We start from the raw sequence: 922,746 nt of genomic DNA, 5'->3' as shown, positions 1-922,746 counted from the left end.
TCGCCGTCAAGAGCTCCTTGACGGTCGTGCCCGTACCGGTACCGAGATTGAGCTCGACGCTGTCGCCGCCCGCCAGCAGGTATTCGACGGCGCGCACGTGCGCATCGGCCAGATCAAGGACGTGGATGTAGTCGCGAACGCAGGTTCCGTCGCGGGTATCGTAGTCCGTACCGAAGATCTTGAAGCTCTGGCGGCGGCCAAGTGCAGCGTCGATGGCAAGCGGGATCGCGTGCGTTTCAGGCTCGTGCCATTCGCCGATGCGGCCCTCCGGATCGGCGCCTGCGGCGTTGAAGTAGCGAAGGATCACAGACCGAAGGCCCTTGTACTGGCCATAGTCCTTCAGCGCTTGCTCGCACACCCATTTCGTCCGGCCGTAGGGGTTGATCGGCGCCTGACGGTGCGCTTCGTCGATCGGCACGCTTTCCGGCAGGCCATAGGTGGCGCAGGTCGATGAGAAGACGAAGGCCTCGACGCCTGCGGCGAGCGCGGCAGAAAGAAGCGTCAGGGTGCCGATGACGTTGTTGTCGTAGAAGGATACCGGATCCTTGACCGATTCACCGACCTCAATCATCGCGGCGAAGTGCAGGATGGCGCGCGGCTTGTGGCGGGCGAGCACTTCGTCGAGCCGTTGGCGGTCGCGGATATCACCCTTTTCGAGCACGCCCCATTTGACGAATTCCTCGTGGCCGTTCGAAAGGTTGTCGTAGACGACAGGCTCGAAACCCTTGTTGGCGAGTTCGAGACACGTATGCGAGCCGATGTAGCCGGCACCGCCGACGACGAGGACTTTGTTGCTTTCCATGATGCTTACGATCCTTGGGAGGTTCAGAGAAATTGCCAAGACTTTTCAACGGATGACAACAATGTCGTCATTGCCGCGCGCAATCAAGCACGTGTGCATGTCGGGTATGTGGCGGTGGTTATCAGCGCGTTTCTTTCCACACGTGCGTGGGTTTGGGTCCGTCAAATTTGGTGGGAAAAACACAAGGAGGGACAATTAACTCGCTGGCGGCAGTGCGCTAGATGCTTCTTTCTGCTGGGTCGAAACATATAGCATATTAATTTACTAGATTTAATTGATAACTGCGACGACAGTCGTACCATAGCCTTCTGATTTTCGAAGGAAGGCTCTCATGACGATGAAACTGAAACGGCTTGCGTTCACCCTCGCGACGCTCGCAGCCACTGGCCTGACCCACGTTAGTGCCCGCGCCGAAGGTTCGGAGCCGGTAAAAGGCGGGACGCTGATCTATCTGGAGCAGCAGGCTCACACCAATCTCTATCCCCCGGCAGGCGGCTTCTATCCGAACGGCGGGATCCTCAATCAGATCACCGACAAGCTGACCTATCAAAATCCGAAAACGCTGGAGATCGAGCCATGGATCGCCGAGTCCTGGACGATCAACGCGGATGCGACCGAATACACGTTCAAGATCCGCCCCGGCGTCACCTTTTCCGATGGCACGCCTCTCGACGCGGCAGCTGTCGCCAAGAATTACGACGTTTTTGGTCTCGGCAACAAAGCGTTGAAGCAACCGGTTTCCGAAGTCATCAACAACTATGAGCGCAGCGAGGTCCTCGACCCGCTGACCGTCAAGTTCTATTTCAAGCGTCCGTCGCCGGGCTTCCTGCAAGGAACCTCTGTCATCGGCTCCGGGCTCGTTGCCGCCAGCACGCTCGCGCTACCCTTCGAGGAACTTGGCGATGCGACCAAGATCATCGGCTCCGGTCCCTTCGTGGTCGAGAGCGAAGCGATCGGCAAGGAGCTGCAGCTCAAGGCGCGCGAAGATTACGTTTGGGGTCCGGCGAAACTCGAGCATCAGGGCCGCGCCTATCTCGATGGCATCACCTATATCATCACCGGTGAAGACAGCGTGCGCATCGGCGCGCTGCTCGCAGGGCAGGCGGATTTCATCCGTCAGGTCCAGGCCTATGATGAAAAGCAGGTCGAGGCGCAGGACTACCAGATCTACGCACCATCGACACGCGGCGTGAACAATAGTGTCGTTTTCCGCCCGGACAATCCGCTCGTGGCAGACGTAAAGGTGCGCCAGGCGCTGCTGCACGCAACCGATGCCAAGGAAATCGTCACGACGCTGTTCTCTGCCAACTATCCGCAGGCGACCTCGATCATCGCCTCGTCCGCGCTCGGCTACAAGGATATCTCGGCAAAGCTCGCTTTCGATCCCGAAAAGGCAAAGGCGCTGCTTGATGAGGCGGGCTGGTCCGTCGGTTCCAACGGTCTGCGCCAGAAGGACGGCAAGGAACTTGTGTTGACCGCGTACGAATCCCTGCCGCAGCCGCAGAACAAGGAGACGCTGCAACTCGTCGCCCAGCAATGGGGCAAGGTTGGCGTGAAGCTCAACGTGCTTGCCGGGGATAGCGGCAGCAGGACGGTCGATGATCTCGATCCGCTGAAGACACCGGTTTCGCCGGCGATGGTCGGCCGTGCCGACCCCGATGTGATCAAGAGCCAGTACTATCCGAAGAACCGAGACGTGCTGCGTCAGAAGGGTGGTCTCAGCGACAAGGTCCAGGGCTTCGTCGATGACAAGCTGAACGGCTTGCTCGACGCACTGGCCTCCGAGGCGGATCGTGCCAAGCGCCTCGCCATCGCCGGTGAGATCCAGGACTACGTCGTGGACCAGGCCTATGCGATCCCGATCTTCGAAGAACCGCAGGCCTATGCCGGTGCGCCTTACGTACAGGGCGTTGCCTTCGAGGCTGTCGGGCGCCCGAGCTTCTACAGCACCTGGCTCGCCGAGCATTGATCGACACGCGGCCACCGCGCCTGCGGTGGCCGCCACTCCCCGAAATTCGCATGCAGAGGAATGGATCCATGTCCGCCTATTTGCTTAATCGCGTCGGACAGGCGCTTTTCGTCCTGTGGGCCGCATTCTCGATCTCCTTCGTGTTGCTGCAGGCGATGCCCGGTGACGCGATCCTCATCAAGTTTCAAAATCCCGATCTCGGACTGAGCGCCCAGCAGGTCGCAGAGATCCGTGCGTCCTATGCCGCCGATAGCCCCATACTCGTTCAATACGTGCAGACGATCGGCAAGTTCCTGACCAGCGATTTCGGCTACTCCGTTCAGGCGGGCGTGCCCGTCAGCCGCCTTCTTGCAGCGCATCTGCCGGCAACCTTGAAACTTGCCACCCTTGGCTTTCTCCTTGCTTCCGTGCTGGCAATCCTCATTGCCTTCCTCTCCAGCCTGACGCCCTTCGCCTGGCTTCGCGGTGCACTGCAATCGGTTCCTTCGCTCTTCATCTCGATCCCCACCTTCTGGCTCGGGATCATGCTGATCCAGATCTTCTCCTTTCGCTTGAAGCTCGTTCCGGTCATCAATCCCGGACCCTGGCAGGAGTTGATCCTACCCGTGTTCACGCTCGCGGTACCGATTTCAGCGCCGCTCGCCCAGGTGCTTGTGCGCAACATCGACGAGGTCATGACGCGGCCTTTCGTCGGCGTCGCCCGCGCCAAGGGCGCGAACCGCCAGTGGCTTCTTTGGCGGCATGTGGCAAAGAACGCGCTCCTCCCGACGTTGACCATTGCCGGCGTGCTCTTCGGTGAATTGATCGCCGGGGCCGTAGTGACGGAAACCGTCTTCGGGCTCAACGGCATCGGTGGCCTTACCGAGCGCGCCGTCGGCAGCCAGGACGCTGCTGTCCTCCAGGCCATCGTCGTGCTCTCGGCGCTCGCCTTCGTGATCATCAACCTTGCCGTGGATCTGCTCTACCCAGTGCTTGATCCGCGCCTCAGGACAAAAGTCGGAGCTGCCGCATGACCACTTTCGATACGCTTGACGATGACATCGCTTCGGATGCTATGGGGAGGTCAGATGGGCGACGCTCTCGCACGGTCTTGGCGCTGCGCCGCGTGCCTCCAGGGCTGGCCCTGTCCTGGCTCATACTGGCAACGGTTTTCCTTTGGGCGGTCGCCCCCTCGCTCTTCACTACCTATAATCCGCTCGAGGGTGTGGGCGGGGCGCAGTTGAAGCGGCCGAGTGCAGAGCATCTGCTCGGGACGGATGCTCTTGGGCGCGACCTTTACGCGCGCATCGTCCATGGTGCCGTGCATTCGCTGACGGGCGCCTTCGTTGCCGTTGGCCTCGGCCTGATTGTCGGCACCGGGCTCGGCGTGATCGCCGGTTCCGTCCGCCGACGGCTTGATGACGCGATCATGCGGCTTGTCGACGTCTTCCTGTCGATCCCGCCGTTGCTGCTTTCGCTCAGCATTATCATCCTTCTCGGCTTTGGCACGGTGAATGCGGCGATTGCCGTCGGCGTCACCTCGGTCGCGGGCTTCGCCCGATTGGCGCGGGCCGAAGTCGTTCGCGTAAGGCGCAGCGACTATGTCGAGGCGGCATTTGGCAGCGGCGGTACCTTTGTATCGGTCCTCTGGCGGCACATCCTTCCGAACTCGCTCACGTCCGTCCTCGCCTTCGCATCGCTGCAGTTCGGCTCGGCAGTGCTGCAAATCTCGACACTCGGATTTCTCGGCTATGGCGCGCCGCCACCGACACCCGAATGGGGTCTGCTGATCGCGGAAGGTCGCAATTACATCTCGACGGCCTGGTGGCTGACAACCGCGCCCGGCGTCGTAGTCGTTCTCGTCGTCCTGGCTGCCAACCGTATCAGCCAATCCTTTGGAAAGGCCGCAGCATGACCGTGATTCCTCAGCAGGTACCGCCCGTTCTCGAAGTCGAAGGTTTGTGCATCGCCTATGATGATGGGTCCACGGCTCGTCGCGCCGTTCACGATGTCTCGTTCCGCATCAATCCCGGCGAGGTTATTGCGCTGGTTGGGGAATCGGGCTCCGGCAAGACGACCACGGCGCAGTCGATCATTGGACTGCTTGCAGCGAACGGTCGTCTAGAACGCGGTACCATCAAGCTCAACGGAACCGACATTGCCCGCTGGACCGACCGGCAACTGGAAACGGTGCGTGGCGCCAGGATCAGTCTTGTGCCGCAGGATCCGGGGAACTCTCTCAATCCGGTCAAGACCATTGGCGCGCAAGTCGGCGAAATCTTCCGGATCCACGGTGCGCTACGTCCTGAAGAGATCGACGATCGGGTTATTTCCCTCCTCTCCCGCGTGGGCTTGAGCGAGCCCGCGTTGCGTGCGCGGCAATATCCGCACGAACTGTCGGGTGGCATGCGCCAGCGGGTGTTGATCGCGATTGCCATCGCCCTGAGGCCGCAACTGATTATTGCCGATGAGCCGACGAGTGCGCTCGATGTCACCGTGCAGAGACGCATACTCGACCTGATCGATGAGTTGCGAGCCGAGTATGGCGCTGCCGTCCTATTGGTGACCCACGATCTGGGCGTTGCCGCCGATCGCGCTGACCGGATCGTCGTTCTTCAGAACGGGCGAATTCAGGAACAAGGCGCAGCGAGCGTCGTTCTGGCGGCACCGCGCAGTCCTTACACGCGACAACTGCTTGCCGCTGCACCGTCGTTTGCCGCGCCGGTGTCCAGGCCACCTAAAGTCCGTTCGGGCGTTCAGGACGATATTGTCGTCGTCGACGGTCTTGTTCGCGAATTTGCGGGCGTGGGCAAGAGCCGGTTTCGCGCGGTCGACGGTCTGAGCTTTCGTGTCCGTCGCGGATCGACCCACGCGATCGTCGGCGAGTCTGGCTCGGGAAAGACGACGACCATCAGAAGTATCGTTGGTTTTGACAAGCCGACTGCCGGACGGATCGAGATTGACGGTACCGATCTTTCTGGCCTTACCGGCGAAGACCTCCGGCAATTTCGACGCAAGATCCAGCTCGTCTACCAGAACCCCTACGGATCGCTGGACCCGCGCCAAAGCATCCTGCAGATCGTGGCGGAACCACTGCTTAATTTCCGCCGGCTCAGGCGCGCGGATCGCGAAGAGAAGGCGAGGGCGATCCTCTCCCGCGTCGGCTTGCCCGAAGACGCGTTTTCGCGACGATCGCATGCGCTTTCCGGTGGCCAGCGCCAGAGAGTGGCCATCGCCAGGGCCCTTGTGCTCGATCCTCAGGTGGTGGTGCTGGACGAGGCGGTATCCGCTCTGGACGTAAGCGTCCAGGCGCGCATTCTCGCGCTCCTTCAGGAGCTGCAGAGCGATCTCGGCCTGACCTACCTCTTCGTGTCTCACGACCTCGCCGTCGTGCGCCAGATGTCCGACACCGTCTCCGTCCTGAAGGATGGGCGCCTCGTCGATGGTGGTGCGGTCTCTGAGGTCTTCGAACATCCCAGCAGCGACTACACCCGCGAACTGATCAACGCCATTCCCGGGCAAAAGCGCCGGGCCGCGGCCTGATGCGCTGACATCACAGATAGGACTGACCATGACAGAAACGACCCCACGCAAGCGCCTCGGCTTTTTCACCCGCCTGCTCGACGACGTTCCCGCCGGTACCCGCTATTACTACGCCAAGGAGCAGATTGTGACGGCCGAACGCTTCGGCTTCGATACCGCCTGGGTGGCACAGCATCATTTCCATGCCGATGAGGGTGGCTTGCCGGCGCCTCTGGTCTTTCTCGCGCACGTGGCCGCAGAGACCACGCGCATCCGACTAGGCACAGGCGTCATCACCTTGCCACTCGAAAACCCGATCCGGGTGGCGGAAGATGCAGCGGTTCTCGATTTGCTTTCCGGCGGCCGGCTAGAGGTCGGCTTTGGAACCGGTGGAACGCCCTCATCCTTCACAGCTTTTGGTCTTGAAAGTGCGGAACGTGGCGCAGTCTTCGGTCGACATCTGCAAACGGTACTTGATGCCTGGGCTGGCCGCGCGCTCGCTGGCGGCGACCGTCTCTATCCCGCAGCGCCGCAACTGCTCGATCGCATCTGGCAGGCAACCTTCTCGGTCGCCGGGGGTGAGCGTGCCGGTCGCGCCGGCGACGGCTTGATGCTGTCGCGCACGCAACCGCGACCGCAGGAAAACCCGAACGCCTCGCTGGCGGAACTGCAAAACCCAATCATCGATGCCTATCTGCACGCGCTTCCCCCCGGTCGTGCGCCCCGCATCCTCGGTTCCCGTAGCCTGTTTGTCGCCGATAGCCGGGCCGAAGCGCTGCGCCTGGCGGAGATTGGGTTGAACCGCGGCGCGGAACGCCTGATCGCCGCCGGCCACAAGGTTGCCGGCAACTCCCTTGCAGATCTGATTGCTGCATTCGACGTCCATGTTGGATCGGTGGACGATGTCATTGAAAGCCTCCGCAGCGACGAGACGCTCGAGCGTGTTACCGACCTTGTGTTCCAGGTTCATTCCGTCGATCCGCCGCATCCGTTGATCCTGCGATCGATCGAGTTGATCGCGACCAAGGTCGCGCCGGCGCTTGGCTGGGCGCCGCAAGAGAAGTTCCACGCGCGCCGCTTCGGCGCCGTTGGCTGAAGCTGATAACCCCCCAAAGGAGACCTATCATGACCCAAGCGTCACCAGACATCATCGATCTGCTTGCCGGCATCACGCCGGGATCGAACCTCGACCGCGTTCGCGCTCAGCGACCCGAGACGCGTGAACAGGCACAGCAAAGCTACCTGGCGCTGTTTCAGCCCAAGACCGTCGGCGACGTGTCACTGGTGGAGCGGCAGGCGGTCGCGGGCTTTGTCGCCGGGCTGCACCGTCAGCCCGATATCTATGAATTCTACGTCAATCCGCTGGAGGAAGGTGCTGCGGGCCGCTGGCTTGTCGAGATACTGAAAGCCGAAATTGGGGCAGGACAAGCGGTTGGGCCATATGGCAATTTCCCTGAGGGGCCACTGAGGGTCGAGAACAAGGCAGGTCTGCTCTACCGTGTCTCGGAGGCAAACCGTGACGTGCTCGGCGGCAAGCTCTCAGCCGCGTTTGAACATGCACATCTGCTGGTTTTCCGTCCGCGCGAGGCCAGCCCGCAAGCGTTGCAGGTGCTGCTCGATGCCGGCTGGACGACCGATGGCATCGTCACGCTGTCGCAACTCGTATCGTTTGTCGCGTTCCAGATCCGGGTGATCGCCGGGCTCGGCCTGCTTTCCGCCGCATCGAAGCGCGCCGCCGCATAAGCCACCGAAAGGAACCGCGACAATGACTGAACTTGCCATTATCCCCAGCGTGGAAAATTCTCCGGTGACCTTCACGCAGGCCGAGATCGGCTGGACACCGTGGCTCCAGCCCTTGCCGGAGGACGATCTGACCGAGCGACATCTCCAAGGGCTTGTCGAGGCGGCGCGTGCCAAGTCTCCCTATTTTCGTCTGCTGGTGCGCGATCCGGAGGTCCTGGAAGCCCGCACGAAGACGGACAAGGACATCTTCTACAATACCCGCACGGGCTTGCCGCGGGCCGAGCGCGAGCTAGCGGCCACGGCCGCCTCGCGCTCCAACGGCTGCATCTTCTGCGCCTCCGTCCATTCGCGCTTCGCGTCTCACCATTCGAAACGTGGCGACGACGTGCAGAAGCTGCTGGATGAAGGTGTCGGCGCCGATCTTGGCGAACGCTGGAACGCCATTGTTGCCGCTTCCGTCGCACTGACTGCGACGCCGCTCGCCTTCGGCGAAGAGCATGTCGCTCGGCTGGCTGCGGCCGGACTAGATGAACTAGAAATCGCCGATGTGATCCATGGCGCCGCCTTCTTCAACTGGGCTAACCGTCTGATGCTTTCACTGGGCGAGCCGACGCCAGCCAATTGACCAACTCCTGATCCGGCGGCTGACGTCCATCGTTGGCAACAAGAAAGCCCGCAACCTCGATCGAGGTTGCGGGCTCTTTCATCGGATGGCGTCGGATTAGAAGTTGCGCTGCAGGCGGACGAAGCCCGAGACGTAGTCGCGGTCGGTCGTGGCCGTCAGGTCTTCCTGGTTGTACTGAACCGAAATACGGGTCGCCAGACCTTCGGTGATCGCGTAGTCGAGCGTTACACCCGCGCGCCACTTGTCGAGGTCGTTGTTGAAGTCGTTGCCGGTGCGCAGGCTATCCCAGTACTGAACGCCGGGGGTGATCTTCAGCTTGTCGGTGGCCTTGAAGGCGTACGAAGCTGCAACGCTCCATTCCGACGCGCGCCAATAGGTGTTCGGGTTGGAAGCCCAGATGCCGGCAACCTGCAGCTGGCCCGGGCCGAGGTCGGCCGAGAGCAGCGCGCGGATCGCGCCTTCTTCCCATTCGGTGTCGTAGCCGCCGAGCAGGTCGATGGAAACGCCGCCGAGCGTGGCCGAAACGATACCTTCAACGCCAACGCCGTTTGCCTTGGTGGACCAGCCCTCAAGTTCGTCAACGGCGATACCAGCCTGGAACGAGCCACCGTCATAGAGGTAGGCGATCGAGTTGAACTCGGTGACGTTGCCGATCGAGTCGGTTTCGCCGTTCAGGCCCTTGTCCCACCAGCTGTAGAAGAAGCCGGCCTTCAGGCCGCCGAGCTGGATGTAGGCTTCGTCGACGTCGATGCGGCTGTCGCCAGCGTCGGTGTCGTTGTCAGCGTTGAACTCAGCGGCGAAGAAGCCCGTGAGCGTGCCATATTCGGTGTCGCTCTTGGCAGAGAACGAGATGTAGGCGCGCGAGAAGGCATCCCAGTCAGACGTGCCAGCCGTACCCCAGCCCTGACGACCGTTGACTTCATCCGGACCGAAGGAGGTCTGGAAGCGGAGGAAGCCGCCGATCTTGAGGCAGGTTTCGGTGCCCGGGATGTAGAAGTAGCCGGTGCCGAAAGCGTCGCAAACGCGAACATATTCCATGGGCTCCGGCTCGGCTGCGACGATTGCGTCGGCTGCCTGGGCACCGGAGACTGCTGCGAGGGCGGCAGCGGAGCCGAGAAGAAGACTTTTGATATTCATACGGACGATCTCTCTAATGGTTTTCAAGGTCAACAAGGCCCGACCCTGGTGTCCCCCAGAGATTATCGGCTACCTCGCTCGCGCTGCGACGAAATGAACCGGCCACGATGACTCGCGGCGGGCAGCGGCGACACCGCTATCATCGCCAAACGACAGTTTTGTAACAATTTTGCTTCGAATCTTCGCAGAAGTTCTTTGATATATACTGTGACAGAATAAACACTATCATGTTTTTCTAAAATAAAAACGAGCGATTCAAGATAGTAATCAATCCGAACGATGTTGCTATACCGAACAATATTGACAAAAATCTCTCATAAAAACTTCACAAACTACACATTGACGGATTAGTTGCTCTGATTTACCTAGTTCCGGCCTTTGAGAAGAGAGGCTTCCGGTGAAGAGCGCCGTCAACGATCAACAGTTGGCGGCGCAGTCATTTTTTAGGGGGGCTACTCTGGGCGCGATTGGTTCTTCGCGATCAGTGGTGCTGTGATCAAGATCCACTGCTTACGAAAGGGGCTGACAAAGGAACCGCAGCGCTGGCGCTCCTGCTGCGTTTCGATAGCCGCCGCCGTTTGATGAAATGAAGCCCGTGGTTGAACACTCTCTGAGGACGCAGGGCGGCAAGGTGGACCAGTCCGCACGGCCGCATCGGAGATTTCGGCATGAATCGATGTGGATCTCGCATGGCCGCGGCAGCCATTTGCTCTTCGAATACATCTTCATCTTTCGCTGCAAAGGACACTACGGCAGTAACGGCCATTGCCTATTCTTGCGAACAGGGTCCGGGTACATTTGCCATGCGAAGTAGAACAGTGAGGAGCCCGCGCTGGCAGGACTTGCGGACAAAACCGTGCAAGTCGCCCCTCACCAACCGCGCCGAGGAGACCTGTTTGTCTCTACGCGGTGACGAAGCAGTTACCGTTGGCCGATTGGGACACGTTCAGCCCGTGGACTTGGCGCGACCGTAAGGCGGATGCCAAGGCGAAGGTTGCGCTCGACCCGTGCCGCCCTCTTTCGAACAAGTGACCGACCTTCTTGGCTGACGCGGGCGGGCTCTGCCGCCTGATTCAGGCGCTATGCCCCCTGACGACGGTCGCCGCACCATCGGCGACCGATGTTCACGCGGGGAGGTGCGGTCCGGGCAGTGCTACTGTGTTGTCGCAACCGGCGCCTCCACGCCGCGCCTGACGACCTTGCCTTCCTCGGCCTTGTAGAAGAACTGGCTTGAGACAAGCCATCCCTTCAAGGGTCGGAGCGGTGGAATACATGTCAGCAGCATGAACGGGCCGGTGACCAGCAAGTGCACCCAGAGCGGAGCGCTGTATTGAACCTCAAGCCAGACGCCGAGAAGCACGCTTGGCACACAGGCGAAACAGATGACGAAGAAGGCCGGACCGTCCGCCGGGTCCGCGAAAGAATAGTCGAGACCGCAGACTTCGCATTCCTTGCGCATCTTCAAGAACCCTTCGAAAAGGTGTCCCTGGCCGCAGCGCGGGCATCGGCCGCGCAGACCGGTCTGCATGGGCGGGATGGGTGGCCACTCGTGATCCGAAGACATCGTCGTTCCTTTCAGGCGTCTCGTCCTGCGCACACTGGTGTTGCGCCGATGTTGCCTGGTATGCGGCCGGCCATTCCTGGGTAGCGCCTCAGGCTCCAGACGATTAAGCGCCCGAAAGCATACATTGTCAATTTATTGTATGCATACATTGCTGCGACAATTTCGCCCGCAGGAGCTATCCACGTCGTCAAACCACGAGGCTCGATGCAGCGGGAGATTGGCCGAGGAGGTCAGCGATAGTCGACAGGCTGCGGCGCAGGTCTTCTTGGGTCGCGGCCGCGCCAAGGCCCAGGCGCACGGCCTCCGGGGCTGCCCTGAGCGCAAAGGCGTCGCTTGGAACAACCGCGATGCCCGCGGCCTGCAGTCGACCGCTGAATTCACCGCGCGTCCAGGGTTGCGGCAGTTGCAGCCAAAGGTGAAAGGCATGCGGGTCCGATATGGCCGCGCCCTTTGGGAGGATGCGGTCGGCGATCTGTTGCCGCACGCTCGTTTCAGTGCGGATCGCGCTGAGGACAGAATCGGCCGTTCCATCCTCGATCCAGCGGCTTGCGATTGCGGCTGTCAGCGGTGAAGCCAGGCCAGCGGTCGCCCGGATGGCGCCTTCGATTCTGACCGAGCTGCGGCTGTCGGGAACGACGAGATAGGCAACGCGCAGCGCCGGCGAAAGGCATTTCGCGAGGCCGCCGATGTGGTAGACAAGTTCCGGCGCCAGCGCGGCAAGTGCCGGCGGTGGCGCCACGGGCAGGGCACCATAGGCGTCATCCTCAATGATCGGTACGTTATGTCGCCGAGCGATCCCGATGATCGCCTCACGGCGCTCCAGCGAGAGCGTGGATGTCGTTGGGTTATGCAGCGTCGGGTTGCAGTAGAGGGCCTTTAAAGCGTGCCTTGAACAAACTTCGTCAAATGATTCGGGAATCAGTCCCTTTTCGTCGATCGCTACCCCCAGAAGCGTAATGCCGAGATGGGCGGCGAGCGCGCGAAGGCCGGGGTAGGCGATGGCTTCGCCGCATATGGTGTCGCCCGGCTTTGCCAGGCTGGTGAGTACCGCGAGTAGCGCGCCTTGCGCTCCGGGGCAGACCAGCATGCGTTCGACTTGCACCTCACCCAGACGCGGCCTTAGCCAGGTAGCGCCAACCGCTCTGTTGTGTAGGGTACCGGCGGGAGCCTGGTAGCGCATCAAAAGGTCGAGCCCGTGCTCGGCCTGGAGTGCAGTCATGTCGTCCCAGAGTCTTCCGGCGAGCGCCGGATCGTCGAAGAGCGGCGGCAGGTTCATGCTCATGTCGACAATACCGCTGGTGGCGGGGCGAGCAATCCGCGAGCGCCGCACCTTGACGTAGGTGCCCTGGCCGACGCGGCCCTCGACGAGGCCGCGATGTCTTGCTTCGTTGTAAGCGCGGCTGACGGTCGTGAAATCGATCGCAAGTGCCTCGGCGAGCACGCGTTGCGGCGGCAATCGCATGCCGTCCAAAAGGCGTCCGTCGGCGATGTCTGAGGCAATGGCGTCCGCAATCGCGAGATAGAGGGGGCCATCTGCCTTGCGAATGGTGGGACGCCACGAGATCTGCAAGCGTTCGTCGTTCATCAGTGCAATATCCGACGTTTATGATTGTATGGATATTGCATGCTTTCGCGTCGTCGGCAAGCAAATGCCTGACGTTCGACGCGATAGCCCTGAGCGGACGGCTTGGTGCGGCTATTGTCTGACCGCACTCGTCGTTGCCAATAGAACGCCGAATCCCACCAACAAGGCTCCGAAGGTGCGGTCGATCCAGTGCCGCAGTCGAAGCAGGTGAACGCGCACCATACCGGTTGAGAAGAACAGCGCCACGAGAGCAAACCAGACGACATGTGCAGCCGCGATGAAGCCGCCATAGCCGACCTGCACCAAGAGTGGTGTCGTCGGTTCGACGACCTGCATGAAAAGGCTGACGATAAAGACCGTCGTCTTCGGGTTGAGCGCGTTGGTCAAGAACCCGGTGCGCAGTGCGCCGAGATCGGAGAGCTCGGAGGCGGCGGCATCTTGCGGCCCCTCTGTGGGCTTTGCCCGCAACATCTTCAGTCCGAGCCAGATCAGGTAGGCCGCACCGCCAAACTTCAGAATGCTGAAAAGCATGATCGATTGCCGGATGATCAGCCCGACACCGAGAATGGTATAGCCGGCATGGATGCAGACGCCTGCGCCGATCCCGAGCGCCGTCAAGACGCCGGCCCGCCGGGATATGAGAAGGCTGTTGCGCGTCACCATCGCGAAATCGGGCCCAGGGCTTATGACGGCCAAGATCGTGATGGTGACTACTGCTAACAGTTCGGTCATTGCTTTTCTCGCTCGTTCCTTTGATGCTACGCCAGACTTAAGCGACAATCGGGTCGGCGACTAACGATGAATCCTGACGTAATTGGTCAGCACAGATCACAGATCGACGCCGTTCGTCTCCCACCTTTGGCAGCGCTCCGCTGCTTCGAGGCGGCGGCGAGGCTGGAAAGCTTCAGCCGCGCTGCGGACGCCCTGCACTTGACTCATGGCGCGATCAGCCGGGCAGTCCGTCTCATCGAGGACGAGTTGGGGGTGGCGTTGTTCGAAAGGCGAAGCCGCCGCGTCTTCCTGACGGATGCCGGCCGCAAGCTCGCCAGTGCTGCGCGCGAAGGCTTTGTGCTCGTTGAAACCGCAGTCCGGGAGATCCAGGAAGAGGTAAGGGCGCCGGCGCTCGTGGTCTCCTGCGAACCGACGCTTCTGATACGTTGGCTCATCCCGCGACTTCCGGATTTTCAAGGGCGGCATCCGGATGTTTCCATACATCTCGTTGCCGGCGGCGGTCCGGTAACGCTGGGGCGCGGCATCGACCTCGCGATTCGGAGAAACGACTTCGTGCGAGCCGAGGCGGTCCACGCAACCCCGCTGTTTCGCGAACGCACCGGCCCGGTCTGTCGCGTCGATAAGGTCGCAGAATTTTTCGACCGGGCGGACTCAGTCCGTCTGCCGGCACTGCGCGACGATGCGGTCCTTCTGCATTCGCGTAGCCGTCCCGACGCGTGGGAAGCCTGGGCAGGACTCGCCGATTGCCGAACGTTCGGGCGGCGTGCGCAAAACTTCGAGCATTTCTACATAAGCCTTCAGGCCGCGGTCGCCGGCATCGGTGTTGCAATCGGCCCCTGGCAGCTTGTTCGCGACGACGTCGAGAGCGGCATTCTGGCCGCGCCCTTGGGATTTGTCGAGGACGGGTCGGTCTATCATCTGCTCGCGCCAGCAGCCATTGTCGAGCAGAGCGCTCAAGCCAAGCTGCGTGACTGGCTGTTGGAAGTCGCTGTCTGAAACGAAGCGTTTTCATTTCTGTTATTTGCATAAAGAGGAGCAACGTCATACGTTTACCAGCGAAGCACGCACAACTGGTGATGCCGATCACGCGACGGGTGTGTATGCCATCTGAAATGCAATCGATTCGACCCCGCGGGTCCCGGAGCGGCGCCATGACTATCCTCAAAACCGATCTCGACCACGGGTGCGGCGCGATGCGCCGGTCCGCTACGCCACGCCGAAGAGCACTGAAAATGGAGCGGCGCACATTGAAAACCCTGCTCGTGCCAGCAATCACGGCATGCCTTGTCACCCTGGTAGCACCGGCTGTGGGTCACGCCGCCAGCTGCAAGGATTCGGCGTCGCCTGGCGCGGATTGGACCGACTGCAACAAGAAGGCACTGATGCTTGGCGGCAGCGATCTTCAGGGCGCGAATTTGGTCAATACGGACTTCACCTTGACTGACCTGCGGGGCGCCAATCTGACAGGCGCCAACCTGGAGAAGGCGACGCTGGTGCGCTCATCGGTGGCCGGCGCGCTGGCCGATGGGGCGAACTTTTCGAAGATCGAAGCCTATCGCTGCAATTTTGCGGGAATCGCTGCCGAAAAGGCATCCTTCGTCAACTCCGAGCTGCAACGCGCCAATTTTAGTGGAGCCCGGTTGACGGGGACGAGCTTCGAGAAGGCCGAACTCGGCCGTGCCAATTTTGACAGGGCGGAATTGACCGGCACCCGCTTTTCTCACGCCAACCTGTCGCGCGCCAGCTTCGCAAACTCGAGCTTCACTGGGCCGATCGATTTCGATGGCGCCTTCATGTTTCAGACCCGGATCGAGGGCGTGAACCTCTCCGAGGCGACCGGGCTTGAGCAGGAGCAGGTCGACATGGCCTGCGGCGACGGCTCGACCAAATTGCCGGCCGAATTGAAGACGCCAACAGGTTGGCCTTGCGCCACCGACTAGAGACGGGCGCTGGCTCCAAAAGAGACAGCGGAGCCTGTTATGTTTAAGTCAGGTGCCGCCTCGCAGCGATGGCGAGGCATTCCTTGAAAGCTTCCAGATCAGTGAAGCGATCGGCCTCAGGCACCTCGCGTTTGATCAGCGCGCCCTCGCGGCGAAGGATGCCGCCATCCAGCATGAGATTGTCGGCCATGTCGAAATCTTCGATGCTGAGGCCGTCGGGGCCAGCCATGCGTCCGTCAGGGCGCAGCGCAGCGTTGCCATTGTAGTGATCGTTGAGGATCCGCTCGTAATAGCTGCGCGAAGTATTTGTATAGGCGTAAACGTGCTTGCCGTGGCCGCACATGAAACCCAGTTCGAACACCGTTCCGACGTCGGCACTGATACCGCGAAACGGCGTCAGATTGGCAATGATCATGTCGGAGGCAAGCATCATGCCCTCGTCGACGGCGTAGATCGCCAGACCACGCTCATGTTTGGTGGGAGCCGGAGGGATCTCGAGATCACCTGGAACCAGTGGCGTGAAGCCAGCCGCGCGCGCCAGCGCCGCTTTCTCCTTCTGGATCTCGACCGAATTGGACAGAAAAACTTCCGGGCCAGCGAGATAGACTTTCACGCTTCATTCCTCCTCACATTGCAAGCGGCCAATCTAGGAAGGCAACCACGCCGCGCCTAGCCATCGTTGGAAGCAAGTGCGCTTACCCACGGAATTTTCGCGCCTTTTGTCAAAACGGAATGGAGGCGAACGTTGAAAGTATGCCGTTCTCGGCCGCAATGGACAGAAGCGTCAAGCATCCGCTATGTCTCGCGAACACAATTCGATCAATGAGGCGCGCGCCATGTCCATCCAGCCTTTGACAACCTACGTCGGTGTCGCCCACCCGTGGATGTGCGACACGATGGGGCATATGAACGTGCGCCACTACGCGGCGATGTTCGATGATGCGAGTTTCCAGCTTCTCGGCCATATCGCCGGGGTCGAGGCCGAATCAGACCCGACCAGGGGCTGGGCGGATGTGCGCGCCGAGGTCGAGTACAAGCACGAGACCAAGGCGGGAACGCTCCTCACCATTCGTTCGCGCGTCATCAAGCTTGGACGCTCGTCGGTCACCTTCGAGCAGGTGATGTCCGGAACGCTCGATGGTGTCGTACATGCGGTCAACAGGACAACGACGGTGCGGTTCGACCTTCAGGCACGCGCCGCGATAGCGCTCGAGCCGGACGCGCGGACACGGGCCGAGACGCTATTGTCGGATGAGCGGGCGCTGTCTCGCGATCAGTCGGCGTAGACCCGCTCTTCGGCCGGTGTCTCGTTAATCAGGCTCTGCAAGCCGGCGATCAGCGCCTTCTCGGCGCGGTTCAGCGCCTTTTCAGGGTTTGTCAGCATGAAGATGTCGATGGCGGGCGGATTGTCGTAGGGCGGCAGGCGCCAGAGGAGACCATCGGCCACATCACGGCGGGCAACGTGCAGCGGCAGCGAGCCGACGCCGAGACCTGCAAGCGTCATCCGGCGCACCTCTTCCAGACTTGACGAAACGCCGACGACGTTGGCGTTGAGCTTGGCCTCGCTGCGCAGCAGAGCGACGGGCCGGAGCGCATCGGCAATGTGGTCGGTGTGGAAGGACACCGAGGTTTCTCCCTTGAGGTCGCCAAGCTTCAACCCTTCCTTTCCGAACAGTCGGTGGTGCGGGCCACAGAAGAAGCCGAAGAATTCCCTATACATCATCAGGTAGTCGAGCGCGGGATCACGCACGCTGACGAGACACAGGCCGAAGGAGGCCCGTTTCTCCCGGAGTTGCCGTGTCACCTCGCCGCTCGGTGCAACGTTGATGGTCAAGGTCGCACGCGGGTAGCTGCGATGAAACTCCATCAGCGCCCGGTCGAAAATCGGCGAGACCACATGGCTCGCCACCGCGATCGTGACGTGGCCCGTGACATCGTCGCTAACGCCGCGCACGAGCAGCGGCAATTGCGAGATCGTGCCGAACACCTCGACGCTTTGCTCGTAGAGCAACTGCCCAACCTCGGTGAGATCGAAACGCGTCGCATCACGCTCAACCAGCCGGCGGCCGACGCGATCTTCCAGTCGGCGCAGAGCGTTGCTGACGCTTGGTTGTTTGAGGTTCAGCCGTTCGGCTGCGCGCGTGATGCTCTTGACTTCGGCGATCACCACAAAGGTACGCAAAAGGTTCCAGTCAAGCTCCCAGACGAGCCGTTCCAATCGAGGTGAAGCCATTCCTCAAATCTATGCCTTCTATTCCCATTATCTATTTGCGCAATGCTGACGCAGAAGCAATCATGAAATTCGGAAGATGCCTCGATGCCGATCCCAAGCGCACAAGAAGGCGCGTTCATTCCAGAGGAGCAAGGAACATTTCATGAAGAGCCTATTCTCCGGCCTGCTGGCCGCTACGCTGACCATTGCTGCGACATTTTCCGCCGTCTCGGCCAAGGCCGACGACCTCGAGAGCGTCAAGGCGGCCGGCGAACTGAAGATCGCGATGTCGGGCCAGTATCCGCCGTTCAACTTCGTCAATGAAGAAAACCAGGTCGTCGGCTTCGACGCCTCGATCGGCCAGGCGATCGCCGAGCGCGTCGGCGTCAAGGGCACGTTGGTGACGACTGCGTGGGACGGCATTATCGCCGGGCTGCTCGCCAACAAGTACGACACCATCGTCGGCTCGATGACGATTACGCCGGAGCGCGAGAAGGTCGTCGATTTTGTCGGCCCCTACTACCATGCCGGTCGCGCCGTCTTCGTAAGCGAGGAGTCGACCGTTCAGAAACTTGACGAACTCAAGGGCAAGACCCTCGGCGTGACGCTCGGCGAAACCCACGAAAAATGGGCGCGCGAGCAGGGCGGCTGGGACGTGCGCACCTACAAGGGTCTGCCGGAACTGCTGATGGAACTGAAGAGCGGCCGTGTCGATGCGATCGTCGTCGACAACATCCCGGTCATGGTCGCCGTCAAGGAAACCGGCGAGAAGGTCCGTCGCCTGGAAACCCCCGACATCGAAGGCGGCAGCGTTGCGATCGGCATCGCGATCCGCAAGAACAACCCGGAACTGAAAGCGGCGATGCAGAAGGCGCTCGAGGACATGCTGGCAGACGGCTCCTACGAGAAGATTGCCATGGAATGGGTCGGCAGCGACATCCGCTGACCTGACGCCTCCCGCACTCCGGCCGCTGCGAAAGCCGCGGCCGGAAGTCACGAGTTTGCCTTCCGGAGTTTCCCAATGGACGTTTCGCTGGTGCAGCGCGTCTTCCCGTTCTTCGTGGAAGCGGCATGGATCACGATCGAGATATCGGTACTTGCGCTCGCCCTCGGCTTGGTGGTCGCGTTCCTGATAGCTGCCGCCAAGATGTCGCGCTCATTCCTGCTGCGGGCCCTCGGCACGGCCTATGTCAGCCTGTTTCGCGGCACGCCATGCCTGATCCAGCTCTTCGTGCTCTATTTCGGCGGCCCGCAGGTCGGTATCAATCTCGAACCGTTTGCCGCCGGCGTCATCGGGCTGGGGCTCAACATCGGCGCCTATATGGCGGAATCCATTCGCGGAGCCGTGCTCTCGGTTGATCGCGGCCAGACGGAAGCGGCGCGCTCGATTGGCTTCAGCCGGTTCCAGACCATGCGCAAGGTGGTACTGCCGCAGGCGGCAAGGCTGATGATCCGGCCACTTGGCGTCAACGCTGTTGCTCTCGTCAAAGGCTCCGCGCTCGTCTCGACGATCTCCGTGGTCGAACTCACCTACACGGCACAACGCTATATCGGCTCGACCTACAAGCCATTCGAGATTTTTGGCGTTGCCGCCGTGCTCTACATGCTCATCGTCTATGTCCTCGCGCGGATCGTCGATCTGCTTGACCGACGCTACGCCATAGCCTGAGGGGGGACGGTCACATGCAAGGTCTCGATTTCAGCGTCGTTCCGCCCTATGCCGATATCATCTGGATGGGCGTCTGGTGGACGGTCGTCCTCACCATATCCGCCGCCGCGATCAGCTTCATCTTCGGCATCGTTTTCGCTCTCGTTGTTCTCTATGCGCCGAAGACGGTGGCCTTGCCGGTACGGGCATTCATGTGGCTGTTCATGGGCACGCCGCTGCTTCTACAGCTTTTCCTGATCTATTACGGGCTCGGACAATTGGGCTTCAAGATCCCGGCGCTGATCGCCGGCATCATCGGTCTCGGCCTGCACTTTGCCGTCTACAATGCCGACATCCTTCGTGCCGGTATCGTCGCCGTCGATGTCGGGCAAACGGAGGGTGCCCGCAGCCTTGGCTTCGGTCGGATGCAGACCTTGCGGTACTTCATCGTGCCGCAGGCGATCCGCAACACCATTCCAGCCATGGGCAACAACCTGATCGTGCTTCTGAAGGAATCCTCGCTGGTCTCGATCATCGGCATCGCCGAACTGGTCCATGCGGCCCAGCTTGCGATCAGCGAGACATTCCGACCGTTCGAATTCTACATCACGGTCGCGGCACTCTATTACATTCTCAATCTCGTCCTCGAAGCGGGTCTGCGCCAGGTCGAAAAGAACGCGGAGGTTTCCCGATGACCGCACAGAAACCCATGGTCGAGGTCAAGGGTGCCCGCAAGAACTACGGCGCTCTGGAGGTGCTCAAAGGCATCGATCTCTCGGTCGCGCGCGGCCAGATCGTCGCGATTATCGGCCCGAGCGGCTCCGGCAAGAGCACGCTTCTCAGGTCAATCAACCACCTCGAGACGCTCAATGGCGGCGAAGTCTGGCTCGACGGCGTCCAGGTCAACCAGCACCTGAAGGGCCAGGCCTTCGAAAGGCACATCAATGCGGTGCGCCAGCAGATGGGCATGGTGTTCCAGCACTTCAATCTGTTCCCGCACCTGACGGTCCTGCAAAACATCACCATGGGGCCGATCGTCCTGAAGGGAATGGCGAAGACCGCGGCACGCGAGCTTGCGATCGAGCTCTTGTCTAAGGTGGGTCTTGCCGACAAGATCGATGCCTTTCCGTCACGCCTTTCCGGCGGCCAGAAGCAGCGCGTCGCGATTGCTCGCGCGCTTGCGATGCAGCCGAAGGTGATGCTCTTCGACGAGGCGACCTCAGCGCTCGACCCGGAGCTGGTCGACGAAGTGAACGCGGTCATGAAGCAGCTCGCAGCCGAGCATATGACGATGCTGATCGTCACGCACGAGATGCGCTTTGCCGGCGAGGTCGCCGACCGTGTCCTGTTCATGGATGGTGGCGTCGTCGTCGAGCAAGGGGCGCCGAGCGAGATCTTCCGCCAGCCGACCCAGGAGCGCACGCGCGCGTTCCTCAAGAAATATCTGGCTGCATGAGGGGGAAATGATGGGACATCAGGATCAATACCCTGATTTCGGACTGACGCCGGAACAGCGCCGTGAGGCGGTGCTCGGTCACTACTACGAATATCCCGGCATGGACGGCGCGCGCGGCGAGATCTGGTGCTACACAGACGCCTATGCCTATCCGCCCGGCGCTACCGTGCGGCTGCAGGTCAGCTCCACTGCGCCTCAATTTTCGATCGAAGTCGTGCGCGACGGAGCCACAGAGCAAACCGTCCTGAAGCGTGACGGTCTTTCCGTCCGCTGGCAGGAAGCGCCGGACCAATGTTCAGTGCTCGGCTGCGGCTGGGAGACGGGCTTCGAATTCAAGATCGACGAAAACTGGCCGTCCGGCGCCTACCGTATCACGCTGAGAGCCGAGGGCAGGGGTGGCAAGTCGATCGGGTGCCACCATCTCTTCATCGTGCGGCCGCTCGCCGGCCGCAAGCCCGGCCGCGTGCTGCAGGTCGCCGCCACCGGTTCCTGGACTTCATACAACACCTGGGGAGGCTCCAACCACTACCAGGGCATCACCGGTCCAAACCGCGATCAGTACGCGACGACGGTCAGCATCGAGCGGCCCTTCTGCCGCGGCTTCGTGATGCTGCCGGCAAATGCGCCGCGCGTGCCGCTCGAGATCTATGCGCCGATGGCTGTCGCACCGCGCTACCCGCATATGGAATGGGCCTATGCCAATGGTTATTCCAAGAAATATGCCTCTTCCGGCTGGGCAAGCTACGACAGCCACTTCTTCCGCTGGGCGGAACGGGAGGGCTATGCCGTCGATCTCGCCAGCCAGCATGAGCTGCATTTCAACCCCGAAATCCTCGACGGCTATGACTGTGTCGTCTTTGTCGGCCACGACGAATACTGGACCTGGGAAATGCGCGATGCGGTCGACGGTTACGTCGAGCGCGGCGGCCACGCAGCGCGCTTTGCCGGCAACTTCATGTGGCAGACGCGCCTCGAAGACGGTGGCAAGCGCCAGGTCTGTTACAAGTATCGCTCACGTGCAGAAGACCCGGCCTTTCGCTCGGATGACCCGACGCGCACCAGCGGCTCCTGGGAGGCGGCCGAGATCGGCCGGCCAGGATCTGCGACCTTCGGGCTCAATGCCACGCGCGGCCTTTATGTTGGCTGGGGTGGCTGCGCGCCGCGCGGTGCGCGCGGCTTCCCGGTCTACCGACCCGAGCATTGGGCCTTCGCCGGAACCGGCATCTACTACGGCGATATTCTCGGCGCCGAAGGCCACGCCTTCGGTTACGAGGTCGACGGCCTCGACTACGTTATCCGCGGCGGTCTGCCGGAGCCGACCGAAGACAGCGGCGCGCCGGACGGGCTTGAAATCCTTGCGCTCGGCATGTCCTCGCTGAAGGAGGAAAGCGCCGACATACCCGCCGACGATCAGTTCCTCTCGGATGCCGACGCCAAATTCGTCGCCGAAACGCTGATCGGCGATCATGGCGAGGCTGCCGTCGAGCGCGTCAAGCGCGGCTGCGGCATGATCGTCAATTTTCCGCGCGGCAAAGGCGAGGTGTTCCACGCCGGCAGTTGCGAATGGGTGGCGGCTCTCAAGCGCGGCGACGCGATGGTCGAGCGCGTCACTGCCAATGTCCTTAATCACTACCTCAATCGCTGACAGAGATTTGCCATGCTCAAGACGACAGCTTCCAACGAACGCCCTGCCTCGCATCTCTTCTACCAGTCGCGGCTGCGCCGGCCGCTGGTCGACCGGGCCGAAGGCATCTATCTCTTCGACCAGGACGGACGCCGGGTGATCGACGGCTCCAGCGGCGCCATGGTGGTCAATATCGGCCACGGCAACCGCAATGTTCTCGATGCTATGAAGCGCCAGATGGACCGCGTAACCTTCGCCTACCGGCTGCATTTCGAGAACGAGCCTGCCGAAGACTTGGCGCGCCGTGCGGCCGAAAAATTGCCCCAGGGCATGGACAAGATCTTCTTTGTGTCCGGCGGCTCGGAAGCGGTTGAATCCTGCCTGAAGCTCGCGCGGCAATGGGCCGTCGCCACGGGCCAGAAGGATCGATGGAAAGTGATCTCCCGCTTTCCGTCCTATCACGGCGGTACGCTGGGCGCCTTGGCCGTGACAGGCTATGCAGCGCTTTCCGAACCCTTCTCGCCGATGATGCGCGAGATGCCAAAGGTTGCAGCGCCAACCGCCTATCTTGACCGGGATAACCTGACGATGGAGCAGCGCGGCATCAAATATGCCGACCTGCTGGAGGAGAAGATCCAGGCGGAAGGCCCGGAGAGCGTGCTGGCCTTCATCATGGAGCCGATCGGTGGCGCCTCCACCGGGGCGCTGGTGGCGCCAGACAGCTACTATCCGCGCATTCGCGAAATCTGCGACAAGTACGGCATCCTCTTGATCCATGACGAGGTGATGAGCGGCGCCGGCCGGACCGGAAAGTTCCTCGGCGGCGACCACTGGAGCTGCCGCCCGGACCTGATCGCTTTGTCGAAGGGCTTTGCCTCCGGCTATTGCCCACTCGGCGCCATGGCCGCACCGTCGCGGATCGTGCAGCCGGTGCTTGACGCCGGCGGTTTCCAGCATGGGTTTACCTATGCCGGCAATCCGCTCGCTTGCGCCGCCGGTCTTGCCGTTCTCGACGAGATCGATCGCCTCGGCCTGATCGACAATGCCGCTGCCATGGGTGAGGCCTTGAAGGCGGAATTGGTGGCGCTTTCCAACCGCTTCCCCTTCATTGGCGACGTGCGCGGCAAGGGGCTGCTGCTCGCGGCCGAGTTCGTTTCCGACCGGGAAACCATGAAGCCGTTGCCGAAGGAGTTGAACGCGCATCAGCGCATGGTCGATCTCGCCTATGAGCGCGGCCTGATCATCTATTCCAGGCGCACGCGCGGCGGCGTCGAGGGCGATCACTTCCTCGTCTGCCCGCCGATGATCATCACGCGCGAACAGATCGGCGAGATCGTTGCCATCCTTGGCGACGTGCTCGAAGTGCTCGCCGAAGAACTCAATCTCCCCGTCAACCGCTGAGGGCTTGACCATGACGAAAGCCAGAACATCGCGCAAAGTGATCATCACCTGCGCGGTGACGGGGTCGGTGCATACGCCGACCATGTCGCCCTACCTGCCTGTAACGCCCGACCAGATCGCCTCCGAAGCGATCGCAGCTGCCGAGGCCGGCGCGTCCATCCTGCATCTGCACGCACGGGACCCTGAGGACGGTCGGCCATCGGCGGATCCGGCATTGTTCATGCAGTTCCTGCCGCGCATCAAACAATCGACCGATGCTGTCGTGAACATCTCCACCGGCGGATCGTCGCTGATGGCGTTGGAAGATCGGCTCGCCGCCGCAATGCGCGCCGAACCGGAAATGTGCTCGCTGAACATGGGTTCGATGAATTTCGCGCTCTTTCCGGCCCTCGACAAGCCGACGGAGTGGAAACATGCATGGGAACCGCAGCTCCTTGAAGCGACGCGCAACTCGATATTCAAGAACACCTTCGCCGATATGGAGTTCATCCTGACGCGGCTCGGCCAGGGCTGCGGTACGCGCTTCGAGTTCGAGTGCTATGACGTCGGCCACCTCTATTCGCTGGCGCATTTCCGCGATCGGGGCCTCGTCTCCGGCCATCTCTTCATCCAGTTCGTCTTCGGTGTTCTCGGCGGTATCGGTGCCGACCCTGAGAACCTGACGCATATGAAGCGCATCGCCGACAAGCTCTTCGGCGGCGACTACAGCTTCTCGGTGCTTGCTGCCGGCCGGCATCAGATGCCGATGATCACCATGGCTGCGGCCATGGGCGGCAATGTGCGCGTCGGTCTCGAAGACAGTCTCTATAACGGTCGGGGCACGCTCGCGACCAGCAATGCCGAGCAGGTTCAGCGCATCCGCACCGTTCTCGACGCCTTGTCACTGGAAGTTGCAACCCCTAAGGAGGCACGCGCGCTTCTCGGCCTCAAGGGCGGAGATCAGGTGGCATTCTGACGCCGGTGGCACGAGGCTTGGTTGGACTTGCGCCTTCGCCTGCTGGCAGTGAAAGGGAAAACAGTGACGACGATGCAGCGTTTAACATCCGATATCCGAATTCGCGCAGGCGAACCGCAGGATGCAGGCAGCATACATAGTGCGATACTGGCCATGGGGCGCGGGCTCGATATGGCGGACAAGGTCACCTGCACGGTCGATGACTTCAGCCGTTTCGGTTTCGGTCCGAATGCGGCCTTCCACAGCCTGCTCGCCGAGGCGGATGGAGACCTTGCCGGTCTTTGCCTGTTCTTCCCGATCTTTTCGACCTGGCGCGGGCGCCCGGGCGTCTTCGTACAGGACCTTTATGTTGAGGGTCGTTTCCGGGGCCTCGGGGTCGGCGAAGCCCTGCTTCGTGAAGTTGCCGCATGGTCAAGCGCGCGAGGCGGAGACTATCTCCGGCTCGAGGTCGACGTGGACAATCTGCCGGCGCAGCGGCTTTACGAGCGGATCGGCATTACCTGGCAGGCGAAGGACCGCGCCCATGCCGCCTATGATGAGGCCTTTGCGGCTCTCGCAGGCGGTCCGAAAGTTTGAAGACGAAGGAGCTGGAGAGAGCATGAAAGCCTTCTACGCACTGGAACAGAAGCGACACAATCCGAAGGCTTTTCTTTCGAGCGGTGCGCCGCAGCCGAACCCGGAGCAACCCGAGCGCGTCGAGCGGCTTTTGAACGGCGCGCGCGCTGCGGGCTGCGAGATCCTGCGGCCCCGCGATCACGGGCTCGCCCCGATCGCCGCGGTGCATACGCCCGAATATCTCGAATTCCTCGAACATATCTATCAGCGCTGGCAGCGTATCCCCGAGGCTTCGGAGGAGGTCATACCGAACATCCACCCGCTCGCGCGCGATGGCCGTTATCCGGCCTCGGCCGTCGGGCAGGCAGGCTATCACATGGCTGATACCGCATGCCCGATCTCGGGGGAAACCTGGGACAGCGTGCGCTGGAGCGCCTGGAGCGCGGTCGACGCTGCCGATGTCGTGATGGCCGGAGAGCGGGCGGCCTATGCGCTTTGCCGCCCACCGGGCCATCACGCCTTTGCCGACGTTGCCGGCGGCTTCTGCTTCGTCAACAATTCGGCCGTCGCGGCACAACGCTTCCTTTCGAATGCGGCCCGCGTGGTCATCCTCGATGTCGACCTGCATCACGGCAATGGCACGCAAGGCATCTTCTATCAGCGGGCCGATGTATTGACGGTCTCGATCCACGCCGATCCGGTGCGATTCTACCCGTTCTTCTGGGGGCATGCGGATGAGCGCGGCGAAGGGGCAGGTCTCGGCTACAACTTCAACCTCCCGCTCGAACGCAAGTCCGGCGACGGCGAATTCCTGGCCGCTCTCGACGTTGCCTTCCGTCGCATTCGTGCTTATGCGCCGGACGCACTCGTCGTCGCTCTCGGCCTCGATGCCTTCGAAGGCGATCCCTTCGGCGGCCTTTCCGTATCGACGCCCGGTTTTGCCCGGATCGGCGAGGCGATCTCCAGTCTCGGCATCCCGACAGCAATCGTACAGGAGGGTGGCTACCTCTGTGATGCGCTCTCCGACAATCTGACGGCATTCCTCACGGGTTTCGGTGCCGCTGCCGCTCGGTAACCGTTAGAGTCCGGCCACCGTTTGACAAAGGCACGGACGCGCAGCCGCGCTCGCAACTCTATCAGGCGACTGACGGGCAGGCGCAATTAGGTGTTCCGCGAGAGCAGATAGCCGTAACCACATATCTTTTCGGGAAATTCCCATTCACCCGACGGCGTCGCGAGACGCCGTCGGGTGATCCGTTTTGGGATCTTGTTCGGACTCGATTCGCGCCTTGGTTGTCTGTGTTCCTCTTTTTTCAGCTCTGGTCGCCCGCAGAATGCCCCCGCATTTTCAGCCTGTATTCCACTTTAAACATTTATGCATACAAAATTGTCGACAAAATAGTTGACATTGTCGCCAACAGCTTCAAATCTAGGGCGGCTTGCTCACGGGTGGGCGAGGACGTCGTGCTGTGGCGACTGACGAGAGAACAGAGGGAACGACATGAAACTGAGAAAGCATCTCCTCGCGGGGTTGGCATTTGCCATGCTCGCATCCTCCGCATCTGCGGAAACGCTGCGCTGGGGAAGCCCGCGGGATATCTTCTCGCTCGACCCCTATTCCTACGGCAGCACCTCGAACCTGGCCTTCCTCAACCACGTCTATGAGGGCCTGACCCGCTACACGCCCGAGTTCAAGGTCGAGCCGGCGCTCGCCACGAGCTGGGAGATGGTTTCCGAAAAGGTCTGGCGCTTCCATCTGCGCAAGGGCGTGAAGTTCCACAACGGCGCCGATTTCAACGCTGACGACGTCGTCGCCTCCATGGCCCGCGTCAGCCATCCGACGTCGCCGCTGCGCGGCAACATTCCGGCCTATGTCTCGACCACCAAGGTTGACGACTACACCGTCGACATCGAGGTGAATTCGCCGAACCCGCTCTTCCTCAACGACATGACCAACATCTTCATGTTCGACAAGGACTGGCTGGTCGACAACAAGTCCGAGCTGCCGACCGACGTCGGCGCCAAGGTCGAAGGCTTTGCCACCTACAACACGAACGGTACCGGCCCGTTCAAGGTCGAATCCCGCGTTCCCGACAGCAAGACCGTGCTGATCAAGAACGATGGCTGGTGGGATACACCGAAGCACAATCTCGACCGCATCGAATTCATGCCGATCACCTCGGCAGCAACCCGCGTCGCGGCGCTGCTTTCGGGCGAAATCGACCTCACGGACGGCGCCCCGGTACAGGACCTGGAACGCCTGAAGAGCTCACCGGAGATCAAGGTCATCGAGCGCACCGACCTGCGCACGGTCCATATGGTCTTCAACCGTCACGAGACCTTCGCCGACGGCCGCGAGAATTTCTTCAACAACATCAAGGTGCGCCAGGCAATCGATCACGCGATCGACCGCCAGCTCATCTTCAAGCGCGTGATGCGCGGCAAGTCGCATGTCGCCGGCACCATGGTCGCACCGGAAATCCCGGGCTACAGCGCAGAGCTCGACGTGCCGACGAGCTACGATCCGGAACTCTCCAAGAAGCTGCTCGAAGAAGCGGGCGCCGTCGGCAAGGAGTTCACGCTCGTCTGCATGAACGACGAAAGCGTCAACGAAGAGGACGTCTGCAGTGCGCTGGTCTCGATGCTGTCGCGCGTCGGCCTCAAGCCGACCCTCGACATCGGCCCGCGTGCCGTTCAGGCGCCGAAGCGCGCCAGCGGCAAGTCCGACGCCTACATGATCGGCTGGGCCAACGAGCCGACGCTCGATGCCTATTCGATCCTGGTTCAGGTGCTTTCGACCCGCGAAGGTGCGGCCGGCGTCGCCAACTATGGCGGCTGGTCCTATCCGGAACTGGACGCGATGGTGAAGAAGGCCGCGGTGGAGATGGATCACGACAAGCGTCTGGCGATCGAAACCGAAGCGCTGAAGTTCGCCAAGGACGAGGTCATCATGATCCCGCTGCACCAGCAGCCAATGGCCTGGGCAATGTCCAAGAACGTGACCGACGTGACCATCCGCGCCGACAACAAGCCGCGCCACTGGCTGACCCGTATCGGCGATTGAGTTTCCTTGCCCCGGCGGAGTGTGCTTCGCCGGGGCTCCTCATTCTGCGAGAAACCCAATGATTGTCTTTCTCATCAAGCGGCTGGCCAATGCCGTGCTGGTCATGCTCGCCGTTGCGCTGCTCGCCTTTCTGATCTTCCGCTTTGCCGGAGACCCGGTCGAGCTGATGGCAAACGAGCAGATGTCACAGGCCGACAGGATCGAGCTGCGCGAAAAGCTCGGGCTCAATGATTCCTTCCTGACCCAGTTTGGCCGGTTCGTCGGCAACGCTGCCCAAGGCGATTTCGGTATCAGCTACCGCAATGGCCAGGACGTGATGAAGCTTATTGCCGAGCGCTTCCCGGCGACGATGGAACTTGCGCTTGTCGCGACCGTCCTGTCGCTGCTGATCGGCATTCCGCTTGGCGTCCTAACTGCGATCCACCGAGGGCGATGGTACTCGGAAGGGCTTCAATTCGTCAGCATCATCGGCGTCTCGTTGCCGAGTTTCGTCGTCGGCATCCTTTTGATCCTCGTCTTTGCCGTAACGCTTGGCCTCGTGCCCGCCTTTGGGCGCGGTGATGTGGTCCAACTCGGCTGGTGGAGCACTGGCCTCTTGACGCCTTCCGGCCGCGCATCGCTGCTTCTGCCGTCTCTTGCGCTCGCGCTCTACCAGATTACCCTGGTTATGCGTCTCGTCCGCGCCGAGATGATGGAAGTACTTCGGTCCGATTTCGTCAAGTTCGCGCGCGCCCGCGGCGTACCGCGCTGGCGGATCTATTTCCGTCACGCGCTCAGGAACTGTCTGATGCCCGTCGTCACCATGACGGCAATGAACTTCGGTTCGTTGATCGCTTTCGCACTGATCACCGAAACCGTGTTCCAGTGGCCGGGCATGGGCATGCTCTTCATCCAGGCGGTAACCTTCCTCGATATGCCTGTCATGGCTGGTTATCTCTGCATCGTCTCCTTCATCTTCGTCACGCTGAATACGCTCGTCGATATCGCCTATGCGGTCATCGATCCGCGGCTGCGCGACGCTACCCGTTGAGGTCGCTGCCATGACAGATCACGTCCAGCAATCCACACCGCCACGCCGGCCCTCGCGGCTTGCCCGCTGGCGCCAGAGCGACCTCTGGTGGTCCTTCACCCACAAGCCTTCTGCAATCATCGGTGCGGCCATCCTCACCTTCCTGATCGTGACCGCGTTTGCCGCTCCGCTGATTGCACCGCAGAACCCCTTCGATCCGGCCCAGCTCGAACTCTGGAATTCCGAGCTGCCGCCGATCTGGGAGGCAGACGGCCAGTGGCCCTATGTGCTCGGTACCGACACGCAGGGCCGCGACATGCTCTCGGCCATCCTCTATGGCTCGCGCATCTCGATCCTGATCGGGGTCGCATCGGTTGTGCTTTCACTTGCCGTCGGTCTTAGCCTCGGTCTCGTCGCCGGCTATTTCGGCCGCTTCATCGACAACGTGCTGATGCGCATCGGTGACGTCCTTCTGTCGATCCCGACGATCCTGATCGCGATCCTCGTCAGCGCCGTCGCACGCCAGATGCTGCCGCCGGAACTGAGGGACGTCGGCTCGGCCGCGGTCCTGGTGTTGGCAATCACGCTCAGCGCCTGGGTGCAATATGCCCGTACCGTCCGCGCCCAGACGATCGTCGAGCGCGGCAAGGAATATGTTCAGGCCGCGCGCCTTCTGAAGACACCGGCACGGCGGATCATGCTGAAGCACATTCTGCCGAACACGCTGACGCCGATCATGGTCGCCGCGACCTTGAACTTCGGCATGGCGATCCTGACCGAGGCGACGCTCTCCTTCCTCGGCATCGGCATGCCGCCGAGCCAGCCGAGCCTCGGAACGCTTATCCGGCTCGGCAACCAGTTCCTGTTTTCTGGCGTATGGTGGGTCGTGCTTTTCCCTGTCGTCCAGCTTTGCCTTCTCGTGGTCTCGGTCAACCTGCTCGGTGACTGGCTGCGCGATGCGCTCAATCCGAAATTGAGGTGAATGATGTCCAATCTTCTGATCCGTAACGTCAGGCCCAACGCCGGCGAAGCGACCGACATCCTCGTTCGCGACGGCAAGATCGCCGCCTTTGGCAAGGAGCTCGCAGCCGAAGGCGTGGCGAGCGAAGACGGCAACGGCCATATCGTGATCTCCGGTCTCGTCGAAGCCCATACCCATCTCGACAAGTCGGTCTGGGGCATGCCCTGGCATGTCAATGCCAAGTCTGCGACGCTGCGCGAACGCATCGATTTCGAACGCGAGCAGCGGCTCGAAATCGGCATCGACCCGCACCGTCAGTCCATGCGCCAGGCGATCATGCTCGCTGCCAACGGTGCAAGCCACATCCGCAGCCACGTCGACATCGACACCACCCATGGCCTGCGGCTGATGGAAGGCATCATGGAGACCCGCAAGGTCCTCGAAGGCATCATCGACATCGAGATCGTTGCCTTCCCGCAGTCGGGTCTCGTCACCCGCCCGGGTACGATCGAACTCCTCGACAAAGCTCTGAGCAATGGCGCCGAAGTCCTTGGTGGCATTGACCCTTGTGGCATCGACCGAGACCCGAAGGGACACCTCGACGCGATCTTCGGCCTTGCCGACAAGCATGCCAAGCCGATCGACATCCATCTGCACGAGCAGGGCAAACTCGGCGCCTTCAGCATGGAGATGATGTTCGAGCGTATCCGCGCTCTCGGCATGCAGGGCAAGGTGGCAATCAGCCATGCCTTCGCACTCGGAGCCCCGGATTATCTGCGGGTCGCCGGCCTGATAGAGCAGATCGCTGAGCTCGATATCCGCATCATCACGACCGGTTCACCCTCCTCGACCGTTCCGCAGATCCTTCGGTTGAAAGAAGCAGGCGTCAAGGTGGCGGCCGGCTGTGACGGCATCCGCGACACCTGGGGTCCGTGGGGACAACCCGACATGATGGATCGTGCCCGGATCCTCGGCATGAAGAACGGCCTGCGCCGTGACGTCGACCTCGAGCATGCGCTCCATGTCTGCTCCAAGGGGGGCGCCGAGGTCATGGACATCGAGGGGTACGGTCTTGAGGTCGGCTGCGACGCAGATTTCACCCTGCTCACCGGCGAGACGCTGGCGCATGCCGTCGTCGACGTCGCGCCGCGGCCGCTGGTCGTCAAGCGTGGACGTATCGTCGCTCGCAACGGCGTTTCGGAGGTAGCCATCCCATGAACAGCATCAAGGATTTGACACTCGGTCAACGTGCGGAGGGACGCACGCTTCTGACCGCGCAATGGGTGCTTGGTCACCGTGACGGCTCCCACCGGCTTATCCCGAACGGCCAGGTGGTGATCGAAGGCGGCACGCTGCTCTATGTCGGTCCGCACTTCGAGGGCGAGGTGGCCCGGCGGATCGATCTTGGAGCGGCGATGATCAGCCCCGGGCTGATCGATCTCGATGCGCTCTCCGATCTCGATACGACGATCCTCTCGATCGACCATCAGCCCGGTTGGGCCAAGGGTCGTGTCTGGCCGCGTTCCTACATCGAGCGTGGGCCTTATGAGATGTACACGCAGGAGGAACTGGCGTTCCAGAAGCGCTTTGCCTTCGCCCAGCTTCTCCTGAATGGCATCACCACGGCCGCTCCGATCGCCTCGCTTTTCTATCGCGAATGGGGCGAAACCGTTGCGGAATTCGCCACGGCTTCGGATGCGGCCGGCGATCTGGGCTTGCGCGTCTATCTGAGCCCGGCCTACCGCGCCGGCGGTATGATGGTCACGGCTCCGGGCCAGCTTGAAGCGATCTTCGACGAGGCCAGAGGCATGAAGGGCCTCGATGAGGCCATCGGCTTCATCCGCGAGCACGAAGGGCGCCACGGCGGCCTGGTCAAGGGCCTGCTGGCCCCAGACCGGGTGGAAACTTGCACCGAGAAGCTCCTGGTCCGTACCGCAGACGCGGCGCGTGATCTTGATTGCCCGATCCGCCTGCATGCGGCGCAGGGCACCATGGAAGTCGATACCGTTCGCCGCCTGCACAACAAGACGGCGCCGGAGTGGCTGGCAAGCTTCGGTTTCTTAAGCGACCGGCTAATCGCGCCGCATGCGACCCAGGCAACGGACAACGACCTGCGTCTCTATGCGGAAAACGGCGTCAGCATCGTTCACTGCCCGCTGGTTTCGGCCCGCGGCGGCAGCACGCTGAATTCGTTCCGCTCCGTCAAGGCTCGCGGCGTCAACATCGCAATGGGCACGGATACGACGCCTCCGGACATGCTGATGAACCTGCTGGTCGGGTTGATCACCTGTCGCGTTGTGGAAGGCGATGCGTCCGCTGTCAGTTGCGCCGATCTTTTCGACGCTGCGACGCTCGGCGGCGCCAAGGCGCTCGGCCGGTCGGACCTCGGCCGGCTGGAAGCAGGTGCCCGCGCCGACATCGCCGTCTTCGACCTCATGGATCACCACATGGCGCCGGCAATCGATCCGATTACCACGCTGGTGGTCGGTGGTTCCGGACGCGTCACCAAGGCTGTCTTCGTCGATGGACGCCTGTCGATGCGTGATGGCGAGGTTGCAGGTTTCGACATGAACGAGGCGCGCGCAACGGCGCAGGTGCAGTTCGATGGCCTGATCGCCAAGTATCCGGAAAGAAGCTTCGGCCATCCCCCGGTCAGCGAGATCTTCCCGCCGAGCTACCCTCTGGAGGTGCAGCGATGACGGAACACCATTCATCGGCCGTGCTTGACGTGCGCGGCCTCTGCGTCGAATTCCCCGGGCGCCATGGAACGGTGCAGGCGCTTTCGGACGTCTCCCTCAATATCCGCCCAGGCGAAATCCTCGGTGTCGTTGGCGAATCCGGCGCCGGAAAGTCGATGACCGGCCTTGCGGTCCAGGGTCTGCTGGAGCCGCCCGGCCGTGTCTCCGGCGGCGAAGTCTGGCTCTCCGGACGGCGTATCGACCAACTCGACGAGACCCAGATGCAGCAGGTGCGTGGCCGGCAGATCGGCGCGATCTTTCAGGATCCGTTGACCTCGCTGAACCCGCTCTTCACCATCGGCGCGCAGCTCGTCGAAACGATCCGTCTTCACCTGAAGCTCTCCAAGGCCGATGCGAAGGCCCGTGCGATCCAGCTTCTCAAGGAAGTCGGCATTCCGGCTCCCGAGGCGCGCTACGATCACTATCCGCATCAGTTCTCCGGCGGCATGCGTCAGCGCGTCGTCATCGCCCTGGCGCTCGCCGCCGAGCCGAAGCTGATCATTGCGGACGAGCCGACGACCGCCCTCGACGTCTCGATCCAGGCCCAGATCACCTCGCTGTTGCGTCGTCTCTGCGACGACCATGGTACTGCGGTCATGCTGGTCACACACGACATGGGCGTTATCGCAGAGACCGCCGACCGTGTCGCCGTGATGTATGCCGGACGACTGGTCGAGATCGGCCCGGTCGACGACGTGCTGAAGAACGCGCGCCACCCCTATACCCGCGGCCTGATGGGCTCGATCCCGGCTCTCGGCCGTCGCGTCGAGCGGCTGAACCAGATCGACGGTTCGATGCCGCGTCTCAACGCGATCCCCACCGGCTGCGCCTTCAACCCGCGCTGCCCGGAGGCAGGTCCGCGCTGCCGCAAGGATCGCCCCGAACCGGCTCCGGTCGGCACCGGCGTCGCCGCTTGCTGGCTCAATGCAGGAGGAGTTCTATGAGTGATGCCCTTACGGTCAACGACCTGACCTGCAATTTCGATGTTTCCGCGCCCTGGCTCAACCGGGTGATCGAGCGCAAGCCGCAGCAGTTCGTGCGGGCGGTCGACGACATCAGCTTCACCGTGCCAATGGGCGGCTGCCTCAGCCTCGTCGGTGAATCCGGTTGCGGCAAGTCGACGGTGGCGCGGCTCGTCACCGGTCTCTACCGGCCGACGGAAGGCGAGGTGCGGTTTGCGCCGGGCAGGGACGGGCAACCGCTTTCGGCCCAGATGATCTTTCAGGATCCCTATGCCAGCCTCAATCCACGCTGGCGCGTTCGCAACATCATCGCCGAGCCGCTGCGCGAGCTGAAGCTGCGCAACTCGGAAGCCGAGATCATGGAACGTGTCGGTGAGTTGCTGACCATCGTCGGTCTCGCGCCCTCCGATGGCGCGAAGTTCCCGCACGAATTCTCGGGCGGACAGCGCCAGCGCATCTCGATTGCACGCGCTCTTGCCGGCGAACCGGAATTCCTCGTCTGCGACGAGCCGACCTCGGCACTCGACGTGTCGGTCCAGGCGCAGATCCTGAACCTCATGCGCAAGCTGCAGGACGAGATGGGGCTGACCTATCTCTTCATCAGCCACGACATGAGCGTGGTGCGCCACATGTCGGACCGTATCGCGGTAATGTACCTCGGACGGATCGTCGAAGAGGCGGACACCGAAACGCTCTTCGCCAATCCGCGGCACCCCTATACGCAGCTGCTGCTAGAGACGATTCCGGACATCACCCATCCGAAGCGCGGACGCAGCATCGCTGCGAGTGAGGTGCCAAGTCCGCTCAATCCGCCGTCCGGCTGCACGTTCCATCCACGCTGCCCCTTCGCTGACCAGCGCTGCAAGAGCGAGCGGCCGGAAATGCGCAGTTTCGCCGATGGCTCGCGAGCCGCCTGCCACCGCATCGAAGAGACGGTGAAGGCGATCCACGCGGCCTGAGATAATTTAGTTCCCTGAAGCCTTGGGCTCCGTGTCGTGCCAGTCGCGGAGCCTCTTTTTTGCGCGGTTCAAGCGAGCCGCTTTGCGAACCAATGTATTTCGCATTCCCGTCGTCAGGTGAATGCTACGGTGCTAACCGGAATTCAACGAAATCGGCCGATGACCATTTCCGGGCTTCGACACTCACGTTAGGGTGGGGCCGCAGGCCAGACCGGACTCGCAGCGAGGTTTGGCTGGGATCGAATGCGTTGATTTGAAGAGTTGGCATATGAACACGACCTCCGATACCGATTTCCCCGTCCTCAATGCCGTTGAAGCCCGCGTTCTCGGATGCCTGATCGAGAAGAAGGAAACGACGCCAGACGTCTATCCGCTGACGCTCAACTCTGCCCATGCGGCGGCCAACCAGAAGACGGCGCGCGACCCCGTCATGGCGGTCGAGCAGGTGGATGTTCATCGCGCGCTCTCTTCGCTGTCGCAGAAAGGACTGGTGCGCCAGGCGTTTGCATCGCGCGTCGAGCGCTACGAACACCTGGTCGCCAACCGCTTCTCACTGACATCGCCGCAGATCGCCATGCTGGGCCTCCTGCTTCTTCGTGGCCCGCAGACTGCCTACGAACTCTGGGCGCGCAGCGAGCGCATGGCGCGTTTCGCCTCGATCGAGGATCTGAAGGACAATATCGACCTGATGATGGGCCGCAGGCCGCCACTGATCGTTCAATTGAACCGGGGAGCAGGTCAGCGCGAGGACCGTTTTGCGCACCTGCTGTGCGGCGAAGTCGAGCAGCCGACGGCCGAAAGGGTGGCGGTATCTTCGGCGCCGAGTGGCTTGGCGCTATCTGCCCTCGAAGAAAGACTGGAAGCACTCGAGCAGAAGGTGGCGACACTGCAGGAGCAGCTTGACGCCTTGTTGCGCTGAAACAGCTATCCCGTGTCAGTGAGATCCACCGGACGGGTCGCCGCCCGGTGGTCGTGACGGCCGAGATTTAACCGGCCACGTCAACCAGCCTGCAGGCCGGGCTTTCCTTGACGCGAGGATAATCATAGGCGCCGACCTTCGAGGTGGCATAGCCGCCACCGACCAGAGCTTCGGCCAGCTTCACCGCAGCGGTCACGCCGTCGATAACGGGCATCCCTGTGCGCGCTTTCAGGCGGTCGCAGAGTTCGGACATTCCCGCACAGCCGAGGATGATTGCTTCAGCGCCGTCTTCCTGCCGCGCCTTGAGGATCTCCTGCACCAGTATTTCCTCTGTGTGGGCGAGATCTTCCTCCAACGCCAGTACGGGCATGTCCACCGAGCGGACCTTACGGCAGCGGTGGCCGGCACCATAGGCCTCGGCGAGATCCTCGATGATCGGCACCGAGCGGGGCAGGGTGGTGATGATCGTAAACCGGGTCGCAATGTTCATCGCCACCTGCACGGCCGCCTGACAGATGCCGATCACCGGACCGCGGGCGATCTCGCGCGCGGCGCCAAGACCGGGATCGTCGAAGCAGGCGATGACGTAGGCGTCGATGCCGCGCTGCTCGCCCTTGCGTATTTCGGCAAGCATCGCCGGCACGGCCATGGCTTCATCGGCGTGGCCTTCAATGCTGGCTGGACTTGACGTTGGGTTAACAGATTCCAGTAGGGTCTGGGGTGCTGCAACGCGCTCGGCGCTTCGATGCGCCTGTTCGGTCATGGAGCGGGTGGAATTCGGGTTGATGAGCAGGAGGCGCATGGATCAGCTCGTTTTCCGAAGAGCAGCAAGGAGGGGGGCGGGCGCCGTATCAGGCGTGAGCATTGTGGACCGCCTAGCGAGAGCGCCGGGACCGCCGCATTCGGCCGTCCGCCGGTGAAATTCGCCAGCAGGCGATGAATAGTCCTGGGCCGGCAGTTCAGTGAAATCAAGGTCCATCGGGGCTCTCAGGTGGCGCCGCGCCTGGGTCTAAAACCCCGTCGCACGGTCGTGTTTAAGCAGTTGCCATTGCACATCAAGTTGCGGTACACAATATTGTCTACAATTTTGTAGTCAATATCTAACTGCAGCGGGTGGAATTGACTTTGAGCGCCGCACGGCGAGAGTAAGTGAACGGCTAAGGGAGATTTCATGTACAACGCGGACGAAGCCGCCGGTGCTCCGACGGCGATCATTTGCGAGAAGATCTGGCTTGCAATCGCAGAACGGCGGCTAAGACCGGGAACGCGATTGAAGGAAGAGCAACTTGCCGAAATATTCTCCGTCAGCAGGGCCCGCATCCGCCAGGCACTGACTGCGCTCGAGCGCGACGGCCTGGTGACGATCATGCCGAACCGTGGCGCCTTTGTCTCCGAGCCCTCCGTGGATGAGGCGCGCGATGTCTTCGTTGCCCGCCGGGCCATCGAGCAGCGCGTGGTCGAGCGCCTTTGCGAACGCGCCAACCCCAAGGATATCGTGCGGCTGCGCGCACATATCGAAGAAGAGCGCATCGCAGGTCGGTCCGGCAATCTCTCTGATATCGTTCGGCTTTCCGGTGGTTTCCACCTGTTGCTTGCCGAACTCTCGGGCTCGGCCTTCCTCTTCGGCATCCTGCGCGATCTCGTTTCCCGTACATCCTTGATCACCGCGATGTACCGCTCGAACCACCTGCACAACTGCGGACCGGACGAACATCTGGCTGTGGTCGAGCACGTTGCGTCGCGCGATGCCGCAAGTGCGATCAAGGAAATGGCCGAACACCTGAACCACGTGGAAGCAGAACTGGACTTGGACGAGGAAAAGGACCAGCCCCGCGATCTGCGCACTGCCTTGCTTTGACGCCCGGCGCCCGACCCATTGCACCGCTCTTTAGAGGAGGCGGTGCCTGCCAGCAGACTGAAGGAAGATATGACCAACCGTAGTTACTATGCGCCCCATGGCGGCAACCCGCCGCAAACCCAACTCCTTTCGGATCGCGCGGTCTTTACCGAAGCCTATGCTGTGATTCCGAAGGGGACGATGATGGACATCGTCACCAGCTATCTGCCGTTCTGGGACAAGACCCGGCTGTGGATATTGTCCCGTCCGCTCTCCGGTTTTGCTGAAACATTTTCACAATATATCATGGAAGTCGCTCCGGGCGGCGGTAGCGAGCGGCCGGAACTCGACGCGGGCGCCGAGGGCGCAATCTTTGTCGTCGAGGGTGAACTGACCGTCACGCTCGACGGCAAGGCGCACAAGATGCAGCCGGGCGGGTTCGCCTTCATTCCGCCGGCCAGCAATTGGACCGTTCGCAACGGAAGCGAAGCGCCGGTTCGTTTCCATTGGGTGCGCAAGGCCTATGAGCAGGTTGACGGCTTGCCGGTGCCGGAAGCCTTCTTTGCCAACGAAGCCGAGATCACCCCGTCGCCGATGCCCGGCACCGACGGCAAGTGGGCGACGACCCGCTTCGTTGATCCGGCCGATCTGCGCCACGACATGCACATCACCATCGTGACGTTCGAGCCTGGCGCCATCATCCCCTTTGCCGAAACCCACGTCATGGAGCACGGCCTCTATGTGCTGGAAGGCAAGGCGGTCTATCGGCTCAATCAGGATTGGGTCGAAGTCGAGGCCGGTGACTACATGTGGCTGCGCGCCTTCTGCCCGCAGGCCTGCTACGCCGGTGGCCCGGGCAAGTTCCGCTACCTGCTCTACAAGGACGTGAACCGCCACATGAAGCTGAAGGCGCGTTAAGGCGACCGACGCTGGTTAAGGCAAAACCGCGCATGCACAGAATGCGCGGTTTTCTAATTCCATTACATTTTACGCCGTTCCGAGCCGTGCGTTCGAGACATTGCCGCGACCGCGCGGACACGATCGCTTGCTTCAATCCACCAGTTGCGGATCAGCTGGCTGGAGGCTCCTTGGCTGCAACCGCCGCAGCGTATTGCCGGCCGGGTTCTTGTCGAGATGCAGCACGCGCGTGAAGAAGTCGTTGCCACGCTCGGTCCTTCCGATATTGACGATCGTGACGCCTTTGAGTTCCTCGTCCATGAACTTCAGGACGCGCTGGTAGGCATCGTCCTCCAGCGTGTCGAGCGCCTCGTCGATGATCAGCCACCGCGGCTTGTGCAAGCTGAGCCGGGCGATGGCCAGAAGCCGTTGCTCCGCCTCGCTGAGGTTCATCTGCTTGCGCGCATCCTGGTCGAGCCGGCCGCTCAGCCGACCAAGTCCGACCTTCGAGAGCACGCCTGCGAGCTCGCCCTTGCCGTAGGTATCTGCAGCACCGGGATAGGCGAGAACGTCGCCAAGGGTTCCGGGCGGGAAGTAGGGTGACTTCGGGACGAAGGCGAGGCCATCATCCACCGGCAGTGCGATGCGGCCATGGCCCCAGGGCCAAAGTCCGGCGATCGCCCGGAAGAATGGCGCCTTCTCCACCTCGGGAGCACCGGTAACGAGCACCCGTTCGCCCGGATCGATCGTAACGCTTTGCTCCCGAAGCTTGATGCAGCCGGTTGGCGAGACGATCTCGACATTGTCGAAGCTCATCTGCGGCGTTTCCGACGTCTTGAAGTCGATACGCTTGTCGCCCTCATGCCTTTCGTCGGTCATCAGCAATGCCGAACGGAAGGCGGCGACACGCAGCAGCGTGGCACGCCAGTCGGCGATCGCGCCGATGTTGTCGACGAACCAGCGCAAGGATGCATGCACCTGGTTGAAGGCGCCGACCGCCATCATCAGCCCGCCGAAGCTCAAGTCTCCCGAGAAATAGACCGGTGCAGCGATGACAATCGGGGCAACGACGGTAATCCAGCCGTAGCCCCCGGTAACCCAGGTCAGCCGCGTCACGGCGCGCAAGAGGCCGTAGCTGATCTCGAGTACCGAAGCAAGATCGCGCTGTAAGCGCTTCTTTTCATTTGCTTCACCCGACGAGAGGGATACAGCCTCTATATGTTCGCTGACGCGCATGAGCGAGAACCGCAGCGCCGCCTCGCGGGCATAGTGCTCTCCATTGAGAGCCACCAACGGCCGGCCGACGAGCCAGCTGAGCCAAGAGGCAGTGCCTGCATAGAGAATGGCAGCCCAGACCATGTAGCCAGGAATGGCGAAGGCGTAGTTTGCGACGTGGAAAACGAAGCCGTCGGAGAGTGACCACAGCACGCCGATGAAGCTCACCAGTAGAATGCCCGATTGGAAAAGACCGATCGAAAGCCCTGCGGAGAGATCGGTCAGATGGCGCGCATCCTCATGGATGCGTTGATCCGGGTTGATGCCGATCGCACCCGCATTCGCCAGCCGAAAAGCACGCGAGGGGCGCATCCATTCGTTGATGAGATCTTCGGTCAGCCCTTCTCGCAGACGCAGCTTTATCACCTGTCCGAGCCAGGTTTGCAGAACGTTGAGGACGAGAAGCACGCCTGCGATCTGGGCGAAAACGACAAGCTGATGCAAAAAGGCTGGCAGGTCGCGGCGCTCGAGCGTGTCGTAGAATGGCTTGTACCATTGATTGAGGATGATTTGGCCGAAGGCTGTCACCACAATGACAACGACGATGCTTATGGTCAGCCAAATGATCTTGTTGCGTAGCGGCGAGGCCATAAAGGCCCGATGCATCATCCGCAATTGATCACCGAGGGATTGTTCGTCGCTGGGTTCTATCCGGCCGTTATTTTTGCCGTTGGTCCGGTTCGACATCGGTGCGAATCTCTCCTTCCCGGTCTCCTCAATTAGAATATAGCGTGCCTCGCCCTCTCACCCTAGAGCGGATTGTCTGAGATCACATGTAACCGCGGTCACAAAGCCCCGCTTGTCCCGGCGCAAAAGTGATTTGTAACGTTTGGCAGCGGGTCCATAGTTTCGCCAGACGAGGGCGAAAACGGCGCCATGGGAGGAACCTGCATGTCCGCGCATCTCGATCAAATCCGCGATCAGCAAAGAGAAACCTGGGATCGATTTTCCGCCGGCTGGAAGAAGTGGGACTCTCTCGTCCTCGGTTGGCTTGCCCCCTTCGGCCAGGCGATGATCCGCCAGGCAGCGATCAAGGACGGCGATCAGGTGCTTGACGTCGCCGCCGGAACGGGCGAGCCGGGACTGACAGTCGCCGCGTCGATCCCGAACGGCCGCGTCACCGTCACCGATCTCTCGGAGCGCATGCTGCAGGTGGCGAGCGAAAATGCCAGGAACCGGGGTCTGTCGAACTTTGAAACCAGGATCAGTGATGCCGGCGCGTTACCTTTCTCCGACGCGATGTTCGATGCTGTCCTGTGCCGGTTCGGGTTCATGTTCTTCCCGGACGTTGCGGCGGCAGCCGAGCAATTGCGACGGGTGGCGAAGCCGGGTGCGCGCGTTTGTGCCGCCGTTTGGGGGGCACCTGACAAGAACGCTTGGGCAACGACGATCATGTGGACCATAGCGCGCCACGTCGAATTGCCGAAACCGCCGGCGGGAGCGCCCGGCTTGTTCCGTTGCGCGCCGGAAGGACTGATGACGGCTGTCTTTACCGACGCAGGGCTGCGCGACGTCCGCGAGGAGGAGGTCACGACCACGATGGTGCACGACACGCCCGAAGACTATTGGGCCTTCATGACCGAAATTGCCGCGCCCGTGGTGGCGGGTCTGGGGCAGGCAGATGTAGCAACACGGGAGCGTATCAAGGTCGAGGTGCTGGGTCTTGCCCGACAGGCGAGCAGGGCGGGCAAAGTCGAACTGCGCTCCACCGCGACCATCGTCGCCGGTACGCGTTAGCCCTAAGGGCATACTTGTGGACTAAGCCTTGACGTCACCTGCAGCGGGCAAGGCCATTGGCCGGATCAGCGTGTGAACGCCGGATCGCGCGGCGTCGCTGCCTGACCACTTTTCCCGGCAGCGAGCATCCGGGCCATCTCAACGAACCCCGCCTCCCGTTGCGGATCCTTTCCTGCGGCATAGGCGATTGGCGATGCCACGGAAATATCAGGCTCGATGCCGATCCCTTCGAGCCGCAGATCGTTGTCGATCACGGCGTCGGAAACCGCAAGTTCGAGCAGGCTGTCATCCGGGAGCACATAGGCGCGGCCTGCGAGAAGGGCACCTGCCGTCCGTTCGCCGACCAGCGGAATGGCGTTTTGCCTAAGTGCGTAGGCGAAAAGTTCCAGGCCGCTGCGCGTGCCCTTGTCTATCAACGCGATCACAGGCTTGCGCCACCGAAAGTTCGCGAGCGTTGCTTCGCCCTTTCGCGGAATCAGCCGGAACGAAGGCGTATCGCCAACGAAAAGCTCGGCTGCATCGGCCGGACCCCCACCCCAACGCCCGCGCAGATCAACGACGAGGCCTTCCGCATCCTTGAGCGCTCCGTTCGCCAGGGCGTCTGCGACGATATCGAGACCATGGCGCGTGGACAGTGTCCACATGCGCACGTAGCCGATCCTGTGGCCAGCTCGTTCGCTCAGTGTCACGCTTTCGTCGATAGCCCGCTCGAACATCGGCAGCGGTCGCAATTGCTCCACCGGGACCCTGATCGACATCGGTGCGGCGCCGCGCTCCCTTTGCAATCGGATATCGACACTGCTGCCGACCTTGCCATCGAACGAGCCGATCTCCCGATAGGGGTCCCCATCGACGGCGAGGATTTCGTCTCCGACGAGCAGGCCGGCCTTCTTGGCAGGGGAACCATCATAGACGTCGACGACGAAACGGTGGCCGTTTTCGACGGTGGTCACCATGCCGATGCCGGGATAGCGGACTTCACCGTCCGGCGGAAACAGGCGGCGTATATCGTCGCGGATCGCGAAACGGAAAATGTCAGAGAGCTCGAAATAGTCGATCATATCGGGCTTGTAGCGCCCGGTATGCGATACACTAAGGCTGGAGAGGACCGACGTGATTGCGTCGTCGACATCGGCGACCGGGCTGGTCAGAGAGATTGGCCTATTCCCGGGGTCCAATTTCGACCGAACCGCCGCGTTGAAGCGGTCGAGCGCCTTGCCGTCGTAAAAGTTCGCATTCACCAACTCGACGACACGGTCGAACACCGGCTGGCCGGAACGCGGCAAGTCATCTGCGTGCGACACCGCCGATGCCGCTAGCAACAATGACAAGGACAGCGCCACAGCCGATAGTCCTGAGGGCATCGCCATCTCTCCCGATTTCCGAGGGGTCGATTATCGGCGAACTCTGCCCGCACCCGTGTTCACCTGTCTGCAAAATCGCGTGATCTGTGGGCAAAGGTCTCATTACCGGTGGCGCGCGGCCGGCTCGACATCGTCAGCGCGTGCCTTTCAGGTTCATGTCAGGTTTCGATGGCCCTCTAGCCGCCAAATCGGTCCCTGACGATTGGCGGGGGCCCGAATGCCGGAAGTGCTTTGGAAGGACAAAGGAACCTGCATATGGCTAGCAAGGTACCGCACCTGCAGGTGCACGAGAACAACAACAGGCGTGACGAGGTCTTCGCGGCACCCGACCAGCCGGTCGGCGACTTCGCGTTCAATGCGACGGTTGCCGCCGTCTTCGACGACATGGTCAGCCGCTCGGTTCCCTACTACGGTGAGATCCAGCGCATGGCCTGCGAACTCGCCGGAGACTTCGCAGAACCGGGTAGCTGTCTCTACGACATCGGCTGTTCGACGGCGACGACACTGCTCGGCCTCGACACTATGGTTGATCCCTCCGTCCGCTTTGTCGGCATCGACAACGCTCCCGACATGATCGAGAAGGCGAGGGAGAAGATCGTCGAAGCCAACACCAACCGGTCGATAGACCTCAGGGTTGGCGACCTTCACCAGGGCATCGACATTCATGACGCAAGTGTCGTGATGATGCTGCTGACGTTGCAGTTCGTCCGTCCGCTCCATCGCGAGCGGATCATGCGCACGATCTATAATGGGCTCAATGAACGCGGCGCCCTGCTGCTGGTCGAAAAGCTCACCAGCGAAGACTCGACCTTCAACCGCCTGTTCATCGAGCACTACTACGACTACAAGCGCCGCAACGGCTACTCCGATATCGAGATCGCCAAGAAGCGCGAAGCTCTGGAGAACGTCCTCATCCCCTATCGTTTGGACGAGAACATGCAGTTGCTCAAGGAAGCCGGCTTCCGCAGTGTCGAGGTCTTTTTCCGCTGGTACAATTTCTGCGGCATCATCGCGGTCAAGTAGGAAATCCAGACCATGATTGCGATCGGCAATTTTCTCTTCCGTTTCCGGAACCAGCTGTTTCCGGCCATCATCATCGTTCTGTTCCTGCTGGCGCCGTCTCCAGCCGTTGTCCTGGATAACCCGGCACTCACGCTGGTCAAGGACTTCGCCGCCGTTCTGGTCATCCTGGCGGGTCTCGCCTTGCGCGCGACCGTGGTCGGCTACAAATACATTCAGCGCGGCGGCCTGAAGAAAAAGGTCTATGCCAAGGATCTCGTGACCGAAGGCATGTTCGGTGTCTGCCGCAACCCGCTCTACGTTGGAAACATGCTGCTCTATTCCGGCGTGTTCCTGCTGCACGGCAACCCGCTTCTGGTCGTCCTCGGTATCGGGCTCTTTGCCTTCATGTACCAGTGCATCGTCTACGCCGAAGAAGCCTTTCTCGACAGGACGTTCGGGGAAGCCTACCGGGAGTACTGCCGTGACGTGCCGCGGTGGGCGTTGCGTTTGAGAAACTTCGCGCAGTCTACCGAGGGCATGACTTTCAATGTGAAACGCGTCATCGGCAAGGACTATTCGACCGTCTCGGCGGCCCTGATCGCGATCCTTGCGACCGAAATGTACAAGTTCGCGAGCAATGCGCCCGTTGAACACAACAGCGGTGCGCTCACAGTCCTCGGCGTTTTGATGGCGCTCGTCGGTATCGCCACGGCGATCATCAGCTACAAAAAAAGGCGCGGTGCGTTTCGCGAACGCGCCGCTTCCTGACAACCCGCCAGCGCCCACCGCTTTGCGATCGCGACCACTTCTGCGTTGGCTCGTGCCGATGCAGCCAAGTGATGCGCAACGCTCAGGGGCTTGACGCCCATCCCCCATCGAACATAGGCAAGGATGAACAAGTGTCCGGTGATATCTTGAGAGTCCTACTAGTCGAAGACGATCAGGTTCTGGGGGAGGCGCTACGCGATCATGTCGCGGCGGCTGGCCACGCAGTCGATTGGTTTACGCGCATAGTCGACGCTACGGCAGCGACGGAGACGGTTCTCTACGGCCTGATACTGCTTGACCTCCGGCTGCCTGATGGCTCGGGGCTATCGCTGCTGCGGGCTCTTCGGAAGCGGGACGACGGCACGCCGGTCATCATCTTGACGGCGCACGACCAGATCTCCGATCGCATAGAAGGCTTGAACAGCGGGGCGGACGACTATCTGGTCAAGCCATTCGACCTCGGCGAGTTGAGTGCCCGCATGCTGGCCGTTTCCAGGCGCTATGTCGGCAATGCCACGCCGACGGTCAGACTTCCCGGCATCGAGATCGACCAGGTCCATCGCAAGGTGCTGGTCGAAGGGGAAAGCCAGAACCTCAGCGCGCGGGAGTGGGCCGTGCTCGACAAGCTCGTCGCCCATCCCGGCGCACTCGTGTCGAAAGAACAGTTGCACGACGCGCTCTACGCCTTTGGCGCTGAAATCGAGAGCAATACGGTCGAGGTCTATATCAGCCGCCTGCGCAAGAAGATCGGCTTCGACCGGATCGAGACCGTGCGGGGCCTCGGCTACAGCATCAGGTGACCGGATGTCGCGCGTCGCAAGCATGGCCCGCAGGCTGACCATCGCGATTACGAGCGTCGTCGCGGTCTTCTGGTGCGTCGCGCTTGGCCTCGGCGTCTTTGTCATGCACGACGAGTTCACCGAGATCTTCGACAGCGGCGTCCAGGAGACGGCGGAGCGCCTGCTGCAAATCGTGGCCGATGACGTTGCTCGTGACCGCAACGACGGCAAGCCCGCCGTGGCCCTCATCGCACCTGCGATGAATTCACAATATCTGACCTATCAGGTCCGCGATCGCGGCGGCAGGGTTCTGTTCGAAGATGGAGCACCAGAGCCCTTCGCAGTTCCGCTCGAAGTCGGCTTCTCGCAGACAGACACGCACCGGATCTACACGGCCGGAGCAGCTGACGGCTCCCTCTTCGTCCAGGTGGCAGACGCTTTCGAGCATCGCACCGAAGCGCTCCTCGAGGGCGGCACGGCGCTGCTCTTGCCGTTGCTCGTGCTGATCCCAACCAGCATTATCGCCATCATTCTTGTCGCGCGCCGCGCACTTGCACCGGTCGAGCAGTTGCGCGAAGAAATCCTCACTAAGGACAGCGGCAACCTGGCCCCGCTTGATGAAGGCGCGCTACCGAGAGAACTGCGCGCGATCGCCCGATCGGTGAACCTTCTGCTGACCCGCCTCAAGGCGGCACTCGAAGCGGAACGCGAATTCACTTCCAACAGCGCCCATGAATTGAGGACGCCGATCGCGGGTGCGCTGGCGCAAACACAGCGGCTGGCGAGCGAGGTGCCTCCCGCCTTTCGGCAACGGACCAGCCAGATCGAGCGCGCACTGCTTCATCTCGGTCGACTGGCCGAAAAGCTGTTGCAGATGTCGCAGGCCGAAGCCGGGATCGCCATATCCGACGAAAGCACCGACCTCTTGCCGGTCCTGGATCTTGTCCTTGAGGACATGGAACGCTCGGCACTTGGTGCCAGCCGCCTGAAGGTCCATGTCGCGGAAGGCGCCGATCTTGTCCGTCCGATCCCCGCAGATGCTTTTGCGATCGTGCTTCGCAATCTTCTGGAAAACGCCCTGATCCACAGCCCGTCCGGAAGCCCGGTCAGGATCAACGTCGATGCCCGTGGTGTGGGTGTCACCAACGACAGTGCCATCATCGACGCGGAGACGCTGGCTGGCCTGACCAAGCGCTTCAGTCGCGGGCCGACGGAAGCTTCCGGCTCCGGCCTCGGCCTTGCGATCGTGCAGCGGTTGGTGGAACAGATGCATGGACGATTGCTGATCGCATCGCCGGCCCCGGGAACGGACCGGGGCTTCCACGTCGAGGTCCGCCTCTGAAGAGTCGGCAGGGCGTTGCCGCCCCGCCATCGCCTTACTGCTGATCCAACGCGCGGGTCAGGCTGAGCGCGGCGATCGTGCAGATCGCGCCGGAAATCAGGTAACCGCCGATGAAGATGATGCCGAAGCTGCTGGCAAGCCCGAGCGCCACGAGCGGCGCGAAGGCGGCGCCCACGAGCCAGGCGAGATCGGATGTCAGCGCAGCACCCGTGTAGCGATAGTACTGGGTGAAGCGCGAAGACACGGCGCCAGACGACTGACCGAAGGAAAGGCCGAGGATGGCGAAGCCGATCAGGATATAGGCGTCCTGACCCTTGCCGCCGGCATCGAGCAGGAAAGGAGCCGAGAAGCTGAAGATCGCGATCAGGATCGCGCCGATCATCAGCTGGTTGCGGCGGCCGACGCGGTCGGCGATCACGCCTGACAGCACGATGCCGATGGCGCCGAGGGCGGCGCCCGCGACCTGGACCCACAGGAATTCAGCGGCCGACTGGCCACCGTTGAGCGTCACCCAGCTCAAGGGGAAGATGGTGACGAGGTGGAACATCGCGAAGCTTGCGAGCGGCACGAAGGCGCCGAGCACGACGTCGATGCTGTGCTTGCTCAGCATCTCGAAGATCGGCCGTGCCTCGAGCTCCTTGGCTTCCATGGCGGCGCCGAATTCCTTGCTGGCAACGATGCGCAGGCGCGCGAAAAGCGCCACGACGTTGATCGCGAAGGCGACGAAGAAGGGATAGCGCCAGCCCCAGGCGAGGAAATCCTCCTGCGAAAGATTGCTGACGAAGTAGCCGAAGAGAATGCTCGCAAGCGCAAAGCCGATCGGCGCGCCGAGCTGCGGGATCATCGCGTACCAGCCGCGGTGATTCTGCGGCGCGTTGAGGTTCAGCAGCGACGCAAGGCCATCCCAAGCGCCGCCGAGCGCAAAGCCCTGTCCCAGTCGGAAGAGCGCGAGGAGTGCTACCGCCCAGTAGCCGATCGTGTCGTAGCCTGGCAGGAAGGCGATGGATGCGGTCGAGCCGCCGAGGATGACGAGGGCGATCGTCAGCTTCGTGCCGCGCCCGTAGTTCCGGTCGACCCACATGAACACGAATGACCCGACGGGACGGGCCAGGAAGGCGAGGGGAAACAGCGCGAAGGACATCAGCGTCGCGGTCACCGCATTGGGCGCGAACGGGAAGATCAGCTTCGGGAAAACAAGGATCGAGCCGAGGCCATAGACGAAGAAATCGAAGAACTCCGAGGTTCGCCCAATGACCACGCCAATGGCGATACTCCCCGGGGACAGCGGCTTGTCGTCCTCATGGATGCGACGCGCATCCCGTTCGAGTCCAGACGATGTGGGATGAGTGACCGAAACCATGAACTTCTCCGACGAACGTGCGTCTTGTCGTTAGAGTGTTGACCAATTGGCGTCTGATATCAAGAATGCCGTGCACGTACTTGCGCACATGCCTCATTCGAATTCGTGCCTAACGTTCGCCTGAACAGCCGGCATCGAACCGACATTAAGCCATTGCGCCCGTACAGACGCGCATAGAGCGATACGGCCGTCACTGCACTGCGGCAAAATGCTGCGCTGCGACGATGGACCTCACTTCCATGCGCGACCATGCCCGAGTAATGCCGACTAGACAAAACGCAAGTTGAGGCCGCAATGCCGAAGCCATTCAGTTTAGCCGGACGATCGATGGTCGCCGTCCTGTTGCTCTCTGTTCTCTCGGGATGCAACATGGTGGTCATGTCGCCCTCCGGCGATATTGCCGCTCAGCAGAGGGATCTGATCGTCATTTCGACGGTCCTGATGCTGGTGATCATCGTCCCCGTCATTTTCCTGACGCTCTTCTTCGCCTGGCGCTATCGCCAGTCGAACACCGCTGCCAAGTACGATCCGGAATGGCACCATTCCACCGGTCTCGAAGTCATCATCTGGTCGGCGCCGCTCGCCATCATCATCGCACTCGGCGCGATTACCTGGGTGAGCACGCACAAGCTCGACCCCTATCGACCGCTCGACCGCATCGATGCGGCGCGCCCGGTAACCGATGAGATGAAGCCGATCACCGTCGAGGTCGTCGCCCTCGACTGGAAATGGCTGTTCTTCTATCCGGACTACGGCATCGCCATGGTCAACGAGATGGCAGCACCAGTCGATGTGCCGATCAACTTCAAGATCACGGCATCCTCGGTGATGAATTCCTTCTACGTCCCGGCGCTTGCCGGCATGATCTACGCCATGCCCGGCATGCAGACCAAGCTGCACGCCGTCATCAACAAGGCCGGCGAGTACGAGGGCCTTTCGTCCAACTATAGCGGCGACGGCTTCTCGCACATGCGCTTCAAGTTCCACGGTGTGGATCAGGCGGGCTTCGACCAGTGGGTCGCCCGCGTGAAGCAAAACGGCACGATGCTCAACCGCGACGCCTACCTGAAGCTCGAAAAGCCGAGCGTCAAGGAGCCGGTGCGTTACTTCGCCTCAGTTGAAGACGGTCTCTATGACGCCGTGCTCAACATGTGCGTTCGCGAAGGGCAGATGTGCATGAAGGACATGATGCACATCGACATGATGGGTGGCGCCGGCGTTGAAAGCCACGAGAACCGCGCCAAGCTCGAGCATGACAACCGCCATGCGGGCGGCGTGGTCGAAGCGGCAGCGCCGGGTGCAACGGCACCGGAAGCCGGCAATGCCGCCGGTGGCGAACAGCCGGCCGCGGGCAGCGATCAGCCGTCGGCGGCCGAACCGATGAACCACGACATGCACAAGACGCACTAGGAATTTCGCGCGCTCGCCGGCCCTGATCCAGCGAGCGCCAAGGTCCTTTGGGCCGCAATTCGAGACATATTGGAAGACCCATGTTTGGTGACACCAGCCTCACGCAATTCATCTTCGGGCGGCTTACGTTAGAAGCGATCCCTTATCACGAGCCGATCCTCGTCGCGACCTTCGCAGCGGTGGCCGTCGGCGGCATCGCCATTCTCGCCCTTATCACGAAGTACAAGCTCTGGGGCTATCTCTGGCACGAGTGGTTCACGTCGGTCGATCACAAGAAGATCGGCATCATGTACATCATCCTGGCGATCGTCATGCTTTTGCGTGGCTTTGCCGATGCGATCATGATGCGCATACAGCAGGCGATCGCCTTCAACGGCAACGAGGGCTATCTCAACCCGCATCACTACGACCAGATCTTCACCGCCCACGGCGTGATCATGATCTTCTTCGTGGCGATGCCCTTCGTCACCGGTTTCATGAACTATGTCGTGCCGCTGCAAATCGGCGCGCGCGACGTCTCGTTCCCGTTCCTCAACAATTTCTCGTTCTGGATGACGACCGGCGGTGCGGTCATCATCATGATGTCGCTGTTCGTCGGTGAGTTCGCGCGGACCGGCTGGCTTGCCTACCCGCCGCTTTCGGGCGCAGATTACAGTCCGGGCGTCGGCGTCGACTACTACATCTGGGGACTGCAGGTGGCCGGCGTCGGCACGACGTTATCAGGCATCAACCTGATCGCGACCATCGTGAAGATGCGCGCTCCCGGCATGACCTTTATGAAGATGCCGGTCTTCACCTGGACCTCGCTTTGCACCAACATCCTGATCGTGGCGACCTTCCCGATCCTGACGGCGACGCTCGCCCTCCTTTCGCTCGACCGCTACCTCGGCATGAACTTCTTCACCAATGACCTTGGTGGCAATCCGATGATGTACATCAACCTCATCTGGATCTGGGGTCATCCGGAGGTCTACATCCTCGTGCTGCCGGCCTTCGGCATCTTCTCCGAGGTGGTGGCGACCTTCTGCGGCAAGCGCCTCTTCGGCTACACGTCGATGGTCTATGCCACCTGCGTGATCATGATCCTGTCCTATCTCGTGTGGCTGCACCACTTCTTCACCATGGGTTCGGGTGCATCAGTCAATGCCTTCTTCGGCATCACCACGATGATCATCTCGATCCCGACGGGCGCGAAGATGTTCAACTGGCTCTTCACCATGTATCGCGGCCGCATCCGCTATGAGCTGCCAATGCTCTGGACCATTGGTTTCATGGTCACTTTCGTCATCGGCGGCATGACCGGCGTCATGCTGGCGATCCCGCCGGCCGACTTCGTGTTGCACAACTCGCTGTTCCTGATTGCCCACTTCCACAACGTCATCATCGGCGGCGTGTTGTTCGGGCTGATGGCGGGCTTGGTCTACTGGTGGCCGAAGGCATTCGGCTACAAGCTCGATCCGTTCTGGGGCAAGATGAGCTTCTGGTTCTGGCAGATCGGCTTCTTCTTCGCCTTCATGCCGCTCTACGTGCTTGGCCTCATGGGCGTCACCCGCCGCGTCAGCCAGTTCGAAGACCCATCGCTGCAGATCTGGTTCATCATCGCCGCCTTCGGCGCGGTCCTGATCGCAATCGGCATCGCGTCCTTCATCATCCAACTGGTCGTCAGCTTCCTCAGGCGCGACCAGCTGCGCGAGACCTCAGGCGATGCCTGGGATGGCCGTACGCTCGAATGGTCGACCTCGTCGCCGCCGCCGGACTACAACTTCGCCTTCACGCCCGTCGTCCACGACCACGACAGCTGGTACGACATGAAGAACCGGGGTTACGAGCGCCCGCTCGAAGGCTTCAAGCCGATCCATATGCCGAAGAACACCGGCACGGGCGTCATCCTCTCGGGCATCAGCGTCGTGCTCGCCTTCGCGCTCATCTGGTACATCTGGTGGCTGGCGGCCGTGTCCTTCATCGCCCTCATCGCCGTCGCGATCGGTCACACATTCAACTATCAGCGTGATTTCTTCATCCCCGCCGAAACCGTTGCGGCCACCGAGGATGCGCGCTCCAAGCTGCTCACGGAACGGATCTGAGACGATGACCCAAACCCAAGTCCAAGAAAACGAAAAGCCGCAGTTCTACCTGACGGAAGAGCATCACCCGGAACACAGCACCATGCTGGGTTTCTGGCTCTACCTGATGAGCGACTGCCTGATATTCGCCGTGCTCTTTGCGACGCATGGCGTCGTCGGCCGCAACTACGCGGCCGGACCGTCGCCGGCGGATCTTTTCGACCTCGGCCTCGTCGCCTTCAACACGGCGATGCTGCTTCTCTCCTCGATCACCTACGGCTTTGCGATGCTCCAAATGGAGCGCAACGCCAAGATGGAGACGCTGTTCTGGCTCGGCGTCACCGGCGTGTTCGGCGCGATCTTCCTGGCGGTCGAGCTCTATGAGTTCTATCACCTGCTTCTCGAAGGTGCCGGCCCGACGCGCTCGGCCTTCCTGTCGTCGTTCTTCACGCTGGTTGGCACGCACGGGCTGCACGTCACCTTCGGCATCATCTGGCTGATCACGCTGATGGTGCAGGTCAGCAAGCACGGGCTGATCCCGGAAAACCGCCGTCGCCTGATGTGCCTGTCGATGTTCTGGCACTTCCTCGACGTCATCTGGATCGGCGTCTTCTCCTTCGTCTATCTCCTGGGAGTTCTCGGATGAGCGCACATTCCGACCACGAAAGCGCGTTCGAACCGCATCACGCGCACAGCCATCACGGCGACGCCGCCGGTCACGGTTCGTTCAAGAGCTATATGACGGGCTTCATCCTCTCGGTGATCCTGACGGCCATCCCGTTCTGGCTGGTCATGGGTGGCGTGCTGGACAGCAAGATCTTGACCGCCGTCATCGTCATGGGCATCGGCGTCGTCCAGATCGTCGTGCACGTGATCTACTTCCTGCACATGAATGCGCGCTCCGAGGGAGGCTGGACGTTGATGGCGCTGATCTTCACGATCATCATCGTCGGCATCGCACTCGCGGGCTCTCTCTGGGTCATGCATCACCTCAACACCAACATGATGCCGATGACCCACGAGATGATGAAGAACATGCCCTGACGACGGGTCAGGGCAGGTGGATACCACGATGACCACCGACGACAAGGTGAAGGGGAGGGACCGCGTATCCTCCCGCGCCCGTCTGATGATGACGGGCGCCCTGTTGTTCCTCGTAGCGGTGTTCCTGGCGCTCGGCACCTGGCAGGTGCAGCGGCTCTCCTGGAAGCTTGATCTCATTGCCCGTGTCGAGGCACGCATCAATGCGCCCGCCGTGCCGGCACCAGCGCGATCTGACTGGGGTGCCGTCACACGGGAGAAGGACGAATACCGTCGCGTCACCGCAAGCGGCACCTTCAGTCATGACAAGTCCACGCTGGTGCAGGCAGTGACGGAGCTTGGCGCCGGGTTCTGGGTTCTGACGCCAATGCGCCTGGAAGACGGTTGGAACGTGCTGATCAATCGCGGCTTTGTGCCCGTCGATCGCCGCAATGCTGCCGAACGCGCTGAAGGTGATACCGACGGAGCCACCACGGTAACAGGGCTACTCCGCGTCACAGAACCTGGCGGCGCCTTCCTGCGCTCCAATGATCCGGCAAACGACCGCTGGTTCTCGCGCGACGTCGCCGCGATTTCTGCGGCGAAGGGCCTGCCTGATGTCGCACCCTACTTCATCGATGCGGATGCGGCACCCAATCCCGGCGGCCTGCCTGTCGGCGGACTTACGGTCGTTCGTTTTCGCAACAGCCATCTGGTCTATGCGCTGACCTGGTTCGCTTTGGCGGCGATGAGTATGGCTGGCGCATATCTCGTCTACCGCCACCGAAACAAGACTTAACGCCGGGGCTCATGCGTCCTATCCAATCCCGCATGAGCGGCGGCGCCCCAACGAGGTGCGGACCGGTCGCCGATCCATTTCAGCAGCACTTTAAAACGAAACAGGGCACTCGACCCTTTCGGGGAGCGCCCTGTTCCAACCCGGAAAGCTCCAATCGCGTGCCAGCGGCACGTCGAACGAAACCCTCGAAACGGGTGATGGTCGTTAGATGGAGGGGATTTCGAAGATTTCAAGGGCGATGCCAATACGTTTTCGGTGTCAGGGTGCCGCTTGAGACGAAAAGAGTCAGGGCTTCTGGCGCTCCTGATTCCCGTCGACCGCCGCAATGACGGGCCTGGGCCTGTCTCCACGGATTTGTTGTGAAAATGCCTCCAAAAGTTGTGGCTACCGCGTACCCTGCGCGCGGCCGGCGAACTGTCCGCGACGGCCGCGTCAGATGGTGTGTTGAATAGGCCACACGAGATTGCCGGTTGATACTTTGAGGAACAATGGAGAGTTGCATCATTGACTTGTTGCCTGCTGCTTTATTAGCTGCGAGCGCCGGGTGGGGCTATTTTCCCGGTAATATTTGGGGGTATTCATGGGGCTGCGGGGCGGCAACGTCGCAGGGGGACGATCGTTTTCGTGCGCGTTTTGGCGAGGTTCTTTTCTGTCTTTCTTCGCAGCGATCGGCATGCTGCTCGTTGCGGCTGCCAGCGCGTCAGCGCAGGTCGTCACAATATCGGCGAGCCCTGCGACCTTCAACGCGGCCGGCGACACGATCAATTTCAGCTATGTGCTGAACCCCGGATCCTACAACATCCTCAGTATCGCACCGGTCTCGACCGCCAATAAGGCCGTGGTGGTTTCGTGCCCACCGATCGCCGGCGGCGGAACTACTTCCCCGGTTACCTGCACCGGTTCCTACCAGGTCGATGCTTTGGATGCGATGTCCGGGCAGTTTGTCGATTTCGTGACATTCACCGGGACGCGCACCGGCGGCAACTATACCGCCAACAGCAACACGATCGTCGTGCGTGCAGCGACCGGCGGTCCCGTCGTCATGGACGTGGTAGCTTCGCCGAGCCCATCGATCCCGGGGCAGCAGGTATCCGTGACGGCGACTGTTTCGTCGATGGGCTGTAACGCAGGTCAATCGCCGCCGGGCAGCGTGACGATCTCCATTGGATCGCAATCGGCGACCCTTGGGCTTACTCCAACCGGACCGGTCAGCCCGGCTTCGTCAGCGACGTTCCAGACGTCGACTCTGCCGGTCGGCGAACATGCCGTTTCGGTAAGCTATGGCGGCGGTAGCGGATGCAGCACCGGCACGAAGACAGGCACGAGCCATTGGGTCGACAGCAAGCCGACCGTCACCATCAACCAGGCGCCAGGTCAAGCAGACCCGAGCGCGAAGGCGTCAGTCCTCTTCAACGTCACCTTCGACAAATCAGTCACCGGCTTCAACGGCAGCGACGTCCAGCTTTCCGGTACCGCCGGAGCAACCACGGCAAGCGTGTCCGGGTCCGGCGCCAGCTACACGGTCTCTGTGAGCGGAATGACGCAGGCGGGCACGGTTACGGCCAGCATTCCTGCCGGGAAAGCCACGAGCGTGGCGGGTCTCACCAACGACGCCTCGACGAGTTCCGACAATACTGTCACTTACGCTCCCATTGCCATCTCAACGACGACGCTGCCGAATCCGGTCTACAATCAGACCTATTCGTCGCAGACGGTGGCCGCCACTGGCGGATCGGGAGCGCTGACCTTCAGCAGAACCGCCGGTGCTTTGCCGGCTGGGATGTTTCTCTCAAGCGGCGGCGTTCTTTCAGGCAAGCCGACCGCGAGCGGGCCTTTCAACTTCACCATCACTGCGACCGACGCCGAAGGGTCGACGGCATCACAGGCATACTCTGTGACCATTGCCGCCCCGACGATTGCGATCGACCCAGTATCGCTCTCCAACGGCACCTTCGGTACGGCCTATTCGCAGACGCTTGCGGCCTCCGGCGGCGCTTCGGCCTATACGCTCACCGTGACGCAAGGGGCGCTGCCCAACGGATTGACGCTCGCAAGCAACGGCACGCTTTCTGGCACGCCGACCGCGGCCGGTCCGTTCACCTTCACCGTTACGGCGACGGATCAATACGGCCAGACGGGGAGCCGTGCCTACGGCATGACCATTGCGCCGACCGTCCCCGGGGCGCCCGTTATCGGCACTGCCGTCGAGGGCGACACGACGGCCGATGTGGCCTTCACCGCGCCGCCGATTACCGGCGGAGCGGCGATCTTACACTATACCGCGACAGCAAGCCCCGGAGGAATGAAGGTAGACGGACTATCGAGCCCGATCCGTGTGCCCGGCCTCGTGAACGGGACTGCCTATACGTTCACCGTGACCGCGACCAACATCGTTGGTGAAGGTGCTGCTTCCGATGCGTCAAATTCAGTCACGCCGAAAGCGACCCAGACGATCACCTTCACCAATCCCGGCGCTCAGACCTTCGGCACGAGCCCGACACTGAGCGCGTCGTCGGACTCCGGCCTCAGCCCCACGTTCACCTCTTCGACCACGTCCGTCTGCACGATCACGAGCGCCGGTGAGTTGAATTTCGAGAAAGCTGGTACCTGCACGATCAGCGCCGACGAGCCCGGCGATGGCACCTATCTTGCCGCAACGACGGTAACTCAGAGCTTCACCGTCAATGCCATCGCTCCCGGCGCGCCGACAATCGGGACTGCAACCGCCGGCGACATGCAGGCGAGCGTAACGTTCTCTGCTCCGTCGACGAGCGGCGGCGAAGTGCCGAGTCTGTATACAGTCATGTCTAACCCCGGCGGTCACAGCGCGACCGGCGGATCGAGTCCAATCACGGTCCCGGGCCTCACCAACGGCTATTCCTACACATTCACGGTGACGGCGGCCAACAGCGGGGGCCTCGGGCCAGTCTCCGCCGCTTCCAATGTGGTTACGCCGAAGGGACCTCAGTCGATATCCTTCACCAATCCTGGCGCGCAGAACTTCGACACGACCCCGACTTTGACCGCCACGGCGAGCTCCAGCCTGACACCGACGTTCACCTCGTCGACCCCAGCTGTTTGCACCATCACCAGTGGCGGCCAGCTTCGGTTCCTTCAAGCGGGTACCTGCACCGTCAGTGCAGACCAGGGAGGGGATGCAGCCTATCAAGCAGCACCGACGGTGACACAGAGCTTCACCATTAACGCCGTCGTTCCCAGCGCCCCGACGATTGGCACCGCGACGGCCGCCGATAGCGAAGCAACCGTATCGTTCACCGCCCCTTCCTTCACGGGCGGCGACGCGATCAGCGGCTATACCGTCACGTCCAATCCAGGCGGCATCAGCGTGAGCGGACCGGCAAGCCCGATCATCGTAACAGGCCTCAGCAATGGAACGTCTTACACCTTCACCGTTGCAGCCGAAAACGGCGTGGGGAAGGGCGCGAGCTCTGGTGCGTCCAATGCCGTGACGCCGATAGCGGCTCCGATCGCCGGCCCAGCTTCGGCGACGGTCGCGGCAAACTCGTCTGCAAATTCGATTACACTCGCACTCTCCGGCGGTACGGCCGCTTCAGTCGCCGTTGCGACCAATCCGACGCACGGTGTTGCGGCCGCTTCCGGAACCTCGATCACCTACACCCCGACCGCGGGATACTCCGGCTCCGACAGTTTCACCTATACTGCAACGAACTCGACCGGGACCTCGTCGCCGGCGACGGTTACGATCACCGTCTCGCGGCCGACGCTGGCCTTCTCGCCGGCCGCAGGCGCGCTGCCCGGCGCTACGGTCGCAGGCGCTTACAGCCAGACGATTTCAGCCGCCGATGGCATGGCGCCCTACAGCTATGCGATCTCTGGCGGCACCGAGCCGCCTGGACTGACTCTCGACGCCTCGACCGGCATCCTTGCGGGCACACCGACCACAGACGGCAGCTACAACTTCACTGTTCAGGCAACCGATGTGAATGGGGCCACCGGGACCGCCACCTATGACCTGACCGTGGCCGTACAGGCGCCGACGACAGCACCGGTTTCGGCCACGGTCGCAGCCAACTCGTCGAACAACGCGATCACGCTGAGTATTGCAGGCGGCACTGCAAATTCGGTTGCCGTTGCAGGTAATCCCGCGCACGGCACGGCTACTGCTTCGGGCCTGTCGATCACCTATACGCCGGCTTCGGGCTATTCGGGATCCGACAGCTTCACCTATACGGCGACCAACGCCACCGGCACATCATCTCCGGCCACGGTCACGATCACCGTGACGGCGCCGACCCTCGTCTTCGCGCCGACAGCCGGAACACTTCCGGGGGGCACGGTTGCGAGTGCTTACACGCAGACGGTCTCGGTCGCCGATGGCATGGCGCCTTACGGCTTTTCGATTTCAGGTGGCGCTCTGCCACCGGGGTTGACGCTTGACGCCGCAACAGGCGAAATCGCGGGAGCACCGACGGCCGACGGAAATTACAATTTTACCGTCCAGGCAACAGACGTGAACGGTGCGGTAGGCACTGCGAGCTACAGCGTGGCCGTTCGCATCCAGGCTCCAATCGCCGGCGCTACGGTGGCGACAGTAGCGGCCAATTCCGCGGCAAATGCCATCGCGCTCAATCTTTCCGGCGGCACTGCGGCAACGGTCGCCGTCAACTCCGCGCCGGCACACGGCACAGCCAGCGCCTCGGGAACTGCCATCGCCTACACGCCGGCCGCCGGCTATTCGGGCTCAGACAGCTTCAGCTATACGGCGACGAACGCAACGGGCACATCCGCCGTCGGAACCGTCACGATCACCGTGTCGCGGCCGACCCTCGCCTTCACGCCGACTGCAGGAGCGCTTCCGGGCACGACTGCAGGCCAGTTCTATGACCAGACGATTACGGCTGCGAACGGCAACGCTCCCTATAGCTATGCGGTCACCGGCGGCGCGCTTCCAGCGGGTTTGACGCTTGCTGTGGATGGCCGCCTTTCGGGAACCCCATCGGTCGACGGTCTGACCAACTTCTCTGTCACAGCGACCGATGCCAACGGCGCAACGGGTGCGGCGGGCTACAGCCTTGCCGTTGCTGTTCAGGCTCCTGCCGCCGGTCCGGTTTCTGTTACGGTTGCCGCAAATTCCGCAGCGAATGCCGTGACGCCCAATCTCTCCGGCGGCGCTGCTGCGTCGATCGCCGTTGCAAGTCCTCCCGCGCATGGAACGGTGTCGACATCGGGTCTATCGATCCTCTACACGCCGACTACCGGCTATTCAGGCTCGGACAGTTTCACCTATACCGCGACCAATGCGACCGGCACCACTGCGCCGGCGACGGTCACGGTGACCGTTTCGCCGCCCGCTCTGGCGTTTTCCCCCTCGTCCGGCAAACTTCCCAATGCAATTTCCGGCGTGTCCTACAGCCAGACAATTACGGTGAGCACCGGAACTGCGCCCTACGGCTACGCCATTACATCCGGCGCGCTGCCGGGCGGCCTGGCGCTGGACGCATCGAGCGGGACCATCTCCGGCCGGCCGGCCGGCGACGGCGATTTCCAGTTCACGGTGACGGCGACCGACGCCAATGGCGCGACGGGACAGGCGCGCTATCAGATCGCCGTCCTTTCCAGCAATTTCGTCTTCAGCCCATCGGCAGGAGCACTGCCGGATGCGATGGTCGGCGAGGCCTATTCGTCGCGGATCTCCGCCACCGGCGGCGTCGGTGCGCTGATCTACAGCGTCAAGAGCGGCGCCCTGCCGAAGGGCATGGTCCTCAACATCTCCACCGGCGAACTGACCGGACCGCTGGCGGCGGACGCGACACCGGATACCTATTCCTTCACCATCGCCGTCGTCGACAGCCGCGGCGCCAGCGGGTCGGCGGTCTATTCGCTGAAACTGAACGGGCGCTCGGTGACGGCGCCGGATATCGTCGTCGAGGTTCCCGCCGGCTCGACACCGAACAACGTCTATCTCAATGCCGGCGCCACCGGTGGTCCGTTCGTCGGGGCGGCGGTGGCCGCGGTCTCGCCGCCGATCGCCGGCAAGGCGGAGATCGTCGAAGGCGAACTAGCGGCTGCAGGCAGCTTCACTCCGGTCGGCTATTACCTGAAGTTCACGCCGAACCCGGCTTATTCCGGCTCCGTCGTCGTGAGCTACACCCTGAAGAGCGCGCTCGGCTCGTCGAATGTCGGCCGCGTCACCTACAGGATCGCGCTCGATCGTGTGGCCGCCGGCGAGGAAATCGACGGGCTCGTGCGCGACTTCGTCCGCACCCGGCAGAACCTCTTGTCCTCGACGGTGCAGACGCCCGGTCTGCTCGACCGGCGGCGGGCGGCGGCCGGTACCGATCCGGTGACGACGGCGGTGACGCCATCGGACAAGGGTGCACGGCTCGGCTTCTCGACCAGCCTCACCCAGATCCAGGCGGCGCGCGATGCGGCGGAAGCGGCGGCGGCCGGCGAAACCTTCGTCAAGACCGACCGGCCCTTCGACATCTGGATGAACGGCAGCTTCCTGTTCCACAAGGACGAGGATGACGCCAGCGACAAGTGGGGCAACTTCGCGCTGTTCTCCGTCGGTGCCGATTATCTCGTCAATGACCGGGCGCTCTTCGGCCTGTCGTTCCACTACGACTACATGACCGATCCGACCGACGAGGATGCCGAACTGAAGGGCAATGGCTGGCTGGCCGGCCCCTATGCCTCGTTCGAACTCGGCAAGGGCGTGTTCCTCGATGCCAACCTGCTTTATGGCGGCTCCTCGAACGACATCGATACCGGCATCTTCAAGGGCAGTTTCGACACCACCCGCTGGATGGCGGATGTGAAGCTGACCGGCGAATGGCAGCTCGACGAGATCACGGTGCTGACGCCGAAGCTCCGGGCGGTCTATTTCAACGAAGAGACCGATGATTACAGCGTGAAGAACGCGCTCGGCGAGGTCATCGATCTCAAGGGCTTCATCGAGGAGCAGGCGCGTCTCAGCATCGGCTTCGACGTCGAGCGGACGCTGGAACTGGAAAACGGCCTGCTTCTGTCGCCGTCGGTCGGTGCCGATGTCGGCTTCGCCTCGCTCGACGGCGAAGGTCTGTTCGGCCGGGTTTCAGCCGGGTTGGCCTTGTCGAACAACGACAACTGGGACCTCGACTTCTCGCTGCTGTTCAACATCGAAGGCGACGGTTCGCAATCGGCCGGCGCCAAGGTCGGTGCCCGCGTTCGCTTCTGATAGGCTATCGTGGGACGTGGAGGGCGCTTGCTGCGTCGTCCAATGCAGCAAGTCGAGGTATCGTGCCGCACCCGGCGCCAGTCGGGTGGCCTGCATTCATCGATGTTCGATCCGACTCCCGAAACGAGGCCGCGCTCCGCAGCAATGGAGCAAACCGGCCAATAGGGACGGTACCAGCTTCGGACATTCTCACGAAAGCGCCGCACACACAGTCGGCGCCGAAACATTGCGTTCGGAGATGCGGACGAGCCATTGAACGTCTATCGCGTCGTGCCGGTGGCGCCACCTAGCGACCCACGCTGGCGCGACGCGCCTGGCAGGGAGAGGTTGTCGTCGCGGCACGTACTCCGGGGGCGCGCGTCTCGTTGCGGCGGGCCGCGAGTTGGATTTCATGGAGATTGATGCGGCGCCGGTGCAAGATGTCACGAGGGCTGCGGCAACTGCCTTGCTGTCGGAAAATGCCGTCATCGAGATCGAACGAGGCAGCAAATCCCTAGCACGTGGCGGGACGATTTCCGTCGACAACAGAGGGACGGTCAGCGCATAGGGGGCGCTGTTCGGCGACGCGGAAATTTCTGGCAGGTCCGTTTACAGGCGCAGGCCTTGCAAAGCTAAAGTGGCCCTCCAGGGAGAGCCACTTCCGATGTCTAGCGGATTACTTCGCGCCGATTGCCTGGAGGCCGGCCGTTGCGCAGTTCGCGTCGATATCACCCGACGGTGCGCCACCCACGCCGATGCCGCCAACCAGTGCCTTACCGAACTTGATCGGCACGCCACCGGCCTGGATCACCATGCGCGCGTCCATGTCGCGGAGGCCTTCATTTGCCGGCTTGGAGGCGATGAACTCGCCGAGGCCGGCCGTGTCGCGGCCCATGGCAGCGGAGGTGAAGGCCTTGCCCTGGGCGCTGTTGCCAGTGTGCGGACCGGAGTTGTCGGCCTTCAGCAGCACCTTGGTTGCCCCATCGCGACCAACAACAGCAACGCTGACACTGTGGCCTTCGGCGGCGCAAGCCTTCACTGCGGCGTCGGCAGCCTTGATGGCCATGTCGAGCGGCAGGTAGGCCGCGGTCGGCAGTTCCTGCGCCGTAGCGGCAACGGGAGCGAGAAGCGCGGCTGCGAGCACGATATTGCGGATCATCATAGGTTCCTTTCCTGTTGATATGAAAAGGTTATCCCGCCGCAGATATCGTGGGTATTCGTAGGGCTTGCGTGCCTATCCGTAGTTCTACGGAGTTTTCGTCCCGTCGAGCCAGATGCGCGTCATTTCCGCCTGTGAGGTGCTGCCGAGTTTGGCGCCGATGGCGGCGCGGTGGCTTTCGACCGTACGGGGCGATAGACCGAGACCTTCGGCGATCTGGCGGGTCGTAAAGCCTGCGGCAATCCGATCGAGAACTTCGCTTTCACGCTGCGTGAGTGCCGCAAGCAGGGCCAAGGTTTCGGCTTTTTCCGCATGGGCGCGCATGGTGCGCTCCAGCAATTCATGGCCTTTGTGGATCGCGTCGATCAAGTCCTGCTCGTCCACCGGCTTCGAGAGAAAGTCGATAGCGCCGTTACGGAAGGCGCGGCGACAGGCCTCGATATCGCCGTGCCCGGAGATCACGATCGTCGGCCAGTCTATCCCGTGTTCCGTCAGCCTTTCCTGCAGCTTCAGTCCAGAGATGGCAGGCATGCGGATATCGAGCACCAGGCAGCCAGGGTCGAGGCGAGAAACCTGTGCGAGAAAGGCTTGCGGATCCGAAAACCCAGTGACCTTGATCCCGACGGTCGAGAGCAACAGGCTGAGCGCTCGACGAACCGCATCGTCGTCGTCAACGAGATAGACCGGAAGCGTCATCACATCGGTTCCTCGGTTCGGCGGGCACGTGGCAGCGTCACGCGGAACGTGGCGCCATGATCACTCTCAACCAGGGCGATTTCGCCACCGGCGCGTTCCACCAGTCGCTGGCTCAGCGCCAGACCGAGCCCGGTGCCCCCGGCGCGGGTCGTCACGAATGGCGTGAACAGCCTTGGGCGAAGTGCTTCCGAAACGCCGGGACCATTATCGGCGACATCGAAGACAACTGCGGTGTCGCGCTCGCTCAGGGTAACAGTCACGCGTCCGCTATCGCCTGTCTCGGCGGCCAATGCCTCAAAGGCGTTACGCACGAGATTGTACGCGACTTGCTCGATCTCAACCGGATCGCCGACGACGGATACCGGTGTTTCCGGAACCTGGAAATCAAGCTGAATTCCGCTTGATCTCGCGTCCGGTTGAAGTAGCGCGTCAACATTTGCAAGCGCGTGGCGCAGATCGAAGGCGGCAACCGGCGCAGCATGCGGCTGCGACCAGTTGCGGAACCTTTCCAATATGGCCGATGCCCGGCGCGCCTGGCTTACGGTGTCCTCCAGCACCGGAGCAAGTGCCGCGTCCTGTCCTTGAGCGAGCAGCCTTCGCCCGGCCTGCGCCTGCGCCAGAATTGCGGTCAGCGGCTGCGTCAGTTCATGCGCCATGCCGCTTGCCATTTCGCCGAGCGCGTTGACGCGTGACGCGTGCGTAAGGCGCGATTCCAGCGCGCTGAGGGTTGCCTGCTGTTCCGCTGCGCGCGTGCGCGCACGTTGGCGCAGTGCCGCCAGGCCTGCGAGATAGGCGAAGCTGACCACTAGAAACGTCAAGCCGGTCTGGACGGGTGGGAACATGTCCGCAAGCCCGATCCCCATGCCTGTTTCAAGAAGCAATGGCTGGGACGCACTGCTCAGCGCCTTGGAAAACAGGATCGCCTCGGGCAAGGCAGTCGGCAGCAGGATATGTCCGTCCGGCAGCGACAGCCGCACCGCGACCCCGGGGCGAGACCAGAATGGCCCGCCATCTCCGATCAATTTCGCCGCGTCGATGCCGAGCATCAAACCATAGCGCGCCTCGTCTGTGTTCGGACTGCGCTTGATCATGATGTAGTGATCGGCCCGTTGCGGATGGGGCAAGAGTGCGATGCGCCCATCCGATGCCCTGGCGGCCGCGCGAATGAGCTCTGCCGTCTTGGCATCGAGTGGACCGGTACCGACCGTTTCGGCGCTTGCATCCAGGGGGACGAGCTGAACTTCGTCTATCCGCGGATAGAACCGCGCAATCGTGCGGGCAACCTCCAGAAACAGGTCGTGCCTGCGCCCCTCGGAGGCAACAGCGACCGCCGAGAGCGCCGTCAGATGTGCATCGTGCTGATCAACCCGCTGTGAGGCGAGGCTATGGAGGAGCGTGCTTTCCCGCTCGAGTTCGGCGACGAGTGCCTGCCGCTCCCAACCCGCCAACGCGACGCCACCGAGCGCCAGGAGGAGGCACCACAGGACGACCATATGGAAGGGGCGTTCGAAGATCGAACGATTGCTGTGCATCATCGGTTGGGCGGTCTTGTTGTCATGCGCTGCCTTCAGCAGAGAGCGGTCGCGGCCAAGCGCGGTCATTGTTCGCCTTGATCATCTCGCCGGTGAAATGCGCTCTGTCAATCCATCGCGGTGCCCAGCGCAGCGTTGCAACACGAGCTTCGCCGACCGCGGACACTGCCCCGTCCACCACGCGAGCCTTTCGGCGAGATCAGATCCGAGCCGCAATGTCTCCGCAACACAGGGCTGCCAAGCATTCTGGCGTGGTGATCGAAGGAGACTGACAATGCATGGCTTGGCTTACGGTAGAATTCTCGGCCTGATGTCCATACTGGCGGCGGCCGTGCCTGCGGCGCCGCCGATCGTCCTCGCGGACGATTTCGATGGCGGACGGCGCTACTGCAGGGACTACCATGGCAGGGACCGCTGGCGCTGCGAGGAGTCACGTCGGGATCATTGGCGCGAGAAACGCGAGAAGCAGGAAAAGCGGGACCTCAAGGCCGGCATCGCCGCCGGCGCGATCGGACTGGCGCTCGGCGCGATCATTATCGGTGCGGCGCAGGAAGAAGAGCGCCGCCGCCAGAACGGCCAGTATCGCCTCAATGAGCGGGACGCCCGCTGCCTCGCCCGCTACCGCAGCTATGATTCACGCAGCCGAACCTTCATCGGCCGCGATGGCAGACGCTACGAGTGCCGCTGAGGCCGCGGTTTCGGCGAATTTGCCTCTTTCGCTTTGGCTTCTTAAAGAGCGTTGCCACCCTACTAGTCCATGCAATCCATAGCTGCACAATCATCAATTTTCGCGAAGCTGTGAGGCTGTTTCACTCGACCGCCGGGCGGGCCGCGCAAAAGGTGAGCCATCACGCGTTTGCCGATGCGGCCTCGAAGACCGCTCGCTGTGCTGCAAAGGCGCGTTTGTACGCGGGTCGCGCTTCGCCACGGGCGACATAGGCGGAAAGGTTCTGAAATTCGTCCAGCAGCGCCGATCCCTTCAGCCGGAGCAAGACAGATATCATCTGTAGGTCGCCCACACTGAAATTGCCGTCGAGCCACGCGGCCTCGCCAAGGCGGTCGGAGAGTTCACGCAGGCGCTTGCGGACACGTTCCTCGACGGCCGGCAGGCGTTGCTCATACCAGGTTTCGTCGCGCTCCAGCAGCCTGGCGACTTCGCGCTCGATGATCGGCGGCTCCACCGTGCTGAGTGCGGCGAACATCCAGGTGATTGCGCGGGCCCGGGCGTTGGCGTCGACCGGCAGCAACCCTTCGTGGCGCTCCGCGATGTGGAACACGATCGCTCCGGATTCGAACAGCGCGAGATCGCCTTCCTCATAGGTCGGAATTTGGCCGAAGGGGTGAAGCGCGAGATGCGCTGGCTCCCTCATCGCTTTGAACGAAAGCAGGCGGACGTCGTAGGGCTGACCAACTTCTTCGAGCGCCCAGCGAACGCGCATGTCACGGGCCAGTCCCCTACCGCGGTCCGGCGAACGTTCAAAGGCGGTAATGGTGATAGGCATCCTCATCCTCCATGGCTGTCTATCCTAAAGACGGCCGGCCGAGCGAATTCCCGACATTCGGCTACGGCGCTCTCGCATTCCACTTGAGCTTCCCCAGGGGGAAGTCCGTTCCGTAACGGGAACTGTTGCCAGCGGCACATGCGTGTGGGGCGCGAAACATGAACAATTTTTAATTGTTTTTCAGCGTGTTGCGCCATTGAAGCGGCCAGATTGGCGCCCAATTTCGGAAGTGTTGGCACGACGCGAGCTTTCTTCCAAAGAGGGAGCCACCGCCGCCCAATTGGTCGAACAGATCAGCAGGGCCCTTTACACGTGCGCTCACCCGCAAACGGACCATGCTGGCTGTGCGAATATCGTCTTTTGGCGCTGAGGTCGCGGCCCTTCGCGGCGGCCGATGCTGCGCCAATCGAGAAATACGGAGGCGCTGATGGCCAGTCGATCAAGTATTGCGATCCTAGTCGCCGCCGGTCTCGTGTGCGTGGCCGCCGCTGGGGTCAGTGTAACCCGGACGGCCCTGCAAAGCGAGGCAAAGCCTGCCCGTGGCGTCTCTACGGACTCCAAACACGGTGGTGCCATCTCCGTCGAAACGGCCACGGTTACGCTCAAGGACGTACCCGTCATCGTCCACGCCCTGGGCAATGTCCAGGCACCCGACACCGTACAGGTCGGTGCTCGTATTGCGAGCCAGATCACAGCCATCCACGTCAAGGACGGGCAGATGGTCAAGGTGGGAGATCCGCTTTTCACATTGGATGACCGAGCGATGCGAGCGCAGCTCGCGCGCGACACGGCAATCGTTGCGAAGGACACGGCATTGCTTTCGGACGCGAAAACAGAACTCGAGCGTGCAAGAACCCTGCGCGACGACAAGACGGGAACGCAGCAGACTTATGATACCGCCCTCTCGGTGCAGCAGTCGGCCGAGGCGACGCTTGATGCTGACCGGGCCTCCGTCGAGGCCGATCAGGTCGCGCTCAGCCTGACGCAGATCACCGCACCCATCAGCGGCCGCCTCGGCGTTGTCCAGGTCACTCTCGGTGATCTCGTCGGCCAGACGGGCGCAACCTCCACCAACCTGGTGACGATTACCGCGATCGACCCGATCGAGGTTGCCTTCCATTTGCCGGAAGAGCAGTTGCAGACGTTCAAGGCGCTGCTGGATCAGGGCAAGCCGCCGCGCGTGCGGGCCAAGCTCAGCGGCTCGGAAACAGCCATAGGCGAGGGCGTGCTCGATTTCATCGACTCCTCGGTCGACGCCACCTCCGGCACGATCACCATGCGGGCGACCTTTCCCAATGGCGCGCAAAAGCTATGGCCGGGTCAGTTCGTCGATGTTGATATCGAACAGGAGCAATTGCACCAGGCGCCGGTCATCCCGAGCGTTGCGGTTCAACCGGGCCAGAACGGCCCCTTCGTCTTCCATGTGAAGGACGACAACACGGTGGAAACACTGGCCGTAAAGCCACTGTTCGATGACGGCAAGCTGGCCGTGATCCCTTCGGGGCTCACGCAGGGTGAAAAGGTCGTGGTCGAGGGACAAGCCCGTCTGAAGCCGGGCGACGCCGTCAAGGTGGTGCCTCCTGCCGCACAACCGCTGACGGATTGAGGAATTTCGGGAGTGAACGAAGATGCCACTGTCCGAGTTCAGCATTCGCCGCCCGATCGCCACAGCGCTGCTGTCGGTTGCGCTCATCCTTGCGGGCGCATTCAGCTATCTCGTGCTGCCGATCGCAGCTCTGCCGCGGACCGATTTCCCGGTCATCAACGTCTCGGCGTCGCTGCCCGGCGCGTCGCCGGACACCATGGCGACCTCGGTCGCAACGCCGCTCATCAAGCAGTTCGCCACCATTGCGGGGATCGACACGATCTCGACGACCAATTCCCTTGGCTCCACATCGATCTCGATCGAGTTCGTGCTCGGTCGCAACATCGACGCCGCTGCCGCCGATGTGCAGGCGGCGATCACCAGGACGCTAAGGCTCCTGCCACAGGACATGCCGGCGCCGCCAAGCTATCGTAAGGTAAACCCGGCCGATGCCCCGGTTCTACTGCTGGCGCTGAAGAGCAATACGGTGCCTCTTACCGACCTCGATGCGATCGCTCAGCAGGTGATATCCCCTACGTTGTCCGTGCTCGACGGGGTGGCCGAAGTGTCCATCTTCGGCAGCCAGCAATTCGCGGTGCGCATTCAGATGCACCCGGATGCGCTGACGGCGCGTGGCATCTCCGTGGATGCGTTGAAAACCGCGGTCGCTGCGGCAAACGACAATTCGCCGCTTGGCACCGCGCGGACGAAAGACCGCCAAGTGGCGATCGTCGCCGATACACAGCGCATGAACGCCGCGAACTTCTCCAACATCATCATCAAGAGCGACAACGGCAAGCCTGTGCGGCTGGGCGACGTCGCGACGGTGATCGATTCCATCGCCAACGATCAGACGGCGAGCTGGCATGATGGATCGCGCGCCATCATCCTGGCAATCCTGCGCCAGCCGGACGCAAACACGGTACAAGTCGTCGACCGGGTGCAGGCGCTACTGCCGTCGCTGCGCCAGTCTCTACCCGCAGCGGCCAGCATCGAAACGCTCAACGACCGGTCGGTCTCCGTTCGTGGCGCGGTCCACGACGTCCAGTTTACCCTCGCGCTGACCGTTGGCCTCGTAATCCTCGTCATCTTCGTCTTCGTGCGCCGCCTCTGGGCCACGCTTATCCCGGCATTGGCCGTGCCGATCTCCATCATCGCCACCTTTGCCGCGATGTATCCGCTCGGCTTTTCGATCGACAATATCTCGCTGATGGCGCTCACACTCTCCGTCGGTCTCGTGGTGGATGATGCGATCGTCATGCTGGAGAACATCGTTCGGCACATGGAAGAGGAAGGTAGCGACGCCTTTTCGGCAGCCCTTGCCGGTTCGAAGGAAATCGGTTTCACCATCGTTGCAATCTCCCTGTCGCTGGTCGCAGTGTTCATACCGGTGCTGTTGATGGGCGGCGTTATCGGCCGGATTCTTCACGAATTCGCCGTGGTCGTTACTGTGGCGATCCTCGCTTCCGCCTTCGTATCGCTCACGTTGACGCCGATGCTCGCCGCCCGGCTGCCTGCCAACAGTGAAAGTGCCGGAGGCGGCGTGCTTACGCGGCTGGACCTTGCGTTCGAACGCGGTTTTGCGCGCATCCTCAAGACCTACGAAGGGCTGCTTTCCTTCTGTATCCGGCAGCGCGCCCTGGTACTTCTTCTCTTCCTGTTCACCGTGGCGATCACCGCCTACCAGATTGTTTCGATCCCGAAGGGCTTCTTTCCTCAGGAGGATATCGGCCAGCTCCAGGTCACCACCCGGGCCCGTCAGGACATTTCCTTTGCTGCGATGTCTGCGCTTCAGTCCAAGGTCGAAGCGGTCTTTGCCAAGTCGCCCTACGTCGCCCATGTCGCAAGCACGATCGGATCGGGCGGGGCATCGACGGCCCTCAACACCGGGCGCCTTTTCGTGGAACTCAAACCGAAGCGCGACCGCCCGCCGCTCGAAACCGTTCTTGCGGAATTGCGCCGGGAGCTTGCGGCAATTCCCGGCATCCAGGCGTTCATGTCGCCGATCCAGAACCTCTCCGTCGGGTCGCGCGCCTCCGCCAGCCAGTATCAGCTGGTGCTCCAGAGCCTCGATCAGCCGCTGATGAACGAGTGGGCGCAAAAGCTCCGCGACGCGATGAGTGCGGATCGCGCGTACTTCACCGACGTCAACAGCGACCTGCAGATCAATGCGCCACAAACACGCCTGGTCGTCGATCTCGATAAGGCGGCAACGCTCGGCGTCGATGCCAGTCAGCTGCGCACGACACTCTATGGCGGCTTCGGCGCAGAGCAGATCTCCACGATCTACACGGCCGGCGACAGCTACGAAGTCATCATGGAACTCGATCCGAGCATCGAGTGGTCTGCCGACAGGTTCGCTGAACTGCGTGTGGGCGGCGCGAATGGTGCGCTGGTGCCCCTCGGCGCCTTCGCCCGCATCGAAACCGTCTCCGGACCACTCACCATCAATCAGCTCGGCCAATTGCCGGCCGTCACCATATCCTTCAACCTGCCGGCCCAGGTCGCTCTTGGCAACGCGCTTGCGGAGGTCGCTCGTCTCAAGACAGAGATCGGCATGCCCTCAGAAATCGCCACCCGAAACTACGGCACGACGCAGCTCTTCCAGGATGCTGCCGCCAACCAAGGTTTCCTCGTCCTTGCGGCCATCGTGACGATCTATCTCGTGCTCGGCGTTCTCTATGAAAGCCTCATCCATCCGCTGACCGTGCTCTCCGGTCTGCCGTCGGCCATCTCCGGTGCGCTTCTCGCAATTTATTTTTGCGGCTTCGACCTCTCGATCATCGCGATCGTCGGCGTGTTGATGCTGATCGGCATCGTCAAGAAAAACGCGATCATGATGATCGACGTGGCGCTGGCGCTGCAACGGTCCGGCAGTCCGGCCCGAGAGGCGATCCAAAGGGCCTGCCTGATGCGTTTCCGCCCGATCATGATGACATCCGCAGCGGCGATCATGAGCACATTGCCGATCGCGATCGGCAGCGGCGCAAGCGCGGAACTGCGCCAGCCGCTTGGCGTCGCGGTGGTCGGCGGTCTTTTGGTATCGCAGTTTGTGACGCTCTTCGTGACGCCTGTGATCTACCTCTACATGGAGGATCTGACACGGTGGATCTCACAACTGTTCCAGCTTGGGTCATTCAAGGTACGGCGTGAACGGCAGCAGCCAGCAGCCGCCGGCCGAGCTGTCGCAGATACTCCGGACCATCAGGCCGATACATGAAAGTTCGCCTGCGGCAGAGGACTCAGATGGATGTTTCCGAACGGCTCCGGCGCGCGAGTTCATAGGCGATGGCCGCAAGGATGGTGAAAACGATGAGCGCCAGTCCCAGCGCATTGACCGCCGGCGTGAGGCCTGTGCGAACCTTCGTTGCGATGTAGACGGTCAAGGGCGTCTCGGTGCCGCGAACGAACAACGTCGTGTTGTAGTTCTCAAATGATTGCAGGAAGGCGATGCAGGCTGCCGCCAGCAAAGAAGGCTTGAGATAGGGCAACAGGACCCGGCGGAAGACCAGGAGGCGGGAGGCGCCGAGGTCGACAGCGGCGTCCTCGAGCGTCCGGTCGAACCGCTGCAGGCGCGCCGCGACCATCAGCATGACATAGGCGGAGATGAAGCTCGACTGCGCGACGATGATAAGCAGCGTACCGCCGCCGACGCCGGCCTGGCGCCACAGCACAAGCGTGGCGATGCCAATGGCGACACCGGGGGTCAGCATCGGCGAGACCATCAGCGCATAAAAGAAGTTGCGTGAACGATCCTGGAGACCGTTGAGGAAGAGCGCGGCGGCAGTTCCGATCGGCAGCGAAATGGCGATCACCCCGATACTAATGAGGATCGATAGCCAAAGCGCCTGCCACATGGCGCTGTCTGCCCAAAGCGCGGCGAACCAGTCGAGTGTCGTGCCGAGCCAGGGTGTGACTGTCGGAAACTTGCTGGTGTTGAACGTCGCCACCGCCATCACCGCCAAGGGCAGGAACAGATAGGCAAAGAACAGCGCCATGTAGGTGGCGAAGATGAACCGCGGAATGAGGCGGCCGAAGGTTGCCAACAATCCGACCGATGGGATCGTCGCAAGAGACACTTTGCTGGACATGCTCATTTGGCCACATCCGCAAGATTGACGCGGAAAATCTTCAACGCCGCCATGACGACGGCCATACACAGCGCGAGCAGTACCAGCGCATAGGCTGCGCCACGGTTCCAATTGCCGCCTTCGAAAAACCAGTTGTAGATGATCTGCGTGAACCAGCGGCTACCGGGCGCACCCAGCAGGGCCGGCGCCACATAACTGCCGGCGGCGAGCATGAAGGTGAAAACGCAGCCGGTCGCGATCCCCGCCTTGGCGTGCGGGATGACGATCCGGCGATGGATCTGAACGGTCGAAGCGCCAAGGTTGCGGGCGGCCTCGATCTGTGCCGAGTCCAGCGTGCTGATCGAGTTGAAGATCGGAAACAGCATGAACAGGATATAGGCGTAGACCATGCCGGCGAGCACGCCGAAATCACCGAACCAGCGCAGCGGCGCATCGATCACGCCCAGCCAGAGAAGGGCGGCGTTGAGCGGTCCGTTGAAGGCAAGCAGAATGTACCAGGCGAGCGTCCGCAGCACCTCGTTGATCCAGAAGGGAATGATGAGGGCAACGGTCACCAGCGCAACCGCCTTGCCCTTGGCGACCTTTGCCAGCCAGAAGGCGATCGGATAGGTGACGACGAAGGTCGTCGCCATCACCAGCGCGCTCGCCCATATGGTCTTGAAAAAGATCGCTCGATGGACCGGGTCTGAGAACAGTGCCGCGAAATGGGAAAGTGTGTAAACATCTTCCGGACCTCCCACCTGTGCTGGCGTCAGGTTCGGCCGGAGCGAGAAGTCGAGCATCATCACGTTCGGCGCGAGAACCATCCCCAGCAGCCAGACGGCAACGCAGATGACGATTGCGCTCCCGAGCCCCGGGCCAAATCGTTGAAACAGGCTATGCATCTGCAAGAACCAGCGCTTGCGAGGAAGAGAACGACAGTCGGACAGGCGTTCCGGCCGCCGGCGCCTCCGCCAGCCGGTGATGCGGCAGGGCGGCCGCCAGACGGTGCCCACCGTCCGTCTTTGCGTGCAGCATTGCGGTCGCGCCTTCGAATTCGAGTTGTTCGGCGACAGCTTTCAAACCATTGCGGTCGGCTTCGCCGGCAAGTGTAATAGCCTCCGGTCGGACGTAGACTGCGGCACGATCCCCGACCTTGAGTCCACCGCCGCTGCGACCGGTGAAAATCCCGTGCTCGGTCTCGATTGCGGCCATGCCGTCGGCAATGCGCTCGACACGCCCCTGGAACGCGTTGGTCTCGCCGACGAACCGGGCGACGAAGGGCGTGGCCGGGTTGGCATAGAGTTCCAGCGGCGCTGCCACCTGCTGCAGCACGCCCGCACTCATCACCGCCACACGGTCCGACATCGCCAGCGCTTCCGACTGATCGTGCGTGATATAGACGAAGGTGACGCCCGTGCGCTTCTGCAAAGCGCGGAGTTCTGCGCGCATGTGCTGGCGCAGCTTCAAGTCGAGTGCCGAAAGCGGCTCGTCGAGCAGCAGGACCTGCGGCTCGACCGCAAGCGCACGCGCGATCGCCACGCGTTGCTTCTGGCCGCCGGAAAGCTCGTGAACCATCCGGTCCCCGTAACCGGGAAGGGCGATCAGCTCGAGCAATTCTTCGGCGCGTCGCCGCCGTTCGGCCTTGCGCACGCCGCGCACTTCAAGCCCGAAGGCGATGTTTTCCCACACGGGCATGAGCGGGAAGAGCGCCAATGACTGAAAGATCATCGAGGTCGGCCGTTGGGCAGCACCGATCCCGGCCATGTCTCGGCCACCGATCAGGACACGGCCCGCGGTCGGCTGGACGAAGCCGGCGATCAGCCGCAGGATTGTCGTTTTCCCGCAGCCGGAGGGGCCGAGGATCGAGAAGAACTCACCGCCTTCGATCGCGACGGACAGTTTTTCAACTGCGCGAGTCTTGCCGAAGGTCATTTCGATGTCTGTGAGTTCGACGGAGCGGGACATAGCTGCTTCCTTGAAAAAGTGGCGGGAGCCAAGCCCCCGCCGTCTGGTGTTCGCCCGCTTAGGCGGAAAGGAACTTGTCCTGGTATTCGTTGCGCAGTGCGACGAACCAGTTCTCCTGCACCGGCCACCACCAGAGCTTCTCCAGCGCATCGCCCGGATAGGCCGCTGCAAAGAAGTTGCGCGACGCTTCGGAAAGGAACTTCTCAGCACCAACGGCCGTGGTGTTGATCGAGGTGTGGTTGGCGTAGAGCGCGCCGGCTTCCGGCGTCAGCACCCAGTTCAGGAAGGCGTAGGCCTGTTCGACGTTGGTTGTGCCGACGGGGATGGAGACGCCCTCCATCCAGGTCAGGGCACCTTCCTTCGGTGCGACGAAACCGATCGGCAGGCCTTCCTTGGCCAGGCCGGCGGCTGACGAATCCCAGGTCTGGCCGATGGTGACGCCATTGGCGCGGAAGGCGCCCTGGGCCTCGTTTTCGTTCGACCAGAACTGCGCGATGTTGCCCTTGCGCTGAATGGCCTCGGCGAGGATGACGTCGTAGTTCGCGCGCATCGTCGCTTCATCCTTGAAGCTGTCGCGCATCGGCTTCGGCAGCTTGCCCTGCACCTCCAGCCAGAGACCCAGGCCAACGAGGCCGGAATGGCCGCGGACGGTGGCCTTCCCGGCCATTTCGGGCTTCCAGATGTCGCCATAGGAAGCAGCGCCATATTCGAGCGGCGCGGTGTTCTTGTCGAAGCTGATGGCCTCGGTGCCCCAATCGGTCGGGACCTGATAACGCTTTCCGCCAACGACGGCACCAAGCGTCTCCGAACCCTTTGCGGCACTGACGAGCACGCGGTCCCAGAGCACCTTCGTCTCGTCGATCGGCTGGATGAGGCCCAGTTCGACGTAGTTCGGCACACGGTCGACGGCCGGCCAGATGATATCGTAGCCGGTACCGTTGCTCGCACGCATCTGGTTGAGCAGTTCGTCGTTGGTGCCATAGGGCGTGTAGACCGGCTTGATGCCGGTGTCTTTCTCGAACGCCGCCAGCATTTCGTCCGAAATGTAGCCCGCCCAGGCGAAGATGTTCACGCTACCCGAGGATCCGGCGGCATAGCCCACGCGGGATACGAACGGGGCTGCGAGCGACAGGCCGGCAACGGCGGCCGCACTCTTCATCAGTCTACGTCGGCTAACAGGCATCATCGGGGAGCTCTCCTTGGTGACGGCCGGGGGATCGGCCGCCTGCTGGGCTCCGCTCATAGGGTTGCTCTGTGACAGTCATGCAAAGGAGACCGTGCCAAAATAGGGGTCGGTCAAAGGTATGTACCCTTTGCTGCAATCTTCATCGAACGGTCATTTGTTTGTCGGCGGACTGACATATTCGGCCACTAGCCGGAGGACCAAATTCAGGGGGCGGTCCGCAACCACCTCCTGGCTTGTTTCCCATGAAAGGTTTGGAACGATGACATCCGCTGGCGTAAAGGGTATCGGCATTTCGGCACACAGGAGGGCGGCTGACCTCTCGGACTTCGGCGCCGAGCTGGACATGATCGAGGCGCTGGGTGTGGACTCGATCGAGATTCCAACCTTCGATCTCGATGTTGTCGTCGGCGGGCGCGTCCGCAGGCCGCAACTTGCCGCCTTGCTCAATGCTTGCCGTGGCCGCGATGTTCTCTATTCCGTCCACGGTCCACTCGCCATCAATTTCATGGACGAGGCCTGGCGCCTGCCGCGCCACTTCGAGGTCCTGGAAGCTTCTCTGGAGGTCGCGGCCGAAATTGGGGCCGAACATTATGTGATGCATTCCGGCCTGGCCCTGCGCCAGCAGGCTGCGGGCACCGAGGCTGCGTATGAACGGCAGCGCCACGCACTCTCGAAGGCTGGCGACCTGGCGCGACAGCATGGCCTGATCCTGTGCGTCGAAACACTGTTTGCAGACTTCAAGGGGGACGGCTATGCCTCGTCTCCGAGCCGGCTCGCCACGGAGCTTGCCGCCATCGCACACGACAATGTCATGGCGACCATCGATTTCAGCCACTCCTATCTGAAACTCGATTTTGACGGCAATCGCGACGGTTTCGTCGCCGAGATTGCGGCATTGGCGCCCTACGCCAAGCATCTGCACGTTCATGACAGCTTCGGCCGCCAGGACGATATCTGGATGTATACGGAAGGCGAGCGGCTTGCCTATGGCCATGGCGATCTCCACCTGCCGGTCGGCTGGGGCGATATGCCGTGGCAGGCGCTCATGGCAGAGTGCATCTTTCCCGAAGGCGTGCTTTTCAACATCGAGCTCAACCAGCGCTACTGGTATGCGGCGCAGGAGTGCATCGAGGCAACACGAGGCCACGCCCGTTCCGCGCGAATTGGCCGCACTGCGGCCGCGGCTTGATTTCAGCAACCTTGCCGGCGTCCGCACCGACGAATTCCTCGGTGCGGTACCGCCCGGTGGGGGATTGGCCAGCAAAGCACGGCCGACTATATTCGCCAGCACGCTCACGGCTTCCTGCTTCCTGTTCCAGGGGGCAGATTATGCCAAAGCGAAGCTCACTTTTCGCAAAGCCGCCGTTCGCCGTAATAGGGCTGGTAGGTGCAGTCCGACGGCCGGAAGGAACGATAGTTGCGGGAGCAGGCCGTGATATTGCAAGACTGCGGGTTAGCCGGGCTTTCGACGAGCGTTCCTGCCGCGGGTGCCTGCATCGCTTCCCGCATGAAGTCCCGCCAGATGTGCGCCGGCAAGGCCCCACCGGTTACCCCCTTCATCGGGGTGTCGTCGTCATTGCCAACCCATACGCCGGCGACCAGTGGTTCGGTAAAGCCGACGAACCAGGCATCGCGATTGTTCTGGCTGGTGCCGGTCTTTCCGGCCGCAAAGGCGCCGGGCGCTGCTCCACGCCCAGTTCCGCGCTCGACAACCAGCTGCAGAAGGCCAACGAGATCGGGTTGGTAAGCGGATAGATCAATGGAAGGCGCGGTCTGTGCGCCGACACGAAACGCCTCCGGCTGTGCGGCCGCCTGGAAATCGATGATGCCCCAGGGCTCCACGGGAGCCTTGCCGAGGTGGACGGAGGCATAGGCGCTGGTGAGATCAAGCAAACTCACCTCCGACGTGCCGAGCGCCAGCGACGGTGTGTTGGCGAGCGGCGCGCTTATGCCGAGTTCGCGGGCAGCGGCGATCACCTTGTCGAGCCCCACCTCCTGCGCAAGCGCCACCGTCGGCGCATTCAGCGACCGGGCGAACGCCTCGGCAATCGTGACCCAGCCGCGATAGCCGCCGCTGGAGTTTTCCGGCGACCAGCCGTTGATGTCGATCGGCGCGTCCAGGACCTGATCGTTCAGGGTAAGCCCGGCCTTCAGGGCCGCATAGTAGACGAAAAGCTTGAACGTGGAGCCCGGTTGCCGCTTCGCCGTGACCGCGCGGTTAAACTGGCTTTGCTTGTAGTCACGACCGCCGACCATGGCGACGACGGCACCGTCCGGCGTCATCGCCACCAAGGCCGCCTGGGAAGCGCCCACCTTCTTTCCTTCGGTGTCCAGAGCATTCCTCACGACCCGTTCAGCGATCTGTTGCAACTGCGGGGACAGTGTCGTGCGAACCGTCGTTGAACCCGGAGATGCGCCCGCGATTTCGCTTACCTGCGGCGAGACCCAGTCGGCAAACCAGCTGCCTGAACGGGGTGTGGGTGCCGTCGGGTGAAGCGTGGCGAAGCTCGCCTTGACATCGGCTGCCTCGGTTGCGGTGATTTTGCCATTGGCGACCATCGTGTCGAGCACGACAGCCGTGCGTTGCCGTGCACCGTCAAAATTGTCGATCGGGTTCCACTGGCTCGGTGCCCGCAACAACCCGGCCAGCATCGCGGATTCCGGCAGATTGAGTGCGCCGATGTCCTTGTTGAAATAGATCCGCGCGGCCGCGGGCATGCCAGTCGCGCCGGCGCCGAGATAGGCGCTGTTGAGGTAGCGTGTCAGAATTTCCTGCTTGCCGAGTTTCCACTCCAGCCAAAGCGCGATCACGAACTCCTGTATCTTTCGCTTTATCGTTCGATCGCTGTCGAGATATTGCAGCTTGATCAACTGCTGGGTGATGGTGCTACCACCCTCGACCACCGAACCGGCTTCGAAGTTCCGGACCAGCGCCCGACCAATTCCCCTGACATCGACCCCGAAATGGTCCATGAACCGGCGGTCTTCGATCGACAGCACGGCATCGATCAGTTGCGGCGGGAGTTGATCGAATTGTGCATAAGGCCCTTGATAGGGCCCTTGCCGCACCAGCGGTCCTCCGTCCGCCGTTTCCAGCACTACGATGGGCTTGAGGGTTCCATCCCGGATCTCACTCCAGGGGACATCCTTCAGCGCCCAGATGAGCACACTTCCCGGAAGAAGGAGGCAGGCGAGGAGAGCCAGACCTATGACAATCTTCCAGCTGCTTGACCTCGCGGAGGTGTTCGGGCGATCTTTGGAGGGCTTTTTGCGTAGATTGCGAAGTCGGCTGCCGACGTTCGCCAGGGCAGCCACGAACCGCTCGCGGGGACCGTCGACGACGGCAGGCGCCGCGTCGTCTCCATTCGAAGGCCCGAACCTCGCTTTAAGATGGGATGCCGCGAGCTTGGCCTTCTCACCGGCAAAGGTCGAGCCCACCTTCAAATCGTGGCCGAGCGCACGCAGCAGATGGCGAGCTGCCTGTCCGCTTTGACCGAAGGGTGTCGGGGGAGAGGTCGGTTCCGCCGATTGACCGGGTTCGTCCGACGGAGCCGGAGCGCCCGTCCGGAGCTCGACATGCTCGACAGTCGATTCCGAGTTCTCGGGGTGATCGGCACCTTTACGGGTGGTGTTGGCAATTTGGGTCGAGGTCTTGGGAGGGCGTGGCATCGGTAACCGCTAAAAGGATATTCCGGAATCTAGCGCGACCTTGTGGCCTGACAATGTTCTTGATGCATTATGGAATTGGCTGCCGGGCAGATGTTTCCAACAGAGAAAATCGCCCTCGAAACGGTGGCCCGGCGGGTTCGAAAGAGCTCCCGCAAAACTTATTGTACGGGTTCGGCCTGCGGCGGCCGCGCTCTGTCAGCGCTGAGGACTGGTCTGGGAACGGGACCGCGTATTGCCGGTGCAAAGGCGACAAGAAACAGGGCCCATGCCAACATCCAGCATGCAGCCGCGGCGGCTATGGGATCGAAATAGGCGCTGCCGATCCAATCGGCGGGAACCCGGATCATCGTGGCAAAACAGATAAGCGTGAAGGCGCATGCCATCTTGCGGTCAAGTATGAGCAAGCCTTCGTCGCGGACCATCGCCGCACGCATCATGAGTGCCGCCATCATCGTTCCCATTGCCCCCATGGTTGCCGCATGCGCGGCAGCCGCCGGGGACAGCCGATCTGGATACATGATCGCGAAGCCGATGAGCAGACAAGCCGCCGGCGTCCAGGCAAAAGCCAGATGCAGAATGAAGAGTGCCGGATAGCCTCGGGCTCTGAGGCTTTGCCAACCGCGCATTTGCGAAGCGAGCGCCAGGCCGGACAACACCAGCGCGATGCCCTCTGCCGTCGATTGTCCGGCGGCGTTGAAGCCGGTCGCCGCGAAGATCCCGCCAATTGCGAGGTACGAAAGTCCGGCCTGATCCCGAACGAGACCGGCCTCGCCGGACCGTTCGAGCCAGGAGCGTGTGAAAGCCGGCGCCGCACGACCGCCGATCAGGATAATCAAGACGAGGAAAATCCGCGGCACGCCGTCGGCTGGGCCCGGTTCTCCGAACCGCCACAGGAGGCTCAACACGCCAATCAGCGCCATCGCGAACGGCGCCCAGAACCGGTGCGCTGCTCCACCAGACACAACGCCACGGAAGAGAACCGCCGCGATGAGCACGAAGTAGGCAGACATCCCGATTGCGGTGGCGACGATCGGCAGACAAGCCGAAAACGCCGTCGCCAGACGGGCCGCGCACCAGAGAACGGTCGCCAACATCGTGACTTCAGGTGAGACCGGGCCCTTCTTTGTCCAGGCGGGCAGGGCAGTCAGCAGGTAGCCTCCCGCTGCCGCCCCGGCCATGCCGAAGAGAAGCTCGTGGCGATGCCAGTCAGCCTTGTCCGGCCCGATCCCATCGGGAAGAAGCCAGACCACAGGCGTAACGAGCCCCCATAGACCCGCCAGAAAGAAGAGGGGTCGGTGTGGCGCCTGCCAGACCGAAGTCGACGCCTTTGGCGGTGAGATCATCAAACCGTCTGGGGGCCGGCCTCGAAGCGCGGAAACAGGACGGAATTTTCGAGATGCATGTGCGTGACGAGATCGTCGGTGAGTTTACGCAACCCGGTATAAAGTGCGGTCCACGAACCGCATGCACCCTCCGGCAGGGAAAGCCCGTGAGTGACATGCTCGATCGTTCTTAGATGTTCCACCTCGTCGTCGTGCTCGCGCCGCATCTGCGTGATCGGATAGGAGATCGCCTCGTTGTCGCCACGCTGCATCATCGGGAAGAGGACGAGCTCTTCCTTCATCATGTGGCTTTCAAGCTCGTCCCGTAGTGCCTCAAGGGCCTGGGAAAGCCCGATCGGTGCCGACGGATGGCCGCCGTGGACGCGCTCCACCTTCTGGGCAAGCGGGATCAGCCAGGTCAGCTCAGCACGATGCGTTTGATGGTACCGGTGAAGGAGATGCGTGATCAGATCGGCAGTCTCCTCGGGTGCATCTCGACTTGCGGAACGCTCAAGCGCTTCCAGTTCCGTCAGCAGCGCCGAAGGGGCGATGCCGGCCTTGAGCGCGGCTTCAGACAGCAACATCTTGCCACCGCAACAGAAGCTGATGCCGTAACGGCGGAAGAGTTCCGCGGCCCCCGGTAGTTCGGCTGCGATCGTGGCGACTGTGCTTTCGAGGTTGAGAGCGGTCATCATCTGTTCCTTGTTGGATGCTTGCTGACGGGATCCGCGCGACGCCAGAACGACCTCGAACGCACTGAAATCGTCTGCGATTGGCGGCAACGCATATTCCCCGTCCTGCGCCGGCAGACTTTCGGGCGGTCGTGCGACGCAGAGGTCGTTCTTGTCTAGGTGGGGGGAGAACCTTCGTCTTTGTGCCGGCGCAAACAGTCCGTGCCGCATATCGGTTCGCGCGCCGATTTGTCGTGCCGGTTGGTTCCGCCCGATGCGGCGAGAGAGATGACGCTTAACGGAAAGTAAATGTCACGCTCGGGTCACGCGACAAGGAGATGAGCTCGCGATATTTTGCAGGGTCATTTCAAACCCTCGCAATGCCGTTGATAGCGCTTTCGGTTGCTTCAGATTGGCCAGAGACGACGCGGCATCCCGTAAGGAGTGGAATATCATGCGCCGCTATCTGTTCAACATCTATGCAGCAGGCGTCGTCAGCCGCGACGAAGTTGGCCGGAAATATCCGTCAGACGGTCCAGCTGTCGCCTATGGCCAGAGGATTGTCGATGAGTTGACCAAGGATGACGACTATCACGACGCTGTCATCGATGTGGTCACGGCGTCGGGGCGTCTGGTTGCGCGGCTGATATCGCGAGACGCGCCTTTGGTGCATCATGTGAGAGAACCCACACGGCAAGTCTCGTTGCATTGAGCCCTTGCCGATCTGGCTCGGGATGTGGCCCGTCCTGGGTGGGCCGAAGCGAAGCCTACGCAGCCTGTTCATGGCCTGCATTATGGTCGAACAGGGCGCGCGCCGCCGCCGCCAACAGGTCAGTTTGCGAGATCAGTCCCAACACGTGATGGTCTTCATCGACGATGATGACCGCATGAATCGCTCCGCTGGTCAGTGCCGGCAGCAGGCTCATCGCGCGCTCGTCAGCGCGAGCGACCACTGGCGCCGCGAGGTTGCTGCCGACAGTGGCACCGGGCTCGGTCAACTCCCTGAGCCCAACTGTGCCAACAAGCCTCTCGTTCCCATCCTTCACGGGAAGGGCGCGGATATTGTGCTTGAGAAGCAAGGAGCGTGCGTCCTCGCTGCTGTCGTCCTGATGGACGCAGATGACGTCGCGCGACATGATATCCCGGCATAGAATGTGAGGCGTCGCCCGGATTGCCGCCTGCAATTCCACCTGGCGCAGCACGCGATCGAGGTCCTCGCGGCTAATGTCGAACGTTTCGTCCAGCGCTTCAAGCGCGGCGTCGACATCTGCACCGGTGAAACCGACCCGGCGGCTGGCTGGCGGATCGATCGTTGCGTGCGTATTTGCCGGCGGCGCGACGACGTGCGGGTAGTTTCGTCTCGCCAGTTTGTGAAACAGGATCCCCAGCGCCACCAGCAGGAACGAATTGAGGGCGACAGGCACCAGCGGGAAGAGAAGCCCCCAACTTGCAACGACGGGTCCGCCGAGCACCGCAGTCAGTGCCGCAGCGCCGCCTGGCGGGTGCAGGCAACGGGTAAACGACATCACCGCAATCGCTATCGCCACCGCAAGACCGGTTGCGATCAACGGGTCCGGCACGAACATCGCGCACAGGACGCCGACGAACGCGGAGATCGTATTGCCGCCGACGATCGACCATGGCTGGGCAAGCGGGCTCGCCGGAACCGCAAAGAGCAGAACCGCGGATGCGCCCATCGGCGCCACGATCAACGGGAGGCTGGCACCGCCACCAAAGATACTGCCACTGATCATGCCAGTCAGGAGGATGCCGACCAACGCTCCGACGCACGCAATCAGGCGCTCTCTCAATGTCGCGCCCGCCAGGATCGGCGCGAAGAAACGACGGCCCGGTGGTTGCGAGGGCGTTGGATTGGGCGAATTGGTCATGCAGTCACCTGTGGCAGTGCGTGGTCGATATTTTCAGTGGACGCCAGCATCGGCAAGCAGTGCGCGGCGCAGGATGTCGATCGCAGGCGACGGGGCCTCCTTGCGATAGACCAGCAGCGTCTGAATCTCGCTCAAGGAATGGATCTGAGCAGCGCCCGGCCAGTCCATCAGTTCAAACACCGATCGAGGCACGACACCGATCGCATCGCCGGCTGCAACGCTCGCCAGTATGGCGTGATAGGAGGAAACCTCCTTCGTCGCAATCGTTGTCGACGACCGTGCCCATTGCTCTGCGACACGACGATAGGTGCATCCGGGTTCGAGTGCCGCCAGCCAATTCACGCGCACGTCGAGTGCGGTCTTAATCGGCGGATGCGATGCGGGCAGGACGATCAACACGTCTTCGCGGTAGATCGGATCGCTATCGAGTTCCTTGAGAAAGTCGGATCCCGGTATCGCGATATCACCTGGTAAACGAGCGATCAGAGCGCAGTCGATTTCTTCCGCGACCACGGCCCGGGTCAGCTCCTCCGTTGACCCCATGGTGAGCCTCAGCGCCAAGCTCGGGTGCGCTCGGTTGATCGTCTGCAGAACCGGCGGCAGACGGCTGGCGGCGGTACTCTCCATGCTACCCAGCCGCAAAATATCCGGCATAGCCGTCGGCTTTAGCGCGTTGCGCGCCTCGTCCGCGAGCGCCACCAGCCGGCTGGCATAGGATCGGAAAACGCGCCCCTCGCGCGTCAGCGTCATCTTCTTGGCGTCGCGGTTGAACAGACAGGCGCCCAATTCTTCCTCGAGTGCGCGAATTCGGTTGGTGACGTTGGATGGTGCACGGCCAATCTCGGCGGCAGCACGGGTCACGCTGGTGCGCTCGGCGACCAGAAGGAAGATCTCAAGGGTCGTGAAGTCCATTTTTATCTGCGAAAGGAATGAAGCTGCTTTATTGTTCTCGAATTGGAAACGATAATCAAGGTGATCCGGTGAAACTGCGTTCGAAACATTCCCGGAAACGGAGAAAGGCCGTCGATCATGTGCACGCCTGATGAGGACGATATTCCGCCGGGCTTTTCGTCACCGCCGTGCCTGATGCATGAGGTGGATCCGGTCTATATGGGCATCGAGTTTCCGAAAGCGCTCCCGGTTGCGCAATGGCGGGAGCTGGAGAGAAAAAGGCTGATACCCGCGCGGCAGGGCATTCCGAGTGCAGAACGGTCGGCAAGCACAGACGCCATCGTCACCGCGCTCGACCAGCTTTTGCCCAACGTTCGAGGCGAAACGATTTCTTTGTATTGGCCGTTCCGTGGCGAACCGGATTTGCGCGCGTGTATGAGCACGCTGATCGCCCGTGGTGCAGACTGTGCGCTTCCGGTGGTGGTCGCCAAGGCAAAGCCTCTGGGCTTTCGGTCCTGGCGCGCCGGCGAGGCGCTTGAGAAAGGTGTTTGGGGGATACCGATTCCCTCCAACGGACGGGATGTTCAGCCGACCATCGTCATTGCTCCGCTCGTCGGGTTTGACGAGAGTGGTTTTCGCCTGGGTTATGGCGGGGGCTATTACGATCGCACGCTCGCTGTCCTTCAATCGAAGCCATTCGTAATCGGCGTCGGCTTCGAACAGCAAAAAATGGAGAGCATCAGACCACAATGGCACGATATCGCGATGGATGCGATCGTGACCGAAGGACGGACCCTTTCATGCGGTCCTGGTCAGGGGCTGAATGGTGCAAGTTCTGCGAACTGCAGATAGAAGCCGAGCGACAGGATGGCAACGGCGAGAGCAACGGTGCGCGAGGCGAACCGTGCCGCCAGCCATGAGAGCGCTATGCCGGCAACGACTGCCATGGCACCCAGCGACGGCCCTTGACGACTGAATGCCAGTCCCAAGGCGGTCAACCCAGCCGTCATCGCGAGCGTCGCTCGCACCGCATCGCCACGCGATTGCTGGCGACCGCCATTGCGCACGAAACTCAACTCCGTCAGGCTGAAGGCCATTGAAACGCTCAGCAGCAGCGACAGCAGCAACCCACTCCACATCATCCGACGATCCCTTGGTTGGATGTTTCAGATGATGTGAAGCAAGAGTTGGGCCATCTGCGCGGAGCCGTGTTTTCCGCGCTGGGGCACCCGATCTGCGGGAAAAACCAGCGAACATGGACCCGATTGCCCGTTCCTTGTGCAATATCACGTGGCGGTGAAGGCCTGGGCAAGGTCGAGTTTCAGGTCGCGTTCGCTTTCGAGACCGACGGACATGCGAAGCAGTCCGTCGCCGATGCCCGCGGCAAGACGCGCCTCGGCGCCCATCGACGCGTGGGTCATCGTGGCCGGGTGCCCAATAAGGCTCTCTACCCCACCGAGCGACTCCGCCAGTGTGATGAGCCTGATGTTCGATACAAAGCGCCGTACTGCCTCGAGGCCACCATGAAGATCGAAGCTCAGCATGGCGCCGAACCCCAATTGTTGCCTGCAGGCCAACCCATACGCCGAATGGGAGGCGAGACCCGGATAGTGAACGGCACTGACCTGTGGCTGTGCTTCCAGAAACTCTGCAAGCGCCATCGCGGTGATCTGCTGTCGTTCGATGCGCGCGAACAGGCTTCGAATGCCACGCAGCGTGAGATAGCTGTCGAAGGGAGACCCGGTTACGCCTGTGAGGTTCGCCCAGTCGCGGAGCGGCTCGACGTCGGCCGCGTTGGCAGCAACGACGACGCCACCGACAACATCGGAGTGGCCGTTCAAATACTTGGTGGTGGAGTGGACGACGAAGTCGGCACCATGCGCGATCGGCCGCTGCAGCGCCGGCGACAGAAACGTGTTGTCAACCGCAACCTTGGCGCCTGGAATGGGCGATTTCGGCAATGGCGCCGATGTCGGTGACCCGCATCAAGGGATTGCTCGGTGTTTCGATCAGCACCAGTGTGACCGTTGGCGAGCAGGCTCTTGCCACGGAAGCATGATCGGACTGGTCGACGAACTGCACGTCGAAATGACCTTTGGCCTGCCTGGACGCCAGGAGACGGTAGACGCCTCCATAACAATCATGGGGAGCAACGACCTTCTGTCCCGGGTTCAACTGGTCGAGAAGCAGGTTGATCGCCGCCATTCCCGACGAGGTCACGACCGCGCCGGCGCCGCCCTCAAGCAAGGTGAGTGTTTCCGGAAGCAGGCTCCGGGTCGGATTGGCTGTGCGGGAATACTCGAAGGCTTCCGGGGCCTCCAAGGCCGGGAATACGTAATTGCTAGACAGGTAGATGGGAGGTGTGACGGCGCCGAACGCGCTGTCGGTTGCAATGCCATTGACCGCTGCGATCGTGCGTGCGTCCCTCGGGCCGATTTCCATCTGTGTCTCCAATGAAAGAATGCAAGGGGCAAAACGCCTTGAACTGGCGGCTTTTCCTTGGGTGCGGTTCAGTTTTGACCGGCGTTTTTGCCGATCGGCTAAAGATGCTCCTTCCGCTGGACGGTTGTTTCCGTCCTTCGGTTCTTGAACCAGTCTCCAATGCGTGACCTGATGCCTTGGCTTCGGTCACAGAGTGGCGTTCGGCTCCCGGTTTCCCATTCTCCTGAAAGAGCGCAGCCCAGTCCTGCCGGGCTCGCTAGACGAACATCAGGACAACCGGGATATCGTCGACGCGCTTTCCATGGGGGTGCCGCGCGGCTCATAGGCGCGCTGGTCACGCAGGATCTGGAAGGCGATCGTCAAAAGCTTGCGCGCAATCGCCACGCGCGCCTTGTTGGTTCCTCTGATCTTCAGGTGCTCGTAGTGGGCGCGCAGCTCAGGATCACTGGCGACGGCCGGCGTTACCGCCTCGACAAAGGCCCAGCGCAGCCACTTGTTGCCCTGCTTGATGATCTTGCCGTGGAAGGTCTTGCCGCCAGACGAATAGGTCGACGGCACCAGTCCCGCATAGGCGGCCAGCTTCTTCGGGTTGCGAAAGCGGGATATATCGTCGATCTCCGCCTCGATCAGCCGGGCGAAGAATTCGCCGATGCCGGGGATCGTCTTCAACAGCTTGACGTTGGCATTGGCCTTGGTCAGTGCCCGGATCGTTGTCTCCGACTGCTTGATCCGCCCATCGATGTCGCCGATGAAGGCGAGGCCACGGTCGATCTGGACGCGGTCGATCGCGGAGAGCTCAATCTGCGCCAGCTGGATGCGGCCGGCCTTGCCAAACAGGTCGCCGAGCTTTTTGAACTGGGCCGTCTGCTCCGGATAACGATCAAACACCGTGACGATGCGGTTCTTCGTCATTGTGCGCAGCCGCACGTAAAACATCCGCTCGCGCAGCGCGACACGCAACGCGCGGGCCTTGTCGCTCGGTGCCCAAGCCTCCGGCACCAGATCGGCGCGCAGCAGATGCGCCAGCACCGTCGCGTCGATCTTGTCGGTCTTGATCTTGGCGTCGGCGATCGCCTTGACCTTCAACGGATGGGCGAGAACGACATCATCACAAATGTCGTCGAGCCAGTCGTACATCACCATCCAGTTGCGGGTTGCCTCGACAACCGCATGGCTGTTCTCGCGGTAGCGCTCGAGAAAGCTGTCCAGCGACTGGCGGTCGTTCTTCACCCGGCCGGATCTGAGCGTCTTACCGCTGCTGTCCTGCACCACCAGGTGGCTATAGGATTTGTGGTAGTCGACCCCGATATGGTAATCATAGGACGCAGTCATGCTTCCAACTCCCGTGTTGAGATCTGCAAAACCCCAACAGGATAAGCCGAAAGGCTGGAAGCGTGACTGTCCCTCGATCATCATCGCCATCTCAATGATCCGTTCTCTCAGCGGGCGTGGCCTCTTTCATGCCACCTCCTGATCTGAGCTTGCTGCGATAAAGCTCCCGGAATCATTCCCAATTTGAGAATGATATCTCAATGTCATTCTCATAGTTGCCAAACGTCAAGTGATAAGCGAGGTTGGGATGGGTAGGGCAGAGGACGAAACGGCGGCGGCTGCACCACCGATTGATAGATGGCCGCCGCAAGCATGCGTTCCCAGCGGTGCAAGATTCTCCACCTCGCTGCGGAGGTGCTGTTTTCGTGATTTGGTTGTAGGCTTGTCGGTAGCTTCCAGAGGCAACCGGGAGGGTGTCATGAGTGACCATGTCTACAAGAAAGTAGAACTTGTCGGCAGTTCGAAGTCTTCCGTCACCGAGGCGATCGAAACGGCGATTGCGCGGGCTTCGAAAACCATGCGAAATCTCGAATGGTTCGAGGTCGATCAGATCCGGGGCCACATCAAGGATGGCGAAGTGGCACACTACCAGGTGGTCATGAAGGTCGGGTTCCGAATTGACGACTGACGCGGGATCTGGCTGATCCCAGCGTTTGTGCCGTGCCATCGACCCTCAAACCTGAATAGGCTATGGCACTCGCTTAAAGCGAGTTCGTTGCCGGCGTCCTGACGTCAGGCAATCGAGCAGGTTGACGAAGCGGCGGGCGCTGCGCCGAGCGCGATGGATCGATGATGGCTGAACGACGATATGGCGAAGCGCCACCGAAGACCGAAATCACCATTGCCGGCGCGGATTGGTATGGCCGGCAGATCGAACGCGAGCGTCACCAGAACACTCTGTTCACCGATCTCGACCTGACCGAGGCACAGACGGTTGGCGTCGTCTTCCACGAATGCACCTTCCGGCGCGCCCGCTTCAATGCCTCGTCGCATCAGGCGAGCGCGTTCGTGAACTGTACCTTCGTGTCCTGCAAATTCTTCGACAGCCGTTTCACCGAGTGCAAGTTCGTCGGCAGCATGTTCGATGCCTGCGATTTCGATCAAATGCAGGTCGCGGGCGGCGACTGGTCCTTCGTCGGCTTGCCCGGTGCCGCTCTCGGCCGCGCGTCCTTCAAGGACACCCGCCTGCGGGAAGCGGACCTGACAGGCGCCTCCTGCAAAGGCGGCTCGCTGCGGGATGTCGACCTCTCCGGCGCCTGGCTACACGGTGTCGATTTCACGGCCTGTGACCTCCGGGGCAGCGACCTCAGTGCGATCGACCCGGAGAATGTCCAACTCAAGGATGCGATCATCACGATCGACCAGACCATCACCATTGCAGAGGCGCTCGGCCTCGACGTACGGCGGAAATGACGCTCTTGAGGAGCGGAGCTGACGCACCGTCTTCCTCGGGTGCCCAGGGGCTCCGAGAGACCAGATCACTCGGCTGTAAGGCCGTCGAAAACCTCGAGCATGGCTTCGCTGATGGCTTTGCCGAGCGCGGCTGCAGTTTCGGCGAGAGTCTCTTCATCCATGTCGCGAGCGGCCATGGCAAAGGCGGCGCCTTCGGCCGTGACGATTTCCTGGGCGCGCTGTATGGCCCAAAGCGCGAAGTCGCTGCGGCCGCTGATCTCGACGGTTTCCATGATGTCTCCTGCTAGGTTCGAGCCTGTGGCATATAGCCAATTTGGCAAACATAGAAGACGCGCTCCGAGTGCAGGTTCGGAATGATCCACATGCGTGTTAGCGCCCTCTGCCTCTTCCGGATGAAGACGCCGCTGCGCAGACCCCAGTCCCCCGCTTCAAACGCTGCACCGGCAAGCGGCTCTGCACAACCGGCGGAAATATGCCTACGCTATTCTTGGAAGACCTTACCCAAATTGAGTAGTTCGACATCCGTTTGATTCGTTGCCTTCGGCGGCAGCCGCTGTCACGTTGATCGCTCGTGAATGGCCACCGGATGGGCGGTATCCCGTGATGCTCGCCGGATTCATTGCCGGTCACTCACGGCATTGCTTGCAGAGACATTCTCAGCCTGTCGTGAACTACGGGACGGAGGAGGAGCCGCCCCGTTTTCACGCATGGCGACACGCATTGAAGGCCCACGACCGTGGACGAGGCCACCTCGCGTTGCAGCGCCGTGCGCACTACTTTCCTGTAGCTTGGGGAATGTAAACGACGGCGCGTTCCCCACCGTCCGAAAAGGCGCCACCGACAGCGAGATAGGCGGTTATGGCCAGAGCTGAAAGAAGCATGATTCCGACCGGCAGTCCGGTTGATGCCCTTTGTTCCGGCCAACGCTCCCTGTCGTACATCTTTGGATCCTTTCGTGGCGCTAAAGCTTCGGGCGGAGCCGCCCGGCGGAATAGGAACGCCGAAAGGCGGGGAGGGTTCCCGACCCTCTTGCAATTGCACGGGTGAGCCCCCTCCAGATGCGATGTGCTGGCTGACCCGAAGATCACTTCGCGCCGCGTTTCTGCGCGCGAGCCCCCCTTTTCATACGGTGACATCCGGCATCGAATCGCATTTCTTCGCCGCTGGCGCTTGGAGGCCCGTCGATGCCTGCAGGACGGGCCAGCAAATGACTGTCGGCGAGTCGGACATCCCGTTTTGGAGCATTTTTCTCGGAATGCTCCGTACTGCATAAAGTTGTAGGTACCCTGGAAATGGAATATCCATAAACTCGCGCTAGACCGATCGTCATTGGTGAATCGGGAGCGATGCATGCGTAGGGAAGTACAGTTCAACGGTCAGAGGGACTGGCGAATCGCGCGATATGTCATCGCTGGCATCGTTGGTTTTGTCGTACTCGCGCAGGTTTTGGTTTATCTCAGCCTGGTCGCTCTCGTCGATCGGCCCTATGCGGCCGCCATGGTTGGCGCCGCCCTGATCTCCCTGCTGATGGGCGTACCGCTGATCGTCCTCGCAGCGACACAGTTTCGACGTGCCCAGCGCCTGCGCAATCAGATAAACCATGTCGTTGCCCACGATGCGACAACCGGCTGCGTAACCGGCCGCGGGCTGGTACAGCAGGTCAACGGCCTCGAACGTCGCCGGCAGCGCGCAGGCGAAGAGCTACACGGTGCGCTCATCCATCTGAGAATCAACAACCTCGATGATGTCGGTGACGCTTTCGGACCGGCCTGGAGCGAAGAGCTGCTCCAGTTCGTCGCCTCCACGATCAGCACGTCGGTGCGCCGTGATGACATCGTTGCACGTACCGGCCCGGCGAGCTTCGATGTTCTCTTGATCGGGGCAAGCGAGTCGGACGCTGAGCAGGTTTCCATCCGCCTGACGAACGCATTGGCTTCCGCACACTTCTCTGCCGACGGCAGCAAGGTCGATCTGGCGCTCAGCGTTGGCGGTGCATTGTTTGACGGCAGCGTTGACCTCGAGCGGTTGCGCCGCGCAGCAGCATCCGAGACGGTCATGGTTGCCAGCGAAGGAACCCAGGGCGTCGATTTCGTCCGGCTGCCTTCCGCGTGAATCACCGGGCGTAGGGGTCGACTTGGGAGACGGTCGAGCTTAGCTCGCAGTGGCTGAAAAGACAGTGGCTAGTTCGCGCGGGCGTTGAGCTGACGGCAACGTTGCAGTAATCCGAGGTGCCTAACGGCCTTGATGCGCTGCGTGTGATTTATTTTATTTCAATGGGTTAACGGAATGTCTTGCGGCGGCTCGGATGTTCCATTTTTGCAACATAGCCGTGCGAAAGGCCCGAGCGCCGCAGGACCACCCCAAAATTGGTGGCCGCTTTATATTACCTCTGTATTATCTATCGGTAAATTTCGGCAGTTGTAACGTACGCTCGGATTAGCCAGCATGACGTACTGATTGCGAGGGGGATAATATTGAAAGTGGGGAAAACTTTTAAGGGTGGGCTTTTTTCCGTTCTGCTCGCGTCGACCGTATTTGCAGGTGGCGCCGCCGAAGCGATGACGCTTAGGGAAGCGCTTCAGGTCGCAATGGAATCGAACCCGGAGATCGGCCAGTCGATCGAGAACCGCGAGGCTGTCGAGTTCGAGCTACGTCAAGCGCGTGGTCTATACTTGCCGAGCGTAGATATGGAAGCTTCGACAGGTGTGCAGCATCTTGAAGATGAAAGCCGGCGGCTTGGCTCCATCGAAAACGATCCACTTTATCCTTCCGACGTCGGTCTGACGATTACGCAGAAGCTGTTCGACGGCGGTGGCAGACGCGCCGAGCTGGAGCGTCAGGCTGCTCGCGTTGACAGCGCCTCCTTCCGCGTCCTTGAGCGGTCCGAGACGATTGGCCTGCAGATCGTCCGTGAATACTTCGAGTACATTCTCCAGCAGCAGATCGTTGCTGAAGCGCGCAAGAACGTCGGCGTGCACCAGTCGATCCTGTCGGACATCAGCTCGCTGATTTCAGGTGGCGCCCTGACCGACGCCGATCGTCAGCAGGCGAGTGAGCGCCTGTTGTCGGCAAAGGCGCGTCTGCAGGAAGCAGAAGAAGCGCTTGAAACCGTCAAGATCAGCTTCAACCGCCTGGTCGGCCAGCCGCTGACGAAACCGTCGATGCCGAAGTCGGTTGCCGGCGTCCTGCCGAAGACGCTCGAGACGGCGATCGGTATTGCCCGCGGCAACAACCCGCGCATCAAGGCTGCCGATTCCGACATCAGCGTTGCCGACTCGCAGGTCAAGGCTGCGCGCTCGAACATGCTTCCGGAAGTCTTCGCGGAAGGGCGCGTGCGCACGGGCAACGATATCGGCGGCGAGACCGGCAACAGCTGGGATGCGCAGGCGCGAATCGTCGCCAAGTGGAACCTCTATCGTGGCGGTATCGATATTGCCAACGAGCAGGAGCAGATGCGCCGTGCAAGCGAACAGCGGCTGGTCTTCCACCAGGCCCATCGCGAGGTCGAGGAAGCCGTGCGCATTTCCTGGGAACGCCGCAACAGCCAGTACGAGATCTCTCGCACGCTGAACGCGCAGGCCCAGATGAACGTCCAGCTCGTCGAGTCCTATCGCGAACAGCTCAAGGTCGGACAGCGTTCGCTGCTTGACGTGCTCGGCGCGCAGAATTCGCGTTTCAACGTCAGCGTTCTCGCGAAAACCTCGCAGTACGCCGCCCTGTTCGCCGAGTATCGCCTGCTTGCAGCGACCGGGCAGCTCCTTTCGACGATGCAGATCAAGGCGCCGGCCCAGGCCGAAGCCTATGCCCGCAACGAGTTCAATGTTCCGGCTACGCCGCCCACGGAAACCTATCGCCGTGTCCCGTCGCGTCAGACGAACGACTTGCCGCTCGACTTGTTGGCGCCGATTCGGCAGAAATAATAGTCCTCGTCAGGATGGACACAATCTGTGGTAGTGCAAAGCATTGACAGGCATGTGCAGATAGGCCCGTCTCTGACCGGCTTTTCCGAGGCGTTCAAGGAGATCTGTATCTTCTTGAATCGTCCCTCGTCGGACAGCGTGCTGTATTCTGACGTGCCTTTCGACCCTCGGTCGCCGAGCGCCGAAGACGTCTCTCGTATCGCAGAGCGGGTCGGCCTGGAAACGGAAGCCGTTTCCGGACGCGCGATCGGCAATCGTGATTTCGTGTACCCGCTGCTGCTCGTCTTTCGCGACGGCAGCGCCATGGCACTTCTGGAAGAGGCGCCGGACGGCACTTTGAGCCTTTCGAACAGGGCCGCTGCACCTGGAGAAGCGGCGGTGAAACTGTCGGAGCTGCAGCTCGGCGGCCTTGCCTATGCTATCTCCTTCTCGGCAACCTATCTCAATACGGCGTCCGGCCGCGGCGTCGGTGAGGCGCGCAACATTGACCGCCGGCATTGGCTGACAGCCACGGTGAAGCCTTTCTGGCAAGCCTATGTGCAAGTAGCGATCGCGGCCTTTTTCATCAACGTGCTGGCACTGGCGGCGCCACTCTTCACGATGAATGTCTATGACCGGATTCTTCCGAACAAGGCGATTGCGACGCTCTGGGTCCTGGCGCTCGGCATCAGTACCGCCATCCTGTTCGACTTCCTGCTGAAGACGGTTCGTGCCGCGCTGATCGACTTTGCCGGACGGAAGGCCGACTTGAAGCTTTCCTACATGCTGTTCGAGAAAATCCTGCATGCGACGATGGCATCGCGGCCACCGTCTACGGGGGAATACGCCAACAGGGCGATGCAGTATGAATTCGTTCGCGAATTCTTCACATCGAATACGCTCAGCACCCTCATCGACAGCCTTTTCGTCTTCGTTTTCATCGCGGCCGTCTATGCGGTTGCGGGCTGGATCGCGCTCATCCCGGCGATCGCATTCCTTTTGAGCGTCATGATCGGCTATGTCGCGCAGTACAAGATCGGCAACCGGGTTGCCGCGGCATCGAACGAATCTGCCCAGCGTCAAGCGCTGCTTGTAGAGACGATCAGCGCGATCGAGACGGTAAAGACGCTGCATTCGGAAAAGCAGCTTCTGCGTCGCTGGAACGAATTGGCCAAGCACTCCTCCAACACGTCCGAGCAGATCAAGGAAATCTCTTCCTGGGCCTCGCACGCGACGCAGTTCGTGCAGCAATTGGTGACGGTCTGCATTGTCGTCGCCGGCGCCTACGAATTCACCGAAGGCAAGATCTCGTCTGGCGCAATCATCGCGGCCAGCATGCTGGCCGGCCGCGCCGTCGCGCCGCTCGGCCAGATCGCAATGACGCTTGCCCGGCTGCGTCAGGCAATCTTGGCGCTGCGCATTTTGAATGCGGTAATGGAGCAGCCTGAGGACCGGCCGGACACCATCGGCTTCGTCAACCGCGAAATCCGCAACGGCAGCATCACGTTCACCAACCTCGACTTTGCCTATCCGGGGACCGACTACAAAGTGGTCAACGGCATGAACGTGACGATAAGGGCCGGCGAACGCGTTGGCATCATCGGGCGCATCGGTTCGGGCAAGACCACGCTCGGCCGGCTTCTCGCAGGTCTCTATGCGCCCAGTGCCGGTCGTATCTTGCTCGACGGCGTCGATATCCGGCAGTTGCATCCCTCCGTCGTTCGCTCGGCGGTCTCCTTCGTGTCGCAGAATTCGGATCTGTTTTCCGGCACGATCAAGGAAAACCTGCTGATGGCGAACCCAACCGCCAGCGATGAAGAGGTGGTTGCGGCAGCACGGCTCGCCGGCGTGGACGATTTCGTGTCACATCATCCGCGCGGCTATGACATGCCGGTCGGTGAACGGGGCTCGCAACTCTCGGGTGGGCAACGCCAGGCGGTCGCCATTGCCCGACTGTTGTTGCGCAAGCCGAAGGTCGTCTTCCTCGATGAGCCTTCGGGGGCGATGGACCTTGCCAGTGAGCGCGAGCTGATCAACAAGCTCTCCAACGTCTTCAGCAGCGACGTGACGCTTCTGATCTCCACACATCGCCACAGCATGCTGAGCCTCGTCGATCGGTTGCTTGTCCTCGACCGGGGACGCCTCGTCGCCGATGGCCCAAAAGCTGCAGTCATCGAACAGCTGCAAAGACGCTCCGGTCCCACTGGGCCGGCGGAGGGGGCGGTATGACAGAGAAACCGCCGCTTGCCGCGCGCGCCGGACTGCTTGTCATCGGCTTGCTGATCAGCTGTTTTGTTGCCTGGGCTGCGATCGCCGAGGTCGACGAAATCGCCCGCGGCGAAGGCAAGGTCATTCCGGTCTCCAAGACGCAGATCATCCAGTCGAGTGAACCTGGCATCGTGCGGGAGATTGCAGTGCAACCCGGGCAGGTCGTCCGTCGCGGCGATCTGATCCTGCGGCTGGACGACACAGCGAGCGGCTCTTCGCTTGGCGAACTAGAAGCCAAGGCGCGGTCGCTGCGTGCACAGATCGCGCGGCTGGAACTCGAGGAAAGCGGAGCCTACGACGCCAAGTACAACTGCCCCGAGGATATCGCAAAGGCCGCGCCGGCGATCTGTGCGAACGAGGAGCAACTGCTTCAGGCGAAGGCCGGAAACTTCAACAATAAGCTGTCGGTCATGCAGGCCCGCGAGGGCCAGCGCCAGAAGGAACTGGCGGAAGCGCAAGCCAACATCACCCGGCTGACCGAAAGCCTGCAGGTCACCGAGCGCGAACAGGGGCTCATCGAGCCGATGGCCAAGCGCAAGCTCATCGCTCAGACGGAGCTGCTGCGGGTTGAGAAGGAATTGACCGACACGCGTGGGCAACTCGCGCTCTGGAAGGAATCGGTCGGCAAGCTGGAAGCCGCGCTCAAGGAGGCATCGCTTCAGGTAACTGAACTTTCCCTGCAGCTGAAGCAGGAAGCGCTGGCGGAAAAGACCGAGGCGCTTTCACAGCTTTCCGTAATCGAGGAAACGATCCGCGGGGCGAGCAGTCGCGTCGCAAACACCGATATTCGTTCGCCGGTCGATGGCATCATCAACACGTTGGATGTCAACACGGTCGGCGCCTATGTGACGCCCGGCGCGGTGATCGGCGGCGTCGTACCGACATCGGAAACGCTGCTGGTGGAGGCTCGGCTTTCACCGCGCGACGTCGCCTTCGTGCGCACGGGCCAGCCTGCGTTGATCAAGGTCTCTGCCTATGACTTCTCGATCTATGGCGGCCTCGGCGGGATCGTCGAAACCGTCAGCGCCGACAGCCTCGTCGACCAGAACAATGGTGAGACCTACTATCTCGTGCGCGTTAAGACCGACACGGCTGCACTGGTGAAAGACGGACGCGAATACGCGATCATGCCGGGCATGATCGCGTCGGTGGATATCATGACAGGCAAAAAGACGATCCTTGCCTACCTGATGAAGCCGATCAACAAGGCGCGTGAGGAAGCTCTGCGGGAGCGCTGATGGATGAACGAAACGCAGGCTCCACTGTCCGATGAGGACCTGAGCGCGCTGCGGTTCCGCGTCGTCACCGTCGACGGTCAGCGCCGCGGGATCAAGCTCGAGGAAATCTATTGGCAGTGCCTCGGCGAACTCGCTGCGCGCCAAGGACGAAGACTTGCAGACATCGTTGGCGCCTGTGAAAGGGACCTCGAAGGCGAGGGCAACCTCACGGCGCGCTTGCGCTATATCGCCACGCGCTACATGCACGATGAGCTTAAGCTCGCCAGGCAACGCAGCAACCTATCTGTCGTCGCCGGTCAGGTTCGCGCCAGTCCGACGCCTGCCTTTGCGCTCACTGGAAACAAGACCATCGTCGCCTTCAACCCCGCGTTCCTCGCCTACGTCCAGTCCCGGGTACTGCGATCGCAACAACCGCAGCCAGCACGTGGTCTGAGGCTGTCATTCGATGTTCAATTCGTCGACCTTGTCCGCCGCCTGAAGGCAGCTCCGGGTGAGCCGCAGCCCGCGGGCTTCACGATCGGCGTTCAGGGGCAGGTGACGCGCGGCAAGCTCAATGCTGCATTGGCTCCGCTCGCCGACCAGGACGTGATCATCGGCTTTATCCTGGCCTGAGCGTTCGGTGGGCAGCCTGTCGCGAGAACGGCTGAAGCGTTGATGGAGAGTGAAGCCGTCGACGTTTAGGGACGACCTTTAGCGGATGGCAATGCCTTCACCGGGCATGACGTCTGCAAGAGGTGCGGCAGACGCGACCTTGTCGTCGGTGGTCTTGATGCCATGGATCCACGAGCGATCGGCGCTCACCGAAAACAGCGGCTGATAGCTCGGAAGCGCACGATCGAGCTTCACCTCGTCACTTAGGTTGTCGAGGATGAAGTGTCCCTGGCTCGTCGTGATGGCGAGTACGGCGTGATAGAGGTTGCGCCGGACATCGCGAAGCACCACGATCGACATGGCCTCAGACGGCAACCCGGCGGCTTTCAGGGCAGCCATCTTCAGGATGGCATAGTCTTCGCAGTCACCCTTGCCGCGGGCCAGAATCTCATCCGGCGTTGCCCAGTAGTCCTTCGCACCGTAGTTTTCAGCGTCCGGTACGTAGCGCACAATTCGGTTCACAGTGCGGTTGATACCGCTGATCTTCTGGCGGAATGCGAGTTCCTTGGCTTTTTCGATCGCCTTGCCGAGAATGCCGCGGGCGGCGCAGCCGCTCTCCTGCGCACAGTGGTTGAAATCCGCTGCTACGACCGCTGGATAGACGGTCTTCCATTTGCGGGCCACAGGGATGGAAGAAACGCGGAAGGCGACCGAATGGAACACGGCGGTGGGCTCCGATGCAACGGGTGCCTGACTGCTGATGCCTGGGCGCGCAGCCACCGCCACCTTCTGGACCTGCTGGCTCTTCAACGCCTCGGAAGCTTCCTTCGACAAGGTATTGAGCGTCTCGGTGGCGATGGCAGCCAAAGGGCTGGCCATGCTCAGCATCTGCTGGAAGAGACCGGGGTGCAGCATACCGGACTGGCCCGCCTGAACGGATGACGTCGCAGACAGCGCCACCAGGCCGAACGCGAAAGCCGAAGTCTTCAGGTATTTTCCGCAGTGCTGCCAGCTTTTCTTGTTCATTGCCGTGTCTCTCGGTTTCGTGAGGACACTGTACGAACGAAAAGAAAAACGCTGGTAAAGCGGCATGTATTATTTAGTATGTCTCGCACCAATACGTTTTGCATAAAATTTTATTCAAATTCTATACTTATGTATTCTTTTGGATCAGGTCGTCGGCAGGGCTTGCAAGTACACCGGCGACATCGTCATTGCCGGCCTGTCGCGGCGGTTGCTGATCACGCCCGTTTGTTTCGCCGATCTCTCCTTGGCTACCTGCAACGATATGAACGCGCGCCCGAACTCCAACGGATGACTGAGGTGTTGGAGCGCGATTTCGGGGGCACCTTGCCGAGTCGCCATCGGCCCACACGACGCATGGTTAGGGACCGACGACCAGAAATACTAAAATTGTACTAAGCTCACCAATTTTGGGTATTGGCATAACATAGTATGCTGTTTTTCGCTTATCTGTCTGGGGCCGATTGCGATCCAAAAAGCTTGGTGTTTTCTTGCCCGCAAAGGTCGAGGGGTATTTCTATGGCAACCGAAGGCACCGCAATTTCCAACGAAGCCGCCGCTACGCAGGCAGAGGCAATCGAGTTCCGCAACGCGCCGGATGGCAAGGCTGACCGATTGGTGGCACAGGCAGCGACTGGAGCGGAGGGAGAACCTCAGCTCGTCGACCCGGCAACCGGAGCGCCGGTGAAAAGCGCCGAGACCGCACCTCAGACGCCACCAATGCCGGCGACGGTCACCGCGGACGCCTCTAACGTGGTGCATTTGCCCGCGGGCGCGTCGATCGAGAAGATCAAGGTCGTCGGTACCGATATCGTTTTGGAGCAGCCGGACGGCTCGACGATCACTATTCACAACGCCGCATTGAAGGTTCCGACCTTCGTCATTGGCGACGCCGAAATTCCGCGGGAAACCCTGGTTGCCGTGCTCGGCGAAAACGGCATCAACGTCGCAGCAGGTCCGGACGGCAGCATCAGCGTGGTGTCGAACCAGAGCAGCGGCGGCGGCTTCTCTGACGAGAATGGCGATATCGGTCAGGCCGGCCCGGTCATCGATCTGCTGCCGCCGACGTCGCTGGATTTTCCGACACTTGAGGCGACCGAGCTTCTACCTTTCACGCTCGATCCGAATGACAATCCGTCGATCACCCCTGATGGTGGCAGCAGCGACCCGAGCGGCATCATTGTGAGCGATCGGCAGGTCGATGAAGCCGGTCTCGCGGGCGGATCGCGCGCCGGCGATGGCAGCGCCTCGGTCAACGGCTTCTTTACGATTTCTGACCCGGATGGCCTCGGCGATGTCTCCAGCCTGACGATCAATGGCCAGACTTTCGCAATCGGCGGCCTCGTCGGCCAGTCGGTCGCCGGCCTGTTCGGCGTGCTGACCATCACTGCCTATGATCCGGTCACCGGCGTGGCGCAATATACCTACGAGCTGACCAGCCCAGTTTCCGGGCCCGGTGTCGGCACGAACGTCGAACAGGACCGCGATGTTTTCAATCTGACCGTCACGGACAGTGATGGCGCAACCGGTGCGGCGACGCTGCGCATCGATGTCGTCGACGACGTGCCGGTGATCGGCATCACGGATCCGGAGACTTCGAATGTAGTCGAAGGTCAGTCGCTTGCCGGCAACTGGACGCTGACGGCGGGTGCCGACGGCGTCAGCACGGTGAACGTCACGGTCGGCAACACGACGCAGATCCTGACACTGACGGCGGGTCAGTCTGTAGTCTTCAAGCTTGCCGAAGGCACGCTGACGGTCAATTCCGACAAGACCTGGTCATTCGACGCGGCCAGCAACCTCAACAATCCGGCTGGCGTCAACGTCACCTTCTCGCTGTCGGCGACGGACGCCGATGGTGACACAACGAGCGACAGCCAGACGATCACGGTGACCGACGGCGCCGGCCCGACGGTAGATCCGGCATCCGCCTCGGCCTCGTTGACGCTCGACGACCAGAACCTTGCCGACGGCTCGACCCCGGGCTCGACGACGAGCGCCGGCACGATCGGCTTTAATGCGGGCTCGGACGCGATCGCCAAGATCGCCTTCGGCGACACCAGCGGCCTGACGGGTTCGCTGACCTGGGAACGCGTCTCCGACACGCAGATCGTCGGCCGTGCCGGTGGTGTTGCGATCGTGACCCTCGACCTGGTGCGCAGCGGCGACAGCGCGACGGTGACGGCGACGCTGAACGACAATTACGCCAGCCATCCCGGCATCGACGCCGACGACCTTGCGAGCCTCGGCGCGGTCAAGGTGATCGCTTCCGACACGGATGGCGACACGGCCCAGGGCACGGTCAACGTATCGGTCTCCGACGATATGCCGGTGATCGGCATCACGGATCCGGAGACTTCGAATGTAGTCGAAGGTCAGTCGCTTGCCGGCAACTGGACGCTGACGGCGGGTGCCGACGGCGTCAGCACGGTGAACGTCACGGTCGGCAACACGACGCAGATCCTGACACTGACGGCGGGTCAGTCTGTAGTCTTCAAGCTTGCCGAAGGCACGCTGACGGTCAATTCCGACAAGACCTGGTCATTCGACGCGGCCAGCAACCTCAACAATCCGGCTGGCGTCAACGTCACCTTCTCGCTGTCGGCGACGGACGCCGATGGTGACACAACGAGCGACAGCCAGACGATCACGGTGACCGACGGCGCCGGCCCGACGGTAGATCCGGCATCCGCCTCGGCCTCGTTGACGCTCGACGACCAGAACCTTGCCGACGGCTCGACCCCGGGCTCGACGACGAGCGCCGGCACGATCGGCTTTAATGCGGGCTCGGACGCGATCGCCAAGATCGCCTTCGGCGACACCAGCGGCCTGACGGGTTCGCTGACCTGGGAACGCGTCTCCGACACGCAGATCGTCGGCCGTGCCGGTGGTGTTGCGATCGTGACCCTCGACCTGGTGCGCAGCGGCGACAGCGCGACGGTAACGGCGACGCTGAACGACAATTACGCCAGCCATCCCGGCATCGACGCCGACGACCTTGCGAGCCTCGGCGCGGTCAAGGTGATCGCCTCCGACACGGACGGCGACACGGCCGAGGGCACGGTCAACGTCTCGGTCTCGGACGACGTTCCTTTGGCTTCGAACGAAGCCGGCGGGTCTGTTGCTGAAGGCACGACGATTGCCGGTTCGTTCGACTTTGCAGCTGGTGCGGATGGTGCAACGCTGACGCAGATCAATGGAGCTGCTGTCGGTGCGTTCGACGCGGTCAGCGGCTGGTCTGGATGGATCGACGTCGGTGCAGGCGAGATCCGGGTGAAGGCGGACGGCAGCTACGAGTTCAAGGCGGATGCTGCGACGGTCGGCGCATCTGTTCCGGTCACCGGCAACTACACGGTGACGGACGGCGACGGTGACACGTCGACGGCAAACTTCGGCTTCTCGGTGACGGATGCCAACAAGCCGACGGGCGGTGTGGCGTCTGCGAATGTCGACGATGACGGTCTTGCCGGCGCCAACCCGGCCCCGGATGCCGCTGCGGCGAGCTTCTCGGGCACGCTCGGCGGCAGCGTCGGTCTGGACGGCGCGGGTGCGAACGGCTTCTCGTTTGCCGGTCTGCATGGCACGAGCGGCACGGTCGGCCAGGAGACGGTCAACTACAGCTGGAGCGGCAACATCCTGACGGCGACGGGTCCGCGCGGCGTTCTGTTCACGGTGACCGTGACGAATGCGGCGACGGGTGCCTATACGGTCGAACTGAAGGACAATGTGCTGCATACGGCCGGTCCGAACGGCGAGGACACCGTCTCGGTCGGCCTCGGCTACACCGTGACGGACGCCGACAGCTCGGTTGCCAACGGCACGCTGACGGTCAACTTCAACGACGATGCGCCTTTGGCTTCGAACGAAGCCGGCGGGTCTGTTGCTGAAGGCACGACGATTGCCGGTTCGTTCGACTTTGCGGCTGGTGCGGATGGTGCAACGCTGACGCAGATCAATGGAGCTGCTGTCGGTGCGTTCGACGCGGTCAGCGGCTGGTCTGGATGGATCGACGTCGGTGCAGGCGAGATCCGGGTGAAGGCGGACGGCAGCTACGAGTTCAAGGCGGATGCTGCGACGGTCGGCGCATCTGTTCCGGTCACCGGCAACTACACGGTGACGGACGGCGACGGTGACACGTCGACGGCAAACTTCGGCTTCTCGGTGACGGATGCCAACAAGCCGACGGGCGGTGTGGCGTCTGCGAATGTCGACGATGACGGTCTTGCCGGCGCCAACCCGGCCCCGGATGCCGCTGCGGCGAGCTTCTCGGGCACGCTCGGCGGCAGCGTCGGTCTGGACGGCGCGGGTGCGAACGGCTTCTCGTTTGCCGGTCTGCATGGCACGAGCGGCACGGTCGGCCAGGAGACGGTCAACTACAGCTGGAGCGGCAACATCCTGACGGCGACGGGTCCGCGCGGCGTTCTGTTCACGGTGACCGTGACGAATGCGGCGACGGGTGCCTATACGGTCGAACTGAAGGACAATGTGCTGCATACGGCCGGTCCGAACGGCGAGGACACCGTCTCGGTCGGCCTCGGCTACACCGTGACGGACGCCGACAGCTCGGTTGCCAACGGCACGCTGACGGTCAACTTCAACGACGATGCGCCTTTGGCTTCGAACGAAGCCGGCGGGTCTGTTGCTGAAGGCACGACGATTGCCGGTTCGTTCGACTTTGCGGCTGGTGCGGATGGTGCAACGCTGACGCAGATCAATGGAGCTGCTGTCGGTGCGTTCGACGCGGTCAGCGGCTGGTCTGGATGGATCGACGTCGGTGCAGGCGAGATCCGGGTGAAGGCGGACGGCAGCTACGAGTTCAAGGCGGATGCTGCGACGGTCGGCGCATCTGTTCCGGTCACCGGCAACTACACGGTGACGGACGGCGACGGTGACACGTCGACGGCAAACTTCGGCTTCTCGGTGACGGATGCCAACAAGCCGACGGGCGGTGTGGCGTCTGCGAATGTCGACGATGACGGTCTTGCCGGCGCCAACCCGGCCCCGGATGCCGCTGCGGCGAGCTTCTCGGGCACGCTCGGCGGCAGCGTCGGTCTGGACGGCGCGGGTGCGAACGGCTTCTCGTTTGCCGGTCTGCATGGCACGAGCGGCACGGTCGGCCAGGAGACGGTCAACTACAGCTGGAGCGGCAACATCCTGACGGCGACGGGTCCGCGCGGCGTTCTGTTCACGGTGACCGTGACGAATGCGGCGACGGGTGCCTATACGGTCGAACTGAAGGACAATGTGCTGCATACGGCCGGTCCGAACGGCGAGGACACCGTCTCGGTCGGCCTCGGCTACACCGTGACGGACGCCGACAGCTCGGTTGCCAACGGCACGCTGACGGTCAACTTCAACGACGATGCGCCTTTGGCTTCGAACGAAGCCGGCGGGTCTGTTGCTGAAGGCACGACGATTGCCGGTTCGTTCGACTTTGCGGCTGGTGCGGATGGTGCAACGCTGACGCAGATCAATGGAGCTGCTGTCGGTGCGTTCGACGCGGTCAGCGGCTGGTCTGGATGGATCGACGTCGGTGCAGGCGAGATCCGGGTGAAGGCGGACGGCAGCTACGAGTTCAAGGCGGATGCTGCGACGGTCGGCGCATCTGTTCCGGTCACCGGCAACTACACGGTGACGGACGGCGACGGTGACACGTCGACGGCAAACTTCGGCTTCTCGGTGACGGATGCCAACAAGCCGACGGGCGGTGTGGCGTCTGCGAATGTCGACGATGACGGTCTTGCCGGCGCCAACCCGGCCCCGGATGCCGCTGCGGCGAGCTTCTCGGGCACGCTCGGCGGCAGCGTCGGTCTGGACGGCGCGGGTGCGAACGGCTTCTCGTTTGCCGGTCTGCATGGCACGAGCGGCACGGTCGGCCAGGAGACGGTCAACTACAGCTGGAGCGGCAACATCCTGACGGCGACGGGTCCGCGCGGCGTTCTGTTCACGGTGACCGTGACGAATGCGGCGACGGGTGCCTATACGGTCGAACTGAAGGACAATGTGCTGCATACGGCCGGTCCGAACGGCGAGGACACCGTCTCGGTCGGCCTCGGCTACACCGTGACGGACGCCGACAGCTCGGTTGCCAACGGCACGCTGACGGTCAACTTCAACGACGATGCGCCTTTGGCTTCGAACGAAGCCGGCGGGTCTGTTGCTGAAGGCACGACGATTGCCGGTTCGTTCGACTTTGCGGCTGGTGCGGATGGTGCAACGCTGACGCAGATCAATGGAGCTGCTGTCGGTGCGTTCGACGCGGTCAGCGGCTGGTCTGGATGGATCGACGTCGGTGCAGGCGAGATCCGGGTGAAGGCGGACGGCAGCTACGAGTTCAAGGCGGATGCTGCGACGGTCGGCGCATCTGTTCCGGTCACCGGCAACTACACGGTGACGGACGGCGACGGTGACACGTCGACGGCAAACTTCGGCTTCTCGGTGACGGATGCCAACAAGCCGACGGGCGGTGTGGCGTCTGCGAATGTCGACGATGACGGTCTTGCCGGCGCCAACCCGGCCCCGGATGCCGCTGCGGCGAGCTTCTCGGGCACGCTCGGCGGCAGCGTCGGTCTGGACGGCGCGGGTGCGAACGGCTTCTCGTTTGCCGGTCTGCATGGCACGAGCGGCACGGTCGGCCAGGAGACGGTCAACTACAGCTGGAGCGGCAACATCCTGACGGCGACGGGTCCGCGCGGCGTTCTGTTCACGGTGACCGTGACGAATGCGGCGACGGGTGCCTATACGGTCGAACTGAAGGACAATGTGCTGCATACGGCCGGTCCGAACGGCGAGGACACCGTCTCGGTCGGCCTCGGCTACACCGTGACGGACGCCGACAGCTCGGTTGCCAACGGCACGCTGACGGTCAACTTCAACGACGATGCGCCTTTGGCTTCGAACGAAGCCGGCGGGTCTGTTGCTGAAGGCACGACGATTGCCGGTTCGTTCGACTTTGCGGCTGGTGCGGATGGTGCAACGCTGACGCAGATCAATGGAGCTGCTGTCGGTGCGTTCGACGCGGTCAGCGGCTGGTCTGGATGGATCGACGTCGGTGCAGGCGAGATCCGGGTGAAGGCGGACGGCAGCTACGAGTTCAAGGCGGATGCTGCGACGGTCGGCGCATCTGTTCCGGTCACCGGCAACTACACGGTGACGGACGGCGACGGTGACACGTCGACGGCAAACTTCGGCTTCTCGGTGACGGATGCCAACAAGCCGACGGGCGGTGTGGCGTCTGCGAATGTCGACGATGACGGTCTTGCCGGCGCCAACCCGGCCCCGGATGCCGCTGCGGCGAGCTTCTCGGGCACGCTCGGCGGCAGCGTCGGTCTGGACGGCGCGGGTGCGAACGGCTTCTCGTTTGCCGGTCTGCATGGCACGAGCGGCACGGTCGGCCAGGAGACGGTCAACTACAGCTGGAGCGGCAACATCCTGACGGCGACGGGTCCGCGCGGCGTTCTGTTCACGGTGACCGTGACGAATGCGGCGACGGGTGCCTATACGGTCGAACTGAAGGACAATGTGCTGCATACGGCCGGTCCGAACGGCGAGGACACCGTCTCGGTCGGCCTCGGCTACACCGTGACGGACGCCGACAGCTCGGTTGCCAACGGCACGCTGACGGTCAACTTCAACGACGATGCGCCTTTGGCTTCGAACGAAGCCGGCGGGTCTGTTGCTGAAGGCACGACGATTGCCGGTTCGTTCGACTTTGCGGCTGGTGCGGATGGTGCAACGCTGACGCAGATCAATGGAGCTGCTGTCGGTGCGTTCGACGCGGTCAGCGGCTGGTCTGGATGGATCGACGTCGGTGCAGGCGAGATCCGGGTGAAGGCGGACGGCAGCTACGAGTTCAAGGCGGATGCTGCGACGGTCGGCGCATCTGTTCCGGTCACCGGCAACTACACGGTGACGGACGGCGACGGTGACACGTCGACGGCAAACTTCGGCTTCTCGGTGACGGATGCCAACAAGCCGACGGGCGGTGTGGCGTCTGCGAATGTCGACGATGACGGTCTTGCCGGCGCCAACCCGGCCCCGGATGCCGCTGCGGCGAGCTTCTCGGGCACGCTCGGCGGCAGCGTCGGTCTGGACGGCGCGGGTGCGAACGGCTTCTCGTTTGCCGGTCTGCATGGCACGAGCGGCACGGTCGGCCAGGAGACGGTCAACTACAGCTGGAGCGGCAACATCCTGACGGCGACGGGTCCGCGCGGCGTTCTGTTCACGGTGACCGTGACGAATGCGGCGACGGGTGCCTATACGGTCGAACTGAAGGACAATGTGCTGCATACGGCCGGTCCGAACGGCGAGGACACCGTCTCGGTCGGCCTCGGCTACACCGTGACGGACGCCGACAGCTCGGTTGCCAACGGCACGCTGACGGTCAACTTCAACGACGATGCGCCTTTGGCTTCGAACGAAGCCGGCGGGTCTGTTGCTGAAGGCACGACGATTGCCGGTTCGTTCGACTTTGCGGCTGGTGCGGATGGTGCAACGCTGACGCAGATCAATGGAGCTGCTGTCGGTGCGTTCGACGCGGTCAGCGGCTGGTCTGGATGGATCGACGTCGGTGCAGGCGAGATCCGGGTGAAGGCGGACGGCAGCTACGAGTTCAAGGCGGATGCTGCGACGGTCGGCGCATCTGTTCCGGTCACCGGCAACTACACGGTGACGGACGGCGACGGTGACACGTCGACGGCAAACTTCGGCTTCTCGGTGACGGATGCCAACAAGCCGACGGGCGGTGTGGCGTCTGCGAATGTCGACGATGACGGTCTTGCCGGCGCCAACCCGGCCCCGGATGCCGCTGCGGCGAGCTTCTCGGGCACGCTCGGCGGCAGCGTCGGTCTGGACGGCGCAGGCGCGAACGGCTTCTCGTTTGCCGGTCTGCATGGCACGAGCGGCACGGTCGGCCAGGAGACGGTCAACTACAGCTGGAGCGGCAACATCCTGACGGCGACGGGTCCGCGCGGTGTTCTGTTCACGGTGACCGTGACGAATGCGGCAACGGGTGCCTATACGGTCGAACTGAAGGACAATGTGCTGCATACGGCCGGTCCGAACGGCGAGGACACCGTCTCGGTCGGCCTCGGCTACACCGTGACGGACGCCGACAGCTCGGTTGCCAACGGCACGCTGACGGTCAACTTCAACGACGACGTTCCGAGCATTCAGTCCATCAGCAATGCCTATATGGCCAATGGAGTCGGCGCCCTCGAAGGTGTCATCAATGCGACGCCCGGCGCAGACGGCATCGCGATCTACAAGATCGACAGCGTCAACGGCCTGCCGTCGGGCTGGAGCGCATCTGGTACGGGAACCGGCCAGGTGTTGGTCAAGGATAACCTGGGTAACGACGTGTACCGTCTTACGACGAACGCCGACGGGACGTATCAGCTAGAGCAACTGAAAGAACGTCCAGGGACGCCGGTAACCATTGAGGCTGCCAATCAGTTTAAGAACAGCCCAAGTTATAGTTACGATTTTGGGTTCGCAAAATTCACAGTAATAAACAACAACAACGGTCAGCCTGTATTTAATGGAACCACCTCCCAGACCGGAGGAAATGAATTCGGCGTCGGAAATACCGCGTTTACCGTGGGAGAAAGCTTCAAAATACAATTTGACAATTTCGTTTCCACCATATCATTGCAACTTGGCAAAGTATCAAATCCGGGCGTTCTTCGATTTACTGTTAGAGATGGACTTGGATCCGAAAAGGAAATTGATGTACAAGTTGCATCTGGGCAGACAAGCGTAACAATACCCCAAAGCGCCGTTGGGTTCAAATTCAACTATGTGGAAGTATTGGGACTAAACCAAGCCGGTTCAGCAAACGATATCGACCTTGCATTCAAAACCGTAAGCTACACGGAGACAGTGGCCGCCACGGATCTGACGTTGACGTTCGGTATTGTGGGACGTGATCAGGATGGTGACCTGTCGAATTCTTCCACGCTCACATTCGTGTCCGATGGGCACACCACAACGGACAACACGATCACCGGAAGTGCACAGGACGACGTCATTTATGGCGGTGTCGGCAACGACACTCTCAACGGCGGTAACGGCAATGACGTCATCTATGCGAGTACCGGGAACGATAAGATCGACGGTGGCGCCGGCGTCGATCTGCTCGATCTGTCCGATGCAACGGGGCCGGTCACGTTTACGCTGGTCCAAAGCAGCTCCGACGCGTTCGTGAACCTCACGAGCGTCGGCCTGGGTAACGAGACCTACAAGAACATGGAAGGCGTTAAGGGCTCGGATTTCAACGACACCCTCAACGGCAGCAGCAGCAACGACGTTCTCATGGGCGGTGCGGGCAATGACACGCTCTACGGCAATGACGGCGACGATCTGCTTTTCGGCGGCATCGGCGACGATACGCTCTATGGGGGCAATGGTGCCGATACGCTCTATGGGGGGACTGGCGACGACACGCTCTACGGCGGTGTCGGCAACGATCTCCTCAATGGCGGCTCCGGCTCCGACCACATGACCGGTGGTGCCGGCGCTGACACCTTCGTGATCGACTCGGACTCCTTGCTCCCGGGCATCGATGACGTCATCACGGATTACAAGTACGCCGAAGGCGATAGCGTCGATCTGACGGCTCTCCTGGGCAACCTGCCGTCGGGAACTGCCTTGCAAGACAACTTCGTACGCGTTCAGGACGCAGGTGGCGGCAATGCCAACCTGCAGGTGGACACGGACGGCAGCGCCGGCGGCGGCACCTGGCATACGGTCGCCGTTCTGGAGAACTTCCAGGTCTCGTCCGATGTGGTGAAGGTCCTGTTCAACGAAAATGGGACGAAAACGCCACAAGATGTTCATTAGCATCTTATCGATCTCGACAGTTCAGCGGTTCTCGGTAATCATCCGGGAACCGCATTTTCCAGGGGGAATGTTTTCATGATCAGAAGCATGCTGGTGGGGGCGATGGTCGCTCTGATACCCGTTTCAGGTTTCGCGGCCGATCTCATCGTCGATTATGCGCCACCCGCGCGGCAGTGCGCAGAAGCCAGCCAATCCTCGCTCACCGTTGACCAGGACGTCTCGACCCTGACCAAGGAGGTCGTATCGCGCATGGACGAGGCGATCGCGGTCGCCGATGACCCGCACTGGATATCGTCGACCCGGCCGACATTCGTCTGGGCATCCGAGACCAAGGTTGCTTGCGGCAAGGCCTATGGCTACCTGCAATCCAACTGGCGCGACGAGGACTACATCTCCAAGTGCGATTGCTTCTACACCAAGATGCGGAATTACATGAATTGAGGCTGGCGGTTTGATCGTCATGTTCCACGCTGTGGTTTCACCGACCAGGCGGGCGTCGTCCTGTCGGCGGTGGCTAGTCGTTGGCGTGCTCGCGCTTGGCACACTTGCAGGCTGTCAGGGCGCGCCCACACCCCAGGACGTGCTCGACGTGGAATCGCCGCAGGCGAGGCACGCACGACGCGCGGCCGAACATGCGGCGAAGCCGCAGGAAACCTTCGGCAATGGCGCTACACGGATCGCGCTGATCACGGCATTGATGGCGCCGTCAGGGGAAACGGTACGCGAACGCGACATCCGCGACGGCGCCTCGCTCGCGATCGAGGAAGTGGGTGGCGGCCAACTCTCGCTGCTGGTCGAAAACACCGACGGTTCGCCACAACAGATCCAGGAGGCGGCGAAGCGGCTTGCGGACCAGAACGTCGCGCTCGTCGCTCTTTCGGTCGCCGATGTGCCGGTCAGCAGCGTGCGGCAAGGGCTCGGCTCTTCCCGCGCACCGCTTCTGGTCATGCGCGGCAACGGCGCCGAACGGCCACCGGGCACCTACGCCTTCGTGTCCGACCGTATCGATAGTGCGGTCGAGGGGGCATCCTATGCGGTGGCGTCCGGGCGCAAGCGGCTCATTGTGCTCTTGCCGAGCGATATTTCCGCCGCCGAGCGGCAAAGGCTTGATCGCGGGCTCGCCGGTTATGGCATCAAGCCCATACTGGTTGCCGTAACGGGAACCCCAGCATTCACCGGCGACGCAGCCTCCAAGACCAAGTTGAAGGACACCGATAGTGTACTCTTGATCGGTTCGGGAGACCCGGATGTCGGCGCGGTGTCGCAACTCAAGGCCAACGGCTACCTGAAACCGGACGCGATGATCATCGGAAGCTCGGGTTGGGCGAATGCCGCTTACAAGCGCCCCGAACTTTCGGGAAGCCATCTCTGTCTCTTCGGCCCGGAAAACGGATCGCGGATGACCTCGCGCTATCTCGATCGGTACGAGCGGGCCGCTGGCACAGATGCGGCCTATGGCTTCGATGTAATCGCGCTTGCTGCCGGCCTCGTGCGCAGCCAAGGCGAAACCGCCATCACGCAGGAAAGCTTGCGCTCTCCAAACGGCTTCATCGGCGCTGCGGCCGCCTTCCGCTTCGAGAAGAATGGTTCGGTCGAACGAACCTGCGCGGTCTATCAGGTCACTTCCGGAAGCGTGAAACTCCTCGATCCAGCGCCACGCTCCTTCTAAAGCACGGGTGCGGGCCTGGAACGCCGTTCATCCAACTGTCTGAAGCGCGGCGATCCATGGGCTTGCCGCGCCTCTCGTTTGGGGGCCATGTCGTGCGCGCTTCGGGCACGCCGAAGTCGCTCGTTGAGGGTCAGGCGTTGCGCTGACCTTTCTCGAGCGTCGACGGCGTGTTCGTGCTCAAGCTGCCATTTGCAGCGCCCTGATCCTGACCTTGTCGATGTTGCGACCATCGAGCGCGACGACCTCGTAGGATAGCCCACCGAAGCTCACACTCTCGCCCTGGTTCGGCAGGTGCCCGAGCCGCCAAAGAATAAGCCCTGCCAGCGTGGAATAGCGGTCGGCCTCGTCGACGAGATCGACCTCCAGCAGCTTCGAGACATGCCGGATGTCGATCCATCCATCAACCAGCAGCGCGCCATCCTCTTCGTGCTCGACGGTCAACTGATCGTCGCCGTCGTCGGCAAAATCGCCCGCGATCGCTTCGAGCAGGTCTGTCGGCGTGACCATGCCTTCCATCGAGCCATATTCGTCAAGGACGATCGCCACCTGAAGCGGCGACTGACGCAGCTGCTCGAGCAGGCGGAGCGCGCTGACGGTCTCGTGCACGACCAGGGGCTGGCGAAGCGATCGATCGAAATCGATCTTGCCCGTTTCCAAGAGGTCTCTCAAAAGGTCCTTCGCCAGCGCGACGCCGAGGAACTCGTCGAGATTGCCGCGTGCGATCGGGAAACGCGAATGCCCCGTTTCGATGATCTTGCGGCGCAGTTCGTCGTCACTCTCCTCAATGTCCAGCCACTCGATATCGAGCCTCGGGGTCATGACCGACTTTGCGGGCCGGTCTGCAAGTGTCAGCACGCTCTCGATCATCTCGTGCTCGACCGGCGTGAACAGTTCGTCTTCCGTCGCCCTTTCTGCAATGACATCGGCCGTATCGCCCAGGGACGTCTCACTCTTGCGTCGGCCAAGCAGCGAAAGAACGGCATTCGCCGTGCGCTCGCGCAAGTCGCCTGTCGTCATGAAGCGCTCACGGTTGCGACGACCGATCTGGTTGAACGCCTCGATCAACACCGAGAAGCCGATCGCAGCATAGAGATAGCCCTTGGGGATATGGAAACCGAAGCCTTCGACGATCAACGAGAAGCCGATCATCATCAGGAAGCCGAGGCAGAGAATGACCACTGTCGGGTGCTTCGAGACGAAGGCCATCAGCGGCTTCGAAGCGAGCAGCATCACGCCGACGGCGACAATGACCGCGATCATCATGACGGAGAGATGCTGGACCATGCCGACGGCGGTGATGACGCTGTCGAGCGAAAAGACGGCGTCAAGGACGACGATCTGCACGAGGACCTGCCAGAAGACGGCATGCTCGACCTTGCCCTCCTTGTGGCCGGAATGCCCCTCAAGGCGCTCGTGAAGCTCCATCGTCCCCTTGAACAACAGGAACAGACCACCGAACAAGAGGATCAGGTCCCGGCCGGAAATTTCCAAGCCGAGCACGGTGAACAGGGGCGTGGTCAGCGTCACGATCCAGGCGATCGACGCAAGAAGGATGAGGCGCATGCCAAGCGCCAGACCGAGGCCGATCAGTCGGGCCTTTTCCCGTTGATGCTCAGGCAGCTTGTCCGCGAGGATGGCGATGAAGACGAGGTTGTCGATACCGAGCACGATCTCGAGAACGATGAGGGTGGCGAGACCCGCCCAGGCGGCCGGATCATTCATCCATTCGAACATCATTGGGTTCAAAGGCCAGCCCCAAGGGCAAGGCCAATCCTTCTATTGTTAAGGGGAGAAAACAAATTTCGCCCGACGCCTGATGAACAGCCGCGAGCGAGAGGGCAGTGTGATTTTGGGCCGCGCGCCAGCGCGGTCGAAATACGACCTGGTAAACGTTGGTCAGGTTCGGCGTCGTCAGGCATCCCGTATAGTCCACCGTGCCGGGCATGCCAGGGACCGTTCGGCATTCAGCAGGCCGAAAACTGCGCATTCTCCGCGTCCGGGAAGATGGTTGCCCATCGTTTCCGGAAAGGTACTAGATCGAGGGTTTGGCGTAGATGGGGTCATGAGGAGGGTTGTCTCTGAGGGGGCTGGCTTCCGGGGGAAGGGGATGAGACCCCGGAAGCCAAAAGCGGCATCAAATGTCTTCGTCGCCGCCGAAGTCCATGTCGTCAGCCGGTTCTTCCGGCTCCGGGGCGGGGGCGGCGGGCTGAGCGGCCTGGGCCTCGTTACCACCGAACCTGCCCGCGATCGCATTGCCGAGCAGGACGCCACCTGCGACGCCCATCGCGGTCTGCGCGGCACCAGCGAGGAAGCCGCCGCCGGTGCGCTGTTGCATCGGCTGGCCGTAGGCCTGGTTCTGGTTACCCCATGGCGAGCCAGGTGCGGCGCTGCCATAGCCCGGCTGCTGCGGCGCCTGGCGCTGCGGGGCGGCGTTGCTCCCGAACATGGAGGAGAAGAACCCGCCGCGCTGTTGGCTCTGGGTGCACTGAGCCTCCAGTTCGTCAATCCGACGTTGAGCCGCCTCCAATGCCTGCTCCTGCACGACAATCGTTTGCGCCATGTAATAGGGCGCGCCCGGCTGCTGGCCGATCCGCTCCTGAATGAAGCGGTCGGCTTGCGCGTCGCGCGGGGCGGATTGGCGCTCCGCCTGGGCAAGTTTGGAGAACAGGCCGTCAATGGCCTGCTGATCGTTGCGATCCATGAGATATGTCCTTGATATCGACGACGGTTATTCTTCGCGCTGGCCGGTGAAGTTCAGCAGCAGCTGGAAGATGTTGACGAAGTTCAGATAGAGCGAGAGAGCGCCGGAGACCGCCAGCTTCTGCTGGGACTCCTGGTCGAAGTTGTCGGCATACTGTTCCTTGATGTTCTGCGTGTCCCAGGCGGTCAGGCCGACAAAGACGATGATGCCGATCACCGAAACGGCAAACTGAAGAGCGCTGGAGCCGAGGAAGATGTTGACGATCGAAGCGATCATCACGCCGATAAGGCCCATGATCAGGAACGAACCGAACTTCGCGAGGTCCCGTTTGGTCACGTAGCCGTAGAGGCTCGTCGCTCCGAACATGGTGGCGGCGATGAAGAAGGTGCGGGCGATGCTGGCGCCGGTGAAGACCAGGAAGACCGAAGCAAGCGACAGGCCCATGACGGCGCAGAAAGCCCAGAAGGTCATCTGTGCCGAGGATGCGGACATCGAATGCATCTTGAACGAAAAGAAGAAGACGAAGGCCAGCGGAGCCAGCATCACCACCCATTTCAGCGGCGTGGAGAAGATCGGCACGTAGAGCGCCGGCGTGGTGCCGACGATGAAGGCCACAAGGCCCGTGACGACCAGGCCGAGGCCCATATAGTTGTAAACGCGCAGCATATGCTGGCGAAGGCCCTCGTCGAGGGCGGCGGTAGACGCCCGGCTCATGCCGCCGAAGCGGTTGTGATTTGAATACATGAAGGTTTCCTCAGTAAAGTGAGTTCTTGAGAAGCTCGGCCTCATCGCTGAGGCCGATGCCCGGCGTGCTTGAAACGACGGCATAGGCAACCTCGCCGACCTGCCACCAGGCAGCCTCGGCGTTGGAAAGGTTGAGGTCCTTTACGGGCTCCACCGCGAAGTGACCGGGCCTGCCGGCGAAGAGGGAGATGAGTGTGCCAGCATCGGTCTTGACGCTCGTCTCGACGCTGGGCCCGAAATCCGAGGGGAAGACCTGGACATCGACGACATTCCAGTCTTTCGGAAGTTCCGGCATGACAATCGCGGTCGCGGCACGAATGTCGTCCCGGTCATAGGTCTGCACTTCCGGCTGCGACGGCATTCCTGCCCTGAGGGCAGAGGTCTGGTGCGCGCGGATGGCCTGCTCGACGAAGGCCGGCGGGTGGGCCGATGCATTGACTTCGCTCGGACCGACCGACGAATGTGCGATCCAACCCACCGAGACCATCAGGCCGACCGCCGCTACCTTCTGCAGGGCGTTCCACACACGCGCGTTCGCCAGTCCCGACGAAAGGCGCCGGGCCGCCTCGCGGGTCTCGGGACGGCTGGCAACGACATCCGACGTCATCGCCAGCTTGAGCGTGGTTCGCATGCCGAGGTCGGCCATGACGCGGGCCGCCGCGTCCGGGTTCCTGGCAAGCCAGGTCTCAACGCGGATGCGGCCGGCGGCGTCGAGCTGGTTGTCCACATAGGCATCGAGATCCGTATCGATAATCGTGTCGACGTCAGTCATTGCCGCCTCCGACAAGCCTCAGGTGGTTGGGCTTTTTCGTTCCGTTTTCGAAGTCTCTGAGGCTCGCTCTGGCGCGGGAGACGCGCGACATCAATGTCCCGACGGGAATGTCGAGTATGTCGGCAGCCTCCTGGTAGGAGAGATCCTCGACGGCGACGAGATGAAGGGCTTCGCGCTGCTCTTCCGGCAGCATCATGAACGCTTCGCGAACCTGGGCGAGGCGTACGCTGTGCTCCTGGTGGGCCGGATAAGATGCCCCGGCCTCTTGTGCCGTCTGATCGTCACGCTGGCCGCGGGAGATCGCGGATCGCACCCGGTCGATATGCGTATTGCGAACAATGGCGAAAAGCCAATGCCTGAGGCTTGATCCTGAACGGAAGGTCGAGCGCCGCTCAAACGCTCTCACCAGCGCGTCATGTACGAGGTCTTCTGCATCGGGCGAATTGCGTGCAAGCGAGCGCGCATAGCGCCGCAATGCGGCCAGCTGCCCGATAACGTCAAATGCGCCTTTCTTCGAATCCATACCCGCATATACGGAGCCGATGCGGTTTCTCATCCATCGCGCAGAAAAAATTCTGAAAAAATCTTATTGGCGCCACCGCGACGCCGATCCAAAAGGGTGGATCGCGACCAAATTGTAGGCTTCCAGAAAGCCCTCGGCCGGTGATGCCCATGCTCCTTTCTGCTGCGCCCTGCAAACGGCCTCGGACCACCGTGCTTAAGCACGATGGTCCGAAGCCTCTGTTGTCTCCTCAAACCCGCTGAGATGCGGGGAGTATTTCCTGGCTCATACTACGCTGGCTGCTGCGTCTGCCGGCTGACCTTGCTGACGAAGCCAACGATCAGCAGCAAACTGCGCGAAATCTTCTCCGATCAATTGCTTGTGCGCGGTCGCGACGGAATGGTGCCGACGGAACGCGCCCTGGCGGCCGTGTCGCGCGCGCAGGTGTTGCTGGCCGATCTCGTCGATGCCACGGCGCCGTTCGACGCCTCGTCAAGCAACCACGGCTTCACGATCGCTTCGCCCGACTACATGGCTCCGGTGTTCCTGTCGGAGATCGTCGACCAGATCAGGCGAAAGGCCCCGAATGCGAGCCTGGTGATCCGGGCGCTCGGTCCCGACTTTGACTTCGAGGGTGCGCTTGCGCGGGGCGAGGTCGATGTCGTCATCGGCGACTGGCCGTCTCCGCCCGCCTATCTCAAGCGCCCCATCCTCTTGCAGGACGATATTGTTTGCCTGATGCAGGACTCTCATCCGCTGGCAGAGGGTGAATTCACCGAAGCCGATTATCTGGCGGCGGCCCATATCGTGCCGGTAGCCTATTCGATGGCCCATCGCGGTGTCGTCGAAACCCACCTGTCGAGCCTGCGCGTCAGCCGGGCGCGCACTGTGGCGCTGTCCTACTTCACGACCGCGCCCCGCCTGCTGCTGCAGTCGGACCTGATCTTTTCCACCAGCCGTCATTTTGCCAGCTTCTTCGCGGGGGCTCTTACCGCTCGTCGTGCGCCAGCCGCCGATCGAGTTCCCGCAGATGGTCTTTCACATGCTCTGGCACGATCGTTCGCATCATTCACCGATGCACCGTTGGTTGCGCGAGATCATCATGCAGGCGCGCAACAGGATCGCCACGTAGGTTTCGGTGTGAAGCCGGTCGTACCGCAGCGACCGCAGGTGCGCGGCCATAGGCGCATGTCATCGCCTTGCCGGTGGCGGACCCACAGAGTTGCGGACCACCAGGTCGGGTCTCAACAGGATTTCCGTTTCTGACGGTGTGCGGTCCGAAAGCATCTCGAGAAGCAACGCCATTGCGTGCTTGCCGATCGCGGTGCGCGGCTGCCTTATCGTGGTCAGGGAAGGGGTCATGAAGCTGGCCTGCGGGACATCGTCAAAGCCGGTGACCGAAAAATGGTCCGGTATGTCGTAGCCACGTGCCTTGAGCCCAAGCGCAACACCAAGGGCAGTCTGATCGTTGACGCACATGAATGCGCTCGGGAGGTCGTCGCGCATGAAAAGCTGTTCCAGCGCCAGCCGGCCGCTTTCCACCGTTCCATCACCTTCGAGGATGAGGCGGCGGTTTGGGGGGATGCCGGCCGCGGCAAGTCCGGCTTCGTAGCCCGAGCGGCGACGGCCATAGGCCAGCCGCGTATGGGAGTCGCCGATGAATGCGATCCGCCGATGCCCTTCGGCAATGAGGAGATCGACCGCCTTGCGCGCGCCTTCGACGTCGTCGACGCCGACGTAGGGAATTCCTCCGTTGAAGACCGGCTCGAATACCCCGACGGTCGGCGGTAGGCGCGGTGTCACTTCCTGATGGCCGAAAGGAAGAATGCCCGTAAACAGAATCAGGCCGGCTGCCTGGTTCGAGTTGAAGAACTTCAGATATTCCAAGCCGCGCTGGGCATCATTCTGGGTATGCCCGATCAGTACGCCGTAGCCATGGGCGCGGGCTTCGTTCTCAAGACCGACCAGAATGCTGGAGAAATTGGGATCGCCGATGTCGGGTGCGACCACGAGGATCATGTTCGAGCGGCCCAGCCTCAGGCTCCGCGCCATCGCGTTGGTGGTGTAGCCCGTCAAGGCGATTGCCTGGTTGACCTTCAGCCGCGTCGACTTGGCAACCTTTTCCGGCATGTGGATTGCCCGCGAAACCGTCGCGATCGACACCTCGGCGATCCGTGCGACGTCTTCAATGGTTGCGGGGGTGGAATCGGACACTCGGCTGGCCTCGGGCTTGGTTGCGAGACACTACACAGACTTGCCTGACGTTCAAACGCGCAGGCCGAAAAAATTGTCGAACAAGCATGATGTAAACCTTTACATCGGTCAGTGTAAAGGTTTACATCATTGAAAAAGCGGTGGAGGCCGCAGGGAGGGGAAAATGACCACGGAGGTTGTCGACGGGGCTCCCGTCGTGCTGTCCGCGCGCCGCATCAGCAAGTCCTTCAGCGGCGTGCAGGTGCTGTTCAGCGTCGATTTCGAGCTGCGGCAGGGCGAGATCCACGCGCTGATGGGTGAGAACGGCGCGGGCAAATCCACGCTCGTCAAGATATTGTCCGGCTTCGAACAGCCGACCTCAGGCGAGATCCTGCTCGACGGCCAGTCGGTAAAGCTCCCGGCAAACGGTGCTGCCGAGGCGCTCGGCATCGTCATCATCCATCAGGAATTCAATCTGGCCGAACATCTCACGGTGACCGAGAGCCTGTTTCTCGGCCGCGAGGTGACGCGCTTCGGCGTGCTCGACCGCAAGTTCATGCGTGCCGCAACGCGCCGCGTTCTCGATCTGCTCGGCTCCCATGTCGACGAGAATGCGATGATCGGCTCGCTGTCGATCGCCGAAAAGCAGATGGTGGAGATTGCCAAGGCGATCAGCCGTGATGCCCGTGTCGTCTTCATGGATGAGCCGACGGCCGTGCTGTCTCGTGAAGAAACGAACTTCCTGTTCCGCCTTGTGCGCAAGCTGCGTGACAAGGGCACGAGTTTCGTCTTCGTGTCGCACAAGCTTGACGAGGTCATGGAACTGACCGATCGCGTGACGGTGCTGCGCGACGGCCAATGGATCAAGACGTCGCCGACCTCGATCCTTGATGGCGAGGCGATCGCCCAGTTGATGGTCGGTCGCGAGCTTTCGAGCCTCTATCCCGCCAAAACCGAACCGGACATCGACGAGGAAGTCGTGCTGCGGGTCAGCGGGCTTTCGACCGGATATGTTCGCGATGCGAGCTTTGAGGTCCGCCGCGGTGAAATCCTCGGCTTTTCCGGAATGATCGGCTCCGGCCGGACGGAACTGATGGAGGCGATCGTCGGATTGCGCGCGCGCACCGCCGGTGAAGTCCTGGTTCGTGGCCAGCCGGTGTCTTCCGGCGACGTGCACGCGGTCAACGATGCCGGCCTCGCCTACATGACCAAGGATCGCAAGGCGAAGGGCCTTCTGCTCAATGCGGGCATGATGGCGAACCTGACGCTGCAGTCGCTCGACCGGCATACCCGGCTCGGATACCTCGATCCCGGAAGCGAAGAGGCCGCACTCGTCAAGGCGCGCCGCCGGTTTGATATCCGTGTCCGCGATGACAGTGTCGTCGCCGGTCGCATGTCGGGCGGCAACCAGCAGAAGCTGCTGCTTGCCAAGGTCATGGAGACCGACCCGAGCATCATCATCATCGACGAGCCGACGCGCGGCATCGACGTCGGCACCAAGCAGCAGATCTACCATTTCATCTCGGCGCTCGCCCGGGACGGGCGCTCGATCATCGTCGTTTCATCGGAGATGCCCGAGGTCATCGGTCTGTGCAGTCGGGTGGTGGTCATGCGCGAGGGCCATATCGCCGGCATCCTCGAAGGTGACGAGATCTCCGAGCAGGAGATCATGCGCTACGCCGCAGGCCTGAAGAAGAAAACGGCGGCTTAAGGCAGGGCCGGCGCATCTTGAGCAGGTGCCGAGAACAATAAAATTCCCAAGAGCTGGGACGGAGGTTCAATTGGATATGAGCGTAAACGAGGAAGGCAGCCAGGGCGCAATTCGCCGTCGCAGCTGGCGCGACATTGATCTCAGGGCGGTGGCGCCGTTCGTCGCGCTGGCATTGCTGCTTTTGGTTGGCGCCCTGGTCAATCCCAACTTCATCAGCATCAACAACCTTGCCAACGTCGCCACACGCAGCGCCTTCATCGCCATCATCGCGGTCGGCGCCACCTTCGTGATTTCGTCGGGTGACCTCGATCTCTCCGTCGGGGCCATGGTCGCCTTCATCGCCAGTCTGATGATCCTGTTCATGAACTCCGGGGTCATCGCAGATCCCGTGCTCATGCTCCTGGCTGCGATCCTGTTCACCATCGTTGCCGGCGCGCTCTGTGGTCTCACCAACGGCCTGATCACCACGGTCGGAAAGATCGAGCCGTTCATCGCGACACTCGGTACCATGGGCATTTACCGCGGCTTGACGACCTGGCTGTCGCAGGGCGGCGCGATCACGCTCAAGGAACCGGAACTCCAGGAGATCTACCGTCCCGCCTATTTCGGCACCATCTTCGGCGTGCCCGTTCCGATCGTCGTCATCCTCGCCGTGACCGCGGTGGCCGCCTTCATTCTCTACCGGACCCGTTACGGGCGGCATGTCGTCGCCGTCGGCTCCAATCGCGACGTCGCGCGCTATTCCGGCATTTCCGTCAACCGCGTCCGCACTGTCGCCTTCGTTATCCAGGGCCTCTGCGTGGCGGCGGCCGTGCTTCTCTACGTACCGCGTCTCGGCTCCACATCGGCAACGACGGGCATCCTGTGGGAACTGCAGGCGATCACCGCCGTGGTCGTCGGCGGCACGGCGCTCAAGGGCGGGGCAGGTCGTGTCTGGGGCACGATCTGCGGCGCGTTCATCCTCGAGCTGGTCGGCAACATCATGCTGCTCTCCAACTTCATCAGCGAATACCTGATCGGCGCCATCCAGGGTGCGATCATCATCATTGCGATGCTCGTCCAGCGCTCGCTGGTTCGGAAATCGTGAGACGGCCGGGTCCACAGGTCTCCCGGCCTGCAACAGGCTGACCTGATATTTGGGAGGAACTTAATGCGTAATAAGCTATTCGGCCTGACCCTCGCGGCGATGACCGCCCTTGCTGGCGTGTCGCACGCGCAGGAAGAAAAGAAAGTGACGATCGGTGTCTCGATCCCGGCAGCCGACCATGGCTGGACCGCCGGCGTGGTCTTCCATGCCGAGCGCGTCGCCAAAATCCTGATGGAACGCAACCCGGGCCTCAACGTCATCGTCAAGACCTCTCCCGATCCGGCGAGCCAAGCCAACGCCGTACAGGACCTCGAGACGCAGGGCATCGACGCTCTCGTCATCCTGCCGACCGATCCGGATCCGCTGGTCAACGCCATCAAGGAAGTGAAGGGCAAGGGGACCTTCGTCGCTCTCGTGGACCGTGCGCCGAGCGTCAACGACAACTCCGTGCGTGACCTTTACGTCGCGGGCAACAACCCCGCACTTGGTCAGGTTGCCGGCGAATACATCAAGGCAACGACGCCGGAAGCCGAAGTCGTCGTCATTCGCGGCCTGCCGATCCCGATCGACCAGCAGCGCCAGGACGGCTTCGACAAGGGCATCGAAGGCTCGAAGGTCAAGGTTCTCGATCGCCAATACGGCAACTGGAACCGCGACGACGCCTTCAAGGTCATGCAGGACTACCTGACCAAGTACCCGAAAATCGACGTCGTCTGGTGCCAGGACGACGACATGGCCGTGGGCGTACTGCAGGCGATCGAGCAGGCAAAGCGCACCGACATCCAGTATGTCGTCGCCGGTGCAGGCTCGAAGGAAATGATCAAGAAGGTCATGGACGGCGACAAGATGATCCCGGTCGACGTTCTCTATCCGCCGGCGATGGTCGGTACGGCGCTTGAGATGACCGTGGCCAACTTCTACGGCCAGGTCCCGGTCCGCGGTGTCTACACGATCGATGCGACGCTGGTGACAAAGGACAATGCCAAGGACTTCTACTTCCCGGATTCGCCATTCTGATCCGGAGTTGAGGCAAAAGGCGGCCCGCGATCTGCGTGGGCCGCCATCAATCCGCGCATGCGCGCAACAGGCCTGTCAGGCTGGCAGCGCTACCCATCCGGAAATCCGATGTGACGTCGTCTTGGGCCCCGTGACGGTTCCGGGGGCGTCTCCGATCGTCCGGCAAAGCTTTCCAACGGAGGAGACGAGACATGAAAACCATCAAGGGGCCAGGGCTCTTTCTTGCGCAATTTGCCGGCGATGCGGCGCCGTTCAATTCCTGGGACGCGATCACCAAATGGGCGGCCGATTGCGGTTACAAGGGCGTGCAGGTCCCGAGCTGGGACGCACGGCTGATCGATCTGAGACAAGCCGCGACCTCGAAGACCTATTGCGACGAGTTTGCCGGCAAGGCCCGCGACAACGGCGTCGAGGTGACGGAGCTTTCGACCCATCTGCAGGGCCAGCTGGTCGCCGTGCATCCGGCCTATGACGAAGCCTTCGACGGATTTGCAGCACCCGAGGTGCGTGGCAACCCGAAGGCGCGCCAGGCCTGGGCGGTGGAGCAGGTCAAGCTGGCGCTGACCGCCTCGAAGAACCTCGGCCTCAGTGCGATGGCCAGCTTCTCCGGCGCGCTCGCCTGGCCCTTCGTCTATCCCTGGCCGCAGCGACCGGCCGGTCTCGTCGAGACCGCCTTTGATGAACTGGCGAAGCGCTGGAGGCCGATCCTCGAACATGCCGAGGAGAACGGCGTCGACATCTGCTACGAGATCCATCCGGGCGAGGACCTGCACGACGGTATCACCTACGAGATGTTCCTGGAGCGCACCGGCAACCATGCCCGCGCCTGCATGCTCTACGATCCCTCGCACTACGTGCTGCAGTGCCTCGACTATCTCGACAACATCGACATCTACAAGGACCGCATCCGCATGTTCCACGTCAAGGATGCGGAGTTCAACCCGACCGGGCGCCAGGGCGTCTATGGCGGCTACCAGGGCTGGGTCAACCGCGCCGGCCGCTTCCGTTCGCTCGGCGATGGCCAGGTCGATTTCGGCGCGGTGTTCTCGAAGATGGCCGCCAATGATTTCGCCGGTTGGGCGGTGGTCGAATGGGAGTGCGCGCTGAAGCATCCCGAAGACGGTGCGCGCGAGGGGGCCGACTTCGTCAAGCACCACATCATCCGCGTCACCGAGAAGGCGTTCGACGACTTTGCCGGTGCAGGTACGGACGATGCAGCGAATAGGCGGATGCTGGGGATTTGAATAGAGTTCCACTGTTCAAGCTACTCTCGACACTGGTTCGCTGCCGTGCGGCACTTGGCACACGCCTCTGGCACACGCGAACAGATGCTGCCGGCTTAGGGCGGGGCACGGCCACAATACCGCGCCCCAAACTGCCTTTCCGGTGACGCCTCCGGTTACCGGGCTCTCTGCCGACGCTCGTTGTCGTGCCAGCGGCGGATGTCCTGCGGGGTTGCCTTGCCTGCCCGTGGGCCGTGGATAGTGACGGAGCGGGAGGCGGCGGCTACGGAGAAGTCCAGTGCTTCCTCGATTGTCTGGCCCTGCGAGAGACACCAGGTCAACGTGCCGCCGAAGGTATCGCCGGCGCCAGTGACGTCGACCACTTCGACCGGAAAGCCGGGTACGCGAAGGACCGTGTCGCCGTTGCGGGCCTCGGCGCCATCTGCGGCAAGGGTGCGCACGACCCAGTCGATCGCGTGCGCCTGCATCCAGTCGCCGATCATCGTGATGTCGTCATGGCCGAAGGCAGCGCGGAAGCCAACCTGGTTGAAGATGACGACCGCAGCACCGGTCAGGTACGGCATGTCCTGTGGCGTGCAGCCGCCGACGTCGAGATCGAAGATGGCCCGGCGGCCATGCTGGCGGAGATCGGCAAGCAGAACGGCTTGCTTGACCACGCCTTGCTCCGTTCGCGCATGGAGACGGCGGACGCGATAGAGCGTCGTGTAGAGAAAGCCTGGCTGGCGCAAAGCGTCGAGAGCAGCGGGGTCGAGCCACATCGGCTGCTCGCCCATCTCCACCGTCAACACGACATGTTCGCCATCGACGAGGAAGATGAAGTTCCGCGATTCGGGAATGGCAGGATCGATCAGCATGTGATCGACCCCGACGCCATTATCCTTCAAATCGGCGATCAGCCGTTGCGACAGAGGGCTGTCGTTGAGCAGCGAAATGAACTGCGTCTCTCCGCCGAGGCCCGCATGCACGACCGCAGCGTTCGCGATGGAACCTCCGGCTTCAGCAGGGAGCTCCTTGACCATGCCCTTGTCGGCGCGGCCCGGCCAGCGATCGGCGGTGTAATATTCGTCGAGCGCGACGTCGCCGATGAAGAAGCTTGTCATACACTCGCTCCTCCGGCTGGGATCGCCTGCACCAGCTTCGGTCCACCGGTCACCGGCACCCAGGGATTTTCGCCGAGGCCGCAAATAGCCATCCAGTAGTAGGGGGTCGGTCCCGAAACGCCGCGGCAGGCGTCGTGCCAGACGTTGCGGTCCATCACCACAGCTTGCCCCGGGGCGACCACGAAGGCCTCGATCTCATTGCGATCCGGCGCCGCGGCATTCGACGCAGGGGCGACGGCGAGGACAACCGGTTCGGCGAGGCAGAAGATGGCCTCTTCCGTTTGCGGATGCCGCTCCATTGCGCGGCAGTGCCACGGCGCGCCGCCGCCGCGCGTAATGCCGAGATGGCCCGCGCCATCGATCACCGGCGTCTTGGAGAAGCCATCGTTCCATCCGTCACCGGCGGTCCAGACGACCTTGGGATCGGTGTCGCCGGTCAGATCATAGACCTTGCCGTAACGCGCGAAATTGTCCGGCGACACAGGCCTGGCGAAAACACTGTCGGCCGCGCTCATGCCTCGCTCCTGATGGCCCGCACCACGCGCATCAGCCCGGCGACATGGGCGGCCTCGACGCGGCCGGTATCCTTGTGGTCGTGCTTGAACCAGCTCCCGACGACGGCGCCATCGGCTTTGGCCAATTGCTCGGCGGCATTGGCCTCGGTGAGGCCGGCACCGATCAGCAGCGGTGTCGCGCCGCCGGTTGCGGCACGGAAGCGCGCGACCTTTTGGAGGTCGGTCTGCTGGCCGGTGGCGTCGGAGGTGACCACCAGGCCGTCGCAGCGTGAAGCCCCGATGCGCACATCTTCCGATTCCGGCCGCCCGGACAGAATTGGCTGGTACTTGAAGCGAACGCCGCCGAGCAACAGCGCTGAAACGTCTTCGCGGCGTGCAGCGAGTTCGGTTGCGAAGGGTTCGTCCGCATCCGGCGGCAGATGGCCGGCGACGGAGTCCACCTGGATGAAGGAAACCGGGTATTGTTTGGCAAGCGCAAATGCGCGCGCGTCGTCGCGCAGCACGTTGACGCCGATACGCGTGCCGAGGTCGAACCCGAACAGCCGGTCCAGCACCCGCTCGACGTCTTCGGCCCCGCCAAAGTAGTTCTCGACCACGACCCCGTCCACGCCTTCGCCAGCCATGATGCGAGCCTCTTCCTCGGCCTGGGCAAGTTTGGCGGCGGGGTCGTCACCGGCAAGGTGCAGCATGCCGAAGATCGGCTTAGGGGTGGTGAAGGTGTCGCCGAAGCGGCTCATGTCTTGTTCTCCTGCATCGCGCTTGTCGGCGCGGTCTCGCGCCCCCAGCGCGTTGCGAATTTCATCTGGACGGCCGGCGAGTAGACGATCGACGTGCGCTCGACCAATCGGTCGTCGGCATCGAGCACGTCCCCGCTGGCGCAAAGGTAGCCCGGCACGCCAGGTGCCGGGGCAAAGACCTCCCTCAAGCGATCGGAAGGCGGCACGACGCTGAGCAGCAGTTCCGAACGCAAGGGGTGGCGGTCATAGTCGCGACGCAAAACCTCGTAGAGCGATTGCGTCGCGAAATCGTAACGGTCGATACCCGGATAGAGGGCGAGATCGAGCTGTGAAGTGTCGACGTTCAGCCAGCTCACGATGTCGCCATTGGCAAGCCCGCGGGCGCGCACCAGCAGGAGCTCGCCATTCTCCACGCGATGTTCCAGCACCCGCGTCACCGGACGTTGGCCCTGGCGACGGGCAAGCTCCGTAAAGCTCCCGAAGTTCCAGATGTTGTGGCTGATCGGACGGTGTGACACGATCGTGCCGCGACCGCGAACCTGCTGGACCAACCCTTCCGACACCAGAAGCGCCATCGCGTTGCGGACCGTGGTCCGGGCAATTCCGAACTGGTCGCGCATCTGGTTCTCCGAAGGAATGGCTTCGCCTTCGGAGAAATCACCGCTCAGGATCGCGGCGCGCAACGCCCGATAGAGCTGCCGGTAGAGCTGTTCGCTCGAATAGGAGTCGAGGCGCAGCCGGGACAGTCTGTCATCCGGGTTTTCACCGTTTGCGGTGGAGGCGTCTGGCGTGGAAGGGTGGGTCAAGTGAGGCTCCGGCCGAGGTTGACTACTTGGTGGCTCCGTTGATCTTGAACTCTTCGACGGCAGCTTGTTTCAAGCCGTAGCGGTCCAGGATCTGTGCATAAGTGCCGTCGGCCTTCATCGCATCGAGCGCGCCCTTGACCGCATCGCGCAGCTCGCCATTCGCCTTGGCGAAGGCGATGCCGTAGTGGTTGACGTCACCCATTTCGCCGATCTGGTGGAACTTGTCCGGCTCCTGCTTCATCAGGTCCAGCAATCCCTCTAGGCCAATGACCGAAGCCTGGGCACGGCCCTGACGGATCTGCATGATGTGTTCGGCCTGGGTTGGGATCTGGATGACGGTGATCAGCTTGTCGGGTGCGCAGTTGGCCTTGCCGACGTCTTCCGCCCAGGTCACCCAGCTCGTGCCCGTCGCGACAGCCACCGTCTTGCCGCAGAGATCAGCTTCGTTCTTGATCTCGTCTTGCTGGTCTGCGGTAGAATAGAACACGTTGCCGGTCTTGAAATAGTCGATGAAGTCGAGCTGGGTCTGGCGCTCCACCTTGTCGGAGAACGCGGTCATGATCAGGTCCGACCGGCCGGTGACGACCTGCGGGATCAATTGCGGGAACTCGACGTTCTGGAATTCTGCCGTCAGCCCCAGACGTTCGGCGATCGCCTTGGCGAGATCGATATCGAAGCCTTTCAGTTCGGTCGATCCCGCGTCGCTATATTCCATCGGCGGATAGGCAAGGCTGATCGTGACGTTCAGCTTTCCAGCCGCCCGCACTGCTTCCGGCAGAGCGGCCGCCAGCTTTTCGTCCTTAGCATGAGCCAGGCCTCCGGCAGCCAGGCTGATAAATGTTGCTGAGGTTAGCCCCAGAACCATTGGCAGCAGTTGTTTCATTTCCGTTCTCCCTCTTTTTGAACTCTTGTCGTCAGGCCAGCACACGGCTGAGGAAACTGCGCACGCGCGGGTCGCCGGGGCTGCTGAGAACCTGTGTGGGGGCGCCCATCTCGCGAATTTCGCCTTCGATCATCACGACCACGCGGTCGGCGACCTCCCGGGCAAAGCCGATCTCGTGGGTCACCACGATCATGGTCGTTCCGCCGCGCGCCAAGTTGCGCATGACTTCCAGCACCTCGCCGACAAGTTCCGGATCGAGCGCACTGGTCGGCTCGTCGAAGAGCATCACGCGCGGCTCCATGGCCAGCGCCCGGGCGATCGCCACACGCTGTTTCTGGCCGCCTGAAAGCTGCGACGGATAGCTCGATGCTTTCGCGGCCATACCGACCTGCTCAAGCAGACCCATGGCGCGGGCTTCGGCTTCAGCGCGGCTCAAGCCGCGCACCACCATTGGCCCTTCGATGACATTGCCGAGCACGGTGCGGTGCGCGAACAGATTGAAATGCTGGAACACCATGCCGAGTTGGCTCTGCTGCGCCCGGAGCCGCTTGACCGGAAGTTCCTGAAGCGCGCCGCGACTGAGCTCGTAGCCCATGATCGCACCGTCGACCCAGACATAGCCGGCATTCGGCGTCTCCAGATGGTTGATGCAACGCAGAAAGGTGCTCTTGCCGCTGCCCGACGGCCCGAGAATGCAGAGCACCTCGCCATAGGCGACTTCCAGATCGAGGCCCTTCAGGACTTCGTGGCTGCCAAAACTATTGCGGATACCGACCGCCTTGACTGCGAGACTCATGCTTCCCTCGGGGCGACAGGACGACGGGCCCATCCTTTGAACCAGCGGCGTTGTCCGGCTGCGGGCGCTGCATCGCGCCCGAAATGGCGTTCGAGATAGTACTGACCGATGGAAAGAACCGTGGTTCCCGCCAGGTACCAGACGGCGCAGACGAACAGGAGTTCGATGACGGCACCGTTGATGAAGTAGATGCGTTGCGCCGCGTTCAGCATCTCGCCCATGGCGATGGTGGCGGCGAGCGACGAGAATTTCAGCATGCCGATCGCGCTGTTGCCGAGCACGGGCAGGATCAGCCGCAAAGTCTGCGGCAAGATGATGCGGCGCATCGTCTGTCCTGGCGTCATGCCAAGCGTGTGAGCCGCTTCCTTCTGGCCCTTGTCGACCGAGCCGATACCACCGCGCACCACCTCCGTCAGATAGGACCCTTCATTGACTCCTAATCCGAGCACTGCCGCGACAAAGGGCGTCACCACATCGACCATACGGGCATCGATGAGCCCGGGGATGTACAGGCGCGGGAAGACCAGCGCGATGTTGAACCAGATCAGCAGCTGCAAGAGCACCGGTGTGCCGCGGAACACCCAGACATAGAGCCATGCGGCAAAGCGCAGGATCGGGTTTTCCGACAGACGCATGATGCCGAAAGCGAAGCCAAGGAAGACGCCAAGTACCAGCGCACAGGCCGAAATCAGCAGCGTCCAGCCGAAGCCGGTGACGATGACGCCCGCCGTCAGAAACTGACCGACCACCGTCCACTGGATTTGCCCGACGGCAAAGGCGCGGCCGATCACGGCAAGCAGCAGGATGACGAGGCCGCCGCTGACCCACCGGCCCGGGTGACGCAGGCGACGGATAGCGACGTCTGGACCGGGCAGGTCTGCGAGTGGCAACGCGGACGTTGAAGTTGATTGAAAGTGGTGCATGGCATCCAATTGTAGGGTTAGGCCTACAACTTGATAGAAGCACGCTTTGAGGGAGTCAAGCTGGCTGTCTGAGAATATTTGCGGCTGTGCATATTCGCGCTCAACGCGCGGAGGGCTTGGAAATCAGCGGTCGCGAGGGATGAGCTGATTAAATGGAATTGTCGGCGGCGCGGAGGGCAGGCGAGGGGATCCAGATTCGGAAGCCCCAGGTGCCATAGGGAATTGGCACCTGCCGGGACGCATGCGCATGATGGCAGTACCGGGGGCAACGGAGGCAAGCTGGCCGTTGAAGAACGACGGGTGAGGTTGCGGCGCGCATTGTAAACGCGGCGCTTGCCGATGGGCCGCGCCGCTTCGGCGAGCGAGACGTCGAAAATCTCGCTTACACGGATGCTCTTTGTCGCAATGCCGTCCGGACGCAGTCTGTCCCCAGGCGGCCGGTTGGTCCTACACCAAGCCGCGCGCGGACGGCATCAGGGGGCGGGCAAGCGGATTGTCGCGCCTTCCAGCTATCTGCTCCGCCAGCAGGAAGGCGGTGGTTGGGCCCAATGTGAAGCCCTGATGGCCGTGGCCAAAATGAAACCATAGGCCTTTGTGGCGGGTCGGGCCGACGACAGGCAGCATATCGGGCATGCAGGGGCGGGTACCCAACCACGGTGTTGCCTCGATGGGTTCATGCAGGGCAAAAAGCTCGTGGGCAGCTTTGGAAGCATTCAATATCTGTCGCGATGTCGGCGCTGTTCCCGGCGGCGCCATGTGTGCACCGGTCAAAACCCGCCACCCCGCATTCATCGGTGCAACCAGCGTGGCACTATCGACATCCAGCATCGAGATGCGCGGCCCGCTCGGGCCCGTAAAGTGCCGGTGATAACCGCGCTTGAACACCATGGGTATGCGATAGCCGAATGTCTTGGCGAGCATTGGCGACCATGGCCCCAAGGCGACAACCGCATTTTCGGCGCTGACAGTGCCGTCCTCGGACAAAACCCGCCACCCGGCGCCATTCTGCTGCAAGGTCAATGCATCGCCGCGAGCCAGTTTACCGCCGCGCGCCACGAAGAGAGCGGCATAGCGGGCGACCAATTCGCCGGGGTCACGACAGGTCCAGGGCGATGTCCAATGGACGGCACCGGCAAGCCGGCGCTGCAACGCGGGTTCGCTCGCAGCAAGATCGTCTGGACTGAGCACATCCGACGGCACGTCGTAGACGCGCTTCAGCCGTTCCGCCTCGATGGCAGCCGCCTGGAAACTGGCGGGCGAGCGATAGACAGCGCGCCACCCCGTTCGCACGATCAAGTCGTCGGCCGCGGCCGGCCCGATGAAGTGCGCATGATCATCGCTCGCACGCAGCGCCAGCCGCGAATAAGCCGCGATGGTCCTAGCATAAGGCGCCGGTGCAGATTGGGCGAAGTACCGCCAAAGAGGCCCCGCCAAACGTGGTATGTCGCGCAGCCTCCAGTCGACATCGTTGCCGCGCTTTAGTGCGACCCTGGCGATCTCGCTCACCGAGCGGGGGAAGGCATAGGGCTCGACGGCCTCGGTCTGAATGATACCGGCGTTGCCGTAGCTGGTTTCGCGGCCCGGCGCCTTGCGGTCCAGCAGCACCACTTGGTGCCCGCTCTCTTGCAATGCGAGCGCGGTTGAGACGCCGACCATGCCGGCGCCAAGGACGATGGAGGTAGTCATTTCTTGTTTCCGAAAAAAGGCTTGTCAGAAAGTCAGGCGCGAATTGTAGCCGACCACGAATTGGATGAAGCGCGAGACATCGACCATGTCGTCACCCTGGTACCGGACTGTATAGCCATCGGTGCGCTCGACGCCCTTGAGATAGGAGAGGTACTCGGCGGGCAAGCGATTTCGAAACACAATCTCCAGGACCGGATTTTCCAGTTTGAACGGTTTGGCTGAGCCGGCTTTCGCCAGCGCCGCCTTGACGCCTTCGCGAATCCGGCGATGCGCAACGGCCGGCGTCAGCGTAATCGCCGACTGCGTGCTGTAGACCTGCTTCACCGGCACGGTCACGATGTCGCCGATGCGTTGCCTGATCTCCTCCAGGGCCACATTGTCGCCCGAAGCCAGTAGCACCGGAACGTCGAAGTGCCCGGCAATGGCGGCGTTGATGCCGGCCTCCGGCATGACGACGCCGTTGATCCTCACTTCGGCAAAGGCTGTGCCGCCGATGGTGTGCGACAGCACGCCGCCCACATGGCTTGCGCCCGCGTGATAGCCGAGAAGCATGGCGCCGACAAAGGGCCCGAGCTCGACGCCCTGCATCATCATCAGCGGGCGCGGCCAGCTACGCACGACCTGCACATAGTCAGGCAGATGGTCGATCAGGATGCTCTCGCCATTTCCGTGAGAATCGCTGAGGATGACCTCCTCTACGCCTTCCTCATGCGCAGCCTCGCAAGCGTGGACCACGGTGTCCGTCATCCAGCGCCGGGCGTTCTCGTACTCGAAACCTTCGGGCATCAGCTGGTCGCGGCTCACCACTCCGACGATCCCCTCGATGTCAGCGGAAATATAGATGCGCATTCCTGCCTCCCCGGCCAGCCGCGCGATGGCGCGGATAATGCATTTGACTTTCCGACGATAAACATAGTTTTATGATTAGAAAATATCTTTCTTGAGGGGCGAGAGGCGAAAATGAAACTTTTCATCGCAGGGCTGGATACCGAAACCAATACCTTTTCGCCGATGCAGACAGGCCTCGAAGCTTTCAGGGAAAACCTCATCGCCTATGGCGACGCCACCAGCAAGCCGCTCAACTGCTGCTCCTCGCAGATGTCCGTCTGGCGCAATGCCGCGCAGGAAAAGGCCTGGGACGTGGTGGAGAGCCTGTGCGCTGTGGCCGAACCCGGCGGCAGGACAACCCGGGCAGTTTATGAGAGTTTCCGCGCCACCATCCTCGATGATCTCAGGGCAGCGCTTCCAGTCGACGCCGTCATGCTCGCCCTCCACGGCGCCTGCGTCGCGGACGGCTACGATGATGTCGAAGGGGACCTGATTGAGCATGTGCGCGGCGTGATCGGTCCGGATGTGCCGATTGCCGTCGAACTTGATCTCCATTGCCACATCACCGACTGCATGCTCGCCAATGCGACCATGATCGCCACCTACAAGGAATATCCGCATACTGATATCGAGGAGGTTGCCGGCCAACTGTTCCGGTTGATGGAGCGCACGCTAGCGGGCGAAGTGCGGCCGACCATGGGTATCCATGATTGCCGCATGATCAACACATTCCATCCGCACCGCGCCCCCTTGCGCGGCATCGTCGACCGCATGAAATCCATGGAGGGACAGGACGGCGTGCTTTCAGTCTCATTCGGCCACGGCTTCCCTTGGGGTGACGTCGAAGATGTCGGCGCCAAGATGCTGGTCGTGACCGACAACGACCCGGAAAAGGCCGCAAGGACCGCCCAGTCCTTCGCCCGGGAGATATTCGATGCACGCGAAGAAATGCGGGGAGACTATCTCAGTATCGACGAAGCGCTGGATCGGGCCATTGCCGCTAAGAGCGGCCCGATCGTTCTGGCCGACGTTTCCGACAATGCAGGCGGCGGCGCGCCGGGGGACTCAACGTTCATCCTGCGCCGCATCATCGAGCGCGGCATCGGGGACGTTGCCTCCTGCCTCTACTGGGATCCGATTGCGGTGCGCATGTGCCGCGAAGCGGGAGAGGGGGCGACTCTGGCGTTGCGAATCGGCGGCAAGGTCGGGCCTGCTTCCGGCGACCCGCTCGATCTCACGGTGACGGTCAGACGCGTCGCTTCGGGCGTCACCCAGCGTTTTGGCCCGACACCGCTCGGCATCGGCGATGCCGTGTGGGTCTCGGCCGGCAGCATCGACATTGTGCTCAACACCGTACGCACGCAGACGTTTCACCCGGAATGCATGACCGCCCTGGGCCTGGACCTGGCGCAGAAGAGAATCGTCGTGGTGAAATCCAGCAACCACTTCCGTGCCGGTTTCGAACCCATCGCGCGCGACATTCTCTACGTCAGTGCACCGGGCGCCTTGCAGCCGACTTTCGAGGATCTGGCCTTCACCAAGCTGAAGCGTCCCTATTGGCCCAGAGTCGCCAACCCGTTCGAAGCGTAGGCAAAGGCGGATTCCATCCGACGGACGACGCGGGCTGCGTTGCCGCCGGCACCGATTGCCTTCGAGGCAATGTTGATTTCGGCCACGTATTATAGGAAATGGTTTTCCTATAATACCGATTGGATTCTACCGTTTTCCGGGCGCATGGCCCGGCCGGCAATCCGATGGCTGCAGGCAAAGCGGAGACGCCAACGATGACCGACGCGAAATCCAGCCTCGGCGATATCCTCAAGGATATTCGCAACCGCAATCGCTGGACGTTGGCAGAAGTCAGTTCCTTGACGGGCCTTGCGGTTTCGACCCTTTCCAAGGTCGAGAACAACCAGATGCAACTCACCTACGATCGACTGATCCAACTGGCGCAAGGGCTGAAGGTCGACATCGTCGAACTTTTCGGGACCATGGCCGGCGCCGAGGACGCCCCAAACATGCTCGGGCGTCGCACGTACAACAGATCTGGCGAGGGGCGGGCGATCGTCACGCAGAACTACGACTATCTCTATGTTTGTACAGAGATTTCGAAGAAGTCGATGGTTCCGATCGTGGCTGTGGCACGAGCCCGCACGATCGAGGAGTTCGGGCCGCTTATCCGGCACAAAGGCGAGGAGTTCTTCTACGTACTCGAAGGGGAACTGGAACTCCACACCGAGATCTATGCGCCCTTGCGGCTCAAGAAGGGCGATTCCTGCTACTTCGATGCCATGACCGGGCACGCCTATCTCAGCGTCAGCGAGGAGCCTGCGCAAATCCTGTGTGTCTGCTCGACCCCGGAAACCGAATTGGTCTCCACCCTGGCAAACGCGCAGACGATCAAGCTCAAAAGCTGACCTAAACTAAAAAACAAATACGATAAGAAAAATTATTACACTTAGGAAAATCGTTTCCTACTCTAGCGCTGCGGTGGATGCCGGGAGGGCATCGCAAGCCGCAGTTCTGGGGAGGACTACGAGATGAACGGTTCCAAGTGGAAATCGATTGGCGTTGCCTTGCTGCTGGCATCGACGCCGCTTTCCGGCGCGATCGCTGCGCAGGACGTGCTGGTGCTGGCGCGCGCGGAAGATCCGCCGACCGCCGATCCGGGCATAGAGATCAGCAACAGCGGCTACACGCTCATCTACGCAGCCTATGAGCGGCTCGTCGCCTACAAGGGAGCCTCGACGGAAGTCGGACCGGAGCTCGCCGAAAGCTGGACTGCCGACGATGCCGGTCTCGTCTGGACCTTCAAGCTCGCCAGCGGCCACAAGTTCGATGACGGCTCGCCGGTCGACGCTGCAGCCGTCAAGTTCAGCTTCGACCGGTTGATGAAGCTGAAGGCAGGGCCATCCGACGCGTTTCCGGTACTGAAAGAGGTCGAGGTCGTCGACCCGCAGACCGTACGCTTTCACCTGACGGCGCCGTTCGCGCCCTTCATTTCGACGCTGGCTGTCTCCGGCGCTGCGATCGTCAATCCCAAGGTAATGGAGCATGAGAAGGACGGCGACATGGCGAAGGCCTGGCTTGCCGAGCACTCGGCTGGCAGCGGCCCCTACCGCATCACCTCCTGGGAGCGAAACCAGAGCATCGTTCTCGACCGCAACGAACATTATGCGGGCAGTCAGCCGGCGCTGAAGCAGGTCGTCATCCGCATCGTCGGCGACGTGTCGGCCCGCCGCCTTCAGCTGACCAACGGCGATGCCGACATCATCGAGCAGATCCCGCTCGATCAGGCCGAGGCGCTACAAAAGGACGCCTCTCTCGTGGTCGAGAGCAATCCCAGCATGTATGTGAACTACATCTACATGAACAACCGACAGCCGCCGCTGGACGACGCCAAGGTTCGCCAGGCGATTTCCTATGCGGTCGACTATCAGGGCATCATCGACGGCATCATGCTCGGCCAGGCCAAGCAGATGCGCGGCGCAGTGCCGAGCGGCATGTGGGGGCACGATCCGCAGGGGTTCCAGTACAGCTACGACATCGAGAAGGCCAACGCACTGCTTGCCGAATCCGGCAAGAGCGGCATCCACCTGACCTATACCTTCTCACAGGCCGATCCTGCCTGGGAACCGGTCGGCCTTGCGCTGCAGGCTTCGCTGGCGGAAATCGGCATCAAGCTCGATCTGCAGGCGGTCGCGGACACGACCAAACGCGAACTGGTGGCCAACGGCAAGTTCGACATGGCACCCGGTGCCTGGACGCCCGATTTCGCCGATCCCTACATGTTCATGAACTATTGGTTCGACGCCGACAAAATGGGCGGACCGGGCAACCGTTCATTTTACGGCAACACCAAGGTGACCGCTCTTGTGAAAGAGGCCGGATCCATTGTCGACGAGGAGAAGCGCAAGGCGCTTTACATCGAAGCACAGAAGCTTTCGACGGAGGACGCGCCCTATCTCTACATCATGGAGAAGAACGACATCTTCGCCCGCCGCGCCGCGGTGAAGGGTTATGTCTACAACCCCATGCTGATCCAGGTCTACAACTTCGGAACGATGTCGAAAACGGAATGAGAGAACAGGATCTCGCCGATCCTGTCGCCTTAACAGGCCTCATTCCACGGAATGCCTGCCGCCGGCTCCTAGGGCCGTGGCGGCAGGGTTTCATCGTTTCCGAAGCAAGGTCAGGGTTCTCCTGCGGAAGGGCTGACGTCCATGACAATCACCCGCATCATCATCCCGCGTCTGGTGCTTTTGCTTTTCGTGGTGTTGGGCGTCGCCATCATCACTTTCACCATCTCTCATCTCATACCGGGAGATCCGGCGCGCATGATCGCGGGGGACCGGGCGAGCGCCGAAACGCTTGAAAACGTCAGGCGCAATCTGGGGCTTGATCGCCCGGTCGTCGAACAGTTCACCATCTATATCGGCAATCTGCTACAGGGCGATCTCGGCACGTCGCTTCGGACCAATCGCCCGGTTGCGGCCGATATCCGTACCTTCCTGCCGGCAACGCTGGAGCTCGGAACGGTCGCGCTCTTCATCGCGATCTGTCTGGGCGTGCCGCTCGGTGTGCTGTCGGCCGTCTACAAGGACGGCCCGATCGACCAGATCGCGCGGACGGTGTCGGTTTGCGGCATCTCGATGCCGGTATTCTGGTTCGGCCTGATCCTGATCTATTTCTTCTACGCCAAGTTCCAGATACTTCCGGGCAGTGGGCGACTGGCCATGGGCGTCGTCGCGCCCGAACGCATCACCGGCTTCCTGTTGGTCGACTCACTGCTGCAGGGGCGCTTCGATGCCTTTCGCAGCGCCCTTTACCACATCATCCTGCCCGGCTTCGTGCTGGCCTTCGCCAATATGGGCGTGATCACGCGCCAGATCCGCGCCTCGATGCTGGATGTGCTGCAGGAAGACTACATTCGCACCGCGCGCGCCAGCGGCCTGCGCAAGGGCGTGATCATCTTCAACTATGCGCTTAGAAACGCGCTGATCCCTTCGATCACCCTGCTCGGGCTGGCGCTTGGTGATCTGCTTTATGGCGCCGTGTTGACCGAGACGATTTTCGCCTGGCCAGGCATGGGCACCTACGTCGTCACGTCCATTCAGACGCTCGATTTTCCCGCCATCATGGGTTTCACGATCGTCGCATCCATCGGCTATGTGCTGATCAACCTCCTGGTCGATCTTGCCTACATGCTCGCCGACCCGCAAATCAGGGAGGTCTGATCATGTCCGCCGTCATGCCGACTGAACCTGCTGCCGCGAGTGCCGCCATGCGCAGGACCAAATCCCTCTCCGAACGCCTGCGTTATCTTTGGTACCTCAGCCGCCGCAGCCCACTGACCCTGGTTGGCGCTGCCATCATTCTGCTCGTGCTCGTGATGATCATCGCCGCGCCGGTGATCGCGCCGTACAATCCGGACAAGGTGTCGCTGACGGCGCGCCTGTTACCGCCGAGTGCTGCCCATTGGTTCGGCACGGACGAAGTCGGCCGCGACCTGTTCTCGCGCGTGATCTACGGGGCGAGGGCGTCCTGTGGTGCCGCCTTCATGATCGTGCTGATTTCGATGTCGGTCGGGGTGCTGATCGGTTGTTTTTCCGGCGTCGTCGGCGGACGGGTCGATACCGCCATCATGCGGCTGATGGACGTCGTTCTTGCCTTGCCGGCGCTGGTGCTGGCCATGGCGCTGGCGGCAGCTCTCGGACCCAGCCTGTTCAATTCCATGCTGGCCGTGGCGATCGTGCGCATTCCCGCCTATGTGCGCCTGGCGCGCGGTCAAACGCTGTCGCTTCGCGAGCAGGTCTTCGTGAAGGCGGCGCGCACCTTCGGCGCCTCGCCATTCTACATTCTCCGCTGGCATATTCTGCCGAATGCGATGTCGCCGATCATCGTCCAGGCGACGCTCGATCTCGGCGGCGTCGTGCTGATCGCAGCTGCGCTCAGCTTCATCGGCCTCGGTGCCCAGCCGCCGACCGCCGAATGGGGCGCTCTGGTCAGCAGCGGCCGCAGCTACATGCTCGACCAATGGTGGTACGCGACCTTCCCGGGTCTCGCCATTCTGATCACGGCCATGGGGTGCAATCTCGTCGGCGACGGCATCCGCGACATGCTCGACCCGCGCTTGAGGGGCAGATAAATGACTGGCACAGCAGAAGGACGCGGCCAGGCGCTGGCCATTCACAATCTGTCACTGGAGTTTCCAACCTTCAGCGGCGCGATCAAGGCGCTCGACAATGTGTCGATCAGCGTCGGAAAGGCGGAGATCGTCGGGATCGTCGGCGAGTCCGGCTGCGGCAAGTCGGTCACGACCATGGCGGCAACAGGGTTGCTGCCCAAAGGGCGCTACAGGATCACCGGCGGTTCCGTCACGCTTTTTGGCCACAGCACGCTTACCATGGATGACAGTCAGCTCCAGGACGTGCGCGGCAAGGTGGTCTCGACCATCTTCCAGGAACCAATGAATGCGCTGAACCCGACGATCCGCATTGGCCAGCAACTGACTGACGTGATCATGCGGCACGAAGAGACAAGCTTGGCCGACGCCAAGCGCATTGCGCGGGATATTCTTGCCGACATGCTGATCGGCGAGCCCGAGCGGGTCATGAAGCTCTACCCCTTCGAACTCTCAGGCGGCATGCGGCAACGCGTGCTGATCGCCATGGCCTTCTCCTGCAATCCCGGCCTCATCATCGCCGATGAGCCGACGACCGCACTCGACGTTACCGTCCAAGCCGTGATCCTGCGGCTGATCCAGAACCGCGCGCGCCGTACCGGGACCTCGGTCATCTTCATCTCGCACAACGTCGCCGTCGTGTCGCAGCTCTGTGACCGGCTCTATGTGATGTACGCCGGGCGGATCGTCGAGCATGGCGCGACGCGGACCGTGCTCGAGGCGCCGCAACATCCCTATACCCAGGCGCTGTTGCGATGTCTGCCGGAGCGGGTAGTGCCGAAACAGGAGCTCGAAGCGATCCCCGGTGCGGTTCCGAACCTGCTGCATCCGCCGGCCGGTTGCTATTTCCAGCCGCGCTGCAAGGAAGCGGTTGATCTCTGTCGATCTCAATCTCCGCAGTTGGTCGGGGCCGATAACCAGCAAGTGGCATGCTGGAGGCGCAGCGTCGCGTCAGAAACATCAGGGCAGGGGGGCCGGCAATGACGGAAGGCATTCTTACGATGGCGCGGCCAGTTCTGGAGGTTTCCGATCTTCATGTCCGCTTCCCTGCCTCCCGCAACTGGCTCGGCCGCCCAACCTCGCATGTACACGCCGTCAACGGTGTCACCCTTGGGGTACGGGCAGGCAGAAGCCTTGGCATCGTCGGCGAATCCGGTTGCGGCAAGAGCACGCTCGCCCAGGCGATCATCGGCCTTGCGCCTTACGAGCAGGGTAGGGTGGCGATCGACGGTCAGGATTTTCAGGCGGCGCAGGGCAAGCAGAAGCGCGAACTGCGACAGAGGATGCAGATCGTGTTCCAGGATCCACAATCCTCGCTCGATCGGCGCCTGCCGGTCTGGCGGCTCATCAGCGAACCGCTGCACATTCGCGGCGGGCACAGCAACGCCGAACTTCATGCGAAGGCGGAGCAACTCGCCACCGCGGTCGGCCTCAGGCCGGAACATCTCGATCGCTTGCCGCACGAGTTTTCTGGTGGCCAGCGGCAGCGCATCGCCATCGCCCGCGCGATCAGCACGGACCCTGATCTCATGGTTCTGGACGAACCGACATCGGCGCTCGACGTGTCGGTGCAGGCGCAGATCATCAACCTGCTTTTGAAACTGCAGCGGGAGCGGGGGCTCACCTACCTGTTGATCTCGCACGACGTCGCCCTGGTGCGCCATTTCTGCGATGATGTCGCGGTGATGTATCTCGGCCAGATCGTTGAATCAGGCTCGGCCGAAGAGGTGCTGAGCAACCCACGTCACCCATACACCCAAACGCTTCTGGCAGCGGCCCCGAGTTTCGCAACGCCCTTGCCGGCGATCGCGGAGGTGCGGTCGGGCGAGTTGCCGAACAACCGGAGACTGCCGGCCGGTTGCTTCTACAAGGAGCGGTGCGGCAAGGCCGCCGCCGGTTGCGAAGCGCCGCAGGTTCTTCAGCGGTTCGGCAAGGGCAGCCGGCAGGCGAGGTGTCATCAGGCGCAAGGTTGATGCGCGAAAAAGGTAACAGGTGCGCTCCGCTGTCCGCTCGCATGGGCGGACGATGGAGCGTTCTGTATCATTTGATGCGCCGGCCCGTTATTTTAAGAAAGATAATTTTCGTATCGGAAAAATAATTTGATTGATATTGCCGACTGTGCAAATTTGGAGTGGATCGCACCGCTGCGCTTGAACGAAGCGTGACCTACCGCTGCCGGAGACGAGATTGACCTGAACCAAATCCGATCGGCGCCATCTGTCGGCTGCCGCTTCCGTAACGTTCCGAAAGACGGCGGACGCTGTCCCGCTTATGGCCGGTCCATGTAGCTGCGACCCGAAATTAGTTTGATCTGTTGAAAGAGGCCTAACATGAAGAAGGAAGTCGAATGGGCGCGCATGACCGCACCCAGCCTGCGTGAAATAGCCGGAAAGCCGGGGGCGCTCGCCATTCTGCCGATCGGTTCGCTGGAACAGCACGGGCCGCACTTGCCGGTCATCACCGACACCGCCAGCGCATCGGCAGCGGCCATTCGCGCCGCCCGTCTGGTTGCCGATGATATCCCGGTCGCCGTTCTGCCCGGCCAGTGGCTCGGCATGAGCGAGCACCACCTGCCTTTCGGCGGCACCATCACGCTCGACTACGATACGCTGAGCCGCGTCATCCGCTGCATCGTCCGTTCGCTGAAGACGCTCGGGTTCTCGCGGCTGTTCATCGTCAACGGTCACGGCGGCAATATGGATCCGCTTGCAGTTGCCGTGCGCGAGCTGGCGGTTGAGTTCTCCATGCCGATCGTCGCCACCACGCCGTGGATGCTGGCGCAGGAAGAGGCTGGGAAGATCTTCGAGGTCGATACCGGTGCGCACCATGCCTGCGAGGGCGAGGCATCGGTCATGTTGGCAATCGTCCCCGACGCCGTGAAAACCGAGATGTTCGGGCAGGCCTTCGGCAACCAGCAGCATCCCGTCGACGTACCGGCGGACGTGTCTCGTTTCTATTCCTTCGCCGAGCGTGCGCCGATCACCGGCACCTGGGGCGATCCGCGCAGCGCGACCGCCGAAAAGGGCGAGCGCTTCCTCGACCTGCAGGCGCGCGAACTGGTGAAGCTGATCCGCAACGACGTGCTCTGGACCGCGCCGGATCCGGTCTGGACGCCCGGACGTGGTCTCGGCACGACTGCCGGCAAGGCCGACTGAGCTGCATCGGCGAGACGATCGCCGGGCATTCGCATTTCATTCCTATGGGGGATACGCCAATGACTTTGAAATTCGCGCGGACGCGCAAAACCCTTGTTTCCCTGTTTGCAGCAACCATGCTTTCCGGCGTCGCTCTGACGCCGGCCATGGCGAAGACGCTCGTCTATTGCTCGGAGGGTTCGCCGGAAGGGTTCGATGCGGCGCTCTATTCAGCCAACAGCACCTGGGATGCTTCGGCGGAAACGGTCTATGACCGCCTCACTGAGTTCGAGCCCGGTACCACCAACGTCGTTCCGGGGCTTGCCGAAAGCTGGACCATTTCCGCCGACAATCTCGAATATACTTTGAAGCTGCGGGAAGGCGTGAAGTTCCAGACGACGGATGATTTCACCCCGACGCGTGACTTCAACGCCGACGACGTGCTCTTCACCTTTAATCGACAGCTGGACAAGAACGATCCGTGGAACAGCTACTTCCCCGGCGCAAACTGGGAAATGTTCAACGCGATGGAAATGCCGGCGGCCATCAAGGCGATCACCAGGGTCGATGACAGAACCGTTAAGTTCGTGCTGAATCAGCCGGACGCGTCGCTGCCGTCAAAGCTCGCGCTGAACTTCGGTTCGATCGTATCCAAGGAATATGCCGACAAGCTGGCGGCAGAGGGACGGCGCGAGGACCTAGACCGCAAGCCGGTCGGCACAGGGCCGTTCCGTTTTGTCGACTACCAGCAGGACGCGGCGATCCGCTTTGCGGCCAATGCGGATTACTGGGACGGCGCGCCGAAGATCGACAATCTGATCTTCGCGATCACCACCGATGCGACGACGCGCATGCAGAAGCTGCAGGCCGGTGAATGCCATGTCGCGCCATATCCTGCGCCAGCCGACGTGGCCGGGTTGAAGGCAAATCCGGACCTGAACGTGCTGGAACAACCGGGTCTGAACGTTTCCTACCTGGCAATGAACACGCTGGTTGCGCCGTTCGACAAGCTGGAAGTGCGCCGCGCCATCAACATGGCGATCGATCGCAAGGCGATCGTCGATTCCGTCTATCAGGGCATGGGCGAGATGGCCCAGAGCGTCCTACCGCCGACGATGTGGGGCTACAACGGCAGCATCGATGGATATGGCTATGATCCGGAAGCGGCGAAGAAGCTCTTGGACGAGGCGGGCGTCAAGGATCTGAGCATGAAGATCTGGGCGATGCCCGTCAGCCGTCCGTATATGCCGAATGCGCGCCGCGCGGCGGAACTGATGCAGGCGGATCTCGCCAAGGTCGGCATCAAGGTCGAAATCGTCTCATACGAATGGGGCGAATACCTGAAGAAGTCGCGGGACAAGGCGCGCGACGGCGCCATCATCCTCGGCGGCACGAGCGACAACGGCGACCCGGACAATCTGCTGAGCTACTTCTTCAGCTGCGTCGGCGTCGGCGGCAGCAATAATGCGAACTGGTGCTACAAGCCGCTCGACGAAATCTTCCAGAAGGCGCGTAGCAGCTCGGATCAGAGCGAGCGGACCAAACTCTACGAAGAAGCACAAGCGATAATCAGCGATCAGGCACCTTGGGTTCCAATTGCCCATTCTACCGTTGTGCTGCCGATGTTGAAGAAGGTGAAGAACTACGTGATGGAACCCTTGGGTTCACATCGCTTCGACAAGGTCGATATCGAAGAATAAGCCAAACCCGTCGGACATCTGCGCGCCTGTTCCGGCAGGCGCGCAGCGTTGATACCATTCAAACCGTTTCACAATTCAATCTCGTCTCGGCAAGGCAAGGATCAGCCGCAATCCATGTTTTCCGGTAGATGGTGTGGGTTCCAAAGAGTGTAATTTCGGGCCGTGTAGCTGAGTGAGTGAGTGGATGAATGCTCGCCAGGGCAGGGGCTGAAGACCGTGCCAAGGCCGTTGTTGTTTTTTTACGGCCTTTCGAAGTTCGGGGCACTGTTCCGTTCCAGGCTCTTCGAAGCCATGGAGATGACCTCGTTGAGGAGGTCCGGACCCCGACCAAAACCACGGTCTCGGCGGCCCAAGTGACGGCAGTGTAAAGCATGGTCCTGCCCAAGAGCCTGGATCGGACCAGGGGCATGATGACCCGGCGGCGGCCGATCGCGGTTCGCGCCCGAGGCGGTTTCCTCGAAGATGCTGGTACACGCGACCTTGCGTAGCGCGTCGAGCGTGCCGCGACGGTTTGTTCGCGGGTGGAAACGCGCGTAGCCGATCAGTGCCAACACTTCCTCATCACGCTGCGGCGCTCACATCGTATTCGAAATGAATGCGATCATAGGGAAACTCGATTCCATTCTCTGTCCGGTCGATGACACCAGCATTGACGAGCGTCGTCACGTCACGATGAACGGCCTGCACATCGCGGTTGACCCGACGCGCGACCTCGCGGATCGACAACGCCCCGTGTCCCGCGAGCGCCTTGACGATAGCGAGGCGGGAAGGCGCGAGCACTCGGTGCATGTCATCGTAGGAGGTGAAGTTGACCGAAGGTACGGCCTCTGCTGTCTCCCCTGCAAGCGCCCGCCTTCCGGCCTCGACAAAGCGAGCCTTGGCATCCGCTATGGTACTCAAGCGCACAGTCAAAGTTGTCATCTGAGCATCCTTTCCATGTCAGCTTGGAAGGCATCGTAAAGTGCTTCAAGGGACGTAAATTCGATGGCTTCTTCGCGGTTACCTAAGTGACGGTGATCGCCTTTCCCGCGTTCATTGTCGTAGCGGAGAACGCACTCACCGGACGATGAAAGTGCCTGAAAAGGCATTACGAGGCAACGCGATGTCCATGCCGAAAAGCCACAGCCGAAACCGCACTTGATCGAGGAATTCACGGCGGCTTAAACAGCGGTATAAGCGCAAAAAGCAACACTTCCCAAATGACCGTTAAGTTCCAAAGAATGCCGTTTCGGCAATGAAGCTGGGTGAGTGAGTGAAAGATTTGCTCTGGAATACAATGCTTTGGCGACCGCGCGCATAGGATTGGCTGTTGCAGGAGCGGAAATGGGCTGTTTGTTGCTTTTTCGCTTTCGCTCGATCCTCACAGGGCCAGGAGGAACAGGGCTTTGAAGGCGCTCGGCTTGGTCCGAAAAGCAACACGACTGAAATGACCGTCTGGTTCCAAAGAGTGCGGTTTCGGCAGTGAAGCTGGGTGAGTGAGTGAAGGCGATGCCTTATTCGGCATAGGCTTCCGACCTCCGGAGTTCGAACCTGCTGTTGCATACCTCTTTTGCAGGCGTTTGTTGCTTTTTGTCCGAGAAGGAGTTGCAACATCTTTTGCCAGTGTTGCAGCGGCGAGAGAGCCGAGTGTTGCTTTTTACACGCCGCTGAGCATGCCTCTCTAGGCTCGCGCATGCGAGGCCGGTCACGCGCAGGTCATCGCCGAAGTGCTGACAGGACGCCGATGCGATGGCTGTCATCAGGGGAACGCAAGCCAAGCCTTGACCCGCAACCGGCGTTCCGTGCTATAATGTGTACATGTAAACACAGCGGAGAGTGGAGCATGAGTGCGACGATGACGATCCGTGTCTCGGAAGACACCTTGGCCAAGCTGACAAAGATCGCCGAAGGGACGAAGCGCAGCAAATCCTTCCTCGCGGGGGAGGCGATCTCGGCCTACGTCGAGCGCGAGCTTGCCATTATTGAAGGCATCCAGCGCGGGCTGGGCGACGTGGCGGCTGGCCGCGTCGTCCCGCACGAGCAAGCGATGGCTGAAGCCCGCCAGATAATTGCGGAAGCACGGCGCAAGAAAGCGCAAGGATGAGGCGAGTTGTCTGGTCGGCTGACGCACACCGCGACTATCTCGACATCCTCGCCTACATCGCCGACGATAATCCGGATGCAGCCGAGCGGGTCGTTGACGCCATCGAAGACGCGGGCAACAGGCTCAGTGAGTTCGCCACCGGCAGGCCGGGGCGCGTGACTGGCACTTACGAGAAGGTAGTGACGGGCTTGCCCTACATCATCGCTTACGCGCTGACGGACGAGGCAGTAGTGATCGTCCGCGTCATCCATACGGCCCGCGACTAGGGATGCGAGATGTGATCCCGACCACGTGGACATCCGCGAACGAACGCTATTTTTGGAGCCGCGCACATGGAGGTATTGATAGCGTCATCCTGAGGGAAGCCCCGATTTGCAGCGACGTCCGAAAGCGATCAGGAACAATCAAGCTCACGACCTGTTAGAATTCGAAGGCGCATCCGCAGGGAGAGAATTGAAGCTCAGGTATGGTCTAATATTTCTGGCTGGCGCTGCCGTGTTTTGCGAAGGCCTTGAACCACTGGGACCGCACCAGGGACCTGACCGTTTGGCCTTCATTCTAAACATTTCTCAGATACCGCCGTCGGTTCGCAACCTTGACTGCAACGCCAACGCCACCACTGACGTGATCGTCACCTGCTCGTTTGAGATTGACCCAAGCGAGTTCGACAAGGTGCTGTCTGGTTGGCAATTTGCGGACAAGGAAGTTTTGGGGAAGCGTGCCTTTTACGACCTTGAGGCAGCCGACGGATACGTCTGGCTCATGGGGAATAATGAAGGCACAACAGTGGTCGCTGAGCGATACGAAGAGTGATCTCCAGCGACGTCCACGCACCGCAACGTCACGGGTCCGCGCCGCGCGATTGTCGGCCAGCAGGGGTGCCTTCTTGATGGTCTGAGGAGCCGGTGATTTAACCGGCATGTTGACCCGCGCTCCCGAACGCGGGCAAATGTCACAATGCCGCCTCGGAAAAGCAACAGGTGAAACCGCCGTTTATCGTGGAAATCCCCAGAAACACAACAAGCGGTTTAGGCAGCAAAAGCAACAGAAGCAAAACCGCTCGGGTGTTCCATAATGTATGTTATGCGATGGATGGAGTGTAGCCGGTACATTCTATTTCCAAGTGCGACATGCCAATGATTTCAATGGTTTCCCCTTGGAGATTTTGGCATGTCCCGCCGCTATTCGCAGCTGAATCTGGCCGATCGACGCCGGCTCTTCCACTTTGTCGAACGCAAACTGCCGATCAAAGAAATGGCGCGCGAACTCGGGCGTCATCGATCGACGATCTACCGTGAGATCCGGCGCAACACCTTCCACGATCGCGAGCTGCCCGACTATAGCGGTTACTTCCCGACCGTTGCTGACGACATCCGCAAAGAGCGGCGGCAGCGTTTGAGGAAACTTGTGCGGCACCCGCGATTGCGCGAACTGGTGATCGAGCAGCTGAAGGCACTGTGGTCCCCGCAACAGATCGCCGGTCGTCTGCTCGCCGATGGCGTGAGCGCCGTGCGGGTCTGCACCGAGACGATCTATCGCTTCATCTACGGCAAGGACGATCAGGCGCTGGAGCTCTATCAGCATCTGACGGAAGGCCGCCGCAAACGCCGTCCCCGCGGCGCGAGGAAACCGCGCGGCGGCACTTTTCCCGCTGCCTGCAGGATATCGCAACGTCCCGATTTCATTGGTGATCGTTCGCAGTTCGGGCATTGGGAAGGCGACTTGTTGATCTTCCAACGTGACCTGGGCAACGCCAACGTGACCTCACTGATCGAGCGCAAGAGCCGCTACACGGTGATGATCAAGAACCACAGCCGGCACTCGCGGCCGATCATGGACAAGATCATCGAAACGTTCTCTCCCTTGCCAGCCTTTGCCCGGCAGAGCTTCACCTTTGATCGCGGCACGGAGTTTGCCGGATTCAGGGCTTTGGAAGATGGCATCGGCGCGCGGAGCTGGTTTTGTGACCCCAGTGCACCGTGGCAAAAAGGTGCCGTGGAAAACATCAACAAGCGCATCCGTCGATACATGCCAGGCGATACCGATCTTGCAGGCGTGTCGCAACGCAAGCTCATCCAGCTTGCTCGCCATCTCAACGACCAGCCGCGAAAGTGCCTCGACTACAGGACGCCGGCCGAAGTGTTCCGCGCACATTTGCAAGAGGGAGGCTGAACCCCTACCCTGAAAACCGGCGTGTTGCACTTCAGTTAGGATCTCCCGCCGCAAAGTTAAAGTGTCCTGATCCTGCAAAGTAAGAATGTCACTCTCCCCGGGTTTGATGACCTGGGAGATTGCGGATGGGATTGATTGCGATGAGTGAGCGTGATCTGCAGCGGATCGAGGTTTTGTCGAAAGTTATCGCCGGGCGCATGACACTGGTGTCGGCGGCACATGTGCTGGGCTTAAGTACGCGCCAGGTGCGGCGTCTGTTGGGTCGGATCAGCGTCGACGGTGCGGCGTCGATCCGACACCAGGCGATTGGCCGGCCATCGAACAATCGAATTTGTGACGGCATGCGCGATTACGCCATGGCGATCGTGCGCGAGCGCTATGCAGACTTTGGCCCGACGCTGGCGGCCGAGAAGCTTGCGGAGCGTGATGGTCTGACGGTGTCGCGTGAGACCTTGCGCCGATGGATGTCGGAGGCCGGCCTGTGGCTGTCGCGCAAGCAGCGACGGACGTTCCATCAGCCACGATTGCGGCGCGAGGCCTATGGCGAACTGGTGCAAATTGATGGATCCGAGCATCGTTGGTTTGAGGATCGCGGTGATCCCTGTTCATTGCTGGTGTTCATCGATGATGCGACCGGCAAGCTGATGCAGTTGCGGTTTGTGCGCTCGGAAAGCGCGTTCAGCTATTTCGAGGCGCTCGAGCTCTATCTGAAGGCGCATGGTGCTCCCGTCGCCTTCTATTCCGACAAGCATTCGGTGTTCCGAGTGGCAAAGAAGGATGCCAAGGGCGGTCAGGGCATGACCCAGTTCGGGCGTGCGCTTTGCGAGCTAAACATCGAGAGTCTTTGCGCAAACTCGAGCCAGGCCAAAGGCCGGGTCGAGCGAATGAACCGGACGCTACAGGACCGGTTGATCAAGGATCTGCGTCTGGAGGGCATCTGCGGCATGGATGATGGCAACGCTTTCCTGCCTCGGTTCATGGAGCGCTATAACCGCCAGTTTGCCATTACCCCTGCCCGAGTTGAGGATCTGCATCGACCGCTGAACCTTGCCCCGGATCGGCTACGCGACGTTCTGTGCAAACGTGAGCAGCGTTATGTCGGTGCCCAGCTGACGTTTTCGTTCGAGCGCCAGCGGATCATGCTGGAGGAGACCGCGGTGACGCGCGGGCTGGTCGGTCGCTATGTCGAGACCTACGCGCTTGCCGACGGCAGGCTGGATGTGCGCTGGAAGGGGCATTCCCTACCCTACCGGGTGTTCGACAAGGACCAGCGGGTGACGCATGCGGCGATCATCGAGAACAAAAGGCTCGGTGAACTCCTGACCTACATCAAGGAGCGGCAGGACCAGAAGGAAAAACCGGTTGTGAAGAGCAACAGCGAGAAGAACGGCTACGTTCGACGCGCGCGCGGCCCGGGACGTCGGAAGGATTTCATGAACGATCCTGCGGTCATTGCCCGACGGCGACAAGCGCTCTCTGACCTTGGTGCGGCGGAATGACTGGCTGCTCCAGCTGTCCAAGCTAAAGCCGATGGCTGCGTCTCACCCGCCCCCTCCCTTCCCTTGCAACCCGGCCCAGCTGGTCCGGTCGGGGGCTTGCCGCAGCGCCAGTGGAGATGTCGAGTGTCGCATGTCTAAATGGCTGAAGACGTATCCAAAGTGACATTTTAACTTTGCGCAGCGGCGGACAGTTCAACCTTGCCGCCACAATAGCAACCTTGGTACATTCTAATTTGAAGTGCGACATGCCAATGATTTCAATGGTTTCCCCTTGGAGATTTTGGCATGTCCCGACGCTATTCGCAGCTGAATCTGGCCGATCGACGCCGGCTCTTCCACTTTGTCGAACGCAAACTGCCGATCAAAGAAATGGCGCGCGAACTCGGGCGTCATCGATCGACGATCTACCGTGAGATCCGGCGCAACACCTTCCACGATCGCGAGCTGCCCGACTATAGCGGTTACTTCCCGACCGTTGCTGACGACATCCGCAAAGAGCGGCGGCAGCGTTTGAGGAAACTTGTGCGGCACCCGCGATTGCGCGAACTGGTGATCGAGCAGCTGAAGGCACTGTGGTCCCCGCAACAGATCGCCGGTCGTCTGCTCGCCGATGGCGTGAGCGCCGTGCGGGTCTGCACCGAGACGATCTATCGCTTCATCTACGGCAAGGACGATCAGGCGCTGGAGCTCTATCAGCATCTGACGGAAGGCCGCCGCAAACGCCGTCCCCGCGGCGCGAGGAAACCGCGCGGCGGCACTTTTCCCGCTGCCTGCAGGATATCGCAACGTCCCGATTTCATTGGTGATCGTTCGCAGTTCGGGCATTGGGAAGGCGACTTGTTGATCTTCCAACGTGACCTGGGCAACGCCAACGTAACCTCACTGATCGAGCGCAAGAGCCGCTACACCGTCATGATCAAGAACCACAGCCGGCACTCGCGGCCGATCATGGACAAGATCATCGAAACGTTCTCTCCCTTGCCAGCCTTTGCCCGGCAGAGCTTCACCTTTGATCGCGGCACGGAGTTTGCCGGCTTCAGGGCTTTGGAAGATGGTATCGGCGCGCGGAGCTGGTTTTGCGACCCCAGTGCACCGTGGCAGAAAGGTGCCGTGGAAAACATCAACAAGCGCATCCGTCGGTTCATGCCAGGCGATACCGACCTTGCAGGCGTGTCGCAACGCAAGCTCATCCAGCTTGCTCGCCATCTCAACGACCAGCCGCGAAAGTGCCTCGACTACAGGACGCCGGCCGAAGTGTTCCGCGCACATTTGCAAGAGGGAGGCTGAACCCCTACCCTGAAAACCGGCGTGTTGCACTTCAGTTAGGATCTCCCCTTGCCCTCTTGTCCGCACGCGCGCTCAATCGAGATGTTCCCTCTAGCAAGCTCGTCGCGAACATTGCTTCGACATGAGCCTCACCGTTTCGGCATCAGGCCATCGAGCAGGAAATCGAGCCCTTTTCTGAACGTGCCACACCAATCGTCGTCCAGCAGCAACCGAGAGCGCTCGATTGTCGGATAGCGTTCACTGAGCTGTGTCAGGCGCTGCTGCGCGGCAGCCTTGTCGTCGTCCGAGAATTCGAAGCTCGCGCGCGTGATGGTGGCGCCCAGGACGTGGTTCCAAAGCGACCAGATCACAACGTTCAGATCTGCGTCAGCGACGCCGGCCCTGGACAAGGCACTGCCAAGCCGTTCCAGGCGATGGAGGACGTTCGGACCAAGGGCTCGGCGCGGCAACAGCGATGCCGACCAAGGATGACGCAGCATGCTGGCGCGCCAGTCTTCGAGCATATGAATGACGTCTGCGCGCCAGTCTTGCGGCTCTCCCATTTCCGAAGGCCCGCAATATTCGAGCACCGAGTCAAGCGCGAGGTCAAAAACATCCTCCTTCGTGTCGATGTGCCAATAGAGGCTCATCACGCCAGAGCCACAGCGCTCGGCAAGCCGGCGCATCGACATTCCGTCGACGCCTTCGTCGTCCAGCAGATTGATGGCGTTGTTTACAATACGTTCGAGAGAAAGCGATACGTCACCGCGCGGTTCCCGCCCGGATCGCCGTTTCGCATTCATCCGTTGTGATTGTTTCCTCGCTCCGCCGCCACTCTTGGCTGCCATTCGCCTTCCCCGTCAATCTGTCATTCGTATTTGACCGGAAACACCGGCGATGTCGACCCACACCTGTTGACTCGTACGCTGTACGATGCAATTTAATCGTACAGCGTACGAGTCAACCAACCGTGACCTGTCTAGAACAAACCCAGCCGACCGCGAGACAGGTGCTCACGGCGTTCGGAGCGAGAAGATCATGTCACATGCAGCCAAGCATCTGCTTTTCGGAGGCCTAATCATCATGACCATCGGAGTGCCCACCACGACGACAGCCAATGAGCACAATCTCAAGCTGAGCATCGTCAATCCCAAGACCCTCCACGACCCGACGCCGAATGGGTATAGCACCGCCGTGGTCACGCCCCCCGGCGCGCGCGTAGCCTACATCTCCGGACAGGGCGGCCAAGACGGGAGCGGCGCTTTGTCACCGGATTTTGCCGTCCAGGTCAAACAGGCCTATGCGAATTTGCGCACCGCCCTCGACGCGCTCGGTGCCCGGCCGGATCAGGTAGCCAAGCTGACGATTTTCGTGGTGGATCACGATATGGCACAGCTCGGAGTGCTGACCGAGAACGTCAAGGAAATTTTCGGCACGGCGCTCCCAGCACAGACGCTGGTTCCGGTTCCCAAGCTCGCAATCGACGCGATGCTGTTCGAAGTCGAGGCCGTCGTCGTGATGCAGTAGGCATGCGCGGAGAAGGTCGGCGGGAGATAGAATACCCTCTCCGGCAGGGCGTGAGATGCCAGCCGAACCGGTGGACTTGCGCCCTCTCCGCCCACTCCACGTAATTGAGCTGTACAATCAGCCAGGCGCTACTGTTTGGGTCTGAAACGTGCGGTCCGCCAACCGCGGCAGCATGAGCCGGAAAGCAACGCTGCGGGCACTTTGGAACAGGATCAGTGCGATCCACAGTCCATCATTGCCGAAGAGAGGCTGCAGGATCGCCCAGGCCGCAAAGTAGATCACCAGAGACGCCACCATCAGGTTTCGCATCTGCCGCGACCAGGTGGCGCCGATGTAGACGCCATCCATCTGAAAGGCGACGATGCCGAAGACCGGAAGTGCGACGACGTAGGGCAAGTAGCCGTGGGCAAGCGCGGACACGCTCTCTGTCGGAGCGGTGATGCCGATCACCCAGTCACCGGCGGCAAGTAGCGCGAGAGCCACCAGACCGGCGAAGACGAAGCCCCACACTGTCGTCAACCCAATCGCGCGGTCGAATGCCGGTCGGTAGCGCGCGCCGACCGCTCGACCCGCGAGCTGCTCCGCTGCGGTCGCCACACCATCGAGAAAGGCGACGCCGAAGAAATAGAAGCGCAAAAGGATCGTATTGGCGGCAAGAACTTCGATACCGAGCATGCCGCTCTGGCGGGTGAAGAAGGAAAGCCCAATCAGCAGCGCGAAGGAGCGGATCATCATGTCGCCATTGACCGAAAAGGCCCTGCGAAAGGCCGTCAGATCCGGAAGGTTCCACGCGTTCCGGTCGGTCTTTGCCCAGATGAGATAGAGCCCCGCCACCGCCGTGACGGCTTCGGCTACGAGAGAGGCGGCCGCAACACCCGCAACGCCCCAGCCGAGGCCGAGGACCCAGTGCACGCTCAAGCCGGCATTGAGCGCATTCAGCAAGGTTTGCAGGATCATGCCCCAGAGTGCGTCGCCGCGCCCGATGATCCAGCCGAAGACCACGAAATTGAACAGCACGAAGGGCGCCGACCACACGCGCCAGGCAAAATAAGTAGCAGCCGCCTCCGCCACCTTCCCTTCCGCTCCCATGGCGGCAAGACCAAGCGCGCCGATCGGCTTTTGGAGCAGAAGCAGCGCCAGCCCCGCCACGAGCGCGATGATGAGGCCGCTTGCGAGCATGCGCTGTTCTTCGCGCCTGTCACCGGCCCCCAGCGCCTGGGCGGTGAAACCCGTGGTCGCGCCGCGCAGGAAGTTGAAGGTGACAAAGATGACGTCGAAGATGACGGTCGAAAGCGCAACCCCGCCGATCAAAGCCTCGTCGCGTAACTGACCGATGACGCCGGTCGCGACGAGCCCAACGAGTGGGCTCGACAGATAGGCGACCATCATCGGCAACGCGATGTGCAGCACGTCGCGGTGCGCGATATCGAAGGGCCGGACTGTAAAGTCCACTTGGTCCGAAGGCGTTTGTTTCACTTAATCCAGCCGGTGTGGTTCGCCGAGCGTATGCATCAGCCGGTTGGCCCAGCCGAAGATCGCGACCGCATGGATGAGATCAAGGATCTCGAGATCATCGAGGCCGATCTCACGCAAGTGGTAGAACTGGTAGGCGCCGACATTGTCGGGATGGGCTGTCAGGTCGACGCCGAAATTGAATAGCGCCTGCTCGAACTCCGGCAGGTTCGCGTCAAGGCCGCTGCCATAGATTTCGTCCACCACCTCCGGCCGCTTTTCGAGCTGGATGTAGCGTGCCGCGTGGACCGAGGCGCAATAGATGCAGTGGTTGACGAAGGATGCGGCAAGCGCGCCGATCTCGCGGCCACCGCGGGAAAGCCCGCCCTCGCTATACATGATGTCGTTGAAAAGCGGCGTGCGCTCCTTCAGGGTTTCCGGCTCGTTGGCGAGAACCAGCACATAGTCCGAAATCTTCTTGTTGGACGGCGTGATCTTCAGCGCGTCGAGCTGCTCGGGGGTGGCGGTCTTGAGATCGACCGGCTTGACATAGGGCTTCCAGTCGAGCGCCTCGACGGTGAATTCGTGTACGGCTTGCGACATCTCAGTTGTCCCTCAGCATCTTGAGGCCGGCCACCACCAGCACCTGATAGTTGACGAAGGCGATGAGACCGGCGAGCGTGACGATGTCCCGGTCGTCGAGACCTGCTGCGGAAAGCTTTTCGACATTGGCACGCGTCGCTTCCTTCGGGGAGAGCGTCACCAGGTCGACATGGGCCAGCATCGCGTCAAGCCGCGGATCGGCAACGATGGCTCCGTGGCCGGGATCGGCGATCGGCAAAAGGGCGGATCCCCCCTCCTCGCTTTCGAGCAACGTCCGGAAATGCGCGGAAAGCTCCTGCGACTTCCAGAGTGCCGCCATGCGCGCCGCAAGCGCGGCTCTGAGCGCATAGGAGAAATTGCGCGGATCGGCAGGACGGAGGGCGGCCTGATAGCTCGTCTGGCTCAAGTGCTTCAGCTTCGCCCGTTGTTGGCGTAGCGCCTGGAGATCAGGGAAACGATCGAGTCCGAGAACAGTGTCGATCACGTCATTGGTCGGTAGAGCGGTCATTGGTTTTCCTGTCATCTGAAACACGGGAGGTTCAGGCCGTCTTCTGTGCCGGCGTCGGCGCGTCGGCATCCACCCATTCGGTCCCGTCGAGCTCCGGCTTTTCGTAGGCGATCAGCGCTTCCCAATGGTAGTCGACGTCACGAATGAAGAGCGAAGCGGCAACCCCGCGCGCCAACCACAGGGCGCCCTCGCTGATGGCCGGGATGTCGCCGCTGACCTTGCCGACACTGACGGATGCGCCGTAGTTGAAGCAGTGGATGTCCTTCAGCCAGGGGGCCGCTCCCGGTTCCTTCTCGGTGAAGGAGAAGTCTCCGTTCAGCCAGGGGAAGCGGCCAAGTCCGGGGTTGTCCTCCCCTGCCGGTGGCGTATACCGATCCTCCCAGCAGGCGATCTGGTCCTGATAGGGGGCAAGCTCGCTGCGGCTCAAGGGATCGATGGAGAAGCCAGTACCTAGAATGACGAAGTCCGTGCGGAAGATGCGGCCGCTGGTGGTGGTGATGACGACTTCTCTGTCCTCCTCCTTCATCGAGCGGATTCCGCAGTCGAAGTGGAAGTGAGCGTTCGGGTGCCGGCTGACGCGGAGCGTCGAGTTGTGTGGCGCCGGCGTCTGCTGCTTTGCCGCATAATCCATCAGTCGCCAACGCCATTCGGGCGAGATCTCGGCAAAGCCTGCCGTGACGCCATAGGAGCCGATGCCCATCAGCTTGTTGACCGTCGGCATCTCCTTGCGGCGGGCAAGAAGCCGCACCTCCCCTGCCCCCTGCTCCAGCGCCTCGGCGGCATTATCGACCGCCGAAGCGCCTACGCCGATGACGACGACGCGTTTGCCCCTCAGCCGGTCGAAGTCGATTTCGTCGGCCGAATGCGCCCAGGAGGTATGCCGCTTCATGCCCTTGACGAAGTCAGGGATGGTCGGTTCGCCCAGCCCATCGCGACCGGTCGCCATCACCAATTTGCGCGTGACGAGCGCAGGCTTTGCACCATCGGCGATTTCAAGTTCCAGCAGGCCGTCGGCACGTGGCACGACGCGGGTGACGTGTGTGTCATTCTCCACCGGGATGTCCATGACATCGCGGTACCAGCGCAGGTAATCCATCCACATCGGCCGCGGAATGCGGAACAGCTCCTCCCATTCCGCCTCGCCGTGGAGTGCCGTGAACCAGGCGCGGAAGCTGAGGGAGGCAACCCCAAGTGCCGGGCCGAGGAGGATCTTCGGTGAGCGCAGCGTTTCCATGCGCGCATAGGTAACCCAGGGACCCTCTTGGCCTTTCGGCGCGCGATCGACGATGCGCAGATTGGCGATACCGCCGCGCGTCAGAGCATGCCAGGCGACAAGCCCGCACATGCCGCCGCCAATGACGACGACATCGCTCACGGGCTCGCCATCCGCGGTGGTGACTGGCTTCGACCAGTTGGCCGGCGGATAGTTGAGGTAACTCAGATCCTGCCTTACCCGCGCATTGAGGGTGGCAAGCCGTTGCTGCTTTTGACTGTCGGTCATACCCGATCTTCCTTTCACTTCGCCAGCAAGACGGCATCGCGGTCGCGCCACCCCACCCAGACGTCGTCCCCTTCGATATGCGAAAGCGCCACCGGATCGATCTGCGCCACGAGTGTGCTGCCATTGTCGAGCGTGACGCTCAGCGACGTGTGGGCGCCCTTGAAGACACGCTGATCGATGCGCCCTTTCAACGACGGACGGTCCTCGGGCTTGCGCGACAGGCAGAAAACCGCCTCCGGACGCAGAGCAATCGTGGCGTGGTCTCCGGGGATCGGTGACGTCCCGTTCACGTCCGCGTGCACGACATTGCCGCGCCACTCGATCGCGGCGACCCCATCGAAAACCGAGGTCACCGTGCCTTCGAGGAAGTTGCTCTGACCAATGAAATCCGCGACGAAGCGGCTGCGCGGCCGGGCGTAGAGCTCGTCCGGTCCGCCCATCTGCTCGATCCTGCCCTTGTTCATCACCACGATGACATCGGACATGGTGAGAGCTTCCTCCTGGTCATGGGTGACGAAGATGAAGGTCTTGCCGGTCTTCTGCTGGATCGACTTCAGCTCGATCTGCATCTGCTGGCGCAGCTTCGCGTCAAGCGCCGAAAGCGGCTCGTCGAGCAAGAGCACGTTCGGATCGGGTGCCAGTGCCCGCATCAGCGCCACGCGCTGGCGCTGCCCGCCGGAAAGCTGCGCCGGCATCCGCTCGGCATGGTCCTGGAGCGAGACAAGGGAGAGAAGATCGGTGACCCGCTTGTGGATCGCGGCGCTCTCCATACCCTTCAATTCCAGGCCGAAGGCGATGTTGCGGCCAACCGTCAGGTGCGGGAAGAGCGCGTAGTCCTGGAAGACGATATTGACGTTGCGCTTGTTCGGCGGCAGGTGCGAGATCGGTTTGCCTTCGAGGTAGATCTCCCCCGAAGTCGGATTGTCGAAGCCGCCGAGCATGCGCAGCGTCGTCGACTTGCCGCAGCCGGATGGGCCGAGCAGCGTGACGAACTGGCCGGGCGCGATCGCGAGATCGAGATCATCGACGGCGGTGAGCGCCCCATAGGACTTGTTGACGTTCTTGAAATGGACGACAGGCTGCATTTGCGTCAGCTCCTGGAACGGCGGGTGAAATGCTCGGCATAGAGGCCGATGGCGGTCGTGACGACGAGCACGATGGTCGCCATGGCGTTGATCTCCGGCGACATGCCGCCTTGAACCTTGGCAAAGATCAGCATGGGCAGCGTCGGCTGGTAGCCGCCGAGGAAGAAGGTGCGGACGAAGTCGTCGATGCTGGTCAGCACGCAAAAGATCATGCCGCCGAAGAGCGCCGGCATCAGATAGGGGATGGTAACGCGGAGGAAGGCGATGAAGGGATCGGCGCCGAGATCGCGCGCCGCATCCACCAGGTTTGCCGGCATCGACCGTAGCCGCGTCAAAACCATGATGACGACGAACGGCACGGCATGAACCGCATGAGCCAGAATGATCGCGAAGGTTCCGGTCGGAATGTCGACGGTGCGGATGAAGATGCGCATCGAGATCGCGTTGATCAGCCCCGGCACGACGGCGGGCAGACAGGCAAGTGCGAAAATGACCGCCTTGCCCCATATGTTTTCCGCCGACACGAGCAGTGCGATCCAGACACCGATGATCGTCGCCGAGATCGTGGTGGCGAGTGCTATGCCGATCGAATAGAGCGAGGCTTCGAGGAACTGCTTGTCCTGAACCACCTTGCCGTACCAGGAGAGCGTCCAGTTGCCGATCGGGAAAGCGATAAAGTTCGCGTCCTTGAAGCTCATCGCCGTCATCAGCGCCAGCGGCAAGACCAGATAGACGGCGAAGATCCAATAGGACGCGCCGAGTGCGGTTTTCGGAAGGTCGTTGAAATAGGTTCGCATCAGCCCGCCCTCACATCAGCCGGACCGAGCGGCCACCGACGATCCGCATGAAAAGCCCGACGGTGGTCAGCGACACCACGAGCATGATCATCGAAAAGGCGGCGCCCTCCGGCCATTTGTCGTTCGACCCGTGAAACAGAGTCGCGATGACTTCGGGGAAGATGACCGAATTGGGACCGCCGAGCAGCAGCGGCGCGGCGAAGACGCCGACGGCGGTCAGATAGACGAGGCTGCAACCGGAGACGATGCCATCCTTGGAGAGCGGCAGGATGACCCGGCGGAACCGCTGGAAGGGTCCGGCCCCGAGATCGGCGGCCGCCTGGATCAGCGGCGTCGGGATCTTCTCGATCGCCGAATAGAGCGGCAGGAGCATGTAGAGCGCAAGCAGGTAGATGACGCCGAAGCTCAGCGAGAAGAAGGTGTAAAGCATCGGGATCGGCCGGTCGATGAAACCGAACTCTCTCAGAAGCACATTCAGCGCTCCGCGATTGGCAAGCAGCATGATGACCGAGAAGGTGCGGATCAGTTCACCGGCCCAAAAGGGTATGAGCAGCAGCAACAGGGCGCGCATCCGGTTCTTCGGCTGCACGACTTTCGCTACATAGTAGGCAACTGGATAGACGATCACCAGGGTCGAGATCGTGACCACCGCTGCGAAAACCAGGCTGCGGACAAAGGGCAAAAAGTAGAGCCGATCGGAAAAGAACAGCCCGTAATTCGCAAGCGTGTATTCGCTGCTTTTGTCGGGCTGCGGCGGATAATTGGCGAGAAGGCTGATATTGGCCATCTGCAGGATGGGTCCGATGTGCAGCATGGCAATCCACAGAAGCGGCACGCCTGCAAGCACGGCAAGACGCACGCGTCGGCTATCGACGAGAAGCCCGATCGTGTTGCGATATAGCCCCGAATTCGCCGCCCTGCCGATCCACCCGGCATAGTGCGGCGCCGTCGACAAACCGACGGGTCCCGGTTGCGTTGTCGTATCCAGCATTCTTTTGTTCCCGGCTCTGGAAGAGTCCATTGTTGAGGGGAGACCGGCCGGAAGACCGGTCTCCCCTCTGCAACCGTCAGGCGGCCTTGATCTCCGCGGTGGCCTTGTCGATCATGTCGTTCTTCATGTCGCGGTTGACCGAGCTGAAGAACTGGATGCGTTCGACTTGTTCCGGCGGCAGCGCCAGGGCGGCACGCTCCTTGTCGTCAAGCACCTTGTCGACCCCTTCGAAGGCGGAGGAGAAGCCGGACTGGCGCGTCATCGCTGCGCCGATCTCCGGCGACGACAGGATTGCGTCGAGGAAGGTGTAGGCCGCATCCGCGTTCGGCGCGTTGTTGACGACGTTGAACGAATAGAGGAAGCCGAAGGTCCCCTCCTTCGGAACCGAGATTTCGATCGGATGGCCGTCCATGACGAGCTTGGCAGCCGGACCGGACCACGCCTGCGCCAGGTAGATGTCCTCGTTGACGAACATCTGCTGCAGCTCGGAGCCGGCATCGTAGTATTTGCGCACCTTGTCCTTGTGCTGGATGAGGAAATCGCGGGCCTGGTTGGTTGCGGTCTGCGCCACATCGGGCTTGTCGCCATAGGTCACATAGTCGCCGTCGTTGCCCTGGTAGCGCATGACGATGGAGAGGAAGTCGCTGACGATGTAGGACGTCAGATTCTTGTTCTCGTCATCGAACATGATGCTCCAGCTATCGGAGGCCTTGGCGTATTCCGTATTGCGCACGAGACCTTCGAAGCCCGCAAGCAAGGGCACGCCGAAGGTCTTGCCGTCGACGGTGAGCTGCGGCGCACCCTTGTAGGCTGCGGCGAGCTTGTCCCAGTTCTTCAGCCGCGCGGTGTCGAGCGACGCCAGCAGGTTCGACTTCATGAACTGCGACAGGCGATGGCCGGTAACGGTCACGATATCAGTGGAAGGAGCAGCACCTTCGGCGGTCAGCAGGTTGTACTGCTTTCCCTGGTCGTCGGTCAGGCGGATGCGGACCTCAATGCCCGTATCCTTCTGGAACTGGTCGATGAAGGACTGCGGGACGAATTTGTCATAGGTCGTGATGTTGACGACCTTGCTCTGGGCAAAGGCAGGGCGGATGATCGACGGCGCGGCCAATACGCCCGCGCCGGTCGCCAGCAGTTTCAAGGTCGAGCGGCGGGTTACGTCCAAGTTTTTCATTTGGTTCTCCTCATTTTACGAGCTCAGTTTTCGTTCTCGGGCATGTCGAGCTTTTGCTCCCCTTTATTTCACTGCCGGTTGCCCGGCAGCGTGCCATCGCCGGCATTGCGGCCGGCGAAGGTTCTTTCGGCGATACGCGCCATCTGTCGCGGATCGTGGACGGTGAAGTCCGGCATGCGCTCCGAGGCGATCCGCGCGATGCGCTGGACCAATTCCTGGACGCCGGCCGAGAGCGGACGCGAGGCCGCCGACAGGATCGCCCAGAGGAACGGAACTTCGACATCGAGAGGTCGCACCACGACGGGTGCCGATGGCAGCCCATAGGCCGTGGCCGGCTCGATAATCGCGATACCGAGACCGAGCGACGCCATCTGCACGGCATTGTTGGCGGCATTGGTCGCGATGACGCGATTGGGCCGCACGTTCGCCGCCTCCAGTGCTTCATCGATGCGGCGGCGCAGACGAAACGGATTGGCCATGGTTATGAGCGTGCGGCCTGCGAGATCGGCGATCGAGATCACATCCTTCGCGGCCAGCGGATCATGCGGCGCCAGAGCAGCCACGCAGCGCCCCTCGAAGAACCCCTGCACCTCCAGCCCTGGCTGATCGGCTGGGAGTGAGGTCACGCAGAAATCCGCGGTGCGCGCAAAGACCGACTGCACGGCGGCCTCCGCCGGCATACTGCGCAGATTGATCGTGTGCGGCAGCAGGTGTTCCGGCAATTCCGCAAGCGCGATCGGGATGATGCCGCTCGCAAAGGCCGGCGTTGCGGCAATCTCGATTGGTTCTGGTTCCTTTCCTGCGATCGCCTTGGCGCGGTTGCGCAGGTGGCCGATGCCGCTGACGAAACGCTCCGCATCGTCATGAAAGGCAATGCCCTTGTCGGTCGGGCTAATCTTCGGGCCGTTCCGTTCGAACAGCGCAAAGCCGAGCGAAATTTCCAGATCCTGAATAAGGCGCGTCACCTGCGATTGCGATCGGTCGAGCATCCGGGCAGCACCGGTGATGCTGCCTGTCGACATGACTGCGAGAAACGCCTCGAGGTCGCGAACTTCCATGGACTATCATGCGCTCCATGCATTGTGATTGACTCATAGTGCATAAAACGCATTCTATGCGCTAGTGACAAAAGACAAGTTTTCTTTGTTGGGGCCGTTCGTAGAAAATCCGCTCAAGCGGCATCTCCTCGGACAACAGCAAACCAAGTCCATCTCAAAGGACCCGTGAGGGCTGGTCCTCGAGAGCGACTGAAGCGGACTATCGGGAGGAGTTTCATGCGTATTGGTATTCTCGGCGCGGGCGCGATCGCGTTCGGCATGGCGGCATTCCTCGCCAAGGCCGGTCATCAGCCGGTTCTGTGGTCGCCATCCGGAGTGCGGACGCGGCGCCTGATGGAAGGGGCGGCACTCACTGCGACCGGTGCCGTGGAATTTTCCGGGCCAATCGCAATCGCGCAAAGCGGTGCCGAAGCCGTTTCAGAGGCGGACGCCGTCGTCATCGCTCTACCCGCCAATGGGCACCGACTGGTATTCGACGCGGCCCTGCCGTACTTGAAGTCCGGTCAGCCGGTCATCATCAGTTCGCACAGTTCCTTCGGCGCCCTCTATCTGTCGCGCCGGCTGGCTGAGCGGGGCGTGAGCCTGCCCATCATCGTCTGGGGCACGACACTTCTGACCGGTCGTCAGGAAGCCGACGGCACGGGCGTTGCGGTCAACACCGTGCGCCAGAAGATCGATGTCGCGACCTTGCCGAAAACGGCGGCCAGCCAAGGCAAGGTGCTGTGCACCGAACTCTTCGGCGATCGCTTCGTCGAGCGTGACGGGCTTCTCGCGATCGCGCTGTCGAACCTCAATCCCCAGAACCACCTCGGCATTGCCCTGTTGAACCTCACGCGTATGGAGAAGGGGGAAAAATGGGGACAGGGCGAAAACGTCACCCCGGCCGTTGGACAATTGATCGAAGCGCTCGATCTTGAACGCCTGCGGATAGCCGAGAGTTTCGGCCTCTCCGTACGCACGGTTCAGGAGCACTTTTCGCTCTCCTTCCATGTGCCGAAGGGGACCGTTTCGGATATGAACCAGCAGATGCACCGCGAGGGGCGCGGCGGATTTGGTCCGGTAACGGCCGATAGCCGCTACATCTACGAGGATGTGCCATTCGGCCTCGTGCCGACCAGCCTTCTCGGCCGCATCGTTGGGCAGCCTGCTTTGCTGCACGAGGCCGGGACCAGTCTGTTTTCGGCGGCAATGGGCCGCAATCTGGTGACCGACAACGACCTCTTGCCCGACCTCGCACTGGAGAGGCTCTCGCCGACGGCCCTGGTGGCGCTCTGCGAGGAGTGGCCGTCGGCGTGAGGCCGGTGCGCGAATGCGACGGGCCGGTCCGGCGGGCTCGGTCGGCGAGCCGGCCGTGGTGGCAGCATTAATGGGGCAAGTGGCCGCTATCGGTTCAAGCGCTCCGCCACCCAATCGGCGACAAGCGGGCGATAGAGCCAGGGGATGTTGTTGCAGACGTGGTTGCCGTCCTCGAAGATGTGCAGTTCGGCCCCGCCTGTGCAGATGTCGGCACACTTCACCGCCTCGGAGGGTGGGAAGATCTTGTCGCGTCCGCCGTGAAGGATGAGGGCCGGGATAGTCGGCGGCGGGCAGCGCGCCAGGGTGAAGCGGTCGGCCCGTTCGCGAACGTCCGCGCCCCCGAGCGAGAAGCGCATGTTGTCGCGATAGACCTGCGGCAGCGCATCCCAGAAACCGCCGAGATCGAAGAAGCCGTTGATGGAGACGACACCGGCAAGCGTCGGCACGGACGCGGCGGCGCGTAGCGCGAGAAAGCCGCCGAAGGCCATGCCGACGAGCGCGACCTTGCCCGACAGGCGCGGATGCGCCGCCACCGACCGGAGGGCCGCCTCGACGGCCGGGCCGATATCCGGACGCAGGGCGCCCATCGAACGGCCCTCGCCCTGGCCGGGGCCGTCGAGCGACAGGGTCGCAACGCCGCGGGCATGAAAATGCCGCTCGAAGGCCGGAAATTCCTCCTTGGTCGAATCCGAGCCAGGGATGATCAGCGCCAGCGGGTGCCTGCCGTCTCCGGTCGGCACGCGAAGAACGGCCCGGAGTTCTCCATCTTCGAAGGGAACGGCGATCATCTCAGCCGGCGGATCGAGCAAGGGTGTTGCGAGACGGTAGAGTTCCACCTTTCGCGCGGCCGCCCTCGCCTTTGCCTCAAGGTCCTCGAAAGCCATGAACTGTCCGAAATGATAGAAGAGGCTGGCGCGGGCATAGGCCTCGCCGGCGGTCACGTTGCGGCCGGCAGCATGAGCCGCAGCGCCGAGTTCCGCGTGACGCTCGCCTTCCTCGCTCCAGGTGGCAAGCCAGTTCTGCCAGACGCCGGCGCGCTCGATGACGGCGCGTGCCGTTGCCGACGGGATCCCGGCCACCTCCATGCGCGGGAGCCAGTGCTCGACGACACTGACCAGTCGGTTCTCATTCTGCGTCATGCATATCCTCCCGCATGATGTCATTGCCTTCGTCTGTACCCGGCGTTGCTTGCCCGACGGATACCGGTTGAAGGTCCCCAGGGTAGCTCTGCGCCTTCGCACGGTATCGCTGCGCCCCGGTCGACAGGCCCTCGGCCACTTTCGCGTCGAGCGTGCGGACGATCTGGGCGGGAACCCCAAGGACCAGCGAGCCATCCGGGACGACCATGTTCTCCCGCACCAAGGCGCCGGCACCGATCAGGCATCTCTCTCCGATCTGCGCGCCGTTCAGGATCGTTGCCCCCATGCCGACGAGACTGCCCTTGCCGATCCGGCATCCGTGAATGGTAGCGTTGTGTCCGACGGTGACATCCTCGCCGACTTCCACGGGATAACCCGGATCGGTGTGGACGACGCACCCGTCCTGCACGTTACAGCCGCGCCGAAGAATGATCGGCTCGTTGTCGCCGCGCAAGACGGCGTTGAACCAGATGCTGACATCCTCGCCGAGCCGCACGTCGCCGATCACCACGGCACCGGGCGCGACGTAAAATCGACCGCTGGCGGGAACGCGTGGCGCACGCGCGCCCAGCCGGTAAAGACCCGTTGAAACCATCCAAGATTCTCCGTTCTGCGACGCTCAGGTCGGCATGGCGAGCAGGATGGACGCCGGCGCATTGGTGCGGTTGACCAGCGCACGCGCCTCGCCGGGCGCCAGGCGGCAACTGTCGAGAAAGCCGAGCGTGACGCTCTCGCTGCCGGTTTCGACCGTCACTTCGCCGGCAACGACGATGTAGATCTTCTCGACCGCGGCGTCCTTCAGCGACGTGTGACCGCCAGGCAGGAGGTGCGACAAGCCGATCCAGATCGTATCGGTAACCGTCGCCTCCTTTCCCTGGAGCCGCAGGCAGTGCATGCCGTAGTGCTCCGGCGCCTCATAGGATCTGGCCTCGCCGTAGCGCGTCACCTGCATCGTCGCCTCCTCCTCAGGGCACCAGCAGCACGCGCTCGGGGGTGCCGCGCAGCACCGAGGCATAGGCCTTGGCGGCATCGGCAAAGCCATAGACGGTCGCCGGATTGATCGGGAACGGCTTCAGCTTGCCCTCTTCGAACTTCGGCTTGAGCTTGTCGAAGATGCGCGCGCCCTCGACCGAGGACAGCGCCAGCGTGTCGATGCCGATATATTTGTGGCGGCCGCGGAAGAAGTTGAAGATATCGAAGGGCACGGCGCGGTCGAAAGTGGAAATGAACACTTGGCGCGCCTGCTTTGCCATCGCGTTGTTGGCGATCTCGAAATAGGGACTGCCGACCGTATTGAAGACGATATCGGCACCATGTCCGCCGGTCTTCTCGCGCACGATCGCGGCAACGTCATCCTTGGCGCTGTTTAGCATCTCCACTGGCGCGTTGCTGTGCGCCAAAAGCGGCTGCTCGTTGTACTCGACCGCAAAGACTTTGGCGCCGGCCATGGTCGCGAGCTGGATCACCGCCTGCCCGACTTTGCCGTTGCCGCCGCAGACGAGCACGACATCCGTCGGCTGCACGCCGCCGGCCTCGCGCAGGCCCTCAAAGGCGGTGATGAACGGCACGCCGATCGAGCCCGCTTCCTGCATGGTGAAATTCGCAGGCTTGGCGCGCACGGCCTTCTGGTCGAGCACCATCCACTTGGCGTGACTGCCGTCTTGGGTAATGCCAAGCTCGCCGCCGCCGCCCCAGATTTCCATGCCGATCATCGACGACGGCCCTTCGCGCACGATGCCGCCGAAATCGCGACCCGGCGTGCGTGGCCAGACGGCGTGCGGCATGTGTCCGAGCGATGCCTTCACGTCACTGGGATTGACCCCCGCCGCCACGATCTCCACCAGCACTTGCCCGGGACCCGGCCGCGGGACAGCGACATCGACGACGTCGATCTTGAGATTGTCGAGATCGGGGGATTTTTCCGTCACCCTCAGCGCCCGGGCGATCTTCGCGTCCACCTGAATGTTCATTCTATGCCTCCTTGCAGATATCGATGCTTATGCACGCAGTCCGAGGATCTCACGGGCCTGGGAGGGCTCGGCGATCCTCCCGCCGAGCTTCTCGATCAGGTCCCTTGCCCGTTCGACCAGTTCGCCGTTGCCTTTGGCCAGTACGCCCTTGGAGATGTAGGAGTTGTCCTCCAGCCCCACCCGGACGTGACCGCCGAGCAGATAGGCCTGAACGGCCATCGGGAACGACATTCGCCCGACGCCGAAGCCGGTCCAGACGGCGTCGCCGGGGAGCATCCGGGCCGCGGTCGCCATCACGTCGGTGGTCGAGGGGAAGCCGTATTTGACGCCTGTTACGATCGTGAACATGGCCGGCGACTTCAACACGCCCGCTTTCAACAGGTCGTGGGCGAGCTGAATGTGCCCGGTGTCGAACACTTCGAGCTCCGGCTTCGAGCCCGCCTCATTGATGATGTCGGCCATGATCTTGACATTGGCGGGCGTGTTGATGACCACTTCCGACCCGAAGGTCATGGTGTTGAGGTCGAGCGTGGCGATATCAGGCTTCAGCGCGACAATGTGCTCGACCCGCTTTTCCGGCCGCATCAGCGTGGTCCGCGGTCCGGCAACCGCGGGGTTATCGTCGCTCGGGTGGTAGCGGCCACCGGGGCCGGTCGTGACGTTGAGGATCAGCGCTGTGTTCTTGGCCCGGATGCGCTCGACGACCTCGCGGTAATATTCGAGCTCCATGGAAGGCTTCGCGGTAACCGGATCACGCACATGGATATGGGCGATTGCCGCACCGGCATCGGCCGCTTCCAGGCAGGATTTGGCGATCTCTTCCGGCGTGACGGGGAGCCCGGGGTGGTTCTCCCGCGTCGTGAGGTTGCCCGTGACCGCGCAGGTGATGATGACGTTCTGCTGCATTACATGCCCTCCGCACCGCAGCGCGCGTTCGATCTCTCAGCCATGGTGTGCCCCCTTCTTTCCGGAGATGGGCGGCAGCGGCAGGATCGATTGGCCCTCCACCAGCTTGAAATGATAGTTGCAGCTGTAGAAAGGTGCCTCAGCGCCTGGAAATTCGGAATCCGGGCTAACGTGGCGGAAGAACTTGCCGACGATCTGCTGCTTCGCGCCGAAGACCACGTCGTTGACCAGGGCTTCGTGACTGTCGGAAAAGATCTGGGTGACGAGGGTCTTGTAGCCCGGCGCCGAAACGATGAAGTGGATGTGGGCAGGACGCATCGGCGTGCGCTTCTGCGCCCGCAACAGGTCGCCGACCGGCCCGTCGGTTGGGACCGGGTAGCCTGCGGGCTTCACCGACACGAAGTGAAAGTTGCCGTCGCTGTCCGTCGTGAACCGGCCGCGCAGGTTGAAGTCGTCCTGCGTTTCGTCCTGGTTCTCGTAAAGCCCTACCGGGGACGCCTGCCAGACATCAAGGGTCGCCCCTTCGACGGGTCGGCCCGCAGGATCGGTCACCCGCCCCGTAAAGTAGAGCTGCGATCCCGGCGTATCCGAACGGGCGATGCAGTCGCCGTTTAAGCATTTCGGGGCGCCGCCGCGATAGAACGGCCCCAAGAGCGCGGACAGCGTCTCGCCTTGCATGCCGTCATTGTTGATCAGGTCGATCAGTGTCGAGGCGCCGAGCACGTCGGCGGCTAGCACGGTTTCGTTATGGGCTTCGTTGGTGGCCTGCCCAACCGCCGTGATCCAGCGCAGGGCATATTCGAACTCCGCCTCGGTCGGGCGCGCTTCCAGCAGGAAGGCATGCAAATGCCTGACCATCGCATCCATGATCTGCTTGAGCCGCGGATCGTCGCCGCGCGACATGGCGGCAAGCACCGTCGGCGTGACGTCGGCCTCCTTGGAGATCAGTTTTGCCTCGGGGCTGATATGGCTGTTCATCCCAGTTCTCCTTTCCGCGTCACAGACCGGACCCGACGACCCGAAGCTCGGGCTTGGTCGTCTTCAGGTGCGGATATTTTTCGGTCAGCAGCGACCCGTAGTAATAGGTTTCGGCGAAAGCCCCGGTTGCGCGGATGGCATCGAGCCAGCCCTCGATCGCCGGCGTCTCCGCCCACATCGAGGAAAGCCCGATATCGTCCATCCGGGCAATCACCGGCATGATTGCGATATCCGCCAGCGTCATCTGGTCACCCATGACCCACGGCCCGCCATTGTCGGAAAGCCAGGTCGCCATGCGCTGAACGCCGCGCACAAGCCGGCCGAGCGCCTCGTTCATCTCCTGCTCGGGAAAACCGGTGCGCCCCATCTTCATCAGGAACTCGCGGCGAAGCGGCTTTGCATCGCAGACCGCCTGAAATTCCTCGGCCGTCATCGCCTGATAGTGCGGCAGGAACGCAAGGTTATAGGACGGTACGCGGATTGCAGGGGTCGGCACTTCATCGATGAAGCGCATCATTGCCCTCATCTTCGCCGCACCAAAGGCATCCCGTGGCCGAAGCGCACCCGGAAGAATGTCCTCCAGATACTCCATGATCACTGCGGAATCGGTGACCGCACGGCCCTGGTGAACGAGCGAAGGCACGACGCCGTTCGGGTTGATCGCCAGATAATCCGGCTTCAGTTGGTCGCCGGTGAAGAGATCGAGCTTGTGCTCCTCAAAGGCGAGGCCCTTGGCGTTGAGAACGTATCGCACCCGCTGACTGCACGTCGATTGAGGGGCGTTGTAGAGGATGAAGTCCTGCATCATCGCCCCCTCAATCCCAGTTGAGGACACGGGGCAGCTTACCCTTGCGGGCGAGCGTACCGATCACGCCGTTGGGGAAGAACATCAACCCGAGAACCATGACGAAACCGGTCGCCAGAATGTTGATCTCGGAGGCACCGAGGGTCGCCACGAAGATCTCGTTGAAAGCGACGATCAGGATCGCGCCGACGACCGGCCCGGCAATCGTGCCCTTGCCGCCGAGAATGCACATCAGCACCAGGTTTGCCGAAACGAGGATGATCAGGAAGATGTTCGGCCGGAGATAGGTGAGATATTCGCCCCAGACCGCCCCTGCCATGCCGACGAAGAAGGCCGAGAGCGCGAAGGCGAGCACCTTGTAGAAGCGGGTGTTGATTCCCGCACTTTCCGCCTTGACCTCATCCTTGGATAGCGCGCGAAGGCCGAGCCCAAACTTGGAATGCTTGATGCGATAGGTGGCCCATACAGTGAAGGCGGCCATCAGCACGAAGGCGTAGTAATAGGGCAATTTGGCGGTCTCGACCGGTAGGTCGGTGACCGGCAACGACATGCCGTTGGCGCCGCCGATGAACTCCCAATGGTCGAACAGGATGCGGGCGATCATCAGAAGCGCGATCGACGAGATAATGAAGCTCGGGCCACGGACTTTCAGCGTGATCAGGCCGACGAGATAGCCGCAGGCCGCAGCCGCCAATCCGGCGAGCGGCGCCGTCAGCAGCGTCGAAATCCCGTACCGCGCTAGAAGCATGCCGGAGAAATAGCCGCCGATTGCGAAGAAGACCGCATGGCCGAGCGAGATATAGCCGGCGAAGCCGCCGATGATGTTCCAGCCGCTGGCCATGACCGCATAGGAGGCGGTGAACAGCACGAGATGCAGCAGGTAATTGTAGTTCCCGGTCAGTTGCAGGAGCGGCAGGGCGAGCAGAAGACCGAGAACAGCCAAGGGAAACCATGTGGCACGGGTCTGGTCATGCTGGCGCGCGAGCTTCTGGTTGTGAATGCGACGGGCCTCGAGCACCGATCCCGCGTCGGCTTGTTGCAGGTTTACGGCCATTATACCAGCTCCGGTTTTTCGCCGAACAGGCCCTGGGGACGGATCAGCAGGATGACGAACAGTGCGAGGAAGAAGGTCATGGTTGACCAGGTGGCGCCCACCCAGGTGCCGACAAACGCGGCAATGACCGACAGAAGAAGGGCGGCGACGACGGTGCCAAGCACGCTGCCCATGCCGCCGAGCACGACGACCGACATCAGCATTGCGATCCATTCCCACTGCTTGGCGGGGAAGAAGCTGAAGACGAAGCTCACCAGCGAACCCGCAGCACCTGCAAGCCCGATGCCGATTGCAAAGGCGATCATGCTGATGAGGTTGACGTTGACGCCAAGCAGTTCGGCGGCCTCACGGTTCTGCGTGGTGGCGCGGATGGCGTAACCGAGCCGCGAGTAGTTGAGGAAGAGCGTTAGCGCGCCGATGATCGCCAGCGACACACAGCCGGCATAGAGTTGACCCTTCGGAATGAACAGGCTGCCGATGAAGAAGGCATCCGTCGCATAATCCGGCGAGGTCACGCGCTGGGTGTTGGTGAAGGCGGCGCCGAGGAAGCCTTCAACGATCATCGCCAGAGCGAAGGTCAGAAGCACCGTCATTTCCGAGTAGCGCGCGCTTTTCGCCTGACTCTCGAACATCTGGCGATAGAGCAGCACGCCGATCGCCGCCATGATCAGTGCCGCGATGGGGAGCGTGGCGATCGGGTCGAGGCCCCAGAGCTTGAAGGCCCAATAGCTGACATAGGCGCCGCAGATGATCAGCGACGGATGCGCCAGGTTGACGATGCGCATGACACCGAAGACCAGCGAGAGTCCGGACCCCATCAGCGCGATTACGCCGCCGAGCGCGAGGCCGAGTATCAGTATCTGAAGAATGTCTGTCATCACGTCCTCCGCTACGCGACCTTGCGGCCGCCGAGGTAAAGTTCCTGGATGCGCGGGTCCGCCAGAACCGCCTCGGCCGGCCCCTCGAAGAGAGTGCGGCCGAGATCGAGCACAACGCCCCAGTCGGAATTCTTGAGGCCCATCAATGCGTTCTGCTCGACGAGCAGCACGGTGACGCCCTCCTGAGACATCATTTTCATGATGTCGAACATCTCCTGGACGATCTTCGGCGCGAGCCCGAGCGAGGGCTCGTCGAGCATGACGATGTCAGGCTTGACGATCAGCGCACGCGCCATCGCAAGTGTCTGCTGCTGGCCACCCGACATGGTTCCGGCATGCTGGTCGGCGCGCTCGCGCAGCACCGGAAAGCGCTCGAGGATTTCGTCGATGCGGCGGTCACGAAGCTTTGCGTCGTTGAGCACATATCCGCCCATGCGCAGGTTCTCGCGCACCGTCATCTTCGGAAACAGCGCCCGTTCCTGCGGCACGAAACAGATGCCCTTGCGCAGGATCTGGTCCGGACGCAGGCCGTTCAGCCGCTCGCCCTTGAAGATGACGTCACCCTTGCGGATCGTCAGCATGCCGCAGATCGCTTTCAGCAGCGTCGACTTGCCAGCGCCGTTCGGCCCGATGATGCAGTGGACCTTGCCGGGCTCGACCGTCAGCCGCGCGCCATCGAGAATGGCCGGACCGTCGCCATAGCCGGCGGTGATGTTGGTGACTTGCAGGAGATCGCTCATCAGGCCGCTTCCTCTTCCAGTACGCCGCCCAGATAGGCTTCGAGCACATGCGGATCGCGACGCACCACGTCGGGCGTGCCGTCGCAGATCACCCGCCCGTGCGCCATGACGACGACGCGGTGCGAAAGCCGCATGATCAGGTCCATGTTGTGTTCGACGATCAGCACCGTCAGCCCCTTGGCGTTGAGCGCCCGGATATGGCCGACGATCTCTTCGAGCAGCGTCGGGTTGACGCCGCCGGCCGGCTCGTCGAGCAGGATGATCTTCGGATCGGCCATCAGCAGTGCAGCCAGATCCATCAGCTTCTTCTGGCCGTAGGACAGGTTGTGCCCGTCCTCGTAGGCGATGCGGGTGATCCCGAGAAAATCGAGGATCGACATCGCCTTGTCCCGCTCTTCCGCTGTGACCGCCGGCCGGAACAGATCGGCAAAGCCGCGGCAGCGCGCCTGCACGATCACGTTTTCCAACACCGTCATGTCGCCGAGGTTGCGCGAGATCTGGAAGGTCCGGCTGAGGCCCTTGGCCGTGATCTTGTGCGGGCGCAGATTGTCGATCCGCTCGCCATCCAGCCAAACCTCGCCAGAGGTCGGAACGACGGTGCGGCTGATGCAATTGAAGGCCGTGGTCTTGCCGGCGCCGTTCGGGCCGATGAGTGCCGTGATCGAGCCTTTCTCGACCGTGAAGCTTGCGCCGTCTACGGCGCGAATTCCGCCGTAGTGCTTGCACAGGTTCTTAACCTCGAGCATCCGCGCGATCTCCTTGTACTAGAAATTGGGTAGTAGATGCCTGTGGAACGGGAGGGCGCCTCGCGGACGAAACACCCTCCCCTGCCTTGCAAAGGGTCAGAAACCGGACTTGGGATAGCGGAAGGGCACGATGCCCTCGAACTGGCCGGTCGGGTAGACGAAGGTCAGCTTGCCATCCTGCCACTGGGTCATGATGTGCGCCTTGTCGACCGGAAGGCCTAGATCGTCCCAACTGAAATCGCCGAGAACGGTCTGAACAGGCTGTTCCTTGGTGCGGGCGTGCAGCCATTCGCCCATCTTGGCATTGTCCGTGGTGCCGGCGCCGACGATCGCCTGCTCGATACCCTGGCAGACGGCGAAGGGGATGGCGCTGTCTTCGTCCGGCTCGACACCATATTCGGCTTCGAACGCCTTGACGAAATCGGCGTTGTCGAAGGGCTTTCCGGCAAGCGTGCTCTTGAACGGAACATCCTTATGCCAGGTGGTGTGAATGACGACGCCGTCGGCGGCATCCTTGCCAACACCCTCGATGAACTCCGTCTGGGCGCCCTGGCTGAGATAGACGAGTTTTGCCGATGCGCCGACCGTCTTGAGTGCACGCATGAGCTGCACCGCTTCTTCTGCCGAAGCCGTCAGGCCGACGATCATTTCTGCGCCCGAGCGTTTGATCGAGTTTGCTAGGTTCAGCCAGTCGTTGAACCCTTCCTCGGGCCACTTCTCCTCCATCACCGCATCGATCCCGGCTTCCTTGAAGTAGCCGGGCGCGAGGTCGGCGATTTCCTTGTCGTTCGCGGGATCGATCACCTTCTGGCCGAGAAGGCCGGTGGCGATCGCATTGGCGAAGAAGTCGTCGGCATGGACGACGGCGACGGTCTTCGGCGCATCTGCCGGATCCTTGATCTCCTTCAGGAGGCCGATCACGTCCTTGCCGGTGTATTCGGCCGCATTGACCTGGAAATAGAAGAGGTTCTTGTAGCCCTGGGCATAGATCCGGAGCGCCCCGCCCGAGGGAACCGGATGAACCATGTTGTACTTGGACAGAACGTTGCCGACCGGAAAGGTCAGGCGGCTCGAAAACGTGCCGTACACGGCGTCGACCTTGTCGACATTGATGAAGCGTTCGTACTGGTTGATGGCCGTCGCGGGATCGGAGCGATTGTCGCTAACGATCAGCTCCACCTGCTTGCCGAGAACGCCGCCCGCTTCGTTGATCAGCTTGTTGCAGAGCTCGTAGCCCCGCTTATGCTTCTCGCCGCTGACCGAAAGGCCACCGGTGATCGGCAGCGATGCGCCGATCCGTATTGTTTCCGCAGCGCTCGCAACGGTGCTTGCCGAAAGCACACTGACGGTTGCTGCCGCGATCAGCCGATTGAGTCCCATTTTGTCTCCTCCCAGACATTTGCGCGCAATCGTTTGCATAGCAGCGAAAAACAAATCGCCCGGCCACGCCGGACGCCACCTGCACACTGTTAGATCGACAGCAGGCCAGCTCCTCAACTGCCCTGCCGCAAACTGAATATGCAAACGATTGCACATTGGCGATTATGCGCAGCGTTTGCGCTTTGTCAAGCATCTATGCGAACGATTGCAAAACCTCTTGCAAGATTTTAAATGGAGGCGAGAGGTGACACATGCAAAAGAAACGAACCACGCTGAAGGACATTGCGCGCGCGACCGGCGTTCATGTGTCGACCGTATCGCGCGCGCTTGATCCGACCGAACGAAAGAGCATCACCCCAGAGGTCGTGGCAAAGATCCAGGCAGCAGCGGAACGCCTGGACTATCGCCCCAACCGCATCGCCTTCGGACTGCGCACCAACCGGACGATGACGGTCGGCGTCGTCATCCCGGATATCACCAATCCGATTTTCCCGCCGATCCTCCGAGGGATAGAAAGCGTTCTGGAACCACTCGGCTATGCGTCGATCATCGTCAACACGGATAGCGAACGTGAGCGCGAGGTTCGTCTTCTCGAAGTGTTGCGCGACCGGGGTGTGGACGGCCTCATTCATGCGGCGGTGCTGAGAAGCGACCCCTCAATCGCAAAGGCGGCGCAAGACGGCCTGTCGGTGGTCACGCTGAACCGGCGCGTGGAGCATTCGAACATTCCCTATGTCATCAACGACGAGGATATGGGCATCTGCGAGATGCTGCGCCACCTGACCAAACTCGGGCACCGGCGGATCGCGCATCTTGCCGGGCCACAGGATCTCTCGACCGGTCAATTGCGCCTTGCGGCCTTCCGCAATGCCGCGGAGCGGATGTCGATCGACATCGATCCACAGCTCATCGTCACCGCCATACGCTTCGACGAGGATGAGGGCGCCCCTTGCACGCGCGACCTGCTCGCATCCGGGCACGATTTCACCGCCGTGCTCTGCGCAAACGACCGCCTGGCGCTCGGCTGCATCGACGTCTTGCGGGAGAACGGCCTCGACTGTCCGTCGGACATTTCCGTCAGCGGCTTCAACGACATGCCGTTCCTGCAACTGGCGCGTCCGAGGCTGACGACCGTCCGCATCCAGCAATATGATGCGGGCATCACTGCCGCATCGATCCTGCTGCGCCTGATGAATGCCGGCGCTGAAGACGATATCCCGCTCGAGACCGTGCTGCCGGTGGAACTCGTGGAGCGTGAGAGTACGGGGCCGGTGGCAGCGCAGAAACGCTGACAATTCTCCCGGCCGGCAATTCACCAGTTCATCGGCTTCGGTCTGCCCTCCGCATGCTAGGCGGCGCCTGTGCGCGAGATTTCGCCGGCGACATGCATGCAATCGATTGCCTATTGTTTCGTGCAATCGATTGCCTTAAGGTCACATCGATAAACCGTCAATGCGCCGGGCAGTGTTGCCGCCGGCCGAAAGACATCGCGTCAAGAGGGAGGAACTTATGGCGTATCCGCGATCCTTGATTGGAAAGACAGTTCTCGTTACCGGCGGAAACGGCGCGATCGGCGCCGCGACTGGGCGCCTGTTCGCAGAAGCAGGAGCGACGGTCCTCATCACCCATACACCGGGCGAGCAGAGTGCCGCGCGTGCCGAAGCAGTGCTTTCCTCCTTTGCCAACCCGGAACGTCATGAGCGATTTGCCGTCGACATCACGGAATCCAATGCCCTTGGAAGTCTCGCCAGTGCCATCGAACGGAAATTCGGTCGGCTCGACGTACTGGTCAACGCGGCGGGCTTCACCAAGCCGATCGCCCACCGGGATCTCGATGCCCTGACGGATGAGCTGATCGACGATATCTTCAAGGTGAATTGGCGAAGCCAGTTCGCCGTGATCCGCGCCTTCGCTCCGCTTTTGAAAAAGTCCGGCGACGGGCTCGTCGTCTCCATCTCGTCGATCGCCGCCTTCACCGGTATCGGATCGAACATCGCCTATTGCGCAGCCAAGGCCGGTATCGACGTGATGACCAAGGCGCTCGCACGCGTCCTGGCACCGGAAGTCAGAGTGCTTGCCATTTCCCCTGGCGTTGTCGACACGCAATTCGTTCCCGGGCGAGGTTCGGACTTTAACGAGAAGGTAGCGGCTTCGACCCCGCTCGCGCGCATCGGCGAAGTCGACGATATCGCCGCCGCCATCCTGGCCAGCGCGACGTTGCTCGGCTTTTCGACGGGCCACATCATCCAGGTGGATGGCGGCCGGGCACTCTGATGGAGCGACAATTGAGCACCCCCCGGACCGGTCGCGCGGGCGCCCTGCCCTTCCTATATTGTCAACTATCCCCGGCGGTGGCGGCCGATAACATTTGCAGGAAGGCGGAGATCGAAATGGTCGAACAGGTCATCGACAACAGGCAGGCTTCCCGATTTGAACTACCGATCGGCGACGAGATCGCCGTGGCCTACTATCGACTGGAGGACGGCCGTGTCGTCCTTACGCACACGGAAGTACCGCAGGCCCTGTCGGGACAAGGGATCGGCACGCGGCTTGCCACCGGTGTCTTCGACATCCTTCGCGCGCAAAACGCGCGCGTCATCGCCAAGTGTCCCTTCATGGCCGCCTTTGCAGCCAAACACCCCGATTACATGGCGCTGCTCGACGGCTGAGCGCCCGGCAATGCCGCACCATGGCGGTGGCCGCGACCGCCGCCTGACTGGATGACGGGCAAAGCCAAAGCGCTCAGTTTTGAGGCAGAGCCCCGTCCAGACCGTCGAGCAAGGCGCGACGGATTGCGAAAAGCTCCGGCGGCAATCTTTGGCCGAAGGACTGCAGCAAGGCGTCGTGGCTTTGCAGCTCCCTTTCGAGTTCGGCCGGATCGAGCTTCATCAGCGCGTCGAAGGTCTGACGGTCGTAGTCGAGACCATTCCAGTCGATGTCGTCGTAGCCCGGCACCAGGCCGACCGACGCAGCTTCTCCATCGCCGGTGTTCTCCGTCCTTTGCACGATCCACTTGAGCACGCGCACGTTATGCCGGAAGCCGGGCCAGAGAAATGCACCACCCTCGTCGCGACGGAACCAGTTGACGCGGAAGATTGCTGGCACGTTCACAAGCCGGTCGTCCATCGAAAGCCAGTGGGTGAAATAGTCGGCCATGTTGTAACCGCAGAAGGGCAGCATCGCGAAAGGATCGCGGCGCGTGGCCGCCTGGTTTTCGGCAGCGGCCGTCGCTTCCGACCCGAGCGTTGCCGCCCAGTAGACGCCCTCGCGCCAGTCCCTTGCCTCAAAGACGAGCGGAAAAGTGTGAGAGAGGCGCCCGCCAAAGATGAAGGCCGAAATCTGCACGCCGGTGGGATCGGCGGCCGATGGGTCCATGCTCGGGCAGCGATCGCGCGAGACGGTGAAGCGCGCGTTCGGATGCGCCGCCGGGCGGCCGGCCTGAGGCGTCCAGTCGAGACCGCGCCAATCCACCAGCGCCGGTGGCGGCACGTCCGTCAAACCCTCCCACCAGACGTCGCCATCGGGCGTGAGCGCGCAATTCGTGAAGATGGTATCGCGCGCGATCGCCGCCATCATGTTGGGGTTGGTCTTTTCGTTGGTGCCCGGGGCAACGCCGAAGAAGCCGGTCTCCGGGTTGATGGCCCTCAAGGTGCCGACCGCATCCGGCCGGATCCAGGCAATGTCGTCGCCGATGGTCTTGACCTTCCACCCCGCAAAACCCTCGGGCGGCAGAAGCATGGCGAAATTGGTCTTGCCGCAGGCAGACGGAAAGGCCGCGGCGACATAGGTGGTTTTGCCAGTGGGGGCCTCTACGCCCATGATCAGCATGTGCTCGGCGAGCCACCCCTCCTGTCGGCCCTTCAGCGAGGCGGTCCGCAATGCCAGGCACTTCTTGCCGAGAAGCGCATTGCCGCCGTAGCCGGAACCGAAGGATGCGATCGAGCCGTCGTCCTGGAAGCTCACAATATATTTGTGCTCCGCGTTGCAAGGCCACGGCACATCGCGATCGCCGGGCGCAAGCGGGGCTCCGACCGAGTGCAGGCAGCGCACGAATTCGCCCGTGCCAAGCGCACGCAGGACCGGCAGACCGATATGCGCCATCAGCTTCATGCTGACAGCCACATAGGCGGAATCGGTGATCTGGACGCCGATCATCGAGAGGTCCGAGCCCGGTTGCCCCATGGAGAACGGGATCACATACATGGTGCGCCCGCGCATCGATCCCTTGAACAGCCGCGAAAGCTCGACGCGCATGCTGGCCGGATCCGCCCAATTGTTGGTCGGCCCTGCATCTTCCCGGTTGGACGTGCAGACGAAGGTGCGATGCTCGAGGCGGGCGACATCGCCGGGATCGGAGCGGCAAAGGAACGAGTTCGGGCGCTTGGCTTCGTCCAACCGGATAAAGGTGCCCGCGGTGACAAGGGTCTTGCAGAGACGTTGATATTCCGCCTCGCTGCCGTCGCAGACATGGACCTGATCCGGTTCGCACAGGGCCCGAACCTCGTCGATCCATTGGTTGAGCGCGGGGTTTGTCATGGTTGTCGGATCTTGCATGGATAGGTCTCTCACTTGGCACCAATCAAGGCTGCGCTCAGGGCCAGCCGCCTTCTGAGCGCGGAAGCGCCCTCACATGTTCGGATAGACCGGGCCTTCGCCGCCTTGGGGCGGCACCCAGTTGATGTTCTGGTTGGGGTCCTTGATGTCGCAGGTCTTGCAGTGCACGCAGTTCTGCGCGTTGATGACGAAGACTTGCCTGCCGTCTTTCTCCACCCATTCATAGACCCCGGCCGGACAGTAGCGGGTCGACGGGCCGGCATAGACGTCGTGCTCGGAGCGCTTCTGCAGGTCCATGTCCTTGACCTGCAGGTGGACCGGCTGGTCCTCCTCATGGTTGGTGTTCGACAGGAACACCGAGGACAGCCGGTCGAAGGTCAAAACCCCATCCGGCTTCGGATAGTGGATCTTCTGGTGCTGGGTTGCCGGCTCCAGGCTCTGCGCATCGGTTAGCCCATGTTTCAACGTGCCGAAGAAGGAGAAGCCGAACAGCTGGTTGGTCCACATGTCGAGACCACCGAGCCCAACGCCGATCGCCGTACCGAACTTCGACCACAGCGGCTTGACGTTGCGAACCCGCTTCAAATCCTGGCCGATGGCACTGTCGCGCCAGCCGCGCTCGATCTCGATCGGCTCGTCATTGGCCCGGCCGGAGGCAATCGCCGCCGCCAGCTTCTCGGCGGCGAGAATGCCCGACAGCACCGCATTGTGGCTACCCTTGATGCGCGGCACGTTGACGAGGCCGGCCGAACAGCCGATCAGCGCGCCGCCGGGGAAGGACAGCTTCGGCACCGACTGGTAGCCGCCCTCGGTGATGGCACGCGCCCCATAGGAAAGCCGCTTGCCGCCCTCGAAGGTGCCGCGAATGGCCGGATGCGTCTTGAAGCGCTGGAACTCCTCGAACGGGAAGAGATAGGGGTTCTTGTAGTTGAGGTGCACGACGAAGCCGACGGCCACCATGTTGTCTTCGAGGTGATAGAGGAACGAGCCGCCACCGGTCTTCATGCCGAGCGGCCAGCCGAACGAGTGCTGCACCAGGCCCGGACGATGGTTCTCGGGCTTGACCTGCCAGAGTTCTTTCAGGCCGATGCCGAATTTCTGGACGTCGCTGTCCCTGGAGAGATCGAACTTGGCGATCAGCTGCTTGGCGAGCGAACCGCGCACGCCCTCGCCGATCAGCGTGTATTTGCCCAGGAGCGCCATGCCGCGGGCGAAGTTCGGTCCCGGCTCGCCATTGCGCTCGATGCCCATGTCGCCGGTGGCAACGCCGATGACCGCGCCCTCGTCGTTGTAGAGCACTTCGGTGGCGGCAAAGCCCGGATAGATCTCGACGCCGAGTTCCTCCGCCTTCGTCGCCAGCCAGCGACAGACGTTTCCGAGCGAGACGATGTAGTTGCCGTGATTGTTCATCAGCGGCGGCATCAGGAAATTCGGCAGGCGAATCGAGCCGGCGGGGCCCAGGAACAGGAAGTGGTCGTCCTTCACTTCGGTCTTGAACGGATGGTCGGCGTCCTCGCGCCAATCCGGCAGCAGCCGGTCGATGCCGATCGGATCGACGACAGCACCCGAAAGAATGTGCGCACCGACCTCGGCACCCTTTTCGAGCACGACGACCGAAAGCTCCGGATTGACCTGCTTCAACCGGATCGCTGCCGCAAGACCCGCCGGTCCCGCACCCACGATCACAACGTCGAACTCCATGCTCTCGCGTTCAACCATCTGCATGCGCCTATCAATTGGCGGCCCCACTGAGGCGAGCCGCGCGGAACGCGACGGCCGCCCTCGCCGAGGACCGCTAGAAGTTTGCACGGCGACGAGCCGAAGACGGGGGCGTCGTCACCGTGCTGGAGGTTCGGTTCAATAGATCTGGTTCAGGAAGAACTCAGTCCTTCGGTGGCCAGGTCGGGATGCTCCCCCGGCCCGACGGAAACCGGATGTTCTTTGAGCGCGTGAACTCGCGCAGCGTTTCCACCGCATTTTCCCGACCGAAGCCGCTTCCCTTCTGGCCGCCGAAGGGCGAGCCGAGGAAGGCCCGGCGCATGTAGTTGTTGACGAAGATCATGCCCGCTTCGAGCTTGGCTGCGATCTTACCGGCATGGGCCTCGTCGGTCGTGCAGATCGCCGCCGTCAGACCGTACTCACTGTCATTGGCGATGCGGATCGCCTCTTCCTCGGTCGAAAACCGCATGATGCTGGCGATTGGACCAAACATCTCTTCGCGCGCCGGGGTCATGTCGGGTGTAACGTCAGCAAGAACCGTCGGTGCGACCCAGTAGCCGTCCTTCAAACGCTCGTCGGTCGGCAGCTTGCCCTGGGTGACGAGACGGGCTCCCTCCTTCAGCGCGATATCGAGGTAGCTGAGAACCTTGTCGCGGTGTTTCGCGTCGACCATGGCGCCGATATCGGTCGCCGGTTCAAGCCCGTCACCGACGACGAGCTTCTCGGTCGCCCGCGCGAACCGCTCCAGGAACTGATCATGGAGGCTATCGTGCACGAGGATGCGCGACGTCGAGGTGCAGGCCTCACCCTGATTGTAGAACATGCCTTCCAGCGCGACGTTGATCGCGACGTCGAGATCGGCATCGGGAAGCACGATCAGTGCGTTCTTGCCGCCCAGTTCCATCGTGGCATAGGTGAGGTTCTGCGCGGCCGACTGCAGCACGCGCCGGCCAGTCATCGTCGACCCGGTGAAGGTGATGCGCTCAACCAGCGGGTGGGAGGCAAGTGCCGGGCCGGAGGCCAAACCAGCGACAGCATTGAGAACGCCCGGCGGCAAGATCTCGTTGGCGAGTTCGACCAGCCGCAGCACCGTCAAGGGTGCCTGCTCGCCCGGCTTGATGACAACGGTATTGCCGGCGGCGAGTGCCGGCGCGCATTTCTTGGAAAAGTGGATCGGCGGCCAGTTGAAGGGCAGGATCGCGGCCACCACGCCATAGGGCTCGTAGTTGATGCGCGCCTCGATCGGACCCTGGTCGAGGATCTCTCCGTGGATCGTATCGGCGAGACCGCCGAAATAGTCAAAGCAGGCATGGCAGAACGACACGTCGAAGCGGAGCGCATCGCGACGTGGCTTGCCCACTTCGCGCGCCTCGATCTCGGCAAGTTCGTCCACGTGCTTGCGGATATGGGCGGCGACTTCGCGCAGGATCTGGCCGCGCTCGCGCGGAGAGCGGTCGCGCCAGGCCGGGAAGGCGCCGCGGGCGCTTCTGACTGCCTGGTCGACGTCGGTCTCCGATGCATTGGTCACATGCGCGATCGTCGCCCCGGTTGCCGGCTCCTCGACGCTGAACGTGGTGGCGCTGCCGTCGTCCAGAAATTCCCCGCCCACGAACAGGCCGGACATCCGGAGTGGCGCTCGCGCCTGATCCTCGACATTCTTAAGCATTGCTACTCCTCTCATTTTGCAATCAACCGCACATGCCGGACCGCCTCCCGGTCAGGCTTTTCTCTGTCCGTCGGACAATCCCGTTGTCCGGCTGGTTTCGTGTACGCCTAGCTCCTGCTCCTTGGCATCAGGCCCGGGGCCTGCGCGCTGAGGCCGCGCCGCGTCGTCGCGGGCACGGCGAGGTCGCTCAACCGTTTCGCCCGATAGGCCGTCGGCGTCATTCCGACCGACTTTCGAAACGCCCGCAGGAAATACTTCTCGTCGTTGTAGCCGACGGCATAGGCGATCTGGCCGATCGGCTCGTCGGTCAGCACCAGGCGTTCGCGCGCGTCATCGATGCGCATCTCGCGGATGAGCGCGTTGAAGCTGGTGCCCGTGTGCTGCCGCAACAGCGCGCACAGGCGGCTGCGGGAAAGCCTGGCATAGGCGGCCGCCTGATCGAGCGTCGGCGAACGCAGGTAGTTCTCGGCAATGAAATCGGAGATCCGGCGCATGTGCCCGCTGTCCCGGCCGATCGCCGGCAGCACCGGTGACAATTCGTCGAAACGATCCTCATAGGCACGGCAGATCCTGCCGAGCATCAGCGTCAGCTCGGCGCGAATGATCTCCCCGGTGCAGATTCGATCTTCGGCATGCTCAGTGATCATCACCCGGCAAGCCTCCTCGACGCGCGCAGCCTGGACTTCGTCGAGGTTGAATTCGATGTGCCCCTGCCAGGCGAAGGGCGTGAGCTCGGGGGCGATGCGCACCAGTTCCTGTATCGGATAAGAGCGCGTGATGCCCGGCCGGAGGAAATCGAGGTCGAAGTAGATAACGACGGACCGCGACGCGCTGCTGAACCGCATCTGATGCGGGGTCATGGGCGCGATGAAATAAACCGAGCCAGGCTGCGGCTTGTAGGATCTGAGACCGACGCGCGCCGTCGGCGCTTCGGTCATGAAATAGACTATCTGGAAGTAATCGTGCTTGTGGGCCGGATAGAGCCTTTGGGTCTTTTCGACCAGGCGGATATGGAAACGGGGCGCATCGGCCCGTTCGAGCGCGTAGGAACGAAAGGGCGCCGACAGGGTATCGTCAACGTCCTGATCCGCATCGCCGCCCGGCTGCCCATCTGTCGTCACCATCTCGTCCTCCCCGTTTGCCTCAGTGCCGATGCCACCTGCTCAAGTCGCGCTCGCGAGCGTCCCTTTCAACTCGGGAACGGCCTCGAAGAGATCGGCGACGAGACCATAATCGGCAACCTGGAAGATCGGCGCCTCCGCGTCCTTGTTGATCGCGACGATCACCTTCGAATCCTTCATCCCCGCCAGATGCTGGATCGCGCCGGAAATGCCGCAGGCGATGTAGAGGTCTGGCGCAACGATCTTGCCGGTCTGGCCGACCTGAAGGTCGTTCGACACATAACCGGCGTCAACGGCCGCGCGGCTCGCTCCCAATGCCGCCCCCAGCGTGTCGGCGAGCGGCGCGAGCACCGTCGCGAAATTATCGGCCGAGCCGATGCCACGCCCGCCGGACACGACGATACGCGCCGATGTCAGTTCGGGCCGTTCCGAAAGTGCGACAGCATTGGCGACGAATGTCGACCGGGAGGAGCCAGGGCTAACGTCGACTGTCTCGATTGGCTTCGCCTCACTCTGGCCCACCGGTCGGAATGCCGACGCCCGGATGGTGAGGACACGTTTCGGGTCTTTCGAGCGCACCGTCTGCACGATGTTGCCGGCATAGATCGGACGGCGAAACAGGTCGGGACCGCCGATCCCGATCACGTCCGAGATCTGCATGACATCGAGCAGTGCCGCGACACGCGGCATCACGTTCTTGCCGGTCGAGGTGGATGCCGCGACAATGGCGTCGTAATTGCCCGACAAGGCGACGATCACGTCGGCAAGCGACTCGGCGAGCTGGTTGGCAAGGCTTTCCCCATCCGCGACCAGGACCTTGGCGATGCCGTCGAGGCGGGCGGCAGCCCGGGCTGCGTCATGACACCCCTTACCTGCGACCAGCACATGGATGTCGTTGCCGAGGCCAAGGGCGGCGCTGACCGCCCTTGCCGTTGCCTCGTCCAGTTGCGCATTGCCGTGTTCGGCCAAGACAAGCACGCTCATGCCAGTACTCCCGCTTCCGTTTTCAGTCGTTCGACAAGCTCCGCCACCGATTTCACCTTGATGCCGGCGGCCCTTGTCGGCGGCTCTTCGAGGCGGACGACCTCCAGGCGCTCTTCGATAACCAAGCCGTAGTCCGAGGGCTGCTTTTGCTCCAACGGCTTCTTCTTGGCCTTCATGATGTTCGGCAGCGACGCATAGCGCGGCTCGTTCAGGCGCAGATCCGCCGTCACGATCGCCGGCAAGGCGAGCGCGATCGTCTGCAATCCGCCGTCGACCTCGCGAACAACGGTGGCGCGATCGCCATCGACGGTGAGCTGCGAGGCAAAGGTCGCCTGCGGCCAGCCGAGTTTTGCCGCCAGCATCTGTCCGGTTTGATTGCAATCATCGTCGACGGCCTGCTTCCCAAGAAGGATCAGAGCCGGCTGTTCTTCGCCGGCGACGGCGCTCAGCACTTTGGCGACGGCGAGAGGTTCGGTCGTCGCCTCCGTCCTGACAAGGAGGCCGCGATCAGCCCCCATCGCGAGCGCGGTCCGCAATGTCTCCGCCGCCTTTTCGGGGCCGACCGAAACGACGACCACCTCCGAGGCGATGCCCGCCTCCCTGAGGCGGACCGCCTCTTCGACCGCGATCTCGTCGAACGGGTTCATCGTCATCTTGATGGCGGCAAGGTCGAGACCGCTGCCATCGGACCGTAGCCTCACCTTCACGTTCGGATCGGCAACGCGCTTTATCGCGACCAGTATCTTCATCTTCGTCCTCCCGAGCCCGCCATCTCCTCCGGCAGGCCCTAGTTTTCAGGGCCTGCGTATTTGCCGGCGGTCGCCGGGAACATGGTCTTGATGATCTTCATCCGGCTGACGTCGACGGTCGCATCCATGTGCAGGAAGATCGCAGCATCGCGGAACAGCTTCTCGATGCCGAACTCCAGCATTGCGCCGTTGCCGCCATGCAGTTCCAGCGCGTGGGTCGCAACCTTCATGATCTCTTCCGAGGCGTAGACCTTGGCCATGTTGCAGAGAACATCCATGTCCGGGTGGCCCTCGTCGACGGCCCGCGACGCCCGCTCGATCAATGCGCGCACCGCCTCGATCCGTGTCGCCATGTCGGCGAGCCGCAGGGCCACCGCCTGGTGCTTGATGAGAATGCGCCCACCCTGCACATAGTTCTGGACATAGTCGGCCGTGCGCTCGAAGCAGGCGACACCGACGCCGAGGTTCTTGGCCGCCTGGATGATCTTGCCGGCCCGGAAATACTGCCCGGCGCTGCCAAGGGCTGTGTTCTGGACGAGAAGGTGATCCGCCGGCACGCGGCAGTCTTCGAAGACCAGCTCCCCGTTATTCATGAAACGGCAGCCCATGGTCTCGTTGCATTTCGTCACCGTCAGGCCGGGCGTGTCGCGCGGCACGAGGAAACTCGAGGTTCCCTGCAGCATGCCGACGGAGGAGTCCGTATTGGCATAAACGACGTAGAGGCTCGCATCGAAGCCGTTCGAGATGAACTGCTTGCGGCCGTTGATCACCCAATGGCCGTCCTTGAGCACCGCCTTCGTGTGCATCGCAGCCTCGGGCACGTTGTAGGGGAGCCAACGATCGGAAGCGCCGCGCGGCTCGGTAAGGCAATGGGCCAGCAGGAACTGCGGGTCCGCCAGAAGGCGCGGGAACCACTTGTCCTGCAGGTGCTTCGGAGCGAATTCGCGCAGGAGGATCGAAACCTTCCAGTTCTGCACCAGCTTGTCGGCAAGGCCGGAGTCGCCGCGGGCGATTTCCTCGGAGATCAGCGCGAAGGTCCTAACCTCCGTCTCCCGCTCCAGATCGACGCCGCCATAGGCTTCCGGCACGCCGAGCGTGCGGACACCGATCGTTTCGGCACCCTCCAGGATCGAGCGCGGCAGCCGCTCACCCGGGCTCATGTCCCATTCGCGCTGCCAGTTCGATCGAATGAAGGGCGTCACCGCGTCGTCGACGAAGGCGCGGCAGCTGTCGCGCATCATTCGCTGTTCCTGGGACAGTGAGCCGTCATCGGCGTGGATCATTTCTCGCTCCCTTGGTTCTGATCTGGCGGGTTCCTCATCCTGCCGACAGATTGGTAGCTTGCCCCTCTCGTGGAGATGAGGTTCGAGTGTGCTCTTTTGGTGGACTATCGTCCAATTCGACGTGGATTTTCTGCGCACCATAGGAAGCAATTGACCGCCGGACTTCGCCTCAACGGCTCCACATGCCATCGCAGTCTGGATCGGGACTCCCCGAAATCATTGTCCTATTTTTAAGGCACTGTGGCTCGATGTCAGCAACTAGCGCCGGTTTGTAGCGTCCGTATCTTTTTGGGCCCGCTTTCTCAGGCGTGGCGAAGACGGCTCGGCCAGCATCCGACGCCGCACCTGCCGGAGAATGCAACGCGAACCACCCGCGCCATCCGCCAGGTTGGTTTCAACGATCCTGTTGAGGAGAGTGCCTTGATCCGCCGATTTTCGACCTTCTGCCTCGCCGCGGCGCAGCTTGCCGTTTTCACGCAACCGTCATTGGCAAACGATCGTGCCGACCTCGTGCTCAGAAACGGCACCATCGTCACCATGGACGAGGTCCGGCCGGCGGCGGAAGCGCTTGCCATTGCCAATGGCCGCATCGTGGCGGTCGGCAGCGACGAGGAAATCGAAAAGCTGGTGCAGCCTGACACGGAGGTCCTGGACCTTGGCGGCCGCACCGTCATTCCCGGCCTTGTCGACACGCATATCCATGCGATCCGCGGCGGCCAGACCTATCCTTTCGAGACCTACTGGCACGACCAAACGAGCCTTGCGAGCGCGCTCGAAGCCTTGAAGACTGCGGCGCGGGATCGCGCCAGGGACCAGTGGGTCGCGGTCGTCGGCTCCTGGCATCCGGACCAGTTCGCCGAGCGCCGTCCGCCCGAGCTTGCCGACCTCGACAAGGCCCTGCCGGACACCCCGGCCTATGTGCAATATCTCTATGACTACGCACTCGTGAACATCAAGGGGATCGAGCTGCTTGCGCTCGACAGCCCCACACCGAAACTACCGCCCGGCGTCAGAGTTGAGCGCAACGGCGAGAATCGCGCGACGGGCAAGCTCTTCGGGAACATCGGCTCGTTCAACGTGCTCTTCGGACAACTCAGCGCGATTGGAAAGGAAGAGCGCAAGGCGAACCTCAAGGTGTTCTTCTCGCATCTCAATGCAGCCGGGGTTACCGGCTTCATCGACCCTTCCGCAGGGCCGGCGGCCGGCTACGAACCGTTCTTCGCGCTCCGCGACGAAGGCGGCCTGACGCTGAGGGCCGGCTACCGCATTCCGGCGTCCCATCCCGGCAAAGAGGCTGAATGGTTCCGCGAGATCATGTCGTTCCGTCCCGCCGTCCACGACGACGGCACGCTGAGCTTCCTCGGCATTGGGGAATCCCTGGTCTTTGCGATGAACGACGGCGTGCAGATGGGGCCGGGTTTCGCGCCGCCCAAGGAAGCCCGCGACGAACTGCTGAAAGTCGCGCTGTTCGCTGCGGAACGACACATCCCCGTCGAGATCCATGCCTATACCGATGATGCCGCGAGCGCGATCCTCGACGTCTTCGAGGAGGTGCACAAGACGCACCCGCTCAATGACCTCAGGTGGTCGATCGCCCACCTCAACACCGGATCGGAACGAACCCTCGACCGAATGCAGAAGATGGGCCTCGCCTACACCGTCCAGATGGGGCCGTATTTCGAGGCTCCTGCCATCAGGGAAGCGAACGGTGCCGCGGTCGCTGCACTTTCGCCACCGACGCGGCTCGCCATCGACAAGGGGATCATGGTGGCCGGTGGCACCGACTCTACCCGCATCGGCGTCGCCGGCGTCTGGCAGGCGATAAAATATCACCTGACGGGGCGTTCGCTCGGAGGCACAGTGCAAAAGGCGGATGATCAGTTGTTGACGCGTGAGGATGCGCTTCGCCTCTATACCCGCAACGCCGCTTGGATCGGCTTTGCGGAAGAGGACCGCGGCACGCTGTCCACGGGCAAGTTCGCCGATCTTGCCGTGATTGACAAACCTTACATGACCATGCCGGTGGACGAGGTCGATACGGTCCGCTCCGTCCTGACCCTGCTCGGCGGCAAGATCGTGTATGACTCAGGCGTCGTCGAGACAGGGCGACCATAGCGCCGAGCGACGCCTGTCGGGGGACGGCCTTCCATCAGCAGCCATCGAACAGGCGCCACATTCTCACCACTCGATAACCCGATTTACGCACCCGTCTAATCCTTGACGGGCGCGTGCACTGTGAGACGCTATGACTTCACGGTTGTAGTGCGTAGGGGGCATCCAGTGAAATTCTCAAAGTCCAAGAAGAAGCATCCCGGAAAGATGCACAAGGCAATTGTAGCTGTCGGCCGCTATGATGACGGGTTCGTCGGCGCAGGGCGCACCACCCCCGGTTTCTCCTATCGGGGACGATGGCTCAACGAAGGATGCCCGGGCACCTTCGAGACATGGCTCGTCAACAAGGGCGTCATGCCCAAGGTGTAGCGCGGTCACTCAGAACCGGCACCTCGATGAACTGCGCCGTTCGGTGTAGTGCGCCCATCTTGTACCTCCGTCGCAACGGGATGATGCAACGCGCAGTCACTGGCGCATCATTGCAGTGCTCTACGGGCTCGTGTGGCTGGCACACGAGACAACACCGGCGCGCGCAGCTCGACTTTAGCGTTGGGCCAGAAGCCTTCCAAGCGCCTCCTCCACCAAGGCGGGAATCCTCGCCGAATCATCCAGATATGCGGTTTCGAGAACGCCGTCGTATAGTGCGACCAGCAAAGATGCAGTGGCGGATGGGGCTGCGTCGCCATCCGCCACCAGCAGTTTGCTGAATACGGCGTGAAACCAAGCACGCTGCGCCTTGATGGCTTGCCGAACGGGGCTCTTCGCGTCCGGGTATTCCGCGGCCGCGTTGAGGAATGGGCAGCCCCGATAATCCTCGCCGACGACGGCGGCGCTGATGCGTCCGAAGATCGCTGTGATCGTCTGGCGCGGAGGTTGCTTGGGCAGCTCTGACACAGCCTTCCGTCCCAATTGGTCCTGCTCTTCGATGTATGCGAGAACCAGATCGTCCTTCGACGGGAAGTGGTTATAGAACGTCGCCTTTGCGGCGCCCGCTTCGGCGATGATGCGATCGATGCCCACGCCACGGATGCCCTCGGCGTAGAAAAGACGAGTTGCGGTATCGAGCAGGCGGCGGCGCGCGGGGCTTGCTCCAGAATCGGTTTGCGGGGCGCTCTTGTTCATGTCGTTGACTCTAGCAGACAGATCTGTATGTTGAATATACAGACCTGTCTGTCTTTGAGGAAATTATGCAGACCAACGAAACGGCAGAAGTCATCGAGCAGTTCAACCGGGTATTCCTCGATCGCGATCCCGCAAAACTCAAAGACCTGATCGCACCTGACTGCGTGATGGAGTCTATTCAGCCGGCCCCCGATGGCACGCGATACGTAGGCTATGACGCCTGCCTTGCGTTCTGGGAGGCCCTCGCCAGCAACACGGTTGCCCATTTCGAAGTCGAAGAAACGCACGCACTGGGCGACCGTGCCACCATTCGCTGGCGGTTCCACTTCGGCGACGACCAGTCGCTACGGGGCGTCAACCTGATGCGCGTCCGCGACGGCCGGATCATCGAAGCGCTGGGATACTCGAAATTGCCGGGCCAGTCGGCTCCCCTGCCGGATTGACCCAACCGCCCGAGCCATTGGCCCCAGCAGCCGACTACGTCGAGCCCCCCCTTCCAGGGCGAGGCTCTATCTCACTCAGCGAGGAAGAAAGATGAACGCCGACAGCGAAATGACCCGCAAGCTCATGGAGCGTTTCAACACCGCTTTTCAGCAGCATCGCCCTGAAGACCTCGATGATCTGATTGGCGAGGGCTGTGTTCTCGAAAATACGGCGCCGGCCCCCGATGGAGCACGCTACGAAGGGCGTGAGGCCTGCCTCAATTTCTGGAAAGGGATTGCGTCCTCCGCGGACCTTGTTTTCGAAGAAGAGGACATATGGGCGAACGAAGACCGTGGGATCATCCGCTGGCAACTTCGCTGGAGCGAAGACGGAGCTGACCGGGTACGCGGCGTAAACATAATGCGCGTTCGGGACGGAAAGATCGTTGAGGGTCTGGGATACGTCAAGGCATAGGTGCACGCCCTCACCGCCCCTCAGCTATCCTGCGGGGTGGTCAGCGCGACGATATCAGGCAACCTCGGGCTGTAGAAATCCACTGCGGCGGGTGGACGGAGAGGCCGCCGCGTGCCGCTGCACGGCGAGATCAGACGCAGCACACGTTGTAGAGGCTTTGGCCTCCTGGCCGCTGCAACTTTTGCGCATTATGCGTGATGAGGCAAAACGAAAAGTTTTGCATCTCTAATATTCTCGATGTTATGGTCCGTTCGTGTGACCCTCCCGTTCGGCACGGTATCGTTGCTGGCAGGAGGAGACATAGTCCGGGGGCATAAGCATGCCGTTTAATCTGCCTCGCCTGCCGTTGCTCGCGAACCTGGATGGTTACCGTGCCGGCTGGCTGCGCAACGATATCTCCGCAGGACTTGCCATTGCCGCCGTTGGCCTGCCAAGCGCCATCGCCTACCCGGCCATAGCTGGACTGCCTGCCGAAACCGGCCTCTATGCCAGCATAACGCCGCTCATCGCCTACGCACTTTTCGGGCCGTCGCGCCAACTGATCGTTGGACCGGATGCTGCGACGATGACCGTGCTGGCCGCGGTTCTGACAACGGTTTTCGCTACGCCCGGCACCACGGTCGACCGCGTGACAGCCGCTGCGCTGCTGGCGCTGATCGTCGGTATCCTTTGCCTGATTGCCCGCCTCGTGCGGCTCGGTGTGTTGGCAACCTTTCTGTCACGTCCGATCCTGACCGGTTTCTTCGCCGGCATCTCCCTGTCCATCCTGGTTGGGCAGATCAAGCGGTTTACCGGCGTCAGCATCGAGTCCGAGGGTCTGATATCGCCGGTGGTCGAACTTCTGCGCCAAGCCGGTTCGATCCATTGGCCCACCCTGGCATTTGCCTTGGCCTGCTTCGCGCTCCTGCAAGTGGCCCGCATCTATCGATCGCCCATACCAGGACCGGTCATCGTCGTCTTCGTCGCCGTGCTGCTTTCCTTTCTCTTCGACTTCGAAGGGCGCGGCATGGCGGTTGTCGGCGACATACCGCAGGGGTTACCGTCGTTTACCCTGCCGCGCCTCGGGAACCTGCCGATTGACGCCCTACTGACGGGCGGAGCCGCCATCTTCCTCGTCAGTTTCGGCTCCGGTGTCATCACGGCGCGCAGTTTCGCGACGCTCGGTGGCTATCGTGTCGATCCAAATCGCGAACTGACAGGCTTCGGTGCAGCAAATTTCGCCGCCGGGCTGTTCGGGGCGTTTCCGGTGACCGCTTCGGATTCCCGTACCGCCGTGAACTTTGCTGTCGGTGGTAGATCGCAAATCGCAAGCCTGGTTGCCGCTGCGACCCTGATGGCCGTGCTCCTGTTTCTCGGCAACATTCTGCGCGTCCTGCCGATCGCAGCGCTCGGCGCTATCCTTGCGGCGACCGCACTCAGCCTGATCGACATCGAGGGCCTCAGGCGGATATGGCGCGTCAACCGGATCGAGTTCGTTTTTGCCCTGATCGCGCTCTGGGGGCCGATCGGCCTCGGCGTCTTGACCGGCGTGGTCATCGCGATTGCCGCGACACTGATCTATCTGCTGCTGCAGACCATGTATCCGCACGACGCGATGCTTGGCAGAATCCCCGGCCGGGACGGTTTCTACAAGCTGCATCGAGCACCGGACGCACGCCCGGTGCCGGGCTTTGGCGCCTGCATGATCCAGGACAGTCTGCTTTTCTACAACGCGGACTATGTGCGGGCGCGCTTGACGGCGATCGCCGACGAACTGCCGCCCCCTGCGCATTGGCTGGTCATCGATGCCAGTGCGATCCCGCAGATCGACAGCACCGCAGCCGAGATGCTCGGGGATCTCGCCGAGGAACTGAAGGCGCGCGACATTGCGCTCGGTACGGCGGAACTGCACACGGATGCCCGCGCCCTGCTTGAGCGAGCCGGCATCATCGAAAGAATCGGACCCAACATGATCTTCGAGGGCATGGAGGACGCGCTCGACGCTTACGAAGCCCGGTACGGCGAAAGCCAGGTACCGAAAGGGGAAGCTGTGGCGAACTCCAACGCCATGGGAACTGCACAAAACTTCGAAACGGGAGAGACAGATGGGAAAACACGAAGGCAAGAAAAAGAATAAGGACAAGAACGGCCCCGACAAGGTTGTCGAAGCGTCTGCACCCGCAGAAGAGCGATCATCCGGTGGCTACGCCAAGGAGCTCGCCCGGCTGCAAGAAGAGATTGCGCACCTGCAGGCCTGGGTGAAAAAGACCGGCGCCCGCATCGTCATCATCTTCGAAGGCCGTGATGCTGCCGGCAAGGGCGGCGTGATCCGGCGACTTACTGAGCGCGTCAGCCCCCGTGTCTTCAGGGTAACGGCCCTGCCGGCGCCGACGGAGCGGGAAAAGTCGCAGATCTACATGCAGCGCTACATCCAGCATCTGCCGGCAGCCGGCGAAGTGGTGATCTTCGACCGCTCCTGGTACAACCGCCCAGGTGTTGAGCGCGTCATGGGCTTCACCTCCGAAGACAGCGCCCGGCGCTTCCTCGAACTCGCGCCGCGCTTCGAAGCGGCAATGGTCGAAAGCGGCATCGTCCTGCTGAAATACTTCCTCGACGTCAGCGAGAAGGAGCAGGAACGCCGGTTCCGTCAGCGCATCGCCGATCCATTGCGCCAGTGGAAGCTTAGCCCGATGGACGTCGAGTCCTATCAGCGCTGGTGGGACTATACCCGGGCTTACAACGAGATGATCCGCATGACGGACACGGAGTATGCCCCCTGGTGGATTGTGCCGTCGGACGACAAGAAGCGGGCGCGGATCAACTGCATCTCGCACATTCTTGCCTCGATCCCCTACGAGCGCGTGAAGTTCACCGAGCCGGACCTCGGCAAACGCCAGAAACGACCGGATGACTTCGAGCACGACGACCACGTTCGCAGAACGGTGCCTGACGTTGCTTAAAGCGCATAAGCCCGCGCCGAAAGGCGCGGGCTTACCGAAACGGTCGATCGTTCCCTGAGCACCGGAAATGTAGTGCCGCCGCCGCCACCGCTCACTCCGACGCCGATGGCGGTGATGCTCAGGCCTTGTCCGGAGCCCAGTTCAGGAAGAACCCGACGTCGCCGGGCACGCCGCCCGGAAAGTTGATGATCATCGCCTTCAACTTGTAGCCTTGCGGCTTGCCGTGCTGCTGATAGCGATCGAAGAACTCCTTTGCCTTGCCCTGCAGGGTCTGCGGCCAGTCGCGGTCACCGCTGTTGATGGCGCGGCCGCTGTCGGTGCATAGCTCGGACGGGAAGCTATAAACCATAGCTTCGAACTTGCCGGCCTTGACGGCGTTCGTCACAAGGCGGCGAACGATGGCGATCTCCTCCTCGGTCACCTGCTTCTTGAGGAAATCTGCGGCGAAGTCGGCGTGTTTCTCTTCCTCAATCGTCCTCAATCGCCGATCTTTGTCCATCTCCTCCATTTCCCGCTGGAGGATCTGCATTCGGAGGTCCTGTGCACTCGGAGGTGCGCCGGCATTCTTATTCTCAGCCATCACGTCGATCCACTTCAAGCAAATGGGACCACTGTGACATCGGACTACACGGTTGCCGTGCGCCGCAAGCCAAAGACGTCCCGCAAGTACATCCAAGGGAACCCGATCGGCATACCAATTCGGGGACGAAGCATTTTCGAATATGAGCCGCCTCTTGTCCGAGGTCTCTCTATTTGTTGATCTTTCTCACTTCCAAACGGGATAGCCGATGCGGGCTAATCCCCCACAAGGCTATCCTAAAATACTACAACCGCAAGAGGACAGTGACAATTCGGAATGAGCGATGAAATTCGCCGAAACGCCGGGGCGATCGCGCTTCGCCGACACACATTTCGGCCAATCATTGGCACCCCACTACAAAGCAGTCCGATCCAGACCATTGCTTATCGCCTGTGACAGGCCCGGCCCCGCCGCAACACCAAGTACCTGGAGAAGCTTCGGGTCGTTCTCGCCAAGACGTTCCTCGATCCAGCGTTTCGTCCAGTCATAGGCGTTGACGTAAAGTTCGGAATGCCGGCTCCAATCCATGAAACCGATTGCGCTCGAAATTGGCGGCGAGACGAGCATGTCCCGCTCGCCGAGCATCACCTCCTCCGGCCTGTGTGCCAACACGCTCGCCGTGATCACCTGGATCACACTCGGAACCTTCGGCAGATTGGCACGACCAAACGGTGTGAGCATTCGCACCGCCAGTTCGGACGCCCCGGGAATGCTGTCATAGTCGATATGATGCCTCCTCGGCCCGTCGGACCCCAAGCTCACGACGACGTTGGGTCCCGTCTTGAGTTCCTTCATCTGCTCCAGCGGCAGATTGTTCATGATGGCGCCATCGACCAGCATGTCGCCATCGGCCGTGAAGAACGGCGGCAGGACGCCGGGGATCGAGCCCGACGCCCTGACGGCGTGCCAGAGCTTGCCCCTCCGGTGGACATATGCCAGCCGGCTGCTGAGATTGGTCGATAGCGCGAAAAACGGGAGCCAGAGGTCCTCAATCAGGCTATCGCCATATTCGGCCTGAAGCGTGCGGTCGAGCACCTTGTGATCAAGCAGCGCATACTGCGGCAGGGTGAGACGGCGAAACGCGCGGCTCTTGACGAAGATGAGGTGCGTACCCCGGTCGATTTCGTCGGCGTCCAGTCCGCTTGCAAAGCCAGCCATGATCGCGGCGCCCGAACTGGTCCCTCCGAGATAGTCGAAGGAAGCTCCTGCCTCGACAAATGCCCTGTAGACGCCGATATGCGCGCAGCCGAGCGAGCCCCCGCCGGCTGCGACAAAGCCTCTCGCCTCGCCCAGAATGAAACGGACCAGGCGTTCGAGATCGAGCTGGTCTTCCAGGGAAACGTGGTGGTGTTGGCGGACGCCGGGCCGTACGTCGAGCCATGCGGCAGTTCCGGAGACCGTTGCGGTGCGCTTCCCATGAACGAGCACCAGCCGAAGGTTGGATGGCGTATGGACCGAGAGCGCCAACGCTTCACAGGGGCTGAGGTCAGGCGGGTCGGAAGCATCGGCATACAACAGGACGTTGTCGGCCTGGCGAATACACACACGCGTCCAGTTGCTCGGCTCATCATCCGCAACATAGACAATGACATCGGCCTTGACTTCGAGATGGTTCAACCAATCCAGAACGGCTTGGTCGTCGAACGGCAAGTTGGCGAACCGGTCCTCGAGTTCTGTTTTGGCCAGAAAGATGATCCGCTTGTCCGGGGCAAATGCGGCGCGGAGCTGCGCGATGAAATCAGCTGAAATACGGCTGCTGCCGGCAGGAACAATTGCCAGCGTCCGAAGCTTGCAGGGTTGCTTGATCTGTGTTGGCGGCGGAGACTGCATCGCAAACCGGCGCGCGAGGAACGTCGTCACCGACTGGCGCAGGCTGGGCAGTGCTTGAGCGGCCCTCTCGAACTGGTCGTCGCGAATTTCGAGTACGATGGAATCGCGCGCCGCAACGACGGTCGCAATGCGCGGCAGCGCGGCAAAGAAGCCGACTTCACCAACGAGTTCGCCCTGGCCAATCTCGGCAACAGGCTCAAGAACACCCTCGCGGATTACTGTGAAGCGGCCCGACAGAACGACGAAGAAACGGTCCGACCGGTCTCCCTCTCGCACGAGAACCTCGCCGCGACGCAAGATCCTGCGGTCCGAGTTGGCGGCCAGGGCCTCCAGGGCAGCCAAAGAGGTCTGGTCGAACAACAGCGTCGCCGACAGCAGCTTGGCGGCAAGGGAACCGGTGGAGTCCATCGAACCTTCCTTGGTACAGGCTTATGTCGACATTAGCGGTTCCGAGAAGAATTGCCGAACGGATTTGCTGCAGGCCACCCTTGGTGCGTGGCTCGACGTACTCAAGCAAACGGATTCATTCTGCGCGACCCGACCGACCTGAAGTCCCACGGGACCGGCGACGCAAGTCGGCGGACCGACGCCCGTTCGATCGCGTCGCCTGGCAGCGATTGCTAGCGCTTGGTGTGGTTGTTGCTCGCCCGGTCCTGCGGTGCCACATCCGGCTTTTCGTGCCGCGTTGCCCGCGCCTCGAAAGAACCGATGACAAAGAGGACGGAGAAGGCGGAGGCGACGGCAAGGCCGGCGACGATCCAGTGACCGAAGCCCACCGCAATGCCGATAGCTCCGGCGAGCCAAAGGCTCGCGCCAGTCGTAATCCCCTGAACTTCACCTCTGGAAAGCACGATGGTGCCGGCGGCGAGAAAGGCGACACCTGCGGTCACAGCCTCCACCACCCGCAGCGGATCGATACGGACACGGTCGTCGAAGAGGCCGTTCAGCCGGACGCTTTCCAGCGAAATTATACCGAATGCGCATGCGGCAAGGCAGACGAGCATGTGCGTCTTTAGACCCGCCGGACGTGCCTTTGCCTCACGCTCAAAGCCGATGACTGCACCAAAGATCAGTGCGCCGAGGATTCGCGCCAAAATGATGGGATAGGGAATCTGTGAAGGCGGGAACAATTCAGCAGTGATCTGATCCATGCGGAACCAACGCGAAGCCTCCGCATTGGTTCCGCATGATGGCGTCGCGCCTCACCCAGTGCGCGGACGCCAGGAGCGGCCTGTCCCCACCCCGCTCCGAAACGAAGTCTGTTACTTAGTTGCCAAGTGCAGCCAGCGCGGCGTCCAGGCGCTCCTGCGCCTTCTTGGGATTCTTGGCTGCCTTCACGGCTTCGAGGTTGGCAGGGGCATCGCCGACCTGAACCACGCCGACCATGCCCATTCCGTAGTGCGGCGTGCACTTGACGCCGTAGACGCCGGGAGCCGTGAAGGTCACTTTGTAGTTTTCATTGACCTTGCTTTTGAAGGCCTCGGCACCATCGGGGATCATGCCCTTGATGGTTTCGACATTGTGGCCCTTGTCGGTCGGGATGAAGGTAACCGTATCCCCGGGCGCAACCTTCACCGAAGCCGGCTCGAACACCATGGCTCCGTCTTTGCCCTTGTTCAGCATGTGCACTTCGAAGTCTGCGGCGGCTGCAGGTGCTGCGACAAGCATTGCCGCGATGGCGATACCCAATCCGCTCTTGATTGCATTCAACATCGTCTTCTCCATTTGAGCGACCAGCCCGTGCTCGGGTTGTTCGAACAGAGAAATAGGCCCGCAATGTCCCCTCTACTTTGATGCGCGTCAAATTCGCGGTGCTTTTCCGCCCCTCATTGACATTAAATAGGATTCCTATGTAAATAACCACCATGAGCAAAGAAGCTGACAAAATTCCCTGTTTGGTCGACCGGATTGGCGACGGGTTATCGCGTGTGGCAACCGCCATGCGAAGCGAGGCCTGGACGGCGGCGGAGGCGATCGGTCTCAATCCGACGCAATTACAGATCCTCACCTTTCTCGTGGCCCGCGACCGGAACGGTATGCGCGTCAAGCAGATTGCCGCCTATCTCGGCGTCAGCCAGCCGACGACGACGGACTCGGTCAACGCGCTCCTGCGCAAAGGCCTCGTCGAGAAGCACGCCGACCCCAGCGACGCCCGGGCTCTGTCAGTCGCGGCAACGCTCCGGGGCGAAGCCGCCGTGCGCCAGGCCGGTCAACTGGCATCGGCGACCGAGGACGCCATCGCGGCGCTCTCCAAGCTCGAGCAGGAGGACATGCTGATGCATCTCGTCAAGATCATCCGCCGTCTGCAGTCGGCTGGCGCCATTCCGGAACAGCGCATGTGCGTCAACTGTCGCTATTTCCGACCCCATGTCTACGACGATCCGAAGGCGCCGCATCATTGCGCGTTCGTCGATGCCGCCTTCGGGCCGGCGGAGTTGCGCGTCGATTGCGGTGAGTTCGAAGGTGCCGACGCCGCGGACCGGGACGCCGCGTGGCGGATTTTCAACCGCGGCGCGGCCTGAAATGAGTTTGAAAGGAAACACAAGCGCCGGCAACCGAACCCGGCGAAAGGCCGAGAGAGCGGCCATGCTCTCGCCCCCAGCTTCAGCATCGGACTCCGCAAGCAACGCTCTCAGTACTGCGAGCGGGCGCCGATGATGTTGGCGCCGGTCCGACGACTGCCATCGGCGGACCGGCAATTTTCTCCCTCCACGCAAATAGAAAGAGAAAACCATGAGCAGAATTAATCTAGTTGACCCCAATTCGGCAACCGGCGCAGGCGCCGAGTTGCTTGGCGAGATCCGGTCCGCCTTCGGCATTACGCCCAACATGTTCCGGGCGGTCGCCAACTCGCCGGCAGCGCTCGCCAGCATGTGGGGTTGGTTCGGTGCGCTCGGAAACGGCCGCCTCGGTGCCAAGCTCGGCGAGCAGATCGCCGTTGCCGTGGCCGACCGCAACGATTGCCACTATTGCCTGGCGGCTCACACGGCACTCGGCCGCAAGGCCGGCGCGACCGCAGATGAAATGGCGAGTGCACAACGGGGCAAGTCATCCGATCCGAAGACGGCGGCGGCGTTGACCTTCGCCCAGAAGCTCGTAGAGGCACGCGGCAAGGTCACTGACGCGGACGTTCAGGCGCTGCAGGTCGCCGGTTACGACGATCAGGACGTGGTCGAGATCATCGCCCATGTCGCGCTCAATCTCTTCACGAACTACATCAATGTCGCGCTCGCCGTACCGGTCGATTTCCCCGGTGTGAAGCTCGTTCGCGAAGCAGCCTGACAAGGCGGCCGGACGGCATCACCGTCCGGCCATCCTCGGAGATGACAATGAACAGCAACTATCGGATGACCGCACCGGAACTCGCCGCTTCAACCTGGTTCAACACGCCTGAGCCGCTCAACCTCGAACGGCTTCGCGGACGGGTCGTTTTCCTGCATGCCTTTCAGATGCTCTGCCCGGCCTGCGTCTCGCACGGGCTGCCGCAGACCCAGCGCGTCCAGAGCGTCTTCCGCGAGACCGACCTTCAGGTCATCGGCCTGCATTCGGTTTTCGAGCACCACGCGGTGATGACGCCCGACGCGCTCAACGCCTTCATTCACGAATACCGGCTGACCTTCCCGATCGCAGTCGATCAGCCATCGGACGATGGGCCGATACCGAAGACGATGGAGCGTTACGGCATGCGCGGCACGCCGACGGCAATCATCATCGGCCGTGACGGCAACGTTGAATATCATCGCTTCGGGATCGAAGACGACATGGTCATCGGCGCCCGCCTGGCCTCGCTGCTCGCCGCACCAATCCCGGATTTCGCTGCCCCGGGCCCGGAAGCGCCCGGATGCACGAGCGAAGGCTGCACGATTCCGGATACCCCAGATGGACGCCGATAGAGGAGGCGAATGATGACTGAGAAGATGGCGGTCGCCATACGGCACGTGCATTTCGAGGATCTTGGCACCTTTGCGGAACCTCTGAGCGCGGCGGGGTTTACCATCGAGTATCGCGATGTCGGCCATGCAGACTATCTTTCGTTCGATCCGCTCGAACCTGATCTTGTCGTGGTGCTCGGCGGCCCGATCGGTGTCTACGAAGACGCCGCCTATCCTTTCGTCGCGGACGAGATCGCGATGCTGCAGACGCGCCTTGCCGCCGATCGACCGACCCTTGGCATTTGCCTCGGCGCGCAGCTGATCGCCCGGGCGCTCGGCGCTCGCGTCTATTCATCGAGCATAAAGGAGATCGGCTTTTCGCCGCTGCGTTTCTCCGCTACAGGCCTCGCCTCACCGCTCCGCCACCTCGCCGACGTTTCCGTGTTGCACTGGCACGGCGACACCTACGACCTGCCGTCCGGTGCGGACTTGCTGGTATCGACGCCGCAGATCGAGCAGCAGGCTTTCAGGCGCGGGCGCAACGTCCTCGGCCTGCAGTTCCATCCGGAGGCTGAAACCGGCGCGGCCTTCGAACGTTGGTTGGTCGGCCATGCCTGCGAACTGTCGGCCGCGGCAGTGAACGTGGCGAATCTGCGTGCCGATGCCGAACGGCTTGGGCCCAGCTTGAAACACGCCGCCGTCGCGATGATCGGCGCTTGGCTGGAGCAGATCGATGGTTGACCGGCAGCCCGTCGCGCTTGACGCCTTGCTTGTCGGCAACCTCTCGCCGATCGACGATCGCGGAACCCAGAGCGGTATCGACAAACATCCGATCTACGGCTCCGTACAGTTGGGGTCAACGGGCTTTACTGGCGACCATCAGGGGGATCTCAAGAGGCACGGTGGCGTCGACAAGGCCGTCCATCACTACCCCTGGGATCATTATCGCGCCTGGACAGACGAGATCGGCCCTCTGCCACTGTTGAAACGGCCGGGCGCCTTCGGCGAGAACCTCTCGACCCTCGGGCTGACGGAAAGCGATGTGGCAGTCGGAGACCGGTTTCGCCTCGGCGGCGCTCTTCTCGAAGTGAGCCAGGGCCGGCAGCCCTGCTGGAAACTGAACCGCCGCTTCGATTTGCCCGACATGGCGCGGCGTCTTCAGCATACAGGCCGCACCGGTTGGTACTATCGCGTAATCGAGGGCGGGCTGGTTTCGGCTGGTGACCGAATGCACCTCGTCGAGCGTCGTCATCCGGTGTGGACGATCGGCCGGCTCTGGCACTTCCTCTACGTCGATACGCTCAATCGCCAGGCGCTTGAGGAGATCGCCAATCTTGCCATTCTGCCATCCGGTTGGCGGGAGTATGCGGTCAAGCGCCTACAGACGCGCAAGGTCGAGGACTGGTCGCGGCGTCTCGATGGAGAGACCACGCCGGTCAACGGCTAGCGGCGCCGCCGACGGTCGTCATCGACCGTTGCTGGATTTCTGCCAAAGGAGCGGCACGCGGGCCGCTTCGCACCGGCTTGGTCAGCATGTCTGCAATCTGTTCGGCGACGAATATTGCATGATCGTTGACCTGAGGCAGGCCCATGAGTTCGCCGAAAGTGCCGCGTGCCAGTGGTCCCGCAACGATCAGCGATCGCTCCGCTGTGCCATTCGCCCCGATCGCGCGACTTTCCTCGTCGCAGGCGAGACCCAAACCCACATCATCCAGACGCAGCCATCCCTGTGAGGCAAGATCGGCAAGCCAGCCCTGGCTCGACAGGATGCCGGTATGAGCCGGGCCGGTCGTCACCACACAGGCATCAAACAGCAGGCGCTCGCGGCGGCCGGTGTGCCGGTGACGGATATCGACGGCAATGATATGGCCGCGCCTCTCGACCTCCTCGATCGCAGCTCCGAGAATTCGGATCCGCCCCTGCTCTTGTCCCGCCAGGATCGCTCCGTCGACCTGCGGCGCCACGCGAAAGCGGTGAACATCCCAGAAAGGCCGCAGATGACGCACGAGGCGGCGGCGTTCCGTCACTGGCAGGGCTCGCCAGATCTGGCCGCCCTGGCTGCGAAGCGCGTCGAAAACCCCATGCCAACTCGTGCCGATGTCGGCCGCGTCCCGCACTGCTTGCCGGACCCGCTTCAGCAATCCGAGCGCGGTTCGTGCTGGCTCGCTGGCGAAATCACCAAACAGCTCCTGGGGCAGCCCAGCATGGCCGCGCGACCGCAGGCCGCGGCGCGAGAGAGCGACGATCGGGCCGCAGTGATCGGCAAGCCCCAGGGATGCGATCACATCGGCCGCCGTCAGCCCGTTGCCGACGACCAGGACGTGATCGTCGGTGCGGATGCAGGCCAAGGCGTCGACAACGGTGGAGTCGGGCACGTAGCGCGGATGGCCGCATAGCGCCTGATCCACGCGCCGCGGCGCGCAAGGCGCCGGATGAGTGGTCGCGACAACAACGATATCGGCCAGCAGCTCCGTGCCGGCGGAACTCCTCAGCCGCCAACGGTTCTCGCGGCGTTCGATTTGCTCGACGCGCTCACGCCGGTGCTCGACCTTTCCACTTTTCAGGAAAGGGGCGACGAACTCGCAGACGTAGCGCCCGAAAACCGCCCGGCGCGGATAAAGATTGCCATCGACCGCCAAAACCTCCGGATCGCCGCGCGGTTCACCTTTTGACGCCATCCAATTGAGGAAATCATCTGGATCATCCGGGATCAGGCTCATGCGGGCCGCCGGCACGTTGATGCGGTGCGCAGGATTGTCCGTATCGTAGGCAAGGCCCGCACCGAGCCGCGCCCGCGGTTCGAAGACGATGATGGTTGCGCTGCCGCTCGCTGCGCTGCGCGCGAGATTCGCGGCGACAGCCGCCCCGGTGAAGCCGCCGCCGACGATAGCGATCACGGGTCGGCGCGTCGGTCCTGTCACGATTGGGAAACCTTCAGTTTCGGACGATGGTCGCCCGCGATCGTTTCACCGAAAGGCCCGGTGTTGATGGACGCCTCACGGGCCGGAACCGCATGGGCAAGCGGCAGGTACGGCAGCACCAGCTCGCCGAAACGGTAGGCCTCCTCCAGATGCGGATAGCCGGACAGGATGAAACTATCGATGCCCGCCTGACGGTACTCTTCCATGCGCACCCTTACTTGGTCGGGGTCACCGACAAGGGCAGTGCCCGCACCGCCCCGCACCAAGCCGACCCCGGCCCAGAGGTTCGGAGCGACTTCCAGCTTGTCACGTCGGCCGCCATGCAGGCGGCTCATACGGCTCTGACCAACCGAATCCATACGCTCGAACACCTTCTGTGCGGCGGCAATCGTGTCGTCATCGACATATTGTATCAGTTCGTCCGCCGCCTGCCATGCCTCCTTGGCCGTTTCGCGCACGATCACGTGAAGACGGATGCCGAAGGTCACGTCCCTGCCCTCGGCATCGGCGAGCGCACGGACCTCGGCGACCTTCCTGGCCACGTCCTCGACGGGCTCTCCCCAGGTCAGATATTTGTCGATCGTGCGCGCCGCGACCTCTTGTCCCTTGCCGGAAGAACCACCGAAATAAAGCGGCGGATGCGGCTGCTGTACGGGCGGGAACAGCAGCTTGCCACCCTCGATATCGAAGTGGTTGCCCTTGAACTCGACCTCGTCGCCGCGAAGCACGGCCTTGTAGATATTGAGGAATTCCTCGGTTACCTCATAACGCTCGGTATGCGAAAGATGGATGCCGTCGCCCTTGTTCTCGATCGGATCGCCGCCGGTGACAACGTTGATCAAGAGCCGTCCGCCCGAAAGCCGGTCGAGCGTTGCGGTCATGCGGGCCGCCAGCGTCGGCGACAGGAGCCCTGGCCGTACCGCAATCAGGAACCGTAGCTTGTCCGTCAGCGGAGCCAGCGCCGAGGCGACGACCCAGCTGTCCTCGCAACTGCGACCGGTGGGAATGAGAACGCCATAATAGCCGAGCGAGTCGGCCGCCTGCGCCACCTGTTTCAGATAGTTGATATCGACATTGCGGCCGCCACGCGTGGTGCCGAGATAGCGGCTGTCGCCATGGGTCGGCAGGAACCAGAGCACATTGATCTTTTCCGGGATATTTCCAGGCGCAGTTTCCATTGGCGAATGCCTCCTCGTGAAACTCTGCTTCGGCAGTCTTGGTCGCCACGCCGAATATTAAAAATATAAACTCTATAAAATTTATTGACAATGAAAAATCAGACGACCATCCTTTGCGCGAGGAAAAATTTTTCCCGCATCGACGTTTTGCGAACGGGAATTAGGCGAAAATTTCGAGGGATTGGCCATGACGATCGCGCTCGCCGCGTCTCCAGCATTCGACGCAAGTATTCCAACCAGCAATGGCTACGAACCGATCACGGCGCCTGTCCTGAAGGCCGCGATGCGCAATTTCTCAGGGGGTGTTTCCGTGATTACCGCCGGCATCGGCGATGACCGGACTGGTGCGACCGTCACGTCGGCAACGGCCCTCTCGGTCGATCCGCCGACCATGATCGTCAACATCAACCGGACGTCCTCGACCTGGCCGATCATCCAGCGCTACCGGCACTTCTGCGTCAACGTCCTCTCCCGCGAGCAACAGAGCGTGGCGGAGCGCTTCTCCGGTCTGCATGGCGCCAAGGGCGTCGCCCGTTACGAGGGAGCCGACTGGGTGCGACTGGCAAGCGGTGCATCCGCATTGAGCGGCGCATTGGCTGCGGTCGACTGCGAGGTCGAGGAAATCATCGAGCGCCATAGCCACGCCATCATCATCGGTCGGGTCGTCGCCATCACAGCGGGCTCCGGCGAGCCGATCGTCTACCACAACGGCCGCTATGGCGGGCTCGATCTTTAGCGGCATTGTTTCGGCGAGCGCACGAAGCTCCGCCGAAACGCCACAACTTTGGAATGAAGCCCACTGCGGGCCAGCGAATTGCGGAATAATTTATCTATATAAAATACATCTTTTTAATCAGCATTGTGACGAGGCTCCACAAGCGGGGCCAGGACCCAACCGTTGAGGAGCACACAATGACGATCCGCAGACGCACCCTTCTTGCCGCAAGCGCGGCCTTGCTTCTGGCCAGCCAGGCCACCTTCCCCGCTTTCGCTGCCGAAACAACCCTGACGATCGGCTATCAACCGATCGTCGAGCCGTCTCGCGTGCCGCAGGCGGATGGCACCTACGAAAAGGTCACCGGAGCCAAGATCACCTGGCAGAAGTTCGATGGCGGCGCCGACGTGATCGCCGCGCTCGCATCCGGTTCAATCGACATCGGCTATGTCGGTTCCTCGCCGCTCGCGGCCGCCGCTAGCCGGCAGCTCCCGTTCGAAACCATTTTTGTCGTCGGGTTGATCAGCGATGCCGAGGCGCTGGCGGTCAAGGGGATCGACAAGCCGGAGCAGCTTGCTGGCAAGAAGATCGCAACGCCCTTCGTATCGACCGCGCATTACAGCCTGCTGACCGCGCTGAAACACTGGAACATCGATGCAAAATCTGTCGAGATCCTCAACCTTAGGCCGCCGGAAATCGCGGCTGCCTGGCAGCGTGGCGATATCGACGGCGCCTATGTCTGGGATCCGGTCCTCTCCGAACTCAAGAGGACCGCGACCGTGCTTGCAACCTCCAGCGATGTGGCGAAGTGGGGCGGACCGACCTTCGACGCCTGGATCGTCAGCAAGAAGTTTGCCGAGGAGCACCCGGATATCGTGACCGGTTTCGTCAAGGTGACGGGCGACGCCTATGCGGATTACCGCGCAAGGCCGGAGAGCTGGAGCACCGGGTCGCCCGCGGTGGAGAAGATCGCCCGCCTCACCGGTGCGAAGCCCGAGGAGGTTCCGAACCTGCTCAAGGGTTACTACTTCCCTTCGCTTGAAGAGCAGGCAGGCTCCGATCTTCTCGGCGGAGCAACGGTGAAGGCGGTCGCCGAGACCTCGGCGTTCCTTCTCGAGCAGGGCAAGATTCCGGCGGTTCTTCCGGACTACGCCCCCTACGTTTCCGCCCGCTGGGCACAGGAAGCGGCCAAGCTCTCGTTCTGAGAAACTTCAATCGGCATGCTCGCTCGGTGCACATGGCCGGGCGTGCATGCCGACGTGCCACCCAGCCGGGAACAGCAGGATGTCCGTTCTTTCCCTCGATAATGTCACGCTGCGATACGCAGCGTCCGATAACAGGGCCGCGCCGGTTCTGGCTTCGATCAACCTCAAGGTCGCACGCGACGAATTCGTCGTCGTCATCGGTCGCTCGGGCTCGGGCAAGACCAGCCTTCTCAACCTGGCAGCCGGCTTCTTGGCGGCCAGCAGCGGGCGCGTCTGCGTCGATGGCCGATCGGTGGCGGGGCCTGATGCAGATCGCGCCGTGGTTTTCCAGGACGATGCACTCTATCCATGGCTGACCGCTGTCGACAATGTCGCCTTTCCGCTTCAGCTCCGGGGCGTTGCCAAATCTGAGCGATTGGACCGCGCGCGGATCCTCCTCGACCGTGTCGGCCTGCCGGGCGCAGCAAACCGAAACGTCTGGGAGCTCTCCGGCGGCATGCGCCAGCGGGTCGGTATTGCCAGAGCGCTCGCCTCGGACCCGAAGTTTCTGCTGATGGACGAGCCACTTGGCGCACTCGACGCGCTCACGCGCAGCCGGATGCAGAGCTTTCTTCTCGACGTCTGGCAAAAGAGCAACGTCGGTGCGCTCCTGATCACCCATAGTATCGAGGAAGCGCTGCTCCTTGCGACCCGCATTATCGTTCTCGCGCCCAATCCTGGGCGCATCGCCAGCGAGATCACAACTACGTTCGGCCGCGATCTGCTGGCCGGGGTACCGCTCGCCGAGCTCCGCAGTTCGTCATCGTTCCGGGGGCTTCACGACGAACTGACCGCCATCATCCATGCCGAAGACGAAGGGATCGCCGCATGAGTCTCTCCATCGAAAGCGCACCGCTGGAGTCGCATCAGCCGCGCGACACCATCGAGCAATCGGAACTGGGTACGGTGAGGTCACTGATATCGCTCGCCTGGATATCTCTGGCGACGATCGCTGCCTTGCTCGTCCTGTGGAGCCTTGTCTCCAGCTATGGCGTCGTTTCGGCACTGTTTCTACCCTCTCCGCTCGCCGTCTATCAGGCCCTGCGGAGCCTCACGGTCACCGGTTTCGTCGATGCGACACTTGCCCAGCATCTGGGCGCCAGCCTGTTGCGGATTTTCGGTGCGCTCGCCGTCGCAATCCTCCTCGGGGTGCCGGCAGGCATTGCCACAGGCACGAGCCGCGTCGGCAAAGGTATCCTCGATCCGATCGTGGAGTTCCTGCGGCCCCTGCCGCCGCTCGCCTACCTGCCGCTCGTGATCATCTGGCTGGGGATCGGTGAAGCCTCCAAGATCGCGGTGATCGCGCTGGCAATGTTGCCGCCGATCATCCTGTCCACGGCGACCGGCGTCAAATCCACCTCAAGCGATCATATCAACGCGGCCCGCGCTTTCGGTGCTTCGCGGCTGCAGGTCCTGCGCCACGTCATTCTGCCGAGCGCCCTGCCTTCGGTCCTCACCGGGACCCGGATTGCGCTGGGTGCAGGCTGGTCGACGCTGGTGGCGGCCGAACTGGTGGCGGCAACGCGCGGCCTCGGCTTCATGATCCAGTCTGCTGCTCAGTTTCTGGTGACCGATGTGGTGATCGCCGGCATTGTCGTCATTGCAGCGGTCGCCTTTGTCTTCGAGATGACCGCACGCCTGCTCGAGCGATGGCTGGTACCGTGGGCGACACGGCGCTGACGCCTTAGGATTTGCGGCCGTCAGGCGGTCTTAAGTGTCACGCGGTGGCGCGTGGCGATCAACCGCGCGGCCGCATAAGTCTGGGTCACAATTTCGGGCACCAGGTCGATGTCCGGTAGGCTGCCGACGCCGAGCGGTCCGATCGCATAGAGATTGCGCGTAGCTTGGCCGCCCACCAGCGCTTCGCCGGCCGGGCTGACGGCAACCCCAAGGCTGAGCTCGTCCGGCTCCGCCAGGCCGCCGGCAAAAAGGCTCTGCATCAGCGGCGCCCTAAGGTCCGGCGCCGAACAGCGACAGTCGATCACCTGATCGGCGGTAAGCAACGTCTCCTCGTTTTCGCCCGCCCAGCGCACCAACAACCCGTCCGGGCGGCGCTTGCCTGCCCAGCCCTTGCGAATGGTGGTATGCCCACCGGCGAGCTCCTGCTGCAAACGCAGGTGCAGAGGCGCCGGCAAGCGGTTGCGGTGGCTGTCATAGATCGACCGTAGATGCCGGTTGAACCGGCGTTTTTCCTCTTCGGGCAAAGATTGCCAGAGGGAGCGTGCCCGCCGACGCAGGCCATTCATGGCCGCCTGCCAGCCAAGTCCCGCGGCTTCCGCCTCCGCGCAGGCCTGACGGACGAAGCGGACGATTTCGCCGAGCCGCGTCGGCATCGGCTCGACCGGAAATGTTGGTGCCGCCGCAAGGCGCGTATGCGGCTGCGGCAGAAAACCGTGCCGGGAAAGAATGGTGACTTCGCCGGCAAAACCGTTGTCGCGCAATTGCAGCAGACGGTCGACCACGCGGACGCCGCTGCCGAGCAGGACGGTATGACGAGGCACGACCAGGCGGCGGGCGCGCACCAGGGGCTTCTCCTCCTCGGCAACCTCCATTTCGCCCAGGCGCAGGCCGAAGCCGGTCGCCAGCACGACGGCGTCACACTCCACCGCTGCCCCCTCCTGCACCACAAGGAAACGGCCATTGGCCTGCTTGCGCAGTCCCAATACCGCCTGACAGGAAAGCTGAATCGAAATATCGGGCCTGCGCGTCAGCGCTTCGGAAAAGCGCTGATAAACGTAGTCGCTGAAGATGCTCTTCGGCACAAAGATCTGCTGGAAACCGGGAATGGCGGCAGAGACCGCCGCGCGAAACTCGGTATTCCCCAGCAGCCAATCGTTGAAGTCCTCCGGCTGGCCGGCGGCGACAGAAAGATCGCGCACCCGGCTGTTGAGGATCTCACCGCTCTGGGCAGCGGCCAACACCTGCCCGCCGCTGATCGTCGGCTGCGGATCGAAAAGATGGACGTGGAACGCCGTTCGCACCGACTTCATCAGCGCGATGGCCATCATCACCCCGGAAAAGCCGCGGCCGATGATGGCGATGTGCGGTTTGGCGTTGGCGCCGGCTCCCTCTGAAGCGGCCTTCGCAAACAATCCATGGACAGTCATCTGCACTCTCCCATGGCCGGTTCTACCCGGCAGAGTCTGAAATGCATGGCTGTTTCGGCTCGGACTGCACAGACCGACCCAGTTTTGAAAAATTGTCGCCCGCCTCGCGCAATCGCCGATCTGCGCCATTACAGTGGGGTCGGGAAAACATAACGACCGCCGCCGCAGCGGTCGAGCCCTTATCCGTTGTTCTGGTTGGCCTGGCACTTTTGTGCATGGTCATCCCTAGACGGTATACTCTATAAAGTTAGTGCGCTATTAGAGCGCGAAACGATCCCAACATCAAGTGCCGTGTGAGTGATCAAGTCGAATGGGCTCTCGATGAGGCATCAGGCAAGAGCGCTCGGGACGGGCGACCGATCGACGACGTCAGCTTCGATTGCCTGAACGCGCGGTGCATCTCGACGCGCGATGCCGTTCAACACCCGCAACAGATCGTAGCCATGCGACCAGCGACCGAAGCCACTGGCGATGTTGATATGGCCGGCATGCCCAAGATCGACGAGGCGGCTGCCCCATCGGGTGGAGACATGCCGCAGGCGATCGAAGGGCATATAGGGGTCGTTGAGGCTGCCTACGACAAGGCTGGAGAAAGGCAACGGCAGGTCGGGCATCGGCCCGAAATCGATGACGCCAGGATGCAGGCTATCGGTTGGCCCAAGATCGCAGGGCGCGACAAGCAGTGCGCTGCGCACTTGCCTTGCCAGGGGGCGGCGCGCCAAATTGGCGACAAGAACCGAACCGAGGCTATGAGCCACCAGATCGACGGTCCCGTGCCGGAGGATTTCGCGTTCGAGAGCGTCGCGCCAATGATCAAGCCTTGGCCGGTCCCAGTCGATCTGTTCGACGAGAACTGCATCCGGATGATCCCTCAGCCAATGGCGTTGCCAGTGTCCCTCGTCCGACCCGAACAATCCCGGAATGATGAGCGTTTTTGCCATGACATCAATCTCTTGCGACGATGACCCAGGAACTGCAACGACTCGTTGCAAGCAGATCCCATCCTGGATCAACTATGCGCAAGCGACAGACGGCAGAGAAGCAAGGATCACCTAATATCCATAAAATCGATAGTATTTATTTCTTTGACGGAAGTTCATGTGCGCGCGATCGCCGAAGCGGCATGGAACAATATTCGCAGTAGAGTGTTTCCATCGACGCGGCTCAAAAGCGAAATCAGTTTCCTTGTGACCCGTCCCAGCGTCAAAAATTTGCGTTGTTGGAGCCCGCGAAATTGTTAGTTTGGCGCCGAATGCACCGGCGCTCTGACAAGCCGGCCAACCGGCGACTTGACGATCGGTTTGGATAAGGGGATGGCGCGACCGTTTACGGTTGCAGGGCTGAAAAGGTGACCTGAAGTTGACGGAGCGACGCAATGGGAACCGCTGGCGGTTTCGCCAGCCGAGTGTTTTGCCTGGATTTGGGTTGTCGCTCGGGATCACGCTGAGCTGGCTGGTTCTGATCGTGCTGATCCCGTTGTCGGGCCTGGTGTTTCGGGCCAGCGGATTGGGCTGGGCCAAGTTCTTTGAGCTGGCGCTCGATCCGCGCACCTTGAACGCGCTGAAGATCTCGTTCGGCACGGCCTTCCTCGCGGCGATCATCAACCTGGTCTTCGGCGTCATCCTCGCCTGGGTGCTGGTGCGCTATCGCTTCCCCGGCAAGCGGGTGATCGACGCCATGGTCGACCTGCCGTTTGCGCTGCCGACCGCGGTTGCCGGCATTGCCCTGACGACGCTTTATGCCCCGAACGGCTGGATCGGCCAGTTCATCGAGCCGCTCGGGTTGAAGATCGCCTTCACCCCCGCCGGCATCGTCGTCGCCTTGATCTTCGTCGGCCTGCCCTTTGTCGTCCGCACCGTGCAGCCGATCATGGAAGAGATCGACAAGGAGGTGGAGGAGGCCGCAGCCACGCTTGGCGCCAGCCGCTTCCAGACGATCAGCCGGGTGCTTTTGCCGGGGCTGCTGCCGGCCGGCCTCACCGGCTTTGCCCTCGCCTTTGCCCGTGGTGTCGGCGAATACGGCTCGGTGATCTTCATCGCCGGCAACCTGCCCTACGTCTCCGAGATCGCCCCGCTGCTGATCGTCATAAGGCTGGAAGAGTTCAATTACGCCGCCGCCACGGCCATTGCCGCGGTGATGCTGGCGATCTCCTTTGCCATGCTGCTCCTCATCAACTCGATCCAGGCCTGGAGCCGGCGGAGATATGTCTATGTCGCATGATCTGACCGCCGGCGCTGGAACCATGCCCGCAGCCAGGCCGCTGCAGGCGGCAACTTCGGAAAGCCGCTTTGCCCGCCTGACGCTGACGATCACCGCTCTTGCCTTCGTCGCACTGTTCTTGCTTCTGCCGCTCGCCGCCGTCTTCACCGAGGCGCTGCGCAAGGGACCGGTCGAGTTCATCGCAGCGCTGGGCGATGCCGAGACCTTCTCGGCGATCCGCCTGACGCTGACGGTCGCGGCCATCGCCGTGCCGCTCAACCTCGTCTTCGGCGTGGCCGCCGCCTGGGCGATCGCCAAGTTCGAGTTCAAGGGCAAGGCCTTCCTGACGACGCTGATCGACCTGCCGTTCTCGGTCTCGCCGGTAATCTCCGGTCTCGTCTTCGTGCTTCTGTTCGGCTCGCACAGCCTGATCGGCCCCTGGCTGCAGAGCCACGGCATCCAGATCCTCTTTGCCGTGCCCGGCCTGGTGCTCGCCACCGTCTTCGTCACCTTCCCCTTCGTTGCCCGCGAGCTGATCCCGCTGATGCAGGAACAGGGATCGAGCGACGAGGAAGCGGCGCTCTCCCTGGGGGCGTCGGGCTGGCAGACCTTCTGGCATGTGACGCTGCCCAACATCAAATGGGGGCTGCTCTACGGCGTTCTGCTCTGCAACGCCCGGGCCATGGGCGAGTTCGGCGCCGTCTCGGTGGTCTCCGGCCATATCCGCGGCGAGACCAACACCATGCCGTTGCAGGTGGAAATCCTCTATAATGAATACAACTTCGTCGCCGCCTTCGCGGTGGCGGCGTTGCTGGCGCTGCTGGCGCTGATCACCCTGATTTTGAAGACGGCGCTGGAGATCCGCTACAGCGCCGAGATCGCCGCCAGCCGCAGGCACTGAAAGGTCAAACGCTATGGACGTGCGCGTTCACAATATCCGCAAGGAATTCGGCCGCTTCCCGGCGCTCGACGACGTCTCGCTCGATATCCGCTCCGGCGAGCTGATCGCGCTGCTTGGCCCCTCCGGCTCCGGCAAGACGACGTTGCTGCGTCTCGTTGCCGGGCTTGAAAGCCCGACCGGCGGCACGATCTACTTCGGCGACGAGGATGCCTCGCAAAAGACGGTGCAGCAGCGCAACATCGGCTTCGTCTTCCAGCACTATGCCCTCTTCCGCCACATGACCGTGCTCGACAACGTCGCCTTCGGCCTCAAGGTGCGTCCGTCGGGCCGCCGGCCGCCGGCGGCCGAAATCCGCAAGCGGGCGCTCGACCTGCTCGATCTCGTGCAGCTTTCCGGCCTCGACAAGCGTTATCCGGCGCAGCTTTCCGGCGGCCAGCGCCAGCGCGTGGCGCTGGCCCGCGCCATGGCGGTCGAGCCCAACGTGCTTCTGCTCGACGAGCCCTTCGGCGCGCTCGACGCCCAGGTGCGCAAGGAACTGCGCAAATGGCTGCGCGAGATCCACGACCGCACCGGCCACACGACGATCTTCGTCACCCACGACCAGGAAGAGGCGCTGGAGCTCGCCGACCGGGTCGTCGTCATGAGCAAGGGCACGATCGAACAGGTCGGCACCCCCGACGAGATCTACGACCATCCGGTCTCGCCCTTCGTCTTCGGCTTCATCGGCCAGTCGAACTGCCTCGCCGTGACGCTGCAGAACGGCGAGATCTGGTTCGAGGACCGGCCGATCGGGCTCAGAGCCCCGGCCGAGCCCGACGGTCCGGCCAACCTGCACTTCCGCCCGCATGACATCGAGCTGATCGACGGCTGCGGCGGCTGTCTTGCCGGCCTCGTCGCCGCCAGCCGCCGTGTCGCCGGCACCCGCCATCTCGAACTCGACCTCGGCCGCAACCATCCGCATGTCGAGATCGAACTCTCCCCCGAACGCGCCGCCGCCGGCGACCACAGCCGCATCGCCTTCAGACCCACAAAGTGGAAACTCTTCAGGGATAAGAGGCAGCAGGCCGTAGCCTCGGAGGCGAAGACCGAGAGCCGCCCGATCGAGATGCAGGAACCAACATTGGTTGCCCAAGCCTCCTAAGAAGCATCGGACATCGGGGCGTCCGTCTCAAGAAGTCTCGAGCGGCCAGACCTCTACCACCCCGTGGGCAACCGCGCACGGGGTGCGCGATACCATATCGATTGCCTCCGCCAGATTGGCCGCCTCGATCACCGCGAACCCTGCCACGGGCAGAGAAGACGACATGAACGGACCGTTCCTCTTCTCCATCTGCGCCGCGTTGGCGTTGCGGACCTGGACTGGCGTGCCGGCGATCCCCATCAACGCTCCTCCTGCTTGAAGTTCGGCGTCATGGGCATGCGCCGCGTCGCGGACGGCTGCCGGTGTGCGGTCGTAACCCGCACGGTCTCCATATCCGATCGTCACGAACTTCGGCATGAGCAACATCCTCCTGGCAATGGCATTCTACTTCCGACGGGCTAATTGACAGTCGGGCCGACGAGGCCTTCCGTGAGGGAACGCGGATACATTGGAAAAGTTGCGACGGATCCGATGTCCGCATCACAACAGGGAGGTTGCAATGCCGACCATCATCGCCCACCACAAGATCACAAAGAGTGCGGAACACTGGCTGAAGTCCCCAAAGCGCAAGGAATTCTTCGGTTCGCTCGGCGTGACAAGCCTTCGTACCTTCGTCGATCCTCGCGATCAGACGCATGTGGCCATTCTCATGGACGTTCCCGATATGGACACGCTGGCGAAAGCCCTGCAGGGCCAGGCCGCTGCCGACGCCATGGCCTTTGATGGCGTGGTGCCGGAATCAATCAAGATCCTGGTTGAATCATAGGGCACATTCGTCTGCATTCAGCATAGCGCTTGAGCGAGTTTGCCGCGGGATGGACGGCTTCCGCGGTCACTTGGCCATGGTCTGAGCCAGAGCCAACGCAGCAGGCTGGATTACCAAGCGGCAGATCGCCCTGCCCTACATTGCGGTACATATCCTGGTGAAGCCCGACATACCCGGGATACCTCTTCGAATGAAATTGAGATCGTCACTTCATGAACACAGAAGGAACGATCGCATGCGCCGCCGTATTCTCTCCACCGTTGCTCTTGCGTTTGCAACGAGCGTGGTCGCCTTCGCTGCTCAGGCGACAGATATCAAGAACATTGTCATCGTGCACGGCGCCTTCGCCGACGGTTCGGGCTGGCGCCAGGCCAGCGACATCCTTGCGCGACGCGGCTTCAACGTGACCGTCGTGCAGGAACCGTTGACGTCGCTGGCCGCCGACATCGAGGCGACGAACCGTGTCTTGGACCTGCAGGACGGCCCGACCTTGCTCGTCGGGCACAGCTACGGCGGCATGGTGATCAGCGAAGCCGGCCATCACCAGAAGGTCGAAGCGTTGGTCTATGTTGCGGCGTTTCAGCCTGAAAAGGGCGAGGACTTGGCAACGCTTGCCAGTTCGAAGCCGTCAGCGGCGATGAGCATCAAGGAAACCGCCGACGGCAAATATCTCTATCTCGATCCGTCAGCCTTCGCTGCGGATTTCGCCGCCGACCTTCCAAAGGCGGAGGCGGCCTTTGCGGCGCGGTCGCAAGTCTTTGCCGCAAAGGAGGTTTTCACTGCCAAGGCCGGCGATCCGGCATGGCGGACAAAGAAAAGCTGGGCGATCGTGGCGACTGAAGATCGCGCCATCAATCCGGAGCTTGAACGAAGCATGGCGAAGCGCGCCGGCAGCCAGGTGAGTGAAGTCAAGGCAAGCCACGCCGTTTTCGCCTCGCAAGCGCAAACGGTCGCCGAGATCATCGAGACCGCAGCCAAGGACGCCGGCAAATAGCCCGAACACGCCGCGCGTCTGCGTCCTGAGTGCGGCGCCCTTCCGCACTCAGGACAGCGGGCCTCAAGACGTTCTACGTTTCCTGGCTGCCGGCTTGACAGCCCGGTGAAAGAGCGGAAAACTTCAAGCATGGGGGTGCGATCACCCCATGAGGCGCCAGCCGAAGCATCGCGTCCATAGAACCGCTCATCCGGAGGACGCGTCATGTCGTCATTTCTTGAAATTTCCTCGGAAAAACTCTCCCGCCTCATCGGCACACCGCACTGCCCTGAATTGATCGACGTCAGGATCGATGACGATTTCGATGCCGATCCCCGGCTCATCCCGGGTTCCTACAGGCGCGACTATCGCCAGATGCAGAGTTGGATCGACGATGTTGCCAAGGCTTCGGCAATCATCATCTGCCAGCAGGGTAAGAAGCTCAGCCATGGCGTTGCCGCCTGGCTTCGCAATGCGGGCATTGCTGCCGACGTGCTCGAAGGTGGCTTCGAGGCCTGGGCCAGCGCCGGCTATCCGAGCGTGCCCGTTTCCGCGATACCCGAACGGGATGCAAGCGGACGGACCGTCTGGGTTACGCGAGCGCGGCCGAAGATCGACCGTATCGCCTGCCCCTGGCTGATCCGACGCTTCGTCGATCCGAAGGCGGTGTTCCTGTACGTGGCGCCGTCGGAAGCCGAAATGGTCGGCGAACGCTTCGGCGCAACGCCATTCGATATCGATGCGCCGATCCGTTGGAGCCACCGCGGCGAACTCTGCACATTCGATGTCATGGTGGAGCAGTTCGGCCTTGCAACCACGCCGTTGCTCCGGCTCGCGACCATCGTGCGCGGAGCCGACACCGCGCGCCTCGAGCTGGCGCCCGAGGCGCCGGGCCTGCTCGCCGCTTCCCTCGGTCTCTCCCGCATGTATGCCGACGACCTGGAGCAGTTGGAGGCGGGAATGCTGCTCTACGATGCCTTCTATCGTTGGTGTCGGGATGCGACCAATGAGACGCATAACTGGCCCTCGCCCAAGAAGGACCTTTGAGATGACCGATATTGCTGACAAGGCCGCGCCCGATGTGGCGCGGCAAGGGCAAAGCCACGGCATCTCGTTCGGCGAAGCGGTGCGGGTCTGGGCGCGAATTGCGGCGCTGAGCTTTGGCGGACCAGCCGGTCAGATCGCGGTCATGCACCGTATCCTCGTCGATGAAAAACGCTGGATCGGCGAGCATCGCTTCCTGCATGCGCTGAACTATTGCATGCTTCTGCCCGGCCCGGAGGCGCAGCAGCTTGCTGTCTATATCGGCTGGCTCCTGCATAGAACGGCCGGCGGCCTTGTTGCCGGACTTCTGTTCGTGCTTCCGGGCTTCCTGGCGATCCTCGGCCTTAGCTACATCTACGCCGCCCTCGGCAATGTCACTGTCGTCGAAGGCCTCTTCTTCGGCCTCAAGGCCGCCGTGCTCGCGGTCGTCGTCCAGGCCGTCTTTCGCATTGGCGGCCGCGCACTCAAGAACCGAATGATGATCGGCATCGCGACGGTTGCCTTCATCGCCATCTTCTTTTTCCGAGTGCCCTTCCCGCTGATCATCCTGGCAGCCGGCGTGCTTGGCTACATCGGCGCCCGTTCCGGATCTCCGCTCTTTCGCATCGGTGGCGGGCACAAGGGCGGCAGCGGCCCGGTTCTGAAGGACGAGGATTCTGCGCTCGGCGAGGAAATCCCCGCACATGCCCGCCCGAACCTTGCATGGTCGCTGCGGATTTCCGGCGTCCTGCTCGCGCTATGGCTCGTGCCCTTAGCGCTGGTCGTCATCTTCCTCGGCCGGGACAACGTCTTCAGCCAGATCGGCCTGTTCTTCAGCCAGATGGCGGTCGTCACCTTTGGCGGCGCCTATGCCGTGCTTGCCTATGTCGCCCAGGAAGCCGTCCAGCACTACGGTTGGCTCAAACCCGGCGAGATGCTAGACGGGCTCGGCATGGCCGAGACGACGCCCGGACCGCTGATCATGGTGGTACAGTTCGTCGGATTCATGGGCGCCTACCGCGCTCCCGGCGCGCTCCACCCGATGATGGCGGCGACTTTGGGGGCGATGCTGACCACCTGGGTTACCTTCGTGCCCTGCTTCCTCTGGATCTTCCTCGGGGCACCTTTCATTGAGCGGCTGCGGAGCAATGCCGCGCTAACGGGTGCAATGTCGGCGATTACCGCTGCCGTCGTCGGCGTAATCCTCAACCTCGCCGTCTGGTTCGGGCTGCACACACTGTTTGCGGAGCAAGTAACGTGGCAATTGGGGCCGTTCGCACTCGACGTGCCGGTGCTGAAGTCGCTGGTGATGCCATCGCTCCTGCTGACGCTTGCGGCCGGCGTCGCGATCTTCCGCTTCAATGCCTCGGTGATCACGACGCTGCTTGCATGTGCGCTTGCAGGCATGGCCTGGACGCTTGCAAGCAACTGATTGCGAAAATGGCGTTTAGTCGTCGTAGACCGATTGCGGGAGATGAAATCCCTCCGGCAGTTGCGCGCCATAGAAGCGCTCTTCCGGCGGAGGCGGTGGCGGTTCGCGATGCTTCACGGCGCAGGCGGCGAGCACGGCCTTCAACTGTACCGGCCGATAGTTGTCGATCAGGCGCGGAGGTGGATCTTGTTTGTCCGTCTGTTGCGACATCAGTGTCCTCATGGGAACGGTTCAGCATGCATGACAGTGCCAGCCAATCGACCTCACGGCAACCACGCGCCGCAAGGTTGGCGATCCCACAGCGCGACCGGCGAAAACCCGACAAAGGTCGAGACGCGTTTCCATGGAGCGCACACATCGCAAGATAATCGCGCGAATAGCGGCGGCTCATCTTGTGTCGACTGCATCTCACCCTAAGTCTGCACCGCCGCCACATGGCAGGCAACAAGCAGCGAGGACATAGAACATGCGCGATCCCCTGGCGAAACTTGGCCTGAAGTACCCGTTGATCGTCGCGCCGATGGCCGGCGGCCCCTCGTCGCCGGAACTCGTCATAGCATCGTCGGAAACCGGAGCGCTGGGCTCCATCGGCGCGGCCTACTCGACCCCGGCCACCATCACTGGGTTCGTCGAGAAGGTTCGCGCGCGCACCGACCGTCCGTTCGCGATCAACCTCTTCATCCAGCACCCGCAGCCGCAGGTTGAAGCTGCAATGATCGAGCGGGCCGTGGCGGCAACGGCCAAGTATCGCGCCGAACTGGATCTGCCAAAGCCGCAGTTTTCGACGCCCTACGAAGAGGACTTCGATCAGCAGTTCGATGCCGTGCTGCAGGCAAAGCCGGAAGTCCTCAGCTTCGTCTTCGGCGTTTTACCTGCCGAGCACATGCGGGCCGCGCGCAAAGCAGGGATGCTGATCGTGGGCACGGCGACGACGCCGGAAGAGGCGCAGGCACTCGAAGAGAGCGGCGTCGATGCAATCACCCTCCAGGGTTTTGAGGCCGGTGGTCACCGCGGTATTTTCGACCCGAGTGCCGCGGATCCCGAACTTGGTCTTGCGGATCTGTTGGCGCAAAGTCGTGGGAAGATGAAGGTTCCGCTGATCGCAGCAGGCGGCATCATGACCGCCGCGGATATCCGTTCGGCGCTCGCCATGGGCGCCAGCGCCGTGCAGATGGGGACGGCCTTTCTTTCGACCACCGAAGCCGGAACCTCGGCACCCTATCGCACTGCGCTGCAAGGCGTGGAACGGATAACGCGCACGACACGCGCCTTCTCCGGGCGGTTTGCCCGCGGCGTCGCGAACCGCTTCATGAACGAGGTGGACGCCGCTGCGGTGATGCCCTTCCCCGCTCAGAACAAGTTCACCCGCGATATCAGGGGGGCATCCGCTGCAAAGGGATCGCCAGACTTCCTTTCCCTTTGGGCGGGTACCGGCAAGGGTGAACTTTGGCAGGGCTCGGCCGCTGACCTGATCGGGAAGCTGTTCGCCGATTGATCGCCATCATGAAGGATCGTGGCCTGGTCCCTCTGACGCGAGAACCGAGCCTGCCTCTTTACTTCCACCGGACTGCGGGTGGATGCTTGCCATCTGGCAAGGATCATCGCGAAAGGCGGCAGAATGGATCGTATCGATGCAATGAAAGTCTTCGTGACCGCGGTCGACGAAGGCAGCCTGGCGGCGGCCGCCCGACGGCTGAAGCGATCGCCGACGGCGGTCAGCCGCGCCCTGAACCTGCTTGAAGCTCACGTCGGGGTCGAATTGCTACATCGAACGACGCGATCGCTGAAGCTCAGCGAAGCGGGTCAGCGATATGCGACGGCCTGCCGCCGGGTGCTGATCGATCTCGAAGAGGCCGACATGCTCGCAGGTGGCGAACGAGCGGCCCCTCGCGGCACGCTGACGATTTCCGCGCCGCCGATCGTCGGCGAGGAGGTACTGCGTCCTATCCTCGACGACTTTCTCAACCTCAATCCAGCGGTCTCGGCCCGGCTGCTCCTGCTTGATCGTTTCGTGAACCTTGTCGACGAGGGTGTCGACATCGCGCTGCGCATCGGCCACCTCGCCGACTCCTCGCTGATCTCGACACGGATCGGCGGCGATATCAGGCGCGTCGTCGTCGCCTCGCCCCGCTATCTCGCCAACCACCCGCGGATCGACGAGCCGGCCGATCTCGCCAAGCACCATATCGTCGCCTTCACCAACTTCGGCCTCGATTCCTGGGCATTCACGCCGGCCGAGGGCTCCTTGATCCCGCGTACGGTGCAGTTCACACCGCGATGCATCGTCAACAGCGTACGTGCTGCCGCCGACTCCGCCGTCGCCGGTACTGGCCTCACGCGGCTCTACTCCTATCATGTCGCCCGCCATGTCTGTGACGGACGCCTGAAGATCGTACTGGCTGATGCGGAACATCCCGCGATGCCTGTGCATCTTCTTGCGCCGCAGGGCCGCATGTCGGTTCCGAAGGTCCGGGCCTTTGCAGATTTCGCGCTGCCGCGCCTCAGAACCGAGTTCGCACGCATGGCAACGGACGCCGGCACGTTCAGCTAATTATGCCGATTTACGGCCGACTGAGCGCCGTATGGCATCAATTCTCCCACACATCGGATGGGTCTAAATCTGATTGCACCAACGCCGAGGGCGGAGGACGGGCCAAGCGAAACGCCCGTTGCAATCGAATAAGGATCACATCCATGAGCAATGAGCAGAAGGTCGCCATCATCACCGGTGCATCGCAGGGTATCGGCGCCGCCCTGGTTCAGGCCTACCGCGATCGCAACTACCGCGTCATCGCCACGTCCCGGTCCATCCAGGAAAGCTCGGACGCCGGAATCCTCAGCGTCGCGGGCGACATCAGCAAGCCGGAGACTGCCGAGCGGGTCGTTCGCCTGGGTCTTGAGCGGTTTGGCCGCATCGATACGCTGGTCAACAACGCCGGCGTTTTCACCGCCAAGCCGTTCACCGAATTCACCCAGGAGGACTACGACCTGAACCTCGGGGTGAACGTCGCCGGTTTCTTCCACATCACCCAGCACGCGGCCCGCGAGCTGCTGAAGCAGGGCTCCGGCCACATCGTCAGCATCACCACCAGCCTCGTGAACCAGCCGATCGCCGGTGTTCCGGCGGCGCTTGCATCTATCACCAAGGGTGGCTTGAATTCCGTGACCCAGGCGCTCGCCATTGAATTTGCCAAGACCGGCGTTCGCGTCAATGCCGTCTCGCCGGGCATCATCAAGACCCCGATGCACGCACCGGAAACCCACGCAGCATTCTCGACGCTGCATCCGGTCGGGCGCATGGGCGAAATCCGCGATATCGTCGACGCCGTCCTCTATCTGGAGGGCGCCGGTTTCGTCACCGGCGAGATCCTGCATGTAGACGGCGGGCAGAACGCCGGGCGCTGGTAAGCAAGACTGAGGCGCGAGTGGCCCAATCTTAGCCGCCCCGCGCCTCGCTAGCCATCGCACAAGTAGGCGGCACCTGATGGTGCCATCACCATCCAGATCTGAAGAGGAAACGACAATGCCGATCGTAACAGTTCAGGTGACCCGCGAAGGTACCACGCCGGACCGCAAGGCAGTCACGGCCGAGGAGAAGGCTGAAATCATCAAGGGCGTGAGCCAGGTCCTGCTCGACGTGCTCAACAAGCCGCTGGAATCGACCTATGTGGTCATCGAGGAAGTCGAACTCGACAACTGGGGCTGGGGCGGCCTTCCAACCGCGCAGTATCGCGCCAAGCTGGTAGCTCAGGCAAAGGGCTGACGCCGCGGACAGGGCGATCTCGAAACCCGCCGCCTGACAGCAAGCGGCGGGTTTCGTTTGCAAATTTGTGTCGAAATGTATCTGGAGGTGCTTGCATTACATTCTCATGCAAGTCTGGATGTTGCGAACACACCGAGGACATATCCCAGGCGCCAATGGGGCTGCTCGGATGCCTTCGACCTTGGCCGGGTAAAGCCGCCAGGGAAGCCAAGACCAAACCGGATTTGAGGAGTTTGCTCGATGGAGCATATCGACCACGTGTTGATTGTCGATGACGACCGCGAGATCCGCGAACTCGTGTCGGGTTACCTCAAGAAGAACGGGTTGCGCGCAACGGCCGTTGCCGACGGGCGACAGATGCGCAGCTTCCTCGAGGGCGATACCGTCGATCTCATCGTGCTCGATGTGATGATGCCAGGCGACGACGGGCTCGTGCTCAGCCGTGAACTGCGCGCTGGCAAACACAAGGCGATCCCGATCATCATGCTGACGGCCCGCAGCGACGAGATGGACCGGATCCTGGGCCTCGAGATGGGTGCCGACGACTATCTCTCCAAGCCGTTCTCCGCGCGCGAACTGCTCGCCCGCATCAAGGCGGTGCTCCGGCGCGCGCGCATGCTGCCGCCGAACCTGCAGATTTCGGAGGCCGGACAGCTACTGCGCTTTGGTCAGTGGAAGCTCGACACCACCGCCCGGCACCTGATCGACGCGGACGGCACCGTAATCGCGCTCAGCGGCGCCGAGTATCGGCTGCTGAAGGTATTCATCGACCACCCCCAGCGCGTGCTCAACCGCGACCAATTGCTCAACCTCACCCAAGGGCGCGAGGCCGAACTCTTCGATCGGTCGATCGATCTGCTCGTCAGCCGGGTCCGCCAGCGGCTCGGCGATGACGCTCGCGAACCGATCTACATCAAGACGGTGCGCAGCGAAGGTTACGTCTTCTCGGTGCCCATCGAGATCGTGGAGGCGCGTGAATGACGACTAGCGCAGAGCCAAAAGGCATCCGGCTATGGCCGCGCACACTTAGGGCGCGGCTCTTCGTTATCCTGCTGGCCGGTCTCACCATCGCGCATGTCATGTCGTTCACGGTTCTGTTTTTCGAGCGCTACGTCGCGGCGAAGTCCGTCATGTTCAACACGCTGGAAAACGACATCGCGACGTCGATCGCGATACTCGATCGCCTACCCGCGACCGAGCGCGGCGCGTGGCTCAACCGCCTGAGCCGAGACAATTACGGTTTCATTCTCGGCCCAGGCGTTCCTGGCAACCCGTCACTCGATCCGGCAACCATAGAGCTCTCCGCCAACATCCAGCGTGCGACCGGCCCGCAATATCCGGTCAAAGTCGAGACGGTTCCCGGCGATCGCCGCCACGTGCAAGCGCATCTGACCTTGAGCGACGGGTCGCCACTGACGATCGACGTCTATCCCAAGGGGGTGATGCCGCTAGCTGACTGGCTGCCTTTCGTGTTGCTTGCCCAACTCGCGCTCTTGATTTTATGCAGTTGGTTTGCGATGCGCCAGGCGGTCCGCCCACTCGTCAACCTCGCAGCGGCGGCCGATACGCTTGACCCCAATCGCAATACGCCGCGGCTCAGCGAAACCGGGCCGACCGAGGTCGCCTATGCGGCGAGCGCGTTCAACGCGATGCGTGACCGCATCGCCCAGTATCTCGAAGAGCGCGTTCAGATCCTCGCCGCCATTTCCCACGATCTGCAGACTCCGATTACCCGCATGAAGCTGCGCGCCGAAATGGCGGACGACTTTGCCGACCGCGAGAAGTTGATCCAGGATCTCGGGCAGATCGAGAGCCTGGTGAAGGAGGGTGTTGCCTATGCTCGCAGCGCCCATGGCAATGTCGAAAAGGCGACACGCATCGATCTTTCCTCCTTCATCGAGAGCCTCGTCTATGACTATCAGGACACCGGCAAGGCGGTGACCGCCAACGACGTCGATGGCGGCGCGATCATCACCCGCCCCCAGGCGCTCAGACGCATCCTGACCAACCTGGTCGACAACGCGCTCAAGTTCGGCGGCAGCGCCGAGATCGAGGTCAGGCGGCTTGCTGACGACAGCGTGACGATCAAGGTGCTCGACCACGGACCCGGCATTCCCGAAGATCAGCTGGATGCAGTCCTCAAACCCTTCGTCCGGCTGGAGGACTCCCGCAACCGCGATACTGGCGGAACAGGCCTCGGCCTTGCCATAGCCCAACAGCTTGCCGCCTCCATCAACGCCTCTCTGACCCTGAAGAATCGTACCGGCGGCGGTTTGGCTGCGGAGCTTACCATTCGTCCTCACCGGGCATGAGGCATAACAGGGGGCGGTGGCTTCACACTCCCGTACCCACCCCACGCCAAACGCAGCCAGTCCTCCAATCAAAAAAGCGGCGGCCTCATCGGCCGCCGCCACCGTTGGGTGATGCTATAGGGTATTCCGCAGTCGGAGCACGTTCAGACGAGATTGATCGTCACATCGATGTTGCCGCGCGTCGCCTTGGAATAGGGGCAGGTCTGGTGCGCAGCATCGACCAGTTGACGCGCCACATCCGCATCGACCCCCGGCAGGCTGACATTGAGCCGCGCCTGCAGGAAATAGCCGCCGTTGCGATTGCGCAGGTCCACCTCCGTGTCGACGGCAAGGTCCGAGGGGAGCGCAACCTTGCGCTGGCCGGCCGCCAGCCCGATTGCGCCGATGAAGCACGCCGACCAGCCGGCAGCGAAGAGCTGCTCCGGGTTTGTGCCCGGCCGCGAACTGCCGGGCGTAGAGAGCCTGACGTCCAGGCGTCCGTCGTCGCTCCGGGCGGCGCCGTCGCGCCCGCCGGTCGTGTGGGTCTTGCCGGTGTAGAGTACCTTTTCAGCTTCGATCATCGTGTTCTTCCTTTCGACAGGAGTTCCTTTCGGGCCCGATTGCCCTTTGCGACTGTCGAGACACAGATGGCGCTCCGCAGGTGTATGGGATGTTTCATCAGGGAAGCGGAAATGTGTGGCAGTTTGCCAAGACCCGGAATGGATACATGCTGATACGAAGGCGGCCACGGAACATGGACCTGCGCGCTTGCGGCTGGTCCCTGGCCGGGGTGCCACACACTATGCCGGGCAGGCTCCAAACGCCGCATCAGCACGCAAAAAAAGCGCGGGACCGGCGAACCGGAACCCCGCGCCTCCACGCAAGCTGCGGGAGAAGAACTAGAAACGATCGACGTCGACGATCGCCCTGGCGAAGGCCACCGGTGCCTCCTGTGGCAGATTGTGGCCGATGCCGCCGGTGATCAGCCGATGCTCGTACTTGCCGGAGAAGCGCTTGGCATAGGCCGCCGGCTCCGGATGCGGCGCACCATTGGCGTCGCCCTCGAGCGTGATGGTCGGGACAGTGATGGTCGGGAACTGCGCCAGTTGCTTTTCGAGGTCGTCGTACTGTGCTTCACCCTCGGCGAGGCTGAGGCGCCAGCGGTAATTGTGGATCGAGATGTCGACGTGGTCGGGGTTCTCAAGCGCTTCGGCGCTGCTGTCGAAGGTGGCATCGTCGAAGTTCCACTTGGGCGAGGCAAGCTTCCAGATCAGCCTGGCGAACTCCTTGTGGTTCTGCTTGTAACCGGCATACCCCCGCTCGGTGGCGAAGTAGAACTGGTACCACCAGGCAAGCTCTGCCTGCGGCGAAAGCGGCTTCCTGTTCACCTCCTGGCTGCCGATGAGATAACCACTGACGGAGACGAGCGCCTTGCAGCGTTCGGGCCAGAGAGCGGCAATGATATTGGCTGTGCGAGCACCCCAATCGCAGCCGCCAATGACCGCCTTGTCGATCTTGAGTGCGTCCATCAACGCAATGATGTCCGTGGCAATCACCGCCTGTTGGCCGTTTCGCAGTGTATCGGCGGAGAGGAACCGGGTGGTGCCGTAGCCGCGCAGATAGGGAACGATGACGCGGTAGCCGGCATTTGCCAAGAGCGGCGCCACATCCACATAGGTATGGATGTCATAGGGCCAACCGTGCAGCAGAATGACGACCGGAGCGTCACTCGCGCCAAGTTCGGCATAGCCGACGTTCAGGACACCCGCATCGACCTGCTTGAGGGTGGGGAAGGACTTGTTCGTCCCGGGGGTGATGGCCGGCAGGCGTGGCGTGGCGCTGTCTCCCGATTGCGCTCTGGCAACGCGTGTCAAAGCGAATTGCGTCGCCGCCAGCGAAAGCGCAATTGCGCCGATGAAACGACGCCGTGGATGGTTGATTTCGTCCGACATGGGGTGCCTCCGGTGAACTGAACTGCATCAGAAATGGAGCGCCAGTGTATCCCGGGCGTGTTCCCTGCGGCCCCGATTGAAAGCAAGTGTAGAACGGCAGGCCGCGGATACACGGCGATACAATTCTACCAAGGCACGGCAAACCGCAGTGGCGTCCGGTTCAGGCGATGCCTTCACGCGCATTGCGGCGGATCGTCTGAGGCGGTTGGCCAAGCGTGCGCAGGAAGGCGCGGCGCATGCGATCGCTGTCAGCAAAACCTGTTTCCTCGGCGATCACGTCCATGGAATGTCGCCCCTGTTCCATCAACAGGCGCGCCGCCTCTACGCGCAGATGTTCGACGGCCTTTGCCGGCGACTGGCCGGTCTCGGAGCGGAAGGCGCGACTGAACTGGCGCGAACTCAAGCCGGCGGCATCGGCGAGCTCCTCCACCGACAACGCATTGCGCAAATTGGCCTTGGCGTAGTTGACCGATTTCTGAATGCGATCCGACTTTGGATCCAGTTCAAGCAGGGCGGAAAATTGCGACTGCCCGCCGGCGCGCCGGTGATAGACGACGAGCTTGCGCGCGACCTGGCGCGCGACGTCCTCGCCATGATCCTTTTCGATCATCGCAAGCGCCAGATCGATGCTGGCCGTCATGCCGGCCGAGGTCCACACGCTGCCGTCGACGATGAAGATGCGATCTTCCTCGACTCTAATCTCCGGGAAACGCTCTCGGAGCTGACGCGCAAACACCCAATGGGTCGTGGCGCGACGGCCGTCGAGCAGTCCGGATTCTGCAAGGATGAAGGCACCGGTACAGGGTGCCGCCACCCGCCGCGAGGCTTTGAGTGCATGGCGCGCAAAGGCAACCAGCCCCGGAGTAACCGGTTCGATCTGAGTGCCCGCGCCGAACATGACGGTGTCATAGACCGTATCGTCGACGGCTTTTGTGAGCACACCGAAACCGGCGGACGATTTGATCTCGCCGCCCGCCTCTGACAGCAACTCGATCCCGTAGGCCTGCTCTCCGAGCGTCAGATTGGCGATCTCGAAAGCGGTGACCGCCGCGAACCCCATGAGCTGGAATCTTGGAAAGACGACGTAGCCGATCCTGTGCATGTCAAAGCCATCCCTGTCTGGAATGATCGCTTATAGCAGATTTCCGCCATGAAGGGAACGCGACGATCATAGCCGCATCTCATTCGGGAAGCGGTTTGCCCGCGTGCTCTGCGACCATGTACGTCGCATACCAGTCCGGCCAGTTGTGATCGTGCTGGCCACCCGTCCGCTTCTCGTGCTCGCCATGGGCAGTTGCGGCGCGACGCAAGGCCGCCGCAAGGTCTCCCACCGAAGCGAAGTCCGTGACATCGGCATCCACACGGCCGGGCAAACGCTCGGTCACTTCCTGCAGAAGCCAGCCGTTGCCGTCGGGGTCGCTGAAGGTGGCATAGGAGCGGTAGCTGCGGCGCGCGGGGTCACGGCCGCTGATCGGCGGCTTTCCGGGACCTTCCCGGTGAAAGATCTGGCTGACTTCCGCGCCACGCTCGATAAGCTCGGCGCGCGCGGCTTCGATGTCCGAAACGACGAGATAGAGGCCACTGGCGGAGCCGGGCGCAGCCGAGGTCAGCCCATCGCCAAAGTGGATCGACGCCGGCGAGCCCGGTGGGGTAAACTGGACGACCCGGAACGTATCACCGACCGGAAAATCGGCATCGAGCCGCCAGCCAAGGCCACTGTAAAAACTCTTGGCCCGATCGACATCCGAGACGGGAATGACGGCGACCTCGAACTTCAGATCAACCGATGGGGTTCTGTTGGCACTTTCTGAATTTGTCATGGCACTTCTCCTTGGTTGGAACGGGAGGGCGCGCCTTCGCGCGCCTCTTCCCTTCAGCTCGGTTGACGCAGTGACTTGAACGAGGCCCTCAGCTCATCGACCAGGGCGGCAGGCTGTTCCCAGGCTGCAAAGTGCCCCCCCTTGGCGAGGCGATTATAGTGTATGAGCTTGGGGAACGCCTTTTCCGCCCAAGACTTCGGCGCCTGATAGAGTTCGTCCGGGAAGGCGCTGACGGCCACCGGAATCTGAATGCCCTTCGGCTGGAAGAAGGCGAGCTTGTTTTCCCAGTAGAGCCGCGCCGAGGAGACGGCCGTGTTGGTCAGCCAGTAGAGCGTGATGTTGTCGAGCACGTCGTCACGGCTCAGCCCTTCCAATTGACCATCGAAGACACGGGCGATCAGCTCGTAGCTGCGGGCGTCATGATCGAGTATCCAGCTGGCAAGCCCGATCGGCGAGTCCTCGATGCCATAGAGCGTCTGCGGGCGCTTGCTCATCTCCTGGGCATAGGACAACCCGTTCCTGTAGAAGAAGTCGAGCTGGTCATAGGCACGGCGCTCGTCGGTCGAAAGATTCGAGGGGGCCGGAGCGCCGGCATCCAGGCTCTCCTGGATCTCGGAGGGAACCGTCGCCGGCATGTTGGTGTGGATGCCGAGCAACCCGGCCGGCCGCTGCAACGCCATCTGCTCCGTGACCGCATCACCCCAGTCACCGCCCTGCGCAACATAGTGGGTGTAGCCCAGACGCTGCATCAGCACGGCCCAGGCCTTGGCGATGCGGACCGGGTCCCATCCGAGTTCGTTGGGTTTGCCGGAGAAGCCGTAGCCGGGCAGCGAAGGAATGACGATGTCGAAGGCATCGGCTTCGCTGCCGCCGTGGGCAGTCGGATTGGTCAGGGGATCGATGATCTTCAACTGCTCGATGATCGAGCCCGGCCAGCCGTGGGTGACGATGAGCGGCATCGCGTTCTTGTGCTTGGACCGCACATGAATGAAATGGATGTCGACGCCGTCGATATTGGTCACGAACTGCGGCAGGTCGTTGAGTTGCTTTTCCACCCGGCGCCAATCGTAGTTCGTCGCCCAATACTCGGCGAGTTTCTGCATGGTGGCGAGCTGAACGCCCTGGGTTCCGTCCTTAACCAGTTCGCGGTCCGGCCATTTGGTCGCCGCGATGCGCTGCTTGAGGTCGGCAAGTGCGGCATCACCGGCATGGAACTGGAAGGGGCGGATGGCTTCGTCGGTCGCCGGCTTTGCTGCGGCCACGATCTGGGTGCCGCCCGCCGAGGAAGCGGCCCCGGCTGCAAGCGGGGGAAGCAGGATCGCGACCGCTCCCGACAGCGCGATGGCGGCCAAGCGGCTACGCTTGGCATCTGGCAAATAGCGTCTGGACATCATCATTCTCCTGGTTCGGTTGTGGAAGCGATGCCTCAGGCATCGCCAGACGTTCCGGGTTGGGAGCCCGGTGGAAATCGGGAGCTATCCCCCGGTGTTGTAGCGAGCAGCAGGTGCGCTCCTGGAAAGGTTGGGCATGAGTTTCTGGCGGGCTGCCTCATAGGCCGCCCAGTCACCGGCATCCGGCAGCGCCGGAATGGTGATCACTTCGCCCTGGTCGAAGCCGGCAAGCGCTGCGTCCACCATGTCTTCGGCCCGCATGACGATCTCGCTTGGAACGTGCTCGAGCGGCGTGCCGGCAATGCCCCAGAAATCCGTGGCGGTCGCACCCGGAAGCACAGCCTGAATGCGGACGTTGCTGTCGGCAAACTCCTTCTGCAGCGACAGCGTAAAGGCCAGCACGAAGGCCTTGGTCCCGCCGTAGACGCCGTTCAGAAGCTCGGGCGCCACGCCGACGATGGAGGCGATGTTGATGATCGTACCCGTGCTGCGCGCGGCAAATCCAGGTGCCGCCGCATAGGTCAGCCGCGTCAGTGCGCTGACGTTGAGCGTGATCATCTCTTCCATCTTGTCGACATCGGAGGCAAGCAGAGGCGCGGTGGCACCGACCCCGGCATTGTTGATCAGCACCGTGATGCTCGCATCGCTCTGGAGGATCATCTCGACCCGCCTGACATCATCCCTGTTGCCGAGGTCGGCCGCGACGACTTCGATGGCGCGCCCCGTCTCGTCCGCCAGACGGCTGGCGAGACTATTCAATCGCTCACGGTTGCGGGCAACGAGGATCAGGTCGAAGCCGCGGCGGGCCAGACGATCGGCGTAGATTGCACCGATGCCGGAGGACGCGCCGGTGATCAGTGCCGTACCCTTGGAATTCCTGCTCATTTCAAGCTCCTTTGCCTTGGTTGGAGCCTCGATGGTAAGGCCAAACGTCAATGGCTCAAATGTCGTAATTCCTTCATTTCAGGACATAAACATCGGCTGCCGAAGGTCAGGATCGCATCTGCGCGATGCAATCCAATTTCGCCGTGACCATGCGTGCGCGGTGTATCCGTGATGTGTTCGGGAGCAGCGTCTGTGTATCTCAATGTTTGGAGATCCGGCATTGCGGCAGAGCGATACGAATGCCCCCGGAGTTCTCCCGCTAACCTTTGACGTCAGCAAAAAAAGAGCGGGGCCGACATCACGTCGACCCCGCTCTCATTCGCAATCGGCGCCCTGCAAGACGCAGGCGGTTCAGAGGTTGTAGAGACTGCGCGCAAAGGAGCCGATGCCCTTTGCGTCGAGCAGGCTGAGCGGAGCGCGGAACGTCACCCGCGCCACACCCGGGTGGCGACCGATCTCGATGGCACCTGCGATCGTCACCCGGTTCATCACTTCGGGAACGCTAAGGCCGAGCAGGCCTGCCGCCCGTTCCAGCCCGTTCGTGGTCGCATCATTGAGGTTCGCGCCCGTGCCTATGAAGGTGACCGGGGCGTCGGTTTCGACCTCTCGGACACCGTGCTTGCGGGCAAGTGCCGCCACCCGCGTGCGTTCCGCCGCGTTAAGCGGACGCGCAAGGAACGGTACATCATCCAGCACCGGCAGGAGGATCGGCCCGTCGATCTTGAGCCCCTTGATGACATGGACCTCCAGGGTCACCGTGCCGGCGACGTCGCAGGTATGACCGGCAATTTCGCCGTCTCCCTGCAGGGCATGCATGTCGCCCATATAGATGCCGCCCCCCGGTACCTTGACCGGGCAGATCAGGATCGCGCCTTCCCGCACGGTGTTCACGTCCATGTGGCCGTCAGTCTTATGCCGAACGAGTTCATCCGCGGTCAGGGAATAGGCATGTGGTGCGTCGGTCAGAAACTGGCCGAAATCGCCGGCATTGTGCGAGTCCGGCATCGCCTTCGACGGCGTCGTGCCCAATTGGCCAAGGAATGGTCTGAGCCTTGTGGCAACACCGACGAGGTCGGCCGGTGCAAAGGTCAGGATGGGGTGCTGGATCGAGCCGTCCGGCAGCGCCAACAGCCGTTCCGCGTCCGTGGCGAAGGTCTCCGCCATCGCTTTGCCGACGGTCAGGCCCACCTGGCGCTCATCGTCGAAGGCGATCGTATAGCCGTTTGTGAAGACGAAGGGCGTCGCGTCCGCGCCGCATGTCTCGCAGCGGATCGCAGTCTGGCCGATGCCTTCCACACGCGTACGCGGCCATTCCGTGCCGCAACCCGGGCAAACAGCCGCGCAGAACGGATCGCCGTTGAAGCGTCCTGCCACCACCTCGTCGTTTCCCGAAGCCGTCGCCGCGGAGGTGACGATGAGCGAGCGGATCCGGATGGCGATCGCATCGCCGACCTCCGCGCCCGCGACCGCCACAGGGCGCGTCACCTCATGTCCGCCGCGGATCTCCGGCGTGATCATCGGGCCCCAACATCCCGGCGCTGTGTTCGCGATGATGACACCGCCATCGGCGACGGGCCCCAGCATCGACTCGGCCGGGTCGAGGATCCCATTGGTCAACTCGTTGACAAATACAGTCCGAGCCCCGGTCGTCTGCCGCTCTTTCGTTTTCTCCAGCATCTCACTTTCCTCCAGGTTGATTGGCATCAAAGGTTCAGGCCACCCGTCTCGGCGGTACTATCATCAGTTGAAGAACGGCTCGGCAAGCTCCTCATGCGGCGCCTCCTGCAGCAATCCTGCTCCCTGCTCAGCAACCGTCGCGGATCCGGAACCCGAGACGAGTACGGCAAGAGGCGAGGGTTCTCTCGGGTCGCTATCCCAGGCGCATGGTGCCGCCGCGAGCGCGGCGATGGCGAAAACTGTCGCGAAGATACGCATGATGGCTCCTTCCGTTATTGATGTCAGCAGCGGCGTTTCGCCGCCAAAGGCTCGAAACGTGCTCGCGGCTAGAGTGTCTCTTGGGTGTATCGCGGGTGTGTGCAGCCGGCCGCGAAACTGTATCCTTGTGTAAAAGGCTGAACTGGCTTGGCCCGCCGGGAGGCCCCACGGCGTCTCATCCGCTAGGCAGCGCTGTCCGCTACAAGCACGGGCTTCTCGAGATAGAGGCCCGGGAACAGGCGGTGCAGCGCGCCGATCTTCGGTTTCTCGTAGATGACAACATAGGGCTGGCCGGGATTGTTGTAGACGTAATCCTGGTGATATGCCTCGGCCCGATAGAAAGCCTTGCCGGGCTCGATCGTCGTCGCAATCGACCGGGCGAAGACGGTTGCCGCGTTCAGTTGCGCGATATAGTCGGCGGCAACCTTCGCCTGCTCGTCATTGCGCGGAAAAATCGCTGACCGATATTGCGGTCCGCTGTCGGGTCCCTGCCCGCCAAGCTGCGTCGGATCATGGGCAACGGAGAAGTAGATCTCGAGCAACTTGCCGTAGCTCACCTGCTTCGGGTCGAACGTTATTTCCACCGCTTCGGCATGCCCGGTGGTGCCGGTCTCCGTCTGCTCGTAGGTCGCCGTACCCGCGCTGCCGCCCGCGTATCCTGACGTGACACCCTTGACGCCGGCCACATGCTGGAACACCGCCTGCACGCCCCAGAAGCAACCGCCGGCCAACACCGCCGTCTGGCGTCCTTCGGCCGGCCAGATATCGTGAAGTGCTTTCGGCACAGGCTTTGCCTCCTGTGCCGCCGACTGCCCATTGAGCGCGAAGGTCAATCCACCACCGACCATGGTCGCGGCGACGAGAAGACGTTGGGTGAAGACGGGCCAGCCGCGCCCGTGCTGCTTTTGTTTGTCGCTCATGTCAAACTCTCATCCAAAGGTGAAAACGAAGGCTTCCGCACCGGGTTCCAGAAAGCGGATTTCGAACGTCCGTTCCCGCGAAGCGCCTGACTGACGCACAAGCTGGTAAAGGCGGGTCTCCGTGACGGCGCCTTTGCCGCTCGCGTCGATATCGGCGCCGTGGTCCGCGCCGGGCACGACCCCATCGACAGTCACCTGAAACGGTATTGGCTTGCCGCCAGCGCCAGGCCCGAGCACCAGGTGCAGGTCGCGGGCCCGGAACCGGTAGGTGATGCCCCCACCTGCCGCATTGAGGCGCGCCTCTTCGGCGCCGACAGTCCAGTTGCCGGTGAGGCCCCATTCGTTGAGGCGGGGCTCGCCAACGGTGTAGCGCTGGGCGGCGTCGGCCGAAACGCCTTCCGGCGAGACGAAGTGTTCGGCCCGCGCATAGCCGATATAGGTCTCGCCGGAGCCGAGCCGTGCGAGGTCAGGCGCGGCTTCCGCGCCCGCGGCCTTTGGCGCGACGAGCCCGTTTTCGGTCTTCCGCTTTCCCGCCGCCTCCGCCAACAGTTCCTGGATCACGCGCTCGGAACCTTCATAGTCGCCCTCGCCGAAATGGGTGTAACGGACCTGTCCCTCCGCATCGATGAAGTAGTGGGCCGGCCAGTAGTTGTTGGAGAAGGCGCGCCAGATGATGAAATCGTTGTCGATCGCCACCGGATAGTTGATCTTGAAATCGCGCACCGCCTTCTCGACGTTGCCGATCTGCTTCTCGAAGGCGAATTCCGGAGCGTGCACGCCGATGACGACGAGGCCCTGATCCCGGTACTTCTCGGCCCAGGCCCTGACATAGGGGATGGTGCGGATGCAGTTGATGCAGGAATAGGTCCAGAAATCGACGAGGACGACCTTGCCGCGAAGCTCGGCAGGCGTCAGCGGCTTCGAATTCAGCCACTGAACTGCACCGTCAAGCGACGGAAACTGTCCTTCGACCGGAAGGTCGCTGCGATAGGCCGCCTGTCGCGTATCCTTTGCGGCAAGGGTCATACGGGTGCTTGCGACGTCCACGGGCGATGCAGCGCTGCGCAGGCGATCGAGGATCGACTGTTCAACGCCCGACGTGCTCGCATAGGAAAGCTGCGCCAAAAGTCCGGTGTCGAGGCCCAGCGCGATCGAGCCAACGCCGGCAAGCACTGCAACGCCGAGACCTTGGCGGATGCGGTCGCCGATGCCGAGGAAGCGCTTCATCGCCGCGAATACTCTGGCGCCTGCCAAAACAGCGAGCGCCAGCGAGGTCGCAGCACCGGCCGCATAGGCGACAAGTAACAGCGTCGTCTGCACATTCGCGCCGTTCAGCGCCGCCCCGGTCAGCACCAGACCGAGCACCGGCCCGGCACACGGCGCCCAGAGCAATCCGGTTGCAACACCAAGCAGGATCGAACCGCCGACGCTGCCCTTCCTCCCGGTGGCGGCCTTCCTCGACAGTCGGTTGCCGAGTTCCACGAACGGACCGGTCACCAAGGCGGCAGCCCGCGTCGAGAGCAGCGTTACACCGAAAGCGGCGAGCATCGCGATCGCTGCGTAGCGGCCATAGGCGTTCGCCTGCACCGCCCAGTTGCCGCCGAGGGCTGCAAGCGAGGCGATACCCGCGAAGGTCACGATCTTGGCGAGCAGCATCGGGAGAATGCTGGTGGAAAAAGGCTGGCCGGCGCGGGCAAACACGAATGGCAGCACCGGCAGGATGCACGGGCTGACGATCGTCAGCGCGCCGGCAAGATAGGCTACAACAAAGAGGATCATCACCGTCTCTCCGCATGGGATCGATGCCCGAGGCACAGATCGCTTGTCACGTGCGGCAGAGGACCATCGCGACGTATCGCGGATGTTTCCGACAGGAGCGGATTTGTATCGCAATGCATCAGGGTGCAGCCCCACCATCGCAAATCACGCAATCAATATATTCCATGAGATATAACGGCATGCCATAGTGCGGCCCGACCGATCCCTCTCGCTATCGTGGCCTCCATGTTGAAATCTCTTGCGATAATCTTTTCCGCCATGCTCGGCCTTGCCTCAGGCGCAGCCGAGGCGCGTACGATCACCGACGCCGCCGGACGAAAGGTGGAGGTTCCCGATACCATCACCCGCGTGCTTACCGCCGGTCCGCCGGCCTCGGTGCTCACCTACGTCCTGGCTCCGGACAAGCTCGCCGGCTGGGTGCGCGAGCCGACGGAGGAGCAAAAGGCATATTTCATGCCGTCGGTCCGGGACCTGCCGACCTACGGCCAGCTCACGGGCAAGGGCGGCAGCGCCAATGTCGAGGCGGTGCTTGCCGCCAAGCCGGACATCATCCTCGACGTCGGCACCGTCAACGACACCTACCGCTCGCTCGCCGACAAGGTGCAGGCGCAGACCGGCATTCCTTACGTGCTGATCGACGGCCGCTTCGCCGATAGCGGCAAGACGCTGCGTGACGTCGGCGCCCTGCTCGGCGTGACCGAACGCGCCGAAACGCTGGCAACCTATGCCGACCAGCGGATCAAGGACCTGAACGACAGTCTCGCCAAGATACCGGCCGATCAGCGGCCGCGCGTCTATTATGGTCGCGGCCCCGAAGGGCTGGAAACGGGACTTTCCGGCTCGATCAATGTCGAGATCCTCGAAGCCGTCGGCGCCGAGAACGTAGCGGCGGCAGCCGGCAAGGGCAGCCTGACCCAGGTGTCGCTCGAACAGATCCTCTCCTGGAACCCGGACGTCATCATCGCTGCAAGCGGCAAGTTTGCGGCCTCGGCCAAGAAGGACCCGCTCTGGGCCGACGTTAAGGCCGTCACGACCGGTCGGGTGTTCACCGCGCCGTCCCTGCCTTACGGCTGGTTCGATTCGCCGCCTGCGATCAACCGACTGATCGGCGTCGCATGGCTGCAGAAGCTGTTCTATCCCGACAGCGTCAAGGGCGATCTGACGGCTGAGACCCGCGATTTCTACAAGCTGTTCTATCAGGTCGACCTGACGGACGAACAAGTGGCCACGCTCCTGAAGGGGGCGGTGCCGGCTTCGAAATGAACCGGAGGCAGCAAACATCGGAAATGACGGCCGACAGGCGCAAGGGCAATCTCTGGCTCCTCGTCGGCCCCCTCCTCCTGCTGGCCTTGGTCTCGATGTCGGTCGGCAAATATGCCGGCCCGTCGGAGATCGCCGGGGCGCTGCGCGCGGCCCTATTGGGACAGCCGAGCGATCCCGTTCTTTCGACCGTGCTCTGGAACGTGCGGCTGCCGCGCGTGGCCGGCGCGATCCTGATCGGCGCGGCACTCGCCGCGGCCGGCGCCACCTATCAGGGGCTTTTCCGCAATCCGCTCGTTTCGCCGGATATTCTCGGCGTTTCCGGCGGCGCAAGTCTCGGCGCCGTCATCGGCATCTTTCTGTCGCTGCCGGTCCTCGCAATCCAGGCGATCAGCTTTGCCGGCGGGCTGCTTGCGGTCGCTGCGGTCTATGCCGTCGGCATGGCAATCCGCGGACGCGATCCAGCCCTGACATTGGTCCTGGCCGGGATCGCCATCGGCGCCCTCGTGGGTGCCGGCATATCGCTGATCAAGATCCTCGCCGATCCCTATGACCAGTTGCCGGCGATCACCTATTGGCTGCTCGGCAGCCTCACTGCGATCACGCGTCTCGACGTCGTTTCGATCCTGCCGTCGCTTTTGATCGGGCTGGTGCCGCTGGTGCTTTTTCGCTGGCGCATGAACCTGATGACGCTCGGCGACGAGGAAGCGCAGACCTTGGGCGTCGACACACGCCTTACCCGCGGTGTGCTGATCGCGGCGGCAACACTGATCACCGCGGCGGCCGTCTCCGTCAGCGGCGTCATCGGCTGGATCGGCCTCGTCATCCCGCATATCGCGCGCATGCTTGTTGGCCCGGACTTTCGCCGCCTGCTGCCGGCCTCGATGATAGCAGGTGCTGCCTATCTGCTCGTTGTCGACATGCTGGCGCGCAGCATTGCGCTCATCGAAGTGCCGCTCGGCATCCTGACGGCTGCCGTTGGCGCGCCCTTCTTCCTCTGGCTGCTCGCCTCCGGCCGGAGGGCCTGGCAATGACGCTGGAGATCAGGGAGCTCGCCTTCGGCTATGGCGGACGCACGGTGGGCGAGAATGTCTCCCTGTCGCTTGCATCCGGCGAGGTTTTGGCCCTGCTCGGTCCCAACGGCGCCGGCAAGACGACGCTGTTCAAGACCGTCCTCGGCCTCCTGCCAGTCAAGGCTGGAGACATTCTCCTTAACGGACGACCGCTTTCCGCCTGGTCGCGGCGCGAACGCGCCAAACAGATCGCCTATGTACCGCAAGCGCATGCAGCACTGTTCCCGTTTACGGTCCTGGAGGTGGTGTTGATGGGGCGAGCCCCTCACCTCGCGCCGTTCTCGTCGCCTGGCGCCCGCGATCGCCGGATCGCCCTGGAGGCACTTTCCGGCCTTGGCATGGCCCACCTTGCCATACGTCCCTATACGGAGATCAGCGGTGGCGAGCGCCAGATGGCGCTGATTGCCCGCGCGCTGACGCAGGAACCCTCCATCCTCGTCATGGACGAACCGACCGCCAATCTCGACTACGGTAACCAGATGCGGGTGCTTTCTCATGTCCGGGCATTGGCGGAACACGGGCTTTCGGTCGTGCTTTCGACGCACAATCCGGATCACGCCTTACTGGTCGCGGACCGCCTCGCCCTCCTTCACGTATCAAAGCTCATCGCGCTCGGCTTGCCCAAGGACGTGTTGACGCCCGCTGCCCTCAAACAACTCTACGACATCGATGTGGTGATCGGCTCGATCGACGGCAGTGAGGCCCGCCTCTGTGCGCCGCGCCTCACATCTCCCTCTGCAAGGAAAGGAACAGACCATGTTTCGCCAGAACGAAATCCGTGAGAACGAGGTGGCCGTGGCACCGCCCGCGGCAACCGATGCCGGCCTCGTCTTCATCGGCCGTATTTCGACGCCCTGGACGTCGCGTATGGAAACTCCGCGCCAGGGCCGACATGACGGACCACTGTGCCGCATCGAAATCTTCGAGCCCTGGGTCCTGGCGCTGAAGGGCGTGGATGCGTTCGAACGGCTGGAAATCCTCTACTGGCTCGACCGTTCACGGCGTGACCTGGTGCTGCAAAGCCCCGCCAGCAACGGCGAAGTGCATGGGACATTTTCGCTGCGCTCGCCGGTCCGCCCCAACCCGATCGGCACCTCGATCGTCAAACTCGAAACGGTGGAGGGCTCGACCCTTCTCGTGCGCGGTCTCGACTGCCTCGACGGCACGCCGCTCATCGATCTGAAGCCCGACCGGACGCTGTTCAAGCCGATCGCGCCGCCGCAGAGCGGCGATTTCGAGACCGGTGACGGTAACGTGCATCATTGCCAGAAGGCGTGATCCGGCTGCGACTTGGCAGGGCGCGACGGTCGATCCGCACGCCCTTGCCGCAAGCGTATCAGTCGATCCCGACCATAACGTCCGAAGCCTTGATGACCGCGTAGGCTTCGCCGCCAACCTTCAGGCCGAGTTCGTCGACCGAATCGTTGGTGATCGCTGCGGTCACGATCGAGCCGCCGACGTCGATCCGGACATGGGCGGTGGTGGCGCCGTTGACGACTTCGACGATCTTGCCCTTGAGGCGGTTGCGCGCGCTGATTTTCATGCGGTTCTCCTTCGTGTTGACTAGGCTGAATGTCGCGATCGCCGCTTTCATCCACTAGACCGGACGGGGTTTACCCCGGATCGGGGCTGCGATTAGCAACCTACGAGGCGAAACAGTATCATCGTCAGCATGGACGTGCAGTTTCTCCCGCGGCATTGTCATGTCAATCGCGAAGCGTGATCCACACCGGCGCATGGTCGCTCGCACCCTCCATGCCACGAACCTGGCGATCGATGCCGGCACCGTTGAGCTTGCGGGAAAGCTTGCGGCTGAGCAGCATATGGTCGAGCCGAAGCCCCGCGTCGCGCTGCCAGCGGTTCCGGCGATAGTCCCAGAAGGTGAAAAGCTGGTCCTTCGGGTGGATCTTGCGCAGCGCGTCGAGCCACCCCTGGTCGAGAAGTTCGCCGAATGCGGCGCGGCTTTCGGGCTGGACCAGCGCATTGTTGTCGTAGGAGGTTGTCGGGTAGATGTCGCGCGGCTCCGGCACGATGTTGTAGTCGCCGGCGAGCACGACAGGCAGATCGAGCGTGCAGAGTTCGGCGGCATGTTTGGCCATACGCTCGTGCCAGCCGAGCTTGTAGGCGAATTTGGGGCCGGTCCGCGGGTTGCCGTTGGGGGCATAGAGGCAGGCGACCAGGATGCCGCTGACGGCGGCCTCGATGTAGCGAGCCTGGCGATCCGAGGGATCTCCGTCGAGCCCGACGCGGGTCAGGACAGGTTCGTTGCCGCGGGCGAGGATCGCAACACCGTTCCAGGCGGATTGTCCCTGCCAGACCGCGCCATAGCCGGCCGCCTCGATCGCCGAGCGCGGAAACTGCCGATCGGTGGCCTTCAGTTCCTGCAGACAGACAACATCCGGCTTGGTTTCCTCTAGCCAGGCGATCAAGTTTTCAAGGCGCTTGTTGATGCCGTTGATGTTGAAGGTGGCAATCTTCATCCCGGCGATCAGTTCAGCGCGTCAGCCGGGCAGCCCAGGCTGCCACCGCATCGGCCACGGTCCTCAAGTGATCAGCAGTCGAAAAGCCGGAAAGGCTCTTGCGCGGCTTGAGATCATGGTCGCCGTCCTCAAGCCACAGGACTTCGATTGCGTCGGAAAGCGTGTATCCCGGCACCTCCTCACGCGTCCCGAATTCGTCGCGGGTCCCCTGGCAGATCAGGGTCGGCGTCCTAAGGTTGGCGAGATGCTTGGTGCGTAACTGCTCTGGCTTTGCCGGCGGATGGAAGGGATAGCCGAGGCAGAGCAGCCCGGTGATCTTGCCAGCCGCGTGCAGCTGATCGGCGACCATGCTGGCGACGCGCCCACCCATCGATTTGCCGCCGATGATAAGCGGTCCTTCTGCTCCAAGCGCCTCGATAGCGGCCAAATATTCCGGGTTGAGTGTTTCAGCGCGGGGCGGCGGCTTGCGCCCGTCCGACGTGCGTCTTGCTGCCATATAGCCGAACTCGAAACGTGCAACGCGAAAGCCCGCTGCGGCGAGCGCCTTGGCGGTCGCATTCAGCGAGGCGGAATCCATCGGCGCGCCGGCGCCATGGGCAAGAAGAATGGAAACCGCCGCATCCTCAGGTCCGTCAAAAAGGAATCTGTCGCCCATTGTCAGCCCGCTGTCCTTGGCCGGCCCTGCAGATCGACATATTGCACGCCGCGCTCGGCCGTCCGCGCCCATTCGCTATCGCTATCGAGTTCGAGATAGCGGCTCCACCATCGCCTGGCCTCTGCGAGGTCGCCAGCATCGAATTCAAGTTTCGCCAGATTGAAGACGGCATCGGCATAGTCGCTGTCGAGCTCGATCGCCTTCTTCAGATGCCTGCGCGCGGCGTCGATCCGCCCCCTTTCGCTCATCAGCCCGGCAAGGTTGAACCAGGCCTCGACGAAGGAGGGATCGAGCTTGATCGCGCGGGCATAGTCATGCGCGGCGTCCAGCTCCCGTCCCGCCGCCTTCAGGCAATTGGCGCGGTTGAAAGCCGCGACCGAATCCGTCCGGTCGATCGCGAGATAACGCTGATAGAAGGCGGCAGCCTCCTCGTAGTCGCCATTTGCTTCCGCCTCCTCGGCCAGATCGAACAGGTCTTCCAAGGCGGCATCATCGGGAGTGCCGAGATCGAAGAGCAATTGCCCATTCAACTCGCTCAGTCCCTCAGCGCTCCGGGCGTAGATCGCATCGCTACCACCGTGATGCAGCGAAAGCGCCGTCAACGAAGCGACCTGTCCCGAACGATGTACGGACCGGGCAATCGTGCTCCAGCTTGCCCCGCTGGCAATCAACTCGGCATATTTCCTGGCGAGGATCAGGTCGCGGAACGAATAGGGCTCGCTGTCATGTTCGAAGGCATCGAACAGGGAAAGCAGGTCGAAGACCCGCGGAGAAAGCCTGGCCTGATCGATCAGCGACTGGCGCGTGAGAGCGGACGCGACCGGCACCGACATCAGGCCCAGGAGGCGAAGAAAGCCGTTCTCGCTGATAGGCCAGCGCCCGGCCGCAAGTTCGGCGCCGAAACGGGCTTCGATCTCCGCTTCGCTCGATTTCGCAAGCAGGCTGCGGCCGAATACCAGATAGGTCGTTTGGCGCGTGACGCCACGGCGCAAGTGGCCGTGCTGGCGTTCGACCTCCCGCGCCACAAGCCGGCGCGGGAAGGCCGCAAGCGACCCGACGATACCAAATGTCTGACCTGCAACCGCCATCAGGCTTTCTTCTTCGCCGCCGGTTTTGCCGTCGTGCGCTTAGCAGGAGCAGCCGCCTTGGCAGTTTCCTTTGCCGCTGGTTCGGCCTTGGTCTTGCTCTTTGCCGGCGGCTTCGACTGCGACAGGCTCGCCTTCAGGGCATCCATGAGATTGATGACGTTGCCGCGTTCGGGCGCTGCAGCAATGATCGGCTTATGGCCTTTGAGCTTCTCGCGGATCATCTTCATCAGCGCGATCTCGTAACGGTCCTCGTAGTTCTTCGGATCGAAGACCGTCATCTTCTGCTGGATCAGCGCTTCGGCAAGCTGCAGCATTTCCGGATCGGGATGTCCGACCGGAACGTTGCCAAAATATTCCGCAGTCCCACGCACTTCGCTCGGGTTTCTCAGCGTACACACGAACATGCCGGTTTCACGCGCGCCGATGGTCACGACGCGTTCGCGGCTCGAAAGCACGAGGCGCGCAATCGCCACCTTGCCGCTTTTTTTCAGCGCTTCGCGCAGCACGACGAAGGTTTCCTCCGCCATCGCGCCGTCGGGGGCGAGATAATAGGGCGCGTCCTGGTAAATCACGTCGACAGAGCCTTCATCGACGAAGGCCTCGATGTTCATCGTATGATTGGACTCGATCCTGACGCTGTCGAGATCGCTGTCCTCGATGATGATGTATTTCTTGTCTTCGTATTCATAACCCTTGACCAGATCCGAGCGCTCGACGAGGCCGAGCTCGGGGTCGACCGGTTTCATGTTGATCCGGTTATGGGTGTCCTTGTGCAGCTGATTGAAGCTGATGCGTTCGCTCGAACTGGTCGCCGGATAGAGCCTGACGGGGCAACTGACGAGACTGAGTTTCAGATAACCTTTCCAACTTGCCCTGGGCGCCATTGATGTCTCCTACGCGGCCAAACGCATTACGTCCTCGTTTCGGACAGAAGCGGCAAATCCTTGGCAAAGTCGTCAATATCGGCCCAGGGATCGCCAAAAGTATCCAGAAGTCCAGGCAGCGAAGAATAGTTCAAATCCTCCGGAGCGTCGATAGCCTCCAAATCAGGCCAGTTGAGTGGCGTCGAGGCGGGCAGATTCGTGCGTGCACGCAACGAATAGGGTGCTGCCGCCGTGTGGCTGCGGGCATTACGATGGAAGTCGATGAATATCCGCTTGATGCGGTTTTCCTTGCCCATCGTTGTGGTGAAGGTCTGGGGCGCAGTCGCCGCCAGACGCGTCGCGATTGCGCTCGTCGCGTTGTGCGTCTTCTTCCAGTCGAGTTTCGGTTTCACCGGCACGACGATATGGATGCCGCTGCCGCCAGACGTCTTCACGAAAGGAACGAGGCCCAGCGCCTCAAGCTCATCACGAATATGAACCGCGGCCTCGACCACGTCGCGCCAGGCGATGCCCTGGCCCGGATCGAGGTCGAACACGACGCGATCAGGTTTCTCCAGCCGTTCGCGCTTCGTACCCCAGGCATGAAGCTCTATGACGCCGAACTGCGCCAACGCGAGATAGTCCTTCGTGCCTTCGATCGAGAGGAAGGACTTGCTCTCGCCTTCTGAATTGGCCGACATGAAGCTGACGATCGAAGGCGGCATGCCGGTGAAAGGATGACGCTGGAAGAAGCAATCCGCGTGCTTTCCGGTTGGACAACGAAAGAGCGAGACCGGCCGGCCAAGAATGTGCGGCAACATGAAGTCGCCGACAAGCGCGTAGTAGACGGCAACATCGAGCTTGGTCGGCCCGGATCTGCCGAACACCCGGCGGTCAGCGTTGGTCACCTGGATGCTTGCAAGATCCGCATCCGTGATCAGCCGCTTGCGCGGCGCCCGTGCCGGCGCCGAAAGCTCGACGTCGCGCAGCCCCTTGAACACGGCATGACGCAGGAGATTGTCGGTCGTCCGGTTGGAGTAGTGGATGCGAGCGCTCAGCACCGGCCGAACCCAGGTGATTTCCCTTGGTGCACCCTCGAGCGCGGTGGCATCGCCGCGCAACGCTTCCAGCCGGATGAGCAACTGCTTGGCGGTCTCCGCATCGAAACCGGTCCCGACCTTGCCGCGGTAGTGCAGCTCGTTCTCTTCCCATTCTCCGAGAGCGAGAGAAGCAAGACCTTCGGCTGCCTGCGAGGTGGTATAGCCGGCGATCACGAAATCACCGAACTGAAGCGCCTTCGTCTTGGTCCAGGTCTGCGTGCGACCGCTCCGGTAAGGTGCCGAGGCGCGCTTCGAGACGATCCCTTCCAGCTCCAGCTCTGAGGCGTGCTCGTAAAGTCCACGCCCATCACCTTCGACATGGTCGCTGTACTGGATGGCCGAGCGACTGGACACCTGCCCTTCGAGCAGTTGGGCCAGCAGCGCCTTGCGTCTTTCCAGCGCGACCTCGGTCAGGCTCCATCCGTCGAGATGGAGGATATCGAAAGCATAAAAGACGAGCTTGCTGTCGACGCCGGTCGAAAGTGCGTCCTGCAAAAGCCCAAAGCGGCTGATCCCCTTGTCATCGAGCACGACGATTTCGCCATCGATGATCGCTTCGCGGCAGGGCAGCTTCCGAAACGCATCAGGCAGATCGCCGTACCGCTTCGTCCAGTCCAGCCCGCTGCGGGTGATCAGCCTCACGTTGCCGTCCGAGATATCCGCCATGGTGCGATAGCCGTCGAACTTGATCTCGTGGAGCCAGGCCTCCTTGCCCGGCGGCGCGCTCGGCGGCTTTGGTGTCGGGCTGGCAAGCTGCGGCTCGATCCGAGGCGGCTTCGGGCCTTTCACCGCGCCCGGCAAGGCGCCGGGTTTGAGAACGGCCCATTTCGCTGGCTTCTTCGGCTGCTCAATCAGTTCCTCGATCCGCCGTCCGCTTTTCACGCTTTCGGGACGTAATGTCAGGATGTCAGCATCAGCGTCCGCCGCAAGGTCATGCTCCTTGAAAAGCAACCAGTTACGCTGGTCTTCCTCACCCGGTTTCGATTTCAGCCGCGTCAGCATCCAGCCGCCATTGAGCTTCTCGCCGGCCAGTCGAAACTTGAAAGCCCCGGTCTTCAGGCTCTTTTCGATATCGTCCATCGGCGCCCAGACGCCGGCATCCCAGACGATCATTGGACCGCCGCCATACTCGCCCTCCGGAATGACGCCCTCGAAATCGATATAGTCGAGCGGATGATCTTCGGTCTCGACCGCCAGGCGCTTGTCGGCCGGGTTGAGCGACGGCCCCTTGGGAACCGCCCAGCTTTTCAGCACGTCACCGACCTGAAGCCTCAGATCATAGTGATCGGCGGTGGCATGATGCTTGTGCACGACAAAACGATTGCCCTCCCCGCCGGTTCTTCCGGCAGGCTCGGGCGTCCTGGAAAAGTCCCGCTTGGCGCGGTAGGTCGTGAGCTTCGACGTCGCCATATAGCGAAGCTAGGGCGTGTTCCCAAAGGCCGCAATATCCCACCGAAGGCAGCCACCATGTATATGCCGGCTTCGGAAAACGTTTGCTTTCCTGCGTGATGCCGACTAAAAATCGCGAAAGAATTTGGAAAGTCGCGATGGTCGAAAAACAGAAATCGCCGCGATCCCGCGGTCGTCCGCAGGTCCGCTCCGACGACGAGACCCGGCAGGTGATCATCCTTGCCGCCGAAAGGCAATTCTGCGACCACGGTTACGAGACCGCCAACATCAACGTCATCGCCCAGAATTCCGGCGTCTCCACCAAGACGCTCTATCGCCTCTTTCCAACCAAGGCCGATCTCTTCGAACGTGTCATCTCCCTCAGGATCGCCGAGTTCGTGCTCGAAGCTGATGAGGAGCACTTTGACGCCGTGAGCTTGAAGACCGGTCTCGTGCGACTGCTCGCCGCCTATGGCCACCTCGTGCTGGCCGGAGACACGATCGCCATCATCCGCCTGGTGCTCGCAGAGGCCGAGCGCTTTCCGGAAATCGCCGCCACCTTCTGGGAGCGGGCGATCGAGCGGACGAACGCAACGCTGGAGCGCTGGCTGAGGGTGCAGTCGACTCACGGCCGCCTCGCGATAGACGACCCCCATATGGCGGCAGGTATCTTGCGCGGCATGATGGCGATGGAGCCGCAACGCGCCGTCATGATGGGCCGCATCCACGGCATCGATGAAGCGACGGTCATGGCGCGCGCCGAGCGTTGCGCAGAAATCTTTCTCAACGGAACCCTACCGCGATAGGTTGACAGGCCAAACTTCGGCATTGTCATCCAAGCGTCATCAAACTGTAACATCGGACCGTATAACTCTCCGCGCGGGAGCTCTCCCCGCCGGGCGCATGAGGCGTCGCGACCAGCCCTTCGGCATGGCCCATCTTCCCTCGCACGTCCGGTGATTGTTATGCGTTTGTCCGCGAAGCTACCCCTCGCAGCGGCGGCTCTGGCTGCCTTCTCCATCGCTGCCACCAGCCTTGCCGGCCTGACGGTCAGTGGCGACCTGTCGTCGCGCGCGGCGATCGAGAAGCTGGAGGCGCTCGCCGATGCTCGCCGAAACGAGCTTCGCCATTACCTCACCACCGTGGAAAACGATCTGCGCAATCTGCAGGCTCAGAAATCAGTATCGAAGGCGCTCAGCGACCTGAATGGCGCGGCCGCAAAGTTCGGCGACAAGGCCGAGAGCGAATTGCAACGCCGCTATCTGACCGAAAATCCCAACGCCGAAGACAAGCGTGCGCTCTACAGCACCGCCGGCGTCGACGACTACGACGCGCTCCATGCCCGTTATCACCCGTTCTTCCGTCGCTTCGCGGAAGCTCACGACTACCGCGACGTACTGCTTGCCAATCTCAGCGGTGACGTCGTCTACTCCCTCAACAAAAAGGGCGACTTCGCCGTCAACCTCAAGGGCGCGTCCTGGAAGGACACGGGGCTCGGGCGCGTCTTCCAGGAAACGGCCGAAGGAACAGACAAGAGCAAACTGGCCTTTGCCTCCTATGAGGCCTACGCGCCACTCGGCGGCAACGCCGCCGCGTTCATCGCCATCCCCTTGGAATCGATCGACGGCAAGATCGGAACCTTGATCCTGGAGATGCCCGACGCGCGCATCGCAGAGATCGTCGGCAACCGCACCGGCCTTGGCAACACAGGCGAAACGATCCTTCTCGACAGCGACGGCTTCTTCCTCGCCGACAGCGCTGCCACAACTGACAACGATATGCTCAAAGCCCGGATCGCGTCAGGCCAGCCGGCAGAAGACGGCATTGTCAGCAGCAAGCTTGCCGATTTCCGCGGCGAGGAAGCGCAGATGGCCGCCACCAGCCTTGACGCCTTCGGCGCCCGCTGGACCATGGCCGCGGTCATGACCTCGCGGGAAGCCTTTGCTGCCGTCACCGCCTTGCGCAACTGGACGCTCGCAACCGCGCTCGCCGTCCTTGCGGCAGCGCTGGTGATCTCCATCTGGTATTCGCGCCGGCTGACGCGCCCGATCACCGGCCTTGTTTGTGACATGAGCCAGCTCGCCGATGGCGACACGACGATCTTCGGCGTCGGCCGCAACCGCAAGGACGAGATCGGTGACATGGCCCGCTCCGTCCTCGTCTTCCGTGATGCGCTTCTAGACCGCGCCCGCCTTGAAACCGAGGCTGCGGAGACGCGCACCATGATCGAAGGGGAGCGGCAGACCCGCGAGGCGAGCCAGTCCGAGGTATCGCGCCAGATCAACGAGGCGGTAGAGATGCTGGCGTCTGGGCTCGAACGGTTGTCTCATGGTGATCTGACTGCCCGCATCGACCGACCCTTCGGCGCCGGTTTCGACCGCCTGCGCTCGGACTTCAACCTCTCGCTGGAGAGCCTGGCCGTCACCCTTGGCGACGTGAAGACAAGAAGCGCTGACATCGACGGCGAGACCGACGAGATCCGCGACGCCATCGATCAGCTCGCCAAGCGCACTGAACATCAGGCAGCAACGCTGGAGGAAGCGACGGCGGCGCTCAGCGCAATCACCGCCACCATCGGCCGCACCGCCGAACACGCCACATCGGCCACAACGATCGCGGCTGCCGCCAAGGCAAGCTCCGATCGCTCGGGCCAGGTGGTGATGAACGCCGTCAGCGCCATGGCCCAGATCGAGAAGGGATCGCTCGCGATCTCCCAGATCATCGGCACGATCAACGATATCGCGTTCCAGACCAACCTCCTGGCGCTGAATGCGGGGGTTGAAGCGGCCCGTGCAGGCGAAGCGGGCAAGGGTTTTGCAGTCGTCGCCCATGAGGTGCGGGAGCTGGCGCAGAAGTCGGCGCTGGCCGCACGCGAGATCAAGGCGATCATCACCACCTCCGCCGAGGAAGTGACGAAGGGCGTAACGCTGGTGCGGGCAGCCGGTGACGCGCTCGACGAGATCTCCGGTCAGATCCATGCGATCAACGAGCAGACTCAACAGATCGCCGGCGACGCGCGCGACCAGGCGAACGACCTCCAGCACATCACCCAGACCATGCTGTCACTGGACGCTGTGACCCAGCAGAACAATGCGATGGTCGAAGACAGCACGGCCATGACCCATCGGCTTTCAAGCCAGGCGTCTGGCCTGTTCGATCTGGTCGAGCGATTCCGAACGACATCCGGCGTGAAGCAAGAGACGGGGACCGATGCGCGTCTCCGCCTGATCGCCTGATATCCCTCCGGCCCCGCACGGTCACGGTCCGCTTGCCAAAGCGATGTCAGCCCGCCCTGGCAAGCGCCACGGCGTCGGCGCCGGCTGGGAAATGGAGCTGGGCGGACAGGTCGTTGGCCGCCCGCCACACAGCCTCGGCGACGTCTGCCTCCGTCGTCACCAAAGGCGGTGCGGCAAACTGCGCGAAGATGGGCGCTGCGAACTCGGCATAGGCCTCGGGGATCAGGTCCTCGACACGCAGAGCCGTGTTGTGGGCGAAGCGGGTCGTCGGCGCATAGCCCGGCTCCACCAGCTTGACGCAGACGTTGAACGCCGCCAGCTCGTGAGCAAGCGAACCGGTGAAGCCGCTGATCGCCGTCTTGCTGGCAGTATAGGCCGCGGCCAACGGCATCGAGGCAAGTGTCACACTGGAGGTGACGTTGACGACCACGCCCGACCGACGGGCGCGGAATTGCGGTATCACCGCCTGCGTCATTGCCATCACGCCGAAGGTATTGGTGTCGAAAACCTTGCGGACATGAGACATCGGCGTCACCTCGAAGGCACCCACGACGCCGACGCCGGCATTGTTGACCAGCGCGTCGATCGGGCCGCTTTCCTCGATCGCAGCCGCAATGCTGTCGGGATCGGTGACATCGAGGGCCAGGACACGCAACCGGTCGGCGCTCGGAAGGACGTCTCGCCGCGGCGTGCGCATCGTGGCGATCACGTTCCAGCCTTCGGCATGAAAGCGCCGGGCCGTTTCCAGCCCGTAGCCGGAGGAGCAGCCAGTAATCAGTACGGTCTTCATCGCGACTTCCTGTCCTTTGTTTCGATGGATAAGGGATATTCCCGCGAACGCGGACGATCTACGGCTTGAAGTCCTGATTTCATTTGCTATCGTCCTGATATGATCGATCCGCTCTCGCAGCTCATTCAACTTCTCCGCCCGCGCACGGTCTTCACCAAGGGCATCAGCGGCGCAGGCCGCTGGGCGGTGCGCTATGCCGACTCCGGACAGCCAAGCTTCTGCACGGTGGTCGAGGGCGCCTGCCGGCTCGCCGTCGATGGCGAGATACCCGTCACGCTGGAGGCAGGAGACTTTGTGCTGCTGCCGACGACGCCGGGCTTTACGCTCTCGGGATTCGAACCGGTTCAGCCGACTTTCATCGATCCCAAAGTGACCCCGGCTCCGACAGAAGAGGTTCGCCACGGCAGGCAAGACGGCGAACCGGACGTGCGCCTGCTCGGCGGCTATTTCGTCCTCGACTCGCCCGATGCCGGACTGCTGGTTTCGCTGCTGCCGACATTGATGCATCTGCGCGGGATCGACCGACTTTCGACGCTCGTACGTCTGGTGGGAGAAGAGGCGCGCGAAGATCGCCCGGGGCGCGACCTGGTTCTGGCGCGGCTTGTGGAAGTGATGCTTGTGGAGGCACTTCGCTCGATCCAGGGCGAAAGTGCGACGCCCGGCCTGCTGCGCGGTCTGGGAGACCCGCGGCTGGCGGCTGCCATTCGCCTGATCCATGCCGATCCGGCCCGTGCCTGGACCGTGGCGCAACTCGCGCGCGAGGCGGCACTCTCCCGCTCCGTCTTCTTTGAGCGCTTCTCCCGCGCTGTCGGCGTGCCGCCGATGGAATATCTGCTCGTCTGGCGCATGGCGCTCGCCAAGGATCTGCTGCGGCAACGCGATGCCGATCTCGCCTCCATCGCCGAACGCGTTGGCTACGGTTCCGCCAGCACTTTCAGCACCGCCTTCAGCCGCCATGTCGGCCAATCGCCGAGCCGTTTTGCGCGTATGGCCACTGCCTAGCGACGACCACGCTCGCCATTCGTGAGAAATCCCTCAAATGCCGGAGGCGGTCACATTTACACCCCGCTCGGTCGGCTATAGAGAGGCTTACCACCAACAGCGAACCTTAACCCATGCTCCGACGCCTCTATGATTGGACGATGTCGCTCGCGACACGCGAGACCGCCATCGTCTGGCTTGGCATCATTGCCTTTGTCGAAAGCTCGATCTTTCCGGTCCCCGCGGATCTGCTCCTCATCCCCATGGCGCTGGCGCGCCCGGAACGGGCATGGCGCTACGCGCTGGTCGCCACCGTTGCTTCGGTGCTTGGGGGTATCGCCGGCTGGTATCTCGGCCACTACGCCTTCGACACGCTGGCAAGGCCGCTCCTGGAGTTCTACGGCAAGCTCGACACCTTCGAGCATTTGAAAGCGTCGGTCGACTCCGAAATGTTGGCGTTGCTGCTCGTGACTTCGGGTCTGGCGCATCTGCCGCCGATCAAGGTCGTAACCATCCTCTCGGGCGCTGCCAACATCAACCTCGGCTTCTTCATCGTATCGGCGATCGTTGCGCGCGGTGCACGCTTCTTCCTGCTCGCATGGCTGTTGCGCCGATTCGGCGAGGAAATCCGCGACTTTCTCGAGCGGCGGCTCGGCGCATTGGCCGGCGGGGCGGCGGCAGTGCTGATCTGCCTTTTCGCCGCCCACCGCCTTTTCTACTGATCGATTCCCGCCCGCCCCTTTTCGAAGGCATCGAAGGGCGGGCGACGCCCTTCACTAACCGGCAGTGGGCAGGGAGAGCGGCGCCAGCGTCCGCATCCCACGGCCCTTCGGATCGTTTCCGGGCGCCTTGCGGCAGGCGTAGTCCTGCGCTTCCTGAAGCTTTGCAAGCGCGCCGTCATAGTCGATCAGGGTCGGCCGTCCGCCGCTGACGACACAGGTACCATCGACATAGACCCGCTCGATCGCCCGCTCGGCGGCGCAATGCAGGAGACTGCGCAGCGGATCGTAGACCGGCTGCATCGCATGGTGACGAAGATCAACCACGAGGAAGTCCGCCTTGGAGCCGACGGCGATGCGACCGATATCATCGCGGCCGAGCGCCCGAGCGCCGGCGATGGTTGCGGCTTCCAGAATGTCACCGGTCGCGACGTCGAAGACGGACTTGCCGGACAGCCGCGCGCAGATCATCGCCTGGCGCATTTCTTCCAGCATATTGAAGGGGTAACTGTCCGTTCCCAAAGCGACGTTGACGCCCGCACGCCGATAGCGGCCGACCGATTCCAGCGCCATGCCGCTCCGCGAGAAAGTGACCGGGCAGTGGGCGACGGTGGTCTGGCGATCGGCCAGGAGACGCAGGTCGACTTCCGTGCGCTGACGCGTCCAGGAATGGCTGTCGACGAAGATGCAATGGCCAAGGATCAGGTCCTTGCCGAGCAAGCCCAGGCTTTCGAGATATTGCACCGCCGTCAGCCCGTGCCGGCGCAGGAGCTCCTCGTGCTCAGCCATGGTCTGTGCCGCATGGATGGTGACCGGAACCCCACGCTTGCGCGCTGCCGCCACCGCATCCTGCAGCAGTTCCGGCGAGCAGGTCTCGATCTGCGACGGTGCCACGACGCCGCCGAGGCGGCCCGAGGGGTGGGCAGTCGCCGTATCGACGACCTCCAGAGCACGCTGAAACGCATCGCGTCCGCGCGCTTTGTCCCAACGGAAGTCGAGACGGTGGCTATCTTCGACATGCCACTGCGCCTCCCGGAAGCCCGGCGCGACGAAGGCGCGTGCGCCGCTTCGCGCGAGCGTCGGCAACCAGCTTTCATGCGGGCCGGCGATATCGAGCAGCGTGGTAACGCCGCTGCGCATCAGGTCGCCGACCATGACGGTCAGCGACGCCTCGATCGCGTCGTCATCGATCTCCAGAAGGTTGGAGTATTCGTAGAGCGCGTTGCCCCAAAGCGCTGCCGTGCCCATGTCCTCGAAGATGCCCTTGGAGATCGGCTCTTCCCCGGAGTGGCAATGGACGTTGACAAAACCCGGCATGATCATCCGGTCGCGGCCGGAACTCTCGCTGTGGTACGGCCCGTCATAGCTACCGCCGACGTGGACGAAGCCTTTGTCGTCGTAGGCGATGTCGACGTCGTGCAGGTAGACGTGGCCATTGCGCTCGCTGTCGAAGGCGACGAGCGTGTGCACATTGCGGATGACGTGGATTTCTTTAGTCATGCGTGGTCCTGAAATAACGTTCGAGGAAACGGCTGTAAGCTCCCATGAGAGCACTGAAAACGAAGTAGACGACGGCCGCGAAGACGTAGCCTTCCAGCACCGCGATGCCCTGCCATTCCGGATCGCGCATGGCGGTGCGGACGGTGTCGAGGAAGTCGAGCAGGCCGACGATGGTTACCAGCGTCGTATCCTGGAAGAAGCCGATGAAAAGGCTGACGAGCGGCGGGATGACCTTCTTTAGCGCCTGCGGCAGCACGATCTTGCGCATGATCTGCCAATAGTGCAGGCCCAGCGAATGTCCGGCCTCCACCTGCCCCTTGGGCACCGCCTGCAAGCCGCCACGAACGATCTCGGCGATATAGGCTGCGGCGAAGAGAATGATTGCCACCTGTGCGCGGATGAGCTTGTCGATAGTGATGCCATTGGGCATGAACAGCGGCAGCATGACCGTTGCCATGAACAGGATGCTGATCAGCGGCACGCCGCGCACGATCTCGATGAAGCTCACCCCCAGGATACGGATTGCCGGAAGGCTGGAGGCCCGGGCGAGCGCCAGCGCGATCCCGAGCGGCAGCGCACAGGCAAGCCCGATAAAAGAGAGCATGAAGGAGAGCGGCAGGCCGCCCCATTGCGTCGTGGGCACGACCGTCAGACCAAAGTACCCACCCGCCATCAACACATAGAGCACCGGGAGGACGACCGCGATCCAGGCGATCAACAGCCCCCGTCCCCAGACCCTGGGGACCATGGAGACGATGCAGGCACCGAGAAACAGGAGCATCGCGGTCAGCGGCCGCCATTGCTCCTCGAACGGATAGAAGCCGAAGAAGATGTAGCGCATCTTCGCCGACAGGAACGGCCAGCAGGCGCCGATCGTCGCCTTGCACTCCGCCGGCGTGCCGACGAAGGTGGCGTCGATGAACAGCCAGCCGATCGCAAGCTTGGCGAGCGCGAAGATCGTTCCAAGGCACAGGATGGTGATCAGCGCGTTGCCCGGCGTTCCGAAATAGGCGCTGAGCCAGCGGCCTTTCGGGGCCGGTGGCGCTTCGCGCTGGGACGTAAGCGACGGATCGCCGATGAGGGTATCGATCTGTGTCATGACTCAGCGCTCCCTCAGCGCGACCTTGGCGTTGTACCAGTTCATCACCAGCGAGATGAGGATCGACAAACCGAGATAGACACCCATGAAGATGGCAATGGATTCAATCGCCTGGCCGGTCTGGTTCATGATCGTGTTCGAGACCATCACCAGGTCGGGGTAGCCGATGGCGATCGCGAGAGAGCTGTTCTTGAAGACGGTCAGATAGGTGTTGGTCAGCGGCGGAATAATGATTCTGAGCGCCTGCGGCAGGATCACCAGCTTCAGAGTGCGCGCACGGGACAGGCCAAGCGCCGTCGCCGCTTCCCATTGCCCCTTGCTGACCGCCTGGATGCCGGCCCGGACGATCTCCGCGACATTGGCCGATACGCTCAGCGTCAACCCGAGGAGAAGCGCCACGAACTCCGGACGCAGGTGATAGCCGCCGCTCAGGCGAAACCGGCCGAGCTCAGGCACGTCCCAGGTGACGGAAATGTTGGCGAGCAGCAATGCCGCCACGAGCGGTAGAAGAAATGCGACCGTCGCGATCAAGGCGACCGGTCTGTCCTTGCCGCTAACGACGCGCTGGCGGCCGAGCATCCGGGCGACGAAGGTGGCCGCAACGATGCCGACAAGGATTGCCGTAACCAGGGCCGCAAACCCGCTTTCCCAGTGCAGCGCGGGCATGACCAGGCCGCTATTCGACAGGAACACACCCGGAAGCATCTGGATCGCCTGCTTGACCGGCGGAAACGTGGAGATGATCAGCGAGTACCAAAGCAGCAGATAGAGCAGTAGCGGCACGTTGCGGAGCGCTTCCACATAGGCAAGCATCAGCCGCGACAGAACGGGATTGTGAGACAACCGCCCGATGCCGACGAGCAGGCCGAAGATGGTGCCGAGGATCGCCGCGAGCAACGAGACCTTGACCGTGTTTGCGATGCCGACAAGGATCGCACGACCGATCGTATCGGTCGGTTCGTAGGTGATCGCGGTCTCCGTAATGACGAAGCCAGCTTGGCGCGCCAGGAAGCCGAAACCGGTCGCGATGTCCTGCTTGGCAAGATTGGCGCTCGCGGTGCTGAACATCACCCAGGCGACGAGCAAGACGAGGCCGACGGCGATCACTTGATAGAGATAGGCGCGAATGCGCGCGTCATAAAACAGGGGCATCGGCACCCGTCCCTTAGAGCATGATGATCTTGGGTCGGCGCGACCCAAAATCATAAATCTGATCGATTTTCATCGTTTAGAGCGGGGTGCGGGCGGAAAACCGCGCGCACTTTCCTCATCCCGCCCAGGGCAGAATGGGGAGAGGTGGGCCCGCACCGAAGCGCGGGCCCGTCAATCCTCAACGGAACGGCGGTGCGTAGAGCAGGCCACCTTCGCTCCAGCGCGTGTTCGGACCGCGCGTCAGGCCAAGCGCAGTCTTGGTGCCGAGGTTGCGCTCGAACACTTCACCGTAGTTACCGACGCCCTTGATGATGTTGTAACCCCACTTGTTGTCGAGGTTCAGCATCTTGCCGAGTTCTTCGTTGACGCCGAGCATGCGCTGGATCTCCGGATCCTCGCTCTTGGTCATCTCGTCGACGTTGGCCTGAGTGATGCCGCGCTCTTCGGCCGCCATCAGCATCCAGGCGGACCAGGAAACGATGTCACGCCAATTGGAGTCGTTCTGGCGAACGGCCGGCGCCAACGGCTCCTTGGAGATGGTTTCCGGCAGAACGACGTAGTCGTCCGGGTTGTTGGCGACGGCGCGGATCGAAGCAAGGTCCGAACGGTCGGACGAGATCGCTTCGCAACGGCCGGAGAAGAAGGCATTGCGGTTTTCGTCCGGGTTTTCGAAGACGACCAACTCGAACTTGCCGCCGATCGTGCGGAAGAAGTCGCTGAGGTTCTGCGCGGTCGTGGTGCCCGGCAGCGTGCAGATCGCCGCATCGGTCAGTTCCTTGGCACTGTTGACGCCGAGCGACTTCGGCACCATCAGCCCCTGGCCGTCGTAAAACACGGTCGGGCCGAAATCGAGCCCGAGCGACGTTTCGCGCGAAAAGGTCATGGTCGTCTGGCGCGACAGCATGTCGATTTCGCCGGACTGAAGCGCCTGGAAGCGCGTGTTGATGTTGGTCAGGACGAAATCGACTTTCTCCGGATCGCCGAAGACAGCGGCAGCCACGGCGCGGCAGACGTCGACGTCGAAGCCTTCCATGTGGCCCTTGGCATCAGCGGTGGCAAAGCCCGGCGTGCTCATCGAGACGCCACAGATCAGCTTGCCGCGCGCCTTGACCGTTTCGAGCGTCGTCGCCGCGTTTGCAGACGTTGCCGCCACAAGTCCGACCGCAATGCCCGCGACCGTCGCGCAGAGCTGCAGAATCCTGCTTTTCATGAGTTCCCTCCCATTGGCTGTCCTCGTTTTCGCCTGCCCAGGTCGCGCGATCCTCTTCGCACGCCTCCTCCTGAACCGGCTGGCACCGACGTTGTTTTTTCAGCGCCAACAATTGCATACGACAATAGAATACAAACATCAACATTATTGTATACAATATTGACGACCATGTGGACGGGAGCTATCGAGGATATTGGACATGTTCGGCCGGTCCTCGATCGGCCCGTTGAGGGGAGGCAACCTTGTCTGAGAAGTCGAGCCGCAGCGACGTCGTCTACAAGCTCCTGCGCCAGGCTATCCTGGAGCAGGCCTTGAAGCCGGGCACGAAGCTTTCCGAGGACACGATCGCCGATCACTTCAAGGTCAGCCGTACCAGCGTTCGCGCGGCCCTGGTCAGGCTGAACGCCGAGGGCATTGTCGAACTGAGAGCCAACAAGGGCGCTTGCGTAGCGGAGCCGACGCTGGAGGAAGCCCGCGATATCTTCGCGCTGAGACGCATGCTGGAGGCAGAGGTGATCCGGCGGCTGGTGGCCGATCTCGGCAGCGCCGACGTCAAGCGGCTGGAACAGCACGTGAAGCAGGAAGAGGCAGCCTTTTCCGATCACGGCCCACTGTCAATCCGGCTCGCGGGCGAATTCCATATTCTGCTTGCCGAACTCACGGGCTCGCAGGCGCTGACGCGCTTTGTCCGGGAGATCGTCTCGCGCTGCTCATTGATCCTTGCGCGTTTCGCCCGACTGCATTCGCCGGAGTGCGCCGTCGACGAGCATGTGGGCATCATCCGCGCGCTGCAATCGCGCGACACCGCCACGGCGGAACGGATCATGCTCGAGCATCTGGATGCGGTCGAGCTGCGCGCCGAACTCGATGTAGACAAAACCGAGCCGGATATCTCCGCCATTCTGCAACGTTACGCCCGCAAGGGTTGATCCCGTCTATCGCCGCCGGCGGTGTCGGCGGTCGAAGACACGACGTTCTTCAGTCGATCTGCGGCACCAACTGTCGCGCGGCAAGAATCCATGCGCGATATCTGCCTCCAATATCCTGCAACGATACCGGTGCGCCGGGCGGGTCTTACAAGGGAGGGAGTGAGCCATGCCAAGAGAACTGGAATTCATGAGCCAACAGGTGGCCGCAGGAAGGCTGTCGAGACGGGAGTTTCTCGGGCGCGCTGCAGCGCTCGGCGTGACCGTCGCGTCGGCGAACCTGCTGCTCGGGCAGGCGGCCCGTGCGGCCGGGCCGATCAAAGGGGGGACACTGAAAGCTGGCCTCGTCGGCGGCGAATCGACGAACAGCCTTGATCCCGCGACCTGGGCGAGCCAGGTCCCCTACACACTCGGGCGCTGCTGGGGGGAGCAGCTTCTCGAGGTCTCGCCGGCCGGTGAGATCGAGTACCGCCTTGCCGAATCCTACGAGGCAACGCCCGACGCCAAGACCTGGCGCTTCAAGATCCGCAAGGACGTCACCTTTCACAACGGCAAGGCACTGACCCCGGCCGACGTGGTGGCGACGCTTGAACGTCACGGCGATGCCGATTCCAAGTCGGCCGCCCTGCCCTTCGTCCAGGAATTCGAGACGATCAAGGCCGACGGCGACAGCGTGGTCATCACGCTGCGGGCACCGAACGCCGACCTGCCCTATGTCGTCAGCGACTACCACCTGATGATCCAGCCGAACGGCGGCAAGGACGACCCGACCGCGGGTATCGGCACCGGCCCTTACAAGGTCGTTTCCAACGAGCCGGGCGTCAAACACATTGCCGAACGCCACGAGGGCTACTGGGGCTCTGCCGAGCGTGGCCATGCCGACCAGATCGAAATCGCCGTGATCAACGATTCGACCGCGCGCACTGCAGCACTCCAGAGCGGCCAGATCCACATGATCAACCGCATCGAGCCCAAGGTCGTCGCACTGATCAAGCGCCTGCCGGGCGTCGTCATCCGCAACGTGCCGGGCAAGGGCCACTATGTCTTCATCGCCCACTGCAACACGGCGCCCTTCGACAACAACGATCTCCGGCTGGCGCTGAAATACGCCGTCGACCGCGAAGAGATGGTCGCCAAAGTGCTCGCCGGCTATGGCACCGTCGGCAACGACACGCCAATGATCAAGGGCTACCCGCTCTTCGACAATGACATCGAACAGCGGGTGTTCGATCCGGACAAGGCCAAGTTCCACTACAAGAAGTCCGGCCACAGTGGCGCAGTGCTGCTTCGGACATCCGATGTCGCTTTCCCCGGCGCGGTCGACGCGGCACAGCTCTTCCAGATGAGCGCCGCCAAGTGCGGGATCACCATCGACCTGAAGCGCGAACCGGGCGACGGCTACTGGTCGGACGTCTGGAACAAGCAGCCCTTCAGCATGTCCTACTGGACCGGGCGGCCGACGCAGGATCAGGTCTATTCCATCGCCTACCTGTCGAAGGCCGAATGGAATGACACGCGCTTCCAGCGCGAAGACTTCGACAAGCTCATCTTTACCGCGCGCGGCGAACTCGACACGGCCAAGCGCAAGGCGCTTTATCGCCAGGCGGCCGTGATGCTGCGCGACGAAGGCGGCGTCATCGTGCCGATGTTCAACAACTACATCGACGCGACCAGCGAAAAGGTCGGCGGCTGGGTCGATGATCCGAACGGCGAACTGATGGGCGGCCACGCGCTGACAAAGTGCTGGCTCAACGCCTGATCCGGATTGGGCAGAGCCGAAGGTCGGCGACGACCTTCGGCTCGTTTGGAGCGTTCAGAGCGCCTGACGCAGCGACAGCATGCCGTCGCTTGCGAGTTCCACCTCGATGTCATGGTAGCGGGCAAGCGTCAGGTGCGGAGTACCTTCTGCAGCCTCATGGGCGCCGGTGACGACGACGACGTCGGCGCCGGCTGCAATGCCGGCGAGAATTCCGGCAGGCGCGTCTTCGAAGACCAGGCAATCCTCCGGGCGCACGCCCAGACGCTCGGCCGCCATCCGGTACCCTTGCGGATCGGGTTTGCCGGCAGAAACATCTTCACCCGTAATCATCAGCTGCGGCGTCGGGATGCCGGCAGCGGCAAGGCGGCGCACCGCCAGATCGAGCGGCGCCGACGTGACGATCGCCCATTTTTCCGCCGGCAGGGAATTCAGGAAGGCGACAGCGCCCGGAATTTCAACGATACCCTCGACATCGGCGATCTCCGCGAGCGCCAGATCATGGGCTTCCTTTTCCGGATCGACATCGGCCAGCTCGAGATTGCGGATCGTATCGACGGCGCGAACGCCGTGGACGGTCTTTATGAACTCGACCGGGTCGATCCCGTTGCGCACGGCCCAGGCGCCCCAGACGCGCTCGACGACGGCCATGGAGTTCAGCAAGGTGCCGTCCATATCGAACAGCAGGGCAGCAAAATTCTTCGTGAACACGGATGAAGGCGCAGCGTCCAAGGCAATCCCCTGAGATGGTGAAACGGGCGGCAGCAGACATCGCCCTATGGAGAAGGCACACCTACTACCGGATGGCCCGGCGCACAATGAAATTTGCGCCGCAAGCGCCAGCGATGCCGCTCAGCTTGCAGCCTGGATTTGCGTTGCCATGAGGAAGTCGATCGGGCCACCCGGCTGATCGTCATCGAAGACGGCACAGGAGAGCACGCCACCGAAGACGGCGCCGGAGTCGACATTGGTGCGGTTGCCGACGGTGCGCGGATTGGCCAGGCTGGGCGTGTGCCCGTGGCAGAGATGCTTCCCCCAATAGTCGCCGGAATAGTCGTCGGGCCGCCTGATCCACAGGAAGATCTCGTCGCCTTGCTGCTCCAGCGGCAGCGTCTCGTCGATACCCGCATGCACGAATATGCGGTATCGTTCTACCAGGATCGTCGGCAGTTCCTTGATCCACTTCAGATGCCGACCGGGAACGACGCCGTTGTAGGAGACCAGCGTCTCCTGACCGCCGTTCATCAGCCACCAATCAACGTCGCTCTCGCCTCTGCTGGCACCCCATAGCATCTCCTCATGGTTGCCCTTGAGGGTCAGCCAGGTCCAACCGGGCTTGGACGGGCCGGCCATGACCAACTCGACGACACCGCGGCTTTCCGGCCCTCGGTCGATCAGGTCGCCGAGAAAGATCACCCTGCCCGCCGGCGCGTAGGCTTCAATCTCGTGCAAGAGCACGCGCAACTGGTCGAGGCAACCATGGATGTCGCCGATTGCGAAGGTGAGTTGCCGGACGGCCATGCGTCTACTCTCCACACATACTCCATGCCCCCGAACCGAGCCGATCCAAGGGAAAATATCGATAAATCAAAACACTATAGCAAGTCTTCCGTCGAAACGTATGCGCGCGATGTCGATTGAGACAACCGACTCGCGTCCAAGCGCCCGACAATTTTGCCGATAGTCCGCCGAAATGGCCGAAACTGGGCGGAGGCACGTTTTCGAACAAGGGCGCGAAGGCGCACTCGCCGTCTTCACGAGGACGGCGGGATTGTCGTTGGGCCGTCAGCGGCGGGAGTGGCCTTTTGCAATCGTCGAAGTGGCGATCGATACCGGGTCGCTCGCCGGAAATGTGTCTTCGAGCCCCTCATCGAGTTGCTCTTCCATCACATTCTGGTCGTGGGCCTGACGTGCAGTCGGCAATGCTCCGCGAGTGGAGGCCTTCGCACCGCTTGCAGACTGAAGCGCTTCGTCTGCGTCCAGTGCTGTTCTGAGCATATCCTTTGCCTTCGCGACCGCATTGAGCCGATTCAAGGAGCCCGCACTATCCTGCGGGCACATCACGGTCACGACTTCCCCGCCATCGCCGACGAATTCGACGCTGAACCCGGCCCGCCCGGCTCCTTCCGGGGAAACCTGTATACCGACGACGTGCATGTAATCCTCCTGCGAATAGCACCTCGATCCTTCGGACCGATTGGCAAAAGGAGGTCGCCGACCATCCGGGCGTATCGAGGACATCTATGCAAGGAAGCGTCGAAACGCGCTTTTGTTCCGTGAGCCGCAGAAAAATCGCGACCGCGGTCGCGATTGTGATCACAGTGCGCCTGGAGAGGCGGCGGGGCGCACCGTATTGGCTGGCAGGTCTTTGGCGGTATCAGCGGACTGGAATGCCGGGCCACCTGCCGGCTGCTTCCTCGTGCAATTCGCGAATGCGTCGAGGTCCTGCTTGTAGACCTTGGTCTCGACATTCATCATGCCGAGAACGGTATGGAAGAGATTGTCGTGCGACTTGGGCTGTGCCGTGTCCTTGGCAAGACAGGCCGTGTCGACCCCCATGGCCGCCTGATAGGGCTTCGAGAACCAGGCGACGAACGGCACCTGCGTCTGTTCGCGCGGGGCGATGGCGTACGGCGCACCGTGCAGATAGATGCCGTCTTCGCCGAGCGACTCGCCGTGGTCGGACATGTAGATCATCGCGCCGGCGACACGGTCCTGATGCTTCTCCAGCAGACGCGCGACACTTGCCAGCACGTAGTCGGTGTAGAGGATCGTGTTATCGTAGGCGTTGGTGATCTCGGCGACCGAGCACTTCATCAGCTCCGGCGTGCGGCAATCCGGCGTAAACCGGCGGAACCTTTCAGGGTAGCGCAGATAATAGGAAGGGCCGTGGCTACCGAGCTGGTGGAGGACGATCACGCTGTTGGAAGTGGTCGCCTGAAGCTTCTTGTCGAGTTCGCCGAGGAAGATTTCATCCAGGCATTCCCCGTTCTTGCAGAGCGGGCTGTTCTTCTGGTTGGTCATGCTGGCGAAGTTGATGAGATCGGCAATGCCCTTGCTGCCGGTGTTGTTGTCCCACCAGGTGGTCGCGACGCCTGCACGTGTCAGCACGTTCATCAGATTTTCCGTAGAACGCGCCTTCCAGTCGCTGTATTCACTGCGCGGATAGACGGAGAACATGCACGGTAGCGAGGTCGCCGTTGCTGTCCCGCAGCTTGTGGTATCGGTATAGTTGACGACGCCGAGGGCCTTCAGTTCGGGATTGGTCTCGCGCCCGTAGCCGTTCAAGGAGAAGTTCATTGCCCGCGCGGTCTCGCCGGCAACGACGACGACCACCACCGGCTTGCCGGCCGCCGCAATCCGCGGGCCCTGACGGGCGTCGGTGCCAAGGGGCTGCACGACGATGTTGCGCTCCTTGTACGTCGAAGCGGCATACCGTACGGCCGCCGAGACCGGCCCTGTCGGATTAAACCGCTTCATCAGGTCCTTGTGCTCGCGAATGACGTAGGCGACGTTCGCAAAATTCGCATAGACGAGCCCGCCGCTGACGATGAGGCAGGGGATGATCACCGCAAGATTGACGGCCGCATTCGCGAGGAAGGGCCGACGACGGACCTTGAGCCAGATGACGAGAAGCGAAGGCAGCAGGCCGTAGAGCAGCAGGTGTATCGCCAGGCTGCCGGTCAAAAGGTGGCCAGCTTCCGCCTGTGTCGTCACAGCCGCATTGCCGATCATGTCCTTGTCGATGATGACGCCGAATGTGTCGATGAAGTAGGAGGCAGACGCCGACACCATGATGAAGAAGATCAACACAGGCTTCATCACATATTTGACAGAAGCCATCGTGAACGCGGCAAAAGTCAGCATACAAAGCGCCACGCTGAAGGATACGAGCGCCACGACGGAATCGTTGAAATAGGCAAGCGTATGTGTCCAGAAGGATTTATTGGTGGCGACAAGCAGATAGGCGCTAACGAGCGCGCTCAGAGCGATACCACCAATCTCTGGCCGACGAATTCTCAAAAATGTCAAAGCAGTCGTCTCCGGCCGCAACTGTATCACATCCGAGATGATCGATACAGGCGCAGGCATTTCAGTCGAAGCGGAGACCGCGATACGGCCACCTGTTCAGTTGCAGCCTCCCCCTCACCGGTCGAGATACGACGTGCAACCTGTCCAAACCCCGTCAAGATTGCTCATCGATGGGTTTATGCACGCGGTGGTGGGTATTGCGACCGGGAGTTGGCAGTCCACGCGAAAGCCCATATGGTCGACAGCGGCCCCTGTAATATCGAGACGATTCAATGCGCCTGCTCCTGGTTGAAGACAGTCCGCGACTGGTAGAACTGGTCGGAGAAACCATGCGGGACGCTGGCTGGCGCCTCGATTCCGTTTCAACCGTTGCGGACGCCGAAACGGCTATCGCCGGGCGGGAGCACGACCTCGTGCTGCTCGATCTCGGTCTGCCCGATGGCGACGGCCTATCCCTGCTTCGTCGCCTCCGGCACGATTACCCCGGACTGCCGGTGCTGATTATCACTGCCAAGGGATCCGTTGACGAACGCATAGCCGGGCTCGATGCCGGCGCCGACGACTATCTGGTAAAGCCGTTCCATCATCGGGAGCTTCTCTCCCGCTGCCGCGCCATGCTCCGTCGCAATCCGCAGGCCGTGCAGCCCGTGCTGGAGGCCGGTGCCTTGCGCTATGATCCGGCGACTGCAGACCTCACCTGCGACGGCGCCGTGGTGCCGTTGCCGCCGCGCGAGCGGTCGCTGATGGAAATCCTGATGCGCGAAGTCGGGCGCGTGGTGCCAAAGCGCAAGCTCGAAACGGCGCTTTCCGAATATGGCCAGGAAGTCACGCCCAATGCGCTTGAGCTCGCGGTGTCGCGCGTGCGCAAGCGCCTGCAGCCGCTTGACACCGGTGTGCAGATAGAGACCGTACGCGGTATCGGCTATCTGCTCAGGCGCGCCTCATGAAACCCCGGAATCCGTCGCTGATCGGCATCGTCGCCCGCCGCATCATCGCCTTTTCGCTGGTTGCCATGGCCATCCAGATCGGCGTCGTCCTCGCCGACTACTGGTTCGACGACGACAAACTGAGCGTCCTCATGCTCCAGCAGGAAACCGAGAACCTCGCGGCCTATGTTCAAGTCCGCAATGGCGTCGTGACCTATGAACCCAATCATGAGATGCGCGAGCGCTATCAGGACCGCCATGACGACGACGGTTCGATCTTCCTTCGTATCCGCACGGCCGCGGGCGTCATCGTCTATTCGAACTGCACCAGCGAATGCGCGCAACATTTCCTGCCCGTCGGCGTTGATGCGCCGCAGTTCTGGAAGCGGCTGATCGCCCCGGGCAAGCCCTTTAGTGTCGCCGGTGGCCAGACCTTTGAACGGGGCGGCACCACCGTGCTCATCGAACTTGCGATCCTCAACGATCCGAACGGCTTCGTGTATGGGGCCCTGCTGCACGAGATGTTCGATTCCATGATCGTGCCGATGACGCTGATGTTCTGCCTCGTCATTGGCGCCACCATCTGGTCCATTCGCAGCGCACTGAAGCCCGTGGCGATGGCGGCTCAGGCAGCCGACGCACTGGACCCGCGCGACGGCAACGCGCGCCTGCCGGTGACGCGGATGCCGCAGGAGATCGCGCGGCTGGTCACCGCGGTCAACCGCATGCTCACGCGCGTTGCCGATCTCGTCCAATCGCAAAAGCTGTTCTCGTCCTCGATCGCCCATGAGATCCGGACGCCGGTCGCGATCGCCAAGATGGAATTGAGCCGCATCAACGATCCTAGGGCCCGCAACGCCGAAAGGGACCTCGACGCTCTGACCCATATTCTGGAGCAGCTCACCTCTCTGGCACGGGCCGACGCGGTCGATCCCGCCGCCTATCAGCGCACCAGCCTGTCTCAGATCGGAGCCTCCGTTGCCGAAGCGATCGCGCCGTTTGTCTTCGATCACGACAAGTCGCTCGAATTCCTCGACGACGGCACGCCGCCGGTCACGGCGATTCCGGCGCTGGTCGAGAACATGCTGCGCAACCTGATCGAGAACGCCGTCAAGCACAATCCTCCGGGCACGCGCATCATTCTCGCGTGCGGTCCCGGCCCGGTCGTCTCGGTCGAGGACAATGGCAAGGGGCTTATCGACCTGCCCGAACACCACGAAGACCTCGGCTACGTGAAGAGTTCCGGCCAGCTCGGGCTCGGCCTGAAGATTGTCCGCCGCATCAGCGAACTGCACCAGGCAACCATCGCGATCGATACCGCCCCGGAGCACGGCACCAAGATCTCGATTGATTTTTCAGCCGCAGTCTAAGCATCGCCGAACGGCCTGGTCTGCCCGATATGCCCCTCCCTTTTGTGCGCGCACTTCAGTCGCAGTGAACGCCTGCCTGCGCCGCACGGCGATACCCACCTCTGCGTCGCTCGATCGCGAGACCGCAAACACTCCGGTGATCCGACTTCGATTGCGCCCTGCACTACAATTCATTCGATTGACTTAATCAATGGAATGATGTAATTTAAGGACATGATGAAGAACAAAACCTCGACCCAAACACCCAAACAGGACCGCGGCGACGTCACGCGCGAGAAACTTCTGGCCAGCTCCATCGATGTCTTCGGCCGCTACGGCTTCGATGGCGCAAGCACACGCATGCTTGCGGAAACCGCCGGCGTGAACCTGCAGGCGATCCCCTACTATTTCGGCGGCAAGGAAGGCCTCTACATTGCCGCAGCGGAACACCTGGCGTCGATTATCGTCGGCCACGTCGGCGCTCTTAGAAACGTGATCCTCGAGCGCCTTGCCCGCCTCGACGCCGAAGGCCAGGCAATGTCGGCCGAAGAAGCCCGCGAGCTGTTGACCCAGATGGCACAACACATGGTCGCGATCTTTGTCAGCCGGCAGTCTGAGAGCTGGGCGCGTTTCATCATTCGCGAACAGATGGAGCCGACCGAAGCTTTCGAACGGGTCTATTCCAATGTCATGGGTCCGATGATCGGCATGGCCGGCAGATTGGTCGCAACCATCCTCGGTGAGCCGCCGCAATCCGAACATGTCCGCCTGAAGACCCTCTCCTTCGTCGGCAGCATCCTCGTCTTCCGCATGGCCCATGCCGCCATGCTCCGGCAGATGAACTGGCAGGCCGTCGGCTCCGACGAGCTCGACATGCTGCGTCGCCACGTCGCCGAACTTGTCGCCGCACTGGGCGGCACGAAGGAGGGGCGGTCATGAACAAGCCCGCAATCGCCCTTCTGTTGCTCGCCGGCGCCACCGCCGGCAGCTGGTGGTTCGACGTACCCCAGCGGCTCGGCTGGACCGAGACGGTGCGAACCTCTGTGCTCTACGGCAATGTCGATATCCGCCAGGTCTCTTTGGGTTTCCGCGTCAATGGCCGCATCGCGAGCCTCGGGGTCGATGAGGGTGACGCGGTGAAGCCCGGCGATGTCCTTGCAACTCTCGACGCCGTGCCGTTCGAACAGGCAGTCGCGGCAGCCGAAGCCGAACTCGGCGCGCTCAAGGCTAGCCTCGCGAAACTGAAGGCAGGCGCTCGACCGACCGAAATCGCCCAGGCCCGTGCCGCCCACGACGAACGCGTCGCCGACCTGCAAAATGCCGACCTCGCCTATGAGCGCGCCCGGCAGTTGCGGCCGAACGGCACAATTTCCCAGGCCAATCTCGACGAGGCGAACGCCAACAGGGCGGCAGCCGCGGCGCGCGCCACGTCCGCCCGCGAGGCGCTGGCGCTCCTCGAAGAAGGGAGCCGGATCGAAGATATCGAGGCGGCTCAGGCACAGGTCCTGGCGGCCGAGGCCAAGCTCGAGAGCGCCCGCACATCACTTTCGGACACGCGCCTTCTCGCCCCAAATGCCGGAACCGTGCTCTCCCGAGTTCGCGAAGTCGGCGCAATCGTCGCGCCCTCCGACATGGTCTATGTCGTCTCGCTGAACGAACCCGTCTGGGTCCGGGCCTATGTCGCGGAACCGGATCTTGGCCGGGTGCATCCGGGCATGGCCGTAGAGATCACCTCGGACACTGCACCGGATCGCCCCTACAAGGCCACGGTGGGCTTTATCTCGCCTGTCGCCGAGTTCACCCCGAAGTCAGTGGAAACGCCGGAGCTTAGGACCGATCTCGTCTACCGCCTGCGCATCGTCGTCGACAAGCCGGGTCCCGATCTCAGGCAGGGCATGCCGGTGACGGTGCACCTGCCCGAAGCCGCAGAGGCAAAACGATGAGCGACGAAACACCGTTCGTCCGGATCGCGGACGTGGTCAAGCGCTTCGGCGATGCCCCGCCGGCACTCGACCACATCGATGGCGAAATCCTGGGCGGGCGGATTACCGGGCTCGTCGGCCCTGATGGCGCGGGAAAGACTACGCTTATCCGGTTGATGACGGGGCTAATGGTGCCGGACGCCGGCAAGGTCGAGGTTCTCGGTTTCGACACGGTGACCAACGCGGCCGACATCCAGGCGGCGATCGGCTACATGCCGCAGCGCTTCGGCCTCTATGAGGATCTTTCCGTTCAGGAGAACCTGAACCTTTACGCCGATCTGCGCGGCCTGCCGCTCGCCGAGCGTCCTGCGACGTTCGACGAACTGCTCGAATTCACCGATCTCAAGCGCTTCACCGCGCGCCTTGCCGGCAAGCTATCCGGCGGCATGAAGCAGAAGCTTGGCCTCGCCTGCGCACTGCTGCGGAAGCCCCGTCTGCTCCTCCTCGACGAACCGGGCGTCGGCGTCGATCCGATCTCCCGTCGCGACCTCTGGAAGATGGTCGAGAACCTGACGGCCGAAGGCATCGGCGTCGTCTGGTCGACGGCCTATCTCGACGAAGCCGAGGCCTGCGACAGTGTGCTGCTGCTGAACGAAGGCAAGCTCCTGTTTGCCGGGAGTCCCGCCGAACTGACCGCTCGCGTCGCCGAACGCGTCTTCAAGGTTTCGGGCATCGCGCATGGACGACGCCAGAAGCTCGCGCGCTTTCTCGATGACGATGATGTGGTCGACGGCGTCATCCAGGGTGAAGCGATCCGACTGGTGATGAAGCCCAACACCAAGCCGCCGACACCGGGCGACGGCTCGTCGACGCCTGCGGTGACGACCACGCCTCCCCGCTTCGAGGATGCCTTCATCGACATGCTCGGCGGCGGTCCCCGTGGTCGCTCGAAATTGGCGGAAACGCAGACACCTTTCGCAATGGAAGACAGCAAGCCCGTCATCGAGGCCCACGGCCTGACGAAACGCTTCGGGGATTTCACCGCCGCCGACGACATCACCTTCGACATTCCACGCGGCCAGATCTTCGGGCTTCTCGGCCCGAACGGCGCCGGCAAATCGACGACGTTCAAGATGCTCTGCGGCCTACTGAAACCCTCGGCCGGCGAAGGCCGCGTTGCGGGCTTTGATCTTCGCCGCGATGCGGCCGAGGCGCGCAATCGGCTCGGCTACATGGCGCAAAAGTTCTCGCTCTATGGAGACCTCAGCGTCGCGCAGAACCTCAGTTTCTTTGCCGGCGTCTACGGGCTTTCCGGTGCGCGCAAACGCGAGCGTATCCAGCTGATGACCGATATCTTCGCCTTCGGCCGCCTTCTCGACATGTCGGCCAAGGATTTGCCGCTCGGGCTCAAGCAGCGGCTGGCCCTTGCCTGTGCCGTGCTGCATGAGCCGGAAGCGCTGTTTCTCGACGAGCCTACCTCCGGCGTCGACCCCATTACGCGGCGCGAATTCTGGACCCATATCAACGGGCTGGTCGAAAAGGGCGTCACAGTGCTCGTGACCACGCACTTCATGGACGAGGCCGAGTATTGCGACCGCATTTCCCTCATCTATCGCGGGAAGTCGATCGCGCTCGGCTCGCCGGACGAATTGAAGGCCCAGGTCGCCGGCGACAAGCTTCCGGACCCGACGATGGAGGATGCCTTCATCGCCCTGGTTCAGGGGTCGGAGGAAAAGGAGGCGGCATGAGCGCGCAGTCCTCAACCATAGAAGGCGGTGCCACCCGGGCCAGGCGCTTTGCCGCGCTAGTGCGCAAGGAAAGCTACCAGATCGTTCGCGACCCGAGCAGCATCCTGATTGCCTTCGTGCTGCCGATGATCCTGCTCTTTCTCTTCGGCTATGGCGTATCGCTCGACACGACGCAGACCCACGTCGGGCTCGTCATAGAAGAGGAAGCGCCGCTGACGCGAGACCTCGCCGCCGGGTTTCAGGCGTCGCGCTATTTCAAGGTGACGGTCGGTCGCGACCGACGGGATTTCGAAGAGGATCTGGTGCTCGGCCGCGTGCGCGGCATTGTCGTGATCCCCGCCGGCTTTACGGCGGACTATTCTGCCGGACGCCATCCGGCGGTGCAGGTGCTCGTCGATGGCTCGGATCCCAACACCGCAAACTTCGTACAGAACTACGCGCAAGCGACCCTTGCCAACTGGGAGCGCCAGCGCTTGAGCGAAGGAGCCGGACGCCCACCGGCAATTTCGGCCGAGCAGCGCTTCTGGTTCAATCCGGAGCTGACCAGCCGAAACTTCCTCGTACCCGGATCGATCGCCATCGTCATGACGCTGGTCGGTACACTGCTGACCTCGCTCGTGGTTGCCCGCGAGTGGGAACGCGGCACGATGGAGGCGATGATGGCCACCCCCGTCTCGGCCGCCGAACTCTTGGCCGGCAAGCTGCTACCCTATTTCATCCTCGGCCTCACCTCGATGACGCTGTGCGTGCTGCTTGCCGTCTTCCTCTTTGGCGTCCCCTTCCGCGGCTCCGTCGCAGCGCTCTATGCGCTGTCGGCGACCTTTCTGATGCCGGCACTCGGCCAGGGCCTGCTGATCTCGGCGGCGACCAAGAACCAGTTTCTCGCCTCGCAGCTCGCGTTGATCTCTGCCTTCCTGCCGGCGTTCCTGCTCTCCGGATTTCTCTTCGAAATCAACTCGATGCCGAGGGTCATTCAATGGATCACTTTCGTCGTGCCGGCCCGCTATCTGATCCCGAGCCTGCAGACCGTGTTCCTTGCCGGCGACATCTGGCCGATGTTCACGCGGGCGATCGCCGTCATGCTCCTGATCGGCTGCGTTTTCTTCGCGCTCGCCGCCCGCAGCACCCGCAAGAGGATTGGCTGAGATGTGGTGGACAAGACTGAAGGCACTGATCGTCAAGGAATTGCTGGCGGTACTGCGCGATCCCAAAGGACGCACGGTGCTGATCGTCCCGCCGATCCTGCAGCTGCTGGTGTTTTCCTATGCCGCAACGCTCGAAGTGACGAATGTCGACGTCATGGTGCTGAACCGCGACAATGGCCACTGGAGCCAGGACCTCGTTGAAGAGATCCAGGGGTCGCCGACTTTCCGCAGCATTCGCTTCACCAACAGCCCCGACGAGGTGCGCGCGGCAATCGACACGCAAACCGTCATTGCCGCGATCGAGATCGGCCCCACCTTCTCGCGCGAGATCGAAGCGAGCCGGCCGGCCGAAGTACAGGTCATCCTCGATGGGCGCCGCTCAAACGCGTCGCAGATCGTTGCAGGATATTTGAGCCGCATCGTCGGAACGCTTGCCTCCGAAACGCCGGCCGGGAAGCGCATGGCTTCCGGCGCAGTCGCCGTCGTTGCGCGGAACTGGTTCAATCCGAACCTCACCTATCAATGGTTCATGGTGCCGAACCTGGTCGCGAGCATAGCGCTGTTGATCGGCCTCATTGTAACCGCGCTGTCGATCGCCCGCGAACGCGAGCTCGGCACTTTCGACCAGCTCATGGTTTCGCCGCTTAGGACACATGAGATCCTGATCGGCAAGCTGATCCCACCAATGATGATTGGTCTCTTCCACATCACCATCTATATCCTGGCGGCAGTCTTCATTTTCGGGGTGCCGTTGCGCGGCTCGCTATTGCTGCTCTATGGCAGCGCGATCTTCTATCTCGCCTCCGTCGTCGGCCTCGGCCTCTTCATTTCGGCCCTTTCGATGACGCAGCAGCAGGCGATCCTCGGCGCCTTCCTTTTCATGGTGCCGGCGATGCTGCTCTCGGGCTTCGCGACGCCGATCGAGAACATGCCCACCTGGCTGCAGCCGATCACCTACATCAACCCGCTGCGCTATTTCCTCGTGATCGTGAAGGGTGTGTTCCTCAAGGACATACCGGCGGTCGAGGTGGCGCGGCAGACGATCCCACTGTCTATGATCGCCATCGTCACACTCTCGGCCGCGTCCTGGCTCTTCCGCCGTCGACTGGAGTAACCGGAGCAACTCCAGCCAAGGTGCGCAGTGGATTTCCGGTCGGAGTTACGCAATCGGCCCTTTCCAACCGGAAACGTTCTATTCCTTCAAGAAGCGCGTGATCGCAGCAATTTCGTTCTGGCGAATGTCATGTCCGCCTGAGTGCCACTCCGTCTGCGTTGCCGCACCCTGCCCCTGGAGATAGTCGGCCAATGCCTGCGTCAGCGGCGCCGGGCAGATCGGGTCGCGCTCGCCCGCGGTAATCAGCACGCGACGGCCTTTGAGCGCCGGATTGTCCTTCGGCCGGAATGGGATCAGGGGGTGCATGAGCACCGCCTTGTCGAAGACGCCTTTTTCGATGAGCACATTGGCGAGAATGTTCGCACCATTGGAATAGCCGAGGCCGATCACCTGCGAAGCCTGGTGCTCCGTAGCCAACGCCTTGACGAAGCCGGCCATCTTTTCGGTAGCCCGGGCAAGATCCGCCATGTCATAGACGCCCTCACCCGTGCGCTTGAAGAACCTTGCTGCACCATGCTCCGAGACGTCACCGCGCGGCGAGACGATCGTCGCATCGGGCAGAAGCTCGGACGCAAAGGTGAAGAACTGGTTTTCATCTCCGCCCGTTCCGTGAAAGACGAAGAAGATCGGCTGGCCGGGCTTGCCGGCCTTCAGTTTGTGGACGTAACCAAAATCGACCATTTTTGTCTCCTGGAGCAGTTCTTCGAAACGGGCCAGAGCCTCAGTCCGAAACTGCCTGATTTCAAGGCGTTGGATTCACCGTTTCGACGAAACAGTGAAGCGATCTTCATAGGGTGCCAAAGGCTCGCCGGTACGGCGAGCCATCTGTATCGACGATTAGTCGATCTTCTGCAGGTGGCTCTCCAGGATCGGACGCAGGTGCTTGTGCTGCTGCGGCAGCTTCAGCGCCTCGCCGAGGTGCGCGAGATCCTCGTCCCGGTCGAAGCCCGGCTCGTTGGTGGCGATCTCGAACAGCACGCCACCCGGTGTGCGGAAGTAGATCGCCCAGAAGTAATCGCGGTCGATAACCGGGGTAACCTGGTAGCCGGTATCCATCAGCGCCTTGCGCACCTCCAACTGCTTTTCGCGGTTTTCGACGGCGAAGGCGATATGGTGCACCGAACCGGCGCCCTGCGAAGCGCGGCCGATATTCGGCATCGTCTCCAGGTCGATGACGCGCGCATCGTTGCCGCCAGGCACGATCAGACGCGTGACACCATCCTTGCGGTCAAGCTCCTCGTAGCCCATGAACTTCAAGAGTTCGGCCGTAGCGCCTTCATCGCGAAGACGAAGTGCGGCGGAATGAAACCCGCGGATCGCATGATCCGCCGAAATGCCGCCTTCCGTCCAGGGTGCGCGCTGATCATCCTTGACCTCGACGAGCGCAAAGCCGTCACCATCAGGGCCGGCAAAGTTCAGGCGCTTCTCGCCGAAGGTTTCTTCGTCCTTGAGGCCGGAGACACCCGAAGCCGTCAGGCGATCGCGCCAAAAGCCGAGTGAACCTTCGGGCACGGAGAACACGGTGGTCCCGACTTCGCCGGTACCGGCGCGACCACGCGGCATGTTCGGGAACGGGAAGTAGGTCATGACGGTACCGGGCGTGCCGGCTTCGTCGCCGTAATAGAGGTGGTAGACGTCCGGCGAGTCGAAGTTGACCGTCTTCTTGACCCGGCGCAGGCCGAGCGACTTGGTGAAGAACAGGTTGTTTTCGCGCGCATCGTCGGCCATCGAAGTGACGTGATGCAGACCCTTGATCTGATTGAGCATTGCCGTGATCCTTTCGCTCCGGCGCCACCGGGGCGCTTCGTTGGGAGATAGATGCGCTCTTCCGGGCCGCAGCGAAAGCCGACCAAGGCCAAACGCATTGTCAACATTACATTGACAGCGCAATTGACTCGTCAACAATCGAGAGACCGGTAGCCCTGCGCTTGTGGCCCGTTGCGCCGGTGCATAAGATCGCCTTGCGGCATGTCGTCGTAAGCACGCGAGGAGGCGCGCGGACATCTGTGAAACATCGCTTGGCCCTTGGATTTCTGCTGTTGCCGCTGCTTGCGACCATACTGGCCTGGAAAGGCTATGCAGTCACGACCGACAGCTATCTGCGCGAAGCGACTGCTCAAGCCACCACTGCTCTCCGGCTCGCCGTCACCGCGCTCGATGGCCACCTAAACCGCTATCAGGCGCTGCCGGCGCTGATTGCGGATCACGAAGACGTCCAGGAACTGGTCACCCGCCCGCGCGACCGGCGCCTGAGGGAGGCGGTGAACACCTATCTGAAAGACATCAACGCGCTGCTTCACTCCTCGGATATCTATGTCATCACGCCTGACGGCGATACGATCGCTGCCAGCAACTATGACGGGCCGACGAGTTTCGTCGGCCAGAACTTCAGCTATCGCCCCTATTTCCAGGAGGCGCTTCGCGGGCAGCAGTCGCGCTTCTATGCGCTCGGCACCACGTCGCTGAAGCGCGGCTACTATTTTGGCTCGCCGATCCAGATCGGTGACGAGATCCGCGGCGTCATCGTCTTCAAGGTCGATGTCGAAAGCATCGAAGCCTCCTGGCAGGGCGGTGAATACAGAATCTTCGTTTCCGACCCCGAGGGCATCATCTTCATGTCCGGCGACCCGGACTGGCTCTATTCCTCAATCCTGCCTTTGACCCCAGACCGGCTCGCGCGCACCGAAGCCTCGAGGCGCTATGCCGACGCCACGCTACAGCCGCTGCCCATGGCAGACAGGACCTCCTCAGGCCATCGCTTCATGACCGTTTCCTCCGGCGGCTCCAGCCGCGAATATCTCGTGCTGTCGCAATATATGCCGGACGCCGACTGGACCGTGAACGTGCTGGTGGATACGGCTTCCGCCCATACGCAGGCGCTGACCACAGTCGCCGCAGCTTTGCTGTTGATCTGTCTCGCCGGCCTTGGCGTGGCCATCATCCTGCAACGCCGCGCACGGCTCAACGAACGCATCTCGATGCAGGCGGAAGCGCAGACCGAACTCGAACGCCGTGTCGACGAACGCACCGCCGACCTCGCGCGCGTCAACGCCCAGATCGAAGAGGAGATCGCCGAGCGCCGCCTGACAGAACAGCAGTTGCGCCGGACACAGGCCGATCTCATTCAGGCCGGCAAGTTGGCCGGTCTCGGGCAGATGTCCGCCGCCCTCTCGCACGAATTCAACCAGCCGCTTGCCGCCGCAAAGACCTATGCCGACAGCGCCGCATTGCTGATCGAGCGCGGTCGATCCGACGAGGCAAGTGACAACATCCGCCGGATCTCCGGCCTCGTCGATCGCATGGCAGCGATCAGCAAGCACCTGCGCAACTTCGCCCGCAAACCGAACGAGAAGCTCGGGCCGGTTCCAGTCGAAGAGGTGGTGCGCGATACGATGGAGATCGTATCGGTTCGGCTGAAGGCTGCGTCAGCAACCATCGACATTGATCTCGGCGATCAGCCGCTCGTCGTTCGCGCCGGATCGGTGCGCCTGCAGCAGGTGCTCGTCAACGTCATCTCGAACGCCGCAGATGCCGTCGAGGGACTTGAAGACCGGACCATTCGCCTACGAGCTAGACAGGATGGCGGCAAGGTGTTGCTGACCGTCAGCGACCGGGGACCAGGCGTCCCGCCGGCGATTGCCGAACGCATTTTCGATCCGTTCTTTTCGACCAAGGGCGTCGGCAAGGGGCTGGGCCTCGGCCTTTCGATTTCCTATAACATTATCAAGGATTTCGGCGGCAGCCTTGTTGCCACCAATCTTGCGGAGGGTGGCGCCGAGTTCCGCATCGAACTTGCCGCCGAAGATAGCAATGCCCGGGAGGCTGCCGAATGATCGAGAGCCGGATCCTGCTCGTCGATGACGAAGAGGATGTACGCCATTCGAGTGCGCAAGCGCTGGAACTTGCGGGCTTTCGAGTCGAGACATTTGCGGCAGCCGAACACGCACTGGAATTCATCAGCTTCAGTTTTTCCGGCGTAGTCATCAGCGACATCCGCATGCCCGGCATGGACGGCATGACGCTTCTGCAGCGGATCCGCGAGATCGATGCCGAAGTGCCTGTCATCCTCGTCACCGGCCATGGCGATGTGCAGCTTGCCGTGCGCGCGATGCGCGAAGGCGCCTATGATTTCGTCGAGAAGCCCTTTGCGACACAGATGCTCGCCGGCACGATCCGCCGGGCCCTCGACTGGCGCGCGCTCGTCCTGGAAAACCGCCGTTTGAAGGCCGTGGCCGGCAAACGCGACGATATCGAGCAGCGGCTCCCCGGTCGCAGCCAAGTGATGGTCGATCTGCGCTATCGCATTCGCGCGATCGGCGCCGCCGACGCCGACACGCTGATCATCGGCGACACCGGTGTCGGCAAGGAGGTGCTGGCCCGCACGCTGCACGATCTGAGCGCACGGGCCAATAGCCCCTTCATTGCGATCAACTGTGCGGCACTGCCGGAAAACCTGATCGAGAGCGAGCTTTTCGGCCATGAGCCCGGCGCCTTTCCCGGTGCCATCCGCCCGCGCTATGGCAAGTTCGAGCATGGTCGCGGTGGTACCATCCTGCTCGACGAGATCGGCTCGATGCCATTCGACCTTCAGGCTAAATTCCTGCGCGTCCTCCAGGAACGCGTCATCACCCGGCTCGGATCGAACGAAGTCGTGCCGCTCGACGTGCGCTTCATCGCGACCAGCAAAGTCGACCTCGAAAAGGAGGTTGTCGCAGGGCGCTTCCGCGCCGATCTGCTCTATCGGCTCAACGTCGCGACGCTTCGTGTTCCCTCGCTTGCACAACGCCGCACGGATATCCCGCTGCTCTTTCTGCAATTGGTCAGGGAATCCGCCGCGCGCTACGGCCGGGACGAAGTCGAGGTCTCACAAGCCATGCTGGCGGAAATGGCAGAGCGCGACTGGCCGGGCAACGTACGCGAACTGCGCAATGCCGCCGAACGGCTGGTGCTTGGGCTTGATGCCTCGCCGCACGATGCAGCCAAGGAAGATAACGGCCGGCTTGCCGACAAGGTGGCAGCCTATGAAAAAGGCTTGATCGCCAGCGCCATCGCGGCCCACGGCGGCGCCCTGAAACCGGTTTATGAGTCGCTCGGCATCTCGCGCAAGACGCTCTACGAAAAGATGCAGAAATTCGGGCTCGACAAGAAGCTCGTCGCCGCGGACTTTCCCGCAGACGGCGATCTCTGATCGCAGCCGGCATCCGAACCCCAAGCGCAGAAATGAATTCAGGGACGCGATCGCTCGCGTCCCTGTCAACGATGTGTCCAAAGTCTCAGATGTTGAAGGCAGCGCCGATCAGCGTCTTGGTATAGGGCTGTTTCGGCGCCTCGAAGATCGCGTCAGTTTCGCCTTCCTCGACGATCTTGCCGTTCTTCATGACGATCACATAGTCCGACATCGCCTTCACCACCGAAAGATCGTGGCTGATGAAGATGTAGGAGAGCCCATGTGAGCGCTGCAGATCGCGCAGGAGTTCGATCACCTGCCCCTGCACCGAGCGGTCGAGCGCCGAGGTCGGTTCGTCGAGAATGACGACCTTCGGCTTCAGGATCATCGCGCGGGCAATCGCGATACGCTGCCGCTGGCCGCCCGAAAACTCGTGCGGGTAGCGATTGCGCGACGCCGGATCGAGCCCCACTTCCTTGAGTGCCTCGGACGCCCGGCGGTCGCGGTCAGCGCGGCTGAGCTCGGGCTCATGCACGTGCAGACCTTCGGTGATGATTTCACCGACGGTTCGGCGCGGCGAAAGCGAGCCGTAGGGATCCTGGAAAACGAGTTGCAAGGTGCGGCGCAACGGCCGCATTTGGCCGCGGTCGAAACCGGAGATGTCCGTCGTCCCGAAGCGATAGTGACCGCTGCTCGGCAGCAGTCTCAGCAGCGCACGGCCGAGCGTCGATTTTCCGGAGCCGGACTCTCCGACGACCCCGATCGTCTGCCCCTCTTTCAGGCGCAGATTGACGCTGTCCACGGCGCGGAAGACCGACTTGCCGCCTTTGAACAGTCCGCCGCCGATCTGGTAATCGACGCAGACATCGCGACCTTCGAGAATGATCGGCGCGCCGTCGGGCGGCGAAGCCTTGCGACCACTGGGCTCGGCGGCAAGCAGCATCTTCGTGTAATCGGCCTGCGGCCGCTCGAAGATATCTGCCGTTGTGCCCTTTTCCACCACTTCGCCACGGCGCATCACGGCCACGCGGTCCGCGAAATGCTTGACGATGCCGAGGTCGTGGGTGATCAGCACGATCGCCATGCCGAAGCGCTGCTGCAGCGACTTCAGGAGATCGAGGATCTGCGCCTGGATCGTCACGTCGAGTGCCGTCGTCGGTTCGTCAGCGATTAGCAGATCAGGCTCGTTGGCGAGTGCCATGGCGATCATCACGCGCTGGCGCTGGCCACCCGAAAGCTCGTGCGGGTAGCTGTCGATGCGACGTCCCGGCTCGGGGATGCCGACAAGTTCGAGCAGTTCGAGCACGCGTGCCCGCGCCTGCTTGAACGAGCCACCGCGGTGGTGAACGATCGGCTCGGCGATCTGGCGTCCGATCGGATAGAGCGGATCGAGCGAGGTCATCGGCTCCTGGAAGATCATGGTGACCTTCGCGCCGCGGACCTGATTCAAGGCCTTCGGCGGCAGGCCAACAAGCTCCTGCCCACGGTAGGTTGCCGAGCCCGTGACCTCACCGTTCTTGGCGAGCAGGCCCATGATACCCATCATCGTCTGGCTCTTGCCGGAGCCGGATTCGCCGACGACTGCGAGCGTTTCGCCTGAGCGTACGTCGAGATCGATGCCCTTGACCGCTTCTACGGTGCCGTCAGGCGTCGAGAAGTTCACCTTGAGTCCGCGAACGGCCAGGATGGTTTCGTTGGTATCTGCCATGTCAGCGATCCTTCGGGTCGAGCGCGTCGCGCAGGCCGTCGCCGACGAAGTTCAGCGAAAACAGCGTCAGGACGAAAAAGATGGCCGGGAAGATCAAAAGCCACGGCGCCGACTGGATGTTGTTTGCGCCTTCCGAGATCAGCGCGCCCCAGCTCGTCAGCGGCGCCTGAACGCCAAGGCCGAGGAAGGAGAGGAAGCTCTCGAGCAGGATCACCTTGGGCACGACGACGGTCACGAAAACGATGACCGGACCGATCGTGTTGGGGATGATGTGCCGGCGGATGATCTGCCAGTCGGTAAGACCGAGTGCCTGCGCGGCGCCGACGAATTCGCGGCGTTTGAGCGCAAGTGTCTGGCCACGCACGATACGGGCCATGTCGAGCCATTCCACCGCACCGATCACCAGGAAGATCAGGATGAACGAGCGGCCGAAGAACACGACGAGCACGACGACGAGGAAGACGAAGGGCAGAGAGTAGAGGATCTCCACCAGACGCATCATGACGTTGTCGACGCGGCCGCCGATATAGCCCGAAGTCGCGCCATAAACGACGCCGATGCCGAGCGACACGAGACTGGCGAGCAGGCCGACGGCGATCGAGATCTGGCCGCCGAGCATGACGCGGACCAAGAGGTCGCGGCCGTTGGAGTCGGTGCCGAAGGGGAAATACTCCCGGTCGACCTGACCGGTGACCTTCAGCGTCTTCCCGTCGTCTTCCGTTGCCACTACCTGGGTGTCACGAAACTCGTTGGCGCGATCGAAATAGCGCGTGGCGCGTGCGTCGATCGGCTGTTCGGAGGTGATCGTCGCGGTAAAGGTCTCGCCCTCGACGGCGAACTCCTTCAGCGTGACGCGCGCTCGCGTGGCAACGCCTTCCATAACGTCCTGAAGCGTGGACGTATCGGGCCGCGGATCGAGGCTCGGGCTGATCGAGACGTAGGACGGAAACACCTGGTCATAGGTGTGCGGAACGAAGAGCGGTCCGAGGAACGAGAACAGCGCGATCAGCGCCAGCATGAAGCAGCCGGCCATTGCGGCGCGGTTGCGCCGGAAGCGCATGGCGGCGAGTTGGAAGAGGCTTCGCCCCTTCGTTTCCGGTGTCAGCACCGGGGTCTGGGCGATATCAGTCATGGCGAACCCTCGGATCGAGCAGGCCGTAGAGAATGTCGACCAGGAGATTGAAAACGATGACGAAGATGGCGACGAGGATAACCGTGCCCATCACCAGCGTGTAATCGCGGTTGATCGCGCCGAGGACGAAGTAACGACCGACGCCAGGAATGGTGAAGATCGTCTCGACGACGGCCGAGCCGGTCAGAAGGGCCGCAGCGCAAGGCGCGAGATAGGAGACGACCGGCAGCATCGCGCCACGCATGGCGTGGGTGACGACAACCGTGCGTGACGGCAGACCGTAGGCCTTGGCCGTTCGGATATGGTCGGTATGCAAAGCCTCGATCATCGAGCCGCGCGTCAGGCGCGCAAACACCGCAAGCTGCGGCAGCGCCAGCGCGATCATCGGCAGGATCAGGAAGCGCAGCGATCCGTCGCCCCAGCCGCCTGCCGGCAGCCATGCGAGCACGATCGCAAAGACCAGCGTCAACACCGGGCCGACGACGAAGTTGGGCACGGTGACGCCCATGGTCGAGACCGACATGATCGCGAAATCGAGAATGCTGTTCTGCCTGAGCGCGGCGATCGTACCGGCGGTCACGCCGCCGATAAGTGCAAGCAGCAGCGCGTAGAAGCCGAGCTCCATCGAATAGGGCAGACCCTTGCCGATCAACTCGGCGACGTTGTTGTCCTTATAGACATAGCTCGGGCCGAAGTCGCCGGTCACCGCATTGCTGAGATAGTGCGTGTATTGGCGCCAAAGGGGCTGGTCGAGCTGATACGTCTTCATCAGGTTCGCCATCGTTTGTGGCGGAAGGGGACGCTCGAGGTTGAAGGGGCCCCCGGGGGCGAACCGCATCAGAAAAAAGGATATGGTGACGACGATAAACAACGTCGGCACCGCACTCGCCAATCGGCGAAGGATGAAGGAAATCATGGACGTGCTCCGGAAACGACGCGCGGCGAGAGGCCGCGCGTCGTCTCAGTTCGTTATTCGGCGATGCTCAGGAACTTGCTCAGGTGCTCGTTCGGAGCATTGTCCGCCCAGCCCTTGACGCGGCTGGCAACGAGCCACAGGTCGGCCTGGGTCAGAAGCGGAGCGATCGGCTGTTCCTTCATCAGCAGCGCTTCGGCTTCGTGCAGCAGCTTGGAGCGAGCTGCCGGATCCTGCTCGTCGTAGGACTTCTTCATCAGGCTATCGAATTCAGCGTTTTCGAAATGGCCGTAGTTGAAGGTCTTGTTTGAGCCGACGCTGAGCGCCAGGAAGTTCTCGGCGTCCGCATAGTCAGCCTGCCAGCCGGCGCGGGCAACGTTGAACTTGCCGCCTTCCTGCAGGTAGGCGTAGTGCGAGGACACGTCGAGGTTCACCAGCGACACCTTGGCGCCGAAGGTGTTCTTCCACATGTCGGCGACAGCCGTCGCCACGCGCTCGTGGTTCGGGTTGGTGTTGTAGCGCAGCTCGATATTGAGGGGCTTGCCACCTTCGCCGTAGCCAGCTTCCTTCATCAGGGCGATGGCCTTGTCTTCGCGGTCAAGCTGCGACAGCGTGCCGAAGTCAGCCTTGGACGGCTCGCCGTAGCTTTCGATGCCCGGAGGAACCATCGAATAGGCGGGGAGCTGCGAACCGGCATAGATCTCCTTGGCAAGGAAGTCGCGGTCGACAGCCATCGAAAGGGCCTGACGAACGCGAACGTCGCTATAGGGCTCCTGGCGGGTGTCGAATGCGTAGTAGTAGGTCGCAAGCGACGGCGACACGTGGACCTGGTCGTTGTAGGACGTGCGCAGGCGGTCGATCTGGTCGGCCGAGAAGTTATAGACTAGGTCCATTTCCTTGGCTTCGAAGCGGCGAACCGAAGCCGCCTGGTCGTCGATCGGGTAGAAGATGACCTTGTCGAGCTTGACGTTGGCCGCATCCCAGTAGTTGGCGTTCTTGACGACGGTCAGGCTGTCGTTCGGAACGTGGGCCTGGAGCGTGAACGCGCCGTTCGAAACCATGACGCCCGGCTTGACGAAGTCTGCGCCGTTCTTTTCGACGCTTGCCTTGCTGACCGGAAGTGCGGTCTGGTGCGCGAGCAGTTCCAGGAAGAACGGGGTCGGACGCTCAAGCGTAATTTCGACCGTCTTTTCGTCGATCGCCTTCACGCCAAGCTGGTCGGTCGGCACTTCGCCCTTGTTGACCTTTTCGGCGTTCTTGATCGGGAAGAGGATGTTGGCGTAGCCGGCCGCGGTCTTCGGATCTTCAACGCGGCGGAAGGAGAAGACGAAATCTTCGGCGGTTACCGGCGAACCATCCGACCACTTTGCATCGGCGCGCAGCTTGAAGGTATAGACCGTACCGTCGTCCGAAAGCTCCCACGTCTCAGCGACACCCGGGACGATCTTTGCAGAGGCGTCATAGATCGTCAGGCCTTCGTAGAGATCCTTGAGGATGAACGCTTCGATGTTGATCGAGGTGTGGTGCTGGTCAAGCGTTTGCGGCTCACCTGCGTTGCCACGATGCAGGACAGCTTCGGCGAGTGCCGGGCTTGCTCCGATGAGCAGCGAGCCGATCAGTGCGGCAGCGCGCAGGTTGAGTTTGAGTGAAGCCATTTTGTTTCTCTCCTTCCCCTTGTTTTGGGTTTGTGATCGCAGGAGAGAAGTGCAAATCTTCTTCAAACGCAAGGCGGATTCTGCGGCTGTCTGCATCTTTATCTATAGGACAGAATTCCTTCTATCCCATAGGTTGTATTTCGTTTGCGATTCTTTTCGTCGCCTTTGCGACGGACATATGACGGAAGCAGGGCAATTTCGGGAAATCTCCTGCAACGTTTTAGGTCGGCAAATTTTGTCGACAAAACCCGCCCGGAGCCGGCCTCGAATCATCGCCTATGCAAAGTTTGTGAATTTTGCCGGCAGTTTACGTAATGTGCGCAAAGAATGGCGCCGTTCGCCGCAATCTTCTTGCGACCCACTCACTTCCTGTCGACAAATCGTTTCTATCTCACACCCGACCGACTGGTGTGCAGTGCAAAAGAAACACGCCCAGATTGCGTTGATTACTCTTGTCCCACTCCCCTCGGAGGCACCACCAGAAAGTGAAACCAGTTCACTCCAGGGGTGTTGCATCCAGTCCACAGTAAAATCGATTGAAGCGAGTTTCGACCTCTGGCAACCTGCCTTTTGCCCGGTTGTCAAACCACTTCGATGAACTATTGTGCGCCTGACTTCGGTGGGCGCGACCAATTCGCGCGCGCCGTCACGCCGCACGGATATTCCGGCCATCGCCTGCCTGCGATGATGTTCATGCGGCGCTTCGTGCCGGATTGTTTTTGTGGTGCACCGAAGATGGCTGCGCCGAACACCAAGGGAGAATAGCGAATGGCATTGATCACATTGCGGCAACTGCTCGACCATGCGGCGGAGAACGATTACGCGCTGCCGGCGTTCAATGTGAACAATCTCGAATACATTCAGGCCGTCATGCGCGCCGCCGATGCCACCGACAGTCCGGTGATCCTTCAGGCAAGCCGCGGCGCCCGTTCCTATGCAGGCGATGCGTTCCTGCGGCACCTGATCCTGGGCGCGGCCGAAGAATACCCGCATATCCCCGTCTGTCTGCACCTCGACCATGGCGACCAGCCGTCGACCTGCATCTCGGCCATCACCAACGGCTTCACCTCCGTCATGATGGATGGCTCGCTGGAGAAGGACGGTAAGACCGTTGCCAGCTATGACTACAATGTCGCCGTCACTGCAGAAGTGGTGAAGATCGCGCATGCGGCCGGCGTTTCGGTCGAAGGCGAACTCGGCTGCCTCGGCAACCTCGAGACCGGCGCCGGCGACAAGGAAGACGGCCACGGCTTCGAAGGCAAGCTGTCGCGCGAAGAGCTTCTGACCGACCCGGACCAGGCGCTCGATTTCGTCACCAAGACCGGCGTTGACGCGCTCGCTGTTGCGATCGGCACCAGCCACGGCGCCTACAAGTTCACCCGCGAGCCCGATGGCGACATCCTGTCGATCGAAACGATCGCCAAGATCAACAAGAAGCTGCCGAACACCCACCTCGTCATGCACGGCTCGTCGTCCGTGCCGAAGGATCTGCAGGACCTCTTCAACACCTATGGCGGCAAGATGAAGCCGACCTGGGGCGTTCCGGTATCGGAAATCCAGAAGGCGATCCCGCTCGGCGTGCGCAAGGTCAACATCGACACGGACCTGCGCCTTGCCATGACCGGCACGATCCGCAAGAACTTCGCCGAGAACCCGGAAAACTTCGACCCGCGCACCTACCTGAAGCCGGCGACTGCGCTGATGACCGAGGTCTGCAAGGAGCGTTTCGAAGCCTTCCGCACCGCCGGCAAGGCATCGAAGATCCGCACGCTGCGCCTGCCGGAAATGGCAAAGCGCTACGCCGCTGCCTGATCCATAAATCCGCCAGCCCTCTTCGGCGACAGCAGACAAGGGCAACTGGATAATGAGACACAGATCGGCGCGCGCTCCGGAAACGGGGCGCGCGCCGATCTTTTTGCGGCGGTTTTTCTGAGACCGGCAGAAGGCTCAAACCGCAAGCCGTGCGGCCGGACACCTCGGGTCAATCGGCAACAAACGTCGCGGACAGTCGTTGGACAAGCTTAAGCGCTACTACTCATGCCTGTAGCTGCGCTGGCTTTTCCCTAATCAGATAGGATGAATTGCGCGCCAATCCGGCAGATGTACCATGCACGGCTGTGGTTGCTTCGGAGGCGTGACGACCACACTGCATCTCAAGCCTCTGCCCTAGCAGAGGCCCGTCTTCCAGCGGCCGCTGCCTGGTCGGTGATGGCGGACCGACAGTTGCATCTGGGACCTTGAGAACTGATCCCTTGACTCGCGTAGGCCGACCCAAACGGCCAGCGAGACTCAAGAATTCCACGCCACTAGCGTTGCAAGTGCATTGTAATTTAATTCTCAGCAACTTGAGAAGGATCGTTGCGATGTCGAGTGCGCCAGCCAACCTGCCTGACTACGGGAAACCCCTCAACGTCCGCAGGGTAATCAGAGAAGACACATCGATCAGGAGACGCCTCGTCCGAGGAGCGCTGGCACTCCTTATCCTTTCCGCCGCGCCATGTGCGTCCTTGGCCAAGGACGCGGGCGGCGCGAATATGCAGCACAGCAAGGAAGCCTTGGAGCAGGCACTACAGACAAGAGAACAGTACGACATGCCTGGCCTGCGCTTCGCCATAGCAAAGTCCACCTTGCGGGCAGGCGCAGAACAGCTTCTTGATAACGTTGCGGCCGTGCTCAAGAAGTTTCCCGACTGGAGCTTGAGAATTATCGTCCACACCGATGCGAGCGGCAACGCGGAAACCAACCAACGTCTTTCGCAAGAACGTGCTGACATGATCAAGGCGGCGCTTGTCAAAAGAGGAGTTTCCGCCGACAGGTTGATCGCCTCCGGTGCAGGTCAGACTATGCCAGTTGCCAGCAACAACACGGCTGAAGGTCGAACTCGCAACCGTCGGGTCGAACTCATTCGGGTTACCGACGCGCCGGAAGCCAAAAAACTGCTCAAATCCATGTCGGACTATCTGGCTGCCCAGAAGACCCTGTCGTTCAGCTATGACTCCAACCTTCAGGTTGTCACCAGTTCAGACCAGAAGCTTGGGCTATCGAGTTCCGGCACCGTGAACCTTAGCCGGCCAGACCGGGTGCATACGACCCGCTCCGGCGGGTTTGTCGATACCGAGACCTTGTTCGACGGCAAAACGCTCACCCTTCTCGGGAAGAACGTCAACAAGTACACGCAGGTGGAAATGCATGGAACGGTCGATCAATTGATAGACGAGTTGAAGGACAAGCACGGCCTGCCATTGCCGGCTGCCGACTTGCTGATGACCAATTCATATGAGGAGTTGATGAAGGGCGTCTATGACTCCAAGGACCTGGGAAGCGGCTTCGTGAACGGCAAGGAGTGCGATTCACTGGCTTTTCGCAAGGACGACGTGGACTTCCAGATCTGGGTCGCACAGGGCGATCAACCGTACCCCTGCCGGTTGGTCATCACTTCCAGCAAGGTCAAGGGTGGGCCGGAATACAGCATCCAGATCAGGGACTGGAAAACTGGCGACGGTGTGCCCGCGGATGATTTCGCCTTCAAGAACACGACCAACGCCGAAAAGGCCGACGTGAAAGACCTCAAGCAGAATCTGAGTGAAATGCCGGATAATTTCGTTGTGGGAGATAAAAAATGAGCTTCTGCAAACGCACTGGAATCATCTGGCTCGTTTTGGCCGCTGCGCTCTTCATTGGCGACCTGACGGGCGAAGCGCTGAGTATAGCGCTCCCCAGCTTCGTCTCTCCCGCCATTGCCAGAGTCGGCCGTCCGCTGACACCGGTTAGCGTCGCCGGCGTTGCTCGCCGGACGACGCGGCGTTGCGCCGCCGGTGTCTATTACTGCTAGGCAATGGCAATTCCGATCCTCTGGTGTTCCGTGATCAGCTTGTCCTGTTCACGAGAAGAGGATTGGCACGCTTTGACGAGGTCAACGAAGACCGCTGCGGGATCATGATCTCGCCGAACTCTTCGAAGCCATCGGGTTGTTCTGTCATCCCTTTCTTCGCGCTCGTCGTAGAGCAGATCCTCTTCTGAGGGGCGCGTGCGCTTGATACTGCGACACCCGAATGGGAAGACTTCGTGCAATGATCGACAATCTTGAAGTCTTGGCCGACTGCCGAAAACCGGTGCTGCGGATCGAGCGAGACCTGCTCGACCGCATGATCGACAAAGTTATCTGGTTCCAGAAGACGTTGCGCTTGCCCCCATCGCTGACACGCAAGAACCAGGTAGGGCTGTGGAGGCGTGAGCGCCAGATGGAGAGGCGGCCCAGCGTCAGCCGGCCCGATGGCCGCTAGAACGTCGGCGGCGTGTTGACCCAAAGCAGCACGGTTTCACCGTCGTGGCGGTTCGTCCAGGCATGGCGCCGCTTGCTCTCGAAGTAGAGCGAGTCGCCGATGCCGAGATCATAGAACTGGTCGCTGTCGAGGATGAACTCGACGCGACCCGAGAGAACATAGACGAATTCCTCGCCCTCGTGCCGGTAGGCGCCCTCGCTGGAAGCGCCGGGCTCGAGCACGAAGCGGTGGCAGTCCATCTGGTTGCGGCCATCGGCCAGCAACTGCACGGTGACGCCGGGCGTCGTGCGCGGCCATGTCCGCCATTCGCCAGCCCGAACCACGGCGCGCGCATCCGCCTCCTCCTCGCCGGAGAGACTGGAAACGGTGGTTCCGAAGTACTCCGCTATGTTGTGCAGAACGGCGACCGAGACGCCCTGCGAGGTGCGCTCGAGCGTCGACAGCACCGATGCGGCGATGCCGATATCGCCGGCCACCTGCTCCAGCGTCTTGCCGGCTGCGTGCCTCAGGCTTCTCAGCTTGCGGCCAACCTGGTTGTCGGCGCTGTCAACTGCTGCCGTACCGGACTGATCCTCGGCCGCGCCTTCCGCTTCGAGCGCCTCGCGGATCGCCGCAGGGTTCAGCCCACGCTCGACGCGGAACCAGGAGATGCGCTTCAACCTCGCAAGATCGCTCTCCGTATATTGCCGATGCCCTGTCGGGGATCGTTCCGGCACGACGAGGCCTTGCGTTTCCCAAAGCCTCAGCGTCGAGGCAGAAACCCCCGCCAATCGCGCCGCCTCGGCGACCTTGTAGCGCACTGCGCCCATTCCAAATTTCCCTTTATCGCCCACCGGCGCTGCCCGAATCCGTGCAATTCCGGTGTGTTCGCAACCTTAGCCGTCGCGATCAAGATCTGACAAGAACGCCGCATCAGCGGCCGTGGTGTCTCGATCACCAAATTTGATTTGCAATCGACTGTGAAAGGTGTACCACTTCCCAAATAAAGTTGCAGAAAAAATGCAATATATTAAACTCCAGACGTGACAGGAACGCGCCATGACCAGCCTCACCGATCGCAAGAACGCCGCCATTTCTCGCGGCGTCGGCATGACCACACAGATCTACGCCGATCGCGCGGAGAACTCGGAAATCTGGGACAAGGAAGGCAACCGCTACATCGACTTCGCCTCCGGCATCGCGGTCGTCAACACGGGCCATCGTCACCCGAAGGTCATCGAAGCGGTCAAGGCGCAGATCGATCGCTTCACCCATACCTGCCATCAGGTCGTTCCGTACGAAACCTACGTGCACCTAGCCGAGCGCCTTAACGCGCTGACGCCGGGCAACTTTGCCAAGAAGACGATCTTCGTAACCACCGGCGCCGAGGCTGTCGAAAACGCCGTCAAGATCGCCCGCGCTTCGACTGGCCGCCAGGCGGTCATCGCGTTTAGGGGCGGCTTCCACGGCCGCACCTTCATGGGCATGGCGCTCACTGGCAAGGTCGTTCCCTACAAGGTCGGGTTCGGCGCTATGCCGGGCGACGTCTTCCACGCCCCCTTCCCGATCGAACTGCACGGCATCACGACCGAACAGTCGCTAGCAGCACTGAAGAAGCTCTTTGCAGCCGATGTCGATCCAGGCCGTGTCGCCGCGATCATCCTGGAACCGGTGCAGGGTGAAGGCGGTTTCTATCCCGCGCCCGCCGCCTTCATGAAGGCGTTGCGCGAAATCTGCGACCAGCACGGCATTCTACTCATCGCCGACGAAGTCCAGACCGGTTTCGCGCGCACCGGCAAGATGTTCGCCATGGACCATCACGATGTCGCGCCTGACCTCATCACCATGGCAAAGAGCCTTGCCGGCGGCTTCCCGCTCGCCGCCGTCACCGGCCGCGCCGAAGTCATGGACGCTCCGGCACCGGGCGGCCTTGGCGGTACATACGGCGGCAACCCGCTCGGCATCGCCGCAGCCCACGCCGTTCTCGATGTTATCGCTGAGGAGAAGCTCTGCGAACGTGCCGAGCAGCTCGGCGGCCGGCTCAAGCAGCGCCTCGCGGCAATCCGCGAGCAGGCGCCTGAAATCGCCGATATCCGCGGCCCCGGCTTCATGAACGCCGTCGAGTTCAACGACGTGAAGACCAACCTGCCGAGCGCCGACTTCGCCAACAAGGTGCGTCTGATCGCTCTGGAAAAAGGCCTGATCCTCTTGACCTGCGGCGTCCACGGCAACGTCATTCGCTTCCTGGCGCCGATCACCATTCAGGACGAAGTTCTTGCCGAAGCGCTCGACATTCTCGAAGCGTCGATCCTCGCTGCGCGTGGTTGACCTCCGACCGGGCGACCGCCGATGCGGTTGCCCGGTGCATAACTCCTTAAATCGGGGTCGACTTAGGGACAAAATTATGCAGCAATTCAACGGACTACAGCGGCGACCTTAGCGCGTCTTGAAGGACGCGCGGCGCTGTGGGTGCTGCGCGTCAATTCAGGCGCGCAATGCTCGGGGGCCGGCGTCGATCGGCACCCGCAAGAACAAGCAAAAGCGGGCCTGCCGCCTCGCGGTGGGCCATCGCCGGAGGATGCCCGCCATGACCTTGACCCCCGCCTTGACCAAGCACCTGCGCGCCGCCGAACTTTTCGCGCCGCTACACACCGTTGCGCATGCCGCCACAGGCTGGACCGGCGCGACCTTCGACGTCTTCAACCCTTCGACCGGCGAACTGCTGGCGACGCTTCCGGATATGGGGATTGAAGAGGCGCACACCGCAATCGAAGCTGCTGCGAAGGCGCAGGTTCTCTGGGCGGCGAAACCCGCCAAGGACCGGAGCGCCGTGCTTCGGCGCTGGTACGATTTGATCGTCGAACATGCAGACGATCTCGCTGCGATCCTGACCGCCGAAATGGGCAAGCCCATTGCAGAATCGAAGGGCGAAGTGCTGCATGCCGCAGCATACGTCGAGTGGTATGCGGAAGAGGCGAAACGCATCTATGGCGAGACCTTCCCGGCCCCGGCCAACGACCGCCGCATGCTCGTCATCAAGCAACCTGTCGGCGTCGTCGGCACGATCACGCCCTGGAACTTCCCGGCATCGATGGTCGCCCGCAAGATTTCGCCGGCCCTTGCCGCCGGTTGCACGATCGTGCTGAAGCCGGCCGAACAGACCCCGCTCGTCGCCGGCGCCATGTTCGTGCTCGCCGAAAAGGCAGGCTTCCCCACGGGCGTCGTCAACCTGCTCTATGCCGCAGAAGGTGCAGCGATCGGCCGCGAACTCTGCAGCAACCCGAAGGTGCGCAAGATCAGCTTCACCGGATCGACGGAAGTGGGTCGGCTTTTGATGCGCCAATGCTCCGACCAGATCAAGAAAGTGAGCCTCGAGCTCGGCGGCAACGCCCCGTTCATTGTCTTTGACGATGCCGACATCGACGAGGCGGTGGATGGCGCTGTCCAGGCGAAGTTCCGCAACGCCGGTCAGACTTGCGTTTCGGCCAACCGGATCTACGTGCAATCGGGCGTGCATGACGCCTTCGCCGAGAAATTCGTCAGGCGCGTCGCCGAACTGACCGTCGGCGATGGTTTCACGCCTGATATCACCATCGGCCCGATGATCGACAAGCACGCGATCGAGAAAATCGAGGCCCATGTCGCCGATGCGGTCTCCAAGGGCGCCAAGGTGCGCGCCGGCGGTCACCGGATCGGCGCGTCAGGCACCTTCTTCGAACCGACCGTTCTTACGGGCATTTCGACCGACATGCGCGTCGCCCAGGAAGAAACCTTCGGCCCGATCGCCCCGATCATCCGCTTCGAGACGGCAGAGCAGGTCATCGCCGAGGCCAATGACACGATCTACGGTCTTGCCGCCTATTTCTACGCCGAGAACCTGAAGCGGGTCTGGCATGTGGCAGAAGCGCTGGAATACGGCATGGTCGGCATCAACACCGGCCGCATGTCCTCGGAAGCAGCCCCCTTCGGCGGCATCAAGCAATCCGGCATCGGCCGCGAAGGCTCGCGCCACGGGCTCGAGGACTATCTTGAGATGAAATATCTCTGCATGGGCAACATCTGACCATGCAGAGACCCGGCAGCTAGTCGATGATGTGGTAGCCGCCGTCAACATAGAGCACCTGGCCCGTGATCAGGCGGGCGGCGTCGTGCGCGAGGAAGGCGGTGGCCGCGCCGACGTCGTCGATGTCAATCAGCTCGCGGCTCGGCGATTTGACCTTGGTCTTTTCGAGCAGCGCGTCGAATTCCGGAATGCCGGAGGCGGCACGCGTCGCCAGCGCCCCCGGCGAAATCGCATGCACGCGGATCCCCTTCGGGCCGAGTTCGGAGGCGAGGTAGCGCACGGCACTTTCGAGTGCTGCCTTGGCGACGCCCATGATGTTGTAGTTTTCCACCACCACCTGGGAGCCGTGATAGGTCATCGTGAAGAGCGTGCCGCCGTTCTTCATCAGCGGCTCGGCGAGATGCGCCATGCGGATGAAGGACCAGCAGGAAATGTCCATGGTCTTCAGGAACCCCTCGCGCGGGACATCAACCACGCGGCCGCCGAGCGTATCCTTCGGCGAAAAGGCGATCGAGTGCACGAGGAAGTCGAGCTCACCCCAGGTCTTGCCGATCTCCTCGAAGACGGCTTCCATCTGGCCCGGGACGGCGACGTCGAGCGGCAGGAACAACGGCGCTTCGATTTCCCGAGCCAACGGCTCCACATGGGGTTTTGCCTTGTCGTTCAGATAGGTGACCGCCACCTCCGCCCCGAAGGCGCGAAAGGCGCGGGCGCAGCCCCAGGCGATCGACCGATCGTTGGCGATCCCGACGATCAGGCCCTTGCGGCCATCCAGAAGTTTGGCCTTTGCGACAGGAATGGACATGAATTGTCTCCGATGGTCAGGCTGCACGAGTTCGAAGGAGTGCCAGCGTGTGGCGCGCGATCATCAACTCCTCGTCGGTCGGGATGACGTAGAGCTCGACGCGGCTTGATGGCGTGGAGATAACCGTGGCACCCGCCTCGTTCGCGGCCGGATCGAGTTCGGCGCCGAGCCAGGCGAGGTTCTCCACGACCCGGGCACGAATCTGGGCGGAATTCTCGCCAACGCCCGCGGTGAAGACGAAGGCATCGATACCGCCGAGCGCAGCCGCTAGCATGCCGACGTTGAGCCCGCTGCGATAGAGGAAGTGATCGATAGCAAGCTTGGCGTGCGGGTCCTCGCTCGCGAGAAGATCACGCATATCGTTCGAGACGCCGGAAAGCCCCTTGAGCCCGGCTTCGTGATAGAGCAGATCCGAAACGGCCTGGGCGCTCATGCCGCGCTGGAGGATCAGGTAAAGCACGACACCCGGATCAAGCTGGCCCGGCCGCGTTCCCATCGGCAGGCCGTCAAGCGCGGTAAAGCCCATGGTGCTTTCGATGCTGTGGCCGTTGCGCAATGCGCACATGGAGGCGCCGCTGCCGAGATGTGCAACGATGACCCGGCCGCCCGCCACGACAGGCGCCACGTCCCTCAGACGCTCCGATATGTATTCGTAGGAGAGGCCGTGGAAGCCATATCGCCGCACGCCGTCTTCATAGAAGCTGCGCGGCATGGCGTAGCAGTTCACTTCTTCCGGATGGCAATGGTGGAATGCCGTGTCGAAACAGGCGACCTGCGGCACATCCGGGTTGATCGCCATGGCCTGGCGGATCGGCGCAAGGTTGTTGGGCTGGTGCAGCGGGGCGAGGTCCTGATAGCCAGCCAGGCGTTCGAGCACGGAGGCATCGATCAAGACAGGTTCGGCAAAGTCGGGCCCGCCATGCACCACCCGGTGGCCGACCGCCCGCAATGTGAAGCCTTCAAGGGTCAACAGCCAGTCCCGCGCTGCGGCGATGGCGGCCGGCAGGTCGCCGACGATGGCGGCCTCATAGTTTCGGTCCACGAGCACAGTCCCATCGGCTGCCTTCGCCTGGAGCCGCGGACGCGTACCGATGCCGCCGATCTGCCCCTTCACCCGGCGTTCGAGACCGGCATCCGTGATCCCGAATACCTGAAACTTCAGGCTGGACGATCCCGCATTGACAACGAGAAGTGCATCCATGGCTACACCGCCGCAACTTGCGCCGCGCGCCGCCGCGCCGCGTAGAGCGAGGCGACCGCGCAGGAGGCGAGACGCGTGCGCACGGAGTCCGCCCGCGAGGTCAGCACGATCGGCACGCGCGCACCAAGGACGATGCCGGCCGCATCGGCACGCGAAAGGAAGGTGAGGTTCTTCGCCAGCATGTTGCCGGCCTCAAGATCCGGCACCACCAGGATCTGTGCCCTTCCGGCGACGGGAGACTTTATCCCCTTGATCTGCGCGGCCTCCGGATCGATCGCATTGTCGAAGGCCAGCGGTCCTTCAAGCAGGCCGCCGGTGATCTGGCCGCGTTCTGCCATCTTGCAAAGCGCAGCCGCCTCGATCGTCGACGGGATCTTCGTCGTCACGGTCTCGACAGCCGAGAGTATGGCGACACGCGGCTCGCCAAGGCCGATCGTGACCCAGAGGTCGATCGCGTTCTGCACGATGTCGCGCTTGGCCTCGAGGTCCGGGAAGATGTTGATGGCGGCATCGGTGATGAAGAGCGTCTCGGCATGGCCCGGCACATCCATGATGAAGACGTGGCTGATTCTTCGATCGGTCCTGAGGCCGGTCGCAGACGCTGCAACTTCCTTCATCAGTTCGTCAGTATGCAGGCTTCCCTTCATCAGCAGCTCGCCGCGACCCTCGCGGATCATCGCCACCGCCTTCGCCGCCGCCGCATGACTGTGCGGCACATCGACGATCTCGTAATTTCCGAGATCGAGCCGGTGTTCGGCAGCGACGCTGCGGATTTTCGCTTCCGGGCCGACGAGCACGGGCGTGATCAACCCCGTCTCGGCTGCCTCCAACGCGCCGCGCAGCGAGGTTTCGTCGCAAGGGTGCGCGACGATGGTGACCGCCGGCGTTTCGTCTCGCGCGGTGGCAATCAGGAGATCGTATTTGGACTGCTCAAGCGGCAGTGCGGCTACGTCGGACACGTCGGTACTCCTTCTACGATCAGGATGCGGCACGATTACGGACGGTCTTGCCGGCGCTGATCGCGACCGGCGGCTCGCTCTCCAGCCGGAACAGCGTCGCCACCCGTTGCAGCCGCTCGGCCGCAAGACCTGTCAGCGCGCCGGAGACCTCCAGCACCTCGCGAAGCGCGGTGAAGGCGGCGCGACGCTCCTCGATCGGTTCCGGCAGCAACTTCGGAAGCGCCGCAAGTGCGGCCTCCTCGTCGATCAGCAGCATGAAATACTGTTCGCGAATGACCGCCTTGAACTCAGCGAGCGTCAACTGCTTTGCGGAGGCGTGCGCGCGCCGAAGCCTGCGAACGGCCTCGAGCCCGCGCTCGTCAGCGCCGCCACGCGCCATGCCGACAAAGATCAACGCCCGGGCAAGCCCCTCGCATGTCGAGCCGTCGGCAAATTTCGTCTTAAGTTCCGCGATCCGTGCTTCGACGAGGGCTTTATGAAGCAGGCTTTTCTCGGCTCTTCGCGGTGGCTGGTTCGAATTCGTGTCGATACCGAGTGCCGCCTGCAAAGTCGGAGCACCATAGATGGCGTGGAAGCTCTGTTCAGAAAGATATTCGGCCGTACGACGCCAGGCGTCGAGGCCGTCCACGATCTGCTGCGACAAAGCCTCCTGCCAGGCGATGAACGGGTTGCCTTCCGCGGCAGGCTCGCGGTTCTCGCGCACATAGTCTGCAAGCGCCGACGTCCACGCCATGAAGGGATTGTCCGGCCCGAAAAGCGCATATTGCAGCCGCAGCGGGTGCATGCTGCGCATCGCCTCCGCCACAGGCGGCGTTGCCGCCGCCTTGACGATCGGCTGCAGGTAGGTGCGGTAGAGCGCCAGATTGACCTCCGAAAGCTTCGCTGCGGCAGCGAAACGACGCTCGTCCTCAATGTCGTTGCCGCCGAGCGCGCGGATATCATCGAGCGTTCGCGCTTCGCAGCGCATCAGCCATTCGCCAGAAACAAGGTCCCTGCCCTCGACCGCCTCGCTTGCGGGTGTCAACACCGCTTCGTAGAGCCCCGGGGGAAGAACGTCGATGAAATCGATGTTGGAAGCAAACTCATCGTGCTCTTTCCGCGCAACGCCAGCGGACACGAAAATACCGAGATGCCCTACCGTCTCGTGCACGGTGTAGACGATGGTCTGCCCGTAGGCACGGATATCGTCGACGCTGTCGTAAAGGTCGAGAATCCAGTCGAGCGCCTGCTGCGGCGGGGTGATGTTGTCCCCCTTCGAGCAGAACACGACGATCGGAGAGCGGATGTTGCGAAGGTCGACCGCTGTTCCATCCGAGGTGCGGATCTCGCCGGCTGCGAGCTTGTTGCCGACGAAAAGTTCATCGACGATGAACTGCATCTCCTCGGCATTCAGCGTCACATGCCCGCCCCACCAGCGCTCGAAGCCGAGGTAGCGCGCGGCTTCCGTGTCGATCTTCGAATAGAGGTTGTACTGCTTGGTCCAAAGCGTATTGGCCGGATTCTGGTTCTCGAAATTCTGCACCAGCCAGGCGCCGTCGAAGACACCGGCGCCGAGATCGCCGGTCAGCGCCGTCAGCCAGCTGCCGCCAAGAAGCCCGCCGGAATAGCGCATCGGGTTCTGCCCCTTGACACCTGCCCAGTAGGAAAGCGGCGCGCCGGCAATGATGATCGGGCCGAAAAGCTCCGGCCTTAGCGCGGCAACGATCGTCACCGCCCAGCCTGCCTGGCAATTGCCGATCACGCAGGGCTTGCCATCCGCATCCGGATGACGGGCGATGACGGTTTCAAGGAACACGGCCTCGGCAACAGCGATATCCTCGATGGTCTGCCCCGGAACCGGATCAGGAAGAAAGCCGATAAAGTAGCAGGGATGGCCCGCCTTCATCGCCACGCCGATCTCGCTGTCCGCCTTGAAGCCGCCAATGCCGGGGCCATGACCGGCCCGGGGATCGACGACGACAAAGGGACGCTTCGACGGGTCGACCACGACGCCATCAGGTGGAACGATGCTGACCAGCGCATAGTTCACCGGCCGCGCGAGCGTACGCCCGTCGCGGACAAGCTGGGCCTCGAATTCCAGTACGTTCGGCGCAGTCTGCGTCCTGTGTTCTTCGTACTGCGCGCCGCGCTGGCGCATCACGTCGAGAAAAAGGACCGAGCGCTGCCAGGCATCGAGCGAATAGGAATAGGCATCGGCGAAAGTCGGTATTGTCGGGCTCGTGGAATGCTTGGGCATGGTGTCCACTCCTCGGTGCGATTGAAGGCCGGCCCCGTCACCAAGGCCAATAGAACAACGTAATTCGTCTCGCATTGACCTTAGTCAAAGAGATAGGCGGCAAAGCTGCGATATGAACTCGGCATAGATGACCCGAGAACGTCTGCTCGGGTCGCAGGAACATAAAAGTGGAGTATTACGGCGATTTGTCGCCTTCACGAATTTTCGCCTTCGACCCCATCGAAGAAGCATACGTTTCGCCAGTATTCAGCGCCTCTTCGCACTGCAGCATTATACAGAAATGGGTACCGCGCAAGACGACCCTTGAAATTCAGGACGCAGCTTGCCAATTGGGGCGCAAAGCAGAAGGAGTTGCCAAGGCGATGAGCGAAACTGAAATGTCCGTAGAGAAACATGTCTTCGAAGCCGATGTGGCGCGACTGCTCCATTTGATGGTGCATTCGGTCTACTCCGATAAGAACGTCTTCCTCCGCGAACTGATTTCGAACGCCGCGGATGCCTGCGAGAAGCTGCGCTACGAGGCGATCGTCTCCCCCGAACTCTTGGCCGGTGACCCGAGCCCGCGCATCACTCTGACGCTCGATGAAGAAAACAGCCGTCTCGTCGTCGAAGACAATGGCATCGGCATGGGCCGCGACGAACTGGTCGAAGCGCTCGGCACGATTGCCCGGTCGGGCACGCGCGCCTTCATGGAGCGCATCGAGGCCGCGCAAGGCAAGGAAGGCGCACAGCTGATCGGCCAGTTCGGCGTCGGCTTCTATTCCGCCTTCATGGTCGCCGACAAGGTCGATGTCGTTTCGCGCCGTGCCGGTACCGAACATGCATGGCTGTGGTCTTCCGACGGCAAGGGCAGCTATACGGTTTCCGCCGCCGAACTCGCTGACGCCCCTGCGCGCGGCACGCGCATCACGCTGCATCTGATGGAGGATGCCAAGACCTATACCTCGCGCTGGACCGTCGAGCGCATCGTCAAGGATCAGTCGGGCCATGTACCGGTGCCGATCTCTATTCTGGAAAAGCCCGATGCCGAACCGGTACAGGTCGGCGACGGCACAGCGCTCTGGACCAAGCAAAAGAGCGAAATCAGCAAGGAAGATTACGCGGATTTCTATCGCGGTGTCGCCGGCCAGTATGACGACCCGGCGCTGACGGTGCATTTCCGCGCCGAGGGCCGCCACGAATATACGGCACTCGCCTTCGTGCCCGGCTCGAAGCCCTTCGACCTCTTCGACCCGGACCGCAAGGGTCGGATGAAACTCTACGTCAAGCGCGTATTCATCACCGACGAGGCGGAATTGCTCCCGCGCTACCTGCGCTTCGTGCGTGGCCTCGTCGATACCTCCGACCTGCCCTTGAACGTCTCGCGTGAGATGATCCAGGAAAGCCCGCTGCTCGCCAGCATCCGCAAGGGTGTCACCAACCGTGTGCTGACGGCGATCGAGAAGCTGGCGGAAAGCGAACGCGAAACCTTCGACAAGGTTTGGGAAAACTTCGGCAGCGTGCTGAAGGAAGGCATCTACGAGGACTACGAGCGTCGCGAACAACTGATCGCGCTATCGCGCTTCCGTACCACCACGTCCGACGAAGGACAGCGCAGCCTCGCCGACTATGTCAAGGGCATGAAGGACGGCCAATCGGCGATCTACTATCTGACCGGCGACAATCTCGGCCAACTCAAGGCCTCGCCGCAGCTCGAAGGTTTCCGCGCCCGCGGTATCGAAGTCCTGCTCCTGACCGATCCAGTCGACAGTTTCTGGGTCACGTCCGCACCGGACTTCGACGGTAAGCCGCTGAAGTCGATTACCCAAGGGTCGGCCGATCTCAGCGCGATCGGGAAGCCGGAGGGCGACAAGGAAGAAGCGCCGCAGGCGAGCCAATTGGTCATCGATTTCGTTGCCTTCGCCAAGGAAACGCTCGGCGCGGCGGTGTCCGACGTCCGCACGTCCGACCGCCTGACGGAAAGCGCCGTCTGCCTCGTTGCGCCGGAACACGGCCCCGACCGCCAGCTCGAAAAGATGCTGCAGGGCGCCGGTCGCCTGGACGACGCGGCCAAGCCGATCCTCGAAGTCAATCCGAACCATGCGTTGATTACGGCGATGGCCGCCAGCCCCGCCGGCGACACGGCGTTCCGGACGGACGCCGTTCAGCTTCTGCTCGACCAGGCCCGCGTGCTTGACGGCGACAAGCCGCAGGATCCGCGCGCCTTCGCCGAACGGCTGTCGCGCGTCTTCGATCGCGCACTCAAGGCCTAACAGAAGGGCCCTGGAAATCTCTCGGATTTCCAGGGCCTTTTGCTGTTTTCTACAGCATCGCTTGAACGTGCGCCGTCAGAGACTAACGTTACGCTAGTCCGCCTTTAGGGCTTGCATCCCGATTTCCGCCAACACCTCGTCCGTATGCTCCCCAAGCCGCGGCACGCCACGGTCCAGTGCAAGCCCGGCGGCTGAAAAGCGAATTGGCGTCCTCACCCCGGGAGAGGTACCGGCAGCAGCGCCGGAATGCGGCGTATCGACCCGCATCTGCCGATGCTCGATCTGCGGATCGGCAAAGACGTCGGCAACGGTGTTGATCGGTCCGCCAGGCACGCCGGCATCTTCCAGCAACTTCAACAGCGTGTCGCGCTCGATCTTCGCCGTTTCAGTGGCCAGTTCCGGCGTCAGGGTTTCCCGGTTCTGCACCCGCAATGCGTTGGTCAGATAACGCTCGTCGGTGGCGAGTTCAGCTCGCCCGAGCAATGTGCAGAACTTCACGAACTGCCGGTCGTTGCCAACAGCAACGATCAAATGACCGTCCGATGTCGGGAAGACCTGATAGGGCGCGATGTTGGGATGCGCATTGCCGAGCCGGCGCGGCGCCTTGCCGGAGACCAGGAAGTTCAGAGCCTGGTTGGCGAGCACGCCGGTCATGCAGTCGAGCAATGCCATGTCGATCTGCTGCCCCTCACCGGTGCGCTCGCGCTGGGCAAGTGCAGCCTGCACGGCGATCACGCCGTAAAGGCCGGTGAAGATATCGGCAAAGGCAACGCCGATCTTCTGCGGCTCGCGATCGGGCTCGCCAGTCAGGTCCATGATGCCACTCATGCCCTGCACGATATAGTCGTAACCGGCGCGATGGGCATAGGGGCCATCCTGACCGAAGCCGGTGACCGAGCAATAGATCAGCCGCGGATTGACCTTCTTCAGGCTCTCATAGTCGAGCCCGTATTTGGTAAGCCCGCCGACCTTGAAGTTCTCGAGCAGCACGTCCGACTGGGCGGCAAGGCGGCGCACCGCTTCCTGCCCCTCCTCCGTCGTGAAGTCGAGCACGACAGACCGCTTGCCGCGATTGCAGGCGTGGAAATAGGCGGCGTCGAGCTTCTCGCCGCCTTCACCCGCGACGAAGGGCGGGCCCCAGGTGCGGGTGTCGTCGCCTGCCGGGCTTTCAACCTTGATGACGTCGGCACCAAGATCGGCCAGCGTCTGGCCGATCCAGGGGCCCGCGAGAATGCGGGCCAATTCCAGGACACGAATGCCCTTCAGCGGCGCTTCCATGATGGCACCGCTCAGAAGAAGGCCTGAAGGCCGGTCTGGGCGCGGCCGAGGATCAGCGCATGGACGTCGTGCGTGCCCTCGTAGGTGTTGACGGTCTCGAGGTTCACCATGTGACGCATGACCTGGTATTCCTCGGAGATGCCGTTGCCGCCGTGCATATCGCGGGCCATGCGGGCGATATCGAGCGCCTTGCCGCAATTGTTGCGCTTGACGATCGAGATCATTTCCGGGGCCATGCGGCCTTCGTCCATTAGGCGGCCGACGCGCAGCGACCCCTGCAGGCCGAGCGTGATTTCCGTCTGCATGTCGGCAAGCTTCTTCTGGAAGAGCTGCGTCTGCGCCAGTGGCCGGTTGAACTGCTTGCGGTCGAGACCATATTGGCGCGCCGCGTGCCAGCAGAACTCGGCAGCACCGAGTGCGCCCCAGGAAATGCCGTAACGGGCACGGTTGAGGCAGCCGAACGGACCCTTGAGGCCTTCCACATTCGGCAGCAGCGCTTCTTCGCCGACCTCGACATTGTCCATGACGATTTCGCCGGTGATCGACGCGCGCAGCGACAGCTTGCCGGCGATCTTCGGCGCAGAGAGGCCCTTCATGCCCTTTTCGAGAACGAAGCCACGGATAGCGCCGCCGTGCGCTTCCGACTTCGCCCAGACAACGAAGACATCGGCGATCGGTGCATTGGAGATCCACATCTTCGAGCCGACGAGGCGATAGCCGCTCTCGGTCTTGATCGCACGGGTCTTCATGCCGGCCGGGTCGGAACCCGCGTCCGGCTCGGTCAGGCCGAAGCAGCCGATCCATTCGCCGCTGATGAGCTTCGGCAGGTACTTCTGCTTCTGCTCCTCGGAGCCATAGGCGTAGATTGGGTAGATCACCAGCGACGACTGCACGCTCATCATCGAGCGGTAACCCGAATCGACGCGCTCGACTTCGCGGGCAACCAGACCGTAGGCGACGTAGGAGGCGCCAACGCCGCCATAGGTTTCCGAGACGGTCACGCCGAGCAAACCGAGTTCGCCCATTTCGCGGAAGATCTCGGGATCGGTCGATTCTTCGCGGTAGGCGTCGATGACGCGCGGCTGCAGCCGGTCCTGCGCATAGGCCCGCGCGGTGTCGCGGATCATGCGCTCGTCCTCGGTCAACTGATCGTCGAGTAGGAACGGATCATCCCATTGAAATTGCGTCTTGCCGGCCATGTTTCTCTCCCATCGGATTATTCCGCATGTCTTATCGCAAGGGGTGCATGCCGTTTCAAACGAAATTGAGGCACCGCCTCATGCGTTCAGGGAATGGCCTGTCATTCGCCCCGGGGGGCCCCGTGTTGCAAATTCGCTAGAATATGACGACAAGAACGGACGCCCTTCGCTCCGCCGTCCCCGTTGCAGAACGAATGGCCAGTGCAACGCCAGAGATCAAAAGCAAGCCACGACCATGGCCAATGACCGCCTCGAACGCTTCGCCCACAATCTCGACTGGAATCTGCTGCGCACCTTCGTCGTGCTTGTCGAGGAAGGCAGCATCACTGCCGCCGCAAACCGGCTGCTCCTGCAGCAGCCTGCCGTCAGCATGGCACTGAAACGGCTAGAACAGACCGTCGGTCAGAAGCTCATCGACCGGCGTCCCGGGCGCTTCAACCTGACGGACGCAGGCGCCCGCCTGCATGCCCAGTGCCGCGACATCTTCGCAGCCGTCATCCGGCTGCCGAATGTCCTTGAAACCGCCGGTGAAGAGATCACCGGCCACCTCAACATCCACTCCGTCAGCCACGCCCACAACCCCGCCTGGGACCACAAGCTCGAAAGCTTCTTCCGTCTGCACCCGAAGGTGACTCTTTCTGTCACGGTCGCAACGACGGTCGACGTGCTGAGCGCGGTGGAGCGAAACATCGCAACCATGGGCCTTTGCGACGGTAACATCCCTGACTGGCTCCACAAACGTTTCCACGTCCGCGAGCGCTATGCCCTTTATTGCGGCCGCAGCCACCCACTGTTCGGGGTCGAGGGCATCGACTTCAACGATCTCAGAGGCAATCCCTATATCGCCTTCATCGCCGATGTGCTGGGTGGACAGCACATGAACTCTGTGACCGCGGTGCGTGCAGTCGGGTCCTTCGGCCAACAGGTCCGCGCCGTCTCCTGCAATGTCGAGGAGGTCATGCGGCTGATCATGTTCAATGTCGGTATTGGCATGCTTCCAGATCACCTGACGGCGCCGGCCGTCGCAGGAGGTCAGCTTTGGCAGCTGCCGCCCTATGCCGATCTGCCCACGACCGATGTCTTCCGCATCTGGAACCCGAACGCGATCCTCAATCCGGCCGAGGCTGCGTTCCTTGCCCATGTCGCCGATACGGAACCGCTCGACCACTGCCTTGATGAGAGCCCGTGACCATCACGAGAATTGATAGTCGCCTTTCCGGTTATAAATTTGAACGCTGATAGCCGCTTATCTATGGTCCCGCCAACAATCAATGGAGGCGGGATATGCGGGACTACGATGTGGCGATCATTGGCGGCGGGATCGCCGGCCTGTCACTCGCCTATTTCCTGGCGCCACATCGCTCCGTCGTGGTGATCGAGCGGGAAGGTGGGCTCGGCTATCACAGCACCGGCCGCTCGGCAGCAGAGTTCGTGCTGCGCTACAACGCACCCGAGGTCTGCGGGCTTGCCGCCATCTCGAAGTCCTTCTTCGACAATCCGCCTGAGGGGTTTTCCGAGGTAGCGCTGCTCAAGCAGCGCGGTGGCGTCATGATTGCCAACGCCGAGAAGGCTGACCGCTTCGAAGAGGTGTTCATTGAAGAGAGTCGCGCCAACGCCGAAATTCGGCGTCTGACGGTCGACGAAGTCATTGCACGGGTACCGATTCTCCGGCGCGACTATGTTGCCGCCGCCTACTACGATCCGCATTTCTGGGACATCGAGGTGGAAAACCTGGTCCAAGGTTACGTCCGGGGCGCCCGCCGCCACGGTGCGGCGATCATCGAGCGCTCCGACGTGCTGGCTCCGCGACGCGACGGCGACCGCTGGGTACTCACGACCAGTGCCGGCGATATCAGCGCCAAGACGATCGTCAATGCCGCCGGCGGCTGGGCAGATCCGGTAGCGGAACTCTTCGGCGTCACGCCCGTCGGCATCGTTCCGCACCGCCGCACGGCGATCACCGTCGACCTGCCCGACGGCATCGACGCGCTCACCTTGCCGGAGATCAACGAGATCGACGAAAACTTCTACATGAAGCCCGAGGGCGGGCGGCTGCTCGCTTCGCCGGCCGACGCAACCCCTTGCGAGCCGACCGACGTCCAGCCGGAGGAGATCGACGTCGCCTGGGCAGCCCACTACATCGAAGAGGCAACCACCGTGCCGGTTCGCCGCATCTTCAAGAGCTGGGCCGGCATGCGCAGCTTCTCACCCGACAAGTTGCCGGTCATCGGCTTTGCCCGCGACCGGCCGGATTTCTTCTGGCTCGCCGGCCAGGGCGGCTACGGTATCCTCACCTCCCCCGCCCTTGGCGCGCTCGCCGCAAACCTCGTGATCGGTGCCGCAACGCCGGAAAGCTTCGGCGCGGTGGGCCTCGATGCCTCGAAGTTCAGCCCGGCGCGCCTGGAGAAGTAAACAGGACATTTGCCGTCACACATCGATTGTTGGCCGACCTCAAATCGGCCGCATCACTTCCGCGCCAGGCTGAAGGAAAAATGGCTGCCGCGGTGATAGTCGAGCGCGTAGACCACGGGCACGCCAGCGGCATTGAAACAGGTCTCGCGGATCAGCAGTGCCGGGCCGAAATCGCGTAGATCGTTGCGCTCCACCACATCATCGGGAAGCAGGACGGCGGCGACGATCGCCGCCGACATCCTGGGCCTGCTCCGGTGCTGGTCCAGCAGGTCGAGCAATGAACCTGTCCAATCGATATCGTAAAGACGCAACGGGATGATGCTGCGCGGAATAAAATCGACGCAATAGAGGATCGGCTCGTCCTTGTGCAGCCTCAGCCGTTCGAGGCGGATAACCCGCTCCCCCGGCTGGAGCCGCAATTGCTCAGCCGTGGCGGCGTCGGGCGTTTCCTCTGCCACGGAGAGAACCTTGTTGGCCGTGGCGTAGCCATAATGCCGGGCCATGTCCGTGACGCTTTCGAAGACGGTGATGGGCCGATCGACCTGAACGGCCGACATGGCCGAGACAAAGCGTCCCCGCCCGTGCTCGACATAAATGATGCTGTCCTGTTCGAGCAGCTTCAGCGCCTCGCGCAGTGCGGGACGCGAGATCTTGAAGCGCTGCGTCAACTGCGCCTCGGTTGGCAGTTTGTCGCCGGGATTGAGCCCTTCGTCGCGAATCAGATCAGCGATGCGGTCGCGAAGCTGAATGACCAGTGTGCGCGTATCACGAAGGGGTTCGTCCAATTCCTCTCACTCCGTCGAACAATCGTAATATGTTCTTGTCTGACAAATTCTGGAAGGTCAAGTGCGCCCTGGTCCACCCAGATTTTCGCTGCTTCTCAGCGGGCATCACGATGCACATTGGTACAGCAGAGATATCGCCCTTGACACCGTTTCGTATTGTTGTCAGTTGTCTTACAACATTGGGGAGGCGGCGAACAACCATGACCGCCAGCCGAAGCAACCATCGGGAAAACGTGTCATGCTGAACTTTGACGAACAGAGATTTCTTCGCATCCAGTCGGGCGCCGCCGCCCTGCACCAACAACTCGACGACACCATCGCGGCCTGTCTCGCCGCAGGCGCTGAGAACATCTTTTTCACGGGAACAGGCGGCGCCGCCATCTTGATGCAGCCGGCTGCCCAGCTCCTTCAGCGCCAGTCCCGTTTCCCCACATTTGTCGGCCTGCCGGCCGAGCTTGTCCTTTCCGGATCGGCAAACCTCAATTCAAGGTCGATCGTGGTCATTCCCTCCCTCTCCGGCACGACGAAGGAAAGTGTGGCGCTGCTCGAGAAAGCAAAGTCGGTCGGCGCGACGGTATTGACGCTCGTCGGACATAAGGACACGCCGCTCGGCCAAGGCGGCGACCACGTCTTCGTCAACTTCGCCGAGGACGACACCTCCTGCGAATCCTTCTATCTGCAATCGCTCTTCATCGCGCTTTCGATCATGCACCACCGCGGAGAACTCGAAAGTTACGAGCAGATCGTGGGCGAACTGGAAACCCTTCCGAAATCGCTGCTGGAGGTGAAGCGCAGCTTCGAATCCCGGGCCGAGGATTTTGCGAAGGTTCTCGCCGGCTCAAGCTATCACATCATCACCGGCGCCGGTAACGTCTGGCCGGAAGCCTTCTACTACGGCATGTGCATTCTCGAGGAGATGCAGTGGATCCGTACCCGTCCTGTGCACGCGTCCGACTTCTTCCATGGAACGCTTGAACTGGTGGAAGAAGATGTCAGCGTCATCCTGTTCAAGGGCGAAGATGCGACGCGCCCGCTTGCCGACCGCGTTCAGAACTTCGCGCCCGGCTACACGAACAAGCTTGCCGTGCTCGACACGGCGGAATTCGCCCTCCCCGGCCTTTCTTCCGACGTGCGCGGTCTCGTCTCGCCGATCGTACTTGCAACGGTGCTCGAGCGCATCAGTGCCCATCTCGAGGTGATGCGCAATCACCCTCTGACGACGCGGCGTTACTACAAGCGCGTTGCCTACTGAGCATTCGATACGTAATCGTTCGTCAGATGGTCGCGGATGCGAGAACGCGTTCGCGACTTCCATTCGCCTGCCGGGAGACGTCATGACCACCTTTCGCCTTGCTGCCGTCGGCGACAATTGCATCGACCGCTTCCAGGCACCGGTAAGCGAGGCCTATGTCGGTGGCAACGCGATCAACGTCGCCGTCCAGTGGGCGCTTCTCGGACACCAATCGCACTACTTCGGCGCCGTCGGCGGTGACCGCGACGGCGCGCAGGTGCGGCAACTTCTTGAACAGAACGGCGTGCGGCTCGCAGGCCTCAAGGAGCGCGATGTCAACACCGCCTATACCGATATCGGCATCACTCCGGAGGGAGAGCGTGTCTTCCTCTACGAGAATTTCGGTGCCTGCGCCGGCTATCGACCCGACGCGGGCGACCTCGCTCTCCTGAAAACCATGGATCACGTGCATATCGGCTGGCTCGACGACGGCGGCGCCTTGCGAAGGGCGCTGGCAACTGCAGGCGTCAGCGTCTCGCAGGATATGTCCGTCAACGCCGCCCCGGCCAACCTTGGCGTAGAAGGCCTCAGCATAGCCTTCGGCTCCGGCAGCGACGGCGATCAGGACGCAGAACGATTGGCCGGTGATTTCCTTGCTCGCGGAGCCGGGCTCGCCGTCGTGACGCGCGGCGCCCTCGGTTCGCTTGCCAGCAACGGAGCCGAACTGGTGTCAACCGGAAGCCGCCCGGTCGATGTGGTCGACACCACAGGCGCGGGCGACAGCTTTATCGCCGGCTTCATTCTCGCTCAGCTTCAAGGCCGCCCGCTCGTGGAACGGTTGGAGGCCGGGCGCGACCTCGCTGCACGTACATGCACCCATGTCGGCGGGTTTCCGCAACAGCCGCACGCTCTCTAGCGTAGTGGCCCGCCATGCACCCGGCCCAACTCAACGGGCCAGGTAGACGGCGGGCGCCACAAACCTTGGTCAAGATATTCGCGTGCTCACCCTGCTCAGCGGGCATTGTACCGCCCGAAGCGGGCTTCGACACGCGACTGCAGGAATTCGAGGCCAATCGACAGGATCCAGTAGATCATCGAGGCGGTGATCAGCATCTCGATGTGGCGGAACTCGGTCTGCCCCTGGGTGCGGGCGAGATACATGATCTCCCAGACACCGACGACGGAGACGAGCGACGAGTCCTTCAGCATGGCGATGAACTGGTTGCCGGTCGGCGGGATGATGACGCGCATCGCCTGCGGCATGACCACCAGCGCCATCGTCTGGTTCGGGCTGAGGCCGAGCGCGGTCGCGCCTTCGGTCTGGCCGCGCGGAATGCTCTCGATGCCGGCCCGGAAGATCTCGGTCATGTAGGCGCCATAGCAGAGCGACAGCGCCAGGATGCCGGCCGGCACGGCACCGATGACGTAGCCGACCTGCGGCAGGCCGAGATAGATGATGTAGATCTGCATCAACAGCGGCAGGCCGCGGAAGAGCGAGGTGTAGAAGGTGGCGAGCCCGTAGATGACGCCGTTCTTCGACAGCTTGGCAATGGCGCCGACGAGCGCGATCAGGGTGGCGATCGCGATCGAGATCACCGAGATGTAGAGCGTCGTGACGACGCCCTGGGAGACCAGGTAGCCGATCTTCTTGGCGATGAAGGCGAAGGACAGATCGAACGAGTAGAAGAACAGCATCAGGAGCACGAAAAGCTCGACCCAGACGCCGATCACCTGGCCGCGGCGCGGCAATTGCCGCAAGGCCTTCCAGTTCGCCGCCGCGATCAGCGCGACCAGCCCGGCGCTGACCAGCCGGGCGAGCGCCGGATTGGCCTCCAGCCATTCCGTCGACGGCGGCAGCAGATGGCCGATCCAGGCGGAGCTGATGCCGAGCCCGTAGATCGCCAGCGTGACGAGCGCCAGCATGAGAAACAGGCCGGACCGTCGCGCGACATCCGGATAAGTCAGTATCAGACGACCAATCATCTCAAATCTCCGGCGTTCAGGCCGCGCGCTCGCGCCACCAGTCCTGTGCCTGCAGTTTCCAGTAGGTGAGTTGGGCCACCGCCAGTCCGGCATAGCCGCCGGCCCAGACCAGGCCGAACGGCCGGAAGAGCTTGTAGCGGTCGGACTGGCCGAGAATGCCTTCGGCCACCAGCTTGCCGCCGATCGCCGTGGTGTTGAGACCATGGCCGCCGAAGGCGGTGCAATGCCAGACGCCCGGCCGCATCTCGCCGATCTGGGGCATCAGATGGCGGGCGTAGGACATCAGGCCCGACCAGGCGAGTTCGGTCTTGAGACCTTTCAGCTGCGGGTAGGTGCCGGTCATCTCGCGGCGCAATTCGGCGGCAAGGGCGGCCGGCGAAGCGGCGCGGGTGGTGATGCGCCCGCCCCAGAGCAGCCGCTTGCCGCCATCGACCAAGCGGTAATAGTCGCCGGCGCGGCGGTTGTCGCCGATCGCATCGCGGGTGGCGATCGCCGACCGGATCAGCTCCGGCGCTTCCTCGCTCAGCATCACATAGGTTGCGATCGGCAGGAAAGCGCGTTGCAGCCGGCCATTGAGCGCACCGGTATAGCCACCGGTGGTGAAGACCACCTGGCGCGCCTTGACCCGGCCGCGAACGGTCGACACCGTCTTTTCGGCACCGTCGAGCATGCTTCCCGTTGCCGCCGAGCCTTCGTAGATCCGCCCACCCAGGCGCTCGATTTCTTCCGCCACCGCCCGGAGGTAGTTCAGCGGATGCATGTGGAACGCCTTGGGGTCACGCAAGCCCTGGAAATAGCGCTTCGACTTCAACACCGCGCGAATATGCTCAGTGTCGAAATACTCCAACTCGTACCCATAGTTTTGGCGCATCGCATCGGCGTGCGCCTTCAAGCTGCCGCCGTCGTCATAGCGCAAGACACTCGTGATGCCGGGCTGCGCATGGGCGCTCTCGATCTTCAGCGCGGCGATCGTATCACGAACGAAGTCCACGCCCTCGATAGACAGACGGTGGATTTGGCGTGCACCTTCGGCACCGGTCGCGCGAGCGATATTCTCGCCACCGGTCGCGAAACCGGGGCTGACGAAGCCGCCGTTACGGCCCGACGCGCCGAAGCCGACGCTTTCGGCTTCGAGCACGACGACCGACTGCCCGGCGCGCGCAAGCTGAAGCGCCGTTGTCAGACCTGCGAGGCCACCGCCGACAACGACCGTGTCACATTCGATGGCATCCGAAAGCACTGGCCTGACCTTCCGGTCGACCATCGTGTTTTTATAGTAGGTATCGGGATAGGACATGTTCTTGCGCCCTGCAGACAGCGATTAGGGGGTGCGGGCGGCACGATCTGCCGCCCCACAGACTTGTCCACTTCAGTCGGCGCTGTAGTCCTTGCCGTACCACTTGGTGGTAAAGCTTGCGAGCGTGCCGTCCTTCTTCATCTCAGCGATGAGATCGCCAATCTTCTTCGTCCACTCCGGATCGGTCTTTTCCGCGATCACGACAAGCGGTTCCTTGAACGCGTACTCGCCTTCGAGCACCTTCAGCGGATAACCGTTCTTGATGGCGTTGAGCGCGGTCTGTTCCGGCGCAATCACGGCATCGAGCCGCACGCCGTCGCCGAGGCGGAGGTCGTCGAAGGGAAGCATGGAATCGGCGAAGGTGCGGATCTCACCCGGTTCCAGCTTATATTCGATCGGCGGCAGGCCCGGCGCGTCGATTTCCAACTGACGACGAATGAAATCCTCCGAAGTCGTTGCCGTTTCGACCCCGATGACCTTGCCGTTCAAGTCGGTGACAGCCTTCGCCTCGCTGTCCTTGTGAACGACGTAGACATAGGGGCTGTAGTAATAGATGCCGGCAAAGTCGATGACCTGGGCGCGTGGCTTGGTCGGGGTGACCGAGCCGACGCCGACGTCATAACGTCCCTGCCATCGGCCGCCGGTCAAAGTGGCCCACTCCGGCGTTTCGAAGCTGACTTCGACGCCAAGGCGCTTGCCGATCTCGCGGGAGACATCGATGTCGAAGCCGACAAGCTGGTTGCTGTCATCGAGATAGCTCTGCGGCGGCCACCCGCTGTTGGTGGCGACAACCATCGCCTTCTTGCTCATGACACGGTCGAGCGTCTCGCCTGCCTGCGCGGCGGTGGCAAGCGCCAGCGCGGCAGCGCCGACGGCGAGCTGTAGAACCAGTTTCCTCACGCATTCCTCCTGTTTGAACGTCAGCAATGGGTTCCCGTTTATGTAAGATGTCTGACAACATAAGTTAGAAAAGATCGATAAAGACGAGTCAAGGGCAGAAGCGCGCCCAACTCCATGAAACGAAGTGATGGGACCATATGTCTCCGTGATGAATGAGCCAAAGGGACGAGAGCCGCCCGAACTGCACCGAGGCCCGGCCACCGTGTCGCCACATCGTTCTGGAAACCTTCGCCCCGCTGCGCGCCCAAGATGGGATCATCAAGGGCCGCCTGAATCGAGATTCTCTAGTGACGGATATGCGATGTCCACCATGAAGGAATATTCCCGCCAGTTCCTGGCGCGGCAAGCCCCCGATCTCCTTACCCATCTCTACCGTTGGTCTCGCGCCAATCGTTTTCGCGGCGAGCGGCGGATCAACACCCGCGAGTTCATAGAGATGCAGTATCGCGCCCGCACGGGAAGAGAGTTGCAAGTCGATGAGCCGCGAGGGCTCAGCGAAAAGCTCAACGCGTTGAAGCTGATGCCGGCGACCGCGTTGCAGACGATCTGCGCCGACAAGATCAAGGTGCGCGATTATGTTGCCGAGCGTGTCGGCCCGGATATTCTCATCCCGGCGATCCTGTCCACCTATCGACTGAGGGACATCACGCCGGAGAACATCCGAGAAGAGGCCTTCGTCCTCAAGACGAATCACGACTTCGGCGGTGTGGTGATATGCCGTGACCGGGACACGTTCGACTGGGATGCCGCCCGCGCCAAGCTCGCCGACCACCTGGCATTCAACCATTGGTACCGGCATCGCGAGCCGGTTTATCGCGATATCCGGCCGGGTGTCCTGGTCGAGGCGTTTCTGGAACCTGACTCGGCCGACGGCCTGCGCGAATACAAGATCTTCTGCTTCCACGGTCGCCCGCATTTCATCATGGTCATCCGCGAGAAGGACGGCTTACGCAGCAAGACGGTCTTCGACACCGATTGGCAGCCTTTGCCGGTGCGGCGGCGCGGTGCGCCAGCCGAAGCGGACGGCCTAGAGCCTCCCCAGTCCCTTCGGTCCCTGCTCGACATTGCGACAGAACTCGCCGCTCCATTCGCGTTCAGCCGGGTCGACCTCTACGAAAACTTCGGCCGTATCCGCTTCGGCGAGATCACCTTCTTCCCCGAGGGCGGCACAGATATTTTCGAACCTTATGAGTGGGAACTGCGTTTCGGTGACTTGCTGAGATTGCCTGGAGAGCAACCAAGAAAGGGAACCCACGCTTGATGCTGCAAAGTCTGGTTGACCAAACGATCGACAAGCGCCGCCTTCGCTTCCTGAAAAGCCACGCCCGTCGCTACTGGGCCGACAGTGCCTCGGCCGACGACCGGCAACTGGCACCGCTGCAGCGGATCCAGGACATCCTGGCCGGTTTCGATCCGAAGGAGGCCGATTGGTATCGCCAGATACGCGGCGACCTCGACGGCGTCGTGACCAATTGCGAAAGGGAACAGCATCTGCACGGGCTGAACGGGCACTATGCCTATGTTCTCGACAACAAGGCGGTGTTCGGAGAACTCCTTGCCTCGATGCGGTTGCCGACCCCACAGATATTCTCCTGCTATTTCGGAGACCGATGGCATTGGCGGGACGACAGCCGGCGCGCCTTCGGCGATGAACTCGCGACCCATGGCCGTTTCGTCATCAAGCCGGCGCTGGGTTCGAAAGGACGTTCCGTGCAGATCGGCACGGCAATGGACCACGTCAACAATTACCGCGGCGAAGATGCGATCCTGACCAGCTTCGTGCAGCAGGCCGACTATGCGCAGACGATCTTTCCCGACGCCTTGAATACCATACGCCTGCTGATGCTGCGGGACGATGATGGCGCTCCGGTCGCAGCCGCCGCCATTCACCGCTTTGGCGGCGCCCGCTCGGTGCCGGTCGATAATTTCAGCGCGGGCGGGCTGGTTTCGAAAGTCGACCTACAGACGGGACGGCTGTCCCGCGCCTTATCGATCGCGGATGGCAATCTGGTCCGCTATCACGATGTGCACCCGGACACGCAAATGGCGATTGCCGATGTCGAGATTGCCCACTGGCCTGCAGTCCTGCGGCTTGTCGAGGATCTCGGCCGCGCCTTCCCGTATCTGCATTATGTCGGATGGGACATCGCCGTAACGGCGGAAGGACCGATCGTCATCGAAGGCAACGCCCATCCGAGCCTGCGCTTCTTTCAACTTTACGATCGCCTGCTCGATGAGCCGCAACTGCGTCGGATCTTTGCCCGCTACATTCCACGAGCCAAGGATGGCCCACTCTGATGGGCGCGCTCCCGATCGTCGGCGTGGTACGCCACCGCCTCTCGCTCCTGCAGCACTTCTGGGCGCTGGAGCGGCGCGGAAATCGCGGCCTTCCCAATCTGCGGCTGATGAGCCGCGGCTTCCTCTCCAACCGCGCCTGGCTGTATCCGCTCGACCGGTTCGACGCTCACCTGTTTCTGACCGACCTCGAGGCGGAGGCCCGGTTGCCGCGGCTGAACAGCACCGAAGCCATGGCGCTGCTCGGCGACAAGCTCCGGTTTCATGAATGGGTCCGCTCCGGAAGCTTCCCGGGGACCTGCCCGGAATTGATTGGGCTCGTCGAGGACGGCCGTGCCACCACGCTCGATGGCAGCCCGTTGCCGCGCGCCGACGTTGAAGGCCGCGCTATGATCTCTAAGCCGGTCGATGGCAGCGGCGGCCGCGGCGTGCGACGCATTTCATCAGTCGACGAGGTCGATCGGCGCGGTCGGTTCTTGCTCGAGGCCGCAGTGGTGCAACACCCTTACGCATCGGCGATCTATCCGCATGCCGTCAACACGATCCGGGTTCTAGTCGGCCATGACGAAGCGTCCGGCAAGACCATCCTGCTCGGGGCGGCCCACCGGTTCGGAACGGAACGCTCGCGGCCGACAGACAACTTCAAGGCCGGCGGGATCGTGTCCCTGATCGAACTGGAAAGCGGCACGCTATCCGATGCGATTTCCGATGACGGCGGCCCAAGCCGAACCACGCTCCCCCGCCACCCCGAAACCGGCACGCGCATCGGCGGCACGATGATCCCGCATTGGAATGACATCAAGACGCTGGCGCGCGCATGCACGCGCTCGATCGCGGGGCTCGTCTATGTCGGCTGGGATATCGCCTTGACCGAGGACGGCCCGATCGTGATCGAGGGCAATGGGACGCTTGCCAATCCCAACCTCATCCAGTTTCACGAGCCGATGCTGCTGCGCCAGGAAGTGCGCGATTTTTTCGCGGCAAAGGGCGCCATCAGCCCAAACCGACTGGAGCGCATTCGCGCATCACAACGCCACAGGTCCTTCAAGGCAGACTAAGCTCACGAACCACTGGTCTGCATTGGACGCGCGCTCCGGTTTATGGGGCAGACATCGTTCCGAGAATGAGTGGGATCCGCGATTTCGCCGAAGCCCAATCCCCGCGGACGAGGTCAAAGACCGCTTTGAACACAAGCACAGTCTCGCGCGGATTGAAGGCCGCCCAAGCCACCCCGTACACAATGACACCGATCGCAACCTGCAGGCAGAGCATCGGGACGGGCGTAAGGCCATCGATCATCCGCCCGGCGGTCCAGACAGCGCCCGCCATGATCAGGGATGGCATCGCGGCGACGAAGAGCGTGCGCAGCTGCCCCAGGGGATGGAGGGCGGACACGCGATAGACCTGCATGGCGCCAACGGGCCAGAGAGCCCATTGCCTCAGCGACAGCGCTGCCGCGACGCCGACGAGGCCGTATTGGACGCCGACGAAAAGGAAGGCGACACCCAGCACGATCGACAGCACCGAAATAGAGGAGACCGAACCCATCCGCCCGAAGGCCACCAGCACGGCCGTGTTGAAGCTCGAGACCGGCGCCCGCAAGGTTCCAAGAGCGAGTACCTGCAGTACCGGGACGGCTTCGGCCCACCCCTCGCCGAAGGCCAGCGGCACGAGGATCGGTGCGATCATCGCAACGCCGAGAACGACTGGCCAGAACACCCAGGTGGTCAGCCGGACCGACGTATCGATCAGCTTGGCAAGCCGCTCGCGGTCATGCTGCAATTGCGATGCTGCCGGAAAGGCGACCGCGGCAACGGGGCCACTCAGAATATTGTGCAACTGGTCGAGCAGCCGGCGGGCAACCGCAAAAAGGCCGAGCGCTTCCGTCCCGAGCCACTGGCCGATGAACAGTCGCGGCAGGGCGTTCTGGGAGATGTAGGTCAGTCCGTTGTTCTCGACCCTGCGGGATGCAAAACGCAGCACATCGATGAGTTCCTGGCGGACAAAGCCGAAACCGGGCGACCAGCGCGCTGCGGGAATCAGCATGATCAGGTTCACCGAGCGCCGCACGATCTCCATGATGACGAGGCTCCAGATACCGGCGCCCGAAATCGCCAGCACAACGCCGACCGCGACCGCCAGCACACCCGATACCGCCCCGATGCGGGCAAGCTCGTTGAACTGCAGGCGCCGCACGAGGATCTGGTTGGGGACGCTTGCCAGCCCCGTGAGGATTGGCAGGACGAGCATCGCAAGCAGCGGCGCCTTGAGCTGCGGCGCCTCGAAGAAGGCTGAGGCCACCCCACTGCTGACACCGATGACGACTGCCGAGAGAACGGAGATGACAACCAGAGCCGCGAAGGCCGCATTGCGATGTCCGGTCGTGGCGTCCGGTTTCTGCACGACGATGTCGGCCGCGTGTCCCCCGACGAAGATCTCGGCGAAGCCGACGATCAGCAGCCCCAGAGCAAAGACACCATAGGTTTCGGCGCCGAGGATTCTCGCCAGGATGATGGTGCTGATGGTTGCAAGCAACGCCTGCGCCAATTGGCCCAATGAAGCCCAGATGGCTTGCCCGGTCAGTTTTACTGCTCGGCTCAATAGAAATGCCTTCCGTCATTCAGCTCACGAACCACAACACCGCACGTCATGAGACGCGTTGCGGTCGATATAGCTGCGTTGCCGCAGGTCTTTGTCCTCAAAACGCGGTCGATTTAAGGACAAAGACTTTCAGCGATCGAAACGAGCCTGCATTCTATCTCACGATAGATTTTGGCTTGTTGTCGAAATTGAGGGCGGCCCGCCATTTTATCAACGCTTCACACGTTGAAGGTGCATCGATCGCCCCGAAAGAACCTTGGGGAACTGGGAAGGCGCCAAGAGGGGAAGCTGCCATTGAGGAGGAGCACAAGGCATGAAGCTATCGGACGTATCTCGCAACGGCGCCAGCATCTCCATCATTGTTCCCACCTACAATCGGGCCCAATATCTACCAGCTTCGCTCGATGCATTGTTGCCGCAGATTGGACGCGATGACGAGATTATCGTCGTCGTCGATGGCTCGACCGACGAAACGGCTGACGTGCTTGCCCGGTACGGAAACCGGATCGAGGTCATAGAGCAGGCCAATGCCGGCAAGGCGCGTGCATTGAACGCCGGGCTGCAGAAATGCAGGGGGCAGTTCGTCTGGATCGTCGATGACGACGACGTTGTTTGCCCCACGGCGCTCGGCGATCTCATGCAGGTCTTCGAGGCCGATCCATCGGCCGGCATCGCCTACGGGCGCTATGTGCGTTTCCAGCACGAAAAAGATGGCGCTGCCAAGTTCCTGGACACGGGCTACTGGAACGACTGTCCGACGAACGAATTCCTGATCGCCACGCTTGAGGATTTCTTCGTCCACCAGCCTGGCATGCTCGTCCGCCGCAGCCTCTATGACGCTGCCGGGGCATTCGATGAAGCACTGCCGCGATCCGTGGACTACGACATGCTGATCAGGCTTTCTCTCCTCGGCAAGGCGGCTTCGACCGCCAATGTCATCTTTCACCAGCGCCTGCACGACGGCGACCGGGGACCGGCGGCGAGCCGTTTCCAGGCGCAGCGACGCGATCAAAACTGGATCAGCAATGATGCGCTGATCTTCGATCGTTTGCACCAGACCTTGCCGCTCACCGACTATCTGCCGTCGCGGCGCATCGAGAGTGGCGATGAAGAGCGCAGCGCGCTCCTGCAGCGGGGTGCGATCATGGCCCGCAAGAAGCGCTGGGACATCGCCATCTCCGACTTCGGTCGCGCTCTTGAGCAAAGCCGGAGTCCGCTGACGCCCTATGAAAAGCGCATCCTCCGGCGCGCGACTGGATCGAAATACGACTGCGACGAGGTCTTCGGGAATGCCCTGATCGACGAAGGACTGCGCTCGCTCAGCGGCAGTTTTCCGCCGGGGCGCGAACTCGCCCGTTCGCTCGCCCGCGGCCTTGTCTGGAGAGCGCGCCAAGCCGCGGCGCAGGGTCAGCTCAAGCGCAGTTCGCGCATCGCCGCCCAGGCCTGTCGTTGGGCCGCCGCGTCCTGGGGCTGATTTCCAAGCGAGAGTTGTGGCCACGAACCTCGCGCGCCGATTGAAGCCGCCAGCGAAACCTGACAGGAATACGTCCGGGAGGACGGTTCATGTATTATGCAATCTTGGCTTATCACACGGCAGGCGTGGTCGAATCCTGGAGCGCGGAAGAGGACGCGGCCCTGATGTCCGACCTTCTCGAGGTTCATGAGCGCTTCGTTCAGCAGAAAGCCTTCGGACCGGCCGCGCGGCTCGGGCCTGCCGAAGGTGCGGTGACGCTCAGGGGCCAGGGCGAAGGCATCGTCACCGACGGACCTTTCGCCGAGACCAAAGAGCAACTGCTGGGCCTCTACGTCGTGGACTTTCCGACGATCGACGCAGCCATAGCGGCTGCACGCGAGCTGCGGCGCAGCAATCCTACCGCGATCTACGAGATCCGGCCGATCGCCCTCTATGTTCCGGGGGCAACCTTGGAGCCTGGCACCGAGGGCTAGGAATCACGCGGCGGTAGCGCCCCGGGAGCGCCCTGGCTACCGCCCCGATCCCATTCGGATCAGCACGCAATCACGCGGAAGGTGACCAATCGCGCCTGCGCCCGGGCTGCGACGTTCACATTTGATTAACCCAGCCCGCGTGGGCGTGAACTGTAACAGAACTTACAACAAACTGACATTTCGCTTTCATGAAGCGCCGCTATGGCAGGTGTCATACCGATGACCGGTCTCCCCGAAAGAGGACCTGCTAGAAATGTTTCAGTTGAAGAGTGTAACCCGCCAGTTCGGCAAGAAGACAGCCGTGAGTTCGGTTACCTTCGACATTCCCCAAGGCCAGATGGTCGGCGTAATCGGCCGCTCGGGCGCCGGCAAGTCGACGCTGCTGCGCATGATCAATCGCCTCGTCGACCTGTCTTCGGGCTCGATCGTCTATGACGGCACCGAGGTCTCGTCGCTTCGCGGCGCAGCGCTTCGCAACTGGCAGCGCGACTGCGCCATGATCTTCCAGCAGTTCAACCTGGTGCCGCGCCTCGACGTGCTCACCAATGTGCTGCTCGGCCGCCTCAACCACCGTTCGACGGTCTTGAGCATCCTCAACATGTTCACCCGCGAAGAACGCATCATGGCGATCGGCGCGCTGGAACGCCTCGGGATCGAGCAGACGGCCCTGCAGCCGGCCGGCACGCTTTCCGGCGGCCAGCAACAGCGCGTCGCGATCGCCCGCGCCCTGATGCAGCAGCCGAAGGTTCTGCTCGCCGACGAGCCGATCGCCTCGCTTGACCCGCTGAACGCCAAGATCGTCATGGATGCGCTGCGTGACATCAACGAGCGCGACGGCATCACAGTCATCACCAACCTTCATACGCTCGATACCGCGCGCAATTATTGCGAACGCATCATCGGCATGGCGCACGGCCGCGTCGTCTTCGACGGTCAGCCCAAGGATCTGACGGCGGCAGCCGTTGCCGAGATCTACGGCGCCGATACGGGCATCGAGGAATCGATGACCTCCACCAGCATCAACATTCCGACGGCTGAACCGCAGGAAGAAACGGCATCGGCCGGCCTCAAGCCGCTGGCACTGGCCGGCATCTGACGCCCGCCAGGATCGAAAGCCCGCGTCAAGGGCACCTCTTTGAAACCCAATAGATCCGGCTGAGCCGGACACACGGGAGAACCTTATGCTGAAAAAAGCTCTTCTGAGCGCCGTCGCGCTCCTCGCCCTCGTCGGCCACGCACAGGCTGAAGACCTCAAGGATTTCCGCATCGGCATCCTCGGCGGCGAAAACGAAGCCGACCGCCTGCGCAACTTCCAGTGCCTCGTCGACAAGCTGCCGGCTGCGATCGGCGTCGAAAAGGTCTCGCTGTTCCCGGCTGCCGACTATGACGGCGTTATCCAGGGCCTGCTCGGCGGCACGCTCGACTACGCCGAACTCGGCGCTTCCGGCTACGCCAAGATCTATCTGGCCAAGGCTGACGCCGTCGAGCCGATCCTGACGACCGTTCAGACCGACGGCTCGACCGGCTACCACTCGATCATGGTTGCCCGCAAGGATTCCGGCATCACCAAGCTCGAAGACCTGAAGGGCAAGAAGCTCGGCTTCGCCGATCCGGACTCGACCTCTGGCTACCTCGTCCCGCTCGTTACCCTGCCGGAAGCAATCGGCGCGCCGGTCAAGGAATTCTTCGGTGAGACCGGCTTCGGCGGCGGTCACGAAAACCTGGTTCTCGAAGTCGTCAAGGGCACCTTCGATGCCGGCACGACCTTCGGCTCGGGCGTCGGCGAATTCAAGGACGGCTACACCTCGGGCAACCTGAAGAAGATGGTCGACAAGGGCATCCTCGACATGAACGACCTCGTCGAACTCTGGAAGTCGCCGCTGATCCCGAATGGCCCGGTCGTCGTGCGCACCTCGATGAACGACGACATGAAGGCGAAGTTCAAGCAGTTCATGCTCGACCTGCCGAAGACCGACGCCGCGTGCTTCTCGGCCATCCAGGGTGGCGATTTCACCGGCTTCACCGAAGTCAACGCCGACTTCTACAAGCCGATCATCGACGCCCGCAAGGCAACGATCGGCGGCTGATAGACCGCATACCTTGGGAACGCTGGCCGCCCAAACGGCCAGCGTTTCCTTGTTTGAAGGGGTGTTCCGCGCCCATCCTCAGCGGATGTCTATCGCTTAGTTTTCACGCATTTCCTGATGGAAGGCCGCATGGCGCTTTCCTGGAAATGCCATAGAGGCCGGCGCGAGCCGGAACGATCATGGCAACTTCCCTGCTCCCGCGGCATCTGAGCGACAACGGCGCCGTCATTGAGCGCCACTGGCAGGAACTCAGTTCCCGCCGTAGGCTCTATTCCTGGCTCGGCTTCGGCGTTCTCTTCCTGGCTCTTTCGGGCTCGCTTTGGTTCGCCAACGATTCCAACGCCGGCAAGTTCTTCGATCGCCTGCCGCATTTCTTAGACTTCGTCGGCGACCTCGCGCCGCGTGACGGGCTGGAAATCTTCCGCGCCATGTTCGACCTGCCCTCGCCCTATGACGACGGCAGCTTCAAGTACAACTATCCCGAAGGCCGGCTCTACCTGACCGAGAGCTTCTACATTCCCGAATATGTGCACAAGATGCTGGAGACCGTGAACATCGCGATCTTCTCCACTGTCATCGGCACCGCACTCGGCTTCGTGCTTTGCTTCCTCGCCGCGCGCAACCTGATGCCCAACCCCTGGATCCGTGGCATTGTTCGCCGCATCATGGAGATCCTGCGCGCCTTTCCGGAAGTCGTAATTGCCGGCTTCTTCCTCGCGATCCTTTCGCTCGGGCCCATTCCCGCGATCGCTGCGGTCTCGATCCATACGATCGGTGCGCTCGGCAAGCTCTTCTACGAAGTGGTCGAAAACGCCGACATGAAACCCGACGAAGGCCTGCGCGCCGCCGGCGGCAACTGGATCGAGCGCGTCTGGTTCGGCATGGTGCCGCAGGTACTGCCGAACTTCACCAGCTATTTCCTCCTGCGCCTCGAGATTAATGTGCGCGCCTCGACCATCATCGGCGCCGTCGGCGGCGGTGGCATCGGCGAGTTGCTGCGCCTCTCGATCGGCCAGGGCCACCAGGCGAAAACGCTTGCGATCGTCATTCTGCTTTTCGCGACCATTTTCGCTGTCGACCAGTTTTCCGCTTGGCTCCGCCGTCGCCTTGTTGGCGAACAGTCCTTCCAGCTGGCCCAGTAGGTGCACGCATGACCACGACCACACGATTGAACCCGATGGAAATGGATGCGATCGCGAACCGCCATCCAGAACTCCTGAAATCCTCTACCTCCAAGCGCGTACGCACGGCAGCGGTTACCGGCGGTATCATCGTATATCTCATCTTCAGCTGGTGGTTCTTCTCGATCGGACAGGTGCTGGGCAATGCCAACTGGGGCATCGCCGGCACCTACCTCGCCGACTGGGTTTCCTACGAGGTACGCCCGGAAATCCACATCGCCCCTGACCGGACGATGAGCCTCAATTATCAACGAAATTCGCCGCTCGGACCGAACCCCAGTCCGGACTGGGTCGAACTCGACAAGGAAACGGTAACGCGCCGCGTTGAAATTCCGGCATCGGCAACACAGGCGGCAACGCCGAAGGCAAGCTCTTCCTTCAGCTTCATGACGCCAGGCTCTGCACTGGGGGGCGCGACCACCGTCGAAGCTCCGAACCGGGTCGAAACCCGAACGGAAGAGGTGCTGACGCGCGTCGTTGTTACCTATGACCGCTCGACCAGGGTCGAGATCGCCGACAGCCTGGTCAAGGCAACCCATGGCGGCGAGACCTTGGTGATGGCCGTAGACGGCGCCGACAGGGTGACACCGCAGGGCACGCTGCCCACCTGGGCAACGCAGAAGCGCCCCGGCGAGAAGATCGTGCTTGCTTTTGGCGCCACCGGCTGGGCCGAGGTCGAAGGTGACGAGGTTTCCATCCGCAACCGCTTCTTCGGCTGGGCGAATTTCCTCTTCGACACCAGCTCGCCCCTCTTCGGCAAGAGCTACGGCGAAGTCGCTTCGCTCATCATGTCCGGCGAGCGGATCGATCCGGCGCGTTCCAATCTTTCACTCGCCTGGAACAACATCCTCTACAATGCCGAGTGGCAGCATCTGGATGTCTGGACGAAGCTCCTGCAGACCGTCGTCATGGCCTTCGTCGGCACGCTCTTTGCGTCGCTGATCGCCTTCCCGCTCTGCTTCCTTGCCGCCCGCAACATCACGCCGAGCTTTATGACCAATCAGTTGGTCAAGCGCTTCTTCGACTTCCTGCGATCGGTGGACATGTTCATCTGGGCGCTGTTCTTCACCCGCGCCTTCGGCCCGGGACCGCTGGCGGGTATCTCGGCGATCTTCTTCACCGACACGGGAACGCTTGGAAAGCTTTATTCGGAGGCGCTGGAGAACATCGACGACAAACAGCGCGAGGGCGTGAAGTCGGTGGGTGCTGCGCCTCTGGCCGTGCAGCGCTTCGGCGTGCTGCCGCAAGTGTTGCCGGTTTTTGCCAGCCAGGCCCTCTATTTCTGGGAATCAAACACCCGCTCGGCGACGATCATCGGCGCTGTCGGTGCAGGCGGCATCGGCCTCAAACTCTGGGAAGCAATGCGCACCAATTCCGATTGGGAAAATGTCGCCTACATGGTGCTTCTGATCTTGCTGGTTGTCTTTATTTTCGACAGCATCTCGAACGCGTGCCGTTCGCGCCTGATGGGCAGCAAGGCACATTGACGACTGCCAGGCATTTGCGCGTCCGCCATCATGATGTTGTCATGGAAATCGGCTAGCTGCGCATCGCATCCCGCAAACAATCGACCCGCCGCCCAGGCGGGCCGGTCGCTACAAGAAAGTGAAGACCGTGCGCTATGCAATCTATTTCGCGCCGCCGGCGGACGACCGGCTGTCGCAGACCGCGTCCCGTTGGCTTGGCCGTGACGCCTTTACCGGCGAGGATCTCGATGCCTCGGCGATTGCCGGCCTCGACCAAGAGGTGCAGCGCGCACTGACGAGCGATCCACGGCGCTACGGCTTTCACGGCACGCTGAAAGCCCCCTTCGAGCTTGCAGAAGGCCGGGACGAGGACGAACTGCTGAGCATCTTCGAATGCTTCGCCGCCGACCTCGATCCCTTCGAGATCCCGGAGATCGTTCTCCATCAACTCGGCCCGTTCTTTGCCCTCGTTCCTTCGGCTCCTTCCGCAGAACTGCAGGACCTCGCCGAGGACGCTGTTCATCGCTTTGATCCCTTCCGCGCGCCGCTGTCGGATGCCGATTTCGTCCGCCGCAAGCCGGAAAATCTGCCTGAGCGCCAGCGGCGCTACCTGCGGGAATGGGGCTATCCCTATGTTTTCGAAGAATTTCAGTTTCATCTGACCTTGACCGGTCCAGTGCCCGCCGAGAACAGCGATTTCATGCGCCGGGCACTCGAAACGACCTTTGCCGAACACATCGGAAAGCCGCTTCACGTTACGTCAGTCGCACTCTTCGTCGAACCGGAGCGCGGCGCACCCTTTACTGTCCGCTCCCTGCTGCCGCTCGGCAGCGACACCCAACGAAAGATCGCATGAGATGAGCAAAGAACAGGTTTTGACCAACGCCCGCATCGTCCTCGAGGATAGTGTCCTCGACGGTTCGGTGCTGATCCGCGACGGCAAGATTGCCGACATTTCCGAGGGCACGGTTGCCAGCGGTGAGGACTTCGAAGGCGACTATCTGATCCCTGGCCTCATCGAACTGCACACCGACCACCTCGAAGCCCACTACTCGCCGCGCCCGGGTGTACGCTGGTTGAAGATCGCGGCGATTCAGGCTCATGACGCACAGGTGGTCACCTCCGGCATCACCACGGTCTTCGACTGCCTGCGCCTCGGCTCCGACGAGGACGGCGGCTTCCAGAAGGGCGAGATGCGCAGCATGGCCGACGCGCTGGCACAGGCCAAGGAAGAAGGCCGCCTGCGCGCCGACCACCTGATCCACCTCCGCTGCGAGGTTTCGACCTCCGACGTGCTCGATCACTACGAGGACTTCCAGAGCGACCCGCAGGTCAGGCTCGTCTCGCTGATGGACCACGCCCCCGGTCAGCGCCAGTTCCAGACGATGGACCAGTACACGCTCTACTACAAATCCAAGCGCGGCTTCTCGGACGAGGAATTCGCCCGCTTCGTCGAGCGCCAGCAGGCGCTTTCGGCAAAATATGCCAGCCCGCACCGCACAGCCCTTGCCCAGGATTGCGCCGCCCGCGGCATCACCATTGCCAGCCATGACGACGCGACCGTCGATCACGTCGAAGAATCGATCGGCTTCGGCATCAAGCTTGCCGAGTTCCCGACGAGCTTCGAAGCTGCCGAAGCCTCGCACCGCGCAGGACTGAGTGTACTCATGGGTGCGCCGAACATCGTGCGCGGCAAGTCGCACTCCGGCAACATCGCTGCCCGCGACTTGGCGGAGCGCGGCGTGCTCGACGTGCTGTCGTCGGACTATGTGCCATTCAGCCTGATCCACGCACCCTTCGTACTTTCGGACGAAATCGAATCCATCGACCTACCGAAAGCGATCGCCATGGTGACCTCGACGCCGGCCCGTACCGTCGGTCTCAATGACCGCGGCCGCGTTGCCGTTGGCCTGCGCGCCGATATCGCCCGCGTGCACCGCAAGGAAGGCATCCCGGTCGTACGCTCCGTCTGGCGCGAAGGACGGCGTGTCGCATGAGCGCGAACGAACAGGGCGCGCTCGTCGTCGTCGTCGGCCCGAGCGGCGCCGGCAAGGACAGCGTCATGGGCTTTGCCGCCCGACATTTTACCGACTGTCACGATGTGCATTTCGTCCGTCGTGTCATCACCCGCCCGTCGGATGCCGGCGGTGAAGTGCATGAAAGCGTCTCGGAGGATGAATTCGTCGATATGCAGAAGGACGGCGCCTTTGCCGTCTACTGGGATGCGCACGGCCTGAAATACGGCATCCCGTCCGCGGTGCTCCAGAATGTCCGGAACGGCATGACGGCGATCGTCAACGGCAGCCGCGGTGCCCTGCCGGCGTTCCGCGAAGCCTTCGGCGAAATCGCCGTCGTCGTCGTCACGGCAGAAGCGCCGGTGCTCGCGAAACGGCTTGCCGAACGCGGCCGTGAAAGCGAGGAAGAGGTGTTACGACGCCTCAGCCGCCTGGCGCCCGATGTCACCTCAGGCCCCGGCGTCAGCGTAATCGATAACAGCGGTCGGTTGGAAATCGCCGGCAATCGCTTTGTCGAGGTCGTTGAACGGTTGCGTATCAAGGCGGATCACGCGGCCTAGCGCGGCCCGCCTTCGCGACCGATAGGCCTCGAGTCGCTAGCACGCATCGCAACGAGCATTCTCAAGATATCCAGGCAATGGCCCCGAACCTCAGGTTTGGGGCCATTCTTTTTGCATGCGCCGGAGGTACGGCCGCCGGCCGAAATATTCCGCGAAATCAGATTTCTAAAGCAATCTCCTCAGCTACTTCATCGTGGTCTGGCGACCCGATCGCCCTTTCCTTTTCCGAGAGCTCCATAAATTTCCTCTTGTGGAACAAATTAATATGTATATACATTATATCCCGTGGAGGCGACCTTATGACCCAAATCTCGACCAGCAATCAGGCATCCGGCATCTGGCGCAACGTGCGTCTCGTGACGCTCGGCGAAACCGTCGAGGGGCTTGGTCTCGTCGAGGATGCAGCCGTCGCAGTCGTCAATGGGCGCATCGCCTATGCCGGTCCGGAGGGTGACCTTCCCGCCGAGTTCTCACGCGGCCTCGAAGCAACCGACGGCCAGGGCCGCGTGATGACGCCCGCCCTCATCGACTGCCACACCCATCTCGTTCATGGCGGCAACCGTGCCCGTGAGTTTCAGATGCGGCTCGAAGGCGCTACCTATGAAGAGATCGCACGCGCCGGCGGGGGCATCGTTTCCTCAGTGAAGGCAACCAATGCGCTGTCCGTCGATCAACTCGTCGAAAGCGCCCTGCCGCGCCTCGACACGCTCCTTTGCGAAGGAGTTTCGACCGTTGAAATCAAGTCCGGCTACGGGCTGAACGTCACGGCTGAACTCAACATGCTGCGCGCCGCCCGCAAGCTCGAAACGCTCCGTCCGGTGCGCGTCGTCACCAGCTACCTCGCCGCCCACGCGACGCCGGCCGACTACAGGGGGCGGAACGGCGACTACATCACCGACGTGGTTCTGCCAGGCCTTGACGCGGCCCATGGCGAAGGTTTGGTCGACGCAGTCGACGGGTTCTGCGAGGGCATCGCGTTCTCGACCGCTGAGATCGCCCGTGTCTTCGACCGCGCAAGGGCACTCGGCCTGCCGGTCAAGCTCCACGCCGAACAACTTTCCAACCTCGGCGGTGCCAAGCTCGCAGCTTCCTACGGCGCGCTCTCGGCCGACCATCTCGAATATCTCGACGCCGAAGGCGCCGCAGCGCTCGCCAGGGCCGGCACGGTCGCCGTGCTTTTGCCCGGCGCCTTCTATGCGCTGCGCGAAGAGCGCCTGCCACCGGTCCAGGCGTTGCGCGACGCCGGCGCGCATATCGCGATCGCTACCGACTGCAATCCCGGCACTTCGCCGCTGACCTCGCTGCTTCTGACCATGAACATGTCGGCGACGTTCTTCCGGTTGACGGTTGCCGAATGCCTCGCCGGTGCGACGCGTGAAGCCGCCCGCGCCCTCGGCTTGCTCGCCGAGACAGGAACCATCGAGGTCGGCAAATCGGCCGATCTCGCGCTTTGGAACATCGAGGATCCCGCCGAGCTCGTCTACCGCATCGGCTTCAATCCACTTCATGAACGCATCTTCAGAGGGCAAAGGACTGGTCAATGACCATCATTCTACACCCGGGCTCCGTGCCCCTTCGCGACCTCGAAACCATCTACTGGACTGGCGAACCCGCCCGTCTCGACCCGTCGTTTGACGCTGGCATCAAAAAGGCGGCCGGCCGCATCGCCGAGATCGTCGCTGGCAACGCGCCGGTCTACGGCATCAACACCGGCTTCGGCAAACTCGCCTCGATCAAGATCGACAGCGCCGACGTCGCGACGCTGCAGCGCAATCTGATCCTGTCCCATTGCTGCGGCGTCGGGGAGCCGCTCGCAGAAAACGTCGTACGTCTGATCCTGTCGCTGAAGCTTGTCTCGCTCGGCCGCGGCGCTTCCGGCGTCCGGCTCGAACTCGTGCGGCTGATCGAAGCTATGCTCGAAAAAGGCGTCATCCCGGTCATCCCAGAAAAGGGTTCGGTCGGCGCCTCCGGCGACCTCGCGCCGCTCGCCCACATGGCCGCAGTCATGATGGGTCACGGCGAAGCCTTCTTCGAAGGACGTCGCATGTCCGGCACCGAAGCGCTGTCCGCCGCCGGCCTGACGCCGGTCGTGCTGGCCGCCAAGGAAGGCCTGGCGCTGATCAACGGCACCCAGACCTCGACGGCGCTCGCGCTCGCAGGTCTCTTCCGCGCGTACCGCGCTGCGCAGGCAGCGTTGGTTACCGGTGCCATGTCGACCGACGCAGCCATGGGCTCTTCCGCACCCTTCCATCCCGATATCCACACGCTCCGTGGCCATCGCGGCCAGATCGATACGGCAGCTGCGCTGCGGGCGTTGCTCGCGGGCTCCGCAATCCGCGAAAGCCATATCGAAGGCGACGAGCGCGTACAGGATCCCTACTGCATCCGCTGCCAGCCGCAGGTCGACGGCGCCTGCCTCGACCTCCTGCGCTCGGTCGCCCGCGTGCTCGAGACCGAAGCCAATGCCGTCACCGACAATCCGCTGGTTCTTTCGGACAACTCGGTCGTCTCCGGCGGCAATTTCCACGCCGAGCCGGTGGCTTTTGCAGCCGACCAGATTGCGCTTGCTGTCTGTGAAATCGGCGCGATCTCGCAGCGCCGTATCGCGCTGCTCGTCGACCCTGCCCTCTCCTACGGCCTGCCGGCCTTCCTCGCCAAGAAGCCGGGCCTGAACTCCGGTCTGATGATCGCGGAAGTCACCTCGGCGGCGCTGATGTCCGAGAACAAGCAGCTCTCGCATCCGGCGTCCGTCGACTCGACGCCGACCTCGGCCAACCAGGAAGACCATGTCTCCATGGCCTGCCACGGTGCACGCCGCCTGCTGCTGATGACCCAAAACCTGTTCTCGATCATCGGCATCGAAGCGCTGACCGCCGTCCAGGGCGTCGAGTTCCGCGCCCCGCTGGCGACGAGCCCCGAACTGCAAAAGGCCGCTGCCGCGCTTCGCGCCGTTTCGCCGACGATCGAAGAAGACCGCTACATGGCCAATGATCTCAAGGCTGCTGGCGATCTCATCGCCTCCGGCCGCCTGAACGCTGCCGTCTCTGCCGGCATCCTGCCAGGCCTGGAGGCCTGAGATGGCGGTCTTCGAAGTCAAACGAGGCAACTCCCCGGTCATCCTCGGTTTTCCGCATACGGGCACCGAGGTGCCGGCTGCGATCTGGGACCGTCTGAACGACAACGGCCAGATCCTCGCCGACACCGATTGGCATATCCATCAGCTCTATGATGGCCTTCTGCCGGAGGTGACCGTCGTTCGCGCCACCTTCCACCGCTACGTGATCGACGCCAATCGCGATCCCGAAGGCGTCAGTCTCTACCCCGGCCAGAATACGACCGGTCTGATCCCGGATACGGATTTCGACGGCAAACCGATCTGGAAAGACGGAGAGGCGCCGACTGAAGCCGATATCGCCGAGCGGCTCCGGACGTTCCACGCGCCCTATCACGCAGCGCTCGCCGCCGAGATCGAGCGCGTCAAGGCGATCCACGGCGTCGTCGTGCTCTATGATTGCCACTCGATCCGCTCGCACATCCCGTTCCTCTTCGATGGCAAACTGCCGGATCTCAACATCGGCACCGACATGGGCAAGACCTGCGCGCCGGAGATCGAGAAGGCGACGGCCGATATTGCAGCGGTGGCTGAGGGTTACAGCAGCATCCTCAATGGCAGATTCAAGGGGGGCTGGACCACCCGCCACTATGGCCGCCCGGAAACCGGCGTGCACGCGATCCAGATGGAACTCGCGCAATCGACCCATCTGGCCGCCGAAGAGCCGCCATTTACGCTCGACGCCGACCGGAGCGCACGGCTCCGCGAACCGTTGAAGGCCATCTTGGACCGCATCGAAACCATCGCATTTGACCTCAAGACACAGACAGGGAGCGAGGCATGACCATGAACAATCCGCGCCACAACATTCGCGACGTGCGCGCCCCCCAGGGCACGACGCTCAATGCGAAGAGCTGGCTGACAGAAGCGCCGCTGCGCATGCTGATGAACAACCTGGACCCGAACGTCGCGGAGAACCCGCACGAACTCGTCGTCTACGGCGGCATCGGCCGGGCGGCGCGCACCTGGGCCGATTTCGACAAGATCGTCGAGACGCTCAAGGACCTGAACGACGACGAGACACTGATGGTGCAGTCCGGCAAGCCGGTCGGCGTCTTCCGCACTCACAAGGACGCCCCGCGCGTTCTGATCGCCAACTCCAACCTCGTGCCGCACTGGGCGAACTGGGATCACTTCAATGAGCTGGATAAGAAGGGTCTTGCCATGTACGGCCAGATGACCGCCGGCTCGTGGATCTACATCGGCACGCAAGGCATCGTGCAGGGCACCTACGAAACCTTCGTGGAAGCCGGTCGCCAGCACTATGGCGGCAACCTGAAGGGCAAGTGGGTGCTGACCGGTGGTCTCGGCGGCATGGGCGGCGCCCAGCCGCTCGCAGCCGTCATGGCCGGCGCATCGTGCCTTGCCGTCGAATGCAATCCGGACTCGATCGATTTCCGCCTTCGCACCCGCTACCTCGACGAGAAGGCTGAGACGCTGGACGAGGCGATGGAGATCATTGCCCGCTGGACTGCGAACGGCGAAGCGAAGTCCGTCGGGCTGCTCGGCAACACTGCCGAGATCCTGCCGGAGATGGTGCGCCGCGGCATCCGCCCCGACATGGTCACCGACCAGACTTCGGCACACGACCCGGTCAACGGTTACCTGCCGAAGGGCTGGACGATGGCCGAATGGAAGGCCAAGCGCGAAAGCGACCCGAAGGCTGTCGAAAAGGCAGCACGCGCTTCGATGCGCGAGCATGTGGAAGCGATGATCGCCTTCCAGGACATGGGCATCCCGACCTTCGACTACGGCAACAACATCCGCCAGGTCGCCAAGGAAGAAGGCCTCGAAAACGCCTTCGCCTTCCCGGGCTTCGTTCCGGCCTATATCCGTCCGCTCTTCTGCCGAGGCATCGGCCCGTTCCGCTGGGCGGCCCTGTCCGGCGATCCGGAAGACATCTACAAGACGGACGCCAAGGTCAAGGAACTGCTGCCCGACAACAAGCATCTGCACAACTGGCTGGACATGGCGCGCGAGCGCATCTCCTTCCAGGGCCTGCCGGCGCGCATCTGCTGGGTCGGCCTCGGCGACCGCCACCGCCTCGGCCTCGCCTTCAACGAAATGGTCAAGAACGGCGAACTGAAGGCTCCTGTCGTCATCGGCCGCGACCATCTCGACTCCGGTTCTGTCGCTTCGCCGAACCGCGAGACGGAAGCGATGAAGGACGGATCTGACGCCGTTTCCGACTGGCCGCTTCTGAACGCCCTGCTCAACACCGCTTCGGGCGCCACCTGGGTGTCGCTGCATCATGGCGGCGGCGTCGGCATGGGCTTCTCGCAGCATTCGGGCGTCGTCATCTGCGCCGATGGTACGGATGATGCGGCCAAGCGCCTGGAGCGCGTTCTCTGGAACGACCCGGCGACCGGCGTCATGCGCCATGCCGACGCTGGCTACGAGATCGCGCTCGATTGCGCCAAGGAAAAAGGCTTGCGTCTGCCGGGCATTCTCGGCAACTGACCCGCGCCCGACCGACATACTCAAGGACCTACAGATAGGGGCGCCGAAAGGCGCCCCTATCACTTTTTGATGAGACTGGTGTCAGGAGTGCGTCTTCCTGGCTCCGGCGCCTTGCAGCCGTGGATAGCAATGCTAAAAAAATCGACATGCCATCGCATTGCCCGCGACGCGTTACAGGACGTCTCCGTTGGCTCACGCGCGCGCTGGTTTTTGATGAGAAGGCTTCATGCGTTGGGGCAGGAACAGGAGAAGAACCATTAGACATCTGATGTTTGCCACCGGGCTTCTTACGAGCGTCTTTGTTGCCTCGTCTGCGCTCGCTCAGACCGTGAGTTTCTTCGGCCCTGTTCGCAACGGCGAACGGCATTTTACCGCCTTCCCGGAGTTTATCGGCGTCGGAATGAGCCAAGGGGAGACCAAGAAGAGGGACGTGGTCTTCTCAACAATTCAAATGCTCGCCATCAGTGCCGGAATCGAGGTGCGCGCCCAGCCGGGCCTCGGAAGAAACACCATCGGTGTCATATTTAGAGAAGATGTCATCCAGAACGGCCGGGTCAACCTTAGCAAAATTGAAGATTTCGGCTTCGACGCCTACTACAACAAATTGCTCAACGACACCGCAGGAAGCGGTGCTGGAAACTGCGCCTCTGCCGTGAGCTATTCTGCGGAAGGGCGGTTTGAACAAGCCGTCGTCGTTGCAAACAGCAATGTCCCCGATCAGGAATTGGCAACCTGCGTGGCTCAGGCCCAGGCGCATGCGCTGGGGATAGTCACCTTTAACACCAGCAAGGCCGACTTCTCTCGCTTCATCGCGAGGATCATGATCCTCGTCGATCAAAAGAAGAGATGTCTCCAGGACAATCAAACCAAATTCACCTGCACATTTGTCGATGAGCCCTGGGACTAACCCGGTTCGCGGCTGACCGTCCTCTTCCCCTTTCTGTCGCCGTCGAGGGCCAACAGCAGCACCAACCCGACAAGCCCCCCAGCACCGCCGAGCAGCGCCGTGCCGGAATAGTTACTGATCCGCGTACCCAGCGCGAAAAGCCCCGCGCAAAGCCCGCCGCTGAGGAACAGGTTCACCGCGATCAGTGAACTTCCCAGTCCCGGACGGTCGGCGATCAGGTCTTGCAAATAGCTGATCGGAATGGTGATCAGCGCTGCTGCGCCAAAGGCGCTGATCAGGGTTAGCGCGTAGATCTGCCAGGTGGCCGTGGAAAAGCTGAGAAGGACCATGTAGCCGATATAGATGGCCGTGCCCAACGCCAGCGCCTTGTACGGCACGAGGCTCAACTGGATGCGCGCCCAGACGAAAATGAAAACAACCTCCAGGAACGCGACGATGCCGACGATAATGCCGATATCGGTGACGTTTCCGCCGATCTCATCGGTCATGATCAGCGGCAACACGGCGGAGTTGACGTGCAGCGTCGACGTGATCGTCGCAACGGCAATCACCCGCAGGAAGATACGCGGTGCCAGGATCTGGCGGAACGACGTCCAATAGGAAAGCCGCTTGCCAAGCGACGGATCAACGCCGCCTTCGTTGGGCAGCGAAAAGAATACGATCAGCAGATTGACGGTGCAGCCCACGCAGGCAAGCAGATAGGCGGGCAGCATACTCTCCCCGCCCGCCAGGGCAAAGCCGACCAGTCCAGGCACGAGAACCCAGGCGAGCGAGATGGCGGCACGCGCCCCTGTCGTCAGCGACGCGGCGTCATGGCCGCTCATCCGGCGCGCAATGCTGCGGACATTGGCAAAGAGCAGCGTGTAAACCGCACCGTAGATCGGCAACAGCAACAAGACGCTGACGACAAAACTCATCTGATGCGGCAACAGATAGACGATACCGTAGCCAACGACGCCGAACAGGATCGCAGTCGACATCAGCACCCGGTAGTTGCCGACACGATCGGCCAGGATGCCGATCGAAACGCTGACGATAACATTGACCGTCGAGGCGAGAAGGATCAGCAGCGAATAGAGAGCGTCGCTCAGGCCCAGCTCGTTGATGCCGACGACGGACTGGTAGGGCGACGTCGCGGCACCCGCAAAGCCAAACAGGAAGATCGCCAGCATGCTGATCCGCATGGCCGGGTTGCGCATGGCGCTGAAAATGGTGGAAGTCATGCTAGAACGTGTCCGCGAAGCGGGTGGAGGATATCGCACAATCCCTTAAATCACGGTCGATTTAAGGACAGAATATGCAGCAGGTGAAGGCGTCACAGCGTTGTTTACCGGCCCGATAGACCGGGGCGCTGCCAAGGGAGGGCCTACCCGAAAACTCGGACAGGCAAATGCGGATAGTGAAGCCTCAGCCGTCGCTCGACCAGCGGGACGAGAAGCGGGCGACAGGCTCAAACCCAAAATCCTGATCGAACGGGTAAGCCGGCCGCTGACGGCGCAGGCTCGCAAGGCCGGAGATGCCCTGGTTGACGACACCTTCGGTCAAAGCCATCAGATTGGGGTTGGCGATTGGCGCAAGTTCCGGCGACAGGTAACCCGACTTGACGACGAGCAGCCGCACCGCCTGTGGATCGAGCCCCAGGCGCCGGAAATCCTCGATATCGTGATAGGGTCTGCGGCGCGCGGCAATGACGATTTCGATGGCGCCGACGCGCACCACCGCCTGCCGCTCCCGCTCAGCACCCGGATCGTCGAGCCTGACGACCTCGACCAGCATCTCGGCGCATGGGCTTGCCGGGTCGAGGCTGCCGCCGATCTTCAGCATCAGCGTTTCACCGACACCCGCGGCAAAGCAGGCTTCGACCGCGGGCCGGTCGGTGATGCCGGCAATCAGGGCGCCGCGCCAACTGCGCGCCAGCAGAGCTTTCAGCACATCGGCACGGTCGCCGACGCCACCGCCCGTCGGGTTGTCGCCCGAGTCGGCAAGGATGATCGGGGTCGTCGTCGCCCGTTCGGCGATATCGAGCATTTCGTCGAGCGGCCCAGTCACCGGGCCGAAGCGAAAGTTTCTCCGCTGCGCCCAGTAGCCGGCGGCAATCTCTTCCGCCGCCTGCTTGGCTGCTGTCCTATCGGTCGCGGTGACGACCGCGCAGGCGGTCGCCCGCGGCTCGTCGGCCCAGACGTAACCGACCATCAGATTGGCGTCGAGAACGCCGGGACGTTGGTCCATGTCAGGCAGTTGCGCATAAAGCGACTTCGCCGGCTCGTCCTCCGTCGAGGTGCATTCCCCGGGCAAAAGCACGGGAACCGGAACCCAGGCAATACCCGGACGGGATCCGCTTCTCAATGCCGAGACAAGCATCGACCAGGCGCGAGTCATGGTTTCCGGCGTGTCGATATGCGGCGCGGTGCGATAGGCGGCAAAGATATCGAGCTGATCGATAATCCTCTGGCTGACATTGCCGTGCAGGTCGTAGCTCGCCGCAATCGGGCAATCCGGACCGACGACAGCACGCGCCGCCGAAATCCAGTCGCCTTCGGCATCATCCATGCCGTCGACCTTGATGGCGCCATGCATGGCGAGATAGAGGCCATCGATCGGCAAGGTGGCGCTTAGCTTCTCAAGGAACTCCACCTTGAACGCCTCGTATGTCGGGCGCGACACGGGCCCACCGGGCACGGCCCGCGCATGCAGCAGCGGCATGTGCTCGACGCCCTCAACCTTCATGAAGCTGAAATACTCTGCTTCCAGCAACGCTTGCCCGCGCAGCACAAGAAAATCTTCTTCCGTCATCAGGACCGGCGAATAGGTGCTGCACTCGGTGTGGATGCCACCAACGGCGATGCGCATGGCTTTTCCTCTCAGAGATTGGGGCTGAGCGGCGCAATGGCCGCGAAACGCTGCCAGTCCTTCGCCGCCTTCGGTGTCCAGGCCGCCTCGGCGATCGCCGGAAGGCGCGGAAAAACCAGGCGATTGAAGTAGCCGCGCGACAGGAAATGTTCGCTCCAGATGCAGGCCTGAACACCCCTGAGGCGCGGTTTCAGCTCCTCGGGAAATTCGCCTTCGGCCTCATAACCATAGGTGTGGGCAGGCGTTGCGGTACCGGCCCAGCTTGCGCCCGGCTCCTGCCAGGCATCGGCCTGCGCCATGTCGAGGTAGTAAGCCTGTCCGGGGGTCATCACCACGTCGTAGCCTTCGCGGGCGAGCTCGATCCCGACCTCCGGCCGCTCCCAGGCCATCAGCAGCGTATCCTCGGTCGAGACACCGCCGCCATGGGCCACCTCGTTCCAGCCGGCGAGCTTGCGGCCACGCGCCGTCAGCATCTGCTTCACCCGCTTCAGGAAATAGGATTGCAGCGCGAAGGTACCGGAAATGCCCTCCTGCTCCATCAGCTTCTTGGCCAGCGGCGATGCGAGCCAGGAGCCGTTCGCCACCTCGTCGCCGCCGATATGGATATATGAGCTTGGGAAAAGCTCGACCATCTCGTCGAGAACCTTCTCCAGGAACTCGTAGGTGAAGGCAACGGCCGGGTTGAGCGCGTTGTTCGGATAGCCCTGAACCGAATGATAGCTTTCCGGTGCTTCCTGACCGTCGGTCAGATGCGGCAACGCCACCAGGGTCGCCGTGCTGTGGCCAGGGATATCGATTTCGGGCACCACATCGACATGAAGCACCGTTGCCTGCGCGACGATCGCCTTCACATCCGCCTGGCTGTAAAACCCGCCGACGGGCTCGGCACCATTGCCGAGCTGCGGCAAAAGCGGCTCATCCGGACCGCGCAGGACCCCGTGCGTCGTCAGCTCCGGATAGGCCTTTATCTCCAGACGCCACGCTTCATCGTCCGTCAGATGCCAGTGGAAGACGTTGAGCTTGAACCAGGCGAGAATGTCGATCAGCCGTGCGACGTCGGCCGCCGGGTAGAACTGGCGGGACACATCGAGATGGCAGCCACGCCAACCATAACGCGGCGCATCCGAGATCGTGCCAGTCGACGGGAAGCGGAATTTTCCGGGGTGGTTGCGCGCGCCGTCCAGCAACTGCGCGAGGCTCGTCAGGCCGTATTGCCGGCCGGCGCTGCCGCCGTAGCTGAGGCGAATTTCGGTCTCTGAGAAATCCAGGCGATAGGCTTCTGCCGCCAGAGCCGCATCCGCCGTGAATGCCACCGGCCGGCCCTGCCTCGAGCCGGCAAGGCTGAATGGCGCATGCGCCGCAGGGAACAGGCGGCGGAACATCGACAGGACCGTGTCGACGGCTGCAACGTCGTCCTGCTTGGCACCGGCCGCCGGATAGAGAGTGACCGGGAAACCTGAGCCCGCACGAAGCTCGAGCTTCGCCGGCCATGGCTGCAGCGCATAGGGCTGGTCGAGCCTGCCTTCCGGAAGCTGCACCGGCGCCGGTTCGCTGACGGCGTTCTCAAGAAGGAGATCGGAGACGGCGACCGGCACATGGCGGCCGTCAGCGAGCGTCAGATAGGCGGACTTGGCGCCGTCCGTGCAATGACGTGCATTGCGATGCAGGCCGCTGACGGTGAAGGTCCAGCTTTCACCGTTCTCGATCGTCAGCCCGGCCGGCGGCGCGAATTCGTGAAAATTGGCGTTGCGGCGCAGGAACACGGCATTGTCGCAGGCCTTGGGATCGATCACCCGCGTGAGCGAGGTATAGACGATCCTGAAGCCGGAAAGAGGCGCACCGGAGAAATTGAACAGTGTGAAGGTGAACCGGCCAAACGGCCCGCCATCCGGCTGCCAGGACGCCTCGAGACGGTAGGAAACCGGGTGCATGCTCATCCTCCAGAATGCTTTAGGTCAGTAGTGGCTTGATTGCGAAAACGTACGGGCGAGTTCCGCCTGGCCGGCGGTGAGGCCGCAGTCGACAGGCAGGCAGACGCCCGAGATAGCCGCAGCCAGAGGCCCCGCCAGGAAATGCACCGCATTGGCCACATCGTCCGGGTTGACGATACGCTGCAACGGATACCAGCGGCGCGCCTCTTCGAAGACATCCGGATTTGATGCCGCCCTCGCCTCCCAGGCCTGGGTGCGCACCGTGCCGGGCGCCACAGCGTTCGAGCGAATGCCGAACTTGCCGTATTCCACGGCTATGAGCCGCGTCAGATGCAGGAGGCCTGCTTTTGCGGCGCTATAGGCCGGGTGGCCAAAAACGTTCATGCCGTTGACCGAGGCGATGTTGACCACCGAGCCGCGCGTCTCTTTCAGCATGTCCTCAACGGCCCGAAAAGTGAGGAAGGCTGCTTCGAGGTTCAGCGCATTGTCCATGCGCCAGATCTCAGGCGTCGTATCATGCAGGCTGACGGCACGGGCAGCGCCGGCATTGTTGACGAGCGTGCGAACCGATCCCTTGCCCTTTGCTGTCGCCGCCATCGCTGCAACGCTCTGAGCATCCGTCACGTCGCAGGCGAGCGCCACAAAACGGTTTTCGTCGCCGAGCGCGCGCGCGGCCCGTTCGGCCGCCTCCGCATCGATGTCGACGAGCAGGATCACATCGTGATCGTCAGAAAGCTTGCGCGCGATAGCGCGGCCGATATCGCCGGCAGCGCCGGTTACGATCGCTAGGGATTGCGTCATGCGCTGACCTTTCGCGGCACGTCAGTCTCCGAGAAGCTGGCGATCGTCACCGTCGCGGTGCGTGACCAGCTGCTGTTTGATGCGCCGAAGTGTGGTCGTCGCCCGGGGCTGCACCCGATAGGCGACGAGGCTGGAGAGGATATCGAGCAGCGCCAGATAGGCGATGCGGGTGGAGGTGGGGCGGTAGATGTTGTTACCCTCGGGCAAATCGACCGGAACGGTGATGCTGGCGGCGGCCGCGACCGGACTGCCGCTCTGCGTCAGCGCAATGGTCGGCACCTTCAGTTCGCGGGCGAGCGCAAAGGCGCGCACGAGCTCGGCATTACGGCCGGAAAAGGACGAGCCGATGACCACGTCGGTCGGCCGCGCCGCCGCCGTCATCATCAGCTGCATGCTGTGATCGGAACTGGACGTGATGCGAAGCCCGTAGCGAAAGAGCCGGTTCTGCAACTCGGCAGCGATCATCGAGGAATTTCCGCCGGAACCGAAGGCATAGATCATTTCCGCTGCCGCGATCCGCTCGACCGCCTGCTCGATTGCGGCCAGATCAAGCGAACGATGCAAAAGGAACAGCGCGTTCTGCGACTTGGTGATGATGTCCTGAGCAACGTCGCCCGTCTCGCGGCTCTTCGGCTCCGGCTTCAGATAGCGCATGCCGATATAGGCGGTGCGTGCGAGCTGCACCTTGAAATCGGAGAAGCTGTCGCAGCCCAGCCGCCGACAGAAGCGGGTCACGGTTGGCGGCGAGACATCCGCCTTGCTCGCCAATTCGATGATGGAGGCGTTCACCGCGAATTCGAAATCGTTCAGGAGAATGTCGGCAATCCGGTTTTCCGATTGGGAGAGCCGCCCTTTTTCTTCCTGTAGTGTCGCGAAGATGTCCATCGCCCGCTTACGCCTTGCTTATTGATCAGCCTTCCTTCGGCTTATAGGCGACGCAGTCGATCTCGACCTTGCAATCGACCATCATCGACGACTGGACGCAGGCCCGCGCCGGCGGATGAGCACCGAAGTACTCCTGGTAGATCTTGTTGAAAGTCCAGAAATCCCGCGGATCGTCGAGCCAGACGCCACAACGAACCACATGCTCCGGACCGTAGCCGGCTTCAGTCAGGATGGCCAGCACGTTGGCGATCGTCTTGTGGGTCTGTGGGATGATCCCGCCCTCGATGATCTCGCCATTTTCCATGGCGACCTGGCCGGAAACATAGAGCCAGCCGTCAGCCTCGACGGCGCGCGCAAACGGCAAGGGCTTACCACCAGCACCAACCTGTTCCGCACCATATCTTTTGATGGTCATGTCAGCCTTCGTGCAAATTATTTTCTTTGATCGTTGACAAGTGACCATAGAAAGCTGAATTTGACCAGCGAAAAACACCGTTCATGAAAAGAATTTCAATCCAGGGCGCGAATATGCGGGATCCTTTCCTCAATCCATTCCCCTCCTCCGATGCTGCTCGCCACTCGATCTGGGAGATGCTGGTCTCTCGTGACATCACCGCTTTTCTGGCGGCCGACTGGTCGATGGTGTCAGGCGATTTCGTGGAGGAGAGCTTCATCGGCATCGACGGCCGGCGTGAAACCAATCCCGACAATTGGCGGCTGACCTTCCCGTCGCTTGCCGCCTATCGCGACGAGTGGCTGCGCCAGGCGCAGGATTTCGCCGCTCAGAGCTTTGCCGAAGACCCACGCGCCGCGATCTTCACGACCACGACGCTCGAAGACATTGAGATCAACGGCGACCAGGCACTGGCACGCAAGAAGTTCGACGGCAGCTTGAAAAAGTCCGACGGAAGCGTGGACATCCTGAAATGGCAGACGGTCTATTACTGTCGCCTGCATGAGGGGCGCTGGAAGATTGCCGGCTTCACCGGTTACCTGCCGAACCCGATGGGTCCGGCTTGAGCGCGACGCGACATTAAAAAGGCAAAAGGCATTGCGGATCTTCACAGCGGCGCTTGCGACCGAGACCAACACCTTCTCCCCGATCTGCATCGACCGCCGGGCCTTCGAAGCCTCGCTCTACGCACCGCCGGGAGAACACCCGGAAACGCCGACGCTTTGTACGGCACCGATCACCGTCGGCCGGCAAGTCTGCGCTGAGAAGGGCTGGGAGCTGATCGAAGGAACCGCCACCTGGGCGGATCCCGCCGGCCTCGTCAACCGGGAGACCTATGAGAGCCTGCGCGACGAAATCCTCGGCCAGCTGCGCGCTGCCATGCCCGTCGATGCCGTCGTGCTCGGCCTGCACGGCGCCATGGTCGCCGACGGCTACGAAGACCCCGAGGGCGACCTGCTCACGCGCGTGCGCGAGATCGTCGGCCCCGATATCCTCGTCTGCGCCGAACTCGACCCTCACAGCCACCTGACCGCCAAGCGCGCTGCCGCGTCGAACTTCTTCGTCTACTTCAAGGAATTTCCGCATACCGACTTCGTCGACCGCGGCGAAGATCTCTGGCGCATCGCCGTCGATACGCTCGAAGGGCGCGTCACACCCGTCATGTCGATCTTCGACTGCCGCATGATCGATGTCTACCCGACCTCGCGCGATCCGATGCGCTCCTTCGTCGACAAGCTCATGCGCATCGAGAAGGAAGATGCGGATGTGCTTTCGCTCTCCGTCATCCATGGCTTCATGGCCGGCGACGTTCCGGAAATGGGAACGAAGCTGCTCGCCGTCACCAATGGCAAGCCCGAGAAGGGTGCAAGCCTCGCTCGGGAATTGGGCCTCGAGCTCTTCTCACACCGCGGCACGTTCATCATGCCGCAGATCGACGAAAAGCAGGCCGTTGACGAAGCGCTCGCTGCGACTGTGGGGCCTGTCGTAATCGCCGATGTCTGGGACAATCCGGGCGGCGGCACCGCCGGCGACGCAACGGTGCTGCTCGAAGAGCTTCTGGCGCGTGGCGCAACCGACGTCGCAGTCGGAACGATCTGGGACCCAATGGCGGTACAGATCTGCATGGCAGCCGGCGAAGGCGCGGAGATCCCCTTGCGCTTCGGCGCCAAGTCGGCGCCCGGAACCGGCAATCCGGTCGACGGCACAGTCAAGGTGGTCAAGCTGGTACGTGACGCCGAGATGCGCTTCGGCGAGAGTTTCGCCCCGTTTGGCGACGCCGCTCACATTCTTTTCGACGGGATCGACATTATCTTGAACTCGACCCGCGCGCAGAGCTTCGACCCAAGCCTTTTCTCGGTAATGGGCATCGACCCGACCCAAAAGAAGATCCTGGTCATCAAGTCGACCAACCACTTCTACGCGTCGTTCTCGAAGATTGCGTCAGAAATCCTCTACTGCTCGGCGGGCACCCCTTACCCGAACAACCCGGCCAGAACTGACTACAAGCGCGCGCCTAAAGACATCTGGCCGAAGGTCGACAATCCGCACGGCACGGCGAAGGGCGCGGCCTGACGGTTGCTTCCGGTCGGGCACGACCAAAATTTCACCCATCTACCGCCTGGCGGGCCATCTTGATGTACCGCGCGACGTGCTTCGCATCGATGTCCGCCGGGCGCAGGCCCTTGAAATGGCGACGGCGCTTGCCTGTGTCCTCCAGAACGGAATGCGGGTCAGGCAAGGCGGCGCCCCGGCTGAACTCCAGTGCCACATGGTGACATCGGAGAAGACGCCGCAAAAGTTGTCCTTCGACGAAAACAGGATGCCGCCATACAGTCGCCACGGCAAAGAGCGGCCGCCAGCCGACAATGGGCGGCGACCACTACCCTGGTTTACTCGCCCGTCAGGCGGCTGCCGGATCGAGCACGCCGATGTCGATGTCGGTCAATTCCACCCGACGCTCAAGCGCGATTCCCGCTTCGTCAAACAGGTGGCAATCGGTAACCTGGATACCGGTCTGGATCATCTCCTCCGGCCGGATCGCCGCCGTTCCCGGCAACATCGCGCAGAAGTTTTCACCTTCCCCCCCGATTGCCGCGTAGGCGACCGTATGGGCGCCGAGACGCTCGATCACCGTTGGCGTCACCTTGAGGTTCAGATCTCCGGTTCCGAGCGTGATGTGCTCCGGCCGCACGCCGAGCGTCAACGTCCGCCCGACGAGACCGGCTTGCGACGTGACGGGAATGGTCACCGTCTGCCCCTTGTAGTCGACCTCGACGCCGGCATCGCTGACGCCCTTGCAGGTAACCGGGAGGAAGTTCATCTTCGGATTGCCGATGAAGCCGGCAACGAAGGTATTGGCAGGCTTGTGATAGAGCTCGAGCGGCGCGCCCGTCTGGGCAATCTGCCCGGCATTGAGGACGACGATCCGGTCCGCCATCGTCATCGCCTCGACCTGGTCGTGCGTGACGTAGATCATCGTTGCCTTCAATTGCCGGTGCAGTTTCGCCAGTTCGATGCGCATGTCCGCCCGGAGTGCGGCGTCGAGGTTCGACAAAGGCTCGTCGAAGAGGAAGATCTTCGGTTCGCGCACGATCGCACGCCCGATCGCAACACGCTGGCGCTGGCCGCCGGAAAGCATCCCGGGCTTTTGCTGCAGGCGCTGATCAAGGTGCAGGATGCGCGCGGCATGCTCCACCTTCGCCTTCAGCTTCTCTTCGGCCATCTTTTCCACGCGAAGCGGAAAGGCGATGTTCTCGAAGACGGTCATGTGCGGATAGAGCGCGTAGGACTGGAAGACCATCGCGATACCACGCTTGACCGGCGGCAGGTCGTTGACGCGCTTGCTGTCGATCAGGATGTCCCCTGAGCTGGTCTCGTCGAGACCGGCTATCATCCTGAGCAAGGTCGACTTTCCGCACCCGGAGGGTCCGACGAAAACGACGAACTCACCGTTCTTGACTTCGAGATCGATGCCCTTCAGCACCTCGAAATTTCCGTAGAATTTCTGAATCCGATTGAGGTTGAGCTGTCCCAAGAAACTGTCTCCGGCCACCGGCGAGAAGCGGCTCATTTATAGCAGAAGGAAGCAAGGGCCGCGAACCCCTGCAGATATGCAGAAAGATTCGCGGCCCGATGGCCTTACTTGTACTCTTCGAGGTCGGCAGCCGCCTTCTTGAGGGCGTCGGCCGGTTCGGCCTTGCCGGTCACGACCGACTGGACCATTTCGATGATGACGTTCTGGAAGCCCTTGTAATCGGTGAAGAGCGGCTCCGGACCACCAAAGGAGATGCCGTCGATGAACGGCTTCCAGTAGGGATCCTTCTTGACGAACTCATCGACCATCGGCGACGGACGCAGCGGCGTCAGGCCGGCGCCGCCCTGAAGCTCATATTCGCCCTGCGGACCGGGCGAGGTGATGAACTTGGCGAACTCGATCGCCTTCTCCTCGACGCCCGAACCCTTGAAGATCGCCAGGCTGTCGGTGATGAGCAGCGTGCCTTCGCCCTTGGCTTCAGGGCCGAGCGGCAGCGGCGCAACGCCCCAGTTGACCTTGGTGTCCTTCAGGCGCGTAGCGGCACCGGAGCCCGACTGGATCATGCCGACCTTGCCGTCGAGGAAGATGGCACGAACTTCGTTCTGCTCGTAAGCGGTGGCGCCTTCGACGGAATAGGGCGTAATGTCCTTGTAGGCTTGGAGTGCGGCAAGCACTTCCGGGCTATCGATAACGATCTTGTCGCCGTCGATCACCTTGCCGTTGTTCGTGTATACCCAGTGCATGAACTGGTGCATCGTGTTGTCGAAGGTCTTGGCCGGAAGACCGTAGCCGGCAATGCCGGTCTTTTCCTTGATCGCCTTGGCGTATTCGATCTCTTCAGCCCAGGTCTTCGGCGGCTTCTCCGGATCGAGGCCGGCCTGCTTGAACAGATCCTTGTTCCAGTAGAGCGCCTTGGTCGAGAACGCGATCGGAACACCCCACTGGTTGTCGTCGAAGGTCACGGTGTCGACGATGTTGGGGTAGTAGGTCTTCTTCTCTTCGTCCGTCATCGGAACCGGAACGATGAGGTCGTTCTGCGCGAACTCCTTCAGCGTACGCGAACCGACATAGGCCATGGCGACCGGCGTGCCGGCAGCGGCGAGCGTGGTGGCCTTGTCCTGGCACTGGGCCCAGCCGACCACTTCCGGCGTGACCTTCCAGCCCGGGTTCTTCTCTTCCCACTGCTTGATGTACTTGGCGTGAACCGCATCCATGGTGTCGCCGCAGTAGATCCAGCTGATCTCCTGGTCGGCCGCCTTGGCGGTGACGGCGCCGAGCGCCGTCGAACCGAGCAGCGCCAGGGCGAGTACCCCTGTCTTGAATTGGATAGACACTTTGTATGCTCCCGTTCTCTGGTGGTTGACTTAAGCCTTATTGTTTCACCGCGCCCGCGGTCAGGCCGCTGACGAGATACCGTTGCAGGAGGAAGATCACGACGACAGCCGGCGCGATGCCGACGAAGCTGGCCGCCATGAGCTCGTTCCAGACCACCTCCTGACGACCGAAATAGGCAAACAGCCCCACGGGCAGCGGCATGTATTCGGTCTTGGAGTTGAAGGTCAGTGCATAGATGAATTGCTGGGCATAGGCGCCGATGAAGGTGGTGATTGCCACCACGGTGATCCCGGGCATGGCGATCGGCAGGATCACCCGGCGCAGTGTGTAGAAGTGGCTGGCGCCGTCGACGAATGCCGCTTCATCCAGTTCGCGCGGGATACGCATCATGTAGGTGCGCAGCAGCCAGATTGCCGACGGGATCAGGAAGGCAACGCCGGGCACGATCATCGCGAGATAGGTGTTGAGCACGCCGAGCGTTCGCATCAGCCGGAACAACGGAATAAGCAGCACCGCGCCGGAGAACATGTTGACGGCGAGGAACGCGCCGAGCAGCAAGCCGCTGCCGCGGAAGCTGAAGCGGGCAAAGGCGTAAGAGGCAGGAATGACCAGCAACAGGACGATCACTGTCACGATCGTCGAGATGAAGAAGGAATTGAAGATGTAGCGAGCAAAGCCCGGAACGCTATCCCACATGGTGAAGTAGGCGGCAAACGAGCCGTTTTCCGGCCAGAAGCGATAGGGCGAGGAGAAAAGCAAACCGAGCGGCTTCAGCGACACCAGGAAGCCCTCGAAGAAAGGCGCCAGGATGAAGCATAGAAAGACGAAGATGCCGGCATAGATGCCAACGAGCTCATACCAACGGTAGCGGTTGATCATGGCAGGCTGGCTCATTTCTGTTCCCCCGCGGCAAGACGGCTGGTGACCCTGAAATAGGCAAGGCAGAAGATCGACAGGAAGATGCAGATCAGCACGGCGCGCGCAGCCCCTTCCCCGTATTTCTTCGACCCGATGGCAGTGCGGTAGGTGTCGATGATCATCGTCGTCGTCTCCCCATTGGGCCCGCCCTGGGTGAGGATCCAGATGATGTCGAAGGAATTGAACGTCGCGATCAGCGACAGCATCGACATGGTGATCAGTGACGGCACGAGCAGCGGTAGGGTGATGCGGCGGAACCGGTAGAGACGCCCTGCCCCATCGGTCCAGGCGGCTTCATAGAGATCCTGCGGGATCGCCTGCATCGCCGCCAGCATGTAGAGCGTCACCAGTGGCACTCCGATCCACACATCGGTAATGATCGTTGCCCAGAAGGCGGTCGAACCGTGGGCCAGGAACGCGATCGGCCCGTTGGAAAGCCCCCAGTTCTGCAGCACGCCCGAGATCATGCCGAACTGGCCGTTGTACATCCAGCCCCACATGAAGATGCCGATTGCCATCGGCACGATCCATGGCGGCATGGTGAGGAGACGGAAGAGCGCCCGGCCCGGTACGGCCGCGTTCAGCATCGTCGCGCCGAAGACGCCGATGATCATCTTGATCGAGACGGAGAAGAAGGTCCAGATGAAGGTGCGGAAGATGACTTCGGCGAAGGTCTCGTTGAAAATCTTGTTGTAGTTGGTCCAGCCGACCCAGTTGGTCGTCTTCTTCAGCGACGCGTCCGTAAACGACAGGATGAAGGTGTCGACCAGCGGATAGGCGACGATCACCGTGACGTAAAGGACGGCAGGAAGAAGCAGGATCCAGGCGAAGATGACCGTGCTGCGTTGAACACTCATCCCGCGCCTCCCTTATGCTGCGCGGGAATGCAGAGCTTCGTCGAAACGGTCCCAGATGGGCCGCAGATCTATCACGCTCTTCTTGCGCCGCGCCTCGTCCATCGAAAGGGCAAGGATGCCCGCTTCAAGCGCATCCAGCGTCGAGACCGGTAGCGGCCGGCCGTCACGGACGTGGCCGATGATGTCGGTCGCCATCTGTTCGTCGGCGCCGTAGTGTTGCGACAGTTCCGTGGCGGCGTACTTGTTCTCGATGACCTTCTTGCCGGTCAGCATCTCGTGCACGTCGAAATAGCCGCGTATGAAATCGCCCTCGGCCATGCCGCGCGATCCCATGATGCAGAAGCGGCGAAACTGGTCCGGCACGTTGAGATTGGTGTGGAAGTTCATCCCGACGCCGTTGGCGTATTCAACGATCGCCACCTGGTAGTCGATGATGTCGCCGTCGCTGTCGAAGACCTTGTCAGAGCCCATCCAACCGCTCGGCTTGCGGTGGAACAACTCCAGATCGTTGATGCCTTCGCGCGCCGGATCGTTGGCGGGGATGAAGCTCTTGCGGCCGCCAAAGCTTGCGACGCGCTCCGGCCGGGCGCCGACGACGCCGTTGTAGAGGTCCAGGTCGTGGCAGCATTTTTCCAGCATGAAGCTGCCGGAATAACGCTCATAACGGCGCCAATCGCGCATGAAGAAGGCGCCATGATAGGGTTCGATGTGCTCGGAAGCCTCGATTGAGACCACCTGCCCGAGCTTGCCTTCGGCAAGCGCTGCGCGCAGATCGCGATACATCGGCGCGTAGCGCAGCACGAGGCCGACCATCAGACGCTCATGACCGAACTTCGCCATCAGTGCTGCAAGCTCCAGGCTCTCCTGCACCGTCGTCACGATCGGTTTTTCGCTGAAAACCTTGAGACCAGCCTCGAGACCGATACGAATATGGTCAAGATGCATATGGTTCGGCGAGCCGATCATCAGGAGATCGAGCTTCTCGTTGGCGATCAGCTCTTCGGGGGTCGCATAGGCGTTGCCGGGCGAGATGCCCTTTTCGGTGAGCGTGGGCAGACCGGCCGGGTTCGGATCGACATAGCCGGCGATCTCGAAGCTCTCGTCCATGGCCTTGAAGACATAGCCGAGATAACCCAAACGGAATCCGAGTCCGATGATACCGACTTTCATGCTCGTCCTGTTCCCCTGCCTTTTGGCGTAATTTATTTTCGCAGACTGGGACAGTTTTTTCAGGGCGTCAACCCAAATCCGCATATTTTGTAAAATTGTGAAATTCATTTTCATACTGAAGGCATATGCCGAGAAAGCAGGCATTTCACGGACAACTAAAGAGGGTGCGCGATCCGCAACTCTACGGCAGGAAGAAAGCGGTCCAGACCACTGCACGTTGCGTGGCCTTCGTGCATGCTTCGATTTTGGTTGAGACGACCGCCGCGCGACCTTGGCGACGGAACGGTCAGCGCCTTTAGCGGCCCATTCGAGCGGCCAGTTTTCTTTCAGCCGCCTGCAATCCGTCGTGCAGAAGCACGGCAAGTGTCGCAACGATCAGGCCGCCCTGGACGACGAAGGAAAGGTTATTCGATTGCAGGCCGGCAATGATGACCTCGCCAAGCGTTTTCGCCGCGACCGTCGATCCGATCGTCGCGGTTGCCAGGCTGATGACCACCGAAAGCCGGATGCCGGCGAGGATCACCGGCATCGCCAGCGGTAACTCCACCTTCAGGAGGCGCTGGCCACTTGTCATGCCGGCGCCGCGCGCCGCCTCCATGACGGAGGGTGGCAATGTCGTCAGCCCCGTCAGCGCATTCTCGAAGATCGGCAGCAGGCCATAGAGAAAAAGTGCGATCAGCGTCGGCTTCTCGCCAAAGCCGAAAATGGGAACGGCAAGTGCCAACACGGCGACCGGCGGAAAGGTCTGGCCGATATTCACCAGGCTGCGCGACAGCGGCAGGAACTCGGCCCCGGATTCGCGCGTCACCAATATTGCCAGGGCGAGAGCAACCAGTGCAGCAGCAGCCACGGCTACGGCGACGGTGCGCAGGTGCAACAGGGTCAGCTGCAACAGACTGCCTTGATTATAGATCACAGGCGCATTTTCCTGAACCAGCGGCCGCAGCAGCGGCTCGAACCATTGCGGCTGCAGCAGGAAGGCGATCAGAACCAGAAATACCGCGAGGCGAAGAAGGCTGGAGAGCTTCGGCATCAGGCTGGCCCGGCCGCGCGTTTCGCCAGCCCCTCGAGGCTAACCTTGCCGATGACGGCACCGTCAGGACCGGCAACGGGCAGCGCGCTCCGTCCGGACCAGAGGAGCTCGGCCAGCGCCTCCCTCTGGGTGAGCGTACTCGAAATCGCCGCCCCCTCCGCTGCCCCCGGTTCGACAGCGCTTGAGACCGGTTCGATCGCAAGCAGGCGATAGGGCCGCTCGCCAAGCCCGATCAGGCTTTCGACGAAGGGGGTCGCAGGCTTCAGCAGCATTTCGGCGGGCGTCGCATATTGCACCACCTTGCCCTTGTCCATGACGGCAATGCGGTCCGCTAGCTGGAAAGCCTCTTCCATGTCGTGGGTCACGAGAATGATCGTCGTCTCGAAGTGCTTCTGGATCGCGAGCAGATCGTCCTGGGCTTTGGCGCGAATGATCGGATCGAGCGCGCCGAAGGGCTCGTCCATGAGCAAGACCTTCGGCTCGGCCGCGAGTGCCCGGGCGACGCCGACGCGCTGCTGCTGACCGCCGGAAAGCTCATGCGGAAAGCGTGGACCAAAGGCGGCCGGATCGAGCTGGAACAACTTCAGAAGCTCATCCACCTTGGCATCGATGCGCGCGCGCTCCCAGCCGAGCAGCGTCGGAACCGTGGCAATGTTCTGGGCTACGGTTCGATGCGGGAACAAACCGTGGCCCTGGATGGCATAGCCGATCCGCCGGCGAAGCTCGTAGCCCGGTAGCGACCGGTTATCCTCGCCGTCGAGACGGATCGTACCCGACGTCGGTTCCACCAACCGGTTGACCATGCGCAGCAGCGTCGTTTTACCGGAACCGGAGGTGCCGACGATGACGGTGACCGTGCGTGGCGCGATCGTCAGGCTGACGTCGTCGACGACGGCCGTTTCGCCATAGCGCTTGGTGATGTTCTCGATCTCGATCATGCGGCTTCTGCCTGTCTGTTATTGGGTGTGGCCATCTCGATCATCGCGTCGAGCACGATCGCCGCGGCAAATGCCAGCACAACGGTCGGCACGGCGCCAAGCAGAACGAGATCCATTGCGGTCTGTCCGACGCCCTGGAAGACGAAGACACCGAAGCCGCCGCCGCCGATCAGCGCCGCAATCGTCGCCAGGCCGATATTCTGCACGAGCACGATGCGGATACCCGTGAGGATCACCGGAAAGGCCAACGGAAACTCGATGCCGACCAGCCGCTGCCAATCGGTCATACCGATGCCGCGGGCCGCGTCGTTCGCGTCCCGCGGAACACCGGCCAGCCCGACGACGGTGTTGGCGACCACTGGCAACAGCGAATAGAGGAACAGCGCGACAAAGGCCGGCGCAACGCCGATGCCGCGAATGCCGATCGTGGCGGCGCCCGGCACATTGGCGGCGATCCAGCCGAGTGGCGCGATGAGGATGCCGAAGAGCGCGATCGACGGGATCGTCTGGATCGCGTTGAGGACACCGAGCAAACCGTCACGCAACCGCGTGACGCGATGGCAGAGGATACCGAGCGGAATGCCGACGATGGTTGCGGCCACAAGTGAGCCGAGCGCCAAGGTCACATGTTTGCGGGCTTCCGCCCAGAACGTATCCACCCGGCTCGCATATTCCTTCAGGATGGAAAGGCCGTCCCAGGTGCCGGAGAGCAATAGGATGCCGATAAAGGCGAGCACGGCGACGAGTACAACGACGCGCACGAAGGGCGCTGGGCGCAATCGCGTCAGCGCATCGGCGGCAAGCAGCCCGAAGGCGAAGAGCATGCCCCAGAAGCCGGAGGCCGGAGAAACCCGAGCGTAGGTGTTGGCTTCAGGCGTCAGGTGGCTGGCAGCGACACCGATGCCGAGCGCCAGCACCGCAAGCGCCACGAAGGCCGCGACGAGGCGCAGAAGCACCGGTGAACGCACGGCTGCCAAGACGGCGCCTGCAAGGATTACCAGCAGAACCGCCACGCCCCACGGCTGCGGCAGAGACTCAATGATCGTCTTTGCCTCGCCGGCGACGATGCGATTGGCGCGAAACGTTGCAAAAGGCGCGATGAAGGCGCCGCCAAGCGCCAAAGCCGCGATGATCGCTCCGAGCTTGTCAAAGCGGAGTTGCATCAAACCACATTCCCTCCCCGCCTGTGCCGGCGCGACTTCGGCACCTGCAGGCATGCCCCGGGACGCCGGCTTCGGACCAACGTCCCGGTAACCCGTCAACTTATTTCAGGAAGCCGTTCTTCTTCAGGAAGTCTTCGGCAACCGCCTTGGCCGGTTCGCCGCCGACCTGAACGCGACCGTTCAGGTCCTGAAGCGTCACGAGATCGAGCTTCTCGAACACCGGCTTCAGCAGTTCCTCGATCTTAGGATTTTCCTTGAGCACGGCCTCGCGGATGATCGGGGCCGGCTGGTAGACAGGCTGTACAGCCTTGTCATCTTCCAGCACGACGAGACCCGAAGGCGCGATGCCGCCGTCCGTGCCATAGACCATGGCCGCATTCGCGCCGTTCGTCTGGTTAGCCGCCGCGGCGATCGTCGCCGCTGTGTCACCACCGGAGAGCGTGATCAGCTGTTCCTGCTTCAGGGTGAAGCCGTAGGTGGTCTGGAACGCCGGCAATGCCGCTGCTGAGTTCACGAATTCGGACGAAGCGGCAAGCACCACCTTGCCGCCACCGGCGACATATTTGCCGAAATCGCTGAGCGTCTTCAGCTTGTTTTCGTCCGCCACTTCCTTGCGCAGCCCGATCGCCCAAGTGTTGTTGGCCGGCGACGGCGTCAGCCAGACGATCTTGTTGGCGTCGTAATCAAGCTTCTTGGCGGCCTCGTAGCCCTTCGCGGCATCCTTCCACACCGGATCGTCAGCCTTTTCGAAGAAGAACGCGGCGTTGCCGGTGTACTCCGGATAGATATCGATTTCGCCGGCGGTGATCGCCTTGCGCACGACCGGCGTCGCACCGAGCTGGACGCGATCTACCGTCTTGATGTTGTTGGCGTTGAGCACGGCAAGAATGATGTTGCCGAGCACGCCGCCTTCGGTGTCGATCTTCGAGGAGACGACCACATCGGCACTGGCGGTGGCAGCGGTCAACGTGAAAGCGATGGCAGTTCCGATAAGCAGTCTAGTCAGGCGCATGGGTTTCTCCCTCGAATTTCGATCCGCAAGTTTGATCACGGAATGTCCGCCGCGTCGGGGCAAGCCATTCCATATATGTCAGCCCCCGGCAAAAAATAGGGTTGCACGCAGAGACTGTGGCGGACGAAAAATTTCATCAGCCACTAACACCATCGAAAGGATAGACTATCGCAACCCGCGGCGACCGATTGAGCGTTGCAATCGCTCGCGTTGTCGGCCACTTTGAATAAGGCCCGCCAGAACATTTGCGTTCATTCTTGGTTGCGATGCCGCTCGACCCGACCGCTTGGGGCTGGTGGCGGGTGCGCCCGGCGAACGTTCGGGAAAATCATGTCGACCTATCTTCTCGCGCTGCTTATCGGCGTGGTCGCCGGCCTGCGAACCATGACTGCACCTGCTGCCGTCAGCATTGGCGCTGCGGCCGGCTGGTTACCGCTCAGCAGCTCTTGGGCCGCCTTCATGGGCTTCCGGTTCACGCCCTACATTTTCGGCCTTCTAGCGCTCGTGGAGTTCGTCGGCGACCAGTTGCCGAGCACGCCGAGCCGCAAGGTTCCGCAGCAGTTCGGCGCCCGCATTGTCAGCGGCGGTTTCTGCGGGGCCGTGCTTGGCACCGCCGGAGGTGCTATGCTCGGCGGTCTGGTCGCCGGCGTCATCGGTGCAGTCATCGGAACGCTCGGCGGCTATGAAGCTCGCAAGCGCCTCGTTGCGGCCATCGGCGGCAGGGATCTGCCGATCGCCCTTCTCGAGGATGCTGTCGCCATTCTCCTCGCACTCTGGGTGGTGTCCTCGGTGTCATGAAAAAACATTTCGACGCAATCATCATCGGGGCCGGCCAGGCAGGCCCTTCGCTGGCCGGCAGGCTGACATCGGCGGGAAAGTCCGTCGCCATCGTCGAACGCAAGCTGTTCGGCGGTACCTGCGTCAACACCGGCTGCATGCCCACCAAGGCGATGGTTGCAAGTGCATATGCCGCGCACCTGGCACGGCGCGGCGCGGACTACGGCGTGACCACCGGGCCAGTTACCATCGATTTCGCGCGCGTCATGGCGCGCAAGGACACGGTGCGGTTCACATCGCGCAAGAACGTCGAAAGCTGGCTGAAGGGCATGAAGAACTGCACGGTCTTCGAGGGCCACGCCCGGTTCGAAAGCCCGCATGAAATCCGTCTCGGCGAAGACCTGCTGTCGGCCGATCAGATTTTCCTCAATGTCGGCGGCCGCGCCGCGACGCCGGATTTCCCGGGCGTCGAGGACGTGCCTCATCTCACGAATGTCTCGATCATGGATCTCGACACCCTGCCCCGCCACCTGATCGTGGTCGGCGGCAGCTATATAGGGCTCGAATTCGCGCAGATGTTCCGCCGCTTCGGCTCGGAGGTGACCGTCATCGAGAAAGGGCCGCGGCTGATCGGCCGCGAGGATGCGGACGTTTCGGATGCCATCCTCGCCATCCTTGAAAAGGAAGGCATCCAGTTGCGCCTCAATGCCGAATGCATCCGCTTTGCCCGGCGCGGAGATGAGGTCGTCGCTGGCGTCGATTGCACCGCCGGCGCGCCCGAAATTTCAGGCTCCCATCTGCTGCTCGCCACCGGCCGCCGGCCGAACACGGACGATCTCGGCCTGGATCGCGCGGGCGTGAAGACCGACGCCCGAGGCTATGTCGAGGTCGACGAGACGCTCAGGACCAGTGTGCCGCACATTTTCGCCATGGGAGATTGCAACGGTCGCGGCGCCTTCACCCACACGGCCTATAACGACTTCGAGATCGTCGCGGCAAACCTGCTCGATGGCGAGGCTCGGAAAGTCAGCGACCGCATCTCGACCTATGCACTCTTCGTCGATCCGCCGCTCGGCCACGCCGGCATGACGGAAACCGAGGCGCGCAAGTCCGGCCGCAAGCTGCTCGTCGGCATGCGACCGATGACCCGTGTCGGCCGTGCGGTCGAAAAGGGAGAGACCGAGGGTTTCATGAAGGTGATCGTCGACGCCGAGACCAAGCAGATCCTAGGCGCTTCGATCCTCGGCACCGGCGGCGACGAGGCGGTGCAGAGCATCCTCGACGTCATGTATGCCGGCAAGCCCTACACGACGATCACGCACGCGGTGCACATCCACCCGACCGTGTCGGAACTGATCCCCACGGTCTTCGGCGATCTGCACCCGGTCGCCTGAGCGGCCAGGCATGAGAAGCCTCGTGCTTAGACGAGCGCGGCGCGTGCGAGGTGGTAGAAATACATCGCACCGCGCTCAAGGATTTCATCGTTGAAATCGTAGCGGGTGGTGTGCAGGCCGCTGCTGTCGCCGTTGCCGACCAGCACATAGGCCCCCGGCACCTTTTCGAGCAGGAACGAGAAGTCCTCGCTGCCCATCAGCGGCTCGGGCAATTCGACATAAGCGTCGGCGCCGAAAGTCTCCGCGATCACCGCCCGAGCGTCTTCGACCGCCTCGGCATCGTTGATCGTTGCGGGATAGCCGACCTGCCAGTCGAAGGTGGCCTCTGCATTGTAGCTTTCCGCCTGCAGGCGGGCGATCTGCTCGACGCGCTCCTGAAGCTGCTTGCGGACGACAGGATCCATGGCGCGCATGCTGATTTCCAGCACCGCCGTATCGGGAATGATGTTGGAGGCGGAACCCGCCTGGAACGAGCCGACGGTCAGAACAGACGGTTGGTGTGGCGAGATGTTGCGCGACACCAGCGTCTGCAGCGCCATCACCACGCTGGAACCGACGACAACCGGATCGACCGTCAGCTCCGGCTGGGCGCCGTGGCCGCCCTTGCCCCGGATGGTCAACGTCAGCACATCGATCGATGCGGCCATCGCGCCGGCGCGGCTGGAGAACTGACCGACCGGAAGGCCCGGCCAGTTGTGGAGCGCATAGACCCGCTCGCAGGGGAAGCGCTCGAAAAGACCGTCCTCGATCATCAGCTTGCCGCCGCCGAAGTTTTCCTCGGCCGGCTGGAAGATCAGGTGAACCGTGCCGTTGAAGCTCTCGTCCTTCGACAGTGCCCAGGCGGCGCCGAGCAGCATGCTGGTGTGACCGTCATGGCCGCAGGCATGCATCGCGCCCGGGTGCTTGCTCTGGTAGCCAAGACCGGTTTCCTCTTGCATCGGCAGCGCATCCATGTCGGCACGAAAGCCGATGGCGCGGTTGCTGTTGCCGCGCTTCAGTGTCGCGACGATGCCGGTTGTCGCGAGACCACGGGTAACCTCGAAGCCCCAGGATTGCAGCAGGCCCGCAACGAACTCCGAAGTCTTCACCTCGGAAAGGCCGATCTCCGGCATCTCGTGCAGCTTGTGGCGAATATCGACGAGTTCAGGCAGGAACTCGGAAAAATTGGCGTCGCGCATCGGGGCCTCCTCAAGCCATCTGCAGGAACTGGCGCAGACGCGCCGATTGCGGGTCGCGCATCACCTGCGCTGGCGCGCCGCGCTCTTCGACCAGCCCCTTGTGCAGGAAGATCACTTCGCTGGAGATATCACGGGCGAGTGACATTTCATGGGTGACCATCACCATCGTGCGGCCCTCTTCGGCGAGCTTCTTGATGACGAGCAGCACCTCGTTGACGAGCTCCGGATCGAGTGCCGAGGTCGGCTCGTCGAAGAGCATCACCTCGGGCTTCATCGCCAGCGCCCGGGCGATTGCCGCACGCTGCTGCTGGCCTCCGGAGAGCTGGTTCGGATAGTGATCGCGCTTCGGGGTGATGCCGACCTTTTCCATCAGCAGTTCGGCCTCACCGATCGCATCCTTCTTCGCCATGCCGAGCACATGCATCGGCCCCTCGATGATGTTTTCGAGGATGGTCTTGTGCGACCAGAGATTGAAGCTCTGGAACACCATGCCGAGCCGGGTGCGGATATGCTCGAGCTGCCGCTTGTCGGCGGCATGAAACTTGCCGTCCTTGCCCTTGACGGTGCGGATCACCTCTCCCGAAACGGAGATTTGGCCCTCGTCCGGCGTCTCAAGATAGTTGATGCAGCGGAGCAACGTGCTCTTGCCCGAACCGCTGCTGCCGATCAGCGAGATGACATCGCCGGACTTTGCCTCGAAGGAGACGCCCTTGAGCACCTCGACCGACCCGAAGCTCTTGTGAATGTTGTTCACCGAAAGCGCTGTTGCGACCATGTTCGTTCCTCTCGCGCGCCGTGGCGCGCCTCCTCTTTAGGCCTTCGCCGTGCGGTAGCGGGTGAGCCGCTTCTCGACGACACCCATGATGCGCGTCAGGATGAAGACGACGGTGAAATAGATGATGCCGGCGGCGATCAACGGTTCAAAGATCAAAAGCGACTGGCGTTGCAGCATGCGGGCGGTGCCCATGACCTCAAGGATCGTGATCGTCGAGGCCAGAGACGTCGTCTTCAACAGGATGATCAGATCGCCCGTCAGCACCGGCAGGCAGGAGCGGAACGCCTGCGGCAGGGTGATGCGGCGGAGAATCATCGACGAGCGCATGCCGATCGATTTCGCCGCTTCGATCTGGCCGCGCGGGACCGCCTTGATCGCGCCACGGATGACCTCGGCATTATAGGATGCCTGGTTGAGGCTGAGCGCGAAGATCGCATACCACAGGCCGTCACGCAGATACGGCCAGAGGAAGCTGTGGCGTACCCAGGTGCCGGGCAGGATTTGTCCGAGACCGTAATAGATCAGGTAGATCTGCACGAGCAGCGGCGTGCCACGGAAGGCGAAGGTGAAGACATAGGCCGGAACCGAGAGCACACGGCGACCGGAAAGCCGGGCAAGCGCCACGAGCGTGCCGATGACGAGGCCGAAGACGCCGGCGACAGCTGTCAAAAGCAGCGTCAGCGGGGTCGCCTTGATCAGCGCCGGCAGAAAGCCGATGACGTTGAAGAACGTATCCATCAGTGGTGCCCCCGGTTGAGGCGGCGTTCGATCTGGGCGATCACCAGCACGGAGACGAGCGTGATCGCCAGGAACAGGATGGCCGTCAGCCCGTAGAAGAAGATGTACTGCTTGGTGCCGGCAGCGGCCCTGTAGCCAGTGTAGAGCAGCTCGCTGAAGGAGCCGAGCACGCTGATGATGGCGCTTTCCTTGGTGATCGACAGCCAGAGATTGCCCATGCCCGGTACGGCATGACGCATCATCTGCGGGAAGATGATGCGGATGAAGACCTTGCGACGGGGCATGCCGATCGAAACCGCCGCCTCGATCTGGCCGGGAGGCACGGAAAGGAAGGCGGAGCGCAGCACTTCGGTCATGAAGGCGCCGGAGACGAAGGCAAGCGCGATAATCGCTGCCCAGAAAGAGCTGAACTGGAAGGTTTCAGCCACCAGGCCGAAGTGTTTCAAGAGCCGTTCGGCGCCGCTGGCGACCGAGAAATAGAGAAGCAGAATGACCAGCAACTCGGGAAGGGAGCGGACGACGGTCGTGTAGATTTCGGCAAGGAACCGCGGGAAGCGGTGCTTCGACAGCTTGCCGGCAGCGCCCAAGAAGCCGAAGAGAACCGCGACCGCATAGGCGACCACGGACACCTGCAAGGTCATCACCAGGCCCCAGGCGAAATCGTCGCCCCAGCCCTCGCCGCCCCAGGCAAGCAATTGCCAGTAATAGTCCATCCGTCGTTACCTGTTCCCGATTTTTTGCCAGCCCGGAGCGCCGCCCGTCCTGTCATGGCGGGCAAGGGCGTCGTCGCAATAGCTGCAAGAATGCCCCGGCGCTACGGCCCGGTTGGCGATCGAGGGCGGCGGCAAAGCAACAAGCCGGCCGCCGCCCTTCAAGTGCAGATTACTTCTTGCCGAAGATCCACTTGTCGACAAGCGACTTAGTCGTGCCGTCCTTTTCCAGGGCGGCAAGACCGGCGTTGACCTTCTCGAGGGTCGCTGCATCGCCCTTGCGCACAGCATAGGCGACACCTTCACCGAGCGTGACGTTCTTCGGAACTTCGACCTTGACCTCGTAGTCGGCACCTTCAGGCGTCTTCAGGAACGTCTGGATGTAGAGGTCGGGGATCAGCACGTAGTCGACGCGGCCGGCGATGAGGTCGGCAACCGAGTTGTCGGCGGTGTCGTAGCTCTTGGCTTCGGCGCCCGTCAGGTACTTGGCGACGTAGGCAGACTGTACGCTCGAAGTCTGGACGCCGATGATCTTGCCCTCGACACTTGCCGGGTCAATGATCTTGCCGGAGCCGTCGGCAGCATCGGTCGTCTTGATCTCGCTCGTATCACCCTTGGAGCCGACGAAAGACGTGCCTTCGGTGTAATAGGGCGTCGAGAAGTCGACGACCTGACGGCGCTCGTCGGTGATCGAGAAGGCGCCGATGATGAAGTCGACCTTCTTCTCCTTCAGCGACGGGATCAGGCCGTCCCAGGCCATCTGGCTGATCTCGCACTTCACGGCCATCTTCTCGCAGAGCGCGCGAGAAAGGTCGGCTTCGAGGCCCTCCCATTCGCCGCCGGCATTGACCTGAGTGAACGGCATGTAGGGCTCCGGCGTCATGCCGAGCCGCAGCGTGTCCTCGGCCAGCGCGCTGCCAGCAGCCATGGAAAGGGCGATCCCTGCGAACAGGGCGGTCTTCAACGTCTTCATAATGTTCCTCCTCGGGGATTGCGTCGGATCAGAGCGTGTTGCTGAACCAGCGCAGCGACATGCAGGAAAGACCCGCGTCGATCTTGCCGATCTCCGTCGTTTTCATCGGCACGACCTTGTAACCGAGCTTGTCGAGCATCTCGATCGTGCGCGGGAAGTCGGAACCGACCATAACGACGTCATTGACGCGCAACGCATTGGCCGCCGGCTCTTCGCCTTCAGGAATGATCACCTGCTTGAAGCGTTCGAAGGCACCCGACTTGGCGAGGCGCGCAGTCGAAAGCACGGTCTCGTCGTCGAGCAGCGAGCAGTCGGTCTTGAAGTGCAGCACGCCTTCCGGCGTCGCAACGATCTCGCTCTTGCGGCCAAGCTTGGTCAGGCAAGCCTGGAGGGCTTCGGCGCCAACCTTGTTGGTGCGGGCCGAGAGGCCGATCATCACGCTTTCGCGTGTGGTCAGCACGTCGCCGCCATCTGCAAAGCCTTCGCCCGGCAGGTCGAGCACTGTTTCGAACATGGCGCGCAGCGTCGGTTCGATTTCCGGGGTTTCCTTGACGCGCGTCTCGGCACCCGGGCGCAGCAGGATCGCACCTTCGGTGAAGACCAGCGCCGGATCTTCGACGAAGATCGAGTCCGGGAAGGCTTCGAGCGCCGGCAAGACCGTCACCTTCACGCCTGCGTCCTTCATCGCCGCGATATAGGCATCGTGCTCGGCCTTCACACCTTCGAAGGTGGGGTTGCCGCGGTCATCGGCGCGAAGGCCGTTGACGACCGACTTCGACGGGGTGCGGACGATGATGTTGTTGAACTGGTAGACGGGGCGTGACTGCGACATTTGTAGTACCTTTGGCTTGGATGAGGTGCTTCTATCGATCGGACATGGCGGCGTAAAGCGCTTGCTTGTTCACGTTTTCCCGACGTGACAAGTGAACCCCGGCCAGCATGCAACGCACGGAACCGCCGGCGAGCTCGATGGTCGGAACGTCGAAGGCGAGAACACGGGCAGAGGCTTCGAGCGCCTTGACCTGATCCGCGCGGAGCGAGGCGAGTGCACGGGCGGACATGACGACGACGCGGCCGTCGACACCATCGAGTTCGATGGCATTGCCGGCGAAGTTCTCGATCTGGTCGAGCGTGAGATCGATGACCTGGCGCCCGGTTTCCTCGAGACGCGCGCAGATTTCCTGGCGGCGCGCCGCATCCGGGATCATGCTTGTACCGATCAGCGCAAACTCCGTGCCGATGCACATCAGCACGTTGGTGTGGTAGATCGAATTGCCCTGGCGATCGACCGCACCGAAGATCATCGGTTCGAAGTTGAAGTGGGTGCAGAAGCGTTCCAGCGCCACTTCGTTGGTGCGGTTGGAGCGGGCGGCATAGGCGACACGACCGATATGGTCGAGCACCATGGCGCCGGTGCCTTCCAGATAAACGCCGTCCTTTTCGAGACCGGAATAGTCGATCACGTCTTGAACGCGATACTCGTTCTTCAGCATCTCGATGATGTCGGAGCGGCGCTCGCTCTGGCGGCTTTCCGAGTACATCGGATAGATCGCGACGTGGCCACCCGAATGGGTCGAGAACCAGTTGTTCGGGAAGACAGAGTCGGGACGGGTCGTGGTTTCGTCTTCGAAGAGGTGAACGGCAACGCCGGCGCCCGCGAGCCCGTCAGCCATGCGGCTGACTTCGTCAAAGGCGGCCTTAGCGATTGCCGACGGCTGCCGTGCCGCGTCGGTTGCCTGGAAGGCGTTGTCCTTGGCCGTCATCGGGTTCGGGCCGAAATGGTGCGGACGGATCATCACGACGCCCTTCGGCGCCTGTACGGACAGTCTCTTCATGTTACGCAGCGCTCCACTCGACAGGGGTTGCCGGCTGTTGCCGGAACAGACCATAGAGATCGCGCGGGTGCTCCGGCTGCGTCGTCAGGTCGAGTTCCGTGTAGAACGCCGTGCCCTGGATCTTGTCGCGCAGGAAGCGTAGCGCGGAGAAGTCTTCCGTCGCGAAACCGACGGAATCGAAGATGGTGATCTGTCCGTTGCTGCGACGGCCTTCGGCCTCGCCGGCGATAACCTGCCAGAGTTCGGTGACCGGGAAGTCCGGCGCCATCTGCTGGATCTCGCCTTCGATACGGGTCTGTTCCGGGTATTCGACGAAAACGTCGGCGCGGCGCAGGATATCGCCTTGGAGTTCCGTCTTCCCGGGGCAGTCGCCACCGACGGCATTGATGTGCACGCCGGCGCCGACCATGTTGTCGGAGAGGATCGTGGCGTTGCGCTTGTCGGCCGTGACGGTCGTGATGATGTCGGCGCCTGATACGGCTTCCTCGGCGGTCGCGGCGACGACAATGTCGAAGTCCATATCGGCGAGGTTGTTGCAGAACTTGTCAGCGGCTTCTGAATCGATGTCGAAGACCTGCAGGCGCTTGACGCCGAGCAGAGCGCGGAAGGCGAGCGCCTGGAACTCCGACTGGGCACCGAGACCGATGATCGCCATCGAGCGGGCGTCGGGACGAGCGAGGTACTTTGCCGCGAGCGCCGACGTGGCCGCCGTGCGAAGACCTGTCATGATCGTCATCTCGGAAACGAGACAGGGGTAGCCCGTGCTGACATCGGAGAGAACGCCGAAGGCGGTCACGGTCTGCAGGCCCACATTCGGGTTCTTCGGGTGGCCGTTGACGTATTCGAAGCCGTAGTGCTCGCCGTCCGAGGTCGGCATCAGTTCGATGACGCCGGTCTTCGAATGGCTGGCGAGCCGCGGGGTTTTCTCGAATGAGTTCCACCGACGGAAATCATCCTCGATATATTCCGCAAGACCTACAAGAAACGTCTCAATGCCGATCGATTTGACCAGCTCGATTACGTTGCCGACACCGACATACTGAACCACGTTAAAAACTCCATCGGAGAAATTCGATGGAGTCAGACTAGACAAGCAAGAAGTGAGTTGAAATTTTAAACCTGCCTAATCTGCAACAGCTTATTGAGCAATTTGCGCAGTCGTACTATACAATATTCATGCATATCTTCGACGAACTCGATCACCAGCTCATCTCGCTCCTGCGAGAAGACGGCCGCGCGCCCTACTCCAAGATCGCCACCGTGCTCGGCATCTCCCGCGCCACCGTGCAGACGCGCATCGACCGGCTGCTCGAAAGCGGCGCGGTTCTTGGCTTCACGCTGCGCGTGCGGCAGGATTATGACGATCGCGCCATCCGTGCGATCATGATGATCGAAGTCAGCGGCCGCAACACCACCAAGGTCATCAAATACCTGCGCGGCCTACCGGAACTTTACGCGCTTCATACGACCAACGGCGGCTGGGATCTGGTCGCCGAAATCCGCGCCAACAGCCTCAGCGATTTCGACCGCATCCTGCGCGAAGTGCGCGACGTCGAAGGCGTCTCGAACAGCGAAACGAGCATCCTGCTCAGCACCGTCTAACGCTACCACCATCGTTTGCGCCCCTTGCGCGCGACCAAGACAGGCATGACCATGAGCCATATCCCGCAGATCGACTACGACACCGCTTCCGACGATATCCGCGCCGCCCATGACGAGGAGGTCCGCGTGCGTGGCCGCATGACCAACATGAAGCGCACGCTGCTGCATTCGCCGGTTGCACACCGCATCTACGCCGAATGGTTCACGCTGCGCGAGGAATTGCGCCCAGCGCTCGACGATCGGGAGATCTGGTTCCTCTCCCATTCCATTTCCGAGGCCATGAAGTCCCCTATTGCCATGGGCTTCTTCCGCCGTGCCTTCGCCAATGCCGGCATCGATTTTCACACCGTCGTGCCGAGCGAAGACGAACAGCGGCTGATCGATTTTGGTCGCGCCATCGTCGCCGACAGCAATGCCGTCCCGGAGGAAATCTGGACCGGGCTGAAGGCGCGTTACGACGCCAAGGCGCTGGTCGATCTCGTCGCCTTCTCCGGCATCATGGTCGCGACCGCCCTCTTCAACAATGTCGTCGAGGTCGAGTTCGACAAGGAACTCGAGCCGTTCGTCGACTGACGCTCGGCAAGTTCGACAAGCCTGTCATTAGCGCGGCGCGCAGGCGCGTTTCTGCCGTCTCCTCCCGAGAATCAAGTTTTCGCAGGCGCCCGTGAAGGCGCTCGTCTGCAGCTCCGGTCACCTCGAATACTTGACGTCATCTATTTGCGTGTATATGCACGCTTCATGTCTCGTTGCTATTGCATTCTCCTGCGCAAGGCCTCTCGCAAGCTGTCGTCACTCTACGACGACGCTCTGGAACCGATTGGCATCAATGTCGCCCAGTTCAGCCTGCTTCGGCACATTGAACGCGGCCAGCCGATCTCGATCACCGAACTCGGCCGCCAGACCGAACTGGAGCGCTCAACGGTCAGCCGCAACATCAAGGTGCTGGAGAGCATGGATCTCGTCGCAACCGGCGCCGGCGCTGACCAGAGGGAGGCTGTCGTCGAGCTGACCGACAATGGGCGAAACATCCTGCAGGACGGGGCGCCGCTCTGGCAGGGCGCCCAGGACAAGATCGAGGCGAAGCTCGGGGTGGAAGACACCGCAAAGCTGAAGGAATTGCTGCAGGCACTTTAGACGAGGCGGTCGGCTGATAGCCCACCATAGAAAGAAAGAAGTCCCGAGGCGCGAAAGGCGATGCGCATTGCGCCCGGGCCTGCTCCCCAAACAATACGGGCGAAAGGAAGTCCACGATGTTCGGTCCAGCGCTTGCGCGTTATCTTGCCAGACGCAATATCCATTACGGCTGGGCGGTGGCCGCCGTCACATTCCTGGTCATGTTGTCGACCGCCGGCGCCATGGGCTCGGCCGGCGTGCTGATCAAACCGCTTGAGACCGAATTCGGCTGGTCCAATGCCCAAATCTCGCTGGCGCTCGCGATCCGTCTTTGCCTCTTCGGCCTGCTCGGTCCCTTCGCGGCATCGTTCATGAACCACTTCGGCGTACGCCCGGTCGTTTCCACCGCGCTGATCCTGATCATATCCGGCATCGCCGCCTCATTCTACATGACGGAGCTCTGGCATCTGGTCGCGATCTGGGGCGTGGTGCTCGGTGTCGGCACCGGCATGACGGCGCTCGTCCTCGGCGCGACGGTGGCAACCCGTTGGTTCGATAAGCGACGAGGCCTCGTCGTCGGACTGATGACCGCCAGCAATGCCACCGGTCAGCTGGTGTTCCTGCCGCTGCTCGCCTCCCTTACCGAAACGATCGGGTGGCGCTCGGCCCTGACGCTGATCATCGTCATACTGCTGGTGGCTTTCACGCTGGTTCTGTTGCTGATGCAGGATCGCCCCGGTGACCTCGGCCTCGCCCCCTTTGGTTCCAAAAAAATGGTACCGGCACCACCGAAGGCAAAGAGCTTCGGTGCCCTGCTGATGGCGCCGATCAGGGCACTCGCCGACGCTGCGAAGACCAACACCTTCTGGGTGCTCTTTGCCACATTCTTCGTCTGCGGCTTCAGCACCAACGGACTGATCCAGACCCATTGGGTTTCGATCTGCGGTGACGTGGGTATTGCCGCCGTCGCCGCAGCCAGTCTTCTGGCGTTGATCGGCGTGTTCGATCTCATCGGTACCATCGGCTCCGGCTGGCTCTCCGATCGCTACGACAATCGCTGGCTGCTCTTCTGGTTCTATGGCCTGCGCGGCCTGTCGCTGATGTTCCTGCCGTTCAGCGGCTTCAACATCTACACGCTGTCGATCTTCGCGGTTTTCTACGGCCTGGACTGGGTCGCAACGGTACCGCCGACGGTAAAGCTCTCGGCCGAACGCTTCGGTCCCGAACGGGCAGGCCTCGTCTTCGGTTGGGTTTTTACCGGTCATCAGCTCGGCGCCGCCAGCGCGACCTTCCTCGCAGGCGCCAGCCGGACGTCGCTCGAAACCTATACCCCGGCATTGCTTGCCGCTGGAATGCTCTGCATCGTGGCGGCCCTGCTGGTCTTGACCATCGGTCGGCGCCAACCGGAGGCGCTAGCGCCGCAGCCGGCCTGAGCTCATCACCGCTGCTGCTTAAAAGAGGGGGCGGGCTGCCCATCGCAGCCCGCCCCCTTTCTGTTGGACATTGGGACCGGCGAACGTCAGTGATTGAACTCGGTCACGAATTCCGGATTGCCCCGGATCGTGTTGCTGACGGTGCAGATCTCGTTTTCGGCGGCTTCCGCGATCGCATGACGGACCGCGTCGTCGAAATCACCCTTGATGTCGAAGACGATGTTGAACTTAGCAACCCGGGAGGGTTCGTCATGGGCCTTCTCGCCGGTCACCTTGGCGCTCACTTCCGTCAGCCGGTCGAGTACGCCGTAGCGGCTGGCGGCGATCCGGGCGCTGAGCACCAGGCAGCTCGCGAGCGATGCGTAGAGCAGATCGAGTGGGCCGTAGCCGGGCTGCGACGGGCCGGTGACGATATCGAGCTCACCGCCGGTCACCGATGTCACATGCGGAAAACCTGTCTTGCCGACGACGGCCGTCGCACCGGTTTCCCGCGTTCTCACCTTCACATCCGCCATTTCGCAAACCTTCCCAGAACTTATCAAAGCGATCAGTAGAAACACGTCGCCCCGGGCCGGAAGGCCCAGGGCGTTTGATATGTGCGCCTTTTTCTGATCGGCGCAAGGGTGATCACCAGACGATCAGTTCTTCTTCACCAGGCGGTAGAAGACGTAGTCCGAGATGGCGCCGTTGACGTAGCCTTCGACCTTGTCCTTCATCGCGACCTGGGTCGCTGCCTGGAGCATGATGACGATCGGCGACTTTTCCTGCACCTTGCGCTGCAGGTCGACGTAAAGCGCGTCGCGCTTGGCCGGATCGGCTTCCTTCAGGGCTGCCTTGGTCGCTTCATTCAGTTCGGCCGGGACGGCCCAGCCGTTGCGCCAGGTGGTCGTCGACTGATACTTGTCGTCGGCGTTGTCTTCGTTGTAGGCGAAGGCCTTGGCGTTCGAATGCGGGTCCATGAAGTCCGGGCCCCAATAGAGCAGCATCGCTTCGTGGGTGCGCGCACGGTACTTGGTGATGACCTGGCTGCCCGTGCCCGGGATGATCTCGAAGTTGATGCCGGCCTCTGCGAAGGATGCCTGCAGCGACTGCGCCATGTCGGTGAACGGCGTAGAGTTGATGACGTCGAGGGTTACCTTGATCGGCGTCTTGATGCCGGCATCGGCCAGGATCTTCTTGGCCTTTTCGACATCGTAGCTGTAGGGGGTCTCGTCGAGCGAACCCGGGAAGCCCTTCGGCCAGAAGGCCTGGTGTACTTCCATCTGCCCCTTGAGGAAGCTGTCGGTCATGCCCTTGTAATCGACGAGGTAGCGGGCGGCTTCCCAGACGGCTGCCGGCTGCAGCGCTTCATCCTTCTGGTTGAACGACAGGAAGTGCACGGCGGCCTGCGGATAGGATTCGACCTTCATGCCGTCCTTACCCTGAAGGCCCGACACCTGGTCCGGCGTCAGGTTCTTGGCCATGTCGACGTCGCCGGTCTGGAGCAGCAGCTGCTGGGTGGCGGCTTCAGCTACGTGACGGATGATGACGCCCTTGATCGCCGGAGCGCCACCGAAGTAGTTCGGGTTGCTCTGGAGGTTCAGGAGTTCGCCGGCGCGGAACGCCTTCAGCACGAACGGACCGGTACCGGCCGAGTTTGCCTTGAGCCAGGCATTGCCGAAGTCGCCATTGGCTTCGTTGGCCTTGACGGTCTCCGCATCGATGACCGAGGCCGGGCGGGCGGCGAGAACGTTCAGAACGAAGGCCGGCGAGAAGTCGCCTTCATACTTGATCGTGACCTTGTTGCCCTCGGCGGTCACCATCTTGTCGATGTTCTCCGGCGTCCAACCGAGCTGCGTCAGGATGAAGGCCGGGGCCTTGTTGAGAACGACGACGCGCTTGAAGGAATAGACGACGTCTTCGCCGCGCAGCGGATTGCCGGAGGAGAAGGTGACGCCATCGCGCAGCGTGAAAGTGATCGTCTTGGCGGCATCGTCAGCCGTCCATTCGGAGGCGAGGCCCGGCGCCAGCTTCTTCACGTCGGGCGCATCGTACTGCACCAGGCGGTCGTAGGTCTGGGTGACGTATTCGCCGGAGGAAAACTCATAGGCTTCGGCCGGGTCGATGCTGACGATGTCATCGATGTTCTGTGCAACGACCAGCACTTCCGCCGGCGTTTCGGCGAGCGCCGCCGGCGCTACGCTCATCATCAGGGACGCCGCGAAGACCGCGGCCTTGAACATTCTCATCATCATTCTCCTATTTTCGATGAGGCTTGGTTTTTGTCGGTGCCGGCTTCAGCGCCGATTGCGGCGTGCCGGTCTCGTTGGATTGGAAGGCGCGCGGCCGGAAGAGCGGCAGGGTGCCGGTCCAGATCAGTCGCACCGGAGTGTCCGTCTTGTTCCACCAGTAGTGGGGCTGGATGCCGCGGAAATGCAGGCCATCGCCCGGGGAAAGCGTGGTGTCGTCGCCGTCGAGGCCGAAGAGTATCTCCCCCTCAAGCATGTAGACGAGCTCCTCGCCCTCGTGGCTGAAGACCTCGGAGCGGTGCCCTGGCGGAATCGTGATGACGAAACTTGAAAGCTGGTTGCCGGCGAAGTCGGCGCCGATCCGCTCATAGGATACGGGCGAGCCTCCGACCGAAAACACCATGCGCCCCTCGGCTCGCGAGAGGCCGGTATCGATCGCCGGCGCCAGGATGAAATGGTTGAGTTCGGCTCCGAGCCCCTGGGCAATCTGCGCAAGCGTGCCAAGCGAAGGCATCGCCAGATCGCGCTCGATCTGGCTGAGATAGCCGACAGAAACGCCGGACGCGTCGCTCAGCGTCTGCAAGGTCATGTGCATCTGCCGCCGGCGCGTGCGCACCAGCGCGCCGACCTTCGGCTGCCCTGCCCCGCCAGATTTTCCGGACGTTGCGTCTGCCTCCTCCGACGGATCGCTCACCCATTCCCTCCCAGTAAAATTTTTTTGATTTAAGCAAACTTATTTATATACTCCAAGCGATTTTTTGCGCTATCGACAGGACAGACCGCAAGCGAAGAGGGATGGAATCGCCACGTGGCAAACGACAGCACCACAGCAGCAGCGCCTGTACGTCGCGCCGCTCGGCCGAGCCGGACACGGCAGCGCCTTTTCTCATTGATGGGCTTCCTGGTTACGCTCGCGATAACCTTCATCGGCTTGCTCGCGATCACCTTCTTCATCGGCCGTATCGTGCCGATCGACCCGGTCCTGGCCGTCGTTGGCGACCGTGCACCCGTCGCTGTCTATGAGCGGGTGCGCCAGGAAATGGGGCTCGACCAGCCGCTGATTACCCAGTTCGTCCGCTATGTCGGCGATGTCGCAACGGGCAATTTCGGAACCTCGGTCTCAACCGGCAGGCCGGTTCTCGAAGACCTTGCCCGCGTCTTCCCCGCCACGTTGGAAATGGCGACGCTCGGCATCATCCTCGGCGTGCTGATCGGCGTGCCGCTCGGTGTTTTCGCCGCCGCCCGTCGAGGTTCCTGGCTCGATCAGGGCATCCGCGTCGTCGGTCTGCTCGGCTATTCCGTGCCGGCCTTCTGGCTTGGCCTCGTCGGCCTCGCGATCTTCTATGCCCGGCTGAAATGGGTCGGCGGCCCCGGCCGCGTCGACATCTTTTATGACGGCATGGTGACGCCGGTGACCGGCCTGATCCTTGTCGACAGCATCATCGCCGGCGAATGGGAGATCTTCCGCAACGCCGTCTGGCACCTGATCCTGCCGGCGTCCTGCCTCGGCTTCTTCTCGCTCGCCTATATCGCTCGCATGACACGCTCGTTCATGCTCGACCAACTGAGCCAGGAATATGTCACCACCGCCCGCGTCAAGGGCGTGCCGGAGCGCCTCGTCATCTGGCGCCACGCCTTCCGGCCGATCCGCGTGCCGTTGATCACCGTCATCGGCCTGTCCTACGCCGGCCTGCTCGAAGGCTCCGTGATGATCGAGACGATCTTCTCCTGGCCCGGCATCGGCAACTACCTGACCGTGGCCCTGCTCAACGCCGACATGTCGGCCGTGCTCGGCTCGACCCTCGTCATCGGCGCGGTCTTCATCGGCATCAACAAGATTTCGGACGTGCTCTATCGCGTGCTCGATCCGCGTGCACGCTAGGAGGAGGCGGACATGACCACACTTCGCGACTGGCTGATCGACGACAGCCCCGCCTCGCCGATGCAGGCACGCCTGGGGCGTTTCTATCGCATCTTCGGCGCTCTCATGCGCAATCCGCTGGCCGTTGTCGGCGCGATCATCATCGCAGCCTTGGTGCTGACGGCTCTTTTCGCCCCGTGGCTGGCGACACATGATCCGTTGCGCCAGTCGCTCGGCGAACGCCTTCTGCCGCCAAGCGCCGCCCACTGGATGGGAACCGACGAACTCGGCCGCGATATCTGGTCGCGCGTCGTCTACGGCGCACGCATCACGCTCGCCATTGTCACGCTGGTCGCCGTGCTCGCGGCTCCGGCCGGCCTGGTCATCGGCGTTGCCGCCGGATATTTCGGCGGGTGGGTCGACCGTATCCTCATGGGCATCACCGACATCTTCCTGTCGCTACCGAAGCTCATCCTGGCGCTCGCCTTCGTCGCAGCACTCGGCCCCGGCATCGAGAATGCGATCATCGCGATCGCCATCACCTCCTGGCCCGGCTATGCCCGCGTCGCCCGTGCAGAAACGCTGACCTTCAAGAACTCCGAATTCATCTCGGCCGTGCGCCTGCTCGGCGCTTCGAGCCTGCGCGTCAACCTCAGCCACGTGCTGCCGCTCTGCACCTCCTCGATGATTGTCCGCGTCACGCTCGACATGGCCGGCATCATCCTGACGGCCGCCGGTCTCGGCTTCATCGGCCTCGGCGCCCAGCCGCCGTTGCCCGAATGGGGCGCGATGATCTCACGCGGTCGCTCGTTCATCCTTGACCAATGGTGGGTCGCGACCATGCCCGGCTTTGCCATCATTCTCGTCAGCCTCGGCTTCTGTTTCCTGGGCGATGGCCTGCGCGACGTACTGGATCCGAAGAGCGGGGAGCAGCGCTGATGACAAAGCTTCTCGAAGTCGAAAATCTGCGCGTCACATTCCCGACGCCCCGTGGCGACCTCGATGTCGTGCGCGGCATCTCCTTCACACTTGGTCGCGAGCGCCTCGGCATCGTCGGCGAGAGCGGCTCGGGCAAGTCGATGACCGGCCGCTCGATCCTGCAGCTCATCCGGGCGCCCGGTCGCGTCACGGCCGACAAGCTCGTCTTCGACGGCGTTGACCTTCTGAAGCAGTCCGAGCGGCAGATGCGCGCAATTCGCGGCGCCCGCATTTCCATGGTGATGCAGGACCCGAAGTTCTCGCTGAATCCGGTCATGACGATCGGCGAACAGATCGCAGAGGCGCTGCTGACGCACCAGAAGCTGCCCCGCCGCGAGGTCAACACCCGCGTGCTCGCCATGCTGGAATCGGTACGTATCGCCGACCCGGAACGCGTCGCCCGCCTTTATCCGCACGAGGTCTCCGGTGGCATGGGCCAGCGCGTGATGATCGCGATGATGCTGATCCCCGAGCCAGACCTTTTGATCGCCGACGAGCCGACCTCGGCGCTCGACGTTTCCGTCCAGGCCCAGGTGCTCGACATCATCGACGAACTGGTCAAACGCAAGGGCATGGGGCTGATCTTCATCAGCCATGACCTCAATCTCGTTTCCAGCTATTGCGACCGCATCCTCGTCATGAACACCGGCGAGGTGGTCGAAGAGTGCCAGGCCGGCGAGCTGATGGCGGCCAAGCACCCCTATACGCGCGGGCTGATCGCCTCGATCCCGCGCCTCGATGAAACACGGGACGAGCTGCCGGTGCTCGACCGCAGCGCATGGGCCAAGGCATGACCGCGCTCTCTCTCAAGAACCTCGACATCTCCTACGGCGACGTGCAGATCACTCACGACGTCAATCTCGATATCGCCGACGGCGAGAGCTTTGCGCTTGTCGGCGAAAGCGGCTCGGGTAAATCGACCGTGCTGAAGGCGATCGCAGGTCTCGCACCGGAATGGAGCGGCGAGATCACCGTGCTCGGCTCGCCGCGCGGCCACGGCATCGACCGCGCCTTCTCACGCCAGTGCCAGATGGTCTTTCAGGACCCCTACGGCTCGCTGCATCCGCGAAAGACCGTTGACGCCACGCTCGGCGAAGCGCTGACGATCCACGGCATCGGCGACCGCAACGCCCGCATCGAAGAGGTCATGACCTCGGTCGGCCTCGATCGCAAATTCCGCTTCCGCTTTCCGCACCAGCTCTCGGGCGGCCAGCGCCAGCGCGTGGCGATTGCTCGCGCGCTGATGCTGAAGCCGAAGGTGCTTTTGCTCGACGAGCCGACGTCCGCGCTCGACGTCTCGGTCCAGGCCGAAATCCTCAACCTGTTGAAGCGTCTCAGGCGCGAGCAGAACCTCACCTTCCTGATGGTCACCCATAACCTGGCCGTCGTCTCCTTCCTCTGCGACCGCCTCGCCGTCATGCGCCAGGGCCGGATCGTCGAGATTGCCGATGTCGCCGATCTCAAGCGCGGCGACCTCAAGGATCCCTATTCGCGTGAGCTGATGCACATCAGCGCCGCGCATGCCAACTAGAGCGGGACAGGAAAACGCGGGCGATATCCCAACCGCGTCCCGCTCTAAGATATCGAGTAACTCCAAGGACATAGCATGAACAGTGAACAGATCGCTGCCGCGCTGGCGGAATTCGACGCGGCCATTGCCAAGACCACTGATGCCGATGCGGTATGGACCGCATTGCAGACGCTTAGCCGCCAGGTGATCGGCGCCAAGCTCTTCACCATCATGACCGTCGACATGGTCAACGAAGTCGCGCGCCGCGCCTACACCTCGCACCCCGCGGAGTACCCGACCTCCGGCACCAAGCCGATCCGCTACGACAGCTGGTTCGACATCGTCCACAAGGCGCACCAGACCTTCGTGGCCAACACCATCGTCGACATCTCCAAGGTCTTCGGCGATCACGAAACCATCTGGTCGCTCGGCTGCGGCTCGGTCGCCAACATCCCGGTCGTCGTTGGCGGCGAACTGCTCGGCACCGTCAACTGCCTCGACGTCGAGCATCATTACACGCCGGAACGCGTGGCGCTCTCCAAGCATCTGGAAATGCCGGCGAAGCTCGCCTTCCTCGCCGCCGCTCGCGCCGAGCGGACCTGAGCTTTCCCTGCATTTGAGAGTACGCATTTGCGCAGGAAGCACCCAGTGCCTTCCTCGATCTGCTCGAAGCCGCCCGTCACCCGCGGGCGGCTTTGCTTATTTGCCTGTAAGGTCAGGCCGCCGCGCTTTGAGCGAGAAAAGCCTCGATCTCGGCGAGCGTCGGCATGGCCGGTGCCGTGCCGCGGCGCGTCACTGCAATGCCCGCCGTCGCGCAGCCAAAGCGCACGGCGTCAACGGGCGCCAAGCCCCGCGCCAACGCTGCGGAAAAGCCGCCGACGAAGGCATCCCCTGCCCCGGTCGTGTCGATTACCGGCCCTGGCGCCATTGCCGGAACGAGAACCGATTGCTCACGGGTGTGATAGAGCACGCCGCGCGCCCCGAGCGTGATCAGAGCCGCCTTGCCCCCTCTGGCAAGCAGCGCGTCACCGGCACGGGTGATGTCATCGTGCGAAGAAAGCGAGAAGCCGACGATTGCCGCAGCCTCGGTCTCATTGGGCACGAAGTAATCCGAGAGCGGATAGATCGATTCCGAGAATGGCTCAGCCGGCGCGGGATTGAAGACCGTGGTCACACCAGCCGCGCGCGCGATCTCGAGCGCCCTTTGCGCAGCCGCAGCCGGCTGTTCGAGCTGGGTCACGAAAACCCGCGACGCTTCGATCGTCTCACGCGCCGCCTCGACATCGCCCACATCGATCGCACCAGCGGCGCCGGGATAAACGATGATCGCGTTTTCACCATTCTGATCGTTGACGTAGATGAAGGCCGCGCCCGTCGGAAGGTCGTCCATCTGCACGATCTTCGTCGTGACGCCCGCTTCGGCATAGGTGCGTAGCGCCATGTCGCCGAAAGTGTCGCGCCCCAGCCGCGAGATGAAGGTCACCGGACTGCCGGCACGCGCGGCAGCAACTGCCTGGTTCGAGCCCTTGCCGCCCGGTCCTACGGAAAAGCCGCTGCCGATGATCGTTTCTCCAATGGCAGGCATACGACGCGCCATGTAGGCGGTGTCGGCCACGAATATCCCCAATATCGAAACGCCAACCTTCATCGTCTGGTACCTTCTCCCGAAAAGCTCTGAGAACGCGCAAGCGGATCAACGGCTGCGCGAGATGCAATGGATTGAAAACGGCGCAGCGGCTCACGTCGAAAGCCTCAGCGGAGCGGGTTGAAGAAGAGCCTGCGCAGCTTCCGCCCGTACCCCAATTCACCGTGGTTTAGGCGGGTGGGATGACGCCCTTGGTGAGGAGGAAGCAGCCGTAGAACCGGGTTTCTCCTGTGACGATGACGCAATAGGTCTTCTTGGCTTCCTCGTAAAAGGCAAACCGCTCGATGCCGTAGAGGGGTGCCGACTTGCCTTCCGCCTTGTCGACCACGGCCTGGACCTCCCGCTGCACCGCCGGAAGCTCATCCGGTGCACCCATCACCTCCATCCGGCCGACGGACGGCTGCAAAGGCGTATCCAGCGGCAGAACCGAGAGAACCGCCTCCATGGCGCGCGCCGCCGAGACGTTGTCGATCCGCAACAATTTGCCGATCACCGACTTGCGGGCAATCGCATCCGCCGGGAAATTCGTGTCGACGATCGCCAGCGTGTCGGCGTGTCCCATGGACCGAAGCGCATGTAGTACATCGGCATTGAGGGCCGGATCGATATTCTTGAGCATGCACTCCTCCTCCCAGCACATTGGCGCTTCGGCCTGCAGACACACCTATCGCGTCTTCAGAGACGCAAGGTGCTGCGGCCGGAACCCAATTTCACGATTGAACCCCGAAACGCGGGCCGACTCCCTTCGGCCCGCAGGGGAGAATTCCCTATTCGCCGTAGGGGATCCAGATGTTTTTGACGTCGGTGGCGCGACGCAGATAGGCCGGGCCTTCTGCCGCCTCCCGATCCAGCCAGTTCGTCGCCTTGCCGTAGTCGACGAAGGTGCGCTTCAGGTTGCCGACCGAGAGCTTCTCGACGAGGGTCGAGAGTTCCGCCGAACCGAAAGCCCAGAGCGCATCCACGTCGTTGTGGCTTGCAAGCGTCTTTGCCAGTTCGATCGTCGAGCCGGTGACGATGTTGACGACGCCGGCCGGAACGTCGGACGTTTCCAGAACCGTGTAAAAATCGGTCGCGGCCAACGGATGCTGCTCGCTCGGCACCACGACGACGCGGTTACCGGTGGCGATCAGGGGCGCAACCAGGCTGATCATACCGAGCAGCGGCGCTTCCGGCGGGCAGACCACGCCGACGACGCCGATCGCCTCGGGTATCGCAAGTGCTACGCCGCGAAGCGGCGGCTGGTGGATCGCGCCCTCGTACTTGTCCGCCCAGGCACCATAGGTGAAGAGACGCGCGATCGAGGCTTCGACTTCTGCCTTGGCGTTCGCCACAGACGCGCCGGTCATGTCGGCAATACGGTCGACGAACTCCTCGGCACGGCCGCTCAGATTCTCGGCGATGTAGTAGAGGATCTGCGCACGATTGTGCGTCGTTGCCGACGACCAGGCGGATGCGGCTTGCGCTGCCACAACTGCATTGCGGATGTCCTTGCGGTTGCCCTCGCCGACTTCGCCAAGCACCTTGCCCTTGGGCGAAAGCACGTTGCGGTTATAGTTGCCATCCGGCCGCACCTGCTTGCCGCCGATGAAGAGCTTGGCGGTGCGGTCGACATCCGGCATGGCGAAATCGGCGACGGCCGGCTTCAATGTCGGTTCAGCGACCGCGGGGCGCAGCTTGCGGCCGGCCCAAGCCTTCGGCTTCAGATATTCGTAGCACCCCTCGCGGCCGCCCTCGCGGCCGAAGCCAGACTCGCGCTTGCCGCCGAAACCGGCAGATGCATCGAAGAGGTTGGTCGCATTGACCCAGATGACGCCGGCGGCGAGCTTGGCTGCGACATGCAATGCCAGGCCGATGGTCTCGCTCCAGACACTGGCGGCAAGGCCGTAGCGCGTGTGGTTGGCAAGCTGGATCGCCTCTTCCGGCGTGCGGAAGGTCATGGAGACGGCGACGGGGCCGAAGATCTCTTCGGTCGCAACGATCGAGGTCGGCTGAACGCCGGTAAGCAGGGTCGGCGGATAGAAGCTGCCGCCCTTCGGCAGTTCGATCTTCGGCTGATGCAGGGCCGCACCTTCGGCGACACCCTTGGCGACCAGGCTTTCGATCCGGTGCAGCTGCACCGGCGCGACGATCGCCGCCATGTCGATCGCCTTGTCGAGCGGATGACCGACGCGCAGCGTCTGCATGCGGCGCTTCAGCCGCTCGTAGAAGAGCGGTGCCACGCCTTCCTGAACGAGAATGCGCGACCCGGCGCAGCAGACCTGGCCCTGGTTGAACCAGATGGCGTCAACCACGCCTTCGACCGCACCGTCGATATCGGCATCGTCAAAAACGATGAAGGGCGACTTGCCGCCAAGTTCGAGCGTCAGCGACTTGCCGGTGCCGGCGGTGCGCTCACGAATGAGGCGGCCGACCTCGGTCGAGCCGGTAAAGGCGATCTTGTCGATGTCCGAGTGCTCGACGATCAGCGCGCCGGTTTCGCCTTCGCCTGTGACGACGTTGAGCACGCCGGCCGGAAGACCTGCGGCAGCCGCGAGTTCGGCAAAGAGCAGCGCCGTCAGCGGCGTGAATTCCGCCGGCTTCAGGATGACGGTGTTGCCGAGCGCCAGAGCGGGCGCGACCTTCCAGGCCAGCATCAGGAACGGGAAGTTCCACGGAATGACCTGACCGACGACGCCGACCGGCAGCTGATCGGCAAACTCGGATTCCTGCAGCTGCGCCCAGCCTGCATGGTGATAGAAGTGGCGAGCGGCGAGCGGCACGTCGATATCGCGGGTCTCGCGGATCGGCTTACCGTTGTCGATCGCCTCGACGACCGCGATCAGGCGCGCGTGGCGCTGGATCATGCGGGCGAGTGCATAGAGATGGCGGGCGCGGGCATGGCCCGGCAGCTTTGCCCAGGGGCCTTGCGCCTTGCGGGCAGCGGCAACCGCATCGTCGACGTCCTTGGCACCACCGAGTGCTACCTTTGCAAGCAGCTTGCCGGTTGCCGGCTCGTTGGTCTCAAAGGTCTTGCCGGACGCGGAGGCAACGAAGGCGCCATTGATGAAGTGGCCGAATTCGCCCTTGTGGCGCGCCAGCCACTGACGGGCTTCGGTGTCGGCCTCGGGTGCTGGACCATAGGACATTTCGTCAAAATACCTTGCGACAGTCATCGGGATCATCCAATCGGGTGACGGTTGAGGGCCGAGTAGGCGCCGGTAACGTGATGTTCGAGCTGACGTTCGATATCGGCAAGCAGGCTCGATGCGCCGATGCGGAAGAGGTCCGGTTCGAGCCATTCACGGCCGAGCTCGTCCTTCATCAGGAACTGGTAGTTCAGGATGTCCTTGGCAGCCGAGATGCCGCCGGCCGGCTTGTAACCCACCTTGAGGCCCGTTTGCTCCTGATAGGCGCGGATCATGCGCAGCATGATGAGCGTTACCAGCAGCGTCGCGTTGACGCCTTCCTTGCCGGTCGAGGTCTTGATGAAATCGGCACCGGCCATCATGCAGACGAGCGAAGCGCGCGCGACATTGCGCAGCGTCTTCAGGTCACCGGTCGCCAGGATCGCCTTCACATGGGCGTCGCCACAGGCGGCGCGGAAGTCACGCATCTCGTCATAGAGCGCCTGCCAGTTGCCGGTCAGCACGTGCTCGCGGGTAATGACGATGTCGATTTCCTTGGCGCCGTCGGCAACCGACGCCTCGATCTCCCGCAGCTTCACGTCATGCGGGATGAGACCAGCTGGAAAACCGGTGGAGACGGCCGCAACCGGAATACCGGAACCTTCCAGCGCCTCGACAGCCGTCGAAACGAAACGGTGATAGACGCAGACCGCGCCTGTGGTGATGCCGCGACCGCCCATGCCCATGGCTTCGAGCAGATCCTGGCGCACGGGCTGACGCGCCTTGGCGCAGAGGCGCTTGACGCGCTCCGTCGTGTCGTCGCCATTGAGGGTCGTGAGGTCGATGCAGGTGACGGCTTTCAGCAGCCAGGCGGCCTGCGCATCATTCTTGACGGTGCGACGGGCCGGCAATGTCGCGACGCGGCGCTCGGCTGCCGACAGGTTGACGCGCTGGTCGAGCACCCAACCAAGATCCAGATCGATACCATCGTTGCGCGGCCAGTTATGGCCCGACGCCGGCAAATGCGCTGCTTTCGACGCGCCGGCCTTCACAGCAAGGTCTTCCAAGTGAGAACTCCCTGTCGCGGCACTGACGCACATTCAAGGCGCACTCGCCGGGATAATCAAATTTGTTATTTTTCTACCTATTTTTGTGACTATTCCATCAAACCATGAGCATGTCAAGGGAAGCCGCGACCGTGATTGGTCGTCAATAGCCCAATCACGGGCTAGAGGCCTGGTATCTCTGTCTCGCCTTCTTCGGTGATCACCGAGCGGAAAGCCCTGACCGGAGCAAAGAATGCCGGCTTCAACTTGCTGATTTTGCTGAGGTCGACGACGAGATGGCTTTCGCGTGCGAGCGAGATGACCTTTTGCTTCACAGGCACCTCATGGAAATGGACGCAGGTCGCGCCGCGACCGGGGTCGATCCCAGCTGCTGAAAGGAAGGCGACATTGATCCCGAGCGAATCGAGTGTCTCCAGCCCGGAATTACCGGAGAAGGATGCCGAGGCCGGGTGATATACGCCGCCCAGCATGACGATCCGCACGTTCGGTTTGTGGGTCAGTTTTCCCGCAACGTTTAGCGAGTAACATACCGCAGTTATTGAATAATTCTCTGGAATAAGATCGACGAGATATTCGAGCGTTGTGCCGCAATCGATGAAGATCGTTTCGTCCGGGCGGATGTGGCGGGCAGCGTGGACGCAGGCATCCCGCTTGGCGGCGGCGTGACTATCGGCTTCGCGCGCGAGTTCATACGGCCCGTCCCCTTCGATCTCGGTCGCCGGCACGATGTGCCCGCCGAGAAAGGCGAACTGGCCGGGATTGTCGGCGACATCACGGCGAATGGTCATTTCAGAGACGCCGAGCAGGGCCGCGGCGTCACGCAGGTGCAGAACCCTCCGCCCGGAAAGCGCCTCGGCTAGCTGGATGATGCGAGCAGTTTTGCGACTGACCATGGCCCTGTCCGTTTTCGCGCCATTTCGTGGTTTCGTTGGCCACGAACAATATTTGTGAAAATTATCACGAATCGCACTTGGCAAGCAAGAGGACTCACACGGACTGTAACGCTCCTTCTGCGTCTATTCGGGCCGTGTGCCCGCCTGAAACGGACGACGGCGGGCCGATCGGCCCGCCGCACGGTGGTCAATAGGCGCGGGCGCCGTTTCAGACGGCGATCGGAGCGGTTCTCTCCGCGAGCCAACGCGATGTCTCTGCATCAAGCAGGCCATCCATCTGGCGCCCGACGCGACTGTGGTAGGCGTCGATCCACGAGCGCTCTGCCACGGTCAGCAGACCGAGATCGGCCAGCCGCAGGTCGATCGGCACCAGCGTCAGGCTCCGGAAGCTCAGGAACCCGTCGCCGTCGTCCACCACCTCCACCTGGTTCTCGATGCGGATGCCGTAGGCGCCGGCCTTGTAGTAGCCCGGCTCGATCGTCGTCACCATGCCGGGCTTCAGCTCGATCTCGTTGACGCGCCGATCGAAACGTTGCGGCTGTTCGTGCACCGAGAGAAAGTGACCGACCCCATGGCCGGTGCCGTGGTCATAGTCGAGCCCGAGGTCCCAGAGCGGACGGCGGGCAAAGGCGTCGAGCTGGTGGCCGAAGGTTCCCTTGGGGAACTTGAGCGACACCATGGAGATCAGTCCCTTGAGAACAGCGGTGTACGCGCGCCGGATCTCGTCATCGACAGGGCCGATCGCAGTCGTGCGCGTGGCATCGGTGGTGCCGGTCAGGTACTGCCCACCGGAGTCGAGCAGATAAATGCTGCCCTTGCGGATCAGGCCATTGCTCTTCTCGGTCGCCGCATAGTGACACATCGCAGCGTGGCCGCCTGCCGCCGAGATCGAACGGAAGCTCGGCTCGACGAAGCTTTCTGCCATCGTGCGGTAGGCAAGGATGCGCTCCTCCGCCTCGAGTTCGGTAACGGGTTTGCCACTCGCATCCCGCTCCAGGGCGTGCCGCTCGAGCCAGGCGAAGAAGCGTATCCAGGCAGCACCATCCAGACGGTGGCAGTCACGGAAGCCCGCAAGCTCGGTCGTGTTCTTGTGCATCTTGGCAAGCGTGATGGGGCTTTTCGCAAGCTGCACCGTGCCGCCGGCGATGCGTGTTGCATGGGCAGTCGCCGAGGGGGCAAAGCCGGGATCGATCAGCGCCGTTCGTCCGGCCGCCACCGCCTTGACGCGTGCAAGCAGTTGTCCGGGCTCGGCCATCGCGACATCGTCGAGCTCGAAATCGGAGAGGTCGTTCGGGAGCTTGCGATGATCGACCAGCCATTCCGTCTGCCCGGCGCGGTCGAAAATCAGGAAGGATTGCGGCATCGGGTTGAATGCGACGTCCCGGCCACGGACATTGAGGAACCAGGCGATGTTGTCGGGCTGCGCCTCGATCAGGAGATCGGCCCCCTGCTCCGCCAGCATTGCGGCAATTCGGCTCTTCTTCTCGGCAACGCTTTCGCCGGAATAGGCGACCGGGAAGGCCATGATCTTGCCGAGCGGCTTTTCCGGCTGGTCGGTCCAGATCGCGTCGACAAGGTCTTCGTCGACGGACGTCCATACGCCACCCGCCTGCTCAACCGAGCGGCTGCAGTCCGCATCCCAGGTGGAAGGCAAAAGCATGGCGTTGAAGCCGACGCGTTCGCCCTTGCGCAGATTGTTCTTCAGCCAATCCTTGAGCGGTGCGTCATAGAAATGTTCGATCGCGAAGGTCCCGAGATCCACTTCGTCGCGCACCTGCACCTGGTAACGGCCGTCGACGAAGATCGCTGCACGGTCGCGCATGACGATCGCCACACCGGCCGAACCGGTGAAGCCGGTGACGAAGGCCAGGCGATGGTCATGTGGCGCGCAGTATTCGCCCTGATGTTCGTCGAAGCGCGGCACGACGTAGCCGTCGAGCCCGGTCTCCGCAAGCTTGCGCCGCAGCGCGCCAATCCGGCCGGACATATCCGGCCTTGCTCTCGTATCCATGATGTCTTTCCTATCCAGTGGAGTTTCAGGCGTCGCCGATCGTTTCGGCGAAATGGCAGGCGGTCATGCCCGATCCGACCGGGCGGAGCGCCGGCTTCTCTCGGCGGCAAAGCTCGGTCGCGTGCGAGCAGCGCACGTGGAAAGGGCAGCCGGGCGGGATGGCAAGAGGGCTCGGCAGTTCGCCGACAAGTGCCGGAGCGCGACGCCTGGCGCCTGGGTCAAGCGACGGCGCGGCAGCCAGCAACCCCTTGAAATAGGGATGCATCGGCTTTGAAAACAGCGCCTCCGACGGGCCGATTTCGACGATGGCGCCGAGATAGATGACGGCGACCCGGTGCGAGACATGGCGCACGAGCCTGAGATCATGCGCCACGAACAGCACCGTCAGGCCCAGCTCGTCCTGAAGCTCGATCAGCAGGTTGACGACCTGCGCCTGCACCGAAACGTCGAGCGCGGAAACGAGTTCGTCGGCGACCAGACAAGTCGGCTCCAGCGACAGCGCCCGCGCAATGCCGATGCGCTGGCGCTGGCCACCCGAGAATTCGTGCGGATACTTGTCGGCGGCGCCTTCGGGCAACCGCACCAGCTCCAGCAGCTCGTCGACCCTTCGGTCGATCGCCGCGCCCTCGCGCATGCGATGCACCGTGATCGCCTCCCGCAAGGTGTCACGCACGGTCATGCGGGGATTGAGCGAGGTGTAGGGATCCTGAAACATCATTTGGACGCGCCGGTTATAGGCGCGTCGCCTCGCTCCCTTGAGGCCGACGACGCTCTCGCCCTCGAACAGGATATCGCCTGATGTCGGCCGGTGCAGGCCGGCGATCAGGCGCGCGAGTGTCGACTTGCCGCAGCCGGATTCGCCGACGATCCCGAGCGTCTCGCCGGGCATCACATCGAGATCGATGCCGTTGACCGCCGAGACGACCTGCTGCGGGCGCCGGGCGAGCGTGTCGGACAACGAACGCCGTTTCTCGAACTGGATCGACAGCGCACGGAGCGAGAGCAGGGGCGGTGCACTTATCTGGGCAGGAATGGTGGTCATTGCGCCGCCTCCCGCGGTCCGAAATGCGCATGGGCATCGTCAAGATGATGGCAGGCAACCAGCCGCGACGAACCGCTTGCTGCGAGCGCGGGCCGAATGTCAGGACATTCGCGACCAGCGACCGGACAGCGGGCGCTGAAGGCGCAGCCGGGCGGCAGCGCGTTCAGTGCCGGCGGCGCACCGGGAATGGAATAGAGCGGTGTTCGTGGCGCAACGTCACGCGGGATCGAGCGCAGCAACCCGAGAGAATAGGGGTGGCGCGCATCGGCGATCACATCCGCAGTCGTGCCGATTTCGCAAAGCCTGCCGCCATACATGACGGCGACACGGTCGCAGGTCTCGGCAACGACGCCCATGTCGTGGGTGACGAGGATGACCGCCATTCCGAGATCGCGGCTCAGCGACTGGATGAGCCTGAGGATCTGGTCCTGGATGGTGACGTCAAGCGCCGTCGTCGGCTCGTCCGCCAAAAGCAGTTTCGGATTGGAGGCGAGCGCGATGGCGATCATCACCCGCTGACGCATGCCACCGGAGAACTCGTGCGGGAAATCGTCGAGACGATTGCGCGCACCGGGGATGCCGACGAGATCGAGCAGTTCGATCGCCCGAGCCTTTCGCGCCCTTGCGTCGAGGTCCGTATGCGCCACGAGGTTTTCGGAGATCTGCAGGCCGACGGTGAGCAGCGGATTGAGCGACGACATCGGCTCCTGGAAGATCATCGCGATTTCGCGGCCGCGAATGCGCCGCAGACGCGTCTCGTTCAGCGGTACGAGATCCTGGCCGTTCCAGAGGATTTCGCCAGCGACACGGCCGCGCGGCCGAATGATGCCGAGGATCGAGCGCAGCGTGATGCTCTTGCCCGAGCCGGATTCACCGACAAGCCCGAGGATTTCCCCCTGCCCCACCTGGAACGAGACGTCGTCGACGGCGACCAGTGGGCGGTCATGCGGACCGAACTCGGTGCGAAGGTGCCTGACGTCGAGCACGACAGCTCTTTCTGTGCTTTTCATCTCAGCGCCCCTTTGGTCGAAGCAGGTCGGCAAGGGCGTCGCCGACGAGGCTGAAGCCGAGCCCGGTCAGAACGATGGCGATGCCCGGCATCAGGCTCATCCACCAGGCCGTCATCAGGAAGTTGCGGCCCTCGGCGATCAGGACACCCCATTCTGCTGCCGGCGGCTGCGCGCCGAGGCCGAGATAGCCGAGCGACGAGCCGAGCAGGATGGCGAGCGCCATGTCGGTCATCCAGTAGACGAGGATCGGCGAGATCGCGTTTGGCAGAAGATGGCGGAAGATGATGCGGCGATCGGAATAGCCGAGCACCCGGCCGGCGGCAGCATAGTCGTTGGCCTTCTGCGCCATGATTTCGGCCCGGGTCAACCGGGCGTAATAGACCCAGTTCACCGCGGTGATCGCCACATACATGTTGACGAGGCCCGGGCCGAGGACGGCGACGATCGCGATCACCAGGACCAGGAACGGAAAGGTGATGATCGCATCGACGCAGCGGCCGAAGATCACGTCGGCAATGCCGCCGTAGTAGCCGACAAAGGCGCCGACGGTGAGCCCGATCAGGAGCGCGAAGATCGTCGCGAAGAAGGCCATCTGCATATCGACCCGATAGGCCCAGATGACGCGCGAGAGTACGTCGCGGCCGAAATTGTCGGTACCGAAGGGATGCGCAAGGCTCGGCCCCTGCTGGATCGCCTGCAGATCGAAGGCGAGCGGATCGTAGGGCGCAAAGACCTGGGGGAACAGCGCGAATGCGAGGGACAGGCCGAGAATGGCGATGCCGACGACGAAGGACGGGCGGGTGAAGGCGCGCGCCAGAAATGTGGCCAGCCGTCCCCGCGTCCGCGGATGGGTTTGGGTCAGGACCGTCATGATTGGCGAAGCCTCGGATCGAGCCAGGATTGCACGACGTCCGTCAGCAGGAAGACGACGGAGACGAGCACGGCGAAGGTGAGCGTCAGGCCCTGGATCAGCGGATAGTCGCGGGCAAAGATCGCCTCCAGCATCAGCCGGCCGACGCCGGGAATGGCAAAGACCGTCTCGGTCACCAGCGTGCCGCTCATCAGGTTGCCGATCGACAAGCCGAGCAGCGTCACGGTCGAGACGAGCGCATTGCGCAGCACGTGCCGTGTCATGATGATCCGCGGCGAAAGACCCTTGGCCCGCGCGAACTGCACGTAGTCGGCGTCGAGCACCTCGATCAGCGAGGCCCTGAGATTGCGAAGGATGATCGCCGACGTATAGAGCGCGACGCTGAGTGCCGGCAGGATCAGATGGTAGAGATTGGCAAGAAAGGTCTTGCCGTAGCCACCGACCGGAAACCAGCGCAGTTGCGCCGCCAACACCGTCAGCAGTAGGAGCCCGATATAGAAGACGGGCATGGAAAGGCCGACCTGAAAGACGCCGCGGATGGCGACATCGACCGGGCTGTTGACGCGTGAAGCCGCGAGAAACGCCAGCGGTCCCGCGAGAAAGACCGCGAGCACGACCGAATAGAGCGCCAGGAAGATCGTCGTCGGCAAGCGGCTGAGAATGACCTCGGTCACCGGCGCTTTCAGCATGATCGAGCGGCCGAGATCGCCGGTCAGCGTGTTCTTGACGAAGACGAGGAACTGCACCGGCAACGGCTCATCGAGACCGAGATTGTGCCGGATCTGTTCGAGCTGGGCATCGGTCGCCTTGGCCTCGGCCATGGCGATCGCCGGGTCACCCGGCAAAAGGCGCACGAGCAGGAAGATGAAGACCATCACCAACAGGAACGTCGGGATGATCTGCAGCAGCCGTGCCACGAGATAGGAAAGTGAGGGCATGGTTCCAACCTTCAACGGAAAACCGGGCGGCTTGCCGCCCGGCTCTCTCTGATCGTTCCGCTATCAGTCGGCGCGCCAGGCTTGCGAGAAGTCGTTGGCGCCGAGCGGCGTCTGTACATAGCCCTCGATCGACTTGGAGACAGCGACGGCGAAGGGCGTTTCGAACAGGAAGAGCAGCGGCGCTTCCGCCGCGTAGATTTCCTGCATGCGCTTGTATTCGTCCTTGCGCTTGGCCGGATCGGTCTCGACGTTGGAGGCTTCGAACAGCGTGTTGAATTCCTGGTTGTTCCAGCCCGTACCGACGGCCTGGCGCTGCTTGTAGTAGCCGAGCCAGCCGGTCACCTGCGCCGGGTCGTTGACGTCGTTCGCCCAGCCGTAGGTGTGGATATCGAAATCGCCGGAGCGGTTCTTCTCGCCGCGCGTCGGGTTGTCGACCTGCTCGACCTTGAGATTGACACCGAGCGGCGCCCACATCTGCTGGAGTGCGGTAAACAGCGTCGCATCGTCAGCGCTGCCTGCAAGCGTGGTGAGCTTCACCTCGAAGCCGCCGCTAAGACCGGCTTCCGCCAGCAACTGCTTGGCCTTCTCCGGATCATAGGGATAGAGCGGCTCGGGGCCATAATGAAGCTGCGTCGCCGCAGACATCAGCGAGGTCATCGGCTTGCCGGTATCGAAGGTCACGAGCTTGATCAGCACGCTCTTGTCGGTCGCGTAGTTCAGCGCCTGGCGCACCTTGATGTCCGCAAGCGGGTTCTTCGCGCCGTCCTTCTTCGCCTCGCGCGTATTGATCGGCGCATAGACGATGCGGGTCGATGGGAAGAGCTCCATCTTCAGGTTCGGATCGGCCCCGAGTTCGCCGACGCGGGCAAAGGGAATGAACTCGGCCGCGTCGACTTCGCCGGCCTGCAGCTTGAGGATGCGGGTCGCATCATCCGGAATGACGAGGAATTCCACCCGGTCGAGATAAGGCAGCGGCTTGCCGTCTTCGCCCTGGCGCCAGTAGTTCGGGTTGCGCTCGAAGCTCATGCTCGAGCCCTGCACGTGGCTCTTCATGACGAAAGGCCCCGAAGTGATCGGACCGGCAGTGAAGAAAGCGCGCGCCTTTTCCTGGTCGGTCGCACCTGCCGCCTTTTCGAAGGCCGCCTTCGGCATGATGCCGGTATTGAAGGTTGCGAGGATCGAGATGATCGTCGGGTCGGGGTTCTTGAGCGACACGGTGATCTTGTTGCCATCGGCCGTGACCTTGTCGACAGCGCCGAGCAGCCCGGCCCAGGGACCGAGTTCGGCATTGCGCGCCCGGTCCAGCGAGAAGACGACGTCAGCGCCGGTCAGTTCCGAGCCGTCGGAAAATTTGAGGCCGCTTCGAAGCGTCAGGGTAATGGTCTTGCCGTCAGCCGAAACCTCGTGAGCCTCGGCGAGACCCGGCACGATCGAACCATCGGGGCCGTTGCGCAGCAGCGTCTCATAGAGACCGTTCACCATCCAGAGATCGGGATTGCGGTCGGCATAGACGGGATCGATGACGGCCGAGTCGTCGTAGCGCGCGAATGTCATCGCGCCGCCGCGTTCGATCGCAAATGCCGAGGTGGCCACAAGCAGGCCCAGTGTCGTGCCGAGCAGGATAGGCAGTATACGTTTCATCTCACTCCTCCTTTTGACCGCAGCCGCCATCGATCGTGCATCGAACACGCTTATTGGATATTGGATCCAATTTTTCTTAGTGTTTTTGCCGCCGACGGATTGCCGCGAAGACGTTCTTGTAGTTCCCCTTTTCAAGAAGGCTGGCATTCGATCTGATCGGCTTGCCGAACCAACTTTAGTTGGACTAAAGTACATCGATAGACGTGAGTCAAGCGGAAAGAAAATCATGCCCCTGAAGATCGAAGAGGCGCCCGAAGTCCATGAAGGCGCCTCCCTCCCCGAAGCCGCGACGCCCGCCTCGCTCGGGCAGATGCTGAGAGCCCGTCGCAAGGAAATCGGCAAGACGATGAAGGACGTGGCGCGCGAAGCCGGTCTGACGGAGGGCTTCATCAGCCAGATCGAACGCGGCATCTCTACCCCGTCACTGATCTCGCTTTACAACGTCGCAAACGCGCTTGGCACCAGCGTCGATACTTTCCTGTCGCAGCCGCCGCAGCATTCGCATTCGATGGTTTCGCACGCGGGCAAGCGCACCGGCTACAATGTCGAGACCAAGGAACGCGTCTACGAACTGATCGAGCGCGGCTTTCCCGGTGCGGCACTCAACGGCTGCATCACCCATATGCCCGAAGGCTACGCCTCCGAACTGACGAGCCACGAGGGCGAGGACTTCCTTTACCTGATCGACGGCGAGATGCTCTACGAGATCGACGGCAAGGAATATCTGCTGAAAGCCGGCGACACGCTGCACTTCCCGGCCTCGCTGCCGCATCGTGCCCGAAATGTCGGCGCGGGGCCGGCCCGCGAACTCTGGGTCGGCACCACCCGGATCATAAAGGAAGACTAAGCCGGCAGACTTGGCCGGGACGTGTTGGCCGAAAGATACGGGCCGCAACCAGGCGGCCCGCAAATGCAGACCTTACTGCTTGCGCGGCCAGGTATCGGCGAGGCGGTAGCCGGCCGGCCACGGATCCGCCGGATCGAGCATCACCTGGTGCGTGCCGGTGATCCAGGCACGGCCGGAGATTTCCGGCACGATCGCCGGGCGTCCGCCGACGGTGGCTTCACCGACGATCCGGCAATCAAACGTCGAATCGATGATGGAATGGCCGCTGAAGCGCTGGCCGACCTTCATCACTCCACGCGCATGCAGCACCGCCATGCGCGCTGAGCAGCCGGTCCCGGTCGGCGAACGATCGAGTTTGGCCGGCTGGATGACAACGGTGTTGCGACCGTGCAGAACACCATCCTTTTCCTCTACCGGCAGTGTCAGCTGGCAGAAGGAGATATGGTTCCATTCCGGGTTTTCCGGATGGGTGAAGCCGAGCTGCTCGTTGGCCGCGCGGGTGATCTTGATGCCGGTTTCGGCAAGTTCGCGCGCCTCGTCCGGCGTCACCGAGAAACCGAGGGCCCGTGCGTCGGTGATGACGAAGCTGTCACCACCATAGGCGGTATCGACGGTCAGCGTGCCCAGCCCCTCGACCTCGAGCTTGGCGTCGAGCTTGTCGGCAAAGGACGGAACGTTGGTGACGGTGATCCGCTCGGCCTTGCCGTTGCGGCACTGGGCAACGACGTTGACCAATCCACCCGGCGCTTCCAGGACCATGTGCGTTTCCGGCTCCTGCATCGGTACGATGCCGCTGTCGAGCAGCACGGTCGAGACGCAGATCGAGTTGGAGCCGGACATCGGCGGCGTATCTTCGGGCTCCATAATGATGAAGCCCATGGTCGCACGCGGGTCCTTCGGCGGGACAAGCAGGTTGATGTGACGGAAGACGCCACCGCGCGGCTCGTTGAGCACGAAATTGCGAAGCGTCTGGTCTTCTGCGATGAAGCGACGCTGTTCCCAGAGCGTGTTTCCGGGCGGTGGCGCAACGCCGCCGACGATGACGTCGCCGACCTCACCCTCCGCGTGGCACGAAACGATATGGACGACCTTGTTGCTGCGCATGCCCTTGCTCCTTCCGTGCTGGTGGACGGGCGCCACCCGAGCGCGCCGATACCCTTCGCATCGACCGCCCTCCTATATTACCGGAATGATCGCGCGACGGCGCTGAACCCGGCCAAAAGACTCATAGAAAAATTGGATCCAATATACAATCTGAAATATTCAAAATCGCTGCGAGAACCCAACGCCTCTGTTGCCCGACACCAGGATTGGACATATGACCATTGACCAACAGCGCGGAAACGCTTCAGAATTCGCCGATCCGGAAGGTTTGGCCAGCAGGGTTTGAACACGATGAAACTCGATGCCGTCGACGTCAGGCAAGCCGCCTCAGCCGCCGATATCGTCTATGAGGCCTTGCGCAAGGCGATTATCGAAGGCGACATCGCCGAGGGCGAGAACCTGCGCCAGGACCACATCGCCCAGATGTTCAACACCAGCCGCATCCCGGTACGCGAGGCACTGTCGCGACTAGAGCAGCACGGCCTGATCACCACCGAACGCTACAAGGGCGCCGTTGTCGCCGGTCTTTCGATCGAGGAGATCGAGGAAATCTTCGAGTTCCGGGCGCTCATCGAGGCCGAAGTCATCCGTCTTGCCGTGCCCAATCTCGACCGCCGCACGCTGGAGCTTGCACGCCAGCATTGCGAGGAGTTCGAACAAGAGGACAACTCCGACCGCTGGGGCGAAATCAACCGCAACTTCCACTACAGTCTCTACGAGGCAGCGCGGCGTCCTTACTACCTGCAGATCGTCCGCGCCTCGCTCGATCGCATCGACCGCTACCTCCGGGCGCAGTTGACGCTGACCTCAGGCGTCGCCCGGGCGCGTCGCGAGCACAAGGCGATCCTGGATGCCTGCATGGCGCGCGACGCCGAGCGCGCGAGTGCGCTGACGCGTGACCATATTTTGGACGCCGGTCGTTCGTTGACGATCTTCCTCAGAGAACAACGAGGCTAGCGGCGCGGGTTCGCGGCGCCCCTGGCCATCTGTCATAATAGTTTGATTTACATATCGTTTTATCTTGTTTCATTCTGGATCGATATTTGATCCTTCACTCCCGGACTCCCGCTCAAATTGCACGGCGCGTCGACCTCTCCTCGGTTGACAAGCGGAGCGGAAGCCTGAAAAGTGAAGCCCCTATCGAGACCGGCAGCGTTGGGAGGACTTGATGTCTGTGCGCGCGTTTTTCGGCCTTTCCACCCTCTTCTTGTCGATTTTGACCGCCGACATCCCCGCCGTTGCCCAGGAGAGTGGACGGCAGATCGAGATCACCAAGGACGGCGACTATTTCGGTTTCGACCTCCGGACCGAACAGAACGTCTCGCTCGACGAATGCCAGCAGACATGCATTGCGGATCAGGCCTGCCGCGCCTTTACCTACAATCCCAAGGTGAAGTGGTGCTTCCTCAAGTCCGACTATAACCAGCTCAACACCTTCCCCGGTGCCATCGCCGGAAAGGTCGTGCAGCCGCAGGCCACACAAGCCGACATCGGGGCGCCGCCGCGCCTGAAATTCCTGTCGGATCAGATCCTGCAGGATGCCCGCAACACCAAGGCCAATCTGGCGCTGGCCGACGACCAGCAGGGCATGGGCGTCAATACGCTCATCGACATGGCGCGCGGCCAGGCCGGCATGGGCAATATCGAAAATGCGCTGAAGGCCTTCCAGGGCGCGCTGGCGATCACGCCCGATGACGCCGAGCTTTGGCTGGAGGCGGCGCGCACGGCAAACCGCATCACCAACAATTCGGCCGTGTCGATGCAAGCCGCGATCGCGGCGATCAACGGCTATGAACTGACCCGCACGACCGAAAGCCGGGCGCATGCGCTTGCCGTCATGGCGAAATCGCTCGAAGGCGCCGAAAACTTCCGCGCCGCCTTGAACGCCTACAAGGCGAGCCTGGAACTGGTGAAGGCAAAATCGGTCGAGGCGGCCTATCTCGATCTCAAGCAGCGCAAGGGCTTCCGCGTCGTCGAACATACGATCGATTCCGACGCCGCGACGCCGCGCGCCTGCGTGCAGTTCTCCGAGCAGCTTCTAAAGAGCGGCGCCGATTATGCCTCCTTCGTCACCGTCAATGGTGCCGCTCCGAAGGCGCTGGAAGCCAAGGGCGACCAGATCTGCATCGAGGGCCTTTCGCATGGCGAACGCTACAAGCTGACCGTTCGCACCGGCCTGCCTTCCACCGTCGACGAAGTGCTCGAAGCGCCCGTGACCCTCGACATCTATGTCGCGGACCGCGCCCAGATGGTGCGCTTCACCGGTGACAGCTTCGTGCTGCCTTCGACCGCACGCCGCGGCATCCCGATCGTTTCCGTCAATACCGACAGCGCCAAGCTGAAACTCTACCGCGTCGGCGACCGCAGCATCGCCCAGGTGCTGCAGAGCTCGCAGTTCCTGACCCAGCTCGACGGCTACAGCGCGCAGCGCATCGAAGACGAAATCGGCGAACTCGTCTGGCAGGGCTCGATCGATATCGAGCGTGACGTCAACAAGGAGGTCGTTACCAGCTTCCCGGTCGACGAAGCGTTGCCTCAACGCAAGCCCGGCGTCTATGTCCTGACCGCCGCACCGACCACCGGCGTCAGCCAGGAATGGGACGCCCGCGCGACGCAGTGGTTCGTCGTTTCCGATATCGGCATCTCCACCTATGCCGGCACCGACGGGCTGAACGTCTTCGTACGCTCGCTGGCCACGGCCGAGCCTATCGAAGGTGTGGAACTGCAGCTCGTCGCCAAAAACAACGAGATCCTCGGCACGGCGGTGAGCGATGGCGATGGCCGCGTCACCTTCACGGCGGGCCTGATCCGCGGCACGGCCGGCCTGACGCCTGCGGTGATCACCGCCAAGAAGGGTGAAGACGATTACGTCTTCCTCGACATGAGCCGCGCCGGTTTCGACCTTTCCGACCGCGGCGTCACGGGCCGCGCGGCTCCCGGCGCCATCGACATTCTCGCCTGGACCGAGCGGGGAATCTACCGCGCCGGCGAGACGGTGCATGCAGCAGCGCTTGCCCGCGACGTCGACGGGATGGCGATCGAGAACCTGCCGCTGACCTTCGTCTTCCTCCGGCCGGATGGTGTCGAATACCGCCGCATGACCAGCGCCGGTGGCAAGCTCGGCGGCCATACGCTTGACCTCGATACCCAGGCAAACGCCATGCGCGGCACCTGGACGATGCAGATCTTCACCGATCCGAAGTCGCCTGCGATCGGCGAGAAGCAGTTCCTCGTCGATGACTTCGTGCCGGATCGCACCGAGTTCGACCTCACCAGCGACGCCAAGGAAATCGCCGTCGGCGAGACGGCAAGCGTGGCGGTCGACGGACGCTATCTCTATGGCGCGCCGGCTGCCGGCCTGGAACTTGAAGGCGAAGTGACGATCAAGCCGACGCGCGAAAGCGCTGCCTTCAAGGGTTACTCCTTCGGTCTCGCCGATGAAGAGGCGAGCGAGGACACGCGCCTGCCGCTCGAGGAACTTTCGCCACTCGACGAGGAAGGCAAATCCAGCTTCGACGTCCTGCTCGACGAAGTGCCCTCGACCACGCAATTGCTCGACGCAACCGTGACCGTGCGCATGCGCGAAGCTGGCGGCCGCGCCGTTGAGCGTTCGCTGAAACTGCCGGTGCGCGCCGAAGGCCCGATGCTCGGCATCAAGCCGGAATTCGAAGGTGAACTCGCCGAGAACTCGGTCGGCAAGTTCCGCGTCATCGCGGTGGATCCGGACGGCAGCAAAACCGCAATGCCCGGTCTCTTGTGGAAGCTGATCAGCGTCGAGCGCAATTATCACTGGTATCGCGACGGCAGCGCCTGGAAGTACGAACCCGTCGTCACCACCAAGCAGGTGGCAAACGGCAGCGTCGACCTGACAGAAGACGGCGGCGAGATTACCGTGCCCGTCGGTTGGGGGCGCTATCGCCTGGAAGTCGAGACGGCTTCGGTCGATGGCCCGACCTCGAGCGTCGAGTTCGACGCCGGCTGGTATGTCGCCGCGACCTCGACGGAAACCCCTGACGGCCTGGAAATCGCGCTCGACAAGGAGAAGTATGCGGTCGGCGACACCGCCAAGCTCAAGGTCTCGCCACGTTTTGCAGGCGAACTGCTGGTGACCGTCGGCACCGAGAACCTGATCACGACGCAGACGGCTTCGATCGCTGCTGAAGGCGGCGAGGTCGACCTGCCGGTCACCGACGCCTGGGGCGCCGGTGCCTATGTCACGGCCACGCTCTATCGGCCGGGCGATGCGCAGGAAAGCCGCATGCCGATGCGCGCCATCGGCATCAAATGGCTCTCCGTTGATCCGGCCGAGCGCAAGCTCGCCGTCACGCTCGACGCGCCGGAAAAAATGGAACCGCGCAAGGCTCTCGACATCAGCCTTCAGGTCGCCGGTGCCGGCGCCGATGAGGAAGCCTATGTGACGATCGCTGCCGTCGACGTCGGCATCCTCAACCTCACCCGCTACGAGCCGCCAAATCCGGAAGCCTGGTACTTCGGCCAGCGGCAGCTCGGCCTCGAAATCCGCGACCTCTATGGCCGCCTGATCGACGGCTCGCTTGGCGCCACCGGAAAGTTGCGCACCGGCGGCGACGGCGGCCAGGTCGCGCTCCAGGGCAGCCCGCCCACGGAAAAGCTGGTCGCCTTCTTCGAAGGACCGGTGCAGCTTGACGGCGACGGCAAGGCCACCGTCAGTTTCGACATCCCGCAATTCAACGGCACGGCGCGGCTGATGGCCGTTGCCTGGACAAAATCAGGTGTCGGCCACGCCACCCGCGACGTGGTCATCCGCGATCCGGTTGTCGTCACCGCCAGCCTGCCGCGGTTCCTGGCGCCCGGAGACCGATCCGAGCTGAGGCTCGACATCGCCAACACCGACGCGCCGGCTGGCGACTACCAGATCCAGGTGACAACCAGCGGCCCGGCAACCGTGGAACAGCCGGGAACGGGCAACACGGTAACCCTGGATCAGGGTGGCCGCTCCTCCGTCACCCTGCCGGTGGTCGGACAGTATCCCGGCAACGGCGTCGTCACCGTGGCGCTGACCGGTGCCAACGGTCTTTCTCTCGAACAGTCGCTCGATCTGCTTGTGCGTCCGGCAACCCTGCCGGTGACACAACGGCAGGTGGTCGCGATCGCGCCGGGAAGCAGCCTGACGATCGACGGGCAACTGCTCGCCGACAGCATCCTGCAGGGCGCTTCGGTCAATCTCAGCGTCACCCGCTCCGCCGCCTTTGACATGCCGGCGCTACTGATGACACTCGATCGCTACCCCTATGGCTGCACAGAGCAGACGACCAGCCGCGCGCTGCCGCTGCTCTACCTCAGTGAACTCGCCAAGCAGTCCGGCCTTGCCGATGACGAAGGCGTGACGAAACGGGTGCAGGAGGCGATCTACCGCGTGCTTTCCAACCAGTCGTCGTCGGGCAGCTTCGGGCTCTGGGGTCCGGGCTACGGCGACCTCTGGCTCGACGCCTATGTCACCGACTTCCTGACCCGCGCCCGCGAGCAGAAATACGACGTGCCGGAGGCCGCGATGGTTCAGGCCCTCGAAAATCTGCAGAACGGCGTCAGCTACGACACCAATGTCAAGGATCGCGGCAACGAGATCGCCTATTCGCTCTACGTGCTCGCCCGCAATCGGAAGGCCGCGATCAACGATCTGCGTTACTACGCCAATACGCTGATCAATGACTTCCCGACGCCGCTCGCCAAGGCGCACATCGCCGCGGCGCTCGCGCTCTACGGTGACGCTCAAGGCTCGCAGGATACGTTTGCCAATGCGGCGAACATGTCGACGGGCCTCGTCAATGTCAGCCTGTCGCGCTCCGATTACGGCTCGTCACTGCGTGACGGCGCCGCGGTGCTCGCGCTCGCGGCCGAAAGCCGACCGGTCCCGCCGATCGTTCCGGAGCTATCGAAAATGGTCGCCCGCGAATGGGAACAGAAGACCTATACCAGCACCCAGGAGCAGGCTTGGATGCTGCTTGCCGCCCGCGCCATCCAGAAGGGCGACGAGGACATGGCGCTCGAAGTCAACGGCGCATCAAAGACCGGCAGCTATGCCGCCCAGATGACCGGCGACGCGCTGACCACCCATCCGGTAGTGATCCGCAACCAGGGAGCTGATCCGGTCTCGGCCGTCGTCACCACGGTCGCGGCTCCCGCCCAGCCGCTTTCGGCCGGCGGTGACGGCTTCACCATCGAGCGCACCTACTACACGCTGGACGGTGCTGAGGCGAACGTCATAGAAGCGCGGCAGAACGAGCGCTACGTCGTCGTCCTGAAGATGACGGAGGCCAACGACTGGCCCTCGCGCGTGCTGGTCACCGACCTGTTGCCGGCCGGCTTCCAGATCGACAATCCGAGCCTCGTCGACAGCGCCCAGCTCAGCAATTTTGAGTGGCTCGGCGAAATCACCGCGACCCACACGGAGTTCCGCAACGACCGCTTCGTCGCAGCACTCGACCGCAGCACCGGGGCCGGCCGCGAGGTCACGCTTGCCTATGTGGTGCGCGCCGTGACCCCCGGTGTCTACGATCATCCGGCCGCAACGGTCGAGGATATGTACCGGCCGCAGCTTTCGGCCCGCACCGCGACTGGACGCATGGAGGTATTGGCCGCGCAATAGGCTGGATCATGTCGATTGGGCGCAAACTGCTGATCGCCTTGCCCGTCTGCTTGCTTCTGACGGGGCTGACGGGCTTTGCGATCGAAAAGGCCGACGAGGCCTTCCCGCCTCCGCTTGCGGAGGCGGGCGTCGTCTCACGGGAGGTGGACGACGCCAATGGGCAGTTGCTGCGCGCCTTCGCGACACCCGCCGGCCTCTGGCGGCTGAAGACGACGGTCGACGATGTCGATCCGCAGTTTTTGAAGATGCTGATCGCCTACGAGGACCAACGTTTCGAGGAGCATTCCGGCGTCGATTTCCTGGCGCTCGGCCGCGCCGCGCTGCAATTCGTCAGCAACGGCCGGATCGTCTCGGGCGCCTCGACGCTCTCCATGCAGGTCGCGCGGCTGATCGAACCGCGGCAGCAGCGTTCCATCACGGCCAAGCTGCTGCAGATTGCCCGTGCGATCCAGATCGAGCGACGGCTATCCAAGGACCAGATCCTCAATCTCTATCTCACTCATGCCCCCTATGGCGGCAATATCGAGGGCGTACGTGCAGCAAGCCTTTCCTGGCTCGGCAAGGAGCCGAAGCGGTTGACCGCTGGCGAAGCAGCCCTGCTCGTCGCGCTACCGCAACTGCCGGAAAAGCGCCGCCCGGACCGCAACCACGCGGCCGCCGTCGCCGCCCGCGAACGGGTGCTCACTCGCTTGGCGGTTGCAGATGTGATCGGAGACGGTGAAGCGGAGCGCGCGATCGCCACCTCCGTCCCCTCGCGACGGCTGCAGCTTCCCGCCTATGCGGCCCATCTCGCCGAGCGGGCGTTGCGCAAGGATCCGCAGGCGGTTCGGCACCAGACAACCCTACGCCTTGCCGTTCAGCGCAACCTCGAAGCCGTGGCAAGGGATGGCGCTACCAAGCTGGGGCCGAAGGTTTCGGTCGCCATGGTGATGGCCGATGCGAAGACCGGAGAGATCGTCGCTTCGGTCGGATCGGCCGACTATTTCGATGCGAGCCGCTCCGGCTGGATCGACATGACCCGGATCACGCGCTCGCCGGGTTCGACCCTGAAACCTTTCATCTACGGCCTTGCTTTCGAAGAAGGGCTCGTCAGCCAGGAGACGATCATCGAGGATCGGCCGGCGGATTTCTTCGGCTATCGGCCACGCAATTTCGACATGAGCTATCAGGGCGATGTCAGCGTGCGCGAGGCGCTGCAATTGTCCCTGAACGTCCCGGCGATCCGCCTCCTCGACGCTGTCGGCCCCGCCGAGCTGATGATGCGCTTCCGCCGCGGCGAGGTGAAACCGGCGCTTCCCGCTGGCGAAGCGCCGGGACTTGCGATCGGTCTTGGCGGTGTCGGGCTTTCGTTGCGTGATCTCGTCCAGCTCTATGCCGCCCTCGCCAATCGCGGCTTCCCGCTGAGGCTCGGTGACGGCGTCGATGGCAAGCCCGGCCTGATCGAAGCCGAACCGCTGCTGTCTCCGGTTGCCGTCTGGAATGTCTCCGATGCGCTCTCCGGCGTGTTGCCGCCGACCGGCAGCCGTCAGCGTGGCATCGCCTACAAGACCGGCACCAGCTATGGCTACCGCGATGCCTGGTCGGTCGGCTATGACGGCCGCCATGTGCTCGGGGTCTGGGTCGGACGGCCCGACAACGGCGCGGTTCCCGGTCTCACCGGCTATGGCAGCGCCGCCCCCATTCTCTTCGAAGGCTTCGCCAAGTCAGGCTTCGGCATCACGCCACTGCCCGATGCGCCGGCCGGTGCAATCCGTATTTCGCACGCGGAACTGCCGATCAGCCAGCGCCGTTTCTCGCTGACTGCGAGCGGTCTCGTCAATGCCTCTGCCCGCGAACCGGCGCCGCAGATCGTCTTCCCGCCCGAGGGGGCGCGCGTCGAACTCGGCATGGACCACCAGGCAATCTCGCCGCTGACACTCAAGCTCCAGGGCGGGCGAGCACCGTTCCGGTGGCTTGCCAACGGTCGGCCCTTGCCGGAACTGAGCCGTCGCCGGGTGACACAATGGCAGCCGGACGGCGTCGGCTATTCGACACTGACGGTCATCGATTCTGTCGGCCGCGCCGCCAGCGTGCGCGTGTTCATCCAGTAGCAGTGCTACACTCACGCACCGCGTCGCCGGCCACCATCGCTTCGATCTCCTCCTCCAGCCGCGCCGCATCGAGCGGCTTGTGCAGGAGTCGATAGCCGCTTTCGGTCACCTCCTTGAGCCGCGCCGGAGATGTATCCCCGGAGAGGATCAGGGCCGGCACGTCCCGACCGAAATAGCGGCTGACGTCACGAATGGCTCCGATCCCCGTCTGCCCGTCTTCGAGACGATAGTCCGTGAGGACGAGGTCGACCGGCGCCTCATTCTGGCTTGCGGCCTTGGCGTGCTCGCGGCAGGCCGCTGCGGCCGAACGACCGGCATAGACGCGGTAGCCTAGCGTTGTCAGGAGCAATGCCGTCGCGTCCAGCGCGTCCCGCTCGTCATCAACGACGATGATGCCGCCGTTCTGCGTGGCGGCAGCCGGGCCCGCGCGGCTGCTGGGCGACACAGGGAGCGGCGCGGTCACCGGCACGATGATGGAAAAGGTCGAGCCGCGGCCTTCCTTCGAGACCACTTTGACCCGATGTCCGAGCAGTGCCGCGGTCCGCTCTACGATCGCAAGCCCCAGACCGAGCCCTTGTGTCCGGTCGCGCGCCGGGTTCGCGAGCTGGACGAACTCCTCGAAGACCGCCTCCTGCTCAGCCTTAGGGATTCCAACCCCCGTGTCCCAGACCTGGATTTCCACCTCGGCGCCACGGCGCCTGCAACCGAGCAGGACCGTGCCGGTCTGCGTGTAGCGAAAGGCATTGGAAATCAGATTGTCGAGAATTCGCTTCAGCATCATCGGATCGGTATCGACCCAGATGTCCGTCGTCATGACACGCCAGTCGAGCCCCTGCCCGCCGGCAATGCCCGCATATTCCGCCTTGAGATCGGAGAACAGTCGCCGCAACGCGACCGGCTCGCGCGCCACGGTCAAGACACCGGCATCAAGCTTGGAAATATCCAGCAGGGCGTCCAGCAGACCGCTCAGATTGCCGATTACCGACCGCGCACGCTCGGCGAGCTCACAGGCACTTCTTGCCGGCACGTCGCCATTGCGACCCAGCGCGCCAAGCGTCGAGATGAAAAGGCCGAGCGCGTGGATCGGCTGGCGCAGATCGTGGCTGGCAGCGGCCAGAAAGCGCGATTTGGCGCGATCCGCACTTTGCGCCCTGTCGCGCTGTTCCTGCAGGCTGCCGATCAGCGACAGGTTTTCGAACCGGAGCCTTGCCGTTTCGGCGAGCGTCCGGTGGGTGACGCGGCTGTAATAGAGGTCGACCCCGAACAGACAGGTGGTGAAGATCAGATAAGTATCGTAGAGCGGCCCCTCGCCCAGGAAGCAGCGGATCGCGAATGGCAGCAGGATCGCTACCAGCGAACCGGCATAGGCCAGCGGAAAGGCCGACAGCGACGGCACCGCACCGCTGGCAATGCCCGTGATCACGATGCAGATGAAGGCAAGCGTCTGCGGCTCGTTCGGATGGAAGGCAAACCAGCCAAGCGCGCCCCAGAGGCCGCTCGAGATCCACGAAAGCAGCGTGAAGCGCCAGGCCCACCGGCGCCAGTCCCCGCTCCGCGCCTCAGGTTTCTGCCGCCGATAGCGCCAATCGAGAAGGATGCGGGCGGTGGTCAGCAGGTAAAGTGCTGCGACCCAGGAAAGCAGGAGCTCCTCGGACAACAGATCGCGCAGGACGTAGGCAACCGGCAGTGGAATTGCAAAATTGGCAAAAAGCACCGCGTAAGATTGACGAAATAATAAGTCTATCAGGAGAGGTTGCAGCTGTTCGCGAGTCTCCATTGCCACTCTTCTCCCCGTATTGCGCGGTATCCGCTGAGAAATGCCCGAATTCGATGAAGGATTACTTACATGCGCAAGCTACTGACGGTCGTGGTGGCCGACGATCACGCTATCGTCCGCGAAGGTCTGAAGCTGCTGCTCTCCACCATGGATCATGTATCGGTGGTTGCGGAGGCTGCCGACGGCGAGGCGCTGGCCAGCATCGTTCGCGCCGGTAGCACCGACCTGGTGATCCTCGATCTCGGCATGCCGGGCGTCGCTGGCGTACAGTTCATCAGCGAACTCAGGGCCATCGCCCCACGCATGAAGATCCTGGTACTGACCGCCAACATCGAGCCGCGAACCGTGCGTGCCACGATCGCAGCCGGTGCCAGCGGCTACCTGACGAAGAGCGGGGATCCGGCGGAATTGACTGACGCGCTTGATGCCATGCTGCGGAACGAAATCTATCTCAGCCAGTCCGTGCGCTTTGCTGTCGACGATCCGCGCAGCCACCAGCCGCCTCCGATGACCGACGTGGCGCTTTCACCCATACCCCTCACCCGACGCGAGATGCAGATCCTGTCGCTCGCCGCACAAGGGCTGACGTCCCGTGAAACCGCCGATCGCTTGGGCATCAGCCCGCTGACGGCGCGCAAACACCGCGAAAACCTGATGCGCAAGCTCAACCTGCACAACGCGGCGGAGATCGCGGCCTATGCGGTGCGCATCGGCCTGCCGATCGGCTGACGTCCTCATTTCCTCTCCTGAGCCCGCGACGGTCACAGTCCCTTAACCACCACATCATAGGTGCCGCTGCCGCGACGCCGAAATACGGCACCTGCCGTATATCGCCCCGGCACAACCAGGCGTAGTTCTCCCGCCACATCGCGCCACGAAAACCGTGGCCCGGCGAAACAACACCGGCCCCGCGAGGGCCGGCCATATCGCAAGGAACCGCCATGCCTTCGGTGGAGCACTGGATTTCGTTCGCGCTGGCAACGGCGGTCTTCGCTTTCATGCCTGGCCCCGCCATCCTCTACATGACGGCGCAAACATTGGCGCATGGTCGAAAAGCCGGCCTTCTTGCGGCACTTGGCATCCATCTCGGTTGTTACGTTCATATCGCCGCCGCGGCTCTCGGCCTCGCCGCACTGCTTCACCACGCGCCGGTTCTCTATGCGGCGATCAAGCTTGCAGGCGCCGCCTATCTCGTCTGGCTCGGCGCAACCATGTTGCTTGGACTTGGCAAGCACTCCGCCCATACGGACGCGGTCAAACCGGGGGTACTGCGCGACAGCATCGTGGTCGAGATCCTCAACCCCAAGACGGCGCTGTTCTTCGTGACCTTCCTGCCGCAATTCGTCGATCCCGCGGCCTCGATTTCGGTATCGGCGCAGTTCCTGATGTTCGGCCTGCTGGTGAACCTTGCCTTGTCGGTGGCGGACGTCGCAGCGGTGTTCCTCGCTTCGTTCACGCTTGGGCGCTTCGCTGACGGCGCCGGCCGTCTGGTGCCGCGCGCCTGCGGCTCGATCCTCATCGGCCTCGGCCTGATGCTCGCGAGCCAACCCATCTGATCGCCCAAAGACGGCCCGTGCCCACGTCACGAGCTTGGTGTATCCTCAAACACGCTGAAGTCGAGGGGCGCACCATGCTGAATGCAACCGAGATCGCCAAGGCCACTGAATGCCTGCATCAAGCAGAGCACGATCGAAAGCAGATCGGACTTCTATCGCTCAAGCACCCTGAGATGACCGTCGAGGACGCCTATGCGATCCAGGCGGCCTGGGTCCGGCGCAAGCGCGAGGATGGCCATCGCATCATCGGCTGGAAGATCGGGCTCACCTCCAACGCCATGCAGCAGGCGCTCGGCATCGACACGCCGGATTCGGGCGTGCTCTTTGACAATATGCAGTTCGACGACGGCGCGACCATACCCGCCGAACGCTTCATCCAGCCACGCGTCGAAGCCGAGATCGCCTTTATCATGAAAACCGGGCTCAAGGGCCCGCGCGTCAACATCGTCCAGGTGCTGAACGCTACCGACTATGTGATGCCGGCGCTTGAAATTCTCGACAGCCGCATCGTCCGCACGGATCCGAAGACAAAGAAGGCGCGCACCCTCGTCGATGCGATATCCGACAACGCCGCCAATGGCGGTCTCATCCTGGGCGGGCGTGCTGTGCGTCCCGATACGGTCGACATGCGCTGGATGGGCGCGATCGTTTCACGCAATGCGGTGATCGAGGAGACGGGGCTGGCCGCCGGCGTGCTCAACCATCCCGCTCGCGGCATCGCCTGGCTTGCCAACCGGCTGGCGCAGTGCGGCGACGCAATCGAACCTGGTCAGATCGTACTTTCGGGTTCCTTTATCCGCACCCTCGAAGCCAGGAGCGGCGACACGATCGTCGCCGACTTCGGCGCCTACGGCTCGGTGAGCTGCCACTTCGCATGAATGTGGACGATGACGGGCGCGGCACGCCGTCACGCTGTTTCACTGCACCAGGATGGCGCGGAAATCGTTCACATTGGTGCCGGTCGGCCCCGGCTTGAAGAGATCGCCGAGCGCATCGAACGCCGACCAGCTGTCGTTCTTCTGCAAAAGTGCTGCCGCATCGATGCGTTGTGCGACCAGCCTTGCGATCGTCGTGTCATCGGCAAAGGCGCCGGCATTGTCTTCCGACCCATCGATGCCGTCGGTATCGGCGGCGAGCGCCGAGACGCCCTTGGCACCGTCGATCCCGAGCGCCAGCGCCAGCAGGAACTCGCTGTTGCGACCGCCCTTGCCCTTGCCGCGGATGGTGACGGTCGTCTCTCCGCCGGAGAGAACGACAACCGGTTTGGTGAACGGCCGGCCGCGGCCGGCAACCTCCCGGGCGATTGCCGCGTGGACACGACCGACGTCGCGCGCCTCGCCCTCGATCGCATCGGAAAGAATGATCGCCTCGATGCCGGCCGCCTGCGCCTGTGCGGCAGCAGCCTCCAACGAAACAGACGCGGACGCGATGAGCCGGACTTCGTTTCGGGCAAAACGCGGATCATCAGGCAACGGCGCAGCGCTTTCCGGGTTCTTGAGCCAGGCCATGACTGTCGCAGGCAGTTGCAGGTCGTAACGTTCGACGAGCGTCAGGGCGTCTTCGCGATTGCTGACATCCGGCAACGTAGGCCCGGAAGCGACCAGCGCCGGGTCATCGCCCGGAATATCGGAAACGATCAACGAAACCACCTTGGCCGGATAGGCGGCGGCGGCGAGCCTGCCGCCCTTGATCAGCGAGACGTGCTTGCGCACCGCATTCATGGCGCTGATCGGCGCGCCAGAGGCAAGCAGTGCCCGATTGACAGCAATCTCGTCCTCCAGCGTCAGGCCGGATGGCGGTGCAGGCAACAATGCCGAACCACCGCCACAGACGAGCGCGACGACGAGGTCGTCCTCCGTCAGTCCGCTGACCTCGGCCAGCAGTCGCTTAGCGGCCTGCAGACCGTTTTCATCCGGGAGCGGATGCGATGCCTCGAGGACCTCGATTTTCTTGCACGGAGCAGCGTAGCCATAGCGGGTGACGACCACGCCCGAGAGCGGACCATCCCAATGACGCTCGAACGCGGCCGCCATCTGGGCTGCGCCCTTACCGGCGCCGACGACGACCGTGCGCCCCTTTGGCCGCTCGGGCAGATTTGCAGCGATCACCCGTTCCGGGTCGGCGGCGGCAACGGCCGAGGTGAACAGTGTCTCCAGGAAGCTGCGTGGGTCGGTGATGGCTGGCATTGGTCTCCCCCTAGAGCACTAGCGCAATATCTGACGGAAAACCGCTTCGCACTTTTCCTGGATTGCTTGAAGGTCTCGGGCGGCGGTTCCTCCAACCGCCGCCCGGACACATGACCGGCCCGGCGCAATGGGTTGCCGGACGAGTCATGCGCATTTTTACTCTGACAAAAGGATCAGGCGACCTGGTGGTTCGCCATGCGCTCGAGTGCGCGGACAAGGCCGGAGTGGTCGAGGCCGCTGTCGCCATTGGCGGCGCAGTTGTTGAAGAGCTCCTGCGTTGCTGCGGTGTTCGGCAGCGAAATGCCGAGCGACTTCGCACCCTGGAGGGCCAGGTTCAGGTCCTTCTGGTGCAGCGAGATGCGGAACCCCGGGTCGAAGGTGCGCTTGATCATGCGTTCACCGTGAACCTCGAGAATACGCGAGGAGGCAAAGCCGCCCATCAGTGCCTCGCGGACGCGTGCCGGATCGGCACCAGCCTTCGACGCGAAGACGAGCGCTTCCGATACAGCCTCGATCGTCAGCGCGACGATGATCTGGTTGGCAACCTTGGTGACCTGGCCGTCGCCGCAATCGCCGACGAGCGTGATGTTCTTGCCCATCAACTGGAGGAGCGGCAGGGCGCGGTCGAAGCTTTCCTGGGAGCCGCCCGCCATGATCGACAGCGAGGCGTTCTTGGCGCCGACTTCGCCGCCGGAGACCGGGGCGTCGATATATTCGGCTCCGGTCTCGCGTACCTTCTTGGCGAACTCCTTCGTCTCGATCGGCGAGATCGAGCTCATGTCGATGACGAGCTTACCCTTCGAAAGACCGTAGGCAACGCCGTTTTCGCCGAAGAGGACGTCCTTGACCTCAGGGGTGTCCGGCAACATCAGGATAATCGTGTCGACGGTTTCGGCCAGCGCCTTCGGCGAGTCGACGAACTTGAGGCCGTTGTCGAGCAGTTCCTGGCGTGGGGGAATGACGAACTTCGAGGTGACGATGGTGTGGCCGGCATCCTGCAGGTGGCGCGCCATCGGCGTGCCCATGATACCCAGTCCAATGAAACCGATTGTTGCCATGGTGCTTAGCTCCTGATCTTGATGATGTCTGCGGATTGGGTGCGCTGGCGCTCGGTGCCGAGCCAGCCAAGGCCATCGGCCGTCGTGGTGCGCGGCTTGTATTCGCAGCCGATCCAGCCGTCGTAGCCGGCCTCTTCCAGTGCGTCGAAGACGAACGGATAGTTGATCTCGCCGGTGCCGGGCTCGTTGCGGCCGGGGTTGTCGGCAAGCTGGACGTGGGCGATGCGGTTGGCATAACGCTTGTAGGTGCCGACCAGTTCACCCTCGGTGCGCTGCTGGTGGTAAAGATCGTACTGGATAAAGAGGTTGTCGCTGCCGACTTCCTCGATGATCGAAGCAGCCTGGCCAACAGTGTTGAGGTAGAAGCCCGGAATGTCGAAGCGGTTGATCGGCTCGATCAGCAGGCGAATGCCGTGCTTGCCGAGTTCGCTGGCTGCGAGCTTGAGGTTGGCGACCAGCGTCTTGCGCAGGATGCTGTCGGAGACACCATCAGGCGCGATGCCGACGAGGCAGTTGACTTGGCGGCAATCGAGCGCCGTCGCATAATCGATCGCGCTCGCTACACCCTTGCGGAATTCGGCGACCCGGTCCGGCAGAATGGCGATGCCGCGTTCGCCGCGTGCCCAATCACCGGCCGGCAGGTTGTGCAGAACCTGAGTGAGGCCGTGGCGCTGAAGTTCGGCGCGCAGGCTCACCTTCTCGAATTCGTAGGGAAACAGATATTCCACGCCGTCGAAGCCAGCCTTGGCAGCAAGGGCGAAACGGTCGAGGAACGGCACCTCGTTGAACAACATTGTCAGGTTCGCAGCGAACTTCGCCATGCGATGCTTCCTCCTTGTGTTTGTCTTTGGAGCGAGATGCGGGCGGCTGACCGCCTGCATCTCGTCAGTCAGGTGGCCTCAGTCGAGCAGCGCCGTGATCGCGGTCGGCACGTCCTCGCCGCGGGTCGCCAGTTCCTCGAACTCGACGACGGCGTTGATGTCGGCGCCCATGGAGATGTTGGTGACGCGCTCCAGGATGAACTCGATGACGACGGGAACCTGGTGCTCATCCATTAGGGCACGGGCACGGTCGAAGGCCTCCTGGAACTCGTTCGGGCTGCGCACCCGGATCGCCTTGCAGCCGAGACCTTCGGCAACCGCGACGTGGTCGACGCCGTAGCCCTTCTCCGCATCGCCCGAGGCGTTGATGTTGTCGAAGGCGAGGCTGACCTCGAAGTCCATGTTGAAGCCGCGCTGTGCCTGGCGGATGAGGCCGAGATAGGAATTGTTCACGACCACATGCAGGTAGGGCAGCTTGTGCTGGGCACCGACGGCCAGTTCCTCGATCATGAACTGGAAGTCGTAGTCGCCCGAGAGCGCAACGATCGGCCGGTTGGGATCGGCGGCGCGAACACCAAGAGCGGCAGGCAGGGTCCAGCCGAGCGGGCCGGCCTGGCCGCAATTGATCCAGTTGCGCGGCTTGTAAACGTGCAGGAACTGCGCGCCGGCGATCTGGCTGAGGCCGATGGTCGAAACATAGCAGGTGTCGCGGCCGAAGGCCTTGTTCATTTCTTCATAGACACGCTGGGGCTTCAGCGGCGTCTGGTCGAAGTGTGTCTTGCGCAGCATGGTGCGCTTGCGCTCGCGGCACTCTTCCGCCCAGACGGACCAGTCACGCAGCTTGCCAGCTGTCTTCCATTCCGTCGCGACATCGAGGAAGAGCTTCAGCGCGGCCCCGGCATCCGAGACGATACCGAAATCGGGCGCGAAGACGCGGCCGATCTGGGTCGGCTCGATGTCGACGTGAACGAACTTGCGGCCTTCCGTATAGGTCGGGACGTTGCCGGTGTGGCGGTTGGCCCAGCGGTTGCCGACACCGAGAACGAAGTCGGAGGCGAGCAGGTTCGCGTTGCCATAGCGGTGCGAGGTCTGCAAACCGCAAATGCCGGCCATCAGCGGGTGATCGTCCGGGATCGTGCCCCAGCCCATCAGCGTCGGAATAACCGGTATGCCGGTGATCTCGGCAAATTCGGTCAGAAGGTCAGAAGCGTCGGCATTGATGATGCCGCCGCCGGCGACGATCAGCGGACGTTCCGCCTCGTTCAGCATCGCCAGAGCCTTCTCCGCCTGGGCGCGTGTCGCCTTCGGCTTGTAGGGTTCGAGCGGCTGATAGGTGTCCGGATCGAACTCGATCTCGGCCAGCTGAACGTCGACCGGGAGGTCGATCAGGACCGGGCCGGGACGGCCGGAGCGCATGATATGGAATGCCTTCTGGAAGACGAAGGGAACGAGTGCCGGCTCCATGACGGTGACCGCCCATTTGGTGACGGGTGCGGCGATCTTCGAGATATCGACGGCCTGGAAATCTTCCTTGTCGAGGCGTGCACGCGGCGCCTGGCCGGTGATGCAAAGGATCGGGATCGAATCCGCCTGGGCCGAATAGAGGCCGGTGATCATGTCGGTACCGGCCGGGCCCGACGTGCCGATGCAGACGCCGATGTTGCCATGCTTGGCGCGGGTGTAGCCCTCCGCCATATGCGAGGCACCTTCAACGTGGCGTGCCAGGATATGGCGAACCGAGCCGCGCGCCTTCAGCGCCGAGTAGAACGGGTTGATGGCGGCACCCGGTACGCCGAAGGCACAATCGATGCCTTCCTTCTCCAGAACATAAACAGCCGCGTCGACGGCACGCATCTTAGCCATGGGAACTCCTCCTATTTCCTGAAAACATAATCCATTATTTTCGCCGCGCAATAAATAAATGGAAATCATTTCCATCATGTGGAAATAAAGATTTTCAACAATTCGGAGAAAATCGCAGCTGGGCCTGATAGAGGATGATGGCGAGAGATGTGATTTGCAGAGAGGCTTCGATGGACGGCAACGGCAGGGGAAAACGCGGACGCAAGGCGGGCGAGAATGCTGCGCCGTCCTCCGTCCAGGTGCTGGACCGCAGCCTTGCTCTGCTGACGGTGGTGGCTAAGGGCGACGGCTCGACCTTGACCCAGCTTGCCGACGAAACCGGCATGGCGCCCTCCACGGTTCACCGCCTGCTGACGACGCTTTCCGGCCACGGCATGGTCATGAACGACCCGGATACCGGCGCCTGGACCGTCGGGCTCAAGGCATTCGAAATCGGCAATGCCTATCTGCGCTTCCGCAAGCTCGGCACCATCAGCCGGCCATTCCTCAAGGGGCTCATGGAGGAAAGTGGCGAGACGGCCAATATCGGCATTGAGGAAGGCGGCGACGTCGTCTTCATCTCGCAGGTCGAAAGCCACGCGCCAATGCGCGCCTTCTTTCGCCCGGGCCGCCGCGGCCCGGTTCATGCCTCCGGCATCGGCAAGGCCATCCTGTCCACCTGGTCCGACAAGGACATCGCCCAGCTTCTCCATGGCCGCGAGCTCGCGCATTTTACCGACAAGACCCGCGACACGCTGCCGGCACTGCTGAAGGACATCCAGGAGATCCGCCACCGCGGTTGGTCGGTCGACGACGAGGAGCACACGCTCGGTATGCGCTGCGTCGCAGCACCGATCTTCAACGAATATGGCGAAACGATTGCCGGCATCTCCATCTCCGGCCCGTCGGTCCGCGTCAGCGATCAGAAGCTCTCGATCTTCGGCCCTGTGGTGCGCGAACGCGCCGACGCCCTGACCAAAGCGATGGGCGGCAAACGGCCGGAAGAACTGTAAGCGATCAAGCAGGCGCCGCGCATACGGTTGGAATAGGCTGCACGCAAACAAAAAGGCTTGCAGATCCTTGCAGATCTGCAAGCCCTGAGAACGCGGTGCTATGCCGGTCAGACGGCTTCGAGGCGTTTGGCCGCCGGTGTCGTGTCCTTCACACCGCTGGTGGCACCCTTCATCGGCTTGCCGGCGACGTAGGTTTCAGTGACGCAGCGGTCATCGCCCATGGTCTGCAAGATGAAGAGCTCTTCCGCGAGCGAACCGGCAACCCGCATGCGAAGCTCCATCGACGGCTTGGCGCGACTGTCGAGCACGACGATATCGGCATCCGCGCCGACATGAAGGGAGCCGATGCGGTCGTCGAGATCGAGCGCGCGGGCGTTGCCGAGCGTCATGCGGTAGAAGGAATTGAACGGCGTCAGCCGCTGGCCCTGCAGGTGCAGCACCTTGTAGGCCTCGTCCATCGTCTCCAGCATCGAGAAGCTCGTTCCGGCGCCGACATCGGTCGCGACCGACCAGCGGGCACCGAGCTTGTCGAAGCGATCCCGGTCGAAGAGACCGGAGCCGAGGAAGAGGTTCGAGGTCGGGCAGAAGGTGCCGACGGCCCCGGTCTCGGCGAGAACCGAGATCTCGCGATCGCTCAGATAGATACAATGACCGAGCAAGGTCTTGCGCGTCAGGAGATCGTAGCGCGCATAGATGTCGGTATAGTCCTTCGCCTCCGGATAGAGCGAGGTCGCAAAGGCAATCTCGTCCCTGTTTTCGGAAAGATGCGTCTGCACGTAGCATTCCGGATGCTCGGCGACGAGCGTCCTGCTCGCCTCCATCTGCTCCGGGGTCGAGGTGATGGCAAAGCGCGGGCTGATGGCGTAGTGCGCGCGGCCGCGGCCATGCCATTTGGCGATCAGCGCCTTCGTCTCGTCATAGCCCTGTTGTGGCGTGTCGCGCAGCGCATCGGGCGCGTTGCGGTCCATCATCACCTTGCCGCCGATCATCAGCATGCCGCGTGCTTCCGCCGCGCCGAAGTAGGCGTCCACGCTTTCCGGATGCACGGAGCAATAGGCGACCGCCGTCGTCGTGCCGTTGGACAGGAGCTCGTCCATGAAGCGGCCGGCGATGAAGTTGGCATGTTCCGGCTTCCGGAACTTCTGTTCCTCGACGAAGATGTAGGTGTTCAGCCATTCAAGAAGCTGAGCGCCGTAGGAAGCGATCGCCTGCGTCTGCGGGAAATGCAGATGCGTATCGATCAGACCGGGCAGCACGAGGTTGGGGCGATGGTCGGCGACCTTGACGCCGGCGCCGGCGCGGCGGGCAACCTCGGCATGTTCGCCGATATCGGCGACCTTGCCGCCCCGCACCAGCACGGCGCCATCCTCGAAGTAACGATAGGAGGCCGCATCGTCGATACCCCTGGGCTCCTCGACGAAGGTGAGCACGCGGCCCCGGATCAGCAAATCGGTCATTGGGTCTTGCCTCCATTCACGACGGATTCGTACCAGGCGACGAGCAGCTGCCGCTCCTCGTCCGATACGCCGGTGACATTGGCGGGCGGCATTGCGTGGGTGCGGCCGGCCTGCAGATAGATTTCGCGCGCGTGGTTGGCGATCTCGGTGTCGGTTTCGAGCGTCACGCCCTTCGGCGGCACGACGATACCTTCCCAACCGGGCTCCTTGGCATGGCACATGGAACAACGGCCGAGCACCGTGTCGCGCACCTTCGGGAAAGCTTCTGCCGTCACGAAGGGCTGCTGCGCGGCCGAGATCTTCTCCTCGCCGCCGCCGGCCAAAATCCTCGGCACGGTCGACAGCCACATGATCGCGACGAAGAGCAGCGCGGTGACGAGCCAGGTCCAGGTCGGGTTACCCTTGTTCGCGTGCCGGGTGTTGAAGTAGTGGCGGATGGTGACGCCCATCAGGAAGACCAGCGAGGCGATGATCCAGTTGTACTGGGTTCCGAAGGCCAGCGGATAGTGATTCGACAGCATCAGGAACAGAACCGGCAGCGTCAGGTAGTTGTTGTGGGTCGAGCGCTGCTTGGCAATCACGCCGTATTTGGCGTCCGGCGTGCGGCCGGCGATCAGGTCGCCGACGACCACCTTCTGGTTCGGGATGATGATGAAGAAGACGTTGGCCGACATGATCGTTGCGGTAAACGCACCGAGATGCAGGAAGGCCGCGCGGCCGGTGAAGAGCTGCGTGTAGCCCCAGGCCATGGCGACCAGGATGAAGTAGAGCAGCACCATCAGTCGCGTGTTGTCACGGCCGAGTGGCGACTTGCAGATGGTGTCATAGGCGAGCCAGCCAAAGGCGATCGAGGCAAGCGAAATGGCGATCGCCACCGGCTTCGAGACATCGAGCACGTTCGGATCAATCAGGTAGAGGTCCGCGCCGGCATAATAGACCAGGCACAACATGCCGAAGCCCGAGAGCCAGGCGACGTAGGACTCCCATTTGAACCAGATCAGGTGTTCCGGCATGTTGGCCGGCGCAACCAGGTACTTCTGGATATGGTAGAAGCCACCGCCGTGCACCTGCCATTCTTCGCCATAGGCGCCGACGGGCAGGCCGGGATGCTTCTTCAGACCGAGGTCAAGGGCGACGAAGTAAAAGGACGAACCGATCCATGCAATGGCGGTGATGACGTGCAGCCATCTCACGGCAAAGGTCAGCCAATCCCAGGCGATGGCATAGTCGTACATGCAATTCTCCCATTTCTCCTCCAGCCATTATGTGTCATTGCTGGAGGTCGCGGGAACGTCGCTGCTTCACCAACACTTTCAAAAAAATCTATAAAATAGCGACGCAATGGATGGGCTAGTAAGAAGCCGGAGGAGTGGGACGGAGGCATGTCGTATCTGGACAATGTGCGCGTCTTCGTACGCGTCGTAGAGCTTGGAACCCTGTCGGCGGCCGGTCGCGACCAGCGCGTGACGCCGGCGGTTGCGAGCAATAGAATCAAAGAGTTGGAACGCCATATGGGCGTTCGCCTGTTCAATCGGACGACGCGCAAGCTGACCCCGACAGAGCACGGTCGCGTCTTTTACGACGGCGCGGTAAAGATCCTCGAAGCGGTCAACGAGGCCGAGAATGCGATCGCCGATCTTTCGCGAAATCCCAAGGGTGCGCTGAAGATTACCGCTCCTTTGGGGATAGGTCGGCGCCTGATTGCATCGGGCATTCCGGAGTTTCACGACAAATATCCCGACATCGAAGTGCGCCTTCGCCTTTCGGACCATAATGTCGACATCCTCTCGGAAGGCGTCGACGTCGCCTTCAAGCTCGGCATCCTCGAAGATTCGAACCTGCGCATGCGCGGCATCATGAATTGCGAGCGGGTAATCTGCGGGGCGCCCGCCTATTTCGAGAAACGGGGCATACCGCAAACGCCCGAAGCGCTGATCGCCGACAAGCATGACTGTCTGCTGCTGCGTTATCCCGGCTCGAAGGAGTATTTCTGGACACTCCAGACCATGGAGGGCGTGCGCAAACTGGAGGTGGTCGGCCCCTACGATTCGGATGACGGCGACGTGCTGACCCAATGGGCGCTCGATGGCCGCGGCATCATCAACAAGCCGCTCTTCGAGGTGAAAGGCCACATCAACGCTGGCGCGCTGGTGCCGATTCTTGTCGATACGCCGCCGCTCAGCGTACAGCTTGCGGCGATCTATCCGCACAAGCGCTTCCAGGACCCGAAGGTCCGGTTGATGATCGACTATATGGCCGAACGCTGTCAGCGCCTGATCGGCAAGGCGCTGGAATAGCGCCTAGCCCCCTTCCCCAGCGCTCAAACGTCTAGACTAGAGTCTTAAGCGTCACGCGTCGTTGCCCTGGTGCAGCATGGACATCGCTGAAGGCTGCGACTGAGTGCAACGGTCAAGTATCGGTGGCGAGAGAATTTGGCGCGTGTCGCTCGGGTCGGATTGTGGGATCCGCGGGTCGATAACCTTCGGGAACGGCAGATTTCTGGCTGCTTTTGGTGTTATCCGGTGCTGAGGGGAGAATCGCCTCCCTTTGGGAGATGAGGAACCGTAGGCGGCGATGCAGAGGCGGGCGTGATGATGGAAGCCTCGCCCCTCGTAATGGCCGAGGCCGAGTTCCTGCTTGAGCTCCTGATAATCGCGCTCGATGCGCCAGCGCAGTTTTGCCGTGGCAACGAGATGCTCAAACGAGATTTCGGCGGGCAAGGTAGACAGCCAATACTTGAGAGGCTCGGCATCGCCCTCGGGCCATTCAATCAGCAGCCATTCTTCGGCGCGCGGCTCGGTCAAATTGTAATCCCTAGACGCGGGCCGGTACCCGCACGGCGGTGAGCGGGAGGCGAGGTCGGTGTTCGTTCCTTCCCGCCAGCCAATGGTCTGCCAGGCATCTTGCGGCAGGTCCTGAGCCAACACCTTCGCCAATACCGAGCTGTGCTCGGGGCTGCGGTGCATCCGCGAGGTTGGCCGCCCCTTTCCGCGCCAAGGCTTGGGTGGCAATGGTCCCTCGCCGGGTCGCCAAGACGGTCGAGCGCTGGCTGGCTGCCGGCGGCGAGCCTGAGCACCGACGGCCGCCCCCCACGTCACACCTGCGTCGACGCCTTTCGCGACTATCTTGAACAGCGCTGGCGAGATGGAGAGGAGAACGGTGCTCTCTATGGGCCGAAGTCAAACAGCGCGGCTTCGAAGGCAGCAAGACGACCTTTATCGTTGGCTGGCTGCTCGTCGGCAGGCGCCTGCACGTAACGTTGCGCCGCCACAATGCCAGCCGCCATCGCGGCGCGTTTGCGCATGGCTCTTGAGCGACGAGCCGAGCGCGCTCGATGACGCCACCCAGCGCTTTCTCCATCATCTGTTCGAGCACGCGCCGGAGCTCTTGGTGGCAGGTGAACTGGCAGGAAGGTTTGCCGCCCTCATCCGCGGCGGCGGTGGTGCAGCCCTCGACCAATGGATAGCCGATGCCGCCGGCACCGAATTGAATGCTCTGGCCAAGGGCATCAGACGCGAGGTTGACGCCGTCAAAGCGGCCATCACTCATCCCTTAAGACGCTCAAGCGGCAAATGTACGGACGAGCCGGATAAGCTTGCGGCGGGCGCAGTCATTTTCCTCGGCGGAACGGCCGTGCCGGTCCCTGCCGACGAGCCTGAGCTTGCACCACAGACGGAGATACGTTTGAGCGTGGTCCAATGGATCCCCGCCAAGGGGGATTCTTCGTGGATCTCCCTTTCGACAATAGCGCCTTCAACGAAGCTACTCCTTACGCACCCTCATCGCCCTACTCCGCGTCGAAGGCGGCACCCGACGACCTCGTGCGCGCCTGGCATCACATCTTCGGCCTGCCGGTCGTCCTGATCAACTGCTCCAATAATTACCGTCCGTTCCATTCCCCGAGAAGCTGGTCCCTCTGGCCCTCCTCAACGGTCTCCGAGCGGATGCCGGCGTGGGATGACCGAGACGACGCCTTTGATTTACGGAACCGGCGCCAATATGCGCGAGCGGCTCTATCGACGATTCCGTCGAATAGGCCGTTCGGATCCGGATCGAGTTCGTACACGGTCGGCGTCATCGGAGAAAGCAGAGGTGCTTGTTGATCGGGTTTTAGGCGACACCGGTCCGGTCATAAAAGGCGAAGGCGGTAAGCGGGCTCAGCAGCGTCCCATGATCAGCAGCACCCCATGGTGGGTTGGCGATGTAGGTAACGCCTGAAGAGTCGGTGCTGGGGCGTCGGCCAGGTCGAGGTATCGGTAAGCGCCTCAAGCCAGCCGAGTGGGGACCCAGGCATGATAGGAAGTGAGGCAAAGCAGCCCATTTCAAATCAGGACTAGTCCTGAAGGCTGACAGGCATGGGGGCCTCCTACCCGCCTTGCCGCCCGCCGCTATGTTGGGCGGCGCTGGAGCCAAGCTGGGGCAAGGCTCATGAGGACTTGCAATGCCGACCTGCCATCGTGACCAAGGAACAACGCTGGTGCGCACCAGCACAAAAGCGCGCTGGCAGGGGCCGTGGTAAGCACAATCATTCCCAGCAGGGAGAGCGGCGGCGTGTGAAGTTCTCGCAATAAATGCGCAAACATCCAGGCGCCGCCTCCTACCGTGACCGCGAGCGCCACGCCGGGTAGGTGCGCGACGGCAAAGTCCGACCACTTAAGTCCCGTAAGGCGGAGGCTGAGCTGCGCCATGAGAAGGAAGTTGCTCGCCACCGCTATGACGGCCCCAAGCGCCACTCCTGTCACACCCCAATGTTGCCCGATGAATGAGCCGGCCCCGACTGCGAAGGCGAAAACGGCTTGCCGCCACGCGCGGGCGTATACGGCCCCGGTTGCCCGGGTAATCGAATCACTGAGCTTGTAACTGGTGCGGAATAGCATTCCCGCCGCCAGGATCTGAAGCGGGAGTACCGCACTCTCCCATCCCGGGCCGAGCAGCACCTGTACCAGTTCCGGCAGGACAGCCATTACCACCACGCTGGCGGGAAGCACAAGCAATGCACAGGACGCAACTGCGCCGCGAAATGCGCGTGCCAATCGCGCCGGCTCCTGCTGGATCAGCGCCATCGTCGGAAACAAGACCATATCGAGGGTCTGGCCAACAATGACTGCGGGTGCTGTCATCAGCTGCGATGCGAGCGCATACAGCCCCAGCGACTCAGCTCCTAGCCAACGCCCTACGACCGCTTTGTCGGCCTGACCGGCCAGGTAATTGAATATGCGAGCGATGGTAAAGCCACCTCCAAAATAAAGCAGGTGTCCGATCGCGCGTCGTTCCAGCAGAAGCCGTTTCGGGTGCGGCTGTCCGATGAGGAGCGCCAGCATGCGCACGAAATGCTGGCACACCAGCGCGCCAATAAGGGCCCAGATTCCAAGGCCGCGCCAGGCTAATAGGGGACCGACGAGAACGAACCCGATCGCAAAGGCGCCTGCCTCGATACCCGCGAGCCACCGAAACCGCAACGCGCGCTGGGCCGAGGCCTGCGCCACCATCGATATTCCACGGCACAGGAATACGGCGCAGGCCGCGCGCACCACCGGAGCAAGTTCAGTTAGGCGGAACAGGTCCGCGATAGTTGGCGCTGCCCACCAGACGAGCCCAGCCATGGAAAGGCTGAAAATGAGCGACAGGGTGAACCCAGCACGTAGATGGGATTCTTCCACAACAGGTCGCTGCACAATCGCCTGAGCGACGCCCAGACCTTCGAATATTGCGGAAAAATTAATGACGACCAGCGCTGCGGCATAGAGCCCAAACTCACTCGGCGCAAGCAATCTGGCCAAAACGATGAGGGCGACGAGTTCCGCAACGGCTAGCCCGCCCATAGAAAGGCCAGTCCACATCAGGCCAATCGCGCTGCGCGCTGCCAAGCCTCGCCGGTCACTCATCAAGACGCGTTTCCTTCTTGGGAATCGGCGGGGGCAAGTGATCTGCCGTGACCGTTTCTGGCCAGGAAAGCCGGGCCACGTAAGCCGCAACAGCTCCACCGGGCTGGCCCCAATTGCTCGCCCAAATGATCTGCGAGCCATCAGGTGAAGGCGATGCATGCGCCTCGCTCAGATAGTCGTGTTTCACACTTCGATGATGGACGATACGCCGAATTTCGCCCCTTCCGTCAATTTTTAATGCGACGATTTCCCCATACAAGGGAGTCGTTCCGCTTCGCCCTGCCCGCTCGTATGAGCCGCTATATGTCAGGAATACCCAGCCCGGCCGGTTGATGCTGCGGGCCGATGCGTGCTGCGCAAAGCCGGGCGGTGTCAGAACCGTCACCTTACCGTCTGAGAGGCGCCTCTTGATGACTTGATATTTGTCCGGCTCGCTCTTGCTTATTCCGACATAGACATCGCTGCCATCGCTGTCGATCGTCATGTCGCCGTGGCCAGGTCGATGATGCTCAGGCCAGTGCTGGATCGGATGGCCGTCAAAACTGAAGATGTCGGCGATGTCCCTGCCGTCAGGCATGTCTTCATGGCAGAAGATGTACTGGCCCGAAGGCGAAATGGTGCAATAGTTGTTGGTGCCCTCATGATCAAGCTGGATATCGGGGTATTTTGTCACGGATTGTATGTCGTATGCAAAGGCGACCCGTTCGCCAGACGGTTTGACAGCCCGGATCACCAGTCGATCACCATCGCGCGAAAGATTGTTCTTCCCGGGGCCGAATTCCAGCTTTCGGTACTCTGTGGGAGCATAGATCGTCATCCGCTCATCGCTGCGCACTATCCAGCGAAATATCTCAGTATTGCTGACGCAGATCATTTGCGCAGGATCTGTCGGGTGCCATTCGCACACACCGGACGGGCGGCGCTGGAACAGCGGCCGATAGTTCTGCCCGTCAAGAAAGCACAGCCCCGGACAGCCTTTTTGGACAACCAGCAGACTCTGATCGGCATTCCATGCCTGCGCGCTGGAATAGCGATGCCTGCAAAAGGCCGGGTCACACGCGATGCCCGTCATGAGCTCCTTGCCCGGATCCGTCACTCGAACGAAAGGAGTACCAAATACTGGATCGGTGCTCCGCTCGAGATAGCCAGGGGCAGCCATCTCTGGCACCGCGACCACCCGTGTGTCCGCCAGATTGTCGAAGGCAAGCACCTTGCCGCTGACCGACAGCGCCAAGATCGAGCCCGCCAACAATATCAACCCCAGCAATCTGGGCTTGTCTGGGTTCATTGTGGCCTCCGGCGGTCTTTAGGAGTTGCTGCAACACTCCCATTAAAATGCTGGCGCAGCGATGCGGATGTAAATACCCCCTTAGTGGGTAAGCAGCGTTGCGGCCTAGCCCTTTTTGGGCGTCGTCAGTATCCAATTTCTACATTCCAGACCCAGGCGAATGTGAGAAGATCGGGCTGTCGGCTCGTGCGCCCGGAGGTCAAAGGGCGGGCCTTGCTGCTTTGGGTTTGGTCTAATCAGGTCGTGTCAATGATTAATGATGGACTGCTCGCATTTGGACTGTTGTTGTCGACTGCGACGCAGCTCCGTCTGCCCGGCACGCCTTGGGGAGCCGGCGAAGCGCTGCTCACGATATGGATTATTGGAGCGCTGGCTGACCTCGCCCATCGGGGCGCTCCGGCGCTGACAAGGCCCCTATCCCATATGCTGCTATTCTGGGCGGTGTTCACCTTCGCCCAGAGCATAGGTTTGTTTTTGGGATTGGCCACAGACAATATCTATCCATCGGGCGTCCTGCACACCGGACAAGCTTACGCCTTCGTAGCTATTTTGTCGCTTCTCTTAGTCATTCTCCCTGCTTGGCGGCTTCACCGCGTGGCGTGGACATTCTCGGTCGGCGGCGCCGTCGCGGTCATTCTGTTAATCGCCGGCGGCTATGGCATGGTTCCCATGCCAGGCCTTGGCTTTTGGGAGTGGAACCGGTTCATCGGCTGGTCAATGAATCCAAACCAATTTGGTCTTCTATGCACTGTACTTGTGCTCCTGTCGCTTCAAAGGGCAGAGGCGGAGGTTCGCCTGCACACCAAAATTTTCGCGCTTAGCTGCATGGCCCCTCCTTTCATTGCCGGAATTCTGACCCGAAGTGACTCGTTTACCCTGGCCATTGGCTTTGCGGCACCGCTTTTCGTGGGGAGCAAGTTTCTAATCAGGTTCATGCGCGCCGAGCGTCACCCGTCTCTGCTCATGACCGTCGCCTGTCTGATAATCCTGTCACTTCCATTGCTGCTTGCGTCCGTAGCCCCGTTCACTCCGAAGATCGAAGAGAATGCCCGCCAAGCGATCGTCGAGACCATGTCAGAAAATGATCAAGCTGAAGATCGATTTCGACTCTGGAGTGAAGCGGTGGAAATTGGCCTGAAATCAGGAATGTTGGGCCTCGGACCAGGCCCGCATCTTCTCGGAAAGCGGACGAAACTACCGCCCCCTGAAAAAGCAGAAGCGCATAACACTGCCCTCGACTTGATCACTCAGGGCGGCCTCCTAGCTATGCTGATCTTTTTCTGGATCATTACCGTGGCACTTATCGCTGCCTACCGGGCTGGGCTCATAGCGGTGGCAAGTCTGATATTCTCGCTGTTCGTATATTCCAACTTTCACCTGGTTGTTCGTCACCCGATTTTCTGGTTCTCGGTCGTGCTCGGTCTCGCGGCCATGCACTCATTCGCACCGCGAAAGTTGACGCATGCGCGACCGCTCGATATTAGCCCCAGCGCCCCTCGCACCCGAGCCTAAATCAACTGACGAATATTCGCTCGCAACGCTGCCAACGACGATTTACGGCCCCCCGCCATCCACCAAAACGCAGTCGTGGTGCCACTACAGCGCCGTGCATCTACAGCGTCCTTTGCGCGTTTGATAAGATGCACGGCGCTGTAGGCGTTAACGGGAGTGTCGAGTGCGTCTTGCCGGCTCCGCCAATACTCCATGCTTACATTCTGGCTTAGTGAGCGGCACTCTTCTTGGGTATTCAGGTTTGGCAAAGCCAGCTTCCTGCCGGAAAAACCTTCTCACCCTTATTAGCATTAAGTTGATCGTTAGCCGGCGCGCTAGATTGGAAACGGCAAGGGGTCAAACTCGCCTCAGAGGCGGGTTTCGCAGCTGTGGCATTGGCCTGTTGAGCGGAGGGAGTCCATTGATGAAAGCCGTAATGCGATGTGGCGGTCAGGGAACTCGCCTGCGCCCGTATACCATGGTCCTCGCGATGCCGTTGGGGCCGGTTCGATCACAGCGGGTGCTCGAGCTGCTGTCGTCCGGCTCGAATTTGGCCGGATAGACGATTTCCAGACCGCCCAGGAGCTCGATTGAGGATGTTCAGTCGCCGTCATTTGACGTCCATGCAGCCTAAAGCCTACCTCGCTGGATTAGCCGGCCCCGAAACCACGTCGGCCCTCCCCGCACCGAAGGAGCCGATACGTCGCCTGCTCGCCTCGCTGGACCGTATGGGGCTGCGGTACTGCCACTGGAAGAGCAATCTGCGGCTTGCCGAGAGCCTTGCGGGCGAAGGGGATCTGGACCTGCTCGTCGACCGCCAGGACGCCGCCGGCTTCCAAACCGCGCTGGTCGAAAGCGGGTTCAAGCTTGCGGTCTCCGCGAACGGGGCCGGACATCCCGGTGTCTTCCACGCCTTTGCTCTGGATCCCGATGCGCCGCAGCTGCTCCACGTGCACGCCTATTTCCAGATCGTCACCGGTGACAGTCTGGTCAAGGCCTACCATCTCCCGGTGGAATGGGCGCTACTGGCCAATACGCGTCGCTTGCACGGCGTTCCGGTCCCCACGGTCGAGGCCGAACTGGTGCTCTTTGCGCTCCGAGTTGCGCTCAAGCATACCAGTCTTGCGGAGCTGTTTTTGCTTCAGCGCCACTACGACCTCGTGCTGCAGGAGCTGAGATGGCTCTGTGCAAGCGCGAACCTTGGCAAGGCCGAGGAGCTCTGGACGACCTGGTTTTCGGGTGCGCCTGTTTCGCTTCTTCATGACCTGATCGAAGCCATCGCCGAGCCGCGGGCCATGGTTCGCCGGATCCTGCTTGGTCGTCAGCTAGCGGTCCAGCTCCGTGGCTGGCGACGGCTCAACACACTCTCGGAAGCGCTGTCACGCATACAACGTGTCCTACTGTTGCTGCTGAGGCGTCGCCGCAGGCTTATCCCTATCGCGGCAGGGCTCGTAATCGCTTTTGTCGGTCCCATGGGCACGGGAAAATCCACCTTGAGTCTCGCCTCCGCCCGCATTCTGGGCCATCATTTCGATGTCCGCGCCGTCCATGTCGGCAAACCTCCCGCGACGTTCGTTTCGCTCCTCCCGCGCCTCCTCCTTCCTTTGGCCCGGCGGATCCTGCCCGGACACCGATCCAGCGCGCGTGCGGAACGTGAGCAGCAGCAAAACGTGCCGCCTTCTTTGCTGAATACTCTGTGGCTCACTGTTCTGGCCCACGACCGCCGCGCGCTTCTGAGCCGTTGCTGGCGCTATGCCGCCGCGGGGTCGATTGTGATTGCCGATCGTTACCCTTCCGCGACCCTTGGCGCGGTCGACAGCAGTCGGTTCGATGATGAGGCGCTGGCGCGGTGCGGACGTGGCCTGAAGCAGTGGCTGATGAGACGCGAGCGGGCGCTCTACACCGGGCTCCCGCAGCCGACGCTTGTCATCCGTTTAACCGCGCCGATCGAGACGTCGCTGAGAAGGGACGCGGTTCGCATTAAGAAAGAAGGACCCGATCCCGCAGCCGTAAAGAGGCGCAGAAAGATCGAGATGGAGACTGAGTTCCCGAATTCGCGCGTGATTTCCGTCGATACGGACCAGCCGCTCGAGGACACGGTGAAAGCCGTGATGCAGGCTCTGTGGAGTTGTGTTTAAGTGTAGCTGTGGCCGGGGGGTGCCGATGTCTATTCTATCGTCACACGAACAGCGGACGACCGAGCAGGTCGACCATCGTCTACGCATCGTTTTCGTGATTTCGCGCGGAGACGAAATCGGGGGGGCACACATTCACGTGCGCGATCTATCCACTGCGCTTCGATCCAGAGGTGCGGAGGTGACGATTTTGGCTGGTCGCGACGGTCGGTTTGCCAATCACCTTAGAGATTGTGGAATTCCCATTCATTGCGTACAAAACCTGCATCGCAGCGTGGGGCCCTTCCAGGCCGTGAAAGCTGTACTTGAGATCCGAGAACTATTACGTCAGCTTCGCCCCGACATCGTATCGACGCACTCTACCACTGCGGGCCTGCTTGGTCGGATTGCCGCGTCCAGTCTTGGTATTCCGGCTCTGTTTACCGCCCACGGCTGGGGTTTCACGAAGGGGCATCCATGGATCCATCGTGTTATTTTTTGGCTGGTCGAATGGGCCGCAGCACCGCTTGCGTCTCGTATCATCACGGTATGTGAATCTGACTTCAGTGCCGCCGAACGGAGCTTCCTGACTCGCAAAGATCGGCTCGTGGCAATCCCGAATGCCATGCCCGACGTCAAGGAATCGCTTCGCGCCCGACCGGAAAGATCGCCGCCCAAGATTGTAATGGTGGCACGCATGGCCTGGCAAAAAGACCATGCGACGCTCTTGCGCGCCCTTGCGCAGTTAACGGACCTCGATTGGCAGCTGGAGCTGGTTGGTGACGGGCCCTTGCTCTCCTCCGTCGAGGCGCTTGCCGCCTCGCTGGGGATCGCGTCGCGCGTTCGCTTTGCGGGTTATCGACAGGATGTGGCAGAGCGTTTGGCGGACGGGCAGATATTTGTGCTCGCTTCCAATTGGGAGGGATTCCCGCGCTCGATCCTCGAGGCTATGCGAGCGGGCCTGCCAGTGATTGCGTCAGACGTTGGAGGAGTGCGCGAGTCGGTTCGCGAGAGCGAGACCGGATTCGTTGTACCGCGGGGAAACATTGATGTCCTCCGCGACCGTCTGCGCTTGCTTATTGCGGCTCCACTGTATCGTCGCCAGATGGGAGAGGCCGGACGGGCTTGGTACGAGAAGCGCTTCTCCCTCGACCGCCTCGTGGCGGAGACAACTGCAGTTTATGATTCTGTGCTTTCGGATTCATGAATGGAGGTGGGGGACTCGGTGGCGATCCCCTGTCGCCTCCGTGGGTACGCCGCCATCTTGAACTTCGCGGGTTCAAGCAGAAATAACGCAACGATGGGGAACTGAGTGCTATGGCTATCGATACGCGCTACGACGGACTGAAGACGGTGATCACTGGAGCCGATGGCTTCATTGGTTCGCATCTGGCGGAGAGCTTGGTACGCCAGGGCGCAAAGGTCACCGCGCTCAGTCTCTACAACTCTTTCGGGCAAAGGGGGTGGCTAGATGATACCCCCGCCGAGCTTCGCCAAGCTATGAATCTCGTGGCGGGCGATGTCCGCGACTCCCATTTTGTGCGCAAGCTGGTCGACGGCGCAGATGTCGTATTTCACCTCGCCGCGTTGATCGCGATCCCTTACAGCTATAGTGCGCCGCAATCCTATGTGGACACCAACGTAACGGGCACGGTGAACGTGCTCGAGGCTTGTCGCGCAGGCGGGGTCGGCCGGATGGTCCACACGTCAACCTCCGAAGTCTACGGCACCGCGCTGTTCACACCAATCACCGAAGAACACCCACTTCAAGGTCAGTCACCCTATTCCGCCAGCAAGATTGGTGCGGACAAGATGGTAGAGGCCTATGCCCGATCATTCGAGACGCCCGCCGTCATCATGCGCCCCTTCAACACTTACGGGCCGCGTCAAAGCGAGCGCGCCGTCATTCCGACGATCATCCGGCAGGCCCTCCAGCCGGAATCGAAAGAGATCCGGATTGGTGACCTTAGCCCGATACGAGATTTCAATTTCGTTGACGATACTGTCAGTGCGTTTCTAGCCATCGGCCGAGCGGAACAGCTGAAATGGGGTGCCGCTTATAATGCAGGCTCGGGGTTTGCAGTTACCATTTCTGAGACTGTCGATCGCATTCGCGAACTAGTGGCTGGGCCAGCCAAACCGATAATCGCGGAAGACGTTCGCAAGCGGCCGGCTGCATCGGAAGTGATGGCCCTAATCGCCGACTCGGATCGTTTGCGAGAGTTGACGGGCTGGGCCCCTCGCGAAACGCTCGACAGCGGCCTCGAAAAGACGATCGAGTGGTGGCGCTACCGAATCGCAGCCGGGCGGGTTCGCCCTGAGTTGAGCTATCTGACGTGATAGGCTTGGCCCTCGCCGCTTTACGAAGGCAATGGCTTCCAGCGCCATTGCTTCGCTATTGCGCAGATGCGGCGTGGCCTTCGTGACCTGACGGACGATGCGGTTGGGCCTGGCATTGCACAGCTCGTGCGGTGCGACGAAGAGACTAAGGAACGCAGGTCGCTCACTTGTCTCACCGCCACGCCTGCCCTGCCGGGGTTTGCCAGCGCCGCCTGGCCTGCCTATTGCATGTCTCCTTAAATCGTTCTCGATTTAAGAAGAAAGACATTGCGCCAATTCAAAGTGTCTACCGCGACTTTTGCGCGTCTGATAAGACGCGCGGCGCTGCAGTGCCGAGCGCACCAGGCAATGGCGCAAAGCTCTGATCCGCAGACGACAGCCGCAACTAGAGTGCTAAGCGACAATGAGCCAATCATGGCCCAAGTCGATTTCGATCACGCGCCCGTCATTCACATGGCTGTTCCCGTAGTCGGCGACATAGAGATTCATTTTACCTGGATCGTCATTGGGATCACTGCTCGGCGCCAATTCCAGGTCCTTGACCTTGACGCTGGTGCCGCCAATCGGGTTGCGGTAATCCTTAAGAAGGTCGATGGACTGCAGGATGTTGCCGCCGTGATCGACAACCCAGATATTCTTGCTGAAGCCGCCGCCCACGAAGAACACGTCATGCTGGGCGTCATAGGCCAGCGCCTCCGGATCCTTGATTTCCACGGGAAGAGTGATCCTGGAGAGAACCTGGCTGAATGTCTTGTCGATCTCGACGATCGTATGGGAAGTCCCGTTGACAATGAACACGTTGCCATTGTTCGGGTTGACGGCGACGTCCTCCGGATCGTCACAGTTGAGGGACTTTGCCGAGGCCGTCCCGAGCCTCGCTGTCGGGTTCTTCGGATCGACCCAGTAGATCGAATACTTGTCATCGTCCGTGATGAGCAAATGACCGGTAACCGGGTTGAATGCCAGACCCGTCGGCTCCTTCGTGAAGGTTGCAAGGCTGAAGGAGTTCTCCAGGACACCACTCGTGCTGATCTGGAACAGATTGTTCGCGCGGAAGAATGGGCTCTCATCCACTTCCGAATCGGAAAGGAAGAGGCCCTGGCCCGGCACATAGGCCAGCCCTGACGGATCCGAACTGTTGATCCCGCCTGCCTTGATGCTGGTGTCAATGATGTTGACCACGGTCGGATGCGAAGGCGGGCTGAGATCATTGTCGGCGATACTGCCCGTTCCCGAGGAATCGGCAAGGGTGAGCGCCGTGCCGCTCGTGACGAGCTTTGCCGAGTTGATCAGGACCTTGAAGGTCTCGGTATTCTCCACGATGGTGTCGTCGCGCAGATTGATGGTGACTTCGACGCTTGTCTGCCCGGCCGGGATGTCGACCACGCCACCGCTCACGCCCACGAAGTCCTCACTGGCTGTCGCCGTGCCGTCTTGCGTACTGTAGGTGATGCGCACCGCCTCGGAAGCCGCCTCCGACAGCGTGATCATGAATTTGATCGTGGCTGTGCTGCCTTCCGTCTGCGGGTTCGGCGCTCCGTCCGTGATCGATATCTGCGGCGATGGTTCTGAACCGCCAGACCCGAAAATCATGAAGCGGTCGGCGCTCAGGAAGCTTGCAATATCGGTATCGAAGGTGGCGATCGCGATCCCGGCGGCGCCGCCGGCACCATCTCCGTCCCACATCAAAGTCCGAGTCCCACTCAAGTAGATGAACTGCCCGTGAGACGTGCTCGCCTGATTGCCGGAACTCACAATGGTGAAGTAGTCGCTCGACAGTCTCCCATTGGTCAGACCGCTGCCCGCTCTCAGGCCGTAATCGGCGGCGAAGATTCCAAATCGGTCGTCCGCGTCGAAGTCCACCACCCGGTCCGTGCTACTGACCGCAGCTGGACCGAATAGGAACGTGTCGGCGCCGCCACCGCCAGTCAGTATATCTTTTCCCCCGTCTCCAGCCAGTACGTTCGCAGCGGCATTTCCTTTGATCTTGTTGTCGAGTTCATTGCCTGTCGCGTTGATGGCGTCCGTCCCCGTCAGCGTCAGATTTTCAAAGAACTTGGGTAGGGTGAACGTGACAGAACTCTCGACCAGGTCGATTCCGCCATCATCGATGCCGTCGTTGTTTTCATCCTCGCTGATCACATCGCCGACATTATCGATCCTGTAGCGGTCATTGCCTGATCCGCCGTACATGGTGTCCGCGCCGGCCATTCCGTCGAGCAGGTCATCCCCACTCCGGCCATAAAGGATGTCATTGCCATCCTTGCCGTAAAGCCTGTCGTTTCCCCCCTTGCCATCGAGCAAATCGTTTTCAGCGCCACCGGTGAGGTCCTCGCCAGCATCCGTGCCGATCTTATCTACCATAGCTGGCTTTCCTTTCTGCAACCGGTCAATCGGCGCCGGACGCGGCCGATGAAAACGGCTCTGTTTGCTCCGTCAATTCTCAATTCAGCGTCGCGGGTACAAGGCGATTTCGCGCTGAAGTCAGGTCATCGCAATCCGTGTCCCTTCTTCAAGATGATTTCGTCCGCGATCGTCTCAACGGCCATTGCGAGGGTGTCTTGGTCCCGCCAACTCACACGCATCGGATGCCGGCCGCGCGCTTTCAGCAAATCATCAATCATCGAGGAGATCTCGATCTGCCGAAGCGATCTTTGGATGTCGCTCTCGAACAGTCGCTCAAACACCCCTTGACGACGCAGTCGCTTTTCAAGGCGCGCCTGCAGCACTTCACGCGGCGTCTCAACGCGAATGAGCAAATCGGGCGCCGGGACAAGCGATAGTCCTCGCGACAGGGCATGCTGGCTTAGCGCACCGGAAAAGAGAGCGAGCGAGCAGAGTGAATTCATAAAACCCTGATCGAAGATGACGACGCTGTCCGAGGTCAGCGCCGCGCTCCAGGAGCCGCAGATATTGCGCAGATAACGTCGAGCCCGGATGGCTCTAGTCCAGCTCTTTGGCGGCAGGATCTCAATCAATTGCCCGACGAGCGGGTCGACGGAGACGCCTGGCACCAGCGCGTCCAGAGCGGTGAAGACTTTCGAGGCGCGGGCCAAGGCTGCGGGCAGTGCGGAGGGCGGCCTAATTCCTGCTCCTGGTGGCTCAGAACCTTTTTCTGCGGGACGCGAGCTCCCGACGAGCCGCACCGCGATGCCCCTAGCATCGAGCGCCGCCTCGAGGGCTCGGGCAAGGGTCGTCTTCCCGGAGGCAGCTGGCCCGAAAAGCTCGACGATGACGGTGTTGCACCTTGGCGCCATCTGTGTCCTTGCCCACGACGATGGAATCGCGCCGGGATTGCATGCTCGCGAGGGGGGCGGGCTTTCCGCACGGAGGAGCACGCCCGAACCCCACCTCTCCCGAGGCACTGGCGTTGCCGCTGTGCGCTGCGACGATCCCTGCGTCGCGTCCGCGGGACCCTGGTCAAAGGGCCTCCGCGGAGTTACCCATCTCATAGTTGCATCCTCCTCGCGTGGCTCCAGCTCGAAGGTGGCGATAGAGCGCCCTCCGTCACAGGCGTCTGGCTGGTCCGCAGCGTGGGCAGTTGCGTCGGAAGCTTGGTCAATGTTGGATGGAGGCCGGCCACCGCCATGACTCCGCGAACGATCCACACTAGGTCCTTGAGCATGGTCTTACGCGGGTAATATTCGAGATCGAGACAGGCCTTCAGCGGGAAGATCACTTCTCGATAAACCTTGATCAGGTCGGTATTCACGGGGTACAGGCTGGCCTCATTGCGAAACGCTGCCTGGCTCGGACCGAATATTCCAGGCCTATAGTCCAAGATAGCCCGGTGCTTGTCGTCGAAGCAGTCGGCAAAAGCGAGGCTCTCTGGCCGCGGGCCGACAAAGGCCATATCTCCCCGAAGGATGTTATAGAATTGCGGGAGCTCATCGAACTTCGTTTTTGCGAGTATTCGTCCAATTCTGGACGTGCGACCGTCATTATTGACCGTCAATGGAAGGCCGACGGGGCTGCAGTCGGCGCGAAATTTGCGAAACTTATAAATCCGAAAGTGCCTGCCGCCCTGTCCAAGGCGCACCTGGGAGAAGAACACCGGACGGCCGCTCTCCGCGATGATCGCCACCGCAATGAGCAGCATCACGGGGCTTAGAACCGCCAAGCAGACGGCGGCGAAGAGAACGTCGAGGGAGCGAGCAATCCAGCCGATAAGGCGTGCTGGCGGACGGTCGTCATGGCGCATTACGAATCTCCTCACATTTGTTTCGTGACGTCCTTCATGCCTGCGCAGCAGCGGCCAGAGCGGCGACTACGCGCTCGACGTGACCGTCAGCCATGCCGGGATGCAGCGGGAGCGTCAGCTCGCGACGAGAGAATTCTTCCGTCTTCGGGAGCCGAAGGTCCGGTAGCCGAGATCTGTAGAAAGAAAAGTCGTGAACAGGCGGGTAATGGATGCTCGTTTGGATGCCATCGCTTCTCATGAAAGCGATGATCCGATCGCGGTCGGCTTCTCCCGGCAAAACGACCGGCATGATATGATGAGCCGAATTGCAACCCTGCAGGCTGGGGACGAGGATGGTCGGGCAATCGGATGCCAGACCTTCTGCATACCTGTCCGTCAGGACGCGCCGGCGTTCATTCCAAGCTGTCAGGTGACCGAGCTGGACCAGACCCATGGCAGCCCGGAGTTCGTCCATTCGGTAATTGTAGCCGAGCATTGTCACGTCGTAACGCGGTGCGCCACTGTGGTGGCGCTGGAATGTACCGCTTGTCATCCCATGGGCGCGCATTTGCCGGATCCGCTCCAGAAGGTCGGATTGAGCCGACACCACCATGCCGCCTTCTGCGGTCGTCATGTTCTTGTTGCCGTAGAAGCTGAAGGCAGCTGCGTCGCCGAAGGTTGCGGCGTCCTCGAGGCCAACTGCATGCGCCGCGTCCCCAATGAGGAACAGGCCCCGCCGGGAGGCGAACTCGCGCCATGCGCTGCGCTGCGCGACACAGCCAGCATAGTGCACGACAATTACAGCCTTTGTTCTCGGAGAGCACTTCTGCGCAGCGTCCTCCAGGGACATCAGTGGCATGGCAAGCGACTCGATGTCGACGAAGACAGGCGACGCCCCAGTATACAAGACGCTGTTGGCCGTCGCCACGAATGTGAGCGAGGGCACGAGGACTTCGTCGCCTGGCCCTATCCCCAGTGCATGGAGGATAAGATGAAGTGCGGCGGTGCAAGAACTGACTGCCACTGCATCATCCGTGCGATGCCGCTCGGCGAAGGCTAGCTCGAAATCGCGTACACGCGAGCCCATCGTGACCCAGCCGTCGTCTAAGACTTCGGAAACGGCGACCTGCTCCTCACACCCCAAGATTGGTCGCGCGACGTAAATCTCTGAGCGATCGTCGGCCCCGCCGCCGGGACGCGCCGTTGCGGCACCTCCGCCCGGGGCGGCAGCATTTAGCAGAACAGCCTCAGGCTGCGTGGACGCGTTCAAACGGTGGTGACTGGACATCCCAATCAAGCTCCTGAGCGGTTTGGAAATCTTCGATCCGGCCAATGTCGAGCCACATGCCCTCGTGAATGTAGCTGTGGGTCGGAACGCCTCGCCGAAGGAGGCACAGGATCAAATCATCGAAGCCGAATGGGACGCCCGCAGGAATGTATTGAAGCACCGAGGGCTCCATGCAGTAGACACCCATGCTCACAAGGTTCGAGAGTATCGGTTTTTCCTTGAAGCTGGTGATCCGCCCGTCATGTGCCTCGATGACGCCGAAATCCATTCGAGTCTGCCGGTGCATCGTAGCCACCGTGAGTATTCCGCCCGTGCTGTGATGGTACTGGGCGAACGCACCGAGGCTCAGATCGGTAATGACATCCCCATTGATCACCAGGAAGCTGGTGTCGAGTTCATCACGCAGCAAGCCGAGTGGCCCGATCGTCCCCAGGGGCGCCGCTTCATCCGTATAGCGGATCCGGATGTCCCACCGCCGCCCGTCGCCACAGAAGCTCTTGATCAGCTGCCCGAGATAACCCGTGGTGATATAGACCTCTGTCAGGTCGTTTCGTCGAAGCCATTTCAGCAGAAGCTCGAGTACCGGCTGAGAGCGGACTGGCATCAGCGGCTTGGGTAGCACCATAGTGTATGGTCTCAGGCGCGTTCCCTGACCGCCACACTGGATTACGGCTTTCATCGAATCTCTCCCTGAAGTTGACTCGATACTGCCTCAAAATCCGCGTTTGCGGGGATGTGACAGATCGATGACAGGAATCTAACAGTCGATCAGTCCTCGGCAATTGCGCATAAGGATAGAAGGCAGTCGAGCGGCAAAGCCATACTTTGTGGAGCATCCTGTTGTGGAGCCGCTACCCAAGCGGGGTGACCGCTCCAAAAGGGGTATTACTAGGACGTAAACTCATAAAATCGCTTGGTGTTTTTCCTGTCTGATTCAAGACTTCCGAATGAGGGAGCCTCTATGACGCGTCGCCGCTGCGAACTCACCGATCACGAATGGTCGATCCTGTCGCCGCTGTTGCCCAACAAGCCCCGCGGGGTTCCTCGGGTCGATGATCGGCGGGTGCTGAATGGCATCCTCTGACGGTTCCGAACGGGCTCGCCCCGGGCGGAAATCCCCGAGCGCTACGACCTTTGTCCGCGTACACCAGCATGCGGCCGGGGAAAAAGGGGGATGGAGATGATGGCGGCATCGCGGCGGGCTTACGAGCAAAATCCACGCGCTCGTCGATGCCGAAGGACGCCCGGTTACCCTGCGCCTGACCGGCGGACGGATCGCCGACTGCACCGAGGCCGAAGCGCTGACGAACTGACCTGCCACTGAACTTTCATCCAGCGGCGATTAGAGCCCCGGCGGTTTTCGATACGCCATTTGGCGCGGTGGGAGCAACCGGCGGAAACGCGTAGCCTTCATCTTGCGCAGCGTTGGAGCCGGTTGCGGCGATGGTCCCGGCATAGTTGGCCGGGGTCTGATATCCGAGCGATGAGTGTGGCCGGAAATTGTTGTAATCCTCCGCCCATTCGGAAATGGCGCTGCGAGCGTGGCCGAGACCGAAGAACAGGCTCTCGTTCAGCAGTTCGTCGCGCATGCGGCCGTTGAAGGATTCGACGTAGCCGTTCTGCATCGGCTTTCCCGGCGCGATGTAGTGCCATTCGACCTTGTGCTCCTTTGACCAGGCGAGGATCGCGTTCGACGTGAACTCCGTGCCATGGTCGGAGACGATCATGCCGGGCTTGCCGCGCCGTTCGATAAGCGCCGTCAGTTCGCGGGCGACCCGACGCCCGGAGATCGATGTGTCGGGGATTGCCGCCAGGCATTCGCGCGTCACGTCATCGACGATGTTGAGCACGCGAAACCTCCTTCCGCAGGCAAACTGGTCGTGGACGAAATCCAGCGACCAGCGGGCATTGGCCTTCGCTTCGACCAGGATCGGCGCACGCGTGCCGACGGCACGCCGTCTGGCTTTCCGCTTGCGGACCGACAGCCCTTCCTCGCGGTAGAGCCGGTAGATGCGATTGACGCCGGACGGCTCTCCGTCTCGCTTGAGCAGGACGAACAGCCGCCGATAGCCGAAACGCCGTCGCTCGTTGGCGAGGTCGCGCAGTCTTGCCCGCAGTTCGACCTCCGGCGGCCGGCAGGACCGATAGCGCACCATCTTCCGATCAGCGGATATGATCTGGCAGGCCCGCCGTTCCGAAAGACCCATCACGGTCTTCAGATGCGCGACGGCTTCGCGCTTGGCGGCAGGCCCTACCATTTTTTTGCCAGAAGCTCGCGGAGCGCGGCAGCGTCCAGCATCTGCTCGGCCAACAGCTTCTTCAGCTTAGCATTCTCCTCCTCGAGCGCCTTGAGACGCTTCGCCTCGGAGACCTCCATACCGCCGTATTTGGCTTTCCAGTTATAAAAGGTCGCTTCCGAAATCCCGTGCTTGCGGCAGAGCTCAGCCACCTTCGCGCCAGCCTCCTGCTCCTTCAGCACCGCAATAATCTGCTCTTCCGTAAATCTCTGCTTCTTCATGCGTCCGTCCTTAATCAGGCCGGACTCTAATCCAATCTGGAGGAAATTACCCGTGGCAGGTCAGAACGAACTCGGCAAGCGAGACATCCTCCTGGCCGACAAGGGGTATGACAGCGACGCCATTCGGGCCAAGGCCGCCGCGCGAAAGGCCTGGGCCAACATCCCGACAAACCGCAAGGGCTCCTTCGTATTCTCGCGCTGGGTCTATCGGCTAAGGAACCTCGTGGAGCGATTCTTCAACAGCATCAAACAATCCCGCAGCATCGCAACCTGATATGACAAGCGTCCCGAAAACTACCTCGCCGCCGTAAAGCTGGTCGCCACGAGAATCTGGTGTCGACGGCCTAGAATTTTTAGATAGCCTCTATTTTTCCGGGGCTTGCTGAGCCGGCTTGATCAGGACGGATATTAATCACTGCTGGTACGATGAGGTCTGCTGCCCCGCACCCGTTGCCCACAAGGCCGCCTCGGTCCGGTTCTTTATCCGAAGCTTCCGCAAGATTGCCTTCACATGTACCTTCACCGTGGCATCCGAGATCTCGAGCTTCCTGGCAATCTCCTTATTGGAGTTTCCCTGACTAAGTGACAGCAATACTTCAATTTCTCGCGACGAAAGATTAGGCGCCAGGGAAATTATATGAGTTGAATCGCCGTTGTGACCATTGTTTTGGTTGTGCTTCGGAAAGACATACTCCTTTGTGATAAGCGATGTCTTGACCGGAGCGGGGGGAGGGAAAACAGGTTCGCCGAGCAGGACCAATTCCAGCGATTTCACCATGGCTTCCACGCGCATGCCCTTATCAATCAAACCATGAACACCCGCTTGGACGGCCTCGGTGATTACAGCTTCCTCAACAGAGTCCGCCATTAGAACAACAAATGAATTTGGAAATTGCGTTTTTAGCTTTTCGACGTCCGCTTTAAATCGGCAGATATTTGGCCCCACGTCTATCAAAAACAAATCGACTTCCTGACCCATTTCTATCAGCTCCCACAACTGGGCCATATTGGCGCATTCGATTTGTTCTTTGAATGCCGTTCGTGCAAATATTCGTGCCAGCCCTGCGCATACAATGTAGTTCGGCTCGACGATTGCAAAATTCCACGTTTTCTTCTTGTTCACGTTGCACCCCCTTCCGGAGAGAAATTTTTCAAATAATTCCTCATGTCAAAAAAGAAATGGTACCACATACGCGCAGCGGGGCAACCAACCGGGATAGCCCCAAAAAGTCAGCGATGACGTTTCAATGGTCATCTCTAGTGTTGTATACATAGCACAATGGATTTACACTTATTCGCCAAAACCCTTATACTGTTACCGCTTTAGACGTAGATATTGCCCTAGTGCCGGAAAACAGGCTCCTCAACGAGCGAGTTGTCGATGCGGCCACCGATGGCAAATAAAGCGACCGCGAGATGGGCACGGGGGCTGGAAGAGCTCTCGGTCCGACCGCAAACTTTGGCGAAGCGCTGCGTCAGCCTTAAGGTCCTGCCGCAAGGGCTTCCACCACGGAAATGGACCGCAGTCCGGCCAACACCAGCAGGTTGACGAACTCACTCAAGTTGGCGGCAGAGATGAAATGACAGCGGCCATCGCCTCGTCGAAAACTCGGCCTCTTCGTCTATCCGCCCCCCGCTCGAGCATCGATCCGGAAGACAAGTAGAATTTGAGGGATTGAGGGGTTATTTCGCGCTCTGGGCATATTGAGGCCGGTCGATGCCAAGTGCGCCGATATCATTGCTCGTCGATAAGGACCCTTGGCGTAACGCAACTTCCACGATATCGCCTGGCTCGACCTCTTCATCATACCCCGCTTCAAAAGCGACGGGCTTCATTTCGATCCTGCGAAAAACGGTAACCGTCGGGCTGGCCTTCTGACTGGCCTCCTGGCCGCGCGGGACGGCGATGCCAGCGAGGTCCAATTTCGCCCGCAGACTCTTTAGGCGGGCATGCTCCTCGGCCAGTTTCAGATCTATGGACCGCAGCTCTTCATGAATGCCGAGCCGGCGCTGATCCTCGAGCTTTTCCAACGACCGGCGCGCCTCATCCAGCCGCCTGCGCATCTGCATGAGCTCGCTTTCCGTTTGCAGCCGGCGCGTGGATGAGAAAAGCACTGAGCGTCGGGCATCCACTACCCGCACAGTGGTGAGTTTGCCTTGCCGTAGAAGTTCTTTCGCAATTTCGTAGACTTGAGTGTCCTCGCGTTCGCCTTGGGTCTCGAGTTCGACGCGTTCGGACAGCGACTTGATCTGCTTCTCAGCAAGAGCCGCGCTCCGGCCGAGAAAGGCCCGCTCGCGATCGAAATCCACCTGCCGAAGCTCACGAATCTGCTTCTCGGTTGCCAGAATGCGCGTCAACGCCTCTTCAGGCACAGGTGCCGCCGGAATTGATGTCTTGTCGAATTCGGCCGTCTCGCCGAGCTCGGTGCGGAACCTCCAGGCGCGGACGGCTTGGCCAGCCAATGTGAGCCAGCTGGCAATGTAGTCGCTCTGCAGCGGGATCGGATCGTATTGCGGCAGCGTGCCGGGGGTCATAATCGCCGGACGGAGCCCGCCTGCAGACGCGATCGCCTGGCGTACCGTCATCCGTGGCTGGAAAGGATGCTCGCCGGACTGAACAACATCTCCGGATACCCATATCGGCGCATATTGCACGATTGCTGCCGATACATCCTCGCGTTCAACCGTACGCGTCAACTCCCGACCATCGGAGGCATAGAGGGTCAGGAGCCGGCTGGTGTAGGCAGCCTGAATAAGTTCGCGAACATTGGCCAACGTGACGCCCTCGACGACGAGCGTGCCGATGGTCGGAATTGTGATGCTGCCATCGAGCTGAACCGGCGCGCGTTGGCCGAACTGCGGAAGCCCAGCGAGCGAGACTTCAATCACATCGCCCGCATGCAGCCGGTACTCGGAGGCCTCCGACCACGACAGCCCGAAGGCCATTGCTACTGCGGTGTGGGCCGCCAGACCAAACAACTTGAAAAACGTGCGCTGTCGGGGACGAAGGACCATCGGCGTACTCCAATCTGAAGATTTGCTGGAGTCAGTGCATCTGGCCGGCAGACTGGCCCGCCGCGCTTCACCAACTTCATCTAAATGATCGCAAAAGCCCCAATATCTATAAATGGAGAATAGGTATGCTCATTCAGGCAGAGCGACATAAGGGGGTACCCGACAAGCACCATGATTAGGTAATCCCCGCCGGTTCCTTACTCAATTTGCATCAATTTACGCGTTGTACAAATAATGAAATTCTGTACGCTGGAAATGTTGTGAATGGGCGGGTGAGTACTCGCATTCCCATCATCGCATTTGCCGCCGACTAGTCAAGCAGCCGAGAACGGGTGCTTCCGGGTGGATGGAATGGTTGAGGAGTGGCACGACACAGGCTACCAAGGTTTCCTCGCCGACCAACGGCGTTGACCGTGGTGTTGCGCACCCGCTCTCGGGCCCACTCTCCGTGGCATCCAACGTCTTCTCAAAACGCTTTGATCGACGCCGACGAACCGCAAGATTAACAAGAGCGACGCCTTCGCGCCCCTATCTCCAGGACGAGCAATGACCTACGAAGAAGACCGTACACCCCATCTCTTCGATCTTGTTGCACTGTTGGGACGGCGATGGAAGCTGGTCGCCGTTTGCGCCGCGAGTGGCGCGTTGATGGCCATGCTGATTGGCACCAGCATCCCGGCCCGCTATACGGCGAAAGCGCAGTTGCTCGTGGCGCGCTCGGAGTCCGGGCCGCAGGGCTCTTTCGATGAGGCTGTCGTCGACACCCACGTGGAACTCATCCTGTCGCCCAGCCATCTGCGCGCGGTGCAGAAAAGCCTCGCCGAGGATCCCGGCAGCAGCGGTCCCGCAACCCTTGCGTCCCCGTCCCCGTTTAGTGATCGGGCGCAGCGGCCATGGAGCAAGATGCTTTCAGACGCCTTCTTTGGTGCAAACGACGAGCCGCCCTCCTCCCCAACGACGGGTTCATCGGGAGAAGCCGTGCCCGAAGAGTCGGAGCCCATCGATTTCGAGGACCTCCAGCAAAACCTCAATGTTTATAAGGAACAGCACTCACGTGTAGTTGCCGTAACCTTCACTTCAGAGAATCCGCAAATGGCAGCAGTCATTGCGAACCGAGTGGCCGAGATGTACGTAAATAGAGGGCGCGACCGCCTTCAGGCGCGGCGTGAGCGGCTGGAGAAGGAACTGGCCGAACGCATTCCTCCCGCGCGGGCCGCTGTCGAGCGTGCGGAAGCAGCCGTTCGTGACCATCGAATGGCCTCGGGACTTATTGACCAGAAGAGCGTCGAATCGATGGATCAGCAGATTGCCGAACTGAGGCGACAGCTCGCAATTGATCTGGCCAGACTTGGAGAACGGGGAGTGCGTCTCTCAGCCTTGCTGACCCAACAGGATCAGGAGGGGCCTCGCGCCGACGTTTTGAGTGACGGCCAGCCCGCAAATGCCTTCCCACTCGCGACGGAGGCCGAAACAGACGCAGCCGATGCCGGTCACCAAGTAGCTCCGTTGCAGCGTGAAGAGTTGAGCCGGCTGCTCGATGAGGTCCTTGCCGAACTGCCCTTCGATCGTAGGGCGCTTGGGGAGCGCCTCCACCGCACTCGGGAACGCCTCGATTCACTCGATCAATCTCGGGAAACACTCCGCGAAGCTGAGGCAAAGCTGCGCGAATTGGAGCGCGAGGCCACTGCATCGGCGCAGCTATACGAGAGCCTTCTGCGGCGACAGACGGAAATCTTTGTCCAAGACCGAATTCAAGAGGAAGCACATATTGTCTCTGCTGCATTGCCACCCCAATTTCCGAGCTCGACTTCGCCGGCCCTGTTCGTGATGCCGGCATTCGTTGCCTTTGGCATCGGCGGCGGATTGACGGCTGTGCTTCTGGAGCGCTTCCACCGTCGCGTGCGCAGCGAGCGCGATGTCGAAGAATCGGTCGGAGTCCCCTGCATCGGACTCGTGCCCAACCGCTTCCGGATGAGCAGCGCGCGACGCGCGTTGATCGACGATCCGTTCAACAGCTATGGCGAGGCGGTTCGCTCAGTCGTGGCGACGGCCCTGTCGCGACGGCGTATTTTTCCGCATCAGGGCCGAGTCCGTGATTCGGCCCTCTTCGCCATCACATCGAGTGACAAGGACGACGGAAAGACCGCGCTTGCTCTTAGCTTTGCCCTGAGTGCGGGCACGATTGGACGGAAAGTCCTGCTCATCGATCTTGATTTTCGCAACCCCAGCATCGCGCATAGCCTTGAGGGATTCGGCAAGGACAGGGCGACGTATTTCCGCGAGGAAACGGTACCCGCTGAGGAAATTGTCAAGACAATCGCCGAGTTCGGAATTGACTTTCTCCCGCTTTCCTGCAGGCGGGAATATGCTCTTGCGTTCCTTTCAACAAACCAGCTTACAATCATGCTGGACCACTTCAAGGACCAGTATGATTGCATTGTGATCGCAAGCCCACCGCTCCTTGGTGCAACGGAAGCACGCGTCATTGCTTCCGTTGTAGATAACGTCATCCTTGCACTGGAGTGGAGCGCTACGGAGGTCGACGTCGCCCGCCGCGCAATAAGTCAGCTCGGACATGTCGGGATCAAAGATGCAAACGAGCGGGTGTTTGGCGTGCTGACGCAAGTTAACATGCGAAAGCACCATTTCGGATTCTCTATTCGGCGTGGTGATGTAAAGCACCTTCTGACTGCCCGTACCTCTGGTGATTGAGGTCTTCGCAGCATCGCGCTTCTCTCCGGGCTCGGCCTGTGTAGCCCTCCCATTATGGGACCAGAAGAATGGGGCGGAACAATCCAATCGGCGACCTGATCGCGAGGAGCGACTATAAAAGACAACCCCGCGAACTTACCCCATCCTCGTCCTGCGAAGGACATCTTTCCACCGGCGGCGGAATCTTCTTGTCTCCTCTCGCGCTCTCGTCACTCTGGTTGCTAATTACGCAGCAATAGGCAAGCTCTCTCGCGTCCAGCAGAATTCGGTTCCGCCACTCCACATGCGATGCATTAGTTTGCGCGGTTCAGCAATGCCCGGTGCTTCTGGCTCGTCAGTGTCTTCACATGCACCGACCGATAGAGATTGACGCGCATCATTGCGATCCGTCTTATTCGGTTGAGCTTTCAAAAAGGCCTTGCCATGCCTGGTCTCAATGCAGATCACGGGTAATCCTGCCCTAGCAAGTCCTTCATAAAACCATTGCGACAGTGGTCGGACTTCAAGACCGACCCGCTCAATCTGCCACTTCGGATCCTTCACCACCAAGATCAAATCTTCGGGGTGAGTACCAACCTTTGTCTCCCGGCAAGTCTTGCCTGTTTCATCAGGTGCTCACCGGAAACTCAGCCTGCGAGGGCTTCTTCGGACGGTAAAAAAACGAAGATGTACTACCCACCGGATCTATACGACGCTTGACGACTTCATGCATCAGCATCGCATAAAAATCTCACTCGGTGGCCTTAGCCCCGCGGAATAGCCCCGCGGAATACCGCCGGAACCAATGCTGCGACGGCGATGGAAGTCGATCGCAGGTTCCGCGCTGTGCGGCGCGCCTATGTTGGAAATCTCAAAGAAGCTACGGATGCATAGTGATCGACTGTCCATCTTTGCTTGAGGCAACTGAAGCCCGCGCCTTAAAGATGTACCACAGCGCGTGCTCGGCGTGATAACGCAGGTTAAGGTGCGCGAGCACGCCTTCTATACCGATAAACTTCACCATCGATGCGGTCCGTTGATTTCTGGTCCCGGGGAGCGGAGCTGATAATTTCCTATTCCCGGAAAGCGCGCTCAATCTGATCTGTGAGTGGTTTCACTAGGTAGGAGATGACCGTGCGATCACCAGTAAGCAAGAACGCTTCTACTGGCATGCCGGGCTTGAGGCTTTCCGGTTTGAAGGAGCCACGCTGACCTTTGTCGAGCTTGATTTTCACGCTGTAGAAGGACAACCCATTTCGTTCGTCTTCGACCAGGTCCGGTGAAACGGTTAGTACATGCCCCCCGATTTCGGGTGTGATCCGCTGGTTGAAGGCCGACAGACGCAGATGGACTGGCTGGCCGGGCTCGACTTGGTCGATGTCTTGAGGCGCGATGCGCGCTTCCACCGCCAACTCGTCGGCAATGGGGACGATTTTCATGATCGACTCGCCCGCGGCAACAACGCCTCCTACCGTGTGGATCGCGAGTTGATGTACGCGTCCGGCCTGAGGCGCACGAATGTCGGTTTGCCTCAGAAGCTGATCAGCGGCGATCTTCCGCTCTTCCAACTCCGCGATCTGGCCCTCCGTATCGCGAAGTTCTTTTGCGACGTCGCTGCGCCAATTCTCCTGAACCTGAATGACGGCTATTTCGGTTTCGCTAACCTTGCCCTTGGCCCCGGCGATCGCAGCGATCAGCTGGCCGCGGCCTCCCAGGAGCTGCGCTTCCTGGCGCTCCAACTCCAGCACTCGTGAGTGCTGGACAAGCTTTTTCTCCCACAGGCCTTTCACGCCGCTGAGTTCGTCGCGGACCAGACCAAGCTCCTGCTCCTTAGCCTCCCGTTGAGACTCGAGTCCCGCTATCTCCTTTGTGAGCTGGCCGATCCGCTCCCGGCGTTGCTCGATCTCTGCTTGATAGGCCGCGCGGCGCAGTGCGAACAGTTTCCGTTCCCCTTGGAGGACCTGCGCCACGTGCGCGGCGGAGGAGCGCCTCACAATATCCTGGGGAAAAAGAATCGCTTCAGCACCTTCGCGCTCTGCAGTCAGCCGCGCTTGTCGGGCCGAGAGTTCGTCCAGGCTCTTAGTAATGACGGCAAGGTTAGCGCGAGTGACCGTGTCATCGAGGCGAACCAAGATATCACCTGCCTTAACCTCGTCGCCATCACGCACGTTGATTGCGCCCACAACGCCGCCGCTTGGATGTTGCACCGCCTTTACGTTGGATTCAACCGCGATATGTCCCGGGGCGATCACGGCACCTGACAACCCCGTCGTCGCGGCCCATGCGCCAAGCCCGCCAAACAGCAGTGCCACCATCGCCGCGCCGAAGACGATGTGCCTGCGCAGGGAAATATCGTTCTGTGTGGGCGCGGACACACCCTTCGCAGGAGCGTCGGCCGCAGGCAATGTCGGCCGACCAATTCTGCCCTTAGCACCTGCTATCAAATGGCTTTTGTCCGTAGTCAACAGATTAGCGACGCCATGCGCGCGCTGTGCCCAGTCGCGAATACTCATCATCCGGACGCCCTTTCCCCCGCGGGAACCGCTCGAATTGATCTCTCGGGCGCCAACCGCGACTGCTCCCGCAAAATCATATCCCGGGGTCCGAAGGCTTTCTGGCGGCCGGACTGAAGAACGAGCAAGAAATCGACAGCCGCCAGCGCGCTCGGGCGATGGGCAATTATGATGACCACGCCTTTGCGGCGTTTCACGGCAAGGATCGCCTGGGTCAGTGCATGCTCCCCATTGGCATCGAGGTTCGAGTTGGGTTCGTCCAGAACCACGAGGAAGGGATCACCATACAGCGCGCGAGCCAGTCCGATGCGCTGACGCTGGCCTGCCGAGAGCGATGCTCCGCCTTCGCCGATGTCAGTCTGATATCCGCCAGGCAAGAGCAGGATCGTCTCGTGCATGCCCGCGGCCTTGGCGGCCGCGATGATGGCCCCTGGATCCGGCGTGGGATCAAAGCGAGCGATGTTTTGAGCGATCGTGCCTCCAAATAGCTCGACATCTTGTGGTAGATACCCGACATGCCGCCCCAGCGCGTCAACCGGCCACTGCCCGATCGCGGCCCCGTCGAGGCGAATCTTGCCATACGCTGTCTGCCAGACGCCGACGATCGCCCGCGCCAAGGACGACTTACCCGAAGCACTCGGACCGACGATGCCGAGCGCGGAGCCCGCGGTGAGCGAAAATGCAATATCCTGAGCGACAAATCGACGCTCGCCCGGAGGAATGACGCCGACACCTTCCACCGAGAGTTCGGATTGCGGCGGCGGTAGCTGCAATGCATCCCCGGCGGGGGGAAACAGCGCAAAAAGCTCGTCCAGCCGGCGCCAGCTTTGTCTGGCGGCAAGAAATCTTTTCGAATGCGCGATAGCTTGTTCGACGGGCGCCAGGGCCCGCGCCGTAAGGATAGAACTCGCGATGATGATACCGCCACTGGCCTCCTGGCGGATCACCAAGAACGCGCCGGTCGCTAGCACGAGCGACTGCAGCATCATCCTGAGGCCACGTGAAAGCGCCCCGAAGGAGCCGGTGATATCGCTGGCCCGTATTTGCGCCTGCCTGTAGTTCATGCTTGCATCGTTCCACAGCGCGGTAAGATTGGATCGCATCCCCATCGCTTCAATGACTTCGGCGTTACGCATGCTTGCCAGTGCAACGTTGTTGCGTGACTGAGCATAGCTCGACATTTCAGTCGCTGGACGGCGGACCATTTTTTCCGTGACTACGGTCACTGCCAAAAGCAGGATCGCACCGATCAACGCTGCCGCGCCCAGCCAAGGATGGAAGGCGAAGCAAAGCGCGAGATAGAGCGGCATCCACGGCAGATCGAAGAGAGCGGCGGGACCGCCGCTCGACAGGAACCCGGAAATTTGGTCGAGGTCCCGCACTGGCTGTAGGCCTTCGCCCGATTTACCCCTTATCAGGGGCAACCTCGACATCACACGATAGGCCGCTTCGTTCAGGCGCTCATCTAGTCCGCTGCCAATACGTGCCAGCAAGCGGCCGCGTATGGCGTCGAGCGCGGCCTGAAAACCGTAAACTATTAAAATTAGGAAGATCAGTGCGACGAGAGTCGGCACGCTGCGGCTTGGCAGAACTCTGTCATAGACCTGCAGCATAAAGATCGAGCCGGATAGCGTGAGCATGTTGAGAAGACCGCTGAAGGCCGCCACCACGAGAAAAGCCCGTCGAAATCGCTGCAGACAGGCAGCTAACTCGGACTTCGCCCCTGACGCGCGGAGCATTCCTAAACCGGATTGTGACATTTCCGTCCCCTCAAACAACTGCATGTGTGAGCCCGCGATGCGGGCCTTCAACACTACTGGCGCTTGGTTAGTTTTCTAATCGGCCAGCGGCACGCATAATCCCTGCCTGACCTTCGCCGCCCGTGCGAAGGCCAGCCCCAGATACTCGAGCGCTTAGCCGTGGAATCACTCAGCAACAGCGTATTCTCCTCCAGAAACCAATTGAATCTGGAGGAGAAGTTCCACCGTCCCTCATTGGCTGGGAGTTTAGAGCACGAAGTCACCCGAGGTCAGGTTGACCTCGCCGTGAAGCCAGAGCGTAAACTCAGCATGAACGTCGGTGTCCACGTTCCCGCTCACAACGGTTGTGTCGGAACCGGCATCGTAGGACACCTTAAGCTCGCCGGGAGCGTGGCTGAAGTCGCCCTGGATCAGATGGAAGGCTTGGTCGCCCGTCAGGTCCCTGTTTGCGTCGATCGCTGACAGTTTGATCTTGTCGCCGGCGGCGAAATCCATGATCGTGTCGATGCCGCCGTTCTCGCGCGAGTCGCCGAGGCGCCCCAGGAGGAAGGTGTCGTTCCCGCTGCCGCCCCACAGCTTGTCGACGCCATCATTCCCTCTGATGACATCGTTTCCGGCGGACCCTTTCACGACATCGTTCCCATTGCCGGCGTCGATGATGTTGTCCAGCCCGTTGCCGATGATGGTCTCACCGTCGCTGGACCCCTTAAAGCTCACGCCGCTGAACGAAGCAGGCTCGGCGGCGAGCGGGGGCTGTTCGGCTACCGGTGGATGGTCGGCTACCGGCGGATGGTCGGCTATCGGCTGCTCGGTGGCAGGTGAATCGGGGTTAGTGCCTTCTTCACCGCTGTGTCGCTCGATCCACTCGGTTTTGGCCTCCTGCCAATAGTCGCGCGCCGCCTGGCCCTGCAGGACCGTCCACCCTTCGGGAGGCATCGGGTAGTCGTCCGGGAGCGGTGTGTCCGACAGATTCAGGAAGACGTTGCCTTTGGACTCGACGGTGTTGTTCCAAGCGTCTTGCATGCTGCGGTAGCTGTGGTGCTCAACGTCCTCGATGGCAAAGACCGTGTTAATGAAGCGCAAGTTCGGTGTGACCTCGCCGTTCGTGGCAGAGTCAGTCTTGATCATCGAGGAGTGCGTCATCTCACCCTCGTAAAGGAAAGATTGCATCCGCATCAGCACGCCGTCCAGCGTGACAGTGTTGTTATGACCGTCGACAGGGCTTGACGACGATGGGTCTACGCTGATGCCCCCGAACACCCCATCAAAAAGGCTGTCACGGATAGTGCCCGTCTGGAGTCGGTCGTTCTCGACCGCGTCGTCGCGGGCGTTGGTGACCCAGACGTCCTCGATAAGGAAGTTAGGGCTGTCCCAAGATACGCGGACAGCGTCCCACGTATTCGTGATATGCCAGTCGCGGATCACGACATCTGGCGTGCCCTCTGTCCTGATGCCAGCCGAGTTGCCGTCGTTGTAGACGTCACGCCAGTCACCGGTCATGTCGACTTTGCCGTTGATCGTGCCGCCATCAAGTATCGCACCCGGCGAGTCGTAGACCATAAAGGGGTACGGGCTGCCGTCGCTCCCATCGTTGTCTTGTGTCCAGGATGCATTTTCGGCATCGATCAGAGTTCCCGCAGCAAGGCCCGAAGCCTTGTAAGGTGTGGAGCCGTAGTCTCCGGTCAGCGTAATTGTAGTCACAATGAAAGTTCTCCAGTTTCCCTCTTTCCCCAGGAGTGAGTGGGGAGGCAATACACGGCTGTGTTTTGCAGCCGCGAAGTTCGTATATTAGCGGAGTATGGCGAACCTACGGCGTTTCCGATCACCGTGGTCGCACTCGCGGGATCATGACGCACGACGCACGTCCCGGGTCCGGCGCAAAGGCATGATAGTGCACGACGTTCGCCTTGCGTTCGTCGGCCAGCGGTGCATCGACGACCGGCGCAGCGACCGGCAATTCGGCGAAGCGCTCGTCGTCGCTGTTTGGGCACGAGCCCCAATCAGGCCACAATTCTCGACCTTTGCGGAATGTCGCCATAGGGAAAGCCTCGGCCACCATCGCCGTGATCGGTCACATTCCAGGCATGGACATCAATTGGGCTGCGTTCTCGGAGTGCTTCCCACTCCGACTTGAGCGCCTTTTCCCAGCTGGCAATCCAGAAAGAGAGCGCCTCGATCGGTTCAAGGTAAATGCGTTGATCTCCACAGCGTCGTCATCTTCGACGATCTGCTTTAGCGAAGCCAGGTTCGTCAGCGCGACTTCCAGTTTTGCCCAGGCCCGCCAAGGCCGTGCCACTTGCTTCGGACCGCGGTCAGAAAGTCAAGTAACCCATGTGGCTGCGGCAATAGCCCTAAAGGCAAATTGAAGCGTGCCGACCAGGAGAACACAATGCCATAGGATTGAGTTGATGTTGCTCGCACCGGGCCATCGGGGTCGGAATGACAGCTCTGGTGGACCTGTGGTGCAGTTTTGGATCCTGCTACCGGACAGCGGTCCGCGGATGATCGCTGACCCTCGTATGTCGGTCGCAGCTTCCGAGTTCGTCGAACAACTAGCAATGGAAGGCTTAAGGCAAGTAAAATGTGCGGGATCGTCGGGATTGTCGGGCACTCGCCCGTTGCGCCACTTATCGTGGACGCTCTCAAGCGGCTGGAATATCGCGGCTATGATTCTGCCGGTGTCGCCACTGTAGAGGGCGGGCGGCTCGCCCGCCGACGTGCGGAAGGCAAATTGGTCAACCTCGAGCGCCGGTTGCAGGCCGAACCACTGGGCGGCACGATCGGCATCGGGCACACGCGCTGGGCCACGCACGGCGTCCCGAACGAGACCAATGCCCATCCGCATTTTTCCAGGGATGTGGCGATTGTCCATAATGGCATCATCGAGAATTTCGCGGAACTGCGCGCGGAACTGATCGCAGACGGTTTCGAATTCGCTTCGGAAACCGATACCGAAGTTGTCGCCCATCTGATCTCGCGCGAACTGGCGCGCGGCTCGAAACCGGTCGGGGCCGCACACAATGCATTGAAGCGGCTCGAGGGCGCCTTCGCGCTGGCAATCATGTTCCGTGGAGACGAGGATCTGATCATCGGGGCGCGCAACGGGCCACCGCTTGCGGTGGGCCACGGCGAAGGCGAGATGTATCTGGGCTCCGACGCCATCGCGCTCGCGCCCTTCACCGATTCTATCACCTATCTGGAGGATGGAGACTGGGCGGTCGTGCAGCGTGGCGGCTTGCAGATATTCGACATCAGCGGCACGCCGATCGAACGTAAGCGGCAGCGGTCGATCGGCTCCTCCTTCCTGGTCGACAAGGGCAATTACCGGCATTTCATGGAGAAGGAAATCCATGAACAGCCAGAGGTGATCTCGCATACCCTTGCGCATTATCTTGACTTCGCCCAGGGAAAGGCCAAGCCGGTCGACCTGCCATTCGATTTCGCGACGCTCGACCGCATGGCGGTTTCGGCGTGCGGCACCGCTTATCTTGCCGGCCTAATCGGGAAATACTGGTTCGAACGCCTCGGGCGGTTGCCGATCGATATCGATATCGCATCCGAGTTCCGCTATCGGGAAATGCCGCTGTCGAAGTCGAGTGCAGCCCTGTTCATCTCGCAGTCCGGCGAGACTGCCGACACGTTGGCATCGCTACGCTATTGCCGCAGCGCTGGCATTCCGATCAGCGCAATCGTCAATGTCCGTGAATCGACGATCGCGCGCGAATCTGACTGCATTTTCCCGACGCTTGCCGGGCCGGAGATCGGCGTCGCCTCTACCAAGGCCTTTACCTGCCAGCTTTCAGTGCTTGCAGCGCTCGCGGTACGTGCGGCCGTAGTGCGGGGGACCATTGGCGGGGAAGATGAAAAGCAGCTCATCCGTCAGTTGTCGGAAGCGCCGCGTTTCGCCAGCCAGGTGCTCAAGCTCGGAGAGCAGATCGAGAAGGTCGCGCGCGAACTCACGCAGGTGCGGCATGTGCTGTATTTGGGGCGCGACACCAATTATCCGCTCGCCATGGAAGGCGCGCTCAAGCTCAAGGAGATCTCATATATCCATGGCGAAGGCTATGCCGCGGGCGAACTGAAACACGGCCCCATCGCCTTGGTCGATGACACCATGCCTGTCATTGTCATCGCGCCGCATGACCGGATTTTCGAGAAGACTGTCTCCAACATGCAGGAGGTGGCAGCCCGCGGCGGCAGGATCATTCTGATCACCGATCAGAAGGGGGCCACGCAGGCAAGTCTGAAGACTATGGAAACGATCATCCTGCCCGACATGCCGGAGATCATAGCGCCGATCATCTACGCCCTGCCGATCCAAATGCTGGCCTATCATACCGCCGTGCAAATGGGCACCGACGTTGATCAGCCGCGCAATCTGGCAAAATCCGTCACAGTGGAATAGCTCTCGCGCAGCACCGAGAGCCGGTTCGGCGGGGCTGCTTATCGGACACGCTCATATGGAATACGATGCCCACCAGGCACGCAGTGCAATGCGTATCCAGCCGCTCCAAGATAGACCTGCTCGATGGGATTTGAGGTCCGGGCTGCAGGGCGGCAGGGATGAGGCGTGCCTCCTCGACGGCGAGGCGCGGGTTATGCCTCGTTGCTGCCGAGATTGTCGAAGATTACGATGTCGCCCTTGGCGAGCGGGGGCGCGAGGACTTTCTGGACATAGAGGATGAAGAACTCACCGTTGATCTGCCCGTCGACGACGCATGGCGCATCGATACAGCGAAGGCAGCGATGAAGGTCATGGTTTTCCAGTGGCCGCGGGACCGGTGCAGCAAGCGGCCGGCCACGCAGCGCCCACCCGCAGTGGCGCCATATTCGAAGACCAGCCGACAGGCTCGGAGCCGAGGGGATAAGCTTCGTTGACATCATTGGCAAAATCCTCCTTCAAATGACTTCTGGAACAGGATCCGGTGCGACAAACCGCTCCATCTACTGGTCCCGGAAAGCCCGCATCATCTGATCCGACAACGGCTTCATCAGGTACGAGAGCACCTTGCGCTCACCGGTCTGGATGAAAACCTCGACCGGCATGCCGGGAACGAGCGCCATCTGGCCGAGTCTCTGCAATCCCTCCGGAACCGGGGTGATGCGCACCACGTAATAACTCTCGTTGGTGCGCTGATCCCGCGTGATGTCGGCGGCTACCCTGGAGACCACTCCGATAAGCTCAGGCGTGCTGCGCAGATTGAAGGCGGTGAACCGAAGCAGGGCTGCTTGGCCAACCAGAAGCTGGTCGATGTCTTGCGGAGCCACCTTTGCCTCGACCGTGAGGGCGTCAGCATCAGGGACAATCAGCATGATCGGTTCCCCGGCACCAATGACACCGCCGACGGTGTGCACAATTGACTGATGAACGGTACCGCTCACAGGAGCACGAATATTGATGCGCGCCAGCTGATCTTCGGCCGTGACGTTTCGCTCCTCGAACTCGGCAATCTTGGCGTCGACTTCGCGCAATTCGCGCCCCGTCTCGCTCGAGAAATCCTTATCCAGTTGCAGGACCTGGAGCTCCACTTCCGCGATCGCTCCCTTTGTCTGCGCAATGCTCGAAACAAGCTGGGCCCGCTCGCCTTCGATCCGCGTAGCTTCGCGTTCATAAGCCGTCAGCTTGGATATCGGCACCAGCTTCTGTTCAAAGAGGCTGCGAATCCCGTCGAGCTCATTGTTGACCAGCGCGATTTCCCTAGCCTTGGCCACTTCCTGGGCCGAATGGCCTTCGATCTGCTTGCGGTACTGTTCCATCCTTTCGTGAAGTCGTGCCTTGTCGCCGGATCGAGCGATCCGGCGAAGTTCGAACAGTCGCTTTTCGCCGGCAACCAGCGCCGCCACCTCAGGAACGTCCATCCGGCTCGCAAGCCATGGAGCGAGCGTCATCTCTTCGACTCCATCACGCTCGGCCTCGAGGCGGGATTTGCGGGCGTAAAGCTCGTCCAGGCTCTTGGTCACGAACGCGAGATTGGCACGGGGAACAACGTCGCTAAGCCGGACCACAACATCGCCGGCATTTACGTGCTTGCCGTCACGCACGAAGATCTCGCCCACAATACCTCCGGTGGAGTGTTGCACCTCCTTCTCATTATCCTCGACGACCACCGCGCCATGCGCGATGACCGCGCCCGAAATGTCCACGGTTGCGGCCCAGCCGCCGACGATGCCGGCGAGGAGGGTGATGAAGGTCACCCCTGCCATGAGATTGCGTCGAATGGACCGCCGGTTGCAGTGCGTCGACCGAATATCTGCCATCTTTGCGTCTGCCTCTTCTCGAGCGCTGTCAATTCGGCCGTTTCGGCGAAATCGAAACTGGCTTCGGGTTGGCGTTGTTGGCCGGCTGCAATAGGAGGAGTTTTGCCAGGACCCGTTCTCGCGGCCCGATCATGTGCATCTGTCCTTCCTTCATCGCCAGAACGAAGTCCAACTCAGAGAGGATGTTCGGTCGATGCGTCACGATCACGACAATCCCGGCGCGAGCCTTGACCCCCCGGATCGCCTCGGCAAGCGCGATTTCGCCTTCAACGTCGAGATTGGAATTCGGCTCGTCGAGGACAACGAGGAACGGGTTCCCGTGGAGCGCGCGCGCGAGCGCCACACGCTGACGCTGTCCCGCCGACAAAGCGGCGCCGCCTTCCCCGATCTGGGTCTCGTAACCGTTGGGCAGGCTGACGATCAGATCATGGACGCCCGCCGCTCGGGCGGCGGCAACGACGACGCCAGGGTCCCGGTACGGGTCGAAGCGGGCAATGTTGTCCGCCACCGTCCCCGCAAAAAGCTCAACATCCTGGGGCAGATAGCCCACCTGTCTGCCGAGTTGTTCCGATGGCCACTGATCGAGCGCCGCGCCATCCAGCTTTACCCGCCCTGCCAGGGGCCGCCATGCGCCGACCAGCGCGCGAACGAGGCTCGACTTGCCGGAGCCGCTTGGTCCTATGACGCCGATCCCCGAGCCGGCATCCAGTTTGAACTCCATGCCCTGAACAACAACCCGCTGCGTTCCTGGCGCGCCGATCACGAGCCGGTCCACGGTCAAGCTCGATCTCGGTGCCGGGAGCGCCATTGGCTGCACGTCCTGGGGCAAGCGGGCGAGCAGTTGCCCGAGCCTGCGCCAGCTCTGGCGTGCACCCACGAAATTGCGCCAATGGGTGATGGCAAGGTCGACGGGGGCAAGCGCCCTGCCCACCAGGATCGAACCTGCAATGATGATCCCGCCGGTCGCCTCGCCATGGATTACGAGCCAGGCACCTACGCCTAGCATTGCGGACTGCAACATCAGCCGCAATGCGCGCGAAGCGCTACCCAGGCCGCCCGTGACATCGCTGACACGCTGCTGCTGGGCGAGGCACTGGCGACTTGCGTCGCGCCATTGGTCATGGAGGCGCCTCCCCATCCCCATCGCCGCGAGGACCTCCGCATTGCGGCGGCTCGCCTCGGCGAGGATATTGCGGCGGGCGCCCGTCAAGACCGCCGCGCTCGCTGGCCGGCGCGTGAGTATCTCGGTGGTCGCTGTGAGGAGAACCAGTATGATTGCGCCGCAAATGGCGGTTATCCCGAGAACCGGATGGAAACTCCAGATGATTGCCAGATAGAAGGGGAGCCACGGCAGTTCGAAGAACGCATTGGGTCCCGGCCCCGAGAGAAAGGAGCGGATGCTGTCGATATCGCGCTGCGGCTGCAGCCCGTCGCCCTGATAGCCAACCAAGAGGGGCAGCCTGGTTATCGCGGTGAAAACACGTCCGGAGAGCGCCTCGTCCAGTTCGGTGCCGATGCGGGCCATGATGCGACCACGCACGAGGTCGATGATGGCCTGCCCCACGTAGAGAATGCCGGCCAGTATTGCCAGGCCGACCAGCGTCGGAACGCTGCGGCTCGGCAACACGCGGTCATAAACCTGCAGCATAAAAAGCGCACCGTTCAGCATGAGGATGTTGCTCACGCCACTGAACGCCGCAACACCGGCGAGCGCTCCCTTGCAGGAGCCAAGCGCGCTGGCCAGTTCCGAGCCCGCTGCCGGCTTACCGGCAAGGGAAATGGGCCGCGCAGCCGCCGATGGGTGTGGCGAGGGTCCCGTCCGCTTCCGCCGTGCCCGCCCGAATAACAGCAACAGGCCAAGACTTCCGATCATCAGCCAGAACGGGAGCCCGTCCGCTGCGCTCCGTAGGTCTTGAAACAACAAAGAATCCGGCAGGTACCACGTCAGGGCCGCAAGCGCGCTACCGCCGGGATCGCCGATGCGAGGAGGCAATAGCAGAGCCAGAGGTCCGGCCTGCGCGAGAGCGATGAAGATCAGAACCATACCGGCAGTCTGCCACTTTGTGAGTCTGCGTCGACGACGGCTGTAGCGCGGCCTTTTCCGGCGCGATCCGGCTCGCAACAGCGCCGATCCACCGGGCTCTGCGAGGCGAGGTTCCGTGCGCAGATGGCCCGCTAGAACCACAAGGGCGGCTCCGACAAACATCGTCAAAGCCGGAGGGATGATATCCAAGATGCCGAGCTTCGCGACCCCAGGTTCGACACCGTCGGGAAGATAGATCCCCAAAGGCTCCGACAGCGCCTTGACTGCAACGAGAAGATCAAAAAACCGCGATTGGACGAACCAGGCAAACCCAAACAGCAGCAACACAAAGCCCACGCCCGTGCCGAGCCGGGCGATTCGCCGCACCTGTTTATCTCCTTTGTCTTTTGCGGGCATCGCGCATGAAAATTTGGACAGGATCGGTGGCATCGAAATGATCGCCCATCAAAGCTGCAAGTATTTCGACAAAGAGCGCGAAGAGGACGTTCGAATAGACCTCAGACCTGCTGCATGGCCGCGCCTTACCTGGGCGCTGCAACACGCCAAAGTATCCTCCTCGGAACCGCCGGGAAGCAGTCGGGTCAACACATGCACGATCTTCATTTGCGAATACCTCCGCTAAGCTGTGTGCCTGAGACGACGCCTCGAGCGGCAGCCCGCGTGTCGAAAAAGGAAGTCCGGATTTCAAGAATGCGCTGCAGCCCGGCTATGCACATTTTCGTCCCTGAAAAGGCTAGATCGACGAGCGCGCGCTGCATTTCATGAGGCGTCTTTTCATGAGGCGTCTTTGCGAAGCGGCGAAGCCTTCTACAAGGACAACCAGATCTCCTTGAAGAGCTCCCGCTTGACACTCTCAGCGCTGGCGCTGGCGTCGATGGTCCTGATTTCCTTGTCCAGGGCCCGCAGTTCGGCCATGAGTGCCAGCCGCGCGTCGAACCCCTCCCTGGTAATTTCTCCGGGTTTTCGCGCCTCCGAAACCGAATAATCGGAGACGAGATGCAGCGTCAGATGCGGCCTGCAAGAATCCATCCGCTCGTATAGCTTCTTTTCAAGCCGCGCCAGCATGCCCACGCCAGGCGCGGATGAGAGATTGGGCGGTATCATCGGCCCGTCCAGATATCCGTGCCGAAGCTTCTGTGGCCAGCGGTCGCTGATAACGATCATGCCGCGCATTGCCCATCGATGCGCACGGTTCACAACGGCGTACCGTTCGATCGCGATCAGAACTCCCCAGAGCGCCAAACCGACCGGTAGTATCCTTCCCATTGCGCGGCTTTCCCGGCCCTCGGTCCGGATGATCGCCTTGAGCTCGCGCCGGCGGTAAAAAGCCAGGCGCTGCAGCCCCTTGCGCAACCGCCATCCGCTTCCCTCGCCAGTGCCGACATAAACCTGGGCACAGCCGAACTTCCATCGAAATATTCGTGTCAGCAGGCTAACCTGCGTGCTCTTTCCCAGTCCGTCCGGAGCGACGAGCGCCACCACGACCCCGCCGGCCCAGGGACGCCGTTTTGGCGGTACGGCGCCGGGCATGACGCGACCTGCGAGCCTCAGTGCGAGATAGGAGGCCTTGCGCACGAAATGAACCGCAGCATCCGCGATACCGCTGGCTCTCGAGAAGCCGCACCTCTGCCGGAGCGAAAGCCTCAGTCTTGCAAGGTCGCCGCTGTGCACCAGAATACCGTCTTCGCTCGGCCGAATCCTGCAGCTGACGCTTCTGCCACGGCCAAATTTGTATTCAATGATGTACGAATTCGGTTCGCCGGGGGCGGGGGACAGGCGCGCAAGTTGCTCCTTTCGACTGCCACGTATCGCCACCCAACGTTTCCACGGAAGCGTCCACAGACGGAACGCGAAGCGGGCGATCGATATCCGAACCTCGTCCTCAGGGGAGACGACGGGGATGGAAATCCCCCCAACGCATACATGCTCCCACCGCCCGACCGCCGCATGATCGAAGGCCAGGTAGCGCTTGCGAAACTCCCAGCCGACACGAATTCCGACGTGGAGGTCGAGATGGAGATAGGCACCGCATGAAAAATCGGCAACGAACCAATCCTCTCTGCCGGCGCAAACATTGTCGTAGCAAGAGAGGCTCAACCCGCGGCGACCATGCAACTCAGCCATTATCGAACAGAAGATCGGGTAGTCCTGCTTATCGAGGAGCACATCCAGATCGTCGCCGCCGGCGACCGCCTCAGGCAAGCTCGCGAGATCCTGGATAATCCCGTATCTCACCCCTGCCTCGTCCAGGCCGCGAAACAAGGTTGCCGCCACTGGAAGCGCGCCAGCCGTATCGGCTGCGTGCAACGGCACAATTGCGTCCGAGCCAGCTAGGTCCTTGCCTGTTACGTCATTCTGCTCGTCCGCCGTATCCACGGTGAGATTCCGGCGCCCAGCGATTACCTGATGTGGGTTCATATCGTGCTCCCGGGCCGCTTGCCGACCATGGCGCGCACCGTGTTCGAAGGAGTGACGGTAATGTGCTTGTCCGGGCGAGCACGCATTCGCGATCTCTGCATGAAGCGCATGTGTGGCCATTTTGCCAAGGGGACGTCTACTGCTGATTTCTTCGCAAGCTGCCGCACTTAGGGTGACTCGTGTGACCGCGCCCCCACACCAATAGAAACTATACCAATCAAGAACAATACCTACAAAAACATTCACATTATAAGCAATTTATCCCTATCAATATACATAGGAACGGATCTATTCATAACATCAATAAGTATTCTTACTGCTCCAGACCGCCCAACACAATCCAAAGTACCAAGCTGGTCCGTAAATGGCCCGTTCGTGACCCGTATCTTCTGCCCTGGCTCCAAAAGACTCTTCGGGTGCAGGACCCCCTCATCATCGGTTGCTGACAGGAGAGTCTCAATGACGCCGAATGGAACCGGAATCGGCGCGCAATTTGTCATGACGAGCTTGCGAACGCCCACGGTGGAATTGATTGGCGACCACCTTTGCTCGCGAATATCGAATGATACGAAGAGGTAACCTTCAAAATATGCTGAACAGACCGGTCTGATTTTGCGCGCATGCCGGACAGTTCGCCGTCTTTTCGGCAAATAGGTTCGGAAGTTTTGAGACGACAGGTGTCGTTCGGCCAGCACTTCGCAGTGCTGGTGCGTCTGAACCACATACCAACGTGCCCTACGCGCATCCTGGCTGTCCAGCGGTTCCGCAACCGAACTTTCCATTTTTTGCATACTCAACCCTATGAATGCAGAGGGGCCGCCACAAGCAAATAAAATCAACAATTTTGCCAATTTTGGATGGCCGCGGTCATGACCGAAAATATATCAGGTTCGCGGACCTGCGTGCCATCAGCACTAGAGCGTAACAGGCCGGGAGGAGTTATTATACTTTTTGCCGATCAACCCTGCAAAAAGGCGCAGGCGCATACCACCGTAGTGGAGCGAGCTTACGACGGATTAGACGGATCGGCCCGCTGATTACAGACTTTCAAATGTGCTATTTCTCAATTGGATTACCGGCTTTGTGAGCCGAGTTGGGTGCACCATGATTTTTGCCCCTCGGGCGCGGCTGCCGGCAGAGTGAAGACACGGGGTCGGTCGGCAATTATGACGTGGGAAGGCACGGAGGAGGCCACGGCGATGACCTTACTAGAAGCGAATGAAGGAGCTGTCGTGCAACTTTCCCCTGATGGCGTGGCGCCGGGCCTCGTGACCCAGGCCCGGCTCGTGCGCATCCGTGGGCAGAACATCCTGTTCAGCCCAACCCAGCGCGCCATCTTCGCCCTTAACGAGACGGCCGCCGACATCTGGCGCTCGTTGCAGGACGGCACTTCACCGGATGCTATCCCGCGCGGGATCATGCGCGGTCACGTTGATGCCCTCGATGCGAAAGAATACGTTCAAACCGCGCTAAGAGATTGGGAGCGCCTGGGCCTGATCCGGCCACACGCACCATCGGCCTCCGCTTCGCTTCACAAGCATGTGGTTCAAACGCTAGCCCTGGCGGACCGTCGCATCCGGATTGTCTATCCAGCGACCCATGCCTTTCCGGCAATCTCCGTCTTCAGGCACCTCGAAGTCCAGCCGGAGGCCACCGACACTCTCCTGGAACTGGTCGAGCACGGGGACCGGATCCACGTGTTCCGGAATAGCGACTGGCTTCGGACCTGCTCCCCCGACGAGATCCCCACCGTGCTGAAGGGGGAATTGCTGTCGGAAGCGCTCGAGCATGGCATCTATGAAATTGCACTCCACGCAGCCGCCCTCTCCTCAGGCGAACGCCTGATCCTGCTCTGCGGCGATCCCGGTGCAGGCAAGACGACGCTGACATTGGCCCTTGCCCAATCGGGCTTCGGCTTCGTCTCGGATGATGTGACCCTTTTGAACTGCAGCGGGCTTGGCATCGGACTTCCCTTCGCCGCCGGCGTCAAGCCAGGCGCGTGGCCTCTTCTTGCCGGATATTGTCCCGAGCTCGCTGCAGCACCGATCTTCCGGCGCCCCGATGGCAAGAGAGTGCGCTACATCGTGCCGAAACACTTTTCGCCGGTGTCGCCGGCCCCCCGCCGAGCCATAGGCTGGGTGATCCTGCTTAACCGCGACCGCGGCTCCCGTCCCAGTCTGGACCCGGTCGATGCGGTCGGTGCGTTGCGCGGCTTGCTCAACGGTGCGTTTGCGCCCGGCCGAGATCTCGGCAGCACCGCCTTCGAAGTGCTGACACAGGTTATTGGATCGGCCGGGACCTGCTCCCTCACCTATTCCTCGCTTGAAGATGCGTTGGAATTGATCCGGGGAGCTTGCCGGTGATGCGTGCCGACAACGCTCTTGACGCCCTGGTCTCCGGCCTTCAGGGGCATCTCGTCCCCGATGTCGACTGGCAAGCCTTGATCGCACTGGCAAACCACACGCTGCTCACGCCCGCCCTATTCTCCTCGCTCACCCAATCGGGCCAGATCGAGCGGCTGCCAGGAGACGTGCGCGATTATCTTGCCTTTATCGATGACTGCAATCGGAACCGGAACCTGAGCTTGAGGGCACAGTTGATCGAGACCGTCGCCGCGTTCAACAGCCGGGGGATCGTTCCGATTCTGCTCAAGGGAGCCGTTCCGCTCTTTGGTTGCCCGCCCGGCCGGTTGCCCAGCAGGATGACGAGCGATCTCGATATCGCCGTGGAATCGGGCGAGGAGGCTGCCGCCAACGCATGCCTCAAAGAGCTTGGCTATCGTGAGATGCCGGACGTTCGTGGCATGGCGCGTCCGCAGGATGCGGGCATCCTGGAACTCCGGCCGTATCGGCCGAACGGATTCGGATGCCCCCAGCCCGTCCAACGGGATGGCCTGCGGGTGAAGATTCCTTCCCTTGAGGCCCGCGCAATGCACTGGATCATGCATGACCTCTTTAAGGAAGGAGATTACTGGCGCGGAAGAATCGATCTGCGGCACCTGCACGATCTGGCACAACTCGCCGAAAGCGAACAGTTGGATTGGGCGGCGCTGCGCACGGCAATGCCAAACAAAACCACCTGGAATGCGCTCGACACCCAACTGCTGACCTTGCACCATTTCTTTGGGACGAAGATACCGGCAGACGCCGCGGGGCGCCCGATGCCCCGCCTCCAGCACTGGAGGCGAATCTATACGGTCAGGCATCCTGTCTCCGGCGCTCCGCTACGCCTCGCCGGCAACCTGGTATGGGGCCTCAGTCGGCTCTCACGTGCTGTTGAACTTGTGCGCCACAACCCGGTTGAACTGCTGCGTCGCGCAGGCCTCATCCTTTCGAATAAGGGGCTACGCTCGAAGATTTAGGGATCACCATCCTTAAACCTTATTTTGTTCTTTCGCGGGCAGGACGTATACTGTTCGTGAGAGTGTTAGGAGGTCAGGGCAATGGAGAATAGAAACGAATCAGAAAAGCTCCCCGAGGGACAAGAGACTGAAGCGCAGGCGCGGAGAGATTTTCTCAAGAAGGCTGGGCGTTTTGCCGTTGTGACACCTCCGGCGATTACCCTCCTCCTTGGTACGAGCCTGAATTCGCGCGCCATTGCCAAGTCCAATGGCTCACGTCCGGGCTACGGATGGGGGGACAAGAACCATGACCACCTCGGGCCGCCGGGATTGTAAACGCGAATTTCTTCGCACCTTTTGCGGCCGAATCTTCTGAGGCATGAGGTGTCCACCATAATCGGTGGACACCTCATCATGGAAGAAGCTAATCAAAAGCTGTCGGCCGCGCAGGAGAGCCTGCTATAGGCCGATGCCCAATTGCCGTTTCCGCTGTGGCGGTACTCGTTCCCGCGGTACTTGCAGCCCGGGTCGATCATGTCTACGTGTCGGCGAACACAGTGAAAGTATTAAGGCAAGCGCCGGCTGCACGCAGATTTACGCTTCATCTGGATGGTGCGGCCGAGTAAGGCGAAGGTCTCTCGTTGGCGCGCTAGCGCGCAAGCTTGGCCGCCGCCGCCCGACGCGATACATCGGCTTGCGCCGGCTCGCGGAAATTGAGTGCAGCTGCCATCACTTCGGCGGCCGCAAGCGCGGCAATGACCGCCGGCCGCTTGTCCTTCACCGTCGTGCCGCCGATCGGGCAGACGAGCCGGTCGAAAAGCTCCGGGCGGCCGATCTCGCGCGACAGCCAGTTCTTGAAGGTCGCTCGCTTCGTCTTCGAGCCGATCATGCCGACATAGGAGGCGTCATCACGGCGAAGCGCTTCCGCGGCGATCAGGAAGTCGAGCGCATGGTCATGGGTGAGGATCACGAAGGCGCTGCCGGGGGGCGCATCGCGCACCACCGCCTCCGGCATCGCCGTCAGGCAGGTTTCGATACCGGGAATGTCGGCAACGGCGGAAAGCTCGTTTTCGCGGGTATCGACGAGAACGGTGCGCACCGGCACCAGGGAGAGCGCCATCGCCAGCGCGTCGCCAACATGGCCAGCACCGAAGACATAGACATGCGGCCGGCTGGCAATTTCCAGGTCGCTGCGTTCAATCAGCATGGCGGCTTTCTCCCGATCGATGCGTGTGAAGGCGAGCGCCACGCGCCCGCCGCAACACTGGCCGATCTCCGGTCCGAGCGGGATCGTCATCGCCTCCGGCGCATCGCCACGTTTGAGCGCCCGCCGGCCATGATCAACCGCCATGTATTCGAGTTGCCCGCCGCCGATCGTGCCAAAAAGGCTATCGGCGGCGACGAGCATCCAGGCATCGGTGTCGCGCGGGGTCGAACCCGCAGCACCCGTCACCTCCACGAGCACGCAGTCGCGCTCGCGTCGGAGAAAGTCCCTGATATCCTCGCGGCTCGCTACCATGGTCGATCAGCCCCTGTTACCCTTTCTGCCGTGCAGCCGCCCGCAACCGCTCGATCGCCATCAGCACCCGTTCCGGGGTTGCCGGCGCATCAAGGCGCGGTGCTATACGATACTCCGCAACGCTCGCGGCCGCCATCGACAAGGCCTCCAGAACAGAGATACCGAGCATGAAGGGCGGTTCGCCCACGGCCTTCGATCGACGGATCGTTTCTTCGCGGTTGACCGACCATTCGGCAAGCCGGGTGTTGAACACGCGCGGCCGATCTGAAGCCAACGGGATCTTGTAGGTCGAGGGCGCATGCGTGCGCAGCCGGCCCTTGGCATCCCACCAGAGCTCTTCCGTCGTCAGCCAGCCCATGCCCTGAACGAAGGCGCCTTCGACCTGGCCGAGGTCGAGCGCCGGGTTCAGCGAGCGGCCGACATCATGCAGGATATCGGTGCGGTCCACCTGGTATTCGCCGGTCAAGGTGTCGACGCTGACCTCCGAGCACGAGGCGCCATAGGCGTAGTAGAAGAACGGCCGGCCCCGGCCTTCGGCACGGTTCCAGTGGATCTTCGGCGTCTTGTAGAAGCCGGCAGCCGAAAGCTGGATGCGGGCGCCATAGGCGATCTTGATGAACTCGTTGAAGCTCAGGCGCTCGGCACCGATCCGCACCACGTTCGGTTCGAAGGCGACGTCGGCCTCGGCGACGTTCCAGCGCTCGGCAGCAAACTTGACCAGCCGTTCCTTGATCTGCTGGGCGGCGTTGGCCGCGGCCATGCCGTTGAGATCGGAGCCGGACGACGCCGCGGTTGCGGACGTGTTCGGCACCTTGCCCGTCGTCGTCGCCGTTACCTTGATCCGGTCGAGATCGACCCGGAACTCGTCGGCGACCACCTGAGCGACCTTGGTATAGAGCCCCTGTCCCATCTCGGTGCCGCCATGGTTCAGATGGATCGAACCATCCGTATAGACATGCACGAGAGCGCCGGCCTGGTTGTACTCGGTCTTGGTGAAGGAGATACCGAACTTCACCGGCGTCAGCGCGATACCGCGCTTGACCACGTGGTTTTCGCGGTTGAACGCGATCACCGCCTCGCGGCGCTTGGCGTAGTCGGCCGAGGTTTCCAGTTCCTCGATGATCCGGCCGATGATGTTGTCTTCCACGGTCTGATGATAGGGCGTCAGGTTGCGCCCTTCGCCGCCGTAGAAGTTCAGCTTGCGGATTTCGAGCGGATCCTTGCCGACGGCATAGGCGATGTCCTCGATCATGCGTTCGCCACCGACCATACCCTGCGGCCCGCCGAAACCGCGGAATGCGGTGTTGGAAACGGTGTTGGTCTTCAGCGGACGCGAGCGCAGGCGCACGTTCGGATAGAAATAGCAGTTGTCGGCGTGGAAGAGCGCACGGTCGGTGACCGGGCCTGAGAGATCAGCCGAATAGCCGCAGCGCGCCGAGAAGACGGCATCCACCGCCTCGATGCGACCTTCGGCATCGAAGCCGAGTTTGTAGTCCACATGGAAGTCGTGGCGCTTGCCGGTCGCGCTCATGTCGTCGTCACGGTCCGGCCGAACCTTGACCGGGCAGCGGTATTTCTTGGCGGCAACGGCCGCAACGGCGGCGAAGATGTTCGCCTGGGTTTCCTTGCCGCCGAAGCCGCCGCCCATGCGGCGCACATTCACGGTGACCGCATTCGACGGCACGCCGAGCACGGTTGCGACCATGTGCTGCGTTTCTGCCGGATGCTGGGTCGAGGAATAGACGAGCACCTCGTCGTCCTCGCCGGGAATGGCAAACGAGATCTGGCCTTCCAGATAGAAGTGATCCTGGCCGCCGATGCGCATCTCGCCTTCGAGGATGTTCTTCGACTTGGCAAAGCCGGCGTCGATGTCGCCGCGCTCGAGCTTCAAGGGGTCGATGACCAGCGGATAGTTGGCCGCTGCCGCTTCGAGTACGTCAGTCACATGCGGCAGGTCGCGATACTCGATCTTGACCTTGGCCGCCGCACGCCGCGCAGCCTCGCGCGAAGTGGCGATGACTGCGAAGATCGGCTGGCCGTGGAACTCCACCTTGTCGGTGACGAAGATCGGCTCGTCGTGCTTGTGCGCCGGGCTGATATCGTTTTCGCCGGGAATGTCGGCCGCCGTCAGAACACCGATCACGCCTTCGCTGGCGTTCACGGCCTCGAAGTCGATCGACAAAATGTCGGCGTGCGCGCGCTGCGACAGGCCGAGATAGCCATGCAGCGTGCCATGGGGCTCCGGAATATCGTCGATGTATTCGGCCGTGCCCGACACATGCTTGTGACCGGACTCGTGCCGTTCCTTTTCGTGTACGCCGCCGCGGATGCGGTCGATGGGCTGCATCACGTTCATGGCTTCCTCCCTTAAACCGCGACAGCAATAGTGCGATCGAGACGGAGCTGGCCGCCACTCGACTGCGTTTCGAGATAGAAGCGGCGAAGCAGGTTCTTCGCCACCAGCTGGCGGTATTCCGCCGAGGCGCGCCAGTCGGTGAGCGGCGTGAAATCCTGATCGAAGGCGGCGACAGCGCGCTCGATCGTCTCCTCGTTCCACTCGGCACCTTTCAGCACCGCCTCGACATGGGCGGCACGCTTCGGCGTCGCGGCCATACCGCCGAAGGCGATGACGGCGTCGGTCACCCGACCAACGTCGAAGCTGATGTTGAAGCCGCCGCAGACGGCGGTGATGTCCTCGTCGAGACGCTTCGTCACCTTGTAGACGGCAACACGCGCTGTGTCCGAAACGAACGGAATGCGCACGCTTTCGACGAACTCGCCCGGCTCGCGGTCCTGCTTGCCATAGGCGATGAAGAAGTCTTCAAGCACCACCGTGCGGCGGCGATCGCCCTTGCGCAGCACGATCGAGGCGCCAAGCGCGATCAGCGCCGGCGGCGTGTCGCCGATCGGCGAACCGTTGGCAATGTTGCCGCCGACGGTACCCATGTTGCGGACCTGCTGGCCGCCAATGCGGTCCCAAAGCTCCGTCAACTCGGGGAAGTGTTCGACGATAACAGGATAGGCCTCGGCGTAACTGACGCCGGCGCCGAGCGTCACGCCATCTGAATTGACGGTGATCCGGCGCAGTTCTTCGAGATGGGTCAGATGGATGACCGGCGAGATGTCGCGCATGAATTTCGTCACCCAGAGCCCGACATCGGTCGAACCGGCGACGATCGTCGCCTTCGGGTTGGCTTCGAGCACGGCGGCGAAATCGTCGACCGAGCCCGGAAGGATGAAGCGTTCCGTCTCCGAGCCGATTTCGACACGGCGGCCATCCTGAAGTGCTGCCAGTTCGCCTGCGATCCGGTCACGCTCTGCAACCAGCGGATCCTTGCCGACGTCGCCGATCGTCGAGATCGCCTCGGCGGCGCGGATGATTGCGGCATAGCCGGTACAACGACAAAGATTGCCCTGCAGCGCCTTTTCGATTTCGGCGATCGACGGCTTCGGATTTTCCATCCAGAGGCCATAGAGCGACATCACGAAGCCCGGCGTGCAGAAGCCGCACTGCGAGGCGTGCGTGTCGACCATTGCCTGTTGCACCGGATGCAGCGGACCGGTCGGCTGCGCCAGACTATCCACCGTCACGATATGACAGCCATCGAGCGAGCCGACGAAGCGGATGCAGGCGTTGACGGATTCATACTTGATTTTGCCGTCGAACAGACGGCCGACAAGCACCGTGCAGGCACCACAGTCGCCTTCGGCGCAGCCTTCCTTGGTGCCCTTCAGATTGCGGTCGATGCGCAGGAAATCGAGCAGGGTCTGAACCGGCGACACGTCAGCAAGTTCGACCAGGCGGTGGTTCAGAATAAAGCGGATGGTGTTGCGGATCTGAATCGTCATTGCTCAGCTCCCGCGGTAGGTGGAGTAGCCGTAGGGCGAAAGCAGCAGCGGCACGTGATAGTGCGCCCCCTGGTTATCGATGCCAAAGCGGATCGGGATCACGTCGAGGAACGGGTTCTCACCGCGCCTGGCCGCGCCGCCGAGATAGTCGCCGGCATGGAACTGCAGCTCATAGGTGCCGGTCTGCATGCGCTCGCCGCTCAAAAGCGGCTCGTCACAGCGGCCGTCGTCATTGGTCTTGACGGATTTGATATGCGTCTGGCGATCGCCCTCGACCCGGTAGAGCTCGATGCGCAGCCCTTCGGCCGGTTTGCCGCTGGCCGTATCCAGCACGTGCGTCGTCAAACGGCCGGCGTTTCCACCCTGAGATTGCATAGTTTTCGCTCCTCCCGAAGTCAGCTTTCCACCTCGCAGTATTCCGGCATTCCCACCTGCTTGGTAGCGAGCGGATCATTCGAGACTTTCAAATTTTTTGGGGGGAATGGCTCGAAACAAATGCCGCTAGAAATTGGATGCAGAGACGAAAATGTCTGGAGGAGCTGCTTTGATGAGATACCCCCGCGATCTTCACGGCCACGGCCCGAACTTCAAGATCACATGGCCCGACGGCGCGCGGATCGCCGTGCAATTCGTCATCAACTACGAGGAAGGCGGAGAGAACTGCGTGCTGCATGGCGACGCAGCATCCGAAGCATTCCTGTCGGAAATCGTCGGTGCGCAGGCGTGGCAGGGCCAGCGGCACTGGAACATGGAATCGATCTACGAATACGGCGCACGCGCCGGTTTCTGGCGCCTGCATCGCATGTTCACCGAGCGTGGCGTGCCCGCCACCGTTTATGGTGTGGCCACTGCGCTGAAGCGCTCGCCTGAGCAGGTCGCCGCCATGCAGGATGCCGGCTGGGAAATAGCCTCGCACGGCCTGAAATGGATCGAGCACAAGGACTTCTCGCCGGAGCGCGAGCGCCAGGAGATCGCCGAGGCGATCCGGCTGCACACCATCGTCACCGGCGAGCGTCCGCGCGGCTGGTACACGGGGCGCTGTTCCGACAATACGCTCGACCTCGTCACCGAGGCCGGCGGTTTCGACTACGTGTCGGACGCTTATGGCGATGATCTGCCCTATTGGCATGAGCATGCAGGCCGCCACCAGCTGGTCATCCCCTATACGCTCGACAGCAACGACATGCGCTTTGCCACACCGCAGGGCTTCAACAGTGGCGACCAGTTCTTCAGCTACCTGAAGGACAGCTTCGACGTGCTCTACGCCGAAGGAACGGCCGGTGCGCCGAAGATGCTGAGCATCGGGCTGCACTGCCGCCTCGTCGGCCGGCCCGGCCGCGCCGCGGCACTCGCCCGCTTCCTCGATTATGTGCAGGGCCACGAGAAGGTGTGGCTCGCAAAACGCGTCGATATCGCCCGCCACTGGGCCGAAAACTACCCGTACAAGGCCTGGGACGATCGTCCGTCGCGGCTTGGCGAAGAGGCGTTCGTCGCCAGGTTCGGCGGCGTCTTCGAACATTCGAAGTGGATCGCGAAGCGCGCCTTCCAGGGCGAACTTTCGCCGGCCAACGACACCGCGATCGGCCTTGCCGCAGCCCTTTCCGCCGTCTTCCGCGAAGCCTCGGCCGAGGAACGGCTTGCCGTCCTCATCGCCCACCCGGATCTCGCCGGCAAGCTGGCGCAGGCCAAGCGCCTGACCGAAAGCTCGACCAATGAGCAAGCCGGTGCAGGCCTCGACGCGCTGACCGATGGCGAGCGCGAGCGCTTCACCACGCTCAACGCCGCCTATGTCGACAAGTTCAAGTTCCCGTTCATCATGGCGGTCAAGGGCCGCACCAAGGACGAGATCCTCGCAGCCTTCGAAAGCCGGATCGGCAACGACCGCGACGCGGAGTTCGAAACCGCGTGCAGGCAGGTGGAGCGGATCGCCTATCTGCGCCTCAAGGACATGCTGCCGAGCTGAGGACCCCGCGATGACGACCGACGGCGTGACCGTGCCCGAATTCGCCCGCGATGCGATCAACCTTGCCTCCGCCGGCCTCGGCGCGCGGCCGGTCTTTGCGACAGACGAATTCTTCGCACCGCTGGAGCGCATGCTCCAGGATGCCTCGCCGGTCTATCATCCCGGTGTCTACGACGAGAACGGCAAGTGGATGGACGGCTGGGAGACGCGGCGTCGCCGTGGCCCCGGCAACGACCACGCCATCGTGGCACTCGCGACGAACGGCCGTATCCGCGGCTTCGAGGTCGATACCGCACATTTCACCGGCAACTACCCGAGCGCCTGTGCCATCGACGCCTGTCTGGCACCGGACGGCCCGGACGAGCGGACGGTATGGACGGAATTGCTGTGCCCACGGCCGCTCGGCCCGAGCGCGCTGCATCACTTCGAAGCGCGGTCGGATTCTATCTGGAGCCATGTGCGCCTGCGCATCTATCCCGACGGCGGCGTCGCCCGCCTTCGGGTTTACGGCGCGCCTGCGCTAGACCGGGCAGCGATCGGCGACACGGTGGTCGATCTGGCCTCATCATTGCTCGGCGGGCGCATCATCGCCTATTCCAACGGACACTACGGCCACCAGCGGCTGCTTGCGCCCGGACGCGGCATCAACATGGGCGATGGCTGGGAGACCCGCCGACGGCGCGAACCCGGCAACGACTGGATCGTCGTGAAACTGGCCGCTCGCGGTGAGATCGATCGCGTTGTGGTCGACACCGCGCACTTCAAGGGAAACTTCCCGGACGCCTGTTCGCTGCAGGCGGCAGATCTCGGAGCGACCGCTTGCGAAGTGGCCGCATCCGTCACGGCATCGTCGATGTTCTGGCGCGAGCTTCTGCCGCCGCAGAAACTCGCCGCAGATAGCATCCACACCTATGAAGCAAGCGGGCTCGCGGCCGCAGGTCCCGTAACCCACGTGCGCTTCAACATCTTCCCCGACGGCGGCGTCAGCCGGCTGCGTGTCTTCGGGCGTATAGCGAAAGCCGGCATCTAGATCGTTTCGCCGAGGAGGCGAAACGATCAAACTTCCAGGCAACCGATCAACATTGGACGGAGGAGCGTCACATGAAGGAGATCGTCATACAGCCGTTGACCCGGGAGGCCTTTGCGCCTTTCGGCGACGTGATCGAAACGGAGAATGCCCACAACTTCCCCATCAACGGGGGCAATGCAACCCGCTACCACGACCTCGCCAACATCGATACAACAGGCGAAAAGGCCCGGCCCATGATCAGCCTGGTGCGCGGCGTACCCTATCCACTGCCGCTGAAGCTCACCATGGTCGAGCGCCATCCGCTCGGCAGCCAGGCCTTCATCCCCTTGAGCGACAATCCGTTCCTGATCGTCGTCTCCCGGGAAACCGATGAAGGCCCCAGTGAACCGATCGCCTTCAAGACTACGCCGGGCCAGGGCGTCAACATCGCCCGCAACGTCTGGCACGGCATCCTGACGCCACTCGATGACGTCTCGGATTTCGCGGTGGTCGATCGCGGTGGCGAAGGCGTCAACCTGGAAGAACATTTCTTCAAGGAGCCGTTCCTGATCGTGTGAATGAATGCATGACCCGGTCGTCCGGTCGGGTTATCGGTGCGCCAGGGCCTCGCTGGCCGCCGAAATCGGACGAAAAACTGCGGCCTCAATAGCCGCCATCCCGCCGAAATTTTGTCGGCGTGTATCCGGTCACGCGCCGGAAATCGCGTGAGAAATGATAGGGGTCCGGGTAGCCGCAGACCACTGCCACCGCCGAAACCTTGGCATAGGGTCCAACCAGCAGGCGTTTTGCCAGGTTGATGCGCTCATGCCGCAGCCAGTCCATCGGCGTCGTCCCCACCATGTCGCGAAAGCGGCGAAAGAGCTGCGACTGGCTAAGCCGCGCCCGAGCCGCGAGATCATCGATCGTCCAGGCACGGGCGAGATCGTTGCGCATCGCGGAAAGAACAGCCAACAGGCGATCCTCGCCCGGCGTATCCTCACCCGGCTCACTACCGGTCAATCGCGGCCCGATCATGTCTGCAATGAGCCCGGAGATGGCCGCACTCGTCATGGCATCGGTCGCCGGCGAGCGTTCGGCCAGAAATCTGATTACGCCCTCGAATGCCGCTTGCGCCGTCTGCGGATCCCTCGGCACGAACAGTGGCGACTGCTGAATATTGAGGAACTGATACAGCGCATCAAGCCCGTGTCCCTCGATCCCCATCCAGAGGTAACGCCAGCTTTCGCTATCGGGCGCGCAGCTATGCGCATAGGCCTGGGCCGTATCGAGCCAGGCGACGCTGCCCGTTTCGGCCAGGAACCGTTGGCCGCGCACCTCGATCAACCCGCATCCTCCCGTTGTGTAGACGAAGACATGCTGGTGAAACCGCTTGCGGATCGGCGCCTCTTCGGGACGGGCCGTCCGGCTTCCGGCCACCAGTGCCAGATAGGGAAACGCGTCGGCGAATTTTGCCGGTGTGTGGAAGTGGATCTCTTCGCTTTCGGGCCGCATGCCATTTTTCTGGCACCCGATGCGAGTTTTGTCCATCACCTTGCGACAGGGCACCATTCCCAAAGCCAATACAGCGACGTTATCATGCAGCTTTATGCACGGAGTATTGCCCATGACTGAAGCAGCGCCGAACGGCGACGTCGCGAATTTCACCTTCGCGCCGCTGTCCCCGGATTTTGCTCGAGATCCCTATCCGACCTATCGCGCGCTGCGTGAAAAGGAGGGGCTGCACTACTTTGCGGATTTCGACATCTGGCTCGCCGCGCGCTTCGAGGACGTCTCGGCAATCGTCATGGACAAGCGCATGGTGCGCTCGCTTGAGGACATCGCGACGAAGGACGAGCTTGCAAAACTGCAGCGCGCCGCCAATTGGCACGACATGCCGCACCATGAACGTTTCGTGCAGTTCAGCCTGCTCGATAGCGATGGCGCCGTGCATGACCGGCTGCGCAAGCAGGTCTTCAAGCTGTTCACGCCGGCCATGATCGCGAAGCTCCGCGACCAGATCCAGGCCTATGTCGACCGGCTGATCGATAGCCTTGCCGATCGCGGCGAGATCGACTTTGTCGATGATCTGGCCGCCCATGTTCCCGGCCATATCATCGGCCGCCTGCTCGGCGTGCCGGACGAGGACTGTCCGCAGCTGCGGATCTGGTCGGAAAACATCGTGCAGTTCTTCGACGTCGACCGATCCGACGCGCGCAAGGAGCTCGCCGAGCGCAATACGACCGAGTTCTACGAATACCTGACAGCGTTGAAGGCCGAACGTGAGCGGGCGCCGAAGGATGACCTCATCTCGGTGCTGATCGAGGCGGAGCGCTCCGGCGCCATGAACTTCGACGAATTCATCTCCACCTGCATGCTGATCCTGATGGCCGGCCACGGTTCCACGATCGATGTGCTTGGCAGCGGCATGCATGCACTCTTGCGCTTCCCCGAGCAGATGGCGCGGCTGCGGAGCGAACCCGGCCTGATCCAGACCGGCGTGCAGGAGATGTTCCGCTACGAGTCGCCGCTTCCGTTCTTCCACCGCCATTGCGTCGAGGACATCGAGATCTTCGGCCGTCGCTTCGAGCGCGGTACCAAGTTCGGCCTGCTCTATGGCGCCGCCAACCGCGACCCCAAGCAGTTCGAGAATGCCGACACGTTCGACATCGGCCGGACGCCGAACCGTCATCTCGCCTTTGGCGGCGGCGTGCATTTCTGTCTCGGCAACCACCTCGCGCGCCTCGACATGGATATCATCTTCAGCACCCTGCTTCGCCGTTTCCCAACCATCGAACTCGTCGACCGGGAGCCGGAATACAAGCGCGGTCTTTCGGTCCGTGGACCCAAGCGGCTGAAGATCGCCATCCGGCCGGCCTGATCCCGCATCCTTGACACCAACATACGCAATCGGAGAATACCCATGCCCAAGATCGTCTTCATCGACGCGGACGGCACGACGAAAGAAATCCAGGCGGAGATCGGTCAATCGCTGATGTCCGCCGCTGTGCAGAACGGCATTGATGCCATCGCCGCCGAATGCGGCGGTTCCTGCGCCTGCGGCACCTGTCACTGTTACATCGACGGCGCGTGGACCGACCGCTTGCCGGCGCCCGAATTCCAGGAACAGGACATGATCGAGTGCGTCGTCAATCCGAACGAGCGCAGCCGCCTGAGCTGTCAGATCACTGTGTCAGCCGAACTCGACGGCCTGGTGGTGCATCTACCCGCCGGCCAATATTGAGGCGAAATAGAAAAAGGCCGGAGCAACATTTCGCCGGTCCGGCCAACACTTACGGGGAGTTCTGATCGGCCGAGGCAGCATGCCCCAGCCGATTTTCGTTACTCGGCGAAGAACGCGAAGCGCACGATGAAGAGCGCTGCAACGAGCTGGGTCGCCGGGTGAATGACGCTCCACTTGCCGGTGAAGACCTTCAAGACGACGTAGCTGACGAAGCCGAAGGCAAGGCCGTTGGCGATCGAGTAGGTGAAGGGCATGGCGAGAGCTGTGAGTGCTGCAGGTGCCGCTTCTGTCAGGTCGTCCCACTCGACTTCCGTCAGTTCACGCATCATCAGGCCGGCGACGTAGAGCAGAGCCGGGGCCGTCGCATAGGACGGAACGGCGGCTGCCAGCGGCGAGAAAAACAGCGCTGCCAGGAACAGCACGCAGACGGTGAGCGCAGTCAGACCCGTGCGGCCGCCAGCCTGAACGCCCGAGGCGCTTTCGACATAGGCGGTGGTGCTGCTGGTGCCGATCAGCGAGCCGGCGACGATCGCCGTGCTGTCGGCGAGAAGCGCGCGACCGAGACGGTTCGGCTTGCCTTCTTCGACGAGCTTGGCGCGCTTGGCGACACCGATCAGCGTGCCGGTGGCGTCGAAGACTTCGACAAGCACGAAGACGAGGATGACATGCAGCAGGCCGCCATGCAGGGCGCCCATGATGTCAAGCTGCAGGAAGGTCGGCGCAATGCTTGGCGGCGCCGAGACGATGCCTTTGAACTCGCTGACGCCGAGGATCATCGACAGGATGGTAACGACCAGAATGCCGATAAGGATCGAACCGCGAACCTTGAGCGAATCCAGCACCGCAATGACGAAGAAGCCGAGGATCGCGAGCAGCGGACCCGTCTGCTTGAGGTCGCCGAGACCGACGAGCGTTGCCGGATTGTCGACGACGATGCCGGCGTTCTTCAGGGCGATGATGCCGAGGAAGAGGCCGATACCCGTGGCGATCGCGCTTCGGAGTGAGTGCGGAATGCCGGCGATCAGCCAGCTTCGGACTCCGGTCACGGTCAGGATCAGGAAGATCACGCCCGAGATGAAGACCGCACCCAGCGCCTGCTGCCAGGTGAAGCCGAGGGCTGCGACGACGGTGAAGGCGAAGAAGGCGTTGAGGCCCATGCCGGGCGCCATGCCGATCGGCCAGTTGGCGACGAGCGCCATGACGGCAGATCCGAGTGCGGCGGCAATACAGGTTGCGACGAAGACGGCATCCCTATCCATGCCCGTGCTCGACAGGATGTCGGGGTTGACGAAGATGATGTAGGACATCGTCAGGAATGTCGTGATACCGGCGATCACCTCGGTGCGCGCCGTCGTTTGATGCTCTTTCAGCTTGAATAGTCGTTCAAACATCTTTCCTCCCTTGGCGGCGTCACCACGACGCAGCCGAACGACAGTGAGCGGGAAACGGTCTCCTCCAGTTCCCGACCAGTGCATTTCGAACGCCCGGATAATTCCGAAGCGATCGCTTCGCTTTAGGCTTCGTGCCGGCTGGCGATCGTCCGCCCTCTTCCGGACGACGCGAATGCCTTTTGCACAGCCTTGGGATTGTGCGTCTTCCGCAGCCGGATCGCTAGCCGTCCATTCCCGGGATCGACGATGAAAGACTTTCAAATTTTTCGGAGAATTTGGCAGCGCCAAAACGACGCCATTGGGCCGGTTTCCACCTTCTGCGGGAGGCCAAAAAACCCTCGAAAAATATACGGAAAGGCCCTATTGACCTTCCAACGATGGGAACCGCCATGTTTCTCTCATACAGAAACGAAGGAGACAAGCATGCAGAACTACAAGATCGACAACATGACCTGCGGCCACTGTGCCGGCGCAGTCCAGAAGGCGATCCTGAGCGTCGATCCGCAGGCGACGATCAAGGTCGATCTCGGCAACCGGGAGGTCAGCGTTGAGACCGCAGCTGCCGCCGGCCCGATCGCCGATGCCTTGAAGGCCGCCGGCTATGAGAGCCGAGCTCTCTGAACGACGCGCTGCAAGGACAATTTCCGCCAAAACGCCCCGGCCAATCCGGGGCGTTTTTCTTTGAACTCTTTCTCGTCGGAGCTCGTTCGGCACAGCCGCAGAAATTTGTAAAACCCGCCCTTGACCTTCCAACGGTGGGAACCTCTACCTTACAGTCATTGGAAGCTTTGAGGACACCAAAGGCTCGGAAGATCAGCTCGCTTCGCCGCACAGAAAATGCGGCATGCGCCCTTGACCTTCCCACCGTTGGAAGCCCCAGATTATGATAAAAGACTGTGAAAGGAGCACGATCATGGGATCGGTGACCCCCATTAGAAATAACAACGTTGAAGCAATTTCCGCTGCCGCCTTCAGCGCCAGCATACCCGTCGAGGGCATGACCTGCGCCTCCTGCGTCGCCCGTGTCGAGAAGGCGATCCGCGCCGTCCCGGGCGTGACGTCTGCCTCGGTCAATCTGGCGACCGAACGCGCCGACGTGCACTTTGATGCAGGCACCAAGTCAGGCGATATCGTCAAGGCGATCGAAAATGCCGGTTACGGCGCGGCCGAAGACACGATCGAATTCACCATCGAAGGCATGACCTGTGCCTCCTGCGTCGCGCGCATCGAAAAGGCGCTGAACACGGTTCCGGGCGTCACGCAAGCCAATGTCAATCTGGCGACCGAGCGCGCCTCCGTTCGCGTGACGAAGGGCATCGCCACGGCCGCTGCGCTCGAAGAGGCAGTCCGCGTTGCCGGCTACGCCGCCAAGCGCATCACCGGCGACGAAAGCGTCGATCGCGAAGGCGAGAAGCGCGAACAGGAGACGCGGAAGCTCGCGCGCTCGCTGCTGATTGCAGGCGTCCTGACGCTGCCGATCTTCGTGCTCGAAATGGGCTCGCACTTCATCCCGGCCGTGCACGAATTCGTCATGAACAATATCGGCATGCAGGAAAGCTGGTATCTGCAGTTCGTGCTGACGACGCTGGTGCTCTTCGGCCCGGGCCTGCGCTTCTACCAGAAGGGCGTTCCCGCCCTCTTCCGCCTGGCCCCGGACATGAACTCGCTGGTCGCGATCGGCACGTCCGCCGCCTGGATCTATTCGGTCGTCGCCACCTTCGCACCCGACCTTCTGCCCGACGGTACGGCCAACGTCTACTACGAGGCGGCTGCCGTCATCGTCACCTTGATCCTGCTCGGTCGGTTCCTGGAGGCGCGTGCCAAGGGCCGGACCTCCGAGGCGATCAAGCATCTGATGGGCCTGCAGGCAAAGACTGCCCGCGTCGTCCGCAACGGCGAGACGGTCGAGGTACCCCTTTCCGACGTCACCGCCGGCGATACCGTCGTCGTGCGCCCCGGCGACCGGGTTCCGGTCGACGGCAGCGTCCTCGACGGCAACTCCTATGTCGACGAATCGATGATCACCGGCGAACCGGTTCCGGTCGAAAAGATCGCCGGCAGCGAGGTGGTCGGCGGCACGATCAACAAGACCGGCTCCTTCACCTTTCGCGCAACCAAGGTCGGCGCCGATACGGTGCTGGCGCAGATCATCAAGATGGTCGAGCAGGCCCAGGGCGCCAAGCTGCCGATCCAGTCGCTGGTCGACCGTGTCACCGCCTGGTTCGTGCCGGCCGTCATCGCGATTGCGCTTCTGACCTTCGGCATCTGGCTGGTCTTCGGCCCGGATCCGGCACTCACCTTCGCGCTGGTCAATGGCGTCGCGGTGCTGATCATCGCCTGCCCCTGCGCCATGGGCCTTGCCACCCCGACTTCGATCATGGTCGGCACCGGCCGCGCAGCCGAAATGGGTGTGCTCTTCCGCAAGGGCGAGGCGCTGCAGACGCTGCGCAACGCCGCTGTCATCGCCGTCGACAAGACCGGCACCTTGACCAAGGGCCGCCCGGAACTGACCGACCTCGAAACCGCCGAAGGCTTCGACCGTGACACCGTGCTGACGCTGGTCGCCGCCGTCGAAACCCGCTCCGAGCACCCGATTGCCGAAGCGATCGTCGAGGCGGCAAAGGCAAATGGCCTTGATATCGCCGACCCGGCCAAGTTCGAGGCAATCCCCGGTTTCGGCGCCAGCGCCGAGGTCTCGGGCCGCACGGTGCATGTGGGCGCCGACCGGCTGATGACGCAGCTGGAGCTCGACGTGTCGGCTTTCGCAGAACAGGCAGCGCGTCTCGGCTCTGAGGGCAAGAGCCCGCTCTATGCGGCGATCGACGGCAGGTTGGCGGCGATCATTGCCGTTGCCGACCCGATCAAGGAAACCACACCGCAGGCAATCCGCATGCTGCACGATCTCGGCCTGAAGGTCGCGATGATCACCGGCGACAACCGCCGCACCGCAGAAGCGATCGCCGCCAAGCTCGGCATCGACGAGGTCATCGCCGAAGTTCTGCCGGATGGTAAGGTCGCGGCCCTGAAGAAGCTGAAGCAAGGCGGACGCGCGGTCGCTTTCGTCGGCGACGGCATCAATGATGCGCCGGCGCTCGCCGAAGCCGATGTCGGTCTCGCGATCGGCACCGGTACGGATGTCGCCATCGAGAGCGCCGACGTGGTGCTGATGTCCGGCGATCACCTGGGTGTGCCGAACGCGATCGCGCTGTCCAAGGCGACGATCCGCAACATCAAGGAGAACCTGTTCTGGGCCTTCGCCTATAACGCAGTTCTCATCCCGGTTGCCGCCGGCGCTCTCTACCCGGCCTATGGGTTGCTGCTGTCGCCGATCTTCGCAGCCGGTGCCATGGCGCTGTCGAGCGTTTTCGTGCTCGGTAACGCGCTGCGGCTCAGAGCATTTCGCCCGGTTGCCGCAGCCCGCGCGGCTTAGGTTCGACATTCTTCCCGGCTGCTGCGGCGTGGCGGCGGCCGGGATGAGCCCTTATATTCGAAGGGAATGGCCGTAGGGCCGCAGCAAGGATGACATCATGAATATCGGCGAAGCTTCACGCGCCTCCGGCGTCTCGACGAAAATGATCCGCTATTACGAGACGATCGGCCTCATCCCGCAGGCGGACCGCAGCGAGTCCGGTTATCGCAACTACGGCGACAACGACGTCCATACGCTGCAGTTCATCCGCCGCTCGCGCGACCTCGGCTTCACCGTCGAACAGATGGCCGATCTCCTGGCGCTGTGGCGTGACCGGTCGCGCGCCAGCGGCGAGGTCAAGAAGATCGCGCTCGAACATGTCGCAATCCTCGAGCGCAAGGCCGAGGAACTCAAGGCGATGAGCCGGACACTGAAATATCTCGCCGCCCACTGCAATGGCGACGGCCGCCCGGATTGTCCCATTCTCGACGACCTCGCCGATGCCGGAAACAAGCCCGCAAAGGCAACCGAGCCCGCCCGCTTCGGCACGGCCGGCATCGATCCGGTCCGCAACCGTCGGCATGGCTGACCAAAACAGGTGCGCGTCGCCGCGTCTCACGCATTCGTGACGTCGTCGAACACCCGCAGCATTGACAGGAATCAAAGGCGTTTCTACGGATCGATCATGGAGAAGGTGCGAACCACATATCTGCGTTTGCTGATGGTGCTGAAGCTGGCGATCGCTTTGTCGCTGGCCCTGCTGCCCTTTTCCACCGCCTCCGGCATGATGCATGCGGCCGCGCACGGCTCGATGCAGATCGAGGCTTCGGTCAACTCGACGCAAATCGCGACCGAGCACTGCCCGAGCCTCGACAAGGGCAAGGCGAAGCCGGCAGAGCAAAGCGGCAAGACCGACAAGAAGGATTGCTGCAAAACCTTCTGCGCCGCCGTGGCGGTGCTCGGCGATGTCGACGGCAGCCACCCGGCTTTCCCGCGCTCCATCCGCAATTTCGGCCCGCTCCCGCAGATCACCCAAGGTGAACTCGACGGCCTTCATCGCCCTCCAAGAGCCTGATTTCGTGAATCCGTGATCGCTGCCGCATGTTTCCTTTGGTCGTTGCCGATTGAAGGATCTGGGGCGGTGCGAAGCGCTGTGATGGCTTGCGCGTGTCCGATGAGACGCTCGCCCCACCTCTAGCGCGGTCCGCGACAAGGCCCGCCCGGTTTCATCCGGTCGATCGCCGACCTCTGCCATTCACATTTCAGGTTTGACCATGAAACGTTTGTTTTCCATGGCGCTCCTGCCCATGATCCTGGGCGGATGCGCTGCCACATTGCCTGCCGAGGTCTCAAGCCTTGGCGATCCCGCAGACAGCTCGAGCGGCATTCGAAGCACGCAATATCGCAGCCCCATTTCGGGCTATACCCATCGCGAACCGACCGGCCCCAAGGCCTGGCGCCCACTCAACGACGCGCAATCGACCGCCCAGGGAGACGCGTCATGAGGCTCCACAAGCTCAACCTCGCGGCAGCATTCGGCCTGCCGCTCGTGCTCACCGGATGCGTGACCGAATACTCGGCCAAGGATGCGGGCTTTGCGACCGTGGACGCCAGGGTTTCGACGGCCGCAACCAAGAAGAGCGTCTGGGTCCAAAACCGCGAACAGGCCGACAAGATCAATGCCGAGGTCAAGGCGCTCCTGAAGCGCAAGACCATCGACGCTGACACCGCCGTTCAGGTCGCACTCCTCAACAACAAGGGCCTGCAGGCCGCCTATGCCGATCTCGGCGATGCTTCGGCGGATGCCTGGCAGGCGACATTGTTCCTCAACCCAACGATCTCGATCGGCACCGCAGGGATCGGCACGCCGGAGCTGCAAGCCTACAAGGCGATCGAGGGCCTCGTCACCACCAACATCCTCGCGCTTCTGACCCGCGACAAGACCATCGCGGTCGCCGATGCGCGCTACCGCCAGGCACAGCTGACAGCGGCCCTCAGCACGCTGCAGCTGGCGGCCGAAACCCGTCGCGCCTGGATTGAGGCGGTCGCCGCGTGGGAAACCGTCGGGCAGCTCAACCAGGCCCAGGCGGCTGCGGACGCCTCCTCGGAGCTTGCCGCAAAGCTCGGCGAGACCGGCGCCATGGGCAAGGGCAACCAGGCGCGCGAACACGTTTTCAACGCGGAACTTGCCGGCCAGGCAGCCGAGGCGCGGCTAGCGGCCCGCATTGCCAAGGAAAACCTGACGAGACTGATGGGCCTCTGGGGCACCGATGTCGATTACCAGGTGCCGAACCGTCTGCCGAACCTGCCGAAGACGTTGACCCGAAAGGACGGCATCGAGGCGGAAGCGCTGAAGCGCCGCGTCGACCTGCAGATCGCCCGCCTCGATCTCGAAGCCGTGGCCAAGTCCTACAAGCTCACCGAGGCGACCCGCTACGTCACCGACCTGGAGCTCGTCGCCGGCGCGGAAGCGGAACGGGAGAAGGAGGACCACGGCACCAAGGTCGAGACCACAGCGCAGTTCGAGCTCGAATTCGTCATCCCGATCTTCGACAGCGGCAGCGCGCGCATGCGCAAGGCTGAGCTTGCCCATATGCGCTCGGCAAACCTGCTCGCGGAAAAGGCGGTCAACATCCGCTCTGAAGCGCGCTCTGCCTATGAGGCCTATCGCTCGCGCTACGACATAGCCCAGCACTACCGCAACAACGTCGTGCCGCTGCGCAGCAAGATCGAGGAAGAAGCGACCCTCAGCTACAACGGCATGATCACCAGCACATTCGAACTGCTTGCCGACGTCAGGTCCAAGGTCAATTCGACCGTTCTCTCTGTCAATGCAAAGCGCGATTTCTGGCTGGCCGATGCCGACCTGATGACCGCAATCCACGGCGGCGGATCAGGTGGCTCGGCGGGAGGGGCAGCAGCGCCCGCAGCGGCGGAAGCCGGCGGCGCCGGGCACTAGGGCGGGTTGAGGAAAAGTGTGTGCGGTTTTCCGCACGCATCCCGCCTAACTCGAAAAGGATCAGAAAGATGTTCAATAGAAGACACTTCCTCGGCGCTGGTGCTGCTCTCGTTTCGACAGCCGCCTGGGCGCAGACCTCGAACTCCGGCCTGCCGGAAGCGGCAAGCATGGACAATGCCACGACCCAGAAGCCGCTCGTGCCGACGAGTGGTCCCGACTACAACCCGGTCGTCACCCTCAACGGCTGGACGTTGCCGCATCGCATGAACAACGGCGTCAAGGAGTTCCACCTCGTCGCCGAGCCGGTCGAACGCGAAATGGCCGATGGCATGACGGCCTACCTCTGGGGCTATAACGGCCAGTCGCCGGGGCCGACGATCGAGGCCGTCGAAGGCGACCGTGTCAGGATCTTCGTCACCAACAAGCTGCCTGAGCACACCACCATCCATTGGCACGGCATGATCCTGCCTTCGGGCATGGACGGCGTCGGCGGGCTGTCGCAGCCGCATATCCCGGCGGGCAAGACCTATGTCTACGAGTTCGACCTCGTGAAGTCCGGCACCTTCATGTATCACCCCCATGCCGACGAGATGGTGCAGATGGCGATGGGCATGATGGGTTTCTTCGTGGTGCATCCGAAGGATCCGAACTTCATGCGCGTCGACCGCGACTTCGTGTTCCTGCTCAATGCCTACGACATCGATCCCGGCACCTATGTGCCGCGCATCATGGAGATGACCGACTTCAACATGTGGTGCTGGAACAGCCGGATCTTCCCGGACATCGACCCGCTGGTCGTGTCCAAGAACGATCGGGTGCGGGTCAGGGTCGGCAACCTCACCATGACCAACCACCCGATCCACATGCATGGTTACGACTTCGAGGTGACCTGCACCGATGGCGGCTGGGTGCGGCCGGAGGCACGCTGGCCGGAAGTGTCGATCGACATCCCCGTCGGCGCCATGCGGGCCTACGAGTTCGACGCCAAATACGAGGGCGACTGGGCGATCCACTGCCACAAGTCGCACCACACGATGAACGCCATGGGCCACGATATCCCGACCTTCATCGGCGCCGACAAGAAATCGGTGGCGGAGAAGATCCGCAAGGTGAAGCCCGACTACATGCCCATGGGTACGGCCGGCATGGCCGACATGGGCGAAATGGAAATGCCGCTCCCCGACAACACGATCCCGATGATGACCGGCTGGGGTCCGCACGGCGCGCTGGAGATGGGCGGCATGTTCTCGGTGGTGAAGGTGCGCGAAGGCATCTCCGCCGGCGATTACAGCGATCCCGGCTGGTACGAAAACCCGCCGGGAACACAGGCCTGGGAATGGACCGGCGCATTGCCGGAGCCGACGCGGGCCAAGGATGCCAAGACCGTCATCACGTCCAAACCGTGAAGGGCGCCGACTGCAATGAACTCTTTCAAATCCATCAGGAACATTACGATGAAGAAATCAGCACTCGCTCTGGCGCTCGTTATCGCCTCCGCCCTTTCCTCCCAGGCGCTCGCCAGCGGCAGCCACGCCGGCGGCCACGACAAGGTGTCGATCGGCGAGCCCGGCGACAGCAAGAAGTCGACGCAGACGATCCGCGTCACCATGAAGGAAACCGACGACGGCAAGATGATCTTCACCCCGGCGACCATCAAGGTTCGCCAGGGCCAGACGGTCCATTTCGCCATCAAGAACGCCGGCGAACTCGCCCACGAATTCGTGCTCGACGACAAGGCGACAATCCAGGAGCACAAGGTCACCATGGAAAAGTTCCCGGACATGGAGCACGACGACCCGAACGCCATCCGACTCGAGCCCGGCAAGTCCGGTGACATCTACTGGACCTTTACCAATGACGGCACCTTCGAGTTCGCCTGCCTGGTGCCGGGCCACTACGACGCCGGCATGCACGGTCCGCTCGACGTTGTGAAGAAGTAACCCCAGAAAACAGGAAAGGATGAAACCATGAAAACCGTAGGCAAACTCCTTGCAGCGCTCGCATTGGCTGCTTCCACCGCCACCTTCTCCCTGCCCGCCCAGGCGGCCGAGTTCACCAAGGGCGTGGTCAAGAAGATCGACACCAAGGCCAAGAAGGTGACGATCGACCACGAGGACCTGAAGAACCTCGACATGCCGGCCATGACGATGGTGTTCCGCGTCGGCGACGACGCCTTGTTCGTCAAGCTCAAGGAAGGCGCGTCGATCGAATTCGTCGCCGATCGGGTCAACGGCAAGCTGACCGTGACCGAGATCAAGTAACAGCGACAAACTGCCCGGGTCGACTTCTGGCGGCCCGGGCGCCACAATCCTGAAATCAGGCAAGAATGGAAAGGAATGTTCGATGAACGTATTACGCAGGCATTTCGTGGCGGGCACGATCGCGGGCATCACCCTCTTTGCAACGGGCGCAGTCGCGGCAACCGGCACCATGGCGATCTACAAGGACGCTCAATGCGGCTGCTGCGAACAATGGGCGGAAGCCATGGAAGCGGCCGGCTACAAGGTCGAGGTGCGCGATGAGGCCGACATGTCGGTCATCAAGACGCGCTTTGCGGTTCCCGCCGACATGGAAGGCTGCCATACCGCCGTCATCGACGGTTATGTCATCGAGGGACATGTGCCGCTCGAAGCGGTCAAGAAGCTGCTCGCTGAAAGGCCCGATGTCGCCGGCATCGCGGTTCCCGGCATGCCCTCGGGCTCGCTCGGCATGGGCAACGATCCGCAGGCTTCCTATGACGTCTATACGATCGCCAAGGCAGGAGCTCAGCCGACGGTCTACTATCAGGTTCGGCCGGCGAACTGAAAGATCCCGGCCGTATACCGCCCTCTCGGGCAATCCAGCGGGAAACAGTTCGGGCGTCTCCGCGATCACGGTGGCGCCCGACTCCGATCTCGACCGGTTGGGACGCGCGGCCCCCCGCTCCTGCGCTCGATCAAGCCCCGCGCCAGCTGCCGTCATCGTTGCGGGTGAGCAACGGGGTCCGGAAGACGCCGACGACACGCTCCGGCCAATGCGGCGCGAGATCGGCAAGCGGCTGGTGCCAGCGCTCGGTCTGCAGCATGGCAGCGCCGATCGCGACCGGCTCGATGCCGCAGGTCTCCATCAGCGTCAGCCCGGCAAGGATCGACGTGCCGCTGGAAATCACGTCGTCGATCAGCGCCACTCGTTTTCCTTCAAGCAGCGGCAGCATGCGCGGATCGACATAGAGCCGCTTCTTCTGGTCCGGCGTGGTGATCGAGGAGAGCGGGACGGAGAGATCGTCGACGTACCAGAATTTCCTTGATGTACCGAGCGGCACGTAGCGGCTATGGCCGAGCTTGCGGGCGACGGCAGACGCAAGCGTGAGGCCGAGCGTCGGCAGACCGGCGATGACTTCGGGCTCATAGGGCGCGAGCTTCGCCGCAAGTTCGGTTGCCAGTGCGTCCTCGACGGCAAAACTTGCCTGATTGACGATCAGCGAGGCGAGTGCATGCTTGCTGTCGGCGAGCGGCCGGATCGGCAAGAGGATCTGCCTGCCATCACCGAGGGACGCTGGAAAGAAATCGCGGTAACCCATCTGAATATCGAAGCTTTTCGGCGGATAGATTTCCTGCCAGAAGTCGTGGGGCTGCATCGGTCCGATCCTCGTCTGCGCACGTCGCCCGAAATGAAAGGCGATCAAAAAGGCCGGCTTGCTGTTCTGGTCCCGGCCGTTTTCGTCTATACCGTTTGCGACTTCGATCAAACCGAAAGGGCGCCGCGGCTCAAGCAAAGCCTGCGGAATTCACAAGCCCCTTCGCGCAATGAAACATGGGAATGCCTGCCGATGCGCCTGCCTGACGGAATAGCCGACGACCTCACCTTCCTCACCGACTTCCGTCGTGATCTGCATGCTCATCCGGAACTCGGATTCGAGGAGGTGCGCACCAGCGACCTCGTTGCCAAATGGCTTGAAGAGGCGGGCCTCAAGGTCCACCGTGGCTTGGGAAAAACCGGTGTCGTCGGCACGCTACAGGTGGGCAACGGAACACGCTCGATCGGTCTTCGCGCCGACATGGATGCACTCGCCATGCCCGAGATCGCCGACCGTCCTTACAAATCCCGCGAGGCCGGCAAGATGCATGCCTGTGGCCATGACGGCCACACCACGATGTTGCTCGGCGCGGCCCGCCATCTGGCGAAGACCCGCAATTTCTCCGGCACCGTGCATTTCATTTTCCAGCCGGCCGAAGAAGGGCGCGGTGGCGCGAAGCGCATGGTCGAGGACGGATTGTTTAGCCTCTTCCCCTGCGATGCGGTTTACGGCCTGCACAACATGCCCGGCCTCGATCCGGACGAGATGGCCGTCGTCGCCGGCCCGCAACTTGCCTCTTCGGATAGCTGGCGGCTCACCTTCCGCGGCGTCGGCACCCATGGCGCCAAGCCGCATCTCGGGCGCGATCCGGTGACTGCCGCCGGCACCTTCCTTGCCTCGCTGCAGTCGATCGTCGGTCGCGTCGTCGATCCGTTGCAGCCGGCCGTCGTCAGTGCCTGCTCCGTGCGGGCGGGCGACCCGAAGGCGCTCAATGTCATTCCTGATATCGTTGAGATCGGCGGCACCGCCCGCGCCTATACGCCCGAAGTCCGCGACCAACTCGAAACCGAGATCGGCCGTCTCGCGCGCGGTACCGCTGAGATGTACGGAATTTCCGTCGACTACGAATTCGAGCGCCGCATCCCGCCCGTCGTCAACGACGCCGATGCCACTGCCCGGGCGTTGAGCGCCGCACAGGCGGTGTTCGGGAAGATGGCCCGGACGGCATTTCCGCCGTCGACGGCCGGCGACGATTTCGCCTTCTTCGGTCTGGAAGCCCCCGGCTGCTACGTCTGGCTCGGCAACGGCCCCGCCGTCGACGGTGCGCTGCACCACAACACCGCCTATGATTTCAACGACGAGTCGATCGGCCCCGGCGTCGCCTTCTGGTCGACGCTGGTGGAGCAGGAATTGCCACGCGCCGAGTAGAGCGGCGCCTCGAAAGAGCCTGCGATCTCAAGGATTTATCGAATCTATTTGAACCTTGAGATGATCTGAACCTGCGAGATCGGCTCCCACCTTTACTCGGCCGCCCTGCGCGGGCGGCCTGTTAAAGTCATGCTTCAAGAATCTCGAGGATCGGGCTTTCCATGACCTTGCCCGTCGCCACGTCGGCGATGCCTCGATCGGTTTGGTGCGGGCCGGCATTGCAGGCGAGCGTCGCGCCGAAGCAGGCCTTGAAGACCAGATAGGGCGGCTGCCAGTCGACGATGCGGCCGACCGCTTCGCGGAGTCCGGCAAAGCTTTCCGCGACCTCTTCCAGCGGCTTTTCGGAGACCAAGCCGGCGAGCGGCAGAGGCAGGAGCGCATCGACCTTTCCGCCGGACGCCACGGCCATGCCGCCACCGGCGGCGATCACCGCATTGGCCGCGACCCTCATATCAGCGGCATTGCCGCCGAAGACCGTGAGGTTGTGGCTGTCATGCGAGACCGTGGTTGCAAAGGCGCCGCGCCAGGTGCCCCAACTCGACAACAAACCAACAGCCGGCCGGCTGTCGGCGCGCCCGTGGCGGTGCGCCACTGCGATCAGCGTCGTACCCTCCGGCGGAACGACGAAGCCGCCCTCGACCTTGGCCACGGCCTCGCCCCACTGGGTGAAGCGCGGCCGGTCGATGGTCGCGACGCGGACCTTCGTAGCATCGGCGGGAATGCGGAAATCGTCATCCGAAAGCGTCGCGATCTTCGTCGTGCCGTGCAGGGACTCCGCGGCGATCCCGCTCAGCGGCTCGATCATCCGTCCGGCGTTTGCAATTGCCTTGCCGTCGACAATGACCGTGCGCGCGCGGAAGTCAGAGAGATCTTCGAAGACCACGATGTCCGCCCGACGTCCCGGCGCCACGAGCCCGAGGTCGTGACGGCCGAGGCGTACGGCGCCATTCAGCGTTGCCGCCCGAAGCGCCCATTCGACGGGCAGGCCGTAGCGCACCAGTCGACGAACGACGTCGTCGAGGCCACCGGCATGGGCGAGATCGTCCGGGAAGACATCGTCGGTGCAGAACGTTACTGTCTGAGGAAGATGGCCGAGCGCATTGAGTGCATTGACGAATTCCGGCAACAGGTGGTCATGGGAGCCGCGCAGTTCGATCGACAGACCGGCCCGGAGCTTCGCCATCAGATCGTCACCCGAGACCAGCTCATGGTCGGAGCTGACGCCGGCGGTAACGAAAGCCTGCAGATCTGCACCGGTAAGGCTGCGCGCATGGCCATTGACCGGCTTGCCGGCGGCAAGCCCCGCCTGAACGATCCCGGTGATGCGCGCTTCGCCGTCGATGACGCCGCGCATGTTCATCATTTCGGCGATACCGCCGATTTCCGGCCAAGAGAGAATATCGGCAATCACGTCGGCGTCGAAATCGGCACCGGCCAGTTCCAGGCCCGGTGCTGACGGCACGCTCGAAGGCGCGAGCAGCACTGTGCGCAGCGGCAAATCGCGACTGGCGTCCGCGGCCCAGCGCACGCCGGCAACGCCGTTGACATTGCCGAACTCATGCGGATCCCAGACGACGGTCGTCACGCCACGCGGCAGCACCGCATTGGCATAGGTCGCCGGTGTTACCATCGAACTTTCGACATGCATATGGGTGTCGATCAGGCCGGGCGAGACGAAAGCGCCGGTGGCGTCGACGACGGTTACTGCGTCGCTGCGCGCGCCCGGTTCGTGGACACTTGCAATCAACGATCCGACGACGCCGACATCGGCCGGACGAAGCTCGCCGGTCACCACGTCGACGAGCGTACCGCCCGAAATCAATACGTCGAACGGCGCGTCGCCACGCGCTGCGGCAACCGCCCGGGTGCGAAGCGTCGCATCCATCAAGTCCTGGGGCTGCTGCGTAGAACTCACTTCTGCGCTTCCTTCATCAGGGCGCCCAGGATCTGTGCCCGTGTTGTCTCGACATGGGCGTCGACGGCATATTCGGCATTGAAGATCACATGACTTTCGCGCGTTTCAACGACGGTGCGTCCGCGGGTGAGCGTCCCGCCGAGTTCGACATCGATGCGCGCCTTGCGAAACGAGATCGCGCCCGGATTGACGAAGGCGACGGCGGCTGACGGGTCATAGATCGCCATGCCTGGCCGACCGCGGCTGGTGCCGATCGAGATGTAGCCGGCAAGCAGATCGGCGATAAGCGCCGCATTGGCACCGACTGCCGAGCGGATCGGCGCGACATCGTCAGGATAGGCGAAAACCTTGCGGCAGAGATCGAGATCCACCATGCGAAGCGGCAGGCCATGCGCGATCACGATCGCCAGCGCTTCCGGGTCGGCGAAGGCGTTGAATTCGGCAGATGCCGTATGGTTACCGCTGGTGACGCCGCCCCCCATCCACGTGAGGTCGGTGATCCGGCTGGCCAAGTCCGGGCGGGCAAGGCAAAGGGCTGCGAGATTGGTGAGCGGCCCGAGCGCCAGAATGCGCTTCGGTCCCTCCTGCTCCAGCCAGGCACAAAGCGCGGCGAAAGCGTCGCTTGCAGGCAAAGCGTCAGCTTCCGGCAGCGTCAATCCCGCCGTCGGCATGCCGGCTTCGCCGAGGATCCGCTCGGCGGTTTCGAGCTTGCCGAGCACCGGCAGGGCGCGCCCTTCGTGTATGGGGAAAGCCCAGCCGAAAGCGCGCGCGGCGCCGGCGGCATTGCGCTTCACCTGCTCAAGCGGCGTATTGCCGAAGACGAGCGACACGCCATCGATTTCTTCACCGGCATGAAGGACGACAAGCACTGCGGCGATGTCGTCGAAACCCATGTCCGTATCGATCCAGACACCCATTTGTCGTTACCCGAACTTCTTGAGGCGTGCGGCCTTTTCGACCGGCAGGTCGAAGGCGATGGCAGAGCCGGTTTCACGCGCTGCAAGTGCTGCGTCCTCTTCCGCCTTGATGGCGCCGAGCGGCGTATCGAGCAGGTACTCGCGCGTACTGCCGGAGAAAGAGGCTCCGCGCACGGTGCCTTGGAAAGGACCTGAACCAAGGGTCACCATGCGCGGACGCCACGCAAGCCCTGCCGTGTCAGGCGGCAGGGATCCGGAAAGATCGATCGGGCCGTTGCCGGCCTTCAGCTTGCCGCCCTCGACGGCAAAGATGTTTTCGAAGCCGACGAAGTTGGCGACGAAGCGGGAGATCGGGCGGTTGTATATATCCTCGGGCGTGCCGATCTGTTCGATCGCGCCGTTCAGCATGACGACGATCCGGTCCGCCAGTGACAGGGCTTCGCCCTGATCGTGGGTGACGAAGATCATCGTGACGCCGGTTTCCTTCTGTACCCGCTGCAGCTCCGTGCGCATTTCGAGGCGCAAGCGGGCGTCGAGGTTCGACAGTGGCTCGTCGAGAAGCAGCACCTTCGGCTCCATGACCATGGAGCGCGCGAGCGCGACACGCTGCTGCTGACCGCCCGAGAGTTCGCCCGGCTTGCGGGCGGAGAACTTCGACAACCCGACCGACTTGAGACCAGCCGTAACTTTGCTCTCGATCTCGGCAGCGGGCAACTTCTTCAGCCGCAGGCCGAAGGCGACGTTTTCGAACACGGTCAGGTGCGGAAACAGCGCGTAGGACTGGAAGACGAGACCGACCGAGCGCTTGTTGGCGGAAACCCGGGTGATATCGGCACCATCGAGCTTGATCGCGCCGGAGGCCGGCGACAAGAGACCGGCGATCGAGCGCATCGTCGTGGTCTTGCCGCAACCGGACGGACCGAGGAATGCCACCAGTTCGCCCTTGCGGATCGAAAGGTCGAGATCCTTCACCGCAACGGTGTCGCCATAGGCGAGCGTCAGTTTTTCAAGGCTGAGGAAAGCGGCATCAGACATAGCGAGAGAATCCCAGGAAGCGTTCGGCAAGGAAGACGATGCCGATGGACATGAAGGCGAGCAGCGCGGAGAGAGCTGCGACCGACGGATCGTAGGTGATCTCCATGTAGGAGAGCATGTCGATCGGCAGGGTGCGCACACCCGGGCCGGAGAGGAAGAGCGACACCGGCACCTGGTTGAAGCTCGTGACGAAGCCGAGAATGAAGGCGGCAAGAATACCGCTGCGGATGTTCGGCATCACCACCCGGAAGAAGGCGCCGGCGCGTGAGGAACCGAGCAGCACCGCCGCCTCCTCGATATCGGAGCGCAGGTTGTTGAGGCTCGCCGAGACGACGCGAACCGCATAGGGCAGAACCAGCGCCGTATGCGCGAGGAACAGCGTCAAGGTGATGTTGAGGCCGAAGGGCACGACGATATACCGCAGAAGCGCCAGGCCGACGATGATGCCGGGCACAATGATCGGCAGCGACACGATCGTGCGGATGGTTTCGCCGAAGGGCAGCTTGTAGCGCGACAGGGCGTAAGAGGCGGGAACGCCGAGCACGAGAGCGGCCGCCGTGCCACCGATCGCAAGCAGCATCGAGATCGCGAAACTCTCCTGGAAGCTCTCGACCGTGAAGACCTTGGCGACCCATTTGAGCGAGAAGCCCTGCGGCGGGAAGGCCAGCGTCTCCCCACCGGAGAGGGACGCGGCGACGATGATGAAGAACGGCCCGATCAGGAAGCCGATCACCAGGAAGAGGACGAGCGGAGTAAAGATACGAGGGGTCATCGCTTGTTCCTCGCGGTGGCAAGCCGTTTCAGGAGAAGATTGGCGGCAAAGCTCATGACGATCAGGATGAAGGCGATGACGCTGGCAGCGACGAAATCGTTGGCGACGGTGACGCGCTGATAGAGCAGCGTTTCGAGCATCAGCACCTTGGAGCCGCCGAGGATCGCCGGCGTGATGTAGGCGGTGAGCGAACCGGTGAAGACCAGTGTTCCGCCGATGACAAGGCCTTCCTTGGTCAGCGGCAGGATCACCTTGAAGAACACCTGGAACCAGTTGGCGCCGAGAACGCGCGCTGCCGGAATTGCATCCTTCGGCATGTTTTCAAGCGCGCTGATCAGCGACAGGATCATCAGCGGCAGGAAAAGCTGCAAGAGACCGATGAACACGGCGGTCTCGGTAAAGAGGAAGCGGATCGGCTCATCCGAGAGGCCGACAAGCTGGAGCGCCTGGTTGACGATGCCGGTGCGGCCGAGAATGACGATCCAGGCATAAGTACGGGCGACCGACGAGATCATCAGCGGCAGCACGACGAGGCCAATCATCTGCCCCTTGTTGCGCGGTGAAAGATTGACGATGGCAAAGGCCGCGGCATAGCCGATGACCGCCGAAACGGCGGTCACCATCAGGCCGAGCCGGAAGGTGCGCAGAAACACCGTGCGGTTCAGCGGATCGGAAAAGAAGGTGGTGTAGGCCGACAGCGACCAGCTGTCGGCGCTGCGAAAGCCTTCTGCCAGCAGGATCACCACTGGTGCCAGAAAGACGATCGCCGCAAAGACCGCTGCGGGCAGAGCGAGCGCCAGGGCTTCGGCGCGGTTCTGGAACATCCTTCTTCCTTTCAAGGCATTCGTTGGTGCGGCCTACCCTTCGCAGGCGCCGCAGCGTCCACCGGCCGAGAGGGCCGACCGGTGGAGTTCAGTCTTGGCTTACTGGCCGACCTGGGCGTTCCACTCCGACAGCCACGCTTCGCGGTTGTCGAGGGCGACGGCCGACGGGATCAGCTTCAGGTTCTTCACGGTCTCTTCACCGTAGGTGAGGTTTTCGGCGATCTCGGGCGAAACCTTGACGTCCTTGTTCGCCGGGCTATCGACCAGCTTTTCGGCGAGCGCCGTCTGGATTTCGGTCGAGAGCCAGAAGTCCATGAACTGAAGCGCGAGATCCTGGTTCTTGCCGCCCTTGGTCAGCACCATGACGTTCATGCCACCGGTCTGGCCTTCCTTGGGCGTTGCCCACTTGATCGGCAGGCCGAGCTTGGTAAAGCCTTCCCAGGAGAAGCGGCCGATCGGGGCGGCCCAGATTTCTTCCTGCTGCATCAGCTGAACAAGCTGCGAGGACTTCACGTAGAAGGTGACGATTTCATCCTTCTTGGCACCGACGGCGGCAATCGCCTCTTTCAGATCCGGCGTGTTCTTGCCGATGGCTTCACCAACCATGTAGAGCGCCGGCGGGCCCTGGTTGGTGGTGACGTTCGGGAAGGCGACGTGGCTGGCGTTCTTCTCGTCGAGAAGATCGGCCCAGGAGTTCACTTCCATCTTGTCGGAGCGATAGACGATCGAGGTCGCATAGAAGGTGTAACCGACGCTCATGCCGTCGCCGTTCGGGTCCTTGGCGAGGTCGTAGAGCTTGTTGAAGTTCGAGAGCTTCGACGTGTCGATCTTTTCGATCAGGTCGGCGCGAGTGGCCGAGAGCGCATCAGCCATCGAAACGACGGCCATGTCGACAACCGGGCTAGCCTTGTTGGCTTCCATCTTGGCCAGCCGCTCGACGCTGTTGCCGGTCTCGACGACGAGCTTGCAGCCGCACTTCTGTTCGAACGGCGCATAGACCAGTTCCTTGAATGCGTCCTGGGCAAAGCCGTAGACGGAAATGGTGAGCGTCTTTTCCTGAGCAGATGCGGCGTTGGCGCCGACGAGCAAGAGCGCGCTTGATGCGAGCAGGAACTTCTTCATGGCTGGTGTCCTCCTTCGGTGACGGATGTGGCTGCGGTTACAGGGGTATGAACGGGTTGAAGCGCAGGCGGTGCGGCGGCCGATTGCCGGATAACGAGATGCATGGGCACCTTCGACGTCTCGGCGGTAACCGGTGCGCCGATCGCCGGATCGGACGGGTCGCGCTCGCTGATCGCCTTGACGAGGGCAGCGACGGCGATCGCCGCGATCTCGGTCATGTCCATGCGCGCGGTCGTCAGCGCCGGCGTGATGACCGGCGACCAGATCAGGTCGTCGAACCCGGTGACACTCGCCTTTTCCGGCACGTTGATGCCGGCGCGCTGCAATTCGGTGAGCGCACGCAGCGCATGGAGATCGGAGATGCAGGCAAATGCGGTGTAGCCTTGCGCCACCTTGTCCGCGAGCCCGAGCGGACAGCCTTTGCCGGCCGATTTTTCCAGCGGCTCTATCCAGAGCGTGTCGGTGTGGTACCCCTCGCCAAAGACCGAGCGGATACCGCCGGCGCGGTCGTTCTGCACGTTCGAGGCAGGATTGTTTCCGATGATCAGCACGCGACGGTGCCCGAGCGCCTTCAGGTGCTCGGCGATCTGCTGGCCGCCACCCCAATGGTCGGCGGCAACGGTATTGCCCGGCGTCGAGGGCGTGTCGATGACGGCGACCGGGCAGCCGACATCGGCAATGCGCGTGCCGCGCCTGGGCACGATCACGAGGCCATCGACATCGCGATCGATCAGGCGTTCGATCGCCTTGGTCTGGGTCGAGACGTCGCCGCGCGAGTCGGCGATCAGCACGCCATAACCGGAGGAGGACGCCGCAAGCTCGATTGCCTGCGCGATCTGCGGGAAGAGGGGATTTGCGATGTCTGGAAGGACGAGACCGAGAACACCGGTGCGGCCGGTGCGCAGCGCCCTGCCCGCCTGGCTCGGCACGTAGCCGAGCTCGGCAGCAGTCGCACGGATCTTTTCCACCATTTCGGCGGAGACACGCCCCTTGCCCGAGAGCGCGTTGGAAACCGTCGCCGCGGAGACGCCGAGCGTTCTGGCAATCCTCGTCAGTTTTGGTCCGGAACGCGCCAAATCCGTGGTTTCCGCTATCGCGTGATTAAACGATTAATCAGCCGATATATCAGAATCTTCCGACTGTCGAATCCTTTTACCGACACGTTGCATTTTGCAATTTTCAAGGGAAATACGTTGCGGAAGACAATCAGCCAGCCGCTTCACCGCCCGAGCCGACGTTGCGAATGGCGAATCTCACAGCGAAGGGACAACGGTCGGGGTGACTGCACACGCTCTGCAGCGCGCGCTAACCTACTAGTATTCCACAGCGTTTATCGTTTCTTCCTGATATATCTGATGCGCGGAACGCCGATCGTCGTCAGAAAAGAACTTCGCCACAGACGCCGCGATGGCGGGTACAAATTTCAACTTCGACCAACAAAAGGAACCAATTTACCCACTAAATTACTAGGGAATAAGTATGATGCATCGCGATCGTCCGATGGGACATGACTGGCAATTTCATCGGCTTTGGCAAGACCGCGGGGCAGATCCACCGGGCGCAAGGAGCAACCTTGGCAGCCGCCACGCTGGCGCTCGCGCTCTCGTCGAGCACGGCCGTTCTCGCCGAAGACGCGAAGTTCGACCCGAACGCCTCGATCACCATCGGCTCGCTCTATGAGCCGCAAAACCTCGACAACACCGCCGGCGCCGGCCAGGGCATCAACGAAGCCTTCAACGGCAATGTCTACGAAGCACTGTTTACGCTGACCGATGCCGGCGAGGTTAAGCCCGGTCTCGTTGCCGAACAGAGCGTCAGCGACGACGGCCTCACCTACACTTTCAAGCTTCACCCCGGCGTCACCTTCCACTCCGGCGATCCGCTGACCGCCGCGGACGTGAAGTATAGCATTGAGCGCGTGACGGCCGAGCAATCCAAGAGCTCGCGCAAGAAGAGCCTCGCGACGATCAACGCAATCGAGACGCCAGATGACCAGACGGTAGTCGTCAAGCTGTCCGAGCGCTCGATCTCGCTGCCCTACAATCTGAGCTACGTCTGGATCGTCAACGATGGGGCGAAGGACCTGAATGGGAGCGAAGACGGCACCGGCCCCTATCGCCTCGACGAGTGGCGCCGCGGTTCGTCGCTGGCGCTGACCCGCAACGACAAATACTGGGGCACCGCCCCCACCAATGGCGAAGTCGTCTTCCAGTACTTCACCGATGCGACCGCGCTCAACAATGCGCTGCTGACCGGCGCCGTCGATATCATCACCAGCGTCCAGAGCCCGGACTCGATCGCCCAGTTCAAGGACAATCCCGATTTCACCGTCACCGCCGGCCAGTCGACCACGAAGGAGCTTCTGGCGTTCAACGACCGCGTTGCCCCCTTCGACAACGTCAAGGTCAGGAAAGCGATTGCCCGCGCCATCGACGACAAGAAACTGCTGACGTCGATCTGGGGTGAGTACGGCACGCTGATCGGCTCCTTCGTACCGCCGACGGACCCCTGGTACGTGGATCTGACCGCCGTCGACGCCTATGACGTGGAGAGCGCCAAGGCGCTTCTGAAGGAAGCAGGCTTTGCCGATGGCTTCACGTTCAAGCTCGACACGCCGAACTATGACCCGCACCCGATCGTTGCGCAGTTCATCCAGAGCGAGCTCGCCAAGGTCAACATCAAGGTGGAGATCAACGTGATCACCGCCAACGAGTGGTACACGAAGGTCTACAAGGCGCATGATTTCCAGGCGACGTTGCAGGAGCATGTCAACCACCGCGACATCGTCTTCTACGGCAACCCGGACTTCTACTGGGGTTACAACAACCCCAAGGTCATCGATCTGATCAAGGCCTCGGAAGCGGCAGCCAACACTGACGAGCAGACAGCCAAGCTTCGTGAAGCCAACTCGATCATCGCCGAGGATGCCGCCAGCAACTGGCTCTACCTCTATCCGCAGATCGTCGTTTCGAGCTCGGCGGTGACCGGCTATCCGGTGAATGGCCTGAACTCGCAGTTCTTCGCCTACGGCATCAAGAAGAGCGAGCAGTAAGCGGCATCATCATCCGGTGCGCGCTGGCGCCGGATGCACAAACGACAGCCCCTGGGTCCGGTCCCGGGGGCTGACTGCGTTTTGCACCAATTCGTCCGGGCATCTCTCCGGCCTTCCACAGGCACTCCCAAAGATGAGAGACGCTCTAGCCTCACTCTTCTTTTTGGTGCAAAAGCCAGCTCTCTGATCACGGACCCCGTGAGAAGAAAGGAATGCAGCCATTCTCACCTATCTCGTCCGCCGTTTTGCCATTCTGCTTCTGTCGCTGCTGATTGCAGCGGTGGTGCTGTTCGTGCTGTTGCGCCTTTTGCCCGGCGACCCCGCCAATGCGCTTCTCTCTGTCGGCGCCGATGCCGCGCAAATCGAGAAGGCGCGTGAACAGGTCGGCTCGAACCTGCCGCTCTGGCAGCAGTTCCTCCGCTTTGTTGCGAGCCTTGCCCGTTTCGATCTCGGCACCTCATTCGTGAGCGGCAAACCGGTGATCGAGGAGATCGCCACCCGGCTGACAGTTACCGTGCCGCTGGCGCTGATGGGTTTCGTGCTCGCCATCCTGATCGCCGTTCCGCTCGGCATCCTCTCCGCCGTCAAGGCCAACCGCTGGTATGGCGGGCTGATCTCGACCGTGTCGCAGCTCGGCATCGCGATCCCCGTCTTCTGGGTGGGCATCCTGCTGGTGACCGTCTTCGCGGTCACTTTCCGGCTCTTCCCTTCGGGCGGCTTTCCCCGCCGCGGCTGGCAGAACGAGGGGCAGGTGCTCTATGCGCTGGCATTGCCCGTCATGACGATCGGGCTCGTCATGGGCGCATCGCTGCTGCGCTATGTCCGCTCTGCCACGCAGGACGTTCTCGGCAGCGACTACTTGCGCACGGCGCGCGCCCTCGGCGCCAGCTTCCCTCAAGCGCTCATTCGTCACGGCATCCGCAACGGCGCCGTGCCGATCGTCTCGATCCTCGGCATAGAGCTCGCAACGACGTTGCTCGGCGCGGTCGTGGTAGAGCGCGTCTTTGCCCTGCCAGGCCTCGGCTCGATGCTGCTGCTGGCGATCGAGCAGCGTGACTATCCGAATGTTCAGGGCGTGCTGTTTATCTCCACCCTGCTGGTGCTGCTGATCGGTTTTGCCGCCGACCTCACCCAGCGCCTGATCGATCCACGCCTGCGCGAACGCGCTGTCGGAGGCAACGCATGAGCCCGATCGACACATCCGTTCCCTGGCGGCAGCGCCGGCATTCGCTGGCCCTTTCGGTCGGCCTCGCGCTCGTCGGCATCAACCTCGCCGTAGCGGTTCTGACGCTCTTCTGGACGCCCTATGATCCGCTGAACGCCTCGGGCGGCAGGCTGGAAGCACCGTCGCTGCTGCACTGGCTCGGCACAGACCGGTTGGGGCGCGACCTGATGACCCAGCTGATGATCGGCGCACGTACAGCGCTGCTGGTCGGCACGGGCGCAGTTGCGATCGGGGCCGCGATCGGCGTCAGCCTCGGCGTTCTCGCCGCCTTCGCCACGCGTCTTGCCGACGACGTGATGGCCGCGACACTCGATATCCTGATTGCCTTCCCCACCCTGCTGCTTGCCATGTTGGTGGTGGCGGCAAGCGACAGCGCCAGCCTCTGGTCGGCGATCCTGGCACTCGGGCTTGCCATCTCCGCCATCGTCGCCCGGCTGACCCGCATCCTCGCCAAGCGCGTGCTCAGGCAGGATTACATCGTCGCCGCGCGCACGTCGGGCACATCCTGGGCGGGCGTCGTCTTCCGCCATGTGCTTCCCAACATCTGGCCGACGCTGTCGGTCAACTTTGCCCTGCAGTTCGGTCTTGCTGTCATCGCCGAAGCATCGCTCTCCTATCTCGGCCTTGGTGCGCCGCCGCCAAACGCCTCCTGGGGACGGCTGCTGCAGGAAGCGCAGGGCACCGTCTATACGGCGCCGATCGGCGCGATCGCGCCGGGCATTGCCCTCGTTGCGCTCGTCATCGGCATGAACCTCCTCGCCGACGGCTTGCGCGATATCGCCGATCCGACACGGGGGAGATCGCGATGACAGCGCTGCTCGACATCAAGGGGCTCAACATCCGTGCCGGCGACAAGCCGCTGGTGTCTGACCTTTCCTTGACGATCCGGCCCGGCGAACGCATCGGCCTGATCGGCGAGTCCGGTTCCGGAAAATCGATGACGGCGATGGCCGCCACCGGACTGCTGCCGGCTTCAATCAGCGTAGCCGGTTCGATCGAACTCGACGGACAGCAAGTGGTCGGCGCCACAGACAAAGTGATGAACCGGCTGCGCGGCGTTGCCGCTGCCGTTGTCTTTCAGGAGCCGCTGACCGCGCTCGATCCGCTGATGAAGATCGGCCGGCAAATCGCCGAGCCCGTTCGCCGGCGCCTGGAACGGGATGGTCTGAAGACAACGAAGCAAGCGGTACAACGCGAAGTCCGCGACCTCATCGACAAGGTGGCATTGCCGCAGCCGGAGCGCATCATCAGTTCCTATCCACATGAAGTGTCCGGCGGCCAGCGCCAGCGCGTCGCGATCGCCATGGCGCTCGCCTGCCGCCCGAAGCTGCTGATTGCCGACGAGCCGACGACGGCGCTCGATGTCACGACGCAGGCAGAAATCCTGAAACTGCTGGACCAACTGGTGCGCGAAACCGGCATGGCGCTTCTGTTCATCAGCCACGACTTGCCCGTCGTCGCCCAGGTGGTCGAGCGCGTCATCGTGCTGAAGAACGGTATCGCTGTCGAGGAGGGACCGGTCGGTTCGGTCTTCGGCAAGCCGCAGCACGACTATACCAAGACGCTGGTCGAGGCCGCCCGCCTGTTCGACGAGGCGTTGGGAGCAACCGGATCATGATGCTCGATCTTCAAAACGTCAGCTTCGGCTATTCCCGCCAACAGACCACGCTCGACGACGTCTCGCTGTCGGTCCGTCCTGGCGTAAGCGTCGGTCTCGTCGGCGAATCGGGGTCCGGCAAGACGACTCTCCTGCGCCTGATGCTCGGGCTCGTTCGCCCGACCAGCGGAACCATCCGGTTTGGCGATGAGGTGCTCGACCCCGGCAACAACGCCTTCATGCGCCGCTATCGGCGCGCGGTGCAACCGGTGTTTCAGGATCCCTATTCCTCCCTCGACCCGCGGCAACGGGTGATCGACATCATCGCCGAGCCTCTGCGCTCGCTCCGTATTCCCGGCGATCGGACCCAGGCGGTGACCGAAGCGCTCGAGGCTGTCGGGCTGCCGTCCGACGCCATGCGGCGTTTTCCGCACGAATTCTCCGGCGGACAGCGGCAGCGTATCGCCATCGCCCGCGCAATCGTCGCTGGCCCGCAGATCGTGCTCGCCGACGAAGCGGTCAGCGCGCTCGATCTTTCGACCCGCATCCGCATTGTCGAGCTTTTCAAGACCCTCGCCGAGAAGCTGACGCTGGTTTTCGTCTCCCACGATCTCGGCGTCGTCGCGGCACTGTGCGAGGAAATGATCATTCTGGAGCGTGGCAAGGTAGTCGAGAGCGGCAAGACCCGCGACATTCTGACCGCCCCCAAGCATCCCTATACGCAGCGGTTGCTTGCCAGCATTCCGCGCATGCCCGCCTGACAAGCGGTTGGCGCGGCTACCGTCCCGCCAGGCGAATCCGCCTTTGTCCCCAAAGACTTGGTGATTCTGGACCGCATTGATCCAGGACAACCCCTGAGAGACCCGTCTTGAGCATAGTGCCGCCGGCCGCAGACAACTACGGCCGAACGCCCTGACCGGCGATGTTCAACTTCTTCTGGGGGTCCGGAAATCATGCCTATTCGCGCTATTCTACCATCTGCCGTCTTCCTTGCCGCAGTCGCGGCGCCGCTCGCGATCGCGACGGCGGCAGATCTCTCCGAGCCGAGCGCGGTAGCAGCACCGGAGATGCCTCTTGCCAGCGAGTCGGGTCCATGGATGATCCGTGCCCGCGCACTGGCCGTCCTGCCCGACGACAAGGCCTCGCTCTCCCTGAATGGCACAGCGCTCGACGGCGAGAAGGTTGGTGTCAGCAACTCGGTCGTTCCCGAACTCGACATCACCTATTTCTTCACCGACAACATCGCCGCCGAACTGATCCTCGGCACAACGCCGCACACGGCGCGCGGCAGCGGCTCAATCGCCGGCCTCGGTGAAATCGGCAAGGCGTGGCTTCTGCCGCCAACGCTCACGCTGCAGTACCACTTCAACGTCACCGACGAGATCAAGCCCTATGTCGGCGCCGGCGTGAACTACACGATGTTCTACAACGAAAAGCCCCGTGGCGCTTTCTCGAGCTTCAACATGAAGAACACGTTTGGCGTCGCCCTCCAGGCGGGTGTCAACATCAAGCTCGACGAGCATTGGGGCCTGAACTTCGACGTTAAGAAGCTGTTCCTCGAGCCCGAGGTCAACGCGACGCTGCCCGGCGCAGGCACTGTCAGCGGCAAGGTCAAGCTTGATCCCTGGCTGATCGGCACAGGTATCAGCTACCGCTTCTGATCCAAATCAGATCGGCCTGATAAAACGGTTTGCGGCGCCGATCACGGCGCCGCAATTGCAAATTCAGATTTCAGAGGTGGTGGGCCGTCACCGCCCTGGCGAGCTCACCCGATAGCTGGCGGCTGCCGGCATGGGAAATGTCGCCGAGCGACAGCATTCCGACCATGCGCTTGTCCTGGTCGATCACGGGCAGGCGCCGAACCTGCTTCGCCTCCATCAGGTGGACAGCATGTTCGATCGTTTCATTGGTGCGGCAGTAGACGATGTCCCTGGTCATCACATCGCGCGCCGTCATCGACGCGGGATCGCGCCCGTTGGCAAAGGCGCGCAAAGCAATGTCGCGGTCCGTGACCATGCCGATCAGGCGATCGTTTTCGCCAACGGGCAAGGCGCCGATGTCCTCATCCCGCATGATGCGTGCGATCGTCTTGATGTCGGTATCGGGAGAGATCCAGCGAGCGCCGGGATGCATGGCTTCCGATATTCTCATCGTATCCTCCTTTGCGTGAAAGCGGCGGAGAATAGGCTGACATCATGGCCATACCTTGATCCACGCGGGCACAGGACCGCAGTGGCCTTACTTGAGTTCGAGCAGGAAATAGGTGGTCGGCCCGGAGGCAACATTGTTGGAAAGACGGAACGCAACATCCCCCTTGCCGCGCGCGATCGGCGGATGCACGGTCCCATCGAGGCCGACCGGCGAAACGCTCCAGTTCGCCGCGTTTCGCGCCAGCGAAAGGTCGGCATAGCCTTCGCGGATTCGAACGGGCAGGCGCCCGAAATCCTCGATCACTTTTTCCTCGGTGTCGCGAAACGTCATGCCGGTGTTCTGGGCATCGGTCGCGAAGATCAGCAGGAAACGGCGGCTTTTGGCCAAGGATGCTTCCGCATCGAGCGCCGAGAGTGCGATCAACCCATTGCCGTCGGCCCGCTCGATGCGCAGCGTGCCGAGATCGATGGGCTCGCGGAGTGACGAGAAGGCCGCGGCTTCGGTTGCCGTCGTTGCAACGCGCAATTGCCCGGCAAAGCGGTTCAGCAGGATCTCACCGGTGCTGCTCTGATAGATGCCGGCATCGATGTTCGTGGCGTTATCATCCGGAAGCACATCGCTTTTCCGCAGGCTTTCGACGAGTGCTTCGCTGTTCTGCTGACGCGGTTGCAGCACGGCCGCAGCGTCGCCGAGAGCCTTTGCGTCTTCAAGTCCGATCCGCCCAATCATCGCTAGGTCCGTCAGATGCTCCGGCTCCCGGGCCTGCATATCATCGGAGAGGTCCTCTTCTCCACGCACGGCAAATGGCACCGTCACATCCGATGTCGCAACGTCCCCGCGGCGGTAAAGCAGTGCCGCCAGTGTCTCGCCGGCGCGGGCGACCGGATCGAGCGCGATGGCATAAGGCAGCATCGCCCGCTTGTGCGCGAAAGGCTCGTCATAGGTAAGCACGATCGGGCCGTGACCGTGGCGGCACAGCGCGTCCCAGCCCTGCAACGCCGCGTAGGCCGGCATCGCCAGGCCGGCTTCGTAGCGGTAGCGATTCCAGAAGAGGTGATCGTATTCGCTGATCACGAAGGGCCTGCCCAGCCAGCGCGCTGCGGCGATCATCCGGATATAGTTCATCCCGTCGGCGATCGAACTGACCTGCGTGGTCTTGCTGCCGGGTGCGTAGCCGCTGACCCAGTCGTGATAGGTGTTCATGGTCACGGTTTCGAGACCGCGCCGGCTAAGCGACGCCTGCACCGTCGGCCAGTTGTTGTAATTGCTGATCAGGCCGCGGTAGCCGAGCCCGCGCAACACGTCGCTCATGCGCGCTGTTGTGGCCTCTTCCGTCTCGGTGAAGAAGGCCTGCAGGTCCCGCAGCCGTGGACTATCGTTGTAGCGATCGATAGGAAGTTCGACTGATCCCGCATTGATCGTCTCATCCGAGCGAAGATCAGGCCAGACCTTCGCGAGAGCATCCGTCGAACCGTAGCGCTTCGCCAGCCACGCGTTGAAAGGTTTGGCGAGCAGCGGATCGTAGGGTGCCTTGCCCGGCTGGTCATGCACAACGCCGTCGAACTCGATGCCGTTCTCGTTGGCGAGAACGACCAGTGCGAGGGCATCGTCGCGGATCGGCGCCACACCGGTATAGGGGTTCACCCGAGCGAGGATCGTTTCCTGCATTCGCTTCCAATGGTCGAAGGCGCGATCATCGAAATAGAGCGCGAGCTTCAGGTCGCCGCCGACATCCCAACGATCGTCGAAGCCGCCATAGGCTCCGCGCGGCGACGACAGGCCGTCGATGATCCAGTAGATGCCATTCTTCTTCAGCGCCGCGAGCAGATAGTGGATGCGGTCGAGCGTCTCTGGATCGAAGTCGAAATCCTTGTCGCGGCCGAACATCAGGCTGGCGTCGACGAAATGCAGGCGCGCGAGATTGTAGCCGTGCATCGCCAGTTGCCGGGCATAGCGATCCGCGGTCTGGTGATCGGGAAACCCTCCGGAGGCCGGGCTCCAGGCGAGCGACGCGCAGAGCATTCTTTCGGGCTTCTCGGGCGATTGCGCAAAGGCGAGACCACCATTGGCGCCCGCGACGAGGCGACGATCCGCATCGATCGTCCCGTTCGGCAGAAAAGAAGAGAAGTCGAGGGGGCTGCCTGGCCTCATTTCGAGCGAGATTTCGCGCACCGGAAGCCACTGGTCGGAAGCGCCCACGGGCGAGCCGGCGGCGAAGAGCACAGCCGCCGCAGCGCACAGGCTCCGGCCTATCACGCCGGCGCTCCGAGCAGCTTGCTCTCGATCGGCGCGTCGGGCTTCCGGCGCGCCCGGAAGAAGCCGACCGGCAGCGCCGCCGCATGGAAGAACCAGGCGACAACGGTATAGAGCCCCATGCTGAAGCCGCCTTTACGCAGGCTCATCAACCCAACGACGCAGGCGAAGATCGCCAGTACGAGGCCGAGCGCGAGCGCCTTGTTCGGCATGAACAGCAGCAGGCCGAGCGACACCGCCCACCAGAGATAGACCAGCGCCCAGAGCTTGAGCTCCGGCAATTCCCGAATGAGCTGCAGAAAATAGGGCCGACCAAGCGAAGCGCGCAGCAACTCGCCGATACCGAACAGATACTTGCTCTTCCAGCGGCGGACGAGCAGGCGGTAGGAATTGTCCGTGTGGCCGAAATGCTGGACGAAACAACGGTCAAGACGATGCAGTTTCCAGCCTGCGCTTCTGAGCCGGATGCCGAGGTCGAACTCCTCGTAGCCGTGGAGATTGCGGTCGGAGAGATAACCGACCGCCTCGATCGCCGCGCGCCGATAAAGACCGCCACCATTCATGCGGTCGATCGCGCCGATACGATTTTCCGGCGAATTGCGTGTGACACGCCGGGCAAATTCGAGGTTGGCGGTGAGCATCTCCTGGACATGGCCGGTGACGCCGCCGACCTTCGGATTGTCGGCCAGGAAGGCCTCGGCAACCTCAAGGAAATCGCTGTCGAGCAACATGTCGCCATCGAGCAGGCAGATGTGCTCGTGACGGGAATACTGGAAACCGAGTTGCGGACCGATCCCGCAGCTCGGAAGCGCCGGCGGGCTGATCTGGACGATGACGACCGGGTAACGGGAGGCAATCTCTACGGTTCTGTCGGAGGAACCGCTATCGGCAACGATGACCTCACCGCCGACCGTCTTGAGTGCCCCAAGCGCGCTTTCGATGTTCGCGGCAATGCGCTTTTCTTCGTTCAGCGTCTTGATGATGACGGATACTGCCACGCGATTCCCCCATATCAGCAGCGCGCGGGTAACCGCGCCCAAGTTGCCGGCGACCATACCGTCGATATTTTGCGTTTTGGTTTATCGCCCCAGCAGACGCAGCAACGGCAAACGAAAACGGACGAGGAACCAGCCGGAGAAAACCCCGCACACACCGCCGAGCAGTTTGACGGCGACATCGGCCGCGCGCGCATGACGATCCGCCGAAATCATCTGCAGAAGTTCGAAGCCGATGGCGGTCACGAAGACGAGAAGCAGCACGCGCGTCAGGTGCTTCGGATAGGCGATCGCGAACAGCAGCCCCAGCAGACCGAAAGCGCCGAACCGCTCGAGATGAACGAGATGGCCGATGCGTGGGCGCAATTCGAGGGGGGACATCGTCGAATAGGCAATCACGGCAAACAGGAGCCATGCGAAAAGGCCGGCGGCGCGTTTGAGGTTCATTATCAGCTTGTCTTCCAGGCGGCGTGCATGGCACGGCAATCGTCGAACGGACCACGACGGCGCCTGCCTGCCCGTCCACTGGTGCAAGGCGCGCTGTCGCACTTTATCGGCGAAGACACGGCAGACGCGAACGCCCGCCTACTTCGCCAGCAATGCGCTATACACTGCCGCGGTCCTTTGCGCCACGTTTGTCCAACTGTAGGTCGCCTCCGCATGGGCCGCGCGCTCACGCACCTCATCATCGCTGAGCGGCGCGGCAAGCTTTGCAGTGATACCGGAGGCAAGTGCGTCGATGTCGCCGAGCGGGAAATACTCGTCGGAAGCAAGGTCCAGTTCCCGGTTGGGAACGATATCGCTCGCCAACAGGGGCAGGCCGTAGGCCATTGCCTCGAGCAAAGCGATCGGCATGCCCTCATGGCTCGACGGAAGCACGAAGAGGGCAGCATTGGCGAAGAGTTCCGCCAATCTATCGCCGGACTGAAAACCGGTCAGCACCACTCCCGGCACCTCGCCGGCAAGCGTCTTCACCTCCCGGACATACGGCGTATCAAACTCCGCACCGCCGGCGATAACGAGCCGCACGTCGGTCAATCCGCATTTTGCAAACGCCCGGATGAGATCGAGTTGCCGCTTCTCCGGAACCAGGCGTGCCGCGAGCAGAATGTAGCGTCGCGGTGTCAGGCCATATTCGCGCAGAATACCGGCATCGCCCGAGGGCATCGTAATCGCGACACCATTCGGGACCAGCGTCATCGACACATGGTGACGGGCGCGCATCGTTTGAACGATATCCTCGGATATGGCCACGCGCCCATTCGAGAAGCGCATGCCGAAGAACTCACCGAGCTTCAGCGTCCGCCTGGCAAAGGCGCCCCACTTTTGTCTGTCGTAGTCGTAGCCATGATGGGTGACGACCACCCTCAGCCCGAACAGTCGGGCAAGCGGCGTCATCAAAGCCGGGCCTATCGCGTGGATATGCAATACGTCCGGCCGCTGCCAGGCCGCAAGGCAGACGCCGATAAAGGTATGAACGAGCGCCTCCAGCGCCATGCGACGAGGCGACCAGAGCGGGATTACCTCGACCCCGTTCCATGCATAGCGGTCACCGTCCTGAAGATAGCGGCGACGTCCGACGACGTCGACATCCCAGCCATACCCCAGAAGTTTGCTGGCAAGCATTTCGACGTGTTTCTCGACACCACCCTGAACGTTTGGAATGCCGCGCAAGCCCAGCATCATCACACGCTTGCGCTCGCCTCTCGCGGCCACGGCTCCACTCTGGACGGCAAGGCTCCGCTGCCTTCCGGACAAGGCCAAGCCACGACGAGGCATCTGCCCGCGCCCCTCGGACAGTCCGGTTTGTGCGATCTCCGGTGCAATCACCGGCTGTTTCCGGTGATTTCGCGAGACATCAGAGTTACTGCTCATGCGTCGCCTCGAGGGTTGTACACACCGTTTTTGACGGTGAAATACTTACCAACCAAGTAAATATTTTATTGACCACTTATATAACTGACCAAAAACCATACGGCGAGCCCACGTTACTACAAATTGCGCGCGACGGTTAACGGCGCCGCCCCTTCCCCGCTCCAAGCGACGCATAGAGGTCCAGCGTTCTGTCGCGATAGGCGGCTGCCGAGAATTCACCGGCGATCCAACGCCGGCCCGATGCCCCCATGGCCGCGCGTTCGGAGGATGAGAGCGTCGCCATCCTCGTCAATACCCGTGCCAGATCGTCAGCATCACCGGATCTTGCCGTCATCCCGGTCTCTCCCTCCCGGATCATTTCGGGAATACCGCCGATAGATGCACCAATGACGGGCCGTCCCAGGGCGTAGGCTTCGAGCACGCTGATCGGTGCGTTCTCATACCACTCGGACGGCAGGACCAGGGCACGGGCCTCCCCAATCAGACGATGCAGGGCCTGGCCCGAGAGATAGCCGGCGAAGGTGACATCGGCTCCGGTCTGTTCGGCAAGCTGGCGAAGCAGCGCTTCCTCGGGGCCGGTACCGGCAATTACCAGCCGCTGTCGCGACGATGCCGCCGCCCGTATCAACGTTCCCAACCCCTTCTCCGGCGCCAGGCGTCCGGCGAAGACGAAGTAGTTGCCCTCTGTCCATTGGTCGGAATAGTCGTCGACGTCGACAAAGTTCGGAATGTGGACCATGCGCTCACGCGGCCATCCCCACTCGACCAGTTTCTCGACGTAGAATTTGCTCGGCACGACGATGCGGTCAACCTGGTTGCGGTAAAGGCCGAGCGCGCGGTGGACCAGAGTTTCCGCGAACACCACCGCGCTCAGCGTCAACTCGCCCTTGATGCAGCGGTGGCGCAACACATTGTAGACGAGACCGCCGCGACAGTCCTCGCAGACGGCGCCATCGCGCAGCATCTTGTAGGACGGGCAGGCAAGCTTCAGATCGTGCGCCGTCATGACGACGGGAACGCCGGCCTGCTTCAACGTCGAGAAGATCGCCGGAGACAGATGATGGTAGACGTTGTGGGCGTGAGCGATCGATGGCCGGACACTCTGGATCAACCGGTCGATGTTACGCTGGGCCTCGCGCGAGTAAATGACACTCGCCGCCTGCACGACCTTGCGCAGCAGGTTCGTGCGCCGGCCGTACTCGATCTCGGAGACGAAGTAGTCGGACCAGGGAGAAGGCTCGTTGTCCTCATGCTCCATGGCGAAGGGCACCACGTCCCAGCCGATATCGCCGAACATCTTCATATGGTCGAAGAAAACCGCTTCGGCGCCGCCGCGACGATAGAAGTAATTGTTGATCGCGAGCAACCGCTGCCCTGACATCGCGCGCCCCTACCAACCGAGCCTGTCGAGCACCCGCTCGACCGGCAGCACCACGCACCCCTTGGCGATCGCGTATTCAACGAGATGGTCGAATGTCTCCGGCGTACAGCCGTAGGGCGTCGGACGGGCGGCGATGTCGTGGGTGAAAAACACCAGCCAACCGGGCCGGGCGACCACATCGTCGATCCATCCGGTCAGTGCGCGTGCATCCACCTCGGGCTGACGTATTTCCACGCCCTTGAGCATCAACGGGTCAACGCCCGAGCGATTGACGCTCTCGCCGCCCGCGCGACAGGTGCGGTAACGCCGCCCCAGTTCCCGGCGCGAAAGCGGCCAGGCGGCGTTGTAAGGGAAGGCGAAATTCGTCGCCGCCGGCTCGACGCCGCTGCGCTTCAGATAATCGGCATTGCGGTCGAGATCCCGAGCCAGAGCGACACCGCCCAGGCGCCTGATCTTGCTGTGAGAAAACGTATGGCAACCGACCTCGTGCCCGCGGCTGGCCAGATCGGCGCATCCCTTGGCCGAGATCAGGGTGCGATCGACCTCGACGCGATCAGCCAATCCGCCGGCAATGTAAAACGTGCCCCGCACACCGTGGCGTTCAAGGATCGTTGCCCCGTTGTGAAGCGCCGTATCCGGCACGTCATCGAAGGTGAAGGAAACGAGCGGCACATCCGTCACGACGTCGCGCGGCTTCGACGCAAAACGCCAGATCAACCGGTTGGCGACGCGATCGACGAGGCCGTCGACGGTTTGCAGCAGATCAGGCATAGACGGCTCCGGATTTTACCTGCTGCGGGGCCACTGAAAGAACCGCGCGCGACTGTAGGTGCAGGCCGTAAAGGGAAAGGAGGAAGGTGAACCACAAAGCGTTGCCCCCCTCGAAAAACAGGCTTTCGAGACCAGCGTTGAAGATCGTGTAGAGCCAGACGCGGATGTAAAGCCGGGTGAGATGCGAATGCTCCTCTGCCGGGGCAAGGCGCGCTATGTTGCACAGAGGCAGGACCAACAACCAGATTGCGGTCAGCAACAATCCGGGAAACCCTGTCATCAGGGCGATGTCCAGATAGGAGTTGTGGCCGTTTGCGGCCGCGACTGCCCAAGTCTCGATGGAGCCGCCGCTGTTTACCAGTTCCGAGGTCTGCCAGAAAGCCTTGAAGCCGTAGCCGGTGATTGGTTGTTCGGCGAGCGCCGTGAAGGCGAAGCGCCAGATATCGGCGCGGTTGGTAAAAGTCGCATCGATGCCAAGATCGGTGACGAGATCGCTGAGCGGCTTAAACACCGCCGAGCCGACGGCGAAAAGATTGAACAGTCCGACCCCACCGATAACGATCGGTATGCGCAGGAAACGGAACCGCTCGAAAATCCAGGCAAGCATCACGATCGCTGGAAGCATGGCGGTAGAGGTCTTGCCGCCCGTATGAAGCAGAAAGTTGAACGACAGGACGACGATGGCAAGTCCCGCCAGCCGCGACCAGATATTCATGACGAAGAGGCCGAAGAAAGCGGCAATCACCATGGCGGCGGCAGCGCTGTTCTTGTGAGGGAAATGGCCACGCCAGAGGCCGGCATTCATCGGCTCGCGCAGCTCGGAAGCCTGATGGATCGCCAGAGTCGGCTTGAAGAGAATGCCGTAGTAGGCGACTGCCAGCATGAACAGAGTGCCGATACCGAGCATCTTGGCAAAGTGTCGCTCCGAAGCAGGCAGCAGCAGGTAGATGCTGGCATTGATCGTCACCATCACGGCGAGCACGGTCCCCTTGATGCCAAACATCGGATAGGCAGAAATCGCCGAGACAAACAGGAACCAGATGTAGAGCATGGCCAGCAATGGTCGCGGCTGCAGAATGATACCGCGCATGGGATGCGCGAGCCCATAAGCAAACATGCCTGCGAAGAGCGCAAGTGATATGATCTGGTTCAACCGGTTTGAGTTGCCGGCGGAAGGATCCAGGACCGCGGCCCCTGTCAGATCGATGAAGGGTGTGGTCGATATCCAGAAAAACAGGAACGTAGCCATGAAGAGCACGGTTCCTATACGGACGCGGAGGTGGTCCGCCGGGCTCTCTTCACGATAGACGGCGCTCGTCATGCCGTCCCCTCTCAGGCTGCTGCAGACCGGCGTCCGCGCAGGAAGCCCCAGAGCCCTCGCGTCAGCGTCAGGCCAATGCCAAGGGCGAGGCCGAGGATCGCGCCGCCGCCAAGAAGGACCACCGTCCGCGGCGGCCAGCTTCGCGCGTTCGGCGGCAAGGCGCGCGAAATGACGCGGACATTGGTCGTGTCGATCTGCTGGCGCTCGGTGATCTGCTGGGCGCGCGCCAGATGTGTCTCGTAGATGGCGGCCTTGGCGCGCGCATCTCTTTCAAGGTCGCGAAGCTGCACCTGCGCTTCGTTGTCGGAAAACACGTTGGATTTCTCGTCGCTCGCCTTGGCGCGCAAGGCGGCAAAGGCCTGCTGCTCGCGATCCATGTCCGCCTTGGCGCGATCGAGTATACGGCGCGCCTCATCGGCCATCGCCCCCTCCAGCGTCGTACGCTCGGAGCGGGCATTGACGAGGCGCGGGTGGCGCTCGCCATAGGTGCGCTGCATCGAGGCGATCTGCTGCTGGAGCACGTTGTGCTGCTCGCGCAGGTTCGTCATGTTGACGGACTCAAACTCCGAGGCACTCGCGGTGCGGCCCTGCGCAATCGCATCGTTCATCTGCCGGTAGCGTGTCTCGGCCTGGATGAAGCGCTGCTGGGCGTCGAGCACCTGTGTGTTCAGTTCGTTCGAAAGCTGATTGCTGACGAGTTGACCGTCGTTGGTAGACTGCAGACCATTCTTGCGGCGGAAGTCCTCGACCGCCCGCTCCGCCTCGGTGACGTTGCGGCGCAATTCGTCAAGGCGGGCGTTGAGGTTCTGGGCAACGCGACCGGCGCTCTCGGCGGCAGACTGAAACAGCTCCTGCTCGAAGGCTGCGACGATCGCGTTGGACAGCGTCACCGCCTTCGTCGCCTCTTCGCTCCAGACCTTCATCACCACGACGAAGGAACGCTCTTCGCGGCGGGCTTCGACCCGCTCCGATAGTGCCCGCATCGCCGCAAGCTCATTTCCCGCCTGCTGCTCCGCCTTCGTCGAGAAGAGGTTCTTCAGCGAACTGAAAGCGGACGGCTTCACGAATTCCGGATCCTCGGTGAGGCGCAGTTGGGTGATCACCCGCGACAACACGTTGCGCGACGTGAGGATACGAAGCTTGCTTTCGACCTCCAACAGCTGCGCATCACGCTGCGGATTGGAAGTGAAAACGTCGTCGCTGACGACATTCAAATTGGAGGGATCGACAACGATGTCGGTATAGACATTGTAGCGCGGCGTCGCCGTCATCGCATAGGCGAGCGCGGCGGCCACACAAAGCATCACGGCGACGACAATCCAGAGGAGCCCCTCGCGCAGCCAGCCGATGATATCATCGACGCCGATATCGCCGATTTCGCTCAATCCGGGGAGGTAACTGTCGCGACGCACCGGCGCGTGCGACGCAGCTGCCGCGACCTGTCGCTTTGGGGCTGAGGGCACTTCGCGTTGCGACTGGGGACTTGTGCGCTCTTCGGCCTTGTGCTCGGCCACCGGCGTGTCAGACGATAGCAGGTCGAGCAACGAGCCTCTCACGGCCGGTGCACGCTGATCGTGCTCCGGCTGGCTGGGCCTCCGTTTTTCGGCCTCGTCCGGCCTATACATAAGCATCCCTCACGCACGCCCTTCGAGACGCGAAAATCGTGATCCCACGAGCCGCCTTCCATCACAGGATTAGGGTTGCAGGGTGAATATTCCGTTAAACGGCAGGACTTGCTGCTTAACGCACGGAGTCAGAAGTCCGTGAGCAAACGGCTCCAGCTCTCCGATGCAAGCCCACCGACATAGATGTCGTTGCGCTGCACGGCGTCCTTGAGATCCGCATGCCGGGTCACCATGCAGAAATAGCCACGATGGTGGAAGGAGAGCCACCTTTGGCGCGAGATCGCGTTCATCAGGAACGGCTGCGCGTTGCCGACAGCAAGAGCGTAACCCTCCGCATCAAGCGAATGGAACATTTGCGCCGTAACGTCTAGCTCGCGGCCGGCCTCACAGACGATGTTGAGCACCGTCGCCATTTCACCGGCCTTGCCAAAGTAGAGATAGGCGCCGATTACGCGTTCGCTCTCGTCCATGACCTCACGGCAAAGAAGCTTACCCAAGGTGCTGTTCAGACCTGCGACGGTCACCAGCCAGTTGAATTCGCTCCGGGACCAGACGGGCCTAACGGCAAAGCGCTGGAGCATTGGCTCGGCACAGTCGATGAAGGCCGCGGGATCGATGGCACGTGTTGCGCAACCGCTGGGCGCGCCCGGCTTCATCGTGGGGTGCCGCCGCCGCAAGATTCGATCGACCGCGGCAAGCGGCCCTGTGACGACGCGCGATCTGAGCAGCGGCGCCTGTCTACCGATCATCAGGGCCCAGGCTTTCAGTGGATGAAAAGAACGACGCCAATCGAGGCTCTGGATAGGGAGCAGGATGCCACCGCCGGCTGCCCCGTGATCTGCGCTGACCGGTGACAGATTGTCCGAAAAGCACATATCCTGTTTGGCGGCGCGCATGGCGCGAGCAATACATGCAGCGCCATGGGCGCCCGCTTTGCCTTCAGACATGAAAGCGCAGAGCAATTTTGCGACCGTCCGGCGCCCCTGCACCGAGAACTCCATCGGGAGCGCCAGGATGACGCTACCTATGCCGCCTGCTCCGTCATCATAGACAACACTGCCGCGCTCGGGCGAATAGAGCGGACTGCCAAAGAAAATGGTCTCGATGTACTTCTGAAGCTCGCCACCCGCCTTGTACTCGCGCTTGCGGAAGATCCGGGTAAACATGCTGCCCACGGCAGGTATGTCTCGAAGCTCCATCGCGCGCAGGGCGCCCGAACCGGGCCAATCGGGTCCATGCAGTCTTGCCGCGTGGATCGTCCCGACCTCAACCTTCATGGGCCATCCTTGCCGAGAGCGGCGCCCTGTCCGCATCTCGTCTGTCGCGCTGGACGAAGCGCAAGAAGACCGTCCAGGAGACGATAACCATCGCGATTTCGATCACGTAGAACGAAATGAACGTTCCGGTCGGCGGCGCATACCAGGTTGCCCAGGCCGTGATCGCGGCGCCGAGCACGCTGCCGAGCCCCATGACCGAGGCGCGCGCAGGGTGATGGCCGGACGCGCCGAGCGCCTCCATCGCGACCGACCACATGGCAATCGGGACAACCACCCAGCAGAGTGTACGGACGAAGGAAACGAGGGAAACATAGTCCTTGCCGAAAAGACTGGGCAGGACTGGCGCCAGCACGAACACCGCGATGGCGGCAGCGATACTGATCGAGGTGGCGGCGACCAGCACCTTGCGCACACGCTCGAACGCATGGTGCAGGCCGGCCGCGGTTGCCTTTGCGGAGCCGGGATAGATCAACCGGTTCAGCGCCTCGACTGACAGATAGCTGCTTTCCAGCATACGCCGCGCAACGCTGTAGCTCGACATGACCTCGGCCGTCGCCACCAGGCTCAAGACCAGAAGGTCGGCGTTCTGCCTGACGGCCCGCAGGATGAACGGGATGCTGAAATAGAGCCCCAGCGGCAGCTCTTCACGAACGATGCCGTAGGTCGGACGCCCCAACCCCTTGACGGCGCGCCAGCACCCGACAGCCACGAGCACATGACAGATGAATTGCCACACCGCCCAGGAGGCGACCGTCGCAACGCCGAAAGCGATACAGGCAAGCGCGGCGGCGATGGTGCGCGCGACGGCAAAGGCGACGACCACCTTGTTTGCCGAGGCAAAATTCGAATGGGCGAGGAAAATTTGCTCCGCCAGCACGATGACGCGTACGAAGACGATGTTGGTGATCAGCATCAGCGTGATCACTGCGACATTGGTCAACGGATCCGGTGACAGCGTGAAGAAGAACGGCAGGATGGCGGCGCCGAGCATTACCAGGATCACGCCGCTCACGGCGGTCAGCAGAATGTTGTGCCCGAGCATGCGCGAATACATGCTGCGATCGCGCGCCACGCGACGCACCAGGCATTCCATCGCACCGAGACCACACAGGTGCACGGCGATGTTGGCGACAGCGGTTATTGCGACGAAAACGCTGAATTCATGCACGCCGAGCCAGCGCGCCAGGATCGCGAATGTCAAAAGCTGGGCGGCCGATCCGATGACGAGGCTGCCGCCGGATGCAGCATAGGACATGATCATCGAAAGGAACGGTCTGTGCGCACGTTCCTTCACACTTTCCGAAGCCATTCCGTTTCGCCTTTGACACCAACTCGCCGTTCATTACGCAAATGCGCACTCAACGACAGAGAGCAATCGCCTTTGATCGCCGCGCAAGGTAGCAGGTAGAGATGATTGCGCCGTTAACGCATGCGCCACAATTGCATTTGAGCTTCGTTTACCCGATTACAATAGGCTGCAGCACTTCGCGTCTACGGATTTATCCAGCGACAATTCGACCGGGGACATGAAGAGGGGTGGCCGTGCCGCACAACGACAATAATATTCGTCTGCATCGTTTCATGGGGGTGGAGCTTGAGCTGGCACCCGACGTTCTCGTCCCGCGCGAGGAAACGGAGCTCCTTGGACGAAAGGCCGTATCGGTCCTCGCGGATCGCCCGGCGGCGCCGACCGTCATCGACATGTGCTGCGGTTCCGGAAATCTCGCGCTCGGTATCGCCAACGAAGTTCCGTCCGCGCGCGTCTGGGGCGCCGACCTCACAGACAGCACCGTTGCGCTGGCGCGCCGCAATGTCGACCGGTTACAAACCGGCACACGCGTTTCCATCCGGCAAGGCGATCTCTTCGGTGCCTTCGAAGGCGACAATCTCGAAGGCACGGTCGATATGATCGTCTGCAACCCGCCTTATATCTCCACGGGACGGCTGGAGGGAGACCGGGCGCATCTGCTTGAGAGCGAGCCGCGCGAAGCCTTTGATGGCGGCCCCTACGGCATATCCATTCACCAGCGGCTGATCCGCGATGCCGTTGCCTTTCTGAAGCCGGGTGGCTGGCTGCTGTTCGAGTTCGGCGAGGGCCAGGATCGACAAGCGGCAGCACTTCTGTCGCGCATCAAGACCTATGAGCCGGTAACGTTTGCGACCGATCGCGACGGCAAACCGCGCGTCGCCATCGTCAGGAAGATCGACGACGGAGCCGGAAGCGTGTCCAAATGAGCGAAATCCGTTCGCTTGAACGTGCGGACATTCCCGCGATTGCCGGCATGTTCCAGCGGGTGTTCCGTAACGACCTGGGCCGACCACCGCCGGCACTTGCCGATTACATGCAGCAGCTCTACCTCGACGCACCCGGCTGCGACCCCGAGATAGGCCCGCTCGTGCACGTGAACGACAAGGGCGCCATCTCCGGTTTCGTCGGCGTCAACGTCCTGCCCATGGTCCTGAACGGCCGCCGGCTGCGGGCAGCCATCTGCGGCTCGCTGATGGTCGAGGATCACGAGACCGATCCCTTGGCCGGGGCGCGCATCCTCAAGGCCTTTCTCGCCGGCCCGCAGGATCTTTCCTTCAGCGAGACCGCAAGCGACGTTTCAGCCCAGATGTGGACGCGCCTTCGGGGTGTCGTCCTGCCGCAATACAGTCTCGATTGGGTGCGCGTCATCCAGCCCGCGTCCTTCAGCCTGAGTGTTGCGTCGAACCGCATCAAGCCGGCGCGGCTTGCAGCCCCCATTGCGCGAGCCGTTGACGGCGCCTACCGCAAGCGGATGGCGCCGGGCGAACAACGCTGGTCCGCCGTGTCTGCCGCCGGCGCAAGCCAGGCCGGTTTCACCGCTCAGGAAACCGATCGCAACGGCTTTGCCGCCGTGGTCGATCGCTTCATCGGACAGTTCCCGCTGCGCCCCGACTGGGCTGACGGGCAGCTCGCCTACATTCTCGGCGATGCGGAGCGGAAGCCCGAGCACGGCACGCTTGTCTACGCGCTGGTCACGGCGCGCACCGGCACGCTCGTCGGCGCCTTCGCCTATTACGCTAGAGCCGGAGAAATCGGGCGGGTCCTGCAGGTGCTGGCGCTGCCGGGCCAGGCCGGTCCGGTTATCGACTGCCTGGTCGATCACGCCGCCAAGCGCAACCTTCCGGGTCTGAGGGGCCGGACGCAGCCGGCACTGATGGAAGCCATGCTCGGACGTCGGATTGCGTTTGTCCATGTTGCCTCGACCGTGGTTCACTCCCGTGATCCGGCAATCGTCCAGGCCTGCCGGGACGGACAAGGCTTCTTCAACGGCATTGCCGGAGAACACTGGTGCCGGCTGATCGCCGGCCAGTTCGACTGACACGCCTTCGGTTATTGCGATGCTTCGTTGAAGCCGCCGCAATAACCGCGCCGAGCCTCAAGCCTCGGGATCAGCCCTTGATTTCCTCCACCGGCCGCACGAGCTGCGGCCCCAGATGCAGGTAACGCGTCGCCTTACGCTTGGCGGCGATATCCACCCAGACCCGTTCCACCTGCGTCGCTGTCAGGCCGGCCGCATGGGCGACGGCGTCGATATCGATGCCGTTGTTGAGCCCGTAGAGGCAGAGATCCATGCGGTCGTATGGCAGAGAGAAGTAGAATTCCTCCTGCGTCTGCTCCAGCGAATAGGTGTCGGTCGTCGGCGGCCTGCGCCGGATCTCCTCGGGAATGCCGAGATAGGCGGCAAGCGCGTAGACCTGCGACTTGTAGAGATGCGCGATCGGCTTCACGTCAGCGGCACCGTCGCCGTTCTTGACGAAGAAGCCCTGGTCGTATTCCAGACGGTTCGGCGTGCCGAGCACCGCGAAATTCAGCCGGTCGGCGTGATAATACTCCACCTGCTTGCGCGTGCGCTGCTTCATGTTGGTGGCGGCGACGATGCCGAGATAGACCGATGGCGGCATCCGGTGCTTGGACTGCACACCATCCGGGCTTTGAACAACGAGCGAGGAAATATTGTAGCCCTCGCCTTCCAGCGCATTGGCGATCACGATCTTGGAGGCCCATCCGTCGCCGTAGTCCGGTACCAGTTCACGAATGAAAGCATCGCGACGCTCATAGCAACCCATCGCCTTCAGCGTCGGGCCGATATCCTCGATGATTGCCTCGACGCCGAAGGTTTCGGCCACCAGACGGCCAAAGCGCAGGCTTTCCGGATCAGAATCGTTTTCCGGCATGAACAGGCAGAAGACATTCTTGGCGCCGACGGCGCGCACCGCCAAGGCAACTGAAACGCTCGAGTCGATACCACCGGAGAGTCCGAGCACCAGGCCGCGCTTCTTCATCGCCCGCAGCTGCTCACGCAGCCCCGCAACGATCCGGTCAGTCTCGGCCGCGTGATCGATCGTCAGCGTCTCGGCCGAAAACGGGCGCGCGCCTTCAGTTGTTCGAATGTTCATTGAGCAGGCTCCATCGTCTCGGCCGCAAGGCGGCGGCTGACCTTACCGGTATCCGTCTTCGGAAGTTCGGTGCGGAATTCGATAATCTTCGGCACCATGAAGTCTTCAAGGTGGCGGGTGCAGTGGCGAATAATGTCCTTGTCCGACAGGCTGGGATCGGAGCGCACCACCAGCGCTGCAATCGCGTGGCCGAGCACCGGATCGGCCACGCCGACCACGACGGCCTCGGCAATTCCGGGATGCGCGTGCAGAACGGTCTCGACTTCCTTGGGCGCGACCTTCTCGCCGCGTGTCTTGATGATGTCGTCCTTGCGGCCGACGAAATAGAGGAAGCCCTCTTCGTCCGTCTGGAACAGGTCGCCTGTATAGAGCACCTTTTCCCACGGGTTCGGCCCCGGTCGCAGCATGCGCTCGGTCGCCGCATCGTTGCGCCAGTAGCCCTGCATGACGTGAGGACCGCGAATGACGAGTTCGCCGGGAACGCCCGGCGGTACGCGTTTGCCCTCATCGTCGACGACGAAGGCCTCGGTATTTGGTATCGCGATGCCGACCGAACCCGGCCGGCGGTCGAGTTCCTCCGGCGGGAGGTAGGTGCAGCGTTTGCACTCCGTCAGCCCATACATCGAATAGAGCCGGGCACCCGGGAAGAGTTCGCGGAGCCGCGCGATGTGCGGCGGCGGCAAGGCGGCGGCGGTATTGGAGAGATAGCGCAGGCTCGGCAGGAAGCCGGGCTCCAGATCGCGCATCTGCAGGATCATCGCCGCCATTGTCGGAACCAGCGGGAAGCCGGTGACGCCCTCCTCGCGGATCCGCTCGAAGATCGCGTGCGGGAACGCGAAGGATTTTTCCAGCACCAGCGTCGCCCCGATGCGGATCGCCATCAGCAACTGGTAGAGGCCGTAGTCGAAGGCGAGCGGCAGCACGTTGAGGATGATGTCGTCGGGCTCGTTGCGCAAATAGGTGGTGATCGACTCCGATGCCGCATCGATGTTGCGATGGGTCATCATTACGCCCTTCGGCCGGCCGGTCGAACCCGAGGTGTAGATCAGCATCGCGAGGTCGACGTCGATGCCGCGATGCAGCACCGGCATTGCCGCCTCCGCGAGGCAGGCATCGAAAGCGATCGCGTTAGCCGGCGTCTGACCATTCGGCGCGGCCGTCGAGGCAATGAAGATATCCGATTTGCCACTCAGGGCCTGCGCCTCCGCCACGGTCGGCATCAGCTTTGCCTGCGTCAGGATTGCCGCCGCCTCGCAGTCGGTGATGATGTAGGCGAGCTTGTCCGACTTGGTCGAGGCGTTGATCGGGCTGAAGGTCGCGCCAGCCTTCAGGATCGCGAAGATCGAGACCGCCGCTTCCCAGCAATTGTCCATGAAGACGAGCACACGATCGTTGCGTTTGACGCCGGCCCGCGCGAGCGCGGCAGCCAGTCTCCCCGATAGATCGTCGAATTCGCCGTAGCTCAGGCGACGGCGGTCGGTGACCAGCGCCGTTTTCGCCGCTTGCCTTGCGGCATTGCCAGTAAGAAATTGCTCGAACCGCATGGACGCCCCCTCGCGCCTTGATTATGCCGTCGCCGGCGCCCCGACCCGGGTCTCGATGAAGGCCGAAATGCGCGAAAGAGAATCGAGGTTGGCGGGCACGATATCGGCATCGCCCATGGCAATGCCGAACTGGTCCTCGATGAAGGCCACGAGTTCGAGAACGCCGGTGGAGTCGATGATGTCATTCTCGATCAGCGATGCCGTATCGGCGAGATCGTAGGACGTGTCGCCGAACAGGAAGTTTTCGATGACGAAGGCTCTAACCTTGTCTTTGATCGTTTCCGTCATGTGGTTTCCTTTCTTGAAGAGATCAGGCTGCTTCCGCCGCGCGGACGCTGGTGCCGGTGAAAGTTTGCAGCCAGAGCTGCGTCGACAGGACGCCGACGAAAGCCGCGTTGTCGCGGAAGCCGCTCACCGGCTGCGACTGGCATTTGTCGTAGAGCTTCGTCACGGCTTTGGCATTGAAAAGCCCGCTGTCGCTGACGCGCGCTTCGCTCATGGCGTCGCGGACGTAGTCGAGTTCGCCCACCCCGGTAAAGGAGTGGCTGTCCGGTGCGCGGTAGGGCTGCTTGGTCCGCTGGCCGATGGACGGGGGCAGCAGATCCTTCGTCGCTTCGCGCAGGATATGCTTCTCCACCAGACCCTTCAGCTTCATCTCTGGCGGCAGACGGGTCGCGAATTCGACGAGGCGATGGTCGAGGAACGGGAACCGCCCCTCGATCCCATGGGCCATGGCCATGCGATCGCCCTGGCTCGACAGGATGTAACCCGGCAGCAGGAAGCGGCTTTCGAGATATTGCGCCTGGTGCAGCGGGTGCCAACCGCCGAAGGCTGCGGGAAGCCGGCTCGCCAGATCTTCCGCCGCATCGTAGTTGCTCAGGCGTGTACGCAGGTCTCCGGAAAAGAAGATCTTGGTTGCCGCCGTGCTCTTGAAGCGCGGACGATGCGAGAACAGCGGATCGTCAAGCGATACGTCGCCGGCGCCGAAAAACGCGGCCAGATACTCCGCCGATTGCTGCTGCAGGCCGGGGATGTAGGGATAGAGCTTGCGGAAGAGGTGCGGGCGCATGCGTGAACCGGGCTGCCGGCCGCAGAACCGGCGCACCCGCGCCTCCTTGAAGATATCGTAGCCGGCAAAGACCTCATCGGCCCCTTCGCCCGTCAGAACCACCTTCAGCCCCTGCTCCCGCACCAGACCCGAAAGCTGATAGAGAGGCGCTGGCGCCGTCCGGATGATCGGTCGCTCCGCAAAGCGGATCACCTCCGGGAAGGATCTTGCGATGTCGCCCGCCCGGCAGGCAACGGCGCTGTGGTGTGTGCCGAGCGCTGTCGCCATTTCCACCTGGAAGGCGCTCTCGTCGTGTTCCGCGCTATCGAAGGTGACGGAGAAGGTCCTGAGGCCCTGCGGCGCCATGCCGGTCGCCATCGCCGCGACGATGGAGGAATCGAGCCCGCCGGAAAGGTAGGAGCCGACGGGAACATCGGCGCGCATCCGGATCCGGGTGGCATCGGTAAGCAGCGCACGCAGTTCTTCGGCAGCGACACGCTCGTCCGTGAAAAGTGGCGGCGCACCGAAGTCGGGATAGTCGAGCTGCCAATAGGGACGGATCGAAACCTTGCCCTTTTCTGCAATCATGAGATGCGCCGGCTCGAGCTCCTGAATGTCGCGAAAACCGGTGCGCGGCGCGATCGGCGCCCAGAGCGTAAAGATCTGATCGAGCGCGATCGGATCGAGTTCGGCAGAAACGCCCGGCACCTGCAGCAGGGCCTTGATCTCCGAGGCAAAATAGATCGTGCCGCCGTGGGTCATGTAAAACAGCGGACGAACGCCCATCCGGTCGCGCGCCAGCACCATCCGCTGGCGACGCCGATCCCAGATGGCGAAGGAAAAATCGCCGTTGAGACGAGACAGGCACTCCTCGCCCATGACATCGTAAAGATGCAGGATCACTTCGGTGTCGCTTGACGTGCGGAAGCGCCGTCCCTTGGAGCGCAGTTCCTCGCGCAATTCGACATAGTTGAAGATTTCGCCGTTAAAGGCGATCGTCAATTCGCCGGTCTCGTCCGACATCGGCTGCTGACCATCGCCGAGACCGACGATCGACAGACGCACATGCCCAAGTCCGGCCTCCTTGTCGACGAAAAAGCCGGTCTCGTCCGGACCGCGATGCGCAATCGCAGTAACCATTTTCTCGAGAAGGATCTTAGCGTCTGGAATTGAGCCGAAATGGCCACCGAAACCGCACATGTTCAAATACTTTCACACCGGTCGATCACCGCCGGAGCATAATCCGCATGAGGGACTCAAGGGTTAAGTCTCCGGCATTTTCTGGTTGTATGGTAAATGCCACGGTTCGGGCGTCAAATCCCGAGATAGGGGCAAGGAATCTAGCCTTAACGCTCCGAAATTCTTGTTTTCGATATCATTTTAAACATCAGATAGAGAAACAGGACCGGCCAAAAAATGCATATGAGCAGCCCGGCGAAACGATACATGTTCCAAGGCGCACGCGCCTGCAAACCTTCAAGATAAGTCATCGCCAACAGAAACAAGGCGGGCATGCAATAGGCGGCAGTCGCAAAACATATCCATGCCATACGGTCGCCCTCACGACGCAACATCAAGCCAAGGCAATGGCGGCCGAGAAATTTATAGCAGCGAAAATCACGTCTTCAAACGATGAATTACCATTCTCTAAAGAATGGTTAACCATACCGGCTCTCCGCCCCTCGTCGGCGAGCGGCTGCCCTTGTTCGAAAGCGAACTGGCGGACGGGGTTGCCCTGAGACCGCGCCTGCGCGAAGGCGCACGTGCGCAACGCGTTGTAACGAACCATCCGGATAAGGAGACGGATCGAGAACGCTCCCCGGCGTTCTGGGGATCGCTTAGCGACCGTGACGCCTCGAAACGAACAACAGATCGAAACCGCGAAACTCCCGGCGGGCAATCGATTTGCGCAGCACCGTCCATATCGCCTGCGGATTGTCGAGGCGAAAGCCGCTCAGGCTGCGGATCAGCCGCATCGTGGCTGTTATCGTGCGAATGGCCCGCAGCGCCGAGGGCCCTTTCAGCGAGGCAAAAAGGATTTGCGGGTGCACTGCAAGCAGGACGCCGGCCGTTCGCTGCAGATCGATCGCCCGGAACTGATCCATGGCGCGATACTCATATCCTTCGATATCGATCTTGAAGCAAAGCCTCTCGGTGCGGGCCATAGCCTGAAGCTCAGCGATCGTAACCGTCTGCGCCCTGATCGCCTCGCCGTTGTCATCGGCAATCAGGGCTGACGTTTCCGAGCTGCCAAAACCACCGCCCACGGAGTGCAGCACCAACACCTCGTCTTCGGAAAGCGCGGCGTTGATGACGCGCACCTCCCCGCTGTTTTCCGGCTGCATTTCCTTGAGGATACCGAAGCAGACGGGATCCGGCTCGACAGTTATGACGTTGTCGGCAATCTGCGCCGCCCAATAGGGCGTCACCCCGATCCATCCGCCGATGTCGACAAAGGTCGTCTTGCCATCGACCAGGCGCTCGATGTTCTGAAACGTGCAAGGTTCCCAATCGCCGTTCTGCAGACGCGCAAAGAAGCGCTTCTTCTCCGGTTTGTCGGGGAACTGAACGGTTTTCTGGAAATAGGTTATCGAACGCATGGCGCCTGTCTAGCCGATATCTCCGCAAAGCGGAATCGCTTTTGCGAAAGGCTCACATGACGGGAGGGAATGCCTGGACATGAAACGGGCCGGCGCGAAGCGTGCCTTGGCGTCAAGCCTCCACCCGCTCGACCTGGCTGCGGGCTTCGCTAAGTTCGGCCGTGGTCTGGGCGAGGCGGTCTGCCAACACACGCATGATCTCCACCGCCATCTCCGGAAAATCGGCGAGAAGCTTGAGGAAATCCTCCTTGCGAATGCGCAGGGCCTCAAGCGGCGTGGCAGTGCGCACAGTCGCCGTGCGCGGCGTATTGCAGAGGATAGCGATTTCGCCGACGATCGAATTTTGCTCGAACTCGGCAATTTTGAAAGGCCCGCCGGCCGTATTGATCAGCACTTCGGCCTTGCCGGAAAGAATGACGTAAGCCGCATCGCCGATGTCGCCCTGATAGAACAGTGCCTCGCCGGCGCCGTACATCACCCTGTCAGATGTGAAGGCAAGAAGTTTCAACTTTGCCGGCGGCAATCCTGAAAACAGGGTAATCCGGCGCAGCATTTCAACTTCATCCTTGAGCAACATCACAATCCGTGTCTCCGATTTCCCGTCGGGAGCAGTCTGCCTCCCGCATCGCGCGGGACCATATGCTCGTGCCCTGACATTAATATTACATCAAGATGCCATTTCCTTGTAGTCGCGTCCGTCATCCACCGCGGCATCGGCACCGGTGTCGTGCACCAACCGCCCGTTTTCGAACCGCGCTACGCGATCGAACAGCTCCAGCAACGAAGGGTTGGCAAGGACCCATACGATCGCCGGTTCCCGCCCGGCCCGGTCAAGCATCGAGAAGACGTTGCGCACGACTTGTTCCTGAACGCGTTGATCGAGCGCAAGCAGCGGCTGATTGAAGATATAGAAATCGCAGGCGCGGATAAGCGCGCGCGCAAGGTCGAGCTTCTGTCGCTGGGCCGCCGTCAAACGCTTGCCGCCGGCGCCGACATTAAAATCGAAGCCGAAGGCCAGCACTTCGTTATAGAGGCCGCCGGCCTCGAAGAGATCACGTACGATCGCCCGGATTTTCTCCGACCCATCGGCATGCTTGTGGCCAATGCGTCCGAAGAGCACGTTGTCGATAATGCTGCCCGAAGCGATGTAGCGGTTCGGGCGATAATGCTCGATCATCCCTGCAAGATCGGCTGGCAGGCCCTCATCGAACTCGCGGCGCGCAGCAACAACCTTCGCCATCACCTCATCCGTCAGCAGACCGAAGCGGTGCCGCGGCTCGATGTAATCGAAGCACAGCCGGATGATCTTGATCTGATCGTCTTCGGAAACCTCGCCCTTGCCACGGCTGCGCACCTTCTGAAGGATGGCCTCATAAACGGGTATTTCCTCGGCGGTCATGAACGTCAGTTGTTGAAAGAACGGATGATCCGGCGGCAAGTCGCGGAACAGTTCGACCACGTTCTCGGCGATCTCGATGCCCATGTCGTAGAAGGTTTCACGCAACCCGACCCGCTGCAGGATCGTCTTGAAGAACGGGTGGTTCTCCAGCGCGTCCGCCCACATCACCTGATCGGTGATAGTGCCGAACAGCAGGTTTTCACCGATGGTGGCCTCGACGTTGTAGGCTCCCGGCTCGAAGAACACGACGAGGTCGCTGAGCTTTTCCTTTTCAAGGCTCTGCCTGAGCGCGCTGCGCATCTCGACGATACCGGCCGCGAATGCCGCATGGCGGTTCGGGTCGATCGTCGAGCGGACGGCAAGCGCCATCACGTCGTTGGTCAACAGCACGGCGTCGAGAACCGGGCGGATCTGCACGAGCAGATCGTCCGGACCGCTTGCCCCTGCCGACCCGTAGTCGATCCAGTCGCTGTTGACGTCGAGATACGGATTACCGGCAAGGCGGGCCTCGATCACTTCCCACTTGCGGTGCGAAGCGCCCTCCCCTTCATAGGCAACCTCCGTCAGCGGAGCGTGCTTCAGACCGTAGAAAAGGTTGTCACCGAGGCTGCCCTGGAACACGTAGACATCGGAGGACGCGTAAGCGATCCGACGCCCGGTGACGGATTCCGGAATCTCCAGAATGTCCTGTCCGCCGATGACCACCTTGCCGCTTGCCGGCCAGACCAGGCGACCAAAGGCTTCCGCCAGCACCTCGCCACCGCCGGTCAACGCCACCTTCTCTCCAGGCTGCACCTGAAGCGACACGTGGTCGAGCAAGGTCGAGCCACCGTCGTCGATCACCGTCAGGTTCACGGCGGCCAGCGGTCCATTCAGCGATTCGATGGTTCCCGTGGCAACCGCCTGAACCTTCGGATCGAGCAGCGGATCGACGCTGAATTGCTCGACGACTTGCGCATACTTGACCTGGACGTCCTGGCGGGCCTGGTCCCAATCGATCAGTTCCTTCAGGGGACCTGGCAGGTCCTTGTAAGCGCCGATGACCGCAACGAGCTGCCCGATGTCAAGGCGACCCTGCAGGGCGAAATAGCCGCCGATCGCGTAGAACAGGAATGGCGTGACCTGCGCCAGGAAATTGTTGATGAACTTGACGAGGAATTTCCACTGATAGAGATCATAGCGGATCTTGAAGATCCTCGCGAGGCGCGAGGCGATGTCGGCCCGCTCATAGTTTGAGGTATCGTGCCCGCGGATGGCGCCAATACCGTCAACGATTTCGCTGACGCGGCCGGAGAGCTCGCGCGCCGTCAGCTGGCGTTCACGCCCAAGTATCAGCAGCCGCTTGCGCATGCGCGGGATGATCACCGCCTGAACCGCGACGATCAGCGTGGCGATCAGGCCGAGCCAGAAGCTCTGCAGCAGAATGAACACCAGGGCGGTCAGCGCCTGGCCGCCGAGCAGCGCCGGCGAAACGAAGGCATCGCCGGTAAAACCACCGAGCGGTTCGACCTCGTCCTTGATCATCGTCGCTATTTCGGCCGGTTTCACCCGCTTGAAGTGGCTGGGCGGGAAGCGCAGGACGCGGTCGACCAGTTCGAAGCGGATACGCCGCAGAAGGCGCTCGCCGAGTCGGCCCTTGAAGGTATTGATGTAGAATTTGAACAGGCCGTTGACGACCACCAGCAGCAGGAACACCAGGCTGAGGGCGAGTAGCATGCCTTCCCGGCCGAGGTGGAAGCCCTCGAAGACGTTGATCGTTCCGAAGTACGGCAAGTCGAAGGAAATCGGCAGGAAGGCCTGCGTCGCCTCCGGACTGTCGAAGCCGTCGCCCTGGATCGGTCCATTGACGATCTGCTTCGGCAGGTCGAAGGACAGGAAGTAAGGGATCATCGACAGCGCGACGACCACCAGAATCCAGAGCTGATCCTTGCGCGTGTGGGTCCAGATGTAGCGAGAAAGGCGTGGTTCCATGTGTCTGGCAATAGGACCTTATTGAACACGATAGCTGCTGGCGTGGCGGACTGCCGTTTGCTCCGCCACGCATCATTCCTCGGCGGAGTCTCCGGATGGGTGCCTATCGGCGCTCGATCGCGAAGTGGATGCCTGCATATTCCGCCCGGCGCCGAATCCGGTTCTGTCGATTATGCAGGTGCGAGGGAAATCTGCAATGGACGCGGGTTTCAACTCCACTGCCGCGAAGGCAACCACAGAGACCGTCACGCTCCGAAGCACACGCCGTTATTGCACTCGCCCGACACGCAGCTTACAACGGGCGCATGAAACACACCAGCCATCCGCCGTCCCGAACCAGCGATTGGTACGAGCATGCCTTTGATTTGGCACGCGGTATCGCCGCCTATACGCAAAGCCCCCTGCTCGAGGGTGTCGCGAAGGTAATCGCCAAACATCCCGAAGCCCACATCGCCAACGCCTTCAATCACAAGCAGGTCGCCTGCAAGGTCTGGGCGCGCGATACGCTTTTGCATGTTGCGGGCGCATCCTACGCCAGGATTGCGATCCTCGGTGGCTGGTACGGCATCCTGGGCGCCATGTTGCTGGAGGACACGCGCTTCAAGGTCGCTGCAGTCGACAGCTTCGACATCGACCCGGATGTGGAAACGGTCGCGCGGACCCTCAATTTCGCCTTCCCGGAGAAATTCCGCGCCGTAACAGCCGACATGTACGCCATCGATTATACGACACTCGGGGCCGACCTCGTCATCAACACGAGCTGCGAGCATATCGCCGACCTCCGGTCTTGGCTCGATCGCATCCCTGCCGGCACGCGCGTGCTGCTGCAATCCAATGACTATTTCAGCGAGCCCACCCATATCAATTGCGTGGCTTCCGTCGAGGACTTCGCGAAACAGGCAGCGCTGACCACTGTCGAATTCGCCGGCGCCCTGCCGACGAAGAAATACACCCGTTTCATGCTGATCGGAACGGTCTGAGCACACCGGCTGGTCACACCGTCGCCAGCACGCGCTCAACCGCTGTCTTCAGGGAAATCGTGCCGCGCCTATGTTCGCTGGCGCTGTGTCGGGACCAACGCCGGCGCCACCGGGTGGGCGAGCACCTCCGCCATGGCCGAGGCCACTTCACCGGCGCTCCAGTCTTCCAGTCAGCCCAGTCCGATAACTAACCATGGGCCTTGCCTGGCATGCACACATACATGGCTGAGACGCGTTATGGTCGCGGCGGTCGCGGACATATTATCTGCCATTGCGATTTGACGCCGCGAGACGGGCGGTCCGTCGCAAGGCGTCGCCAAGGCGCTCCTTCTGAAGCGCCCGCGCAAAGCCCACAATGGAACCGCTTAACGAGCCGTACGGCTCTCAAGGATTTCGGCAGTCTTCATCGCCCCATCCAGGTCCAGCGGCGGAATATTCGGCTTATGCCGCGCCAGCATCGCTTCCACATCGCGCGCCAGCCTCTCGGGCGTCACCTCGGCCTCCAGCAGCACGCCGGCAAGGCCGAGCTTCTCAAGCCTTTCCGCCCGGGTCGACTGCTCGGTTTCACCGCCGGCGACGAAGGGGATCAGCAGGGATCCGCAGCCGGCGCGGATGATGTCGCAAACCGTGTTGTAACCCGCTTGAGAAACCGAAAGCCGCGCGCCCGAAAGCAGGCTGGCGAAATCCTTGCGGAAGCGGAAAAGTTGCACGTTGTCGGGCGCGGCAGCCGCAAACGCATCGTAATCCTGCTGCGGCAGGTTCGGTCCGGTGACGAGGCACCATTGTAGCTCGCGCGGCAGCAGGCTTGCCGCCTGCAACGCCGCACCGATCAGTTCCTTGCCGACCGCACCGCCGCCGGCCGAAACGAGCACGTCGAACTTTTCCGCCGGCGCATCCGGCGCTGGGCCTGCGACGAGGCCGGTATAGGCGACCTTGTCCGCGATCTCGGCCGCGTAGGGATAGGTTTCCTCGAGCCGCGCGAAGGCAGGATCTCCATGCACAAGCACGAGATCGAAATGTGCCCTGACGACATCAAGGGTCTCTTCGGCGCGGCCGGGTTTCGTCCGCTCCTGCAGGATGTCCCGCAGCGAAGCGGCAACAAGAGGTCTTGGGGTCTGCTTTTCGATTACATCGAGCAAGGGCATCAACTCGAAACGCATCTGCCGGCGGCCGAAAGGGAAGGCTTCGAAGACAACGATGTCGGGATCGCAGGCCAGATACGCCTCGATCAACAGGTCCCGGCGCTGATCCTTGAAGGCATCGCTGACCGGATTTCCGTCGCTGTCGGAAAGGCCGGAAAATCCCTTGTCGCCGGCGAGCACGGGCGGAAGAGCCACATGTTTTACATCACTTCCCGGGAAACCCGGTACCGGGCTGCCACCGGTCACGACGGTCACCTCGAAGCCTCTGGCGGCAAGGGCGCTCGCGATCCGGCTCGCCCGCGCCAGATGTCCGATGCCCAGCAGGTGCTGTACGTAGAAAAAGACACGACGCGCACGCATCAGGCGGCTCTCCATTCGCTGGCAAACAGGGCGGCGAGCTGATCGATGCTGGTATGGTGGTCGAATTGCTCGCGGACTTTCCGTTCCGCCGCATCGCCAAGCCTGAGGCGGAGCGCCGGATCGCGGATGAGTTGCTCGAGCGCCGCAGCAAGCGCCTGTGGGTCCTCCGACGGAACGACCCGGCCGTTCTCGCCATCGGCGAGAAGTTCCGGAACGCCGGAGATCGCCGTCGAGACGCAGGGCAGCCGCTGGCTTGATGCTTCGACGAGGACATTGGGCAATCCGTCGCGATCGCCGTCGGCGGTGATCCGGCAGGCAAGCGCAAAGATGTCGCTCGTCCGGTAGTGCGCCAGCACATCGGTCTGGTCGAGCGCGCCCTTCCAGGCAATCCTGTCAGAAACACCAAGCTCGGTCGCAAGCGTCTTGAGCTCGCCGGTCAGTTCCCCCGCGCCGATATGCTCGAACCGCCAATGGAGCTCTGCCGGCAGCAGCGAGAGCGCCTTCAGCAGCACGTCGTAACCCTTCTTGCCGACGGCACGGCCGACGCTGACAAGGCGCACGGGATCCGAAGGGTCGGAACCGTTCCGACCGGAATGTGCGCCCTCGAAACGGGGGAACCGGTCAAGATCAAGGCCGTGATAGCTCAGGTGCACCCGCGCTTTTTCTGTCGTCAGGCTCTTCAGATGCTCGTAGCCCATGCGTGTGCAGGTCACTGTCCAGCGCGCCCGTCCGAGCTTTTCGGAAAGCTCCCAGTCGGGCGACGTCCAGATGTCCTTGGCATGCGCCGAGCAGGTCCATGGCGTGCCGGTGATCACGCTGGCATAGGCGGTCACCGACGCCGGCGTATGGATGAAATGCGCGTGCAGCCAACGCGGGTTGCCCGGCCATTCCGAAGCGAGCACCACCGCCTGTCCAAACCGGCGAAAGCGGTTGCGACTGAAGTCGCGGCGCAGGTCTTTGAGAAAAAGCCCGAATGCCGGCCAGAAACCCGGCTTCGGCAGGGAACGGACGAGGCCGCGCAGCACCCGCAACGGTTTTTCGTGAAGATATTCGGGCAGATAGTGAACCTCGGCGCGAATCTCGTCGTGAACCGGGTGGCGCTTGCCGTCGGTCGGACGGCGCAGTGCGATCAATACGAGGTCCAGTCCGGCCCGCTCGAGGCCAAGCAGTTCCTGCGCGATGAAGGTTTCCGAAAGACGCGGATAGCCCTTCAGCACCACTGCAATCTTGCGATCTGTCGGCAATGCTTCAGCTCGATTTCTTCACGATATTCAGATGGCCGCTCGAAGGCCGATCGAGCCACCCGCCGACGATTTCGGAGATATGCGCCAACCCTTCGAGCCGCAGGCCGTTGGCAGTGCTTTTCGACGGCGGCGCCCGGGACGGAAGCGCTTTCAGCGCCGCCGCCAGGCGCAGCGGATCTTCCGCTTCGTCGGGCAACAGCATTTCGACGAGCCCGAGTTCGGCGGCGCGGCGGGCGCGGATCAGTTGCTCCTCGCGCGGCTGGATGCGCGGCACGATCAGCGCCGGCTTGTCGAAAGAGAGAATTTCGCAATAGGTGTTGTAGCCGCCCATGGCAACGACACCCTTTGCGCCAGCAATGAGCTCTTCCATGCGATTGTCGAACTCGATGATCTTGATATAGGGAATCTTGCTCCCTTTGCGGATCAGCTTTTCCCGCTTCTTGACCGGCATATAGGGCCCGAGCACGATCAACGCCCTGTGCATCAGTTCCGGGTCCTGCTGGTAGGCGTGGATGACCTGGTGGATCAGATCGGCGCCGTCGCCGCCGCCGCCGGTCGTCACCAGGATGTAGTCGCCTTGGGGCTTATGGCCCGGCAGTTCCTCGCGCGGAACGCTGCGCTGCAGGAAGCCAACGAAGTCCATTCGGTCGCGCACGGCCGGCGGCACTTCGAGTTCGGTCAGCGGATCGTAAAAGTCCGGCGGGCCATAGACCCAGATCGTATCGTAGTACTGCTCGATCTTGCGCATGGTATCGCGCCGCTTCCACTCTGCCTCCAGCAGATGCGGTGCATCCATGACCTCGCGAAGGCCCAGGACCAGCGTCGTGCCATGGGCTTTCAGGTAGGTCAGCGTCTCCTCGACTTCGCCGCGCAGGCCCATGGGCTCCTTGTCGACGATGAAGATGTCGGGCTTGAAGGTCTCGGCGGTGTGGCGAATGATCGCCTGACGCATCTTCAGCGTCTCATCGAGTTCGATATGACGGTCGAGCGAGGTATAGTCGCCGTTGTGCAGCTTGATGACGCTCGGGATCTTCACGAAGTCGACGCGCGCGCGATAGTCGAAAGCACCGGCGATCGTTGCGCCGGAGATGATCAGGATGTTCAGGCCGCGATAGTCTTCCACCAGCGAATGCGCGATCGTGCGGCACCGCCGGAGGTGACCGAGCCCGAACGTATCATGGCTATACATGAGGATCCGGGCATCTTCGAAACGCCGCATCATGCAAGAAACCTTTCGCACAGGGTGCAATGAACCGTTTCACGCCGACCGCTTGCCGGCTTCAAATCGGGCTTCATTTGTAGGGATCGGCCGCATCGCGCAACCCATCTCCCAAGAAGTTGAATGCCAAAATCACAAGAATGACCGGAATTGTGGGAAATAGGAGCCAGGGATAGAAGGCGATGACGCTGACGCTCTTGGCCTCGGTCAGGAGAATGCCCCAGCTGGTGATCGGGGGCCTGAGGCCGAGACCGAGGAAGCTCAGTGCCGTCTCGCCAAGGATCATGCCCGGGATCGAGATCGTCGCAGTGGCGATCAGATGCGACATGAAACCCGGCACGAGATGCCGGCCGATGATGCGGCTGCTCTTTGCGCCCATCAGCTGGGCCGCAAGAACATAGTCCTCCTCGCGAAGCGCCAGCAGTTTCGAGCGCACGGCACGCGCAAGCCCCGTCCAGTCGAGAAGACCGAGGATGATCGTGATCGCCAGGTAGATCAGGATAGGACTCCAGGTCGCTGGCATGATCGCTGCGAGCGACAGCCAAAGCGGGATGCTCGGGATCGACTGCAGAACCTCGATGACGCGCTGCACGATGAGATCGAAGACGCCGCCGTGATAACCGGCAAGGCCACCGATGACGATGCCGAGCACGAAGCTCACGGTGATGCCGAAAAGGCCGATCGTGAGCGAGATTCGAGCGCCGTAAATGATGCGCGAAAGCACGTCGCGGCCGAGACGGTCCGTCCCCAGGAAGAAGGCCTGGCCGCCTTCCGCCGGGCAAACGAGATGCACGTTGCTGTCGAACAGCCCCCAGAAACGATAACCGTCGCCGCGGCAGAAGAAGCGGAGCCGCTGCACGTCCTTGGTATCGTCGGCATAGTTGCGCTTCAGCGTGTCCATGTCGAGCGTCATGGTCCGCCCGTAGACGAAGGGACCGACGAACTTGCCCTCATGGAACAGGTGCACCGCCTGCGGCGGTGCATAGATGTAGTCCATGTTGCGGGTGTGCAGATTGTAGGGCGCGAGGAACTCGGAAATGAGGATCGACAGGTAGAGCGCCGCAAGGAAAATACCCGAGACGAGCGCGAGCCTGTGGCGGCGGAACTTCCACCACATCAGGCGAAGCTGCGAAGCCTGATTGACGCGCACCTGCTCGTCCGTCATCGCCTCGACGGAATAGGGATCGAAAGGGGCCGTCGAAACATAGTGCGGCAGGGGCTCGCCGGGCGCCGGAAGAAATGACGTCACTTGGTGCTCCTGCCTTGCAGCCGAATTCGTGGATCGAGGATGGCGAGTGCGATGTCGGAGATCAGCACGCCGATCACCGTCAGGAAGGCGAGGAACATCAGGAACGAACCGGCGAGATACATGTCCTGGCTTTGCAAGGCCTTGATCAGCATCGGGCCGGTGGTTTCCAGCGACAGCACGATCGCGGTGATTTCCGCACCGGAAATGATCGCCGGCAGGATCGAGCCGATGTCCGAGATGAAGAAGTTCAGCGCCATGCGCAGCGGGTACTTGACCAGCGTGCGCATCGGCGAAAGCCCCTTGGCGCGCGCCGTCACCACATACTGTTTCTGCAGTTCGTCGAGCAGGTTGGCGCGCAGACGCCGGATCATGCCGGCCGTGCCCGCCGCACCGACGATGATGACGGGTATCCAGATGTGCTCGAGAATCGATTTTGCCTTGGCCCAACTCATCGGCTCGGCCAGATATTTCTGATCCATCAGGTGGCCGATCGATATCCCGAACCAGATATTGGCGAAATACATCAAGATCAGCGCCAGCATGAAATTCGGGATGGCAATGCCGATCAAGCCCATCAGCGACAGGCCGTAATCGCCCCAGCTATACTGATGGGTCGCGGAGTAGATACCGATCGGAAAGGCGATCAGCCAGGTGAAGATGATGGTGACGAAAGAGACCAGGATCGTCAGCCACAAGCGATCGCCGACAACAGCGCTGACCGGCAGTTCGTATTCGAAGGAATAGCCGAAATCGCCCTGCAGCATGCCGCCAAGCCAGTAGACGTAGCGCAGGACCGGCGGCTGGTCGAAGCCATATTCCTTCCTGAGCGCGTCGATTTGCTCCATGTCGACGCCTTCGCCCTGCGCCTTGAGCTCGGCGACATAGCTTTCGAAGTAGTCGCCCGGGGGCAGTTCGATGATGGTGAAGACAAGAGCGGAAATGATGAGGAGGGTGGGAACCATCGCCGCGATACGCCAGAGAATATATCGCAGCATGTCAGGTTTCCTGCTCGATCCAGAAGGTATCGGTCTTGTAAACACCAAAGTAGGACGTGGGATCGAAGCCGTAGAGCGCCGTTTCCGGCACGTTGCGGAGCTTCTTCGCCACGAGGATCGGCTGCAGCGAGGCGTTGACGATACCGATCGAGAACACCTGGTCCGTGTAGATCGACAGCATGCGGGTCCAAATCTCCGTACGCTCGGCATCTTCCGCCGAATGGCGCCAGCGTTGCAGCAGTTCCGTCAGCTCGACGGCGGCAGGAAGATCAGGCGCCTGGCCCATTTCGCCATGGGACAGATAGTTGAGCCCCCAGACCGGCCATTGCAGCTGGTCGTCGGCCGTGGGCGCCAGCTGCCCCGGGTTCATGCCGGGAGTGGGCACGCCGTTGTCGAGGCCGAACCACATCGACATGACGATCTCGCCGCCCACGGCGCGGCTGCGGAACGTGTCGCGCTGCGAGGTGCGGATGAAAAGCGATATACCGATCTTCTGCCAGTAGTCGGTGACAAGCTGAAGCACGTCCGTCTCAAGCGTACTTTCGCCCGCCGTTTCCACAACGATTTGCGCCGGCCGGCCATCGGAGAGAATACGAATGCCGTCACTGCCGCGCTGTGTCAGCCCAACCTCGTCGAGCAGCGCATTGGCCTGAGCCGGGTCGTGGGCGACCCACGCACTGGCGAACTCCGGACGGAAGAGCGGGCTATCCGGCAGAACCGTGTCGGCGCTTTCCTTGGTCAGTCCGTAGAAGACGGCCTTGTTGATCTCTGTGCGGTCGATCGCGAGCGAGAGTGCACGGCGAACGCGCACGTCCTGCAGCAACGACCGCCAGACCGTGTCGGAGCAGTTGAGGTTGGGCAGAAGCGCCAGGCGCGAACCCTGCGTCTTCTTCCAAAGCAACACCTTCACCGGATACCGCTTCTCGGAATCCTTGAGGAAGGTATAGTCGACGAAGTCGAGGCCCGTGGCCTGCAGATCGCTTTCACCCGTGCCCGTCTTCGCCGGGATCAGTGCCGAGGAACTGACGTTGAGCACGAACTTGTCGATATAGGGAAGCTGCAGCCCGTTCTCGTCCACACGGTGAAAGTAGGGATTACGCTCAAAAACGAACTGCTCGGCTGGAAGCGGTGTCGTGTTGCGCCACGGGTCGAGCGTCGGCAGGTCCGGGTTTTCAGGGCGATAGGAGCGTGCCATGCGCATATGGAGCTGGCTCCATTTCTTGACGCGCTGCTCCTTCATCAGGGCCTTGAGCTTGTCTTCTTCCTGATACTTCTCGTGGAACTGCTTGAGATATGCGGAAGGCATCGCCACCAACATCGGCTGGGGCGCCGCAAGCTTCTGCAGGAAGTCCGGGTTTGGCGTCAACCAAGTGTAGCGAACGGTTCGCTCGTCGAGGACTTCGAACTTTCCGGCCTCTCCGTCCATCACCAGCGCAGTCGGCAATCCGGCGGGGCTCAGCTTTTCGTTGTTGAGCACGTCGTCCCAGCAATAGCGGAAGTCCTCGGCGGTCAGCGGCGTTCCGTCAGACCACTTGTGCCCTTCCCTCAGGTGGAAGGTGAAAATGCGGTCCTCGACCGTTTCGTAGCTTTCGAGGACATCCGCTTCGAGCTTCAGCGTTTCGTCATAGCCGACCAGCCGGGCATAGCCGTAGATGGTCATGAGCCGGATGTCCTTGGCGCTGCCGATGATCATCGTCACGACGCCGCCATGCTTGCCGGGCGTACGCCCCAATGCCGCGACGTTGATGACACGCGGCGTCTTGGGCAGGCGCTCGCTGAGCGGCGGGAGTTTGCCGTCGGCAATCAGCTTTTCCAGAAACGCCGGCTCGCCGCCAGCAGCCAGCAGCCGCATGGGAAATGCCACGGTTGCAAGCAATGCCAGTACAGTTCGGCGGGTGATCATGGCCGTAACTCCCTTGCATCCACGGACCGGTGCGCCAGCACGAAATGGTCGCCACCGAGATCGGTGGGGATGAGCGCGTCGCCAGCGTCGTCCTCACGGAACTGCGGCCCCCAGCGACGCATGTCCGATCCTTCGCTGTCCTTCAGCCTGTCGAAGTCGAGCGGACGATCGAGATCCGGATAGGGTACGGCCGCCAAAAGCGATTTGGTATAGGGGTGAACCGGCTTGCGCATCAGCACCTCGCGCGGCGCGACCTCGACGATGCGCCCGGCGCACATGACGGCGATGCGATCGGCCATATAGTCCACGACCGCAAGGTTGTGCGAGATGAACAGACAGGTGAGCCCCAGTTCCTTCTGCAGGTCCTTGAGCAGGTTGAGAATTTGCGCCTGGACGGAAACGTCGAGCGCCGAAACCGGCTCGTCGCAGATCAGCAGTTCCGGCACGAGCGCGAGCGCCCGGGCAATGCCGATGCGCTGGCGCTGGCCGCCGGAGAAGCTGTGCGGATAACGGTTGACGAAGCGCTGGTCGAGACCGACGGCCTGCAACAGCGAACGCACCGTTTCGACCCGCGATTTCGCCGTGCCGCGTCCGTGAATTTCCAAAGGCTCGCTGAGGATGTTCTTGACCGTCATGCGCGGCGATAGCGACGAGACCGGATCCTGGAAGACCATCTGGATTTTCGAGCGCAATGCCTGCAGATCGTCGCCCTGAACCTTCAGGACATCCACAGGGCCTTCGCCATTGTCGAACGTCACCGATCCGGTGTCGGGCGTTACCGCCCGCATGAGAATCTTGCTGACGGTCGTCTTGCCGCAACCGCTCTCACCGACGAGGCCGAGACACTCGCCACGGCGGATGTCGAAACTGACGTCGTCGACTGCGCGATGCAGCGTACTTTCCCCGCCGCCGAACCAGGAAGACTTCCGCGTCCCGTAGGTCTTCGAAACATTGCGGACGGAAAGCAGCACATCCGGGCCAGCGGGCTTGTTCGCTGCCGAGGTCCCGAGCAGCGTGCCGGCCTTGACCGATACTTCGCGTAGCGCCTTCAGCCGCTCTCCGGGCTTCATGTCGAAATGCGGGACCGCCGCCATCAACCCCTTGAGATAGGGATGCTGCGGGTTGCGGAAGATCGCCTCGACGGGACCGGCCTCGACGATCTGCCCGTGATAGATCACCACGACCTCGTCGGCCATGTTGGCAACGACGCCGAGATCGTGAGTGATCAGCAGCATCGCCATATTGAGCTTTACCTGAAGCTCGCGCAGAAGTTTCAGGATTTGCGCCTGTACCGTCACGTCGAGCGCGGTCGTCGGCTCATCGGCGATCAACAGCGCCGGCCGGCAGATCAGCGCCATCGCGATCATCGCACGCTGGCGCATGCCGCCGGAAAGCTCGAACGGATACATGTCGTAGGCACGCTTGGGATTGGCGAAGCCGACATAGCCAAGCAGCTCCTCGGTCCGCGCCCGGCGTTCCGCCTTTTCGGCATCCGTATGGATCTTCAGCACTTCGGAAATCTGGTTCCCGATCGTGTGGAGCGGCGACAACGACGTCATCGGCTCCTGGAAGATCTTGCTGATGCGCGTGCCACGCAGGCTGCGAATCTCTTCCCCTTCCCGCTCCAGCGCGAGCAGGTCGATCGGCTTTGCCGCCGTGGTGGGATCATTGAACAAAATTTTGCCGCCAACCCTCGCGACGTTGGGCAAGATACCCATCACCGCCTGGCTGATTGCCGACTTTCCCGATCCCGACTCACCAACGAGCGCCGTGACCTTGCCGGGCAAAATCCTGAAATTTGCGTTGTTGACGGCTTGAACTTCGCCGCCGAGCACCGAGAATGTGATCCGCAGACCTTCAACTCGAAGCAGGTCCGCCCCAGATGTCATAGCAGCACGCTTCCCTCATCGCCTTTTTATCCGCCGCCTCTAAAAAAAGACTAGCGCAGCTTCAGAAGGCTGTCCAGCAGGCCGACTGCAACCGGAGCATTGCTCCTTGCATCTTCAGTCGGTTAGAGCGCGGGGCACACCTCGGCCTTTAACACGTCGGCGCAATTCGGCGAGCGACGGAAGTCGTCATAGAACAGCGTCCAGTCGGTCGTATCGGCCGCTCGATAGGGGCCGAACTTGAAGTACTGGTTCTTGCCGAGCCCCTTGTCGTCGTGGCCGACATGCCCGGTTACCGTAATGATCGGCTTGTCGTTGGCGAAGACTTCGATACGCCCGGTGCCATTGGCCCCCGGCAGCGTGTAAATCGCGAAATCGATCCAGCCGGACTTCGGGTCGGGCAACGGATTGCCATGGCTCGTCACCTTCACGGCATCCGTGCAGCCATTGAAGAGGCTGCCGTCTTCCGGCTTCCAGTTGCTGTCGGCTGCGACCAGCATGCGCATCTGGTTGATGTTGGGGCGCCCCCACACGGGAATCTCACCGGGCTTGCAGCTGGCCGGCGTCCCTTCCGGACCGGACGAGAGCGGCGCGATGTAATTCGTCTCCACCGTGACGAAGAGCTTGCCGGCTTCGAGACGCAAAGCCAGGAACGGGCTGAAATCGCCCTCCGCGCCGGGGTCGATCTCACGTTTCCACTGGGCGATCAGATAGCGGTGGTCCTCGCTTGGGATCGGATCGGCAAACTTGACCGCGAAACCGTACCAGATCCCCTGGTCGTAGGGCACACGCAGCGCCGTCTTTTCCCAAATCTCGGCTCGCTCGCTACAACCGTCGAGGGAGTCCGGACACGTCGGAACGACACTCAATTTGAGCGCGCCGTTTCCGGTACGCTTGACCTCGTTCTGAAATTCGACCGTGCCCGCAGTCTGCTCGAAATTTTCGCGATAATAGAGCCCACCTTCGGGCGCGAAATTCTGTCCTTCGAAGCCGTCTGACAGTTTGGTTTCCCACGGCTGCGCCATGGCGCCTCCGGCCATGGCGATGCTGGCGGCGACAAACACGGCTCGGAACATTCTTCCCCCTTACTGAAGCATCTTGTCGATAAGGCCGCGCGGCGGCTGAAGCGGACGAGTATTACGGTGAAGCAACATGACATGTTCCGCTTCGGAAAGTCCATCCTGCGACACATCGTCGAAGCGCTCGTCTGCCCTGGCAAGCAACGCCGTATCGTTGGGGTAGAGAATCGTGAACTTCTGCCGCACGCCGCGCAGTTTTTCCTGGCCGAGCGCGGTCCAATCCCCACCGCAGTAGTTGACGAAGGCTTCGCTCGCGACGACGCTATGCGCATACTTCTTGGTGAGGTTCTGCAACCGCTGGACTTCGTTGACGGCCGAGCCGAAGGCGGAGAAGGTCAGCCGGTCGCGCAGGCCGACATTGCCGAACATCACGTTGCCGACATGCAGTCCGATGCCGTAGCCGATCGGATCACGCGCTTGCTTGCGCCTTTCGCCGTTCAGCATCTCCATGCGCACGGTTGCTGCGCGAACGGCTGCGAAGGCTTCGCGGGCAGCAAACTCGGACGGCTCCTTGTGGCGCCCACACGGATAGACGGCGATGAACCCGTCACCGACGAAGCTCAGGATATGGCCGCCATTGCGATTGAAGGGGGCAGCAATCGCATCGAAATAGGTGTTCAGCGTCTCGATGTAGGACTGCCGCCCTTCCTTTTCCGCCAGCATCGTCGAGCGGCGCATATCGGCCATGACCAGGATCGCACGTACGGTTTCGCCATCGCCACGACGCACCTGGCCACTCATCACGCGGCGGCCGGCGCTGGAGCCGAGATAGGTGGTCAGCATATTGTCGGCGAGTTTTCCAAGCACCGCCATCTTGGCGGCAACTGCCAGATGATACTGCAGTTTCAAAAGCGCCCCAATCACATCATCGGTGAAGCCACCATGGCGGTCCGTCGTCCAGGACCCGACCATGCCGTGACCGGAATCGGCCCCGAGCGACTGCATGAAGGCCAGGTAGTCCGTCGCACCCATCTCCTTCAGATCGTCGAAAATCGGGAACTCGGACGGCGTATCCTGATAAAGGCGCCGCCGGACATGTTCGAGATTGTTGTTGAGCAGGTAGTAGTACGGGCTCTGCAGAAAGCGTTCGGGATTGAGCGCCAGTTCTTCGTGCCGGAGGCCACTCACCTCGACGCCCTTGCCGCGCACCCAGGTGAAACCAAGTGCATCATAGAGCGGATGCAACATCGAAAAGGAGAGGTGAACGCGCATTAGCGGCAGACCGGCGGCTGCCAGCCGCTCGCAGAAACCTTTGACGATCGTCTCCAGCGGTGCGTCGCTGAGCGACGTCCGCATCAACCAGTCGGCAACCTTGTCGATGAGGATTTCGGATACGTTGTCGTTTGTCGGGGCCATTTCGCGTCCTCATCATGACAGACCGTCCCACGCCAGCATCCGGAGACGACGAACGCCCCGGCAAATTGCCGGTCCAAGTTCGCGGTGGATGATGATGAGCCGTGCCCGTTAAGAAAATGCTCCAGCCGTTCCGGCGTCGATGACGTGCAGGCACCCGGAATGCGGGACTTATCCGTTGCAGATATTGATCCCGCCCGCCGATTTCCAGAGGCTAGGCAAAGTTTTTTCGCACGAAGATTTGATAGTCGGCTCATGGACCAGTCCCGCGGCCCGACGCGGTGCCTCGCTTGACTTGGGGCTTGTTTCTCTCCAACAAACCACGACATGTTCGCGCGACGCCGCCCGTCTGTCCACGAGATCCGGAAAGCAAAATTGACCTCACCTCACTTCGAAAACCTGCTCTCGTCCATCGCTGCCTTCAGCGCCAAGGTTGGCGTCATCGGCCTTGGCTATGTCGGCCTGCCGCTCGCCATCGCCGCTGCCCGCGCAGGCTTCGCCGTCACCGGGTTCGATATCGATCCCAACAAGATCGTCTCGCTCGATGCGGGCAAGTCCTACATCGCCGCCGTATCGGACGCAGCACTTGCGCAAGAGAGCAGTGCCGGCCGCTTCCACTCGACAACGGACTTTCAAAGGCTGGCGGGCTGCGACGTCATCATCATCTGCGTGCCGACGCCGCTCACCAAACACCGAGACCCGGATCTTTCCTTCGTCGAGAAGACCTCCCGCGCTATCGCTGCTGCGCTTCGGCCAGCACAACTTATCGTCCTGGAATCGACCACCTATCCGGGGACGACCGATGGCGTCGTGCGCACCATCCTTGAGGAAACCGGACTCAAGTCCGGCAACGACTTCTTCGTCGGCTTTTCGCCGGAGCGCGAGGACCCCGGCAATCCGACCTATGAGACCGTCAGCATTCCGAAGGTCGTCGCCGGTGACGGTCCGCAGGCTTCGGCCTTGATGGAGCGCTTCTATGCTGCCGTGGTGAAGACCGTCGTGCCGGTCTCTTCCAACGCCACGGCGGAGGCCGTGAAACTCACCGAGAACATCTTCCGCTCCGTCAACATCGCCCTCGTCAACGAGTTGAAGATCGTCTATGAGGCAATGGGCATCGACGTATGGGAAGTGATCGAAGCGGCAAAGACCAAGCCGTTCGGCTACATGCCGTTCTACCCCGGCCCCGGGCTCGGCGGCCACTGCATTCCGATCGACCCCTTCTACCTCACCTGGAAGTCGCGGGAATTCGAGCTGCCTACGCGCTTCATCGAGCTTGCCGGCGAGATCAATTCGGCCATGCCCCGCCATGTGGTCAGCCGCCTGGCCGAGGCCCTCGACCGCAAGGCCGGCAAGGCGCTCAGCCGTTCCAACGTCCTCGTGGTCGGCCTCGCCTACAAGAAGAATGTTCCGGACATTCGCGAAAGCCCGTCGCTGCGCCTGATCGAATTGATCGAAGAGCGCGGTGGGCGCACCGCCTATCACGACCCTTACGTCGCCGAGATCCCGCCGACGCGTGAATATGGCGCCTTGAAGGGCCGGCGGTCCGTCGTGCTCGACGCGCAAACGCTGGCAGGGTTCGACGCCGTGTTGATTGCCACCGACCATGACCAGGTGGACTACGCCGCGCTTGCGGCTGCCGCGCCGCTCGTCGTCGATACGCGCAATGTCTTTCACCGCAACGGGCTGACCGGCGAACATATCGTCAAGGCCTGACCCGCACCGGGTTCGCCGAGGGCCGCAGACCGGACGGCATCTCGGCGTCGTTGCTAGGCAGTATGAACCCGCGCCAACGTTGCCTTGAGCTTGCTTGCGGCGACTGCATAGCCGCCCGACGCGCCGTCGACGAAATGCATGTGGTCCCGCGTCATAGGCGTCGGAACGATGCAGGTCATGAGCGCCGAATCCTGTTGATGCAGTCCATAGTGCCCGACGCCCGCTGCCTCGGCCTGCCTTAGCCGCGCTTCGATCCGCTCTAGCCGATCGGCGCTGATGTCAATCGTCATTTTCAACCCGTCGTCAAACTTGCGGAAATCCGTGTTGTCGGCGAGGTCGCGGCGGTAGCGGGTCGTGTCGAACGTCCCGAGATTCCAACCCATCTTGAGACATACAAACAGCGCCAGTGTCTGCACGGTGATGAAGCAACGGGCGAAAAAGCGCTGCCCCTTCGGCGCCACGGCCCGCGTCTCGGCGTCGATGCCCTTGAAAGAGAACCGCGGCCGCGGCCCAAGCTCAGGAACAGGATGACCGTTGCGCTCTTCCTCGTCGGCCAACGCGACAATATCGGCGATCAACGCCTGGAACTCCGGCCCATTGCCCTTCTGTCCGGGCACGGCGATGATCGAGGCTATGGTGCCATGGCGGGACTCGATCGGGTTCCAGCGACAGGAGAGCCCGGTCAGATCGGGCCGGGTACCGGCGGCCGCAGGACCGACGGGATAGCGTCCCGCCTTCATCGCCGCCTCCGCCCAACTGGCGCCGCCGCCCGCAAACATCGCATAGAAGACTTCCTCGCTCGCCTTGAAGCGGGCGACGCGCATGTCGAAGCCGTTGGCCCGGATATCACTGACCGGCACCAAAGCGGCGCGCAATTCGAGGCCAAGCTCCTCGGCAACCCAGGTCTTAACGGCAGAGAGTGCGGCGCGTGCGCGGCCCTCCATTGGAGCCGGCAGTGCGGCGAGTGCACCGTCACCCCCGAAAACAAAGGGCATCGACTTTTCTTCGAGCGCGTTCATCAACGCCGAGATCACACTGGCGCCTGCCATATTCACAGTTTTGTAGCGACCTTCGGCAATCGCGCCGGTCGAGTTGACGATGTCGGCAACGGCAAGGACCCAGCCATCCGGCAGCGGGCGATAGTTGGCCTCGTCCGTCACCCCCTCGAACGCATCGAAGAGAGGTACGCTGTCGTAGAACCGCCCGTCCGTTGCCTCAACCATGCGTAACCTGTTCCCTGCGTTACTGCGTTCGATAGACAATCCACGTAAGAGCGCAACAAAAAGTTTCATATGCCGTTGCTAAGGGCGAGCCATCGATCCGACGATTCCCGCTGAAACGCGGTTCCGTCGGGCGATTTTCAATCGGTCACTCTTGGCGACGCTAAGGTTACTTTCCAAATAATAACCCATGGCATTGCAGGGGTGTGGCCATCTGTGCTTGTTTAACAGTCACACAAGGATCAAAATGGTCCGAGCGTGCGTAGTGAAGCCGAAATGAATGCGTGACGACAACTTTCGAGTGCGGTTCTGGGGCGTAAGAGGAAGTTTGCCGGTATCCGGCCAACAATACGTCGCCTATGGAGGGAATACGTCCTGCATCGAGATTCGATGCGGCAAGGACGTTTTGCTTTTCGATGCAGGGTCGGGAATACGTGAGGCCGGTTACTCGCTGATCGCCGAAGGCATCGACCAGTTCGACCTTTTCTTCACCCACAGCCACTATGACCACATCATCGGCCTCCCCTATTTCAAACCGATCTACAAGTGTCAGAACTCGGTGCGCTTCTGGTCCGGCCACCTGCACGGCACTATGACCACGAAGGAAATGATCCGCGACTTCATGCGGCCGCCGTGGTTCCCCGTGGATCCGGATATCTGTCAGGCAAGCCTCGACGGCATGGATTTCAAACCCGGTGACGTCCTGACGCCGCGCGCGGGGATCACGATCCGCACAACAAGCCTCAATCATCCGGGCGGCTGTGTCGGCTACCGCGTCGAGTGGAACGGTCGCGCCGTCGCTCTCGTCTACGATACCGAGCATGAGCCCGGCATTCTCGATCCCGCCGTTCTTGAACTGATCGCCGGCTGTGATCTGATGGTCTATGACTGCACCTATCTCGAGAGCGAGATGGACCATTTTCAGGGCTACGGGCACTCGACCGGCATGCATGGTGCCCGCCTGGCGATGGCCGCCGACGTCAAGCAACTCGCCATGTTCCATCACGATCCGTCGCGCACCGACGAGGCGCTGACGGCAATGGAACGCGACGTTAAGACAACCTTCGCCGGCGCCTTTGCCGCCCGCGACGGACAGATCATCGAGCTGTAGTAATCTCGCGGCCGGCGAGCCAGCGACAGGCCGGGTGCCTGCTCGTCGCCGCGAAGAGCTTTTCGAGGAACGCCCAAACGCCCTCGTCGTGAACCAGATGATGCGTCAGCACGCCGATCGTGCGGCCCTTCTGATCCGCCCTTTCCTCGACATCGCCACAGACCTGCCTGAGCCTTGCAATGATATCGGCGACGATCGATGCATGGTCGCGACAGCCGCGCGTACCGCGCCAGTCCATGACGTCGACATGGGTGTTGGCCAGCTTGAACGGCGATGGCTTCTCTGGCCCGAAGACCGAAAGCACCGTGAACCCGATTTCGGGCAAGGCATCCAGCAGAGACTTGTCGATGCGGTTCCACGGCGGAACGAGCATCGGCACGAAACCGTCAGGGAAAAGCGTCCGCAGGCGGTCGTAACCGCGCTCGAGTTCGTTGAGCACGGCGGCCCGCGGCCGGTGCGCACCGAGCTCCTGCTTCTTTTCTTCAGGCAGCGCATGATTGCGATGCGCCCATCCATGTACGGCGACACTGACATGCGCGAGCCCATCCAGACGGCGCGCGAGCGCTTCGCCGGTTAGGGCCGGCGGAACGGCGAGAACGACGGCAAGCGCATGCCGGTCGACCAGCGACAGCAGACGATCGAGCGCCACAGTCGGCTCGGCTGCATCATCGTCACGTAGCCAGAAATCCACCTGCCGCCCCGACGCCGCGATGCGATCGAGTTCCGCAGCAAGGCGCTGCCAATGGACTTCCTCTGTCATCTCGGCGTCTCCAGGAATTCATCGAAAATCGAGCGAAGCCGTCGCGCGGCAGCATGAAACGAGCGCTCCTCGTGAACGAACCGCCGGGCCGCTGCCCCCAATCGCCGGCGGCGAGCCGGATCCTCGATCAGGTCACGCATCGCCGCCGCATAGGCGCTCACATCGCCATCCGGCGTCAGCAGCCCAGTCTCGCCGTCTCGCACCACCTCGGGCACGCCGGCCGTGTGTTGCGCGATTACCGGCAGACCGGCAGCCTGCCCTTCGAGATAGGCAAGCCCATAGGCCTCGCCGCAGCCGGGCCACACATAGAGATCGCCGCTCGCCAGAATATCCGGCAATTCGGCTGCGTCTTTTTCGCCAAGCCATACCAGTCGCTCGGAAGGCAAGGCCGCAAAGGCTTCCATGACCTCGTCGCGACAAGGTCCGTCACCGACGATCGTCAAGGTCCAGGCGGCATCCGCAAGGAGCGCCAGCGCCTGCGCCAGCATGCGGTAACTATCCGTCTTGTCGCCGCTTCGCATCATCGCGACCACGACCATCCGGCAGGCGGCACCAGCCGACGGCTCGCTCTCACTGAAGGGAGACGCGTCGATGAATGGCGCGAGCATAGCGTGCCGACACGACGGTGCGGCTTCGAGAAGGCCGTCGCGGTCGCGGCGCGTCAGGCAGATATTGACGGCCGCCTTCTCGATGGCGGCAAGAACCCGGCGCTGGGCAATGGCCCGGACACCCTCGTTCCGCCGTATCGAGTAGGACGCTTCTGCGGTGACATAGGGAATGGAAAATTCGTCCGCGAGCGCGGGCCCGAGAAGGTCGGGCGCCTTGTAATAGGGATGGTAGCAGAACCAGAGGTCGGGTGCGCCCTCGTGACGCCAGAGCTTCCGAAGGCGCGCGGTCTCGGCCTCCGCCGCGCGTTCCAGTTCGGCAAATTCCTCGTTCGACGCCTTGGCCGTGAAGCTGCGCAGGTCCGATGCAATCGCAACCGCATGTCCATCGGCCCGAAGTGCTGCGAGCAGCATGCGCGCCATCAGCCGGTCGCCGGAAGGCACCGGATGTTCGGGCGATTTCAATGGTGCGTAAAAAGCGATCTTCATCCGCTGCGAGCTATCATGTGTCGACGCGGGACTGTCAACCAACCGAGCCCGGGACCCATGCCCGGTTCATCGATCGATCGGCAGATCATAGTAGTCGCGACGGATGAGTTTCAGCGTGCGGTCCGGCTGAATGACATAGGTCTCCTGGACGAAACTGTTGCCGCTGGTGAAACGGTGCGGGACGATGCTGCCCACGGGCGCCTTCGTCAGCTTCGTCCGCGGCTGGCCTCCATAGGTGATGCTGCCGGGGATCGGTTCAAGATCCGGGGTCGTGCAGCCCGCAAGTGTCAGAGCGCAAAGGCAAAGGAAGGCCGCCGACCGTCTCACCAGCGAGTTGCTCTTCACCAAGACCATTTCGAGACCTCCACTACTGGCGAGCAACACCTGCGCCTATGGCGCGGTGGTCGCCGTCTTGTTTTCGATTTTCGTCGCGGCCGTGTCAGCATCATGGGCCGCAAGCAGGCTGTAGGCGACATAGTACTTATAGATATTGCTGACATATTGAACCGTCTCGCGCCCAACGATCGCGGCCGCGGCGTTTTCGACATTGCCAAACCAGAGGTTCGGATCGAGCCCCATTTCGCTGGCCTTTGCCCGGAACTTCCGCAGGTTCCCGGGCCCGGCATTGTAGGCCGCGAAGGCAAACAGCAACTGGTCACGCGGCGTCACGGCCGGATCGTTGATATAGGTATCGACCAGGAAACGCAGATACTTCGATCCGGCTTCGACGTTCAGGTTCTCGTCCTTGTCGATGCCGCGGATGTTAACGGCCTTGTCCGCTGCAGTCGACGGCAGCAGTTGCATGATGCCGACTGCGCCACGCTGGCTACGCCGGGTCTGGTCGAGTTGCGATTCCTGGTAACCCTGCGCCATCAGCATCAGGTGATCGAAAGAATAGGTGCTTCCGTGCTTGCGGAAGATCTCGACGAGTTGCTTGAAACGTTCGACGTCATCGGGCGCATAGGCCCGCTTCAGCATCTTGTCGCCCTTGTAATAGGTGTTTCTCAGGATGTTGCCGAAGGTGGTGCCGATCTTATGGCCCTTGACGAAGTCATCAAGAACGGCCTTGAGCTTCGGGCTGTCCTTGCGGATTGCCCAGGCGATTTCACCGTGATCGGAGACGGCGATATCCTCTCTCACCTTGAGGTCGGTGAAGACCTTCGCCCAGATGTTCGCCTTGTACATGTCGACGACCGTCCACGGCAGCAGTCCGGCGTTGATCATCTCCAGAACGTCTTCGTCCTCCAGGTTCTCGTCCATGTCGTTCAAGGCAATCGGCGGGCGGCCGGCCTTTTCGAAATCTGCACTCAGGGCCGCCAGATGCTCGTAGTAGCTGCTCGAACGGCGCACATGGATTTCCTGTCCGCTCAGGTCATCAAGACCGGCGATTGCGGGAGCGGATGGGCCAGTGACGAGGACTTCCTTGGCTTCGCCGTAGAGTGGCGCGGTGAAATCCACCTTGGCGAGCCGCGCTTCCGTGATCGTCAGGTTCGCCATGACGATATCACCGAGCCCCTCTTCCAGTGCCGACAGAAGTCTTGCCCGCGGCATCGGCACGAAACCGATGCGGATTTTGTCGATCTGCTTCTTGCGGTCCTTGTTGAGCTCGTTTTCAAGCGCCGTCCCGAATTCAACAGCCGTGCCAAGTTGCTGGCCGCGGTCGACAAAATAGATCGTCTTGCTGAAGGGAACGATGATGCGGATCACACGTCGCTTTTCCATCCCGTCGAAGTCGTCCTTGTGGGGAACGAACATCGACCGAACAAACTGCTCGTTCGATTGCGCCAAGGCGCTGCCGCCCGCGAACACCACGAGAAGCAGCATTCCCAATAGAACGCGTTTCACGGTCGGCCTCCCCAGCCCCTGGAAAACCTGATTGCGAATCCTATTCCTGTGGCGCGCCACCTTCGCCGAGCGCTGCAGCCGCATTCTTCTTGGCGATGGCATCACGGGTCGCGGCGGCGGCCGCAGCAGAATGCTGCTGCTCATCGCCCGCCACCTGCACCGTCGGCGAGGCGAAATTGATGCCGTTTTCCTTGAAAGCTTCCTTGATCATCACCTGCGCCCGGCGTCTGACCTGGGTCTGGCTTCCCGGCTTCGTCTTCATGGCGAAACTCAGGGTCATCCCGTAGTCGCCAAAATTCTCGACGCCCTTCATCTTGACCGTTTCCAGGATCAACGGGCCGACATCCGGATCTTCCAGCAGCTTGGCACCGATGCCCTTCACCAATTTCTTCACCTTGGCGACATCGGCATCGAATGAAACGTTGATCAGGAACTTGTCGATCACCCAGTCGCGGCTCATGTTCTGCACCGCGCCGAGCGAGCCGAAAGGTACGGTAAAGACCGGGCCGCGGTGATGGCGCAGCTTGACGGAACGAATGCTGAAGGATTCGACCGTGCCCTTGTAGCTGCCGCTCTGGATGTATTCGCCGATGCGGAACGCATCGTCCATCATGTAGAAGATGCCGCTGATGACGTCCTTGACGAGCGTTTGCGAGCCGAAGCCGATGGCCACGCCGAAGACACCGGCACCGGCAATCAGCGGGCCGATCTCCACACCGAGGCCGGAGAGCACCATCAGCACCGCCACGACGGCGATGAAGGCCGCGAGAAAATTGCGCAGGATCGGCAGCAAGGTCATCAGACGGGTGTTGCGGGCGCGCTCGGCCGGGTCCTCGGTCGCGTGATTGGCCTGCTTGACCCGCAGATTGATGAAGCCCTTTACGAGCTGCCAGATGAGATCTGCCGCCAGCAGAATGACGATACCGGCGAGCAGCCCGCGGACCACCCGGTTGAAGGCGTCGTCATGCATCATCGCCGTCGCACTGACCTTGAAGACCAGCGCCAGCCAGCCAGCCGCCAGAGCAATGACCAACAGTCGAGCGCCGCGCTCGATCAAGATGTTGCGCATCACATGCACGTCGTCTTCGGCGGAAGCCTGCAGCAACGTCTTGGTGAAGGCGCTGGTGAAGCGCAGCAACGGCGGCATGCCGATCACGTAGAGGCCGATCCAGAACAGGACATCCATGCCGGCAACCCAAAGCATCCACAAGACGATCAGGAAGGCGACCAACAGGACGTTACCGACAATGCGTCGCGAGCCGATGACGGTGCCGACGGGCCGACGGACCACCGTCACGATCCCGAGCACCAGAACGACGAGACCGAGGGCAGCGGAGACGAGATCATGTACGTCATCCGAAATGGATAGCGCCCGCATTGCATCGCCGATGCCCCACACCAGCGCCGCAGCGCCGATCAGCCACAGGCTGTGCCGGTGCCAGAAGCGGGCATCATCCGCCGTCAGCGACATGTAGCCAACCCGCCCGTCTGCACTCTCCTCGCTTGCCGGCCCACCGGTCAGCACAGCCGCGGCGATGATCATCAGCAGGCGGGCGCCGATCCAGGCACCAAGCAACGGTGCGATCGTCGCCTCCAGCCTCGGAGGCCAGTCGGCGATCGCGAGCACCGATATGCTGGCGGCCGCGAAAACGATGAGCGGCAGCACCCGTGTCAATATCGTTCGGGCCGGCCCCGTCAGGACCGCGCCCTGAAGGCTGCGCTTCAGCACCCAGCGCAAGAGATATTCGGCTCCGTAGCCGATCAGCAGGATGAAGAAGAAGCCTTTAAGGATCGGAGCTGCCCCATGGTTTTCCATGTCGCCGGCCAGGCGATCCCGTGCAGCCTGTATCTCCGGGAGAACGCGCGGCACCGCATTGGTGATGCCTGTCAGGTGGCGCCTGATTTGGGCCGTCCACCGGGCGACGATACCGGTCGCCGGCGTCTCAGTTGCAGCCGCAGTGGCGGCTGGCGCCTGTTTCGCCGAAAGCCACTGCTTCACCTCGGGGTCGTCGAGAAGCTGGATCAGTTGCTGGACCTTGGCAGGCGGCGCGGCGGGTGCCGGCTCCTGCGCAAACCCCTTGGCGACGGGTCCGAAGACGATTGAAAGCAACACAAGAAGGCCGAAAAGCGGCCCCAGAAAACGATGCGACGACCCGACACAGCCCATGCTTACCACCCCCACCGATCACGCCGGTCCCCCGACCGGCACGACTCTCAATTTTTAGAAATGCTAACATACCTGTAGGCGGTTCCGCCAACACCGTTTCGCCGCGGATCAGCGCCGACGGAACCCACCACCGCCATGGAAACCACCGCCCCCACCGAAGCCGCCTCCACCATGGAAACCGCCGCCCCCTTGAAAGCCGCCACCGCCGTGGAACCCACCTCCTTCGAAGCCACCTCCCCCGAAGCCACCCGGGCGGTCAAAGCCACCTCCGCCGCTGCTCGGGAAGTTCAGCGGGCGCTGATCGAAGGACTGGCGTTCGAAGGAACGCTGGTTGCCGAGCTGTCGCCCGATGTTGTCGATGGCCAGATGGTCGGGTGCCCGGTCCAATGTTCTGGCGCCTGCTCCCTGGCCGGACTGACGTGTCTCGATCCGCTGATTCAGGTTCTGGGCCGCATCCGGATGATTGGCAGAAAACTGTTCGCCCGCCTTGGCCCGATCCTGGATCGACGGCTTGTCGACTGGCTGCCAGCCGTCCGGCGTGTGCTTCTGCCATTGGCCGTCGTCGCGGCGATAGACGCTTCCGTCACGCCCGGCATAGACGTCGCCACCCTTGCCGCCGGCGACGAAGCCATGGTTGCCGTCTGACGTGCGCCAATGCATACCGGCGCCGCCCGCGGTCGCACCGCCGGAAATGCGCGCAAAGTCCGAGCCGTGCTTGACGGCCGCTGTGCCCCAGCTGCCGTAGACATTGTGCCCGCCGCGCGCGATCGCCGCGTTGCCGGTGCGCGGATTATAGGCCGCGACGAAGCCCCGGTCTCCGTTCGGTCCGTAGCCGACAGCGCCGCGCATGTAGGTCCCGGTGCGCGGATTGTAGGCGGCACCGGCGGCGATGCCGCGGTAGGGGCCATAGGCATAGCCATAGCGGCCGAACGTCCCGACAGCCGGGTTGTAGAACGCGCCGACGCCATAGGTCACCGGACGCGGATAGTAAGGCCAGTAGCCGCCGCCGGCCCAGCCATAGTCCCAATAGTCGTCATAGTACCAGCCGGTGCCGTAGACGAAGGTGTCCCAGGCGAGATAGGCACCGAGATAGCCCATCGTGTAGCCGAACCAGACCGCATCCGGCTCCGTCTCGTAGATCCGCACATAGGTCGCGTTGTAGACCGGCGAAGACGGCGGGATCTGGTAGATCTCGTCCGGCACCGCCTTGGCGACGCTGAACGGTCCGGTCGGCTTGTCGCCGACGAACCAGATCCCGTCCTTCACGACGAAGTACTTGTCGCCGACCTTGATGACGATCTCATTCGTGTTCACGGCGTAGGTGAGCGAAGTGCCGTCGATCTGCTCGAACTTCGGATCGCCGCTATAGGTGACGTCGACCGTGACCGACCCGTCAAGCGCCACGCGCGCCTTTTCGGGAATGCTCGCCTTCAGCCGCGCTTCGGCATTTTCGGACGTGCCGGGAACGGAAGCGCGCACCGTGTAATAGGCGGCATCCTGCGGGATGTTCTGGAAATCTTCTGGAAGCTTGGGCGTCGCGAAGGTCCACGGACCATCGAGAGAAGAGCTCGCGAACCAGCGGCCGGAGACGAGAATGTACCAGTTGGAATCCGCATTGCGGTAGAAGACATCGCTCTCGCTGTTGGTTGCAACCTTGAGGCCGGTGCCCGGCACCTGCTCCAGCTCCGGCTCGCCGTCGAAGACGAGCAGCTCGGAAGGTTTGTCCGAATAGACGACATCCGGCACCACGGCTTTGTCCGGTTGCGGCGGAATTGCCGCCTTCGCATCCTTCCAGTTGTCGTCGTCCGGCAGCTTGCCAAGAATGTCGGGCAGCGACGGCGCAGGCTGCCACCCCGAGGCCAGATCTTTCGATTGCAGCCAGGACTTGTCGTTGCGCAGATAATAGGTGCCGTCCGCATCGACCTTGAACAGGTCCCAGTTGGTGTTGACGGCGAAGGACAGGCCCTCGACACCCTTGACCGGCGCGAACACCGCCTTGCCGTCGGTCTGCACCAACACCGCCGGCCTCTTGCTGATAAAAATCGGCGGCGGATCGGCCTTCAGCCCTTCGACATTGCCGAGCCGCTCGTAGTCGGCGAGGCTCGCCGTCAACTTGTCCTCGGAAACGGTGATGGTTCCGACCGGCATCAGCTTTCCGACCTCAAGCGCGAGATCCGCCAGTTCCTTCCGGTCAAGGACGGAGAAATTGATCTCCGTCATCTTGATGTCCGAAACGACGACCTGGCCGGATGCACTGTCGGCGGCGGTCTTGCCGGTGACCCCGATGACGCCGTAGATCGGCTTGGCATCGTCAGACTGCTTGTATTCGGTGGCAATCAGCGCATCGAGATCGGTGAAGTCCTTCCACGCGTTGATCTGCGGCTGGTAGAGCGTGATGGTCGCGCCACTGTCGGTCTTGAAGGCGCGCGGCCAGCCAAGCCCCTTCGGGTCGGCATCGTTCAGGTACTTGCCGCTGACGAAGCCGTTCTGGCCGCTGAAGCTGACGGCGCACCATGTGCCGGCATCGTCGCATTCCTTGACGTCGACCTCCGCGCCTTCCGCAATCGTACCCAGACTATTGAAACCGGTGCCCGGTCCTTCCCGGAAATTGACGGACGCGCTCGTCGTAGCCGGACCGGCCTCTGCCGGCATGGAAGCAATCGCCAACAGGGTCAAGGCCAGGGTCAATCTGCGCATTTCGGTTCTCCGGCATCTAGCAGCAATCCGAACCGGCTCCGCGCTGCCCCCTCATCCCGCCAGCAGGCAGGTAAGGCGCGGACATAGAGCCGGTATGATCGCAGCTTCTTCAAGAGCCGGGGCAGCACAAGTACTTAACAGTAACGGCGACCGTAAAAGCCGTTGAATGAGGACGATGGGACCCAGCCGTTCGCACAGTCGCAAGCGCATTGACGCCGGATCGATTCGCGCCCGGCGCCCCCGCATTTTGGCGTAAACGAGGCAAGTTGGCCTGCGTGATCCGCCACAATTCGCGCGCTTGTGCTCCAATCGTTGCGGCATCGCCCGGCTCACCCCCTGGAAAACCGGGGCGGCTTTGCAAATCTCCGTGTTTTAGCCCGTAGTGATTGCATCGGGAGATTTATTCAAGCAAACTCATATGTATGATTTGACCACTCCTACGTGCGGAGGAAATACAAGTGAACACAAAAGCCCCCAGCCAGATTGATGTCTTTGTCGGTTCCCGCGTCAGGATGCGTCGGTTGATGGCCGGGTTGAGCCAGGAGAAGCTGGCCGACGGCCTCGGGATCACATTCCAGCAGGTTCAGAAGTACGAAAAAGGCACCAACCGCATCGGCGCCAGCCGTCTTCAGGCGATCGCCGATATCCTCGGCGTGCATCCGAGCTTCTTCTTCCAGGAAGGCGACGACGCAGCTGCTCGCAACGGCGCCGGCGACACGACGCGCGAACCGAGCGAAATCTCCTCCTTCGTTTCGTCGAAGGAAGGCATCGCGCTCAACCGCGCTTTCCTGAAGATCACGGATCCGGTGTTGCGCAAGAAGATCATCTCGCTCGTCGCCGCCGTGGCCCAGACGCCGGAGACGGAAGGCAGCCGCGCAGGAACGACCCACGCCCAGGATCTGCACGGATAATCGTTTGCGCCCGACAGGAATGACCGGATGACATTCAGACTGCAGACCCTCGGGCTCTTGCGCCTCGTCGATGCCGACGGGCGCGAAGTGGCCTTTCCGGAAAAGGGTCTGCTCATCCTTTGTTATTTTATCGTCGGCGGACATCGCGAGCAGTCGAGAAACGACATTGCCAAGCTGTTGTGGGATGAAGTCGTCCCCAGCCAGGCCTTCGTCAATCTGCGCAAGACGATCTCCCGGATCAGCGCGCGACAGGACGAACTGGGCTGCCATTTCCTGAGTTTCTCCCAATCGTCGGTCGGGCTCGACGTCGATCGGCTGCAGAGCGATCTCGATGAAATCGGCCGAGACACGGGCGATCCCCTCGCCCGCTTCCAGCTGGCGGCGACGACGTTCCAGGAGGACTTCCTCAAGGATCTGAAGTCGCAAGGGCAAGCGCTCCACGGCTGGATCGAGCGGCAGCGCGGCGAGCACATGACGCTCCTGCGCGAAAGCCTGCTCTTAGCCGCACCGGAAGCGACGAAGAGCCTGCGCAAGCTGGTCAAGGCGGCCGCAGCACGGCTCCTTGAGCGCAATCCGCTCGACGAAGATGTGCGCAAGATCCTGACCCAGGTGTTTCAGCTGGAGGGCAATCCCCTCGAGGCAAGGGCAATCGCGCACAGCGATGCGCCGGTCGTTCCCGCGGTCGCGGAATGGCGACCGCCAGCTTCGACGATCCTCGCTCCAGTTTCGGAGACAGCTGCCGACTTGCGTCCGCCGCGTGTCGTGCTGCTTCCGCCGAGCAACGGAGCGATCGACAGTCCCTCCACCCAGTTCGCAAGCGCCCTGATCGAGGACGTCACCATCGGTCTTTGCGCGCTTCGTTCGGTTTCGGTCATCGCCCCCTACACGGCCGCGCAGATCAGCCTTCAGTCCGACAAGGCAAACACCTACCAAAAGCACGCCATCAGCTACATCCTCGATACCCGTTTGACGGACGAGGGCAGCCGGCTGACCCTGTTCACCCAACTGATCTTTTTTGCCAACGACGAGGTGATCTGGGCTGACCGCTTCAATATCGACGGCGACGGGTTGATGACCTCCAGGCGGGAGATCGCACTGCAGATCGCCTATGCGATCGCCAGCCAGGTGGAGCGCAACGAGACACAACGGAAGACCTACGAAACCAATGTCGGCTCCTATCGCAGTTTCCTGCTTGGGCAGCGCTACCTCAAGCAGCTCAACCTTCCGGAAGTGCGGCGCGCTCGCAAGAGTTTCCGTGAATCGCTGTACGAGAATTCCGACTTTGCGCCGGCGATGAGTGGCCTGGCACGCAGCTACTTCTTCGAATGGCTGCTGACGGCGCGTGGCGACAGCGAACTGCTGGCACTTGCGGAGCGGCATGCGCGCGACGCGGTGGGAGCCGATGACACGCTGGCAACGGGTTATCGCGAACTCGGTGTCGTCAAGCTCTATCTGAGACAGTTCGATGAGAGCATGGAGTACCATGACAAGGCGGAGGCGCTGAGCCCGCAGCATGCCAACGTGATCGCGAGCTACGCCGACACGCTGGTGCAGGCCTCGCGTCCCGAGGGCGGGCTACGCAAGATCCAGGCCGCGCTCGACCTCAACCCGATCGCGCCGGACGAATATTTCTGGACCGCAGCCGGCGCCAGCTACTCGCTCGGGCAGTACGAGCAGGCCATCGCCTATATCGAGCGTATGCGCGATCCGACGCCTGCCGACCGGCTGTCGGCGGCGAGCTGGGGTATGCTTGGCAACAAGAAGAAGGCACGCCAATTCGTCCGCAAGACATTCGACGTGCATCCGGATTTTGATCTCGACAAATGGATGGCCATCGTTCCCTTTAGGGAAGAGTGGCAGCGAGTCCACTATTGCGAGGGCCTGCGCAAGGCAGGCTTCTGACGTCTTCATTCAGTGAAAGCCAGGAGGGGCAAATGGCGAAAGTGGTGGTAATTGGTGTGGAAGGCGATGACAGGCTCTGGATGGCAGATCTGGATGCGGGAACGGTGACGCTAATTCCGACGCCGACACAGGGACCGCTCGCAGCGGCCAACGATCTGCGTAGCAACGGCGGCGCGACAGTGCACAAGGGCGTGAACCTCGCCGTGCTGGCCGCCTCGTCCGGTTCGGTTTCCGGCGGATTCATGGACGGCTAGCGCCGAGACGTGGCGCAGGCCACCGAAATTGACCGGCCGTCGGATGATCGTATCGGTCATCCGACGACCGGAATGCTCTCATACAGCGATCGCGCCTGTTCGCCCGAAGAGACCCTTCGGCGCATCGAGCCGCTTTTGCCGACATTCGGCGTCAGCCGGCTTGCGCGCCTGACCGGGCTCGACAAGATCGGGATCCCGGTCTGGAGCGCCATTTCCCCGAATGCGCGGTCGATCGTCATCAATCAAGGAAAGGGCGTCAGCGATAGCGACGCCAAGATTTCGGCCGCCATGGAGGCGATCGAACGCGCCGTGGCCTGCGCGCCTTCCGTTCCGTTCAGAATGGCGACCAGACGGGCCCTGCGCGAGGGTGGGGACCGGGCCTTGACGCTTCCGGGTCTAGTGGCCGCCGGCGGGGCCGATCTCGGAGACGACGAGACGATCGCCTGGCTCAGCGGATTTGATCTGGCGGATGGATCCACCACATGGGCGCCGCTTCACGCAACGACGCTCGACCGAACCATCGACCGCTGCCGATATTGGCAATCCTCCGACGGCCTTGCCTCCGGCAACACCGAGACCGAGGCTATCCTGCACGGCCTGCTGGAGCGGATCGAGCGCGACGCCGAAACGCTCTGGCGTCTGTTGCCGCTGGACGGCAAGCTCAGGACTTGCATTGATCCGGCATCGTTCGAGGACCCGATCCTCGACGGGATGGAGCGGCGGATCGTGGACTGCGGCCTGCAACTGCGTCTATTCGATATGACCAGCGACGTCGCAATCCCCTGTTATACGGCGACCCTTGCCGGCACCGGCATTCTGACCGCGCGGCAACCCCGATACCACGACGTGACGATCGGCCATGGCGCGCACCCGGTGGCGGGAAGAGCCGCCATCCGCGCCGTGACGGAGGCCGCTCAGTCGCGGCTCACCTATATCAGCGGCGCCCGCGACGACGTCTTTCCCGAGACGTTTACCCGTCCCCTTCCGAGCGAGACGCAACGCCTGTTCGAGGCGGTGCCTCAAAGGAAAACGGCAGCAGCTACCAACGCCGGGCGCGGACCGCAGGAACTGCTGCGCTTCGTGATGCGGCGGCTCGAGGAGGCGCGTATCGGCTCGACCATCGTCGTACCGCTGGTCGAAGAGGGGGCAATGCCGTTTTCTGTCGTCAAGGTTCTCGTTCCCGACCTCGAAAACCCCGATGAGCTTCGCAAGCGCCGCTTCGGAGCGCGGGCGCTGACGCGCGCGCTGGAGGTCTAATGAAGATCGTCTTCGTGGGCCCGACGCTGCCGGACGCGCAGAGAATTGCGGGCGATGCCATTACCGTCCTGCCACCTGCGGTCCAGAGCGACATTCTCCAGGCGACCGAGCGCGGAGCGACAGCCATCGGCCTGGTCGATGGCAATTTCGAACAGGTGGCGCCGGTCTGGCATAAGGAGATTCTCTACGCGCTGACGCAAGGCGTTCAGGTCTTCGGCGCAGCCAGCATGGGTGCGCTGCGCGCTGCAGAATGCGCTCCCTTCGGCATGACGGGCATTGGCGAGGTCTACCGCCAATATGCGCAATGCGAGCGGGTGGACGATGCCGATGTCGCCCTGATCCACAGCCCGGCTGAGCTCGGGCACCTGCCGCTGACCCTGCCACTCGTGAATGTGGACATGACCCTCAGGCACCTTCGGGATCGCCAACTGCTTTCTGCGGAAGCGGCAGCGGCGATCGGCGGCGCGGCGGCCGGCATCTTCTACAAGGAGCGCACCTGGACCGCGGTGGTCGCGCGCGCGCCCCTTGCCGCTGGCATCGATCGCACACGCCTCAAAGACCTGCTTGCCGCTGAATTCGTCGATCAGAAGCGTATCGATGCGTTGCTTTTGCTTGATGCACTGCACAAGGCGCCGAACCAACGAACAGTTGTGGCCAAAGACTGGAAATTCAATTCTACCAGCATGTGGAAGATGTTGTCCGGTCAACCTGACGCTTCATCTTAAGCGCGTGGTTTTCCCATACAACGTGTGTCACGCTCATGTCACGCGCACTGCCGCGCAGTCACGCTATGATTGCTCACGCTGAACTGGATCTGGCCGATCCATAGGGAGCTGGGGAAAATCATGCTATCTTCATTTGCTGTACCGGTGGAGCCGGAAGACAAGGAGAAGGAGCTGCTGGCATTGGCTCGCCTTGTCACCTATGCGCGCGACTCCGCCAAGACCCTCAATGTCGAAGGCGTGCAATACTGCCTCGAGTTGGCGCTTGCGTCACTGCTCAAGGAGGCAGAGGAGTGCGGAGACAAGAGAGCACATCTCACCAACGAACTGATGACACGACCAAGCCTCGGCCGCTGCTGAGACCGGTAGGGCGTCTCCGCCCGGAATAGCGCAGTCGTGAAGGGTCATCCTCCGTTTCCGGGAACGCCGGGGTGACCCGAAAATCCGATCGCCACAAAGCCCTGTTTTGCAGAAAAGCAAAACAGGGCTTTTCATTTGCGCTCTGCAAGCAAGTTCACCTCACGCGGTGTGCATAGCTCGGCCAGGCGTGACGGCATTTGCAGTGCCACTCGCCTACCACCTTGCAATCGGCGTGCGCCAGTATCGACGCGCGGGAGCGTTCACCAGCGCTAGTAGCGACGGCCCGGACGGAATTTCCCCGGAACCTCGCGCCGTTCGAATGTTTACCTCGCCCGGCCTTCGAATTTTAGTCCATAATTTCCATAGATATTATTGAATAAACGGCGCTGTGGGTTAGGCTTGAACCACTCGACACAGCCGGGGGTACCATGAGCCAGGGCCATTCAACGACCAGCGTTTTGCCGCGGTGTACGCTCTTGCAGTCAACCGACACGGCCGCCCTTGCCGCATCCCCTGTCTTCACCTGAGTACCTCGATGTGCCCGCCGCACGCTCTGCCTCGCTCGCGGTGTACCGGTAGCCGGCGGCACGCGCCAAGAAACAACGGAGAGCATCTTGAGCAAGACCAATCCAACCCTGCCCGTCCTCGACCTTTCCCGCTTTGCGGCGGGCCATCCCGAGCGGGCGACCGCGCTCGATGAGTTGCGCAGCGTCGCCCGCTCGGTGGGCTTCTTCTACCTCGAAGGCCACGGCATCCCGCAGGACGAGATCGACGGCATCCTTTCGCTTTCGCGTCGTTTCTTCGCGCTGCCCGAGGATGACAAGCTGGCGATCGAAATGCGCAAGTCGCCGCACTTCCGCGGCTACAACCGTGCCGGCCTCGAATATACCCGTGGTACCCAGGACTGGCGCGAGCAGGTAGACTTCGGTCCCGAGCGTCAAAGGCTTGAAACCGCCTCCGGCGATGCACCATGGAAGCGGCTCGTCGGCCCCAATCAGTTCCCCGATGCCTTGCCAGAATTGAAGCCCGCGATCCTCGACTATATCGAAGCCGTCACCGGGCTCGGCATTCGTCTGATCGAGATCTTCTCGGAAGCGCTCGGCCAGAAGCCCGATGTCTTCGGCCCGATCTATCGCGACGGCCCCAACCAACTTCTGAAGATCATCCGCTACCCCGGCCGTGACAAGACGGAGAGCGACCAGGGCGTGGGCGCCCATAAGGACGGCGGTTTCGTCACCATCCTGCTGCAGGACGTGGTTGGCGGGCTGCAGGTCGATGACGGCAAGGGCGGGTGGATCGACGCACCGCCGAAGCGCGGAACCTTCGTCATCAATGTCGGCGAACTTCTGGAACTGGCGTCGAACGGTTATCTGCTCGCCAACATCCACCGAGTGGTGACGCCCCCAGCCGGCGGCGACCGGCTGTCCGTCGCCTTCTTCCTCGGCGCCAACCTCGCCTCGACCATCCCGGTGCTCGACCTGCCAACAGAGCTTGCGGCCGAGGTTCGCGGCGTTACGCAGGATCCGCAGAACCCGCTCTTCCACGAGGTCGGCCGCAACGTGCTGAAGTCCCGGCTGCGCTCGCACCCCGATGTCGCCGCAGAGCACCACGCCGACCTGCTGGAACAGCAAAAAGCGGCGGTGCCCGCCTGATTAACCGGACAGCGCCGATCAACCTGAGAGCCAAGGAGACATGGTATGACGATTCATCAGAAGCCGGAAGAACCTGCAATCAAGATCAAGGCACCGAGCGGCCTGCGCGAAGCCGGCGGACAGTTGCATCCCGAAACGCTGGCACTCCATGGCGGCAGCTACCGCTTCGACCCGACAAGCGGCGCCGTCGCCGTGCCGATCTACCAGACGACGTCCTATCAGCTCCCCGGCACCGATGGCGCCGACAAGCTCTTCGCGCTGGAAGCTCCGGGGCATCTCTACACTCGCGTCTCCAATCCGACGCAGGACGCTTTCGAGCAGCGGCTGGCGGAAATCGAAGGTGGTGCCGCGGCGCTGGCCCTCGGCTCCGGTCAGGCGGCCTCTGCGTTCGCCCTCCTGAACCTTGCGCGCGCCGGCGACAACATAGTCAGCGCGGCCGGCCTTTATGGTGGCACCTGGGCACTCTTTGCCGCAACGCTGAAGAACATCGGCATCGAGGTCCGTTTCGTCGACGCCTCTGACCCCGAAGCCTTTGCCCGGGCGACGGACGACAGGACGCGCGCCTACTATGCCGAGTCCCTGCCGAACCCGAAGCTCGAGGTCTTTCCGATCGCCGAAGTGGCCGAAGTCGGCTTGCGCTTCGGCATTCCGCTGATCGTCGACAACACGGCAGCCCCGCTGACCATTCGCCCCTTCGAACACGGCGCCGCCGTCGTCGTCTACTCCACGACGAAGTATATCGGCGGTCATGGTACGTCGATCGGCGGCGCGATCATCGACAGCGGCCGCTTTCCCTGGCACGAACATGAGGCGCGGCATCCGAACCTGCACGAGCCGGACCTGAGCTACCAGAGCAAGACGTGGCTGGAAAAGGCGGCTGCGATCGACTTTCATCCCTATATCCTGCGCGCCCGCGCGGTGCTGTTGCGCGACCTCGGCGCCGCCATCAGTCCGCTGAACGCCTTCCAGTTCATCCAAGGGCTGGAGACGCTGCCGCTCAGAATCCGCCAGCACAACGAGAACGCGATCAAGGTGGCCGAGTTCCTCCGCACCCATCCGAAGGTCGGTCGCGTGATCTTCCCGAAGTTCCAGGAAGGCGAGACACAGAAGCGTGCCGAGAAGTATCTCCGTAACGGCCACTATGGCGCCCTGGTCGGCTTCGAACTGAAGGATGGACGCGAAGCGGGACGCCGCTTCATCGACGGGCTGAATCTGCTCTACCATGTCGCCAATATCGGCGACGCGCGCTCGCTTGCCATCCATCCGGCGACGACGACGCATTCGCAGCTATCTGAGGAGGATCAACTCAAGACCGGCGTCACGCCGGGCTATGTCCGGCTTTCGATCGGCATCGAACATGCCGACGACATCATCGCCGATATCCGTCAGGCGATCGACGCGGCCTGACGGCACGATCGCGTATCCGGCTCCGCAGCTCAGGGCCTTTGTGGCCGGGCTGCGGAGTTTTTTGTTTGGCGGGGTCAGAACTGGCCGATAGGTCACCGCCCGGTTTCGTGTCACAAATGCGCACCGGTCGCTGCGTCCGCAAATGTTACCACGTACCTACAGAGGAAAGATCATGAGCAAGAACACCCAGGTCCTGCTTGCCGCCCGGCCAGCCGGTCGACCGACGCCGAGCGATTTTCGCATCGTAGAGACGGCAATCCCGGAGCCGGCCGAAGGCGAAGTTCTGCTGAAGATCCTCTATCTTTCCCTCGATCCCTACATGCGCGGGCGCATGAACGCCGGCCGCTCCTATGCCAAGCCGGTGGAGATCGGCGCGGTCATGGAAGGCGGCACGGTGGCCCGCGTCGTCCGCTCGCGCCACCCCGATTTCAGCGACGGCGATTTCGTGCTCTCCCACTCCGGTTGGCAGAGCTATGCGCTGTCGCGCGGTGCGGACCTGCGCAAGCTCGATCCATCGGCGGCGCCTCTATCGACGGCACTCGGCATTCTCGGCATGCCCGGCTTTACCGCCTATGCGGGACTGCTGACAATCGGCAGGCCGAAGCCAGGTGAGACGGTTGTGGTGGCTGCCGCCAGCGGCGCCGTCGGCTCGGCCGTCGGCCAGATCGCACGCATCAAGGGCGCCCGCGCTGTCGGGATCGCCGGCGGTGCGGACAAGTGCGCCTTCGTTCGCGACACACTCGGCTTCGATGCGGTGATCGATCACCGCGCGCCGGATTTCACCGAGCAGCTCGCGGCCACTTGCCCCAAAGGCATCGACGTCTATTTCGAGAATGTCGGTGGCCATGTCTGGGATGCGGTGTTTCCGTTACTGAACGACTTCGCCCGCGTGCCCGTGTGCGGGCTGATCGCGCACTACAACCAGGCCGGCGGCCCGCAAGCGGGCGGCGACAGGTTGCCGGGCGTCATGCGCGAGGTCCTGAGCCGGAGCCTGCTCATCCGCGGCTTCATCCAGCGTGAATTCGCCGATCAGCGGCCGGCCTTCTACCAGGAGATGGCAGGCTGGATCGCCAGCGGCGAGGTTCGCTACAAGGAGGACGTCGTCGACGGCATCGAGAACTCCCCGAATGCGTTCATCGGGCTGCTCGAAGGCCGCAATTTCGGCAAGCTGGTCGTGCGGCTGGCTGACGAGAGCTGAGCAGCCAACCCCGCCGCCTGTCAGTGCAGGGCGGCGAGGCGAATGCCCGCCTTGCCCAGACCGTCGTCAAGAAGCGCGATCAGGTCCGGCGCGTAACCGCGCGCGGCAAGCTCACTCTCGATCGACCGCGGCTTGCCGCTCTTGCTCCAGCGTAACCCGTCCAGCGCGCTGGTTGCCTCACGTGTCAGGCCGAGCTGGCCGGCAGCCGCCATGCGGAGCAGGTTGACGGCAGTGTCGGCGGGGTTGGCGAGTTCGCGCGCGCGTGTCAGCGCTTCGCGGTACTTGCCGTTCCGGTACTCTTCTAGCGCCAGGGTGAGCGCGGCATCGCGGTGCAGATACTCGCAGCCCATCTCCGCCACCCGCGCCAGGCTCACGCCTTCCGAATATTGCCCGCTGACGAAGAGCAGCAGGCCGAGCCGGGCCGGGATGGCATCATCGAGCGGATTGAGTGCCGCAGCGCGGCGACCGGACAGGAACGCGGCCTCCGTGTCACCGGAAACGAAACGGGCCTGCATCTGGGCGAGATAGCTCTGGCTCGATTGTGGTGCCAGCGCCACGGCTCTGTCCGCAAGCTTCACCGCACGGGCCGCGACCGTTGGCGAGGTGCTCGCCTCACCGGTCGCCACCAGCACCATGGCGAGGCTTGCAAGCACATCGGGATCGGCCGCCTGATAGGTCACCGACTTTTCCAGGCAGGCATGCGCAGACGCCAGGCCTTCCGCGTCGAGCCGCGCCAGCGCAACATCGGCGAGCAGCACGCAGCCGTAGCCGATCGAAGGCGTCACGAGTTGCCGCGCGGCCTCCAGGCTGACGATGACGCCTTCCTCGCCGGCGAGCGATCGGGCGAGCCGCGCCAGCAATCTTTCCTGAACCGTTCGCGCGTCGCCAGTATCGAGCGCCGCCTTCGCGGTGCCCGCTCGGAGCGCCTCGTTGCTTTGGGTATCGACGACCTGCCACGAAACCTGATGCTCGTGAACGTCGGCGCTGTAAGCGACCGAGAGCCGGTACTCCTTGCTCCCCTGCAGCTTCACCGGCGGTGCCGATGCGACCCAGCCGGTAACCGATGCAACATCGACACCCGCGGCCGGCACTTGCGCCAGGGTGCGCACCGCGGAGAACTGCGACAGCGCGTGAACCAGATAGTCGCCCGCCTTCCGCTGTTCTTCGCCGCCGGCTCCACCGGCCGCAGCGACGTCTATGACGATCGTTGGCTTGGCTGAGAGCACCGGTTGCCACGGAAGGCGCTCCACGACGGAGAGATAGAAGGCTCCGGCCATCGCCGCGACGCCTGCGACAGCGGCTGCAATCGGGCCGAACGGACGACGCTTCGGCTGTGCCGCGACGGACGCGACAGCCACCGGCTGTTCCGGCTCGCTCGCCGTCTCCGCGGGAGCCGTTGCGCCTTCCGCAGGGGCCGGCGAGCGGTCGCTCGCCACGAAATGAGGAACGTAGTTGCCTTTGGGGAGCTCGATGCGAACCCCGACCTTCTCGCCGGCGGTCTCGTAATATTGCGTCAGCGCGGCGCGCAGACGCGAGGCTTCGACACGCACGATCGGATCGGTTGCCGGATCGAAAGAGGTCGGCCGGCCGAAAACGTCGATCGCGATGGTATAGGCTTTGACCTGCCCTGAGCGGCCAGCGAAGAATTCATCGACCAGATAGCGCAGGAGTTTCCGATGGCGCTCGGTCGCGTGAAACTGGCTATCGGCAAGAATACGATCAAGTGCAGCACGTGCGTGACATTCGGCGACGACACCAAAAGCTGCTTGACCCGCATTTCTGGCTTCCATGATGCGCTCCCAGCTGCCCACAACCCCAAAGAGAGTGCAAACGCGAGACGAACTCTAGACGAGAGCCGCAGTGGCGAAAAGAAAAATATCGCGCCATCACAAAACATTTTCACGAAGGAAATGAGACATTCCAAAACAGAGCAAGAACCTTTCGAAAATCCCATAGAATTTTCACGGGGTTTGCATGAAATGCATGATCCCAAGAAGGCTATTTGTTAATCACAATGGACTAGGTTCGCGCCCTGAATCGATGATACAGATCGAAATTACCTCTTCTTCGATCTCGCGACAGATCAATTCATACTCCGAGATCATCGAATGATCCAGAGGATCAAGCCTGCGTTGCCGGTCAAGCATCGAACTCGCTTCCTCATAGGCCTCGCAAAGATTGGCAAGTGAGAGGTTCTTGGCGCTCAGGAGTTGCAATTGGCCACGCAAGGCTGGAAGCTTCAGCATAAGCTTCAAAAGTCCGCGCTGTCCGGCTGCGTTGGGCATTGTTTTCTACCCGCCTGATCGACAATCGATGACCGTGCCGCCAACCCCACTGGCTGGCGCGCCATTTTCAAGGACCATTTTCCCGGGACCGTGACGACACATCGGCCCACCAACGCGCTCAACCAAGGCTGGCGGCAGGGACGGACCTCTCCCTCGATGGTTAGCGTGACAACAGACGCTTCGTTTCGGAAGTACGTAACAGTAACTTTGCGCCGACAGCCTTGACGCCGACGCAATAATCGGCGGATTTGCCCCCTCAACCGAGCCCGGCGGCACCGAAGAAGGCGCAGCGCGGCGGTCCCTCACTTCTCGAATGCATAGATCTTGCGCCAGTCCTGTTTCATGTCGACCAGCAGCCAGTTCCTCTGCTCGGCTTCCGTCAGCGCCTTGTCCAGCTTGCCGACCGGCGATTGCCGGTCGTAGGCCCATTCGCGCTCGCCGTCCGTATGGTGCACGATCATGCCGAAGCGCGGGCCGGTGCCAGCCGTCACCCAGCGCAGCATCTCGTAGTCGCCGTCGGAATTGCCGGCCGCAAAGATCGGCCGGCGGCCGATGAAGGTGTTGATCCCGACGGGCTTGCCCGGACCGTCGTCGATGAAGTTGATCTTGGGTTCGCGCGTCAGCACCGGCGTGTCGCCGTCGAGGTCGTATTTCGTCGTAATGCTGCTGCCGACGACCTGTTCGGGCGGAATGCCATACATCTGCTCGGTCATCGGCCGCATGAACTCGATGCCGCCGCCGGAGACGATGTAGGTCTTGAAGCCGTTTGCCCGGAGATAGTCGAGCAATTCACGCATCGGCAGATAGGTGATCTCGTTATAGGGACGCTCGAAGCGCGAGTGCTTGGCGTTCGCAAACCAGTCCTTGACCGTCTTGGTGAACGCATCCGTTGTCATGCCCGCATGGGTCGCCATCACGAGCTCGACGATGCCTTTCTCTCCGGCAGCGGCAACACCCGCCATGTCGCCCTTGAGAAGCGAAGCGACTGGCTCCTTGTCTTTCCATTCCGGATGTTCCGGCGCCATCGCCTTGACGCGATCTATGGCGAACATGCCCTGGAAATAATTCGGCTGCTCCGTCCAGAGCGTGCCGTCATTGTCGAAGACGGCAATGCGTTCCTCCGGCGTCACAAAGTCGGCTCCGTTCTCGCTGGTCACGCGCGCGACGAAATCGACGATGGCCGTCTTCGCCTCGCCATCATTCCACGACGGAAGGTTGTCGGCCGGCGCATCAGCCGCAATCGCAGCAACCGGAGCGGCGAACGCCGTAGAAAGCAGAAACAGGAGGCCGACGAGCCGCGAACGGTACCTGCTCGGCACGAAGTTGGACCGCATCGCTATTGCCGTCATCACGCATCCTCCTTGCGGGAACGAATCGAAGTCTCTGGCAGGATCAGGGCCGCCGAACACACCGAAAACCGATATGGGTAGTCGCCGCGTTTTCCTCATGCGGATGGCGCGCCGCCGGCCGATACCGTCGGCAATAGTTGGGCGCGCACAGATGCGAGCCGCCCTTCACCACCCGACGGGCGATGTGGATCGTCGGTTGTCTCGGATCGAAGCTTGCTTCCCTCTCGCCGCCGCGCGGATTGGAGGGGATACAGCAGCTCTTTTGCGCCGGTGCCGGATGCTTGGTCGACCAGAAGTCGCTCGTCCATTCCCAGACATTGCCAATCATGTCGTAGAGGCCGTAGCTGTTCGGCGGGAAACTTGCGACGGGCGAGGTCCGTTCGAAGCCGTCGGGCCTCAGATTTTCCGTCGGGAACAGGCCGTGCCAAGTGTTCGCCATGAAGCGGCCCTCGGGCACCAGTTCGTTACCCCAGGCAAATTCCGCGCCTTCGAGCCCGCCTTTCGCGGCGAACTCCCACTCCGCTTCCGTCGGTAAATCCTTGCCCGCCCATGCCGCATAGGCCTTGGCATCGAGATAGGAGACCTGGACGACGGGATGATCGAGCTTGCCGCGGATGTTGCTCTGCCGCCCATAGGGCCGGCGCCAATCGGCACCGAACTTGAAGTTCCACCATTGCGACGGGCTATTGCCGTTAATCCGCTTCGGCGGATCGAAGATCACCGAGCCAGCGCGCATCATCTCCGGCAAGGCGCCCGGATAATCCTTGGGGTCCGGTATCTTCTCGGCCTCGGTAACGTAGCCGGTGGCCTCGACGAAGGCGGCAAACTGGCGGTTGGTCACCGGCGCAACGTCGATCCAGAAACCGTCGACCTTCACCGGATGCGCCGGCGCCTCTTCCGGGTAGTGCTTGTCCGAGCCCATGACGAAGGTGCCGCCTTCGATCCAGATTGGCTCTCGCGCGCTAATCGCTGCCGGCGTTTCGTTGAGAGGCGGTATCTTCTGCGACACTTGCATGCGGCTTCCATCTCCCGGAGGTGGCAGGTTCAACCACCAAGCCGATCCAAGCTAGCGCCATTCCTCTCCGGCCCAAAGTACGTAACCGTTACGATGGCAAACAAGACCTCCATGGCCTCGATGAAAAATCGCCCAAATGTGGTCCTCGCGAGGTCTTCGTTACTGTTACGTTCTTTCCAATTGACCTGATTTAACAATAAGCTCTGCCGAAATTTCATGATGACTGATGCTGCCGGAGAGGCAGAGGGAGCAGGAATTCATGGGTGCACGCGACGATATCGAGCAGCTTGGCAAGCGTATCGGCGAAGCGATCATCGGCCAGGAGGGCATGATCGAGCGGTTGCTGCTGGGCTTGCTCAGCAACGGACATTTGCTCGTCGAGGGCTTGCCGGGGCTCGCGAAGACCCGTGCGATCAAGAGCATGGCGAAGAACCTCGACGCGGAGCTGTCGCGCATCCAGTTCACGCCCGACCTCCTGCCCGCCGACATCACCGGGTCGGAGATCTATTTTTCCGATGGCGGCAAGGGCGAGTTTCGCTTTCAGGAGGGGCCCATCTTCGCCAATCTCATCCTGGCGGACGAGGTCAACCGTGCGCCGGCCAAGGTGCAATCGGCTCTGCTCGAAGCGATGGAGGAACGTCAGGTCACCATCGGCGGCAAGAGCCACACGCTGCCGGACCTGTTCCTGGTGATGGCCACGCAGAACCCGATCGAGCAGGAAGGCACCTATCCGCTGCCCGAGGCGCAACTCGACCGCTTCCTCATGCACATCCAGGTGGACTACCCGGACGCCGCCTCGGAGGCCGACATCATGCGGTTGGTGCGCTCCGAGGAAATCCACGCGAAAACCAACAATCACGCGACGGAAAAACTCGCACAGGATGCGGTGTTTTCCGCACGCCAGGAGATTTCGGCGATCACCGTTTCGGAGGCGATCGAAAATTACATCGTCGCGCTCGTCATGGCGACCCGCTATCCCGACAAGGTCGACAAGGACCTCGCCAAATGGCTGCAGGTCGGCGTCAGCCCGCGCGGCGTCATCGGCCTCGACAAGGTTGCGAGGGCGCATGCCTGGCTGAACGGCCGCGATTTCGTGACCCCCGACGATGTGCAGGCCACCGTGCACGACGTCTTTCGCCACCGGCTGGTGCTTTCCTACGAAGCCCATGCCGGCGGCACCACCGCCAACCAGGTGATCGACCGCATCGTCGAACTCGTCGCGGTCGCCTGAGGATGGAGGTTCGCCGATGGCTATATCCCTGCCGGCTCTCGCCCGTTCCCGCGGCGTCGTAAAAACCCGCCAGGTCGATGCGACCGGCGTCTACACGTCGGTCGACACGCTCGTCGGGCTCGAGGCCATGGCCCGGGACCTCACCTTCCTGCGCAAGGCCCCGGTACGGCGCCTGCTTGCCGGGCGACATGAATCGCGCATGCGCGGCCGCGGCCTCTCGTTCGAGGAGTTGCGTAACTATCTCCCCGGTGACGACATCCGTGCGATCGACTGGCGGGTGACGGCGCGCACCGGCAAGCCCGTCGTGCGCGTCTATGACGAAGAGAAGGACCGGCCGGCCCTGATCCTCGTCGACCAGCGCATCAACATGTTCTTCGGCAGCCGCCGCGCGATGAAATCGGTCGCCGCCGCGGAGGTCGCGGCGCTTTCGGCCTGGCGCGTGCTGGCGCTCGGCGATCGTGTCGGCGGCTTCGTCTTCGGCGACGAAGAGGTCACCGAGGTGCGCCCTTACCGCAGCCGCGAGGCGGTCATCCGCCTTGCCGACAGCATCGTTCGCCACAACACCGCACTCCAGGCGGGTTCGCAGGCGCCACATGGCGCAGAGCAGCTCGACGTCGTGCTTGCCACCGTCGCCAACATCGCTCGGCATGATCACCTGATCATCGTCATCAGCGATTTCGACGGATATAGCCTCGAAACCCGAGACATGCTGTTGAAGCTCTCGGCCCACAACGATGTGATCTCGGTCCTCATCTACGATCCCTTCCTGCTCGAACTGCCGCGCAAGGGCGACATCGTCTTCAGTGGCGGCCTGCTTCAGGCCGAGGTGCAGTTCGGCCACGGCAATGTCCGCGACGCGATCGACAGCTTTGCCAGAAAGCGCGGCCGGGCACTGCGCTCCTGGCAGGAGGAACTCGGGCTGCCGATGCTACCGATTTCGGCCGCCGAAGAGATCGCGCCGCAATTGCGCACCATGCTCGGGCAACTCGCCAGCCGGCAACGGAGGCGATAGCGATGGCGACGGCCGCCCCTCCAAAAGACCCGTTGCTCGAGGCAACCCTTCGGCAGCTTGCGGACATCGCCATGCCCGCGCCCGTATCGAGGATGCCGCAGACCTGGGCCTGGGCGGCGCTCGCCGGCTTCATACTCCTGCTGATCGCATTTGCATGCTGGCGCTGGTACCAGCGCTGGGAAGCCAACGGTTACCGTCGTCAAGCGCTCACCGACCTCAAGGCAATAGAAGGACGGCTCGCCGCGTCCGCAACTCGCGGCGAAGCACTCGTCGCCCTGCCCATCCTCCTGAAGCGCACTGCCCTGGTGCTCTGGCCGCGCGAAACGATTGCCGGGCTCCACGGCACGGGCTGGACCGGTTTCCTCGATGCCCATTCCGGTGGCCCTGTGTTTCCGATCGCCTCGGCGCGCTTCTTCGAGGAAGCGGAGTATCGCGGCAGCCAGGCGCTTTGCGCCGTGCCTGAGCCGGAAGCACGGACCTATGCCGCCGCGGCACGTCACTGGATCGAGGCGCATCATGTACGTGCTTGACCACGCCTGGGCGCTGATCCTCCTGCCTCTGCCCTTTCTCGTCTGGTGGCTGCTTCCGCCCTACCGCGAACAATCGGCCGCCGTCAGAATACCCTTCTTCAAGGACATCACGGCGGCCGCCAATCTCGGACCGACAGAGGGATCCGTCGTCCCGAGGACCAATCTCGGCCAGAAGGCGATTGCACCGATTTGCTGGGCGCTCATCGTGCTGGCGCTGGCGCGGCCACAATATGTCGAGCCGCCGATCGAAAAGACCGAGCCGCAACGCGACCTGATGCTGGCGATCGACCTTTCGCAATCGATGGACACGCGGGATTTTCGCGATCCTGCCGGCAATCTGCAGACCCGCGCCGAGGCCGTTCATAAAGTGGTCGCCGATTTCATCGATCGGCGACCCAATGATCGCCTCGGCCTGATTGCCTTCGGCGATGCACCCTATCCGCTGGTGCCGTTCACGCTCGACCACAAGACCGTAAAACTGATGCTCGCCGACAGCCTGCCCGGCATGGCTGGCCCGCGCACCGCCGTCGGCGACGCGATCGGTCTCGCGATCAAGATGTTCGATGCCAGCACCGCGCCGGACAAAGTGATGATTCTGCTCACCGACGGCAATGACACCGCCAGCAAGATGCCGCCCGACAAGGCCGCCGGCATCGCCGCCGATCGGGATGTGGTGATCCACACGGTCGGGATCGGTGACCCCAATGCGGAAGGCGAACAGAAGCTCGATACGACAACCCTCCAGGGCATCGCCGAGACGACGAAGGGCCGCTACTTCTTCGGACAAGATCAGGCTGGCCTAAAGAACATCTATGAACTGCTCGATCAACTGACACCGGCGAACCAGAAAACACTCTCCTGGCGGCCGCGCATCGAACTGTTCCACTACCCGCTTGGCGCGGCACTCCTGCTCGTCCTCGCCTACCACGCCACCATGTGGCTGCTCTCTTCGCTGGCCGAACGCCGCCGGCGGCAGGAGGCAGCGACATGATCGCGGACTTCCACTTCCTCAGACCGCTCTGGCTGCTGGCGCTTCTCGCCGTCCCGCTGCTTGTCTATCTCGTCAGCCGGCGGGGCGATGTCCGCTTGCAATGGCAGGGCGTGATCGCTCCCCACCTGCTCGATCACCTGCTGATCGAGAAGGGCGGCAAGCGGCGCCTGCAGCCCGTGCACATCACGGCGGCGCTGATTGCTGTCGCAGCCATCGCTGCGGCCGGTCCGACATGGCAGCGCGAGCGACCGCCCTTCGTCGAGGACACAGCACCGCTGGCGATCGCCATCGACCTCAACCCGACGATGAACGCGACCGACATTTCGCCGACGCGGCTCGAACGCGCCAAGCTCAAGGTCCAGGATATTCTCAGCCTCAGGAAAGGCTCGCGCACCGCGCTCTTCGCCTATGCCGGCTCGGCCCATATGGTGCTGCCGCTCAGCGACGATGCGGCGCTGGTCAAGACCTATCTCGCGGCACTTTCGCCTCAGATCATGCCGGTCGACGGCAAGGATACGGCAAAGGCCCTGCAGGAGGTCGAGACGGCACTGGCCAATGAAACCGTCCCCGGTACGATCCTGTTCATGACCGACGGGGTCGAGCGTTCGGCCTTTCAGGTATTCAGCCGGTACAAGGGTCGAAACGCCCTCATGGTGCTCGGCATCGGCACGGCTGAAGGCGGTCCGGTGAAGACTGCCGACGGCGGCTTCCTGACCGACGCAACCGGCAGTCATGTTCGTTCCAAGCTCGATGTCGACAGCCTGAAGGCGCTGCAGTCCGCATCCGAGGCCGAGGTCGCGACCGTCACGCCTGACGATTCCGACGTGCGCTGGATCGTCAGGCGCATCCAGACTAATTTTGCCGCCAAGACCGCCGAGGGGCTGACCCGTTGGCATGATGCCGGCTGGTGGCTCACGATCCCGATCGCCGTCTTTGGGCTGTTCTGGTTCCGCCGCGGCTGGACCGTGCGCTGGGCCGTCTATCTGCTCGCCGCCACCCTTATGCTGATGAGCAATGACCGGGCGCAGGCCGCCGACAACCGCTTCCTCGACCTCTGGCTGACACCTGACCAGCAGGGCCGGCGCGCGTTCGAACAGGGCGACTTCCCAGGCGCCGCCGAGAAATTCGCCGATCCTTCCTGGCGCGGCGCGGCGCTCTACCGTGCCGGCCGTTTCGAGGACGCGATCGACGCCTTTGCCGAAACCGATACGGCCGAGAGCTACTACAATCAAGGCAACGCCCTCATGCACCTCGGCAAGCCGGAAGAGGCGATAGCGGTCTACGAGCAGGCATTGAAACGCCGCCCCGACTGGCCCGACGCGGAAAAGAACCTGGCCGCTGCGGAAAAATTCAAAGCCGACAAGGACAAGCAGGAGCAGGACGCTGAACAGGAACAGGCAGGCATAGACCCTGACCAGGTCCAGTTCGACGACAAGGGCAAGAAGGGCCAGGACGCCACCGTCCAAGGCGGCGCCCAGACCGCCGACATGTGGATGCGCAACATCCAGGTCTCGCCCGCCGAGTTGCTCGCGCGAAAATTCGCGATCGAGGCGAAGGAAGCAACGCCATGAGCGCTTCGTCCCCAGTGCCTCGGCTGCTGCTCTGGTTGATCGGCCTGACGCTCTGGTTCAATGGCGATGCGTTCGCCGCCAACCCCTTTGCCCGCGCGACGCTTGCGACCGAGGGTACGATCTATGCCGGGCAGCAGATAGAAATCGACATCGACGTTTTCGTGCCCAACTACTTTCTGACGCCGCCGCAGTTTCCGCTGTTCGACCTTCGCGGCGCAGTGGTCACCATGCCGGACGATCGCGGGATGAACCTCAATGAAACCGTCGATGGTGAAGCCTTCTCGGGCATCCGCAAGACCTATGTGATCACGCCGCAGGCGGCGGGCACCTACGCCTTGCCGACGATTGTGATCCCGTTCGGCTATGCGGCCGTGCCGGGCCAGACGACGCAGGGCAAGGTGACAGTGCCGCGCCTCAAATTTACCGTGGAAGCGGTTCCGGGGGGCGCCGGTGGAGCGCCGGGCGTGACCGCAGGCGAAATCACCATCAACCAGACATTCGACCGGGACCCGGCCGGCCTGCATGCGGGCGACGCGCTGGTGCGCACGGTCACCACCCGCGCGGCCGGCCTCGCACCGATGATGATCCCCGAGCCCAGCTTGAAGGCGCCACAGGGAGTGCAGGTTTATCGGCACGATCCGGTGCTTTCAGAGGAGCGCACGCCGCGCGGCGAAATCGCCGCGGGACTGCGCAAGGACGTTGCAACCTACGTCTTTGCCGAGCCCGGAACCTTCCCGCTGGCTTCAATCACATTGGAGTGGTTCAACCCTCAATCCGGAAAGACCGAAACCGCCGAGGCCGACGGCGCGCAGGTGGTGGTCGGAGCGGCACCGGCAACGGAGACCGCCATTGCGCCACCTGCGCCGCCGCCGACGAAGGAGCCGTTCGATTGGCTTTGGTGGGCTACCGCCGCGGCATCGGTTCTCGCCCTCGCCACCGCAATCCAGGTCGCCGCCAACCTGTTCGGGCGGCTCGAAACCTGGATCGATGCCGCCTTGACGCGCAATGCACACTCCGAGGATACGGCCTTTCGCCAGGTTCTCTCGGCCTGCCGCGACCAGGACAAGGCGCGTCTGGATACGGCGCTCGATCGCTGGTCGCGCAGGACAGGGAATGTGCCGCTGGAGAAATGGCTCGATCGCTTTGCCGATCAGGAGACGAAGGTCGCCTTCGCCCGGCACCGGCAGAGCCGGTACGGCACTTCGCAATCCCACCACGAGCGACCCGATTTCGCCCGGCTGCAAAGCGGACTGAAGTCGGCGCGGCGACGCTGGCTGGAGGAATTCTCCGGTGACGACGAAGCGGCCGATGAATTGCCCGGCCTCAATCCGGTGTTCGACAGCGCCTTGCGGAAGAGCCGCTGAGGTGTCCGCAAGGCCTCGCGTTACGGCATCCCGGGTGCCTTCGTAACTGTTACGTACTTACCTGTGTGCGCGTTCGCGCGGAGATTGCCTCAGTAAATTCGAAACTTTGCCTCCATTCCGAGAGCGATTTGTTTGCGGCCTCAGGGAGACTTGAAATGAGTATCGATTTGAAGAACAGGCTTGGCCGGCTCGCGGCGTGTGCCGTCGAGCGGTCCATGAAGCCGAAGGCGCTGGCACTTGCCGGGACCGTGCTGATCTCGACCATCACCGCTTCGGCGCCTTCCGCCTTCGCGCAGGACGCCGCCAAGCCGAACATTCTCGTGATCTTCGGCGACGACATCGGCCAGACAAACATCAGCGCCTATTCCTTCGGCGTCATGGGCTACAAGACGCCGAACATCGACCGCATCGCCCGCGACGGCATGATGTTCACCGACTACTACGCCGAAAACAGCTGCACCGCCGGCCGCTCTACCTTCATCACCGGCCAGACCGTGCTGCGCACCGGCATGTCCAAGGTCGGCGTTCCCGGCGCTCCCGTCGGCATCCAGGACCGCGACGTGACCATCGCCCAGGCGCTGAAACCGCTCGGTTACGCCACCGGCCAGTTCGGCAAGAACCATCTGGGCGATCAGGACCGCTTCCTTCCGACGGCGCACGGTTTCGACGAGTTCTTCGGCAACCTCTACCACCTGAACGCCGAGGAAGAGCCCGAGCGGCCCTATTGGCCGAAGGACGATCCGCAGTTCCTGAAGTCCTATGCACCGCGCGGCGTGCTGCATTCCTTTGCCGACGGCAAGGTGGAAGATACCGGTGCCTTGAACACCAAGCGCATGGAGACCATTGACGACGAAACGACCGCCGCTGCAATGGAATTCATCAAGAAGCAGGCGGAGGCGAAAAAGCCCTTCTTCACCTGGATGAACACCACGCGCATGCACATGTTCACCCACATCCGCCCTGAGTATCAAGGCCAGAGCGGGATGCCCGGCAACGACTATGCCGACGGCATGGTCGAACACGACGGCGATGTCGGCAAGCTGCTGAACCTGCTGGACGAACTGAAGATCGCCGACAACACCATCGTCGTCTATACCACTGACAACGGCCCGAACCAGTTCTCGTGGCCGGATGCCGCGACCACTGCGTTCCGCAGCGAAAAGGACAGCAACTGGGAAGGCGCCTTCCGCGTGCCGGCCATGATCCGCTGGCCGGGCAAGATCAAGCCCGGCGTTTCCAATGAGATGGTTTCCGGCCTCGACTGGTTCCCGACCCTGCTGGCCGCCGCCGGCGACAAGGACATCAAGGATCGTCTGCTGAAAGGCGCGGATCTCGGCGGCAAGACCTTCAAGGTTCACCTCGATGGCTACAACCAGCTGCCCTACCTGACGGGAGAGCAACCGAAGGGCGCGCGCAACGAATTCTTCTATTTCAACGACGATGCCAAGCTCGTCGGCATGCGCTTCGACAATTGGAAGTTCGTCTTCTGCGAAATGCGCAAGCCTGGCGGCTTCGCAGTCTGGCAGGACCCGTTCACCTGCCTGCGCGTTCCGAAGATCTTCAATCTGCGCATGGACCCCTATGAACGGGCGGACGTCGTTTCGGACCAGTACAATGACTGGGTCACCAAGAACGCGTACCTCACCGCTCAAGGCGTCATGAAATCGGCGGCCTTCCTCGAAACCTTCATCGAGTACCCGCCGAGCCAGAAGCCGGCGAGCTTCTCGGTCGACCAGATCGAGGAAAGCGTCCACTCCAAGATCGATGAGATCCTGGCGAAATCCCAACCGGCCCAATAAGGTCATCGAAGGCGGCGCCGAAGCGCCGCCTTCTCTTCTTGCCTTTGCTGAAAACGGCGTGCCGCATGACCACGAAGAACAGTCCGCCTGCACAAACGGCGTCTCTTGGCGATCAGACCGACGCCGGCACGATCGAGCAACGGTCGGGCGCCTTCGGACTGGCGAGCGCCGCGTTCATGCTATTCCTCTCCGGCACTACCGCGCTAATTTTCCAGGTTCTCTGGATCAAACAGCTCTCGCTCGTCACCGGCGTCGATGTCTACGCGGTCAGCACCGGGGTCAGCGCCTTCTTCCTCGGCCTTGCACTCGGCAGCTTCACTCTCGGCCGCGTCAGTGACCGCTCCTCGCAACCGCTCCGCCTCTATGCCCTGCTCGAAACGGGCGTTGCCGCGCTCGGCACGTGCGTCACGCTCGTCCTTTCAAATATCGCTCCGCTCTTCGTCGCGATCGAAAGTACCAGCGCCCTCCTAGCCTGGGCCGTGCTGGTTCTCATCGTCGCCACGCCTGCCTTCCTGATGGGTGGAACCCTGCCCGTGCTACTCCGCGCCCTTGAGGGAGCACCGGGCGACGTCGGAACGAAAGGCGGCCGTCTTTATGCCGCCAACACGCTCGGCGCCATCCTCGGCTGCCTTGCGGTTTCCTTCGTCCTAATCCCTGCGCTCGGTGTGCAGACGACCGGACTGGTGGCGGCCGGCCTTGGACTTGTCGCCGCGGCCATCGCGCTTTTGCTGCGCAGCACGAGCGCGGATGTCTCCGTGCGAAAGGAGCGGCCGGCCGAGACGCTCAGCGGCGGCGGATCGCGCCTGGCACTCGTTCTATATGCCATCGCCGGCGGGATCGCACTTGGCTATGAGGTCGCCTGGTCCCAGGCGATCGTTCAGTTCATCTCCACCCGCTCCTTCGCCTTTTCGGTGGTGCTCGCCGCCTATCTCGCCGGCCTCGCGCTCGGTGCCGCGCTCTTTGCGCGCCGGACCGACCGGCTCTCCGATCCTTGGAGCACCTTCGGACTGCTCATCACCCTGGCCGGCCTCGTGGCGCTCGCCGAATTTGCGTTGCTCGGCCCCTGGCTCACCGCGATCCAGACCAGCGCTGAAGCGGCCGTCGCCGGCGCTACCGGCAGCATTTTCGCCGGCATGTGCGCTCGATTCCTGGTAGCGGGCCTCACCATCGTCTTCGTGCCGACACTGATCCTCGGCGCCGCCTTCCCGGTTGTCCTCAGGCTCGCCGTCGATCCTCACCATGTCGGCCGCGATACCGGCCGGGTTCTGGCGCTCAACACGCTCGGCGGCATCGCCGGCACACTTCTGACCGGTTTCGTGCTGATCCCAAGCTTCGGCATCATCCGAAGTTTCGCCGCACTCGCCGTCGTCGCGGCCGTAATCGGTCTCGTTGCTGTCAGCCGCGGACATGGCGGTTGGAAGGGCTGGCGCCTCGCGGCGCCCGTGCTCGGTGCCCTCACCGTGCTGATCGCGATCACAGTGCCTTCAGACCGGCTGGCGAACCTGTTGAACCTTTCGCGCGGCAACGGCACGATCGTTTCCTACGAGGAAGGCCTCGGCGCCACCGTCGCCGTCATCGAACAGGGCCAGCAGGACCGCCGCTTCCGCCGTCTCTATATCCAGGGTGTTTCCAACACCGGCGATGCGATGCCGTCGCTACGCTACATGCGGCTGCAGGCACTGCTGCCGCTGATCATCCACAAAGGCGAGCCGAAATCGGCCCTTGTCATCGGCCTTGGCACCGGCATTACCGCCGGCTCGCTACTGGCCTATCCCGGCCTCGACCAGCGTGTTGCCGCCGAACTGCTGCCCTCCGTCGCCCGCGCCTCGGCGCTGTTTGCCGGCAACTTCAATGCGGCTGGTGATAATCGCCTCGAAGTGCGTGTCACGGATGGTCGTCGCGAACTGATGCGCAGCGCTGACCGCTACGACCTGATCACGCTCGAGCCGCCGCCACCGTCGGCCGCCGGCGTCGTCAATCTCTATTCGTCAGACTTCTACCAGCTGGCGCGCGAGCGCCTTGCACCGAACGGTCTCGTTGCACAGTGGCTGCCAATCGCCACCCAGAACGACGAGGACACCCGCGCCCTCGTGCGCAGCTTCCTCGACAGTTTCCCCGATGCCACGCTCTGGTCGACCGAACTGCACGAGATGCTGCTCATCGGCTCCGTCGAGCCGCAGGAGCTTGACGCGGTGCGCATTGCCGATCGGCTGGCCGATCCGACCCTTGCTGGGGCACTCGGCGAAGTCGGCATCGGCAGCGCTGCGGATTTGTTGGCCACCTGGATGACCGACCGCGCCGGGCTTGAGCGCTATGCCGGTTCCACGCTGCCGGTCACGGACGACCAGCCACGGATCGAATATGCGAGCTGGGTTCGCCCCGACGAGCTGCAGCGGACGCTGCCAAACCTCGTCACCCTCAGCAGCAAGGCACCACTCGTCGGAGCGGACGCGGCACTCGAAAGATCTGTATCCGATGCCCACAACCGCCTGATGCTCTTCTATCAGGCCTCGCTCAACGCCTATGCCGGCTATCGGGACGAATGGGCGCGCGACATGGAATTGCTGATGCGCGTGGAGCCGGGCAATCCCTATTACCGCTGGTTCGTTTCGAACAGTGAGCGCTGATCGCCGCCGCCGAATCTCGGCTCTCACGCGACCGCGGCTCGCGTAGCGTTGGGCGCTCCGAGACTAATTCCTGCATAGCGGCCAAACTGCGCAAAATATTTGCACAACACGAAACGCTACCGGCACAGATTTGCAACACAGAGGCATCGCCGGCGTAGTATCTTGGCCCCTGTTGATCTGCCCTGGGGCAGACAGGGAGGCATTCCATGGAAAAGACGGACGAACAAAACACCGAAACCACCTCGCGCGCCGCGATGAACGGCGAGATCGGCATTCTAGCCCGCCGCCGCATCGAGGCCGGGATCATCGCGCCGATCTACGAGGCGATGCGTGAGGAGATCGGCGAGGAGCGCGCCCAGGCGATCCTCGACAAGGCAATCACGAAGGCCGCGATCGAGGCGGGGCGGACCTTTGCCGCAAAGACGCCCGGCGGCACCAATCTTCGGACTTTCCAGGAACTGCAGGATCTCTGGACCCAGGACGACGCGCTTGTCATCGAAGTGACGAAGGCGACGGACGAGGAATTCCACTACAATGTGAAGCGCTGTCGCTACGCCGAGACCTATCGCGAGATGGGGCTCGGCCATATCGGACATCTGCTGTCCTGCAACCGCGACGGCGTTTTCTGCACCGGGTACGATCCGCGCATCACGCTGGAGCGCAGCCAGACCGTGATGCAGGGCGCGACCCATTGCGATTTCCGCTACCGGCTCAACAAGGATGCCCCGGAGCAGCCGAAGTGAGCGCCGAAGCCTTGAGCACTGACCGCGTCCGCATCAACACGCCGGCCACAAACGGCGACCGGCTGTGGGGCGACATCGTTTCGACCGCGCGCTTCGGCGCTGCGGACAAGGGCGGCGTCACCCGACTGACATTGACCGAGGAGGATCGTCGGGTTCGCGACTGGTTCGTCGCCGAATGCCGGGCGCTCGGCTGCACGGTCGAAGTTGACGGCATCGGCAATATCTTTGCGACCTATGCCGGCGAAGACATGTCGCTGCCGGCAATCGCCGTCGGCAGCCATCTCGACACGCAGCCGCAAGGCGGCCGGTTCGACGGCATCCTCGGCGTGCTGGCCGGGGTCGAGATTCTGCGTACCCTCGAGGAAGCCTCCACGCGGCTCCGTCATCCACTGACGGTCATCAACTGGACGAACGAGGAGGGCTCGCGCTTCTCGCCGGCGATGATGGGCTCCGGCGTCTTTGCCGGTGCACTTGCGCTCGATGCAACTCAGGCGCTCGCGGACCGTGAAGGCATAGCGGTCGGCACCGCCCTCGATGCGATCGGCTATCGTGGCGAGGCAAGGATCGATCCGGCCGCCTTTTCGGCCTATGTCGAGCTGCATATCGAGCAGGGACCGCTGCTGGAAGCATCCGCAACCGAGATCGGTGTCGTCACTGGTATCCAAGGGCTACGCTGGTTCGATATTGCCATGTCCGGCACCGAAGCCCATGCCGGCAGCACGCCGATGGCGCAGCGCGACGATGCGCTCGTCGCGGCGGCGGAAATCGTCCTCGCTGTCCGCGACATCGCCCGCCAAAACCCACCGGGTGTCGGTACGGTCGGCTTCGTCGACGTCGGCCCCAATTCACGCAACGTCGTGCCGGGTTCCGTTCGGCTGCAGATCGACATGCGCCATCCGTCCGAAGCCGGCCTCGACCAGATGGAAGCGGCCTTGCAGCAGGCGGTTGGCAGGGCCGGTGCCCGCGCCGAACTGAAACGCATCTGGTCAAAGGCACCCGTCGTCTTTGCACCCTCGATCGTGGATGCGGTGCGCAATAGCGCCGAAGCACTCGGCTATTCGGCAACGGACATCGTTTCCGGCGCCGGGCATGATGCCGCCCATATTGCGACGATCATGCCGACCGCCATGATCTTCGTGCCCTCCAAGGACGGGCTTTCGCACAATGAAGCGGAATATACCGCGCCCGAAGAATGCGCCCGCGGAGCCGAGGTCCTGTTCCAGACCATCCTGGAAATCGACCGCCGCTGATCACCAATGTAAAACACCCACGGCAGATCGCCTGCCGTGGGTGTTTTCGTTCGTTTGCGTGACGAGGATGTGGCCTTAGCCACGCTGGGAGTCGAGCTTTTCCTGATCCTTCTCGACCTGCTGCGCCTTGAGGTAGCTTTCGATCAGCAACTGATATTCCGGGAAGATCTTGGTGTAGATCTCGGCCCATTGCTGGGCGTCGTCGCGATGCCAGGTGCGCTGCAGCTCGGAGGCAACCGCTGCCGTATCCATCGGCACCACGCCGGCCTGGACGACGCGGGCGAGGGTGATTTCCTCTGCCATCTTCGAATAGGTGCCTGAGGCATCGACGACCGCGAAAACCTTGTAGCCATCATAGACGGCGCTGATCGCCGGGAACGCCATGCAGACGCTAGTGATCGTGCCGGCGATGATCAGGGTCTTGCGGCAGGTTTCCTTGACGGCGGCGACGAAGTCCGGATTGTCCCAGGCGTTGATCTCGCCGCGGCGGGCGACGTATTTGGCATGTGGTGCATTGGCATGGATTTCCGGGATCAGCGGGCCGTTCGGGCCCTGCGGCACGGAGGCCGTGGTGATGACCGGCATCTTGGTCAGCGTCGCCATGCTGGCAAGCGCCGCTGCGTGGGCACGAAGCTTCGGCATCGGCATGTCGTTAACGGTCTGGAACAGGCCGCTCTGGTGGTCGATCAAAAGCATCACCGCATCATCGGGATCGATGACCGGGCGCTGTCCGTTGAAGTTTGCAGGGGTCATGGTCTTGCTCCTTGTTGGAACGCAGGCATGCGTTCGGGTTCGCCGAAACACGTGCGCTTCGGCGTTTGGGGTGGGGCGCGGCGGTCAGCCGCGCCCTCGTTTTCGGTTATTCGGATTTGTCGTAAGAGAACTGGATGCCGGCGGTGCCACCGGTCTCGATGAATAGGTTCATGAAGGCGGCTGCCGTGTCCTTGCGCTGCCAGTCACGCTGCAGCTCGCAGAAGAGTTGGGGCACGCTGATCATCTGGCCGCCCGCCTGGTCGATCCGGCGCAATGCGGCCTCATGCGCAGCGACGGAGGTGCCGCCGACAGCATCAACCGGGACATAGACCTCGTAGCCCGCCTTCAGGGCGTCGAGCGCCGGAAATGTCAGGCATGCTTCGGTCCAGAGCGCGGTCATGATCAGTTTCTTGCGACCGGCCTTTTCCACCGCCTGACGGAATTCGACGTCTTCCCAGGAATTGATCGAGGTCCGGTCGTAGGTCGGGAACTCCTTCAATACCCGATTGACCTGCGGGATCGGCGGTTTGTTCAGCCCGGTCTTCACGTTGACCGTCGAATGCACGATCGGCAGCCCATAGACGACAGCGGCCTTGGCCGCGCCGCAGATGTTGTTGATCAGCAGTTGTCGGTCCATCGACGCGATCGAGTTCACCTGGACCGGTTGGTAGTCAATGATGATGAAGGTCGAGTTGGCAGGGGTCAGCAGATGATCCTTTGAAGGATCACGAATTGCTTCACTGGTCATGGTCGTCTCCTTCCTTCCATGCTCGAGATAGTCGGCGGAACCTACCGCCGCCGGACCGCCCGAGCGTCGGTCCGGGACACGGGCACCTGGCAGTCTGAGCCGGCGCTAGGCGCTCGCGATCTTGCCGAAGCGGCCGGACTGAAAGTCCGCCATCGCCTGCCTGATTTCCTGCTCGGTGTTCATGACGAACGGGCCGTACATGGCGACCGGTTCGTCGATCGGCTCGCCCGTGAGGACGAGCGCCGTCACGTCGGAGCTCGCATCCAGTGTAACGCCGCCGCCGTCACGGCCGAAGAGAACAAATTGCGCCTCGCCGACGAGATCGCTGCCATTGACCAGAACATTGCCGCGCAGGACCGCCAGACCTGCCGAATGACCCTCGGGCAGATCGAGACCGAGTGCACCTTGCTGCTTCAGACGCAGGTCCCAGAGATTGACGGGAGTGAAGGTGCGGGCAGGCCCTTGCGCCCCCGCATAACGCCCGGCAATCACCCGCAGTGCTCCGGCGCCATCCGGCAGGTTCACGGTGGGAATGTCGCGATCGAGCAAGGTCTGGTACCCCGGTTCGACGCTCTTGCTGGCGGCCGGCAGGTTGACCCAGAGTTGGACCATTTCGAGCGTACCGCCCTCTCGGGTGAAGCGCTCCGAATGAAACTCCTCGTGCAGGATACCGCCTGCGGCCGTCATCCACTGGACGTCGCCCGGGCCGATATGGCCGCCATTGCCGGCGGAGTCGCGATGGTCGACCTCGCCCTGGTAGACGATCGTCACCGTCTCGAAGCCGCGGTGCGGGTGGACGCCGACGCCGCGCGGCGTCACACCCGGCGCAAAATTCGTCGGCCCCGCATAGTCGAGCAGCAGGAACGGGCTGGCGTGATCGCCCGCGCGGTCACGCGCCAGTAGCGAGCGGACCGGGAAACCGTCACCGACCCAATGCGGATGCGCATTCCCAAAGATGCCGAGTATCTTTCTCATGGCTGTTTCTCCTTGGCCTCGCCGTTTCAGCGAGAGCGTTGGAGGGAAGATATGACTGCACCAAATCTAGCGGTAGACGGCCAAATCGGACTATTGTGTCCTGAAAACAGGACAAAGACCCATGCAGGATTTGAACGACCTCAAGCTGTTTGTCGACGTGGTCGAGCAGAACGGCTTTGCTGCGGCTGCCCGCAAGCTCAACATGCCGCGCTCACGGCTGAGCCGCCGCATCGGTCTTCTGGAAGAGCGGCTCGGGGTGCGGCTCGTGCAGCGATCGACGCGCCACTTCGTCATCACCGAGATCGGCCGGGAGTATTACCGCCATTGCGTCGCCATGCTGGTGGAGGCCGAGGCGGCACAGGAGATGATCGACCGTACCCGTTCCGAGCCGCAGGGCGTTGTGCATGTCAGCTGCCCGTCGTCGGTCGTCTATTTCCAGGTCGGCGAAATGATCGCCCGGTTCATGGCCGAATGTCCGAAGGTCGAGGTCGTGCTCGAGAGCACCAATCGCCGCGTCGATGTCCTGCGCGAGGGCATCGATGTCGCGATCCGCGTGCGCTTCCCGCCGCTTGAGGAAAACGACCTGGTCGTCAAACGCTTTGCCGAAAGCAAGCAACGGCTGGTCGCCAGCCCCAGGCTGCTTGCCGGAATGAGCACGCCGCCGGCACCGGCCGATCTCAGCGCCCTTCCGAGCCTTGCCTGGAACCCCGACCGCCAGAGCCACGACTGGCGGCTCGACGGCCCCAATGGCGCGACCGCGATCGTCAGGCACCGGCCACGTCTCGTAACCGAAGATATGGTGGCCCTGCGGCTCGCCGCGCTCAATGGCGTCGGCATCTGTCAGCTTCCGACGATGGTGGTACGGCAGGACCTGAAGGACGGTACGCTCGTCGACGTGCTGCCGGATTGGGCACCGAAAGCCGGCATCATCCATGCGGCCTTTCCCTCGCGCCGTGGGTTGCTTCCCTCCGTCCGCGCCCTGCTCGATTTTCTTGGCGCCGAATTTTCGGAGCTGGCCCGCCTGGACGAGCCTCGCACCTGATCGGTGACCGGCTGACAATCACACCGCGGCACTGACCCGCGTCTTGAGGATCGCGGAGAAGCGCGGATCGAAAGTGCGGCTGATCGGCTCTGCCGCTGCACCGATCGCCACCGCCCAGGGGTCGGTGAAACCGATCTGGAGACGCGGAAGGCTTCGGTCGCGACGGTCAGCTATCGAAGGAAGCAGCGGCATCATCGCCTCGACCAGCAGACGCGCGAGCCCCGGCGGAAGGCCGCCGCACAGGATCACCGTCTGCGGGTCGAAGATCGTTTCGAGCGCCTGGACCGCGGCGCGCAGTTCAAAGACGGACGCATCGAGCCAGCGCCGCACCCGCTCGTCCGGGCCGGCGGCAATCGCATCGATATGGGCATAAAGCTCAGGGTCCGCGGGATCGAGGTCGAGCAGCCTGCAGAGCGAAGCGATCGAGGCGCGATGTTCGAGTGGCGTGCGTTCATCCAGCGATGCACCACGCGGCAGGCTGAGGATCATGCCGATCTCGCCGGCATTACCGTTGGCGCCACGGTAGAGTTCGCCGTCGAGGATCAGCCCGGCGCCAAGGCCGTAGCCGAGATAGATGCAGACGGCATGGTCGACGCCGTGCGCAGCGCCTACCATGCGCTCAGCGGTGGCCGCCGCAGCTGCGTCGTTCTGCAGGCCGACATCGAGCCCCGTGCCGGCGGCAAGCGTCTCGAGCAACGGAAAATTCTGCCACGCCGCCATCATCCAGGTGTCGTCGTCATCCGCCTCGATACCGAAGGGGCCGGGCATTGCCGCACCGAGGCCGACGAGCCGGTCTTCCGACTGCGGCGCGATCTCGGTCAGGTCCCCGCGTGTCTTCTCGATCAGTTCGAGGATCGTCCGGACACCCGTCGCCGGCCCACCGGCCGGCAGGTTGGCCTCGCAACGCACGAGCACCCGACCGACGAGGTCGACTGCAATGGTCCGCGTCACATGGCGGTCGATCTGCAGGCCGATCGCGAAAGCGCCCTCTGGCACGAGGCGATAGGGCGTCGACGGCTGCCCACGGCCGTTACGCACCGCTTCCAGCGATTCGACCAACCCGTCCCGCTCCAGATCCTCGATGATGTTGGAGACCGTCTGCTTCGTGAGCGCCGTCGCGCGGGCAAGGTCCGCCCGGGACAACTGGCCATTCAAACGCAGAGCGTCGATCATGACGCGCCGGTTGTGTGCGCTCGTCCCCTCCTGGTTGGTGCCGCTCTTCGCCCGGATCAGGCGCATATCGTTCATCCAAAAACCCCTCTTGACACTGTTAGAATATTGAACAAAAAATAAGTCAAGACAATTGACTTAATAGGAGCCCAAAAGAGCTCCGGGGGAACGAAAGCGATGGCAGCAAAAGCCGTCGCGAGCGATCCAATTGATATGTCGACGGCCGCTCGGAAACGGACGGATTTCTCGCATACGGCGCACCTAGACGCGTCGACGAAAGCTGAAACGCTCAGGATACTGGAGGAAATCATGTTGAAATCGATAAGAACCACGCTGCTTTGCGCGACCCTTGCCGGCGTCTCCTTCGTTGGCCACGCGCATGCGGAAACGACACTCAACGCGCTCTTCATGGCCCAGGCCGCCTATAGCGAGGCGGATGTACGCGCCATGACCGAGGCCTTCACCAAGGCCAACCCGGACGTGAAGGTCAATCTCGAATTCGTTCCCTATGAGGGCTTGCACGACAAGACCGTGCTGGCACAGGGCTCCGGCGGCGGCTACGACGTCGTGCTCTTCGACGTCATCTGGCCGGCCGAATATGCGGCCAACAAGGTTCTCGTCGACGTCACCGACCGGATCACCGACGAGATGAAGTCCGGCGTGCTGCCGGGCGCCTGGACGACCGTCGAATATGACAGCAAGCGCTACGGCATGCCGTGGATCCTCGACACCAAATACCTGTTCTACAACAAGGAAATCCTGGAGAAGGCCGGCATCAAGGCGCCGCCGAAGACCTGGGACGAGCTTGCCGAGCAAGCCAAGGTCATCAAGGACAAGGGTCTGCTTGCAACCCCGATCGCCTGGAGCTGGTCGCAGGCCGAAGCCGCGATCTGCGACTACACCACCCTCGTCAGCGCCTATGGCGGCAAGTTCATCGATGGCGGCAAGCCGGCCTTCACGTCCGGCGGCGGTCTCGATGCGCTCAACTACATGGTGAAAAGCTATTCGTCGGGCCTCACCAATCCGAACTCCAAGGAGTTTCTGGAGGAAGACGTCCGCAAGGTGTTCCAGAACGGCGAAGCCGCCTTCGCTCTCAACTGGACCTATATGTACAACCTCGCCAACGATCCGAAGGAAAGCAAGGTTGCCGGCAAGGTCGGCGTCGTGCCGGCACCGGGCGTTGCGGGCAAGAGCGAAGTCTCGGCCGTCAACGGTTCGATGGGCCTCGGCATCACGTCGACCAGCAAGAACCCGGATGAGGCGTGGAAGTACATCGTCTACATGACCTCGCAGCAGACGCAGAACGCCTACGCCAAACTCAGCCTGCCGATCTGGGCCTCTTCCTATGAGGATGCCAGCGTCACCAAGGGCCAGGAAGAACTGATCGGCGCCGCCAAGCTCGGCCTCGCGGCCATGTATCCGCGTCCGACGACCCCGAAATACCAGGAACTTTCGACTGCCCTTCAGCAGGCGATCCAGGAAGCCCTGCTCGGCCAGGCTTCGCCTGAGGACGCCTTGAAGACGGCGGCCGAAAACAGCGGCCTCTAAGCCGCCCTCCCAAGCCCCGGGCGGGCAACCGCCCGGGGACCGCGGGATTATGCGGCGGCGCGGCCATTCAGGCGCTTTAACACCTTGATTTGGCGCATCATTCGCTTGGGTCGATTACGGTCCGGGGCAATATGCGATAGCATGACGGGGCTCCTAAGGCCCGAGAAGGTTTCCATCCTATGTCCGGCACCTGGATAACAACGCGCGCATGGCTGCTCATGCTGCCGCTGCTGGTGGTCATGATCGCTGTCATCGGCTGGCCGCTGATCGACACGGTCAGGCTCTCCTTCACCGACGCCAAGCTCGTCGGCACGGAAGGCGCGTTCGTCGGCTTCGGCAACTATGCGAAAATGCTTGGCGGCTCGAATTTCCAGCGTGCGTTCATAACGACGACCTGGTTCGCGGTCGTCTCGGTCACGGCGGAAATGGTGCTCGGCGTGCTCGCAGCCCTGCTGCTCAACCAGCAATTCCGCGGCCGCACGGCTCTCAGAGCCCTGATGATCCTGCCCTGGGCGCTGCCGACCGTGGTCAACGCCACGCTGTGGCGGCTGATCTACAATCCGGAATATGGCGCGCTCAATGCCGCCCTCACGCAGATCGGCCTGATCGACAGCTACCGATCCTGGCTCGGCGAACCCAGCTCGGCGCTGACGGCGCTGATCATCGCCGACTGCTGGAAGAACTTCCCCTTGGTCGCGCTGATCGCCCTTGCAGCCCTTCAGGCCGTCCCGCGCGACATCACCGCCGCCTCGCTCGTCGATGGCGCCGGTCCGCTCAATCGCTTCCGCTACGTCATCATGCCCTATCTGGCCGGCCCTCTGCTGGTCGCCCTGGTGCTGCGCACCATCGAGGCCTTCAAGGTGTTCGATCTCATCTGGGTCATGACACGCGGCGGCCCGGCAAACAGCACCCGCACGCTGTCGATCCTTGTCTATCAGGAAGCCTTCTCCTTCCAGCGCGCCGGATCGGGGGCCTCGCTGGCGCTGATCGTGACGCTGCTCGTCACCGTGCTCGCCGTCGCCTACGCCGGCCTGGTGCGCAAAGCTGCAGGAGCATCGTGATGGAACGCCAAAGCCCCGCTTTCACCGTTTTCGTCTACGCAGCCGCACTCCTTTTGGCGGCGATCATACTCGCCCCCATCCTCTGGCTCTTCGTCATGAGCATATCTTCAGCCGCCGACCTCTCGACGAAACCACTCAACTGGTGGCCCAACGAAATCGACCTGTCGCGCTATCAGGTGCTCCTGTCGACGATCGAAAACAGTGCCGGCGCCGCCTTCACCGCCTCGCTGTTCAACAGCCTGAAGGTCGCCGGCATGGCGACGTTGGCCGCGATCGCAGTCGCCATTCCTTCCGCCTGGGCGGTGTCCCGCACCTCAAGCGTCTCCTGGTCGCTCTATGCCGTAATTGCCACCTACATGCTGCCGCCGGTGGCGCTCGCCGTGCCGCTCTATATGGGGCTTGCCTATCTCGGGCTCCTGAATTCCGTATTTGGTCTGGCGCTGGTCTATCTCACCATTTTGGCGCCGTTCACGACCTGGCTGTTGAAGTCCGGTTTCGATTCCATTCCGAAGGAAATCGAGAGCGCGGCAATGATCGACGGCGCCCGCCTCGACCAGATTCTCCGGCTCATCACCTTGCCGCTTGCGGCTCCCGTCATGGCGACGTCGGCACTCTTTGCCTTCCTGCTGGCCTGGGATGAATTCTTCTACGCGCTGCTCTTCACCTCGGACCTGCGAGCCAAGACGCTTACGGTCGCCATTTCCGATCTCGCCGGCGGCCGTGTTTCCGATTACGGGCTGATCGCCACAGCCGGGGTGCTGGCCGCCCTGCCCCCGGTACTGATCGGCCTCGTCATGCAACGTGCCCTTATCTCCGGGCTCACCAGCGGCGGCGTCAAAGGATGACGGCTATGACAACATCGGCACGCCCGGCCGGGCTCGTCGCGATCGACCATGAGATGGCGCGTCAGGCCTCGGACGCGATCGCCTCGTTTCATCAGGCGGTAACTCCCGCCGCGAAGATCGCCGGCTCGCTCAAATCGACCGGCAAGCTCCTTCTGCTCGGCATGGGCGGCTCGCACGCGGTTGGCCGTGCCGTCGAGCCCCTCTACCGTGCCCATGGCATCGACGCGATTGCCCTGCCGCTCTCGGAACAGCTCGGCCAGCCGCTTTCGGTCGAGGGCAAGACGATCCTCGTCACCTCGCAGTCGGGCGAAAGCGCCGAGGTGCTTCGCTGGTTCGGCGAGACCCTTGGCGGAACACCGCATACGTTCGGGTTGACGCTGGAAGGTGGCTCCTTTCTCGCGAAGAATGCGCCTTCGCTCGTCGGCGTCGGCGGGACCGAGAAGGCCTTTGCCGCGACCCGCAGCCTGACGATCAGCTTCGCACTGCACCTCGCCGTCCTCGCCGCCCTCGGCGATGACCCGGCGGGCGCTCTTCATACGCTGGAAAGCCCACAAACGCCCGATACCGCGCCGGCGCTCGCGGCGCTGAACGGCGTCCGGTCAGTCGTCACATCAGGTCGTCGCCTGCAGGGGCTCGCCGAAGCGATCGGCCTTGGGCTGACCGAGCTGTCGCGCCTGCCCTGCTTCTCGCTCGAGGGCGGTCAGCTCAGGCATGGGCCGATGGAAATGCTCGGCCCATCCGTCGGCGTCGTGCTCTTTCGCGGAGCGGATGCGACGGCCGGGCTCGTTCGCGCCATGGCGATCTCCGCCGCCGAAGCCGGCTCGCCCGTCATTGTCTTCGATGCCTCCGGCGAGGCGCCGATCGAAGGCGTCAACACCATTCCGTTTGCGCCGGCTTCAGGCTTAGCGGCGATCTTCGCCATGCTGCCGGTCGCCCAGTCCTTCATGATCGCCTTTGCGGCGGCCCGCGTCGAGAATGCCGGCACCCCGGTGCGCTCGACCAAGATTACCCGGAGCGAATAAACGATGCGTCCTCTTGCCGTGGTCGGCAATGCCAATGTCGATCTCATCCTCGGCCCGGCGGCCCCCTGGCCCAAGGCCGGTACCGAAATCATCGTCGATCACGACGAGCTGCGTGTCGGCGGCTGCGCCGGCAACAGCGCGCTCGCCTGGGATTCGCTCGGCGTCGACTATGCGATCGCCGCCAATGTCGGCAACGACCAGTTCGGCACCTGGCTGAAGGAAGCGTTCCCTGAGCGGTCCAAATCCTGGCCGGTCGAAAATGTCGGAACGACGCTCTCCGTCGGCATCACCCATCCGGACGGAGAGCGCACCTTTTTCACGACCCGCGGGCACCTGCCGCTGCTCACCTTCGAAGAAGTGCGCGCCATGCTCGACGGCGAGAAACTGCGCGGCGGTTACGCACTTCTGACCGGTTCATTCCTGACCGACGCGCTGACGGCGGACTATGATCGCTTCTTCGACTGGGCCTATGCCCACGATGTCGCCGTCGCGCTCGACACCGGCTGGCCGCTCGACGGCTGGACGCAGACGAACTGCGCGGCGACTGTCGGCTGGTTGAAGCACTGCCGGCTGGCCCTTTTTAACGAGGTCGAAACGACCACGCTGACCGGCCTGACCGACCCGACCGAGGCGGCTCACGAACTGCGAAGGCACATGCCCGAGGGCGCGATCGTCGTCGTCAAACGCGGACCGCATGGAGCCATCGCTATCGATGCGGAAGGCCCGATCTCGTCGGCAGAGGCACCCGTGGTCACCGTGGTCGATACGATCGGCGCCGGCGACGTCTTCAATGCAGGGTTCCTGGCGGCACTTGCCGCCGAGATGCCCTTGGAAGCCTGCCTCTCGACCGGCGTCGCCATCGCTTCCCAGGCGATATCCACCCTGCCGCGCAGCTACGGCCAACCGCTTTCGTCCTACCTTCAGGAGACCGGCGCATGAGCGCACTCGCCATCCAGAACATTCACAAGCGCTATGGCGAGGTCGAGACGCTGAAGGGCATCGATATCGATCTCGAGAGCGGCGAGTTCCTGGTGCTCCTCGGGTCGTCCGGCTGCGGCAAGTCGACCCTGCTCAACATCATCGCCGGGCTCGCCGAGCCGAGCGGCGGCGATATCCGTATCGGCGACCGTTCCATTCTCGGCGCGCATCCGAAGGACCGCGACATCGCCATGGTGTTCCAGTCCTATGCGCTCTACCCGAACATGAGCGTCGCGCGCAACATCGGCTTCGGGCTGGAAATGCGAAAGGTTCCGGTCGCCGAACGCGAGAAGGCGGTGAAGGAAACCGCAAAGCTGCTGCAGATCGAGAACCTGCTAGAGCGCAAGCCGAGCCAACTTTCAGGCGGCCAGCGCCAGCGCGTTGCCATCGGCCGTGCACTTGTCCGCAATCCGCAGGTTTTCCTCTTCGATGAGCCGCTTTCCAACCTGGACGCAAAGCTGCGCATGGAGATGCGCACCGAGCTCAAGCGCCTGCACCAGATGCTGAAGACGACGGTCGTCTACGTGACCCACGATCAGATCGAGGCGATGACGCTTGCGACCCGCATCGCGGTCATGCGCGACGGGCGGATCGAGCAACTTGGTACGCCGGAAGAAATCTACGACCGCCCGGCCACGCTCTATGTCGCCGGCTTCGTCGGCTCGCCGCCGATGAACATCCTGAATGCGACCGTCGTGGGAGCTCAGCTGAAGATCGACGGCGACGGCCAGGGGATCGCCCTGCCGGCGCGGCTGCGCAACCTCGTCTCCGAGGGGCAGCGCGTCAGAGCCGGTATTCGACCGGAAGCGCTGCAACTTGCTGCCGGAAGCGAGCCGGCGCCGCTATTCAGGGCCCGCGTCGAGGTGGTGGAACTGACCGGACCTGAACTCGTCACCACTGCTCGGATCGGCGACCAGCGCCTCACCGCCTGCCTGCCGCCGCGCAGTTCGGTCCTTTCGGGTGAAGAACGCGCCTTCACGATCGAAGCGGATGCCCTACATCTCTTCGATCCCGACAGCGGCCGGTCGCTCGCGAAAGACTGACGGTGCCTGCGGGCGACGGTCGGGATTGCTTTAGCAACGGCTTTTCCTTCTTGTGAGAATCGTTCATCACACGTTGTCCCGTGCGATAAGAGGAAGTGACCGCGATGCCCCTGTCGATCGAAACGCCGGCCGTTCTCGTCGATCTCGAGATTGCCAAGCGCAATATCGAGCGCTTCCAGACCTATGCCAATGAACATGGCATTCGCGTCCGCCCGCACATCAAGACGCACAAGCTGCCGCAGATGGCCGAGCTTCAGCTTAAGGCCGGCGCCGTCGGCATCACCTGCCAGAAAGTCACCGAAGCGGAAGCGATGGTCGAAGGCAGCGATCTGATCAAGGATGTGCTGATCACCTACAACATTCTCGGTGAAGCCAAGATGGCGCGGCTGGAGCGTCTCAATGGCCGCGTCGCGCTCGCCGTCGTTGCCGACAGCGAGACCGTCATCGACGGGCTTGCGGGCTATTTCGCCGGCAAGGACAAGCCGCTTCGCGTGTTCGTAGAGTGCAACACGGGCGCTGATCGTTGCGGGGTCGGCGGCCCGGCAGAAGCAGCAAGGCTTGCCCGCCGGATCGAAGATGCGAAGGGACTCGTCTTCGGTGGCCTCATGACCTATCCGCCCGTCAACGGCGAAGTGAAAGTCCAGGCCTTCATGACCGAGGCGAAGCAACTGATCGAGGCCGATGGCATAACTGTCCCCGCCATTACCTCGGGTGGCACGCCCAGCATGATGCATGCCGCCGGCGCCCCGGTTGCCAGCGAGTACCGGCCAGGCACCTACATCTACAACGACCGCTCGCTGGTTTCGCGCGATGTCGCCGGCTGGGACGATTGCGCCCTGACTGTGCTTGCGACCGTCGTCTCGGTTCCCTCCGGAAATCGCGCGATCATTGACGCCGGCAGCAAGGTGCTGACCTCGGACCTGCTGGGGCTCACCGGCTACGGCCATGTGCTCGGCCGCGACGACATCCGCATCGACCAGCTCTCGGAAGAACACGGCCGCCTCGTCACCGACGGCCCGATCAATCTTAAGGTGGGCGACCAGCTCCGCATCGTGCCCAATCATGCCTGTGTCGTGACCAACATGGTTGACGCCGTCCATATCGTCGAAGGCGACGCGCTGAAAGGCATCTGGCCGATCGTTGCTCGCGGTCACGTACTCTAGCGCCGCGCGTTAGAGACCTCTACTCTGCAAAAAACCTGGGTTCGCCTGGAGACCCCGCATGCGCCACGGATGCGGGGGCTGAAGGCTTTCCGACGAGCGTTCACTCAAGCGGTCGAATGGAGAATCGACGCGCCTCCACTGGACAGCGGCATCGCGCCCTCCATGTAATGGTCCTGACGGGCCGGCACGGCCACATTGGGCGGTTGCAGGCAAACCGTTCCCGAAAAGGCGGCGAGAACGATAGGACATTTCCCGTTTGCCGCCTCGTGTGCCATCTGTTTGCGTTGTAGCAGTCGATTAAATTGATAGTTTTATCTGGTAACCGATGGAGGTCGAAATGGTCTTTGGACGAATTACCGGAATGGTGGGACTGGCAATTGTGCTCGGGGGCCTGCAGCTGGGAGCTGCGAGTGTTGCGTTTGCCGACACGACGATCTTGAACGTGTCCTACGATCCGACGCGTGAACTCTATAAGGACTTCAATACTGCCTTCGCTGAGAAATGGAAGGCCGACACCGGCGAGACCGTGACGATCCAGACGTCGCATGGCGGCTCGGGCAAGCAGGCCCGCTCGGTCATCGACGGTCTGCAGGCAGACGTCGTCACGCTGGCGCTCGAAGCCGATATCGATGCGATCGCCAAGGAAACCGGCAAAATCCCGGCGGACTGGAAGTCGAAATTCGAAAACAACAGTGCGCCCTACACCTCGACGATCGTCTTCCTCGTGCGCAAGGGCAACCCCAAGGGCGTCAAGGACTGGAACGATCTGGTGAAGCCGGACATCCAGGTGATCACGCCGAACCCGAAGACCTCGGGCGGCGCGCGCTGGAACTTCCTGGCCGCCTGGGCCTATGGCCGGGCCGCCAATGGTGGTGACGATGCCAAGGCGCAGGAATATGTGACGGAGTTGTTCAAGCACGTTCCGGTGCTCGACACCGGCGCGCGCGGCGCGACGACGACCTTCGTCCAGCGTGGCCTTGGCGACGTGCTGCTCGCCTGGGAAAACGAAGCCTACCTGTCGCTCGAGGAACTCGGTCCAGACAAATTCGAGATCGTGACGCCGTCGATCTCGATCAAGGCCGAGCCGCCGGTGGCGCTCGTTGATGGCAACGTTGATGCCAAGGGCACGCGCAAGGTGGCGGAAGCCTATCTCGGCTACCTCTACAGCGACACCGGCCAGAAGATTGCTGCCAAGCACTACTACCGGCCGTTCAAGCCCGCGGCAGCCGATCCGGCCGATATCGCCCGCTTCGGCGAGTTGAAGCTCGTTACCATCGAAGACTTCGGCGGCTGGAAGGAAGCCCAACCGAAATTCTTCGGCGATGGCGGCGTCTTCGACCAGCTGTACAAGCCGGGCCAGTAAGAACGACCTGAGACGCGCAGCCGGGCAATCCGGCTGCGCGTCTTCGCTTGCACCGCGTCGGGCCATTGGCCGGAGGCGCGGTGGATAACGTTTCGCGAGCTTTACAAAGGTAGTGCCATTGACGGAAGCGACGAAGACTGCGCCGTGGCGGTTTCGCCAGCCGAGTGTTTTGCCTGGATTTGGGTTGTCGCTCGGGATCACGCTGAGCTGGCTGGTTCTGATCGTGTTGATCCCGTTGTCTGGCCTGGTGTTTCGGGCCAGCGGATTGGGCTGGGCCAAGTTCTTTGAGCTGGCGCTCGATCCGCGCACCTTGAACGCGCTGAAGATCTCGTTCGGCACGGCCTTCCTCGCGGCGATCATCAATCTGGTCTTCGGCGTCATCCTCGCCTGGGTGCTGGTGCGCTATCGCTTCCCCGGCAAGCGGGTGATCGACGCCATGGTCGATCTGCCGTTTGCGCTGCCGACCGCGGTTGCCGGCATTGCCCTGACGACGCTTTATGCCCCGAACGGCTGGATCGGCCAGTTCATCGAGCCGCTCGGGTTGAAGATCGCCTTCACCCCCGCCGGCATCGTCGTCGCCTTGATCTTCGTCGGCCTGCCCTTTGTCGTCCGCACCGTGCAGCCGATCATGGAAGAGATCGACAAGGAGGTGGAGGAGGCCGCAGCCACGCTTGGCGCCAGCCGCTTCCAGACGATCAGCCGGGTGCTTTTGCCGGGGCTGCTGCCGGCCGGCCTCACCGGCTTTGCCCTCGCCTTTGCCCGTGGTGTCGGCGAATACGGCTCGGTGATCTTCATCGCCGGCAACCTGCCCTACGTCTCCGAGATCGCCCCGCTGCTGATCGTCATAAGGCTGGAAGAGTTCAATTACGCCGCCGCCACGGCCATTGCCGCGGTGATGCTGGCGATCTCCTTTGCCATGCTGCTCCTCATCAACTCGATCCAGGCCTGGAGCCGGCGGAGATATGTCTATGTCGCATGATCTGACCGCCGGCGCTGGAACCATGCCCGCAGCCAGGCCGCTGCAGGCGGCAACTTCGGAAAGCCGCTTTGCCCGCCTGACGCTGACGATCACCGCTCTTGCCTTCGTCGCACTGTTCTTGCTTCTGCCGCTCGCCGCCGTCTTCACCGAGGCGCTGCGCAAGGGACCGGTCGAGTTCATCGCAGCGCTGGGCGATGCCGAGACCTTCTCGGCGATCCGCCTGACGCTGACGGTCGCGGCCATCGCCGTGCCGCTCAACCTCGTCTTCGGCGTGGCCGCCGCCTGGGCGATCGCCAAGTTCGAGTTCAAGGGCAAGGCCTTCCTGACGACGCTGATCGACCTGCCGTTCTCGGTCTCGCCGGTAATCTCCGGTCTCGTCTTCGTGCTTCTGTTCGGCTCGCACAGCCTGATCGGCCCCTGGCTGCAGAGCCACGGCATCCAGATCCTCTTTGCCGTGCCCGGCCTGGTGCTCGCCACCGTCTTCGTCACCTTCCCCTTCGTTGCCCGCGAGCTGATCCCGCTGATGCAGGAACAGGGATCGAGCGACGAGGAAGCGGCGCTCTCCCTGGGGGCGTCGGGCTGGCAGACCTTCTGGCATGTGACGCTGCCCAACATCAAATGGGGGCTGCTCTACGGCGTTCTGCTCTGCAACGCCCGGGCCATGGGCGAGTTCGGCGCCGTCTCGGTGGTCTCCGGCCATATCCGCGGCGAGACCAACACCATGCCGTTGCAGGTGGAAATCCTCTATAATGAATACAACTTCGTCGCCGCCTTCGCGGTGGCGGCGTTGCTGGCGCTGCTGGCGCTGATCACCCTGATTTTGAAGACGGCGCTGGAGATCCGCTACAGCGCCGAGATCGCCGCCAGCCGCAGGCACTGAAAGGTCAAACGCTATGGACGTGCGCGTTCACAATATCCGCAAGGAATTCGGCCGCTTCCCGGCGCTCGACGACGTCTCGCTCGATATCCGCTCCGGCGAGCTGATCGCGCTGCTTGGCCCCTCCGGCTCCGGCAAGACGACGTTGCTGCGTCTCGTTGCCGGGCTTGAAAGCCCGACCGGCGGCACGATCTACTTCGGCGACGAGGATGCCTCGCAAAAGACGGTGCAGCAGCGCAACATCGGCTTCGTCTTCCAGCACTATGCCCTCTTCCGCCACATGACCGTGCTCGACAACGTCGCCTTCGGCCTCAAGGTGCGTCCGTCGGGCCGCCGGCCGCCGGCGGCCGAAATCCGCAAGCGGGCGCTCGACCTGCTCGATCTCGTGCAGCTTTCCGGCCTCGACAAGCGTTATCCGGCGCAGCTTTCCGGCGGCCAGCGCCAGCGCGTGGCGCTGGCCCGCGCCATGGCGGTCGAGCCCAACGTGCTTCTGCTCGACGAGCCCTTCGGCGCGCTCGACGCCCAGGTGCGCAAGGAACTGCGCAAATGGCTGCGCGAGATCCACGACCGCACCGGCCACACGACGATCTTCGTCACCCACGACCAGGAAGAGGCGCTGGAGCTCGCCGACCGGGTCGTCGTCATGAGCAAGGGCACGATCGAACAGGTCGGCACCCCCGACGAGATCTACGACCATCCGGTCTCGCCCTTCGTCTTCGGCTTCATCGGCCAGTCGAACTGCCTCGCCGTGACGCTGCAGAACGGCGAGATCTGGTTCGAGGACCGGCCGATCGGGCTCAGAGCCCCGGCCGAGCCCGACGGTCCGGCCAACCTGCACTTCCGCCCGCATGACATCGAGCTGATCGACGGCTGCGGCGGCTGTCTTGCCGGCCTCGTCGCCGCCAGCCGCCGTGTCGCCGGCACCCGCCATCTCGAACTCGACCTCGGCCGCAACCATCCGCATGTCGAGATCGAACTCTCCCCCGAACGCGCCGCCGCCGGCGACCACAGCCGCATCGCCTTCAGACCCACGAAGTGGAAACTCTTCAGGGATAGAGGGCAGGAGACGGCAGAGGCAAAGGAGGAACAGCAAGCGGCTGAGGAATCCGGAGAGACCGAAGCCTTCGAACTCGCCCGCACGGGCACCTGATCTCATCGACCTGTCACAGGCTGGCGAAGCGCGCTTGTGCCTCGCCAGCCGATTTCGGTTTGCTTCGAGATGCGCTAAGCAGGGACGCCCGCTGCCGACCAAGGCCGCGGAAACGGGAGATGCGCATGACGATCGTCGACGACCTGAAACAAGCCCTCGGCGATATCGTGCTCACCGGAGCCGCGGTCGGCGAGCGCCATCGCAGCGACGCCAGCCTGACCGGCCGCGACCTGCCGAAGGCCGTCATCCGGCCGACAAGCAGCGAGGAAATCGCCACAGCCCTTCGCCTTTGCAACGAGAACAACCAGAGCATCGTGGTGCAGGGCGGGCTGACCGGACTTGCCGGGGGAGCCAATGCCGGCAGTGACGCGGTGGTGATTTCACTCGAACGGTTCACCGGCATAGAAGAGATCGACCCGCAAGCCGGGACCATGACGGTGCGCGCCGGTACGCCGCTCGAAGTGGCGCAGCGCGCCGCCGAAGACGCAGGTTTCTTGCTGCCGATCGATCTCGGCGCCCGCGGCACCTGCCAGATCGGCGGCAACCTCGCCACCAATGCCGGCGGCATCCGCGTGCTGCGCTATGGCGTGACGCGCGACAACGTGCTTGGCCTCGAAGTCGTGCTCGCCAATGGGACCGTGATCTCGGCGCTCAACAAGATGATCAAGAACAACACCGGCTACGATCTCCGGCAGTATTTCATCGGTTCCGAGGGAACACTTGGGGTGATCACCCGCGCGGTCCTGCGTCTGCGGCCGCTGCCGGTCGGCCGACTGACGGCGCTCTGCGCGCTCGACAGCTACGACAATGTGGTTGCCTTCCTGACACGGTGCCAGCGCCACCTGCCAGGGCTCTCGGCCTTCGAGGCCATGTGGCAGCACTATTTCCGCTTCAACGCCGAGGCGAACAGGCAGAAGCTTTTTGATGACGTTCCGCCCTTCGCCGTCATCGTCGAGCAGGACCTGCTGGGCGATCACAGCGAGCGCGATGCATTCGAAGCCTTTCTCGGAGAGGCGCTGGAAGACGGCATCATCTTCGATGCGCTGATTGCCCAGTCGGAGAAGGAAAGCCGCTCCTTCTGGAGCGTTCGGGAGGGCCACGCAATGGACCAGTTACTGCCCGCCCTGATGAACCTCGATATCAGCCTGCCGATCGGCGAGATCGGTCGCTTCGCCGTAGAATGCGGCGAAGCTCTTTCCGCCCGTTTCCCGGCGGCCCATGTCTCCTTCTTCGGCCATGTCGCCGACAGCAATCTGCACATCGCCTTCTCGGAACCCGACAGCGACGCGGAAACCTCGCATGTCGTCGACGAAATCGTCTATGAGATCGTGCGGCGCTACAAAGGTTCGATCTCGGCCGAACACGGCATCGGCACGCTGAAGCGGGATTTCCTCGACCATTCGCGCAGTCCCGCCGAGCTTGAGCTGATGCGCCGGATCAAGCAGGCTCTCGACCCGAACGGCATCCTCAATCCCGGCAAGGTGATCTGAGGTCATGTCGAGAAGTTTGTGATCCGTCTTTCCATCGCTGGAATTGGGCTTTCAGAAATTGGGTTTCAGAGCCAGGAAGCTGGCGTCTTCGGCAGGCGTCCATCAGGATCGATAACCGTCAACTCTGCCCCCTCCCCTGCATTCCAGCGCCAGAGCGCGACGCAGGTACCACCGGGCGACATGAAGGACGGATAGATCAGGCCATCGAAGTCTCGATCGCTCAGCTCCCGCTGCAGGCGATGCGTCGCCGGCAGAAGGCCACGATCAAGCGCATCGCGCCATTCGCAGCGGTGGATCTCTTCGGTGAGCCCAAGGTCGGACAGCGTTTCCGCCACCGTCAGATCAGCGAGCCGCGCGAAGCGTAGCTCAAGCTGCGCGATCAGCGCCGGATGCTGGACGAAACCCTGATTATATTCGGCCCAGGCGGTCGAGAGTTCGCGGGCAGCATAGATCGCGGGTGTTCCAACAGGATTCCAGCGCCCGCCGAAGCGCGCGGCGCCCTCACCGGAGAGCGGCGCATGCGCCCAGCGCGGGACATAGGCACGCCAGAGGCGCACCGGCCCGCTTCCCGCCATCAGGCGTAGACACCGGAACGCACGGCTTCGAGGTAGGCGAGCACCTTGTCGGCCTTGCCTTCGCCGACGAGGTCATAGGCGGTCTTGCCGGCCCAGCCGGGGATCGGCTGGTGCTTGAACCAGATAACGGCGCGGCTGTCGTCTCCCGCCATTTCACCGGCCATCGCGAGGATGCGCACGACGACGCTCAAAGCCGCATCGACCTTGCGGGCACTCGACTTCGCCGTCAGCGTATTGCGGGCGACACCGATCAGCCTCGCCAGTTCGGCAAGTGTGACGCCGAGGCGATCGGCAACCAGCCGGGCGGAGAGAAAGGACGATTGGCGCTCGCCGTAGTCGGCGGCGGAGACATTGAAACTCACAGCAGCCATGGCACAATCCGCGCTTGTTTTGATCATCATGCAATCAAAATAAGCTCAAATAGCGCCCAATTCAAGGAAGGCTTATCGCCGCCAGGCAGGTACGCTCTTGTCAAAAAAGGCGCCAACACCTTCGCGAGCCTCGTCGGACTCCCAGCAATCGGCGAGCTGCTCGATCGTCGCGGCAATGGTTTGTTCGGTGATCGGAGCGCCGAGCGAACGCGCAAGCCGCTTGGCCCGGCCGGTGGCTTCCGGCGCCACCGCGAGATAAGGCTCGATCTCCGCTTCGACCGCTGCGTCCAGCGCATCGGCCGCGACAACGGTGGTGGCGAGCCCCAATGCGCGCGCCTCTTCAGCACCAAACAGCCGGGCGGACATGAACAATGGCCGCGCCTTGCCCTCGCCGATGCGGGCGACGACATAGGGGCTGATGGTCGCCGGGATCAGGCCGAGACGGGTCTCAGTCAGACCGAACCTGGCATCGGCAGAGGCAACCGCCGCGTCACAGATGCTCATCAGGCCGACGCCGCCGCCGAAGGCATTGCCGTGCAAGCGGCCGATTACCGGCTTGGCGATCTCGTTCAGCGCCTTGAACATCATCGCCAGCCGCGTCGCCTCGGCGATGCGGGTCGCCCGGTCCGCGTCGAACTGTTCGCGCATCCAGCCGAGATCGCCGCCTGCGCAGAAGCTACGGCCTTCGCCCTCCAGGATGACCACGCGGACCGAACGGTCGGCCGAAAGCAGCTGCGCCGCCTCGGTCAACTCTCCGATCATCCCCGCCGAAAGCGCATTGTGCTTCTGCGGCAGCGCCAACCTTAGCCGCGCGACACCGCGCGAGTCGGTGACAATCCGGATCGTTTCGAAGGTCATGAACTTGTCCTCAAGGTCCGCGCGAAAGCGGCTGCCTGCTCGAGCTTCGCTGGGTCGAGGCCGGTCGAAAACCCCTGACTGCTGACAAAAGCGTTGACGGCAAGCGTGTCGACATTACCGGCAGCACCTGGCGCATAGGGGCAGCCGCCGAGACCGCCTGCCGACGCATCGAAGACCCTGAGGCCGCGATCGAGCGCCACGGCGATATTATCGAGCGCGCGGCCGGACGTATCGTGGAAATGGCCCGCAAGTCGGGCGGCCGGAATGCGCTCCAGCACCACTGACAGCATCGCGTCCACCGCTTCCGGCGTACCGCGGCCGATCGTATCGCCGAGGCTGATCTCATAACAGCCGAGTTCGTCAAGCAGGCCGGCGACATGGGTGGTGCTGGTCGGCGCGATCGCACCCTCATAGGGGCATTCGACGACGCAGCTGACATAGCCGCGCAGCAACAGACCACGCTCGCGGCACACTCCGGCAACAGGCCGGAAGCGCTCGATGCTTTCGGCGATCGAGCAATTGATGTTCTTTTGCGAGAAGGTCTCGGAAGCCGAGGCGAAAATCGCCACCTCATCGGCACCGGCTTCGAGCGCCGCTTCAAGACCGCGCATGTTGGGCGTCAGCACCGCGTAGCGCGTCCCGGGATGCCTTTGGATGCCGGCCATTACTTCAGCGGCATCCGCCATCTGCGGCACCCATTTCAGGCTGACGAAGCTTGTCACCTCGATCCGCTGGTAGCCGCAGTCGGATAGCATATCGACGAGGCGGATCTTGTCGGCGGTTGGTACAAGCCCGCTTTCGTTCTGTAGCCCGTCGCGCGGCGCCATCTCGACGATCGTCACATGCCCGGGCGCCGTTCCGCTCATTCCGCGCTCTCCGGCTGGAGCATCACCAGAACGGCGCCGGCAGTCACCTGCTCGCCTTCGCTGACCAACACGCTCTCGACGACGCCGGCGCGCGAGGCCGACAGCGTCAACTCCATCTTCATCGCCTCCATGACGGCGAGCGGCTGCCCCTTTTCGACCGTATCGCCGGGGCGGACCCGGATGAGCTTGACGATGCCAGGCATCGGTGCGGACACCTCGTCGTCGGCCACCTCGCTGGAATGACCGGCGCCAAGCGCATCGGGCAGACGCAGGACATAGCTCTCACCGTTGAGGAACAATGTGATCTGCTCACCTTCGCGAAGGAAGCGGAACTCATGCTGCGCGCCCGAGATTTCCGCGCGGGCGCCATCGGCGAAGCGGTCGAGGATCACCACGGGCAGTGCCGCGGTTCCTGTGTGGACCGCGAACTGGTCGCGGCCGCGAGCGGCGAGCGTCACGGTCGATCGTCCGCCCGTGTGCTCGATCGTGACGTTCCGGCTGGCATCGCTCCAGATCTGCCAGTGGCCGAGCGAAGTCCACGGATCGGCAGATCCATCCGGTAGCAGGGCGCCGGTGGAGACGATCGCCGCCAGTGCCAGTGCCGCATCGCTCGGCGCCAGCGTTGCCGTGAGCTGATCGATCGAGCGGTCGATCAGGCCGGTATCGGGATGCCCGGCCCGGAAATCCGGTTCCGCAGCAAGGCGCGCCAGAAAATCGAGATTTGTGATGGTGCCACCGATGCGGCACGCCCTCAGCGCATTTTCGAGCTTCGCAAGCGCGGCCGAACGGTTCGGGCCGTGAACGATCAGCTTGGCGATCAGCGGATCATAAAAAGGCGTGATCCGGTCGCCCTGCCGCACACCGGCGTCGACACGCACGCCATCCTCCGGAAAGCTCATCGTCGTCAGCCGCCCCGTCGCCGGCAGGAACCCGCGAGATGGGTCTTCCGCATAGATGCGGGCTTCGAACGCCCAGCCGTCGATGCCGATCTCGCTCTGGCGTTTGGGAAGGGCCTCGCCGGCCGCGGCCCGTAGCTGCCATTCGACGAGATCGATGCCGGTGATCGCCTCGGTGACCGGATGCTCGACCTGAAGCCGGGTGTTCATTTCCATAAAATAGAACTGGTCCGGCCAAAGCCCGTTGGTCACGTCGGCGATGAATTCGACGGTGCCGGCGCCGACATAGCCGATCGCTTGGGCTGCCCGAACGGCAGCATCGCCCATGGCGTGCCGCACTTCCGCGGTCATGCCGGGTGCCGGCGCTTCCTCGATCACCTTCTGGTGGCGGCGTTGCAGCGAGCAGTCACGCTCGTAGAGGTGCAGGATGTTGCCGTGACGGTCACCGAACACCTGCACTTCGATATGCCGCGGCTTCGTCAGATATTTCTCGATCAGCACCGAACCGTCGCCGAAGGCGGCCTCCGCCTCGCGCCGCGCCGCTTCGAGTGCGGCCGGAAACTCGGCTGCGCTGTCGACGCGCCGCATACCCTTGCCGCCGCCGCCGGCACGCGCCTTGATTAGCACCGGATAGCCGACATTCGCTGCCTCTTCCGCAAGGAATTCGGCTTCCTGCCGCTCGCCGTGATAACCGGGGACCACCGGCACGCCGGACAGTTCCATCAGTGCCTTGGCTGCATCCTTCAAACCCATCGCGCGGATCGCGCGCGCCGAAGGCCCGACGAAGGTGATACCCGCCGCTTCAACGGCTTCAGCGAAATCGGCGTTCTCCGAGAGAAAGCCATAGCCTGGATGGATCGCATCGGCGCCGACCGAGCGTGCGGCGGCGATGATGCGTTCGGCCGAGAGATAACTCTCGAGCGCCGGCGGCGGACCGATGCGGATCGCCTCATCGGCGAGCGCCACATGCAGCGCTCCCACATCGGCGTCGGAATAAACCGCAACCGTGCGAATGCCGAGGCGCTTGGCGGTGCGCATCACCCGGCAGGCAATCTCACCGCGATTGGCAATCAGGAGTTTGGAAAACATCGGCATCCCCAGGCCCTATTGCGCTGCGATCACATCGATTTCGAGCAGCCAGCCGGCATCGAAAATCCCGGCGATCGCTACCGTCATGGCGGGCGCGAGTGCACCCAGATATTCCTGCCGGGCCGCGCGGTTGGCCATCGCGTGCTGCCGGTCGGCAAGCAGGACCGTCACCTTGACGATATCCGCCTTGCTCATGCCCGCGGCGCGCAATTGCGCATCGATATTCGACCAGACCTGACGCGCCTGCGCCTCGAACCCTTCCGGCAGGACGTCTTCGGCGCTGAGCGGCACCTGACCGCTGACGAACAAAAGGCGCTGGAAATCTTCGAGCCGTACGGCCTGCGAATAGCCTCCGCGCGGTTGCGGCGCATCGCCGGCATTGATGTTTTCGCGTTTCATCCGGATCTCCCTACATCCTGAAGAGGCCGAAGCGCGTGTCTTCGATCGGCGCGTTGAGCGCTGCCGAAAGCGACAGGCCGAGCACATCGCGGGTCTTGCGCGGATCGACGACGCCATCGTCCCAAAGTCTTGCCGAGGCATAGAGCGGGTGGCTCTGGCGCTCGAAGAGATCGAGGATCGGCTGGCGAAAACGCGCCTCCTCCTCGTCGCTCCAGGGCGTGCCCGCCCGCTTCAGCGCCTCGCTGCGCACCGTCGTCAACACGCCGGCCGCCTGTTCGCCGCCCATGACGGAGATGCGGCTGTTCGGCCAGGTCCAGAGGAAACGCGGCGAGAAGGCGCGGCCGCACATGCCGTAATTGCCGGCGCCAAAGGAGCCGCCGACAAGCATCGTCACCTTCGGCACCCGCGCCGTCGCCACCGCCGTCACCAGCTTGGCGCCGTGCTTGGCGATGCCCTCGGTCTCGTATTTCCGCCCGACCATGAAGCCGGTGATATTCTGCAGGAAGACGAGCGGGATCTTGCGCTGGGCGCAGAGCTCGACGAAATGTGCGCCCTTCAACGCCGATTCCGAGAATAGCACGCCATTGTTGGCGATGATGCCGACCGGGATGCCGTGAATGTGGGCAAAGCCGCAGACGAGCGTCGTGCCATATCTCGCCTTGAACTCGTCGAAACGCGAGCCGTCGACGACGCGGGCGATGACCTCGCGGATATCGTAGGGCGTGCGCAGGTCGGCGGGCACGATGCCGGCGATCTCTTGCGGATCGTAGAGCGGCGGCTCGGGCGGTGCCAGTTCGACCGACTGCGGCTTCAGCCGATTGAGCGCGGCAACTGAGCGGCGGGCGAGCGCCAGCGCATGGGCATCGTCACGCGCCAGGTGATCGGCCACGCCGGAAAGGCGGGTATGCACGTCGGCGCCGCCGAGATCTTCGGCAGAGACCACCTCGCCGGTCGCGGCGCGCACGAGCGGCGGGCCAGCCAGGAAGATCGTGCCCTGCCCCTCGACGATGATCGTCTCGTCCGACATGGCAGGCACATAGGCTCCGCCAGCCGTGCACGAGCCCATGACAACGGCGATCTGCGGAATGCCGGCGGCCGACATGTTGGCCTGGTTGTAGAAGATCCGGCCGAAGTGATCGCGGTCCGGGAAGACCTCGTCCTGGTTCGGCAGGTTGGCGCCGCCGGAATCGACGAGGTAGATGCAGGGCAGATTGTTTTCCGCGGCAATCTCCTGCGCGCGCAGGTGCTTCTTCACCGTCAGCGGATAGTAGGTGCCGCCTTTGACCGTCGGATCGTTGCAGACGATCATGCATTCGCGGCCCGAGACCCGACCGATGCCGGTGATCAACCCGGCCGCCGGTGCATCGCCATTGTACATGCCGTGCGCAGCCGTCATTCCGACTTCGAGAAAGGGCGTTGCCGGATCGATGAGGTTGGCCACCCGGTCGCGCGGCAGAAGCTTGCCGCGGCTGACATGGCGCTCGCGCGCGGCGTCGCCCCCACCGCCGGCCGCAAGCTTCACAGCCTCTTCGACTGTCGAGATCGCCTCGGCCATGGCCGCCTGATTGGCCCTGAACGTTTCGGAGGACGGCGAGATGTGAGATTTCAGAACGGTCATGAGGTCCTCATTGGATCGAGTTCGGCCGCTTTCGTCTCACCCTGCCTAGCTCGTCTCGGTGAACAGCTCCCGGCCGATCAGCATGCGGCGAATTTCGCTGGTACCGGCACCGATCTCGTAGAGCTTGGCATCGCGCAGCAGGCGGCCCGCCGGGTAGTCGTTCGTGTAGCCGTTGCCGCCGAGCGCCTGGATTGCCTCGAGCGCGAGCGCCGTCGCCTTCTCGGCTGCGTAGAGAATGCAGCCGGCCGCATCCTTGCGCGTCGTCTCACCGCGATCGCAGGCTGCCGCCACCGCATAGACATAGGCGCGTGCCGCATTCGCCGTCACATACATGTCCGCGAGCTTGCCCTGCATCAGCTGGAATTCGCCGATCGGCTGACCGAACTGCTTGCGCTCATGCAGATAGGGGACGACGACATCAAGGCAAGCCGCCATGATGCCGAGGGGACCTGCCGAAAGCACCACGCGCTCGTAGTCGAGCCCGGACATCAGCACGCGGACGCCGCCGCCGACCATGCCGAGCACGTTTTCCGCTGGCACTTCGCAGTCTTTGAAGATCAGCTCGCAGGTGTTGGAACCGCGCATGCCGAGCTTGTCGAGCTTCTGGCCGGTGGAAAACCCGGCATAGCCTTCTTCGACCAGGAATGCGGTGATACCGCGCGGACCGGCCGTCGGATCGGACTTGGCGTAGACGACAAGCACGTCGGCGTCCGGGCCATTGGTGATCCACATCTTGTTGCCGTTGAGAACATAGCGGTCGCCGCGCTTGTCGGCCCTGAGCGTCATCGAGACGACGTCGGATCCGGCTCCGGGCTCCGACATTGCGAGCGCGCCGACATATTCGCCGGAAATCAGCTTCGGCAGGTAACGCGCCTTCTGGTCGGCATTGCCGTTGCGATTGATCTGGTTGACGCAGAGATTGGAATGGGCGCCGTAGCTGAGGCCGATCGAGGCAGATGCGCGGCTGATTTCTTCCATCGCCACGCAATGGGCGAGATAGCCCATGCCGGCACCACCGTGCTCTTCGCCGGCTGTAATGCCGAGCAGGCCGAGTTCGCCCATCTCGCGCCAAAGCTGCATTGGAAATGCGTTGTCTCGATCGGTCTGATCCGCCAATGGCGCTATGCGGTCCGTTGCAAAGCGCTGCACGGTCTCTCGCAATGCGTCAATGTCCTCGCCAAGCGCGAAGTTCAACCCGCCCTGAAACATGTCTATCCTCCCATCGTGCCGGCCAGCGCGGTCTCCTCCCACAGCGGCCGGACGATAACGCTTCATCCTCTACGCGCAACGCGGCGATTGCAACGATATCAATGCCGCGACATGGCCGGACGATAGCACCGCGTTTCGCTAATTTCCTTCCAAAGAGGGGCGAAGCCAAGCACGATATGAAAATCCCGAGGTGCCTATCGATTGCATCCTGTGCGTGAAGCGATCGCCGGGCGCTCGCGACCGCAACAGGTGCGGATCGCCAAACGGAAATCTCAGAGATTCTGCGATTGGCTCGAAGAGCGCAGAGGCTCAGTTCTTGTTCGGCCAGATTTCCTGGGTATCGCCAACGGCCGCCAGGCCCTGCATGGCGTCGCGATTGCCCGTGGCAGCGAGCGCCCCGAATATCCGCCGGGCTTCCTCAAAGCGATTGAGGTTCATATAGGCATAACCGCGCAGCACCATCAGGTCCTGGCGCCGGCTTGAAATCTGTCCGAGCTGGTCCAGAAACAGGATCGCCTCGCGATAGCGCTTGGCATCGAAGGCCGCAATGGCGCGATCGGCCAGAATGGCCGTCTGCAACTCGTCAACTCGCCCTTGGCTCTGCCGCGACTTGGTTGCGGAAACCGCGGCCTTGTTGGTCAGGCCGGCGCGCAAGTACGCGAGGCTCTGGCCGTAGGCGGCGTCTTCTCGGATCTGCGATGCCGGGGCCTGAAGCGCGACTTCGAAAGCTTCGGCCGCCTCCAGCGGACGGTTGAGGTCCATCAGGCACCAGCCGCGGTTGAGCGCCGCCTGCGGCGCCAGTCCGGCTGGGTTGATCGTCGTTCTGCAGCCAGCTCCGCTGCGCACGACTTTTTGGGTGGTGCCGGCGACCCGTGGCCTTTGGGCAACCGGCTGCTCGACCGTCTCCATCACAACGGTCGTGCGCGTAGAAGCCTCTGGAGAGCTCCTCTGCGTCTCGGCAGTCGGGACCCGCGCACGGTTGACGTCGGCGAGCTGTTCTTTGACTTCGCCGAGGCGGGCGATGCGTTCAGAACGACCCGACCACAGTCGCTGGATCTCGACGACCCCGTCCTTGTCGCCCAACTGGTCGCGGCTGAGCGCAAGGCCGTAGGCCGAAGGTTCGTCGTCCGGCTTCCAGCGGAGCGCCGTCGCGAACCATTGCGCAGCGGTCGCCGGCTGATTGAGGGCGCGCGCGTACCAGCCGAACTGCTGTGCCGTTGCCGGCTCACGGGCCTTGGTGGTTTCCGCGGCGATCCGCGCCAACACGGCCGCATCCAGGGTCATAGGCGGATCGATCGCGAGCAGGTTGGCCGTGGCCGCAAAGTACGTTGCGAGTGCGTCGGGCGAACTGTCCCGCCACGGATAGAGAACCGCTTCCGCCTCCGCAGGCACCTTGCGGGCAACCAGCGTCAAAGCCAACCCCTGCGAGGCCGAAGCGGAATCTTCCTTGTCGTGCGCACGCCGGAACCATTGCTCGGCAGCACTCATGTTGTCGCGCCGCAAATGATACCAGCCGAGCAGCAGCGCATCGCTCGCCGTGCCACCGGCCGCGGCCAAGCGCTCGACGCGCTGGACATATTTCGGATCGACCGTGAGCGCCTTGTCCGTGTCACCTTCGGCGACGAAACGCCGGGCGAGGTCGTCGCGGACGCTCTCGAATTCCGCGACACCTTCGGGAGAACTGCGCTCGAGCGCGAGGAGGTCCTGCATCGTTGCGTAAGGTAGCGTCGCAGCGGCCTTCTGCACGGTGGCGAGCCGTTCCGGAGCGTTCTCGCAGTTGTTCAAGACGTAAAGATAGGCATCGCGCGCCCGCTCGGGGCGCTTGGTCTCGGCAAAGGCCTGGGCGACATGCCAGAGCACATCCACCTCCGAACAGGTGAGAAGGCTCGGCGTGCTGGCGGCGACCGAGATCACGGTCTCATACTGCTTGAGTTCGGAGGCGTTCACGAGCCGGGCCCGCGCCTCGGCGACGTTCAGGCGCTCCAGAAGATCCGATGGCGGCTGCCATGCGGCATCCTTCGCCTGACGCTCGGCGATCGCCTTGCGGACTTCAGCGTAGCGGCCATCCGAATAGCCCTTCCACATGGTTTCGAGCGCAACGTCATTGTTCCGTGGCACGGCCAACGGGTCGGAGGGCGGCACCCAATCCGGATAGAGTGAACGCAAGCGCGAAATTTCGGCCTGAAGTCGACCAGTATCGCCTTTTGCCGCGAAGTAGCGAAGCGCCGATTCGTCGACGACGGGAGGCGTCTTTCTCTGGCTCGCCCTTTCTTCGGAAGGTTTATCGGCCTGTGCAACCTCGGTGAACTGTGGAGCCGGGCTTCGCGAGGCCTTGTCCGTCAGGCTGGCAATAGCTGTGGTCGTCTCCGGCGATGGGTCAGGCAACCCCGGGAGCTTATTGCTGTTTGGCCGCAGGAAGCCGCCATCGGTCAGTCCGGCAACCCCGATCACCGTAGTCATCACAGCGGCAATGGCAACGATTGAGGATTTCATAGACACTCCGGACGCTTCTCCTTCACGTAAGACAGCCCCAGCAGGTGCAGCGTGGAAGGATAATATTGCGTCGGGCTGAACACCTTGACGCTGTCGGGTATCGGAACCCGGTCCAAGACACAGGCCAGAATATGGTTAACAAATCGATAACCAGGATCCGTCAGGCTGGCCTTCACGGACCCGGTCGCGACATCGCTGAGGACCAGCGCGTCGTCGCTGCCGGCCATGCCTTCCCGCAATCTGGCCAACAGATCCGGGCCACCGAGACCCGCCCGAACCAGGTAGAGCGGGATGCGCAGTGCGTTGTAGCCAAACTCGGCCGGGAACCCCTGGGCCGGCTTAGGAACCGTGCGCAGGCTGACCCAATCGGCCGGCAGTTTTCGCGGACCGGATTGGGCCGTATTCAGCAATCGCAGTCCGTCGTCCGAGAGCTCCTTCCAGCGCGGAGACGGCGCCACGCGGTTGAGCGCCGGAAAGGCCTCGAAAATCCAGTAGGACGGATTGACGACGGGACCATCGGCCCGATCGGTCGTGCCGAAGCCTGAAACGCCCGGCAGCAGCAGTGTTCGTCCGCCATGGTCGAGCAGCGTGTTGTCGAGGATGGCCTTGGCGATCCGGGCCGCGGCCTGCAAATAGTCCTCTCGTTTCCAGCGTTCACCGGCGAGCACAAGCGCGTAGGCAATCAGGATGTCGCCGTCGGTCGCGTTGTTGATGTCGATGATATGAGGCGTTTCGGCGGAGCTCCATTTCCAGGCAGCCAAACCGTCGTCCCTCAAAAGCAGTTCGCGCCGCGTGAACGACCAGATCAGCGCGAAGTCGGCCGGATTTTCCGCAAGCACGGCCAAAAGCAGGCCGTAGCCCTGCCCTTCGCTGTGGCTGACATTACCATTGGCATCGTCGATGATCCGGCCGCCGGGATCGAGAAAACGGCTCTTGTACTGCGCCCAATCCTCGGCGCTGACCGAACCGCCATCTTCGGCCGCTCCGGCTGCCATAGGCATCATCAAAGCGAACAGGCCCGCCAGGAGTGCAGTTCGCCACCTCATTTGCGTCGCCCCAGTCGAGTGAGCATTGAGGAAGTCGCCAGCCCCAGGAGCACCGACAGAACGATCAGCAAAAGCGCATAGACCATGATGTTGGTGGACAACCAGTTCGCAAAGATCAGGCGGTAGTTGGTCAACGACGCCGGCTGCGTCTGGACGAAATCGAAGCCGGCGACCGGCGTAACCTCGATCTTGTCGGTGGCCGGCTCATAGGCGGAGACGCGGCCGGAAATCTGCTGCCAGCGCGTGGCATCTGCGATTGCCGACGCCCCCTCGCGCAACTGCTTGGCTGTCGGCGCCGTCAGCAAGGTCCAGGTAGCATCATCGGTCGGGTTGGCGCCCTGTGCGAGAACCAGGCTCGAGGTCTCCGACGGAGAGAACTCGGCTTGCGTTTCGGGCACGATGCGCAGCGAACTCAACGAGATGTCGAACTCCTGCTTCACCCAGGTCTGGAATGCCGTCACCTGGTTCCGCCATGCGCCGCCGCTGAGACGGGTGCGCCACGCGTCCATGGCTTGCTGTGTCTCGTTGCCCGCGCCGGCAACCACGGCATTGCCCCAGGACATCTGTCGGGCGGCATCAATGCCGACCTGGGTCAGCACCGATTTCGGCAATTGCGGCATGGCGCCGATGAAAAGCGCGTTTCGACTGCCGGCAGCAAGCGGCGACGTGACCATTTCGACCGCAAGCGGTCTGCCGCCGGCAACGGCCAAGCGCGCAAGAAACGTGGCTGCGGCCGACAGCGTGTCCTCGTCCGCACGATCGAGATAAAGCGGGATGGCGGCCGTGTCGCTGCGGTAGGGTGCTGCCGCTCCGGAAATCGCCGCAAGGTTCGGCCGCCGGCCGATCCGCGCGAAACTCGGCATGCGCAGCTCCGAGGTGTCGAAGAGCGCAAAGCGTGGATCGTTGGAAGCGGGCGTTCCCGGCGCACAGGCCTTGTCGGGTTCGGCCGTCAGCACCGCCTCGACCTCGATCAGGTTGGGACCGGGCTTGAAGTGCCGCATCGTCACATTGATCGGCAGGTGCCGCAGAATGTCGCCGTTCACCGAGTTTAACTGGATCGTCGACGCAATATTGCCGTTGACGTAGATGTCGATGTGGCTGCCGGGCTGCACCGTTTCGGTGTAGGCCGCGTCGAGCAGCAGCGTCGCATCGCCATAGGCATCCGCATAGAAATCCGAGGGCACGGCAACGGAGAAGCGCGTGCGGAAGCGCCGGCCGGTGAACTCGCTGGTCTCCACCCCGAGCTCCGAGAAGCGCAAGCGCGTGCTCGAAACCACCAGCGGCGTCTCCGGCAGCAGCCAGCGCCCGGTGGCGATCACGTCACGCGGCACGTTGCTCGGGCGGTCCATCGGCTGGGTGACCCCTTCGATCGCCTCCTGCACCGCCGACCAGTCCGGCCCACTGATGACCAGGACCGATGCCTCCGTCCTGCTGTCGCGCACGAACATGGCAACGGGCCCGCTCGAAGCGCCGTCCGGCAGCCGCTCGAGCAGGGGCGCCACTTCCTCGGCGGTGCCGACGAGGGCGGTGATCTGGCCGGGCTTCCCGAGTTCGGGCATGGTTTCGCTGAGGGAGACCTCCTGCGCCGGCATCTGACCGCGCAGCGCCAGCCCTTGCGAAAGCCGCATCAGGGCGGCCGTGCGGCTCGGCTGCTGGAGACCGGGCACGACCAGATTGAACTGCGTGCGGCCGCGCTCGTCGAGACCCACCGCGCGCACGTCGTCGAGGCTCGAAAGCATCGCGCTGTCGCCCGGAGCAAAACGGATGAAGGCCGAATCCGGCGCGATCTCCGTCCAGAGCTCATAGGTCGATTCGACCGTGCAGTCCGTTCGATGGCGCTGGCGCACCTTGAACCGGATGTCGTTGGCACCGGCGCGCAGCAGCCCCGGCTTCAGCTTGTAGCTCAACGGCTCCGCCGCTTCGGCCGACCCGATTGCACCCCCGCCGGCGAGTTCGCCGTTGACGAAAACCTGCAGCGTCGACGCCTCGGGGGCGACGACGATCGCATTTTGATAGGCAAAATTCAGGCTCGCCGCCGCTTGTGCCTGGGCCGCCGTCAAGTAGACGGACCAGGTGCGCTCATCGACCTCGCCCGTCAGCGACAGCGCGCTGAAGGGAATTATGAAGCGCTTGAAATCGTCCTGCCCTCTGGCGGCAACCGGCGGCTCAAGCGCCGTCCCGTTGCCCTCGCCCGCAGTCGCCGTCGGTGGCTGCAGAATGGGAGTATCTGCCGGCCGTTCGCCGGACATGTCGAAGGGCGAGGGTTGCGCAACCGCTCCGGCCGCGGGGATGGCCAACAGGGCGAAGGCAAGAGCGATGTGCCTGATCATCAAGCACCGCCCTTCTGCGCCTCGGAGCCGCGCAGGCTGCGAAGGAAATAGATCATGCCGCGGCTCGTCTGATAGAGCGCCATCCAAAGGAACCAGAGCGTACCGCGCACTAGGCCCGGATTGCCGCGCCGCGCGCTTTGAAACTCGCTCCATTGCCGTGAATTGGCGAAAATCAGGTCCGCGACGAGGCTGTGATGGCGCGCGACCTGCGGCAGATATCGGCAACCGATGATGGTGATGTCCCCGGCGATCTCCTTGTTCCGGATGGCGACGGGCAGAGCTTCCGGCCCGCCACTGCCGCTATAGGGTTCGAAGCGGATTGCGCCTTCGGTATCGGTCGGCAGAGACGATGCGTCGATGCCGAAGACCTGGACCCGCGCGCCGTGGGCGGAAACGTCTTCGATGGTTGCCGGATACCATTGACCGGCAACGCCGAATTCGCACCGGCGGCTGACCTTGACGCGACGCGAGGCGGCCCGCTCGCCGCGTTCGGACACGACGCCGAGTACGCAGCCGGCCATGATCAGGTTCAAAAGGTTCCAGCCGCCGACGACGAGCGTCACGTCGGCCTTGTAGGGCTCGGTATAGACTCGGTAGACTGTCATCGCGAGAGCGATCAGCAGCACCGCAAATATGACGAAGAATGGCCGGGCGATTTCAGACAGGCGGCTTTCCTGAATCGATTCATCCTTTGCCGTCACCTTGAAGGTCGGCCGGCTCGGCCTGAGAAGAACGGAGATGACGGCCGGCAAGAGGTGCACCGTCTGCGCGAACTCATAGAGTTCGGAGATCCACGGCCAGCGGAACGACCCATAGAGATAGTTCTGCATCATCAGGTTCACGAGCATGTAGGCAAGCGTATAGGCGAGGAACTCGCCGCCGGACGCCGTGAAGATCTCGAGATCGAAGAACAGGTAGAAAAGCGGCGCGAAGAGAAAGATCGTCCGCGGGATCGGGAACAGCCAGAACAGTGTCGAGGACATGTAGCAAAGCCGCTGTGGGATCGACAGGCCGCCCTTGAACAACGGGAAGCGGAAGATCAGGATTTGCATCATGCCCTGCGCCCAGCGGCTGCGCTGGCCAATGAAGCTCGCAAAGGTCGCCGGCTGCAGACCCGCGATCAGCGGACGGTCGACATAGATGCTGTTCCAGCCACGCCCGTGCAGTGCAAGGGCCGTTTCGCAGTCCTCGGTGATGCTCATGCCGCTGAAGCCTTCGGTATCCTCCAGCGCCTTGCGACGGAGAACGGCAGCCGAGCCGCAGAAGAAGGCGGCATTCCACTTGTCGAGGCCACGCTGGATGATGCCGTAGAACATCTCGTTTTCGCTCGGCATCTTCTCGAAGGTACGCAAATTGCGCTCAAGCGGGTCCGGGTTGAGGAAGAAGTGCGGCGTCTGGACCAGGAACAGCTTCGGGTCCTGCTCGAAATAGCCGACGGTCTCCAAAAGGAAGTCGCGCGCCGGCGCGTGGTCCGCGTCGAAGACGGCGATCAGCTCGCCATCCGAATGCAGCATGCCATTGTTGAGGTTGCCGGCCTTGGCGTGTTCGTTGCGCTCGCGCGTGAGGTAGCGCACACCGAGATCGTCGCACAGCGCCTGCAGTTCGGCATTGCGAGCGGACGCGCGCTGCGCTTCGACGAGGTTTGCCGAGTTGCGCTTCTGCAGCGTGCCGCCGTCGTCGAGCAGCCAGACCGTCAGCTTGTCGGCGGGATAGTCCATCGCCTTGGCTGCCGCGAGCGTGTTGGCCAGCAGCCCTGCGTCTTCGTTGTAGGAGGGCACGAAGACATCGACCTTCGGGAACTTGCCGGGAGAGATGGAACTCGCCTTGCGCGGCGGCAGCGGCATCGCCACCACGAACAGGCTCAGCGACAGCATCATCACGCTGTACATTTCGGCGAGGTAGAGCAGGAAGCCGGGAATGAAGTTTTCGGGCTGGTTAAGCGGCGGCAAGGTGCTCGTCGTGCGCCAATAGACGTAACGCAGCACCACGGCCGTACCGAAGGCAAGAGCGATCAACCGCCAGCGGCCGCCGGCATTGGCGAGCTTGAGCACGGCCATGAACGTGACGATGAGAACGCTGACGATAAGCTGGGTCTGTAGATTGACCGGCAATGTGATGACGGCAATGACGCAAAGCGAAAAGAACGCCCAAGCGGCTACGGATCCGACCTTGCTCATACATTTGCCTTCCAGCGTTCGGCGTCATGCCACTGGTATTGCTCAACCTACCTTCGACCGAGTTTCCTCAATCTACACTAGCCCTTAGCAACCGATGGTTAGCAGTCGATTAAGGACACGCTCCTCCGGACTGCTGCGCATCGCATGCCGGCGCGGGCACGATCACGGACGGCACCGTCTTTGCGGCACGCTGAGGCAGTGCTGCCGTGCCGTCCGGCCCCGGCAGCGGGATGGATGCGCCTGCCGTTGAAGAGACGACCGGTTTTTCCTGTTGCGTTGCGGGCGCGACACGAACCTCGCGGCGGACGACCGGCGGTGCCTGGCGCGTCGTGACGATCACCGGCGCGGTTTCGCTCGGTGCCTGCTCCTTGCGGTAGATCGGGTTGCCGGTACGGCCGAGCCCGGCTTCCACCGGCGGTGGCGCTCCATAGGGGTTCCAGGCCGGATCGCCGAAGGTTCCGGTGATCGTGTAGCCGTAGACCGGCGACAGGAGTTCCGCCTCGCTCGCCCCGGCGGCGCAATAGCGCAACCGGATCTGGATGGTGCCGTAGCCCTTGAGCGGAGAGCGGTGATTTTCCTGCTGGCGGATCTGCTGCCAGGCGAAAATGCAGGCATCGTCTGCCCGACCCTGGCCGTAGGCGTAGCCGAATGGGCCGTAATTGTTCTGGAGGAAATAGGGATTGAGCGACAGGGGAACGCCGGGCAGCGCCCGACGCGCCTCGGCCATCATCCTGTTGTCCTGAATGCCAGCATAGCGGCTGGTATTCTGCTGATCGAACCGCGCGTTCATCGGGCCGAAAAACTTGGCGCGCAGCACATTCTGTCCCGGAGTGGCCGCCGAGGTGTAGAGGTAAATGTCCTGCTCTATGGCATTGGTGCGGCGTCGCTCGACGACGTTCAAGACCGCCGGACCGCCGGGCGGCGGCAGGATCAGCGCATTTTCCGGGGGAACCATAACGCTGCCGGTCGGCGTTCCGACATCCTGGCGCGTCGTGCAACCGGATATCGCCGCCGTCGCCGCCAGCAAAGCTGCCACCACGAAGGGAGCATGCCAGCCTTTCGAAAGGCGCGGCCGCTCTTCAGGCAGGCCGAATCTCCGAATCAGATATCCTTGCGTCATGGGCTGAGCATTAGTTGATTCACCCCATTTCGAAAACCCGAGAAGAATAGGGGCATCGACGCAATGAGCCCGCGGCTCGCAGCTTCATCGATGTGCGGGATCAGGTCTTTTGAGGAACCGCCTGAAGGCTTGTTCGGCGCTAGCGAACGTCCGCGGCGCCCAGCCCCGCAAGCTCGGCAAGTGCCGCATGGATCACGTCCGGCCGCGGCGGAGCGATGTCCACGGTCACGGTCAAAGGCTCGCCGGCCGGGTCTTCCAGCGTCGCGAGCTGCGTGTCGAGCAGCGAAGCCGGCATGAAATGTCCGGTCCGGCGCTGCATCCGCCCGATGAGAACATCGCGTTCGCCGTGCAGGTAGACGAAGGCGACGGGTCCACCGGCACAATCGCGCAGCAGATCGCGATAACTGCGCTTCAGTGCCGAGCAGGAGACGACGAGCGGCGCTTCGCCGGCCGCGAGCTGCCGGCAGATCTCCGTCAGCCACGGCCAGCGATCCGCATCGGTAAGCGGGATGCCCGCCGACATCTTGCGAATGTTTTCCTCGGGATGCAGCGCGTCACCTTCGACGAAACGGTAGCCGCAGGCGGCGGCAATGGCCTCGCCGACCGAGGTCTTGCCGGTACCCGACACACCCATCACGATAATGGAACCGGGGAATGCCAGGCGGATGCCAGTCTCGGACGCGTGATCGTTCGACATGGGCTGCACCTCGCTCCTTGCATCCGCCGCACTGATCCTTCCTGATACCTTTGCGACCGCGGTCGAACAAGGCTCCTGAGCAGATGCGGCCGGACGCGCCCTAGACGGCAGCGCGGGGACGGGCCACGTCGTTGACGCCCTCGCCATCCGGCGCCTGGCCGTAGCTCATGCGGCGCATCTGGGCGATAACCCGCTCCATCTCGTCGTCGGACAGAACCGGCGGCTCGCCGAGCGTCAACGCCTGGACATACATGCGCGACAGGGTTTCGATCTCGATCGCCAGCCACAGGGCGGATTCCAGCGTCTTGCCGAGCGAGATCTGGCCGTGCTGGCCGAGCAGACAGGCGGTACGGTCCTTGAGCGCCACCAGCGCATTGTCGGAGAGCGCCTGGGTACCGAAGGTCGCATATTCGGCGCAGCGGATCGTCGTGCCGCCGGCAATGCCGGTCATGTAGTGGAAACTTGGAATGGTCTTGTGATGACAGGCAAGCGTCGTCGCATAGACCGAGTGGCAATGCAGCACGACGTTGATATCCGCGCGCTCCCTCAGGATATCACGGTGGAACCGCCATTCGGACGACGGGCGAAGGCCGGCATAGGTGCCGTCGAAGTCCATTTCGACAAGGTCTTCGGGCCGCATCGTCTCATAGGGCAGCGACGACGGCGTGATCAGGAAGCCGGTTTCGGTGCGCACCGAAATGTTGCCCGCAGTGCCCTGGTTGATGCCACTCGAATTCATCCGGCGGCAGATGTCCACCATCTCGCGGCGGAGCGAGAGTATGTCGGTCTTGGTCATCGATATGTCCTTTCGAAGTCGCGACTGAAACCACTGTTGTGCCCGGCGCGCGCACGGGCCCGCCATTGCGGCGCGTAAACGGCAACCGCTGGCGATAGATGCGAGATGTCACCGGGATCGGCGAGCGAGAGCGGCGCCGGCCCCTTGCGCCGGCCCTCCCCTGCAAGGAGTGCGGCACCGGAAGCCACGCCGTAGGCGTCGAGATTGAAGCGCACCCGCCGGCTCGGCATGAGCGCCGCGACGAGACGGGCATAGAGGGGATCGCGCAGGAAGCTTCCGTCGAGCACGACCAGCGGCCCCGGCCCCAATGCCTCGACGCATTCCACTGTCAGCAAGGCACAATAAAGCAGCGCCAGCGCCTTGCGTTCGACCGGTGTCTCCGCCGGCGGCCCGCCGATACGGCCGCGTCCGGCGCTTCCCGGAAAGAGACCGTCGTCGTCGCCGAAGGACGGCAAGGCCATGGTGCGCTTGGCGATCAGCCCGAGCACGACGTCGTCCGGAACGGGAGCCGCCGAAGGTGCCGTACCCGCCACATGCGAAAATTCGCGCCCGCCCATGGTAAGCACCCCACCGAGCGGGTTGCCGAAAACATCGCTGTTCAGTGTCATGCCGCGATGCTCGTCGAGCCGGTCGAGCGGTGTGCGGCCGGAAAAGCCGACGATCCACGTACCGGTGGAAACGACAATGAAATCGCCGAGGCCGGCTGCGTGATAGCGATAGTGATTGAGGCTGCTGTCGTGGCCACCCGCCAGCACACGCAGTTCCTCCGGTAGCCCGTAGCGGCGGGCGAGCTCCGGGCGCACGGAGCCGAGAACCTGCCAGGCATCAGCGAAATCCGGCATCAGCCGTTGCCAGCCGCGCGCACCGACGATGGGCGCAAAGCGACGTTCGGCGACGTTCCAGAGATGCGATTGCGCGCCGAGAAGGCTCGCCTCGGACGTCGCGACGCCGGACAGACGCCAGGCCCAATATTGCGGCAGGCCGAGATACCAGCGCGCGGCGGCGACTGCATCCGGCGCGTGCTCCTGCATCCAGTAGAGCTGGCGCGCCTGGTGGGTGGCGCTGTGCATCATCGCGCTGCCGCGATCGAAGAAGGACCCGGCAAGCGGCGCGTAGCCTTGCCGGATCGCCTCCGGCAGCGGCTGTTCGTAGTCGATCATCGGCAGGGCGGCACCGGCTGTTGCGTCCGGGTCATCGCCGACGAGGACGCCGCCGGACCCATGACCGGCGGCGACGAAGGTTTGCAGCGGGTGGCGGGTGGCGAGTGCCGCTAGACTGGAGAAAATCCATCCGCCGAGGCTTTCGAGATCGTGATGCCGCCAGGGCGGCCCCGGCAGCACCGGATTGGCAACGCTCAGCGTTTCCAGGACGACGCCATCGGCCGTGACCGCATTCAGCTTCACATTGGTCTTGCCGACATCGAGTACGGCCACCCTAGCGGTTTCGTCGTCTGCCTTGAATGACATCTCGCGAGCCTCCACCGTCAACAGGGTCAGGCGCCGAAGCGCCCTTCCCTAGATCAACCCGTATTGCTTCGCCTTGTTGCGCAGGAACGGCAGGCCATTGCCCATGACTTCCTCCTCGTCCTTGGCGACCGGCCGCCAGACGGCGAGGCCATAGGCCACTTCCGGCGGCATGTTGATGAAGCTCTCCATCGCCAGACCACCCTTGAAGCCGATCGCAGCCAGCGTCGCGAAGATCTCGTCCCAGGCGCAGTTGCCGTAGCCCGGCGTGCCGCGATCGCTTTCGGACAGGTGGATATATTTGATGAAATCGCGCGCATCGAGGATGCCGGTGCCGACGCCTTTTTCCTCGATATTCATGTGGTAGGTATCGAGATGCACGAAGACATTGTCGGCACCAACCCGCTTGATCATGTCGACGGCTTGCCAGCCGGTGTTGATCAGGTGGTTCTCGTAGCGGTTGACCGCCTCGACGCCTAGCTCAATGCCGCGCGTCTTGGCGTGCCTGGCGGCGGCCTGAAGCACCCGCGCGATGTTGTCATACTCGGCTTCGGTCGGCGGCACACCGGTGCGCTCGCCGATGCCGCCGTAGATCACGCCGGAAAGCGCCTCGCCGCCGAGGTCGGCCGTCTTGTCGATCGCCACCTTCAGATGCTCGATCGCCGCATCGGGGCGGACGGACGCCCAGGCGCGCTCCGGCAGGCCGAGCGAGCAGACGGCGCGCAGCTTGTGCTTCTCGAGCAGCGCCTTGGTATGAGCGGTATCGACCGCCGGCGGATTGAGCATCGGGATCTCAATGAAATCGACCCCATACTTTACCGCCGCAGCCACCGCGCGCTCGGCGCCGGGACGATCCCAATTCATGGTCCACATGCTCGTATGGACGCCAAAACCCTGCATGGTCATGTTTCCTTTCTGACAAATGAAATCTTGAACTTGGTCGCGACGAAGCGCAGCACCATGACGCCGGCGAGCAGCAGCCCCCAGACGGCGGTCGCCAGATGCTGGTTGGCGCCGATGAGGTTCAGCCCCGAAGAAAGAAGCTGCAGCACCACCAGGGCGACGAAGACGGGAATGACCCGGCCGAAACCGCCGAACGGATTGACGCCGCCCAAGAAGCAGGCGAGCACCGTGATCAGCAGGTAGCTTTCGCCGTGGCCGATGCGCACGGAGTTGAAGCGGGCCAGCATGATGATGCCGGCAATCGCGCACATGGCGCCCGAAAGCGCATAGACCAGCACGATCACCTTGCGGGTGTTGATGCCGGAATAGCGCGTCGCCTCGAGGTTGGAGCCGACTATATAGGTGCTGAAGCCGAGCTTCGTGCGGGTGAGCAGCACGTTCCAGGCGAGCACGCAGACGATAAAAACGATGAGCGGGATCGGCACGCCGATAAACGAGCCGTGACCGAGCGGACCGAGGAAGGCCGGAAAGCCGGATACGTCGCCGCCGCGCGTCAGGAACTCTCCGAGGCCGCGCAGGAAGATCATCATCGACAGCGAAACGAGAATCGGATGCGCGCGGGTAAAGGCGATCACCAGTCCCATGATCACGCCGCTCGCCGCCCCAACGAGAATGGCGAGCGCCGAACCGAGCAGGAAAGCTCCGGGGCCGGCATCCACCCCGCCATTGGCCTGCAGCACCCAGGCGAGCGTCAGCCCGGCGATGTTGGCCGTGAAGGTGATTGCGAGATTGAGACCGCCGGTGAGGATCGGCAGCAGCATCGCCAGCGTCAGCAGGCCGAGTTCCGGAAGCTGGAAGGCGACCGAGCCGAAGGTGGCGGCGCTCAGGAATTGCGGCGAGGCGATGCCGAAGACCAGCACCACGGCGAGGAAAGCCAGCCCCGGCCCGGCCATTTCCGGGCCGATGAGGGTCTTCACGCGTTCGACGATCGCACTCATCGTCCGGCTCCTTTCTGGCTGACGAAGGGCAACAGCTTTTCGATGCCGGTGTTGGAGAGTGTGATTGCGATGAGGATGATGGCGCCGATGATCATCTTGAAGGCAAAGGGCGAGACCCCCATCAGGTTGAGACCGTTCTGGGTGATCGAGATGAGGAGCACCCCGAGCACGCAGCCGAACACCGACCCCTTGCCGCCGCCAAGCCGCGCGCCGCCGAGCACGACCGCCGCCAATACGTCGAGTTCCCGTCCATAAAGCGCGTTCGGCACCACCTCCTGGGCGTAATGGACCTGGATCAGTCCACCGATGCCGGCCATCAGACCGAGCCAGCCGAAGGCGATGATCTGCATGGCGCCGATATTGATGCCGAAGCGGCGAGCGCCCTCCGGATTGTCGCCAAAGGCATAGAGCTGGCGGCCAGTCGTGGTGCGGGTGATCAGCACCCAGGTGGCGACAACGCAGAACACCATCACCAGCACGGGAAGCGTGATCTCGATCCAGGTTCCGTCAGGCATTTCGTGTTCGAACAGGATGACGCGATCCGTCAGCCAATCCGGCAGGTCGTAGATCGACACGCCCTTGGTAAAGAACATCAACAGGCCGAAATAGATGTTGAAGGTGGAGATCGTCGCAACGATCGAGATCACCCGGAAGCGATGGATCAGGAAGGCGTTGATTGCGCCGAGCAGGATGCCGAGCGAGCCCGCGATCAGGAGCCCCGAGATCCAACCTCCGCCGCCAATCCATCCAAGAGCAATGGCCGTGCCGTATTGCACGACCGAGGCGGCGACGGCGAAGGAGATATCGATGCCACCGGCAATCAGTACGACGAGCAGCCCGACGGCGAAGATGATGTTGACCGAGCTGATGTTCAGCAGGTCAAATGCGTTGCCGAGCGAGAAGAAGTTGGCGGTCGAGACCGACAGCACGGCGCTGATCGCGATGATGACGGCAAGCAGCGACACTTCCGTCGCGTGGGTGCGGACGAAGCTACGCATAGACCGCTCCTTCGATGTCGGCGAGCGAGGATGTGCGCGGATCGTAGCTGCCGACGATGCGGCCCTGCGCCATGTGCAGCACGCGGTCGGCGTTGAAGTAGACCTCCGGCACCTCGTCGGAGATCAGGATGATCGCAAGCCCGGTTTCTGCGAGCCGCGCGACGATGTCGAAGATGCCGGCACGTGCGCCAACGTCGACGCCGACGGTCGGCGCATCGAGGATCAGGAGCTTCGGATCGGTCGCGAGCCACTTGGCGATCGCCACGCGCTGCTGGTTGCCGCCGGAAAGCGTTGAGATCGCATCCTGCTGCAGGCCGATCTTGACGCCGAGATCGGCGATCCAGCGGGCGACAAGGCTGCGCTTGCGCTCTTCCGAGACTAGACCGCCTGAAAGGATCTTGTCGAGCGAGCTGATGACGAGGTTGTCGGCAATCGACTGGGGCTGGATGAGGCCGAGCGACAACCGGTCCTCGGAGAGGTAGGCGACCCCGGCCGCGATCGCATCGCGGTTGGATGAGAAGCGGACCGACTGGCCATCGAGCGCAATGGTGCCGGATGCCGGCTTCAGCATGCCGAAGAGCGTCAGCGCCAGTTCGGTGCGCCCGGCGCCGAGCAGGCCGGTAATCCCCAGCGTTTCGCCGCGGCGCACGGTGAGCGAGATATCCTCGAACTGTCCAGGGCGGGAAAGGCCCTTCACATCGAGCACGACGGGTTGGCCGTCGCGCGACTTTGCCCGCACCTGCTGGTCGAAGGTCTTGCCGGTCATCAGCTCGGTGATGCGCGACTGGGTCATGCCGGCGGCGGGGTAGACGCCGACCAGCGCACCATCGCGCAATACCGTGATGCGGCTTGAAATCTCCAGCACCTCGGCAAGCCGGTGGCTGACGAAGACGACGGCGACGCCGGAGGCGGAGAGCCCGCGGACGATATCGAGCAGATGGTCGGTTTCCGATTGCGTCAGCGACGCGGTCGGCTCGTCCATGAAGACGAGCCTCGCTTCACCCACAAGCGCCCGGGCGATCGCGACGATCTGGCGCTGGGCAATCGCATATTCCTTGAGCGGTAGATCGACATCGAGCGTCACGCCGAGGCGGGCGAGCGCGTCCTTGGCGATCTTGCGCATTCGGCCATAATCGACCAGTTTCGGCCAGCGGCCGAGCACTGTCTGGAAGGCGATGTTTTCGGCGACGCTCATTTCGGGAAACAGCGCCAGGTCCTGCCAGATCACCTGGATACCGCGATCCTGTGCGGTCACTGGCGACATGTGGGAATAGGTTTCGCCATCGAATTCGATCGAGGCGCCATCGGCGGGGCGGTAAACGCCGGTGATAATCTTGATCAGCGTGCTCTTGCCGCAGCCGTTTTCGCCGGCCAGGCAATGAACCTCGCCGGGGCGAACGTCGAAGCTCACATTCTTGAGGGCCCGGACGCCACCGAAGGTCATGTTGATGTCGCGCAAGGACAGAAGCGGCTTCTCGCCTCCTCCTGCGGTCGCAAGCTTATGCATGAGTCTGCGCCCCTAAATCACGTTAGGTTGGAGCGGGGAGCGGCCGAAAACCGCAAACACGTGTCCTTATCCCGCCCAGTACCCTTGAAGGGACTTGCCAGGCCGGCCGGAGCCGGCCCAGCAGCCGGGAGAACCCTAAGCTCAGGTTTTCAGAGGCCCATGGCCGCGAGATCCGCAACCGTGTCCTTGTTGATCGGCACGAGCTGGTCGACGATGATGTTGCGGTTTTCGAAGTCCGGCTTGACCTTTCCCAGACCTTCGATCTCGTCACCATCCTTCACCTCCTCGCCCTTCATCAGCTTGTCGGCAAGGGTGACGAAGACTTCGCCGGCCTGCTTCGGATTCCACATGAAGCCGCCCGAGATCGCATCGGACTTCACGAGCTTCTGGCCCTGGCCGGGCGAGAAGGGACCGAGCACGAAGATCTCACCGACCTTGCGGCGCTCTTCGACGGCGCGGCCGGCACCGATCGGGCCTTGGCTGCCAAAAGCGAGGAAGCCCTTGAGGTTCGGATGCGCAGAGATGAGGTCGAGTGCGGTGGACCGGCTCTTGTCGACGTCTTCCGCAACACCGTAGCGGTCGCCGACCAGCGTCATGTCCGGATGGTTCTTCTTGATGTAGGCGATCGCCGCATCGGCCCAGGCGTTGTGAAGCGGCACGGTCAGCGAGCCGACGAAGACGGCATACTCGCCCTTGCCACCCATCTTCTCGGCGAGCAGCTTGCCATGCGCCTCACCGAAACCGGTGGAGGATGCGAGCTCGAAGTCCCAGTCGGCACCCTTCTGGCTCGGCGATTCATGGGTGATGACGATGATGCCCTTTTCCTTGGCCTTGGTGAGCACCGGCTCGAGCACCTTGGCATCGTTCGGCACCACGCCAATGACCTTCACGCCTTGGGCGATAAGGTCCTCGATGGCGCGCACCTGCAGCGCCGGATCGGCGCTGGTCGGGCCGACCATGAAGGCGTCGACGCCGAGCTTCTGGCCGCGCTCCTTGATACCGGCCTCCATGGCGTTGAACCACGGAATGCCGCCGATCTTGACGACGACGCCGACCTTGCCGGCGTCCTGAGCAAAGGCAGCTGCAGAGCTGGCAAGCGCCAGCGATGTCGCCAGGGCGGCGACGAGAAATTTCCTGATCATGTCTCTCCTCCACTCGCTCCCAAAGGGGGAACGCGCCCGGTCGCCTTGGCGCCGGCCTCCAGTTTCAAACCATCACTGGCGAAGTGCTCCCTCGCCTCCCTGATCGCCGCCTCCTCAGACGACACCATCAAAATTGCACAATCGATATTTCTTGTTTGCACAATCGATGGTGCAAGAACTATTATGCAGACTTAATCTTTCGTCAAGGGGAAATCGGCACTAAAACGATCAGGGGAGAATACGATGGCCAGCAGCAGCAAAAAGAAAGCGACGATCTACGACCTGTCAGTGTTGTCAGGGAGTTCCCCCTCAACCGTAAGTGCGGTCCTGAATGGCACCTGGCAGAAGCGCCGGATCAAGGAAAGCACGGCGGAGCTGATCCGCAGCCTGGCCGAAACGCACCAGTATACGGCCAATCGCCAGGCGCGCGGGTTGCGCAGTTCGCGATCAGGCCTGATCGGCCTGCTTCTGCCGATCCACGACAACCGCTATTTCTCGTCGATGGCACAAACCTTCGAGGCGCATGTGCGAAGCAAGGGGCAATGCCCGATCGTCGTCAGCGCCAGCCGCGATCCGGAAGAAGAGCGCAAAACCGCCGAGACGCTGATCTCCTATTCGATCGACGAGCTGTTCATCTGCGGCGCCACCGACCCGGATGGCGTGCACGAGGTTTGTGAGGCGGCCGGCCTCAAGCACATCAACATCGACTTGCCCGGCACCAAGGTGCCCTCCGTCATCAGCGACAATTACGAGGGTGGGCGGATGCTCACGGAGGCGATCATCCGCCACTTCCAGGCATCGGGCCCGCTCGAGCCGCATGAACTCTACCTCTTCGGCGGCCGCAACGATCATGCCAGCCGGGAACGTATCCGCGGGTTCCGCGCCGTCAAAAGCGAACTGCTAGGCACCGATCCGGACGAATGCATCCAGCCGACAGGCTACGCACCAAACAATGCCAGGCTCGCCTTCGAGGCCTTCTACGAGAAGCATGGCAAGCTGCCGCGCGGCCTCTTCGTCAACTCATCGATCAACTTCGAGGGCCTGCTCCGCTTCATGGCGGGGCATCCGCACGAGAACTTCGCCGACCTCGTGGTCGGCTGCTACGATTACGATCCCTTCGCGTCCTTCCTACCCTTCCCCGTCATCATGATCCGGCAGGATGTCGAAGGCATGATTACCAAAGCCTTCGAAGTCATCGACGAGGCTCGGCCGCAGCCGCGCATCCACCTTATCCAGCCCGAACTGGTGCAGCCGCGAACGGCGTTGACGGGCCCGCTCGACGCCTTGAAGGATATCGAATAGCCAGACGCCGCCATCGTTTCCTTGGCGAAGGCAATCCGCCACAGAAAATTCCTCTGTACATTTTACTATATACAGCGTATTCATTGTTTATGGATGACGTTGACAGAAAAATCATCGAAATTCTCGCTGACGATGCGAGGCGATCGCTGACCGATATCGGGGCCGCGGTGGAATTGTCACCGTCTGCCGTCAACGAACGCATTCGCCGGCTCGTCGCCAATGGCGTGATCCGAAATTTCACCGTCGAGGTCGATCATCGCGCGCTCGGCCTCGACGTACTTGCCTTTGTCTGGGTGGGCCTTGCCCCGGATGCGGACGAGGCAGCGTTTCGGACGTTCATGGCCAGCCACCCGGCCGTGGCGGAATGCCACCATGTGACCGGCGCCTGGTCCTACTGCGTCAAGGTCCGGATGCCGTCGCTTGGCGACCTCGAACCGTTCCTTGCGGATATGAAGCAACGGCGGTTCCTGGCGCGAAGCGAAACGGTGATCGCGCTGTCGACCGTCCGGGAAAGCCTGACGACAACGGCACCGCGCGCCTGACGGACGTACCTGCATAAGCCCTCAGATCGATATCGATGTGGAGGCAAAACTATGCAGCGCCTTGAAGTGTCACAGCGACCTGAGCGCGTCTTTTAAGACGAGCGGCGCTGTCAGTCTGCTGCAACTTTTTCGAATTGCTGCCCGTGCTCCATCCCCATCGGCTGGCGAGCATGCTGCAGCCTGGAGCCCTATGCCATGTCTACATTGCTGTTTGGAAAAAGCCTCTTGCTCGGCCTCGCGATCGCGGCCCCGCTCGGCCCGATCGGAGCGCTTTGCATCAACCGCACCCTGGAGCGCGGCTTCTGGGCGGGCGTCGCCGGGGGGTTGGGTACAGCGGCCGCCGACGCCACCTATGCGGCCCTTGCGGCGATCGGCTTTGCCGCTTTCGCAGCAGTACTCGCGATCATCGCGATGCCGCTCAGCGTCGCTGGCGGCCTGTTCATGATCTGGCTCGGCTGGAGTGGATTGCGGCCAAAACCGGTGACGGCTGCGGCCGATGTCGGCGGACGCGACCTCATCCGCACGACCGTCTCGACCTTTCTGCTGACGATGACCAACCCGGCGACGATCCTCTCTTTCGCCGCGATCTTCGCGGGTCTGGGCCTAGCCGAGGCCGGCGACGCACCGAGTGCTGCCATCGTCGTTATCGGCGTCTTCCTCGGCTCGCTCGGCTGGTGGTTTTTCCTAAGCGGAGGTGTGGCGATCGCCCGCAAAAAGCTGCCGGACAGTTTCGTCGCCTGGGTGTCCCGCATTTCGGGCCTGGTCCTGATCGCCTTCGGTATCATCACAATCGGAGCCGCCGCCAAGGGGCTGCTTTAGAACCGTCGCCCGACCGGTTGGGCGAGCTCTCCCCGTCTTTCAAATCTCTACGGCTTAACCGCTTCCACGTGCCACCAATTGGGCCGCGTGGAGCGGAAGCTGTGGCTGGTCGGGATCAATTCGGCGGCGTTCGTCTTGTCGAAGATGCCGAGCAGCAAGGCGACCACAGGGGCATCGTCGATCGCACCGATGCTGCTGCCGCAGGCAGAGCAGAAGGCGCGGCTGGAATAGTCAGACGAACGATAGACCGCGGGCGCTCCGCCGGGCCCGGTCCACGCGACGACGTCCCGCGGGAATTCGACCCAGGCCACCGTCAGCGCGCCGGAGTGGCGCTGACACATCTTGCACGAACACGTGTGCGGCTTGCCGGCCGCTGCCCTTGCCTCGAATCGGATCGCGCCACAAAGGCATCCTCCGGTAAACAGCGCCTTTTTCTTGCCGGCAGCTGCTGTCGCCATGAGTCAATCTCCAAAATATTGCTTGATTCGAAAAACGCCACCCTACGTTGCGACCGTTGCCATGGAAAGCTGGCGCATGCCCCGCGGGCATACAGTTAGCGTCAGTAAAACCAGGCACCGATATCGCGAAACGCCCGCTTGCTCTGGTCGCGCCGGTTACCCTCGGGCACGGCCTTGCCGTCTGCAATCGGGAGACAGAAGCCGAAGGGCTCGGACGGTACCCCGCCGCGATCGCACCAATAACTGTCGAGATCGGCCCTCATCATTTTGCGCCGTTTGAGGCGACGACGGTTGATCACATGCTTTTCGTTCGAAACCGCAATGATATGGGCCGCGTGCCCCTCCGCCACCAGCCCCTGGAGAACGAGCAGTGCCGCATCCTTGGGGCGCAGACCGCCGAGATCGCGCGTTGCGGTGATCAGCGCTCGTTTCGCATCTTCGCCCTTCGGCCCCTGCATGCCGCCGATCGCAAGGCTGTAGGTATCCTCACCGCTGCGCACGAAGATGAAGCCGACCGTACAGAGCGCATAGTCGTCGCTCTGACGGCGAAGCCTGATCGCGAAGGCGCCCTCGTGGCGGGCACCGCAATGGTCTGCCAACTGCAGCTGGATACGATAGTTCTCGCTGCGACCGGAAACCGTTCCCATCTCCAGCGTGCCCCCGCACCAGAGCGCCATCAGTGAGCGGCGCGACAAAACCTCGCTCGCCACGTCGAAATGATTGAGCAGCAGATCGAGCCGCTGCCCCGAGGACGCGCCGTGCAGGAAGAAGGTGGGGATCGATTTGCGCACGAGGTCGTCATGCGGCAGCCCCAGGCGATAGCGTTCGCTGAACTCGCCGAGGAAAGCAATCCAGCGCGCGGTAAGGAAGGGATGGCGCACAAACCGCATCGAAAAAACGACGGCACGTTTCAGGCTCACCCTGAGACCGAGCTTCAGCACGTGACCCAGGATCGATGCCTTGCGGCGCGACCGCTCCCTGACGATCGGCCCAGGGACCGAACGCCCGGAAGGCGCAAGCGGCTCGCCGCCAAAGCTCGTGCTGTCTTGGGCGGGCAGCCGCAGATCCGTGCTGTATTCCCGTCTGATTTGCAGGGACATGGTGCAATCCTTGAGAGCAAACTCGCCGACCGGTTCGGCCAGTCTGGGTTTGCCCGGAGACTGTCAAGGATTTGCGGAGAAGCGGTCGGCAATTGAGCGCGGAACCTACGAGCCAGCAGCAACCTCCGTAGAAGCCGGCGGGCACGGCACCAAGAAATAGTCTGCAGCGTCGGCCCTCAAGCCGGGATGGCGCGCGGCAGGACGATGGTGATCACGGCACCGCCACCGGCGCGGGACGCGAATTCCAGCCGACCGCCATGCGCCTTGGCGATCGCCTGAACGACGGAAAGGCCGAGGCCGGTGCCCCCTGTCGCCCGAGAGCGCGAGGCATCGCCGCGCCAGAAAAGATCGATCGAGTGGGTCGAGACATCATCCGGCAGCCCGGGACCGCGATCGAGCAGCCGAATGAAGGCCTCGTCAGCGCCACGTCGGCCCGTCTCGCACCGCAATACGCCGCCGCTGGCTGCGTAGCGCGTGGCGTTCTCGATCAGCGCCAGCAATGCCTGGCGCAGGCGTTGCGAATCTCCGGAGACTCGGACCGGTTCCAGCGCCGTTTCCACCGACATGCCGGCGGAGCCGAGCAAGGTGCAGGACGCTCCGAGAACCTGAGTAGCCTCGGCAGCGAGATCGACCGATTGACACTGCGTGACAAGTTTCTGGCCGGCGGCAAGCGAGAGCGTCCGCAGATCTTCGACCAGGGCGGAAAGCCCTTCGACCTGCAGCAGCAGTTGCTGCACCCTCTGCTGCTCGAGGGGAAAGACGCCGTCAGCCATCCCCTGAAGATTGCCCTGCAGGATCGTCAGCGGCGTGCGCAACTCGTGGGCCACCGCCATCGTATTGAAACGCAACCTGTTCTCCATGTTCTCAAGCTCGGCCGCCAGTTCGTCAAAAGTCTTCACGAGCGTTGCCACCTCCTTGGCACCCTTGCGGATCGATCCGACACGCACGGCGAAATCGCCCGCCCTAAGGTTCTGCGTCGCCTGCGCCAGCACCTCGAGCGGACGGCTGATCTTGCGTGCCAGCCAATAGCCGACGAGCCCGCAAAAGGTGACCGCAGTCATTCCAAAACCGAGGATGATCTTGTCCACCTCCCAGTTGGCCCACTCCTCGAGCTCCGGCATGGTCGAGAGCAATTTCTGCAGCGATTCCTGGCTCGGCAGCTTGCCGGCATTGAAATCGGTATAGGCCTGGGCCGCCTCAGGCGGCATCCGCTCCAGCAGTCTCGCCTCCAACCGCGGCTCCATGTAGTCGACGCCGGCATAGATGATGAACACGCTGATGATGAGCAGGACGATCGTCACCAGGGCCGTGAGGATGCCGAGCGGCAGGCGCGAGAGGCTGATCTTCATCTTGGCTCCACGAAGCGATAGCCGACACCGCGAACAGCACTGAAGAAACCGCTGGCGCCGAGGTCCTCAAGCTTGCGCCTGAGATTGGCGATGTGGGTATCGACCGTGCGAGCCAGCGCGTCGCTATCCGGCAGGCAGGCGTCGAGGATATCGGCGCGGTCGAAGGCATGTGTCGGCCGGCGGATCATGTGAGCGAGGATGCGGAATTCGCTGAGCGTCAGCGGCACCGAATGGCGGCGGCCGCTCTTTTCGACGAAGGCGACGTGGGCGTCGAGATCGACCTCCACGTTTTCGAAGCGCAGCACCGTGGCGCCGGCGCCGTTGCGGGTGCGCCGAAGCACGGCGTTGACGCGCGCCACCACCTCCTGCGGGTTGAACGGCTTGACCACATAGTCGTCGGCCCCGAGCCTCAGGCCGGTCAGCCGGTCGAGATCCTCGGCGAGTGCCGTAACCATGATAACCGGCGTGTTGCCCTCGCGCCGCAGGCGGGCAAGGACCTCGAAACCGTCGAGCTTCGGCATGCGCACGTCGAGCAGGACCAGGTCGGGCGAGAGCACCGCATGATGTGTCAGTGCCGTTTCACCGTCGGCGGCGCGCACCGTCCGGAAGCCATCTCGCACGAGATAGGCATCCAGGATCTGCGCTATCTCCGGCTCGTCCTCCGCCAGAAGGATGAGACCTTTGTCGACCATAAACCAACTCCCTGGCCCGATGTTGTGATCAGCAGCTTATGGGACGAATGGAACAGACATGCAATTCGTCCAGCCGCGCCCCGGCCCCTTCGGCGGGCTTCCGGATAGAGCCCCCGACAAATCTCCGCCATTTCTTGACAATCGGCCCCGGAATGCAAGGGATGCCCATCGGTATGCATGGCACGCGATCAACCAAAAGGTGTATTTGACAGCGCTTTTGCCCTGCGCGCCAAGAGCTCCCTGATCCTCCGCTTACCCTTGACAAAGCGGAGCAAATGTCGGGCCCGCACACACCGTCAAACTGCGAGAGACCGGCATGTCCAGCCTTTTTCAATCCACGGCAATATCTGCAAACGGCATCCGACGGTTGCGCGCCAGCCCGGGTCTATGGGCCGGGCGGGCCCGTGCCCGCATGGAGGATCAGCCGATCGCCGTTGCCGGCGCGCTGACCATTTGTGCGGCTTTCGTTTTCATGGCCTTTCCCGGCATGGACCTCGTCGTCTCGCGCTGGGCGGCCTCCGCAGCGGGTGACTTTCCGCTTTCCCGCGAGCCCGCGCTACGCGCACTTCGCGACATCAATCGCATCCTGCCGTATTTCATCCTGCCGTGCGTCCTGTTCCTATTGGTCGTTCAGGCAGTCACACTGCGCCCGAGGTTATTGCGGCCGCACAAGGCACTGTTCTTCCTTACGTTCTATGCTCTCGGTCCCGGCCTCCTGATCCAGGCCTTGAAACGACTGGTCGGCCGCGCCCGTCCCTACGACATCACGGATTTCGGCGGCAGCCTGCCGTTCACGCCCGCCTGGCAGGTCTCAAGCGCCTGCTCGCGCAGCTGCTCCTTTGCTTCTGGCGAGTCCGCAACGGCGATCGCCCTCGTAGCGCTTGCCCTGCTCCTGCCCGTTCATTGGCGCCGCGCGACGATCATCGCAGTCATCCCGTTGATCCTCGCCTTCTCGCTCAACCGCATCGTGTTTGGCGCACACTTCCTCTCCGACGTCGTGCTCGCCTGGCTGATGATGCTATGGTTGATGACCTGGCTCTGGCCGATCTTCACCGACAATGGCGAGCGCATCGATGCCGCCGTCCAGCGGCTCGGGCGGCGGCGAACTCGATAGGCTGCAAGTCGACCCTTGGCACCCGGTTCAGCTCGGAAACACCAGTTCGACGGTCGTTCCTCTCCCCGGCTGGGATAGGATACGGGCGTCGCCTCCGCTCTGTCGGACGAAGCCGTAGACGACCGCGAGGCCGAGGCCGACCCCACCCTCCCCCTCACGCGTGGTAAAATACGGTTCGAACGCCTTGTCCGCCGCTTCCGGCGACATGCCGATGCCATCATCGGTGACGGAGACGACGACATCTGCGTCCGCGCGGACGGCGCGGATGAGGATCGTGCCGCCGAGAGGCATGGCGGCGGCGGCATTGAGGCAGAGATTGAGGATCGCCTGCTCGAACAGCGCGGCATCGAGGTGCACATTGGGCAGGTCGTCGGCGATCTGGAAGGTTAGGCGGCATTTCTCGCCGACGGCAATTTCCAGCACGTCGGCCATCCCGCGCAACACCGCGCCAACCTCCAGTGCGCCCGGCTGGATCGGGTGCTGGCTGCCGATGGACAACATGCTAGAGGCAAGCGAACGGCCACGATCGGCCGCCTTGCGGATGCGGGCGATGTGGCGCTTCTGCCTATCGTTGAAACCGGTATCCCGCTCCAAGAGCCCCAGACTGCCGGTAATGATGCCGATCATGTTGCCGACTTCGTGGCTCACCTGATGGGTCATGCGCATGATGCCATCGAGGCGCTGGGCCTTGGCCGCTTCGGCCTCCTGCCGATCCATGTCGGTGACATCCCGCGCCAGCAACACGATGCCACGATCCGGCTGCCGCGACAGCGAGACCTCCGTCACACGGCCGGCGTCGGAGCGATGCCTGAGCACGAGCCGGTCACCAAGCGTGCCCGCATCGCGATCGGCAGGCAGCAGCGCCGGATCGATCTCGGGCATCGGGCTCACGAAGTTGCGCAGCGGCAGCTTCCGCGCCGAGCCCGGCCAACCGACGAGCTCCATGACCCGCCGGTTCATCGTGATCGGCCTGCCGGTCGGATCGAAGAGTGCGATGCCCTCGTTCATGTTGCGGAAGGTGGAGCGGATGGTGCGCGCCGCCGCCTCCGCCGTACGGCGAAGCCGCGACACGCGCTCGACGCTTTCGCGGAACGCGCTGAAGGCCTCCAGCAGCTGGACGAACTCCGTTTCCGATCCCTTGTAGGTCGGCGGGTCGACGTCCCGGAGCCCCTCCGCCAGCGCGTTCATGCCGTTGGACAGCGAGACGATGCCGCGCGACACGCGCATGACCGAACGAATGGAGAAGATCGCCATGATCAGCACGAGAAGTGCGGCAACGGCGACGATGACGAGCAGGCGGCTAAGCGCGTCGGAGGTGGAAACGAGATCGTCGTTGAGGGCGCGGGCAACGGCCTCGCTCTGCGTTTCCGTCGCATGCGAGAGGTCGCGCGAGACGGTGTGCAACCGCGCGACGGCGGCGCGAATGGCAAACATTTCCAGGAGATAGCGGGTCTGCGCTTCGAACACCCGTTCATAGGGCGCAATCTCCGCGGCGGAAATGCGGACGTCGGGCGCGGCATGTTCGAGGCGCGGCGAGGTCTCGGCAACGTAGCGCCGGCGCAACTCGCCGAGCTGAAACAGGCTGTCGGAATTGGATGCCGATTGCACGATCGCATTGAGCCGGCGACGGAAGTCGGCATCGGCCACGCCGCTGCCGGTCGCGATCTCGCCGAGCGCCGCAGCCGCATCAGCCTTGTGCTGCTGGGCCGACTCCGCGTCGCCGGCGAGCGTCATCGTCTGCGTGCGGATAGTCTCCAGAAGTTCGACGATATGCCCGCTGGCAAAACCCTTGACGGCCGCATTGCCGTTCTGCGGCGCCATGGCGCGCAACAGCGTATCGACCTGGGCAACCACCGAACGGCTCTCGCTCGAAACCCGATAGGGCGAAGTGGCGTTCATCAGGAACGGCGCGCTCGACACCAGGTCCGATACCTGGCGCGACACGAGCGAAGCCCGGGCAAGACTGGAAAACGCCTGCAGCCCATAGGCCGCCATCTCGTCTCGCGCCCGCTGCAGGCCGAAGACCGCGACGGTCGCAAGGCCGAAAACGAGCACGCAGATGAAAACGATCGCGAAAGGCAGCCGAAAGGCAATCGACGAGAGAAACGGGCGAATGATCACTGCTTCGGCTCGCCGTCGTCGGTATCGAGCACGTAGCCTTTGCCGCGCCGTGTCTTGATGTGGCGCGGCAGATCCGGGTTACGCTCGATCTTGCGCCGGAGCCGCAGCACGAGCACGTCGACGTTGCGGTCGATGTAGCGGTCGCTTTCGGCGCCGAGACGGTCGAGGATCTGCGCGCGGCCGACCGGCATGTTCGGCGTCTCCGCCAGGATTTCGAGGAGCGCGAACTCGGCGCTTGTCAGCGACCTCGAGGGATCGGTCAGGCAAACCGCCCGGCGGCTCCTGAGGTCGATCGACCAGTCACCGAGTTTCAGCGATGCCGGCTCGTGTTCGCGTTCGCTTTCCCGTTCCGGCTTGAGCGACGGATAGGTCCGCCGGAGAACGGCCTTGATGCGTGCCGTCAGTTCGATCGGCTCGAACGGCTTGACGACATAGTCGTCCGCCGCCGTCTCCAGTCCCAGCACCCGGTCGGCAGCACTGCCTGCCGCCGTCACCATGACGATGCCGATATTGGCTCGGGCCCGCAGCCGCTGCGCAAAAGTACGGCCTGAAGTGCCCGGCAGGTTATGGTCGACAAGCACGAGATGCACCGCCTCGCGCGCCAGGACATTGGCTGCCGCCTCTGCCGATGGCGCGGTCAGCGGCTGCCAGCCCTCCGCTTCCACCAGATCGGAAATAAGCTCCGCCATGTCCGGATCGTCCTCGACGATCAGAATCCGTATCCTCTCACTCAGCATGCACGTCCTCCCGCCCCCATCATAGGCGGGGCCGTTCCAATGTTCAAAGCAGCTCACATTATGTGATTTGTCATATTTGTAATCTTTGTAATTTTGAAACGGCGCAGAGCACCCGAGGCTGTAAGAACGGTAACCATTCTCCGATTGCGACAGGCGGGGAATATCGACATCCTGACTGCGGAGATTGGGACGGAAGCGTTCCAAATGGGAGGACATCGTGAGAGGCATTACCGCTATCGGCGCGGGCGTGGCCCTGTGGCTGTGCACCGCCACAACAGGTCTGACGGCGCCGGCGCTCACCGTGCTGTGCGGTGTCGACGAGGCGTGGTGCGCCACGATGAAGACGGCGTTCGAAACGAGGTCCGGCCTCGAAATCTCGATGACGCGCAGGAGCACCGGCGACATTCTCAACCAGCTGCGCGTTGAGAAAGACGCACCGACCGTCGATGTCTGGTGGGGCGGCACGGGCGACACCCATTTGCAGGCCGGATCCGAAAACCTGCTTCAACCCTACCAGCCGGCGCATGAGCGCGACATGCTGCCCTGGGCGCAGAACTTCTTCGCCATATCCGGCGGCCGATCGGCGGGTATCTATGCCGGGGCGCTTGGTTTCGCCTATAACGCCGATCTTCTGCATGCACTGAAGCTGCCGGCGCCGACCTGCTGGAAGGACCTCGCCGACAAGGCGTATCGAGGCCGCATCCGCAGCGGCAACCCAAATTCTTCCGGCACCGCCTTTACCACCCTTGCGACCCTGGTTCAGCTCTTCGGCGAAGATGAAGCCTTCCGCTTCCTCGTGGCGCTCAATCGCAACATCGACCAGTACACGACCGCCGGCTCCGCCCCCGTGAAAGCGGCAGCGCGCGGGGAAACGCTGATCGGCATTTCGTTCATGCACGATGCCGTCACCCAGAAACAGGCAGGCTCACCGCTCGTCATCGTCGCCCCCTGCGAGGGAACCGGCTACGAGATCGGGGCCGTCAGCATCGTCAAGGGCGCGCGTCATCTGGAGGCGGCGAAAAGCTTCGTCGACTTCGCGCTCAGTCCGGAAGGCCAGGGCACGGGTGCTGCCTCCGGCCAGAACCAGGTGCCGTCCAATGCGCGCTCGAGCCTGCCGCTCGCCGCACCCGATATTTCGATGATCAAAATGGTGGATTACGACTTCGCCACCTTCGGCTCGCCGGAAGAACGAAGTCGCTTGCTCGAAAGGTTCGACGCGGAGATCGCCGCGACGAACTGACCGGCCGAATAAACCGGAGCAGGATGCAGACGGAAGACTGCACAGACTTCCCGCTATCCCGCTCTAGCAAAACCACAAAACCGAAATCGTGAACGTGCCGCCCGGCGGGCAGGCCGATGGCCGCGTCGTGTCTCGTTCACGTCGAACTTCAAAACAGGCAACAGGAGGATGCCCCAATGAAAACGACGACCCTTTCCCTCATGCTCTTCGCCGGAACGGCGCTTACCGCCCTGCCGGCTCAGGCTGCCGGCAGTCTCAACCTCATCTGCTCCGCAGACGTGGTGATCTGCGAACAGATGACCGGCGACTTCCAGAAGGAGACCGGCATCAAGGTCAACATGGTTCGCCTGTCCTCGGGCGAGACCTATGCCAAGATCCGCGCCGAGGCGCGCAACCCGAAGACCGATATCTGGTGGGCCGGCACCGGCGACCCGCATCTGCAGGCAGCCTCCGACGGCCTGACGCTCGAATACAAGTCGCCGATGCTGGACCAGCTCCAGGATTGGGCGAAGAAGCAGGCCGAGGGCTCCGGCTATCGCACCGTCGGCGTCTATGCCGGCGCGCTCGGCTGGGGCTACAATACCGAGATCTTCACGAAGAAAGGCCTGAAGGAGCCGAAGTGCTGGGCCGACCTGCTCGACGCCTCGCTGAAGGGCGAGATCCAGATGGCCAACCCGAACTCTTCCGGTACCGCCTACACGGCGCTCGCCTCGCTGGTGCAGATCATGGGCGAGGACCAGGCCTTCGATTACCTCAAGAAGCTCAACGGCAACATCGCGCAGTACACCAAGTCGGGCTCGGCGCCGGTGAAGGCGGCCGCACGCGGCGAGGCCGGCCTCGGCATCGTCTTCATGCATGACGCCGTGGCACAGACTGCCGAAGGCTTCCCGATCAAGTCGATCGCGCCCTGCGAGGGCACCGGCTACGAGATCGGCTCGATGTCGATCATCCGCGGCGCCAAAAACCTGGACAATGCCAAGGCCTGGTACGACTGGGCACTGAAGCCCGACGTCCAGTCGCGCATGAAGGATGCGAAGTCCTTCCAGCTGCCGTCCAACAAGTCGGCTGAAGTGCCGAAGGAAGCCCCGAAGTTCGAGGACATCAAGCTGATCGACTACGACTTCGCCACCTTCGGTGACGCCGAGAAGCGCAAGGCTCTGCTTGAGCGTTGGGACCGCGAAGTCGGCGCTACCGCCAACTGATAGCGACCTGAACGGCGCGGCCGGACGATCGATCCGGCCGCGCCGCCCAACGGTCCCAACCGTCGTTCATCGCTTCCGGCAGGCGCCGCGGCGATGCGATGCCACCTCATCTTTCATTTCAAATTGCGCGAGGACCGTCATGGAACATCGCAACCGCAGGCTCGACCTCACGCTCGGGCTCGGACTGGCCGCATTCTTGGCTGTCCCCTGGTATCGCATCGAAGGCGGCTTCTTCGGCCTCGGCTGGCTTGCCGATTTCCCCGGGGATCCGGCCGTTGCCCCCGGCCTGATGCAGATCTTCGCCCATGGCAAGCCATGGCTGATCGTGGCGCTGGTGCTGCTCGGCATCTGCGCGGCAGCGCGCTTTGTCCGCGATCCCGCACGCCGCGGACTTCTGCTTGCCGTCGCCGGAGCAACCGGCGTCCTCTATCTCGCCGTTCAGGGGCTCGCGATCGGCTTCACCGGCTGGACCTGGACGATCAGCGAGACCCTGTTCGGGCCACTTTCGGACGGTCAGCCGTCAATGGGCGCGGGCTCCGTGCTTCTGGCGCTTGCCTTCATTCTGATGTTCGCCTTCGGGCTTGCCGAGCGCGGCGTGCTGAAGGGCGACTCCTTTATCGTGGCGGCGATTTCCCTGCTCGTTGCCCTCGTGATCGTCTTCGTCTTCTACCCGGTCGGCAGCATGTTTGCGGCGTCCGTTCAGGACTTCGACGGTTCGTTCAAGCCGGACGGTTTCATCCGCAATATCCAAGACGCCTCGATCTGGAGTTTGAGCTGCGTCGTCGGCGAGGGCCGCTGTGGCGTCGCCTGGCGAACCCTGTGGCTGGCGCTGATGACAGCATCCGGCTCGACGCTGCTCGGCCTTGCCTTCGCGCTCGTCGCCACCCGCACCCGCTTTCCCTTCAAGAAGGGCATGCGGCTCTTGACGGTGCTGCCGATCATCACGCCGCCCTTCGTCATCGGCCTCGCGCTGACCCTGCTCTTCGGCCGCGCCGGCGTCGTCACCGAGTTTCTCTCGGACGCCTTCGGTATCGAGCCCGGCCGCTGGCTTTATGGTCTGACGGGCATCTGGATCGCCCAGGTCCTTTCCTTCACGCCGATCTCCTTCCTCGTGCTCATCGGCGTCGTCGAAGGTGTCAGCCCGTCGATGGAAGAAGCGTCGCAGACGTTGCGCGCCGATCGCTGGCGCACCTTCTGGAACGTCTCGCTGCCACTGATGAAACCCGGCCTCGCCAACGCCTTCCTCATCGGCTTTATCGAAAGCATGGCCGATTTCGGCAATCCGCTGGTGCTCGGCGGCAGCCACGGTGTGCTCTCGACCGAAATCTTCTTCGCTGTCGTTGGCGCGCAGAACGACCCGTCCCGCGCAGCGGTTCTGGCGATCATCCTGCTCTGCTTCACGCTCTCGGCCTTTTTGGCTCAACGCTACTGGCTCGCCGGCAAGAACTATTCGACCGTGACCGGCAAGGGAGACTCCGGCGCCCATAGTGCGCTCCCACGCTCCATCTCGATCGGCGTCCACGCGATCGTCATCCCCTGGATGATCTTCACCGTCGTCGTCTACGGCATGATCCTCTTCGGCGGCTTCGTGAAAACCTGGGGCCTCGACAATTCGCTGACGCTCGATCACTACGCCAAGGCCTTCTCGATATCGTTTGCCGACGGCGCGATCGCCTGGACCGGCGTTGCCTGGAACTCCTTCTGGACGACCATGGAGATCTCGCTGATCGCAGCTCCGCTGACGGCGCTGGTGGGGCTGCTCACGGCCTATCTCATCGTGCGCCAGCGCTTTGCCGGCCGCGACGTCTTCGAATTCGCACTGATGCTGAGCTTCGCCATCCCCGGCACGGTCATCGGCATCAGCTACATCATCGCCTTCAACCTGCCACCGCTCGAAATGACCGGTACGGCACTGATCCTCGTCGCCTGCTTTGTCTTCCGCAACATGCCGGTCGGCGTACGCGGCGGGATTGCCGCCATGAGCCAGCTCGACAAGAGCCTCGACGAAGCATCGTTGACGCTTCGGGCAACGAGCTTCCGCACGCTGCGCAAGGTCATCCTGCCGCTCTTGAGGCCGGCCATCGTCGCTGCCCTCGTCTATTCCTTCGTCCGGGCGATCACCTCCATCAGCGCCGTCGTCTTCCTCGTCAGCGCCGAATACAACATGGCCACCGCCTATATCGTCGGCCTCGTCGAAAACGGTGAATTCGGTGTGGCGATCGCCTACTCCTCGGCTCTCATCCTGGTGATGATCACCGTCATCACCGGCCTGCAACTCCTCGTCGGCGAACGCAAGCTGAGGCGCGAAAACCGCGTTCTCGGCGCCGCACCCGCGCGTTCGTCCGCCACCACCATCCCCCAGGAGAAAACCGCATGAGCACCCACACGAACATCCCGCGCACCGGCTCGGTCGTCTTCCGGAACGTGCGCAAGCAGTTCGGCAGCTTCACCGCCATTCACGACCTGTCGCTCACCATCGAGCCCGGTACGCTCGTGACCCTGCTCGGCCCTTCCGGCTGCGGCAAGACGACGACGCTGCGCATGCTGGCAGGCCTCGAACACCCCTCCGCCGGTAAGATCCTGATCGGCGGGAAGGACGTGACCATGCTGCCGGCCAACGAGCGCGACGTGTCGATGGTCTTCCAGTCCTATGCGCTCTTCCCGCACATGTCGGCGCTCGACAACGTCGCCTACGGCCTCGAATCCTCCGGCATCAGGAAGAAGGAGGCCCGCGAGCGGGCCGAAGAGGGCCTGCAGCTTGTCGGCCTCGGTGGTCTTGGCCAAAGGCTCCCGGCGGAGCTTTCCGGCGGACAGCAGCAACGCGTCGCCGTTGCCCGCGCGCTCGTGCTCGAGCCGCAGGTGCTCCTGCTCGATGAGCCGCTCTCCAACCTCGACGCGCGCCTGCGCCGCAAGGTGCGCACCGAAATCCGCGAGTTGCAGCAGCGCCTCGGCTTTACCGCCGTCTACGTCACCCACGACCAGGACGAGGCGCTTGCCGTCTCTGACCGTATCATCGTGATGAAGGATGGCGCCATCGCCCAGGAAGGCGCGCCGCGCGACCTCTACGAGGCGCCTGCTTCCACCTTCATCGCCGACTTCATGGGCGAGGCCAATGTGTTACCGTGCGAGGTGACAGCGGCTGACGCCGGTCACGCCACGATCCGCATAGGCGGCTTCGAACACCGCCTGCCCTCGCGGAACGCGCGTCCCGGCCCGTCGAAGCTGGCGGTGCGGCCGAATGCGGTCACCCTCACACCGGCCAAGGGTGCTGCTCTTTCCGGCACGATCAGCAGCGCCGCCTATCTCGGCGGCCATGTCGAATACGAGGTCGAAACGGCAACCGGTCTCCTGTTTGTTGTCGATCAGGCGGTCGAGGAGATGCTATCTCCGGCAACGGAGGTCGCGATCGGTTTCCGCAACCGCGGTCTGGCTTTGATTGACGCATGACTTTTTACAACTAGATACGAGAAGGACACTTGCATGACTGCTGAAATTGCCGGCCTCGACGCCCGGTTCGCGCTTGCCAAATCCATGGCCGAGGAGGCAGGCCGGCTCGCTTACGATTACTTTCTGAAGCGGGAAACGCTCGTCATCGAAACCAAACGCGACGCCCACGATGTCGTCTCGATCGCCGACCGCAACGTAGAAACCCTGATCCGTGAGAAGATCGCCGCGGCGTTTCCTGAGGATGGCGTGCTCGGCGAGGAACATGGCCTTCTCGACGGCACATCCGGATTCACCTGGGTCCTCGACCCGATCGACGGCACCACGCCCTTCGTCAACGGCATGCCGAACTGGTGCGTCTCGATCGCGGTGGTCTATGCAGAGAAACCGGTCATCGGCGTGATCCATTCGCCCTGCCATCAGGAACTTTACGCCGCCGCTGCGGGCAAGGGCGCAACGCTGAACGGCAAGCCGCTTCGTCTCGATGGCACACGCACGATCCGCAACGCCGTCACCGGGCTTGGCGCCAACGATCAGGTGAAGCCTGGCGAGATGGGCGCCATCGTCGAGCGCCTACTTTCGAACGGCGGCAACTTCATGCGCAACGGTTCCGGCGCACTGATGATCGCCTATGTCGCCGCCGGTCGCCTCGTCGGTTACTACGAACCCTACATGCATGCCTGGGACTGCCTCGGCGGCTATTGCCTGGTGGCTGAAGCCGGCGGCTGGACACTGCCCTTCCCGACGCGCGGCGAGGCTCTGACGCACTGGGCTCCGGTTCTTGCGGCCGCACCCGGTGCTGTCGACGATCTCTTGGCGGTCGCCAGGCTCGACAAGGCAGCCTGATCACCCCTGCGTCTGGCCGGTCGGCTTGTCGGGTTTGAAGCCCAGCAGGCCGCCGAGCTCCATGGGGAACGGGAAGATGACAGTCGAATTCTTCTCGCCCGCAATGACATTCAACGTGCTCAGATAGCGAAGTTGCATGGCCTGAGGCTGCTTGGACAGGATCTCGGCAGCCTCGAGCAGCTTGGCCGCAGCCTGCTGCTCGCCCTCGGCATTGATCACCTTCGCGCGCCGTTCGCGTTCGGCCTCGGCCTGGCGGGCAATCGCCCGCACCATGCTCTCGTTGATGTCGACATGCTTGATTTCGACGGTCGCCACCTTGATGCCCCAGGCATCCGTCTGGCTGTCGAGGATCTTTTGAATATCGTCGTTCAACCGGTCGCGCTCGGCCAGCATCTCGTCGAGATCATGTTTGCCGAGCACGGAACGCAGAGTGGTCTGCGCCAACTGGCTGGTCGCCATCATGAAGTCCTCGACCTGGATCGTCGATTTCTCGGCATCGATGACCCGGAAATAGATCACGGCGCTGACGCGGACTGAAACGTTGTCATGGGAAATGACGTCCTGGCTCGGCACGTCCAGCACCCGGGTCCTGAGATCGACCCGCACCATCTGCTGCACATAGGGCACCAGCAGGATCAGCCCCGGCCCCTTGACGCCGGTGAACCGGCCGAGGGTGAAAACCACACCGCGCTCGTATTCGCGCAGGATCCGGATCGAATAGGCGATGACGAGAATGATAAGCACCAGCAACGCGGCAAAAGGAGCAAGGCTCCCGAACATGTCCATGACCATTCCTCCATTCCGGGCGCGTTCACCAGCGCCCTCACCGGATCCCCGGCGCTATGCCTTTTGCCCGTCGCGGATCACTTCGAGCGTCAGTCCGTTTCGTCCTATGACCTTCACATTCTCGCCTCTCGATAGCGTTTCCGTGCTGACGGCCTGCCAACGTTCGCCATGGGCGAAGACGTAGCCGCCGGCCCCCGTCCAGCTATCGACCGTGCCGGCGAGGCCGATCATCTGCTCGCCGCCGGTCACCACCGCATGGCGACGCGAGCTGAAAGCGAGCCGCGCGACCAAAAGGCTGAAGCCGAGGCTTGCAACCGCAAGCGCTGCCAGCACGGACCAGGAGACCGCGAAACCCGGCGTATCCGTGTCGAAGAGGATGGCCGCGCCCAGGACCAGTGCAAAACTGCCGCCAGCGCCGAGCACGCCGAAGGATGGCGAATGCGCTTCGGCGACCATCAATCCGATCCCGAGCAGGATCAGCCCGATGCCGGCAAAGCTGACAGGCAGCACGGAAAGCGCATAGAGCCCGAGCAGCAGACTGATGCCGCCGATCGTGCCCGGCGCCACCGACCCCGGAGACAGGAACTCGAATATCAGACCGTAGATGCCGATCATCATCAGAATGACCGCGATATTGGGATCGGTGACCACCGTAAGTAACCGGGTGCGCCAGTCGGGCACGAAGTCTTCGGTTGCAAGCCCCGCCGTATCGAGCACGATCTCCCGCTGCCCCGCATGTACGGTCCGGCCGTTTGCCTGTTTCAAGAGATCGGCGATCGTGGTGGCGGTAAAATCGACGACCTTTTCCCGGACAGCCGCTTCAGCCGAGAGGCTCGCAGCCTCGCGCACCGCCTTTTCGGCCCAATCGACATTGCGCCCCCGCAACTCCGCGAGCCCGCGGATATAGGCCACGGCATCATTGACGATCTTCGCCTCGGCAGCGCTCAGCGCCGCCGGCTGTTTGTCGTCGTTCTTGCCGGTATCGCCGTCCTTACCCTGACCGAACATGTCGCCGCCGATCGCAATCGGCGTTGCAGCGCCGAGGTTCGTACCCGGCGCCATGGCCGCGATATGACTGGCATAGAGGATATAGGTGCCGGCGCTCGCCGCGCGCGCGCCGCTCGGTGCAACGTAGCTCGCCACGGGCACTGGGGACGAGAGGATCGCACGGATGATCTCGCGCATCGATGTGTCGAGACCGCCAGGCGTATCCATCTGCAGGACCACCAGCGGGAGCCGACGCTCTTCTGCCTTCGTCAGGCCGCGCCTGACATACTCGGCCGTCGCCGGGCCAATGGCGCCGTTGACATGCAGCACCAAGGCGACCCGATCGTTTTCGGCCCGCGATGAAGCTGGAAACGCGAAGGACGAGATCAGAACAAACAACAGCGTGAGGATTCGCAACATCAGTCGTCAAAACCTCGCATGCCCGACGCCTCCGAGGAGGACGCCCATGCAAGCATCATAGCACAACACAAGGTTAGGACGAAGCGAGGTTGCTACTGCTTCGGCGGGCTCCGCAGGGCAACGAAGTCAGCCCGCTTTGTCGCTGCGACGTGATGACAAGTCCGGTGATCGGGGTTATCTGCTAGTCTCCTTCACAATGATGCTTCACTGCTTGAACCTCCCCGATTTCGACAAGAACAGGATTCCCGGGTTTGGAGACGACCCTCTATCAGCCGATCAAGACCTTCCTCGAAACCCGCGGCTACAGCGTCAAGGGCGAGATCGGCGGCTGCGATATGGTTGCGCTGAGCGATGACGAACCGCCGCTCGTCGTCATCTGCGAGCTCAAGCTGAGCTTCAATCTCGAGTTGATCCTGCAGGCCGTCGACCGCGCCACTGCCGGCGACGAGGTGTGGATCGCGGCCCGCGTTTCGGCCAAGGGCAAAGGGCGCGAAAGCGATCGCCGCTTCCGCGATCTTTGCCGCAGGCTTGGGTTCGGCATGCTGTCGGTTGCCGACAACGGCATGGTCGACGTCATTCTTGCGGCCTCCGCAATATTGCCACGCAAGAACAACCGGAAGCGGTCGCGCCTGATCAGCGAGCACCGCCGCCGCAGGGGCGACCCAACCGCCGGCGGCGCCACGCGCTCACCGATCATGACCGCCTACCGGCAGCAGGCCCTGGCCTGTGCGGCTGCCCTGCAGAACGGTGAGCTACGCCCACGCGACCTTCGTGCTGTGGCGCCCGACGCCGCCAAGATCCTGCTCAGCAATGTCTATGGCTGGTTCGAGCGGATCGACCGTGGCATCTACGCCCTGACGGAGGTCGGGGCCGAGGCGCTTCGCCGCTGGCCGCCAAGCGAAACGTCCGCGACAGCATCGGTCGAGACATCCGAAGCATGACGCTCATCGGAGCCACCGCATGAATCCCGCCCTTCGCATCCTCTGTCTTTGCCTGGCGTGGCTGATGGTCGGGCTGGGTGTCGTCGGGGCTTTTCTACCCGTCCTGCCGACGACCCCGTTCCTGCTTCTAGCGGCGGGGCTCTTCGCCCGCGCATCGCCGCGATTGGAGCAATGGCTGCTCAACCATCGCGTCTTCGGGACTTCACTACGGCTCTGGCGTGAAAGGGGAGCGATCTCCAAGCGCGCGAAAACCGGCGCGGTGAGCCTGATGGCCGCAAGCTTCGGCCTCTTCTTTTTTCTCGGCAATCCCAGCCTGACGCTGGCCGTCATCGTTGCGGCGGCGATGGCGCTTCCCGCGCTGTTCATTCTGACGCGTCCCGCAGAATAGCCATGCAGGCGGCAAGCAGGAAAATGATACTTTTCTTCTCAAGAAATACTTGGTCGTGCTCGAAATTGGAGAATTCTTCTTAAGCGTACACTTTATGAGCGCATGAATATCGATACTTAGTGTTTTTGTAAATCAAGATATATTTCGAACAACTCAAGAACAAAGCTGTACAAACGTGCAATTTCGAGGGGCGGCACACTCTGCTCTCTCTTCCAGCCGCCTTTTTTCCACCCCCACCGCCGCAGCCACGCAACCGATAGAGACCGGGTTTCGCCCCATTGCCGCGGCCTCCGGGGCGCTTCATCAGCTGATGTCTGAGGGCGCGAAAAGAGGATAGCCCCCCGAATCTGACGATTGGCGATTGACAAGCCGGGCGGGTTGGCTCCATCTATTGCATTACAAAGGCAGCAATTCCTTAATAAGGGAATATGTGGAGGAGCATATGCCTGACATGCTGGTGAGCTTGTATTCGCCGATCCTCGGTGAACTCAAGCGCAGAACCGAAACCGACAAGGTGACGATCCGTCCCGCCTTGCCGCCGGAAATGGGCCTGGTCGTCGACTGGGTGCGCGAGAATTTCAGCGAAAACTGGGCAAGTGAAGTGACTGTCGCCTTCACACGCCGACCGGTCGCCTGCCTCATCGCGGTCGATGACGGCAAGCTCCTCGGATTTGCCTGCTATGACACGACGGCGCCAGGCTTCTTCGGCCCGACGGGCGTCGACCCCGTAGCCCGGGGCAAGGGCATCGGCGTCGCCCTGCTATCCGGCTGTCTCGATACCATGAAGACGCTCGGTCACGCCTATGCCTTCATCGGCGATGCCGGCCCCGTCGATTTCTACGCAAAGACCGTTGGCGCCGTGCCAATCCCCGCCCCCGACAAGGGGATCTACCAGGGCATGCTGCGTCGCCCTTCCAAGTAATTTCCATTTATCGGAGCCTCCCAATGTCCTCGACCCCGCTCGCCCTCTTCGTCGGCCTTCCGAACCCCACGCTGTCAGACAACGAATTCGCGCTGTTCCGCGAAACCAATCCGCTCGGCCTCTTCGTCGGCCGCCGCAACCTGCGCGAACCCGGCCAGGTGAAGGTGCTGATCGAGCTTTTCCGTGAAGCGGTCGGCCGCGAAGACGCACCCGTCTTCACCGACCAGGAAGGCGGACGCGTCCAGCATCTCGACGCCGGTCCCTGGCCGCTGTTCCGCTCCTTTGGCGAATTCGCAGAACTCGCCCGCCGTGACTTCGCCCTCGGCAAGAAGGCGCTGCGCCTGTCGAGCCAGGCCATGGGCACGATGATGAGCGAGCTTGGCTTGACGAGCGGCTGCTCGCCGGTGCTCGACCTCGTCTTCTCGACGACGAGCTCCGTCATCGGCGCCCGCGCCTTCGGCGCCGACCCGGACTTCATTGCAGCACTCGGCCGCGAAGTGGTCGACGGCCTGCTCGAGACCGGCAACATGCCGGTCATGAAGCACATTCCCGGCCACGGCCGCGCGACGCTCGATTCGCACAAAGAGCGCCCGGTCGTCGACGCCTCGCGCGAATTGCTGACGTCCACCGACTTCAAGCCGTTCGTTGCTCTGCGCGACACGCCCTGGGCCATGGTCGCGCACGTCGTCTACTCGGCCTTCGACAAGGAACTGCCGGCGTCGATCTCGCCGGTCATGCACGATGTCATCCGCAACAACATGGGCTATGACGGCGTGCTCATCTCCGATTGCATCTTCATGGAATCGCTGCGCGGCACCCTGCCAGAGCGCGTCCGCCAGGTGCTCGATGCCGGTTTCGACATCGCGCTCCACAGCCATGGCGATCTCGCTGAAAGCGAAGCGGCAGCCAAGGCCGCAAGCCCGCTGACCGCCGCCGCGCAGAAGCGCATCGAGGCCGCTAACTCCCGGCTCGGCACGCTCAAAGTCGACGTGCGCGCCGTGCATGCGGAAGTCGAGGACATGTTCAACAGCGCCCTCGTTGCCTGACCGAAAAAAGAAATCCCAGCGATCTAAAAGGGGAACTACCGTGAAAAAATCGCTTCTCGGCGCAGCCACCGCGCTCGCCCTCATCGCCGGCCCGGCCGCGGCACAGACCGTGCTGACGGCCAATATCGAGCCGGCGACCACCTGGGTTCGCAACTTCAACCCGTTCAACCAGACCTCGGCGCGCCAGAGCACGCTCGATTTCATCTATGAGCCGCTCGTCGTCTTCAATCGCTTCGATGACAACAAGCCGGTCTTCCGCTTGGCCGAGAGCTTCAAGCTCTCGGACGACCTGAAGTCGATCGAATTCAAGCTGCGGCCGAATCTGAAGTGGTCGGATGGAAAGCCGCTGACGGCGACCGACGTCAAGTTCACCTACGACTACCTGAAGAAGTTCCCGGCGCTCGATTTCGTCAGTATCTGGACCTTCATCACCGGCGTCGAAGCGGTCGATGCCCAGACCGTACGGTTCACCCTCGCCAATCCGAGCTCGCTCGCCGCCGAACAGCTCGCGCAGCTGCCGATCGTGCCGGAGCACGTCTGGAAGGACGTCGCCGAGCCGGTGACCTTCGCCAACGAAACGCCTGTCGGCAGCGGTCCGCTGACCGAAATTCCGCGCTTCACCGGCCAGACCTACGACCAGTGCCGCAACCCGCATTACTGGGATGCGGCAACCCTCAAGGTCGACTGCGTACGCTTCCCGCAGCTCGCCGACAACAACCAGATCCTGACGGCGACCGCGTCGGGCACGCTCGACTGGGGCGTCTCCTTCATTCCGGATATCGAGAACGTCTACGTCGCCAAGGATCCGGAGCACTTCCATTTCTGGTATTCGCCGAGCAGCATGGTCGCCTTCCTGTTCAACCAGGAAACCGCGAACGAAAACAACCGCAAGGCCTTCAACGACGTGAAGTTCCGCCGCGCCGCCTCGATGGCGCTCGACCGCGGCACGATGGTCGACGTCGCCGGCTACGGCTACCCGACGCTCAACGAAGACCCGGCCGGCATGGGCGAGCTCTACAAGAGCTGGGCCGATCCGTCGGTTGCGGCTGATTTCGGCAGGTACGGCAAGTACGATGCCGATGCCGCCAAGGCGCTGCTCGACGAGGCCGGCTATGCCGACAAGGACGGCGATGGCTTCCGCGACAACCCCGACGGCAGCAAGATCTCCTTCTCGATCATCGTTCCGAGCTCGTGGACCGACTGGATCGATACCGTGACGATCGCCGTCGAAGGCCTACAGGCCGTCGGCCTCGATGCCAAGATCGAGACGCCGGAAGAGGCTGTCTGGACCGGCAACCTGATCAACGGCACCTTCGACGCCGCGATCAACAGCCTGCCGGCGTCCGCCTCGCCCTACTACCCCTACAAGCGCGCCTTCAGCTCGAGCGACAAGGGCAAGACCCGCTTCACCTCGCAACGCTGGTTCAATCCGGAAGTCGAGGCCCTGTTGACCGAGTTCACGCAGACGGCTGACCCGGCCAAGCAGAAGGAAGCGATGAACAAGGCGCAGCGCATCGTCGCCGAGAACATGCCCATGATGCCGGTGTTCAACAACCCGAACTGGTACCAGTACAACACCAAGCGCTTCAAGGGCTGGGCGACGGCGGAAAACCCCTTCGTCAATCCCTCGATCACCCGCAACAACCCGGCGCGTCTCCTGCACCTCTTGGCGCTTGAGCCGGTGAAATAAACCGATCCGAGACGCGGCGCTCTCACGGACGACGTTCCGGGAGGGCGCCTCATCACGATGCGCAAACAGTGGCGGGCGTCCTTCGTCCGCCACGCGGTCGTCCCTGCGCTTGCCCGACGATCCGACACGAAGACCGCCTGACGCCTACGCGGCGGCCGCAGTCGATGGAGTTCCCGATGGCCTTTCTGCTACGCCGCCTGTGCTTTTATCTGGCGGCCTTCGTCGCGGCGGCGACGATCAACTTTTTCCTGCCGCGGCTGATGCCCGGCGATCCGGTGCAGATCATGTTTTCGAGCGCTGGTGCTGAACTGCCGCCCGAAAGCCTGCAGGCCCTGAAACTCACCTTCGGCTTCGTCGACGGGCCGCTTTGGCAGCAGTACCTCACCTATCTCGGCAGCATCTTCAGCGGCGATCTCGGCCGCTCGATCAAGTATTTCCCGCTGCCGGTGACCACGGTGCTCGGTAATGCGCTGGTGTGGACCGTCGGCCTGATGGGCACGGCGACGCTGGTCAGCTTCGCGCTCGGCACCTTCCTCGGCATTCTCGCGGCCTGGCGGCGCGGCAGCCTGTTCGACGTCATCGTTTCCGTCGGCGCGATCTTCGCGACCTCGGTTCCGGCCGTGGTCACCTCGCTGATCGTCGTTTTCACCTTCGGCTTCACGCTCGGCTGGTTCCCGACCGGCTATGCCGCCGACCCGGCACTCGATCCGGCCTTCACGCTCGAATATATCGGCAGCCTGCTCTATCACGGCATCCTGCCGATGCTGACGCTCTGTGCCGTTCTGACCGGCGGCTTCGCCGTGACCATGCGCAACAACATGATCAACCTGCTCGGCGAAGACTATATCGTCATGGCCCGCGCCAAGGGGCTTTCAGATACCCGTGTCATGCTCTGGTATGCGGCGCGCAACGCCCTGCTGCCGACCGTGTCGAGCCTCGCGATCGCCATCGGCACGGTGCTTGGCGGTTCGCTGGTGACCGAGGTCGTGTTCAACTATCCCGGCCTCGGCAACATCCTCTACCAGGCGATCCTCGCCCGCGATTACCCCGTCATCCAGGGACAGCTCTTGATCATGACCGCCACCATGCTCGTCGCCAACTTCGTCGTCGATGTCAGCTATGTGCTGCTCGATCCGCGACTGAAGAGGGCGTGATATGAAGACCTCCTCCTTTCCGCTCATCCACAACCGCAAGGCCATGGTCGGCGCCCTGATCGTCGCCTTCATCCTGGCTGTCGCGATCGCAGCTCCCTTGCTAACCTCCTACGACCCGGGCGCCCGCGTCGGCCGCCCGCACCAGGCGCCATCGCTTCAGCATTGGCTCGGCACCACGCGCATCGGCCAGGACGTCTTCACCCGTCTCCTCTATGGCGCACGCACCTCGCTTGCGGTCGGCTTCGGCGCCGGGCTTCTGATCACAGCCGTCGGCACCGCGCTCGGCATCATCGCCGGCTACCGCGGCGGCAAGGTGGATGAGGTCATCAGCTTCTTCACCAACATGGTGCTCGTCGTCCCGAACCTGCCTCTTCTCCTGGTCCTTGCAGCCTTCATCGGCCAGGCGAGCCCGTGGGTCATCGCGCTCATTCTCGGCGGCACCTCCTGGGCCTGGGGCGCACGCGTCACCCGCGCCGAAACCCTCTCGGTGAAGCAGAAGGACTATGTCAAATCGGCCGAAATGATGGGCGAGCCGCGCTGGCGGATCATGACCTTCGAGATTTTTCCGAACCTCATCTCGATCGTCGGCATCAACTTCATCGGCAGCGTGATCTTCGCGATCATCACCCAGGCGACGCTGGAGTTCCTTGGCCTCGGCGATCCCAAGGTCGTTTCCTGGGGCACGATGCTCTATGGCGCGCAGAAGGCATCCGCCCTTTCGGTCGGCGCCTGGTGGGACATCCTGACGCCCTGCTTCGCGCTTGCCTTCCTCGGCATCGGCCTGTCGCTGCTCAACTTCGCTGTCGACGAGATCGCCAATCCGCGGCTTCGCACCGGCAACCGGCTCGGCCGCTGGTCCGCACTCATCCGCTCCGGGGAGGGCCGCCTGTGACCGCACCTTTGCTTTCGGTCAAAAACCTGACCATTGACTACATTGGCGAGACCAACGACTTCCGCGCCGTCGACGACGTCGGCTTCGACGTTGCCCCCGGCGAAGTCTTCGGCCTTGCCGGCGAATCCGGCTGCGGCAAGAGCACGATCGCGTTTGCCATCAGCCGCCTGCACAAACCGCCGGCACTGATCCGCAAGGAAAGCGCCATCCTGCTCGACGGCCGCAACGTGCTCGATCTCGACCAGAAGGACCTGGCCGACTTTCGCTGGCGCGAAGTGGCGATGGTGTTCCAGAGCGCAATGAACTCGCTGAACCCGGTGTTGCGCATCGAGCAGCAGTTCTACGACGTGCTGAGGACGCACAAGCGCATCACCCGCGCGCAAGCGCGCGAACGCACCGCCGAGATGCTCAAGCTTGTCGATATTTCACCCGACCGGATGCGCGACTATCCGCATCAGTTTTCCGGCGGCATGCGCCAGCGCATCGTCATTGCCATCTGCCTGGCGCTCAATCCGCGCCTTATCGTTATGGACGAGCCGACGACGGCGCTCGACGTCGTGGTGCAGCGCGAAATCCTGCAGCGGATCAACGAACTCCGGCGCAAGCTCGGCTTTGCCGTGCTCTTCATCACCCACGACCTCGGGCTGATGGTGCAGTTCTGCGACCGCATCGGCATCATGCTCGGCGGCAAACTGGTCGAACAGGGAGCCGCCGACGCCATCTACCGGACACCGGAGCACGACTATACCAAGAAGCTCTGGGCCTCCTTCCCCTCGCTGCACGGAGGCGTTCTCAGATGACCGGCTCATCCGCACCCATCCTGACGCTCGACAAGGTCAGCAAGACCTTCGGCAACGGCCCGTCTGCCGTGCGTGCCGCGCGATCCATATCCTTCTCGCTGCATGCCGGGCGGGCGCTCGCCGTCGTCGGCGAATCCGGCAGCGGCAAGACCACCTGCGCTCGCATCGCCATGCGCGAATACGAGCCGAGCGAAGGACGGCTGCTCTACAAGGGCAAGCCCGTCGACGCGGCCGGATCCAAGGAAATCGCCGATTACCGCCGTTCGGTGCAGATGATCTTCCAGGATCCCTTCGCTTCGCTCAATCCGGCCCACACCATCGCCTACCACCTGAAGCGGCCGCTGATGCTGCACCGTCCTGACATCAGGGGCACAGCAGTCAACGAAGAGATCAAGGCGCTGCTTCGGCAAGTGAAGCTCGATCCTGACATCGTCGCGCCGAAATACCCGCACGAACTTTCCGGCGGCCAGCGCCAGCGCGTCAACATCGCCCGGGCGCTCGCGGCCAAGCCCGAGGTCATCGTCGCGGACGAGCCGACCTCGATGCTCGACGTTTCCGTGCGGCTCGGCGTGCTCAATCTCTTGAGCGAAATGAAGCGGGAGATGAACCTCGGCCTGCTCTACATCACGCACGACATCGCGACTGCCCGTTATGTGGCCGAGGATATCGCCGTGATGTATGCCGGCCAGATCGTCGAGTGGGGCAATACCGGCAAGGTCATCGACAACCCGGCCCATCCCTATACGAAGCTGCTGCTGTCGGCGGTGCCCGACCCGGATGTCCGCTTCGACGATCCGAATGCGCAGGTCAGTTCCGCCCAAGCAGACGAAACGCGCCGCCGCTCGGCGGCAGATCAGGCGACGATCCGCGAGGTCGAACCGGATCATTTCGTGCGCGCGGCCTGAGCCGTCAGTTGACCAGCAAACAAAAAACGCCCCGCAAACCGCGGGGCGTTTTTTTTGGTCGCGAAAAGCTCGACCCCGTCGATTTGGCCCGGCGCCCTCGTGCGCGACGGGCGAGACAAATCAGGCGGCTTCGCGCTTTTCGACGTCGGTCGGGACCGTGGAGATCGTCTTCAGGATCTGCGAAGCGATCTGGTAGGGGTCGCCCTTTGAGTTCGGGCGGCGGTCTTCCAGGTAGCCCTTGTAGTCGTTGTTGACGAAGCTGTGCGGAACGCGGATCGACGCACCACGGTCGGCAACACCGTAGCTGAACTGGTGGATCGAGGCGGTTTCATGCTTGCCGGTCAGGCGCATGTGGTTGTCCGGGCCGTAGACGGCGATGTGGTCGGCACGAGCTTCGGCGAAAGCAGCCATCAGCTCTTCGAAGTATTCCTTGCCGCCGACTTCGCGCATGTAGGCGGTCGAGAAGTTGGCGTGCATGCCCGAGCCGTTCCAGTCGGTGTCGCCGAGCGGCTTGCAGTGGTACTCGACGTCGATGCCGTACTTTTCAGTCAGGCGCTGCAAGAGGTAGCGGGCAAGCCAGATTTCATCGGCAGCCTTGCGCGAGCCCTTGCCGAACACCTGGAACTCCCACTGGCCCTTGGCGACTTCGGCGTTGATGCCTTCATGGTTGATGCCGGCAGCCAGGCAGATGTCGAGATGCTCTTCGACGATCTTGCGGGCCACGTCGCCAACATTGCTGAAGCCGACGCCGCAGTAGTAGGGGCCCTGCGGCGCGGGGAAGCCGGCGTCCGGGAAGCCGAGTGGGCGACCGCTCTGGTAGAAGAAGTACTCCTGCTCGAAGCCAAACCAGGCGCCGTCGTCCTCAAGGACCGTAGCGCGGGTGTTGGACGGATGCGGCGTCTTGGCATCGGGCATCATGACTTCGCAGAGGACGAGAACGCCGTTCTTGCGCTCCGGATCCGGATAGACGGCAGCCGGCTTCAGCACGCAGTCCGAGCTGCTGCCTTCGGCCTGCATCGTGGAGGAACCGTCAAAGCCCCAGAAGGGAAGCTGCTCAAGCGTCGGGAAAGCGTCGAATTCCTTGATCAGGGTCTTGCCGCGCAGGTTCGGGGTGGGCTTGTAACCGTCGAGCCAGATGTATTCGAGCTTAAACTTTGTCATTTCGTTCTCTCATATGACGCCAGGAATGGCTGGGTTCCGAAGCGGCTGGGCAATCCAGATCGGCTTGCCCGACGACCGATGCCTGTTAAGAAGCATTAATCGTGCCAATTCGGATTCAGTCGGAAAATCTGGAGAAAAGAGCCATTGGCGGCACGGGCGATCGCCAGCGCGCCAATGCAACAGCGCAAGGAAGAAGCGAATTGCGCAAAAAATAGGCAAAACCTGCCCGACTCCGCGGCAAATAACGCCGGCCAGGTTGGGATCAACGGCCCATCCCCAAATAGCGCCGGCGATTGCCTTCAAAACGTGCAACTGGGTGCAAAATGCCGGTCTACTCAGCCCGAGCGCGCAGGATCGCACTGGCGCATGATCGCGGGCAGAACCCTGAAAAGCCGCTCGTCTTCGCACTGAGAGACATTGAAGCGCAGGAAGCCGTTGGCCGTGCCGGCATGGCTGAAGACATTTCCGGGTGCCAGCACGATCTCCTGCTGCAGCGCCTTCTGCGCCACCTCGGCCGCATCGATACCCTCGGGCAAATGGCACCAGAGGAACATTCCGGCCTGCGGCTCGATCCACGGCGTGATGCCGACATCACCGAGGCGCACCGCCGTTTCGCTCATCGCCCGCGCCAGGCGCTGGCGCAGCGCCTCCATGTGCTTGCGGTAGCTGCCATCCTTCAGCATCGAAAAGACCAGTTCTGCCGCAAGGCTCGGCCCGCCGAATGTGGTGGCGATCTTCAGGTCGATGAGCCCTTCTATCCAGTCGCGCGGTGCGGCGATGAAACCGCAGCGAATGGAAGCGGAAAGGGTCTTGGAGAAACTGCCGATCTGCACGACACGATCGAGCCCGTCGAAGGCGGCGAGCCGCGGCGCGGGCGTATGCTCGAAATCCGCGAAGATATCATCCTCGACGATCGTGAGACCCGCCTGCTCGGCAAGCTTGAGCAGGCGGTGAGCGACGACGGGGGAAAGCGTGGCGCTGGTCGGATTGTGAAGCGCGGAATTGGTAATGTAGATGCGCGGTCGATACGCCGTCAGCACCTCGGCAAATTTTTCGAGGTCCGGCCCCGTGGGCGTATAGGGCACGCTCACCACCTCGGCCCGATGGGCGCGCAGCAAGGCGTGGAAGTTGAAATAGCAGGGATCGTCGACCACGACCGTATCGCCGGGCTCAATCAGGAAACGGCAGAGAAGGTCGATCGCCTGCGTTCCCGATTCCGTCAGGATGATCTGGTCGGGAGATGCTTCGACGCCATGTTCGCCGAGACGTCGTGCCAGAAGCTGGCGAAGAGGCCGATGGCCAAGTGGCGTTCCGTAGTCGGTCAGCCCGCTTGCCTCCAATTTGGCCGCAGACTTGAGCGCGCGTCGAATTGCGGTCTCGGGCATCCAGCTCGGCGGCAGCCAGCCGCAGCCCGGCTTCAGCACGCTGCCGCCCGTTTCCAGCGCCTGGCGCGACACCCAGAGCGGATCGACGGCCCGGTCAAGCCGCGGCCCGATCTCGGCCAAAGACAGGGGAGCCAGCGGCGCGGCGACGAAGAAACCGGCGCCGGGCTTCGAGCGAATGACGCCTTCGGCCACCAGCCGTTCATAGGCTTCGACGACGGTGGATTTCGAAACGCGCATGGTGTTGGCGAAGGCACGGATCGATGGAAGCTTCGCCCCCGGCGTCAGGATGCGCCCCGCGATCCGCTGCCTGATGGTCGCCATCACACCTTCGAGCAGCGTTTCGCTGCCCATCTCCAACTCCTGAATCGTCATCCGTACCGCTCATCCATCCAATACAGTTTTGCAAAACTGTACCGTATTGTCTCTGGCGAGGCCAGCCTCTCCGACCGATACAGACGAAAAAGGAGAATGCTATGGACAAGACGGCAGACGGTTGGATGAGCGGTTTTCTCGGGGTGCTGATCTTCAGCGGATCGCTCCCTGCAACACGCGTCGCAGTCATGGATTTCGATCCGGTGTTTCTGACCGTGGCGCGCGCGGCGATCGCCGGCCTGCTCGGGCTCCTGCTGCTTCTCGTTTTCCGCCAGCCGCGCCCGGCGAAGACCGACCTCGTTTCGCTGGCGATCGTCGCCTTCGGCGTCGTGCTTGGCTTTCCGTTGCTGACCGCGCTGGCCCTGCAGCATGTCACCTCGGCGCATCTGATCGTCTTCGTCGGACTTCTACCGTTGGCAACCGCAATCTTCGGCGTGTTGCGCGCAGGGGAGCGGCCGCGTCCGGCCTTCTGGCTCTTTTCGTCGCTCGGAAGTGCTGCTGTCGTCGGCTTTGCGCTGGTGCAGGGTTTTGCCGCCTCCCCTGTCGGCGACCTCCTGATGCTCGGCGCCGTCATCGTGTGCGGCCTCGGCTATGCCGAAGGGGCCAGCCTTTCGCGCAAGCTCGGCGGCTGGCAGGTGATCTGCTGGGCACTCGTCCTGTCGCTGCCGATCATGCTCGCGCTCACGCTTTTCACGCTGCCAGCCTCCTTCGCGACCGTCACGAACGGCGCCTGGACAGGTCTTGCCTATGTCTCGATCTTCAGCATGCTCGTTGGCTTCGTTTTCTGGTATCGCGGCCTCGCGCTCGGCGGCGTCGCCGGCGTCGGACAGCTGCAATTGCTGCAGCCCTTCTTCGGCCTGGCGCTCGCCGCGACGCTTCTCGGCGAACCCGTCAGCTGGAGCATGCTGGCTGCGACCGGCGCAATCGTGCTGTGCGTCGCCGGCGCCAAGAAATTCTCAAAGTAGGGGCGTCACGCCTCAAGGCGAGGGTCGGCAGAAAGCGGCCCTGCCCCGCTCAGAGGCGGTCGAGTTTCAGCCGCTCTCCGAGCAGATCGAGGAAGTAGCGGATTTTTGCCGAAGGGCTCCGCCCCTCCAGCCAGAGCGCATGGATCGGCACCGGGGCGGGCTCGAAGTCCACCAGCACGAGCTCCACCTTGCCCGCGTCGATCAGGTGCTTGATCTGCCAGAGCGGTGAATAGCCAAGACCAAGTCCCTCCTCCACCGCCGAATAGATCGCGTTCATCGAGTTGGTTCGAAACGCACCACTCACCTTGATTGCACGCGCGCGGCCGTCGATGGTGAACATCCACGCGCCGGGTCGCTCGTCACCGGTGCGCGTGACGCAACTGTGCTCAGCCAGATCCAGCGGATGCAAAGGCCGGCCGAAGCGGGCGAAATAGGCAGGCGAGCCGAAGACGACGCGACGAAGCGCGCCCAGGCGCTTGCCGGTCAAACCTGAATCCTGGAGATCCCCAATCCGCACGACCAGATCGAGTCCACCCCCGGCGAGATCGACGAAGGCGTCGGAAAGGTCGAGATCGACCTCCACCTCAGGATACTTCGCCATGTATTCGGCAATGACGGGCATCAGGAACCGCGGCGCAAACAGATTGGGCGCCCCGAGACGCAGGATACCTGATGGCTCGAAGCGGCGTTGTGCCGCTTCCTCGCGCGCCTCGTGGATCTCCTCGACTGCCGGCTTGATGCGCAGATAGAAGCTCTCGCCCGCCTCGCTCGGCATCGAGCGGCGGGTGGTCCGATGCACCAATTCCACACCGACATCGGCTTCGAGCATGGCGAGCGACCGGCTGATTGTCTGGAGCGGACGCCCCAGCCGTTTCGCCGCGGCCGTCAGGCTACCCTGTTCGACGATGGCCAGAAAGGCTTCCAGGTCTTCGATGCGGCTCATGCTATAATCCCGATTTTCGGGAGAATAAATCACAGTCTGCACCAATTGTCCTATTTATTACGCATCATTAGTTTGAGCTGGTCACCTCGATCGCACGAAAGGCAGGCCCGGATGAACCCGCGCTCCAACACCATCCTCGTCGTCGGCGCCACCGGCCGTTTCGCCGGCCTCGTTGTCCCTGAACTTGCGCGGCGCGGCGCAGCGGTTCGCGCCCTGATCCGCGACGAAGCGCAGGGCGCCCTTGCGCGAACGCTCGGCGCATCCGAGATCGCCATTGGCGATCTGCGCGACCGGGAAAGCCTCGACCGGGCGATCGAGGGCGCTAACGGGGTCTTTCATATTGGGCCGGCCTTCGCACCGGATGAAGCGGCGATGGGCGTGTCGATGGTCGAAGCCGCCGTTCGCGCCGGCGTCAGGAAGTTCGTCTTCTCCTCGGTCATCCAGCCGACCAATGTGCGGCTTAAGAACCATGCGGCAAAGATCCCGGTGGAGGACGCGCTCTATTCCTCGCCGCTCGAATACACCGTCCTGCATCCGGCCAATTTCATGCAGAACCTGCGTGCGGCTTGGGCGAGCGTGCTTGCAACCGGCACCTTCGCCGAACCTTTTCCCGCGTCGACGCGCATTGCCCGTGTCGACTACCGCGACGTCGCCGAAGTCGCGGCGATCGCACTCACCGAGGATCGCCTTGCCTATGCGACGCTCGAACTTTGCGCCGAGGGCCGGCACGATCGCGAGGAAATCGTCCGGATGATGAGCGAGGCACTCGGGCGACCGATCGTTGCCGGAACCATCAGCTTTCATGAATGGGCAGCACCGATCCGCAGCAAGTACAGCGACCATCAACTGGAACTGCTGGCGAAGGTCCACGCCCATTATTCGCAGGTCGGCCTCGGCGGAAACAGCCTGACACTTCGCGCAGCGCTTCAGCGCGCCCCCCGTAGCCTCGAAAGCTTCATCCGTGAATTGACACACGCCTAGCCACAAGGACGGTCCGGCGCCATACCGACGGACATCCCCATCCCTGCAAAGCCCTGGAGTTCACCAGCATGCCAAAGAAACTTCCACATCGATATCAGGGAATCGTCATGCCACTGGTCCTTTCCGTGCTGATGTCCGCCATCGTCTCCTTCGTCTCGACGGCGAGCGGCAGCGGCCTTCAATCGGACATGCTGTCACTTTGGCTCAAGGCTTGGATCTTTTCCTGGCTGGTCGCGTTCCCGAGCTTGCTCGTGGTCCTTCCGATCGTACGTCGGATCGTGGCGGCGACCGTGGAGCAACCGCGCGGCAGTTCCTGAGATGGCAGCACAACGCTCGCCGTTCACCCTTGGCGACCTTCCGCCAAGGGCTTGCCCCCTCGCCGTTTCCGGCTGCCGCTGTCATCGCGGTTTTTAGGATACCTAAAATCGATTGACAGGAAATCCGGGCACACCCTAGCTTGAGGAGAGACGATAAGGGGACAGATAGTGACGACGGAACATGCCAGCGGTGCATCGACCGGCGAGGCTGAGGCGCCATCGCTCGGTGATCGCCTGCGTCAACGGCGCAAGACACTGAAAATGACGCTTCAGGAGGTCGCCAACGAGGCAGGCTTTTCCGTCGGCTTCATTTCGCAGATCGAGCGCGGCATCACCGTCCCCTCGCTGACCTCGCTGATCGCCGTCTGCCGGACGCTGAAGGTCGAGGCCGGCAGCTTCCTCAATCCACCGAAAGTCGCAACACCTTTCACCCGCCGCGAACACCGGCCGATCTATGGGCTGGGTGGAGAAGGCGGCAATGCCGTCTCCTACGAGCGGCTCTCCGCCTCCTTTCCCGGAAATGTGCTGAGGAGCACCATCATCCACGAGCCACCCGGTCACCGCAGCGAACCGATGTCGCACGAAGGCGAAGAGATCTTCTTCATTCTCCAGGGGGCTTTGACGCTGGAGGTGGACGGCGAGCGCGTGGTGCTGGAACCGGGCGATTCTGCCCACTTTCCTTCACTGCGCACCCACACGATGTGGAACCACACGGGTGAGCCCACCACCATTCTGCACACCTGCACCATGGATGTGTTCGGCGACGGCGATCCGTCGGGAAGCCCTGCCGACAGCCTGGCGGTTACCCGTGCCGAGAACCGGCTGGGCGCACCCGGAAAAATCGAAGGCGACCAGGCAAACTGAGTGGAGATCGGTGGCGACTCCATGCTGTGCCTGTCGCCGGGCACCCCGGCACTCGCCGCCGGATCGGCGCCAAGACGGGAGTTTGGCGCGCCTAGCGACGCTCGTTGATAATACCAGTTTAAAACCGACGAAAAATTTTGCATAAGGACTCATCTCGAAAAGGTGATCCTCATGAGCGATCAGGCAACTCTCGATTTTCTTGCGCGCGCCATGTCGGGCGATAGCGGCGAGCCGCTCTACCGTCGACTGGAAGAGGCGATCAAGCAGGCGATCAACGCGTCGACATTGCGCCGCGGCGCAGTCATCCCCAGCGAACGGGACTTGAGCGAGGGCCTATCCATCTCGCGCGTGACCGTGCGCAAGGCCATCGAAGGCCTTGTCGCCGATGGCCTCCTTGACCGCCGGCAAGGAGCGAAGACCGTGGTCTCCTCACGCGTCGAGAAGTCGCTGGCGACGATGACGAGCTTTTCCGAAGATATGCGCTCGCGCGGCCTCGAGCCCGGCTGCACCTGGATTTCGCGCGAAATCAGCCGCCCGTCACCCGCCGAAATGATGGCGCTCGGCATTCCGGCGGGAGAAAAAATCGTGCGCCTCCGGCGCCTGAGAACCGCCAACGACACCCCGATCGCAATCGAAACGGCATCGCTCCCCGCCCGTTTCGTGCCGGATCCCGGTGCAATCGGCGCATCACTGTACGAGTATCTCGCCGCCCACGGCGCCCTTCCCGTCCGGGCGCTGCAGCGCATGCAGGCAAAGCCCGCGAGCGAGGAGGAGCGGCGCCTGCTCGAAACGCCCGAAGATACCAGCCTGCTGGTCATGGAGCGGCGTTGTTTCCTGGCAGACGGGCAGATCGTCGAGTTCACCCAGACCAAGTACCGGGGCGACGTCTACGACTTCGTCATCGAACTGATGCGATAATACCAGTATAATTCCTGTTGCAATCTGGTCTTGCACTGCTACCGTGAGGCCTCCATTGGGAGAGCCTGCGTGACCTTCGATATCCATAGCCTCAAGCACGGTCTGATCGTTTCCTGCCAACCGGTGAAGGGCGGCGTTATGGACAACGCTGCCATGGTTGTCGGTTTCGCCATGGCCGCGCTCGACGGCGGCGCCACCGCCCTCCGCATCGAATCCGCAGACTATGTTCGCGCCGTTCGCCAGGCGACTGATCGTGCGATCATCGGCCTCGTCAAGCGCGACCTGGAGACGTCGCCGATCCGCATCACCCCCTTCATCGAGGACGTCGATGCTCTGGCGGCAGCCGGCGCCGATATCATCGCCTATGATGCCACTGCCCGTGAACGCCCGGTCGCGACCAAGGCGCTGATTGAGCGTATCCACGCCGCCGGCAAGATCGCCATGGCCGATTGCTCGGTCATTGCCGACGCCGAGCGCGCGCTTACCGAAGGCGCAGAAATTGTCGGCTCCACCCTTGCCGGTTACACAGGACCGGTCGAGCCGACGGAACCGGACTTCGCCCTCATCGCTGCCATGCGCAAGCTGACCCCTCACGTGGTCGCCGAAGGCTGCGTGCGGACGCCCGAACAGGCCGCTCGGGCGCTTCAGGCCGGCGCCTTCACCGTTGTCGTCGGCTCCGCGATCACGCGGCCCGAGCACGTGACGTCGTGGTTCAGGCAGGCGCTCGACGAAACGCTTGCCGGAAACGAGGCCTGAAAATGGCGCAGACCCAAACCGTTCTCGCGATCGATGTCGGCGGCACGAAGATGCTGGCCGCTCTCGTGCGGGGAACTGAAATCGTCGACACGCTGCGGATGCCGACGCCCGGCGAAGGCGATCCGGCGCAGTGGCTTGCCGCACTCTTTGGGGCGATCGCGTCCTGGCGCGGTGCCTACGGCTCGGTCGGCGCCGCGGTCACCGGCATTGTCGATAACGGCCATTGGTCGGCGCTCAACCGCAAGACGCTCGATATCCCCGATGCCTTTGCGCTGACGGAAACGATCGAGCGGCTGGCAGGCGTGCCGGTGCTGGCTGCAAACGACGCCCACGCGGCAGCCTGGGGTGAATATGCCTTTGGCGCAGGCAACCGCGAAGACATGGTTTTCCTGACGATCTCCACTGGTATCGGTGGGGGCATCGTCCTGAATGGGCGCCTGCTCGGAGGGCTCGCCGGACACTTCGGCCAGTCGCGCAGCGCCGAGTGGCCTGGTGACACCCTCGAAGATCACGTATCGGGCCACTGGATCGCCGGGCAGGCAGCGCCCCACCAATCGGGCGCCACCGCGCGGGACGTCTTCGCCGCCGCTCGCGACGGACACGACTGGGCCAAGCGCACGATCGAAACATCCGCAGGGCGAACCGCTCTGCTCTGCCGCAACATCCAGCTCGCGCTGGACCCGAGACGCATCGTCATCGGCGGCAGCATCGGTCTGGCCGAAGGCTATCTCGCCGCCGTCGAACGCGCACTGGAACCGGTGCCGTCACGACTTCGTCCATCGCTACATGCCGCCGCCCTTGGGGAGAATGCAGGGGTGATCGGCATTGCTGATCTTGCAGAGCGTCAACAAAACTTGAGGGAGAACCAAAGATGACATTTGCGACCACGACAAGACGTGCGCTGCTCGCGGCAGCGAGCATTGCGGGCCTGCTCGCCGCCACCCCGGCGCTTGCGGAAGTAACCGTACTCGGCTGGCCAGGCGGCCCCGAAGAAGTGGCGCTGCGCGCCGCCGCCGACGCCTACAACGCCAAGTCCGACGTTGCCGAGAACGACAAGGTCGAACTTCTGTTCTTCAACCGCGACGGCTTCTGGGACAAACTGCAGGCCGACCTCGCCGCCGGCTCGAAGGCCTTCGATCTCAACCTGCTCGCCACCTATTCGATCGGCCGTTACGCACCGTTCATGGAGCCGGTCGAGCTCTCTAGCGAAGCCAAGGCGGTCTATGGAGACTCCGTCCTGTCGACCATGCAGTACCAGGGCAAGCAATATGGCGTGCCGACCGATCTCTCGCTGCACTTCATGTACTTCCGCAAGGACCTGATCGAGGCCCTGCTGAAGGATGACGCCGGCAAGGCGAAATATGCCGAAATCTCGGAGAAGTACCTCGGCAAGAAGCTGGAGCCGAAGACCCCGGACGAGTGGATCTGGGACGATTACGCCGCCACCGCGCTCTATTTCACCCAGGCCGTCAACCCGGACAGCCCGACCCGCTATGGCACGGTGCTGCAGCTCAAGAACCTGCTGTTCAACATCATGGTCTGGCAGTCGGTACCGCGCGCCTATGGTGCGAACTGGATGGACGACAGCGGCAAGATCACCGTGAATTCCGATGCCTATCGCAAGGGCCTCGAGATCTACAAGCTGCTATATGACAACGGCGCGACGCCGAAGGACTCGCTATCCTACGAGTTTGCCGAGGCGAACGCCGCCTTTGCATCCGGCCAGGTCGCCGCCATGTTGCAATGGAATGCGGCAGCCGGCGATCTGACCAGCAAGGAGAAATCCCCTGCCGTGGCCGATGTGACCGAAACGGTCGCGCCACCTGCAGGTCCGGAAGGACGCTTCACCCATATCCACGGCCTCGGTTTCGGTCTCAACAAGAATGCCGAAAACAAGGAAGGCGCCGGCAAGTTCCTGAAGTGGCTTTCCTCCAAGGAAGCCGCGCTGATCTACGCCAAGAACAACGGCGCACCGGCCCTGACGCCGGAGGTGGTCGCCGAGGTCGCAGACGCCCGGCCTGACCTGGTCAAGCTCGGCGAATTCGCCGGCAAGTATGGTTACGTCATGAACGGTGCCACCTCAGCCAAGGCGTTGTCGGTCTACGAACTGCAGGCCAAGGAGTTCACCGGCTACTGGTCCGGCCAGCAGTCGATCGACGATGCGCTCGCCAATACCGAAAAGGGCATGGCGGACCTGCTGAAGTAAGTGAAAGGGTTGCGGCATCCACCAGGAAGCCGCAACCCTGCACGACAAGCGGGTACCGAGGGAAGCTTCTCCGCCCCTCATGCCAGTGCTCTACACGGGATCCAGGTGCGCCGCGTCCGCGGTGCGGAAGAGCCTTTTCAGCTCAAGGGTTTGGGTTGGCTAGGGCTCCTGTAACAGGCACGGGAAAGAGGGTCGAGGAAACACCTTCCGTCACCTTACCCGTCCGACAACAGACACAGATCGGTGCCATGACGACAGCCAGACCGCAATCCAATGCCCCTGAGTTCCGGCGGCTCGCCACGCCGCTCGTCCTCTTCCTGCTCGTGTTCCTGGGGTTCCCGGCGCTCGTCAATCTGATCTATTCAGTCTCCGAGGTCTCCTTCGAGACGCTGCGCCAACCGAAGTTCACTGGGCTCACGAACTTTCTCTCGGTCTGGAGCGATGCAGCCTTCTGGCAGGCGAGCTGGTTCTCGCTGCGCTTCGGCCTGCTGACCGCCATTCTCGAATGTCTGCTCGGCCTGTTTCTCGCGATCTTCCTGTCGCCGCTGATCGAAAAGCGCAGCTGGCTGATAGCGATCCTGATGCTGCCGCTGATGGTCGCGCCGGCACTGGTCGGCCTCATGTACCGCCTTGTCCTGCACGAATTCGTCGGTCCGGTGCCTTATTATCTCTGGACCTATTTTGGGGCCAGCATCTCGTTCCTTGGGCCTGGCTCGGCCTTCTGGACCCTGGTCGTCGTTGAGACGCTGCAGTGGACACCGTTCACGCTGCTGCTTTTCTACATGGCCTATCAGGCGATCCCCTCCGAGATTGCCGAAGCATCCGCCATGGATGGGGCACGAGGCCTGCAGCGCCTGTGGTTCATTGAACTGCCCATGATGGGGCCGACGATCGCCGCAGCCTTGCTCATCCGCTTCATCGACGGCTTCCGGGTCTTCGACAACGTCTATGTGCTGACCGGCAGCGGCCCGGGGGGATCGACGGCATCATTGTCGATCTACATCTACGAAGCCTTCTTCAAACAGGGCGCCATCGGCAAGGCGGTTGCCGCCTCGGTCGTCCTGTTCGTCGCCTCATTCGCCGTGCTCTACGGCCTCAACGCTCTCGCCAGCCGGCGGAAAGGAGCCAAGCGATGATCTCAGCGCTCCGTTGGTTCGTTTTCGCCATTGCCGCCATCGCCTTGAATTTTCCGGTGCTAGTGACGCTTTCCACTTCGTTCAAGAGCGCGCGCGAGCTCTCTGGCAATCCCGGTCTCTGGGTACAGGCCCCGACATTCGATAACTACCGCACCGTCTTTGAGGTCTCCGACCGGCTGAACATCTTCCTTTATCTGTTCAACAGCCTCGCCGTGGCGCTGATGGGCACGGTGCTTGCCGTGGCACTGGCGCTACCGGCGGCCTACGCGATCGCTCGCGGCAGGATCGGCGAACGCACGCTTCTGCCCTTCATCGTCAATCTGCGCGCCGTGCCGCTCATTATCTTCGCGATCCCGCTCTACATGATGTTCCAGTGGCTGGCGCTGCTCGATACGCGCCTCGGGCTGGGGCTGATCCTCACGATCGTCAATCTGCCGCTGGCACTCGTCATTCTCGTCAATGCCATCCGTGACCTGCCCGCGGAACTCGACGAGGCTGCTCTCATGGACGGCGCGAACCGCACGCAGGTCCTCATCAAGGTCGTGACACCGCTCTGCCGGCCGGCGATCGTCACCAGCCTGATCTTCGGCTTCATCACCGCCTGGAACGAGTTCCTCTTCGGCCTGATGCTGACGACCTCCAAGGCGGTGCCGGTCACGGTCGGCGCATCCTTCTTCTTCGCCGCAAGCGGCGGCGGCGTGCAGTGGGGCGTCGCCTCCGCCGTGATGATCGTCGGCGCTCTGCCGCCAATGCTGCTCGGCCTTGTCATGTACCGCCAGATCAGCGGATCGATGACCGCCGGCGCCGTCAAGGGTTGATATTCCAGGAGATACGCATGGGTACGATTTCGCTGAAGAATGCCGGCAAGCGCTATGGCGCAGTAGAGATCATCCGGGAGCTCGACCTCGAGATCGCCGACGGCGAATTCGTCGTCATCGTCGGGCCTTCCGGCTGTGGCAAGTCCACGCTTTTACGGATGATCGCCGGCCTGGAGGCGACGACCGCCGGGCAGATTCTGATCGATGGCCGGGATGTGACGTCCGCTTCGCCGGTCGATCGGCAGCTCGCCATGGTTTTCCAGTCCTACGCGCTCTATCCGCATATGACGGTCCGACAGAACATGGGCTTCGGCCTGAGGCTCGCCAAGGTGCCGACGGCGAACGCCAAGGCCAAGATCGAGGCAGCGGCAGAAACGCTCAAGCTCACGCCGCTGCTCGACCGCTACCCGAGGGAGCTCTCCGGTGGCCAGCGCCAACGCGTTGCCATCGGGCGGGCGATCGTGCGCGAGCCGGTCGGTTTCCTCTTCGATGAACCGCTTTCGAACCTCGATGCGGCGTTGCGGGTCGATATGCGGCTTGAGATCGCCAAGCTGCATCGCACGCTCGGCGCCACCATGATCTATGTGACCCATGACCAGGTGGAGGCGATGACGCTGGCCGACAGGATCGTCGTGATGAAAGACGGGCGGATCATGCAGCAGGGTACCCCAAGAGACCTCTACGAACGGCCGGCGAACCTTTTCGTCGCGCAGTTCATCGGCAGCCCGAAGATGAACCTCCTGCCCTGCCGACGCGACCAGGGCGGTCGCCTCGACCTGAGCGGCGAAGGCAATCTGGCACTTCCCATGCCGGGGATGGCCGAACCCGAGCAATTGGGGGCAAGGCCCGAACACCTGGCGCTGGTGGCGCCGGAAACCGGCCATTGCCGCGGCGTCATCGAGGCGAGCGAATATCTCGGCGGCAATATGAGCGTCTTCGTTCGTGCCGGCCGGCTCGGCCTGATCAATGTCAGCGCGCCGGCCGACACGCCATTCCGCGTCGGCGAAGCCGTCGGGATCCGGATCGACGAAAGCCGGTCCTCCCTATTCGATGGTGCGGGCGCCGCAATCGGCGCCCTTCACTAGGCCATCGGCTCAAGTGCACCTGATGGACGTGGCCCGCGCTATGGCAACAGCACCATGGCGCCCGTCGTCTGGCGTCCTTCGAGCCGGCGGTGCGCCTCGGCTGCTTCGGCCAGCGGCAGACGCGCGTGCACCGAGATCTTGACGGCGCCGCTCGCGACGGTGTCGAAGAGATCCTTGCTCATCGCAAACACATCCTCGCGCCGCGCCAGATGCGCCGGCAACAACGGCCAGGTGGCGTAAAGCGAGCCCTTCTGCGCCAGCGTCGTGATGTCGAAGGGCGGGATCGGACCGGAGGCGGCGCCGAAACTGACGAAGTGACCGAAGGGGCGCAGGCTATCGAGCGAACCTTCGAACGTCGCCTTGCCGATGCTGTCATAGACGACGTCGACCCCCTTGCCTTTGGTGATCTCGCGTACGCGGGCAGCAAAATCCTCGGCGCTGTAATCGATGACATGGTCGGCGCCACTCCCCCGCGCCAGCTCGGCCTTTTCGGGCGAGCCAGCGGTGCCTATGACGGTTGCGCCGAGATGTTTCGCCCATTGCGTCAGGATCAGGCCGACGCCGCCGGCAGCCGCATGGACGAGGATCGTGTGGCCGGCCTCGACCCGGAAGGTGCGGCGCAAGAGATATTGCGCCGTCAGGCCCTTCAGCATCATGGCCGCACCCGTTTCGAAGTCGATATCCTCAGGCAGATGGACAAGGACACGCGCCGGCACGTTGTGCTCCTCCGCATAGGCACCGAGCGCCTCGGCATAGGCGACACGGTCGCCCGGCTTGAAGCCCTCGACGCCCGGACCCACGGAGATCACCTCGCCCGCCCCTTCCTTGCCCGGGATGAACGGTAGCTGCGGCGGCGGGTAGGCGCCGTTGCGCAGGTAGACGTCGACGAAATTGACGCCGATCGCCCGGTTGCGCACGCGCACTTCGCCGGGGCCAGGTTCACCGAGGTCGACACTTTCATAGGCGAGCACATCAGGCCCGCCGTGCTGATACACGCGGATGGCTTTCATGGATCTGTTCCTCTGGTTGAGTTGGCTGGTCTTGGCAGCCTCTAAGCGACGGTCGATGCCGATCTGCCTGATGCTGCCCCACCTTCCTCGCTGGTCACATCTGATAGATAGCCACACACGAGTTCTCGTAGTAGGCTGATATCAATGACAACAGAGTTCAAGCTTCATGATATCTGATCAGATCGGCATCGACCTGCTGCGCAGCTTCGTCGCGGTGTGCCGGCAGGGCAGCTTGAACCGCGTCGCTACCCAGAGCGGCCGCACGCAATCGGCGCTCAGCATGCAGATGCGCCGGCTCGAAGATCTGCTCGGCCGACAACTCTTCACCCGCACCGGTCGCGGCGTCGTGCCGACACCCGAAGGCGAATTGTTCCTCGGATACGCGACCCGCATGCTGGCACTCGGCGACGAAGCGGCGGCGCGGCTACGGCAGGCAGACTTGAGCGGTGGCGTCCGGGTCGGGCTTGCCGAGGAAGTGGCAACGACGGCGCTGCCCGAAGCGCTCGGGCGGCTGCGGCGCGGCTACCAAGAGATTCGGCTGGACGTGGTGGTGGAGCAATGCGTGGCGCTTGGAAAGACCTGGCCCGAAGGCGACCTCGACATCATGGTCGTGCCAACCTCGGTGGTCACGGCCGATGCCCTCACCACCTGGAACGTCGAACTGCAATGGGTCTGCGCAACGGACTATGCTTTCGACGAAACGCGGCCGATCGACCTCGTCGCCTTCGCAGCGCCCTGCCTCTGGCGCCGACGCATGATCGAGACGCTGGCGGACCAGGGCCGGGAACACCGGATCACCTTTACCAGCCAGAGCATCACCGCGCTTCAAGCCGCAATTGAAAACGGGCTCGGCATTGGCTTGCTTCCGCCGGAAGCGATGCGCGCGGGCACGATGCGGGCGCTGCCCGCTTCGTCAGGCGTCCCGAAGCCGTTTGCCGTCCAGTATGGGCTTTTCGCCAGGGATCGGCGCACGGCCGCCGTCGATTGTGCGATCGACTTGCTACTCGAAGCCCTGCCGGTCGCTTCCAGGACCTAGCGCTCCGGGCGGCACTCACGCGCCCCAGGTCGTCTCCAGCACGCGGATCCAATTGCCGTGGCAGATCTTTGCGAGCGCAGCTTCGTCATAGCCGCGGGTGCGCAAGAGGTCGACGAGCAGCGGCAGATCGGCCGCGCTGCGCATCGCCGCCGGAATCGCCGTGCCGTCAAAGTCCGAGCCGAGCGCGACGTGCTCGATGCCGATGCGATTGACGATGTAGTCGATATGGTCGGCGAGCAACGTCAGCGGCGTCTCCGGGTTCTTGACGCCGTCCGAGCGCAGGAACAGGACGCCGAAATTGATGCCGGCGAGACCGCCTGTGTCCTTGATCGCGTCGAGCTGACGGTCCGTCAGGTTGCGGCTGTGCGGGCAAAGCGCGTGGACGTTGGAATGGGATGCGACGAGCGGCGCTTGCGACAGCGCTGCGATGTCCCAGAAGCCCTGCTCGTTCATGTGCGAGAGATCGAGCATGATCTTCAGTTCGTTGCTCGCGCGCACCAGATCCTTGCCCGCCACGCTGAGGCCCGGACCGATATCCGGCGAAGAGGGAAAGCGGAAGGGAACGCCATAGGCAAAGATGTTCGGCCGACTCCAGACCGGGCCGAGCGTGCGAAGGCCCGCGGCGTGAAGCACATGGAGCGCGTCGAGATCGGCACCGACGGCCTCGATGCCCTCGATGTGCAGCACCGAGGCAAAGGCGCCCTTGGCCATGGCGTCGCGGATATCGGCAGCACTGCGGCAGATCTTCAGCCGGCCCTCGGATTGGCGCTCGATCCGCATCAACAGACTCGCCATGCCGAGGGTGGCCTCGAGAGCGGTTTGCTGATCCGGTGTCGCAAAGTCGCCGCTGCCGTCCTTGGCCAGGCCCGGCGAGCCCACGTAGACGGCACAAAGACCGCCAGCAAGGGCGCCCGTCTCCGCCTTGTCGAGGTCGATATGTCCGGTATCGACGCCATCGAGGAAGCGGCGTTCCGGCGCGCCACCCGGCGAACGCCAAAGCCGCGACAGCACGTCGTTATGTCCGTCAAAGACCGGGATTTTCGCTGGGGTCGCCAATTCTGGATCGCCTTCTCAACCTGTTGTCCTCAAGTGCGACTCATGGATAGTCGCGGACGGACCATAGACATTGGGTGCGGGGACCGCACCCTTTTTCCCTGCCGGGCCTAACCCAATGCAGGCAGGCCGGGCAAATGCAAACCATGCATGGACCCTGCCGGAATCGGAATTGGCCGCACAAGGTACTGTCGTGCTTAGTCGGAAATACACGCGGGAAACCGCCGCGGCCAGAATGGAGAATGAGGATGACGAAGCCGGCATCGCTGGATTGGCAAGCCGCCGAAGCGACGGCGAGACGCCTTACCGCACAATGGGCGGCGGACGAGCCGGGCGGCGCCGTCATTGGTTTCGACGCATCCGGAATCTGCTTCGCGCATGCGGCCGGCGCCGAGAGCCTCGCGACGTTTGCGCCCTTCACGGTCGACAGTGTCGTGCGTTATGCGTCGCTCACCAAGCACGTCTTCTCAGCAATGGTGCTCGCCCATGCCGACATCATCGGGCTCGGCGATCCGCTCGGCCAGCACCTTCCGGAATTGCGCTCGCCGCTTGCCGAAGTAACGGTTGGGCAAGCGCTCGACATGAGCGGCGGCCTGCCGGATACGCGCGAATGCCTGTCGTTGCTCGGCCTTTCCGTCTACACGGAAACCAAGGCCGGGCCGCTGCTCGAATACCTCTCACGGCTGGAGCGACTGAACTTTGATGCCGGCACCGAGGTCTCCTATTCGAACACCGGCTATCGCCTCATCGAAGCGGCGCTGGAGCGCAAGGGCTTCCGCTTTGACGATTTCATCCAACAGGAAATTGCCGAGCCGCTCGGCATCGCGCTGAAGGCGCCCGATGTCTGGAACGACCCGGTTAAAGGCCTCGTGCCCGGATACTGGCACTCAGGCGAAAACTGGCAGCTTTCGGCCGCGGGCCTGCACATTTCCGCGTCGGGCAGCCTCACCGGCAGCGCCCGGGCGCTTGCCATCTGGTTGCAGGCGCTGCTTGATGATGAAGGCCGCTTTGCGGGTCTCCTGCAGAAATTGCAGGAGACCCGGTTTCTGGCGGATGGGCGCCCGACGGGCTACGGCCTGGGCCTGCGCAGCTCATCGCTCGGAGGACACGAATTCGTCGGCCACGGCGGCTCGCATCCCGGCTACAAGACTTATTTCCTGCTCGATCCCGAAACGCGTGCCGGCCTCGTCGTCGTCTCCAATCGCGAGGACACAAACGGCTACAAGATCGCGCTTGAGGGCATGGCGGCGCTCACCGGCCTTCCTCTACCGCTACCCGCAGCCGATCTCGGCGACGGTTTCTATGTGACGGAAACCGGCCCCTGGTGGATCGAAATCAAGGGCAGCACCTGCACCTACCTCGATGCCGACGAGACGCTCTATGACGACGGCGAGGGCTGGGTCTCGTCGCGTTCCGCCTCATCACCTCTCCGGCTTCGCCGCGATGGCCCGGCGCTTGTTGGCGAGGTCGGCCACGCGGCTCGGCGCTTCCTTCCCGCGGCGACGCATGTGTCGGTTCCGGCATCGCTTTCCGGCATCTGGCGCTCGGACGAGGGTGCGGAATTCACGATCGAAAACGGCACAGTCTTGATGGGGGTCGGCCCGGTGCGCCAGGCCGTGACGCTGACTGCACTCGGCAGTGGCCGCTTCCTGTTCACCCTGGTCGATGGTCCCTGGGTCAAGCGCGTCTGCCTGCATCTCCTCGGGCCTGACCGTCTCGAGCTGGTGTCGAGCCGCGCCCGCATGATCGAATATCGTCGCCGCGCCTGATTTTTCTTGATGACGCGCGGGCGCTGCCGCAAAGAAGCCTGTCTGCCGGCGAATGGCTGAGCGGACTGGGCCTCCGGAGTGCATGTCTTGGAAATCAAATGGCTTGAAGACTTTCTGGCGCTCGCCAGCACGCTGAACTTCTCCAAGGCGGCGGATGAGCGTCACGTGACCCAATCCGCTTTCAGCCGCCGCATCCGGCAACTGGAAGCTTGGCTCGGCGCAACGCTCGTCGACCGGGCGACCTACCCTTCACGTCTCACCGAAGCCGGCGTGAAGTTCGTGCCGGTGGCGCAGGAAACGCTGAAACAGCTCTATCAGGCGAGGCGCAACCTTCAGCAGGAAGAGGGCTCCGACGCCCGTACCATCAAGCTGACGGCGCTGCATACGCTTTCTTTCACCTTCTTTCCGGAGTGGATGAGCCGCGTCAATGCCAAGATCGGGCCGCTCTTCTCCCGGCTTCGGCCCGACTCCGGCAGCATGGAAGAGAACCTCAATTCGCTCGTCGACGGCGAATGCGACTTTCTGCTCACCTACGCCCACACCCAGGTTCCGCACCTGCTCGATCCGCAGGCCTTCGAGCATCGTGTGCTGGGGCATGAGCGGATCATCCCCGTCTCGGCCGCGAGCAAATCAGGCGCGCCAATGCATCTGCTCGAAGGCGGGGCGAAACCCTTTCCGCATCTGAGCTACGAAAAGTCGTCCTTCTTCGGCCAGCTCCTCGACGAGCTGATAAGCCCCAACCTGCCGCCGGCGCAACGGGTGCACGAAGGCAGCATGTCCGTGGGGTTGAAGGCCATGGCAGCTGCCGGCTGGGGCATCGCCTGGGTTCCCGAGAGCCTGATGACGGACGAGCTGGCGAACGGATCGCTGGTCAGGGCCGCCGACCCGCGCTGGGACATCAGCGTCGAAATTCGGCTCTATCGCTCCAAGGAGAACCGCCGACCGGTCGTCGGCCGCGTCTGGCAGAGTGTTGGGGCTGTCGCGTAAGCGACAACCCGAACTCCCGTTGACGAGCTAGATCGCCGTCCGCCGCGCGTGCTTCAGATAGAGCTCGCGCAGACGCTTGACGACCGGGCCTGGTTCGCCGCTACCAACGGGCTTGCCGTCGATCCGGGTGATCGGCGCGACGAAGTTCGAGGCGCTGGTCAGGCACGCTTCGCGGGCGTTGAGCGCCTCGTCGAGCGAGAAGGGGCGTTCCTCCAGCGTCATTCCCTGTTCGGCGGCGAGCGCCAGTGCGGCGAGCCGCGTGCAGCCGGGCAACGTCTTGTGGCTGTTGCCGCGCGTGACGATGCGGTTGTCCGCAGTGACGATGTAGGCGGTGGAAGACGCGCCTTCGGTCACGAACCCGTCCTCGATCATCCAGGCCTCATCGCAGCCTTCAGCCTTGGCGATGCGCTTGGCGATCACCTGCGGCAACAGGCATACGCTCTTGATGTCGCGGCGCGCCCAGCGCTGGTCGGGCACGGTCTTGACCGACAGCCCCTTGGTGGTGGCAGTCACCAGCGTCTTTGCCTGGGTGAAGAGCACGAGCGTCGGCTTGATATCGTCGGAGAACAGAAAGTTCCGATCTTCGGCACCCCGGGTAAGCTGCAGATAGACCATGCCTTCGACAAGGCCGTTCTCTTCAACCAGCCGCTTTTCGACGGCGACGATCTCATCGGTCGATACCGGCAACGGCACATCGATTTCACGCGCCGAGCGTTCCAGCCGCGCCATATGCGATGCGCTGTCGATCAGCTTTCCCTCGAGCACGGCGGTGACCTCATAGATGCCATCACCGAAGAGGAAGCCGCGATCGAAGATCGAGAGACGCGCTTCGTTCTCCGGCAGAAACTCGCCATTGAGATAGACGGTGCGGATGGGCGGATGGGACATATGGGCTCCGTAAGAATTGGTTTGGCATAAGCGCGTGGACCGCGACGTGGGGGGCGATCCACGTGCGCAAAGTCAGTGTTCGCAGAGCGCGCGAAGCCGTTCGAGCGAGATCGCCTCGACCGTGCTCGGCTTGCCGTTCGCGGCGTTGAAGCCATGCGTCGTGCGGGCCATGGTCAGCGAATTGAGGATGGCTTCCTCCGTCGCCTCGATGGCCGCTTCGAAGAGCGGCGACATCAGGTCGTTCGGAAGGTCGGGATATTCGGCGATCGCCGCCCGCCGCGCCTTCGTGCGGCACACGGCAGAGGCCGTGGAGAAGGCGAGCGCATAATCGCCGGAGCCGTTGCTGAGCGCTGCTCCGGTGCGGGCAAGGCCGCCGAAGGCGCGCTCGGCCAGGCGCTTGAGATTGCGCGCAGAGAGCGGCGCATCGGTCGCGATCACGATGACGATCGAGCCATCCCGGTCATGTGCCGCCGGCGCTTCGTAGGCACGGCCGCAGACGGTGAGCCGGCCGCCATAGTTGGATTGAACCAGCACGCCGAGGGTGAAGACCTCCCCGGCCGTCTTGACGCGGCGCGAACTCGTGCCGATGCCGCCCTTGAGTCCGAAAGCCACCGTGCCGGCGCCGGCACCGACAGCGCCTTCTTCCACGGGACCGGTCTCTGCGGCGACAACCGCAGCGCCGATCTCGTCGATCGTCGGCCGACCGGCGCGAATGTCGCTAAGGCGGGAATCGTTGGTTTCGCCGACCACCGCATTCAGCGACACGACCTTCTCGTTGCCCGCTTGTGCCAGCGTCCAGCTGATGATCGCCTCGATGGCGCGACCGGTCGCCAGCGTATTGGTGAGAACGATTGGCGTTTCCAGTTCGCCGAGCTCTTCGATCTGGGTCGAGCCCGCGAACTTGCCGAAGCCGTTGAGCACGGCGAGTGCGGCCGGCACCTTGTCCTGAAAGAGGTTGCCTCCATGCGGCAGGATGGCAGTGGCGCCGGTGCGGATGCGATCACCGTCGATCACGGTGGCATGACCGACCGCAACGCCCTCGACGTCGGTGATCGCATTCAGCGGGCCGGTCTCATATACGCCCGGCCGAAAGCCGAGGTCTCGAAGTCGCAAACGTGTGTCGTCGGTCATGGGGCTCCCGCAATCGTCGCCCGTCATCTATCACGGAGCAGGCATTTCGTCGCAGGGACCCTACCCTCGCCGCGGGCAAAACGGCATTTCAAAAATGGAATAGTTTCATGAGAAGCCTGCAACGCCGGCGACCCCGGAGTACCGACAATCCCGCCGACATCACTGGTCCGCCAACCACGGTCCCCTACGCTCTACGCGCGCGTTAGTCGAGCAAAATAAAGTAGTTGCAACCGTAGGAGACTGTTCATAAGGTCGCCGGGTCCTTGGTATTGGAACGACCCATCCATGACGAAGCCGCTTGATACGACCGCCGGCAGAACTCAGGAGATGACGTCCGCGGCGCCGCGGCCGAGCCTCGGCATCTGGGCCTGCTCGGCGCTCGTCGTCGGCAACATCATCGGCTCCGGTTTCTATCTTTCGCCCGCCGCCCTCGCACCCTATGGCGCGGCCGCGCTGGTCGGCTGGATCGGCATGGCGATCGCCGCGATGTGCCTGGGCCTCGTCTTTGCAAGACTTGCAAGTGTCCGGCCCGCGACCGGCGGGCCCTACGCCTATACCCGCATGGCTTTCGGCAACTTCGCAGGCTTTCTCGTCGCCTGGGCTTACTGGATCTCGATCTGGGCGTCGCTGCCGGCAATCGCCATGGCCTTTACCGGATATCTCGGGGTGTTCTTTCCCAACCTTGAGCAGGTGCCCGGCGGCTTCACCGCGGTGTCGCTGGCAGCCATGTGGCTGGTCGCCGCCATCAACATGTTCGGGGTCCGGAGTGCCGGCCGCTTCCAGGTCGTGACCGTCGCCTTGAAGCTCGTTCCGTTCATGGCCATTGCCCTTCTCGGCCTCTTCTGGATCGAGCCGCAGAACCTCACGCCAGTCAATCCGAGCGGGCTTTCCGTGCTTGGCCTGATCTCGGCGACGGCACCTTTGACGATGTTCGCCTTTCTCGGCATCGAGTCGGCGACCGTACCGGCCGGCGACGTCGACGATCCGAAACGCACGATACCGCGGGCGACCATTCTCGGCACGATCTGCTGCGGCCTGGTCTTCATTCTGGGCACGCTCGTGGTGATGGGCACCGTCCCGCGCGAGGCGCTTGCCCGTTCCGCTGCCCCCTTTTCCGATGCGGCTTTCATGATGTGGGGCTGGTGGGGAGGCACGCTCGTGGCAGCCGCTGTGGTGCTGTCCTCGATCGGCGCGCTCAACGGCTGGACACTGCTGATGGCGCAGGTGCCGATGGCGGCGGCCCGCGACGGACTGTTCCCGCCCGTCTTTGGCCGGCTTTCAGGTCGCGGCGTGCCCCAGTGGGGCATCACTGTGTCGATGCTGCTCGCCTCGGCCCTTCTCGTGCTGCAGACATCGGGCGTCTCGGGGCTCATGGCCGTCTATCGTTTCGCCGTCGATCTTTCGACCACTGCCGCGATGGTGCCCTACGTTTTCTGCAGCCTCGTGGAAGGCGCCTTGTTCCTGACGCTGACGCGCCCCAGGGACGAGGAATGGGGCGGCATCCGCCTTGGCCCCTACAAGCCCTACGCACTGGTCGCCTTCGTCTTTTCGCTTTGGACAGTCTACGGCAGCGGACCTCAGGCGGGCCTCTGGTGCCTGCTTTTGCTGCTCATCGCACTGCCCGTCTACCTGTCAGTCGAAAGGAAGGAGCCCTCCAGGGACTGATTTCACAAGAACACCCCCACCTGCACCTAGCACCGAACTAGAGAGAGGATTGGATATGAACACGTTGAACAGGGGTCACCGCCGTCTTGGCATGAAAGCACTCGTTCTGGATGACGAGATCAGCGAGGAAAGTGCGGCCGGTCGCGCCGTGCGATCGCTGATTGCGGAACTCGAGCGCCGCCAGATAGAAGTGGTGACAGCAGAAAGCGCCGATGACGGCATAGCGGTCATCCGCTCCGACCCCGCGCTCCAGTGCGTCCTTGTCGACTGGGACCTCGGCCCCGACGGCCACGAGCAGTCCATCGAGGTGGTCGAGGCCCTGCGCAAGCGCAACGGCACCGTTCCGCTGCTGCTGCTTGCCGATCGCAGCGTCGCCTCCACAGTGCCGGCCGACATCATGGCGAAGGTCGACGACTTCGTGTGGATGCTCGAAGACACGATGGACTTCGTCGGCGGGCGCATCCAGGCGGCGATCGAGCGCTACCGCTCCACCGTGCTGCCGCCGATGTTCAAGGCACTCGCCCAGTTCTCCCAGGTTCATGAGTATTCCTGGCACACGCCGGGCCACACCGGCGGCACCGGCTTCCTGAAGTCGCCGCCTGGCCGCGCCTTCTTCGAGTTCTTCGGTGAGCCGCTTTTACGTTCGGACCTCTCGATTTCGGTCGGCGAACTCGGATCGCTGCTCGACCATTCCGGGCCGATCGGCGCCAGTGAAAAATACGCCGCCCGCGTTTTCGGCTCGCACCGCAGCTATCACGTCACCAACGGCTCCTCGACGTCCAACCGCGTCATCCTGATGGCGAGCGTCAGCCGCGACCAGATCGCGCTGTGCGACCGCAATTGCCACAAGTCCGCCGAACACGCGATGACCATGTCGGGCGCCGTGCCGACCTATCTGGTGCCGACCCGGAACCACTACGGCATCATCGGCCCGATCCCACCAGAACGGCTGACGGCGGTCGCGATCCGCAAGGCTATCGACCAGAACCCGCTTGCGGCCGACCTTTCGGACAAGGAGCCCAAGCACGCCATCATCACCAACTCCACCTATGACGGCCTCTGTTACAACGTCACCCGCGTCGAAGACCTGCTCGGCGCCAGCGTCGACCGGCTGCATTTCGACGAGGCCTGGTACGGCTACGCCCGCTTCAACCCGATCTATCGCGACCGACATGCAATGCATGGCGACCCGAAGGCACACACCGCGAACAAGCCGACGGTCTTCGCCACGCAGTCGACGCACAAACTGCTGGCTGCCCTTTCTCAAGCCTCCTTCATCCACGTGCGCGACGGCCGCAAGCCGATCCCGCACGGGATCTTCAACGAGACGTTCATGATGCACGCCTCGACCTCGCCGAACTATGCGATCATCGCCTCGAACGACGTCTCGGCAGCGATGATGGACGGGCCCGGCGGGTCGGCGCTCACCAATGAATCGGTCGAGGAAGCCGTCGCCTTCCGCCTGATGATGTCGCGGCTTGCCAATGATGCTGCCGAGCGCGGCGACTGGTTCTTCGATTGCTGGCAGCCAGATACGGTGCGCGACCCGAAGACCGGTCGCACCAGCCCCTTCCATGAAGCCTCGCCGGAATCGCTCTCGACCGATCCGTCCTGCTGGGTGCTGAAGCCCGGTGCAGCGTGGCACGGCTTCGGCGAGATCGAGGACGGCTATTGCATGCTCGACCCGATCAAGGTCTCGATCGTCACCCCGGGTGTTGCGCCCGGCGGCGGGCTGATGCCCGTCGGCATTCCAGCAAGCCTCGTCACAGCCTACCTCGACGCCCGCGGCATCGTCGTCGAGAAGACGACCGATTTCACCATCCTCTTCCTCTTCTCGCTCGGCATCACCAAGGGCAAATGGGGATCGCTGGTCAGCGCGCTCTGCGACTTCAAGCGTGACTACGACGCCAACTTGACCCTCGAAGTGGCGATCCCGTCGCTGATCGAAGACCACCCGGAACGTTACGCCGGCATGGGCCTCAAGGACCTCGCCGACACGATGTTTTCGGCGATGGACCAGCTGAAGACCACGGCGAATATGGCCGCCGGTTTCTCCGTGCTGCCGCATCCGGACCTAAGCCCCGTGCGCGCCTATGAGCGGCTGGTGCGTGGCGAGGTGGAACAGGTGACGCTCGACCAGTTGGCTGGCCGCACGGTCGCAACGGGCGTCGTGCCCTATCCGCCGGGCATTCCGCTTCTGATGCCGGGCGAAAATGCCGGGTCAGCCGATGGTCCGGTCCTCGGTTACCTCAAGGCGCTTGAGGCCTATGACCTGAGGTTCCCGGGCTTCACCCATGACACGCACGGGGTCGAGGTCGAGGACGGTCTCTACCGCGTCTATGTCTTGACCCGTTGAACCGGCTTCAGGAGGTGGCATGAAAGAGGCCACGCCCGCTGAGAGAACGGATCATTGAGATGGCGATGATGATCGAGGGACAGTCACGCTTCCAGCCTTTCGGCTTATCCTGTTGGGGTTTTGCAGATCTCAACACGGGAGTTGGAAGCATGACTGCGTCCTATGATTACCATATCGGGGTCGACTACCACAAATCCTATAGCCACCTGGTGGTGCAGGACAGCAGCGGTAAGACGCTCAGATCCGGCCGGGTGAAGAACGACCGCCAGTCGCTGGACAGCTTTCTCGAGCGCTACCGCGAGAACAGCCATGCGGTTGTCGAGGCAACCCGCAACTGGATGGTGATGTACGACTGGCTCGACGACATTTGTGATGATGTCGTTCTCGCCCATCCGTTGAAGGTCAAGGCGATCGCCGACGCCAAGATCAAGACCGACAAGATCGACGCGACGGTGCTGGCGCATCTGCTGCGCGCCGATCTGGTGCCGGAGGCTTGGGCACCGAGCGACAAGGCCCGCGCGTTGCGTGTCGCGCTGCGCGAGCGGATGTTTTACGTGCGGCTGCGCACAATGACGAAGAACCGCATCGTCACGGTGTTTGATCGTTATCCGGAGCAGACGGCCCAGTTCAAAAAGCTCGGCGACCTGTTTGGCAAGGCCGGCCGCATCCAGCTGGCGCAGATTGAGCTCTCCGCGATCGACCGCGTCCAGATCGACCGTGGCCTCGCCTTCATCGGCGACATCGATGGGCGGATCAAGCAGTCGGAGACAACGATCCGGGCACTGACCAAGGCCAATGCCAACGTCAAGCTGTTGAAGACGATCCCCGGCATCGGCGAATTCTTCGCCCGGCTGATCGAGGCGGAGATCGACGATATATCCCGCTTTCGCAACCCGAAGAAGCTGGCCGCCTATGCGGGACTGGTGCCGTCGACCTATTCGTCTGGCGGCAAGACCTTCCACGGCAAGATCATCAAGCAGGGCAACAAGTGGCTGCGCTGGGCCTTTGTCGAGGCGGTAACGCCGGCCGTCGCCAGTGATCCTGAGCTGCGCGCCCACTACGAGCACCTGAAGATCAGAGGAACCAACAAGGCGCGCGTGGCGATTGCGCGCAAGCTTTTGACGATCGCCTTCCAGATCCTGCGTGACCAGCGCGCCTATGAGCCGCGCGGCACCCCCATGGAAAGCGCGTCGACGATATCCCGGTTGTCCTGATGTTCGTCTAGCGAGCCCGGCAGGACTGGGCTGCGCTCTTTCAGGAGAATGGGAAACCGGGAGCCGAACGCCACTCTGTGACCGAAGCCAAGGCATCAGGTCACGCATTGGAGACTGGTTCAAGAACCGAAGGACGGAAACAACCGTCCAGCGGAAGGAGCATCTTTAGCCGATCGGCAAAAACGCCGGTCAAAACTGAACCGCACCCAAGGAAAAGCCGCCAGTTCAAGGCGTTTTGCCCCTTGCATTCTTTCATTGGAGCGACGAACATGGCTGCAGTCGATAGCGCTTCCAAAACCATCTCCGCGGGCGTCGCGGACTCCGCCAAGATCGGCCTCGTTCCCGCGACCCTGATGGTCGCGGGCAACATGATGGGCTCCGGCGTCTTCATGCTGCCGGCGAACCTCGCCGCGGTCGGATCCATCGCCATCTTCGGATGGCTGATCACCATCGCCGGCGCGATCGCGCTGGCCCTGACCTTCGCCAAGCTGGCAGCGATCGATCCCGCCGCCGGCGGGCCTTACGCCTATACGCGCAAGGCCTTCGGCGACTACATGGGTTACCAGACCAACCTCATCTACTGGCTGGCAAACGTGGTCGGCAACGTCGGCCTCGCGGTCGCCGGTCTCGGCTATCTCACGGCCTTCTTCCCGATGCTCCGCGATCCGCTTGTCTCGGCGCTTGCGCAGGTGGCGCTCATCTGGTTCTTCACCTACGCCAACATCCTCGGGCCGAACGTCGTCGGCAAGCTGCAGTCCTTCACCACCTCCTTCGCGCTGGTGCCAATCCTCGGCATGGCGATCTTCGGCTGGTTCTGGTTTTCGCCGGCGACCTTCTCCGAAGGCTGGAACGTATCGGGCAAGGACAGCTGGGCGGCGATCATGGCGACGCTCAACTTCACCCTGTGGGCCTTCATCGGGGTCGAAAGCGCCTCGGTGTCGGCCGGCGTCGTGCGCGACCCGCAGCGCAACGTGCCGATCGCCACCGTCGGCGGCGTCATTCTTGCGGCCGTCGCGTATATTCTGTCGTCGACCGTGATCATGGGCATGATCCCGAACAAGGAGCTGATCGCGTCTTCAGCCCCCTTCGCCGATGCCGCGCGCCTGGCGCTCGGCGATACGGCGGGCGCCGTCGTTGCCATCTGCGCGGCACTGGGGTGCCTCGGCTCGCTTGCCGGTTGGACACTGCTCGTCGGGCAGACGGCAAAGGCGGCTGCCGATGACGGTCTCTTCGGCTCGATCTTCGCCAAGGTCAATTCCAAGGGCGTGCCCTCGGCCGGCCTTGCGATCGTCGCCGTCATCATGACGGTGCAGGTCTTCGCCACGATGTCGCCGACCGCAAGCGAGCAATTCGGCAAGATCGCCTCGATCGCGGTGATCATGACACTTCTGCCGTATATCTACTCGGCGATCTCCATCAAGGTGCTCGGCTACAAGAAGATGCCGGCAAGCACCTACAATTGGTACGTCGTCATCGGCCTTGCGGCGGCGATCTACAGCCTGGTGGCCCTCATCGGGTCGGATGGGGAACAAACCCGCTGGTCGCTGATCTTCGTAATCTCGACGATCGTGTTCTACTCGGCCGCGATCACCCGCAAGCGCGAGATCGACGAGAAGCACATCGCCCCCGGCGGCCACGCTCCGACCTGGATCCGCTATGTCACCGTGACGGTGACGATCGCCGCCCTCGTTGCGCTGTTCTGGGTTTCGGTCGGCCGCCACCGGGCCGAGACGCTGCGCACGCGCTCGCCGGTCCCGCCAGCCGAAAGCACCGTACAGCCCGCCGCCGGATCACCGGCGGCCGTGCTGCCGGCAGAGGGCCAACCGGCGCAGTAGGCAAGAAAAAGGGGCGGCAGATCCATCCGCCGCCCCCTTCTTTCGGGCACTTCCAAAAGTCGACGTATGCCGACCGTTCGAGCGGCACCAGATTTACTCCCTGTCATCACTCTCACGTGGCCTGTCGGCCTTCCCCGCCGAACCCCAGGCGAGACACACCGGCTGGCGTGCAGCGGCTCGGCTGTCCGGAGTCGCCATGAGCCGCGAAGCATGGACAGAACCAATTTCAGCCGGTCAGCAGCCGCGCGCACTGAGAGAGAGCGAGCGGTACGCGCCGATTACAATGCCACGGCCGACAAACGACGATTTCCTGCAGCGAAATACGGCATCTGCCGTATTTTCCGGATCAGCTATGGGGGCTAGCCTCCGCGCGCCCACGCCGTGAATTTCCGTTTTCCATCAATACCCTGCGCCACGGATGCGCCGCGCTGCCGGGCATCGGGGAATTGCGTTGGACAAGAACTGCCGTACCGCCATCCACGTCACAACGCTCCTGTTGTCGACCGCCTTGCCGTCCATGGCGCTCGCACTGGACGCGGGCGACCCCCGCGACCCCGAGACGTGGCGCACTGCGGAGTTCAACGCACAATGGGGACTGTCGGCGATCGACGCCGAGTATGCCTACATGCTGGGCTACGACGGCAGCGGCATCAGGGTCGGCGTGGTCGACAGCGGCCTCGACATCAGCCATCCGGAATTTTTCGGCCGCTATGTGGAGGGAATTACTTACGACCCGGAGAAACCATGGACTTTCGTGGCGGAGGGGCACGGCACAACGGTCGCCTCGGTGATCGCCGCCAATCGCGATGGGACCGGGATGCACGGGGTCGCCCCGGGCGCGACCATAGTTCAGGCAGGGGCATCGGACATACCTGGTTACCTCGACACTGATGCCGTCAACTACGGAATTCGCACACTCATCGACCGGGGCGTGAAGATCATCAACAACAGTTTTGGCGATGGCATCATTACGGAAACGACCGCCGAACAGTTTGAGGCGACGTTCTCAAGCAATCTGTCAGCCTATCGCTACGCGGTTTCGCGCGGAGGACTGCTCGTCTTTTCAGCGATGAACGACGGTGCCGCGCAACCTTCCGTGGACGCCGGTCTTCCCTACCTTTTCCCGGAACTGGAACAGGGCTGGCTCGCTGTGGTGGCGACCGGTCCGACCCATATGCCCAACTGGTCGAACGAGTGCGGCGTTGCCATGAACTGGTGCCTGACCGCGCCGGGCGGCGACGGCGCGACACGATGGGATCCAGACAAGGGCGTCTGGGTATGGGCGAACCCGCAAGACAACATCATGGTTGCGGTTCCCGGCGGTGCATACAGTAGAGAAACAGGCACATCGCTGGCCGCCCCCTTCGTATCGGGAACGGCGGCCCTGGCGGCGCAGGCCTTTCCCTATATGACGATGGCTCAGATCCGGCAGGTATTGCTGGGCACCGCCACCGATATCGGGCTTCCCGGCGTCGATCCGGTGTTCGGTTATGGCCGCGTCAGCGCCGGGCGGGCGGTGCATGGCCCGGGTAAGTTCGACTGGGGTGATTTTCACGCCGTGATTACGGACGGCGAAAGCGAGTGGTCAAACAACATCACCGGCGCGGGAGGGCTGATCAAGTCTGGCGACGGCATATTGGTGATGACCGGCGATAGCGCCTATCAGGGCTCCACGCGCGTCGATGGCGGTATCCTGGCGATTGCCGGCAGTATTGCCTCGGGGACCTTCGTTGACGGCGACGGTATGCTCTCCGGCGACGGTATCATCCGCGGCAATGTCGACAACGGCGGCGCCGTCAATCCTGGCTGGGGGCGTAGGGGCGGCGCTCTGACCGTGGACGGCAACTACCGCCAGTCAAGCGATGCGTGGTTCCTCGTCAACCTCGACGCACCAGACGGCACCAGCCGGCTCGATGTCACCGGCTCCGCTGATATTGCCGGCAACGTCGATGTGAGGGTCAGACCCGAAAATTACAAAGGCGACGGCCGCCACACCGTTCTCTCTGCGCTCGGCGGTGTGACCGGCCGCTTCGAGGACGATTGCGGCTGCCATGCCTTCCTCGACCTCTCGCTATCCTACGACCCGACCACCGTCTATCTCGACGTCGCCCGCAACGCCGTGGCCTTTGCGGACCTTGCGCCGACCCGCAACGGTGCGGCGGCTGCTGAGGCGATCGAGCGTCTCGGCGTCGGTCGGCCGCTCCATGATCTCGCGGTGACGCTCGACGCCGATACGGCCTCCGATCTTTTCGGCCAGTTGCCCGGCGAAGTCTACGGCTCGACCGTGACCGGCCTGATCGAAAACAGCCAGGTGATCGGCAACCAGATGAACGACCGGCTGCGCTCAGCCTTCGAAACGGTCGGCGCGAAGGCACGGCCGATCGTCGTAACGGATGACCTCACGACGGGGTCGATTGCGAAGGAGGTACAATCGGGCGCCTGGGGCGCGGCCTTCGGCGCCTGGGGCCATACGGATGGCGACGGCAACGCCGAGGCGCTATCGCGTTCCACCGGCGGCTTTGTCACCGGCCTGGACGGCCTCATCAACGATGACTGGAGGCTCGGTTTCCTCGCCGGCTACAGTTCGTCGAGCTTCAAGGTCGACGACCGCCGCTCGTCGACCTCCAGCGACAACTATCATCTCGGCGTCTATGGCGGCACGCAGTGGGGCGGCCTGTCGTTCCGCTCTAGCCTTGCCTATACGTGGAGCGATATCGACAGCAGCCGCAATATCCTCTCGCCGGTTCTCGTCGACAGCCTGGCCGCCGATTACCGCGCCGGCACCACGCAGGTGTTCGGCGAACTCGGCTATGGCTTGCAGGCGGGCCGTCTCGCCTTCGAGCCCTTTGCCAATCTCGCCTATGTCAACGTGCATACCGATGGCTTCACGGAGAAGGGCGGCGCGGCAGCGCTGGCCGTCCAGAGCGGCTCGGACGATACGACCTTCACCACGCTCGGCCTGCGCCTGGCTACCGATTTCGAACTCGGAACGACCAAGGCTACGGCCCGCGGCCTTCTCGGCTGGAGGCACGCCTATGGTGACGTCACGCCAGCGGTCGCTGAAGCGTTTTCAGGCAGTGACGCCTTTTCTGTCGCAGGCGCACCGATCGCGCGCGACAGCGCCCTCGTCGAGGCCGGCGTCGACTTTGCCGTCACCCCGGCAGCAACGTTTGGCATCGCCTATCAGGGACAGATCGCCTCGACGGCTCGCGAGCACGGCGTCCGGGCCGATCTCACCGTCAAGTTCTGATGCCGCTGGCATGACGTTCACGAAGCGATCTGCTCGGGCGCGGGGATTAGATTTCGCGAATGGCTTGGTGGCGCGCCCATGATCTTGCGGAAGGCGCGACTGAAGGAGGCCTCGGAATCATAGCCGAGGCGGTTAGCGACATGGGCGACCCGCTTTCCTTCGCGCAGCCACTGATGGGCCTGGTGCATGCGCATGCGCGCCACGTAGCGGGCCGGCGTTTCGCCGACCGTGTCGGCAAAGCGTTGGGCGAAGCCGGAGCGCGAAGCACCCATGAGCTTGGCAAGCTCCGGCACCGTCCAGTCCTTTGTGGGGTCTAGATGAATGGCGGCGAGTACCCGGCCGACCTCCGGATGGCGCACGGCGGCAAGCCAACCGGTCGCCGTGCCGCAGCCGTGCTCCACCCAGGCGCGGATGATCGTAGCGGTCAGCACGTCGGCAAGCCGCGCCAGGATGCCGCCAGAGCCGACGCGCTGCATCGCCGCCTCGCGCGTCATGGTATCGAGCAGCGACGGGATCGACGGCTCACTCGAGGCCAGATCGCTCGTGCGCATGACCGATGGCATCAGCTGCAGCAGAGGATGAAGCCGGTCGACATTGAACTGCATCACCGCGAAGAACAGGAGGTTCTGGCTGTCCGTGTTGGGACACTGCACATCGACGATGCCGTCGCAGAGCTGCCGCTTCGGCAGATCGCGGATCGAAATCGTCGGCAAACCGGGCTTGCTGGCGAGAACATGCGCGTCGCCGCGCGGCAGCAGCACGGCATCGCCAGGCATCAGTTCCACCCAGGCGCCATCCGGCGTTTGTAGATGGGCAGAGCCTGAGGCCAGAAAGTGAAAACGCGCAGGTTCCTGTGCTGGATAGGACGTTGCCCATGGCGCACAGGGCTGGCAACGCCCATATTCCACGCCATCGAGCCTCAGTCCGCGCAGGATTTCGGTCAGCGCATCAGTCATAGGCCACTCCAGCTTTGGACAAACGGCATAGTGTTTTGGATTTTCTAGCATAGAAACTCCAGTTGGCCATGCATATTTTCATCCCAACCGCAATGGAGATGAAGATTATGGATGGCATCGTCGCAAGGCCTACGGGCGAGGCGGATGAACAAGAAAAGCCGCTATGGGCGGCTGTCGTTTCCCTGTCGCTCGGGGTTTTCGGCCTGGTTACGGCGGAATTTCTGCCGGCAAGCCTTCTCACACCGATGTCAGCGGATCTCGGCGTGACGGTTGGCGCGGCGGGACAATCGGTAACAACGACTGCTGTTGTTGCCGCCATCGCCGGCCCGGCTATCGTTGTCTACACCGGACGCTTCGACCGCCGGAATGTCCTTCTGACATTGACCGCGCTCCTCATCATATCCAGCCTGATCGCAGGCTTCGCATCGAGCCTGCCGATGCTGCTTGTCGCCCGCTTCCTGCTCGGCATCGGGCTCGGCGGCTTCTGGGCCCTGTCGCTGGCGCTCGCCATGCGGCTCGTTCCCGGCCGGCTGATGCCGCGGGCGATGGCGATCATCATGTCCGGCGTGTCGATCGCAACCGTCTGCGCCGCCCCCGTCGGCGCCTGGATCGGCGCGACGCTCGGCTGGCGTTATGCCTTTCTGCTTGCCGCCGTCGTCGGCATCGTCACCTTCATCGTCCAGGCACTGACCGTTCCGCGCCTGCCGCCGAAGGGGACCACCGGTCTCAACACCATCCTCAACGTGCTGAAGCGTCCAGCGATCCGGCTTGGCCTTGCAACCATCCTGCTCGTCGTCACGGGCCACTTTGCCGGCTTCACCTATGTTCGCCCGTTCCTTGAGCAGGTGCCGCAGTTCGGCGTCGAGGCGATCACTGCAATCCTGCTCGCCTTCGGCATCGGCGGCTTCTTCGGCAACATTGCCGGCGGCTTCCTCGCCGAGCGCAGCACGCGTCTGTCGATGATGTCGGCGGCAGCCGGTGTCGCCGTCACGACCCTGACGCTGGCGCTCGCCGGCGCACTGCCCGCAGTCGCCATCCTTGCCACCGCCGCCTGGGGCTTCGCCTTCGGCGCGCTGCCGGTCAGCGTGCAGTCGTTCCTTAGCCGCGCGGCCGGCGACGAGGCCGAAGGCGCGGGTGCCGCAACTCTTACGACCTTCCAGATCGCCATCTCCACCGGCGCGATCCTCGGCGGCCTTCTCGTCGAATTGCAGGGACCGGCCGGCGTCTTCCTGTTCGCTGCGGTGGCAGCAATGCTCGGAACCTCGCTGGTCTCTGTCTACCGCGAGCGGACGCTGCAAGCCGCTGAATGACTAACCGCCTTCGCTTTGTGTGAGAGTGGCAACTCGCACCTGCGCCTGCCGGGCTCCCAAAGGTCCGGCAGGCAAAGCGCTGACGAAGCACGCGTCTTTGCCCGACTGAGCGAGGACAACGCGAGAATCCACGTGGCTCGATGGCTGAAGCTGTAACGCGATGCAGCGCGCCCCAAATCGCAGTGCTACGAGATCAGTCCGGAGGCGGACCGAGGCGCCGCGTCTCCCAGGCCGACTTCGGCACAACGCCGCCGATGGCGATGCTGAAAGAGATCACCTCCGTCGCATCCTCGTTGAGCAGGCACTTGAAGTCGACGTCGTACCAGACCTTCTTGCTGTGATAGGCACCACCGCTGGCATCCATGCGATTTTTCGAGATGAACCCGCCCCTTGGACCGAACGGTACCATTCCTTGGGGTGGAGTATCCGGACGTTGGTGGCGGATTTGCTCCAGCGCCTCGGATTTGCAGAGCTGGCTGATGCGCGCCTTGAGAGGCAATGTGAGAAGCGCCTGCTTCATTCGCGGATCGGCAATTGCCTTTTCGGCATAGAGCTTCTTGGCCTCCACCAATTTGCTCGGCACCGGCTTGAGTTCAACCTTTGCAGCAGCATCGGCCGGCTTCGTCGTCGGCTTTTCTTCAGGCGGCTTTTGTTCCTGCCGCTTGGCCTCGGCTGGCTTCGTGTCCTTCGGCTCGGGCTTCGCTTCGGCCACCGTCGCCGCGAGCTTCTCGTCCGGCTTTTCCGTGGCGTTCTGTGGTGATTTCGCCGGCACCGCCAGCGTCGGCAACGGCTTTTGTTCTTTTACCGGCGTCTCATCCTTCTTGGGTGGCACCTTCGCCGGTTCGGTCGCAGCCTTTGCCTGCTCAGATGCCTCGGGCTTCTTATCCTCCGATTGCGCAGCCGGCGGAAGCTCGGCCTCCTTGTTGTCCTGCTTGGTCTTGGCCATGGCGGACGCGAAGGTCTGGGGCAGTTGCTGCGGCGGCTTGGGCTGGGGCTTTGGTTGCGGCTGCTGTTTTGGTTGCAGCTTCGGTTGCGGTTGCGGCTTCGGCTGTTCGGCCTTTTTCTCCTCGCCCTTCTTCTGCTCAGCTTTCTTCTGTTCGGCTTTCTTCTCTTGCTTCACCTCGGGAGGCGGAACGAGCTCGACGCTGACTGTCTGCTCCTTCGGCGGCTTGGGCAGTTCGAGCGGCAGGTCGAACAGGAGCAGCAAGGCGATGATGAGATGCAGGGCAACCGACGTCGGCGCGCCCCATCCTATCCGTTCCCACCATTCTTTCGCAAAAAGCCGCATCGCCAATGACGTAACCCATTCGATCGGCGGAACCTAGGAACTTCCGCCGATCTCAACAAGAGGCACAGCCCTGGAGTGCGCCGGCAACCCGGACGCGCAGCTTTCGGCCGATCGGCATCCGCAAGCACGACTACACCAGGATTGGCCGCCACGCACGCAAGCCGACCATCTGCTTGTCAAAAACGTTCCCGGCAAAAACGAGGCGGCGAAATCTGTTTCAGGCCGCGCGCCAAATTCGCACAAATATACCTATTATATAATTTCTATAGATTTAATTATTTCAACACGCAGCGGGCACTTCCGCCGTGCATGCGCAGTGACATTCTTTGTGGCTTGGGGGCCCTTATGCAGCGACATTTCACTCACCGAAAACTTTTCACCAAATCCTTTGCCGCAACGGCAGCGCTGGCGGCTGGCCTGATCGCCACGTCAGCGCTCGCCGGTGAAACCCTCGACAAGATCAAGGCGCGCGGCGTGATCAAGGTCGGCGTCGGCACCACACCGGGTTTCTTCTCGCCCGATAGTAGCGGCCGCTGGCAGGGATTCTTCGTCGATTTCGGCCGCGCCATCGCCATCACCGTCTTCAACGACGCCGAGAAGGTCGAGTTCACCAATTCCTCGCCGCAGCAGCGACTGCCGGCCCTGCAATCCGGCGAGTTCGACATTCTGCTTTCGGGCGTGACCCAGACCGTCAGTCGCGCCTTCAAGCTCGGCTTCCACTTCGGTCCCGTCGTCTTCTACGACGGCCAGGGCCTGCTGGTACGCAAGGACCTCGGCGTAGCCAAGGGCGAGGAACTCGACGGCGCGACGATCGGCGTTCAGAGTGGCACGACCGGCGAGCTCAACATCGCCGACTTTTTCCGCAAGACCGGCAAGGCCTTCACGCCTGTCACGATCGAGGAGACGGGCGAGTTCCTGAAGGCGCTCGACAGTGGTCGCGTTGATGCGCTCACCCAGGACGCAACCGACCTTGCCGCCAAGCGCACGCAGCTTTCCAAGCCCGACGACTACGTGCTCCTGCCCGAGCGCCTGTCCAAGGAGCCCTTGGCGCCGGCAATCCGTGCCGGTGACGACCAGTGGCTCGAAATCGTCAACTGGACCGTCTACGCGACGATCCAGGCGGAAGAGTTCGGCATCACCAAGGACAATGTCGACACCTTCCTCAAAAGCGAGGATCCGGCGATCAAGCGCTTCCTCGGCGTCGACCCGTCGCTCGGCGAAGCCATCGGCCTTGATCCGAAGTTCGCCTACAACATCGTCAAGACCGTCGGCAATTACGGCGAGATTTTCGAGCGCAACGTCGGCAAGGGCACGCCGCTCAACTTCGAGCGCGGCTACAACCAGCCATGGACCGCGGGCGGTCTGCTCTATTCGCCGCCGTTCCGTTGAGCCGGCTCATGGATTTTCCCATGACACGCCATATCCAACCGGGCCCTTTCGGGCCCGGACCTGTCTCGCGGCTGCGCACATGGATCGGGCCGCTGCCGCTGCAGCAATTCGCGCTTTTTGTCGGCGTACTTTTCCTATTCGCTTTTCTTGGCCATAACACCGCCGAGAGCATGCACCGGATGGGGCTGACGCCGGGTTTCGCCTTTCTCTCCCATCAGGCCAATTTCGAGATCGGCGAAAGCGTTCTTCCTTACTCGGCCGGCGACAGCTATGCCCGGGCGCTCGCCGCCGGCATCGCCAACACGGTCAAGGTCGCAATTATCGGCTGCTTGCTTGCGACCGTGCTCGGCGTCGCGCTCGGCATCGCGCGGCTCTCGGGCAACCTGCTGCTCGCGAGTTTCGTCCATGGCTATGTCGAGCTTTTGCGCAACACCCCGCTGTTGCTGCAACTTTTTCTCTGGAGCGCGATCATTCACGCGCTGCCACCGCCGCGCGGCGCATATACGTTCCTCGGCGGCGTCTATCTCAGCAACCGCGGCGTCTATCTTCCGTCGCTCTCGGTCGAGGGGCTACCGGCGGCTCTCTGGCTTTCGGCGGTGGTGCTGGCTGTCCTCTCGGCGCTCATTCTCTCCCGTCGGCTGTTCGCGGGCTCGGCCTTCTATTTGCCGAAATCCGCCGGTGCAGTGCTTGGCGCGCTTGCCCTCTGCTACCTCACACTTTCCTCCCTCGGCTTTGCGGCATCGGTAGAGATCCCCGCCAAGGGCGGCTTCAACATTCGCGGCGGCCTGTCGCTGACGCCGGAGTTCGCTGCCCTGCTGATCGGTCTGGTCGTCAACGCCTCGGCCTCGATCTCCGAAATCGTGCGCAGCGGTATCCAGTCGGTGAAATCGGGCCAGTGGGAAGCGGCCCGGGCACTCGGGCTGAAGCCCCCGCAGATCCTGCGTCTCGTCGTGCTGCCGCAGGCGCTTCGGGTCATCACGCCGCTGATGATTTCGAGCTTCATGGATCTGACGAAGAACTCGAGCCTCGCGGTCGCGATCGGCTACCCCGACCTCGTCAGCGTCGCCAACACGACGGCCAACACCACGGGTCAGGCGCTCGAAGCGATCATCATCATCGGCGCTGTCTACCTGACGATCAGCCTTGCGGTTTCAGCCATCATGAACCTCTACAACCGACGCGTGGTCCTGCGCGGAGAAGGAAAGCGATGAGCCAGATCGAACTTGCGCCGCCCGTCGCACCCGACTGGCACCGTTGGCGCCAGGGCCTCTTCAGCGGCTGGACCAACGGCCTCGTCACGCTTGTGACACTCGCTGCAATCCTCTGGCTCGCGCTTCCCTTTTTCCGCTGGGCCGTCATCAATGCCGTCTGGTCGGGCACATCAGCCGATTGCGCCAAGGAAACGGCGGGCGCCTGCTGGGCCTTCGTCGGCGCCAAGTTTCGGTTCATGCTCTTCGCGTTCTTCCCGCCGCCGCTGCAATGGCGCCCGGCGCTGGTGATCGCCCTCATTGCAGCGCTCCTGACGATCTCGGCCCTTCCCCGCTTCTGGAGCTTCCGCCTGGTGCCGGTCTGGCTGTTGGCGCTTCTCGGCGTCTGGCTGCTGATGGCGGGCACGGCCGGCTTGGAGCCGGTATCGACCAATCATTGGGGCGGGCTGCCCATCACGCTTGCCGTCTCGATCGCCGGCCTCGCCTTCGCCTTTCCGATCGCGCTGCTGCTGGCGCTTGCCCGGCAATCGGACATGGGCATCGTGCGATGCCTGGCAATCGCCTTCATCGAAGTGCTGCGCGGCGTGCCGATGATCGCCGTTCTCTATGTGGTCATGCTGATCGTGCCTATGGCGCTGCCGAGCGGTGCAGCCGTCGACAAGTTGCTCCGCGCCCAGATCGGCGTCACCCTGTTCTTCTCCGCCTATCTCGCCGAAGTCATCCGCGCCGGCCTGCAGGTGATCCCGGCGGGCCAGAGGGAGGCGGCCTTGTCGCTTGGCCTCGGCCGGATCCAGATGTTGCGGCTGGTCGTGCTACCGCAGGCGCTTACTGCCGTCATCCCGGCGATCGTCAACCTCTCTATCGGCATCGTGCTCAACACCTCGCTGCTTGCGGTCATTGGCATCTACGATCTTTTGAACGCCACCAAGACCTCGGCAACCGACCCGACCTGGCTCGGCTTCTACAGCGAGGCCTATATCTTCGCGGCTCTGGTCTATTTCGCCATCTGCTTCACCGGTTCGCGCTACAGCCTATGGCTCGAGGGCAAGCTCAATGGTTCCAATCGCCACTGAGCGTACGTCGCTGCGGGGTTGCGCGCCACGCGCCGCCGGGCCAAGAGTGCGGCGACGTGGAATCTGTGACCGGGCAAGCGCATGGGACAAAAGAACATCGCCATTGTAGGCGGCGGGCCAAGCGGGCTGATGGCCGCGCAGGTGTTGGCGGAGCGCGGCCACGCGGTCACCGTCTACGACGGCATGCCAACGGTCGCGCGCAAGTTCCTGCTCGCGGGCAAGTCGGGGCTGAACATTACCCATTCCGAACCCTATGCTGCCTTTGCCGAGCGCTTCGGCAACGCCTCGCCGCGACTGCGCGCAGCGCTGGACGCCTTCACTCCGGACGATATCAGGCAATGGGCGGCAGACCTCGGAACCAGGACCTTCGTCGGTTCCTCGGGCCGTGTCTTTCCCGAGGTGATGAAGGCCTCGCCGCTGCTTCGCGCCTGGCTCAAGTCGCTGGAAAGCCGCGGCGTTCGCATCCTGACGCGGCACCGCTGGACTGGCTTTGAGGGCAGCGCGCTCGCGTTCGAAACCCCAGACGGCAAGACGCTTGTCAGCGTAAATGCAACATTGCTTGCGCTCGGTGGCGCCAGCTATCCGCGCCTCGGATCGGATGCCGCCTGGGTTTCCTGGCTGGAAAAGAGGGGTGTGTCCGTCGCGAAATTCCAGCCCGCCAATTGCGGTTTCGACGTCGACTGGAGCGAACCCTTCCGCGACCGCTTCGCCGGCGCGGCGCTCAAGGGCGTCACTGCGACGTCGGAGGCCGGCACCGTCCCCGGCGAGTTTGTCGTCAGCAAGAGCGGTATCGAAGGTAGCCTCGTCTACGCCCACACGAGCGCGCTTCGCAACCGCCTGTCTCAAGGCGAACCTGCCGAACTGGCGGTTGACCTCGCGCCCGGGCGAACCGTTGAGAAACTGGCGAAGGATCTCGGCCGATTCGACAGCAAGACCAGCTTTTCCAACCGCTTGCGCAAGGGGGCCGGGCTTGAAGGCGTGAAAGCTGCCGTGCTGCGCGAGCTTTCGCCTGATGCAGCGCGTTTGGCGCCACCCGATCTTGCTGCCTTGATCAAGGCGCTGCCAATCCCGGTGCTACGCCCGCGCCCGATCGCCGAGGCCATCTCCTCGGCCGGCGGTGTGACCTGGGCGGCGCTCGATGACAGCTACATGCTGAAGGCACTGCCCGGCACCTTCATTGCCGGTGAGATGATCGATTGGGAAGCGCCGACCGGCGGCTATTTGCTCACTGCCTGCTTTGGCACCGGCCGCGCCGCCGCGCGGGGCATCGATCGCTGGCTCGGCCAATCGGCTTAGGGTTTCGCCGCGCCTTCTTCAGGCGCGGCGAACAGTTTGGCAGCGGGCATTCCTACTGGTCGTTCAATACCAGTCCCTTGGTCAGCTCCAGCGCCTGGCGTTCGAAGAGACCGCGGTAGATGCCGCCGTCGAGACGGATCAGCGCGTCATGCGTACCCTCCTCGGCGATCCGACCGTGATCGAAGACCAACAGCCGGTCTAGCGCCCGGACCGTCGAGAGTCGGTGCGCAATCACCAGCGTCGTTCGTCCGAGCATCAGCCGCTCCATCGCCTGCTGGATCAGCACTTCCGATTCCGAGTCGAGGCTCGAGGTCGCCTCGTCGAGGATCAGGATCGGTGCATCCGCGAGAAACGCGCGCGCAATGGCGATTCGCTGACGTTCACCACCCGATAGCTTGACGCCGCGTTCGCCCACCAGGGTGCCATAGCCTTTCGGCAGCGCCGTGATGAAGTCGTGCGCGCTTGCAAGCTTCGCCGCCTTCTCGATTTCGCTCTGCGTGGCGTTCGGCCGCGCATAGGCGATGTTCTCGGAAAGCGACCGGTGGAACAGGATCGGCTCCTGCTGCACGATCGCGATCTGCTGGCGCAGCGACGTCTGCGTCACCGATGCGATGTCCTGACCGTCGATCCGGATCTCGCCGGCCTTCAGGTCGTGCAGGCGCTGGATCAGCTTGACGAAGGTCGTCTTGCCCGAGCCCGAATGCCCGACGAGACCGACGCGCTCGCCCTCCCGGATCGTTACCGAGAACCGGTCATAGAGCGGCTTGCGGTGCGCGCCGTAGTGGAACGTCACATCCCTGAATTCGATACGGCCGTCGGTGATCCGGATCGGCTTGGCATCCGCCCTGTCGTCGATCCCGAGCGACTGTCCATGGATGTCGACGAGTTCTTCCATGTCGTTGATCGAGCGCTGCAGGTTGCGAATGTGCTGGCCGACTTCACGCAGGTACCCCTGCAGGATGAAGAACGAGGTGAGCACGAAGGTGATGTCACCCGCAGTTGCTTGACCCCGCGCCCACAGAAGCAGCGCAAAGCCGATCACCGCCGCACGCAGGACGAGCAGCATGGCCCCTTGCGTCGTGCCGTTGGTGGTGCCGCGTATCCAGGTACGGCGCGTGCGGTCCCGCCACTTGGCGAGAACCTTGGCCAGGCGCGCGTCCTCGCGACCTTCGGCGCCGAAGCCCTTGACCACGATGTTGCAGCTCACCGCATCGGCTAGCGCACCGCCGAGCTTGGTGTCCCAGCGGTTGGCGAGGCTTGCCATCGGCGCGACATATCCGAGCGACAGGAGGATCGTCACCACGATGAAGATGATCGAGCCGATACCGATGATGACACCCATGATCGGCCAGTAGAACGACATCAGCACCGTCGAACCGACCAGCATCACGACGGACGGGAAGAGCGCCACCAGCAACGTGTCGTTCAACAGGTCGAGCGCCCACATGCCGCGCGTCACCTTGCGCACGGTCGAACCGGCAAAGCTGTTGGCGTGCCAGTCGGTCGAGAAACGCTGAATGCGATAGAACGCCGCCGACGCAATGTCCGCCATCATCTTGAGCGTCAGGTCCGTAACGCCCAGGAAGGTGAGGTGACGCAGCAGGATCGCGCCCAGCGAAAGCGCCATCAGCATCCAGAATGCGGCGATCGCCGCATTCCAGGCGACCTGATCGGTCGCCGAGCCGGAGACGACGGCATCCACGAGCCGACCCGAATAGAGCGGCGTCAAGACATCGGCGAGCGTCGACAGAAGGACCATGCCGAGGATGACGCTGATCCTGACAGGCTGCGCCTTCCAATGAGTCCAAGTGAAACCAAGAACGCTGCGGAACGCACCGCCGCGCAAGGCAAAACGAGTAAAAGCCATAATATTTGCCCGATGCGCGACGCATCGGCCTCAAACAGATACAGAATGGATTATGCCGTTAAAAGGAACCCAGCTTCCGATGCGGCATCATTTGGCTTGGCCAGATTCTCTGGAGGAGAACGACCAAGGTCAGCGAAACGATCCCTGACCTGGAAAAGACGGAAAGGCGAAAGTGCCCTTCTGCGCCCAGTTCAGAACTGTACGCCGCCCCGTAGGGAGAAAGAATAAGCTGGCATCTTTTGAAACCTCCCTGATTGGTTGCCGGAAGACGACCTATAGGCGAATCGGCAGCAACCGCCAAGTGCAGAAATCTGGCCATGGCGCCAATCGTCGCGGCTGCGGCCTGTTTGCAACAGTTACGTAAGGCAGCGCTGACATAGAAATGCGCCGCGCACGAATGCGAGACGCTCTAATCCCGGGGCACCCGGCCAGCCTCGATACGCTCAGTCAAGGCGGCTCTTAGAAGCTCACCTTGAGCTTGGCGTTGACGCCATGATCGGAGACGCCCGAGGCGATCTGACCGGTGTAGTTGACACCGAAGGTCTCGGTCGGCGCGACCTTGAAGTCGATGCCAGCCTCGACGAGCGCCGCGTCCCTGGCAATCGGCGCCCCGCCGACGGTGAACGCATCCCGACCGACAAAGGCGAGAGTGGAGGTCGGCACGAGATCACCGAAGGCGTGACGCCAGCCAACGGTGCCGCTCAGAACCGCCGCCGTTTCACCGAAGGAAACGTCGGTCGACGTGCGCTGGCTGCTTCGAAAGGCCGGCTTCGACATGGCGCCGATCATCCACGGCTTCGTGCCCGGCCATGTGACAGAGGTCAACCTGCGCAATGCGCTGGCGATCAGCGGCGGCGACATCTCGATCCTGTTCCAGAGCAAGATCTCGATCATCCTCTGGCTCCTGGCTGGCGCCATGGCCGTGATGCCGCTCCTTGTCGGCTGAAGGAAGGCGAAGCGCATGAAGACCGCGACGAGCTAGCTGATCCCCCTCCCTGTAGGCTGCTTGGACAGCGGCGTGCGAGCTCATCGCACGCCGCTGTTGGCGTTCTGAGCGGAAACAAGACTATAAATCCAATATAGACTTTTTCGTCTACGCGTGATTTATGGATTGCTATCGAGGAAGAGGAACGCCGTGCCCCCAGAACTCCGCCCCTATTGCCTGGTCTGCGACGCGATCGCCTTGCTGTTCCAGCCCTACGCTGAGGTTGTGCTGCACGATCTGGCGACTGGAACCGTCGTCCACATCGCCGGCAACTTCTCCAAGCGCGAGATCGGCGACCCCTCGCTGCTGAGCGAAATCGGATTCAGGGAAGGCGATGCGATCATCGGCCCCTACGAAAAGGTCAACTGGGACGGCCGGTCGATCAAGGCGATCAGCGCGGTCTTGCGCGATACGGCCGACAAGGCGATCGGCGTGCTCTGCATCAACGCCGACGTTTCGGACTTCCATGCAGCACTCCGCACGCTGAATGCGCTCGTCCGCGTTCCCGTCGACGCCGACAAGCCGGAGAGCCTGTTTCGGGAGGACTGGCACGAACGCGTCAACGAATATGTCCAGCAGTGGACGGCTGCCCGCGGGCTGACGATTTCGACGATGAGCCGCACCGACAAGCAAGAACTTGTCATCGCCCTTTCGTCAAACGGCGCCTTCGGCGGCAAGAATGCAGCCTCCTACATCTCGCGCATCCTCGGCATGGGCCGCGCGACCGTCTACAAATATCTGAGCCAGGGGAGCGCGCCATGATTGTCGTCGGCCGTGAGAAACTCGCCTCCCTGCCGTTGCTGACCCTCGCCGCACCGGCCATCCGCGACGCCTATATCGCCGTCACCGACGGCCGGGCCAACCTGCCGCCGGTCGGCTACCTGCCGCTTTCCGGCCGCAATGCGGATTGCCACATCAAATACGGCTACATCGAAGGCGATCCGATCTTCGTCGTGAAGATCGCCTCCGGTTTCTACGACAATCCGGCCAAGGGACTGCCGTCGAGCAACGGCATGATGGTCGCAGTATCCTCGGAGACCGGCGACGTGGTGGCCGTGCTCGACGACAAGGGCCTGCTCACCGATCTGCGAACCGGCATCGGCGGCGCGATCGCGACCATGGCGCTCTGGCGCAAGAACGCCCGATCGATCGGGATCGTCGGCACCGGCACGCAAGCGCGCATCCAGATCCGCGCGCTTGCCGCGCTCTCGGATCGTCCACTGCGGTTCACGGTTTGGGGGCGATCCATGGAACGGGCAAACGCCGTGCTTGCCGATCTCGTAGAGCTTGTTCCCATCGCGGCGACAACCGATCTTGAGATGCTCTGCCGCCAGTCCGATGCGATCGTAACGACGACACCATCGAAGGAGCCGCTGATCCGATCGGACTGGATCGCGCCTGGCACCCATATCACCGCCATGGGCGCGGACGCACCCGGCAAGCAGGAGCTCGAAACTGCCCTCGCTGCCCGCGCCGACCGCCTCTTTGTCGATCTCGCCGAGCAATGCCTGGACCATGGCGAACTCTCCGCGGCGGCGCGCGCCGGGCTGATCAGCGCGAACCGCTGTGTCGCGCTCGGCGCAGTCCTTTCCGGTGCGGCCGAAGGCCGGTGTTCGGATCGGGACATCACCATCGCCGACCTCACAGGGATCGCGACGCAGGACATCGCCATCGCCCGCACCGTGCTCGATGAACTTGGCCTGCTCGGCCACCCGCAAGGAACAACCGCATGACCAAAGACGTCCTCAAAACGGCCGCGCGCGCTGTCCGCGCACGCCAGCGCATCCGATCCTTCATCTACGAGACTCCGCTTATCCCGTCTCGCGCGGTCGGACAGCAGACATCCACGACGGTGCTTTTCAAGGCGGAAAACCTGCAACTGACCGGCTCCTTCAAGATCCGGGGCGCTGCGAGCAAGATGACCTCGCTGCCAAGGGACCAGCAGGTGATCACCGCTTCCTCCGGCAACCACGGCATTGGTGCTGCCCACGCAGCAAGCGCGATCGGCCAGAAGTTGACGGTCGTACTGCCCGAGATCGTCAAACCGGCAAAGCTGGAGCGCATCCGCGCTTACGGCGTCAACGTCGTCCTCCACGGTTCAGAGACCGGGCTTGCCGAACAGCATGCGCAGCGGCGGGCTGCGACCGAGAAACTCGGCTACGTCTCGCCCTACAACGACCCGGAAATCATCGCCGGACAAGGCACGATCGCGCTTGAACTCCTGGAGCAGGCCGAACGCATCGATAATGTCTTCATCGCCATGGGCGGCGGCGGACTGATCAGCGGCATCGGCTCGGTGCTGAAGAGCTTCAGCCCGCACACCCGCGTCATCGGCGTCTCCGCGGCAAATTCGGCGGCGCTCGCGGCCTCGATGAAGGCTGGCCGGGTGGTCGAAACCGAGCACCTCGACACGCTCGCCGATGCCGTCGCCGGTGGTCTCGACGGAGACAGCGTGACACTCGGGCTTGCGATAGCCGTCGTCGATGAGGTCGTGACCTGCACGGAAGCTGAGATCACAGCCGCGATGCGCGACCTGCTTCTTGGCGAGCACATGCTGGTCGAAGGGGCGGCAGCTCTGGCACTTGCCGGCTTCCGGCAGATCGCAGACAGATGCACCGGCCAGACCAATGTCATCCTGCTCTGCGGCGGGAATGTCGACGGCGCCAGCGTGCTGCCTTCGTTGCTTGGCTAGAGACGCCGCTGCATGACGTTGCCCCTAGCCTCTAGAGGCTGACGCGCTCGACGTAGTAACGCGGGATCTTTACGCGGTCCCGGTCGCGGTAGAACTCGATACAGAAATCGACGAAGGCCTTGAACCGCTTCGAGACGTGCCGGCGGCGCGAATAGATGAGGTTGATCGCCGTCTGCGGCGAGCGCCAGTCAGCAAGCACCGGCTCCAGCAATCCCGCCTGCCGCTCGGTCTCGACGAAGAAGTCGGGCAGATAGGCGATGCCCTCGCCGGCAACGGCGAAATACTTGATCGTCCAGTAGTCGTTGGTGGTACAGGTGGACGTCGGCAGAAGGTCCACCTCATCCTCTCCGGCCTGCGTCAGATATCAGGACTGCAGCCGCGTCGGCTGGCGGAAGACGAGGCCGCGATGGCCGGCAAGCGCATCCGGATCATCCGGCTGGCCATGGCGGGCGATGTATTGGGGGCTGGCGAAGAGGCCGTAGGACGAGACCGAAAGCCGCCGGCTGATGTAGTCCACATCGGAAGGCTCGCCCCAGTGGAAAATGCCGTCGAGCGCCTGTTCGGTGACATCGGAAAAGGGCTGGCGTGAGGACAGGAACACGACGTCGAGATTGACCTGCGGATATTGCTGGCGGAAGGCGTAGAGCAGTTCCGAGGTGATGGTCGTGCCGAATTCGCCGGTCGAGCCTACGCGCAGCGTGCCCGCCACCTCCTGGCGCATCTCCGCCATCGCCGTTGCCGCATCGTCGCAATTCGACTGGATCAGGCGCGCGTAGCGCAGGAATTCGGCGCCCGCGTCGGTCACATGCAACTGATGGCCCTCGCGCACGAAGAGTTCGATGCCGAACTCATCCTCCAATTGCCGGATCTTATGGCTGATCGTCGATTTCGGCAGGCGATGGCGCCTGGAAGCCGCTGAAATCGAACGGGAATCCGCAACTTTCACAAAGCAGTCGATAAGCGAGAGATCCATATTTCGTCCAAAATCTTGTACGATATGTCCAGAGATTAGCCTATTTCGGCCCATTGTGTAAACGGCGGGGAATTGGGAATATTCACTGGAGCTAAGGGAGAAGAGGTTCCAGTGAGCGATATCAGAGAATTCATTCGCGCCGCGTCCGGCACCGGCGGCAAGGCAACCCTGGCGATCTGCGGCGGTCGCCTGGTCAACGTCGTTTCGGAAGAGATCTATCAGGCCGACGTCGCCATCTATGGCGAACGCATTATCGCCGTCGGCGACATCTCCGACTATATCGGGCCCGAGACGAAGATTGTCGACGCCACCGGCAAGTACCTGGCACCGGGCATGATCGACGGGCATCTGCATGTCGAATGCTCGAAGATGTCGCTGACGAGCTTTGCCAAGGCCGTCGTGCCGCTTGGCACCACCTCGATCGTCACCGGTCTCGACCAGATCATCGTCGTCGGCGGCCCCGCCGCCGCACGCGAGTTTCTCGACGAAGCCAAGCAGACGCCGCTTAGGGTATTCTGGGGCGCGCCGTGCAAGACGCCCTACACCATGCCGCGTTCGACCGTCGGCCACTATTTCAGCCCGGCCGATCACCAGGCGACGCATCACTGGCCGGAATGCGTCGGCATCTGGGAAACCGTGCGCGAATTCATCCAGGAGGAAGACGCCGACGTTCTAGCGGCGCTGGAACTCGCCGAAAAGAGCCGACTGCCGGTGCTCGGCTGCTGCCCGATGACCCGGGGCGCGCGGCTCAACGGCTACCAGCAGTCCGGCGTGCGCGCCGACCACGAGAGCTACACGCCGGAAGAAATGCTCGAAAAGCTGCGGGCCGGCATGCATGTCGTGGTGCGTGAATCCTCGATCTCGCACTTCCTCGCCGACAATCTGCGCATCGTCACGGAAATGGGTGCCAAGGCGCTCCGCCGCATCAGCTTCTGCACCGACGACGTGGTCGCGAGCGACATCCTGAAGCGGGGCCATCTCGACAACATGGTGCGCATGGCGATCGCCATGGGCATTTCGCCGATGGCGGCGATCCAGATGGCGACGATCAACGGCGCCGATGCGCTCCGCATCGACGACAAGGTCGGCTCGATCTCCCCCGGCCGCGCCGCCGACATCCTGCTCGTTGACGACCTGCGCAACTTCAACATCGAGACCGTCGTCGCCAAGGGCGAGGTGGTCGCCCGCGATGGCAAGATGGCGATCGAGTTGACGCCGCCCGAGCGCAGCGTCGCCCTTCTCAACTCGGTCAAGGTGAAACCGCTCCAGCCGGGTGACCTCAAGGTCGCCTACGCCGGCGCCGGCGACACGGCCGAGGCCATGGCAATCGCCGTCACACCGGAAAAGATCTTCGTGCGCACCCGCCGCGACGTGACGCTGGAAGTCAAGGACGGAAAGGTGCTCGCCGATCCCGCAAGGGACGTGCAATACGTCACCGTTGTCGAACGCTACGGCAAGACGCAGAACCGCCCGGTCGCCTTTGCTTCCGGTTTCGGGCTCAAGGAAGGGGCGATCGCCAGTTCCACGGCCCCGGACGACAACAACATCATCTGCATCGGCGCCGATCTCGAGGACATGCGTATCGCCATCAACCACCTGATCGCCAACAATGGCGGCCAGGTCGTGGTCAGAAACGGCAAGGTCGAAGCCTTCCTGCACCTGCCGATCGGCGGCATCGTCTCCGACATCGAACCGGCCGAGATGGCGGCGCTGGAAGACCAGCTCGACGATGCGGCCCGTGCGCTCGGCTGCCCGCTGCCCTGGCCCTTCATGTACATGTTCGTGTTGCAGATCACCGCGATCCCGGAATATGCGATCACCGATCTCGGTGTCGTCGACTGCGTCCGGCTGAAGGTGATTTCGCCGTTTTCGCCCGCAAGCGGAGACGAGCGCGCCGAAGCCGCGGAATAGTGCTCAAGGGGGGCCGGTTTGACCGGCCCCCTTCGTCGTTTCAAAAAAGGGGAACAAAATGAACATTCAGAACAAGTCCGTGGAGGCGGCGCCGGGCCCGGGGGGATCCTGGTTTCACGCGCTTCTCGACCGCTACTTCCAGATCTCGCGCTTCGGCTCGACCGTCCGCACGGAGATCCTCGCGGGTCTTACGACCTTTCTCGCCGCCTCCTACGTGATCGTCGTCAACCCGTCGATCCTCGCCCATGCCGGCATTCCGTTTTCGGCAGGCGTGACGGCGACCGTGCTTGTCAGCTTCATCGGCAGTTGCGCCATGGGGCTTTATGCGCGCAGCCCCATCCTGGTGGCGCCCGGCATGGGCATCAATGCGCTCTTTGCCTATACGATGGTGGTCGGTGCCAAGGTTCCGCTCGAGGTCGCGCTCGGCTGCGTCTTCTGGGCCGGCGTGCTCTTCACCGTCATGGCGTTCTTCAACCTGCGCCAGACGATCATCGAGGCGATCCCGGTCGATCTGCGCTACGGCATTGCCTGCGGCATCGGCTTGTTCATCGCGCTGATCGGCCTGGAGAACGCCAAGTTCATCGTCGCCAACCCCGACACCATCGTCGGCCTGACGCAGTTCAATCCGGTGACGCTCACCTTCATCGCCGGCTTCATCCTGACGGTCGCTCTCGTGGTGCGACGGATCCCCGGCGCGATGATGGCCGGCATGATCCTGACGACGATCCTTGCAGTCCCGATCGGCCGCTGGTGGGGCGACGGCAGCGCCTTCTCGCCGGAGACGCCGGATGTTCACACCTTGGTCAACTGGAGCGGCTTTTCGGCGGCACCGGATTTCAGCTTCGTCGGCCAGATCGATCTCATCGGCGCGCTGAACCTGATCTACCTGCCCTTCATCTTCGTCTTCCTGTTCACAAACTTCATCGAGGCGCTATCGACCTTCCTCGGACTTGCGGAAGCGGCCGACCTCAAGGACGAGACCGGCATGCCGCGTAATATCCGCGAGTCCATGCATGTCGATGCGATCGCGGCGTTGATCTCCGCGCCGCTCGGCACCAGCCCGGCAACGGTCTATCTCGAATCCGGCGCCGGCATCCAGCAAGGGGGCCGGACGGGTCTCGTCGCGCTGGTTGCGGGTCTTCTCTTCGTGCCTTTCCTGTTCCTGTCGCCGCTACTTTCGCTGGTGCCGGCGGTAGCGACCGCACCGGTGCTGATCCTCACGGGCCTTTTCATGTCCGAGCCGATCAGCAACATCCGTTGGAGCGCGCTCGACGAGGCGATCCCCGCTTTCCTTGCGATCGTATTGATCCCGCTCACGTTCTCGATCACGCTCGGCCTGTCGCTTGCTATCATCGCCTATGTGCTGATCAAGCTGGTCTGCGGCCGGGCCGGCGATGTAAGACCGGTCATGTGGTTCGTCGCGCTGCTTGCCGCAGCCCTCGTCGCCCAGACCCAGTAACCGCCAGAAAATCCTTCGGCGCCCTCAATGCCGGGGCGCCGACATCGCCCATCCGAAGGAAACTGTCATGCTTCAATCCTGGTCGAAGACCGCACCCGAACTGGTCGACGTCGCCATGGGCCGCAAGCCCGCCGATCTCGTGATCCGCAACGGCAAATGGGTCAATGTCTATTCCGGCGAGATCATCCCCGGCACCGACATCGCCGTCAAAGCCGGCCGCTTCGCTTATGTCGGGCCGGACGCCAGCTACACGATCGGCGACGCCACCAAGGTCGTCGACGCCGCCGGCCGCTATCTCGTGCCCGGCCTCTGCGATGCGCACATGCATGTGGAAAGCGGTCTCGTCACCGTCACCGAATTTGCCCGCGCCGTAATTCCACACGGCACCACCACCATGTTTATCGACCCGCACGAGATCGCCAACGTGCTCGGCCTTGCCGGCGTCCGGCTGATGAACGAGGAAGCCCAGAGCCTGCCGATCAACGTGCTCGTCCAGGTCCCGAGCTGCGTGCCGAGCGCACCCGGCCTTGAAACCGCCGGCGCCGAGCTTTCGGCTAACGACGTCGCCGAGGCATTGTCTTGGCCGAACGTCATCGGCCTTGGCGAAATGATGAATTTCCCCGGCGTCGCCGGAAACGACCCGAAGATGATGGCCGAGATCGCGGCCACCCAGGATGCCCGGCTCACCGTCGGTGGGCACTATGCCTCGCCGCATCTCGGCCGCGAATTCCACGCCTATGCCGCCGGCGGCCCGGCCGATGACCATGAAGGCACGACGGTCGACGACGCAATCGCTCGCGTTCGCCAGGGCATGCGCGCCATGCTGCGCCTCGGCTCCGCCTGGTACGACGTGGCGGCACAGATCAAGGCCGTCACCGAATCCGGCCTCGACCCGCGCAACTTCCTGCTCTGCACCGACGACAGCCACTCCGGCACTCTGGTTCACGACGGCCACATGAACCGCGTGGTGCGCCATGCGATCGCACAAGGCCTGAAGCCCGTCACCGCGATCCAGATGGCGACGCTCAACACCGCCCAGCATTTCGGCCTTGAGCGCGAGATCGGATCGATCGCGCCAGGCCGGCGGGCCGATCTGATCATCACCTCGGATCTCGCGGCATTGCCGATTGAAATGGTGTTTGCCCGCGGCGAACTGATGGCCGAAAGCGGGGCACTGGTGCGCGATATCCCAGCCTATGTCTATCCGGAAAGCGCCTGCAACACCGTGCATCTCGGCCGGGTGCTGGCCGCCGCGGATTTCGACATCGCGTCCAACGCACGTGCGACGCGCGCGCGGGTCAACGTCATCGGCGTCGTCGAGAACCAGGCGCCGACGCGGGCGCTTCAGGCCGAGGTCGCAATCGAAAACGGCCTCGTGCAGATGGACCGTACGAACGACATCTGCCAGATCGCACTCGTCGAGCGCCACCGCGGCACCGGCGACGTGGTCAACGCCTTCGTCTCCGGCTTCGGCTATGACAGCGATTGCGCCATGGCGAGCACCGTCGCCCATGACAGCCACCACATGATCGTCGTCGGCACGAACAAGGCGGACATGGCGAAGGCCGCCAACCGCCTGCACGAGGTCGGCGGCGGCATCGTCGTCATCAAAGAAGGCCGAGAGCTGGCTCTGGTCGAGCTGCCCGTCGCCGGGCTGATGTCGGATCAGCGGGCGGAGATCGTCGCCGAGAAGGCCGCCGCCATCGTCGAGGCCATGCGCGCCTGCGGCTGCCGGCTCAACAACGCCTATATGCAGCATTCGCTGCTGGCCCTCGTCGTCATTCCGGAGCTCAGGATTTCCGACAAGGGCCTGATCGACGTTCGGACCTTCCAGAAGACCGACGTGATTCTGAGCACGCACTGATCACGGTTCAGGATCGGCCGCCTCACCAGGCGGCCGATCCTTGAGCGCGATGTGCCGAGACGGCTATGAACCGGAGACTGGCCGTCCAATCCCCCGATTTCTTCTTTTATGGTTAACCCGCGCCTGGGGAAAACGGTACCTGCCGCTCGCCCGTTCAAATCAACCATTCGTCGAACCCAGGCAGGTAGCCCTGGCGCCGCAAATCGTGTTCCAGGCCGCTGTCCTGCAATGGGATTGCGCTATGGGCCGACCTTTGGCGCAGGATCGAACCGACACCAAATTGCATGCAATGATGGTAAATGATAAAAGAAGGAGCTTATATACAACCGTGCAGGGCAATGGCTGCCACGCCAGGCTCGCCATGTTTCGAAGCGAGGTTTCCACAGGCCATTATCCGCGTGCGGCAAGGGCATTGACCCGGATACGTCGCGCGATAGCTTTGGAGAAGGACCACCCACGCCGCAATGCCGCGCGTGGCTGTGTCCCCGGGAGCCGCGACCGCTGCTGTCCCCGGGCGAGTTCGGAACAGAAAGGGAAAGGCAAGTATGCCGGACACTGACGCAAACTTGTCTGCTTCAGCTTCAGTGCAAGATCCCGTCGCGGCCAACGCCGATGACATCCTCTCGTTCTACGACGAGGCGTTTCACCTGACCGGCGCGTCGCCGGCGCTTCAGGAGACCTACGAGGTCGGTACGCTGGTCGATGCAACCTTGTGGCACCTCTATCCCGAACTGCTAGCCCCTGCCTCAAAGGCGACGGTCGCGTCGGTGATCGCAAACGGCGTGCCCAGAAGCGTTGAAGTCATTGACGCCAACACCAAGTCCAAGCGCACGCTTCTGGTCTTCCGCGCCTTGCGCGGCATCGGCGTGCTTGAAACCAGCGGCCGCTCGACACGCCGCGAGGTCGGCAGCCATGGCGAGAGCGAAAGGGCGCTGCTTCTGCACCAGGCAACGCACGATGTGCTGACGGGCCTGCCCAATCGTCGCCAATTCAGCGACGACCTGCAGAACATCCTGCCGACGCCCGGCGAAAAACTGGCACTGATGCAGATCGACCTCGACGATTTCAAGCCGGTCAACGATACGCTCGGCCACGGCGCTGGCGACGCCGTGCTCAAGATGGCGGCTGAGCGCATTCGCGGCGCGCTCCGCGATGGCGAGGTGGCCTATCGCCTGGCCGGCGACGAATTCGCCGTCATCCAGCGACACAGCGATCAGCCGACGGATGCCGAATATCTCGCCGAGGCCTTGATCCAGTCGTTCAATGAGCCGTTCACGATCGACGGCATCGCGGTTTTCGTCGGCGCCAGCATCGGCATTGCCATCGCTCCCAATGATGGCAACGAGATCGAGCAGTTGATGAAGGCGGCGGACATCGCGCTTTATGCCGCAAAGAAGGACGGACGGGGACGGGCAAAAACGTTCAGCCGCTCGATGCTGATCGTTCTGGAGCAGCGGGAAATGCTGCGTCGCAGCCTGCGCACCGCGCTGCAGGACAATCAGTTTTCCATCGAGTACCAGCCGCTCGTCGAACCGCCGTTCTCGATCGTCGGCTTCGAAGCGCTGGTGCGCTGGCACCATCCGCTGGTGGGTGTCATCCCACCCAACGTCTTCATTCCCATGGCGGAAGCCGATGGGTTGATGAACGAGATCGGCCAATGGGTGCTGGAAGAGGCCTGCCGACAGGCCGCCACCTGGCCGTCGCACTTCACCGTCGCCGTCAATCTGTCGCCGGCCGAATTCCTGCGGGAGGGACTGACCGACCGCATCGCCCAGGCGCTCGACATGGCGGGCCTCAGGGCAGACCGGCTCGAGTTGGAAGTTACGGAAACGGTCCTGCTTGAGCGCACCACCAACAATCTGGACACGCTGAATACGCTGAACGTGCTGGGCATCCAGATCTCGCTCGACGATTTCGGCACCTTCTACTCCTCACTCAGCTACCTCAAGAACTTCCCCTTCGACACGATCAAGATCGACCGATATTTCATCAAGGACCTCGAGAGCGACGAGAAGAGCCAGACAATCGTTCGATCGATCATCGGGCTTGCGCATGGCCTTGGCATGCGGGTCACCGCCGAAGGCGTGGAAACGATGGGACAGGCGGTCTGGCTGCGAAAAGAGGGATGCGACCGGCTGCAGGGCTATTTCTTGGGCATGCCCATGCCGGCAGAAGCGATCGGCGCCTATCTCCGCCGCTCGTCGGCAATGGCGACGCTCTAGCGGCATCCGTGCGTTGCGCGCCGTGAAACGCGGCGCAAAACCTGGGTTGTTTACGTGCAAGATCCGGGGGGTGCCTGGTTACAAATCATTATAGAAACTGCGTTATGGCCGTGGCAGAGTTCGGGGTGCGGAGGACATTGCTGTATGGGTGCAACTGTCAATAAGACCACGGAGGCGGCTTTCGAGCCCCTGCTGCAGTTCGATATGGAGATGGAAGATTTCCTCTCGGACTGGCATCACTGCGACCATGTTTCGAGCTACCTTGCCCGCATGATCAGCCACAACAGAACCGATCCTGTGAGGCATTCGAACTTCTTCTCCTCCGCCTTGAACGAGCTTCTCGAAGTTTCGTTTCGCGGCGGTACCACCGACGGGAAGATTGGCCTGTCGATCTATCGCCAAGGCGCCACGGAACGGGTTCAGCTGAGCTTTCCATGCCCGCCTGCCCAGGTGCGCTTCTATCGCGAGGCGGTATCGAGAACCCGTGAGAGCGATGCCCAGGCCCGCTATCTCGACGCCATTTCCAACGATCTTGCCCCCAGCCGGGAATCGGTGCTTCTGGACCTCGCGGTCAACTATGACGCCCGCCTCCGGCTTGACGAGGATGCGGCGCCGGCAATCACCCTGATCGTGGACCTTCCTCTTGAAGGAATGGTGAGTTGATCGCGGCGGGCCTTACTCAGCGCTTCAAGGTCGACTTCGATCCGAACAGCCAGGTCTTCTCGCTCGCCGGGACGATCCGGCCGCGTTCGATCGATGAAATCGCCGAGAGCATTCACGCGCTGCGGGAAGCGATCGATGCGGTGCGCGGCGTTCTCTATATCGATGTGAAGCGACTCATCCAGATGAACAATACGGCCTTCCAGGCCTTCATCCGGGTCGCCCTCGACGCCTGCCGGGAGCGGTCGGACCTGCGCCTGATCGTCGTCACTTCAAGCGTCGTCGGCTGGACGACGCGCATGTTCCGGCACCTGAGTACGATCGAGCCGCAGATCTCCGTCGAGGTCTATGATTCGATGTTCTATCCCGGCCAGGACTACTTCGAGGATACGAGCTTCATTCCCATCCTCCGCGCGCAGACGAAACTGACGTGGCGGCACGAACGAGACATCCTGCCGCGCCACGGCATGCGGCCGGGCATCGCCATGGCCGACATCTGCTGCGGCATCGGCGATTTCGCCGTGCTCGCGCAGAAGGAGTTTCAGCCGGCGCGGATCGTCGCCCTCGACCATTCGAAGGCGAGCCTCTCCTATGCCCGCAATGTGGCGACGGACTTCGGCGTGACGGGTATCGAATATACCTACGGCGACGCGTCGGAGATGCTACTCGAGGACAACCAGTTCGACTTCGTGACCTGCCGACACTCGCTGCAGGTATTCAATCATCCGGAGCTGCTTCTCAAGGAACTGTATCGGATCGTGAAGCCGGGCGGTCGAGTCTACATCACCAACGAGAAGAACTCGCACTGCCTCGGCGAGCCACGGGCGCAAAGCATCCAATGGACCTATAATGAACTCGCGAGGCTTTTGAGCCATTTCGAGATGGATGTGGAGCTCGGGCCGAAGAGCAGGCGCTATCTCGCCGACGCGGGCTTCGACGACATCCTGGTCGAATCCTTCATGGTCACCAATCTGGACGGTGACCCGCAGGATTTCGCCGACATCATCGCCGGCTGGGAGAAGATGTTTACGGTAATGGCGGCGAGACACGGCGAGGCACCTGAATTTATCGACCGTTTTCGCCAGGGCTTCCGGGATCACATCTTCGCGGCACTGCACCCGAAGGGCTATGCGGGCTGGCCGATCTGGGCAGCGTCCGGGCGCAAACCGCTATGAGCGCAAGCACTATCCAACGTCCCCGGTTCGGCTTGAGATCCTTCCGCGCCAAGTTCGTGCTGGTCGTCGGCAGCGCCGTGCTCTTCGACCTCCTGCTGACAGGCGGTCTCGCGCTCTGGAACGTTCAAAGATTGTCGCGCGACGCAACGACTGAGGTTGGACAGGGCCTGCAAAAGGCCAACGAAGATTACATGCTCACCTACGCGGAATCGACGGCCGCGCGCGTTAATCTTCTCCTCGGCCAGGTTCACGCCGACGTCGCCACGCTCGCGGGCGTGCTCCAGGCGCAGATCGACCGGCCTGCGCGCAGGTCCGACGTCGGGGAGGCACTTGCCCGGCACGCGCCGGAATCCGCTACCGTGGTCTACGATCCCAAAGGTGGGTGGGCGCAGAACCTTCCGGGACCGCTCTCGAGCGTCAGTGTTTGGAGCTATCTCCTTGGCCCCGACCACCGGCCGCTACCCGAGGTGCAGGCCGACATCGAGAACAGCGCCGTTCTCGATCTGGTTGCTCCCGCCCTGCTTGCGCACGGCCGGTCCAAACTGCAGATGTACTACGTCGGACCAAAGGAACGGCCAATCTTGCGGATGGCGCCCTATGCCGACCAGGCGCAGACGTTCGACCGTCTCTACCCCGGTCACAACGAGGCCAACTTCTGGAACTTCTTCTTCCCCGGGCTCTACGAGTCCTGGGAGGAATGGGCGAAGTCTCCGACCCTCAGGCCCGTCGCGGCCGATACCACGCAAACGGCACCCTATACGGATGCCGCCTCGGGGAAACTGATCGTCAGTTTCTTCCAGCCGCTCTGGACCCGCGACCGCAAGGGTGTCGCCGGCGCGACGGGAACCGATATCACGCTCGATCAGCTGGCCGAGGTTGTCGAAAGCGTCAAAGTCGGCGACAGCGGCTTCGGCTTTCTGGTTATGTCCGACGGCAACGTGCTTGCCATCAATCCGGTCGGCGAAAAGGTGATCGGCCTGCAGCGGTCGAGCGATACTGGTGGACAAGGCGTCACCGGGTTGGAGCGCTCGCTACGCCGCAGCGTACAGCCCGCGATCGCAGAGTTGCCGCTTGGCGCCGATGGCGCCATTCAGCGGGTGCTGCTCGACGAGGGCGGTGAGAAGGTCCCCTACCTCATGCTCCTGAAACAGCTCGAGCCAGAGAACTTCTGGGTGTCCGGTCCGGTGCGCCGCGAGACCATGTCGATTGGCATCGTCGTGCCGGAGCGGGAAATCTATGCCTCCCTGTTTGCCGCACAGGCGAGTATCTCTGAAGCGACAAACCGCATCCTCGTGTATCAGATCCTGGCCCTGCTCGCCTCGCTTCTGTTCGTCACGCTCGCCGTGTTCGGCATTTCCAAGCGGGTTACCCGCGGCATCAGCGCGCTCGCCGAAGCGGCAACCAGCATCGAGGCGAAGGACTATTCCGTCCGTGTGCCGATCACGACGCGCGACGAAGTCGGTGAAGCCGGTATCGCCTTCAACCGCATGGCGGAAGAGATCAGCTATCACACCGAGAACCTCGAAAACCTGGTGACCGAACGCACAAAGCAGCTCGAGGACGCCAACCATCAGATTTCGACGCTGAATACCCAACTGCGCAGCGAGAACCTGCGCCTTGGCGCCGAACTCGCCGTCGCCAAGCAGATCCAGATGATGGTGCTGCCGAAGGCCGGTGAGCTCGCTGAAATCGCCGACCTCGAGATCGCGGCCTATATGCGACCGGCCGATGAGGTGGGAGGCGACTACTATGACGTGCTGCGCGACGGCGAGCGGCTTAAGATCGGCATCGGCGACGTCACCGGTCACGGCCTCGAAAGCGGTGTGCTGATGCTGATGGTGCAGTCCGTCGCTCGTGCCTTGCAGGAAGCCGGCGACATGGATCCGGAGGTGTTCCTCAACCGGCTCAACCGCGCCATCTACAAGAACATCGTGCGGACCAATACCGACAAGCATCTGTCACTGGCCTTCCTCGATTACGACGCTGGCCGCCTGACACTGTCGGGGCAGCACGAGGAGCTGATCGTCGTGCGCAAAGGTGCGGAAATCGAACGGATCGACACGCTCGACCTCGGCCTGCCGATCGGCCTGGAATCGGACATTTCGCGCTTTGTTGCCACCCGCGAGATCTCCTTCGGCCGCGGCGACATGATCGTGCTGCACACGGATGGCGTGACCGAGGCGGCGAACGCCAAGGGCGAACTATTTGGCATCGAGCGGCTGTGCGAGAGTGCCGGGAAGTTTTACGGACAGAGCGCCGAGGACGTCAAATCGGGTATCATCGAGGACCTGATGACGCATATCGGCAAGCAGAAGATTTACGACGACATCACGCTCGTCGTCATGAGACACAGGTGATCAGATGACCACGCTCTACGGACTGGCGGACCTGACGATCGGCGCCCACCAGAGGATGACGCGACTGCGCCTCTATGACGGCCCGCTCGACCTCAGTTGGAAGCATTGCGCGATGGCTTCGGATTTCGTGGCCGAGCTCGCGGCGCTGCGCTATCGCGCCTCGCGCAATACCTATCGGGAAGTCCGGCACAACATCGGCTACCTGACCAACGAGCTGGTGGAGAACGCGGTGAAGTTCCGTGCCTCCGGTGTGGTTATGGTAGAAGCCACTCTCGAAGCCAACAGCTTTCGCACGAAAGTCTCCAACGTCATCGACAACGAGACGGCTGCGCGCTTTCAGGACCTGCTTTCCGAGATCGCCGACGGCGACCCCGGAGACCTGCTCATCGAGCGTATCGAAGCCAATGCAAACGGGCTCGGCAAGAGCGGCTCGGGGCTTGGTCTTTTGACGCTGATGAGCGATTATGGCGTTCGTTTCGCTTGGGTTTTTGGTGCCCAGGGAGACGACGGAGAAACCTCGCTGGAGACCTATGCCTCCATTGCGGTCCCAGACCTCTCGAACTGATGAGCCGGTGAACATGGAAAATAAGGACGAAGAAGAGTATCGCGTTTGGTCCGAAGGCAACGATATCCATTTAGAAGGCACCATGCGGCTGTCAGGAACGGAAGCCTATGCCCCGATCTTCTCGACCGTCATGGGCGTGCTGGAGACCGAGCCTGAGCACATCACCATCGATCTCACGGAACTGCAGTTTCTGAACTCGTCCGGGATCAACCTGCTCGCCAAGCTGACGATCGAGGCGCGCAACCGCCCGAACGTGCAATTGACGGTGCGCGGGACCTCCGAAATCCCGTGGCAATCGAAATCTTTGCCAAACCTCAAGAAGCTGCACCCAGGCCTCGACCTCAGGCTCAACTGAGATAGCCCGTTCGGCCGCATTGCGGCCCACGCACGTCGATCCTTCGCGCCAGTGCTCCCGGTCTCCGCCGGCAGCGCTGGCTCTTGTTTTTCCGAAAAGACCGATCTCTGCGGAAGAACTCAACGCCGTTCGGTCGTCGGCTGCCCCTTACGCTGATTGACTCGCGCATCAACTCGGCTTATCAGTCAAATCATCTGATGACTTGATGAGCGGATGATGCAACCGATCAATCGTACCAACCTCGCTGAGAGCGCGGCTGAAAGCCTGCGGGCGGAAATCCTCAGCGGCCGCTGGGCCGTCGGCGAGCGGATACCTAATGAGACGGCGCTCACGGAACTGCTGGCGGTCAGTCGCGGCACCGTGCGTGAGGCCGTTCGGGTGCTGATCTCGAAAGGCCTGCTCGACGCCCGCCAGGGCTCCGGCACCTATGTCCGTTCGACCGTCGATGCCTCGGGCGCACTCGACCGGGTCAAGCGCACAGGTCTTCGCGATCAGTGGGAAGCACGCGCGGCACTCGACGTCGAGGCGGCACGGCTGGCGGCGCTGCGTCATACGCCTGAAGACCTTGAGCGCATGTCCACGCTGCTCGCCGCCCGCGGAACGGTGTCCGACGGCGGACGCGATGCATTCGGCCAACGCGACATCGCCTTCCACAGATCGATCGTCGAGGCATCGGGCAACAAGGCAATCGTCGAGCTCTACGACTTCTTCACCTCGGCCATCCTCGAAACCATCCACTCGACCCTTCGCGGCGACCTGCCCGAACCGGACGACAATGCGCATGCGGCGATCGTCGAGGCGATCGCGTCCGGTGATCCGGACAGGGCCGCGGCCTCCGTGCGGGCGTTCATGGCTCCCGTCCTCGCTGAACTTGATCGGCTTCTCACCCAATGAACCAGACGTTTCGTGATCCCCACAAGGCCGAGGCCGCCGAACCGCTCGGCACCGAAGACCAGCTCATCGACGCCGAGGCCGACAGCCTACCGGCACCGCAGCCACCGGTCCTGAGCCACGGCGCCCGCATCCTTCTCGGTGTGAGCCTCGTCCTGATCGCCTTCAATCTCAGGCCGCTGTTTTCAAGCCTCTCGGTGCTGCTGCCCGAGGTGATGCAGGCGACCGGCCTGTCCACCGCCGGCGCCAGCGTGCTCACCACCCTGCCGGTGGTCTGCCTCGGGATCTTCGCGCCGCTCGCACCCAAACTTGCGCAACGCTTCGGTGCCGAGCGCACGCTTCTGGGTGTGCTGCTGCTCCTGACGCTCGGCACCGGCCTGCGCGGCGTCCAGTCCGTGCCGCTGCTGTTTATCGCGACCTTCGCCGCCGGTGCGGCGATCGCAGTCGGCAACGTGCTTCTCCCCGGCCTCGTCAAGCGTGACTTTCCCGATCGGGCGGCGATGATGACGGGCCTCTACACCATGGCGCTCTGCGCGGGTGCTGCCAGCGCCGCCGGCCTGACGCTCACGATCGAGCATCATGTGGTCGGCTCCTGGTCCGGCGCGCTCGCCGCCTGGGCCGTGCCTGCCCTGATCGTGCTTTTGATCTGGGCACCGCAGGCCTTGCGCGGCAAGGCGCAGGCCCGTCACACCGGCTTCCGCGTCGTCGGCCTCTGGCGCGATCGCCTCGCCTGGCAGGTGACGCTGTTCATGGGGCTGCAGTCGGCGCTCGCCTATTGCGTCTTCGGCTGGATGGCGCCGATCCTTCGCGAGCGCGGCCTCGATGCCGCAACCGCCGGCGCCGTCGTATCCGCGTCGATCATGATGCAGGTCGTTACCTGCTTGGCTGTGCCTTCGTTCGCCGTCCGTCGCCGCGACCAGCGCGCCGTCTGCGTGGCGCTCGTCGCCGCTGCCGTCATCGCGCTGATCGGTATCCTTTTCGCGCCGCTTTCGACAGTGCTCGTCTGGGCCGTTCTTCAGGGGATCGGCCAGGGCGGCCTGATCGCCGCGGCGATGACCCTCATCGTGCTGCGCTCGCCCGATTCCCATGTCGCCGCGCATCTTTCTGGGATGGCGCAGGGCGTCGGTTACGTGCTCGCTGCCATCGGTCCGCTGCTCGTCGGCTTCATCCGCAGCTGGACCGGCAGCTTTGCGGCGAGTTCCGTTCTCTTCATCGCCCTTGGCATCGGTGTGGCGATCATGGGCATGGGCGCCGGCCGGGCACTTCATGTCGGCGCAAGAACGGTGAAGGTTGACGACCGCTAAGCCGGGAAAGCATCTCGGATAAAAACGGACAACAACATGATCGGGCTCCACCTATCAGGCGGAGCCCGATCGATTGGTCCCTAGCGCGGTTGCGTCATGCCGCAGCGACCGCCTGCCGGTATCGCGGCGCGGGCCTGAAGGTGAGCGCGATCAGGAACGCGCCAAGGCCGATGCCCCAAGAGCCGATGTAAAGCCAGGTATAGCTCGCCAGCGCATCATAGATCAGACCACCGGCAATCGGTCCCGTCGCCATGCCGAGGCTGCCCGCCATGGCCGTTCCGCCAATGACCGTCCCCATCATCCGCAGAGGGAAATTCTCCCGGGCGAGTACGGCATAAAGCGGCATCACGCCGGCATAGATGAAGCCGAACAGGGCAGCGACCGCGTAGAACGAGCCGAGCCCCGCGGCGAAGACATAGGCCAAGGCCCCAAAAGCCTGGGCAAGCAATCCGAGAACCAGCACGCGCTTCGCCCCGAAGCGATCGCCGAGCAGGCCGAAGACGACGCGGCCACCCATGCCGGCGAGCCCCTCGACGCTATAGATCGAGACTGCCGCCATGACCGGAATGCCGCAGGTGATGGCATAGCTCACCGTGTGGAAGATCGGCCCGGAATGGGTGGCGCAGCAAAAGAAGTTTGTCAGCAGCAGAATGATGAAGAGCGGTGATTTCAGCACCTGGCTCGTCGTCATCGACGACTGCGCCTCTTCCTCAGGAGAGGCGGCCGCAGCCCCTCCGGCCAGTGCCGGCGCCTGGCGAACGAGAAGCGAGACCGGAATCATCACGACGGCGACGACGACGCCGATGATCTGCAGGGCTGTTCTCCAGTCGTAGGCCGAAACCAGCCATGCCGCGAAAGGCGACATCGTCATCGGCGCCATGCCCATGCCGGCCGAAACGAGCGAGACCGCAAGGCTCCGATGCGTATCGAACCAGCCGGTGACGCAGGCCATCATCGGCGCGAAGATCGCCGCGGTCGCGATACCCACGACAACGCCGAAGACGAACTGGAAGGCGATCAGCGATGTCGCCCTGCTTGCCGCCATCAGGCTGACGGCGAGAAGCACCGAGCCGATGAGCACGATCGGCCGCGCACCCCAGCGATCGGAGAGACTGCCCCAGGCGATACTGGCGAATGCCATCGCCAAAAAGCCGATGGTCATTGCGCTGGAGACTCCGGTGACGGACCAGCCGGTGTCACGCGAGATCGGCAGCAGGAAGACTGGAAGCGAGAACATGGCGCCGATTGCCAGGCAGCCAAGCAGGCCGCCCGCCGCCACGATGACCCAACGATAAAACGAATTGCCCATTGCAATCTCCTTGGCGGCGCCCGGTCAGACGGCCGGCAGCGCCGATAACGTACAAACTGATCGCGCAGCAGGTTCGGATGTGCACAGCACCTCCTTTTGCTGGTTGCTGTAAGACGCAGGCGCCGACGCAAAGCCGACATCGCATCTTGCAGAATTTCATAAATATTGCAGGTTCGCCGACGTCGCGCGGCACGCCTTCAACCGCTTCGGATCCAAGCCACTTGATTGTGCTTCCAAGGTCCTCTCTGTTGTCGCGTGCCGTTCAGGCAATAGATAGAGGCCGAAGCACTGTTGGGGGGAGTGACAAGTGTGACGGGATTTAGATGGATTCGCTGATTACCGCGGCTGGCCAGGCGCTGGCGGCCGGAGATCTGCTCGGCGTGCTGAAGCGCGTTGGCCTGCGCGACGACCCACCGGCTTTGGCGCTGCGCGGCATCGCGATGGCTCAGCTCGGCGATCTCGTGCGCGCCAAGACGCTGTTGAAGGCCGCGGCGCGCGGTTTTGGCCCGAAGGAGGCTGTCGCCCGCGCGCGATGCATCGTCGCCGAGGCGGAAATCGCCATCGTCTCGCGAGACCTCTCCTGGCCGATGAAGGCACTCGAAACCGCCCGCGCCACGCTCGAAGCCCATGGCGACCACCTCAATGCCGCCCACGCCCGCAACCTCGGCGCTCGACGCTTGCTGCTGATCGGTCGTCTCGACGAAGCCGAACAGATGCTCGCCGGTGTCGATCCGGGCAGGCTGACACCGCCGGCGAGAGCCACGCACGAGCTTGCCGTGGCCGGCATCGCCGTTCGGCGACTGCAGACCACCTCCGCAGCCAACGCCTTCGCCCGGGCAACCCAAGCGGCGCGCGCGACCGGCATGCCGGCACTGGTGGCGGAGGTCGAGAGTGCTGCCCTTGTCCTCGACACGCCGGCCGCCCGGCTTCTGGCCGGCGGAGGCGAGCGCCTGCTGCGGCTTGACGAGGTCGAAACCCTGTTTGCTTCCGGCGCCCTCGTCATCGACGCTTGCCGGAACGTGGTCCGGCGCGAAGCTTCCGCCGTTTCGCTTTCAACCCGGCCAGTGCTCTTCGCGCTCGCGCGGGCGCTCGGAGAGGCGTGGCCGGCAGACGTCTCGCGGCGCGCCTTGCTCGCCCGTGCCTTCGGCGCGAGACATGTCGACGAATCCCACCGCGCAAGACTGAGGGTCGAGATCGGCCGGCTTCGCGACGAGCTCCGCGCTTTCGCAGATATCACCGCGACCAGCGATGGCTTCCGGCTGGCTCCCCAAGGCGATCACGCAGTCGTGGTGCTGGCACCGCCGGTCGATGAACGGCATGCGGCCGTGCTTGCGCTGCTCGGCGATGGCGAGGCATGGTCGAGTTCCGCCCTCGCGATCGCGCTCGACGCCAGCGCCCGCACCGTGCAACGGGCGCTCGAAGAGCTTTCCTCGGAAAAGAAGGTGTTTCCAGTCGGCCGCGGGCGGGCGCGACGCTGGGTGATCCCGCCGGTGCCGACATTCCCGACAGTCTTGTTACTCCCGGGCCCACTGCCAAGCGATTAGGATGGAGACCATGAAACGATCCGAAGCCGAAATCCTCCGCGAATATGGCCCCTTCCCCGGGGCCGACCAAGTGCACGGCGTCACCTTCGACGGTGAGAACATCTGGTTTGCCTCCGGCGACAAGATCAATGCGCTCGACCCCGAAAGCGGGATGCCGGTGCGCTCGATCGATGTCGCAGCCCATGCCGGCACCGCCTTCGACGGCAAGCATCTGTTCCAGATCGCCGAGGACCGCATCCAGAAGATCGATCCCACCAGCGGCCGTGTACTGGCAACCATCCCGGCGCCCGGTGGGGGCGGCGATTCCGGCCTTGCCTGGGCAGAGGGTACCCTGTGGGTCGGGCAGCATCGCGGCCGACGGATCCATCAGATCGATCCCGAGACCGGTGCGATCCTGCGCACTATCGAGTCCAAGCGCGTCGTGACAGGCGTCACCTGGATCGACGGTGAGCTCTGGCACGGCACCTGGGAAGGCGACGACAGCGACTTGAGGCGTATCGACCCCGAAACGGGGTCGGTGCTTGAACGGATCGTGATGCCGCGGGGTTTCGGTGTCTCCGGACTGGAGTCCGATGGCGGTGACCGCTTCTTCTGCGGTGGCGGTACAAGCGGAACGATCCGGGCCGTCCGCCGGCCGAAGAGGCGCGTTCCCTAGCCTCGCCGTCAGCGCGAGATCGCCAACCTTGCCGCTCGCCGAGCAAGCAGCATGGCAGCGAGCGCCAGCCCCGCAAGTGCGAGACCGAGCACGCTGACACCGAACCAAGCCCCATAGCTCCAGGCGGCGAAGGACAGGGCCGAACCTGCCGATCCTCCAAGAAACATGCTGGTCATGAAGACCGTATTGATGCGGCTGCGCGCCGCCGGCTCGAGCGCATAGATGATATGCTGGTTGGCGATCAGCGCGACCTGGATGCCGATGTCGAGCACAATGACGCCAATCACCAGTCCGGCGAGCGAGGCCCAGGCGCCAAGAACGCCCCAGGCAGAGAGCGTCAGCGCCGCCCCGAGCCAGACGACGGACCGTGCGCCCCGTCGATCTGCCACCCTGCCGGCGATCGGTGCTGCAAAGACGCCGATCGCGCCGACAATGCCGAACAGGCCGGCAGCATCCGCGCCCAGATTGAAACGCGGTGTCGCGAGATAAAGTGCAAGCACGGTCCAGAACGCCGTGAAAGAGGCGAACAGCGCCGCCTGCACCACGGAAGCCAGACGGAGCGCGGGCTCGCGTCGCCAAAGCGTGACGAGCGAAACAAGGGCTTCGCGATAGGGTAAACGCAACGCAGACCGCAGATCCGGCAGGGTCCGGACCATCAAGAGCGAGGCGGCAAGGGCAAGAGGTACGCTTGCCCAGAACATCTCGCGCCAGCCGGCGTGGGCGCCAACGAAGCCGGAGATCGTGCGGCTGAGCAGGATCCCGGTCAAGACGCCGGCCATGACCGTGCCGATCGCCGCACCGCGCTTGTCAGGCTTAGAGAGCATCGCAGCGATCGGGACGATCTGCTGCGCGACAGTGGCGCTGGCGCCCAGCAGCACTGAGGCGACGATCAGCAGAAAAGGCGACTGTGCCAAAGCCGCGGCAGCGGCCGCAATCGCGATCGCCAGGAACTGGCCGACGATCAGGCGCCGCCGCCGAACGATATCGCCGAGTGGCAATAGAAGCAGCAGGCCCAGCGCGTAGCCAAGCTGCGTCGCCGTCGGCAGCAGGCCAATGGCCGGCTCACCGGGAAACTCGGCCTCGATGAGGCCGAGCAGCGGCTGATTGTAATAGATGTTTGCGACCGCGATGCCGCTGGCGACGGCCATGGCATAGAGGCGGGCTCGGCCGAGGCCGGAATGCTCCGTTTCGTTGGTATCCATTTCACTTGCCCTTCTCATTGAGGAGATGGGCTTGATCTATCGCTTTATCGAAATACGATGTAGCTCCATCATTGTGGATACCAGAATATCGGAAATCGATACAATGAACCTTGAAGAAGTCCTCGTCTTCACTGCAGCGGCAAGCGGCGGCAGTCTCGCCGAGGCCGCGCGACGGCTTGGCATCACACCCATGATCGCGACGCGGCGGCTCGCTGCCCTGGAGCAGACGCTTGGTGTGCGGCTCATGCATCGCACCACCCGCTCGCTGTCGCTGACGCCGGAGGGCGAGTCCTTTCTGCCCTATGCCCAGGCGCTTCTCGAAACCGAACAGCAGGCGCGAACGCTGCTTAAGGGCGGCGATGATGGGGCGACCGGCCTCCTGCGCGTCTCGGCGCCGGTTGCCTTCCCGACCAAGGTGGTTGCTCCACTCATGCCCTTGTTGCTTGACGATCATCCCGGGCTCAAGGTCGCACTCGATATGAGCGACACCATGCCTGACCTGGTAGCGTCGGGCATCGATCTGGCGATCCGCATCGCACGCCTGAAGGACAGCAGCCTCATCGCCAAAAAAATGGCCGAAAACCCGCGTTCCCTCGTCGTTTCGCCATCCTATGTCGAGAAGCACGGAAGGCCACGGACCACGGGCGATCTCATCAACCATCAATGCCTGCCCTTGCACGGCGTCAATCATTGGACCTTTGTGAGCGCCGGGAACGAGACGCATGTGCGATTGCAGAGCCGATTCTCGTCGACAAGCATCGAAGGATGCCATGCGGCGTGCCTCGCCGGTGCAGGCATCACCCTGCTCTCCGACTGGAACATTGCCGACGATCTCGATGCGGGGCGGCTGATACGCATCCGCCTCGAAGACGTCGCACCTGAGACACTGGCGATCTGGGCCGTGTACCCGACGACGAAACTGGTCGCGCCCAAGGTGCGCGTGTTCATCGACCGGTTGGTGGGCGCCCTTGGCAAAACCGCCAAGGCAAGCGCCTGAATGATAAAACCCGCACCGCTCAACACGGTGCGGGCATCAAGATCTGTCCCGGCACGGTCCGCGGTACCGGGACGCTGCGGATCATGCCAGCCTTTTAGGCCTTGATGAAGGCAAGCAGGTCAGGATTGATGACGTCGGCATGGGTCGTCAGCATGCCGTGGGCGTAGCCCTCATAGACCTTGAGCGTGCCGTTCTTCAGCAACTTGACGGCAAGCCGCGCGCTGTCGTCGATCGGCACGATCTGGTCGTCATCGCCATGCATGACCAGCGTTGGGACTTCGATCGCCTTGAGGTCTTCGGTGAAGTCGGTTTCCGAGAAGGCCTTGATGCCCTCGTAATGGGCCTTGGCGCTGCCCATCATGCCCTGGCGCCACCAGTTGCGGATCACGCCTTCGGATGCCTCGGCACCCGGCCGGTTGTAGCCGTAGAAGGGGCCGGCCGGAACGTCGAGGAAGAACTGCGCCCGGTTGGCGGCAAGCGCCGCACGGAAGCCGTCGAACACCTCGATCGGCAGGCCGCCTGGGTTGTTCGCCGTCTTGACCATGATCGGCGGCACAGCACCGACGATGATCAGCTTGGCGACCCTGCCGCCGCCGTGACGCATAGGCAACAGCTTCACCGCCTCCGGTGGAGTGGCCGATATGAATCGCATCGCTCAGACCGAGCTTGTTGGTCAGTGCCGCAACATCCTTGGCGTAATGCGCGATGTCATGACCTTCGCTCACCTGCGTCGAGCGGCCGTGGCCACGGCGGTCATGGGCAATGACGCGAAAGCCCTTGTTGACGAAATAGAGCATCTGCGCGTCCCAATCGTCTGCCGATAGCGGCCAGCCGTGGTGAAAGACGATTGGCTGGCCCGAGCCCCAATCCTTGTAGAAGATATCGACGCCATCATCAGTCCTGACGTAGCTCTCGGTCATGGGAGCGGTTCCTTTGTTAGGGTTCTAGGGTGGTATGCCTGGCACGCTCCACGGCGCCGGCAATGGCGCCAGGGAACGCAACCCGCTTCAACCGAGATGAGGTCGGTTGATCGCGAGAAGGTGGTGTACGACCGGCACCGCCGGTCCTTTATGAAAGCGACGAACGTCCTCCTGGACATCCGCATCGGCCTTGGAGACGCGCTTGTGCTGGCGCAGATGTTCGGCCCAGGACTCGACCATGAACCACTCCACCATGCGGCCGCTATCAGCCGCGTCCTCGGTCACGCCCCAGCCATAGGCGCCGTCGCGGCGGCGCTCGTGCGACAGGCGGGCGAGCGCCTGCAGAAACTCGGAGCGATCCGCCTTGTCGATCGTGTACTCGATCAGCACGAGCACGGGACCGCGATCGTGTTCGACCGGCTCGCTGGTCAGCGGCTCCGGCCAGTGGTTGGAGGGAATAAGGTCCGCTTCGCCCTTCGGCAGTTTCATGGCGTGGAAAACGAACCCGACGCAAAGAAGGCCGATGGCCGCCACCGCGAGCGTGAAGGGCACGCCGATCGCCTCGGCGATGGCGCCCCAGGCCAGGCTGCCGCCGGTCATGGCTCCGTTGAAGACCGTGAGATAGACGGCGAGCGTGCGCCCCCGCACCCAGTTGGGAAGGATGGCTTGCGCGGTGCTGTTCAACGTCGTCAACGCCGTTATCCAGGCGGCACCGCAAACCAGCAAGGCGACAACCGCCACCCATTGCGCCGGCGCGAACGAGAGTACGCCCATCACCGCAGCCGTGAGCACCGCCGACATCAGCAGCAACCCGTCTGCATCCATCCGGGCACGCAGGTGCGGCATCACCAGCGCGCCGCCGATTGCACCCGCGCCGACGGCACCGAGCAGGATACCGTAGAAGCTGGCGCCACCGCCGAGAAGCTGCCGGGCGACCAGCGGCAGCAGCGCCCAGATCGCACTCGAAAAGGCGAAGAACACCGCTGCACGCAGCAGGACCACGTGCAACTCATGGCTGGCGCGCGCATAGCGCAAGCCCGCCCGGAAGGCGCCGAAGAAGCGCTCCGCAAGGGCATCGTCGTCTGATACGCCGCGCCGCCACCAGAGAAGCGCAGCAATGACGAAGACATAGCTGATGACATCGACACCGTAGGTGACGGCTGCACCGAGCCAGGCAAGCAGCAGACCGCCGAGCGCGGGTCCGATCGCGCGGGCGATGTTGATGCCGAGCGAGTTCAGCGCCACCGCGCCCTTGACGTCCTGCCGCGAAACGAGTTCCGGCACGATCGCCTGCCAGGTGGGGGCGACGAGAGCGGCCCCTATCCCGCCAACGAAGGTCAGGGCAATCAGCGAGCTCACGGACTGCAGGCCCGTGGCGGAGAGAAACAGCAGGCAGAGACTTGCGGATGCAAGCAGGAACTGCACGGCGATCAGGAACTTGCGCCGGTCGAGAATATCCGAGAGCACCCCTGCAGGAATGGCGAGCAGGAAGATCGGCAGCGTCGCTGCCGCCTGAACCATGGAAACGGCGGCCGGAGTCGCCGACAGGTCGGTGACAAGCCAGGAGCTCGCGACATCACGGACAAAGCTGCCGGTATTGCCGATGATCGTTGCGACCCACAGGACCGCAAAAACCTTCTGCCGCAACGGCGCAAACGTGCCAGCGCTCTCTTTCGCTGCCGTCACTGCGAAGCCCTCCCTGCGGATGCCCGTTCGCGCAGATCGTAGCAGGCGACGAGCAGGAAGGCACCCGCCAGGCCGATATGCTCGAAGAAGCCGTTCGTCGCCATCGCACGATCCATGCCCGGCGGCATCTCCCAGAAGCGGAAAGCGAGGAAAGTTGCGGCGAGCGTGAAGGCCGCGAGCGCGATTGCCGCCGCCCAGCGATAGAACCCCGTGAGAATGAGGGCCGACAACAGAAGCTCGAAGACGATTACCCCGATGGCAAAGAGCGGCGCCGGATGCAGGCCGAAGTGATCCATCTCGGCCAGCGCGCCCGGAAAGTCGAGTATTTTCGTCAACGGTCCCTGGATGTAGGCCGAGCAGAGCGCCAGCAGGCCGATGAATGCGATCCACCGGTTGGTGAGCACCGGTCGCAGGCGGGCAGCAAGATTGTTTTCGAGAGAAGACAGGCTCGGCATTTGGGTTCCTTGTCAGATGGTCGTCGGCTTAACGGACGGCTAAGCCGCCCTCATCGCGTTTGCGGCCATTTCGAGTTGCTGAACGCGGTCCGGGAGATGCCTTTGTAATAGGCGCCCGCCTTCGCTGGCGATTGGTTCACCACGACCTTCGCCCAAGAGGGGCGCTTGTTATCCTTTGCAGCTGCACCATCACCGCCGAGTGCGGCCGAAGAAGTGATCAGGATGGAGGCTGCCATCGCGACAGCGCCGACGATCGTTCTCATTTCGCGTCTCCCTTCCTTCATCGTCACACGGCCCAGCAGGAGCAGCCGAGCGCCCCGAAGAAGCCCTTGAGATCGCCAATCGGCAGCTTTGACGTCCAGGCGCCGGCATGGTCGTGACCATGGACGCCGCAGTTGCTGGCGCAGCCGCACGCCGTGATGGCGGTGCGCCGCAGCGAGTTCTTGCCCGCACCGTCAGGCTCGCCCCAGGCGGCATAGCCGCCGAAGGTGCGGACCGGCGACCAGTCGGGCATCGCCGGCGGCACCGTGTTCTCGTCGTGGGCGGCGAAGTCTCCCGCCGCATAGACGATCTTGCCGCCGACCATGGTCAGGTCCGAGGTCAGGAACGAGATCTCGTCCTCGGCGCAGTGGAAGTAGTCCTTGTTCGGCACGATCAGGTCGGCGAACTGCCCCTTTTCGATACGCCCCTTCTTGCCCTCCTCGTTGGAGAACCACTGCACCTTCTCGGTCCACATCCGAAGCGCCGTCTCCCGGTCGAGGCAGTTGGCGCGCGGATAGAGCTGCAGGCCGCCGACCGTCTTGCCGGTCACCATCCAGGACAGCGAGACCCAAGGGTTGTAGGAGGCAACACGGGTCGCATCGGTACCGGCAGAGACGTTGACGCCCTTTTCCAGCATCTTGGCCACCGGCGGCGTCGCTTCGGCTGCACCGTGGCCATAGCGCTCGACGAAGTATTCGCCCTGATAGGCCATGCGATGCTGGACGGCGATGCCGCCGCCCAGCGCTGCGATCCGGTCGATCGACCGGTCGGAGATCGTCTCGGCGTGGTCGAAGAACCAGTTGATGCCGGTGAGCGGTATATCCTGGTTGACCTTCTCGAAGACATCGAGCGCGCGGCTGATGGTTTCGTCATAGGTCGCATGCAGGCGCCAGGGCCAGCGGTTCTCGGCGAGGATCCGCACCACCTCTTCGAGTTCGCCCTCCATCTCCGGCGGCATGTCCGGGCGCGGCTCGCGGAAGTCCTCGAAATCGGCTGCCGAGAAGACCAGCATTTCGCCGGCGCCATTGTGGCGGAAGTAGTCGCTGCCCTGCTTGTATTTGACCGAGGAGGTCCACTTCAGGAAGTCCTCCTTTTCCTCCTTCGGCTTCTGGGTGAAGAGGTTGTAGGCGAGCCGGACGGTCATCTGGCCTTCGTCGGCGAGCTTCTGGATGACGGCGTAGTCATCCGGATAGTTCTGGAAGCCGCCGCCGGCGTCGATGACGCTGGTGACCCCCAAGCGGTTGAGCTCGCGCATGAAATGGCGGGTGGAGTTGACCTGATAGTCGAAGGGCAGTTTCGGCCCCTTGGCGAGCGTCGAATAGAGGATGCCGGCATTGGGCTTGGCCAGGAGCAGGCCGGTCGGGTTGCCATTGGCATCCCGGGTGATCTCGCCGCCCGGCGGGTTCGGCGTGTCCCTGGTATAGCCGACCGCCCGGAGTGCTGCGGCATTGAGCAGTGCCCGGTCGTAGAGGTGCAGCAGGAACACCGGCGTATCCGGCGCGACCGCATTGATCTCGTCGATCGTCGGCAGGCGTTTTTCTGCAAACTGATGCTCGGTGAAACCGCCGACGACCCGCACCCATTGCGGCGCCGGCGTGATCGCCACCTGCCGCTTCAGCATCGCCATTGCATCGGCAAGCGAACGCACGCCGTCCCAGCGCAGCTCCATGTTGAAGTTCAGGCCGCCGCGCACGACGTGGGTATGGTTGTCGTTGAGACCCGGCAGGACGCGCTTGCCCTTGAGGTCGATCACCCGGGTGCCCGGGCCTGAAAGCGCCATGATCGCCCGGTCGTCGCCGACCGCAAGAATGAGGCCGTCGGCGATGGCAACGGCGGTGGCAGTCGGATTGGCACGGTCGAGCGTCGTGACAAGGCCGTTGTGCAGAATGAGATCGGGCGTCATCGTGGTGTCTCCGGACTGTTGGGCGCCGGCGGTGCGGGCCGACGAAAAGAGAGCAGGCAGGGCAAGCGACGAGGCTGCGCCGAGGAACGTGCGTCGGGTGGGCATCATCCGGCCCTTTCATCGTTGACGGCTGCGTCCTTCGCCGTGCCGGCACTGGCCTGCCCGCCCCCAGGGAGATGGCCGAACATGTGCGGCATGCACTGCATGTTGAACCAGCTGAGATTGACCGGTTCGCCGGACAGGGCGCGCTTGACCAGCGGGACCGATTGCTCCCCGATGAGGATGCCGAGCAATCCGACGAGCGCGATGACAGGTGGCGCCGGCGAGCGGACGTTCAAGAGGGAATAGATGACGCCGACGAGCAGCCCGGCTCCGAGCGAGAGAAGATACATCTTCATTGCCAACTCCTTCGCGAATGACAGTGTCGCCCCGGCCGCATCGTTGTGGCCAGAGCGTTAATCTAGAGCGCAGAAGCGTTCTGTCAGTGGCCTTCGGACGCGCCGAACATCGACTTGGCATAGATGATGCCGAGGCCGTACGAACCGCCGAACTTCTTGGCGATGCCGGTGGTCATCTCGTAGGTCTCGGTGCGCGCCCAGTCGCGCTGAAGCTCGAGCATGTACTGCAGCGAAGTCATCGGCCGGACACCGGCCTGCACCATGCGGTCCATCGCCCGCTCGTGCGCCTCATCCGAGACGTCGCCGCAGGCATCCGCGATGACATAGACCTCGAAGCCCTGGTCTAGCGCCGAGAGCGCCGGGCCGACGATGCAAACCGAGGTCCACAGCCCGCACATGACAAGGCGCTTCTTGCCGATGCGGTTGACCTCTTCGATCACGGCAGCGTCTTCCCAGGTGTTCATCGAAGTGCGGTCCAGAAGCTTCTGGCCGGGGAGGGCATCGGTGATCTCGGAGAACATCGGACCGGAGAAGGTCTTTTCGGCGACAGTCGTGAGGATGGTCGAAACGCCGAAGCCTGCCGCCGCATTGGCGACAAGGGCGGCGTTGTTGCGCAGGAGCACCGCATCGATCGACTTGGTCGCAAAGGACATCTGCGACTGAAAATCGATCATGATCAGGGTGTGATCCCTGGGCGAGACGAGGAGTTTTCCGGGGGTCGTTGTCGCGGACATGGTCCAGACCTCTTTCTGTTGAAACTGGCTCCGACCGGAGAGGCCCAACTATGCCGCCGACGGCGCTCCCGTTCTTGTCGCCAAAGATGGATTTTTGAAAATTTCGCTCGCCTTGCCGCGGCAGCGCGCGTGTATATTCAGTGGGTTACGACTGCCGGCTGCGCCGCCACTGGCGTGGCGTGGCACCTGCGGCCTGCGCAAAGGCCCGGGTAAAGTGGCTCTGGTCCGAAAAGCCGCAGACGACGGCGATTTCACTCAGGGATGTGGGCGAGAACTGCAGCAGATCCTTGGCCTTTTCGATCCTCTGCTGCAGCAGCCAGCGGTAGGGCGTGCTGCCCATGGTCTCGCGAAAGGCACGCAGAAAAGCCGCCTGCGACAGATTGCATGTTTGGGCCAATTCCTCGACCGTGAGTTCGCCATCGAGCCGGGCTTGCACCAGATCGCGAATCTTTGCCTGGCAGCGCTGAGAGAGCCTGCGTCCCCCGACCAAGCTGTCGCCGCGGCCATTTCCGTACTGCCGCACCATATGCACACCGATCGCCACCGAGAGCTGGTCGACGAAGAGCGCGCTTCGATCCGTGTGGCCGTCCACCGACGCAAACAGGGCGCCAAGCATGCCGCCGAGAACTGGATCGGGCGAGGCCGAGACGGACCGCAGCTCGCTGACGCCGGAAACATTTGCGGCATCTGCGATGCGCTCCAGCGCACCGTGGCCGATTTCGAGCAAGGTGAAATCGAAGGACCCTTTGAGATCCGCCTTGTAATCGTCGGCAAAGTCCCTGACGTAGATCGCGTTTTGACCGAATTCCTGGGTCGCAGAGTGATGCGCTCCGAAAACCCGGCGGCTATGGCCGCCCACAAGCGACAGGCCGATCAGATAACCACGCCCGTTGCCAGGCGTCGTGACCTGACCCGGCGGTCCCGCTGTCGACCGCTTGCGATGGAAGACCATATCTCGGCCTTCGATCGTCCTGTTGTCATCGAGCTGGTCGAGCGAGCATCCAAGACTGTCGCGCGGTCGCGCTCCGGCCGAGGCAGCGGAAGCATTCGTCATCGTCTTCGCTCCTGTGTGTCGAGACTACCCGGCAAAGCCTCCTGCCGTGACGATGAAAACGAAGGATGCGGATCGCCGTGCGCATGGGAAACGTGCACGCAATTCACTCTCGGATTCACCAAATCGTTTGCAGGAGCGGCCCTATGATTGCCCCGGTCGGCGCATCATTCTTGCACGTTTTTCATGTGTTTTGAAAATTTTGCACGAGGGCGCGCCCTCTTTCCACGCTATTGCGGAGGGCGATCCACAGCTACGATGACGGACCGGTTCTTTTTGCGGAAGCGCGCCGGCGTCTCGCCCGTCTGGCTGGTGAAAACGCGGGTCATATGGCTCTGGTCGGCAAACCCGCAGTGGATAGCGATTTCAGCAAGGGGCGTGTCCTGAAGCAGACACTCCTTGACCCGCGCGATCCGATATTCGGACAGCCACCTGGACGGCGTGCGCCCGAAGCTTTCCTTGAAAGCCTTGTTGAAATAGCTGCGCGAGAGCTCACACTGGGCAGCGAGATCGCCGATCGAGAACGGCGTATTGAAATGGGCGACCAGAAACTCCGTCGCCAGCCTCTCCTGCCATGGTGCCAGCGTACCCTTCTTGTCGACGGGGAAATGCAAGCCGCCATAGGCCTGGCTGAGGTGGGCCAGCGCGGCAAGATTGATCTGTTCAACGAACAGCAGATTGGCCCGGTCCGGTTCGTCGAGCGAGGGTAGCAGCGCTTGAGCGAGGCCGAACATCACCGGATCAACGCGTCCCTGTACGGGAGACAGCGACACATACTCGCCGCGCCCGGCCCTTTCGGTGAAGCTCCGCATAGAAGCAAAGGGGATGTGGAAGCGGACATTGTCGAAGGGCGACAGATGGTGGCACTGCCATTGGTCGCGAAGATCGGTGATCGCAAGCGAAGCCTTGGGGTGCCCACCCTCATAGACGAGTTCGCCGCGCCGCCACAGGCGGTGCGCCTCGAAGTCACGCATCTGGATGATGACGTTGAAGGCGTCTGCAACCGGGATCAGGGGCCCGAGCTCCAGATCGAAGCGATCCGAGAAGGTTCTCGTGACGGTGATTTCGCCAGCGCTGATCCGTTTGACGGTAGGACACGGTGTGCGCTCGTCTGCGCTCAGTCCTTCTTGCAAGGCCATCGGTCAGGGTCTCCCGATTTCCAGCTCAGCCACCCGTTTCAGCGGCCGGGCAGATGCTACAACGGTTGGCTGTCGCAATGAAGAGGCAAATCCAGCGATGCATCGCGGAGGGTCGAAGATCATCATAGCACCCTCACTGCAGCCAGCGCGCGCGCCAGATGGCGGGCGTCACGCCCGTCACCTGGCGAAAGGCTTCGATGAACCGGGCCACGTTGGCATATCCGCAGCTGGTGGCGGTTTTGCTCAACGACCATCCCTCCTCTATGAGATAGCGCTTGGCGCGGGCGATCCTGTACCGCATCAGCCACTCTTCCGGTGTCTGCCCGGTCGCGGATGCAAAGGCCGCGGTAAAAACCTCCTCCGGCAGGTTCGCGGTCGCCGCCGCTGCGGCAAACGAAAAGTCCTTTGCCCAATGGTCGATCATGAAGTCCTTGACAGCCTTCTCCTGCCATACGGAGAGATCGGGGCCGCCGGACGCATTGGCTCGATCCGGGTAGGAATGCAGAAGGTGCGCGCAGATGGCGACTGCGATGTGCTGCAATACGGCACCTGGTTCACCCTCGTTCTCGGCAAGAAGGGGCAACAGCGCCAAGGCGAGATTGTGCATGACGTCGTCGACTTCGCCGCGGCGGCACCGGAGACTGGTGGCGGCGGGCGCATGCGAAAACGTGGAAACTTCACGAAACAAGGCCCGCGGCAAATGGAAGGCGAGTGAATCGAGATCGCTCACAAGCCGGATACTGGCACCCTCGACGAGATCGACGAGGCAGACCGATCCCTGCCGGTAGCGGCGAATTTCACTTTCGCTTTCGCCCGGCACCACATCGCTATGCATCACATCCTTGAAATAGAACATCAGGAAGTAGGCGTCGGCGGCGGGCAGCGAAACGATGCGGCTCAATTCCCCCTTCAGCCGGCACTGCAGGCGCGTCACTGAAAACCGGGCGTCGCGGACAGGCCGCACCATGAGAAACGGCGCCTTGGGCTCGCCGAAATATGCTCCAATGCCATTTGCCTCTGTCATCGTCCGTCCACCCCCGCCTCCTGGCGATGGAGTTCATTCCTCACGCGCCATCCGCCTCGACTCGACCCTATGGCGTGCGCGCAGGGGACGATCTCGCAATTGCCGCTCATATCCGAGGAAACATGGGGTGTGCGGTCCCTAATTTCTTGTATCCTTTGCTCACATTTAGCCGCAAACGGGTCTGTTTTGGCTGAAACTCGATCCGGCTGCGCTAGATCATCTCGGTAACGTAGCTTTCGAAGAAATCCGAGAACTTGGCAACCCAGAGCGGTAACCGTTCATAGACGGATAATACAGAGTGAGCCACAGTTGCGGCGCCTCCCACCCGTCGAGGATCTGTTTCAGCGCGCCCGTTGCCAGCACGTCCTCGACGATGAAGAACGGCAAAAGCGCGATGCCCTCGCCATTTTCAGCAAGCCTTGCGACGAACTCGCCGTCGTTGGCAGCGAGCGACTGGCCAGTCCTCGCCTTTCGCGTCCGGCCCTGGGACGTCAGTTCCCAGGTCTCCGAGATCACCTGTGCTTCATAGGCCAGGCAACCATGGCGATCGAGGTCGTCCGGCGTCTGCGGTGTTCCATATCCGGCAAACCCTCTTCCAAGGTACTGACCGCGCGGGTGACGGTCTACGCGGTCATCGAAAGCTGACACGCCGCCGCGGCAAAGCTCCGCTGCTTCGCTACCGCCAGGAAAACCCGGATATTGCTCAAATCGCTCATGCGTATAATTGCGTATAATTGCGTATAATGAAATAATATAGTCAATATTATTTCAATTCCGTTTAGCTATGATTGCACCGATCCTTTGAGCGGGAGAAGTGCGTGTCGGGCTGGCAGAGATGGGACAAGCGTGAATGCTGCCTCTTCGACGGCCCTTCGGACTTCTCCTGTTACGGGAGCGCCAGCATGACAAATTCATCTTCCAGCGAACGAAGAAAACCGTCCAGGCACGATGCAGCGATCGTCTTCGCCTTCCACAATCCTGCTCCGGGCGATCCGGTCGGCGCGCTGATCGCCGCCACGCTGCCAAATGCCCGGGTGTTTCCCTTCAACAGATGCGCAGCCAATGCCGATGCAGCAAACCCTCCCCCGATCGGCGACGCCTTGGGCGATATGCACGCATTCGCTGCCGCCATCGAAGACCTGGCGAATGATATCGCCGAAATGCGGCGTCTCTACCCCGACAGCGTCGCCTACGGCATCGGCTATTCTTCAGGCGCGACTGTTCTTGCAGGGCTTCTGGTCAAGCATCCCGATCTGTTCGACCGGGCCGCCCTGCTGCATCCCCTCGTTTCCTGGGTGCCATTCGGCAACGCCGAACTTGAGGGTAAACCGATCCTGGTCACCGGCGGCCAAGATGATCCGAGCCGCCCCTTGGCGCTCACGGAGCGCTTGGTCGACTTTCTGGCGGAACAGAAGGCAGATGTCCGGGCGCTCTACAATCGTGGCAGGCATGAGGTCGGACGCGAGGAGATGATGGCGCTGCGGGAACTCTTTCAGCATCCCACGGGCAGAAGTGATGCGGGCCGCATCGACTGAGGCGGCCCGCGATCGATTTACTGTGCGGTCGCTTCGAGATCGACCTTCTCGAGCAGAAGCGCCGGATTTTCAGCGGCGCCCATCAGTTCGAGTGCGCCAATCCCGGCTTCAGCCTTGGCCTTGACCTTCAGGGTGAAGGCACCGGGCTTGCTGATGAACTGGGTAAACGCCGTTGCCGCGTCCTGCAGCTTCGGCTGCGCGGCGGCAAAATGCTGCACGCCCGCGCTCGTCATCAGCACGAGGAGACCGCGAACGCTGTCCTCGGTCATGTGGTTATCCTCGGCATAGAGCTTGATGCCCTTGGCCATGATGCCCTTGTCTTCGAGCTTGAGCGTAGCTTCCCGGGCAGTGAGGCCGAAAAGTGCCACCTGCGCGGCGGTCATGTCGCCGGAGAAGAAATCCTTGCTGGCGCCGCCGATCAGGCCTGAGAAGGAGAAGCTGCCCAAATCCTTGCCGTCCAGGGAGATATCCTTGATGACGAGGGTCTCGTTCGCCTCATCCCAGGCGAGCTCGACGTTGGAAGAAAACATCAGCTTTTCGAAACCCAGCTTGCGCAGCGTCGCGAAACCTTCCTCCTGCGTGTCGGCCGGAATCGGCACGCTGAGATCGCGATAGCTGACCCGCACATCCGTCGGGATGCCGTTGCGCAGCTTGGTCAGGGCCAGTTCGTAGGTGTCGAGCGTGAAGCGCACGCGTTCCGGAACGGTGGGCACGGCAGCCTGCTCGACCGACGCTTCGGCCATCGGATCGTCCTGGGCATCGGCCGGGACCTCTGCGTCGGATGCGGCTTCCCCATCCGTCGAGGCATCGCCGTCGGTTGCGGCAGCAGCATCGGATGCAGCATCACCATCGGCCGCCTCATCCGGCGCCGGCTCGGCGGTGACCGACGGGTCGGTCTCGTTTTCAATGACGCTCTGGTCGTCTTCGGTGATTTCGCTGTCCGTCACGCTTGTCGGCGCGCTGCCGGGCATGTCCACGTCCAGTCCGGCAATACGGATCGTTCCGAATTCCGGCATCAGCGTGGTGAAGGGGAAGGTCTCGAACTCTTCTTCTTTCAGGCCCGCCAGCTTCGTGATCGCGTCCATGGTTGGAGCCCAGGAGAAACCTTTGATGCTTGCTTCGGCGAGCTTGACGTAGTCTGCGCCTTCTCCGGCCGAAAGTCCGTGAAGGGAACCGTCGAAGCTCTGGCCATCGAGCTGCATCGCCATCTTTTCGACGGCGAACTTGATCGTCTTGCCTTCTTCTTCGCTGCTCTTGTCCGGCACTTCCATCTTGAGACCGAGCAACTCGATGTCGCCCTTGCCGATCATGTCGACAACGGACAGGATGCGCTTGAAGAACGCCTGCCGTTCCGCCGGCGGCAACGCTTCGGGATCCGTCACCCCTTTCAGCTTCTCCAAGGTTTCCAGCAACGGCTCGGCCGGCATGCGCGCGCTGAAGCCCTTGCTGCGGACTTCGTCATAGCCGAACTGGGCCTTGCCGTCGGAGAAGGAAAGGTTCTTTGCCGACATCGGACCATAGAGCGGCTTCGGCTCCTTGTCGTCCGGGCCGGCCTTTTCCGTGTAGATCCGCACCATATAGGCCGCATCGAAGTTTTCGCCCACGACAGCCCCGATCGAGCCGTTCATCTGCTCGCGCTTCGTTGCCCCTTCGCCGTCGGGAACATCCATGGCAAAGGCGAAGCTTGCGCCACTGGCCGAATAGCGGGCGACGCGGCCGCCGGCGATGTCCTCAAGAGCGAGGTCCCTGTAAACCGTCTTCTGCTCGGTACCGGCCACATCCTGGCTAACGGTCGCCTCTGGCGCCGAGATGTGCTTTGCGGCAAAGCGCTCGATGCGCTTCAGCGTCGTCAGTTCGCCCTTGTCGCCTGCCTTTGAGAGCGCACCGGCAAAGAAGTCCGGCTCTTCGATGGTCGCCTGCGGCACAGTGAACTTGCCTGCGGCGATATCGAGCTCAAGACCCTTCACATCAAGCTTGCCGCTCAGGAAGAAGATCTTGGGTCGGCCATCGATCGCGGCAACCTTTACACTTGTGCCATTGGCGAAGGGGAGCGTCACGTCACGCAAATGAACGCGTCCGAGGAAATCCGCCTTGACGGAGCCGGCCTTGCCGCCGCGATCAGCGATGAACCTGTCGACCGTCCTTTCGAGCATGAACTTGCCGCCGACTACGCCGGCGGCCGCGATCGCGATCACCGCGACGGCAGCCCAAAGCGCTTTGCGACGGCCCTTGCCGGCCCCAGTTTCTGTCTCAGCCACGATGTCTGTCCTTTCACCACGCGAAAAATGGAAAGCGTTGAGTCGTTGCGGGTGTGACTAACGATTGGCGCTTTCTTCCGCAAGTTTGGCGGGAGTGCAGTGCACCAATATTCTTGTGTGGGCTGCAATCGGCGAGCGCTCGCACGTCATCAAAGATCCATGGAGGACTGCAAGCATGCGACCGTTGCCCGCCGTTCATTAGCCATAGGATTGCCTTATCGTCATCATCAGTAAATCCAACTTAAATTAATGAAACCACTTTGATAGAGTCGCCGCGCAATGAGGGAGACGCAGCCAGTGGCGATACCGCTTCGCGGAACGACAACCACAGACGGCACAAAGAATGCCGTTAGCCGGGCCCGGCGCACCGTTGGCCCGCACGGCCTGCCTTTCCTCTGATCCGCACAATTCACGTCATCGTAAAGGGAGATAGAAATGGACGCGAAAGCCGACAAAACGGGCAAATGTCCCGTCATGCATGGAGCCCAGACGAGCGCTCAATCCGCCGGGACCTCGAACCGGGACTGGTGGCCGAACCAGCTCAATCTGAAAATCCTGCACCAGAGTTCCTCCCTTTCCGATCCGATGGGCGAAGCCTTCAACTACGCCGAGGAATTCAAGAAGCTCGACCTGCCGGCGGTGAAGAAAGACCTCTTCGCGCTGATGACCGATTCGCAGGATTGGTGGCCGGCCGATTTCGGTCACTATGGCCCATTGTTCATCCGCATGGCCTGGCATAGTGCCGGCACCTACCGCACCGGTGACGGCCGCGGCGGCGCCGGTGCCGGACAGCAGCGCTTTGCGCCGCTCAACAGCTGGCCGGACAACGCCAACCTCGACAAGGCGCGCCGCCTCCTCTGGCCGATCAAGCAGAAATACGGCAACAGCATCTCCTGGGCCGATCTGATGATCCTTGCCGGCAACTGCGCACTCGAATCCATGGGCTTCAAGACCTTCGGCTTCGCCGGCGGCCGCCCCGACGTGTGGGAGCCGGAGGAAGACATCTACTGGGGCACGGAAAAGACCTGGCTCGACGACAAGCGCTATTCCGGCGATCGCGACCTCGAAAACCCACTCGCTGCCGTGCAGATGGGCCTGATCTACGTCAATCCGGAAGGCCCGAACGGCAACCCGGACCCGCTCGCTGCGGCCCGGGACATCCGCGAAACCTTCGCGCGCATGGCCATGAACGACGAGGAAACCGTGGCGCTGATCGCCGGCGGCCACACCTTCGGCAAGACCCATGGTGCCGGTGATGCGGCCAATGTCGGTCGGGAGCCGGAAGGCGCCGGCATCGAGGAACAGGGCCTCGGCTGGGCCAGCACCTACGGCAGTGGCCGTGGCGGCGACACCATCACCAGCGGTCTCGAAGTCACCTGGACGACGACGCCGACCAAGTGGAGCAACAACTTCTTCTGGAACCTCTTCGGCTACGAATGGGAACTGACGAAGAGCCCGGCCGGCGCGCACCAGTGGACGCCGAAGCACGGCATGGGCGCCGGCACCGTCCCGGACGCCCATGACAAGTCGAAGCGCCACGCGCCGTCGATGCTGACGACCGACCTCGCGCTGCGCGTCGACCCGGCCTACGAGAAGGTCGCAAGACACTTCTACGAGAACCCGGATGCCTTCGCGGACGCCTTCGCCCGCGCCTGGTACAAGCTAACTCACCGCGACATGGGTCCGCGCGCCCGCTATCTCGGCCCGGAAGTCCCGGCCGAAGAGCTGATCTGGCAGGATCCGATCCCGGCCGTCGATCACGCGCTCGTCGACGCCAAGGATATCGCGGACCTCAAGGCCAAAATCCTCGCTTCGGGCCTTTCGGTCTCCGAACTGGTTTCGACCGCCTGGGCATCCGCCTCGACCTTCCGCGGCTCGGACAAGCGCGGCGGCGCCAACGGTGCCCGCATCCGCCTTGCTCCGCAGAAGGACTGGCAGGTCAACCAGCCGGCGCAACTGGCAAAGGTTCTGGAGGTTCTCGAAGGCATCCAGCGTGGCTTCAACGACGCCCAGTCCGGCGGCAAGAAAGTGTCGCTCGCCGACCTGATCGTCCTCGGCGGCGCCGCTGCCATCGAGAAGGCTGCAAAGGCTGCCGGCCATGACATCGATGTCGCCTTTGCGCCGGGTCGCGCGGATGCCACGCAGGAGCAGACCGATGTCGACTCCTTCGCAGTCCTCGAGCCGATCGCCGATGGCTTCCGCAACTACCAGCGCACCCAGTATGCGGTTTCGCCGGAAGAGCTGCTGATCGACAAGGCGCAGCTGCTGACGCTGACCGCACCGGAGATGACCGTTCTGGTCGGGGGCCTGCGCGCTCTTGGCGCCAACCACGATCAGGTCAGGCACGGCGTCTTCACCGATCGTGCGGGAACACTCAGCAACGACTTCTTCGTCAACCTGCTCGACATGGGCACGGCCTGGACGGCAACATCGGATGCGAAGGACGTGTTCGAAGGCCGCGACCGCAAGACTGGTGACGTCAAGTGGACCGCCACCCGCGTCGATCTCGTCTTCGGTTCGAACTCGCAGCTCCGGGCCATCGCCGAAGTCTATGGCCAGGCGGATGCCAAGAAGAAGTTCGTGCGCGACTTCGTGGCCGCCTGGAACAAGGTGATGAACGCAGACCGCTTCGACCTGGTCTGACGCCTCGATCCGGCAACAGTACTAAGCTTGGTCCCGGCATCGCGCCGGGACCTGTCTACTCGACGGTTCCGCGGAACTGTCACCGGAGGTTGCAGACCGATCTCGCCAATTGTGACGATGAGGCACACGTAAAACGTTCGCTTCCATGCACCTACCTCAACCGAAACCCGACGAAATCAGCCTGTCGCCTCCCTCTGCCGTGAACCGGCGATGGTCCGGCAAATCATTGCTTTTGTGACAAGTTCCCTCTGAACCCGCCTTTCGCGGGCATTTGCATCATCTTTGCAAGCCCTCACTTAAATCAACCCCTGATTGCGTGACTTGGGGCGGAGAACATGTTCTGATTTCAATGCAACTGCCAAGGCGACTTAAGTTATCTCCAGCTGTTTCGTTCAGGGGGAACGTTGCATGCGTCGTTCGAGAATTCTTGCCCTTTCACTTTCATCGGCATTATTCGTCACGGTCGCGGTTTCCGCGCAAACAGCGCTTGCCCAGCAGGCTCCGGCAGTCGTCGTGGCGCCGGCTGCAATCATGGATCTGCGCGAGAGCGTGGATCTGACCGGCAAGGTCACGGCCATCCAGAAGGTTGACATTCGCGCCCGCGTCTCGGGCTTCCTTCAGGCGGTCAACTTCACTGAGGGGCAAAAGGTAACGGCCGGGACGGAGCTCTACCAGGTCGAAGACGGCGCCTATCGCGCCGCTGTCCAGGAGATCGAAGGGCAGATCGAGGCAGCCGAAGCCGCCAAGGAACTCGCGATCCTTGAGCGCGACCGCGCCGAACAGCTGCTCACCACCAAGACAATCTCCCAGGCCAAGGTCGATGAAGCCCATGCCGAAGTCAGGAAAGCCGAAGGCGACCTGATACGGCTCAAGGGCAGCAAGGACAACGCCGACCTCAATCTCTCCTATACAAAGATCATGGCCCCCTTCGACGGTATCATCGGCTTGACGGCGGCCGACGTCGGTGCGCTCGTCGGTCCGGACAGCGGACCGCTGGTGACGCTGACGCGGCTCGATCCGATCTATGTCCAGTTTCCCGTGGCGACGGCGCTCTATCTCACCTATCGCGAGCGGGTGCTGAAGGGCGAGATCAGCGGCGGCGCCAATGTCGGTCTCGGGCTCCCCAACGGCACCGAATACAAGCAAAAAGGCACGATCAACTTCGTCGCCAGCAATGTCTCGCAAGGGACGGACACGGTGATCGTGCGTGCCGAGTTCCCCAATCCGGACAGCATTCTTCTCGATGGCGCGCTGGTGCGCGTCGTGCTTGAGCAGTCCGACAAGCAGGATGTTCTGGCCGTGCCGCAGCAGGCGGTCCAGCGCGACCAGCAGGGCGCCTTCGTGCTGGTGGTCGACGCGAGTTCCAAGGTAGAGCTTCGCCGTGTCGATGTCGCGCGCAACACGCGCGGCCAGGCAGTCATCAGCAAGGGCCTGAAGGAAGGCGAGAACGTCATTACCGAGGGGGCGGGCAAGGTCCGGCCGGGCATCACGGTCGATGCCGCCACGGCAGCAGGTGGCTAAGCGATGATTTCAGAGATCTTCATCGATCGCCCGCGCTTCGCCACGGTCATCTCCATCGTGCTGACGCTGGCGGGCCTGCTTGCGCTCACCCGTCTGCCGATCGCGCAGTTTCCCGACATCGTGCCGCCGCAAGTCAGCGTCACGGCAAGTTATCCGGGCGCTGGCGCCGACGTGGTCGAAACCACCGTCGCCCAGCCGATCGAAAGCAAGGTCGTCGGCGTCGACGACATGCTCTACATGAAATCGACCAGCGGCGCCGACGGTTCCTATACGTTGACCGTCACCTTCGCCGTCGGCACCGATCCTGATATCGCCACCGTCAATGTTCAGAACCGCGTGTCGCTTGCCGAAGCCGGGTTGCCGTCCGAGGTCAAGCAGAGCGGCGTCAGCGTGCGCAAGAAGTCCTCCGCGCTGATGCAGGTGATCACCATCTTTGCGGCCGACGAGAAGCAGAACTTCGACAGCCTGTTCCTGTCCAACTACGCCACGATCAACGTGCTCGACACGGTCAAGCGCGTCCCCGGCGTCGGCGACGCCCAGCTCTTCGGTGCCCAGGACTACTCCATGCGCGTCGTGCTCGACATCGACCGGATGACCAGCCTCGACCTGACGCCGACTGATGTGATCAACGCGTTGAAGGCCCAGAACGTCCAGGCCGCGATCGGCCGTATCGGCGCCCAGCCGATGACCGACGATCCGCTGTTCCAGCTCAATCTCCAGACGCAAGGACGCCTCACCGATCCCAAGCAGTTCGAGGATGTGGTGCTGCGCGCAAAGCCCGACGGCTCCTATGTGCGCATCCGCGACGTCGCGCGGGTCGAACTCGGCGCCGCCAGTTCCGATTCCAATGCGCGGATCAACGGCAAGCCCGTCGCCATGATCGGCACCTATCAGGCACCGGGTGCCAACGCGCTTGCCGCCGCCAGGGGCGTGCAGGAGGCGATGGAGAGATTGTCGAAATCCTTCCCGCCGGGCCTCACCTATTCGGTTGCCTACGACACCGCGCAGTTCGTCGAAGCGAGCGTCGACAACGTCGAGGAAACGCTGTTCGAGGCCTTCATCCTCGTCATCATCATCGTCTTCCTGTTCCTCGGAAACTGGCGGGCGACGCTGATCCCGCTTGTCGCCGTTCCGGTGGCACTGATCGGCACCTTCGCGGTGCTGCTCGCCATGGGCTTTTCGCTCAACACCGTGTCGCTGCTGGCCATGGTTCTAGCGATCGGCATCGTTGTCGACGACGCGATCGTGGTGGTCGAGAACGTCGAGCGGGTGATGGAGGAGAACCCCGGTCTCTCGGCGGCCGAAGCGGCGCGCCGCGCCATGGGCGAGATCACCGGCGCCATCGTCGCGATCACGCTAGTGCTGCTCTCGGTCTTCGTTCCGGTCGCCTTCATCCCGGGTTTGAGCGGCCAACTGTTTCAGCAGTTCGCCGTCGCCGTCTCGGTGTCGATGGTGATCTCGGCGATCAACGCGTTGACGCTGAGCCCAGCGCTCTGCGCCGTGCTTTTGAAGCCGCATCACGGGCCGAAGCGCGGCGTTCTCGGCTACATCTCGCGCACCATCGACAAAGGACGCGACGGCTATACCTTTGTCGCCGGGCACATAGCTCGCCGCGCGATCATCGGCCTCGTGCTGCTAGCGGGCGCCTTCGTCGCCACTGGCCTGCTCTTCAAGGTCGTGCCGACCGGCTTCCTGCCGGCGGAGGACCAGGGCGCCTTCTTCACCGAAATCCGCCTGCCCGAAGGCGCCTCCTACAACCGCACCGATGCGGTGGTGAAGCAGGTGGAGACGATGCTGGGCGGCATCGAGGGTGTCGCCAACGTCATCACCGTCACCGGCTATTCCTTCCTCGACGGCCTCTCGAAATCGAACTCCGCTTTTGCCATCGTTACGATGAAGCCCTTCGCAGAACGTTTGAATGATGCGGCCGGAGTCGAAGCGGCGATCCGCACTACCATGGCCAAGGGCCAGGCGATTCGAGGCGCGCAGATCTTCGCCTTCAACCTGCCGCCGATCATGGGCCTCGGCACCGGGTCCGGCTTCGAATATCAGCTGCTCGACCTGCAGGGTCGATCGGTTGCCGATCTCGCAGCCACGGCAGGCGGGCTGATCATCGCCGCCAACCAGAACCCGGCACTTGGCCCAACCTTCACCACCTATTCGGCCAGCTCGCCGCAGCTCTATCTCAACATCGACCGCGATCGCCTGCAATCGCTCGGCGTTTCGGTCAGTGACCTCTTCACCACGTTGCAGGGCACGCTCGGCAGCTACTACGTCAACGACTTCAACCTCTTCGGCCGCACTTGGAAGGTGACGATGCAGGCGGCGCAGGCGGACCGCAATGCGGTCGACGACATTCAGCGGCTGCATGTGCGCAATGCCAATGGCGACATGGTGCCGGTCGCCTCGGTCGCCAAGGTCGACTACATCGTCGGTCCGCAGTCGATCGTTCGCTACAACAACTACCGCTCGATCACGCTGAACGGCCAGCCGTCAGCCGGTCATTCCTCAGGCGAGGCGCTTGCCGCCATGGAGGCGCTTTCGGCTTCGACCTTGCCACCGGGCTACAGCTACGAATGGACCGGAACCGCGCTGCAGGAACTGGAAGCGGCCGGCAAGACGACCGCCATCCTGGCGATGGCGGTGCTCTTCGCCTACCTCTTCCTCGTCGCACTCTATGAAAGCTGGACGATCCCCGTACCGGTGCTGCTGTCGGTCGCCTTCGGCGTTTCTGGCGCGTTGCTATCGGTGCTCGTCGCCGGTCTTTCCTTCGACATCTACGCCCAGATCGGCCTCGTTGTTCTGATCGCGCTTGCTTCGAAGAACGCGATCCTGATCGTCGAGTTCGCCAAGGCCCACCGCGAAGCCGGAGCGTCGATCGTCGATGCGGCGATCGAAGGGGCGCGCGCCCGTTTCCGCGCCGTGATGATGACGAGCTTCGCATTCATCGTCGGCCTGGTGCCGCTGGTGGTCGCCAGAGGCGCCGGCGAACTCAGCCGCCGCGCGGTCGGCACCGGCGTTGCCGGCGGGATGCTCGCCGCGGCGCTTGTCGGCATCTTTGTCATCCCGGCACTCTATGTCGTCTTCCAATGGCTGCGCGAGCGCGGCCACAGGCTCGCCGGCATTTCCAAGCACCCGGCAGAGGCAACGCCTGACGCAGGCACGTCAGCGGGCAATGGCCAGACGCCGACCAACCACGGCTAGGTCCGGCGACCCGATCCATGAAAACAAAGATGGGGCCGGCCTGGCCCCATCTTTGTTTCGTTAATTCCGTCATTTGACGCCTGCCAAACCCTGACGAACTACCGGCGGAACCTCCTGTGGCGAGAACGAGCGTCAGGGCCGAGTGATCCCCACTTCCGACAGATAGGCTTCGAAAGCATCCGCTGCCTGTTCTGAGGCGGCCAGCGCCACATAGGTATCCGGCCGCAGAAGATAGGCTGCATCCATGACCAGGCCCGCGACCGCGTGCGCCTCGGTCCAGGGGAAGATATGAAGCGGCACATGGCGTGTCGCGCACCATTGTTTCAAATCGCCGGACGCCGCTCCATAGACGTGAACCTGCCAGCTGATGGCGGCAAGCGGCGCGTAGTTGTCGAGACCGTTCGCCGGGATCCAAGGCAGTCGATCTCCGCCCTCCACCCAGCCGGCATTGCTGCGGCTCAAAGGCCCACCGCGATAGTTCAACTGGGTTTGCGAGAGCATCCGGAACAGAAATTCGCGGACGCGGCCGATACGGTAGGCGAAATTTGCGATTGCCGGAGCGATCTCGACACGCAGGAAATCCGCGATGCGGCCCTCGGCCGTCACGAAGGTAAACAATCGATCGGTCGTTTCTACAAGCTGGCGCGCGAAGCCAATGCGTTCGCCTTCATAGCTGTCGAGGAGCGTGTCGGATGCTCGACCCTTCAAGACCGCAGCGAGTTTCCAGGCAAGATTGATCGCATCGCCGATGCCGGTATTCATGCCCTGGCCGCCGACCGGGCTGTGCACATGGGCAGCGTCGCCGACGAGAAAAACGCGCCCCTGGCGAAAGCGGTCGGCCACACGATGATGGACACGATAGGTGGAAAACCAGTTGACCCGGTCGATGGTGAGTTTCAGGCTCTCGATGGCGCGGTGGCTGACATCTTGAAAGGTAAGCTCGGCCGCGTCCTCCCGTTCGTCCCGCACGAGGCCGATCAGCCGTCCCCTTCCCTCGGCATAGGCGAGCAGGGCAACGAAGTCGCTGCTTTCGAGCGACAGGTGCACCTCGCCATTGGCGGCAGGCCCACTCGCCTCGACATCGGCGACGTAGAAGGTCTGCTGATAGGTGCCGCCCTCGAAGCCGATCGCGAGCTTGTGGCGGACCGGCGAGCGGGCGCCATCACATCCCGCGAGGTATCGCGCCGTTGAAATCTCCTCGCTGCCGTCAGGCAAGCGGAGACGCGCTGCGATCCGGTCGCCGGTGTCCTCGAAGTCGACCAGTTCGGTCTGGCGCTCGACGGTGACGCCGGTCGCTTCCAGCCGCTCCGCCAACAGGCGCTCGTGATGATCCTGCGGATAAACAAGGACAAACGGATAGGGTGTCAGCTTCGCACCGGTCGGGTTGAAGGATATCCGTGCCTTGGCCTTGCCTTTCGCCCAGAGATTGACCGACGGGTTGCGGTGTCCGGCCTCGATCACGGCCGTCGCCAGATCGAGCTGGCGATAGAGCTCAAGTGTGCGGGCATGCACCACCATCGCCCGTGACGTTGGGCCGGGACCGGTGTTCTTGTCGATGATGCGGACCTTTGCCCCCTGGGCGGTCAGCCAGAGAGCAAGCACCAGCCCGGTCGGCCCTGCGCCGACAATCAGCACATCCTGTCCCGTCACCCGAGTTCTCCGGCTGCCCTGTCCCGGCATCTTTTCGTGCCGGTGGCTGCAGCCTACGCGCAGATGGCGGGAAAACAAAGCCGCATAGCGGCGCTCGGCGCGCACACCTGTACGGTCAGTCGCGCGCTCTCATATTTGCGATCAGCTGCTGCTGTCCCACACGGATCACGTGCTCCATCGCGCTTCGGGCGCCTTCTTCATTGCGCAGCCGAATTTCCTCGACAATGCGGATATGCGCGACGGCGACGCGATCGATCTCGGCGCCGTCGGTGGCCGCGTTGCTCAAGCGGAAAACGCCGATCAGCGCCGCCTCGATCAGGCTGCCGACGGTCTGCATGAACGGGTTGAGCGAAGCCTCGAGCAGCCGAAGGTGGAATTCAAGATCGGCGCGCGCCAGCGTCTGCGCGCTGTGCCCCGCATCGCCCATGGCGACCGCCAGCCGCATCATCTGGGAGATATCGGCGTCCGTGGCGCGCCGCGCCGCCAGGCCGGCCGCATAGGGTTCCAGCGCCAGGCGAACCTCGCTGACATGGCTGAGGAACTCCTCGTCGACGCCGGCCCGGAAATGCCAGGAAAGCACGTCACCATCGAACAGGTTCCAGTTCGCCCGCGGCATGACGCGCGTACCGATGCGAGCGCGAGCGACGACGAGGCCCTTGGCGGCTAGTGTCTTCATCGCCTCGCGCAGGACGGTGCGGGAAACGTTGAAGCGCGCAGCCAACTCCGCATCGCCGGGCAGGATATCCCCGACGGCGAACTCCCCTCCGACCACCGCCTGGCCGAGTTCCTCGACCACGAGCCGGTGGCTCGTGCGTTTGCGCGGCTGATGGAGGGATGGCCACATCGCGCAACCCTTGCCTCACGCCCGCTGCTGGCGCTGGCGCGACACGAAGATGATGCCCTTCTGAAGCAGAATGAAAGCAAAGAGCAAAAGGCCGATCAGGATCTTCGTCCACCAGCTCGACAGCGATCCGTCGAAGGTGATGTAGGTCTGGATCAACCCCTGAATGAGGATGCCCACCAGTGTGCCGGCAACGAACCCCGAACCACCGCTCAGAAGCGTTCCGCCGATGACGACGGCGGTGATGGCGTCCAGTTCGACGCCGACGGCGGCGAGAGAGTAGCCGGCCGAAGTGTAGAGTGAAAAGACGATGCCGGACAATCCCGCAAGCAGGCCCGAAAAGGCGTAGATGCGGATCGTCGTCGCGGCGACCGGAACGCCCATCAGCCGGGCTGTCGCCGTGCCCCCGCCGAGCGCATAGACATTGGTCCCGAAGCGCGTGCGGTGCGCGATGAGAATGCCGATCGCGAAGACGAGCAGCATCAGCCCGCCGATCAGCGTGATGCGGCCGCCACCCGGCAGCTTGAAGTAGAGCGCCTTCAAGGTCGCGTAGAAGGGATGCTTAATCGGAATGCTGTCGATCGACAACACGAAGGCCATGCCGCGCGCGAGGAACATTCCGGCAAGGGTGACGATGAAGGCGGGCATTTCCAGATAGTGGATGATCGCCCCCATCGCGGCGCCGAAGAGCGTCGCGATCGCCAGAACCATCGCGAAGGCTATGAGCGGGTGGATGCTCGTGTGTTCCAGCACCACAGCGAGAAACACGCCGGTAAAAGCGATGACCGAGCCGATCGAAAGATCGATGCCGCCGGAGATGATGACGAAGGTCATCCCGACCGCCGCGATGCCGAGGAAGGCATTGTCGGTCAAAAGGTTGCCGATCACGCGCGTCGACAACATGTTCGGATACTGCGCCACGCAGAGCGCATAACCCAGGAGGAAGATCACGAGCGTCGCGGTGAGCGGAAGGTATTTCGGCTTCATTTTGCGGCTCGCTCGCTCGGTTTGCTCGCGCCGCGCGCCGGCACGAGGAAGGCAAAGGCAGCGCGGAACCTCGGCGACTGAAGCACCAGGATGAAGACGATGATCGCCGCCTTGATGATCAGGTTGAATTCCGGCGGAAAGCCCGAAAGAAGAATGCCGGTGTTGATCGCCTGGATGATGATGGCCCCGAGCACCGATGCGGCAATGCTGAAGCGGCCACCGAGAAGCGACGTCCCGCCGACGACGACCGCAAGAATGGCGTCGAGCTCCAGCCAGAGACCGGCATTGTTGGCATCTGCACCGCGGATATCGGCGGCAGCGATGATGCCGGCGATGGCAGCGCAGAGGCCGGAAAGGACATAGGCGGCGATCAGGAGCACAGGCGTCAGTACGCCGGACAGTGTACTTGCCTGGCGATTGACCCCGATCGCCTCGATCAGCATGCCGAGCGCCGTCCGCCGGACGAGCACGGCGATCAATATGCCGAAGATCAACCAGATCACTACCGGCATCGGCAAGCCGGCAAAGGAACCGCTACCGATGAAGATGAGGCCGGGATCGTTGAAGGTCAGGATCGCCCCCTCGGTGATGAGCTGGGCGATGCCGCGCCCGGCGACCATGAGGACGAGCGTCGCGATGATCGGCTGGATGTCGAGTACCGCCACCAGCACCCCGTTCCAGAGACCGCAGAAAATACCGACCGCAAGCGTGATCAACAGCGTTGCGGCGAGAGAGTACCCCGAGGTGATCGCCGCAGCCGCGGTGGCGCCGCAGATCGCCATGACTGCGCCGACCGACAGGTCGATGCCCTTGGTGGCGATGACGACGGTCATGCCGATCGCCAGCAGCACGACCGGCGCGCCGCGGTTGAGGATGTCGATGAGGCTGCCATAGAGGCGGCCGTTCTGGATCTGCAGGTTGAGGAAGCCGGGAAACACCAGCGATACCGCCACAACGATAACGGCAAGCGCGATCAGTTGCGGCAGCAGCCGGTTGAAATAGAGTCTGAGGAACGACGTCACGGCGTCCTCCTTTCATTGGTTGCGGCGATCGCCTCGACGATCTCATCGGCAGTGATGCGGCTGCCGTCGAGTTCGGCGACATGGGCGCGATCGCGAAGCACGATGACCCGGCTGCTGTAGGCGACCAGTTCCTCGATCTCCGAGGACACGACGATCAAGGACAGTCCCTTCTCACGCAGCGCCTCGATCAGTTTGACGATTTCCGCATGGGCGCCGACATCGATGCCGCGCGTCGGCTCGTCGAGGATCAGAAATTCCGGTTCGGTCGCGAGCCAGCGCGCGAGGATCGCCTTCTGCTGGTTGCCGCCGGACAGAAGCTTTATCGGCTTCTCCCGATCGGCCGTGCGGATATCGAGCGCGCGGATATAGTGGTCCGCCAGACGGTTCTGCTCGGCTCGCGAGATCGGCCGGGTCCAGCCGCGACGGGCCTGCAGGGCGAGTACGATGTTTTCGCGCACCGAGAGATCACCGATGATGCCCGATGTCTTGCGATCCTCCGGGCAGAAACCGAAGCGGTAGCGGATGGCGGCCCGCGGCGACGAGAGATCGACCGTACGACCATCGATTTCGGCCGCACCGCTGTCGGCGCGATGGGCGCCGAAGAGAAGCTCTGCAGTCTCCGTCCGTCCGGACCCGAGCAGGCCGGCCATGCCGACCACTTCGCCGGAGCGGACATCGAGATCGAAGGGACGGACGCGACCCTTGCGGCCATAATTGCGAAAGCGATAGCGCAACGGCCCTTCCTGGGCCTCCGCACGCGGCGCGTGGATCTCCGCCGCCAGCTCGCGGCCGATCATCATCGCGATCAGCTCGCGGCGATCCAGATTGGCGGTTTCACGCGTTCCGACGAGCTGCCCGTTCCTTAGCACGGTGATCCGGTCGGAAATCTCGTAGACCTGCTCGATAAAGTGAGTGACGAAGACGATGCCGAGCCCGCGTGCCTTGAGGTGCCGGACAATGCGGAACAGCATCGCCACTTCGTGCGCATCGAGGCTCGCCGTCGGCTCGTCGAGGATCAGCACCTTGCCGGAGAGATCGACGGCCCGGGCAATGGCAACGACCTGCTGGATCGCGACCGAATAGCTGGCAAGATCGCGGGTGACGTCAATGTGGAGTTCATAGTCGGCAAGCAAATCCCGCGCGCACCGGTTCATCGCGCGCACGTCGACCATGCCGAAGCGGCGGGGCTGGCGCCCGAGGAAGAGGTTCTCGGCAACCGTCAGGTTCGGCAGCAGATTGACCTCCTGGTAGACCGTGCCGATCCCGAGTGCCTGGGCTTCGAACGTGTCGCGCGGATTGACCTCGATATCATCGAGCAGAATGGCGCCGCCGTCGCGCCGGTAGGCCCCGGTCAAGCATTTGATCAGGGTCGATTTTCCGGCACCGTTTTCGCCAAGCAGTGCATGAACCTCTCCGCGCCGCAGGTGAAAATCGACCTTGTCGAGGGCTCTGGTCCCCGGGAAGGTCTTTTCAATCCGGATCGCCTGGAGAATGTGGTCACTGGTCTGCATCGATACCGTCTCCGCGATGCTGGTATCTACCAACGAGAAGCACAGCGCCTAGCCGCGGCAAGCTGCGCTCTTCAGCCGGAACCTGGAAAGAGCGTGGCCCGCGCGAGAAGCAGCGCGGGCCACGGCCGACGTCAGTAGCCGAGGCCCTTCTTTTCCTCGTAGACCTTCAGCGGCTCGTCGGCCTGAGTGTAGAGCTTCGATTCCGTCTGGATCCACTTCGGTGGCGCCGTGCCATCCTTCTGGAAGGCGGCAAGCGCATCGAAAGCGGGACCGGCCATGTTCGGCGTCAGCTCGACCGTGGCATTGGCTTCGCCGGCGGCCATCGCCTGGAAGATATCCGGAACGGCGTCGATCGACACGACAAGGATATCCTTGCCCGGCTTCAGGCCGGCTTCCTTGATCGCCTGGATGGCACCGACGGCCATGTCGTCGTTGTGGGCATAGAGCGCGCAGATGTTCTTGCCGCCGTCCTCAGCCTTGAGGAAGCTTTCCATGACTTCCTTGCCCTTGGTGCGGGTGAAGTCGCCGGTCTGGCTGCGGATGATCTTCAGGTTGTCGTGGCCGGAAAGCGCCTGTTCGAAGCCCTTCTTGCGGTCGATCGCCGGCGAGGAACCGGTCGTACCCTGAAGCTCGACGACGTTGCAGGTTTTGCCCGCGGTCGTATCGACGAGCCATTTGCCGGCAACATTGCCCTCGTGCACGAGGTCGGAGGTGACTGCCGTCAGGTAAAGCTCCTTCGACGAATCGACCGTGCGGTCGAGCAGGATGACCGGAATTTCCGCATCCTTGGCTTCCTGCAGCACTTCGTCCCAGCCGGTAGCGACCACCGGGGCCACGAGAATGGCGTTCACGCCCTGCGCGATGAAGGAGCGGATCGCCTTGATCTGGTTTTCCTGCTTCTGCTGCGCATCAGCGAATTTGAGATCGATGCCACGCTGTTCGGCCTGCTGCTTTGTCAGCGTCGTCTCGGCGGCGCGCCAGCCGGACTCCGAGCCGATCTGCGAAAAGCCGACTACCAGATCGGCCGCGGAAGCGCTGCCAAACGTGCAGGCAGCAAGGATCGTTGCACACGCAAGTGCCTTGGCGATTTTCATGATTTCCTCCCAAAGAAAGCTGCCTCCACGCAGCCATCGAGAAAAAATCATATAATATTACTTTTGTAAACGGGCACTTTTCACCTAGTGCGCGCATCGATGAAATTTATCGGAGGTCGTAGAGGGCGCGGCAAGCGGACACCGGCGCCGGCAGCGTCGGATTCTTCGGCGGAAGTCACGCGTGAAAAGGTGCTCCCCGCTACGGCCTAGACCTTGGCCAACAAGGTGCCGGCGACGCTGGCGATCATCACGAGCACGACCCCGAAGATCTGGTTGAGGGCCAATGCCTGACCGAGAATGACGAAGCCGGCACCGGCGCCGATTGCCGGCTCCAGACTCATCAGGATGCCGAAGGCCGAGGGCTGCATGCGTCGCAGCGCCATGAACTCGAGCGCGTAGGGAAGCAACGGCACCAGGATGGCAAGCCCGGCCGTCATCGCCAACATGTCGAAGGAGAAGCCGGATTGAACCTGGTGCAGGCCAAACGGCGTCGCGAACAGCGCGGCAAACAGCAAAGAGACGGCGAGCCCCTCCAATCCCCCGAAGCGCTGGCCGGCATGCTTCATCAGAACGATATAGCCGCCCCAACCGATCGCCGCACCAAACGCGAAGAGGAGACCGCGCGTGTCCGCGACCCAGGATGAACCGTCCCAGGAAAGGCAGAACACACCGGCGGCAGCGATAACCGGGCAAAGCAGACGCCAGCCACGGCCGCCGAAAATCGCGGCGACCGTCAAGGGACCGAGAAATTCGATCGCCACGGCAAGGCCGAGCGGGATGCGCGCGATTGCCGCGAAGAAGCACAGCGTCATCACTGCCATCGTCGCACCGAGGGCAAGAGCCGAGAGCCACTGCGACCGCGTATAGCCGAGGAAGGGCGGACGGACGAGAAGCAGCAGGAAGGCCGCTGCCCAGGAGAGCCTCAGCCAGGTCGCGCCAAAAGCTCCGACGCTATCCATGGCCGGCTTGGAGAGCGCGGCGCCAAACTGCACGCTCGACATCGAAAGCAGACAGAAGGCGATCGCGATAGACACACGCCCGGCGGTGTCGTCCGTCGCGCGCGGCTTGCTCCATGCGCTATCCGCTGTCGTTTCCGTTTCCGCCATGTTCGTTCTCCCGTTGGGCTTGAACAGCCATAGCAATCCCGGCACAATAAAGAACGCTAATAATTGTGATGTCGCCATAAAGGATCGTTATATGCATGACCTCGACATCGGCCTGTTGCGCGCCTTCGTCGTGACCGCCGAATGCGGCAGCGTCAGCGGTGCTGCTCAGCGGCTGGCACGCACTCAGGCCGCCGTGAGCATGCAGTTGCGCCGTCTGGAGGACGATGTCGGCACCAGGCTCTTGAACCGCAACACGAGGGGCATGGACCTGACAGAGGCCGGACATGTGCTGCTGCCCTATGCCCAGAAGATGCTGGGATTGAGCATGGGCGCACGGCGGGCGCTCGCCGGACAGGCCCTCCAAGGGCCGATCCGCTTCGGCATGATCGAGGACATCGCCGTTGGTTCGCTCCCAAGGGCGTTGCAACGGTTTACCGAATGTCATCCGAATGTGGCGCTCGAACTGACGGTCGGCGAAAGTACCGTGTTGTCGGAGAAGCTGTCCCAGGGGCAGCTCGACGTCGCGATCGGGGACCCGGCCCTGATCCATGGCGCGCCGATCCTCACCTGGCTGCTGCCGCTCAGATGGGTTGCGGCACGTGGCTTCGCGATGCCGGAAAATGGTCCCCTGCCACTCGTCACCTTCGATGGCGTTTGCACCTGGCGGCAGAAGATGATCGAGGCGCTGAAGAGTGGGGACCGCCCCTGGCGCACGGTGCTGACGAGCGCCAGCCTCTCTTCGATCCAGTCGATGATCGAGGCCGGCCTCGGCATCGCCGTTCTCCTGGATCTCAACATTCGCACCAATACGATGCGGGTCCTCGGCGCCGAAGAAGGGCTGCCGCCTGCCCCGGTGATCGAGCTTGGGCTTTTCGCCGCCGACGATCAGGGGCTCGCGTCCCGCCCTATCGCAGCACTCTGGGCGTCCCTCTCCGACGAACTTCAGGCGCAGGCGTTGGCAACCGGCCGCGCCGCGTGATGCCGCGCGCGGTTGCGTCACGTTCTACGAACGAAATACGCGCCCAGAGATTGAAAAACCGCAGGCAAAATTTTACTAAATAAAGATTGCGCCGCGCCCGAAAGGAGGGCCGCGGCGGCGGGCAGGACGTTGGACATGGTCACAATCAAGGAAATCGCTTCGGCTGTCGGGGTCTCTTCGGCAACGGTCTCACGGGTGCTGAATTACGATCCGACCCTTTCGATCTCCACCAAGAAGCGACAGGCGATCATCGAGACGGCCGAGGCGCTGAACTATGCCACCCCCCGCAATCGCGGCCGCGGCGCCGGACCGCTGCAGGGCCTGAAGTTCGCGCTGGTCCACTTCCTCCAGCCCGCCCAGGAGCTAATCGACCCCTATTATGTCGGCGTCCGGCTCGGCATCGAAAACCGTTGCCAGGCGCTGAAGATCGAGGTGGTGAAGGTCTTCCACAACGGCAACCTGCCGGAGGCCGCGATCCTGCAGGGCGCCAGCGGCGTCGTCGCCGTCGGCCACCACTATGGCGAAGAGGTCCACTGGCTGCGGCGGCATAGCCGCCATCTGGTCTTTGCGGATTTTTCCCCCGAAGATGATATCGACGACAGCGTGATGAGCGACGTATCGATCGCGATGAACCGCCTGCTGGATGGCGTTTACGGCATGGGATATCGCCGTATCGGTTTTCTCGGCTGGATCGACGCATTCAGAGACAAGGACGACATCCACTCGGAACGCCGCTGCCGTGCCTTCATCCAATGGATGACGAAAGCCGGCCTGTACGATCCCGATCTCTGCATGGTCGAAAAGTTGACGCCCGACAGTGGTTACACACTCGCCAAGGCGATGCTGTCGAAGCCCAATCCACCCAAGATCCTCGTCACCTGCAACGACAACATGGCGATCGGCGCCTACCGCGCGATTCACGAGTTGGGGCTGCGTATCCCTGACGACGTCGCCGTGGCGAGTTTCAACGACATCCCCGTCGCCCAGTTTCTTGGCCCGCCGCTCTCGACCGTCAAGATTCCGGCCGAAGTGATCGGCGAGACCGCCGTCGACCTCCTGGTCGAGCGGCTGACCGGACGCGACGTGGCGAAGAAGGTGGTCCTCGGAACGGAGATGGTCTGGCGCGGCAGCACGATGGCGGCAGCCGCCGTTGCAGGTGCGTAAACGGCCGGTAAAAAACGCGTGGTAAAAATTTACTGAAATATTGCCTTCTCCAGAATTTTGCGAAATACTCCGCGCCGAGACTAGGAGGAACGTCTCGGGGAACGAATTTCGAGGGAGGAGAAACAATGGACATGCGTACCTATCTGCCGCGCTTTGCCGCCATCGCGCTTGCAGGCGCCAGCCTCTTGGCCGTCACGGCCGCCGAGGCCAAGGAAATCACCATCTGGTGCTGGGATCCGAACTTCAACGTCGCGATCATGAAGGAGGCCGGCGCACGCTACACCAAGACGCACCCTGATATCACCTTCAACATCGTCGACTTCGCCAAGGCCGACGTCGAGCAGAAGCTGCAGACCGGCCTTTCGTCGGGCACCGCGGACGCTCTGCCCGACATTGTGCTGATCGAAGATTACGGCGCGCAGAAATATCTGCAGTCCTTCCCCGGCGCTTTCGCGCCACTCTCCGGTACCGTCGATTACTCCGGCTTCGCCCCCTACAAGGTTGAGCTGATGACGCTGGATGGCCAAGTCTACGGCATGCCGTTTGATTCCGGCGTCACCGGTCTCTACTACCGCAAGGACTATCTGGAGCAGGCCGGCTTCAAGCCCGAGGATATGCAGGATCTCACCTGGGATCGCTTCATTGAGATCGGCCAGCAGGTCGAAGCCAAGACCGGCAAAAAGATGATGGGTCTCGACCCGACCGACGCCGGCCTCGTGCGCATCATCATGCAATCGGCCGGACAGTGGTATTTCGATAAGGAAGGCAAGACGAACATCACCGGCAACGCGGCGCTGAAGGCATCGCTGGAAACGGTCGGCAAGATCATGGCCGCCAATATCTACAAGCCTGCCGCCGGCTGGTCCGATTGGGTCGGCACCTTCACGTCGGGCGATGTCGCCACCGTCATCACTGGCGTCTGGATCACCGGCACCGTCAAGGCGCAGCCGGACCAGTCGGGCAAGTGGGGCGTCGCACCGATCCCGGCGCTTTCGATCGACGGCGCGACGCATGCCTCAAACCTCGGCGGATCGAGTTGGTACGTGCTTGAAAGCTCAGCCGAAAAGGCCGAAGCGATCGATTTCCTGAACGAGGTCTATGCCAAGGACGTCGACTTCTACCAGACGATCCTTACGGATCGCGGCGCCGTCGGCTCGCTGCTCGCCGCCCGCGGCGGGGCCGCCTATGGCGAGGCCGATGCCTTCTTCGGTGGCGAGAAGGTCTGGCAGAACTTCTCCGACTGGCTCGCGAAGGTCCCTTCTGTCAACTACGGCGTCTTCACCAACGAGGCGGACACCGCCGTCACGGCACAGCTTCCGGCACTGCAGCAGGGAACGCCCGTCGACGATATCCTGAAGGCGATCGACGCCGAGGTCAGCGCACAGGTTCAGTAATCGCGATGGCGATTATCTGACTGCTCCTGGCCGCGGTAGGTTCGCCGCGGCCAACGGCTCCTGCTATCCATGGGGATGATGATGGCTCTCGCGCGTCGCGGCGGCATCGGCCGATACTACAACGTCAATGGCTGGCTCTTCGTCGCGCCGGCGCTCGGGCTGATCGCCCTTTTCATGATCTATCCGATCGTCTGGTCGCTCTGGATGTCGTTCCAGTCCGGCCGCGGCATGATGCTGAAATTCGCCGGCTTCGCCAACATCGTCCGCCTCTGGAACGATCCAGTCTTCATCAAGGCGCTGACCAACACGCTGACCTATTTCGTCGTGCAGGTGCCGATCATGATCCTTTTGGCGCTGATCCTGGCGTCATTGCTCAACAATCCCAAGCTCGTCGGCCGCGGCTTTTTCCGCACCGCCATCTTCCTGCCCTGCGTCACTTCGCTCGTCGCCTATTCGGTGCTGTTCAAGGGCATGTTCGCGCTCGACGGCATCGTCAATTCGACGCTGGAGGCGATCGGCCTCATCGCCTCGCCGATCCCGTGGCTGACGCATCCCTTCTGGGCAAAAACCCTCGTCATCATTGCGATTACCTGGCGCTGGACCGGCTACAACATGATCTTCTACCTCGCGGCGATGCAGAACATCGACAAGTCTATCTACGAGGTCGCGCGGATCGACGGCGTGCCCGCCTGGGCGCGCTTCACCCACATCACCATTCCATTGTTGAAGCCCGTCATCCTGTTCACGACGATCATCTCGACGATCGGCACGATCCAGCTCTTCGACGAGGTCTATAACCTGACCGAGGGCAAAGGCGGACCGTCGAACGCCACGCTGACCCTGTCGCTCTACATCTACAACCTGACCTTCCGCTTCATGCCGAACTTCGGCTACGCGGCGACGGTCTCCTATGTGATCGTCGTGCTCGTCGCCCTGCTCGCCTGCCTCCAGTTCTTCGCGGCACGGGAGCGCGACCGATGAACAACGGATCCGCACGTGTCATCAGCACCATCGTCACCTACGGCTTCGTCGGGCTGATGGCGTTTCTCTCGATCTTTCCCTTTGTCTGGATGGTGCTCGGCGCGACCAATTCCTCGATCGACATCATCAAGGGCAGGATGATGCCGGGCACCGCGCTTGCCACCAACATCGCCACCTTCTTCACCCAAGTGAACGCGCCTCTGGTCTTCTGGAATTCAGCCAAGATCGCGATTCTCGCGACAGTGCTAACGCTCGCCGTGTCGTCGCTTGCGGGCTACGGCTTCGAGATGTTCCGCTCGCGCCACCGAGACCGGATCTACAGCGCCCTGCTGCTCACGATGATGATCCCGTTTGCGGCGCTGATGATCCCGCTCTTCATCATGATGGGCAAGGCCGGCCTCATCAACACCCACCTCGCCGTCGTGCTGCCGTCAATCGGCTCGGCCTTTGTGGTCTTCTATTTCCGCCAGTGCACCAAGGCATTCCCGTCGGAGCTTCGCGATGCCGCCAAGGTCGACGGGCTCAAGGAATGGCAGATCTTTCTCTACATCTACGTGCCCGTGATGCGCTCGACCTATGCGGCGGCCTTCATCATCGTCTTCATGACGGCGTGGAACAACTATCTCTGGCCACTGATCGTGCTGCAGTCGAACGAGCAGAAAACGATCACGCTGGTCATCTCCTCGCTCGCTTCCGCCTACTACCCCGACTACGGCGTCGTCATGGTCGGCACCATTCTCGCGACGCTTCCCACGCTCGCGGTCTTCTTCTTCATGCAACGCCAGTTTGTCCAGGGAATGCTGGGCTCAGTCAAATAGGAATGATCATGCGTTCTGTTACCTCTTTCAACGACACCTGGATTTTCTCCGAAGGCTTCGATGCGGCCAGCGCCGGCCGCCTGCAGGCAGGCAAGCCCGTCAGCCTGCCGCACAATGCGGTGGAACTGCCGTTCAATTATTTCGACGAGGCCTCCTATCAGCGCGCCTTCACCTATCAGAAGGTGCTCGCCTGGGGTCGGGAGTTCCATGGCCGCGAGGTCTCGCTCGTCTTCGACGCCGCCATGGCCGACGCCGTCGTCTACCTCAACGGCGAAGAGATCATCGCCCACAGGGACGGCTACACCCCCTTCGAAGCGCGGCTGACGGATAAGCTGCGCGAAGGCGACAATCTGATCACCGTCAAGATCGACGGCAGCGAGAACCCCGAAATCCCGCCCTTCGGCGGTCGTATCGACTATCTCACCTATGCCGGCATCTATCGCGACGTCTGGCTGAAGGTCACCGACGCGGTCTCGATCGCCAATATCAAGATCGAGACCCGCGATGCGCTCAGCGACAGCAAGTCCGTTTCGATCCGTTGCGATCTCGCCAATCCGCAAGGGCTTGCCTTCACCGGGACAATCGCCGCGCTCCTCAAGGATACGAATGGCAAGGTGTTCGCAGAAGCCACCGGCCAAACTCGCGGCGAGAGCGTCACGCTTGAGATCAAAGACCTCACGGAGCTTTTGCTCTGGGATATCGACAGCCCCGTTCTCTACGAAGTGGAGGCGCAGCTGCGCAGCGATCGCGGCAGTGACCGCCTGTCGTCACGTTTCGGCTTCCGCACCGCCGAGTTCACCACGGATGGATTCAAGCTCAACGGCCGGCCGCTGAAGATCCGCGGCCTCAACCGCCACCAGGCCTTCCCCTATGTCGGCTACGCCATGGGCCGGACGGCACAGGAACGTGACGCGGAGTTGCTGAAGAACACCCTGCATTGCAACCTCGTGCGCACCTCGCACTATCCGCAGTCCAAGTGGTTCCTCGACCATTGCGACCGCATCGGCCTGCTTGTCTTCGAGGAGATCCCCGGCTGGCAGCATATCGGCGGCGAGGGCTGGAAACAGGAGGCGATCGAGAACGTCCGCCGCATGATCGAGCGCGACTGGAACCACCCGTCGATCATCATCTGGGGCGTGCGCATCAATGAATCGCAGGATTCGCACGATTTCTACGTCGAGACCAACCGGCTGGCACGCGAACTCGACCCGACGCGGCAAACCGGCGGCGTGCGCTACATCACCGACAGCGAATACCTCGAAGACGTCTACACGATGAACGACTTCATCCTCGGCAACGAGGAGTTGCCGGGCGCAAACCGCCCGCGCACGGCGCTGCGTCCGCAACAGGAATGCACCGGCCTCACCCGCAAGGTCCCCTATATGATCACCGAATTCGGCGGTCACATGTTTCCGACGAAGATCTACGACCAGGAGCAGCGCCAGGCCGAGCACGTGCGCCGGCATCTGGAAGTGCTGAACGCGGCCTATGGCGACCCGAGCATTTCCGGCGCCGTTGGCTGGTGCATGTTCGACTACAACACCCACAAGGACTTCGGCTCCGGTGATCGGATCTGCTATCACGGCGTCATGGACATGTTCCGCCAGCCGAAGTTCGCGGCCTATGTCTATGCCAGCCAATGCGAACCGTCGGAGGCGGTCGTGATGAAGCCGGTTACCTTCTGGGCACGCGGAGAGCGCAACATCGGCGGCGTGCTGCCGCTGATCGTGCTCACCAATTGCGACGAGGTCGAGTTGAAATACGGCTCGCTCGTCAAGCGCGTCGGCCCGGACCGTGAGAACTTCCCGCACCTGCCGCATCCGCCCGTCGTCATCGACCACCGCCACTTCACCAAGGACGAACTCGGTGTCTGGGGCATGAAGTGGGAAGACGCCGCCTTCACCGGCTTCATCGAAGGCAAGGCCGTTGCCAACCTCCGAATGGTCGCCGATCCGGTACCGACGACGCTGGAAGTCGTCCCCGACAGCACGGCACTTCGGGCCGAAGGGCGTGACAGCGTGCGGGTGATCGTGTGTGCGCTCGATCAGGCCGGCAACGTGCTGCCGTTCCTCAACGATGCCGTCGACGTCACCGTCACCGGCCCTGCCCGCCTGCTCGGGCCTGAGCGCCTGGTCTTCCAGGGCGGTTCGACCGGCTTCTGGCTGGAAACGACGGGTGCTGCCGGCGGCATCGCCGTCGTGGTGACTTCGACGCGGCTTGGAACCGTGAGACTGGAGCTTTCGGCAGTGTCGGACGAGGCGGCGGCTGCATGAGCGAACTCCAACTTAAGCACGTCAGAAAGTCCTATGGCACCTTCGAGGTCATCAAGGGTGTAGACCTCGACATCAAGACTGGTGAGTTCGTCGTTTTCGTCGGGCCGTCCGGTTGCGGCAAGTCGACCCTGCTTCGGATGATCGCCGGCCTGGAGGAGATCACGTCAGGTGATCTCACGATCGGCGGCGAGCGCATGAACGATGTCGACCCCTCCAAGCGCGGCATCGCCATGGTGTTCCAGTCCTATGCGCTCTACCCGCATATGACGGTACGGGAGAACATGGGCTTTGCGCTGCGATTTGCCGGCGTGCCGAAGGCCGAGATCGCGCAACGCGTCGGCGAAGCCGCGAACATCCTGGAGCTCGGGCCGCTCCTCGACCGCAAGCCGAAGCAGCTCTCTGGCGGCCAGCGCCAGCGCGTGGCGATCGGCCGGGCGATCGTGCGGCATCCGAAGATCTTTCTCTTCGACGAGCCGCTGTCGAACCTCGATGCGGAACTGCGCGTGCACATGCGCATCGAGATCGCCAGGCTGCACAAGAAACTTGCGACCACGATCATCTACGTCACCCACGACCAGGTCGAGGCTATGACGCTTGCCGACAAGATTGTCGTCATGCGCGGCGGGGTGGTCGAACAGGTCGGCTCACCGCTCGACCTCTACGACGATCCGGCCAATCTCTTCGTCGCCGGTTTCATCGGCTCGCCGAAGATGAACTTTTTAAAGGGGACCGTCGAAGCGGGCGCAGGCGGAGAGAAACATGTCCGCCTGCCGGAATTCGGTAATGTGACGCTTCCAGTCGCTATCAAGGACGTCGCGGCGGGCAACAGCGTGACGATCGGCATCCGGCCCGAACATTTCGGCGACAGCGGCTCGGCAAGCCTCGACCTAACGATCGAGATGCTCGAACATCTGGGCGGAGAGACCTTCGCCTATGCCCGGCATGGCAACGGCGAGCTGATCGTCATCGAAACGAAAAACGGCCGGGGCTTGAAGTCCGGTGACAGTATCGCTGCCCGCTTTGATCCCGCCGCCGTTCTGGTGTTCGACGCTGACGGTCGGCTGATGCGTTGGGCCCGGGCGGTCTCCAAACCCTGATAAGAGCAACGGCGCCGACCCGTGGGACGGCGCCGTTCGGTCTTGTCGCGGGAATTTACCCTTCGATCATTGGAACATGCCCTTCGGTGTCTCGCCCTTGAAGAAAGGTTCGACGAAGGCCTCCAGCAACTCCGGCTGATTGATGACCGCCGTGTGCGACGTGGCCGGCAGAATGGCGAGGCGCGAAGCCGCGAGCGGCTTGCCCATGTCCCCCATCGCACCGCCGCCGAGCAGGCGGAACAATGCCACCGTGTGCTCCAGCGTTGCCACATCGGCATCACCGGCGATGACGAGAACCGGAGTCTTCAGCGCCTTGACGTCCGCCTCCCAGGCCATCGGCTCCTTTTCGAGCTGAATCAGCTTCTTGACCAGATCGGGAAAGCCATCCGGGTTGGCGGCGAGCTTGCGGTAATCTTCGGCAAACGGCATGCTGACGAACATCTCGACGGTCATCTGCGGGATGAATGCCTTGAACTCCGGCTGCCAGCCCTCGGCATCGTAGCCGACGGACGCGGCCGCAAGCTTGTTGACCTTCTCGGGATGGCGGATCGCCAGCTGCAGGCCGGCAGCCGCCCCCATCGAGTAACCGAAGACATCGGCCTTCTTGAGATCGACCGCATCCATGAAGGCGGCGACGTCGTCGGCGAGGTTCGGATAGGTGATCGGGCGATCGATATCGGTAGTGCGACCATGGCCCTGGAACTCGATCGCATAGACCTTGTGGGTCTCGGCGAGCTTCGGAATGATCGCGCCCGTCGACGGTATATTCATGTAGGCGCCGTGCAGCACGACCAGCGGCTCGCCCTCGCCCGAAACCTCGTAGTACATCTTCATGCCGTTGACATCGACGCGGTTGCCCACGGGCTCGGCCCCGGCAAGGGCGGCGCTGGAAATCAGCAGAGCGCCAGCAATGAAAGCGGTGCGGAACATGCATATTCTCCTTGTTGTCAGCGCGGTCCAAAACCGCCGTCGAGATTTAAGACGCGCGGCGCTTTTCCATCCCGACATCGACAATCGAGAAAATTTCGCGCCTGCGGTGCGGCATGGAGAGCGGTCCTCGCGCAGCAGTCGTCGCGGGAGGCGTGTCAGCTCGGCGGATTGAGTTTCGGTCGCAGAACCGCGAACTCCGAGACAGCGAAGTCTATGAGTTTTCGCACGCGCAGGAGATTGCGTGTCTCCTGATGCACGCCGAGCTTCAGCGACAGGACCGGTGCGGCAACGCCGAGGTCCACGGGAACGATGCCGTCCCGCCCGGCCGCAAGGAAGTGTGGAAGCGTTGCGAGCGCCGTGCCCGTCTCGACAGCGCTCAGCTGTGAGCGAATGGAGTTCGTTCGCAACATCACCCGCGCGTCCGGCAAACGGCCCTTCAGCCAGGTCGAGAGCGAAACCCGCACCGGTGCCTCAGCCAGTTCGACAATGGCATGACCACTGCTCCCCCTCGCATTCGGATGGCCGAAACGATCGAGATAGGCTTGTGTCGCAAACAGGCCGTAGCGGATATCGGCAACCTTGCGCTCGACGGTGTCGCTTTGGTCGAAGCCGCCAAAGCGGAAGGCGATATCGGCATCCCGCCGGGAGAGGTTGAAGCGCCGGCCGTCGTTCAGCAGATGAATGGTAACGCCGGGATGGGCAGCGGCAAATTTCGTCAGGATCGGTGCCAGCAGATAATCGCCGAGCCAGTCGAGGCTTGTCACGGTGATGGTGCCCGCCAGCGCATCGTCCTGCGCCGCGAGGCGACGCTCGACCGCAAGCGCATTCGCCTCCATCTGCTCGAGCGCCGACAGGATCGACAGGCATGCTGCGGTCGGAACGAGGCCGCTTGGTTGCCGCTCGAACAGCTTCTGCTGCGCCTTCTGCTCCAACGTGTCGAGGCGGCGGCTGACCGTCGGCTGGGTCGCGCCCAGCACGCGCGCCGTCGCGCTCAGTGAGCCGTGGCGTGCCAAAAGCTGAACAAGATGAAGTTCTTCCCAGTCCATGGCTCCTCAGGGTTCAGCCGGCCGAGGCGGCTCGCCTCGACGGTAATTCATAGGCACTTTCGTGCCGGCCGTCATGCCCCCGTCGATCGGCAGCACCACGCCTGTGATGAAGCTCGCCTGCTCGGAGCAAAGCCAGAGGACGCTTGTCGCCACTTCCTCCACCCGGCCGAGCCGGCGCATCGGTGTCGAAAGCGCGGCATGCCGCTGGATTTCGGCGCCGGCAGCTTCCAGATGGTGGGTGAGGATCGGCCCGGGCGCGACCACATTGATCCGGATTCCCCGGTCGGCGTAATCGAGCGCTGCAGCCTTCGTCAGCCCGATGATCCCGGCTTTCGCACTGACATAGGCGGCAAGCCCGGACGTGCCGTTAACCCCGGCGACGGAGGCCATGTTGACGATCGCACCACCCTCACCGCTGGCCATCGCTTCGATCTGATAGCGCATGCCGAGGAAGGTGCCGCGCATGTTGGTGCGAATGCCGCGATCAAAACCCGCGATGTCGAGATCGGCCAGCGGCGCCGGTGCCGTTCCGTCCGTCGCATTGTTAAAGGCAGCGTCCAGCCGGCCATAGCGCTGCATCACGTTTGCCAGCGCTCGCCTCATCGCGATCTCGTCACCAACATCGGCCGCGATCGCCAGCGCCTCTCCGCCTGCCTCGCGGATGGAACCCGCCAGTTCGTCGACCGCCGCCTGAGAACGGGAGAGGAGGACGACGGACGCTCCGGCTTGCGCAAAGGCGCGGGCCGTGGCCGCGCCGATACCCTTGCTGGCCCCTGCGACCAGGGCAACCTTTCCGGCAAATCCAGGTTCGTAAGTGTTCATCAATCCGCCTCCATTTGACGCTGCCGCACCGTTCTAGCGCCGGATGGCGATGGCTGCTTCATGCAGGCGCGTATGCCTCCCATACGCGGATCGACGATCGACTTTCGGCGCGAACCGGATTGCCATTGTGCCAGAGCCTTTCTTCGCCATCAGGCGTCGAGCGGTCGCACAAACAGGAGACGGTCATGGATACAAGCGCGATCAGGCAATGGAAATCCGAGGGCCGGAACCGGCTCAAGGCCGAGCTCGATCCGGTGATCGCCGGAGCCCTCGACGAACGTCGGATCCTTGGCACAGTCGTCGAGATCCTTGTTCACGGTGAGCCCGCCTACCGATGTGCCGCCGGCTTTGCCGACCGCGAAGCCGGTCGCCCGATGACCAGAGACGGCATCTTCCTCCTCTCCTCGGTCACCAAGCCGATCGTCACGGTTGCCGCCCTCACATTGGTGCAAAGCGGTAGAGTGGGTCTCGACGATGCCGTGTCGGATTGGCTGCCCGCGTTCAGGCCGCGACTGCCGGACGGCAGTGCGCCTCGGATAACCATTCGCCAACTGCTCACGCACAGCGCCGGTTTGAGCTACGTGTTCATGGAGCAGGGCGATGGACCCTATCATCAACACGCCATCAGCAGCGGCCTTGACGATACCGACGATGATTTCCCTACCCTGCTCGATAAACTCTCCGATATCCCGCTGTCCTACCCGCCCGGAAAGGGTTGGGGTTACTCGATGGGCCTCGACGTGCTCGGTGCGGTCATCGAGCAGGTGACGGGGTCAACGCTGCCGGAGGCAGTCACCGCGCTGGTCACGGGCCCATTGGCGATGATCGACACCGCCTACGCGGTGACGGACACAGGCAGGCTCGTGACGCATTACGGCGACGGGTCGCCGCAGCCACGGCGCCTCGCCAGTGACGACGCAGTTCCCTTCTTCGGCAATCCCGTCCGCTTCTCGCCCGGGCGCATCTTCAATCCACGGGCGTTTCCCTCCAGTGGTGCCGGCATGGCGGGCACCTCCGGCGATGTGATCCGCCTTCTCGAAAGCCTGAGAACCGCGCATTCGCCAGTGCTTGACGACGCGTCCGCCCGTTCGATGTTCGACATTCAGGCAAGGACGGGCGGCCTGGCCTCGGGGCCCGGGTGGGAGTTCGGTTTCGGCGGTGCGGTCCTTGTCGAACCCAAGATCGCCGGAACACCGCAGTCGCGCGGAACGCTGCAATGGGACGGCGCCTACGGCCACAAGTGGTTCGTCGACCCGGCCCGCGGCCTGACCGTCATTGCGCTGACCAACACCGCCTTCGAGGGTATGAACGGGCGCTTCCCGGTCGATCTCCGCGACGCCATCTATCGAAGCCTCTGACCATGCGAAGCGCCCCATATCCTGTCGACGTCGACCGTTACTTCGCTCGCATCGGTTATGCCGGGCCGCGATCGCCCGACCTGGCAACGCTTGGCCGTATCGTTGCTCGTCATGCGGCGTCGATCCCCTTCGAGGCGATCGATGTGCTGCTCGGCCGCCCGATCGAGCTGTCGCCAGCGGCAATCGACACCAAGCTCATCGACCGCAGGCGCGGCGGCTACTGCTTCGAGCAGAACAGCCTGTTGCAGCGCGTGCTCAGGACGCTCGGCTATCGCGTGGAACCGTTGATGGCCCGCGTCCTGTGGATGCGCGAGCCCGACGGGCCGCCACCGGCATGGTCGCATATGGCGCTCCGCGTTTTCGTAGGCGGGGTCGGCTACCTTGCCGATGTCGGCTTCGGCAGTTGCGTGCCGACCGGACCGCTGCGTTTCGACCGGACCACGCCGCAGCCGACGCCACATGAGCCGTTCCGCGTCAACCGGACATTGGAGGGCTTCCTGCTTGACGCACAACTCGGTCGCGATTGGGTCCCGGTCTACGAAGTATCGCCGGCGGTTTGCGGAGAGGAAGCCTTTCGGGTCGCGAACATCGCAACATCGACCCATCCGCAATCACTTTTCCGCCAGAACCTGTTGGTGGCCCTGACTACCGAGGAGGCACGCAAGGTTCTGTTCGGAAACCGGCTGACGATCCGCGACAGAAACGGCACGGTCACGCGGCAAGATCTCGATGCTCCGGCCATCGAACGTGCTCTGACCGGCGTGTTCGGACTACCTTTCAGGACGATTGGCGCCGTATCATCACCCGCTTCGGCGGTCCCGTGGTGCCGGACTGACGCTGCGTCTATCGGTGCCTCATCACATATTCCTTGAGGATCATCGCGTGATTATGCACCTCGTCCTTGACGCTGTAGAGCAAGATCACGGGACCGGCATCGATCCGCTGGAGCAACTGCTCTACGGCAGTCGGGTTACCGTCGAGCTCGGCAATGTATCGTTCGCTGAATTCGGTCCAGTTGCCCTGGTCTCCATGAAACCAGCGGCGCAGTTCGGTCGAAGGGGCAATCTCCTTCAGCCACAGATCGACCGCCGCTTCCGCCTTGGTCATCCCGCGCGGCCAAAGACGATCGACAAGAATGCGCATGCCGTCGCCGTCAGCCTTCGGCTCGTAGACACGTTTCGTGTTCACTTGCATGGTCGTTTCGCCCCGCGGGTATTGCTCCCCTTTGGACCATAGCGGAAGGCCATTGTCCAATCGAGCATCTGGGCGAGGCGCTTGCGGCCTACACGCCGCGCCGATTGCCCCAGAGCAGGACGTGCAGCTGCGGCAGAACGCGTGCCTCGAACCAGCGGTCCTCCGTCACCTTGCCGACGAGCCACAGCATGCGGTCGATGATGCCGTCGATATCGACGGTCGCATCGTCATCGTCGGGCGGCGGCGGGGTGTGATTGCCGGGCTGCAGGTAGAGCGGCTCATGCGGGTAACGGGTCGCCGCATCGCGGGCATAGGCATAGTCACGTTCGTCGAAGACAACGATCTTCAGCGCTACCTGCGGTCCATCCGCTGCCATGCGAAGACAGTCGTCGAAGGCCTGCCAATCGGTGTCCATACCACTCGACGGCGGCTTCGGGCTCAGGACCAGAACATCGAGATCGGCGAACCAGTCCTTCGCGATGCTGCCCTGCGTCTCCAGCGCAAAGCGGTAGCCTTCCTCTCGCCCCCGCGCAATCAGAGGGCCTAGCGGCTGGATCGCCGGATTGCCGCCCGAAAGCGACACCGTCAGCGGCTTGCCGCCAGAAAGCCTGACAATCTCCTGCCAGATCTCCTCGACGCCCATCGGCAGCCATTGATCGCGGTATTCGCTGTCGACCGCGTGCAGCGTGTCGCACCAGCTGCAGCGATAATCGCAGCCGCCCGTGCGCACGAACACGGTCGGGAGCCCGATCAGGATGCCCTCGCCCTGGATCGTCGGCCCGAAGATCTCACTGACGCGAATGCGCGTTTCACCGGGCGCGCTCATGGTCGGTATTCCGCCCAGGTTTTCGGCGTCTCGCTGACACGGACGGCAGACGTTTCCGGCAGCCGTGCCTTGCACCAGTCGTAGAAATGCTTCGCCAGACATTCGGCCGTCACCCGGTCATGACCGAGAACGTCGTTCAGATGGCGATGGTCGAAGGTCTCGTCGATGTAGCGCTTCAGCGGCGAAAGCTCGTGATAGTCACGGACGAAACCATGCTCGTTCAGCTCCTCCCCGGCAAGCTCGACTTCAACGATGTAGTTGTGGCCGTGCAGCCGTGCACATTGGTGCTCTGCCGGCAGGCTCTTCAGCTGATGCGAGGCGGAGAAATGGAACTCCTTGGTGATCCGGAACATCACTTCACCTCCTCGGCCGCATAGTTCGCGGTCGCAGCGACCCAGAAATCCGGATTCTCGTACTCGGTCGGATCCGCAATGCCGGCGAGGTGGAAGGCCTCCCGCCGCTCGACACAGGTGCCACAACGGCCGCAGTGGCGTGCTCCGCCCTTGTAGCAGGACCACGTCTCTTCGAAGGGTGTCGCGTGACTTGCGCCGTCGGAGACGATATCCGCCTTCGAGATCGTCACGTAGGGCGCGTAGAGCTTGACGTCGGCGTAGCCGTCGAGCGCCTGGTTCTGCATCGCCTGGAATGCGTCGATGAAGCCGGGGCGGCAATCCGGGTAGATGAAATGGTCGCCGCCGTGCACGGCTACGGCCACCGCGTCCGCCTTCTGCGCCGCTGCCAGCCCGAAGGCGATGGCGAGCATGATGGCATTGCGGTTCGGAACAACCGTTGCCTTCATCGTTTCTTCGGCATAGTGGCCGTCAGGCACGTCGACATCATCCGTCAGCGCCGATCCGGTGAGATGGGCGCCGATGGCGCGGATGTCGATGATCTGATGCGGGACCTTCAGCCGCCGGGCGCAGGCGGCCGCAAAGTCCAGTTCCTTGCGGTGTCGCTGACCATAGTCGAAGGAGAGCAGGCCAATAAGCTCGTGCTCCGCCGCGACCTTGTGCGCAAGCGATACCGAGTCCAATCCGCCGGAGCAGATGACGATTTTCTTCATGATAGGTGTCCTTGTTTTGACCGGGTAGGCTGCGACCGGATTACGGGGCGCCTTCTAGGCCAAAGCAGGGGCAATGGGAAGCTTTATGTTGGGAGCGCGGGAAGCCGGGCCTGCGCGACAGCCTCTTTGCCAAAGGCCATGCGGAAACAGGCGCCACCGCTTGGCGACGTCAGAACCGTCATTTGAGCGCCATGCCGCCGGGCAATCTGCAACACGAGATTGAGCCCGAGCCCCGCGCCTCGATCCCGCGGCTTCAAGCGGTAGAATGGCTCGAATATGCGTTCGCGCTCCGCCTCGGGAACGCCGGGACCGTCGTCACAGATTTCGATCACGCCTTCCCGCTCCACCCTTATGGCGATCAATCCCTGGTTTCCGGCATGCTCGATCGCGTTTTGAACCAGGTTGATGATCGCCCGCCTGAGGCGCAAGATCCGCGGCAATGTCGCGGCACAATTCGACAAGATCTACTTCGGAAGGCGGCTTGGCGTTTGCTTCCAGCCGCTGCAGATCGAGCAACTGCTCTGGAGGACGACAGCAGCATTCAGGACCATGCAAAATCGCTCATCCTCGGCCGTCCTGACGTCATGAACAGGAGGCTTGCGAGCAGAGGGCCCTATATTCTCGGTCCGCGCTTTTCGGTGGCCGATTTCTACCTGTGTTTCTGGATCGCCTATCTCGACGTGGATGGCGTGTGCGACCGATGCCCACAGGTGGCCAATCTCTACGAATTGGTGCGCTCGCGTCCGAGCGCCAGCCGATATCTCGATGAAACGGAAAGAGCAGCGGCAAGCTACGCAGAGATGCTGAAACGCACTCCCGGCGGGGTCATCAGCTAGCGGAGGGGGGTCAAAGGGTCAGCATTTGCTCGCGGCCCGGAGCTGCGGCGCCGGGCCGCGACTTCTCTGCTCATCATCATGCGTGTGCATGCGGGTGCTGGCGTTCGTCCCAGACTGACCAGATCGCGAGCGCGGTCACCAACGCCCCGAGGACGACATGCGTCCACATGGGGTGGGGACTTGTCGAGAATCCAAGCAGCCAAGGCGAAGCAATCAGCCAAAGCCCGACGATGAGGCTTGCCCATTCCTCCCATTCCGCAAACATGGCAAGCGTCGCGATTGCCAGAACGCCGAGCACGATGGCGGCGCCCCAAGCGTTCCAGGCCGGAACGCTCTCGACAACGAAACCCATGATCCAGGGAGAGACGAACAGGCAGACGGCGAGAACCAGATTGATCCAGTCCTGCGCTTTCTTTCCTTCCATCAGTGCCATGACAACCTCCACGAATGAAGCTTGATCAAAGCGTACGACCGCGTGCGGCGCACGCTCTGGAAATTATAATAAATTCAACCGAAAACGCTTTCAAATCTTTTTCGCGCGAGCGCGCAGTGATCGCACGCGCCAATTTGCGCAGCGGACCGGCATTCCGCTGTCAAACGGTGCCAAAGCACAGTCCGTGTACCTTTTCGCCGGGGCTCTAGTAGCCGCGCGCAGCACCCGCGCCTATGCGGCTATCGACGGCGCCATTGTAGCGGGCGCCGCCGCCGGCCCCGATGTCGGACAGGCTTTCGCCGCCGACGAGAATGCCGGTCGCCTGCCCCCAGATCGTCCAGCTTTCGTCTATCTGGACGTTGTGGCCCATGGCCGACAGAAGCTTGCGGGTATCGGGCGAGAGCGCATAGGGCTCCATGAAGACCTTATCCGGCAGCCACTGGTGATGGATACGCGGCGCGTCGACCGCTTCCTGAATGTTCATGCCGTGGTCGATGACGTTGAGGATCGCTTCGAGCGTGATGGTGATGATGCGGGCGCCGCCCGGGCTGCCGATCACCATGAAGGGTTTGCCGTCCTTGGCGATGATCGTCGGGCTCATCGACGACAGCGGCGTCTTGCCGGGCGCGATCGCGTTGGCCTCGCCCTGCACCAACCCGTAGAGGTTGGGCACGCCGGGCTTGGCGGTGAAATCGTCCATCTCGTTGTTGAGCAGGATGCCGGTTCCGGGCGCCACCACACCGGCGCCGAAGGATCCGTTCAGCGTATAGGTGACGGCGACGGCGTTGCCCTCGTCGTCGATGATCGAATAATGCGTCGTCTCCTTGCTTTCACCGAACCCCTTGGGGATCAGCGTTGCGGAAACGCCGGCGCGGAACGGATCGATCTTGGCGCGGATTTCCTTTGCATAGGCCTTGTCGGTGAGCTTGGCGACGGGGTTTTCGACGAAGTCCGGATCGCCGAGCGACGTGTTGCGGTCGACATAGGCATGACGCATCGCCTCAATCATCACATGCACGGTCTCCGCGGCGCCATAGCCCATGTAGGAAATCGGGTAGCCTTCGAGAACGTTGAGGATTTCGCAGATGATCACGCCGCCGGAGGACGGCGGCGGCGAAGAGACGATGTCATAGCCACGATAGTTGCACTTGACCGGCTCCAGTTCGCGCACGGAGTAGCGCTCGAAATCGGCCTTGGCGAGCACGCCGCCTTTCTCCGCGCTCGCCTTGACGATCTGGTCGGCAATCGCGCCCTTGTAGAAGGCGTCGGTGCCCTTCTCGGCGATGCTCGAAAGCGATGCGGCAAGGTCGGTCTGGACCAACTTCTCGCCGGCGACGAAAGGCTTGCCGTCCTTCAGGAAGATCGCGGCCGCGGCCGGGTCCTTGGCGAGCCTGTCCGTTTCGCCCTCAAAGGAATCTATATCGCCCTGCTCCAGCACGAAGCCGTCCTTGGCAAGCGCGATGGCCGGCGCGATCAGATCGGCAAGCGGCTTCGTGCCATAGCGACTGCGGGCCACTTCAAAGCCCATGACCGGCCCCGGGACACCGACGGCGAGATAGCCCTCGGTGCTAAGGCCATCGACGACGTTACCCTTGGCGTCGAGATACATGGTCTTGGTCGCACCTTGAGGTGCGCGTTCGCGGAAGTCGAGGAAGGTGGTCTTGCCATCCTTGAAGCGGATCGTCATGAAGCCGCCGCCGCCGATATTGCCCGCGGTCGGATAGGTGACGGCAAGCGCATAGCCGACGGCAACGGCCGCATCCACCGCATTGCCGCCGCTTTTCAGCACGGCGACGCCGATATCGGACGCCAGGTGCTGCGCCGTCACCACCATGCCATGTTCGGCCTTGACCGGCTCCGGCGAGGCCGCCTGCACCGCCCAGGGCGTCAGGCTCAACGAAACAAACGCGGTGACGGGCAGGTTCTTCAAGCGGAAACTCAGCATGCGTCTCTCCCTCGCAGGCGTTGCTCGCAGTGCTTTGCAGGCGACCGCAACGCGGACGCTCCCCACCACGCCCAAGCGTGGCGGCAACAATCTTTCGGCCAGGCAAGCACTGATTGTAGGCGGCTATGAAGTCACGGGAGTATAGCCACGCTCGATCGGCGATGGCAATTCACACCTTGCCAATCGCAGCGCTTGCGTTCGCGGCCGGCCCCTGCGTCGGGTTCCCCACGTCACCGAGCGGATATCCATTGGCGTCTTCGTCAGGCGGCATCCGCCAGAATGAGATCGGCGCCCTTCTCCGCAACCATCATCGTTGGCGCATTGATGTTGCCGGCGGTGATGTTGGGGAAGATCGAGGCGTCGACGACGCGAAGACCGGGAACACCGTGGACCTTCAGGCGACTGTCGACCACCGAACTCGCCTGGTCCGGCCCCATCGCGCAGGTGCCGCAGAGGTGATAGATCGAGCCGGAGTTTTCACGGAAATAATCCATCAGCGCTTCGTCGCTTTCGACGCGTGGCGCCGGCGAGATTTCTTCGGCCGTCAGCGAAGAGAGTGCCGCGGCCGACGCGATCCGGCGGACAAGCCGGCTTCCCTGCAGCACCTCATCGATGTCGCGATCGGTCGTCAGGTAGTTCGGCCGGATCAGCGGTTTCACCGAGGGGTCGCCGGACGCGATCGAGATGCTGCCGCGGCTCGTCGGCCGGCAGGAATTGAAGCAGATCAGGTAGCCGGGATAGGGCTCCGGCCTCAGGCCGGCCTTCGGATCCGTCGGGATGCGGTATGAGAGCGGATTGAAATAGAGCTGGATGTTCGGGCGCTCTTCGTCGGGCCGGCCGCGGAAGAAACCGCCCGCCTGGTTGACGCTCATCGAGAACGGTCCCTTGCCGGTCAAGAGATACTGCAGACCGAGCCGCATCTGGCCGAAGAGGCTGCCAAACTCATCGTTGAGCGTCGGGATCGTCGCGCGATAATAGAAGCTGGCGCAGAGATGATCCTGCAGGTTCTGGCCGACGGCCGGCATATGTCGGCGCGTTTCGACCCCGAGCGACGACAGCGTCTTGCCGTCGCCGATACCCGAGACCTGCAGCAGCTGCGGGCTACCGACCGCGCCGGCGGCCAGGATGACTTCGCGCCCCGCCGTGAAGCGGCGACGCTTGCCATTCTGAATGACATCGACGCCGGTCACGCGCCCATCTTCGCCGAAGACCAGCCGCTCGGCCTGCGCGTAGCGTTCGATCGTGAGATTGGGACGCTTGAGGGCGGGCCTCAGATATTCCGCGCTCGAATGCGAGCGGCGACCATTGTTGGTGTTAACGTCGTAGACACCGGCGCCCTCGATCGAGGCACCGTTGAAATCTTCGTTGAGCGGCAATTGTAGCGAACCGCAGCTTTCGAGGAATGCATCGGTGATCGGGTGCGTCATGCCGCGCATCGGCGTGATGTGGATTGGCCCTTCGCCGCCGTGCCACTCCGATGATCCCCGGGCATGGGTTTCGAGCCGCCGGAAATAGGACAGCACGTCGTCATAGCCCCAGCCCGCATTGCCGGCGTTCTTCCAGTCGTCGAAGTCGTCGCGCGCGCCGCGCACATAGATCATCGCGTTGATCGAGCCGGAGCCGCCCTGGACCTTGCCACGCGGCACGTAGATGCTGCGATCCTGAAGCTCGGCCTCGGGCTCGCTCGAATACATCCAGTTGACCGCGGGGTTGTAGTAGCTGCGGGCATAGCCGACCGGGATCTTGAACCAGAAGGAATTGTCGTTGCCGCCGGCCTCGATCAAAAGCACCTTGTGGCGACCGTTTTCGCTGAGCCGACTCGCAAGAATGCAGCCCGCCGACCCGGCGCCGACGATGATGTAGTCGTAGATCATCTCGATATCCTATCGTCGGAGTTATCCGCGTGCCGGCGCAAAGGCCTTCACGTCCGCCGGCCGGCTGTCCATCTGCAGGTGCAGGCGCTCGCCGGTGTAGGGCGTGTGATTCTCGACGACATCCATGTTGAGCTCGATGCCGAGACCAGGTTCGCGCGACGGGATGATATAGCCGTCCTCGACGATGAGCTTGGTCTTCAGCACGTCCGCATGGAACCCGCTGAAATCGAGGATCGCCTCATGGATGAGGAAGTTTGGTGTGGCGGCAGAAAGCTGGATGCTGGCGGCGGCGCCCACCGGGCCGTTGTAGAGATGCGGCGCGATCTGGGCGTAGTAGGCCTCGGCCATGCCGGCGATCTTCTTCGCTTCGAGAAGCCCGCCGACGCGCGCGACGTTCATCTGCAGGATCGAGGCGGCCTTGAGTTCGAGGATGCGCTGGAACTCGTATTTGGTCGTCAGGCGCTCGCCGGTCGAAATCGGAATGGAGGTCGCACGCGCCACCTCGGCCATCGCCGCTTCCTGGCCCGGAGGAACCGGCTCTTCGAACCAGAGCGGGTCGTATTTTTCGAGGCGCCGCGCCAGCCGGATCGCCGAGGACGGCACCATCTGGCCGTGCGTGCCGAAGAGCAGATCGGCGCTGCTTCCGACAGCCTCGCGGATCTTGCAGCAGAATTCCTCCGAGCGATCCATCACGCCGAGCGAAAGCTGGTGGCCGGAATAGTTGGTATAGGGACCTGCCGGGTCGAACTTGACGGCGGTGAAGCCCATCTCGACCATTTCGACGGCGCAGTCGGCGGCGAGATCCGGGTCGTTGAAATCGAACTCGCCGGCGGCATTCTTCGGATAAAGATAGGTATAGGCGCGCAGCTTCTCGTGCACCGTGCCGCCCAAGAGGTCTGCGACCGGCCGGCCGGCGGCCTTGCCGATGATATCCCAGCAGGCGATTTCGAGGCCCGAGACGATGCCCATCATCGTCGGGTCCGGGCGCTGGGTGAAGCCGCTCGAATAGGCCGAGCGCCAGAAGCGCTCGATCTGGTGCGGGTCATGGCCGAGCAGATGCCGCTCGAAGACGTCCTCGATCAGCGGTGTCAGCGCCTTCGGATGGAACGAGGTCGCGTAGATCTCGCCGATGCCCTCGATGTCGCAGGCGGTCGTGAGGCGCACGAAGATCCAGTACATGCCACCCACATGCGGCGGCGGGACGGCGACGGCATAGGTCTTGAGAGACGCAATCTTCATGGGGGTCATCCCTTTTTCTTGAGGCGGGCCATCAGCGCCAGGGTGGCGATGGCGCCGAGGACGCAGACGGCGGCGATGTAGCCGAAATAGAACTGGTAGCCGGTGATGCCGGGATAGCGGTCCGACAGGTATCCGTTGACGAGCGGCAGGTAGGTGTCGGGCGCATAGCCGACGAGCGAGATAATGCCGATGGCAAGCCCGGTGAGGTTGGCCGGCACGTGGCAATCGTCGAGGATCGCCCAATAGAGGCCGCGGATCGTATAGGTGATGAGACCGACGAGCAGCACCAGTCCGACGAAGAGGACCGTGGAGCCGATGCCCGGCAGGGCGATCATCGCCACGAGGCTGGCGGCTGCGACGATGAAGCTCAGGAGCAGGATGCCGGTCTTGCCGTAGCGGTCGCCGAGCAAGCCGCCGCCGATACCGCCGACCGGGCGCAGCCACAGCTTGATCGTGACGATCAGGCCGGCCATGGCGGCGGAAATGCCGAAGCCGCCTTCCTGCAGATAGGCCGAGAAGCTGTAGGTCGCAAGGAAGACGTGATAGCCGCAGAAGATGATGGCGGCGACCAGCCACACCTCGGGGATACGGAGCAGCGTCTTGATGTCGGCAAGCAGGTTGCCTTCGCGCATACGCGCGCCCTTGTCGACAGCGACGGGCTGCGAGACGGTGAAGTAAGCGACGCCGACGACGATGCAGAAGATGGCATAGAGCAGCACGACATCGCGGAAGCCCATGGCAAGCGCGGCGCCGCGCGTTTCCGTCGTGAAGACGAAGAGCGCGATGGCGACGCTTGCCAGCAACGCCTCGACCAGGCCGCGACCACCGTCGAGAATACCGAAGAAGCGTCCCTGCTCATTGGCGCCGGCAATCAAGTTCACCTGCTTCAGCGTGGCGGCCCAGAACGTCAGGCCCGTCGTGACCCCGAAGCCGCAATAGATGACGAGCAGCGATGAGTAACCGGGCAGCGTCGCATACCAGAGGCCGAGCAGACCGGTGCCAACCATGGAGATGAGGATGAGGATTCGGGGCTGGACGCGGTCGGCAAGCCAGCCGCTCGGCAGGTAGCCGACAAGGAAGCTGGTGCCGAGAATGGAATAGAGGACGCCAAGCTCGGTGTTCGAGAGCTTCAGCACCTCCAGCATCGTCGTCTGGTAGGACTGGCGCAGATAAAGGATCGAATAGATCGCACCGGCAGCGATCACGATCAGCGCCAGTTGCAGATAACGGCTGCTGGCCGACACGGACGGCGCGGCGATTTCTGTTTCGGAAATTGAGCTCAAGGGTCGTCTCCTCCCAGACCGATGGCGGGAGCATGCCATCGGCCCGGTCTTGATGTTGATGTCCGGACAATTCCGGTTCCCATCCGGAATTGCGTCATTTCAAAAGATCAGTGTTTCAGGACGACGAGGCGGGTCTGGGTGAATTCCAGCATGCCATGCTTGCCGTCGTCGCCGCCGAGGCCCGAGCGTTTCCAGCCGGCGTGGAAGCCCTGATAGGGATCCGCCGGGAAGCGATTGACGTAGAGTTCGCCGGCCTCGATCGCATCGCTGGTTCGCATGACGGTGCGGTAGTTCTCGGTGAAGAGTACCGAGCTCAGCCCGAACTGATGGTCGCTCGCCAGCGCCAGCGCCTCCTCGAACGTCGAGTAGCGAATTACCGCAAGCACCGGCCCGAAGACCTCCTCGCGCACGATCTCCATTTCCTGGCGGCAGCCGGAAATCAGCGTCGGCGGATAGAAGTAGCCTGGCCCCTCCGGCAAGTAACCACCGGTCTCGACCATTCCACCTTCGGCCTTCGCCTGCTCGACCATTGCATGCACGCGTTTCTGCGCGGCGGCATTGGCGAGCGGGCCCATGCGGGTCGCATCCTCGGCGCGGTCGCCGAAGGCGCGGGCGGAAAAGCCTTCACGCAGCTTGGCGAGCAGCGTGTCATGCACGCTTTCGTGTACGTAGAGCCGCTCGGCGCTGGTGCAGACCTGGCCGCAATGGGCGGTCTTGGCGGCGATGATCATCTGGGCCACCGCGTCGAGGTCGGCATCCGGCTCGACGATCACGGGCGTCTTGCCGCCGAGTTCGAGAGAGGGCTTGGCGATGTTTTCCTTGCAGTAGTCGAGCACGATGCGGCCGGCCGAAACGCTGCCGGTCAGCGTGATCATGCCGACGCCGGGATGGGTGCAGAGCGTTTTCGCAACGTCATGCGACATGGTGAGGATGTTGACGAGACCTTCCGGCAGGCCGGCCTCGACGATCGCTTCGGCAAAAACGAAGGCGGATGTCGGCGTGTTGTTGCTCGGGCGCACAACGACGGCGTTGCCGGCAATGAGCGCCGGGGCGATCTTCCGCACCAGCGTATAGATCGGATAGTTGAACGGGATCAGGCAGGCGGCAACGCCGATCGGCACACGCTTGAGGAGAAGCGTTTCGCCGGGATTGTCGCTTTCGATCACTTCGCCCTCGATGCGGCGGGCCCATTCGGCGTGGTAGCGCATCAGTTCGGCGCCGTAGATGACTTCGGCGGTCGCGTCGGCAAGGCTCTTGCCCGACTCTTTCGCCAGAGCCGCGCCGATGTTTTCGGCTCGGCTTTCCAGCACGCCCGCCAAGTGGCGGAGCGTTTCACCGCGCCGAATGGCCGGCAGTGCCGCCCAGGCACGCTGCGCCTTCACGGCTGCCTCGACCGCTGCTTTCGCCTCGTCGTCCGTTGCCGCCGGCACCGATGTGAAGACCTGGCCGGTTGCCGGATTGCGGACGTCGATCGTCGCCGAAGACGTGCTTTCGGTGAAACGACCGCCGGAAAAGTTGCGATAGGGGCTCATGGCATCTCGGACGTGTTGGCCGCGGCTCCGGGCGCCAAAGGCGCGCGGGACAAGCGGACTGCGCGGGAGAGAGCGCGACGAGCGACAGCCCGTCTCTCTCCCTGACCGAGACCGTCACGAAACTGTTGCGACGATAGGCCCGGAGGCACAAGCGAGTAATTTTCAGCGACAGCATTCCAAAATGGAATGTTTGGCTCAGGCAGCCCGATCGGCCGCCACCTCCGCCAGCAGCCAGGCGCGAAAGGTATCGACCTTGCTGTCGGTCCCCGCCGGCGGCCGCGTGACGAACCAGTACGATTCGTGCCCCTCGACCTCAACATCGAAGAGCTGCACCAGTTGCCCCGATTGGAGTTGATTGCGAACCATCGAACGATCGGCGACGGTGACGCCCAGCCCCGCGCAGGCCGCCTCGATCGCAAGATCGAGCAGGTCAAATTCGAGGCCACCGCGGGTATCGACATCCTGGAACCCGGCCGCATCCAGCCAATGACGCCAGGTCAGATAACGCCGGTCGGGCGAGGCGAGCACGTGCAGGAAGGTAAAGCGTTGGAGGTCGGTCGGCCCCTCGATTTTCACCCCTTTGAGCAGCGATGGCGCGCAGACGACAACGTGCCGTTCCGTCATCAGGATGCTGGCATCCAGCATCGGCCACTCGCCATCGCCGAAGCGGATGGCGCAGTCGAGAAGACCGCGCTCGGCAAGCGTATCCGTCGCTTCGGTGCTGAGGCTGATATCGACGTCGGGCAGGGCTGCGCGCAGCCGCGGCAGACGCGGCAGCAGCCAGCGCTTGGCAAAGGTCGGTGGAACGTTGATCCGCAAGCGGTTCTGGTTGCTCTTCTCGGTGATGCTGCGCAGCGAAACCTCGATGCTGTGAAACGCTTCCTGGATCGTCGCCAGCAATTCGGCCCCGGCCGGCGTCAGTTCGAGATGATGATGGCGGCGTATCAGGAGGTCTTCGCCGAGCTCGTCCTCAAGGTTGCGAACCTGGCGGCTGACCGCACTTTGCGTGAGGTTGAGCCGCTCGGCCGCCCGCGTGAAGCTGCGGGTCTGCCCGACCACTTCGAAGACCTTCATCGCCGACAGTCCAGGAAGTCTTCGCATCGATAACTTGGCCTCAGGAAACGCTGCACCCCCGCGGATTGTCGCGGGATCGATGTTTACTTTTGCGTGCCATGCGCCTGCGCACAAGCACGAAAATCCAAACCGCACCCTACTGATCACAGGCATGCGCCCGGTTGTCTCGCAACGACAAACGGCGGCTCTCGCCGCCGTTTACCTATCCAATCCATCGCCTGGCCAAGCCCAGACGAAAACTGGAAACTCACGCGCTCCTACTCCGCAGCGTAAAAGCCGTAGAGAACAGGCATCAGCCCGACCAGGGCCTCGAAACGCTTGAAGGACTTGCGCTCCGGCCGCGTCCAGCCGGTTTCGGCCAGCGCCGAAAGCCGGGGGAAGACCAGCCGGTCGAAGACGGCGCGATCGGTCATCGGCTCCGACCAAATGCAGCACTGCACGCCGAGCAGATGTTTCTTCTGCGCATCCGTCCAGCCCTCCACGGGATCAAATGTGTAGAGCTTTTCCGGATCCGACCAGCCGGCCCAGCTGCCGCCGGGCTCCGACCAGGCCGGGCTGTTGGCCATGTCGAGATAGTAGACCTGGCCGGGGCAGACGACGATGTCGTAGCCATCCTCCGCAAGTGCTGCCGATGCCTCGACCGTGCGCCAACCGAAGAGCAGCGATTTCTCCTTGTCGATGACATTGCCATGGGCCGCCTCCTGCCAGCCGCCGGTGATGCAGCCGCGGCTTGCCAGGAATTTCTGGACGCGCGCCAGGAACTCGCCCTGCAGCACCGCGGCGCCCGAACCGTCGATCTCATCGGCACCATGGGTGTTGGTAACGACGTTCAGCCGCTTGGAATGGGTATCGGCGACCTCGTCGCCGGCGAGCGCGCGCAGCCGTGCCAGTGCTTCCGGCGAACCGGACCAGGCACCGAGCGGCACCTCGTCGGCACCGACATGGATCGTCCGCATCGGGAAGAGTTCGATCAACTCGTCGAAGATGACTTCCAGCACGCGATAGGTCTCTTCGCGCGCCGGGTTAAGGCAGTTGTCGGGAAAGCCCTGGACCGAATGATAGCTGCCCTTCTCGTCGGGATCGCGCAGCTCGGGGATCGCCTGCAGCATTGCATAGGAATGGCCAGGGATGTCGATTTCCGGCATCACCTCGATGCCGAGGCTTGCTGCCAGCGCCACGATCTGGCGGACCGCCGCCTTGGTGTAGTAGCCGCCGGTCGGTTCAGGCCCAGAGCCGAGCAGCGGCGGAATCTTGCGGCCATGGCCGCGCCAGGCACCGATTTCGGTCAGCGCCGGATAGGCTTCGACCTCGATGCGCCAGGCCTCGTCATCGGTCAGGTGCCAGTGAAAGCGGTTGAGCTTGTTCCAAGCCATCAGTTGCAGGAAACGCTCGACCTCGGCGGTGCTGTAGAATTGGCGAGCGACGTCGAGATGGGTGCCGCGCCAGGCAAGCGCCGGTTCGTCCTTGATCTCCCCGCCCGTCGGAAACACGAAGGTGGCCGGATGCGACCGTGCACCACGCAGGACCTGACCGAGCGTGATCAGGCCGTAGAGGATGCCCGTCTGGCTACCGCCCGAAACGGCGACGCCGGCGGGCGAGAAACGGATCGTGTAGGCCTCCGGCCCAAAGTCTGCTGCCTTTGACAGAGCGACCGGGAAGCCGCCCTCCGCCGCCGGTCGGACGATGCCCTCGACCGGAAACAGGCTGGCCGTGAGATCGGCAAAGGCCTTCGCCGCGGCGGACGCTTCACTGCCTTCGGCCTTCAGGTCAAGGCCCGGAGGCGCCAGCAACTGACTGGAGACCGCAACAGCCTGCGGCCAGGGCACGATCGAGACCGGCACCGGCGCCACCTTCGGCACCGGATAGACGGCGGCGCCGCGCTTCAGCTCGGCATTGTCACCGTGCGCCCGCGAGGCAAGCACGGCCACCGGCGCATTCGTGCCGTCGGAAAGCACCAGAAAGGCGGCGTTGGCGCCGTCGGTCCAATGACGCGGCTCGAAGCTCATACCATGGGCCTTGAGCGTCCAGGTCGCGCCGGGCTTCAGCTCAAACCCTTCGGGTGGCGCGAATTCGGCATAGTTGGAGAGTCGGATCAGAAGCTGCCCGCCCTCGACCTCGGCGGCAGGATCGATGCGCGCCGGGCCGGAGACGCCGAGGCGAAAACCCTTGATTGGCCGATCCGAATTGTTGGTGAGCGTCAGCGCATAGACCGACTTGTCGGCCGTGCCGACCGGCACCCAGAGCGTTTCCAGAAGGTAGTCAGATTTGGCGGCAAACGTCATCAAATGGCTCCGTGAAAGATTGGTCTCTGCGGATGGCCGGAAGGCCAGCCGGCTTCTTGGGGAATGCGGGTCCTCGGTTCACATAGCTCCCGTCGGCGTTTGGCCAAGGGCACGGACGAAGTGGTTCACGGTAACTTCTTCCACCACGTCGGAAGCCGGACGGCTCTTTCGCCGCACCTCTTCGGCATGGGCGAGGAAGCGGGCGCTTTGCCCCGGCACGAACGGTCGGTCAGGATCGGGGACCGCGGAAAGAAGCAATTGCGTATAGGGGTGCCGGGGATCGCCGATGACGGCGCTGGTTTCGCCCCACTCGACCATTTGGCCTGCAAACATCACCACGACCTCCTCGGCAATGTGGGCGGCCGTAGCGATATCGTGGGTGATGTAGAGCATGGCGAGGTTGCGCTCGCGCTTGATGCGCGCGAGCAGTTCCAGGATGTCGAGGCGGATCGACACGTCGAGCATCGATGTCGGCTCGTCGGCAACGAGCACATCCGGCCCGACGGCAAGCGCCCGAGCAATGTTGACGCGCTGGCGCTGGCCACCGGACAGTTCGTGCGGAAACTTTCGTGCCGTCACATCGGCGTCCAGACCGACATCGGCGAGCAGACGCGCGACGGCAGCTTTCGCCTCGCCCCCGTTCTTGGCGTGACTATGCAAAAGCAGCGGCCGCGCAAGATGGTGGTAGATGGAGAACACCGGGTTGAGTGAGGCGAAGGGATCCTGAAACACCATCTGGATCGCCCGGCGACGCATCTTTTCCTCGGCCCTTCCTCCGGCCTGGGTAACGTCGGCGCCGCGAAACGCCATCGTCCCCGATGTCGGCGCATCGAGCCTTGCGACGATGCGGGCGCAGGTGGTCTTGCCACATCCGGATTCGCCGACCAGCGCCAGCGCCCGGCCGGGCTTCAAGGCGAGCGAAACGCCGCGCAAGGCCTCGACGACCCCGAAGCTGCGCCTGATATCGTTGAGGCGCACGATTGCGTCGTCTTCACCAGCCATTGTCGTCGCTACCGGCATGACGTTCATTCGACGACCCCCAGGCTGCGGACGGATGACGGCAGTTGCGGGATCGCGCCCCAAAGTTTCCGTGTATAGTCATGCTCAGGCGCACGGCTGATCTGATGCGTGTCGCCGACCTCGACCAGTTGCCCCTTCAACATAACACCGATGCGATGGCAGAGCTGCGCCATCAGGTGCAGGTCGTGGGTGATGAACAGTACCGAGAAGCCGAGGCTTCGCTGCAGGTCGACGAGCTGCTCCAGGATTTCCCGCTGCACGACCACATCGAGCGCCGTCGTCGGCTCGTCCATGATGACCAGTTCCGGCTTAAGCGCCAGGCAGATCGCAATGACGATGCGTTGCCGCATGCCGCCGCTGAACTGGTGCGGATAGTCGTCGAGACGGTTGATCGGGATTCCAACGAGCCGAAACATCTCTTCGGCCCGGGCGCGGGCCTGCGGCCGCGTCGCGCCGGTGTGGCGACGCAGCACGTCGAAGAACTGCGCCTCGACCCGCATCAGCGGATTGAGCGAGTTCATGGCGCTCTGGAAAACCATACCGATCCGCCGCCAGCGCACGTTCTGGAGTGCGGCTTCCGGCATCTTCAGGAGGTTCTCGCCGTTAAGCAGGATCTCGCCGCCAGCCACCCAGGCCGGCGGTTTCGAGAGCCGTGTGATCGCATAGGCAATCGTGCTCTTGCCACAGCCGGATTCTCCGGCAAGGCCGAAGAGTTCGCCGCGGCGCACCTCGAACGAGACATCGTTGACCGCACGAAAAGCACCATCGTCGAGCAAGTAATCGACGTTGAGGCTGCGGATTTCCAGGAGCGCGTCGCTCATCGGGCCGCCTCCAGTTCGCGGCGGCGCAGTCGCGTGAGACGCAACCACCGGCTCAATGCCGGGCCGGAGCGAAGCTGCGGATTGGCAATCTCGTCGAAGGTGAAATTGATCAGGGCGAGACCGAGTCCAACAAGGGCAATGCCTGCGGCCGGGACAGCGATATCCCACCAGGCGCCAACCATGATCGCGGAGGAATTCTGGGCGTTGTAGAGCATGGTGCCCCAGGTCACCCGGAGCGGATCGCCGAAGCCGAGATACTCGAGCGTCGTCTGGGCGACGATGGCATAGATGATGCTGCCGACGACGTTGATGCCGATCAGCGGCACCAGATTGGGCAGGATCTCCACGAAGATGACGCGCCAGTGCGGCTCGCCGACCATGCGCGCCGCCACCACGAATTCGCGTTGCCTCAGCGCCATGGTCTGTGACCGCGTCATCCGCGCGCCCCAGGGCCAGGAGGTGAGCGCAATGATCGCCATGATCGCCATTGGACCGACCGTGCCGGCGAAGGAGGCAAGCAGGATCAGCAAGGGGATGTTGGGAATGACCAGCACCGCGTTTGTCGCAAGGTCGAGCGTCGCGTCGGTGCGTCCGCCGAAATAGCCGGCGACAAGGCCGACGATCGTGCCGAGCGCGGTGATCGCAAGGCCGGTGGCGAAGCCGACGGCCAGCGACGGCCGGGCGCCCCAGACGAACTGCGAAAAGACGTCGCGGCCCATCTTCGTCGTGCCGAAATAGTGTTCGACTGTCGGCGGCTGGTGCGAACGGCCAACACGCTCGCTCGGGTCGCCGGGCGCAATTACGGGGGCGAACAGCGCCATCAGGCAGAGCGTGACAATGATAACGAGCCCGGCGACGGCCTTTTTCTGCCGCCAGAACAAGGAGACACCCGCATTCATGCCCTGCCCTCCCGAATGCGCGGGTCGACCACGCCGTAGATCAAATCGACCAACAGGTTGGCCCCGAGCGTGGCGATCGTCATCAGGAGAAGCTGCCCCTGGATGACAGGATAGTCGCGCGCGACGCTCGCCGTGTAGAGCGTCAGGCCGAGGCCTGGATAGTTGAAGACGATCTCGGTGACGATCGAGCCGCCGAAGACCGCTCCCAGCATCAGCGCGAGGTTGGTCAGCACCGGCAGCATGGCGTTGCGCGCCGCATAACCAAACATCACGGCCGCTTCGGACAGGCCCTTGGCGCGACCCATGGTGACATAGTCCTCGCCGAGCACCGAGATCATGCTGGAGCGCATGGTCGTCTGGAATTCGCCGATGAGGTAGGGCGAGAGCGTCAGCACCGGCATGATCGCATGCAGGAAGACGCTGCCGAAGAAGGTGAAGTTCAAGCCGGGATCTAGGCTCGGATCGTAGGCGTAGCCGACCGGCAGCAGCCGGAGCGTGACCCCGAAGGTGAACAGCGTCGCAAGCGCAATGATCACAGGCGGCACTGCGATCAGCACGACCGAAAACGGCGAAACGAAACTGTCGAACCGGCCGCCGCGACGCCAGGCGGAAATTGCGCCGAGCAGCACGCCGATCGAGAGCGAAAAGACGATGGCGGTAACGACGAGGAACGCCGTCCAGCCGGCCGACCGGCCGAGAACCTCGACGACGGTCTGCGGATAGTACTTGACCGAGACGCCGAGGTCGAAATGGGCAAGCCCGACGACATAGTCGACGAACTGCTGCCAGATCGGCTGGTCGATCGCGCCGAAGCGCGCCTTGATCGCCTCGATGGCCGCGGGCGTTGCCCGCGGTCCGAGTTGGGCGATCATGCTGTCGACAGGGCTCCCCGGCATCATCCGGGGAACCGCGAAATTCATGACGATCGCGAAGAGGAACGCCACGCAGTAGACGGCAAGCCGCCGGCGGGAAAGCCACATCGTCGGGCCCGTCTCGCCTTATTGCACCGGCTTGAGGCGCAGCAGGTGGACCAGCCGCATCCGGTTGTTGTCGTGATCCTCGGGGTTCATGACCGGCTCATCCTTCGTAACCCAGCCGGTAAAGCGCTTGGTCGAGAACTGATACCAGGTCGGACCGTTGAAGACGGGGACGACCGGCAGATTGTCGGCGACGATCACCTGCACCTGATCGAACAGCTTCTTGCGGTCCTCGTCCGTCGCCGCGCGGCGGTAGTCATCGAAAACCTTGTCGAGTTCGGGGTTGGAATAGCGTGACGGCGCGCTGGTGATACGCCCGCCGAAGCCGGTCGACAGCGACTGGAAGTAGCCGCGGAAAGGCGTCGGACCGTCGGCACGCGAATTCATCACCGCCTCAAAGCTGCCGTCGAGGATCTGTTTCTGCCACTGCTCGTATTCGGGCGTGGCGATGGAGGCGTTGACGCCGATCTTGCGCAGGCCTTCCGCCGCAATCTGCACCGCGTCAATCCAGTCGGTCCAGCCGTTCGGCACGATGATCGGGAAGGCAATGCGCTTGCCGCTCGGCGTGGTGCGGAAACCTTCGCCATCCTTCTTGTAGCCGGCATCATCGAGCAGCTTGTTGGCCTTGTCGATGTCATAGGCGAGCCACTCGTCCTGCGCGCCCTCGGCGGCCTTGTTGCGCCAGCTGTCGAAGCGCGGCGGCAGGCCGCTCGCATGGGTGTTGACGACCGGGTAGCCGAACCCGGCGATATCGACCATCGCGGTGCGATCCATGGAAAGACTGAAGGCGCGGCGGAAGGTCATGTCGTTGAAGGCCTCGGCATTGCCGGGGTTCGACGATTTGAAGTTCATCTGGAAGGCCACGGTTTCCGCCGGCGGCTGCCAGTAGCCGTTGTGCTCGGCATCGAGGCCGACATAGGTCTTGTCGATCTGCGGCAGGAAGGAGCCGAACCAGTCGATCGAGCCCTCCGGCAGAAGCGCCAGCATCTGGTCGTTGCCGGAGATCTGCGGCAGCTTCAGGCAGTCAACCTTCAGCGTCGCGGCGTCCCAATAGTTGGGGTTGCGGCACTGCTCGTAGACCTGGGGCGTGAAGCGGCGGATCTCGGTCATCGGGCCGGACCCGACAGGCGTCTCGTTCTTGAAGGCCAGCGGATCCTTCACATCCTTCCAAATGTGCTCTGGCACCACGGGGAAATCGGCAAGCGACTCCGGAAAATGCGTGTCGACGTCCTTGAGATTGATCTTCACCTCGGTCGGCGACGGCGCCTCCACGGAAGCGACGGTCTCACCGACGCCGACGGTATCGACCGCCGGGTTCTTCAGCATCATCTCAAGGGTAAATTTCATGTCGGCAGAGGTCAGCGGCTTGCCGTCCGACCATTTCACGCCATCGCGCAGCGTATAGGTAATCGACTTCAGGTCGTCGGCAAACTTATAGGCCGTCGCCAGCCGAAAGACCGGCTTGCCGCCGTCGTAATCGTTGAAGATCACCAGCGGTTCGTAGACGAAATCCATGGTGCTCTGCCGCCGGCCACCGAGGTCGAACGGGTTGAAATTCTGCACCCAGCTCGTCTGTTCTTCGATGTGCATGGTGAGCACGGATTCAGCGCGAGCCTCTGCGGCGCCGATCATCATCAGCACGGTCGCGAGCGTCCCAAAACGCCATGCCGTACCGCTCCTCCCGACCCTTGCCGCATTGCGCAAAGGCCGCATTTCCTCGACTGCCGTCATGACGAATTCCCCCTCAGGTTTCGTTGATCGATCTATTAAGTCAAGTAATTTGACTTAACGATAAGTCCGCAAAAGAGGCGCTGTCAATCGGCGTCTGGCCGCCCAGTCCAAAGTCTGAGAAAAAGCTAATAAGTGGTATTTCGAAGTTAAATACCACTTCCGAAAAAGTCGATTTCAGTGAGGGGTCGAGGCGGCTGATCTTGGTCGCAGAGGCACCCGGATTGGGTCGTCGGAAGGAGAATCACGGGGCGATGCCTTCGCCTCGTGCACATCCGACGACAGTTCCTCGGTTTCCACGTACACGTCGAAACTTTTCGACCCGGCGATTTAGGCAGTGGTGAAATCTGGACCCGCTAGGCGACAGTGCGTGTGCGCCCGAAGGCACGCAGCAGCAGGTCCACCGAAACAGCGATCTTGTCGATGTCAGGAATGTCCTGGGAGTAGCGCCCGGTATAGAGCTTGACGATCATCTGGTCGCACTTCTTGCGGCTGAGGTCATAATAAACTGAAGGTAGAAGCGCCGCTTGTCGCCGGCACGCGATATGTCGCCGCGCCGCTGCGTCACTTGCCTCAGATCTGCCTGCAGCGGCTCGAAACCGTCGAGCCTGAGGGCTACCTGTGCAGACTGGAAGCGCACCTCCTCCGGAACGGCGACGACCGCCTCGCCGAGCGAGAGGCTGACCACGCGTCCCGGTGTCCCATCGACCTTGACGGGTTCGTCGAGCTTGATGGCCTGGAAAAGGCGACGTGGCTTTTCTAAACAGATCAGAGACGCGATAACGAGGACGACGATGTTGATCCCCGACCAGACGGCTCCGATCGCCGAGAACGATCCCTGGACCTGTGCCGTTTCCGGCACGAGATGAATCAGAAGTCCGAGCGCCGTGACGGCGATCCAGGCGAAGGTGTAGGCGTCGAAGCTGTTTGCCTCGTTGCCGGTGCCTTTCGGCGGTTACCTTGAACGGCTTGCCGAAAGGCCGCACGAGGCTGGACAGAAGAAGATTGGACGCCAACGGTCCACGGACAACCCTCAGAAAATGGTGCTTTTTCTCATTCGGTTAAGCAATTGCTCACGGTCGCCGGCCCTGAACGCAACTGGTCGCCATGGTGATCCGCAATGATCGGGACGACCATGGCAGCGCAAGCGCTTGGCGCGATAGTGGAGCAGGAGCTTCAGGCGGGCGATTTTGACGGCAACACAACCTGGCTGACCATGGCGCACAAAATGACCGCGCAGCCGAGCATCTGGGACAGGCCGAGCGGCGCCCCGAGAAATGCCAGCGAGAAAAGCAGCACCCAGACCGGTTCGCAACACATGATGACCGACGCCCGCGCCGCCGAGATCATCTGCTGCCCTCGAAACTGAAGAACGAAGCGCAGGCAGGTCGAGATCAGGATGCTCGCGAGATACCAGCCCCAGATTTCCACTGGGGGGATGGCCGTCGGCATCCTCTCTGCGAGCGATGAGACCGCAAGGATGACCACGCCCGATACCACCAGTTGGACGGCGGCCGCAGCCACAGCGCCGACCTTCGCGGAGTTACGTTTGACGAGCGCGATGCTCGCTGCCCAAAGCAACGCCGAGACGACGAAGTAGACATGGGCCGCCTCAACGCGAGCGTCAGGCCCAAGAAACAAAAGCGCCATCCCCGCAAGCGCAATCGTAATCGAGATCCAGAGCCTTTTCCCGACCGGCCAACCGAAGAAGAGCAGGCCGAAAACCGGCACCAGCAGGTTACCGGTCGAGGAAATGAAAGCGGCGACGCCGGGATTGGTTGTGTGCTTCAGGCCGAAGATCCACGCCATCATCGCGACCGCAAATGCGAATGCACCGGGAAACAACAGCCGCACGGCTCTGCCGATATCAGCCACGGACGGGAACTTTGCCAGGAGGCCGATCAGCAGACCGGCGATGATGAAGCGGCTGCCGAGAAACAGGAGCGGCGGAAGCTCCGCAAGCGCGTGGATCGAGAAGAGCCAACCGGCACCTGCCACAAAAGCCGCAACCGCGATCTGCAGATCGGCAATCGGCTGCGGCGAAGGCTGGGCGGAACGGTCAGGCAACATCGATTTCTGATGCGGGAGGGTTGTGGCAGGCCGCACGCTGCGGCCTGCAGACTTCGTTTTCAGCCAGGCCGGAAGCCACTAGTGCTGCTTCCGGCGACGCGACCTACTGGTTCGCCTTTGCGTAGTCCTTCATGTTGGCCGGCGTCACCAGTTCGAACGGTACCCAGATCTGCCGCTCCGTCTTCTCCTCGCGCGCCAGAGCCACGGCCGCGTCCATGGCCGTCGCACCCTGGGCGATCGCGTTCTGGAAGACGGTGACATCGAGGTCGCCGGCAGCCATGGCGGCGAGGCCGTCTGGCGTGGCGTCGACGCCACCGACGACGACCTTCGACATGTCCGTGCCTGCCGCCTTCATCGCCTGGATCGCACCGATCGCCATCTCGTCATTGTTGGCGATGACGGCATCGAATTCGCGTCCGGTCGAAAGCCAGTTGGTCATGATGTTGGTGGCCTCGAGGCGATCCCAGTTGGCGCTCTGCTCCTCAATCACGCTCATGCCCTTGCAGTCATCGGTGGCGATGACATCGTGGATATCCTTGGTGCGGGTCAGCGACGAATGGTTGTTGAGCGGCCCCATGAGCACGTAGACCGCACCCTTGCCGCCAAGCAGTCGGCAGACTTCCTTCGTTTCAAGCGTACCCGAGTCGACCTCATTCGATCCGACGAAGGCGGCGGTCTGCGGAAGGACCTCGACATCGGCCGGCGGATGGTTGGCGTAAACGATCGGGATACCGGCAGCGCTCGCCATTTTCGTCAGCGCTGGCGTGCTGTCGCCATCGACGGCGACCACGACGATCGCGTCGACGCCGGAAGAAATGAAGTTCTGCACCTGATCCATCTGCTTGCTGGGATCGTTCTGGGCGTCTTCGACCTGAACCGAAACTCCCTCCAGCTTGGCAGCACGATCCTCCATGCCCTGCCGCAGGATCGTCAGAAATGCGCTATCGGACCGCGCGATGGTGATGCCGATATTCTCGGCATGAGCGGTGCCGGCCAAAAGAACCGACATGGCAGCAAACAGCAACTTCCTCATTCGGAGACTCCCCCAAGAACAATGATCAATTCACCGGAATGGAATACATGTTCCATTTAAAGTCAATGATGAAATACAAATTTCACACATGGATCTGCCAGCCGGGTCATCTATTCCGGGATTACCCCGCCAAACTGAGGATAGAAGACGTGCATATTTCCGCTATGCTACCCAAACGTGCATCGATTTGAAACAAAGCTTACGGCGATCCTTTGCCGGGGCGTCGCTTGGCCTGAGCACGCCTCGAAACGCCCGCGAACTGCCGGAACCTGCCCAGTAACATCCATCCCTTCAACCTACGCAGCCGGAGCTGCCGACAGGAGGCCCACATGTCCGTGCATGAAGCAATTCTCGATCTCGGCTATGATCCCACCATCCGTGAAGATGGTCCGTTCGTCCGGCCGCCGTTGCCTTCGGCGCTGCCGACCTCGGCGACGGTCGACCCGCAATATCTCCCGCCTCCGAAGGCGCAGGGGACGCCACGCCATGTCGGTAGTCCCGGGAGTTGCGCCGCCTGGGCTTCGACCTATGGGCTTGCCACCTACACAGCGGCAGCGGCTGCTGGCCAATCCCCATCCGGCACCGTGCAGCAGGCAAGCCCCGCCCACATCTATATCGAAGTCATGAAAAGTTACGGCCAGCAGGGCTGTGCGGGATCACGGCTCGCCTCCTACCTCAACCTGCTCAAGCAAGGCGGCACACCCAACTGGCAGACAGCGCCCTATTATCCGAGTTGCCCCGAGCTCTGGTCGAGCTACGATCCCGACGCCGCCGTCGATGCGAGCTTCAAGATCCCAGGCTGGGCCTTCGTCGAAACCGGCGACCTCGACGCGATCAAGACGATCATCGCCGGCGGCGGCGCGCTTTGCTACGGTACGTCGCTCAACGAAGGCTTCATGCAGTATGAAGGCCCCGGCCCGATGACCGGCCCGCTCAACAAGGTGCCGAATGTCGGCCATTGCATGCTGATCATCGGCTACGACGACGAGCAGCAGGCGATCCTCATTCAGAACAGTTTTGGAGAGGATTGGGGCTGCGAATGGAGCGGACGTCGCGGCTACATCTGGATGGGCTACGAGCTCTTCCAATATCTGGCTCAGGGTCAGGCCATGTATGTCACGGCCTGACCTTGCGCGGTTTTAACCGGGTCTGCTTCACTTGGCCGTGGCACTATTCCGCCGCCACGGCCGGGGGATAGATGATCGGCTCCTCGACCTCGGCATCTGCATTCGCATTCGCATCATCCGCCTTCTCCGGTTCCGTGGCGCTCTTCTTGGGCTCACGGCCGAAGAAGAGCGCGTAGCCGGCCGGCAGCACCAGAATGGTCAGCACCGTCGCGACCAGAATGCCGCCCATCATGGCGTAGGCGAGCGGCCCCCAGAAGACGCCGCGGGAGATCGGGATCAGCGCCAGCACCGCAGTCAAAGCCGTCAGCGTGATCGGGCGGAAGCGTCGGACAGCAGATCCGATGATCGCCTCGGCACGATCCATGCCGGCGGCAATGTCCTGGTCGATCTGGTCGACGAGGATAATCGAGTTGCGCATGATGATGCCAAGCAGGGCGATGACCCCGAGAATTGCAACGAAGCCGAAGGGCGCGCCGCTAATGAGCAGTGCTGCAGCTGCACCGATGATGCCGAGCGGTCCGGTGGCAAGCACCAGCATCGCCTTGCCGAAATGCTGGAGCTGGATCATCAGCAGCACGACGATGACACCGATCATGATCGGCGCCTTGGCGGCGATCGAGGCTTGGCTTTCGGCTGAATCTTCCGCCCCGCCCTGGATGCTGATGCTGTAGCCGGCGGGCAGGCTGTCGCGCAGTGGCTGCATGTCGCCGAATATCTTCATCGCCACGTCGTTCGGTTGCACGCCATCCGGCAGGGTGCCGCGCACGGTGATCGTCGGCAGGCGGTCACGCCGCCATTCGATGCCCTGATCGAGTACGGGCACGACCTTGGCCACCTGCGAAAGCGGAACGAAGCCGCCGAAGTCGGTCGGAATGTAGATCGAGTCGACCGAGCTCAGGAGTTTGCGGCTATCCGTCGGCTCGCGTGCAACGATCGCAACCGTTTCTTCGCCGTCACGGAAGTTGTCGAGCGGGGCGCCGGTGACGCTCGCCTGCAGCATCTGGCGGATGCGCTGCGAGGTGACGCCGAGCGCACGGGCGCGATCCTGGTCGATCACCAGCTTCATGCCCGGAACCGGCTCCAGCCAGTCATCGTGAACGGCGCCGAGAAGCGGGTTCTCGTGGAACTTCGCCTTCACCCGGTCGGCGATGCGCCTGACCTCATCGCGGTCCGGTCCCATGATGCGCATCTGCACCGGCCAGCCGGTCGGCGGGCCCAGGAACAGGCGATCGACCTTGGCGCGGATCGACGGGAAGTCAGCGGCGAGGATCGCGCGCATCTTGGCAATCAGCCGCTCGCGCGCCGGTTCGTCCTTGGCCATCACGAGAAGCTGGGCGAAGTTCGGATTGCGAAGCTGCTGGTCGAGCGGCAGGAAGAAGCGTGGAGCGCCCTCGCCGATATAGGTGGCGATGAAGCGCTTGTCCTCGTCATCCATCATGCGGGCTTCGAGCGCCTTTGCCTGCTTTTCGACTTCCTTGATGCTGGTGCCTTCGGGCAACCACAGATCGACGAGGATTTCCGGCCGCGATGACTGCGGGAAGAAGTTCTTCGGAATGAACTGGAAGGCCCAGAGGCTGACGAAGAAGAGGGCGAGCGTCGTCGAAAGAACGATGATGCGATGACGCACGGCCCAGGCAACAGTCGACCTGAGGTGACGATAGAAGCGCGTGCCGAAGACATCGTGATGGTTGCCGGCATGGCTGCGCTGCTTGAGCAGCATATTGCCGAGCCAGGGGGTGAAGTAGACGGCAACGAACCAGGAAACGACAAGCGCGATGCCGACGACATAGAAGAGCGATCGCACATATTCGCCGGCGGTCGAGGCCGCAAAGCCGACGGGAATGAAGCCTGCGGTGGTGATCAGCGTGCCGGTCAGCATCGGGAAGGCGGTCGAGGTATAGGCGAAGCTCGCGGCCTCGACCTTGACGAGCCCTTCCTCCAGCTTCCTCTCCATCATCTCGACGACGATCATGGCGTCGTCGACCAGAAGGCCGAGCGCGATGATCAGCGCGCCGAGCGAAATGCGCTGCAGGTCGATGCCGAGCTCGTACATGATGGCGAATGTCGCGGCCAACACCAGCGGGATGGTGATCGCGATCACCAGCCCCGAACGCCAGCCGATCGACAGGAACGAGACGACGAGCACGATCGCCAGCGCTTCGCCGAGCGCCTTCATGAACTCGCCGACCGCTTCCTTGACCACCTCCGGCTGGTTGGACATTTGGTCGACATTGACGCCATAGGGCAAGGACGCCTCGAAGCGCTCATAGGTCTCTTCGACGGCCTTGCCGACATCCGTGACCTTGAAGCCCTTGGCCATCACCACGCCGATCTGCACGCTGTCCTGTCCGTTGAAGCGGAACTTGCGCGAATAGGGATCTTCGAGCCCCGCGCTCACGGCCGCGATATCGCCGAGGCGGGTGACCTTGCCGCCGGCACGGAGCCGGAGGTTCTTCAGGTCCTCGACCTTGTCCAGGCCGCCTTCGACAGAGATGCGCACCGAGCGCGTGCCGGTATCGACAGAACCGGCGGGATCGATGTTGTTCTGGCCCGCAATGGTGCTGCGCAGATCGTTCAGGGTCAGGCCCCGCTCGGCGAGCGCCTTGGAGGAAACGTCGATAAAGATCTTCTGCGGCTGGTCACCGATGATGACAGCCTTTTCGACGCCCGGCGTCGTCAGCAGCATATCGCGCGCCTGGATCGCGAACTTCTTCAGTTCCGGGTAGCTGTAGCCCTCGCCGCTCAGTGAATTGAGCGTGATGAAGGTGTCGCCGAACTCGTCGTTGAAATAGGGTCCGAGCAGGCCTTCGGGCAACTCGTTGGAGATGTCGCCGACCTTCTTGCGCACCTGGTAGAAGGCATCGGCCACCTGCTCGGCATTGGTGTCGCCCTCGACCTGCAGCGTGATGATCGCACTGCCGGCGCGGGTATAGGAGCGCACGAAATCGAGATGCGGGGTTTCCTGCAGCTTGCGCTCGATCTTGTTGACGACCTGGTCCTGCATTTCCTCGATCGAGGCGCCTGGCCAGAAGGCCTGCACGACCATGACGCGGAACGTGAAGTCCGGATCTTCCTTCTGCCCCATGCGCATCAGGCCGAAGGCACCGGCGAGAATGATGAGGCCGAACAGGAACCGCGCCATGCTCGGATGCGCGATCGCCCAGCGCGAAAGGTTGAAGGGCCGCTTTTCTTCGGAAGAGGAGGTCGTCATCGGCTCGGTTCCGCTATCCTGGTGATATCAGCGCACGACGGCTTCGGCTGCGGCAGCAGCCTGGTGCGTCGTATCGGTGGAGATCGTCACCTTGAGATCGTCCGTCATGAACTGCGTTCCAGCGGCAACAACGAGATCGCCGACCTTGAGGCCTTCGGTGACGCGCACACCATCGGGTGTGAAGTCTGTCAGCGTGACCGGGCGGCTGCGGACGGTTTCGGTACCGCGGTCGACGACCCAGACGATCGGATAGCCGTCCTTCTCAGCCAGCGCGCTCAAGGGAACCGAGACGAACGACGCACCATTGCCGGCCGAAGCTTCGATGGTCGCGGTCATGCCGAGAAGGACGCGGGGGTCGTTCGGCAGGCTGACACGCACCGAGAAGGTGCGCGATTGCTGGTCGGCGCTGCCGGCAACCTCACGCACCCTGCCATCGAGCGACAGCCCCGCATCGGACCAGATCCCGACCTTGATCGGCAGTCCGGCCTTGAAATTGCTGATTTCCGTTTCGGGTACTGCGACCTGGACTTCCTTTTCGCCTTCGACGGCGACGGTGGCGACCGGCGTGCCGGAACCGACGACCTGGCCGACATCGGCGTTGATCGCGGTCACGATGCCCGGCCGGTCGGCGACGAGGCTCGTATAAACCACCTGGTTTTTCGCCTGTGACAGTGCCGACTTCGCAGCATCGCGGGTGGCGACAGCCTGGTTGTAGCTGAGCACCGCCTGGTCGAACTGAGCCTGCGAAGCGAATTTCCTGGCAAGCAGCTGCTTGGCGCGGTCGCGCACCAGCTCGACCGTTTCGACCTGGCGCTCGGCCGCATCCAGATTGGCGGACGCGCTGCGCACCGCAAGCTCGTAGTCGGTCGGATCGATGCGGGCGAGAAGATCGCCAACCTTGACGCGATCACCGACATTGACGATGCGCTCGACGATCTTGCCGCTGACGCGGAAGCCGAGGTTCATCTCGGTCCGTGCCCGAACGGCGCCAGAATAGCTGAGCTGACGTACATTGTCGGCCTGGGCGATCTCGACGACCTTGACCGGGCGCACGACTTCAGCGGTTTCGGACTTTTCTTCCGAGCAGGCGGCAAGCGCCGCCGAGAGGGTCGAAATCAGCGCAATGGTGGCAATGAATGAAATACGGCGGCGAAATTCAATCGGCATAAACATAGTCGCACTCCTGAAAATAAGCCGACGCCGCCCTCGGCGGCGCCGGAAGCAGTCCGGCTAAACCTTCAGTCCCTTGATCGCGAACTCGACCAGCTCTTCCGGTGCTGCGCGGTTCGTCTTGCTGAGACACTGCGCAACCATTTGTGGATGACAGAGCGTGACGGTCGCCGCACCGAAACAGCGCGACGCCACATCGGCGTCCTGTTCCGGAAACTCGCCGGCGGCGATGCCTTCGCGAATGACGTTGGCGACCAGCGCATCGAGTCTGTCGATATGCTTGTCGATGACGTGCCACTCGCGTTCGATGGCAACGACCACCATTTCATGCACCTTGGTGTCGTCGAGCATGAGCTCGACTGTCATCTGATGCTGCGCGTGCACGTAACGACGCAGCCGCTCGGTCGCACTCAATGGCAAGGCGCAGATCGCTTGAGCCATCTGGTAGCTGGCCGCCAGCATGCGGCCACAGAGCGCCTGATGGATCTCTGTCTTCGAGGCGAAGAAGCGGTAGATGTTCGCCGGCGACATGCCGAGTTCCTTGGCAATGTCGGCGACATTGGTCTTGCTGTAGCCGAAATGCCGGAACAGCCGCTCCGCTGCGTCGAGGATCCGCGTGATGTTGTCCTGACGCGTCTGATCCACGACGATATCGTTGCTTACCGGCATCGCTTGCCTTTCGATTTATGACTGACGAATTTTGTATTTCGTCAGTCATAAATCGAAATGAGACACGCGTCAACGGAAGAATGCGCTCACGCGTTCACGATGTTAGAAGCAACCAAGTTTGGCTCTTAGCAGCGAAAACGAACTCAACGGCAAGCCAAAATGGCTCTCACCGATTTTTTGGACGGATTCAATGGGTTACCCAATCACCGGGAAGGTACACAGGGACCGTCGTCTGCTGACCGGGGATATTCCCCTGGCATCGAACAATCTTGGCAAGTTGGTCGCAGAAACGCTGCTCGCCGACGTCGCACGCGGTGATTCGCGGAGGCAGCAAACAGTCCAAAAGCACTCCAAGCGACGACCGCTGTTCGACAACGGCGGCCTCAGGCCACTCAGTCGGAGATAGGAGTGAACAATCAGACCGGCGTTGAGGACTGTTGAAGCTAGCGGGCCGCCGCTTCCAAAGCATCGTGGGCCAGGAACGTTTCGCACAGGAGCGCGTCGCTCCAGGAGTCCCAATCACTTATTTGAACAATAACGGTGTCGCGGTCTGGGTAAATGTGCACGAACTGACCGTCGCGGCCGATCGCAGTAAAATCGCTCCTGCTCTTCAGGAGCCACCAGAAATATCGGTATTCCAAGCGGCAGCCGCTGTTCTGAGACGGGCTCTCATCGGGAATCATATCGTCGTCGCCAGTCCGTCTTGTCGCGATATCAAACCAGCTTCTGGCGATGATCTGACGCTTGTCCGGAGCCTGCCCCTGGTTCAGAATCAGGAGGCCAAACCGCGCAAGGTCACCGACCGTGGCGCGGAGACAGCATGGTCCAATTGCCGTGCCTGTCATGTCCACGCCCCAAGTAGCATCCGCTTCGGCCCCGATCGCAGCCCAAAACTCCGTTTCCATGAAGCTTACCAATGATCTGTCCCCCAGCAAGCGTTCCGCGGTGGCGGCTACAATCGCTGTGTCGAGGGCCGAGTAGTTGAAAGCGGGCGGGGTTGCGGATCGACGAAATGGATATCGATGGGCGAAGGTAAGGATACTCTGCGCCATGCTCTTCCTGACCACCGATCCGAATAAGTCGGCGCCGGAGAAGAGCCCGTGCCAGCCGTATTCGCTCCACCGGACGCCAGAACGCATGCGCAACACATGATCTAGCGGAGCATTGACGTAGGCGCTCGGGATGCCGTCCGCGAGACTGGGAATTATGTCTCCGACCGATTGAGCTAGCACTCGGTCGAAGTCGGCTCGCGTCCTGGCACGATAGCTCTGCGTAATGATTTGCCCCAGCAGCGTTGAGGTGATCGACTTAGCGACCGACGCCACCCCGTATTTTTTGGTCCTCCCATCGGGATCACTGCTCTCGTCCCGGCAGATCTCCGTATCCCGGTTGAAGCTCTGAAACCGGACAACGCCACTCTTGACGACCAAAAGTGCGCAGACCCTGGCATGCTTCATGAATTCGGAGATGCGACAGCGAGGCGAGCTTCCCTCCTTGCAGTCGAAGTAGATGTCACCGATGTCCAACACTTCGGGCAACGCGCTCGCAGCCGGCGGAGCGTGAATCGTCCTATTCCGGCCCATCGCCACGTCAGCAGCGCTCAAGAACAGCAGAGCCGCTACTAGTCGCAATAGCGCGTCCCTCAAAATCCCTCTCCCAACTTCCTGACGCGCGAACCTGATGCGCATCGATACCCCAATCAGTTCACAACCTAGCGGAGCAATTCACGCTTGCCAACGATCTCTAATATTCATCCTAGCTGGAATCGCCTGCTCGGAAGTTTTCCGCTGCAGCCCGCCCCCCAGAATCGACTCGATTTCCAATGCAACCTGTGGAAGCATCCGGTTGCAACGTGTGGCGGCGAATGCTGGGGAGCAGACCGTCGCAACTTGATGGGGGAGACAATGAGGCTACTTCCTGTACTCGCGGCATTCGCGGCAGCACTGCCGATCGGCGGCTGTGCCACAACTCAGTCAGATCGGGTTCAAGCGATAAAGAGTTCGAGTATTCAAAGCGTGGTTGATGACATGAAGCGCCAGGTAAGCGTCTATGTCGCCTATCAGAACTCTCCGCAAGGAACGCGCAGTGTGGTCGATGCCTCGGCCACCAAGGCATGCGGCAACGGTCTGATCGATTTCGACATCAAATCGGTAAAGCTGGAGATTCTCACAACACTTGAGAGCAGCGTCGACGGGGGCGTTGAAGTCGGCCCAATTGTATCTGGCGCCGCGGCTTGGTCGGGTGGCCTCGGAGCGGGGCGTACGATTTCGAATACTCAGGAGCTTGTCCTTGCGGTTGATGCTCTGCCGAACCGCTCCTTCGTCTACGCCAGGAGCGAGGACGTCAAGTCGGCGCCGATCGCCGCGACCCTAATCAACCTGAGAGAGGCGCTCATCAAGGCGGGCGAAGTTCCGAATCGCATCTGCTTCAAGACTGCCAAGGACGCTGACGACGGAAACACCTATAAGATCGCCCTGAGCATCGAAGACCGTGGCGGCGGCAACGTGTCGCTCGGCGTTGCGCCGCTCGGCGTGAGCCTCTCCGGTGAAACGAAAAGTACGACTGGCAACACTCTGACCGTCTCCTTCGAGCCACACATGTTCACTCAGCAGGAGGTCGCCAATGCGGGAGGACATGGCCGTCGCGGAAAGATCGACGCCCGCCAAGGGAATATCTGGTCGACACCGGTAAAGCCGTCGAAGCAGGCTGGCTCTGGGAACAACTGTCCTCCGGGTAGCATAGATCCCGCGTGTCAAGGAACCTTCAATCGGAAAGAACCAGAGATTTGACGGGCGCCTGATACCCAGGACCGTGGATCTGTCGTCGGAAGTCGAACACTCCGGGAACCGAAGACCCTAATAATCTACTTCTAATATGCACGTGTGTCATCGCATTGGAGACGGGAACCGATGTGGTTTGAGCGTGAAACGAAGAAAATTGAGAGGGAAGCCAGGCGAACATTTGGGGCGCCTTTCCTCATTGGGGCGGTGCTGCTTATCGGGGCTATAAGCCTTGGGCGAGCCGTTTGGCCAACGATCGAATGGGCCGCTACCGCTATCCGCTCTTATGGAGGTTGGATATCACTCGGTCAGAAGCGATAGTTAAAGAGCAGGGGACGGAAGAGTTCGGCAGCCACGCATTCGACCCGTCAAACAACGTAAGCACCCCCCTACCCTAAGACGCCTCACCATAGCACAAAGAGTGTCCTGTACTTGCGGACTCTAAGTTTGGGTTTTGGCGCCTAGTATGGACTGCAGGCGAGGGCTATCTGCAGACAAACATCACATCGCTCAGGTTTAAGACAGCAACAAGCAGACGATGCGCAATGCGACCGAACAACAGCCCATACCGGCGATCATGGACTTGATAGCAGGGCAGTGGCGCAGCCAGATGCTGCAGGACGGCGTCGCACTCGGCATCTACGATGCTCTGTCCGCGTTGCAACCCTCGGCCGCAACGGCAATCGAGCGAACGCAATCCGACCTGAAGCGCGCTAAATCAGAAGGCAAACCTCTCGGTCGCCCCTCGACTCTTACTGAAAAACAGAAGCAGGACGTACGTGAAGATCTGGCGACAGGGATGAGCGTTTCGGCGACTGCTAGGAAGTTTGCAACAAGCCGGCAGACTATTATGAGGGTTCGCGCCGCGGGTTCACGGTCCGTTCGAACTTAGCACACGAAGCCTTTATCACGGATGGATGTTCCGGTTTCCGCGTACCTACTGCCGATCCAATAGGTGTTGCGCTCAACCGGGAAGGGTCCCGGGCTCCATCACCGTATCGAAGGAAGTTCGCGAGGTTGCTCATTGTGGAACATATAGAGAGCCACGGTATGAGCGTCGTTGCGGCCCGCGCACTACCTACGTGCTCCGTTTCGTTGCTGATCACTCGGGCAGACCCGCCTCGAGGTACCCGTCGATGAAGTGCTGTCGATCACCATCGTTGCGGAATGGCTGCGTCCGCCCCCAGGCTCGCGCCGAGAATTTCGGAAACTCCGTGAGGAACTCGGCGCCCATGCTTCGCGCTTCCGCAATCCGCCCCAGCCGCACGAGGGCGGCAGCGAGATTGCGTTTCGATCCTGGCCCGCCCGCCTGCGGATGACCGAGCGTTTCGACAGCATCTTGGTATCGACCAGCAGCATATTGGGCCCAGCCGAGAAACGAGTAGTGATCCCCTGGAGGATAAGGGTTGAGCCGAAAACTGTTCTCGGCGCACTCAACGGCTTCGGTCGCCCGCCCCTCGAACACGCGGAGGTCCGCAAGGTGGGCCCAGCCCGCAGAGTGATTGGGATTGAGCCGAAGCCCCCGTTCGAACTCAGCAACTCCAGCTTCGAAATCGCCTTCATAGGCGTTTAGATATCCGAGCACGATAAGCGCGTCGGCGTTCTCCGGATCAATCTCCACTGCCTTCGCGGCGGCCATGCGGGCGGCAGCACGGTGCTGGTCGAGAGGCTCCCCGTAGTAGAGCGCATCGAAATGATAGCTCATTGCGAGCCAGGCATGCGCCCCGGCAAAGCCCGGATCGATCTCGATAGGCCGAATAAGGAGCGGGCGAGCAGCCCTCGTCTCGCGAAGCGACTGTGTTGCGAGCGCCCTGCCCCGAACGAACAGGTCATAGGCTTCCAGATCAGTCACCCTGCGCCTGGGGAGGGGCTTTGCGGATGGTAGAACATGGGCAAGCGCTTGGATCACCTTGCCGACGACTTCGTCCTGCAGGGCGAAGATGTCCGCGAGGTCGCGGTCGAGTCGTTCAGCCCAAAGGCAGCTGCCAGTGGAGGAGTCGATCAGTTGGGCATTGATGCGCACCCGTGCCGCGGCCCTGCGCACGCTGCCCTCGACGAGGTAGCGAGCACCAAGTTGCCTCGCGATCATCCGCATATCCGTTGACCGATCCCGGTAGGCAAAACTCGAATGCCGAGAGATCACCAGGAGACCATCAACTTTGGAAAGGTCGGTGATCAGGTCCTCCGCGAGGCCATCAGCGAAATACTCTTGCTCCAAATCGCTGCTCAGGTTCGAGAATGGCAGCACCGCAATCGAAGCCACCTGCGGCAATGTCGGAACGGTGTCCGGCGGGTCGCACATCTGCCGTTCGGGAGTCATCTGGCTTCCAGTCCAATCCACACGGTAGACCCTGATGGATCGGGCAATATTTTTCAAAGAACACTCGCCTTGATCGAGGAATTGGAGCGGGAGCTGCCGTTCAACGTGCTCGTATACGCTGTAACTTATGAGCACCCCGCCAGGTTCGGCCAAGGCCTCCAAGCGCGCGGCGATATTGACTCCGTCTACGAAGATATCCTCGCGATCAGCCAGTATGTCGCCCACGTTAACGCCCACACGGAACGCAAGACGACGATCTTCGGCAACATTCTCGTTCCGCTCAGCCGTCGTTCGCTGAAGGTCGACGGCGCAGCGTACGGCTTCAATGGCACTCGCGAACTCCGCCAGGAACCCGTCCCCGACCATTTTGAAGATGCGCCCCCGATGTCCTTCGACCGCAGGTCTGCCGACATTGCGAAGCAACCCCTGCAAACGCTCATGGGTGTCCTCCTCGTCGCGCTCCATCAAGCGGGTGTAACCCGCGATGTCAGCGGCGAGGATGACTGCCAGCTTTCTATGGGCTCCGGCAGAGACCAGGATTGGTTCGTTATCGTCCGGCATCGAAGAAAGCTACGCCGCTGCAATTTTGCCTTCAAGATATCACGGGTCCGACGGCGACCGCCATGAAACCTGAGGGTCTGACTGGCAGTGAAGCCTGGCGGGATGCCAGCGTCCTGCTTTCATTCGAGACTGTACATACTTCCCATAAGATGTCGGGTCCTTCGGCTGTTTTGCGCGGTGCCGCGTTCTGTTGCAGTAGTGGCACGCGGCGACGATATTTAGTTCGGAGTCGGCCCCGCCCCTTCCTCTTTCGTAAAGATGCTCCGCGGTGCAGCGGTATCGCAATGCCTCTTTCGGCGAGAGCGAAAAGTGCTCACTAAACGTCAATGGGTCTCCGTCCCACATGGGCTCACGGCAATAGTAGCAGTGCCATTGCTGCCCCTGGGCGGCTTTGATCCTGATCTTCTTGATCTTGCGGCTGTTTCGCATTGGCCACGTCCTTAGCTTCATCTCTGAAGCGGACGTGCAGCGGGCATTTAGAGCCCGCCCCTCAGTTGGGAGGCAAATCCTCGCACAAGACGACGCATACAAATGCGCCACTCCGCAGTCTTTCAACGGAACGCGCCCCGTTCAGTAACGCGCTTACGAGCTTGCTAGTAGCCCAGGCAAGCTGACGTCTGCCTCCGCGGTCTCAGGCTAGCCGAAGCGCAAGGATTGTCAACGTCGAAGCTCCGAGGGCGGTGGCGAAGCAAAGCACGGCGAAGGACGATCGCATCTCATCCGCACATATCGAATGGGTCGTCTTCAACCCGGAGGACGGCACAGCTCCAAACGGATCGAACCTTCTCGCTTATGCAACTTGCTCGCGGCTGAGCCGGGGTAAGGCAAACGTCCCCACTCTCTCAACTTGATGCTTACATTTCGCCTTGCTAATGTATTTACAGGTGGTCCGCAGGTGACAGCATCGCGTGCACTCGCGAGGATTGCATGTATGCTCTTACGCTCGTAAGCGGGCGATCATTAAAAGCTCGGGGAAACGCTGCGTCCCGCCAACACCGCCTTCTCGAACGCGGTTCTGGATCGAAGGAGACCGTCATGCCTAATCCTAAGTCCCCAAACGAAGTCGACGTAACAGTCGGCCGCAATGTCAGACGCATCCGCAACATGCTCGGGATGTCCCAGGAAATGCTCGCCGTGAAGCTCGGTTTAACGTTTCAGCAGGTTCAGAAGTACGAGAAGGGAACTAACCGGATCTCGGCAAGCAAGTTGGTTGCCATGTCCCATGCGCTTGACTGCAGCATCGGCCAGTTCTTCACAGACGTCGACGCCAGCACAAATACCGTCCCCATTCCTAATGTCAGCTCTGCGGCCCTCAAGTTGGCAGGTCAATTCGACAAGATCGCGTCGCCTTCTCAGCGCGATGCCGTCTCCAAGCTGGTAGCATCATTAGCGCGTCACGCCCCCCTCGCACTCAGCGCTCGCCGAGGAATGATTGCGGCGGTGGATGGCGCCGTTGAAACTTAGGCCATTGCCGCAGCCGCCGAGCGAGCCTTGAGCAGGCATCGGAGGGTTTGCTCGGCCATGCGGAGCGCAGCAGCTTTCATCTTAACGCTCGTAGCGAGCGCCATCGTGTCGTATTGCTCGCTGGCGCCGAAGATCTGGGCACCTTTTCGTGAAGACGATCAAATCCAAGACCAAGACCAAGGACGCGTCTTACGACCAGACGACCTTCGCCGAATGCGATCAACCGCTTCCAGCTACAACCCGTACGACGGCCCCCGGGCGCCATTTAGGGCTTGCTGCCGTATGGTCCCCACAACGTCCGCGTACATCCTTGAGCGCACCGGGTCCGTCGAGCAGGCAAGCTATGCATTCTGGGACACACCTGAGGTGCGAACCACTACGGCCGCTTATTGCCGCAGGACAAAGCGGCGCTTGCGGCCAAGATTTTGAACCAGGTGTGGGAGGCAGCGTAGGCGCCGCCTGGGACGGGTGCGCATCCGACGCCTTTTGTTAGCGAGACGCATACTCAATCGGGTTGACCGGCTCCCGTCTCCGACCTTGGTGACGCCTGGAAAACAAACGGGAGGCCAAAGCCTCCCGCGGTGTCATGTTACGTGGTTGACTTTCAGATACCGATTTCGTCGCTTTTGAACATTGATCCACCGTCCTCTGGCTTCGTTGACATCGATCTGACGGCCAGATCCGTCAGAGATATTGCGTTCGTCTTCTACCATAACGGTTTTCGTGGAAGCATCAAGAACTTAGTCCAGAGGAGGTTTCGCGAACGTGAAAGTCACATAGCGCACGCTCGGCTCCATGTCCTTCTTTTTGAAAATCTCGAGTTCCTCACCGTATCCGAGCGCCTTCTGAGCCGTACCATCGCGAAGCAACGTTACCACCTTCACGTCACCTGTCTTGATACGGTTCACAATCTTGACGCTGAAATTTCGACAGAAACGACGTGACGTGTAGCCTGACTCTTCCCCCACCTTGAACCATTGCCAGTACTTAAAAGCAAAGCTTTTGCTCTCTCGGCCCACGGAGAACAGTTCTGGAAACTTTGCTCCGGTCTCGGACGAAATCTCCAGAGGCCCGTCTTTTATCCGCTCCTCTCCATCAACGATAAGGGACACAATCTGGCCAATCGTGGCCGGTTGCTTGCCCTGCTCGAACTTGTCGGGAATGACGGCAAAGTTCATTTCATCCTTTGCATCCACATCGCCGAAAAGGTTAATCAGCGTCGTCTTCATCGTGACGGACGCTTTGAACGCCTCGAACTCTGCGCTGTATTCTTCGACAGTGATTCGCCGCTCAGTCGAAGAGCTGACAAATCCGAGCTTTTTGACGTCCTCACTTACATGCTTCAGCGCTGAGCGCTTCAGCTCTGGATCGGCGTCGACCGTCGCCGCGAAGAGGAACCCGATCCGGTTTTCGAATTCTTCCTTGTGCGGATGCCGCAGACTGACCAGGGCGGCAGCCAATCCGATTACCGTGAAGAAAATCACGTTTACGCACCATGAAACGTAGAAGCTTTCCGAAACAACGTTGATACCGTGGTGCCTGAGGTATCCAATCGTTGATGTCACGACCAATGTGAAGAACCAAAGCTTCGAAAGGAAAATGACCCGTGCGTCGTCGAAGACAAGATCGAGGAACTTGAGATCGAGCACTACATTATTCTTAAAGTCGCCTTGTACTACCCGCCGCGTTAGCACTAGTAGAAGGATCAAGATTCCGAACGAGAACAGCTCGTAGTGAACTACCAGCGGCTGGGTGGCACCGCAGGCTTCACAGAAGTAATTGACGCTGGCCCGGGCCGCGGCGAAGTAGATGGCAAAGAGCGCGATCGAAGCTACGGTTCCAGATCCCAAGAACGCGAAGAAGACCGCCGCCAGCAGCATGTTTGCAAAATCATAAACGAATGTCATGAATGTCCCCGTCTCATCCGCTGGATCGTACCACCCAAAGCTTAAACAGTGGCAAAACAACCCGTCAGGCTGGCACCCCAAGATTACGGTCAAGTGTCGGGAGCAGCGTCGGCCCAGCAATTCCTCACTGCGAGCCACCGTCCGACGAGCGGACCTAGAACTGGACGACGGATTTTGAACAAAAGGCAGGCCGATCTGACGGCGATCTTGGTAGGCCCACAAATATTTCACCACTGAAGAAAGTTTGTGATCCGACTGGTCCAGGCCTTGTCGAAGGCTTCGATCATCCGTGTGGACGTGCTTTCATCCAGAAGAGATGAGAGCGCGGTCGTAGTCACCGGCTCAATCTGCGGCGCCTCGGAATATCCTAGCGCTGAAAGACGTTGGGCCGAGGACGGATGGGAGGCCTTTTCGTCGACCAGAACATCCCAGGCGCGGAGCGCATAAGTGTTGAGCACCGCCTGATCTGCGAGTTTGGGCGCCGCTTGCAACACCCTCGTCAGAGGAGGGCTCGGCGGGGACACGGCTCCCATCAATTCCGTCCGCAGAGGCTCGTGAACGATCTCCCGCGAGAACTCCGAAGCAGAAGCGATCAAAAGCAGTGCACGTGCAGCCTGCTCCGAGCGACCGAACGAGGCCGCGTCTCGGTCAGCCTTGATTTCGGCCTCGCGTGACAAGCGCGCAGTCTCCATGTCGAAGGACTCACCCAGAAAACCGAGCAAGTCATATAGAAGGCGTCCGGTGATGGTCCCCTCTGGCGAGGCGTAGCTGAAAACGAAATCAAAGGCGTTTTCCAACTCCGCCAGGCGCAGGCTGCCGTTGACGTCGTTGTTGCGCAGATGTGCATTCTCGTGGGCGAGAATTGTCGTGATGGCGTCCTCGTCCGTCACCGCCAACAGGGGAATGCCAACCGTGAGCGCATAGCGAGAGCCAAGTAGTCCGAACAAGGTCCGCTCCACCCCTATGCTCGCATTGAGTTCATCGTCCACGTGGATGATTGTTCGTGCCGCTATCCGCGATCCCGCGACCTTTTCCCAAATGGACCATAGGCCGGGAGCTTCTGCCCTGGTCATCCCGCCAACCTTGCTCCGGCGAACAAGATTCCCAACAGGAAGGCGATCGCAAGCATGGCTACTGGCAGCATAATGACTGCCGTTGCTAGAAACCAACCCCGGCAGATGCTCGAGCAAGGAGAGCCAAAGTGAAAAGAGAAGTGCGGCCGGCAGAACAAACAGGAATACCGCAAAACGCCCAAAGTGTCGGCCTGCGGCAAGGATCATTCGTGACGTCGGCATCTCTCGTACGGACGGTCTGAGCGGCCCTCGGTCGTTAATTCCAACGCGGCGACCGGCGCTTGGCGACGACGATCTGCATTAATCCGACAACAGTTTCGAGGCGCTCAAGCCATCGAATTTCTTCCGGGATGAGCTACAATCGCCCCGTTAATTTTCGATAACAGCCACTTTTTGATGCAGCGCTGGCTGAAAGCCCCCTGCTCTCCGCACCTCCCACCGCCTCCTACACCCTCCCTGCACAGGTCATTGCGCCTCACCGCGAACCCGACAAAAGATGCGTGAATTCGTCCCAATTGACGAGAGCGCGGCGGGTCAATCCTTAACGCTGGCGCATAGGGACAGCCTCCGATTTCGCGCCGTAATGGAGGCGCTGCTCGCGAGGTCAGAGGCGCAGTTTCATCGCGGCAACTCTTCGGCAGTCACGTACTCAGATGCCTTTGACTTGGCAGAAGATTCGGATCGAAGAACTCACTTGCATCTGGATTCCAAGCCAACTCTCGAATCGGGCTAATGTCATAGATGTTACCGATAAGTGCCAGTCCATCGGGAAAGACAGCGCCATCGTTTTCACGAGCCTTTTCGATCACCGAAGCCGGCACTGGTCGAATTTGACCCAATGCATCCTGTGATCCCTGGCCGTCAAATGCCCTCAGAACCCGCGAGGCAACCTCCAGATCGAGCGCGTACCCGCTAAACTCCCTCCACGCCGGTCCTTCATCGCGGTCATCCGGATACACCCAGCCACCCAACCATTGGGGTCGGGTTGGCGGACGCAACCCCAACAGCCATTTTCGCCCGATCCATTCTGCAACCGCGAAGGTTGCTGTATCGACATCCCAGGTCCGCGTGGAAAGGGCTTTTGCAAACTCGCCTCCAAACAGCAAACCAGCGGCCGCAAGGTAGTTGCCGCGCCGTAGTTCAACGGAACCGGTTGGCCTTTCATCCACTTTTGGCGCATCGCCTTCCGGTTCCTGGACTGCCGTATGGTGGATGATGAATTCGGCCTTCTTCTTTGATGTGCACCAAGCGCCAATCGCGTAGCCGCGCGTCACAATTCCGCACGTCAGTTCTACGCCAAGGTGAGGTGAGACCTGTGCGTGGTAAGTTTGGTGGAGATAGTGATTAAGACGATTGCGGGCGCCGCTGTGGGTGCCTTTGGCTTCCACGACTGCGATGCTGCCGTCGGTTCTTTCAAATACGAAGTCCGGCCGACGAGTCTTACCATGACGCCGCCGAGACACGTTTTCGAAGTGGTCGCACCAGACGTAACCATCAGAAACCATTTGTAGGTAGGCCAACGCCTCGCCTATACGACCAACCAAGCTCGTGCCGTGGAAGTCTTGAGATCCTTTACGGTTTCGAGCAGGGTGAAGTCATCGTTCTCGTCGTCCACATGACGCATCACTGTGCGTAGATAGGTCTCCGCTTCCCACTCCTCCACGAATGGCTGCAAAGCCACTGAATGGATGCATCTCGCGAGTGCCAAGCCCATTTCCTTCGGCAAGAACTCGATCATCAGGGTGCCAGGCGCTCGCCCCCGAATCCGGTCCCCTCGCTGTTCGGCATGCGGCGTCACCGAGCTAACCCGGACTGCCTTGCGTCTAGTACTCCAGTACAATTTTCGCCTCTTGCTTCTGCTCCAACGTGGTCGTCAACAAACCGAAGAATCGCGCCTATACCGAAACGTGCAGCGGTGGCAACGTTGAAGGATATCGCGAAAAATCGGTTCGCTTTTCGAAGCCGTCCATTGAAGATCACTATCTAAAATTGAAATTTCCACCTTCTACCAATTAAGACTTAACTCGAGATAAATGCCCACTGCCTCCAGCTAAGATGGCGGAGGACTTGTCCGCCATCGGGAAGCACTCCGGACGACTAATCCCGCTACAGATTTCAGGACACGATCGCTCCCACAACGAAAATATTCTTGACGGACTCATGGCTCTAGAAAGCAAACGCCCGTTGACCGTGCAGGCCGTGTTTCGGAATGGTGTTCCGACGCCGCTAACGTCGACTGCAGGCCTGTGGATCGTCGGATCCTGGTCGACCGATCTGAAGAACATAGGAATTTAGAGTTGTCCCATACCATCACGATCAGAGAAGCAAGCGCAGACGACAAAGCATTTCTGTTCACTCTTGCGCCCCGTCTCTCGTTCTGCTCCGCGCCGCATCCGATCGGCGGCCGGCGAACGCGAATCGCTCGTTTCCAGAGCCGGGAGCATGAATTAGACCACGATAGCCGAGCATAACGCGCCGCGCGAGAAATGCTCCGAGGGACACCGGATTTCAAAATACCTCCGGGGAGTTACGATCTTGGGAGAGAAGGTCTCATTTCCATCACCGGAGAACCGCCCACCGGGCGTTATTCTGCTCCAACCGTGGTCTTTCGCCATGTGCCCTCTCTCCATGTAAGCAGCGCACATCCCGGCTCCATGGACGGCGCGACACGGGCGACGGCAACCGCGCGCTCGCCATCGGCATCCCCTTCAACCTCCCGGTCAGCGGGAACTGCGGGACCAACCGCCAGCCCGCATGGAGGCAGAGGCTCCGCCTTCAACCAGCGCGCTAATGTCAAACTGCTGGCGATGAGGAACCTTGATTGCGATAACACACTGAGCTCAAAAGCTCGCCGGTGTGACCATCGGCCGATATCGACGCCGCTATCCATCACCGGAATGAATACCCAGTCCGGCTGGAAGTGCCTTAGAAGATCGTCGGTGAGCGGACGGGCCTGCAAGTCCTGGCAAATCAAAACAATGCAGCGGCCAAGGCCGTCCGCGTCCACCACAACGACCTCGTCCCCCGACGCTGTGTCTTCTAGAATTTGCTCTTCACCTGGATCAGAGAGCCCGTAATATTTTGCAAGTGCCTGGGTAATCCCGGCGGGCCACAACTTCTGCTGCCGCCAGAGTTCAGACCCGATACCATTCACGATACGGGTCTCATTCCAAGGCTGTTCGTCCTTTTTCGCTCGTGTCGCACCGGAGCCTGCAACCAGAATCCTGGGACCGGCTTCATGATGCAGCAACCGCTGCGCCAATGTATCGGCATCATCCTCGCAAACCGTGAGTTCTCCGGCGATTGCGATGTCGATTACACCAGCGCCAACAAGGCCAGAAATAATCCGTTCGGGCGCGTCCAGTTGCTCTGCTACGCGAAAATCGACGAACTTTTGGCCTCCGCGCTGGACCTCTGTCTTCACCATGTCCGCAGCATCGTGGGCAACTGGAAGAAACGCGACCGTTTCGCGTCCAGCATGGTGCACGGGCACAATCCCTCGCGCCACGTCAACGGGGACAATTTTGTGCGAAACCGATATTTTGCGCCCATCTTGGGTTAGCCAACGGGGAACTACTTCCAACGCCGTAAATCGATCGGCCAGGGTGTCGGCGTTGGCCGCGGTCGGCTGGCGCGACGCCCGGCAAAGCGGCCCCCGCGCGATCAGACGCCGATCTTGATCCTCCTGGTAAACGCCGAACAACTGCCGGGACTCGCGCGCCTCCCTGAGCCAACCCGGCATGTTGCAGGTAAGTCCGGTTGACGGCGCAAGGGTCACAATTCTCGGGTGAATTGCGTAAAATGCGCGATCAATAGCTCTCATTGTCTCCAGGATCTGACCGCGGCGGCTTGCGTCATCTCCTGCCGGAATGTTCAGGATCTGCCGCAACGAATCCCTCACCTCTGCACCGCTGTTGGAAATGAGTGCCCCCTCGAGGCCCGAAATGAACATTGCGCCGGGTCGTGTTGCGCTCGCACGGGCGGAAGGTGTCCATCCTTCGGCAACCGTCCACAGCGCCATGAAAAGCGAAGAGGGCTCCGCAGCTTGGTCTACGAAATCCAGAAGGTCGTTCATTGGGACCGGGGGCGCCTCGGTTTCAAACTAAAGATGAAATCGAATGGCACCCCGACCTCCTGGACGATTTCCCCAAGGTCGAGAAGATGCTCGCGAACTTCGTTGAGCGCCTTCTCGCCAATGGTATGCTTCTTCCGCTCAAGATTGGCGTAAACGAGATTGGCGATTGCCGCCATGTGGCGAAGCAGTGACTGCACTCGGGCATCATCGAGACGGACCAGTTGCTTAGCGCATTTGGTCAATATCTTGAGGAAAGGCGTGGCGGTTCTCTGGTGCCGCCCATAATAGTTCGCGAACTGAGCCTGTCCCCGTCGCTCGTCTCCGAACACGGCTTCCAAGAACTTCAAAACGAGACCGGCATCACGGGGTGCGAGGACTGCATTCGCCAGATCAACAAAATGGACCACGAGCGCGTTCGTGCCACCACTCCAACTGACTGCGCGAACAGCTTGAAGGGCATGCTCGGCAGCGTTCTCGATGCCTACCACGTCGCTTGATGTGCGTGCAAGGCGACTGTGAAGGTCGTACTGGAGCCGCAATAGCTCCGTTCGGAAGTTCATAGGCGCCGCTTCGATCTTCTGCAATCCGCCCAGGAACTCCCTTACGCTCTTCTCAGGCTGTACATGGGCTTGGTATATTTCTCCTCGCAAAAGCGAAATATCCACGTCGCCAACTACGATTTCTTCCTGCTGTTCGGGCGAAATTCTCGCGGCGACCGAAAACTCCCGGAAATCCTTGATTAGCTTACTTAGGTCACCGACTGTCTGGCTAGCGGCGTCTACTTCGTTCTCGTTCAAATATATGCGTGCGACTCGTCGTCTATTCGATATTCGGCGCAAACGAGCGTTCACCGTAGTGGCCGTGGCCAGTAGGCCATCGAGTTCCTCGAGCAAGGCAAGCTCTTCACTCGGCTCCATATAGAAGTTCAATTCAGCGAGATATCTTTCGATCGCCCAGGTTAGCGCGTGTTTCCACTTCATCGGCTGGGCGGTCATCAGTGATCGCAACAAATCAACGGTGCGGTTGAGCAACTCGACCGCGGCGAACGGGCTGTCGGAATAGTCGGTGAGCCCCAGCGCCGCATCCACGAGAGCAGACACGTACTCGTCTTCCAGCTCGGCCCCGTCGAGTTCGTCCTCGCAGGCGCTGTCAATCAATCTCAACAGTTCAGAGACCGCGCGACTGGGTTCCGCGCCTTTGAGCTTGTTTACATACTCGACGGTTGCATGGGTCGGACGCAGGCGTCGATGAACCGCGGCCAACCAGTCTGGATCAAAACTTGGTATTTCAAGTGGGACGTTCAGAAGTTGGCTCGCCAGCCGAAGATAATTGAGCGTCAGATAGTCCAAGGCGGGGTCTTGAGCGACAAATGGAGCAAGTGTCTCGTAGTAAGGCAGATCTTGAGCAGCGTTCACTGATAGCGATCTGAAATCCTCTTGGACAGCATCCGGAGAGAACCCCCCAATTTTCGACAACTGCAGTAAGGCTCGGGCCGTCGCATCGGACTCAAGCGATGCTCCAACCCCTACCGCCCGCATAGGCACTGCCCGCAGTTCTATGCGTTCCTCTCGTCGCGTCCGGATGGCAGCAGCAACCTTGGCGACGCCATCGATATTTTGTCGGTTCAAGATAAAGCAAAGGGCGACGGTATCTGGGATCTGCATTGTGCAAATCCCAGCCACATCAGCCATGCCGGTTCTGCTGTCGATGAAGACATAGTCGTAACTGCTCTTTGCCCAATCGCGCAGCGCCTGGAGCAGAATGCCCCCGGCGCATTCGTTGAAAAAGCTCGGCCAGGAAAAGTGAGCCAAGGCATCCTCGTAAGACTTCGCCTCCGGGGTCTCAATGATTGGACTGCCCGCACCAATGTAGTCCAATACTCCATCCGCCGGATCCAAAATCGTCCGCACGAGTTGGCTGAATTCCGCTCCACTCTCGTAATCGGAGATTACGTTATCCAAGTGCTGCGCGGTTTTGGAGTCGGCTACTGAGCGCGACCAGTCCCACATCAGGTTCAGAATGCCGGGCGACTCTTTCAAGCTCTTAAGATCCGCGCCTTCCATTAGGCCACGGAAATAGTAGGCGAGTCCGGGCGCTTCGAGGTCCCAGTCCATGACCAAAACTCTATGGCCGTTAAGGGCGGCCAGGAAGGCCGTATTCGCGAGCGCCATGGTGCGCCCAACACCGCCCTTGAACGAGTAGAAAGTGATTATGCGTCCTTCTGCCATCGTTCTCACCGCCGAAAACCCGTTCGGCGGTCGTCGTTGTGTTCAGTTGCTTGTGGCGCAAATGTCATGGGCTGCTGCATATGTGATGCCAGTTTGCCTTGCCTTGATGCAAGGGTACGCCGCACAACGGCACCGCTCCGGCGGTCATGCGACGGGACAACGCCTTGCATGGTCGCGGCGATCGCCTTGGCCGCCGGCGTCAGAAAATTGATCAAGCTCGTGCCTTCCCGATGAAAATCAAGCGCCCCGATCTCCCTCAATAACTTCAGTTTTCGGCTAACTGTCTCAACCCGGAGCCCCGTCGCGGCGGCGAGTTCCACGCCAGTCTTGTCGCCGTCGGCCAAGGCATTCACCAGATCGGCATTTTCCTTGACGACCTCTGCAAACCTCTCGTCCACTCGACGGTTTCCGGCCTGACCAGCAATCATTTGCGCGAAGCTCAACTGACCAAGCGCATAAGCGATGGCCGCATCGGAGTCCATCCCGCCCGTCCCGCGTATTGCCTCGACGATTCTTGGATCAGCCTCTTTCAGATAGCCCTTGAACAACGAAGATAACTGCTCGTTGAGAGCCAGCAGGCGCTCTCGGGATCCTTCGGCTAGCATCTCCTCCAGCCGCGTAGCCAATGCCGAGTAAAATCCCGACGGAATCTCCGAGGCATGCTTGGCTATCTCGGCAACCTGCCGCAATAAGCTCCATTGCTCCACCGACATCGCATAACCCCCTGTTGTTAAGTCACACTAACGCCGAACCTGTGAATGATCAACTAGGATCATTGATCCCTTGTTGACATGGTTCGAAATTGATGCGATTTCTTTCGCAAAGGTAAATGCATGCCTTCAGATTCCCTTAATGGCGCACCTGCGTGGCATTCTTTCCATGCGAAATCCTAGCGTCTGGACGGGTGGAGGAATTCGAGTGCGCTTGAATACAAAGACGCGATAATGAAGAAGCCGTTGGAGCGGCAACTCCAACGGCTTCGGATCATCGTTTGATCAACTACGCGAGGCAGTGCAAACGGATCGCTAACACCGGACAAAAGACGCTCCGGGGTCCCGCTTGTCAAGCCCTCGCCATACCGGCGGAGGACTAACACCAGTTTTCTATCTTTTCATTGGCAACGCCAACGGCGCCGTCCCGGCGACGAGTGCCGCCTGTTGCCCTCCGGAAACAGCTTGTGTCGGGCCGACGCCCGGAAGAAGGACCTCCGATGACGAGGATGCCAAAGCAATACGCATGCCCCCTCAACCGATCAACCATTGAATCCGCGTCGCGACGTTCGGAAGAAGGATCTCTCGCATGACACGCCAACATGTCGGACACCGGGAAATTGTCGCGTTTGCTGAAGACAAGGTGAACCTCCCCAAGCACATAGCGGACGAGTACAGGGCGCAGGCCCGACGGCTCCGCGAAAAGCTGGAAGGTTATCTGCAGGAGCATCCCGATTTCACCCTGAAGAAAATGATGCTGTCGGGTAGCCTTGCAAAGGGGACCGCGCTTCGTTCTCTCAATGATATTGACATCGCCTGCTACATCAGTGGTGCGGACGCACCGAACGAGGTTAGGGCACTGCTCGAGTACCTCGCTGAGCGACTTCGCAAAGCGTTTCCAAACTTTGCTGCAGATCAAGTGCAACCCCAGACCTACTCAGTCACCGTTTCTTTCCGCGGAACTGGACTCGATGTGGACATCGTTCCCATCCTCTATGACGGTGATCCGCAATGGTACGGGAATCTCGTCAGCCAGGAAGACGGCTCTTTCCTCAAGACCAGCATTCCGCTCCACCTGAACTTTGCCGCCAAGCGCAAACGCGCCCAGGAAAAGCATTTCGCCCAAGTGGTTCGGCTCGCAAAGTTCTGGGCACGCCGCATGAAGCAGGAGCGCAACGGCTTCCGCTTCAAGTCCTTCATGGTGGAGATGGTGCTTGCCAAGCTCTGCGACGACGGCCTTGACTTCTCGGACTATCCCGAGGCTCTCCAACACTTCTTCACCTACATCGCTCGGACCGATTTCCGGCAGTTGATTGTGTTCGATGACTACTATCCTGCCTCGACGGTCGGAACGTCGTTGGACACGGTGAAGATCTTTGACCCGGTCAATGCGGTCAATAACGTCGCCCGCCTGTACACCGCGGCAAACGCGGATGCCATCGTCGACGCCGCGCTCGACGCAGGCGACGCTATCGACGCCGCGCTCGCCGCTCCTAACAAGCAACTGACCGTCGCCTATTGGCAGAAGGTCTTCGGCTCCTCTTTCCAGGTCTGAGGTCGATCATGTCCTACAGCTTCAGTAATACCGAGAGTTCAACCTTCACGGTTACCCATGCCAGGCATATGGCAGCAAAGGTCGCGACCGATCTCAAGCGCATGCAGCGCTTCTACGGCTTCCCGTCCGATAGCTCGATCAGCACCTACGAGGCCGAGGTCACCGAGTTGATCAGGGCCGGTTATCTCGGGACAGTGACCTACGGGTTCAAAAGACACGGAAAGTGGATCGAACCGACGTTGCGCTACACGGCGAGGGAACTCGCCGGCACCTCGGCGAGCGACGATGATCCGGGGCGCATCCGGGCCGGCGCGAACATCGACGGCGCCGAATTCTCCAGCTACCTGACGTTCAGCAACGCATGGTATAATCTGCTTCAAAGTCAGCGGCACGCCTTCGAGGCAACGCTGCCCTTCGTGCGCGGCGGCGCCCCTGAACCTGGAATTTCCGGCTATTTCACCAACGACCGCACTTACTCGTCCGCTGGTCGCGCCATCGAGCGCGCCAGCGTCAGGAGCTTCTGATGAACACGAAACCTACCCTCGACGAACTCTTCGAGCGCCGCATCGTCTATCCCGACTTCGAGCCGCAGGCGAGACTCGCTCGCCTCGTAGGTCTGGACGACCAGAAGAGCCGCCTGGCGAAAATTCTCGGCCTGCTCGTCAACCCCGAAGGTCTCTCCGATTGGGCGTTGAGGCACCACCCTGGCGCTAAGGCCCTGCTTGATACCGTCCTTCGCCGTCCGCCTTTGGTCGTTCTCGCCGGTGACGTTGGCTCTGGCAAGACCGAACTTGCCGAAACGGTCGGCGACGCGGTCGCGAGACAAGAGAAGATCGACATCACGCTGTTGCCACTAAGCCTTTCCACCCGCGGCCAGGGCCGTGTGGGAGAAATGACCCAACTCCTCTCTGCAGCATTCGACTATACCGTTGCGGAGGCAACCCGATTGAAGTCCTCGTCCGGGAGAACCCGCGGAGCGGTGATCCTCCTGGTCGACGAGGCCGACGCAATCACCCAGTCACGGGAGTCTGCGCAGATGCACCACGAAGATCGGGCGGGCGTCAACGCATTCATCCGTGGCATCGATCGTATTTCCAACTCGAAGCTTCCGGCCGCGGTCCTCATGTGCACTAACCGGCTTAGCGCGCTCGACCCGGCAGTGAGACGGCGTGCGGCTGATGTGCTCCGCTTCGACCGCCCTGGGAAGGACCAGCGTCGGTTTGTGCTATCCAGCAGGCTCGAGCCGGTTGGGATCAGCCAGCATCAAATCGAAGCTTTGGTTGCGGCGACAGGGCCGCAGCCGGGATCGCGTGACTACGGCTTCACTTTTTCTGACATCATTCAACGACTTTTGCCGGCCATTGTTCTGGACGCGTATCCGTCGCGTTCGGTCGATGGTGCGCGGGCGGTGGAGATCGCCCGCGAGATGGCCCCCACTCCACCTTTCCAGGACGGTAACGATCGCGCGAGGGTTCCGACGTGACGCAGGCGGTAACTGTCAGACGTGATGGCGACACGTTTCAATCCCGGCTCTTCTGGTGGCATGCCGCCCGTTTGCTCGATCCGCAGAGCCCTGTCTCTCGCGTGGCGTTCGAGACAGGGCCGAAAAGCTTCGACGACATTTGGGTAGAGTATGACCCAGATCGGGGCGCGCTCGACCGCAACGGCAATCCGCTGCGGCGCGAACACATCCAATGCAAATGGCATGTGGCTCCGGACAGCTACGGCTACGCTCATCTTGTCGAACCCGAGTTCATTAACGCCAATGCTCGATCCCTTCTGCAGCGGGCCCGTCAAGCCCAGCTCGACTACGCCCCGAACGGATCCGGCGTTCGTTTCAAATTGCTTACTAACTGGCGTATCGATCAAAAGGACCCATTGCGGGCGATGATCGGAAATCGGTCTGGCGCCATAAGACTTGATCGCCTTTTTGGCTCGGCGACAGACAGCAGCAAGGCGGGCGCTGTCCGCAAGGCCTGGCGGGAACATCTGGACGTCGACGAGGCCGAGCTTCGAGTGTTAACGGGAACGCTGGCATTTGGCGAGGCCACCGACACGCTGGATGCATTGCGCGACCACCTCGACATCCTTTTCGGATTTGTCGGGTTACGCCGCATTCCGGCGCACCAGAGTGCCTTCATCTACGACGATCTGGTCTTTCAATGGATGGGCCAAGGGCGGCTGGAGTTTGATCGCACCAACTTCCGGGCCTTATGCGGGCAAGAGGGCATCCTGGGGCCCGCCCAAGGAAGCCCCCGCGTCTACGGCGTCAAGTCCTTCGAGCACCCATTCGATCAGCTTGAAGAACGCTGCGACGAAGTGCTCGACCTCGTCCCCGCGTTCGACGAGCGCTACATCCGCGCGGACGAAGACTGGGAGGCTTCGCTCTATCCTCGCCTTCGCACGTTCCTGCGAGAGGCGGCCAAAGATCAGCCGAGACTGCGGCTTGCGCTCGACGCTCACGCCACGCTGGCTTTTGCCGCAGGATCGGTGATCGACATTAAATCAGGTCGGCACGTCGAGTTGGAACAGCGCACCACCGGCCGACGTCTTTGGGCGGGAGACGACGTCGCATCGGATCCAACGTGGCCGCGGTTGTCACAGGAAGTCATCGAACTGCATGAAGATAGGCTCGGACTGGCGGTTGCCCTTGGTCTGACTCATGATCTGTTGGAGGACGTGCGTCGGTATTGTGAGGAGAACCTTCCGGATGTCGGGCGGGTGCTCCGACTGCAACCAAGCATCGGACCCGGCGCACAAACGGTCGCGTGTGGTCGCCATGCGTTCGAACTTGCGGACGCCGCGACCAGTGCTATCCGCTGCGCGAAACGCGCTGGTGCAGGATGCACGCATTTGTTTATCGCCGCGCCGAACGCTTTCACTTTCTATTTCGGCCAACGACAGAGGGTCATCGGTCCAGTGCATCTCTACGAATTCGATTTCGATGGCGAGCGTGGTCGGTCTTATACGCTGGCATTGACGCTCCCGGTCAAACCGCAAGGCTAACCTTCACCGGCTCTCGGTTCTGGCGGCATGCCGTCGTCTAGTTAAGGACCACCCGGGCCGTGAGCAAGCTGTCAGCCAGCCATGTAAACGAGGCGACGGTCAGAAACGTCCAGATCGAGAAGGCCAGCAAGGGCCAGCTGCCGACCAAGGTCGGATTCGCAATGAACATTGCAAACGAAAACAGGATGGACACAAGGCCAATTACCAAGCGGATTTCGAGAACCTGCACGAAGCTCTGGAAGGCAACATTGTCGGCGATCCGCTCGATATATCGGGTCGCACGAGATTTCATCAGGCTCCAGATCGTCAGGCTGGCTCCCCAAAAAATCGCCTGAAACGTAAACGCGGACGAATAGACCGCTTCGCTCCTCAGTTCAAAGGCTGAGAGGAACGACTGGAGAACCGAGAACCGACCACCGAAGCAAAATGCTAAAATGATAAAAGCAGCAAATACAAAAACGCCAACCCGGATCTTGCCTTGGCCGATTACGTTAGACGCACTATTTGCCTTCGATGTTGACATGTTTTACAGCCCTCGCCAAAGCCGATTTCAAGAAGTTTTCCCTTAGAACCCAGTCTTTCTCGGGATCTCCGGACAACTCTAGAACTAGTGTATCTTTGAATTGTGCGTTGAGAAAGTCCAATATTGGCTCAGCTTCGTGCGGCTGCTTTACTTTCACCGATCTAACTTTTCCCCTTTTTGCATCCCGCTCGCCGAGCAGCCAGCCGATGGTCTTCATGAGTCCCTCGCCGGCCAGACCGTCCTTTCGCGGCCCTGCTCCAATCGAAACGTGGATGTATGCCCCATCGACCATGTCTCGTATGTACTTGATGTTGTCACGTAGGCTCCTCAGTTCAGGGTCGAATGCATCCAGTGAAGCGGGATCAGCAACCTTGAACGAAAGCACGCCGTTCTTAGTGCCCGCCAACCTGTTCATTTCTGCCTGGTAAAGAACCGGAAGGGCTTGGCACTGGGGATGTTTCGCTATCTGCGATACGAGGTACGCAAGTTTTACCAGGCCGGCAGCGGCTGGCTTGACTTCGAAACCGAGTAACTTTGTAGCTGGGTCATAGATGAAAGCGGTATGATGGCCGAGGTACTCGCCCTCCCCCAACGACAGTCGCTGGGCTTTCCCACCCTTCTTCAACCGACTTGGTAGCGCATCGGCTTGCAATCGGATTACATCGCCCAAAAACGGCCGGCCTGCGCCCCCTGATTGCGGGTTTAACTGATAAATCGTGTCACCGACTTCTCGGTACAAACTTGCGCCATTTTCAGCGAACGCGGCTTCCAGCGAAACCTCAAAATCCACTCCCTCGACCGCGGCTGGAACCATTCTCCAAAACTTTGCCGTGACACGTCGATCCAAGATGCTTCCCCTCTACTCTAGTAGAGTGCTCGCTATAGGTTGTCCGCCGACATTGCAATCGATTCTACAACCTGTCTTTGCAAAACAGTGCGCTATCCCATCGGAGGGGTGGCAACAGGCATGATCAATCGCCTGCGCTGGCACGCGCGTAGTTCATCTGTTCAGTGTTGGCCCCGCCCCCACGTACTTTTAGACGATTCGCCAAACGAGATCTGCGCGATCGACCACCCGTTCCGCCGACGTCCTATCTTATCGCGTAGGGCCAGTTGATTCGGTGACAGCTCTAGGCGACCGCGCCATCACCGGGAACATCATAGGCATCAGTTCGCAACGTTTCCTTGCCCAGGATTGATGCGCTCGATGAAGAAATCATAGCCAGCATCGCGCTGAACGCCACAGTGCTCGCTTTCTTCATACTTCGCCTTATCAAAGTGAATGAGCTCGCCATTGACTTCAATCTTCACGAAGTAGTCGACGTGCTGGTCATCTAGCGGGTTGAAGCAATATGCACGTTCCGGAAGCTGGATCCGACCGTCGTAGAGGCGCTCGCCTCCCCCGACGAACTCGGCAAAGGGTTTGGGATTTTTGCTATACCGTTCCTTCTCGCTAAAATAGGCAATTGAGTATTCCACTCGTTCGCCGTCTCCTAGTCTGAAGGTTCTCGGAAGGATTTTGTAGGCGAAGTTTCCTCCGCCGTACCCCTGTCGCTCTCCGGCAACCGAAAAGCCCATATGCTGCCAGAAGGGTTCGGCGCTGGGAGGCGCGATCTCAATCTCGATTACTGACCGGCCTTCCTCCCAAGCCGACTGAATCATGAAGCCTGCGAGAATCCGGCCGTAGCCATTGCCTCGATGGTCGGGATTGATTTCAAGGATGTCCGTGCCATCAAGGAACCCAATGGCTTTTCCATTCACGCACAGGACATGGATCTTGGATCGCCCTTCGCGCCATCCCCTCTTGGCTGAATCCCAATTGCATCGGAAGCCACGGATCGGATGATCTCCCTCGCAATCTGCGTCCTCCCAGTCCTTTGAAGCGCGCTGATAGTTGGTCTCTTCGGCGTCCAGCCAGGCTTCGATCTCTGCGAGCAGGGCCTCGTCAGCAGGAAGAATCTGATAGGCCATCAGGCCTCCTATTGGGCTGTTCCAGAGGGTCCGCATGGAACATGTCGACGTTTAAATCAAGAAATAGGGTGGGCGAGCACGGGTCCGTAAACTCAACAGCCCCCGTAGTTCTTCCTTCCGCTTGCAGTGATCGTATAGGTCCCACCGCGGGGACCGACAAAGCAGCGACTGCTCGAAGTTTGCCTTGGCGATGAGATCAAGGAAGCTGCCGAGGCGGCCCTTCTCTTTTCGGCGTTGGCAACCAACATCTTCCCGAAATCACATGCCATTCCATCCCCGTCTCGATCGAGACCATGGGAATCGGCATGGGGACCGCCAGTGCTCAGGAAGAACTTTTGCGCTTCTGCCGAGGATGCGAAACTCGCGCAGTCCCTATCGCCTGCCTTCGAGGCTGACCTCGCATAGGCTGGAATGCCGACGTAGGTCGCTGTCTGGCGTCCCAGATATTCCTCTCCCGACGACGTTTCACCGCGCCTGGCAAGTTCGGCTTCTATGGCAAATTTGTCGGGCAGCTCTGTGCTCGCACCAAGCTGTAACCACAAGAGTTCACTGGGCGTGCCCGAGCGGTCGGCTAGCTGGGCGCTTTGCGGAACCTGTGTCGCGGTTGTGCTCGAGCAAGCCGACAGCAATGCCGCCGCGATTCCAGAAAATACGATTGATCGAAGTCTCATTTCGTCTCCATGGTCCTCTTTCCTGCTGTCGCCCAATCCACGTCTTTCGCCACCACGCCCAAACCCATCACCGACGATGGTTCACTCGCCCGGAACCAGCATCTGATCTCGCTCGGTCAGCACCCCTTCACTTTTAAGGTGGTCGATGCGGGAAGCGATGACGTCGCGGAGCTGACTGCTTGTTGCCTTGAACCCCATTCCCCTGGACACCGCGTTGATCGCTTCGTCCGGCGTCGCCCCCAGGCTCGACTGTACGGCCGCTTTCAGGCCCTCATCTATCTCCATCGGCGGAAGCATCTCGATGCGACGGAGACCCATAGATGTCACGTTGCTGCGGTCGCGAATTGCAACCACGGCACCGGGCCATAAGAGAAAGTCTCCGGAGCGGAGAATTTCGCCGCCGTTCACTGCAACTCGGATCGCATTGCCCACGTGGCTATCGATGCGGTTGCCAGCGCGCTGGAGACCCCATGCCGTGCGGATCCGGGTAACGACCTCGTCGCGATGAACTGGCCCTTCGACCGCGACCGTCTCCTTGATCAGCTCGACCATTCGTCCGGTCGCCAGTTCATGGAGCTCCCCTGAAATCTCTGGCCGAAGCTCCGCTTCTTGGTAGAAGGTGTCTTGAGACAAGTCCGAAATCGGCTGCAAGCCAATCTCAGTGACATCATGGCGCTCTATGGTAACCACTTCGACTGGTACAGCTGGAGACGCCGTCGGCCGTGGGGCACTGTTCAATGCGTCCGCTTTCGCCCGTTCTATGGCCCCGACTAGGCGCTCGAGCTCGGCCTTCGGCCGCTGGAACCAGTCCGTGCTCCAGATCCGATGAATGGACCACCCGTGGTCCTCGAGAACCGCCTGACGCAACCGGTCTCGATCGCGGGCCGATCGAGATTCGTGATAAGTCGCACCGTCGCACTCGATGCCGAGAAGGTACTTTCCCGGAACCTGGTCGTCCGCCACGGCAAGATCGATGAAGAAACCAGCGATGCCGACCTGTGGGTGCACCTGGTAGCCGCGCTCCTGCAGCGCCGCCATCACCTGCTCTTCGAAGACGCTGTCCATTCCCCGGTCGGCGCGTTGAGAGATCGAAAGGCGCCCGGTACGAGCGTAGTGCAGGAACAGCTTGAAGGCAAAGACGCCCTTGCCCTTCCCTCGTTCAAGATCAATGTCCTCGTCGGTGATTGATGCGTAGACCTCGCAGCGCCTCTTTGCGCGGGAAATCAGGACATTGAGCCGCCGTTCCCCGCCCTCGGCGCCGAGCGGTCCGAACCGCATACCCATATATCCCTGCGCATTCCGGGCGTAGGCGACGGAAATCAGGATCACGTCACGCTCGTCGCCCTGCACGTTTTCGAGGTTCTTCACAAAGAACGGCTCGTTCGGATGCGAATGGAAGAACTGCTCGGTCTCGGGATGGTGCCGCCGCAGCAGTTCCAGTTGATCCTGGATTTCGCGCCGCTGCTTGATCGAGAAAGCCGCGACCCCGAGTGAGAGGTTCGGGGACTGCAGCGCGTGCCGGATGATGGCCTCGGCGACGACCTTGGCCTCCACCTTGTTCGCTCCGTCTTCGAAGATTCCATTCGGCACGTGATGGAAGCGGAGACCCATGCCAGCTTCCTGCGTGTAGGGGCTTGGCACGATGAACAGCTTGCTGTCATAGAACTGAGAGTTCGAGACGGCGATCAGGGACTGGTGGCGGCTGCGATAATGCCAGCGGAGCATGCGTTCCGGCAGGCCTCTTGCCGAGAACAGGCCGAGGATGCTCTCGATATCGGAGACCTGCGCCCCGTCCTGATCGTCATCCTCCTCCGAGCCTCCGGACGTCATCTTCGAGAAGAAGCGGGTGGGAGGAAGCTGCCGCTCGTCGCCGACAACGACGACCTGCTTCGCCCTTGCGACCGCGCCGAGAGCGTCGACGGGCTGGATCTGACTGGCCTCGTCCATGACGAGCAAGTCGAACTCCAGCAGGCCCGGAGGCAGGAACTGGGCTATCGACAAGGGACTCATCATGAAGACAGGCTTCAATGCCTGGACGGCGGGAGCGGCACGCTGCATCAACTGCCGGATCGGCATGTGGCCGCGACGGCGGGCCATCTCGCCGCGGAGGATGCCGACCGGCCCCATCCCTGTAATTGCTGGAATTCTCCTGTGGTGAGCACCAACGACCTCGAGCCTTGAAAGGGCCATTCTGCTGCGATCAAGGTTCGCGAACTCCCCGACGAGTCGATTGTGGACCTCGCCATCGAAGCGCGCCAACTCCGGGTCATGGCTATGCTGATCCCGGAGGATTGCCTCGTAGAACGCCATTTCGAAGGAGACGATCGCATCGCCGGGAGCGATCCGGCCGTCTTCGAGACGGTGGACGACTTCGCCGACACCCGCGCCGATAGCGTCCTGGGCCCGTCCCTTGTAAGCGGCCCACTTCGATAGCTGCTCCTCGGTGTCGATCCACTCGGCGAGCTTGCCGTCGAGCCGGGCAAGGTCCACGGCTGCAACCGTCGAAGCTCCCGCCACCAGGGGCAGGTCCGCCTTCAGGGACTTGAGGATGTCTGTCACGGTGCCCGCGACGACATCGCTCGCCGCAAGCGTTTCCGCTGCAAACGCCGCGATGCCCCTGCGGTCGGCCACCCGAGACGCCAGCAAACGTATGTCCTGGTTCTCGGAAATCCACGTGCTGATCTCGGATAGAGACGCCCAGTTGGAGCTTGAGCCGTTCCATTCCGGCCCGAAGGCCGAGCGTCCCAGTTCAGCTGCGTCTTTGATCGTCGTCCTGAGTTTCTGGAGCGAGGCGAGAAGCCGCAGCATCTTGACGCGCCCGCCCGCATTTTCAGGCATCGTGCGCGTCTGGCTGGCGTAGGTGCGGTCCGCATCGGCAATGTCTCGGAGGACAGGCGTGGCCTGAACAAGTCCCAATTCCTGCGGATCGACCGTGTCCGGGAACAGGCTCGCAGCTCCTTCACCGAGGTCGATCCAAAGCTGAATGAGATGGCGCCTAGCCTCGTTCAAAAGTGTCTGGGCGTGGTCGCATCGGGTGGCGACCGCCTGTTTGTCGGTCAGTCTGCTTGCGATGAGGCGCGCCTCGGCGCTCACGCCGCGTAGGCTCCGCATCCACAGGACAAGGTTCTCCAGCGGCTTCGGGTCTGTGCGCTCGCCGCGCCAATCAGCGCCGAATGCAGAGCGTCCAAGAGAGTCACCCTCCTTGATGGCGGCCCGCGCCTGCTTGCCCTTGTGAAGCAGATCAAGGATTCGGATTGTCTCTTCCGGAGCCGCTTCCGCCATGACCGTTCTGAGAAGCGCCTTCGCCTTTCTCCAGTCACCGCTCAGGAACTTTAAGAAGCGGGTCCCGTGCATCGCGACCGCCGCCCGCGCGGCTGTAAGGTCCGTATCCCAAGCCTGATCCGAGACCTTCCCGCTCAGTTCGGCGCTGATCTGCCTGAAGGTCGCGACGGCCTCTGCGAGGTCGTTCGCCTGATCAAGGCCGCGTTCCCAGATCGCAGCCACGAAGGCATCGGGGCTGGCGTCCGGTGCATCCGCGACCCGCTGTCCGATTGCAATGAGCCGCTCGATGGAAGCCAGCGTGGGGGACGCGTTGACCCCGAGGGTCGTTCGCAACCCATTAGCCGCGATCAGGAAGCGCGGGATCAATCCCGTGAGCTGCCCTACGGTGTCGAAGCCTGAATGCGGAAAGTCCTTTGGCAACCGTTCGAATTGAGCAAGGAGCGGCTGCGTCGCAAGGTCCCAGGCGCCGTCAGCCATCAACGACCCGAATTGCTGCGACAGCCGTTCGAACGTGGATCCATCCTCCAGGACCTTCGCGACCTCGCTCCCACGCGTGGCCCAAGCGGGGTCCGCCAGCGCCTCGTTGCTCGCCTGCTCCGGGCAGGTGGCAAGTCTGGCAGCAAGCGCCGCCTCCTCCGCGAATGCCTGAAGCGTCGCAGCGGCCGGGCGGCGCAACTCCTGTGAAACCACGCCGATTGCGTCCACGACCTTCGCAAGCTCGCCCCTCACATCGGCGAGACGTCTCATCAACCGTTCGAGATCGAGCGGAGTGACCCCCGTCAGGCCGACACCATACCAAGGATGCCTGGTCGGCAGCCCAATGTCCTTGATGCGTTCGGAGAGTTCGGACAACAGCGTGACGACGCGCTCTCTCGTCACGGGGGACCATTTGGTCGCATCTGTGAGTTCGATCTCGGAGGGAGGCATGCCCTGCCGTCGAAGGCGGGCGAGATGTCCGATGACCTGGTATGGGGAAAGCTCATACGGCTCGTACACATGATGCAGGCGCGCCGGATGGGCGTTGAGCGCGTCCCGCGCTTCCGTCAGCCGCTGATCCAGCGCCCCGCCGTAATCGCCTTTCGGAGCTCCGAGATCCCAGGTGTGCTGCAACTGGGCAAGCAGCGCCCGCTTGTTCGCTTTGTTGCTGTGGAGTTCGAGGCAGGCGTCTCCCGCCCCGGCCTGGTCGAGCCGCCGCTTGACGACCTCGAGCGCGGCCATCTTCTCCGCAACGAAAAGTACCGACCTGCCGTCGGCGACAGCCGCCGCGATAATGTTGGCGATCGTCTGCGACTTTCCGGTGCCCGGCGGTCCTTGGATGACGAGGTCACGCCCGCGTCGGGCCTCGTGGATCGCGATCGTCTGCGAGCTATCCGCGTCGACGATGTGCGTCATTTCGCTCGGGGTGATGTGCTCGTCGATCTTGGCGTCCTCCGCCAAGAGCGCCTCCGTTCGGGTGAAGCCGTTGGAGACCAGCGAAGTGATCAGCGGGCGATCCGTGAACCTAGCATTGTCGGGCCAAAGCGCCGGATCGAGGTCGCGATACATCAGGAACTTCGCGAACGAGAAGAACCCAAGGACGATATCGTCGGGCTGGACGCTCCATGTAGGTTTCAAAGACACGGCCTGCGCCACCTTGGCAACGTAGTCCTCCAAGGAGAACTCATCCGTCGCCTCAAACGTCGGCATGGTGATCTTGTGGACGCGATCGAGAAACGCCTCCAGAGAGAGGTTGGATGCGAAATCTTCCTGACGGGCTCTCAGCTTGAACCGTTCGGCGGCGCTACCGCGCTCGAGCGAAACGGGCACCAGGATCAGGGGCGCATAGCGGACATTCTCAGCATTGTTCGGGTCGACCCATTTCAAAGTGCCGAGACCCATGAACAGAATGTTGACACCTTGCTCCTCTTCGAGCGTCCGGGCGTCGAAGTAGAGGTCGAGGAGCCGCTTTTGCAAGGCGCTTGGAGTCATCCGCGTCTGCAGCTTCGTGTCTGCGTGGCGGACCAAGCGGCCGCTATCGTCCCTGTCCTCGTCGTCGGGCAGCGCAAGTTCGACGAGTTCCTCCTCCTTCTCCCCATCCTTCGGCGCCCTGCCCTTTGCCCCGGCGAGGAAAGTCATCGCTTTGCCTTCGGCGACAAGGATTCGGAAGACCTCAGCCGACTTTTCGTCGACGATGTCGATGGTCTTGGCGCTCTTGGAAAACCGGGGAACATTCAGCAGCCGATTGCGAGCTGAAAGATCGAGAAGCTCAGTCCTTGCGCGCTCGATCTTCGCCTCGACGGAAAGGCTGCTATCGAAGATAGACTGCTGCTGCGTTTCCGCGGTGCTTTCCAGAACAGTGTCGCTCATTTATCCCCTCGCCATGCTCTCCGTAGGGAGTCATGCAATAAACACGCCTAGGGGTCCAGTGCTCTTACATATCAACTTACGCGTTTATGGCGTCCAAGTTGTCGCATCGTGAAATCGGTTGCGCACTCCCGATCGAAAGCCGAGAACCGCTGTTTTCGAAGCTCTACGTTTGAGACGCGGCGTGGTTGCCCCTTTTGGGGGGAACTTGCAGTAGACGGAACCCACTTTTTTCCTTGAAGATCGAGGCTGAAATCGCGAGAGATCCAAGCAGGGAGCAGCAGGTTGATGTCGTGTCTCTCGATTGCCACGACTCGCTTCTGCCTCTACGCTCTTTAGCGCTAGCTAAGAATGGAGTTGGCGACGCGCGCAATGTCATCACGCACGCGATTGAATGCACCTGATCCCCAAAACATCGGCGCTTCGCGCGCAAACAGTTTTCCGAGGTCAGAACCATGGCTCCTGAATGCAGGATAAGTAATACGATTGCCTCGAGCGACGCCATTGACGAAGCCCTAGCCTGGCACGATGGGGATGTACGAGCGACAATTGCCACATTGCTCGATGATTGCGCATTCCTTCGCGATCAGCTTGCCTCTGCCCGAGGCTGCATCAGCAAGGGGCTGACAAGAGGTTGGCTTCCGGCAACGGAGCGGTGACGAGCCCGGGGCTTAGGCGCTTGATATTTCGCTGCCACAGAACCGTCACCCCGGTACTCCGCAAACGCCGACAGCTCCAGCGAATTTCGCGAGAACCGTGGGCGCCGTCACATGCCAAAGGTCATTAGGAGATCAACGATTTTCGAGCGTGGCAGGTGTGAGAGAGCGAGGCAGAGGAGAATGCGGGCCTTGGGTCCCTTCAATCTTCCAGCAAACAAGGCGCCCGCATCCTCAAGGTCCCGCCCGCCTCCGTCATCATAGACGGGAAGAACTCGGCCCTGCGCACAGCGCGACGTGACAACCGTGAATATCCCCGCATTGGTCGCGCGCCGGACTGCCGCGACCAACTCCGGCGTCGCGTTGCCGCGCCCGAACGTCTCAAGCACGATGCCGCGAGCGCCGCTCGCCACTGCCGCGTCAAAGAGGCGCGCATCCGCGCCCATCGCCAGCGTGATCAGATCGACGCGCGTTTCGATGTCACGCGCGTTCACGGCTGGGCACATCATCGGCCTTCGACCGATCAAAACCATCTCGCCATCGACTTCGCCGAGTGTTCCGAAGCTGGTGGAGCCGTACCCATCCAAATGCCAAGTATTGACTTTCGTGGCATCGGTCGCGGACAGAATCCGTCCCCCGAAAACAACGAGGACCCCCAAATCCCTCGCACTTGGCGATGCTGCAACGCGGATGGCATCGGCTAAGTTACGGGGTCCATCCGCATCGGAGGCATCTATGCCACGTTGCGCTCCGGTGAACACCACCGGTTTGCCTGAGGAGATCACAAGACTTGCAAGAAATGCGCTTTCCTCAAGCGTGTCCGTGCCATGGGTGACGACACAACCGCAGACAGCGTCTTCCTCCATTCGGACCGCAATGTGTCGGGCCAATCGAAACGACATATCGAGATCGATTCGATTGCTGCCGAGATTGCTGAACTCGTCCAACGTCAGTTCCGTGGAGGGCGCGAGGTCGCCGAGCGCGGCAAGCAGTTGATCGCCGGTTGCCGTGCTCGTCATCGCCCGTCCCACTGGATCGTACCTTGACGCTATGGTGCCGCCCGTCGACACGATCAGGACTTTCGGGCGCCGTGAATCACTCATGCCCATGACACTCGCCTAGTGCAGGATTTTGCTAAGGAAAGCGCGCGTCCGCGCGTGGCGTGGCGCGTCGAAGAACGATGCCGGCGGGCCACTTTCGATGATCCTCCCACCGTCCATGAATATCACCTGGTCGGCGACCCGTCGCGCGAACCCCATTTCGTGCGTGACACAGATCATGGTCATCCCCTCGTCGGCGAGACCGATCATTGTATCAAGCACCTCCGCCACCATTTCCGGGTCGAGAGCCGAAGTGGGCTCGTCGAAAAGCATGATCTTCGGATTCATACAAAGCGATCGCGCGATCGCTGCGCGCTGCTGCTGGCCTCCCGAGATTTGGGACGGGTACTTGTGCGCATGATCCGCGATCCGGACGCGCTCCAGATAGCTCATGGCAGAATCACTTGCCGCTCTGCGACCTACGCCTCGAACGGACATCGGCGCGAGCATGCAATTTTCGAGGATGGTGAGGTGCGGAAACAGATTGAAGTGCTGAAACACCATGCCCACATCGCGCCGCACCTCATCCACCGATGACATCTCCTCCATGATGGCTTTGCCATCCACGACGATGTGTCCCTGCTGATATTCTTCGAGTCGGTTCAAGCATCGGATCAGAGTGGACTTTCCAGATCCCGACGGTCCGCAAATCACGAGACGCTCACCTTTACCGATGACGAGGTCGACATCCCTGAGCACCTGGAAGTTCCCGTACCACTTGCTGACCGACCGCATGGTGACGGCCGGTTGTTCGGCGGGCTTACTCATCTGTCATGCCTTTCATCTGGTATTGCCATGCGGATGGGATCAAGCAAGTTCTGCAACATCGCCCCGTCCAAGCCGCGCGACATGGCAACCTCCAGAACGGTGTCCCCGGATTTCAATGCGAGCTTGGCGATATCGGCTGCCTCGGTGTATCCAACGACGGGCACGAGCGCGGTGGCCAGCGAAATGCTGCCCTCCGCCCCTGCGCGGCAGCGTTCTTCATCTGCCGTGATGCCCGCCACGCATCGCTCGGCCAGGTTCGTCATCGCACGACCAAGCAACCGCATGGATGTCAGCAGGTTATAGATTATCAGGGGTTCAAAGGGGTTGAGCTGTAACTGCCCACCTTCAGCCGCCATCGTCGCGGCAAGGTCGTTGCCGATTACCTGGTAGCAGACCTGGTTCACCGACTCCGGAATGACCGGATTTACCTTTCCCGGCATGATCGACGAGCCTGGTTGGACCGGCGGCAGCCGAATTTCGCCGAGACCACTGCGCGGCCCGCTGGACAACAGTCGGAGATCGTTGGAGATCTTCGATAGTTTGACGGCGATACGCCGTAGGATGCCGGAGAACGTCACGAACGCGCCAGTGTCCCAGCTTGCCTCCAAGAGATTGTCTGCGGCAACGAGGTCAAAGCCCGAAATCCGTGACAACTCTTCGATGGCGCGAGTTGCATAGGACTGAGAGGCGTTGATGCGCGTACCGACTGCCGTGCCGCCGAGATTTACCTCCCGGAAAAACGAGGCGACTTCCTCCAGTCGGGCGGTATCCTCCTTCAGGGTCGCGGCGAAGGCCCCGAATTCCTGCCCGAGTGTGATCGGAACCGCGTCCTGCAACTGGGTTCGTCCGATTTTGACTGTTCCAGCGTATTCTCTCCCTTTGTCTTCGAAGGCCGCGATCAATGCGGAGAGCGCGACCTGCAGTTCCGAGCGGCTAAGAAGCAGGGACAGCCGAACCGCGGTGGGATACACGTCGTTAGTCGACTGGGACATGTTCACGTCATCGTTTGGATGAAGTGCCCGATAATCTCCACGCTGCCGCCCCAGATGCTCTAGCCCACGGTTTGCAATGACCTCGTTCGCGTTCATGTTGCTCGACGTGCCCGCGCCCCCCTGGAACACGTCGACCACAAAGGATGACAGGAGCTGCCCCTCGATGAGGTCGTCACATGCCCTGACGATGGCGTCGAGCTTTTCGATGGGAAGCTGGCCCTCCGCGTTGTTTGCGATGGCCGCAGCCTTCTTAACCATGGCGAGCGCGCGCACGAGTGTTGGAAAGTGGCTGATCGCAATGTCTGAAAGCGAGAAGTTCTCGACCGCTCTCAGCGTCTGGATCCCGAAATACGCCGCCTCGGGAACCGCGCGCTCGCCGAGCGCATCGCGCTCGAGCCTTGTGCGTTGACACGCCTGTTGCTGATCAACCATGTCAGGCCGCCGCAACCGGCCGGGCCTTGTCGGCGGCGGCAGCCTCAAGTTCCTCCTTCGTCCCGAAATAGTCGGCCCGAACGGCCGCGCCGATGAGATTGACGAAGAACCGGCCGGCGGAGATCGCAGTCAGTTGGTTGACATCCTTGGAGGGGGTGATCTCGACGATATCCATACCGACAACGCGACCCTTGCGGACGAGGCCGTGAAGCAGCTTGCGCGTCTGGAGATAGGTCACCCCGCCGAGCGCCGGCCCAGCGACCGCCGGCATCACCGAAGGATCGATACCGTCGGCATCGATCGTGACGTAGTAGCGACCGCCATCAGGGATGCGATCGATGATCGCCTCCATGCCAACATCATGCAGCTCGTATGCGGTGATGATATTGGACCCGTACGCCTTGGCGGCTTCGTATTCCTCGGGCCTCGCTGTGCCCTGCGCGCGGATGCCGATCTGGTAGATGTCCTTGACATGCGGCATCTCGGATGCGCGTCGAATAGGGCTCGACAGGCCGTCGCGGACACCGTTGATTTGATCGCGCCAGTCGAGATGGGCGTCTATCTGGATCAGCGTGATCGGCCCCTGGTCGTCGTAGGCCCGCAGGACCGGGATCGGGATGCCGTGATCCCCTCCGATGATCAGCGGCAGGGCCCCGGCGGCGAGAATCTTGCGAACCGCCGCTTCGGCATTCCGATAATGAGCGCTCGGGTCCTGCGGGTCGCCGACGACGTCGCCGCAATCCACCGCCTTGATCGCGCGCCCGTCATAGAGCGGCCCGCCGATATCGAAGTCATACCGGTCGAGGTTTCGAACGGCCCGGTCGGTCGCCTGGCGGACGGCGGTCGGCGCGCGTGTCTGGTCGTTGGTCACCTCATCGATAGTGTAGGCGGAGCCGTAGGGGATTCCGAGGAAGGCGACATGGGCGTCAAGCGTGTCGAGGTCGGTGTGCACCTTCGAATAGAGCATGCTGGTGTGACCGTGCTTAGGAGCGCTGGTAAGCTGATTTATCATGTCGTTGTCCTTCTAGTGGATATGTTGTTCGGCGACCGACGCGGCGACTTCGCCGACAGATTGTTGATCGGCCGCAATCTGGGAAAGAAACTCTCGCAGGCGGGGGTTCGTTGGATTGGAGAGCACAGCGTTCGATGGCCCGGCCTCTGCGACGACGCCGCGATCGAGAAAGATCACGCGATCGGCGACATGGCGCGCGAAACCTATCTCGTGGGTCACGATGACCATCGTCATGCCGGAGCGCGCGAGTTCCCGCAGAAACGTCAGCACGTCCTTGACAATCTCGGGATCGAGCGCTGAGGTGGGTTCGTCGAAAAGCATTAGTTCAGGTCCCATCGCCAATGCCCGCGCGATCGCTACGCGCTGCTTCTGACCTCCGGAGAGGGAAGATGGGAACATGTGTGCCTTGTCGCGCAATCCGAAGCGCTGCAGCAGTGAAAGCGCTTGTGCCTCCGCTTCGTCCCTGGGACGCTTCTGCACTTTGACCGGACCCTTGACGATATTCTCGAGGACGGTGAGATGGGGCCAAAGATTGAACTGCTGGAAGACGAACCCCATCTTCGGCCGCATCCGATCGATTTCGCCCTGGGACTGGATGCGGACCCTTCCATCGGCCCCCCGTTCGCGCCCGATATAAGCCCCCGCAACCTCCACGAAGCCTTCGTCCGGGGGGGTCAGATGATTGATGCACCGCAAGAGCGTACTCTTGCCACAGCCGCTGGGACCTATGATGCAGACCACCTCTCCGGCGGCGACGTCGAAGCTGATGTCGCGCAGTGCGGTGGCGCTCCCAAAGCTCTTGGCAAGGTTAGAGACTCTCAGAAGGGACGTGCTCATGCCGGTCTCCGTTCGCCAATCAGAAGATACTTGTCCGCAAGGCTGGGGCGGGTCTGGTGAGCGCCCTGTGCGGCGCCGAACGCCTGCTCGGTGCGATGTAGGACCTGAGCCAGGGCGGCTGTGACGACCCAGTAAATGGTCGCCGTGGTCAGAAAGACCTCGAAAGGAGCGAAGGTTTCTCCCTGGACGACCAGACCCTGATAGGTGAGCTCAGCGACCGTGATCGTGCTGAGCACGGATGTCTCCTTGACCATGGATATGCTGGTATTGGTCGATGGTGGCAAAAGGAGCCGCACCGTCTGCGGGGCGACGATCTCCCAAAGTCCCTGAAGGTAGGACATGCCAATAGCGCGTGCTGCTTCCATCTGGCCTTTCGGCACAGCAAGGATCGCGCCGCGAACGATCTCGGCAAAATATGAGCTCGCGAAGAATGCCAACGCGATGGCGCCGACTACGGCTTCAGGAAGCCGAACGTTGAAGAACGGCAGTCCATAGAAGAAGAGATAGAGAACGACGATGAACGGAACGTTCCGGAACCACTCAACATAGGCGGTCGCAAGCCAACGCAATGGCGAGCGATGGGACAGCGCCATGAGCGCTATCGGTATGGCGACAACAAAACCCACAGCCACGGCTGCAGCGGCGATGAGAATTGTCATGACGGTGCCACGGGCGAACAGCGCCCAGTTGTCAAAGATGACGTTAAAATCGAAGGTCATGAGCTCACCCTCTCCGCGCCGCGAAGCGCCCTTCCAGAATTCTGCCGCTCTGGCTGATGACGAAGTTCACGGCGAACAGGATCAGGGCCGCGGCCAGAAGCGTCTCGAGTGGTCGGAACGAGGAGTTGGCGACTTGCTGCGCGGTCCGCAGTACTTCCACGACGGTGATTACGGAGAGCAGAGCCGTCCCTTTGACGATCGTGGTGAGTTCGTTGACGAGCGGTGGCATGATGCGAATGTAGAGTTGCGGTAGGATGACTTTTCGCCAGATCACCCTCCCCTTGATGCCGAGCGCAATGGCGGCCTCGATCGGCCCTGAATCCATGCCCGATAGTCCGCCCCTCATGATCTCCGTAATGAAGATTGAGCTGTTGAACGCGATGGCGAGAATGCCAGCTTCGATCGGCGACAGGTCGAGACCGAGGGCGGGAAGCCCATAGTAGAACAGGAAGATCTGAACGAGGATTGGCGTTCCGCGTATGAAACTAATCACGGCAGCGATCACGCCGTTCAGCCAGACGATTCCGAGGGTGCGCAGGATCGTCAACGATGTACCGCCGACGAGTGCGAGCGCCATAGCAACAAGGGCGATCGTAAAATTAATTGCCATCGCAGGCAGGAGCTGGGGAAAGGCGCCGCTCAAAGCGGCTACGCTAAAGTCCATCGACGTTTCCTCCAATGTCGTGGTGGAACGGGAACCGACCGGTCACGCGGACGGCGCGAGACCGGTCGGACGGGGGTCAGCGGGCACCTTTCGGGAGGTAGCCTTGCTCTGGCAGATCATAGGTCATGCCCAGCCACTTCTGCTGCAGCTCCGCGAGCTTGCCGGTCTTCTTGAGTGTCAGGAGCGCACCGTTGATCGCGTCGCGCAGGTCCTGATCTTCCGGACGGACAACCCACGCGTTGTAGCTAGGCACCACGGCGGCTTTGCCAACTAGTTCAAAGATGCCTGGACGCTCGTTCATGAGGTTCTGCAGTACGGGCAGTCCGGCGAGCGCCGCATCGGCCGTTCCATTGGCGACCGCGAGGAAGGAGTCGTTGAAAGTCGGGAATAGCTTCAGATCTGCAAAGCCCTCTCCCTTTGCCTTGAGACGTTCGTCAAGCGCCTTGGCGACGGGATCGACCGCCGAAGCGAGTTGCGTCGCCACGACCTTCCCCTTGAGATCCTCCACCGTGGCGATGTCCGAATTGCCAACCTTCTTGATCGCATAGGCGGTGCTGTCGGCAATCGGCAGAGTATAGGCGTAGCGCTTGGCACGCTCTGCATTGATGCCGACAGATGTCGCCACGAAGTCAAACTTTCCCGCGATCAGACCGGGCAAGATACCCTGGAAAGGTAGATCGAGCTGCTCGATCTCGACGCCCCATTGCTTCGAGATCTCGGTGAGCAGATCCCTGCCGAAACCGACGATCTGGCCGTCCTTAACGAACTCGAACGGCGGATAGGCGGCTTCGGTGCCGACGGTCACCTTCTTCGTGCGCTGAATTTTCTCAAGCGTCGTCTCTGCCGAACCGGCGCTGGCGCTGGAAATCGCGCACGCTAAGGTTAGAGCCATCATTGCGAATGTTCGTCTGTTAAGCATCTGGTCGTTCCTCCAAAACCATGGACCCGAGATACCCAACGCCCTGTTCAGGCGCAAACACAATGAATTCAGGACATTTCTTGCTGAACGTCGCCGTTCTTCGAATTCCGCGTTGAAATTGAGCGTGGACGGCACACAGAAATCAACAAAGATAACGTATTATCAATGCGATATGGAGCATCGCAGGATGCAGCTCACCTAAGCAATAACTCGAAATCGTAGAGTTGACGATTACCGACATTTCTGAACTACATGCAACAAAGTAATAGTATGGACAGATCACACGATGAAACCGCCCGTTTCGGATCAAATGGTCGCCCGTCGGCTCGGATTTGATCTCCAGTCGCTCGAGATTTTCGTGACGGTCTGCAAGACGGGAAGCATGACCGTCACGGCCGTCCAAACGGGACTGACGCAGCCAGCCGTTTCGCGCCAGATCTCAAATCTGGAACAGCGCCTCGGCGTCACGCTGATTGAACGAGGATCTCGTCCGGTGAGACCCACGCTCGCGGGCCAACGACTTGTGAGCGCCGCCGAGCATCTGCTTTCGGAGGCGACAGCAATCCCTACCCTTTTGCAGAACGCCGACGTGGGAATTATCCCGAAACTAAGGCTTGGACTGATCGACTCCCTTTCCGATCCACTCGTGCCACTCCTCATAAAGTCGCTTCGAGACAGGGTGGCGTCGATATCGGTTGCCACCGGCTTCATGGAGCCCCTCCGCCACCGTTTGCTGAAACGGGAACTCGACGCCGTCGTTTCGGCTGATCCGTTCGACGACGTCGACGGCTTCGAGCGGTTTGAGCTCTTTCAGGAGCAGTTTGTCGTGCTGGTCTCAAGGGGGGAACCGCCGTTCGGTGACGAAGCTGAGTTCCGCAACTTCGCCATGCGGTATCCAATGATCCGATCGGGCACCACGTCGGGGATTGCACTACGGGTGGAGCAGCAGTTCCGCCGCATGCGTTTGGAAGTCCCGCATGCCTTTTCCTGCGAGACCATCGAATCCATCGTCAGCCTTGTGGCTGCGGGGATAGGATGGTCAATCCTTACGCCTGTATGTGTGCGAAAATGTGTGGCGCTCGCGCCGGCGATACAGGTGCTTCAGATGCCCGGAGCAGGTTTCTCGCGGCACATCTATCTCGTGGTGCGCCGCGGTGAACTGGGTGGGTTTTCAAGGCAGCTTTCGACGCTTTGCCGTCGCGCAATACAAAAGAACTATATGCCCCAACTGGTGGCGATCGCGCCATGGATGTCTAACGCGATAGTCGTGGCTCAAAATTAGTTGCAGCTCTTGCCGCAGGGATGGGCAGTTCACGCACTTCCTGAAGTGCGATCCCGGAATTAAATGGCGGTGGCCGCCGCGGTCACGCAGCAGCGGAATTCCTGACCGCTTCGATCTCCTCGAGCTGCCATTTCCAAAGGCAAAAGAGCTTGTCGTGGGTCGCCGGGATACCCGCAGCATCGAGGACCCACTTACGCTCCCAGCACTTGACGAAAATCTCCGATTCACGACGCTTCAGCTCCGGCAGATCGAGACCGTTGAACATTCCAAATCCTCTTCGTTTTTTCAGTTTCTACCGGCAGCTACGCCTTCCAAAATATTATCGACTATATTTTTTCGAACGGTCAACACCTCAAAGCCTCAACACGCACGACGCGAATAGAATTCACGCAAAGCGGGGAAATTCATATAGCCTTGCGATGTCAACCATTCATGCTGGGGAGCCACAAAACAACCCGGCAGCCTCCCAGCACAATGCTGGCAATAATTTATTATTCGAAACCGCCGCATTTATCCGGGACATGTACCAGTTCGGCTGGTTCTATTGAACGGGATTGAGCAGCTACACCAACGTGGCCCCGGTCATCTGTTCGCTCAGTTTCCATATGCGCTCGGCCGCTGCCTCGTCCACGGCCCAGGCGTTCACACCCGATGTATCGCCGCCAGTGTTGATGTGGGCGATTTCGCAATTTGCACAATAGACTCCGCCCATACCGGTGAGCGCCGGGCTACTCGAACACCAGACGGTGGTCGCGGCCCCCTGTTCCGCGGTCTTTAGGTCCCGCTCGAGATCGATAATTGCTTCACCCAGTGCATCTCGGACGTTGAAGCTTGCGATTTCCGCCTCGCTGAGATGGCGCGCGAGCGGGCTGAGAACGGTGCCTGGGTGAAGGGAGAAAGCGCGGATACCGTGGTTCATGCCGCGTTTGTCCAAAGCGACGGCAAAGAGCACGTTAGCGGACTTTGCCTGCCCATATGCGATCCATTTGTCATACGCGCGCTGATTGAAACCGATGTCGGAGAAATCCACAGGCGAAATCGTGTGGCCACCGGAGGAGACTGACACGACCCGCGCCGAACCCGCCTTTCGCAGCGCAGGCCACAATCGAAGAGTTAATTGGAAATGCCCGAGGTGATTGGTTGCAAACTGTGCCTCGTAGCCACGGCTGTCGCGGGTTAGGGGCGTCGCCATGATGCCTGCATTGTTGACCAGGATGTCGAGCGCTCTGCCGCTTTGCAGGAACCTGTCGGCAAAAGCGTCGATAGAGGAAGGGACCAGCAGATCGAGGACATCGATTTCAACGCCGTCAATGGCGTCGGTGGCTTGGTGCGCTCGGGAAGCATCTCGTGCCGGGACGATGACGCGTGCGCCCGCATGGGCCAAGGCGCGGACAGCTTCCAGGCCAAGGCCGGAATAACCGCCAGTGACGATGGCCGTCCTGCCGGAAAGGTCGATACCGGCCACTACGTCCATAGCGGTGCTCGCAGGGCCAAATCCGGACCCGATCGGTAATTGAGGTGTTCTCATGGCTTTAGTCCTTTCGAAATCGGACTGGACAAGAACACAGTGAAGTTGGACTATCCATGCGAGATCATCCAAAAGAATGTTCCTACAGTCCAACGATGGCAGATATCCTTTCCGATGTCCTGGCGCTTGTCGATGCAACCAGCCACCTCTCCGTTGGCCTAGTGACAGGGGGTGATTGGTCGGTAAGGATCGATCACTTCGACGGCTTGAAGTTCAACGCAGTCATACGGGGGAAGGCTTGGCTGGCGGTAGACGGCATAGAAGATCCCATTCCGATGGTGGAGGGGGATTGCTTCATCCTGACGCGAAGCATCGGCTTCACGCTGGCAAGCGATCTCTCACTCGAAGCCACCCCGGCCAGCGTCGCGTTCGCCGATCAAGAGGGCAATATCGCCCGCTTCGGCGCCAAGGATGATTTCCTCGTGCTTGGTGGCAAGATGACGATTGACGAAGCCGCGGCTGGACTGCTCGCCGATGTCTTGCCGTCTGTGATTCATGTTTCGGCGGGAAGCACGCTTGCCAGCGATCTCAGATGGCTGATCGAAAAGCTTGTCCGCGAGGTCTCTGATGCGCGGCCCGGCTCGAGGTCGCTGCCGTCTCACCTCATGCACCTGATGTTCGTCGAGGGCATCAGATCGTGCCTTTCCGAAACCAAAGGGATCAATTCCGGCTGGGTCGGCGCCCTGCATGATCCGCGCATCGGCCGGGTTCTCGAGGCGATGCATTCGGATCCGGCGCGGCGATGGTCCTTGCCGGATCTGGCATCGATCGCCGGGATGTCGCGTGCAAATCTGGCGCTTCGCTTCAAGAAGCTCGTCGGAACATCGCCGCTCGAGTATCTCGCAAGCTGGCGCATGCAGCTCGCAAGTCGGGAACTTCGTCATACAAAGGCAGCGATATCCCGCGTGGCGGAAAGACTGGGCTTCTCCTCGGAGAGTGCATTCAGCGCAACGTTCAAACGGCATTTTGGTCACACGCCAACCGCACATCGCGCGGAATGAACCCGCATACCATCGCCGCGGGTCGATCTGCCCCTGGGGCCAAAAGGTCCGAAACTTCCCCTCGCCAGGTTGGGAACCTGAACCTAGGAAAGCAATATCTCCTCGTCGCAAAGCGATCTGCGAAGATGGCGTCGTCGCCGACCTCTGACACCGCGCGTAGCTGCCTTACCAGCACCGGAGCCACGCCGGGCACGTGAGTCCTACAATCAGACGACCAGGTGTCCACAGCCCACGCCCTGTAACATTATGGCGTTTGTCATTCAGGTAGAAGTGCGACCATCCAGTTAAAGGTGCTTTCGACATGGGCGATCAGCTCCCGCCTTGCGAGATCGCTCTGTCGCTCCGCTATTGCCACTATGAGGCCAGAATGAAGTCCCTCCAAATTCAGACGCCAGGGGTCGGAGTAAGGATTGCTCGATAGAAGTCGGCTGAGTTCAGCTTGAATGCTGGATTCCTCGCGGTGAAGCCGTCCGGACCGAGCGGCCGAGGATATGAGCAAATGAAGCTTTGCGTCAGCTAACCGCATCGCATCGTGCTTTGAGATCGAACGGTCGAACTCCAGCGAGGCTTCCCGGATCGCATCGAAGTCAGCCTGCTCGCCTCTTTCAGCGGCAAGATAGCAGGCCTCGCCCGACACGGCCCGGCGCCAGTCCGCCAACTCCCGCACTTCCTTGCGGGAATAACTCATCGTCTTCGACAAATGAGAGAAATTTTCCGCCGCATTCAAGCTGACGAAGTTGCCTCCGAAGCGGCCACGCTTGGTTTCTATGAGACCTACCTCGCGCAACGTCTCAAGCGCGCGTCGCAGCGTCATGACCGCAACACCGAAGGCGTTCGCTAGATCCGCCTCGCTGGGCAACCGATCACCCGGCTGCAACTCCCCTGTCGCAATCGCTTCGCTCAAACGCCCAAAGATTACCTCCGGCGCGCTCCTACCAGCAGAGTCCAGTGGTGTCAGAAACTTGTATTGCATTTAACCTCTAGATGTTATATGTATGAAATCCAATCATACAGGAGAGGACGAATGCGATCAACAGCGCCCAAGCGAGCGCTCATTGCTTGTTCCACATTTGACTACCCATACCATTCCCCTCAAAGCAGGCTCTTTGGGGACACTCTGACCCATAATCTGATCGCTCGAGCAGCAGACGCCGGCATAGAAGCGGAACTCGTTGACACGTTGCAAGGCGGCGTCTCCCCAGAAGCGGCCCTAAAGGGGTTCGATCTACTTGTCGTGCTCGGCGGTGCAGACGTTCATCCTAACCTCTATGGACACGAGCGGAGTAGATATACGAGGACATCCCCCGATGAAGCGGGAGATTTGTTCGAAATTTCCCTGCTTCGACACGCGGTTGGTACAGGGACGGATGTCCTTGCAATTTGTCGAGGCATGCAGCTGCTGAATGTTGCGCTTGGTGGGAGCCTGGAACAACATTTGCCGCCGACGGGCCGTCACTATTCGCCTGAAAACAGCGCTTCCTTCGTTGATCACCCGGTTAACATCATCAGCGGCACCCATCTCGCTTCGATTTTTGGCTCTGAGGCAATCGAGATCAGTTCCGCCCATCATCAGGCGGTTCAGGTCTTGGGAGAAGGACTATCCGTGGCAGCGCGGGCGGACGATGGCGTCGTGGAGGCTGTCGAACGCGCTGGAGACAATCTTGTTATCGGCGTGCAGTGGCACCCCGAAGCAATACAGGCCGATCAGCAGGCGATGATCGCGATGCTCAAAGCATATGCGTAGCGCAGTGCGTGACTGCCCACCAAAAAATCAAAACTTTTCTCGCAAGTAGGAGGTGCGAATGAACATGAAGGTTATCATAGCAGGCGTTGCCGTTGCGGTGTGTGGATGGTCCACTGTGTTAGCTCAGCCCGCTGAGCAGTTTGGTGATTGCCAAGTGACTGGTGCTGCAGGAAGTATCAAGTTCACACCCCTTCAAGAAGAAACACTCGTCGTCACAACTGTCCTTCCATCACCCGGCTGGTGGAATGGGATGAGGCCCGACGACATCAAGAGCGGGTTTGAATACTGCTTAGCCGCTCAAATTGCACATCGTGCCGGGCTGTCGCGCGTTGAGGTGCGAAACGTGGCTTGGGATCAATTCATTTCAGGCGCTGCCAGCGGCTATGACATTGCCATGGCCGCCGTGACGATCACTGATGAGCGCCGCGCGGTCATGGATTTCTCGGCGCCCTACTTCGCTTCCAACTTGGGGGTTGCGATCAGAGCCGGGGATGATGTCAGCTCGGAAAACATCCGCGCGAAGCGGATAGGTGTCTTGCAAGGCAACATGGGTGCCGAATGGGTGATGAACACTCTGAAACCCGACAATCAACCCTTTTTGTTCCAGAGCCAAGCAGACGCGGTTACCGCCCTAACAGCGAAGCAAGTCGACGCGGTCATCACTGACACTGCGCTCACCTTGACAGCCGTGAAAGCCAGCAACGGCGCCCTCGTCGTTCCCGGTCAATTCAAGCTGGGCCAGTCCTATGGCGTAGTTCTTCCAAAAGGCTCACCAAACCTCAATGCGGTAGATGAGGCGGTAACGAGCATGCAATCAGACGGCTCGATTGCGGATTTGACGCGGCAATACTTGGCGCCGTTGTTCGGTGGCAATCCTGACGAAGTCCCGTTCTGGGAAGCAAAATAGCATGGCCAGCATAGTTTTAGACGCCAGCGCGCATGGCCACGCCTTGTCGCCACCTCGGCCTAGCAGACAACTCGCATATGGCGCTGTTTTATCCAGCAGCGCCGTTGCCATCCTCACTCACCTGATGTGTCAACTCGCGGTCGCTCAAGCCAGCGACCCGGGCCTGATCCGATTTTGCTACGCACTCAACTTGCTTTGCGTAATTTGCGCAGGTGGCGTTTTGTGGTTTTCGTTCGTCGCGACCAAGGCATCTCATGAAGCCGACGCGCGCGTCCGAACAGGCCTGATCTTAGAGGCTCGCGCACTGTCTGATCGGTCGCGGCAGGAAAGCTTGGTCTGCTTTGGCCTTTCCGCAACCCTGCTCATCGCTTGCACTGCGGTGATGCTTGTTGTCATGAACGACGGGGCGGTGCAGAAGACGTTCCTCCGGCCGGACGTGATGTTGGCAAGCTTGCAAGATGTGTCATTGGCATTCCTCGTGAACATCGCCATGGCGATTGTCGCACAAATTCTCGTCATGATTTTCGGTCTTGCATTGGCGGTTGCGCGGATGATGCCGGGCCGGGCCGGTGCTCCAATTCGATTTCTCGCGGTCGCCTATATCGATCTCTTTCGGGCGGTTCCGGCAGTCATCGTTATCTACCTAGTGGGATTCGGCCTTCCGCTTGCGAATATTCCCGTCGTTAGCGAATTTCCTCCCATCCTCTTCGCTATTGTCGCGCTGACAGCAACTTACAGCGCCTATATCGCGGAAACGTTCAGATCCGGCATCGAGTCGATCCACCCATCGCAATGGTCCGCCTCCAGGTCACTGGGCATAGGATATGTGAGGACACTCCGCTACATCATCCTGCCGCAAGCTATCCGGAACGTGATTCCTCCGCTGCTGAGCTCGTTCATCGGGCTCCAAAAAGATACGGCGCTCGTGAACATCATCGGGACCATGGACGCATTTAATCAGGCGAAGTTCTACGCATCCACGAGCTTTAATCTTTCGTCCGTCACCGTGGTCGCGATCTTATTTTTCGTCTTCACAATTCCTCAAACCCGGCTCGTAGATCGCCTGCTCGCCACTCGTGCAAGAAGAGGATGAGCTTGTGGCCTTCATTCAGATAAACGACCTCAAGAAAAACTATGGTCCAATGGAGGTGCTCAAGGGGATCGACCTAAAGGTTGAAAAACATCAGGTCGTCAGCTTGATCGGAGCATCCGGTTCGGGGAAGTCCACCCTGCTCAGATGCATCAACGCCTTGGAAACAATCAATGGCGGAACGATCTCAATCGCCGGTGACGTTGTCTCAGGACCAGGTGTCGATGTCGACCGCTTGCGCAGGCGCGTGGGGATGGTTTTCCAGTCCTTCAACTTGTTCCCGCATATGACCGTTGTAGAAAATATAGCCTTCGCACCGACGACTTTGCTGAACGAGCCCCGCGCAGCGGCCACAGAAAGGGCAATGGCACTTCTCAGGCGCGTGAGACTTGAACACCGCGCCAACTACTACCCCGATCAGCTTTCAGGCGGCCAGCAACAGCGCGTGGCAATCGTTCGAGCAATCGCGATGCGGCCCGAGGCAATCCTCCTGGACGAAATTACGTCGGCTCTCGACCCCGAACTTGTTTCAGAAGTTCTGGACATCATTCGGGAACTCGCCGTCGAGGGAATGACGATGATTTTGGCCACGCACGAGATGCAGTTCGCGCGGGAGGTTTCAAATACTGTTGTCTTTCTTGAACAAGGGTGCCTCCTCGAACAAGGGCCGCCTGAACAAATTTTTGGCGACCCCAGGGAAGAACGAACTCGAGCATTCCTTAGGCAAATTATCGAGGCCGGACGTATCTAGTCCATAAAACATCCTCAAATTGATGGATTTGGGCAAGGTAGCTGCCACACGTCAAGGCGGCGCTCCCTGCCCTCTCCGTTTCCCGGAGCACACTGACAGCGCGCCTTTCGCTTGCGCACTTCGGGTGTCGCATCTCGAGTCCGGACGCGGAGGAATTGCCTCGACATTGTCAACACTCCCTCGCGATGCCGGCCGGGACCTCGGTGCATGGTTGCATCTTTCATTCGGCCGCCTCCTTGAGGCCCATCTCGGTGGTTTCGACCGCTAGTCGGTCGTCGGTGCGGGCTGGCAAACGCCAGCCCTTCACCAGTCCGTAGATTGCCGGGATCACCGCCAGCGTCAGCACCGTCGACGAGATCATGCCGCCGATCATCGGCACGGCGATGCGCTGCATGATTTCCGATCCGGCCCCAGTGCTCCAGAGGATCGGCACCAGCCCGGCGGTGATCGCTACGACCGTCATCATCTTTGGCCGCACCCGTTCCACCGCTCCGACCATGATCGCGTGATGCAGGTCGTCCCGCATGAAGGGGCGCTGTTCGCGGTCGCATTCCTCACGACGTTCGCGAAGCGCATGATCCAGATAGATCAGCATGATCACACCCGTTTCTGCCGCCACGCCCGCAAGCGCGATGAAGCCGACGACCACCGCCACCGAGGCGTTGAAGCCCAGCCACCACATCAGCCAGATGCCGCCAACCAGCGCGAAGGGCAGCGACAGCATGACGATGAGGGTCTCGGTCAATGCCTTGAAGTTCAGGTAGAGCAGCAGGAAGATCAGCGCGAGGGTCAGCGGCACGACGATTGCAAGCCGCGCCTTCGCCCGTTCCAGATACTCGTACTGGCCGCTCCAGGCGAGCGTGTAGCCGGGAGGAAGCGATACGCTCTTGGCTACAGCTGCTTGCGCGTCGGCAACGTAGCCGCCGAGGTCACGGTCGGCGATGTCAACGAAGATATAGACCGCAAGCTGGCCATTCTCGGTCCGGATCGTCGTCGCGCCGCGTTCGAGCTTGACGTCGGCGACAGCTCCGAGAGGCACCGTCCCGCCGCCGGGCAGTGCTACCTCGATGTCACGCGCAATCGACTGAGGATCGCTGCGGAACGCTCGCGGGTAGCGGACGGCCACGCCGTAACGCTCTCTCCCCTCGACGGTCAGGGTGACCACCTCGGATCCAAGCGCCGTAGCGATGACATCCTGGACGTCGCCGATGCTGAGACCATAGCGCCCGAGTGCGGTGCGGTCTGGAACGATGTCGAGGAAGTAGCCGCCGATCACACGCTCGGCGTAAGCGCTGGAGGTTCCGGGAACAGCCTTCAGCACAGTCTCGACGTCGCGCGCCACCCGCTCCATCTCCTTGAAATCGGTTCCGTAGACCTTAACACCGACGGGCGTGCGGATACCCGTCGACAGCATGTCGATGCGGGCACGGATCGGCATGGTCCAGGCGTTTGAGACACCGGGGAACTGCAACGCCGCGTCCATCTCCCGCTTCAGGCTGTCGATGGTCATACCCGGCCGCCATTCTGACTTGGGCTTGAGGGTAATGATCGTCTCGAGCATCTCCGTCGGGGCCGGGTCGGTGGCGGTCAGCGCCCTGCCTGCCTTGCCAAAGACCGTCTCGACCTCTGGGAAAGACTTGATGATCCGATCCTGCGTCTGCATCAGCTCGCCCGCCTTGGTTACTGACAGGCCGGGCAGTGTCGTCGGCATGTACAACAACGTCCCTTCGTTGAGGGTCGGCATGAACTCGCTGCCGATCTGACGCGCCGGCCAAACCGTTGCGGCGAGTGCCGCGACCGCGAGCAGTATTGTGATCGTCTTCGCCTGCAGCACCCCGGCGATGATCGGGCGGTAACTCCAAATCAGGAAGCGGTTGAGCGGGTTCTTGTGTTCTGGCACGATCCGTCCGCGCACGAACATGACCATCAACGCGGGAACGAGCGTCACCGACAGCAGCGCGGCCGCCGCCATGGCGAAAGTCTTCGTGAAGGCAAGCGGTCCAAACAGCCGCCCCTCCTGCGACTCCAGTGTGAAGATCGGCAGGAAGGACACGGTGATGATCAGCAGGCTGAAGAAGAGCGCTGGGCCGACCTCGCTCGCCGCTTCGATCAGGACTTCGGCTCTGGGTTTGTCGGGCGGCGCGCGCTCGAGGTGCTTGTGGGCGTTCTCGATCATGACGATCGCCGCATCGATCATCGCACCGATGGCGATGGCGATGCCGCCGAGGCTCATGATGTTGGCCCCGATCCCGAGCGTCCGCATCGCGATGAAGGAGATCAGGATACCGATCGGCAGCATGATGATGGCGACGAATGCGCTCCTCACATGCAGTAGGAAGGCGATCGTCACCAGGGCGACGATGATCGACTCCTCGACCAGCGTTCCCTTGAGCGTCTCGATCGCCGCGTTGATCAACTCTGAACGGTCGTAGACGGGTACGATCTCGGTGCCGGCCGGCAGACTGTCCTTGACAGCCGCCAAGCTCTTCTTGGCATTGTCAATCACGCTGAGGGCGTTCTCGCCCACGCGCTGCAGCACGATGCCGCTTGCGACCTCGCCTTCGCCATTCAGCTCGGTGATGCCGCGACGCTCGTCGGGGACCGTTTCCACCCGCGCCACGTCGCCGAGGCGCAGCGGTGCACCGCCTTCGGTCATCAGCACGATGTTCTCGATGTCCTTGATGCCCTGTAGATAGCCGCGGCCGCGGACCATGAACTCAAATTCGGAAATTTCGACCGTGCGTCCGCCGACGTCACGATTGCTGGCCCGCACTGCGTCGACAATCTGCTTCAGCGTCACGTTCTGGGCCCGCAGCCGTGCCGGATCGACGACAACGGAATACTGTTTGACGAAGCCGCCGACGCTCGCGACCTCGGCGACGCCATCGGACTTCGAGGCGCCAAAGCGCACTACCCAATCCTGCAGGGAGCGCAGTTCGGCCAGCGACAGCTCCTTGGCAACAAGTGCGTACTGGTAGACCCAGCCGACACCCGTCGCGTCTGGACCGAGACTCGGCGAGACGCTTTCGGGAAGTCGGCTCGCGGCGGCGTTCAAGTACTCGAGCACGCGGCTTCGCGCCCAATAAGGATCGGTCCCGTCCTCGAAGATGACGTAGACGAAGGAGATGCCGAAGAAGGAGAAGCCGCGCACGACCCTCGACCGCGGCACCGTCAGCATCGACGTCGTCAGCGGATAGGTGACCTGATCCTCGACCACCTGCGGCGCTTGGCCTGGATAGTCGGTGAAGACGATGACCTGCACGTCCGATAAGTCGGGAATGGCATCGAGCGGAAGCGAGCGCAGGGAGTACACGCCCGCGGCGATCGACAGCGCGGCTCCGACGATGATCAGTACCAGATTGCGGGCCGACCAGGCGATGACGTTGGCAATCATGGCTTCACCTCGCCAGCAGTGAGCGCGTTCAGCGCCGCGTTGAGATTGCTCTCGGCGTCGAGCAGGAAGTTCGCCGAAACGACGATCTTCTCTCCCGCTTCAATCCCTTTCCTGATTTCCGTACGCTCGTCGCCGCGCGCTCCGAGCGCGACATCGCGTGGTTCGAAGCGACCTTCGCCCTTGTCGACGAACACCACCTGTCGGTCACCCGTATCGATGACGGCGCTGTTGGGCACCGCGACGACCGGCGCGATGCCACCCGACGCGATCTGGACTTCGGCGTACATGTTGGCGAGCAGCAGGCCTTCGGCGTTCGAGAGCTCGATCCGCACCTTCGCCGTGCGCGTTTGCGTCTGCAGTTCGGGATAGATCAGGTCGACCGTGCCGTGGAACACCTTGCCCGGCAGGTTCCGCACGCGGACCGTGGCGTGCGCGCCCTTGCGGATGCTCGCGGCATCGAACTCGGGCACATCCGCGATCACCCACACCTTCGACGTGTCAGCGATCCTGAACAGGATGTCGCCAGCCTCGGCCATCATGCCCGTCGTCGCGCCGCGCTCGAGTACCACGCCGTCGCCTGGCGACAGATACGCGATACTTCGGGGAACCGTCCGGCTTCGTGCGATGGCCTTTATCGTTTCCTCTGGCACGCCGAGATTGCGCAGTTGCAGCGCGCCGCCGATGTCGAGGTCCGGTTTGCCGCCGCTGCGCAGTTCCGTCGCGTACTCCGCTCCCGCCTTGGCGATGTCCTTCGAGAAGAACTGGAAGAGCTCGTCGCCCTTCAGCACCCGGTCGCCGGTCGTCACATCGGCGACGCCCTCGATGAAGGCGTTTGCCCGCATCGAAACGATCCGTACCAGGCGCTCGTCGAAGGTGATCGTTCCCGGCACACGCACCTCGCGGCTGACGACGCCACTCACTGCCGTCGCCGTCTTCACTCCGGTCCGCTGGAGCTTGCCGAGCGAGACCTTGACGACGGAACTGTCCGCTTCCTCGCCGTCATAGACCGGAAGGTAATCCATGCCCATCGAGTCCTTCTTCGGCACCTTGGAGGTATCGGGAAGGCCCATCGGATTGCGGTAGTAAAGAACCTTGCGCTCGGCGGCCGCGTCTGAGACTTCCGACCTCTTTGGAACGGCCTTCTTCCTTGTGTCGAAGGATACGTCCTCGCTCTCGCGCACGGCGACGAAAGCCCGCCCGTCGGCAGTCTCCCTCGGTGTGGCCGAGTATTCCGGCGAGCCGTCCGGGTGACGGTAATAGATGACATTGCCCGTCGGCATGACCGCAGGCTGCATGGTTCCCCCGAGCGTCTGCTCGGAGAAGAGTTTGCTGAAATCGGTGGCGAAGCCGCGCGTGCCCGCCAAGTAGCCTCCCCCGCCGGCAACGGCGAGGGCGCTAACGAGGAGCAGGAATTTGACGGGTTTCACGGCGTGGCCTGCAGCACCAGTTCGCCCTGGACGGTTTCGGTCTCGCCCTGGACCTTCGCAGCCAGCTTCAAACGCCAGCCGCCCTCCATGCTGAGGTTGGTCTTGAATCTATAGACACCGGGTTCCGTCGAAGCCATGGCCTCGACCGGGGTGGTCATCGCCTCCATGCCTTCCGGTGCCATGTCCATGCGGGTCGTGAAGATCACGGCGTCGGAGACGGGTTCGTCAGTTCTCTTGTCGACGAGGCGGACGGCGACCGTCGCCTCCGGTCCGTGGGTCACTTCGGACTCGACAAGCTTGAATTCATAGTCCGTCGCTGCGGCGTGGGAAACAGTAGTCGAAGCCAGCGCGATCGCCAGCGACGCGAAGATTGCCTTCGCAGAAATCACCTTTGCGGTCATATTGAAATCTCACCCAGGACGGGCGCGCAGCCGCGTCCCTTAAAAAATACGATGTCGGAAACCTCCGCCGTGCAGGCAGAGCGAATCCAGTGGATCGGAGGGTGAAATCAGGCTTTGGGAGGTCGCGCTGGCGGTTCGACGAGCGCAGACGGCAGGAGGTTTTCCTGGAGGATCGGATGCGACAGTTCGCGTGCCGACAGATCGATGCGCCAGCTATTTGCCTTGCTGCCGTGCGCGAGAATAATCGAAGAGCAGACGAGTGCGAGAGGACACGTCTTTCCGCAATCATTCTTCTGGGCTGGTTGCGGCTCCGGGCAACAGGACATGTCGTCCATGCCTGTCGTCTCGTCCATCTGCATATCGGGCGTAAGAGCCATGGCGCTCGCAGCCGTGCCAACGCTCACGGGACCAAGCACGACCCCGAGCAACGCTAAGACACAAAAAAAACGCCGGAGCGCGACGACTACGAACATGAACTTATGCTTGCATAGCGCGGCGCTCATTGGAAGACGCTCACGGAAAGTTGCGACCGACCGCCGCACCGACGCATTGGCAGACTGGCAGCCGCGCGGCGAGACGGTCATCGATCAGGACCTGCTAGTCATCAGAACCTACCGGATGGAATTTGAGATCGAGCCCGACGGCGCGGCTCCGAGGCAGCGCGTGTTCATCGACTACGACTATCCGGGCACGCTCGCGGGCAAGCTGCTGGGCTCGTTGGTGGGGTCGCTGTATGCTCGCTGGTGCGTCCGCCGTATGGCAAGGGATGCGCGCCGAAGGTTTCTATAGCCGAGCGACAGGAGGATGCCCTTTCCGCCGCATCCCCATGATAGAACGGCACAGCACTGAGACTTTGTGCAGACGGCGGGGCCATGGCGATCGACATACGCGGTCGCTCCGAGAGTACCGTGCAGACTGAAAAACTGAAGGCAGAGGGCACCGATCAGGATGACCTGGAGAATTCGGAACCCAGGCATGGTACGGGTTTCTTTGAGCCCACATTCCTGCTGCCGCTCAAAAGTTCCGCAATGGATCTGGGCGTCCGGGGGAACGGGGTCTTTAAAACGCTCATACCCGAGACCCTGAAATCTGTAGGGTTTTCGAGCCTAAGTTCGCGAAATACTCCGTTCTCTGATCGTTCTCTTCAGCTCTTCGCTTAATTCCCCTGTTATCAACCGATAGGCGACCTTCCTGAGAAGACCGGTCAAAATGTTCGATACTCCGAATGGGTTAGAAATGCTCTTTCGTACACGCCGTGTTCCAGTGGCGTTCGGCGAATATTAGGCATTAAACTTTCAGTGGAAATTCAGGGTTTTATTCGAAGTTCAGCGCAGTTTCCTTTGACGCATCGGTCACTTTTGTCGTTCGACAGCTCAGCTCCCTGGGCGAGCTTCCATCAATGCATTCGGCTATCAAACGACCGAGTTTGGGAAGCGTAGAGTTCGAACGCTGCTTCTAACCGATTTCAGGGGCTGCAAGCAGCTTCTCATATACGGAGACGTGTGATGCCTGAGCCAGTTCTCGGCTGCAGCGTCATGTCCCGCAAAAGGGCATTCCTCCTGAGTGAAAGCCAGGAGCGCGCTTGCGGGATTCCTCTCAAGCACCCGCTCGATGCGGCTGGGCGACGGCGGCATGGTCACTACGCGACGAGCAGTGCCTTGAGGTGCAAGCGGAACAGTTGTCATGGGTTAAGGTCCTTGTCGAAGTAGCCGACGATATCTGGAGAACCCAGCGCCTCCCACTGCGGCGCCGGGCCGCCTTTGAGGACCGACCGCGACAAAAGCAGGTTCGATGCGCTGCACGACACCTCGCTAACCATGATACAAGCGGGGCACGCGCCTCCTCGGCTGTCACAAAGACTGCCAGAGCCGCATCTCAACATGCGCAGCTCAATCGACCGCCTGAGGAAATCCATAGCGTGGTTGCGCCACATCGCGGAGATGTTGCCGAGGTCGGCAGTCATGCCTTTGCGGTAGATCGTTAAGGCGAGGTCCGCCGGGAAGATGTATTCGCCGATGCCATCCCTGTCCAACCCGGACGCGTCAGCGAGAGAGTGAATGAGCTGGTGTGACATGGAATGCAGGAGCATGAACACGTAGGGCGCAAGCTCTCGTGACATCCCCTGCCTCTCCCTGTCCTTGAAACGATCCAGGAACTGACCGAAATCACTGTATGTCTCAAGGTATCTGCGGGCCAGACTGGCACCGTCGGCCGGAAGGCCGGAAACTCCGTTTCGTTCAAGCCATCGGAGAACTCGCTGCTCGTCCAGCCTGATGTAGAGAGCTTCGTTCTTCTGTTGGGTCACATAGATTGGCCGCCCGCCGCCCTTCATGCTATCGAAGGCCACTAATCGAACGGGCATTGGGACTCTGCGGTTGTTGGACTCGCGTTCATAGACGGGTGTCGCCGAAACCCTGGTGAACCCGAAGCTGTACTCGCAGATGGGCAAGCTTCGAAGAAGGAACATTTCGCTGATACCGGTTGACTTGAGTATGCCCCGGACATCGGCCTGGTAGCGCCTCAGTTCTTCAGCGATCCCAGCTTTCTCGTGCAGGGTGATATCCGGCTCCGTCACGTCTATCGCCGTCTTGCGAAGCCCTCGCTGCCCCTCCCGGATGTGTTCTTCAACGAACGCGGCGTGCTCGACGGTAAGGCGGATCGGGTCAAACTTCTGGGCCCATTCCTGGCGCGCGTCGACAGCGACCACGATTTCGTCACTTGCGAGCCGACCCCGCTCGATGACGCCATCCGAGAACCATTTCTCCCTCAGACGCCTGACCCCTTCCTCGAAGCTTTGGGTCAATGCGGAGCCGGCGGTAAAGGTTTTTATCATGTTGCGGGCGTTTTGATACTCGCTCCACTCGTTCTGTCTCTGTTCGCGAATGAGCGCCTGCTCTATCTCTGCGTCGGAGGGTTCCTCGTATGGGATGGAGTGGATGGAAGCGAGTTTTTGAAGAAGCTCATCCTTCCTGTCCGGTTTCATCAACTGGACGACCTTCGTCTCCCGCACTTCGATGAAGCTGCCTCTCTGGGGATAGAAGGTGCTGCTCGCTCGATATGACACCGGCAGCATGTCGACCTGGATGAACTCGAACGACTGACCGCCCGGCTTGAGGCTGTCGATCTTCAGCGTCTGCAAGACGTCCTTCTCAGCCTTCTTGAGATCGCGCTGTGTGCCACAGCTTTCGCAGACGTACTTCCATTCGGAGAAAACGGGTGCCTTGTTTCTCAGGATGAACTGCTGCCAGCCACACGTGCACCGCTCTATCTGTCGCACTTCCTTCCCGTCGTCGCTCACCGTCCAGTTATACGGGCTGAGCGGCTGTATCGTGCCATACCAGTGGGCATACACGACATCGACCTGCGTCCACCGTGAAGGATGGTCCTTGCATGCGGCGGGAAGCTTCTTCTTCGCCAGCTCGGCGACGCTCTTGAACTCGTGAACTCTGCCACATTCCCCGCATTGGAAGAGCAGAGGATAAGGCACGTAGCCGATGAGGTTTGGCTGGTTCAGCACGAATTGCGCCTGATCTACGGCGATTTCTCCAGTCTCGATGTCGTAGAAGGCCTCATCGAGAATGAATTCATCGGGTGCGGTTGGACATGCCTCTCGCGCCCGAACATGCCAACTCTGCGCGAATTGCTTGACACCCTCGAAGATGGTGTCGCTGACATTGCGCGGAAGTTTTTCTGCGAAGGGTTGCCTGATGGGCACCGATTTGCAGATCCCGCGCCCGCCTTCCCAGGTCATGAGAACCCCAGGTGCGTATGACGTGGCGATCTGTGCCCGCGAGCGCTGCATCATCGGCGGCCCCGCCTTCTTGCTGGTTTCTTCCTCCCGCTGCCTGCCCTGCGCGCGCGCCATATGGCCTGTCTTTCCCCCTCCCTTCATTTCAGTCTCCCGCAATCTCGTCGAAATCTGTGTCCGTTTCAGCAGCATCGCCGCGTTGCCGCCGGATGATCTTCATTGCGATGGCAATGTCATCCAGGCTCATTTCCCTGGAGCCACCTCTCGATCCGCGGTCATAATCAGAGGCCCGGATGATGCCCGCCTCATCCACGTCCCGCAGCGATGTCATGGGCATTCGGAGCTTGGAGTCCTGCTCCTCCCAGAACGTCCGAAGCCGGGCGGTTATGTCCAAGTCCCTTATTGCCCTCCCTAACACCTGCGCGGCGGCATCTGTCCGCCCTCTATAGAAATCGCGCGCAGGTGGTTCCCCGATCTTTTCCGGGCCGCGGCCTGCGACACCCAAGGCATCGAGCATGAAGTGACCAATGTCGCTGGCGAAGCGGACATTGTCTGCCCGGGCCAAGTTGCTGAGCACCCTGGTTGAGTCATGCGTCTTGAACTGTGACTTCCGCTCGTCGGGAAGGCTCCGAAACGCGCTTGCGTCCTTCAGCATCGCCCAGGTTTGGACGTAGGAGGGTCGAACCCGTTCGATCGCGGTCTCCGACCACCGCTCGACGGCAGGTGGCGCGATCATCCGCTCGAGGAAACGGTGGAATATGTCGTGCGTCTCGATCACATACCGGTCCCTACGGCTCTGCGGGGTCGGCAGAAGCATCACGAACCCGACGTGGGTGCGGCCGACGCGACTGGAAGCTTGGATATACTCGGCAATATCTGAGGGAAGGCCAGCAAAGAACATGCTGTTGAACCTGTCCACGTCCACGCCGTGACTGATTGCGGACGTGGCGACGATGTTTCTGAGGGTGTCTCCGATACTCGGATAGGCCCCTCCTTCGAAGGGCGTCTCCGCGAGCTTCATGACGCTTTGGATCTCCTGCATGTCGATGCCCCCAGAAATCAGGCGACTGACAAAGCGATCGTGGGGCAGGCCTGCGACCTCGTGTTTTTGCGCGACCGCCGTGTGAAGGGCATCGATGACTTGGTCGCCGCCTTTCTTGTTCGTGACGTAAGCGAGCGCAATGCGATGGAGATCGACGAGTGCCATGATCTCGTCGGCTCTCCCTTCGCCGGCCGCTCGCTGGATCGCGGCTCTGCGCCAATTGCCAGCCCGCCCCGGTGAGACTGCCGCAGCAAGCGCTGCGACGGCGGCCTGCGTCTTTAACGGGTCAAGCAGATCCTGCCAGAGACCCGTGACGATCGCATGGAAGGAACTGAGTACACCTACCGTTGTCACCGTGTGGGTCGCTCCATTGGTCATCAGCGACACGTATAGGCGCATCAGCGGTGTGGTGGCCTCTGGAGCTAGATGTGGTGGCAACGACTGCGCAAGGGCCGACCGTTCGCCGTTCGCGGAAGGAGCCTCCTGGGGTTCGGAGAAGAATGAACGATAGATGTCCGGCCCCGGGTACGGATACCGCACAGGCTTGCGCTGATAGAGTGTCTTGATCTGGCGTTCAGGATCACTGATCGTTGCGGTCGCGGCGATGATCTTTGGAAGGCGCGGTGACCACTTCCCCTGCTCGTCGCGATATCCAGCGACTTTAAGCTGCTTCCCGCAGATATCGTCGATCGAAATGAGCGTTTTTTCAAGAAGGGTGTCGAAGAGACCGCTGAAGGTACCTAGGCTCTCTTCAAGAAGATGAGCTTCGTCCTGGATGATAAGGCTGGGGAAAGGATCCTTGAAGATCTTCTTCCCGCCGTCGTAGGCGGGAAACACGGGAGAGGCGCCGACGCTCTGTGGTCCTCTCGCGAGATCCTGCTCTTGGAACGGATTGGAGAAATGGCCATCGGGTCCGATCCATCGAGCGAGCCCGAACATGCCCAGAATGTCCGTGATTGTCGTGGTGGTTTGGCCGATCATGGCCAGCTTGTCCACTGTCCCGAGAAGGATAGCCGGCGCGCGCTGATAGATCGTGTCATCGGTGAGCAAGAACGGCAGGGGAGCGATCCTGCCATGCGACCTGTTCCAGTCGCATTTCTCGTCGAAGCAAACGATGACAGCCCGCTCCTTCCCTCCGGCTGCCCTGTATCTCCTCAGACCTGTCGCTTCGCCACAACACGGGCAAGCCGGAACCTTGTTGTAGGATGCCTGTGCGTCCTGGTAGCGCTTCGCCTCGGAGTTGGCCGCCAGGGCGAAGTCATCGCCCTTACTCTGGGTTGCGAGATCTGGCAGATCGGGTCCAATCTTGGCAAAACGGTTCGGTGTGTTGGATGCGCCGACCCAGAAGCCAATCTCGATTGGCCAAGATCCCGCTCCATTCTCCGTTCGAACGATCTCACTCCAGACGATGAGCTTCAGGAGACGTTGCGCCTGCTGCAGCGTGAGCAGCCTCAGTGGATATCGGATCATCGCCGTGATCCCGCGGTCCTTACCCCGAAGCCTGTCGAGGAAAATGGCGAAAACCAGGGCGCCGTAGAAGGCTTCCGATTTTCCGCCTCCGGTGGGGAAGTAGAGCAGGCTCGCGGAGATTTCGTCTCGATCCGCGTCGAAGAATTCGGAGAATTCCTCGAGCCTCGAGGCAAACGTGGGTATGTGAGCGAGAATGAACGCAAGCTGGAACAGTCTCCAGCCTCTGTCTTTGAGGCCCGTTTTTTCGTCACGACGCGCGAAGGACTCGTTCAGCATTAGCCATGAGCGCCATGGAATCGACTTGCGGATCAAAAGCTCGCGTTCTGAACCGGAGGCGTTCGCCACCGCAAGTGCTGCCTGGCGTGAGGCTACGAGAATATTGATCCCCTGCTCGATATGGCGCGCCTCCGTGCGCTGTCCTGCAACATCCTCTTCGAAGCGCGCTCGCTCACGTTCTCCATCCTCATATCCGAGCCCCTGAGTGATTGAACCCTTCAGCGTTGCCTGCTGCTCATCGATCCAGGTTCGATATTCGTCAACGAGTATGCCGAGCTTCGAAACGTCATGGCCGTCGGCGAGCGGCCGGAATCGATACTCGAGCCTGATGTTCCTCGGCACCACTCGCGGCTGATTGAATCTAGGTGCCCACGTTGTGGATAGCTCGATGGCTCCCTCCGACGGCTCGTCCGTCTCCACGCCGCAGTTCAGGCCGATTGCGGGGTAGCTCATGTAATCCCGAAACCTGTAGGACGGCTCGACTCGGTCAAGCTTGACCGGGCGATGTGCGACCTTGGCCAGACGTATCGTAACTCCGGTGCCGAAGATGGCGTTGCACTGGAACCGGGCATCGATCTTGCTGAGTTCTTTACACGAATTGTCCAGCGTTACCCGGAGCGATAGGCGACTTGCATCCAAGAAGTCGCGCTGTCTCTCGATCCGCATAGCCACTCCCGCGAGGCTCGGCAAAATCTTCGGATCCGCCGTCTCATTCGCGAGGCTTTCGACAAAGCTGTTCCAGCTTTCTTCGTTCGCGGCATCGGCTTGAGTGACCATTCGGTCGCGCCACGCCACTTTTGATCCCTCGCCCTGAAGCCAGCTGCGAAGCTGCGCCGTGATGGCGGCGTTCATGGCGATGGAATGCTCCCACAATACCGATTTCAGGGCATCGTCCGACAGGTCTGCGGCCCATCTGCATTCGGGTAGCTCAAGATCAATTCTGATCCACTTGGGAGGAATGGGCGCTGGCGAGTGCAGGGATGCCGGGATCGTCGCACCAGCCGTCACGAGTCGCCCGATGTCCGGTCTCGGTTCGGATTCGAGGGCATCGTCGCCATCAGCCGAGGCGGTTGCGGCTCCAACGTCCTCCTGCTCGTCAACCGATGGCTCGCGCAGGATGGCGCTTCCGATGTCAAGCCGGATCCCGTACTCGGCGTAGACGCTGGTGCGAACCTGGCTTTGGATCTCCTCGCGGCGACGGTTCAGCCGCTGCCGCTGGTCAGGATCGAGAGAACCCCAGTCGGGTTGCGCCAGATTCTCCCTCGCGTACAACTCCTCTCGACGCTCCTTGATCTTGCAGTCAATTTCCCGCTTCTTGTCGTTGCGGAGCTTGAAGTCGATCTTGATTCCAAAGCGATCGCTCGAAATCTCCTCCCACGTCGGAAGGACGCGGACATAGACAGAGAATTTGGGCTTCGCCTCCAGAATGGAGGTCGAGGCCGCATCCATGTTGAAGTCGATGCCGATGGCGGCGATCCGGATGTCCGAAGTTTCGTCAACGTCGGCGCTGGAGAGACGAGGCAGTAGCTGACCGGAGAACACACTCCGTTGCGGTGACTTGCCGTATACGATGCGTCCGGCCTCGTCAGTGCCGCTAGACCTGCGGGCGATCATGTTGACGAGAGCATCGCAGACGGCCTCCTTGAGTTCGACGTCTATCTTCCCTAGCTCGGCGGCGTTCTTTGGAACCATCACTGCTTGAACCTCCTCACCGATGTCACCTGACTGACGTTTTCCTCTGCCAGGCGCTGCAGCCCTTCGATCTCAGAGACGCGCTTAGCATCCCCTGCAAAGGCCAGCGCGGCATGCGGGTCCGTCAGGATGTTCCGGTACGCATCGTGGAATTCCATCCCCGCCTTCATCCTGAAGCTCCGCTGCGCCTTCACGCCCCAGTGCCAGAAGCGTCCGGCCAGATCATCGCTCATGCCGAGTGCAGCCGTGAATTTCAGGAAGGTCTCCCGCTCTCGTGGAGCTTGGGTCACAACCTCGTGGAGAGGCGCCTGCAATTGTTTGTCGAGATGAATCCAACGCCGCACCGTCTGAACCTGCAGGGTGGGATCCCCGATCCGGTCGATGAGGGTCCGTATCTTGTCCGTCTCATGGAAGCCGGGGAGGAGAGAGAACCTCCGAACGACATCCTGATGATATCCGCGGATTGCCTCTGACGCATTCGCTGGGATGCTGAGTAGAAGGCGTGCGCGGTCAACGAAACCCGAGCTGATAACGCAGACATTTTCCCCCACTTTCACATCCTTCGCCTCGATCTGGCGGAAAGCTGTGATGGACTTCGATCGATCCTGGCGAACGAGGCCGGTCCCTGGACGCGCGATGATTTTCTGGCCGCTGTCCATCGCGAGCTCCAGAAGATCGCCGCTGGCTGCACGTATGTCCCCAGCGAGGTTGATGACCGACTCTGAAGGAAACTGAAGCTCCTCGGGTAGATCCGGCGTTTTGGTGATTTCGATCGGCGACATTCCGAGGCCAGCGATCTCCTCGGCCGCCGATGACGCATATTTCCTGAGACGTGACGCTATCTCAGGTTCCTTGACCTGATCTGCGAGCCGGAAGGCATCGCGGGACGAATAGGCAAGTGTGTCGCCGTCCGCCAGGACATAGACCTCAGAAGGCAGCCACTCGCGCGCAAAGAAGGTCAGTACGCCGTCCCGCGACGGCGCAACCACGTATATTCGTTTGAACTTGTTCCGCTCCGACACTGGGAGGCCCGCTACGTCCAAACGTCCACCTGGCCCCGAAAAGACGATCATCTCCTTTTCGAGACGGCTCGAAAGTTTCGGCAGCCGCTTGCACAGCGCAGTTCGAGCGAACTCGGCGATCATCTGACTGCGGAACATGAAGAGGGCTTTGGAGGAGGAATGCAGTATGGCAGAGACCTCATCCTCGAGCATGTACGACATCGGCGTGGCTTGGTTCAGCCGCTTCATGACGGCCGTGGCCTCGCGCAATGGACCCGCGAGATCCTCGCCGCCGATGACGAAGGCGGCCGACGAGGGCTGTCGGAGGTACCGGACCTGTTCCGCGATGCTGTAGTTGTCCATCACGTTGATAGCTACCGTCTCCCCCTCTCCATTCACGAGATGATCGGCGAGCGAGTGCAGCGAGCCGGGTAGCGAAGCAGCGCGCCGGAGCTTACCCATGATGTCACTGACAGCAGCGGCCCCATCCCGGTCGCGAGCTCTATGAAGCCGATTAAGGACGACCCGGAGCTGTTCCGCGACCGCTCTGCCTTCGCCGTTGAACCCCTTCGCACGGACATCGCCTCCGCCGACCCAAGTCGGCTTTTCGGTACGATCACAGAGTATCGAAGAAGAGATTGCGGTGACCGTCAAAGACCTGGACGGCCGGACGACACGATTTCTCAGCTGCGAAGGCTCATCATTGAAAATTCCGAATCTGGCCTTGTCGAAAGACCATGGATCCTCTGTCACGGCGACTACGCCCGCGAAGGGGAACAACTTGCGCAGGTGACGGTACATCCGGGATATCGTGACGACCCAGTCTTCCCCGAGTCTGAGCCGGCCCTTCTTCGTGAGATCGAAGATGATCAGGTCAAGACCGCCCCGGATCTTGCGGAAGCCGATCTCATCTCCCCTGCGCGCCCCGTATAGGAAGTAGCTCGCGCTGTTACCCACGTCGGCGTGGGTGCGGGCCGTGTTGTGCTCCTTTAGATCGGTTCTCGAACTCGTCCTCCAGAGCAACGTGCCGTTCGGATGGGCCGTCCCCTCGCAGTTGCCGTGTGGCATGATCTCATCCAGTGTCGGATGTTCGAACTCCGGGCGGACACTTCCGTCTCTCCGCCTTCCATTGAGGGTGCGCACCCGGCTGAGTATCTGGTGGTAGTCTTTCAGCGCCTCACGGTCGTCGTTCCCGCTCGTGTGCCTCGTGAGATGGGCAATATGTGTGCGATAGAGGTAGTCGCGGTCCACTTGGATATCCCGCGCGGCTTCGTGGGTGGTGCGGGCGTACGGATAAATGAGGGCCTTCAGACCGCGCGGGCGCTCGAATGAATTCACCCTGCCCCCGTGGGCTTCGACCTCAACCCCCGGACATGCCGCGACATCTGCGAGTGCCAGCAGGGATGTAACCGCCGAAAGGCAGATATCCCCTGCGGGCCATGTCATCACGACGACTGGCTTCCCTTGGTCCATCGATCCGACCGCCGCGCGCAATATGCTCTCGTATACCTCTGAGAGTGGAAGCGGTTCACAAGCGACCGCCTTCAAGGGAACCTTCCGCAACGCCTCGATCCATGCGTCCGCGTTTCTGCCTTCAACGAGGTTCTCATTTGCGCGATCCTGCCCGCCAGCGAACGGCCCGTTAGATCGAGTTTTCCGGGAGGCAAACATGTCGGAACGGCGCTGCGCCTGTTCCTGCTGCTGTCGCAGACGATCGGAAAGGGCTGCTCCCGGAGCGCCTCTGAAATCCTTGCGGTCACCTCTCATCACGAAGCCTCCGCAAGAGGACGCCGCTCGCCATTCCGATACGCAAGCACGGCCGCCTCCTCCGCGTCGAAACCGTTTAGAAGGGCGTCGCGGAACGACTGCGGCCAGGGCAGATCCAGTTCCCTGAGAAGCTTCACGGACACCGTGGCAGTGCCAGATACCGCGCGATAACGTTCATCGACTGCTTTCGTGTTTAACAGCGAGGCTAACAGCGCGAGATCGTCGGCACGGTCGCCCGTAATGACAATCGTATGGTTCTCACTGACGAAGCCCGGCCACCCCGCGATCGAGTTCTGATCCACTACGGCGGCTACTATTCTTCGGGACTGGCTGCTGTTCGTCGTGCGCTGGACCATGATGGCAGGCCCGCTGATTATCGCGGGGCTATCCTTCGGAACCGTGACAAAGTCAGTGCCGTCATTTTTGCGATTGCGCGGCTTGCAGGGTGTACCTGCGCGGATGTTTTTGGCCCAGAAAAGCGGTAGTGCACCCGGATCCGTCGACGCGCAGAACTTCTCCTGAGAGCGGTTCCAAACGAAGTATCCAGCTTTCACATGACCACCATAGTCCGCGATCGTGGCACCTCCCCGGTCTCGACGCGAATCCCAAGGCGCCAGCCACGGCATGGACACATCCCCAGGCAGGATCCCGGCCGGAACCGGGCGTGCGATGCCTCCGGCAATAAACGAAGGGAATTTCACTGCTGCGGATGGCGGGTGCGAGCCGCCGACCCTCACAAGTAGTACGCTGATATCTTGGGTAACATCGGCGAAGACGTCCTCACGGCTGACCACGGTGCCAAGGGCGAGGATTTGACCGCGGTTGGCGATGAAGGAGCGCATCCGGTCATAGAGCGGCCCGCCCTTGAAGCTCGACGGGATGACTAGTGCGACAAGACCGCCGGGCTTCGTCAGTCTAAAACATAGCTCCGTGAATACTGCGTACTTGTTGATATGCCCGCTGTGGGCGACCTTCATCCAGTGGTCGTTCTCCAAATCCTTGGCAGTGATCCTGCCGTATGGTGGATTCGCGATCACAAGGTCATAGGATTTCGCGAACTCATGACGGAGGCTGTCCCCAGGAGAGACGATGCGCCTGCCAGCGTATCCTTCGAGCTGTTCGGCGATTAAGGATTCGGACATCGTGGCGAGGCTGACATCGATCTCCACTCCGTTCAGCCTGCTCGCGATGTCTGCCGGATCGAGTTTTTCCGCTCGCATCCGATGGGCTATCAGCGAAAGGAAAGCAGCGCCACCAGCTGCGGGATCGAGGACACTATGTTCCCGAAGATCGAATCCATGCTCGATCGCCAGGTCGATAACCGCTTCGGCAAGATCCGGGCGAGTGAAATACGTGGCTTGAGCACGCCGCAAGTCCGCCGAGATCATCAGCGTGTAAAGGGTGCCGATCCAGTAGTTTCGCTCGCTCGCTGCCAAAGACGACAGGCGAAGACGCAAAACGTCCACGGCCTTGGTGTCAAATGAACCAAGATGCAGGCAGACCTCTCCCAGGTCGGCGCCCTCAGGAACAACTTGAGATAACTCACGCGCGGCCGCTCTCACTACCGCAAGCATCGGCAGCCCGAACTGATCCCTTCCCCGCAATTCCAATACCCCAGTCGTCATCAATCAAGGATCGCCGCCGGCGACACTCGACGCAACGAAATCGTCGAGATGTCCCCCAGCATCACCTTACGTTGAGTCCCGCAACTTAAGGTGACCATCGGAAGTTCATTCAATAATATCGCCTTGTCAAATCAGTATTCGTCGCGGCGGCGTGAGGTGACGGAGTTTTGTTGGGCAAACACCGCGATATCGAACGCATGCACAGCTATGACTTCGGTCCAATATCGCCAGAGCCGTATAGCCCTGAACATGGGCCTAGCCGGAACAGCGTGATAAAGCGGCTATTCGGATTTTCGTGTGGAACCGCGAATCCTCTGACCATCGCGGCGAAAGTTGTTCGAAGCTCAGAGTTGCAATCCGATTTCCGCCGGCGTTTGACCCCGGCAAGGATTCAACTGTCCAATAGGAACATCCATCCAACGATGTTCCTGTCTTGCAAACCATCTCCGTCCCCTATCGCTGTTCAGATGACGACCAGTCGTTCCTCGACGATCTGCGCCGTGTGCAATCGGCAGCGATCAGAACGGCCTATGCTAACGCGCTGCTCGCCGACGGTTCCAAGACGAAGGAAATGGACCTGCGCAATCTGGTGAAGGCGCGGTTTGCCCATAAGGGTCTGCTCGACAGCTGGGCTATCCACTGCGCGACGAAGCTTGGCATGTGGAAGCGCAAGTTGTCTTCCGATGGTACGGCGATCTTCGGCGGTAAAGAGGCGTTCGAGCGCCGGCGCAAGGGTCTGATCTCAAGGGACGAGTGGCAGCGCAAGAGGCTACACCCGTTCGTCAGCTTCGGCGATCGACAAAAGGTGCGCGGAAACCAAAACATCCACCTGGTCGACGACACAACGGTCGTCGTCAGGATTGGCCGCAAGGAGAGTGGCGGCCGCTCAGGAAAGACGGTGACGCGCACGGCGGTTCTCAACCTCGCCCGCATGACCGGAAACGGCGGCATCATCATGCGGCAGTTGGCTGAGATCTGCGCAAAGAAGGCGGAGGCGGATCGCATCAATGTCAGCTTCGCCATCAGCGACACGCATGTGAGCGTGACCTTCGATCCTGCCCATCTGCCGAACCACCCGCAGCGGCGGCGACCGGTCGTGCCGATCAAGGGGCGTTGCCTCGGTATCGATCTTAATCCCAACTGGATCGGTTTCGCGGCGGCGGCGAACAAAGCCAACGCCACGTCAGTCAAGGATACCAGGTTGCTGGAACATGCCCTGGTGAAGCCCGACATGCCGAAGGATTCGTCGTCAGAGCTTGTGCGCGAGACCTTGGCAGCGGCCTGCGACCGCGCCATCTCGATGGCGCGCAAGCATCGCTGCGGCGCGATCGTTCTGGAGAAGGGCCTTGGCAAGTTGCGGTCGAGCGGCAAGAACCGCACCCTCAACAGGCTGTTGAACTACTGGGCAAGAGCTGTGTTCGTGCAGATGCTGATACGCCGCGCCCGACTTGCCGGGATCGAAGTGCTTGAGGTCTGGGCGGGGTATTCCTCGACCATTGGAAACCTCGCCTTCGATGCCCCCGACGCCTGTGCGTCGGCAACGGAGATCGCCAGGCGCGGCATCGCCCGTCTGGCTGGAATGAAGGAGGTCCTGCCAGCTCTCGAGGAAGGGTGTGTTTCCCGTCTATGGAAGAATGGGAAGGTGCCCGCCGAACTCGGCTCATGGCAGGACGTCCATCGGACAATCAAAGCGGCGAAGATTGGCTACCGCCGCCCGCACCCCGACGTGCCGCTTGGCACTCGGGGTTCCGATGTCCACGGAACGCGAATGTTCTGTGGGCATGCGGTCGTCCGCCTTGGGAGATGTCATCGTCCGGGACTTCTATTCCGGCTGGCATCATTCAAGTCGGACGCAGTAGTTCGGACTTTTGCTCAACGTGGATGCGTCGCTTGAAAGCCGCGGTCCACACGAAAATCCGAATAGCCGAACTCATCGCTGCAAGCAGATCAACCGGAGGATAAAGCCGAAGCTTATGTGGCGTGCGGGATCCGAGGCACGATGCTTGTCGGTCGCCTGGTCAAGGAGGCTGGTGGTTGGACCGAGGCTGGAGTCAAGAAGCGTGCCGACGAGATAGGACAGTTTGTTCGACGCGAATGGGCGGATTGAGCCATCTCCGATCTCGGGGTCCTGTCAACGGACAGCGCGTCACTAGCGCCACCAACGGCATACGTCGCTCGTGCCGAACCGAACCCCAACTCGTCTCGGTCGCCCTTCCTGAAAACACCGGACCGAGTTAACTCGGTCCGACAGCACCTTTACTTTGTCCCCTCGTGACGGCCGCGGTCGTCACAGATGCGGCAGTTCGACTGCTTAGCCTCACCCGCACATGACGGTCAGTCGGCGACCGCTGGCCATGCCCCATTAACTTAACGTTCTTCTGATGCCATCACAGTGCGGAGGGCACCTCATCAACAGAAAGGCGATTTGCAATGTACTTGACGTGCGCTGCTGCCCGGTCGATCTTCGATAAGATCTGCCTGAGGATGGACGGCAAGCGAGCGTCCGCTTGGACTGTTCGCGCGACGCCCTTCTTCGAACTCGATAAGTTCGAGGCCTGGGGGCAAAACGCTAACAACGCCAAAGGCGAAAGCTCCAGGACCGACGCTTTCCTATTCGGATATACCCTCTTCAGCGGAGGCAGCATTCCGATGCGGGGCATAAAATTTTCTGACGGTTTCCTTCGCCCCGACGCTTGGGTAATCGGTTCGCTCGTCAAAAGCGGCCGCCTGGAGGTTGACGAACCTGCCGCTCTATTTGTCGTGACCCAACTGGGCTGGGACCGGATTGCCTCCGCTGCAATAGCCGCGCTGGAACTATAATCCCGTGCGAGGATGCGAAGACAACCATGAGTCCTGCGCCGTCGGGATGGCGACGGGACCGTGCTCTGATTAGACTCTATCCAGGGCGGTAGGTGAGAACACTTTGCGACTTCATTCGCTGGAGCCTACGCCGCAGGCGCTCCAAAATCTTCCGGTCATCCAGAGGGATATAAAACGATGCGAATTGCACTTCCTGAGTGAATTCCGCCCCAAATAGATGCCCCAACTGGAAACTCTCCACTAAAAAAATAGTAGCAATATTTCCTCTAACAGCGTCGCAATAGTAGTATCGGAGCGGATTCTCCAAGAAATAGAAAGCTCCGGGCGTAAATGTAGGTTCGCCTACGGGCAGTGATGACAGCGGAAATTCCGCGATCGATCCAGAAATTACATTCTGGTAGCGGACTGTATTCTGCAGCGCCGTGAGATCTATACGGACGTCGCCGCCAAGCACGTTGCCGATAACGCCTTCCACGTGAAGCTCTATCTGGAGAAGCCTCCCCCGGTGGATGAAGAACTCGTCAGGCGGGACTACTTCGCCGTCAACCGGAACGTAACGCACGTTCGTAGTGCCCGTAGCCACCGGCTTGCCCGCTTGTATTTTGATCAGGTCCGCCAACGACCTCTTTCCAATGCTGCTGCGCTCGAGGCAGTAGGTCATCTGCGTCGGCTCATCGGGTAGCACCACCTCTTGCCCGTCGACGTAGTGGAGGACGCACTTCACGACCGCGTTCATTGGTTTGTCGGTCTCGACCACCTCTATTTCCGACAGCCGTGCATTCGCTGAGCCGAGTCGGCTGAAGACAAGATATGACGCCTGCGGTGAAAAGCTAGGCTTATCACTGGGTTGCAAGCTCAAGGTGAAGAGGTCGATCCCGTGCCGTTTCGCAACGTTAACAGCGCCTTTTTGAAACCCAGACGTGCTGACGAACGTTGCCTTGTTTACGTTCGCATCCCTCGCCTTAGTCACGAAAGCCTCGACCGCATCTACTCCGACCGGTCGCGATCTATGTTTCACTTCGTACGCAAGCAGCACTGAATGAAGCCCGACGTTAATCCGGGCCAAAACATCGAACTGTCTGTTGTCGATACGCGTGTTCCACGAGACTTCGGAGTTTGGAATCGTCAAGCGTTGGAGCGCCGCCGTGATCAACTCAAAGTGCTTGTCGTCCGATATCATCTCTCGCTACCCGCTTTCTCCACCAATCACTGCGCCGCCACCTCACGTCTTCTGATGCGTATTTCGATGCGGCGGCGTGTCTCGACATCGCCCGCCTCGCCGCGCGTCAATGTGTCGCCGGGCAGGATTAGCTGAGCAGCCGAAAGTGGGAGCACGGTGATATCCGCAAGCGATTTGTTGGATTTCAATACGTTCGCGACCGAGATCGCTCGCGCCAGACCAAGACCCGCGTTGTCAGCTGGCTCGAGCGACGTTACGTTCTTGTGAGCCAGGAGCACGTCGATGGCGTTCTTGTCCATGTTCGATCCGGCACGGGAAATCGGCTGTTCGTCCGTGTGGCCAATGACTTCCACGATATCCGCGCCGTAGGCCTGCAAGTTGCTCGCTATTTGGTCGGCGATGGAGCTGTTCAATTTGGTCGCGAACGCCACGGTCAACTCGGCACTGCCTGAGCGGAAGTAGTTGTTGTTAGCCTCGCTGAGTGTGATGATTGGCGGCCACTCGTGTGGCTTCGAAGGCTTTTCAAGCGACGCCAGTTCTTTCGCTTTGGAATCCAAGTCCTGTCGCAACCGAGAAATTTCAGCCAGTGCCTTCAGATGCTCGTCCTGCAGACGCTTTTGAGACGGAATGGCCGCCTGAAGTTCTCGGTAATCTTCGAGCATGTCAGTGACCTTGCGGACGATCTCCTTCGGGTTTTTGTCGGAAAACTTCACAGCCAACGCTTCGACGGCTTTTTTGGCGAGCACCAGCTCACGCCACTCGTCGTCGGACTGGTCTCGTCCGGCGGCGGCAAGCTGAACCTGCATCTCTTTGATCTGTTTCTGCAGCTCTTCGGCATCGTGGCTCTTGGCCAGAACCTGCTCCTCTGCACGGGTCGCTCGCTGCTCAGCCTCCGTCGCGCGCTGCCGTTCCTTCGAAATAATCGCGGCGGCCACAAGCAGCAGGCAGAACACGACGAGCAGCAACGATTCCGCCATTGTGAAGCCAAGGATGAGCCCACGATTGTAGCCGCGCCCTTCGGCACCTGCGATGGTGTTGCTCATCGGTTCCAGATGCTCCACCGCGACTTGTCAGGCTGCGGTTCTGCTGCCTCAATGGCGGCGGTGGTCATCTCCGGCACCGTGATGGCGTCCTCTCCAGCCGGCGCCGGCATGATCGGCCTGGTTTCCGTCGAATCCGCCGCGGGCTTCTCCAAGGCTTCTACAGGCTCATCCACTACTGACGCGGACTCTGCGACAGCAGGCACGGCGACAATGGCTTCGACCTTCGCCAGCGCTATTTCGATACGGTCGCTCTGAACTGCGCCCCGCTCGTCGCGTTCCGAGCTGCGAAGCTCGAGAGTGTTCACCACGCCGGCGAGATTCCTAACCTGCTCAGCCGTGTTGCGCTCCGCATCAAGCATGGAGCGGACTGCGTCCATTGCCTCCCGGATCTGTTCGGACGCCTTGCCCAACGCCTCGGCGGACGAACCCACTGCGGCGGTGGATCCCTTAATGTCCACGGACAGCGCGTTTAGCTGTGCTGCCACCTGCTTGAACGGACCGATGGCGGTGATCACCTTTTTGGCCGTATCGCGCGCTGCCACGGTGTTGGCTTCGATCGACTTCACGTTGCCGTCAACCAGGTCTTTCAGAGCTTCGATCGCGGGAGTGACGTCTACGCGCAGGATTTCGTCGGGAGACCTTGCGATCGAAAACTTTGCCGTCAGGCTTTCCATCGTACTCGAAAGGGCATCGGCGCGCTGGACGACTTGCCCGACCGACTTGTCCACCTGTTCCGCGACCCGCTCGACCGTCTTCACATTCTTGTCCGCGAGTTCGGCAAGTTGTGCGTGCGTCTTCTCGAGCGTTGCCAGCAATTTCTCCGAGGTCTCTTGAATAGTCTGCGTAGCCTTGACGGACATTGCTTCGATCGACGCCCTGACGGCTTCCCCGTTCCTTTGCGCCTGCCTGGCGATCTCCTCGAAGCCTTCCGACAGCATCTGGTTGCTGGTGCGGCGGTAGCTAGAAAACTCGAGTGCAGATGTGTCGAGCTCGGTCCTGACGCGCCGCGTCATCTCGGCAAGCTCGACGCGCACTGCCGTTTCGATGTCGGCCGGGTCACGGCGCATCTGGTTGTAGAAGATGCGAAGCGCGATGCCCGTGATCGTCGACACGATCGCGATGCCGAAGTTGCGCACGACGTCCTCGATCGAGGCCTCGCCCGTGAACTTGTAGAGCGAGATTCCGAGGCTCGCGAGGGTGAAAATGAACCCCATGTAGTAGAGGTTGTCACCGGCCTGTTCGCTGCGAACCCTGAGTCCGGGCAGCAGGTTGAGCACAAGATAGACGAGCATCAAGACGATCGGGATGGTGGTGACGATCGAGATGTCCAGGTCGTAAAGCTTGCCAAACCAGATTACGGCCGCCCCGATGATCGTCATCAAGACGAAGAGACAAATTGGTCCGTGATCGCGGACGAACGTCCTAATGTCGATGTTCCTCATCATTCAATCCCTGCAAGTCGCTCGTAACCGACGAGGTCGCCTCGGTTCGCTTTCACCCAAGCCGCCCAAAATTCCGGAAGGTCTTTTACTTTGGCCGCAGCCTCTCGCTGGAATGCCCAGAACTTGACTTCGGTATCATCAAGCGGCGTTCTGAACTTGTCGCGCGCAGCGCTTTTGCGGAACGCTTCGTAGTCAGCACCGGATTTGTAGATCGAGAACGCGTCCGTGTTCTCCATCATGTCGGAGGCGACATACAGTTGCTTAGAGGCACCCTCTAGCTTGCCAGCCGAGAAGCTCTCAATCACGATGCGCTGAATGCCTGCCAGGATTGGTGAATGCTTCGACTCGCTGCCGCTGCCAATTGACTCCGAAAGATCCTGCAGCGGCTTGTTGAAAGCCTCTTCCCAACGCTGCTGCTTCTTTCGCGGATTGGATGTCCACGGATCCGCGGTCGCGCCGTCACCTGGATTGCACCCCCGGTAGGTCCGGGTCAGCTTCCCTTCTTCGTCCGTGAGCGCGTAGACCTCGAGCAGGCCGCCGACTTCGATCTCCGACACTGTCCGTTCGAACTGGCGCTTCAGGTCAACTTGCGTGATTTCCGAGATTGGGTCGGTCAAGTCGAGCAGTATGGCTCTAACGGACACCGGGCCTGTCGCGGGGCATAGATCGTCGTCAAGCGCCACAGCTTCACCAGCCCGGATCTTGAGCATCGCATAGCCTGCAACGCTCAGGAACACGAAGGCCATCAGGCCGATGATGCCGACTATCGCCCACGGCGACCCGTCTTTTCTTCTACGCCTGCGCCGGGCCATTGATCGTCTCCGGGAAAAGATTGTCCAGTTGGTGATAGGCGGTGACTGCGGCTTCGAATTCGGCGCTGATGCGCTTCATCTGGTCTGCCATTTCGGCTTGAGCTGCTTTGATGCGTTCGCCCAGTTCCTTGTCGCTCCAGTCGTCCGACTTATCGATGGCAGGCTTTCGCCGATCGAGGCTGTACTGCGTCGAAAACCGTTTGGGCTGAGGTTCGGTGCGGGTGGCTCGGTTGGCCTCCCTGTAGGTAGCGAACAGGCGCCGACCAGAGACTTCGAGATGGTTTTGGTGCTCCGAAAACTGCTTGATCATCCTCGTACGGCTGTCGATGATGGCAGCGCATTCCTTCCGGCGTTGAGAAAGAGCAAGGATGATGCCGTCGACCTTCTGATTGTGGTCGTCGCGGATCCCCTTCAGCTGATCGATCAGATCCGCCTTGCGATCAATGTAATCGTCACGGGCGTCGACGTACCGGGTGTAGGTGTCGGCGTAACCCGGGTACGGGTCCTTCATCAGAAGGGAATCGATGAGTGCGATCGTTGAGAAAAGGACGCCGCTGGCAAACAGCACCCACGAGTCGATATCGTTCATGACCAGTGGCGCATTGGTCAGGCGCTCCATGACAATACGGCCGACATTGTCGAACGCCGTGGCGGAGACTTCGCGATAATGGGCCATCACCAGATTCAGGCCCAACGCCACCGTCAGCCAGGCGGCGATGCCCAGCAGGCCCACCAGCTTCCACCAGAACGATCGGTGCACGACCCGCGGCACGACGAAAAGACCCAGCACGACTGTCGAGACCACGTTCGCGAACGCGAACGAAAAGGCGTATCCGATGCCGCCGACAAGGCCTTGGTCGTTGCCCTTAGCGAGGTAGATGCCGTTTACCATCGTTTCGACGATCAACAGGGCGAGGATGACGCACCACTTGAGGATGGTCGCCATCCGCCCTTTGGTGCGGGCGACCCTCAGCTCAAGACCATTCAGCTTGCGGAAATTGGCAAGCTCGACATCCGACTCTCTCAGATCCTTCCGAAGGCCATGAAGCTCGTCGCGCCCCGTGGCCACGTCGGCACGGAAGTCATCGACGCTCGCATTGTTGACAACTTGGATTCTGTTGAAGTGGCCGTCGAAGTCGAGGTTGCGCAAACGCGTACCGTAGGTGCTTAGATGCCCCTCAAGTACCTGGTATGCGTCGTCACGCAAGCTTTCGATCCGTTCGGCTATGCCTCTCTCGACTTCGTCCTGATCGCGCGAGTCCTCTTTCGGCGTGTTTGCTTTGCCGTTCCGCGTGCCCTTTTCTTCCAGCTCCAGGGTCCGTTCCAGCTTGTCGACGTCGAGCGGCGGGAACGGATCGGTGGTGACGCGGAAATCGTGGTTCGATTCCCGGACGCTTTCGAAGAGCTTGTTTAGCGAGTCAAATCGAGGTGCCATGATGTTATCCTGAGATAGAGGTGCGGCTACCGCCCCCACATTGGAGGCCGCCAACCGGCCGCAACGGCCTCGTCTTCCGAGCAAAACCAGCGTTCACCGCTGGCGGTATTGATCTTGGTTTTGGCGTAGTCTCGGGACCACGGCGCGTGATAGATGCGCTCGCCCTGACGATTGATGTTGCCTTTGATCGGACACGCCTGGTTCGGCGACTGGGATACTGCAGAAGCCCACTTCGAAGCGCGATAGTCCCAAGGTGTCTCGGTTTCGGCCTGCCAGACGCCCACCTGGGCCTGCCGGGCCTCTTGCTCCAATTGAGCGTAGTCTTCGGAATATTTCCGGAATGCCCAGGCCAGTCCAGCGCGAACCATGGCGGAATTGATTTCGCCGCCGTCGGCGAAGCAGACGGCGATCACTCGCCCGTAGGTATCGCGGCCTTTGGGTTCACATGTGACATTACGGCCCTGGACGAGATCTTCAATCTGGCGGATCGCGTCTCTGCCGCATGGCCAAGTACCGCCGCCCTTGGCGCTACAGGCTTGGCCCGCTTCCGGTGCATCAATTCCATGAAGCCGGTAGCGAATGCCACCAATGTCCAAGGTGTCGCCGTCGACAACCCTGACGGCTTCTCCAGACACCGCGATCGATGCGGTAAGCGCCCATGCGACGATCAAAAGGAATCTACAAATTTTTCCGCGCCCCTATCCCCTTAGAATTGGTGGTTAATGCAGGACGCGGAATTTTTCAACTACAAGTAAATTAAGACTTTGTTTACGGTAAACGGGATCGTCCTAGCCCGTTACCCGCTCGGGTGACGGCGCAGAGCCTGTCCCAACCATTTCGGATGGTCCGGAAGAGAATACCTTTCGCGAAGGCTCGACCCGCACCAGGCTTGCATTGATACCGCCAGCCAAGCCCTCATTCGGTCGAAAACTGAGGCAGTCTGTATATTCACGATGGAACTTCAGGCCTGGTAGGATTCACCCTGATGCTCCGAAGCTTTTCACTCGACATACTTCACGTCCAGTTTTTCGGCCCGCGCCCCGAGCAGACGCAGGTTCTCTTCCTCATCTTGACCGTTGGATGGGCTTGTCCGAGATCTAAGCCAAGACCCTTTCCAGATTAAGCTGGAAGCAGTCGGGACTTCAGGCGTTTATCTCGAATTAAGTATTGGTTGATAGATGGCTTTTATTCAATTCAAGGTAGCGACCACTCTATGAACCGTCCCGAAAAGCCAACAGCCTTCTTCGCCATCTCATTCAATATCGCCGCGGTCACCAGTTTCGGTGGAGGCGCGATTTTTCGATTTGTTGACATCGACGGTCGGTCGACCCGTTTGATCGTGATGCGCGAATCGCTCACGCACTTCGCTGCCGAGGGGCGCGAACTCTTGACGAATAAGTTCATTGGCTGGGAGGAAAAGGAAAGAACTGGATCCGAGAGAGAGGCCTATGAAGAAGCTGTTCATCTTCTTCGTGATCATCGACCCGAAATGACCTCGAAGGACTACGAAAACTTCTCAGCGTCTGAAATGAAGGACGCCTTCAAATTTGACGCAGAGGGCGATCTGTGCGAACTCAGCACACACGCAAAGGATCAAAGCTATCAGCATATTCTGATGTTACCGACGACATTGCGTGCGCTGGTCGTGAAGTGCGACAGCGTGCTTGGCATACTCCGGACTAGATCGAGTTGAACCGCGGACAAGGCGGCCTCTCTAAGTAGCCGTTGATCGTTTTCCGAAAACTCACCACAGAAAATCACAATACCGTCCTCATAACGCAGCTCCTGTGGATCCACTCCATTGCTCGCTTCTGACTGCATCTGATTATCTCCCTTATGGAAGTCTTTCTCACCCCCGTAGTCATGGCAAGAGCGCCGGTGCGATTTAGGAAAGGAATTAATCCGGCAGATGCACAGACGCGAACGAAACTCGGGAAAGCATTATGCTGAGCTGTTCGTTTTCTCGCCGGAGCTGTTCCGCCCAGAGAGTTTTAAGGTGTGCGTTTTCGGCCTCGAGAACAGCAAGCGATTCTAGGTCAGCGAACGTCGGTCGCGTCGCATCCGGTTCATCATCGGCGACGCGAAGCAGCTTTCCTTGGTCCTGTTCCCGAAAAGCTTTCTTTTTTCGTGGCGACCGCCGAGGCGGTTTCCGTGCGACAACATTTTCGATTGGGTCGTCAGCGTCGTAGAGTTCCGCCGCGAATTCAGGGACATCCGAAGCGAGAACTTGAGACTTTTCCGTTTCCCCCTTCACTTCCAGAGATGTCTCTTCCCCGGTATTGAAGATTTCGCGGCCAGAGTCGACATAATCGAACCCGATTACTTCCCGAGCCGCGGATCTTAAGTCTATATCTCCCCAGATCGAGTCTACGCGAGGCTTTGCAAGCCGGCGATTGCGCTTAACCTCGACGACGAATGTTTTTATCGACGCTCTCATGTAGGACTGCTTGTCTCCATCCGGATACTCGTGGATCACTTACGCGGGGATACGTTCCGGAGCGGCGGCTGTCAATTTACTCTTTAGAAATCGCAACTGTCGACGCAAGGCTCGCTGGAAGCGGCGGGCCATCATTTGACGAGCCCTCCAATCTCCATCGTTGCTTCCGCTTAAGAACCGTGGCGCGCTGGCTACTTTGAAGTCCGCCTCAGCGAGGGGCGAAGTCCGTTGCTAGTCCAATCCGAGTTTCTTTTTAAGTTCAGCATTCTCCGCGTGCAACTTTTCTGCCAGCGCCTTTCGCAACCGGTTATTTTCTTCCTCAAGCCGCACCAGATCCTGGAACGTGTCAGCGCCCGCCGGGCCATGATCTGCCGCCAGCTCTTCATTCAAGGCGTCTGGAGTGGCGAGCGCCTTCCTCCAATTATAGTAGGTCTGATCACCAATCCCCATCTCCTTAACTGCAGCCTTGAGATTGTGGGTCCCCGATCTCACCATGTCGTCGATCGCATTCAGTTTCACTCGGCGCTCTTGGTCAGTGTATTTCCCGATCCTACGCGCCGTGCCTTCAGCAGTTTTTCCGACAGGTTTCCGGGCAGCTTGGCCCGACGACTTCTTAGTCTTCGACGGCTTCGGCTTTTCCTTTTCTATACCACCCTCATTTGTTGCAACTGGTTGTTCCGCAATGGTCTCGGCCATGGCTTTCTCCTGTTTGAGTACGCAATCTGCTTTTCCATCGAACGCAACGCGTAGTCAACAAAGGTCGGGAAGCCCCATCCTCGACGCGATTGTTCTTCATCATTCGACGCTACTGGCCTGTGAACCCTGTCAACATTCGAGCGACTGCAGGGCGATGACGAAACCAGTAACGATTTCCTCGAATCCTTCGAAGTGCCGTGGGCGAGGGTTCAAGTCTTCAAAGCCTTTTTTCCAAAAATTTACGCGTCGGAGCTTACAACCTAGAAATGAACAACGAGGGACCAATCATGCTGATCGCCATTTTGCTCGCACCTGTTTTCGGAATGATCGGGGCCGCTATGGCGCGTTCCCGCAATCGAAATGTCATGGCATGGGGGATCGCGTGTTGCATCACCGGGATCTTTGGGATCATCGTTCTTTTCCTCGTCGGAACTGATCCCAGCCTGGCGGCGCGAACCCCAGCGCCCGACATGAGGCGCTGGAACACCCTCTTAGAGGTCGACGCGGATGTGGCAGTTGCCGCAGCGAAGGTCGCCGCCATCAGTCCCGCCGCCGTTGATCTGCTTGCCGAAAAGTATCTGGCGTTAAACGACAAAACGTACTTGGACAGCATTGTTGAGAAGGTGATCGAGCATACGAAAGCAAATCCGATCGAAGGCAAACTTGGCGATACATATTTCCGCCGCACCGAACAGGGTTCGTACATCATCACACGCGGCAAGAAGGTCGGCCGGACATTCCCGACGTACGAGGCCCTCCGAGCGGAAGTGGCCACTGCCTAGCCCATAATCCAGTCTGCCCTGTTCCTGTCATTCGCGATGGGGCCACTTTTTTATCCGTGCAATTGTGAGTTTAAGATGCCGAGTGCCGCCGATATGCAGTCCGTCGAAGATCGCGCCACTATCATGTCCGCAATGATCGTCTGGCGAAACGCCTTCTGGGCCGAAGGGAGCGCGATGTCTGTCGGACAAAACGAACTCTGCCGGCCCCCCAATCTGGGTGTTTGGATCGAAGTGGGTCAATGGCATCGGGCCGACTTGCCATTCTACTCAGTACTTGGTTTGATCGATGAACAAGGTCGCAGCAGTGACAAGATCATCGAGATAAATCCAGCGCGAGATGGCCTGCCAGGCAATAATCGGGGCCTTGTGGCGCGCGATGCCGAGGGAAAGCTCTGGCTTCTTCGCTCAAGCGCGGTCCAGGTGGCCGCTGGCGTTCGGCATCTCGAAGAGTTGGAGCCCCTCCCGGGAACTCTGGTTAATGTCCAACTGTCGAACGGCATCAAACGCTATTACAAGGTCGCATGCCTTGATGGAGCGCCTCGCGACATCGTCAGTCAGACGAAACGCTTCCTGGAATGGGCCGCTCAGTTGAGGGAGGAACGCGCCCCCGATCCTCAGTCGGGATCGGTTGTCCGGCTCCCAGGCGTGGATTTCTATCGGCTCCACATCAGACCCCGAGGGATCGACAAGGTCCTAGAAGTGATCGAAGACGATCAGATCTCGATCGGCTGGAGCGAAGCATCGAAGCTCATCTCCGCTGACGTGCAAGAAGACGAATTTAGGGCAATCATCGAAGGCGCGTATGGCGACCGTGTTCACGCGGGAAAAGGCGCCGGAGAAATGCAGCGCTTCTTGCGGCGAATGAAGATCGGAGACGCAGTCCTGGTCCCTCACAGCACCGATGTATACGTGGGGCGAGTTCTTAGCTCACCAATTTACTATCCCGAACTCGTGGAGCATGACACGGCCTTCCGCCGTAGCGTCGCCTGGCTCAATGATGGCAAGCCCTATGCCAAGTCCTCTTTCGGCGACGATGTGGTTGCGTCTCTCAACGCAAGGGCCACCTGCATAAGCCTTGAAAGACACCGGGATGCAATCGTGGACGTCATCTACTCGGACTGGCAGGCCCTCTCCGCCCTCCTGGAACACGACGCAGACAGTAGCGGAGTGCGTATTCCGTCATACGCCCTCGTGCAGACCCGCCCCGAGCAAACCTATTTTCGGCGGCGTCTCATTGAGATGTACGGCGCAAGATGCTGCGTGACTGGAACCGCAATCGCCGACATCCTGCAGGCAGCGCACATATCGCCGCATTATAAGGGCGGACCGTTGGTCAACAGCCCCAGGAACGGGCTACTTCTGCGCTCAGACATACACGGGCTGTTTGACAGCAAATTGCTGTCGATTGATCCGGACACGATGACCATCCGGCTCGCTCCGTGGATTGCGACCCACCTCGAGTACGCCGACCTTCACGGCAAGAAGGTCCACTTGCATGCGTGTGAAAGGCGCTTGGCGGAGCATCATGACGCAGCGCGGCTATCCTGGCGAAAACCGGTGCCGAATGGAATTGCGGTCGGATCACTCGGAGGCGCCTGAACTTGAGCAGGCGGCAGCTTGCCGCTTTGGCTTTGCGCGCTGCGAGATCTGCCCACGGTTCAATTTATCGCTGAGGCAGTTCGACAATACCCGCAGACGCCGTATAGTCTGGGAATGCGGCGAATCGGCACAGACATTGTCCTCAGCGCAAGTGACCTCGTCGGGCACCTGAACTGTCGGCATCTGACAGAGCTTGATCTCCAAGTAGCGCACGGAGCCCGTGCCAAACCGTTTCGTTCGGATCCGCTTCTTGAGGTTCTCCAGGAGCGCGGTTTTCGGCACGAGCAGCAGTTCCTCGATCATCTCGCAAGCCTCGGGCTCACCGCCACAGCGATCGCTGGGGTGGGCGTGACGGATGAGACGGTGGACGCGACACTGCAAGCCATGCGCTCCGGTGTGCATGTCATCGCACAAGCCGCGCTCGGTGGCGACAGATGGATCGGGCGGGCCGATGTGCTTCGCAGGGTCGAGGTGGGGAGCGACCTCGGCCCCTGGTCATACGAAATCGTTGACACGAAGCTGTCGCGCGAGACCAAGGGAGGCACCGTACTTCAGCTCTGCCTCTACGCAGACTTGCTTGAACGACTTCAGGGAGTCACGCCGGAATTCGTTCACGTAGTGGTCCCCTGGTCGGACTTCGCTCCGCAGATGTTTCGCGTCGCTGACTACGGCGCATTCTACAGGAAGGCGCGCAGAGCGGCTGAGGCGGCCTCTTCCGTCGGCGGGGCCCCTACCCACTACCCGGAACCGACGGAACATTGTGACGTCTGTCGATGGGCACCCGCGTGCGAAACCCGGCGACGCGAAGACGATCACCTCTGTCTTGTGGCGAACATCTCGAAGTCACAGATTACCGAACTTCAGGCACACGGCGTGAGCACCTCCGCCGCGTTGTCGCAGCTTCCATTTCCGATGCCCTGGAAGCCTGACAGAGGATCTCCGGCAAGTTTCCAGAAGGTGATTTCACAGGCGCAGATCCAGGTCAGCGCACGCGAGGCGCACGACCTGCGGTACGAGCTTCTCGATGTCGTTCCGGGCTTCGGCCTCTGTCGTCTCCCGGAACCGTCGCCCGGGGACATCTTCTTCGACCTCGAAGGCGACCCGTTCATCGGCGAACACGGGCTTGAGTATCTCTTCGGCTACCACTATCGAGACGATGGCGGCAAACGCGTCCGCGTCGCCGACTGGGCTTTCGACCGGAGGTCGGAAAGGGCCGCGTTCGAGCGGTTCATGGACTTCGTCGTTGAGCGCTTGGCTCTCTACCCCGAGCTGCACGTCTACCATTATGCCCCGTACGAGCCTGGGGCATTGAAGCGCCTGATGGGACGCTATGCCACGCGCGAGGCCGAAGTCGACGACCTGCTGCGCGGCAAGGTTATGGTCGACCTCTACGGGGTGGTGAGGCATGCGCTCCGCGCGAGCGTCGAAAGCTATTCGATAAAGAGGCTCGAGCCCTTCTACAGTTTCGAACGCTCGACACCATTGCAAGAGGCGAACCTCGCGCTCACATCGATGCAGGCCGCGCTCGAACTCGACGATGCGCTGTCTATTGGGGATGCGACAAAGGAAGTGGTCTCCAGCTACAACGACGACGACTGTCGGTCCACTGAAGCGCTTCGGGACTGGCTTGAACAGCTCCGAACGGGGGCCATTGCAGCGGGCGCATTGATCGATCGCCCCGTCAACGGCCCCGATGAACCGCGGGAGGACATCTCGGAGCGCGAGCAACGCGTAGCGGCACTTATCGAACGTCTCACGCACGACGTTCCCGTAGACGTAACCGAAAGAAGTGCTGCCGAGCAGGGCCGCTGGGTTCTCGCCCACTGTCTCGGCTGGCATCGCCGGGAAGCCAAGGCGGTCTGGTGGGAGTTCTTTCGCCTTCGCGATCTCACCGCATCGGATTTGATGGATGAAAAGGCGGGATTGGGCGGACTGCGGTTCCTCGGCACCGTAGAAGTAACCGGGCGAGGGATTCCTACAGACCGCTACGGATTTGACGCTCAGGATACTGATATCCGGGATGACGCGGAGCTGCGCGCAGCGGGAGGAGAGCACTTCGGTAAAGTAGTCGCGATCTCGAAGGACGAGCGGACCGTCGACGTGAAGAAGACGGGTAAGTCGGCCGAGATGCACCCTGAAGGGGTGTTCGCTCACAAAGTCATCGGAACCGAACAGCAGGAAGGATCTCTGTTCCGTTTAGCCGAGTACGTGGCGGACAACGGCATCGAAGGCGAAGGACGCTACCAGGCGGCCCGCGACCTCCTCCTTCGCCACCGGCCCCGCGTGGATGGACCGCTGCATGCGCCCGACGAAAGCACTCTTGAGTGCGCGCTGCGGATATCGCGCTTGCTACGCGGCGGAGTGCTTCCGATCCAAGGACCGCCCGGCACGGGGAAGTCTTTCACGGCGGCTAATATGATCTGTCGTCTCATACAGGACGGCAAAAGGATCGGCATCACTGCCAACAGCCACAAAGTCATCCGGAACTTGATCGACAAGGTAATCGAAGTGGGCGGTACGAGCGTCCTGGCGGGCCACAAGACGGAGAAAGACGGAACCGATCATCTCCGCATCTTTGCTAGCAACGAGCAAGCGGCTGCATCTATTAAATCAGGTCAGGTCAACGTCCTCGGCGCAACGCCGTACTTCTGGTCCAGAGATGACGTTGCCGACAGCGTCGACGTGCTCTTCGCCGACGAGGCCGCGCAAATGTCGCTTGCGAACGTGCTAGCGGTTTCGCCCGCGGCACCTACCCTCGTCCTGCTCGGTGACCAGCAGCAGTTGGAGCAGCCGACGCAAGGTTCGCATCCCGACGGCACAGGGGTTTCCGCGCTAGATCACGTGCTCCAAGGCAGCAAGACGATAGCGCCAGAAAATGGGCTGTTCCTGGAGCATACATGGCGACTCCATCCGAGCATCACCGCCTTCAACTCCGAACTGTTCTATGAAGGCAAGCTGTTCTCCATCCCGTCATGCAGTGTTCAGGACATCGCCTCGAACGGGCCGTTTACGGGAACCGGTCTGCGGTACGTTCCCGTGGTGCACGCAGGCAACCAGTCAAGCTCGGTGGAGGAGGCCATCGCCGTCGCCAGGATCGTCGACGCGCTTCTGAATTCCGAAGCCCGATGGACCGACCGCGACGGTGAGACACGAGCCCTCGGCCTCCAAGACATCATCATAATCGCGCCTTACAACGCACAGGTCTTTGAAATCCAGGAGCGCGTACCGGGCGCCCACGTGGGCACTGTCGACAAGTTCCAGGGTCAGGAGGCGCCGGTCGCGATCTTCTCGTTGGCAACGTCGAGTCATGCAGACGCGCCACGCGGAATGGAGTTCCTGTACAGCGCGAACCGGTTGAACGTCGCGATAAGTCGCGCCAAGTGCATGGCCATCCTTGTCGCCTCCCCGCAAGTGTTCGAGGCCGAATGCAAGACACCCCGGCAGATGCAGCTCGCAAACGCCTTCTGTCGATATCTGGAGTTGGCGGAGACGATAGCGCTGTGATCGGGTCGTCGTCCCAACGGATAAGGGTGGGAGGGCCAGCGTCGAGTAGCCTCGTCAGCGTATGCTCGATGGTCCCCCAAGATTCTATATATTCGGCGATTTCGAGTGGGTGTTAAATATCTGAAATCATTCATGAATCGGATGGAAGAATTTTTAATCCCCTAAGATTCCACACAAACTCCCCTAAAATTCGCAACACCCTAAGTTAGCAATAGCGAATATCTGCAAATTCCCCGCTACTTCACTAATGGAATTCCCTAACCACTAGGCGACTCCATAAGTGAAGTAGCGGCTACGTGTAGGGAATTACCCCAATTGTCGGCTACCAGATTGTTCCGATCTGTCGAACGATACCGATTTTTATTCCGTATTACCGAACGATCGTTCGAAATGTTGAAATTTCGGCTCCTTTTCGATCGCGATCTCCAACGGAATGCCCCAATTTTGACCATTAAAGATTGCGCGCAGCAAGGATGCAGCTCTGACGCAAGTCGAAACTGGCGTTCGGAATCTCGAACCAGGCATTCGAAATCTCGAACCGGAAATTCGAAATATCGAATGGCGGGCAGCTGTGTCCATGGAACACCGGACTGAGATATAGGCCTCAGCAAGCGAAGGCTTCTGTGGGCGGGCCGCCTTCCAGCGCGATTTCAGGGCCTGTATGTCGGTGAAGTTGTTGGTCTGAAGGCAACCTGCGACCGGGGCGGGTTGTCGGCCCGCGCGGATCAGACGCTGAACTTCAGACCGGATCGAATCCATAGCGCAACGTTTGACATGACCCAGGCGAGCAGCGTCTGGGGCGTCGATACAGTCTCCGTCGACCTAGACCCGATCGCCTCCCGGCCACACTGATGCTCACAAATTCCCGATTGGGAAAGCGATCAGCCTCTTCACAGCATCCCACTTGCTGCATCTCCTGGAACAGCACAGCTACGCGAAGATCGATCCGCAGGCGGCGCGCAAAGGGCTGAAACTCCGGGTGCGTAGCGGTAGTTGAGTGTCTGCTGGCTTGTTTCGGACGCCCGGTAAGAGTCAGCCAAGCTTCTTACTCTTCGCCCCCAAAAGCGCAGCTCTGCTCAGCCCTCGTCGGGCTGTGTCCAGCGCTAAATCCTCTTCAACGATGAAAACGACGGATGGCGGTTTCCGGCCCCAAGATTGCCTCGTCGAGGTCAACCCGGATAAACCGGTTTAGGACCAACCAGGAAATTCCTGTCATTGGCTGGACCTCCCTAAACAGCGAGAAGGCTTCGGAGACGGTGATGGTCCCGTTCTCTTCTAGCGCAGCCAGCACCCGGACGCGGTCGTTCAAAGGGGTTCGATATCTGGCGTAGCGCAAAATGTCCTTTGCATTCTGAAGTCGAAATCCTCGTTCGATTTCGGAGCGGGGAATGAAGCGGTGGTCGATGCCAAGTCGAGCGGCAGCGGCGGTGACAGCCGGGTTGCCTTCACCTTCCACAGCGTCCATGGCCTGCCGGGCGCCGTCCTCGCGGTGAACGACAAAGTCACTCACATGAGGCCCCCGTTCGAGCGCAAATCCGAACCGCAGGCACGACCACGCAGCCACATTGTCGTCGACATCAAGGAGGCATCCAAGGTCACGTGCGAGCTGGCTTCGGAACGCCGATCCGCCTCTGCAGAAAACGGTTGCCCGGGGGTAAAAGACGTTTGCTGACGCACCGCAGAATGCGGCGTCGAGAATGGAGGGGTCGACTGCAAGATTGTCTAGCATCGCACGAATTCCATGACACGAAAAACCCATGCCGCCGCGGCGGCGTCCCGGATCAGCGTATCAAAGGTATTCGTTGCGTCAGCTCCATTTTGGAACAAATAAGGAACATTTCGCCCGAAGTCAAGCGACGGACACGCCCAGGCAGGCAAGGCGCGGGGCTTGGGAAGGAACGTCGACGCGTGGTGGAAGGTCAGCGAACTGCTAACTTGTGATCGCTCCGTTCAACCGACGGAGCGACCGAAATTGCCGAAAGCAGCTTATTGTTGCTACAGGATAAACCCACCATCGATGGTTATATCTGCGCCCGTCATGTAGCCAGTCTCCGGCCCGACCAAGTATGAAACCAGAGCGGCAACTTCTTCGGGTTTGCCCAATCGCCCTATAGGCATTGCATCTCGCAAATGGTCGGCGAAAGGCGCAGTCATGTCCGTCTCGATCGGACCGGGCTGAATGTTGTTTACCGTGATCCGCCGAGGCGCGAGATCCAGGGCGACACCTTTGACCATCGCCGCGACAGCAGCCTTCGTCATTGAATAGACGCTGCTCCCCGGACCGCCGGGCCGCTTGGCCGTGTTGCTGCCAATAGTCACGATTTTTCCGCCGTCGCGCAGGTGGCGTGACGAAGATTGGATCGCCAAGAAGACGCCGCGCACATTCACTGCCAACGATAGATCGAGGTCTTCGAGCGAAAACGTATCGATCGTTCCAAGACGCAGGATCCCAGCATTCACAACTACGGCATCAAGCGCGCCGAGTTGCTCCGCTGCCGACTCCACCGCCTTTTCGATCGCTCCGTCATCAGCGCTGTCCGCCTTCAAAGCGATTGCCCGGCGCCCAGTGGCCTCGACAGCGGCCACAACCTCGGCAGCACGATCCGGTTGAGACACATAGGTAAACGCGACGTCGAAACCGTTTGCGCCAAGGCGTTTGACGATGGCGCTACCGATTCCTCGGCCACCGCCAAAAACCATCGCTGCTTCGTTCGTCATGGGACCAGCACCAGCTTTCCCGCCGTCTTGCGGCTTTCCATATCGGCATGAGCACGGCTTGCGTCCGCCAGTGGATACTCACCTCCTACATGGATCTTGAGCTTTCCTTCCGAGATCCAATTGAAGAGCTGCTTGGAATGCTGCCGCAGCAATGCGGGCGTGTGAATATGGTCAAGGAAGGTCGCATATCCGATCTTGATGCTCCTCGGGAGTTTCATCAGGTCGAGTGCGCCAGGGCCCCCAAGTACGGGACTAAACCAACAGAAAGTTCCAGACCGACGCAGAATATCGAGCGAACCCTGGAATGTGGTCGGACCCGAGCCGTCGTACACCACGTGGACACCTTCACCGTTCGTCAGGCGAAGCGTCTCGTCCACAAAGCTGCCTTCCGTATCGACGATGACATGATCGACCCCGGCGGCCTGGGCTATCGCCACCTTTTCTTCCGAAGAAACACGGCCGATAACCTCGCCGCCGCGAAGCTTGATGATCTGCGTAAGCAGGAGACCAACACCCCCCGCAGCGGCATGGATGAACGCAACATCGCCCGGCTGTACCGGATAGAATTCGGTTGCGAAATGGCTGGCGGTAAGCCCGTTCATCATAACCGATGCCGCTGTCCGATCGTCGATATCATCCGGGATCGGGACCAGCGACGTCGCGCGGATCGAAATCCGTTGAACATAGCTGCCGGGAGCATATACCCAGGCGACGCGCTGGCCGGCGGCAAACTCCTCGACGCCCTCGCCTACAGCGATAACCCGCCCGGCGCCCTCGACGCCAAGAACCTTGGGATTTGGTCTCTCGGTCCAGGCGATCCCCTGTCGGACACCTATGTCCATGAAGTTGACACCTGCATAGGCGATATCGACCAGTACCTCTCCGGGACCGGGCGTTGGCTCTGGTAGCTCGACATGTTCCATCATGTCACGGCCACCGATGCCATTCATTACTATTGCCTTCATAAGCTCCATCCTTTGTTGAATGATTGTTCCAGAATTGGTCAAAAAAAATTAGCGTAGGGACCTCAACGAGATTTCCGCCAAACCCATAAGGGTACGCAGGTCGGCACCGCTGCGCCCCGCAAGCCGGATCCCGGCGACTGCCGATTTAAGGAACTGCGTGGCAATCTCAGAGTCTAGGTCTGCCGCCACATCGCCGTCCCGCTGGGCCTCTCGAATTTGCGCCGCGATCGCGCTGCTCATGGCGGAGGCTAGGGGTTCGTTGATCTCGGTGACATCGGGTTTAGATGTTCCGAACTCGTAAATTGAACTCATGCCAAGGCAGGGCGTAGCCGCAGTTTCCACTACGCGTTTGAGCATAGCTGAGAGACCATCGATAGCGCGGGGGCCTTTCCGTAGGGCCTCGAAGTGTGCTGAGCACTCGCCAGAGCCGTACCGCCGCAAGGCCGCCCGGTAAAGCTGCCACTTGCCACCGAACGTATCGTAAATACTCTGACGGCCGATCCCCATCGAGTCCACAAGCATCTGCGCGGACGTACCTTCGTATCCGTGCTCACTGAACACCTTGATTGCGCCATCTAGGGCTGCTTCCGTATCGAATTCTTTCGGTCTCGCCATGGGTATGACATATATATTCTGGAACGAATGTTCAAGTATGCTCTACGGTGTTTTTGCATGCTCGTCCTCGATTGGAGCCAATTCGAACAATCACCGCCCGGCTCCGCCCTGTCGCGTAGCATGGCTATGCAAAGCGAGAGTTGGGCCATGGGATACAACCGTTGTCACCTGGCCGCGATCGTACGGCTAACATCTTTAGGCGTCCGCGTGGCTGAGAATGCCCGATTTCGCGCATTGTTGTGCGGGACGCCCGGGGGAGCTGTTCCTAAGTCAAAGTTGTCGCCAAGGATTCGACAGTTCAATGGAAACATCTCCCGACGAAAGTCCGAGATTCGCGCAATGCGGCTAAGACTTTTGCGCGGTTCGGTCGGACTAAGTTCCTACACCACCTCGAATGCGTGCGGCCACGCTCTCGGTAACGCCACCGATGCATTCCTGGTCGGTGCAGAAAAATCGATCAGTCGATCTTCTCGAGTTCTTTGACGTGACCGAGGTATGCATAGACTTCAGATGGCAGAAGTTCGCGCACGATGTCGGAATAGGAACCTTTGGATCCGCCATTGTACGCATCAAATCCTACGGTCGAAGCGATTACTTTTCTGAAAGCCAGGCCCTCGTCTAGTTGTCTGGTATCATTCACTGGAAAGACCGTGGGACCGGACCAGACCAGAGCGCCTTTCGCGAATGACTGATGGGATCGAAGCTGGTGCTCGGCTTCAGCATCCTTTTCGGTTCGGAGTGTGCCGGCATAGTACTCGAGGAACGCAGCCGGAACTACCAATGAAAGTGCTGTCCCTAATTCGCTGTAACCTCGAACAAGATAGAGGAGTTGTGCTGCCGCCAGCGTGAACACCCCGATCCAGAAGATCCAATAGATGCCACGCAACAGGCTGTCCGAAGTCAATAGCCTCCTGGTCCCCCGCTCTCTCATTCAAGTCCGCGGGAGGCGGGTGATAGTGACACTTCCCCACGTGGTCGCGCCAAGCGTCTGTGACCTGCCTTCTCCCCCATCGATCTTGAGCTGGCCGTCTGCTGACACGCTGATGGCAATTGCTTTCGTGTCGAATGCTGCCTCCTTGTTGGCGCCCTCATTGACGCACTCCACGTGGACGTCGAATACCTGCCTGGTCATCTAGTTCTTTCCCGTGGTCGCGATGTTTTCCGCAACCTACAGCAGTGCAACCAAAATGGAACTAGCCGATCGGCGTTTCCAGCTCGGTAACTCCACGAGAGTGAGGTGCGCTAGCAATCGCTTTGAAAGGCAATACCGATCAGATACCGGGCTTTGCGCTGAACTCAGCTCCCAACGTAGCGTCGATCATTGACCGAGCATCGAGCACGGACACTCCCGAGCTGACGAGCTCGCGAAAACGATCTCTCATGCGGATATGGTCTTCGGGATATTTACGAAGGGCATCAGGAAGCCGGTTTCCGCTACGGATGGGTTCGCGTCCGGATCCATCGTGCGTCTCCACCCACTCTATTGCCGGGTCCGGAATGAAGACGAACTGCGGCGGCGCCTCGACCAGTTGTGGGGTCAGGCAACGCCAGCCTCCGTTACGCTCGACAACTGAGTGGAGAATGAGATCGGATCCATGGATTATCCATCCGCAGACATGACGTGTCAGGTGCTCGGGATCCCGGGCGACATATTTGGCACAATTGACATGGCAGCCATAAGGGATCATGCCGATGCTCAGCAGATATTGCTTGGAGGGACGGGTCACGACAACTCGAGGCAAGGTGAGAACCTCCGCTAGCGTACTTGCCTCCCATTCGGTAGTGGGGAACGCCATTTCCTCCGAAAGCCGAATTACACGGTCCGCTAGGGTCTCGTCTGTCATGGTCATTGTGTCTTTCGTGCAGTGCTATAACGGTGTTTGATGCAGATCATCAGACACGGAATAGTCTTCGAGGTAAGCGGCTTGTAGCCCGCATGTCCGCTGTGATCAGTGCTCCGAGTCATACACGGGCCATCAACGATATCACCCGGCATATCGACGAGATGCCAAATCGGTGGGCTAAGGGGAAGCAGGCCACGCGGCGCTGTGACGACATCATATCGCTCGCCGATACTCAAGGCATTGGGCGGGTCGCGGAGGGCGTACAGAACGCGATCACATCTTGCAGTATGACTGCGTCGTCTCGGCTATCGACTCGCTGCTGGAAGCCTCACTCGTGCCTTCGATGCGTCGATAGCGAAATGGTGGGCCACCAAAAAGGCTTTTGTTGCCCACCATTTTATGGGTGCTCAGATCGAACGAGAGCGCCAATTTAGAGTTCCAAGATCCGAACATGGTAGTCAGAGTACTGTCCGCCGCCGCCGTCTTCGAATTCCAGCTTCATGGATCGATCACCGCCCTCCATGGTGATGCGGCAATAGGGAGGCTCGGTACTCAACCGCGTTCCGAGGGGGCTAAGCAGTGCGAAAACAAGCTCCCCTGCCGGAAGGAGCCGCTTGTCCGGGAGTAGCGTGTCTTTCGGAGGAGTCGACCCGAGGAGGGACGGGTACCACTTTTCGATACCGCCGTTGGCAAGCATGCGTCCGAAGCCGGCATCCAGCCCTGCCTGAGCATGGGTGAACACAAGTTCGATATATGCTTCCTGGGCAAGGAGTATCTGATTTCCGTTCAGGCTGAATGTCTGATGCGGCTTGCAGCAGCCAATCGCCTTGCTCATCCGGAGTGGATTAATTGCAAGCTTTTGGCCTGACTTGGCTCCGCTGACTAAATCGTAGCTCGGCTTGTCCATCGGGCATCGAAGTATGTCAGATGCAATGCCATACACATGCGTTATCTGCTCGATGTTCGTAAATGGCGGCAGGTTGGTTGGATGAGCGATCTGCGAGAAGAGGACGTCAGCCGTCACCAGCGCACTGCCAATCTGGCCCATGACCGTTCCGGCAGGGATGATGTTTGATCCAGGGACGCGATAGGTACCAGTTCTCCCATCGATGCCCCAGAAGACGATTGTGAGCTGGCAATCCGTGCTGTTGGTGTCCCCCCTGTTGGATATTAGGCACTCGATTTTCAGCCCGACGGGAGAAGTGCTGGCAATTCGCATACTGCTTGTCGGGCCGAATGGAGTCTTTTCGATGAGCGCTGCCCCTGAGTTGATTGAGGGAATGTTCTCAGGATTGGCCAGGGAGAGGCTGGCACCGTAGTTGATCGGGTTCTCTTCGTTCATCCGGTAGTATCTGTAGACAGTCATCTCACCAATCTCCAAATTTAAAGTCGGAATACTGCTGCCACTTGTCGGATGTCTTCGTGGATTCCCATGTTGGCCAGATGTAACCTCTGTCGCCGTCGAGGTTGATGTTCTTCAGGCCCGCTGCGCCGTTGCTCCGGAAATATCGGATCAGTTCGAGTGATGCCGCCACCGCGCTGGGGAGCGGCACGTCTAGGTTGGGAGCTTGCTGAGGGACGCCGTTGATAGGGTTAAAGCGCGCGCCGCTCTCGTAGAGGGCATCAACGCCATCATAGAGGTCCGCATCGAATAGCAGCCTCGATAGTGCTTCGTCGCCAGCGCTGGGGTCGCCACTCTTAAGTATGGCTCTGATCTTGTCGGGGAAACGCGGGACGGGCCGCTCGTATGGCCGCTCTTTCGGAAGGGTTGGATTGAAGACGAAGGGATGAACGAGATGGTATGTCTGGTCGCCGTTGGTGTAGTGGGCAAAACCGAATGCCTCCAGGTAGATATTCCAATCCCTGTCTGACGGATTGACGATGGCGGAGAAATGCCTCTGGACCTGTTCCGGCTCCGGATGGATGAAGGCGGCCAGGGCGAGGCCACTCCGGATATCCCTGTAGGCTTCATAGAGGGCCTTTTCCATCAGCCAGAGCAGATATCTCGCAGGCGCCGTCCCCAGTCTCGCTACTATCGCCTGCGGCAGCGTCGCAATCTTGATGACGAGTTCGGACAGCCATAGAACCGACCGTACTATGCCTGAAATCAAAGACTTCCACTGCCCGAGGTTTGTGGGGTCAGATATGCTTGGAAGCCCCTTGGTCGGGCGCTTGTCCCACGTGTCCTGTAGCTGGTCTCTCACCCACTCCGGTAGGTCATACCAGTCAAAATCTTCCGGGGGAGGCATGTTGACCCCGCCCAAAGTCGAGGAGGAACGCAGATACCTGTAATACAGGCGATACATGTTGTTGATGCTGTCGCGGTCGGGAAGCCCGTTCTTCAGGTTGAATTCCGAATAGTTCTTGTTGATTGCATTGCTTATGAGATCGATCAGGTCCTCCGGCATGTCGGGGAGCAGGGTCGGCGATGATGGCTTCTCCATCTCGATTAGCTTGTGGGCATGAGAATCGGATACCCTCTGTCCCCGATACTTGTTCCAATAGTGGGTGTCCTGCGCCTTTTCGATTAGGCCGTGTCTCCTCCATTGCGTCCGACAAGGTCCGCCAACGATCATGTTCACGAGCGGGTGTCCGGATGCGTCTCCGCCCACATGCGTCAGATAGCCGAGCGTGTAGGCTTCGAGCCGCGGGTTGCCTCTGGAGTGATCCCAAAGCGATCGGCTGAAATCGACTGTGCGGCGTTGGTGGGCGAGATCCGCTAGCCACCAGTCATTCACCTTCGAGACGCTGGCATCCTTTGAGATTGGCGGCGTGAATTCCTCAAAGAGATCCACCCCCTTGGACAGGAACGTCACGACAAGAGAATTTATGATTACTTCGAACCGTTTGGCGATCCCCTCAATTTCACCGGTCAACCCGCCACTTATCCAGTCTGTAACGCTGGAGCGGAACGCTGACGCTGTTTTATAGATGTCTACCACTTCTTCGAGTTGGTCATATAGCTTAAAAGTGAAGCCAGCGAGTTTGCCTGCGAGTGACCAATCCTGCTCGAAGAAATAGAAATAATCCGGGCCGACTGATCCCCAGTAAGAATATTCTTTATGCTGCCTCGCAATATCTGCTACCTTTTGAGGAAGCTGATTTATTACTTCATCCAATATAAGAAAATGCGTGAAAACTGATGGCATCTTGATGTCCCCCTCGACGACATGCTTTGGAAATATGCACGGACAGAATGCCTTTTGCAACTATCGAGAGAAGAATATTCTATAGAGTTCTGAGGCGATGCTCATCGACGGGAACTCATGTTTCGCAAAGGACGCTCAAGATCCTCAATTGGGAGCCAGCCGTAGGAACGCCTACTGTCGTCGCGTGCTGATCGGGCGGGCTTCAAGCTTGGCGGCGAAGGCTTCGGCATCATTGGCGTCTTCAATCACCTGCCAGGTGACGACCGACGACTCGTTCACCTGCCCCGCCCATTCAAAATAGCCAATGGCAATGCGTCCCAGATATCCGCCTTTGACAGCGTTGATAAAGTCCGGGTGTCGAAGCGCTTCCAGATAGCCAAGGCGCTGTACGCGCGCCTCCCCCGTGTCCATCGAGCCCGATGTGTCGACCGCTAGCACAAGTTCCAAATCGACGTCCGGAGGCGCTGAGACGGCCCGCAACGGATATGCGACGAGAGCAAGGATCAGCACCAGCACGCGAAACATCGCATCCCCCACGGTGTCCTTGCCGCAGGATACCACAGGTCGGAGATGGTGCATTAGCTTGCGCGACGAAGCTCGGCATCTGGAAGCGCAAGCTGGCACCCAATGGCGTGGCGATCTTCGGCGGTCGAGCGGAGTTCGAGCGGCGCCGCAAGGGTCTGATCTCAAGGGTCGAATGGAACGGAATCTCAGGAGACTGCACCGGTTCGTCAGCTTCGGCGATCGGCCGCGGTTCCACACAAAAATCCGAATAGCCGAAATTTGTACGCCAATGTATCTGGACGCGCATCGACTACAAAACCTGACAAAAAACAGGATGAAGGCGGTCATTGAACATGCCTGCTTCTCTGGACATTGCCACGCAGGTCTGGGACCATCAGTTCGTTATCGTCATAAATAACATGACACAATTAACTCGAAAGGCATCCCATGATTTCCCGCTTGTTCTCCGCTGCGGCACTCGCAGCTGTCGTCACTGCTTCAACTGGCTGGTCCGCGGCCCTCGCCGCGGATATCAAAAACGTTGTCATCGTTCACGGCGCATTTGCCGATGGTTCCGGCTGGCGCAAGGTGTCCGACATTCTCTCCTCGAAAGGCTTCAATGTCACAATCGTCCAACAGCCACTGACGTCGCTGAAAGACGACGTCGCAGCAACTCGCCGCGTTCTGGCCTTGCAAGACGGCCCGGCCTTGCTCGTCGGCCATAGCTATGGTGGCATGGTCATTTCCGATGCAGGTAACGACAAGAATGTCGCGGGCCTGGTTTACGTCGCTGCGTTTCAACCGGAGAAGGGCGAGAGCCTTGTCAGCCTTGCACAAAGCAAGCCCGATCCGAATATGAAGCCTGGCTTTGTTAAAGCGACCTCCGATGGATACTTCTACCTAGACCCGAACGCGTTTTCTGAGGCCTTTGCCGCAGATCTGCCGCAAGAAGATTCCTCGTTTATCGCGCGGTCACAGGTTTTCGCGAGCAAGGCGAGCTTTACCACCAAGGCTGGCGAGCCTGCGTGGAAAACTAAACCAAGTTGGTCGGTTATCGCGACGAAAGACAGATCGATCAATCCGGAACTCGAAAGGGACATGGCCAAGCGCGCCGGCAGCACGGTTTCCGAACTCGACGCGAGCCACGCTGTTTACGTATCGAAGGCTGCTGAAGTCGCCGACGTTATCCTGACGGCCGCAGAAGCAGTCTCGAAATAACACCTACACGACGTTCGGGGCGAGCTTCACATTCCGCCCCGGGGTCGGTGGCTCGCATCCGATCGGAGAACGCAACGAAAGTGACAATCGATTGCGTTCCCACCGCGTTACCGCGCGGTTTCCGCCAGGTAGCGGGCAGGAGATTTTCCGAGAGTCTTTTTAAACATATTGATGAAGGCGCTAACGGACTCGTATCCGAGGCCCTCAGCAATGTTCTGAACACTCTTGCCGGAGTACAGCCACTGCAAAGCGACAATTATTTGCAGTTGCTGCCGCCACCGACCAAACGTCATCCCGGTTTCTTCCAAGACGATACGCGTTAAGGTCCGTTCACTCATCGCCGCGTGCGCAGCCCAGTCTTTGGCTGTGCGCCGATCTCCAGGATTCCTAACCAGTTCATCGGCTAGCCTCCGTATGCGAATGTTGTTCGAGATGGGAAAGTACAACTCCTCGACACTCATCTCGCTGAGCTCCTCCAGCATAACGCAAACGAGGCGATCTGTGGATTGGCCACGCTCGTAATATTTCGGCAACGAGGACAATCGGACAATGAGCTCGCGCAGCAGTGGTGTGATGGAGAGGGTGCAGCAGTTCTTCGGCAGTCCCGCGGCATCTGGTTCAACGCACAAAAGCAACAAGTCGGTGCCGCCGCTGACACGCATACTGTGAGGAGTACCACCCGGAATCCAAACGCCACATTGAGGTGGCACCATCCAAAGTCCCGTCGGCACCTCGCATATCACACTGCCTCGGAGGGCGGCGACGAGTTGCCCCTTCCTGTGAAAGTGCATTTCAGGGTCTCGATCATCTACCGGAACGTGAGCGCGCAGTGCAATCGCGGACTGCATTATCCGATCAAGATCATTGTTTGCCCTCAGGTAGGCCAGAACCGACATTCTTCTATGACCGTTTCTCGATATTTTCTGACATATTATCGAAATTCACCACCGACACAACTTGCTAGCGTGCAGGCATCAACAGGAGAATTTTGATGACTGCATTGGATACAACCCCTCGACGTTCGAACATCAACGCGTTTGCTCTGGTGGGCATCATGATGATCGCAGCCTGTTTGCGGGCTCCGTTCACAAGCATGGCTCCATTGCTGGAGCAACTAAAACTCGTCTTCGAGCTTAATGCCTTACAAGCCGGTCTATTGATCACTTTGCCCCTGATTTGCTTCGCGATCGTTTCACCGATTGCCGCCAGCATCGGGAGGAGCCTGGGACTTGAGCGCACCTTGTTGATGGCGCTAGTCCTCATCGCGGTTGGGATCTGCGTCCGGTCCACTGGACATGTTGTTATGCTCTATGTCGGCACCGCCGTTGTCGGAAGCGGCATTGCCGTCGGAAACGTGCTCCTACCAAGCTTCCTGAAGCGCGATTTTCCCAGCAAGGTTGGCCCGCTGACGGCTACTTACGTCCTCGCGATGGGCGTAACGGCCGCCGCGGCATCTGCACTTGCGGTCCCGCTCTCGCACCTGTCGGGTAACGACTGGCGATACGTCGCTGCAATCACAGTGATCTTACCAATACTGGCATCACTCGCATGGTTCCCTCAGTCTGGAAGGCGAGCTGAACAAGTTACGACCGCAACGAGACGCAAAAACGGGGCATCAGTTTGGCGGTCTCCTGTCGCATGGCAGGTCACTGGATTTCTCGGTTTGGATTGCCTCCTTTATTATGTTGGTGTCAGTTGGCTGCCGGAAATCCTCCGCGACGCAGGCTTTTCGGCCGAACAGGCCGGAACGATGCACGGCGTACTTCTTCTCGCGACAGCAATCCCGGGCCTTGTACTGATTCCACTTATCACCCGACTGAAGGACCAGCGCGGGCTCGCCTGCGGTCTAGCACTGAGCATCACATCTGGATTGCTCGGTCTGTTGATCGCGCCGGGGTTGGCCGTGATTTGGATCCTGCTCTTTGGCTTCGGCGCAGGAGGCGGGCTCATACTGGCGCTCGCTTTTCTCAGTTTGCGCACGCGAAACGCCTCCGACGCGGCAACGCTTTCCGGCATGGCCCAATGCATCGGTTACCTTCTGGCCGCAGCCGGCCCACCCCTGATCGGAGGACTCCATGAAGCTCTTGGAAGCTGGGGGCTGCCGCTCGTCTTATGTATCGTGGCGAGTGGCTTCATGGCTCTGGTTGGCATCGCGGCCGGAAAGAACCGACAACTGTGAGGCCGTAGACCATCAGAAACGGTCCGCGACCTTACGGTTTCGGACCGTGCTCCAGCATCAGAATAGAAAGCAAGGCGACTGCTACATCCTCTCGGGACGCCGCGGGTCAAAGAATAATCATTCTCTCCAACTCTTATGTCCGGACCGGATAGGGAGCCGTCGGCACTGAAGCGCCAGTTTTGAAGGCTGTCTATTTAACGCCGTACCATCAGTATCCGACTATCGTGACCCACAACTTCGTGTTCAGAGCCGGTAGGATCACTGCCTTCTATTCTGCGGCCCCACGTTTGTCACTGCGAACGTGAGGAACGACGCGCGACAAAGCGGACAACAAGCTATGGACCCGTTCCCGCCCCCCCCAAACGAAGTTGAACAATTGTCCGTCTCGCGCGAGACCGAGTCCGCGACTTATCAGTCACATGATGTACGGCGTCCGCTAGCTCCCTACCCCCCGCGCAACCTATACGCTCTGTTACATTTCCGACCAACCGAGAAACACAGCGGATACCTCAAGCGATCAGGTTTCCCCCGTCGACGGACGTCACGACAGCGACGAGAACATAGGAAGTGTTTCATGACCAAATCAGAAAAGGTTAATACTCGCAGCAGGACAGCGGACAGGATCATAGCAGTGGCACTCGGCTCAATGCTGTTCCTGCCGGCTGGCTATGTACTGTCTGCAAATGCCGCTGACGCAAACTCTACGGTTGCGGCAAGTGCGACAACGGACGAGAGCATTCGTCCCTTCGAGTTCCACGTCCCGCAAGCTCAGCTCGACGACCTGCGTCGGCGCATCGCCGAGACCCGGTGGCCCGACAAGGAGACCGTCAATGACGACTCTCAGGGCATCCAACTGGCTCGCGTTCAGGAATTGGTTCGCTATTGGGGGACCGACTACGATTGGCGGAAAGCCGAAGCGGAACTCAATGCTCTGCCGCAGTTTATTACAAACATCGACGGCGTCGACATTCAGTTCATCCACGTCAAATCGCGCCACCCGAATGCCTTGCCGCTCCTACTGACGCACGGCTGGCCGGGGTCCATGTTTGAATTCATCAAGACCATCGGACCTCTGACCGACCCTACATCATACGGCGGCAGCGCAGATGACGCGTTCGACGTGATCATTCCGTCGATCCCCGGACACGGCTTTTCCGGAAAACCGACCGAACTGGGCTGGGGGCCTGATCGGACTGCCAAAGCGTGGGATGTTCTGATGAAGCGCCTCGGCTACAAGAACTACGTCTCGCAGGGCGGGGACCACGGCTCGGTCATCTCCGACGCGTTAGCCCGTCAAGCGCCAGAGGGCCTGCGCGCCATCCATTTGAACATGCCTGCGACCATTCCCAGCAATCTGCTGAAACCCATCAACAGCGGCGAGCCGGCGCCTGCGGAACTCACTGCGCCTGAACGAGAAGCGTATCAATCGCTGAGCAGCTTCTTCGGCCGTAACGCTGCCTACGGCGCTATGATGGTTACGCGACCCCAGACGATCGGCTTCCCTCTTGCAGATTCGCCATCGGGGCTTGCCGCCTGGATTTACGAGAAGCTCGCCCAGTGGAGCGATAGCGATGGCAATCCGGAGCGAGTATTCACAAAGGACGAGATGTTGAATGACATCACGTTGTATTGGTTGACCAACACCGGAGCTTCAGCATCTCGTTTCTATTGGGAGAACAACAACAATAACTTTAGTGCTGATGCGCAAAAGACCAGAGACATCAAGGTACCTGTGGCCATCTCAGTATTTCCGAAGGAAATCTACCGTGCGCCCGAAAGCTGGAGCGAGCAAGCTTATCCATCTCTCTACTACTACAACCAGGTGGAGAAGGGTGGCCACTTCGCGGCTTGGGAACAGCCCCAGTTATTTGCAGAAGAGCTGCGTGCGGCATTTAAGTCCGTACGATGACCTAGCTTAGCGATAGATGCGGCCCTTTCACAAGGGGCCGCACTCATATTTCGACAGGCGGAAGTATTCGCCGACAGGCAGCCGCCATGGACGGAACTGGGTGGGCGACAAGCCGAACTGCTGTTTGCATCAGGTCTACGGGGCAGCCGAAACCAGGCAAATCCCCCCCTAAATACCTAAAGAATTTGTTCCTCGTACACGTAACCGGACAGTTTTACGGGCCATTTGCGGTGACGAGAATCTGCTCCTAAAGCGCCACGCCTTCCCTCCATACGGATCGCCGACAAAGCTCTCAACGCAAAAGACTATGTTCTCCTCATCCACGCCGTCGTGCCCGCCAACGTCAAAGCCACGTTTATGCATGAATAGTGGATTGTCGTTGCAAAGTCCTATGCCATGGGCGACGCAGGCGTTCTGCCGTTCAAAGTAGCGCAACGGGAAAACGTTCATACATTCAGCAATTTCGCGATACGTGCCCCTTGTCGGAACACGACTTTATCGCGCACTTGCCGGAACGCGGCCTCGTACAGCGGGAATTGGTCGTCCGACGGAGATCGCCCGCAATCCACTTGCCTGAAATGTCGACCGACGCATGAGGCACTATGGCAGCGAGGACGCCAGCCAGGCTTTTTCGTTGGGCAAATGGCAAAGCTAGGGTCCACCCATTCAGCTTGCGTAGGAACCGACACAGGCTTTCGGTCGCGTCGGCTTTCACGCCCGGATCACTACGGACCCGGCCCCTGGATATCGAGGCCCGTCACAACGGTCGATCATACGTACTTATGGCCCGAGTGAGTTATTCTGAAGCAGTGATCGATTTCGATCACACGCTATGTTTTTTGCGCGACGCAGTACAGAATTGACGCATTGCACAAACATATTTGTTCGCAAAAGGCCCGTTTTCCGTCATATGACTGTCATCTAGTGACGATAGATATCGATCACGCGTGATCGAAATGCTTCATATCCGACAAAGGAAACGTGACGTGTTGACACAAGCTGAAGACCGCCAGGCCAAGATCGTGGAGATGTTGCGAGAGCATAACTTCATCGACATCCGCACCCTGACCGAGCGGTTTGACATCTCTGTCGCGACCGTTCGCCGTGACCTTGGTGAACTCGAGGAGGCTGGATTGCTCCGCCGGACGCATGGCGGTGCCGTCGGCATCAATCAGGTGGCGCAGGACAAGACGAATGCTGCCCGCTCCGTCTGGAACCTGCAAGAGAAGGTCGCGATCGCCAACGCCGTATCGAGTATGATCGTAGATGGCGATACCGTGCTTCTCGACGCCGGCACCACAGCGCTGGAAGTTGCGAAGAAGCTGGCTGGGCGTAAAAACCTCACCATCATTTCGAACGGTCTCGATATCGTTGCGGAACTGACTCGCGACGGGCAGCACAGCGTCTACTCGGTCGGTGGCGAATACACCGACACAAACCATTCCTTCCGTGGCCCGCTGGCGGAGCAGTTCATTCGGCAATTCAACGTCGACAAGCTAATCCTCAACGCGGCATCGATCGACGTCGATCGGGGGTTGGTCTGCACCGTAGAGCCTGTGAACGCGAGTATCGCGAAAGTCATGATGGAAGTGTCGCGACGGGTCATCGTCGTGGCTGATCATTCGAAGTTCACAAAGTCCAGCCTGTCCGTGGTCGCGAGAATCGAAGACGTCGGCCTAATCGTTACTGACCGCGGCACGAGATCCATCATCGATGCGGCCCCAGAGAAGCTGCGCAAGAAGTTCGTCATCGCGAACTGAATCGGATCCCCCTTATCCATCAACAGCATCTTGCCAAGCAGGAGACATTAGATGCTTACGACCAGCCGTAGAAATTTCATCATCGGAGCGAGCGTCGCGGCGCTCGCAACGACGACAAGCATGAAGTTCGCGTTCGCACAGGAACGCCGCACGCTCAAGATTGGCGTGAACGGCCTGCCGGCTACGCTGGAGCCGATAAACGCCATCAGCAACGTCGGCCCTCGCATCGTCAACCAGATTTTCGACACGCTGATCGCGCGCGACTTCTTCGGTAATGGCGCGCCGGGAAACGGAATCGGCCTGGTGCCTGCGCTTGCCGAAAGCTGGGAACGTATCGACGGCAATTCGGTGCGCTTCAAGCTGCGGCAGAAAGTGATGTTCCACAACGGCGTCGAAATGACTGCGGACGACGTCGCCTACACATTCTCCTCGGAGCGACTTTGGGGGCCTGACGCGATCAAGACAATCCCGCTCGGCGCGGCCTACTCGCTCGATTTCGATGAACCCATTGTCGAAGACAAGTACACGGTGGTGCTGCGTACCAAGACTCCCAGCCACCTGACTGAAAACTATGTGGCATCTTGGATGGGCCGCATCGTTCCAAAGGACCACTATAAGAGCCTTGGAGCCGTCGGCTTCGGCAACAAGCCGATCGGAACGGGGCCGTACAAGTTTGTTGAGGCAATCGCCGGTGATCGCGTGGTCGTCGAAGCGAACGACGACTACTGGGGTGTCAAGCCGACAGCTTCGAAAATTACATATCAGCTCGTCGCGGAGCCAGCCACTCGCGTGGCCGGCCTGATCAGCGGTGAGTACGATATCGTCACGACGCTGACACCGGACGACATGGAACTCGTGAACGGTTACTCCGACCTGGAAACACGTGGAAATGTTGTCGAGAACTTCCACATGTTCACGTTCAACATGAACCAGCCAGTCTTCAAATCGAAAACCCTGCGACGTGCGCTGTCCCTCGCAGTCAATCGTCCGGTGATGGTCGAATCCCTTTGGAAAAACAAGGCGTCGATCCCGCACGGCTTCAATTTTCCGAACTATGGCAAGACCTTCGATCCGGATCGACCTGCCATGGAATACAACATTGAGGAAGCCAAGCGCCTGGTGAAGGAAAGCGGCTACGACGGCTCGCCTATCACCTACCATACGATGGGCAACTACTACGCCAACGCCGTGCCAGCCTTGATGATGATGATCGAGATGTGGAAGCAGATCGGCGTCAATGTCGTGCCAAAGGTCTATGCGCCGGGCGCGGCTCCGAAGGACCCGGACAGCTACATCAGGAACTGGTCCAATGGTCAGTGGCTGACGGACGCCTGGGCGACGATGGTCTGCGAGTTCGGCCCCAGGGGGCAAGTGCAGAAGCGGTGGGGATGGAAAGCCCCTGCAGAATTCAACGAGCTGTGCGTGAAGGTCTCGCAACTGCCCGACGGCAAGGAGCGCTTCGACGCCTACAACCGCATGCGGGACATCTTCGAGGAGGAAGCACCCGCCGTCATCCTATACCAGCCGTTCGATGTCTACGCCGCTCGCAAGGATGTCCATTGGCAGCCGATCGGCTTCGAGATGATGGAATTCCGTAACAACCTCAGCTTCTCCTAACGACATTCCAGCGCGTAGGCGGTGCGCATTCGTGCGCACCGTCTTCCGGAGTTAACCCTATGCCAAAGCTCTTGAGCGTTCGCGACCTTGTCGTCGAGGTCCCCGCACGGAAGATAAAAATCATAGATGGAATCAGCTTCTCCCTTGAGGCCGGACAAACGCTCGGTCTGGTGGGCGAATCCGGCTGTGGCAAGAGTATGACGTGCTATGCGGTCGCCAACATGCTTCCGCGCGGGATCATGCAAACAAGCGGGAGCATCGAGTTAGCGCGCGACGAGACCAAGCCCGGCAAAGCCGCCGATCTGAAAATCGCAATGATCTTCCAGGATCCTACCAGCAGTCTCAACCCGGTCCACACGATCGGTTATTACTTGGAGTCCGCCCTCTACCGTCATCAGGGCCTCAAGGGCGGCGATGCCCAGTTCGAGGCCATGAGGCTTCTTGAACGGGTTGGCATCGACCGCGCCAAGAGCCGCCTGCGCTCCTACCCACACCAATTCTCGGGTGGCATGAACCAGCGCGTGATGATCGCGCACGCCCTCGCGGCGAAGCCACAGTTGTTGATCGCCGACGAGCCCACGACGGCGCTGGACGTGACGATGCAGGCGCAGATCCTTCATCTGCTAGAAGAATTGATGGCAGAAACCGGGATGGCCCTAATGATCGTATCCCACGATCTTGGCGTCATCGCCCGCCTGGCGAACAGGGCAGCCGTCATGTATTGCGGCAAGATCGTCGAGACCGCACCCGTGGCGGAGCTGCTTCAGCGTCCGGCTCACCCTTACGCCCGTGCTCTGATCGACTGCATGCCGAGCATAGATCCGCAAGACCTTGCCCCCCCGACCCCTATCCCCGGATCCGTGCCGCTTCTCGACAACCTTCCTGAGGGCTGTCACTTTCATCCGCGCTGTTTGCGCGGAAGCGGAGAATGTGCCGCTAGCATTCCGACACCCGCCAAGATTGGCCCTGTCCACGAGGCTTCCTGTTTCCATCCGGTGCTCGCATGAACGCACCCCTGCTTCAAACCCGTGATCTTACCAAGGCATTTCGTCACAAGGTCGGCCTCTTCGCCAAGTCCACCAGCCAGCTTGCGACCGACTCCATCAGTTTCGAACTGTCTCAGCGGGAGAGGATCGGCGTCGTCGGCGAGTCGGGAAGCGGCAAGTCGACCCTTGGGCGACTTCTTCTTGGATTAACCACGCCCACAACGGGCGATGTGTGGTTCGAGGGCGTCAACCACAAGGACCGTCGCGCACAGGACTGGGCGAGGTTCCGCGTTCGAACCTCCCTGGTTCAACAAAACCCATTGTCGGCCCTTAATCCGCAGATGACGATCGGACAACAGGTCGCTGAAGGATTGCTGGTCCATGATATCGCTGGTCGCGCGGAAGCCTATGAGCGGGCCGCCGCGATGCTCACACGGACTGGCTTGCCGAGCGCAATGATGAACCGGTATCCGCATCAGATGTCGGGTGGCCAACGGCAGCGCGTCGTCATCGCCCGCGCTCTCGTCCTTAACCCGAAGCTCGTCGTCTTCGACGAGGCCGTGTCCGCTCTCGATGTATCCGTGCAAGCCCAGGTCGTCGCGCTTCTGCGATCGCTCTGGCAGGAACTCGATCTCGCTTACATTTTCATCACGCACGACCTGCGCATCGTCCGGCATCTCGTCGACCGCATCGCCGTGATGTATCTCGGCCGCATCGTCGAGACCGGAGACATCAAATCCGTCTACGAACATCCGCGACATCCATATACGCGCGCGCTGCTTGCCTCGGTGCCGACCATGGATCCAACGGTCCGCAATATCGAGCCGCCGATCAAAGGAGAGCTGGACGCTGGAAAGGTGACGCAAGGTTGCGCATTCCGGTCACGCTGTCCGTTCGCGATTGACCGATGTGCGATCGAGACGCCGAGCCTCACCACCGTCGGCAATCAGCAGGCAGCTTGTCACCGGGCCGAGGAAGTTTCTGCACATATGGACGCAACAATGGCGCAGAAGGAAACGGCATGATGACTGGGTTCATCCTTGCCCGCATAGTCCGGGCGCTCGTGGTGCTTGCATTCACGGTCACACTCGTCTTCATCATTCTACGTTTGAGCGGCGATCCAGCCCAACAAATGCTCTCGGACAATGCGGGACCGGAGGCGCTTGCCGCGTTCAACGCCAAGTGGGGCCTCGACCGTTCGCTCCCGGAGCAATATTTGCTCTTCGTCTCCAATGCACTTCGAGGTGATTTCGGTATCTCGTTCGCCGATGGACGGGAAGTTTTTGACGTTGTCGGCGAAAGGATCCCGAAGACACTTGCCTTGACTGTGCCGGCCTTCGTTCTGAGCATTGTTATCGGGATTCCGGCCGGAATCCTTGCCGCTGTTCGGCGCGATTCTACGATCGACAAGGGCGTCATGGCCGGGGCCGTGCTCGGATACAGCGTGCCGAACTTTCTGCTCGGCCTCGTCTTCGTATTTATGTTTGCCGTCTGGCTGCGGGTGCTGCCAAGCTCCGGCAGTTCCACCTGGAAGCATGCGATTCTGCCGGTCGCGACTTTCGCGCTGTTCAATGCAGCCGCAATAGCCCGTTTCATGCGATCGACCCTGATCGATGTTCTGGGGCAACCTTACATCGCGGCCGCGCGTGGTGACGGCATCCCGAATTGGGAGATCATCCTTCGTCATGCTCTTCCGAACGCTGCGATCCCGATGGTGACTACCCTCGGCTTCGTCGCCGGCGGCTTGATGGGCGGCGCCGCGCTGATTGAGCCTGTGTTTTCCTGGCCCGGGCTTGGGAGCGGGTTCGTCAGCGCCACCAGCACCGGGGACCTGCCCGTCGTGCAGGCGATGATCATCCTGTTCACCGCCTTCATGGTCATCATCAATCTGACCGTCGACGTGCTCTATGCGGTCGCCAATCCGAAAATCAGGAAGCATTGATATGACGGCCGCGACCTCACCCCGCTCGTTCCGCAACACGATGTGGGCTCCATTCCATCGAATGCCTGCAAGCATCGCACTGTGCTGCCTGTGGATCTGCATTGTCGTCTTTGTCGCCATTACGGCGCAGTGGCTGGCACCATTCGACTATCTCAGCCAGGATCCGCTTTCGCGTTTCGCGCGGCCCCTCGCGTCGTCAAGCCATCTGCTTGGCACGGATTATCTCGGGCGCGACGTTCTCAGCAACCTGCTGGTCGCCACGCAGACGACGCTAATGATCGCGTTGATTGGCTCGTTGATCTGCGCACTGGTCGGAACGACCCTCGGACTTCTGGCCGCACATTTCGGCGGATGGGTAGACAATATCATCATGGGGTTCGCCGACGCGATGGCGTCGATCCCATTCATCGTTATCGCCCTCGGCGTGCTTGCGCTGTTCGGCTCAAGCCCCCTTCTGTTCGTATTCCTCGTCGGTTTTGCGAGCTGGGAACGTTATGCGCGACTGACTCGCGGACTGGTCCTCAGCGCAAAGGAGGAGGGATACGCGGAAGCGGCCCGCGTCGTCGGCGTTCCGCCGATGCGCATCTACCTCCGTCATATGCTGCCCAACATCGCCGGCCCGCTCATCGTACAGTTCACGGTGAACTTCCCAGAAATCATCCTGCTGGAAAGCGGCTTGAGCTTCCTCGGCCTCGGTATCCAGCCGCCGGCGACCAGCCTGGGCCTGATGGTGGCCGACGGCCGGAACTATCTCGCAATTGCATGGTGGCTCGCCGCCTTTCCTGGCGCTGTCATCGTCCTCACGACCCTCTCCATCAGCCTGCTCGGCGACTATCTGCGCGATCGTCTCGACGCACGGCTCCGTTAACAAAGGAAATGCGAATGAACCCGCTCAGAATGACCATTGAGAACATGCGTATCGGCGGCCACCGCGGTCACAGCGCCGGCGCACCGGAAAACACTCTTGCAGCCTTCAGGAAGGCTTTCGAATTCGGCGGTCACCTTACTACCTGCGAGACCGATCTCAGCATCACGAGTGATGGCGAACTGGTTCTGATGCACGACAAGACCGTCGATCGCACGACAAACGGTCATGGCATCGTGCAGAACATGACCTATTCCGAGCTTTCTAAGCTCGACGCCGGAAGCTGGTTCAGCGAGGAATTTGGCGGGGAACGGGTCCCGCTGCTCAAGGATGCTTTGCAACTCGCCCGCGAGCTTGGCATCATCTACCAGCTCGAACTCAAGATATACGACCGTAATGACGTCATCTTTCTGAAGCTCAGGGCGCTCATCGATGAACTGGGGTGCGCCGACTTGCTTCAGTTCTCCTCGTTCGACTACGTCCAGCTCAAGGCGGTCAAAAAAGCGATACCGGAAGTTCCGACCGTCGGCCTGATGCACTCCCGCCTAATCGATCCGGCGGCCATTGCCCGGCAGGCGAATCTCGACGCGATGAATATCGAAGTCTATCATTTTGCCAGCGGCGAGGCCCACCAGCTTCATGACGAGGGCATTGCAGCGTTCTGCTATCTCCCTGCAGGCTATCACGAAAAGCTCATGAAATACGGTGTCGATGTGGAGACACAGGTGCTTCAGTGGGTTCGCGAGGGACAGTTGGACCAACTTCTTGGTGATGATGTTGCGCAGGTGGCGAGACTCAAGGAAGCGGCCAATGATTGAGCGAGATACGATGACAACTGTGGGTCCCGATATCGCTGGCATAATCGAAGGCATCGCCCGCAAGGCGGGCGAGCTGGCGCTCGATCACTTTCGGTCGCTTTCAACCTTGCCAGTTCAAGCGAAAGGCCACCTCGACCTAGTCACCATAGCCGACCAGCAGCTTGAAGAATTCCTGATCGCCAAGTTGCGCGAAGCGTTCCCGGAGGACGGCGTTCTGGGTGAAGAAAGCGGCGAGATTCTTGGCACTTCCGGTCGTATCTGGGTTATCGACCCGATCGACGGAACGTTCAACTTCGTTCGCGGAGGCCAGAACTGGGCCATATCAATAGGCCTTTTCGAGAACAATCGTCCATCATTTGGTGTGATCCACGCGCCCTTGCGGGACCTGACCCTGGTCGGTGGCAAGAGCGTACCGACAATGCTCAATGGCAAACCGATCAGGCCACTGCCCGCACTGGATATGTCGAGAGCATCTACAGGCTTCAGCTTCCACCCGTCCGCATCAACGGAGGACCGACTAGAGGTGATCCGCTTTCTCTCGGACGAACTTCAGATCAGCTTCCGACTTTGCGGTGCCGCGACTCTCTCGCTGGTCGAGGTCGCGATGGGCGAAACGGATGGATATCTGTCGTTGGGAGATTCCACTTGGGATGTGATGGCTGCGCTACCCATTCTCGCCAACCTCGGGGTCTCCGCTACGATCGATTGGGACCGGACCGATCTGTCTTCGAAGCTTCGCTTTGCCTGTGGTAATGCCGATTTCCTTGATAAGGTCCAACCTCTCCTCGCCAGAATCGCCAAGGCCGCCTAGCAGCGACAGGAGCGCAGGCCGCGCTTTGCCCAGTGCAACGTGGCCCTTCCTCCCCTTCCCGGCGAGACGTGATCGGCCGAACATCCCTACAGAGCAGAACTACCCATGTCCTTCACTGAACCTGCGTTTCCCCTCAGGGAACACCAGCCTGTGCTGACGGATCTTCGGCATGGCTCCTTCAAAATCCAGTATGCCGCCATATGCTTCAGACGCGTCGAGGCGCTGCGGGGTTCTATAGAGATTCTGCTCATTACCAGTCGTGATACTGGACGGTGGGTGCTTCCGAAGGGCTGGCCGATGCGAAAGAAGAAACCGCATGAGGTCGCGCGAATTGAGGCGTGGGAAGAGGCCGGCATTTGCGGCCGGGCACAGAAAAAGGTCTGGGGCCACTACGCGTACGCGAAGAAGCTCGACAGCGGCAAACTCGTCCCGGCCAAGGTCCAAGTTTACCTTCTGGATGTCGCGGAGACCACTGATGACTTCCCGGAGCGAGAGCAACGCAAGCGGCGCTGGTTCACTCCACACATGGCAGCGTCCGCCGTTATCGAACCTGAACTGAGGGGGCTCATATCAAAATTGGAAGTACGGGAGCGCAAGCGGGCAACAGTGGCGCCTTTTTGCCAAATGGAATGCCGCCGCGTCTGGTTCAGGAGGAATAACGGATGGATATAGAACTGCAACGGCGGACAGCAGACCTTAGGTCGGTGGCTGACATACGGCTCACATCTCTTGAGGATGGCCCGGGACGCGGCCAACGTCTCTTGATCGCGAGGAATGCGCATGGTGTGGCCTTTGAGGTCGCCGTTGACAAAGGTTTCGACATCGCAGGGTTATCCTTCCGCGGAACCAACATTGGCTGGCATTCCCCCGTGCAGATGGCCTTCCCGACACACGACCCAGGATCCGAGGAAGGATGGGGCTTCCTACGCAACTTCGACGGTTTCATGGTGACTTGCGGATTGGATCATTACAGCCGCCCGCTTGCAGTGGATGTCAGTCACTACCAACATCCGCACGTGACAACCAGAACCATGCCACAGCACGGCCGGATATCGACCGAAAAAGCTCGCCTGCTCGGCTATGGCGTGGATCGGGAAACGCTGGACATCGTATGTGAAGGTAGTGTCAGACAGGCGAGTGTTTTCGGCGAAACCTTGGAATTGCGGCGCAAGATCACCCTCCCTGTCTTCGGGTCCGACCTGACGGTCGAAGACACGGTGATTAACCACGCTTTCCGCCCTAGCGACCACGCATTCATGTATCACCTGAACTTCGGCTACCCATTTTTGGATGACACGCTTGCGATCGGAGGCCTGCCGGATCCGTTCTTGGAGGAGCTTCGGGCAGTGCCCTGCAAACCAAACGACGATTTTGCCCAGAAAGTGGATGTCGTGGATAGCCGCATCACACCTCACGATTCCCGTGTGTCGCTGCGGAACGACCGTTGTGGCGTGACGATTTCTCTTGGCTATAGCCAGGATTCGCTGCCAAAGCTTGCAGTATGGCGAGCATACCAATCTGGCGTGTTCGCGCTGGGCATAGAGCCCCGCACAGACCTTCGCCCCGCGCACGGAACGTTTCTTCAACCAGGTGAGAGCCGATCGTATTCACTAGTGCTTGGCTTTGCATCGATTTAGGTCGTAGCGCCGAAATGCTGCTTCGCTTCGGCGACGATGCCGCTGAAAAGCGTCATTCCATGCTTTGCTGCGTCCGGAGCCTCATGGAATGGCTTGTCTATGGCCCTAATTGATCAACTTTGTCTGAGGCGCTCGCCCCGGACTTTATTCGATGCTGAGATATCTCGCTCGCGGTGATATCCGGCAGTGATGTCCTGCCCCACTGCGAGCACGTTCGCTCAAAAAGCAAATTCGCGAAAGGTCCGCGCACGCCAATCGATATGCGCGAGGCCGCACCCACTTCCTCCTCCAGATGTAAATTGTCCTTACTCCTCGCCCAACGGGGTCTGATGGAATGCCAGCTTGAGCATGGGGTCTGCCGCTGCGAAAAGGAGCTCACGCTCGGATGCGCTTAACGCAGCGGCGATAGCACTTTCAAGCCACGCCCTGCGGACGCGAATATCTTCTATGAGAAGGCGACGTCCCGGCTCGGTCAGCGCGATCGTTACTTGACGTCGGTCAGCCGCGCTACGGGTTCTCGTGATATGGCCGCCCTTCTCCAGGCTCGCCAAAATGCGCGTAAGCGATTGTGGCTGCAGGCGCTCCTCGGCCGCAAGACGTATGGCCGGGATCGGGCCCAGCCTGTTGAGCGTCCCGAGAATACTAAGCGCAGATAACGTCACCGCGCCTTCCGGGCGCTCCGTCCTGAGCCGCCGCGCGAGCGCCTGCACTGCCTGTAAGATCGATAGAACTTCCTTGCGACCGCTTGTCTCCATATGATACGCATAGCGTATTATTTTGCAGTTGACCAGCCATCTGAAAGGCAAATGTCTGTGTTACACGTCCGCACGCACCTGCTGGAGGCATGCCGTTGGGCTACGGAGGCGGAAGTCGAAGCGGCGGAGATCGCTGCTGCCGCGCTAGGCATGGCCATCCCGATGCTGTTTGCGGTGATCGGCGGCAATCTCGCTCCGGGGCTGGCGGCGGCCATCGGCGGCCTCATCGTTGGCCGCATCGATGTCGCTTCCGGATTGCGGGCTCACTTGCGCCATCAGGCCGAGGCCCTCGCGCCCGCGATACTCGCGGCTCTTCTGGCCGTGATTTGTGCGGGCCGAGGATGGGTTACGGCCGCCGCCCTAGTTTTACTGGTGGCCATCGCCGCAACGCTGAGCGGCCTCAGTCGCGCTGCTGCTGTTGCCGCGACTCGCTTCACCCTGTTCCTAATGATCGTTAGCGCCGTCGCTACACCGACGAAAGCTCTCGAGATGAAGGAAGCTATCGGCCTTCTAGCGTTGGTCACTGCAGGCGCACTTTGGACTTCAGCGCTTAGTCTCGTCTTGGCGCGTGTCGTGCGCCGGAGTAGGAACACCAATGCTCCTGCGTCGCCATTGCAGCCGGTCCCGACCCCTCGCCAGAAGTATTCGCGGTGGCTGCGCTCGCTCGCAACCTTCGCCGGCTGGATTTACCCAGCTCGGCTATCGTCCGGCATCGCCTTCGCCTTTGCTCTCGATGTGAGTTGGCCTGGCCATCACCTTCACTGGATCGGCCTGACACTAGCGATTCTGACGCAGCGGCAGGTCGAGCTCGTGCCCGTCAAGACAACGCAGAGGGCACTCGGCACTGCGATTGGAATTATGGCGGCGGGAATCCTACCCCGCGCGGGACTTACCCCTTGGGCACTCGTAGGGGCTGTTGCTTTCCTGGCCGGTATCCGCCCCTTGCTGCGGGTCAAAAACTACCTTGGCTATTCGGCAGTGATGACACCGCTCATCATTCTCATCGTCGATGCTGGACGTGCTCCAGACAACAGCTGGCTGTTTGACCGGCTGATCGCAACTTTGATTGGCGCTGCGCTAGTCGTGGCAATCAACATGTTGGTATTGAGGCTCTTTTCGCCGCACGACCATCACAAACTGTAACGAAGGCCGTCCAAGTGCCCGTCGCACAGTACGACCGGCGGCGTGTTCAACCCACGGCGTGGAATTCGCGGCGCCTCCTTGCCGCCGACGTTGTCCACAAGCGATAGGCAATCCGTTCCACAAAGACGCAGTCGTTCCTAGAACGGGGTCGCAAATGCCTTGATGGAACGCGAGAGGCAGACGGATCGAAGTAAACGGTGTTCCACTCCAACGTTGTCCTCGCCGCCCTAATCTGTGATCGCCTTTCCATGGACGAGTATTTCTCCGTGGAGACTACGTTGGAGGTTCTCACGGCCAGGAACTCTTGGCGTGAAGCGCAAAGGCATTGGCCGGACGATGCGGTAGAGTTTGCAGCAGTGTTCGTTAATCCTCCCGTTTCGCAATGGAACCGGCCATTGCGGCAGTCTATGCCGAAGCCGAGGCTGACAGCGGTTCGGGTAAAACGCAGCCCAAACCACGCGCCGCCAATCGCGGCTCTCTTTCCGCCCATCGTCCTCGTGCCGAGGAGATCATCGAGCCGGAAAGCCCGATCTGCTCCTGTGGAGGATGCCTGCATTGCATTGGCGAAGACATAACCGAGCGGCTGGATGTCATCCCGGCACAGTTCCGTGTCTGCACCTACGGCGTCTCGCCGGATTGCCGACCGAGGCGATTATCGCGCATGTGCTGGTTTCCAGATATGCCGATCATCTGCCTCTCTATCGCCAAGCTCAGATCAAGAGCCGACAGGGCATCGATCTTGACCGTTCGACGCTGCCCGATTGGGTTGGCCGGGCAGCGTTCGAACTACGAGTAAGCGTCACCGGTAGCCCTGGTCCGCCCCCCGTCCAACAGGCAACCGCCCTGGGGAGTCACCAGGGTTCTCCACCCGGAAGCGCGCGATGCGAGCTAAAGAAGTTGCTCCTCGTACACATAACTAGACAGTTTCACGGGGCCGTTTGCGGTCACGAGAATCTGCTCCTCGAGCTTCACGCCTTCGCCTCCATACGGATCACCGACAAAGCTCTCGACGCAAAAGACCATGTTCTCCTCGACCACGCCGTCGTGTCCGCCACCGTCAAAGCCACGTTTATGCATGACGAGTGGATATTCGTTGCAAATGGGCGACGCAGGCATTCTGCCGTTCAAAGTAGCGCGACGGCAGAACGTTCGCATATTCAGCAATTTCGCGATACGTGACACCTGGTCGGAACAGCTCGATGTTTGCATGCACTTGCCGGAATGCGGCCTCGTATAGCCGGCGTTGATCGTCCGACGGGGGGCGATCGCCCGCAATCCAGCTGCGTGAAATGTCGGCAGAGTAACCATGCGGGCCAATGAGGTCCGAGTCGAACGCGATCATGTCTCCGTTCTGAATGACGCGTGCGCTTGCTTCCTGGTACCAGGGATTTGTCCGCGGCCCAGAATTCAAGAGGCGGGTTTCAATCCATTCTCCACCGAGTTCTATGTTGGCCTCATGGAGGTGAGCCCAAAGTGCCATCTCCGTTATTCCCGGTTCGCGAGCCATATCCATGCGGCGCATGCCTTCCTCGCAAACGTGTATTGCCTCCCTTATCGCGACGATCTCATCCTCCGTCTTGATCACTTTCGCGTAATTGGCGGGTGCTTGGCCGTCGACCACGCGGATGCCCAATTCCTCCAACGCGCGGAGCCCCGGTGGATCGAGCCGATCGACGGCGAGCCGGCGATCACCCCGGCCGTAAAGCATCACGAGGTCCGCTATTTCGCTCGCCCATAGACGCACTTTTTCGTCAACGCGCGGGCCGGTGACAAAGTGATACCAAGGCACCGCCGTTCTCGCCTCGTCCACAGCCGGGTAGTCACGCGATAGATGGCCGCAGCCCTTGAAATCAAAAAGTACGACAGGTCCGTCAGTCGCTACGAAAACATAACGGCAAGGATTGTGCAGCGAATAGACCTGCATGTTAGATGTGCCCGTCGCGTAACGAATATTAATCGGATCGTAGAAAAGTCCGCCTGCGCACCCGACTTTTCGCAATTCAGCGCGTAAACGCTCCAGGCGCGCAAGGTGCATTGTATGAGCGTTGACTTTCGTCTCTGGGAAGCGAGAACGTTCAGGGTCTTCCATTATGACCTCTCTGTATGTGTTTCAGGCATGCGCCAGCCAACACGGCGACTTCACGCCGTGTTCGGCGGACAATTTTCTAGAAAGACGACACCACCGGGGAGAGTAGCCAGGCTAACACGCTACCCCCAGCGTGATGGCGTTAGGGCGGGTCCAGCATCTTCTCGGACCGGCAGAAGGTGGGCGGCACGCTCGCGATCTTCATCGTCTCGGCACTCTGCCCGGGAAGAGGGAAATGACACCTGTAGCTCCCCTGCCCATCGGTCAGCAGCGGAGGCATATCTGTCCGGCACATTGGCTGAACGTACGGACACCGGGTATGGAACCGACAACCGGAAGGCGGATTTATCGGACTTGGAATTTCACCTTTTAGGACGATCCTGCGCTGGCGGAGGGCGGGATCGATAACCGCCCTGGCCGAGAGCAACGCAGCGGTGTAGGGGTGGCGAGGGCGTTGGAAGAGATCCGACGTTACCCCCTCCTCGATGATTTGCCCGAGATACATCACTGCAGTTCGATCCGTCACACGGCGGATTACGTTCAGGTCGTGACTAACGATCACGTAGGTCAGCCCGTATTCCTTCTTCAGCTCCATCATTAGATTGAGAAGCTCGCCCCGAATGGAGAGATCGAGCCCGGCAGTAGGCTCATCAGCGATGATCAGCTCCGGCTGCAACGCGAGGGCGCGGGCTATTGCAACGCGTCGAGCTTGGCCGCCTGACAATTGATGGGGATATTTTTCGAGAAGCTCCTTCGGCAAACCCAGTCTCTCGAAGGCCTTTAAGACTCGGGGCCAATGCTCTGCCATTGGCAGTTTATGGATCCTCAACGGTTCGGCTAGCAACTTCCCGACAGCCATACGCGGCGAAAGCGATGCCGCCGCATCCTGCAATAGCATTTGCACGCGGCGCCGATAGCGGAGCGTGTCCTTTCGCAGCAGTTCAGCCAAATCCTCCCCGGCAAATGTGACGCCGCCTGCTGTTGCCCGCTGAAGCGCTATGAGAACGCGACAAAGGGTGGTTTTCCCAGAACCGGATTCCCCCACCAGCCCGGTGACGGATCCGCGAGGGATGGCGAGCGTGACGTCGTCAAGCGCACGAACGACGTTGCCGAAGGCGACCGTGAGCTTGTCGCACTGGATCAACGTCTCAACTATTTCGTTCTTAGGAGTAAAGTGATTGCCCATGTCATGCCCTTATGCAGCGAACGGAAACCCCACCGCCGAGGTCCTTCATCGGGATCGGCGCGGCGTAGCAGGCCTCTTCGGCAGCGGTGCAGCGCGCCGCGAATGCGCAACCGGTAAGTGGAGCGGAAGGACTCGGCGGGCCACCCGGGATGGTTCTTAGCGGCTCGCCAGTGTCCCCTTCATCTATCTCGCAGCCAAGAAGCGCAGCTGTGTACGGATGTCGGGGATTGCTGATCAGTTCTGCCATTGGTCCGGCCTCCATGACCAGGCCAGCATAGAGGACGATCGCGTCGTCGCAGAATTCTGAGAGCAGCCCCAGGTGGTGAGAGATGAAGAGGACCGAACTCGAGGTCTCCCGTTGAAGATCGCGGAACAATTCAACGATCTGAGCCTCAACGGTAGCGTCAAGAGCTGTCGTGGGCTCGTCGGCAAGGATGAGCTGCGGATTCGTCAGCAACGCCATGGCGATCATTACGCGCTGGCGCATCCCGCCAGAAAGCTGGTGCGGATAGCACTCCAGCCGGGCAACGGGATCGGAGATACCAACCCGCTGCAGCATGGCCTCCGCCTCCTTCAGAGCCGCGGCACGAGAGGTCCGCGGCTTCTTCCGTTTGACGACGTCCACTAACTGCGTTCCCACCTTGAAGACCGGGTTAAGAACAGTCATTGGGTCCTGGAAGATCATCGCGATACGGTCGCCCCGCAGATTTCGCTTGCCGCTTTCGTCAAGCGTAAGCAAATCGATGCCGCCGAACCGTATTGCTCCACCAACGCTTGTCACGTTGCTCGCCAGAATGCCGATAATGGCTGAGGCCAGCGTCGACTTCCCGGAACCGGATTCGCCGACTACACCGACAATTCTTCCGGGTGCGATGTCGATATCGACGCCCCGTAACATCTGGATTGGTCCTCTGCCGCCGGCAGCTTCGACGGACAGCCCGCGAATGGAGACGAGTGGGTCTTCAGTAGGATTCATGTGACTGGCCTCATTCTTGGATCGATCGCGTCACGCAGCGCCTCGCCGAGCAAGGTAAAACCAAGGGTGGCAAGAGCGAGCGCTACACAGGAGACGACCACGGGGATGGTCGACTGGTTAATGTAGGCGAAGCCGTCGTAGATCAGTGTTCCCCAACTTGCGAGCGGTGGGCGCACGCCCAGGCCAAGGAACGAAAGGCCTGCCTCGATCGCAATCACCACCGGAATGTCCATGCTGGCGAGAATGACCAACGGCCCCATGATATTGGGCAAGGTGTGCATCAGTGCGATGCGTGTGCGCGACGCACCCAAGATATGCTCCGCCTCGACGTATGGCTGCTCGCGCACCGAAAGCACCTGAGCTCGAGCTACCCGGCCGAAATGAGGGACCAGCGTTATGGCAATGATGATGGCGACGTTCCACAGACCCGGCCCAAGGACCGCGATGAAGGCGAGCGCCAGAACGAGGCTTGGGAAGGATGCAATCACATCGAAGATGATGAGAATGGGCCGCTCCCAGCGCCCCGGAGATTCCGCCGCAACGATGCCGAGGATCGTCCCAAGCGACAGAGCGATCGCAATGGAGCTTAAAGCGACCCCCATCGCGACAGTCGCACCATGCAGCAAGCGGCTGAACAGATCGCGCCCGAGATGGTCGGTGCCAAGCCAGTGAGCCATGGAAGGAAGTTCGAAACGATGAGTGACGTTGATCTTGTTAGGGGGAGGAAGATCCAGGACCGGCGCCAGAAGGCTAACTAAGCAGATCGCCGCGACCACCACCAAGGCAAAGGCCCCCGACGGTCGCGCCACAATGTTACGTAGAACGCGGCTCATGTGGCACCTCCTGCTCGGATCAGGCCTCGTCGGATACGGGGATCAAGTGCCGTATAGGATAGGTCAACCAATAGGTTAGTCAGAGTAAAGAGCACGACGACGACCAGGACCACACCCTGAAGCACTGGAAAGTTGCGCGTTGCAATCGCTTCGAGGACAAGCCTTCCAAGTCCGGGTCGAGAAAAGATGATTTCCACGAGGACCGCTCCTCCGAGCAGCCGCCCGATTCCCATTCCGACCACTGCAATCGTCGGGATACCCGCATTCTTCAGCGCGTATTTGTAAACAATTTTGGCTTCAGGCAGGCCATAGGCTCGGCTCGTCCGAATGTAGTCAGACCCCAATACTTCCAGTAGGGACGAACGGATCAACCGGGCGATCATCCCAACCCACCCTATCGCCAGAGCCGCGGCGGGCAGGATCATTCGATACAGTTGATCCACGAGGCTGCTTGCGTCGCCCGAGCCGAGCACAGGAAACCAGGGCAGCCAGATTGCAAAGACTACCAAGAGCAGGATCGCTATGACGAAACTCGGGATCGCGATCAAGGCGACCGAGGTGAACGCCAACAATGTGTCGAGCTTTGATCCGGGGTTGCGCGCGGCAAATATGCCTAGCGGAACGCCGATCAAAACCGCCAAGCCGATAGCGGCCACGGTCAATGAGACTGTGTACGGAAACGCGGCCATGACCATCTCAGTGACGCGTCTCCCTGTAATCACATCCTCCCCTAGATTGCCCGTCAGCACGTTCCCAAAAAAAATGACCAACCGTTCGGGGATGGGGCGGTTAAGCCCCATCTTTTCGATGAATTGAGCGGCATATTCCGGGGTAGCCTGCGGTCCCAGCAATGTGGTGGCCGGATCGCCCGGCACCGCGGCGCTCAGCGTGAACAGCACCAACATGGAGCCGAAAATTATCAGCACAGTTGTTGCCAGACGGCTGATGAGGTACCCCGCCATCGGAGCGTTTGCGAGCCCTATCATAGCGGTCACTTAGGCTCGAAGCGGTTATACGTGAGAGAAGTCCCCGCCGGACCGACGCTCGGGCGCACATTATTGCGGTGGACGTATATGAGCGTCTCATGCGTGAGCCAGACAAAAGCCGCCGAATCTTCCATCGCCTTCTGAAAATCTACGATATGGCCTGCCCGCTTGACAGGATTCATTTCCTCGGCGGCCTTTGCAAATGCCTCGTCAAACTCTGGCGACACCCAGCGCTGCCAATTCCAGATCCCGACCTGGTCGCTGGCGAATGGAAAAGCGAGATAGTTCGGATCTAGTGCGCCATTGAAACGCATGATGAACATCTGGAGCTTTTTGCCTTCGTCGCCTTTTCCCGCTGACCAGAAACTGCCACCGTCGCGCACGTCGAGTTCGATGTTGATACCGACTTCGGCGAGCTGTGCCTGCGCGACCAGTGCCATGTTCGTGAATGCCGGTTGATTTAGGACCAGCAATTTGCATGTGAAACCGTCCGCAATCCCGGCTTCGGCGAGCAAGCTTTTTGCCAGTTCGATGTCGCGTTTGTGGACAGGCGCGTCTTTCCAGTGCCCCAAAATCTGCGGCATGATCATGCAGTTTGCGCGTGTGACCTTGCCGTCGTAGCCGGCGGTCAGCATCTCGTCTACATCCAGTGCCGCCCGTACAGCCTGGCGCACTTTGATATTATCGAAGGGCGCATGCTCGACATTGATGCCGAGCCACACATCGGCAATACCGGGCATTTGATCAACCGTGAGATCCGCGACGTTTGCGATGCTGTCGGCTAGCGTCGGATCAGCGTCCGAGAAGTCGAGTTCGTTGGAACGCAGGGCCAGTTCCACTGTCTTCGGGTCCTGGACAACCCTCATGACGAACTCGTCAAAACCGCTTGGTTGGCCCTTGAAATCAGGATTGCGCTTGAGGGTGGTCTGACGCTGACGCTCGAAGGCGGTAACCATCATGGCATTAGAGCCGACTGGTCGCATATTGTGGGATATACCGCGCTCCTCGACGGCTTTCTTGCAGACGATACAACCCGAGGTGCTGGTAAGGACGTATTCGAGCGACGCGCGCGGGCGTTCCAGCAGGATTCGGCCGCTGTATCTGTCGTCCACCTCGACAGCCTTCAGATGGGCCCAGTCTGAAGCGTATGGGCTCTCCTTGCCTTCCGCAGCAGCAAGGCTAAAACGCTCGAAAGAGTACTTTACATCCTCGGCTGTCATTTCCCCGTAGCCATCCGAGAACATCTGACCCGGCTTCAGCTTGAAGCGGATTTCCTTGTCGCTGATCATCTCAAGCGACTCCGCGGCATCCATCTGCACTTCCATTTTGGTAGCATCGACGATGACTTGATCGGGGTTGTAGACGATGAGGTTTTGGTAGATCGAGCGACAGACGCCCGAGTCTTCGGCACCCGAGCGGAACGCAGGATCCAGCACTTCCAGATCACGCCGAGTGCGTATCTGAAGTCTGGTGGTCTGTTCTTGGGCGAAAGCTGCAGGTACGGACGGCAGCAACGCTGTGCCAGCCACAGCTGCCGCCGTCGTCATGAATTGGCGACGATTGATCGAATAAGCCATTATTTCCTCCACCTTGATGCGCGCCCCTCCGCGCGGAAATCTGCCGTCCAGGCCCGACTAAAAAACGGGCGCTCTAAAACTCCCTGCCGAGAAGCTCTTCCTCGAATGGAAAGTCAGAGAGCAACTGGTAGCCGTCCTTCGTTACGACGACCTGCTGTTCCAGCTTCACGCCTTCGGAACCTCCGACTTCACCGCAGTAGCTTTCACAGCTGAGCACCATCCCCTCTTCGAGCACGCCTTCTTCACCGTATTTTTCGTGATGGCCTCTACCGACGATCGTCGGACCTTGGCCGCAAAGGCCGACACCGTGCCACGTCATCGGCATCATCTGCTCCTTGAAGCGCTCAGGCAGGTCGTAAGCCTTCTCAGACATTTCACGGAAGCTTGCGCCCGCGCGGATCAGCTCGAGGTTATGATGCAGTTGGTCGTAAGCCGTGCGATAAAGCGTCCGTTGTTCGCCAGAGGGGCGCCCGCTCGGGCAGAGGAACGTGCGGGAGACATCGGCGTCATAACCGAACGGGCCGATCATGTCAGTGTCGAGAGCCACCAATTCCCGCGGACGCACGATGCGGTCGGTCGCCTCCTGGTACCAAGGATTGGTACGGTGACCCGACGAAAGCAGGCGCGTGTCGATGTACTCGCCGCCGAATTCCACGTTGGTGGCTTCAAGGATGCTCCACAGGTCGATCTCGGACTTGCCGGGCTCAATGGCCTGCTTGATCCGGTACAGGGCGACTTCAGCAATCGAAAGAGAAGCCATGATGCACTGAATTTCGTCGGCAGATTTGATCATCTGAGCGTCCGACAGCATCCGGCCACCCGCAATGACGTCGATCCCCGCATTCTGCAGATGGAGGCCGGTGAAGTACTCCACACGACTGTCCACAGCCAGGCGACGCTTGCCGGTCTTCTGCGGCGGCAGGAACGACATAATGTATTCCGCCCATGACTTACCACCTTCATAGGTCTTGCTGTCGAGGTTGTAACGCCCCTTGGAGGGCAGCGAGATTTCGACGGTCTCCAAGTTGTCGCCCAAATGCTCCGATCCTCCGTACTCAAAAAGGATTGCTTTGCCCTCCGCCGGCACGAGGGCGCAGCGATTGTTGGCGTGCATGGACCAGGGTTGCATATTGCGGATACCGGTCGCGTAGCGGGACATAATCGGATCGGCGAGCAGGATGGCGGGGATGTCGTTCTTACGCAGTTGCTCCTGAACCCGCCCCAGTCGGTAGGCGCGGAGAGCAACCATGTCCATCTGTGCCGCGCCGTGGTCGCTGACGGTCTTTCCGATCGACGTGCGGGTGAGCGCGTTGCGCGTATAGCGAGTGGCCTCCGGGTCGGCGTGCTTCGATGTGTTTTGATCCATTCTTACTACCTCCGCTGTTAGGATTGGGAAACGCTAACATGCAGAGAATGAGCCTTGTAGTGCCATGGATTTATCGAAAATCAATTATTCTTTTATATTAAGAGCTCGCCTGTTTTCGCTGCTTGGAGCGAGCCAAAACCGGTCCCTTGATGGAGCAGATATCGTAAAATTCAGTCAGTAAAATATTGAAATACCACGACTATGAGACCAAGCCCTCGCGACGGAAGACACATCCCTGCGGCGAAGGAGCTCGCAGCCATTTTGATGACGCTTTTATCAAATATTGTTTTGTCTTCTATCCATGATAGAATCAACAAAGGGCGCCTCACCGGACGCCCTCTGCTGCACAGCGTCACGGCTCAAGCCGCGCTACCGTAACCGCGAATCCCTTTAATTTCGAGGAATTCTTCAAGTCCGAATTCGGCGCATTCTCGTCCATTGCCAGATTGCTTGTAGCCACCAAACGGCATGTCCGGGTTCGAGGCGGGATAGTTAATGTAGACGTTGCCTGCACGCATCCGCGAAGCGACACTCCTGGCCAGCGCTATATCTGTCGACTGAACATAGGCGGCAAGCCCGTATACCGTCGAATTGGCTTCGTCGATAACCTCTTCCAGGTCTTCATAGGGAAGCATCGACAGGACAGGTCCAAAAATCTCTTCACGGGCGATTCTCATGTTGGGCGTAACGTCCGCGAACACGGTCGGTCGAATGAAATAGCCCTTGTTCAAGCCATTCGGCCGCCCTAAGCCTCCCGCGACGAGCCTTGCCCGTTCCTTGATGCCACTTTCGATCAACTCCTGGATTTTTTCGTATTGCATGCGGCTGGCGACTGGTCCCAGCCTCGTGCCCTCTGAGTCTTGCAGACCGACGACATAGGAGTCGGCTGCTGCCTGCGCGTAGCGCACAGCTGCATCATACTGTTCGCGATGAACAAACATACGACTTGGAGCCACGCAGGATTGCCCGCTATTCAGGAAGCAGCCCGAGACGCCTTTTTGGACAGCGTCTTCGAGGTCGACATCGGGCAGCAATATATTGGCAGATTTGCCGCCCAACTCCTGATGGACACGCTTGACCGTGTCGGCAGCGGCTTTTGCCACGAGCACGCCCGCGCGGGTCGAACCGGTAAAGGAAACCATGTCGACACCGGGGTGGCGCGAGAGCGCGGAGCCGACAGTCGCGCCGTCGCCGTTGACGAGATTGAAGACACCGGGCGGCGTTCCCGCAGCATCCATGATCTCCGTGAAAATGATTGCGCTGAGCGGGGACTGCTCCGCTGGCTTAAGAATCATCGCGCAGCCCGCTGCAATTGCCGGCGCAACCTTGCATGTGACTTGGTTGAGCGGCCAATTCCACGGCGTGATAAGGGCCGCGACACCGATGGGCTCCTTGGCCACCAAGGAATCGCCACGGACTTCCTCGAACGGAAACCAAGTCAAGATCTCGATCATCTTATTCAGATGGCTTAAACCCATGGCGACGTGACGCTCATAGGCAAACCACTTAGGCGCGCCCATCTCCCGCGAAATCGCCCAGGCGAGATCGTCTTCGCGCTTGCGGTACTCCTCGACAATCCTTTGGAGGAGATCGATGCGCTCGTTGCGCGCGCTCCGCCCGAATGTCCGGAATGCCCGTGAAGCGGCGGCCACCGCTCGATCTACATCTACCTCGCTGCCCATTGAGATTTGCCCAACGGCAGCCTCGGTCGCCGGGTCGATGACATCGAAAACCTTTGGCGTGGCTGGCTCAACCCATTTCCCGTCTACATAAAACTGAAGATCGTGGACACCCATATTTTGACTCCTCCGCAAATGGCTTGCTTGGCCGTCTGGCGCTCCGCCTAACGTGACTACGCGGCGTCGATGATCCTGTTCACCGAGCGGCCCCCAGCGTCGCATTATGATAAACAATGCTCATTTTTCTATAGAACGTGATCATCCTTTCCAAAGGCAAAAATGATGAATACGATAAATCGCGTTTCAACTGGATGGCACTCACGGGAGGTTTCTATGGATGGTGACGTGTTGAAAATGCCCGCAAGGCAAATCGCTCGGTTGGCTGAGACGCTGGCGACCCGGCAAACGGCCGAGCCACTGCGTGTCGGCATCGTACAGGACATCGAGATGCGGGAAGCGATGAGCGCCCTACCCCGGTTTCCGGGCCTAAGTTTCGCGACGCTCGTGCTAGAAACCGATGGAGCGTTTGCGGATTTTGATATCTCCGCCCGCTCCGGACATTTGGCAGGCGAAATGGAAACCTGCATCCGGGACTTCGTCGAGAACGGAAATTTCGACCTCATCGTAGAGGCGACTAGCCGGTCCTTAACGGGCGCAATGGCCTGCCACGCTGCGCTCGACTGCGGCCATTCTGTCGTCTCCCTTAACCCGAGAACAGATCTTGCCCTCGGCCGATACCTGCGCCACCAGGCGGTCAGCAGGGGCCTTCGCTACGTATTCTGGCCCTCTGAGACGGTTCAAACTGCTTTGGAGCTGCGACAGGGGCTTGAGAGTGCGGGCTTAAGGATTGCATCTTTGGGCGCCGCGGTTCCTGCTTCCGGGGAAGGCGACGAGGATCTGTCGCTGTCGGATGCCTCCTCAGTCATGATCGATATGGCGTGCCTGGCAAATGCCACGGGTATCTCATTCGAGCGCCCCGGAATGAACGGAATGCGCTGCAGCCTCGACGAGCTCGCCCAGCACTATCGGCCGATGCATGCAGGTGGAATTCTCGCGGTCGACAGCTGCATCGACTACATGGTGCTCAACGAGGGAGCCCCCGGGGTCTATGCCGTAGTCGAGGAGCCGGCCGCGGCCGAAGGCGGTGGAGCCACTTTCCGGACGATCTATAATCCAGTGAGCCATTTCGAACATGGGTGGCTCGCCAGTCTTGCCGAAGTGCTGGCTGGCGATCGAGATCAGCAAATCTACCGGCCCGTCGCCGATGTTTGCGCCATCGCTATTCGTGATGTGAAACCCGGAGAACGTTTGCCGGGCAACAGCAGCAAAGATTATCGCCATGTGGCCATGCGGATTGATGAAGTTCGTTGGCGGGAATCGATACCGATCGGACTGCTAGAGGGCGCTATGGCGAAGCAGATTATAGAGGCGGACGAGCCGATCGTTCTGGAAAACTGTGTGATCGACCACACCAGCCGCCTCTATGCGTTGCGGGGTGTGCAGGAAGAGCTCCGAGTTGCGAGCTAAATGAGAGTTCGGAGGTCTATCGCTTCGGATAGACCTCCTTCGCCCGCCAGTAGAAGAGAAAGGCAAAAGCGGCCTCGAGGGCAAGCAACCCGAATACCAGCTGGTAGGCCTCAAGCGGATATTCCGGACCGCTCGGTGTCATTGTCGGTTCCCAGAGGTCGATCAGGTATCCGGTCATCGCCTGATGGATGAAGACGCCGCCGATCTGGGCGGTATTCATGAGCGTCAGCCCTCGCGCTACATATTCCCTGGGAAACAGGCCCCGCGAATAGGCGAAGACCAGCGGGCCGAACGCACCGAACAGGCCAAGTCCTGCTAGAAAGACGGGCAGTACCTCACGGGGAATCTTGGTGAACGTCAAAGCCACGAGGAACAGGAACGTGATGCTGCTGCCAATCAGAATTGGCTTCCTGTAGCTCTGGAAACGGCGGTCCGACATCCCCCATAAAAAGGTACCGAGAGCGCCCAATATCCCGTTTGCAAGCAACGTATTGCCACGTTCTACCAGTTCCATTCCATATATGTCGTGCAACCATGGGCCACCCCAAAGACCAAGAATAACGGAGGACGGACCGACTGTTATCACTTGCATGGCCATCACCGGCGCAAAGCCGGGCATGCGGATGACATCCTTGAGACCGGTGATCGACGAATATAGAAGTTTCGGCACGTTCGCTTTTCGCGACACTGGCGCTGCAGGCTCGCTCTTCATCGAGACGGCAATCGCCGCCAGCACGATGATGCCGAATGCAGCCGTTCCCCAAAACACGCTACGCCAGCCGTAAGTTGCCGCGGCCGAGGCGAGAGGAGCTGTCGCAAAGAGCATGCCGACCATTCCGCCGCCCATCTGGATACCGATCATCGTAGAGAAGCGATCCGGTGAGAAGCGGTGGGCGTAAACGGCGAGCGGCGCCATCAAAAAGCTGGAGCAACCAATCCCGATGATCAATCGACCTATCGCGAGTTGCGAATAGGTAGTGCCTGTTGCGAAGATCGCGCACCCAACCAGCATCACACAGATGGCCCCGAGGATGATCCGCCGGGCTCCGAATACGTCGATCAGCACGCCGACGGGGATCTGACATAAGGCAAACGAGAGGAAGAAAAACGAAACCAATCGGGACAGCTCAGTGGCATCCAGGCCGAGCTCAAGCGAGACGTCAGGCGCGATAACACCAACTGAATTCCTCAGAAAGGTGCTGAGCATATAGAGCAGAAGGCATGATCCCACCAAATATACCGTGCTTCGCGTGAGTTCCCCCTGCGCAAGATTCTGATCTGACATGTCCCCTCCAATTTTCCTCGATGATTAGAATTCCATGAGACTACTAGCCTCGGATAAGATGATCTCCCGCAGGCGGTTCACGCTCGAGAGGTCGCGCGTCTCGTCATTCTGCGCCAACCACAAAGGGTCGCCGGCCGCGACCCATTGATCGGTAAGCGCCAAAAGTTGACCGTCGCGCAGGTAGTCCAGAACAAGATAGCTCCAGCCAAGCATCACGCCATGGCCGCAGAGTGCTGCTTTGACCATGATCCCGTAGTCGGTGAAAACGTAGCGAGGCACTTCCCTGGGGAGCTTCCGCTTGGAGAGAAGCGACCACTGACTCCAGGTGAGATAGGGGTGCATGGCGTCATTGAGGTCGATCAAATCGACGCGTGCGAGATCCTCGAGCGGCTTGTCATGCGATAGGGCCGATCGAACCGAGGGGGCGCAGACCGGTGTAACAACCTGGCGGCAAATACGCCACGATTGGCGGCCTGGAAACGAACCTGTTCCACGCGTGAACCAGAGATCCACCGTGTCCCGGATTTCCTCCGGGGCCATATCCGTCGTGAGAATCCTCATTCTTATTTCGGGTGCGGCGATCCGAAAGCGCTCGAGTCGAGGAAGAATCCAATGCGCGGCGAACGAAGGAGAGCAAAGTACGGTCACCGTGTTTGGATCGTTGCGGGCCCGTCTGATGGCTCGTGCAGACGCCAAAAGCGTAGACATCGTCTCTCGCACCTGCCCGAGGACCACGCGCCCTTCGAACGTTAGCTCGGTGGCCCGACCGCGCCGAAGGAAGAGCGTGATGCCGAGGCGCTCCTCCAGCGTCTTGATACGGTAGCTGATAGTAGGCTGGGTAACGTTCAGCTCCTCGGCGGCTGCCGTGAAACTGCCCAGGCGAACCGTAGCATCGAAGGCGATGAAGCCCGGAGTGTAAAGATCGAGTTCGCGCAGATCATCCATAAACAATCCCTCTCATTTCCATAAACGATTTGACTGCTTGAATGAACACATACACCGTTATCGATAAAAGCGAAGGAAATTCGTGTCTGTAGGCGACATGCTTTAGTCGCGCGCGAGAATTTGTTCGTCCGACCGCCATCGAGGGTGGACAACTTGTTGTCGGTGCAAGAATGCGCACGAACAGGAAAGCACGCGAAGCTTCGTAGCGCGGCGTTCAAGCGGGCTTCGTCGCTACGTCGGAAGCCGATCAGTCGCAAGTGAAGTCATCGACCTCGAACTTGTTGTGCTGTTCGTCGAAGTACTGCCGGCTTGCGGGGCCCAGATTAGGTTTGTTCCCCAACTCTTCCACGCCCGTGATCTGCAGACGTGCCGCCGTTGGGGTCACTAAAATGTCGCACACCTCCGGCGCTATATGCCGCTCGGTTATCCGGTTTCGTGCCATATGTGGGAGCGTTGTAAATCCCCTCCGATGGAGCCGTTTGAGATCCGTTTTGGAGGACCAAGTCGTCAGCTAAATGGGAGACTTGCGACACTTCCGCTGATTTCGCCGACCTGGCGTTTCGTTCCGCGGCCGGGCTGACGCCGAAGTGAAGGCGGTAGCGACGGGCAAAATGTGGTGCGGAAGAATACCCGCAATGCTGGGCGACGACATCAACTGGCAAGCTCGTTCTGCAGATGAGTTCATGCGCACGTTCCATCCTGAGTTCAGAGTAGAAATCAATCGGCGTTCTATCGAGGTGCGACAGAAATAGCCGCTCAACCTGCCGCGAAGACAGCCCAACACGCTTTGCAAGAACAGCGAGATTGATCGGAGCGTGAACGCTGCTTTGCATTAGGCGAACCACATCACAAAGTTTCGTGTGAGTAATGCCGTAACGCGCCTCGGGTGTCATGCGTTGCGCCTCCCCCTGTCCTCTGATCTGGGGATGGTTGAACTGGTCGGAAATCGCGACAGCAAGCGATCTGCCATGAAACGACACTATGATGCTGAGCATCATATCCAACGTGACGGTACCGCCTGACGACGTGATGAAGGAACCGTCGACGGTAAAGATGTCGTTCGTCGCAAGAACGTTCGGGAACATTTCCTGGAAATCCGCGAAGTTTTCCCAATGCACCGTGCAGCTACGACCGTCCAACAGTCCAGTTCTCGCCAAGAGATAGGCGCCTGTACTAATCCCCCCCAGCAGCACGCCCTGGCGGTTCAACCGTCGAAGCCAGGTCAGAACGCGGTTGTTAAAATTCCGCGCTGGATCGGCACCACAACAGACAATTACGACCTGGCAACGAGGCGCATTCTCTATGCTGTTGTCGATTGGCACTGCGAACCCAGCGCTGTTCTCAACCGGGCTACCGTCTTGAGAAATCAGCACCCATTCGTACAACGGCGTCTCACTGAGACGGTTTGCTTGGCGCAATGGATCCAGCGCTGCTGCGAACGCCAACAGTGGAAACTCTGGCGTCAGATAGAAACCTACCCTGACACACTCCAAAGGATGCTTCGACGCTCCCGATGCCATTGATGTGCTGTTTGCCAACGCACCACTGCCTTTCCAATCGATTGTTGACCGACAAAGTTAAGGCTGTTCCGCAAGCGCTTTAAAGTAGCGACCACGACATTTTACAAAGGTGAATCGACATCCGCGACGCAGTTGCTCGTTCGTAAGTTGGAACCCGACCGAGGAACTGCTAGTGAGGAATTCGCACGCCGAAAGTGCATTGTGACCAGCAGCTTTATCGGGATCGGCCTTAATGAACATCGATGCCATACGCGCCTTTCTCTATGTCGCGGAACTCGGAAGTTTCACCCAGGCCGCCGCCAGGCTGGATATTATGCAGTCCACTGTAAGCGCACGCATTCAAGGGCTCGAAGGCGAGTTGTCGTGCATCTTGTTCAAACGCAGCCGAGGCGGGACGGAACTGACTCGAGCAGGGAGGGATTTTAGGGAGTACGCGGAGAACATCGTACGAACTTGGGACCATGCCCGACAGCGGATTGCTCTACCCACCGGCTTCAGATCCCTCTTTCGTTTTGGGGGGCCGGTTGCGCTGCAGGACGAGCTCTGCGTTGCCTGGGCGCAATGGATGAAACGGCAGGCTCCGCACGTGGCATTGCAGTTGGAGTCGGGACCATCCGAGATGCTTACAACCGCGCTGTCCACGGGCATGATGGACGCAGCGATAATGTATCTGCCACAAAAGCGCTCGGGTCTCGTTTCGGAGGACCTTTTGGTCGAAGACCTAATTTTGGTGCGCCATCCGGCACTTGTTGGGCGGTGGCAAGAAAAATTCATAATGATTGACTGGGGTTATGAATTCAATTCTTCGTTCAGCCATGCATTCCCCGACGTCCCTGGATCGTCGTTGTCGGTTGGTATAGCTGAACTCGGATTGAAACACGTATTGACCCTTTGCGGGGCCGCATACTTGCCACATAGCCTCATCTCCCCTTTGATCGCTACCGGTCAATTGGAACGCGTTCCTGACGCACCTACGTTCCAGCGGGTGGTCTATCTAGTCTTTCCAACGCAGAGCCGCGATCCGGAGGTTTTGGAGATCGCTCTAGACGGCCTGAGAAAGCTCGCGCTGACGCGTGGCACTAAGCGCGATAACTCATAACAGACTCGGGCTCGCGGCCCGCCTCCCATCGACACGCCATTTCTGCACTGTGCCATTGCCTGAACAGGCGAAAACGAATTCGTGCAGGTTCATGGTGGGGTCCACATGAGCCGGAATGAGCAGCACAGGATCACCGATTTTCGCACCCCAATCGGAACGCGGCCGAATGCGGGTATGCTCGTCGGAAAGGCCCAGCACAGTGAAGTCGCCGTCAGCGGACCGAGGCGGCCCATATTCTCCTGACATACTCTTCAGGCCAGCATTGAGAACCGCGGCCGCCGGCTCTCGCCGACTGATCAAGGTGGTGCAGCAGTAAAGCGCGTTTTCAAAGCCGACGCCGACGTCCGAGTAGACTGCGTCCATCAATACGTAGGATCCGGCCTGTATCTCTGTGAGCACACCATGCGCGTTGGCGAAGTCTAGAGTTCCCGTTCCGCCGCCCGATATCACCGGACAGGGAATTCCACCTAATTCGATTCGCTTCTTCTCATGCCGTAGCGCCTCAGCGCTTTGCCATGCCAGCGCGTTGCGTACCGCGCGATCTTCGCGCACCACTGCATGGCCTTCGTAGCCTTGAAGACCGAGGAAATCGAGTCGGCTCGAGGCTCGAACCTCGGCGGCAAGCGGCAGAAGTCGGGAAGAGCCGAAATTTAGGCCGCACCTCCCCATGCCGACGTCGACCTCTATTAAAACGCCAAATCGCACGTGATAGGCACGCGCCGTTTCCTCGAGCATCTCTACATGTTCGAAGCAATCTACCGCCACCGTGATACGTTTCAACTTCGCGGCTTGTGCGAGCACGACCAGACCTGCCTTTTCAGCGACCTGATTGGCGACGAGGATGTCATCGAAACCCGCTTCCGCCAGCACGAGCGCCTCATGCGCAGTCGCGCAGGTGATCCCGCAGCAGCCACCCGCCTCTATCTGTAGTCGCATCAGACTGGTTGTTTTGTGTGCCTTGAAGTGCGGTCTCAGTTTCGCTGCCCCGCGACGTACGAGATCCACGGCAACACCGATGTTCCGTTGCGCCGCATCCAGGTCAATCGCAAGCGAGGGCGTTGCCATCAGATCGACCGCGGCGCGCGCTATCGTCATACCGGCCTCCTACGTGGATCAGATGGGTCCAGCGCGTTCGGCAATCAGCCGATATTGGTCTGGCCGCCGGTAGTTGGCGAAATTGAAATTCACCTTTCGGCAAGTCGCGATCAGGTCGAGGTTCGAACGATACAATACTACTTCGTCCTCAATTGAAGTCGCCTTGGTCGCGATCTCGCCTGTCGGCGCGATGATGCATGATCCACCGATCTGCATCTGCCCCTCTTCCATTCCCGCCTTCGCCGCGGCCGCTATCCACAACGTGTTCCCATAGGCGCCGGCCTGCATGGAGAGATGACTGTGGAACTCGCGCAAGTGATCCATTTCCGGTGCCTCGTCGAGCGATGACGGCGTGTTGTATCCGATCAAGACAACCTCGGCTCCGTTTAGACACAACATACGATAGGTCTCGGGCCAACGGCGATCATTGCAAATCGCCATACCAACTCGTACGCCAGCAAAGTCGAATACTCCAAACCCCAGATCCCCAGGTTCGAAATATCTGCGCTCGAGCGTAACGGTTGTAGCCGGCGTCGGTTCGTCGCCGCCTGGAAGGTGAATCTTGCGGTAGCGGCCGATGCAACGGCCGTCACGCCCAACCAGGTCGGCCGTGTTGTACCGCCTTATCCGATCGCCATCGCGGACAAGTTCGGCGTAGCCAATTGAGAAGCCAATTTTCAGCTTGGCTGCTGCTTGGTACAGCCGCGTGGTTTCAGGTCCGGGCATAGACGCTTCATAGAACGAGAGCAGTTCCGCCCCCTCCTCAATGTCCCATCGGGGGAAGAAAGGCGTCAACGCCAGTTCCGGGAACACAGCAAGATCGGCACCTCCAGTAGCAGCTCGTTCAAGCAGATAGATCAGGCGGTCGACCGTGTCTCGTCTCGATGCCGTACGTGATGTCGGGCCAAGCTGGCATGCGGCCAAAGTGAGGTATCGCGTCATAGCCCATCCTTGAGCGGAAGTTGCGGGATGGTCGGAAGATGAACGCCATGAGCGATTTTGTAAATTGCTTTCTCGATATTATAGCGTCCAGAAATCTATTTTTCAAATTCAAGTGGCGATTTACGGACTGCATCGGTGTCATCGAGGCGCGTTTGCGACGAGAACGTCGTGTCGTGAACGTGACGATCAAAACACGCGTCAGTACCATCCGGATGACCGATCAATCAGGGAGAGGAGCGAAGGGACTAACCACAAATCCAGGAATGACAGTCGATACACGCCCGCATCCGAAATCAAAAAATGGGGAACGAAGATGCCTTCCGGTAGTGAAACTCTGCTTCCAAACATTAAAGACCAATTCGAAAACCAAGCTATGAACCGCCGCGAGTTCATTCGGCTTGCAGCGCTGCTGGGGATATCTGCTTCGGCCGCTTATGCGATGGCAGGTGCTGAGGCACCAGCTTTCGCTTCCGATGACACACCCTTTCCGCCCGTCGACCCAAATGCGAGAGCGGGTGGCACATTGCGACTTGGCGACGCTGTCGCCAAATTGGACGACCCGGCGACGTTCGCTCAGAACCAGATGGTCAACCAGGCGCGCCCAATCCTTGAAAGCATGTGTTCCCTGGCCAACGACAATGTCGTTCGACCCATGCTGATAACATCGTGGGAACCGTCCACCGATCTCAAGGTGTGGACGCTGCAGGTGCGCAAGAACGTCATGTGGCACAACGGAGAAGAACTCACGGCCGACCACATAGCTTGGAACATTCGACGCTGGGCGGATTCTTCAACTGGCTCGCCGAATCTCGGGCTCTCGACCTTCAACGCCCTATCTGAGGCAACTGGCGCGTCCGACCAAAAGGGCAATCCAATCAAAAAGCCGACGAAAAACGGCATTGAGGTCTTGGACGCGCACACACTCCGACTTAACTTAACCACACCCGTGCTGTCGGTCCCAGAAGACTGCGCCGAGAAGACGACACTTATCGTGCATCCCTCGTTCAAGCCGCCCTTCTCCGACGACCCGATTGGCACCGGCCCTTACACCTTGGGCGAGCTCAGGGTCGGCGAGCGATGCGTGCTCAAGCGGCTCAAGACCACGACGGACGGTAAGGATTTCTCTTATTGGGGCGGCGAAGTCTATCTCGACGAGATCCACTTCTACCACTTCGAGGCCGAAAATCAGCCCGCCGCGCTAGCGTCCGGTTCAATCGATGTCGCCGCCGAGTTGACAATCGATCAACTCGAGCTTGCGAAGTCGATCGAAGGCGCATCCATCCTGTCTACAAACACGGCCAACACACTGTGCTGCCGGATGCAAATCGATCAGAAGCCATTCGACGATATTCGTGTGCGGCAAGCCATTGTGAAATCGGTGGACAACGCCGCTATCAAGACGCTGGTCTTTCCAGACGGCGGCAGTGTCGGCGCCAATTTTCATGTCAGCCCGGTCCATCCAGAGTATTTTCCTTTGCCGGACATGGTGCGCGACGTGGAGGGAGCAAAGAAGCTGTTAGCGGAGGCCGGGCATGAGCAGGGCCTGGACATCACCATTACCGTCGGCAACACCGATGGCCCGTGGCACCAAGCTGCCTGTGAAGCTATCCGCGACCAGATGAAAGATTCCGGGATCAACCTTTCCATCAACGTGCTTCCGGCCACCAAGTTCTGGGAGGTGTGGGACAAGGCCCCGTTTGGAGCCACGCCGTGGGATCATCGTCCGCTCGGCACAATGGTGCTTGCGCAGGGCTATCGCTCCAACGTGCCGTGGAATGAGACCCATTTCTCAAACAAGGAGTTCGATGATCTCCTCGATGAGGCCGGCGCCACGATCGATGTCGAGAAACGGCGCGCCAAGATGGAGCAAGTCGAGAAGATCCTACAGGATGCTTGCATCATGGTGCAGGCATTCTGGCGACCGATCTATGGTGCCGCCCTGGACACCGTGCACGGATACGCCGTCAATCCCGGTCGGCAAATGCAATTGACCAAAGTCTGGGTCGGGAGCTGACGTTTTGACAAACATCATGAAGGACGTCAGCACCGGCACATCGTTCGCCCGGTTGGCACACCCGTATGGAATGGTCGGCGTATGATCGGTCTCATTGTGCGGCGCCTGGCGCAGATGCTGCTGATCATGGCGACTATATCCATTCTCCTCTTTGCAGTCTTCGACACCGATCAATTCAAGAAACGCATCGCGGTCTCGGAATTGGGTGCCTTTGGCGTCGCGACGCTATCCGAGACCGACTACCAGGCCTGGCTCGAGACGAAGGGCCTCAACGAACCCTTCATGAAACGCTATGTCGAATGGGTAGCTAACACGGCAAAAGGTCGGCTCGGCTGGTCGATCGAGAAAAATACCGATGTCGGCGCTTTGCTCGGTGCGCGTCTGCTCAAGACCGCAGAGCTGGCCGTGGCCGTGTTTCTCATCATGGTGCCTCTGTCGCTGATTTTGGGGGTGCTAGCCGGCATGAACGAAGGGTCGCGCCTCGACCGAGTCATTTCGGTCGGGGCGGTCGTCTCAACCTCTATTCCTGAAATTGCGACCGCAGTCCTGCTGACGGTTGTCCTGGCGCTGGGGCTAGGTTTGGTGCCCGCAAAATCGGCGATGGTCGGCGGCTTCAGCGTGCGCGAGATGGTGCTTCCTGTGTTGACCTTGCTCATCTACGACGTCGGCTACGTCGTGCGCATGACACGCGCGTCGATGGCTGAAGTGATGACTTCGCACTATATCCGCACTGCGGTCCTGAAAGGCTTGCCGCATCACCGGGTCATCGTGAAGCATGCTCTCCGCAATGCCCTCATCGTGCCCTTTACCCTCATCTTTCTGCAGCTCAACTGGCTATTGTCTCAGGTCGTCGTGGTGGAAGTCTTCTTCCAGTACAACGGATTCGGTCGGTTGCTTTTCGACGCCGCGGTATTCGGTGACATCGCCGTCCTGCAGGCCGCCACACTCGTTGCCGTGTTCGTCGCTGTCATGTCCCAACTCCTGTCTGACATCGGCTATTTGGTGTTAAACCCGCGCCTGAGGGCCGCCTAGTGGACAACGTACTTCTCTCTCACATCGGCCTTTCGAAGCGCGCTACAATCGGGCTCCTGCTTCTTTCGATTTATCTGCCGCTTGCGTCCTACGTGATGCTAGCTGCCCACTTGGGCGCGGCGCAGACGTTCCTCCTTGTGCCAGCCGTCGTCGCCGTCATCATCCTCTATAGCATCGCATACTCGGCGTGGCGGGATTCACGCATCGCACGGGTCGGCGCGATCCTTGTCTTCTTCTGGTTGCTAATGGCAACGGTGGCCCCCTATCTTCCGCTACTCGACCCGAACAAGCCCTATGCGCCCTATCTCCTGCCCGGCGCGGTCAAGAACGGCGTGACCTTTTTGTTTGGAACGGACATGCGCGGCCGGGACATGCTGTCGCGAACCATTTGGGGCTCGCAACGGGTGATCGTCTGGGGCATGACAGCGACGGCCGCGGCCTATGCTGTCGGATCGGTGCTCGGTCTCGTCGCTGGCTACCTTGGTGGTTGGCGCGACGAATTGATTTCCTTCATCTGCAATGTGCTCCTGTCCTTCCCGGTCATGGTGCTGTTCATACTTATTCTAAATTACCTGGGCCAGACCGGCTTCAACATCATAGTAGCAGTCACAGTTTCCTCCGCTCCCGCGATCATGCGCGTTGTGCGCGGCCTTGCGCTCGATGCCCGGAACAGGGATTACATCGTGGCGGCACGAACGCGCGGCGAGAACGCCGCTTGGATCATGTTCGTCGAGATCCTACCCAATGTGCGCGGACCGCTGGTCGTCGATGCCTGCTTACGGCTCGGCTACACCACAGTGGCCATTACCACACTCACTTTTCTTGGGCTCGGTTTGCAACCGCCAGACCCCGACTGGGGCCTCATGATCAAAGAAGCCTCGTCCGCGGCGCTGGTCTGGAAGCTCGGCTACATGCTCATCATTCCAGCGGTGGCGGTGTCGAGCCTCATCCTCGGCTTTAACCTCATCGCAGACGGCATCAGAGAAATCAGCTTGAAGGATTGACGATGACCTTCATCGCGACTGACAAACCCATTCCCGACGAGATCCCAATCCTCGAATGCCGGGATCTCTCCATTTCCTACTTTACCCGCCAGGGCGAGGTGCCCGCGGTCGTGGATTTTAATCTGAAGCTGAACGCTCGCACCGCCCACGGGCTTGTCGGCGAGTCGGGCTGCGGAAAGTCCACCATCGCGCTCGCCATCATGCAGTATCTCGGCCGAAACGGGCGGATCGTCAAAGGCCAGATCTTATTTCAGGGCCGCGACATGTTGACCATGTCGCCGGAAGAGCTGCGCCGCATACGCGGCGCCGACATCGCAATGGTCTATCAGGAGCCGATGGCCTCGCTGAACCCATCTATGCGGATCGGCGACCAATTGTCCGAGGTGCTCACCTATCACCGTAACCTCAGCGGCTCAGCCGCTTTCTCGGAAGTGATGGAAATACTGCAACGGGTCCGCCTGCCCGATCCGCAGCGCATACTGCGCTCGTTCCCGCACCAAATCTCCGGCGGACAACAGCAGCGCGTGATCATCGCGATGGCCCTTCTGTCGAATCCGAAGGTTCTACTACTCGATGAGCCGACTACCGCGCTCGACGTCACCATCGAGGCGGGCATTGTGGAGTTGATCCGCGAAATCTCGGAGCGTTATGGCACCACGATGCTTTACGTTTCGCACAACCTTGGCCTTATCCGCGAAACCTGTCACGAGCTTACCGTCATGTATTCCGGCGAGGCAGTCGAGGCTGGACCGGTTGACGCCATCTTCGCCTCGCCCCGTCATCCCTATACAAGTGGTCTTTTCAATTCCATCCCAATCCCAGGTACCGACAAGTTCAGTCGTCCCTTGATCGCGATCCCCGGCCAACTTCCCTCACCCGAGGCGCGACCAGCGGGATGTAATTTCGGGCCACGCTGCGCGTTTTTCGTCGCCGGCAGGTGCAATGCCGACCCGATCCCAATGTTGAAGGTTCCCTCCGCAGCGCCGTGGCTCTCTCGATGCATACGTCTCGGAGAGCTCACGGGGGAGCCAAGCGGTAGTGCCCGCGTCGAACGTTCTCGGGCTGACATTGGCGCTGTTGCCGTCGAGGTCGATGGACTGAGCAAGCGCTATGGGCATCTGCGTGCCAACGAAGACATCACCTTTACCGCGCGCTCAGGCGAGACGGTCGCGATCGTCGGAGAATCGGGCTGCGGCAAGTCAACACTCGCCAAGATCGTCATGGGATTAGAGGAGGCGTCTTCCGGCACGGTCCGCATCGGCGGCCGGGAACTCGGAAATGTCGTGGTGGAGAAGCGTCCCCGCGACACAATCCGCAATCTACAGATGGTTTTCCAGAATCCGTTTGATACGCTTAATCCCAGCCACAGCGTCGGCGCGCAGATCGCCCGTGTTATCCGCAAGTTCGGAGCTGAGCGCGACGAAGCGCAAATCAAGGCGCAGGTGTTGCGCCTGCTCGACCTCGTGAAGATACCCCACCATTTTGCCACGCGCCGCCCGCATCAACTCTCCGGCGGACAAAAACAACGCATCGGAATCGCCCGCGCCTTTGCGGGAAAGCCAGCTATCGTGGTCGCCGACGAACCGATCTCCGCGCTGGACGTGTCTGTGCAGGCAGCTGTCACCGAGCTTCTGATGGACATCCAACAGGAGATTGGCACAACATTGCTGTTTATCAGTCACGACCTTTCCGTCGTCCGTTATCTCGCAGACCGGGTAGTCGTCATGTATGTCGGCAAGATCGTCGAGCAAGGCTCGGTCGATGAAGTGTTCGCGCCGCCGTACCATCCGTATACAGAGGCTTTGCTCTCGGCCATCCCGATTGCCGACCCGAGTGTGTCAAAGCGCAAAGTCGTGCTTTCCGGGGAACTGCCATCACCTACCAATCCTCCGACGGGTTGTCCCTTTTCAACCCGATGCCCCTATTCGCTGGGCGCGGTCTGCCGCGACAAACCGCCGATGGTCCACGAATTCACGAACAGCCATCGCATTGTCTGCCACCTTCCCCGCGAGGAATTACTGGCGATGGAACCAATGATCGTTCCCGCGTCCTCGGCACCCCCACCTGAACCCCAACAACTGGATACGTATGATGCATGACTTCGTCATCAAGGGAGGTCAGGTCGCCATCGGCGACAATCTGGTCGAGAGTGACATTGGCATAGGCCATGGGTTTATTCGCGAGCTCGGAACGGATCTTTCGGGGCGAGAGACGATCGACGCTACGGGGCTGTGGGTTATGCCCGGCGGTATCGATTCCCACTGCCACCTCGACCAGCCGGACTGGGGTAGTGCCCAGAGTGCGGACGATTTTCGGTCGGGTTCGGTGTCAGCTGCATTTGGTGGCATCACCTGCATGTTCCCTTTCGCCATGCCGGGGCCTGGCATGTCGACGCTCGATGCCTTCGACCGTGCGACCGGGCGCGCGGCCGGACGCTCGGTCATCGACTACGGCCTACACGGTGTCGTCACCGGCGCGTCAGCGTCGGATCTGGGTTCACAGTTTGACCGGCTGGTGTGCGAGGGCGTGGTATCAGTCAAGGTCTTCATGACCTTTGGCGAACTTTTTGTGGGCGACGATCTGTTCCTTGACGTGCTCGAAGCCGCGCGAGCGCGTGGCATGATCGTGATGGTGCACGCCGAAAACGACGCGGCGATCCGGCGCACCGCACAACGCCTCGCCGAAAGCGGCCGCACCGGGCTGCGCTATCACGCGGTCGCACATTCGGAGATAATGGAGCGCGAGGCGACGCATCGAGCCATCGCGCTGGCCGAGGTGACCGGCGGACGAATTGCGGTGCTGCACGTTTCCTGCATCCAGGCGGCTGAGGAACTGGTGCGAGGTCGCGTCAGAGGTGTCGACGTGGTCGGCGAGACCTGCCCGCAATATCTGTTCCTAACGGCAGCCGATCTGAACGGTGACCCAACCAATGCGGCACGGTTCGTTTTTTCCCCGCCGCCCCGGACAAAAGCGAGCCAAGAGCATCTCTGGGCTGCGATGGAATCTGGCGAGATCCAACTTTGGTCATCAGACCACTCGCCATACAGGCTTGCCGACAAACTGCCGGATCCAGCCAATCCCTCGTTCGAGCGAGCAGTCAGCGGCATTCCAGGCCTGGAAACGCAAATGCCACTGCTGTTCTCGGAGGGCTTGCGTACCGGACGGATTACCCTGCCGCGCTATCTCGATCTCACGGCGCGCAATGCCGCTAGGTGGTACGGCGTCGATCACGTCAAGGGGCGTATCGAATGCGGTCTGCATGCCGACCTTTGCCTCTGGGACCCTGATCGCAAATGGACCTTGGCGCAGAGCGCGTTGCGCTCCAACGTCGATTACACACCCTATGAAGGCCACGTTGTGACGGGCAAGCCCGTAACAGTTCTCGTTCGCGGCCTCCCGATCATCCGAGACGGGGTGCTGACCGAGGCGCACGGGCATGGTGTCTATGTCGCCCGCAAGACCGCTGCGCCCTCGGGCTTCAACCGACCGGTGCAAGACAGCACGCCTTGGCTGGACTGACCCGTTATCGGGCCATCCAGCCGCCATCCACCAGTAGCGTCGCACCGGTGATGTAGCTCGCCATGTCGCTAGCCAAGAACAGCGTAGCGCCCGCAATGTCCTCTGGACGACCAAGACGGGGCCATGGCGTGCGCGAACGCGCATAAGCGAGCAAAACCGGATCGATGCCGATATCGGTTCGACCAGTCAGAATCTTGCCGGGCGCGATTGCGTTGCAGGGAATAAGCTGCTCAGCGAATTCAGTGGCCACCTGCCGCGTCAAATGCTCAACTGCGGCCTTGCTGACGCCATAGGCAATGTCACCGGGGCAACTGATCATGCCATGCTGTGACGCGATGTTGATGATGCGCCCCCGCGTCTCGCCGACAGGCTCCTGTGTGAGAAACTGGCGCACCGCGCTTTTGCAGCCGAGAAAGACGCCCTCGACATTAACCGCCATGACGCGCTTCCAATCCGCGGTGGTCGTCTCGATTAGGCCGGTGCTGGTGTAGATCGCGGCGTTGTTCACCATCACGTCGAGACGGCCATAGCGTTCGACCGCCTGGCGCACGGTGTTTTCGACCGCATTCGCGTCCGAAACGTCGGTCTTCACGAAGTGGCAGCGGTCGCCCGCTGCCCCGATAGCTTCAGTTGTGCAGATGCCGCCTTCGACAGGGCGATCCAAGACGTCAGCGATAACCACACTCGCGCCTTCCGCAGCCAATCGGATGGCGATTGCTCGTCCGATCCCCGAACTCGCACCTGTGACGATTGCAACTTTTCCATTGAGCGTGGCCAAGACCTAAACCTCCGGCATAAGAATGGCGCCGACCGGATCCCCGACAGGCGTTCCTGCCCGCGCGACCTCTCGCCCCCTTAAAAACACTCGGTCGAGCACGGCCGAAACGCTCAACCCCTCGAACGGCGTGTACGCCGACTTACTCAACTGATCGGCCGTGCGCACCGTCGACCGCCTCCGGGGATCAATCACGATTACATCGGCGTCGTAACCTACAGAAAGGCGTCCCTTGTAGGATCCGAGGCCGAAGCGCTGTGCCGGACGGGTGGATGCCAAGCGCACCAGGTCGTTCATCTGGATCAGGCCGTCGTCGACGAGCGAAAGCAACGCGGGCAACAGGGTCTGCAGACCCGGGAACCCGCCCGGAACAGCGGCAAAATCGTCGGCAGACGCCAGTTTTTCTTGCAATAGATGAGGCGCGTGATCGGTCACCACCATGTCGATCGTGCCGTCAGCGAGAGCAGCACGTAACGCATCGCGATCCGTTTCGGCGCGCCATGGCGGCGAGGCCTTCGCCATCGGACCCAACCGCGCGTAGTCGGCCTGCGTAAACAGCAGACCTTGGACACCCGTCTCAATCGAGACATCTGCGAGATCGCGCAGACGACGATAGGTATCCACGCTCTGGCGCGAACTGGTCTGTCGGATATGGACGGGAACGCCGACGTCCGCGGCGGCCAAGATGACCCGCGCAATCCCTTGGGCTTCGGCCAGCGCCGATCGACTGGCAATAAAGTCTGCCGGCGTGCTTCGACCCTGAACCAACCCCGCGACCGCAGCCTCGAGCAATGATTGATCACCGCTCGACACAGCGGCAGTGCCGCCGGCGGCCGCTACCGCTGCGATCGCGCTATGCAGACTCCTGGTCGTGCCGTGCAGGAATTGAGGCTGAACGTCCGACGTAAAGATTTCGAACGACGTCGCACCCAATCGTCTGAGTTCGGCTAGATCCTGACCATCCCCTGAGACCGCAACCTGCAGCCCCACATCACAAGCGATGCGGCCTTGGGCCAGCGCCTGCTTGGCGGTAAAATCAGCCGTCGATACAGTCCAAGGGTCGTCGGTAGGCATCACGAGGACGGTCGTCACGCCACCCGCGGCTGCCGCCCTGGTCCCGCTGGCGAAATCTTCCTTCCAGGTCATACCCGGCTCCCTCAGATGCACATGGGCATCCACGAGACCCGGCATGAGCAACAGACCGGAAACATCGAGCACCGTCACGGCCTGGGCCGGCTCGCCAGGAGCGAGCCGCGCCGCAATCTTGCCACCGTCTATGGCGAGATCCAATGGGCGGACCGCGTCGGTATCGACGACGCTTCCACCGCGTAAAATTAGGTCGAACACTTCTACCTCACGCCCGCCACTCGCGGTTCCTCACGGGTGATACACTCCACCAGCGCCGCCTTGCCTTCTTTGGTCGCCGCTATGGCGCGCTGGAACGCCGGAATGAGATCGCCGGCCCTCTCGACACGCTCGGCATGACCGCCGAGTGCTTTGGCCACGTTGGAATAATGGCCCGTCAGTTCATTGGCCGCGAACCGGCCGGTCGCCGTCGGCATATACTGGCCATAACCGCCCATGATCCCATTTCGTAGCAGGCAGACGAGGATCGGCAATTCATGCCGCACCGCCGTCTCGAAGTCCATCGCGACCATACCAAAGGCAGCCTCGCCCATGACAGCGACGCACAAATGGTCAGGCTTGGCTAGCTTCGCGCCGATCATTAGGCCCAAGCTTGACCCCAGCTGAGTGCTCTTTCCCCACCCGACATAGCCATGCGGTATGGGCGTTTTCCAGAAGGGAACCATCTGGTCGCGCGGGTGGCCGGCATCGTGCGTGGCGATGGTACGCATCGGATCGACGGTGGCGGCGAGATCGCGCAGTACACGGTAGGGGGAGATAGGGCTCGCATCGTCATCCCTGATCGGCGCCCAGGTAGCAAGGAAAGCGCTTTCCAGCTCTGCGATTTCGGTCACCACGGCGCGCTCCGCCCGCGCTTCGGCGAGGCCCCGACGGCTCTTTGCCTCCTCGATGAGTTGCGTCATCGTTGCCTTTGCATCGGCCACCAAAGCTAGCTCGACCGAGTACTCCCGGCCAACGTCGGCCGCATTCAATGTGACCTGGGCAAGCTTCGCGCCGGGCGGCAAGGGAGTGATGTAAAGCGACTTGGAAAAGCTCGTACCGACACCAAGAACGAAGTCGGCCTTGCCGTAGAAGTGCTCGATCAGTGTCGAGAACGAACGGGTTCCCGTGCCGAGCGACAACGGATGGTTTTCGGGAAACGCGCTCTTGCCGTTGAGTGTCGTGGCGACCGGGACCTGTAGCAATTGCGCCAGTTCGACCAGTTCCCGGTGGGCATCCGCATAAAGCACCCCCTGACCCGCAAGAATCAGCGGGGATTTTGCTGCCAGCAGCATGTCGAGCAGCCGGCGCACATCGACCGGATCCGGCTGTGGCACCGACCGGATCGGAGGCACGTACTCATCGACATTCCATGTCGCATCCGCAAGCAGGATATCGGACGGAAGCTCGACCATCATTGGGCCGCGCGTACCATTGCGCGCTTGGCGGAACACCCGCTGGAAGATTTGCGGCAGCATGTCGCCGCGTTCGGCCCGCACCGACCATCCCGTGACATGATGGAAGCTGCGCAATGCCTCGAAGTTGTGGGCGACTGCGTTTCGGCCGAGGGGATGTCCATTGGGGAGAAAGATCAACGGCGTGTTATCGCTGTAAGCCTGCGCGACCGCGCCAAAGGCGCATTCTGTGCCCGGTCCGTATTGCACCGTCACCGCGCCAAGCTTACGGCCTCCGCTGACGCGGGTGAAGCCGTCGGCAATGTTGACCGCTATCCGCTCAGTGCGCGAGATTATCGGCGCCATGCCGAGTTTGGCCGTGCTTTCCAAAAGCTCGCTGTGGGGAAAACCGATGATGCGCTCGACGCCTTCGCGTTTGAGGATTTCGGCTACAACGTCTGCTCCATTCATATCAGGGTCCTTTTGTCTATGAATTCTTTCTGCCACTCGATGTAGTCTTGTAGGCGCTGTTCCAGCGGTAGCGGCGTCCAACCGAACTCCGTCCCCAAGCGAGATATATCGTAGGCGCCCCACTGGCCTCTGAGCTTGCTAGGTTCGGCAACCACGTTCGGGTGACTAGGATCGACACTCCAGCGCAGGCCCGGAACAAGTCGCTCCACCGTTTCCACCAGAGTCCCAAGCGAAACGGCAACTCCCGAGGCAATATTGTAGACCGCGTTCAAAGGTCGCTCGGCCTCCACAAGCAGAGCTAGCGCCACTGCGACATCCTGGACTGCGACCCAGTCCCCGACACCGTCGGTACTGTTTAGCCGCAGGTCATTCCCGGCGAGCGCCAGAGCCGTCATCCGGTTTGGGGCACATGCCACATGACGCGACGGGAGCATGCGATCCATTGGGCCGAACACGCTGGAAAGGCGTGCGGTAACCACCGGCAGGTCATAGAGTTCACCATAGCGTCGCGCGACCATCTCGGCCGCGAGCTTGGACACGCCGTAGAGCGTGGTCGGGGCAACGTAGCCTTCTTCGGGCAAAGGCCCGTCAGGGCCGTCATCACCATACACGGACCCGGTGCTGACCAGCAGGAAGCGTCTGCATGCCGGTAGCTCGCGAGCGAACGCTAGCACGGCAAGTGTCCCCCCAAGGTTGACGTCAAGCACCCGCTCGGGGTTTTCGCGCTCGGGATCATGTCGAGCACCGGTCCCGTCGAACCAAGCATGAGGCGTCACTGCGGCTCCGTGAACAATACGGTCGATCCCGAGTGAAAGCGCTTCGTTGAACCACGTTCCCCTATCTCGAAGGTCTGCGACTATCCACCGAATCCGGTCTTTAACTCCTCGGAAAAATCTCTCCGCCATTTCGTCGGGCGGCAGCGTATCCAGGAGTGTGACGGACTCGCTTGGATGTTTCTGGAGCCAAGCCCGTACTAAATTGCTCATGACAAACCCGTGGCCGCCAGTTACAAGCAGGCTCATGCAGGTGGTCCTTCTTGAATGCCATTTTCCGCAACCACCTCTTTGGTGCCCACGGGATATCGCGACATCCAGTAACGAGCGATATCGTTGCGCCGCATAAACATTGCTTCTGGTCTAGACTGGACAGTGCGCAGGATTCCTTCGAGCGCCGACGCGCGATTAGGCTGGCCGGTCCAGCGGGCGTGCAAAGCAATTGTCATCATGCGTCCGCACTGGTCCTCGGTGCATTCGCGCACCAAGAAGTCGAGGTAACTTGCAACGTTCTGAACGAAGTCCTCAGGGGTCACGTAGCCGGGACTGATTAAGTAGCGGCTGTCATTCAGTGTCTTGCTGTAGGGCACGATCAAGAGGCGTCCCTGGGGCGTTGGGACAAAATATGGAATGTCATCGTTACAGGGGTCGGAATCGTAGAGAAATCCCCCCTCTTCCATCAGCAGTTCACGTGTATTTACACTTGGATAGGAACGACTGTTCCAGCCAATCGGCCTCACGCCCAGCAGGTCACTGAACAACGCCACCGCCCGATGAAGTCGGTCTTGCTCTTCTTCACGCGTTAGCGTCCACTGCTCGGTCCAGCGAAGGCCGTGCCCAAGCACTTCATGACCCGATTCACGCAGGTAGGCTGTAAATTCGCGGTTACGCGCCAGAGCTTCGGCCGTCGCTGAGATGGTGGCCTGCACACCATAGCGGTCAAGTATCCGTGCTATCCGCCAAATACCAACACGGCTGCCGTATTCGAAATGAGTCTCTGTGCCCAGATCGCGTATACCCGCCGGGGCCGAAAGGGGATACTCCCCCCAGCCGTCGCAGTAGGAGTCGCCGTCGAGGACGGAGTATTCCGATCCTTCTTCATAGCAAACGACAATGTTGACGGCGACCAGACGGCCATTGGGCCATTGAACCTTCGGAGGATGCTGCCCGTATCCGACGAAGTAGCGGGGCGGTCCTGGATGGTGGAAGTACATAGAGCTATCCTCTCGACGACCAATTTTCTCGATATAATCAGGCTCACACATCGTATTTTTGAATTCAATGTGCAAATCCGCCATTCATGTCGGAGCAAGGAACGGCAGTCGTTTTTATATTTTTTGCATCGCGCATTCACTGGCCCTCACATGGCGCAAGAGACGAGTTCGCGTCAGTGCCGCGACGACGGAGAAGACTGAAAAAGGCGGCGGCAGCGACTGACAGGGCGCCGCTGCCCAGCAAGATGAACAGAGCATGGGGAGAGACCCGATCCATTAGTCCGGCAGCGACGGCCGGCGCGAGGAGGTTGCCCATGGAGTAGAGCAGGAGCAAGCTACCGGATGCGCTAACGATGTCTCGGCTTGCGAGCCGTGAATTCGCATATGCGACACTGACGGGGTAAATCGTGAGGGCAGTTGCACCATAAGCGAAGAACAGTGCGCAAAGCAGTCCCTCACCGCTCGCCTCCAGCATGGCAATGGAGGCGCAGACGCACGTCGTTGCAAACCCCTGCAGAAGCAAGAGTAAGCGCCGATCCATGCGATCTGACAGCCACCCGATGGGTCCCTGCGCCAGCAGTCCACCAACACTGAAGGCCGTGATCAGAGAGACGGACAACGCGGCGTCTAAGCCAACCCGTTCGCCGTAGATAGGCGTCATAGTATAGACGTTCATGTTGGCCATGCCTGCCTGGAACACGCTCACGACCGTAACCGGGGCGAGCCGCACAAGCTGGCGCAGGGCGTACCCCCGCGCGGGCGCAAAACTAGACGCGTCGTCTGACAGGAGCTTCGGCAGAGGCGGCCAGCGATTGCCCGCGAAACGCGAGCAAAAAAGGCCCGAGCTGGTGGAAATCAGAACGAATAGAAACAGAAACGGAGAATCCGCACCGGCTGCTTCGACAATTAGTTGTCCAAACAAAACCGCCAGGGACGACATCAGCATATATAGGGAAAAAAGTGCGCCCCGGTTACCTTGGTCAGCATATAGATTGATCCAGCTCTCGATCGTAACGAACATCGTAGCCATCGCGAAACCCGTAAGCAGCCGAAGGCAAAACCATATCGTCGCCACCGTCGTTAAGGTGTAGACGCCCGCGGCGGAGGCAGCCAGCAGCCCGATGACCAAGAAGGTGCGCTCGTGGCCGAGGCGAGATACGAGCGGCCGAGCGACGAGGCAGCCGACCAGAAAACCCAAGGGAAATGCCGTCAGTACCAATTCGACAACATGCGAACTGATCGAAGGTTCGCTGAGATGTAGCGAAACCTTCGTCGTGAGGATCGTGTTGCCGGTGCCGATGGCGCAGATCCCGACCATAATCGGCAAGACCGCGCGGAAACGAGCGGCCCTTTGTTTAGTTTCACCTGCCAGGCGGCGGAATGTGCTCATTGGTGAATTTTCGCTCGGTGCGGTTCTTGATCCGCGCTGCCGACAACTCGAAACCAGTGCTTCGCTCAACTGACCACCGCCTCGAGCGTGGCCTACGTGCCGCCCATCGTATCGTTCCTCAGGTCACCTTGAGACACTTACGCGAGACGTCAGAGCGCCCATCCAGTTTCGACCGCCCTGCGCGGAGGGTGAAGAAAACTGATAGCTATTCGTTGGGGATCTCATAGACCTTGCCGCGCCATGGCGCCTTATCGATCTCATCAAGCGCCATGACGTAAAGGGTCTTCTCGTCCGGGCCAAAAGCGAAATTAGGGACGGAGGGTGATGGGACGGACAAGGTGCGCAACAGCTTTGCGTCTTGGTCAACTACGACAATCTCAGCCGACGTTCCAAGCGATCGTGGGCTCTGCCCGATATAAATGTAGCCGCGGCTGTCCACCTTGATCCCGTCCGGCCAGATGTGTGGCCTATCGGGGAAAAGATCATCCAACCGCAGGAAAACGCGGCGATTGCTGAGCGAGCCACCATTTCCAACGTCGAATTCTATTATCCGATTGTCTTCCGTCTCGACGACGTAAAGGAGGTTGCCGTCGTTAGATAGGGCAACACCATTGGCATTGTGCAGGTCGTCAGCAACTTTGGTGACTGTCCCATCCTTTCCGAGGTAATAGGCAGAGGCGTCGATCAGCGCTCCCCCTTTCCCCGATCCGGTAAAATAGACACCTCCCTTGCGATCCGGAGCAAGATCATTCGGACCGACAAACGGAGCAGCGGATCGGTCGACGGTGAACGGCTCGAGCGATTTTCCCTCGGCCGATATCCGGCCAATCGAGTTGGAATCATAACAGGTTACAAGAAACTCGCCGTCTGCATTTGGGACAACCGCCGAAGGGCCGCAGCCCTCCTGCTTCCAGAAAACCTTGTTTGCCTTGCCATCCCACACCATCACCGTGTGCCTGCCGTACTCCACATAGAAAAGCTTGTCACGGTACCAAACGGGCCCCTCGGCAAACCAGGTGTCTGGGTTGATCACCTTCACTTCCGCGGCCTCCACCCGGAGAGTCATGGCCATGGTTGCGAGCAAGCTAAGTACAATCGCTTTCACTTTCCCCTCCCTCAAACACTAATTGCTCGCCGGCTGAGCGCCGAAATATGTGGAGATCGTTTGATCTAAAATCGCAGAGCGGCTGGCCCGTTTTTGAACGGTGGAAGCGCGTTCAGGCCGTCCATACGTGTCGCTAGTTTAAAAAATATCTGCACGGTAATGGGTTGCAATGTTGGAACGCGACAGCTAGCGCACACAAATCGACCCGCTCTCCAAATCTTATCGAAAGCGGCGGCTCTCTTTTTGGCCCCGATTAACCACTGCTTCCCGCATCGACCACCCGCGCCTCGCCGGTGGAAATCATGGTGCGGGTGGCGTCGATCGATGCATACGTCCAGAAGATCCTCATAGGCTCCGTTGCCGAGGCGTTGATGAAGCGATGCGGAACATTCGCCGCAATCCAGGTCGTATCCTGAGGACCCAGTTGGTACTGAACACCGTCAATCTCGGCGATAGCAGAACCGTCGAGCACCATAACGCTTTCTTCGCAATTGTGTTTGTGTAAGCCAATCGCAGCGCCCGGCTCAAACGCTGTGATGCCGTTAAGCACGCTACTTGACCCGCACTTGCGGGTGACGAGCGGGGTCGTACGTGCCCCGCCGCCCCGGTCAACTGATTGCAATTCCGTGGGACGCAGAATAGCGCACGTAACATTGCTCATTGCGAAGTCCTCCGAAACATCTCGCCGGGGTAAAAATTGAGCCGGAATACGGCTTTCGGATTCCGGGTAATGTAAAACTCGTCGTCGTCGACTTAGACATGCTGCTTCTCACTGAGTGCTTCGTCGTCGCCGATGCATCCGCGTACTGTGTCGGAATTCGAGAAGCTCGATGACGTCATGATACATAGGTGAGAGCGTTGGAGCGTGTCGTTAGGGAGATCGCGCACGTCTCCCCAACTAGACATTCGACAGCGTAGGCGACCTCTACCTCCCCAGAAGCGGAGTCGACGCAGACTGTCCTCATCGGCATTGGTCAGGCCGCCTCAGAGCCCATGATTGGCGTCGATGAGCGGAACTGGTTGATCGCCGCTGCGACGCCCGAGCCGGGTTCGATAGACACCCCGCTGTCCAACAGGGTTAACTCAGCAGCCGAAAGTGCGCCAAGCACCATCACCTCGTTCAACGAGCCTAGATGCCCAATGCGAAAGATCTTACCAGCCAATCTGCTTAGACCCGCGCCAAGGGATGTGTTGTAGGTGTTGTACGCGTGCCGAATTACCGCCGCTCCATCGATTCCGTCCGGCAACCTTATCGCCGATACTGTGTCCGAGTGCCACTTTGGTTCGGTCGCGCACAGGGTGAGGCCCCAACCGGAAACTGCGGCGCGAACGCCGTTGGCAAGTCGATGATGACGTTTGAATATATTCTCCCTCCCCTCTTCAAAGATCATGTCGAGCGAGGCGCGCAGTCCGCGGAGCAATTGTGTTGGAGGCGTATAGGGAAAAAATCCACTATCGTTGGTTTTGATCATGTCGTCGAATGAGAAATAGCACCGCATGTGCCGCGATGATTTAGCCGCCTCCAGCGCCTTTTGGCTTACCGAGAGGAAGCCCAATCCGGCAGGGAGCATAAATCCTTTCTGGGACCCCGACACTGCGCAATCTACGCCCCATTCATCTTGGCGAAAGTCAATTGACCCAATAGACGAGACCCCATCGACGAAGAGAAGAGCCGGATGCTTGGTGGCGTCGAGGACCGCGCGGACACCGGCAACGTCTGAAGTAACGCCGGTTGCCGTTTCGTTGTGAGTTACAAACACTGCCTTAATCTCGTGTGCGCTATCTGCCGCGAGATATTCAGCGTAGAGATCGACGGGAACCCCCGTCCCCCAATCCACGTCGATGCACACGACGTCAAAACCGAGCCGTTCTGCCATATCTACCCAGAGATGGGAGAATTGGCCGAAGCGGCTCATCAGTACCCGGTCACCGGGAGAGAGCACGTTCGTCAACGCCGCCTCCCAGGCCCCGGTACCGGACGAAGGATAGATGAACACACGACCATCCTTGTTCTTGAAAACTTTCTTGACGTCGGAGAAGAGCGGGAGCGTCAACTCAGGAAACTGCGAAGATCGCATGTCTTCCATCGGCAGATTCATCTCTCGGCGAACACGCTCAGGAATGTTGGTGGGGCCGGGAATAAAAAGATGATTGTTACCTGACATGGTTCCTCCATCAAGCTAGGTTGTCCGGGTAGGATTTTCGTATTTTCAAGAGTGCTATTGTGGCAACGACAGTGCCAGCGCAGCGCCTTTCGGGTACTTTCCTTAATAAGGGGCCTGCACCGGCCCCATACCGACATAGACGGTCTTCAGTTCGCTGTAGTGGTTGAGTGCCGCGACCGAATTCTCGCGGCCGAAGCCCGACTGCTTCGATCCGCCGAAGGGGATTTCGACTGGAGCGAGATTGTAGGTGTTGATCCACAGCGTACCGGCTTCGAGCTGATCGACGACGCGGTGCGCACGGGTGATGTCGGCGGTGAAGACGCCAGCCGAAAGGCCGAACTCGGTGGCATTGGCGCGGGCGATCACCTCGGTCTCGTCGTCGAAATCGAGCACGCACATGACCGGGCCGAAGATCTCCTCGCGGGCGATCGTCATGTCGTCGGTGACATCGGCAAAGACGGTCGGCTGGATGTAGGCGCCCTCGGCGTTGACGGCATTCGGAATACTGCCGCCGGTCACCAGCCGCGCACCCTCAGCCTTGCCCTTCTCGATGTAGGAGAAGACCTTGTCGCGCTGCGGCGCCGAGACCATCGGGCCAAGCTGCGTCGCTTCGTCCATAGGGTCGCCGATGACAATGGCCTCGGTGCGCGCTTTGAGCCGGGTCAGGAATTGTTCCTTGATGCCCTTCTGCACGAAGACACGGGTGCCGTTGGAGCAGACCTGGCCGGTCGAATAGAAATTGCCGAGCATGGCGCCGCCAATCGCGCTTTCGAGATCGGCATCGTCAAAGACGATCAGCGGCGACTTGCCGCCGAGCTCCATGGTGACGTGCTTGAGTTCGGCGGCGGCTGCACCCGCGACCTTCTTGCCCGTCGGCACCGAGCCGGTCAGCGACACCTTGGCGACGTCAGGATGATTGACGAGCAGCGGGCCAGTCGATCGATCGCCCTGGATGACGTTGTAGAGGCCCTTCGGCAGGCCGGCCTCGACAAGGATCTCGGCGATTTTCAGTGCGCCGAGCGGGGTGTTTTCCGAAGGCTTGAAGACCATGGCATTGCCGGCGGCAAGCGCCGGCGCGCCTTTCCAGCAGGCGATCTGCTGCGGATAGTTCCAAGCGCCGATGCCGACGCAGACGCCGAGCGGCACCCGCTTGGTATAGGCGAAGTCGCCGCCGAGCGGGATGTAGTCGCCGTTGAGTGCGGTGGCGATGACGCCGCCGAAGAACTCGAAACTGTCGGCGCCCGAGGTCGGGTCGGCAACGATCGTCTCCTGGATCGGCTTGCCGGTGTCGAGCGTTTCGAGTTCGGAAAGTTCGCGGTTGCGCTCGCGCATGATCTCGGCGGCGCGCTTGAGGATTCGGCCGCGGGCCGTCGGGCTCATCGCCGCCCATTCCGGCTGCGCGCGCTTGGCAGCCGCGATCGCCTTTTCGACGATCGCCGGCGTCGCTGCATGGAGGCGTGCGATCACTTCGCCGGTCGCCGGATAGATGCTCTCGATGACGGTGCCTTCGATATCCTCGACATATTCGCCGTCGATGAAGTGCGAGGCTTGCGGTTGGGTTGTAAGTCCCATGTGTAACCCTTTCGAGGCTAGTTTGGGTGGCGAGTCGCGCGAATAAAAGGGCCTGCCCAGATGGGCAGGCAAGCCCCGCTCGCAGGGGAGAGACACGAGCGGGGGAGGTCGATTATGATCCGAGAAGTCAGCGTTTCACCGGCATCGGCTTGGTGTCGTGCCACATATAAAGGTTGGTGATCGGCTCTAATACGGTCCACACGCCCCTGATCTCAGGATGAATTGTTACGAAGTCGTCCCTCTGGATGTCGAGCTGTGTGCCGTCCGTAAACCTAATCTCTCCTCGACCTTCCACCACGCAGAACGACACGGCCCGGTCGTAGTGAATTTCGAAGGGTTCCGTCATGCCGGATTCCCACTTGGTCCACGTAGCGGCCTGCCTCTTGGCGTCTGTTGTTGCACGAGCCCTTTGGATCCGGTCTGTGCTGAAGGTGCGATCCGGCTGGTCATTCATGGTCTCTCTCCGTTACTTTGGGGTAGTGAGGTAAAATCAGTAGGCCTACGTAGGACTTCGGATCTGCTCACCAAGGATTGCTCCGAAGTCGTTGCCAGTGGCTCCTGTTGGTCCCGGCAAATGGATCTCCGATCGTGTAAAACGCGGGTCAGAGATCGTTCGCATCCAGCAGCACTTACGCATGGCGAAAGGGACGAGGTTGTCGTCCCCCCGATGCCTTTCGTTTTGGCGTCCGCGTGCGCATCCGCGTTCTTGGTCGCAAGACATGAGAGCACGCACGACGCGTCGGTTCATGGTGCCGTTATGCCAGCTAAACGCGGCTCCTCGCGTGTGCGGACTTCCAGCACGGCCGACCGCCCTTCGGAGATGCTACGGATGCATCGCTGCATGGCCGGAACGAGGTCGTCGGGCTTCGCAACGTGCTCGCTGTAAGCACCGAGCCCCTCGGCAATTTGCGTGTATTCCCCGCTCAACTTGTTCGCCCCATAACGCTGCGTGGCCGTCGGCATATAACCGCCGTAGCCGCCCATGATTTCATTGCGAAGGACAATCGTCAGGATCGGAAGTTGCGCGCGGACGCCGGTCTCGACGTCCATCCCGATCATGCCGAAGGCCGCCTCGCCCATGATGTTTACCGCCAGCCAGTCTGGTCGTGCCAACTTGGCTCCCAGCATCAAACCGAGGCCGCTTCCAAGCTGCGTAGTGCGCCCCCATCCCATGTATCCGTGCGGCACAATCGCCTCGTAGAACGGGGTAATCTGGTCACGCGGCTGCCCGGCGTCGTGAGTAACCACCGTCTTCGTGCGGTCCACGACCTTCATGAGGTCCCAGATTATGCGATACGGCGTGATGGGCGTCTCGTTCGACGTCAGAAGTGGCATCCATTTGGCCATGAAATCCCGGCGGACCGAGGCCACGCCGCGAGCGACGTCATCCACGTTCGGCCGTTCGGAAAGCGCCGGATGCTGGCTGACAGCTTCGCGGAGTTCGACAAGAACAGCCTTCGCATCCCCGACAACGCCCAGCGACACCGGATAGTCCTTGGCAATGTCCGCCTCGTTGATCGTAATATGGGCGATCGTTTTCCCGTTCGGGATTGTCGTCACATAGGCCGAACGAACGAGGCTGGTGCCGACGGCAACGACTAGGTCTGCGCGCTTGAGAAACTCGTCGACCGTGGCCGGCCGTGACTTTCCGCCGGTACCGAGTGCCAACGGGTGGTTCTCAGGAAAGGCGCTCTTGCCATTGACGGTGGTCAGGACTGGGGCGCCAACCAGTTCCGCAAGCGATTTCAACTCGTCCCAGGCACGTGAGTAGAGTACCCCCTGACCTGCATAGATGACGGGACTCTTTGCCTTGACCAAGGCATCCGCCAATTCCGCGAGATCGGTGGCATCCGGAACGGGCGAAGAGCGGCGGGGCGACACATAGTTGAGCTCGCCTTTGTACTCCTCGGCCAGGATGTCGATTGGCAGTTCGAGCATTACGGGGCCGGGCCCCCCATTTCGCAGGCGGCTGAAAACGTACTGCATCAGCTGTGGAAGCTGTTCCACCTTGGCCGCGCTTTCTGCCCATTTCGTAATGTTTCGGAAGTTTCGAGAAGCCTGAAAATTGGGAGCTACGACCTCGGACCCTCGGGGATATGCGGTGGGCAGGACAAGTATCGGTGAATTGTCGCTATAGGCCTGCGCCACAGCGCCGAAGGCAGTTTCGACGCCGGGTCCGTATTGTGCAGTCACGACGCCCGTCGTCCGACCGTCGGTCATCCGCGAGAAGCCTTCGGCAATGTTGACCGCCACTCGCTC

775 protein-coding genes and 15 pseudogenes (2 of these 790 cut by a window edge) are annotated in these 922,746 nt (G+C 61.8%); 368 read left to right on the top strand and 422 right to left on the bottom strand.

Annotated features, from left to right (window positions below; all coding sequences use genetic code 11):
* Positions 1 to 802, bottom strand: partial view of a UDP-glucose 4-epimerase GalE gene (gene galE / locus LAC81_RS33910; protein ID WP_223728957.1) — the 5' portion only. It extends 185 nt beyond the left edge of the window; 802 of the gene's 987 nt are visible here — the first part of the coding sequence; the start codon lies at positions 800 to 802; its stop codon lies beyond the left edge, outside the window.
* Positions 803 to 1,133: 331 nt separating this feature from the next.
* Here galE and LAC81_RS33905 point away from each other — a divergent pair, with 331 nt between their 5' ends.
* The 7 genes from LAC81_RS33905 (at position 1,134) to LAC81_RS33875 (ending at position 8,640) form a co-directional block, all read left to right on the top strand.
* The gene (locus tag LAC81_RS33905) at positions 1,134 to 2,771 is read left to right on the top strand and encodes a TIGR04028 family ABC transporter substrate-binding protein (RefSeq protein WP_223728956.1); all 1,638 of its coding nucleotides are present in this window, start codon (positions 1,134 to 1,136) and stop codon (positions 2,769 to 2,771) included.
* 68 nt (positions 2,772 to 2,839) lie between these two features.
* Positions 2,840 to 3,784, top strand: coding sequence for an ABC transporter permease (locus LAC81_RS33900; RefSeq protein WP_223728955.1), 945 nt, complete (start codon positions 2,840 to 2,842; stop codon positions 3,782 to 3,784).
* A gap of 41 nt (positions 3,785 to 3,825) precedes the next feature.
* Positions 3,826 to 4,665, top strand: a complete 840-nt coding sequence (locus LAC81_RS33895) for an ABC transporter permease (protein ID WP_223730402.1) — start codon at positions 3,826 to 3,828, stop codon at positions 4,663 to 4,665.
* Positions 4,662 to 6,293: a dipeptide ABC transporter ATP-binding protein gene (locus LAC81_RS33890; protein WP_223728954.1), complete on the top strand. Its 1,632-nt coding sequence runs from the start codon at positions 4,662 to 4,664 to the stop codon at positions 6,291 to 6,293. The genes LAC81_RS33895 and LAC81_RS33890 overlap by 4 nt, the downstream gene beginning before the upstream one ends.
* 28 nt (positions 6,294 to 6,321) lie before the next feature.
* Positions 6,322 to 7,368, top strand: a complete 1,047-nt coding sequence (locus tag LAC81_RS33885) for a putative FMN-dependent luciferase-like monooxygenase (protein ID WP_223728953.1) — start codon at positions 6,322 to 6,324, stop codon at positions 7,366 to 7,368.
* A gap of 29 nt (positions 7,369 to 7,397) precedes the next feature.
* Positions 7,398 to 8,015 carry a CMD domain protein gene (locus LAC81_RS33880; protein ID WP_223728952.1) on the top strand — a complete coding sequence of 206 codons (618 nt, stop codon included), beginning with the start codon at positions 7,398 to 7,400 and terminating at the stop codon, positions 8,013 to 8,015.
* Between the two features lie 22 nt (positions 8,016 to 8,037).
* On the top strand, positions 8,038 to 8,640 hold the full coding sequence (locus LAC81_RS33875; RefSeq protein WP_223728951.1) for an alkylhydroperoxidase domain protein: 603 nt from the start codon (positions 8,038 to 8,040) through the stop codon (positions 8,638 to 8,640).
* A 96-nt stretch (positions 8,641 to 8,736) separates the two neighbouring features.
* On the opposite strand, the gene LAC81_RS33870 is transcribed toward LAC81_RS33875, so the two are convergent.
* From LAC81_RS33870 to LAC81_RS33855, 4 genes are all read right to left on the bottom strand, one after another.
* Positions 8,737 to 9,777, bottom strand: a complete 1,041-nt coding sequence (locus LAC81_RS33870) for a porin (protein ID WP_223728950.1) — start codon at positions 9,775 to 9,777, stop codon at positions 8,737 to 8,739.
* Between the two features lie 1,153 nt (positions 9,778 to 10,930).
* A complete protein-coding gene (locus LAC81_RS33865; RefSeq protein WP_223728949.1) occupies positions 10,931 to 11,341 on the bottom strand; it encodes a DUF983 domain-containing protein in 411 nt (136 codons plus the stop codon).
* A 187-nt stretch (positions 11,342 to 11,528) separates the two neighbouring features.
* Positions 11,529 to 12,926 (bottom strand): PLP-dependent aminotransferase family protein, encoded by a 1,398-nt coding sequence (locus tag LAC81_RS33860; RefSeq protein ID WP_223728948.1) that lies wholly within the window; start codon positions 12,924 to 12,926, stop codon positions 11,529 to 11,531.
* Positions 12,927 to 13,037: 111 nt separating this feature from the next.
* A complete protein-coding gene (locus tag LAC81_RS33855; protein WP_223728947.1) occupies positions 13,038 to 13,658 on the bottom strand; it encodes a LysE family transporter in 621 nt (206 codons plus the stop codon).
* Positions 13,659 to 13,724: 66 nt separating this feature from the next.
* Between LAC81_RS33855 and LAC81_RS33850 the strand changes: the two genes are divergently transcribed.
* Both LAC81_RS33850 and LAC81_RS33845 read left to right on the top strand, forming a co-directional pair.
* Complete coding sequence (locus LAC81_RS33850; RefSeq protein ID WP_223728946.1) at positions 13,725 to 14,654, top strand: LysR family transcriptional regulator; 930 nt, start codon at positions 13,725 to 13,727, stop codon at positions 14,652 to 14,654.
* An 80-nt stretch (positions 14,655 to 14,734) separates the two neighbouring features.
* Positions 14,735 to 15,598, top strand: coding sequence for a pentapeptide repeat-containing protein (locus LAC81_RS33845; protein ID WP_419195846.1), 864 nt, complete (start codon positions 14,735 to 14,737; stop codon positions 15,596 to 15,598).
* A gap of 43 nt (positions 15,599 to 15,641) precedes the next feature.
* Here the strand turns inward: LAC81_RS33845 and LAC81_RS33840 are convergent, their stop codons facing one another.
* A complete protein-coding gene (locus tag LAC81_RS33840; protein WP_113540641.1) occupies positions 15,642 to 16,211 on the bottom strand; it encodes a nucleoside 2-deoxyribosyltransferase in 570 nt (189 codons plus the stop codon).
* A gap of 223 nt (positions 16,212 to 16,434) precedes the next feature.
* Between LAC81_RS33840 and LAC81_RS33835 the strand changes: the two genes are divergently transcribed.
* A complete protein-coding gene (locus tag LAC81_RS33835) occupies positions 16,435 to 16,884 on the top strand; it encodes an acyl-CoA thioesterase (RefSeq protein ID WP_223728945.1) in 450 nt (149 codons plus the stop codon).
* On the opposite strand, the gene LAC81_RS33830 is transcribed toward LAC81_RS33835, so the two are convergent.
* The gene (locus LAC81_RS33830) at positions 16,872 to 17,831 is read right to left on the bottom strand and encodes a LysR family transcriptional regulator (protein ID WP_113540642.1); all 960 of its coding nucleotides are present in this window, start codon (positions 17,829 to 17,831) and stop codon (positions 16,872 to 16,874) included. The two genes, LAC81_RS33835 and LAC81_RS33830, sit on opposite strands and share 13 nt — an antisense overlap.
* Before the next feature lie 142 nt (positions 17,832 to 17,973).
* Between LAC81_RS33830 and LAC81_RS33825 the strand changes: the two genes are divergently transcribed.
* The 17 genes from LAC81_RS33825 to LAC81_RS33745 all read left to right on the top strand — a co-directional run bounded on the left by LAC81_RS33825 (position 17,974) and on the right by LAC81_RS33745 (position 36,061).
* Positions 17,974 to 18,756: an ABC transporter substrate-binding protein gene (locus LAC81_RS33825; RefSeq protein ID WP_113540643.1), complete on the top strand. Its 783-nt coding sequence runs from the start codon at positions 17,974 to 17,976 to the stop codon at positions 18,754 to 18,756.
* A gap of 75 nt (positions 18,757 to 18,831) precedes the next feature.
* A complete protein-coding gene (locus LAC81_RS33820; protein ID WP_223728944.1) occupies positions 18,832 to 19,479 on the top strand; it encodes an amino acid ABC transporter permease in 648 nt (215 codons plus the stop codon).
* 14 nt (positions 19,480 to 19,493) lie between these two features.
* Positions 19,494 to 20,153 carry an amino acid ABC transporter permease gene (locus LAC81_RS33815; protein WP_223728943.1) on the top strand — a complete coding sequence of 220 codons (660 nt, stop codon included), beginning with the start codon at positions 19,494 to 19,496 and terminating at the stop codon, positions 20,151 to 20,153.
* Positions 20,150 to 20,914, top strand: a complete 765-nt coding sequence (locus LAC81_RS33810) for an amino acid ABC transporter ATP-binding protein (protein ID WP_273700229.1) — start codon at positions 20,150 to 20,152, stop codon at positions 20,912 to 20,914. Before LAC81_RS33815 ends, LAC81_RS33810 begins: the two co-directional genes overlap by 4 nt.
* Before the next feature lie 7 nt (positions 20,915 to 20,921).
* Positions 20,922 to 22,559, top strand: coding sequence for a N,N-dimethylformamidase beta subunit family domain-containing protein (locus LAC81_RS33805; protein ID WP_223728942.1), 1,638 nt, complete (start codon positions 20,922 to 20,924; stop codon positions 22,557 to 22,559).
* Positions 22,560 to 22,571: 12 nt separating this feature from the next.
* On the top strand, positions 22,572 to 23,939 hold the full coding sequence (locus tag LAC81_RS33800; RefSeq protein WP_223728941.1) for an aspartate aminotransferase family protein: 1,368 nt from the start codon (positions 22,572 to 22,574) through the stop codon (positions 23,937 to 23,939).
* A gap of 10 nt (positions 23,940 to 23,949) precedes the next feature.
* The gene (locus LAC81_RS33795) at positions 23,950 to 24,894 is read left to right on the top strand and encodes a 3-keto-5-aminohexanoate cleavage protein (RefSeq protein ID WP_223728940.1); all 945 of its coding nucleotides are present in this window, start codon (positions 23,950 to 23,952) and stop codon (positions 24,892 to 24,894) included.
* A gap of 72 nt (positions 24,895 to 24,966) precedes the next feature.
* Positions 24,967 to 25,470 (top strand): GNAT family N-acetyltransferase, encoded by a 504-nt coding sequence (locus tag LAC81_RS33790; protein WP_223728939.1) that lies wholly within the window; start codon positions 24,967 to 24,969, stop codon positions 25,468 to 25,470.
* A 22-nt stretch (positions 25,471 to 25,492) separates the two neighbouring features.
* On the top strand, positions 25,493 to 26,524 hold the full coding sequence (locus LAC81_RS33785) for a histone deacetylase family protein (RefSeq protein WP_223728938.1): 1,032 nt from the start codon (positions 25,493 to 25,495) through the stop codon (positions 26,522 to 26,524).
* A gap of 426 nt (positions 26,525 to 26,950) precedes the next feature.
* Positions 26,951 to 28,513 (top strand): ABC transporter substrate-binding protein, encoded by a 1,563-nt coding sequence (locus LAC81_RS33780; protein ID WP_419195847.1) that lies wholly within the window; start codon positions 26,951 to 26,953, stop codon positions 28,511 to 28,513.
* Positions 28,514 to 28,571: 58 nt separating this feature from the next.
* Positions 28,572 to 29,543 carry an ABC transporter permease gene (locus LAC81_RS33775; protein WP_113540653.1) on the top strand — a complete coding sequence of 324 codons (972 nt, stop codon included), beginning with the start codon at positions 28,572 to 28,574 and terminating at the stop codon, positions 29,541 to 29,543.
* Positions 29,544 to 29,553: 10 nt separating this feature from the next.
* Positions 29,554 to 30,504: an ABC transporter permease gene (locus tag LAC81_RS33770; RefSeq protein ID WP_113540654.1), complete on the top strand. Its 951-nt coding sequence runs from the start codon at positions 29,554 to 29,556 to the stop codon at positions 30,502 to 30,504.
* A 3-nt stretch (positions 30,505 to 30,507) separates the two neighbouring features.
* Positions 30,508 to 31,701 (top strand): amidohydrolase family protein, encoded by a 1,194-nt coding sequence (locus LAC81_RS33765; protein ID WP_223728937.1) that lies wholly within the window; start codon positions 30,508 to 30,510, stop codon positions 31,699 to 31,701.
* Positions 31,698 to 33,182, top strand: a complete 1,485-nt coding sequence (locus LAC81_RS33760) for an amidohydrolase family protein (RefSeq protein ID WP_223728936.1) — start codon at positions 31,698 to 31,700, stop codon at positions 33,180 to 33,182. The genes LAC81_RS33765 and LAC81_RS33760 overlap by 4 nt, the downstream gene beginning before the upstream one ends.
* Positions 33,179 to 34,165, top strand: a complete 987-nt coding sequence (locus LAC81_RS33755; protein WP_223728935.1) for an ABC transporter ATP-binding protein — start codon at positions 33,179 to 33,181, stop codon at positions 34,163 to 34,165. Before LAC81_RS33760 ends, LAC81_RS33755 begins: the two co-directional genes overlap by 4 nt.
* Positions 34,162 to 35,142 (top strand): ABC transporter ATP-binding protein, encoded by a 981-nt coding sequence (locus LAC81_RS33750; protein WP_223728934.1) that lies wholly within the window; start codon positions 34,162 to 34,164, stop codon positions 35,140 to 35,142. Before LAC81_RS33755 ends, LAC81_RS33750 begins: the two co-directional genes overlap by 4 nt.
* Positions 35,143 to 35,410: 268 nt before the next feature.
* Complete coding sequence (locus tag LAC81_RS33745; protein WP_223728933.1) at positions 35,411 to 36,061, top strand: YceH family protein; 651 nt, start codon at positions 35,411 to 35,413, stop codon at positions 36,059 to 36,061.
* Between the two features lie 67 nt (positions 36,062 to 36,128).
* Here LAC81_RS33745 and LAC81_RS33740 read toward each other — a convergent pair whose 3' ends face one another.
* Positions 36,129 to 36,863 carry an aspartate/glutamate racemase family protein gene (locus LAC81_RS33740; RefSeq protein ID WP_223728932.1) on the bottom strand — a complete coding sequence of 245 codons (735 nt, stop codon included), beginning with the start codon at positions 36,861 to 36,863 and terminating at the stop codon, positions 36,129 to 36,131.
* Positions 36,864 to 37,232: 369 nt separating this feature from the next.
* On the opposite strand from LAC81_RS33740, the gene LAC81_RS33735 reads away from it, so the two are divergent.
* Together LAC81_RS33735 and LAC81_RS33730 are read left to right on the top strand one after the other, a co-directional pair.
* Positions 37,233 to 37,919 (top strand): GntR family transcriptional regulator, encoded by a 687-nt coding sequence (locus LAC81_RS33735; protein WP_113540660.1) that lies wholly within the window; start codon positions 37,233 to 37,235, stop codon positions 37,917 to 37,919.
* A 69-nt stretch (positions 37,920 to 37,988) separates the two neighbouring features.
* On the top strand, positions 37,989 to 38,816 hold the full coding sequence (locus LAC81_RS33730) for a bifunctional allantoicase/(S)-ureidoglycine aminohydrolase (RefSeq protein WP_223728931.1): 828 nt from the start codon (positions 37,989 to 37,991) through the stop codon (positions 38,814 to 38,816).
* Between the two features lie 132 nt (positions 38,817 to 38,948).
* On the opposite strand, the gene LAC81_RS33725 is transcribed toward LAC81_RS33730, so the two are convergent.
* Positions 38,949 to 40,757 carry an ABC transporter ATP-binding protein/permease gene (locus LAC81_RS33725; protein ID WP_113540662.1) on the bottom strand — a complete coding sequence of 603 codons (1,809 nt, stop codon included), beginning with the start codon at positions 40,755 to 40,757 and terminating at the stop codon, positions 38,949 to 38,951.
* Positions 40,758 to 40,961: 204 nt separating this feature from the next.
* Here LAC81_RS33725 and LAC81_RS33720 point away from each other — a divergent pair, with 204 nt between their 5' ends.
* On the top strand, positions 40,962 to 41,807 hold the full coding sequence (locus LAC81_RS33720) for a class I SAM-dependent methyltransferase (RefSeq protein WP_223728930.1): 846 nt from the start codon (positions 40,962 to 40,964) through the stop codon (positions 41,805 to 41,807).
* A gap of 65 nt (positions 41,808 to 41,872) precedes the next feature.
* Here the strand turns inward: LAC81_RS33720 and LAC81_RS33715 are convergent, their stop codons facing one another.
* Complete coding sequence (locus LAC81_RS33715; protein WP_223728929.1) at positions 41,873 to 43,171, bottom strand: S41 family peptidase; 1,299 nt, start codon at positions 43,169 to 43,171, stop codon at positions 41,873 to 41,875.
* A gap of 255 nt (positions 43,172 to 43,426) precedes the next feature.
* On the opposite strand from LAC81_RS33715, the gene cmoA reads away from it, so the two are divergent.
* The 4 genes from cmoA (at position 43,427) to LAC81_RS33695 (ending at position 47,062) form a co-directional block, all read left to right on the top strand.
* Positions 43,427 to 44,194 (top strand): carboxy-S-adenosyl-L-methionine synthase CmoA, encoded by a 768-nt coding sequence (cmoA, locus tag LAC81_RS33710; protein ID WP_113540664.1) that lies wholly within the window; start codon positions 43,427 to 43,429, stop codon positions 44,192 to 44,194.
* 12 nt (positions 44,195 to 44,206) lie between these two features.
* Positions 44,207 to 44,941 carry a methyltransferase family protein gene (locus tag LAC81_RS33705; RefSeq protein WP_223728928.1) on the top strand — a complete coding sequence of 245 codons (735 nt, stop codon included), beginning with the start codon at positions 44,207 to 44,209 and terminating at the stop codon, positions 44,939 to 44,941.
* Between the two features lie 146 nt (positions 44,942 to 45,087).
* Positions 45,088 to 45,741: a response regulator transcription factor gene (locus LAC81_RS33700; RefSeq protein ID WP_223728927.1), complete on the top strand. Its 654-nt coding sequence runs from the start codon at positions 45,088 to 45,090 to the stop codon at positions 45,739 to 45,741.
* A 4-nt stretch (positions 45,742 to 45,745) separates the two neighbouring features.
* Entirely contained in the window at positions 45,746 to 47,062 is a 1,317-nt protein-coding gene (locus LAC81_RS33695) for an ATP-binding protein (RefSeq protein ID WP_223728926.1), read from the top strand.
* 34 nt (positions 47,063 to 47,096) lie between these two features.
* On the opposite strand, the gene LAC81_RS33690 is transcribed toward LAC81_RS33695, so the two are convergent.
* Positions 47,097 to 48,422, bottom strand: a complete 1,326-nt coding sequence (locus LAC81_RS33690) for an MFS transporter (protein WP_113540667.1) — start codon at positions 48,420 to 48,422, stop codon at positions 47,097 to 47,099.
* A gap of 294 nt (positions 48,423 to 48,716) precedes the next feature.
* Between LAC81_RS33690 and cyoA the strand changes: the two genes are divergently transcribed.
* The 7 genes from cyoA (at position 48,717) to LAC81_RS38615 (ending at position 61,459) form a co-directional block, all read left to right on the top strand.
* Entirely contained in the window at positions 48,717 to 49,832 is a 1,116-nt protein-coding gene (gene cyoA, locus LAC81_RS33685) for a ubiquinol oxidase subunit II (protein WP_223728925.1), read from the top strand.
* 80 nt (positions 49,833 to 49,912) lie between these two features.
* The gene (gene cyoB, locus LAC81_RS33680; protein WP_223728924.1) at positions 49,913 to 51,916 is read left to right on the top strand and encodes a cytochrome o ubiquinol oxidase subunit I; all 2,004 of its coding nucleotides are present in this window, start codon (positions 49,913 to 49,915) and stop codon (positions 51,914 to 51,916) included.
* Positions 51,917 to 51,920: 4 nt separating this feature from the next.
* Positions 51,921 to 52,541, top strand: a complete 621-nt coding sequence (gene cyoC, locus LAC81_RS33675) for a cytochrome o ubiquinol oxidase subunit III (protein ID WP_223728923.1) — start codon at positions 51,921 to 51,923, stop codon at positions 52,539 to 52,541.
* Complete coding sequence (gene cyoD / locus LAC81_RS33670) at positions 52,538 to 52,939, top strand: cytochrome o ubiquinol oxidase subunit IV (RefSeq protein ID WP_113540671.1); 402 nt, start codon at positions 52,538 to 52,540, stop codon at positions 52,937 to 52,939. Before cyoC ends, cyoD begins: the two co-directional genes overlap by 4 nt.
* A 28-nt stretch (positions 52,940 to 52,967) precedes the next feature.
* The gene (locus LAC81_RS33665; RefSeq protein ID WP_419195848.1) at positions 52,968 to 53,714 is read left to right on the top strand and encodes an SURF1 family protein; all 747 of its coding nucleotides are present in this window, start codon (positions 52,968 to 52,970) and stop codon (positions 53,712 to 53,714) included.
* Positions 53,715 to 54,387: 673 nt separating this feature from the next.
* The gene (locus LAC81_RS33660) at positions 54,388 to 60,912 is read left to right on the top strand and encodes a putative Ig domain-containing protein (RefSeq protein ID WP_223728922.1); all 6,525 of its coding nucleotides are present in this window, start codon (positions 54,388 to 54,390) and stop codon (positions 60,910 to 60,912) included.
* A 391-nt stretch (positions 60,913 to 61,303) separates the two neighbouring features.
* A complete protein-coding gene (locus LAC81_RS38615; RefSeq protein WP_419195849.1) occupies positions 61,304 to 61,459 on the top strand; it encodes a hypothetical protein in 156 nt (51 codons plus the stop codon).
* A 108-nt stretch (positions 61,460 to 61,567) separates the two neighbouring features.
* Here LAC81_RS38615 and LAC81_RS33650 read toward each other — a convergent pair whose 3' ends face one another.
* The 3 genes from LAC81_RS33650 to LAC81_RS33640 all read right to left on the bottom strand — a co-directional run bounded on the left by LAC81_RS33650 (position 61,568) and on the right by LAC81_RS33640 (position 64,347).
* On the bottom strand, positions 61,568 to 62,050 hold the full coding sequence (locus LAC81_RS33650) for a GlcG/HbpS family heme-binding protein (protein ID WP_223728921.1): 483 nt from the start codon (positions 62,048 to 62,050) through the stop codon (positions 61,568 to 61,570).
* An 87-nt stretch (positions 62,051 to 62,137) separates the two neighbouring features.
* On the bottom strand, positions 62,138 to 62,746 hold the full coding sequence (locus LAC81_RS33645; protein ID WP_223728920.1) for a response regulator transcription factor: 609 nt from the start codon (positions 62,744 to 62,746) through the stop codon (positions 62,138 to 62,140).
* Positions 62,746 to 64,347, bottom strand: a complete 1,602-nt coding sequence (locus LAC81_RS33640) for a sensor histidine kinase (protein ID WP_223728919.1) — start codon at positions 64,345 to 64,347, stop codon at positions 62,746 to 62,748. Before LAC81_RS33640 ends, LAC81_RS33645 begins: the two co-directional genes overlap by 1 nt.
* A gap of 205 nt (positions 64,348 to 64,552) precedes the next feature.
* Between LAC81_RS33640 and LAC81_RS33635 the strand changes: the two genes are divergently transcribed.
* Positions 64,553 to 64,966, top strand: coding sequence for a BA14K family protein (locus LAC81_RS33635; RefSeq protein WP_223728918.1), 414 nt, complete (start codon positions 64,553 to 64,555; stop codon positions 64,964 to 64,966).
* A gap of 160 nt (positions 64,967 to 65,126) precedes the next feature.
* Here the strand turns inward: LAC81_RS33635 and LAC81_RS33630 are convergent, their stop codons facing one another.
* Positions 65,127 to 65,780, bottom strand: a complete 654-nt coding sequence (locus tag LAC81_RS33630) for a glutathione S-transferase family protein (protein ID WP_223728917.1) — start codon at positions 65,778 to 65,780, stop codon at positions 65,127 to 65,129.
* A 427-nt stretch (positions 65,781 to 66,207) separates the two neighbouring features.
* Here LAC81_RS33630 and LAC81_RS33625 point away from each other — a divergent pair, with 427 nt between their 5' ends.
* Positions 66,208 to 67,386 (top strand): efflux RND transporter periplasmic adaptor subunit, encoded by a 1,179-nt coding sequence (locus LAC81_RS33625; RefSeq protein WP_223728916.1) that lies wholly within the window; start codon positions 66,208 to 66,210, stop codon positions 67,384 to 67,386.
* 22 nt (positions 67,387 to 67,408) lie between these two features.
* The gene (locus LAC81_RS33620; RefSeq protein ID WP_223728915.1) at positions 67,409 to 70,585 is read left to right on the top strand and encodes an efflux RND transporter permease subunit; all 3,177 of its coding nucleotides are present in this window, start codon (positions 67,409 to 67,411) and stop codon (positions 70,583 to 70,585) included.
* Between the two features lie 22 nt (positions 70,586 to 70,607).
* Here LAC81_RS33620 and LAC81_RS33615 read toward each other — a convergent pair whose 3' ends face one another.
* The 4 genes from LAC81_RS33615 to LAC81_RS33600 are packed head-to-tail and all read right to left on the bottom strand — an operon-like array spanning position 70,608 to position 74,646.
* Positions 70,608 to 71,462, bottom strand: a complete 855-nt coding sequence (locus LAC81_RS33615; RefSeq protein ID WP_223728914.1) for an ABC transporter permease — start codon at positions 71,460 to 71,462, stop codon at positions 70,608 to 70,610.
* A complete protein-coding gene (locus LAC81_RS33610; RefSeq protein ID WP_223728913.1) occupies positions 71,459 to 72,340 on the bottom strand; it encodes an ABC transporter permease in 882 nt (293 codons plus the stop codon). Before LAC81_RS33610 ends, LAC81_RS33615 begins: the two co-directional genes overlap by 4 nt.
* On the bottom strand, positions 72,333 to 73,403 hold the full coding sequence (locus LAC81_RS33605) for an ABC transporter ATP-binding protein (protein ID WP_223728912.1): 1,071 nt from the start codon (positions 73,401 to 73,403) through the stop codon (positions 72,333 to 72,335). Before LAC81_RS33605 ends, LAC81_RS33610 begins: the two co-directional genes overlap by 8 nt.
* Positions 73,404 to 73,461: 58 nt before the next feature.
* Complete coding sequence (locus LAC81_RS33600) at positions 73,462 to 74,646, bottom strand: extracellular solute-binding protein (RefSeq protein WP_223728911.1); 1,185 nt, start codon at positions 74,644 to 74,646, stop codon at positions 73,462 to 73,464.
* A 202-nt stretch (positions 74,647 to 74,848) separates the two neighbouring features.
* Here LAC81_RS33600 and LAC81_RS33595 point away from each other — a divergent pair, with 202 nt between their 5' ends.
* The gene (locus LAC81_RS33595; RefSeq protein ID WP_223728910.1) at positions 74,849 to 75,778 is read left to right on the top strand and encodes a sugar phosphate isomerase/epimerase family protein; all 930 of its coding nucleotides are present in this window, start codon (positions 74,849 to 74,851) and stop codon (positions 75,776 to 75,778) included.
* Positions 75,779 to 75,933: 155 nt separating this feature from the next.
* Here the strand turns inward: LAC81_RS33595 and LAC81_RS33590 are convergent, their stop codons facing one another.
* The 3 genes from LAC81_RS33590 to ric all read right to left on the bottom strand — a co-directional run bounded on the left by LAC81_RS33590 (position 75,934) and on the right by ric (position 80,272).
* The gene (locus LAC81_RS33590; RefSeq protein ID WP_223728909.1) at positions 75,934 to 78,258 is read right to left on the bottom strand and encodes a PBP1A family penicillin-binding protein; all 2,325 of its coding nucleotides are present in this window, start codon (positions 78,256 to 78,258) and stop codon (positions 75,934 to 75,936) included.
* 158 nt (positions 78,259 to 78,416) lie between these two features.
* Positions 78,417 to 79,601, bottom strand: a complete 1,185-nt coding sequence (locus LAC81_RS33585; protein ID WP_223728908.1) for an NnrS family protein — start codon at positions 79,599 to 79,601, stop codon at positions 78,417 to 78,419.
* Positions 79,601 to 80,272 carry an iron-sulfur cluster repair di-iron protein gene (gene ric, locus LAC81_RS33580; RefSeq protein ID WP_113537279.1) on the bottom strand — a complete coding sequence of 224 codons (672 nt, stop codon included), beginning with the start codon at positions 80,270 to 80,272 and terminating at the stop codon, positions 79,601 to 79,603. Before ric ends, LAC81_RS33585 begins: the two co-directional genes overlap by 1 nt.
* 433 nt (positions 80,273 to 80,705) lie before the next feature.
* Here ric and LAC81_RS33575 point away from each other — a divergent pair, with 433 nt between their 5' ends.
* Positions 80,706 to 80,963, top strand: a complete 258-nt coding sequence (locus tag LAC81_RS33575) for a DUF6894 family protein (RefSeq protein WP_113537262.1) — start codon at positions 80,706 to 80,708, stop codon at positions 80,961 to 80,963.
* A gap of 55 nt (positions 80,964 to 81,018) precedes the next feature.
* Here the strand turns inward: LAC81_RS33575 and LAC81_RS33570 are convergent, their stop codons facing one another.
* On the bottom strand, positions 81,019 to 82,140 hold the full coding sequence (locus tag LAC81_RS33570) for an HPP family protein (protein WP_223728907.1): 1,122 nt from the start codon (positions 82,138 to 82,140) through the stop codon (positions 81,019 to 81,021).
* A gap of 33 nt (positions 82,141 to 82,173) precedes the next feature.
* Complete coding sequence (locus LAC81_RS33565; RefSeq protein ID WP_223728906.1) at positions 82,174 to 83,052, bottom strand: LysR family transcriptional regulator; 879 nt, start codon at positions 83,050 to 83,052, stop codon at positions 82,174 to 82,176.
* A gap of 117 nt (positions 83,053 to 83,169) precedes the next feature.
* Here LAC81_RS33565 and LAC81_RS33560 point away from each other — a divergent pair, with 117 nt between their 5' ends.
* Entirely contained in the window at positions 83,170 to 83,883 is a 714-nt protein-coding gene (locus LAC81_RS33560; RefSeq protein ID WP_223728905.1) for a 5-formyltetrahydrofolate cyclo-ligase, read from the top strand.
* On the opposite strand, the gene LAC81_RS33555 is transcribed toward LAC81_RS33560, so the two are convergent.
* The 3 genes and pseudogenes from LAC81_RS33555 to LAC81_RS33545 form a co-directional block, all read right to left on the bottom strand.
* Positions 83,844 to 84,173 (bottom strand): hypothetical protein, encoded by a 330-nt coding sequence (locus tag LAC81_RS33555; protein ID WP_162768721.1) that lies wholly within the window; start codon positions 84,171 to 84,173, stop codon positions 83,844 to 83,846. The genes LAC81_RS33560 and LAC81_RS33555 overlap by 40 nt on opposite strands.
* Positions 84,174 to 84,317: 144 nt before the next feature.
* Positions 84,318 to 85,473 (bottom strand): annotated as a pseudogene (gene metB, locus LAC81_RS33550) (cystathionine gamma-synthase).
* Positions 85,474 to 85,740: 267 nt separating this feature from the next.
* Entirely contained in the window at positions 85,741 to 86,805 is a 1,065-nt protein-coding gene (locus LAC81_RS33545; RefSeq protein ID WP_223724852.1) for an IS110 family transposase, read from the bottom strand.
* Positions 86,806 to 87,223: 418 nt separating this feature from the next.
* Between LAC81_RS33545 and LAC81_RS33540 the strand changes: the two genes are divergently transcribed.
* Positions 87,224 to 87,433 carry a dodecin gene (locus tag LAC81_RS33540; protein WP_057249612.1) on the top strand — a complete coding sequence of 70 codons (210 nt, stop codon included), beginning with the start codon at positions 87,224 to 87,226 and terminating at the stop codon, positions 87,431 to 87,433.
* Positions 87,434 to 87,597: 164 nt separating this feature from the next.
* The gene (locus tag LAC81_RS33535; protein WP_223728904.1) at positions 87,598 to 88,218 is read left to right on the top strand and encodes a pentapeptide repeat-containing protein; all 621 of its coding nucleotides are present in this window, start codon (positions 87,598 to 87,600) and stop codon (positions 88,216 to 88,218) included.
* Positions 88,219 to 88,283: 65 nt separating this feature from the next.
* Here the strand turns inward: LAC81_RS33535 and LAC81_RS33530 are convergent, their stop codons facing one another.
* Positions 88,284 to 88,490 (bottom strand): hypothetical protein, encoded by a 207-nt coding sequence (locus tag LAC81_RS33530; RefSeq protein ID WP_113537269.1) that lies wholly within the window; start codon positions 88,488 to 88,490, stop codon positions 88,284 to 88,286.
* A 1,078-nt stretch (positions 88,491 to 89,568) separates the two neighbouring features.
* On the opposite strand from LAC81_RS33530, the gene LAC81_RS33525 reads away from it, so the two are divergent.
* The 5 genes from LAC81_RS33525 (at position 89,569) to LAC81_RS33505 (ending at position 96,235) form a co-directional block, all read left to right on the top strand.
* Positions 89,569 to 90,330 (top strand): GGDEF domain-containing protein, encoded by a 762-nt coding sequence (locus LAC81_RS33525; RefSeq protein ID WP_223728903.1) that lies wholly within the window; start codon positions 89,569 to 89,571, stop codon positions 90,328 to 90,330.
* 359 nt (positions 90,331 to 90,689) lie between these two features.
* Entirely contained in the window at positions 90,690 to 92,138 is a 1,449-nt protein-coding gene (locus tag LAC81_RS33520) for a TolC family outer membrane protein (protein ID WP_419195906.1), read from the top strand.
* A 33-nt stretch (positions 92,139 to 92,171) separates the two neighbouring features.
* Complete coding sequence (locus LAC81_RS33515; RefSeq protein WP_223737568.1) at positions 92,172 to 94,346, top strand: type I secretion system permease/ATPase; 2,175 nt, start codon at positions 92,172 to 92,174, stop codon at positions 94,344 to 94,346.
* Positions 94,343 to 95,623 (top strand): HlyD family type I secretion periplasmic adaptor subunit, encoded by a 1,281-nt coding sequence (locus LAC81_RS33510; protein ID WP_223728902.1) that lies wholly within the window; start codon positions 94,343 to 94,345, stop codon positions 95,621 to 95,623. The genes LAC81_RS33515 and LAC81_RS33510 overlap by 4 nt, the downstream gene beginning before the upstream one ends.
* A gap of 3 nt (positions 95,624 to 95,626) precedes the next feature.
* On the top strand, positions 95,627 to 96,235 hold the full coding sequence (locus tag LAC81_RS33505; RefSeq protein WP_223728901.1) for a ribbon-helix-helix domain-containing protein: 609 nt from the start codon (positions 95,627 to 95,629) through the stop codon (positions 96,233 to 96,235).
* A gap of 78 nt (positions 96,236 to 96,313) precedes the next feature.
* Here LAC81_RS33505 and LAC81_RS33500 read toward each other — a convergent pair whose 3' ends face one another.
* On the bottom strand, positions 96,314 to 97,240 hold the full coding sequence (locus LAC81_RS33500) for a transglutaminase-like cysteine peptidase (RefSeq protein ID WP_223728900.1): 927 nt from the start codon (positions 97,238 to 97,240) through the stop codon (positions 96,314 to 96,316).
* 516 nt (positions 97,241 to 97,756) lie between these two features.
* Between LAC81_RS33500 and LAC81_RS33495 the strand changes: the two genes are divergently transcribed.
* The 3 genes from LAC81_RS33495 to LAC81_RS33485 all read left to right on the top strand — a co-directional run bounded on the left by LAC81_RS33495 (position 97,757) and on the right by LAC81_RS33485 (position 109,745).
* Positions 97,757 to 108,076 carry a type I secretion C-terminal target domain-containing protein gene (locus tag LAC81_RS33495; RefSeq protein ID WP_223728899.1) on the top strand — a complete coding sequence of 3,440 codons (10,320 nt, stop codon included), beginning with the start codon at positions 97,757 to 97,759 and terminating at the stop codon, positions 108,074 to 108,076.
* A 75-nt stretch (positions 108,077 to 108,151) separates the two neighbouring features.
* Positions 108,152 to 108,517, top strand: coding sequence for a hypothetical protein (locus LAC81_RS33490; protein ID WP_223728898.1), 366 nt, complete (start codon positions 108,152 to 108,154; stop codon positions 108,515 to 108,517).
* A gap of 148 nt (positions 108,518 to 108,665) precedes the next feature.
* Entirely contained in the window at positions 108,666 to 109,745 is a 1,080-nt protein-coding gene (locus LAC81_RS33485; RefSeq protein ID WP_223728897.1) for an ABC transporter substrate-binding protein, read from the top strand.
* 177 nt (positions 109,746 to 109,922) lie between these two features.
* Here the strand turns inward: LAC81_RS33485 and LAC81_RS33480 are convergent, their stop codons facing one another.
* From LAC81_RS33480 to LAC81_RS33455, 6 genes are all read right to left on the bottom strand, one after another.
* Complete coding sequence (locus tag LAC81_RS33480; protein ID WP_223730395.1) at positions 109,923 to 111,482, bottom strand: TerC family protein; 1,560 nt, start codon at positions 111,480 to 111,482, stop codon at positions 109,923 to 109,925.
* Entirely contained in the window at positions 111,460 to 111,690 is a 231-nt protein-coding gene (locus LAC81_RS33475) for a hypothetical protein (RefSeq protein WP_223728896.1), read from the bottom strand. Before LAC81_RS33475 ends, LAC81_RS33480 begins: the two co-directional genes overlap by 23 nt.
* A gap of 189 nt (positions 111,691 to 111,879) precedes the next feature.
* A complete protein-coding gene (locus tag LAC81_RS33470; RefSeq protein ID WP_223728895.1) occupies positions 111,880 to 112,446 on the bottom strand; it encodes a DUF2076 domain-containing protein in 567 nt (188 codons plus the stop codon).
* Between the two features lie 27 nt (positions 112,447 to 112,473).
* On the bottom strand, positions 112,474 to 113,190 hold the full coding sequence (locus LAC81_RS33465) for a Bax inhibitor-1/YccA family protein (RefSeq protein WP_223728894.1): 717 nt from the start codon (positions 113,188 to 113,190) through the stop codon (positions 112,474 to 112,476).
* Positions 113,191 to 113,200: 10 nt separating this feature from the next.
* On the bottom strand, positions 113,201 to 113,962 hold the full coding sequence (locus tag LAC81_RS33460) for an anti-sigma factor family protein (RefSeq protein WP_223728893.1): 762 nt from the start codon (positions 113,960 to 113,962) through the stop codon (positions 113,201 to 113,203).
* Positions 113,955 to 114,485 (bottom strand): sigma-70 family RNA polymerase sigma factor, encoded by a 531-nt coding sequence (locus tag LAC81_RS33455; RefSeq protein ID WP_113538818.1) that lies wholly within the window; start codon positions 114,483 to 114,485, stop codon positions 113,955 to 113,957. Before LAC81_RS33455 ends, LAC81_RS33460 begins: the two co-directional genes overlap by 8 nt.
* A 408-nt stretch (positions 114,486 to 114,893) precedes the next feature.
* Here LAC81_RS33455 and LAC81_RS33450 point away from each other — a divergent pair, with 408 nt between their 5' ends.
* Positions 114,894 to 115,730, top strand: a complete 837-nt coding sequence (locus LAC81_RS33450; protein WP_223728892.1) for a LysR substrate-binding domain-containing protein — start codon at positions 114,894 to 114,896, stop codon at positions 115,728 to 115,730.
* On the opposite strand, the gene LAC81_RS33445 is transcribed toward LAC81_RS33450, so the two are convergent.
* Positions 115,656 to 116,678 carry a LacI family DNA-binding transcriptional regulator gene (locus LAC81_RS33445; RefSeq protein ID WP_223728891.1) on the bottom strand — a complete coding sequence of 341 codons (1,023 nt, stop codon included), beginning with the start codon at positions 116,676 to 116,678 and terminating at the stop codon, positions 115,656 to 115,658. The two genes, LAC81_RS33450 and LAC81_RS33445, sit on opposite strands and share 75 nt — an antisense overlap.
* A 163-nt stretch (positions 116,679 to 116,841) precedes the next feature.
* On the opposite strand from LAC81_RS33445, the gene LAC81_RS33440 reads away from it, so the two are divergent.
* From LAC81_RS33440 to LAC81_RS33425, 4 genes are all read left to right on the top strand, one after another.
* Positions 116,842 to 118,368, top strand: a complete 1,527-nt coding sequence (locus LAC81_RS33440; protein ID WP_223728890.1) for a sugar ABC transporter ATP-binding protein — start codon at positions 116,842 to 116,844, stop codon at positions 118,366 to 118,368.
* A 76-nt stretch (positions 118,369 to 118,444) separates the two neighbouring features.
* Positions 118,445 to 119,455 carry an ABC transporter permease gene (locus LAC81_RS33435; protein ID WP_113538814.1) on the top strand — a complete coding sequence of 337 codons (1,011 nt, stop codon included), beginning with the start codon at positions 118,445 to 118,447 and terminating at the stop codon, positions 119,453 to 119,455.
* Positions 119,456 to 119,518: 63 nt separating this feature from the next.
* A complete protein-coding gene (locus tag LAC81_RS33430) occupies positions 119,519 to 120,472 on the top strand; it encodes a substrate-binding domain-containing protein (protein WP_057249660.1) in 954 nt (317 codons plus the stop codon).
* 191 nt (positions 120,473 to 120,663) lie between these two features.
* On the top strand, positions 120,664 to 121,716 hold the full coding sequence (locus LAC81_RS33425; protein WP_223728889.1) for a sugar phosphate isomerase/epimerase family protein: 1,053 nt from the start codon (positions 120,664 to 120,666) through the stop codon (positions 121,714 to 121,716).
* Between the two features lie 155 nt (positions 121,717 to 121,871).
* Here the strand turns inward: LAC81_RS33425 and LAC81_RS33420 are convergent, their stop codons facing one another.
* From LAC81_RS33420 to LAC81_RS33380, 9 genes are all read right to left on the bottom strand, one after another.
* Positions 121,872 to 122,816: a carbohydrate kinase family protein gene (locus LAC81_RS33420; protein WP_223728888.1), complete on the bottom strand. Its 945-nt coding sequence runs from the start codon at positions 122,814 to 122,816 to the stop codon at positions 121,872 to 121,874.
* The gene (locus LAC81_RS33415) at positions 122,813 to 123,331 is read right to left on the bottom strand and encodes an ureidoglycolate lyase (RefSeq protein ID WP_223728887.1); all 519 of its coding nucleotides are present in this window, start codon (positions 123,329 to 123,331) and stop codon (positions 122,813 to 122,815) included. The genes LAC81_RS33420 and LAC81_RS33415 overlap by 4 nt, the downstream gene beginning before the upstream one ends.
* Positions 123,328 to 124,068: a BtpA/SgcQ family protein gene (locus LAC81_RS33410; protein WP_223728886.1), complete on the bottom strand. Its 741-nt coding sequence runs from the start codon at positions 124,066 to 124,068 to the stop codon at positions 123,328 to 123,330. Before LAC81_RS33410 ends, LAC81_RS33415 begins: the two co-directional genes overlap by 4 nt.
* The gene (locus LAC81_RS33405) at positions 124,065 to 124,874 is read right to left on the bottom strand and encodes a GntR family transcriptional regulator (RefSeq protein ID WP_223728885.1); all 810 of its coding nucleotides are present in this window, start codon (positions 124,872 to 124,874) and stop codon (positions 124,065 to 124,067) included. The genes LAC81_RS33410 and LAC81_RS33405 overlap by 4 nt, the downstream gene beginning before the upstream one ends.
* Before the next feature lie 22 nt (positions 124,875 to 124,896).
* Entirely contained in the window at positions 124,897 to 125,757 is an 861-nt protein-coding gene (locus LAC81_RS33400; protein ID WP_223728884.1) for an ABC transporter substrate-binding protein, read from the bottom strand.
* A gap of 31 nt (positions 125,758 to 125,788) precedes the next feature.
* Positions 125,789 to 126,553: an amino acid ABC transporter ATP-binding protein gene (locus LAC81_RS33395; RefSeq protein WP_223728883.1), complete on the bottom strand. Its 765-nt coding sequence runs from the start codon at positions 126,551 to 126,553 to the stop codon at positions 125,789 to 125,791.
* Positions 126,550 to 127,443 (bottom strand): amino acid ABC transporter permease, encoded by an 894-nt coding sequence (locus tag LAC81_RS33390; RefSeq protein WP_223728882.1) that lies wholly within the window; start codon positions 127,441 to 127,443, stop codon positions 126,550 to 126,552. The genes LAC81_RS33395 and LAC81_RS33390 overlap by 4 nt, the downstream gene beginning before the upstream one ends.
* 480 nt (positions 127,444 to 127,923) lie before the next feature.
* Positions 127,924 to 129,162: an NAD(P)/FAD-dependent oxidoreductase gene (locus LAC81_RS33385; RefSeq protein ID WP_223728881.1), complete on the bottom strand. Its 1,239-nt coding sequence runs from the start codon at positions 129,160 to 129,162 to the stop codon at positions 127,924 to 127,926.
* Positions 129,163 to 129,186: 24 nt separating this feature from the next.
* Positions 129,187 to 130,011, bottom strand: coding sequence for a M55 family metallopeptidase (locus LAC81_RS33380; RefSeq protein WP_223728880.1), 825 nt, complete (start codon positions 130,009 to 130,011; stop codon positions 129,187 to 129,189).
* 111 nt (positions 130,012 to 130,122) lie between these two features.
* Between LAC81_RS33380 and LAC81_RS33375 the strand changes: the two genes are divergently transcribed.
* The 9 genes from LAC81_RS33375 to LAC81_RS33335 all read left to right on the top strand — a co-directional run bounded on the left by LAC81_RS33375 (position 130,123) and on the right by LAC81_RS33335 (position 141,008).
* Positions 130,123 to 131,580: a M81 family metallopeptidase gene (locus tag LAC81_RS33375; protein WP_223728879.1), complete on the top strand. Its 1,458-nt coding sequence runs from the start codon at positions 130,123 to 130,125 to the stop codon at positions 131,578 to 131,580.
* 194 nt (positions 131,581 to 131,774) lie between these two features.
* Positions 131,775 to 132,407: a helix-turn-helix domain-containing protein gene (locus LAC81_RS33370; RefSeq protein ID WP_223728878.1), complete on the top strand. Its 633-nt coding sequence runs from the start codon at positions 131,775 to 131,777 to the stop codon at positions 132,405 to 132,407.
* A gap of 123 nt (positions 132,408 to 132,530) precedes the next feature.
* Positions 132,531 to 134,072, top strand: a complete 1,542-nt coding sequence (locus tag LAC81_RS33365) for an ABC transporter substrate-binding protein (RefSeq protein ID WP_223728877.1) — start codon at positions 132,531 to 132,533, stop codon at positions 134,070 to 134,072.
* 141 nt (positions 134,073 to 134,213) lie between these two features.
* On the top strand, positions 134,214 to 135,227 hold the full coding sequence (locus tag LAC81_RS33360) for an ABC transporter permease (protein ID WP_223728876.1): 1,014 nt from the start codon (positions 134,214 to 134,216) through the stop codon (positions 135,225 to 135,227).
* 2 nt (positions 135,228 to 135,229) lie between these two features.
* Positions 135,230 to 136,138: a D,D-dipeptide ABC transporter permease gene (gene ddpC / locus LAC81_RS33355; RefSeq protein WP_223728875.1), complete on the top strand. Its 909-nt coding sequence runs from the start codon at positions 135,230 to 135,232 to the stop codon at positions 136,136 to 136,138.
* Positions 136,139 to 137,158: an ABC transporter ATP-binding protein gene (locus LAC81_RS33350; protein ID WP_223728874.1), complete on the top strand. Its 1,020-nt coding sequence runs from the start codon at positions 136,139 to 136,141 to the stop codon at positions 137,156 to 137,158. It begins immediately after the preceding gene.
* A complete protein-coding gene (locus tag LAC81_RS33345) occupies positions 137,155 to 138,147 on the top strand; it encodes an oligopeptide/dipeptide ABC transporter ATP-binding protein (RefSeq protein ID WP_223728873.1) in 993 nt (330 codons plus the stop codon). Before LAC81_RS33350 ends, LAC81_RS33345 begins: the two co-directional genes overlap by 4 nt.
* A 357-nt stretch (positions 138,148 to 138,504) precedes the next feature.
* Positions 138,505 to 139,329, top strand: a complete 825-nt coding sequence (locus tag LAC81_RS33340; protein ID WP_223728872.1) for a creatininase family protein — start codon at positions 138,505 to 138,507, stop codon at positions 139,327 to 139,329.
* Positions 139,330 to 139,388: 59 nt separating this feature from the next.
* Positions 139,389 to 141,008: an ABC transporter substrate-binding protein gene (locus tag LAC81_RS33335; protein ID WP_419195850.1), complete on the top strand. Its 1,620-nt coding sequence runs from the start codon at positions 139,389 to 139,391 to the stop codon at positions 141,006 to 141,008.
* Positions 141,009 to 141,569: 561 nt separating this feature from the next.
* On the opposite strand, the gene LAC81_RS33330 is transcribed toward LAC81_RS33335, so the two are convergent.
* Both LAC81_RS33330 and LAC81_RS33325 read right to left on the bottom strand, forming a co-directional pair.
* Positions 141,570 to 141,929, bottom strand: a complete 360-nt coding sequence (locus LAC81_RS33330) for a helix-turn-helix domain-containing protein (RefSeq protein ID WP_060529084.1) — start codon at positions 141,927 to 141,929, stop codon at positions 141,570 to 141,572.
* Positions 141,926 to 142,084: pseudogene (locus LAC81_RS33325) on the bottom strand (toxin-antitoxin system TumE family protein); the annotation flags it as partial. The pseudogene LAC81_RS33325 and the gene LAC81_RS33330, both read right to left, overlap by 4 nt.
* A 746-nt stretch (positions 142,085 to 142,830) precedes the next feature.
* Between LAC81_RS33325 and LAC81_RS33320 the strand changes: the two are divergent.
* The 6 genes from LAC81_RS33320 (at position 142,831) to LAC81_RS33295 (ending at position 148,049) form a co-directional block, all read left to right on the top strand.
* Positions 142,831 to 143,091, top strand: coding sequence for a CopG family ribbon-helix-helix protein (locus tag LAC81_RS33320; protein WP_223728871.1), 261 nt, complete (start codon positions 142,831 to 142,833; stop codon positions 143,089 to 143,091).
* The gene (locus LAC81_RS33315; RefSeq protein WP_223728870.1) at positions 143,088 to 143,357 is read left to right on the top strand and encodes a type II toxin-antitoxin system RelE/ParE family toxin; all 270 of its coding nucleotides are present in this window, start codon (positions 143,088 to 143,090) and stop codon (positions 143,355 to 143,357) included. Before LAC81_RS33320 ends, LAC81_RS33315 begins: the two co-directional genes overlap by 4 nt.
* A 106-nt stretch (positions 143,358 to 143,463) precedes the next feature.
* A complete protein-coding gene (locus LAC81_RS33310; protein WP_223728869.1) occupies positions 143,464 to 143,904 on the top strand; it encodes a hypothetical protein in 441 nt (146 codons plus the stop codon).
* A gap of 357 nt (positions 143,905 to 144,261) precedes the next feature.
* The gene (locus LAC81_RS33305) at positions 144,262 to 145,263 is read left to right on the top strand and encodes an IS30 family transposase (RefSeq protein WP_223727374.1); all 1,002 of its coding nucleotides are present in this window, start codon (positions 144,262 to 144,264) and stop codon (positions 145,261 to 145,263) included.
* Between the two features lie 125 nt (positions 145,264 to 145,388).
* On the top strand, positions 145,389 to 146,762 hold the full coding sequence (locus LAC81_RS33300; RefSeq protein ID WP_223728868.1) for an ISNCY family transposase: 1,374 nt from the start codon (positions 145,389 to 145,391) through the stop codon (positions 146,760 to 146,762).
* Between the two features lie 285 nt (positions 146,763 to 147,047).
* Positions 147,048 to 148,049, top strand: coding sequence for an IS30 family transposase (locus LAC81_RS33295; protein ID WP_223728867.1), 1,002 nt, complete (start codon positions 147,048 to 147,050; stop codon positions 148,047 to 148,049).
* A gap of 128 nt (positions 148,050 to 148,177) precedes the next feature.
* Here the strand turns inward: LAC81_RS33295 and LAC81_RS33290 are convergent, their stop codons facing one another.
* On the bottom strand, positions 148,178 to 148,876 hold the full coding sequence (locus LAC81_RS33290; protein WP_419195851.1) for a TetR/AcrR family transcriptional regulator: 699 nt from the start codon (positions 148,874 to 148,876) through the stop codon (positions 148,178 to 148,180).
* Positions 148,877 to 149,066: 190 nt separating this feature from the next.
* Here LAC81_RS33290 and LAC81_RS33285 point away from each other — a divergent pair, with 190 nt between their 5' ends.
* On the top strand, positions 149,067 to 149,555 hold the full coding sequence (locus LAC81_RS33285; protein WP_223728865.1) for a RidA family protein: 489 nt from the start codon (positions 149,067 to 149,069) through the stop codon (positions 149,553 to 149,555).
* 117 nt (positions 149,556 to 149,672) lie between these two features.
* Here LAC81_RS33285 and LAC81_RS33280 read toward each other — a convergent pair whose 3' ends face one another.
* The 9 genes from LAC81_RS33280 to LAC81_RS33240 form a co-directional block, all read right to left on the bottom strand.
* Entirely contained in the window at positions 149,673 to 151,007 is a 1,335-nt protein-coding gene (locus tag LAC81_RS33280) for an MATE family efflux transporter (protein ID WP_223728864.1), read from the bottom strand.
* Positions 151,008 to 151,031: 24 nt separating this feature from the next.
* On the bottom strand, positions 151,032 to 151,610 hold the full coding sequence (locus LAC81_RS33275) for a peroxidase-related enzyme (protein WP_223728863.1): 579 nt from the start codon (positions 151,608 to 151,610) through the stop codon (positions 151,032 to 151,034).
* 1 nt (position 151,611) lies between these two features.
* The gene (locus LAC81_RS33270; RefSeq protein ID WP_223728862.1) at positions 151,612 to 152,118 is read right to left on the bottom strand and encodes a CMD domain-containing protein; all 507 of its coding nucleotides are present in this window, start codon (positions 152,116 to 152,118) and stop codon (positions 151,612 to 151,614) included.
* A 31-nt stretch (positions 152,119 to 152,149) separates the two neighbouring features.
* A complete protein-coding gene (locus LAC81_RS33265; RefSeq protein WP_223728861.1) occupies positions 152,150 to 153,619 on the bottom strand; it encodes an NAD(P)-binding domain-containing protein in 1,470 nt (489 codons plus the stop codon).
* A gap of 14 nt (positions 153,620 to 153,633) precedes the next feature.
* A complete protein-coding gene (locus LAC81_RS33260) occupies positions 153,634 to 154,704 on the bottom strand; it encodes an ABC transporter ATP-binding protein (RefSeq protein ID WP_223728860.1) in 1,071 nt (356 codons plus the stop codon).
* A gap of 5 nt (positions 154,705 to 154,709) precedes the next feature.
* Positions 154,710 to 155,501 carry an ABC transporter permease gene (locus LAC81_RS33255; RefSeq protein ID WP_223728859.1) on the bottom strand — a complete coding sequence of 264 codons (792 nt, stop codon included), beginning with the start codon at positions 155,499 to 155,501 and terminating at the stop codon, positions 154,710 to 154,712.
* Positions 155,502 to 155,511: 10 nt separating this feature from the next.
* The gene (locus LAC81_RS33250) at positions 155,512 to 156,492 is read right to left on the bottom strand and encodes an ABC transporter permease (protein WP_223728858.1); all 981 of its coding nucleotides are present in this window, start codon (positions 156,490 to 156,492) and stop codon (positions 155,512 to 155,514) included.
* A 76-nt stretch (positions 156,493 to 156,568) separates the two neighbouring features.
* Complete coding sequence (locus LAC81_RS33245) at positions 156,569 to 157,669, bottom strand: extracellular solute-binding protein (RefSeq protein ID WP_223728857.1); 1,101 nt, start codon at positions 157,667 to 157,669, stop codon at positions 156,569 to 156,571.
* A 68-nt stretch (positions 157,670 to 157,737) separates the two neighbouring features.
* Positions 157,738 to 158,727: a LysR family transcriptional regulator gene (locus tag LAC81_RS33240; RefSeq protein ID WP_223728856.1), complete on the bottom strand. Its 990-nt coding sequence runs from the start codon at positions 158,725 to 158,727 to the stop codon at positions 157,738 to 157,740.
* Between the two features lie 216 nt (positions 158,728 to 158,943).
* Here LAC81_RS33240 and LAC81_RS33235 point away from each other — a divergent pair, with 216 nt between their 5' ends.
* Positions 158,944 to 160,023 (top strand): NAD/NADP-dependent octopine/nopaline dehydrogenase family protein, encoded by a 1,080-nt coding sequence (locus LAC81_RS33235; protein ID WP_223728855.1) that lies wholly within the window; start codon positions 158,944 to 158,946, stop codon positions 160,021 to 160,023.
* Between the two features lie 86 nt (positions 160,024 to 160,109).
* On the opposite strand, the gene LAC81_RS33230 is transcribed toward LAC81_RS33235, so the two are convergent.
* The 12 genes from LAC81_RS33230 to LAC81_RS33175 form a co-directional block, all read right to left on the bottom strand.
* The gene (locus LAC81_RS33230) at positions 160,110 to 161,162 is read right to left on the bottom strand and encodes an alpha/beta hydrolase family protein (protein WP_223728854.1); all 1,053 of its coding nucleotides are present in this window, start codon (positions 161,160 to 161,162) and stop codon (positions 160,110 to 160,112) included.
* Positions 161,149 to 161,757, bottom strand: coding sequence for a gamma carbonic anhydrase family protein (locus tag LAC81_RS33225; protein WP_223728853.1), 609 nt, complete (start codon positions 161,755 to 161,757; stop codon positions 161,149 to 161,151). Before LAC81_RS33225 ends, LAC81_RS33230 begins: the two co-directional genes overlap by 14 nt.
* A 24-nt stretch (positions 161,758 to 161,781) precedes the next feature.
* Positions 161,782 to 162,114: a cupin domain-containing protein gene (locus LAC81_RS33220; RefSeq protein ID WP_043611321.1), complete on the bottom strand. Its 333-nt coding sequence runs from the start codon at positions 162,112 to 162,114 to the stop codon at positions 161,782 to 161,784.
* A gap of 13 nt (positions 162,115 to 162,127) precedes the next feature.
* Positions 162,128 to 163,132 (bottom strand): quinone oxidoreductase family protein, encoded by a 1,005-nt coding sequence (locus LAC81_RS33215; RefSeq protein ID WP_223728852.1) that lies wholly within the window; start codon positions 163,130 to 163,132, stop codon positions 162,128 to 162,130.
* Positions 163,133 to 163,159: 27 nt separating this feature from the next.
* Entirely contained in the window at positions 163,160 to 164,038 is an 879-nt protein-coding gene (locus LAC81_RS33210) for a 3-keto-5-aminohexanoate cleavage protein (RefSeq protein WP_223728851.1), read from the bottom strand.
* A 36-nt stretch (positions 164,039 to 164,074) separates the two neighbouring features.
* Entirely contained in the window at positions 164,075 to 165,016 is a 942-nt protein-coding gene (locus tag LAC81_RS33205; protein WP_223728850.1) for a dioxygenase, read from the bottom strand.
* 19 nt (positions 165,017 to 165,035) lie between these two features.
* Positions 165,036 to 165,821 carry a glutathione S-transferase family protein gene (locus LAC81_RS33200; RefSeq protein ID WP_223728849.1) on the bottom strand — a complete coding sequence of 262 codons (786 nt, stop codon included), beginning with the start codon at positions 165,819 to 165,821 and terminating at the stop codon, positions 165,036 to 165,038.
* Between the two features lie 10 nt (positions 165,822 to 165,831).
* Positions 165,832 to 166,875 (bottom strand): branched-chain amino acid ABC transporter permease, encoded by a 1,044-nt coding sequence (locus tag LAC81_RS33195; protein ID WP_223728848.1) that lies wholly within the window; start codon positions 166,873 to 166,875, stop codon positions 165,832 to 165,834.
* Positions 166,875 to 167,753, bottom strand: a complete 879-nt coding sequence (locus tag LAC81_RS33190; RefSeq protein WP_223728847.1) for a branched-chain amino acid ABC transporter permease — start codon at positions 167,751 to 167,753, stop codon at positions 166,875 to 166,877. The genes LAC81_RS33195 and LAC81_RS33190 overlap by 1 nt, the downstream gene beginning before the upstream one ends.
* Before the next feature lie 11 nt (positions 167,754 to 167,764).
* Positions 167,765 to 168,493, bottom strand: a complete 729-nt coding sequence (locus LAC81_RS33185; protein ID WP_223728846.1) for an ABC transporter ATP-binding protein — start codon at positions 168,491 to 168,493, stop codon at positions 167,765 to 167,767.
* On the bottom strand, positions 168,493 to 169,239 hold the full coding sequence (locus LAC81_RS33180; protein WP_223728845.1) for an ABC transporter ATP-binding protein: 747 nt from the start codon (positions 169,237 to 169,239) through the stop codon (positions 168,493 to 168,495). Before LAC81_RS33180 ends, LAC81_RS33185 begins: the two co-directional genes overlap by 1 nt.
* 96 nt (positions 169,240 to 169,335) lie before the next feature.
* Positions 169,336 to 170,619, bottom strand: a complete 1,284-nt coding sequence (locus LAC81_RS33175; RefSeq protein ID WP_223728844.1) for an amino acid ABC transporter substrate-binding protein — start codon at positions 170,617 to 170,619, stop codon at positions 169,336 to 169,338.
* Between the two features lie 251 nt (positions 170,620 to 170,870).
* Here LAC81_RS33175 and LAC81_RS33170 point away from each other — a divergent pair, with 251 nt between their 5' ends.
* The 3 genes from LAC81_RS33170 (at position 170,871) to LAC81_RS33160 (ending at position 173,288) form a co-directional block, all read left to right on the top strand.
* Positions 170,871 to 171,911: a LacI family DNA-binding transcriptional regulator gene (locus tag LAC81_RS33170; RefSeq protein WP_223728843.1), complete on the top strand. Its 1,041-nt coding sequence runs from the start codon at positions 170,871 to 170,873 to the stop codon at positions 171,909 to 171,911.
* Positions 171,912 to 172,128: 217 nt separating this feature from the next.
* Complete coding sequence (locus LAC81_RS33165) at positions 172,129 to 172,893, top strand: SDR family NAD(P)-dependent oxidoreductase (protein ID WP_223728842.1); 765 nt, start codon at positions 172,129 to 172,131, stop codon at positions 172,891 to 172,893.
* Positions 172,894 to 173,009: 116 nt separating this feature from the next.
* Positions 173,010 to 173,288, top strand: a complete 279-nt coding sequence (locus LAC81_RS33160) for a GNAT family N-acetyltransferase (RefSeq protein WP_223728841.1) — start codon at positions 173,010 to 173,012, stop codon at positions 173,286 to 173,288.
* 73 nt (positions 173,289 to 173,361) lie between these two features.
* Here LAC81_RS33160 and LAC81_RS33155 read toward each other — a convergent pair whose 3' ends face one another.
* From LAC81_RS33155 to LAC81_RS33125, 7 genes are all read right to left on the bottom strand, one after another.
* A complete protein-coding gene (locus tag LAC81_RS33155; RefSeq protein WP_223728840.1) occupies positions 173,362 to 175,173 on the bottom strand; it encodes a phosphoenolpyruvate carboxykinase (GTP) in 1,812 nt (603 codons plus the stop codon).
* A gap of 72 nt (positions 175,174 to 175,245) precedes the next feature.
* Positions 175,246 to 176,898, bottom strand: coding sequence for an electron transfer flavoprotein-ubiquinone oxidoreductase (locus tag LAC81_RS33150; RefSeq protein WP_223728839.1), 1,653 nt, complete (start codon positions 176,896 to 176,898; stop codon positions 175,246 to 175,248).
* Positions 176,899 to 177,055: 157 nt separating this feature from the next.
* Positions 177,056 to 178,558, bottom strand: a complete 1,503-nt coding sequence (locus tag LAC81_RS33145; RefSeq protein WP_223728838.1) for an aldehyde dehydrogenase family protein — start codon at positions 178,556 to 178,558, stop codon at positions 177,056 to 177,058.
* Positions 178,559 to 178,665: 107 nt separating this feature from the next.
* A complete protein-coding gene (locus tag LAC81_RS33140; protein ID WP_223728837.1) occupies positions 178,666 to 179,682 on the bottom strand; it encodes an AraC family transcriptional regulator in 1,017 nt (338 codons plus the stop codon).
* Positions 179,683 to 179,721: 39 nt separating this feature from the next.
* The gene (locus LAC81_RS33135; protein ID WP_223728836.1) at positions 179,722 to 180,663 is read right to left on the bottom strand and encodes an electron transfer flavoprotein subunit alpha/FixB family protein; all 942 of its coding nucleotides are present in this window, start codon (positions 180,661 to 180,663) and stop codon (positions 179,722 to 179,724) included.
* Complete coding sequence (locus LAC81_RS33130) at positions 180,660 to 181,412, bottom strand: electron transfer flavoprotein subunit beta/FixA family protein (RefSeq protein WP_223728835.1); 753 nt, start codon at positions 181,410 to 181,412, stop codon at positions 180,660 to 180,662. Before LAC81_RS33130 ends, LAC81_RS33135 begins: the two co-directional genes overlap by 4 nt.
* Positions 181,413 to 181,450: 38 nt before the next feature.
* Entirely contained in the window at positions 181,451 to 182,695 is a 1,245-nt protein-coding gene (locus tag LAC81_RS33125; protein ID WP_043623505.1) for an acyl-CoA dehydrogenase family protein, read from the bottom strand.
* Positions 182,696 to 183,115: 420 nt separating this feature from the next.
* On the opposite strand from LAC81_RS33125, the gene LAC81_RS33120 reads away from it, so the two are divergent.
* Together LAC81_RS33120 and LAC81_RS33115 are read left to right on the top strand one after the other, a co-directional pair.
* Positions 183,116 to 184,810, top strand: coding sequence for an amidohydrolase (locus tag LAC81_RS33120; protein WP_223728834.1), 1,695 nt, complete (start codon positions 183,116 to 183,118; stop codon positions 184,808 to 184,810).
* A 165-nt stretch (positions 184,811 to 184,975) separates the two neighbouring features.
* A complete protein-coding gene (locus LAC81_RS33115) occupies positions 184,976 to 185,176 on the top strand; it encodes a hypothetical protein (protein ID WP_223728833.1) in 201 nt (66 codons plus the stop codon).
* 174 nt (positions 185,177 to 185,350) lie between these two features.
* On the opposite strand, the gene LAC81_RS33110 is transcribed toward LAC81_RS33115, so the two are convergent.
* Positions 185,351 to 185,929: a TetR/AcrR family transcriptional regulator gene (locus LAC81_RS33110; RefSeq protein ID WP_223728832.1), complete on the bottom strand. Its 579-nt coding sequence runs from the start codon at positions 185,927 to 185,929 to the stop codon at positions 185,351 to 185,353.
* A gap of 65 nt (positions 185,930 to 185,994) precedes the next feature.
* On the opposite strand from LAC81_RS33110, the gene LAC81_RS33105 reads away from it, so the two are divergent.
* The 4 genes from LAC81_RS33105 to ppk2 all read left to right on the top strand — a co-directional run bounded on the left by LAC81_RS33105 (position 185,995) and on the right by ppk2 (position 189,765).
* The gene (locus LAC81_RS33105) at positions 185,995 to 186,372 is read left to right on the top strand and encodes a nuclear transport factor 2 family protein (protein ID WP_223728831.1); all 378 of its coding nucleotides are present in this window, start codon (positions 185,995 to 185,997) and stop codon (positions 186,370 to 186,372) included.
* Positions 186,373 to 186,463: 91 nt separating this feature from the next.
* Complete coding sequence (locus tag LAC81_RS33100) at positions 186,464 to 186,826, top strand: nuclear transport factor 2 family protein (protein ID WP_223728830.1); 363 nt, start codon at positions 186,464 to 186,466, stop codon at positions 186,824 to 186,826.
* A gap of 319 nt (positions 186,827 to 187,145) precedes the next feature.
* Positions 187,146 to 188,942 (top strand): SulP family inorganic anion transporter, encoded by a 1,797-nt coding sequence (locus LAC81_RS33095; RefSeq protein ID WP_223728829.1) that lies wholly within the window; start codon positions 187,146 to 187,148, stop codon positions 188,940 to 188,942.
* Entirely contained in the window at positions 188,911 to 189,765 is an 855-nt protein-coding gene (gene ppk2 / locus LAC81_RS33090) for a polyphosphate kinase 2 (RefSeq protein WP_192372340.1), read from the top strand. Before LAC81_RS33095 ends, ppk2 begins: the two co-directional genes overlap by 32 nt.
* Positions 189,766 to 189,883: 118 nt before the next feature.
* Here ppk2 and LAC81_RS33085 read toward each other — a convergent pair whose 3' ends face one another.
* From LAC81_RS33085 to LAC81_RS33070, 4 genes are all read right to left on the bottom strand, one after another.
* Entirely contained in the window at positions 189,884 to 190,345 is a 462-nt protein-coding gene (locus LAC81_RS33085; protein ID WP_113540574.1) for a histidine kinase, read from the bottom strand.
* 354 nt (positions 190,346 to 190,699) lie between these two features.
* A complete protein-coding gene (locus tag LAC81_RS33080) occupies positions 190,700 to 192,583 on the bottom strand; it encodes a patatin-like phospholipase family protein (protein WP_223728828.1) in 1,884 nt (627 codons plus the stop codon).
* A gap of 212 nt (positions 192,584 to 192,795) precedes the next feature.
* Entirely contained in the window at positions 192,796 to 193,326 is a 531-nt protein-coding gene (locus LAC81_RS33075; RefSeq protein ID WP_113540576.1) for an MgtC/SapB family protein, read from the bottom strand.
* Between the two features lie 115 nt (positions 193,327 to 193,441).
* Positions 193,442 to 193,888, bottom strand: a complete 447-nt coding sequence (locus tag LAC81_RS33070) for a pseudoazurin (RefSeq protein WP_419195852.1) — start codon at positions 193,886 to 193,888, stop codon at positions 193,442 to 193,444.
* 227 nt (positions 193,889 to 194,115) lie between these two features.
* Here LAC81_RS33070 and LAC81_RS33065 point away from each other — a divergent pair, with 227 nt between their 5' ends.
* From LAC81_RS33065 to LAC81_RS33045, 5 genes are all read left to right on the top strand, one after another.
* The gene (locus tag LAC81_RS33065) at positions 194,116 to 194,697 is read left to right on the top strand and encodes a MarR family winged helix-turn-helix transcriptional regulator (RefSeq protein ID WP_223728827.1); all 582 of its coding nucleotides are present in this window, start codon (positions 194,116 to 194,118) and stop codon (positions 194,695 to 194,697) included.
* A gap of 211 nt (positions 194,698 to 194,908) precedes the next feature.
* The gene (locus tag LAC81_RS33060) at positions 194,909 to 195,457 is read left to right on the top strand and encodes a carboxymuconolactone decarboxylase family protein (protein WP_223728826.1); all 549 of its coding nucleotides are present in this window, start codon (positions 194,909 to 194,911) and stop codon (positions 195,455 to 195,457) included.
* A 47-nt stretch (positions 195,458 to 195,504) separates the two neighbouring features.
* Positions 195,505 to 196,068, top strand: coding sequence for a redoxin domain-containing protein (locus LAC81_RS33055; protein WP_328717700.1), 564 nt, complete (start codon positions 195,505 to 195,507; stop codon positions 196,066 to 196,068).
* 12 nt (positions 196,069 to 196,080) lie between these two features.
* Positions 196,081 to 196,788 carry a glutamine amidotransferase gene (locus tag LAC81_RS33050; protein WP_223728825.1) on the top strand — a complete coding sequence of 236 codons (708 nt, stop codon included), beginning with the start codon at positions 196,081 to 196,083 and terminating at the stop codon, positions 196,786 to 196,788.
* Positions 196,781 to 197,494: an MOSC domain-containing protein gene (locus LAC81_RS33045; RefSeq protein ID WP_223728824.1), complete on the top strand. Its 714-nt coding sequence runs from the start codon at positions 196,781 to 196,783 to the stop codon at positions 197,492 to 197,494. The genes LAC81_RS33050 and LAC81_RS33045 overlap by 8 nt, the downstream gene beginning before the upstream one ends.
* Here LAC81_RS33045 and LAC81_RS33040 read toward each other — a convergent pair.
* Both LAC81_RS33040 and ssuD read right to left on the bottom strand, forming a co-directional pair.
* Positions 197,484 to 198,968 (bottom strand): FAD/NAD(P)-binding protein, encoded by a 1,485-nt coding sequence (locus LAC81_RS33040; RefSeq protein WP_223728823.1) that lies wholly within the window; start codon positions 198,966 to 198,968, stop codon positions 197,484 to 197,486. The two genes, LAC81_RS33045 and LAC81_RS33040, sit on opposite strands and share 11 nt — an antisense overlap.
* Positions 198,965 to 200,146, bottom strand: coding sequence for an FMNH2-dependent alkanesulfonate monooxygenase (ssuD, locus tag LAC81_RS33035; protein ID WP_223728822.1), 1,182 nt, complete (start codon positions 200,144 to 200,146; stop codon positions 198,965 to 198,967). Before ssuD ends, LAC81_RS33040 begins: the two co-directional genes overlap by 4 nt.
* A 187-nt stretch (positions 200,147 to 200,333) precedes the next feature.
* Here ssuD and LAC81_RS33030 point away from each other — a divergent pair, with 187 nt between their 5' ends.
* From LAC81_RS33030 to LAC81_RS33015, 4 genes are all read left to right on the top strand, one after another.
* On the top strand, positions 200,334 to 200,882 hold the full coding sequence (locus LAC81_RS33030) for a flavin reductase family protein (RefSeq protein WP_419195853.1): 549 nt from the start codon (positions 200,334 to 200,336) through the stop codon (positions 200,880 to 200,882).
* Between the two features lie 176 nt (positions 200,883 to 201,058).
* The gene (gene tauA, locus LAC81_RS33025; protein WP_223728821.1) at positions 201,059 to 202,066 is read left to right on the top strand and encodes a taurine ABC transporter substrate-binding protein; all 1,008 of its coding nucleotides are present in this window, start codon (positions 201,059 to 201,061) and stop codon (positions 202,064 to 202,066) included.
* A 79-nt stretch (positions 202,067 to 202,145) separates the two neighbouring features.
* Positions 202,146 to 202,937, top strand: a complete 792-nt coding sequence (locus tag LAC81_RS33020; protein WP_223728820.1) for a taurine ABC transporter ATP-binding protein — start codon at positions 202,146 to 202,148, stop codon at positions 202,935 to 202,937.
* Positions 202,934 to 203,785, top strand: coding sequence for an ABC transporter permease subunit (locus LAC81_RS33015; protein WP_223728819.1), 852 nt, complete (start codon positions 202,934 to 202,936; stop codon positions 203,783 to 203,785). The genes LAC81_RS33020 and LAC81_RS33015 overlap by 4 nt, the downstream gene beginning before the upstream one ends.
* Positions 203,786 to 203,805: 20 nt before the next feature.
* On the opposite strand, the gene LAC81_RS33010 is transcribed toward LAC81_RS33015, so the two are convergent.
* A complete protein-coding gene (locus LAC81_RS33010) occupies positions 203,806 to 205,212 on the bottom strand; it encodes an FAD/NAD(P)-binding protein (protein WP_223730391.1) in 1,407 nt (468 codons plus the stop codon).
* A gap of 329 nt (positions 205,213 to 205,541) precedes the next feature.
* Positions 205,542 to 206,153, bottom strand: coding sequence for an RBBP9/YdeN family alpha/beta hydrolase (locus LAC81_RS33005; protein WP_223728818.1), 612 nt, complete (start codon positions 206,151 to 206,153; stop codon positions 205,542 to 205,544).
* 412 nt (positions 206,154 to 206,565) lie between these two features.
* Between LAC81_RS33005 and cysT (LAC81_RS33000) the strand changes: the two genes are divergently transcribed.
* Genes cysT (LAC81_RS33000) through LAC81_RS32990 form a run of 3 tightly spaced genes read left to right on the top strand, consistent with a single transcriptional unit; the run spans position 206,566 to position 209,453 of the window.
* On the top strand, positions 206,566 to 207,432 hold the full coding sequence (cysT, locus tag LAC81_RS33000; protein WP_223730390.1) for a sulfate ABC transporter permease subunit CysT: 867 nt from the start codon (positions 206,566 to 206,568) through the stop codon (positions 207,430 to 207,432).
* Between the two features lie 22 nt (positions 207,433 to 207,454).
* Entirely contained in the window at positions 207,455 to 208,312 is an 858-nt protein-coding gene (cysW, locus tag LAC81_RS32995; RefSeq protein ID WP_419195907.1) for a sulfate ABC transporter permease subunit CysW, read from the top strand.
* A 13-nt stretch (positions 208,313 to 208,325) separates the two neighbouring features.
* Positions 208,326 to 209,453: a sulfate/molybdate ABC transporter ATP-binding protein gene (locus LAC81_RS32990; protein WP_223728817.1), complete on the top strand. Its 1,128-nt coding sequence runs from the start codon at positions 208,326 to 208,328 to the stop codon at positions 209,451 to 209,453.
* Between the two features lie 27 nt (positions 209,454 to 209,480).
* On the opposite strand, the gene LAC81_RS32985 is transcribed toward LAC81_RS32990, so the two are convergent.
* Positions 209,481 to 209,810, bottom strand: a complete 330-nt coding sequence (locus tag LAC81_RS32985; RefSeq protein ID WP_223728816.1) for a YciI family protein — start codon at positions 209,808 to 209,810, stop codon at positions 209,481 to 209,483.
* 142 nt (positions 209,811 to 209,952) lie between these two features.
* Here LAC81_RS32985 and LAC81_RS32980 point away from each other — a divergent pair, with 142 nt between their 5' ends.
* The 4 genes from LAC81_RS32980 to chrA all read left to right on the top strand — a co-directional run bounded on the left by LAC81_RS32980 (position 209,953) and on the right by chrA (position 213,647).
* Positions 209,953 to 210,219 carry a hypothetical protein gene (locus LAC81_RS32980; RefSeq protein WP_223728815.1) on the top strand — a complete coding sequence of 89 codons (267 nt, stop codon included), beginning with the start codon at positions 209,953 to 209,955 and terminating at the stop codon, positions 210,217 to 210,219.
* 235 nt (positions 210,220 to 210,454) lie between these two features.
* A complete protein-coding gene (locus tag LAC81_RS32975) occupies positions 210,455 to 211,213 on the top strand; it encodes an alpha/beta fold hydrolase (RefSeq protein WP_223728814.1) in 759 nt (252 codons plus the stop codon).
* A gap of 204 nt (positions 211,214 to 211,417) precedes the next feature.
* Entirely contained in the window at positions 211,418 to 212,239 is an 822-nt protein-coding gene (locus tag LAC81_RS32970; protein WP_223728813.1) for a chromate resistance protein ChrB domain-containing protein, read from the top strand.
* A 1-nt stretch (position 212,240) separates the two neighbouring features.
* Positions 212,241 to 213,647, top strand: a complete 1,407-nt coding sequence (chrA, locus tag LAC81_RS32965) for a chromate efflux transporter (RefSeq protein ID WP_223728812.1) — start codon at positions 212,241 to 212,243, stop codon at positions 213,645 to 213,647.
* A gap of 15 nt (positions 213,648 to 213,662) precedes the next feature.
* On the opposite strand, the gene LAC81_RS32960 is transcribed toward chrA, so the two are convergent.
* Positions 213,663 to 213,857, bottom strand: coding sequence for a hypothetical protein (locus LAC81_RS32960; protein ID WP_113535078.1), 195 nt, complete (start codon positions 213,855 to 213,857; stop codon positions 213,663 to 213,665).
* Between the two features lie 256 nt (positions 213,858 to 214,113).
* On the opposite strand from LAC81_RS32960, the gene LAC81_RS32955 reads away from it, so the two are divergent.
* From LAC81_RS32955 to LAC81_RS32930, 6 genes are all read left to right on the top strand, one after another.
* Positions 214,114 to 215,142: an NAD(P)H-dependent flavin oxidoreductase gene (locus tag LAC81_RS32955; RefSeq protein WP_223728811.1), complete on the top strand. Its 1,029-nt coding sequence runs from the start codon at positions 214,114 to 214,116 to the stop codon at positions 215,140 to 215,142.
* Between the two features lie 123 nt (positions 215,143 to 215,265).
* Positions 215,266 to 216,198: a LysR family transcriptional regulator gene (locus LAC81_RS32950; protein ID WP_223728810.1), complete on the top strand. Its 933-nt coding sequence runs from the start codon at positions 215,266 to 215,268 to the stop codon at positions 216,196 to 216,198.
* 143 nt (positions 216,199 to 216,341) lie between these two features.
* Complete coding sequence (locus LAC81_RS32945) at positions 216,342 to 217,055, top strand: SDR family NAD(P)-dependent oxidoreductase (RefSeq protein WP_223728809.1); 714 nt, start codon at positions 216,342 to 216,344, stop codon at positions 217,053 to 217,055.
* A 115-nt stretch (positions 217,056 to 217,170) separates the two neighbouring features.
* Positions 217,171 to 217,410: a tautomerase family protein gene (locus LAC81_RS32940; RefSeq protein WP_223728808.1), complete on the top strand. Its 240-nt coding sequence runs from the start codon at positions 217,171 to 217,173 to the stop codon at positions 217,408 to 217,410.
* A gap of 240 nt (positions 217,411 to 217,650) precedes the next feature.
* Positions 217,651 to 218,391, top strand: coding sequence for a response regulator (locus LAC81_RS32935; RefSeq protein ID WP_223728807.1), 741 nt, complete (start codon positions 217,651 to 217,653; stop codon positions 218,389 to 218,391).
* Positions 218,388 to 219,722 (top strand): sensor histidine kinase, encoded by a 1,335-nt coding sequence (locus LAC81_RS32930; protein ID WP_223728806.1) that lies wholly within the window; start codon positions 218,388 to 218,390, stop codon positions 219,720 to 219,722. The genes LAC81_RS32935 and LAC81_RS32930 overlap by 4 nt, the downstream gene beginning before the upstream one ends.
* Positions 219,723 to 219,865: 143 nt before the next feature.
* Here LAC81_RS32930 and LAC81_RS32925 read toward each other — a convergent pair whose 3' ends face one another.
* From LAC81_RS32925 to LAC81_RS32880, 10 genes are all read right to left on the bottom strand, one after another.
* A complete protein-coding gene (locus LAC81_RS32925; RefSeq protein ID WP_223728805.1) occupies positions 219,866 to 220,282 on the bottom strand; it encodes an organic hydroperoxide resistance protein in 417 nt (138 codons plus the stop codon).
* Positions 220,283 to 220,600: 318 nt separating this feature from the next.
* Complete coding sequence (locus LAC81_RS32920; protein ID WP_223728804.1) at positions 220,601 to 221,653, bottom strand: alpha/beta fold hydrolase; 1,053 nt, start codon at positions 221,651 to 221,653, stop codon at positions 220,601 to 220,603.
* 160 nt (positions 221,654 to 221,813) lie between these two features.
* A complete protein-coding gene (locus LAC81_RS32915) occupies positions 221,814 to 222,755 on the bottom strand; it encodes a GlxA family transcriptional regulator (protein ID WP_223728803.1) in 942 nt (313 codons plus the stop codon).
* Between the two features lie 79 nt (positions 222,756 to 222,834).
* Entirely contained in the window at positions 222,835 to 223,473 is a 639-nt protein-coding gene (locus LAC81_RS32910; RefSeq protein ID WP_223728802.1) for a VOC family protein, read from the bottom strand.
* A gap of 53 nt (positions 223,474 to 223,526) precedes the next feature.
* Positions 223,527 to 224,864: an epoxide hydrolase family protein gene (locus tag LAC81_RS32905; protein ID WP_419195854.1), complete on the bottom strand. Its 1,338-nt coding sequence runs from the start codon at positions 224,862 to 224,864 to the stop codon at positions 223,527 to 223,529.
* An 84-nt stretch (positions 224,865 to 224,948) separates the two neighbouring features.
* Positions 224,949 to 225,749 (bottom strand): SDR family NAD(P)-dependent oxidoreductase, encoded by an 801-nt coding sequence (locus LAC81_RS32900; RefSeq protein ID WP_223728800.1) that lies wholly within the window; start codon positions 225,747 to 225,749, stop codon positions 224,949 to 224,951.
* 351 nt (positions 225,750 to 226,100) lie between these two features.
* Positions 226,101 to 227,426 carry an acetamidase/formamidase family protein gene (locus tag LAC81_RS32895; RefSeq protein ID WP_223728799.1) on the bottom strand — a complete coding sequence of 442 codons (1,326 nt, stop codon included), beginning with the start codon at positions 227,424 to 227,426 and terminating at the stop codon, positions 226,101 to 226,103.
* A gap of 63 nt (positions 227,427 to 227,489) precedes the next feature.
* Positions 227,490 to 227,684: a hypothetical protein gene (locus tag LAC81_RS32890; protein ID WP_223728798.1), complete on the bottom strand. Its 195-nt coding sequence runs from the start codon at positions 227,682 to 227,684 to the stop codon at positions 227,490 to 227,492.
* Positions 227,685 to 227,866: 182 nt separating this feature from the next.
* Positions 227,867 to 228,604, bottom strand: coding sequence for a peptide-methionine (S)-S-oxide reductase MsrA (msrA, locus tag LAC81_RS32885; protein ID WP_223728797.1), 738 nt, complete (start codon positions 228,602 to 228,604; stop codon positions 227,867 to 227,869).
* A 9-nt stretch (positions 228,605 to 228,613) separates the two neighbouring features.
* A complete protein-coding gene (locus LAC81_RS32880) occupies positions 228,614 to 230,383 on the bottom strand; it encodes a cytochrome c biogenesis protein DipZ (RefSeq protein WP_223728796.1) in 1,770 nt (589 codons plus the stop codon).
* A 225-nt stretch (positions 230,384 to 230,608) separates the two neighbouring features.
* Between LAC81_RS32880 and LAC81_RS32875 the strand changes: the two genes are divergently transcribed.
* Genes LAC81_RS32875 through tsaA form a run of 4 tightly spaced genes read left to right on the top strand, consistent with a single transcriptional unit; the run spans position 230,609 to position 233,994 of the window.
* The gene (locus LAC81_RS32875; RefSeq protein WP_223728795.1) at positions 230,609 to 231,646 is read left to right on the top strand and encodes an iron ABC transporter substrate-binding protein; all 1,038 of its coding nucleotides are present in this window, start codon (positions 230,609 to 230,611) and stop codon (positions 231,644 to 231,646) included.
* 23 nt (positions 231,647 to 231,669) lie between these two features.
* Positions 231,670 to 232,677 carry a FecCD family ABC transporter permease gene (locus LAC81_RS32870; RefSeq protein WP_223728794.1) on the top strand — a complete coding sequence of 336 codons (1,008 nt, stop codon included), beginning with the start codon at positions 231,670 to 231,672 and terminating at the stop codon, positions 232,675 to 232,677.
* On the top strand, positions 232,674 to 233,498 hold the full coding sequence (locus tag LAC81_RS32865) for an ABC transporter ATP-binding protein (RefSeq protein WP_223728793.1): 825 nt from the start codon (positions 232,674 to 232,676) through the stop codon (positions 233,496 to 233,498). The genes LAC81_RS32870 and LAC81_RS32865 overlap by 4 nt, the downstream gene beginning before the upstream one ends.
* Positions 233,473 to 233,994, top strand: a complete 522-nt coding sequence (tsaA, locus tag LAC81_RS32860; protein ID WP_223728792.1) for a tRNA (N6-threonylcarbamoyladenosine(37)-N6)-methyltransferase TrmO — start codon at positions 233,473 to 233,475, stop codon at positions 233,992 to 233,994. Before LAC81_RS32865 ends, tsaA begins: the two co-directional genes overlap by 26 nt.
* 58 nt (positions 233,995 to 234,052) lie before the next feature.
* On the opposite strand, the gene LAC81_RS32855 is transcribed toward tsaA, so the two are convergent.
* The 6 genes from LAC81_RS32855 to ligD all read right to left on the bottom strand — a co-directional run bounded on the left by LAC81_RS32855 (position 234,053) and on the right by ligD (position 240,312).
* Positions 234,053 to 234,259 (bottom strand): TOBE domain-containing protein, encoded by a 207-nt coding sequence (locus LAC81_RS32855; RefSeq protein ID WP_223728791.1) that lies wholly within the window; start codon positions 234,257 to 234,259, stop codon positions 234,053 to 234,055.
* 163 nt (positions 234,260 to 234,422) lie between these two features.
* On the bottom strand, positions 234,423 to 235,196 hold the full coding sequence (gene xth, locus LAC81_RS32850) for an exodeoxyribonuclease III (RefSeq protein ID WP_223728790.1): 774 nt from the start codon (positions 235,194 to 235,196) through the stop codon (positions 234,423 to 234,425).
* Between the two features lie 13 nt (positions 235,197 to 235,209).
* Positions 235,210 to 235,851: an alpha/beta fold hydrolase gene (locus LAC81_RS32845; protein ID WP_223728789.1), complete on the bottom strand. Its 642-nt coding sequence runs from the start codon at positions 235,849 to 235,851 to the stop codon at positions 235,210 to 235,212.
* Between the two features lie 2 nt (positions 235,852 to 235,853).
* Positions 235,854 to 236,939: a tetratricopeptide repeat protein gene (locus LAC81_RS32840; protein ID WP_223728788.1), complete on the bottom strand. Its 1,086-nt coding sequence runs from the start codon at positions 236,937 to 236,939 to the stop codon at positions 235,854 to 235,856.
* Positions 236,939 to 237,823 (bottom strand): Ku protein, encoded by an 885-nt coding sequence (locus LAC81_RS32835; protein WP_223728787.1) that lies wholly within the window; start codon positions 237,821 to 237,823, stop codon positions 236,939 to 236,941. The genes LAC81_RS32840 and LAC81_RS32835 overlap by 1 nt, the downstream gene beginning before the upstream one ends.
* Before the next feature lie 26 nt (positions 237,824 to 237,849).
* The gene (gene ligD, locus LAC81_RS32830; protein ID WP_223728786.1) at positions 237,850 to 240,312 is read right to left on the bottom strand and encodes a DNA ligase D; all 2,463 of its coding nucleotides are present in this window, start codon (positions 240,310 to 240,312) and stop codon (positions 237,850 to 237,852) included.
* A gap of 137 nt (positions 240,313 to 240,449) precedes the next feature.
* Here ligD and LAC81_RS32825 point away from each other — a divergent pair, with 137 nt between their 5' ends.
* Positions 240,450 to 241,097 carry a TetR/AcrR family transcriptional regulator gene (locus tag LAC81_RS32825; protein ID WP_223728785.1) on the top strand — a complete coding sequence of 216 codons (648 nt, stop codon included), beginning with the start codon at positions 240,450 to 240,452 and terminating at the stop codon, positions 241,095 to 241,097.
* A gap of 159 nt (positions 241,098 to 241,256) precedes the next feature.
* On the top strand, positions 241,257 to 243,527 hold the full coding sequence (locus LAC81_RS32820) for a methyl-accepting chemotaxis protein (RefSeq protein ID WP_223728784.1): 2,271 nt from the start codon (positions 241,257 to 241,259) through the stop codon (positions 243,525 to 243,527).
* Positions 243,528 to 243,573: 46 nt separating this feature from the next.
* Here LAC81_RS32820 and LAC81_RS32815 read toward each other — a convergent pair whose 3' ends face one another.
* Entirely contained in the window at positions 243,574 to 244,317 is a 744-nt protein-coding gene (locus LAC81_RS32815; RefSeq protein WP_223728783.1) for an SDR family oxidoreductase, read from the bottom strand.
* A gap of 99 nt (positions 244,318 to 244,416) precedes the next feature.
* Between LAC81_RS32815 and LAC81_RS32810 the strand changes: the two genes are divergently transcribed.
* Both LAC81_RS32810 and LAC81_RS32805 read left to right on the top strand, forming a co-directional pair.
* The gene (locus LAC81_RS32810; RefSeq protein WP_223728782.1) at positions 244,417 to 245,319 is read left to right on the top strand and encodes an AraC family transcriptional regulator; all 903 of its coding nucleotides are present in this window, start codon (positions 244,417 to 244,419) and stop codon (positions 245,317 to 245,319) included.
* Between the two features lie 113 nt (positions 245,320 to 245,432).
* On the top strand, positions 245,433 to 246,020 hold the full coding sequence (locus tag LAC81_RS32805) for a YqaA family protein (RefSeq protein WP_223728781.1): 588 nt from the start codon (positions 245,433 to 245,435) through the stop codon (positions 246,018 to 246,020).
* 54 nt (positions 246,021 to 246,074) lie between these two features.
* Here LAC81_RS32805 and LAC81_RS32800 read toward each other — a convergent pair whose 3' ends face one another.
* The 4 genes from LAC81_RS32800 to LAC81_RS32785 all read right to left on the bottom strand — a co-directional run bounded on the left by LAC81_RS32800 (position 246,075) and on the right by LAC81_RS32785 (position 250,978).
* Positions 246,075 to 247,517, bottom strand: a complete 1,443-nt coding sequence (locus LAC81_RS32800; RefSeq protein ID WP_223728780.1) for an amidohydrolase family protein — start codon at positions 247,515 to 247,517, stop codon at positions 246,075 to 246,077.
* Positions 247,510 to 248,616, bottom strand: a complete 1,107-nt coding sequence (locus LAC81_RS32795) for an amino acid ABC transporter permease (protein ID WP_223728779.1) — start codon at positions 248,614 to 248,616, stop codon at positions 247,510 to 247,512. Before LAC81_RS32795 ends, LAC81_RS32800 begins: the two co-directional genes overlap by 8 nt.
* A gap of 3 nt (positions 248,617 to 248,619) precedes the next feature.
* Positions 248,620 to 249,768 carry an amino acid ABC transporter permease gene (locus tag LAC81_RS32790; protein ID WP_223728778.1) on the bottom strand — a complete coding sequence of 383 codons (1,149 nt, stop codon included), beginning with the start codon at positions 249,766 to 249,768 and terminating at the stop codon, positions 248,620 to 248,622.
* Positions 249,769 to 249,946: 178 nt separating this feature from the next.
* A complete protein-coding gene (locus LAC81_RS32785) occupies positions 249,947 to 250,978 on the bottom strand; it encodes an amino acid ABC transporter substrate-binding protein (RefSeq protein ID WP_113535111.1) in 1,032 nt (343 codons plus the stop codon).
* Positions 250,979 to 251,220: 242 nt separating this feature from the next.
* On the opposite strand from LAC81_RS32785, the gene LAC81_RS32780 reads away from it, so the two are divergent.
* Complete coding sequence (locus LAC81_RS32780) at positions 251,221 to 251,907, top strand: GntR family transcriptional regulator (protein ID WP_223728777.1); 687 nt, start codon at positions 251,221 to 251,223, stop codon at positions 251,905 to 251,907.
* Between the two features lie 166 nt (positions 251,908 to 252,073).
* Positions 252,074 to 253,663 carry an ABC transporter substrate-binding protein gene (locus LAC81_RS32775; RefSeq protein ID WP_223728776.1) on the top strand — a complete coding sequence of 530 codons (1,590 nt, stop codon included), beginning with the start codon at positions 252,074 to 252,076 and terminating at the stop codon, positions 253,661 to 253,663.
* Between the two features lie 54 nt (positions 253,664 to 253,717).
* On the opposite strand, the gene LAC81_RS32770 is transcribed toward LAC81_RS32775, so the two are convergent.
* From LAC81_RS32770 to LAC81_RS32755, 4 genes are all read right to left on the bottom strand, one after another.
* Positions 253,718 to 254,392 (bottom strand): HAD family hydrolase, encoded by a 675-nt coding sequence (locus LAC81_RS32770; RefSeq protein ID WP_113535114.1) that lies wholly within the window; start codon positions 254,390 to 254,392, stop codon positions 253,718 to 253,720.
* A gap of 120 nt (positions 254,393 to 254,512) precedes the next feature.
* Positions 254,513 to 255,181, bottom strand: a complete 669-nt coding sequence (locus LAC81_RS32765) for a metallophosphoesterase family protein (protein WP_223728775.1) — start codon at positions 255,179 to 255,181, stop codon at positions 254,513 to 254,515.
* A gap of 264 nt (positions 255,182 to 255,445) precedes the next feature.
* Complete coding sequence (locus tag LAC81_RS32760) at positions 255,446 to 255,817, bottom strand: hypothetical protein (RefSeq protein WP_223728774.1); 372 nt, start codon at positions 255,815 to 255,817, stop codon at positions 255,446 to 255,448.
* Between the two features lie 159 nt (positions 255,818 to 255,976).
* Entirely contained in the window at positions 255,977 to 257,692 is a 1,716-nt protein-coding gene (locus LAC81_RS32755; RefSeq protein WP_223728773.1) for a phosphoethanolamine transferase, read from the bottom strand.
* Positions 257,693 to 257,964: 272 nt separating this feature from the next.
* On the opposite strand from LAC81_RS32755, the gene LAC81_RS32750 reads away from it, so the two are divergent.
* The 7 genes from LAC81_RS32750 (at position 257,965) to LAC81_RS32720 (ending at position 265,896) form a co-directional block, all read left to right on the top strand.
* On the top strand, positions 257,965 to 258,639 hold the full coding sequence (locus tag LAC81_RS32750) for a response regulator transcription factor (protein WP_223728772.1): 675 nt from the start codon (positions 257,965 to 257,967) through the stop codon (positions 258,637 to 258,639).
* The gene (locus tag LAC81_RS32745) at positions 258,636 to 259,988 is read left to right on the top strand and encodes a sensor histidine kinase (RefSeq protein WP_223728771.1); all 1,353 of its coding nucleotides are present in this window, start codon (positions 258,636 to 258,638) and stop codon (positions 259,986 to 259,988) included. Before LAC81_RS32750 ends, LAC81_RS32745 begins: the two co-directional genes overlap by 4 nt.
* 213 nt (positions 259,989 to 260,201) lie before the next feature.
* Entirely contained in the window at positions 260,202 to 260,906 is a 705-nt protein-coding gene (locus tag LAC81_RS32740) for a CerR family C-terminal domain-containing protein (RefSeq protein ID WP_223728770.1), read from the top strand.
* Positions 260,903 to 261,910: a secretion protein HlyD gene (gene hlyD, locus LAC81_RS32735; RefSeq protein WP_223728769.1), complete on the top strand. Its 1,008-nt coding sequence runs from the start codon at positions 260,903 to 260,905 to the stop codon at positions 261,908 to 261,910. The genes LAC81_RS32740 and hlyD overlap by 4 nt, the downstream gene beginning before the upstream one ends.
* The gene (locus tag LAC81_RS32730) at positions 261,907 to 263,637 is read left to right on the top strand and encodes an ATP-binding cassette domain-containing protein (protein WP_223728768.1); all 1,731 of its coding nucleotides are present in this window, start codon (positions 261,907 to 261,909) and stop codon (positions 263,635 to 263,637) included. The genes hlyD and LAC81_RS32730 overlap by 4 nt, the downstream gene beginning before the upstream one ends.
* A complete protein-coding gene (locus LAC81_RS32725; protein ID WP_223728767.1) occupies positions 263,634 to 264,782 on the top strand; it encodes an ABC transporter permease in 1,149 nt (382 codons plus the stop codon). Before LAC81_RS32730 ends, LAC81_RS32725 begins: the two co-directional genes overlap by 4 nt.
* 1 nt (position 264,783) lies before the next feature.
* On the top strand, positions 264,784 to 265,896 hold the full coding sequence (locus tag LAC81_RS32720) for an ABC transporter permease (protein ID WP_223728766.1): 1,113 nt from the start codon (positions 264,784 to 264,786) through the stop codon (positions 265,894 to 265,896).
* Positions 265,897 to 265,974: 78 nt separating this feature from the next.
* On the opposite strand, the gene LAC81_RS32715 is transcribed toward LAC81_RS32720, so the two are convergent.
* Positions 265,975 to 266,577: an alpha/beta hydrolase gene (locus tag LAC81_RS32715; protein ID WP_223728765.1), complete on the bottom strand. Its 603-nt coding sequence runs from the start codon at positions 266,575 to 266,577 to the stop codon at positions 265,975 to 265,977.
* A gap of 156 nt (positions 266,578 to 266,733) precedes the next feature.
* On the bottom strand, positions 266,734 to 267,663 hold the full coding sequence (locus LAC81_RS32710; protein ID WP_113535126.1) for a VOC family protein: 930 nt from the start codon (positions 267,661 to 267,663) through the stop codon (positions 266,734 to 266,736).
* A gap of 239 nt (positions 267,664 to 267,902) precedes the next feature.
* Between LAC81_RS32710 and LAC81_RS32705 the strand changes: the two genes are divergently transcribed.
* Positions 267,903 to 269,729 (top strand): sensor histidine kinase, encoded by a 1,827-nt coding sequence (locus LAC81_RS32705; RefSeq protein ID WP_223728764.1) that lies wholly within the window; start codon positions 267,903 to 267,905, stop codon positions 269,727 to 269,729.
* Positions 269,726 to 271,084 carry a sigma-54-dependent transcriptional regulator gene (locus LAC81_RS32700; protein WP_223728763.1) on the top strand — a complete coding sequence of 453 codons (1,359 nt, stop codon included), beginning with the start codon at positions 269,726 to 269,728 and terminating at the stop codon, positions 271,082 to 271,084. Before LAC81_RS32705 ends, LAC81_RS32700 begins: the two co-directional genes overlap by 4 nt.
* A gap of 85 nt (positions 271,085 to 271,169) precedes the next feature.
* Here LAC81_RS32700 and LAC81_RS32695 read toward each other — a convergent pair whose 3' ends face one another.
* Genes LAC81_RS32695 through LAC81_RS32680 form a run of 4 tightly spaced genes read right to left on the bottom strand, consistent with a single transcriptional unit; the run spans position 271,170 to position 276,471 of the window.
* Complete coding sequence (locus tag LAC81_RS32695) at positions 271,170 to 272,771, bottom strand: ABC transporter ATP-binding protein (RefSeq protein ID WP_223728762.1); 1,602 nt, start codon at positions 272,769 to 272,771, stop codon at positions 271,170 to 271,172.
* 1 nt (position 272,772) lies between these two features.
* Positions 272,773 to 273,903 (bottom strand): ABC transporter permease, encoded by a 1,131-nt coding sequence (locus LAC81_RS32690; protein WP_223728761.1) that lies wholly within the window; start codon positions 273,901 to 273,903, stop codon positions 272,773 to 272,775.
* Positions 273,896 to 274,819 carry an oligopeptide ABC transporter permease OppB gene (gene oppB, locus LAC81_RS32685; protein WP_113535131.1) on the bottom strand — a complete coding sequence of 308 codons (924 nt, stop codon included), beginning with the start codon at positions 274,817 to 274,819 and terminating at the stop codon, positions 273,896 to 273,898. The genes LAC81_RS32690 and oppB overlap by 8 nt, the downstream gene beginning before the upstream one ends.
* Before the next feature lie 53 nt (positions 274,820 to 274,872).
* Positions 274,873 to 276,471: a peptide ABC transporter substrate-binding protein gene (locus LAC81_RS32680; protein WP_113535132.1), complete on the bottom strand. Its 1,599-nt coding sequence runs from the start codon at positions 276,469 to 276,471 to the stop codon at positions 274,873 to 274,875.
* Between the two features lie 768 nt (positions 276,472 to 277,239).
* Here LAC81_RS32680 and fba point away from each other — a divergent pair.
* The 4 genes from fba (at position 277,240) to LAC81_RS32660 (ending at position 280,754) form a co-directional block, all read left to right on the top strand.
* Positions 277,240 to 278,283 (top strand): class II fructose-bisphosphate aldolase, encoded by a 1,044-nt coding sequence (fba, locus tag LAC81_RS32675; RefSeq protein WP_113535133.1) that lies wholly within the window; start codon positions 277,240 to 277,242, stop codon positions 278,281 to 278,283.
* 695 nt (positions 278,284 to 278,978) lie between these two features.
* Complete coding sequence (locus tag LAC81_RS32670; RefSeq protein WP_223728760.1) at positions 278,979 to 280,094, top strand: DUF2092 domain-containing protein; 1,116 nt, start codon at positions 278,979 to 278,981, stop codon at positions 280,092 to 280,094.
* Positions 280,091 to 280,303, top strand: coding sequence for a hypothetical protein (locus LAC81_RS32665; protein ID WP_113535135.1), 213 nt, complete (start codon positions 280,091 to 280,093; stop codon positions 280,301 to 280,303). Before LAC81_RS32670 ends, LAC81_RS32665 begins: the two co-directional genes overlap by 4 nt.
* Positions 280,304 to 280,541: 238 nt before the next feature.
* Positions 280,542 to 280,754 (top strand): hypothetical protein, encoded by a 213-nt coding sequence (locus tag LAC81_RS32660; RefSeq protein WP_223728759.1) that lies wholly within the window; start codon positions 280,542 to 280,544, stop codon positions 280,752 to 280,754.
* Here the strand turns inward: LAC81_RS32660 and LAC81_RS32655 are convergent.
* A complete protein-coding gene (locus tag LAC81_RS32655) occupies positions 280,751 to 281,563 on the bottom strand; it encodes a MerR family transcriptional regulator (RefSeq protein WP_223728758.1) in 813 nt (270 codons plus the stop codon). The genes LAC81_RS32660 and LAC81_RS32655 overlap by 4 nt on opposite strands.
* Before the next feature lie 229 nt (positions 281,564 to 281,792).
* On the opposite strand from LAC81_RS32655, the gene LAC81_RS32650 reads away from it, so the two are divergent.
* Positions 281,793 to 283,061 (top strand): 4-aminobutyrate--2-oxoglutarate transaminase, encoded by a 1,269-nt coding sequence (locus LAC81_RS32650; RefSeq protein WP_223728757.1) that lies wholly within the window; start codon positions 281,793 to 281,795, stop codon positions 283,059 to 283,061.
* 259 nt (positions 283,062 to 283,320) lie between these two features.
* Positions 283,321 to 284,796 (top strand): NAD-dependent succinate-semialdehyde dehydrogenase, encoded by a 1,476-nt coding sequence (locus tag LAC81_RS32645; RefSeq protein WP_223728756.1) that lies wholly within the window; start codon positions 283,321 to 283,323, stop codon positions 284,794 to 284,796.
* Between the two features lie 19 nt (positions 284,797 to 284,815).
* Here the strand turns inward: LAC81_RS32645 and fabI are convergent, their stop codons facing one another.
* Genes fabI through LAC81_RS32625 form a run of 4 tightly spaced genes read right to left on the bottom strand, consistent with a single transcriptional unit; the run spans position 284,816 to position 289,997 of the window.
* Positions 284,816 to 285,601, bottom strand: coding sequence for an enoyl-ACP reductase FabI (gene fabI, locus LAC81_RS32640; protein WP_223728755.1), 786 nt, complete (start codon positions 285,599 to 285,601; stop codon positions 284,816 to 284,818).
* 16 nt (positions 285,602 to 285,617) lie between these two features.
* Positions 285,618 to 286,802 (bottom strand): acetate/propionate family kinase, encoded by a 1,185-nt coding sequence (locus LAC81_RS32635; protein WP_223728754.1) that lies wholly within the window; start codon positions 286,800 to 286,802, stop codon positions 285,618 to 285,620.
* 2 nt (positions 286,803 to 286,804) lie between these two features.
* Entirely contained in the window at positions 286,805 to 287,761 is a 957-nt protein-coding gene (locus LAC81_RS32630) for a phosphate acetyltransferase (RefSeq protein ID WP_235693182.1), read from the bottom strand.
* Positions 287,762 to 287,780: 19 nt separating this feature from the next.
* The gene (locus LAC81_RS32625; protein ID WP_223728753.1) at positions 287,781 to 289,997 is read right to left on the bottom strand and encodes a DUF3141 domain-containing protein; all 2,217 of its coding nucleotides are present in this window, start codon (positions 289,995 to 289,997) and stop codon (positions 287,781 to 287,783) included.
* A 362-nt stretch (positions 289,998 to 290,359) separates the two neighbouring features.
* Here LAC81_RS32625 and htpG point away from each other — a divergent pair, with 362 nt between their 5' ends.
* A complete protein-coding gene (htpG, locus tag LAC81_RS32620; RefSeq protein ID WP_223728752.1) occupies positions 290,360 to 292,249 on the top strand; it encodes a molecular chaperone HtpG in 1,890 nt (629 codons plus the stop codon).
* A gap of 93 nt (positions 292,250 to 292,342) precedes the next feature.
* Here the strand turns inward: htpG and LAC81_RS32615 are convergent, their stop codons facing one another.
* Entirely contained in the window at positions 292,343 to 293,527 is a 1,185-nt protein-coding gene (locus LAC81_RS32615; protein ID WP_223728751.1) for a CaiB/BaiF CoA transferase family protein, read from the bottom strand.
* An 11-nt stretch (positions 293,528 to 293,538) separates the two neighbouring features.
* Positions 293,539 to 294,726, bottom strand: a complete 1,188-nt coding sequence (locus tag LAC81_RS32610) for an acyl-CoA dehydrogenase (protein WP_034799596.1) — start codon at positions 294,724 to 294,726, stop codon at positions 293,539 to 293,541.
* A 235-nt stretch (positions 294,727 to 294,961) separates the two neighbouring features.
* On the opposite strand from LAC81_RS32610, the gene LAC81_RS32605 reads away from it, so the two are divergent.
* On the top strand, positions 294,962 to 295,915 hold the full coding sequence (locus LAC81_RS32605; RefSeq protein WP_223728750.1) for a LysR family transcriptional regulator: 954 nt from the start codon (positions 294,962 to 294,964) through the stop codon (positions 295,913 to 295,915).
* A 95-nt stretch (positions 295,916 to 296,010) separates the two neighbouring features.
* Positions 296,011 to 297,138, top strand: a complete 1,128-nt coding sequence (locus LAC81_RS32600; RefSeq protein ID WP_223728749.1) for an NAD(P)/FAD-dependent oxidoreductase — start codon at positions 296,011 to 296,013, stop codon at positions 297,136 to 297,138.
* 53 nt (positions 297,139 to 297,191) lie between these two features.
* Here the strand turns inward: LAC81_RS32600 and LAC81_RS32595 are convergent, their stop codons facing one another.
* Positions 297,192 to 297,923, bottom strand: coding sequence for a GntR family transcriptional regulator (locus LAC81_RS32595; RefSeq protein WP_223728748.1), 732 nt, complete (start codon positions 297,921 to 297,923; stop codon positions 297,192 to 297,194).
* 238 nt (positions 297,924 to 298,161) lie between these two features.
* Here LAC81_RS32595 and LAC81_RS32590 point away from each other — a divergent pair, with 238 nt between their 5' ends.
* Together LAC81_RS32590 and LAC81_RS32585 are read left to right on the top strand one after the other, a co-directional pair.
* A complete protein-coding gene (locus LAC81_RS32590) occupies positions 298,162 to 299,175 on the top strand; it encodes an SIS domain-containing protein (RefSeq protein ID WP_223728747.1) in 1,014 nt (337 codons plus the stop codon).
* A gap of 82 nt (positions 299,176 to 299,257) precedes the next feature.
* Complete coding sequence (locus tag LAC81_RS32585) at positions 299,258 to 300,070, top strand: PfkB family carbohydrate kinase (RefSeq protein ID WP_223728746.1); 813 nt, start codon at positions 299,258 to 299,260, stop codon at positions 300,068 to 300,070.
* A 95-nt stretch (positions 300,071 to 300,165) separates the two neighbouring features.
* Here the strand turns inward: LAC81_RS32585 and LAC81_RS32580 are convergent, their stop codons facing one another.
* The 3 genes from LAC81_RS32580 to LAC81_RS32570 form a co-directional block, all read right to left on the bottom strand.
* Positions 300,166 to 301,137: an amino acid ABC transporter permease gene (locus LAC81_RS32580; protein ID WP_113535151.1), complete on the bottom strand. Its 972-nt coding sequence runs from the start codon at positions 301,135 to 301,137 to the stop codon at positions 300,166 to 300,168.
* Between the two features lie 16 nt (positions 301,138 to 301,153).
* Positions 301,154 to 302,434: an NAD(P)/FAD-dependent oxidoreductase gene (locus tag LAC81_RS32575; RefSeq protein WP_223728745.1), complete on the bottom strand. Its 1,281-nt coding sequence runs from the start codon at positions 302,432 to 302,434 to the stop codon at positions 301,154 to 301,156.
* A gap of 72 nt (positions 302,435 to 302,506) precedes the next feature.
* Positions 302,507 to 303,334 carry a transporter substrate-binding domain-containing protein gene (locus tag LAC81_RS32570; RefSeq protein WP_223728744.1) on the bottom strand — a complete coding sequence of 276 codons (828 nt, stop codon included), beginning with the start codon at positions 303,332 to 303,334 and terminating at the stop codon, positions 302,507 to 302,509.
* A 301-nt stretch (positions 303,335 to 303,635) separates the two neighbouring features.
* Between LAC81_RS32570 and LAC81_RS32565 the strand changes: the two genes are divergently transcribed.
* Genes LAC81_RS32565 through LAC81_RS32555 form a run of 3 tightly spaced genes read left to right on the top strand, consistent with a single transcriptional unit; the run spans position 303,636 to position 306,687 of the window.
* Positions 303,636 to 304,595 (top strand): ATP-grasp fold amidoligase family protein, encoded by a 960-nt coding sequence (locus tag LAC81_RS32565; protein ID WP_223728743.1) that lies wholly within the window; start codon positions 303,636 to 303,638, stop codon positions 304,593 to 304,595.
* On the top strand, positions 304,595 to 305,632 hold the full coding sequence (locus LAC81_RS32560; protein ID WP_223728742.1) for a sugar-transfer associated ATP-grasp domain-containing protein: 1,038 nt from the start codon (positions 304,595 to 304,597) through the stop codon (positions 305,630 to 305,632). Before LAC81_RS32565 ends, LAC81_RS32560 begins: the two co-directional genes overlap by 1 nt.
* Entirely contained in the window at positions 305,632 to 306,687 is a 1,056-nt protein-coding gene (locus LAC81_RS32555) for a sugar-transfer associated ATP-grasp domain-containing protein (protein WP_223728741.1), read from the top strand. The genes LAC81_RS32560 and LAC81_RS32555 overlap by 1 nt, the downstream gene beginning before the upstream one ends.
* Before the next feature lie 40 nt (positions 306,688 to 306,727).
* Here the strand turns inward: LAC81_RS32555 and LAC81_RS32550 are convergent, their stop codons facing one another.
* The gene (locus LAC81_RS32550; protein ID WP_223728740.1) at positions 306,728 to 308,230 is read right to left on the bottom strand and encodes an oligosaccharide flippase family protein; all 1,503 of its coding nucleotides are present in this window, start codon (positions 308,228 to 308,230) and stop codon (positions 306,728 to 306,730) included.
* Between the two features lie 313 nt (positions 308,231 to 308,543).
* Between LAC81_RS32550 and LAC81_RS32545 the strand changes: the two genes are divergently transcribed.
* The 14 genes from LAC81_RS32545 to LAC81_RS32480 all read left to right on the top strand — a co-directional run bounded on the left by LAC81_RS32545 (position 308,544) and on the right by LAC81_RS32480 (position 323,965).
* Positions 308,544 to 309,704, top strand: a complete 1,161-nt coding sequence (locus LAC81_RS32545; protein ID WP_223728739.1) for a glycosyltransferase family 2 protein — start codon at positions 308,544 to 308,546, stop codon at positions 309,702 to 309,704.
* Between the two features lie 89 nt (positions 309,705 to 309,793).
* On the top strand, positions 309,794 to 310,177 hold the full coding sequence (locus tag LAC81_RS32540; protein ID WP_223728738.1) for a YciI family protein: 384 nt from the start codon (positions 309,794 to 309,796) through the stop codon (positions 310,175 to 310,177).
* A gap of 253 nt (positions 310,178 to 310,430) precedes the next feature.
* Complete coding sequence (gene phnC / locus LAC81_RS32535) at positions 310,431 to 311,273, top strand: phosphonate ABC transporter ATP-binding protein (protein WP_223728737.1); 843 nt, start codon at positions 310,431 to 310,433, stop codon at positions 311,271 to 311,273.
* 85 nt (positions 311,274 to 311,358) lie between these two features.
* On the top strand, positions 311,359 to 312,264 hold the full coding sequence (phnD, locus tag LAC81_RS32530) for a phosphonate ABC transporter substrate-binding protein (RefSeq protein ID WP_113535161.1): 906 nt from the start codon (positions 311,359 to 311,361) through the stop codon (positions 312,262 to 312,264).
* Between the two features lie 179 nt (positions 312,265 to 312,443).
* Complete coding sequence (gene phnE / locus LAC81_RS32525; protein ID WP_223728736.1) at positions 312,444 to 313,406, top strand: phosphonate ABC transporter, permease protein PhnE; 963 nt, start codon at positions 312,444 to 312,446, stop codon at positions 313,404 to 313,406.
* An 8-nt stretch (positions 313,407 to 313,414) separates the two neighbouring features.
* Complete coding sequence (gene phnE / locus LAC81_RS32520; RefSeq protein WP_223728735.1) at positions 313,415 to 314,932, top strand: phosphonate ABC transporter, permease protein PhnE; 1,518 nt, start codon at positions 313,415 to 313,417, stop codon at positions 314,930 to 314,932.
* A 127-nt stretch (positions 314,933 to 315,059) separates the two neighbouring features.
* Positions 315,060 to 315,767 carry a DUF1045 domain-containing protein gene (locus LAC81_RS32515; protein ID WP_223728734.1) on the top strand — a complete coding sequence of 236 codons (708 nt, stop codon included), beginning with the start codon at positions 315,060 to 315,062 and terminating at the stop codon, positions 315,765 to 315,767.
* Position 315,768: 1 nt separating this feature from the next.
* Entirely contained in the window at positions 315,769 to 316,908 is a 1,140-nt protein-coding gene (locus tag LAC81_RS32510; RefSeq protein ID WP_223728733.1) for an alpha-D-ribose 1-methylphosphonate 5-triphosphate diphosphatase, read from the top strand.
* A complete protein-coding gene (gene phnN, locus LAC81_RS32505; RefSeq protein WP_113535166.1) occupies positions 316,905 to 317,486 on the top strand; it encodes a phosphonate metabolism protein/1,5-bisphosphokinase (PRPP-forming) PhnN in 582 nt (193 codons plus the stop codon). The genes LAC81_RS32510 and phnN overlap by 4 nt, the downstream gene beginning before the upstream one ends.
* A gap of 299 nt (positions 317,487 to 317,785) precedes the next feature.
* On the top strand, positions 317,786 to 319,030 hold the full coding sequence (gene hutI / locus LAC81_RS32500) for an imidazolonepropionase (protein ID WP_223728732.1): 1,245 nt from the start codon (positions 317,786 to 317,788) through the stop codon (positions 319,028 to 319,030).
* Positions 319,027 to 320,562 carry a histidine ammonia-lyase gene (gene hutH, locus LAC81_RS32495; protein ID WP_223728731.1) on the top strand — a complete coding sequence of 512 codons (1,536 nt, stop codon included), beginning with the start codon at positions 319,027 to 319,029 and terminating at the stop codon, positions 320,560 to 320,562. The genes hutI and hutH overlap by 4 nt, the downstream gene beginning before the upstream one ends.
* A 1-nt stretch (position 320,563) precedes the next feature.
* A complete protein-coding gene (gene hutG / locus LAC81_RS32490; protein ID WP_223728730.1) occupies positions 320,564 to 321,382 on the top strand; it encodes an N-formylglutamate deformylase in 819 nt (272 codons plus the stop codon).
* A gap of 2 nt (positions 321,383 to 321,384) precedes the next feature.
* Positions 321,385 to 323,058 (top strand): urocanate hydratase, encoded by a 1,674-nt coding sequence (hutU, locus tag LAC81_RS32485; RefSeq protein ID WP_223730389.1) that lies wholly within the window; start codon positions 321,385 to 321,387, stop codon positions 323,056 to 323,058.
* A 268-nt stretch (positions 323,059 to 323,326) separates the two neighbouring features.
* Positions 323,327 to 323,965: a hypothetical protein gene (locus LAC81_RS32480; RefSeq protein WP_223728729.1), complete on the top strand. Its 639-nt coding sequence runs from the start codon at positions 323,327 to 323,329 to the stop codon at positions 323,963 to 323,965.
* On the opposite strand, the gene LAC81_RS32475 is transcribed toward LAC81_RS32480, so the two are convergent.
* From LAC81_RS32475 to LAC81_RS32450, 6 genes are all read right to left on the bottom strand, one after another.
* The gene (locus tag LAC81_RS32475) at positions 323,962 to 325,188 is read right to left on the bottom strand and encodes an MFS transporter (RefSeq protein ID WP_223728728.1); all 1,227 of its coding nucleotides are present in this window, start codon (positions 325,186 to 325,188) and stop codon (positions 323,962 to 323,964) included. The genes LAC81_RS32480 and LAC81_RS32475 overlap by 4 nt on opposite strands.
* Positions 325,189 to 325,372: 184 nt before the next feature.
* On the bottom strand, positions 325,373 to 326,815 hold the full coding sequence (locus tag LAC81_RS32470; RefSeq protein ID WP_223728727.1) for a M81 family metallopeptidase: 1,443 nt from the start codon (positions 326,813 to 326,815) through the stop codon (positions 325,373 to 325,375).
* A gap of 11 nt (positions 326,816 to 326,826) precedes the next feature.
* Entirely contained in the window at positions 326,827 to 328,746 is a 1,920-nt protein-coding gene (locus LAC81_RS32465; RefSeq protein ID WP_223728726.1) for a beta-N-acetylhexosaminidase, read from the bottom strand.
* Between the two features lie 24 nt (positions 328,747 to 328,770).
* Complete coding sequence (locus LAC81_RS32460) at positions 328,771 to 329,547, bottom strand: SDR family oxidoreductase (RefSeq protein WP_223728725.1); 777 nt, start codon at positions 329,545 to 329,547, stop codon at positions 328,771 to 328,773.
* Between the two features lie 21 nt (positions 329,548 to 329,568).
* Complete coding sequence (locus LAC81_RS32455; RefSeq protein WP_223728724.1) at positions 329,569 to 330,432, bottom strand: MurR/RpiR family transcriptional regulator; 864 nt, start codon at positions 330,430 to 330,432, stop codon at positions 329,569 to 329,571.
* Positions 330,433 to 330,457: 25 nt separating this feature from the next.
* Positions 330,458 to 330,847 (bottom strand): RidA family protein, encoded by a 390-nt coding sequence (locus tag LAC81_RS32450; protein ID WP_104665256.1) that lies wholly within the window; start codon positions 330,845 to 330,847, stop codon positions 330,458 to 330,460.
* Between the two features lie 113 nt (positions 330,848 to 330,960).
* Between LAC81_RS32450 and LAC81_RS32445 the strand changes: the two genes are divergently transcribed.
* Complete coding sequence (locus tag LAC81_RS32445; protein WP_223730388.1) at positions 330,961 to 331,452, top strand: hypothetical protein; 492 nt, start codon at positions 330,961 to 330,963, stop codon at positions 331,450 to 331,452.
* 31 nt (positions 331,453 to 331,483) lie between these two features.
* Complete coding sequence (locus tag LAC81_RS32440) at positions 331,484 to 332,959, top strand: M81 family metallopeptidase (RefSeq protein WP_223728723.1); 1,476 nt, start codon at positions 331,484 to 331,486, stop codon at positions 332,957 to 332,959.
* 31 nt (positions 332,960 to 332,990) lie between these two features.
* Here LAC81_RS32440 and LAC81_RS32435 read toward each other — a convergent pair whose 3' ends face one another.
* The 10 genes from LAC81_RS32435 to LAC81_RS32390 all read right to left on the bottom strand — a co-directional run bounded on the left by LAC81_RS32435 (position 332,991) and on the right by LAC81_RS32390 (position 342,847).
* Positions 332,991 to 333,227: a DUF1801 domain-containing protein gene (locus LAC81_RS32435; RefSeq protein ID WP_223728722.1), complete on the bottom strand. Its 237-nt coding sequence runs from the start codon at positions 333,225 to 333,227 to the stop codon at positions 332,991 to 332,993.
* Positions 333,228 to 333,287: 60 nt separating this feature from the next.
* A complete protein-coding gene (locus tag LAC81_RS32430; protein ID WP_223728721.1) occupies positions 333,288 to 334,421 on the bottom strand; it encodes an ABC transporter ATP-binding protein in 1,134 nt (377 codons plus the stop codon).
* A gap of 104 nt (positions 334,422 to 334,525) precedes the next feature.
* Positions 334,526 to 335,755 carry an ABC transporter substrate-binding protein gene (locus LAC81_RS32425; RefSeq protein ID WP_223728720.1) on the bottom strand — a complete coding sequence of 410 codons (1,230 nt, stop codon included), beginning with the start codon at positions 335,753 to 335,755 and terminating at the stop codon, positions 334,526 to 334,528.
* A 37-nt stretch (positions 335,756 to 335,792) separates the two neighbouring features.
* Positions 335,793 to 336,650 (bottom strand): carbohydrate ABC transporter permease, encoded by an 858-nt coding sequence (locus tag LAC81_RS32420; RefSeq protein ID WP_223728719.1) that lies wholly within the window; start codon positions 336,648 to 336,650, stop codon positions 335,793 to 335,795.
* Positions 336,647 to 337,531: a carbohydrate ABC transporter permease gene (locus LAC81_RS32415; protein WP_223728718.1), complete on the bottom strand. Its 885-nt coding sequence runs from the start codon at positions 337,529 to 337,531 to the stop codon at positions 336,647 to 336,649. The genes LAC81_RS32420 and LAC81_RS32415 overlap by 4 nt, the downstream gene beginning before the upstream one ends.
* Positions 337,532 to 337,543: 12 nt before the next feature.
* Positions 337,544 to 338,701 (bottom strand): Gfo/Idh/MocA family protein, encoded by a 1,158-nt coding sequence (locus tag LAC81_RS32410; protein WP_223728717.1) that lies wholly within the window; start codon positions 338,699 to 338,701, stop codon positions 337,544 to 337,546.
* A 295-nt stretch (positions 338,702 to 338,996) separates the two neighbouring features.
* Complete coding sequence (locus tag LAC81_RS32405; protein ID WP_223728716.1) at positions 338,997 to 339,734, bottom strand: ABC transporter permease; 738 nt, start codon at positions 339,732 to 339,734, stop codon at positions 338,997 to 338,999.
* Complete coding sequence (locus tag LAC81_RS32400) at positions 339,734 to 340,672, bottom strand: ABC transporter ATP-binding protein (RefSeq protein WP_223728715.1); 939 nt, start codon at positions 340,670 to 340,672, stop codon at positions 339,734 to 339,736. The genes LAC81_RS32405 and LAC81_RS32400 overlap by 1 nt, the downstream gene beginning before the upstream one ends.
* Positions 340,669 to 341,835 carry an ABC transporter permease gene (locus tag LAC81_RS32395; RefSeq protein ID WP_223728714.1) on the bottom strand — a complete coding sequence of 389 codons (1,167 nt, stop codon included), beginning with the start codon at positions 341,833 to 341,835 and terminating at the stop codon, positions 340,669 to 340,671. The genes LAC81_RS32400 and LAC81_RS32395 overlap by 4 nt, the downstream gene beginning before the upstream one ends.
* A 100-nt stretch (positions 341,836 to 341,935) precedes the next feature.
* Positions 341,936 to 342,847, bottom strand: coding sequence for an ABC transporter substrate-binding protein (locus LAC81_RS32390; protein WP_223728713.1), 912 nt, complete (start codon positions 342,845 to 342,847; stop codon positions 341,936 to 341,938).
* 330 nt (positions 342,848 to 343,177) lie between these two features.
* Here LAC81_RS32390 and LAC81_RS32385 point away from each other — a divergent pair, with 330 nt between their 5' ends.
* Entirely contained in the window at positions 343,178 to 343,645 is a 468-nt protein-coding gene (locus tag LAC81_RS32385) for a DUF4126 domain-containing protein (protein WP_223728712.1), read from the top strand.
* Complete coding sequence (locus LAC81_RS32380) at positions 343,642 to 345,018, top strand: FAD-containing oxidoreductase (RefSeq protein ID WP_223728711.1); 1,377 nt, start codon at positions 343,642 to 343,644, stop codon at positions 345,016 to 345,018. The genes LAC81_RS32385 and LAC81_RS32380 overlap by 4 nt, the downstream gene beginning before the upstream one ends.
* Positions 345,019 to 345,044: 26 nt before the next feature.
* On the opposite strand, the gene LAC81_RS32375 is transcribed toward LAC81_RS32380, so the two are convergent.
* The 8 genes from LAC81_RS32375 to LAC81_RS32340 all read right to left on the bottom strand — a co-directional run bounded on the left by LAC81_RS32375 (position 345,045) and on the right by LAC81_RS32340 (position 352,311).
* A complete protein-coding gene (locus LAC81_RS32375) occupies positions 345,045 to 346,196 on the bottom strand; it encodes a M20 aminoacylase family protein (protein ID WP_223728710.1) in 1,152 nt (383 codons plus the stop codon).
* Positions 346,197 to 346,206: 10 nt separating this feature from the next.
* Entirely contained in the window at positions 346,207 to 346,971 is a 765-nt protein-coding gene (locus LAC81_RS32370; protein WP_113535190.1) for an ABC transporter ATP-binding protein, read from the bottom strand.
* Between the two features lie 36 nt (positions 346,972 to 347,007).
* Positions 347,008 to 347,709: an ABC transporter permease gene (locus LAC81_RS32365; RefSeq protein WP_113535191.1), complete on the bottom strand. Its 702-nt coding sequence runs from the start codon at positions 347,707 to 347,709 to the stop codon at positions 347,008 to 347,010.
* A complete protein-coding gene (locus tag LAC81_RS32360; RefSeq protein ID WP_113535192.1) occupies positions 347,709 to 348,422 on the bottom strand; it encodes an ABC transporter permease in 714 nt (237 codons plus the stop codon). The genes LAC81_RS32365 and LAC81_RS32360 overlap by 1 nt, the downstream gene beginning before the upstream one ends.
* Before the next feature lie 169 nt (positions 348,423 to 348,591).
* Positions 348,592 to 349,392, bottom strand: coding sequence for a transporter substrate-binding domain-containing protein (locus LAC81_RS32355; protein WP_113535193.1), 801 nt, complete (start codon positions 349,390 to 349,392; stop codon positions 348,592 to 348,594).
* Between the two features lie 28 nt (positions 349,393 to 349,420).
* Positions 349,421 to 350,224, bottom strand: a complete 804-nt coding sequence (locus LAC81_RS32350) for a dimethylarginine dimethylaminohydrolase family protein (RefSeq protein WP_043613513.1) — start codon at positions 350,222 to 350,224, stop codon at positions 349,421 to 349,423.
* A 31-nt stretch (positions 350,225 to 350,255) separates the two neighbouring features.
* A complete protein-coding gene (gene ctlX / locus LAC81_RS32345) occupies positions 350,256 to 351,227 on the bottom strand; it encodes a citrulline utilization hydrolase CtlX (protein ID WP_223728709.1) in 972 nt (323 codons plus the stop codon).
* Between the two features lies 1 nt (position 351,228).
* Positions 351,229 to 352,311 carry an ornithine cyclodeaminase gene (locus tag LAC81_RS32340; protein ID WP_223730387.1) on the bottom strand — a complete coding sequence of 361 codons (1,083 nt, stop codon included), beginning with the start codon at positions 352,309 to 352,311 and terminating at the stop codon, positions 351,229 to 351,231.
* Between the two features lie 92 nt (positions 352,312 to 352,403).
* Here LAC81_RS32340 and LAC81_RS32335 point away from each other — a divergent pair, with 92 nt between their 5' ends.
* The 4 genes from LAC81_RS32335 to LAC81_RS32320 all read left to right on the top strand — a co-directional run bounded on the left by LAC81_RS32335 (position 352,404) and on the right by LAC81_RS32320 (position 355,375).
* A complete protein-coding gene (locus LAC81_RS32335; protein WP_113535197.1) occupies positions 352,404 to 352,829 on the top strand; it encodes an Lrp/AsnC family transcriptional regulator in 426 nt (141 codons plus the stop codon).
* 51 nt (positions 352,830 to 352,880) lie between these two features.
* Positions 352,881 to 353,402, top strand: a complete 522-nt coding sequence (locus LAC81_RS32330; RefSeq protein ID WP_223730386.1) for a hypothetical protein — start codon at positions 352,881 to 352,883, stop codon at positions 353,400 to 353,402.
* A gap of 165 nt (positions 353,403 to 353,567) precedes the next feature.
* On the top strand, positions 353,568 to 353,963 hold the full coding sequence (locus tag LAC81_RS32325; protein WP_223728708.1) for a MarR family winged helix-turn-helix transcriptional regulator: 396 nt from the start codon (positions 353,568 to 353,570) through the stop codon (positions 353,961 to 353,963).
* 116 nt (positions 353,964 to 354,079) lie between these two features.
* Positions 354,080 to 355,375: an MFS transporter gene (locus LAC81_RS32320; protein ID WP_223728707.1), complete on the top strand. Its 1,296-nt coding sequence runs from the start codon at positions 354,080 to 354,082 to the stop codon at positions 355,373 to 355,375.
* Between the two features lie 86 nt (positions 355,376 to 355,461).
* Here the strand turns inward: LAC81_RS32320 and LAC81_RS32315 are convergent, their stop codons facing one another.
* The 3 genes from LAC81_RS32315 to LAC81_RS32305 form a co-directional block, all read right to left on the bottom strand.
* The gene (locus LAC81_RS32315; protein WP_223728706.1) at positions 355,462 to 355,890 is read right to left on the bottom strand and encodes an OsmC family protein; all 429 of its coding nucleotides are present in this window, start codon (positions 355,888 to 355,890) and stop codon (positions 355,462 to 355,464) included.
* Between the two features lie 123 nt (positions 355,891 to 356,013).
* Entirely contained in the window at positions 356,014 to 357,603 is a 1,590-nt protein-coding gene (locus LAC81_RS32310) for an ABC transporter substrate-binding protein (protein ID WP_223728705.1), read from the bottom strand.
* Between the two features lie 10 nt (positions 357,604 to 357,613).
* A complete protein-coding gene (locus LAC81_RS32305; RefSeq protein WP_223728704.1) occupies positions 357,614 to 358,297 on the bottom strand; it encodes a helix-turn-helix domain-containing protein in 684 nt (227 codons plus the stop codon).
* Between the two features lie 198 nt (positions 358,298 to 358,495).
* Between LAC81_RS32305 and LAC81_RS32300 the strand changes: the two genes are divergently transcribed.
* The 5 genes from LAC81_RS32300 to LAC81_RS32280 all read left to right on the top strand — a co-directional run bounded on the left by LAC81_RS32300 (position 358,496) and on the right by LAC81_RS32280 (position 362,555).
* On the top strand, positions 358,496 to 359,485 hold the full coding sequence (locus tag LAC81_RS32300) for an ABC transporter permease (protein ID WP_113535202.1): 990 nt from the start codon (positions 358,496 to 358,498) through the stop codon (positions 359,483 to 359,485).
* Positions 359,486 to 359,497: 12 nt separating this feature from the next.
* Positions 359,498 to 360,403, top strand: a complete 906-nt coding sequence (locus tag LAC81_RS32295) for an ABC transporter permease (RefSeq protein WP_223728703.1) — start codon at positions 359,498 to 359,500, stop codon at positions 360,401 to 360,403.
* Complete coding sequence (locus LAC81_RS32290) at positions 360,403 to 361,236, top strand: ABC transporter ATP-binding protein (RefSeq protein ID WP_223728702.1); 834 nt, start codon at positions 360,403 to 360,405, stop codon at positions 361,234 to 361,236. Before LAC81_RS32295 ends, LAC81_RS32290 begins: the two co-directional genes overlap by 1 nt.
* Positions 361,233 to 361,973: an ABC transporter ATP-binding protein gene (locus LAC81_RS32285; RefSeq protein ID WP_223728701.1), complete on the top strand. Its 741-nt coding sequence runs from the start codon at positions 361,233 to 361,235 to the stop codon at positions 361,971 to 361,973. Before LAC81_RS32290 ends, LAC81_RS32285 begins: the two co-directional genes overlap by 4 nt.
* Positions 361,974 to 362,048: 75 nt before the next feature.
* Complete coding sequence (locus tag LAC81_RS32280) at positions 362,049 to 362,555, top strand: GAF domain-containing protein (protein WP_223728700.1); 507 nt, start codon at positions 362,049 to 362,051, stop codon at positions 362,553 to 362,555.
* A gap of 112 nt (positions 362,556 to 362,667) precedes the next feature.
* Here the strand turns inward: LAC81_RS32280 and rbsK are convergent, their stop codons facing one another.
* From rbsK to LAC81_RS32225, 11 genes are all read right to left on the bottom strand, one after another.
* Positions 362,668 to 363,600: a ribokinase gene (gene rbsK, locus LAC81_RS32275; protein WP_223728699.1), complete on the bottom strand. Its 933-nt coding sequence runs from the start codon at positions 363,598 to 363,600 to the stop codon at positions 362,668 to 362,670.
* Between the two features lie 166 nt (positions 363,601 to 363,766).
* Positions 363,767 to 364,216 (bottom strand): RbsD/FucU family protein, encoded by a 450-nt coding sequence (locus tag LAC81_RS32270; RefSeq protein WP_113535206.1) that lies wholly within the window; start codon positions 364,214 to 364,216, stop codon positions 363,767 to 363,769.
* Between the two features lie 148 nt (positions 364,217 to 364,364).
* Positions 364,365 to 366,749: an aldehyde dehydrogenase family protein gene (locus LAC81_RS32265; protein WP_223728698.1), complete on the bottom strand. Its 2,385-nt coding sequence runs from the start codon at positions 366,747 to 366,749 to the stop codon at positions 364,365 to 364,367.
* Positions 366,750 to 366,754: 5 nt separating this feature from the next.
* Positions 366,755 to 367,768, bottom strand: coding sequence for a deoxyribose-phosphate aldolase (deoC, locus tag LAC81_RS32260; protein WP_223728697.1), 1,014 nt, complete (start codon positions 367,766 to 367,768; stop codon positions 366,755 to 366,757).
* 161 nt (positions 367,769 to 367,929) lie between these two features.
* A complete protein-coding gene (locus LAC81_RS32255) occupies positions 367,930 to 368,661 on the bottom strand; it encodes a DeoR family transcriptional regulator (RefSeq protein WP_223728696.1) in 732 nt (243 codons plus the stop codon).
* A gap of 208 nt (positions 368,662 to 368,869) precedes the next feature.
* The gene (locus LAC81_RS32250; RefSeq protein ID WP_223728695.1) at positions 368,870 to 370,672 is read right to left on the bottom strand and encodes an aminopeptidase P family protein; all 1,803 of its coding nucleotides are present in this window, start codon (positions 370,670 to 370,672) and stop codon (positions 368,870 to 368,872) included.
* Positions 370,673 to 370,697: 25 nt separating this feature from the next.
* Entirely contained in the window at positions 370,698 to 371,714 is a 1,017-nt protein-coding gene (locus LAC81_RS32245) for an ABC transporter ATP-binding protein (protein ID WP_223728694.1), read from the bottom strand.
* Entirely contained in the window at positions 371,711 to 372,724 is a 1,014-nt protein-coding gene (locus LAC81_RS32240) for an ABC transporter ATP-binding protein (protein WP_223728693.1), read from the bottom strand. The genes LAC81_RS32245 and LAC81_RS32240 overlap by 4 nt, the downstream gene beginning before the upstream one ends.
* Position 372,725: 1 nt before the next feature.
* On the bottom strand, positions 372,726 to 373,595 hold the full coding sequence (locus LAC81_RS32235; RefSeq protein WP_223728692.1) for an ABC transporter permease: 870 nt from the start codon (positions 373,593 to 373,595) through the stop codon (positions 372,726 to 372,728).
* Positions 373,592 to 374,533, bottom strand: coding sequence for an ABC transporter permease (locus LAC81_RS32230; protein WP_113535214.1), 942 nt, complete (start codon positions 374,531 to 374,533; stop codon positions 373,592 to 373,594). Before LAC81_RS32230 ends, LAC81_RS32235 begins: the two co-directional genes overlap by 4 nt.
* A gap of 63 nt (positions 374,534 to 374,596) precedes the next feature.
* Positions 374,597 to 376,174 (bottom strand): ABC transporter substrate-binding protein, encoded by a 1,578-nt coding sequence (locus LAC81_RS32225; RefSeq protein ID WP_223728691.1) that lies wholly within the window; start codon positions 376,172 to 376,174, stop codon positions 374,597 to 374,599.
* A 226-nt stretch (positions 376,175 to 376,400) separates the two neighbouring features.
* Between LAC81_RS32225 and LAC81_RS32220 the strand changes: the two genes are divergently transcribed.
* Positions 376,401 to 377,021, top strand: coding sequence for a helix-turn-helix domain-containing protein (locus LAC81_RS32220; protein WP_223728690.1), 621 nt, complete (start codon positions 376,401 to 376,403; stop codon positions 377,019 to 377,021).
* A gap of 72 nt (positions 377,022 to 377,093) precedes the next feature.
* Here LAC81_RS32220 and LAC81_RS32215 read toward each other — a convergent pair whose 3' ends face one another.
* The gene (locus LAC81_RS32215) at positions 377,094 to 378,125 is read right to left on the bottom strand and encodes a trans-3-hydroxy-L-proline dehydratase (RefSeq protein ID WP_223728689.1); all 1,032 of its coding nucleotides are present in this window, start codon (positions 378,123 to 378,125) and stop codon (positions 377,094 to 377,096) included.
* A 291-nt stretch (positions 378,126 to 378,416) separates the two neighbouring features.
* Here LAC81_RS32215 and LAC81_RS32210 point away from each other — a divergent pair, with 291 nt between their 5' ends.
* The 3 genes from LAC81_RS32210 to pbpC all read left to right on the top strand — a co-directional run bounded on the left by LAC81_RS32210 (position 378,417) and on the right by pbpC (position 386,840).
* A complete protein-coding gene (locus tag LAC81_RS32210; RefSeq protein WP_223728688.1) occupies positions 378,417 to 379,082 on the top strand; it encodes a GntR family transcriptional regulator in 666 nt (221 codons plus the stop codon).
* 217 nt (positions 379,083 to 379,299) lie between these two features.
* Positions 379,300 to 384,750, top strand: a complete 5,451-nt coding sequence (locus LAC81_RS32205) for an alpha-2-macroglobulin family protein (RefSeq protein ID WP_223730385.1) — start codon at positions 379,300 to 379,302, stop codon at positions 384,748 to 384,750.
* An 8-nt stretch (positions 384,751 to 384,758) separates the two neighbouring features.
* The gene (gene pbpC / locus LAC81_RS32200) at positions 384,759 to 386,840 is read left to right on the top strand and encodes a penicillin-binding protein 1C (RefSeq protein ID WP_223728687.1); all 2,082 of its coding nucleotides are present in this window, start codon (positions 384,759 to 384,761) and stop codon (positions 386,838 to 386,840) included.
* On the opposite strand, the gene LAC81_RS32195 is transcribed toward pbpC, so the two are convergent.
* A complete protein-coding gene (locus LAC81_RS32195; RefSeq protein WP_223728686.1) occupies positions 386,830 to 388,617 on the bottom strand; it encodes a hybrid sensor histidine kinase/response regulator in 1,788 nt (595 codons plus the stop codon). The genes pbpC and LAC81_RS32195 overlap by 11 nt on opposite strands.
* A gap of 69 nt (positions 388,618 to 388,686) precedes the next feature.
* Between LAC81_RS32195 and LAC81_RS32190 the strand changes: the two genes are divergently transcribed.
* From LAC81_RS32190 to hpaH, 3 genes are all read left to right on the top strand, one after another.
* The gene (locus LAC81_RS32190; RefSeq protein ID WP_223728685.1) at positions 388,687 to 389,346 is read left to right on the top strand and encodes a response regulator; all 660 of its coding nucleotides are present in this window, start codon (positions 388,687 to 388,689) and stop codon (positions 389,344 to 389,346) included.
* A 212-nt stretch (positions 389,347 to 389,558) separates the two neighbouring features.
* Positions 389,559 to 390,173, top strand: coding sequence for a LysE family translocator (locus LAC81_RS32185; protein WP_223728684.1), 615 nt, complete (start codon positions 389,559 to 389,561; stop codon positions 390,171 to 390,173).
* 74 nt (positions 390,174 to 390,247) lie between these two features.
* Positions 390,248 to 391,051, top strand: coding sequence for a 2-oxo-hept-4-ene-1,7-dioate hydratase (hpaH, locus tag LAC81_RS32180; protein ID WP_223728683.1), 804 nt, complete (start codon positions 390,248 to 390,250; stop codon positions 391,049 to 391,051).
* 39 nt (positions 391,052 to 391,090) lie between these two features.
* Here hpaH and LAC81_RS32175 read toward each other — a convergent pair whose 3' ends face one another.
* From LAC81_RS32175 to gcl, 4 genes are all read right to left on the bottom strand, one after another.
* The gene (locus LAC81_RS32175) at positions 391,091 to 392,359 is read right to left on the bottom strand and encodes a glycerate kinase type-2 family protein (RefSeq protein WP_113535224.1); all 1,269 of its coding nucleotides are present in this window, start codon (positions 392,357 to 392,359) and stop codon (positions 391,091 to 391,093) included.
* Between the two features lie 173 nt (positions 392,360 to 392,532).
* On the bottom strand, positions 392,533 to 393,417 hold the full coding sequence (locus LAC81_RS32170; protein WP_113535225.1) for a 2-hydroxy-3-oxopropionate reductase: 885 nt from the start codon (positions 393,415 to 393,417) through the stop codon (positions 392,533 to 392,535).
* Between the two features lie 5 nt (positions 393,418 to 393,422).
* On the bottom strand, positions 393,423 to 394,238 hold the full coding sequence (gene hyi / locus LAC81_RS32165; protein ID WP_223728682.1) for a hydroxypyruvate isomerase: 816 nt from the start codon (positions 394,236 to 394,238) through the stop codon (positions 393,423 to 393,425).
* A 78-nt stretch (positions 394,239 to 394,316) separates the two neighbouring features.
* Positions 394,317 to 396,101, bottom strand: a complete 1,785-nt coding sequence (gene gcl / locus LAC81_RS32160) for a glyoxylate carboligase (RefSeq protein WP_223728681.1) — start codon at positions 396,099 to 396,101, stop codon at positions 394,317 to 394,319.
* A 170-nt stretch (positions 396,102 to 396,271) separates the two neighbouring features.
* Here gcl and LAC81_RS32155 point away from each other — a divergent pair, with 170 nt between their 5' ends.
* Entirely contained in the window at positions 396,272 to 397,093 is an 822-nt protein-coding gene (locus LAC81_RS32155) for an IclR family transcriptional regulator (protein WP_223728680.1), read from the top strand.
* A gap of 107 nt (positions 397,094 to 397,200) precedes the next feature.
* On the opposite strand, the gene guaD is transcribed toward LAC81_RS32155, so the two are convergent.
* Both guaD and LAC81_RS32145 read right to left on the bottom strand, forming a co-directional pair.
* On the bottom strand, positions 397,201 to 398,550 hold the full coding sequence (gene guaD / locus LAC81_RS32150; RefSeq protein WP_223728679.1) for a guanine deaminase: 1,350 nt from the start codon (positions 398,548 to 398,550) through the stop codon (positions 397,201 to 397,203).
* Positions 398,547 to 399,785 carry a urate hydroxylase PuuD gene (locus LAC81_RS32145; protein WP_223728678.1) on the bottom strand — a complete coding sequence of 413 codons (1,239 nt, stop codon included), beginning with the start codon at positions 399,783 to 399,785 and terminating at the stop codon, positions 398,547 to 398,549. The genes guaD and LAC81_RS32145 overlap by 4 nt, the downstream gene beginning before the upstream one ends.
* Before the next feature lie 147 nt (positions 399,786 to 399,932).
* Here LAC81_RS32145 and LAC81_RS32140 point away from each other — a divergent pair, with 147 nt between their 5' ends.
* Positions 399,933 to 400,847, top strand: a complete 915-nt coding sequence (locus LAC81_RS32140) for a LysR family transcriptional regulator (RefSeq protein ID WP_223728677.1) — start codon at positions 399,933 to 399,935, stop codon at positions 400,845 to 400,847.
* A 112-nt stretch (positions 400,848 to 400,959) separates the two neighbouring features.
* Here the strand turns inward: LAC81_RS32140 and LAC81_RS32135 are convergent.
* Both LAC81_RS32135 and LAC81_RS32130 read right to left on the bottom strand, forming a co-directional pair.
* Positions 400,960 to 401,597, bottom strand: a pseudogene (locus tag LAC81_RS32135) (transposase); the annotation flags it as partial.
* 119 nt (positions 401,598 to 401,716) lie between these two features.
* Positions 401,717 to 401,854, bottom strand: a complete 138-nt coding sequence (locus LAC81_RS32130; protein WP_223728676.1) for a hypothetical protein — start codon at positions 401,852 to 401,854, stop codon at positions 401,717 to 401,719.
* A 418-nt stretch (positions 401,855 to 402,272) separates the two neighbouring features.
* On the opposite strand from LAC81_RS32130, the pseudogene LAC81_RS32125 reads away from it, so the two are divergent.
* Positions 402,273 to 402,487 (top strand): annotated as a pseudogene (locus tag LAC81_RS32125) (GDP-mannose 4,6-dehydratase); the annotation flags it as partial.
* 451 nt (positions 402,488 to 402,938) lie between these two features.
* On the opposite strand, the gene LAC81_RS32120 reads toward LAC81_RS32125, so the two are convergent.
* Entirely contained in the window at positions 402,939 to 404,435 is a 1,497-nt protein-coding gene (locus LAC81_RS32120) for a lipopolysaccharide biosynthesis protein (protein ID WP_223728675.1), read from the bottom strand.
* Entirely contained in the window at positions 404,428 to 405,723 is a 1,296-nt protein-coding gene (locus LAC81_RS32115; RefSeq protein ID WP_223728674.1) for a hypothetical protein, read from the bottom strand. The genes LAC81_RS32120 and LAC81_RS32115 overlap by 8 nt, the downstream gene beginning before the upstream one ends.
* Before the next feature lie 249 nt (positions 405,724 to 405,972).
* On the opposite strand from LAC81_RS32115, the gene LAC81_RS32110 reads away from it, so the two are divergent.
* From LAC81_RS32110 to LAC81_RS32095, 4 genes are all read left to right on the top strand, one after another.
* Complete coding sequence (locus tag LAC81_RS32110) at positions 405,973 to 407,235, top strand: O-antigen ligase family protein (RefSeq protein WP_223728673.1); 1,263 nt, start codon at positions 405,973 to 405,975, stop codon at positions 407,233 to 407,235.
* Between the two features lie 575 nt (positions 407,236 to 407,810).
* Positions 407,811 to 409,352 carry a dTMP kinase gene (locus LAC81_RS32105; protein WP_223728672.1) on the top strand — a complete coding sequence of 514 codons (1,542 nt, stop codon included), beginning with the start codon at positions 407,811 to 407,813 and terminating at the stop codon, positions 409,350 to 409,352.
* A gap of 25 nt (positions 409,353 to 409,377) precedes the next feature.
* Positions 409,378 to 410,535 carry a glycosyltransferase family 4 protein gene (locus LAC81_RS32100; RefSeq protein WP_223728671.1) on the top strand — a complete coding sequence of 386 codons (1,158 nt, stop codon included), beginning with the start codon at positions 409,378 to 409,380 and terminating at the stop codon, positions 410,533 to 410,535.
* A gap of 110 nt (positions 410,536 to 410,645) precedes the next feature.
* Positions 410,646 to 411,668, top strand: a complete 1,023-nt coding sequence (locus LAC81_RS32095) for an SDR family NAD(P)-dependent oxidoreductase (RefSeq protein ID WP_273700224.1) — start codon at positions 410,646 to 410,648, stop codon at positions 411,666 to 411,668.
* Positions 411,669 to 412,061: 393 nt separating this feature from the next.
* On the opposite strand, the gene LAC81_RS32090 is transcribed toward LAC81_RS32095, so the two are convergent.
* The 5 genes from LAC81_RS32090 to LAC81_RS32070 form a co-directional block, all read right to left on the bottom strand.
* The gene (locus LAC81_RS32090; RefSeq protein ID WP_223728670.1) at positions 412,062 to 414,032 is read right to left on the bottom strand and encodes a Calx-beta domain-containing protein; all 1,971 of its coding nucleotides are present in this window, start codon (positions 414,030 to 414,032) and stop codon (positions 412,062 to 412,064) included.
* A gap of 125 nt (positions 414,033 to 414,157) precedes the next feature.
* Positions 414,158 to 414,724, bottom strand: coding sequence for a hypothetical protein (locus LAC81_RS32085; protein ID WP_328717646.1), 567 nt, complete (start codon positions 414,722 to 414,724; stop codon positions 414,158 to 414,160).
* A 392-nt stretch (positions 414,725 to 415,116) separates the two neighbouring features.
* A complete protein-coding gene (locus LAC81_RS32080; protein ID WP_223728668.1) occupies positions 415,117 to 415,869 on the bottom strand; it encodes a sugar transferase in 753 nt (250 codons plus the stop codon).
* Positions 415,870 to 415,903: 34 nt separating this feature from the next.
* A complete protein-coding gene (locus LAC81_RS32075; protein ID WP_223728667.1) occupies positions 415,904 to 417,136 on the bottom strand; it encodes a DegT/DnrJ/EryC1/StrS family aminotransferase in 1,233 nt (410 codons plus the stop codon).
* Complete coding sequence (locus tag LAC81_RS32070) at positions 417,096 to 417,815, bottom strand: nucleotidyltransferase family protein (RefSeq protein ID WP_057251165.1); 720 nt, start codon at positions 417,813 to 417,815, stop codon at positions 417,096 to 417,098. Before LAC81_RS32070 ends, LAC81_RS32075 begins: the two co-directional genes overlap by 41 nt.
* A 282-nt stretch (positions 417,816 to 418,097) precedes the next feature.
* Here LAC81_RS32070 and LAC81_RS32065 point away from each other — a divergent pair.
* Positions 418,098 to 418,440 (top strand): annotated as a pseudogene (locus tag LAC81_RS32065) (transposase); the annotation flags it as partial.
* A gap of 24 nt (positions 418,441 to 418,464) precedes the next feature.
* On the opposite strand, the gene LAC81_RS32060 reads toward LAC81_RS32065, so the two are convergent.
* A protein-coding gene (locus LAC81_RS32060) for an IS3 family transposase (RefSeq protein ID WP_223725348.1) occupies positions 418,465 to 419,654 on the bottom strand; the annotation gives its coding sequence in 2 pieces (ribosomal slippage) (positions 418,465 to 419,402 and positions 419,402 to 419,654; 1,191 coding nt in all).
* Positions 419,655 to 419,724: 70 nt separating this feature from the next.
* Here LAC81_RS32060 and LAC81_RS32055 point away from each other — a divergent pair.
* Positions 419,725 to 420,015: pseudogene (locus LAC81_RS32055) on the top strand (IS5/IS1182 family transposase); the annotation flags it as partial.
* A 51-nt stretch (positions 420,016 to 420,066) separates the two neighbouring features.
* Here the strand turns inward: LAC81_RS32055 and LAC81_RS32050 are convergent.
* The gene (locus tag LAC81_RS32050) at positions 420,067 to 420,777 is read right to left on the bottom strand and encodes a response regulator transcription factor (RefSeq protein WP_223728666.1); all 711 of its coding nucleotides are present in this window, start codon (positions 420,775 to 420,777) and stop codon (positions 420,067 to 420,069) included.
* 560 nt (positions 420,778 to 421,337) lie between these two features.
* Positions 421,338 to 422,669: a polysaccharide biosynthesis/export family protein gene (locus LAC81_RS32045; RefSeq protein WP_223728665.1), complete on the bottom strand. Its 1,332-nt coding sequence runs from the start codon at positions 422,667 to 422,669 to the stop codon at positions 421,338 to 421,340.
* Between the two features lie 546 nt (positions 422,670 to 423,215).
* Here LAC81_RS32045 and LAC81_RS32040 point away from each other — a divergent pair.
* Positions 423,216 to 425,381: a GumC family protein gene (locus tag LAC81_RS32040; RefSeq protein WP_223728664.1), complete on the top strand. Its 2,166-nt coding sequence runs from the start codon at positions 423,216 to 423,218 to the stop codon at positions 425,379 to 425,381.
* Between the two features lie 308 nt (positions 425,382 to 425,689).
* Here the strand turns inward: LAC81_RS32040 and LAC81_RS32035 are convergent.
* From LAC81_RS32035 to LAC81_RS32015, 5 genes and pseudogenes are all read right to left on the bottom strand, one after another.
* A pseudogene (locus LAC81_RS32035) lies at positions 425,690 to 425,990 on the bottom strand (IS110 family transposase); the annotation flags it as partial.
* 443 nt (positions 425,991 to 426,433) lie between these two features.
* Positions 426,434 to 427,876 (bottom strand): HlyD family type I secretion periplasmic adaptor subunit, encoded by a 1,443-nt coding sequence (locus LAC81_RS32030; protein WP_223728663.1) that lies wholly within the window; start codon positions 427,874 to 427,876, stop codon positions 426,434 to 426,436.
* On the bottom strand, positions 427,873 to 429,612 hold the full coding sequence (locus LAC81_RS32025; protein ID WP_223730383.1) for a type I secretion system permease/ATPase: 1,740 nt from the start codon (positions 429,610 to 429,612) through the stop codon (positions 427,873 to 427,875). Before LAC81_RS32025 ends, LAC81_RS32030 begins: the two co-directional genes overlap by 4 nt.
* 267 nt (positions 429,613 to 429,879) lie before the next feature.
* Complete coding sequence (locus LAC81_RS32020) at positions 429,880 to 431,334, bottom strand: M10 family metallopeptidase C-terminal domain-containing protein (RefSeq protein WP_223728662.1); 1,455 nt, start codon at positions 431,332 to 431,334, stop codon at positions 429,880 to 429,882.
* Positions 431,335 to 431,455: 121 nt separating this feature from the next.
* A complete protein-coding gene (locus LAC81_RS32015; RefSeq protein WP_223728661.1) occupies positions 431,456 to 431,671 on the bottom strand; it encodes a hypothetical protein in 216 nt (71 codons plus the stop codon).
* Positions 431,672 to 432,214: 543 nt separating this feature from the next.
* Here LAC81_RS32015 and glmS point away from each other — a divergent pair.
* Positions 432,215 to 434,038, top strand: coding sequence for a glutamine--fructose-6-phosphate transaminase (isomerizing) (gene glmS / locus LAC81_RS32010; RefSeq protein ID WP_223728660.1), 1,824 nt, complete (start codon positions 432,215 to 432,217; stop codon positions 434,036 to 434,038).
* 110 nt (positions 434,039 to 434,148) lie between these two features.
* Here the strand turns inward: glmS and LAC81_RS38610 are convergent.
* From LAC81_RS38610 to nusG, 5 genes and pseudogenes are all read right to left on the bottom strand, one after another.
* A pseudogene (locus tag LAC81_RS38610) lies at positions 434,149 to 434,467 on the bottom strand (transposase); the annotation flags it as partial.
* Positions 434,468 to 434,577: 110 nt separating this feature from the next.
* A complete protein-coding gene (locus LAC81_RS32000) occupies positions 434,578 to 435,891 on the bottom strand; it encodes an HlyD family type I secretion periplasmic adaptor subunit (RefSeq protein ID WP_223728659.1) in 1,314 nt (437 codons plus the stop codon).
* Positions 435,892 to 435,919: 28 nt separating this feature from the next.
* Complete coding sequence (locus LAC81_RS31995) at positions 435,920 to 437,671, bottom strand: type I secretion system permease/ATPase (RefSeq protein ID WP_223730382.1); 1,752 nt, start codon at positions 437,669 to 437,671, stop codon at positions 435,920 to 435,922.
* Positions 437,672 to 438,742: 1,071 nt separating this feature from the next.
* Positions 438,743 to 440,473 carry a hypothetical protein gene (locus LAC81_RS31990; protein ID WP_223728658.1) on the bottom strand — a complete coding sequence of 577 codons (1,731 nt, stop codon included), beginning with the start codon at positions 440,471 to 440,473 and terminating at the stop codon, positions 438,743 to 438,745.
* A gap of 122 nt (positions 440,474 to 440,595) precedes the next feature.
* Positions 440,596 to 441,135: a transcription termination/antitermination protein NusG gene (nusG, locus tag LAC81_RS31985; RefSeq protein WP_223730381.1), complete on the bottom strand. Its 540-nt coding sequence runs from the start codon at positions 441,133 to 441,135 to the stop codon at positions 440,596 to 440,598.
* A 384-nt stretch (positions 441,136 to 441,519) separates the two neighbouring features.
* Between nusG and LAC81_RS31980 the strand changes: the two genes are divergently transcribed.
* The 3 genes from LAC81_RS31980 (at position 441,520) to LAC81_RS31970 (ending at position 444,029) form a co-directional block, all read left to right on the top strand.
* Positions 441,520 to 442,716: a PqqD family peptide modification chaperone gene (locus LAC81_RS31980; protein WP_223728657.1), complete on the top strand. Its 1,197-nt coding sequence runs from the start codon at positions 441,520 to 441,522 to the stop codon at positions 442,714 to 442,716.
* A complete protein-coding gene (locus LAC81_RS31975) occupies positions 442,716 to 443,714 on the top strand; it encodes a nucleotidyltransferase family protein (protein ID WP_223728656.1) in 999 nt (332 codons plus the stop codon). The genes LAC81_RS31980 and LAC81_RS31975 overlap by 1 nt, the downstream gene beginning before the upstream one ends.
* A gap of 81 nt (positions 443,715 to 443,795) precedes the next feature.
* Positions 443,796 to 444,029 carry a hypothetical protein gene (locus tag LAC81_RS31970; RefSeq protein WP_223730444.1) on the top strand — a complete coding sequence of 78 codons (234 nt, stop codon included), beginning with the start codon at positions 443,796 to 443,798 and terminating at the stop codon, positions 444,027 to 444,029.
* 313 nt (positions 444,030 to 444,342) lie between these two features.
* On the opposite strand, the gene xdhC is transcribed toward LAC81_RS31970, so the two are convergent.
* Genes xdhC through uraH form a run of 4 tightly spaced genes read right to left on the bottom strand, consistent with a single transcriptional unit; the run spans position 444,343 to position 449,436 of the window.
* Positions 444,343 to 445,212 carry a xanthine dehydrogenase accessory protein XdhC gene (xdhC, locus tag LAC81_RS31965; protein WP_223728655.1) on the bottom strand — a complete coding sequence of 290 codons (870 nt, stop codon included), beginning with the start codon at positions 445,210 to 445,212 and terminating at the stop codon, positions 444,343 to 444,345.
* A 16-nt stretch (positions 445,213 to 445,228) separates the two neighbouring features.
* A complete protein-coding gene (gene xdhB / locus LAC81_RS31960; RefSeq protein WP_223728654.1) occupies positions 445,229 to 447,568 on the bottom strand; it encodes a xanthine dehydrogenase molybdopterin binding subunit in 2,340 nt (779 codons plus the stop codon).
* 11 nt (positions 447,569 to 447,579) lie between these two features.
* Positions 447,580 to 449,061 carry a xanthine dehydrogenase small subunit gene (gene xdhA, locus LAC81_RS31955; protein ID WP_223728653.1) on the bottom strand — a complete coding sequence of 494 codons (1,482 nt, stop codon included), beginning with the start codon at positions 449,059 to 449,061 and terminating at the stop codon, positions 447,580 to 447,582.
* Positions 449,062 to 449,064: 3 nt separating this feature from the next.
* On the bottom strand, positions 449,065 to 449,436 hold the full coding sequence (uraH, locus tag LAC81_RS31950) for a hydroxyisourate hydrolase (protein ID WP_223728652.1): 372 nt from the start codon (positions 449,434 to 449,436) through the stop codon (positions 449,065 to 449,067).
* A gap of 172 nt (positions 449,437 to 449,608) precedes the next feature.
* Here uraH and puuE point away from each other — a divergent pair, with 172 nt between their 5' ends.
* From puuE to LAC81_RS31935, 3 genes are all read left to right on the top strand, one after another.
* On the top strand, positions 449,609 to 451,024 hold the full coding sequence (gene puuE, locus LAC81_RS31945) for an allantoinase PuuE (RefSeq protein WP_223728651.1): 1,416 nt from the start codon (positions 449,609 to 449,611) through the stop codon (positions 451,022 to 451,024).
* Between the two features lie 10 nt (positions 451,025 to 451,034).
* The gene (alc, locus tag LAC81_RS31940) at positions 451,035 to 452,054 is read left to right on the top strand and encodes an allantoicase (RefSeq protein ID WP_223728650.1); all 1,020 of its coding nucleotides are present in this window, start codon (positions 451,035 to 451,037) and stop codon (positions 452,052 to 452,054) included.
* A 71-nt stretch (positions 452,055 to 452,125) separates the two neighbouring features.
* On the top strand, positions 452,126 to 452,611 hold the full coding sequence (locus LAC81_RS31935; RefSeq protein WP_223728649.1) for an ureidoglycolate lyase: 486 nt from the start codon (positions 452,126 to 452,128) through the stop codon (positions 452,609 to 452,611).
* Between the two features lie 85 nt (positions 452,612 to 452,696).
* Here the strand turns inward: LAC81_RS31935 and LAC81_RS31930 are convergent, their stop codons facing one another.
* Positions 452,697 to 453,698 carry a helix-turn-helix transcriptional regulator gene (locus tag LAC81_RS31930; RefSeq protein ID WP_223728648.1) on the bottom strand — a complete coding sequence of 334 codons (1,002 nt, stop codon included), beginning with the start codon at positions 453,696 to 453,698 and terminating at the stop codon, positions 452,697 to 452,699.
* Here LAC81_RS31930 and LAC81_RS31925 point away from each other — a divergent pair.
* Together LAC81_RS31925 and LAC81_RS31920 are read left to right on the top strand one after the other, a co-directional pair.
* Positions 453,658 to 454,911 (top strand): cytochrome P450, encoded by a 1,254-nt coding sequence (locus LAC81_RS31925; RefSeq protein ID WP_223728647.1) that lies wholly within the window; start codon positions 453,658 to 453,660, stop codon positions 454,909 to 454,911. The genes LAC81_RS31930 and LAC81_RS31925 overlap by 41 nt on opposite strands.
* A 42-nt stretch (positions 454,912 to 454,953) precedes the next feature.
* Entirely contained in the window at positions 454,954 to 455,274 is a 321-nt protein-coding gene (locus LAC81_RS31920; RefSeq protein ID WP_223728646.1) for a 2Fe-2S iron-sulfur cluster-binding protein, read from the top strand.
* A gap of 98 nt (positions 455,275 to 455,372) precedes the next feature.
* Here the strand turns inward: LAC81_RS31920 and LAC81_RS31915 are convergent, their stop codons facing one another.
* Positions 455,373 to 456,665: an NCS2 family permease gene (locus LAC81_RS31915; protein ID WP_113541458.1), complete on the bottom strand. Its 1,293-nt coding sequence runs from the start codon at positions 456,663 to 456,665 to the stop codon at positions 455,373 to 455,375.
* Between the two features lie 423 nt (positions 456,666 to 457,088).
* On the opposite strand from LAC81_RS31915, the gene LAC81_RS31910 reads away from it, so the two are divergent.
* The 10 genes from LAC81_RS31910 to LAC81_RS31865 all read left to right on the top strand — a co-directional run bounded on the left by LAC81_RS31910 (position 457,089) and on the right by LAC81_RS31865 (position 465,838).
* The gene (locus LAC81_RS31910) at positions 457,089 to 457,286 is read left to right on the top strand and encodes a heavy-metal-associated domain-containing protein (RefSeq protein ID WP_113541457.1); all 198 of its coding nucleotides are present in this window, start codon (positions 457,089 to 457,091) and stop codon (positions 457,284 to 457,286) included.
* 376 nt (positions 457,287 to 457,662) lie between these two features.
* Positions 457,663 to 460,095, top strand: coding sequence for a heavy metal translocating P-type ATPase (locus tag LAC81_RS31905; protein WP_235693196.1), 2,433 nt, complete (start codon positions 457,663 to 457,665; stop codon positions 460,093 to 460,095).
* Between the two features lie 97 nt (positions 460,096 to 460,192).
* Complete coding sequence (gene cueR / locus LAC81_RS31900; protein ID WP_223728644.1) at positions 460,193 to 460,663, top strand: Cu(I)-responsive transcriptional regulator; 471 nt, start codon at positions 460,193 to 460,195, stop codon at positions 460,661 to 460,663.
* Between the two features lie 96 nt (positions 460,664 to 460,759).
* On the top strand, positions 460,760 to 461,149 hold the full coding sequence (locus LAC81_RS31895) for a hypothetical protein (RefSeq protein ID WP_223728643.1): 390 nt from the start codon (positions 460,760 to 460,762) through the stop codon (positions 461,147 to 461,149).
* A 199-nt stretch (positions 461,150 to 461,348) separates the two neighbouring features.
* A complete protein-coding gene (locus tag LAC81_RS31890) occupies positions 461,349 to 461,579 on the top strand; it encodes a hypothetical protein (protein WP_223728642.1) in 231 nt (76 codons plus the stop codon).
* Positions 461,576 to 463,033 (top strand): TolC family protein, encoded by a 1,458-nt coding sequence (locus LAC81_RS31885; RefSeq protein WP_223728641.1) that lies wholly within the window; start codon positions 461,576 to 461,578, stop codon positions 463,031 to 463,033. The genes LAC81_RS31890 and LAC81_RS31885 overlap by 4 nt, the downstream gene beginning before the upstream one ends.
* A 68-nt stretch (positions 463,034 to 463,101) precedes the next feature.
* A complete protein-coding gene (locus LAC81_RS31880; RefSeq protein ID WP_223728640.1) occupies positions 463,102 to 464,439 on the top strand; it encodes a multicopper oxidase family protein in 1,338 nt (445 codons plus the stop codon).
* 48 nt (positions 464,440 to 464,487) lie between these two features.
* Positions 464,488 to 464,973, top strand: a complete 486-nt coding sequence (locus tag LAC81_RS31875; RefSeq protein WP_223728639.1) for a cupredoxin domain-containing protein — start codon at positions 464,488 to 464,490, stop codon at positions 464,971 to 464,973.
* A gap of 27 nt (positions 464,974 to 465,000) precedes the next feature.
* A complete protein-coding gene (locus LAC81_RS31870) occupies positions 465,001 to 465,294 on the top strand; it encodes a copper-binding protein (protein WP_223728638.1) in 294 nt (97 codons plus the stop codon).
* 82 nt (positions 465,295 to 465,376) lie between these two features.
* Positions 465,377 to 465,838 carry a DUF411 domain-containing protein gene (locus tag LAC81_RS31865; RefSeq protein ID WP_223728637.1) on the top strand — a complete coding sequence of 154 codons (462 nt, stop codon included), beginning with the start codon at positions 465,377 to 465,379 and terminating at the stop codon, positions 465,836 to 465,838.
* Positions 465,839 to 465,968: 130 nt separating this feature from the next.
* On the opposite strand, the gene LAC81_RS31860 is transcribed toward LAC81_RS31865, so the two are convergent.
* The gene (locus LAC81_RS31860; RefSeq protein ID WP_223728636.1) at positions 465,969 to 466,649 is read right to left on the bottom strand and encodes a phosphoribosyltransferase; all 681 of its coding nucleotides are present in this window, start codon (positions 466,647 to 466,649) and stop codon (positions 465,969 to 465,971) included.
* A gap of 192 nt (positions 466,650 to 466,841) precedes the next feature.
* On the opposite strand from LAC81_RS31860, the gene LAC81_RS31855 reads away from it, so the two are divergent.
* Positions 466,842 to 468,017 carry a M20 aminoacylase family protein gene (locus LAC81_RS31855; RefSeq protein ID WP_223728635.1) on the top strand — a complete coding sequence of 392 codons (1,176 nt, stop codon included), beginning with the start codon at positions 466,842 to 466,844 and terminating at the stop codon, positions 468,015 to 468,017.
* Positions 468,018 to 468,144: 127 nt separating this feature from the next.
* Here LAC81_RS31855 and LAC81_RS31850 read toward each other — a convergent pair whose 3' ends face one another.
* From LAC81_RS31850 to LAC81_RS31820, 7 genes are all read right to left on the bottom strand, one after another.
* Complete coding sequence (locus tag LAC81_RS31850) at positions 468,145 to 469,902, bottom strand: adenine deaminase (protein WP_419195908.1); 1,758 nt, start codon at positions 469,900 to 469,902, stop codon at positions 468,145 to 468,147.
* 26 nt (positions 469,903 to 469,928) lie between these two features.
* The gene (locus tag LAC81_RS31845) at positions 469,929 to 470,849 is read right to left on the bottom strand and encodes a nucleoside hydrolase (RefSeq protein WP_223728633.1); all 921 of its coding nucleotides are present in this window, start codon (positions 470,847 to 470,849) and stop codon (positions 469,929 to 469,931) included.
* 6 nt (positions 470,850 to 470,855) lie between these two features.
* A complete protein-coding gene (locus LAC81_RS31840; RefSeq protein WP_223728632.1) occupies positions 470,856 to 471,884 on the bottom strand; it encodes an ABC transporter ATP-binding protein in 1,029 nt (342 codons plus the stop codon).
* The gene (locus tag LAC81_RS31835) at positions 471,877 to 472,656 is read right to left on the bottom strand and encodes an ABC transporter permease (RefSeq protein ID WP_060586135.1); all 780 of its coding nucleotides are present in this window, start codon (positions 472,654 to 472,656) and stop codon (positions 471,877 to 471,879) included. The genes LAC81_RS31840 and LAC81_RS31835 overlap by 8 nt, the downstream gene beginning before the upstream one ends.
* Positions 472,653 to 473,480: an ABC transporter permease gene (locus LAC81_RS31830; RefSeq protein WP_223728631.1), complete on the bottom strand. Its 828-nt coding sequence runs from the start codon at positions 473,478 to 473,480 to the stop codon at positions 472,653 to 472,655. The genes LAC81_RS31835 and LAC81_RS31830 overlap by 4 nt, the downstream gene beginning before the upstream one ends.
* A 99-nt stretch (positions 473,481 to 473,579) precedes the next feature.
* Positions 473,580 to 474,602 carry an ABC transporter substrate-binding protein gene (locus LAC81_RS31825; RefSeq protein ID WP_223728630.1) on the bottom strand — a complete coding sequence of 341 codons (1,023 nt, stop codon included), beginning with the start codon at positions 474,600 to 474,602 and terminating at the stop codon, positions 473,580 to 473,582.
* The gene (locus tag LAC81_RS31820) at positions 474,599 to 475,678 is read right to left on the bottom strand and encodes a LacI family DNA-binding transcriptional regulator (protein WP_223728629.1); all 1,080 of its coding nucleotides are present in this window, start codon (positions 475,676 to 475,678) and stop codon (positions 474,599 to 474,601) included. The genes LAC81_RS31825 and LAC81_RS31820 overlap by 4 nt, the downstream gene beginning before the upstream one ends.
* A 431-nt stretch (positions 475,679 to 476,109) precedes the next feature.
* Between LAC81_RS31820 and LAC81_RS31815 the strand changes: the two genes are divergently transcribed.
* From LAC81_RS31815 to LAC81_RS31790, 6 genes are all read left to right on the top strand, one after another.
* A complete protein-coding gene (locus LAC81_RS31815; protein ID WP_223728628.1) occupies positions 476,110 to 477,654 on the top strand; it encodes an ABC transporter substrate-binding protein in 1,545 nt (514 codons plus the stop codon).
* A gap of 220 nt (positions 477,655 to 477,874) precedes the next feature.
* Entirely contained in the window at positions 477,875 to 478,840 is a 966-nt protein-coding gene (locus tag LAC81_RS31810; protein ID WP_223730380.1) for an ABC transporter permease, read from the top strand.
* A complete protein-coding gene (locus tag LAC81_RS31805) occupies positions 478,837 to 479,688 on the top strand; it encodes an ABC transporter permease (protein WP_223728627.1) in 852 nt (283 codons plus the stop codon). The genes LAC81_RS31810 and LAC81_RS31805 overlap by 4 nt, the downstream gene beginning before the upstream one ends.
* On the top strand, positions 479,685 to 480,497 hold the full coding sequence (locus LAC81_RS31800; RefSeq protein WP_223728626.1) for an ATP-binding cassette domain-containing protein: 813 nt from the start codon (positions 479,685 to 479,687) through the stop codon (positions 480,495 to 480,497). The genes LAC81_RS31805 and LAC81_RS31800 overlap by 4 nt, the downstream gene beginning before the upstream one ends.
* Positions 480,491 to 481,237: an ABC transporter ATP-binding protein gene (locus LAC81_RS31795; protein WP_223730379.1), complete on the top strand. Its 747-nt coding sequence runs from the start codon at positions 480,491 to 480,493 to the stop codon at positions 481,235 to 481,237. The genes LAC81_RS31800 and LAC81_RS31795 overlap by 7 nt, the downstream gene beginning before the upstream one ends.
* 192 nt (positions 481,238 to 481,429) lie before the next feature.
* Positions 481,430 to 482,137 carry an OmpW/AlkL family protein gene (locus tag LAC81_RS31790; protein WP_223728625.1) on the top strand — a complete coding sequence of 236 codons (708 nt, stop codon included), beginning with the start codon at positions 481,430 to 481,432 and terminating at the stop codon, positions 482,135 to 482,137.
* 70 nt (positions 482,138 to 482,207) lie between these two features.
* Here LAC81_RS31790 and LAC81_RS31785 read toward each other — a convergent pair whose 3' ends face one another.
* The 11 genes from LAC81_RS31785 to LAC81_RS31735 all read right to left on the bottom strand — a co-directional run bounded on the left by LAC81_RS31785 (position 482,208) and on the right by LAC81_RS31735 (position 495,434).
* Positions 482,208 to 482,627 carry a CBS domain-containing protein gene (locus LAC81_RS31785; protein ID WP_223728624.1) on the bottom strand — a complete coding sequence of 140 codons (420 nt, stop codon included), beginning with the start codon at positions 482,625 to 482,627 and terminating at the stop codon, positions 482,208 to 482,210.
* Positions 482,628 to 482,714: 87 nt separating this feature from the next.
* Positions 482,715 to 484,883: a glycoside hydrolase gene (locus LAC81_RS31780; protein ID WP_419195856.1), complete on the bottom strand. Its 2,169-nt coding sequence runs from the start codon at positions 484,881 to 484,883 to the stop codon at positions 482,715 to 482,717.
* Positions 484,880 to 485,878 carry a glycosyltransferase gene (locus LAC81_RS31775; protein ID WP_223728623.1) on the bottom strand — a complete coding sequence of 333 codons (999 nt, stop codon included), beginning with the start codon at positions 485,876 to 485,878 and terminating at the stop codon, positions 484,880 to 484,882. Before LAC81_RS31775 ends, LAC81_RS31780 begins: the two co-directional genes overlap by 4 nt.
* Positions 485,879 to 485,959: 81 nt before the next feature.
* Positions 485,960 to 486,322 carry a VanZ family protein gene (locus LAC81_RS31770; RefSeq protein WP_223728622.1) on the bottom strand — a complete coding sequence of 121 codons (363 nt, stop codon included), beginning with the start codon at positions 486,320 to 486,322 and terminating at the stop codon, positions 485,960 to 485,962.
* Between the two features lie 138 nt (positions 486,323 to 486,460).
* Positions 486,461 to 487,561, bottom strand: a complete 1,101-nt coding sequence (locus tag LAC81_RS31765) for a glycosyltransferase family 4 protein (protein ID WP_223730377.1) — start codon at positions 487,559 to 487,561, stop codon at positions 486,461 to 486,463.
* Positions 487,562 to 487,886: 325 nt separating this feature from the next.
* Entirely contained in the window at positions 487,887 to 489,131 is a 1,245-nt protein-coding gene (locus LAC81_RS31760; RefSeq protein ID WP_223728621.1) for a glycosyltransferase family 4 protein, read from the bottom strand.
* A gap of 9 nt (positions 489,132 to 489,140) precedes the next feature.
* On the bottom strand, positions 489,141 to 489,902 hold the full coding sequence (locus LAC81_RS31755) for a polysaccharide deacetylase family protein (RefSeq protein ID WP_223728620.1): 762 nt from the start codon (positions 489,900 to 489,902) through the stop codon (positions 489,141 to 489,143).
* Complete coding sequence (locus LAC81_RS31750) at positions 489,895 to 491,223, bottom strand: O-antigen ligase family protein (RefSeq protein ID WP_223728619.1); 1,329 nt, start codon at positions 491,221 to 491,223, stop codon at positions 489,895 to 489,897. Before LAC81_RS31750 ends, LAC81_RS31755 begins: the two co-directional genes overlap by 8 nt.
* Positions 491,224 to 491,234: 11 nt before the next feature.
* Positions 491,235 to 492,848, bottom strand: coding sequence for a GumC family protein (locus tag LAC81_RS31745; RefSeq protein ID WP_223728618.1), 1,614 nt, complete (start codon positions 492,846 to 492,848; stop codon positions 491,235 to 491,237).
* A 128-nt stretch (positions 492,849 to 492,976) separates the two neighbouring features.
* On the bottom strand, positions 492,977 to 494,047 hold the full coding sequence (locus LAC81_RS31740) for a GNAT family N-acetyltransferase (protein WP_223730376.1): 1,071 nt from the start codon (positions 494,045 to 494,047) through the stop codon (positions 492,977 to 492,979).
* Between the two features lie 67 nt (positions 494,048 to 494,114).
* Complete coding sequence (locus LAC81_RS31735; protein ID WP_223728617.1) at positions 494,115 to 495,434, bottom strand: lipopolysaccharide biosynthesis protein; 1,320 nt, start codon at positions 495,432 to 495,434, stop codon at positions 494,115 to 494,117.
* A 272-nt stretch (positions 495,435 to 495,706) separates the two neighbouring features.
* On the opposite strand from LAC81_RS31735, the gene LAC81_RS31730 reads away from it, so the two are divergent.
* The gene (locus LAC81_RS31730) at positions 495,707 to 496,360 is read left to right on the top strand and encodes a N5-glutamine methyltransferase family protein (RefSeq protein WP_223730375.1); all 654 of its coding nucleotides are present in this window, start codon (positions 495,707 to 495,709) and stop codon (positions 496,358 to 496,360) included.
* On the top strand, positions 496,357 to 497,472 hold the full coding sequence (locus LAC81_RS31725) for a hypothetical protein (protein ID WP_223728616.1): 1,116 nt from the start codon (positions 496,357 to 496,359) through the stop codon (positions 497,470 to 497,472). Before LAC81_RS31730 ends, LAC81_RS31725 begins: the two co-directional genes overlap by 4 nt.
* 70 nt (positions 497,473 to 497,542) lie before the next feature.
* Here the strand turns inward: LAC81_RS31725 and nadE are convergent, their stop codons facing one another.
* The 7 genes from nadE to LAC81_RS31690 form a co-directional block, all read right to left on the bottom strand.
* The gene (nadE, locus tag LAC81_RS31720; RefSeq protein ID WP_223728615.1) at positions 497,543 to 498,550 is read right to left on the bottom strand and encodes an NAD(+) synthase; all 1,008 of its coding nucleotides are present in this window, start codon (positions 498,548 to 498,550) and stop codon (positions 497,543 to 497,545) included.
* The gene (locus tag LAC81_RS31715; protein WP_223728614.1) at positions 498,547 to 500,094 is read right to left on the bottom strand and encodes a class I adenylate-forming enzyme family protein; all 1,548 of its coding nucleotides are present in this window, start codon (positions 500,092 to 500,094) and stop codon (positions 498,547 to 498,549) included. The genes nadE and LAC81_RS31715 overlap by 4 nt, the downstream gene beginning before the upstream one ends.
* Before the next feature lie 21 nt (positions 500,095 to 500,115).
* Complete coding sequence (locus LAC81_RS31710) at positions 500,116 to 500,382, bottom strand: acyl carrier protein (RefSeq protein WP_223728613.1); 267 nt, start codon at positions 500,380 to 500,382, stop codon at positions 500,116 to 500,118.
* Positions 500,383 to 500,404: 22 nt separating this feature from the next.
* Positions 500,405 to 502,342, bottom strand: coding sequence for an asparagine synthase (glutamine-hydrolyzing) (gene asnB, locus LAC81_RS31705; protein WP_223728612.1), 1,938 nt, complete (start codon positions 502,340 to 502,342; stop codon positions 500,405 to 500,407).
* 638 nt (positions 502,343 to 502,980) lie between these two features.
* On the bottom strand, positions 502,981 to 503,742 hold the full coding sequence (locus tag LAC81_RS31700; RefSeq protein ID WP_223728611.1) for an FkbM family methyltransferase: 762 nt from the start codon (positions 503,740 to 503,742) through the stop codon (positions 502,981 to 502,983).
* Positions 503,743 to 503,854: 112 nt separating this feature from the next.
* The gene (locus tag LAC81_RS31695) at positions 503,855 to 504,319 is read right to left on the bottom strand and encodes a cyclic nucleotide-binding domain-containing protein (RefSeq protein WP_113535699.1); all 465 of its coding nucleotides are present in this window, start codon (positions 504,317 to 504,319) and stop codon (positions 503,855 to 503,857) included.
* Between the two features lie 90 nt (positions 504,320 to 504,409).
* Positions 504,410 to 507,112 carry an ABC transporter transmembrane domain-containing protein gene (locus tag LAC81_RS31690; RefSeq protein WP_223728610.1) on the bottom strand — a complete coding sequence of 901 codons (2,703 nt, stop codon included), beginning with the start codon at positions 507,110 to 507,112 and terminating at the stop codon, positions 504,410 to 504,412.
* A gap of 305 nt (positions 507,113 to 507,417) precedes the next feature.
* On the opposite strand from LAC81_RS31690, the gene LAC81_RS31685 reads away from it, so the two are divergent.
* Entirely contained in the window at positions 507,418 to 508,092 is a 675-nt protein-coding gene (locus tag LAC81_RS31685; RefSeq protein WP_223728609.1) for a class I SAM-dependent methyltransferase, read from the top strand.
* A gap of 365 nt (positions 508,093 to 508,457) precedes the next feature.
* Here the strand turns inward: LAC81_RS31685 and LAC81_RS31680 are convergent, their stop codons facing one another.
* From LAC81_RS31680 to LAC81_RS31640, 9 genes are all read right to left on the bottom strand, one after another.
* Complete coding sequence (locus LAC81_RS31680; protein ID WP_223728608.1) at positions 508,458 to 509,594, bottom strand: glycosyltransferase family protein; 1,137 nt, start codon at positions 509,592 to 509,594, stop codon at positions 508,458 to 508,460.
* Positions 509,594 to 510,838 carry a glycosyltransferase family 4 protein gene (locus LAC81_RS31675; RefSeq protein ID WP_223728607.1) on the bottom strand — a complete coding sequence of 415 codons (1,245 nt, stop codon included), beginning with the start codon at positions 510,836 to 510,838 and terminating at the stop codon, positions 509,594 to 509,596. Before LAC81_RS31675 ends, LAC81_RS31680 begins: the two co-directional genes overlap by 1 nt.
* Positions 510,839 to 510,842: 4 nt before the next feature.
* Complete coding sequence (locus LAC81_RS31670; RefSeq protein ID WP_113535704.1) at positions 510,843 to 512,060, bottom strand: glycosyltransferase family protein; 1,218 nt, start codon at positions 512,058 to 512,060, stop codon at positions 510,843 to 510,845.
* Positions 512,061 to 512,130: 70 nt separating this feature from the next.
* Positions 512,131 to 513,306, bottom strand: coding sequence for an ABC transporter permease (locus tag LAC81_RS31665; RefSeq protein WP_223728606.1), 1,176 nt, complete (start codon positions 513,304 to 513,306; stop codon positions 512,131 to 512,133).
* Positions 513,303 to 514,301: an ABC transporter permease gene (locus LAC81_RS31660; RefSeq protein ID WP_113535706.1), complete on the bottom strand. Its 999-nt coding sequence runs from the start codon at positions 514,299 to 514,301 to the stop codon at positions 513,303 to 513,305. The genes LAC81_RS31665 and LAC81_RS31660 overlap by 4 nt, the downstream gene beginning before the upstream one ends.
* 1 nt (position 514,302) lies before the next feature.
* Positions 514,303 to 516,204 (bottom strand): ABC transporter substrate-binding protein, encoded by a 1,902-nt coding sequence (locus tag LAC81_RS31655; RefSeq protein WP_223728605.1) that lies wholly within the window; start codon positions 516,202 to 516,204, stop codon positions 514,303 to 514,305.
* Complete coding sequence (locus tag LAC81_RS31650; RefSeq protein WP_113535708.1) at positions 516,201 to 518,093, bottom strand: ABC transporter ATP-binding protein; 1,893 nt, start codon at positions 518,091 to 518,093, stop codon at positions 516,201 to 516,203. The genes LAC81_RS31655 and LAC81_RS31650 overlap by 4 nt, the downstream gene beginning before the upstream one ends.
* 122 nt (positions 518,094 to 518,215) lie before the next feature.
* Positions 518,216 to 519,166 carry a polysaccharide lyase gene (locus LAC81_RS31645; protein WP_223728604.1) on the bottom strand — a complete coding sequence of 317 codons (951 nt, stop codon included), beginning with the start codon at positions 519,164 to 519,166 and terminating at the stop codon, positions 518,216 to 518,218.
* Between the two features lie 9 nt (positions 519,167 to 519,175).
* Positions 519,176 to 520,525 carry an adenylate/guanylate cyclase domain-containing protein gene (locus LAC81_RS31640; protein ID WP_223728603.1) on the bottom strand — a complete coding sequence of 450 codons (1,350 nt, stop codon included), beginning with the start codon at positions 520,523 to 520,525 and terminating at the stop codon, positions 519,176 to 519,178.
* Between the two features lie 372 nt (positions 520,526 to 520,897).
* Here LAC81_RS31640 and LAC81_RS31635 point away from each other — a divergent pair, with 372 nt between their 5' ends.
* Positions 520,898 to 522,235: a nucleotide sugar dehydrogenase gene (locus LAC81_RS31635; protein WP_223728602.1), complete on the top strand. Its 1,338-nt coding sequence runs from the start codon at positions 520,898 to 520,900 to the stop codon at positions 522,233 to 522,235.
* 53 nt (positions 522,236 to 522,288) lie between these two features.
* Here the strand turns inward: LAC81_RS31635 and LAC81_RS31630 are convergent, their stop codons facing one another.
* On the bottom strand, positions 522,289 to 523,458 hold the full coding sequence (locus tag LAC81_RS31630; RefSeq protein WP_223728601.1) for a DUF3095 domain-containing protein: 1,170 nt from the start codon (positions 523,456 to 523,458) through the stop codon (positions 522,289 to 522,291).
* A 277-nt stretch (positions 523,459 to 523,735) separates the two neighbouring features.
* Here LAC81_RS31630 and LAC81_RS31625 point away from each other — a divergent pair, with 277 nt between their 5' ends.
* Entirely contained in the window at positions 523,736 to 524,566 is an 831-nt protein-coding gene (locus LAC81_RS31625; protein WP_113535713.1) for an MBL fold metallo-hydrolase, read from the top strand.
* Here LAC81_RS31625 and LAC81_RS31620 read toward each other — a convergent pair.
* From LAC81_RS31620 to LAC81_RS31595, 6 genes are all read right to left on the bottom strand, one after another.
* On the bottom strand, positions 524,553 to 525,326 hold the full coding sequence (locus LAC81_RS31620; RefSeq protein WP_223728600.1) for a polysaccharide deacetylase family protein: 774 nt from the start codon (positions 525,324 to 525,326) through the stop codon (positions 524,553 to 524,555). The genes LAC81_RS31625 and LAC81_RS31620 overlap by 14 nt on opposite strands.
* Positions 525,323 to 526,420 carry a glycosyltransferase family 4 protein gene (locus LAC81_RS31615; protein ID WP_223728599.1) on the bottom strand — a complete coding sequence of 366 codons (1,098 nt, stop codon included), beginning with the start codon at positions 526,418 to 526,420 and terminating at the stop codon, positions 525,323 to 525,325. Before LAC81_RS31615 ends, LAC81_RS31620 begins: the two co-directional genes overlap by 4 nt.
* Before the next feature lie 66 nt (positions 526,421 to 526,486).
* Positions 526,487 to 526,774, bottom strand: a complete 288-nt coding sequence (locus tag LAC81_RS31610) for a hypothetical protein (protein WP_223728598.1) — start codon at positions 526,772 to 526,774, stop codon at positions 526,487 to 526,489.
* A gap of 36 nt (positions 526,775 to 526,810) precedes the next feature.
* Entirely contained in the window at positions 526,811 to 528,265 is a 1,455-nt protein-coding gene (locus LAC81_RS31605; RefSeq protein WP_223728597.1) for a lytic transglycosylase F, read from the bottom strand.
* A gap of 40 nt (positions 528,266 to 528,305) precedes the next feature.
* Positions 528,306 to 530,432 (bottom strand): mechanosensitive ion channel domain-containing protein, encoded by a 2,127-nt coding sequence (locus LAC81_RS31600; protein ID WP_223728596.1) that lies wholly within the window; start codon positions 530,430 to 530,432, stop codon positions 528,306 to 528,308.
* Positions 530,433 to 530,540: 108 nt separating this feature from the next.
* Positions 530,541 to 533,129 carry an SH3 domain-containing protein gene (locus tag LAC81_RS31595; protein WP_223728595.1) on the bottom strand — a complete coding sequence of 863 codons (2,589 nt, stop codon included), beginning with the start codon at positions 533,127 to 533,129 and terminating at the stop codon, positions 530,541 to 530,543.
* 458 nt (positions 533,130 to 533,587) lie between these two features.
* Here LAC81_RS31595 and LAC81_RS31590 point away from each other — a divergent pair, with 458 nt between their 5' ends.
* From LAC81_RS31590 to LAC81_RS31550, 9 genes are all read left to right on the top strand, one after another.
* A complete protein-coding gene (locus LAC81_RS31590) occupies positions 533,588 to 534,040 on the top strand; it encodes a helix-turn-helix domain-containing protein (protein ID WP_223728594.1) in 453 nt (150 codons plus the stop codon).
* A 27-nt stretch (positions 534,041 to 534,067) separates the two neighbouring features.
* The gene (locus LAC81_RS31585) at positions 534,068 to 535,942 is read left to right on the top strand and encodes an SARP family transcriptional regulator (RefSeq protein ID WP_223728593.1); all 1,875 of its coding nucleotides are present in this window, start codon (positions 534,068 to 534,070) and stop codon (positions 535,940 to 535,942) included.
* A 32-nt stretch (positions 535,943 to 535,974) separates the two neighbouring features.
* On the top strand, positions 535,975 to 536,196 hold the full coding sequence (locus LAC81_RS31580; RefSeq protein ID WP_113535721.1) for a hypothetical protein: 222 nt from the start codon (positions 535,975 to 535,977) through the stop codon (positions 536,194 to 536,196).
* Between the two features lie 72 nt (positions 536,197 to 536,268).
* On the top strand, positions 536,269 to 537,453 hold the full coding sequence (locus LAC81_RS31575; protein WP_223728592.1) for a YcaO-like family protein: 1,185 nt from the start codon (positions 536,269 to 536,271) through the stop codon (positions 537,451 to 537,453).
* The gene (locus LAC81_RS31570; RefSeq protein WP_223728591.1) at positions 537,453 to 538,178 is read left to right on the top strand and encodes a TfuA-like protein; all 726 of its coding nucleotides are present in this window, start codon (positions 537,453 to 537,455) and stop codon (positions 538,176 to 538,178) included. Before LAC81_RS31575 ends, LAC81_RS31570 begins: the two co-directional genes overlap by 1 nt.
* 120 nt (positions 538,179 to 538,298) lie before the next feature.
* Complete coding sequence (locus tag LAC81_RS31565; RefSeq protein WP_113535723.1) at positions 538,299 to 538,535, top strand: hypothetical protein; 237 nt, start codon at positions 538,299 to 538,301, stop codon at positions 538,533 to 538,535.
* A 614-nt stretch (positions 538,536 to 539,149) separates the two neighbouring features.
* Positions 539,150 to 540,187 (top strand): isopenicillin N synthase family dioxygenase, encoded by a 1,038-nt coding sequence (locus tag LAC81_RS31560; protein WP_419195857.1) that lies wholly within the window; start codon positions 539,150 to 539,152, stop codon positions 540,185 to 540,187.
* Positions 540,188 to 540,232: 45 nt separating this feature from the next.
* Positions 540,233 to 541,594 carry an O-acetylhomoserine aminocarboxypropyltransferase/cysteine synthase family protein gene (locus LAC81_RS31555; protein WP_223728590.1) on the top strand — a complete coding sequence of 454 codons (1,362 nt, stop codon included), beginning with the start codon at positions 540,233 to 540,235 and terminating at the stop codon, positions 541,592 to 541,594.
* A 172-nt stretch (positions 541,595 to 541,766) separates the two neighbouring features.
* Positions 541,767 to 542,792, top strand: a complete 1,026-nt coding sequence (locus tag LAC81_RS31550) for an NADP-dependent oxidoreductase (RefSeq protein ID WP_223728589.1) — start codon at positions 541,767 to 541,769, stop codon at positions 542,790 to 542,792.
* 20 nt (positions 542,793 to 542,812) lie between these two features.
* Here the strand turns inward: LAC81_RS31550 and LAC81_RS31545 are convergent, their stop codons facing one another.
* From LAC81_RS31545 to LAC81_RS31530, 4 genes are all read right to left on the bottom strand, one after another.
* A complete protein-coding gene (locus tag LAC81_RS31545) occupies positions 542,813 to 544,582 on the bottom strand; it encodes a hypothetical protein (protein WP_223728588.1) in 1,770 nt (589 codons plus the stop codon).
* Between the two features lie 219 nt (positions 544,583 to 544,801).
* Positions 544,802 to 545,077, bottom strand: coding sequence for a hypothetical protein (locus tag LAC81_RS31540; protein ID WP_223728587.1), 276 nt, complete (start codon positions 545,075 to 545,077; stop codon positions 544,802 to 544,804).
* A 302-nt stretch (positions 545,078 to 545,379) separates the two neighbouring features.
* Positions 545,380 to 546,411: an HAD family hydrolase gene (locus tag LAC81_RS31535; protein WP_419195909.1), complete on the bottom strand. Its 1,032-nt coding sequence runs from the start codon at positions 546,409 to 546,411 to the stop codon at positions 545,380 to 545,382.
* Between the two features lie 58 nt (positions 546,412 to 546,469).
* Positions 546,470 to 547,441: a formylglycine-generating enzyme family protein gene (locus LAC81_RS31530; RefSeq protein WP_223728585.1), complete on the bottom strand. Its 972-nt coding sequence runs from the start codon at positions 547,439 to 547,441 to the stop codon at positions 546,470 to 546,472.
* Between the two features lie 259 nt (positions 547,442 to 547,700).
* Between LAC81_RS31530 and LAC81_RS31525 the strand changes: the two genes are divergently transcribed.
* The 10 genes from LAC81_RS31525 (at position 547,701) to LAC81_RS31480 (ending at position 560,559) form a co-directional block, all read left to right on the top strand.
* The gene (locus LAC81_RS31525; RefSeq protein WP_223728584.1) at positions 547,701 to 548,672 is read left to right on the top strand and encodes an AAA family ATPase; all 972 of its coding nucleotides are present in this window, start codon (positions 547,701 to 547,703) and stop codon (positions 548,670 to 548,672) included.
* Between the two features lie 16 nt (positions 548,673 to 548,688).
* On the top strand, positions 548,689 to 549,684 hold the full coding sequence (locus LAC81_RS31520) for a DUF58 domain-containing protein (RefSeq protein ID WP_223728583.1): 996 nt from the start codon (positions 548,689 to 548,691) through the stop codon (positions 549,682 to 549,684).
* 2 nt (positions 549,685 to 549,686) lie between these two features.
* Entirely contained in the window at positions 549,687 to 550,214 is a 528-nt protein-coding gene (locus LAC81_RS31515; protein ID WP_223728582.1) for a DUF4381 domain-containing protein, read from the top strand.
* Positions 550,201 to 551,205, top strand: coding sequence for a vWA domain-containing protein (locus tag LAC81_RS31510; protein WP_223728581.1), 1,005 nt, complete (start codon positions 550,201 to 550,203; stop codon positions 551,203 to 551,205). Before LAC81_RS31515 ends, LAC81_RS31510 begins: the two co-directional genes overlap by 14 nt.
* The gene (locus tag LAC81_RS31505) at positions 551,202 to 552,776 is read left to right on the top strand and encodes a VWA domain-containing protein (protein ID WP_223728580.1); all 1,575 of its coding nucleotides are present in this window, start codon (positions 551,202 to 551,204) and stop codon (positions 552,774 to 552,776) included. The genes LAC81_RS31510 and LAC81_RS31505 overlap by 4 nt, the downstream gene beginning before the upstream one ends.
* Positions 552,773 to 554,140, top strand: a complete 1,368-nt coding sequence (locus LAC81_RS31500) for a BatD family protein (RefSeq protein WP_223728579.1) — start codon at positions 552,773 to 552,775, stop codon at positions 554,138 to 554,140. The genes LAC81_RS31505 and LAC81_RS31500 overlap by 4 nt, the downstream gene beginning before the upstream one ends.
* Before the next feature lie 155 nt (positions 554,141 to 554,295).
* Positions 554,296 to 555,939, top strand: a complete 1,644-nt coding sequence (locus LAC81_RS31495; protein WP_223728578.1) for an arylsulfatase — start codon at positions 554,296 to 554,298, stop codon at positions 555,937 to 555,939.
* A gap of 65 nt (positions 555,940 to 556,004) precedes the next feature.
* Positions 556,005 to 558,566 carry a fused MFS/spermidine synthase gene (locus LAC81_RS31490; protein ID WP_223728577.1) on the top strand — a complete coding sequence of 854 codons (2,562 nt, stop codon included), beginning with the start codon at positions 556,005 to 556,007 and terminating at the stop codon, positions 558,564 to 558,566.
* A gap of 206 nt (positions 558,567 to 558,772) precedes the next feature.
* Entirely contained in the window at positions 558,773 to 559,309 is a 537-nt protein-coding gene (locus tag LAC81_RS31485; RefSeq protein WP_223728576.1) for an L-2-amino-thiazoline-4-carboxylic acid hydrolase, read from the top strand.
* A complete protein-coding gene (locus tag LAC81_RS31480; RefSeq protein ID WP_223728575.1) occupies positions 559,306 to 560,559 on the top strand; it encodes a Zn-dependent hydrolase in 1,254 nt (417 codons plus the stop codon). The genes LAC81_RS31485 and LAC81_RS31480 overlap by 4 nt, the downstream gene beginning before the upstream one ends.
* A gap of 75 nt (positions 560,560 to 560,634) precedes the next feature.
* On the opposite strand, the gene LAC81_RS31475 is transcribed toward LAC81_RS31480, so the two are convergent.
* The 3 genes from LAC81_RS31475 to LAC81_RS31465 all read right to left on the bottom strand — a co-directional run bounded on the left by LAC81_RS31475 (position 560,635) and on the right by LAC81_RS31465 (position 563,035).
* On the bottom strand, positions 560,635 to 561,312 hold the full coding sequence (locus tag LAC81_RS31475) for an isochorismatase family protein (protein ID WP_223728574.1): 678 nt from the start codon (positions 561,310 to 561,312) through the stop codon (positions 560,635 to 560,637).
* Positions 561,313 to 561,418: 106 nt separating this feature from the next.
* On the bottom strand, positions 561,419 to 562,060 hold the full coding sequence (locus tag LAC81_RS31470) for a hydrolase (RefSeq protein ID WP_223728573.1): 642 nt from the start codon (positions 562,058 to 562,060) through the stop codon (positions 561,419 to 561,421).
* A 105-nt stretch (positions 562,061 to 562,165) separates the two neighbouring features.
* Positions 562,166 to 563,035 carry a pirin family protein gene (locus tag LAC81_RS31465; RefSeq protein WP_223728572.1) on the bottom strand — a complete coding sequence of 290 codons (870 nt, stop codon included), beginning with the start codon at positions 563,033 to 563,035 and terminating at the stop codon, positions 562,166 to 562,168.
* 121 nt (positions 563,036 to 563,156) lie between these two features.
* Here LAC81_RS31465 and LAC81_RS31460 point away from each other — a divergent pair, with 121 nt between their 5' ends.
* A complete protein-coding gene (locus LAC81_RS31460) occupies positions 563,157 to 564,077 on the top strand; it encodes a LysR family transcriptional regulator (protein WP_223728571.1) in 921 nt (306 codons plus the stop codon).
* Positions 564,078 to 564,095: 18 nt separating this feature from the next.
* On the opposite strand, the gene LAC81_RS31455 is transcribed toward LAC81_RS31460, so the two are convergent.
* The gene (locus LAC81_RS31455) at positions 564,096 to 565,325 is read right to left on the bottom strand and encodes an ROK family transcriptional regulator (RefSeq protein WP_223728570.1); all 1,230 of its coding nucleotides are present in this window, start codon (positions 565,323 to 565,325) and stop codon (positions 564,096 to 564,098) included.
* Between the two features lie 231 nt (positions 565,326 to 565,556).
* On the opposite strand from LAC81_RS31455, the gene LAC81_RS31450 reads away from it, so the two are divergent.
* The 12 genes from LAC81_RS31450 (at position 565,557) to LAC81_RS31395 (ending at position 578,766) form a co-directional block, all read left to right on the top strand.
* Complete coding sequence (locus tag LAC81_RS31450) at positions 565,557 to 566,795, top strand: extracellular solute-binding protein (protein ID WP_223728569.1); 1,239 nt, start codon at positions 565,557 to 565,559, stop codon at positions 566,793 to 566,795.
* Between the two features lie 179 nt (positions 566,796 to 566,974).
* On the top strand, positions 566,975 to 567,856 hold the full coding sequence (locus LAC81_RS31445; protein WP_223728568.1) for a carbohydrate ABC transporter permease: 882 nt from the start codon (positions 566,975 to 566,977) through the stop codon (positions 567,854 to 567,856).
* The gene (locus LAC81_RS31440; protein ID WP_113535742.1) at positions 567,856 to 568,701 is read left to right on the top strand and encodes a carbohydrate ABC transporter permease; all 846 of its coding nucleotides are present in this window, start codon (positions 567,856 to 567,858) and stop codon (positions 568,699 to 568,701) included. Before LAC81_RS31445 ends, LAC81_RS31440 begins: the two co-directional genes overlap by 1 nt.
* Before the next feature lie 5 nt (positions 568,702 to 568,706).
* Entirely contained in the window at positions 568,707 to 569,723 is a 1,017-nt protein-coding gene (locus LAC81_RS31435; protein WP_223728567.1) for an SIS domain-containing protein, read from the top strand.
* A 3-nt stretch (positions 569,724 to 569,726) separates the two neighbouring features.
* A complete protein-coding gene (locus LAC81_RS31430) occupies positions 569,727 to 570,662 on the top strand; it encodes a PfkB family carbohydrate kinase (RefSeq protein ID WP_223728566.1) in 936 nt (311 codons plus the stop codon).
* Positions 570,659 to 571,744, top strand: coding sequence for an ABC transporter ATP-binding protein (locus tag LAC81_RS31425; protein WP_223728565.1), 1,086 nt, complete (start codon positions 570,659 to 570,661; stop codon positions 571,742 to 571,744). The genes LAC81_RS31430 and LAC81_RS31425 overlap by 4 nt, the downstream gene beginning before the upstream one ends.
* A 104-nt stretch (positions 571,745 to 571,848) precedes the next feature.
* Positions 571,849 to 572,907: a D-TA family PLP-dependent enzyme gene (locus LAC81_RS31420; protein ID WP_223728564.1), complete on the top strand. Its 1,059-nt coding sequence runs from the start codon at positions 571,849 to 571,851 to the stop codon at positions 572,905 to 572,907.
* A 325-nt stretch (positions 572,908 to 573,232) separates the two neighbouring features.
* Positions 573,233 to 574,270 carry a sulfate ABC transporter substrate-binding protein gene (locus LAC81_RS31415; protein WP_419195858.1) on the top strand — a complete coding sequence of 346 codons (1,038 nt, stop codon included), beginning with the start codon at positions 573,233 to 573,235 and terminating at the stop codon, positions 574,268 to 574,270.
* Positions 574,271 to 574,388: 118 nt separating this feature from the next.
* Positions 574,389 to 575,249 carry a sulfate ABC transporter permease subunit CysT gene (gene cysT, locus LAC81_RS31410; protein ID WP_419195859.1) on the top strand — a complete coding sequence of 287 codons (861 nt, stop codon included), beginning with the start codon at positions 574,389 to 574,391 and terminating at the stop codon, positions 575,247 to 575,249.
* Between the two features lie 22 nt (positions 575,250 to 575,271).
* Entirely contained in the window at positions 575,272 to 576,129 is an 858-nt protein-coding gene (gene cysW, locus LAC81_RS31405) for a sulfate ABC transporter permease subunit CysW (RefSeq protein WP_419195907.1), read from the top strand.
* 13 nt (positions 576,130 to 576,142) lie between these two features.
* Positions 576,143 to 577,276 carry a sulfate/molybdate ABC transporter ATP-binding protein gene (locus LAC81_RS31400; RefSeq protein WP_223728561.1) on the top strand — a complete coding sequence of 378 codons (1,134 nt, stop codon included), beginning with the start codon at positions 576,143 to 576,145 and terminating at the stop codon, positions 577,274 to 577,276.
* Positions 577,277 to 577,401: 125 nt separating this feature from the next.
* A complete protein-coding gene (locus LAC81_RS31395) occupies positions 577,402 to 578,766 on the top strand; it encodes an FAD-binding oxidoreductase (RefSeq protein WP_223728560.1) in 1,365 nt (454 codons plus the stop codon).
* Between the two features lie 65 nt (positions 578,767 to 578,831).
* Here LAC81_RS31395 and LAC81_RS31390 read toward each other — a convergent pair whose 3' ends face one another.
* From LAC81_RS31390 to LAC81_RS31290, 21 genes are all read right to left on the bottom strand, one after another.
* Entirely contained in the window at positions 578,832 to 579,341 is a 510-nt protein-coding gene (locus tag LAC81_RS31390; protein ID WP_223728559.1) for an RES family NAD+ phosphorylase, read from the bottom strand.
* A complete protein-coding gene (locus LAC81_RS31385) occupies positions 579,341 to 579,712 on the bottom strand; it encodes an antitoxin Xre/MbcA/ParS toxin-binding domain-containing protein (protein ID WP_223728558.1) in 372 nt (123 codons plus the stop codon). Before LAC81_RS31385 ends, LAC81_RS31390 begins: the two co-directional genes overlap by 1 nt.
* Positions 579,713 to 579,784: 72 nt before the next feature.
* Positions 579,785 to 580,570 carry a crotonase/enoyl-CoA hydratase family protein gene (locus LAC81_RS31380; protein ID WP_223728557.1) on the bottom strand — a complete coding sequence of 262 codons (786 nt, stop codon included), beginning with the start codon at positions 580,568 to 580,570 and terminating at the stop codon, positions 579,785 to 579,787.
* Entirely contained in the window at positions 580,567 to 581,436 is an 870-nt protein-coding gene (locus LAC81_RS31375) for a hydroxymethylglutaryl-CoA lyase (RefSeq protein WP_223728556.1), read from the bottom strand. Before LAC81_RS31375 ends, LAC81_RS31380 begins: the two co-directional genes overlap by 4 nt.
* Positions 581,433 to 583,421 carry an acetyl/propionyl/methylcrotonyl-CoA carboxylase subunit alpha gene (locus LAC81_RS31370; RefSeq protein WP_223728555.1) on the bottom strand — a complete coding sequence of 663 codons (1,989 nt, stop codon included), beginning with the start codon at positions 583,419 to 583,421 and terminating at the stop codon, positions 581,433 to 581,435. The genes LAC81_RS31375 and LAC81_RS31370 overlap by 4 nt, the downstream gene beginning before the upstream one ends.
* A gap of 15 nt (positions 583,422 to 583,436) precedes the next feature.
* A complete protein-coding gene (locus LAC81_RS31365; RefSeq protein WP_113538584.1) occupies positions 583,437 to 583,820 on the bottom strand; it encodes a RidA family protein in 384 nt (127 codons plus the stop codon).
* Positions 583,821 to 583,830: 10 nt separating this feature from the next.
* Entirely contained in the window at positions 583,831 to 585,438 is a 1,608-nt protein-coding gene (locus tag LAC81_RS31360; RefSeq protein WP_223728554.1) for a carboxyl transferase domain-containing protein, read from the bottom strand.
* A 45-nt stretch (positions 585,439 to 585,483) separates the two neighbouring features.
* Positions 585,484 to 586,647, bottom strand: coding sequence for an isovaleryl-CoA dehydrogenase (locus LAC81_RS31355; protein WP_223728553.1), 1,164 nt, complete (start codon positions 586,645 to 586,647; stop codon positions 585,484 to 585,486).
* Positions 586,648 to 586,956: 309 nt separating this feature from the next.
* Positions 586,957 to 589,140, bottom strand: coding sequence for a tetratricopeptide repeat protein (locus LAC81_RS31350; protein ID WP_223728552.1), 2,184 nt, complete (start codon positions 589,138 to 589,140; stop codon positions 586,957 to 586,959).
* Positions 589,137 to 590,186, bottom strand: coding sequence for a glycosyl hydrolase family 8 (locus LAC81_RS31345; RefSeq protein ID WP_419195860.1), 1,050 nt, complete (start codon positions 590,184 to 590,186; stop codon positions 589,137 to 589,139). The genes LAC81_RS31350 and LAC81_RS31345 overlap by 4 nt, the downstream gene beginning before the upstream one ends.
* Positions 590,183 to 592,516 (bottom strand): cellulose biosynthesis cyclic di-GMP-binding regulatory protein BcsB, encoded by a 2,334-nt coding sequence (locus LAC81_RS31340; RefSeq protein ID WP_223728551.1) that lies wholly within the window; start codon positions 592,514 to 592,516, stop codon positions 590,183 to 590,185. The genes LAC81_RS31345 and LAC81_RS31340 overlap by 4 nt, the downstream gene beginning before the upstream one ends.
* Positions 592,516 to 594,693 (bottom strand): UDP-forming cellulose synthase catalytic subunit, encoded by a 2,178-nt coding sequence (gene bcsA, locus LAC81_RS31335; RefSeq protein ID WP_223728550.1) that lies wholly within the window; start codon positions 594,691 to 594,693, stop codon positions 592,516 to 592,518. Before bcsA ends, LAC81_RS31340 begins: the two co-directional genes overlap by 1 nt.
* A 109-nt stretch (positions 594,694 to 594,802) precedes the next feature.
* Positions 594,803 to 595,732 (bottom strand): cellulose biosynthesis protein BcsN, encoded by a 930-nt coding sequence (bcsN, locus tag LAC81_RS31330; RefSeq protein ID WP_223728549.1) that lies wholly within the window; start codon positions 595,730 to 595,732, stop codon positions 594,803 to 594,805.
* Positions 595,733 to 595,952: 220 nt separating this feature from the next.
* Positions 595,953 to 596,510, bottom strand: a complete 558-nt coding sequence (locus LAC81_RS31325) for a gluconokinase (RefSeq protein ID WP_223728548.1) — start codon at positions 596,508 to 596,510, stop codon at positions 595,953 to 595,955.
* 100 nt (positions 596,511 to 596,610) lie between these two features.
* Positions 596,611 to 597,306 carry a class II aldolase/adducin family protein gene (locus tag LAC81_RS31320; RefSeq protein WP_223728547.1) on the bottom strand — a complete coding sequence of 232 codons (696 nt, stop codon included), beginning with the start codon at positions 597,304 to 597,306 and terminating at the stop codon, positions 596,611 to 596,613.
* Positions 597,303 to 598,772, bottom strand: coding sequence for an FGGY family carbohydrate kinase (locus LAC81_RS31315; protein WP_223728546.1), 1,470 nt, complete (start codon positions 598,770 to 598,772; stop codon positions 597,303 to 597,305). The genes LAC81_RS31320 and LAC81_RS31315 overlap by 4 nt, the downstream gene beginning before the upstream one ends.
* A gap of 48 nt (positions 598,773 to 598,820) precedes the next feature.
* On the bottom strand, positions 598,821 to 599,669 hold the full coding sequence (locus LAC81_RS31310; RefSeq protein WP_223730372.1) for a sugar phosphate isomerase/epimerase family protein: 849 nt from the start codon (positions 599,667 to 599,669) through the stop codon (positions 598,821 to 598,823).
* 2 nt (positions 599,670 to 599,671) lie between these two features.
* Positions 599,672 to 600,670, bottom strand: coding sequence for an ABC transporter permease (locus tag LAC81_RS31305; protein ID WP_223728545.1), 999 nt, complete (start codon positions 600,668 to 600,670; stop codon positions 599,672 to 599,674).
* Positions 600,667 to 601,668 (bottom strand): ABC transporter permease, encoded by a 1,002-nt coding sequence (locus LAC81_RS31300; RefSeq protein ID WP_223728544.1) that lies wholly within the window; start codon positions 601,666 to 601,668, stop codon positions 600,667 to 600,669. The genes LAC81_RS31305 and LAC81_RS31300 overlap by 4 nt, the downstream gene beginning before the upstream one ends.
* Complete coding sequence (locus LAC81_RS31295; RefSeq protein WP_223728543.1) at positions 601,661 to 603,175, bottom strand: sugar ABC transporter ATP-binding protein; 1,515 nt, start codon at positions 603,173 to 603,175, stop codon at positions 601,661 to 601,663. Before LAC81_RS31295 ends, LAC81_RS31300 begins: the two co-directional genes overlap by 8 nt.
* A 149-nt stretch (positions 603,176 to 603,324) precedes the next feature.
* Positions 603,325 to 604,317 carry an autoinducer 2 ABC transporter substrate-binding protein gene (locus tag LAC81_RS31290; RefSeq protein ID WP_223728542.1) on the bottom strand — a complete coding sequence of 331 codons (993 nt, stop codon included), beginning with the start codon at positions 604,315 to 604,317 and terminating at the stop codon, positions 603,325 to 603,327.
* A gap of 243 nt (positions 604,318 to 604,560) precedes the next feature.
* Here LAC81_RS31290 and LAC81_RS31285 point away from each other — a divergent pair, with 243 nt between their 5' ends.
* The 3 genes from LAC81_RS31285 (at position 604,561) to LAC81_RS31275 (ending at position 606,980) form a co-directional block, all read left to right on the top strand.
* Positions 604,561 to 605,619 (top strand): LacI family DNA-binding transcriptional regulator, encoded by a 1,059-nt coding sequence (locus tag LAC81_RS31285; RefSeq protein WP_223728541.1) that lies wholly within the window; start codon positions 604,561 to 604,563, stop codon positions 605,617 to 605,619.
* Positions 605,620 to 605,708: 89 nt separating this feature from the next.
* Positions 605,709 to 606,161: an Lrp/AsnC family transcriptional regulator gene (locus LAC81_RS31280; RefSeq protein WP_223728540.1), complete on the top strand. Its 453-nt coding sequence runs from the start codon at positions 605,709 to 605,711 to the stop codon at positions 606,159 to 606,161.
* 195 nt (positions 606,162 to 606,356) lie between these two features.
* Entirely contained in the window at positions 606,357 to 606,980 is a 624-nt protein-coding gene (locus LAC81_RS31275; RefSeq protein ID WP_223728539.1) for a LysE family translocator, read from the top strand.
* Between the two features lie 47 nt (positions 606,981 to 607,027).
* Here LAC81_RS31275 and LAC81_RS31270 read toward each other — a convergent pair whose 3' ends face one another.
* The 4 genes from LAC81_RS31270 to LAC81_RS31255 form a co-directional block, all read right to left on the bottom strand.
* On the bottom strand, positions 607,028 to 607,438 hold the full coding sequence (locus LAC81_RS31270) for a GFA family protein (protein WP_223728538.1): 411 nt from the start codon (positions 607,436 to 607,438) through the stop codon (positions 607,028 to 607,030).
* A gap of 101 nt (positions 607,439 to 607,539) precedes the next feature.
* Positions 607,540 to 608,538 carry a DUF535 family protein gene (locus tag LAC81_RS31265; RefSeq protein ID WP_223728537.1) on the bottom strand — a complete coding sequence of 333 codons (999 nt, stop codon included), beginning with the start codon at positions 608,536 to 608,538 and terminating at the stop codon, positions 607,540 to 607,542.
* Between the two features lie 176 nt (positions 608,539 to 608,714).
* Positions 608,715 to 609,887, bottom strand: coding sequence for an ATP-binding protein (locus tag LAC81_RS31260; RefSeq protein ID WP_223728536.1), 1,173 nt, complete (start codon positions 609,885 to 609,887; stop codon positions 608,715 to 608,717).
* Positions 609,884 to 610,579 carry a response regulator gene (locus tag LAC81_RS31255; RefSeq protein ID WP_223728535.1) on the bottom strand — a complete coding sequence of 232 codons (696 nt, stop codon included), beginning with the start codon at positions 610,577 to 610,579 and terminating at the stop codon, positions 609,884 to 609,886. The genes LAC81_RS31260 and LAC81_RS31255 overlap by 4 nt, the downstream gene beginning before the upstream one ends.
* A 316-nt stretch (positions 610,580 to 610,895) precedes the next feature.
* Between LAC81_RS31255 and LAC81_RS31250 the strand changes: the two genes are divergently transcribed.
* Positions 610,896 to 611,693 carry a phosphatase PAP2 family protein gene (locus LAC81_RS31250; RefSeq protein ID WP_223728534.1) on the top strand — a complete coding sequence of 266 codons (798 nt, stop codon included), beginning with the start codon at positions 610,896 to 610,898 and terminating at the stop codon, positions 611,691 to 611,693.
* Positions 611,694 to 611,720: 27 nt separating this feature from the next.
* Here LAC81_RS31250 and LAC81_RS31245 read toward each other — a convergent pair whose 3' ends face one another.
* Complete coding sequence (locus LAC81_RS31245) at positions 611,721 to 613,814, bottom strand: ATP-binding protein (RefSeq protein WP_223728533.1); 2,094 nt, start codon at positions 613,812 to 613,814, stop codon at positions 611,721 to 611,723.
* Positions 613,811 to 614,551 carry a response regulator transcription factor gene (locus LAC81_RS31240; RefSeq protein WP_223728532.1) on the bottom strand — a complete coding sequence of 247 codons (741 nt, stop codon included), beginning with the start codon at positions 614,549 to 614,551 and terminating at the stop codon, positions 613,811 to 613,813. Before LAC81_RS31240 ends, LAC81_RS31245 begins: the two co-directional genes overlap by 4 nt.
* Before the next feature lie 217 nt (positions 614,552 to 614,768).
* Here LAC81_RS31240 and LAC81_RS31235 point away from each other — a divergent pair, with 217 nt between their 5' ends.
* The 5 genes from LAC81_RS31235 (at position 614,769) to LAC81_RS31215 (ending at position 621,283) form a co-directional block, all read left to right on the top strand.
* Positions 614,769 to 615,791, top strand: coding sequence for an ABC transporter substrate-binding protein (locus LAC81_RS31235; protein WP_223728531.1), 1,023 nt, complete (start codon positions 614,769 to 614,771; stop codon positions 615,789 to 615,791).
* A 176-nt stretch (positions 615,792 to 615,967) separates the two neighbouring features.
* The gene (locus LAC81_RS31230; protein ID WP_223728530.1) at positions 615,968 to 616,993 is read left to right on the top strand and encodes an ABC transporter substrate-binding protein; all 1,026 of its coding nucleotides are present in this window, start codon (positions 615,968 to 615,970) and stop codon (positions 616,991 to 616,993) included.
* Between the two features lie 139 nt (positions 616,994 to 617,132).
* The gene (locus LAC81_RS31225; protein WP_223728529.1) at positions 617,133 to 619,370 is read left to right on the top strand and encodes an ABC transporter permease; all 2,238 of its coding nucleotides are present in this window, start codon (positions 617,133 to 617,135) and stop codon (positions 619,368 to 619,370) included.
* A complete protein-coding gene (locus tag LAC81_RS31220; RefSeq protein WP_223728528.1) occupies positions 619,367 to 620,440 on the top strand; it encodes an ABC transporter ATP-binding protein in 1,074 nt (357 codons plus the stop codon). Before LAC81_RS31225 ends, LAC81_RS31220 begins: the two co-directional genes overlap by 4 nt.
* A 33-nt stretch (positions 620,441 to 620,473) precedes the next feature.
* Positions 620,474 to 621,283: an inositol monophosphatase family protein gene (locus tag LAC81_RS31215; protein ID WP_223728527.1), complete on the top strand. Its 810-nt coding sequence runs from the start codon at positions 620,474 to 620,476 to the stop codon at positions 621,281 to 621,283.
* On the opposite strand, the gene LAC81_RS31210 is transcribed toward LAC81_RS31215, so the two are convergent.
* Entirely contained in the window at positions 621,284 to 622,069 is a 786-nt protein-coding gene (locus LAC81_RS31210; protein ID WP_223728526.1) for a slipin family protein, read from the bottom strand. It abuts the gene before it with no gap.
* 54 nt (positions 622,070 to 622,123) lie between these two features.
* Entirely contained in the window at positions 622,124 to 623,476 is a 1,353-nt protein-coding gene (locus LAC81_RS31205; protein WP_223728525.1) for an NfeD family protein, read from the bottom strand.
* Between the two features lie 251 nt (positions 623,477 to 623,727).
* Here LAC81_RS31205 and LAC81_RS31200 point away from each other — a divergent pair, with 251 nt between their 5' ends.
* The 9 genes from LAC81_RS31200 to LAC81_RS31160 all read left to right on the top strand — a co-directional run bounded on the left by LAC81_RS31200 (position 623,728) and on the right by LAC81_RS31160 (position 632,214).
* A complete protein-coding gene (locus LAC81_RS31200; RefSeq protein ID WP_223728524.1) occupies positions 623,728 to 624,417 on the top strand; it encodes a DUF2161 domain-containing phosphodiesterase in 690 nt (229 codons plus the stop codon).
* A gap of 19 nt (positions 624,418 to 624,436) precedes the next feature.
* Positions 624,437 to 624,805 carry a YbaN family protein gene (locus LAC81_RS31195; protein WP_223728523.1) on the top strand — a complete coding sequence of 123 codons (369 nt, stop codon included), beginning with the start codon at positions 624,437 to 624,439 and terminating at the stop codon, positions 624,803 to 624,805.
* A 442-nt stretch (positions 624,806 to 625,247) separates the two neighbouring features.
* Positions 625,248 to 625,727 carry a GNAT family N-acetyltransferase gene (locus LAC81_RS31190; protein ID WP_223728522.1) on the top strand — a complete coding sequence of 160 codons (480 nt, stop codon included), beginning with the start codon at positions 625,248 to 625,250 and terminating at the stop codon, positions 625,725 to 625,727.
* Positions 625,728 to 625,750: 23 nt separating this feature from the next.
* On the top strand, positions 625,751 to 626,773 hold the full coding sequence (locus LAC81_RS31185) for a glycoside hydrolase family 3 N-terminal domain-containing protein (RefSeq protein ID WP_223728521.1): 1,023 nt from the start codon (positions 625,751 to 625,753) through the stop codon (positions 626,771 to 626,773).
* A 40-nt stretch (positions 626,774 to 626,813) separates the two neighbouring features.
* A complete protein-coding gene (locus tag LAC81_RS31180) occupies positions 626,814 to 628,463 on the top strand; it encodes an ABC transporter substrate-binding protein (protein ID WP_223728520.1) in 1,650 nt (549 codons plus the stop codon).
* A gap of 176 nt (positions 628,464 to 628,639) precedes the next feature.
* The gene (locus tag LAC81_RS31175) at positions 628,640 to 629,617 is read left to right on the top strand and encodes an ABC transporter permease (RefSeq protein WP_223728519.1); all 978 of its coding nucleotides are present in this window, start codon (positions 628,640 to 628,642) and stop codon (positions 629,615 to 629,617) included.
* 1 nt (position 629,618) lies between these two features.
* Positions 629,619 to 630,509: an ABC transporter permease gene (locus tag LAC81_RS31170; RefSeq protein WP_223728518.1), complete on the top strand. Its 891-nt coding sequence runs from the start codon at positions 629,619 to 629,621 to the stop codon at positions 630,507 to 630,509.
* Positions 630,506 to 631,309 (top strand): ABC transporter ATP-binding protein, encoded by an 804-nt coding sequence (locus LAC81_RS31165; RefSeq protein ID WP_223728517.1) that lies wholly within the window; start codon positions 630,506 to 630,508, stop codon positions 631,307 to 631,309. Before LAC81_RS31170 ends, LAC81_RS31165 begins: the two co-directional genes overlap by 4 nt.
* Entirely contained in the window at positions 631,306 to 632,214 is a 909-nt protein-coding gene (locus tag LAC81_RS31160; protein WP_223728516.1) for an ABC transporter ATP-binding protein, read from the top strand. Before LAC81_RS31165 ends, LAC81_RS31160 begins: the two co-directional genes overlap by 4 nt.
* Positions 632,215 to 632,334: 120 nt before the next feature.
* On the opposite strand, the gene LAC81_RS31155 is transcribed toward LAC81_RS31160, so the two are convergent.
* Positions 632,335 to 633,375 carry a glutamine synthetase beta-grasp domain-containing protein gene (locus LAC81_RS31155; RefSeq protein ID WP_223728515.1) on the bottom strand — a complete coding sequence of 347 codons (1,041 nt, stop codon included), beginning with the start codon at positions 633,373 to 633,375 and terminating at the stop codon, positions 632,335 to 632,337.
* A 335-nt stretch (positions 633,376 to 633,710) separates the two neighbouring features.
* Positions 633,711 to 635,111: a PLP-dependent aminotransferase family protein gene (locus LAC81_RS31150; RefSeq protein WP_223728514.1), complete on the bottom strand. Its 1,401-nt coding sequence runs from the start codon at positions 635,109 to 635,111 to the stop codon at positions 633,711 to 633,713.
* A 122-nt stretch (positions 635,112 to 635,233) separates the two neighbouring features.
* On the opposite strand from LAC81_RS31150, the gene LAC81_RS31145 reads away from it, so the two are divergent.
* Positions 635,234 to 636,097 carry a DMT family transporter gene (locus tag LAC81_RS31145; protein WP_223728513.1) on the top strand — a complete coding sequence of 288 codons (864 nt, stop codon included), beginning with the start codon at positions 635,234 to 635,236 and terminating at the stop codon, positions 636,095 to 636,097.
* 49 nt (positions 636,098 to 636,146) lie between these two features.
* Here the strand turns inward: LAC81_RS31145 and LAC81_RS31140 are convergent, their stop codons facing one another.
* A complete protein-coding gene (locus LAC81_RS31140) occupies positions 636,147 to 637,040 on the bottom strand; it encodes a LysR family transcriptional regulator (protein WP_223728512.1) in 894 nt (297 codons plus the stop codon).
* Positions 637,041 to 637,151: 111 nt separating this feature from the next.
* On the opposite strand from LAC81_RS31140, the gene LAC81_RS31135 reads away from it, so the two are divergent.
* The 10 genes from LAC81_RS31135 (at position 637,152) to LAC81_RS31090 (ending at position 646,121) form a co-directional block, all read left to right on the top strand.
* Positions 637,152 to 638,021 carry an NmrA/HSCARG family protein gene (locus tag LAC81_RS31135; RefSeq protein WP_223728511.1) on the top strand — a complete coding sequence of 290 codons (870 nt, stop codon included), beginning with the start codon at positions 637,152 to 637,154 and terminating at the stop codon, positions 638,019 to 638,021.
* 68 nt (positions 638,022 to 638,089) lie between these two features.
* Positions 638,090 to 638,338 (top strand): DUF2798 domain-containing protein, encoded by a 249-nt coding sequence (locus LAC81_RS31130; RefSeq protein ID WP_223728510.1) that lies wholly within the window; start codon positions 638,090 to 638,092, stop codon positions 638,336 to 638,338.
* A 168-nt stretch (positions 638,339 to 638,506) separates the two neighbouring features.
* Positions 638,507 to 639,202 carry a helix-turn-helix domain-containing protein gene (locus LAC81_RS31125; protein WP_223728509.1) on the top strand — a complete coding sequence of 232 codons (696 nt, stop codon included), beginning with the start codon at positions 638,507 to 638,509 and terminating at the stop codon, positions 639,200 to 639,202.
* Positions 639,203 to 639,373: 171 nt separating this feature from the next.
* Entirely contained in the window at positions 639,374 to 640,120 is a 747-nt protein-coding gene (locus tag LAC81_RS31120; RefSeq protein WP_223728508.1) for a GntR family transcriptional regulator, read from the top strand.
* Positions 640,121 to 640,189: 69 nt separating this feature from the next.
* Entirely contained in the window at positions 640,190 to 640,876 is a 687-nt protein-coding gene (locus tag LAC81_RS31115; protein WP_223728507.1) for an N-acetylmannosamine-6-phosphate 2-epimerase, read from the top strand.
* Positions 640,877 to 640,878: 2 nt separating this feature from the next.
* Positions 640,879 to 641,751: an ROK family protein gene (locus tag LAC81_RS31110; RefSeq protein WP_223728506.1), complete on the top strand. Its 873-nt coding sequence runs from the start codon at positions 640,879 to 640,881 to the stop codon at positions 641,749 to 641,751.
* The gene (locus tag LAC81_RS31105; protein ID WP_223728505.1) at positions 641,748 to 643,082 is read left to right on the top strand and encodes an extracellular solute-binding protein; all 1,335 of its coding nucleotides are present in this window, start codon (positions 641,748 to 641,750) and stop codon (positions 643,080 to 643,082) included. Before LAC81_RS31110 ends, LAC81_RS31105 begins: the two co-directional genes overlap by 4 nt.
* A 248-nt stretch (positions 643,083 to 643,330) precedes the next feature.
* Positions 643,331 to 644,218: a carbohydrate ABC transporter permease gene (locus LAC81_RS31100; RefSeq protein WP_223728504.1), complete on the top strand. Its 888-nt coding sequence runs from the start codon at positions 643,331 to 643,333 to the stop codon at positions 644,216 to 644,218.
* Positions 644,215 to 645,036: a carbohydrate ABC transporter permease gene (locus tag LAC81_RS31095; RefSeq protein ID WP_223728503.1), complete on the top strand. Its 822-nt coding sequence runs from the start codon at positions 644,215 to 644,217 to the stop codon at positions 645,034 to 645,036. Before LAC81_RS31100 ends, LAC81_RS31095 begins: the two co-directional genes overlap by 4 nt.
* Positions 645,037 to 645,053: 17 nt before the next feature.
* Entirely contained in the window at positions 645,054 to 646,121 is a 1,068-nt protein-coding gene (locus LAC81_RS31090) for an ABC transporter ATP-binding protein (RefSeq protein WP_223728502.1), read from the top strand.
* 38 nt (positions 646,122 to 646,159) lie between these two features.
* Here the strand turns inward: LAC81_RS31090 and LAC81_RS31085 are convergent, their stop codons facing one another.
* The gene (locus LAC81_RS31085) at positions 646,160 to 647,131 is read right to left on the bottom strand and encodes a quinone oxidoreductase family protein (protein ID WP_223728501.1); all 972 of its coding nucleotides are present in this window, start codon (positions 647,129 to 647,131) and stop codon (positions 646,160 to 646,162) included.
* 166 nt (positions 647,132 to 647,297) lie between these two features.
* Between LAC81_RS31085 and LAC81_RS31080 the strand changes: the two genes are divergently transcribed.
* Positions 647,298 to 648,167, top strand: coding sequence for a LysR substrate-binding domain-containing protein (locus LAC81_RS31080; RefSeq protein ID WP_223728500.1), 870 nt, complete (start codon positions 647,298 to 647,300; stop codon positions 648,165 to 648,167).
* A gap of 15 nt (positions 648,168 to 648,182) precedes the next feature.
* Here the strand turns inward: LAC81_RS31080 and LAC81_RS31075 are convergent, their stop codons facing one another.
* Positions 648,183 to 649,223 carry a dipeptidase gene (locus LAC81_RS31075; RefSeq protein ID WP_223728499.1) on the bottom strand — a complete coding sequence of 347 codons (1,041 nt, stop codon included), beginning with the start codon at positions 649,221 to 649,223 and terminating at the stop codon, positions 648,183 to 648,185.
* 245 nt (positions 649,224 to 649,468) lie between these two features.
* Between LAC81_RS31075 and LAC81_RS31070 the strand changes: the two genes are divergently transcribed.
* Positions 649,469 to 650,989, top strand: coding sequence for a serine hydrolase domain-containing protein (locus LAC81_RS31070; protein ID WP_223728498.1), 1,521 nt, complete (start codon positions 649,469 to 649,471; stop codon positions 650,987 to 650,989).
* Positions 650,990 to 651,076: 87 nt separating this feature from the next.
* A complete protein-coding gene (locus LAC81_RS31065) occupies positions 651,077 to 651,976 on the top strand; it encodes a LysR family transcriptional regulator (protein WP_223728497.1) in 900 nt (299 codons plus the stop codon).
* 27 nt (positions 651,977 to 652,003) lie between these two features.
* Here LAC81_RS31065 and LAC81_RS31060 read toward each other — a convergent pair whose 3' ends face one another.
* Positions 652,004 to 652,864, bottom strand: coding sequence for a D-amino-acid transaminase (locus LAC81_RS31060; protein WP_223728496.1), 861 nt, complete (start codon positions 652,862 to 652,864; stop codon positions 652,004 to 652,006).
* 72 nt (positions 652,865 to 652,936) lie between these two features.
* Positions 652,937 to 653,995 (bottom strand): P1 family peptidase, encoded by a 1,059-nt coding sequence (locus LAC81_RS31055; protein WP_223728495.1) that lies wholly within the window; start codon positions 653,993 to 653,995, stop codon positions 652,937 to 652,939.
* 285 nt (positions 653,996 to 654,280) lie between these two features.
* Between LAC81_RS31055 and LAC81_RS31050 the strand changes: the two genes are divergently transcribed.
* The 5 genes from LAC81_RS31050 to LAC81_RS31030 all read left to right on the top strand — a co-directional run bounded on the left by LAC81_RS31050 (position 654,281) and on the right by LAC81_RS31030 (position 664,315).
* On the top strand, positions 654,281 to 655,660 hold the full coding sequence (locus tag LAC81_RS31050; RefSeq protein WP_223728494.1) for an amino acid permease: 1,380 nt from the start codon (positions 654,281 to 654,283) through the stop codon (positions 655,658 to 655,660).
* A 55-nt stretch (positions 655,661 to 655,715) separates the two neighbouring features.
* Positions 655,716 to 658,016, top strand: coding sequence for an Orn/Lys/Arg decarboxylase N-terminal domain-containing protein (locus tag LAC81_RS31045; protein WP_223728493.1), 2,301 nt, complete (start codon positions 655,716 to 655,718; stop codon positions 658,014 to 658,016).
* Positions 658,017 to 658,165: 149 nt separating this feature from the next.
* A complete protein-coding gene (locus LAC81_RS31040) occupies positions 658,166 to 659,230 on the top strand; it encodes an IS110 family transposase (RefSeq protein ID WP_223724852.1) in 1,065 nt (354 codons plus the stop codon).
* A 269-nt stretch (positions 659,231 to 659,499) separates the two neighbouring features.
* Positions 659,500 to 661,065 carry an arginine/agmatine antiporter gene (gene adiC, locus LAC81_RS31035; protein ID WP_223728492.1) on the top strand — a complete coding sequence of 522 codons (1,566 nt, stop codon included), beginning with the start codon at positions 659,500 to 659,502 and terminating at the stop codon, positions 661,063 to 661,065.
* Positions 661,066 to 661,516: 451 nt separating this feature from the next.
* Complete coding sequence (locus tag LAC81_RS31030; protein WP_223728491.1) at positions 661,517 to 664,315, top strand: autotransporter domain-containing protein; 2,799 nt, start codon at positions 661,517 to 661,519, stop codon at positions 664,313 to 664,315.
* 17 nt (positions 664,316 to 664,332) lie between these two features.
* Here LAC81_RS31030 and LAC81_RS31025 read toward each other — a convergent pair whose 3' ends face one another.
* Positions 664,333 to 665,271 (bottom strand): AraC family transcriptional regulator, encoded by a 939-nt coding sequence (locus LAC81_RS31025; RefSeq protein ID WP_223728490.1) that lies wholly within the window; start codon positions 665,269 to 665,271, stop codon positions 664,333 to 664,335.
* Between the two features lie 107 nt (positions 665,272 to 665,378).
* Between LAC81_RS31025 and LAC81_RS31020 the strand changes: the two genes are divergently transcribed.
* Positions 665,379 to 666,581 carry an MFS transporter gene (locus LAC81_RS31020; RefSeq protein WP_223728489.1) on the top strand — a complete coding sequence of 401 codons (1,203 nt, stop codon included), beginning with the start codon at positions 665,379 to 665,381 and terminating at the stop codon, positions 666,579 to 666,581.
* Positions 666,582 to 666,774: 193 nt separating this feature from the next.
* On the opposite strand, the gene LAC81_RS31015 is transcribed toward LAC81_RS31020, so the two are convergent.
* Positions 666,775 to 667,869 (bottom strand): DUF930 domain-containing protein, encoded by a 1,095-nt coding sequence (locus tag LAC81_RS31015; protein WP_223728488.1) that lies wholly within the window; start codon positions 667,867 to 667,869, stop codon positions 666,775 to 666,777.
* A gap of 345 nt (positions 667,870 to 668,214) precedes the next feature.
* Here LAC81_RS31015 and LAC81_RS31010 point away from each other — a divergent pair, with 345 nt between their 5' ends.
* The 4 genes from LAC81_RS31010 (at position 668,215) to LAC81_RS30995 (ending at position 672,835) form a co-directional block, all read left to right on the top strand.
* Positions 668,215 to 669,258, top strand: a complete 1,044-nt coding sequence (locus LAC81_RS31010; protein ID WP_223728487.1) for an amino acid ABC transporter substrate-binding protein — start codon at positions 668,215 to 668,217, stop codon at positions 669,256 to 669,258.
* A 20-nt stretch (positions 669,259 to 669,278) separates the two neighbouring features.
* Positions 669,279 to 670,469, top strand: coding sequence for an amino acid ABC transporter permease (locus LAC81_RS31005; protein ID WP_223728486.1), 1,191 nt, complete (start codon positions 669,279 to 669,281; stop codon positions 670,467 to 670,469).
* A complete protein-coding gene (locus LAC81_RS31000) occupies positions 670,466 to 671,539 on the top strand; it encodes an amino acid ABC transporter permease (RefSeq protein WP_223728485.1) in 1,074 nt (357 codons plus the stop codon). The genes LAC81_RS31005 and LAC81_RS31000 overlap by 4 nt, the downstream gene beginning before the upstream one ends.
* A gap of 81 nt (positions 671,540 to 671,620) precedes the next feature.
* Positions 671,621 to 672,835 (top strand): TIGR03862 family flavoprotein, encoded by a 1,215-nt coding sequence (locus tag LAC81_RS30995; protein ID WP_223728484.1) that lies wholly within the window; start codon positions 671,621 to 671,623, stop codon positions 672,833 to 672,835.
* A 52-nt stretch (positions 672,836 to 672,887) separates the two neighbouring features.
* Here the strand turns inward: LAC81_RS30995 and LAC81_RS30990 are convergent, their stop codons facing one another.
* Positions 672,888 to 674,702: an ABC transporter ATP-binding protein gene (locus tag LAC81_RS30990; RefSeq protein WP_223728483.1), complete on the bottom strand. Its 1,815-nt coding sequence runs from the start codon at positions 674,700 to 674,702 to the stop codon at positions 672,888 to 672,890.
* 459 nt (positions 674,703 to 675,161) lie between these two features.
* Positions 675,162 to 675,479: an autotransporter domain-containing protein gene (locus tag LAC81_RS30985; protein ID WP_223728482.1), complete on the bottom strand. Its 318-nt coding sequence runs from the start codon at positions 675,477 to 675,479 to the stop codon at positions 675,162 to 675,164.
* Between LAC81_RS30985 and LAC81_RS30980 the strand changes: the two genes are divergently transcribed.
* The 4 genes from LAC81_RS30980 (at position 675,478) to LAC81_RS30965 (ending at position 678,379) form a co-directional block, all read left to right on the top strand.
* Positions 675,478 to 675,648, top strand: a complete 171-nt coding sequence (locus tag LAC81_RS30980) for a hypothetical protein (RefSeq protein WP_223728481.1) — start codon at positions 675,478 to 675,480, stop codon at positions 675,646 to 675,648. The two genes, LAC81_RS30985 and LAC81_RS30980, sit on opposite strands and share 2 nt — an antisense overlap.
* A gap of 189 nt (positions 675,649 to 675,837) precedes the next feature.
* The gene (locus LAC81_RS30975) at positions 675,838 to 676,449 is read left to right on the top strand and encodes a helix-turn-helix transcriptional regulator (protein ID WP_223728480.1); all 612 of its coding nucleotides are present in this window, start codon (positions 675,838 to 675,840) and stop codon (positions 676,447 to 676,449) included.
* Positions 676,446 to 677,420: an ornithine cyclodeaminase family protein gene (locus LAC81_RS30970; RefSeq protein WP_223728479.1), complete on the top strand. Its 975-nt coding sequence runs from the start codon at positions 676,446 to 676,448 to the stop codon at positions 677,418 to 677,420. Before LAC81_RS30975 ends, LAC81_RS30970 begins: the two co-directional genes overlap by 4 nt.
* Positions 677,417 to 678,379 carry a pyridoxal-phosphate dependent enzyme gene (locus LAC81_RS30965; protein ID WP_223728478.1) on the top strand — a complete coding sequence of 321 codons (963 nt, stop codon included), beginning with the start codon at positions 677,417 to 677,419 and terminating at the stop codon, positions 678,377 to 678,379. The genes LAC81_RS30970 and LAC81_RS30965 overlap by 4 nt, the downstream gene beginning before the upstream one ends.
* A 31-nt stretch (positions 678,380 to 678,410) precedes the next feature.
* On the opposite strand, the pseudogene LAC81_RS30960 reads toward LAC81_RS30965, so the two are convergent.
* A pseudogene (locus LAC81_RS30960) lies at positions 678,411 to 679,352 on the bottom strand (LysR family transcriptional regulator).
* A gap of 111 nt (positions 679,353 to 679,463) precedes the next feature.
* Here LAC81_RS30960 and LAC81_RS30955 point away from each other — a divergent pair.
* The 11 genes from LAC81_RS30955 to LAC81_RS30905 all read left to right on the top strand — a co-directional run bounded on the left by LAC81_RS30955 (position 679,464) and on the right by LAC81_RS30905 (position 694,115).
* Positions 679,464 to 681,263: an adenine deaminase gene (locus LAC81_RS30955; RefSeq protein WP_223728477.1), complete on the top strand. Its 1,800-nt coding sequence runs from the start codon at positions 679,464 to 679,466 to the stop codon at positions 681,261 to 681,263.
* A gap of 58 nt (positions 681,264 to 681,321) precedes the next feature.
* Positions 681,322 to 682,722 carry an NCS2 family permease gene (locus LAC81_RS30950; protein WP_223728476.1) on the top strand — a complete coding sequence of 467 codons (1,401 nt, stop codon included), beginning with the start codon at positions 681,322 to 681,324 and terminating at the stop codon, positions 682,720 to 682,722.
* Between the two features lie 67 nt (positions 682,723 to 682,789).
* Positions 682,790 to 684,586, top strand: coding sequence for an adenine deaminase (ade, locus tag LAC81_RS30945; protein WP_223728475.1), 1,797 nt, complete (start codon positions 682,790 to 682,792; stop codon positions 684,584 to 684,586).
* Positions 684,587 to 685,131: 545 nt separating this feature from the next.
* Positions 685,132 to 686,808, top strand: coding sequence for a putative bifunctional diguanylate cyclase/phosphodiesterase (locus LAC81_RS30940; protein WP_113539730.1), 1,677 nt, complete (start codon positions 685,132 to 685,134; stop codon positions 686,806 to 686,808).
* 144 nt (positions 686,809 to 686,952) lie between these two features.
* A complete protein-coding gene (locus LAC81_RS30935; protein WP_223728474.1) occupies positions 686,953 to 687,471 on the top strand; it encodes a ubiquinone biosynthesis methyltransferase UbiE in 519 nt (172 codons plus the stop codon).
* Positions 687,468 to 688,643 carry a class I SAM-dependent methyltransferase gene (locus tag LAC81_RS30930; protein ID WP_223728473.1) on the top strand — a complete coding sequence of 392 codons (1,176 nt, stop codon included), beginning with the start codon at positions 687,468 to 687,470 and terminating at the stop codon, positions 688,641 to 688,643. The genes LAC81_RS30935 and LAC81_RS30930 overlap by 4 nt, the downstream gene beginning before the upstream one ends.
* Positions 688,640 to 691,000 (top strand): SpoIIE family protein phosphatase, encoded by a 2,361-nt coding sequence (locus tag LAC81_RS30925; RefSeq protein ID WP_223728472.1) that lies wholly within the window; start codon positions 688,640 to 688,642, stop codon positions 690,998 to 691,000. Before LAC81_RS30930 ends, LAC81_RS30925 begins: the two co-directional genes overlap by 4 nt.
* 4 nt (positions 691,001 to 691,004) lie before the next feature.
* On the top strand, positions 691,005 to 691,565 hold the full coding sequence (locus LAC81_RS30920) for a slr1658 superfamily regulator (protein ID WP_223728471.1): 561 nt from the start codon (positions 691,005 to 691,007) through the stop codon (positions 691,563 to 691,565).
* A 13-nt stretch (positions 691,566 to 691,578) separates the two neighbouring features.
* Complete coding sequence (locus LAC81_RS30915) at positions 691,579 to 691,920, top strand: slr1659 superfamily regulator (RefSeq protein ID WP_223728470.1); 342 nt, start codon at positions 691,579 to 691,581, stop codon at positions 691,918 to 691,920.
* Between the two features lie 216 nt (positions 691,921 to 692,136).
* On the top strand, positions 692,137 to 692,814 hold the full coding sequence (locus tag LAC81_RS30910) for a FadR/GntR family transcriptional regulator (protein ID WP_223728469.1): 678 nt from the start codon (positions 692,137 to 692,139) through the stop codon (positions 692,812 to 692,814).
* The gene (locus tag LAC81_RS30905) at positions 692,811 to 694,115 is read left to right on the top strand and encodes a CynX/NimT family MFS transporter (protein ID WP_223728468.1); all 1,305 of its coding nucleotides are present in this window, start codon (positions 692,811 to 692,813) and stop codon (positions 694,113 to 694,115) included. Before LAC81_RS30910 ends, LAC81_RS30905 begins: the two co-directional genes overlap by 4 nt.
* A 94-nt stretch (positions 694,116 to 694,209) precedes the next feature.
* Here LAC81_RS30905 and LAC81_RS30900 read toward each other — a convergent pair whose 3' ends face one another.
* Positions 694,210 to 695,424, bottom strand: coding sequence for an MFS transporter (locus tag LAC81_RS30900; RefSeq protein ID WP_223728467.1), 1,215 nt, complete (start codon positions 695,422 to 695,424; stop codon positions 694,210 to 694,212).
* A gap of 323 nt (positions 695,425 to 695,747) precedes the next feature.
* Here LAC81_RS30900 and LAC81_RS30895 point away from each other — a divergent pair, with 323 nt between their 5' ends.
* Positions 695,748 to 696,968 carry a helix-turn-helix domain-containing protein gene (locus LAC81_RS30895; protein WP_223728466.1) on the top strand — a complete coding sequence of 407 codons (1,221 nt, stop codon included), beginning with the start codon at positions 695,748 to 695,750 and terminating at the stop codon, positions 696,966 to 696,968.
* A gap of 10 nt (positions 696,969 to 696,978) precedes the next feature.
* Positions 696,979 to 697,623 (top strand): glutamine cyclotransferase, encoded by a 645-nt coding sequence (locus LAC81_RS30890; protein WP_223728465.1) that lies wholly within the window; start codon positions 696,979 to 696,981, stop codon positions 697,621 to 697,623.
* Positions 697,624 to 697,631: 8 nt separating this feature from the next.
* Here LAC81_RS30890 and LAC81_RS30885 read toward each other — a convergent pair whose 3' ends face one another.
* Positions 697,632 to 698,825 (bottom strand): MFS transporter, encoded by a 1,194-nt coding sequence (locus LAC81_RS30885; protein ID WP_223728464.1) that lies wholly within the window; start codon positions 698,823 to 698,825, stop codon positions 697,632 to 697,634.
* Between the two features lie 31 nt (positions 698,826 to 698,856).
* On the opposite strand from LAC81_RS30885, the gene LAC81_RS30880 reads away from it, so the two are divergent.
* Complete coding sequence (locus LAC81_RS30880) at positions 698,857 to 699,822, top strand: LysR family transcriptional regulator (protein WP_328717556.1); 966 nt, start codon at positions 698,857 to 698,859, stop codon at positions 699,820 to 699,822.
* 94 nt (positions 699,823 to 699,916) lie between these two features.
* Here LAC81_RS30880 and LAC81_RS38605 read toward each other — a convergent pair whose 3' ends face one another.
* The 12 genes and pseudogenes from LAC81_RS38605 to LAC81_RS30825 form a co-directional block, all read right to left on the bottom strand.
* Complete coding sequence (locus LAC81_RS38605) at positions 699,917 to 700,366, bottom strand: alpha/beta fold hydrolase (protein ID WP_419196094.1); 450 nt, start codon at positions 700,364 to 700,366, stop codon at positions 699,917 to 699,919.
* Positions 700,353 to 700,619 (bottom strand): annotated as a pseudogene (locus tag LAC81_RS38600) (alpha/beta fold hydrolase); the annotation flags it as partial. The pseudogene LAC81_RS38600 and the gene LAC81_RS38605, both read right to left, overlap by 14 nt.
* A 210-nt stretch (positions 700,620 to 700,829) precedes the next feature.
* Entirely contained in the window at positions 700,830 to 702,428 is a 1,599-nt protein-coding gene (locus LAC81_RS30870) for an MFS transporter (protein ID WP_223728463.1), read from the bottom strand.
* The gene (locus LAC81_RS30865) at positions 702,425 to 702,883 is read right to left on the bottom strand and encodes a DoxX family protein (protein ID WP_223728462.1); all 459 of its coding nucleotides are present in this window, start codon (positions 702,881 to 702,883) and stop codon (positions 702,425 to 702,427) included. The genes LAC81_RS30870 and LAC81_RS30865 overlap by 4 nt, the downstream gene beginning before the upstream one ends.
* Before the next feature lie 50 nt (positions 702,884 to 702,933).
* Positions 702,934 to 703,146, bottom strand: a complete 213-nt coding sequence (locus LAC81_RS30860) for a hypothetical protein (protein ID WP_223728461.1) — start codon at positions 703,144 to 703,146, stop codon at positions 702,934 to 702,936.
* Between the two features lie 23 nt (positions 703,147 to 703,169).
* Positions 703,170 to 705,152, bottom strand: coding sequence for an amidohydrolase (locus LAC81_RS30855; protein WP_223730370.1), 1,983 nt, complete (start codon positions 705,150 to 705,152; stop codon positions 703,170 to 703,172).
* Positions 705,152 to 705,445 carry a XapX domain-containing protein gene (locus tag LAC81_RS30850; protein ID WP_113539745.1) on the bottom strand — a complete coding sequence of 98 codons (294 nt, stop codon included), beginning with the start codon at positions 705,443 to 705,445 and terminating at the stop codon, positions 705,152 to 705,154. The genes LAC81_RS30855 and LAC81_RS30850 overlap by 1 nt, the downstream gene beginning before the upstream one ends.
* 83 nt (positions 705,446 to 705,528) lie before the next feature.
* A complete protein-coding gene (locus tag LAC81_RS30845; protein ID WP_223728460.1) occupies positions 705,529 to 706,179 on the bottom strand; it encodes a hydrolase in 651 nt (216 codons plus the stop codon).
* A gap of 145 nt (positions 706,180 to 706,324) precedes the next feature.
* Positions 706,325 to 707,233, bottom strand: coding sequence for a helix-turn-helix domain-containing protein (locus LAC81_RS30840; RefSeq protein ID WP_223728459.1), 909 nt, complete (start codon positions 707,231 to 707,233; stop codon positions 706,325 to 706,327).
* A 227-nt stretch (positions 707,234 to 707,460) separates the two neighbouring features.
* Complete coding sequence (locus tag LAC81_RS30835; protein ID WP_223728458.1) at positions 707,461 to 708,369, bottom strand: helix-turn-helix domain-containing protein; 909 nt, start codon at positions 708,367 to 708,369, stop codon at positions 707,461 to 707,463.
* 133 nt (positions 708,370 to 708,502) lie between these two features.
* Positions 708,503 to 709,393 carry a helix-turn-helix transcriptional regulator gene (locus LAC81_RS30830; protein WP_223728457.1) on the bottom strand — a complete coding sequence of 297 codons (891 nt, stop codon included), beginning with the start codon at positions 709,391 to 709,393 and terminating at the stop codon, positions 708,503 to 708,505.
* A 216-nt stretch (positions 709,394 to 709,609) separates the two neighbouring features.
* On the bottom strand, positions 709,610 to 710,041 hold the full coding sequence (locus LAC81_RS30825; protein ID WP_223728456.1) for a LysR substrate-binding domain-containing protein: 432 nt from the start codon (positions 710,039 to 710,041) through the stop codon (positions 709,610 to 709,612).
* Positions 710,042 to 710,295: 254 nt separating this feature from the next.
* Between LAC81_RS30825 and LAC81_RS30820 the strand changes: the two genes are divergently transcribed.
* A complete protein-coding gene (locus LAC81_RS30820; protein ID WP_223728455.1) occupies positions 710,296 to 710,928 on the top strand; it encodes an alpha/beta hydrolase in 633 nt (210 codons plus the stop codon).
* Positions 710,929 to 710,945: 17 nt separating this feature from the next.
* Here the strand turns inward: LAC81_RS30820 and LAC81_RS30815 are convergent, their stop codons facing one another.
* The gene (locus LAC81_RS30815) at positions 710,946 to 713,186 is read right to left on the bottom strand and encodes a hypothetical protein (protein WP_223728454.1); all 2,241 of its coding nucleotides are present in this window, start codon (positions 713,184 to 713,186) and stop codon (positions 710,946 to 710,948) included.
* Positions 713,187 to 713,621: 435 nt separating this feature from the next.
* Between LAC81_RS30815 and katG the strand changes: the two genes are divergently transcribed.
* The 3 genes from katG (at position 713,622) to LAC81_RS30800 (ending at position 720,554) form a co-directional block, all read left to right on the top strand.
* The gene (gene katG / locus LAC81_RS30810) at positions 713,622 to 715,829 is read left to right on the top strand and encodes a catalase/peroxidase HPI (protein ID WP_223728453.1); all 2,208 of its coding nucleotides are present in this window, start codon (positions 713,622 to 713,624) and stop codon (positions 715,827 to 715,829) included.
* 408 nt (positions 715,830 to 716,237) lie between these two features.
* The gene (locus LAC81_RS30805) at positions 716,238 to 717,350 is read left to right on the top strand and encodes an efflux RND transporter periplasmic adaptor subunit (protein WP_223728452.1); all 1,113 of its coding nucleotides are present in this window, start codon (positions 716,238 to 716,240) and stop codon (positions 717,348 to 717,350) included.
* A gap of 3 nt (positions 717,351 to 717,353) precedes the next feature.
* On the top strand, positions 717,354 to 720,554 hold the full coding sequence (locus tag LAC81_RS30800; RefSeq protein ID WP_223728451.1) for an efflux RND transporter permease subunit: 3,201 nt from the start codon (positions 717,354 to 717,356) through the stop codon (positions 720,552 to 720,554).
* A gap of 132 nt (positions 720,555 to 720,686) precedes the next feature.
* Here the strand turns inward: LAC81_RS30800 and LAC81_RS30795 are convergent, their stop codons facing one another.
* From LAC81_RS30795 to LAC81_RS30765, 7 genes are all read right to left on the bottom strand, one after another.
* Positions 720,687 to 722,204 (bottom strand): FAD-dependent monooxygenase, encoded by a 1,518-nt coding sequence (locus tag LAC81_RS30795; RefSeq protein ID WP_223728450.1) that lies wholly within the window; start codon positions 722,202 to 722,204, stop codon positions 720,687 to 720,689.
* Positions 722,205 to 722,319: 115 nt separating this feature from the next.
* Positions 722,320 to 723,048: a FadR/GntR family transcriptional regulator gene (locus LAC81_RS30790; RefSeq protein ID WP_223728449.1), complete on the bottom strand. Its 729-nt coding sequence runs from the start codon at positions 723,046 to 723,048 to the stop codon at positions 722,320 to 722,322.
* Between the two features lie 15 nt (positions 723,049 to 723,063).
* Complete coding sequence (gene yjfF / locus LAC81_RS30785) at positions 723,064 to 724,032, bottom strand: galactofuranose ABC transporter, permease protein YjfF (RefSeq protein ID WP_223728448.1); 969 nt, start codon at positions 724,030 to 724,032, stop codon at positions 723,064 to 723,066.
* Entirely contained in the window at positions 724,029 to 725,054 is a 1,026-nt protein-coding gene (locus tag LAC81_RS30780; protein ID WP_223728447.1) for an ABC transporter permease, read from the bottom strand. The genes yjfF and LAC81_RS30780 overlap by 4 nt, the downstream gene beginning before the upstream one ends.
* Complete coding sequence (gene ytfR / locus LAC81_RS30775; RefSeq protein ID WP_223728446.1) at positions 725,051 to 726,565, bottom strand: galactofuranose ABC transporter, ATP-binding protein YtfR; 1,515 nt, start codon at positions 726,563 to 726,565, stop codon at positions 725,051 to 725,053. Before ytfR ends, LAC81_RS30780 begins: the two co-directional genes overlap by 4 nt.
* A 131-nt stretch (positions 726,566 to 726,696) precedes the next feature.
* Positions 726,697 to 727,659, bottom strand: coding sequence for a galactofuranose ABC transporter, galactofuranose-binding protein YtfQ (gene ytfQ, locus LAC81_RS30770; RefSeq protein WP_223728445.1), 963 nt, complete (start codon positions 727,657 to 727,659; stop codon positions 726,697 to 726,699).
* A gap of 206 nt (positions 727,660 to 727,865) precedes the next feature.
* On the bottom strand, positions 727,866 to 728,765 hold the full coding sequence (locus tag LAC81_RS30765) for an EamA family transporter (RefSeq protein ID WP_223728444.1): 900 nt from the start codon (positions 728,763 to 728,765) through the stop codon (positions 727,866 to 727,868).
* A 91-nt stretch (positions 728,766 to 728,856) separates the two neighbouring features.
* Between LAC81_RS30765 and LAC81_RS30760 the strand changes: the two genes are divergently transcribed.
* From LAC81_RS30760 to LAC81_RS30730, 7 genes are all read left to right on the top strand, one after another.
* Positions 728,857 to 729,744 (top strand): LysR family transcriptional regulator, encoded by an 888-nt coding sequence (locus LAC81_RS30760; RefSeq protein WP_223728443.1) that lies wholly within the window; start codon positions 728,857 to 728,859, stop codon positions 729,742 to 729,744.
* A 135-nt stretch (positions 729,745 to 729,879) separates the two neighbouring features.
* Positions 729,880 to 730,908, top strand: coding sequence for a LacI family DNA-binding transcriptional regulator (locus tag LAC81_RS30755; protein WP_223728442.1), 1,029 nt, complete (start codon positions 729,880 to 729,882; stop codon positions 730,906 to 730,908).
* A 125-nt stretch (positions 730,909 to 731,033) separates the two neighbouring features.
* Positions 731,034 to 732,302 carry an ABC transporter substrate-binding protein gene (locus tag LAC81_RS30750; RefSeq protein WP_223728441.1) on the top strand — a complete coding sequence of 423 codons (1,269 nt, stop codon included), beginning with the start codon at positions 731,034 to 731,036 and terminating at the stop codon, positions 732,300 to 732,302.
* An 81-nt stretch (positions 732,303 to 732,383) separates the two neighbouring features.
* Complete coding sequence (locus LAC81_RS30745) at positions 732,384 to 733,283, top strand: carbohydrate ABC transporter permease (protein ID WP_192449412.1); 900 nt, start codon at positions 732,384 to 732,386, stop codon at positions 733,281 to 733,283.
* Complete coding sequence (locus LAC81_RS30740; RefSeq protein ID WP_223728440.1) at positions 733,280 to 734,101, top strand: carbohydrate ABC transporter permease; 822 nt, start codon at positions 733,280 to 733,282, stop codon at positions 734,099 to 734,101. Before LAC81_RS30745 ends, LAC81_RS30740 begins: the two co-directional genes overlap by 4 nt.
* A gap of 8 nt (positions 734,102 to 734,109) precedes the next feature.
* On the top strand, positions 734,110 to 736,374 hold the full coding sequence (locus LAC81_RS30735; protein ID WP_223728439.1) for a glycoside hydrolase family 2 protein: 2,265 nt from the start codon (positions 734,110 to 734,112) through the stop codon (positions 736,372 to 736,374).
* Positions 736,371 to 737,471, top strand: a complete 1,101-nt coding sequence (locus tag LAC81_RS30730) for an ABC transporter ATP-binding protein (protein ID WP_223728438.1) — start codon at positions 736,371 to 736,373, stop codon at positions 737,469 to 737,471. Before LAC81_RS30735 ends, LAC81_RS30730 begins: the two co-directional genes overlap by 4 nt.
* A gap of 66 nt (positions 737,472 to 737,537) precedes the next feature.
* Here LAC81_RS30730 and LAC81_RS30725 read toward each other — a convergent pair whose 3' ends face one another.
* From LAC81_RS30725 to LAC81_RS30715, 3 genes are all read right to left on the bottom strand, one after another.
* Complete coding sequence (locus LAC81_RS30725) at positions 737,538 to 738,401, bottom strand: alpha/beta fold hydrolase (protein ID WP_223728437.1); 864 nt, start codon at positions 738,399 to 738,401, stop codon at positions 737,538 to 737,540.
* Positions 738,402 to 738,556: 155 nt separating this feature from the next.
* Entirely contained in the window at positions 738,557 to 739,447 is an 891-nt protein-coding gene (locus LAC81_RS30720; protein WP_223728436.1) for a LysR family transcriptional regulator, read from the bottom strand.
* Positions 739,448 to 739,453: 6 nt separating this feature from the next.
* A complete protein-coding gene (locus LAC81_RS30715) occupies positions 739,454 to 740,269 on the bottom strand; it encodes an SDR family NAD(P)-dependent oxidoreductase (RefSeq protein ID WP_223728435.1) in 816 nt (271 codons plus the stop codon).
* 185 nt (positions 740,270 to 740,454) lie between these two features.
* On the opposite strand from LAC81_RS30715, the gene LAC81_RS30710 reads away from it, so the two are divergent.
* Both LAC81_RS30710 and LAC81_RS30705 read left to right on the top strand, forming a co-directional pair.
* Positions 740,455 to 741,627, top strand: a complete 1,173-nt coding sequence (locus LAC81_RS30710; RefSeq protein WP_223728434.1) for a serine hydrolase domain-containing protein — start codon at positions 740,455 to 740,457, stop codon at positions 741,625 to 741,627.
* 2 nt (positions 741,628 to 741,629) lie between these two features.
* Entirely contained in the window at positions 741,630 to 742,499 is an 870-nt protein-coding gene (locus LAC81_RS30705; protein ID WP_223728433.1) for an arylamine N-acetyltransferase family protein, read from the top strand.
* Here the strand turns inward: LAC81_RS30705 and LAC81_RS30700 are convergent.
* The 5 genes from LAC81_RS30700 to LAC81_RS30680 all read right to left on the bottom strand — a co-directional run bounded on the left by LAC81_RS30700 (position 742,471) and on the right by LAC81_RS30680 (position 745,138).
* The gene (locus tag LAC81_RS30700; RefSeq protein WP_223728432.1) at positions 742,471 to 742,821 is read right to left on the bottom strand and encodes a DUF488 domain-containing protein; all 351 of its coding nucleotides are present in this window, start codon (positions 742,819 to 742,821) and stop codon (positions 742,471 to 742,473) included. The two genes, LAC81_RS30705 and LAC81_RS30700, sit on opposite strands and share 29 nt — an antisense overlap.
* An 88-nt stretch (positions 742,822 to 742,909) precedes the next feature.
* Positions 742,910 to 743,647, bottom strand: a complete 738-nt coding sequence (gene queE, locus LAC81_RS30695) for a 7-carboxy-7-deazaguanine synthase QueE (protein WP_223728431.1) — start codon at positions 743,645 to 743,647, stop codon at positions 742,910 to 742,912.
* Positions 743,644 to 744,000 carry a 6-carboxytetrahydropterin synthase QueD gene (gene queD, locus LAC81_RS30690; protein WP_223728430.1) on the bottom strand — a complete coding sequence of 119 codons (357 nt, stop codon included), beginning with the start codon at positions 743,998 to 744,000 and terminating at the stop codon, positions 743,644 to 743,646. Before queD ends, queE begins: the two co-directional genes overlap by 4 nt.
* Entirely contained in the window at positions 744,000 to 744,710 is a 711-nt protein-coding gene (queC, locus tag LAC81_RS30685) for a 7-cyano-7-deazaguanine synthase QueC (protein WP_223728429.1), read from the bottom strand. Before queC ends, queD begins: the two co-directional genes overlap by 1 nt.
* A gap of 83 nt (positions 744,711 to 744,793) precedes the next feature.
* A complete protein-coding gene (locus LAC81_RS30680; RefSeq protein ID WP_223730369.1) occupies positions 744,794 to 745,138 on the bottom strand; it encodes an ATP-binding protein in 345 nt (114 codons plus the stop codon).
* On the opposite strand from LAC81_RS30680, the gene LAC81_RS38465 reads away from it, so the two are divergent.
* Positions 745,088 to 745,546 carry a glutathione S-transferase family protein gene (locus LAC81_RS38465; RefSeq protein WP_224393527.1) on the top strand — a complete coding sequence of 153 codons (459 nt, stop codon included), beginning with the start codon at positions 745,088 to 745,090 and terminating at the stop codon, positions 745,544 to 745,546. The two genes, LAC81_RS30680 and LAC81_RS38465, sit on opposite strands and share 51 nt — an antisense overlap.
* Before the next feature lie 76 nt (positions 745,547 to 745,622).
* Here the strand turns inward: LAC81_RS38465 and LAC81_RS30670 are convergent, their stop codons facing one another.
* From LAC81_RS30670 to LAC81_RS30595, 16 genes and pseudogenes are all read right to left on the bottom strand, one after another.
* Positions 745,623 to 745,979 (bottom strand): SPW repeat protein, encoded by a 357-nt coding sequence (locus tag LAC81_RS30670; RefSeq protein ID WP_223728428.1) that lies wholly within the window; start codon positions 745,977 to 745,979, stop codon positions 745,623 to 745,625.
* Positions 745,980 to 746,184: 205 nt separating this feature from the next.
* Entirely contained in the window at positions 746,185 to 747,924 is a 1,740-nt protein-coding gene (ggt, locus tag LAC81_RS30665; protein WP_223728427.1) for a gamma-glutamyltransferase, read from the bottom strand.
* A 260-nt stretch (positions 747,925 to 748,184) separates the two neighbouring features.
* Entirely contained in the window at positions 748,185 to 749,798 is a 1,614-nt protein-coding gene (locus tag LAC81_RS30660) for a GMC family oxidoreductase (RefSeq protein WP_223728426.1), read from the bottom strand.
* A 21-nt stretch (positions 749,799 to 749,819) separates the two neighbouring features.
* Positions 749,820 to 751,037 carry a mandelate racemase/muconate lactonizing enzyme family protein gene (locus LAC81_RS30655; RefSeq protein WP_223728425.1) on the bottom strand — a complete coding sequence of 406 codons (1,218 nt, stop codon included), beginning with the start codon at positions 751,035 to 751,037 and terminating at the stop codon, positions 749,820 to 749,822.
* Between the two features lie 5 nt (positions 751,038 to 751,042).
* A complete protein-coding gene (locus tag LAC81_RS30650) occupies positions 751,043 to 752,320 on the bottom strand; it encodes an MFS transporter (protein WP_223728424.1) in 1,278 nt (425 codons plus the stop codon).
* A gap of 107 nt (positions 752,321 to 752,427) precedes the next feature.
* On the bottom strand, positions 752,428 to 753,852 hold the full coding sequence (aldA, locus tag LAC81_RS30645; protein WP_223728423.1) for an aldehyde dehydrogenase: 1,425 nt from the start codon (positions 753,850 to 753,852) through the stop codon (positions 752,428 to 752,430).
* Between the two features lie 195 nt (positions 753,853 to 754,047).
* Positions 754,048 to 754,953, bottom strand: a complete 906-nt coding sequence (locus tag LAC81_RS30640; RefSeq protein WP_223728422.1) for a LysR substrate-binding domain-containing protein — start codon at positions 754,951 to 754,953, stop codon at positions 754,048 to 754,050.
* A gap of 230 nt (positions 754,954 to 755,183) precedes the next feature.
* Entirely contained in the window at positions 755,184 to 757,208 is a 2,025-nt protein-coding gene (locus LAC81_RS30635) for a beta-N-acetylhexosaminidase (protein ID WP_223728421.1), read from the bottom strand.
* 78 nt (positions 757,209 to 757,286) lie between these two features.
* Positions 757,287 to 758,237 carry an ABC transporter ATP-binding protein gene (locus LAC81_RS30630; RefSeq protein ID WP_223728420.1) on the bottom strand — a complete coding sequence of 317 codons (951 nt, stop codon included), beginning with the start codon at positions 758,235 to 758,237 and terminating at the stop codon, positions 757,287 to 757,289.
* Positions 758,234 to 759,049, bottom strand: coding sequence for an ABC transporter ATP-binding protein (locus LAC81_RS30625; protein ID WP_223728419.1), 816 nt, complete (start codon positions 759,047 to 759,049; stop codon positions 758,234 to 758,236). Before LAC81_RS30625 ends, LAC81_RS30630 begins: the two co-directional genes overlap by 4 nt.
* A complete protein-coding gene (locus LAC81_RS30620) occupies positions 759,046 to 759,948 on the bottom strand; it encodes an ABC transporter permease (protein WP_223728418.1) in 903 nt (300 codons plus the stop codon). The genes LAC81_RS30625 and LAC81_RS30620 overlap by 4 nt, the downstream gene beginning before the upstream one ends.
* Complete coding sequence (locus tag LAC81_RS30615; protein ID WP_223728417.1) at positions 759,945 to 760,928, bottom strand: ABC transporter permease; 984 nt, start codon at positions 760,926 to 760,928, stop codon at positions 759,945 to 759,947. Before LAC81_RS30615 ends, LAC81_RS30620 begins: the two co-directional genes overlap by 4 nt.
* A gap of 18 nt (positions 760,929 to 760,946) precedes the next feature.
* Entirely contained in the window at positions 760,947 to 762,560 is a 1,614-nt protein-coding gene (locus LAC81_RS30610; protein ID WP_223730367.1) for an ABC transporter substrate-binding protein, read from the bottom strand.
* 449 nt (positions 762,561 to 763,009) lie between these two features.
* Positions 763,010 to 763,654 (bottom strand): annotated as a pseudogene (locus LAC81_RS30605) (Curdlan synthase); the annotation flags it as partial.
* 175 nt (positions 763,655 to 763,829) lie between these two features.
* A complete protein-coding gene (locus LAC81_RS30600) occupies positions 763,830 to 764,720 on the bottom strand; it encodes a DMT family transporter (protein ID WP_223728416.1) in 891 nt (296 codons plus the stop codon).
* A gap of 106 nt (positions 764,721 to 764,826) precedes the next feature.
* On the bottom strand, positions 764,827 to 765,756 hold the full coding sequence (locus tag LAC81_RS30595) for a substrate-binding domain-containing protein (RefSeq protein ID WP_223728415.1): 930 nt from the start codon (positions 765,754 to 765,756) through the stop codon (positions 764,827 to 764,829).
* 329 nt (positions 765,757 to 766,085) lie between these two features.
* Here LAC81_RS30595 and LAC81_RS30590 point away from each other — a divergent pair, with 329 nt between their 5' ends.
* On the top strand, positions 766,086 to 766,883 hold the full coding sequence (locus LAC81_RS30590) for a C1 family peptidase (RefSeq protein ID WP_223728414.1): 798 nt from the start codon (positions 766,086 to 766,088) through the stop codon (positions 766,881 to 766,883).
* Positions 766,884 to 766,926: 43 nt separating this feature from the next.
* Here LAC81_RS30590 and LAC81_RS30585 read toward each other — a convergent pair whose 3' ends face one another.
* From LAC81_RS30585 to LAC81_RS30570, 4 genes are all read right to left on the bottom strand, one after another.
* Entirely contained in the window at positions 766,927 to 770,094 is a 3,168-nt protein-coding gene (locus LAC81_RS30585; protein WP_223728413.1) for an efflux RND transporter permease subunit, read from the bottom strand.
* Positions 770,095 to 770,121: 27 nt separating this feature from the next.
* On the bottom strand, positions 770,122 to 771,267 hold the full coding sequence (locus LAC81_RS30580; protein ID WP_419195861.1) for an efflux RND transporter periplasmic adaptor subunit: 1,146 nt from the start codon (positions 771,265 to 771,267) through the stop codon (positions 770,122 to 770,124).
* Positions 771,268 to 771,324: 57 nt separating this feature from the next.
* Entirely contained in the window at positions 771,325 to 771,933 is a 609-nt protein-coding gene (locus LAC81_RS30575; protein WP_223728412.1) for a TetR family transcriptional regulator, read from the bottom strand.
* A gap of 443 nt (positions 771,934 to 772,376) precedes the next feature.
* On the bottom strand, positions 772,377 to 773,621 hold the full coding sequence (locus LAC81_RS30570) for a serine hydrolase domain-containing protein (protein WP_223728411.1): 1,245 nt from the start codon (positions 773,619 to 773,621) through the stop codon (positions 772,377 to 772,379).
* Positions 773,622 to 773,837: 216 nt separating this feature from the next.
* Here LAC81_RS30570 and LAC81_RS30565 point away from each other — a divergent pair, with 216 nt between their 5' ends.
* Both LAC81_RS30565 and LAC81_RS30560 read left to right on the top strand, forming a co-directional pair.
* Positions 773,838 to 774,722, top strand: coding sequence for a hypothetical protein (locus LAC81_RS30565; protein WP_223728410.1), 885 nt, complete (start codon positions 773,838 to 773,840; stop codon positions 774,720 to 774,722).
* 673 nt (positions 774,723 to 775,395) lie between these two features.
* Positions 775,396 to 775,605 (top strand): annotated as a pseudogene (locus LAC81_RS30560) (helix-turn-helix domain-containing protein); the annotation flags it as partial.
* A gap of 210 nt (positions 775,606 to 775,815) precedes the next feature.
* On the opposite strand, the gene LAC81_RS30555 reads toward LAC81_RS30560, so the two are convergent.
* Entirely contained in the window at positions 775,816 to 777,594 is a 1,779-nt protein-coding gene (locus LAC81_RS30555) for an adenylate/guanylate cyclase domain-containing protein (protein WP_223728409.1), read from the bottom strand.
* Positions 777,595 to 777,633: 39 nt separating this feature from the next.
* The gene (locus tag LAC81_RS38595; RefSeq protein ID WP_223730365.1) at positions 777,634 to 777,939 is read right to left on the bottom strand and encodes an HNH endonuclease; all 306 of its coding nucleotides are present in this window, start codon (positions 777,937 to 777,939) and stop codon (positions 777,634 to 777,636) included.
* A 690-nt stretch (positions 777,940 to 778,629) separates the two neighbouring features.
* On the opposite strand from LAC81_RS38595, the gene LAC81_RS30545 reads away from it, so the two are divergent.
* Both LAC81_RS30545 and LAC81_RS30540 read left to right on the top strand, forming a co-directional pair.
* Positions 778,630 to 779,058 (top strand): helix-turn-helix domain-containing protein, encoded by a 429-nt coding sequence (locus LAC81_RS30545; protein ID WP_223728408.1) that lies wholly within the window; start codon positions 778,630 to 778,632, stop codon positions 779,056 to 779,058.
* A 77-nt stretch (positions 779,059 to 779,135) separates the two neighbouring features.
* Positions 779,136 to 779,510: pseudogene (locus LAC81_RS30540) on the top strand (hypothetical protein); the annotation flags it as partial.
* Between the two features lie 288 nt (positions 779,511 to 779,798).
* On the opposite strand, the gene LAC81_RS30535 reads toward LAC81_RS30540, so the two are convergent.
* From LAC81_RS30535 to LAC81_RS30510, 6 genes are all read right to left on the bottom strand, one after another.
* Positions 779,799 to 780,965, bottom strand: coding sequence for a hypothetical protein (locus tag LAC81_RS30535; RefSeq protein ID WP_223728407.1), 1,167 nt, complete (start codon positions 780,963 to 780,965; stop codon positions 779,799 to 779,801).
* A 227-nt stretch (positions 780,966 to 781,192) separates the two neighbouring features.
* Positions 781,193 to 782,245 carry a M48 family metallopeptidase gene (locus tag LAC81_RS30530; protein ID WP_223728406.1) on the bottom strand — a complete coding sequence of 351 codons (1,053 nt, stop codon included), beginning with the start codon at positions 782,243 to 782,245 and terminating at the stop codon, positions 781,193 to 781,195.
* A gap of 434 nt (positions 782,246 to 782,679) precedes the next feature.
* Positions 782,680 to 783,558: a hypothetical protein gene (locus LAC81_RS30525; RefSeq protein WP_223728405.1), complete on the bottom strand. Its 879-nt coding sequence runs from the start codon at positions 783,556 to 783,558 to the stop codon at positions 782,680 to 782,682.
* A 1,064-nt stretch (positions 783,559 to 784,622) separates the two neighbouring features.
* Complete coding sequence (locus tag LAC81_RS30520; protein ID WP_223728404.1) at positions 784,623 to 786,113, bottom strand: hypothetical protein; 1,491 nt, start codon at positions 786,111 to 786,113, stop codon at positions 784,623 to 784,625.
* Positions 786,110 to 788,341 carry a KGGVGR-motif variant AAA ATPase gene (locus tag LAC81_RS30515; protein WP_223728403.1) on the bottom strand — a complete coding sequence of 744 codons (2,232 nt, stop codon included), beginning with the start codon at positions 788,339 to 788,341 and terminating at the stop codon, positions 786,110 to 786,112. Before LAC81_RS30515 ends, LAC81_RS30520 begins: the two co-directional genes overlap by 4 nt.
* Positions 788,342 to 788,346: 5 nt before the next feature.
* Positions 788,347 to 789,054 (bottom strand): ArsR/SmtB family transcription factor, encoded by a 708-nt coding sequence (locus tag LAC81_RS30510; RefSeq protein ID WP_223728402.1) that lies wholly within the window; start codon positions 789,052 to 789,054, stop codon positions 788,347 to 788,349.
* 586 nt (positions 789,055 to 789,640) lie between these two features.
* On the opposite strand from LAC81_RS30510, the gene LAC81_RS30505 reads away from it, so the two are divergent.
* From LAC81_RS30505 to LAC81_RS30490, 4 genes are read left to right on the top strand one after another with little or no spacing between them, the layout of a single operon-like run.
* Positions 789,641 to 790,606 carry a CBASS oligonucleotide cyclase gene (locus LAC81_RS30505; protein WP_223728401.1) on the top strand — a complete coding sequence of 322 codons (966 nt, stop codon included), beginning with the start codon at positions 789,641 to 789,643 and terminating at the stop codon, positions 790,604 to 790,606.
* A gap of 8 nt (positions 790,607 to 790,614) precedes the next feature.
* Positions 790,615 to 791,130 carry a hypothetical protein gene (locus LAC81_RS30500; protein WP_223728400.1) on the top strand — a complete coding sequence of 172 codons (516 nt, stop codon included), beginning with the start codon at positions 790,615 to 790,617 and terminating at the stop codon, positions 791,128 to 791,130.
* Positions 791,130 to 792,089 (top strand): ATP-binding protein, encoded by a 960-nt coding sequence (locus LAC81_RS30495; RefSeq protein ID WP_223728399.1) that lies wholly within the window; start codon positions 791,130 to 791,132, stop codon positions 792,087 to 792,089. Before LAC81_RS30500 ends, LAC81_RS30495 begins: the two co-directional genes overlap by 1 nt.
* Entirely contained in the window at positions 792,086 to 793,612 is a 1,527-nt protein-coding gene (locus LAC81_RS30490) for an SAVED domain-containing protein (RefSeq protein ID WP_223728398.1), read from the top strand. Before LAC81_RS30495 ends, LAC81_RS30490 begins: the two co-directional genes overlap by 4 nt.
* Before the next feature lie 37 nt (positions 793,613 to 793,649).
* On the opposite strand, the gene LAC81_RS30485 is transcribed toward LAC81_RS30490, so the two are convergent.
* From LAC81_RS30485 to LAC81_RS30420, 13 genes are all read right to left on the bottom strand, one after another.
* Positions 793,650 to 794,135: a hypothetical protein gene (locus tag LAC81_RS30485; protein ID WP_223728397.1), complete on the bottom strand. Its 486-nt coding sequence runs from the start codon at positions 794,133 to 794,135 to the stop codon at positions 793,650 to 793,652.
* Positions 794,113 to 794,982: a DUF6731 family protein gene (locus LAC81_RS30480; protein WP_223728396.1), complete on the bottom strand. Its 870-nt coding sequence runs from the start codon at positions 794,980 to 794,982 to the stop codon at positions 794,113 to 794,115. The genes LAC81_RS30485 and LAC81_RS30480 overlap by 23 nt, the downstream gene beginning before the upstream one ends.
* Before the next feature lie 320 nt (positions 794,983 to 795,302).
* On the bottom strand, positions 795,303 to 796,106 hold the full coding sequence (locus LAC81_RS30475; RefSeq protein ID WP_223728395.1) for a GNAT family N-acetyltransferase: 804 nt from the start codon (positions 796,104 to 796,106) through the stop codon (positions 795,303 to 795,305).
* 92 nt (positions 796,107 to 796,198) lie between these two features.
* Positions 796,199 to 796,777 carry an excalibur calcium-binding domain-containing protein gene (locus tag LAC81_RS38590; RefSeq protein WP_223728394.1) on the bottom strand — a complete coding sequence of 193 codons (579 nt, stop codon included), beginning with the start codon at positions 796,775 to 796,777 and terminating at the stop codon, positions 796,199 to 796,201.
* An 81-nt stretch (positions 796,778 to 796,858) separates the two neighbouring features.
* Complete coding sequence (locus tag LAC81_RS30465; protein ID WP_223728393.1) at positions 796,859 to 802,405, bottom strand: DUF3320 domain-containing protein; 5,547 nt, start codon at positions 802,403 to 802,405, stop codon at positions 796,859 to 796,861.
* Positions 802,406 to 803,168: 763 nt separating this feature from the next.
* Complete coding sequence (locus tag LAC81_RS30455) at positions 803,169 to 804,167, bottom strand: asparaginase (RefSeq protein WP_223728391.1); 999 nt, start codon at positions 804,165 to 804,167, stop codon at positions 803,169 to 803,171.
* Positions 804,168 to 804,176: 9 nt separating this feature from the next.
* Positions 804,177 to 804,926 carry an amino acid ABC transporter ATP-binding protein gene (locus LAC81_RS30450; RefSeq protein WP_223728390.1) on the bottom strand — a complete coding sequence of 250 codons (750 nt, stop codon included), beginning with the start codon at positions 804,924 to 804,926 and terminating at the stop codon, positions 804,177 to 804,179.
* Complete coding sequence (locus LAC81_RS30445; RefSeq protein WP_223728389.1) at positions 804,923 to 806,350, bottom strand: aspartate ammonia-lyase; 1,428 nt, start codon at positions 806,348 to 806,350, stop codon at positions 804,923 to 804,925. The genes LAC81_RS30450 and LAC81_RS30445 overlap by 4 nt, the downstream gene beginning before the upstream one ends.
* A 1-nt stretch (position 806,351) precedes the next feature.
* The gene (locus tag LAC81_RS30440) at positions 806,352 to 807,362 is read right to left on the bottom strand and encodes an agmatinase (protein WP_223728388.1); all 1,011 of its coding nucleotides are present in this window, start codon (positions 807,360 to 807,362) and stop codon (positions 806,352 to 806,354) included.
* 12 nt (positions 807,363 to 807,374) lie between these two features.
* Positions 807,375 to 808,199 carry an amino acid ABC transporter ATP-binding protein gene (locus tag LAC81_RS30435; protein WP_223728387.1) on the bottom strand — a complete coding sequence of 275 codons (825 nt, stop codon included), beginning with the start codon at positions 808,197 to 808,199 and terminating at the stop codon, positions 807,375 to 807,377.
* The gene (locus LAC81_RS30430) at positions 808,196 to 808,918 is read right to left on the bottom strand and encodes an amino acid ABC transporter permease (protein ID WP_223728386.1); all 723 of its coding nucleotides are present in this window, start codon (positions 808,916 to 808,918) and stop codon (positions 808,196 to 808,198) included. The genes LAC81_RS30435 and LAC81_RS30430 overlap by 4 nt, the downstream gene beginning before the upstream one ends.
* 4 nt (positions 808,919 to 808,922) lie before the next feature.
* Positions 808,923 to 809,582, bottom strand: a complete 660-nt coding sequence (locus LAC81_RS30425) for an amino acid ABC transporter permease (RefSeq protein WP_223728385.1) — start codon at positions 809,580 to 809,582, stop codon at positions 808,923 to 808,925.
* Positions 809,583 to 809,658: 76 nt separating this feature from the next.
* The gene (locus LAC81_RS30420) at positions 809,659 to 810,477 is read right to left on the bottom strand and encodes a transporter substrate-binding domain-containing protein (RefSeq protein WP_419195911.1); all 819 of its coding nucleotides are present in this window, start codon (positions 810,475 to 810,477) and stop codon (positions 809,659 to 809,661) included.
* Positions 810,478 to 810,787: 310 nt separating this feature from the next.
* On the opposite strand from LAC81_RS30420, the gene LAC81_RS30415 reads away from it, so the two are divergent.
* On the top strand, positions 810,788 to 811,783 hold the full coding sequence (locus LAC81_RS30415; RefSeq protein WP_223728384.1) for a LysR family transcriptional regulator: 996 nt from the start codon (positions 810,788 to 810,790) through the stop codon (positions 811,781 to 811,783).
* Between the two features lie 82 nt (positions 811,784 to 811,865).
* Here LAC81_RS30415 and LAC81_RS30410 read toward each other — a convergent pair whose 3' ends face one another.
* Both LAC81_RS30410 and LAC81_RS30405 read right to left on the bottom strand, forming a co-directional pair.
* Positions 811,866 to 812,048 carry a hypothetical protein gene (locus LAC81_RS30410; RefSeq protein ID WP_223728383.1) on the bottom strand — a complete coding sequence of 61 codons (183 nt, stop codon included), beginning with the start codon at positions 812,046 to 812,048 and terminating at the stop codon, positions 811,866 to 811,868.
* A 297-nt stretch (positions 812,049 to 812,345) separates the two neighbouring features.
* Positions 812,346 to 813,311, bottom strand: coding sequence for an oxidoreductase (locus LAC81_RS30405; protein WP_223728382.1), 966 nt, complete (start codon positions 813,309 to 813,311; stop codon positions 812,346 to 812,348).
* 95 nt (positions 813,312 to 813,406) lie between these two features.
* On the opposite strand from LAC81_RS30405, the gene LAC81_RS30400 reads away from it, so the two are divergent.
* Positions 813,407 to 814,312: an AraC family transcriptional regulator gene (locus LAC81_RS30400; protein ID WP_223728381.1), complete on the top strand. Its 906-nt coding sequence runs from the start codon at positions 813,407 to 813,409 to the stop codon at positions 814,310 to 814,312.
* Between the two features lie 256 nt (positions 814,313 to 814,568).
* Here the strand turns inward: LAC81_RS30400 and LAC81_RS30395 are convergent, their stop codons facing one another.
* On the bottom strand, positions 814,569 to 815,285 hold the full coding sequence (locus LAC81_RS30395; RefSeq protein WP_223728380.1) for a FadR/GntR family transcriptional regulator: 717 nt from the start codon (positions 815,283 to 815,285) through the stop codon (positions 814,569 to 814,571).
* Positions 815,286 to 815,336: 51 nt separating this feature from the next.
* Between LAC81_RS30395 and LAC81_RS30390 the strand changes: the two genes are divergently transcribed.
* The 4 genes from LAC81_RS30390 to LAC81_RS30375 are packed head-to-tail and all read left to right on the top strand — an operon-like array spanning position 815,337 to position 818,804.
* Positions 815,337 to 816,056 (top strand): gamma-glutamyl-gamma-aminobutyrate hydrolase family protein, encoded by a 720-nt coding sequence (locus tag LAC81_RS30390; protein WP_223728379.1) that lies wholly within the window; start codon positions 815,337 to 815,339, stop codon positions 816,054 to 816,056.
* A 58-nt stretch (positions 816,057 to 816,114) separates the two neighbouring features.
* On the top strand, positions 816,115 to 816,963 hold the full coding sequence (locus tag LAC81_RS30385; RefSeq protein ID WP_223728378.1) for an ABC transporter substrate-binding protein: 849 nt from the start codon (positions 816,115 to 816,117) through the stop codon (positions 816,961 to 816,963).
* A gap of 1 nt (position 816,964) precedes the next feature.
* A complete protein-coding gene (locus tag LAC81_RS30380; protein ID WP_223728377.1) occupies positions 816,965 to 818,056 on the top strand; it encodes an amino acid ABC transporter permease in 1,092 nt (363 codons plus the stop codon).
* A 4-nt stretch (positions 818,057 to 818,060) separates the two neighbouring features.
* Entirely contained in the window at positions 818,061 to 818,804 is a 744-nt protein-coding gene (locus LAC81_RS30375) for an amino acid ABC transporter ATP-binding protein (protein ID WP_273700223.1), read from the top strand.
* Positions 818,805 to 819,024: 220 nt separating this feature from the next.
* On the opposite strand, the gene LAC81_RS30370 is transcribed toward LAC81_RS30375, so the two are convergent.
* From LAC81_RS30370 to LAC81_RS30355, 4 genes are all read right to left on the bottom strand, one after another.
* On the bottom strand, positions 819,025 to 822,198 hold the full coding sequence (locus tag LAC81_RS30370; RefSeq protein ID WP_223728376.1) for an efflux RND transporter permease subunit: 3,174 nt from the start codon (positions 822,196 to 822,198) through the stop codon (positions 819,025 to 819,027).
* On the bottom strand, positions 822,195 to 823,625 hold the full coding sequence (locus LAC81_RS30365) for an efflux RND transporter periplasmic adaptor subunit (RefSeq protein WP_223728375.1): 1,431 nt from the start codon (positions 823,623 to 823,625) through the stop codon (positions 822,195 to 822,197). Before LAC81_RS30365 ends, LAC81_RS30370 begins: the two co-directional genes overlap by 4 nt.
* Positions 823,622 to 824,026 carry a FixH family protein gene (locus LAC81_RS30360; protein ID WP_223728374.1) on the bottom strand — a complete coding sequence of 135 codons (405 nt, stop codon included), beginning with the start codon at positions 824,024 to 824,026 and terminating at the stop codon, positions 823,622 to 823,624. Before LAC81_RS30360 ends, LAC81_RS30365 begins: the two co-directional genes overlap by 4 nt.
* 107 nt (positions 824,027 to 824,133) lie before the next feature.
* Entirely contained in the window at positions 824,134 to 824,499 is a 366-nt protein-coding gene (locus LAC81_RS30355) for a hypothetical protein (RefSeq protein ID WP_328717886.1), read from the bottom strand.
* 145 nt (positions 824,500 to 824,644) lie between these two features.
* Between LAC81_RS30355 and LAC81_RS30350 the strand changes: the two genes are divergently transcribed.
* Positions 824,645 to 824,815, top strand: coding sequence for a hypothetical protein (locus LAC81_RS30350; protein WP_223728372.1), 171 nt, complete (start codon positions 824,645 to 824,647; stop codon positions 824,813 to 824,815).
* A gap of 892 nt (positions 824,816 to 825,707) precedes the next feature.
* Here LAC81_RS30350 and LAC81_RS30345 read toward each other — a convergent pair.
* The 4 genes from LAC81_RS30345 to LAC81_RS30330 are packed head-to-tail and all read right to left on the bottom strand — an operon-like array spanning position 825,708 to position 836,647.
* Positions 825,708 to 827,918 carry a hypothetical protein gene (locus LAC81_RS30345; RefSeq protein ID WP_223728371.1) on the bottom strand — a complete coding sequence of 737 codons (2,211 nt, stop codon included), beginning with the start codon at positions 827,916 to 827,918 and terminating at the stop codon, positions 825,708 to 825,710.
* 1 nt (position 827,919) lies between these two features.
* Positions 827,920 to 832,254, bottom strand: coding sequence for a DEAD/DEAH box helicase family protein (locus LAC81_RS30340; RefSeq protein ID WP_223728370.1), 4,335 nt, complete (start codon positions 832,252 to 832,254; stop codon positions 827,920 to 827,922).
* The gene (locus LAC81_RS30335; RefSeq protein ID WP_223728369.1) at positions 832,254 to 835,022 is read right to left on the bottom strand and encodes a hypothetical protein; all 2,769 of its coding nucleotides are present in this window, start codon (positions 835,020 to 835,022) and stop codon (positions 832,254 to 832,256) included. The genes LAC81_RS30340 and LAC81_RS30335 overlap by 1 nt, the downstream gene beginning before the upstream one ends.
* Positions 835,022 to 836,647 (bottom strand): Eco57I restriction-modification methylase domain-containing protein, encoded by a 1,626-nt coding sequence (locus LAC81_RS30330; protein WP_223728368.1) that lies wholly within the window; start codon positions 836,645 to 836,647, stop codon positions 835,022 to 835,024. Before LAC81_RS30330 ends, LAC81_RS30335 begins: the two co-directional genes overlap by 1 nt.
* Before the next feature lie 433 nt (positions 836,648 to 837,080).
* Here LAC81_RS30330 and LAC81_RS30325 point away from each other — a divergent pair, with 433 nt between their 5' ends.
* Entirely contained in the window at positions 837,081 to 838,541 is a 1,461-nt protein-coding gene (locus tag LAC81_RS30325) for a hypothetical protein (protein WP_223728367.1), read from the top strand.
* Between the two features lie 536 nt (positions 838,542 to 839,077).
* Positions 839,078 to 839,467 (top strand): hypothetical protein, encoded by a 390-nt coding sequence (locus tag LAC81_RS30320; protein WP_223728366.1) that lies wholly within the window; start codon positions 839,078 to 839,080, stop codon positions 839,465 to 839,467.
* Positions 839,468 to 839,543: 76 nt separating this feature from the next.
* Here the strand turns inward: LAC81_RS30320 and LAC81_RS30315 are convergent, their stop codons facing one another.
* Genes LAC81_RS30315 through LAC81_RS30290 form a run of 6 tightly spaced genes read right to left on the bottom strand, consistent with a single transcriptional unit; the run spans position 839,544 to position 846,050 of the window.
* Positions 839,544 to 840,647: a restriction endonuclease gene (locus LAC81_RS30315; protein ID WP_223728365.1), complete on the bottom strand. Its 1,104-nt coding sequence runs from the start codon at positions 840,645 to 840,647 to the stop codon at positions 839,544 to 839,546.
* Positions 840,648 to 840,673: 26 nt separating this feature from the next.
* A complete protein-coding gene (locus tag LAC81_RS30310) occupies positions 840,674 to 841,690 on the bottom strand; it encodes an OmpA family protein (RefSeq protein ID WP_223728364.1) in 1,017 nt (338 codons plus the stop codon).
* Positions 841,687 to 843,132, bottom strand: a complete 1,446-nt coding sequence (locus LAC81_RS30305; protein WP_223728363.1) for a methyl-accepting chemotaxis protein — start codon at positions 843,130 to 843,132, stop codon at positions 841,687 to 841,689. The genes LAC81_RS30310 and LAC81_RS30305 overlap by 4 nt, the downstream gene beginning before the upstream one ends.
* Positions 843,132 to 843,944 carry a hypothetical protein gene (locus LAC81_RS30300; protein WP_223728362.1) on the bottom strand — a complete coding sequence of 271 codons (813 nt, stop codon included), beginning with the start codon at positions 843,942 to 843,944 and terminating at the stop codon, positions 843,132 to 843,134. Before LAC81_RS30300 ends, LAC81_RS30305 begins: the two co-directional genes overlap by 1 nt.
* Positions 843,925 to 845,433, bottom strand: coding sequence for a hypothetical protein (locus tag LAC81_RS30295; RefSeq protein WP_223728361.1), 1,509 nt, complete (start codon positions 845,431 to 845,433; stop codon positions 843,925 to 843,927). Before LAC81_RS30295 ends, LAC81_RS30300 begins: the two co-directional genes overlap by 20 nt.
* The gene (locus LAC81_RS30290) at positions 845,406 to 846,050 is read right to left on the bottom strand and encodes a thermonuclease family protein (RefSeq protein ID WP_223728360.1); all 645 of its coding nucleotides are present in this window, start codon (positions 846,048 to 846,050) and stop codon (positions 845,406 to 845,408) included. The genes LAC81_RS30295 and LAC81_RS30290 overlap by 28 nt, the downstream gene beginning before the upstream one ends.
* Positions 846,051 to 846,592: 542 nt before the next feature.
* Between LAC81_RS30290 and LAC81_RS30285 the strand changes: the two genes are divergently transcribed.
* Positions 846,593 to 847,072, top strand: a complete 480-nt coding sequence (locus LAC81_RS30285) for a hypothetical protein (protein WP_223728359.1) — start codon at positions 846,593 to 846,595, stop codon at positions 847,070 to 847,072.
* A 204-nt stretch (positions 847,073 to 847,276) separates the two neighbouring features.
* On the opposite strand, the gene LAC81_RS30280 is transcribed toward LAC81_RS30285, so the two are convergent.
* Together LAC81_RS30280 and LAC81_RS30275 are read right to left on the bottom strand one after the other, a co-directional pair.
* The gene (locus tag LAC81_RS30280; RefSeq protein ID WP_223728358.1) at positions 847,277 to 847,816 is read right to left on the bottom strand and encodes a hypothetical protein; all 540 of its coding nucleotides are present in this window, start codon (positions 847,814 to 847,816) and stop codon (positions 847,277 to 847,279) included.
* A gap of 231 nt (positions 847,817 to 848,047) precedes the next feature.
* Entirely contained in the window at positions 848,048 to 848,512 is a 465-nt protein-coding gene (locus LAC81_RS30275; protein WP_223728357.1) for a transposase, read from the bottom strand.
* Positions 848,513 to 848,799: 287 nt separating this feature from the next.
* On the opposite strand from LAC81_RS30275, the gene LAC81_RS30270 reads away from it, so the two are divergent.
* The 3 genes from LAC81_RS30270 to LAC81_RS30260 all read left to right on the top strand — a co-directional run bounded on the left by LAC81_RS30270 (position 848,800) and on the right by LAC81_RS30260 (position 854,397).
* Entirely contained in the window at positions 848,800 to 849,294 is a 495-nt protein-coding gene (locus tag LAC81_RS30270; protein ID WP_223728356.1) for a hypothetical protein, read from the top strand.
* A 75-nt stretch (positions 849,295 to 849,369) separates the two neighbouring features.
* Positions 849,370 to 850,893: an HNH endonuclease gene (locus LAC81_RS30265; RefSeq protein ID WP_223728355.1), complete on the top strand. Its 1,524-nt coding sequence runs from the start codon at positions 849,370 to 849,372 to the stop codon at positions 850,891 to 850,893.
* Between the two features lie 114 nt (positions 850,894 to 851,007).
* Positions 851,008 to 854,397 carry a TM0106 family RecB-like putative nuclease gene (locus LAC81_RS30260; protein WP_223730362.1) on the top strand — a complete coding sequence of 1,130 codons (3,390 nt, stop codon included), beginning with the start codon at positions 851,008 to 851,010 and terminating at the stop codon, positions 854,395 to 854,397.
* A 1,114-nt stretch (positions 854,398 to 855,511) separates the two neighbouring features.
* Here the strand turns inward: LAC81_RS30260 and LAC81_RS30255 are convergent.
* The 9 genes and pseudogenes from LAC81_RS30255 to LAC81_RS30215 form a co-directional block, all read right to left on the bottom strand.
* Positions 855,512 to 856,126 (bottom strand): hypothetical protein, encoded by a 615-nt coding sequence (locus LAC81_RS30255; protein ID WP_223728354.1) that lies wholly within the window; start codon positions 856,124 to 856,126, stop codon positions 855,512 to 855,514.
* A gap of 266 nt (positions 856,127 to 856,392) precedes the next feature.
* Complete coding sequence (locus tag LAC81_RS30250; protein ID WP_223728353.1) at positions 856,393 to 857,115, bottom strand: SDR family oxidoreductase; 723 nt, start codon at positions 857,113 to 857,115, stop codon at positions 856,393 to 856,395.
* Positions 857,112 to 858,080, bottom strand: a complete 969-nt coding sequence (locus tag LAC81_RS30245; RefSeq protein ID WP_223728352.1) for a quinone oxidoreductase family protein — start codon at positions 858,078 to 858,080, stop codon at positions 857,112 to 857,114. The genes LAC81_RS30250 and LAC81_RS30245 overlap by 4 nt, the downstream gene beginning before the upstream one ends.
* Positions 858,081 to 858,128: 48 nt before the next feature.
* Positions 858,129 to 858,695 carry a TetR/AcrR family transcriptional regulator gene (locus LAC81_RS30240; protein ID WP_223728351.1) on the bottom strand — a complete coding sequence of 189 codons (567 nt, stop codon included), beginning with the start codon at positions 858,693 to 858,695 and terminating at the stop codon, positions 858,129 to 858,131.
* Positions 858,696 to 859,152: 457 nt separating this feature from the next.
* Positions 859,153 to 859,599 carry a hypothetical protein gene (locus LAC81_RS30235; protein WP_223728350.1) on the bottom strand — a complete coding sequence of 149 codons (447 nt, stop codon included), beginning with the start codon at positions 859,597 to 859,599 and terminating at the stop codon, positions 859,153 to 859,155.
* A gap of 367 nt (positions 859,600 to 859,966) precedes the next feature.
* A complete protein-coding gene (locus tag LAC81_RS30230) occupies positions 859,967 to 860,545 on the bottom strand; it encodes a hypothetical protein (protein ID WP_223728349.1) in 579 nt (192 codons plus the stop codon).
* A gap of 424 nt (positions 860,546 to 860,969) precedes the next feature.
* Complete coding sequence (locus LAC81_RS30225; RefSeq protein WP_223728348.1) at positions 860,970 to 861,905, bottom strand: hypothetical protein; 936 nt, start codon at positions 861,903 to 861,905, stop codon at positions 860,970 to 860,972.
* A gap of 1 nt (position 861,906) precedes the next feature.
* Positions 861,907 to 863,688 carry a zinc dependent phospholipase C family protein gene (locus LAC81_RS30220; protein ID WP_223728347.1) on the bottom strand — a complete coding sequence of 594 codons (1,782 nt, stop codon included), beginning with the start codon at positions 863,686 to 863,688 and terminating at the stop codon, positions 861,907 to 861,909.
* A gap of 177 nt (positions 863,689 to 863,865) precedes the next feature.
* Positions 863,866 to 864,213: pseudogene (locus LAC81_RS30215) on the bottom strand (DUF1194 domain-containing protein); the annotation flags it as partial.
* Between the two features lie 426 nt (positions 864,214 to 864,639).
* On the opposite strand from LAC81_RS30215, the gene LAC81_RS30210 reads away from it, so the two are divergent.
* The gene (locus LAC81_RS30210) at positions 864,640 to 865,410 is read left to right on the top strand and encodes an alpha/beta fold hydrolase (protein WP_223728346.1); all 771 of its coding nucleotides are present in this window, start codon (positions 864,640 to 864,642) and stop codon (positions 865,408 to 865,410) included.
* 107 nt (positions 865,411 to 865,517) lie between these two features.
* Here LAC81_RS30210 and LAC81_RS30205 read toward each other — a convergent pair whose 3' ends face one another.
* Entirely contained in the window at positions 865,518 to 866,306 is a 789-nt protein-coding gene (locus LAC81_RS30205) for an AraC family transcriptional regulator (protein WP_223728345.1), read from the bottom strand.
* A gap of 95 nt (positions 866,307 to 866,401) precedes the next feature.
* Here LAC81_RS30205 and LAC81_RS30200 point away from each other — a divergent pair, with 95 nt between their 5' ends.
* From LAC81_RS30200 to LAC81_RS30145, 12 genes are all read left to right on the top strand, one after another.
* The gene (locus tag LAC81_RS30200; protein WP_223728344.1) at positions 866,402 to 867,589 is read left to right on the top strand and encodes an MFS transporter; all 1,188 of its coding nucleotides are present in this window, start codon (positions 866,402 to 866,404) and stop codon (positions 867,587 to 867,589) included.
* Positions 867,590 to 868,163: 574 nt separating this feature from the next.
* Complete coding sequence (locus tag LAC81_RS30195; RefSeq protein ID WP_223728343.1) at positions 868,164 to 869,498, top strand: epoxide hydrolase family protein; 1,335 nt, start codon at positions 868,164 to 868,166, stop codon at positions 869,496 to 869,498.
* A gap of 956 nt (positions 869,499 to 870,454) precedes the next feature.
* The gene (locus tag LAC81_RS30190) at positions 870,455 to 871,258 is read left to right on the top strand and encodes a DeoR/GlpR family DNA-binding transcription regulator (protein ID WP_223730361.1); all 804 of its coding nucleotides are present in this window, start codon (positions 870,455 to 870,457) and stop codon (positions 871,256 to 871,258) included.
* A 51-nt stretch (positions 871,259 to 871,309) separates the two neighbouring features.
* Positions 871,310 to 872,875 carry an ABC transporter substrate-binding protein gene (locus LAC81_RS30185; protein WP_223728342.1) on the top strand — a complete coding sequence of 522 codons (1,566 nt, stop codon included), beginning with the start codon at positions 871,310 to 871,312 and terminating at the stop codon, positions 872,873 to 872,875.
* A 59-nt stretch (positions 872,876 to 872,934) separates the two neighbouring features.
* Positions 872,935 to 873,882 carry an ABC transporter ATP-binding protein gene (locus LAC81_RS30180; RefSeq protein WP_223728341.1) on the top strand — a complete coding sequence of 316 codons (948 nt, stop codon included), beginning with the start codon at positions 872,935 to 872,937 and terminating at the stop codon, positions 873,880 to 873,882.
* Positions 873,879 to 874,886, top strand: coding sequence for an oligopeptide/dipeptide ABC transporter ATP-binding protein (locus LAC81_RS30175; protein WP_223728340.1), 1,008 nt, complete (start codon positions 873,879 to 873,881; stop codon positions 874,884 to 874,886). The genes LAC81_RS30180 and LAC81_RS30175 overlap by 4 nt, the downstream gene beginning before the upstream one ends.
* A complete protein-coding gene (locus LAC81_RS30170) occupies positions 874,886 to 875,803 on the top strand; it encodes an ABC transporter permease (protein ID WP_223728339.1) in 918 nt (305 codons plus the stop codon). Before LAC81_RS30175 ends, LAC81_RS30170 begins: the two co-directional genes overlap by 1 nt.
* 1 nt (position 875,804) lies before the next feature.
* Complete coding sequence (locus LAC81_RS30165) at positions 875,805 to 876,671, top strand: ABC transporter permease (RefSeq protein WP_223728338.1); 867 nt, start codon at positions 875,805 to 875,807, stop codon at positions 876,669 to 876,671.
* 14 nt (positions 876,672 to 876,685) lie between these two features.
* Positions 876,686 to 877,486 carry a glycerophosphodiester phosphodiesterase gene (locus tag LAC81_RS30160; protein WP_223728337.1) on the top strand — a complete coding sequence of 267 codons (801 nt, stop codon included), beginning with the start codon at positions 876,686 to 876,688 and terminating at the stop codon, positions 877,484 to 877,486.
* Positions 877,479 to 878,297 (top strand): inositol monophosphatase family protein, encoded by an 819-nt coding sequence (locus LAC81_RS30155; RefSeq protein ID WP_223728336.1) that lies wholly within the window; start codon positions 877,479 to 877,481, stop codon positions 878,295 to 878,297. Before LAC81_RS30160 ends, LAC81_RS30155 begins: the two co-directional genes overlap by 8 nt.
* A 105-nt stretch (positions 878,298 to 878,402) precedes the next feature.
* Positions 878,403 to 878,969, top strand: a complete 567-nt coding sequence (locus LAC81_RS30150; RefSeq protein ID WP_223728335.1) for an NUDIX hydrolase — start codon at positions 878,403 to 878,405, stop codon at positions 878,967 to 878,969.
* Positions 878,960 to 879,934 carry a DUF4432 family protein gene (locus LAC81_RS30145; protein WP_223728334.1) on the top strand — a complete coding sequence of 325 codons (975 nt, stop codon included), beginning with the start codon at positions 878,960 to 878,962 and terminating at the stop codon, positions 879,932 to 879,934. Before LAC81_RS30150 ends, LAC81_RS30145 begins: the two co-directional genes overlap by 10 nt.
* A 305-nt stretch (positions 879,935 to 880,239) precedes the next feature.
* Here the strand turns inward: LAC81_RS30145 and LAC81_RS30140 are convergent, their stop codons facing one another.
* Positions 880,240 to 880,689 (bottom strand): MarR family winged helix-turn-helix transcriptional regulator, encoded by a 450-nt coding sequence (locus LAC81_RS30140; RefSeq protein WP_223728333.1) that lies wholly within the window; start codon positions 880,687 to 880,689, stop codon positions 880,240 to 880,242.
* Positions 880,690 to 880,740: 51 nt separating this feature from the next.
* Here LAC81_RS30140 and LAC81_RS30135 point away from each other — a divergent pair, with 51 nt between their 5' ends.
* Positions 880,741 to 881,832, top strand: coding sequence for an FUSC family protein (locus tag LAC81_RS30135; protein WP_223728332.1), 1,092 nt, complete (start codon positions 880,741 to 880,743; stop codon positions 881,830 to 881,832).
* Positions 881,833 to 882,214: 382 nt separating this feature from the next.
* Positions 882,215 to 882,624 (top strand): annotated as a pseudogene (locus LAC81_RS30130) (IS66 family transposase); the annotation flags it as partial.
* A gap of 96 nt (positions 882,625 to 882,720) precedes the next feature.
* Here the strand turns inward: LAC81_RS30130 and LAC81_RS30125 are convergent.
* From LAC81_RS30125 to LAC81_RS30085, 9 genes are all read right to left on the bottom strand, one after another.
* Positions 882,721 to 882,909: a hypothetical protein gene (locus tag LAC81_RS30125; RefSeq protein ID WP_223730443.1), complete on the bottom strand. Its 189-nt coding sequence runs from the start codon at positions 882,907 to 882,909 to the stop codon at positions 882,721 to 882,723.
* Positions 882,902 to 883,921 (bottom strand): M24 family metallopeptidase, encoded by a 1,020-nt coding sequence (locus LAC81_RS30120; protein ID WP_223728331.1) that lies wholly within the window; start codon positions 883,919 to 883,921, stop codon positions 882,902 to 882,904. The genes LAC81_RS30125 and LAC81_RS30120 overlap by 8 nt, the downstream gene beginning before the upstream one ends.
* Before the next feature lie 139 nt (positions 883,922 to 884,060).
* The gene (locus tag LAC81_RS30115; RefSeq protein ID WP_223728330.1) at positions 884,061 to 885,104 is read right to left on the bottom strand and encodes an oligopeptide/dipeptide ABC transporter ATP-binding protein; all 1,044 of its coding nucleotides are present in this window, start codon (positions 885,102 to 885,104) and stop codon (positions 884,061 to 884,063) included.
* A gap of 1 nt (position 885,105) precedes the next feature.
* Complete coding sequence (locus tag LAC81_RS30110) at positions 885,106 to 886,080, bottom strand: ABC transporter ATP-binding protein (protein WP_223728329.1); 975 nt, start codon at positions 886,078 to 886,080, stop codon at positions 885,106 to 885,108.
* The gene (locus tag LAC81_RS30105) at positions 886,077 to 886,913 is read right to left on the bottom strand and encodes an ABC transporter permease (protein ID WP_223728328.1); all 837 of its coding nucleotides are present in this window, start codon (positions 886,911 to 886,913) and stop codon (positions 886,077 to 886,079) included. The genes LAC81_RS30110 and LAC81_RS30105 overlap by 4 nt, the downstream gene beginning before the upstream one ends.
* Positions 886,910 to 887,875 (bottom strand): ABC transporter permease, encoded by a 966-nt coding sequence (locus tag LAC81_RS30100; protein WP_223728327.1) that lies wholly within the window; start codon positions 887,873 to 887,875, stop codon positions 886,910 to 886,912. Before LAC81_RS30100 ends, LAC81_RS30105 begins: the two co-directional genes overlap by 4 nt.
* A gap of 29 nt (positions 887,876 to 887,904) precedes the next feature.
* Complete coding sequence (locus LAC81_RS30095) at positions 887,905 to 889,476, bottom strand: ABC transporter substrate-binding protein (protein ID WP_223728326.1); 1,572 nt, start codon at positions 889,474 to 889,476, stop codon at positions 887,905 to 887,907.
* 73 nt (positions 889,477 to 889,549) lie between these two features.
* Positions 889,550 to 890,842, bottom strand: a complete 1,293-nt coding sequence (locus tag LAC81_RS30090) for a M24 family metallopeptidase (RefSeq protein WP_223728325.1) — start codon at positions 890,840 to 890,842, stop codon at positions 889,550 to 889,552.
* Positions 890,843 to 891,201: 359 nt separating this feature from the next.
* On the bottom strand, positions 891,202 to 892,638 hold the full coding sequence (locus LAC81_RS30085) for an aldehyde dehydrogenase family protein (protein WP_223728324.1): 1,437 nt from the start codon (positions 892,636 to 892,638) through the stop codon (positions 891,202 to 891,204).
* A 216-nt stretch (positions 892,639 to 892,854) separates the two neighbouring features.
* Here LAC81_RS30085 and LAC81_RS30080 point away from each other — a divergent pair, with 216 nt between their 5' ends.
* Positions 892,855 to 894,048: a hypothetical protein gene (locus LAC81_RS30080; RefSeq protein ID WP_223728323.1), complete on the top strand. Its 1,194-nt coding sequence runs from the start codon at positions 892,855 to 892,857 to the stop codon at positions 894,046 to 894,048.
* 16 nt (positions 894,049 to 894,064) lie between these two features.
* On the opposite strand, the gene LAC81_RS30075 is transcribed toward LAC81_RS30080, so the two are convergent.
* The 3 genes from LAC81_RS30075 to LAC81_RS30065 all read right to left on the bottom strand — a co-directional run bounded on the left by LAC81_RS30075 (position 894,065) and on the right by LAC81_RS30065 (position 897,816).
* A complete protein-coding gene (locus LAC81_RS30075; protein ID WP_223728322.1) occupies positions 894,065 to 895,333 on the bottom strand; it encodes an MFS transporter in 1,269 nt (422 codons plus the stop codon).
* A gap of 24 nt (positions 895,334 to 895,357) precedes the next feature.
* The gene (locus LAC81_RS30070; protein ID WP_223728321.1) at positions 895,358 to 896,278 is read right to left on the bottom strand and encodes a LysR family transcriptional regulator; all 921 of its coding nucleotides are present in this window, start codon (positions 896,276 to 896,278) and stop codon (positions 895,358 to 895,360) included.
* 323 nt (positions 896,279 to 896,601) lie between these two features.
* Complete coding sequence (locus LAC81_RS30065) at positions 896,602 to 897,816, bottom strand: GlxA family transcriptional regulator (RefSeq protein ID WP_223728320.1); 1,215 nt, start codon at positions 897,814 to 897,816, stop codon at positions 896,602 to 896,604.
* A gap of 214 nt (positions 897,817 to 898,030) precedes the next feature.
* On the opposite strand from LAC81_RS30065, the gene LAC81_RS30060 reads away from it, so the two are divergent.
* Positions 898,031 to 898,897: a LysR family transcriptional regulator gene (locus LAC81_RS30060; protein ID WP_223728319.1), complete on the top strand. Its 867-nt coding sequence runs from the start codon at positions 898,031 to 898,033 to the stop codon at positions 898,895 to 898,897.
* Here the strand turns inward: LAC81_RS30060 and LAC81_RS30055 are convergent.
* Both LAC81_RS30055 and LAC81_RS30050 read right to left on the bottom strand, forming a co-directional pair.
* Positions 898,892 to 899,992, bottom strand: coding sequence for an alanine racemase (locus LAC81_RS30055; protein WP_223728318.1), 1,101 nt, complete (start codon positions 899,990 to 899,992; stop codon positions 898,892 to 898,894). The genes LAC81_RS30060 and LAC81_RS30055 overlap by 6 nt on opposite strands.
* A gap of 18 nt (positions 899,993 to 900,010) precedes the next feature.
* Positions 900,011 to 900,934, bottom strand: coding sequence for a nitrilase-related carbon-nitrogen hydrolase (locus LAC81_RS30050; protein ID WP_223728317.1), 924 nt, complete (start codon positions 900,932 to 900,934; stop codon positions 900,011 to 900,013).
* Between the two features lie 373 nt (positions 900,935 to 901,307).
* Between LAC81_RS30050 and LAC81_RS30045 the strand changes: the two genes are divergently transcribed.
* From LAC81_RS30045 to hydA, 5 genes are all read left to right on the top strand, one after another.
* Positions 901,308 to 902,948 (top strand): ABC transporter substrate-binding protein, encoded by a 1,641-nt coding sequence (locus tag LAC81_RS30045; protein ID WP_223728316.1) that lies wholly within the window; start codon positions 901,308 to 901,310, stop codon positions 902,946 to 902,948.
* An 81-nt stretch (positions 902,949 to 903,029) separates the two neighbouring features.
* A complete protein-coding gene (locus tag LAC81_RS30040) occupies positions 903,030 to 903,980 on the top strand; it encodes an ABC transporter permease (RefSeq protein ID WP_223728315.1) in 951 nt (316 codons plus the stop codon).
* Between the two features lie 110 nt (positions 903,981 to 904,090).
* Positions 904,091 to 904,984 (top strand): ABC transporter permease, encoded by an 894-nt coding sequence (locus LAC81_RS30035; protein ID WP_223728314.1) that lies wholly within the window; start codon positions 904,091 to 904,093, stop codon positions 904,982 to 904,984.
* A 2-nt stretch (positions 904,985 to 904,986) separates the two neighbouring features.
* On the top strand, positions 904,987 to 907,083 hold the full coding sequence (locus tag LAC81_RS30030) for an ABC transporter ATP-binding protein (protein ID WP_223728313.1): 2,097 nt from the start codon (positions 904,987 to 904,989) through the stop codon (positions 907,081 to 907,083).
* Positions 907,076 to 908,503 carry a dihydropyrimidinase gene (hydA, locus tag LAC81_RS30025; RefSeq protein WP_223728312.1) on the top strand — a complete coding sequence of 476 codons (1,428 nt, stop codon included), beginning with the start codon at positions 907,076 to 907,078 and terminating at the stop codon, positions 908,501 to 908,503. The genes LAC81_RS30030 and hydA overlap by 8 nt, the downstream gene beginning before the upstream one ends.
* A 4-nt stretch (positions 908,504 to 908,507) precedes the next feature.
* Here the strand turns inward: hydA and LAC81_RS30020 are convergent, their stop codons facing one another.
* The 12 genes from LAC81_RS30020 to LAC81_RS29965 form a co-directional block, all read right to left on the bottom strand.
* The gene (locus LAC81_RS30020) at positions 908,508 to 909,281 is read right to left on the bottom strand and encodes an SDR family NAD(P)-dependent oxidoreductase (protein WP_223728311.1); all 774 of its coding nucleotides are present in this window, start codon (positions 909,279 to 909,281) and stop codon (positions 908,508 to 908,510) included.
* 3 nt (positions 909,282 to 909,284) lie between these two features.
* A complete protein-coding gene (locus tag LAC81_RS30015) occupies positions 909,285 to 910,625 on the bottom strand; it encodes a dihydroorotase (protein ID WP_223728310.1) in 1,341 nt (446 codons plus the stop codon).
* A gap of 2 nt (positions 910,626 to 910,627) precedes the next feature.
* Positions 910,628 to 912,304, bottom strand: a complete 1,677-nt coding sequence (locus LAC81_RS30010; protein ID WP_223728309.1) for a thiamine pyrophosphate-requiring protein — start codon at positions 912,302 to 912,304, stop codon at positions 910,628 to 910,630.
* A complete protein-coding gene (locus LAC81_RS30005) occupies positions 912,265 to 913,290 on the bottom strand; it encodes an NAD-dependent epimerase/dehydratase family protein (RefSeq protein WP_223728308.1) in 1,026 nt (341 codons plus the stop codon). The genes LAC81_RS30010 and LAC81_RS30005 overlap by 40 nt, the downstream gene beginning before the upstream one ends.
* Positions 913,287 to 914,255, bottom strand: coding sequence for a polysaccharide deacetylase family protein (locus LAC81_RS30000; RefSeq protein WP_223728307.1), 969 nt, complete (start codon positions 914,253 to 914,255; stop codon positions 913,287 to 913,289). The genes LAC81_RS30005 and LAC81_RS30000 overlap by 4 nt, the downstream gene beginning before the upstream one ends.
* Before the next feature lie 136 nt (positions 914,256 to 914,391).
* A complete protein-coding gene (locus LAC81_RS29995; protein WP_223728306.1) occupies positions 914,392 to 915,645 on the bottom strand; it encodes an MFS transporter in 1,254 nt (417 codons plus the stop codon).
* 205 nt (positions 915,646 to 915,850) lie between these two features.
* Positions 915,851 to 916,750 (bottom strand): SMP-30/gluconolactonase/LRE family protein, encoded by a 900-nt coding sequence (locus LAC81_RS29990; protein WP_223728305.1) that lies wholly within the window; start codon positions 916,748 to 916,750, stop codon positions 915,851 to 915,853.
* A 253-nt stretch (positions 916,751 to 917,003) separates the two neighbouring features.
* Positions 917,004 to 917,411, bottom strand: coding sequence for a cupin domain-containing protein (locus LAC81_RS29985; RefSeq protein WP_223728304.1), 408 nt, complete (start codon positions 917,409 to 917,411; stop codon positions 917,004 to 917,006).
* Positions 917,412 to 917,724: 313 nt separating this feature from the next.
* Positions 917,725 to 918,915, bottom strand: coding sequence for an aminotransferase class V-fold PLP-dependent enzyme (locus LAC81_RS29980; protein ID WP_223728303.1), 1,191 nt, complete (start codon positions 918,913 to 918,915; stop codon positions 917,725 to 917,727).
* A gap of 102 nt (positions 918,916 to 919,017) precedes the next feature.
* Positions 919,018 to 920,487, bottom strand: a complete 1,470-nt coding sequence (gene betB / locus LAC81_RS29975; RefSeq protein WP_223728302.1) for a betaine-aldehyde dehydrogenase — start codon at positions 920,485 to 920,487, stop codon at positions 919,018 to 919,020.
* A gap of 127 nt (positions 920,488 to 920,614) precedes the next feature.
* Positions 920,615 to 920,941 (bottom strand): cupin domain-containing protein, encoded by a 327-nt coding sequence (locus tag LAC81_RS29970; RefSeq protein ID WP_223728301.1) that lies wholly within the window; start codon positions 920,939 to 920,941, stop codon positions 920,615 to 920,617.
* Positions 920,942 to 921,231: 290 nt separating this feature from the next.
* Positions 921,232 to 922,746, bottom strand: the 3' portion of a protein-coding gene (locus LAC81_RS29965; RefSeq protein ID WP_223728300.1) for a thiamine pyrophosphate-requiring protein. The gene runs 135 nt beyond the window's last position; 1,515 of the gene's 1,650 nt are visible here — the last part of the coding sequence; its start codon lies beyond the right edge, outside the window; it ends in the stop codon at positions 921,232 to 921,234.

This window comes from Ensifer adhaerens (assembly GCF_020035535.1).
GTDB lineage: Bacteria > Pseudomonadota > Alphaproteobacteria > Rhizobiales > Rhizobiaceae > Ensifer.
This window is presented reverse-complemented; position numbering and strand designations above follow the sequence as displayed.

Excerpts from the sequence above, each read along its gene's own strand:
- LAC81_RS33905 (WP_223728956.1), top strand. The coding sequence starts at position 1,134 with ATGACGATGAAACTGAAACGGCTTGCGTTCACCCTCGCGACGCTCGCA.
- LAC81_RS33900 (WP_223728955.1), top strand. The coding sequence starts at position 2,840 with ATGTCCGCCTATTTGCTTAATCGCGTCGGACAGGCGCTTTTCGTCCTG.
- LAC81_RS33895 (WP_223730402.1), top strand. The coding sequence starts at position 3,826 with ATGGGGAGGTCAGATGGGCGACGCTCTCGCACGGTCTTGGCGCTGCGC.
- LAC81_RS33890 (WP_223728954.1), top strand. The coding sequence starts at position 4,662 with ATGACCGTGATTCCTCAGCAGGTACCGCCCGTTCTCGAAGTCGAAGGT.
- LAC81_RS33885 (WP_223728953.1), top strand. The coding sequence starts at position 6,322 with ATGACAGAAACGACCCCACGCAAGCGCCTCGGCTTTTTCACCCGCCTG.
- LAC81_RS33880 (WP_223728952.1), top strand. The coding sequence starts at position 7,398 with ATGACCCAAGCGTCACCAGACATCATCGATCTGCTTGCCGGCATCACG.
- LAC81_RS33875 (WP_223728951.1), top strand. The coding sequence starts at position 8,038 with ATGACTGAACTTGCCATTATCCCCAGCGTGGAAAATTCTCCGGTGACC.
- LAC81_RS33870 (WP_223728950.1), bottom strand. The coding sequence starts at position 9,777 with ATGAATATCAAAAGTCTTCTTCTCGGCTCCGCTGCCGCCCTCGCAGCA.
- LAC81_RS33865 (WP_223728949.1), bottom strand. The coding sequence starts at position 11,341 with ATGTCTTCGGATCACGAGTGGCCACCCATCCCGCCCATGCAGACCGGT.
- LAC81_RS33860 (WP_223728948.1), bottom strand. The coding sequence starts at position 12,926 with ATGAACGACGAACGCTTGCAGATCTCGTGGCGTCCCACCATTCGCAAG.
- LAC81_RS33855 (WP_223728947.1), bottom strand. The coding sequence starts at position 13,658 with ATGACCGAACTGTTAGCAGTAGTCACCATCACGATCTTGGCCGTCATA.
- LAC81_RS33850 (WP_223728946.1), top strand. The coding sequence starts at position 13,725 with ATGAATCCTGACGTAATTGGTCAGCACAGATCACAGATCGACGCCGTT.
- LAC81_RS33845 (WP_419195846.1), top strand. The coding sequence starts at position 14,735 with ATGCCGATCACGCGACGGGTGTGTATGCCATCTGAAATGCAATCGATT.
- LAC81_RS33835 (WP_223728945.1), top strand. The coding sequence starts at position 16,435 with ATGTCCATCCAGCCTTTGACAACCTACGTCGGTGTCGCCCACCCGTGG.
- LAC81_RS33830 (WP_113540642.1), bottom strand. The coding sequence starts at position 17,831 with ATGGCTTCACCTCGATTGGAACGGCTCGTCTGGGAGCTTGACTGGAAC.
- LAC81_RS33825 (WP_113540643.1), top strand. The coding sequence starts at position 17,974 with ATGAAGAGCCTATTCTCCGGCCTGCTGGCCGCTACGCTGACCATTGCT.
- LAC81_RS33820 (WP_223728944.1), top strand. The coding sequence starts at position 18,832 with ATGGACGTTTCGCTGGTGCAGCGCGTCTTCCCGTTCTTCGTGGAAGCG.
- LAC81_RS33815 (WP_223728943.1), top strand. The coding sequence starts at position 19,494 with ATGCAAGGTCTCGATTTCAGCGTCGTTCCGCCCTATGCCGATATCATC.
- LAC81_RS33810 (WP_273700229.1), top strand. The coding sequence starts at position 20,150 with ATGACCGCACAGAAACCCATGGTCGAGGTCAAGGGTGCCCGCAAGAAC.
- LAC81_RS33805 (WP_223728942.1), top strand. The coding sequence starts at position 20,922 with ATGATGGGACATCAGGATCAATACCCTGATTTCGGACTGACGCCGGAA.
- LAC81_RS33800 (WP_223728941.1), top strand. The coding sequence starts at position 22,572 with ATGCTCAAGACGACAGCTTCCAACGAACGCCCTGCCTCGCATCTCTTC.
- LAC81_RS33795 (WP_223728940.1), top strand. The coding sequence starts at position 23,950 with ATGACGAAAGCCAGAACATCGCGCAAAGTGATCATCACCTGCGCGGTG.
- LAC81_RS33790 (WP_223728939.1), top strand. The coding sequence starts at position 24,967 with ATGCAGCGTTTAACATCCGATATCCGAATTCGCGCAGGCGAACCGCAG.
- LAC81_RS33785 (WP_223728938.1), top strand. The coding sequence starts at position 25,493 with ATGAAAGCCTTCTACGCACTGGAACAGAAGCGACACAATCCGAAGGCT.
- LAC81_RS33780 (WP_419195847.1), top strand. The coding sequence starts at position 26,951 with ATGAAACTGAGAAAGCATCTCCTCGCGGGGTTGGCATTTGCCATGCTC.
- LAC81_RS33775 (WP_113540653.1), top strand. The coding sequence starts at position 28,572 with ATGATTGTCTTTCTCATCAAGCGGCTGGCCAATGCCGTGCTGGTCATG.
- LAC81_RS33770 (WP_113540654.1), top strand. The coding sequence starts at position 29,554 with ATGACAGATCACGTCCAGCAATCCACACCGCCACGCCGGCCCTCGCGG.
- LAC81_RS33765 (WP_223728937.1), top strand. The coding sequence starts at position 30,508 with ATGTCCAATCTTCTGATCCGTAACGTCAGGCCCAACGCCGGCGAAGCG.
- LAC81_RS33760 (WP_223728936.1), top strand. The coding sequence starts at position 31,698 with ATGAACAGCATCAAGGATTTGACACTCGGTCAACGTGCGGAGGGACGC.
- LAC81_RS33755 (WP_223728935.1), top strand. The coding sequence starts at position 33,179 with ATGACGGAACACCATTCATCGGCCGTGCTTGACGTGCGCGGCCTCTGC.
- LAC81_RS33750 (WP_223728934.1), top strand. The coding sequence starts at position 34,162 with ATGAGTGATGCCCTTACGGTCAACGACCTGACCTGCAATTTCGATGTT.
- LAC81_RS33745 (WP_223728933.1), top strand. The coding sequence starts at position 35,411 with ATGAACACGACCTCCGATACCGATTTCCCCGTCCTCAATGCCGTTGAA.
- LAC81_RS33740 (WP_223728932.1), bottom strand. The coding sequence starts at position 36,863 with ATGCGCCTCCTGCTCATCAACCCGAATTCCACCCGCTCCATGACCGAA.
- LAC81_RS33735 (WP_113540660.1), top strand. The coding sequence starts at position 37,233 with ATGTACAACGCGGACGAAGCCGCCGGTGCTCCGACGGCGATCATTTGC.
- LAC81_RS33730 (WP_223728931.1), top strand. The coding sequence starts at position 37,989 with ATGACCAACCGTAGTTACTATGCGCCCCATGGCGGCAACCCGCCGCAA.
- LAC81_RS33725 (WP_113540662.1), bottom strand. The coding sequence starts at position 40,757 with ATGTCGAACCGGACCAACGGCAAAAATAACGGCCGGATAGAACCCAGC.
- LAC81_RS33720 (WP_223728930.1), top strand. The coding sequence starts at position 40,962 with ATGTCCGCGCATCTCGATCAAATCCGCGATCAGCAAAGAGAAACCTGG.
- LAC81_RS33715 (WP_223728929.1), bottom strand. The coding sequence starts at position 43,171 with ATGCCCTCAGGACTATCGGCTGTGGCGCTGTCCTTGTCATTGTTGCTA.
- cmoA (WP_113540664.1), top strand. The coding sequence starts at position 43,427 with ATGGCTAGCAAGGTACCGCACCTGCAGGTGCACGAGAACAACAACAGG.
- LAC81_RS33705 (WP_223728928.1), top strand. The coding sequence starts at position 44,207 with ATGATTGCGATCGGCAATTTTCTCTTCCGTTTCCGGAACCAGCTGTTT.
- LAC81_RS33695 (WP_223728926.1), top strand. The coding sequence starts at position 45,746 with ATGTCGCGCGTCGCAAGCATGGCCCGCAGGCTGACCATCGCGATTACG.
- LAC81_RS33690 (WP_113540667.1), bottom strand. The coding sequence starts at position 48,422 with ATGGTTTCGGTCACTCATCCCACATCGTCTGGACTCGAACGGGATGCG.
- cyoA (WP_223728925.1), top strand. The coding sequence starts at position 48,717 with ATGCCGAAGCCATTCAGTTTAGCCGGACGATCGATGGTCGCCGTCCTG.
- cyoB (WP_223728924.1), top strand. The coding sequence starts at position 49,913 with ATGTTTGGTGACACCAGCCTCACGCAATTCATCTTCGGGCGGCTTACG.
- cyoC (WP_223728923.1), top strand. The coding sequence starts at position 51,921 with ATGACCCAAACCCAAGTCCAAGAAAACGAAAAGCCGCAGTTCTACCTG.
- cyoD (WP_113540671.1), top strand. The coding sequence starts at position 52,538 with ATGAGCGCACATTCCGACCACGAAAGCGCGTTCGAACCGCATCACGCG.
- LAC81_RS33665 (WP_419195848.1), top strand. The coding sequence starts at position 52,968 with ATGACCACCGACGACAAGGTGAAGGGGAGGGACCGCGTATCCTCCCGC.
- LAC81_RS33660 (WP_223728922.1), top strand. The coding sequence starts at position 54,388 with ATGCTGCTCGTTGCGGCTGCCAGCGCGTCAGCGCAGGTCGTCACAATA.
- LAC81_RS38615 (WP_419195849.1), top strand. The coding sequence starts at position 61,304 with ATGGAGATTGATGCGGCGCCGGTGCAAGATGTCACGAGGGCTGCGGCA.
- LAC81_RS33650 (WP_223728921.1), bottom strand. The coding sequence starts at position 62,050 with ATGATCCGCAATATCGTGCTCGCAGCCGCGCTTCTCGCTCCCGTTGCC.
- LAC81_RS33645 (WP_223728920.1), bottom strand. The coding sequence starts at position 62,746 with ATGACGCTTCCGGTCTATCTCGTTGACGACGACGATGCGGTTCGTCGA.
- LAC81_RS33640 (WP_223728919.1), bottom strand. The coding sequence starts at position 64,347 with ATGACCGCGCTTGGCCGCGACCGCTCTCTGCTGAAGGCAGCGCATGAC.
- LAC81_RS33635 (WP_223728918.1), top strand. The coding sequence starts at position 64,553 with ATGCATGGCTTGGCTTACGGTAGAATTCTCGGCCTGATGTCCATACTG.
- LAC81_RS33630 (WP_223728917.1), bottom strand. The coding sequence starts at position 65,780 with ATGCCTATCACCATTACCGCCTTTGAACGTTCGCCGGACCGCGGTAGG.
- LAC81_RS33625 (WP_223728916.1), top strand. The coding sequence starts at position 66,208 with ATGGCCAGTCGATCAAGTATTGCGATCCTAGTCGCCGCCGGTCTCGTG.
- LAC81_RS33620 (WP_223728915.1), top strand. The coding sequence starts at position 67,409 with ATGCCACTGTCCGAGTTCAGCATTCGCCGCCCGATCGCCACAGCGCTG.
- LAC81_RS33615 (WP_223728914.1), bottom strand. The coding sequence starts at position 71,462 with ATGAGCATGTCCAGCAAAGTGTCTCTTGCGACGATCCCATCGGTCGGA.
- LAC81_RS33610 (WP_223728913.1), bottom strand. The coding sequence starts at position 72,340 with ATGCATAGCCTGTTTCAACGATTTGGCCCGGGGCTCGGGAGCGCAATC.
- LAC81_RS33605 (WP_223728912.1), bottom strand. The coding sequence starts at position 73,403 with ATGTCCCGCTCCGTCGAACTCACAGACATCGAAATGACCTTCGGCAAG.
- LAC81_RS33600 (WP_223728911.1), bottom strand. The coding sequence starts at position 74,646 with ATGAGCGGAGCCCAGCAGGCGGCCGATCCCCCGGCCGTCACCAAGGAG.
- LAC81_RS33595 (WP_223728910.1), top strand. The coding sequence starts at position 74,849 with ATGACATCCGCTGGCGTAAAGGGTATCGGCATTTCGGCACACAGGAGG.
- LAC81_RS33590 (WP_223728909.1), bottom strand. The coding sequence starts at position 78,258 with ATGCCACGCCCTCCCAAGACCTCGACCCAAATTGCCAACACCACCCGT.
- LAC81_RS33585 (WP_223728908.1), bottom strand. The coding sequence starts at position 79,601 with ATGATCTCACCGCCAAAGGCGTCGACTTCGGTCTGGCAGGCGCCACAC.
- ric (WP_113537279.1), bottom strand. The coding sequence starts at position 80,272 with ATGACCGCTCTCAACCTCGAAAGCACAGTCGCCACGATCGCAGCCGAA.
- LAC81_RS33575 (WP_113537262.1), top strand. The coding sequence starts at position 80,706 with ATGCGCCGCTATCTGTTCAACATCTATGCAGCAGGCGTCGTCAGCCGC.
- LAC81_RS33570 (WP_223728907.1), bottom strand. The coding sequence starts at position 82,140 with ATGACCAATTCGCCCAATCCAACGCCCTCGCAACCACCGGGCCGTCGT.
- LAC81_RS33565 (WP_223728906.1), bottom strand. The coding sequence starts at position 83,052 with ATGGACTTCACGACCCTTGAGATCTTCCTTCTGGTCGCCGAGCGCACC.
- LAC81_RS33560 (WP_223728905.1), top strand. The coding sequence starts at position 83,170 with ATGTGCACGCCTGATGAGGACGATATTCCGCCGGGCTTTTCGTCACCG.
- LAC81_RS33555 (WP_162768721.1), bottom strand. The coding sequence starts at position 84,173 with ATGATGTGGAGTGGGTTGCTGCTGTCGCTGCTGCTGAGCGTTTCAATG.
- LAC81_RS33545 (WP_223724852.1), bottom strand. The coding sequence starts at position 86,805 with ATGACTGCGTCCTATGATTACCATATCGGGGTCGACTACCACAAATCC.
- LAC81_RS33540 (WP_057249612.1), top strand. The coding sequence starts at position 87,224 with ATGAGTGACCATGTCTACAAGAAAGTAGAACTTGTCGGCAGTTCGAAG.
- LAC81_RS33535 (WP_223728904.1), top strand. The coding sequence starts at position 87,598 with ATGGCTGAACGACGATATGGCGAAGCGCCACCGAAGACCGAAATCACC.
- LAC81_RS33530 (WP_113537269.1), bottom strand. The coding sequence starts at position 88,490 with ATGGAAACCGTCGAGATCAGCGGCCGCAGCGACTTCGCGCTTTGGGCC.
- LAC81_RS33525 (WP_223728903.1), top strand. The coding sequence starts at position 89,569 with ATGCGTAGGGAAGTACAGTTCAACGGTCAGAGGGACTGGCGAATCGCG.
- LAC81_RS33510 (WP_223728902.1), top strand. The coding sequence starts at position 94,343 with ATGACAGAGAAACCGCCGCTTGCCGCGCGCGCCGGACTGCTTGTCATC.
- LAC81_RS33505 (WP_223728901.1), top strand. The coding sequence starts at position 95,627 with ATGAACGAAACGCAGGCTCCACTGTCCGATGAGGACCTGAGCGCGCTG.
- LAC81_RS33500 (WP_223728900.1), bottom strand. The coding sequence starts at position 97,240 with ATGAACAAGAAAAGCTGGCAGCACTGCGGAAAATACCTGAAGACTTCG.
- LAC81_RS33495 (WP_223728899.1), top strand. The coding sequence starts at position 97,757 with ATGGCAACCGAAGGCACCGCAATTTCCAACGAAGCCGCCGCTACGCAG.
- LAC81_RS33490 (WP_223728898.1), top strand. The coding sequence starts at position 108,152 with ATGATCAGAAGCATGCTGGTGGGGGCGATGGTCGCTCTGATACCCGTT.
- LAC81_RS33480 (WP_223730395.1), bottom strand. The coding sequence starts at position 111,482 with ATGATGTTCGAATGGATGAATGATCCGGCCGCCTGGGCGGGTCTCGCC.
- LAC81_RS33475 (WP_223728896.1), bottom strand. The coding sequence starts at position 111,690 with ATGCCCGGCACGGTGGACTATACGGGATGCCTGACGACGCCGAACCTG.
- LAC81_RS33470 (WP_223728895.1), bottom strand. The coding sequence starts at position 112,446 with ATGGATCGCAACGATCAGCAGGCCATTGACGGCCTGTTCTCCAAACTT.
- LAC81_RS33465 (WP_223728894.1), bottom strand. The coding sequence starts at position 113,190 with ATGTATTCAAATCACAACCGCTTCGGCGGCATGAGCCGGGCGTCTACC.
- LAC81_RS33460 (WP_223728893.1), bottom strand. The coding sequence starts at position 113,962 with ATGACTGACGTCGACACGATTATCGATACGGATCTCGATGCCTATGTG.
- LAC81_RS33455 (WP_113538818.1), bottom strand. The coding sequence starts at position 114,485 with ATGGATTCGAAGAAAGGCGCATTTGACGTTATCGGGCAGCTGGCCGCA.
- LAC81_RS33440 (WP_223728890.1), top strand. The coding sequence starts at position 116,842 with ATGACCACGGAGGTTGTCGACGGGGCTCCCGTCGTGCTGTCCGCGCGC.
- LAC81_RS33435 (WP_113538814.1), top strand. The coding sequence starts at position 118,445 with ATGAGCGTAAACGAGGAAGGCAGCCAGGGCGCAATTCGCCGTCGCAGC.
- LAC81_RS33430 (WP_057249660.1), top strand. The coding sequence starts at position 119,519 with ATGCGTAATAAGCTATTCGGCCTGACCCTCGCGGCGATGACCGCCCTT.
- LAC81_RS33425 (WP_223728889.1), top strand. The coding sequence starts at position 120,664 with ATGAAAACCATCAAGGGGCCAGGGCTCTTTCTTGCGCAATTTGCCGGC.
- LAC81_RS33420 (WP_223728888.1), bottom strand. The coding sequence starts at position 122,816 with ATGACAAGCTTCTTCATCGGCGACGTCGCGCTCGACGAATATTACACC.
- LAC81_RS33415 (WP_223728887.1), bottom strand. The coding sequence starts at position 123,331 with ATGAGCGCGGCCGACAGTGTTTTCGCCAGGCCTGTGTCGCCGGACAAT.
- LAC81_RS33410 (WP_223728886.1), bottom strand. The coding sequence starts at position 124,068 with ATGAGCCGCTTCGGCGACACCTTCACCACCCCTAAGCCGATCTTCGGC.
- LAC81_RS33400 (WP_223728884.1), bottom strand. The coding sequence starts at position 125,757 with ATGAAACAACTGCTGCCAATGGTTCTGGGGCTAACCTCAGCAACATTT.
- LAC81_RS33395 (WP_223728883.1), bottom strand. The coding sequence starts at position 126,553 with ATGAGTCTCGCAGTCAAGGCGGTCGGTATCCGCAATAGTTTTGGCAGC.
- LAC81_RS33385 (WP_223728881.1), bottom strand. The coding sequence starts at position 129,162 with ATGACTACCTCCATCGTCCTTGGCGCCGGCATGGTCGGCGTCTCAACC.
- LAC81_RS33380 (WP_223728880.1), bottom strand. The coding sequence starts at position 130,011 with ATGCGCATCTATATTTCCGCTGACATCGAGGGGATCGTCGGAGTGGTG.
- LAC81_RS33375 (WP_223728879.1), top strand. The coding sequence starts at position 130,123 with ATGAAACTTTTCATCGCAGGGCTGGATACCGAAACCAATACCTTTTCG.
- LAC81_RS33370 (WP_223728878.1), top strand. The coding sequence starts at position 131,775 with ATGACCGACGCGAAATCCAGCCTCGGCGATATCCTCAAGGATATTCGC.
- LAC81_RS33365 (WP_223728877.1), top strand. The coding sequence starts at position 132,531 with ATGAACGGTTCCAAGTGGAAATCGATTGGCGTTGCCTTGCTGCTGGCA.
- LAC81_RS33360 (WP_223728876.1), top strand. The coding sequence starts at position 134,214 with ATGACAATCACCCGCATCATCATCCCGCGTCTGGTGCTTTTGCTTTTC.
- ddpC (WP_223728875.1), top strand. The coding sequence starts at position 135,230 with ATGTCCGCCGTCATGCCGACTGAACCTGCTGCCGCGAGTGCCGCCATG.
- LAC81_RS33350 (WP_223728874.1), top strand. The coding sequence starts at position 136,139 with ATGACTGGCACAGCAGAAGGACGCGGCCAGGCGCTGGCCATTCACAAT.
- LAC81_RS33345 (WP_223728873.1), top strand. The coding sequence starts at position 137,155 with ATGACGGAAGGCATTCTTACGATGGCGCGGCCAGTTCTGGAGGTTTCC.
- LAC81_RS33340 (WP_223728872.1), top strand. The coding sequence starts at position 138,505 with ATGAAGAAGGAAGTCGAATGGGCGCGCATGACCGCACCCAGCCTGCGT.
- LAC81_RS33335 (WP_419195850.1), top strand. The coding sequence starts at position 139,389 with ATGACTTTGAAATTCGCGCGGACGCGCAAAACCCTTGTTTCCCTGTTT.
- LAC81_RS33330 (WP_060529084.1), bottom strand. The coding sequence starts at position 141,929 with ATGACAACTTTGACTGTGCGCTTGAGTACCATAGCGGATGCCAAGGCT.
- LAC81_RS33320 (WP_223728871.1), top strand. The coding sequence starts at position 142,831 with ATGAGTGCGACGATGACGATCCGTGTCTCGGAAGACACCTTGGCCAAG.
- LAC81_RS33315 (WP_223728870.1), top strand. The coding sequence starts at position 143,088 with ATGAGGCGAGTTGTCTGGTCGGCTGACGCACACCGCGACTATCTCGAC.
- LAC81_RS33305 (WP_223727374.1), top strand. The coding sequence starts at position 144,262 with ATGTCCCGCCGCTATTCGCAGCTGAATCTGGCCGATCGACGCCGGCTC.
- LAC81_RS33300 (WP_223728868.1), top strand. The coding sequence starts at position 145,389 with ATGGGATTGATTGCGATGAGTGAGCGTGATCTGCAGCGGATCGAGGTT.
- LAC81_RS33295 (WP_223728867.1), top strand. The coding sequence starts at position 147,048 with ATGTCCCGACGCTATTCGCAGCTGAATCTGGCCGATCGACGCCGGCTC.
- LAC81_RS33290 (WP_419195851.1), bottom strand. The coding sequence starts at position 148,876 with ATGGCAGCCAAGAGTGGCGGCGGAGCGAGGAAACAATCACAACGGATG.
- LAC81_RS33285 (WP_223728865.1), top strand. The coding sequence starts at position 149,067 with ATGTCACATGCAGCCAAGCATCTGCTTTTCGGAGGCCTAATCATCATG.
- LAC81_RS33275 (WP_223728863.1), bottom strand. The coding sequence starts at position 151,610 with ATGTCGCAAGCCGTACACGAATTCACCGTCGAGGCGCTCGACTGGAAG.
- LAC81_RS33270 (WP_223728862.1), bottom strand. The coding sequence starts at position 152,118 with ATGACCGCTCTACCGACCAATGACGTGATCGACACTGTTCTCGGACTC.
- LAC81_RS33265 (WP_223728861.1), bottom strand. The coding sequence starts at position 153,619 with ATGACCGACAGTCAAAAGCAGCAACGGCTTGCCACCCTCAATGCGCGG.
- LAC81_RS33260 (WP_223728860.1), bottom strand. The coding sequence starts at position 154,704 with ATGCAGCCTGTCGTCCATTTCAAGAACGTCAACAAGTCCTATGGGGCG.
- LAC81_RS33255 (WP_223728859.1), bottom strand. The coding sequence starts at position 155,501 with ATGCGAACCTATTTCAACGACCTTCCGAAAACCGCACTCGGCGCGTCC.
- LAC81_RS33250 (WP_223728858.1), bottom strand. The coding sequence starts at position 156,492 with ATGCTGGATACGACAACGCAACCGGGACCCGTCGGTTTGTCGACGGCG.
- LAC81_RS33245 (WP_223728857.1), bottom strand. The coding sequence starts at position 157,669 with ATGAAAAACTTGGACGTAACCCGCCGCTCGACCTTGAAACTGCTGGCG.
- LAC81_RS33240 (WP_223728856.1), bottom strand. The coding sequence starts at position 158,727 with ATGGAAGTTCGCGACCTCGAGGCGTTTCTCGCAGTCATGTCGACAGGC.
- LAC81_RS33235 (WP_223728855.1), top strand. The coding sequence starts at position 158,944 with ATGCGTATTGGTATTCTCGGCGCGGGCGCGATCGCGTTCGGCATGGCG.
- LAC81_RS33230 (WP_223728854.1), bottom strand. The coding sequence starts at position 161,162 with ATGACGCAGAATGAGAACCGACTGGTCAGTGTCGTCGAGCACTGGCTC.
- LAC81_RS33225 (WP_223728853.1), bottom strand. The coding sequence starts at position 161,757 with ATGGTTTCAACGGGTCTTTACCGGCTGGGCGCGCGTGCGCCACGCGTT.
- LAC81_RS33220 (WP_043611321.1), bottom strand. The coding sequence starts at position 162,114 with ATGCAGGTGACGCGCTACGGCGAGGCCAGATCCTATGAGGCGCCGGAG.
- LAC81_RS33215 (WP_223728852.1), bottom strand. The coding sequence starts at position 163,132 with ATGAACATTCAGGTGGACGCGAAGATCGCCCGGGCGCTGAGGGTGACG.
- LAC81_RS33210 (WP_223728851.1), bottom strand. The coding sequence starts at position 164,038 with ATGCAGCAGAACGTCATCATCACCTGCGCGGTCACGGGCAACCTCACG.
- LAC81_RS33205 (WP_223728850.1), bottom strand. The coding sequence starts at position 165,016 with ATGAACAGCCATATCAGCCCCGAGGCAAAACTGATCTCCAAGGAGGCC.
- LAC81_RS33200 (WP_223728849.1), bottom strand. The coding sequence starts at position 165,821 with ATGCAGGACTTCATCCTCTACAACGCCCCTCAATCGACGTGCAGTCAG.
- LAC81_RS33195 (WP_223728848.1), bottom strand. The coding sequence starts at position 166,875 with ATGGCCGTAAACCTGCAACAAGCCGACGCGGGATCGGTGCTCGAGGCC.
- LAC81_RS33190 (WP_223728847.1), bottom strand. The coding sequence starts at position 167,753 with ATGACAGACATTCTTCAGATACTGATACTCGGCCTCGCGCTCGGCGGC.
- LAC81_RS33185 (WP_223728846.1), bottom strand. The coding sequence starts at position 168,493 with ATGAGCGATCTCCTGCAAGTCACCAACATCACCGCCGGCTATGGCGAC.
- LAC81_RS33180 (WP_223728845.1), bottom strand. The coding sequence starts at position 169,239 with ATGCTCGAGGTTAAGAACCTGTGCAAGCACTACGGCGGAATTCGCGCC.
- LAC81_RS33175 (WP_223728844.1), bottom strand. The coding sequence starts at position 170,619 with ATGGGACTCAATCGGCTGATCGCGGCAGCAACCGTCAGTGTGCTTTCG.
- LAC81_RS33170 (WP_223728843.1), top strand. The coding sequence starts at position 170,871 with ATGCAAAAGAAACGAACCACGCTGAAGGACATTGCGCGCGCGACCGGC.
- LAC81_RS33165 (WP_223728842.1), top strand. The coding sequence starts at position 172,129 with ATGGCGTATCCGCGATCCTTGATTGGAAAGACAGTTCTCGTTACCGGC.
- LAC81_RS33160 (WP_223728841.1), top strand. The coding sequence starts at position 173,010 with ATGGTCGAACAGGTCATCGACAACAGGCAGGCTTCCCGATTTGAACTA.
- LAC81_RS33155 (WP_223728840.1), bottom strand. The coding sequence starts at position 175,173 with ATGCAAGATCCGACAACCATGACAAACCCCGCGCTCAACCAATGGATC.
- LAC81_RS33150 (WP_223728839.1), bottom strand. The coding sequence starts at position 176,898 with ATGCAGATGGTTGAACGCGAGAGCATGGAGTTCGACGTTGTGATCGTG.
- LAC81_RS33145 (WP_223728838.1), bottom strand. The coding sequence starts at position 178,558 with ATGCTTAAGAATGTCGAGGATCAGGCGCGAGCGCCACTCCGGATGTCC.
- LAC81_RS33140 (WP_223728837.1), bottom strand. The coding sequence starts at position 179,682 with ATGGTGACGACAGATGGGCAGCCGGGCGGCGATGCGGATCAGGACGTT.
- LAC81_RS33135 (WP_223728836.1), bottom strand. The coding sequence starts at position 180,663 with ATGAGCGTGCTTGTCTTGGCCGAACACGGCAATGCGCAACTGGACGAG.
- LAC81_RS33130 (WP_223728835.1), bottom strand. The coding sequence starts at position 181,412 with ATGAAGATACTGGTCGCGATAAAGCGCGTTGCCGATCCGAACGTGAAG.
- LAC81_RS33125 (WP_043623505.1), bottom strand. The coding sequence starts at position 182,695 with ATGATCCACGCCGATGACGGCTCACTGTCCCAGGAACAGCGAATGATG.
- LAC81_RS33110 (WP_223728832.1), bottom strand. The coding sequence starts at position 185,929 with ATGAACAAGAGCGCCCCGCAAACCGATTCTGGAGCAAGCCCCGCGCGC.
- LAC81_RS33105 (WP_223728831.1), top strand. The coding sequence starts at position 185,995 with ATGCAGACCAACGAAACGGCAGAAGTCATCGAGCAGTTCAACCGGGTA.
- LAC81_RS33100 (WP_223728830.1), top strand. The coding sequence starts at position 186,464 with ATGAACGCCGACAGCGAAATGACCCGCAAGCTCATGGAGCGTTTCAAC.
- LAC81_RS33095 (WP_223728829.1), top strand. The coding sequence starts at position 187,146 with ATGCCGTTTAATCTGCCTCGCCTGCCGTTGCTCGCGAACCTGGATGGT.
- ppk2 (WP_192372340.1), top strand. The coding sequence starts at position 188,911 with ATGGGAAAACACGAAGGCAAGAAAAAGAATAAGGACAAGAACGGCCCC.
- LAC81_RS33085 (WP_113540574.1), bottom strand. The coding sequence starts at position 190,345 with ATGGCTGAGAATAAGAATGCCGGCGCACCTCCGAGTGCACAGGACCTC.
- LAC81_RS33080 (WP_223728828.1), bottom strand. The coding sequence starts at position 192,583 with ATGGACTCCACCGGTTCCCTTGCCGCCAAGCTGCTGTCGGCGACGCTG.
- LAC81_RS33075 (WP_113540576.1), bottom strand. The coding sequence starts at position 193,326 with ATGGATCAGATCACTGCTGAATTGTTCCCGCCTTCACAGATTCCCTAT.
- LAC81_RS33070 (WP_419195852.1), bottom strand. The coding sequence starts at position 193,888 with ATGTTGAATGCAATCAAGAGCGGATTGGGTATCGCCATCGCGGCAATG.
- LAC81_RS33065 (WP_223728827.1), top strand. The coding sequence starts at position 194,116 with ATGCGAAGCGAGGCCTGGACGGCGGCGGAGGCGATCGGTCTCAATCCG.
- LAC81_RS33060 (WP_223728826.1), top strand. The coding sequence starts at position 194,909 with ATGAGCAGAATTAATCTAGTTGACCCCAATTCGGCAACCGGCGCAGGC.
- LAC81_RS33055 (WP_328717700.1), top strand. The coding sequence starts at position 195,505 with ATGAACAGCAACTATCGGATGACCGCACCGGAACTCGCCGCTTCAACC.
- LAC81_RS33050 (WP_223728825.1), top strand. The coding sequence starts at position 196,081 with ATGACTGAGAAGATGGCGGTCGCCATACGGCACGTGCATTTCGAGGAT.
- LAC81_RS33045 (WP_223728824.1), top strand. The coding sequence starts at position 196,781 with ATGGTTGACCGGCAGCCCGTCGCGCTTGACGCCTTGCTTGTCGGCAAC.
- ssuD (WP_223728822.1), bottom strand. The coding sequence starts at position 200,146 with ATGGAAACTGCGCCTGGAAATATCCCGGAAAAGATCAATGTGCTCTGG.
- LAC81_RS33030 (WP_419195853.1), top strand. The coding sequence starts at position 200,334 with ATGACGATCGCGCTCGCCGCGTCTCCAGCATTCGACGCAAGTATTCCA.
- tauA (WP_223728821.1), top strand. The coding sequence starts at position 201,059 with ATGACGATCCGCAGACGCACCCTTCTTGCCGCAAGCGCGGCCTTGCTT.
- LAC81_RS33020 (WP_223728820.1), top strand. The coding sequence starts at position 202,146 with ATGTCCGTTCTTTCCCTCGATAATGTCACGCTGCGATACGCAGCGTCC.
- LAC81_RS33015 (WP_223728819.1), top strand. The coding sequence starts at position 202,934 with ATGAGTCTCTCCATCGAAAGCGCACCGCTGGAGTCGCATCAGCCGCGC.
- LAC81_RS33010 (WP_223730391.1), bottom strand. The coding sequence starts at position 205,212 with ATGACTGTCCATGGATTGTTTGCGAAGGCCGCTTCAGAGGGAGCCGGC.
- LAC81_RS33005 (WP_223728818.1), bottom strand. The coding sequence starts at position 206,153 with ATGGCAAAAACGCTCATCATTCCGGGATTGTTCGGGTCGGACGAGGGA.
- cysW (WP_419195907.1), top strand. The coding sequence starts at position 207,455 with ATGCCCGCAGCCAGGCCGCTGCAGGCGGCAACTTCGGAAAGCCGCTTT.
- LAC81_RS32990 (WP_223728817.1), top strand. The coding sequence starts at position 208,326 with ATGGACGTGCGCGTTCACAATATCCGCAAGGAATTCGGCCGCTTCCCG.
- LAC81_RS32985 (WP_223728816.1), bottom strand. The coding sequence starts at position 209,810 with ATGCCGAAGTTCGTGACGATCGGATATGGAGACCGTGCGGGTTACGAC.
- LAC81_RS32980 (WP_223728815.1), top strand. The coding sequence starts at position 209,953 with ATGCCGACCATCATCGCCCACCACAAGATCACAAAGAGTGCGGAACAC.
- LAC81_RS32975 (WP_223728814.1), top strand. The coding sequence starts at position 210,455 with ATGCGCCGCCGTATTCTCTCCACCGTTGCTCTTGCGTTTGCAACGAGC.
- LAC81_RS32970 (WP_223728813.1), top strand. The coding sequence starts at position 211,418 with ATGTCGTCATTTCTTGAAATTTCCTCGGAAAAACTCTCCCGCCTCATC.
- chrA (WP_223728812.1), top strand. The coding sequence starts at position 212,241 with ATGACCGATATTGCTGACAAGGCCGCGCCCGATGTGGCGCGGCAAGGG.
- LAC81_RS32960 (WP_113535078.1), bottom strand. The coding sequence starts at position 213,857 with ATGTCGCAACAGACGGACAAACAAGATCCACCTCCGCGCCTGATCGAC.
- LAC81_RS32955 (WP_223728811.1), top strand. The coding sequence starts at position 214,114 with ATGCGCGATCCCCTGGCGAAACTTGGCCTGAAGTACCCGTTGATCGTC.
- LAC81_RS32950 (WP_223728810.1), top strand. The coding sequence starts at position 215,266 with ATGGATCGTATCGATGCAATGAAAGTCTTCGTGACCGCGGTCGACGAA.
- LAC81_RS32945 (WP_223728809.1), top strand. The coding sequence starts at position 216,342 with ATGAGCAATGAGCAGAAGGTCGCCATCATCACCGGTGCATCGCAGGGT.
- LAC81_RS32940 (WP_223728808.1), top strand. The coding sequence starts at position 217,171 with ATGCCGATCGTAACAGTTCAGGTGACCCGCGAAGGTACCACGCCGGAC.
- LAC81_RS32935 (WP_223728807.1), top strand. The coding sequence starts at position 217,651 with ATGGAGCATATCGACCACGTGTTGATTGTCGATGACGACCGCGAGATC.
- LAC81_RS32930 (WP_223728806.1), top strand. The coding sequence starts at position 218,388 with ATGACGACTAGCGCAGAGCCAAAAGGCATCCGGCTATGGCCGCGCACA.
- LAC81_RS32925 (WP_223728805.1), bottom strand. The coding sequence starts at position 220,282 with ATGATCGAAGCTGAAAAGGTACTCTACACCGGCAAGACCCACACGACC.
- LAC81_RS32920 (WP_223728804.1), bottom strand. The coding sequence starts at position 221,653 with ATGTCGGACGAAATCAACCATCCACGGCGTCGTTTCATCGGCGCAATT.
- LAC81_RS32915 (WP_223728803.1), bottom strand. The coding sequence starts at position 222,755 with ATGCACAGGATCGGCTACGTCGTCTTTCCAAGATTCCAGCTCATGGGG.
- LAC81_RS32910 (WP_223728802.1), bottom strand. The coding sequence starts at position 223,473 with ATGACAAATTCAGAAAGTGCCAACAGAACCCCATCGGTTGATCTGAAG.
- LAC81_RS32905 (WP_419195854.1), bottom strand. The coding sequence starts at position 224,864 with ATGTCCAGACGCTATTTGCCAGATGCCAAGCGTAGCCGCTTGGCCGCC.
- LAC81_RS32900 (WP_223728800.1), bottom strand. The coding sequence starts at position 225,749 with ATGAGCAGGAATTCCAAGGGTACGGCACTGATCACCGGCGCGTCCTCC.
- LAC81_RS32895 (WP_223728799.1), bottom strand. The coding sequence starts at position 227,426 with ATGCTGGAGAAAACGAAAGAGCGGCAGACGACCGGGGCTCGGACTGTA.
- LAC81_RS32890 (WP_223728798.1), bottom strand. The coding sequence starts at position 227,684 with ATGCGTATCTTCGCGACAGTTTTCGCCATCGCCGCGCTCGCGGCGGCA.
- msrA (WP_223728797.1), bottom strand. The coding sequence starts at position 228,604 with ATGAGCGACAAACAAAAGCAGCACGGGCGCGGCTGGCCCGTCTTCACC.
- LAC81_RS32880 (WP_223728796.1), bottom strand. The coding sequence starts at position 230,383 with ATGATCCTCTTTGTTGTAGCCTATCTTGCCGGCGCGCTGACGATCGTC.
- LAC81_RS32875 (WP_223728795.1), top strand. The coding sequence starts at position 230,609 with ATGTTGAAATCTCTTGCGATAATCTTTTCCGCCATGCTCGGCCTTGCC.
- LAC81_RS32870 (WP_223728794.1), top strand. The coding sequence starts at position 231,670 with ATGACGGCCGACAGGCGCAAGGGCAATCTCTGGCTCCTCGTCGGCCCC.
- LAC81_RS32865 (WP_223728793.1), top strand. The coding sequence starts at position 232,674 with ATGACGCTGGAGATCAGGGAGCTCGCCTTCGGCTATGGCGGACGCACG.
- tsaA (WP_223728792.1), top strand. The coding sequence starts at position 233,473 with ATGTTTCGCCAGAACGAAATCCGTGAGAACGAGGTGGCCGTGGCACCG.
- LAC81_RS32855 (WP_223728791.1), bottom strand. The coding sequence starts at position 234,259 with ATGAAAATCAGCGCGCGCAACCGCCTCAAGGGCAAGATCGTCGAAGTC.
- xth (WP_223728790.1), bottom strand. The coding sequence starts at position 235,196 with ATGAAGATTGCCACCTTCAACATCAACGGCATCAACAAGCGCCTTGAA.
- LAC81_RS32845 (WP_223728789.1), bottom strand. The coding sequence starts at position 235,851 with ATGGGCGACAGATTCCTTTTTGACGGACCTGAGGATGCGGCGGTTTCC.
- LAC81_RS32840 (WP_223728788.1), bottom strand. The coding sequence starts at position 236,939 with ATGGCGGTTGCAGGTCAGACATTTGGTATCGTCGGGTCGCTTGCGGCC.
- LAC81_RS32835 (WP_223728787.1), bottom strand. The coding sequence starts at position 237,823 with ATGGCGCCCAGGGCAAGTTGGAAAGGTTATCTGAAACTCAGTCTCGTC.
- ligD (WP_223728786.1), bottom strand. The coding sequence starts at position 240,312 with ATGGCGACGTCGAAGCTCACGACCTACCGCGCCAAGCGGGACTTTTCC.
- LAC81_RS32825 (WP_223728785.1), top strand. The coding sequence starts at position 240,450 with ATGGTCGAAAAACAGAAATCGCCGCGATCCCGCGGTCGTCCGCAGGTC.
- LAC81_RS32820 (WP_223728784.1), top strand. The coding sequence starts at position 241,257 with ATGCGTTTGTCCGCGAAGCTACCCCTCGCAGCGGCGGCTCTGGCTGCC.
- LAC81_RS32815 (WP_223728783.1), bottom strand. The coding sequence starts at position 244,317 with ATGAAGACCGTACTGATTACTGGCTGCTCCTCCGGCTACGGGCTGGAA.
- LAC81_RS32810 (WP_223728782.1), top strand. The coding sequence starts at position 244,417 with ATGATCGATCCGCTCTCGCAGCTCATTCAACTTCTCCGCCCGCGCACG.
- LAC81_RS32805 (WP_223728781.1), top strand. The coding sequence starts at position 245,433 with ATGCTCCGACGCCTCTATGATTGGACGATGTCGCTCGCGACACGCGAG.
- LAC81_RS32800 (WP_223728780.1), bottom strand. The coding sequence starts at position 247,517 with ATGACTAAAGAAATCCACGTCATCCGCAATGTGCACACGCTCGTCGCC.
- LAC81_RS32795 (WP_223728779.1), bottom strand. The coding sequence starts at position 248,616 with ATGACACAGATCGATACCCTCATCGGCGATCCGTCGCTTACGTCCCAG.
- LAC81_RS32790 (WP_223728778.1), bottom strand. The coding sequence starts at position 249,768 with ATGCCCCTGTTTTATGACGCGCGCATTCGCGCCTATCTCTATCAAGTG.
- LAC81_RS32785 (WP_113535111.1), bottom strand. The coding sequence starts at position 250,978 with ATGAAAAGCAGGATTCTGCAGCTCTGCGCGACGGTCGCGGGCATTGCG.
- LAC81_RS32775 (WP_223728776.1), top strand. The coding sequence starts at position 252,074 with ATGCCAAGAGAACTGGAATTCATGAGCCAACAGGTGGCCGCAGGAAGG.
- LAC81_RS32765 (WP_223728775.1), bottom strand. The coding sequence starts at position 255,181 with ATGGCCGTCCGGCAACTCACCTTCGCAATCGGCGACATCCATGGTTGC.
- LAC81_RS32760 (WP_223728774.1), bottom strand. The coding sequence starts at position 255,817 with ATGCACGTCGTCGGTATACAGGTTTCCCCGGAAGGAGCCGGGCGGGCC.
- LAC81_RS32750 (WP_223728772.1), top strand. The coding sequence starts at position 257,965 with ATGCGCCTGCTCCTGGTTGAAGACAGTCCGCGACTGGTAGAACTGGTC.
- LAC81_RS32745 (WP_223728771.1), top strand. The coding sequence starts at position 258,636 with ATGAAACCCCGGAATCCGTCGCTGATCGGCATCGTCGCCCGCCGCATC.
- LAC81_RS32740 (WP_223728770.1), top strand. The coding sequence starts at position 260,202 with ATGATGAAGAACAAAACCTCGACCCAAACACCCAAACAGGACCGCGGC.
- hlyD (WP_223728769.1), top strand. The coding sequence starts at position 260,903 with ATGAACAAGCCCGCAATCGCCCTTCTGTTGCTCGCCGGCGCCACCGCC.
- LAC81_RS32730 (WP_223728768.1), top strand. The coding sequence starts at position 261,907 with ATGAGCGACGAAACACCGTTCGTCCGGATCGCGGACGTGGTCAAGCGC.
- LAC81_RS32725 (WP_223728767.1), top strand. The coding sequence starts at position 263,634 with ATGAGCGCGCAGTCCTCAACCATAGAAGGCGGTGCCACCCGGGCCAGG.
- LAC81_RS32720 (WP_223728766.1), top strand. The coding sequence starts at position 264,784 with ATGTGGTGGACAAGACTGAAGGCACTGATCGTCAAGGAATTGCTGGCG.
- LAC81_RS32715 (WP_223728765.1), bottom strand. The coding sequence starts at position 266,577 with ATGGTCGATTTTGGTTACGTCCACAAACTGAAGGCCGGCAAGCCCGGC.
- LAC81_RS32710 (WP_113535126.1), bottom strand. The coding sequence starts at position 267,663 with ATGCTCAATCAGATCAAGGGTCTGCATCACGTCACTTCGATGGCCGAC.
- LAC81_RS32700 (WP_223728763.1), top strand. The coding sequence starts at position 269,726 with ATGATCGAGAGCCGGATCCTGCTCGTCGATGACGAAGAGGATGTACGC.
- LAC81_RS32695 (WP_223728762.1), bottom strand. The coding sequence starts at position 272,771 with ATGGCAGATACCAACGAAACCATCCTGGCCGTTCGCGGACTCAAGGTG.
- LAC81_RS32690 (WP_223728761.1), bottom strand. The coding sequence starts at position 273,903 with ATGACTGATATCGCCCAGACCCCGGTGCTGACACCGGAAACGAAGGGG.
- oppB (WP_113535131.1), bottom strand. The coding sequence starts at position 274,819 with ATGATTTCCTTCATCCTTCGCCGATTGGCGAGTGCGGTGCCGACGTTG.
- LAC81_RS32680 (WP_113535132.1), bottom strand. The coding sequence starts at position 276,471 with ATGGCTTCACTCAAACTCAACCTGCGCGCTGCCGCACTGATCGGCTCG.
- fba (WP_113535133.1), top strand. The coding sequence starts at position 277,240 with ATGGCATTGATCACATTGCGGCAACTGCTCGACCATGCGGCGGAGAAC.
- LAC81_RS32665 (WP_113535135.1), top strand. The coding sequence starts at position 280,091 with ATGAGCTTCTGCAAACGCACTGGAATCATCTGGCTCGTTTTGGCCGCT.
- LAC81_RS32660 (WP_223728759.1), top strand. The coding sequence starts at position 280,542 with ATGATCGACAATCTTGAAGTCTTGGCCGACTGCCGAAAACCGGTGCTG.
- LAC81_RS32655 (WP_223728758.1), bottom strand. The coding sequence starts at position 281,563 with ATGGGCGCAGTGCGCTACAAGGTCGCCGAGGCGGCGCGATTGGCGGGG.
- LAC81_RS32650 (WP_223728757.1), top strand. The coding sequence starts at position 281,793 with ATGACCAGCCTCACCGATCGCAAGAACGCCGCCATTTCTCGCGGCGTC.
- LAC81_RS32645 (WP_223728756.1), top strand. The coding sequence starts at position 283,321 with ATGACCTTGACCCCCGCCTTGACCAAGCACCTGCGCGCCGCCGAACTT.
- fabI (WP_223728755.1), bottom strand. The coding sequence starts at position 285,601 with ATGTCCATTCCTGTCGCAAAGGCCAAACTTCTGGATGGCCGCAAGGGC.
- LAC81_RS32635 (WP_223728754.1), bottom strand. The coding sequence starts at position 286,802 with ATGGATGCACTTCTCGTTGTCAATGCGGGATCGTCCAGCCTGAAGTTT.
- LAC81_RS32625 (WP_223728753.1), bottom strand. The coding sequence starts at position 289,997 with ATGCCCAAGCATTCCACGAGCCCGACAATACCGACTTTCGCCGATGCC.
- htpG (WP_223728752.1), top strand. The coding sequence starts at position 290,360 with ATGAGCGAAACTGAAATGTCCGTAGAGAAACATGTCTTCGAAGCCGAT.
- LAC81_RS32615 (WP_223728751.1), bottom strand. The coding sequence starts at position 293,527 with ATGGAAGCGCCGCTGAAGGGCATTCGTGTCCTGGAATTGGCCCGCATT.
- LAC81_RS32610 (WP_034799596.1), bottom strand. The coding sequence starts at position 294,726 with ATGGCCGGCAAGACGCAATTTCAATGGGATGATCCGTTCCTACTCGAC.
- LAC81_RS32605 (WP_223728750.1), top strand. The coding sequence starts at position 294,962 with ATGGCCAATGACCGCCTCGAACGCTTCGCCCACAATCTCGACTGGAAT.
- LAC81_RS32600 (WP_223728749.1), top strand. The coding sequence starts at position 296,011 with ATGCGGGACTACGATGTGGCGATCATTGGCGGCGGGATCGCCGGCCTG.
- LAC81_RS32590 (WP_223728747.1), top strand. The coding sequence starts at position 298,162 with ATGCTGAACTTTGACGAACAGAGATTTCTTCGCATCCAGTCGGGCGCC.
- LAC81_RS32585 (WP_223728746.1), top strand. The coding sequence starts at position 299,258 with ATGACCACCTTTCGCCTTGCTGCCGTCGGCGACAATTGCATCGACCGC.
- LAC81_RS32580 (WP_113535151.1), bottom strand. The coding sequence starts at position 301,137 with ATGATTGGTCGTCTGATACTGACTTATCCGGATGTCGCGCGACGGTCC.
- LAC81_RS32575 (WP_223728745.1), bottom strand. The coding sequence starts at position 302,434 with ATGTCCTATCCCGATACCTACTATAAAAACACGATGGTCGACCGGAAG.
- LAC81_RS32565 (WP_223728743.1), top strand. The coding sequence starts at position 303,636 with ATGTCCACCATGAAGGAATATTCCCGCCAGTTCCTGGCGCGGCAAGCC.
- LAC81_RS32560 (WP_223728742.1), top strand. The coding sequence starts at position 304,595 with ATGCTGCAAAGTCTGGTTGACCAAACGATCGACAAGCGCCGCCTTCGC.
- LAC81_RS32555 (WP_223728741.1), top strand. The coding sequence starts at position 305,632 with ATGGGCGCGCTCCCGATCGTCGGCGTGGTACGCCACCGCCTCTCGCTC.
- LAC81_RS32545 (WP_223728739.1), top strand. The coding sequence starts at position 308,544 with ATGAAGCTATCGGACGTATCTCGCAACGGCGCCAGCATCTCCATCATT.
- LAC81_RS32540 (WP_223728738.1), top strand. The coding sequence starts at position 309,794 with ATGTATTATGCAATCTTGGCTTATCACACGGCAGGCGTGGTCGAATCC.
- phnC (WP_223728737.1), top strand. The coding sequence starts at position 310,431 with ATGTTTCAGTTGAAGAGTGTAACCCGCCAGTTCGGCAAGAAGACAGCC.
- phnD (WP_113535161.1), top strand. The coding sequence starts at position 311,359 with ATGCTGAAAAAAGCTCTTCTGAGCGCCGTCGCGCTCCTCGCCCTCGTC.
- phnE (WP_223728736.1), top strand. The coding sequence starts at position 312,444 with ATGGCAACTTCCCTGCTCCCGCGGCATCTGAGCGACAACGGCGCCGTC.
- phnE (WP_223728735.1), top strand. The coding sequence starts at position 313,415 with ATGACCACGACCACACGATTGAACCCGATGGAAATGGATGCGATCGCG.
- LAC81_RS32510 (WP_223728733.1), top strand. The coding sequence starts at position 315,769 with ATGAGCAAAGAACAGGTTTTGACCAACGCCCGCATCGTCCTCGAGGAT.
- phnN (WP_113535166.1), top strand. The coding sequence starts at position 316,905 with ATGAGCGCGAACGAACAGGGCGCGCTCGTCGTCGTCGTCGGCCCGAGC.
- hutI (WP_223728732.1), top strand. The coding sequence starts at position 317,786 with ATGACCCAAATCTCGACCAGCAATCAGGCATCCGGCATCTGGCGCAAC.
- hutH (WP_223728731.1), top strand. The coding sequence starts at position 319,027 with ATGACCATCATTCTACACCCGGGCTCCGTGCCCCTTCGCGACCTCGAA.
- hutG (WP_223728730.1), top strand. The coding sequence starts at position 320,564 with ATGGCGGTCTTCGAAGTCAAACGAGGCAACTCCCCGGTCATCCTCGGT.
- hutU (WP_223730389.1), top strand. The coding sequence starts at position 321,385 with ATGAACAATCCGCGCCACAACATTCGCGACGTGCGCGCCCCCCAGGGC.
- LAC81_RS32480 (WP_223728729.1), top strand. The coding sequence starts at position 323,327 with ATGTTTGCCACCGGGCTTCTTACGAGCGTCTTTGTTGCCTCGTCTGCG.
- LAC81_RS32475 (WP_223728728.1), bottom strand. The coding sequence starts at position 325,188 with ATGACTTCCACCATTTTCAGCGCCATGCGCAACCCGGCCATGCGGATC.
- LAC81_RS32470 (WP_223728727.1), bottom strand. The coding sequence starts at position 326,815 with ATGCGCATCGCCGTTGGTGGCATCCACACCGAGTGCAGCACCTATTCG.
- LAC81_RS32465 (WP_223728726.1), bottom strand. The coding sequence starts at position 328,746 with ATGCACCCGGTTTCCTACCGTCTCGAGGCGTCCTGGCAGCCGGATGGC.
- LAC81_RS32460 (WP_223728725.1), bottom strand. The coding sequence starts at position 329,547 with ATGACGCAATCCCTAGCGATCGTAACCGGCGCTGCCGGCGATATCGGC.
- LAC81_RS32455 (WP_223728724.1), bottom strand. The coding sequence starts at position 330,432 with ATGGACATCTTCGCGACACTACAGGAAGAAAAAGGGCGGCTCTCCCAA.
- LAC81_RS32450 (WP_104665256.1), bottom strand. The coding sequence starts at position 330,847 with ATGACCATCAAAAGATATGGTGCGGAACAGGTTGGTGCTGGTGGTAAG.
- LAC81_RS32445 (WP_223730388.1), top strand. The coding sequence starts at position 330,961 with ATGCGGGATCCTTTCCTCAATCCATTCCCCTCCTCCGATGCTGCTCGC.
- LAC81_RS32420 (WP_223728719.1), bottom strand. The coding sequence starts at position 336,650 with ATGAGCCAGCCTGCCATGATCAACCGCTACCGTTGGTATGAGCTCGTT.
- LAC81_RS32415 (WP_223728718.1), bottom strand. The coding sequence starts at position 337,531 with ATGAGTGTTCAACGCAGCACGGTCATCTTCGCCTGGATCCTGCTTCTT.
- LAC81_RS32410 (WP_223728717.1), bottom strand. The coding sequence starts at position 338,701 with ATGAAAGTCGGTATCATCGGACTCGGATTCCGTTTGGGTTATCTCGGC.
- LAC81_RS32405 (WP_223728716.1), bottom strand. The coding sequence starts at position 339,734 with ATGCCGAAGCTCTCCAGCCTTCTTCGCCTCGCGGTATTTCTGGTTCTG.
- LAC81_RS32400 (WP_223728715.1), bottom strand. The coding sequence starts at position 340,672 with ATGATCGAGATCGAGAACATCACCAAGCGCTATGGCGAAACGGCCGTC.
- LAC81_RS32395 (WP_223728714.1), bottom strand. The coding sequence starts at position 341,835 with ATGCAACTCCGCTTTGACAAGCTCGGAGCGATCATCGCGGCTTTGGCG.
- LAC81_RS32390 (WP_223728713.1), bottom strand. The coding sequence starts at position 342,847 with ATGCGCCTGACTAGACTGCTTATCGGAACTGCCATCGCTTTCACGTTG.
- LAC81_RS32385 (WP_223728712.1), top strand. The coding sequence starts at position 343,178 with ATGTCGACCTATCTTCTCGCGCTGCTTATCGGCGTGGTCGCCGGCCTG.
- LAC81_RS32380 (WP_223728711.1), top strand. The coding sequence starts at position 343,642 with ATGAAAAAACATTTCGACGCAATCATCATCGGGGCCGGCCAGGCAGGC.
- LAC81_RS32375 (WP_223728710.1), bottom strand. The coding sequence starts at position 346,196 with ATGCGCGACGCCAATTTTTCCGAGTTCCTGCCTGAACTCGTCGATATT.
- LAC81_RS32370 (WP_113535190.1), bottom strand. The coding sequence starts at position 346,971 with ATGGTCGCAACAGCGCTTTCGGTGAACAACATTCACAAGAGCTTCGGG.
- LAC81_RS32365 (WP_113535191.1), bottom strand. The coding sequence starts at position 347,709 with ATGGATACGTTCTTCAACGTCATCGGCTTTCTGCCGGCGCTGATCAAG.
- LAC81_RS32360 (WP_113535192.1), bottom strand. The coding sequence starts at position 348,422 with ATGGACTATTACTGGCAATTGCTTGCCTGGGGCGGCGAGGGCTGGGGC.
- LAC81_RS32355 (WP_113535193.1), bottom strand. The coding sequence starts at position 349,392 with ATGAAGACGTTGAAGACCGCCCTGTTCGCAGGGATCGCCCTTTCCATG.
- LAC81_RS32350 (WP_043613513.1), bottom strand. The coding sequence starts at position 350,224 with ATGTCGCAGTCACGCCCCGTCTACCAGTTCAACAACATCATCGTCCGC.
- ctlX (WP_223728709.1), bottom strand. The coding sequence starts at position 351,227 with ATGAAGAGACTGTCCGTACAGGCGCCGAAGGGCGTCGTGATGATCCGT.
- LAC81_RS32335 (WP_113535197.1), top strand. The coding sequence starts at position 352,404 with ATGCATATCTTCGACGAACTCGATCACCAGCTCATCTCGCTCCTGCGA.
- LAC81_RS32330 (WP_223730386.1), top strand. The coding sequence starts at position 352,881 with ATGAGCCATATCCCGCAGATCGACTACGACACCGCTTCCGACGATATC.
- LAC81_RS32325 (WP_223728708.1), top strand. The coding sequence starts at position 353,568 with ATGTCTCGTTGCTATTGCATTCTCCTGCGCAAGGCCTCTCGCAAGCTG.
- LAC81_RS32320 (WP_223728707.1), top strand. The coding sequence starts at position 354,080 with ATGTTCGGTCCAGCGCTTGCGCGTTATCTTGCCAGACGCAATATCCAT.
- LAC81_RS32315 (WP_223728706.1), bottom strand. The coding sequence starts at position 355,890 with ATGGCGGATGTGAAGGTGAGAACGCGGGAAACCGGTGCGACGGCCGTC.
- LAC81_RS32310 (WP_223728705.1), bottom strand. The coding sequence starts at position 357,603 with ATGAGAATGTTCAAGGCCGCGGTCTTCGCGGCGTCCCTGATGATGAGC.
- LAC81_RS32300 (WP_113535202.1), top strand. The coding sequence starts at position 358,496 with ATGGGCTTCCTGGTTACGCTCGCGATAACCTTCATCGGCTTGCTCGCG.
- LAC81_RS32295 (WP_223728703.1), top strand. The coding sequence starts at position 359,498 with ATGACCACACTTCGCGACTGGCTGATCGACGACAGCCCCGCCTCGCCG.
- LAC81_RS32290 (WP_223728702.1), top strand. The coding sequence starts at position 360,403 with ATGACAAAGCTTCTCGAAGTCGAAAATCTGCGCGTCACATTCCCGACG.
- LAC81_RS32285 (WP_223728701.1), top strand. The coding sequence starts at position 361,233 with ATGACCGCGCTCTCTCTCAAGAACCTCGACATCTCCTACGGCGACGTG.
- LAC81_RS32280 (WP_223728700.1), top strand. The coding sequence starts at position 362,049 with ATGAACAGTGAACAGATCGCTGCCGCGCTGGCGGAATTCGACGCGGCC.
- rbsK (WP_223728699.1), bottom strand. The coding sequence starts at position 363,600 with ATGAAGGTTGGCGTTTCGATATTGGGGATATTCGTGGCCGACACCGCC.
- LAC81_RS32270 (WP_113535206.1), bottom strand. The coding sequence starts at position 364,216 with ATGCTCAAGAATATCGATCCGGCCCTCAATGCCGATGTACTACATGCG.
- LAC81_RS32265 (WP_223728698.1), bottom strand. The coding sequence starts at position 366,749 with ATGACTGTCGCAAGGTATTTTGACGAAATGTCCTATGGTCCAGCACCC.
- LAC81_RS32255 (WP_223728696.1), bottom strand. The coding sequence starts at position 368,661 with ATGGTCAGTCGCAAAACTGCTCGCATCATCCAGCTAGCCGAGGCGCTT.
- LAC81_RS32250 (WP_223728695.1), bottom strand. The coding sequence starts at position 370,672 with ATGGATACGAGAGCAAGGCCGGATATGTCCGGCCGGATTGGCGCGCTG.
- LAC81_RS32245 (WP_223728694.1), bottom strand. The coding sequence starts at position 371,714 with ATGACCACCATTCCTGCCCAGATAAGTGCACCGCCCCTGCTCTCGCTC.
- LAC81_RS32240 (WP_223728693.1), bottom strand. The coding sequence starts at position 372,724 with ATGAAAAGCACAGAAAGAGCTGTCGTGCTCGACGTCAGGCACCTTCGC.
- LAC81_RS32235 (WP_223728692.1), bottom strand. The coding sequence starts at position 373,595 with ATGACGGTCCTGACCCAAACCCATCCGCGGACGCGGGGACGGCTGGCC.
- LAC81_RS32230 (WP_113535214.1), bottom strand. The coding sequence starts at position 374,533 with ATGCCCTCACTTTCCTATCTCGTGGCACGGCTGCTGCAGATCATCCCG.
- LAC81_RS32225 (WP_223728691.1), bottom strand. The coding sequence starts at position 376,174 with ATGAAACGTATACTGCCTATCCTGCTCGGCACGACACTGGGCCTGCTT.
- LAC81_RS32220 (WP_223728690.1), top strand. The coding sequence starts at position 376,401 with ATGCCCCTGAAGATCGAAGAGGCGCCCGAAGTCCATGAAGGCGCCTCC.
- LAC81_RS32215 (WP_223728689.1), bottom strand. The coding sequence starts at position 378,125 with ATGCGCAGCAACAAGGTCGTCCATATCGTTTCGTGCCACGCGGAGGGT.
- LAC81_RS32210 (WP_223728688.1), top strand. The coding sequence starts at position 378,417 with ATGAAACTCGATGCCGTCGACGTCAGGCAAGCCGCCTCAGCCGCCGAT.
- pbpC (WP_223728687.1), top strand. The coding sequence starts at position 384,759 with ATGTCGATTGGGCGCAAACTGCTGATCGCCTTGCCCGTCTGCTTGCTT.
- LAC81_RS32195 (WP_223728686.1), bottom strand. The coding sequence starts at position 388,617 with ATGGAGACTCGCGAACAGCTGCAACCTCTCCTGATAGACTTATTATTT.
- LAC81_RS32190 (WP_223728685.1), top strand. The coding sequence starts at position 388,687 with ATGCGCAAGCTACTGACGGTCGTGGTGGCCGACGATCACGCTATCGTC.
- LAC81_RS32185 (WP_223728684.1), top strand. The coding sequence starts at position 389,559 with ATGCCTTCGGTGGAGCACTGGATTTCGTTCGCGCTGGCAACGGCGGTC.
- hpaH (WP_223728683.1), top strand. The coding sequence starts at position 390,248 with ATGCTGAATGCAACCGAGATCGCCAAGGCCACTGAATGCCTGCATCAA.
- LAC81_RS32175 (WP_113535224.1), bottom strand. The coding sequence starts at position 392,359 with ATGCCAGCCATCACCGACCCACGCAGCTTCCTGGAGACACTGTTCACC.
- LAC81_RS32170 (WP_113535225.1), bottom strand. The coding sequence starts at position 393,417 with ATGGCAACAATCGGTTTCATTGGACTGGGTATCATGGGCACGCCGATG.
- hyi (WP_223728682.1), bottom strand. The coding sequence starts at position 394,238 with ATGGCGAAGTTCGCTGCGAACCTGACAATGTTGTTCAACGAGGTGCCG.
- gcl (WP_223728681.1), bottom strand. The coding sequence starts at position 396,101 with ATGGCTAAGATGCGTGCCGTCGACGCGGCTGTTTATGTTCTGGAGAAG.
- LAC81_RS32155 (WP_223728680.1), top strand. The coding sequence starts at position 396,272 with ATGGACGGCAACGGCAGGGGAAAACGCGGACGCAAGGCGGGCGAGAAT.
- guaD (WP_223728679.1), bottom strand. The coding sequence starts at position 398,550 with ATGACCGATTTGCTGATCCGGGGCCGCGTGCTCACCTTCGTCGAGGAG.
- LAC81_RS32145 (WP_223728678.1), bottom strand. The coding sequence starts at position 399,785 with ATGTACGACTATGCCATCGCCTGGGATTGGCTGACCTTTGCCGTGAGA.
- LAC81_RS32140 (WP_223728677.1), top strand. The coding sequence starts at position 399,933 with ATGTCGTATCTGGACAATGTGCGCGTCTTCGTACGCGTCGTAGAGCTT.
- LAC81_RS32130 (WP_223728676.1), bottom strand. The coding sequence starts at position 401,854 with ATGCGCAAACGCGCCGCGATGGCGGCTGGCATTGTGGCGGCGCAACGT.
- LAC81_RS32120 (WP_223728675.1), bottom strand. The coding sequence starts at position 404,435 with ATGAGTGACCGGCGAGGCTTGGCAGCGCGCAGCGCGATTGGCCTGATG.
- LAC81_RS32115 (WP_223728674.1), bottom strand. The coding sequence starts at position 405,723 with ATGAACCCAGACAAGCCCAGATTGCTGGGGTTGATATTGTTGGCGGGC.
- LAC81_RS32110 (WP_223728673.1), top strand. The coding sequence starts at position 405,973 with ATGATTAATGATGGACTGCTCGCATTTGGACTGTTGTTGTCGACTGCG.
- LAC81_RS32105 (WP_223728672.1), top strand. The coding sequence starts at position 407,811 with ATGTTCAGTCGCCGTCATTTGACGTCCATGCAGCCTAAAGCCTACCTC.
- LAC81_RS32100 (WP_223728671.1), top strand. The coding sequence starts at position 409,378 with ATGTCTATTCTATCGTCACACGAACAGCGGACGACCGAGCAGGTCGAC.
- LAC81_RS32095 (WP_273700224.1), top strand. The coding sequence starts at position 410,646 with ATGGCTATCGATACGCGCTACGACGGACTGAAGACGGTGATCACTGGA.
- LAC81_RS32090 (WP_223728670.1), bottom strand. The coding sequence starts at position 414,032 with ATGGTAGATAAGATCGGCACGGATGCTGGCGAGGACCTCACCGGTGGC.
- LAC81_RS32080 (WP_223728668.1), bottom strand. The coding sequence starts at position 415,869 with ATGCGCCATGACGACCGTCCGCCAGCACGCCTTATCGGCTGGATTGCT.
- LAC81_RS32075 (WP_223728667.1), bottom strand. The coding sequence starts at position 417,136 with ATGTCCAGTCACCACCGTTTGAACGCGTCCACGCAGCCTGAGGCTGTT.
- LAC81_RS32070 (WP_057251165.1), bottom strand. The coding sequence starts at position 417,815 with ATGAAAGCCGTAATCCAGTGTGGCGGTCAGGGAACGCGCCTGAGACCA.
- LAC81_RS32045 (WP_223728665.1), bottom strand. The coding sequence starts at position 422,669 with ATGGTCCTTCGTCCCCGACAGCGCACGTTTTTCAAGTTGTTTGGTCTG.
- LAC81_RS32040 (WP_223728664.1), top strand. The coding sequence starts at position 423,216 with ATGACCTACGAAGAAGACCGTACACCCCATCTCTTCGATCTTGTTGCA.
- LAC81_RS32030 (WP_223728663.1), bottom strand. The coding sequence starts at position 427,876 with ATGATGAGTATTCGCGACTGGGCACAGCGCGCGCATGGCGTCGCTAAT.
- LAC81_RS32025 (WP_223730383.1), bottom strand. The coding sequence starts at position 429,612 with ATGCTCCGCGCGTCAGGGGCGAAGTCCGAGTTAGCTGCCTGTCTGCAG.
- LAC81_RS32015 (WP_223728661.1), bottom strand. The coding sequence starts at position 431,671 with ATGGCGACATTCCGCAAAGGTCGAGAATTGTGGCCTGATTGGGGCTCG.
- glmS (WP_223728660.1), top strand. The coding sequence starts at position 432,215 with ATGTGCGGGATCGTCGGGATTGTCGGGCACTCGCCCGTTGCGCCACTT.
- LAC81_RS32000 (WP_223728659.1), bottom strand. The coding sequence starts at position 435,891 with ATGGCAGATATTCGGTCGACGCACTGCAACCGGCGGTCCATTCGACGC.
- LAC81_RS31990 (WP_223728658.1), bottom strand. The coding sequence starts at position 440,473 with ATGGCCACACATGCGCTTCATGCAGAGATCGCGAATGCGTGCTCGCCC.
- nusG (WP_223730381.1), bottom strand. The coding sequence starts at position 441,135 with ATGGAAAGTTCGGTTGCGGAACCGCTGGACAGCCAGGATGCGCGTAGG.
- LAC81_RS31980 (WP_223728657.1), top strand. The coding sequence starts at position 441,520 with ATGACGTGGGAAGGCACGGAGGAGGCCACGGCGATGACCTTACTAGAA.
- LAC81_RS31975 (WP_223728656.1), top strand. The coding sequence starts at position 442,716 with ATGCGTGCCGACAACGCTCTTGACGCCCTGGTCTCCGGCCTTCAGGGG.
- LAC81_RS31970 (WP_223730444.1), top strand. The coding sequence starts at position 443,796 with ATGGAGAATAGAAACGAATCAGAAAAGCTCCCCGAGGGACAAGAGACT.
- xdhC (WP_223728655.1), bottom strand. The coding sequence starts at position 445,212 with ATGGTAGCGAGCCGCGAGGATATCAGGGACTTTCTCCGACGCGAGCGC.
- xdhB (WP_223728654.1), bottom strand. The coding sequence starts at position 447,568 with ATGAACGTGATGCAGCCCATCGACCGCATCCGCGGCGGCGTACACGAA.
- xdhA (WP_223728653.1), bottom strand. The coding sequence starts at position 449,061 with ATGACGATTCAGATCCGCAACACCATCCGCTTTATTCTGAACCACCGC.
- uraH (WP_223728652.1), bottom strand. The coding sequence starts at position 449,436 with ATGCAATCTCAGGGTGGAAACGCCGGCCGTTTGACGACGCACGTGCTG.
- puuE (WP_223728651.1), top strand. The coding sequence starts at position 449,609 with ATGAGATACCCCCGCGATCTTCACGGCCACGGCCCGAACTTCAAGATC.
- alc (WP_223728650.1), top strand. The coding sequence starts at position 451,035 with ATGACGACCGACGGCGTGACCGTGCCCGAATTCGCCCGCGATGCGATC.
- LAC81_RS31935 (WP_223728649.1), top strand. The coding sequence starts at position 452,126 with ATGAAGGAGATCGTCATACAGCCGTTGACCCGGGAGGCCTTTGCGCCT.
- LAC81_RS31925 (WP_223728647.1), top strand. The coding sequence starts at position 453,658 with ATGACTGAAGCAGCGCCGAACGGCGACGTCGCGAATTTCACCTTCGCG.
- LAC81_RS31920 (WP_223728646.1), top strand. The coding sequence starts at position 454,954 with ATGCCCAAGATCGTCTTCATCGACGCGGACGGCACGACGAAAGAAATC.
- LAC81_RS31915 (WP_113541458.1), bottom strand. The coding sequence starts at position 456,665 with ATGTTTGAACGACTATTCAAGCTGAAAGAGCATCAAACGACGGCGCGC.
- LAC81_RS31910 (WP_113541457.1), top strand. The coding sequence starts at position 457,089 with ATGCAGAACTACAAGATCGACAACATGACCTGCGGCCACTGTGCCGGC.
- LAC81_RS31905 (WP_235693196.1), top strand. The coding sequence starts at position 457,663 with ATGACCTGCGCCTCCTGCGTCGCCCGTGTCGAGAAGGCGATCCGCGCC.
- cueR (WP_223728644.1), top strand. The coding sequence starts at position 460,193 with ATGAATATCGGCGAAGCTTCACGCGCCTCCGGCGTCTCGACGAAAATG.
- LAC81_RS31895 (WP_223728643.1), top strand. The coding sequence starts at position 460,760 with ATGGAGAAGGTGCGAACCACATATCTGCGTTTGCTGATGGTGCTGAAG.
- LAC81_RS31890 (WP_223728642.1), top strand. The coding sequence starts at position 461,349 with ATGAAACGTTTGTTTTCCATGGCGCTCCTGCCCATGATCCTGGGCGGA.
- LAC81_RS31885 (WP_223728641.1), top strand. The coding sequence starts at position 461,576 with ATGAGGCTCCACAAGCTCAACCTCGCGGCAGCATTCGGCCTGCCGCTC.
- LAC81_RS31880 (WP_223728640.1), top strand. The coding sequence starts at position 463,102 with ATGTTCAATAGAAGACACTTCCTCGGCGCTGGTGCTGCTCTCGTTTCG.
- LAC81_RS31875 (WP_223728639.1), top strand. The coding sequence starts at position 464,488 with ATGAAGAAATCAGCACTCGCTCTGGCGCTCGTTATCGCCTCCGCCCTT.
- LAC81_RS31870 (WP_223728638.1), top strand. The coding sequence starts at position 465,001 with ATGAAAACCGTAGGCAAACTCCTTGCAGCGCTCGCATTGGCTGCTTCC.
- LAC81_RS31865 (WP_223728637.1), top strand. The coding sequence starts at position 465,377 with ATGAACGTATTACGCAGGCATTTCGTGGCGGGCACGATCGCGGGCATC.
- LAC81_RS31860 (WP_223728636.1), bottom strand. The coding sequence starts at position 466,649 with ATGCAGCCCCACGACTTCTGGCAGGAAATCTATCCGCCGAAAAGCTTC.
- LAC81_RS31855 (WP_223728635.1), top strand. The coding sequence starts at position 466,842 with ATGCGCCTGCCTGACGGAATAGCCGACGACCTCACCTTCCTCACCGAC.
- LAC81_RS31850 (WP_419195908.1), bottom strand. The coding sequence starts at position 469,902 with ATGGATGCGACGCTTCGCACCCGGGCGGTTGCCGCAGCGCGTGGCGAC.
- LAC81_RS31845 (WP_223728633.1), bottom strand. The coding sequence starts at position 470,849 with ATGGGTGTCTGGATCGATACGGACATGGGTTTCGACGACATCGCCGCA.
- LAC81_RS31840 (WP_223728632.1), bottom strand. The coding sequence starts at position 471,884 with ATGTCTGATGCCGCTTTCCTCAGCCTTGAAAAACTGACGCTCGCCTAT.
- LAC81_RS31835 (WP_060586135.1), bottom strand. The coding sequence starts at position 472,656 with ATGACCCCTCGTATCTTTACTCCGCTCGTCCTCTTCCTGGTGATCGGC.
- LAC81_RS31830 (WP_223728631.1), bottom strand. The coding sequence starts at position 473,480 with ATGTTCCAGAACCGCGCCGAAGCCCTGGCGCTCGCTCTGCCCGCAGCG.
- LAC81_RS31825 (WP_223728630.1), bottom strand. The coding sequence starts at position 474,602 with ATGAAGAAGTTCCTGCTCGCATCAAGCGCGCTCTTGCTCGTCGGCGCC.
- LAC81_RS31815 (WP_223728628.1), top strand. The coding sequence starts at position 476,110 with ATGACTGGCAATTTCATCGGCTTTGGCAAGACCGCGGGGCAGATCCAC.
- LAC81_RS31805 (WP_223728627.1), top strand. The coding sequence starts at position 478,837 with ATGAGCCCGATCGACACATCCGTTCCCTGGCGGCAGCGCCGGCATTCG.
- LAC81_RS31800 (WP_223728626.1), top strand. The coding sequence starts at position 479,685 with ATGACAGCGCTGCTCGACATCAAGGGGCTCAACATCCGTGCCGGCGAC.
- LAC81_RS31790 (WP_223728625.1), top strand. The coding sequence starts at position 481,430 with ATGCCTATTCGCGCTATTCTACCATCTGCCGTCTTCCTTGCCGCAGTC.
- LAC81_RS31785 (WP_223728624.1), bottom strand. The coding sequence starts at position 482,627 with ATGAGAATATCGGAAGCCATGCATCCCGGCGCTCGCTGGATCTCTCCC.
- LAC81_RS31770 (WP_223728622.1), bottom strand. The coding sequence starts at position 486,322 with ATGAACCTCAAACGCGCCGCCGGCCTTTTCGCATGGCTCCTGTTTGCC.
- LAC81_RS31765 (WP_223730377.1), bottom strand. The coding sequence starts at position 487,561 with ATGATGCTGGGCTTGCGCGGCATTCCAAACGTTCAGGGTGGTGTCGAG.
- LAC81_RS31760 (WP_223728621.1), bottom strand. The coding sequence starts at position 489,131 with ATGTCAGGGCAGCGGTTGCTCGCGATCAACAATTACTTCTATCGTCGC.
- LAC81_RS31755 (WP_223728620.1), bottom strand. The coding sequence starts at position 489,902 with ATGCCTGATCTGCTGCAAACCGTCGACGGCCTCGTCGATCGCGTCGCC.
- LAC81_RS31750 (WP_223728619.1), bottom strand. The coding sequence starts at position 491,223 with ATGACGAGCGCCGTCTATCGTGAAGAGAGCCCGGCGGACCACCTCCGC.
- LAC81_RS31745 (WP_223728618.1), bottom strand. The coding sequence starts at position 492,848 with ATGTATAGGCCGGACGAGGCCGAAAAACGGAGGCCCAGCCAGCCGGAG.
- LAC81_RS31740 (WP_223730376.1), bottom strand. The coding sequence starts at position 494,047 with ATGGAGCTTCGAGACATACCTGCCGTGGGCAGCATGTTTACCCGGATC.
- LAC81_RS31735 (WP_223728617.1), bottom strand. The coding sequence starts at position 495,434 with ATGGCTTCGGAAAGTGTGAAGGAACGTGCGCACAGACCGTTCCTTTCG.
- LAC81_RS31730 (WP_223730375.1), top strand. The coding sequence starts at position 495,707 with ATGGGGGTGGAGCTTGAGCTGGCACCCGACGTTCTCGTCCCGCGCGAG.
- LAC81_RS31725 (WP_223728616.1), top strand. The coding sequence starts at position 496,357 with ATGAGCGAAATCCGTTCGCTTGAACGTGCGGACATTCCCGCGATTGCC.
- nadE (WP_223728615.1), bottom strand. The coding sequence starts at position 498,550 with ATGAACATTCGAACAACTGAAGGCGCGCGCCCGTTTTCGGCCGAGACG.
- LAC81_RS31715 (WP_223728614.1), bottom strand. The coding sequence starts at position 500,094 with ATGCGGTTCGAGCAATTTCTTACTGGCAATGCCGCAAGGCAAGCGGCG.
- LAC81_RS31710 (WP_223728613.1), bottom strand. The coding sequence starts at position 500,382 with ATGACGGAAACGATCAAAGACAAGGTTAGAGCCTTCGTCATCGAAAAC.
- asnB (WP_223728612.1), bottom strand. The coding sequence starts at position 502,342 with ATGTGCGGTTTCGGTGGCCATTTCGGCTCAATTCCAGACGCTAAGATC.
- LAC81_RS31700 (WP_223728611.1), bottom strand. The coding sequence starts at position 503,742 with ATGCGTTCGATAACCTATTTCCAGAAAACCGTTCAGTTCCCCGACAAA.
- LAC81_RS31695 (WP_113535699.1), bottom strand. The coding sequence starts at position 504,319 with ATGTTGCTCAAGGATGAAGTTGAAATGCTGCGCCGGATTACCCTGTTT.
- LAC81_RS31690 (WP_223728610.1), bottom strand. The coding sequence starts at position 507,112 with ATGGAACCACGCCTTTCTCGCTACATCTGGACCCACACGCGCAAGGAT.
- LAC81_RS31685 (WP_223728609.1), top strand. The coding sequence starts at position 507,418 with ATGAAACACACCAGCCATCCGCCGTCCCGAACCAGCGATTGGTACGAG.
- LAC81_RS31680 (WP_223728608.1), bottom strand. The coding sequence starts at position 509,594 with ATGCGTGCGCGTCGTGTCTTTTTCTACGTACAGCACCTGCTGGGCATC.
- LAC81_RS31670 (WP_113535704.1), bottom strand. The coding sequence starts at position 512,060 with ATGATGCGGCGTTTCGAAGATGCCCGGATCCTCATGTATAGCCATGAT.
- LAC81_RS31660 (WP_113535706.1), bottom strand. The coding sequence starts at position 514,301 with ATGCTGCGATATATTCTCTGGCGTATCGCGGCGATGGTTCCCACCCTC.
- LAC81_RS31655 (WP_223728605.1), bottom strand. The coding sequence starts at position 516,204 with ATGATCACCCGCCGAACTGTACTGGCATTGCTTGCAACCGTGGCATTT.
- LAC81_RS31650 (WP_113535708.1), bottom strand. The coding sequence starts at position 518,093 with ATGACATCTGGGGCGGACCTGCTTCGAGTTGAAGGTCTGCGGATCACA.
- LAC81_RS31645 (WP_223728604.1), bottom strand. The coding sequence starts at position 519,166 with ATGTTCCGAGCCGTGTTTGTCGCCGCCAGCATCGCCATGGCCGGAGGC.
- LAC81_RS31640 (WP_223728603.1), bottom strand. The coding sequence starts at position 520,525 with ATGGCCCCGACAAACGACAACGTATCCGAAATCCTCATCGACAAGGTT.
- LAC81_RS31630 (WP_223728601.1), bottom strand. The coding sequence starts at position 523,458 with ATGGTTGAGGCAACGGACGGGCGGTTCTACGACAGCGTACCTCTCTTC.
- LAC81_RS31625 (WP_113535713.1), top strand. The coding sequence starts at position 523,736 with ATGCGTGACGACAACTTTCGAGTGCGGTTCTGGGGCGTAAGAGGAAGT.
- LAC81_RS31620 (WP_223728600.1), bottom strand. The coding sequence starts at position 525,326 with ATGACAGAGGAAGTCCATTGGCAGCGCCTTGCTGCGGAACTCGATCGC.
- LAC81_RS31615 (WP_223728599.1), bottom strand. The coding sequence starts at position 526,420 with ATGAAGATCGCTTTTTACGCACCATTGAAATCGCCCGAACATCCGGTG.
- LAC81_RS31610 (WP_223728598.1), bottom strand. The coding sequence starts at position 526,774 with ATGGTCTTGGTGAAGAGCAACTCGCTGGTGAGACGGTCGGCGGCCTTC.
- LAC81_RS31600 (WP_223728596.1), bottom strand. The coding sequence starts at position 530,432 with ATGGGCTGTGTCGGGTCGTCGCATCGTTTTCTGGGGCCGCTTTTCGGC.
- LAC81_RS31595 (WP_223728595.1), bottom strand. The coding sequence starts at position 533,129 with ATGCGCAGATTGACCCTGGCCTTGACCCTGTTGGCGATTGCTTCCATG.
- LAC81_RS31585 (WP_223728593.1), top strand. The coding sequence starts at position 534,068 with ATGACATTCAGACTGCAGACCCTCGGGCTCTTGCGCCTCGTCGATGCC.
- LAC81_RS31580 (WP_113535721.1), top strand. The coding sequence starts at position 535,975 with ATGGCGAAAGTGGTGGTAATTGGTGTGGAAGGCGATGACAGGCTCTGG.
- LAC81_RS31575 (WP_223728592.1), top strand. The coding sequence starts at position 536,269 with ATGCTCTCATACAGCGATCGCGCCTGTTCGCCCGAAGAGACCCTTCGG.
- LAC81_RS31570 (WP_223728591.1), top strand. The coding sequence starts at position 537,453 with ATGAAGATCGTCTTCGTGGGCCCGACGCTGCCGGACGCGCAGAGAATT.
- LAC81_RS31565 (WP_113535723.1), top strand. The coding sequence starts at position 538,299 with ATGCTATCTTCATTTGCTGTACCGGTGGAGCCGGAAGACAAGGAGAAG.
- LAC81_RS31555 (WP_223728590.1), top strand. The coding sequence starts at position 540,233 with ATGACGATTCATCAGAAGCCGGAAGAACCTGCAATCAAGATCAAGGCA.
- LAC81_RS31550 (WP_223728589.1), top strand. The coding sequence starts at position 541,767 with ATGAGCAAGAACACCCAGGTCCTGCTTGCCGCCCGGCCAGCCGGTCGA.
- LAC81_RS31545 (WP_223728588.1), bottom strand. The coding sequence starts at position 544,582 with ATGGAAGCCAGAAATGCGGGTCAAGCAGCTTTTGGTGTCGTCGCCGAA.
- LAC81_RS31540 (WP_223728587.1), bottom strand. The coding sequence starts at position 545,077 with ATGCCCAACGCAGCCGGACAGCGCGGACTTTTGAAGCTTATGCTGAAG.
- LAC81_RS31535 (WP_419195909.1), bottom strand. The coding sequence starts at position 546,411 with ATGCGGTCCAACTTCGTGCCGAGCAGGTACCGTTCGCGGCTCGTCGGC.
- LAC81_RS31530 (WP_223728585.1), bottom strand. The coding sequence starts at position 547,441 with ATGCAAGTGTCGCAGAAGATACCGCCTCTCAACGAAACGCCGGCAGCG.
- LAC81_RS31525 (WP_223728584.1), top strand. The coding sequence starts at position 547,701 with ATGGGTGCACGCGACGATATCGAGCAGCTTGGCAAGCGTATCGGCGAA.
- LAC81_RS31520 (WP_223728583.1), top strand. The coding sequence starts at position 548,689 with ATGGCTATATCCCTGCCGGCTCTCGCCCGTTCCCGCGGCGTCGTAAAA.
- LAC81_RS31515 (WP_223728582.1), top strand. The coding sequence starts at position 549,687 with ATGGCGACGGCCGCCCCTCCAAAAGACCCGTTGCTCGAGGCAACCCTT.
- LAC81_RS31510 (WP_223728581.1), top strand. The coding sequence starts at position 550,201 with ATGTACGTGCTTGACCACGCCTGGGCGCTGATCCTCCTGCCTCTGCCC.
- LAC81_RS31505 (WP_223728580.1), top strand. The coding sequence starts at position 551,202 with ATGATCGCGGACTTCCACTTCCTCAGACCGCTCTGGCTGCTGGCGCTT.
- LAC81_RS31500 (WP_223728579.1), top strand. The coding sequence starts at position 552,773 with ATGAGCGCTTCGTCCCCAGTGCCTCGGCTGCTGCTCTGGTTGATCGGC.
- LAC81_RS31495 (WP_223728578.1), top strand. The coding sequence starts at position 554,296 with ATGAGTATCGATTTGAAGAACAGGCTTGGCCGGCTCGCGGCGTGTGCC.
- LAC81_RS31490 (WP_223728577.1), top strand. The coding sequence starts at position 556,005 with ATGACCACGAAGAACAGTCCGCCTGCACAAACGGCGTCTCTTGGCGAT.
- LAC81_RS31485 (WP_223728576.1), top strand. The coding sequence starts at position 558,773 with ATGGAAAAGACGGACGAACAAAACACCGAAACCACCTCGCGCGCCGCG.
- LAC81_RS31475 (WP_223728574.1), bottom strand. The coding sequence starts at position 561,312 with ATGACCCCTGCAAACTTCAACGGACAGCGCCCGGTCATCGATCCCGAT.
- LAC81_RS31470 (WP_223728573.1), bottom strand. The coding sequence starts at position 562,060 with ATGACCAGTGAAGCAATTCGTGATCCTTCAAAGGATCATCTGCTGACC.
- LAC81_RS31465 (WP_223728572.1), bottom strand. The coding sequence starts at position 563,035 with ATGAGAAAGATACTCGGCATCTTTGGGAATGCGCATCCGCATTGGGTC.
- LAC81_RS31460 (WP_223728571.1), top strand. The coding sequence starts at position 563,157 with ATGCAGGATTTGAACGACCTCAAGCTGTTTGTCGACGTGGTCGAGCAG.
- LAC81_RS31455 (WP_223728570.1), bottom strand. The coding sequence starts at position 565,325 with ATGAACGATATGCGCCTGATCCGGGCGAAGAGCGGCACCAACCAGGAG.
- LAC81_RS31450 (WP_223728569.1), top strand. The coding sequence starts at position 565,557 with ATGTTGAAATCGATAAGAACCACGCTGCTTTGCGCGACCCTTGCCGGC.
- LAC81_RS31445 (WP_223728568.1), top strand. The coding sequence starts at position 566,975 with ATGTCCGGCACCTGGATAACAACGCGCGCATGGCTGCTCATGCTGCCG.
- LAC81_RS31440 (WP_113535742.1), top strand. The coding sequence starts at position 567,856 with ATGGAACGCCAAAGCCCCGCTTTCACCGTTTTCGTCTACGCAGCCGCA.
- LAC81_RS31435 (WP_223728567.1), top strand. The coding sequence starts at position 568,707 with ATGACAACATCGGCACGCCCGGCCGGGCTCGTCGCGATCGACCATGAG.
- LAC81_RS31430 (WP_223728566.1), top strand. The coding sequence starts at position 569,727 with ATGCGTCCTCTTGCCGTGGTCGGCAATGCCAATGTCGATCTCATCCTC.
- LAC81_RS31425 (WP_223728565.1), top strand. The coding sequence starts at position 570,659 with ATGAGCGCACTCGCCATCCAGAACATTCACAAGCGCTATGGCGAGGTC.
- LAC81_RS31420 (WP_223728564.1), top strand. The coding sequence starts at position 571,849 with ATGCCCCTGTCGATCGAAACGCCGGCCGTTCTCGTCGATCTCGAGATT.
- LAC81_RS31415 (WP_419195858.1), top strand. The coding sequence starts at position 573,233 with ATGGAGGTCGAAATGGTCTTTGGACGAATTACCGGAATGGTGGGACTG.
- cysW (WP_419195907.1), top strand. The coding sequence starts at position 575,272 with ATGCCCGCAGCCAGGCCGCTGCAGGCGGCAACTTCGGAAAGCCGCTTT.
- LAC81_RS31400 (WP_223728561.1), top strand. The coding sequence starts at position 576,143 with ATGGACGTGCGCGTTCACAATATCCGCAAGGAATTCGGCCGCTTCCCG.
- LAC81_RS31395 (WP_223728560.1), top strand. The coding sequence starts at position 577,402 with ATGACGATCGTCGACGACCTGAAACAAGCCCTCGGCGATATCGTGCTC.
- LAC81_RS31390 (WP_223728559.1), bottom strand. The coding sequence starts at position 579,341 with ATGGCGGGAAGCGGGCCGGTGCGCCTCTGGCGTGCCTATGTCCCGCGC.
- LAC81_RS31385 (WP_223728558.1), bottom strand. The coding sequence starts at position 579,712 with ATGGCTGCTGTGAGTTTCAATGTCTCCGCCGCCGACTACGGCGAGCGC.
- LAC81_RS31380 (WP_223728557.1), bottom strand. The coding sequence starts at position 580,570 with ATGACCTTCGAAACGATCCGGATTGTCACCGACTCGCGCGGTGTCGCG.
- LAC81_RS31375 (WP_223728556.1), bottom strand. The coding sequence starts at position 581,436 with ATGAGCGGAACGGCGCCCGGGCATGTGACGATCGTCGAGATGGCGCCG.
- LAC81_RS31370 (WP_223728555.1), bottom strand. The coding sequence starts at position 583,421 with ATGTTTTCCAAACTCCTGATTGCCAATCGCGGTGAGATTGCCTGCCGG.
- LAC81_RS31365 (WP_113538584.1), bottom strand. The coding sequence starts at position 583,820 with ATGAAACGCGAAAACATCAATGCCGGCGATGCGCCGCAACCGCGCGGA.
- LAC81_RS31360 (WP_223728554.1), bottom strand. The coding sequence starts at position 585,438 with ATGACCGTTCTGAAATCTCACATCTCGCCGTCCTCCGAAACGTTCAGG.
- LAC81_RS31355 (WP_223728553.1), bottom strand. The coding sequence starts at position 586,647 with ATGTTTCAGGGCGGGTTGAACTTCGCGCTTGGCGAGGACATTGACGCA.
- LAC81_RS31350 (WP_223728552.1), bottom strand. The coding sequence starts at position 589,140 with ATGAAATCCTCAATCGTTGCCATTGCCGCTGTGATGACTACGGTGATC.
- LAC81_RS31345 (WP_419195860.1), bottom strand. The coding sequence starts at position 590,186 with ATGAGGTGGCGAACTGCACTCCTGGCGGGCCTGTTCGCTTTGATGATG.
- LAC81_RS31340 (WP_223728551.1), bottom strand. The coding sequence starts at position 592,516 with ATGATCAGGCACATCGCTCTTGCCTTCGCCCTGTTGGCCATCCCCGCG.
- bcsA (WP_223728550.1), bottom strand. The coding sequence starts at position 594,693 with ATGAGCAAGGTCGGATCCGTAGCCGCTTGGGCGTTCTTTTCGCTTTGC.
- LAC81_RS31325 (WP_223728548.1), bottom strand. The coding sequence starts at position 596,510 with ATGTCGAACGATCACGCGTCCGAGACTGGCATCCGCCTGGCATTCCCC.
- LAC81_RS31320 (WP_223728547.1), bottom strand. The coding sequence starts at position 597,306 with ATGACCAAGACCGACATACTCTCGCTCCGCCGCGAGATGGTGGACATC.
- LAC81_RS31315 (WP_223728546.1), bottom strand. The coding sequence starts at position 598,772 with ATGTCATTCAAGGCAGACGACGAAACCGCTAGGGTGGCCGTACTCGAT.
- LAC81_RS31310 (WP_223730372.1), bottom strand. The coding sequence starts at position 599,669 with ATGCAGGGTTTTGGCGTCCATACGAGCATGTGGACCATGAATTGGGAT.
- LAC81_RS31305 (WP_223728545.1), bottom strand. The coding sequence starts at position 600,670 with ATGAGTGCGATCGTCGAACGCGTGAAGACCCTCATCGGCCCGGAAATG.
- LAC81_RS31300 (WP_223728544.1), bottom strand. The coding sequence starts at position 601,668 with ATGCGTAGCTTCGTCCGCACCCACGCGACGGAAGTGTCGCTGCTTGCC.
- LAC81_RS31295 (WP_223728543.1), bottom strand. The coding sequence starts at position 603,175 with ATGCATAAGCTTGCGACCGCAGGAGGAGGCGAGAAGCCGCTTCTGTCC.
- LAC81_RS31290 (WP_223728542.1), bottom strand. The coding sequence starts at position 604,317 with ATGATCAGGAAATTTCTCGTCGCCGCCCTGGCGACATCGCTGGCGCTT.
- LAC81_RS31285 (WP_223728541.1), top strand. The coding sequence starts at position 604,561 with ATGGCCAGCAGCAGCAAAAAGAAAGCGACGATCTACGACCTGTCAGTG.
- LAC81_RS31280 (WP_223728540.1), top strand. The coding sequence starts at position 605,709 with ATGGATGACGTTGACAGAAAAATCATCGAAATTCTCGCTGACGATGCG.
- LAC81_RS31275 (WP_223728539.1), top strand. The coding sequence starts at position 606,357 with ATGTCTACATTGCTGTTTGGAAAAAGCCTCTTGCTCGGCCTCGCGATC.
- LAC81_RS31270 (WP_223728538.1), bottom strand. The coding sequence starts at position 607,438 with ATGGCGACAGCAGCTGCCGGCAAGAAAAAGGCGCTGTTTACCGGAGGA.
- LAC81_RS31265 (WP_223728537.1), bottom strand. The coding sequence starts at position 608,538 with ATGTCCCTGCAAATCAGACGGGAATACAGCACGGATCTGCGGCTGCCC.
- LAC81_RS31260 (WP_223728536.1), bottom strand. The coding sequence starts at position 609,887 with ATGAAGATCAGCCTCTCGCGCCTGCCGCTCGGCATCCTCACGGCCCTG.
- LAC81_RS31255 (WP_223728535.1), bottom strand. The coding sequence starts at position 610,579 with ATGGTCGACAAAGGTCTCATCCTTCTGGCGGAGGACGAGCCGGAGATA.
- LAC81_RS31250 (WP_223728534.1), top strand. The coding sequence starts at position 610,896 with ATGTCCAGCCTTTTTCAATCCACGGCAATATCTGCAAACGGCATCCGA.
- LAC81_RS31240 (WP_223728532.1), bottom strand. The coding sequence starts at position 614,551 with ATGCTGAGTGAGAGGATACGGATTCTGATCGTCGAGGACGATCCGGAC.
- LAC81_RS31230 (WP_223728530.1), top strand. The coding sequence starts at position 615,968 with ATGAAAACGACGACCCTTTCCCTCATGCTCTTCGCCGGAACGGCGCTT.
- LAC81_RS31225 (WP_223728529.1), top strand. The coding sequence starts at position 617,133 with ATGGAACATCGCAACCGCAGGCTCGACCTCACGCTCGGGCTCGGACTG.
- LAC81_RS31220 (WP_223728528.1), top strand. The coding sequence starts at position 619,367 with ATGAGCACCCACACGAACATCCCGCGCACCGGCTCGGTCGTCTTCCGG.
- LAC81_RS31215 (WP_223728527.1), top strand. The coding sequence starts at position 620,474 with ATGACTGCTGAAATTGCCGGCCTCGACGCCCGGTTCGCGCTTGCCAAA.
- LAC81_RS31210 (WP_223728526.1), bottom strand. The coding sequence starts at position 622,069 with ATGGACATGTTCGGGAGCCTTGCTCCTTTTGCCGCGTTGCTGGTGCTT.
- LAC81_RS31205 (WP_223728525.1), bottom strand. The coding sequence starts at position 623,476 with ATGTTGCGAATCCTCACGCTGTTGTTTGTTCTGATCTCGTCCTTCGCG.
- LAC81_RS31195 (WP_223728523.1), top strand. The coding sequence starts at position 624,437 with ATGAATCCCGCCCTTCGCATCCTCTGTCTTTGCCTGGCGTGGCTGATG.
- LAC81_RS31190 (WP_223728522.1), top strand. The coding sequence starts at position 625,248 with ATGCCTGACATGCTGGTGAGCTTGTATTCGCCGATCCTCGGTGAACTC.
- LAC81_RS31185 (WP_223728521.1), top strand. The coding sequence starts at position 625,751 with ATGTCCTCGACCCCGCTCGCCCTCTTCGTCGGCCTTCCGAACCCCACG.
- LAC81_RS31175 (WP_223728519.1), top strand. The coding sequence starts at position 628,640 with ATGGCCTTTCTGCTACGCCGCCTGTGCTTTTATCTGGCGGCCTTCGTC.
- LAC81_RS31170 (WP_223728518.1), top strand. The coding sequence starts at position 629,619 with ATGAAGACCTCCTCCTTTCCGCTCATCCACAACCGCAAGGCCATGGTC.
- LAC81_RS31160 (WP_223728516.1), top strand. The coding sequence starts at position 631,306 with ATGACCGGCTCATCCGCACCCATCCTGACGCTCGACAAGGTCAGCAAG.
- LAC81_RS31155 (WP_223728515.1), bottom strand. The coding sequence starts at position 633,375 with ATGACAAAGTTTAAGCTCGAATACATCTGGCTCGACGGTTACAAGCCC.
- LAC81_RS31150 (WP_223728514.1), bottom strand. The coding sequence starts at position 635,111 with ATGGGCAGCGAAACGCTGCTCGAAGGTGTGATGGCGACCATCAGGCAG.
- LAC81_RS31145 (WP_223728513.1), top strand. The coding sequence starts at position 635,234 with ATGGACAAGACGGCAGACGGTTGGATGAGCGGTTTTCTCGGGGTGCTG.
- LAC81_RS31140 (WP_223728512.1), bottom strand. The coding sequence starts at position 637,040 with ATGAGCCGCATCGAAGACCTGGAAGCCTTTCTGGCCATCGTCGAACAG.
- LAC81_RS31135 (WP_223728511.1), top strand. The coding sequence starts at position 637,152 with ATGAACCCGCGCTCCAACACCATCCTCGTCGTCGGCGCCACCGGCCGT.
- LAC81_RS31130 (WP_223728510.1), top strand. The coding sequence starts at position 638,090 with ATGCCAAAGAAACTTCCACATCGATATCAGGGAATCGTCATGCCACTG.
- LAC81_RS31120 (WP_223728508.1), top strand. The coding sequence starts at position 639,374 with ATGAGCGATCAGGCAACTCTCGATTTTCTTGCGCGCGCCATGTCGGGC.
- LAC81_RS31110 (WP_223728506.1), top strand. The coding sequence starts at position 640,879 with ATGGCGCAGACCCAAACCGTTCTCGCGATCGATGTCGGCGGCACGAAG.
- LAC81_RS31105 (WP_223728505.1), top strand. The coding sequence starts at position 641,748 with ATGACATTTGCGACCACGACAAGACGTGCGCTGCTCGCGGCAGCGAGC.
- LAC81_RS31100 (WP_223728504.1), top strand. The coding sequence starts at position 643,331 with ATGACGACAGCCAGACCGCAATCCAATGCCCCTGAGTTCCGGCGGCTC.
- LAC81_RS31095 (WP_223728503.1), top strand. The coding sequence starts at position 644,215 with ATGATCTCAGCGCTCCGTTGGTTCGTTTTCGCCATTGCCGCCATCGCC.
- LAC81_RS31090 (WP_223728502.1), top strand. The coding sequence starts at position 645,054 with ATGGGTACGATTTCGCTGAAGAATGCCGGCAAGCGCTATGGCGCAGTA.
- LAC81_RS31085 (WP_223728501.1), bottom strand. The coding sequence starts at position 647,131 with ATGAAAGCCATCCGCGTGTATCAGCACGGCGGGCCTGATGTGCTCGCC.
- LAC81_RS31080 (WP_223728500.1), top strand. The coding sequence starts at position 647,298 with ATGATATCTGATCAGATCGGCATCGACCTGCTGCGCAGCTTCGTCGCG.
- LAC81_RS31070 (WP_223728498.1), top strand. The coding sequence starts at position 649,469 with ATGACGAAGCCGGCATCGCTGGATTGGCAAGCCGCCGAAGCGACGGCG.
- LAC81_RS31060 (WP_223728496.1), bottom strand. The coding sequence starts at position 652,864 with ATGTCCCATCCGCCCATCCGCACCGTCTATCTCAATGGCGAGTTTCTG.
- LAC81_RS31055 (WP_223728495.1), bottom strand. The coding sequence starts at position 653,995 with ATGACCGACGACACACGTTTGCGACTTCGAGACCTCGGCTTTCGGCCG.
- LAC81_RS31050 (WP_223728494.1), top strand. The coding sequence starts at position 654,281 with ATGACGAAGCCGCTTGATACGACCGCCGGCAGAACTCAGGAGATGACG.
- LAC81_RS31045 (WP_223728493.1), top strand. The coding sequence starts at position 655,716 with ATGAACACGTTGAACAGGGGTCACCGCCGTCTTGGCATGAAAGCACTC.
- LAC81_RS31040 (WP_223724852.1), top strand. The coding sequence starts at position 658,166 with ATGACTGCGTCCTATGATTACCATATCGGGGTCGACTACCACAAATCC.
- adiC (WP_223728492.1), top strand. The coding sequence starts at position 659,500 with ATGGCTGCAGTCGATAGCGCTTCCAAAACCATCTCCGCGGGCGTCGCG.
- LAC81_RS31025 (WP_223728490.1), bottom strand. The coding sequence starts at position 665,271 with ATGACTGATGCGCTGACCGAAATCCTGCGCGGACTGAGGCTCGATGGC.
- LAC81_RS31020 (WP_223728489.1), top strand. The coding sequence starts at position 665,379 with ATGGATGGCATCGTCGCAAGGCCTACGGGCGAGGCGGATGAACAAGAA.
- LAC81_RS31015 (WP_223728488.1), bottom strand. The coding sequence starts at position 667,869 with ATGCGGCTTTTTGCGAAAGAATGGTGGGAACGGATAGGATGGGGCGCG.
- LAC81_RS31010 (WP_223728487.1), top strand. The coding sequence starts at position 668,215 with ATGCAGCGACATTTCACTCACCGAAAACTTTTCACCAAATCCTTTGCC.
- LAC81_RS31005 (WP_223728486.1), top strand. The coding sequence starts at position 669,279 with ATGACACGCCATATCCAACCGGGCCCTTTCGGGCCCGGACCTGTCTCG.
- LAC81_RS31000 (WP_223728485.1), top strand. The coding sequence starts at position 670,466 with ATGAGCCAGATCGAACTTGCGCCGCCCGTCGCACCCGACTGGCACCGT.
- LAC81_RS30995 (WP_223728484.1), top strand. The coding sequence starts at position 671,621 with ATGGGACAAAAGAACATCGCCATTGTAGGCGGCGGGCCAAGCGGGCTG.
- LAC81_RS30990 (WP_223728483.1), bottom strand. The coding sequence starts at position 674,702 with ATGGCTTTTACTCGTTTTGCCTTGCGCGGCGGTGCGTTCCGCAGCGTT.
- LAC81_RS30980 (WP_223728481.1), top strand. The coding sequence starts at position 675,478 with ATGGCGCCGATCATCCACGGCTTCGTGCCCGGCCATGTGACAGAGGTC.
- LAC81_RS30985 (WP_223728482.1), bottom strand. The coding sequence starts at position 675,479 with ATGTCGAAGCCGGCCTTTCGAAGCAGCCAGCGCACGTCGACCGACGTT.
- LAC81_RS30970 (WP_223728479.1), top strand. The coding sequence starts at position 676,446 with ATGATTGTCGTCGGCCGTGAGAAACTCGCCTCCCTGCCGTTGCTGACC.
- LAC81_RS30965 (WP_223728478.1), top strand. The coding sequence starts at position 677,417 with ATGACCAAAGACGTCCTCAAAACGGCCGCGCGCGCTGTCCGCGCACGC.
- LAC81_RS30950 (WP_223728476.1), top strand. The coding sequence starts at position 681,322 with ATGAACATTCAGAACAAGTCCGTGGAGGCGGCGCCGGGCCCGGGGGGA.
- ade (WP_223728475.1), top strand. The coding sequence starts at position 682,790 with ATGCTTCAATCCTGGTCGAAGACCGCACCCGAACTGGTCGACGTCGCC.
- LAC81_RS30940 (WP_113539730.1), top strand. The coding sequence starts at position 685,132 with ATGCCGGACACTGACGCAAACTTGTCTGCTTCAGCTTCAGTGCAAGAT.
- LAC81_RS30935 (WP_223728474.1), top strand. The coding sequence starts at position 686,953 with ATGGGTGCAACTGTCAATAAGACCACGGAGGCGGCTTTCGAGCCCCTG.
- LAC81_RS30925 (WP_223728472.1), top strand. The coding sequence starts at position 688,640 with ATGAGCGCAAGCACTATCCAACGTCCCCGGTTCGGCTTGAGATCCTTC.
- LAC81_RS30920 (WP_223728471.1), top strand. The coding sequence starts at position 691,005 with ATGACCACGCTCTACGGACTGGCGGACCTGACGATCGGCGCCCACCAG.
- LAC81_RS30915 (WP_223728470.1), top strand. The coding sequence starts at position 691,579 with ATGGAAAATAAGGACGAAGAAGAGTATCGCGTTTGGTCCGAAGGCAAC.
- LAC81_RS30910 (WP_223728469.1), top strand. The coding sequence starts at position 692,137 with ATGCAACCGATCAATCGTACCAACCTCGCTGAGAGCGCGGCTGAAAGC.
- LAC81_RS30905 (WP_223728468.1), top strand. The coding sequence starts at position 692,811 with ATGAACCAGACGTTTCGTGATCCCCACAAGGCCGAGGCCGCCGAACCG.
- LAC81_RS30900 (WP_223728467.1), bottom strand. The coding sequence starts at position 695,424 with ATGGGCAATTCGTTTTATCGTTGGGTCATCGTGGCGGCGGGCGGCCTG.
- LAC81_RS30895 (WP_223728466.1), top strand. The coding sequence starts at position 695,748 with ATGGATTCGCTGATTACCGCGGCTGGCCAGGCGCTGGCGGCCGGAGAT.
- LAC81_RS30890 (WP_223728465.1), top strand. The coding sequence starts at position 696,979 with ATGAAACGATCCGAAGCCGAAATCCTCCGCGAATATGGCCCCTTCCCC.
- LAC81_RS30885 (WP_223728464.1), bottom strand. The coding sequence starts at position 698,825 with ATGGATACCAACGAAACGGAGCATTCCGGCCTCGGCCGAGCCCGCCTC.
- LAC81_RS38605 (WP_419196094.1), bottom strand. The coding sequence starts at position 700,366 with ATGGTCAAGACGGCGAACAACCCAGGCGGCCTGCCGATCGAGGTGTTC.
- LAC81_RS30865 (WP_223728462.1), bottom strand. The coding sequence starts at position 702,883 with ATGCCGAGCCTGTCTTCTCTCGAAAACAATCTTGCTGCCCGCCTGCGA.
- LAC81_RS30860 (WP_223728461.1), bottom strand. The coding sequence starts at position 703,146 with ATGAGAACGATCGTCGGCGCTGTCGCGATGGCAGCCTCCATCCTGATC.
- LAC81_RS30855 (WP_223730370.1), bottom strand. The coding sequence starts at position 705,152 with ATGCCCACCCGACGCACGTTCCTCGGCGCAGCCTCGTCGCTTGCCCTG.
- LAC81_RS30850 (WP_113539745.1), bottom strand. The coding sequence starts at position 705,445 with ATGAAGATGTATCTTCTCTCGCTCGGAGCCGGGCTGCTCGTCGGCGTC.
- LAC81_RS30845 (WP_223728460.1), bottom strand. The coding sequence starts at position 706,179 with ATGTCCGCGACAACGACCCCCGGAAAACTCCTCGTCTCGCCCAGGGAT.
- LAC81_RS30840 (WP_223728459.1), bottom strand. The coding sequence starts at position 707,233 with ATGACGAATGCTTCCGCTGCCTCGGCCGGAGCGCGACCGCGCGACAGT.
- LAC81_RS30835 (WP_223728458.1), bottom strand. The coding sequence starts at position 708,369 with ATGGCCTTGCAAGAAGGACTGAGCGCAGACGAGCGCACACCGTGTCCT.
- LAC81_RS30830 (WP_223728457.1), bottom strand. The coding sequence starts at position 709,393 with ATGACAGAGGCAAATGGCATTGGAGCATATTTCGGCGAGCCCAAGGCG.
- LAC81_RS30820 (WP_223728455.1), top strand. The coding sequence starts at position 710,296 with ATGACAAATTCATCTTCCAGCGAACGAAGAAAACCGTCCAGGCACGAT.
- katG (WP_223728453.1), top strand. The coding sequence starts at position 713,622 with ATGGACGCGAAAGCCGACAAAACGGGCAAATGTCCCGTCATGCATGGA.
- LAC81_RS30805 (WP_223728452.1), top strand. The coding sequence starts at position 716,238 with ATGCGTCGTTCGAGAATTCTTGCCCTTTCACTTTCATCGGCATTATTC.
- LAC81_RS30800 (WP_223728451.1), top strand. The coding sequence starts at position 717,354 with ATGATTTCAGAGATCTTCATCGATCGCCCGCGCTTCGCCACGGTCATC.
- LAC81_RS30790 (WP_223728449.1), bottom strand. The coding sequence starts at position 723,048 with ATGTGGCCATCCCTCCATCAGCCGCGCAAACGCACGAGCCACCGGCTC.
- yjfF (WP_223728448.1), bottom strand. The coding sequence starts at position 724,032 with ATGAAGCCGAAATACCTTCCGCTCACCGCGACGCTCGTGATCTTCCTC.
- ytfR (WP_223728446.1), bottom strand. The coding sequence starts at position 726,565 with ATGCAGACCAGTGACCACATTCTCCAGGCGATCCGGATTGAAAAGACC.
- ytfQ (WP_223728445.1), bottom strand. The coding sequence starts at position 727,659 with ATGAAAATCGCCAAGGCACTTGCGTGTGCAACGATCCTTGCTGCCTGC.
- LAC81_RS30765 (WP_223728444.1), bottom strand. The coding sequence starts at position 728,765 with ATGGCGGAAACGGAAACGACAGCGGATAGCGCATGGAGCAAGCCGCGC.
- LAC81_RS30760 (WP_223728443.1), top strand. The coding sequence starts at position 728,857 with ATGCATGACCTCGACATCGGCCTGTTGCGCGCCTTCGTCGTGACCGCC.
- LAC81_RS30755 (WP_223728442.1), top strand. The coding sequence starts at position 729,880 with ATGGTCACAATCAAGGAAATCGCTTCGGCTGTCGGGGTCTCTTCGGCA.
- LAC81_RS30750 (WP_223728441.1), top strand. The coding sequence starts at position 731,034 with ATGGACATGCGTACCTATCTGCCGCGCTTTGCCGCCATCGCGCTTGCA.
- LAC81_RS30745 (WP_192449412.1), top strand. The coding sequence starts at position 732,384 with ATGGCTCTCGCGCGTCGCGGCGGCATCGGCCGATACTACAACGTCAAT.
- LAC81_RS30740 (WP_223728440.1), top strand. The coding sequence starts at position 733,280 with ATGAACAACGGATCCGCACGTGTCATCAGCACCATCGTCACCTACGGC.
- LAC81_RS30735 (WP_223728439.1), top strand. The coding sequence starts at position 734,110 with ATGCGTTCTGTTACCTCTTTCAACGACACCTGGATTTTCTCCGAAGGC.
- LAC81_RS30730 (WP_223728438.1), top strand. The coding sequence starts at position 736,371 with ATGAGCGAACTCCAACTTAAGCACGTCAGAAAGTCCTATGGCACCTTC.
- LAC81_RS30725 (WP_223728437.1), bottom strand. The coding sequence starts at position 738,401 with ATGTTCCGCACCGCTTTCATTGCTGGCGCTCTGCTGATTTCCAGCGCC.
- LAC81_RS30720 (WP_223728436.1), bottom strand. The coding sequence starts at position 739,447 with ATGGACTGGGAAGAACTTCATCTTGTTCAGCTTTTGGCACGCCACGGC.
- LAC81_RS30715 (WP_223728435.1), bottom strand. The coding sequence starts at position 740,269 with ATGAACACTTACGAACCTGGATTTGCCGGAAAGGTTGCCCTGGTCGCA.
- LAC81_RS30710 (WP_223728434.1), top strand. The coding sequence starts at position 740,455 with ATGGATACAAGCGCGATCAGGCAATGGAAATCCGAGGGCCGGAACCGG.
- LAC81_RS30705 (WP_223728433.1), top strand. The coding sequence starts at position 741,630 with ATGCGAAGCGCCCCATATCCTGTCGACGTCGACCGTTACTTCGCTCGC.
- LAC81_RS30700 (WP_223728432.1), bottom strand. The coding sequence starts at position 742,821 with ATGCAAGTGAACACGAAACGTGTCTACGAGCCGAAGGCTGACGGCGAC.
- queE (WP_223728431.1), bottom strand. The coding sequence starts at position 743,647 with ATGAGCGCGCCCGGTGAAACGCGCATTCGCGTCAGTGAGATCTTCGGG.
- queD (WP_223728430.1), bottom strand. The coding sequence starts at position 744,000 with ATGTTCCGGATCACCAAGGAGTTCCATTTCTCCGCCTCGCATCAGCTG.
- queC (WP_223728429.1), bottom strand. The coding sequence starts at position 744,710 with ATGAAGAAAATCGTCATCTGCTCCGGCGGATTGGACTCGGTATCGCTT.
- LAC81_RS38465 (WP_224393527.1), top strand. The coding sequence starts at position 745,088 with ATGCTCGATCGCGTTTTGAACCAGGTTGATGATCGCCCGCCTGAGGCG.
- LAC81_RS30670 (WP_223728428.1), bottom strand. The coding sequence starts at position 745,979 with ATGGCACTGATGGAAGGAAAGAAAGCGCAGGACTGGATCAATCTGGTT.
- ggt (WP_223728427.1), bottom strand. The coding sequence starts at position 747,924 with ATGCTGAGTTTCCGCTTGAAGAACCTGCCCGTCACCGCGTTTGTTTCG.
- LAC81_RS30660 (WP_223728426.1), bottom strand. The coding sequence starts at position 749,798 with ATGATCTACGACTACATCATCGTCGGCGCCGGGTCGGCGGGCTGCATT.
- LAC81_RS30655 (WP_223728425.1), bottom strand. The coding sequence starts at position 751,037 with ATGAAGATTGCGTCTCTCAAGACCTATGCCGTCGCCGTCCCGCCGCCG.
- aldA (WP_223728423.1), bottom strand. The coding sequence starts at position 753,852 with ATGAGCCCCTATCGCAACTTTTCCGGCGGTCGTTTCACCGAAAGCACG.
- LAC81_RS30640 (WP_223728422.1), bottom strand. The coding sequence starts at position 754,953 with ATGCGAAGACTTCCTGGACTGTCGGCGATGAAGGTCTTCGAAGTGGTC.
- LAC81_RS30635 (WP_223728421.1), bottom strand. The coding sequence starts at position 757,208 with ATGACGTTTGCCGCCAAATCTGACTACCTTCTGGAAACGCTCTGGGTG.
- LAC81_RS30630 (WP_223728420.1), bottom strand. The coding sequence starts at position 758,237 with ATGAACGTCATGCCGGTAGCGACGACAATGGCTGGTGAAGACGACGCA.
- LAC81_RS30625 (WP_223728419.1), bottom strand. The coding sequence starts at position 759,049 with ATGAGCGACGCGCTCCTGGAAATCCGCAGCCTCAACGTCGATTACTTG.
- LAC81_RS30620 (WP_223728418.1), bottom strand. The coding sequence starts at position 759,948 with ATGAATGCGGGTGTCTCCTTGTTCTGGCGGCAGAAAAAGGCCGTCGCC.
- LAC81_RS30615 (WP_223728417.1), bottom strand. The coding sequence starts at position 760,928 with ATGTGGCTTTCCCGCCGGCGGCTTGCCGTCTACTGCGTGGCGTTCCTC.
- LAC81_RS30610 (WP_223730367.1), bottom strand. The coding sequence starts at position 762,560 with ATGATGATCGGCGCCGCAGAGGCTCGCGCTGAATCCGTGCTCACCATG.
- LAC81_RS30595 (WP_223728415.1), bottom strand. The coding sequence starts at position 765,756 with ATGAGGAAGTTGCTGTTTGCTGCCATGTCGGTTCTTTTGGCCGGCACC.
- LAC81_RS30590 (WP_223728414.1), top strand. The coding sequence starts at position 766,086 with ATGTCCGTGCATGAAGCAATTCTCGATCTCGGCTATGATCCCACCATC.
- LAC81_RS30585 (WP_223728413.1), bottom strand. The coding sequence starts at position 770,094 with ATGACGACCTCCTCTTCCGAAGAAAAGCGGCCCTTCAACCTTTCGCGC.
- LAC81_RS30580 (WP_419195861.1), bottom strand. The coding sequence starts at position 771,267 with ATGTTTATGCCGATTGAATTTCGCCGCCGTATTTCATTCATTGCCACC.
- LAC81_RS30575 (WP_223728412.1), bottom strand. The coding sequence starts at position 771,933 with ATGCCGGTAAGCAACGATATCGTCGTGGATCAGACGCGTCAGGACAAC.
- LAC81_RS30570 (WP_223728411.1), bottom strand. The coding sequence starts at position 773,621 with ATGCGCATCAGGTTCGCGCGTCAGGAAGTTGGGAGAGGGATTTTGAGG.
- LAC81_RS30565 (WP_223728410.1), top strand. The coding sequence starts at position 773,838 with ATGAGGCTACTTCCTGTACTCGCGGCATTCGCGGCAGCACTGCCGATC.
- LAC81_RS30555 (WP_223728409.1), bottom strand. The coding sequence starts at position 777,594 with ATGCCGGACGATAACGAACCAATCCTGGTCTCTGCCGGAGCCCATAGA.
- LAC81_RS38595 (WP_223730365.1), bottom strand. The coding sequence starts at position 777,939 with ATGTGGGACGGAGACCCATTGACGTTTAGTGAGCACTTTTCGCTCTCG.
- LAC81_RS30545 (WP_223728408.1), top strand. The coding sequence starts at position 778,630 with ATGCCTAATCCTAAGTCCCCAAACGAAGTCGACGTAACAGTCGGCCGC.
- LAC81_RS30535 (WP_223728407.1), bottom strand. The coding sequence starts at position 780,965 with ATGACATTCGTTTATGATTTTGCAAACATGCTGCTGGCGGCGGTCTTC.
- LAC81_RS30530 (WP_223728406.1), bottom strand. The coding sequence starts at position 782,245 with ATGATCCTTGCCGCAGGCCGACACTTTGGGCGTTTTGCGGTATTCCTG.
- LAC81_RS30520 (WP_223728404.1), bottom strand. The coding sequence starts at position 786,113 with ATGAACGACCTTCTGGATTTCGTAGACCAAGCTGCGGAGCCCTCTTCG.
- LAC81_RS30515 (WP_223728403.1), bottom strand. The coding sequence starts at position 788,341 with ATGGCAGAAGGACGCATAATCACTTTCTACTCGTTCAAGGGCGGTGTT.
- LAC81_RS30510 (WP_223728402.1), bottom strand. The coding sequence starts at position 789,054 with ATGTCGGTGGAGCAATGGAGCTTATTGCGGCAGGTTGCCGAGATAGCC.
- LAC81_RS30505 (WP_223728401.1), top strand. The coding sequence starts at position 789,641 with ATGACACGCCAACATGTCGGACACCGGGAAATTGTCGCGTTTGCTGAA.
- LAC81_RS30500 (WP_223728400.1), top strand. The coding sequence starts at position 790,615 with ATGTCCTACAGCTTCAGTAATACCGAGAGTTCAACCTTCACGGTTACC.
- LAC81_RS30495 (WP_223728399.1), top strand. The coding sequence starts at position 791,130 with ATGAACACGAAACCTACCCTCGACGAACTCTTCGAGCGCCGCATCGTC.
- LAC81_RS30485 (WP_223728397.1), bottom strand. The coding sequence starts at position 794,135 with ATGTCAACATCGAAGGCAAATAGTGCGTCTAACGTAATCGGCCAAGGC.
- LAC81_RS30475 (WP_223728395.1), bottom strand. The coding sequence starts at position 796,106 with ATGGCCTATCAGATTCTTCCTGCTGACGAGGCCCTGCTCGCAGAGATC.
- LAC81_RS38590 (WP_223728394.1), bottom strand. The coding sequence starts at position 796,777 with ATGAGACTTCGATCAATCGTATTTTCTGGAATCGCGGCGGCATTGCTG.
- LAC81_RS30465 (WP_223728393.1), bottom strand. The coding sequence starts at position 802,405 with ATGAGCGACACTGTTCTGGAAAGCACCGCGGAAACGCAGCAGCAGTCT.
- LAC81_RS30455 (WP_223728391.1), bottom strand. The coding sequence starts at position 804,167 with ATGGGCATGAGTGATTCACGGCGCCCGAAAGTCCTGATCGTGTCGACG.
- LAC81_RS30450 (WP_223728390.1), bottom strand. The coding sequence starts at position 804,926 with ATGAGTAAGCCCGCCGAACAACCGGCCGTCACCATGCGGTCGGTCAGC.
- LAC81_RS30445 (WP_223728389.1), bottom strand. The coding sequence starts at position 806,350 with ATGGTTGATCAGCAACAGGCGTGTCAACGCACAAGGCTCGAGCGCGAT.
- LAC81_RS30440 (WP_223728388.1), bottom strand. The coding sequence starts at position 807,362 with ATGATAAATCAGCTTACCAGCGCTCCTAAGCACGGTCACACCAGCATG.
- LAC81_RS30435 (WP_223728387.1), bottom strand. The coding sequence starts at position 808,199 with ATGAGCACGTCCCTTCTGAGAGTCTCTAACCTTGCCAAGAGCTTTGGG.
- LAC81_RS30430 (WP_223728386.1), bottom strand. The coding sequence starts at position 808,918 with ATGACCTTCGATTTTAACGTCATCTTTGACAACTGGGCGCTGTTCGCC.
- LAC81_RS30425 (WP_223728385.1), bottom strand. The coding sequence starts at position 809,582 with ATGGACTTTAGCGTAGCCGCTTTGAGCGGCGCCTTTCCCCAGCTCCTG.
- LAC81_RS30420 (WP_419195911.1), bottom strand. The coding sequence starts at position 810,477 with ATGATGGCTCTAACCTTAGCGTGCGCGATTTCCAGCGCCAGCGCCGGT.
- LAC81_RS30415 (WP_223728384.1), top strand. The coding sequence starts at position 810,788 with ATGAAACCGCCCGTTTCGGATCAAATGGTCGCCCGTCGGCTCGGATTT.
- LAC81_RS30410 (WP_223728383.1), bottom strand. The coding sequence starts at position 812,048 with ATGTTCAACGGTCTCGATCTGCCGGAGCTGAAGCGTCGTGAATCGGAG.
- LAC81_RS30405 (WP_223728382.1), bottom strand. The coding sequence starts at position 813,311 with ATGAGAACACCTCAATTACCGATCGGGTCCGGATTTGGCCCTGCGAGC.
- LAC81_RS30400 (WP_223728381.1), top strand. The coding sequence starts at position 813,407 with ATGGCAGATATCCTTTCCGATGTCCTGGCGCTTGTCGATGCAACCAGC.
- LAC81_RS30395 (WP_223728380.1), bottom strand. The coding sequence starts at position 815,285 with ATGCAATACAAGTTTCTGACACCACTGGACTCTGCTGGTAGGAGCGCG.
- LAC81_RS30390 (WP_223728379.1), top strand. The coding sequence starts at position 815,337 with ATGCGATCAACAGCGCCCAAGCGAGCGCTCATTGCTTGTTCCACATTT.
- LAC81_RS30385 (WP_223728378.1), top strand. The coding sequence starts at position 816,115 with ATGAACATGAAGGTTATCATAGCAGGCGTTGCCGTTGCGGTGTGTGGA.
- LAC81_RS30380 (WP_223728377.1), top strand. The coding sequence starts at position 816,965 with ATGGCCAGCATAGTTTTAGACGCCAGCGCGCATGGCCACGCCTTGTCG.
- LAC81_RS30370 (WP_223728376.1), bottom strand. The coding sequence starts at position 822,198 with ATGATTGCCAACGTCATCGCCTGGTCGGCCCGCAATCTGGTACTGATC.
- LAC81_RS30360 (WP_223728374.1), bottom strand. The coding sequence starts at position 824,026 with ATGACCGCAAAGGTGATTTCTGCGAAGGCAATCTTCGCGTCGCTGGCG.
- LAC81_RS30355 (WP_328717886.1), bottom strand. The coding sequence starts at position 824,499 with ATGTTCGTAGTCGTCGCGCTCCGGCGTTTTTTTTGTGTCTTAGCGTTG.
- LAC81_RS30350 (WP_223728372.1), top strand. The coding sequence starts at position 824,645 with ATGGAATTTGAGATCGAGCCCGACGGCGCGGCTCCGAGGCAGCGCGTG.
- LAC81_RS30345 (WP_223728371.1), bottom strand. The coding sequence starts at position 827,918 with ATGAAGGGAGGGGGAAAGACAGGCCATATGGCGCGCGCGCAGGGCAGG.
- LAC81_RS30340 (WP_223728370.1), bottom strand. The coding sequence starts at position 832,254 with ATGGTTCCAAAGAACGCCGCCGAGCTAGGGAAGATAGACGTCGAACTC.
- LAC81_RS30335 (WP_223728369.1), bottom strand. The coding sequence starts at position 835,022 with ATGAGAGGTGACCGCAAGGATTTCAGAGGCGCTCCGGGAGCAGCCCTT.
- LAC81_RS30330 (WP_223728368.1), bottom strand. The coding sequence starts at position 836,647 with ATGACGACTGGGGTATTGGAATTGCGGGGAAGGGATCAGTTCGGGCTG.
- LAC81_RS30320 (WP_223728366.1), top strand. The coding sequence starts at position 839,078 with ATGTACTTGACGTGCGCTGCTGCCCGGTCGATCTTCGATAAGATCTGC.
- LAC81_RS30315 (WP_223728365.1), bottom strand. The coding sequence starts at position 840,647 with ATGATATCGGACGACAAGCACTTTGAGTTGATCACGGCGGCGCTCCAA.
- LAC81_RS30310 (WP_223728364.1), bottom strand. The coding sequence starts at position 841,690 with ATGAGCAACACCATCGCAGGTGCCGAAGGGCGCGGCTACAATCGTGGG.
- LAC81_RS30305 (WP_223728363.1), bottom strand. The coding sequence starts at position 843,132 with ATGAGGAACATCGACATTAGGACGTTCGTCCGCGATCACGGACCAATT.
- LAC81_RS30300 (WP_223728362.1), bottom strand. The coding sequence starts at position 843,944 with ATGGCCCGGCGCAGGCGTAGAAGAAAAGACGGGTCGCCGTGGGCGATA.
- LAC81_RS30285 (WP_223728359.1), top strand. The coding sequence starts at position 846,593 with ATGAACCGTCCCGAAAAGCCAACAGCCTTCTTCGCCATCTCATTCAAT.
- LAC81_RS30280 (WP_223728358.1), bottom strand. The coding sequence starts at position 847,816 with ATGAGAGCGTCGATAAAAACATTCGTCGTCGAGGTTAAGCGCAATCGC.
- LAC81_RS30275 (WP_223728357.1), bottom strand. The coding sequence starts at position 848,512 with ATGGCCGAGACCATTGCGGAACAACCAGTTGCAACAAATGAGGGTGGT.
- LAC81_RS30270 (WP_223728356.1), top strand. The coding sequence starts at position 848,800 with ATGCTGATCGCCATTTTGCTCGCACCTGTTTTCGGAATGATCGGGGCC.
- LAC81_RS30265 (WP_223728355.1), top strand. The coding sequence starts at position 849,370 with ATGCCGAGTGCCGCCGATATGCAGTCCGTCGAAGATCGCGCCACTATC.
- LAC81_RS30260 (WP_223730362.1), top strand. The coding sequence starts at position 851,008 with ATGCGGCGAATCGGCACAGACATTGTCCTCAGCGCAAGTGACCTCGTC.
- LAC81_RS30255 (WP_223728354.1), bottom strand. The coding sequence starts at position 856,126 with ATGCTAGACAATCTTGCAGTCGACCCCTCCATTCTCGACGCCGCATTC.
- LAC81_RS30250 (WP_223728353.1), bottom strand. The coding sequence starts at position 857,115 with ATGACGAACGAAGCAGCGATGGTTTTTGGCGGTGGCCGAGGAATCGGT.
- LAC81_RS30245 (WP_223728352.1), bottom strand. The coding sequence starts at position 858,080 with ATGAAGGCAATAGTAATGAATGGCATCGGTGGCCGTGACATGATGGAA.
- LAC81_RS30240 (WP_223728351.1), bottom strand. The coding sequence starts at position 858,695 with ATGGCGAGACCGAAAGAATTCGATACGGAAGCAGCCCTAGATGGCGCA.
- LAC81_RS30230 (WP_223728349.1), bottom strand. The coding sequence starts at position 860,545 with ATGACCATGACAGACGAGACCCTAGCGGACCGTGTAATTCGGCTTTCG.
- LAC81_RS30225 (WP_223728348.1), bottom strand. The coding sequence starts at position 861,905 with ATGACTGTCTACAGATACTACCGGATGAACGAAGAGAACCCGATCAAC.
- LAC81_RS30220 (WP_223728347.1), bottom strand. The coding sequence starts at position 863,688 with ATGCCATCAGTTTTCACGCATTTTCTTATATTGGATGAAGTAATAAAT.
- LAC81_RS30210 (WP_223728346.1), top strand. The coding sequence starts at position 864,640 with ATGATTTCCCGCTTGTTCTCCGCTGCGGCACTCGCAGCTGTCGTCACT.
- LAC81_RS30205 (WP_223728345.1), bottom strand. The coding sequence starts at position 866,306 with ATGTCGGTTCTGGCCTACCTGAGGGCAAACAATGATCTTGATCGGATA.
- LAC81_RS30200 (WP_223728344.1), top strand. The coding sequence starts at position 866,402 with ATGACTGCATTGGATACAACCCCTCGACGTTCGAACATCAACGCGTTT.
- LAC81_RS30195 (WP_223728343.1), top strand. The coding sequence starts at position 868,164 with ATGACCAAATCAGAAAAGGTTAATACTCGCAGCAGGACAGCGGACAGG.
- LAC81_RS30190 (WP_223730361.1), top strand. The coding sequence starts at position 870,455 with ATGCTTCATATCCGACAAAGGAAACGTGACGTGTTGACACAAGCTGAA.
- LAC81_RS30185 (WP_223728342.1), top strand. The coding sequence starts at position 871,310 with ATGCTTACGACCAGCCGTAGAAATTTCATCATCGGAGCGAGCGTCGCG.
- LAC81_RS30180 (WP_223728341.1), top strand. The coding sequence starts at position 872,935 with ATGCCAAAGCTCTTGAGCGTTCGCGACCTTGTCGTCGAGGTCCCCGCA.
- LAC81_RS30175 (WP_223728340.1), top strand. The coding sequence starts at position 873,879 with ATGAACGCACCCCTGCTTCAAACCCGTGATCTTACCAAGGCATTTCGT.
- LAC81_RS30170 (WP_223728339.1), top strand. The coding sequence starts at position 874,886 with ATGACTGGGTTCATCCTTGCCCGCATAGTCCGGGCGCTCGTGGTGCTT.
- LAC81_RS30165 (WP_223728338.1), top strand. The coding sequence starts at position 875,805 with ATGACGGCCGCGACCTCACCCCGCTCGTTCCGCAACACGATGTGGGCT.
- LAC81_RS30160 (WP_223728337.1), top strand. The coding sequence starts at position 876,686 with ATGAACCCGCTCAGAATGACCATTGAGAACATGCGTATCGGCGGCCAC.
- LAC81_RS30155 (WP_223728336.1), top strand. The coding sequence starts at position 877,479 with ATGATTGAGCGAGATACGATGACAACTGTGGGTCCCGATATCGCTGGC.
- LAC81_RS30150 (WP_223728335.1), top strand. The coding sequence starts at position 878,403 with ATGTCCTTCACTGAACCTGCGTTTCCCCTCAGGGAACACCAGCCTGTG.
- LAC81_RS30145 (WP_223728334.1), top strand. The coding sequence starts at position 878,960 with ATGGATATAGAACTGCAACGGCGGACAGCAGACCTTAGGTCGGTGGCT.
- LAC81_RS30140 (WP_223728333.1), bottom strand. The coding sequence starts at position 880,689 with ATGGAGACAAGCGGTCGCAAGGAAGTTCTATCGATCTTACAGGCAGTG.
- LAC81_RS30135 (WP_223728332.1), top strand. The coding sequence starts at position 880,741 with ATGTCTGTGTTACACGTCCGCACGCACCTGCTGGAGGCATGCCGTTGG.
- LAC81_RS30125 (WP_223730443.1), bottom strand. The coding sequence starts at position 882,909 with ATGCATAAACGTGGCTTTGACGGTGGCGGACACGACGGCGTGGTCGAG.
- LAC81_RS30120 (WP_223728331.1), bottom strand. The coding sequence starts at position 883,921 with ATGGAAGACCCTGAACGTTCTCGCTTCCCAGAGACGAAAGTCAACGCT.
- LAC81_RS30115 (WP_223728330.1), bottom strand. The coding sequence starts at position 885,104 with ATGGGCAATCACTTTACTCCTAAGAACGAAATAGTTGAGACGTTGATC.
- LAC81_RS30110 (WP_223728329.1), bottom strand. The coding sequence starts at position 886,080 with ATGAATCCTACTGAAGACCCACTCGTCTCCATTCGCGGGCTGTCCGTC.
- LAC81_RS30105 (WP_223728328.1), bottom strand. The coding sequence starts at position 886,913 with ATGAGCCGCGTTCTACGTAACATTGTGGCGCGACCGTCGGGGGCCTTT.
- LAC81_RS30100 (WP_223728327.1), bottom strand. The coding sequence starts at position 887,875 with ATGGCGGGGTACCTCATCAGCCGTCTGGCAACAACTGTGCTGATAATT.
- LAC81_RS30095 (WP_223728326.1), bottom strand. The coding sequence starts at position 889,476 with ATGGCTTATTCGATCAATCGTCGCCAATTCATGACGACGGCGGCAGCT.
- LAC81_RS30090 (WP_223728325.1), bottom strand. The coding sequence starts at position 890,842 with ATGGATCAAAACACATCGAAGCACGCCGACCCGGAGGCCACTCGCTAT.
- LAC81_RS30085 (WP_223728324.1), bottom strand. The coding sequence starts at position 892,638 with ATGGGTGTCCACGATCTTCAGTTTTATGTAGACGGGAAATGGGTTGAG.
- LAC81_RS30080 (WP_223728323.1), top strand. The coding sequence starts at position 892,855 with ATGGATGGTGACGTGTTGAAAATGCCCGCAAGGCAAATCGCTCGGTTG.
- LAC81_RS30075 (WP_223728322.1), bottom strand. The coding sequence starts at position 895,333 with ATGTCAGATCAGAATCTTGCGCAGGGGGAACTCACGCGAAGCACGGTA.
- LAC81_RS30070 (WP_223728321.1), bottom strand. The coding sequence starts at position 896,278 with ATGGATGATCTGCGCGAACTCGATCTTTACACTCCGGGCTTCATCGCC.
- LAC81_RS30060 (WP_223728319.1), top strand. The coding sequence starts at position 898,031 with ATGAACATCGATGCCATACGCGCCTTTCTCTATGTCGCGGAACTCGGA.
- LAC81_RS30055 (WP_223728318.1), bottom strand. The coding sequence starts at position 899,992 with ATGACGATAGCGCGCGCCGCGGTCGATCTGATGGCAACGCCCTCGCTT.
- LAC81_RS30050 (WP_223728317.1), bottom strand. The coding sequence starts at position 900,934 with ATGACGCGATACCTCACTTTGGCCGCATGCCAGCTTGGCCCGACATCA.
- LAC81_RS30045 (WP_223728316.1), top strand. The coding sequence starts at position 901,308 with ATGAACCGCCGCGAGTTCATTCGGCTTGCAGCGCTGCTGGGGATATCT.
- LAC81_RS30040 (WP_223728315.1), top strand. The coding sequence starts at position 903,030 with ATGATCGGTCTCATTGTGCGGCGCCTGGCGCAGATGCTGCTGATCATG.
- LAC81_RS30030 (WP_223728313.1), top strand. The coding sequence starts at position 904,987 with ATGACCTTCATCGCGACTGACAAACCCATTCCCGACGAGATCCCAATC.
- hydA (WP_223728312.1), top strand. The coding sequence starts at position 907,076 with ATGCATGACTTCGTCATCAAGGGAGGTCAGGTCGCCATCGGCGACAAT.
- LAC81_RS30005 (WP_223728308.1), bottom strand. The coding sequence starts at position 913,290 with ATGAGCCTGCTTGTAACTGGCGGCCACGGGTTTGTCATGAGCAATTTA.
- LAC81_RS30000 (WP_223728307.1), bottom strand. The coding sequence starts at position 914,255 with ATGTACTTCCACCATCCAGGACCGCCCCGCTACTTCGTCGGATACGGG.
- LAC81_RS29995 (WP_223728306.1), bottom strand. The coding sequence starts at position 915,645 with ATGAGCACATTCCGCCGCCTGGCAGGTGAAACTAAACAAAGGGCCGCT.
- LAC81_RS29985 (WP_223728304.1), bottom strand. The coding sequence starts at position 917,411 with ATGAGCAATGTTACGTGCGCTATTCTGCGTCCCACGGAATTGCAATCA.
- LAC81_RS29980 (WP_223728303.1), bottom strand. The coding sequence starts at position 918,915 with ATGTCAGGTAACAATCATCTTTTTATTCCCGGCCCCACCAACATTCCT.
- betB (WP_223728302.1), bottom strand. The coding sequence starts at position 920,487 with ATGGGACTTACAACCCAACCGCAAGCCTCGCACTTCATCGACGGCGAA.
- LAC81_RS29970 (WP_223728301.1), bottom strand. The coding sequence starts at position 920,941 with ATGAATGACCAGCCGGATCGCACCTTCAGCACAGACCGGATCCAAAGG.